Below are 899,094 nucleotides of genomic sequence, written 5' to 3'. Positions count from 1 at the left end.
GGTCTTCTCGATCGCGTAGTCATGACGGGCACGACGGTTGGTGGCGATGACCTTTTCGCCTTTTTCACGAGGCATGTCCCACCTCCCTCGGATCCCGGGCACACGCAGCCGTTCAGTCTACAAGGCCTGGGCCCGGCCTCGGTCGCTCCCGCTCAGGTGCGGAGCCAGCGGCGGATGGCGAAGCCCGCCGACAGGGCCGCGAGCACCACGCCGATGAGGACGATCACCGGCACCACGATCGCGATCTCGGCCGGACCCACCCACGTCGTGACGAACGTGATGCGGCTGCGGAGATAGTCATCGACGCCGAAGTTCACGATCGCCCACACCGCGGTGCTCGCCAACGCCGAACCGATGAGGGCGGCCAGAACGCCCTCGAGCACGAACGGGGTCTGGATGAAGCGGTTGGATGCTCCGACCAGGCGCATGATGCCGATCTCCCGCCGGCGCGCGAAGGCCGAGAGCCGGATGGTCGTGCCGATCAGGAGGACCGCGGCGATGAGCATGAGGCCGGCTATTCCGACCGCGATGTAGGTCGCGACCGTCAGCGCCGAGAACAGTGGCTCGAGGTACTGCATCTGGTCCTGCACCTCTTCGACACCGTCCATACCGCCGAATCGCTCGGCGATCACGTCGGACTGGCCCTGGTCGATCAGGTTGATGAAGAAGCTCGCGTTGATCTGGTCGGGCGTCAGAATGTCGGCGTAGTCCTCGCCCAGCTGCTCGAGGGCATCCTCATAGGCGTCTGCGCTGGTGACATAGCGGTAGTCGCGGATCAGCGGGGCGAGCGCTTCTCCGTCGAGCGCACCGCGCACTTCCGCGATCTGCTCCTCGCTGGCGACGCCGTTCACGCAGGTATCCGAGTCGGACACGCTCGTGCACATGTGCACGGCGACCTGGGCGCGGTCGACCCAGAAGTCGCGCATCTGGCCGATCTGCATCTGCATGAGCATCGCCGCGCCGACAAAGGTCAGCGAGACGAACGTGACCAGGACGACGGAGATCACCATGGAGGCGTTGCGGCGGAGGCCCTGGAACGCCTCCGAGAGGATGAGGCCGAATCTCACGAGGTGGGCCCCACTTCGTCTTTGCTGTCACCGAGTCCGAGCCGATCGGCGAGCCCGAGCTCGTCGATGTCGACGGGTGGCAGATCGAGGGCCACCGGACGGGTGTGGGTCGAGAGCTGCTCGCCCTGCTCCATCGCCGCGGCCTGCTCTGGCGGCACCGGCATGTGACTGTCGGATGCGGCCGGAGCGGCGGGCGCGGATGCCGCTGCCGCTGCCGCGCCGGCGGTGGCTGCCGTGGCTGCGGCGGCTGCGACCGGATCGGCTGACCGATCCCGATCCGAGATGGCGGGTTGTTCCGCGGCGGGCGCCGCCTGCTCCGGACGCGCCGCGGCCGCGGGGGCCGGTGCGGGTGGCCAGACGGCGGGTTCGGTGCGCGCACCGGGTGCGGGGGGCCACGCCTCGGCCTCATCGGCAGGGGATGCCCACGCGTCGGCCCCGGCCGCTTCCGCAGCGGGGGCGACCGACCCGTCACGCAACGCGGCCTCGCCGAGCGCCTCGGCCGCGACGGGGGCGAGCTCGTCGGCCGCCGCATCCAGGCCGGGGCCAGCGCCGGGCGCGACGTGGGCGACCTCGCGCTGCACCTCGAGCACGGCCGTGAGGGCGGCCACGGCTGCGGCGCCGCGCTCGACCTCGGGTGTGAGGCGGGGAAGTCCGGACGTGTCGCCGTATCCGCCGTGCCGCTCGTCGCGCATCATCTGGCCGTTCTGCAGCTCGATGACCCGCCGCTGCATCTGGTCGACGAATCCGGCCTCGTGGGTGGCCATGACCACCGTCGTGCCTCCGGCGTTGATCCGCGCCAGCAGCTGCATGATGTCGATGGAGGTGCCGGGGTCGAGGTTGCCGGTCGGCTCGTCGGCCAGCAGCACCTGCGGACGGTTCACGAGGGCCCGGGCGATGGCGACGCGCTGCTGCTCACCGCCGGAGAGCTCATGCGGCAGCCGCTTCTCCTTGCCGCTGAGCCCGACGAGGTTCAGCACCTCGGGCACGGCCTGCTGGATGAACCCGCGGGATGCCCCGGTCACCTGGAGCGTAAACGCCACGTTCTGGAACACCGTCTTGGTCGGCAGCAGCCGGAAGTCCTGGAACACCGCGCCCACGTGGCGGCGGAAGTAGGGCACCTTGCGGTTCGAGAGCGTGCGCAGGTCGCGGCCGAGAACCACCACGCGGCCGCTGCTCGGGGTCTCCTCACGAAGGATGAGGCGCAGGCACGACGACTTCCCCGACCCGGAGGCCCCGACGAGGAACACGAACTCCCCGCGTTGCACCTCGAAGTCCACCGCATCCAGGGCGGGTTTGGAGGTACCGCGATACCGCTTGCTGACGTTTTCGAACCGGATCATGGCGCATTGAGCCTAAGCTCCGGCCGCGCCCCACCCCGCCGTGACGCGCCGCCGGGTGCGGATACCACCGCTCCCCTGGCGCGCGCGCGGGAGGTCAGTCGTCGTCTTTGCGCTTGCGCCACCGGATGCCGGCGGCGATCAGGCCATCGAGGTCGCCGTCGAACACCGATGCCGGGTTGCCGACCTCGTACCCGGTGCGGAGATCTTTCACGAGCTGCTGCCCGTAGAGGAAGTAGGAGCGCATCTGATCGCCCCAGCTGGCCGTGATCGTACCGGCGAGTTCCTTCTTCTTGGCGGCTTCCTCCTCGCGCTGAAGGAGCATCAGTCGGGTCTGGAGAACGCGCATGGCCGCCGCGCGGTTCTGGATCTGCGACTTCTCGTTCTGCATCGACACGACGATGCCGGTCGGAAGGTGGGTGAGGCGCACGGCCGAGTCGGTGGTGTTGACCGACTGCCCGCCCGGACCCGAGGAGCGGAAGACGTCGACACGCAGGTCGTTCTCCGGAATCTCGACCTGAACGGCCTCTTCCATGACCGGGATGACCTCGACCGCGGCGAAGCTCGTCTGCCGCTTGTCGGCCGACCCGAACGGGCTGATGCGCGCCAGGCGGTGCGTGCCGGCCTCGACGGACAGCGTGCCGTAGGCGTACGGGGCATCCACCTCGAACGTCGCGGACTTGATGCCCGCGCCCTCGGCGAAGGACGTGTCCATGACCTTCACGGGGTACTTGTGACGCTCGGCCCATCGCAGGTACATGCGCATGAGCATCTCGGCGAAGTCGGTCGCGTCATCGCCGCCGGCACCGGAGCGGATCGTCACGACGGCACCGCGGTCGTCGTACTCGCCGTCCAGCAGCGTCTGCACCTCGAGCTGCCCGATGATGTCCTCGAGCTCGGCGAGCTCCCGGCGGGCCTCTTCGGCCGCATCCTCATCGTCCATCTCGTGGGCGAGTTCGACCATGACGTCGAGGTCGTCCAGACGCTGCTCGATCTCGGTGATGCGGCGCAGCTCCGTCTGACGGTGGCTGAGGGCGCTCGTGACCTTCTGCGCCTTGTCGACGTCGTCCCAGAGATCGGGCGCGCCGGCTTCCTCACTCAGACGCGCGATCTCGGTGGCGAGTCCCTCGACGTCCACGACGGATTTGATGTCGCTGAAGGTGGAGCGCAGGGCCTGGATGTCGGCGGAGGGATCGAATTCGAGCATGGCAGTTCAGCCTACCGCCGCCGGGTGCCGCCCGCCGCGAGCTCCTGCTCCGTTCCTCCCTCGGCTCGTTCCCCGGAAGTTGGGCATTCGGGTTCTCCACAGATCCGCGGACATTCGAATGAATGTCCGAAGCCCCTGCGACAATGGAGTCATGACCAGCCCCACCGCCGCCATCGCCGAGGCCCTCTCGGCACTGGAATCGGCGTGGGGCGATGCGCCCGACACGAGCGCCCTGCCCGACGCGACGGTGAAGCTCGTCAACGAACGTCTTGCCGATGTGCGCCGTCGCGTCGACGGGCTGCACGCGCGCGTGGCCGCGGAGGTCGCCGCGCGGTCGCGACCCGAACTCGGGACCGAGGGGCTGGCGCGGAAGAACGGTTTCCGTACGCCGGCGAAGCTCATCGCCGAGGCGACCGGTGGCCACACGGCCGATGCCGCGCGGCTCATCCAGGTGGGCCAGGCCACCGCACCGCGCATGTCGCTGTCGGGTGAGATCCTCCCCGCGAAGCACCCCCACATCGCCGCCGCGATCGATGCCGGCCGCGTCAGCGTCGCCGCCGCGGGCGCGATCACCACGATGCTCGATCGGGTATCGCTGCGCGTCGACGCGGCAACCCGCGACCACGCCGAGGAGACCCTCGCGCGTCAGGCTCCGCTTCTCACCTACGACGAGCTGCTCGCCGTCCTGCGTCGCGCGGAGGCGCATCTCGATCCGGACGGCCTCGAACCCAGGATCGCCGAGCAGCACGGCGAGCGGTCGCTGAAGATCACGCAAGACCCGGCGGGGATGACCATCCTCACCGCCCGGCTCGATCCCGAGTCGGCCGCGCCCGTGGTCGCCGCGATCGAGGCCATCGTCACGCACCAACTCCGTACGTCCCGCGGGCACAACGACTCGGACGCCGAGTCTTCCCACCGCGGCACCGGCGCTGCCGTCGAGGAGACGCGGGCACTCACCCAGATGCGCGCCGATGCCCTCGCCACGATCTGCCGTCACGCCATCGGCTGCGATCGTGACGCGCTCCCGGGCTCAGCCACCACGGTGGTGGTGCGGATGACCCTCGACGATGTCCGCAGCGGCGTCGGGGTCGCCACGATCGACGGGATGGAGGCACCCATCGACGCCGGAAGCGCACGGCGGATGGCCGCCGCCGCCGACATCATCCCCTGCGTACTCGGCACCGACAGCGAGGTACTCGATTGGGGTCGAGCCAAGCGCCACTACACGCGGGCGCAGCGGCTCGTCCTCGTCGAGCGAGACGGCGGCTGCTCGTCCTGCCACCTGCCTCCCGCTTTCGCCGAGGCGCACCACATCCGCTGGTGGGAGCGGGATTCCGGGCCGACCGACCTCGACAACGCGATCCTCCTGTGCACGTCGTGTCACCATCGGGTGCATGCCGATGGGTGGGAGATCCGCATCGACACCCCGCCGGGCGCGCCACCCAGCGCGGGCTCGGTCTGGTTCATCCCTCCCCCGCACGTCGACCCGAACCGCACCCCTCGACTCGGCGGCCGACGACGGTTCGACCCACTCGCCTGGAGCCTGACGGCCTGACCCCGGCGAGGCACCGGGCGCCGCGGGCCCTCGGGCGCCACGGGCCTCTGGCGCCGCGGGCCCTCACGGTGCAGCGACGGCCCGGAAGTGGTGCTCGGGATCGGGAGAGGCCGCCAGGAGGCGCTTGGTGTAGTCCTGCTGGGGGTTCAGGATGACCTCGTCGGCGGGGCCGCGTTCGATCACCGACCCCTGGTACAGCACGAGGATCTCGTCGCTGAAGTGCCGCGCCGTCGCCAAATCGTGCGTGATGTAGAGCACCCCGAGGTTCTCCTCGCGCTGCAACCGGCCGAGGAGGTTGAGCACACCGAGCCGGATGGACACGTCGAGCATCGACACCGGCTCATCCGCGATCAGGATGCTCGGCTTCGGCGCGAGCGCTCGGGCGATGGCGACCCGCTGGCGTTGACCGCCGGAGAGCTCGTGGGGCTTGCGAGCCGCCATCGCCTGGCCGGGAAGCTGCACCCGGTCCAGGAGCGCCGCCACCTTCTCATCGAGGTCGCCCTGGTCCGCCTGCCCGTGCAGGAGCAGGGGGCGCTCCAGATGATGCGCGATCGTGTGGAACGAGTTCAGCGACGCGAACGGGTCCTGGAAGACCATCTGCACTTCGCCGCGGTAGTGACGAAGGCCCGCCCCCCGCCTGGATACCGGCTCGCCGTCGAGCAGGATGCGCCCGCTCGAGGGCCGTTCGAGTTGCGCGAGCATCTTGGCGATGGTCGACTTGCCGCTCCCGCTCTGCCCGACGAGCGCGACCGTCCGCCCCGGCTCCAGACGGAAGCTGACGTCGTCGACGGCGCGGATCACCTTCCTCCCCCGGCCGCGATACTCCTTGGTCACGTTCTGGAACTCGAGCACGCTCATGCGATTCCTCCGAGAACGGGCGTCTCGTCGCGTCCGCTGCGCACGAACCCCCCGCGCTCGCCCGTGAGGCTGGGGAACGACCGCAGCAGCTGCTGCGTGTAGGGATGCTGCGGGTCGCGGTAGATCGACTCCGCCGTGTTGAGTTCGATGATCTCCCCGCGCAGCATCACCGCGATGCGGTCGCTGATCTCCAGCAGGAGCGGCAGGTCGTGCGTGATGAAGATGACCGAGAATCCGAACGTCTTCCGCAGTTCGCTGATCTCATGGAGGATGTCGCGCTGCACCAGAACGTCGAGGGCGGTGGTCGGCTCATCCATGATCATGAGTTGGGGCTTCAAGGCGAGGGCCATCGCGATCATGACGCGCTGGCGCATCCCGCCGGAGAGCTCGTGCGGGTATGACCGGATCCGGTCGCGGCCCACCCCGATGAGATCGAGCAGGGCTGCGCTCTGCTCGACGCGCTCCTTCTTCGGCATCTCCGGTCGGTGGGTGGCGAAGATGTCGACGATCTGCGAGCCGACGGTCGTCACCGGGTTGAGGGCGTTCATCGCCCCCTGGAAGACCATCGACACCTTGTCCCAGCGGTAACGCCGCAGCGCCGGGACGCTCAGGGCGTTGATGTCGATATCCGTGCCGTCGCGATCGTGGAGGACCGCCGAACCGGAGGTGATGACGGCGGGTGGCCGCAGCAGGCGGTTGATTCCGTAGGCCAGCGTCGTCTTCCCGCATCCGGATTCACCGGCCAGGCCGAGCATCTCCCCACGGCCGAGCTCGAGGTTGACGTCTCGGACGGCGTGGACCGGCTCGTCGACCTCGTACACGATGTTGTAGTCGCGGATGCTCAGCAGCGTTTCGCCGCTCATGCGATCACCCCGCCTTCGGAGACACCCTGGAATCGCCGCTTCAGGCGCTTCTTGTCCTTGTGCAGCTTCGCCGTCCGCAGCTTCGGGTCGACGATCTCGTCGATCGCGAAGTTCACCAGCGACAGGGCGCCCCCGAGAACCGCGATCATCACACCGGGCGGGACGAACCACCACCAGGCACCCAGCGTCAGCGCGAACCCGTTCTGCGCCTGGAAGAGCATGGTGCCCCACGTGAAGGTGCCCGACGCGCCGAGGCCGAGGTAGCTAAGCCCCGCCTCGCCCAGGATCGCGGCGATGATGGCGAGGACGAACTGCGCGGCGAGGACCGGAACGAGGTTCGGCAGGATCTCCACACCGATGATGCGCCATGACTTCTCCCCCGCCACCCGGGCGGCCGCGACGTAGTCGCGACTTCGGAGGCTCAGCGTCACCGACCGGAGCACGCGCGCCGACGCCGCCCAGCTGGTGATCGCCAGCACGATGGCCAGCACCCAGATGTTCTTGTCGGCGACATAGCTGGAGATGACGATCACGAGCGGGAGCCCCGGGATGACGAGCATGACGTTGGTGAAGAGCGAGAAGGACTCGTCGACCCATCCCCCTGCATAGCTGCCGATCACGCCGAACACGACGGAGAGGAACAGTGCCACGACGCCGACCGTGATGCCGATCAGCAGGGATCCACGGGTCGCGTAGGCCAGCTGAGCGAAGACGTCCTGTCCGGTCTGGGTCGTGCCCAGGATGAACTCCGCCGACGGTGGCGTGCGGCCGGCGTCGCGGATCGCCAGCGGGCTGCCGACGAACAGGGGACCGAGGATTCCGAAGAGCGTGATGGCGAGGATGAGCCCGAGCCCGACGGCGAGCTTCGGGGGGATGGAGCGGAGAACCGCCCAGGGGGTGCGACGGGAGCGCGTCGCACGCGAGCGCTGTGCGGCGAATGCGCTCGTGACGGGCTCCATGCCGTCGCGGCGGACGGTCGAGGGCTCGTCGACCGGCGGCTCGGTGAGGATGCTGCCGGCGGGCGGCGGATTCGTCATGGGTTCAGCTCCTCGCTCGCGTGCGTGGGTCGATGAGGCCGTACAGCAGATCGACGATGAGGTTCGCTCCGAGGACGGCGACGGTGATCACCAGGAACACGCTCTGCATGAGCGCGTAGTCGCTGTTGTTCACCGCCTGGAGCAGGGTGCTGCCGATGCCGGGATAGGAGAAGACCTGCTCGGTGACGATGGAGCCCGACACGACGAAGCCCAGCGAGATGGCGAACCCGGCGACCGAGGGCAGCACGGCGTTCCGCGCCGCGTAGTTCATCATGATCCGAGTGGGGCGGAGCCCCTTGGCCTCGGCGGTGACGATGTAGTCCTCGGAGAGCGTGGAGACCATCATGTTCCGCATCCCCAGGAGCCACCCACCGAACGACGACACCACGATCGTGATGGCGGGCAGGATGCCGTAGTAGATCGCGCTGGAGATGAAGGACCAGTCCCACCCCGGGCTCGAGGTGAGGTAGTTGTAGCCGCCGCTCACCGGGAACACGCGGGTGACCACGGCGAACAGGTACAGCAGCAGCAGCGCGAGCCAGAAGTAGGGCACCGCCTGGAACATCGTGGTGACGGGGACGAGGTTGTCCAGCCACGACCCGCGCTTCCATCCGGCCAGCATCCCGAGCACGATCCCGACGACGAACGCGATGATCGTGCTCAGGCCGATCATCGCGACCGTCCAGGGCAGCGCCTGACCGATGATCTCCACGACCGGTTGCGGATAGTAGGTGATCGACGTGCCCAGGTCGCCGGTGGCGATCCCCGTCAGATAATCCCAGTACTGCACGAGGATCGGGCGGTCCGTTCCGCCGCCGAGGAGGAGGGTGACGCTGTCGCGGAGCTCGGGGGTCACCGGCCCCCGAGCCGCGAGCTTCTGAATCAGGATCTCCACCGGATCCCCCGGCAGCAGCCGCGGGATCAGGAAGTTGATCGTCAGTGCACCCCACAGCGCCACGACGTAGAACCCGAGCTTTCTCGCCAGGTACCTCATCGTTGCCTCCTCCTCGACGCCGAACGGTCAGCTCGCCGGTTCGATGGTCTTCAGGACGATGCCGTTGTCCCAGGCGCGGTCAGGGCGCGGGTAGGCGTACATGTCCCCGTCGCTCGGCCACCCTTCCGCCTTGTCGGTGTTGAAGATCGACAGCGCCGAGTTCACCAGGATGGGGATGTAGGGCATGTCGCGGACGATCTCGCCCTGGATCGTGGCGTACTGCGCCGCCTTCTCGGTCTCATCCTGGGTGGCCGATGCGGCATCGATCGCCGCATCCACCACCGGGTTGGCGTACCGCACGTAGTTGCGGTTCGACGTCTCGCCCACCGGCGCGGTGTTCGCGGAGTGGAACGAGTTCAGATAGACGTAGTACGGGTCAGCCGCGACGCCCTGGCCGACGGAGTCGAGCGAGAGCTGGAAGGTGCCCTTCACCTTGTTGTTGGTCCACTGCTGGTACGACACCTGGGAGGGGCGAAGCTCGATGCCCGCCTCGAGGAGCTGCTGCGCGGACGCGTCGATCGCGGCGATGTAGTCGGTCCAGCCGGTCACCACCTCGACGGTGAGGCTGACGCGATCGCCGTCCTTGGCGAAGATCCCGTCTCCGCCGCGGACGTAGCCGGCGCCTTCGAGCGCGGCGATGGCGGCGTCGACGTCAGGGCTGCCCGAAACCGGCTCGCGGTACGCCTCCGCGATCCACTTGTCGTCACGGCCCAGGAGGGCGAACGTGGGCGAGGTCTGGCCGTTGTATCCGGAGAAGGCCAGTTCGTTCAGCTGATCCCGGTTGAGCGCGTGGTAGATCGCCTGCCGCACGGCCGGATCGGTCTGTGGGCCCTCGCAGCCGAGCTCGACGCTGGAGCAGGTGAAGAATGCGGTCTGGTTCAGCGGCGTGTTCGAGTACTCCAGGGGCGTGCCCGCGAAGACCTCGTCGATGTCGGGGAGGAAGATGCCCGCCCAGTCGATCTGCCCGGACAGGAGCGTGTCGGTCGCCGACTGGTTTCCGGTCAGGGAGATGTAGCGCACCGAGTCGATCTCGGGCCGTCCGCCCCAGTAGTCCTCGTTGGCGGCGAGGACGTAGTTCTGGGAGTTGAACTCCTCGAGCTGGAACGCCCCGGTGCCGACCGGCTCGGTGTTCTGGTTCGTCGTCGGGTCATCCCACTCCGACCAGATGTGCTCCGGCACGATCGCGGTGTTGCCGAGGTACGACACGGCGTCCGTGAAGGAGGGCACCGGGAAGGTGAACACGACCGTGTTCTCGTCGGGCTGGCTCACCTCCGCGTCGAACCCGGCCGTGTTGAACGCGGGCGTCTCCTTGATCAGGTTGAAGGTGAATGCCACGTCGGCGGCGCTGAACGGCTCGCCGTCGCTCCACGTGACGCCCTCGCGCGTGCTGATCGTCAGCACCGTTCCGTCCTCGTTGAAGGAGTACTCCTCGCCGAGCAACGGCTCAGGCTCCGTGCCGCTGACGATGTTGTAGTAGAAGAGCGGCTCGTAGATGACCCCGAGGGTCGACTGCAGTGCGCCGGCGATGAAGGGGTTGAAGTTCTCGGCGAAGTCGCCCGTCACGCCGGTGTAGGTGACGACCTCGGTGCCTCCCGCCGCATCGTCGGAGGAGTCCCCCGGCGTGCATGCGGTGAGGGCCAGCACGGAGGCGAGCGCGAGGCCCGTCCCGGCCAGCACCGCCTTTCTGATGCGAGTGCGCATGGTCTTTCCTTTCATCGTTGAATGGCTGCGGTACTGCGGGAAATGCCTGTTGCCGCCTGCTCGAGCGGGATCGGCGCCGAGGGGTCCCACCCGGCGGGGAGCAGCGGAATCGGGGCGAAAGTGCTCTCGACCTCGACGATGCGTCCGGTCTCGGCCGCCTCATCCAGCGCCGAGAGAACGTCCACGAGGTGATAGGCCAGCTCGCCGTTCGCTCGCTCGGGGCGCCCCTCGGCGATGGCCTGCGCCAGTTCGGCGACGCCTGTTCCGCGGGTGAAACGAGGCGCGGCCGTGCGAATCACTTCTGGTTCGTCGCGTCCGGCACGCCAGAGCTGCACGTCTCCGGTGAACGTGTTGGGATCGGGGTAGACCAGGGTCCCCTCCGTGCCCGAGATCTCCACGAACCCGACGCGGCGGCGTTTCGACTCGAAGCTGAAGACGCTCTGGGCGCTGGCCCCTCCGTGGAACCACAGCGTCGCCCCGATGTGGGTGGGAACCTCGACGGTGAACTCGTCGCCCGCCCGCGGACCGGACGCGATCACCCGACGCTCGTGAGCCTTCGACGCGCTCGCCGACACCCGGGCAACGGGGCCGAACTGCTGGAAGAGCGTGTACAGGTAGTACGGGCCCACGTCCCACATCGGCCCGCCCCCCGCCGCGTACAGGAACTCAGGGCTCGGATGCCACGATTCCGGGCCGGGCGTCTGGAACAGGGTGAGACCGGTCAGCGGCCGGCCGATCGCACCCGAATCGACGAGACCGCGCGCGGTCTGCAGGCCCGCCCCGAGAAAGGTGTCCGGGGCGGCTGCGATCCGCAGGCCCCCGGTCTCGGCAGCTCGCAGCAGCCGCGCAGCGCCGTCGCGGTTGAGCGCGAGCGGCTTCTCACTCCACACGTGCTTGCCCGCCGCGAGCGCCTGAAGACCCACCTCGACGTGTGCGGCGGGAGTGGTGAGGTTCACCACGATGTCCACCTCGGCCGAGGCGAGGAGCTCGGCCGTGGTCCCGGCGTTGCGGATGCCGTACTTCTCCGCCTGTGCCCCCGCGCGGGACACGTCCAGGTCTGCCACGAAGGCGACGTCGAGGGACGGGAACCGCGTGAGGTTGTCGAGGTACTCGGTGCTGATGACCCCCGAGCCGATGACGCCGACGCCCAGCCGGCCGGTCACGCGGCGACCTCCGCCTCGGCCAGGTACGCGTGGCTCTCGGCCACGGCTGTCCACATGTCACCGGTGTGGTCATCCAGTTCCACGACTCGCAGAGCCGTCGGCGCGGCGGCGAGGAGGGGAGCGAAGTCCATCGCGCCGGCCCCGACAGCGAGCTGATCCGTTTCGACGGGAGTGACCGGGCCGTCCTTGATGTGCAGCGCCGTGACCCTTTCGCCGAGCCGGCGGAGCAGGGCGGGGATGTCGGGCTCTCCCCCGACGGCGGCCCAGTACGTGTCGAGCTCGAGGTGCACGGAAGGGTCCAGGTCGGCCGCGAGGGCCTCGAACGCGCTCACGCCCCCGAACCGGTTCTGGAACTCGAAGGCGTGGTTGTGGTGGCCGATGCGGAGCCCCTCATCCGCGGCGCGGCGCGCGATGTCGTTGAGGTCGGCCGCGATACCCGCGACGCCTGCCCGCGAGGTCCAGCGGCCCTCGTCGATGGAGGGCGAGTAGATCGTCCCGACACCCAGCTCCTTCGCGGCCCGGAAGATCGGATCGAGATCTTCGCCGACGAGGCGGGCGTGCGCGGACGGTGCCGTCATCCCGGTCTCAGCCAGCCCCGCGCGGTACGCATCGGCGCGCTGCACGAATCCGTAGAGCTCGACCTGCCGATACCCGGTCTCCGCGATCCTCCGGAAGGTCGATCCGGCGTCCGCGTCGAGCTCGGAGCGGAGCGTGTACAGCTGCAGCGAGATCCGGTCGGCGCTCACGAGGTGGCCCCGCCCGCGCTCCGGGAAGGGAATCGGCCACTGCGTCGGATCATCGCTGCTCCTCCATACCCGGCATCCGGGGTGTTGCCCTCGTTGGCGCGGCTTTCAGCCAGGCCCTTTCTTATCCCAATTGAGAAAGGTATGTCAATCTATTTAAGAAAGTCGGACGCACGGGACCTCGCCGAATCGTCCGCCGACGTCGGCGCAGAGCCCGCGCAGACCCCGCGGACGCAGGGGCCATGGCCGCGGACGCGGTGGGGAGCGGGGTCTCGCCGGAGGGGCGATTCAGGCGTGCGTGGGCGCGGGCCCCGTGCTCGCCCGACCGATGACGACCGTGTCCTGGGTCACCGACTCGCCGCCCTCGACGTCCAGGAGCGCACGCCCGACCAGCTCCCCGAGGCCTCGCACGTCACGCGACACCGCGGAGAGCTCCGGCTCCGCGAGTTGGCAGACGGCAGAGTCGTCCCACGCCAGGATCGACAGGGTCTCGGGCACCGACCGTCCACGCTCCCGGGCGACACCGAGCGCCGCCTCGGCCATCACGTCGTTGTCGAAGATGATCGCCGTCAGTTCGGGATGAGCCTCCAGCAGCGCGCGCGTGCACGCCGCCCCGGAGTCGGCGCTGTAGTCGCCTTCGACGACCCAGCCGGCGATGCCGAGCCTCGTCAGTTCGCGCTCGAAGGCATCCGACCGGACGCGGGTGTGCATGTATGCCGCGGGTCCGGCCACCCGCCCGATGGCCCGGTGGCCGAGCTCGGCGAGGTAGGTCAACGCCCCGGTCATGGCCGCGTCGTTGTCGACGCGGATCGCGAGATGCCCGTCGTCGCCGCCGCCGCCGACGAGCACGGTCCGAAGCCCGAGGTCTCGGCACAGCGCCGGCCGGAGGTCGTCGTCGACGAGGTCGGAGAGCACGACGCCCTCCACGGTCCCGTTCTCCGCCCAGCGGCGGTACGTGGCGAGCTCCTCCTCGAGGGTCGTCACGATGTGGACGAGGATGTGGGCGTGATGCGCGTCGAGGAGGCCGTCCACGCCGTCGAGCAGGCCGGTGTAGAACGGGTCGAGACCTCGATGCCCGTGAACCCGGCGGCGGACGGTGCCGAAGGTGCGGTCCTGCACGGCGGGTTTGGCGGTGGCGGGCATGACAGCGATTATGGCCGGTATATCGTGCGGAGAAGGTGCACCCGCTTCATCCCGATCACGGAGGACCTTTCATCGTGAACAGCCGCACGCCCCTCGGCGCGAGTCGCATCGCCGTGCTCGAGGCGATCCACGCCGCCGAGGCGGTGAGCCGCGTCGAGGTGGCGCTGCGCACGGGCCTCACTCAGGCGACGGTGTCGAACGCGGTGCGCGACCTCATCGACGCGGGCCTGGTCATCGTGACCGGCGAGCGCACGCCGACCCGCGGAAAGCCGCGCACCCTCCTCCAGGTGAACCCGCTCGCCCGCTGCGCCATCGGGGTGCAGCTCGGCGCAGACGCCATCGTGGTGTGCATCACGGACGCCGTCGGGGCAGTCGTCGCCCGCACGCGGCTTCGGGGCGCGCGCGAGGACGAACCCGGCGAGGTGATCGACCGGATCGCCGCGACCATCGAAGCCCTCATCTCCACGACCGCGCTGTCCCGCGATGCCATCGTGGGCATCGGCGTCGTCAGCCCCGGTCTGGTCGACATCGACGACGGGGTGATCCTGCGCTCCCGTTCGCTGCGGCGCTGGGTCGGTTTCGCTCTGCGGGATGCTGTGGCCTCGGCGACGGGGTTCCGGGTGGTGATCGACAACGACGCCACCGCCGCGGCGCTCGGCGAATTCTGGCGTCGCAGCATCCCCGAGACCCTGGCGCACTGCACGGTCCACATGGGCGCGACCGTCGGCGTCGGCATTCTCGTCGGTTCGACCCCCTACCGCGGAGCCAGCGGGAACACCGGTGCGATCGGCCCCATGCGCATCCGCCGCGGCAACTCGTGGCAGGGCACCACGGTGGATGACGTCACCACCCCGCGGGCCGTGGCCGAGCGCGCCCATCGCGCCATCGCGCGGGGCGTGAGCACCGCCATCACCCTGAGCCCGGAGCGGGACTGGTACCTCGACTTCCAGAGCATCGCGATCGCCGCCGTGCACGGCGATCAGCTCGCCCTGGATCTCATCCTGGAATCGGCCGAGCACCTGGCCGACGCCCTCGTGGTCGTGGTGAATCTGCTCGACGTGGATTCCATCTCGCTGGCCGGCCCGGCGTTCGCGACGGCCGGAACCCTGTACCTCAAGCACCTGTCTCAGCGCATCGCCGACGAGGCGTTCGCCGCCGAACGTCACCCGATCCGCCTCCGTCTCACCGAGCAGCCATCCGACGCCGCGGCCATCGGCGCGGCCGCGCTCATCCTGCAGCAGCAGTTCGCTCGGCGGGAGGCGCCGGAGCCGATCAGCGGTTGACTTAGTTAACCCGGCGATGAAAGTATCGGGATTCCCGCCGTACACCGCCGTTCGCTCGGAGCCCCGATGACCTCTTCGAACCTCTCGCTCGACGGGGCGTGGACGGCCACCGCCGTCTCGGGTCCCGTGCCGGACGACCTCCGGAAACGTGAGATCGCCGCGACGGTTCCCGGATGCATCCACCTCGACCTGCTCGCAGCCGGTCGCATCGCCGATCCCTTCGACGGCGACAACGAGTCGGCTCAGCAGTGGATCGGCGACACCGTGTGGCGCTACGCGCGCACGTTCCGGTGGGAGCCGATCCGGGCCGACCGTCATGACCTCGTCGCCGCCGGCCTCGACACCCTCGCCACGGTCACCCTCAACGGCACGGTGGTGGCCCAGACGGCCAACCAGAACCGCAGCTACCGCTGGAGCGTCGGGCACCTGCTGCGCGAAGGAGACAACCGCATCGAGGTGACCTTCGACGCGCCGGTCCCCGCCGCTGAGCGCGCGGAACGCGAGCACGGCGGGGAGAGATTCCACGTCAACCACCACCCCTACAACGCGCTGCGCAAGACGGCATCGAACTTCGGGTGGGACTGGGGCATCGACGCGGCCACCAGCGGCATCTGGAAGTCCATCGGGATCCAGAGCTGGCGCGGCGTGCGCATCGACAGCGTGCGGCCGCTCGTGGAGGTGACCGGCACGACGGGGCTGCTCTCGGCGCACGTGCAGCTCGACGAGGTCGGGATCCCCCAGTGGCACGACGTGACGGTCATCGTCAGCCGCGACGGCGCGGAGGTCGCCCGTTCCGGCGCTGCGGTCCGCGGTTCCGGCGTGGTCGACGTCGCGGTGCCGGACGTCGAGCTCTGGTGGCCGCGGGGCCACGGATCCCCGACCCTCTACGACGTCGAGGTGCGGGCGGGCGATGATCTCTGGACGCACGAGGTCGGCTTCCGCACCGTCGCGCTCGCCACCGAGGCGGATCGGTGGGGAAGCGCGTTCGAGCTGCGAATCAACGGACGTCTCGTGCAGGTGCGCGGCGCGAACTGGATCCCGGACGACGCCTTCGTCCCTCGGATCGACCGCGAGCGGATCGAACGGCGTGTCGCCGACGCCACCGAGGCGAACATGAACCTCCTCCGCATCTGGGGCGGGGGCATGTACGAGTCCGACGACCTCTACGAGATCTGCTCCCGCGAGGGGGTGCTCGTGTGGCAGGACTTCCTGTTCGCGTGCGCGGCGTACGCCGAAGAACCCTGGCTCGCGGACGAGGTCGAGGCGGAGGCTCGCGAGGCGGTGACCCGCCTGTCCGCACACGCGAGCCTGGTCCTGTGGTGCGGGAACAACGAGAACCTCGTCGGGTACGCCGACTGGGGCTGGCGCGCGCAGCTGGACGGGCGCACGTGGGGCGAGGGCTACTACACCCGCCTCCTCCCCGGCATCGTCGCCGAGCTCGACCCCACCCGGCCCTACATCCCGGGGTCGCCCTCCTCGCCCTCTGCTCTTCTGCCGCCGAACGCGCCGACGGACGGCACCGTGCACATCTGGGACGTGTGGAACGCGAAGGACTATCGCGCGTACGCCCAGTGGCGCCCGCGCTTCGTCGCGGAATTCGGCTTCCAGGGACCGCCCGCCTACACGACGCTCTTCGACGTGGTGCACGATGATCCGCTGCATCCGGAGGGGCGGGATCTGCTCGTGCATCAGAAGGCCAACGACGGCAACGGCAAGCTCGAGCGCGGATACGCGGGCCACTTCCCGACGCCGCGGACCATCGACGACTGGCACCTGACGACGCAGATCAACCAGGCCCACGCGTTGCGCTTCGGTATCTCGTGGTTCCGCTCCCTCACCCCGCTCAACACGGGCACCATCGTGTGGCAGCTGAACGACGACTGGCCGGCCATCTCGTGGGCCGCCGTGGACTGGGCCGAGCGCCGCAAGCCCCTCTGGTACGCGCTTCGCGACGTCTACGCGCCCCGCTTCGCGACCTTCCGGGAACGGCAGGACCACGAGGACGGCGAGGACGGACTGCGGTTGGTCGTGCTCAACGACACCGCACACGGGTTCCAGAGCGGCGTCCGGTTCGCGCGCGTCGGGTTCGACGGCACGGTCCTGGCCTCGGCGGAGGCCCACGTCGCTGTCGAGCCGCGCGGGTGGGGCCACGTTCCCGTGCCCCGCCACGTCGCGGAGCCCGAGGATCCAGCGGCGGAAGTGCTCGTCGCCACGTTCTCGGATCCGTCGGTCGCGCGCGTGCTCGTCGACCTGGCGGAGCCCGTCGATCAACGGCTCGATCCCCGGGCGCTGTCCGCGACCGCGCACGCCACGGCCGCCGGAGCGGTCATCGAGGTCACGGCGAGCGCCTACGTGCGCGACGTCGTCGTGCTCGCCGACCGCGCCGATCCGAGCGCATCCGTCGACCGTTCGCTCGTGAGCCTCCTTCCGGGCGAGAGCGCCCGGTTCGTCGTCCGCGCTCAGGGGTCTCTGTCGCCGAGCTCCGTGCTGGATCCGCGGGTGCTCCGCAGCGTGAACCAGCTGCTCGGCGACCCGGTGGGCGCCCCCCTCCGCTAGGGCCGGAGCCGCCGCTCGGGCGGCCGGTCGCACCGCCGCGCGCCCGGCTGGCTAGGGTGGGAGCGATGAGCGACTCGCCGCGACACGTCCTCCGGCGGTTCGCGCCCATGATCTACGGGCCCACCGTGCTCTTCGCGGCCGGCGAGGGCGCCGTCCTCCCCCTCATCCCCGTCATCGCGAGCAACCTCGGCGCCGGCGTCGCGCTCGCCGCCCTCGTCGCCTCGGCGCTCGTCGTCGGACAGCTCTGCGGCAACATCCCGGCCGGGTGGGCCGTCGCCCGCTTCGGCGAGCGTGCGACGATGGCGACTGCCGGGTTCCTCGCCCTCGGGGGCATCGTGGCCATGGCGCTCGCCCCGAACCTGCCGCTGTTCGCGGCGGCGGTCTTCCTCATCGGGTTCTGTGCGGCGGCCTTCGGGCTCGCGCGACACTCGTTCATGACCACGCGCGTCCCGCTCGCCTTCCGAGCACGCGCGCTGTCACTGCTGGGCGGCACGTTCCGGCTGGGGATGTTCATCGGCCCGTTCGTCTCCGCAGCCCTCCTGGCGATCTTCGGCGACGAGCACGCGGCGATCTGGTTCTTCGCCGTCGTCCTCGCCGCGGCCATCCTGCTCGTGCTGCTCGGTCGCGACCCCGAAGAGACCCTCGCGGCCGAGGAGAGCGCCGCACGTCGGACAGCCACCGGCGGGCATGACGCCGAAGACAGCGGCGAAGCGGTGACCGGATCGATCCCGGTGGTGGAGCGCGTCGGCGTGTTCCGCACGCTGTGGCGCTTCCGTGGCGTCCTCAGCCGACTGGGCCTGGCCGCCGCATCCCTTGCGGCCGTGCGTTCGGCTCGACAGGTGGTCCTACCGTTGTGGGGCGTGTCGATCGGTCTCGACGCCCAGACCATCGCGCTGGTCGTCGGGGTCTCCGGCGCGATCGACTTCGCGCTCTTCTACGCCAGCGGCCAGGTGATGGACCGCTTCGGTCGGCTGTGGGCGGCGCTGCCCGCCATGTTGCTGATGGGCGCCGGCTTCCTGGCACTCTCGGTCACGCACGACACCGCCGAGCCCGGGCTGTGGTTCGCGCTCTTCAGCGCCGTCCTGGGCGTGGGCAACGGCCTGTCCAGCGGCATCCTCCTCACCCTCGGCGCGGATGTCGCCCCGCCGGCCGATCCCGCCCCCTTCCTCGGCTCGTGGCGCACGCTCACCGACGCCGGCGGCGCGGCCGCACCCCTCGTGGTCGCCGCCATCACAGCAGTGGCGTCACTTCCGGTCGCGATGGCCGTGGTCGGTGTCGTCGGCTTCCTGGGCGCCGCGGGGTTCGTCCGCTGGGTGCCGCGCTTCGTCCCGCGTCAGGGCTGATCCGGGACAAGGTGATCGGCCGTCGGCGTCACGCCGGGCGCCCCACGCGCTCCCCCGCCGGGGCCTGCCCCCAGCTGGCGAGCATCAGGAGGCCGTCTTCCGAAGGCGATCCCTCCGGCGCCATGTAGACGACGACTTTCTGGTCCTTCTCCCCGGGCACGTCGAGGGCCTGGTACTCGATCGTGAGCTTCCCGGAGATGGGATGGGTCATCCGGATCGTCCCGGAACTGCAGCGATGCACGCTGTACTCGGCCCGCACGCGGCGAAAGTCCTCGCTCTTCACCGTCAACTCGCCGATGAGTTCGTTCAGAGCGGCGTTGTCGGGGTGGGAACCGGCGTCGGCGCGGAGAACGGCCGCGGCCTCGGAGGCAGCGGTCTCCCAGTCGTCGTAGAGGCTTCTCGCCTCGGGCGACAGGAAGATCCACCGGGCAAGATTTCGCTCACGCGAGGGCACCTTGGTGAAATCGAAATAGAGCGAGCGGGCCAGGGGGTTCATCGCAAGGATGCTCATCCCCAGTCCCATGACGAGCGCGGGGGACGTGTGGAAGGCGGCGAGCGTGCGGTGCACGTTCGGCTTCACGCGGGCGGTGTCTTCGCGCGCCGCCCTGCGGGGGTCGTAGTTCTTCTGCGCGACGAGAGCGAACAGGTATTCGCGCTCTATCGGATTCAAGCGCAAACCCGGGACGCGACGGGACGAACCGGAGCCGCGCTGCACCGAGTCGTCGAGCCCCACATCGGCGGGGACGAGCTTCGCCCGGCTCGCGTGGAGGAACTCTCTCAGTTCGTCTTCGATCGCCATATGCCCATCATCCACCGCGAAAGCGGGCAGGGGGCGGTGTGGGTAGCACTGCCAGACCTAGGCAGAACGGTGCGTGCTGCGGCCTCTCGCGGAGCCCGCCGCCTGGTTGAACTGGACATCGCGGTTCACAGAAGCGACCCGACGTTACGGAAGGACTATCCCATGACTCTCGACACCTATGACGTGCTCATCGTCGGCGGCGGATCGGCAGGCGCTGTTCTGGCCAACCGGCTCAGCAGCGACCCCTCCCGATCCGTGCTGTTGATCGAGGCAGGCACCGCCTACCCCGTAGACGGCAACCCCGAGGTCATCCTCACGGCGAGCATGGTCGGCGGCGATGCCGACCACGACTGGGGCTACACCGGCCGTCACAATTCCCGCGTGCCGAACCAGGCGATTCCGCGGGGAAAGGTGCTCGGCGGCAGTTCTGCGGTCAACGCGGCCGTCGCGCTCCGGGCCCGGACATCCGACTTCGCGAAGTGGGAGGCACGCGGGCTTGCGGGGTGGTCGTTCGCCGACGTGCGGGAGACCTACAAGTCTCTGGAGAACACCCCGGACGGGGATGATGCGCTCCGCGGGCGGACGGGGCCTCTCCCCATCCGGCAGCGCCGCTACGACGAGAGCACCGTCTCGATGCGCGCGTTCATCGACGCGAGCGTGGCCGAAGGCTTCGCTCGCGTGGGCGATCCCAACGGCGCCGACCAGGACGGAGCCTCGATGAACCCCCTCAACATCGTCGACGGGGTACGGCAGAGCACCGCGCTGACGTATCTGACCGCCGACGTGCGTTCCCGCCCCAATCTGACGATCCTCGGCAAGACGCACGTCGATCGTGTCGTCTTCGAGGGGACGACCGCTTCCGGCGTGATCACCGCCGACGGGCAGGCCTATTCTGCCGGCGAGGTCATCCTCTCGGCCGGTACATACGGGAGCGCCGCGATCCTGATGCGCTCGGGCGTGGGCCCGGCCGAAGACCTGACCCGACTCGGTATCGACGTCGTGGCCGATCTGCCCGTCGGGCGGCGGCTGCAGGACCACCCGTTCTACTACAACGTCTACGCCTTGAAGCCCGGCGCCCTCGAGATGAGTCCCCAGTTCGGCGCCATGCTGTGGGTGAAGTCCAGTGACGCCGAGGATGGTGACCTCGACCTTCAGATCTCGGTGAGCCACCTCTTCGATCCGGCGAACAGCCCCACCGGCGGCGCCATCGTGCTGGCGGTCGCCCTCGTCCAGCCGGAGTCGTTCGGAACCGTGACCCTGCCGAGCACCGACCCGCTGGCAGCGCCCGTCATCGACCTCAATCTGCTCTCCACGCCGCGTGATCGCAGCCGTATGCTCGAGGCCGTCAAGCTCAGTCGTCGGGTCGCGCGTAACGAGATCTTCGCGGCTGTCGCCGAAGAGATGGTGCCCGGCGCGCAGGTGCAGTCCGATGAGGATCTCGCCCGAGCGATCGATGAGCAGATCGCCTCCTACGCCCACCCGACGTCGACGGTGCCGATGGGCGGACCGGATGACCGGTGGGCCGTGGTGGACGGCGGCGGTGCCGTGCGGGGGCTCGCCGGCATCCGCGTGATCGACGCCTCCATCATGCCGGTCGTGCCATCGGTGGCGACGAACGTGACGACGATCATGCTCGCCGAGCACATCTACAAGAACACCCTGGCGCGATAGGGCGGGCGTCCCCGCCTCACCGCAGCGCGTTGCGGCTGGTGGCGGTCGCCGACAGAGCCACGCCGTCGGGGACGAACATCGTGATCACGGGCGGGTGCCACGTACCGGCGACGGTGACGCGGGCAGAAAGCCCGTCCGGCGTCGTTGCGGCCACGAGGGTCGCTTCCGCCCCGACGGCCGCCACCATGTCCGTCGCCTGCGCGAACACCCCGGCGTCCGTCAGGTCGGTGCGTGGCTGCCCCGACTCCACGGTCAGGGTGAAGCCGTCGGCGGCGGCGAGGGCGGCCGCATCGGCGAGCGCGTCCAGGCGCTTCTGCGCGAGGTACAGGCTCGTGGCGTTGGCGCACACCAGGACGAGCACGAGGGCGAGCACCGCGTAGCCGATGGTGAGGAGGAGGATGCTCCCCTCCTCCTCACGGCGCCGGATCACCATCAGCCCTCGCTCCAGAACCGCGACACCTTCTGGGCCGCCGATGCCTCGATCGGGATGCGAGCGATCCGGTCCAGTCCCAGCACGGGAGGAACGAGCGGCAGCGACACCTCCGTCCGTACGGTCACCACGACGGTGGCGCCCGCCTCCGGGCACGCGGATGGCGCGTCCCGGCACGACACGTCGACGTCGGCACGATCCGGATCGATGCCGTACTCCGTGACGACGGTCGCGAGGATCGCCGATGCCCGAGCGTCCGCTGCATCCGCCCCCTCCGCCGTCGCCACCGCGCGGGCGATGTGTCGGGCGCCCGACTCGGCCCCGAGGCTCTGGCCCTGGATCATGCCGAGGGCAACGACGAGGTAGACGATGGGAACCAGGAGCAGCAGCCCGACGAAGATGAACTCCAGCGCGGCGGACCCGGTGTCATCCGCGATGCGCGTCCGCAGCTCACTCCAGAGTCTCGAGCGGCGCATGCCCACTCACCTCCAGAGCCCGCTCGACGCCCATCAGCCCCAGGAGGGGCAGCGTCGTGCGCACCGTGACGCGGACGGCGGGGCTCCCCCCGCCATCCGTCTCGCTCACGGCGATGTCGCGTGCATACGCCTCGCCCACCGCACGGGCGACGATCCCCCGCGTACGCTCGGCGCCCTCGGCGAGGCTCGTGTCGGCGAGGGCGGCATGGAAGGCCCCCTCCACGGCGGCGTCGTGCACGACGTTCCGCACGTAGACCCCGAGGGCGAGCTGGATCACGGCGAGTGTCAGGAGCGTCAGAAGCGCCCCGACGAGCACGAACTCGACGGGGCTGGAGCCGGCATCGTCGGCGAGCGCCCGTCGCACGCGGCGCTGCAGCGCCCCGCCGAGCCCGTACATCGAGTCACAGCCCGGAGACGCGGGCGATGGCCTGCTCGAACAACTGCGCGAGCGCCGGCCCGGCCAGCGCCCAGATCACCACGACCAGGCCCGCCGTCATGAGTGTGATGAGAACCCAGCCGGGCACATCACCGCGCTCGTCGGCGAGCGCGTCCCCCCATGCGGTGCGCAGGCGGTGCATCAGATCGATCCGTCGCATGCGGTGTCCTCCTTTCCGGCGGTCAGCCGATTCCGAGTCGAAGCAGGAAGATCCCCGGGAACACCGCGTACAGGACGCTCAGAGGGAGGATGAGGAAGACCAGCGGGATGAGCATCAGGATCTCTTTGCGCCCGGCCTGCTCGATGAGCGTCCGCTTGGCGTCCTCGCGCGCGTCGCTGGCCTGCGCCTGCAGCACCTGGGCGAGCGGCGCCCCGCGATCCAGCGCCGCCACCACCTGGTCCAGGGCCCGCGAGAGCGCGGGCACCTGCACGCGGCGTCCGAGCAGAGTCAACGCCTCGGTCAACGGTTCGCCCGTCCCCACCGTGAGGACGCTCTTGCGGATCTCACCGGTCAGCTCCCCCGAGCCGACCTCGCCCACCCGCCGCAGCGAGTCGAGGATGCCTTCACCCGCCGACAGGCACAGCGCGAGGAAGTCGAGTACCGTCGGCAGTTCCTCCTGGATCCGCTGCGTGCGCCCGCGGGCCGCCCAGGTCAGCCGGGCGTCGCACAGCACGATCGCGGCGGCGGCCGCCACCGGTGCCACGATGACGGCCGCCGGTGTCAGCCGCCCGATCAGCGCCACCACGACGACCAGGAGGCTCCCGGCCCCGAGTCCCACCAGCCCCCAGATGAGTTGGCGCGCGCGGAAGGCCGCGGAATCCATCGCCCACCCCGCCTGCCCCAACCGATGAGCGAGCGCCTCGGCGCCCCCGAAGAGCGCCGCCGCACGGTGCAGCGCGCCGCGGAACGCCTCCCGCAGGGTCGGCACCGGCGACAGGGCGGGTCCGAGGCCGAGCGGGTCGGTGACGTCGCGGATGTACGGGGCGATGCGTCGCGCGAGGGTCGGGGCGCTGACACGGGGCGCGAGGGAGACGAGAAGGCAGACGCCGACGCCGAGTGTCGTTCCCAGCACCACGGCGATCGCGGACTCCGTGAGAGATCCCGGGGTCATCCGAACCACCTCCGCGGCTCGGGAAGCCGCCCGATCCGCAGCATGAGCCGGAACGCGATGATCGAGACGAGCCCACCGGCGAGGATGAGTCCGACGCCCTCCGGGCTCGCGTACGCATCGGCGCCTTCGGGCCGCAACGCCAGCAGCACGAGGATGATCCACGGCGCGACCACGCCGAGCACAGCGGCTCCGCGGATCCACGACTGCCGGGCTTCGACTTCGCCGCGCAGCAGGGCGTCGGCGCGCACCGACGACGCGAGAGCGCGCAGCACCGTCGGCAGTTCCGTGCCCCCGACCTGGCGCGCCATCCGCAAGGTCTCGATGATCCGATCTGCGACCGGGTCGGCCAGCGCGGTCTTGAGCCGTCCGATACTGGAGTCGAAGTGCCCGGAGGCGTGGATGTCCACGGCGAAAGCGGAGAAGGCCGGGCGCAGAGAAGGCGGGGCCGCGCCGGCGAGGCTGGCGACAGCGTCGGGAAGCGACATCCCGGCCCGCACGGAGGCGATGAGGAGGTCGCACACGTCCGGCCAGAGGTTGCGCCGCGACCGCAGGAGGCGCAGGCGCCTGGCCCGCAACCAGATGATCGGCGCCGACGCCCCCGCACCGGCGACCACCAGCGCGAACGCCGGCACCGACGTCACGAGCCATGCCAGCGCGGCCGCGATGATCCCGCACGCCGCCGAGACCACGATGACGACGCGGGGACGCACTCCCGCGAACCCGGCCGATTCCAGCAGCCGCGACAGCGCACCCGGGGGCACGGCCTGGGCGGGACGCGTCGACGCCGGCCACAACCACGGGGAGGCCACGAGGAGGGCACCGGCGGCGAGAAGTGCGCCGAGGAGGATCGTCACCGCCTGCTCCCGGGGACGACGCGGCGCACCTCTGGGGCATCGCCGAGGATCCGGCCGGTGGGCTGGACGATCTCCGCCACGCGGCGCCGCCCGGAGGCGTCGCGCTCGCAGTGCACGACGAGGTCGACCGAGCGCGCGACGGCGGCCGTGACGAAGGTCGCGTCGATGTTGCGTCCGGCCAGGAGCGGGAGGGCCGCGAGTTTGACGAGGGCCTCCGGGGCCGAATTCGCGTGGATGGTCGCGGCGCAGGGCACACCCGTGTTGAGGGCCAGAACGAGATCGAGGGCCTCTGCGTCGCGTACTTCGCCGATCACGAGCCGGTCGGGGCGCATGCGCAGCGCCTCCTTCACCAGGCGCCGCAGGGTGACTTCGCCGGTGCCTTCCAGGCTCGGCTGGCGTCCTTGCATCGCGACGAGATCGGGCGCGTCGACGGCCAGTTCGAACGTCTCCTCCACCGTCACGATCCGTTGCGCCGAGCCCGCCGCGGCGACGAGAGCGCCCAGGAGCGTCGTCTTGCCGGCGTGCGTGGCTCCGGAGACCAGGATGCTCCGCCCCTCGCGCATCGCGCGGGCGAGCAGGTCGGCGGCATCCGCGCCCACCGAGCCCGTGCGCACGAGATGCGCGAGGTCGCGGTACGCCGGCAGGAACTTCCGGATGTTCACGGCCCAGTGGCGCCGCGTGATGTCGGGGATCGCGACATGAAGACGCGACCCGTCCGGGAGCGACGCATCCACGAAGGGCTGGCTGAGGTCGACGCGGCGACCCGTCGTGTGGAGCATCCGCTCGACCAGGTCGCGCACGACGGCGTCGGTGAGCGCGAGCGGCACACGCTCGGCCTGCCCGCCTCGCGCGACGAACACGCGGTCCGGAGCGTTCAGCCAGATCTCCTCGATGGTCGGGTCGTCGAGATACGGCTGGAGGGGCCCGAAGCCCGACAGCTGCGCGAGCACGTCGCGGACGCATCCGGCTTCGTCGTCGATGGGGTCGAGGCCGCGGGCGAGGGCGTAGTCGTTGTGGCGGCGCACCTCGCCGACGACGATGCGGGCCGCCGCGTCGGGGTCGCGGGTGGGGTCCGCCTCCTCGGCGCGGAGCCGCTCACGCACCCGCTCGGTCACCGCGGCGACCGCGGAACCCGGGGAGACGTAGGCGAGGCTCACGCGGGAATCCTCGCAAAACCCAGATGGGCACGCAGAAGTTCTCCACACCCCCGCGGCGTTACCGGGCGGGTCTGGTGGTCCCGGCAGAAAAGGGAGGTGTGCCCCGGCGCCATAACGCGGCCCGTGAACGGGCCCCCCTCTCCCTGCGGTCGCTAGCGTGGAACGGTGAGTGATGCGGAACACGTCGAGGCGAAGACCCCGTCAGGCGCCCCTCGTTCGGTGATAGCGGGAGCATTCGCGATCGTGCGCACGCTGCTCGACCGCAACGAGACAGTGTCCTCGACGGCACTGGCCCGCGCGACCGGCATTCCACGGTCCAGCGTGATCCGGCTGCTGTACCAATTGGAGGGCGAGGGAGTCGTTCGCCGCGAGGACGGACACTGGTCGGCCCGCGTCCGCCTCATGGATCAGCACGGCAGCCGCGCCGCATACCCCCGTGCCGAGACAATGGGCCTGCTGCAGTGGCTGGGCGCCCAGAGCGGCGCGACCGTCTCCCTCGTGAGCGAAAGTCGCGGGACGTTCACGGCAGATGTCATGCTCGCCGGCCGCGACCTGCTGCCTATCCGGGCCAGGCACGGCTCGTGGATGCCACCGGACAGCGCAGCCGCGATAGCGATATCCGGCGCGCGGCGAAGCGGCGCACGCCGCTCAGTCGTCGCTGTGGACCGGGAGCGCTGCATCGCGGGCCTGACCTGCATCGCCGTGCCCCTCGATGGGGGCGGCAGCGTGCCGCCCCTGGCGCTCCAACTGGCGACCGCCCCGGAGAATGCCGCTGACCGGCATGCGCCTCTCCTTCTCCGTGCCCGCGAGGCTCTTCTCGAGATGGCCGGCGGCGCGTCCGCTGAGTGAACGATTCCGCCAATCCGCCCCCGGAATTGGCACGATGACATGGCCCGATTCGCGGCGCACACCCCCCGGAAGGCGCACCATGTCGAAGAGTGTTCTGATCACCGGCGCCGGGCGAGGGCTCGGACGAGCGGCCGCCCTGGCATCGCTCGCCGCCGGGTTCTCCGTGATCGGCACCACCAACTCCCATCCCGAGGATGCTGCTGAGGTCACGACGGCTGCGGGAGCGGGACGCGCCGGCGACCTCGAGTTCACGCATTTGGATGCGAAAGATGTCGGTTCGTACGGGCTCTTCGTGGACAGCATCCGCCGTATCCTGCAGCGTCGCGGCGCGACGGAGTTGTTCGCGGTCGTGAACAACGCCGGCATCGGCACCTACGCCCCCTACGGCGACACGAGTGAGGATCAGTTCGACGAACTCTTCTCCATCAACGTGAAGGCGCCGTTCTTTCTCACGCAGAGGCTGCTGCCACTCCTCGGCCGCGGGTCGCGGGTCGTGAACCTCACGTCTGCGATCACCCGCGGTGTCGTCCGCGGGATGTCGGCCTACGCCATGACCAAGGGTGCCATCGAGGTCATGACCAGGTACCAGGCCGCCGAGCTGGCCGAACGCGGGATCGCGGTCAACACGCTGATGGGAGGCGCGGTAAACACCGACTTCGGCGGTGGAATCATGCACAGCCCGGCCGTCCAGGCGATGGCGGCGGACGCCATCACCTGGGGACACATCGCCGAGCCGGCGTACATCGCCGACGCCGTCCCGCTCATCCTGTCGACCAACTTCTCCTGGGCGACCGGGAGCGTGGTGGATCTCTCCGGAGGGCAGTCGATCTGACGAACGGATGCCGCGCCGATGGCGACGACCCGTCGTGCTGCCACCGTTTCACCACCGCCCTCCACGGCCGCGGCGGCGGCCCACCCGGCTCCCAGGTCAGGAGCGGGGTTCCTTCACGCGCCGGGCGATCACGTCGACCGGAGATGAGCCCTGCGGCGACACGAAGGCGGCGGCTACCGGATCGCCTTCGCTGGTCGTGAAAGTGATCGACCCTTCCAGGCTGGATGGCGCGTGCCGTTCTCCCCACTGCTGGAGCGCGAAGATCGGGAGCGCCAGCTCTCTCCCGGCTTCGGTGAGCACGTATTCGTGCCGGGTGCGCTCTCCGGCGTCCTGGTAGGTCTGGCGCGTCATGATGGACGCGTCGACCAGGAGTAGGAGGCGGGCGGTGAGGATGTCGGGGGCGACGCCGAGCCGGGCTTTGAACTCGGCGAATCGCGTCACCCCCGCCAGGGCTTCACGGATGATGAAGAACACCCATCGCTCCCCGACGATGTCCACGGCCTTGGCGAGCGAGCACTTGGTGTCGCCGCGGTATTCGGTCGTGTTGTCCCCGGGCATTGACGGCCTCCTGTCGGTGTGGTCAGTGGGCGAATTGGGGGTACAGCTGAGGGATGCTCTCACCGAGCCGGCCCTTCCATACTGCCGTGCTGTCGTCCCCGAACAGGTCGAGGGCACCGGCCTCGAACTCGTCGAAGGCGCGACGAGCGACATCCTTCGGATCGTTCTTGGGGCCGTCGTACCAGGCCATCATGTCGGTGTCGGTGCTGGCGAGCGACAAGGAGGCCACCCGGGTCCCCTGCCCGGCCAGCTCGAAGCGGAGGCTGTTGGTCGCCGCCAACAGTGCCGCCTTGGATGCCCCGTAGCCACCGGAGGCGTCCATCGCCAGGTAGGCCATGATCGAGACGACGTTGATGATCGCGCCGCCGCTGTTTGCGGCCAGGACGGGCGCGAACTGGCGGACCATGTCCATCGTTCCGAAGTAGTTCGTCTCCATCTCGGCGCGGGCGTCGGCCGGATCGCTGCCAAGGAGCGGAGAAAGGGTCGTGAGGCCTGCGTTGTTCACCAGGAGCGTCGTGTCGGCGGCGAGTTCTGCGGCGGCAGCCACCGATCGCGGGTCTGTGATGTCGAGCTGTACGGGGATGATCCCCTCGATGTCGATCGTGGAGACATCGCGCGCCCCGCCGTAGACCTTGGCGCCGCGTGCGAGCAGCTCCACCGCGAGGGCCTTGCCGAGTCCGCGGGCGGCTCCGCTGACGAACGCCACCTGTCCGCTGATAAGCATTGTTTTCTTCCCCTTCTGAGTTGGAATGTCCTACCTAGGAAACTACTCCGCTGCGTAGGAAACCACAACTCAGGACTTCTGGGGGCGCAGATTTCTCGTCCTACGGCGCCATCAACCGCCCCATCATCGCGGTCATGCGGCGTCGTCCGAGGAGCGGTGCGACGGCTGCGACCACCCGGTTCCGGCCGCCGACGATCGCCGTGGGTCCGGCGATGCCCGGATCGAGCGCGTCGAGCGCGGTGTCGACAACGGCGCTCGCGGGCACGCGGCGAGCGCCGCCCCCCGCCGCATCGCCGGCGACGTCGAAGAACTCCGTCTGCGTCGCACCAGGGGACAGCGCCATCACCCGCAGACCGGTGTCGCGGGCTTCGTACCAGAGCGCTTCGGTGAAGCTGAGGACGAAGGCCTTGGATGCTCCGTAGACCGCCATCGTAGGACTGGCGGCATAGGCGGCCATGCTGGCGACGTTGATCAGGAAGCCATCCCCCCGCTCGCGCAGGGCAGGGAGGAACGCGTGGCTGATCTCTACGACGCTGGACACATCGAGCGCGATCTCCGCCCTCAGCCGCGCCAGCTCCTCCTCGTGGAACAGTCCGTGATTGGCGAAGCCCGCGTTGTTCACGACGCTCGTCACGTCGATCCGCCGTTTCGCGAACTCCGTCCGCAGCGTCTCGCCGATCCCGGGCTGCGCCAGATCGATCGGCACCGTCGACACCGCAACGGAGTGCGCGCTCCGGAGTTCGGCGGCCAGCGCGTCGAGCCGGTCGGCGCGACGGGCTACGAGCACCAGGTCGCTCCCCCGCGCGGCCAACCGCCGCGCGAACTCGGCGCCGATGCCGGCGCTGGCTCCCGTGATGAGTACGGTCTGGTCGGCGTAGTGGATGGATCTCTGTCGTCGGGTCATGAGTGCATGGTATGCCTCTTTGGCACTCGGTGCCAGGGAGGCATTGGAGATTGCGCAGGCTACGATGGGCCCGTGACACCAGTGGACGAGGCACCAGGACTGTGGGCGCGATCACGCCGACGCGCGTACGACGAGATCACCGCCGTCGCCATGGAGCTCTTCCTCACCGGCGGCTTCGAGCAGACGACGATCGATCAGATCGCTGCCGTCGCCGGTATCTCCCGCCGGTCGTTCTTCCGCTACTTCGGAACGAAGGAAGACATCGTCCTCGGCCACGTCGCCGCGGAGGGAAGCGCTCTGCGTCAGCAGCTTGAGCAACGACCGGAGGGCGAGGACATCTGGGCGGCGCTCCGCGGGGCTCTGGTCGCCTCGGAGACACGGGCACCCGACGAGAACCGAATGCTGGCGATCGCCCGGATGCTGTACCGGACGCCGTCCCTCCGCGCACGCAGCATCGAGAAGCACCTCCGCTGGTACGACGACCTCGTTCCGGAAGTCGAGCGACGCCTCGGCGGCGACGAGACGGGGATGGCGCTGCGGGCACGGGCGATCGTGGGCTGCGTCATCACGTGCCTGGACCTGGCCGGCGAGGCCTGGATGGAGGATGAGGCGACCGAGCCGCTCCTGGTCTACTTCGACCGCGCGCTCGCGGCTATCCGTCGCCCCTAGCGCCGCTCCCCCAGAACGCGCCGGATGTCCTCGGCGACGACGCGCAGGTCCGCGCCGACCTGGTGTCCCCCAGGCAGCGAGCGCGCAACGGCGCCCGGGATGGCTGCGGCGTAGAGGTCACGGTGGGGCCTGGGCGATCGCCGAGTGCCACAGCCGATTGTCGGCGCCATCGTCGTCGGGCATCGTGGGGAAGTCGACCGAGTACTGCTCTCCCAGGTGTTCGGCGAGGCTGGCCGCCAGCGGAGCATCCTCCTCGTGAGCACCGGCTCCCGCACCATGGACGAAGACGACGCCGATCACGTCAGGGGGTCCTCGTCATCGGACGGCATTGACGCCAGCGCAGCGCGGGCCACGCGGGCCACGTCGAACAGGGCACGCGGGTCGGGGTCACTCTCCTCGGGCGAGAACACGATCGTCGTGAGCCCGGCCGAGACGAACGCGATGGCCTGCGCGGCGGGATCGGCAGCGGGCTCGACGTATCCGACCACCTGCAGGCGCTCGCCCTCCAGGGGCGAGCCGACGCGCCCCTCCCGCACGACAGCGACCGCCGCGGCGACGGCCTCCGCGGTCGGCACATCGCCGAGCACGACGCCGTCGGCGATCTCGCCCGCCAAGCGCAACGCCTTCGGCCCGTTCGCGCCGAGAAGGATGGGCGGCACAGCGGACGGCAACGGCGGGTGGCTGAGCTGCACCCGATCGAGCTGCACGTACCGGCCCGCGGCACTCACCTCGTCACCGCGCAGCAGGGCACGCACGGCCGCGGCATACTCCCGCATCAGGGTCAGCGGGCTCTCGACCGCGGCGCCGGCCTGCACCATCCACTCGCGAACGCCGTGCCCGAACGCCGGCACGAACCGACCGGGGTGGATCCGCGCCAGCGCCGCGATCTCCATCGCCGCGAGCGCGGGGTTGCGCAGCGGTGTCGGCATGAGCCCCAGACCGACCCGCACGCGAGAGGTGACCGACAGGGCCGCCGTCGAGGTGACCAGTCCCCCGCCCCAGAAGCTGTCCTCCCACAACCACAGATCCTCGACACCCTCGGACTCCACCGCCCTCACGGCGGCCAGGAGATCCTCGGGAGGCAGCTGCGGCCGGATGACAACACCCACCCGCGCACGCTGCTCCGCTTGCTGCACGGGCAGAGCCTATCCGAGACCCCCGACGCCCACAGCGGGGGCCGCCGCGGCCGCTGCCGGACGCGGGTTCGGGGGATTTCCCCACCGTCGGGGCAGGGGGGCTCACCTAGACTGAACCCACCCGCGGGAGTGGTGAAATCGGCAGACACGCAGGATTTAGGTTCCTGTGCCTCCGGGCGTGTGGGTTCAAGTCCCACCTTCCGCACGGCGGCGCCTGCGCGCCGGCCTCCTCGCCGACCGAACGACGGGATCGCCCTGATGCTCCACACCGCTCTCATCCCGTGGCTCGACCCGGAAACGATCATCACGGCCGCGGGTCCCTGGGCACTGCTGGTGGTGTGCCTCATCATCTTCGCCGAAACGGGGCTCCTCGTCGGGTTCCTCCTGCCCGGCGACACGCTGCTGATCATCTCCGGGCTGCTCTCCCACTCCACGACGGTCGCTCCTCACGGCGTGTTCGGGCTGAACGTGTGGGTGGTGAGCCTCCTCATCGGCCTGGCGGCCTTCCTCGGCGGCGAGGTGGGCTATCTCATCGGCCACAAGGCGGGCCCGGCGATCTTCGAGCGCAAGGAGTCCGGGATCTTCAGCGTCAAGAACGTTCAGCGCACGAATGCCTTCTTCGAGCGTTTCGGCGGTCTCACCGTGATCCTCGCCCGCTTCGTCCCGATCGTCCGGACGTTCGCCCCGATCGCCGCCGGCGTCGGCCACATGAACAAGTGGAAGTACACCCTCTACAACCTCATCGGCGCGGTGATCTGGGGGATCGGACTGACGATGCTGGGCTACGGCGTCGGCCTCATCCCGCCCGTCCGCGACTTCGTGACGAACTACATCGACGTCATCCTGCTGGCGGCGGTGGCCGGCACGATCGGATTCGTCGCCTTCCACTACTTCCGGGAACGGGCGCACGCCCGGCGGGCGCCGCACGGCGGCGACCCGGAGACCGACGCGAGCGAAGCGCAGTCGCTCGTGCTCGACCCCGATGCGACGGGTGACGCTCCGCGCCGTCCCGAGGCACCCCAGGGCTGAGCCGTCAGGAGGCCTTGGCGGTCTTCTTCTTCGCCGCGGTGGTCTTCGGCGCGGTGGTCTTAGACGGCGACGCCGCCTTGCTCTTCTTCGGTGACGTGGCCGTGGATGGCGACGTCGACGCGGACTTCGACGAGCCGGATGCTGCGGCCGACGTCTTCGGAGCATCCTCGGTCGTGCCGCCTCGCGCGGCGCGGCTGCGCTCGACGCTCGCGCGGAGGGCCTCCATGAGGTCGATCACCTCGCCGCCGGAATCCTCGTCCTCGGTCTCGCCGAAGGTGGCGGCGGTGTCCAGGGCGTCGCCCTGCTCGAGCTTGGCGTCGATGAGGGTGCGGAGCTCTGCCTGATACTCGTCGGTGAACTCCTCGGCATCGAAATCCTTGGCGAAGCTCTCGACGAGAGCCGCCGACATCTCCAGCTCCTTCGCCGAAATCCGCACCGACTCGTCCAGCGCCGGGAACGCCGCCTCCCGCACCTCGTCGGCCCACAGGAGGGTCTGCAGAACGAGCACGTCGCCGCGGACGCGCAGCGCCGCCAGCCGGGTCTTCTGCCGCAGCGAGAACCGGACGATGGCCGTGCGGTCGGTCTCCTCGAGCGTCCGCCGCAGCAGCACGTAGGCCTTCGGAGAGGCGGAGTCGGGCTCGAGGTAGTACGCGCGATCGAGCGTGAGCAGGTCGACCTGATCGCTCGGGACGAACTCGACCACGTCGATCTCGCGGCTGCGCTCGGAGGGGAGGGACTCGAGGTCTTCCTTGGTGAGCACCACCGTGCGGTCGCCGTCGTCGTAGGCACGGTCGATGTCGGAGTACGGCACGACCTCACCGTCCACCTCGCAGATGCGCTGATAGCGGATGCGGCCGCCGTCCTTGTTGTGCACCTGATGCAGCGGTACGTCGTGGTCCTCGGTCGCGGAGTACACCTTGACCGGCACGTTCACGAGACCGAAGGTCAGCGCGCCCTTCCAGATCGCCCTCATCACACCAGTAGACACCTGTCACAGCAATCGCGGAAACCCCTTGCGATCGGCCGCTACGGTGGTGCACATGGCCGCGGGAGATCAGACGGTGCGCATCGACGGCCGGCGCCTGCGGATCACGAACCTCGACAAGGTGCTGTACCCAGAGACGGGGACGACCAAGGGCGAGGTCATCGCGTACTACACGCGCATCGCGCCCGCGCTCCTGCCCCACGCCGCCGGGCGGCCGGTGACGCGAAAGCGCTGGCCGGACGGCGTGGGCACGGCGGAGGACCCGGGCATGTCGTTCTTCGCCAAGGACCTGGAGGCTGGGGCGCCTTCCTGGGTTCCGCGTCGCCCCATCCCGCACTCCTCCGGCCCGAAGGATTACCCCCTCGTCGGCGACGTGCCGACCCTCGTCTATCTCGCGCAGGTGGCGAGCCTCGAGCTTCATGTGCCGCAGTGGCGGTTCGCACCCGACGGTGGCCGCGGCAACCCCGACCGCATCGTGCTGGACCTCGACCCAGGACCCGGCGTCGGACTCGCCGAGTGCGCCGAGGTGGCCCGGCACGCCCGCGCGATCCTCACCGACATGGGCATGGACCCGTATCCGGTCACCAGCGGCAGCAAGGGCATCCACCTGTACGCGGCGCTCCCGGGTGAGCAGTCCAGCGACGCCATCACGGCGTTCGCGAAGGAGCTGGCCCGCGCGATCGAGGCCGACTCCCCCGACCTCGTGGTCAGTCAGATGGCCAAGTCCGCCCGGCCGGGCAAGGTCTTCATCGACTGGAGCCAGAACAACGGCTCCAAGACCACGATCGCGCCGTACTCGCTGCGCGGCCGCGCACATCCGACGGTCGCCGCCCCCCGCACGTGGGAGGAGCTGGATGACCCGGGCCTCCGGCACCTGCTGTTCGACGAGGTGGTGGAGCGCGTCGACGCCGGCGGCGACCCGATGGCTCCGCTCGGCTTCGCCGCGGGGGCACGGGGCGCGGACGACGGCCCGCTGAGCGTGTACATCGCCAAACGCACTGCCGGGGCCACACCCGAACCGGTGCCGGAGAACCCCGTCGGGGCCACCGCATCGGAGGGGCTGCACCGCTTCGTCATCCAGGAGCACCACGCGACGCGGCTGCACTGGGACCTGCGTCTGGAGCACGACGGGGTGCTCGCCAGCTGGGCGGTGCCCAAGGGCGTGCCGTCGACCACGTCGCGCAACAACCTCGCCGTGCAGACCGAAGACCACCCGATGGAGTACGCGACCTTCTCCGGCACCATCCCGGCCGGACAGTACGGCGCCGGCACCATGACCATCTGGGACGAGGGCCGGTACGAACTGGAGAAGTGGCGCGAGGATGAGGTGATCTTCACGCTCGAGGGCCGCGCCGGGGGCCCGGTGGGGAGGGTCCGCCTGGCGCTCATCCGCACCGACGGCAGCGGGGAGAAGTCGACGTGGCTGCTGCACCGCATGAAGACGGATGCGGCAGGTCATCCCCAGCCCGACGGGGAACCCGTCGTCGCCAGGGACCCGTCGGCGATCGCGCCGGCGGACGGGGAGCCCGTCGTCGCCACCGACCCGTCGGTGATCCCGCCGCCCTCCGAGCTGAAGCCGATGCTGGCGACCTCCGCGGCCCCGGGCATCGCCCGCCAGGCGGCCAGTCGCTGGGGCCACCCGTGGGTCGAGGGGAAGTGGGACGGGATCAGGGCCATCGGCGTGTGGGACGGCACGCGCCTGCACCTGCGCGCCCGAAGCGGCAACGACGTCACGGCGAAGTACCCCGAACTGACCGCCGTCGACCTGGGCCTCGGCCCCGAGCCCGCGGTGCTCGACGGCGAGATCGTCGCGCTGGACTCCCGGGGCCGGCCGAGCTTCCCGCTCCTTCAGACGCGCATGAACCTCGCGAAGTCGCGGGAGATCGCGCGCGAGGCCACGCGCACTCCCGTGAAGCTCTTCCTCTTCGACATCCTCTCCCGCGGCGGCCGCGACCTCGCCCCGCTCCCCCTGTCCGATCGTCGGGAGCACCTCGAGGAGTACGCCGCAACCGCATCCGACCCGGTCGTCGTTCCGCCCGTCTTCGACGACGTGGATGCAGCGCTGGCGGCCAGCCGCACTCTGCGCCTCGAGGGCATCGTCGTGAAGGACCCCGGTTCTCCCTACCGCCGCGGGGCTCGCTCCGAGCAGTGGCTCAAGGTCAAGCTGACGCGCACCCAGGAGGTCGTGATCGGGGGGATCCGCCCGGGAAAGGGCGGGCGCAACGGCACGATCGGCTCTCTCCTCCTGGGTATCCCGGACGGCGAGGGCCTGCAGTACGCCGGCCGAGTGGGATCGGGGTTCAGCGAAGCGACCATCGCGCTGCTCGAGGCGGAGTTGCGCCCCCGGCGCACCGACGAGAGCCCGTTCGTCGAGGTGCCGCGACCCGACGCGCGCGACGCCCTGTGGGTGCGCCCGGACCTCGTCGGCGAGGTCGAATTCGCCGAGTTCACCCCCGGCGGGATCCTCCGCCATGCCCGCTGGCGGGGTCTTCGCCCCGACAAGTCGCCGGACGAGGTCGTGCGCGAGTCCTGAGGATCACGCGTGTCGGGCGTCGTCGTGCTCGATGTGACCGGCCGGCTCGAGCTGGAACGTGGAGTGCTCGACATCGAAGTGCTGCGACAGGCACCCCTGGAGGGACGCGAGGATGCGTCCGGACCGACCGTCGGTGAGCGCCGCGTCCTCGACGATCACGTGCGCGCTGAACACCGGCGCCCCGCGGGTGAGCTGCCACACGTGCACGTCGTGCACGCCCACGACCCCGGGCGTGCTGAGCATGTGGTCGCGGATCTCCTGCACCTGCATCCCCTTCGGTGCCGCCTCCCCCAGCACCGACCCGACCTCGCGCAGGAGGCCGAGGGCGCGTGGCACGATCATCGCCGCGATGAGGAGGGAGGCCACCGCATCCGCCGGCGCCCACCCGGTCGCGAGGATCACGATCGCCGCGACGATGACGGCGGCCGATCCCAGGAGGTCGCCCAGCACCTCGAGGTAGGCGCCGCGGACATTGATGCTGCGACGCTGCGCGCCGCCGAGGAGCCACATCGCGGTGGCGTTCGCGATGAGGCCGACGACGGCGACGGCCAGCATGAGACCGCCGGAGATCTCCGTCTCGGCCGGGTTCATGAGGCGCAGCACGGCCTCGACGGCCACCCACACCGACAGGACCACGAGGATGATGCCGTTGGCCAGCGCACCGAACACCTCGGCGCGCTGATAGCCGAACGTGCGCCGGTCGTTCGCGGGCCGGGCAGCGACCGCGCTCGCCACGAGCGCGATGACGAGGGCGGCGGCGTCGGTGAACATGTGCGCGGCGTCGGCGAGGAGGGCGAGCGACCCCGACAGGGCCGCGCCGACGATCTGCACGACCATCACGACGGTCGTGATCGCCAGCGAGATCGCCAGCAGGCGGCGATTGCTGCCCCCGCGGATCCCCCGTGCGTGATCGTGCATACAGCCAGGCTACGACCGAGTCGCCGCCGTCAGCGGCGGAACCGCCCTCTCGGGAACGAGAACGGTTCTCTCTCGCGGCTCAGACGCGCTCGAGCAGCGGGACGAGCGCGGCGAAGGCACGCGCGCGATGCGAGACCGCGTTCTTCTCCGCCGCCGACCACTCCCCGACCGTCCGCTCGGCGCCGGGCTCCTGTCCGTCGGGGACGAAGATCGGGTCGTACCCGAACCCTCCAGCCCCGGATGCGGCGGCGGCGAGCCGGCCGGGCCATCGGCCCTCGACGGTGTCTTCGCTTCCGCCGGGAACCACGAGCGCGATGGTCGAGACGAACTGCGCGGTGCGGTGCGGATCGGCCACATCGGCGAGCTGGTCCAGCAGCAGCGCCACGTTGGCCGCGGCATCCTTGGCGTGGCCGGCCCAGTACGCCGAGAAGACCCCCGGCGACCCGCCGAGGACGTCCACGCACAATCCAGAGTCGTCTGCGAGCGCGGGGAGCCCCGTGTGCGCGGCGGCGGCACGGGCTTTGATGAGGGCGTTGTCCACGAAGGTCACGCCGTCCTCCACGGGTTCGGGGCCGTCGTAGGCGATCACCTCGAGGTCGGGCCGCACGGCGGCCACGATCGCGGCGAACTCCGCCACCTTGTGCGGGTTGTGGGTCGCCAGGACGATCTGCCGCGCCATGGGTCAGCCCGCCAGCGCCGCGGCCTGCGCGTCGCGCAGTCGGCCGCATCCGGCGACGCCGAGTTCGAGCAGCCGGTCGAGCTCGCTCTTGTCGAAGGGCGCGCCCTCGGCCGTGCCCTGCACCTCGACGAAGAGGCCGCGGCCCGTGACGACCACGTTCATGTCGGTTTCGGCGCGGACGTCTTCGACGTAGGCGAGGTCGAGCATGGGCGCGCCGTCGATGATGCCGACCGACACGGCCGAGACCGAGTCCACGAGCACTTCCGAGCGCTGCGCGATGAACTTCCGCTCCTTGCCCCAGGCGATCGCGTCGGCCATCGCCACGTAGGCCCCGGTGATCGCGGCGGTGCGGGTCCCGCCGTCGGCCTGGAGCACGTCGCAGTCCAGGACGAGGGTGTTCTCCCCCAGCGCCTTCGTGTCGACCACGGCCCGGAGGGCCCGGCCGATGAGGCGCGAGATCTCGTGCGTGCGGCCGCCGACGCGTCCCTTGATGCTCTCGCGATCGTTCCGGCTGTTCGTCGCCCGCGGAAGCATCGCGTACTCGGCGGTGACCCAGCCCTTGCCTTTGCCGGTCAGCCACCGGGGCACGCCGTTGGTGAACGACGCCGTGCACAGCACGCGGGTGCCTCCGAAGCTGATGAGAGCGGAGCCTTCGGCATGCGCCGACCAGCCGCGTTCGATCGTGACCGGTCGCAGTTGGTCGACGGCGCGGCCGTCTGCGCGGGTGATGTCGGTCATCGGGTGCCTTTCCTTCGGGTGATGTCGTCGTTCGGCAGTTCCCGTCGGGTCCTGCCGGAGTGGGTGGGGATGCGGCGCGTCAGCGGGGCAGGTCGATGGCGCCGGTGTGGACGAGGTGCACGTCGCGCACCTCGCGGCCCATGAGGCGGTGGGCGAGGCGGACGAAATCGTCGACGGAGTCGCCGGTGGCTTCGTAGACGTGGGAGGCGACGGCGTCCGGTCGCGTGAGCAGGTCACGGCTCACCAGTTGGCGGTAGACGTCTTTCGCGGTCTCGGTGTCGCTGGAGACCAGGCTCACCTCCGGCCCCATGACATAGCTGATCGCGCCTTCGAGGAACGGATAGTGGGTGCAGCCCAGGACGAGGGTGTCGACGCCGGCGTACCGCAGCGGCGCGAGGTACTCCTCGGCGACGGCGAGCACCTCGGGCGAGTCGGTGACCCCCGCCTCGACGAACTCGACGAACCGGGGGCACGCCTGCGCGAACACCGTCAGCTGCGCGTTGACTTCGAGCATGTCCTGGTAGGCGCCGGAGGAGATCGTCCCCTCCGTGCCGATGACACCGATGCGGCCGTTGCGGGTGGTCGACATCGCGGTACGCACGGCCGGACCGATCACCTCGACCACGGGAACGTCGTAGCGTTCGCGCGCGTCCCGGAGCATCGCGGCGGAGGCGGTGTTGCAGGCGATGACGAGCATCTTCACGCCCTGTTCGACCAGCGAATCGAGCACCTCGAGGGAGTACCGCCGCACGTCGGCGATCGGCTTGGGGCCGTAGGGCGACCGGGCGGTGTCCCCGACGTACAGGATGGACTCCCGCGGCAACTGCGCCGACACAGCCCGGGCGACGGTGAGACCACCGACACCCGAGTCGAAGATCCCGATCGGCGCCTCATCCACGACATCCCACCCTACCCGCGACTGCCGGCACGCCGATCGGTGGATAGGGTGACGGAATGAGCGCGAGCACCGCCCTGCACACGGACCGGTACGAGCTGACGATGCTGGAGGCGGCGTTGCGGGACGGCACCGCCGACCGGCGCTGCGTCTTCGAGGTTTTCGCGCGGCGCCTCCCCGGAGCCCGCCGATTCGGCGTGGTCGCCGGAACGGGGCGGCTCCTCGGGCTGCTGCGCGACTTCCGCTTCGGCGATGAAGAGCTTCGCTTCCTCCGCGACGAGAAGGTGGTCGACGCCCCGACGCTCGACTACCTGGCCGACTACCGTTTCGGGGGTTCGATCACCGGGTACCGCGAAGGCGAGCTGTACTTCCCGGGCTCGCCGGTCCTGACCGTCGAGGGCACGTTCGCCGAGGCGGTCCTGCTGGAGACCCTGGCGCTCTCGGTGCTCAATCACGACTCGGCGATCGCGACCGCCGCCGCTCGCATGAGCGTGGCCGCCGGCGATCGCCCCCTCGCCGAGATGGGCTCGCGCCGCGCGGGCGAGGATTCGGCCATCGCGGCGGCCCGTGCCGCCTACATCGCCGGATTCAGCGCGACGAGCAACTTGGCCGCGGGGCGCCGGTGGGGAATTCCCACCATGGGAACGGCGGCACACGCGTGGACGCTCCTCCACGACACCGAAGAGGACAGCTTCCGCTCTCAGATCGACGCGCTGGGAAGGGACACCACGCTGCTCGTGGACACCTACGACATCCGCACCGGCGTGGAGACCGCGGTCCGGGTGGCCGGCACGGGACTCGGCGGTGTCCGCATCGACTCCGGCGACCTGCCGACCGTGGCCGCCGACGTGCGTGCGCAGTTGGACGGGCTCGGCGCGACCGGTACCCGCATCACGGTGACCAGCGACCTGGACGAGTTCGCCATCGCAGCCCTCGCCGCCTCTCCGGTCGACGCCTACGGGGTGGGCACATCGGTGGTGACCGGGTCGGGAAGCCCGACGGCGGGGATGGTCTTCAAGCTGGTGGCCCGACAGGATGCCGCCGGCTCGTGGGTGGGTGTCGCGAAGGCGTCCACCGACAAGGCGTCCAAGGCCGGGCGGAAGGCCGCCTTCCGCACGCGCGATGACGGTGTGGCCACCAGCGAGCTGATCGTCGTGTCCGACGGGTACGAGGAATTGGACGACGCATCCGCCCACCCGGACGCCCGCGCACTGCAGGTTCCCCTCGTGACCGAGGGCGAGATCGACACGTCAGCGGAGGGGCATGCGGGGGTCGCGGCCGCGCGGGCCCATCACGCGCATGTTCGAGAGGAGCTGCCGGTCCGCGCGCTGGCCCTCAGCCGCTCCGACCCCGCCCTGCCGACGGTGTTCCGCGACGCGGCCTCGATGGCCCGCTAGCTCTGCAGCGACTCGTAGATCTCTTTGCAGGTGGGGCACACCGGGAACTTCTCCGGATCGCGGCCGGGGGTCCACTTCTTGCCGCACAGGGCGCGCACCGGCTTGCCGGTGATCGCGGACTCCAGGATCTTGTCCTTCTTGACGTAGTGCGAGAACCGCTCGTGATCGCCCGGCTCGACGCTCTCCTCGCGGATGAGCTCTTCCAGCTCACGGTCGAGGGTGGCGATTCCGCCCGGATCGGGCTGTTCGACTGGCGTGCTCATGATGTGCCAGTGTAGCCGCGGGGAGGGGTCCGCGGCCCGTCAGGATGTCTCGGCGAGCTCCATGATGCGGTCGCCGCGGCGCGCGAAGACCGCCGCACCGATCGCGACGCCTGCCAGCAGGACGATCACACCCGCGGCCACCCCTGCCCACAGGGCCGGCATCGCGTAGGACACGTCGTCGCTGACGGTCAGCCACCCCCACCACAGCGCCGGGGCGCTGAGGACGATCGCGCCGATCATCACCAGCGCCTGCGAGATGCCCCCGCCGGCGCCGGTGCGCTGAGGCTGCTGGAAGGGGCTGTCCCCGGGGTGCGACACGGCGTAGGGCGCGGCGGCCGAGGCGATGCTCGAAAGCCCCAACCCCGACAGGAACAGCGCCGCGCACACGCCCGCGAGGGCCGGGAGGACGGCCCAGCGACCGTGCACCGCAGCCGCGACCGAGACGGCGATGGCGAGAACCGGAACCGCGATCAAGACGATCGGAACGAGCCGCCCCACCCGGTCGGCCGCACCCCGCACACCGCTGGCGATGTGCATCCAGATCGCGGTGGAATCGTAGGCGACGTCGTTGTGCGGCATCCATCCGAAGAACAGCGCCAGAACCGGAACCGGCACCAGCGCCGCGATGGCCACCGGCACCCCGGCCACCAGGAGGGGCACGACAGTCAGGAGCGCCGCAACGGGCACGACGAGGATGTTGACGAGGTAACGGCGGTCGCGGAACCAGTACACCAGGCTCCGCGCGGCCACCACTCCCCCGGGCGTACCCGGCGTGACGGCGAACCACCCGAGCCCGCCGCGCTCGCGGACGGCGACGGGTCGCTCGACGCGCGTGAGCATGTGGTGGACCAGAGCCGCCCACGCCGCCGCGAGGACCAGCACGGTCACGACGGCGACGACGAGCGAGACGGCCACAGCGCTGCCCGACTGGAAGGGCAGGCCCCACGCCGCCCCCAGCGGCGTGAGCGCCAGCACACCGGCCGCCTCCCGAAGCTGCGCGGGCACGGCGCCGCGCCATTCGAGGGAGGCGAGGAACACCCCCACCGGCACGACCACGACCAGCACCCCGACGAGGAACACCCCGGTCAGTTCGCGCGAGCGACGCTCGCGCACCACGAGGGCCGCGACCGCCTCGCTCACCCGCGCCAGAAGCGTGCAGGTGAGCACGCTGAGCACGACGGATGCGCCGCCCAGTCCTGGCGTGGCACCCTGCGTACGCCACATGAGGGCCGCGCACACCGCGAGAGCGAGCACGACCAAGATCGGCACGCTGATCACGCCGGTGACCGCCAGCGCCGCCGCGAGCGGGCCGGGCGGCAGGCCGACGACGGCGAACCGCCGCGGGTCGAGCGGGTCGACGGCGCCGAGGACGAGCGGGGCCGCGAAACCCAGGGTGATGGCCGACCCGCCGAGCACCGTGACCACGTGCGCCGCGGCCGTGGAGGCATCACGGAGGCTCAGGATGGCGATCCCGGCCACCGCAGTGGCCGCGGCCAGGACGATGAGTCCGACGGTCATCCGCAGGACATGACGCCGGTCTCCTCGCAACGCGCCGAGGAGGGTGGCCAGTCTCAGTCGGAGAAGGCGTGCAACCACTCCAGCCCCTCCACGTCGCCCATGCCGCCGGACAGTTCGAGGAACCGATCCTGCAGCGTTCCGGCGCCGCGCACCTCTTCGACGGTTCCCTCGGCGAGCACCTCGCCGGCCACGAGCACCGCCACCCGGTTGCAGACCCGCTCGACCAGTTCCATGCCGTGGCTGGAGAGGATGACCGTGCCGCCGTGTGCGACGTAGGTCGTGAGGATCTCCAGGATCACCGCACTGGAGACCGGGTCGAGGGATTCGAAGGGCTCGTCGAGCACGAGCAGGCGCGGCGAGTGGATCATCGCGCCGGCGATCATGACCTTCTTCGTCATCCCGGTGGAGTAGTCCGACACTGACCGACCGAGCGCGTCGGTCAGGTCGAAGGCGCGGGCGAGGTCGAAGATCCGTTTCTCCACGACCGGCGCCGGCAGTCCACGAAGAACCCCGTAGTAGTACAGCAACTGGCGACCCGTGAGGCGATCGAACGTGCGAAGACGGTCGGGGAGGACGCCCATCACCCGCTTGGCCTGGGTCGAGCGCGTGCGCGCGTCGAGACCGTTGACGGTGATGGTGCCCTCGTCCGGGCGCAACAGCCCCGCGATCATCGACAGGGTCGTGGTCTTGCCCGCGCCGTTGGGGCCCACGATCCCGTAGAAGGAGCCTGCGGGGACGGTGAAGCTCACCCCGTCCACCGCGCGCGTGCCGCCGAAGGTCTTCCCGACGCCATGGAGGACCAGAGCGGGAACGGCGCCGTCGGCGTCGACCACCGGCTCCTCGAACACCGTGGCGAGGGCGGCGTCGTCGGACCCGGGTTCCGGCTCCGGTGCGATCTCCGGCTCGGGCGCGGGTTCGACGAGGACGTCCGGCTCCGTCACCTCGACGAGCTCCGGCTCCCTCTCCGCGACCAGTTCGGGCTCCGTCTCCGCGACGAGCTCCGGCGCGGTCTCCGCGACCAGTTCCGGCTCCGTCTCCGCGACGAGTTCCGGCTCGGTCTCCGCGACGAGTTCCGGCTCGGTCTCCGCGACGACCGCCGGCGCGGCCGGGACGGGGGGAACGGGCGGAAGCGGAGGGCGGGGCGGGATGACCAGCCCGGGCGGCAGCGGCGGGGGCGGTCCGGGCGGAACGACGTCCGCCGCGTCCGTGGCCGGGTGCTCCGCGGGGGCGACGGCCACCGCGTTCGTCGGCTCCGACTCGGTGGTCACCACATCCGCAGGCTGCGCCTCGGTCATCACCGCATCCGCGGGCTGTGCGATCGTCGCCTGCGCGTCGCTCACCGAGCGTGCGCGCGCGGCTGACGGCCGCGGGGCGGGCTTCTTGGTGGCGGGCTTCCGCGCCGCCGCGGGCTTCTTCGTGGCGGGTTTCTGCCCCTCGGCGGACGTCGAGGCGGGCCGGGCGATCGTCGGCCTCTTCGGAGCAGGCTTCTTCCCGGCCGGGGCAGCCGGGCGCGCGGACGCGCCCGTTCGCGCAGGCGTGCGGGGCTTGGGGGGCTTGGGGGGCGTCGTGGGAGCCGCCTCCGCGTCGATCTCCGCATCGACGTCCGGGGGCGAACCGTCAGGCAGCGGCAGCGAGGCTGTCATCCGTCCAAACTATCAAGGTCACCCCGTGCACCGACCTGGTGTTCCCCTGTGAGACGGGGACACCGCGGGTCACGAATCGGCAACGGGTGAGGGATATTGTGCACCCTTCCAGCCATTATCGCTACCATGAGGGGCGCACAAAGGAGTGGCATTCCGGTGAACCGGAAGTGAACCAACCTCAGGAGCAACAGTGTCCCCTCAGATCGTCATCCTCGCCGCCGGCCTCGGCTCACGGCTCGGCCGAAGCCTTCCCAAGCCCCTCACGGAGCTCGGTGACGGTCGCAGCATCATGCAGCAGCAGCACGACAACGTCCACGCTGCCTTCGGCCCCGGCGCGCGGATCCTCACCGTCGTGGGGTATCGCGCCGAGACGATCGTCGATGCCTTCCCCAAGGCCGACTACGTCTACAACGAGCGCTACGACCAGACCAACACATCCAAGAGCCTCCTGCGCGCCCTGGCTCAGACGGGCAAGCGCGGCGTGCTGTGGATGAACGGCGACGTCGTGTTCGATCCGCGCATCCTCGGGCGGGCCATGCCGTTCATCGAACGCGACCAGTCCTTCGTCACCGTGAACACGGCGAAGGTCAGCGACGAAGAGGTCAAGTACACCGTGAGCTCCGAAGGGTTCATCAAGGAGCTGTCGAAGACCGTCGTCGGCGGGATCGGCGAGGCGGTGGGGATCAACTTCATCTCCGCCCGTGACAAGAGGGCGTTCCAGCGCCAGCTCGCCCGCGTGGGCGACCAGGACTACTTCGAGCGCGGCCTCGAGTTGGCCGTCGCCGAAGACGGCCTGCGCCTGGAGCCGATGGACATCTCCGACCTCTACGCCGTCGAGGTCGACTTCGCCGAGGACCTCGAGCGCGCCAACCTGTTCGTCTGACGACGCACGGGCACCCTGCAGACGCTCGTCATAGGATCGCCGTGATGAGCGACAAGGTCCACCGCATCCACTCCCTTCCGCAGGACGCACCCTGGTCCGGCGGGCTGCCGCCCGTGGGATCGGAGGAGCATCCGCGCACCATCCGCGCGCTCGACCGGGTGCTCGCCATCCAGCGTCCGGCCGTGCTGGCCCACCTCCGCAGCATCCGCCTCCGCCACCCGGATGCGTCGCCGCTGGAGATCGTCGGGATCCTGGAGCGTCGTTACCTCGCCGCCGTGACCGCGGGAGGCGCAGCGGTGGGCGCCACCGCCGTCGTACCCGGGGTCGGCACCGGCGTGACCCTCGCCCTCAGCGGGGCCGAGACCGTCGGGTTCATCGAAGCGACGGCGCTGTTCGCGCAGTCGATCGCCGAGGTGCACGGCATCGCCCTGGTCGATCCCGACCGCGCGCGCGCCTTGGTCCTCACCCTCATGCTCGGCAAGGAGGGCGTCGACCTTCTCGCCCAGCTCGCCGGGCAAGCCGGCGGGCGCGGCCCGACGCGGGCGGGCTACTGGGGCGAGATGGTGACCAAGACGCTCCCACGCGCCGCCGTCGGTCCTCTCGTGGACCGTCTGAAGTCCACCTTCATCCATCAGTTCGCCATCCGCGGCGGTGCCTCCTGGGTCGGGAAGGCCCTCCCCTTCGGAATCGGCGCCGTCGTCGGCGGGGCGGGAAACCACATCCTCGGTCGGCGCGTCCTCGTCGGATCGCGCCGGGCGTTCGGCGTTCCCCCGGTGCGGCTTCCGGCCGAACTGGAGCCCGCGCCCGGCACGCGCCGGGTCGAACAGTCCGCCCGCGCCGGCGCGCAGCGCATCGGCGGAGCGGTGGCCGGTGCCGCCGGTAGCGCCGCGCGCGGGGTCGCGTCGGCGGGCCGGACGGTCGGCGAGGCGACCCGCCGCGCAGGTGGCGCCGCCCGGCGGGCGTTCCCGGGGCGCTCGTCCTCGCCGGAGGGCGAGGACGGCGGATCACCCCGCTGATCAGTCCTCGATGTGGGCCTCGTCGCCGTCGTCGATGTCGTGTTCGGCGCCGGGCCGCGAGTGCCACTGCTCCCAGCGCTCCATGAGGGTCTCGATCGCCGCGGTGAAGCGGCCGCTCGCCGCCCCCGGGGCGGTGTCGCCGAAGTAGTAGCGCACCCAGTGCTGCAGCCGTGCCACCGACTCCGGGTCGGCCAGGACGCGGTCGGATTCGGCGACCACGGCTCCCGCATCCGCAGCATCCAGCCACTCGCACGCCGACAGGTATCCGTGCGTGTCGACGACCGCCTCGGGGTCGGCCGGCCGCGTGATCAGGAGCGGCTTGTCGGCGGCGAGGCGGTCGTAGACCATCGCGGAGATGTCGACGATCGCCAGATCGGCCACCGCCAGCTGCCACCCGAGTTCCGCACCGGCGTCGTGGACGTGGTTCGCGCCGGGGTCGGCGGCGTTGGCGGCCTCGAGCGCCGCGATGATGCGGCGGTTCGCTGCACCGTACTCGGGGTCGACGACGCCCGAACGCGGGTGCGGGCGATAGACCACGCGGTGACGCCCCGTGGCCAGGAGCGCCGAGACGAGGGCTTCCCCGTGCGAGCGGATCGATCCATAGTGCGCCGACGGGCGATCGCCCTCCCACGTGGGGGCGTAGAGCACGACGGTGCGGTCGTCGGGGGTGTACGGCAGGGCCCCGGAATAGTGGTCGGCCTGGGGGCGGCCGATCGAGAAGGTCCGTGCGTCGAGGTCGTAGTCCCACAGCACCCGGTCCAGCCGGTCGCGTGCGGCATCCCCGGCCACGAAGGCGTAGTCGTACGCCTTGAACTGATTGGTGGCCATGTACATCTTGTCGGATTCGCCGTGGTTGATGAACACGTGCCAGCGGTGTCCGTACCGGAACATCTGGAAGTTGCGGGTGTTCTGGTTGACGTAGAGGACGACGCGGATGTCCTGGGTCGCGACGAACTGTTCGAGGTCGCGCACGGAGGGCACGTACGCCACCGGCAGGGCGTCCTCGGCCATGAGCGCCCGCGCGCCGAACGCGGAGCGGGCCAGCACGACGACGGGCCAGCGCTCGGCGATGCCGGCCAGCGGCTTGTACCACTGACGCATCTGGTACATGTTCACCCCGCCATCGGCGAAGTACACCGCGATGCGATAGTGGTGCGGCGGATGCGGCGGCTGCGTCTGCACCACGCGGCGCACCGCGGCAACGGCCCCCCGGTTCGACAAACCCTTGCGGAAAAGGCTCCACGCGAGCTTGACGTCACTGAGCAGTCGCATCCTTCCAGCGTACCCAGGCGGCGCCGTGACATGATCGACGGATGCATGTCGCCGCTCCTGGACGCAGGGATGCGCCGGTCCCCGCGGACGGAGCCGGCGTCACGTTCGTCATGCCGGTCCTCAACGAGGAGCGGTACCTGCGGCGGGCCGTGGAGACGGTCCTGGCCCAGGATGTGCCCGGCCCGGTCGAGCTCGTCCTGGCACTCGGTCCGTCCTCCGATCGCACCGCCGAGATCGCCCGCGCGCTCGCCGACGAAGACTCACGGATCCTCCTCGTGGACAACCCCGCAGCAGACATCCCGATCGGGCTGAACCGCGCCATCCGGGCGGGCCGCTACCCGACGATCGTGCGCGTGGACGCCCACTCCGAGATCGCGCCGGACTACACGCGGCGCGCTCTGGCCACTCTCGCCCGGGTGCGGGCCGCCAACGTGGGCGGAGTGATGCACGCCGAGGGGCGAACGCCCTTCCAGCGCGCCGTCGCCCGCGCGTACAACTCCCCCATCGGCCTCGGCGGCGGCGCGTACCACGGCGGCACGAAGGAGGGACCGGCCGAATCGGCGTACCTCGGCGTCATGCGCCGCTCCGTCCTCGAGGAAGTGGGCCTGTTCGACGAGTCCATCCGCCGCGGCGAGGACTGGGAGCTCAACCTGCGGATCCGCCGCGCCGGGTACCGCGTGTGGTTCGACCCGGAACTGTCCGTGGTCTATTGGCCCCGCGAGAGCTGGGTTCGTCTCGTCCGGCAGTTCCGCGCCACCGGGGCGTGGCGGGGCGAGCTGGTTCGGCGCTACGGCCGCCGCAACTCCCTGCGATTCTTCGCTCCCCCGGCGCTCGTCGCCGCCGTCGGGCTGAGCGCCGCCGTCGGGGCGTTGCAGGCCACCCGGGTCATCACCGGACCGTCGTCGCGGATCGCGTCGGTGCTACACCTGCCGGTCGCCGCCTACGCCGTGCTCATCGGCGGGGTCGCGGCGGGACGCGGGGGTGGCAAGGGATGGCGCGACAAGGTGTGGACGCTGGCCGTTCTCCCCACGATGCACCTGTCGTGGGGAGCGGGATTCGTCGCAGGTCTGTTCACCGGCGCGCGCGACACCGTCGACACGTCGCGGCTGGACGGGCGCAACACCCCCCTCCCCTGATCGCGCACCGCAGCACCCCGAGCGGGCCCTAGGTCTTCCTCACCGCGTGAGGCCGTCGGCCGCATCCTCGACGAGTCGCTGGTCCAGGATGCGCGCCACCACGCGCTCGGCGGCGCGGCCGTCGTCGCGGGCGTTGAAGGTTCTCCGCCAGCGGTCGTAGCGATCGGCGTGATCGGCGGGATCGCCGTCGCGGATGGCGGCGAGCAATTCTTCCTGGGTGCGCACGACCGGCCCCGGAGCCGCGTCGACGAGGTCGAAGTAGAAGCCGCGGAGTTCCCCGCGGTAGTGCGCCATATCGGGCACCAGGAAGTACATCGGCTTGCCGGTGACGCTGAAGTCGAACATCACCGAGGAGTAGTCGGTGATGAGAGCGTCGGCAGCGGTGAGCAGACGTGAGGTGTCGGGGAATCCCGTGACATCGATCACCCGCGGTCCTTCGGCGTCCTTGCCGGAGAGGATCGTCCGGGAGTGGCCGCGGACGAGGACGACCGCCCCCAGTTCGTCGGCGAGCGCGGCCGGATCCAGGAAATCGACGATCTCGTCCCGGTCGTCGCGCCACGTCGGGGCGTAGAGCAGCACGCGAGCGTCGGCGGCGATGCCGAGATCGCGGCGGGTCGCCGATCCGTCGTCCGTGACCAGAACGTCGTTCCTCGGATATCCCTCCACCCAGATGGGGCGGCGGAAGAACGCATAGGCCTTACGGAGGATCCGCCCCGCATAGGGGTTCTGCGCGAGCAGCACGTTCCAGCGCCGGGATTCCTTGATCACGGCCGCCGCCCGGCGCGGGTCGAAGCCGGGACGGTGCAGGGCGAGGCGCTTGAGGGGCGTACCGTGCCACGTCTGGAAGACGACCTGCCCCGGACGGCGGACGAAGCGCCGGCGCATCCAGTCGTTGATCACCAGCAGGCGTGATGCGCCGCGGGCGCGCCACCACTGCGGGCTTCCCTCGACCACGGCGATCGCGCCGTCGGGGACCTGCACCGACAGATCGACGACGCTCCAGTACCGCGTGACGCCGGGTGCGCGGCGCGCCAGCTCCCGGTCGATCGCGAGCGGGTTGCAGCTGGCGTTTCGGCCGTAGAAGCTCTCGAAGAAGACCGCGTTCTCGAGCTCGTCACGCCCTGCGGCGTAGCGTCGCTCGAGGGCGTCCTGGCCCTCGCCGGAGTCGTACGCGGGGTCGACCGGCGGCCGGATCCGCACGTGGGTCCCGTCCCACGACGCCCGCAGCGTACCGAGCGCCGCCACCGGCAGCGCGGTGCCGGGTGGGTCGGTGTCGGTCGCCTCGCCGGGGTCGATCACGAGGGTGTACTCGCCCGAGGGAAGCGGCAGCTCAGGACCGCCCCAGCGGGACGCCGTCAGCGCGATGACCGCGCGCCACGTCTGCCCGTCACCGCTCAGGCGCGCGGCGGCCGAGGCCCGACGGCCCACGAGCGACACCGCGTCGGGGCGGGGGCCGGTGCCGGACACGTCCAGCGTTGCGACGGCATCGTCGCCGACGTGGAAACGAGCGTCGGTCATGGGGCTCCTCTCGTCGCGCCGAGTGCGGCGCGGATGGCTTCGTAGACCCTCTCGGTGTTGCGACCGTCGCGGAAGGCATGCACGCGTTCGCTCAGAGCGAACGACCGGGCGATGCGGTCACCGGGATCGCGGAGCACCGCCTCGAGCTGGCCGGTGAGATCGTCCCACGACGCGGACCAGTCCGTCCCCGCGACATCGGAGTACCGGCCGTACATCCCCCGCCGCGCGCGATAGTCCTCCAGATCCGGCGCGAGGTACAGCACAGGGAGGGGGACGAGACCCGCGTCGAAGGCCAGCGAGGAATAGTCGGTGACGAGCACGTCCATCCCCGCCAGGAGCGGCGTGACATCGCGCACGAGGTCGCTTCCCAGCGCACGGACGCGGTCGGTGGGGAACGGCGGGCGGTACTCCCCCGCGCCAAGCGGATGCGACCGCACGAGGAGCACGGCATCACCCTGCTCCAGCACGTCGACGATCGAGCGCCACTGCGCCGCCGTGGGCACGGCCGGGTCGGGCGCGCCGTCCCGCCAGGTCGGCGCATACAGCACGAGGCGGGTGTGGGCCTCGACCGGCCCCGCCGCCTGCGTGATGGCCGTCAGCGCCGCGGCGCGGCGATCAGCCGGTGTGCCGCGGGAGAGCACGTCCACGCGCGGCTCCCCCGTGACGGGAACACGCTCAGCCGGCAGATCGAACGCCGACTCGAGCCGCCCGCGCACGAGGTGGGAGGCTGCCGGCAGGATGCGGATGCGGCGCGTGGCGGTGGCGTACATCCGCCGGAGGAGAGCGCGCAGGAGGCGGGACCCCGGGAGGATGCGGCTGCGAAGCGTCTCCGGAGAATCCAGGCCGATGCGCTTGAGGGGGATGCCGTGCCACAACTGAACGATGAGGGCCCCCGACACGGCATAGCGGTTGACGTCGCCGAACCCATGCGTGATGACCACGACACGGGCCCGTGCCGTGCGCCAGAACCCGCGGAGACCCGCCTTGCGCACGTGCGGGATGCCGCGCCGGGCGGCATCCTCGGCCTCGTCGGCGCCGGCGACGAGCCACACCGCCCGTTCCCCGGAGGCGGATGCGTGCTCCCACAGCGCGAGCGCACCGTCGGCGATGCCCACGGCGCATCCGAAGACCCACTCGTCGCGCGAACGCGGGATGACGGCGGTGGCGATCCGGCCCAGGGCGTAGATCGGCATGCTCAGGAGCTTCCGCGCATTTCCCGCGCCGAACGAGAAGGACGCCACCCCGCGAGCCTATCGCGGGGTGGCGTCCGAGCCTGAGCGCCTACGGGGTGAGCTCGCCGAGGGTCACGTCCGCGGTCTGGGGCTCGCCGTCGCGCACGTAGGTCAGTGCGGCCTCCGCGCCGGCGGCCAGTGCCCGCACCTGCGCGGTGAGGTCCGTGGCGTTGGTGATCGGCTTGCCGTCGAACTCGATGACCACGTCCCCTTCGCGGAGCCCCGCCTCCTCGGCCGCGCCTCCGGAGACGACGTCGGCGATGTAGGCACCCGCGATGTCGGAGCCTTCGACCGCCGCCGCCGGCTGTACCGTCGCGCCGAGCAGGCCGTGTGTCGCCGAACCGCCCTCGATGATCTCGTCGGCGACGCGTTCGACGATGTCGGAGGGGATGGCGAAGCCGACGCCGATGTTGCCGCTCTGCCCGGACGACCCGCCCGCAGAGGCGATCGCGACGTTGACGCCGATCAGACGACCTTCGGAATCGACGAGGGCGCCGCCGGAGTTGCCCGGGTTGATGGCCGCGTCGGTCTGGATGACCGAGATGCTGATCGTCTCGGTCGATCCCCCCTGCTGGCCCTGGCCGAAGTCGAAGTAGAACGGCTCCTCCTGGCCGGGCACTTCGGCCTCGCCGTCGGTCTCCGCGTCGTCGGGGGCCGCGGCCGAGGCCACGGAGATCGAGCGGTTGAGCGCGCTGATGATTCCGGTGGTGACCGTGCTCGACAGGCCGAGCGGTGCGCCGACGGCCACCGCCTCGTCCCCGACGTTGAGGTCGTTGGAGTCGGCGAACTCGATGGGTGTCAGACCCGACGCATCCTGGAGCTGGATGACGGCCAGGTCGTAGACCGGGTCGGTGCCGATGATCTCGGCGTCGTACACCCGGCCGTCCGCCGTCGTCGCCGTGATGCGGGCGTCGGCGGTGGCACCGTCGAGAGTGACGACGTGCGTGTTGGTGACGACGTAGCCGTCGTCGCTCAGGATGACGCCGGAACCGGTGCCGCCTCCGCCGTCGCTGCTCGCGCTGATGGTCACCACACTGGGAACCACCCTGGCAGCGATCGCGGCGGTCTGGTTGACGTCGTCGGTGTCGTTGAGCGTGATCGTCTGCGGGCCGGTGACCGGCGAGGACTCTGATCCGCCCCACATGCTCAGTCCGGCGTAGGCGCCGCCCAGTCCCGCCGCTCCGCCCACGAGGGCTGCCGCCACGATCAGTGCCACGACCTTGCCGGCGCCGGACTTGTTGCGGGGAGTGGACTCCTCCTCGCGTGCGAGCGGAGTGGTCGGCTGGGTCGTCGCGGCGGCGGGGCCGAAGGCGTGTGCCGCCGGCTCACCGGCGTAAGCGGGTCGCGTGCCGTAGCCCGCCTGCGGCGTACCCGCGTAGGGCGCGCGCGGGGGCTGCGGTCCCCGTGGGGGCACACCCCACCCGGAGGGGGCCGGCGCGCCGTGCGGCGGCACGGCGCCGGGGTGCGGCGGCGTGGCCGCCTGCCCCGCACCGGGAGAAGCGGGCGCCGGGGCCGCTGTGGAATCCGCCGGCTGCGGCGCCGGCGTGACGGGGGTCTCGGTGGCGGGCGCGTCGGAACCGTCGTTCGGCGAGGATGCCGGGACGTGACGTTCGGGGCGCTCGCCCTGGTTGTCGCTCATGGGTGTGCTCCTTCTGTCAAGCGTGTACAGCCTGACTCCGGTTGCTGTGGTTTTTCTATGGTGCCGCCGGGATCCGACTATGCGACTAGCGTGAGGGGGATGCAAGAGATTCCGGGGGCCTGGCGGCGAGCTGCCGACGGTGCCGGCCTCCGCGCACCGGACGGATCGGTCGTACCCACCATCTTCGCCGAGATGAGCGCTCTCGCGGTGAAAACCGGAGCGATCAATCTCGGGCAGGGTTTCCCCGACGAGGACGGACCGGCCGTCGTGCTCGACGCCGCGCGGGACGCGATCGCCCACGGCGTCAACCAGTACCCGCCCGGCCGCGGCATCCCCGAGCTCCTCACGGCCGTCGCCGAGCACCAGGAGCGGTTCTACGGCCTCCGCCCCGACCCGCAGCGCGATGTCCTCATCACCGCCGGGGCGACCGAGGCGCTCGCCGCGACGCTGCTCGCGCTGCTGGACGGCGCCGACGACGAGGTCGTGGTGTTCGAGCCGTACTACGACTCGTACGCGGCGTGCATCGCGCTGGCCGGTGCCCGCCTCGTCCCCGTGCCGCTACGGTGGCCGGACTTCCAGCCCGACCTCGACGAACTCGCCGCCGTCGTGACCGACCGCACCCGGGTCATCCTGGTCAACGACCCCCACAACCCCACCGGTACGGTCTTCTCCCGGGAGGTCCTCGAGCGCATCGTGGAGCTGGCCGAGCGTCACGACGCCGTCATCGTGACCGATGAGGTCTACGAGCACCTGGTCTTCGACGGTGCGCATGTGCCCATCGCGACGCTGCCGGGCGCGTGGGATCGCACAGTCTCCATCTCCTCGGCGGGCAAGACGTTCTCGGTCACCGGGTGGAAGATCGGCTGGGTCACCGGCCCGTCGGCCCTCGTGTCGGCGGTGCTGGCCGTCAAGCAGTTCCTGACCTACGTCAACGGGAGTCCCTTCCAGCCCGCCATCGCCACGGGGCTCCGCCTGCCCGATGAGTTCTACACCGGCATCGCCGCGACCCTCCGGGACAAGCGCGACCTTCTCGGCGCGGGACTGCGCGCAGCGGGCTTCGACGTCTCCGTGCCGAGCGGGTCCTACTTCACGGTGGCGGATGCGGCGGCCGTGGGCGCCACGGACGCCGACGAGTTCTGCCGCGCGCTGCCGGCACGGGCGGGGGTCGTGGGCGTCCCGCTGACCGCGTTCGCCTCCGCCCCCCACCGTGGGCGCTACCGGACGCTCGTGCGATTCGCCGCGTGCAAACGCATCGACGTCCTCGAGGACGCCGCGTCCCGGCTGTCGCGCCTGAACGCCTGAGCCGGCTCCCGGTCAGGCCGGCTCGACGCGGAAGCGACGCAGCTTCAGTGCCGGATTCACCCGCCGCACGCGCTCCACGGCCTCGCGGTCCAGGTGGGCGACGGCCACGTCGGTGGTCGTACCGACCCCCGACGCGACCACGCCCTGCGGGTCGACGATGAGCGAGTTGCCCACGCCGAGGGGCGGCGGATGATCGGCTGCCGCGACGAACAGCGTGTTCTCGATCGCGCGCGCCTGGAGGAGCGTCCGCCAGTGGTGCTCTTTAAGGGGTCCGCGTACCCACTCCGCCGGCACGAGGATGACGTCCACGTCCGCATCCGCCAGCACGCGCGCCACCTCGGGGAACCTCAGGTCGTAACAGGTCATCAGCCCGAACCGCATCCCGCCGACCTGGAACGTCTCGGGGGGCGCGATGTCGCCCGCCTGCACCCAGTCCGACTCGCGCTGTCCGAACGCGTCGTAGAGGTGCAGCTTGCGGTACACCGCCAGCAGTCCCGTGCGATCGACCGCGACCACGGCGTTGCGGACGCGGATGCCGTCATCGGCGCTTTCCAGGAGCCCCGCGACGATCGTGACGTCATGCGTCGCGGCGAGACCGACGAGGGCCGAGACGAACGGGCCGTCGACGGTTTCGGCATTCTCCGCCAGCGAGGAGTCGAAGGGATCGATGAAGCTGCTGGAGTACTCGGGGAAGACGACAACCTGGGCGCCGCGCGCCGCCGCCCGGGCGACCAGGCCCCCGATGACGTCCACGTTCGTGGCGACGGAGGCGGCGGGCGCGAACTGCGCCACCGCTACTCCGACCGAATCGCCGCTCATGCGTCTCCCCCTCCGTCGCGCCGGACGCGGATCGCCACGGGCACCACCACCCACAGTACGAGGATGCGGCCGCCAGGACGACGAGCGCGAGCCGCCCACCCCCACCGCCCGCGTCCGTCACGCGGCCGGGGGCGGAGCAAGGCCCCTGCGGTTCCGTGATAAGCTTTTGATCGTGCCGCGGGGTGGAGCAGTTCGGTAGCTCGCTGGGCTCATAACCCAGAGGTCGCAGGTTCAAATCCTGTCCCCGCAACAAAGAATAGGCCCCGGATCAGAGATCTTCATCTCCGATCCGGGGCCTATTGCTCTGCCTGACGCGATGACGTGAGCGGGCGACCGGTGCGGACGCCCGCGGCCCGAAGCGCAAGGGGGTACGCGCCGGCGTGGCGTCGGGTAGAGACGTTCGCATGAGCCCCTCCGCGACCACCGACGACACGCCCGACGTGGCCATGTCCCGCCGCCGGGTCGGTGTGATCTTCGGCGCCCTGCTGGCGGCGATGTTCCTCTCCGCTCTCGATCAGTCGATCGTCGGCACCGCACTGCCCACGATCGTCGGTGAGCTGGGTGCGGCCGAAGGCGAGGGCTGGGTCGTCACGGCGTATCTGCTCGCGATCGCGATCGTGATGCCCATCTACGGCAAGACGGGCGATCTGATCGGTCGCCGCGTGCCGTTCCTGGTGGCGATCTCGCTGTTCCTGGTGGGCTCCACCGGCTCGGCCCTGGCCGGTTCCTTCGCGGAACTCATCGTCTGGCGCTCGGCGCAGGGCCTGGGCGCCGGGGGGCTGGTCATCCTGTCGCAGGCGACCATCGCCGACATCGTCTCGCCGCGCGACCGCGGGAAGTTCATGGGTCCGATGGGCGCGGTGTTCGGCATCGCCACCGTCGCCGGGCCGCTGCTGGGCGGCTGGTTCACGGAAGGTCCCGGGTGGCGGTGGTGCTTCTGGACCAACGTCCCCGTCGCCATCATCGCCCTGGCGATCGCGTGGTTCGCCCTGAAGCTCCCCTCGCGCCGACCGGCGCGACGCTTCGACGTGGGAGGCGCACTGCTCCTGGCGACCACGACCGCGGGGATCGTCTTCCTCACCAGCTGGAGTTCGCTCACCGGCGGAGCCGGCTACGACTGGCGCGACCCCCGGCTTCTGGCCCTGACCGCGGTGACGGTGGCCGCGTTCGGCAGCTTCCTCTGGATCGAATCCCGCGCGGCCGACCCGATCGTCCCGCTGCAACTGTTCCGCAGCCGCACGTTCACCGTGGCCGCGCTCATCGCCCTCGTGCTGGGCATGGCGATGTTCGCTGCGCTGTCGTTCCTGCCGACCTTCCTGCAGATGTCGGAGGGCGTCGGAGCGACCACATCCGGCCTGCTCATGCTGCCGATGACGGCGGGACTGATGATCAGCTCGCTGGCCTCGGGCCGGCTCATCACCCGCACCGGACGGTACAAGGTGTATCCGATCGCCGGGATGGCGCTCGCCACCGCCGGCCTGGCCTGGCTCACCCAGATCACCGGCGGAATGTCCACCGTGCTGTTCGGCGCCATGATCTTCGTGCTGGGGCTCGGGCTCGGCCTGGTGATCCAGACGATCGTGATCGCCGCCCAGAACGCCGTCTCGCCCGACCAGGTGGGCGTGGCGACCTCGACGAACAACTTCCTCCGCGAGATCGGCGCCGCCGTGGGGACCAGCGTCTTCTCCGCCGCCTTCACCGCCCGGCTCACGACCACGCTGAGCGAGGTGACCCGCAACGTCCCCGCATCCGACATACCGTCCGGATTCGGCGCCTCCTCGCTCACTCCCGCGGCCGTCGACACCCTCCCGGCGGACCTGCGCGATGCCGTCGTCACGGCGTACGCCGACGCGCTGGCGCCGTCCTTCTGGCTTCTCGTGCCGCTCGGGCTGGCCGGCTTCCTCATCGCCTTCTTCATGAAGGAGCTCCGTCTGTCGGACAAGCCCGCCCTCGCGTCGCGCGCCCGCTAGCGTCCCGCGAGATCCCGTATCCGCGAGAATCCACTGCGGCGGCGAGAATCCCGCGCACGACCGCATCCTCGCCGGGCGGCTCGCGGTCAGTGGGGGTCGACGGCGTCGGCGATCTCGCCCAGGAAGCGTGCGATCACGGCGAGTTCCTCGTCGGTGTACTCCTGCGCGACCTCCCGCATGGCGTTCAGATGGGCCCCGAAGTGCTCGAAGAACTCCCGGCGGGTATGGTCGGTGAGTTCCACGACGCGGGCACGGCGGTCGTGCGGATGCGGGAGACGCTCCAGGTGTCCCGTCGCGGTGAGGCGATCCAGGAGCTTGGTCGTGGAGGCGGTGGAGATCCGCAGGTGCCGCGCGACATCGTGGGGGCTCACCGTCTCCCCGCGCTGCTCGCGGACGATCAGCATCCGCAGCGCCGCGAGGTCGGTGGCGTTCATGTCCATGTCGCCCTTCATCCCGCTGTGCATGCGATCCATCGCGTCGCTGAAGGCGCGCACGGCGAACAGCGCCTCGGTGACGCTCTCCCGCCTTGTACCAGGCATCGGCGCAGCGTGCGACAAGATGGACACTCCCTTCCTCCGCTTGTATAGTCGGCCCCACTCGCTAGATAAACTAGCAAATCGGAGGCCTGATGATCGAGACCGAACATGTCGTGCTCCTGGACGTCGACGGCCGGGAGATCGGAACAGCCCCGAAGAGCAGTGTGCACGGTACCGACACCGCTTTGCATCTCGCCTTCTCCTGCCACGTCGTCAACGACGCCGGTCAGGTGCTCGTCACGCGCCGCGCACTGGGCAAGACCGCGTGGCCCGGCGTGTGGAGCAACTCCTTCTGCGGGCACCCCCGCCCGGCCGAGCCGGTGATCTCCGCGGTGCGCCGTCGCGCGTCCGACGAGCTCGGCCTGACCCTGTCGGACATCCAACTCGCCCTCCCCCTCTTCCGATACCGCGCGACCGACGCCAATGGCATCGTCGAGCACGAGATCTGCCCGGTCTACACCGCGCGCACCAGCGACGTGCCGGAACTGAATCCGCGGGAAGTCGCGGATGCGGAGTGGGTCGACCCCATCGACCTGGCCACCGCCCTGGACGCCACCCCCTGGGCGTTCAGCCCCTGGCTGGTGCTCCAGGCGGAGCAGCTGCGCCTGTTCGGCGCTCCCCGCGAACGGCGACGCGCGTCATGATCACGCAGGCCTCTGCCCCCGCGACCCGCGAGGCGATCGACGGGGCCATCGACACCGTGCTCGAGCGCCTTCGCCGGCGGATGGCGGGACGGGACGACTCCGCCGACGCCCTGGCCGCCGCCATCCAGCGAGCCGGCAGCGGGGGCAAGCGTTTCCGTCCCACCCTCGTGGTCGCGGCCTTCGAGACCCTCGGTGGTGCCTCCGGAGAAGAGTCGCTCTACCCGGTGGCGGCCGCCTTCGAACTCCTCCACACCGCGTTCGTCGTGCATGACGATGTCATCGACCACGACATCCTGCGCCGCGGCGTGCTCAACGTCGGCGGGGAGTTCCGCGCCCGTGCCCGCTCCCGGGGAGCGGATGCTGCCGGTGCCACCGCGCTCGGCGACGCGGCGGGCATCCTCGCCGGCGACCTGCTGCTGCACGAAGCCATCCGGCTGGTGGCGCTGGCGGACGTGTCCACCGGCACCCGCAGGGAGCTGCTCGCTCTCGTGGAGGAGGCGGTCATCGTCTCGGCCGTGGGTGAGCTCGCCGACGTCGAGAACGCCGTGGTCGCCGACGCGGGCGTCGCCGCCGAGGCCATCCTCGTGGCCACCGCGAACAAGACCGCCGTGTACTCCTTCTCCGCGCCGCTGGAAGCCGGTGCCATCCTCGCCGGCGCACCGGTGTCGGCGCGCACGGCGCTGCGCCGCTTCGGCGCGCACCTCGGGCTGGCCTACCAGCTCGTGGACGACCTCATCGGCGCCTTCGGACCGGCCGCGGTGGCCGGAAGGACCGAAGGCGGAGACCTGCGCGAGGCCAAGCGCACGCCGCTCGTCGCCCTCGCGCGCGAAAGCGACCGGTGGCCCGAGGTCAGCGACGCGCTCGCGCGCGCACACACCGGACCGGTGGCCGTCCGCGCGGCGCAGCACGCGCTCGCCGCCTCCGGAGCACGCCACCGCCTCGAGCTCCTTGTCGGAGAGACCCTCGACCAGGCCCGAGACATCGCGTTCGAGGCGCTGCTCCCCGGCGCGACACGGGCGATGCTCTTCGACCTCGTCGACGCCGTCCGGGAGCGCGTTCCGTGAGCCGCCGGCCCGCCGGACTCGCGCTCTACGACCGCACGGCGCAGGATGCCGCAGCAGCGGTCATCGCGCGGTATTCGACCTCGTTCGCCCTCGCGTGCCGCCTTCTCGGTCCGCGGCCGCGGCCGCACGTCCGCAACGTCTACGCTCTGGTCCGCGTCGCCGACGAGGTCGTGGACGGTCCGGCCGCGGACGCGGGGCTCAGCCGCGCGCGGGAGCGCGACGTGCTCGACGCCCTCGAACGGGAGACGCTCGACGCCATCACGCGCGGGTTCAGCGCCAACCTCGTCGTCCACGCCTTCGCCCGTACCGCTCGCGAGTGCGGCATCGGGGAGAGTCTGATCTCCCCGTTCTTCGCGTCGATGAGGACCGACATCGACACGACGTCTCACGACGCCGGCTCCCACGATGCCTACGTGTACGGTTCGGCCGAGGTCGTGGGTCTCATGTGCCTCCAGGTGTTCCTCAACGCCGGTTCCCCCCGTCCCGCCGCAGCCCCCGACGGCCTCGCCGACGGCGCCCGGCGCCTGGGCGCGGCCTTCCAGGACGTGAACTTCCTCCGCGATCTCGACGATGACGCCGGGCGGCTGGGCCGGGACTACCTGTCGGGTGCGGCCGCGGGCGCGCGGCGCATCGAGGTGCTCGACCGCATCGACGACGACCTCGCCGCCGCGGCGGCCGTGATCCCGCGGCTCCCCCGCGACTGCCGCCGCGCCGTGTCGAGCGCACACGATCTGTTCGCCGAACTGTCCCGGCGTCTGCGCCGCGCCCCTGCCGGCTCGGGGCGCGTGCGCGTCCCCGATGCGGTCAAGGCCGCCCTGACCGCACGGGCGGCGGTGACCGCCCGCCCGCAGGGGCGGAGCCGATGACGCGCACGGTCGTCGTCGGTGGCGGGATCGCGGGACTGGCCTGCGCAGCACTCCTCGCCGCCGAGGGGCACGACGTGACCGTGTGCGAAGCGCGCGCGGAGGTCGGCGGGCGGGCGGGCTCGTGGGAGCAGGACGGGTTCCGCTTCGACACCGGCCCCAGCTGGTACCTCATGCCGGAGGTCTTCGAGCACTTCTTCGCACTGCTGGGCAGCAGCGCCGAGGAACAGCTCGACCTCGTGCCGCTGCATCCGGCCTACCGCGTGTTCGGCGCGGAGGGCACGCATCCGCTGGATGTGGTGTCGGGGCGGGATGCGGCGACCTCGCTGTTCGAATCCGTCGAGCCCGGCGCCGGCGCCCGGCTGGACGCCTACCTGGATTCGGCTGCCGACGCGTACGACCTGGCCGTCAGCCGTTTCCTGTACGACCCGTATTCGTCGACCGCCGGGCTCCGCGATCCCGCCGTGGTGCGCCGCCTGCCGCGCCTCCTGCCGCTGTTGACCCGCTCCCTGGCCCGGCATGTCGAGTCGCGCTTCACCGACCCGCGGCTGCGGCAGATCCTGGAGTACCCGGCCGTCTTCCTCGGCGGATCGCCCTACGGGGTGCCGAGCCTCTACCACCTGATGAGCCACCTCGACATGAACGACGGCGTGCGTTACCCGCGAGGCGGATTCACCGCTCTCATCGCGGCCATCGAGCGCCTCGCCCGGGAGAACGGCGCGCTCGTGCGCACGGCGGCGCCGGTGGCGGAGATCCTCGTACAGGGCGGCGCGACCCGTGGGGTGCGGCTGGGATCCGGCGAGGTGGTGCCGGCCGATGTGGTGGTCTCCACCGCGGATCTCCACCACACCGAGACCCGCCTCATCGCCGACCCGGCCGACCGGACCTATCCCGAGAGCTGGTGGCGCACCCGCACGCCCAGCCCGGGCGCCCTCCTGGTGCTCCTGGGCGTCCGCGGGCCCCTTCCCCAGCTCGCCCATCACTCGCTGCTGTTCGCCCCCGCCTGGCGGGAGAACTTCGAGGCGATCGTCGGTCCGGACTCCCGCATCCCCTCGCCCGCGTCCCTGTACGTGTGCCGGCCCAGCGCGACGGACGCCACCGTCGCCCCGGACGGCGACGAGAACCTCTTCGTGCTCGTGCCGGTGCCCGCCGACCCGGCGCTCGGGCGGGGCGGGGTGGGCGGCGGTGGGGACGCGGCCATCGAGGCCGCCGCCGATCGCGTGATCGAGCAGATCTCGCAGTGGTGCGGCATCCCCGACCTCGCCGAGCGCATCGTCGTCCGCCGGACGATCGCCCCGGGCGACTTCGCCGCCGATCTGAACTCATGGCGGGGCAACGCACTGGGGCTCGCGCACACCCTCCGCCAGAGCGCCGTCTTCCGCCCGCGCAACGCCTCCCGCCGCGTGCGTGGCCTCTACTACGCCGGAACCTCGGCCCTCCCCGGGATCGGTCTGCCGATGTGCCTCATCTCGGCCGAGCTCGTTCTCAAACGGCTGCGCGGTGACCGCTCCCCCGGGCCCGTGGCTGAGCCCGTCGCCACGGCGGTGTGAGGGTGCCGGGCCTCTACCTGCTCGCCATCCTGATCTCCGCGGCGGGGATGATCGTCCTGGACGTCCGGCTGCGCCTGATCGGGCCGCGTGCGCCGTGGGCGACGCTGGGTGCGGTGGCGGTGGGAACGGCGTTCTTCCTGGCGTGGGATGCGACGGGGATCCTCACCGGGGTGTTCGTCAAGGGCGGAAGCCCCCTGCTCCTGGGCGTCGACCTCGCGCCCCACCTGCCGCTGGAGGAGCCGGTGTTCCTGGCGTTCCTGTGCTACCTCGCCCTCGTGTCGTGGGCGGGGGCGGACCGTCTGCTCACCCGCCGGGGGGCGCGGGCATGACGTATCCGCTCCTGATCGTGCCCTTCCTCCTGGTCACCGCGATGGTGACGGCGCTGTCGGCCCTCCGCCCGCGGTTCGGTGCGCGGATGCGAGCCTCCGCCGCTGCGGCGCTTGTGCTCCTGGCCCTGACCGCGGTGTTCGACAACGTCATGATCGCCCTCGATCTGTTCACCTACCCGCCCGAGCACCTGTCCGGCCTGCGCATCGGTCTCGCCCCGCTGGAGGACTTCGCCTATCCGCTGTGCGCCGCCTTCGGCGTGCCGGCCGTCTTCGCACTGCTGCGCACCACGGAGCCCTCGTGAGCGCCCCGCCGCTGCGGCCCGCCGGCGTCGTGCGCGACCTCCTGGTCTCCTCCCGCCCGGTGAGCTGGATCAACACGGCGTACCCGTTCGCTGCGGCGTACCTCCTGACCGCGCAGCGGATCGACCTCCCTCTCGTCATCGGCACGGTGTTCTTCCTCGTGCCCTACAACCTCGCGACGTACGGCATCAACGACGTCTTCGACTACGAGTCGGATCTGCGCAACCCGCGGAAGGGCGGTACGCACGGCGCGGTCCTTGACCGCCGGATGCACCGGGTCACGCTGTGGTCCGCGGCCCTGGGGTGCGTCCCGTTCATCGTCGCGCTGGTGATCCTCGGCGGTCCGCTCTCGTGGCTCGTCCTGGCCGCGAGCCTGTTCTTCGTCGTGTTCTACTCCGCGCCGCCTCTGCGGCTGAAGGAGCGGCCCTTCGCCGACTCGGTGACCAGCAGCATCCACTTCTTCTCCCCCGCGGTCTACGGTCTCGTCCTGGCCGGTGCGACCTGGACGTGGCAGCTCGTCGTGATCATCGTGGCCTTCGGGCTGTGGGGCGTCGCCTCGCACGCCTTCGGGGCCGTGCAGGATGTCGCCGCCGATCGCGCCGCGGACATCTCGTCGATCGCTACCGCCCGCGGGGCACGGTGGACGGTGCGCTTCGCACTCCTCTGCTATGCGCTGGCGGGGTTCGCCATGCTGGCCACGGCATGGCCCGGACCCCTGGCCGCGGCGCTGGTGCTGCCGTACCTGGCCGTCGTGTGGCCCTATCGATCGGTCACCGACGCGACCGCCGATCGGGCGACGGCCGGCTGGAGCCGGTTCCTGTGGATCAACCAGGTCGCCGGCTTCGGCGCGACCCTTCTGCTGATCTGGTGGGCGCTGACCCGACCCTGAGACCCCCGCGCGGTGTCCCACTTCTGCAGGTTCTGACGGCTCAGATCCTGCAGAAGCGGGACATCACTCGCCGCTCTGGGCCTCTTCGAGCGCGAGGAGCCGCTCGACGGCTGCGGTGAGGCGGGCGTCCGCTTCACCGAAGGCCGCGAAGTCGCCGGCCTGCAGGGCCGCCTGGCGTTCGGTGAGGGCGGTTCGCGCCTCTTCGAGCGCTGCCTGGTACTCGTCCGCGGGAACCGTGGGGGTCTCCGGTTGTTCGGTACCCTCGCCCGGGTCGGTGGGAGCCTGATCCGGCTCGTCCGGGATCACCTCGCCGTCGCCGGTGTCGGCACCGGAGTCGCCGCCGAACAGCTCGTCCAGCGCCTCGTTCAGGGTCTCTTCGAAGGCGATCTGCTCTCCGAAGGCGACCAGGACGCGACGCAGCTGCGGCAGCTGCGTGCCGCTGGAGGACTGCACGAAGACCGGCTGCACGTACAGGAGTCCGCCGCCGACCGGGAGGGTCAGCAGGTTGCCGGGAAGCACCTGCGACTGGCCCTGCTGCAGGATGTTGATCTGCGAGGAGACGGCCGTGTCGGAGTTGAACGTGTTCTGCACCTGCCCGGGGCCGGGGATGGTCGTGGCGGAGTCGATCACGAGCATGCGCAGCTTGCCGTAGTCCTCGCCCTTGGTGCCCTCCTCGGATCCGGCATCGGAGTCCACCGCGAGATACCCGGTGAGCACGTTGCGGCTGCTCCCCTGCGACGAGGGGATGAAGGTCGTGAACATCGAGTACGTCGGTGCCTCTTGGCCGGGCATCTGCATCGTCAGGTAGTACGGCGGCTGCAGGCGGCTGTCATCCTGTGGGTCGTCCGGCGTCGCCCACGCGTTGTCGCGCTGGATGAAGGACCGCGCGTCGTCCACGTGGTAGACCCCGAGCATCGACCGCTGCACCTTGAACAGGTCGGTGGGGTAGCGCACGTGGCTGATCAGGTCGGCCGACATCTCGCTGTAGGGCTCGAGGGCGGTGGGGTAGACGTTCTGCCACGCCTGCAGCACCGGGTCCTCGTCATCCCACGCGTAGAGCGTCACGCTGCCGTCGTAGGCGTCGACGGTGGCCTTGACCGAGTTGCGGATGTAATTGATGTCGTCCAGCGCGTAGCGGGGCGCGGGGTTGTTCGTGTCGGCGATCGCCGAGGACAGGCTCACGCCGGACGAGTACGGGAAGTTCGCGCTCGTGGTGTAGGCGTCGATGACCCACTGGATGCGCCCATCCACGACCGTGGGATACGGGTCGCTGTCCAGCGTGAGGTACGGCGCCACCTTCCGGATGCGCTCGCTCGGGTCGCGGTCGTAGAGGATCTGCGAGTCCTCGTTGACGGCGTCGGAGAAGAGGATCTGCTCCGACTGGAACTTCAGCGCGTAGATGAGGCGGTTGAACACGTTCCCCACGCTCGGGCCGCCGTCGCCGGTGAAGGTGGTGCGGGTGTCGGAGCCGCCGTCACTGCCGATCGGATAGTCGAGCTCGATCGGCTCTGTGCCCTCCGGCGCGCCGACGATGGAGTACTCCGGTGAGTACTCGCCGAAGTACACGCGCGGCTCGAAGTCGGTCTCGGAGAGGAAGCCCGTGGACGGGATGGCCTGCTCGAGGAAGACCGGGTCGCCGTCCGGCGTGCGCTCGTTGCCGGCTGCGGCCACCATGCCATAGCCGTGCGTGTACACCAGCGAGGTGTTCTGCCATGTGCCGGCGTCGGAGAGCTGGTCCATGTTGAGTTCGCGCACCGCGACGATGGTGTCCTGCGACTGGCCGTCGATCTGGTACCGGTCCACGTCCAGCACGTCGGGGAACTGGTAGTAGGCGCGGTACTGCTCCAGCTGGCGGACGGTGGGACCGATGATGGCCGGGTCCATGATGCGGATCTGCGCCGTGGTCGCCGCATCCGCCCGCAGCTGCCCCGCCGCGACGTCGGTCTCGGCGGTGAAGTCCTGCTTCTCGAGATCGTCGATCCCGTACGCCTCTTTGGTCATGTCGATGTTGCGCTGGAAGTACTCGCTCTCCAGCTGCAGCGTGTTCGGGCGCACCTGGAACGTGGTGACCACCCACGGATATCCGACGCCGAGCACGAGGGAGGACACCACCAGCAGCGCCGTCGCGATGAGGGGGTAGCGCCAGCGGCCGATCACGGCGGTGACGAAGAAGAGGATCGCCACCAGAACGGCGATGATCGCGAGGATCGTCTGGCCGGGGATGGCGGCGTTGACGCCGGTGTAGCCGGGTCCGGTGATGCGGTCCCCCGCCTCGACCAGCGTGCGGTAGCGGTCCAGGTAGAGGCTCGCGCCCTGCACGAGGACGTAGAGACCGGCGAGGACGGCCAACTGGATGCGTGCCGCCTTGGAGATGCGCAACTCCCGCTGGCCCACCCGCACGGAGCCGTACAGGTACGCCACGAGGGCGGTGAGCAGCAGGCAGATCAGGAGGACGGCCGACGCGAAGCCCAGCACCGCTCCGTAGAACGGCATCGCGAACAGGTAGAAGCCGGTGTCGAGGCCGAACTGGGGATCGGTCTGGTCGGTGGCGACGCCGTTGAACCACAACCACGTGGTCTCCCACTGGGCGGACGCGGCGAACCCGGCGAAGAAGCCGAAGAAGATCGGGATGCCCCACATCGCCAGACGGCGGAGCGGCTCCACGACCTCCTGGTAGCGGTCCAGCTGCGAGCTCAGCCGCGCGTAGACGGGGCGCAGCCGGTACGCCAGCTGGATGGCGCCCCACACCGGCACCGCCATGGCGAGGAAGCCCACCACGAACATCACGACGCGCGCGATCCACTGGGTCGTGAGCACCTCGGTGAAACCGAGCTGACGGAACCACATCCAGTCGGCGTAGAGGCTCGCGAACACGAAGAAGCCCACGACCAGCGCGGCGATCACAGCGAGGGTGATCGCGATGACACGTCGGGAGCGGTTGGGCGTGGCCGGCTTCGGAGGAGAGGTCGTGGTCACCCTCCCATCTTAGGCGGCACCGTCCAGGGGAACGCCCTGGATGCCGCGAACCGGGGCCTCAGCCGGCGGTGCAGGTGGGGAGAGCCTCGACATCGCCGTCGGTGCGGATCGCCTCGAGGACGGCGAGGGCGTCGTCGAGCTCGTCGACGGAGAACACCTGAAGCCCTTCTGGGACGTGTCCGACCACTTCGTCGCAGTTCGCCGAGGGCGCGAGGAAGTACTCGGCGCCGGCGTCGCGGGCACCGAACAGCTTCTGACGGATGCCGCCGATGGGCCCCACCTCGCCGGCGGCGTCGATGGTGCCGGTTCCGGCGATCTGCTGCGCGCCGGTGAGATCGCCCGGGGTGAGCACGTCGATGATCCCGAGGGCGAACATCATGCCGGCACTCGGACCCCCCACGTCGTCGAGCTGGATGGTGACCTCGAACGGGAAGTCGTACACGGCGGTGAGCTGAACGCCCACGAGCCACGTCGTCTCGCCCTCGGCCTCGGTCTCGCGCGGCGTCACCGAGACCTCGCGCTCGGCTCCGTCGCGCTCGATCAGGAGCGTCACTGGCGCGCCGCGGCCGGCCACGACGGCGTCGCGCACCTGCTGGGCGTCCGAGACCTCATCGCCGCCGGCGCCGAGGACGACGTCGCCCGGTTCGAGGAGGCCTTCGGCGGCGGAGTCGTCGGTGAGGGAATGGATCGCGATCTCCGCCGTGACGTCGTAACCGAGCTCGCTCATCGCCGCCGCGGTCGCCTCCTGCTGCGAGTCCACCATGAGCGCGGCGTTCTCCTCGTTGCGCTGCACGGTGCTCTGCCCCGGCGGAAAGACCCGGTCCAGCGGAATCACCGCGCGGGAGGGGTCGAACCAGGCCACCGCCAGCTCGAACCAGGATGGCCGGCGTTCGGGGTTCCCGACCACCTGCACCGTGAGGAGGTCCAGCGCCCCCTGGGGCGGGTAGGTCTCGGCGTCCTCCACGGAGATGAGCGGCACCTCCTCGCCGTCGGCGTCGGTCACCGTCCCAAGGGTGTTGTACACCGGACCCGGCTGCTGGATCACGTAGGCGGTGGGCAGGAAGGTGAGGAGCAGCAGTGCGACGAGGGCGATGCACAGCGCCCAGAGCCCCGTGATCGCGCTGCGGCTCCAGCGGCGGCGAGGCGCGGGCACGATGGTTGTGTTCTCGTCGAACAGCGCCACGAGAGGCCTTTCTTCGCTGGTCGTTCGCGACCGGCGTAAGAGACCAGAGGGTCAGCCGGGGAGTGCGAGTAGTGCGTACGACTAGCGTAGATCGCCAGAACAAAACCCGGCTGAAAGGCGGCTGAAGTGGCGGACGAGGACCGGAGCCCCGAAGAGGAGTTCCAGGAGCTTCTGCGTCGCCTGCTCTCGGGAGAGGGCGGCGCGATGGATGCGGAGCAGCTGTCGCGGCTGTCGGGCATGCCCATCGACCCCGCGACGATGCAGACCATGATGCGCCACCTGCAGGGCGCGTTCGCCTCCGGCGACGACGGCATCTCGTGGGAGCTGGCCAAGCGCCAGGCGCTGCACATCGCCAATCAGGACGACCGCGGCATCACCGCCGGCCAGCGCACCGACGTGGACGCGGCGCTGGGACTGGCCGCCCTGTGGCTGAGCGAGGCGACGACGATCTCCGACCTCGCCGCCCCGCCGCGCGCGATCACGCGCGGGGCCTGGGTGGAGGCCACCCTTCCCGTGTGGCAGGAACTGGCGGAGCCGGTGGCCACCTCCATCGCGGATGCGCTCACCAACGCGCTGGGCGCGCAGGCGCCGGAAGACATGCAGGATCTCATCGCCGGCGCCGGGCGACTCATGCGCAGCGTCGGGGGGTCGCTGTTCGCCACCCAGCTCGGTCATGTCGTCGGCCGCCTGTCCACCGAGGTGGTCAGCGGCGGAGACGTGGGCATCCCGGTCATGCCCGCCGGCGACGCGGCCATCGTGCCGCAGAACTTCGCCGACTTCGGTCGCGATCTGGAGATCCCCGACGACCAGCTCGCGCTCTATCTCGCCACCCGCGAGCTCGCCCACGCACGCCTGTTCCGGCATGCCCGGTGGCTCCACCTCCAGGTCATCTCGCAGGTGCGCGAGTTCGCCTCCGGCATCCACGTCGACACCGACGCCCTGGAGCAGCTGGCCGAGCGCTTCGACCCCTCGGAGCCGGATGAACTCCGCCGTGCGCTGGAGAGCGGCGCGCTCCTGCCGCCGCGGTCCGAGGAGCAGACGGCCGCCCTCAGCAGGCTGGAGAACCTCCTGGCCACGATCGAGGGGTGGGTGGACGTCGTCACGGCCGACGCCACGACGCGCCTGCCCTCGGCCGAGCGCATCGCCGAGGCCGTCCGCCGTCGGCGCGCGGTGGGAGGCCCCGCCGAGCAGGCGCTGAGCTCCCTGGTAGGGCTGGAGTTGCGGCCACGGCGGATGCGCGAAGCCGCCGCCCTGTGGCGGGCCGTCACCGAGGCGGTGGGGGTGGCCGGTCGCGACGCACTGTGGGACTACCCCGACCTCATGCCGACCGCCGAGGACATCGACGACCCCGCGGGCCTCGTCGCCCGCCTGTCGGCGCAGGCGCGCGGCGAGGCGCCGCAGAACGACGCGATCGACGACGCGCTCGCTCGGCTCCTGGCCGAGGAGAGCGGCGACGGGGAACCCGCCCCCGGGTCCGACCCGGACGACACCGCGCCGGATGGCCCGCGACAGGTCTGACCGCTCCTCCCCACCCCCGGGAATCGCTCCGCGCCGGCGCCGGGTGTGGACAGGCCCCCCGGCCGTCCACCCGGCGGAGCACAATCGGGCCATGCTGCGTTTGAATCCCGCTCACCCACCGCTGTGGCGCGACGCCACGACCCTCCAGTTCGGCGTGGAGGGCCTGGCCCGCCTGGAAGAGCCGCAGCCCTGGGAGGAGCATCTCCTCGCGGAGTTGGTGCGCGGCATCCCGGACAACGCGCTCGCCGGCCTGCTGAAGTCCCGCCGCATCCGCCGCGGGCAGGCCGACGCCTTCTTCGCCGAGCTCCAGCCGGTGCTGCAGCGGACGCCCCCGGCGCCGCTGATCGTGCTGCAGACCGCGGATGCGGTCGACGCGGCGATCGCGGACCTCGTCGCGGCGGCACTGGAACGCACCGGCGCGCAGGTGCAGGTCGCCGCGTGGAACCCGTTCGTCTCGGCGGTCGCATCCCCGGGGTGGACCGTGGTGGTTCTGGCCGCGCACCTGGTGGAGCCGCGCCGCGCCGCGGCGCTCGTCTCCGGTGACGTGAGACACCTGCCGCTCGTGTTCGACGGCGCCGGCGCGACGGTGGGTCCGGTCATCGAGCCGGGGGTCACCGCCTGCCTCGCCTGCGATGCCGCCCATGCGCGCGACGTCGACCCGGCGTGGCCGCTCCTGGCCAGTCAGCTCGTCGGGCGGCGCTGCGAGGTCGATCCCGACCTGGCCGTGGAGGCGGCGCGGGTCGCGGTGCAGGTGATCACCGCGCCGACGACGACTCCCGCGCGGTCGGTACGCCTGCGCGCGGACGCCCCGAACCGCGTGTGGCGGGTGCATCCTCCGCACGAAGGATGCGGGTGCCGATCTCTTGCAGGAATCGCGACGGAGTGCGAGACATCCGCCCTCGACCCCGCGACCAGCTCAGGGACAGCGTTCGCCCGGCCCGCGTGATGCCGACATAGGCGAGCCGGCGTTCCTCGTCGATGTCCTCGAAGGTCGTGGCGTAGGAAATGGGCAGAAGCCCCTCGCTGAGCCCCACCAGGTGCACGTGGTCCCACTCCAGGCCCTTGGCCGCGTGAAGGGTCGCCAGAGTGACGGTGCGGGTGGCCGGCTCATGCTGATCCTTCGCCCGGCCCACCAGATCGTCGGTGAAGGCCCGCAGGCTCGTGCCCGCCGGCGCGTTCTCGGCCAGCAGCAGGAGGGCCGCGCGCGCCTCCCACGCGTCCCGGAGGGCGCCGCCGGCCGGCGGCGGCTCCTCCGTCAAACCCAGGGAGCGCAGTACATCCCGTACGGTGGCGACGAAGTCCGTCTCGATCGGCGCGACGGAGGCTGCCCGCAGGGCGAGCACGGCCTGCCGGACCTCCGGCTGGTCGAAGAATCGTTTGCCCCCCAGCACGGTCGTGGCAACCCCCGCCGCCGCGAGGGCCGCGAGGTGAACGGCGGACTGCGCGTGCGAGCGGTACAGCACGGCGATGGCGGAGGGCTCGACGCCGCCGGAGATCGCCTCCGCGATGGATCGGGCGACGGCCGCGGCCTCGGCCTCGTCGTCGTCGAATCCGCGGACGACCGGAACCGGGCTCGCGCCGGCCGGGCGTGCGGGGGCGAGCTGGAGAGCTCCCGGACGCCCGCGCATCAGCGCATTGGCGACCTCGAGGACCGGCGCCGCCGACCGGTAGTTCGTCTCCAGCCGGAACACCTGCGCGTCTTCGTGGGTGCGCGCGAAATCCAGCAGGTAGCGCGCATCGGCACCGGCGAAGGAATAGATCGTCTGACTGGCGTCGCCGACGACGCACAGGTCACGGCGGTCGCCGAGCCACACCTGAAGGAGCCGGTACTGCAGCGGCGAGACGTCCTGGAACTCGTCGACGGTGAAGTGGCGGTACTGCTCGCGCACCTCCTGGGTGACGCGGGGCTCGGCCTCCAGCATCCCCGCGCACGCCAGCAGCACGTCTTCGAAGTCCATCTGGCGCCGCTCGTCCTTGAGCTTCTCGTAGGCGCGCTGCAGGTCGGCGACCTGCTGCAGGTCGAGGCGTCCGATGCCCGAGGGCCGGGCCTGGGCGAACGCGTCGACGCTGCGCATCGTGATCTTGCGCCACTCGATGGCGCTGGCCACGTCGCGCAGCGTCGGGGTGTCGGGGTGCAGCTTCAGCCCGTCGGCGGCGTGGGCGAGGAGCTTGACCTTGTTGCTGACGAGTGAGGGCGCGGAGTCTCCCGTGAGGGACGGCCAGAAGTAGTTCAGCTGCGCCAGGGCGGCGGCGTGGAACGTCCGCGCGGCCACTCCCCCGACTCCGAGGGAGCGCAGGCGCCCGCGCATCTCGCCGGCCGCCTTCGCGGTGAAGGTCACGGCCATGACGCGCCCGGGAGAGTACGCGCCCGTGTCCACGCCGTGGGCGATGCGGTGCGTGATGACCCGGGTCTTGCCGGTGCCGGCCCCCGCGAGGACGCAGACCGGACCGCGCAGCGCCGAGGCGGCCGCGCGCTGCTGCTCATCGAGGCCGTCGAGGGCGCTCATGAGGAGCCTTCGTACCACCCGCGGATGAGGCGGGAGGCGATCGAGGCCGAGCCGGGGAGCTGCAGGGCACCGCGGCCGGCCAGCGCCTCGCCGATCTCGGCGCGGGTGAACCACCGCACCGCGACGATCTCCTCGCCGTCGGCGAGCGCCACCTCCTCGGCGGCCGCGACCGCGGTGAACCCGAGCATCAGCGAGCGCGGATAGGGCCAGCCCTGCGACCCGCGGTAGCGCAGGTCGCCGACCGTGACGCCGGCCTCCTCACGCACCTCGCGCACGACGGCGTCCTCGAGGGACTCCCCCGCCTCGGCGAACCCCGCGAAGCACGAGTAGCGGTCCGCTCCCCACAGGGCGTTGGAGCCGAGCAGCAGTACGTCGGGGTCGCCCTCGCGGGTGACGGCCACGATCACGGCCGGGTCGGTGCGGGGGAAGTGCTCGCGACCGCAGGCCGGGCAGTGCCGCGCCCAGCCGGCGTGACGCAGGAGTGTGCGCGATCCGCAGGCCGGACAGTACGGCGCGTCCACGAGCCAGCGCCCGAGCGCGACAGCCGTGACGAGCAGACCCGCGTCGTCGGCGGGGAGATCGCCGGCGATCGCGCGGAGGGCTCCCCACCCCCCGGGTGCGGCGACGGGGTCCTCCCGCTCGGGGGGGAAGGAGGCCGCGAGCACCGCGGCACCGTCCGGCCGGCGCCCGAGGAAGGCCCACACCGCATCCTCGGGCACGTCCGCGACCCGCGCGGGCGCCAGAGTCCCGTCCGGGGCCAGCGGGACGGCGTCACCGCGCACGACCAGCACGACGGTGTCCGGGTCGGCGAAAGCGCGCGCGAGGAGGTCCTCGGTCATGCGCTCGGTCGGGGATCGGTCCACCGGACCGATGCGAGCCGGAGGCGTGACGGGAACCGTCATCAAGAACCTCTCTCACAGGCGTGGCGCGGGGGCGGGGCGACGCGCCCGGCCTACCCTGGGCGCATGGCACGCTCACCTCTCACTCTAGCCGCGTCGGTGACGGCCGCTCTGCCCCGCATCGCCGTGGTGGGAACCGCTTCGCTCACCGAGGGGGGCGCCGGTCGCTTCGACGCCGCCCTCGTCCACCTGGAGGACGGCCGCGAGGCGGTCGTGCGGGTGCCCGTGAGCGAGGATTCCGCGGCCGAGCTTGCGGCCGAATCACGGGCGCTGGTCGCCCTCACCCCGGGCGTGCGCGCCCTGCTGCCCTTCCGCGCCCCCGAGGTTCTCGGGGAGACGGGGTCGGGGGCGTCGCGGGTGCTGGTCGTGGACTACCTCCCCGGCTACCGGGTCGAGCCGGCGCACCTGCCCAAGGGCCCGGGCATCGCCTCCGCGATCGGTGCGGCGCTCGCGGCGATCCACATGCTGCCGCCCTCGATCGTGCGCACCGACGGGCTCCCCGTCCGCACGCCCCAGCAGGTGCGCGACGACGTGTCCCGTCTTCTGGACCGGGTGGAATCCACCCGCCGCGCGCCGGATGTGCTGGTCGATCGCTGGCGCCGGGCCGTGGAGACCGACGAGCTGTGGCGCTTCGACTCCGCCGTGGTGCTCGGCGGGGCGACGTCGGCGACGTTCCTCCTCTCCGATGAGGGCGACGACGTCCGCGTGGTCGGCGCTCTCGAGTGGAGCGGGCTGAGCGTCGGGGACCCCGCGACCGACCTGCGGTGGCTGGCCTCCGCTCCCGAGGCGTCCGACTCCGTGCTTGCCGGATATGCCGCCGATGCCGCCCGGGCACCCGATGCTCTGCTGCGTGAACGCGCGCGCCTGTACGCCGAGCTGGAGTTCGCCCGGTGGCTCGTGCACGGCGTGGACTCCGGCGACACCGTCGTGGTGGATGATGCGGTGGCGCTCCTGGATGCCCTCGCCGACGGCGTGCGCGGAGACCGGATCGTGCCCGACGGCCCGGTCGACCTGGATGCCGCGCTGGCGTTCGTCGAGCGCCTGCCCGAGCCGGCCGCCGCGCCCGTGGACACGTCGATGCAGACCGACACCTACGATCCCGAGATGCTGTCGCTGTTCCTGGCCACCGAGCGCGACCGCGCCGACGGGAAGGCGGAGGCCCCCGACTTCGGGCTGGACGGGCTGCGGCCGCCGGAAGACACGGCGACGGCGCCCATCGACATCACGGGGTGGGCGCAGGATCGTTCCGCCGATCCGCGCGAGGCGCCCGCTGCGGCTCCGACCGATCACGAGCAGGATGACGAGCAGGACAGGGAGCAGGACGGCGAGCTGATCGACGAGGCCGACCGGGCATCCCGCGCGGCGCTGCGCTGGTGGGGCCGGGAGGACGACACCCGCCTCAGTTCCGGAGGATGAGTCCGTCCGCGACGTAGAACAACGCCACGTCGATCTGCTCACGTGCCACGCCGTGACGCTGCGCGTAGGCCTCGCGGTACAGCTCCAGCTGCAGCATCCGCTCGCTCCTCTCGCCCACCGTGGCCGGCGGACGACCGGTCTTCCAGTCGACGATCTCGATGCGCTCTCCCCGTCGGTACACCGCGTCGAGCTTGCAGATGACGATGTGCGGACGGCCGTCCAGGTCGCTCGCGACGTAGTCGATCTCCGTCTCCACCTCGAGCGGGCGGAGCGTCGCCCACTCTGACCGCTCGAAGTTGGCCTGCAGGCGTGCGAGGTCCGCGGCATCCGCGGGGGACGCATCCGGATGCTCGTCGTCGTCCCAGAGCGCGTCGTCCAGCCCCGTTCCCGTCCCGACCAGCCCCGAACGCTGCTCCACCCACGCGTGGAAGAGCGTGCCCAGGCGGGTCTGGCGGTAGGGACGCTCCGGCATAGGCCGATCGAGCGCCTCGACCGTTCCCGCGTAGTCGGCGACGAAGTCCTTGTACCGGGATGCGGGGATCCGCACCGGCGCCGCACGTTCGCGGGGGCTCAGCCGCGCTGCCCGCTCGGCCAGCAGCAGCTCGGTCTCCGCATCCGGGGCGGCCGGCGGGGCGGCACGCGCGCGCTCGACCTCGGCCGCCGCGGCGGCCACCGCCGGGCGGCGCGCGCCCAGGGGGTCCATCGGCCACTGGAGGAGACGCCGCTCCCCGCCGTACGGGTTGTCGCCCGGGTCTTCCCGGGGGAGATCGATCTCGAGCGCGTCGACGACCTCGTCGAGGAACACGCTGCGGGTGCGCGGACGCTTGGTGCCCGCCCAGCTCGAACCGCTCAGCAGCAGGTGGTCCCGTGCGCGCGTGATCGCCACATAAGCCAGCCGCCGGTCTTCGGCGAGCTGGCGCGCGCGGTTGGCGGAGATGTAGTCGTCGATGGCCGCCTTGAGCTCCTGCTGGGTCGCCGCCGACCGCCACGCCAGCTGAGGAAGCCACCGCGCGTCGCCGCGGAACTCCGTGGGAAGCACCCCGAATCCCAGCCACCCGCCCGTGTCTCGGGGCAGGGACGGCAACTCGTCGGCGACCATCCGCACGACGGCGACGGCATCCCATTCCAGCCCCTTGGAGCCGTGGATGGTCAGCAGCTGCACGACGTCGTCTTCGGGCGGTTCGGTGCGGGGGGCGAACTCGTCGAGCTTCTCGGCATGGTCCAGCCACGCCAGCAGGCTCGACACCGAACCCGACTCGTCGGCGGCGAGAAACCCCGAGATCTCGTCCACGAACGCGCGCAGCTGCGCCGAGGCGATCCGGGCGGGCCCCCGGGACTCGTTCGCGGCCAGCTCGATGTCCAGACGCAGCTCCCCCTCGATGAGGCGGACCAGCTCGGGGATGGGAGCCCCGACGGCACGGCGGAGGCCCGCGAACACCGCACCGGCTTCCCGCAGGCGCGCCCGCGCTGCGGGCGTGAAGTCGGCGAGCCAGCGGTGCTCGTCGCTCTGACGCGCGACGAAGTCGAGGGCGTCGACCAGCGACGCGCGGTCGGCGCCGGGAATGGCCCGCAATCGTTCGGTGACGGCCGGATCCAGCGGCTGCAGGGCGGCGTCGTGAGTGGCCAGGCGCCGGGCCAGCAGCGCCAGCCGGCGAAGATCGGCGAGTCCGATCGCCCAGCGCGGCCCCGACAGGAGACGCAGAAGCGCCGATCCGGCGTCGGGGTCGCTGAGCACGCGCAGTGCGGCGACCACGTCGACCACTTCCGGGGTGGTCAGAAGCCCCCCCAGCCCGAGGATGCGGTGCGGGATGCCGCGCCGCCCGAGCGCGTCGCCGAAGCGCACCATGTGCTTCTTGCTGCGGAAGAGGATCGCACCGGTGGTCGCGGCCCCGCCGGCCGCGCGGGCGGCACGCACGCCCACGAACCACTCCGCCACGCGATCGGTTTCGGCATCCAGGTCACGGTCGAACAGCGTTGTGATCTCGCCCGCGGGAGCGCCGGGGCGCGCGCGCAGGGGGTCGACGCTCACCGCCGCGCCGCGGGCGAGCGGCTGCAGCACCGCGTTGGCGGCATCGAGCACCCGGGCGCTGTTGCGCCAGCTCGTCATCAGTGAGAATCGCTGACATCCGCCCTCCGGCGCGAAGGCGGCCGGGAACCCGGCGAGGTTGCCGGCGCTGGCTCCCCGCCACGCGTAGATGGCCTGGTGGGGGTCGCCCACCGCCATGACGCCGGTCCCGGCGAACAGGGCCGCCAGCAGGTCGGTCTGCACGACCGACGTGTCCTGGTACTCATCCAGCAGCACGACGCGGTAGCGGCCGCGCACCTCGTCGACGACGGCCGCGTGACCCCGCACGATCTGCAGGGCGCCGGCGACCTGGTCGGCGAAGTCCATGACCCCCAGCCGCGCCTTCTCGCGGTCGTAGTCGCGTGCCAGTCCCGCCAGCATCGCCAGAGCGCCGACCTTCCGCTCCGCCTCGGCGACCTTGCTGTACACCGTCACCTGGCGGGAGGTCGACGGGCGCGTCAGGACGTCGGCGAAGGCCTCCGGGAACGCAGCGAGCGCGTCGAGGTCGACGAGGTTGTCCACGCCGTCGCGCGCGATCCGCAGCGCGGCGTCGATGATCGTGCGCGGGGCCTCGGGGCGTGCTTCCAACTGCGGGTCGTCGGAGGTGAACACGACCCGCCGCATCAGCAGCCAGGCGGCCGACTCCGACAGGATCGCCGACTCGCCGTCGCGGCCGATGCGCACGCCGTGCTCGCGCACGAGGGCATCGGCGAAGCTGTTGTAGGTGGCGACGGTCGGCCGGTGGAGCAGCTCGTCGCCGTCGCTTTCGGCCGGGACGGCACCGGAGCGGCGCGCGAGGTCGTCCAGGAGGGCGGCGCGCTCGGCGTCGGCTCGCGCGCCGGTGCCGAGCGATGCGAGCGGGTCGAGCTCCCCGGCGGCATGAAGGCCCGTCAGCTGCGGCAGGAGCCCGCGCCGCTCGAACTCGCTGAGGCGCTGCAGACGCAGGGCGATGCGTTCGGCCAGCTCTCCGGCGGCCTTGCGAGTGAAGGTGAGGCCGAGCACCTCGTCGCGGCGCACGATGCCGTTGGCCACCAGCCACACCACGCGGCCGGCCATCGTCTCGGTCTTGCCGCTGCCGGCACCGGCCACGACAAGCGCCGGCTGCAGCGGAGACTCGATGACGGCGGCCTGCTCCGGGGTGGGCGGGAACTGCCCCAGGGCGGCCGCGATGGTCGCGGCCGAGAGGACGGTGCTCACGACGCGCTCACCGCCGCGATCGTGTGGATGCGGCAGACCCCGTACGCGTACTCATCGCGGCAGTGCTCCTCGTAGGCTGCCGCGAAGGTCGTACCCCGCATGACGGACACGGCCTCACCGACACGCGCGACGAACGCGGCCCGCTGGTCGTCGTCGAAGGGCGCCTGGGCCGGGGTGACGTAGTCCGCCGATGCCGCAGTGGGCCGGAGGACGAGCAGCTTGGCACCGCCGGACGGCATCCCGGCGACACCGTCGATCGCGCCGGCCGCGTGGGCGAGCTGATACGCCGCCAACTGCGGGTTGTCGGCGACCTTGGCGTCGCTCTGCGGTTCGTTCTTGCCGGTCTTCAGATCCACGATCACCACCGACCCGTCCGGCCCCACCTCGACGCGGTCGATATCGCCGCTGAGCACAGCGCCGTGAGCGGCGGTCTCCTCGATCGGGATCGGCACCTCGAAGTGCCTCTCGGCCCCGAGCAGGCGCCCGCCGGACGCCTCGAAGCGGGACAGGTACAGCGCCAGCCGGCGCACCAGATCCCGGGCCCGCGTGCGCTCGGCGCGTTCGCGCCATGCGGCCTCGAACTCCAGTTCACCCCATCGCGCTTCCACGGCCGCCCACAGCGCCTCCTCGTCCGAGGACCCCGCGGTCTCCAGGGCGGCATGCAGCACCGTCCCGATGCCCGCCGTCATGCCCTGACGGTCGCCGCCGAGGTCGGCGATCACCCAGTCCAGCTGGCACTCCTCCAGGGCGTGCAGCCGCGACGGCGACACGCGGACGGGTTCGGAGTCGAGGTCGCGCAACGGTGCGGTCGAGGTCGGCGGCAGCATCCCGTACCACGACGCGGGGTCCGCCCCGGCGACACCCGCCGCGGCGAGAACCGCCAGCTGGCCGGCCGCCGCCCGGCGCTGCGGGGGCGTGGTGCGGGCGCTCGTGAGGGCGCGCCGGTGCTGGGCCACGAGGCCGCGCAGCGACAGCGGATGCTCCGCGAGCGCACCGGCCGGCTCAGGGGCGGGCAGCATCTCGAAGAACACGCTCGGCCCCTGGTCGTCGTCATCGACGGCGGTCACCACCAGCCGTGCGTGCGCGCGGGACACCGCCCGCGCGAACAGCCGCAGCTCGTCGTGCATCGCCTGACGCCGGCGGTCGAGGATCCCCGCGGCGGGCGCGTCCGGCCGCAGCACGGCATCGGCGAGCCGCCAGGTCTCCAAGAGTCCGCCGCGCACGCGCGTGTTCGGCCAGGTGCCGTCCTGCACGCCCGCGATGATGACCGTGTCGAACGATCGCGCCGCCGCGGCGGCGGGGGTCAGGATGTGGACGGCGTCGGCCCGCTCCACGTCGTCCAGGCGGTCTTCGGCGACGTCGCTGTCGCGGACGGCCCGGATGAAGGTGGCCGCCGGCTCGCCCGGCTGACGCTCACCGAATCGCTTCGCCGCCTGGAACAGCGCCACGAGTGCGTCGAGGTCGCGATGGGCCTGGTCCGCGATCGCTCCGCTCCCCCGGGCCGCCTCCCGCCACGCCCGCTGGAGCCCGCTGCGCTCCCATACGGTCCACAGCAGCTCGTGGGCCGTGGCGCGCTCCTCCGCCTGGGCGCGCACCGCCGCGAGGGTGAGACCGAAGCGTGCCGCCCGCCGGGCCTCGCGCGTGTCCAGGGCCTCGAACTCGAGGGGATGACGCACGCCCGACGCGAGCAGGTCGGCCGCCGTCCGCTCGCCGCCGAAGGCCAGTTCGGCCGAGCGGAGCAGCATGCGCAGCCTCCGCAGCTCGATCGGGTCGAGCCCCCCGAACACGCCGAGCAGGGCGTCGGCCACCTGCGGCGGAGTCCACGCCTCGGGATCCTGGACGGCGAGTTCCACCACGGCGAGCAGGTCGCGCACGGGCCGCTGCATGCCCAGGGGACGGCCGGGGCCGCTCGCCCGCGCCGGGACGTCGCGGGCGGCCAGCTCGGTCTCGATGGCCGCCACCTGCCGGGAGTCGTGGGCGATCACGGCGCATCCGCGCCATGGCACCCCGTCCAGCACATGCCGCTCCCGCAGGATCCGGGCGACGGCATCCAGTTCCTCGGCCGGTGAACGCAGGAGATACGCGCGCACCGAGCCGTCTGCGCCGGCCCCACCCGGCGGCCGGCGGTGCGCCACCACACCGGCCGCGCCGATCCGCGACGTGACCGATCGGACCAGGTCGATCTGCGGCGGGGTGCCGCGATGAGGCGTGCCCAGCACCTCCACCGTGCCCAGCACCTGCGCCAGCCGCGCGAAGTTCTCCGGCGTGGCTCCGCGGAACGCTCCGGACCCCACATCCGGGTCGCCCCACGCGACCACCCCGATCCCGCGCTGCCGGCACGCCTCGAGCAGTTCGACGCCCCCGGCGGTCAGCTCCTGGGCGTCATCCACCAGGATGCAGCGGAGCCCCGCGAACCGCCCCAGCATCGCCGCCGGCGCGAAGCGCACGATCCCGATCGCCTCGCGGACGAGGCCGGCGGCGTCCCGGTACGCCCCGCGCATGTCCGAGCGCACCCGGTCGTACTCGCGGGCGAAGGACGCCAGTGCACGCCAGACCGGAACGCCCCGGCGCTCCGCGAGCGCCTCGAGGTCGTGGGGGCCGATGCCCAGCGTCGTGCACTCGGCGAGGAAGGCCCGCACGTCGCTGCGGAACCCCCTGGTCGCTCGGATGCCGGGGCCGAGGTCCTCCGGCCAGCGTCGCAGGCCCGACACCTCGTCCTCGGCATCACCGGCGAGGAGATCCTGGATGATCTGGTCTTCGTCGCGACCGGTGAGCAACTGCGGCGGTTCACCGCCGGTGTGCACCTCGGCGCCGCGGACGAGGTGGTAGGCGAACGAGGCCACCGAGCGGGCGATCGGGCCGGCGGTGGCTCGTCCCACCGCGAGCCCCAGCGGGTCGCGCAACGCGGTGGCGCCGGGCCGCGTGGGGGTGAGGACGAGCAGATCGTCCGGGTCGACCCCGTCGGCCACGAGCGCACGCACCCGGGCGACGAGCGACGCGGTCTTGCCCGATCCCGGCGCGCCGACCACGACGGCCGAGGCATCGGCGGGCAGACCCGCCGCGGCACTCTGCGCGTCGTCGAGGGCTGCGTCCGCGACGAACGTCTCCCCCGGAACCATGCCGGCAACGCTACCGGCGGTTTCCGACATCGTTCGCCCAGAGCGTTGCGCCCGCGGGCGGGCAGGCCAAGCCGCTGTCGTAGAGTTTTCGATGGTGCCGGATCGACCCCGGCAGGAAGGCAGTCCCCGTGGAGATCCGCATCGGAATCGCGAACACCGGCCGAGAGCTCACCTTCGAGACCTCGGAGTCGTCGGAAGCCGTCAAGAAGGCGGTGGCCGATGCGCTGGATTCCTCGGCCACGCACGTGACCTTCACCGACAGCAAGGGCAACGCCTACATCGTCCCCACCTCGGGCCTCGCCTTCGTCGAGGTCGGCACGGAGGACACCCGCCGCGTCGGCTTCGTGGCCTGAGCACGTGCAGATCGTCCTCGGCATCCTGATCGCCGCCGTCGTCGGGATCGCCGTGCACTACGCCCTGCCGCAGAAGGCCACCCGGGGGGCGGCGCTGGCCCCCCTCCTGGCCGCAGCAGTCGGGGCCGTCGCCTGGACGGCGCTGACCTGGATCGGCCTCGGCCCGGACAACGCGCTCCTGTGGCTGGCCGCCGTCGCGCTCCCCGCCGTCGTCACGGTGCCGGTGATCGCCTGGCTCGGTGCATCGCGCGTGCGAGCGGATGCCGCCACGCGCGAGCGGCTCCGCCTCCGCTGATCCGGCGGACAACCCCGCCGGATGCCGCGTCAGGCCGCGAGACCCATTGCATCCATCCGCCGGGCGTGGCCGGCCATGAGCGCCGTGAACACCGGTTCGACCTTGGCCTCGCCGGCCGCGTCCAGGGCGCGCGTGCGCAGTGCCGCTCGGGCAACCAGCAGCGTGTCGCCCACCAGCCGCCGGCCCCACAGTGCCAGGAGTGACGTCCACTCCGAGTCGCTCGCGATCGTCTGCTGTGTGATCTCCACGATCGCCTGGCGGTCATCGTCAGCGCGGAGGATGCGGGCCACCCGACGCCCGGTGTCGCCGTAGCTCGCCGACAGCGCGAGGTAGAAGTCATCCAGCATCCCCGCGGTGATGTGCACCGACAGCATGGTCTCCTGGGCGCGGACGCCGTGGGTGGCACGGCGGAAGGCGTCCAGCTGTTCCCGGAAGGGCAGCATGAGCGCGGTCGGCTCGTCGCCGCGCTCGCGGATGAGGGCGACCAGCTCCTCGTGCTTGCGCAGCGCTGCGCCCGCGGCGCGGGAGAGCGACTCCTTCTGGGCGAGCTCGGGGGTGGAGGCGATCAGCTCGCTGAGCGTCTCGAAGAACCCCAGCTGCAGGTACGCGGCCTGCCCGAGGTACGTGTCGACGTCGGGCGCGAGCTCTTCGAAATCGACACGCGTGGCATCGCCCACGTCGCCGCGCGAGCGCAGTGTCAGGGCGCGCCCTTCGGGCCGACGACGGCGACGGAACCACTCGAACACGGGGTACAGCCTAGGCGCGACCGAGGTCGGCGCGCGGGACCGGTATCCTGGAACAGCCCCGGCATCGGATCGGGGCCCCGCGCCTGTGGCTGAGTGAAGGGCGTGGACCTTCGACACCAAGGCGGATCCTCCGCCGGACAGGCATCTATCGTGACGACCTTCGCCGAGCTCGGCGTGGACCAGGACATCGTCGACGCTCTCGCGTCGAAGGGCATCATCGATGCCTTCCCGATCCAGGAGCAGACCATCCCCCTCGGCCTTCCCGGCCAGGACATCATCGGACAGGCCAAGACCGGTACCGGCAAGACCTTCGGCTTCGGCATCCCCGTCGTCCAGCGGCTGGGGCTCGACCCCGAGCACGGGGTGCAGGCGCTCATCGTCGTCCCCACGCGTGAGCTCGCGGTGCAGGTGTACGAAGACATCGACATGCTCACGCAGAACCGCTCCACCAGCGTCGTGGCCATCTACGGCGGCAAGGCCTACGAGGGCCAGATCGAGCAGCTGAAGGCCGGCGCGCAGATCGTCGTGGGTACCCCGGGCCGGCTCATCGACCTCTCCAACCAGCGTCTGCTCGACCTCTCCCACGCGCGCGAGGTGGTCCTCGACGAGGCCGACAAGATGCTCGACCTCGGCTTCCTCCCCGACATCGAGAAGATCTTCACGAAGCTTCCCGCCATCCGCCACACGCAGTTGTTCTCCGCGACGATGCCGGGTCCGATCGTGACCCTCGCCCGCCGCTTCATGACCAACCCGATCCACATCCGCGCCAACGACCCCGATGAGGGCCTCACGCAGGCCAACATCGAACACCTGGTCTACCGCGCGCATTCGCTGGACAAGGACGAGATCATCGCCCGCATCCTGCAGGCCGAGGGGCGCGGCAAGACGGTCATCTTCACGCGCACCAAGCGTGCAGCGCAGAAGCTCGTCGACGAGCTCGGCGACCGCGGGTTCAATGCCGCCGCCGTCCACGGCGACATGAGCCAGGAGGCGCGCGAGCGCTCGATGGCGGCGTTCAAGGCCGGGAAGCGCGACGTGCTGATCGCCACCGATGTCGCCGCGCGCGGCATCGACGTCGACGACGTCACCCACGTCATCAACCACACGATCCCCGACGACGAGAAGGCCTACCTGCACCGGGCGGGCCGCACCGGCCGCGCCGGCAAGACCGGAATCGCCGTCACCTTCGTCGACTGGGACGACCTGCACAAGTGGGCACTGATCAACCGCGCCCTCGAGTTCGGTCAGCCCGAGCCCGTCGAGACGTACTCGTCGAGCCCGCACCTGTACTCCGCCCTCGGCATCCCCGAGGGCACGAAGGGCCGTCTGGTGACGGCGCCCAGGGCATCGACGGAGAAGAAGGCCCCGGTCGAGCGGAGATCCGCCGACAAGCCCGCAGCCGATGACTCGGCGGATGCGACGCGTCGCCGTCGTCGGCGCCGGACCGAGGACGCTGCCCCCCAGGACGCCGCGGTCGAGCCCGCCGCGCGGACGCAGGGCGAGGGCACGCACGACGGCAGCGGCACGGAGCACCACGACGGCAACTCCGCGCCTCGCCGGCGTCGGCGTCGCCGCGGTGGCGCACGGACCGACGGCGCCCCCGCGGCCTGACTCGCCCCGCGGCCTGACTCGCCCCGCCGCCTGACTCGCCCCGCGGCCTGACCGCGGCGGCGGGTCGGCCGCTACGGGTAGACCGGTGAAGTGCCGGTGCCGGCGGCGAGGATGCGGGCCACCATGTCGTCGGACGTGGTGTTCTCCCCCGGCCGGTTCGGCTTGCCCAGGCCGTGGTAGTCGCTGGATCCCGTGAGGATCAGGTCCCGTTCGGCGGCGATCCGCCGGATGGTGCGCTTGCCCGACTCCAGGTTCTCCCGGTGGCCCAGCTCGAACCCGGCGAGGCCCGCGCGGAGCATCTCGTCCAGGAGCCCCAGGGGAAGCAGTCCCGCCCGTCCGGCGGGATGCGCGATGATCGGGACGCCGCCGGCGCCGACGATGAGCTGCACCGCGGTCACCGGGTCGGGCGCGTACAGCGCGATGTAGTAGTCACCGCCGGGGCTGAGGATGCCGTCGAAGGCCTCCGCGCGGTCGCGCACCAGCCCGCGGGCGACGAGCGCGTCGGCGATGTGCGGGCGTCCCACGGTGGCGCCGTCGGTGGTCTGCTCCACGATGTCGTCCCACCCGAGGTCGTAGTCGCGGGAGATGCGCTCGGCCATGAGGCGCGCGCGATCCAGGCGCGACGAACGGATGCGGTCGGTCATCGCGCGCAGCTCTGGCTCGTCGGGATCGACGAGGTAGGCCAGCAGGTGGACGCTGCGCCACTGATGCCGTGCCGACAGCTCCATCCCGGGGACGAAGGTCATGCCCAGCGATGTCGCGGCGTCCGCGGCCTCGGCCCATCCCGATGTCGTGTCGTGGTCGGTGAGGGCGGCCGTTCGCAGGCCGTGCCGGTGGGCGGCGGCCATGACCAGCGCCGGCGCCTCGGTGCCGTCGGAGTGGGTCGAGTGCAGGTGCAGGTCGCTCGGGCCTTCGAAGCGTCGGGGCGTCTGCACCCTCCGAGCGTATCGCGGCAGTTACCGCCGCCCCGGGTGTCGCGTCCGCCGATCTCCCAGTGAGCTGCTCTAGAGTCGCGGACGTGCGCCGTCTCCTCGGATTCCTCGTGGCGGGGCTCTGCATCCTCGCGGCGGCGGTGCTCACCTGGCCTCAGCTGTTCCAGGTGGAGCGCACATTCCCCATCGCGCAGATGATCGCCTTCCGCGGGCCGATCGCCGCCGGGTTCGCCGTTCTCGTGGGGCTGGCCCTGCTGCTGGCGCTCATCCGGCCCCTCCGCGCCCTCGCGCTGTCGCTCGCGCTCATCGCCCTCGTCGCCGGTGCGGCCAACGGCGCGATCCTGTTCTCGCGGGGCCTCGGCAGCGACACCCTGCCGGAGAAGACCGAGACGAGCGTCCGCGTCCTCACGTGGAACACGGCCGGATCGGCCACCACGGCCGACACGATCGCCCAGATCGCGGTGGCCATGCAGGCCGACATCGTGACGCTTCCGGAGACGACGATCGAGACCGGCGAGCAGGTCGCGATCGCCATGCGGGACCTCGGCTCGCCCATGTGGGCCCATCACGCGGCGTACGGCGAGTACGGCGTCGACGGATGGGATGCGACCTCCACGACCCTCCTGATCGCCCCCGCTCTGGGGGATTACGCCGTCATCGAGTCCTCGCAGGACGGGTCGAGCAACACCTCGACGGTGCCGAGCGCCGTGGCCATGCCGGTCGACGGCGCAGGCCCGACCGTCGTGGCCGCGCACGCCGTCGCGCCTCGGCGGGAGTACATGACCGCGTGGCGCCACGACCTGCAGTGGCTGGCCGATCAGTGCGCCACGGCGAACGTCATCTTGGCCGGCGACTTCAACGCGACGCTGGATCACATGTCCGGGCTGGGAGTGGACGGCGGGGCACTCGGGCGCTGCCGCGATGTCGCCGCCGACACCGGCAACGGCGCGCTGGGCACGTGGTCCACGGCGGTACCCGCACTGCTGGGAGCCCCGATCGATCACGTCCTGGTGTCTCCGGAGTGGACGGCCAGCGGGTCGGTCGTGCTGAAATCCCTCGACGGCTCCGGCAGCGACCACCGCCCGCTCGTCGTGCAGCTGGAGCCATCCGGGCGGTGAGCCGCCCTCCCGGTGAGAGACTGGGACCCATGGACACCACAGGTGAGAGCGACACGATCACTCCGGCCGACGAGACCGCTTCGTCGAACACCAACCGGCGTCAGCCGTTCCCCCGCGGCTTCCTGGACACCATCTCCACCGGATGGGCCGAGCGCCCCGAATCCCTCCCGACGCGCCGCGAAGCCGCCGCGTGGACGGCCGCGCGCCGCGATGCGGTCTCACGCGCTTTCCCCGGCCGGCGCCTGGTGATCCCCTCCGGCGCGCTCCGCCAGCGCAGCAACGACACCGACTATCCCTTCCGCGCCCACTCCGCTTTCGCACATCTGACCGGGTGGGGCGCCGACGCCGAGCCCGACGCCGTGCTCGTCTTCGAACCCACCGGACGCAGCGGCCACGAGGTCACGCTGTACTTCCGCGAGCGCGCCGACCGCAGCACGCCGGAGTTCTACGGCAACGCCGCGATCGGTGAGTTCTGGATCGGGCCGCGCCCCTCCCTGGCCGCGGTCTCCGCCGATCTCGACCTGCCCACCGATCACCTCGACGCCTTCGAGGCGGGCGACGGCGACCTCGTCGTCGACGACGACCCCGACCTCACGCGCGTCGTCTCCGAGCTGCGCCTGGTCAAGGACGACTTCGAGATCGCCCAGCTCCGCGCCGCGGTGGATGCCACGGCGCGCGGTTTCGACGACATCGTCGCCGACCTCCCCCGCATCATCTCCCACCCCCGCGGCGAGCGGGTGGTGGAAGGGGTCTTCCACACCCGCGCGCGCACCGACGGCAACACCGAGGGCTACGACACCATCGCCGCATCCGGCCCGCACGCGTGCTACCTGCACTGGACCCGCAATGACGGCGCGGTGGTGCCGGGCGACCTCATGCTCGTGGATGCCGGCGTGGAGATGGACAGCCTGTACACCGCCGACATCACCCGCACGATCCCCGTGAGCGGCCGGTTCACCCCCATCCAGCGCGCGATCTACGAGGCGGTGCGGGAGGCCGCGGATGCGGCGATGGCCGCCGCCCGTCCGGGCGTGAAGTTCCGCAGCGTCCACGAGGCCGCGATGACGGTCATCGCCGAGCGGGTGGCCGAGTGGGGTCTGCTGCCGGTGACGGCGCAGGAGGCTCTGGATGCCGATGACGGCGGGCAGCACCGCCGCTACATGGTGCACGGCACCAGCCACCACCTGGGCCTGGACGTGCACGACTGCGCGCAGGCGCGACGCGAGATGTATTACGACGGCATCCTGGAGCCGGGGATGGTCTTCACGATCGAGCCCGGACTGTACTTCCAGGTGGATGATCTCACGGTGCCCGAGGAGTACCGCGGCATCGGTGTGCGGATCGAGGACGACATCCTCATGACCGCCGACGGCCCGGTGAATCTCTCGGCCGCGATCCCGCGCACGGCGGACGAGGTCGAGGCCTGGATCGCGGGCCAGGCGCGCTAGCGGGCTCCGACACCCGCCGCTGAGGTCGCCGCCGGCGGGATCACGACCGCTCGCGCAGGAACGCCGCGACCAGCGGCGCGAGGTCTGCGCCGAGCACCGCGGCATCGCGTGGGCGGCCGCTGCCCTCGAACGAGTGCCCGCCGCCCTCGACCCAGATCAGGCGCGCGTCCGGGCAGGTGGCGACCGCATCCTCCAGCTGCGCGTGCGGGTCGACGAACGGATCCCGCGTTCCGGAGACGAACAGCTGCGGCTGAGGCACCCCGGGCAGGTGCGCCACGCGCGCCTTCGCGGGGTCGCCGGGCGGATGGAGCGGATAGCCGAGGTAGACGAGCCCGGCGGGGTCGATGGCGCCGTCGGCCGCCGCCATGGACGCCATCCGTCCGCCGTACGACTTCCCCGCCGCCCACACCGGGGCCGCGCCGCCGCGCTCGCGGAGCCATCCCATGACCGCGCTCCACGTGGCGATGGCATGCGCCGGTGGCCCGGGCATGCGTCGCCCGGCCGCTCGGTAGGGGAAGTCGAACAGCACCGTCGCGACACCGTGCTCCTTCATGCCGCGGGCGAATCCCGTGAGGAACGGATGCGTCCGCCCCGCCCCCGCGCCATGGGCGATCGCGATGGTGGCCCAGGCGCCGGTCGGTGCGGCATGGTCGGCCGGGATCGAGACCGTTCCCGAGGGGAGGTCCACCTCGATCCCCTGCGGCTGGTCGGCGCTCACCCCTCGGTGCGTTCTCCGTAGCGCGGGGGCTCGGGTGCTCCCGGCGGCGAGGCCGGCGCGGACGGCGGCTCGGGAGTGCCCTCCCCCGGCATCCCCGGCAGCGGCGGGACGGGCGGCGTTGCCGGCTGGGCACCCGGGTCGGGGAGCCGCTCACCGTACTGCGGCGGCACCTCGCCGCCGACCGGACCCGGCGCGGGCGGGGGCACCGCGACCGTGGCCGCGGGCCCGAGGGTCTGCCGAGCCTTGGGCAGGCTCCCCGGCACCACGCACACCTCGTAGCGGTCGGCGGTCACCTGCATCACCGACGCGAAGTCGCGGCGGCGCCGCACGATCGAATACGTCACGAGGCTCATCAGCATGCCGATCGCCACACCCACCAGGAGCACACCGAGGAACACCGAGATCTGGACCGTCGGCATGCCCAGCACGAAGATGAAGGAGAACAGCAGACCCAGCAGCAGTCCGTTGATCGCTCCCGATCGCGCCGCCGTGGCGTAACCCAGCCGTCCGGTGACCCGTTCGATCGAACGCAGCCCCTGCCCGACGATCGCGATGTCGCGGGCGGGGATCTCGGCGGCGATGAGCGCCGAGACCGCCTTCTGAGCGGCCTCGTACGTGGGGAAGGTCGCCACGGTCTCCCCCACCGCCTCACGACCGGGAGGGACGCGTCCGCCGAGCATGCTCATCTGTCCATCTTGTCACGCAGGGGGCGGCACGCCCCTGCCGATGGGGGGCCGCGGGACTACGCTGGGAGCGTGAGCACGCAGAGGGTCTTCGTCGCGCGTCTGGCCGGATGCGCCGTCTTCGATCCGGCCGGCGACCGCCTCGGCAAAGTGCGCGACGTCGTCGTCATCTACCGCTCCGCCGACCCTCCCCGCGTGGTCGGCCTCGTCGTGGAGATCCCCGGCCGGCGCCACGTGTTCCTCTCCATCGGCCGGGTGACCTCGATCGCGGGCGGCCAGGTCATCACGACGGGCCTGATCAACGTGCGCCGCTTCCAGCAGCGCGGCGGTGAGGTGCGCGTGCTCGCCGAGCTCGTCGGCCGCCGCGTGTACCTCAACGACGGCTCCGGCGACGCCGTCATCGAAGACGTCGCCATCGAGCGCAGCCGCCTGGGGGAATGGGACATCGGACAGCTGTTCCTCAGGCGCCCGAGGACCAGCGCGTCCCCGTTCGCGAAGGGCCCGACGACCTTCGCGACCTGGGCGGAGGTGCGGGAGCAGCCATCCACCGGCGGAGCGCAGTCGGCCGAGCAGCTCGTGGCCACCTACGCCGACCTCAAACCCGCCGACCTCGCCAACACGCTGCTCGATCTTCCCGAGGAACGCCTGCTCGACGTCGCCGGGGAGCTCTCCGACGAACGCCTCGCCGACGCGCTGGAGGAGATGCCCGAAGACGAGCAGGTGCGCATCCTGGAGCGCCTCGGGGACGAGCGGGCCGCCGACATCCTCGACGCGATGGAGCCGGACGACGCCGCCGACCTGCTCGGCCAGCTCCCCGAGGGCCGCCTCGAGCAGTTGCTCGAGCTCATGGAGCCCGACGAGGCCGACGACGTCCGCGCGCTGCTGAAGTACGGCCCCGACACCGCCGGCGGGCTGATGACCCCCGAACCGATCGTCCTGTCCGCCGACGCGACCGTCGCCGAGGCGCTCGCCCTCATCCGTCGCCACGAGCTGCACCCGGCCCTCGCCGCATCCGTCTTCGTCACCCTGCCCCCGTATGAGACGCCGACCGGCCGGTTGCTGGGGACGGTCCACTTCCAGCGGATGCTGCGCTATCCGCCGCACGAGCGCCTGGGCGCGATCATCGACGACACCCTCGATCCGGTGCCGGCCACCGCGTCGGCGGCCGAGGTCGCACGCCTGCTGGCCAGCTACGACCTCGTCTCGCTCCCCGTCGTCGATTCCGCGCACCGTCTGGTCGGGGCGGTGAGCGTCGACGACATGCTCGATTACCTGCTGCCCGAGGACTGGCGCTCGCACAACGGCGACGACCCGAGACCGCGCACCACCAACCGGCCCCAGCCCGCCACGGCGGGCGTGCCCACCACCACCCCGAGGAGGCGCTGATGGCCCGTCCCGCACGGCAGGCGGTAACCCTCGATGCCCCCCTCGGCCGCGGCGGGGTGCTGCCTCCCCGCGCTCCGCGCCCCTCGCGCGACCGCTTCGGCCGCTTCTCCGAGTCGTTCGCGCGCGCGATGGGCACGTCCGCCTTCCTCCTGGGCATGACCGCGTTCGTCGTGGTGTGGCTGGTGTGGAACAGCACCGCCCCGCGTGAGTACCAGTTCGACCCGTCGTCGATGAACTTCACGCTGCTGACGCTGATCCTCTCCCTCCAGGCCTCGTATGCGGCGCCGCTGATCCTGCTCGCGCAGAACCGGCAGGACGACCGCGACCGCGTGCAGATCGAGCAGGACCGTCAGCGTGCCGAGCGCAACCTCGCCGACACCGAGTACCTCGCGCGGGAGATCGTGGCGCTGCGGATGGCGGTGCGGGACATGACCGAGGGCGTGCTGACGAAGGACGCGCTGCGCTCGGAGCTGAAGACGCTTCTGAAGGAGCTCGACTCCCCCGAACGCGACACGACCACGCAGTGACGGACGCCGCGCGGACCGATGCGGTGCGCTCGGCGGTCTCGGCCGTGAGCGATCCGGAGCTGCGCCGTCCGCTGGGCGAGCTCGACATGATCCGCGCGGTGTCGGTCACGGGCGACCTCGCCCACGTGGACATCGCGCTCACGATCGTGGGATGCCCCGCCGCCGATCGCATCGAACGCGACGTGCGTGCGGCAGCGGCGTCCGTCCCGGGGATCACGGGGGTCGACCTGGGGATCGGGGTCATGACGCCCGAGGAGCGGCGCGCGCTCACCGAGCGCCTCCGCGGCGGCCGGCCGGCTCGCCAGATGCCCTTCGGCGCCGACTCCCTCACCCGGGTCATCGCCGTCACCAGCGGCAAGGGCGGCGTGGGAAAGTCGACCGTCACGGCCAACCTCGCCGTGGCCCTCGCTCGGCGGGGCCTGCGCGTCGGACTCGTCGACGCCGACGTGCACGGGTTCTCGATTCCCGCCCTCCTCGGGCTCGTCGACGCCGACGGGCTCCCGCCCGCCCCCACCCGCATCGACGACCTCATGCTGCCCCCGGTGGCGTACGACGTGAAGGTCATCTCGATCGGCATGTTCCTCCGCCGACCCGGCGAGTCCGCCGCCGGCGCCGTCGCCTGGCGGGGGCCGATGCTGCATCGCACGGTGCAGCAGTTCCTGACCGACGTGTATTTCGGCGATCTCGACATCCTGCTCCTGGACATGCCGCCGGGTACCGGCGACGTCGCGATCTCGGTGGGGCAGATCCTGCCCCACGCCGACGTGCTCGTGGTGACGACGCCGCAGGGCGCCGCATCCGACATCGCGGTGCGCAGCGGCCTGGTGGCCCGTCAGACCGGGCAGCGCATCATCGGGGTGGTGGAGAACATGGCGGCCATGACTCTTCCCGACGGTTCGACGCTCGACCTGTTCGGCGCGGGCGGTGGCGCGGACGTGGCTCGGGCGCTCTCCAACCATGCCGATGGCCCCGTCCGGCTGCTGGCATCGATTCCCCTCAGCCCGGCCCTGCGGGCGGGGGGAGACTCCGGAATACCGGTCGTCGTCGGTCAGCCCGAGGATGCGGCCGCCCACGCCGTGGAGGAGCTGGCGTCATCGATCGCGGCCGCCGGCCGCGGCCTGGCGAGGCGGTCCCTGCCGGTCTCGCCCCGCTGAGGGCCAGACGGGTCAGGTGGCTTCCGAGTCGAAGGGAGGCGCCTCGCCCGGCCGGAATGCCGGTGGGGGCGGAGGGGTCGTCCCGGCGCTCGTGGCGGCGCCGGCGACCGAGGCCGCGCGCACCGTGGCCACCGGGGCATCCTCCAGGAGCGCCTCGCGGATGATGCGCCGAGGGTCGTACTGGCGAGGGTCGAGCTTGCGCCAGTCCACCTCGTCGAACTCCGGGCCCATCTCCTCCCGCATGCGCGACCGCGCCCCCTGGAGGAGGTCGCGCGCACGCACCGCGAGGCGCGCGAGATTCTCCGCGTAGCGGGGCAGACGCTCGGGGCCGATGAGCAGGGCCGCGATCACGCCGATCAGCAGCAGCTTCTCGATCGTGAGCCCGAAGAACATGACTTCAGGTTACCCGCCGCGCCTCGGCGATCGGCAGGACGCGGCCACGTAGTCTGGCCCAGGAGGTCGGGATGAGCGGATCAGAGGCGAATCAGCGGTTCGTGCTCGAGGCGACGGTGGAGCCGGAGCACATCGCTCGCGCGCGTGCCCATGCCCTCGAGCTGGGCGCCGACCCGATCAGCCCGCCCGTCGGCGCGCAGACCGCGGTCATCGCGGCCGCCTCCCGCGCGCTGAACATCGTCGAGATCGGAACCGGCGGCGGCGTGTCGGGGCTGTGGCTCCTGCACGGCTCGCCCCGCGCGACCCTGACCTCGATCGACAGCGAACCCGAGCACCTCGGTGCCGCGCGAGCCGCGTTCGCCGAGGCCCGCATCCCCGCCGCCCGTGCCCGCTTCATCACCGGGCGCGCCGCAGACGTCCTCCCCCGGATGAACGAGGCGTCGTACGACATCGTCTTCGTCGACGCCGAGCCCGAGGGCGTGATCGAGTACGTCGAGCACGGTCTGCGCCTCGTGCGCGCCGGAGGCACGGTGCTGGTGCCCCGCGTGCTCGCCGGCGGCGCGGTGGCCGACCCGGTGCGCCGCGACCCGATCACGCGGGCGTACCGCTCGCTCATCCAGGAGACGCAGTCCTCCCCCGCCGTCATCGGTGCGCTGTCGACCGTGGCCGAGGGCCTGCTGCAGCTCACCACCGTCGCCGAGCCCCGCTGACACGGGAACGGCCGGCCCCGACAGGGACCGGCCGTTGCTTACGGAGGGGACGGCGTCAGGCGCCGACCACCCCGCCCAGCACGTCGTAAAGCTCCTTGGCCTCGGCGTCGTTGACCGAAACGACCAGGCGCCCCCCGCCCTCCAGAGGAACGCGGACAATGATCAGGCGCCCCTCCTTCACGGCCTCCATCGGTCCGTCACCGGTTCTCGGCTTCATGGCTGCCATCGCGGGCTCCCTTTCCTCATAGGTCGCTCCCAGTTTATCGTGCGCACCGGTGCGTACGGCGCGCGTCCCCAGGCCCTTCCCGGCTCACGGGATCTGCCAGTACGTGTTGCCGAGCGCATACATGTGGAAGATCCACCACCACTGGCCGGCCAGGCCGGCGAGAAGGACGCCGATCCGCCAGATCGGCGAGGGCGGAGCAGCCAGTGCACCGGTCAGCGGCGTCAACGGGAAGAGCAGGCGGAAGGTGCTGGACTGCGGGAAGAACACCGCGAGCAGGTAGACGAGGTAAGCCGCCGACCACAGTCGCACCTCGGGTCCGAGCCGGCGCACATGCCGCTCGAAGAGCAGGGCCGCCGCGACGAGGAGGATCAGCATCCCGAGGGCGGCGTACCCGGCCGCCTCGCCCATCCCCCACGTCCGGAACCAGAACGCGGCGGCGGCCAGCGACCCCTCGAACGGGACGAACGCGCCGTCGGCCCCCGGAATCCAGTTGCGCCGCCAGGCCAGCTCGGTCGCCAGATACGCCGCGGGATCGCCCGTGACGATCGCCGCAATCGCCTGCCACGCGAAACCGACCGCCGTCGACAGCGCGCCGAGCGCCACGATGTGGACGATCTCGCGTGCCGGCAGCGGCTCGCGGGAACGGCGGAACCACCGCCAGATCCCGAAGAGAGCGAGGAACAGCGCGAAGGCGAGGATGCCGGGGCGGGTGAATCCCATCACGGGCACGAGGAGATAGAGCCACCCGTACCGCCGTCGGAGCACGCAGGTGAGAGCCAGAAGGAGAAGGAACACGAACAGCGCCTCGGCATAGGCGACCTGGAACAGCGCGCCCAGGCGGCCGGCGGCGAAGAAGACCACGGCCCACAGGGACGCGGTCTCCTCCAGCTTCCGGCGCACCAGGTGGTACAGCGCGAGGCTCGCCCCGTAGCCGGCGGCCAGCGAGATCACCACGGCCCCCGCGCCCCACGAGCCGAGGAGGGTTCCGAGCCCGGCGGCGAGGAAGGGGTAGAGCGGGAGGAACGCCCACGCATTCTCCGCGACCGCTCCAGAGGCCGTCAGCGGGAGCTCTGCCGGATACCCGTTCACCGCCGCGAACCAGTACCACTGGCCGTCCCACCCCACCGCCAGTTCGGCGATCGTCGCATCCGCCCCGAAGCGGGAGCCGGGGCCGGAGAGCTCGGCGGCGGCGAAGAAGAACGCGGTCGTGACCAGGCGCGCCGCGAGATAGAGGATGCCGATCGTCGCGGCGACGGGGAGCCGCCGCGCGCGGGTCAGGAGTCGCTCAGCCACGCCCGCAGGCCGCGCTCGACCTCGACGATCTGGGCCAGCGGCACGCGCTCCTCGTCGTGATGGGCCAGCTGCGGGTCGCCGGGGCCGTAGTTGACGGCCGGGACACCCATCGCGGAGAAGCGCGCGACGTCGGTCCATCCGTACTTCGGGCGGGGCTCCGCCCCGACGGCCGCGACGAACTCCTGCGCGAGCGGCGCATCCAATCCCGGGCGGGCGCCATCGGCGAGATCGATGACCTCCACCTCGAACCCGGCGAACACGTCGCGGACGATCCGGGTGGCCTCCTCCCCATCGCGGCTGGGCGCGAAGCGGTAGTTCACCTCCACCTCGCACGCGTCGGGGATGACGTTGCCCGCCACGCCGCCGGCGATCCGCACCGCGTTGAGCCCCTCCCGGTACACCAGGCCCTCCACCTCCACCTCGTGCGGACGGTACTCCGCCAGGCGCGACAGGATGGGGGCGGCCTTGTGGATGGCGTTCTCCCCCACCCACGCGCGGGCGCTGTGCGCCCGGACGCCGTCGGTGCGCACGATGGCCCGCAGGTTGCCGTTGCACCCGCCTTCGACCTGGCCGTTGGAGGGCTCCCCGAGGATGGCGAAGTCTCCGGCGAACAGGTCGGGGCGCGTGCGGGACAGCCGCGTCAGCGCGTTGAGGTCGGCATCGACCTCCTCGTGGTCGTACCACATCCAGGTGATGTCGACGCGGGGGGCGACGAGCTCGGCGGCCAGCCGCAGCTGCACGGCGACACCCGCCTTCATGTCGACCGTGCCACGACCCCACAGGTAGGGCTCACCGTCGACCTCGACGTCGCGCGTGGGGAGGTTGCCGTTGATCGGAACGGTGTCGATGTGCCCGGCGATCACGACGCGCTGAGCCCGGCCCAGGTGGGTGCGGGCGACGATCGTGTCACCGTCGCGGACGACCTCGAGGTGGGCCAGCGGGCGCACGGCCTCCTCGATGGCGTCGGCGAGGGACTGCTCCTCTCCCGAGACGCTCGGGATGTCGCAGATCGCGCGCGTGAGGTCGACGGATGAGGCGGAGAGATCGAGGGCTGGCACCCCCCGATCCTACCGACGCCGCGTCGGAGCGGCGGAGGGCGAGCCGCTAGCGTGGGAGGCATGAGCGACGAGCGGTGGGTGCACGGGCTGGGCCTGGCGACGGTGGCGGCGGATGGGACCGTGCTGGACACGTGGTACCCGGAGCCGGCCCTCGGGCGCCTCCCCCTGGGGTTCAACCCGGCCATGCCTCCCGCGGCACTCGAGCAGCTCGCCGTGGCGGACCCGCGCCGCGCCGTGGAGGTGGAGGTCGTCGCCCTCGAGATCGACCTGGATGCGGCGCCCGCCTCCACGTCGGATGCCTATCTGCGCCTGCACGCCCTCTCGCACCGCCTCGTCCGCCCCAACGAGCTCGATCTCGACGGCATCTTCGCCCACCTCCCCACCGTCGCGTGGACGACGGCGGGGCCGATGCATCCTGGCGAGGCGACGCGGTTGCGCCCCCTGCTGCTGCGCGAAGGCGTGCAGGTGCAGGGGCTGGACAAGTTCCCGCGCCTGCTGGACTACGTGACCCCCGCCGGCGTCCGCATCGCGGACGCATCACGGGTACGGCTGGGCGCCTACCTCTCCCCCGGCACGACGGTCATGCACGAGGGATTCGTGAACTTCAACGCCGGCACGCTCGGGGCCTCCATGGTCGAGGGCCGCATCTCCCAGGGCGTCGTCGTCGGAGACGGCAGCGACATCGGAGGGGGCGCCTCGGTCATGGGGACCCTGTCGGGAGGCGGTACGCACCGCGTCTCCATCGGGGAGCGCACACTCCTGGGGGCCAACGCCGGCATCGGCATCTCCCTGGGCGATGACTGCGTCGTGGAGGCGGGCCTGTACGTCACGGCCGGGACGAAGATCACGCTGCCCGGCGCGGCCCCCCGGCCCGACGGTACGCAGCCCGTCGTGAAGGGCGCGGAGCTCTCCGGCCGGTCCGGCCTGCTCTTCCGCCGCAACTCCCTCACCGGCGCGGTCGAGGTCGTTCGCCGTGAGGGCGTCGGCGTGGTCCTCAACGAGGCGCTCCACGCCTGATCAGAACACCAGGTACAGCGTGAAGCTCCAGAGGCAGATCACCGCGAGCATGCCGAGGCTGTAGAGGATCGACGCCCGCAGGATGTCGCTCTCCCGGCCGGACAGCCCCACAGCGCCGGCGGCGATCGCGATGGACTGCGGCGAGATCACCTTTCCGGTGTTGCCGCCGGCGGTGTTGCCGGCGACCGTCAGCGCCGGGTCGGCGCCGATGCCCTCCGCGGTGACCACCTGCAGCGGGGCGAACAGGGTGTTGTTGTTGACGACCGACCCCGTGAGGAACACGCCGATCCAGCCGATGATGGGGGCCAGCAGCGGCACGACGGGACCGAGGGCGGCAAGGGCCGACCCCATGGACGTCGACCCGCCCGAGTAGTTGGCGATGTTCGCCAGCGCCAGGATCAGGGCGATGAGCACGAGCGCCTGCCACAGGGTGCGCAGCGTCGCCCCGAGCTCTCCGAACAGCGCCTTGGCGTTCAGGTTCGGCGTCGTGAGGTACGACACGATCACGGCGAGGAGAATCGCCGTGCCGGTGGCGTTGAGCGGCGTGAAGTCCCACGTCGCCGTCACCGGGTCGCCGGCGGCGTTCGCGATCTCACCGGTGAGACCGGGGATCCGGACGGGGAAGACCGCGCCGGCCAGCGGACCACCCGAGGTGAACAGCCCTTTGAACGCGGGGAGGCTCCAGATCAGGACGAAGCCGGTGAGGATGTAGAACGGGCTCCAGGCCACCGCGATCTCCCGGAGGCCGTGCCGCTCGATCACCGGCACCGCGCCGCCGTCCTCGCGGAAGTGACTGCGCGGCTGCCACACCCGGCCGAGGGCGACCAGCGCGATCATCGCCCCGAGCCCCGCGCCGATATCGGCCAGTTCGGGGCCGAGGAACCACAGCACGCCCCCCTGGATGCCGCTGAAGACGATCGTCACCGTGACGGTGGCCGGCAGGGTCTCCTTCAGGCCGCGCCACCCGTCGAGGATCATGACCAGCAGGAACGGGATCAGGATCGTCAACGGCTGGAGGATGACAACCATCGACCGCGACAGGATCGTGAGGTCGATGCCGGTGACCTGCGACGCCACGATCACCGGGATGCCGATCGCGCCGTACGCCCCGGCGGCGGCGTTGGCGACGAGGGAGATCATGGCCGCCTTGAGCGGGCGGAACCCCAGCTGCACGAGGAGTGCGGCGCAGATCGCGATGGGCACCCCGAAGCCGGCGGCGCCCTCCAGGAACGCGCCGAACGCGAAGCTGATCAGGAGCACCTGGATGCGCTGGTCGGGCGAGATCCCGCCGATCGACGAGCGGATGACGTCGAATCGGCCGCTGGCGACGGCGAGGCGGTACAGCCACACCGCCATGACGATGATGTACGCGATCGGCCAGATGGCGGTGAGGACGCCGACGAGGCCGGCCCCGGCAACGGCCGATCCCGGCATCCCGAACGCCCACAGCGCGACCACCACCTCCGCCACCAGCGCGATGACCGCCGCGATGATGCCCTTGAGCTTCAGCACCACCAGGCAGAAGAGGAAGAGCAGGATGGGGATGGCCGCCACGAGCGCGGAGAGCCAGAGGCTCCCGAAGGGGTCGGTCGTCTGCTCCCACATGGCCGCCTCCGCTCGTGCGGATCGATTCCCGCGGTCCGCAAATTACGCGCGCGAAAGCGTCCGGTCACCCCCTTGCGCGACGGCGAAGACGAGCAGCGTGGATCAGACCCCGGGGTAGTCGCGCTCCGCGGCGCCGGTGTACAGCTGCTGCGGACGGCCGATCTTCGTCTGCGGGTCGCTCTGCATCTCGCGCCAGTGCGCGAGCCAGCCGGGCAGACGCCCGATCGCGAACAGCACCGTGAACATGCGGGTGGGGAAACCCATCGCCTTGTAGATCACGCCGGTGTAGAAGTCGACGTTGGGGTACAGGCGGCGCTCCTTGAAGTAGTCGTCCTTCAGGGCGATCTCCTCGAGATCCTTCGCCAGATCCAGCAGCGGGTCGCTCACGCCGAGGGCTTCGAGCACCTCGTCGGCCGACTCCTTGACGAGCTTGGCGCGCGGGTCGTAGTTCTTGTAGACCCGGTGGCCGAAGCCCATGAGCTTGACGCCCTCCTCCTTGTTCTTCACCCGCTCGACGAAGCGCTCGACGCTCTCGCCGGAGTCGCGGATGCGTCCGAGCATCTCCAGGACGGCCTCGTTCGCGCCGCCGTGCAGCGGTCCGTAGAGCGCGTTGATTCCGGCAGAGATGGAGGAGAACTGGTTCGCACCGGTGGAACCCACCAGACGCACGGTCGAGGTGGACGCGTTCTGCTCGTGGTCTTCGTGGAGGATGAGGAGGCGCTCCAGCGCGCGCGACATGACGGGGTTGACGTCGTACTCCTCGCTGAGCACGCCGAAGTTGAGCTTGAGGAAGTTGTCGACGAAACCGAGCGAGTTGTCGGGGTAGAGGAAGGCCTGGCCCACGCTCTTCTTGTGCGCGTACGCGGCGATCACGGGGAGCTTGGCCAGCATCCGCACGGTGTTCAGCTCGACGTGCTCGGGGTTGTGCGGGTCGGACTCGCTCTCGTAATAGGTCGAGAGCGCGGCGGTGGCCGCCGACAGCACCGACATGGGGTGCGCCGTGTGCGGGAGGGCGGAGAAGAAGCGCTTGAGGTCCTCGTGGAGGAGGGTGTGGCGTCGGATGCGCTCGTCGAAGGCGGCGAGCTCGTCGGCGGAGGGCAGTTCGCCGTAGATGAGCAGCCACGCGACCTCGAGGTACGTGCTGTTCTTCGCCAACTGCTCGATCGGGTAGCCGCGGTAGCGGAGGATCCCCTGATCGCCGTCGATGAACGTGATCGCGCTCTTGGTGGACGCGGTGTTGACGAAGCCGTAGTCGAGAGCCGTGTGGCCGGTCTGACGCGTGAACGTCGAAATGTCGATGCTCGGCACCCCATCGGTGCCGGGCAGCACCGGGAACTCGGCCGTGCGTTCCCCGACGGTGAGGGTGGCCTTCTCGTCCTGCGTTCCCGTGTCGCTCACTGCGCCTCCTTGCGATTCCTGGTCGCGTTCAACCCGCTCACCCCGGAGGCACGTCCGCGCGCGCCGGGCCGGCACGGACGACGTGGATGGTCACCTCATCCCCGTGCTCGTACAGCCTAATGGGCGTGCGGGACCAGGACGGACACGGCCAAAGGGGTCCCCCTCCGAATGGAGGCAGGCGCCCACACGTCAGGCCGAGCGCAGTCTTTCCGCCGCCGCCGCGATGCGTTCGTCGGTCGCCGTGAGGGACAGCCGCACGTGTCGGGGGAAGTGCGGACCGTAGAAATGGCCGGGACCGGCGAGGATGCCGAGGTCGGCGAGCCGGCCGAGGCTGTCCCACGCGTCGCGGTCCTCGGTGGCCCACAGGTACAGGCCCGCCTCGCTCGCATCGATGCGGAAGCCGGCCGCCTCCACGGCCGGTTTCAGCAGCGCCCGGCGCCGGCGGTAACGCTCCTTCTGGGCCTCCACGTGCGTATCGTCGGCCAGTGCTGCCGTCATGGCGGCCTGCACGGGGGCGGGGGGCATGAGCCCCAGGTGACGACGGGCGGTGAGCACCGGCGCGATGAGCGCGGGGTCGCCGGCGAGGAAGGCGGCGCGGTACCCCGCGAGATTGGACTGCTTGCTCAGCGAGTACACCGACAGCAGCCCGGTGAGGTCGCCACCGGTGACCTGCGGGTCGAGGATGCTGGGGATCGGGGACTGCGCCCACGGCTCGTCCCACCCGAGTTCCGCGTAGCACTCGTCGGAGGCGAGGACCGCACCGAGCGCGCGCGCTCGGTCCGCCGCGCGGCGGAGAGCCGGCGCATCCAGCACCCGCCCGTCCGGGTTTCCGGGCGAGTTGAGCCATACCAGGCGCGTGCCGGCCGGCCACTCGTCGGGATCGTCGGCGGCGAAGGGCGTCGCCCCCACCAGGCGCGCTCCCACGTCGTAGGTCGGGTACGCCGCTCGCGGATGGACGACGACATCCCCCGGCCCGAGATCGAGCAGGAGCGGGAGGAGGGCGACCAGCTCCTTGGAACCGACCGTCGGGATGACGTGGGCGGGGGTCAGGCCCGGGACTCCCCTGCGCCGGTGGTACCACGCCGCGATCGCCTCGCGGAGATCCGCGGTCCCGGAGGTCAGCGGGTACCCGTGCGCGTCGGTCGCGCCCGCCAGGGCCGCAGCGATGACGGCGGGCGTCGGATCCACCGGGGAGCCGACCGACAGGTCGACCAGGCCGCCCGGATGACGACGGGCCTTCTCCGCGTACGGGGCGACCGCGTCCCACGGGTAGTCAGCGAGATCGCCGACCCCCATCAGCAGGCGCTCACTCGCCCTGCGGCGGCAGCACCGCGATGACGGGGTGATCCTTGTGGATCACGCCGACCTTCGCTGCGCCCCCGGGCGAACCGATGTCGTCGAAGAACTCGACATTGGCCTTGTAGTAGTCCTGCCACTCTTCGGGCAGGTCGTCCTCGTAGTAGATGGCCTCGACCGGGCACACGGGTTCGCACGCACCGCAGTCGACGCATTCGTCCGGGTGGATGTAGAGAGAGCGTTCCCCTTCGTAGATGCAGTCGACCGGGCACTCGTCGATGCACGCGCGGTCTTTGACATCCACGCACGGGAGGGCGATCACATACGTCACGGATTCAGTCTACGTGGGCTCACCGGGGCGGGCGGCCGGTTCGGCGCGCAGCCCGGACAGGTCGGGCCACGCGACGACGAGGGCGACGAGCACGGGTACGGCGATGGTCCAGGTGAGAGGGATCCATTCCGTCTCCGGCGAGGAGGGGGCAACGATCGCGGAACCGCCGGGGCCCACGTTGCTGAACAGGAACGTCACGAGCACGACCCCGAGGCCGCCCGCCAACGCCGTCCACCGGTCGGCGGTGAGCGTGCGGAACGCGACGAGCAGCGCACCTGTCCCCACGATCGCGAGGATGAGCCCCACCGGGAGAGCACCGAGGGCGAAGGCGTGGCCGACGGTGGCGGCGGTGCCGTACACCGCCCCGATGAGGAGCGACACCGTCCACGTGAGAATGCGCGCTGCGAGGAGCCCGGCCGCCGGAGAGGTCACCGCGACAGTCTAGGTGCCGGTGTCGCGGTGCCGCCCCGGGGACGAAGGCCCGTCATACCGCCCACCCCCACAGCCGCAGCAGCGCGGCGGTGACCGCCGCGGCGAGGACCACGACGAGGAACGGGGCACGAAGCGCCAGTAGCCCGGCTGCCACCAGGACGGCGGGGATGCGCGCGTCCACGACCACGGCCTGGCCGGCGCCGAGCGTCTGCACGGCGACGAGGGCGGCCAGCAGCGCCACGGTGAGGAGATCGGCGATCCGCGCCGGCCGAGGGGCCTCCACCCATCGGGCGGGGAGGAGATAGCCGACCGCCTTCAGCGCGAGGCAGATCACCGAGGCCAGGAGCACCGCCGTCCACATCGTCATGGCAACCCCCCTCGTTCGGGCACATCGAATTGTTCCGGCGGCGGCTGGTCGGCGCGGCCGAGCCAGTTGAACCATCCCACCACCACCGCGACCACGGCCGCCGCGATCACGGGCAGCCCCGGCATGAGCGCAGGGGTGAGCACCGCAGCGATGACCGCCGCGCCCGCGCCGACCGCGATCGCCTGACGTCCCCGCAGCCGGGGCCACAGCAGCGCGAGGAACGCCGCGGCCGCCGCCGCATCCAGCCCGTACTGACGCGGGTCTCCGAGCACGTCGCCGAGGAGCGCGCCGACGAGGGTCGAGAGGTTCCACCCCACGTAGATGCCGATCCCCGTCACCCAGAACCCGAGGGTGCGTGCACGGGGGTCGGTCTGTGCGAGCGAGACCGCGATCGACTCGTCGATCGTGAACTGCGTCGCGCCGGCGCGTCGCCAGAATCCCCGTCCGATCACCGGCGACATCCGCATCGCGTAGGCGACGTTGCGTACTCCCAGCAGCGCGGAGGAGGCGATGGCGGCCGGAGCGGCCGCGATACCCCCCGCGCCCACGACGCCCACGAACGCGAACTGGGAACCGCCGGTGAACATGAACAGGCTCAGCACGCACGTCTGCCAGACATCCAGCCCGGAGGCCACCCCAAGCGCACCGAACGAGATCCCGTACGCGCTGGTGGCCAGGGAGACGGCGATCCCCTGCCGGCCGGCCCGGCGCTGCTCGTCGACGGGATCGGGAGGCGGCGAGGTCACTCGCGCCAGCCTAGCGGCGGCCGCCGACGCCCGCGCGCGCCTCCGCGCGCACCGGTCGTCGGGGGTCAGACGTTGGCGTCCTGGCGCTTCAGGCGGCTGGCGGCGCGGCCGCGCTCGGTCTGGTCGAGGACGACCTTGCGGATGCGCACCGTTTCCGGGGTGACCTCGACGCACTCGTCCTCGCGGGCGAATTCCAGGCTCTCCTCGAGCGACAGCTGGCGCGGCGGGGTCATCGACTCGAACGTGTCGGAGGTGGACTGACGCATGTTGGTCAGTTTCTTCTCCTTGGTGATGTTGACGTCCATGTCGTCGTTGCGGGAGTTCTCCCCGATGACCATGCCCTCGTAGACCTCCTGCGTCGGCTGCACGAAGAACGACATGCGCTCCTGCAGGGCGATGATCGCGAAGGGGGTGACCACGCCCGAGCGGTCGGCGACGATCGAGCCGTTCTGGCGCGTCACGATGCTTCCGGCCCACGGCTCGTAGCCGTGCGAGATCGCATTGGCGATGCCGGTGCCACGGGTGGTCGTGAGGAATTCCGTGCGGAAGCCGATGAGGCCGCGCGAGGGCACGACGAACTCCATCCGCACCCACCCGGTGCCGTGGTTGGTCATGTTCTCCATGCGGCCCTTGCGGGCGGCGAGCAGCTGCGTGATGGCGCCGAGGTACTCCTCGGGGGCGTCGATGGTCAGGTGCTCGAACGGCTCGTAGGTCTTGCCGTCGACCTTCTTGGTGACCACCTGGGGCTTGCCCACGGTCAGCTCGAAGCCTTCGCGGCGCATGTTCTCGACGAGGATCGCCAGGGCGAGCTCACCGCGGCCCTGCACCTCCCACGCGTCGGGGCGGCCGATGTCGACGACCTTGAGCGAGACGTTGCCGATCAGCTCGCGGTCCAGGCGGTCCTTGACCAGGCGCGCCGTGAGCTTGTGGCCCTTGACCTTGCCGGCCAGGGGCGACGTGTTCGTGCCGATCGTCATGGAGATCGCCGGCTCGTCGACGTGGATCTGCGGGAGCGGCCGCACGTCGTCGGGGTCGGCGATCGTCTCGCCGATCGTGATGTCGGGGAAGCCGGCGATCGCGACGATGTCGCCGGGGCCGGCGCTTTCGGCCGGGTAGCGCTCGAGGGCGCGGGTCTTCAGCAGCTCGGTGATGCGGGCGCTGCTGACGGTGCCGTCGGCGCGCACCCAGGCGACCGTCTGACCCTTCTTCAGGGTGCCGTTGAAGACGCGCAGGAGCGCGAGGCGGCCGAGGAAGGGGCTCGAGTCGAGGTTCGTGACCCAGGCCTGCAGGGGCGCCTCGTCGTCGTAGGCCGGCGCCGGCACGTGCTCGAGGATCGCCTCGAACAGCGGCTCGAGGTCGTCGTTGTCGGGGAGGCTGCCGTTCTCGGGGCGGTTGCGGGATGCTGCGCCGGCACGCCCGGAGGCGTACACGACGGGGACGTCCAGCAGGGCGTCGACGTCGAGGTCGGGCACGTCGTCCTGGAGGTCGGACGCCAGCCCCAGCAGCAGGTCGTGGCTCTCCTCCTCCACCTCGGCGATGCGGGCGTCGGGGCGGTCGGTCTTGTTGACCAGCAGGATGACGGGGAGCTTGGCTTCCAGCGCCTTGCGCAGCACGAACCGGGTCTGCGGGAGCGGCCCTTCCGAGGCATCCACGAGGAGGACGACGCCGTCCACCATCGACAGCCCGCGCTCGACCTCGCCGCCGAAGTCGGCGTGGCCGGGGGTGTCGATGACGTTGATGGTCACCGGCGTGTCGGTGTGCTTGCCGGAGTAGGTGATCGCCGTGTTCTTGGCGAGGATCGTGATGCCCTTTTCCCGCTCGAGGTCGTTGGAGTCCATCGCGCGCTCCTCCATGTGCTCGTGAGAGCCGAAGGAGCCGGTCTGCCGGAGCATGGCGTCCACGAGCGTCGTCTTGCCGTGGTCGACGTGCGCGACGATCGCGACGTTGCGCAGATCGGAACGGAGGGCATGCGCCATGAAGGTGTCCTTGAAGTTTCGGGGTTCGCCCGGAATCGGGCCGACCCATTCTACCGGCGCGGCGCTGTGTAGCGGCTGCACCGCGAATTCAGGATGCGTCGCCCTCCGCCAGGAGCAGTTGGTGGCGCAGTTCGCGGCGTGCTGCCTGGGTCTCCGGATCCGGTACCGGGATGGCTGCGATGAGGCGCTGCGTGTACGGCTCCTTCGGCGCGCGCAGGATCTCGTCGCGCGTGCCCTGCTCCGCGATCCGCCCCCGATGGAGCACGACGATGCGATCGGCGAGCGCATCCACCACGGCCAGGTCGTGGCTGATGAAAAGGCACGCGAAGCGGTACTCCCGTTGCAATTCGCTCAGCAGCTCCAATACGCGGGCCTGCACCGAGACATCCAGCGCGCTCGTGGGTTCGTCGGCGACGAGAAGCCGCGGCTTGAGGGCGAGTGCACGCGCGATGCCGACGCGCTGCTTCTGGCCCCCCGACAACTCGTGCGGGTAGCGGTTGCGGTAGCTGCGCGGCAGACGCACCTCGTCCAGGAGCTGCTCGACGCGCGCGTCGAGTTGCTTGCCCTTGGCCTCGCCGGCGAGCATGATCGGCTCGCCGATGCTCTCGCCGATGGGCATACGGGGATTCAGCGACGACGAGGGGTCCTGGAAGACGATGCCGACCTTGCGGCGAAGCGAGGCCACCACCTTCCGAGCGCCGGTGCTGATGTCGATGCCGTCCACGACGAGACGCCCCTCCGCGATGGGCTGCAGGCCGATGGCGGCCCGCCCGATCGTGGACTTGCCCGACCCCGATTCGCCCACGAGCCCGACGATCTCCCCCTCGGCGATACCCAGCGTCACGTCGTCGACGGCGCGGAAGGCGGCGACGCGACGACGCTTGCCGTACTCCACCGATACGTGGTCGAGTTCGAGCACGGGCTTGGCGATCACGGGAGCGGCGGCGGCTTCGGCGATCGTCGCCTGATCCACCCCCGCCTCGACCTCTTCTACGACGTGCGCCAGGCTCTCCACGACATCGACGGCCTCGTGGTCGCCCGACTTCTCGCCCAGGCGCGGCACGGCGGCGAGGAGTTCGCGCGTGTAGGCCTCCTGCGGGTTGCCGAGCACCGCCCGCACGTCACCCTGCTCGACGATGTCGCCGTCTTTCATCACGACGATCCAATCCGCCAGGTCGGCCACCACGCCCATGTCATGCGTGATCAGGAGGATCGCAGAATCCATGCGGTCGCGAAGGTCGCGCAGCAGGTCCAGGATTTCGGCCTGCACGGTGACATCCAACGCCGTGGTCGGCTCGTCGGCGATCAGCAGCGCCGGGTCGAGGCTGATCGATTGGGCGATCATCGCACGCTGACGCTGGCCGCCGGAGAGCTGGTGCGGGTAGGAGTCGAACGCCGTGGCCGGATCGGGGAGTCCGACCAGGCCGAGGAGTTCCAGGGCGCGGGCCTTGGCCTCGGAAGGGCTCTTGGAGGTGTGGCCGCGGATCGCCTCGATGATCTGGAAGCCGACGGTGAGCACCGGGTTGAGGGCCGTCATCGGCTCCTGGAAGATCGCGGCCACCTCCGTGCCGCGCAGTTGACGCAGGGCCCCAGGCTGCAATCCCAGGATCTCGCGCCCGTTGACGCGGATGCTGCCACGCACGCGGCTGTTGCGGGGCAGGAGTCCCAGGATCGACATCGAACTGGCGCTCTTGCCGGAGCCGGACTCCCCCACCACCGCGACGACCTGGCCACGCGCGATGGAGTACGTCAGGTTCTTCGCCGCCGGGACCCAGACGTCGTCGACGGCGAAGTCGACGCTGACGTCGGTCATCTCCAGCGCCGGGGTCGCCGGCTGTGCGGTCGAGGTCATGACAGCGTCCTTTCCGTCCCGCGCGGCGGGAGCGAGACGTCGGGGAATGGGACAATGAACGGATGCCACGCGTCGTGTTCCGTTCGAGGTTCAATCAGGTGTTGAGCATCGTGACGTGGGTGGCGCTGGCGGGAGTGGCCCTGGTGACCGTGCTCACGCCCGGCGTCGCCGCCGCGCCCGGCATCATCCTGGGGGCCGCGAGCGGCGTGGCCCTCGTGTGGGCGCTGCTGTGGTCGCCCCATGTGGCCGTCGACGACGAGGCCGCAGAGATCGCCAACGTTCTCACCGAGTACCGCGTCCCCTGGGCCGCGCTCATCCACATCGACACCCGTTACGCCCTGGTGCTGCACACCCCGCGGCGCCGCATCAGCGCCACCGCGGCACCGGCGCCCGGCGCCATGACCTCTGTCCGAGCCGCGCGCGCTCACCGGCGCTCGGAACAGCCCACCCGGCCGGACGTGCGGCCGGGCGATCTGCCGACGACGGACTCGGGACGCGCTGCTGAACTCGTCCGGGATCGCTGGCACCGGCTGCGCGACAGCGGGCGCATAGAACCGGGGGTGGCCGACCGGACCGAACTGCAGGTGCGTCCGCGCCTCAGCGCGATCGTTGCCATCGTCGCGGGTGCCGCCGGACTCGTGGGGGCGATCCTTCTGGTGTGACCTGCACGTCGGAGTCATGGCGCTGGGGGTGTCGACGTGGGGGGCGCGGTGGCGACGGGCGCGGTGGACGCGGCGGTCGAGCGCGTCGAGGTCGGCTCCTTCGTGCGCCGCAACGAGAATTTCTTCTGCTTGGGGTCGAACGCGTCGCGGAGCCCGTCGCCGACGAAGTTCACCAGGAGCGCCAGCAGCACGATGAACAGCGCGGGCCACCAGAACAGCCACGGGCGGGTCTGGAAGGCGGACTGGTTGTCGGAGATGATCAGGCCCAGCGACACGTCCGGCGGCTGCACGCCGAGGCGGAGGAAGCTCAGCGCGGTCTCCAGGAGGATGGCTGCGGCAGCCAGCAACGTCGCCGCGACGATCACGACGCCGATGGCGTTCGGGAGGATGTGCTTGAAGATGATGCGGGCGTCGCTCGCGCCGGCCACCCGCGCCGCTTCGACGAACTCGCGCTCGCGCAGGCTCAGGAACTCCGCTCGCACGAGGCGCGCGATCGTGGTCCACGAGATGAGCGCGAGGAAGAACGCGAGCGGCCAGACGCCGAGACCACCGGTCGCCCGGCCCACGACGGCGCCGATGACGATGATGGGGATGACGATGACGACATCGGTGATGCGCATCAGGACCGAATCCACGATGCCGCGGTAGTACCCGGCGATCGCGCCGACGACCGTGCCGATGACGGTTCCGACGATGCTGATGACGAACATCACGACGATGGAGTTCTGGATGCCGCGCATCGTCATCGCGAAGTAATCGATGCCGATCCGGTCCTGGCCGAAGGGGTGCTCGCCGAAGGTGACGCCGGAGCCGCCGAGCCACTGCGGGACGAGCGAGAGCGTCGGTGCACCGCCGTTGAGCTGCGTGTTGAGCGAGGTGTAGTTGTGCTTCCACCATCCGGGGATGGGACCGAGTCCCACCGCCGAGATGGAGAACACCGCGATCAGGAGGAACAGGATGCCGGAGACGAGGGCGACCTTGTTCGCGAGGAACCGCCGGAGGATCAGGCGCCCCTGGCTGACGCCGACGGTGTGCTCGTCCTCCCGGGACAGCGGCGCCGGGGTCAGTGCCGGTTCGGGCATCATCTGGGTCATCGGGTGACCTCCGCAGGTCGGAAGATGGCGATCATGCGACGACCCGAACGCGGGGGTCGAGCAGGGCGTACGCGAGGTCCGCGAGGAAGTTGAACGCGATCGCTGTGACGGCGATGATCAGGAAGTACCCCATCACGGGGTTCACGTCCACTCGCTCGATGGAGGAGACGAAGAGCGACCCCATCCCGCTGATGGCGAAGACGCGCTCGGTGATGACCGCTCCGCCGAGCAGCGTTCCGACGTCGGTGGCGATCAGAGTGACGATGGGGATGAGCATGTTCCGCAGCGCGTGGCGCATGACCACGGTGCGCTCGGACACGCCCTTGGCCCGAGCGGTGCGGATGTAGTCCTGGTTCATCACGTCGAGCATCCCGGCGCGGGCGTATCGCGTGTAGCTGGCGAAGGAGATGAGCAGCAGCGCGATGGTGGGCAGGAGCAGATGGGTGAACGAGTCGATCCCCGACAGCCAGACATCACCCGAGAACCCGGGGGTGCTCGCACCCACGGTCGCGATCGGGCGGCCGTTGATCCTCGGGTTGTTCATGTAGACCTGCCAGGACTGCATGTAGCGATCGAGGACGACGAAACCCGAGGAGATGACGGCGACGATGCCGCCGATACGCGCGGCCATGCCGCGATCGGGCCCGCCCAGGAGGAATCCCGTCGCTATGCCGACGGCCAGCGCGAGCAGGCCGAGGATCAAAAGGGTCCCGAACGTGGAGACGTCGAACAGGCCCTGCAGCGCGAAATAGCAGAGGTAGGCGATCGCGCCGTTGAGGCCGGCGATGAGCAGCGCCCGGCGGTTGTCGAGCCCCGCCAGGAGCGCCGTGGCGAGGATGACCGTGCCGCCGATGAGCAGGAGGAGTCCGACGGGGCCGAGCCCCGGCTGGCGGAACCAATCGGTCACATCGAAGTACACCAGGAGGGCCGCGCTCGCCGCGCCCGAGACACCGGCGACGATGAGCCGGCGACGCCCGGGCCCGCCGATCATCGCCTGCCACACGATGGCGCTGACCACGGTGAGTGCGACGATCACCCCGAGGGGGATGGTCGTCTCGGACTGCAGGAAGTTGTTGAACCCGATGGCCAGAAACTCCTTCAGGAGCACGGCCACCAGGAACGCCGGGAGGGAGTACAGGAAGAAGCTCAGCAGCGTCACACCGAAGTCGAACCCGCTGTACTGGCGCAGGGCCGTGACGACGCCCACCGCGACACCGAGGATGATCGCGACGAGGAAGGAGATCATCACCAGCTGCAGAGTCGAGGCCATGGCCGCAGGCAGGATCTCCGTGACCGGGGCGTTCGAGATGGTCGACCCCAGGTCGCACGTGCCGACAAAGGGGATGAGGCACTGCGCGGCGCCGCCGAGCCACAGGAAGTACCGCAAGACCGGCGGCACGTTGAGGTCGAGGTCTGCGATGCGGGCAGCGATCAGCTGCTCACGATTCGGGGCGTTGCTGCCTTCCAGGTCCTGGAGGGGGTTTCCGGCGTTGGCGGCGAGCACGTACATGATGAACGACGCGGCGAGCAGCACCAGAACGGAGACGGCGATGCGCCTGAGGACGAATCCGACCATCGCGTGTCACTTCTTTCGATCGGTCCGACTCACGGGGGAACGTGTTTCGGAAAGAGTAGTCGCGCTCTCTCACGCGCGAAGGTGCGGGGTGCCGGAGCCGTATGACTCCGGCACCCCGCAGGTCACCCGGGTGTCCCCGAGATCAGTCGGCGAGCGTCCACTCCTGCGCGTTCCAGACCAGTCCGGTCTGACCCCCGAAGTACTCGACGCCCGCGACGGTGCCGTTGTCTGCGAACAGACCCGGCAACTGGAAGAGCGGCAGACCGTAGAAGTCGGCGGCGGTGGCCGCGTCGATCTCGACCTTGATCTCCGACAGGCGATCCTCGTCGACGGTCACCTGGCTCTCGTCCACGAGCTCGTCGACCGCCGCGTTGGAGTAGAGGTTGTAGTTTCCACCACCGGCCGTCTTGAAGATCTGCGGAAGCGCAGCGTTACCGGCACCCGGCGACACCCACCCGAAGATGGACGCGTCGTAGCTGCCGCTGCCGAGCAGGGAGCTCCAGTCGGGCGATCCGGCATCCTCGATGACGAAGCCCGCCTCCTGGGCCGACTGCTGGATGGCCCGGAAGCTGTCCACGCGGTTCGGGTTGTTGGTGTTGTAGAGGATCCGCACCGTGGGAGTGGCGCCGTTCAGCAGCGCCCGGGCACCCTCGATGTCGGGTTCGGTGTACTCGTCGTACCCGCTCGCGGCCACCGCATCCTCGTACTGTGCGTCCGTGGGCAGGAAGATCTGCGAGTTGAGCACGCCGGCCTCGGGGTTGATCGGGGTGACGATCGAGTCGAGGATCTGCTGACGCGGGACGGTCATGAGGAACGCCTCACGAACGGCCGGGTCGGCGAAGACACCGGCGAAGGTCAGGTCGAGGTGGTCGTACGCGAGCTCATCGCCGGAGTGCACGGTGGCGTTGGCATTCTCCAGGGCCGTCAGGGTGTCGGCAGACGGCTGCGGCTGGATCGCGTTGACCTCGCCGTTCTGAAGTGCCGTGACCTGTGCGTTGGCGTCGCCGATGAAGCGGAGGATCAGCTGGTCGTACGCCGGCGACATGTCGCCCTGGTACTCGGGGTTCCTCTCCAGCGTGATGCTCGACTCCGGCACGAAGTCGGTCACGATGAACGGACCGCTGGCGACCAGCAGGCTCTCATCCGTCGGCATCGCGGTGACGTCGTATCCGGTGTTCCAGAACTCCGCGGCCGCCTGCAGCGTCGGGTTGGCCGGCACCGGGGCGTCGGGGTTTCCCTCGGGCAGCGTGTTGATCGTCGCGATGAACTCCTCGAGCGGGACGCCCGCCTTCTCCGCGATGACGTGCGCCGGCTTGCCGATCGGGTTCACGAGCTCCCAGTCGACGTACGGGGTGGAGTAGGTCAGCGTCATCGACATGTTGTCTTCGCTGATCTCAGGGAAAGAGGTCGTGTCCAGGCCCGCGGTGCTGCCGGCGAGTGTGAAGTACTGCGTTCCGCCGTTCGTCGACTCGCCCGTCGCGGGGTCGATGACGGCGTCGTCGAACCAACCGGAGTTGATGACCCAGTTGACGAGCATGTCATCGGCGGTGATGGGTTCGCCGTCGCTCCAGGTCAGCCCCTCGTTGAGGGTGTACTCGACCGTCAGCGGGTCGTCGGAGATCTTCTCGTACGTTCCGAAGTCCTCGTTGGGCAGGATGCTGTAGTCCGAGTCGAGACGGAGGAAACCGCCGAGACCGAGTCCGCCGCTCACACCGGTGAGGTAACCGACCATGCCGTTGGTGTTGAGGTTCGCGTCGGGGGTGTCACCGTTGAACGACGTGAAGGCGTTGGTTGTCGCGATCGTGATCGTGCCGCCCTCAGAGGAGGTCTCCTCCTCCGTCCCGCCGCTCGTCGTGCAGCCGGCGAGCGCGAGAGCCGCGACTGCGACACCGGCCCCCGCGGTTAGGGCGCGCTTGCGCCATGTCATTCCCGACACATTTCCTCCTGTGGAAAGGGTGATGCACCCGCCGAGGCAGCGATGCCATTTCCGGGGGGCACGGATACGAAAACTGTAGGGAGGCGTGCAGGGTTGGTCAAAACGTGTGTGGAAAACGTTACAGACACTTAACTCGCGGGGAACGGCGTGTGGCAATCTGACAAGATGCGGGTATCCAGCGAGGGAAACGCGGATGGGTCGGCCGCATCCCTCGGCCGCGCGGGGCGCGTCCGTCTGCGGTGGGAGATCGGCCTCGTCTTGGCCGTCAGCGTCGGCCAGTCCGCGCTGTACTCCGTTCTCTCCCTCGTGCGGGCGTCGCTGCGGACCACCCCGATCGGGCAGCAGCAGACGCAGCTCAACCCCACGCGGGATGCCGAGGCGGCGTGGGATGCGCTCTACCGGTTTCTCGACATCGCGTTCTCGCTCGCGATCGTCGCGCTGGTCATCTACCTCCTGTGGGAGCCGGGGCGCAATGCGCTGCGACGCATCGGGCTCGATTTCCGCGGATTCGGGGGCGACGTCACCCGGGCGGCGCTCCTGGCACTGGCCATCGGCCTCCCGGGGCTGGCGCTGTATGCCCTCGGACGCGCGCTCGGCCTGAACGTGGCGGTGGTCGCGTCTCCGCTGGACACGGCTTGGTGGGTGGTGCCGCTGCTGGTGCTGGCGGCCGCGCGGGCGGGGCTGACCGAGGAGGTCATCTTCGTCGGCTACCTGTTCGATCGGCTGCGGCGCCTCGGCTGGTCGTGGTGGAGCATCATCCTCGCCACCGCGGCCCTTCGCGGCGCGTATCACGCGTACCAGGGCTTCGGCGCGATCGTCGGGAACTTCGCGATGGGCGTCGTGTTCGGGTGGTGCTACCGCCGGTGGGGCCGCGTCATGCCGCTCGTGATCGCGCACACCGTCATCGACGTCGTCGCCTTCATCGGCTACCCCCTCGCCGCCGCCCTCTGGCCCACCGTCTTCGCCCCCTCCCCTCCCCCGTCCCCCTCCCCGCCCCCGTCCTGACCGCCCCCGTCCTGACCGCGAGACTGCACCGTGCCGACGAGAGCGCGGCATTATGTCGGGGTCTCGTCGGCAGCGTGCGGTCTCGCGGCCCCGACGGCCACTCCTCCACAGGGCGCGTTACGGGATGCGTCATCCACCGGGCTTGCGGGGCGCCCGCTCGCGGGCGGGGGGCGGGTGGATCGTGGCGGGATGATCGAGGACCCGTTACCCGCTGCCGCCAGTCCCGTCCCGCTCCTCCGCGCGCGCGACGCCCCGCACACGACCCGCGCGGTGCGTTCGGGCGACCTCACACCGGTGCTGCGAGGTGTTTACGCCCCGACGCAAGACTGGTCACGCCTCGCACCCTGGGAGCGCTATCTCGCACGGGTCCACGGCGCCGTGCTGCAGCATCCCGACGAGCCGACCTGCTTGGAAGCGGCGGCGGCGATTCACGCGCTCCCCATCTTCGGCGACCCCGGACTGGTGCACCTGCTCGGGGACGGATCAGGCACCTCGCGCGTGACGGGCGGCATCCACGTGCACACCAGCCGAGATCCTCGTTCCATCGTCACGATCCGAGGAGCGCTGGCGACGAGTCTCGCGGACACTGTCGTGGACATCGCACGGACCCGCCATCCTGCAATCGGGCTCGCGGTTGCGGATGCCGCTCTCGGCCGCGACCCTTCCCTGACGGTGGAGGCACTGGTCGCGCTGAACGAGGCGCGAGCATCCTCACGTGGTCGTCGGCACGCTCGGTGGGCGCTTCATCGAGCATCCGCGGCGTCAGAATCGGCGCTCGAATCCGTCGATCGGGCCGTGATCGAGTGGCTGGGATTCCCTGACCCCGAGCTCCAGGTATGGATCGGCGAGGGGCCCGACGCGGACCGCGTGGACAAGTGGTGGCCGGAGTTCGCCGTCGCCGGCGAAAGCGACGGCGATCTGAAGTACGACGGCCGGTACGGCGATGCATCCGTCGCTCTACGGAAACGTCACGGGCGCGACGCACGCCTGTTCCGCAACGGCGTCCGCGCCGTGCCCCACTGGGGGTGGGTCGAGGCGCTGGCGAGCGACCCGCTGGAGGCGATACTGGCGTCGGCGGGGCTGCCGATCATCCGAGCCCAGAACTCGGCGCAGCTTTTCGCCCTTCGCCGAGCACTGCGCACCCCCACCGGACGCGCCTGACAGCGAGACTGCACCCCGTCGACGAACCTGCGACATTATGTCGCGCGCTCGTCGGCAGCATGCAGTCTCGCCGCGAAGCCGGGCGGGCCGGGCGGGCCGGGGCCGGCCGGGCCGGGCTAGGCGAAGGCCTCGACGGGAGGGCAGGCGCACACGAGGTTGCGGTCGCCGTAGGCCTGGTCGATGCGGCGGACGGGGGGCCAGTACTTCGCGCGCACAAGCGAGCGCACGGGGTACACCGCGGTCTCGCGGGAGTAGGGATGCGACCACTGCGCGGTCACGACCGACTCCGCGGTGTGCGGGGCGCCCACGAGCGGGTTGTCGTCGGCCGGCCACTCCCCCGCCGCCACGGCGTGCGCCTCGGCGTGGATTGCGATCATCGCCTCCACGAACCGGTCGAGTTCGCCGAGGTCCTCCGACTCCGTCGGTTCCACCATGAGCGTTCCCGCGACCGGGAACGACATCGTGGGCGCGTGGAACCCGTAGTCGATGAGGCGCTTGGCCACATCGTCGACGGTGACGCCGGTCTCCTCCCGCAGCGGACGGAGGTCGAGGATGCACTCGTGCGCGACGAGCCCGCCCTCCCCCGCGTAGAGCACCGGAAAGTGCTCGCGCAGCCGCGCGGCGATGTAGTTCGCACCGAGAACGGCGGATGCCGTGGCATCCCGGAGCCCCTCGGTGCCCATCATCCGCACGTACGCCCACGAGATGGGGAGGATCCCGGCCGACCCGTGCGGGGCGGCCGACACCGGCCCGCCGTCGAAGACGGCGCCCGCGCGATCAGCGCTCGAGAGAACACCGTGGTCGGCCCGCTGCGAGAACGGATGCGACGGCAGGTACGGCGCCAGGTGCGCCTTCGCCGCGACGGGCCCGACCCCCGGTCCCCCGCCGCCGTGCGGGATCGCGAAGGTCTTGTGGAGGTTCAGGTGCGACACGTCGCCACCGAGGTCGCCGAACCGGGCGTAGCCGAGCAGGGCGTTGAGGTTCGCGCCGTCGACGTAGACCTGGCCGCCGGCGTCGTGCACGGCCTGCGTGATCGCCAGCACGTCGTGCTCGTACACGCCATGCGTGGAGGGGTAGGTGATCATGAGCGCGGCGAGCTCGTCGGCGTGCGCGGCGATCTTGGCGCGCAGGTCGTCGAGGTCGACGTTGCCCGCCTCGTCGCACGCGACCACGACCACCCGCATCCCCGCCAGCACCGCGGATGCGGCGTTGGTGCCGTGCGCGGACGACGGGATGAGGCACACTACCCGGCCGAGGTCGCCGCCTGCCCGGTGGAACCCGCGGATGGCGAGGAGCCCGGCGAGCTCGCCCTGCGAGCCGGCATTGGGCTGCAGCGACACGGCGTCGTACCCCGTGACCTCGGCCAGCCACCGCTCGAGCTGCTCGATGAGGGCGAGGTACCCGCGGACGTCCTCCTCGGGGGCGAAGGGGTGGACGCGGGAGAACTCCGGCCACGACACCGCCGCCATCTCGGTGGCCGCGTTGAGCTTCATCGTGCACGAGCCCAACGGGATCATGCCGCGGTCCAGCGCATAGTCGCGGTCGGAGAGCAGCTTGAGGTAGCGCATCATCGCCGTCTCGCTGCGGTGCGCGGAGAACACCGGGTGGGTGAGGTACTCGTCCGCACGCCGCAGGCTCGACGGCACGCCGCGCACCGGTTCGGCGCCGGCGAATTCCAGGCGACGCTCGCCCGTCTCGGGGAGGCCGAATGCGGCGGCGACGGCGGCGAGGTCTTCCGCGGTGGTCGTCTCATCGACCGACACGCCGACGGTCGTGTCATCCAGCCACAGCAGCTGGTATCCCCGTTCCCGGGCGCGGCGGATGACGTCCTCCGCCCGGCCCGGCACCGACACGCGGATCGTGTCGAAGAACGACTCCGAGACGAGGATGAGGTCGTAGTCGCGCAGCTCCGCGGCGAGCGCCTCGGCCTTGCGTGCGACCTCGGTCGCGATGGCGCGCAAGCCGTCCGGGCCGTGGTAGACGGCGTACATGGCGGCCATGACGGCCAGCAGCACCTGCGCGGTGCAGATGTTCGACGTCGCCTTCTCCCGGCGGATGTGCTGTTCGCGGGTCTGCAGCGACAGGCGGTACGCGGGATGCCCCGCCGCATCCTGCGACACCCCGACGAGCCGGCCGGGAAGCTGACGCTCGAGCCCGGCGCGCACGGCCATGTATCCGGCGTGCGGTCCACCGAATCCCAGCGGCACGCCGAACCGCTGCGTCGTGCCGACCGCGACGTCGGCACCGAACGAACCAGGCGAGCGCAGCAGGGTGAGCGCGAGGAGATCGGCGGCCACGACCGCGAGCCCGCCCTGACCGTGGACGGCCTCCACAACCGGGGCCGGATCCCAGATCCGCCCGGATGCGCCGGGGTACTGGATGAGCGCGCCGAAGACCTCCTCGTCCACGGCCTGAGCCGACAGGTCGGCCACGCGCAGGTCGATCCCGACGGCCTCGGCCCGGTGGCGCAGGAGGGCCCTCGTCTGCGGCAGCGCGTCGGAGTCGACGAGGAACACGTTCGAGCGCGATTTCGATGCGCGGCGGGCCAGCAGCATCCCCTCGACGACCGCGGTGGATTCGTCGAGCATCGACGCGTTCGCCGTCGCGAGCCCCGTGAGGTCGCTCACCATGGTCTGGAAGTTGATGAGCGCCTCCAGGCGCCCCTGCGAGATCTCCGGCTGGTACGGCGTGTACGCGGTGTACCAGGAAGGGTTCTCCAGCACGTTGCGGGCGATGACCGACGGCGTGAACGTGTCGTAGTAGCCGAGCCCGATCATGGGACGCGCCGTGCGGTTCTGCGAGGCGAGCGCGCGCAACTCCGCGAGCGCCTCGGCCTCCGTGGCCGCGGGCGGGATGTCGCTGGTCGCGCGGTCGCGGACCTGGATGGCGGCGGGCACCGCCGTCCGCACGAGGGCGTCGACGCTGTCGTACCCGAGCACGTCGAGCATGCGGCGCTGCGCCGAAGCATCCGTGCCGATGTGCCGCGCGGCGAAACCGGGCACGGCGTCCGCCCGGCCGGATGCGGAAGCGGATGCGGTCATGACGGGCCGCCGGTGAGCCGCGTGTATGCCGCGCGGTCGAGGAGCTCCGCGTCGGCGGAGGCGGGGTCGACGCGGATCTTCAGCAGCCAGCCGTCGCCGTACGGATCGGAATTCACCAGCGACGGGTCATCGACGACCGCGTCGTTCACGGCCACCACCTCACCGGCCAGCGGCGCGTATAGCTCGCCGACCGACTTGGTCGATTCGATCTCGCCGCAGATCTGACCCGCGGTGACCGCGGAGCCGGTCGCGGGCAGGTCGACGAAGACGATGTCGCCGAGCAGATCGGCGGCGAAGTCGGTGATGCCGACGGTCGCCACCGTCTGCTCCGAGCCGGTCGACAGGTCGCCGTCGAGCGCGACCCACTCGTGCTCGGGGGTGTATTTGAGGGCGTCGAGATCGGTCATTTCTTCCTCCGATAAAAGGGCAGGGCGGTCACGGTCGCGGGGATGCGGGTCCCCCGTACGTCGAGGGACAGTTCGGTGCCCGGCTCGCTGACACCGGGGTCGACGAAGGCCAGCGCGATGGGATGCCCGAGGGTCGGGCTCAGGGCCCCGCTGGTGATCTGCCCGACCACGGCGTCGCCGTCGTGCACGGCATACCCGGCGCGCCCGGCGCGGCGGCCCTCGGAGACGAGCCCCACGAGCACGGGCGCGTCGGCGGATGCGGCGGCATCCAGCCCGGCTCTCCCCACGAAGTCGTCCTTGTCGGCGGCGACGACCCGGCTGAGGCCGGCCTGGGCAGGCATCACGCCGAGGCCCAGCTCGTGGCCGTAGAGCGGCATCCCCGCTTCCAGCCGCAACGTGTCGCGCGCCGCGAGCCCGGCGGGGACCAGGCCGAACGGCTCGCCCGCCGCGAGCACGGCGTCCCAGAGCGCGCCGGCCGCCTCCGCCGGCACCACCAGCTCGAACCCGTCCTCGCCGGTGTACCCCGTGCGGGCCACGTGCACGCGCACAGGGTCGCCGGCGCGGGGACGGAAGAGCGCGTGGGCTAAGCGGTAGTACTTCTGCTCGTCGATGGGCGTGGAGTAGTCCGAGAGATCGGCGACGGCGGCGAGGACGGCCGCTGCCCGCGGGCCCTGCACCGCGATCAAGGCGGTCTGCTCGGTCTCATCGGTGACGGAGACGTCGAAGTGCTCCGCCCGTTCCGCGAACGCCTCGGCCACCGCATCCCGGTTGCCCGCGTTGGCGATGACCAGGAAGTGATCCGGGCCGTGCCGGTACGCGATCACGTCGTCGACGATGCCGCCTCCCGGCGCGAGGACGAGGGAGTACTTGGCCTGGTCGACCGCGAGGGCCGACAGGCGCCCCGCCAGCGCGTAGTCCAGGAAGGCGGCGGCATCGGACCCGCGCACATCGAACTCGGCCATGTGCGAGATGTCGAAGAGCCCGGCCGTCCGGCGCACCGCGTGGTGCTCGGCGAGGTCGGAGCTGTACCGCACGGGCATGAGCCACCCGCCGAAGTCCGTGAACGACGCGCCGAGGGCCTCGTGGCGTTGGTGCAGCGGCGTGGTGCGGGGGCCTGGCATGAGTTCTCCCGTCGCGATCGGGCAGGCACCGGACGGTGTCTGTGAACTCCCCCTCTGTCATCGGCCTGAGAGTTTCGCCGCCGCATCCGAAACGGGATGCAGCGGCTTTCACCGTCGGCGGACCGGGCGGTGCATCCCGATCGCTTTCCAGAGTGGCCGACCCACGCGGTACGCGGACCTGAGAGATTGGCGGGGAGGCTTGCTCCTTCGGTGCCCGGCAGGGTGCGCCCGGGCTCTCCCGCGGGGGTTGAGGCCGATATTCGGTTGTCAGCCGGAGCCGGCGGCCGCCCGAGGGCGATCCGCGCGGCCAGCATAGCGCGCGGTCAGCGCCGGCAGGACCCCGAGGGTACGGCGGCGTCGAACGCGTCGAGCCGAGCGAGCACCGGGTTCAGTTCCGTCGGGGTCATCGCGTACCCGATGTCATCGCCGACGTCGGAGCGGGCGAACACGACGCCGGCCACCTGCCCGTCGGTGGTGAGCAGCGGTCCGCCGGAGTTGCCCGGCTGCACGGTGGCGGCGAGGGCGTAGATCTCGCGCGGCGCCGAGGAGGAGTCGGAGATGTCGGGCACGGCCACGGTGCCCACCGACACGACCTGTGCAGCGCCCGAGGTGAACGGACCCCCGTGCGGGTATCCCTGCACCACGGCGGCAGCGCCCACGGGGAGCGTCGGCGACACTGCGAGCGGGTCGGCGTCGAGGCCCTCCACGGCGACCACGGCGAGGTCGTCCACGGGGTCGAAGTACACCACGCGTCCGTCGCGCGCCGCTTCGCCGGGCAGTTCCACGACGGGTTGCTCCACGCCGGCGACCACGTGGGCGTTGGTGACGACCAGTTCCGGTGAGACGGCGAACCCGGTCCCGCTCGCGGTGATTCCGCACGCATAGGCGACGCCGGTGATCTTGGCCACCGACTGCGCGGCGCGAGCCAGGGCGGGGTCATCCAGCGCGACATCCGGTGCACTCGGCGTGACCGCGGGCTCGAGCAGGCGTCCGAGGGTGGGAAGTCCCTCCTCGAACACCGATCCGCGCAGCTGTGCGAGCGCGGCCCGCACCGGAGCCGGGGTCGCCCAGTCGATCGTGCGCAGCACCGTCGAGGATGCCAGGGCACTGGAAACCACGGGAGTACCGGTGGAGACGAGGGCGCCGCCGACGAAGGAGATCGCCAGCACGGCGGCCAGGCCGCTCACCACCCCGCCGAGGATGCGCTCGGGGATGCGGAGACGGATGCGGTCGACCCCACGGCGGAGGCCCCGCCCGATCGCCGACCCGATGGCCGCGCCCAGGAGCAGGAGGAAGATGCCGGTCGCCGCGACGGCGAGCGTGCGCCACGCGGCCAGGGGCACCCACGTCCCCACGAGCGGCATGAGCCAGTACGCCGCCACTGCGCCGACCGCCAGCCCCGCGAACAGCCCGACGCTGGCGAGGAACCCGCGACGCACACCGATGAGTACCGAGACGGCCAGCAGCACGATCAGGAGGACGTCCACGAGCAGCACGGGTTCACGCTAGGCGCGAATCCTGGGAACCTCCCCCGTCGAGTCGCCACGTTCCGTTGTTTCTCGCACGGATGTCCGACGTTTGCTGGCGAGTCGACGGGCGGGTGGGGGCGGGATGGGGGCGGGATGGGGGGGGTGCTTGCGCTTCGGGTCACTCTGACACTAAGATCCAGGCAGTAAAGGTCATGATGACACAAACCACCGCATCCCGCCCCGGCGTCGACGACGCCCGCGTCGCCGTGTCCACCGTGATCTTCAGCCTCCGGCGCCGCCCGGAGGACGACGTCGCGGCGCTCGTCCTCCCCCTCGTGCGCCGCACCCGCGAACCGTACGACGGCGCGTGGGCGCTCCCGGGTGGATGGCTCGACCCGGCGGAGAGCCTGGATGCGGCGGCCTCGCGCACGCTCGCCGAGACCACGGGCCTGACCCCCAGCTACCTCGAACAGCTCTACGCCTTCGGCGCCGTGGACCGCTCCCCCACCCGCGTCGTCTCGATCGTGTACTGGGCGCTCCTTCGTGCCGACGAGGTCGACGCGCAGGTCGCCGCGCACGCCCAGGGCGGCGATGCGCCGGAGAACGTCGAGTGGTTCGAGGTCGCAAACCTCCCGCGTCTCGCCTTCGACCACAACGACATCGTCGAGTACGCCCTCTGGCGCCTGCGCAACAAGGTCGGCTACAGCCGCATCGCGCACGGTCTCCTCCCCGCCGAATTCACTCTCGCGGAGCTCCGCGAGGTGAACGAATCGATCCTCGAGCGGCGCCTGGACCCGGCCAACTTCCGCCGCCAGGTGGAAAGCTCCGGCACCCTCATCCCGACCGACCGCTTCCGCACCGGGAGCCACCGACCCGCTCGCCTGTACCGCTACAACCGGGACGTCGAGCTCGCCGACCGCGGGCCCCTGACGACCCGCAACTGATCGGAATCGACATGCCCGCGACGCTGCTCAACCCGCACCCGATCGACCCGTCGGTCGACCACGAGATCCAGGCGATCGTTGCCGGCGCCTCGACCTCGTCCACCTGCACCACCGACCTCGCCGCCGGCCCGTGGGCCTTCGACGTGCGCCCCGGCTACGGACCCGGTGCATCCATGGGCGACGTCATCCCCACCGGAGCCCCGCGGCAGGGCGAACTCCCGGCGGAGTACCGCGACGCGCCCGCCGACGAGCTGGACGACCGCATCCGCGCCGCCAAGGCCGCGCTCGGCGATCGCGTCATGGTGCTCGGCCACTTCTACCAGCGCGAAGAGGTCATCCGCCACGCCGACTACGTGGGCGACTCGTTCCAGCTCGCCGGCGCCGCGAAGGCGCACCCGGAGGCGGAGGCGATCGTGTTCTGCGGCGTGCACTTCATGGCCGAGACCGCCGACCTGCTCTCCCAGCCCCACCAGGCCGTCATCCTGCCGAACCTCGCCGCCGGCTGCTCGATGGCCGACATGGCCGACATCGACCAGGTGGAGGAGTGCTGGGAGCAGCTCGAGGAGGCCTTCGGAGATCTCGACACCCCGGGCCCCGACGGTCTCGTCCCAGTAGTGCCGGTGACGTACATGAATTCCTCGGCCGCGATCAAGGGGTTCGTCGGCCGGCACGGAGGGATCGTCTGCACGTCGTCCAACGCGCGCACCGTGCTGGAGTGGGCGTTCGCCCGCGGCCGCCGCGTCCTGTTCTTCCCCGACCAGCACCTGGGACGCAACACCGCCAAGGCGATGGGCGTGCCGCTGGACCAGATGCCCCTGTGGAACCCGCGCCGCCCCCTCGGCGGGAACGACGAGATCACGCTCTACGACAGCCGCGTCATCCTGTGGCACGGTTTCTGCTCGGTGCACCGCCGCTTCACCGTCGACCAGATCGACCAGGCCCGCGCCGAGCACCCGGGCGTGCGCGTGATCGTGCATCCCGAGTGCCCCATGGACGTCGTGGATGCCGCGGATGAGGCGGGCTCCACCGACTTCATCCGCAAGGCCATCGCGGCTGCGACGGAGCCCACCACGTTCGCGATCGGCACCGAGGTGAACCTCGTGCAGCGCCTCGCGGCGGAGTACCCGCAGCACACGATCTTCTGCCTCGACCCGGTGGTCTGCCCCTGCTCGACCATGTACCGCATCCATCCCGGCTACCTCGCGTGGGTGCTGGAATCCCTCGTGCGCGGAGACGTCATCAACCGCATCACCGTGCCCTCCTCGGTGTCGGAGCCCGCCACGGTCGCCCTCGAGCGGATGCTGGCGGCCAAGCCCCAGGCACAGGTCGGGTCGTGACCGCGGTCGTCGTGATCGGCTCCGGCATCGCCGGACTCGCCGCGGCACTGCACGCCAGGACCGCGGGGTGCACCGTGACGCTCGTCACGAAGGACGTGCTCGAGCACGCCAACACGCGGTTCGCGCAGGGCGGCATCGCCGGCGTGCTCTTCGACGACGACAGCATCGACGCGCACGTGCGCGACACCCTGGCCGCCGGGGCGGGACTGGCCGACCCGGCGGCGGTGCGCGTCCTGGCGACGGAGGGTCCCGCGCGCATCCGCGAGCTGGTCGAACTGGGCGTCGCCTTCGACCGGGGCGCGGACGGCTCCTACGCCAAGGGCCGGGAAGCGGCCCACTCCTACCCGCGCATCGTGCACGCCGGCGGCGACGCCACCGGGTGGGCCATCGAGCGCGCCCTGGCCGCTCGCGTGCGCGCCGCGGACGTGCGCGTGGTCGAGCACGCCTTCCTCGCAGACCTCGCCGGGAGCCCGGAACGCGTCACCGGCGTCGATGTGGTGCGCCGGCGCCGCGTCCCCGGCTCCGCGGGCGCCGAGGACCGCCTCGAGCGGATTCCGGCGGACGCCGTGGTGCTCGCCACCGGCGGGGCGGGGCAGCTGTACGCGCACACCACCAACCCGGCCGTGGCCACCGGCGACGGCATCGCCGCGGCCCTGCGGATGGGAGCGGCCGTGAGCGATCTCGAATTCGTGCAGTTCCATCCCACGGTGCTCGTGGGTGAGACGGTGCTCCTGGGTGAGACGGTGCTGGGTGGGGGCGAGCCGTTCCTGGTGTCCGAGGCCGTACGGGGCGAGGGCGCCACCTTGATCGACGACGACGGCCGTCGGTTCGCCTTCGACGCGCACCCGGATGGGGAACTCGCCCCGCGGGACGTCGTCGCCCGTGCGATCGTGCGCGCGATGGAAGACCAGGGCGGGCGTCCGGTGCGCCTGGATGCCCGCGGCCTCCGCGCGACGCCGGAGGCGACCGCCGCGTTCCTCGCCGACCGGTTCCCGACCATCGACGCCGCGGTGCGCGCCCGCGGGTGGGACTGGGCCCGCGAACCCATCCCGGTGACCCCGGCAGCGCACTACCTCATGGGCGGCGTCGACACCGACCTCCACGGCCGCACGAGCGTGCCCGGCCTCTACGCGGTCGGCGAGGTCGCCCGCACCGGCGTGCACGGCGCGAACCGCCTCGCCTCCAACTCGCTGCTGGAGGGCGCGGTCTTCGGCGCGCGCGCGGGGGACGTCATCGCCGCCGACGCGCGATCAGCGTGGCCCGCCACCGCACCGGCGCCCGCTCGCCCGCTCCGGGTCGCGTCCGTGCGTGCGTTGGCCGACCACGGTACGGCGGGCGAGCGATTCTCGCGCTCCGCCCTGCAGCGGCTGATGTGGGACGCAGCCGGCGTCGAGCGCTGTGCGCCCGGGCTCGAGCACGCGGCATCCGTCATCGCCGGCTGGCGCGCCACCCGGCCGGCCGCAGCCACGGTGCCCGAGCACGAGGACGCGAACCTGCTGCTGGTGGCCGAGCACCTCGTGGCGGCGGCCCGTGCACGCACCGCGTCGGTCGGTGCCCATTTCCGCGTCGACGCCGCGCCGGCAGCGTCCGCCGCGCCGGCCATGGAAGGAGCCGCCTGATGCTCACCCCCGCCCTGATCCAGCGCACGGTCGCCGCCGCCCTCGAGGAAGACGCCCCGTGGGGCGACGTGACCAGCGCCACGCTGATCGTCGAGACCGCCGTCGCGCGCGCAGAACTCGTCGCCCGGGAGCCCGGGATCTTCAGCGGGGGCGAGGTCTTCGCCGCCGCGTTCTCCCTCACCGATCCCCGCACCCGCGTCGACCTCCTGGCCGAGGACGGCGAGTACGTCGAGGCCGGCGCGACGCTGGCACTGGTCTCCGGTCCCGCCCGGGCCGTGCTGACCGCCGAGCGCATCGGGCTGAATTTCGCGCAGCGGATGACGGGGATCTCCACGCTCACCGCGCAGTACGTCGCCGAGGTCGCGCACACCGGGGCCCGGATCGCCGACACCCGCAAGACGACGCCGGGCCTGCGGGCCTTCGAGCGCCACGCCGTGCGGATGGGCGGGGGTCACAACCATCGCTTCTCGCTCTCGGACGCGGTCATGGTGAAGGACAACCACCTCGCCGTGCTCGCCCAGAAGGGGGTGTCGGTGACCGCGGCCCTGCAGGGGGCGATCGCGCAGCTGCCGCACACCACCCACGTCGAGGTGGAGGTGGATCGTCTGGACCAGATCGAGGCGGTGCTCGCCGCCGGGATCGGCACGATCATGCTCGACAACTTCTCCCTCGCCGACCTGCGCACCGGCGTCGCGCAGATCGCCGGTCGCGCCATCGTGGAGGCCTCGGGCGGCGTCGATCTGTCCACCGTCCGTGCCATCGCCGAGACGGGCGTCGACGTGATCTCGGTCGGCGCCCTCACGCACTCGGCGCCGGCGCTCGACCTCGGTCTGGACGTGCGCGTCGGCCCGGCGTGAGCATGCTCTACCTCGACGCCGCTGCCACCACTCCCGTGCGAGGAGAGGTGCTCGAAGCGATGATGCCGTACCTCACACGGGAGTTCGGCAACGCGTCCAGCCACCACACCGTGGGCGAAGCCGCCGCATCCGCCCTCACCGACGCCCGCTCTCGCGTGGCCTCGGTGCTCGGCATGCGCCGCGGTGACATCGTCTTCACCTCCGGGGGCACCGAGGCCAACAACCTCGCGGTGAAGGGCATCGCGATCGCCGCTCAGCTCAATCGGGGCGCCGCGCGCGTGATCACGACCGCGATCGAGCACGAGTCGATCCTCGCGTCGGCCGACTACCTCCGCCGCGTGCACGGGTTCGCCATCGACGTCGCGCCCGTCGACGCCGGCGGCCGCGTCGACGTCGCCGCTGTGGCCGGGATGCTGCGGGAGGACACGGCGCTCATCAGCCTCGGGTACGCCAATAACGAGGTCGGCACGGTGCAGGATGCCGCCGCCCTTGCCGCCGTGGCCTCGGCCGGCCGCATCCCCCTCCACCTCGACGCCGTGCAGGCGGCAGGCTGGCTGGCGCTTGACGCCACCGGCGCCGACGCGCTGTCGATCGCCGGGCACAAGATCGGCGCGCCGAAGGGCACCGGCGTGCTCGCCGTCCGCGGCCGCATCCCCCTCGAGCCGCTGATGCACGGCGGCGGGCAGGAACGCGGACGCCGGTCGGGCACCGAGGACGTCGCCGGAGCCGTCGGATTCGCCACCGCCCTTGAGCTTGCCGAGGCCGACCGCGCCGAAGTCGCCGTCCGCGTCGCTGCCCTGCGCGACGAATTCGTCGCCCGCATCCGGACGCTGCTGCCGGATGCCCGCGTCACGGGCCATCCCATCCACCGGCTCCCCGGCACCGCGAGCTTCGTCTTCCCCGGCACGAGCGGCGAGGCGATCCTCCTCGAGCTGGAACGGCGCGGCGTCGTCTCCTCGAGCGGGTCGGCGTGCGCGGCGGGCAGCGACGAGGCCTCCCACGTGCTGGTGGCCCTGGGGATCGACACCGACACGGCCCGCACCGCCGTGCGGTTCACTCTGCCGCGGTCGCTGTCGGACTCGCTCGCTCCGGTCGCCGACGCGCTGGCCGCCTCGGTCGCGGCGGTACGATCGGGCGCGTGAGCGCGATCACGGTCATCGTGCCCGGGCACGATGTCGCGGAGTACGTCCCGGACGCCCTCGGCTCGCTGCGGGCGCAGACACGCACCGACTGGGCGGCGGTGCTCGTGGACGACGCCTCCACCGACGCCACGGGCCATCTGTTCGCCGCCGCCGCCGACCGGGATCCGCGGTTCCGGTTCGTGCGGCACGACACCCGTCGCGGGCTGGCGGCGGCCCGCAATACCGGCCTTGACCTCGTCGACACCCCGCTCCTGGGGTTCCTCGACGCCGACGACCGCCTCCGTCCCGATGCGCTCCGCCGCCTCATCGGCGTCCTCGACGCCTCCGGCAGCGACTTCGCCGTGGGCGCGTACGTCCGCCTCCGCCCCGACGGCGTCGGCGGCTACGCGGCCGGGTCGGTGCAGCCGTGGGTGACCGCTGCGACGCACCCGGCCCGCGTCGCCACGACGCTCGTCGAACACCCCGACGCATCCGGCAACATCGTGGCGTGGTCCAAGGTGAGCCGGACGGAGTTCTGGCACCGCACGGGCCTGCGCTTCCCCGAGGGCCGCCTGTACGAAGACCAGGTCGTCGCGCAGCGGATGTACGCCGGCGCCCGCGCGTTCGACATCGTGCCCGACGTGGTCGTGGAATGGCGCGAGCGCGCCGACGGCACCTCGATCACGCAGGGGCGGGACACCCTTCCCGTGCTGCAGGAGTACCTCGCTGCGATGCGGGGCGGCATCGACGTGCTCGCCGCGGCCGGCATGCACGCCGCCGTGCAGTCGCGGGTCCGCCTCATCCTGACCATGGACGTCCCGCCGCTCGTGGAGCTCGCCCGCACCCACCCCGACGCCGCCTACCGCCGCACGCTCGGCGCCTTCGTCCGCGACATCCACGCCCTGTCCGCCGTGCCGGCCGAGGCGCCCCCGGTGTCGGCCGCCCTGCTGTGGTGACCCGCTTCCCGCCGGCGACCGTTGCCCGTGCACCAGCCCGAAGACGGCGACCGTAGGCACCCGGCTCAGGATTCGGCGATGGCTTCCTCGGTGAGGACGCGGCTGGCCGCCATCTGCTCCGCGGCCAGACTCGCGTAGAGGCCTTCTCGAGCGAGGAGCTCGGCATGCGTGCCGGATTCCACGATGCGTCCCGCGTCCACGACGTGGATGACGTCGGCGCCGATGACGGTGGAGAGGCGGTGCGCGATCGAGAGGGTGGTGCGCCCGCGCGCGGCGGCGTCCAGCGCCTCCTGCACGATCCGCTCCGACACGGTGTCCAGCGCGCTCGTGGCCTCGTCCAGCAGCAGCACGGGCGGGTCCTTCAGGAGCACCCGGGCGATCGCGATGCGCTGCTTCTCCCCGCCGGAGAGGCGGTAGCCCCGCTCGCCCACCACCGTGTCGTATCCGCGCTCGAACCCGGCGATCACGTGGTGGATGTTGGCGGCGCGGCAGGCCGCCTCGACCTCCGCGTCGGTGGCATCCGGCTTGGCGTACCGGAGGTTGTCGCGGATCGTCGCGTGGAAGAGGTAGGTCTCCTGGGACACGATGCCGATCTCGTCGATGATCGAGGCCTGCTGCAGCCGACGCACGTCCGCACCGGCGAACACCACGGCCCCCTCGGAGGCCTCGTACAGCCGCGGCGTGAGGTAGAGGATCGTCGTCTTGCCCGCCCCCGACGGCCCGACGAAGGCGACGTGCGTGCCGGGTTCGGCGGTGAACGAGACGCCGTCGAGGGTCGCCCGGCTTTCGGCCGATGCATCCGGGTAGCGGAAGACGACGTCTCGGAACTCGATCCGCCCGACGGGACCGGCGGCCTCGGACACCGGGATGGCGTCGGGCGCGTCGCCGATGGCGGGCACCAGGTCGAGGTACTCGAAGATGCGCGCGAACAGCGCCGCCGAGGTCTGCAGGTCCAGCGCCACCCGCATGAGGCCCATGAGGGGCATCAGCAGCCGCGCCTGGACCGTGGTGAACGCGACGACGGTGCCGGCGGTGATCGTGTCCAGCCCGCCGGTGACGAGGTAGCCGGAGACGAGGTAGATGATCGCGGGGACGCTGGACATCAGCACCTGGACGACCGCGAAGAACCCCTGACCGCTCATGGCCCGGCGCACCTGGAGACGCACCTGGTTGACGTTCTCGGCGGCGAAGCGCGCCGACTCGGTGCGCTGGCGGTTGAAGGACTTCGATAGCAGGATGCCGGAGACGCTCAGGGTCTCCTGGGTGATGGAGGTCAGCTCCGACAGCGACTCCTGCGTCTCCCCCGCGATGCGCGCGCGCACCTGACCCACCCGTCGCTGCACGAGGATCAGCACCGGCATCATCACGACCGCGATGATCGTCAGTCGCCAGTCGATGAGGATCATCGCCACGAGCGAGGCCGCCACGGTCACGACGTTGCCGAGGATGCTCGTCACCGTGTTCGTGAGCACGCCCGACACCCCGCCGACGTCGTTCTGCAGGCGCGACTGGATGACGCCGGTCTTGGTCCGCGTGAAAAAGCCCAGCTCCATCGACTGGAGATGCTCGAACAGGCGCACCCGGAGGTCTCCGGTGACCCGGTTGCCCACCGTCGAGGTGAGCCAGGTCTGCGCGACGCCGAGGGCTGCCGACAGCAGGAACAGCGCGATCATGATGAGGACCAGCCGCAGGAGCAGCGGCATGTCGGGCGGCCCGCCGGCGACGGGGAACAGTGCGTCGTCGAAGATCCGCTGCACCAGCAGCGGCGGGATGACCCCGACCGCCGCGGCGACGACCACCAGGATGCCCGTGACCACGATGCGTCCCCCGTACGGACGGAACAGCGCGATCACGCGGCGACCGAGGTTCTGCACCCGCGGGGCCTCGGCGTTCAGGCGACGCTGAGCCCGGACGTCCACGCCACGGAACGGCGAACCCCCGCCTCCGCCGCCTCGTCCGCCCATACTCATGCGGGCCAGCCTACGTCGGCACACGGACGCCGCCGACTAGGGTGGAGGCGGGGCCACGGTCTCTTGCGCGCGACGCATTCCGGCACGAATCGGGAATACCGCGCCGGAGCCCACCGTTGTCGTGTGGGCTTGCCACCGACTGCTGGTGGCGACCTGGCATCCCCAGAAACACCGAGGAGCACCCGTGGCCGCCGCCCAGACCGACAGCACAACCGTCGCCGCTTCCGCGCAGCGCGACCTCAGTCCCCAGGAGAGCCGCGTCATCTGGCTGCTGCTGGTGGCCGCCTTCGTCGCGATCCTCAACGAAACCACCATGGGCGTGGCCATCCCCCGGCTCATGGTCGATCTGGACATCACCGCCGTCGCCGCGCAGTGGCTCACCACGGCGTTCATGCTCACGATGGCCGTGGTCATCCCGATCACCGGATTCCTGCTGCAGAAGTTCACGACGCGTCAGGTCTTCATCGCCGCGATGACCCTGTTCTCCCTCGGCACGCTCGCGGCGTTCCTCTCCCCCGGCTTCCCCACGCTCATCGCGGCCCGCGTCATCCAGGCCTCCGGCACGGCGATCATGATGCCGCTGCTGATGACCACGCTCATGACGATCGTCCCGCCGCACCAGCGTGGCCGCATGATGGGGCGCGTGAGCATCGTCATGGCGCTCGCCCCGGCCATCGGCCCGACCATGTCGGGCCTCATCCTCGACTCGCTGGGCTGGCACTGGACCTTCGGCATCGTGCTCCCGATCGCCCTCGTCGCCCTCTTCGTCGGAGCGCGGTGGATCACCAACCTGGGCGAGCCGCGCAGGGACGCGCCCATCGACGTGCTGTCCGTCGTGCTGTCGGCCTTCGGATTCGGCGGCGTGGTGTTCGGCCTGAGTCAGATCGGCGGCGGCGGCCACGGTGGTGCGGACGCGGCGGCGGCCGACGCGATGTCGAACACGACGCTCGTGGTCTCGCTCACCGTCGGGGCGATCGGTCTCGCGCTGTTCGTGTGGCGTCAGCTGGTCAAGCAGCGCTCCGACTCGGCGCTGCTGGATCTGCGCGTGTTCCGCTCGGCCAACTTCTCCCTCTCGGTCGCGCAGCTCGGCATCATGGCGATGGCGTTCTTCGGCGCGATCACGCTCCTGCCGCTGTACCTTCAGGACGTCCGCGGCCTGTCGCCGCTGGACACGGGCCTCATCATCCTCCCGGGCTCCCTCGCGATGGGCTTCGCCGGCCCGGCCATCGGGCGCATCTACGACCGCTGGGGCACGCGCGTGCTGCTCATCCCCGGCGCCTTCGTCACGAGCGCGATGCTGTGGGTCTACACCACGGTCCACGCCACGACCGCGATCTGGCTGATCGTGGCCGTGCAGACGGTGCTGTCGCTGGGGCTCGCGATGTCGTTCACGCCGCTGTTCACCGCGTCGCTGGCGTCGTTGGAGCCGCGGTTCTACTCGCACGGTTCGGCGATCGTCGGCACGGTGCAACAGGTCGCGGGCGCAGCCGGCATCGCCCTGCTCATCACCGTGATGTCCTCCGTCAGCGCCGCCCACAGCACCGATGGCACCGCCGACGCCTCCGGCACGCAGGCGGCGTACCTGATCGCGGCACTGCTGTCGCTTCCGACGATCGTGGGCGCTTTCCTCATCCGCAAGCCCGCCGACGCCCCCGCGGGCGCCCCGGTCATGCACTGACCTCGGACCAAACCACCTGAGATTTTCCGCCCCTGCCCGGGGTGGGAAGGAATAACCTGTCCCCGTGGGAAAGACTGAAGCCTTCGAACACGCCCAGGAACGCGCGATCTCCGCACCCTTGAGCGACCAGCAGTGGGAGCGCATCCTCCCCTTCGGCACGCCCGACGAGGTGCAGGCCGGAGATTATCTCTTCCGCTCCGGCGACCGCGAGTACGACCTGATCCTCGTCGACACGGCCGAGGTTGAGCTCGTGCGCGACTCGCTGTGGTGGCTACCGGAGACCGTCATCGCGACCATGGGTCCGCGCACGTTCGCCGGCGAGCTGGGTCTCCTCAACGAGCAGGGAGCCTTCCTCTCGCTGCGGGTGACCCGCCCCGGCCGCATCCATCGGGTGACGCGCGCGTCGCTTCGCAAGCTCATGAGCGAGGACGACGATCTGTGCGACCTCCTGCTGCGCACCCTGTGGCTGCGCCGTGAGTCGCTGCGCCGCGGTCCGGCCGCACTGACGCTGAAGTTCGTCGGTGCACCATCGACGAAGAACTTCCAGTCCCTGCGCCGCTTCGCCGAGCGGCTCGATCTCGTCCACACCGCGCACGAGGTGCAGCCGGGCGACTCGTACACCCTCGAGCACCACAACGTGCCCGCGGAAGACCTTCCGATCGCCTTCATCCAGGGCGAGCCGATCCTGCGTGCCACTCCGGGGATCGTCGCCGAGCGCCTGGGGCTGAGCTATCAGGGCGACGCCGATGAGGTCGTCGACCTCGTCGTGGTCGGCGGCGGACCGGCAGGTCTGGCGGCGGCGATCTACGGCGCCTCGGAGGGGCTGAGCACGGTCCTGCTGGATGCGGTGGCCCCCGGCGGGCAGGCCGCCGCCACGTCGCGCATCGAGAACTTCCTCGGATTCCCCTTCGGCGTCAGCGGGAGCGACCTGATCGGGCAGGCGTCGCTGCAGGCGCTGAAGTTCGGCGTGCGCGTCTACGCGCCGTGCGAGGCGGCCCAGCTGCGCTCGACGGACGACGGCCTGGAAGTCACCCTCACCGACGGGCGCATCATCCACACCCGCACCGCCATCGTGACCTCGGGGGCCTCCTACCGGCGTCTGCCGCTGGAGCGCTGGGCGGAGTTCGAAGGCGCCGGTATCTACTATGCCGCGACCCAGTTCGAGCTCCGCCACGTCGTCGACTCTCCCGTGGTCGTCGTGGGCGGCGCCAACTCGGCGGGGCAGGCGGCCCTGTACCTCTCGGCCCACGGCTCCCCCGTCCGCCTCGTCGTGCGCGGCAACGACCTGGAGCGCCGCATGTCGGCGTATCTCATCGACCGGCTGCACGAGGATTCGTCCGTGGAGGTTCTCACCGGGGCGAACATCACGGCTCTGGAGGGGGACGGGTCGCTCCAGCGGGTGCGGATCGACGCGGTCGGCGACGTCGACGCGCGAGGCCTGTTCTGCTTCATCGGGGCCGACCCGGCCACCGGATGGCTCTCCGAGCTCGATCGCGATGCGGACGGATTCCTCCGCACCGGTATCGACATCCCGGCGGAGCGTCTCGGCGTCAACTGGTCGCGCCTCGGGCGGGAGCCGCTGCCGTTCGAGACGTCGATCCCGCGGGTGTTCGCCGCGGGAGACGTGCGTCGCGGATCGATGAAGCGCGTGGCCGCTGCCGTGGGTGAAGGGTCCAGCGCCGTGGCCTCGGTGCACCAGGCGCTGGCGGGCTGAGCCCTCACGCGGGAAGCGGTACGCCGCCGGTCTGGCACGTCGGGCAGTACTGCGCGGCGCCCTTGCTGCCGGGGACGTCCTGCACCTCGCCACCGCAGACGGGACAAGCCTGGCCCGTCCGCCCGTGGACCCGCATCGACGCCACCTTCTCGGCCTTCTGCCGGTCCAGCGGAACGCCGCGGCGGGCGGCGAAGGCGCCACCGAGGACCGAACGGATGGCGTCGTAGAGCCGTGCGCGTTCGTCGGACGTGAGGTCTGCCGCGTGCACGAGCGGTGACAGCCGCGCCGCGTGGAGGATCTCGTCGGAGTAGGCGTTGCCGATCCCGGCGAGAGACTCCTGCTCCTGCAGCAGAGCCTTCAGCTGCTTGCGACGCGTACCCAGCGCCCGCTCCAGCTCCGCCGGCGACCACTGGTCGGCCGACGGGTCGGGACCGAGCTTGGCGACCGCCGAGACCTCACCCGGGTCATCGACGACGGAGACGCCGAGCGACAGCCAGTCGCCCGCATCCGTCAGTGCGAGCTCACCGCGACCCGGGAACCCGATCGTCACGATGACCGGTGCGGCTCCCTCGGGGGCATCGTCCCCTTCGCGGCGCCACGTCGCCCATCCCGCGCGTCCGAAGCTGATGACGAGGTCGGGGCCGTCGGTGAGGAGTGCGACGTGCTTGCCGAAGCGGCGGACATCCTCGACCGTGCGCCCGGTCAGCTCGCCCAGCCCTCGCGCGCGCGTCTTCAGCGCGCGGAACTCGGCCACATCCGTGTCTCCGACCACCGCACCGGTCAGGGTGCCGCGCAGAAACCCGGTGAGCGCGTCGACCTCGGGCGATTCGGGCACGTGATCCTCCCCCGGTGTTGCTCCGATCGTAGGGCGCATCGGCCGCTAGAGGGTGGAGGCCGCGCGGCGCCTTCTCCTCACCCGCTCGGGGCGCACCGGCCGGTCCGTAGGCTGGGCGCATGAGCGCGCGAGTCCTGCCCGACGGTGCGGTCCTGAGGCCCGCGGAGCCGGGCGACGAGTCCGGCATCCTCTCGTGCATCGTTGCGCTGGCGGTGTACGAGCGCGAGCCGGATGCGGTGGAAAACTCCGTCGAGGCGCTCCGCGAGGCGCTGTTCGGTGCCGATCCGCGCGTCTTCGCGCACGTCGTGGAGCGTGAGGGCGACATCGTCGGGATCGCGGTGTGGTTCCTCACGTACTCGACCTGGACGGGGCGGCACGGAATCTGGCTCGAGGATCTGTACGTCGACACCGACAGGCGCGGCGGCGGATACGGCACGGCGCTGCTGTCCGCCCTCGCGGCGCTGTGCCTCGAACGCGGCTATTCCCGTCTGGAGTGGACCGTGCTGGATTGGAACGCCCCGTCGATCGCGTTCTACCGAGCCCTCGGCGCACAGCCGATGGAGGAGTGGACGACGCAGCGGGTCACCGGCGACACGCTCGCCGCCCTCGCCGCACGCTGACCGCCGCTCGCGCGTACCCGTCAGCGCCTCGGCGTCCACCCAGGCGGGAGGGGGGTGTCGATGTCGGCGCGCTCGCGGTCGACGCGGGCCGACCATCCCTGAGCCTCGGCGCTCTGGTCGAAGCCGCCGCGGGCGACACGGAACCCGACGTCGTCGTGCGTGGAGCGCGGCGGCCCCCCGCGGCGCGTGCCCGCGCGCACGCTCCAGGCGTCGTCGGCGAACCCGCCGCCCCGGAACACGCGGTAATCGTCGTAGCGGGCGGGGTCGAGGAGATCCCAGCACCACTCCCACACGTTGCCGAGGGTGTCGAACAGCCCGTTCAGGTTCGGTAGCTTCAGTCCCACGTCCTGCGGCGCCGTCACGCCGTCCCCGCTCGTCCATGCGATCTCGGCCAGTGGGCCGTAGTGCGGCGCCGTGGAGCCGGCGCGGCACGCGAACTCCCACTCGGCCTCGGTCGGGAGGCGGTAGCCGTCGGCGTCCACGTGCCACGTGACCTCTTCGCCGTCGAAGGTGTACGCCGGATCCCACCCCTCCCACTCCGAAAGGGCGTTGCAGAACCGGATGGCGCGCAGCCAGCTCACCTCCACCGCCGGGCGGCGGGGATGCGGAGACGGCACGCCGATCGCCTCGCCCAGCTGCTCCTGCGTGACGGGGAACACACCGATCTCGAACGGTTCGAGCTCCACGGTGCGCCGTAGACGTCGGCGCGCGTCGTGCAGCTGCACGCTACCGGCAGGGATGCGCGCCATTTCCAGATCTGCCACCGAGGAAGTCTCGCACGCCGCGGAAACGGCGGAGGCCGCACGAGGTCGATTCCTCGTGCGGCCTCCGGCCGATCCGGTTACGGCATCAGCGGTTGCGCGCTCCGCGGCGGGAGACGGCGACGTAGATGCCCAGCACGATGATCGCGCCGAGGATGGAGCCGATGATTCCGGCGGCCTGCAGGAAGCCGCCGTTCGGGTCGCTTCCGAAGATGAGGAATCCGAGGAACCCTCCCACGAACGAGCCGACGATGCCGAGAACGATGGTCATGAGAATGCTCATGCTCTGCTTCCCGGGGATGACAGCGCGGGCGATGAAGCCGGCGATGAGGCCGACCACAATGAGGCCGAGGATGGTCCAGAGCATGATCTCTCCTTTGTCGGGTGAGCGCCGGGCAGGTGCGCGGCGCTCCAATGGGACGCGGAACAGGCTAACAGAACCCTGAAACCTGGCTTCACATCCGCGCTCGCCCCTGGACGTGGAAGGAACGATGCGCTAATGGCTCCTCCCCGTCGCAGCGGTTGCCGGCTGGGCGCCCCTGGGCGCGGTGTGCCCGGGCTCCTTCAGTTGTGCTCGTATCCGACCAGCCACGTGACTCCGTACCGGTCACGCACCGTGCCGTCCGAGGCGCCCCAGGGGCGCTCCTGGAGCGGATCGATCACCGTGCCGCCCTCCGAGAGCGCGGCGAACCACTGCCGGAGCACCTCGGGGGTGGCGGCGCCGAGGAGCGACAGCAGCAGGCCCTCCACCGAGAGCGGACGCTCCTGGCCCGCCGCATCCGCACCGAAGAGATCCACGGGGCCGCGCAGGATGCCGTGGGCGATCGCGTCACTGGGCCCGTCACTCCGCGCGAACTCGGCGAACGTGTGGAGGGTGAGCTCGCCACCGAAGACATCGCGGTAGAACCGCAGAGCCTCCGAGGCCGCTCCCGGGAAGTACAGGTACGGGGCCGGCGCCGTCATCCCGCCACGCTAGCGCCTCGAGCAAGCGGCGGCGGACCCGGCTAGCGGGCGAGTCCGACGCGGTCGACCTTGCGGTGGTAGCGCATGCCGGCCATTCCTCCCAGGATCGCTCCCGCGAGGGTGACGATCGCGGCTCCCACGGCGGCGAGGATCCCGGTCGTGGTGGCCGTCTCGGGGGTGACGGGGATGCGGGGGAAGCCGTTCAGGTTGCCCAGGATGTCCCACTGGCTGCCGGCAATCGCGGTCACGACGGCCACGATGATGGCGATGACGATCGCCCAGATCCACACGGCGAGGCCCTGCTTAGCGCCGCTGAACCGCGCCATCCGGCCGGCGACGTAGCCGCCCGCGAAGTAGGCGATGAACAGGACCAGCCCGATCACGATGGCGCTGACGATGCCGGCCCCGCCGGGGTTGTCCGCCGCGGCGTCGGCAGCCTCCTCCACCGATCCCTCCGCGTTGAGCCCGACCGCTGCACCGATGGCGGCCACCAGGGCCGTCAGGAGCACCGCCGTGCCCATGGCCGTGAGCCACCCGAAGAAGGCCGACCCGAACTTGAAACCGCCGAAGCGTTCCTTCTCCCGCGCAAGCGCGTCGTGATGGACCGCGCGTGCCTGGTCATCCGATACGGCGGTGTTCGAGTCGACGGTGTGGGAGGCGTCGGCGCGCGAAACGCCGGCGTCGGTCGGCTGGGCATCGTACGGGCGCGCGGACTCTCGGCGCTCGGGGGTGTCTCCACTCATGTCGGTGAAGGTAGGCGCTCGCGCGCATGTCGGGCGCCGGGTTGTCCTGCGCGCGAAACCGGCGTAGCCTCCCGGCCCCGAAGGGAGAAAGGCCGACCGAGCGCGAGCAGCGTCCTCGGCGACGCCCCTCGCCGACCTAGCGCTTCTTGATGTTGGTGATCGCGTCGGTGTCGGCGGCGCGGCCGTTCGCCGCCCGCTTGTCCGCCTTCGCGACGCGCTTTTCCTTCAGCGTCTTCGCCGGTGCGGTCTTGCCGCCTTCTTTACGCGTGGACTTCTCACCCATGAGGTCTCGCTCCTTCGAGAGTCGCGATGACCCTGTAGGCCTGAGGCTACACGTGCGCGGGTGTGCCGACCGCCGCTCGGACGAGCGGACATCGTGCCCGAGGTCAAGGGGCGTTTGCGCGGGACCGTCGTGCCGCAGCATCGATCCATGACATCCGATGCACACGCCAACGAGCCTCGCCCGACCGATGAGACCGAGGTCGTCGAGCACGTCGCCGACGAGATACGAGACGACATCCGTCACGGGCAGGTGGAGGAGGATGTCAGTCACGTCCTCGAGGACCGCCTGGAGGAAGCGGGGGTGCACCTGCGCCCCGAAGTGATCGAGGACCTCGCGGAAGAGATCGAGACCGACGTCTCCACCTGACGCGCGCTCGGCTGCGCCGCGGATGCGGGTGGCCGCCCTAGTCTCGAGGGGTGACGCGGCGGGGCATCTATGTGGAGGCCGTCATCCGCGGCGACCTCGACACGCTCTGGCGGCGGACCCAGGATCCGGTGGACCACGTGCGGTGGGACGTGCGGTTCTCGCGGATCGCCCCGACCGGCGCGACAGAGGCGGGCGCGACGCGCTTCACGTATGAGCGGCGCACCCCGATCCACCTCGTGCGCGGCGTGGGGATCAGCCTCGGCGAGGCGTCGCGGCCGGATGGCACCCGCACCTCGGCGCTGCGGTTCGCCACGACGGATCGCCTGTCCCCCCTCCGCTCCGGGCGGGGATACTGGCGCTACATCCCCACGCCTGAGGGCGTGCGCTTCGTCACCGGATTCGACTACGCGCCCGGATGGGGACCGCTCGACATCGCTGTGCGACCGCTGGTGGGATGGGCGACGGCGTGGAGCTTCGATCGCCTGCGCCTCTGGGTCGAAACCGGCACGCCACCGGAGAACTGGCCGCTGCGCAGCGTGCTGTGGTGGTGGCGACGCGATCGCCCTCGTGCGGCCCGGTGCCGGCGCTCGCCCGAGGGGGGATCGCGCCGAACCGACCAGCTCGCTCACGCCCCGGCCACCCTCGCGACCCTCCCCTCCCCCGAGCGGACGCGATGACGTCGATCTTCGCGCGTGTCCTCGGTGACGACTTCGACCGCCTGCATCCGATGCTCCAGCGCCGTTTCGGGGTGGGGGTGGATGCCCGCGAGGCCTGCATCGGCCGAGGCGTCATGAGCCGGATCCGCCGCGGCCCGTGGTGGACGGTGCCCTTCCTGCAGATCGGCCGACTCCGCAACATCCTGATTCCGGATGTCGGCGCCGACGTGCCCTTCGTCATCCACAACTACCCGTACGTGGATCCGCTCGGACGCGAGACCGTCACCTTCGTGCGGGAATACACGATCGGGCGGCATGTGCGCCGGTTCGACGCCACGATGATCCTCCATCGCGGCCGGGTGGTCGACTACCTCGGCACCCACCAGCATCTCGCCGTCGACCTCGACCTGCGGGTCGACGAGCGCGGCGGGCTCGTCCTCACCTCGGACGCGCAGCGGTTCTATGAAGGGCCGATCGCATTCCGCTTCCCCATGTTCCTGAGTGGGCGCGCGACCCTGCACGAGTACTTCGACGACGAGGACGGCCGGTTCCACATCGACCTCGAGGTGCACAACGATCGGCTCGGGTTCCTCTTCGGCTACCGCGGAGCCTTCGAGTGCGAGTGGACGAGCGCGACCGACGCCCCGGCCCGGCTGAAACCCCGACGGCACGAAGCGCGCACGTAGACAGCGCCTCTTCCCCGCGGAGTGCGGCCGACAGCATAGAGCACGCCCCTGGAACGTCGAGGGGGATTGTGCAGACACGTGACGGGACGTTGGAGTGGTCCGATGACCAAGGACACCGCCGCGAGCGCCCCGGAAGCCAAGCACGGTCTCAAGCGCGCCGTCGGGGCTCCCCTGCTGTTCGCGTTCATCGTGGGAGACACGCTCGGAGCCGGCATCTACACGCTGGTGGGCACGATGGCCGCCGATGTGGGTGGCGTCATCTGGCTGCCGCTGCTCATCGCCCTCGTCGTGGCGTTGCTGACCGCGGGAACCTACGCGGAGCTCATCACCAAGTACCCCCATGCCGGCGGAGCCGCCCGTTACGTGGACCGCGCCTTCCACGCGCCGTATCTGTCGTTCCTGGTCGGATTCCTCATGATGGCGTCGGGCATCACGACAGCCGCAGCTCTCGCCAACGCCTTCGCTGGCGACTACCTCCAAGCCCTCATCGAGGTGCCGTCCGTTCCCGTGGCGATCGCCTTCATCATCCTGTTGACCCTGATCAACCTGCGCGGGGTGCGCGAATCGCTGGGCGCCAACCTCGTCGCCTCGGTCATCGAGGTGACCGGCCTCGTCATCGTGATCGTGGTCGCGGCGATCGCGTGGGGCGCCGGGCGGGGAGAGCCGGCGCGCATCTTCGAATTCGCCCCCGACGTGCCTCCGCTGGAGGGGGCATTCGCCGCATCCATCGTCGCCTTCTTCTCGTTCCTCGGATTCGAAGCCGCCGCGAACATGGCCGAAGAGGTGAAGAACCCATCGCGGGCCTACCCCCGAGCCCTCTTCGGCGCGATCATCACGGCAGCCGTCGTGTACCTCCTCATCGCGGTCGGCGCGGTGATCGTCATGCCCCCCGCCGAGCTCGCCGAATCCACCGGACCGCTGCTGGACGTGGTGGCCGCCAGCGGCGTCGGAATCCCGCCGTGGCTCTTCGGTCTCATCGCCCTCGTGGCCATCGCGAACGGCGCACTGTTGTTCATGGTGATGGCCAGCCGCGTCGGCTACGGCCTGGCCGAAGCGAACCTGCTTCCCCGGGCGTTCGCGCGCGTCCTGCCCCACCGGCGTACGCCGTGGGTCTCGATCCTGGTGGTCGCGGGAGCCACCATCGCCCTGAGCGCGGTGGGGGATGTGGCTACGCTGGCCGAGACCACGGTGCTGTTGCTGCTGCTGGTCTTCCTCGCCGCGAACGTGAGCGTGCTCGTCCTGAAGAAGGACAAGGTCGACCACGCGCACTTCACCGTCCCGAAGATCGTCCCGGTGCTCGCGATCATCGCGAGCATCGTGCTGCTGACGCAGCAGAGCGGGATCGTGTGGCTCGCATCCCTCGGCTACATCGCCGTCGGATCGGTGCTGTTCTTCATCGCCCGCCATGGGCGCAAGCGTGGAGAGAGGCGCGAGGAGGAGCGGAATCGGCGCGAGGGTTAGGTAGCGTCGGTGTGCGCACCCGCCGATGCAGAGGAGTCCCATGCCCGTCATCCCGCCGCCCCACGGCGCAGAGCCGATGACCGCATGAGAGCCGACATCGGGACCCGCCGTGTCCAGCTGACGCTGCACAAGCCCTGGTTCGCGCTCTACGCGGGCATCAGGCCGACCGTCGTCATCCAGGGGCGAGGCCAGCCCGCACAGTGGGGTCCCGGCACGTGGCAGCTCCCGGCCGAGGAGACGGCGGTGATCGCGGTGTTCCTCTTCACGCGCCTATGGCGTTTCGGCCGGGCCGAGGCCGCCCTCGAACCGGATGACGCGCCGTCGCTCGTCTACCGGGCCCCCGCGCTCCCGTTCCTCCGAGGGCGCCTCCGCGGGGACGCGTAGCCGGTCGGGCGCTTCCGCCGGGACGGGGAGGCGGACGCTCGCGCGCCCCGGGGCGACGCGTCTGGTCGCCACGGTGCCGGGAGCGGTTTACGCTTCCCAAGCGGACTTTCGCGGCTCCCACCCGCCGCGAGCCGCCCCCACCACCGAAAGGCACCTGTGAAGATCGCCCTGCTCCGACGGTTCGTCGCGGCTGCCGAAGAACTGCACTTCCCCCGCGCCGCAGAGAGACTCGGCATCCCGCTCGCCTCTCTCTACACGTCCATCGAGAAACTGGAGGCCGAGGTCGGGCACCCGCTCTTCCGGCGCGAGGGCGAGACACGGCTGACGCAGGCCGGGGAGCTTCTCCTCATCGAGGCGAAGGAACGGATCGCCGCCGCGCCGCCGCCGGCCGAGGCGTCCGTCGCCCCCGCCGGCGGGAAGGCCAAGGCCTCGAAGGGCAAGGGCCGGGCGCCGGTCGTGAAGGGGCAGCCGAAGCCGTACAAGAAGCGTCAGGGTCGCTAGGCGGCCGCGCCTACAGCTCGGTGACCCGGCCCGACTCGACCCGCCATTGCCGGTCGGTGTGGACGGTCGCGAGCATCCGACGGTCATGGGTGACCAGCAGGAGGGTGCCGTCGTAGGACGCCAGCGCCTCTTCGAGCTGCTCGATGGCGGGGAGGTCGAGGTGGTTGGTCGGCTCGTCGAGCACCAGGACGTTCACGCCCGGGCCTGGAGGAGGGCGAGCCCCGCCCGCGTGCGCTCTCCTGGCGACAGGTCATCGACGGGGCGGGTGACGTGGTCGGCCTTGAGCCCGAACTTCGCCAGCAGCGTGCGCACCTCGCCGGAGGCCATCTCGGGGACGAGCGCTTCGAACGCCGCGGCGAGGGGCTGAGAGCCGGCAAGGAGGGACCGCGCCTGGTCGATCTCGCCGATCTGCACGCTCGCGCCGACATTCGCGCTTCCCTCATCCGGCGCCTGCCTCCCGAGGAGCAGCCGGAGGAGGGTGGATTTGCCGGCGCCGTTCGGGCCGGTGATGCCGATGCGCTCCCCCGCGTTGACCTGCAGCGAGACCGGACCGAGCGTGAACGAGCCTTGCCGGATGACCGCGCCGCTGAGTGTCGACACCACGGAGCTGGAGCGGGGCGCCGCCCCGATGGTGAACTCGAGCTGCCACTCCTTGCGCGGCTCCTCCACCTCGTCGAGCCGGGCGATGCGGCTCTCCATCTGGCGGACCTTCTGGGCCTGCTTTTCGCTCGACTCGGTCGACGCCTTGCGCCTGATCTTGTCGTTGTCGGGCGCTTTCTTCATGGCGTTGCGCACGCCCTGGCTGGACCACTCCCGCTGGGTGCGGGCGCGTGAGACGAGGTCGGCCTTCTTGTCGGCGAACTCGTCGTACTTCTCCCGCGCATGCCGGCGGAGGGTCGCCCGCTCCTGGAGGTAGGCGTCGTAACCGCCGCCGAAGACACGGTGGGAGTTCTGCGCGAGGTCGAGCTCCAGCACACGCGTCACGGAGCGGGCGAGGAACTCGCGGTCGTGACTGACGAGCACCACGGCGCCGCGGATGCCCCGGACGAACGCTTCGAGCCGCTCGAGCCCATCGAGGTCGAGATCGTTGGTGGGTTCGTCCAGCAGGACGATGTCGAATCGCGAGAGGAGGAGCGCTGCGAGGCCGACACGCGCCGCCTGCCCGCCGGAGAGCGACGTCATCAGCGCCTGCTCCGCAGCGCCGCCGAGATCCAGGCCCAGGTCGGCGAGCGCGACCGGGACCCGCTCGTCGAGGTCGGCCGCGCCGCTGGCCAGCCAGCGCTCCAGCGCGGTCGAGTAGGCGTCCGCGGGGTCGACGCCGGGTGGTGCGAGCGAGGGATCCCCGAGAGCGGCGGCCGCAGCATCCATCTCGCGGGTCCCCTCCGCGCACCCGGTGCGTCGCGCGAGGTACTCGGAGACGGTCTCGCCGGGGACGCGTTCGTGCTCCTGCGGCAGCCATCCCACGAAGGCATCGACCGGCGAGAGGGCGAGGGTGCCGGCCTGCGGCTCGTCGATGCCCGCGAGCAGGCGGAGGAGGGTGGACTTTCCCGCGCCGTTGGCCCCGACGACTCCGACCACGTCGCCCGGTGCGACCGTGAGGTCGAGCGAGTCGAAGAGCGTGCGATGGCCGTACCCGCCGGCCAGGCCCGAGGCGACGAGTGTTGCAGTCATCCTTCGATCCTGTCATCCCCGCACGCGCCCGCCGTCCGGGACGCTGCGGGGCGGGCGGCCGCTCAGCGGCGGTGCCGGATGCCGATACTGAAGTAGGCCGCGGGCCCGATCCAGTTGACCAGGATCGCGGGGATCCAGGCCGGTTTGGGCCCGCGCACCTCGTCGGGCTCGCGACGCGCGAGGTCCCAGAACGCCAAGAATGCGAACGTCACCTGCACGAGGCCGAGAAGCCCCAAGCCGGCCTTGGCGCCGGCGGAGAGGGCGGGGAGCGCTGAGAGGGCCTTGCGGGAGTGGATCATCGAGTGGCTTTCGTTCATGCGTCCATCCTGCTCCTCGAACGGCGGAAGCACACGGTCTTGCCTCCGCGGGGAATCAGTCCCAGGCGAGGTAGTCCTCGATCTGCATGCCGATGTCGCCGGGATGCGTCAGGGGAAAGAGGTACCCGCCCCCCTCGATGCGCGCGGCGCTGGCACGGTCGGCGGCGGATGCCTGCAACTGATCGCCGTTCGCGGGCACCGTGACCCGGTCATCGGTGCCCTGGAGGATCAAGACCGGCAGGGTCGGGGCCAGCGGCATCCAGTCGTCCGTGGGGGTGGCTGCCAGAGCCGAGGACTGCAGCGGCTCGACGGTGAGGTCGCGCGAACGGGAGAAGACGCTCCACGCCCACGTCGGGTCGACCGAGGCGCCGGCGAGGACCCGCATCGCGTCGATCGCATCCGCGTCCGCCGCATTCGACAAGGCGGTCCGCAGCGCCTCCGCCGCGTCGTCGGCCACCGGCTCCGTGCCCTCGACGCCCATCAGGAGCACGCCCTCGGTGCGGTCGTGGTGGTCCAGCGCGACCGTACGCGCGAGGGCGCCGCCGAACGCGTGTCCGCCGATCCACGCCGACGCGAGGCTCAGGTGATCGAGGACGTCGATGACGTCCTGCGCCAGATCGTGCAAGGTCAGGGCTGCATCCGCATCGCTCGGCCGCCGGACGCCGATCCGGATCATCCGGAAGCCCTCCTCGACGAGGACGTGGGCCAGAGTGCCGAGGGAGGAGATGCTCAGGCCCCGAGCGGGCAGGAGCACCACCGCGGGGCCCTCGCCCTCATCGACGAAGGAGATGGCACGGCCATCGGGTTCGAAGGTCTGGGGCGTTGCAACTGTCATACGTCCATTCTCCCGGATGGTGGGAGAGTCGCCGTCACACTAGCCTGCCCTCATGACGTGGCAGGACTTCTGGAGCACGACGTTTCCGGCCTACCTCGGTGCCCTCGGATCGATCGCCGCCAGCGCGGTGGCGGTGGCCGCGTTCATCCGCGACATCCGGACCCGCGCCGGCCTGCGGGAGGTGGCCGACGCCGCCACGACGGTCGAGATCACGTCGACCGGCGGCGCGCGAATCGCCCCGGAGCAGCCGCCGACCGTATGGCCGGGGCCTCCGGCCGATCGCACCGAGGAGCCGCACAGCGAGGAGCCACGTCTGGAGCTCACGACGCGGGGGACGCAGACGGTACTGCGCAATCTCGGTGCCGCGCCGATTCGGATCACCGAGCTGCGTGTGCCCTCCGGGGGCAAGGAACTGACCCTCCGCGACCCGCTTCCCGCGCGGATCGAGCCGGGCGAGGGTTACGGCTTCGTCATCCGGGATCTGCTGGGTGGGCCGGCCATCGCGGCGCTGCTCGTGGAGTGGTCGGATACCGGCGGCACCACCCGGCTCAGCCGCTTCTTCATCTGAGCACCCGGGCCAGAGCGGACAGGTCGTCCACCTCGAGATCGATGGATCAGCGCTACCCGTTGCGCGCGGAACGGAAGTGCGCGTCAGACGCCCGATCGGATCGTCAGCTCCGGGATCTGCGCGTCGCGGGGCAGATCGAGCACCGTCAGCATGCTGGTGACCACCGACTCCGGATCGATGAACTCAGCGGGGTCGTACGGCTTGCGCTCCTGCTCGTGAACCCGCTCCTGCATCGCCGTCGCCGTGCGGCCGGGGAAGACCGACGACACCCGCACACCGTTCGCGGCTTCCTCTGCCCGCAGCGAATCGGCGAGCGCCTTGAGCCCGTGCTTGGATGCCGCGTACGCGGCCCAGTCCGCAGCTGCACGCAGGCCCGCGCCGGAGTTGACGAACAGGACCTGCCCCTTCGCCGCCCGCACTGCCGGGAGGAGCAGTCGGGTCAGCTCCGCGGGCCCGACGAGGTTCACGTTCAGCTGCGACGTCCACAGCGCGACCGGCATCTGGGCGACAGGACCGAGGTCGACCACGCCGGCGACGTGGATGACGGAGTCCAGCCGGGCGGGGAGCTCCTGGGCGCCCAATGCCGCCGCCAGGTCGGCCGGCGCCGCGAGGTCGGCGACCACGGTCGTCGCCCCCGGGAACCGCTGCTCGAGCTCAGCGGCGCGAGCCGTGGTGCGCGCGAGGAGGACGAGGTCGTCGCCGCGGGCCTGCAGACGCGTCGCGAGCGCGGCGCCGATACCCGACCCGGCGCCGGTGAGGAAGTGCACGGTCATCGCACCATCCTGGCACGCGGGTGTCGGCCGGGAGCGGGGCTCTCAGCCCTGGTCGACGCGACGCAGCTGCGACCCGACGATGAGGAAGAGGGCGCCGAGACCTGCCACGAGGGCGCTCACCCCATAGGCCAGCACCGACGTCATCAGCGAGGTGCGCAGCGACGCCGCCGTGGACAGCGTCGCGCTCTGCTTCCGCAATTCGCCTTCCTCGTCGCTGCCGGCTTCCACCTCCCGCAGCGCGTTGCTGATGTCGGAGAAGGTGCGCCCACCCGCGCCCCGTTCGGCGTTGGCCTTGATGACGAGCGCCTCCGCGTAGGCCGTCGCCGGACCCTGCACCGCCTTGCCCGCAAGCACGGGGGCGTTTCCCGGCACCGTGATGTTCTCGTCGCGCAGCTGCTTGGTCACGGCGAACCATGCCGCGGCGCCGCCTGCCAGGAGCACCGAGCCGGCAGCCACGGCGAGGCCTCCGACGCGTTGGATGCGGGAGATAAGGGTCAGAGAGGTCATCGATCGTCCTTCCGGGCCGAGCAGGGATAGACGAATCCTCGCAGGTTGTGCGCCGGGTTCGGCGCTGACTCCGATGTCCTCACCACCGAGCGCCACAAGGCGATCGCCCTCGGCGTGGATGGCGAGCGCCCCCCTTCAGCCGCCGGACCTCCACCCCGCCACGTGCAGCCGCTCGAAACCGTCGAGCAGGATATCCAGCGCAAAGGCGAACTCGGCGTCCTCGTCGCAGGCCTCCCCCGCATGCGGAGCGGTGGTCGCCATCCGCACGATGGCCGGGTAGGAGGAGGCGAATTCCGACATCGCCCGCGCACGCTCGGCGGGGTCGTCGGGAACGGAAGGCGTGGGCAGCACGTCGCGCGTGATCCCCCACATCCGGGTGCTGAGCGCGTGCATCGCATGGTGCACGAGGTCGGGCGGCAGCCCTCCCTCGAACATGATCGCCATCAGGGAGTCCATGTAAGCCAGAACCGTCGGGCTCGCGTGCGTCCGCGTCTCAATCGCCGCCTGCGCCCACGGGTGCGCCGTCATCACGGCCCGGGCCGACAGGATGCGTGCGCGCAGCGCGTCCTTCCACCCCAGCCCGCGCGCAGGTACCTCGATGCTCAGCACGAGGCGATCCAGCATCCCGTCGATCAGCTGTTCCCGATTCGCAACGTGCTTGTACAGGGCCATGGCGGTGACCCCGAGTGCTTCGGCCAGCCGGCGCATGCTCGTGCCCTCGAGACCGATGTCGTCTGCCACAGCAATGGCGGCATCGAGCACGCGCGCGCGGTCCAGCTGTCCTCGCGCACCGGGAGTTGACACGTATACAGCGTATACCTAAGGTGATCTCACGCCAGTATACGGCGTATACCTTCGACGATCGGCATGCCATGACGAGAACCCCTCGCACCTACGCCCGCACCGCCGGCGCCCTCTACCTGCTCACTCACGTCACCTCGGTTACCGCGGTCGCCGCCTACGCGGCCGGTGGCTTCGCGCTCGGCGTGGCCCTCGAACTTGTGCTCGCCGCGGGATGCCTCGGTACCGGCATCCTGCTGTGGGTGCTGCTGCGCGATGTCGGCCGAGTTCGGTCCGCCGCCTTCGCCGGCCTGCGCGCCCTGGAAGCCGCCGTCATCGCCGCCGGCACGTTGCCGATGCTCGTGCTGCTGTGGACTGCGCCGAGCGCGCCGCTGGACGAGACTCTCCTCGCACTGCACGCCGCCGCATTCCTCGTCGGTCAGGGCCTGGTCATCAGCGTGAACACGATCATCCTGGGCTGGCTGCTCCTCGACGCGCGTGTCGTCCCCCGCGCCCTTGCCGTGCTCGGCATGCTCGGCGGCGCCGTGGTGCTCGCCAGCAACGCGGCACAGCTGTTCGGGGTGATCCCGCAGGGCGGCATGGTCGCCGGCCTGTGCGCCGTGCCGGTGTTCGTCTTCGAAATCTGGTTCGCCGTACACCTCATCGCCGTGGGTCTGCGCGCGCGCGTCGTGCCCCCTCCCGCGCCCGCTCGGGCGGTGTCGCCGGCGTGAGGACGGGCGCGCCGGCCTCGATGCCCCCGCGCGTTCCTAGGCTGGAGACGTGATCAATACGCCGCCCGATCCCCGGGCCTGCCCCACGTGCGGCGATCCGCTCCGTTTCGAGATCCTCGACGAGGAGCGGTTCCTCGTGGCGTGGTCCTGCCTCCACTGCGGTCTGGTGCGCGCGACCGAACCGTCGTGATGGTCGAACGACACGCAGACACGCCGTCCTTGGTCCGATACTCGTCTGCCAACGTGATCGTCCTGCCGCATCCGGATCACCCGCAGAAGCCGAACTCCACCGGGTTGTCGTACGTCAACTGGCGTGGGGCCGCCACCACCCGACCAGTGAGCGCGCGAACTCGACCTCAGCCTTCTCGTCGCTCACGGTGAGGCCATAGTCGTTGCGGAGCAATTGAACGAGCCGCGCGCTCAGCTCGTCCGCATCAACGCCCTCCCCCAACCAGGTCATGATCGGCCAAAGCTGGTCGTCGTACTCCGCATCGTCTGCCGGCCTGTCGGCATCCGCGTAGACGCCGAGAACATCCCACTCGAGGAGCCGAGCGCGCAACTCGGCGACACGCGGAAGCAGTTCGCGTCTCAGGTGATCGCGACTCGCGCCGGAGGTCATGACCTTCTTCGATCTGTCAGTTGTTGAAGCGGAACTCCACGACGTCGCCGTCCTGCATGACGTAGTCCTTGCCCTCCAGGCGGGCCTTGCCGCGCGAGCGGGCCTCGACCACAGAGCCGGCGTCGATGAGGTCGTCGAACGAGATGACCTCGGCCTTGATGAAACCCTTCTCGAAATCGGTGTGGATGACACCGGCCGCCTGCGGAGCCTTCCAGCCCTTGCCGATCGTCCACGCGCGCGCCTCTTTCGGGCCGGCGGTGAGGTAGGTCTGCAGGTTGAGCGTGTCGAATCCGATACGCGCGAGCTGGACGAGGCCCGACTCCTCCTGCCCCGTCGAAGCCAGCAGCTCGGCGGCATCCTCGGGGTCGAGCTCGATGAGCTCCGACTCGATCTTCGCGTCGAGGAACACCGCCTTCGCGGGGGCGACGAGGGCGGCCAACTCGGCCTTCCGCGCATCATCCGTCAGCACCGCCTCATCCACGTTGAAGACGAAGATGAACGGCTTGGCCGTCAGGAGCCCGAGCTCTTTGATCGGGGCGAGGTCGATGCCGGAGGCGGAGAGCAGCTGGCCCTTCTGGAGCGCCAGCTCGGCAGCTCGCGCGGTCTCGAGGACGGCGGGGTCGAGCTTGCGACCCTTGACCTCCTTCTCGTACCGCGCGATCGCCTTTTCCAGCGTCTGGAGGTCGGCCAGCTGCAGCTCGGCGTTGATCGTCTCCATGTCGCTGGCGGGGTTCACGGCGCCCTCGACGTGCACGACGTCGTCATCGGCGAAGCCGCGTACCACCTGGGCGATCGCATCCGCCTCCCGGATGTTCGCCAGGAACTGGTTCCCGAGCCCCTCCCCCTCGCTCGCGCCGCGCACGATCCCGGCGATGTCGACGAACGACACGACGGCCGGCACGATGCGCTCCGAGTGGAAGACCTCGGCGAGCTTCTCGAGCCGCGGATCGGGGAGGTTCACCACACCGACGTTCGGCTCGATCGTCGCGAACGGATAGTTCGCTGCGAGCACCTGATTCTTGGTCAGGGCGTTGAACAGGGTCGACTTGCCGACGTTCGGGAGACCGACGATTGCGATGGTGAGAGCCACGGGAGTCCAGTCTACGCGGGGGGATGCTGCGCCTCCGCGCCCGCCCGCCGCCCCCACGCCCGCGAGAAACGACGATCCGGACGAGACACCACGCGGCGCGTTATGTCTCGTCCGGGATGTTGTTTCTCGCCGGGCTGTGCGGGCGGGGCGCGCGGAGGGCGGCAGGGATGCTGTCACCCGGGTGCGCCGGCGCGCCGGGCGCGAGACATAACAACTCGGACGAGACAGGACGCGACGCGTTATGTCTCGTCAGGGTTGTTGTTTCTCGGCGCTGGGCCGACGCGCGCGGGCGGCGGAGGCGGGGGCGCTGGGCCGACGCGCGCGCGGGCGACGGCGGCGGAGGCGGGCGGGCTAGGGGCGGATGGCGCGGAACGCGCGCGTGACGTAGGGAAGGTCGACCACGGCGGGGCCGACGGCGCCGATCTCGTCGCACAGGTCGGCGAGCGCCTGCTCGATGCGCGCGCGCTCGTCTGGCTCCGCGGTGAGGAGGTAGCTGCGCGAGCGGGCCATGGCGAAGATGTCGTCGCGCGTCATGGGGCGCGTCCAGCGCCAGGAGCGTTCCTCCACACGGTCGAACGGCGCACCCACGCTCGGACCCCCCTCGGCGAGCATCTCCTCGGCCTGGCTGCTGTGCATCGCCGCGGTGAGACGCTGCACCCACGGCGTGCGCTCGTCGCGGATGTTCCACACGAGGCCCAGCACTCCCCCGGACCGCAGCACGCGGGCCACCTCGGCCGATGCCGAAGGCACGTCGACCCAGTGCCACGCCTGACCGAGAAGCACCGCATCCAGCGCCGCGTCCGGGAGGGGCAGCGCCTCGGCGCGCCCGATGAAGGTCGGAACGCCCACGACGTTCGCGCGGAGGCTCTCCAGCATCCCGGCGTCCGGATCGATCGCGATGACCTCGGCGCCGCTCTCCACGATGCCGCGCGTGAGCTTGCCGGTACCGGCGCCGACGTCGGCGACGCGGAGCGCCCGGCCGGGCTCGCGCACGGGTTGCAGCATCCAGGCCACCGCCTCGGCCGGATACGACGGGCGTCCCGCCTCGTAGGTATCGGCTGCGGCTCCGAACGACGTCGACATCTCTTCGCGGCTGGCCATTCTTCGACCCTACGCGGACCCCCGGCAGCGGGATGTCCCACTTCTGCAGCTTTCGGCACCCAGAAGCTGCAGAAGTGAGACGGCACAGCCGGAGGAATCGCCATCCCCGCGGCGCGCCTGACCGGCGGACACGGACCGGGCGGCGACTCTGGGGGCGTGGCCTTGGACTTCACCGCGATCGACTTCGAGACGGCGAACTCCAGCAATGCCTCGGCCTGCTCCGTGGGCATGGTGCGCGTGCGGGACGGCAAGGTCGTCGCAACGGCAGGATGGCTCATCCGCCCACCGGCCGGGCACGACACATTCGTCGACTTCAACATCGGCATCCACGGGATCCGGCCGGAGGATGTCGCGTCGGCTCTCGGATGGAGCGCTCAGCTCGACCAGCTGACCGCGTTCGCCGGCGCAGACGTGCTGGTGGCGCACAACGCCGGCTTCGACATGGCGGTGCTCCGCCGCGCGTGCGAAGCGACCGGCGATGTATGCCCGCCGTACCGCTACCTGTGCAGTCTCCACGTGGCCCGTCGCACGTACGAGTTGGCGTCCTATCGCCTGCCCCTCGCCGCCGCGGCGGCCGGCTTCGGAGACTTCGCCCACCACGACGCCCTGGCCGACGCGCTCGCGTGCGCGCACATCGTGATCGACGCGGCCCGCCGCGTGCAGGCCGACGACGTGGATGCTCTCGCTGCCGCCACGGGCGTGCGGATCTCGGCGATCGCCGCCCCGCGCGTGGACGCGATGCTCGCCGTCGCCTGAGCGATGTCGGTGGCCGAGCACACAATGACGGCATGGACGCACTGACTCTTCCCCTGGTGGCGATCGCCTGCGTCCTCGTGGGTGCGCTCGCCGGGTTCGCCGTGGGCACGTCGCGCGCTGCCGCCCGCAGTGCACGAGAACGTGCCGACCTCGCCGCTCGTCTCGCCGGAAGCGAGGCGGGGCGGGCGGGCGTGCAGGCGCAGCTGGATCACCAGCAGCTGCTGTACCGCGAGCTGGCCGGCCAGACCCGCGCCGAGCAGGCGGCCCGGGAGGAGCGCGAGCGACGGGAGCAGACCGTGCTCCGGGCTCTCGAGCCCGTGCGGGAAACCCTCGGGACGATGCAGCGCAAGGTGGAAGAGCTCGAACGCGACCGCGGTGCCCAGTTCGCGACCCTGAGCGAGCAGCTGCGGCGCGCGTCCCAGTCGGACGAATCGCTGCGGGCGACGACCGAGTCGCTCGCCTCGGCCCTCCGATCGGGCACCACCCGCGGCGTGTGGGGTGAGACGCAGCTGCGCCGGGTCGTGGAGGCTGCCGGGCTCCTTCGCTATGTCGACTTCGATACGCAGTCGACGCTCGCGACCGACTCCGGCGGTACCGCGCGGCCCGATCTGATCGTGCGCCTGCCCGGCGACAAGACGCTCGCCGTGGACGCGAAGGTGCCCCTGGATGCGTTCCTGGAGGCCAGCGCCATTGCGTTCACCGCCACCGGCGCCGAGGGTGCTCGCCGCAAGTCGCTCCTCGACAAGCACGTGCGCGCCGTCCGAGCACACGTCGACGCGCTCGCGAAGAAGGCGTACTGGGCCGCGTTGCCCACCAGCCCCGAGTTCGTGGTGTGCTTCATCCCCAGCGAGTCGCTCCTGGCCGCCGCGCTCGAGGAAGATCCTGGCCTCCTCGACTACTCGTTCGCCAAGCGCGTGGCGCTCGCCTCCCCCGTGAACCTCTGGGCCGTGCTGAAGACGGTGGCGTACACGTGGACGCAGCAGGATGTGTCGCAGGAGGCGCGGCAGCTGTTCGCCCTCGGAACGGAGCTGTACGAGCGCATCGGGACCGTAGCCGGTCACGCCGATGATCTGCGGCGGGCGCTGGAGCGGACGGTCGACAGCTACAACCGGTTCGCCGGCTCACTGGAGAGTCGCGTGCTCGCCAGCGCACGCCGTTTCCCGGGCATCGACGACACCAAGCTGGATGCGGTTTCCCCGCCCCGAGCGGTCGAGACCCCGCTTCGGCGGTGGAGCGCGCCGGAACTGGTGGCCGTCGACCCGGCCGAACCCGTCGTGGGTGCGGACCTCGGCGACGTCCGGCAGCGGATCGAACTCGACGAGCGCTAGCTGTACTCGGCAGTCAGGTTGGTGACACTCGGGTGAGTGGGTCAGGCGCCGCCGGGGACGAAGCTGAGCAGTGTGATGACCGCGCCGGAGACGAGAACGAACGCGCCCACCATCCACCACGCGCTGATCTGCTGGCCCTCTTCGCGCCGGACGCGGAACAGCACATCCGGCCGGCGTGCAGGGTCAACGGCGTTGGCGATGACAGCCTGGGCGCCCGTCTTGGGCGCCGGAGTGTTCGTCTGCACAGACATCTGGCGTTACCCCTCGATGATCGTTCTGAGAACAGCATCCCCATCGACACCATGGACAATTTTGCCAGACTTCGCCGCGGGGAGGTGTCACGACTCGATCACAGTGGCGACCTCATCGATCACCGCGGCGACCTGACGTCACGCTTCCAGCCCACGGCGCGCGCCACACCCGCTTGCGCGACGCGTCACGGCCGTGCGGGCTCCTGCCGGACGCACCTCCCCTCCACAGGACGACCCCGCGAGGGATACTCCACAGAACCGGTCCGCGCCATCCGCGGTGTCGGAGGTTCATGCGATGTTTATGCCATGGAAAGCCCCGGTAGGTACGAAGATAACAGCGAGAGCCCCAACCTCGCTGACATCGTCGACGGGCTGTGCGGGTATCAGGAAGCGGTGGCGGCACTCGAAGCCGAAGCGCTGTTCCACTTCGCGGCCGCCATGCGCATCGCCCTCTCCCGCATGGCCCATCGCCCCCGGATGGATCAGACGCGGGAGATGGTGCTGCGCGCCGTCGCCGCCGAGATCGGCGCGGCGCTGCGGTGGAACGACCGCGCGGTACAGCACCGGATGGGCGACGCGCTCGCACTCACCGAGAAGTTCCCCGCGACCGTCGAGGCGCTCGCCTCGGGTCGGATCACGCTGCGGCACGCCGCCGTCATCCACGACGCCGGCGCCGCCCTGCTGGGCGCGGACGAACGGGCGGCGTTCGAGCGGGTCGTTCTGGAACGCGCGGTGAGGGAGACGGCGGCGCGTACCAAGGCGTTCGCCACGGCGCTGGCGGAGCGTCTGCATCCGGAATCGATCACGGTCCGCTTCCAGCGTGCCGAGCAGACCCGCATGGTCACGGTCACGGAGGTCGATGATGGGATGGCGGAGTTGCGTGCTCTTCTCCCGGCGGCCCTGGCCTATGCCATCCACGACCGTCTCTCCCAGCAGGCCCGCGCCATCCGCAGCGCCGCGGCCGACCCAGCATTTCCAGCCCCCGACGCGGTCCCCATCGGGGATACCCGCACCCTTCACCAGGTGCGAGCCGACCTGCTGTGCGACCTCGTCCTCACGGGGCAGCCCGCCATCGATCCGACGAAGGACAAGACGCCCGGCGGCCTGGGCGCGATCCGGGCGCGCATCCAGGTGACGGTGCCTGCCCTCACGGCAGCCGGCCGGACCGACCGCGGCGCGAGTATCGAGGGAAAGTGCCCCATCGATGCGGCGACCGCCCGCCGCCTCATGGCCGGAGCTCCCGGATGGGACCGGATCCTCACCGATCCCGTGAAAGGCACCGTGCTGGCCGTCGACCGCTACCGGGCCACCGACCCCATGGTCCGCTTCCTCGAGGCTCGCGACATCTTCTGCCGGTTCCCGGGGTGCCGCATGCCTGCCCGGCTCTGCGATCACGACCATAACCTCGACCACGCGCGAGGCGGGCCGACCGACGTCTGCAACCTCGCCTGTCTCTGCAAGCGACATCACACGCTCAAGACGGAGACCGACTGGGTCGCGACGCAACTGCCCGGCGGATCCATCGAGTGGACCTCACCGCTCGGACGCCGCTACGTCGATGAACCGATCCCGCGCGTGGTGTTCCTGCCCGACGGTGATCCGCCGCCGTTCTGAGCGCCCGTCTGAGCGCGGGTCAGAGCGTGGGTCAGAGCCACTTGGACGTGAGGTGCTCCGACGTGACGCGACGGAGCGTCCCGGATGCGCTGCGAAGGACGACGCTCTCCGTGTAGACCCAATCGCGGTCCCGCCGCACTCCCGCGACGAGCTGGCCGTCGGTGACGCCGGTGGCGACGAAGATCGTGTTCTTGCCCTTGACGAGGTCGTCCGCCTCGTAGACGAAGTCGTCGAACTTCAGGCCGTCGTCGGCGCCCTTCTGGCGCTCGTCATCGGTCTGCGGCCGCAGACGCCCCTGGATGTGTCCGCCGAGAGCCTTGATCGCACAGGCCGTGACGATGCCCTCGGGGCTCCCTCCGATACCGACGCACATGTCGGTACGGGCGTCGTGGCGGGCCGCATTGATACCGCCCGCGACGTCGCCGTCGCTCATGAGGCGCGTCCCGGCGCCGGCGTCGCGGATGTCCTGGATGAGCTGCTCGTGGCGGGGCCGGTTGAGTACCGACACGACGATCTCATCCACGGGCTTGCCGAGCGCCTTCGCCAGGCGACGGATGTTCTCGCCGATGGGAAGACGGATGTCCACGACCCCGACGCCGGCGGGACCGGTGACGAGCTTGTCCATGTAGAACACGTTCGAGGCATCCAGCATCGTTCCGGCGTCGGAGACCGCGATGACCGACAGCGCGTTCTGGCGACCGGCCGCCGTCAGCGAGGTGCCATCGATCGGGTCGACCGCCACATCGCACTGGGGCCCGCGACCGTTGCCCACCTTCTCGCCGTTGAACAGCATGGGGGCGTCGTCCTTCTCGCCCTCGCCGATCACGATCGTCCCGTCGAAGTTCACGGTGGTGAAGAAGGCGCGCATCGCATCGACGGCAGCGCCATCGGCTGCCTCCTTATCGCCGCGACCGATGAAGGGCACCGCGCGGATGGCGGCAGCTTCGGTGGCACGAACGAGTTCGAGTGCGAGGTTGCGGTCGGGATGCAGGGGGCTCATGTCGGCCGTAAGACTCACCATGCGGTCAGCCTATCGACGCGGGCGTAATGATCGGCCGTTCCGGCACCCGCGCGGCACGAAGGAATCCCGTTTCTTTCCCCTCAGGAAGATGCGCCGGTCCTCCGTCGTGGCGGGGGTACTCCGTGGTGGGGAAAGCCCTTCGGTAGGCTGGCCGGGAACCCCCACTCCACGATCGAGGAGCAGTCATGCCCGTCGCCACGCCCGACCAGTACGCCGATATGCTCGACCGCGCCAAGGCCGGCGGCTTCGCGTACCCCGCCATCAATGTCTCCAGCTCGCAGACCATCAACGCGGTGCTGCAGGGTCTCACCGAGGCCGGTTCGGACGGCATCCTTCAGGTCACCACGGGAGGCGCCGACTACTTCGCCGGGCACACCGTCAAGGGCCGCGCGACCGGCGCCCTCGCTTTCGCGCGCTACGTCACCGAGGTCGCCAAGAACTACCCGATCACGGTCGCCCTGCACACCGACCACTGCCCCAAGGACGCTCTGCCCGGCTTCGTCCTGCCGCTGATCGAGGCCTCCGAGGAGGAAGTGAAGGCCGGGCGCAACCCGATCTTCCAGTCGCACATGTGGGATGGCTCCGCGGTGCCGCTGGACGAGAACATCCAGATCGCCCAGGAGCTCCTCCCCCGCCTGCACAACATCAACGCGATCCTCGAGGTCGAGATCGGTGTCGTCGGCGGCGAGGAGGACGGCGTCCAGCACGAGGGGTCGAACGAGGCGCTGTACACGACGGTCGCCGACGTCACGAAGGCGGTGGAGGCCCTCGGCCTCGGCGAGAAGGGCCGCTACATCTCGGCGCTGACCTTCGGCAACGTGCACGGCGTGTACAAGCCCGGCAACGTCAAGCTCCGCCCCGAGCTTCTCGGCGAGATCCAGGAGGGCATCGCCTCGCGCTTCGGCACCGGCCCCAAGCCCCTCGACCTCGTCTTCCATGGCGGCAGCGGCTCCACCGACGAGGAGATCGCGCTGGCCGTCCGCAACGGAGTGGTCAAGATGAACATCGACACCGACACGCAGTACGCGTTCACGCGCGCGATCGCGGGGTACATGTTCAGCAACTACGAGGGCGTCCTCAAGGTCGACGGCGAGGTCGGCAACAAGAAGCAGTACGACCCCCGCGCGTGGGGCAAGGTCGCCGAGTCGGCGATGGCGGCGCGGGTCGTCGCGGCCACGCAGCAGCTCGGCTCGCACGGCAGGTCGCTCGGCGCCTGAGCACGAGCTCTTCTCGGATGCCCCGGCCGATGGTCGGGGCATCCGTCGTTCACGCCGGCGCGCGGAAGTCGTCGAGGAGCCCGGGCGCGCCCTCCGGCACCGTCAGCACCTCGATCTCGTCGCCGGCGCGGATGCTGCCCACCCGGCGCACGCGCAGGTACGGACCCAGCCGGCGCTCGGCCGCGAACCGGCGCACCCAGCCGCGCTCGTCAGAACCTCCCACCCACCGTGCGAACGTGGCGCACGGCGTGCGGGGCATCGTCACCACCACCTCGACCGTGTCGCCGATGCGCCACGCCTCCCCGATGCGCGCGGCATTGACGTCGAGCCCCTCGACGCGAAGGTTCTCGCCGAACCATCCCGGCGGCAGTTCTCGTCCCAGCTCGCGCTCCCAGAATTCGGCGTCCTCCTGCGCGTAGGCGTACAGCGCCTTGTCCACTCCGCCGTGGTGCTTGCGGCTGGCCTGCACGTCGCCGCGGAGGCCGTACTGACCCACGCGCACCGCTCCGGGGACCGGGCGCTTGTCGATCGCCGTGACGCCGAGGAACCCCGCGTCGGGACGAAGCTGGTGGACGGTGCAGACGGCAAGAACACGGGGCATCCCGCGATGCTACTTCTCCGCGTCGTACCGCATGATCACGTCTTCACCGTCGAGCGTGCGGATCTCCACCGCGCCGATCTCCCCGACGGGCAGGTCGGTCCCCGCACTGAGGTTCGTCGTGGAACCGGGCGACGCGCGCCATGTCGACACCGTCGTCGTGCCGCCGTCGGCGTCCACGACGGCGAGCGCATAGGGCCATCCCCCCTCCGGGGCATCCAGCACGTCGCCGCTGTAACGGCAGACGAGGTCGATGCGCGTTCCCCACGCGACGTTCGTCAGGCGCACGGAGGCCTCCAGCGGCGCTCCGACCAGGTCGGTCAACGCGTACACCTCGCCCCGCGGCTGCGTCACCGCGACGGTGACCGGCACGGCGATGGCCCCGATGATCAGGGCGCCGGCCGCCGCGAGCGTCCACAGCGTGCGCCGCCGTCGCCGCCGCCGGGCGCGCTGCATGAGGCCGTCGCGCACCCCCGGGGCCGGCTCGGCGGGCGTGGCATCCATGGCCCGCGCACGGTCGCCGGGCACGCGCGAGAGCAGCCCTGCCGTCGGGGCGAGTTCTGCCACCGCGCGGCGGCATTCGTCGCACTCCGCCAGATGGTCTTCATATGCGCGGCGGTCCGCGGGCGACAGCGCCCCCAGGACATATGCCGCGTCCCACTCCGCAAAGCGATCGTGTTCGGGATTCACCGCGTCACCCCCCTCTCCTGCAGAGCGAGCCGCAGAGCGCGCAGACCGTAGTGCAGCCGCGACTTCACGGTGCCCTCCGGGATGCCGAGTTCCTCGGCCGCCTGCGCGGTGCTGCGCCCGCCGTAGTACGCCACCACGATCACCGACCGGTGATCGGAGCTGAGCGCCGCCAGCGCGTCCTCGATGAGGAGCGCGTCGAACAGCGCGTCGGAGTCATCCGGCCCCGCGCGCTCGGGGAGTTCGGCGACCGGCGCCTCGTGCCGGCGCCGCGCGCTGCGGGCCTCGTCGATCACGAGGTTGCGCGCGACGGTCATCAGCCATGCGCGCGCCGATGCCGGATCCTCCAGGATCCGCGGGCTCCGCCACGCGCGCAACAGAGTCTCCTGGACGACGTCGTCCGCCCCGGCTCGGTCGCCGGTGAGACTCACCACGTACCGCCACACGGGCGCCGCGTGGGCGTCGTACAGGGCGCCGAGCTGCACCTCGTCGTTCCCGCGCATCGCACCTCCCCCAGATCACACGAGATGCGGGCGCCCGGGGTTCACCGAGCGGCGGAGAATCGTCCGACGAAGTCCGCGAACGCGGGGTCACCGGCCAGCGGGACGGTCAGGCACGCGGCCACCAGGAGAACCGTGACGGCACCGCCCACCAGCGGAATCCAGAACGTGACGCCGCCGCGGCGGAGCCGCCACCACGCCAGGAGCGCCGTGGCCACCCATCCCGCGATGTAGACCGTGCCCGCGATCGGACCCCACAGGTTGGCGGCCTCGAAGTTGCTGAAGGACGCGTCCACCCCCAGCAGCCCCAGGTATTCGTCGGCGAAGCCGGCGAAATCGAACAGTCGCGGAGCGGTGAAGATGACGTTGAACAGGCCGTACGCGAGAAGTCCGATGGTCACGACGCGGTCGGCCAGGCGCCATCCCGTCGCCGGCGCCGGACGCGACGCCGACCGCGGAGCATGCGCCGTCGAGACGCGACGCGCGTCGGGGGGCGACTCCGGCTCCGGACGCACACCCGCCTGGAGAGCGTCGGTGACCTCGGGCTGCGCGATGCGCGCGCGCTGCTCCTCGGGCGAGGCATACTCCCCGTACTGCGGGCGCGGCCGCTGACCGCCGTCGCTCACGCGCGTCCCCGCCCGCCGAGCGCACGGGCGTCGCGACGGCCGGACGGGTCCGAGCGCAGCTCCTTGGGGAGCGAGAACATCAGATCCTCCTCCGCGGTGCGCACCTCTTCGACGTCCCGGTAGCCGGCACCGGCCAGCTCTGCCAGCACCTCGTCGACGAGCACTTCTGGGACGGATGCTCCGCTGGTGACGCCGACCGTCTCGACCCCGTCGAGCCACTCCTGCTGCACCTCGTCGACGTAGTCCACGCGGTAGGCCGCCTTCGCGCCGTGCTCGAGGGCCACCTCGACCAGACGGACGCTGTTGGAGGAGTTGGCCGAACCGACCACGATCACCAGATCGGCGCCCGTGGCCACCTTCTTGATCGCCACCTGACGGTTCTGCGTGGCGTAGCAGATGTCATCGGAGGGCGGGTCCTGCAGCTGCGGGAAGCGGATACGGAGCCGTCGAACGGTCTCCATCGTCTCGTCGACGGAGAGGGTGGTCTGCGAGAGCCAGACGACCTTCGACGGATCACGCACCTCGACGGTGTCGGCCTCATCCGGCGAGTTGACGATGGTGACGTGGTCGGGCGCCTCCCCCGCCGTCCCCTCGACCTCTTCGTGGCCGAGGTGGCCGATGAGGAGGATCTCGTGGTCGTCGCGGGCGAACCGCACCGCCTCGCGGTGCACCTTGGTGACCAGTGGGCAGGTCGCATCGATCGCCTGCAGCCCCCGGTCGGCCGCTGCCGCCACGACGGCGGGCGACACCCCGTGAGCGCTGAAGACGACGTGGGCACCCGGCGGCACCTCATCCACCTCGTCGACGAAGACGGCACCCTTGGCCTCGAGTTCGCTGACCACGTGGACGTTATGGACGATCTGCTTACGTACGTACACCGGCGACCCGAACCGCTCCAGCGCCTTCTCCACGGCGATCACCGCGCGATCCACACCCGCGCAGTATCCACGGGGAGCCGCCAACAGGACCTTCTTGCGTCCGTCGACCGGGATATCCTGGAGCCGCCCACGACGCCCCGGAATCCGGGGGACGGGCAGCGAAACGACGGGAGTGCTCACCCTTCGAGTGTACGAGGGCGCCCCTGTACGACGGCCGATATCCGGCCGATCGGTGATGCATCTGCGAGAACCCATGACCACGTTCCACCCCGAGGCCGTTCCCGGGCAGCCACCCCCGGCCGATTCGGTGCCCCCGCGCGACTCGACGATGCACGCGCCCACCTCGGTGGCGCGGCTCAACGACACCATCCGCGGCTTCGTCGATCGCTGGGGCTCGGTGTGGGTCGAGGGCGAGGTCACGAGCTGGAACGTCCGCGGCGGCAACATCTTCGGGCGGCTGAAAGACCTCACCACCGACGCGACGATCTCCTTCCGCGTGTGGTCCAGCACCGCGCAGCGGCTGCCGAAGGACTTCGCCACCGGCGATCACGTGATCGCGTGCGTCAAGGCCGACTACTTCCCCCGCACGGGGGACTTCAGCTTCGCCGTCTCCGCGATGCGTCACGTGGGCCTGGGCGATCAGCTCGAGAAGCTGGAGCAGTTGCGCACCACGCTCCGCGCGGAGGGACTGTTCGACCCCGCGCGCAAGAAGCGCCTGCCGTTCCTCCCCCGGCTCATCGGCCTCATCACCGGAGAGAACTCCGACGCGGAGAAGGATGTGCACCGGAACGCCGAGTTGCGCTGGCCGCACGTGCGGATCCGCACCAAGCATGCCGCCGTGCAGGGCGACCGGTGCGTTCCGGAGACGATCGCCGCGCTCAAGGCGCTCGACGCCGACCCGGAGGTCGATGTCATCGTCATCGCACGCGGCGGCGGCGACCCGCAGACCCTCCTGGGATTCAGCGACGAGAGGCTCCTGCGCGCCGTGGCCGCGGCATCCACTCCGGTCGTGAGCGCGATCGGCCACGAGAACGACCACCCGCTGCTGGACGATGTCGCCGATCTGCGCGCCTCGACACCCACCGACGCGGCCAAGCGCATCGTCCCCGACGTGAGCGAGCAGCGCGCGCACGTCGCCCAGCTGCGTGCGCGGCTGAGCAGCCGGCTCTCGCAGCGCGTCACCCACGACATCGCACAGCTGGAGCAGCTGCGCTCGCGCCCGGTGCTGCGCACCCCCGATGCCCTCCTCACCGGACGGGCGCAGGAGATCTGGATGCTGGGAAACCGCGGCCGCGACATCCTGGACCGCCTCGTGTCCACGCACGACCGCCGCACCACCGAGCTGCGCGCGTCGTTGCGCGCCCTCTCCCCGTTGGCGACCCTGTCGCGCGGGTATGCCATCGCCCACATCGCCGACGGGGTGATCGTGCGCGACGCCGGGCAGGCGCCGGCTGGGACCGAGGTGCTCGTCACCGTGGCTCGCGGCTCGATCGCCACCCGGTCCGAAGGCGAGGTGGCCGAGTCGGCCGCGGCGGCCGCTGGGAAGGAGCCCAACTAAGATGGCAGGTATGACCGCGTCGCACTCCGGCACCGCCGATGTCGCGACTCTGTCGTTCGAACAGGCGCGTGACGAGCTCGTGCGCGTCGTCGCCGAACTGGAACAGGGCGCGCCCACGCTCGAGGAGTCACTGGCGCTGTGGGAGCGCGGCGAAGCACTCGCCGCCCGGTGCGAGGAGTGGCTGCTGGGCGCCAAGCGCCGCCTGGACGCCGCCCGCTCGGACGCCGCGGAGTCGTGATGGCACGCGTCGTGGCCGAGCTCGGGCGTCCCGAGACCCCGGATGAGACCGCCGCCCGCAAGGCGGCGTCGTCCCAGGCGTACCGGTCCAGCAAGACCTTCCGCAATCTGCTGACCGCTCTCGTGGTGATCCTCGTCGTGGTCGCCGTGGTGGTGTTCGGCGTGCCGCGCGGCGAACCGGCCGAGCGACCGCCGATCGACGTGGCCGCCGAGGCCGCCGCGCTCAGCGACAACCTCCAGCGTCTCGTGCTCATCCCCGAGGTGCCCGAGGGCTGGCGGGTGAACGGCGCGTCGCTCGAGAGCGGCGCCGTCGACGCGTGGACCGTCGTCTACGCCCCCGACGACACCGCCGGGTTCCTCCGCGTGGCGCAGGGGTTCGACGCGGACGAGGCATGGCCGGCGGAGATCCTCGCCGGGAGCCGCCCCGACGGCAGCGTGAGGATCGACGGCATCGTGTGGGACGAGTACACCGTCTCTGACCCCTCTCGCGCGGCCAACGTCTCGTACGCCCTGGCCACAGACGCCGGACCCGACCTCGTCATGGTCTACGGCTCGGCCTCCCGCGATGCCGCGGCCACGGTCGCCGAGGCCCTCGCGCCGAAGATCCTCGACCTGCGAGCGACCTCGTGAGCGCCCACCCCACCCCCCGAGCCGTGTGGGACGAGATGAGGCAAGGCAACGCCCGCTTCGTCTCCGGCGAGCCGCGCCATCCTCGTCAGGACGTCGAACGCCGTCACGAGCTCGCCGGCGGACAGCGCCCCCGCGCGGCCCTGTTCGGATGCTCCGACTCCCGCCTTGCCGCCGAGATCATCTTCGACGAAGGGCTCGGCGACCTGTTCGTCGTGCGCAACGCCGGTCAGATCATCTCCGACTCGGTGGTGGGGAGCCTCGAATACGCCGTCGCGGTGCTCGAGGTGCCGCTGATCGTGGTGCTCGCGCACGACGCCTGCGGCGCCGTGGGTGCCGCGATCGAGAGCGTCCAGCCCGATGCCCCCCTTCTTCCGCCGCTGATCTGGCGCCAGATCGCCTCGATCGTGCCTGCGGTGCGACGCGTGCAGCGCGCCGACCCCACCGCCACCCCCGACACCATCGACCCCGAGCAGGTCGGACGCGTGCACCTGCGAGACACCGTCACGCAGCTGCTGCACGCCTCCGAGCTGATCAGCGAGGCGGTCGCCGAGGGGCGACTGGCCGTCGTGGGCGCCAACTATCGGCTTGCGGAGGGGACCGCCGCCCCCGTCGTGATCCTGGGTGACGCGGGCGACCCGCTGCCCTGACATCCACCACCATCGGCAACAGGAGGACGACGACGTGACCGACACCGAGTACCGCATCGAGCACGACACCATGGGTGAGGTGCGGGTGCCGAAGGACGCCCTGTACGCGGCGCAGACCCAGCGTGCAGTGGAGAACTTCCCCATCTCCGGCGATGCCCTCGACCCGGCGCAGATCGTCGCCCTGGCACGCATCAAGAAGGCGGCGGCCCTCGCCAACAAGGAGCTCGGCACCCTCGACGGCGGCATCGCCGACGCCATCGCCCGCTCGGCCGACCGCATCATCGCCCGCGAGTTCGCCGACCAGTTCCCCATCGACGTGTACCAGACCGGCAGCGGCACGTCCTCGAACATGAACATGAACGAGGTGCTCGCCACTCTCGCCACCGGCGACCTGGGCTCCCCCGTCCACCCCAACGACCACGTCAACGCCTCGCAGTCGTCCAACGACGTCTTCCCCACCTCGGTCCACATCGCCGCGACCCAGGCGCTCATCGACGACCTCATCCCGTCCCTCGACCACCTCGCCGTGGCTTTCGAGGAGAAGGCGGACGCGTGGAAGGACGTCGTCAAGTCCGGCCGCACGCACCTGATGGATGCCACGCCGGTCACGCTCGGCCAGGAGTTCGGCGGGTACGCGCGCCAGATGCGGCTGGGCATCGAGCGGGTGCAGTCCGTGATCCCCCGCGTGGCGGAGGTGCCGCTGGGCGGTACCGCTGTCGGCACCGGGATCAACACGCCGGTCGGGTTTCCCCAGAAGGTCATCGAGCTCATCGTCTCCGAGACCGAACTGCCGATCACCGAGGCGGAAGACCACTTCGAAGCCCAGGCGAACCGCGACGGCCTGGTCGAAGCATCCGGAGCACTCCGCACCATCGCGGTGTCTCTCACCAAGATCAACAACGACCTGCGGTGGATGGGATCCGGTCCCAACACGGGCCTGGGTGAACTCCACATCCCCGATCTGCAGCCCGGATCCTCGATCATGCCGGGCAAGGTCAACCCGGTCGTTCCCGAAGCCACGCTCATGGTGTGCGCGCGGGTCATCGGCAACGACGCCACGATCGGCTGGGCCGGCGCGTCGGGCGCGTTCGAGCTGAACGTCGCGATCCCCGTCATGGGCACCGCGCTCCTGGAATCCATCCGTCTGCTGTCCAACGCGATGCGGGTGCTCGCCGACAAGACGATCGCGGGCCTGGAGGCCAACGTCGAGCGCGCGGCCGCGTACGCGGGCATGTCGCCCTCGATCGTGACACCGCTGAACAAGCTCATCGGCTACGAGGCGGCGGCCAAGATCGCGAAGCACTCGGTCGCACGGGGGATCACCGTCCGCGAGTCCGTGATCGACCTCGGCTACGTCGAACGCGGGGAGCTCACCGAGGCCCAGCTGGACGAGAAGCTCGACCTGCTCTCGATGACGCACCCCGGCTGACGCGCTCTCACGTCATAATCGAAGCGTGAGCCGCACGCCGAGGATGGCCTCGGCGCGCGCGCGGATCCTGGGGGCAGTCCTCGCCGTCGCGTGCGCCGGGCTCGTCGTGGTGGGCGGAATCACGTTCGTGGTGCTGCGGAGCCAGGTGATACAGAACGCCGACGCGCAGCTGCAGGGCTTCGCCACGGCGCTCGCGGCCGAGGAGATGACCGACCGCGAGTCCGTGCTCACGGCCGTTCGCAACCTCGTGCCCGCCCGCACCGACGGCACGATCGCCGTGGCCGATGGCACGGTGCTCGCCTCCGCGTCCACGTCGGCCGGACTCGACCTCGCCGACGACGAGGACTTCGTCCGCGCGGTGAGTGCGCAGGCTCCGGCCGATGCCACGTTCGACACCGTGCAGAGCGACCTGGGGCTGCTCCGCTACGTGGCCGTCCCCGAGGGTGACGTCGTGGTCGCCCACGCCGTTCTGCTGGACGCGCGCATGCAGCTGGTGGCCACCGGCATCCTCACCTACATGCTTGCCGGGATCGGGATGCTGATGGCCATGGCCATCGTCGGCTGGTTCGTGATCGGCCGGCTCTTCTCGCCGCTGCGGGACCTCCGGGCGACGGCGGATGCGGTGACCATCGACGACTTCGGCACACGGCTGCCCGCCGAGGGGAACGACGAGATCTCCGACCTGACTCGCACGGTCAATTCGATGCTCGATCGCATCGAAGGGTCCGTCGACGTGCAGCGGCAACTCCTGGACGACGTACGCCACGAACTGAAGACGCCGATCACCATCGTCCGCGGACACCTGGAGACGATGGACGTCCGCGACCCGGTCGACGTCGCCACCACGCGCGACATCGGCATCTCGGAACTCGACCGCATGACACGTCTCGTGGACGACATCGATCTGCTGGCCGCCGTCGAGGACGGGGCGTTGACGATGAGCGTGGTCGACGTCGACGCGCTCACCGCCCACGTGGGAGAACTCGTGACCGGGATCCCGGGGCACCAGTGGCGCGTCGAGACCCGCGGGTACGGTCGCGTGGAGGGCGATTACGACCGGCTCCTGCAGGCCTGGCTGCAGCTGGCCGACAACGCGGCCAAGTACACGCCCGAGGGGACGCTGATCGAGATCGGGAGCGCCGTGGACGACGACGGCGCGCGCCTGTGGGTGCGCGATCACGGACCCGGGATCCCGCCGGCGTCGCGTCACCGCATCTTCCGTCGCTTCCACCGTGCGGAGGGGCGGCGGACGGTCGGCGGATCGGGACTGGGGCTCGCGATCGTGGACGCGATCGTGAAGGCGCACGACGGGCACTGCTCCGTCACCGACACCGCGGGCGGCGGCGCCACCTTCACCGTCCACATCCCGCCCGGACGCGGACGCGCGCCGGCGGATCTCCCGGCTCCCGTGCGCGCCGGCGACGTCGTTCAGCAGCGGGAGGCCTCCGGATGACGCTCATCCTCATCGCCGAAGACGAAGGCCGCATCTCGGCGTTCGTGAGCCGAGGACTCGAATCCGCCGGCTACCTCACCGCCGTCGTCGAAGACGGCGCGGAAGCCCTCGAGGTGGCGCTGTCGGGCGAGGCGGATCTGATGCTGCTGGACATCGGGCTGCCGTCGATGGACGGCTTCGAGGTGCTCCGCCACCTCCGCGGCCAGGGCTCCACCCTTCCGGTCATCATGCTCACCGCCCGCTCCAGCACGCGCGACACGGTGGACGGGCTGGATGCCGGCGCCAACGACTACATCGCGAAACCGTTCAAGTTCGACGAGCTCCTCGCGCGGGTGCGCTCACGGCTTCGCGAGACCGTCCAGACCAGCACGATCGCCGTGGTGCACGGGGACGTCAGCCTCGACGTGCTGGCGCGGCGAGCGACCGTCGCGGGGCGCGAGGTCGATCTCAGCGCGCGGGAGTTCGCCCTTGCCGAGCAGTTCCTCCGCCATCCCGGCCAGGTGCTCAGCCGCGAGCAGCTTCTGAGCCGGGTGTGGGGGCTGGACTTCGACCCCGGTTCCAACGTGGTCGACGTGTACGTGCGCTATCTCCGCGGCAAGTTCGGGCACGAGCGGATCAGCACCGTGCGCGGAGCGGGCTACCGCTGGGAGTGAGATCCCACGAGAGAGCCCCCGGCGCTGGGGGACGCCGGGGGCTGGAATGCCCGGAGTTTGGGGGAAAGTCCGGACGTGTTTCTCGTGGGTGTCCGCCTGGGGGGCGGACCGGGGTTCCCTCGCGATGACTACATCATCCGTCAGGTTCGTGAGAACGGGTGGAACCGCACGTGAGACTGCTCTCATGTGCGGTTCCCCCGGCTCACGAGAGCTCGCCGGCCTCCAGGAGGTCGGTCACCAGCGCGGCGATCGCGGAACGCTCCGACCGTGTGAGAGTCACGTGGCCGAAGAGTCCGTGGCCTTTGAGGGTCTCGATGACCGAGGCGATGCCGTCGTGCCGCCCCACCCGGAGGTTGTCCCGCTGACCCACGTCGTGGGTGAGCACGACACGCGAATTCTGTCCGATCCGGCTGAGCACGGTGAGAAGGACGTTCCGTTCGAGTGACTGCGCCTCATCCACGATCACGAATGCGTCGTGCAACGACCGCCCACGGATGTGGGTGAGGGGAAGAACCTCGAGGAGCCCCCGGGCGAGAACCTCCTCCAGGACGTTCGGCGAAACGACCGAGCCGAGCGTGTCGAAGACCGCCTGACCCCAGGGGTTCATCTTCTCGGCGGCGTCCCCGGGCAGGTAGCCGAGCTCCTGACCGCCCACGGCGAACAGCGGGCGGAAGACGATGATCTTGCGCTGCTGCTGGCGCTCCAGCACCGCCTCCAGTCCTGCGCAGAGCGCGATCGCCGACTTGCCCGTGCCCGCGCGGCCCCCGAGCGACACGATGCCCACGTCGGGGTCGAGCAGCAGGTCGATCGCGATCCTCTGCTCGGCCGAACGGCCGTGCAGACCGAACACGTCGCGGTCGCCGCGCACGAGCTTGTACGCGCCCTCCCCGGTGACCCGCCCGAGCGCCGATCCGCGCTCGGAGTGGATGATGAGCCCGGTGTTCACCGGCAGCCCCACCACGGCGGGGCTGGAAGCCACCTCCGACTCGTACAGGTCGCTCATCTCGTCGCCCCCCACGTCGAGGTCGGCGATACCGGTCCATCCGGAGTCCACCGCCTGCTCGGCGAGGTACTCCTCCGCATGCAGCCCGAGGGAGGCGGCCTTGACGCGCATCGGCATGTCCTTGGACACCACCGTGACCTCGGTGCCGCCCTGGGCGAGGTGCATCGCGACGGCCAGGATGCGGGTGTCGTTGTCGCCGAGCCGCATGCCGGAGGGGAGCACCGCGGGATCGGTGTTGTTGAGCTCCACCCGGAGCGTCCCGTCGGCGCCGACGGGCACGGGGAAGTCGAGTCGGCCGTGCTCGATGCGCAGCCCGTCGAGGTGGCGCAGGGCCTGCCGGGCGAAGTAGCCCAGTTCGGGGTCGTGGCGCTTGGCCTCGAGTTCGGTGATCACCACGACGGGGATCACGACGGAGTGCTCGGCGAAGCGGAAGAACGCGCGCGGATCGCTCAGCAGGACCGAGGTGTCCAGGACATACGTGCGGAGCTCCTGCTCCGTCGACAGGTCGCCACCGGCGACGTTGTCTTCGGAGACGGAGTCCTCGGAGACGGAGTCCTCGGCGATCGAGCGACGTGGCTTCAGTGATGCTCGTGCGGTCACAACCCACTCCCGACCCGGGTGCTGCACCCGGCAGTCTCGAGTCGACCAGTGGTTGCGAGTCGCGATCCTGAAGGCCGACCCGACCGGGCTCCTTGCCCGATGCGATCACCGTACGACCGGCGGCGGAACCGCCCCGTCTCCGACACACCTGCAGATGTGTCGGGGAGGTGAATTCGGCGTTTCAGCCGCCGTAGCGGCGGTCGCGATCGGCGTAGTCGCGGATGGCACGCAGGAAATCGACCTCGCGCAGATCCGGGCCGAGTGCCTCGACGAAGTAGAACTCGCTGTGCGCGCTCTGCCACAGCAGGAAATCGCTCAGGCGCTGCTCCCCGGAGGTGCGGATCACGAGGTCGGGGTCGGCCTGCCCGCCGGTGTACAGGTGCTCCCCGATCTGCTCGGGGGTGAGGCTCGCCGCGAGCTCCTCCAGCGAGCCGCCCTCCCGATCGTGCTGGGCGATGATGCTGCGCACCGCATCGACGATCTCGCCTCGCCCGCCGTAGCCGACGGCCAGGTTCACATGCAGGCCGGTGTGCTCGCGTGTGCGCTCCTGCGCATCGGCGAGCACGCGGGCAAGCTCCGGCGGCAGGATCTCGGCGCGTCCGACGTGCTGCACACGCCAGTTGCGCTCGTGGGAGAGCTCCTCGGCGAGTTCGGCGATGATCTCGATGAGGTCGGCCAGCTCCCGGGAGTCCCGCTTGTTCACGTTGTCGGTGGAGAGCAGGTACAGCGAGACCACCTGGATGCCGAGGTCATCGCACCAGCGGAGGAACTCGCGCATCTTCGCCGCGCCGGCACGGTGGCCGTGCGCAGCGGTCTCGTACCCCAGCTGGCGTGCCCAGCGACGGTTGCCGTCGATCATCATCGCGACGTGATGCGGAACGGTCTCCGGCTGCAGACGCCGGCGGAGGCGGCTGATGTAGAGCCGATAGAGCGGCCCTCTGCCCTGGTTGCTGCGGCCGCCGGTCACGCGCTCTACGCTACCGCGCGCACCTGAACGTGCCGGTACGGGCATGCACCGACCCGTAGGCTTCGGGTGTGAGCCATCGCACGCCTTCCGCCGCCGAGGATTCCGACGGCGCGCACCTTCCGGAGCTGCCGCTGATCGAAGCCGGCGCGGTGGGCGCGCAGAGCGAGATCAAGCCGACCTGGCGTGGCTGGATCCACGCGGCGACCTTCCCGATCGCCGTCGTCGCGGGCATCGTGCTGATCGCTCTGGCCCAGGGCGCCCCGGCGAAGTGGGCCTCGGCGGTGTTCATGGTCACCTCGATGATGCTGTTCGGCAGTTCGGCCCTGTACCACCGGTTCGACTGGAAGCCGAGGACGCGGGCGATCCTCAAGCGGATCGACCATGCGAACATCCTGCTGCTCATCGCCGGCACGTATACGCCGCTGGCCGTGCTCGCGCTCCCCACCGACAAGGCGATCATCCTGCTCGGGGTCGTGTGGGGCGGGGCGATCCTGGGCATCTTCTTCCGGATCTTCTGGCTCAACGCCCCGCGCTGGCTGTACGTCGCCCTGTATCTCGCGCTCGGCTGGGCCGCCGTGATGTACCTGTTCGACCTCTTCGCGGCCAACGCCGCCATGATGACCCTGGTGCTGGTCGGCGGGCTGCTCTACACGGGAGGCGCGATCGTGTACGCGCTGAAGCGCCCGGACCCGTGGCCCGGACACTTCGGCTTCCACGAGATCTTCCACGTGTGCACGGTGCTGGCGTTCCTGTGCCACTGGACGGCGAGCCTGCTCATCGCGCTGCATCCCGCCTATCACGCCGGCTGACGGTCACCGCCGGGTGGGGTCTTCCCGCGGATCGATGTCCTGATCGTCGACGGTGCTCGCCTCCGAGGCGGCACGGGCCTGTTCCTCGGCGTCCAGTTCGGCGGCGACCTCCTCGCGGTAGCGCCCGCGTCGGATGCGGCGGAGCATGTCGAGGATGAGCAGCACCACCGCCAGCGTCAGCAGGGCGATCACCAGGAATCCCATGGGTCCGGGGGTCACCAGCTCGGCCGGCGGCGCCGACGGCGTCGGCGACGGTGTGGCCGCGGCGGCGATGATCGCGTCGTACATGGGTCCTCGTTCCGCGCCGGAGCGCATAGCCTGGAGTGACCAGCCTAGAACGCGCCGGAGAACGATGACCACGCAACACATGCTCGACGAGCGATATGGCGTGCGGCGATCCCGGCGGCGCCGGATCGTCGGCTGGGTGGTGGTCGGCGTGCTCGCCTCGGCGCTGGTGATCTGGCTCGGCGGGACGACGGTGGCGCGCACGCTGGCTTCCGCCGACGTGACCGGGACCGCCTACGACGTGGTGGACGAGCGCACCGTCACCGTGACGTTCCAGGTCTCCGCGCCCCCCGGTTCGGCCGTGGCTTGCGCCCTGGAGGCCCAGGACGAGGAGCACGGGATCGTCGGCTGGCGCATCGTGGAGTACCCGGCGACCGAGGAACGCGGCCGCGCCTTCACCGAGACGATCCCAACCGTGGCGCTGGCCACGACGGGTTTGGTGAACAGCTGCTGGGTCACGTAGTCTATGGGCACCATGACGCCCCGGCTGACGCCGGGGCGTTTCCATATCCCCGGGCCCGCAGACGCCGGCCCACTCGAGGCGAAGGAGAGCGACGTGTCCAGCGACGCACCTGAGACGTTCCTCACCCAGGAGGCCTACGATCGGCTCGTCAACGAGCTCGAGCGCCTCTCCACCACCGGCCGGGAGGAGATCGCCAAGCGCATCGAATCCGCGCGAGAAGAGGGCGACCTCAAGGAGAACGGCGGCTATCACGCCGCCAAGGACGAGCAGGGCAAGCAGGAGGCGCGCATCCGCACGCTCCAGCACCTGCTGAAGAACGCGAAGGTCGGCACGGCTCCCGAGAGCACCGGCATCGTGGAGCCCGGCACCATCGTGACCGCCCTCGTCGCCGGCGGCGAGGAGCGCTTCCTCCTCGGCAACCGCGAGATCGCCGTCGACTCCGAGCTCGACGTCTACAGCGAGGCATCTCCTCTGGGCGCGGCGATCATCGGTCTGCGCGAGGGTGACAAGGGCGCGTACACGGCGCCGAACGGGCGCGAGATCCCCGTCGAGGTCGTGAAGGTCGAGACCTACTCGGGCCAGTGACGCTCAGTCGGCGACGATCGTCGGCAGGAAGCCGGCAGCTTCCAGGGTCGCCATCACGACAGCCTGGTGCTCGGCACCCCGCGTCTCGACGCTCAGTTGCAGGATCACCTCGCTGATCTGCAGGCCCTGGCCGTGCCGGGTGTGCAGCACCTCGATGACGTTGGCTCCGGCCTCCGCCAGGAGTTCTGACACGCGGGCGAGCTGACCGGGCCGGTCGGGAAGCGGGATGCGGAGAGTCATGTACCGCCCGGATGCCGCGAGCCCGTGCGCGACGACGCGCTGCAGGAGCAGCGGGTCGATGTTTCCTCCGGAGAGGATGGTGACGGTCGGTCCTGCCGCGGGCACCTTTCCGGCGAGGATCGCGGCGACTCCGACCGCTCCCGCAGGTTCCACGACCTGCTTCGCCCGCTCCAGCAGCACGAGGAGCGCCCGGGCGATGTCGTCCTCCGTCACGGTGACGACATCGTCGACGTACTCCTGGATGAGCGCGAAGGGGAGGTCGCCCGGGCGCGCCACGGCGATGCCGTCGGCGATCGTCGGCCGGGTGTCCACCTCCAGGGGCCGCCCCGCCTTCAGAGACGACGGGTACGCGGCCGAGTTCGCCGCCTGCACACCGACCACCCGGATCGTCCGACCCGCGGCTGCGGCGCGCATCTTCGCCGCGGCGGCGACGCCGGCTGCCAGCCCTCCCCCGCCGATCCCCACGACCACGGTGCCCAGGTCCGGCATCCCGTCGATCAGCTCGAGGCCGAGCGTGCCCTGCCCGAGCACGATATCGGGGTGGTCGAAGGGGTGGATGAGCACCGCGCCGGTGCGCTGCGCGTACTCGGCCGCCAGCCGGAGCGGAGTCTCCACGGTCGCGCCCTCGAGGATGACCTCGGCCCCGTAGCCCCGCGTGGCCAGGAGTTTGGGAACGGGCACGCCCAGCGGCATGAAGATCGTCGCGCGGATCCCCAGCTGCTGTGCCGCGAGGGCGACGCCCTGCGCGTGGTTGCCGGCCGACGCCGCGACGACGCCGCGGGCGCGCTCCTCGGCGGTGAGCCGCGAGAGGCGGTAGGTCGCCCCGCGGATTTTGAAGGAGCCGGTGCGCTGCAGGTTCTCCAGCTTCAGGTGCACCGGGACGCCCAGCACTTCGCTGAGGTGCTGGGATTCGTCCTGGGGCGTGCGGACGATGATCCCCTGGAGGGCGTTCGCGGCGTCTTCGAAGCCGGCGAGGGTGGGCAGGGCCATCGACGCGGACGTGGATGCGGACGTGGTCATGCGGTGCTCCCCCGGCGCCTGGGGACCGTGCGCCACATCAGGTCGGCCGCCGGCGGAGGCGCTCCCGAGTCCCAGGCGCGTCTGCTGAGGTACACGGCCACGACGTTCACGAATGCCGCCAGCGGGACGGCGAACAGGGCCCCCGGGATGCCGCCCACCATGGCTCCCCCGGCGACGACCATCACGACGGCCAGGGGGTGCACCTTCACGGCAGACCCCATGAGGAGCGGCTGAAGCACGTGGCTCTCGAGCTGCTGGACTCCCAGCACGACCACCAGCATCCAGAAGGCGATCCACGGGCCGTTGTAGACGAGCGCGATGAAGATCGCCACGGCGCCGGTGACCACGGCGCCCACGAACGGCACGAAGGCGCCGAGGAAGACCAGCACGCCGATCGGGATGGCCAGGGGGACGCCGAGGAAGAAGGCGCCCAGCCCGATGCCGACGGCATCGATGGTGGCCACCAGCAGCTGCGTGCGGGCGTAGGTGACCACGGTGGTCCACCCCGCGCGGCCGGCTCCGTCCACGGCGGGACGGGCGGCGCGGGGGAACAACCGCGTGGTCCATCGCCAGATCCCGCCGCCGTCGGCGAGGATGCACAACAGGATGAAGAGCGTCAGGAGCAACCCCGTGACCACGTGGCCCACGGTGCTGCCGATCGCCAGTGCCCCCGACAGCAGCAGCTCGGCCTGCTCCTGGGCGAAGCCGACGGCCTGGTCCAGAGCGTCGTCGATCTGCTGCGGCGTGAGGTCCATCGGCCCGTCGATGAGGTATTGCCGCAGCTGGGCGACCGCGTCCACGGTGCGATCGCGCACCTCACCCCATTCGCGGGTGATCTGCCACACCGCCAGCCACATCAGCCCGGTCACGATCGAGAGCGTCCCGATCACCGAGATGACGATCGCCAGCCACCGCGGCCACCGATGGCGGAGCATCCACGACATAGCCGGCGACAGGAGCGCGGAGACGAGGATGGCGATGAGCAGCGGGATGACCAGGAGCTTCAGCTGGATGACGAGCCAGATCGCCACCGCAGCGGCCGCGGCCAGCACCAGAAGCCGCCAGGCGTAGGCCGTCGCGACCTGGAGCGCGCGGGGAACCGTGGTCTCGTTCACCTCGGTCACCTCGGACACCTCGGGGGGCGTCGGCGGCCGGCGTCGCAGCGCATCGAAGAAGGAGCCGCGCTCTTCGGGTCCGGGGCCGCTCATTCCGCCAGTCTAGGCGCCGCTCCGCTGGGTCGCTGTCGGCGCCCGGAACTAGGCTGAGGCGGGTGAGGACGACGCTGAGCGCAGCCGAAGCGCGGCGCGTGGCGCTCGCGGCGCAGGGCTTCTCGCGCCGCCCGGACGAGCAACCGGGCACACGCCGCCTCTCCGCCGCGGTCCGCCGGATGGCGACGTTGCAGATCGACTCCGTCAACGTGTTCGCGCGTTCGCACTACATGCCGCTGTTCTCCCGCCTGGGGCCGTACGACACCGAGGCGCTGGACCGGCTGCTGTTCTCCCGCCGCGCCCCGTACGTGGAGTACTGGGCGCACGTGGCATCCTTCATCCCCGCCGAGGACTGGTCGCTGTTCACCTTCCGGATGCAGGCACTGCGCGAGAAGTACGCGGCGCCGGGCTCGTGGGTGGCCGCACATCCCGACACCATCGCGTGGGTTAGGGCGGAGCTGGCCGCCCGCGGACCGCTCCGCCCGGCGCAGATCGAGGGAGACCTTGACCGAGATTCCCGCGGCCCCTGGTGGGACTGGGGCCAGGTCAAGCAGGCGCTGGAGTATCTGTGGCTGTTCGGCGAGGTCGCGATCGCCGGGCGTCGAGGGTTCGAGCGCCGCTACGCGCTGGCCGAGCAGGTCATCCCCGCCGACGTCCTGGCGACCCCGGTGCCCCGCGCCGATGCCATCCGCGAGCTGGTGCGCCGCGCGGCACGCGCGTACGGCGTGGCGACGGCCTCCGACCTCGCCGACTATTGGCGCATCCGCGACCGACCGGCGGTGCTCACGGCCGTGCGCGACCTCGTCGACGGCGGAGAACTCGTCCCCGTCAGCGTCGAAGGGTGGACCGCGGGCGGGCGTCCGGCGCCGGCGTGGATGCATCGTGACGCGGTGCTGCCCCGACGGGTGGATGCGGCGGCGGTGCTGACGCCGTTCGACCCGGTGGTGTGGTTCCGCGATCGTGCCGAGCGCGTGTTCGACTTCGCGTACCGCATCGAGATCTACACGCCCGCGCCGCGTCGGCAGTACGGGTACTACTCGCTCCCCGTGCTCGTCGGAGACGACATCGTGGGGCGAGTGGACCTGAAGGCGGATCGCGCGACGAGCACGCTCCTCGTGCAGTCGGCGTGGTGGGAACCGGGCAGGCCCGCGGATGCGGCGGAGCGCGTGGCTCGGGAGCTGGAGAGCGCCGCGCGGTGGCAGGGCCTGGAGCGCGTGTCGGTCTCGCGCTGGGGTGATGCCGTGGACGACCTCGCCGCCGTCCTTCCCTCCGCGGTGCGGCACGATCGGGGCGCGAGCGAGCCGGTGGCCCTCGCACCGGAGGAGCCGGCGTGAAGCGGCGCACGGCGATTCTGATGGGGGCCGGCGCGGCGCTGGCCCTCATCGTCGGCGGAATCGCGACCTGGGCGGCGACCCGCCCCGCCGGCGCCGCCGAGGCCGCCGACGCGTACCTGAGCGCGCTAGCCGCCGGTGACACGGATGCGGTGACCGAGCTGATCGGCGCAACCGAGGACGAGCGGCGTCTCGCCGACGCCTTCTCCGCCGCCTCCTCCTACCTCGAGGACCCGCGCGTGAGCGACATTGCCGAGAGCGGACCGGCCGCCGACGTGCGCGCGACCGCCGCCTTCGACGGCGTCGAGCGCGACGTGTCCTTCGCCATGGAGCGAAGGGACGGCCGCTGGCACGTCACGGGCGACTCCCTCGCGATGGTGGAGATCACCACGACCGTCGGCGACGCCGTGCAGGTGGGGGACGCGGTGATCCCGACCGGGCCTGCCGCCCTCCTCCCCGCGATCTACGAGTTCACCGCTTCTCCGCGCCGCCTCGTGACCGGATCGGCCACGGTTGCCGTCTCCACCGACGAGCCCGCCGATGTCCATGTCGAGGCATCCCTCACGCCCGACGCGACGGCGCTCGCGCAGGAGCAGCTCGACGCCTACGCCCGGGAGTGCGCCGCGGGAGGCACCGACGTGCCCGGCTCGTGCGGTCTGCGCATCCCCTGGGCTGCCGACCTCGCCTCGGCATCGGCCTTCGCGTTCCGGATCGAGCGGTTCCCCGCGCTGTCCGTCTCCCCCGACGCACGCTCTTTCGAGGCCACCGGCGGCATCGTCGTCGCCACGGTGACCGGCACGGACCGCAGCGGAGCGCCCGCGTCGTTCACCTACCGCGACGACGCCTGGGCCCTCCGCGGTGAGGTGCGCGTGAGCGGGGACGAGATCGTCCTCGGCGTGCGCTGATCAGAGCGGGCCCGCCGGCCCTTCCCGGAGTCGCGTCAGAACTGCACGCGGGGCGGCTCGGCGATCGCCGCGCCGTCGACCACTTCGAAGAACTCGCGCTCGGTGAAACCGAGGTTGCGCGCGAAGAGGTTGTTGGGGAACACCTGGATCTTGGTGTTCAGCTCGCGGACGCCGCCGTTGTAGAACCGGCGCGAGGCCTGGATCTTGTCTTCGGTGTCGACGACCGACTGCTGCAACTGCAGGAAGTTCTGGCTGGCCTGCAGCTGGGGGTACGCCTCGGCGACCGCGAAGATCGATTTGAGGGCCTGCTGCATGTGCCCCTCGGCGATCCCGGCCTCGGCCGGGCCTCCCGCCGACAGGGTCTCGGCCCGCGCACGCGTGACGTTCTCGAACACCGCCTTCTCATGCGCTGCGTATCCCTTGACCGTCTCGATGAGGTTGGGGAGCAGATCGGCTCGGCGTTTGAGCTGAACGGTGATGTCGCTCCACGCCTCGTCGACGCGGACATTCAACTGCACGAGCGAGTTGTACGTCGCCCACAGGTAGATGCCGGCGATGACGACGATCGCGACCACGATCAGGACAGGGATGAGCCATTCCCACATGTCCAAGTCTCCGTTCGATGAGTGCCCCTCATCCTAATGGGACCGCGCCCCCTCTTCCTGCGCGAGTTCCCATCTCCCAGTCGTTACCCACCCAGGACGCCGGTCCTGGGGGGTACTCGCCCCGGACCGCCCGCATCCCCTACGCTGTGCCGAAAGCTGTTCCCGCGCCGCATCCCGGGAGGTTCTCATGGCCGTTTTCTCACGGGGTTTCGGCGCCCGTCGGCGGGAGTCCGATCCCGACCTGCCGCCCGGACAGTACCTGACCCAGGACTTCCCCGTGCTCTCAGCCGGGCCCACGCCGCGCATCGACACCGCGGAGTGGACCTTCACGATCCGCAACGAGCACGGGGCCTCACGCACGTGGACGTGGGAGGAGTTCCTCGCTCTCCCCATCGAGGACGTCTCCACCGACATCCACTGCGTGACGCGCTGGTCGAAACTCGGCACGTCGTGGCGCGGCGTCTCCCTCGACACCCTGCTCGCCGAGGTCGACACCGACCTCGAGTACGCGATGGCCCACTCGTACGGCGGCTACACGACCAACGTGGCGCTGGAAGACCTCACCGGCGGCCGGGCCTGGATCGCGTTCGAGTTCGACGGGGAGCCGCTGGACCCCGAGCACGGCGGGCCTGCACGACTGCTGGTGCCGCACCTGTATTTCTGGAAGAGCGCGAAGTGGGTGCGGGGTCTCACCATGCAAGACCACGACGACCCCGGATTCTGGGAGCAGAACGGGTACCACATCCACGGCGACCCCTGGCGCGAGGAGCGCTATTGGTGACCGTCGGGGACTGGTCGCCGGCGCGGATCGCACAGGTCGAGCAGGCAACCTCCACCGCGCGGATCCTCCGCCTGCACGTCCCGGGGTGGCCCGGGAACCTCCCCGGACAGCACCTGGACCTGCGGCTCACCGCCGAGGACGGCTATCAGGCGGTGCGCTCGTATTCGATCGCATCCTTCGGCCCGGGCGAAGACGTCGAGGTCGCGATCGACGAGGTGCCCGACGGCGAGGTGTCGCCCTATCTCGTGCGGGATGTGCAGGCCGGGGACGAGCTGGAGGTGAAAGGCCCGCTGGGCGGGTACTTCGTGTGGCACGACGACGACCCCTCCCCCGTCCAGCTGATCGCCGGCGGCTCCGGCATCGTGCCGCTGCTGGCGATGGCCCGTGCGCGGGCGGCGTCGGCCGCGTCGGCGCCCTTCCGGCTGCTGTACTCGGTCCGCACGCCCGCCGACGCCCTGTACCGCGACGAGGTGGAGCGGCTGGATGCTGCGGGCATCGCCCTCACGTGGATCTTCACCCGCTCCGGCCCGCCGGGGTGGGCCGGTCGGGTGGGACGCATCAGCGCGGACGACCTCCGCGCGCACGCCACCCCGCCGGACCTGGCACCCGCGGTGTTCGTGTGCGGTCCGACGGGGTTCGTCGAGGCCACCGCATCCGCCCTCGTGCAGCTCGGTCACGATCCGGTGCGCGTGCGCACCGAGAGATTCGGAGGTACGTGATGAGCAGATCCCGCGCCCTTCCCGGGCCCGTACGCCTCGTGGACGGCAACGCTCTGGCGGGCATGCTGGCCGGCGCTCTCGCCATCGACCCGACTGTGCTCGCCCTGACGTGCGGTCACTGCCGGGATCGGTTCCTGTTGGCCGAGACGGTCGTGGAGCGCGAGTCGGATTCGGCGCTGGTGCGCTGCCGTTCGTGCACGCATACGCTCCTCACCCTCGCCGACGAGCCTCACGCCCTGGTGGTGCGGATCGGCACCCTGGAGCTGCGATTCCCTCGCTGACGCGGACGAATGGCTAGCGCTGGTCCTGCGGCTGGAGCGCCTGGTGGTCATCGGCGCGGGCCGGTTCGGGTTCAGGGAGGAAGGGATCAGCGGTTGACATGCGCGGATTGTGCCACGCCTCACCGAACAACGCGTGAACGCGGGATGCTGGGAGGTCACCGTGCGGCGCAACGCGGTCACGCATCGCAAGGCGTGACCCTCCCCCGCTCGCGCCTGCAATCCGATCGGGTGAGGGAACCGAACAATCAACGCTGGCACACACTGGGGGATGCCAGCTCAGGTGCCTTCCGCTCTTCACCGGGCGGGAGGCACCCACCCGACGCCGTCTCCCACCGCAACCAGAAAGCCCCCTCCCCTCCGGCGCAGCGCGGGGTTCGGTACTGGTACCCCCGGTGGGACTCGAACCCACACTGAAGCGATTTTAAGTCGCCTGCCTCTGCCATTGGGCTACGGGGGCGGGACCTTGCCCGCTCCCACCGTAGCGTTCAGCCGCGAGCGGCGACCTTCTCGCTCGTGGCCGGCTTCGTGGTCTTGGCGGCCGGCTTCTTGTCGTCCGCGTTCGCCGACTGCTGCGGGCGCGGGCGGGCGGCGAACTCCTCGAACACGTAGCGCGGAGTCTGCACGGCCTCGAGGTTCACGATGTCGCGGCCGAGCCAGAGGTTGTTCCACCATCCCCACAGCACCCGCCACTTGCGCTCCCACGTCGGCATCGCCAGGCCGTGGTAACCGCGGTGAGCGACCCACGCGGGGAATCCCTTGATCGCGATGTTGCCCGACTGGAAGGCGCCGTTGTACAGGCCCAGACCCGCCACGGCGCCGAGGTTCTTGTGGATGTACTCCTTGGGCTCCTCACCACGGAGCACCGCGGTGATGTTCTTCGCGAGGAGCTTGCCCTGACGCACGGCATGCTGCGCGTTGGGCACGCAGAATCCGCCCACGCCACCACCGGTGAGGTCAGGCACGGCCGACACGTCGCCGGCCGCCCACGCGCCATGGACGATCTCCTCGGCGGTGCCGACCCGCAGGTCGGGGCGGGTGCGGATGCGGCCGCGCTCTTCGACGGGCAGGTCGCTGCCGCGCACGACGGTGGGGTTGGCCATGACGCCCGCCGTCCACACGATGATGTCGGTGGGGAGGATCTCGCCGGTGGAGAGTTCGACGTTGCCGTCGACGGCGCTGGTGACCTGGGTGTCGAGGTGCACGTAGGCGCCGCGGCGGGCCAGGTCTTTCAGCACCCACTCGCTCGTCTTCATCGACACCTCGGGCATGATCCGGCCCATGGCCTCCACGAGGTGGAAGTGCGTCTCGTCGAAGGAGAGCTGCGGGTAGTAGGTCAGCAGGGATGAGGCGAACGAGCGAAGCTCGGCGATCGCCTCGATTCCGGCGAAGCCGCCGCCCACGACGACGACGGTGAGCAGACGCTCCCGCGCGGGGCCGGGGGGAAGAACCGACGCCTTGTCGAAGTTCGACAGAAGCAGGTCGCGCACCGCGACAGCCTCTTCGATGGTCTTCAGCCCGATCGCGTTGTCGGCGATCCCGGGGATCGGGAACGTCCGTGAGACGGCCCCGGCGGTGACGACGATCTGGTCGTATTCCTGCTGCCACGGCTCGCCGACGATCGGGGTGAGCGTGGCGACCTTGTTCGCGTGGTCGATACCGGTGACCTTCGCCGCGAGGACGGTGGTCCGCTTCAGGTGCCGGCGCAGCGGCACGACGGCGTGGCGGGCCTCGATCGAACCTGCCGCCACCTCGGGGAGGAACGGCTGATAGGTCATGTAGGGCAGCGGGTCGACGATCGTGACCTCGGCTTCCCCGCGACGAAGCTGCTTCTCCAGCTTCCAGGCTGTGTAGAAACCTGCGTATCCGCCACCGACGATGAGGATTCTGGGCACGGTGCTGGTCACGGTGGAAGGAACTCCTAGGTGGGTGGGCTGCTCGGCGTGCGCGATTCGCGTGCCAATCGGATACGCCGGGCGGCAGCGGTGAGGCCGAGCACCACCATTATAGACGCCAGGGTCCCGGCAGCGAGCGGAAGGCTCCCGTAGCGCAGGGAATCCTCGTTCGGAAGCAGCGGGTGATCGCGGGCCGACGCCGTGTCGGCCTCAGGCAGCGGCGGGACGTCGACGGGGCCGAGCGACGGCTGCGGAGCCGGCTCGGCATCGGCGCGGCGGTAGAGGCGGATCCATTCCGCGAGGTCGCCCACCGGGTTGACGCTGACGGTCGGCACCTGCGCGCTGACGGCTGCGGCGGCGTTGACCAGCCCGTAGCCGTACAGCAGGTCGGGGTGCGATCGCGCGCCCACCGCCGGGGTGGCCGTGCTGATGAGGCGGTTGAGGACGTTGTCCGCATCCAGATCCGGATGCGCCGACCGGACGAGGGCGGCGATACCGGCCACGATCGGGGCGGCGCCACTCGTTCCGTTCCACTGCACGAGTGTGCCGTCGGCGGACACGCCCATGAGCCGCTCACTGGGGGCGGACACGCCGATCGTGAGCCCCTGGGTCGATGCCTCGATGCTGGCGACTCCGGAGGGGTCGACCCCGCCGACGGTGAGGACGCCCGGGATGGTCGCGGGCGCGCCGACGCGTGTGGTGCCGCTGCCCCGGTTACCCGCGGCGACGACGATGACCACGTCGTTGTCGAAGGCGTACATGAACGCGTCGTCCCACGACGGGTCCCACTCGAGGGTGTTGGTCGTCAGCGACATGTTGATGACCTTCGCGCCGTTGTCCACCGACCAGCGGACGGCCTCGGCGATCTGGTCCCGCACCGGAACGGTGCGCCCGGAGATGTCGATCGAGACCGAGAGCAGCTCCGCCTCCGGGGCGACTCCGATCATCCCGCGCCCCTCGCCCGTGCCGCGCGCGCCGGCGAGCGAGGCCACCCAGCTGCCGTGGTTGGCATTGGCCCCGCCGATGGGGGTCCGCCCGTCGGTGCTTCCCAATCCCGACATATCGGCCCCGCCGACCACGCCGCCGAATTCGACCGGGTTCCGCCCGACGCCGGTGTCGATGATCGCGACGCGCACGCCGGCCCCGCGCGTGACCTGCCACGCCTCGCGGACGCCGTACTGGTCGAGCCAGTACTCCCCCGCCCGCACCGGGTCGGTGGGGTCCTCGGGCACGGCGGCCGCTCCGGCGAGGGTCGCGGCCAGGACGAGGGCCGCCGCGGCCGCGGCGACCCTTCTCATCCGAGCGCTCCGGGTCGGGCGCACGTGCAGCGATGGGGGGACCAGCTCGCCCGCTCCAGCGCGAGATCGCCGATCGGGTTGACTCCGGGCCCGGCTGCGAGGGCGTGTCCGGCGAGCGCGTGCAGGCACTTGACGCGCGTCGGCATGCCGCCCGCGGAGATCCCCGCGATCTCCTCGGGTTCGCCGTATGCCGCGCGGTCGCGCAGGTAGGACTCGTGAGCGCGCTGGTAGGCCGCGCGCAGATCGTCGTCCGCATCGAGTTCGTCGGCGAGCTCGCGCATCACGTGGTCGGCCTCCAGCGCCGACAGGGCCGCCGTGGCTCCCGGGTGCGTGAGGTAGTAGAAGGTCGGAAAGGGCGACCCGTCCGTCAGTCGCGGCGCGGTGGCAACGACCAGCGGGTTACCGCACACGCAGCGCGCAGCCACGCCCACCACGTCGCGCGGTGGGCGTCCGAGCTGTTCGTGCAGGACCGCCAGGTCGGCGTCGGTCGCGGGCGGAATCGGGGGGGTGCTCATCCCCGCCAGGTTACCGTCACCGGCTGCGAGGGCGCTGGAGCGCGACGGGAGGTCACGGCGCCGGCGCCGGCACCCCGATGGTGGGTGCCGCGGTGCGGGCGAGCCCGGAAGTGGCGACCGACCGCACGAGTTGCGACATCCAGTCGGTGCGGGTCTGGGCGACCTCGTCGGTGACGGTGCCCTCTTCCTGCGGCAGCGCGGCGGCGGGCAGGTCGTTGTCCACGAGGTAGACGACCTCGCCCGGCTGCACGTAGTACAGCCGCTCCCGCGCCTGGGTGGTGATGTAGGCGGGGTCCGTCCAGCGTTCCTGCTGCGCCTCGAGGTCGGCGACCTCCTGCTCGCTCAGTGCTACCGCATCCCGGAGCGCCTCGATCTGCTGACGCTGGTCGACGTAGGTGCCCACGGTGGGGACGAGCACGAAGGCGGCCAGCACCACGAGCCCGAGCATGATCACCATGAAGCCCGAGAGGCGGATGCCGCCGAGCCAGCCGCGCACGTCGACGCGCTCGGGCGCGCCCCCGGACGTGCGAGAGGGGGGAACCGTTCCTCGAGGCACGGTTCCCCCCTCTCGTCGAAGCTTCGCGGCCGCTTACGCGGTGTAGCGCGGGAAGGCGGAACGGCCGGCGAACTCCGCCGCGTCGCCCAGCTCCTCCTCGATGCGCAGAAGCTGATTGTATTTCGCGACGCGCTCGCTGCGAGCGGGCGCGCCGCTCTTGATCTGCCCCGAGTTGACGGCGACGGCCAGGTCGGCGATCGTCGTGTCCTCGGTCTCGCCCGAGCGGTGCGAGAGCATCGTCGTGTAGCCGGAGCGGTGGGCCAGGTCGATGGCGTCGAGCGTCTCGGAGAGCGTGCCGATCTGGTTCACCTTGACCAGCAGGGAGTTGGCAGCCCCTCGCCGGATGCCTTCGGCCAGGCGCTGCGGGTTCGTGACGAACAGGTCGTCCCCGACCAGCTGCACGCGCTTGCCGAGCTTCTCGGTCAGCGCGGTCCAGCTGTCCCAGTCGTCCTCGGCGAGGGCGTCTTCGATCGTGACGATCGGGAACGCGTCGACGAGTTCGATGTAGTAGTCGGTGAGCTGATCGGCGGTCCAGTCCCTGTTGTCGAGGCGGTACACGCCGTCGTTGAAGAATTCGGTGGCCGCGACATCCAGGCCCAGCGAGATCTCGCTGCCCGGGGTGAAGCCGGCCTTCTCGATCGCGCGGACGAGGAATTCCAGGCCCTCGCGGTTGCTGGGCAGGTCGGGGGCGAAGCCGCCCTCGTCGCCGAGGCCCGTCGCATAGCCGGCGGCCTTCAGCTCGCCCTTGAGCACGTGGTACACCTCGGTGCCCCAGCGCAGCGCCTCCGCGAAGCTCGAGGCCCCGAGGGGCGCGAGGAAGAACTCCTGCATGTCGATGCCGTTGTCGGCGTGCTCGCCGCCGTTGATGACGTTGAACAGCGGAACGGGCAGCAGGTGCGCGTTGGGTCCGCCGAGGTAACGGAACAGCGGCAGGTCGGCGCTGTCGGCGGCGGCCTTGGCCACGGCTAGGCTCACCCCGAGGATGGCGTTCGCCCCGGAGCGGGACTTGTTCTCGGTGCCGTCGGTCGCGATGAGGATCTCGTCGACGATGCGCTGCTCGCTGGCGTCGACGCCCTCGATCGCGGGGCCGAGCTCGTCGATGACGGCGGCGACGGCCGCGAGCACGCCCTTGCCGTTGTAGCGGGTCTTGTCGCCGTCGCGCAGCTCGTACGCCTCGAAGGCGCCGGTGGATGCTCCGGACGGGACGGCCGCGCGCTGGACGATGCCATCGTCCAGCAGCACCTCCACCTCGACGGTCGGGTTTCCGCGCGAATCAAGAATCTCGCGCGCGTTGACAGCCTCGATAAGTGCCACGAAGGACTCCCTAAAGGTTCGGGGTGTGAGGTTTGCGGAGCGTCGTCGGTCCGGGGTCGAGTCTAGTGATGCGGGCGCCGGGCCACAGGGCGGTCAGGACGCGGCGTCCGTCACCACGGCCACGGCCACGCCGTCCCAGCCCTTCGCGTCCAGCGTCTGCAGCGCGGTGGCGTCGAACCGCGGATCGCGCCCCAGCATCTCCAGGCCTTCCCGGACGCCCGCCACCTGCGGCTCGGTGACGTCGGGATCGGCCACCTTCCCCGACCGCACGACGTTGTCGACGACGACGACGGTGCCGGGGTGTCCCAGTCGCGCGGCCCAGTCGAGATAGACGGTGTTGGATTCCTTGTCGGCGTCGATGAAGACCAGGTCGAACGCCTCCTCGCCCGCCAGCGTCGGCAGCACGTCGGCGGCCCGGCCTTCGCGTACGTCGACCCGATCGGCGACGCCGGCGCGTTCGAGGCTGGTGCGCGCGACGGCGGCGTGCCGGGGCTCGGCTTCGATGCTGATGACGCGTCCGCCCTCCGGCAGCGCCCGGGCGAGCCAGATCGTCGAGTATCCGCCGAGCGTGCCGATCTCCAGCACGCGCCGCGCCCCGCTGATCCGCGCCAGCAGGTGCAGGAACTTGCCGTTGAGCGGCGCCACCTCGATGGCGGGGAGCCCCGCGCCCTCCTGGTCGGCCACCGCCGCGGCGAGGTCGGGATCGGAGCCGACGAGGGTGTCGGTGAGGTAGGCGTCAACCGCCTGGAAGGACTCGGGAGTGAGAGCGGTCATGTCGTCAGCCTCGCCGCCGGCCGCGACGCCGTCAACCGTCAGCCGACTCGCGCGCGGACAGCGCCGCCAGGACGGCCGCGGCACCTGCGGCGTCCGGACAGGTGACCACGAACTGCCGGCCTCCGGTCCGCGTGACGCAGATGGCCGGACCGCTCCTCAGGACGATGCCGAAGCGCCCGGGCACCGACCGCAGCCCCCATCCGCCGAACTGGCCCATCGGCTCGACATGCTCGACGGCGACGTGGGCGATGTCGGAGACGGGGACGAAGAAGCGCGGCACCCCGACCACGGACCGCACCGTGATCCCCGTCGCATCCACGCGGATGCGGAACGCGCTCGTGGTCAGCACGAGTGCCAGCAGCGCCACGGCGATGACTCCGAGGAGGAGGGACGCACCCGGCTCGGAGCCTGCGGCCACCGCCACAGCGGCACCGGCGACGCCCACGCAGATCAGGACGAGAAGGGTGAAGACGCCGGGATGGATCACGGCCACCCCGAACCACGCGGCACGCTCGCGCGGCGCCAGGCTGAGCTCAGGCGCCGCCTCCGCCGCACGGACGGAGGCCTCGCGGGGCTGCAGGAACCAGGCGAGCGCGCCGGCTGCGACAGCCGCAGCGAGGCCGACGGGCATCGCGGGTTCGACCGAGGGCGCATCGGCCGGGTCGGAGAGGCCGCGCTGCGCGAGGAAGGTCGCGGTGAACAGGAACGCGAGCAGGGCGGACAGCGCTGGTGCCAGTGCGCCCATGAACCGGTACGACCCCCCTCGGTCACCGCGACGGAGCCCCTGCAGCGTGCTCAGCGCCAGCAGGAGCGGGAGGCCGAGCGCGAATCCGACGGAGAGCAGAGGTTGCGTCCACGCCGGGGCGAATCCGTCCGGACGGCCCTCCGCGTTCCAGTGGATGGCAACCTCGCCCGGCACGCTCGGGAGGGCGAGGAGTTGCAGGACGAGGGCGGCGATGGTGAAGGCCACCGGTAGCACGAGGGCGACGATCACGAACCGCCGCAGGGCGGGTGGATGGGAGGGGGTCATGAGGCGATCTCCTTCACGAGGGCGGCAAGGGCGGATGCGCTCAGTCCGAGGGTGCGTGCCCTCGTGACGAGGCCCGCGATGTCGGCATGCAGGGCGGCCAGTGGGAGGGCCCCCTCCGTCACGACCGCGCCGCGGCCGCGGCGCATGTCGACGAGACCCTCGTCGCGGAGGTCCTGGTAGGAGCGGAGCACGGTGTGGAGGTTGACTCCGAGCGACGAGGCAAGCTCCCGCGCGCTGGGGAGGCGCTCTCCCGGCAGCAATTCGCCGGATGCCGCGGCGGCCCGCACGCACGACGCCAGTTGCGCGAAGAGAGGTTCGTCGCTCAACGGATCCACGCGGAAGATCATGGAACTATTCTAGTACAAGTAGAACAGCATCGTCGGTGGTCAGGACAGCGGGCGCAACTCCAGGTCGGCGGCGGTGGTGCCGGCCGAGACGGTCGCGAAGGCGGCGTAGCCGTCGGCGGCGGCCCGCTCCAGCAGGGCCTTGAGGTTCTTCGTGCGCTGCTCCAGGCGCACGCGTCGTCCCTCGGCGATGAGCGTCGATTTCAGCGTCACGAGTTCGGCGACGGGAACGTCGCGATCGTGCACGAGAACGACGGCCTCGGATGCGGCATCCTCGCGCTCTGCGACGAGGTCGACGATCCGCTCGAAGCCGATGGAGAAGCCCACGGCGGGCACGTCCTGCCCGAGGAACCGGCCGATCATGCCGTCGTAGCGCCCGCCGCCGCCGAGCGAGTACGTCACCGACGGGTGGGCGAGCTCGAAGATCGTGCCGGTGTAATACCCCATGCCGCGCACGAGGAAGGGGTCGAACTGCAGCGGAACAGCATCGCCGGCCCGGGCTGCTGCGACGGCGTCGCCGAGCGCGACGAGGGAGGCGATGACGTCGGCGGGCGCGTCGTCGGGGAGCGCCGCGCGGATCTGCTGCGCGCCGTACGGGTGGTGCTCGAGCGTTCGCGGACGTTGCAGGAACGCCGCGAAGGAGTCGACGGCCTCGGGCGTCGCGCCGCGGTCGCGCAACTCCGCGGCGACGCCGTCGGGGCCGATCTTGTCCAGCTTGTCGATCGTGATGAGGACGCCCGGGCGCTCCTCGGCGGCGAACCCGAAGCTTCCCAGCATCCAATCCAGCGCGCGGCGGTCGTTGACGCGGATCGTGCCGCCCTCCAGGCCCAGCGCGTCCAGGGTGTCCAGGCTCGCGACGAGGAGCTCCGCCTCGGCGCGCGCCGTGGCGTCGCCGATGACGTCGATGTCGCACTGCACGAACTGGCGGTACCGGCCCTTCTGGGGTCGCTCCGCGCGCCACACCGGCGCGACCTGCACCGCGCGGAAGACCGCGGGAAGCTCTGCCCGGTGGCTGGCGTAGAACCGTGCCAGCGGCACGGTGAGGTCGTAGCGGAGGCCGAGGTCGGTCAGCGCCGCCGGGTCGTCGGCGGCGGCGCGGATGGCGTCGGCGTCCAGCCCGCGCTTGAGCACGGTGAAGGCGAGCTTCTCGTTGTCGCCGCCGATGCCGGAGTGCAGCCGGGCGTACTCCTCCATGACGGGCGTCTCGATCTCGTCGAACCCGTGGGCGCGGTAGCGCTCGCGGATGACGGCGAGCACACGCTCACGGCGGGCCTTCTCAGCGGGGAGGAAGTCGCGCATGCCGCGCGGCGGGGTGACGGAGGGCACGCACCTAGTCTCTCAGGCCCGCTCGCCACCGCCGCGCGCGGCCTCGGCCGCGCGCACCTCGTCGGTCAGCATCCGGAGCCGTCCCCGCAGCGCCCGCTCCGCGTCCCAGCCCTGCGCACGCGCGTCGGCGACGAGCGCCAGCAGGGCGTCGCCGAGTTCGGCCTCGCTCCCCGGCCGAGAAACCACATTCGGGCCGAGACGCCCCGCGTCGCCGGGTTTCTCGCCCGGAACGTGGTTTCTCGCGGAGGTGACGCCGACCTGCGCCGCCCGGGCGAGGAGCTTCTGCGCGAGGGCGAGCGACGGCATGTGCGCAGAGACGCCCTCCAGCACACTCGTCCGGGCGCGCTTCTCCGCAGCCTTGGCCGCATTCCAATGCACGAGCACCTCTTCCGGGGTGTTCGCCACCGCGTCGCCGAAGACGTGGGGATGCCGCCGCACCATCTTCTCCGTGAGCCCCCGGGCGACGTCGTCGATGTCGAACGGCGCCTCGGCGTCGCGGGAGGCGATCTCCGCGTGGAAGAGCACCTGCCACAGCAGGTCGCCGAGTTCCTCCCGCAGTTCCTCACGCGTCCCGGATTCGACGGCGTCGATGACCTCGGCGCTTTCCTCCACCAGGTAGGGGACCAGCGCGCGGTGGTCGATCTGCCGCGTCCAGACGCAGCGGTCGCGCACCGCGCGCATCGTCTCGGCGGCTTGGCGCAGCGCGTCTCCCCCGTCGCCGGGCCCGTGGTCATCCGGTGGTGCCATCCCGCCACGATACGAGCATCATGACGCGCCCGGCATCCGGTCCGGATAGTTTTGAGGGATGCGCGACGTGACCCAGACCGAGCCCGTCGACCTCGTCGGCCGATTCGAGGCGGGCCAGGAGCTGCCCGAGGAGATGCGGGCCGACGTGCGCCTCCTCGGGTCGCTCCTCGGACGCGTGCTGCGCGAGAGCGGCTCCCCCGGGCTGTTCGGCGACGTGGAGCGGCTGCGGACGGCGACGATCGAGGCCTACACGGACGAGACGCCCGAAGCCTTCGCGCGTGCCGCGCGCATCGCCGACGGCTTCACCGTGCAGCGCGCCGACGAAGTGGCGCGCGCCTTCACCTGCTACTTCCACCTCGTGAACCTCGCCGAGGAGCATCAGCGGGTGCGGGTTCTCCGCGAACGCGACGGACGCACCAGTTCCCCCGGGGATGCCGACTCCATCGCCGCCGCCTACGCGCAGCTGTCCGAGGAAGTGGGGGAGGATGCCGCGCGCGACCGGTTGCGCGCACTCCGGTTCCACCCCGTCTTCACCGCGCACCCGACCGAGGCGCGGCGCCGGGCGGTGTCCAGCAGCATCCGCCGGCTCTCCGAACTGCTCGGCGGCTACGACGGCGCCGCCCACGAGGGGCCGGCGCGCCGCCGGGCCGAGCGACGCATGATCGAGGAGATCGACGTGCTGTGGCGGACGGCGCCCCTCCGCTCGGAGAAACCCTCCCCGACGGACGAGGTGCGCGCGGTCATGGCCGTCTTCGACGAGACGCTGTACACCGCCGTCCCCCACGTGTACCGCCGAGTGGACGACGTCCTCCAGGGCGACGCGGCCGGCGCCCGCGCCCCCCAGGTGCGCCCCTTCGTACGCCTGGGGTCGTGGGTGGGTGGCGACCGTGACGGCAATCCGTTCGTCACGGCGTCGGTGACGCGCAAGGCGGCAGCGATCGCGAGCGAGCACATTCTGCTCGGGCTCGAGCGCACCGCCCTGCGGGTGGGCCGGGGGCTCACCCTGGATGCGGCATCCACCCCGCCCAGCGACGCCCTCGTGACGCTGTGGCAGCGGCTGCGGGCCGCCGACGAGGATGCCGCGGAGCAGATCGCGAAGCGCTCCCCCGACGAACCGCACCGACGCATCCTGTTGATGCTGGCCCGCAAGATCGCCGCGACGCGCACGCGCGACGCCGACCTGGCCTACCGGGATCCCGAGCACCTGCTGGCCGACCTCCGCATCGTGCAGGACTCCCTCGTGGCAGCCGGCGCGGTCCGGCAGGCGTACGGCCACCTGCAGCAGCTGGTGTGGCAGGTGGAGACGTTCGGCTTCCACCTCGCCGAGCTCGAGGTCCGGCAGCACTCCGCCGTGCACGCGAGCGTGCTCGCCGAGCTCGACGCCGGTGAGCGGAGCGAACAGGCCGAGGAGGTGCTCGACGTCTTCCGCGCGATCGCGTACATCCAGGAGCGCTTCGGCCCCCGCGCGGCCGGCCGCTACATCATCTCGTTCACGCGCTCGGCCGACGACCTCGCCGCGGTGCATCGCCTGGCCCGGTATGCCGTGGGTGAGGGCGGCACGCCGCCCGTGCTCGATGTGATCCCGCTGTTCGAGACCTTCGCCGACCTCCGGGCCGCCCCCGGCATCCTCGCCGAGATCGTCGAGCACCCCGAGTTCGCCGCGCGCCTGGATGCCACGGGCCGGCGCCTGGAGGTGATGCTCGGGTATTCCGATTCGTCGAAGGACGTCGGCCCGGTCGCGGCCAACCTCGCGCTGTACGAGGCGCAGTCCGAGATCGCGGAGTGGGCGCAGCGCACGCGAATCGAGCTCACACTGTTCCACGGGCGCGGCGGCGCGCTCGGGCGCGGCGGGGGCCCGGCGAACTCCGCCATCCTCGCCCAGCCTCCGCATTCGGTGGACGGGCGGTTCAAGCTCACCGAGCAGGGCGAGGTCATCTTCGCCCGGTACGGCGACCCGGCCATCGCGATGCGGCACATCGACCAGGTGGCCGCCGCGGTGCTGATGGCCTCGGCGCCGTCGAACGAGGCCCGCAACCGCGAGGCCGCCGAGCGCTACGCCGACGTCGCCGCCACGATGGACGCCGCATCCCGCGAGCGCTTCTTCGCCCTCGTCAAGGCGCCGGGCTTCGCGCCGTGGTTCGCGACCGTGACGCCCATGGAGGAGATCGGGCACCTGGCCCTCGGATCGCGCCCGGCCCGCCGCGGCCTGTCGGTGGAGTCGCTGGAAGACCTCCGCGCCATCCCGTGGGTGTTCGCGTGGACGCAGGCCCGCATCAACCTCGCCGGCTGGTTCGGTCTGGGCTCGGCCCTGGAGGCGGTCGGCGACGAGGAGCGCCTGCGCGAGGCCTATCGCGAGTGGCCGCTGTTGCGCACGCTCGTGGACAACGTGGCCATGAGCCTCGCGAAGGCGGACGTGCGCATCGCGCAGCGCTACCTGGACCTCGGCGATCGCGACGATCTGGCAGAGCTCGTCATGGCGGAGATGCACTTGACCCGCTCGTGGGTGATCCGGGTCACCGGGGGCGACGAGCTGCTGGAGACGAAGCCCACCCTGCAGCGCGCCGTCAAGATGCGGAGCCCCTACGTCGACGCCCTGTCGCTCCTGCAGCTGCGTGCCCTGCGGTCGCTGCGGGAGGCCCCGGCCGATGCGGAGCGAGACCAGGAGCAGGAGCGACTGCTGCTGCTGTCGGTCAGCGGTGTCGCCGCGGGGCTGCAGAACACCGGCTGAGCCGACCGCCGGTCAGTCGAGCCGCACGTCCCTCTGGTGACGGGCGAGGCTGCGCCCGTACCGCTCGGTGAGCTGCACCATGAGGTCGGGGGTGTCCCGGTCGACGCCGAAGACGTAGCCGGGGAAGTCGAGCTCCTTCTGGGCACCCCAGATCTCGTCGTGCTTGTCGGGCGGCAGGATCAGCACGGGGTCGCCCACCGCCACCCAGCCGATCGGCACGACGCTGCGTGCGGGGAGCACCGAACGCAGGTGCACGACGGCATTGATGCGCACTTCGCTGCGCTCGCCGATGCGCGCCCCGTTGAAGACCCGCGTGCCGGTGGCCAGGAACACCTCGTCGCCGATCGTCGCCCCCGAGATGCTGGCCATGGGACCCACAAGGGTGTGGTGGCCGATGCGCGCCGCGCCCGCGGCGCTGGCCCGGATGAGCGCGTTCTCCATCACGATCACGCTCGTCCCCAGCACCACCGGGCCGCCCTCCGCGGTGATGACGGCGCCGTGCAGCACCTGGCAGTCGGCGCCGATCGTGACATCGCCGCTCAGGACGGCTGTGGGGGCGATCACGGCGTCGGGGTGGACGCGGGGCCGCGCCCCGAGGTGCTCGAACTCCACTGGTCCTCCTCGATCGGTGCCAGCGTAGCGCCCGTCCGGTTCAGGATGCTGTGGACGTGGCCGGCTCCGCGGCCGGGGCGGGGCGCGTCTCCTCGGGGAAGAGCTGGTCGAGGAGCTGGGCGACCCACCCGATGAGCCCCCCGTCGGTGTCGGCGGGCGGCAGCGGAACCACCAGCGCCTCTCCCCCGGCGACGATCTTGGCCTTGGGATGCAGTCGCTGCAGGCGCACGCGCAGGGAATCCGGCAGGTTCGCCGGCGCGAGCCGCAGGTTGGGGCCCATGGCCACGACGTCGGCGAGGCCCGCGCGCGCGGCGCGGCGGCGCAGGCGCGCGACGGCGATGAGACCCTCCACCTCGCGGGGGGGCTCGCCGTAGCGGTCGCGCAGTTCGTCCACGACCGCGTCGATGGCGTCGTCCTTGGCGGTGGCGGACGCGGCGGCCGAGAGCTTCTGGTACGCCTCCAGGCGCAACCGCTCACTGTCGATGTAGGTCTCCGGCAGGCGCGCATCCACGGGGAGCTCCAGGCGCAGCTCGGTCGGACCCTCGGTCTCCTCTCCGCGGAACGTCGCGACGGCCTCGCCGATCATGCGCAGGTACAGGTCGAACCCGACTCCCGCGATGTGCCCGGCCTGCTCGGCGCCGAGCAGGTTGCCCGCTCCGCGGAGCTCGAGGTCTTTCAGCGCCACCTGCATGCCGCTGCCGAGGTCGTTGTTGACGGCGATGGTCTCGAGGCGGTCGGCCGCGGTCTCCGACAGGGGCTTCTGCTCGTCGTAGAGGAAGTAGGCGTAGGCGCGTTCGCGGGCACGCCCCACGCGGCCTCGGAGCTGGTGGAGCTGGGACAGACCGTACTTGTCGGCCCGGTCGATGATGATCGTGTTGGCGTTGGAGATGTCCAGCCCGGTCTCGACGATCGTCGTGCAGACCAGGACGTCGGAACGGCGCTCCCAGAACGCGTCGACGACCTCCTCGAGGGCGTGCTCGCCCATCTGCCCGTGCGCGACGGCGATGCGCGCCTCCGGAACGAGCTCGGCGAGCTCGGCGGCGACCCGCTGGATGGACTGGACGCGGTTGTGGACGAAGAACACCTGACCCTCGCGCAGCAGTTCGCGCCGGATGGCGGCGGCGATCTGCTTATCGTTGCGCGGGCCGACGTACGACAGGATCGGATGCCGGTCCTCCGGTGGGGTCTGCAGCGTCGACATCTCCCGGATGCCGGTGACCGCCATCTCGAGCGTGCGCGGGATCGGGGTCGCGCTCATCGAGAGGATGTCGACGTTGGTCTTGAGCTTTTTCAGCGCATCCTTGTGCTCGACGCCGAAACGCTGCTCCTCGTCGATGATGAGGAGACCCAGGTCTTTGAAGATCACCTTCTCGGTGAGGATGCGGTGCGTGCCGATGACCATGTCGATCGTGCCGTCGGTGAGGCCCGCGAGGATCTGGCGAGCGTCCTTGTCGCTCTGGAATCGCGAGAGCGCCCGCACCTTCACCGGGAACCCCGCGAAGCGCTCGGTGAACGTCTCGGTGTGCTGCTTCACGAGGAGAGTGGTGGGGACGAGCATCGCGACCTGCTTGCCGTCCTGAATGGCCTTGAACGCCGCACGCACGGCGACCTCGGTCTTGCCGAAGCCGACGTCGCCGGAGAGGAGCCGGTCCATGGGGATCGGCTTCTCCATGTCGGCTTTGATCTCGTCGATCGTCTGCAGTTGATCGGGCGTCTCGGCGAAGGGGAACGCCTCCTCGAGTTCGCGCTGCCACGGGGTGTCGGGTCCGAACGCGTGCCCTCTCGAGGCCATCCGCGCCGAGTAGAGCTTCACCAACTCCACCGCGATGTCGCGCACGGCCTTGCGCGCGCGGCCTTTGGCCGCGGCCCAGTCGCTTCCGCCCATCTTCGACAGCGTCGGCGCCTCCCCGCCGACGTACTTCGAGAGCAGGTCGAGCTGGTCGGTGGGCACGAAGAGCTTGTCACCGGGGTATCCCCGTTTGGACGGCGCGTACTCCAGCACGACGTACTCGCGCGTCGTCTTCACCGGGTTGCGCCCCCCGCTGGACACCTCGCGCTGCGACAGCTCGACGAAACGGCCGATGCCGTGCGTGGCGTGCACGACGAAATCCCCGGGCTTCAGCTGCAGCGGGTCCACGACGTTCCGCCGCCGCGACGCGAGCTTCTTCACCACGCGCGCATCGCTGCCGATCGTCCGCCCGTAGAACTCGCTCTCGGTGAGCACGGCGAAGCGCGCCTCGGGGAGCTGGAAGCCGCGCTCCAACGGGGCGACCACGAGGTGGGCGACCCCCGGTTCGGGAACGTGGAGCACATCGTCCACGCGGCGGGCGGCGATCCCGCGCTCGGCGAGCACATCGCGCGCGCGATCCACGAGGCCGGCGCCGGAGGCCACCACCACGACGCTCCAGCCCTCGGACAGCAGCGTGCCGATGTGGGCGGTCGCGCCGTCGACGTTCCCCTGGAACGAGGGCACGGCCTCTCCGCGGATACGGATCGCCGCGTCATCCACGTCGAGGCCCTCGGCGGATGCGTCGGCGGCACCGGAGTCGAACGCCGACAGGCTCCACCACACCCCGCCGCGTGCCGCGGCGGCCTCCCGCAGCTCCGCGAGGGTCAGGAAGTCTCCCGCGTCCAGGTCGATCGGGGTACGCGCGCCCGCCGTCGCCGCCGACCACGCCGCCTCCAGGAACTCGCGGTTGGTCTCCCCGAGCGTCCGGGCGCGGGCGACGGAGCGTTCAGGATCCACCAGGGCGACCGCGGAGTGCTCGGGCAGGAAGTCGACCAGGGGCACGAGGCGATCCACGAGGATCGGCATGAGCGATTCCATGCCGTCGGTCGGGATGCCCTCGGACATCCGCTCGAGCATGGAGCGGAGCCCGGGATACTCGTCCCGCAGCGCACCGGCCCGCGCACGCACGTCCGGCGTCAGCAGCAGCTCGCGGCTCGGAATCAGCGAGACGCTGGGCACGGCGCCGGGAAGCGAGCGCTGGTCGGCCACGGAGAAGGCACGGATCTCATCGACCTCGTCGCCGAAGAAGTCCACCCGGACGGGGTGGTCGGCGTTGGGCGCGAAGACGTCGAGGATGCCGCCGCGCACGGCGAATTCCCCCCGGCGCGACACCATGTCGACCCGGTGGTAGGCCAGCTCCACGAGACGGGCCGAGACGGAGTCGAGGCCCTGCCCGCGGCCGCCTACGGACAGCTCGATCGCGGCCACGTCGCCGAGTCCCGCCATCAGCGGCTGCAGCGCGCTGCGCACGGAGGCGGTCACCACGAGCGGGGCGGCGCCGTCCCACGCGGCGATCCGCCGCAGCACGTCGATGCGACGGCCGACCGTCTCGGCGCTCGGGCTCAGCCGCTCGTGCGGGAGGGTCTCCCACGCGGGGAAGTGCAGCACCTCCGCACCGGGGAGCACGGCCGACAGCGCCGGACCCAGCGACTCGGCGCGACGCCCCGTGGGGGCGACCACCAGGACCACGCCCGGGTGTCCCGCGGCACGGCGGCGTTCGAGGAGCGCGGCCAGGACGGGGACGTCCAGGCCGTCGACGAGGGAGAAGTCGGCGTCGGCCACTGACGCGGATGCCGCGTCCCGGAACGAGTCGGCCTGCTCGAGGGCGCGCACGATCCCGGGAATTGTCACTTGGAAAGTCTACGGCTCGGTGCCGACACCGGCGCGGCGGTGTGTCGGGGTAGGGGGCGCACCTAGACTGACCGCGACCGCGATCAAGAACGAAGGAAGTGGCCATGAGCACGAATCCGCCGAGCACGAACCCGCCCGAACCGCAGGGCCAGCCCACCCCTCCCCCCGCCTACCCCGCGCCGACCGATTCCCCGTCCGCCTACCCCGCCGCGAGCTACGCGCCGCCCGCCGGCGAGGCGGAGCCCCAGACCAAGACCAAAGGGCCCTCGGGACTGGGCATCATCGCCTTCGCGGCGGCCCTCGCCGGCGCCGTCATCGGGTCCATCCTCGCCTTCATCGGCGGCATGCAGCTCGGCGGCCTCGCGCAGTTCGCCGAGGTGACCGACAGCGGTTCGGTGAACGTGGACGGCAACAACCTGCCGCCGGAGGGCCAGCAGATGGCTGTCGCCAGCGCCGCTCTGATCTTCGCTGCGTTCGCAGTGTGGGGCATTCTCGCGCTGTGGGGGTTCATCCAGGGCATCGTGGCGGCCGTGAAGGACCGTGGTCGCGCGTGGGGTATCGCGGCGATCGTCATCGCCCTGCTCGGCGTCGGCGCGGTCGCCACATTCTCGGCGATCGGCGGCGCCGCCGGCGTGGCCCCGTACATGTCCTGACCCGCGGGTCGGATCGAGTACGTCAGCGGGGTGCGTGGAAGCGCTGCTGTGCGGCGAGGAGCCCCTCGCCCACGGTGGTCTCCACCGCATCCGCGGCATCGGCGATGAGATTGGGCAGGGTCGCACGCTCCTGCGCGCCGAACGGGTCGAGCACCCAGTCGGCGGGGTCCTGACGACCTGACGGACGCCCGATTCCCACGCGAACGCGCGGGAAGTCGGGCGTCCCGAGCGCCTTGGCCACGTCGCGGACACCGTTATGTCCGCCGTGACCGCCGCCGGTCTTGAGCTTGATCGTGTCGAACGGGATGTCGAGCTCGTCGTGGACGACGATGATCCGTCCGGCGTCCACGCCGTAGTACTTGGCCAGGTTGGCCACGGGGCCGCCCGAGACGTTCATGAAGCTGTTCGGCTTGGCGAGCACGAGCTTCGCGCCGCCCGGCTGCAGCCACGTCTCCGCCACCCGCGCGTTCGCCCGATGCGCGGCGAATCTCTCCGCGCGGCGGCGGGCGAGCTCATCGACCACCATCTGCCCGACGTTGTGCCGGGTCGCCTCGTAGCGCGGGCCGGGATTGCCCAGGCCCACGACCAGCCATGTCTCAGCCATCGCGGACCTGGGCGCCCCTCACGAATACGGAAGAGCCACCGGTCACTCGGACTCGGCGGACTCCTCGGACTGCTCCTCGGCCACGGCGGCGTCGGCCTCCGCGATCTCGTCCTCGGCCGCGAGCGTGTCGGTCGGAACCGAGACGGCGACGATGAGCGTCTCCGGGTCGGCGATGAGCACCGAGCCGGCCGGCAGCTTCAGGTCGGCGGCGGTGATGTGCGTCCCGTCCTCGAGGCCCTCGACGTCGACCTCGATCGACTCGGGCAGCTGCGTGGCGTCGGCCTCGATCAAGATGGTGTTGGCGTCCAGGTTGGCCAGGGTGCCGGGGGCGGGCTCACCGACGACGATCACGGGGACGTCGACGGAGACCTTCTCGCCCTTCTTGACCACGAGCAGGTCCATGTGCTCGATGATCTGGTGAACCGGGTCCTTCTGCACATCCTTGACGAGCGCGAACTCGTGGGTGCCGCCCGCGACCTCGAGATCCAGCAGCGCGTTGGCGCGGCGGATGAGCAGCGACACCTGGTGACCGGGGAGGGCCAGGTGCAGCGGATCGGTCCCGTGGCCGTACAGGACGGCGGGAATCTTGCCCGAGGCGCGAAGGCGACGGGCGTGGCCCTTGCCAAAGTTCTCGCGCAGCTCGGCGCTGACCTTGTTGTCTTCCGACATGATGAGTTCTCCTTGCGGGCCCACGGGCCCGGTGTGGGGGTCTGGTTTTCGACTCGAACGCGACGCGTGAGGAAAGCCGTGGGCCTGCTTCACCGCGTCGATCACGGACGCACCGCCCTGGGCTGACGCATCCCTCGCCGAAGTATCTGTCCCGAGTCTACCAGCGGCACCGCTACCATGAAGACGCAGCCGACACCCGGAGGATCCATGCCCGCTGAATTCTTCTCCCACCTCATGCTGTGGATCGTGGGCGGCATCACCGCGCTCGGCCTGATCGGCACCGTGGGCGCGTTCTGGTCGCTCGGCCGGGGCGGCTACCGCCAGGACTGACGTCGCCACCGGGACGCCGTCAGGGGCCGGGCGTCGTGCGGGCGTAGTGCTCGAGGTAGCGCTGGAAGCCCTCGTCGTAGTGCGCGCGTAGCTGCTCACGGGGTCTCACCATGCGCACCGGCTCGCCGTCGAGAGCGGGGTGCCGATCGGGCTGACCGCTCGCCCGCAGGCCCATCCGCACCGCTCCGATAAGCGAGCTGTGCTGCCGGGACGACGCTTCCATCGGCACCCCGAAGATGTCGACGGTCAGCTGAGTCCAAAACGGCGATGCCAGGACTCCCCCGGAGAGGATGATGCGCCGCGGGCTGCCGTTGAGCGCCGTCAATTCGGTGAAGCAGTGGAACAGGGAGTACACGATGCCTTCGAGCACGCCCTGGTAGATGTCGACGCGGCTGTGGTGCGGCTGGAGTTCGACAAGGCCGCCGCGTCGCTGGTCCTGCCACCCGGGGCTCCGCTCTCCGAACAGGAAGGGCAGGAAGACGGGCAGGTCCCGGGCATCCGCTTCCAGGTTCGGTTCGATCGCCGCATAATCGGTCGCCGCACCGAAGAAGCGCTCCTTCGCCCAGTCGACACAGTTCCCGCACCCCGACGTCGCCGCCCCGCTGAGCGGCCCGAGCGGCGATCGGTAGGACCAGGTGCTCATCGTGCGCGAGAACGACGGATGCTGCGTGGCGAACCGGAGCGCGCCGCTGGTGCCCATCGAGAACGTCATCTCCCCGTCGCCTGTCGCACGCTCCCCGACCTGGTTGAGGCCTCCGTCGGGCTCGGGGACGAGGACCGGGACGCCGGCGGTCAGGCCGAGAAGCGAGGCACCCTCGTGCGTCAGCGGTGCGGTGTCGTAGGCGGAGCGGAGCGCCGGAAGGACGACGCCGCGGAGCCCCAGCCGCGAGATCACCTCGGCGTCCCAATCGGCGGTATGGGCGTTGAGCAGGCCCGTGCCCGAAGCCTGCGATGCACTCATCCATACCTCGTCCGTCAGCCGCGCGAAGGTGAAGGTCGGCTGGTCCATGGCCACAAGCCCGACGGGGAGCACGCCCTCCTCGCGCAGGTGCATGAGCTTGAACGCCGGGTAGGAGGCGTTCACGAGGCAGCCGGTGCGCTCGTAGAACCACCGGGTGAAGCCCGCGTCCGCACGCAACCGCGCGCACAGGTCTTGGGCGCCGGTGTAGGGCCACTCCATCACCGCGGTGACCGCGCTGAGATCCGGACGTCGCAGAGTCAGACCGTGCCATGTGCCGCTCAGCACGATGAGGTCGACCGCCATCCCTGCGGCCAGCTCCCGGCCGAGCGCGACGAGCTGGGAGAAGATGGCCTCCGCGTCGCGTACCGCCGCATCCGGGCCGGGCACATCCAATCGGCGACCACGGACCGCGGTCGTGCCGAGCGCGGTGTCGAAGAGCAGCGCCTTCGCCGACGTCGTGCTGGCCTCCAGCGCGAGGATGATCATCGTGCTCCGTTCGTTACCGACATCTTTCCAGTCGTCGGGTCGTGGCGGCATCCGGCAACGCGGTCGCCGGCGCCGTGGCCCACCCGCGGGGATAGGCTGAATCCGATCCGACCGGCGTCCCCCCGATTGCGGGCGCCCCCCTCCGCCTCGAACGATCAGGAGCCCGCGTGTCCGCAACCGATTCCCAGACGAACCTGTCCCCCGACCAGGATCAGGCACCCTCCGAGGCGGCGAGGAAGCACGAGGGCGCGCCTGCCCCGGAAGACGTCCCCCGCCCCACCGCCGAGGCCGGTACCCACGCCCCCGCCGACGCCGGGGGCCCGGCCAACATCGGTGTCGTCGGCCTCGCGGTGATGGGATCGAACCTCGCCCGCAACCTCGCCAGCCGCGAGGGGAACACCGTCGCGGTGCTGAACCGTTCGCGCTCCAAGACCGACGAGCTCGTCTCCGCCCACCCCGAGGCCGGATTCGTCTCGGCCTTCTCGTACCAGGAGTTCGCCGCGTCCCTGCAGCGACCGCGCACGGCCGTGATCATGGTCAAAGCCGGCGGCGCGACGGACGCGGTGATCGAAGAGCTCGTGCGCGTGTTCGAGCCTGGCGACATCATCGTCGACGGCGGCAACGCGCTGTTCACCGACACCATCCGCCGCGAGAAGGCGGTGCGCGAGACGGGCATCAACTTCGTGGGGATGGGCGTCTCCGGCGGTGAGGAGGGCGCGCTGAACGGTCCGTCCCTCATGCCGGGCGGATCGGATGAGTCCTGGACCACGCTCGGCCCGATCCTCCGCTCCATCGCCGCGGTCGCCGAGGGCGAAGCGTGCGTGACCCACGTCGGCCACGACGGCGCCGGGCATTTCGTGAAGATGGTGCACAACGGCATCGAGTACGCGGACATGCAGCTGATCGCCGAGGCGTACGACCTCATCCGCCGCGGAACAGGCAAGAGCCCCGCCGAGATCGCCGACGTGTTCGCCGAGTGGAACCGCGGGGAGCTGGAGTCGTACCTGATCGAGATCACCGCGGAGGTCCTCCGCCAGACCGACGCGGAGACGGGTCGGCCTCTCATCGATGTCATCGTCGATCAGGCCGGCGCCAAGGGCACCGGCGCCTGGACGGTGCAGACGGCCCTGAGCCTCGGGGTGCCCGTCTCCGGGATCGCCGAGGCGACCTTCGCCCGCTCGTTGTCCAGTCACCCCGAGCAGCGGGAAGTGTCACGCGACCTCCCGGGTCCGACCGACGCGCTGGAGGTCGAGGACCCGGACGCGTTCATCGAGAAGATCCGCCTCGCCCTGTACGCGTCCAAGATCGTCGCGTACTCCCAGGGGTTCGATGAGATCCGTGCCGGAGCGGCCGAATACGGCTGGACCATCGACCTCGGCCGGATCGCCGCGATCTGGCGCGGCGGATGCATCATCCGCGCTCAGTTCCTCAACCGCATCACCGAGGCCTACGCAGCGACGCCCGACCTTCCGGTGCTGCTGACCGCGCCGTACTTCGTCGACGCCCTCACGCGGGCACAGTCCGCCTGGCGCGAGGTCGTGGCCACCTCCGCCCGTGCCGGTATCCCCGCTCCGGCGTTCTCCTCGTCCCTGGCCTACTACGACGGCCTCCGCGCCGAGCGCCTCCCGGCGGCCCTCATCCAGGGGCAGCGCGACTTCTTCGGCGCCCACACCTACAAGCGCATCGACAAGGCGGGCACCTTCCACACCCTGTGGTCGGGCGACCGCACCGAGATCGAGGCCGAAGACACCCACTGATCCGACGCCTCGTCGCCGGCCGCCACACGCGGGGGTCCCCGGCGTAGGGTCGGGGTTGTGACTTCACGACGCATCCTCTTCCTCGGTGGTTCCGGGGTCATCAGCACGGCCTGCGTGCGCTCGGCCGTGGCGGCCGGCCACGACGTCACGGTGCTCAACCGCGGCCGGAGCGCCCGCGCGCTGCCGAGCGACGTCCGCGAGCTGATCGCCGACGTCCGCGACGGCGACGCGGTCGCCCAGGCGCTGGGCGGAGAGGAGTTCGACGTCGTCGCCGATTTCGTCTCCTTCGTCCCCGCTCACGTGGAGACGGCTCTGGCCGCCGCCGGCGAGAGGGCAGGGCAGTACGTCTTCATCAGCTCCGCCTCGGCGTACCAGAAGCCGCCGTCGCGGGTTCCGGTGACCGAGTCCACACCGCTGCGCAACCCTTTCTGGCAGTACTCGCGCGACAAGATCGCGTGCGAGGACCTGCTGGTGGCGGCGTACCGCGAGCGCGGCCTGCCGGTGACCATCGTGCGCCCCTCGCACACGTACGACGAGACGCTGCTGCCCACGATGGGCGGGTGGACGGACGTCGCCCGCCTGCGGGCGGGCAAGCCCGTCGTCGTGCACGGCGACGGCACCAGCCAGTGGACCCTGACCCACAGCGACGACTTCGCCGTGGCCTTCACGGGCCTCCTCGCCAACCCTGCCGCGCTGGGCGAGGCGTTCACCATCACCGGGAGCCACGCCCCCACGTGGGATCAGATCTACAGGTGGGTCGCCCAGGCCGCGGGCGTCCCGGAGCCGCGCCTGGTGCACGTCGCCAGCGAGACGATCGCGGCGTGGGATCCGGACCTCGGTCCGGGGCTTGTGGGAGACAAGGCGCACTCGATGGTGTTCGACACCGCCAAGGTGCGGGCTCTGGCGCCGGAGTTCGGAACGACCGTCACGTTCGACGAGGGTGCTCGCCGCATCCTGGCCTGGTACGACGCCGATCCCGCACGGCAGCGGGTCGATCAGGCCCGCGACGCGCTCTTCGACCGCATGATCGCCCACGCGGATGCGGCCGGCTGAGCCGCGCCGCTCACAGCCCGCACATAGCGCACTCCATAGAACCCTGATAGGTGCTCGCGCACAATGGTGGCATGAACACGACCGCACCTTCGCCTGCGCTCACCCGTCCCGACGGAACTGCTCTGCGCGTCCTCGTGGTCGACGACGAGCAGATGCTCACCGACCTGCTGTCGATGGCCCTGCGCATGGAGGGGTGGGACGTGCGCACAGCCTCCTCGGGCCTCCAGGCGCTCCAGGCCGCACGCGATTTCGCCCCCGACGCCATGGTGCTGGACATCATGATGCCCGACCTCGACGGCATGGCCGTCCTCCAGCGCCTCCGCCACTCCGGCAATGATGTGCCCGTCCTCTTCCTCACCGCGAAGGACGCGGTGGCCGACCGCGTCGCCGGTCTCACCGCCGGTGGCGACGACTACGTCACGAAGCCCTTCAGCCTCGAGGAGGTCGTCGCGCGCCTGCGCAGCCTGATGCGCCGCGCGGGGACGGCGACCTCCGGAGACGTGGAGCCCATCCTGCGGGTGGGCGACCTGTCCCTCAACGAAGACAGCCATGAGGTGTTCCGCGGCGACGAGGAGATCGATCTGACGGCGACGGAGTTCGAACTCCTCCGGTATCTCATGCGCAACCAACGGAGAGTCGTCTCGAAGGCGCAGATCCTCGACCGGGTGTGGAACTACGACTTCGGCGGACGCTCCAGCGTCGTCGAGCTCTACATCTCCTACCTGCGCAAGAAGATCGACGCCGGCCGCGAACCGCTCATCCACACCATCCGCGGCGTCGGCTACATGATCAAAGCGCCGCAGTGACCCTCCCGCGCCGCCTCCCCCCACCCCGCCGTTCCTGGAGCCTCCAGGCGCGCCTGATGACGGCGATCATCGGGATGGTGGCGGTCATCCTCGCGATCGTCGCGCTGTCCACCGGTGCGATCCTCGGGCAGGTTCTTCAGGAGAACCTCGATACGCAGGTGCGCGAAGCCGCGGCCAACGTGCGGGTCAATCCGCAGAGCACGGCCACGGATCTGCTCGCGAACGGCCGGTTCCAGGACGGCACGATGCTGGTCACCCAGACACCCGGCGGGGGCACGACCGGCGCCTACGTCGACGGCGTCACGGTGCGGGCGCTGGACGGCGACGAGATCGAGAAGATCGTCGACTCGGTCCGCACTGCCGCCTCGCGCACGGTGGACATCCCCGAGCTCGGCGACTATCGGGTGACCAGCGTGGCCTTTCCCGGACAGCAGGCGATCGCGGTCCTCGGGCTCCCGCTGTCGGAGATCACCGGCACGATCTCGCAGATCCTGATCACGGTGGCGCTCGTGACCACCGGTGGCCTGCTGCTGCTGTCCTCGATCATCGCGATCGTGATCCGCATCGGCCTGGGCCCCCTCCGCTCCGTCGCCGACACCGCCGCGCGCGTGGCGAAGGTGCGCATGGACTCCGGGGACGTGTCGATCACCGAGCGCGTCCCCGCCGATCAAACGGACGAGAACACCGAGATCGGGCAGGTGGGAGCGGCGCTGAACACGCTGCTCGACCACGTCGACGCCTCGCTCACGGCCCGGCAGCACAACGAGGAGCTCATGCGCCGCTTCGTCGCCGACGCCAGCCACGAGCTGCGGACGCCGTTGACCTCCATCCGCGGCTACTCCGAATTGTCGCTGCGCGATGCGACCCTGAGCGAGAACACCCACGCGGCTTTGGAGCGCATCCAGGCGCAGTCGCTGCGCATGACCGCCCTCGTGGAGGACCTGCTGCTGCTGGCGAGACTGGATGAGGGTCAGGAGCTGGTGTACGGCGAGGTGGACCTCACGCGTCTGGCGGTGGAGGCCGTGGGTGACGCGCGCCCGGCCGGTCCCGACCACCAGTGGGTGCTGGATGTCGGCGATGAGCCGGTGATCCTGGCCGGAGACGCGGCGCGCCTGCAGCAGGTCATCGCGAACCTGCTCGCCAACGCCCGCACCCACACGCCCGCCGGCACCGTCGTCACCGTGTCGGTGCGCCGTGACGGCGAGGAAGCGGTGCTGCGCGTACACGACGACGGCCCCGGGATCGACCCCGCCATCGCCGATCGGCTGTTCGAACGGTTCGCACGCGGTGACGTCTCGCGCACGCGGAAGACCGGTGGCACCGGGCTGGGCCTGTCGATCGCCCGGGCCATCGTCGAGGCCCACCACGGCACGATTCGCGCCGAGAGCACTCCCGGCGACACCACGTTCGAGGTGCGCCTGCCCGCCAAGCCCGCCGACCCCGCCTAGCCCTCCCCCGCCGTCGACTCGCCGACAAACGTCGTGACATGCGCGAAACGGGGACGTTTTCTGGCGAGTGGACGGCGTCAGTAGCCGGCGAACGCGTCGGTCGTGAGGGAGAGGGCGCGCTCGAGAGCGGGGGCGAGGCTCGCGATCAGTGCGGGCGGGCCGGAGATGTACGCGTGCCGCCCGGAGATGTCGGGCACCATCCGCAGCAGCGCCTCGGCGTCCAAGCGCACGCCCGCTCCCGCCCACCGCCACGACGCAGGGAGGTCGGGCGGGGCCTCGCGCGCGAACACGATGACCGGGATTCCCGACCGCGCGATCTCGTCGCGGAAGGCCAGTTCCGCCGCATCCGAGGCGATGTACAGGAGCACGATGTCGCGCTCCTCCCGTGCGGCCGCGAGGTGGCGCAGCTGCGAGACGAACGGCGTCACGCCGATGCCCGCGGCCACCAGCAGAAGCGGCGTGGCGGGCCTGGTCGGAAGGAGGAAGTCGCCCCAGATGCCCGTCGCCGTCAGGCTCGCGCCGGGCTTCGCCTCGGCGAGCGCGCGTTTGAAACTGGAGTTCGACCCCTCCCGGTAGGCGATCCGCACGATGGGCAGGTCTTCGGGTGCCGAGACGATGGAGAACTCCCGCCGCGTCCCGCGCGCGTCGGGACGGCGGTGGGGCACATCGAGTTCGAGGTATTGCCCGGGGCGGAACCCGGCCGGCCGTTCCGCGCGGAAGGTCAGTTCCCGCGCGGTCGGGGTGAGCTCGCGCCGCCCTTCCAGGACGAAGCGCAGGGCGCTCCGACGGACGAAGGCGAACGCGACGAGATTGCCGATCAGGAGAGCGAACTCCTGCCCGAGGGTCACGACTCCGAGGTTGATCGGCCATCCGGCCAGCACACCGACGACTCCCGCGACGGTGAGCTGCTGCCACCGGCGCGGCGGCAGCGTCAGCGGCTCGGTGAGCATGAAGGCGCCGAGGAACAGGTACGGCGAGGACAGCACCACCTGCGACAGGATGCCCGGGGCGTCCACCTCCACGCCTGCTGCGGTGTCCTGCGCCACGGCGCGGAGGAACGCCACGCCGGCGGCGATCACCCAGAAGCCTCCGACCATCCGCAGTTTCTCGGTGCGCCACAGGATCGCCAGGCCCAGGATCAGCACCGGCAGCGCCAGCGGCGGAGTGCCCACCCACCACGCCGACGCCCCCAGCGCGGGCACCGCGATCCCCACGAGCGTGAGCACCGCCGCACCCACCGCGGCGGGGTTGAAGAGGTGGCGCCCGCGCCACGCGAGCACGTACTTCGACGCGGATGCGGCGGCACCGGCCAGCGCGATTCCGGCGAGACCCACGGGGTCGAGGGTGGGGAAGAGCACGAACAGGAGGATCCCCGCCGTGGTGACGGAAGACTCCAGGCGGCGGGGCAGTCGCATCGCGCTCTGCACGACGAGGTCGACGACCGCGCACACCGCCACCAGCACGAGCGCGGTGACGATCAGATCGAGCGGACGCGGGCCCACCAGTCCCAGCAGCGAGAGCGCGAGCGCGACCACGGTCAGCGCGCCGAGGGAGAACAGCATGAGGCGATACATCGACACCCGCCCGAGCAGTCCGAGCACGCGGGTCCAGGCTGCCGTGACGGCTCCGATCACGAGAACAACTCCACCGTGCAGCCGGGCGACCACTCCACGCGCCCGTCCGTGCGCATCCGCACCCAGTGCGCACCCCAGGATGCGGCGAGCTCTGGACCGCCGTCGAAGAACAGCGCCGTGGCCAGCGCGTCCGCCTGCATGGCGGTGGGAGCCAGCGCCCACGTCGCCGCGTACGCGCGCACAGGCGCTCCGGTCCGCGCGTCGAGCACGTGGTGCAGCCCGTTGCCCCAGGTGCGGCGGGTCGTGGCTGAGGCGCACAGCGCCGCGTCCTGCACCTCGACCACGCCGATCGCCCTCCGCGGGTCGAACGGATGCTCGAGACCCACGCGCTGCGGTGTGCCTCGCACGGCCAGATCGCCCGACGCATCCACGACGACCTCCGCCTCGCCGGAGTTCGTCACGACCTCCAGCACCAGATCGACCAGGCGTCCCTTTCCCACGGCGCCGACGTCGATGGTGGCAGGGCCGGCGAGCGTGAGCCGGCCGTCCCCCCATGTGAGGCGATCGCGCCAGTCCGCGGGCGCCCGGCGCGGATCGGCCGGGGCGAACGAATAGCGCGCGTCGTACCCGAGCCGCGCGAGGGAGTCGCCCACGAGGGGGTTCACCGCCCCGTCGGTGGCGGCATCGAGGTGCTCATAGACAGCGAGCATCGCGTCCGCATCGCGCGGCGCCGCCACGGAGCCGCCGTCCCGCGCCAACTCCGAGACGAGGGAGTCGCCGCGGAATCGTGACCAGGCCCGGTCGAACCCGGAGATCAGGGTCTCCACCTCCTGGGTCACCGACGGGGGAAGGGGCGCGCCGGTCTCGATCGACCAGCGCGTGCCGATGGCCTCGAACGACCAGGCCGCGCGCGGGGGTACGGATGTGAGCATGCGCTCAGGCGGTCGCGTCGGCCTTGATGGCCTCCAGCGCCTCGTTGAACCCCCCGCTGGTGAGGGAGGACCCCGCAACCCGGCTGACGGAGATCTCGTCGATGTCGCGTCCCACGACCTCGTCGGAGATGCCGCCGATGAACCGGCCCTGGTACTGCGTGGACTGCGGTGCCTGGGGGTCGCCGGTCACCTCGACCGCGGTGACCACGTCGCCCTCCAGCGTGACGGTGACCTCGATGGTCTCGGTCGTCTCGGGGGTGCGGTAGGAACCCTCCGCGGTGTAGGTGCCGTCGGTGTAGGCGCCCTCCCCCGAGGAGCCGGAGCCGGCCTCGCTCTGCGTCGTCTCGTCGGCCTCAGGCTCGGCGGCAGGGGTGCCGGCGCATCCGGCGAGGGTCACGATGCCGGCCACGCCCAGGAGGGCGGTGCCGATGCGGACGGGGCGGGGTGCGGTGGTGCGGATCACGGGCGTCCTCCTGAGAGAGTCGGTGCAGTGCCTCGCGACGGGATCGTCACACGGGTGACACGGTGCAACGGACCCGCCGGTTCACCGGCGCAGCGACCTTTGCGCAAACTCGCCGGGAAGACGGGCCGAGAACCGGGTGGCGTCAGGCCTCGCCGCCGAACATGCTCGTCACCGAGCCGTCTTCGAAGACCTCGCGGATGGCGCGGGCCAGGAGCGGCGCGATCGGCAGGACCATGAGCCCCTCGAACCGCTCGTCCGCGGGGATCGGCACGGTATCGGTGACCACGACGAGGTCGATCGCCTCGTCCTGCAGGCGCACCGTCGCGGGCGGGCTGAAGATCGCGTGGGTCGCGGCGACGATGACCTTCCGCGCGCCGGCCGCCTTGAGGGCCTGCGCGGCCTTCACGATGGTGCCACCGGTGTCGATCATGTCGTCCACCAGGAGGCACGTCCGGCCGGCGACCTCACCGACGATCTCGTGCACGGTGACCTGGTTCGCCACCTTCGGGTCGCGACGTTTGTGGATGATCGCCAGCGGCGCCCCCAGGCTGTCCGACCACGTGTCGGCCACGCGGACACGGCCCATGTCGGGCGAGACGACGGTGAGGGTGTCGCGGTCTTCCGCGCTGAGGTGCTCGCGGAAATACTCCAGGAGCACGGGCTTGGCGAAGAGGTGGTCGACGGGCCCGTCGAAGAAGCCCTGGATCTGTGCCGCGTGCAGGTCGACGCTCATGATGCGATCGGCGCCGGCGGTGGTGAGGAGGTCGGTGACCAGGCGGGCGCTGATCGGCTCGCGTCCGCGCCCCTTCTTGTCCTGGCGCGAATACGGGAAGTACGGCGCGACGACGGTGATGCGCTTGGCCGAGGCCCGCTTGAGGGCGTCGAGCATGATGAGCAGCTCCATGAGCCACTCGTTGACGGGCGGACCGAACGACTGGATGACGAAGACATCGCATCCGCGGATCGACACCTCGAACCGCGTGTAGATCTCCCCCGACGCGAACGTGCGGTGCTCGGTGGGAGCCAGCTCCGTGCCCAGCTGAGCGGCCACCTGCGCCGCCAACTCGGGGTGGGATCGACCGGCTGCCACGACCAGGCGCTTCTTGGTCTTGGCGACCAGTCCCGGGGCGATGCCGTTGTCCCGATCCAGGTCAACCGTCTTCTTCTTGCGGCCCATCGCCAGCTTCCTGTGCAGATCGGGCGAGCGCGGCGGCATGTGCCGCGCCCGTACCCGGTCGGTTCTTTTCGACCCATCCTTCGACGTTGCGCTGGGGCGCGACGCTCAGCGCCAGAGCCCCGGCGGGCACGTCCTTGCGGATCACGGCCCCGGCTCCGGTCTTGGCGCCTTCTCCGATCCTAACCGGCGCCACGAAGACGTTGTGCGAGCCGGAGTGCACCTCGTCGCCGATCTCGGTGCGGTGCTTGGTCAGATCGTCGTAGTTGGCCGTGATCGCACCCGCACCCAGGTTCACGTGGCGCCCGATGGTGGTGTCGCCGATGTAGGACAGGTGCGGCACCTTGCTGCCCTCGCCGATCGTGGAGTTCTTCGTCTCGACGAACGTGCCGATCTTCCCGCCCTCGGCCAGCGTGGTGTTGGGGCGGAGATACGCGAACGGGCCGACGGTCGTGCGCGCGCCGATCACGGCGAGGGTCGCGTCCGTGCGGCGGACGACGGCGTCCTCCCCCACCTCGCAGTCCACGAGGCTCGTGTCCGGGCCGATCACGGCACCGGAGGCGATGGTCGTCGCGCGGAGGATGTGCGTGTTGGGCAGGATCGTCACATCGGGCGCAAGGGCCGCGGTGTCGTCGATCCACGTCGTCGCGGGGTCCTGCACGGTGACCCCCTCCACCTGCCAGCGGCGGATGATGCGGGCGTTCAGCGTGCGCGCGGCCGCGGCCAGCTGCACCCGGTCGTTCACGCCGAGGGCGGCGGTCGCATCCGGCGCCTCGGTGACGGCGACCTCGTGGCGCGAGTCGCGGAGGAGCCGCACGACGTCGGTGAGGTAGCGCTCGCCCTGCGCGTTGGCCTCCCCGACCAGAGCGAGGTGGGTCCGCAGCGGCTCCGCCTGGAAGACGTACACCCCGACGTTGATCTCGGTGACGGCGGCTTCGTCCTCGGTGGCGTCCTTCTGCTCCACGATGCGCTCCACACCGCCGGAGGAATCGCGGATGATGCGGCCGTAGCCGCTCGGGTCGTCCACCCGCGCGCTGAGGACGGTCGCGGCGGCGCCGGACGAACGGTGCGCGGCCAGCAGATCGGCAAGGGTGGAGGCCTCGAGCAACGGCACGTCGCCGCTGAGGACGAGGATGTCGCCGGTGAAGCCGCCGAGGTCCTCCAGCGCCACCTGCACCGCGCGACCCGTGCCGGGGATCTCATCCTGGTCGACGATGTGCACGTCGGTGGTGAGCCCGCGGAGCGTCTCGACGACGAGATCACGTTCGTGACGCACGACGACGTCGATGCGCACGGGGTCGAGCACGGAGGCCGCATCCAGGACGTGGGCGACGAGCGGGCGCCCGCCCAGAGGATGCAGCACCTTCGGCAGGCGCGAACGCATGCGCGTCCCCTGCCCTGCGGCGAGAATCACGACAGCCAGATCGTTCGTTGTGCTCATGCTCCGCCGCCAGGATTCGAACCTGGTCCTAACAGCTCCAAAGGCTGTCGTGCTGCCGTTACACCACGGCGGACCGCGCCCGCGGCGCCGCTTCAGTCTGCCAGATGCAGCTCCACGGCCGCCGCGAACGCGCAGCCGGCACCAGCGAGGATAATGAGTGGGTGAGCCACGAGAGCGATGAGGTCGACCGCATCGTCGTGGCGTGGATGGAGCAGCGACCCGACCTGGATTTCTCACCGCTGGAGGTGCTCTCCCGCGTCGACCGCCTCTCACGCCACCTCGACCGGGCGCGCCGGGAGGCGTTCCGCCGCAGCGAGCTGGAGCCGTGGGAGTGGGACGTGCTGTCGGCACTGCGCCGGGCGGGCGAGCCGTTCCAGCTGAGCCCCAAGCAACTCCTGCAGCAGACCCTCGTCTCCAGCGGCACCATGACCAACCGCATCGACCGCCTCGTCGACCGCCGTCTGGTGCGCCGCGAGGCCGATCCCGGAGACGGCCGCAGCGTGCTGGTGACACTCACTCCCGACGGTCGCACGCGCGTGGATGCGGCGATCACCCGGCTGGTCGATGCCGAGGCCATTCTCCTGGACGCGCTCTCGCGCGGTGACCGGGAGCGGCTGGCCAACCTGCTGCGCAAGCTCAGCCTGGGCTTCGACGGCTGAAACCCCCCTCCCGGCGGGTCGCCGCACTAGGGCCGCGGCTGCTGCTCTACGCGTGACACGAAGTCCAGGAGCACGGAGGCGAGCGCCGCCGGCGCTTCCTGGGCGACGAGGTGTCCGACGCCCTGGACGTGCACCGCGGTGAATTCGCCTGCCGCCACCGGACGGAACGACCGTGCCGTGAACGGGTGGTTGGCGCCGTCGACCGTGAGCACCGGAACCCGGATCGGGTGGCTCTGTGCGCGGGCTCGCGTCGCGCCCTCGTCGGTGAACAGGGCGCGATACAGGCCTTCCGTGCCGCGCCACGCGTGGGGTCGTGAATACGTGCGGACGAACTCGTCGAGGTCCGCGGGGCCGACCGCGCCCTCGGTGGCATTCATCATCGGGTACGCCCACCCGGCGAGAAGCGCGCGTTCGTGGCCGGGGAGGAGCATCGAGGGGATGCCGGGGGTGCCGAGGAATCCGACGTGCCACGATCCGAAGGCGTTCACGTCGGCGAGGGCCTCGAGGCCGTAGCCGGCGAGGGAGGATTCGACGGCGGTGAAGCTGAGCACCTCGTCGGGGTGCGCGGTCGCGAAGCGGAACGCCAGCCCCCCGCTGATGTCCTGTGCGAGAAGGTGCACGGCGTCCCCGCCCAGGTGGGCGACGAGGTGGTGCAGGTCGTCGGCGGCGGCCTGTTCGCTGTAGCCGGTGGTGGCGGTGCTCGAGTCGCCGAAGCCGCGCAGGTCGAGCGCGTACACACGGTGGGTCTCCGCCAGAAGCGGGATGAGGCCCCGGAAGGCCCACCACGTCTCGGGCCAGCCGTGGACGAGCAGGATGGGCGAGCCGGACGTGCCGGCGGCGACGTAGTGCAGCGCGGTGCCGTTGAGTTCGGCCCGATGGTGGGTGACAGCGGGGATGGTGGCGCCGATGGGGGCGATGGGGGACATGACTACTTCCAATCGACAATGTGGTTGTCGAGAAAGACTAGACAACCGAGTTGTCTACGTCAAGCGGACCTAGACTGCTGAGGTGGCTCGTCGGGGTGGTGACCTAGCGCTGCTGATGCTCGCGGGTTTCCGCACGCTGGCCGACCGCGCGACCGCGGAGCTGGCGCGGCGGGGGTATGCCGACGTCCGACCCGTGCACGACTTCGCGCTCCACTCGATCATCGCCGGCGCGGCGAACGCCTCGGAACTCGGTCGTGCGATGTCGGTCACGAAGCAGGCGGCAGCGCGGACGATCACCGTCCTCGAGCAGAGAGGCTACGTCGCGCGCGAGGTCGATGCGGCGGACCGGAGGAAGATGACGCTGCGGGTCACCGAACGCGGCACCGCCCTCCTGCGTGAGGGTGAGGCGGTCTCCGACGAGATGCGCGACGAGCTCGAGCGGCAGGTGGGCGCGGCATCCCTGGCGACGCTGGAGGACACCCTGCGCACCCTGGTGGGCGACAAGACGATCCGCCTCGACTCCCCCGGCTGGGACGCGGCCGAGGGTGACGTCGACGGCCACGGCTAACCTCGGCCGGAACCGTCCCGGCCTCACGCGCGGTGCGGCTCAGCCGAGCGCTTCCCCCAGCGCGTACCAGCGCGCCTCGAGGTCGTCGCGCTCGGCTTCCAGAGCGGCGATCCGCTGCATCTCCGACGAGATCCCGGTGTAGTCGGCCTGGTCGTGCTCGGCCAGCGCCGTGCGCGCCCCGCCGATCTCCTTCTCGAGCTTTGCGATCCGCCGCTCCAGCGCCGCGGTCTCCTTCTGGGCTGCGCGCAGGTCGGCGCCGGACAGCCCCGGGGATGCCGCGGCCTTCGCCGCGCCGGCGGCCGGGGCATCCGACTCGATCTTCCGCAGCCGCAGGTACTCGTCGACCCCGCCGGGCAGGTGCCGCAGGTGCCGGTCGAAGATACCGTACTGCTGGTCGGTGACGCGCTCGAGGAAGTACCGGTCGTGCGAGACGACGAGCAGCGTGCCCGGCCAGGAATCGAGGAGGTCCTCCATCGCGGCGAGCATGTCGGTGTCGAGGTCGTTGGTGGGTTCGTCGAGGATGAGGACGTTCGGCTGGTCGAGGAGGATGAGCAGCAGCTGGAGGCGGCGCTTCTGACCGCCCGAGAGGTCCTTCACGGGCGTGGACAGCTGCGCGCTGGAGAATCCGAGCCGCTCGAGGAGCTGCCCGGGCGTGAGCTCCTGGGACTTGGATCCCGCACCGAACGTGTAGCTGGTGCGGAGGCTCTCCACGACGACGCGGACGGGGGCGTCGAGGTGTTGCTCCAGCTCGTCCAGGCGCTGGGTGAGCGTTGCCACCCGCACGGTCTTCCCGCGTTTGACCCGGCCCGAGGTGGGCGCGACGGTGCCGTCGATGAGTCCGAGCAGGGTGGACTTGCCGGCCCCGTTGACGCCGAGGATGCCGGTCCGCTCGCCCGGGGCGATGCGCCACTCGATGCCCTCCAGCACCTCCCGCGTCCCGGTCCCCTCTCCGGGCGAAGGGTACGCGACCGACACGTCCAGGAGGTCGACGACGTCCTTTCCCAGACGTGAGACCGCGAGCGACTGCAGCGCCACGGTGTCGCGGATCTCGGGCACGTCGGCGATGAGGGAGTTCGCCGCGTCGATGCGGAACTTCGGCTTGGTCGAGCGCGCCGGGGCACCGCGTCGCAGCCACGCCAGCTCTTTGCGCGCGAGGTTCTGCCGGCGCGCTTCGATCGTGGCGGACTGACGGTCGCGTTCGACCCGCTGGAGGATGTAGGCGGCATAGCCGCCCTCGAACGGCTCGACGATGCGGTCGTGCACCTCCCACGTGACGGTGCACACTTCGTCCAGGAACCAGCGATCGTGGGTGACGACGAGCAACCCGCCCGCGTTCGCGGACCATCGGCGCTTGAGGTGCTCGGCGAGCCACGTGATCCCCTCGACATCGAGGTGGTTGGTCGGCTCGTCCAGGAACAGCACGTCCCAGTCATCGACCAGCAGGCGCGCCAGGGCCACGCGTCGGCGCTGCCCTCCGGAGAGGGTGCCGAGCACCGCTCCCCACGGGAGGTCGCCCAGGAGCCCGGCGATGACGTCGCGCACCCGGGGGTCGCCCGCCCATTCGTATTCGGGGCGGTCGCCCACCACGGCAGCGCCGAGGGTCAGATCGTCCGGAAGCGTGTCAGCCTGGTCGAGCACGCCGATGCGCACCCCGCCGCGCACCGTCACCCGGCCCGAGTCGGGCTGCTGGCGCCCGGCGAGCATCGCGAGCAGGCTCGACTTTCCGTCGCCGTTGCGACCCACGATGCCGATGCGATCACCCTCGTTCACGCCGAGAGAGATCGAATCGAAGACGACCGTGGTGGGATATTCCAGGTGCAGGGCCTCGGCCCCAAGGAGATGTGCCATCCATCCCAGGCTACGGCGAATCGCCGCCGGCCGATTCCGCGGCGGTCCGGCGACTCCGGTTACCCGGTCAGGGGGTGGCGGGCCGGGCGAGTCCGAGGGTGTCCCGCAGCGTCGTGCCGGGGTACTCGCGGCGGAAGAGACCCCGGCGCTGCAGCTCGGGGATGAGATCGTCGCAGATCCGGTCCAAACCCTCGGGCAGGTACGAGGGGGTGAGGGTGAACCCGTCGCACGCTCCGCTGCGGAACCACTCCTCCATGCGGTCGGCGACGGTCTGCGCCGTGCCGACGAGAACCTGATGCCCGGAGGACGTGCCGTGGGTGCGCAGCAGCTCGCGGAGCGTCGGCTTCTCGCCCACGACGATGCGGTACAGGCCGGGGTACCGACTCGCGAGGGGGCTGGGATGGGTCGCGGCCTCCGACGGGTCGATGAGGCGATCGGGGGGAACCGGGTGGTCGAGGTCGAGGTCGGTGAGCTCGGCACCGAGCAGCAGCCCGCTGAGGGTGGCGAGGGCGATGTCGGGCTGGACGAGGTCGCCGAGTTCCGCGAGGATGCGCTCGGCGTCCTCCTGGGTATCGCCGATGACCGGCATCAGCCCCGGGAGGATCGGGATGCGGTCGCGCCCGGCCTCCGTGGAGAGCTCCGCGAGCTTCGACCGGAATCGCTGCGCCGGCTCTTTCTCCACCTGCGCAGTGAAGACGACCTCGGCATTGCGCGCCGCGAACCGCATCCCCTCCTCCGACTGCCCCGCCTGGGCGATGACCGGGCGGCCCTGCGGTGATCGCGGAATGCTCAGCGCGTCGCGTATCTGGTAATGATCTCCGCGGTAGTTCGGCTGGTGGATCTTCGCGGGGTCGGCCCACATGCCGTTCTCCCGGTCGATGATGACGGCGTCGTCCTCCCACGCGTCCCATACCGCGATGCAGGCCTGCAGGTAATCCTCGGCCCGGTGGTAGCGCTCCTGCTTGTCGGGCAGGGGCACCGTGAAGTTCTGGCCGCCGTCATAGGAGGTCACGACGTTCCACCCCACCCGCCCATCGGAGAGGTGGTCCAGCTGCGACAGCATCCGGGCGACGTTGTACGGCTCGCTGAAGGTGGTCGAAATCGTGGCGACCAGGCCGATGTGCTCGGTCACTGCGCTCAGCGCCGCCATGGTCGTCAACGGCTCGTAGCCGCCCATCCAGGGATTGAGGCCGGCGTCGACGAAGAACAGCTGGTCGGCGAAGAAGACGGCGTCCATCTTCGCCGCCTCCGCGCGCTGCACCGAGTTCTTGGCGCCATCCAGACCGTAGAGCAGCTCCACCTGGCTGTCGGGGCGACGCCAGCTCGACCTGTTCCGGCCGACGGGGCTGAAGAACAGGAACAGGTGCATCTGGTCGTCGGCGCGCTCGGGCATCTGAATCTCTCCGTCGGGTCGGTCGCGGCGGCGGAACCGGTCCGCGCGGACGCTCGCCCCACCGTAGGAGCACGGTCGCGCGCCGCCCCGCGCCCATCGGGCCAATCAGGTAATAACCCCCACCCCGCCGACCGCGGTGCCCTGCGCCACGCGAGGGCCCGGCCCGCTGGTACGGCGTAGCCTGTCGGGCATGAGGCGTGCTCTCGTGGATTCCTCGGCGGTCGAGTCGATCGGATACGACCCCGCGCTGGCCGTGCTGGAGATCCAGTTCACCAGCGGTGATGTCTACCGTTATTTCGCCGTACCGCCCTCGGCCCACCGCGACCTGGTCGAGGCCGGCAGCATCGGTCGCCACTTCCTCGACCACATCCGTGACGTGTACCCCAGCGAGCGGGTGCGCTGACCGGAAGCACGCAGGAGGGGACGCCCGCTGCCGGCGCGTCCCCTCCTGGGTGCGGTGACTCCGCGGGGTCAGACGAGCCCGTTGTCCTCCAGCCACTGCGACGCGATCTCATCGGAGGAGAGTTCCTCCTCCGTGGACTGCACGTTCAGTGCGACCAGGTCCTCCGGGGTCAGCGCGGCGCTGACGGCGTTGAGCACCTCCGCCACCTCGTCCGCGACATCCGCGCTGACCACGGGGATCACGTTGGAGGCCAGGAAGAGTCCCTCCGGGTCGTCGAGGACGACGAGGTCTTCGGTCTGGATGAGCGGATCGGCGGTGAAGACATTGGCGACGTTCACCGTGCCGGCCACGAGATCTTCGACCGTCGTGTCACCGGTGGCCGAGAAGTCGACCTCCACGCCGTAGGTCGACTGGAGGCCCTCCGGCCCGTAGGGCCGCTCGGCGAGCTCGGCCGGACCCCCGAGCGTCAGGGGCACATCGACGTTGGCGAGATCGGCGATCGTGGACAGGCCGTACTGGTCGGCGAATTCGGCCGTGACGGTGTAGGAATCCTGATCGCTCGCCGTGGCCTGCTCGAGCACCGCCAGACCCTCGGGCAGGGCGTCGGGCAATGCGGCGTAGACCTCCTCGGCGGTGCGCGCCTCCGTCTCGGCGTCGAAGTACTGCAGGAGGTTGCCCGAGTACTCGGGGAAGACGTTGACCGAGCCTTCCTCCAGGAGCGGGATGTACGCGTCGCGCTGGCCGATCTGGAACGAACGCTCCACCTCGAAGCCAGCATTCTCCAGCGCCTGGGCGTAGATCTCGGCGATGATCTCGTTCGAGTAGTAGGCCTGGGAGCCGACGACGATCGCGGTGTCATCCGCGTTCTCGCCACCGGCGGAGTTGTCGTCTTCGAGCGGGTTGCTCGACGCGCAGCCGGCCAGCGCGAGCGCGGCTGCTGCGACACCGGCGACACCGGCGAGGCCCTTCCGGGTACGTGCTGTGAACATGGGATTCCTCTTTCCTGGTGGGGCGTGATGACGTCAGACCGGCAGGCGCGGACCGCTGCGGCTGACGAGGGCGGGTGGTTCGGCCTGTGCGCGGAGCTTCTTCGTGGCGATCCCGGAACCGGATGCTGCGGCGCCGACCCCGCGGGGCACCACGGCGATCTGCAGCCACGCGAACAGGGCGTCCAGGATCAGGGCGAGCGCCGCCACCAGGAGTGCGCCCCCGATGATCACCTCCAGGCGCCGCAGCTGCAGCCCCGAGATGATGTACTCCCCCAGGCCACCGAGACCGATGTAGGCGGCGATGGTCACGGTCGCGACCACCTGGAGCGTCGCCGCCCGGAGGCCTCCGATGAGAAGGGGCAGCCCGAGAGGCACTTCGATGCGCCACAGGATCTGCCACTCCGTCATGCCCATCGACCGTCCGGCATCCAACACGCGCGGGTCGATGGCCTCGCACCCGGTGTACGCGCCGGCCAGGAGCGAGGGGATGGCGAGCACGACGAAGGTGATGACCGCCGCTTCCGGCTTGTGCAGGACCCCCAGGAGCAGCGTGAGGAGGATGACCAGGCCGAAGGAGGGGATCGCACGGGCAGCACCGGACACGGCCACGGCGATCTCGCGTCCTCTGCCGCTGTGCCCGATGTACCACCCGATCGGGACGGCGATCGCCGCGGCCACGAGGACGGAGATCGCCGTGTAGGCGATCTGCTCCAGGATGGCGACCGGGATCGGCGACAGCGCGCCGGTGTCGCCGGAGAAGAGCCATGCGATGGCCTCGAGGAAGAGGGTCATGCGTCCGCTCCCGCGGGAACGGCCGCCGTGCGCCGCGCGCGCACGGCGGATGCGCGGCGTGTCCACGGCATGAGGAGACGCCCCGCGAGTACGAGAAGCAGATCGACCAGGAGCGCGAGGACGACGACCGCGACGACACCGGCGAACACTTCGGGGAGGATGCGCCGCTGCAGCCCGTTCGTGAACAGGTACCCGAGGTTCGTGATGCCGACCAGGATCCCGACCGTTGCGAGCGAGATGGTGCTGGCGGCGGAGACGCGCAGGCCGGCGAGGATCACGGGCCCGGCCAGAGGAAGGTCCACCGCGCGGAACCGGCGGAGCGGGCCGAACCCGATCGCGATGGAGGCCTGACGCACGCCGGGATCCACGGCATCCAGTCCGTCGGCGACGGAGCGCACGAGGATCGCCACGGCGTAGATCGTCAGCGCCACCACGAGGTTCGTCTCACTGGTGAAGCTGTACCAGCCGGTCGCGGTGGGCAGGAGGATCAGCAGTGCGATCGAGGGGATCGTGTACAGCAGCCCCGTGATCGTGGTGACGCCGCTGCGCACGCGACGGTACCGCCACGCCACCCAGCCCAGCGGCACGGAGATCACCAAGCCGAGCAGAAGCGGGACCACGCTCTGCCGCAGATGGACGAGGGCCAGCTCGCCGATCAGGTCGAGGTTGGCGGCCACCCAGTTCACCGCTCGGCCTCCTCGTGGAGTGCCCCCTGCGTTCGCCCTTCGGCATCCACGACGACCGTGCCGCGCGGGGTGTGCTTCAGATGCAGGGCGCGTTTGCCGGTCTGGGCGCCGATGAACGCGGAGACGAAGCCGTCGGCGGGGTCCTCCATGATCTCGCTCGGGCTTCCCACCTGCGCGACGCGCGCCTCGTCCTCGAGGATCACCACCTGGTCGCCGAGGAGGAACGCCTCGTCGATGTCGTGCGTGACGAACACGATCGTCTTGCCGATCTCGCGCTGCAACCGGAGGAGTTCCTGCTGGAGCTCCGCGCGCACGATCGGATCGACCGCACCGAACGGCTCGTCCATGAGCAGGATGTTGGGCTCCGCCGCCAGCCCCCGCGCCACCCCGACCCGCTGCTGCTGACCGCCGGAGAGCTGGCTCGGATATCGATCCGCCATCGCCCGGTCAAGACCCACGATGTCCATCAGCTCGAGCGCACGGCCGCGGGCCGCCGTGCGCTTCCGCCCCTGCAGCACCGGGACGGTGGCGATGTTCTCGACGACCGTGAAGTGCGGGAGGAGTCCGGCGTTCTGCATCACGTAGCCGATGCTGCGCCGGAGCTCCACGGGTCGGCGCCCCGCGACGTCCTCGTCGTCGATCGAGACGACGCCGGCGGTCGGGTCGACCATGCGGTTGATCATCCGGAGGAGCGTGGTCTTGCCCGAACCGGACGATCCCACGAGCACGGTGGTCCGGCGCGATGGCACCACGAGGCTGAAATCCTCCACGGCACGGGTGCCGTCGGGAAAGACCTTCGAGACGTGAGAGAACTCGATCATCGATCGGAGGGTCGACCGCTCAGTCGACCACCTCGACTTCCTTCCAGAACGCGACGTAACCGGAGAAGTCCTTGCCGACACGATCGATCGCGCTCTGGTGCGGCCTCGGATAGGCCCACGCGCGGTCGACGAGTTCGGTGCCGCCGGAGCTCACCGTGTAGTACTGGCACGCACCCTTCCACGGGCACGTGTACGGCGTGGGACTGTCGACCAGGACCCCCTCCCGCACGCTCTGCCGCGGGAAGTACCAGTTCCCCTCGATCGAGATCAGATCCTGCCGGTCGGCTTCGGCGATGACCGTGCCGTCGAGTAGTGCTTTCATGGCTTTCCTCTGGCTGGGACGGGCGCGCTGGTGGGGCAGTCCGTCGGTGGCTGCCACGCTACCCGAGCCTTCCGGCACGGAGACGTGACCCTCTCTCCCTTGATAGCTTCCGCAGCCCGCGATACATTCCCGCTCACCTCAGACGAGCCGGGCACCCGGGACCGGCCCGTGCACGTGCAGCGCACGCAGCCCCGCGGCGGCGAGGGTCACGCGCAGCTCCGCGGCGGCCGCCTCATCGGCGGCGAGGAAGGCCAGAGTCGGACCCGACCCCGAGACGATCCCGGCCAGGGCGCCCGACCCCTCCCCCGTCTCGAGCACGCGCGCGAGATCGGGCCGCAGATGAAGCGCCGGGGCTTGCAGATCGTTGCGGAGGGTGGCTGCCAGCATCCCGGCATCCCCCTGCCGCAGCGCGTGCAGCACGTCCGGGTCGACCGCGGGCCGCCGCGGGACCGGGCCGATGTCGACCAGGTGGCGCTCGCGATGCACGTCCAGCTCGCGATACACGACGGGTGTCGACATGCCTTCCGTGCTCGGGACGAGGATCCAATCGAAACGTCCCCGCGCGAGGGCGGAGCTGACCTCGTCGCCACGCCCCGTGCCGACGGCCGTGCCGCCCAGCAGAGCGAAGGGCACGTCGGCGCCGAGCCGCGCGGCCAGGCGCAGCAGCTCGGCGGTGGAGAGCCCGGTGCCCCACAGCGCATCGCACGCGACCAGAGCCGCAGCCGCATCCGCCGACCCGCCGCCCATGCCGCCGGCCACCGGGACCGACTTGCGGATCTCCAGGCGCGCACCGGCGTCGACGCCGGTCGCGCGGGCGAGCAGTCGCGCAGCCCGCACGGCGAGGTTGCGGTCGTCGGTGGGCACGTCGTCGAGGTCGGCATCGCCGGCGACGGAGACGGTGATCTCGTCGGCCGGGCTCGCCCAGAGGTCTTCGTAGATCGACACCGCCTGGTAGGCCGTCGCGACGTCGTGGTAGCCGTCTTCCTGCACGTCCCCCACCTCGAGGAAGACGTTGATCTTCCCCGGCGCGCGGACGTGCACGCCGTCGGTGGACGCCGCCGAGATCACCGGGCCGAGTCCGCCCAGCGGTCGAGGTCGATCGTCTCCACGAGCGCATCGATGCGCTCGAGCTCTTCCGTATCGAACTGGGGGCCGCGGGCGCCGGCCAGATTGTCATCGATCTGCTCGATCCGGGAGGCGCCGATCAGCGCCGAGGTGACCGTCGGTTCGCGCAGCACCCACTGGATCGCCATCTGGGCGAGGGTCTGGCCCCGCTCCTGAGCGATCACGTTCAGCCCGCGCAGCCCCGTGATGGCCTCGTGCGGCAGCGCGTGCGCGGGGAGCGACGAGCGGTGCTGGGCGCGTTGCGCACGGCCGTCCCCGAGGTATTTGTCGGTGAGCACGCCCTGGGCGAGCGGGGTGAAGGCGATCGCGCCGAGGCCCTCCTGGGCGAGCACGCCCGTGAGCCCGTCTTCGATCCACCGGTTCACCATCGAGTACGACGGCTGATGGATCACCAGCGGCGTCCCCAGCGACCGGGCCACCGCGACCGCGGCGACGGTCTGCTCCTCGTCGTACTGGGAGATGCCCACGTAGCGGGCCTTCCCCTGCCGGACGAGGGTGTCGAGGGCGCCGACGGTCTCCTCGACGGGGGTGACGGTGTCGGGGCGGTGCGAGTAGAAGATGTCGACGTACTCGAGCCCCAGTCGCTGCAGCGACTGGTCGGCGCTGGCGAGGACGTACTTGCGCGAGCCGAGGTCGCCGTAGGGGCCCGGCCACATGTCCCACCCCGCCTTGGATGAGACGATCAGCTCGTCGCGGTACGGCGCGAAGTCCTCGCGCATCATCCGGCCGAAGTTGGTCTCGGCCGAGCCGTACGGCGGCCCGTAGTTGTTGGCCAGGTCGAAGTGCGTGATCCCCCGATCGAACGCGTGGCGGAGGAGCTCACGCTGACGGTCGAAGGGGATGTTGTCCCCGAAGTTCCACCAGAGTCCGAGGGAGACGGGCGGCAGGTACAATCCACTAGTACCCACCTGCCGGTAGTCCATCGCCGCATAGCGGTCGTCGGCGGCGGAGTACGGACGATGGACATCGGAGACGTCCGGGCGGAAGCGCGGTCGGTCGGTCACCCTCCGACCCTAGCGCGCACCCCGGAAACGAACGACCCTACGGCGAAACCCCGCCGTAATGGGAGTGTTCTACCGTGGGCGCTCTCGCATTGCGGGATTCCCCGGCTGTATTGGAAGGAGAGCGCGGTGCGTCGAATCGTCCCCCTCCCTATCGAACTCGACCCGTGGCAGGCGCTCCTGGCGCGGGAGGACGTCCGACTCGTGGACGGTGTCCTCCACCTGATCGCCGACGACGTGTCACCCACCGAAGCGATGGTGGATGATCTGCTGGATGTGGCGGCCGCGCTCGAGGCCGCCGGCATCGAGGTGCTGCTCGTGCGCGACAGCAACCGGCGTCCGAAACTGGTGGCAGATGCTGCCGCCGGGCCGAAAGCGCTGCGCTCGCTGCAGTCGGCGCGCCCCGGCGAGCCCTTCTACCTCAAAGCCCGCGGCGATGACCCGGTACCCATGCACGGTGCCGACATCGAGGACGGCGCGGTGGCCTCCTACGCGGTGTACCGTCCGCGGACGAGCACGAACGGCGCGTACCGCTACGGCGCATCCCTGGCACCCCGGCTGGAGTTCTGGCGCTTCGGAGACACGGTCGTCGAGGCGCCCCGGCCGACGGCTCTGACGCGGCGGGTCACCGCGCGCGAGGATGTCGCGTTCGTGACGACCGAGCGCTACGGCCGGTCGTGGCAGACCCTGGCGGGCATGTTCGATCCGTACCCCGACGAGGCGCAGTTCGACATCGACATGGTGTTCTCGTGGGTCGACGGATCGTCCACGGAGTTCCAGCGGCAGCGTGCCGCGCAGATGGACGGCTACGTCGTCGGCGACGGCGACGACTCCCCCGCGCGATTCCGGCAGATCGACGAGCTGCGGTACGCCCTGCGCAGCGTCCACATGTACGCGCCGTGGGTGCGCCGCATCTTCATCGCCACCGACTCGCCGCGTCCGGCGTGGCTCGACGAGCACCCGAAGGTGACGATCGTCCGCAGCGAGGAGTTCTTCGCCGATCCGGCCGTGCTCCCGACGCACAACTCCCACGCCGTGGAAGCCCAGCTGCACCGCATCGACGGGCTAGCCGAGCACTTCCTCTACAGCAACGACGACATGTTCTTCGGTCGCCCCGTCACACCGGAGCTGTTCTTCAGCGGCGGCGGGGTGAGCCGCTTCGTGGAGAGCGGCGTGCGGATCGGCACGGGCGACCCGCACGCGAGCCGCTCCGGCCACGACAACGGCCTGCGCGTGAACCGGGCCCTGCTGCGGGAGCGGTTCGGACGCATGATCACGCACGACCTGGAGCACTGCGCCGTGCCGATGCGCCGCTCGATCGCGGCGGAGCTGGAGCGCGAGTTCGCCCCGGACTACGCGCGCACGGCGGCCAATCGCTTCCGTGCGGCCAGCGACATCTCGGTGACCAACAGCCTGTACCACTACTACGCGCTGCTCACCGGTCGCGCCGTCGTCACGCGCGAGCCGCGGGTGCAGTACGTGCAGACGACGCAGCTGGAGTCCCTGCGGACGATGGAGCGGCTGGTCACCCGCCGCGACACCGACATGTTCTGCCTCAACGACGGAAGCATTCCGGAGATCCCCGAGGAGATGCGCATCCGCGCACTGCGATCGTGCCTGGAGCGGGCCTTCCCCGTGCGTCCCCCGTGGGAGCACGCCGAGGTCAGCGCAGGATCGGCAGCGGAGCGGTCGGCGGCGCTGTCCGGCCACTGAGCTCACGCGAGCCGGGAATCGCCACGCCCGCCTCGCGCAGCCGTGCCGCGGATGCCTCGGCGTCGACGTACTGCAGTGGCGCCGCCGCATCCAGCGACACCACCGAATGGACGATCGTCTCGTCGTAGACGCTGATGAGGTTGAACCCCTGTGCGCCGTCGCGCGGGCGCGTCCCGCCCACCGGGACGGTGAGGTCCTGCGTGTAGCACGTGGCCGAGGCGACGGAGACGGGGATGCCCGCGAACGTCGCGAAGGTGGAGTAGTGCAGGTGTCCGCCGATGATGGCGCGCACATCCGTGCCGCGCAGCACCTGGGCCAGTCGCGGCTGCTCGCGGAGTTCGACGGTGACGGCGAGGTCGAGGACGCTCGGGACGGGCGGGTGGTGGAGGGCCAGGATCGTTCCCAGGGGTGCCGGGGTGGCCAGGACCCCGGCGAGCCACTCCAGCTGCGCGTCGGAGATCTCGCCGTGGTGGTGCCCCGGCACGCTCGTGTCGAGGGTCACGATACGGAGGCCGTCGAGCTCGTCGATGCGGTCCACCGGCGCCGACGGCCATGGCGCCGGGTCGCCGGGGAGGAGGTGCTCGCGGAAAGCGGCGCGGTCGTCGTGATTGCCCATGACCCACACCACTGCCGCGCCGAGCCGCTCGGCGAGCGGTTCGACCAGCGCCCGCACGCGCTGGTAGGCCTCGCCCTGGCCGCGGTCGGCGACGTCACCGGTGAAGATCAGCGCGTCCGGGCGGATCCCGGAGGATTCGATGGCCGCGAGCGCGCGGGCCAGATACGCCTCCGCGTCGACCGCGTCGAAGAGCTGCGATCCGACCCGCAGGTGCGTGTCACTGAGATGGAGCAGGGTGCGTTCGGCTTTCGGGTACTCGGCGTACCGCATGTCTCCCCTTCACGTCGTCAGGTGCGACGTCTGGCGTTCCAGTGTGCCTCTCAAAAGGAAATGTTACCGGCATGTTTCATGAACGGGCCGTGTACACGTCAGGAAGGGCGGGAATCGGCCTCGGGCAGCGCGCGGGCGATCCGCAGGAAATCGTCGATGGCGAGCTCCTCCCCGCGCGCGGTGGGGGCGACGCCCGCCGTCTCCAGCAGGGCGGATGCGGCAGCCGCCGAGCCGCCCAGCACCGTCGCCAGCGCCTGCCGGAGCATCTTGCGCCGCTGCTGGAACGCCGCATCCACGATCGCGAAGGTACGTCGGCGCTCCGCCTCGCTGCCTCGTGGAACGGGGTCGCGGGAGAAGGCCACGAGCACCGAGTCGACGTTCGGCACCGGCCAGAACACCTGGCGCGACACGGTGCCGGCCAGCCGCCACCGCCCGTACCAGGCGGCCTTCGCGCTGGGTGCCCCGTAGACCTTGCTCCCGGGAGGAGCCGCAAGGCGTTCCCCCACCTCGGCCTGGACCATGACGACCCCTCGCTGCAGGGCGGGGAAGGTCTCCAGGAAGTGCAGCAGCACCGGCACCGACACGTTGTACGGCAGGTTCGCCACGAGAACGTCGGGGTCTCCGGGCAGCTCGGTGACGCGGAGCGCGTCGGCGTCGATCACGGTGAGCGCCCCGTCGGCGACACCGTGCTCGCGCGCCGTGGCGGCCAGCCGCTCGGCGAGGCGATGATCGATCTCCACGGCCACCACGCGCGCGCCGGTCTCCAGCACCGCGAGAGTGAGCGAGCCGAGACCGGGCCCGATCTCCACGACGCGGTCCTCGGCGGTGACCCGCGCGACCTGCACGATCTTGCGGACGCTGTTGGCGTCGACGACGAAGTTCTGCCCCAGCTTCTTGGTGGGAACGACATCCAGCTCCGCGGCGAGGCGGCGGATCTCGGTCGCGCCGAGGAGGGAGACAGGCATCGTTTCACTGTAGCCGTGCCCGTCGCACGTGCCCGGCGGTCCCTTGACAGCATGTGGGGCTCGCGGCAGGGTGGGCGCACAAGGGGGCACGGGGGCCACGAAGGAGGAATCCGATGAGTTCATCCCCGCCGTCCGGCGCCGACGTCTCCGTCCCGATCACCCGCGTCATCCTCGTCGCCGCCACCGCGGCGCTGGGGGGCTTCCTGTTCGGCTTCGACACCGCCGTGATCAACGGGGCAGTGAGCGCGATCGGCGAGCAGTTCGATGCCGGTCCGTTCCTCCTCGGGTTCTCCGTCGCGTCGGCGCTTCTGGGGTGCGCGGTGGGCGCGTGGTACGCCGGGCGCCTCGCGGATCGGTTCGGGCGCGTCCGCATCATGGTGGTCGCCGCCATCCTCTTCGTCATCAGCGCGGTGGGCTGCGGCTTCGCCTTCGGGATCTGGGATCTGTCGTTCTGGCGCATCGTGGGCGGCCTCGGGGTGGGGATCGCCTCGGTGATCGCCCCGGCCTACATCGCCGAGGTCTCCCCTCCGGCGCACCGCGGGCGCCTCGGGTCCCTCCAGCAGATGGCCATCGTCACCGGCATCTTCGTCGCGCTCCTCGGTGACGCCGCGATCGTGGCCGCGGCGGGCAGCGCCGCGGCCCCGTGGCTGCTGGGCCTCGAGGCATGGCGGTGGATGTTCCTGTCGGCACTCGTTCCGGCCGTCATCTACGGCGTGCTCGCCCTCACGATCCCCGAGTCGCCGCGCTACCTCATCGCTCGCGGCGAGGTGAGCAAGGCGAAAGAGGTGCTCACGCGCTTCGTGGGCGGCAATGTCGAGAAGACCACGACCGACATCATCCAGACGGTCCAGGGCAAGCCCGACCGGGCCCGCTTCGCCATCCTCCACGGCCCGGCGTTCGGACTCCTTCCCATCGTGTGGGTGGGGATCGGCCTGTCGGTGCTGCAGCAGTTCACCGGCATCAACGTGATCTTCTACTACTCCTCGACGCTGTGGCAGGCGGTGGGATTCACCGAACAGGATTCGCTGACGATCACCGTGATCACGTCCGTGACCAATATCGTCACCACGATCGTCGCGATCCTGCTCATCGACAAGGTGGGCCGCCGGCCCCTCCTCCTCATCGGGGCGATCGGGCAGTTCCTCTCCCTCGCGGCGCTCACCATCGTCTTCGCCACCGCGCCCATCATCGACGGCCAGCCGGTTCTCGACGGCCCGGCCGGAACCGTCGCGCTCGTCGCCGCAAACCTCTACGTCGTCTTCTTCGGCGCGTCCTGGGGCCCCGTGGTGTGGGTGCTCCTGGGCGAGATGTTCAGCAACCGCATCCGCGCCGTCGCCCTGTCGGTGGCAGCGGCCGCGCAGTGGGTGGCCAACTTCATCATCTCCACGACCTTCCCGGCGCTGGCTGCGGTGGGTCTGGGCCTGGCGTACGGCGTGTACACCTTCTTCGCGTTCGTGGCGATCTTCTTCGTGATCAGGTTCGTCCGTGAGACGAAGGGGCGCACCCTGGAATCGATGACCGACGGCGGCCGCGATCAGAACGCGCCGTAGACCTCGACGGTGTTCGCGGCGAGCTGCACGCACAGCTCCTCCAGATCCACGCCCAGTTCCGCGGCGAGGAACCGCACGGTGACCGGTACGAGGTAGGGCGCGTTGGGGCGGCCGCGGAACGGCGTGGGGGTCAGGAACGGGGCATCCGTCTCGACGAGGATGCGCTCCAGCGGGGTGACGGCGAGCGCGTCGCGGAGGTTCTGCGCGTTCTTGAAGGTCACGTTGCCGGCGAAGGAGAGGTAGTAGCCCCGGTCGGCGGCGATGCGCGCCATCGACTCGTCGCCGGAGAAGCAGTGGAACACCGTGCGTTCGGGGGCCCCGACGCGCTGCAGCGTCTCCAGAACCGCGTCGTGCGCGTCGCGATCGTGGATCTGCATCGCGATGCCGTGCCTCTTCGCGAGGGCGATGTGCGCCTCGAACGAGCGGAACTGCGCCGGCCGGCCGTCCTCGTCGGTGCGGAAGAAATCCAGCCCGGTCTCGCCGATGGCCCGCACGCGCGGCTCGGCGGCCAGTTCGTCGATCACGGCGATCGCCGCATCCAACTCCCCCGCCGCCTCGTACGCCGGCGCCTCATTCGGATGGATCGCCACGGCGGCGAGCACGTGGGGGTGGGATGCGGCGGCCCACGCCGACCAGCGCGAGGACGCGATATCGCCGCCGGCCTGGACGACGCCGAGGACCCCCACCGCCGCGGCGCGCTCGAGCTGTTCGTCCAGCGAGAGCCCGACCTCGCCGTCTTCGATCTCCAGGTGCGCGTGGTTGTCGTACACCGCCACCGGGAGCGCTTCGGGCGGCGCGGGGTAGCTGACCTCGCGCGTCCCCTTCTCGCGCTGGCGGACGTACTGCGACGGATCCGCCGCATCCTTCTGCGTCACCATCCCCGTCCGCCCTCCTGTCCCGTGCCCCGTGCGTGCCCCGTCCCCCGTGCGCGCCCCGTCCCCCGTGCGCGTCCCGTGCCCCGTGTCTCTCCCGTCCCCCGTGCGTGTCTGGCGTGTCTGGTCCACCGTGTCTCACTTTCTGCAGAAACAGGGGCCGGATGCTGCAGATCCTGAGACATGCGTGGCGAGAAGTGAGACATGGGGGTCACGAAGTGAGACATGGGGGTCAGGGGTGGGGGCGAGGCGATGGGGGCGAGACGGATGGGGCGGCGCCCGTCAGGCCGGCTGCTCCACGCGGGGGAAGAGCGGCGCCAGGCCGTTCACGGACGTGCCGGGGCGGAGGCTCCCCCACTGGCCCGCCTCGCGAAGCGGCTGGTCGCGCAGGCGCCCGAGCGTCTCGGCGGCACCGAGTGCCACCCACAGCTTCTCGGTCGCGATCGGCATCACCGGCGACAGCAGTACGGCGAGGGCGCGCAGGCCCTCCGCGGCGGTGTACAGCACCGTGCCGAGCCGCTCGCGCTGGGCGTCGTCCTTGGCCAGCGCCCACGGCTCGTTGACGGTGATGTAGCCGTTGAGCTCGTCGACGATCGTCCATACCGCGTGGATGGCCTCGTCGATGCGGAACCGTTCCATGGCGGCGTCGGCCCGGGCCGCCGCATCCGCCACGGTGCTCTGGATGCGGAGGTCGCCCTCGGCGTACTCGCCCGGCGGCGGAACGATCCCTTGGTAATACCGCTCGATCATCGCGACGGTGCGGGATGCGAGGTTGCCGAAGCCGTTCGCGAGCTCGGCCTGGTAGCGGGCGGCGAGGTCCTCCCACGAGAACGAGCCGTCCTGGCCGAACGCGATCGCGGACAGGAAGTAGAACCGGTACGCGTCGGAGCCGAAGACATCGGTGATCTCGGTGGGGGCGATACCGGTGAGCTTCGACTTCGACATCTTCTCGCCACCGACGAGGAGCCACCCGTGGGCGAACACCCCGCGCGGAACCTCCACCCCGGCGGCCATCAGCATCGCCGGCCAGATCACCGCGTGGAAGCGCAGGATGTCCTTGCCGACCACGTGGTACGCCGGCCAGCGGCGGGAGAATTCCTCGGGATCGGAGGCGTAGCCGACGGCGGTGGCGTAATTGAGCAGCGCGTCCACCCACACATAGATGACGTGCGACTCATCCCACGGCACCTGGATGCCCCAGTCGAAGGTCGAGCGGGAGATCGACAGGTCCTTCAGCCCGTTCTTCACGAACGACACGACCTCGTTGCGCGCCGACTCCGGCCGGACGAAGTCGGGGACGTCGCGGTAGAGCTCGAGCAGGCGATCCTGGAACTCGCTGAGCTTGAAGAAGTAGTTCTTCTCCTGCAGCAGTTCCAGCGGCTTGGAGTGGATGGCGCAGACCTTCAGGCCCTCGAAGGCTCCGGTGCCGTCGACGATCTCCGCCTCGGTCTTGAACTCCTCGCATCCGACGCAGTACAGCGCCTCGAACTCGCCGGCGTAGATGTAGCCGCGGTCGTAGATCGCCTGGACGAACTGCCGAACCCGCTCTTCGTGACGCGGCTGGGTGGTGCGGATGAAATCGTCGTTGGCGACGTCGAGGGTCTCCAGCAGCGGGTACCACGACTCGGTGACGAGCTTGTCGACCCACTCCTGCGGCGTCGCGCCGTTGGCCGCCGCCGCCCGCATCATCTTCTGCCCGTGCTCGTCGGTGCCGGTGAGCATCCACGTGTCATCGCCGGACTGGCGGTGCCAGCGCGCGAGCGTGTCCACGGCCACGGTCGTGTACCCGTGGCCGATGTGGGGCACGTCGCTCGGGTAGTAGATCGGCGTCGTGATGTAGAAGGATCGGCCGGTGCTCACCCGAGAATTCTACGGGCGCGCCCGGGTGCGCCCGTCCGTGTGACGTGCCGGCGCCCGCCCGCACCGGGGTTTCTCACCCGCGGGCGTCGAGGGCCGCCTGGTACAGCTCGCGCGAGGAGTGCCCCGTGTGCGCGGCGACCTCGGCGGCAGCATCCTTCAGGCGGGTGCCGGTGGCTTTCAGCTCCACCACCTGCGCGACGGCGTCGGGGAACGTCGTCTCCCGCGGCGCCGCCCCACCGACGACGACGACGATCTCGCCGCGCACTCCCCCGGCGGCCCACTCCGCCAGCTCGCCGAGCGGGCCGCGGACGACCTCCTCGTAGAGCTTCGTCAGTTCGCGGCACACCGCCGCGGGCCGGTCGGCGCCGAACGCGGCGGCGAGGTCGTCCAGCGTCGCGGCCAGGCGCGTGGGCGCTTCGAAGAACACCAGAGTCCGCGGCTCGGCGGCCAGCGCCGCGAACGCCGCGCGCCGCTCCCCGGGCTTGCGCGGCGGGAACCCTTCGAACGCGAACCGGTCGGTCGGAAGCCCCGACACCGCGAGCGCGGTGAGCACGGCGCTCGGCCCGGGAAGCACGGTCACCACGACGCCGGCGCGTGCAGCGGCCGAGACCAGGCCGTACCCCGGATCGCTCACGGTCGGCATGCCGGCATCGCTGAGCACGAGCACGTCCTGCTCGCGCGCGAGTGCGACGATCTCGCCCGCGCGTTCCTTCTCGTTGTGGTCGTGCATCGCGATCAGCCGCGGACGGTTCTCCACACCCAGCGCGGCCAGCAGCCGCTGCGCGGTGCGCGTGTCCTCTGCCGCGATGACCTCGACCGTGGAGAGCGCATCGATCAGGCGCCGCGACGCGTCGCCGAGGTTGCCGATCGGGGTCGCACCCAGGATGATCACGGGCCCCAGCTTAGGCTGGGTGCCGTGACGTCGACCGCCGAGCTTCCGCCTCCCGCGGTGACGCCGACGTGGTTCGACCGGGCGCGCGCACAGGTGCTCGCCGACCCGCGCCGTGTGCGCCTTTACTCGTGGCTGGCCCCGGCGCTGGTGACGCTTCTGGCCGGCGTGCTGCGGTTCGCCGGGCTCGGTCATCCGGACGCGATCGTCTTCGACGAGACGTACTACGTCAAGGATGCGTGGAGCCAGTGGAGCCTGGGCTACCCCGCGACATGGCCCGACGACGCCGACGCCCGCTTCCTCGCCGGCGAGACCGACATCTTCCGCACCGCCGGCAGCTTCGTCGTGCACCCGCCGCTCGGACGCATCCTCATGGGAGCGGGCATGGCGCTGTTCGGCGCCGATTCCTCCACCGGATGGCGCGTCGCCGTAGCGGTGCTCGGCACCGCCAGCGTGCTCGTCCTGTACTTCCTCGCGCACGCTCTCACCCGCTCACGCGTGTTCGCGACGATCGCCGCCTTCCTGCTCGCCATCGACGGCCTCGGGATCGTGATGAGCCGCATCGCACTGCTGGACGGCATCCTCACCTTCTTCGTCCTGCTCGCCTTCTGGTTCGTGGTGCTCGATCGCCGGGCAGCGCTCGCGCGCTTGGCCGCCCTGGTCGCCGCGCGCGAGGGCGACCAGCCCGCCTGGGGGCCTGTGCTGTGGGCGCGCCCCTGGCTGATCGCGGCGGGGGCCGCGGCGGGCGCGGCCACCGCGGTGAAGTGGTCCGGGCTGTACGTCCTGGCCGCGATCGGCCTGTACGCCGTCGTCACCGACGCACTGGCCCGCCGTCGCGCGGGCGTGCGGCTCTGGCCGGCCGACGCCGTGCTCCGGCAGGGCCCGGTGTCGTTCCTCCTCCTCGTCCCCGTCGCCCTCCTGGTGTACGTCGCATCCTGGACCGGCTGGCTCTTGACCGACGGCGGCTACGCGCGCCATGCGGTGGATGCGTCCCCGGCGACGGGCGTGTGGGCGTGGGTTCCGCTGGCCCTGCAGAACCTGTGGGCCTACCACCAGTCGATCTACGCGTTCCATGTCGGCCTCGCCACCCCGCACGCCTACGCGAGTCCGGCGTGGCAGTGGCCGCTGCTGATCCGTCCCACGTCGATGTACTGGCACCAGGGTGCCGCCGGGGAGAACGGATGCACGCTGCCCTCCGGGTGCACCGAGGCCATCTCGAGCCTCCCGAACCCGCTCCTGTGGTGGGGTGGCGTGGCCGCGGTCCTCTACCTCGCCGTGCGCTTCGTCCTCACCCGCGAGTGGCGTTTCGCGCTCGTGCTCACGGGGGTGGCGGCGACCTACGTGCCCTGGCTGCTGTATCCGGAGCGGACGATCTTCCAGTTCTACACGGTGGTGCTGCTGCCGTTCCTGATCCTCGCGCTGGTCTTCGCCCTGCGCGATATCGCGCGGGCGGGAGGCGACCCCGCACGGCGGGCCGGGGGCCAGGGGGTCGTCATCGTGTTCCTCGTGGTCGCCACCCTCGTCTCGGCGTTCTGGTACCCGGTGTGGACGGGGGTCCCCGTCCCCTACGACTTCTGGCTGCTGCACAACTGGCTGCGCACCTGGGTCTAGCCGAGCAGCTCCGGATCGGTCACCGGGAGGCGGCACGCGAAAGCACGGCAGTCGTATGCGGTGGCACGCCCGTCGACGGGGGTTTTGCCCTCGAACAGGGAGAACCCCGCCGCGGCGAGGCCCACGGCGTGATCGGGCGAGACGAGGGCGACGACATCGGCGCGGATGCCGCGGGCGCGGGCCGCGAGCGGACTCGCCGCGTCACCGACCACGACGAGTTGGTGAGGTGGCGTCGCCAGGCCCACGGCGACCTCCAGGAGCGCTCCGTGCGCGATCGGCGCGGCCAGGGCTGCCGGCGCGGCCGCCCGTACGAGCGTCGCCGCGGCGTCGCGGTACCGGTCGCCCGCGCCCAGCTGCCACAGGAGCAGCGCTGCGGCAGCCAGGGCGGACGGTCCCGAGGGCGCAGCCCCGTCGCTGGGCACGCCGGCGGAGCGGAGCCCCTGCGCCGCGAGCACCGGGTCGCCCCCGCCGGGCGCCTCGATGCCCCCGTCGTCGCGGAGGCACGCGTCGACGAGTTCGCGGCCGCGAACGGCGTAGGCCGTCTCGCCCGTGGCCAGGGCGAGCACCAGCAACCCGCGGGCAAGGCCCCCGTAGTCCTCGAGCGTGGCCGGCGCGGCAGAGACGATCTCATCCAATGACGCCCGCCGCAGCATCCCGTCGTCGCCGACGTTGGTCTCCAGCACCGCATCCGCGGCCCAGCGGGCCGCCTTGAGGAATCGGTCGTCGTCCAGCGTCGCCCCGGCCCGGGCGAGCGCCGCGATGGCATGCCCGTTCCAGCCGGTCACGATCTTGCCGTCCAGCGCCGGCGGGGAAAGCTCCGCCCGCGCCTCGGCGTCGCGGGCGTAATAGCCGCCCTCGCTGCGCTCGCCGTCGATGATCGACTCGGAGTCCTGAGCCGCCGCGATGCCGCCGGTCGGCTGCTGCAGCACGTCGACGAGGTAACGTGCCGCGTCGCGGGCGATGTCATCCTCCCCCGCGTCGAGCGCGGCGTCGATCAGCCCGGCGTTGTCGGTGAGCATCCGCTCGTAGTGCGGCACCGTCCAGTCGCGGCGGGTGGCGTAGCGGAAGAATCCGCCTTCGACCGGGTCGTGGAGCTCGGAGGCCGCCATCGCCGCCAGGGCGCGGCGGGCGACGGCCGCCGCATCCGGAACGGGGTCGGCCAGCGCCTCGGCCGAGAGGAAGCGCAGCACGGGAACGTTCGGGAACTTCGGCGACTCGATCGCGCGGCCGGCGGCGAACCCGCCGTATTCGCGGTCCTCGAGGGCCACCACGGCGCGGGCCGCCTCGGCGAGCACGTCGATGGGGGGAAGCGCGTCGGCCGCTGGCCCGGCGGAGGCGGCGAGCGCGTCGCGCAGGGCGTCGCCCGTGCGGAGAACCTCCTCGCGGCGCTGCGTCCACGCCTCCCGCACCGCGGCGAGCACCTCGCGGAAGGCCGGCATCCCGCCGCGGGCCTCGTCCGGCCAGTACGTGCCGGCGTAGAACACCCCGCCGCCGGGTGTCGTGAACACCGTGAGGGGCCAGCCGAGGTTGCGGGTGAACGCGGAGGCGGCGTCGAGGTACGCAGCATCCACCTCGGGATGCTCTTCCCGGTCGACCTTGATCGCCACGAACCCGTCGTTGATGATCGCGGCGGTGGCGTCATCGGCGAACGACTCGCGCGCCATGACGTGGCACCAGTGGCACGTGGAGTAACCGATCGACACGAGCACCGGCACGTCGCGGCGCGCCGCCTCGGCGAATGCCTCCGGCCCCCACGGGTACCACGCGACCGGGTTGGTCGCGTGGAGGCGCAGGTAGGGGCTGGAGGCGTTCGCGAGGCGGTTCAGGTCAGTTCACCTCATCCGGGTGCGACCCGACGCGGCCGGAGCCGTCCTGCGGGTCGATCGCGTCGATGGCGGCCATCTCGGCGTCGGTGAGCTCGAAGTCGAAGACGTCGATGTTCTCCTCGAGACGCTCGCGGCGCACCGACTTGGGGAACACGATGAACCCGTGCTGGATGTGCCAGCGCAGCACCGCCTGGGCGGGCGTCTTGCCGTGTGCTTCGGCGGCCTCCGCGACGGCGCGGATGCCGAAGAGGTCGTACTTGCCCTGCCCGAGCGGACCCCACGACTCGATGTGCATACCGTGGTCGGCACCCCAGGCCGCGATCTCGCGCTGAGCGTGCGCCGGGTGCAGCTCGATCTGGTCGATGGCGGGGGTGACCCCGGTGGCCTCGACGATGCGCTCCAGGTGCGGCACGAGGAAGTTCGACACTCCGATCGAGCGGGCCTGCCCCGCATCCCGGATCTGGATCAGCTTCTCCCACGCGTTGAGGTAGTTGTCCTTCGCGGGGGTGGGCCAGTGGATGAGGTAGAGGTCCACCTGCTCGAGGCCGAGCTTGTCCAGGCTCTCCGCGATGGCGTCGAGCGGCTCGTCGCCGTCGTGCCGGTCGTTGGCGAGCTTCGTCGTGACGAAGAGCTCGTCCCGCGGAATCCCGCTGGCCGCGATCGCCGCGCCCACGCCTTGCTCGTTGCGGTAGAGGGCCGCGGTGTCGATATGCCGGTAGCCGACCTCGAGTGCTTCGCTCACCGCACGCTCGGTGTCCTCCGGCGGAACGAGGAACACGCCGTAGCCGAGCTGGGGGATGCTGTTGCCGTCGTTCAGGGCAACGGTGGGAATGGTCATGTCCCCACCCTAGGAGCGGCCCCGGCCGTCGCGTCCGGGGGTTGACGGACACGCCCCGGCGCGCGACACGCCCCTCCGCCCGGTGCCGCGCGCTGGCCTCCCACCGGCCTCCCGCCGTCCTGCCGCCGTCCTCCCGCCGGCGAGAAACAGCGATCCGGACGAGAAACCCCGCGTCGCGCCCTGTCTCGTCCGGATCGTCGTTTCTCGCGCAGGGCGGATCCCCCGCTGCCTCGTCCTCCGCCGCCATGCACAACGGCGGAGATTCTCGGTGACACGCCGGTCGGGCCGGTACGTCACCGGCGTGCCTCGCAGAAGATCCGCCGTTGTGCACGGGCGGCGGCAAGATGGTGCGATGAGCGACGAGGAACTGTGGGACCTCACCACCCGCGATGGCGCGCCGATGGGTCGCACCCACCGACGCGGCGATGCCCGATGGCCGGATGGTGCGTTCCACGTCGTCGTGGGCACGTGCGTGGTCCGCCCCGACAGTCGCGTGCTCATGACGCGCCGGGCCTCGGTCAAGGACTATCCGCTCACCTGGGAGTTCCCGGCGGGGAGCGTGCTCGCCGGTGAAGCCAGTGCCGAGGGCGCGGTGCGAGAGCTGCGCGAGGAGACGGGCGTCGCGGTGTCCGCCGCATCCCTGGTCCTGGTGGGCCGATTCGCGGAGGCGACCGCGCTGTTCGATCTCTACGCCGTGCGGATCGCCGAGACGCCCGAGCTGCCGCCCGATCCTCTCGAGGTGGCCGAAGCCGAGTGGGTGCCGCTGGAGGTGGCCGAGCACCGCTACCGGTCCGGCGAGATGGCGGCGCCGTGGACGCCGCGCCTGGATGCGATGTGGGACGAACTGACCGCGCGCATCTCCCGCCCATCCTGACCCTCCTCCGGCCGCTCCCCTGTCCGTCCGCCGGCGCACAACGGCGGAGATCCTGAGTGACGCGCCGCGTCCCGCCCCTCTCGCGCGGCGTGCCGACCGCCGCATCCGCCGTTGTGCATCCCGCGGCGAACGGCGAAGGCTGCTACGGAGGGGATACGATCGAAGGCTGTGTCCTCGCCCGAACCCGTGATCACCTACCCTCCGGAGCTGCCGGTCAGCGCCGCGCGGGAGGAGATCGCGCGCGCCATCGCCGAGAACCAGGTCGTGATCGTCGCCGGCGCGACCGGGTCGGGCAAGACCACCCAGCTGCCGAAGATCTGCCTCGAGCTCGGACGCACGCGCATCGCGCACACCCAGCCTCGCCGGATCGCCGCCCGCACCATCGCCGAGCGCATCGCCGAGGAACTCGAGGTGCCGCTGGGCACCACCGTCGGCTACAAGGTGCGCTTCACCGACAACGTCTCCGAGGACACGCGGGTCGCCCTCGTCACCGACGGCATCCTCCTCAACGAGATCCACCGCGACCGGCTCCTCCGCCGCTACGACACGATCATCATCGACGAGGCGCACGAGCGGTCGCTCAACATCGACTTCCTCCTCGGCTACCTCCGCCGCATCCTTCCCGAGCGCCCCGACCTCAAGGTGATCGTGACGTCGGCGACCATCGACCCGCAGAGCTTCGCGAAGCATTTCGCGGATGCCGCGGGTCAGCCCGCGCCGATCGTGGAGGTCTCCGGCCGCACCTACCCGGTCGACATCCGCTACCGGCCGCTGGTGGCCGAGGGCGAGGCGGCCGACGATCCGGACGAGGTCGGCGGGATCGTCGCGGCGCTGCGCGAGCTCGACCGCGAGCCCGCCGGTGATGTGCTGGTGTTCCTCCCCGGCGAGGCGGAGATCCGCGATGCCGCCGAGGCGGTGCGCGGCGCGTACGCGAAGGATGCTGCGCCCACCGAGGTCCTCCCCCTTTACGGTCGTCTCTCCTCGGCGGAACAGCATCGCGTGTTCGAACCCTCCCGCGTCGCGGGCGTGCGGCGCCGGGTCATCCTCGCCACCAACGTGGCCGAGACGAGCCTGACCGTCCCCGGAATCCGGTACGTCGTCGACACCGGCACGGCGCGCATCTCGCGGTACAGCGCGCGCTCGAAGATCCAGCGCCTGCCGATCGAGGCCGTGTCGCAGGCGTCGGCGCAGCAGCGCGCGGGCCGCGCCGGCCGCACCGCCCCCGGCGTCGCGATCCGCCTGTACTCCGAGGAGGACTTCGCCCGGCGCCCCGAGTTCACCGAACCGGAGGTGCTGCGCACGTCGCTGGCCTCGGTACTCCTGCAGATGCTGTCGCTCGGCTTCGGCGATCTCGCGGCCTTCCCGTTCCTCACCAAACCGGACTCGCGCGGAGTGAAGGCCGCCGCCGACCTCCTCACCGAGCTCGGCGCGATCCGCCCGGGCCGCACCGGCGACGCTCCCCGGCTGACCGGGATCGGACGCGAGATCTCCCGCCTGCCGATCGACCCGCGCTTCGCCCGGATGCTGCTGGAGGCCCGCGACAACGGCACCCTCGGCGACGTGCTCCCCATCGTGGCGGGGCTGTCGATCCAGGATGTGCGCGAACGCCCAGAAGAGCGCCGCGAGGAGGCCGACCGCCTGCACGCGCGCTTCACCGACCCCACGAGCGACTTCCTCTCGCTGCTGAACCTGTGGAACCACCTGCAGGAGAAGCAGGCCGAACTCGGATCCAGCGCCTTCCGGCGGCTGTGCCGGGCCGAGTTCCTCAACTACGTGCGCGTGCGGGAGTGGGTCGACGTCCACCGCCAGCTCCGCTCGGTGCTGGGTGGGCCGCGGCGGCCCGCCCAGGGCGCCCCCCGATCGCGCCCGTCGGATGCTGCCGACCCGACGCGCCCGTCGGATGCTGACGCGGCGCGCCCGTCGGATGCTGCCGACCCGGCGCCCCCGCGAACGGCGGGCGAGGCCACCGGACATGACGCCGGCGACGACATCCACCGCGCCATCCTCGCCGGACTCCTCTCGCAGATCGGCATCCTCGACCCGCGGACCGCGAACCCGCCCAAGGACCGCCGCACGCCGCGCGACGGCAAGGGCGACGGCCGCTCGGCCAAGGGCGAGTACGTCGGCGCCCGCGGTGCGCGTTTCGCGATCTTCCCCGGGTCGGGGCTCCGCAAGCGCCGGCCCCAGGCCGTGATGGCCGCCGAGCTGGTGGAGACCTCCCGGTTGTACGCCCGCACCGTGGCGGCGATCGACCCGGCGTGGGCGGAGTCGCTGGCCGGCGACCTCGCCAAGCGTTCCTTGAGCGAGCCGCACTGGTCCAAGTCCGCCGGCGCCGCGTCCGCGTACGAGAAGGTCACCCTGTTCGGGGTCGAGATCATCCCCCGCCGGCGCGTGCAGCTGGCCCGTTTCGACCGCCCCCTCGCGCGGGAGATGTTCCTCCGCCACGCGCTCGTCGAGGAGGAGTGGGATGCGTCGGCCCTCGACAAGCGCCTCACCGCGTTCCTCCGGCGCAACACCGAGCAGCGCCGGCGGCTGGAGAAGATCGAGGAGCGCGAGCGCCGCCGCGACATCCTCGTGGGCGATGAGGCCGTGTTCGCCTTCTACGACGCGCGCATCCCCGCCGATGTGTTCGACGTACGCTCGTTCGAGCAGTGGTGGCGGGATGCGTCGAGCCGCACGCCGCACCTGCTCGATCTGTCGGAGGCCGACCTCACCGGCGACGCGGCGCGCGCGGATGACCGCGGATTCCCATCTCGGTGGCAGCAGGGCGATCAGACCCTGTCGCTGTCGTACCGGTTCGAACCCGGCGCTCCCGACGACGGGCTCACCGTCGTCGTGCCCCTGGCCCTCCTCGCGCAGCTGCGCCCCGACGGTTTCGACTGGCAGGTGCCGGGGCTCCGCGACGCCCTGGTGACCGCGCTCCTCCGCGCGCTCCCCAAAGCGATCCGGCGAAACGTCGTTCCCGCCGGCGACTGGGCCGACCGGTTCGCCGCCGAACTCGCCGGTCGCGGGCCGGAGAATTCCGACGGTCTCCCGGCGACGAGCCTCGTCGAGGCCCTCGCCGCCCTCGTCCAGCGCGTCGCGAACCAGCGCGTGAGGGGGGCGGACTTCGACCTGGCGCGGGTGCCGGCTCACCTGCTTCCGACCTTCCGCGCGGTGGACGCGCGGGGGCGCACCGTCGGCACCGACCGCGACCTGCGGGCCCTGCAGGCGCGCCTGGCCGACCGCGCGCGCACGAGCGTCGCAGCGACGATCGACCGGAGCGCCTCGCGGGTGGCGGCGGCGACCGCACCCGGGGACGGCGGCGGATTCTCCGCCCGCTCCGGCGTCACCGGCTGGACGTTCGGCGACCTTCCCGACGTCGTGGATACGCGGGTCGCCGGAGGGGTCGTGCGCGGCTATCCGGCGATCGTGGACGAGGGTGCCTCGGTGTCGCTGCGATTGGAGACCACGCCGGAGGATGCGGCCCGCCTCACCGCCGCGGGCGTCCGCCGGCTGCTGCTCCTCGCGGTCGCCTCGCCCGCGTCCTATGTGCTGGAGCACCTCACCTCGACGGAGAAGCTGGCCCTGGCCGCATCCCCGTACCCCAGCGCGAAGGCGCTCATCGAGGACGCGCGCGTGGCCGTGGCCGATGCGGTGCTCCAGCGGGAGACGCCGGGCGGAGCGGTGCGGACCGCCGCCGCGTTCGAGCGCGTGCGCGATGCCCTCTCCGCCGCTGTCGTGGACGACACCTTCGCGGCCGTGTCGCTGACGGTGCGCGTCCTCAGCGGCGCGCGCGAGGTGGAGCGGGCACTGAGGGGTCAGACGTCGATGGCGCTCCTCGGCGCGCTCGGAGACGTCCGCGCGCAGCTGACGGGGCTGGTGTTCCCCGGGTTCGTCTCCGCCATCGGGCTCGCGCGGCTCGCGCATGTGCCGCGATACCTCGCCGGTGCACTCGAGCGCGTGCAGACCCTGCCCGACAATCCGGGCCGTGACCGGCAGCGCCAGACCGAGTACGAGCGGGCTGCGGCCGTCTACGCGGAGGCGGGCGGCACCATCCCCCCGGCCGCGGACGCGCCGCCCGGCCTCGTCCACGCGCGGTGGCTTCTCGAAGAGCTGCGCGTGAGCCTTTTCGCCCAACGGCTGGGGACGGCAGAACCGGTGTCGCCGCAGCGGCTCGCCAAGGCGTTGCGCGGGTGACCCGCCGCTAGGCTCGGCCGCGGAGAGGGAGGCCCCATGCCGCGCGCCGTCGTCTATACCGAGTTCGGAGACCCCGAGGTGCTCCACGTGAGGGATGTGCCCTCCCCCGCCCTCGGCCCGGGCGAGCTGCGGATCCGGCTCGAGGCCGCCGGGGTGAACCCCGTCGACGCGAAGCTGCGCTCCGGACGCCGCGTCAGCGCGCCGATCGACGAACCGCGCCGCGCCGGCGCGGACGGCGCGGGCGTCGTGACGGAGATCGGCGCCGAGGTCGACGGCTTCCGCCCCGGCCTTGCCGTGGCCGTGTTCGACGCACTGGGAACCTACGCCGACGAGATCGTCGTGACCGCCGCATCCGCCGTTGTGCGTCCTGCCGCGGTCTCCGCCGCGCAGGCGGCCGCGATGGGCATCCCGGTGGGCACGGCGTACCAGTCGCTGCGGTCGCTCGCGATCGGTCCGGGCGACACGCTGCTGGTGCACGGCGGGTCGGGGTCGGTCGGACGGGCAGCCGTGCAGTACGCCACGCTGTGGGGCGCGCGCGTGGTCGCGACCTCGTCGGAGCGGCGGGCCGCGGGCCTCGCGGCGCTGGGCGCGACCGTCATCCGCTACGGCGAAGGGCTCGCCGGCCGTGTGCGCGAGGCCGCCCCGGAGGGGATCACGGCGGCGCTGGACTGCGTCGGCACGGACGAGGCCCTCCAGACCTCCCTCGCGCTGGTCGCCGACCGGCGGCGGATCGTGACGCTCGTCCGCGGAGCCGAGGCCGACGCCCTCGGGATCCGCGCGTTCCGCGGCGGCAGCCCGCGCCCCCTCACCCCACAAGAGAGCGCGTGGCGGCGCGAGGCGATCCCCGTCACGCTCGCGCTGCTGGCTGCGGGTGCGTTCTCGGTCGAACTCGGCCCGGCGCTCCCCCTGTCAGCCGCTGCCGAGGCGCAGCGCCTGGTCGAGGCGGGCACCGACGGCAAGGTCACTCTCGTCCCCTGACGGCGGCGACCCCCCGAGAACCCCGCGGACGGGTTCTCGGGGGGTCGGGATGCTCAGTTGCCGGAGCGGCGCTTGTTGTACACGTCGAACGCGACGGCCAGCAGCAGCACGAGGCCCTTCACGGCCTGCTGCCACTCGATGCCGATGCCCATGATCGACATGCCGTTGTTGAGCACGCCGATGATGAGGCCGCCGATGATCGCGCCGCCGATCGTGCCGACGCCGCCCTGCACCGCGGCGCCGCCGATGAAGGCCGCGGAGATCGCCTCCAGCTCGAAGCCGGTACCGGCTCGAGGACCGGCGAGGTTCAGGCGGGCGGTGAAGATCAGGCCCGCCAGCGCGGCCAGGACTCCCATGTTCACGAACAGCCAGAAGTCCACGCGGCGCGTCTTGATCCCCGACAGCTCGGCGGCGTGGCGGTTGCCGCCGATGGCGTAGATGTGCCGGCCGAAGACCGTGCGATTCATGACCACTCCGTAGACCATCACCAGCACCGCGAGGATGATGAGGGTCACGGGGATGCCGCGGTACGAGGCGAGAGAGTACATGAAGAACGCGATCGCGGCCGAGATCAGGGCGAGCTTGGCGACGAACCACAGCAGCGGCTCGACCTCCTGACCGTACTTCTGCCGGCCGGCCCGGGTGCGCCACTGCTGCACGACGAGTGCGACGATCGCCACCGCACCGATGATCAGCGTGAACACGTCCGGTTCGGTCTCACCGAAGATCCCCCCGAGGAAGCCGTTGCCGATTGCGCGGTATTCCGTCGGGAACGATCCGACGTTGGCGCCGTCCAGGACGATCAGCGCGAGTCCGCGGAAGATGAGCATCCCCGCCAGCGTCACGATGAACGCCGGAATCCCCACGAAGGCGATCCAGAAGCCCTGCCACGCGCCCACGAGCGCACCGATCAGGAGCGACAGCAGGATCGCCAGCCACCAGGGCATTCCCATGCGCACGGCGAAGACGCCGGAGAGTGCGGCGACGAAGGCGGCGACGGAACCGACGGACAGATCGATGTGTCCCGCCACGATGATCATCACCATGCCGATCGCCAGCACGAGGATGTAACCGTTCTGCACGACCAGGTTCGAGATGTTCTGCGGTCGCAACAGGATGCCGTCGGTGAGGATCGCGAACAGGGTCACGACGGCGAGGAGGGCGATGAAGATGCCGTTCTTGCCCAGGTCCGTCAGGACGTGCGTGAACCAGCGCGTGAACTTGTTGTCGGGCGGATTGACCTGTGCGCCGACGGCCTCGGTGTTGTTCGTCATTGATGTGTCTCCCGGCCCCCGTCAGCGGGGGTTTTCCATGGTCATGAGCTTGAGGACGGATTCGGGTGTGGCTTCGGAAACGGGCACCTCACCGGTGATCCGCCCCTCCGACAGCGCGTACACGCGGTCGGAGATTCCGAGGAGCTCGGGCAGTTCGGACGAGATGACGATGATGCCCTTCCCCTCTGCGGCCAGCCGGTTGATGATCGTGTAGATCTCGTACTTCGCTCCCACGTCGATGCCGCGCGTGGGCTCGTCGAGGATCAGCACATCGGGATCGGCGTAGATCCACTTCGACAGCACGACCTTCTGCTGGTTACCGCCGGAGAGCTTGCCGGTTTTCACGAGCACGTTCGGGGCCTTGATGTTCAGGTCGCGCCGGTACTGATTGGCGACCTTGAACTCCTCGTTGTCGTTGACGAGCCCGGCCTTCTCGAGCTTGCGCAGCGACGCCATCGAGACGTTGCGCTTGATGTCTTCGATGAGGTTCAGACCGTACGTCTTGCGGTCCTCGGTGGCGTACGCGAGGCCGTTGTCGATCGCCTCGGACACCGTGCGGGTCTTGATCTCCTTGCCGCGCATGAACACCTTGCCGGAGATGCGCGTGCCGTAGCTGTGGCCGAACAGGCTCATCGCGAACTCGGTGCGGCCGGCGCCCATGAGCCCGGCGATCCCGACGATCTCGCCCGCCCGGACGGTGAGCGAGACCTTGTCGACGACGACGCGGGCGGGGTCCTGCGGGTGGTGGGCCGTCCAGTCCTCCACCCGCAGCAGCTCCTCACCGATCTGGGGCTCGTGATCGGGATAGCGGTGCTCGAGGTCCCGGCCCACCATGTCCTTGATGATGCGGTCCTCGGTGACCTCGGCCTTGGCCATCGTCTCGATCGTCTTGCCGTCGCGGATGACCGTGACGCTGTCGGCCACGCGTTTGATCTCGTTGAGCTTGTGACTGATGATGATCGAGGTCACGCCCTCCTCCTTGAGTTGAAGGATGAGCTCGAGCAGATGCGCGGAGTCGTCGTCGTTGAGGGCGGCCGTGGGCTCGTCCAGGATGAGGAGCTTGACGTCTTTCGACAGCGCCTTGGCGATCTCCACCAGCTGCTGCTTTCCGACGCCGATCTGGTTGATCTTGGTGGTCGGATTGTCGCGGAGGCCGACGCGCTTGAGGAGGGTGGCCGCCTCGAAGTTGGTCTTGTTCCAGTCGATGATCCCGGCCCTGGTGCGCTCGTTGTTGAGGAAGATGTTCTCGGCGATCGACAGGTACGGGCTCAACGCCAGCTCCTGATGGATGATGACGATGCCTCGCGACTCGCTGTCGCGGAGGTTGCGGAAGGCCACCTCATCGCCCTCGAACACGATCTGGCCGTCGTAGGTGCCGTGGGGGTACACCCCCGACAGGACCTTCATCAGAGTCGACTTGCCGGCACCGTTCTCGCCGCAGATCGCGTGGACCGCGCCGCGCTCCACCGCCAGCGTGACGTTCGAGAGCGCTTTGACGCCCGGGAAGGTCTTGGTGATGCCTCGCATCTCGAGGATGTTCTCTGTCATCGTGCTCCCTCTCCCACACCCCGGCCGGACGGCTGACGCCGCCCGGCCGGGTTGACCGCGTGCGGTCTAGCCGTTGATCTCTTCCTCGGTCCAGTACCCGGTGTCCACCAGGGTCTCCGTGATGTTGTCCTGGACGACGATCACGGGGTCCAGCAGGAAGGACGGGACGACCTTCGTACCGTTGTCGTAGTCCTCGGTGTTGTTCACGTCGGGCTCTTCATCGTTCAGGAGCGCCACCGCCATGTCCACGGCCACGTCAGCGAGCTCACGCGTGTCCTTGAAGATGGTGGCGAACTGCTCGCCCCGCTCGATGGCCCGCACCGAATCGATCTCGGCGTCCTGGCCCGAGATGACGGGCCACTCGTCACCCACGCTGTAACCGGCGTCGGTGAGGGCGGAGATGATGCCGCGCGAGATGCCGTCGTACGGAGAGAGCACCGCGTGGACGGTGGTGCCGTCGGAGTAGCTCGCGGTGATGATGTCTTCCATACGGCTCTGCGCCGTCTCACCGTCCCAGCGCAGCGTCGCAGCCTGCTCGATCTCGGTCTGGTCCGACTGGACCACGAGCGTGCCGGCGTCGATGAAGGGCTGGAGCGCGTCCATCGCGCCTTCCCAGAAGAAGAACGCGTTGTTGTCGTCCAGCGAGCCGGCGAAGAGCTCGATGTTGAACGGCCCGGCCGGCGCGCCCTCGATCGGCGTGCCGTCGAGCTCGGTGAGGCCGAGACCGTGGAGGACCGACCACGCCTGCTGCTGACCGACGGTGAAGTTGTCGAACGACGCGTAGTAGTCGACGTTCTCCGAGTCGAGGATGAGGCGGTCGTACGCGATGACGGGGATGTCGGCGTCGGCCGCGGTCTGCAGCACCTCGGAGAGCGTGGTCCCGTCGATCGAGGCGACGATGAGCGCCTCGGCTCCCCGGGTGATCATGTTCTCGATCTGCGACACCTGGGTGGGGATGTCGTCCTCGGCGTACTGCAGGTCGACGGAGTAGCCCTGGTCCTCGAGCGCGGCCTGCACGGCTTCGCCATCCTGGATCCAGCGCTCGGAGCTGCGCGTGGGCATCGCCACGCCGACGAGCCCTTCGTCGCCGCCGCCGCCTCCGCTGCCGGTGCCTCCGCCGCTGCAGGCGGAGAGCATCAGGGCGCCTGAGGCGACTGCCACGAGGAGTACCTTCTTAGCCTTCACTGTGTTTCCTTTCGTAGGACTTCGTCGTCTCGGTCGCGGTGTTCAGTTGTGCGTCTGCTGGCCGTAGACGTTCTGATAGCGGTCGAACAGCTGATCGATCGCCTCCTGCGGGAGGGGGATGAGCTCCCCCGCCTGCCGGGCGTAGTGGATGGTGCGCGCGACGTCCTCGAGCATCACGGCGGCTTTGACCGCATCCCGCGCGCTCGAGCCGATCGTGAAGGGCCCGTGGTTCTGCATGAGCACCGCGCGCGAACGGTGATCGCGGAGCGTCTCCACGATGCCCCGTCCGATGGAGTCGTCGCCGATGATCGCGAACGGGCCGACCGGGATCGGACCACCGAACTCGTCCGCCATCGCGGTGATAACGCATGGGATCTCCTCGCCCCGGGCCGCCCACGCCGTGGCGAAGGTCGAATGCGTGTGCACAACGCCGCCGACCTCTGGCATATTCCGGTAGACGTACGCGTGCGCCGCGGTGTCGCTGGAGGGCGAGCGATCGCTACCCGGCGTCCCCGGGATCACGGTGCCGTCCAGGTCGCAGAGGATCATGTTCTCCGGAGCCAGTTCGTCGTAGGAGACGCCCGACGGCTTGATGACGAACAGGTCGGCGCCCGGTACACGCGCCGAGACATTCCCACCCGTCCACACCACGAGGCCGGAGCGCACCAGTTCGGCGTGCAGTGCCGCCACCTCGGCGCGGGTACGGGCGATGGCCACCTCGGTCCGGGCTCCGACCACGTACGGGTCGTGGCGGTCGGACTCCGTGCTCCGGCTCATCCCGCTGGACTCCTTCGTCTGCTTTCGAACCGTCATGTGACCGTTCACATCGGGACACTATAGCCACCTCGGTGACCGCCGTGTCAACTCCCCGCGGTCTCGTTCCGGTAACGGCTGCTACCAGCCGACGGCCGGGCCCGTCGATTCCCGCACGACCAGTTCCGGCAGGATCGCCCCGCTCACCGGGTCAGCCGAGGGGTCTGCCTCGCCCAGAAGCAGGTCGACGCAACGGCGGCCGAGTTCCGGGAAGTCCTGCCGCACGGTCGTCAGCGGCGGGGAGAAGTGCGCGGCCTCGGGGATGTCATCGAACCCGACGATGCTGATGTCGCCCGGCACCTCGAGACCCTCCTCCCGAATGGCGTGCAGCAGCCCGAGCGCCATCTGGTCATTGGAGGAGAAGATCGCCGTAAAGTCGCGCACACTGAGCAACTCCCGCCCGGCGTGGTACCCGAAGTCGGCCGTCCAGTCGCCGAGGATCGGGGCCGTGGTGGGGATGTCCTGCGCCGACATCTCCTCGAGGAAGCCCCGCATGCGCGCCTCCGCCTCGACCCAGTCCTGCGGACCGGCGAGGTGATAGATCCCGCGATGACCCAGCTCGATGAGGTGCCGTGTGGCCAGGCGTGCGCCGGCGATCTGGTCCACCGACAGGGTGTGGCCGGCATCGACCTCGGTCGACTGCAGCGTGACGTAGGGCAGCGCCAGGTTCTGGGCGGCGATCGCCCGGATCACCCGCACCTGCGGGGCGATGACCACGAGACCCTCGACCGACTGGGCCATGAGGTGCGCGAGGCCCTGGGAGATCGAGTCGGGGTCGCGCGGCTCGATGTTCGCGGTGCTGACCCAGTATCCGCGCGCGCGGGCGGCGGCCTCGATCGCCGCGATGCTCGAGGCCGGCCCGTACTGCGTGCTCGAGGCGGCCAGGATCCCGATCGTCTGCGAACGGGAGGTCACGAGGGCACGCGCGGCGCGGTTGGGCCGGTACTGCAGCTGCGCCATGACGTCGAGTACGCGCGCGCGAGTCTCCGGGCGGATGCTGGGGTGGTTGTTCAGCACGCGGGAGACCGTCTGGTGCGACACGTCCGCCAGACGCGCGACGTCGCGGATGCTCGGGCGACGCCCGTTCGCGTCCTCGCTCATCGCGCCTCCGGCACTGGTCCGTGGCATCCTGCCAGTGCATGTGACTGTCACACGACCGCGGATCGCCAGTCGGATTCTGTCACACGAGCGTCACATGCTTACACTGTGCCCGTGTCCGGATTCGCTCGGTTCCTGCCGCTGAGCCAGCAGGAGCCTGCCGACGAGGCGGCCGTGTCCAGCGACCGCCGGGCAGCTGTCGCCGACGTGGTCGACCGCGCGGCTGTCCTGATCGCAGCATCCGGGGGTTCCGCCTCCGGGGCGGCAGAGTCTTTCCTCGACCTCGCGGGTTTGACGGACGAGGCGGCGCTGGTCTCGGCGGCCGACCCCGCCGAGCTGTTGCGCGCGATCGCGGCCCGCGTGCGCCACGATCGACGCCGCAGCATCCGCGGGCTGGCCGCGGCTGTGCGCGCGCTGCTCGTTCTCGCGCGGGATCTGGACCGTGACGCGGGGCTGGATCCACTGCTGGCCGGCGCGGCGGCGCTGTATGCCGCCGGCTCCGCGCCCGCCGACCGGCGGGCCGTGGTGCGGGGGCACACCGTGCGGGCGATCGACGCGGAGTGGGCCTTCGGGCACGGGCCGGTGCTGGAAGGCCGCGCCAGCGATATCGCCGCGTTCCTCCTGGGGGTCTCCGACGATCCGCCGCGCCCGCCGGTCACCCCGCGAGGATGAGCTCGCGGTAGAAGCCGATTCCGCGGAGCCAGACGTCGGCGCGGATGCGCTCGTCGTGCGCGTGCAGCGCATCCCGCTCGGGGCGGGAGAGCCGGAACGGCGTGAAGCGGTAGACCGTGTCGCTGAGGCCGGTGAACCAGCGGCTGTCGCTGGCGCCGAGTTGCACGTAGGGCAGCGTCACCACGTCTGCGCCCAGGGTGGAGCCCACCGTGCGCGAGAGCCGGCGCCACGACTCGCCCCGCCACGGCGAGACCGGCGAGGGTTCCGAGCCCTCCTCCAGCTCGATCTCCACGAGCGGATCCGCGATCGCGCGGCGGAGGTGCGCGGCGGCATCGGCGAGGCTGTCGCCGGTGAGCAGGCGCACGTTCACCCACGCGCGGGCTGTCGTCGCCAGGACGTTGCGTCCGTGCGCGCCGGCGAGCTCGGTCACCACCGCCGTCGTCCGCACCAGCGCGTTGGTCTCGGGGCCGAGCGCGGAGAGCACCCGCGTGAGCACCGGCGCGAGCGCACCGGAGGACGCGAACACCGACCGCAGCGGCTGGGGCACGTGGGGGGCCGCGGTGGCGAGCATGGCCCGGACGGGAGGCGCGAGCCGGGGCGGGAACGGGCGCCGGCGGATGCGGTCGATCGCCCGGGCCAGGCGGGCCGTGGCCGGCATGCGCGGCGGGGTGGAGGCGTGTCCCCCCGCTTCCCGCGCCGTGAGGACGAAGGTCGCGATGCCGCGCTCGGCCACGCCGATCATCGCCGCCGGCGCCGCGAGACCCGGGAGGACGTCCTCCACCACCGCTCCGCCCTCATCCAGCACCAGACCCGGCCGCACGCCCCGATCGCGCAGCCGTGCCACGATCGCCTGCGCACCCGTGCCGTGGGTCTCCTCGTCGTGGCCGAAGGCGAGGTACACGTCACGGGGCGGCGACACCCCCTCGCCGAGGAGCCCCTCGACGGCTTCGAGAATGGCCACGAGGGCGCCCTTGTCGTCGATCGCTCCGCGGCCGTGGATCTCGGCGTCCGCGCCCTCCCCCACGATCTCCGCCCCGAACGGCGGATGCTGCCACTCCTCGGCGACGACCGGGACGACGTCCTGGTGCGCCATCAGCACGAGCGGTTCGGCGTCACTCGCACCGCGCCAGCGGTACAGCAGCGCGCCCCCGCCGAGGATCTCGCGCTCGAGCCGCTCGTGGACGAGGGGGTACAGCCGCTGCACCGCGGCCCGGAACTGCTCGAAGGGCACGACGTCCGTCCGTGAGGCGTCGGCGCGCGAGATCGTCGGGATGCGCAACAGCGCGCGGAGGCGGTCGGTCGGGCTCACGCGACGAGCCTACGGCGGCCGATACGCTCTCCTGATGAGTCGACTTCGCTGGGGAATCCTCGCCACCGGTGGCATCGCCCGCGCGTTCACCGCCGATCTGCGTCTCGCGGGCCTCACCGTCTCCGCCGTGGGGTCGCGGACCGCGGCCTCGGCCGAGGCGTTCGCGCGGGAGTTCGCCATCCCGCGCGCGCATGGCTCGTACGAGTCGCTCGTTTCCGACCCCGATGTCGACATCGTGTACATCGCGACGCCGCATCCCGCACATGCTGACACTGCTCTCCTCGCGCTCCAGCACGGCAAGCACGTGCTCGTCGAGAAGCCCTTCACCCTCAACGGCGCCGAGGCCGAGCGGATTCGGGAGGTCGCCGAGCAGCGGGGCCTGGTGGCGCTGGAGGCGATGTGGACCCGCTATCTGCCGCACATGGTGCGCATCCGCGAGATCGTCCGCGCCGGCACGATCGGCGAGGTGCGCGCCGTGACGGCCGACCACACCCAGAGGATCACGGCCGACCCGGCCCACCGGCTCAACGATCTCGCCCTCGGCGGCGGTGCGCTGCTGGATCTGGGGATCTACCCCATCTCGTTCGTGTGGGACATGCTCGGTGCGCCCACCTCGGTGACCGCGCGTGCACGCTTCGCCGAGACGGGGGCCGACACGGAGGTCGCGACCGTCTTCACGCACGCCGGCGGCGGGATCTCCACGACCCTGTCCTCGTCGCGGGCGGTCGGGTCGAACACCGCGGTGGTCATCGGCACCGAGGCCCGCATCGACATCGACCGGGTCTGGTACTCCCCCACGTCCTTCCGGGTGACCGCCCCCGATGGCACGGTGCTCGAGCAGTTCGAGACCCGCATCGAGGGCCGGGGCATGCAGTTCCAGGCCCTCCACGCGGAGGAGCTCGTCTCATCCGGCCGCCTGAGCGGCGACATCCAGCCCCTCGCGCAGTCGGTCGAGATCATGCGCACCCTTGACGCCGTGCGCGCACAGATCGGTCTGCGGTACCCCGGAGAGCGCTGAGACGCGTCAGACTGGTCCTCATGCCCGACACCCAGAACGCCCGCGTCGCCGTCTACCTCGACTTCGACAACATCGTGATGTCGTGGTACGACCGGGTGCACGGGCGCAACGCGTATGCGCGCGATCGGACCAAGATCGCCGAGAAGCCGACCGAGCCGGACATCGTCGAGCGCCTCACCCAGGCGACCATCGACGTCGGCGCGATCATCGACTACGCCGCGTCGTTCGGAACGCTCGTCCTCACCCGCGCGTACGCCGACTGGTCATCGCCGGTCAACGCCGAGTACCGCACGCAGCTGGTCGCGCGCGCCGTCGATCTCGTGCAGCTGTTCCCCGCCGCCGCGTACGCCAAGAACGGCGCCGACATCCGGCTGGCCGTGGATGCTGTCGAGGACATGTTCCGCCTCCCCGACCTCACCCACGTCGTCATCGTGGGCGGCGACTCCGACTACGTCCCCCTCGCCCAGCGCTGCCGGCGCCTCGGCCGCTACGTCGTGGGGGTGGGCGTGGCGGGGTCCACGGCCAAGTCGCTCGCCGCGGCCTGCGACCAGTTCGACGCGTACGACTCGCTGCCGGGCATCGCCGTCCCCACGCCCGAGAAGAAAGACCCGTCGCCGTCCCGCTCGCGCGCCCGCAAGCGCACGAGCGACCCCGGCGCCGACCTCCTCGAGCGGGCCCTCCGGCTCGGCGGCGATCGCGACGAGAACGAGTGGCAGCACGCCTCGACGGTGAAGAGCCTGATCAAGCGACTCGACCCCGCGTTCAGCGAGAAGGCCTACGGGCAGCGGAGCTTCTCCGACTTCGTCAAGGCGTACGGCGAGGTCGCGGAGACCGACGAATCCGGCAACGTCGTGCTCGTACGGCTCGCTCCCGCGAAGGGCTGACCTCCCTCCCGCGCAGCGAAAGTTGCGCAGTGTTTACCGAAACGTGACCTCCGAACCGATGCGCTGAGCGGCCGGTGAGGTGCATCCTTTCAGGGCCGCGTCCACGGGGCGTAGGCGTTTCGGAAAACACCTCACACCAATGGAGGGTGAGAAATGAAGCGAAGCTCGTCGTCTGCCGTGGTAGCGCTCTCAGGCGCTACGGCGCTACTGCTCGCGGGATGTGCCGGGTCGGGGGGCGGGTCCTCGGACGGAGGCGGAGGGGAGGCGGCCGACCGGGCCTGCGTGATCCTCCCGGACGCCGCCTCGTCACCCCGCTGGGAGAACTTCGACCGCAAGTACCTGCAGGAGGGCCTCGAGGAAGCAGGCTTCGACGTCGACATCCAGAACGCCCAGGGCGACACCAACAAGTACTCGACCATCGCCGACCAGCAGCTCACCCAGGGCTGCGGCGTGATGCTCCTCGTGGACTACCAGGGCGCTGCCGAGGCCGTCGCCGCCAAGGCCACCGCTGAGGGGATCCCGGTCATCGCCTACGACCGCCCGTTCGAGGGCGCCGACTACTACGTCTCCTTCGACAACGTCGAGGTCGGACGCCTCGAGGGCCAGACGGTGCTCGACGGACTCCAGGCCGCCGGAAAGGACCCGGCCACGGCGGTCGTGGTCTACATGGGCGGTGACCCCACCGACGGCAACGCAGCCATGTTCAAGGAGGGTGCCGCCGAGGTGATGGAGGCTGCGGGCATCACCGCGGCCGCGGAGCCCCCGGGGGTTTGGGACCAGGGCGAGTCGCAGACGAACTTCGAGCAGGCGCTGACCTCGCTCGGCGGCGCGGTGGACGGCGTGTGGGTGGCCAACGACACCAACGCCGCCGGGGTCATCAAGGTGCTGCAGGACAACAACCTCACCGGCGTGGCCGTCTCCGGCCAGGACGCCAACGTGGCGGGGCTGCAGAACATCCTGCTCGGCTGGCAGACCGCCACGGTGTACAAGCCCGTCAAGGAAGAGGCCGACGCCGCCGTCGACGTGGCCGTGGCTCTCCTCAGCGGCGAGACGCCCGAGGCCGACCAGGAGCTCGAAGACGGCACGCCGTACATCGCCGTGACCCCGCAGCTGGTGGGTCCGGAAGAGGTCGTCACCGTCGTCGAGGCCGGCGACGCGGACGCCGAAGAGATCTGCGCGGGCGACGTCGCCGCCGCGTGCGCCGAGTTCGGGGTGCAGTAACACTCCCCCTTCGGGGCGCCGCGTCTCCGGGCGCGGCGCCCCCTCTCTGTGTGACGGAAGACAAGGAAGCGGGAATGGCACAACCGATCATCGAACTGTCGGGCGTGAAGAAGTCGTTCGGCCCGGTCAGCGTCCTCAAGGGCATCGACCTGAAGGTGCACGCCGGGACGGTGACCGCCCTGGTGGGCGACAACGGCGCCGGCAAGTCCACCCTCATCAAGGGCCTGGCCGGTGTGCAGCCCTACGACGAGGGCGAGGTCCTGATCGACGGAGTGCACCGCGACCTGCACACGCCGCGCGATGCCGCAGGCCTCGGCATCGAGGTGGTCTACCAGGACCTCGCCCTGTGCGACAACCTCGACATCGTGCAGAACATGTTCCTCGGACGGGAGGAGCTGTCCACCGGCACCCTCGACGAGGGACGGATGGAGCGCGAGGCCTCGGACACGCTGCGATCCCTGTCGGTGCGCACCGTGAAGTCCGTGCGCCAGAAGGTGGCGTCGCTCTCCGGCGGCCAGCGCCAGACGGTGGCGATCGCGCGGGCGGTCCTGAAGAAGGCCCGCGTGGTGATCCTCGACGAACCCACCGCCGCGCTCGGGGTGGCCCAGACCGAGCAGGTGCTGCACCTCGTCCAGCGCCTCTCGCAGCAGGGGGTCGCGGTCATCCTGATCAGCCACAACCTCGCCGACGTCTTCGCGGTGGCCGACGACATCGCCGTGCTGTACCTGGGTCAGCTGGTGGCACAGGTGAAGGCGAAGGACACCACCCGCGACGACGTCGTGGGCTACATCACCGGCACCAAGACGCTCACCGGTGCGCCGCTGCTCACCACCGACACGATCACCACTCCAGGAGACCCGGCATGACCACCGTCACGAACGCGTCGCCGGACCCGCTGGCCGGCGACCTCATCGGCAGCGGCGTCGAAGGGGGCCTCCGCGACCAGGTCGCCGCATGGTGGCAACGGGTCCGCTCCGGCGACATGGGAGCTCTCCCTGCCATCGGCGGACTGGTCGTTCTCGGCGTGTTGTTCTCGACGCTGAGCCCGTTCTTCCTCACCGAGCGGAACTTCGCGAACCTGCTGAACCAGGCGGCCACCCTGGTCATGCTGGGCATGGCTCTGGTCTTCGTGCTGCTGCTGGGCGAGATCGATCTGTCGGCCGGAGTCACCGGCGGCGTGGCGATGGCCCTGTTCGTGGTGCTGAACAGTCAGTTCCAGGTCAACTGGGTTCTCGCCCTCCTGATCGGATTCGGCGTGGGCCTGGCCACCGGGGCTCTGATCGGGTTCTTCGTCGCGCGCGTGGGGATCCCGTCCTTCGTGGTGACCTTGGGCCTGTTCCTCGGGTACCAGGGCCTGGCGTTGCTGATCATCGGTGACGGCGGCCTGTACCGGTTGCAGGTTCCCGAACTGCTCGCGCTGCAGAACGGCAACCTCCCGGTGTGGGGCGGCTGGGTGATGCTGGCGGTGATGCTGGCCGTCTCCGGCGGCATGTCCTTCTGGGACCGGGCTCGCCGCACCAAGGCGGGCGTCCCCAATCGAGCGATCTCGCTGGTGTGGATCAAGCTGGCCGTCATCGTCGTCCTCGGCGGCGTCTTCGTGGCGATCCTCAACCAGGACCGCGGGCAATCGGTCGTCGCCGTACAGGGCGTGCCGATCATCGTCCCGGTGACGCTGACGATCCTGTGGCTGGGCACGTTCCTGCTCGATCGGACGAGGTTCGGCCGCTACATCTACGCCATCGGAGGAAACGCCGAAGCGGCGCGTCGGTCGGGTGTCAAGGTGCGCTGGGTGAAGTGGTGGGCGTTCGTGATCTGCTCCACGCTCGCGGTGGTCTCGGCCCTGTTCAGCGTCGCGCGGGTCGGCTCGGTGGATGCGACGGTCGGACGCGACATCGTCCTCAGCGGTGTCGCGGCGGCCGTCGTCGGCGGCGTGAGCCTCTTCGGGGGCCGCGGACGCCTCATCCACGCCGCGATCGGCGCACTGGTGATCGCCGTGATCACCAATGGGCTGGGGCTGCTGAACCTTCCCGCCGGCATCAACCTCCTCGTCACCGGCGGCGTCCTCATCCTCGCCGCGACGGTGGACGCCGTGTCGCGCCTGCGCGCCGGCGGATCGTTCCTGCGAGGGTGACCGGCTGCCCGGCAGCGGTCAGGGGCGGGTGAGGGTCTCCTCGACCCACTCCGGCACGACGACCGTCGCCGGGCCGGTCCGCACCTCGTCGAAGGGCACCGGCGGCGCGCTCGGCACGAGATTCAGCTCCACGGTGCGGGCCCCGTAGGCCCCCGCCAGCGCCGCGTACCCGGCGGCGGGGTAGACCTCCCCCGATGTGCCGATCGACACGAAGACATCGCAGCCGGTCACGGCGTCCTCGATACGGTCGAGCTCGTAGGGCATCTCGCCGAACCAGACGACGTCGGGCCGGAGTGCCCGCGCACCGCAGTGCGGGCACTCCGGCCGCCCGCGCAGGTCGCCGTCCCAGGGCGTGCGCGCGCCGCAGCGCGCGCACAGGGCCACGGAGAGTTCGCCGTGCATATGGATCAACCGCGTCGTGCCCGCGCGCTCGTGCAGGTCGTCGACGTTCTGGGTCACCACCAGCAGGTCGTCACCGAGCGCGCGTTCGAGCTCGGCCAGTGCGCGGTGGGCGGCATTGGGGAGGGCGGATGCTGCGGCGCGGCGACGCGCGTCGTAGAACGCGAGCACCGTGTCGGGGTCGCGCTCGAAGCCTTCGGGCGTGGCGACGTCGGCGATGTCGTGTCCCTCCCACAGGCCGCCGGGGTCGCGGAAGGTGGCCAGGCCGCTCTCGGCCGAGATGCCGGCGCCCGTCAGCACGACGATCCTCATGATGAGGCCTGCGGACCGGGTGCGTCCACGTGGTCGAGCACCCGGTCCCACACGTGAGGCAGCGCCAAGCGCCCGTCGAGGGTGTGCAGGCCTTCCCGGGACACGACGTCGGCGCGCGCGGACGGCAGCTGCGCGGCGAACCACCGTGCGCTCTCCGCCGGCGCCGCCGCATCCTGTGCCGCGTTGATGACGAGGGTGTCGGCCGTGACGCGCTGGAGCGCTGCGGCCATGAGGTCTTGCGCAAGAGGGCTGTCGGGGAGGGGGACGGCCACGAGCGCCAGCCGCTGGACGAGGGTGCCGAGGGCGGCGGCCAGCGACACGGCGAACATCGCCGCGGCGCGCTCTCCCACCAGGCTCACCACACCGCCGGGAACCTCTTCGGGCAGGAGCGCGAGCACCTCGGCGGCGGTGGATTCCGCGGTCGTCTCCCCGCCGAAGGTGGGCGGGTCGTCCAGCTCCGGCGCGTCGACCTCGATGAGGAGGAGCCGGATGTCGTGCTGCGCCGTGACGGCGGGGGCCGGATCGACCAGGGCGAGCGCACCGGTGCGGACGATCATGACGGTGCGGGCGGCCGCGGGGGGTCCGACGCTGCGGTATTCGATCCCGAACGCGGGTCCCTGAGCGCGGGTCATGCCGCCATCCTGACAGAGCGCGCGGGATGCGTCAGCCCCGCAGCATCCCCCGCAGTCGCTCGATCGAATCGGCCTCCACGGGGCGCTTGTCGGGCCGATAGGCCTTGACCCGGGCGAAGCGCAGCGCGACTCCGCCGGGGTAGCGCGTGGATCGCTGCACGCCGTCGATCGCGATCTCCACGACAGTGACCGGCTCCACGTGCACGGTGTGCGCGGTGCGACGCGTCTGGATAGTGGGGAAGTGCGCGGTCTGCCACCGCAGCAGCTCGTCGGTCAGGCCCTTGAACGTCTTGCCGACCATGACGAACCCGCCCGGCTCCCCGTAGGCGCCGTCGGGGTCGTAGGCGCCCAGGTGGAGATTCGACAGCCACCCCGCACGCCGTCCCGAGCCCTGTTCGACGGCGAGCACGACGAGATCGAAGGTATGCACGGGTTTGATCTTGATCCAGGCGGTGCCGCGACGGCCAGCGACGTACGGCGCGGCCAGATCCTTCACCATCACGCCCTCATGCCCCGCGTCCAGCGCCGCTCCGGCGAAGGCCTCACCCGCGGCCGGGTCGTCGGTCACGAGAACCGGCACGCGCCACGGCGCGGCGACGCGCTCAAGCTCGCCCTGACGGACCGACAGCGGCTCGTCGAGCAGGTCGCGGCCGTCGACGTGCAGGAGATCGAAGAACCAGGGGCGAAGTGCGACCTCCCGCGCGGCGTCGGCGCCGAAGCGCGCCATCGTGTCCTGGAACGGGCGTGGCGCGCCGGACTCGTCGAGCGACAGCGTCTCGCCGTCGAGGATCAGGTCGGTGGCCGGCAGCGCCCGCACGACCTCGACGATCTCCGGCACGCGTGCGGTGACATCGGCGAGGCTGCGGGTGAACACCCGCACGTCGTCGCCCTTTCGATGAACCTGGACGCGCGCACCGTCGAGCTTGTACTCCACGGACGACATGCCCGTCGCCGCGACCGCGTCGCCGACGGTGGCGGCGGTGCTGGCCAGCATGGGAAGCACCGGCCGCCCGACGACGAGTCCCACCTCCGTGAGCGCCTCCGCGCTCTCTGTCAGCGCGATCCGGGCGGTCTCGCCCAGGTCGCCGGAGAGCATCGCGGCCCGCCGCACGTCGGCGGCGTCCCGATCGGCGGCGCGCGCGATCGCGTCCAGCAGCACGCCCTCGAGGGCGCCGGTGCGCAGTTCGCCGAGCATCACCCGGACGAGGAAGTCCCATTCGTCGGCCGTCGCCCGCCCGGCGAGCGTCTCCAGTGCGTGCGTCCGCCGCGCCGCGGATCCGGTGCCCGAGGTCTCTGCGATCTCGGTGAACGCGGCGTCGACGTCGAGGATCTCCAGGAGCGGCGCATCCGCGTGCGACACCGACAGCCCGGCGAGTCCGCGCCAGCCGACGCCGAGCCGGCCCTGACGCGGGGACGCCGTGAGGATCCCGACGGCGGGCAGGATCTCCGGGGGTTCCAGCCGCGCGAGCAGCTCGGCGAGCGCCTCGATCTTCGTCGACCGCGACCGGGTGGCGGTCACGACCGAGGCGGTTGCCACGACATCGGCGAGCAGCATCCCGGCATTGTCGCACCGGGCTCCGACATGGCGTCCACCCGAAGCGGCGGAGCGGCCGGGGTGGTCAGGCGCCGACCGAGGGACGGGTCGCCCACAGCGCCCACACGACGAGCACAGGCTGCAGGAACAGCCGGATGAAGCGTGCCCGATCGGTGCGGAGGCCGGGAGCCGGGCGCCCGGTGCGCCACTGATGCACGTTGCCGGGGAACACTGCGACGAAGAACGCGGCGATGGCCACGCCCACGCGCGTCCGCTCGCGCGGCAGTCCGACGACGGCCGCGCCCAGTGCCATCTCCGCCGCGCCCGAGGCCACGACGATGGCGTCCTTGTCCATGCCGAGCGCCCGCGGCGCCCAGTCGGGCACGACGATCCGGTACCCGCGCCGGCCCCACGTGAGGTGGGAGGCGCCGGCAGCGACGAGGAGCGCGCCGAGCGCCCACCGGGCGGTGGAACGCAGCGCGCGCGAGGAAGGGGACATGCCGCCAGTGTTCCACGGACGGCACCGTCACCGGCCTGTCACCGCGTGTTCTCCCGCCGGATGCGCGCCGGCCGTAGCGTGGTGCGTGCTTTCGTCCCCCCGCGAAGGAGCATCCATGACCACAGTCCGTGTACCCGCCCTCGCGGCCGGAGCGCTCTCGACGGCCCTCGTCCTGGCCGCGATCGCCGCCCCCGCCGGCGCCGCCGAGCCCGCCGCCCCCGCCGGGGCCGCCGAGCCCGAGTCGGCCTCGGCCGCCGGCTTCCTGCAGAAGGAGCCGTTGCGCGTGGCGACGTTCAACGCGTCACTGAATCGCTCCGCGGCCGGCGACCTCGTGCGCGACCTGTCCACCGGCGACGATCCGCAGGCGCGGACGATCGCCGAGATCATCCAGCTCGCCGACGCCGACGTGATCCTCCTCAACGAGTTCGACTACGCCGAGGGCGCCGTGGACCTCTTCCGCGACAACTATCTCGAGGTCTCACAGAACGGGGCGGCGCCCGTCGACTACCCCTACGCGTTCGTGGCTCCCTCCAACACCGGCGTGGCCAGCGGCTTCGACCTCAACAACGACGGCACCGTCGGCGGAGGTGACGACGCGTGGGGGTTCGGAACGTACGAGGGGCAGTACGGCATGGTGGTGCTGTCCACACACCCCATCCGCACCGACCAGGTGCGCACCTTCCAGCACTTCCTCTGGCGCGACATGCCGGGGGCGCTCCTGCCCGACGACCCGGCGACGGCGGCGCCCGGCGACTGGTACACCCCGGAGGAACTCGCCGTCCTGCCGCTGTCGAGCAAGTCGCACTGGGACGTTCCGATCCGCGTCGGCGCACACACCGTGCACGTGCTCGCCTCCCATCCCACTCCGCCGACCTTCGACGGCGCCGAAGACCGCAACGGTCGACGCAACCACGACGAGATCCGGTTCTGGGCCGACTACATCTCGCCCGGCCGGGGCGGGTACATCCGCGACGACGAGGGAGGCCGGGGTGGTCTGCGCGGCGCCTCGTTCGTCGTGGTCGGGGACCAGAACGCCGACCCCCGGGACGGCGACTCGGTGGATGCCGCCATCGATCAGCTCCTCGGGCACTGGCGGGTGCGCGATCCGCGGCCCCGCTCCGACGGAGCCGTCGAGGCTGCCGTGCTCCAAGGTGGTGCGAACGCCTCGCACGCGGGTGATGCCGCCCGGGACACGGCCGATTTCGCCGACACGGCTCCGGGTAACCTCCGTGCGGACTACGTCCTTCCGTCGTTCACGCTGCCGATCGCGGATGCCGGTGTGTTCTGGCCGGTGCAGGACGATCCGCTGTCGGCGTTGGCGGGCGTCTTCCCGTTCCCCGGCAGCGACCACCGCCTGGTGTGGGTCGACCTGCGCGTGCCGCTCGTCAGCTTCGGCCGCTGACGCGCGCCCCGGCGCTCACGCCGGCCGCGTGGCCGCGACGAAGGAGAGGTACGCCTCGAGGTCGTCGGCGGCGGTCACTGCGCGCAGCACCACGTCGCCGGCGCGCTCGTAGGCCGGCAGGCCCGCGCGAAGGGCCTCTTCGTCGGGGAGGGCGGTGGCGACGGGATCGACGCCCATCCGGGCGAAATGCGCGGCGTAGTTCGGGAAGGACGCGTATCGCGCCGCCTCGGCCTCGAGGCGCCCGCGCGCAGCCGGGTCCACGGCCGTGCGGACGTAGATCGTCACCCGCGCGTCGGCGGAGCGGGCGCGCGCCTCAGCCGCCTGGCGGCGTCCGGCATCCGCCGTCACCCAGGTGAGCAGGATCCCGTCGCCGCGCTCGGCGCCGAGCCGCCGCATCCGGGGCCCGAGCGCGCCGACCACGATGGGCGAGGAGACGCGGCCGCGGAGGATGTCGATGGCCTCGGTGACGCGGTGAAGAGCCCCCGCGCGGGCGGCGCCGGACCCGATGCCCAGCACGAGGCGATCCTGCGGAAGGTCTGCCGCCAGCACCTCTTCGGCGATGGTACGGGCCGGGCGTCTGTCCACGGGCACGACCCCGGTGGCCAGCGTGAGGCGCTCGGTCGTCCGCGCAGCGGCCGCCAGGGCGGCCAGCGCGTCGCCGTCCGGCGTGTCATTGACCCACAGCGCCGCGAACCCGGCTTCCTCCACCGCCGGTGCCAGCTAACCGATGAGCTCCGGCCCGAGGGATGCGGCCACCCCCAGCGATACCGTCATGCCCCAACTCTGCCACGACGCGACGAAGCCCCCGGGGGGTTACCCCGGGGGCTTCGTGTCGCTGAACGTGCAGCCGTTACGCGGCCTGGGCGAACGCGGGAGTCGATCGGACGGTGAGCTCGCCGCCGGCGGCATCCACCGTGACCGAACCCCCGTCCACGAGCGCGCCCGTGACGAACAGATCGGCGATCCGGTCATCCAGTTCGCGCTGCAGCAGGCGCCGCAGCGGCCGGGCACCGTACTCCGGCTCGTAGCCGTGCTCACCGAGCCAGTCCACGGCCGCCTCGGACACCTCGATGCTCACCTCGCGCTTGGCCAGGCGAGCCTCGGTCGCGCCGAGCATGAGACGCACGATCTGGCGCAGCTGCGGCTGGTCGAGCTTGCGGAACAGCACGATCTCGTCGATGCGGTTGAGGAATTCCGGACGCATCGCCTCGCGGAGCTTGCCCATGACACGGTCGCGCAGGTCCTTCTCCGAACCGAACCCGGTCGCGCCGCCGCCGTCCGCGATGAAGCCGATCGCTCCCGACCGCGACGCGAGGAACTCGCTGCCGAGGTTGGAGGTCATGACCACCACGGTGTTGCGGAAGTCGACCGTGCGGCCCTGGCCATCGGTGAGGCGCCCGTCGTCGAGAACCTGCAGCAGCAGGTTGAACACGTCGGGGTGGGCCTTCTCGATCTCGTCGAACAGGACGATCGAGTAGGGGTTGCGCCGCACGCGCTCGGTCAGCTGCCCGGCCTCGTCGTATCCGACGTATCCCGGAGGGGCACCGACCAGGCGCGAGACGGTGTGCCGCTCGCCGAACTCGCTCATGTCGAACCGGATGATCGCGGAGTCGTCGTCGAACAGCGACGCCGCCAGAGCCTTGGCCAGCTCCGTCTTGCCGACACCGGTGGGTCCGAGGAAGAGGAAGGATCCGACCGGGCGGCGTGCGTCGCCCATGCCCGTCCGGTTGCGCCGGACGGCCTTGGCGACCGCGGCGACGGCGTCGTCCTGGCCGATCACGCGTCCGTGGAGCTCCTCCTCGAGCGAGGCGAGGCGCTCGCGTTCGGACTCGGTGACCCGGTTCGCGGGGATCCCGGTGGCCCGGCTGATCACCGCGGCGATCTCAGGCTCGCCGACGACGGCCTCGCCCGAACCGGCCCCGGGGCCCGTCGAGCGGGTGGTGGCCGCATCGAGCTTGTCCTGCACCTTCGCGATCTCGTCGCGGATGCGGGATGCCTCTTCGTAGTGCTCACCGGACACGGCGGCGTTCTTGTCCGCCTCCAACGTCGCCAGACGCTCGAGGAGGGCCGACACGTCGACCTTCGAGCCCAGCCGCAGCCGCAGCCGCGCCCCGGCCTGGTCGATGAGGTCGATCGCCTTGTCGGGGAGCACTCGCTCGGTCAGGTACCGGTCGCTGAGTTCCACGGCGGCGCGGAGCGCGTCGTCGGTGTAGGTGACGCCGTGGTGCTCCTCGTACGCCGACCGCAGGCCGCGCAGGATCTCGACGGCGTCCTCGACCGAGGGCTCCCCCACCCGCACGGGCTGGAAGCGACGCTCGAGCGCCGGGTCCTTCTCGATCGTGCGGTACTCCTTGAGAGTGGTGGCCCCCACCAGGTGCAGGTCGCCCCGCGCCAGGCGCGGCTTCAGGATGTTGCCGGCGTCCATCGCTCCCTCGCCGCCGCCACCGGCGCCCACGACGGTGTGCACCTCGTCGACGAAGACGATGATCTCGCCCTTGCGGGCGGCGATCTCATCCATCGTCTGGGTGAGGCGCTCCTCGAAGTCGCCGCGGTAGCGGGTGCCGGCCAGCATGGCCGGCAGGTCGAGGGCGATGACGCGCTTGTCCAGCAACTGCTCGGGCACGTCCCCGGCCACGATCGCGGAGGCGAGGCCTTCGACGATCGCGGTCTTCCCGACGCCCGCCTCGCCGACGAGCACGGGGTTGTTCTTCGTGCGGCGGCTGAGGATCTCGATGGTCTGCTCGATCTCGTCGGCGCGACCGATCACGGGGTCGAGCTCCCCGGCGGCTGCCCGCGCGGTGAGGTCGGTACCGAACTTGTCGAGGTTCGGAGTCTCCGTCTGACCGGTGGCGGTCGCATCCGCGTCGCCGCTACCGCCGGCCGTCACGGTCTCCCGCATGCCCTGGGTGAGGGCCTCGGCGGTCACACCGGCCTGCGCCAGTACCTGACCGGCGGGAGCGTCCTGAGCCAGAACGAGTGCGAAGAACAGGTGCTCCGGGTCCACGTACGTGGAGCCGGCGGACCGCGCGACCTGGAAGGCGTGGAACAGCGCCCGCTGCACGGACGAGGTCACGACCGCACCGTCGACGTCGGCCTGGGCGGATGCGGCGGGCAGGCGCTCCTCGGTGGCTCGCGCGATGGCGTGCGGGTCGGCACCGATACGGGTGACGGCATCCCGTGCGGGGGCATCGTCGATGAGGACGCGGAGGAGGTGCAGCGCGTCGAGTTCGCGCTGACCGCGCGCGAGCGCGAACCGTCCCGCGCGCTGCAGCAGATCTTGGGTGCGGGCGCTGAGGAACCGGCTGAGGTCGATCGACCGTTCGGCACGCGCGCGCTCACCGGCGAGGTATCGCGCGAGGAACTCGTCGAACGAGCTCGCGCCTTCGCCGGCGTTCGGGGTGAAGTCTTCGGGCATTCCCGTCTCCTGTAGTACTTGAGTCGTGCGCTGGCAAGTTTGTAACTTGAGCGCGGTGATATCAAGTTCAACGCGGGAGCGCGGCCGCTATTCCCACGCCGGCGACAAAATCGCCGGGTCGGTCTCCGGCCACAGTTCGACCGTCTGCACCAGCCAGAAGACAGCGAACAGGAGCAGAGCGACGGCCTCCCCGACGAAGACCAGGGGCACGTCGCCGTCGAGAGGGCCGGTCCGGCCGAGGACGATCACGGCGGCGAGGAAGAGCAGGTCCGCGACGATGGCGGCGGCGATAGCGGCATACCCGATCCGCAGGAGACGGCGCCTCCGGTCGCCCCCCGCCGGACGGAGCGCCGCGATCGCCGCTACGGCCGCCACGATGGCGAAGAACCCCAGGGTGGCGGCAGAGTGCGCCCCCGCGAGGAAGGTCGCCGGAGAGAGGGCCCACCATGCGGCGCCGGCCTGCACGAGGATTCCGGCGGCGACGATGGTCGCCACCACGCCCGCCGTCAGCGTGCGCTGCAGCAGTCCGAGAGCCACCGCCCCGACCACTGCGACAGCGCCGACGATCGACAGGGTCAGCATCCCGGTGGTCACGTCGGCCAGGGCGGTCGGCGGCACGCACGACGCGCCCTCCGCGCAACCGGGGTCCACGCCCGGCACGCTGCCCGCGTGGATCGGAGTGGGAACGAGCGCGATGACCGGCGCGAGAACGGCGGCGAGGTCGAGGAGCGCCTGCTCGAGGCTGCGCCCCGACAAGGCCAGCAGCGCGAGCGACACGGCGCACAGGGCGCCGACGAACACGTTGCGGGCGGGCGTGTAGTAGGCGGAGCTCACCGACTCCAGCGGGCCGCCCAGGACCACCTGCACGCCCACGCCGACGCCGAGGAACACGACCAGGGCAACGAGGGACACGCGGACGTACCGGTAGGTGCGATGGGTCGACGTGGTTCGCACTTGCATCCCGCGTCCTCCTCCGACGAGGTCCATCCTGTCATCCGGCTCGGACGCGCGACCGTCTGGAAGACTGGCCTCATGCGGGAATTCGCCAGAGGAATCGGCACGTTGGCGCGCGGGTTCGGCATGTGGCGCCGCATCCCCGCCGCGATGGCCCTGGGCCTCGTGCCCGCCGTGGTCGTGGTGGTGCTCGTCGTCGCCGCGCTGGTCGCACTGGCATTCGCCCTGCCCGACATCGTCACGGCGATCACCCCGTTCGCCGACGGATGGCCGGAGTTCTGGGCCGGCGCCCTCAGGATCGCGGTGTCGCTCGCGACACTCGGCGGCGCGTTCTTCCTGGCCGCCGTGACCGTCACCGCCCTCACCCTGGCGGTGGGTGAGCCGTTCTACGACCGGATCTGGCGCGCCGTCGAGCGCGCCACGACCGGCACGGTGCCCGATGCCGCGTACGGATTCTGGCGGGCCGTGGGCGACGCCGCCGGCCTCCTCCTCCGAGGTCTCGGCGTCGCTCTGCTCGCGTGGCTCATCGGCCTCGTCCCCCTGGCGGGCGGTGTCGCCGGCACCCTCCTGGGTGTCACCCTGACCGGGTGGCTGCTCGCGGACGAGCTGACCTCGCGGGCGCTGACCGCGCGCGGCCTCGACCGGAGGGAGCGGCGGCGCCTGATGCGCCGCTCGCGACCGCGCGCGCTCGGTTTCGGCGTCGCCACGCAGGTGTGCTTCCTGATCCCGTTCGGGGCGATCGCCATCATGCCGGCCGCCGTGGCCGGGTCGACCCTGCTCGCGCAGGACCTGCTCGAACTCAGCGGTCCTTCGCCGCGGCAGGCGCTCCCGCCTGCAACGCACTGATCAGCGTCGCAGAATCGTACGGACCGACGTGTCGGCGCCCGTTGACGAAGAACGTCGGCGTGGAGTTGAGGTCCATGATCTCGGCATCGAGGCGGTCGTCCTGGATGTGGCGCAACACCCGCATCGAGGTGAAGTCGTTCGCGAAGGCGTCGGGATCGAGCCCGAGCATCTCGGCGTAGCGGAAGAGATCGTCGCGCTCCAGGTGATCCTGGTGCGTGAAGAGCTTGTTCACCATCTGACCGAACTGGCCCTGGTTCCCCGCGGCTTCGGCGGCCTGGGCGGCCTCTTGTGCATGCGGGTGCACGTGATCCAGCGGGAGGTGGCGCCACACCCAGCGCAGGTCGGCACCGAAGTGCTCGCGCACCGCGTCGACGGACCCGGTCGCTCGACTGCAGAATGGGCACTCGAAGTCCCCGTATTCGACGATCTCATACGGGGCGTCCATGGCGCCGAAGACGTGGTCGCGCGTGGGGTCGACGGGTCGGGCGAGCCTCAGCCCCACCGCCTGCGGGGGAACGACCCGGTCACCGATGGCGAGGATGGCCCAGCCGAGAAGGAACGCCAGGACGGATGCGGTGAGCACGGCGACGCGCGCGATGTCCTGGGCCTCGGGGTCGGTGATCGCGATCGGAACGAGGAAGAGCGAGATGGTGAAGCCGATCCCCGACAGCGCTGCGCCTCCGGCGATCCGGTGGAAGCTCAAACCTGGCGCGAGTTGCCCCTTCCCGACGACGCACGCGAGCCATGCGGCACCGAGTATGCCGACGAACTTTCCCACGACGAGGCCGGCGACGATGCCCCACGCCAGTGGTGACGCCGCCGCATCCCGGAGGGTCTCCCCCGTGATGTGCACACCGGCGTTCGCGAGGGCGAAGATCGGCAGCACGCCGTAGTTGATGTAGGGACGCCATGCGTCCTGGGCTCGGTCGTTGATCGAGATCGAGTCTCGAAGGCTCCGGGAGATCGCCGCGGCGTACCGGGGATTCGGCGATTCGCGGAAGGCCCGCGCCTCCTCGGCGGCGCGCTCCACATCGCCGCGGCGCGGCGAGAAGACCGGGATGAGCAGGGCCACGGCCACCCCGGCGAGAGTGGGGTGGATCCCGGCCATGTAGATCTCGACCCACAACGCCGCACCGAGCACCGCGTACGCGAAGCCCCGGATCGGGGCGGGAAGGAAACGCACCAGCGCGAGAAGGCCGATGAGCGCGAGGGAGATGACGAAGGGCCACAGGTCCAGGCCGTTGTTGTAGAAGAGCCCGATCGCGAGCAGCGCTCCGATGTCATCCACCACGGCGAGGGTGAGGAGGAAGGTCCGCAGTCGCGCGGAGAACCTCGGACCGATGATGGCAAGTGCCCCGACGAGGAATGCGGTGTCCGTGGAGATCACCACTCCCCACGCGTTCATGTGGCCGCTGCCGAGGTTGATGAGGACGAAGATCAGCGCCGGGATGATCAGGCCGGCGATGGCCCCCGCGATCGGCACCATCGCGCGTGAACGATCGGTCAGCTCACCGATGGTGAACTCGCGTTTGACCTCGAGCCCCACGAGGAAGAAGAACAAGGTCATGATGCCCTCGTTCACGAGGGCATGCAGCGTGAACGTCACCGACGCGTCTCCGGCGCCGAGGGTGAGGGGGAGCTCCCACACGTCGTGGTAGGAGTCGCCTGGCAGGTTGGCCCACACCATGGCGATCACCACGCCGGCGAGCATGAGCGCAGCCGAAAGGCGGTCTCCCTGCAGAGCCCTCTTCTTCTGTCGCCCGTGAACCTGATCACTGGGCCGTGGTCGCTGGACGGTTGTCACGTTTTTCGTCCTGTCTTCGTCCGCTGTGCGATGCGTCAGGGTCAAGCCCTCCGCGGCGATGGAACATTGTGGGCCGCTCGGCACGGTAACCTGTGACCGGGAGGTTCCATGTACGTTATCGCGCTTGTCCTGTTCCTCGGTGGAGTCTTCCTCGTGGGCATCTCCTTCTCGCTTGCCCCGATCCAGCCGCTGGTCTTCATCCTCGGCATCCTGTGCGTGTCGGCGGCGCTGGCGCTCCCGGTTCACCTCAGCAACCGCCGCACCTGACCTTTCCGGTCTCAGGGCCCGACGCGCCGCGGATCGCCGCGCTCAGTGGCGCCCGCCGGGCGGGCCGATGACGAGCAGCGCGACGTAGAGCGCCACGATCCCGACGACGAGGATCAGCGCGAGGGCCCACGGCCGGCGGAGGAAGAACCGCAGCATCCGATCCAGCGGCCTGCCGTCGCGGGGATCCGCGGTCTCCTCGCGACGCCACTCCCCTGCCAGCAGGCCGGCGCGGTGCAGCCAGATCTCGACCGGGACGGTGGCGTACGGGACGACGGCGCTGACGACGGCGACGACCGTCGGTGCCGCCCGCCAGCGCTGGTTCAGCGCCACGAGGATCGCGGTGGCGCCGTAGGAGAGGAAGACGAACCCGTGGATCGCGCCGCCGATCGTCACCGCGATGGGGAGGTCCCAGGCCGCGCGGACCACCAGCGCCGCGATGAGGATCGTCCACGAGATCGCCTCCGCGATCGCCAGCGTGCGGAACAACGTCAGGGGCGTACGGAACACGGGTCTCCTCGTCGGGTCGGGGATGCTTCAGCCTACGAACCTTCGCTGGGGGCTGCCGGCTCATCCTCACCGCCCCGGCGGGTAACGTGATGCGGTGGACTTCTCCCTCGACGCCCTCCAGCACGCCGGACCCCGCCAGGGGCCGCCGGCCCACGACGCCGCCGACCGGCTGCTGCTGGATGAATCCCTCGGCGCTCGCGGCACGGTCGCCCCGCACGAGGTGGTGGTGATCGGAGACACCGCCGGCGCCCTCGCCCTCTCCGTCGCTTCGGAGAGCCCGGCGGCTGCCTCCCCCGTGCGCGTGCATCAGGACGCCCTGTCGGACGAGCGCGCCCTCGCAGCCAACGCGCGCACGTTCGGCCTCGAAGGCGTCGTCCGCTCGCTGCCCCTGGATGCCGATCTCGTCCGCAGGGCACGCGTCGTGCTGCTCCGCCTGCCCCGCTCGCTGGACGCACTCCGCGACATCAGCGGGCTCGTCGCCGCGTACGCCGCACCCGACGTCGCCGTGTTCGCCGGCGGACGGATCAAGCACATGAGCCTGGCGATGAACGACGTCCTTCGGGAGCACTTCGCCACCCTCGACGTCACGCACGCGCGGCAGAAGTCCCGCGTGCTGGTCGCCCGCGGCCCGCGCAACGGACGGGATCCGGTGCCCGCGCGGACCGTGCAGGACGGCGTGACCGTCTGCGCGTTCGGCGGCGTCTTCGCCGGCGCCGGGCTCGACATCGGGACACGGCTGCTGCTCGAGCATCTTCCCGCGCCGCGCCTGGACCCCCACGATCCGTTCATCGACTTCGCGTGCGGAAGCGGGGTCGTGGGGGCGATGATGGCGGTGCGGCATCCGGGGCTCCACGTCTACGCATCGGACGAATCCGCCGCCGCCGTCGCATCCGCTCGCCAGACCGCTGCCGCCAACGGCCTGACCGACCGGATGACGGTGGTGCGCGACGACCGCCTTTCCCTGCTCCCCGACGCCGGCGCATCCCTCATCGCGCTGAATCCGCCGTTCCACCGTGGCGCGGCCATCGACGAGGGCATCGCGCCGTACCTGTTCGCCGACGCCGGCAGGGTGCTCCGCCCGGGGGGCGAACTGTGGACGGTGTGGAACTCGGCGCTGCAGTACCGCCCGGTGCTGAATCGCCTGGTCGGCCCGACCCGCCAGATCGCGCGGAGCCCGAAGTTCACCGTCACGGCGTCGGTCAAGCGCTGAGCGCGGCGTCCGGCGCCATCGATTCAGCCCACCACGTCGAAGTGCTCGACCGTGCGCTCCCGGTCGACGAGGAACGCGTCGTCCTCCGGATAGAACACCGCGACGGAGATGTCCGCGCCCGCGAAGGCCACGATGTCATCCCGGCATCGCCAGAGCGACAGCGTCCGCACTTCGGTACGCCCGTCGCCGAGGTCACGCATCACCGCCCACGCGCCTCGGTTACCGGGGGTGGCGCGGTACTCCCGCATCCCGGTGTCGGCCAGATAGCGCCTGTACGCCTCGCGGTTGGCCGTGCGGATCCAGCCGGTCCAGCTGCGGAGCACCGTTGCGTCAGCATCCATGCGCCGCAGTCTCCCACGTCAGGGTTCGCGCCGTGCGTCCGGCGCCTCTGGGCTGCGCGTCGTGCGCGCTGTCGGAGGAAACGACGAAGGTCGGAGGATCCGCGGGGATTCCTCCGACCTTCGTGCGTTCATCCGACGCCGCGGATGCGGAACTCTAGAAGTCCCAGTCGTCGTCTTCGGTGGCCTCGGCCTTGCCGATGACGTAGGACGAACCCGACCCACTGAAGAAGTCATGATTCTCGTCGGCGTTCGGCGAGAGCGCCGACAGGATGGCCGGGTTCACGTTCGTCACGCTGGCCGGGAACATGGCCTCGTACCCGAGGTTCATCAGCGCCTTGTTGGCGTTGTAGTGCAGGAACTTCTTGACGTCCTCGGTCAGGCCGACACCGTCGTAGAGGTCCTGCGTGTACTGCACCTCGTTGTCGTAGAGCTCGTACATCAGCGAGAAGGCGTAGTCCTTGATGTCGGCCCGCTCCGCCTCGGAGACCCGCTCGAGGCCCCTCTGGAACTTGTAGCCGATGTAGTAGCCGTGCACGGCCTCGTCACGGATGATGAGGCGGATGAGGTCGGCGGTGTTGGTGAGCTTGGCGCGGCTGGACCAGTGCATCGGCAGGTAGAAGCCCGAGTAGAACAGGAACGACTCCAGCAGCGTGGAGGCGACCTTGCGCTTCAGGGGCGAGTCGCCACGGTAGTACTCCATGACGATCTGCGCCTTCTTCTGCAGATTCGGGTTCTCCACCGACCAACGGAAGGCCTCGTCGATCTCCTTCGTCGAGCACAGGGTCGAGAAGATCGACGAGTAGCTCTTCGCGTGCACCGACTCCATGAACGCGATGTTGGTGTACACCGCCTCCTCGTGCGGGGTGATCGCGTCGGGGATGAGCGAGACGGCGCCCACCGTGCCCTGGATGGTGTCCAGGAGCGTGAGGCCGGTGAACACGCGCATCGTCAGCAGCTGCTCATCGGGCGTGAGCGTGTTCCACGACTGGATGTCGTTGGAGAGGGGGATCTTCTCCGGCAGCCAGAAGTTGTTCACGAGGCGGTTCCACACCTCGACGTCTTTATCGTCCTGGATGCGGTTCCAGTTGATCGCCTCGACATGCGAGAGCAGCTTGAGCGGTTCGGGTGTCATTCCATCAATCCTTAGTCGGTCCCTGAGCCTGTCGATGGACAAGCGTCACAGCGTGCAGCTGACGCACTCGCTCATGTCGGTGCCCTCGAGCGCCATCTGACGCAGGCGGATGTAGTAGATCGTCTTGATGCCCTTGCGCCAGGCGTAGATCTGAGCCTTGTTGATGTCGCGCGTGGTCGCGGTGTCCTTGAAGAACAGCGTGAGCGACAGGCCCTGGTCCACATGCTGCGTGGCGGCGGCGTACGTGTCGATGACCTTCTCGTAACCGATCTCGTACGCGTCCTGGTAGTACTCCAGGTTGTCGTTGGTCATGAACGCCGCCGGGTAGTAGACGCGCCCGAGCTTGCCCTCCTTGCGGATCTCGACCTTCGCCGCGATGGGGTGGATCGAGCTCGTGGAGTTGTTGATGTAGGAGATCGACCCGGTCGGGGGCACCGCCTGCAGGTTCTGGTTGTAGATGCCCGACTGCTGGATCGAGGCCTTGAGCTCGCGCCAGTCGTCCTGCGTGGGGATGTGGTGTCCCGCGAACATGCTCTTGACCTTGTCGGTCGCCGGCTCCCACACCTGCTCGATGTACTTGTCGAAGAACTCCCCCGATGCGTAGGTCGAGTCCGCGAACCCGTCGAAGGCCTGGCCGCGCTCGATGGCGAGCTTGTTCGAGGCGCGCAGCGCGTGGAACAGCACCGTGTAGAAGTAGATGTTCGTGAAGTCGACACCCTCCTCCGAGCCGTAGTACACGTGCTCACGGGCGAGGTAGCCGTGCAGGTTCATCTGGCCGAGACCGATCGCGTGCGTGCGGTCGTTGCCCTCCTCGATCGAGCGCACCGAGCGGATGTGGCTCTGGTCGCTGACGGCGGTGAGCGCGCGGATGCTGGTCTCCACCGTCCGCGCGAGGTTTCCGCCGTCCATCGCCAGCGCGATGTTGAGCGAACCGAGGTTGCACGAGATGTCCTTGCCGATCTGGTCGTAGGACAGGTCTTCGTTGAGCGTCGTCGGGGTGTTCACCTGCAGGATCTCGCTGCAGAGGTTCGACATGTTGATCCGGCCCTTGATCGGGTTGGCCGCGTTCACCGTGTCTTCGAACATGATGTACGGGTAGCCCGACTCGAACTGGATCTCGGCGAGGGTCTGGAAGAACTCACGCGCGTTGATCTTGGTCTTCTTGATGCGGGGGTCATCGACCATCTCGCGGTACTTCTCGGTGACGGAGATGTCGCCGAAGGGCAGGCCGTACACGCGCTCGACGTCGTACGGCGAGAACAGGTACATGTCCTCATCGTTCTTGGCGAGCTCGAACGTGATGTCGGGGACGACGACGCCGAGGGAGAGGGTCTTGATGCGGATCTTCTCGTCGGCGTTCTCCCGCTTGGTGTCGAGGAAGCGCAGGATGTCGGGGTGGTGAGCCGAGAGGTACACCGCGCCGGCGCCCTGGCGTGCGCCGAGCTGGTTGGCGTAGCTGAAGCTGTCTTCGAGGAGCTTCATGACCGGGATGATGCCGCTGGACTGGTTCTCGATCTGCTTGATCGGGGCGCCCGCCTCGCGGATGTTCGACAGCAGCAGCGCCACGCCGCCGCCGCGCTTGGACAGCTGCAGCGACGAGTTGATGCCGCGCGAGATCGACTCCATGTTGTCTTCGATGCGCAGCAGGAAGCACGACACGAGTTCGCCGCGCTGGGCCTTGCCCGCGTTGAGGAACGTGGGCGTCGCCGGCTGGAAGCGGCCGGAGAGGATCTCGTCGACGATCTCGGTGGCCAGGCGCTCGTCACCGTCGGCGAGGGCGAGGCCCGTCATCACGACGCGGTCTTCGAAGCGCTCGAGGTACCGCTTGCCGTCGAAGGTCTTCAGCGTGTAGCTCGTGTAGTACTTGAACGCGCCGAGGAACGTCTCGAAGCGGAACTTCTTGCCGTAGGCGAAGTCGTTGAGCCCCTGGATGAAGTCGAACGAGTACTTCTCGAGCACGGCCGGCTCGTAGTACTCCTTCTCCACGAGGTAGTCCAGGCGCTCCTTGAGCGAGTGGAAGAACACCGTGTTCTGGTTCACGTGCTGGAGGAAGTACTCCCGCGCGGCGCGCTTGTCGGCGTCGAACTGGATCTTGCCGTTCTCGTCGTACAGGTTGAGCATCGCGTTGAGGGCGTGGTAGTCCATGCCGTCGAACCGCAGGTCTGCCTTGAAGTCATTCGCGGTCAATGCCGCCTCTAGTGCTGTTGATTCCACCATCGTTCCAATCCTTCGCTGACGCGAGTGACGTCATCGGGTGTGCCGAACACTTCGAGCTTGTACAAGTGCGGCACGGAGCACTTGCGGCTGATGATTTCGCCGGCGAGACCGAAGTGCTCGCCGAAGTTCGTGTTGCCCGCGGAGATGACTCCGCGGATGAGGCTGCGGTTGCCGGTGTCGTTGAGGAACCGGATGACCTGCTTGGGCACGGCGCCCTTCTCGACGCCGCGCCCGGCGCCCCCGCCATAGGTGGGGGTCACCAGGACGTACGGTTCGTCGACGATGAGGGGGGCTTCGCTCGCCCGGACCGGGATCCGCACCGCACGCATCCCGAGCTTCTCGATGAAACGTGCGGTGTTGCCCGACACGCTCGAGAAGTAGACCAGGAGCGGAGCGTCGTCCCGCTTCGCTTGCTCAGTCACCGAAGCGTTGGCGGTCAGCGACATTGTTCCGGCCGGTAGCCGAGCGCCCTCGAAGCTCAGGCCAGGCGTGAGGCGAGTGCGTCGATCTTGTCGGGACGGAAGCCCGACCAGTGGTCCTCGTCCGTGACGACGACGGGGGCCTGCAGGTAGCCCAGCGCCTTGACGTGCTCGAGGGCGTCGGCGTCCTGGGAGACGTCGTGGACCTCGTACTCGATGCCCTTCGAATCCAGCGCGCGGTAGGTCGCCGTGCACTGCACGCACGAAGGCTTGGTGTACACCGTGATAGCCATGATTACCCGTTTCTTCCCTCAAGGTCCTGATTTTCCGGAACGATCCTGTGCCGGGAGCTCAATACTACATATGGGTGCCGCCATTGGAAGTCACCACAAGGGCTAGTAGTTACATTCGTGTGATTCTCCACCGCTCTCCCCAGATACAACACATGTTGTCCACCGTTTCATCCACAGGCAGACGGATATCCGCAAGCTCGGAAAAGCCCTGAATCACGCCCATCTGGCCGACCCTCGCCCGATCCATCCACAGCCGACACGGTATGCCGGACCTCCGACACGCGCTCCCCTGTGGAATGCGCCCCACCGGCGTGTCGGGCGTGTCGTGTCGCCGCCGGCCACGACGCGTGACCGTGTCGCCCGGAGGCGGCCGAGTGGCTACCGTGGGATGTCGTGGCGGGTTACCGGGATCTTCTGCAGACGCGCGGCGTCGCGCGGATCATCGTCGCCCAGCTGGCCGCGCGATTCCCCAACGGGATGACGAGTCTGGCGGTGCTGCTGCACATCGAGCAGGTCACCGGATCGTACGGCGCCGCCGGTCTCGTCCTGGCGGCCACCTCGATCGGTCAGGCCGTGGCCGGCCCCGTCACCAGCAGGTGGATGGGGCGATGGGGGATGCGGCCCGTCCTCACCCTCACGCTCGTCGTGTGCGCCGCATCCATCGCCCTCCTCGCGCTGGTGCGCATGCCCGTGCCCGGCTACATGGCCCTCGGCCTGATCGCGGGCCTGTCGACCCCGCCCGTGCAGTCGGCCGTGCGCACCATCTACCCCAAGATGGTGACGTCTCGCCAGCTCACCCCGTTGTTCTCCCTCGACGCGTCGCTGCAGGAGATCATCTGGATCATCGCGCCGGTGGTCATCACGTTCGTCGCCACCCAGATCGGCACCGTCGAGGCGCTGTGGCTGATCGTGGCGATCCTGATCCTCGGCGGGGCGTGGTTCATCCTGTCGCCGGAGGTCGGGCGCGTTCGCATCCCGCGCAGCCGCCGGAGCTTCGGCAAGGTGCTCGCCAAGCCGCCCGTGCTGCTGGCCACCGTCAGCGGCTTCCTCCTGATCGCCGCGTGCTCAGCCGTCGAGGTCGGGGTGGTGGCGACCTTCGGTCACGGCGGCGCGGAGGCGGGGCTGGTGCTCGCGGTGTTCTCGGTCGGAAGTCTCGCCGGCGGCCTGTCGTTGGGCCATATCCCGATCGGCCCGTGGGCGATGGCGCGCCGCCTCGCCATCGTCGCCGGGGGCCTGGTCCTGGCGATCTTCGCACTGGACGTGTGGTGGCTGGGCGGCACGCTCCTGCTCGCCGGCATCGGAATCGCCCCCGCCCTCGCCGTGATCTTCGCCATCACGTCCGCGAGCGTGCGGTTCAGCGAGACCGCCGAGGCCTACGGATGGATCGGCACCGGGCAGCTCATCGGCGCGGCAGCAGGGTCGGCGGCGGCCGGGTTCCTCATCGACGGCGTCGGGGCGCAGGGCGCCTACGTGGCCGCCGCCGCCTTCGCCCTGGTGGGGACGGGCGTCGCGGCCGCGTGCGTCCGCGGCTTCCCCGACCTCCGCCATCGCGATGCGAGCCCGATCCCCGACACCGAGCCCGTCCACACGATCACGTAGGACGGCCGGCCCTCACGCGATGCGGGCCAGCAGCGACATCACGGCGAGCGCGTAGGCGTCGGCGGGCTCGGGATGCTGGAAAGTGCGTCGCTCGCCGGCGACGACGACCTCCACCTCGTAGGTGTCGGTCATCCGGCGGAGCGCCCGGAACGCCGTCCGGAGCATCTCCCGCAGCTGATCCTCGGAGGGAAGCCACAGCGCCTCCTCCAGCGCGACGGAATCCAGCGCCCACTCGGTGGTGCCGTTGAAGGCGAGGATGGTGCCGGTCGGGTAGGTGCGCGCCTCGATCGTCATGTCGCTGACGGTGAAGACGTCGGCCTCGAACTCGGGCTCGTCGAGCTGGAAGCGATCTCCCGACCGCGGCTTCCAGACGAGCCCCGCTTCCCGCAGCGCACGGGCGGCCTCTGTCGAGATCATCCCTCCATTGTGGGGGTACGCGGCGGAACGGGGGCCGTGCGGCGGGACGGGGGCCGTGCGGCCGTCAATAGCATGGGGGCATGCCCTCCCCCGTGATCCTTCCGCGCCTCACCTGGGGCGACCCCGCCGCGAGCCACCGCGCCCTCCTCGTCCACGGCCTCGGATCCAATGGCGCCTTGATGTGGCGCTACGGCGTGGCCCTGGCCGATGCGGGGTGGCGAGCGGATGCGGTCGACCTGCGCGGGCACGGCTCGGCCCCCCGCGCCCTGGACTACACGATCCCGGCGTATGCCGCCGACCTCGCCGTGATCCGCGCCGACGGCGGTACGTGGGACCTCGTGATCGCGCATTCGCTCGGCGGCGCCGCATCCACCGTGGTCGCCGCCGACGATCCGGAGTGGACGCGGCGGCTCGTGCTCATCGACCCCGCGATCCATCTCGCCGCGCGCGACCGCGAGGTCGTGCGCTCGAGCCAGCAGCGCGCATTCGCCGACACCTCCCTCGCGGCGGTGCGGGCGGAGCATCCCGCCTGGCACCCGCAGGACATCGAGCTGAAGGCGCTCTCGGCGCAGCAGGCGAGCGCGTGGGCGGTGGAGCAGACGAGTGTGCAGAATCCGGCGTGGGACGTGCGGCCGGCCGCCGCGCGCCTCACCGTCCCGACGCACATCATCGGTTCCGACCCGGAGGTGTACTCCATCTTCACCGGCGCCCTGGCCGAGGAGGTGCTGGAGAACACGGTCGTGTCGATGTCGATCGTCCCCGGCGCCGGGCACTCCCCGCACCGCGACAAGCCCGAGGACACCGTCGCCGCCCTGTTCGCCGCCCTCGACTGATCCGCGGCGCGAGCACCCCTCCGTCCCGCCGGCACAACGGCGGAGAGAGACCACGACACGCCGCGGATGCCGGCTGGCGCGCGGGCGTGTCGCGAAGGATCTCCGCCGTTGTGCGCGAACCGGGCGGATGCGGAGCGGGCCATGATGGGACGATGACCGCCGCGTTCGAGCCCGCGCAGTATCTCCCCGACGACCTCCTGGGCCGCATCCGCGAGCGCGCGCCGGGGCACGATCGAGACAACACCTTCCCCGCGGACGACCTCGATGAGCTGCGGGCGGCCGGATACCTCGGCATCCTCGTCCCGGCCGACCGCGGCGGGGCGGGTCTCGGCCTGGCCGAAGCATCCCTCCTCCAGCAGCGCCTCGCCACGGCCGCGCCGGCCACGGCTCTCGCGGTGAACATGCACCTCGTCTGGACGGGCGTGGCCAAGGTGCTGCAGGACCGCGGCATCGACGACCTCGCGTTCGTGCAGGCCGGGGCCGCCGCGGGCGAGGTGTTCGCGTTCGGCATCAGCGAGGCCGGCAACGACCTCGTGCTCTTCGGGAGCGACACCACAGCGACCCCGACCGGCGACGGCGGCTACACCTACAGGGGAACGAAGATCTTCACGTCCCTGGCCCCCGTGTGGGACCACCTCGGGGTCCATGGCCTCGACACCACCTCACCCGACGCACCCAAGATCGTGTACTCCTTCCTTCCGCGCACCAACGCCGTCGTCACCCGGGACGACTGGGACACGCTCGGGATGCGGGGGACGCAGAGCCGCACGACGGAGCTGCAGGGCGCCCGCGCCCCGGCGGACCGGGTGGTGCGGCGCGTGGACCCCGGACCGCAGGCCGACCCGCTCGTCTTCGGGATCTTCGCCGTGTTCGAGATCCTCCTCGCCTCCGTCTACACCGGGATCGCCCGCCGTGCGCTGGACCTGGCCGTGGATGCGGCGACCACGCGCCGCTCGAAGAAGACCGGCGCCACGTACTCGCACGACCCCGACATCCGCTGGCGCGTGGCCGACATGGGCCTGGCCTACGACGCGCTGCCGCCGCAGCTGGCCGCGCTCGCCCGCGACGTCGACACGGTCGTCGACCACGGGCCGCGGTGGTTCTCGCTGCTCGCGGGGGTCAAGCATCGCGCGGTGACGACGGCCAAGCGCGTCGTGGATGACGCCATGCTCGTTGCCGGCGGCTCGTCCTACTTCTCGCGCAGTGAGCTGGCGCGGCTCTACCGGGACGTCCTGGCCGGGATGTTCCACCCCTCCGACCCGGAGTCGGCGCACTCCGCCGCGGCGACCGCGCTGCTCGGACCGATGCAACCCTGACCCCGGCACATGGCGCCCGTGCGAGGATGACCGGATGCCACCCACTCCTCCCGCTCTGCTGAGCCCGGCCGACCAGGAGCGGCGCCGCGCCCTCCGCACGATGAAAGCGGTGGCTCTGGGCGCGCTCGTGCTCATGGCGATCATCTTCGCCATCTCCTTCCCGCTGCAGGAGCGCTACCCGTGGATGCAGTGGGTGCGCGCGGCCGCGGAGGGCGGCATGGTCGGCGCCCTCGCCGACTGGTTCGCCGTCACGGCCTTGTTCCGCCATCCCCTCGGGCTGCCGATCCCGCACACCGCGATCATCCCGCGCCGCAAGGACGAGATCGGCCGGAGCCTCGGGGAGTTCGTGGAGACCAACTTCCTCTCGGCCCCGGTCGTGCGCGGCAAGCTCGAATCCACCGCCATCGCCGCGCGCCTGGGCACGTGGCTCGCGCAGCCTGCGCACGCCGAGCGGGTCGCCGCCGAAGGCGCGACCGCCGCGACCGCCGTGCTGCGCGCGCTGAGCGACGATGACGTGCGCGACGTGATCGAAGACCTCGCGCGCGAACACCTCCTCGCCCCCGAGTGGGGGCCGTCCCTCGGCGGATGGCTGGCGCGCGTGGTGGACTCCGGCGCGCACACCGGCGCGGTCGACCTCGCCGCCGACTCCCTCGCGACCTGGCTCGCAGCCAACCAGGACGCCTTCGCCGGCCTGGTGTCACGCCGCCTGCCGTCGTGGTTGCCCGGCGTCGCCCACCGCCTCGTGGACGAGACCGTGTACCGGCAGGCGCTGACCTTCGTCGATGCGGTGCGGGATGACCCGCAGCATCCCGCCCGCGCCGCGATCGACCGGTACCTCGCGCGACTGGCGGAGAACCTCCAGGACGATCCGGAGACCATCGGCAAGGTGGAAGACGCCAAGGCGACACTGTTCGACAGCCCCCGCGTGCGCGCCCTCGCCGCCGAGGCGTGGCAGACCGCCAAGACCGGGCTGCTCTCGGCACTGGAGAACCCCGACAGCGGCCTGCGTCGCCGGGCGGCGCAGGCCCTCGCGGAGGTCGGCGAGCGCCTCACCACGGACGCGTCGCTGCAGGAGCGCGTGGACGGGTGGGTGACGGATGCGGCGGTGTTCGTCGTCGAGCGCTACCGCCATGACATCGCATCCGTCATCACCGACACCGTGGAGAGGTGGGACCCGGCCGAGACGACCGAGAAGATCGAACTCCTCGTCGGCCGCGACCTGCAGTACATCCGGCTCAACGGAACGATCGTCGGCGCGTTGGCGGGAGCGGCGATCTTCACCGTGGCCTCCCTCGCGCTGGGCTGAGCGCTACCCTGAAACGGTGGCCGAGGTACCCGCCGACGAAGCTCTCTTCACCTACGGGACGTTGCAGGTGCCCGACGTGCAGCGGGACACGTTCGGTCGCCTGCTGGCGGGCGAGGAGGACGTGCTCGCGGGGTACACCATCGACTACGTCGAGATCGAAGACACGAGGGTCGCGGAGGTGTCGGGCGCGGAGGTGCACCCGGTCTTGCGCGAGACCGGCGACGAACGGGACAAGGTGATGGGGATGGTGTTGTGGGTGACCGCGGATGAACTGGATGCCGCCGACGAGTACGAGGTGGCGCTGTATCGCCGGGCGTCGGTGACGCTGGCGAGCGGGCGCGCGGCCTGGGTGTACGTGACCGTATGATCCAGCTCTCTCTCGCCCGGCACGCCAAGTCGGATTGGGCCGACTCGTCGATCGACGACCATGACCGCCCCCTGAACGAGCGCGGTCAGCGCGACGCGCCGGACGTTGCCCGCCGCGTGATGCGCGCGGGTGTGCGCCCCGAGGTGGTCCTGTCGTCCACCGCGCTGCGTGCCCGCACGACCGCGGAGCACTTCGCCGCCGCCTTCGGGGCCGAGTTGCGCGAGCTCTCCGAGCTCTACCTCGCCGAGCCCGATGTGCTGCTCTCGGCGGCGCGGGAGAGCGGCGTCGACGAGGTGCTCATCGTCGCGCACGACCCGGGCGTGAGCGCGCTGGTCAGCGAGCTCGCCGGCCGCGAGGTGAGCATGCCGACGGGCGCCGTCGCCGTCTTCACGTGGGAGTCGGGCACGTGGGATGACGTCGGCTCCACCCCGCCCGACGACGTCCAGGTGACCGCCCCGTAGCCGCCGCTCCGGGCCGCCGTGGCCCGGGGCGTTCAAAACTCAGGAGATCCGGGCCCCCAGGGCCCGTATCCGACCTCCGCACCGGCGTGTCTCCTGAGTTTTGAACGGCGAAGGCCGCTGACCCGGCGCCCCGGCACCTCGAGTGCCGCCCCGCGCAGCATCCGCCCGGCCGCTGGGCCCACCGCCACATCCGCCCCGCGACCGTTGCCGCACGTCGCCGCACGGCCCCAGGCCGTTCAAAACTCAGGAGATCCGGGCCCCCAGGGCCCGTATCCGGCCTCCGCACCGGCGTGTCTCCTGAGTTTTGAACGGCGAAGGCGGCAGACCCCCGCCCCCGCGCCCAGGCCGGCCCTCGGATGCCCCGAACACCGGATGACCCGGCCCCAGCCCCGAACCGCCACCGCGCTCAGCGGATGACCAGGCGGGGCTCCACGAGCACATGCGCCGATCCGGATGCAGCGGGCCGAGGCGAGACCACGCTCCCGGTGGAGCCCATGAGCAGCTCGAGCGCACCGGCGGCGACCTCCTCGGGGAGCTGCTCGACGCTGGACAGCCCCAGCGCCTCGACAGCCGGGGTGTTGTCGAACCCGACGATGGGAAGCGCCGGCCGGGCGGCAGCGGCAGCGGCCAGGTGCGCGCCGATGGCGAGGGAGTCGCTCGCGCACACGATGCCGTCCACCGCCTCCCCGTCCGCGAGCGCCCGAGCGGCCGCGGCCCGCCCGGCGGCCACGCTCTCCTCGGCCACCCACCGCGGTCCCGCTCCGCCGGCTTCGCGCCAGCCGCGCTCGCGATCGTCGCCGGTACCCGACCCCTCCGGCCACCCGAGGAAGGCGACGCGCGGCCCCGCCGTGCGCTGCACGTGTCCGGTGGCCGCAGCGGTACCGGCGGCGCCGTCCACGTCCACCCACAGGTGCGCGGGCGCTTCGACATCGTCTTCCCCCCATGGCCGCCCGAACGACACGAAGGGAAGGGCTCGGTCGGCGAGCCACCCGGTGCGGGGATCGCCGCGGAACGTGCCCGTGACGACCACGGCGTCCACCTCACCCCCGTCGAGGAGGTCGCCCAAGCGCGCGATCTCCTCCTCGGGGGTGCGGGCCGCGTATACGAGCACGCGCATCCCGCGGTCGCTCGCACGCTCGGTGAGGGCGTGGACGAAGCGGTCGAGCACCACGCCGGAGATGCCGCCGGCATACGGGTCGAGGTGGATGCCGATGGTCGAGCTCCGGCGGGTGCGCAGACGCCGCGCGGCCGCATGCGGTCGGTACCCGAGATCGGCGATGACCGCCTCGACGCGCTCACGGGTCGAGGCACGCACGACATGCGGCGCGTTCACGACGTTGGAGACGGTCTGGCGGGACACGCCCGCCGCCCGTGCGACGTCGTCGACCGTGGGCGCCTTGGCCATCGCACCTCCTGCCGATCGATCCCGTGCGCCATCATAGGCCGCGCCACGCGGCCCCTTGACAGGCCGCGCCCGCGCTCCGTACGGTGATCTCGCGTAGAGTTTGATCGTTCAAATTCTGCCTCACATGCCTCATCGAAGGAGAGAGACACATGACACGGCACACCAGGCGGGTCCTGCTCGGCGCGGGCGCGCTCCTCGTCACCGGCACACTGACGCTCACCGCGTGCGGCTCCGGATTCGACGACTCCGGCAGCGGATCCGACGATTCCGCCGACGGATCGCTCAGCATCCTCATCGGCTCATCCGGCGACGCCGAGACCACCGCCGTCGAAGAGGCCGTCGCGGCCTGGTCGGAGGAGTCCGGCATCGACGCCGAGGTACAGGTCGCCAACGACCTCCCTCAGCAGCTCTCGCAGGGGTTCGCGGCCGGTTCGCCGCCCGACCTGTTCTACCTGGCTCCCGAGGCCCTCGCCGGCTACGCGAGCAACGGCTCGATCCAGGCCTACGGCGACGAGCTGTCCAACCGGGATGACTTCTACCCGTCGCTCGTGGAGAACTTCACCCTGGACGGCGAGTTCTACTGCGCACCCAAGGACTTCTCCACCCTCGCCCTGGTCATCAACAGCGACCTGTGGACTCAGGCCGGACTGACCGACGCCGACATCCCCACCGACTGGGAGCAGCTCGCCGCGGTGGCCCAGCGCCTCACCACCGACGACCGCGTCGGGCTCGCGTTCGGCGCGGAGTACCAGCGGATCGGCACCTTCATGGCCCAGGCCGGCGGCGGACTCATCGCCGATGGCGAGGCCACCGCCGCCAGCCCCGAGAACGTCGAAGCCCTCACCTACGTCCAGACGCACCTGAACGACGGGTCGTTCGCGTATGCGGCCGACATCGGCGCCGGCTGGGGCGGCGAGGCCTTCGGCACGCAGGCCGCGGCGATGGTCATCGAGGGCAACTGGATCACCGGGGCCCTCACCACCGACTACCCCGACGTGAACTTCACCGTCGCCGAGCTTCCGGCCGGCCCGGCTGGACAGGGCACGCTGCAGTTCACCAACTGCTGGGGCATGGCCGCCGACAGCGCGAACCAGGATGCTGCGCTCGAACTCGTCGAATACCTCACGAGCACCGAGCAGCAACTGGCCTTCTCCGAGGCGTTCGGCCCGATGCCGTCCATCCAGTCGGCCGCCGACGCGTGGACGAGCGCAAACCCCGACCTCGCGGCGTTCCTCGCCGGCGCCGAGTACGCGCAGTTCCCGCCGAACCTCGCCGGCGCCGCCGAGGTCATCTCCGACTTCAACGCTCAGCTGGAGTCGCTGGCCACCGGGGATCCGCAGGCGATCCTCGACACCGTCCAGGCCAACCTCGAGGCGATCGTCGAGTGATCAGCATCCACCGCCGAGTGATGCAATGACCGCACTGTCGTCACCCGCTCGCCGCGCCGGGTCCTCCTTCGGGGGGATCCGGCGCGGCGAGACGGCCGCCGGATGGCTCTTCACGCTCCCGGTGCTGATCATCCTCGGCGTCTTCCTCCTCGTCCCCGTGCTCATGGCGCTGTGGGTGAGCTTCTCCGACTGGAACGGGCGCGGCAGCCCCTTCTCCCCCGACGTGAGCTTCGTCGGCGGCGAGAACTACGCCGCGATCACCACCGGCGGCGGCCTCGCCGAACGCGACTTCGGCATCGCGCTGCGCAACAACGCGTGGTACGTGGTGCTGGTCGTCCCGCTGCAGACCGCGCTGTCGCTCTTCCTCGCCATCCTCGTGAACCGGGCGGTGCTGCGCGGTCGCGGGTTCTTCCGCACGGCCTTCTACTTCCCCTCCGTGACCAGCTCGGTCGCCATCACGGTGCTGTGGCTGTTCCTCTTCTCCACGTCCGGCGCCGTCAACCAGGTGCTGTCGTGGTTCGGCGTCAACGGGCCGAACTGGTTCAACGACCCCAGCGGCGTGCTCCACAACGTCCTCGGCGTCGTCGGGATCGAATCCGGCCCCGCCGCCCTCACCGAGGGCGCTTTCCTCGGCGTGACGTGGTGGGACTGGCTGGCCGGACCCTCGGTGGCGATGTCGGCGTTCGTGCTGATGGCCGTCTTCACCACGTCCGGCACGTTCATGCTGCTGTTCATCGCGGCCCTCCAGAACATCTCCGGCGACGTGGATGAGGCGGCGATGATGGATGGTGCGAACGCGTGGCAGCGGTTCTGGCGAGTCACCCTCCCCCAGCTCAAGCCCACGCTGTTCACCGTCCTCACCCTCGGGTTGATCGGCTGCTGGCAGGTGTTCGACCAGATCTACACCGGCACGCAGGGCGGACCCGGCAAGACGACGGTGACACCGGCCTACCTCAGCTATAACTCGGCCTTCATCTCCCAGGAGTGGGGCCAGGGCGCCGCGATCGCGTTCGTCCTGTTCGTCATCATCGTCGCGTTCACGATCCTGCAGCGATGGGTCCTGCGCGACCGACCCGTCTCACGCCGCCGCGCGCGGCAGTACGAAGTCCGCACTCCGACGAAGGGCAGCATCCGATGACCGCCGTCACCGGCATGCAAGCCGACGTGCTCGTCGAGCAGCGCCTCACCGGCGGCGACCGCGGCCGACCGCCGCGTCGACGCCGCAGCCTCCCGGGCAAGACCGTGGCGTGGCAGGTCGTGCTCTACCTCGCGCTGGCGGCCCTGGCGCTCATCTACATCTATCCGTTCCTCGTGCAGCTGGCGACCTCGTTCAAGACGGATTCGGATGCGGCGGTCGACCCCATCTCGCTCGTGCCGACCACGTTCACGACGGCGGCGTACGAGCAGCTGTTCCTCCGCTCCGACTTCCCGACGTGGTTCGCCAACTCCGCCATCGTGACGATCTTCGTCACGCTCGGCCGCGTGTTCTTCGCCTCGCTCGCCGGCTACGCCCTCGCGCGGCTGCGCTTCCGCGGGCGCGGGATCGTGTTCGCGGCCGTGGTGGCGGTGATGGCCGTGCCCACCGTGGTGCTCCTCATCCCGAAGTTCCTCGTCATCAACCAGCTCGGCATCTACGACTCGTACGCGGGCATGATCCTGCCGCTGCTGGTGGATGCGGCGGGCGTGTTCATCATGAAGAACTTCTTCGAGTCCATCCCGCCGTCCGTCGAGGAGCAGGCCCGCATCGACGGGGCCGGCGCCTTCCGCATCTTCTGGTCGGTCGTGCTGCCGATGGCACGCCCGGCGCTCGTCACGATCGTCATCCTGTCGTTCCAGGGGTCGTGGAACGAGCTGAGCCACTTCGTCGTGTCCACCCAATCGCCCGAACTCACCACCCTCACCAAGGGCGTCGCCTCGCTGGCGAGCGGACAGCTCAGCCAGGGAAGCCAGTACCCCATCAAGCTCGCGGCGGCGGCCATCATGACGATCCCCGTCGCCGTGATGTTCTTCATCTTCCAGCGCCGCATCATGAACGCCAGCGAAGGAGCCGTCAAGGAATGACCCGCGAGAACGAGGGCGCGCAGCAGCCGCTGCAGCCCCTGCTTTCCGATGCCGTGATCGCCCTGCGCGCCCCCACCCAGGTGTGGTCGCGTGCAGGAGGCGATGCCGGCGCCGCCGCGATCGACGGGATCTACCACGGCGACGTGCGGCATGTCCGCACGCTCGAGCTCTCCTGCGCGGGCTCCGCGATCGAGTGGATCTCCGTCGCCCCCGACGGTCCGTCCCGCGTGGTCTTCGGCGGCCTGGTCCGGGGCTTGGACGACGTGGAGGCCGACCCGAAGGTGCGGGTGGAGCGCGATCGGCGCGTGGACGCGGGCCGGGTCGTCGAGACCCTGACGGTGCGATCCCACCTGAGCTCCCCGCTCTCGACGGCGCTCACCCTGCGGGTCGTGCCCGACTTCGCGCTGCTGCACGAGGTGAAATCCGGCGTCGACGCACCGCGAGAGGCCGAGGTGACCGTTGCCGAGGGGGCTGCCACGGTGACGGCCGGCACCGCCTCCTTCGACGTCGCCGCCGCGGGCGCCCGGGTGGTCGCCGAGGGCGACGCGCTCCTGGTCACCTGGCCGGTGGACGTGCCCGCGCGCGGCACCGTGGCCGTCGAATGGTCGCTCGAGCTGCACGACGACTCGCTCGTCGTGCAGGCGGCTCGCACCCCCGGCCGGTGGGATGCCGCCGCGGCCGCCGCGTCGGCGACCGACCCGCGGCTGGGGCGGTGGCTCGAGGTCGCCCTCGGCGACCTCGACGCCCTTCGCCTGGCGCTCCCGGATGCGCCGGACGACGACTTCTTCGCCGCCGGGGCGCCGTGGTTCTTCACGCTGTTCGGGCGCGATTCCCTGTGGGCGGCGCGCCTGGTGCTTCCGCTGGACGCGGCGATCGCCGCATCCACGCTCCGGGTGCTGGCGCACCTGCAGGGCACCGTCGATGACCCCGCGACCGCGCAGGAACCGGGGAAGATCCTCCACGAACTGCGCGCGTCGGCGATCGAGCTGCCCGGCGAGGGGATCGTCCTCCCGCCGCGGTACTACGGCAGCGTCGATTCGACACCGCTGTGGATCTGCCTCCTCGCCGATGCCTGGCGGGCAGGCATGCCCGAGGCGGAGGTGCGCGACCTCCTACCCGCGCTGCGGCGGGCGCTCGGGTGGATGCGGGAGAGCGGCGATAGCGACGGCGACGGGTTCCTCGACTACATCGACCGCCTCGGCACCGGCTTGGCCAACCAGGGCTGGAAGGACTCCGGCGACTCCATCCAGTGGCGCGACGGGACGCTGGCTGCCGGGCCGATCGCGCTGTGCGAGGTGCAGGGGTACGCGTACGAGGCGGCGCTCGGCGGCGCGGCGCTGCTCGAGGCGTTCGGCGACGACACCGACGACCCGGCGGGATTGCGGCGGTGGGCGGCGGATCTCAAGGCCCGCTTCGCGGCGGCGTACTGGGTGGAGACCCCCGAGGGGCGGTACCCCGCCGTGGCCCTGGACCGCGACAAGAACCCCGTCGACACCCTGACCAGCAACATCGGGCACCTGCTGGGAACCGGCATCCTCGAGCCCGACGAAGAGGCGGCCATCGCCGAGTTGCTGCGGGGTCCGACGATGTCGAGCGGTTACGGCATCCGCACCATGTCGACCGGGGCCGCCGGCTTCTGGCCGCTGTCGTACCACGGCGGCAGCGTGTGGGTGCACGACACCGCCATCGCGGTGCACGGGATGCTGCGGGCGGGGCTCGGCGAGGCCGCCCGGGCCGTGGTGGACGAGCTCCTCGACACCGCGGAGGGCTTCGGCTACCGCGTCCCCGAACTGCACTCCGGCGACGCGGCAGCCGACACCTCCGTGCCCACGCCGTACCCCGCGGCCTGCCGCCCACAGGCGTGGTCGGCGGCGGCGGCCGCGACGTGCCTGCAGGCGCTGGCCGGCAGCTGACCCGTACCGCCGCTGCCCCTTGCCGCCTCTCCCCCGTTCAAAACTCAGGAGATCCGCGCGCCTCAGCCCCACTACCGGCCATGACACCGGCGTCACTCCTGAGTTCTGCACCCTCGGCCGGCCCCGCGGCCCGGGGGCGCGGCGGATCGGTGCCGCCCGGCCGCTTCCGCGACGCAGCCCCGGGGCGCTGCCCGAGGCGCGGCGGATCGGTGCGACCCGTCGGGCGACGCGGCCCGGAAGCGCGCTGATCCGCACGGGCACCCGGTTCCCGCCGTTCAGAACTCAGGAGATCCGCGCGCCCCAGCCCCACTACCGGCCATGACACCGGCGTCACTCCTGAGTTCTGCACCCGGGCCTACCGCGCCGCGCGCGGCCCAGCGGCCGAGCGCTCAGCGGCGACGCGGCGCCGGCCGGCTCGCGAGGAGGCCGCGAAGTGCGGCGAGCACCTCGTCGGCGTGCCACATGATGTCCTCCGCGATCGGCCGGTAGGTGCCGTAGCCCTGGGCCGCTGCTGCCTGGTCGCGGCGCAGATCGCGGCGACGCGCGTCCCAGCCGGAGTGGTGCTCCTCGCTGTCGCACTCGATGATGAGCCACCCGTCCACGACGAAGTCGACCCGCCCCACCCCGCGGATCTCCACCTGCACCTCGAAGGAGCATCCAAGCCTGCGCAGAAGAAGCCGCAGCAAGGACTCCGCCCCACTGCCGGCGCGAGCATCCAGTAGCCCCCTCAGAACGAGGTAGCGACGAGGAAGGCGGGCGAACAGCTCATCGACCTCGTCGTCGCGGAGCACACCGAGCCGAAGCGCCGAGTCCAGCGTCGCCACCGCCCCGCGCGGCTCCTGACACCTCACCGCCTGCAGCACCGCATCGAACGGCTCGACGGCACACGAGCGCGGATGCGGCTGCCGAACCGGTACGTCCCAGTGACGATGCACGGCCTGACCCGCGTTCCGCATGCGCCCCGCGTTGGCGGGGAGGTGGACGTGCACCGTGGAGAGGCCGAGTACGAAGACCCCGCGTCGACGCAACTCCGAGAGGCACGTGAGCCGCCCGCCGACCCGAGCCGCCGTCCGCAGGTCGGGGTCGTCGGAGGGGAGGAGGTACACCCCGTTGCGTGGCCGCACCAGGTCGCCGCGCCGCACCGCCGCGGTGATGACGCGGCCGGTCCAGCCGTCGGCGACGAGATCGGCGCGAGAGCGGGCGAATGGCGCCGGCGCTGCGGCGACGGTGAGAGGCCGACCATCCCAGGGCATGGCGTCACCCTCCTCCGCCCAGGCCGTCGCCACGGCTAGCGGCGGGAATCTGGGGATGCGGCCACCGCTGCGGCCCCTGGGGAGGAGACATGGCCGGACGGGCCACCGCTCCCGCGCCCTGGGGAGGAGACATGGCCGGAGGTGATGGTTCAAAACTCAGGGGACACGCCGAGGACAGAGCCCGGAAGGGGGTCGAAACACCCGGATCTCCTGAGTTTTGAACGCGGAACGGCCGCCGGAAGGCTGCCGCGCCGCGCGCGAGGTCGCGCCGGGAGGCCCCGCGCGCGCAGGCCCCACGCGGGGCGGGACAGTAGGACCGGGGCCCGGCCGGCCGCAAGACCCTGGCCCGGCCGCCCGCGCCGCACCTATCCTCGGGGCATGCTCCCCCTCGACCTCCCCGACGACGCACACCTGCTGAATCTCATCGAGGCGCGCCACCCCGGCAGCATCAGCCTGCTGGTGGGTTCCTCGCCCCGGCCGGCCGACCACGAGCGGGCCCGCATCGCCCTGCGCGACGCCATCGACGAAGCCGAGCGCCGGCTCATTGCCCTGGATCTGCCCCGCGAGGCGCGGTCAGCCATCGTCGAGCGGCTGCGCGAGACGCTGCAGGACGACGAGGTCTGGGCCCACCAGTCCCAGGCCATGCTCATCCTGGCCGACGCGGACCGGCTGGAGTGGTTCCGACTCCCGTTCGAGGTGACCGACGAGGTCTCCGTCGCCGATCGCTTCGACACCCGGATGCTGCTACGCGCCCGCTCGGACGCGTCGACCGCGTTCGTCCTCCAGCTGTCGCGCGGGCTCGTGCGCCTGACGGAGATCGCGCCCGACGGCGCGGTCACCGAGCACCCCCTGGTGCTGCCGGACGACCACGCCCTCATGCTGCAGCACACCTCCAACGACGGCCACATGGACCGTGACGCCGCTCAAGGCTCCGATGGCGACCGCCCCGAACGCGAGCGGTTCTGCCGCGCCGTCGATCAGGCCGTGACCGCCGTTGTCCCGCGTGGAACTCCGCTCATCCTCACGGTCACGGACGACCTCCGTCCTGCGTATCGCGCACAGAACACGCACGCCCTGCTCCTCGAGGACGAGATTCCGGCTCATCCGGAATCGCTCGCGGACCAGGACCTCGCCGACCGCGCGCGCGAGGTGCTGCGCGCTCGTCACGAGCGCCGGGTCTCGGAGTGGAAGGAACGGTTCGGCACGCTCCGTGCTCAGGGGCTGGCGACCTCCCGCGTCTCGCAGGTCGCCGCCGCGGCCGCCGCCGCCGCAATTGACGAGCTGCGTCTGGATCAGGATGCGGAACGCTCGGGAATCGTCGACGAGTTCGGCCTCGTGCACGCCGGCGACGGGGATGCCCCGTTCCTCCTCCTCGACCTGGCTGCCGATGTGCTCCGCACCGGCGGGAAGGTGATCGCGGTACCGCGCGAAGAACTCACCGACGGATCGCCGGTGGCGGCGCTGCTGCGCTTCCCCGTGCCGTCCCCGACCGGAGCCTGACGGTCAGTCCACCTTCATCACGACGCCGCCGGTCAAGTCCACCAGTTCCTCGAAGGTCAGCGGGAAGACGGTGTGCGGGGTGCCGCCGGCCGCCCACAGCTCGGCGTGAGCGGCGAGCGCTTCGTCCACGACCGTCGTCAGCGGCGCCGGGTGGCCAGTCGGTGCGACGCCGCCGATGGGCTGTCCCGTCGCCTCACGAACCTGCTCGGGCGTCGCCCGGCCGATCGACCGGCGGCCCATTCGCTCAGCCAGCGCGGCGGTGTCCACCCGGTGGGCGCCGCTGGTCATCACGAGGAGCGGCTCGCCGTCGCTGAAGAACACGAGGCTGTTGGCGATCGCCCCCACCTCCACTCCGAGCGCGGCTGCCGCGAGGGCCGCCGTGGATGCCGCATCCGGCAGCACGACGATCTGTCCGAGGATGCCCCGTTCCCTCAAGCGGTCGGCGACGAGGCGGCTACGGGCGGGCAGGTCGTCGGCCATGAATCCACCCTAGGGCGGTGGCGGCGGCCGGGCGTAGCATCGGGGTCACGAGCGACAGGAGGCACCATGTCCGACGTGTTCCGCCCCGACAATGCCGCGCATCAGAAGGCGCTGAGCCTTCTCCAGGAGCGCATCATCGCCTGGTTCACCACCGTGGATGCCGAGGGCCGCCCGCGCGCGGTTCCGGTGTGGTTCTTCTGGCACGAGGGCAAGATCTTCGTGTTCAGCGCGCCCGACAAAGCGAAGGTTGCGAACGTGCGACGCGGTTCGCCCGTGCTCATCCACCTCGACAGCGGCCCCTTCGGCAGCGAGGTCGTCATCCTCAACGGCACCGCGGAGATCTCCGACCGCGATACCGCGACGTGGGTGACCGACTTCGGCGACGCGTACGACCGCAAGTACGCCGAGGCGATCGCCCACTCGGGCCGGCCGCGGGACGAGCTGCTGGCCGCCTTCCCGCTAGCGATCATCTTCACGCCGGAGACCCTCCAGACCTGGTGAGGCGGCCAGGCGTGGCGGTGCGGTCGCGCCTGGCGAGGCGGTCGCGCCTGGTGAGGCAGCCCTGCCTGGTGAGCCAGCCACGCCAGGCGAGATCGGCCGGCCGAGTCGGATCAGCCCGAGATACCGCGGGCGATGATCTCGGCGTGGGGAATGACCATCCACCCGTCGGGCGCGGCAGCCCAGGTGCGCCACGCCTCGGCGATCCGCACGAGATCCTCCCGGCTCGCCAGTCCGTGCTCCAGCGCGAGCTGCGCGAAGTCCCCCTCCATCGCGCGCTGCGCCCAGCGGTCCGCGTACCATGACCGGTCCTCCGCCGTCGCGAAGAGCCAGACCGAGGCGGAGGGTTCGATGTCGCTCAGGCCGGCCTGCTGCGCCCATCCCAGCAGCTTCCGCCCCGCCGCCGGATCGCCGTCGACCATGCGCCGGATCCGAAGGAACAGGTCGAGCCACTCGTCCAGCGCGGGCACCTCGGGAAACCACAGCGTTCCGCCGAAGTCGAATTCGCGCAGCGCCACGAGCCCCTCCCGCCCGGCGACGCGGCCGAACTCGCGGATCGCCTCGACGGGCCGCTCGAGGTGGTGCAGCATCAGATGCGCGTGCACGACGTCGAACGCGCCGGATTCCGCGTCGAGGGCATACGCGTCACCGAGGGTGAACTGCACGTCCGCGCCCCGGCCGGCGGCCAGCTCCCGCGCCACCTGCAGGGCCTCCTCGGAGGTGTCGACGCCCTCGACGCGCCCCGGGGCCACGCGTTCGGCCAGGGCGACGGTGATGTCGCCGGGGCCGCATCCGACGTCCAGGAGTGACATGCCCTCCCGCAGCCGCGGCAGAAGGTACGCGATGGAGTTCTCGATCCTCCGTCCTGCAGGAGTGTTCGCAACGACCGAATCATGTGAGTGCACTGCCATGCGCAGACCTTACCTGCCGAACCTGCGGCCGCCCCCTCGCCCCCTGTCGCTTCCCTGGGACCGCGGGCACAATGGTCGTGGATGCCGCACACCCGCGGCATCCGAAACCCCACGGCCCACGAGGCCCGCCGGAAGAGGATCAACGATGACTCCTGCCCTGCCCCTCCCCGATTTCACCCACGAGCGCGTGGAGGTGAGGACCGGGCAGCGCAGCGGCCTGTTCCTCGCCGTCGCCCTGCACTCCTCGACGCTCGGTCCCGCCCTCGGCGGCGCGCGCCTGTGGGCCTACCCGCACTGGAGTGCGGCGCTGGGCGATGTCCTCCGCCTCTCCGCGGCGATGACGCTCAAGAACGCCGCCGCGGGGCTCGATGCCGGCGGCGGCAAGGCCGTCATCGGTCTCCCCGAGGGAACGATGCTCGACGCGGAACGGCGCCGCGCCGCCTTCCTCGACCTCGGCGACGCCGTCGAGTCGCTCGGCGGGCTGTACCGCACCGCCGAAGACGTCGGATCGACCGCGGAGGACATGCTCGTCGTCCGCGAACGCACGGCGTGGGTCGTCGGCCTCCCGGATGCCGCCGGAGGCTCGGGAGAGCCGGCCGGTCCGACCAGCGTCGGCATCTACGAGGCGCTGCGTGCGACGCTCGAGCGCGTCACCGGTTCCGGCGACCTGATCGGACGCCGCATCACGATCTCCGGGCTCGGTCAGGTCGGGAGCCGCCTGGCGGTGCGCCTGGCCGCCGAGGGCGCTCAGTTGCACGTCACCGACGTCAACCCGGCCAAGCGCGACCTCGCGGCCGACCTCGGCGCGACGTGGGTCGCGCCCGGGGAGGAGCACCTCGTCGCGGCCGATGTGTTCGTCCCCGCCGGGCTGGGCGGCCTCCTCACCGCCGAGGTCATCGACGCCCTGGATGCGCGAGCGGTATGCGGACCGGCGAACAACCCCCTCGCCGAGCGCTCGGGCGCCGAGCGCCTCGCCGCCCGGGGCATCCTGTACGCGCCCGACTTCGTCGCCAGCGCCGGCGGCGTGATCTACCTCGACGCCGTGGACAAAGGTCTCGGCGACCGCCCGCAGATCATGGCGCGGGTCGCGGCCATCGGCGACACCGTGCGGCGCGTGTTCGACGAAGCAGACGCGCGCGGCGTCACGCCGCTGGCGGCGGCCGAGGCCCTCGCCGCCGAGCGGCTCAGCACGGGAACTCCGCGCGAAGCGCTCGTCGGCTGAAGCGCTCGTCGGCTGAACCGCTCCGCGCGAAGCGCTACCCGTGCGTGCGCGCGGGATTGGTGACGGCGGGCAGCACCCGCGGGTTCTCCCCCGGGTGCGCCCACCGCACGGCGTTGGCGAGCACCCGCCGGATCTGCGGGTGGTGGTAGACGGGGTATTCCTGGTCGCCGGGTGAGAAGTAGAACACGCGCCCGCGCCCGCGCCGGTAGGTCAGACCGGAGCGGAAGACCTCGCCGCCGGCGAAGGACGACACGAAGATCTGCTCGTCGGGCTGGGGCACGTCGAAGAACTCCCCGTACATCTCCTGCCGGTCGATGGTGATGGGATGCTCCACCCCCTCGGTGATCGGATGACCGGGCGCCACGGTCCAGACGAGCTCGCGCTCCCCGTCGTTGCGCCAGGCCAGCGAACACGTCGTGCCCATCAGCCGGATGAAGATCTTCGAGAAGTGGCCCGAGTGCAGAATCAGCAGTCCCATTCCCGACAGCACGTGCCGGTGAACGCGCTCCACGATCGCGTCGTCGACCTGGTCGTGGGCGATGTGTCCCCACCACAGCAGCACGTCGGTCGCGGCGAGCGCCTCCTCCGACAGGCCGTGCTCCGGGTCACGGAGCGTGGCCGTGCGCACCTCGACCTCGCCGCCCAGCAGGTCGCGGAGGCCCTCGGCGATCGCCCCGTGGATCCCGTCCGGGTAGATCTCCTGCACGGCGGCGTCGTGTCGCTCGTGTTCTCCCTCGTTCCAGACGAGGACGCGGATCGCGCTCATGCGGGTGCTCCGATCTCGATCTGCTCGACCGCGACTTCTCGGCCTTCCGCTGCCGACCGGTAGCAGGCGTCGATGATCGCGGCGCGGCGTGCGGCCACGCTGCCGTCACTGGCGGCCCACAGGGACGGGGTCCGGATGGTGCGGATGAATTCGTCCACCACGCCCTGATGTCCGGCCGGGGTGCCGCCGGGGAGGACCCGATCGGAGACCGCCTCGGCCGTGCCGGCGTAGAGCGCGACATCCGTCGCCGGGGCGTAGTCGACCACGCGCAGCTCGGCGCCCCCCTCGGTGCCGTAGAGGACGAAGCCGAACTCGTCGCCGCTCGGGCGATACGAGGCCCAACTCGTGTCGAGGGTGACGGAGCCGCCGCCCTCCAGGCGCAGCAGCACCGTCGCGAAGTCTTCGACATCGAACGCCGACCCGGTGAACTGCTTGCCCCCGGGCGCCGCATCCGGGCCCCCGAGACCACGCGGACCGAACTCGGCATGCGTCACCGCGGAGGCGGAGAGCACCCTCGGTTCGCCCATGAGGTGGAGCACCGCGTCGATCATGTGCACTCCGATGTCCACGAGCGGACCACCGCCGGCGAGCTCCTTGCTCGTGAACCAGCTCCCCAGGGTGGGGATGCCCGAGCGGCGCAGCCAGGAGGCGCGCACGTGGTAGATCCGGCCGAGGGCGCCGGAGGAGACCTCGGCGGCGAGCGCACGGACGTCGCCGCGCAGGCGGTGGTTGAACGCCACCTGCAGCACGCGGCCCGCCCGCCGCGCGGCCGACACCATCTCCTCGGCTTCCGCGGCGCTCCGGGCGATCGGCTTCTCCGACAGCACATGGATGCCACGCTCCAGGGCTGCCACCGTGATCGGCGCGTGCAGGAACGTCGGGACGGCGACGCTCACCGCATCCAGCGGGGTGCTGTCGAGGAGCTCCTCCCAGTCGGCGACGGCGACCTCGACGTCGAACTGCGCGGCCAGCTCGCGCCGCGCATCCGCTTCCAGGCCCGCGATACCGACGAGACGGACGTCGGGGTGCGCGGTGTACGCGGCGATGTGCTGCTGACCCGCCCAGCCGAGGCCGACGACGCCGATGCGCAGCGGAGTGGTGGATCGATCGGGTGGTGCCAGGGTCATGGACTCTCCGGGGGTTGGATGAGGCGCTCAGCGGCGCCCGAGGGAGCGACGCCCTTCGAGTCAAGCACAGGGGTCCCCCACCGGCGCGTAATCAGGCGATCCCACCGGGCCCGCGAACGAAATGGACGGATGAGTCCGGATACCCTGGCACCGGCGAGAGGAGCCCGCATGGCGTCGACTCGAAGGGATGCGGTGCGTAGCCGGGCGGCGCTGCTGGATGCGCTGCAGGCGATGTACACGGAACTCGGAACCCTCCCCGGGATGCACGCCCTCGCGGCGCGCGCGGGGGTGGGCGTGGCGACCCTCTATCGGCACTTCCCCACGCGTGAAGACCTGCTCGTGGGTCTCGGCACCGCGCGGCTGGTCGACCTGGTCGCCCTCGCCGAACAGGCGTCGGAGGTCTCCGATGCCGCCGAGGCGGTGCGGGGGTTCTTCCGCGGCGTCGTCCGGTCGGAGTGCGACCCGGCGCTGACGGCCTACGTCACGGCGGACCACGCCGGCGCGGACGCGCGGGAGCTCCTCCGCCGTTTCGAGGCCGGCGTCGACGACCTGCTCACTCGCGCCTACTCCGCCGGGGTCCTTCGAACCGACGTCACCCGCCGCCGACTGATCGCCCACCTGCACGGCCTCCTCGCGACCGTGTCGAACCTGGGGCCTGCCCCGGATGACGCGGACTTCGCGTGCGACGCCCTGCTGCGGGGGCTGGCCGCCTGACCCACGGGCCCCTCGCGCCCGACGGCGCCCGACGGCGCCCGCCGACACCCGCCGGCGGGCCGGCGCCCGACGGCGGACCGGCGCCCACCGGCGCCCGACGGCGCCCGGCGCGGTCAGCGCGCGACCCCGCCCTCCATGGCCACGATGTGGCCGTCCTCGGCGTGGGTGAGCGGGGTCCGCAGGAAGACCTCGTCGGTGGGGAGGCGCAGATCGAAGCGGGAGAACGCCGACATCCGCAACTCGCCGGTCGCCAGCCTGACCTCGAGCACGTGGCCGCCTGCGCGCCGGTCAGCGGCGAGGAAGTGCAGGTGCAGTCCGGCGACGGCGATTCCCTGGTAGATCTCCGGCGCCCAGAACCCCACGATCGTTCCGGCCCGCTCCTCCAGGACCGTCTCGACCTGGTCGCGCGTGGCCTCGGCCAGTGACCGGAACGGCGCCTCCCGGCGACGCGGCACGCGGATACGCACCGCCGCCAGCACGCCGTCCACCCGCACCGCGTGGAAGAGGTTGCGGCTGACGAGGCGTTCCTCGACCACGGCCGTCAACGCCGCCAGGTCGGCGGCTGCCACCGGCTCGGCCGCCGCATCCGGGAACTCGCATACCTCGAAGAACGGCAGCGCTTCGTCGTCGGTCATCGCACGGGGCGCGGCTTCGTCCGTGCATTCGTAGAGCTCGCCGTCGAGCATGACCACCTCGCCGGCCAGCCCATCGCAGCATCCGATGCCGAAATCCCCCAGCCGGCGAGCGTCTGCGGCGTCGATCCCGGAGGTGTACGCGCCCGCCAGCAGCGCATCGAGCACGGCATATTGCGTGACAGGGGCGGAGGTGAGCAGAGTCATGACGACGACGCTATAACGCCCCGCCGGCCGGCGGGCCGCTCCCGCCGAGCGGAGATCAACTGTTCACCCGAGGCGGCCTCCCTGAAGACTCGACGCACGCACACGACGTCTGGGGCCTTGATGTTCGTCAAGCGCCACGGCTACCCGTTCCGACGCGGGATGGCCGGTCGCGGGATGCTGCACCCACTAACGAGAAACGCCCCCGACCAGCGGGGGCGTTCCTTGTTTCGGTGGACCTGAGGGGACTCGAACCCCTGACCCCCTCGATGCGAACGAGGTGCGCTACCAGCTGCGCCACAGGCCCCTGAACCTCCGCTACATTATCACGGCGGGCGGCTCGCCCTGCGCCGCGGGAGGGGCTACTGGCCGACCGCGCGGCGCGACAGGAGGCCGCGCACGTGCGCCTCGATCTCGGCGTCGTCGACGTAGCCCATGCGGCTGAATTCCGACGCGCGGGCCACGCGCGCGTCGTCGATCGAGGGCGGCTGGTTCTGCTGTGCGAGATCGCGGATGGCCTCTGCGCGCGCGGCGACGCGCAGCGCTTCGCGAGCCTCCTGCTCGTCGAGCACGGCCGCGGCGCGCGACCCGGTGGACGAGGCCAGGGGGCGAGGCAGTTCGCGTGGGGTCCACGCGGCCGAGCGTTCTCGACCGACGGCGAGATCGGGCATCGCGGTGGCGACGCGCTCGGCGACGGCGACGGCGGGCTCTTCGCGCACGGCGGCGCGGGCGGCGACCCGCGACATCCGGTGCAGCGCGAGGATGCTCATCACGAACGCGGTCCCCCCGGCCCAGATCAGCGCCGAGGATGCGACGGCGAGATACTGCCAGACGCCGAAGCCGGTGACCGCCAGTGCCGCGACGGCGACGACGGTGGCGGCCAGGCGGAGCCGCCGCCGTGCCCGTGCACGGCGAAGCGCCGGACGCTGCCGGACGGCGGCGCGCTCGGCGCGGGCAGCGGCGATCGCCTCGGCACGGGCGGCGCGGGCGAGTTCGCGCTCGGTGGCGCTCTCCTCCTTGGCCGTCTCGAGCTCGGCGCGGGCGACGGCGAGGTCGGCCTGTTCACGCTCGGCTTGCGCACGGCGGGCGAGGCGCTGCTGCGCGAGCGCGGTGCGGGCGTTCAGCTCCAGCTGCACCTCGCGCGGAGTCTCGCTCGTTTCGGCGAGGACGCGCAGGGCCTGGTTCAGGCGCACGGCGTTACGTTCAGCGGAGGTGTACTGGTGGCGGCTGGCCCACGAGGGCAGAAGGTAGACGAGCCAGAGCACGACGGCGACGGCGACGATCACGCCACCGCCCAACACCTGCCCGCCCATGCGCTAAAGCTATGCGACGCGGGGCCGTGCACCCGCGCACCCGGCGCGCGTGTCGCCGAGCAATCGGGGCCGGGCTCTCAGGCCGGCAGGCGATCGGACGGCGGCACGGTGGCGGCATCCGGGGGGACGCGACCCGCGACCCACCGCGCCAGGACGCCCTCCGGGACCTCTTCGCGCACCAGGGCGAAGGAGTAGTGGTCACGCCAGTCGCCGTTGATGTGGATGTACCTGCGCCGGAGGCCCTCGTAGCGGAACCCGAGTTTCTCCACGACGCGGAGGCTCGCGGCGTTCCCGGGCACGATGCAGATCTCCATGCGGTGCAGCCGGAGTTCGTCGAAGCACACGTCGGTCGCCAGTGCTACGGAGGTGGGGGTGATCCCCCGGCCGGCGAACCGCTCGCTCACCCAGTAGCCGATGGCCGCCGACGCGAGGGAGCCGCGGGACATCCCCCACACGTTGAGCTGACCGGCGACCTCTCCGTCGTACTCCATGACGAACGGCACACCGGCGCCGTCACGATGCTGCTGCAGGAGCCGCCGCACGCCCAGCCGCATGTCGAATGACACCGGCCCGTCGGGGCTCGTCGCCTCCCACTGCCGGAGCCAGGGGCGGTTGGACAGCAGCTCGTCCTGCAGCACCCGCGCGTCGCGGTTGCGCACGAGGCGGATGGAGATCGCCCCGTGCCGTCGCGGGATCGACAGGTCCATCCCATTCCCTCTCTCGAGCGGCGTCACAGTCCCGCCGCGAACTCCTTGAACCAGGGACGCAGCTCGGGGCCGAGGTCGTCACGGTCGGCGGCCAGCTGCACGATGGCCTTGATGTAGTCCACCTTATCGCCGGTGTCGTACCGGCGACCGCGGAAGATCACGCCGTACACCCCGCCCCCGTCGCCCGCACCCTGGGCGAGTTCCTGCAGCGCGTCGGTGAGCTGGATCTCCCCGCCCTTGCCGGGCTCGGTGTGCTCGAGAATCTCGAACACATCGGGCCCGAGGACGTACCGGCCGATGATCGCGAGGTTCGACGGCGCATCCTCGGCCGAAGGCTTCTCCACGAGCTGGGTGACCTTGACCACGTCGTCTTCGTCGGTCGCCTCCACCGCGGCCACGCCGTACATGTGGATGGACGCGGGGTCGACCTCCATCAGCGCGATGATGGTGGCCCCCCGGCTGTGGTACTCCTCGAGCATCTTCGCCAGGAGCGGGTCGCGCTCGTCGATGAGGTCGTCGCCCAGCAGCACCGCGAACGGGTGGTCTCCCACGTGGGCTTTGGCCCGCAGCACCGCGTGACCGAGCCCCTTCGGCTCGCCCTGGCGCACCATATGGATGTCGGCGAGGTCGGAGGAGTGCTCCACCTTGGCCAGCTTGTCTTCGTCGCCCTTCGCGCGGAGCTTCTGCTCGAGCTCCGGCATCGCGTCGAAGTGGTTGGCGATGTTGTTCTTGTTGCGCCCGAGGATGATGAGCACGTCTTGGATGCCGGCGGCGACGGCCTCTTCGACGACGTACTGGATCGCGGGCTTGTCCACGACCGGCAGCATCTCCTTCGGCATCGCCTTGGTGGCGGGGAGGAAGCGGGTGCCGAGTCCGGCGGCGGGGATGACGGCCTTGAAGGGCTTATGCGACATGAAGACAGGTTAGCCGGACCATCATGAACTCCGTGGGAGGAGAACGTTACGCCGAGGGGTCTGCCCGGCCCGCTTACAATCAAGACCATGCCGGACTCGATCGAACAGGCCAAGCGCGCCCTGCGTGCCGACCTGCGCGAGCGGCGCCAGATGATGTCCGACGGCGCCCGGGAAGTGGCCGCCGAGGGCGTCCGCGCGCAGCTGGATGATCTCGTCCAGCGCCTGGGCGCCCGCTCCCTCTCGTGCTTCCTGTCCACCCCCACCGAACCGGGCACCCGTGCGTTCGTGGATGCGGCGGTGCGCCGCGGCATCCGCGTGCTCCTTCCCATCACGCGCGCCGACGGCCTGCTCGACTGGGCCGTGGCCGTGGCCGGCGGCGACATCACCGAGGGGCTGCTGGGGATGCCCGAGCCGGTCGGCGAAGTGCTGGGTCCGATCGCCGTGAACGACGTCGACCTCCTCGTCATCCCCGCCGCTGCTGTGGACCGCACCGGGATGCGGCTGGGATGGGGCCGCGGATACTTCGACAAGACGATCGGTTCGATGGAGAACTGCCCACCGGTGTACGCCGTCGTCTTCGACTCCGAGCTCGTCGACGACGTGCCGCGCGACGTGCACGATCAGCCGGTCACCGGCATCGTCACCCCGACTCGCACGCTCACCTTTTCTGCCGCATCCCGCTGAACTCCCGAGGAGCCCCATGCCCACCTACGCCTATGCCTGCAAGCAGTGCGGACACCGATTCGACGAAGTCCAGTCGTTCTCCGACGCGACGCTGACCGTCTGCCCCGTGTGCGGGGGCGAGCTGCGCAAGGAGTACGGCTCCATCGGCGTCACCTTCAACGGCTCGGGCTTCTACCGCACCGATTCGCGGGCGGCGGAGAAGAAGGGCTCGGACAGCTCCACCTCCAGTTCGGAAAGCGCAAGTGGTAGCGGGTCATCCTCCTCCTCGGAATCGTCGAGCAAGAGCAGCCCGGCCGCTCCGGCACCGTCGGGCTCATGACCGTCCCCCCGGAGAAGGAGCACCCCATGATCAGAGGTTTCAAGGAGTTCATCCTCCGCGGAAACGTCATCGACCTCGCCGTCGCCGTCGTCATCGGCAGCGCGTTCACGGCCATCGTCAACGCCGTGGTGACGTCGATCATCAATCCGCTCGTGGCGCTGTTCTACCAGGCGGATGCGGCCGGGGAGTTCGGACCGGAGCTCACCGGGATCTACGGCCAGGAAGTCACCTTCCCGCTGGGTTCGCTCCTGAGTGCCGTGATCAGCTTCTTCGCCGTCGCCGCCGTGGTGTACTTCGTGTTCGTCTACCCGATGAACCGCATCAAGGAGCGTGCCGCTGCCCGCGCCGGGGTCAGCGAAGCCGGCGACGAGCCCAACCTGCCCACCGAGCAGGAGCTTCTCGTCCAGATCCGCGACCTGCTGGAGAAGCAGCCCCGCGCCTGACCCTCCCGGCCCGGTTCAGTAGTGCGGGGGGACGTCGCGGCGCAGCTGCTCGTCGTTCGGGCCGCGCTGCTGACCCGCGGATGCGGCGGACGCACCCGCGGCCGCACCCCCGGCAGACGCACCCCCGGCGGGCGCACCCGCGGCGGAATCATCGGCCCGCTCGTCCGCGGGCACCGGCTCGGCCGCCGTGCCGGGAGCGGGCGTGAGCTTGGCCCGGCGCGCGCCCGGGACCCGTTCGATCCGCTGGCGGTCAGTCGGTGACATCAAGGACGTGCTCCGGCGGTCAGTGGCCGAGGTCGAGGGGCTGCGTCGCCGTGTCGGCGGTCGGCCCGTCGGGCTGCACGCCCAGGAGCGCCGCGATCCGGGCGGCGACCGACGCCGGGTCGCTGTAGAGGTCGAAGGCGTGGACGCGCACGTAGTGCCATCCGAGACGCCGCAGGGTCTGCGGGCGCAGCCGGAGCGTTTCGCGCAGCGAGTCGGCCGCGGTCTCCGGGTCGCTCTCGGCCACGACGGCCTTCCCGCCGTGCTGCGCCACGAGGGGCAGGAGCCCGCGGTAGTGCACGTCGACGGCGAGCCCGAGGCGGCGGAGCTCCCGCGCGAGGGCGAGAGTGAGCGGATCGGCCAGGTCTTCCAACCGCGCATCGCGCCCGCGAGCGGCAAGGCCCCCGAGGATGCTCATGAGCGTGGCGGCGCCGTGCTCGAGGCGGCCCTCGTCGAACGCGGAGGGGCGGATCGACGACACGATGACCATCGACCGGCGCGCGCGGGTCATGCCGACGGTCAGCAGCCGCTCGCCATCCGGCGTCGACAGGTCGCCGAAGTCGCTGAGCACGCGGCCGTGCTTGGTGAGCCCGAACCCGAGGGAGAAGATGACCCGGTCGCGGCTCTCGGCGACGGATTCTTCGAGCGTGAGCACCGCGAACGGCTCGGCGGTGTCGCGGGAGACGAAGTCGGCCACATCCGACCGCCCGGCGAAGGCCGACTCGACCGCCGCGCGCACGCGCTCGGCGTGGCGCGCACTGGCGGTGACGACCATGAGCGACTCGGCGCCGCGGTTGACGGCGTGCTCGACCACGAGGGTCACCACGCGGGCGACCTCGGCGTCGGGGCTTTCCACCGCTCCGGTAATCGGATCGGGAGCTCCGGTGCCGCCCTCGACGTAGTCGACGCTCAGGCTGCCGCGGCCGAGGTACGAACCGGCCCACGGGAGAGAGACGATCTCGCCGCCGTAGAAGGCGTCGTTGACGAGCTCGGCGAGGTCTTCGCCGCCGGCGCGGTAGCTGCGGGTGAGGGTCGCCACCGGGAGGAGTTCGGCGAGGCGCTCGAACACCGACACGCTGTCGAAGGGCACCTCGTCCTCGGTGTCGTCGGGGGCGAGGGTGGCGCTGACGCGGAAGGGCGTCGGCTTCTGCGTCACCGGGTCGCCGAACAGGACGATCTGCCGGGAGCGGCGGATCGCGGGTACGGCTTCCGCGAGGCACAGGGCGGCAGCATCCGCGATGATGACGACGTCGAAGGGCTGCTCGTCGGGGATCTCCGGCACCTCGTACGGCGAGGCCAGCCACACCGGCGCGAGGGTGTTCAGCAGCCTCGGCGCGGCCGAGGCGAGTTCGCGGGGCGTCGTGAGGCCGCGCTTGAGCGCGTCCTTCAGGGCGGAGGCTTCACCGGGTTCGTCGACGATCCCGATCCGCCACTGCTTCGCCAGGTGCGCAGCGAGGAGAGGACCGGATGCGGCGGCGTGCGCCTCGTCGACGAGACGGAAGTCGCGTTCCAGGCGGTCGACGACGGTGGTGTTCGCGCCCAGGAGCGCCCGGTCGGTGCGGAGGAAGTGCTCCAGCGCCGACTGCCACCACGCGAATTCGAGCTCCTGCCCGACGCGGTCTTCTGGGACGTGCCGCACCGACATCTCGACCAGGAGCGACTCCAGGCCCAGGTGCGCGAGCTCGGAGCGCAGCTCGGCGCGCTCGACCAGGTTGTCGAAGAACTCCGACTCGGCGGCGAGGCCCGCAAGCGTGCGGACAAGCCGCTGCACGGGCATCGCGGCCAGGCGATCGGAGCCGGAGCGTCCGAGGATCTGGTCCAGTTCGCTCAGCTCGGCGTCGGCGCGCTGCCACGCCACCGACACGTCGGCCAGGCCCAGCGGAACCTCGGGCGTGACACCGGCCTCGACGACGCGCTGCCATTCGGTGCGCTGCTGCTGGATGCGCATGAGCGCCTCGTACATGTCGGGCACGTGCACGCCGGGGCGCACGTATTCGCGCGACAGCCGCTTGAGGCGCCGCCGGTTCGGGCCGCTCATGTTCGGGGCGTCGCGCCGGGGCGCGTGGGCCTGGATGAGTTCGAGGAGGGGCCGCTCGAACACCGTGGGGCTGAAGCGGTCGAGCGAGTCGCGAATGCCGCCCAGGAGCCGGAGGTACTCCCCCAGCTCGGAGATCGTGTGGAACGGGCGCATCCGCGTCTGGGCGATGAGCTCGTACCCGCGCTCGAGGAGGCTCGACACGTGCTCGCGGTGGAGCTTGCCCGCGAGCCGGTGGGCGGCGCGGGCATCCTCGGTGCGGGTGAACGACACCCCGTACCACGGAGAGTCGTCGGGGCCGAAGCGGAACTCCCCCAGCCGTGCGGCCGCCGCGAGCGCCGCGGATGCCTCGGCGCGGCGGTTCGCGAGCCGCTCCAGGGTGGCGAAATCGAACCGGGCGCTCGTGGACGGCGCGGGCGAGAGCGCGGCGATCTTCGTCAGGGCGCGCAGGGTCTCCAGGACCGAGACGCCGAGGGAGGGATGCTCCGCCGTCACGGCCCCGCGGTAGTCGCGGAGCACTGTGCGCAGGCGCACGAGGGCGTCGTCGATCTCGGCGACCTTGGGCTGCTCGGCCTTCTCGTTGCGGCCGATCGCGCGGATCAGGTCGCGCCGCAGATGCGTGGGCGAGACGGCGAGGCCGGGAAGGCCGATCCCGGACAGGCGATGGCGGATGCCCTCGAGCGTGGAGCGGCGAGCGCTCACCACGAGCACGCGCTTGCCGGCCTGGACGAGCTGGCCGACGGCGTTGATCACGGTCTGGGTGCCGCCGGTGCCCGGCAGTGTGTGCACGGCGAGGGAGTGTCCGCTGGCGATCCGCGCGAGCACGGCCTCCTGCTCGGCGTCGGCGTCCAGGAGCAGGGTGTCGGATGCGGGTGACCGCTCATCCGCGCTCGTGACCACCGGATCGGCGCGGCGCACCGACACGCGCGAGCGGTCGTCGGGGTGACCGGCGAGGGCGTTCAGGACGATGTGGTCAAGGTCGGCGGTGTCGCGCGCCATCGCCGAGCCCACGTCGGCGAACGAGGAGATCACCAGGCGCGGGTGGACGATGAACGTCGGCAGGTGCCGGGTGAGCGCGCGCAGGTGGTCGATCACCGGCTGCGGCTTGAACACGCCCTGGTCGTACGCGAGACCGGCGAGCGCCGTGCTGTCGATGGGGATGCCGAAGTGGCCGCGGAACGCGCGGGCAAGCTCCGGGTTCAGGAAGAACGTGCCGTGGAGCTTGAGTTCGAAGTCGCCGTGGTGCCGGCGGATCGCGAGCGGGCGGAGCAGCACCGGCGCCGACCACGGGGCGCCGCCGATCTTCCACTCCGCCAGCCCCACCGCGAGGTGCACGGGCTCGATGCCGCGGGAGGTGCGCAGCTCGACGTTCTTGGCGGTGATGCGCTCGGCCGCCATGCGCGCGGAGCGCAGCGCCACCTCGTCGCGGAAGAGGTTGGACAGGAGCGTGGATCGCCCCGTGATGAACTGCGGGAGGCTTCCGGGGTGGGCCTTGGTGATGTCGATGCCGGCATCGGTGGCGTCGTCGAAGCGCAGCAGCGTCGATCGCCCGCCGAGGGTCGCCGCTTCCGCGCGCAGCCGATCCCGTTCGGGGTCGGCGACGTGCCGCACGGTCACACCGGGCTCCGCCACACCCAGATCTCCCGGGTTCACGGATGCGGCGTCTCTGTCCTGTTCGCCGATCACGGCGTTATCTCCTCGCCACACACGAGCCACAGTAGGCGCGGCAAGGCCCGCTGCTCGGCATCCCGCGCGGGTTTCGGACGATTCGCCAGACACGCCGCGCCATCGGGTCTTCCTCCCCAGGCCCGTTGTCACCGCATCCGTGCACAGGGTGGGGTCTCCCCCGTCGCCGCAGCGGACCGACCGGCCAGGATGGCTCCATGACCCGCTTCACCGCAGCCGTGCACCCCACCCCCGTCGGCGACGTGCTCCTCGCCTACGCGGACGAAGGCCTCGTGAGCCTGCAGGTCGTGCACGACGATCTCCCCGGCGCGCGCGAGCAGCTCGTGCGGCTCCTCGGCGCGGTGCCGGAGGACGACGACCGGGCGGCGGCGGCGGATGCGGCGGCGCAGCTGGATGCGTACTTCTCCGGCGAGCGGCAGGAGTTCGACCTGCCGCTGGACTGGCGGCTCACCCGCGGGTTCGGGCGGGCCGCGCTTGAGGCGATCCGCCGGATCCCCTACGGGGAGACCGCGGCGTACGGCGAGGTCGCGATCGTCGCCGGCTCCCCAGGAGCCGCGCGTGCGGTCGGCACGGCGTGCGCCACCAGCCCCTTCTCGATCGTCGTCCCGGTGCACCGCGTCGTGCGCTCCGACGGCACGATCGGCGAGTACGGGGGGCATCCCGAGGTGAAGGAGTACCTCCTCCGCCTCGAGCAGGGCTCGGGCGCGTAGGCCGCCCCGAGACGAGCCGAGGCCCCGGAACGGAGAGCTCCGGGGCCTCGGTCTCACCCGACCGCGCTAGTGCGACGTCGCCTTCTCGGCCCCGAAGCCGGTGAGCGAGCGCACCTCCATCTCGGCGGCCAGACGCGGATCCTCGGCGCCCCGCTTCGAGGTGACGGTGCCCAGCCAGCCGAGGAAGAAGCCGACCGGGATCGAGACGATGCCCGGGTTGTTGAACGGCCAGATCGCCACGCCCGTGTCGCGGAAGACGCTGGTGGGCGTGCCCCAGAACACCGGCGAGAGCACGATGAGGATGATGGCGGCGGCCAGGCCCCCGTACATGCTCCACACCGCGCCGCGCGTGCTGAAGCGGCGCCAGAAGAGCGAGTACAGGATCGTCGGCAGGTTCGCCGAGGCGGCGACCGCGAAGGCCAGGGCGACGAGGAACGCCACGTTCTGGCCCTGCACGCCGATGCCACCGAGGATCGCGAGGACGCCGATCACGATCACCGTGCGACGGGCGACCTTGACCTCACCATCCGGGGGCACGTTGCCCTTCTTGATGACGTTGGCGTAGATGTCGTGCGCGAACGACGCCGCCGCCGTGATCGTGAGCCCGGCCACCACCGCGAGGATCGTGGCGAACGCGACCGCGGAGATGAATCCGAGGAGGATCGGCCCACCCAGCTGCAGCGCGAGGAGCGGTGCCGCCGAGTTCACGCCACCGGGAGCGGCGGCGATCGTCTCTGCGCCGACCAGCGCACCGGCGCCGTAGCCCAGGACGAGCGTCAGCAGGTAGAAGAGGCCGATCAGCCAGATCGCCCACACCACCGAGCGGCGTGCTTCCTTCGCGGTGGGCACCGTGTAGAAGCGCATGAGCACGTGCGGGAGGCCCGCGGTGCCGAGGACGAGCGCGAGGGCGAGCGAGACGAAGTCCCACGGGTTCGCGCCGTACTGCAGGCCCGGGCCGAGGATGGCCTCACCGTTCGCCGAGTTATCGACCGCGGCCCCGAGCAGCGTGTTGAGGTTGAAGCCGTGGATCGCCAGGACCCAGATCGTCATGACCAGCGCGCCGCCGATGAGGAGGAACGCCTTGACGATCTGCACCCAGGTGGTGCCCTTCATCCCACCGACGAGCACGTAGACGATCATGAGGAGGCCGACGACCGCGACGACGATCGACTGCCCGAGGGTGTCGCTGACCCCCAGCAGGAGCGACACGAGTCCGCCGGCTCCGGCCATCTGCGCGAGCAGGTAGAAGAAGCACACCGCGAGGGTGGTGATGGCCGCGGCCATCCGCACGGGGCGCTGCTTCAGGCGGAACGACAGCACGTCGGCCATCGTGAACTTGCCGGTGTTGCGCATCATCTCGGCGACCAGCAGCAGCGCGACGAGCCACGCGACGAGGAACCCGATCGAGTACAGGAATCCGTCGTAGCCGTTGATGGCGATCGCGCCGCAGATGCCGAGGAAGGATGCCGCGGAGAGGTAGTCGCCCGAGATCGCGAAGCCGTTCTGCGGCCCGGTGAACGAGCGCCCGGCGGCGTAGTAATCGGCGGCGGTCTTGTTGTTGCGGCTGGCGCGGATGACGATGAATAGCGTCACCGCGACGAACGCCCCGAAGATCGAGATGTTCAGGATGGGGTTGTTCTCCACGGTCTGCGCCGCGGCGTGGACGGCTCCGAATACCTCGTTCACGACCGGGCCTCCTCAGCGCGCTCGAGTTCTTCCCGGATCTCTTCCGCGCGCGGGTCGAGCTTGCGGTTGGCGTACCAGACGTAGGTCATCGTGATCGCGAAGGTCGTCACGAACTGGCCGAGCCCGAACAGCAGACCCACGGTGATGTCGCCCATCACCCGCTGCGACATGAAGTCCCTCGCGAACGACGAGAGCAGAACGTAGACGAAGTACCAGACGAGGAACGCGATCGCGAGCGGGAAGATGAAGCTGCGTTGGCGCCGCTTCAGCTCTCGGAATGGCGGGGACTCCTCGACCGCGATGTAGTCGATGGCGCCTGGTGCGGCATCGGTACGCGGGTCCGACATGTGGCCTCCTTGCCTCATTGGCCCGGAACACGGCGCGCTCCGGATTGCAATAATTACCCGGCGCCGTGGTATGCCCGGTGATAGGGTCGACGCTACGAAGGCGGCGACGGGGCCGTCACCCCCGGAAGTAGGTAGTTCGTGGGAGCCACCACCGCCCAGGCCGACCAGGCAGATCTCGTCTCGCACGCCGTCGGAGAGCTCGCCCGCCGCACGCGCTTCCCTGTCGCGTTCGGGGGCCTCGAGCGTGACGGCGCCATCCACGTCACCTCCATCGCCGGCAGCAGGACGCGCAGCATCGAAGGCCTGGTCGTGCGGGAAAACCGCGGACTCGGCGGTCGCGCGTTCGTCGAGAAGCGCCCCCGGCTCGCCCTGGATTACCGCACGTCGCGCACCATCACCCACGACTACGATCGCGCGATCCTCGGCGAGGGCATCTCCACCCTGTTCGCGGTGCCGGTCATCGTGGCCGGATCGGCACGGGGCGTGCTGTACTGCGGCTCGTGGACCGAGGCCCCGGTGGGCGATGTGGTGGCGCAGCCCGCGTTCCGCGTGGCGCAAGATCTCGCTACCGAGCTGCGGGTGCGGGATGAGGTCGACCGCCGCATCTCGATGCTCCCGGTCATGCGCTCGGATGCGCCGCTTACCCCCGCCGCGCAGGAGGAGCTGCGCGAAAGCTACGCCGAACTGCGCAGCGTCGCCGCATCCATCCAGGACGACAGCCTGCGCCAGCGGCTCGCGCAGGTGGAGCGGCGGCTGGCCGCCCTCTCCGGCGCTGCGCGGAACGGCGCGCAAGGAGAACCGGAGGTGCGGCTCTCTCCGCGCGAACTCGACGTCATCGCGTGTGCGGCGCTAGGCGCCACGAACTCCGAGATCGCCGTGCAGCTGGATCTGAAAGAGACCACCGTCAAGTCGTACCTCGCGGCGGCCATGGGCAAGCTGGATGCGTCCACCCGGCACGCCGCCGTCACCCGGGCCCGGCGGCTCGGCATCCTCCCCTGAACAACCCCCCTCGGTAAGGTGTCACCATGGCTCGCAGAATCGTGCATCAGCTCGTCGACGACCTGGACGGCACCGTGCTCGAGCCGGGTGAGGGCGACACCGTCCTCTTCTCCCTCGACGGCACCGCCTACGAGATCGACCTGACCGACGAGAACGCCACCGCCCTCCGGGACGCGCTCACGCCCTACATCGAGGCCGCTCGCCCGGTGTCGTCTCGCCCGGGTGCCGGTGGTGCCGGGATGACCGGGAACCGCCCGCGTCGCCGCACCGGACAGCAGGACTACACCGCCGTCCGCGCGTGGGCCAAAGAGGAGGGCCTCTCCGTCTCGGAGCGGGGCCGCATCCCCGCATCCGTTCTGGAAGCGTACGAAGCCGCGCACTGAGCCTTTGAGCCGGGTGGGAATCGCCTGGCAATGGCGCCCTTTCCTTGAGGTGAGCGTGCGTTCTCGGCATCGTGGCTGCCTTCAGTCCGCAACGGAAGGAGCATCCATGCTCACGCTCACCGAGCAGGCGACAGACGCCGTCAAGACCATCACTGCCCAATTCCCGGAGGTGACCGACGGCGGGATCCGTATCGAGGGTTCCGGTGCGCCGGATTCGCAGTTCCAGCTCACCGTCGTCCCCGGCCCCGAGCCGGCCGACGAAGTGGTCGAGAAGGACGGCGCGCGCGTCTACCTCGACTCCGAGGCCGCCCTCGTTCTGGAAGACCGCGTCCTCGACGCCCAGGCCGACGGCCAGGGCGGCGTCCAGTTCGCCGTAACCTCCGCCCACCCCTAACCCCCCGCTTCCCTTCCCGAACGACGCCCCGGTCGCTGAGCCTGTCGAAGCGCCCGGGGCGCCGTTCGCGTCTCCCGGTCGCGTCCGCAGTGCCGCGCGAAGCGCCGATCGCTGAGCTTGTCGAAGCGTCCGGCCCCCGCTCCCCCGGTCGCCGCGCGAAGCGCCGGTCGCTGAGCCGAGAGCCGGTCGCTGAGCCTGTCGAAGCGTCCGGGCCCCCGCTCGGTAGACTTACCAAGCCAGCCTCTGTAGCTCAATGGAAGAGCAGTTCCGTCCTAAGGAAACGGTTGGGGGTTCGAGTCCCTCCAGGGGCACAGTCTCTTTTTGCCTCTGACCAGGTATTTCTTCTGTGGGCAGACCACCCAGAATGCGTTTTTGGCCGCTTTTTGGCCGCATTTGAGAAAGCTGTGAGCCGAAAACCAGGCAGATTCGACGCCCTTCACGGAGCGTCGTTCGACGCCTGAGAACGACGAAATCGAGCATTTCTGGCGTCCTAGCCTCGTCGAAAAGTTGAGCAGTGTGCTCTCCGGCGTTACGTCGGTCGGGCGTAGCGGGTCTGCGGACCTGACGGCAGTGCTACCAGCGGCATGGCGTCGTTGAGGCGCGTCGCGACGGCATCCAGGTCGTCGTCGAAGAGGTCGGCGTAGGTGTCGAGCGTCATGGCCGCCGAGGCGTGCCCGAGCATCCGCTGCACGGCCTTGACGTTGGCGCCGGAGCTGATCGCGAGCGATGCGGCGGTGTGGCGGAGGTCGTGAGGCGTCAGCCGCGGGATGGATGGGTCCGCAGCCTGCGCGCGGCGGACCGCGTTCGCGAACCATCCCTGCGCGCCTGAGTTGCGCATATGGTTCACGCCGTCACCGAAGAGCAGTCCTTCCGGGCCCCTGCCGGCGCACGCCTGCTCGATCATCGGAGCGAGCCGCTCGGGATACGGGACGGAGCGCCTCTCGTGCGTCTTGGGCGTGCCGACGTGGATCTCGTACGCGATCATCACCGCGTTCTCCTCGATGACGAGGCGTCGCCGCAGTCGGTTCACGCTGCGCACACGCAGCCCAGTCGCCTCGCCCCACCGCAGGCCGGTGTATGCCAAGGTCAGGATCATCGTCGGATGTGCCGAGCATGCCGCCAACGTCGCCACCTGGTCGTGCGAGAGATAGACGCGGCGCTTGCCTGGTCCGCTCCGAGGGAGATTTCGGATGTGCCGCGCCGGATTGTTCGCAAGGCGACGATCATCGATGGCGACATCGAGGATGCCTGCGAGGACTCCCAGCGCGCGAAGAACGACCGTGCGCGACTTCTCTGTCGCGAGCTCTGACACCCAGTCTTGAACTTCAGACCGCCGGATCGACCAGATCTCTCTGTCTGCCCAGACTGGAGCGACGTGGTTCTTCCACGCCCGCTCGAGCGTCATGTAGTACGAAGGCTTCGACATCGGCGGCTGCTTCGACCGCAGCCAGCTGTCGGCGAACATCCGGACCGGCACCCGCGACGCCACGGGATCGATGTACTCGCCCTTTGACTTGGACACGGTGACCATGGACAGGTAGAGCTTCGCCTCGCGCATCGTCGTGAAGCCGCGCTTCTGCGTTTCGGTGCGATCAGGCTTGCGGTAGCGCACTCGGTAGCGACGGCCATTCGCCGTTTCATACGGGGTGATGGTGCCCATCTCGACCTCCGCTCCGTGCCGCCTCGACGGTCAGTATCGGGCCAGTGTCGGACACTGGTCGGGCGCCGTCAACGCCGCAGACGACAGATGTGGATAGATGTTGGACAACGTCGTCAACTGGCGTTGGGGTAGAGGGGCGCCTCCCTCCGACGCCGAGAGTGTAGCGATCGGGCACGGCTCCGTTCCGGGCTTTCGCGACATAGGCTCGGTCCTCCGCTGCGCTCCGGTCCTGCGCTATTTCACGGTCCCGGCACTCCGCCGAGCCTGATCGCTGGTGGGCTGATTGTCGGGCGACGGCGTGTGCCCACGCGACGCATAGGATCGCGATACGTGCAACCGAGGGGTAGCAAGACTTGAGCAATAACCACGCCACGTTCATCTGGTCGATTGCGGATCTGCTTCGCGGCAGCTTCAAGGCGCACCAGTACGGCGACATCATCCTCCCGTTCACGGTGCTGAGACGCCTCGACGCAGTGCTCGCCCCGACCAAGAAGGCGGTGTTCGCGGCCGTCGAGCAGGCCGACGCCGACGGCATTCCCGTCCGCGCGTCATTGCTGCGCAACAAGGCGGGCCACGAGTACTCGTTCTGGAACGAGTCGAAGTTCGATCTGAAGACGGCGCTGGGCGACTCCGAGAACCTCGCGGCGAACCTGCTCGACTACGTCACCGGCTTCTCGGCGAACGTCAAGGACATTTTCGACAAGTACAAGATCTCCGAGCGCATCGCCGAGCTCGACGAGCACGACCTGCTCTTCCTGGTCACGCAGCGCTTCGCCGCCGTCGATCTGTCCCCGACGGCGGTGCCCAACGAGGAGATGGGTCACATCTTCGAGGAGCTGATCCGCAAGTTCGCGGAAGCCTCTAACGAGACCGCCGGTGAGCACTTCACCCCTCGCGACGTGATCGAACTGATGGTTGACATCCTGCTCGCCCCCGAATCGGACACCCTCGCGAAAGCGAACGTGGTCCGCTCGGTCTACGACCCGACCGCGGGTACCGGGGGGATGCTGTCGGTCGCCGAAGACCACATCCGCAGCGCCAACCCGACCGCCACCCTCACCCTCGCCGGACAGGAGATCAACCCGCAGTCCTACGCCATCTGCAAGGCCGACATGACGGTGAAGGGCCAGTCGGTGGATGCCATCTTCTTCGGCGACACCCTCATCAACGACGGCCACGCCGGCGCCACCTTCAGCTACGGGCTGTCGAATCCGCCATTCGGCGTGGACTGGAAGAAGCAGCAGAAGGCCGTCACCGACGAGCACATCCAGCGGGGCTACGCGGGACGCTTCGGAGCCGGCCTGCCCCGGGTCTCGGACGGGTCGATGCTGTTCCTGATGCACCTGATCTCGAAGATGCGCAGCGCCGAGGACGGCGGCGGCCGTGCCACGATTGTGCTCAACGGCAGTCCCCTGTTCACCGGCGGGGCCGGGTCAGGGGAGTCGAACATCCGAAAGTGGGTTCTCGAGCGCGACCTGCTCGAAGCGATCATCGCCCTGCCGACCGACATGTTCTACAACACCGGCATCGCCACCTATATCTGGGTGCTCGCCACAAAGAAGCACGCCGACCGCATCGGCAAGGTGCAGCTCATCGACGGCACCAAGCTCTTCCGCAAGATGCGCAAAGGCCTCGGGTCAAAGCGCAACGAACTCGGGGCGGAGGACATCGCCACCCTTGTGAGGCTCTACGAAGGTGAGACGGATGCCGCGCGCTCGAAGACCTTCGCCAACGAGGACTTCTTCTACCGCACGATCACCGTCGAGCGCCCCCTGCGCCTGAACTGGGCGCTCACGCCCGAGCGTCTCACGGTGGCGCAGGAAGCCAAGCCGCTCACCAAGGTCGACCTCGCGCCGCTCCTCGCACTAGTCGAACGCGCACAGCGAGATGAAACGCCGACCACAGACTTCGCGGCGTTCCGCACGCACCTCGTCACCCGCCTCGCCGAGGCAGGGATCACCCTCACTGCGCCGCAACTCAAGGCGCTCCTCTCCGCGCTCTCGGAGCGCGACGAGCACGCCCCGATGGTCCTGGATGCGAAGAAGCGCCCCGAGCCCGACCCCACGCTCCGCGACACCGAGAACGTCCCCTGGAACGAAGACATTCACACGTATTTCGAGCGCGAGGTGAAGCCTTTCGCACCCGATGCCTGGATCGACGAGTCCAAGACGAAGGAAGGATGCGAGATCCCCTTCACCCGCCACTTCTACCAGTACGTGCCCCCGCGCTCCCTCGAGGAGATCGATGCCGACCTGGATGCAGTGCTGGGGCGGATCCGGGCACGGCTCGAGGCGGTGAAGGCGTGACCGAGCTCAAGCCGTATCCGGAGTACAAGGAGACTGCGGTGGAGTGGCTAAGGTTGATCCCCGCGGATTGGCATGTGCAACCGGTCAAATCGGTGTTTCGTGAGCGCAAGGTTAAATCCTTGCCGCGGGATGAGCACCTCACGCCGTCTCAGACCCATGGAGTGCTACCCCAGTCCGAGTACATGACTCGAACGGGGAACAAGGTGGTACTGAACCTCACCGGTGCGGACTCCATGCGCCACGTTGAGCCGAACGACTTCATTAGCCATCTTCGGAGCTTTCAGGGGGGGTTCGAGCATTCCAGACTGGCTGGCAAGGTGAGCGCGGCCTACACCGTCATCGAACCGCTTCACGGCGCGGTGCCCGGATTTTTCAGGTACCTGTTCAAGTCCAGTCTGTATATCCAAGGGCTTCAAACCACTACCGATCAGCTTCGCGATGGCCAATCCATTCGTTTCGCGCAAATAGCCCTTCTGCCGCTTCCCGTGCCTGACGTTGACACGCAGGACTCTGTCACGAGGTTCCTCGACCGGGAGACGGCGGAGATCGACGCGTTCATCGCGGATCAGGAGGAGCTCATCGGGCTGCTCGCCGAGCGACGTGCCGCGACGATAAGCCACGCCGTCACCAAGGGCCTCGACCCTTCCGTCCCCACGAAAGACAGTGGGGTGGACTGGCTAGGTGAGGTACCCAGGCACTGGGCAGTCACCCGTCTTTCGCGCTTCTTCAGTGTCACGTTGGGGAAGATGCTTGACGCAGGAAAGGCGGCCTCCCCAGGGGCTGCCGTTCTCCCGTACATTCGCGCTGCGAATATTCAGGAGTCCGGCCTCGACACCACATCCGTGAATGAGATGCCATTCACGGCCGACGAAGTGCGCAGTCTGGATCTTCGCGCAGGCGACTTGTTGGTCGTCGAGGGTGGCGCCGTGGGGGTCAACGTCCACTTGGATGTGAGTCTGGAAGGCTGGAGCTTCCAAAAGACTGTCAATCGAGTTCGCCCGCGTACCGCTTCGGCAAGTACCCGTTATCTGGCTTTTGCGTTAGACGCATTGCGCTGGAACGGAGTGATTGACATGGTCGCGAACAAGTCGACGATCGCGCACCTCACGGCCGAGAAGCTTGAGCGTCTCATCGTAGGTTTTCCGCCGGCGCAAGAGCAGCAAGATATCGCGAGCTATATTTTCTCAGAAGCCGCCGAGCTCGACGCCGCGATTGCAGATGCCAGGGAGGCAATAGCGCTTTCGCGGGAGCGGCGGGCCGCGCTCATCTCGGCGGCGGTCACAGGCAAGATCGACGTACGCGAGGCGGCATGATGGGCCTCATCTTGGCGCTCCCGATTCGTGACGCTCACTCCAGAGCCGTCGCGTCGGCGACGACCGACTGAAGGGTAGGCCGTGGCGATTCAGCACGAGGACGTGTTCGAAACTGAGCTCTGCGAATTCCTCGCTGTGCACGGGTGGGAGTATTCCCCGAACGCCGCCGGGTATGACCTCGAGCGGGCACTGTTCCCCGTCGATGTGTTCGCCTGGCTTGAGGCGACGCAACCGGAGCAGCTGGACAAGCTGGTGAAGCCAGGAGCGAACGAGGCATCCCGCGATCTCGGACGCAAGCAGATCCTCGACCGCATCGTTGCGGCGCAGACAACTGACACCATGAACGGCGGTGGCACGCTGAACGTGCTGAAGTCGCCCATCGGCGTGCTGAACGCGAAGTTCTCGCTGTTCCAGGCGCGTCCGGCGACGTCGCTGAACCCGAAGACGGTCGAGAGGTTCGCGGCGAATCGACTGCGCGTGATGCGTCAGGTGACGTACTCGGGCAAGCACGCGAACCGCATCGATCTGGTGCTGTTCGTCAACGGCATCCCGGTCTCCACGATTGAGCTGAAGACCGACCTCACCCAGAACCTTGCTGCTGGGCTCAAGCAGTACGCGCAGGACCGTAAACCCGAGGGAGAGCCGCTGCTCACGTTCGGCCGCGGCGCGCTCGTGCACTTCGTCGTCACCAATGAAGAAGTGCACATGACGACGAAGCTCGACGGCCCGAACACCCGCTTCCTGCCCTTCAACCGCGGCAACAACAACGGTGCCGGCAACGCAGCGATCCCCGGCTCGAGCCCGACGGCGTACTTCTGGGAAGAGATTCTCGACCGCGACACCTGGCTCGACCTCATCGGCCGGTTTCTGCACTACCGGTTCGAGGAGAAGACCGACCCCATCGACAACAAGAAGACCTACGCGAAGTCTTTGCGCTTCCCGCGGTATCACCAGTGGCGCGCAGTGTCGAAGCTCGAGCGCGCGGTCCTGGCGGAAGGCCCCGGTCGCAACTATCTGATCCAGCACTCGGCGGGGTCGGGGAAGACCGATTCCATCGCGTGGGCGGCGCATCGAATGGCGCAACTCCATAACCCGGACGGAACGAAGGTGTTCGACGGGGTCATCGTCGTCTCAGATCGGCAAGTCCTCGACGGGCAGCTGCAGCGGGCGGTTGAGCAGCTGGAGACGACGGCGGGGGTGTTCCAGCCGATCACCCGAGGCGGTGACGCGTCCAAGTCCGCACAGCTCGCCGAGGCGCTGCTCGCCGGCAAGCAGATCATCGGGGTGACCCTGCAGACCTTCCCCCACGCCCTCGAGACCATCGAGAAGAACACCGGACTCGCGGGTCGCAGGTATGCGGTCATCGCCGACGAGGCGCACTCGTCGCAGAGCGGCGAGGCGGCGGCATCCCTCAAACAAGTTCTCACCGCAGGAGCGCACAACGCGGTCGACGAGGATGAGACGACTATTGACGTGGAGGATGTCCTCGCCGACGTTATGGCCCGCAAGGTCGGCATCGGCACGATCTCGTTCCTCGCGTTCACCGCGACGCCCAAGGGCAAGACGGTCGAGCTGTTCGGCCGTGAGGACGAGAGCGGAGTCAAGCGGGCGTTCGACCTGTACTCGATGAAGCAGGCCATCGAGGAGGGGTTCATCCTCGACGTGCTGAAGAACTACCTCCCATACGATCTGGCGTTCAGCCTCGCCCACACCGACTCCGCTACTGGGCTGGATGTCGAGATCGACACCGCGAAAGCGGGAAGCGAGGTGATGCGGTGGGTGCGTCTGCACCCGACGAACATCGCGCAGAAGGTCGCGATCATCGTCGAGCATTTCCGCGCGAACGTGCGGAGCGAGCTTGGCGGGCGGGCGAAGGCCATGGTGGTCACCGGGTCACGGAAGGAGGCGGTGCGGTACAAGCTCGCTATCGACGCCTACCTGAAGGAGCACAAGCTCGACAGCCAGCTCGGCACTCTCGTGGCCTTCTCCGGTACGGTGACCGACCCCGACTCCGGACCGGAGGAGTTCACCGAGCCCTCCCTGAATCCGGGGCTCAAGGGCCGTTCGTTGGAGGCCGCGTTCGGGGGCGACGAATATCAGGTGATGATCGTCGCGAACAAGTTCCAGACGGGGTTCGACCAGCCGCTGCTGGTTGGTATGTACGTGGACAAGAAGCTGTCGGGTATCACCGCGGTGCAGACCCTGTCGCGCCTGAACCGGGTGATTCCCGGCAAGGAGAACACCTACGTCATCGACTTCGTCAACGACCCGGACGAGATTCTCGCCGCGTTCCAGACGTACTACGAAGACGCCGAGCTCACCCAGCCGTCTGACCCGAATATCATCCACGACATGCTCGGCAAGCTCCGCAGTATGAGCATCATCGACCCGCGCGACGTGGATGCCGTGGTGAACGCCTGGCTCACGAGATCCAGCCATAACACGCTCTACTCCCACATCAAGGCGTCCCGTGACGTGTTCTGGACCCGCTGGAACGACGCCGTCGAAACGTCGGACGACCTCGAGAAGGGGCGCCTCGAAGAGTTCCGCGGAACGGTCTTCGCATTCGTCCGGGCCTACGACTTCCTCTCGCAGATCATGGACTACGGCGACACCGACATCGAGAAGTGGGCGATATTTCTGCGGGTGTATCGCCGGGTCATCGAACGGCAGGACGCCGACCCCGCCGCGATCAACACCGACGACATCGTTCTTACCCACTACCGGCTGCGCAAACTCGACGCCCAGAACCTCGGCCTGAGTTCTGGCGGTTCGGGGGAACTGGCGGGCATCACCGCGGCGGGATCCGCCCAGCCGCGTGAGGCGAAGTACGGACTTCTCCAGGACGTGATCGACAAGATCAACGGCCTGTTCGCCGGCACCGATGTCGACGAGATCAACGGGGTCAGCGCGGCCGAGACGATCCTCCGCCACGTGGTTGACAACCCGAAGATCCAGGCCGAGGCGATGGCCAACACACCCATCGACTTCGAAACGTCGCCGACCATCGTCGCCGAACTCGAAGACGTCATGTATGCATCCGCCGCAGGGCACAGCAACGCCATGAAGGCGCTTCTGCAGAAGAGCGACTTCACCTCTATCGTGAACGTGCTGGTGGCGATGGGCCTGTACGAGAAGACGCGGGGCGAAGCGGAGCGGGCAGCGACGGCCTGAACGCGTCGCCCAGCAGTCCGCTTCGCCCATCTAGGCGTCGGGCGAGAGACATCGACACCTCCTCCGTGCAGTGTCGTCGAAGGGTTGCGCGGAGTCTGGGTGCTCTGCACCTACGGCGCCCCTGCTAGGACCGATAGCCTTCATCGGGCTGGACCATTCACGAACGCCACAAATCAGATCCCTGGGAGTGACAAGATGTCCGATCGGTCGTTCGAGGTGTTCAAAGTCTGGTTGATCCTGATCGCCACATTGCTGATGGGGCTTGGGATTCTCCTGCTTGTCCTCTCGGCCGCCTTCGCAGGATTCTGGGCGACGAGTTGGCCTGAGGAGTGGAGGAGCTTTTGGACACAGTTCATGGTGTCCATTGGGGCGGCGAGTCTTTCTGTTGGTCTGGCGCTCCTGATTACAGACGTCATTCTCAAGCCAATATTTGCGCGGGACATGCTGAGACTCGCAAATCTGAAGCAGCGAATCGCCGACATAGGCCTCCTTGAACTCGGATCTACAGCTCGAATCGACTGGGAGCTTCTCTTCGGTCGAGCACGGAGAATTCAACTGGTAGTAACCCACCCAGATGTATGGATCGCAAGCAACCTCATGCTTGTCACTGGCTGTGCGCGCAGAGCTTGTGCCGTCCAGATCTACGTCGCGGACCCGGACAGTGAAGCGAGTGAGCTGGCGGCAAAGGAGCTGGGCATTGATGCCGAGGTTTATCGGGCCCAGGTTCGGAGTCTCGAAATTCGAGTGGCCGAGGAATGGCGAAGAGTTCAAGCACCGCACAAGTCGTCGCGGCTCGACGTCTACCGGCTCAACGGGGCTCCATCCTCGGCCCTTTCTCGATTCGATGCCGAGAGCGTAATCCCGATCCCTGCTAGCGCGACGGACACTCCCGCGACGTGGATGTATCTTCAGCTGGAGGGTAGCGGCCACTCCGAAGTTCACCAGTGGGCTGAGGCGCGATGGGAGGGCGTTTCCCGGACTGCAGCACGCGTGCCAGCTTGGTCGAGCGCGCCGTCCAAACCGAACGCCCAAGACACTCGCGTGCGACTAAAGACAATGCTCTCGGTAGCGGACGGAGACGACCAGTGAAAGCAACGTTGCGCGAAACGCGGTCTCAGGACATCAACCTCAACGCGCTGCTAGACGGCATCGACGAGGGGCAGGTCGTCCTACCCAACTTTCAGCGCGACTTTGACTGGAGCGACGGCGACATCCGTTCCCTCCTCGGCACGGTTCTCAACGGGTGGCCGATGGGCAGCCTTCTGCTGATCGAGGGTGAGGACAATAACGAGTTCTATGCACCACGCGCGGTTGAGTCCGCCCCGCCAGTGGCCTCCTCGCTTGTCTACATCATCTTGGACGGGCAGCAGCGGCTGACATCGTTGTACCAAGCTTTGACCGCTAGAGGGGACGCCATATTTGCGCTGAAGCTCGATCCCGAGATCGACTACTCGGACATCGATGCATTAGATGACGCCATTGTGAGCATCAACCGCGATGTCTGGCAACGGGCAACTGAACGAGCCTTGCTGCACGACGAAAGGCTGCTGCCGTTCAGTGCACTCCGGGATGCAGCGTCGTTCTACGACTGGCGCGACAGTGCGAACCTCGAGCCGGAGTTCGAGCTCTGGATCACACGAGTCTTTAGAGAACACTTGTCGGGTATTCATACGTACCGGGTGCCGTCGGTGATCGTTGACAGTCGGATCTCACCATCTGCCGTCGCGAGAGTGTTCGAGCGGGTCAACCGGACCGGAACCAAGCTCGGCACCTTCGACCTGATGGTTGCGAAGTCCTATTCTGCAGGTTTCAACCTCCGTGCGGCATGGGACGAGGCTCAAGTCGAGTACCCCATCCTTCGGTCCATGCTCAAAGAGGACGGCTTGCCCATCCTGTCCGCGATCGCGCTCAGGCTGAAGCAGGATGTACGACAGAGCGCAGTCATGGATCTGACCCGGTCGGAAGTTGAAGAGGAGTGGCTGGATGCAGTGCGGCATTACGCCGCTGCCGCGACCTACGCCTTCGAACGGTTGGGCGTTTTGGACCCCGACTGGGTCCCGTATCGGCAAATGCTCACGGTGCTTGCCGCCGTCGACTACGCACATCCACTCGATGGGGTGGATGACGCCTTGAACCGGTGGTTCTGGACGACCGGGTTTGGTCGGAGGTATGACGCAGCTTCGAACACACGCGCAGTCGCTGATTACCGAGATCTCCTTGCCAAGCGGGACCCTGTAAAAAACTCACTCGCACTTGTTCGCGAGCCCGCGCTCGAAGCGACCAAGGGCCAGCAGGGTGCCTGGCACCGAAGCTACCTGTGCTCTCTCGCCGCGCGCGCAGTAGCGCGCGACCCACATCTTCTGCAGGGCGGGGTCACCGCGCGGTCGGTGTATCCGCGCAACAGCGGCGGTCTCGAGCCGCCCCTTCATCTTCGTAGTCTTACGTTTGCTCTGTGGGACGCAGGCAGCAAGGAACAGATACCAGACGTCGGAGCTGAGAAACGCGACGATGTCGAGGCCGCGAGCCTTGACCAGCAACTCACGGAACTGATGGCGTTTCTTGTCGACTCGCGTGGCGTAGACGCGGCGATCGTCAGCGCCGAGGATGCGAATGTTCAGGCGTCGATTCTGGATGAGATGGTCGCCAACGGCTGATACACAAACCCGAAGACAGGCACGAGGCTCGCCCCTGGTTTCTGATGCATGCGATGTCGGCGTCCGAGTGGAGCGCCCGCCTAGCATGATGGGGCGACATGACCGCGGGTTTAGGCACAACCCAGCAACCGGGCCTGGAAGCGACGAGCGATGCACGCAGGCACCGTTCAGTGGGGCGGTGATCCGGGCGCCATTCTGAAGCATCCGGCTGCACTCACCTGCGCACCGCAAAAAATGCTGGCCAGCGGCAAAAAGTAGTCATACCCTGGCGCCATGCGCGGGGGCCTGCAGCGGTGGAAGAGAGGCGTCGGATCCGGTGGGGTCGGGCGAGCGATCGACTACGCCGTCAAGGGAACGTGCGACGCCCATCTGCACCTTTCGACCGGCACCGATGCGCTCGAGTCGTACAGCAACGCCGCCGATGCGGGCGTCACCCGATTCATGGTGACGGACGGCGCCATCACCGCCGATCAGCTGTCGGCGGATGCTCTCCGGGTGTGGCTGACCGGCCATGACCCGGTCACCGGTGAGGAGCGCGGAACCCCACGACTCAGCGCCGATGCCGACCTCCTGCTCGATGCGACGCTCAACCACCCCAAGTCGTTCAGCATCGCCGCGCTCGTGCATCCGGATCTGGCGACCGAGTTCGAGTCGCTGCAGGACCGCCTGCGCGACCGGATTCTGACCACCTGGCTCGACGAGCTCAATGCACGTCGCGGGCACGGTGGACTTATCCGGGAAGACATCACCCGCATCGAGGTCGTCGAGCTCGACCACCGTCGCTCGCGTGCGCTCGACCCGCATGCCCACCGCCACCTCTGGCTGAACGTGAAGGTGCTCGGCGCCGACGGCAAGTGGTCCAACGTCGACTCGCGGGTCGCGATGAAGCTGCACACGCTGATCAACGCCGAGGGCGATCTCGCTGCGCGCACCGATCCACTGTGGGTCGCAGCGCTTGCTCGCCATGGATTCACCCTGGATGGCGACGGCGAGGTCGCGGAACTGGCGGTGGTGGTCCGGCCTTTCTCACGTCGGTCGGCGCAGATCGAGGCAAACCGAGCCAAGCTCATCGCGGAGTGGAGTGCCGAGCACGGAGGCGCGAGCCCCAGCACCCGAGTCCTGACGCAGATCGATCGTCGCGCATGGGGGATGTCGCGCCCGAACAAGCCCACCAACCTCGACGAGCAGTCGTGGGAGGCCACCGTCCGCGACGAGATTGCGGGGCTCCTCCCCCGGCTCGCTCTCGACCAGGCGCCGGTTCCATTCGTCCCGACGCCGCTCGACGAGCTGGACCTGGACCTTCTTGCTGACGCCGCGGTCGTTGATGCCGACGAGCGGTCCACCCGCTCCGGCGGCCGGTTCAGTTCGTTCGATCTCCGGGCTGGCGCCGTGCGCGCTCTCTCACGCAGCGGAGTGGTTGCGGCCCGAAACGAGCTGGCCACGACGATCAATGCGATCACCGACCGAGCACGTCGCAAGTCCGTGCGGCTGGTTAAGGATGCTGACCTTCCTGGCCATGTGAAGGCGTTCATGGCAACCGGAACGGTGCGGCTGAAGGTTCGCCTCGCGGGCCGTCTCGACGCTCTCGCGACTCCGGGTCGCTCACTGCTGCCGCAGGAGCTGCGCCAGGCCGCAGCATCCGCGGCGGATGTCGACCAGCTGGATACCTCGCAGCTCGCGGCTGCGGGCGCGATCGCTGGAACCGGCGGACTTGTCGCGATCACCGGGCCGGCCGGCGCGGGCAAGACCACGATGCTGCGGGTCGCGTACGAGGGGTTGCGGGGACAACACCGACGGATGCTGGTCGTCGCGCCGACCCGCAAGGCGGCGTCGGTCGCGTCACGCGAGGTGGGTGCCGAGGCGTCGAGCCTGCACGCCCTACTCGCCGACCACGGCTACCGCTGGAACACTGACGCCGCCGGCGCGCAGGTGTGGACCCGGCTGTCGTTCGGCGAGGCGGACCCGGACAGTGGGGTCGTCTATCGAGGGCCGTCGCGGTTCGTGCTCCGACGTGGCGACCGGATCGTCGTGGACGAGGCCGGCATGGTTGACCTGCAGACGGCGGACGCGCTCGTCGATCTCGCAATCCGACAGCAGGTGGGCGTGGCGATGGTGGGTGATCCGTACCAGGCGCTTCCGGTCGGACACGCAGGAGCAATGGCATCCGCGGTGCGCTTTGCGACAGCATCCGTCGAACTCGACACGGTGCACCGGTTCAGCGACCCGGAGTACGCCGCGCTCACGCTTCGCCTGCGCAATCCACGCGACCGGGACGACGCGCTCACCGTTGCAGGAGAGTTGCTCGAGTGTGGGCACGTCCATCGAGCGCGGAGCGCGGAGGAAGCGCGCGACGCGATGGTTGCGGCGTACTTCGAGTGGCACGCGCGCGGGAAGCGGGTCGCGCTGATCTCGGGCACGAACAGCGAGGCAGACGCGATCAACGATGCGATCCAGCAGCGCCGCGTCGAGGAGGGCGAGCTGGATGCCACGGTACCGGCGCTCGGGATGGGCGAGCAGCGCATCCTCGTCGGCGACACCGTGCAGACGCGTCGGAACGATGCGCGCACCGGAGTCGAGAACCGTGCGCAGTGGGTGGTGCGCAGGATCCGCGACGACGTCATCACGCTCGCGTCGGCGAGCGACAGTGGCGAGATCCGTGCCGTGAGTCGCGCGTACGCGCTTGAACATGTACAGCTGGCGTACGCGTCAACGGTGCACGGCATCCAGGGCGAGACGACGGATGCGGCCGTGGTGGGACCGGATGTCGACGCAGCCGGGCTGTACGTCGGACTGACCCGAGGGCGTCACCAGAACGTCGCGATCACGGTCGCGCGGACCGACGAGGACGCGATTGCACAGGTCGGCGCAACGATGATGCGCGGGACGACCGAGCTCACGATCCAAGACGCGATGCGCGCCGCGCACGCCGAGCTGCGGCGGGCTGCGCGAGAGCGGGAGACTTCCGCCCCTCGGACCGCACCGCGCGCGTCTCCCTCGCGTGGCGGGCTCTCTCTCTAGTCGCGCACCGAGGTGTCCGCCCGCTCGCCGGTATACTCCGAGTATGACTACGACCATCAAGGTCAGCGACGAGCTCCGCGACCGGCTTAAGGAGCAAGCTGCGCGTGACGGGCGCACACTCGGCGCTCACCTCGCGCATCTCGCGGACGCTGAGGACAGACGATGGCGTCTCCACCTGCTGAAGTCCGCGATCGACGCGTCGAGCAGCGCCGATGCAGATTCCCACGCTGCGGAGACCGAAGACTGGGAGCGCACCGAACTGGCCGACGCTTCGTGACGACCCCCGACCTTGCTCCGGGCGTCGTGGCATGGGCGGCGCTCGAGCCCGTCCGCGGCAGAGAGCAAGGTGGTCACCGCCCGGTGCTGGTTGTTGCATCCGCCGGCTACTTGGATGCTGTGACGACCCTCGTCATCGTGTTGCCGATCACAACCACCGACCGCGGGTGGCCGAACCACGTTCGCGTCGACGGGCCGAGCGGGCTGGCCCGGCCATCGTGGGTCATGACCGAGCAGCCCCGCACGTTGTCGCGGGACCGACTCACGGGGGTGGCCGGCGAAGTGTCGATCGACTGTCTCGCAGAAGTACGCACCTGGCTGGGCGACTTCCTCGATCTCTGACCGGCCTGACGACTGCAGACGTGAGGTCTTGGCATCAGCGGTCGCGGGCTTCGGCAGCGTTGCAGTTAGCGGAGCGCAATCGGGCATATCTGCGCGCGGGGCACGCGAGGGGTTTGCTCCACAGCCGGGCCGCACATGGAGACGCTCCAGCCACGCTTAATCGAGGACCGGGATACGTGCACTCGAGGGCGGGCTGACGAGCCCATGTCGGCGGCTGAAGATATTGTGCTGGCATGGAAACGCTATTCGGACCGCGCGGCGACGGCGTCGCCTGGAACGAGGATAACGATGCGATTCGCGACCTCCAGGGACGCGTTATCGGTTAGCTCTATGACGATGCCGTCTATGGGGTACGCGGCCACCATGTCGGCTACTTCAATGACGGACTGTTCCGGGACAACCGCGGCGCGGTGGTGGCTTGGAGCGAAGGAGCCACCGGCGGACCGGCGAAGCCAGCGCGTGCTGCCCGCCCGTGCCGCGCGACCCGCGCGGGCTGCGCGGTCGGCGAGGACGGCTCGCGCAGCACGCGCGGTCAGTTGGTCGGATCGGTCGATTTCCAATTGGTTGTCGTCGTCATAGTCCGGAAGACTTGCGCTCGGGGGTTAGCAGAGCAGGCCTCTTCACTGACCATGTGGTGGTGAACGCGCACACACCAGCACCGGCCACGGGGCGCCTGCCAATGGCAGAGCCGCCCAGGTCGACTCACCCGCGTCGTCGGGCGCACCGCTCGGGCAAATGGCGGACGTAATGCTTGCTTCTCCGAGAGAAGGCGATAGGAAGAACGCCGTGAGGAGTGCCCATGAACTCTTCATGCTTACGTCTGTTGACGCGCACCGGAGGCGTCAGCGTCGGCCAACTCGCGTCACGATTCAGATCCGGTCCGACCCATCGACCATCACATGCGCGCGGGGAAGACGTCCGTACTCTTCCATCCAGTCCCCGCCGACTATTGGCACTGTGGGGACGTCGTCGGCGAACCGTGCGGAGGCCGACTCGTTTGGAGCCTGCGATTGGCGACGGTGAGCCAACTCCTCTGCACGGACCCGTACCTCAGATGCGCCTCCGTCATCGAGCTGCACCTCCCTGAGCAGCTTGCTCTGGCTGTCGCGTCGGTACCAGTCCTGCTTGCCATCGGGGTGCAGTACAAGCCACAGCTCGGCTGTTCTGATGTCCGGCGCCCGAGGTGTCAACCTGTCCCGGCGCAGACGCTGCCATGCGTCGCGCCACCGAAGGAACACCTCGTCACCGGGTCCATCCGGAAGTGATGTCTTGATAGCTGCGAGCTTCTTGTCGGTGATGCCGCGCTTTTTCAGGCCGGGGTCGCCGGCGAGGGCGAGCGCCGTGCGAGGGTACTTCTTGAGAATGGCTGGGTCAGCGAGGCGATCGCAGATGAACGAGACCAGCTGGTTCACCGCGTGTCGCGATTGTCGAGCCTCGCTCGCGGTCGGGGTATACCCGGAGTGGGCGACTCGATTCCGAAGGTCAGCAGCGTCCTGAGCCCAACTACCTGCGGGCGTCCTACTCTTCAGGTCCCAGTTCGCCCCCAGACGGTGTGGAAGCTCCCGGCGTACCCGTGCAGTGACGCCGTCCTCACCGCGCCATCCGGCTGCAGCCTGTTCTGGCGTCATCGCCTCTTCCCATTCGAGATGAAGGACCAGCTCATCTAGGAGCGTCTCTGCGGCGACCCCGAACAGGATCGTCGACAGCCGGAAGTCACCGGAAATCGACAAAGCGACGTTGGCTTCGCGCAGCAGGTCCATGTGCGTAGAAAACGCCCCGTCATCGGCTCTGTATCGTGCTCCGTTCAGGTGGTCGAGTTGCTCTACCGTCAGCGCCGTGGGCTGCACGATCCGCGACACGCTCACCGGGTTCACGAGCACGATCTGCGTTGGTGCGGGTGCGTCTTCGTCGGGTACCGTGCGACGGAGGAGGGTGGGGATCACAGCGGGAAGACGCTGCCGAGTAAGCAACGGCATCGCAACGCCCTGCGAGATAAACAAGGCCTGTTGCCAGGCTCGGATTTCGGCAACCACTATGTCTAGCCCCGCGTGCAGTCTGTCCGTAATGCCGTCGCTGCCGAGCGCACCGGCGTCGTGCGGGCCCGCCCACCTTAGTTCGCCGTCGACAACGCCACGCACGGAGCTAGCGGGCCGGCTCTCCCACGCAACATGATCGAGCAAAATGACCTCCGGCAGTTGCGGAAGCTTGCCGATGCAACGCAATGACACAACGCATTCAGCCACCATCGTCATGCCGATTCCCATCTCGCGCAGCTTCGACGCCCCCGTCGTCGTGCCGGCTGCAGGAGCGTCCAACGTGTTCCGCTTTTCTTCCGGAGAGATGAAGGCACCCTCTCGCACTTCGGCGCCAGTTCTCGAAAGCAAGCGGGCGAGTTTCATCGGGCCCTCGAGCTCACGCTCAAGGGCAGCCTCGCTGTACACCTGATGGCACAGGATCGAGGCACCGAGCAGATGCTTGTTCCACAGCGGAATAGGCGCTCCCTTTTGGCGGTCCTCAATCACGCGGTACGGAAGGGCGCTGGGCTCGCCCGCACCTATCCGCTGGAGAATCAGATCGTCGGCGACCCTATCGAGAACTTCGGATTCCTCACTGAAGTAACGGCGCCAATGCGTCGGAAGTTTGCCGCCATCCTCAATCGGCAGCGGATCCGGCAACTGAATCAGAAACACAGCCAAGAACTCGTCCGGGTGGAAGACCTGCCAGTCGCCCTGATCAGTGGGGTTCATGGTTCGATCATGCCGCCAGTTCTGTCACCTATAGCCCTTTCGGGCGATCGAGCGGTGGTGTTCCGGGAAACCGCGCCGCGCCGCGCGACAGGTCTATAGGACAGGCGCGCTCAGTGACCGGCCTGCGAGCGTCAAGGAATCGACTTTGCTCGACCATGGCGCCAATGATCCGACACTAATGATCGCGGGGCCAGCGACTGCTACGTTCGGAAAATGTCGTCACCCGTCGCCGTGTCCATCAAGAGCGACCTCGGGCGACTGATAGCCCACGCCCTCCCCGCAAAGTTGACCTTCGATCAGGCGTGCATGAGGGAGAGCCAGTTCAGCGAGACATATGTTCACAACCTCATCAGTGAGGTGGCTACCGCGAACCTGAGCGTTCGTGACCATTGGATTCGACAGAACTACGCGCACCCGACGTTGCAGGATGACCCTTCGTTCCGAAAGGCGGCGGGGGCGCCGCGGTCTGTTGATTTCTTCATCACCCCGACTGCTCAACGCGCGGGGCGATCGACAGCCATCGAGGTCAAGTGGACGCCATCGAACCACTGCAAGTGGTGGACTGTCCTCGCGGACATCTATCGGTTGAAGCTCATCAGGATGGCGGACTCGATGACGGACGGCATGTTCGTTCTCTGTGGACCGAGGCGGGACATTCTGAGCGTTCTTGCGAAGATCCGCGCGGAGTCACAGAAACGCGCGATAGGGAGAACCTACGGCCCGCCGCTGGTCATGATCGGTGACAAGTCAAAGTTCGGGAACAGCCAGTTTGCTCCCACCGATGAAAACGGGCGGTTCCTTGGCGGCATGAAGGTCCGTAACGTACTTCCCCTACAGAGCAATGGCAAGCCGCGTATGCCGACGACCGTCCATGCGCAGTTCCTGGGTCAGTCGACTGTGGGGCTGCGGGAGTGGTCAGCGGTCGTTTGGCGCATTACGTGAGTCAACGCGCTCAGATTGACGCCGGACGTGGGGGCGACGGCGAAGGCATTCGCTGACGAACGCGCGAAGCGGCAACGGAGCGCCCGACACTAAGGTCAGGACGTCATACAGCCGATGTGTCTATTTCCCCGACCCTAGACAATGTGCTCGATCGCTCGCTTAGGGACCGGCCTGCGCGCACCGACTGCGCAACTCCTCCCGGGGACACTGACCGGTCAGGTCGAAGATGAGCCTCGAGTCCTGCGTTAACACAGCTTCGATGTCAACTTGATGCAGTCACGAAGACGCGACCTTCGGGCGGTAGCGTCTCGAACCCCACACTCATGACCCCGGGAAGCGGTGCACCCCACTCGTCGCGAGATCCTGCCGGGACCGTCGCCGCGCCAAATCTCTCTAGCGATTCGACGCGCACGTCGATAAGGGGATCATCGACACCCGCACGTTCTCGCAGAGCCGCCCCCGAGGCGTCGGCCGCGTCAGCCCGCTTGACCCATATCACGTGCTGCTCCGCTTGGCTCGTCATGCTGACGAGGATACGGACTCATTGACTAGCCAGCGGCGCGTCCCGCGAATCTCCCGAGGAACCAGCGACCCACCGGTTCATGCAACAGCTCTTAGCAAGCTGGTGAGGCACAGTACCGCGCGATACAAGCTCGCGGATGCTGACCCCTTACCCCGAGCATCTTGCTCCAAGTTGCTGAGCGCGACTGGCATCAAGGTTGTGCGCGGGCGGCTCGTCTTCTGCTCGGGCCATGCGCGCGCCGCCAGTAACGTGAGAGACATGGTCGAGCCGATGGTCGTTGTATCCGCCGCCGCGCGCACTGTTCAGCCGGTGATGGCCGGTTCGAGGCTCGCGCTAAGGAAGCTGCGACAGTTCGGAACCTTAGATCTCCGCTGGCTCGATTTGGGCGGATCGAAGGGATTGTCCGCAAGCGAAGTCGGCCAGGTTGAGCTGTTCCTGGACCAACGGGAGACTCGCGCCTTACTCAGCGTGCTAGCTGCCACGCTACTGATGCCGGACAACAACATCAGGACGGGATCAATCGAGAAGGTCAAGACCTTCTTTCTCAACCAGACGCAGAAGTATCGAGCCGAGCACCCCTGCGCTTGGTATGACCGACGCGAGGAAGTTTGGGAAGCACTACTCCAGATCTACGACCGCGCTACACCTGCTGGCGACGAGCTTGCCGCGGCGGCAGTGGAGTTCGAGGACTTCTTGCGGACGCCCCTCGATCGAACACGTAGCGCTAATGGACCTGAGTCCGTGACGCTCCGATACATCGAACGTATGGCGGAACTGTGCTCGGACATTAACCGAGTTGTCGGAGCCAGAGGTTTGGTTAGCGCCATGAAGTCGGCGCTTGCCCATGCGCCCACACCACCGATCATCACTTACAGAGCCACCTCCAGCACCGCTGCCTTCGCCGATCTTTACGTTGGCCGTACCCTGGTGCACAAAGAGACTGATTCGCCTCTCAGCGGACGGACCCTCGGCAATCGAGGTGCCCCGTTTCGGGCAGTGGTACATGGAGCCCCCGGCGCCGGTAAGAGCACATTCGTTAAGCACCTCCGTCGCGAGCTCGCCCACGATCCCGACTCGGCTCCGGCCCTGTTACTAACGCTCAGAAATTACTTCCCGGTCGCGAAAACACAATCGATTGCGGAGTACCTCAGCGAGGACGCGCGCACGTCCCTGAATGTTGAAAACGATCCCGCCGCTATGCGCGACGTTCTCACTCTCGGCCTCGTCACCGTGATCTTTGATGGACTCGACGAGATCACGGATATCAACACTCGCGTCGAAATGGTTTCCCGAATTTCGTCGTTTGCTCGCGAGTTCCCCGCAGTCTCCGTCTTGGTCACATCGCGCTCAGTTGGATACGAGCGTGCACCGCTGCCCAGCGAAATGTTTCAGACTTATGTGCTTCACGAGTACACGCCGGACCAGTCGCGAGAGTACGTTGGTCGTTGGTTCACGTTCATTGGCCGTAGCGATCTGACCGAGGACTTCGAGCGCGAGTCCGAGAGCGTTCGGGACCTCAGATCGAACCCTTTGCTCCTATCGTTGCTCTGCATCCTCTACGGAGAGCGCGGGTCGATACCTCGGCGGCGCCGTGATATTTACGCGCAGTGCGCGGATCTTCTCTTCCACACTTGGGACTCACATCGCCATATCGATCAGCCCGAGGAATTGCACGCCAACGGTGATCGCATCATGCAAGAAATCGCGCAGTGGGTTTACAAGTCTCAGAAGGCGCAGGGCGGCCTTTCTGAACGCGTCATCCAGAAGACCATCGGCCAGTACCTGCAGGACACGGTCGGCGTGGAGGAGGGCGAGGCGCGACGCCGAGCTGGCGAATTCCTCGAGTTCTGCGCGACGCGCGCGTGGCTACTCGGCGTTACCGGGACCGAGCACGGCGAGCGAATGTTTGGCTTCACACATCGAACTTTCTTCGAGTTCTTCGCCGCCGAAGCATTCTCCAGAACCAGTGGCGATCCGTCCGCTATCGCCACGATCCTGTCGAATGCTCACAGACGCGACGCGACGTCAGTCCTACCGGAACTGCTTCTCCAAGCAATCGATGACAAGGTCGATCGCGGCGGCGCGAAAACTTTCAGAGAAGTATGCGGTCAGACCGACGACGAGTCGTTGATCTTGCGACTGATGGAGGGAGTCGGCCTTCCTGCCAACGTCCGAGCGCAGGGTTTCGATCGCGTTCTGCAACTCTGGCAACGCCGAGAGGCGATCTCGAAGACCGCGTATGTGGCACTGCTGTCGCTCAACCTTGATGCGCGCAACCAGTTCATTCGTGAGTATCTCGTTCCGGAGCGAGCGTACGCAGTCGACCTCTTCTTGGGCGGCTGGGTGACGCTCGAAGGGGCCGGCGGCACCGTTCGTCACGTCGCCGCGTGGAGCGAGGTCGTGGACAGAATCGCCGATGAGCACGTCCCACTCGAGGACAGCTGGTACCGCAGCGAAGTCGAAGCGTGGATGTGGCGTACGGGTCGGGCTGCGGTGCCCAACCCCAAGGCGTCGATGTACCTGACGTCGGGTGCGTGGGGCAATTGTCTCGGCTCCCTCTGGTACGCGATCGAAGGGTGTTGCCGAGCGGACGGGTCGCCCGCACAAGTCGGTGCCGACGAGCTGTTCGCTGCGGCAATCGCGAGAGCCCGTAGCGCGGATAAGGCGCTTGACAGAGCGAAGGCGGTCGCTTTCGCCGGGCTGCTGCTCGAGCGGCTGGCAACTTCGGGCCCGCCTGACGCATCCAACCTGTCAGGGGAGGCGCTCTGGTCGTACATCTATGCGGTCGGGATCGTCTACGAAGTCACGAGATTCTCGCCGCAGGACGCGGAGGAGTTGGAGCAATCCCTTCCTGCCCTTGTTCGCGCATTGTGGGAACAGCGGCGAGCGGTGGCTGAGGAAGACACGATGTCGGCTACTAAACTGCCGCTCGAGGCAAGCGACCTGCCAGCGTGGTCGAGATCCTGGGGCCGTGGCAAGCGGTCGTTCGTGGTTTGAGCGCGCAAGCTGGCATCGCAACTCCACGCGGGGAATCAGGGTGAGGGATGCGCATGTGCATTCGCCCGTTCAACTTAGCCGAACCATCGGCGCGACCGTCCTTCCGGTCGAGCGGCGAGCCGGACTCCCAGAGCTCAACGATGGCGCGGCGATCAAGGTCCTGCATGGCGTTGCGGAGCAATGCCCGCTCTTCAACACAAGCCCACCGTTGCTCGGGAACCTCGGGCTCGCATCAAGATGGACACTGCAGAAGCCGAGCGCACGAGGGCGGCCCCTACCTCCATGCCTCGCTGCAAGCGGATCCCGCTGACGACGGTGTTTCAACCAATCCGTCATGATTGCTGCGTGACATTGATCGACGGATTCGCATTTCGCGGATATAGAAGCTTTCCTTCCGATGCGGTTGCGATGCTGCTCCCACTCTCGAAGGTCAACCTCATCGCGGGCCAAAACAACACGGGCAAGTCGAACATCCTCCGTGTTATCGCCGATACTTATAGTCCTGAAACACGCCCCGCTTCTAGATGGGACCGACCGCTTACTGATTCGGAGCACACATACCGTCGGCTGGAGTGTCACCCCGTCGAGGACGTGCTCAGATGGGCGCCGAATGGATCAATCGATGAGACCACGCTCGGGAAGCTACGTGAGTTCCTGAGTCAGCCAGCGATCGCTAGCGATGGCCCCAAGGGTCTAGGCGTGTGGTTTGCCGTGACAGATGGCGGATCCATCGACGAACAGTCACTGCAGCTCATGGGGCAGCAAGTCGGCGACTCTCCTCTTGCGAACGACCTGTCCATGACGCTGACACGGTCGGGCGGAGGCGGCAACGGGCAGGATGCGTACCGCGTCCTGCGCTGGGTCACGGGTTGGCGACCAACGCCGCCGCAGGCATACACGGTCGGCGGCACCAGGACGATTTCCGAAGAGAGCGACCAAGCTCCCGACCTCAATGGAGGCAGCATCAAGCGGCGGCTGATGGAACTCCAAAATCCTGCGACGGACCGGCTCGAAGACAAAGAGAGATTCGCCATGGTCCAGGCGTTTGTCCGCGCTGTCTTAGACGACGAGAGCGTCACGATCGACATTCCGCACGATCTCTCTACGATTCACGTAACGCAGGGTGGGCACACGCTCCCCATCGAGAATCTCGGCACGGGCGTCCATGAGGTCGTCATCCTGGCGGCGGCGGCGACGATAGTTCAACGTTCGGTGTTGTGCATCGAAGAGCCCGAAGTCCACCTCCACCCGATTCTGCAGCGCAAACTTCTGCGGTACCTAGCGTTGAGCACCACCAATCAGTACTTCATCGCTACGCACTCTGCGCACATGCTCGACTCGGAGATCGGAAGCATCTTTCACGTGACGACGGATGGCGGGAGATCGGCCGTCCGGTACGCGGGCGCTGCGCGCGACCGAGCCGCTGTGTGCGCGGACTTGGGCTATCGGCCATCCGATCTCGTACAGACCAACGCAGTGTTGTGGGTCGAGGGCCCTTCCGACCGCATTTACCTCAATACGTGGATCGAGCGGGCCGCGCCAGGCGAGTTCGTCGAGGGTACCCACTATTCAGTGATGTTTTACGGAGGCGCCCTGCTCAGTGAGCTGTCACCGCTCGACGCCGATGAGGTGACTGAGTTCATATCGTTGCGGAACCTGAATCGCTACATGGTTGTGGTCATCGATTCCGATCGGCGGAGTAGTCGCGCCCCAATCAACCGGAGTAAAAGGAGAGTTGTCGAGGGCCTGGCCAAGGATCCGTCGACTGGATTGGCGTGGGTCACCGCTGGTTACACGATCGAGAATTACTTGCCCGAATCGATCCTGACTGACGCGGTCCACGCCGCGCACCCGTCCACGCGCTCGGTTGAGTTCCCACCCCAAGCCCGGTGGGCCAACCCGCTCGCCAGCATTCGCATCGGGCTCGAGCGGCCGAGCAAGGTAGCGATCGCCAAACGTGCCGTGGCCAACCTAGGCGACGACTGGCCGCTCGATTTGAAGAAGCGCGTTAGAGAGGTCGTCGAACTCATTCGACGCGCGAACGCCAATGCTTGACAAGCCTGGATTAGGCGTCGCCTGGCCGCGGAGAACTGAGGCTCGAATTGTGGTGATGGCATCACGCGCGGAACGCGCGAGACGGGCCCCTTAGCGAGCCCACTTTCCTCGAGCCTTGTGGGAGTCGGGTCGTCCCTACAAAAGGGGCCCGTGAACAGCAGGCGCCCATCTGCTCGTCGAGCGTCCCGTTTCGCACAGTGTCTGCTGAGGGATCCGCGAACGGGCAATTCCCACGCAAGTCCACACCAACCATGGTGTGCACAAGGTTCGTGCGGCACACTCCACACATGGGCGTGCCACGGTTTTTGCCAGCAGTAGTTGCGGTTTCGCTCATATCGATCGCATTGACTGGCTGTACGGCGGGCAGTGCCGGCTACCCGATCTTCGACCGCGCTGCTCAACCTGAGGACACGACACCGACGTCGCTGCCGGACTACGCAGGCGACAGCATTGACCTCGCCACGGCACGGTACGTCGGGGAGCACCGTGGCACACAGCTGTGGCTCGGGAAGGGCCGAGAGGCGGCGACTGTCTGCTTGCTGGCCTATCCCGACGACCATGACTGGGTGATCGGCTGCGGCGGCGAAGGCCAGAACGAAGTGTATGGAGTGAAAGTCGGACGCTTCGTTATTCAACCTGATGAGCACCCTGCGCCGGAAGGTAGCGAAGTGATCTCAGGCAACGTCTACTTCATCCGCGAGAGCTGACCCGGTCGTTCGTCCCGGCCGACATCACGGCGGTGGGCATCGGTCGCGTCCGTGTGAGCCTGAACGGCAACGTGATCTACGAAGGTGATCCGACCGTGCGCTGATGGATCCTGACCGAGCAGCGGAGTCCGATGGTGAGGACGACCCCGCTGTTCAGGCGTCGACGCCGAAGGCGCGCAGCAGGCCGGCGCGGGGGATCATCCGGCGCGGGCCGAGTTGGACCGTGGGGATGGTCCCGCTCTCGATGCCGAGTTTGATCGTGCGGTAGTCGACGCCGACGAGCTTGGCGGCATCCTTCATCGTCAGCGCCAGGGACTCCTGTGTTCTGTTCATGGTTTGATCTCCTTGTGAGCCAGCAGTGTCAGTCTCCTTTCGTGGGAAGGTAGCACATGCTTGAGCCAAGATCGACACTCTTCTTCGCGAATCTGCGCTGACCTGGAATAGTGGGCTTCATGGCAGACGTCGAGGCGTATGACTTCAGCGACGAACGCATCGATCTCGGCAGCGGGGTGACGCTGCCGAAGTCCTGGCATGCGCGCGTATCGGGCGAGCAGGATGTGCCCGGCACGATCACCGTGCGCGTCGAGTGGGATGACGCGCTCGGCCGCACAGCCGTCGCCTTCGCAGCGCTCGAGCGCGAAGTCGAAGGCGTCGACATCACGAGTCAGGTTCTCCGCGAGGTGCGGACGCACTGGATCATGACGAGGTCAGCGCTCGACGTCGTCACAGTCGACGTCGACGCTCCGGATGGCGGGGAACGAGACCGCATACCGGTGCGCGAGTTTCTCAGTCGGGTGCGGGCGCAAGAAGAACGCGAGCCCATGGAGTCCCTCCATGCCGCGATCGCCGTCTATCGAGTTGCGACAGCAATCAGCTATCCGCCACTCAAGCTGGTCGCCGACACCCTCCAGATCAGCCAGAGCACCGCGACGCGCCTCATGAGTCGCGCGCGCGACTCCGGTATGGCGCCGGAAGTCCGGATCCAGGAGCCACGACGGGCGCCGGCGGTTGACCCCTACAACCCGGGCGGGTCCTACGACCCCACGGCGCCCCACCTCGGGTCGTCCCCGCCCGGAGGGTCTTCGATCGGCCGATGAGAGACGCGGTGGGGACGCCGTCTGTCTGCCTGATGCCGTCAAGGCACCGCTGAGGGTTGTTTGGACATGCTGCTGAATGACGATCGGATTTCTAAGCAGAGTGCCCAAAATGCGTGCTTTGGGATAGTGCTCAGAGCGGACTTGCCCGCAGTCGCTCGCCGCATGGGCCGGAATCACGCTCCACGACGGGCATTTTTTGCCCGCATTTTGCCCGCATTCCATTCGCAGGTGGCTGTTTTCGGACGTCGCAGGATGCCGTTTGACTCGCGAAAATCCGCGTAATTCCGCGGAAGTTGTCGTTCGATGCCGCTATGCAAAATGCTCAAAACGTGTTCGAGTCCCTCCAGGGGCACCACGCTTCGTGCGCGCGCTGGGCGACTTCCTCGATCTCTGACCAGCGTGACGACGGCAGACTGATTGTGTCCAGCCATGTCGAACCCACCAGGGCAACCGCAGGACCCACACTGACGGTTTTGATCTGGACCGCGTGATGCCGCGCTTCGTGTGAGGTGAAGCGAACGACATTGAGACGGACGAGTAGCTGCCCCGCCTAGGCTTCACCCCTCGGGACTGACGACCGTGATCGGGTCATTGGGACAACTCGCGATTCAGCCGGTCGAGGAGAACTTCGAGGGAGACTTCGAACTCCTCGCCGCTGCGGTCCTGGCTGAGCAGGGGACGGAGGCGTTCCACTTCTGTCGCCGCGTCCAGGGAGGTTTGCCCGTCGACTTCGGGGATGTCCGCGTTTCCCTCGTCGAGGGGCTCTTCGACGGGCCCCGTTTCGGCTCCGCGGACCGCGGACTCGAGGAGCAGGTGGCCGAGGAGGAAGCTGCTGAATGATCGGTACGCGTCAACAGCCTGCGCGTCGGTGAACCCGTGTCCGATGAGTGTGCTCAGGAATGTGTTGACGACCTCGACACTTCTCAGCGGCGGACGCAGCCAGGGCGCTGCGGGGTGCCGAGTGGCGACCAGTGGAAAGGCTTTGGGGTGTTCCATTGCGATGCGGCGGACCTGGTGCGCGGTGCTCTGCAGGAAGCCTTGCCAGTGCTCAGCCAGCTCCTCGTCAAGGTCCGAGGTCAGGTTGCTCATCAGCAATGCGACAACGCCTTCGAGGAGGTCCTCTCTGCCGTGCACGTGCCGGTACAGGGACATGGCCTCCACACCCAACTCTTGCCCCAGGGACCTCATCGACAAACCCTGCGGGCCGGAGCGGTCGATCTGAGCCAGGGCGGTCTCGACGATCAACTCACGGCTGAGGCGGGGGCCCGGCGCTCCCACCGGCTTCTTCCGCACGCGTGCCTCCATAGCACCCTCTCCTCCCGGCCGCCAGGGGCACTGGTGGTGGCGTTGCTTACACTGTAACGTCACATCCGTTGCTTACGCTGTAAGCGGCTCTCCCCCGGCGGCTCGCTGTCTGTTGCGCGAGCTCCACCCCCATGAGAGGCAATGATGGCCAACAACGGCTCAAGCAGGAATGGCGGTGCGGCGGCCCTGCCCGTCACGACCGATAACGACTCTGGCAAGGAGTCGCTGATCGGGACCGAACGTCCCGGTCGCCCCGCGAACGTGTCGTGGGGATCGATCATCGCCGGTGTGATGACGTTCCTTGCGGTATCGGTACTGCTCTCGCTGGTCACCGCAGCAATCGGGCTTGGCGGCTCGGGCGTCGGGGCGGGCATCTGGAGCGTTATTGCGCTCGCTATTGCGCTCGCCGCCGCCGGCTTCGTCGCTGGCGCTCTCGCCGTCCGCAGCGGGCTGCTACACGGTTTCCTGACCTGGGCGACCTCCCTGGTCGTCGCTCTGGCCCTGACGGTCTGGCTCAGCGCCAGCCTGCTCGGAGCCGTCGGCGGCATTGTCAGCTCCGCCACCCAGGCTCTCTCCGGCACCGACGTGACCCAGGTCGCCGAAGACGTCCAGGGCAACGTCGACGAGGAGGCCGCCCAGGACCAGGCCGGCGAGGCGGCCGAGAATGCAGAGCAGGTGGCCAAGGACGCCGCCGACACCGCTCAGGCGGGCTCATGGTGGGGCTTCTTCGGTCTTCTGCTCGGCGCAGTGATCGCATCCTTGGGCGGCATGTTCGGCGTACGCACCGTCGTCAGTCGTGACCGTCAGAACGACGCCGAAACCGTGCGGGCTACCCGCTAACGCGGGGACGCCCGTACCTGCGGTCCGATAACCCGAAAAACGCATTTCACCAACGGAAGGAACAAAATGATCAACTCGAACAATCTCGGCAGCCTCATCGGCAGCAGCGTCATCGACTCGGACGGGGACAAGATCGGAACCATCGGTCAGGTCTACGTCGACACGGACTCGGGTGCGCCCTCGTGGGCGTCGGTCCGCACCGGGCTCTTCGGAATGTCGGAGACCTTCGTTCCCATCGACCAGGCAGACCAGATCGGCGAGGACGTCCGGGTTCCCTACACCAAGGAGCGCGTCAAGGATGCTCCCCGCATCGACGTGGACGGCGCGCTCGAGCAGTCCCAGGAGAACGAGCTGTACGCCTACTACGGCAACGGCTCGACCGGCGGGGCGACCGATCACGACCGCGGGGTCGACACGGACACCACCGTCGGCTACGACACGTCAGGGCCCTCCACGGATGACGCGATGACCCGCTCCGAGGAGCGTCTGCACGTCGGCACCGAGAAGGTGGAGACCGGTCGTGCGCGTCTGCGGAAGTACATCGTCACCGAGAACGAGACGGTCACCGTCCCGGTCAGCCGTGAAGAGGTGCGGCTCGAGCGTGAGCCGATCACCGACGGGAACGTCGGCGACGCCCTGGCCGGACCCGACATCAGCGAGGAAGAGCACGAGATCGTTCTCACCGAAGAGCGCCCCGTCATCGCCAAGGAAACCGTCCCGGTCGAGCGGGTCCGCCTCGACAAGGAGACCGTCACCGAGAACGAGACGGTCACCGAGCAGGTCCGCAAGGAAGAGATCGAGCTGAACGACGGCGCGGCCCGCACGGACCGCAGCTGACGCTGACCGATCCCACACGCCCCCGCGGGAAAGACTGCCTACCAAGGCCGACCCCGGCGGGGGCGTGTGACGCCCGGGGACGGGCGCGGCCGAAGGTAAAAGCGCGCGGGGTCAGCGGGCCCAGGAGGTTCGGCCGAACCGCTCCCAGCGGTCCACGATCCGAGGCTCCCGCTGACCGTCGGCGGCCGGCTCGACAACGGCCCGGCCGTTGATGAAGACCTGCTCGACCTCCGAGTCGATCGCCAGCGGGTCACCCGACCACACGACGATGTCCGCATCCCGACCCTCTTCGAGCGCCCCCACGCGCGAGTCCAGTCGGAGGATCGAGGCCGGGTTCACCGTGAGTGCCTCCAGCGCCGTCTGGGCCGGCAGCCCCTCGCGCACGGCGAGGATCGCCTGCAGGCGAATCTGTTCGATCGGGACGACCGGATGATCCGTCGTGATGGCGACCTTCACGCCGGCCGCGGCGATCAGCGCAAGGTTGCCGATCGCGCGGTCGCGCAGCTCGACCTTCGAGCGAGAGGTCAGCATCGGGCCGAAGATGACGGGGATGCCCTTTTCCGCGAGCACATCGGCGATCTTGTGGCCCTCGGTGCCGTGGTTCACGACGAGGTTGTACCCGAACTCCTCGGCGAGGCGGATCGCGGTGGCGATGTCGTCGTGGCGGTGGCAGTGCTGGTCCCAGATCAGGTCGCCGTCCAGGACGGCGGCGAGCGTCTCGTCGGTGAGGTTGCGCTCGAACGGCTCCCCCTTAGTGACCGCCGCCGACCGCTTCTCCGCGTAGTTTCGCGCGCTCACGAACGCGTCGCGCAGGACGGCGGCGACGCCGAGCCGCGTGGAGGGCGTCTGCTTCTTGTCGCCATACACGCGCTTCGGGTTCTCTCCCAGCGCCGACTTGACCGACACGTCGAGCGCGAGCACCTGCTCATCCACCGTGCGACCGCCCCAGGTCTTGATGGCAACCGTGCGTCCGCCGATGGGGTTGCCCGAGCCGGGCTTGATGACCGCGGTCGTCACTCCGCCGCGCAGGGCGTCGCGGAAGCCGACCTCTTCGATGTCGATGCCGTCGAGTGCCCGGAAGCGGGCGCCGTTCGGGTCGGTCATCTCGTTGGTGTCGCTGCCCGACCATCCCTCGCCGTCTTCGTGGACGCCCAGGTGACCGTGCGCCTCGATGAATCCCGGCAGCACCCACCTGCCGGAGACCTCGACGATCCGGGCACCCTCCGGAATCGGGGTGTCGGCGCCGCCCACGGCGGAGATCACTCCATCGGCGACGACGACCGTGCCGTTGTCGATCGGGTCGCCGATGACGGGAACGACGTAGCCACCGGTGAGCGCGAGGAATTCAGTCATCCGTCAAGCCTAGGTCGGGCCGCGGGCTGGCTATGTCCGCTCAGTTCCGCTGCCGCATCCGCCCCAGCCACTCGGCGATCAAGGCTGAGCACAGGTCGCCCTGCTCGAAGAGGAGGTTGTGTCCGGCCGCGTCGAGTGCGGCGAAGGTCGCGCGTGGGTAGTGGTCGATCCGCCCCCACGCGTCGACGTAGCCGACGACGTCGTCCTGCCGGCCCGTGATGTGCAGGGTCGGCTGAGAGAAAGGTTCGGGGTGGGCGTCTTCGGGTTCGCGGTCGAGCGAGTAGGCGTTCGCGATGCGGTCGATCGCGTCCTGATCGGCGCCCTCGAGGCCCGGCAGGATGTACTGCACGAAGGCGCTGGCATCTTGCGCAGACTCCACCACGGCGTCTTCGCGGTACTGCTCGAGGGCCGCCCCGACGATCGGCTCGATGTCCGGATCCCTTCTCAGCACCGTGCGAGGCGGCACGGTGCGCTCGGCGTGCGGGGCGACGAAGACTCCGGCCACCGTGGCGAGCCCGAGCACCTGCGAGCGCAGCTCATGGGCGGCATAGCGGGCGATCATCCCGCCGAACGAGTTCCCCACGATGCCGAACGGCTCGTCGCCGAGGCGCGCGACGACCTCGTCGACCACCGCATCCGCCACCTCCTGGGCGCGGCTCACGGCCCCCGCCGGCGACCGGGTTGCGCCGGGGAGGTCGAGGTAGATCCGCCGCCACTCCCCCGCGCGCTCGAACGTCGGCTCCAGCGGCAGCAGGGAACGGTGGTCCAGACCGAATCCGTGCACGAGCACCACCGGGGTTCCGGAACCTGCCTCGTGTGCGAACACTGTGCGAGGTTATCGCCCCCGCGTCTCGTCCTGCCGCCGCTCCGCGAGCCGCTGCATCTGCCACTCGTGCACCTCGGGCAGCCAGTACAGCGGGGCGGACGGGCCGACGCGCACGTCGTCGATGGCACCGCCGTCGCGCGCGGCCTCCACGTAGGCGCGATCGTGGTCGATGCGCACTCGGATCTGTCCCGCGCCGCCGACGGATCCGTGACCGGGGATGACCGCATCCACCTCGTCGGCGACGCTGTCGAAGAGCCGCAGCGCGGCGAGGTAGTCCTCGATCGGGTCTGCCGCCTCGAGGTCGAGGAAGGGCATCAGGGTGTCGGAGAGCATGTCGCCCGCGACGAGGACACCGGCCTCCTCGATCAGCAGGGCCGCGTGACCCGGCGCGTGTGCCTGGTGTTCGAGGATCCGTACCGTCGGGCCGTCCCACGGGACGCGCCCCGCTCCGGCCGGCAGGCCTGTGACAAGACCGAGGAGGTCCATCGGGATCTCGTCCGCCTGCTCGGGCGGCAGCCCCTCGGCGACGCGGTCCTTCCAGTCGGCGTGCGACAGCAGCTCGTGCATGGATGCCGCGCAGCGGGCCGTTCCGTAACGGGGTGCGTCGCCGAAGCTGGCGTGCCACAGCACGTGGTCCCAGTCCGGATGCGTCGAAAAGCCCGCCACGACCGGCTGGCCGAGCTCGTCAAGGTCTCCCGACAGCTGCGCCATCTCATCGGTGGTGATGCCGGGATCGATGAGCAACACCCCATCCCCGCCCTGCACGACAGTGGAATTGGTCTGGATGAACTCGCTGACATGAACGAGAACACCCTCAGCGACGTGCTCCAGCATGGATCGCCCTCCGCTCGTGGCTCTCAGCCGCTTGCCGCGAGTGTATTCCTCGTCCGAGCCGACCTGTCAGTGCCCTTGCTGTTCACCTCATCGGCGCGTGACCGCACCGGCGTCGCGCAGGCGCAAGCCCCTCGGAGCCCATGCCCCCACGGGTCAGGATGGCCGCATGGCCGCTGTACGCCTCCCCGCTTTCCGCCGCGGCAAACTCGTTTTCGATGTGTCGGACACCGGGCCGATCGACGGGCCGGCGGTCGTCCTGCTGCACGGGTTTCCGGGGTCGCGTCACACCTGGGACACCGTGACACCGCTGCTGGAGGCAGGCGGCGCCCGCGTGGTCGCTTTCGACCAGCGTGGCTACTCCCCACGAGCTCGCCCACGCCGGCGCCGGGACTACCGCGCCGTCGATGTCACGGGCGATGTGCTCGCGCTGCTCGACGCGCTCGGCGGGCAGCGCGTGCACCTGGTCGGGCACGACTGGGGCGGATTCGTCGCCTGGCGCGTCGCGGCCGTCGCTCCCGAGCGACTGACCGGCATCACCGTGTTGTCGACGCCGCATCCCCGCGCCCTGCTCCGTTCGCTGCTCTCCTCGGCCCAGGGCCTGCGGTCGCTCTACATCGGCTTCTTCCAGCTGCCGTGGCTGCCCGAGGCGGTACTGCGGCCGCGTCTGGCGCGGCTGCTCCGCGCATCCGGGCTCCCCGCCGCGATCGCGGAGGACTATCAGCGGTTCCTCTCCGGACCGCGCGCTCTCCGTTCCGCCCTGCACTGGTACCGCGGGATGTGGCTGCCTGACCGGCGCGGAACGCGTGCCGCCCGGGCGCCGGTCACCGTGGACACGACCTACGTATGGGGAAACAAGGACCAGGCACTCGGGCGCCGGGCCGCGCAGTTGACCCGACGTTATGTGCGCGGCGACTACCGCTTCGTCGAACTCGACGAAGGGCATTGGCTCCCCGAACGCGCGGCCCCGCGGGTGGCTCAGGAAATCCTCTCGGCGCTCCCCCGCAACGCCTCGGCGAACCCCTCGTGACGGTGGGTCGACGGGGTCGAAACGACTGATGGGCGACATCACGTCTTGACCGTCAGTCGTGGGGTGGTCGACGGAGGCGTTTGACGTCGGTGCGCTGCTTCTTCGCGGTCAGCCGCCGCTCCTTCGCACCCCGCGTCGGCTTCGTCGGTCGCCGTGATGCTTCGGGCGGCCGCAGCGCGTCAGCCACGACGGCCGCGAGCCGAGCGCGCGCGGCATCCCGGTTGCGCAGCTGTGCGCGGTGTTCAGATGCGGCGATGGTCAGCACCCCGTCGACGAGGCGCCCGTGCAGCCGCTCGAGGACCCGTTCTCGTTGCACCGGCGAGAGGACGGCCGAGTTCGCCGCATCCCATCCCAATTCCACGCGCGAGTCGGCGGTGTTCACGCCTTGCCCACCCGGCCCCGACGACCGCGAGAACCGCCATGACAACTCCGACTCGGGGATGGTGAGTGCCGAGGTCACCCGGAGTCCGGGACGGTGAGCGGCAGGCATGCACCCATCATCCTCCGGTGACACCTGCAGCGACCCTCGCCTCGGCGCCTCCAACACGCAGCGGTCACCCTTCGCGGTCGATACAGACGGCCTGAGTACGGTTACAGCATGAAGCGTGCCTCGAAACCTGGCGACAAAGCTGAAGTTGTGTCGCGGTCGACGAAGGCTCCTCGGATTATGGCTGATCACTGCGGGGCTGGCCTGGTCGCTCTCGACTGACGGCGATCTCGTCCAAAATCTACCGCTCGTAGTTGCAGTCTCCGCCATGGCGATCGTTGTTACCGCCTCGGCCCTGTGGCCCCCGCGCTGGTCCGCGCGATTCATGCTGGACTGGACGTTGATGGGCGGGCTGATTGCAAGCGAGGCCCGCGCCGCGGCCACCCAATACCGGCGCAGCTCAGCGAAAGTTCGGGAGTTACGCCCGACCCAAACCAACCGACGATCCCAATTCCTCCCCCGCTTCACTGACTTTCTGGGGAGAACGCGCTCTGGAGCAACTGACTCGATGTAGCAGACCCTCCTCGTTCTCGCCGGGCGGTGTCCTACGCCCGGCATTCCCGCCCGTTCGCATAGGGATTCCCTACCGCGGTCATCCAACGAGGTGGGCGCCCGCGAGGTGTGCCGCGCGCCGCCGGTCCCGTCTCCCGCGCTCCGCAGGAGCCCCCAGCCGGGCGGCCCCCTTGACGGGCCTTCCACCCTGAGTATCGTGATCGACAGAGATGTTCACGGTGTACACATTGCGCGGATGCGCGGCATCCGCGGCGGAGCGAAAGGCGAACCCATGGATTCCACGACGACCACTGCCCTTCCGCCGGTCACCGACGCGGACGAATGGCGCCGGCAGCTGGATGACCTGCGCGTGCGGGAGAAGGCGGCGACCCGCGAACTGGATGCGATCGCCGCACAGCGCCGACGACTCCCGATGGTCGAGATGCCCGAGTACATCCTCGAAGGCGAGCACGGCCCCGTCCGACTGGTGGATGTCTTCGAGGGGAAGTCGCAGCTGATCACCTACCACCACATGTGGCGGCCCGGGAAAGCGTGGCAGTGCCCCGGCTGCACGGGGTACACGTCCCAGTTCACGCGACTGGATTTCCTCGAGCCGTACGATGCCCGGTTCGTGATCGTCACCCAGGGTGAGATCGGCGAGGCCCTCGCCTACCGCGACAGGGTCGGCAACCGGATGACGTGGTACTCCACGGCCAACAGTCCCTTCGGCGCCGATGTCGACGCCCCTCCGGGAGGCGGGTTCGCGGTGAACGTGTTCCTCCGCGACGGCGGCACGGTCTACCGCACGTGGCACACCAACGGACGGGGCACCGAACAGCTCGCGCACACCTTCCCGCTCATCGACCTGCTCCCCTACGGCCGGCAGGAGGACTGGCAGGATTCGCCGGAGGGCTGGCCGCAGCATCCGCCCTATGAGGGATGGATCGACTCGAGAGAGATCGCGCGACTGTATGGGCCGAACCAACCGAATTGAGGTACCGCGGTCAGCCCCAGCCCTGTTTGGTGGAAGCGACAACCAGGTCGTGCAGCGCGACGCCGGGGGGCTGCCGGAGAACGAAGTCGATGATCTCCGCGACGTCATCGACGGTGATGAGGTCGGGCCCGAGGCGCTGGTAGTCCTCCGCGTTCAGGGTGAGGCCCTCCGCCCACGAGGAGCGCACATATCCCGGTGCCAGGTTGGCCACGCGGATGCGCTGCGGGCGCAGCTCCTTCCTCAGATGCGTCGCGAACATCTTCAGGGCTGCGGAGGTCACGCCGTAGAGCGTCGAGCCTTCGTAGGAGTTCTCGTCCGCGAGCGAGCCGATGGTCAGGACATCGGCAACGCCCGACTCCGCGGCCTCCCGCGCAAGTCCGGGGATCAGCGCCTGGACGAGGGCGATGGTGCCGGCGATGTTGGTGTCGAGGACGGCGGACCAATCGGCGACCGGCGTCTCCTCGAACCGCTGGGAAAGGCCCAGCCCGGCTGCCGCAGTCACCGAGGCAATGCGCGGGAACTCGTCGAGGATGCGCGCCGTGACATCCGCGAGACCCTCGTGGTCGGTGACATCCTGCACGAAGTAGGGGATCGAGTCGTCCGCGAGCGTGTCCGGGCGCTCGAGGCGGTCCACGATCACGACGCCTTCTCCCCGCCCGAGAAGGCGGTGCGCGAGCGCAAGCCCGATCCCCGACGCTCCCCCGCTGATGACGTGCGGGCCACGCCCGCTCACGAGGCGCCGGCCGTTTCGTCGTCGGCCGTGTCGCCGAGCGACCCCGCGCGACGTGCTGCCGAGTCCTCACCCACTGCCGTTGCGGTGGCCCTCAGCTCGGCCGCGATGGCGCCGGCTTCCAGAGGGCCGGAGTAGATGAGCCCGTTGACGAAGAGCACCGGTCCCTCGGTCAGACCCATGCTCTCCGCATCCAGGTAGTCCTGCTGCACGCGTGACCGCCGCGCCCCTCGTCGCAGGTCGTTCTCGACCCGCGACAGGTTCGCCCCGACATTGACGGTGGCCCGGAGAATCGCCTGCGAGTCGAGCGAACTGTCCTCACTCATACGATTGAGCTCCCTCCGCATCGCCCAGAACAGCCGCGGCGACTGTGCCGCCACCGCCTCGAGCGCCTCTCCCGTCTGCTCCGGTGCGCCCTCGGCGTCGGGGCGGAGATGGCGGAAGACGAACGCGATGTCATCGCCGAAGTCCGCCAGCACGTCGTCGATGATCTCTTCGGTACTCAGATCATCGAGCCCGCCGAAGGTGCCGTACTCCACGAGCGAGTACGGCGCGTCGATCGGCCCCGCCACATGGTCGCGATCGGGCTCGACCGCTCGCACGAGCTGCGTGCGCGGCGCCGCATGTGCTGCGTCGTATCGCGAAGTGAGCCACAGCGCAGCGGTCGCCGACAGCGCAGCAACGAGGGACGCGGTGATGATCCCGATACGCGCGTCGGATTGCGCGACCGGGTCCTCGATGGCGAGGTCGACGATGAACAGCGAGATGGTGAACCCGATGCCGAGGAGGAGCGATCCGGAGGTGATGTGACGAGCGTGCAGCGCCGGCGCGAGACGGCCGACGCGCAGGCGTCGAGCGAGCAGGACGGATCCCGTGACTCCGAAGAACTTGCCGACGACGAGCCCGATGATCACGCCCCACGTGAGCGTGGACGTGAAGGCGTGCTGCAGCGACTCGGCGGTGATCTGCACGCCGGCATTCGCCAACGCGAAGATCGGAACGACGACGAAGGCAACGACGCGGCGCAGGGCCAGCTGCAACCGGTCGTTCACCGAGACGGAGCGAAGAATCCCCTCCGCGGCGGCGCGTCCTTTCTCGGCATCGGGGGTTCGGCGGAAGCCCTGGGTGAGTGTCTCGGCGCGGTCCACTTGATCTCGCTTCGGGGGGAAGACCGGTAGGAGCAGGGCCAGGACGACACCTGCGATAGTCGCGTGCACACCTGACAGGTAGATGGCGAACCACAGGACGAGACCGAGCACGGCGTAAACCGCACCGCGCCACACCCGTGCCCGCTGCGCCACCCAGATACCCGCGGAGACCACGCCCGCCACGACGAGCCAGACCACGTCCAGGTGATCGGTGTACACGACCGCGATCACGCCGAGCGCGCCGACATCGTCGACGACGGCCATCGTGAGCAGGAAGACGCGCAACTGCACCGGCAGACGGGAGCCGAACGCCGCCAGAATGCCCACGACGAAGGCGGTGTCGGTGGAGATGACGACACCCCACGCTCCCACATCGCTGGTCCCGCTGGTGATGAGCACGAAGAGCACAGCCGGCACCGCAAGGCCGAACGCTGCGGCGATGATGGGCAGGCTTGCTTGACGCCAGTCTCGGAGGTCTCCCAAAACGAAGTCCTTCTTCACCTCCAGGGTCACGAGGAAGAAGAACAGAACCATCACGGCATCGTTGACCCAGTGCTGCAATGACAATTCCAGAGCGGAGCTACCGACGTTGATCCCGATGTCCGTGTGCCAGAAGTCGTCGTAACTCTCCGGGGACACGTTCGCCCACGCGATGGCCAGTACCGTGGCGAAGAGCAGCGCGATCGCGCCCGCACTCTCCGATGATGCAATGCGCCGCCAGCGAGCCGCACTCAGAAGAGGCATGTCAGCTCTTGGCCGCGCGGATGGTGGCCTCCGCGAGGTTCACGCGGCTCGGGAGGGACGTCATGAACCACACCAGGTCGGCGACGGAGGCTGGGTCGATGGACTCGAAGTCGTCGAACAACGACTGCACCTCCTCGAACACCGCCGATTCCGCCATGTCGGCGCCGATCTGTGACGTCACGTAGTACGGGGCGACGTGATGCACGCGGACCCCCCGTCCCCCGAACTCGTCGCGGAGGTGTTTCGACAGCTGCGTGACCGCAGCCGAGATGGCCGAGTACACCGCAAAGGCGGTGGTGCGATTTTCGGCGATGGCTGATCCGATGAGAACGATGTCGGCCGGTTGTCCGTTGTCTCCGGCGGCGAGAAGACCGTCTGCGAACGTCTGGACCGTCTGGAGCACTCCCTGAATGTTGGTCCTGATCATGGTCGCCCACTCGGAGGGAATCGCGTTCTCGAACGAGGAAGCAAGGAACACTCCCGCGCTCACCACCAGCAGGTCGGGATCCGCGCCGAACCGGGAGCGGACAGCATCCCGCGCCTCGACCAGGTCGAAGGGCTCGGTCACGTCCGCTCGCACACGTATCGTCAGATCGGAGGCGTCGAGCTGCTGCTCGAGCCTCTCGAGCCGACGGGCGTTGCGCGCGAGAAGGGCAACGCCCACGCCTTCAGCGACGAGACGGCGGGACACCGCCGATCCGATCGCGCCGGTGGCGCCCGTGACGAGCGCGAGTCGATGAGGCTGCTGCGGGTCAGGCACAGGTCAGCTCGCTGTCACGCCGAACGGGCGCAACTGATCCCACGTCCACCGCATCAGCTCGTCGCCGAGCGCATTCGCGAGTCCGATTCCACTCGTCGCACCCGTGAGTGCGACGGTTCCCCCCGCTCGCTCCATCTCCGCCGCTCCTCGCCGTGATCAGCTGCGTTCATCCCCGTTACCGTGACATTACTCAGCGGGGCCGCCGCGGACCAATAGCCGGCCTGGCTAGCGCAGTCCCGCTCGCACGGCAAGCGGGACGCGCAATCGCCGGCTCTCCGGTTTCCTTGCAGAGGATGCGCCGAACCATTGTTCTGCGCCGCACTCGAGGGAGAGACCGTGGATACGTCTACCGTCATCTGGATCATTGTGGCCATCGTCGTGGTGCTGGTGATCGTCGGCATCGTGCTGGCGGTCACCGCGAAGGGACGCCGCGAGCGCCGGCAGCAGGCGCAGCACGAGAAGGCCGAGAAGCTGCGCGCCGAGGCCCGCCAGGCCGACCTGGGCGCACGCGAGCACGAGGCGGAGGTCGCGCAGGCCCGTGCCGACTCGGCTCAGGCCCAGGCCGAGTCGGAGCGGGCGAAGGCGCGCGCCGCTCAGGCCGACATGGAGGCGCAGCGCCGCGCCGCCGACATCGATGAGCACGCGGCAGAGGCCGCCAAGCGTCGGGAAGAACAGGCCGAGACGCTGCGGAAGGCCGACAAGGTCGACCCGCTCGTGCGGGGCGACGGCACGCGGGGCGACGGCCGCGATCGCGGCACCGACGAGACGACCCGGTCGGATCGCTGAACCACGAAGGCCCCCTGCGTGGCAGGGGGCCTTCGATCACAGCGTTTCCGGGAGGGGTCTCCCCCTCCGGTCACTCTTGGGGGTCAGTCAGCGACCGGTGCGCGCGTCGCGGTCTTCGCGGTCGTAGAACTCGCGGCTGCCCGACTTGGCCAGGCCACGGCTGATCATGTAACCGATGGTCAGCAGGGTGGCGTACAGCCACACCTCGGAGGCGCCGAAGCCCTGGCCGTCTTCGTTGCTGTCCACGACGATGGACGCGATGAACATCGCGACGAGAATCACCACGTAGGCGATGAACTCAGTGGTCTTGAAAGCCGCCTTGGTCTCGGTCGAGAGGCGGGAGTTGCGGGCACTGGGGGTTGTGGTGCTCATGGGTATGTCCTTTAATGTGACTGTCGTATCGCGTACGTCGGGCACGAGATGTGCCTCAGGGAGCTAACCAGGCGGCACGAATCTTCGCTGCCCCCTTGCTATTTGCGCTGCGCGCCAGGAAAAATCCAGGCACCCTGCATCCTGTGCCGCCGAAACCGCGTCAGATCGTGCCGCCGCCCGGCCGCTCGGGACGCTGGTACACGTCGGGGATCCCGTCCGCATCCGCATCCCGCCTCTCCTCCGCCGCCACGCGTTTGTACACGCGGTTGCGCGCGAGCAGGATCACGGATGCGGCCAGCGACGCGATGACCGAGGCGATCATGATCGCGATCTTGGCGTCGTCATTGTGCACGCTGTCCGGGCCGAAGCTGAGTTCCGCGATCAGTAGCGACACCGTGAAGCCGATGCCGGCGAGAATACCCACGCCGATGAGGTCGATCCAGCGGAGCGCGGGATCCAGGCGCGCGTGGGTGACGGCCGTGAGGATGCGCGTCGTGAGGACGATGCCGATGGGCTTTCCCAGCACGAGGCCCGCGACCACACCGATGGTGACGGGGTCGGTCGCGGCGCGGACGATGCCGTCCACTCCCCCGATGGCGACGCCGGCGGCGAAGAACGCGAAGACCGGCACGGCGAAGCCGGCCGAAAGCGGTCGGAAGCGGTGCTCGAACACCTCCGCGAGTCCCCCCTCGCGCGACGTCAGTGCCGCGCCCTTGGGCTGTCGCACCGGGATGGTGAAGGCCAATGCGACGCCGGCGATCGTCGCGTGCACCCCGGAGGCGTGCATGAACGCCCACGCGACGAAGCCGATGGGGAGGAGGATCAGCCACGCGGCAGCAGGTTTCAGGTGGAACAGCTTCTGGTAACGCTGCGCGATCACCCCGTACACGGCGACCGTCACGGCAGCGGCGACGAGCGGCAGGAGCTCGATGTCGCTCGTGTAGAAGATGGCGATGATGACGATCGCGATGAGATCGTCCACGACGGCGAGCGTCAGGAGGAAGATGCGCAACGGGCTGGGGAGGTGCGAGCCGACGAGGGCCAGCACCGCGACGGCGAAGGCGATGTCGGTGGCGGCGGGGATCGCCCAGCCGGCCAGGAGCGAGGGCGCCTGCCACACGATGGCCACATAGATGAGAGCGGGGACCACGACTCCGCCGGCGGCGGCCGCGATGGGAACCACCGCGGTGCGGAACTCCCTCAGGTCGCCGACGACGAGCTCGCGCTTCAGCTCGAGGCCGACGAGGAAGAAGAAGATCGCCAGGAGTCCGTCGGCCGCCCATGCGCCGAGGGAGAGCTCCAGGTGCCACGGGGCGTACCCGATCCTGAAGTCGCGCACGGCGAAGTAGACGTCGGCGAAGGGGGTGTTCGCCCAGATGATCGCGATGGCGGCCGCGGCGACGAGCAGCATGCCGCCGACGGCTTCCTTCCGCAGGAGCGTCCCGATGCGGCTCGCCTCGGCGTAGCTGCCGCGGCGAGGGAACGCGGGCGGGGGGGATCCAGGAGTCTCGTGCGTCATCGGTTTCCACCTAGGGCTTTGGTCGACAAGGGAAGTGTCGACCAGACTTCCCGACGCGCCGGGGCCAGTCTAACGGCGCAGGAATCGCGATGCCGGGCGTCGGCATCGTAGCCCGTCGCCCCGGCGGCGGCGAAGGGGGGCGCCACAGCGGCGGCGCCTGCGGACAATGGGCCCATGCTCGCTCGTCTCGCCGGAATCGCCGGTGCCGCCCTGCGCGGCGTGTCTGCCCTGACCTACCGCTGGGTGGAGCGGGTGCGGCAGCCGTCCTGCCGGTACGTGCAGGTTACGGTGACGTGATGGACGCGGTGAACAACACGGTTCTCACCGGGGGAGATTTCCTCTGGACCTGGGCGGTGCTGCCCGTCCTCGCCGTCCTCGGCATCTACTTCACCGTGAGATCCGGGGTGGTGCAGTTCCGGCTCATTCCCGAGATGTTCCGTACGCTCACCAACCCCACTCCACGCGATGAGAACGGCGAGCCGCAGTCGGTGTCGGCGTTCCAGGCGTTCACGATCTCCGCCGCCTCGCGGGTCGGGGTGGGCAACATCGCGGGGGTGGGCACCGCGATCGCGATCGGCGGCCCCGGCGCGGTGTTCTGGATGTGGGCGATGGCGTTCCTGGGCGGAGCATCCAGCTTCGTGGAATCCACCCTCGGTCAGCTGTTCAAGGTGCGCGACGAGGAGGGTTTCCGCGGCGGCCCGGCGTATTACATGCAGTACGGCCTCAAGGCGCGGTGGATGGGGATCGTCTTCGCCGTGATCCTGGTGGTCTGCTTCCCCTTCGCCTTCAGCTCGCTGCAGGCCAACACCATCAGCGCCACCGTGTCGTCAAGCTTCGGCGGTGACCTGACGTGGATCCCCTGGGTCATCGGCATCGCTCTGTCCGCGATCACCGGCCTGGTGGTCTTCGGCGGCCTCCGCCGCATCGCCAGCGTCACCCAGGCCGTCGTTCCGGCCATGGCGCTGGGGTACCTCCTCCTGGGCCTCGTGATCGTCGGCATGAACATCGAACGTCTTCCCGAGGCGTTCGCGTCGATCTTCACGCAGGCGTTCGGGTTCAACGAGGTGGTCGGCGCCACCCTCGGGGTGATCATCATGACCGGCGTGAAGCGCGGAATGTTCTCCAACGAGGCGGGCCTCGGGTCAGCTCCCAACGCCGGCGCCAGTGCCGCCGTCACCCACCCGGTGAAGCAGGGGCTCGTGCAGACCCTGGGCGTCTACTTCGACACGTTCCTCGTCTGCTCCATCACCGCCGCCATCATCCTGGTCTCCACTCCCGACCTCGCCGGCGCGACGCGCGGGATCGGGCTGACCCAGGAGTCCATCGTCGGCAACCTCGGCGAATGGTCGAACGTGCTGCTGAGCATCATCATCTTCCTGCTCGCGTTCAGCTCGATCCTGGGCAACTACTACTACGGCCAGTCCAACATCGAGTTCATCTCCTCCAGCCGCCGCGTGCTCACGATCTACCGCGTGCTGGTCGTGGCCGTCGTCTTCGTCGGGTCGATCGCATCCGCCGACCTCATCTGGAACACCGCGGACGGGATCATGGGCGTGATGGCGCTGGTGAACCTCGTCGCGATCGGCCTGCTCTCCGGCGTTGCCTTCGCGCTGCTGCGTGACTACACGCAGCAGCGGCGCGAAGGACGAGACCCCGTCTTCACGCGCGATCGGCTGCCCGAGGTCACCGGCATCCAATGCTGGAGCGACGAGCGGAGCGTGACCGGCCCGCTGCCGATCCAGCGGCACGGACGGCACGCGAGAGGTGGCGCGAGGGACTAGGCGCGCGCCGGGCCGACCGCGCTGCGGACGAGCTCGGTCACTCGCGCCTCGACGGCCGGTGTCCACGCGCGCACGGCGAAACCGACCGGCCACATGTCGCCGTCGTCGAGATCGGCTTTGTCTTCGAAGCCGATCGTCGCGTAACGCGTCTTGAACTTCAGCGCCGGCTGGATGAAGACGACGATCTTGCCCTCCGCGTTGGCGAATCCGGGCATGCCGTAATAGGTCTTCGGCACCAGGTCGGGGGCGACTTCGCTCACCACCGTGTACAGACCCTCGGCGAGGCTCTTGTCCGCAGGCTCGAGATCGGCGATGGCATCCAGAACCGCCTTCTCCCCCGCGGCCCGGTTCTTGCCGGCCTTCTCCTGCTCCCGGAGCTCCTTCGCGCGCTGCTTGACGGCCTCGCGCTCTTCCGTGCTCAGTCCGTCGGACGACCCTGTCTTCGCCATGCTGCATCACCCTCCCGGGAAAGCGTGCCTCGTCTGTCGAGGCTCACGCTAGCGCAGCGTCAACGAAGAAACGCCCCCTCCCGCGACGCGCTGCGTCGGGAAGGGGGCGTTCGCCTACCGGGTCAGATACCGCGGATCTGCTGACGCGTCGGGCAGTCGAAGGGGTCGCGCGCGGCGAGACCGACTTCGTTGAGGTACTTGATGACGATGCCGTACGACTGGATGAGGCTCGTCTCGGTGTACGGCACGTTGAGGTTCTCGCACGCCTCGCGCACGATCACGCGGGCGCGTGACAGGTACGGGCGGGCCATGCTCGGGAACAGGTGGTGCTCGACCTGGTAGTTCAGGCCGCCCATGAGGGTGGTGGCCCACCAGCCGCCGCGCACGTTGCGGGAGGTGCGCACCTGCTTGGTGAAGAAGTCGAGGCGGGCGTCCGGTGCGATGACCGGCATGCCCTTGTGGTTCGGAGCGAAGGAGGCACCCATGTAGACGCCGAAGACGGCCATCTGCACGAAGATGAAGGCGATCGCCAACCCGAGCGGAAGGAAAAGGAAGACGGGCACGATGACCGCGGCCAGGCGCAGGAGGATCAGGGAGAGCTCGATCCAGCGGCCCTTGATGGGCTCACGCGTGGTGACGAGGTACTTGATGCCGAGGAAGTGGAGGTTCCAGCCCTCCATGGTCAGCAGCGGGAAGAACAGCCACCCCTGACGCTGGGTGATGAAGCGGACCACACCACGCGCCTTGCGGGCGTCGTCCTCGACGAACGAGATCGTGTCGATCTCGATGTCCGGGTCCTTGCCCACCCGGTTCGGGTTGGCGTGGTGCCGGCTGTGCTTGGAGTCCCACCACGAGTAGCTCATGCCGACGAGGGCAGGGCCGATGATGCGGGAGAGGCGGTCGTTGGCCGGACCCGTGGAGAGGATGACGCGGTGCGCGGCCTCATGGGCGAGGAACGCGATCTGCGTGAAGATGATGCCGAGCGCGGCGGCGATCAGGAGCTGGAACCAGCTGTCACCCAGCAGGATGAAGCCGGTGATGGCGCCGGCCAGCGCGACCGCGAGGGCGGCGGCGACCAGGGCGTAGAACCACTGGGCACGACGGAGAAGACCCATTTCTTTCACCACCTGCGAGACCTGGGTGTAGGCCTTGGCGACCGGAGGGAATGATTCACGGGTGGCATACGTCTGCCGGACCGGACCCAGTGTGGCCTGTATGGGGGTGACAGTGGTCAAGGGTCTCCTTGGGTTAGCCAGCCAGACCCAAGGTCATGCTGATGTGATACGCGGGGGCGGATGCTGCCCGCTATTGCCGACCATACTAAGGACAGCCGACGGCTGTGTGTCAACGCGCGGATGCACAGTCACTGCACAGGAGCGCGAAATGAGAAGGATGCGGCGGGCTTCATGCCCGCCGCATCCTGAGGTCACACGAGGCGAATGCTCGAGGCCTGGGGACCCTTCGGGCCGCGCTCGACGTCGAACTCGACGCGCTGTGCTTCTTCGAGCGAGCGGAAGCCGCCACCCTCGATCGCGCTGTAGTGCGCGAACACGTCGGGCGAGCCGTCCTCGGGTGCGATGAAGCCGTAGCCCTTTTCAGAGTTGAACCACTTAACAGTTCCGAATGCCATCGGATCTCTCTTTCTTGAAGAGGGGCCGCGACGGCGACCCCGATGACCGCGACGAAAAGATCGCGGAGACTTGGGGCGACGTCGCCCAGGATGGGGGTGGCCGCTGGTGCGGCCGAGCGCGTCTTCCAGCGAGCGCTGCGCGAGAACCAGCGCGGCGAAGACACCCAGCGGCTGGCCGACGGCGTCGTGGGCCGCGAACTCGGTCTCATCGATGGTCACGTGCCCGGCGTATTCGCCAGACGAGTGCGCGACGTACACGTCGAGGTCGGCCTTGAGCCACGTCAGCAGGGAAGGAGAAAGATCAGGGGATAAAAGCAAGGAAGAGATGTGAAGATGTCGATTCAGTCGTGCAACCCGGTTCAGCGATGAGGGCGGGTTTGTGGATTTTTGCCCGGATGGGCGGTGTCCGTCATTGGAATACTCATCCGGACAGCCGACGCGCGTGAATGCTCGTCGTGGTTCGACCCTACCCCAGTGCGGTGCCGCTGTCTGCATGTTCGCCCGGATGGGGCGAAATCTGCGGCGAATGCCGGGCACCATGCCTCGCGCGCTGTGCGCCGCATTACGCTCGCTGCAGGAGATCCCCCTCCCCCGAAGAGAAGAGTCCCGCATGACCGACGTGACCAGCACAGTGGACATCGACGCGCCCGCTCGCCTCGTGTGGCAAGCCCTCACCGACTTCGAGAGGTATCCCGGGTGGAATCCCTATTTCCGCCACGCCTCCGGTGTGGTCGCGCCCGGAGAGACGATTCTGCTCGGCGCGACCCTTGACGAGGGCTTCGGGAAGCCGCGACAGGGCCCTGTCCGGGTTATCACCGCGACTCCCGAGGCGGAACTCCGCTGGACGAGCCGATTCCTCCTGCCGGGCCTGATGGACGCCGATCACCGATTCACGCTCACCGCGTTGAGCCCCACTCGCACCAGGCTGGCGCAATCAGAGAAGCTGACGGGGCTCCTCGTTGCTCTCTCGCCCGCGATGATGAAGAAGATTCAGGTCAAGCTCGGGGAATTCGACCTGGCCCTGAAGGCCTACGCCGAAGGGCTGGCTACCCGGACGAATGCCGATGACACGCGTGCCTGACCGCTGTCGGTCTTCTCAGCGCCCCTCGTCCCAGTCGAAACCCGCCGTGCGGCCGGCGACGACGGCAGCGCGGCGCCGGATGCTCCAGGCCGCCAGCTCCTCGCCCTCCAGCGTGAGCGGCAGTTCCGGTTCGGATCGCACGGCCACGAGCGGGACGCCGGCCCCGAGGCTGACCCACGCCTGGCCGGCCTGACCGTCCAGCAGCGCCGGGAACGACACCAGCTCGGTGCGGCCCTGCTCGGAGAGCACGCGGAAGTACTCCAGCAGCGCTTCGGCGACGTCGTCGGTGGTCGCCATGCGCGCTCCGGTGACGAAGATGTCGAACATCTCGAGGCCCTCTCCTCCGATTCGCAGCGCACTCGGGTACGGCGCGTACGATCGGTTCAGCTTCGCCGCGTGCGGGGCGAGAACCTAGGTCTTGACCACGGCCGCGGTGGACGCTAGCGCCGGGGCAGGCGGGCTCGGGACGGTCGTGTTCCCGTCCGGCGCGGTCTGTCAAGCCGCGGCCGGCCCGGCCGGCGGCTTCTACGGTTGTGATGGTGACTACTGAGACGCAACCGCCGACGCGCCTGCGGCGAGGCATCACCGGACCGCTGCTGTTCGCGTTCATCCTCGGCGACGTGCTCGGTGCGGGCATCTACGCCTTGATGGGCGTGCTCGCCGGGCGCGTGGGCGGGATGCTGTGGGCTCCACTCCTCCTCGCCCTCCTGCTCGCGCTCCTCACGGCCGGGTCGTACGCGGAGCTGGTGACGAAGTACCCCCGGGCGGGAGGCGCGGCGGTGTTCGCCGAACGCGCCTTCAAGAACCCTCTCGTGTCGTTCCTCGTCGGCTTCAGCATGCTGGCCGCCGGTGTCACCAGCGCCGCGGGGCTGTCAATCGCCTTCGCGGGCGACTATCTGACGACGTTCATCGACCTGCCGGTCATTCCCGTCGCCATCGTGTTCCTGGCCGTCGTCGCCGCCCTCAACGCCCGCGGCATCCGCGAGTCGATGGGGGCGAACCTCGTGATGACGGTGATCGAGGTGAGCGGACTGGTGCTGGTCATCGTGGTCGTCGGCATCCTCCTCGGGGGTGGAGGCGGCGACGTGTCGCGCGTCACCCAACTCCCCGAAGATGCCGCCTTCGGCTCGGCCGTGCTCGCCGGCGCCATCATCGCCTACTACTCCTTCGTCGGCTTCGAGACGTCGGCCAATGTGATCGAGGAGGTCAAGGACCCCTCCCGCACGTTCCCGCGCGCGCTCTTCGCCGCTCTTCTCGCCGCCGGCGTCGTCTATGTCCTCGTGGGTCTCGCCAGCGCGATCGCGCTCCCCGCCGCCGAGCTCGAGGGATCCAGCGGACCGCTGCTCGATGTCGTAGAGGCCAGCGGCGTCGCCATCCCTTCATGGCTGTTCAGCCTCATCGCGCTGATCGCCGTCGCCAACGGTGCGCTGCTGACGATGATCATGGCGAGCCGGCTCGCCTACGGGATGGCTGAGCAGGGTCTGCTGCCGGCCGTCCTCGCGCGGGTCCTGCCGAAGCGGAAGACCCCGTGGGTCGCGATCGTCGCCACGACCCTCGTGGCGATGCTGCTCACCCTCGTCGGAGACCTCGCCACCCTCGCCGAAACGGTCGTGCTGCTGCTGCTGATCGTCTTCCTCAGCGCCAACGTGTCGGTGCTGGTGCTGCGTCGCGACCCCGTCGAGCACCCCCACTTCCGCGTGTGGACGTTCGTTCCGGTGCTGGGCATCGCCTCCTGCATCGTGCTCCTCACCCAGCAACGTCCCATCGTGTGGCTGTTCGGGGCCATCCTGCTCGCCGTCGGCGTGGTGCTGTTCCTCGCCGCCCGGTGGGGCCGTCGACGCGGCGAGCGCAGCCGCGCCCGCAAGGCGAGCGAGCCCACCGCCCGCTGAGCCGGGCCGCCGTCCTCCGATGAGCCGGGCCGGGCCTGAGCAGGGTGGCGCCGTCGTCACCAGCGGAGGTCGTCACCAGAGGAGGTAGAGCGCTCCGACGATCGTGAGCGCGATCACCAGGCGCTCGAACACCACCTGTGGCAGGCGGCCGGCCAGAAGACGGCCGAGCAGCCCGCCGAGGAGCACCGCCGGGATCAGCCACAGGTCAATCCACAGGCTGTCGGTCGAGAACAGCCCGAGACCGGCGGCGAAGGGCACCTTGCCGATGTTGACCACCGCGAAGAACCAGGCGCCCGTACCGAGGAACTGCTTCACCGGAAAGCGTGCCGCGAGGAAGTACATCGACATGACGGGTCCGGCGGCGTTGGCGACCATGGTGGTGAATCCGCCGAGGGTGCCGTAGACCGCTGCTGCCAGCCATCCCCCGCTCGACGCGCGCTCCACCGAGTGCGCAGCCCACCGACGCCACAGCGTCACGGCGACGACCACGAGGAGGAGCGCGCCGATGACGCGGCGGACCCACCCGTCGTCGGCGACGGCGAGGAAGGCCACCCCGAGGAGAATGCCGGCCAGGACCGCCGGGATCAGCCGGATGAGGGCGCGCCACTGGGCGTGGCGCCGGTACGCCCACAGGGCGAGCATGTCGCCGACGATGAGGAGGAGGAGGAGCGTCGCGGTGGACTCGCGCGCGGGGAGCACCGCGGCAAAGAGCGCCACGGCGATGGTGCCCCCACCGGGGAGGGCGGTCTTGGAGAGCCCGACGACGACCGCGCCGATGGCCAGCACCACCCACGACAGGGGCGTCAGATCCCCCAGTACGACGGCACCGCTCACCTGCTCAGATTACGGGGCGGGGCGCGGTAGCCCGGCACGCGCCGATGCGTTCGTTGTTATGGGCTTTCAGTAGGCTTCGGTCGTGCCTTTCGCCATCGCCGTCGACCTCGGCGGAACCAAGATCGACGCCTGCCTCGTGGACGACATCGGCACCATGGTCGCCGCCTCGCGAACCCGCGCCGCCACCGGCGCGATGAGCGACCGAGCGGGGCTCGCCCGCGCGGTGGAGACCGTCATCTCCGGCGCTGTCGCCGCCCTCCCCTCCGGCGCCGAGGTGGTCGGAGTGGGCATCGGCAGCGCCGGCCCCATCGATACCGTGCGCGAGACCGTCGCCCCGGTGAACCTCCCCCACGCGGCCGGGTTCGCGCTCGTGGACGCCGTCCGCCGCGCTCTGCCGCCGCACCTTCGCGAGGTCACCGTGCGCTTCGCCCTGGACGGCCTCTGCATCGCGATCGCCGAGCACTGGCGCGGCGCCGGGCAGGGCGTGGACACGATGATGGGCATGATCGTCTCCACCGGTATCGGCGGCGGCATCATCGCCCGCGGTGCACCGTACCTCGGAGGCACCGGCAACGCCGGGCACCTCGGTCAGATCGAGGTCGCCGGCTTCACCGCGCCGGGCGTGCACGGACTGGATGCGACGGTGGAGCGCGTCGCAAGCGGACCCAACACCGTGCGCTGGGCGCGCGACCAGGGATGGACCGGGCGTTCGGGCGAAGAGCTCGCGGCCGCGTACCGCGAGGGTCAGGAGATCGCCGTCACCGCCGTGCGCCGGAGCGCCGCCGCGGTCGGCTCCGCGCTCGCGTCGGCCACGGCGCTGCTCGACCTCGACCTGATCGTGATCGGAGGCGGCTTCTCGCACGTCTCCGATGACTACATCGACCTCGTGCGCGAGGCGCGGGACGCCACAGCCGCCTTCCCGTTCCTCTCGCGTCCGGAGATCACCCGCGCGAAGCTGGGCGGCGACAGCCCCCTGCTGGGCGCGGCGGCACTCGTCCTGCGCGAGCGGGCCTGACGCGGCTCGCCGGAGGCGTGCGCGGGGGCTCCCGCGTGCTGTGCGGGGGCTCGCCGGAGGCGTGCGCGGGGGCTCCCGCGTGCTGTGCGGGGGTCAGTCCGCCCGCGCGCGGGTGGCCAGGTGTCGCCGCCAATCCTCCGGAACCCGGCCCTCAGGGCCCGGGGACGGCTGCGACTCGGGGCGGCTCGTCGGCGGCGCCAACTCGGGCCCCTCGATGGTCGCCTGCTCCTGGTAGTCCCACCACCAGTCCTCGCCGGGCTCGAAGCTCTGGATGTAGCGGTGTCCTGTGCTCTCCCAGTGAGCGGTGGCGTGGCGGGAGGGCGAGTCATCGCAGCATCCCACATGCCCGCACGCCGTGCACCGGCGGAGGTGCACCCACCAACTGCCGCTCGCCTCGCAGTCGATGCATCCGTTCGACGAGGGCTTTACCGTCGTGTCGATCTGTTCGTCGGTCATCGTTCCTCCTCCGGCGCGCCTAGGGGCGCGAGAAGTTCTCGTAGGTGTTCATGAGGGTGAACACCTCGTTGATCAGGTACACCGCGAAGACGAGACCGATCACGATGCTGAGCACCGTCACGGCGATCCACGCCCACACCGGGGCGAGGCCCTTGCCCGTCTGCCGTCGCAGGATCACGCCGCGGCCGATGACGTACACGCCGTTGGTGATCACCAGGGTGAAGAAGATCCACGCCCAGTGGAAGGGCTTGTCGATGCCGCGCGCACGCAGGGTGCGCCAGTCGAGGTAGGCGAAGACCACCTGCGCGGCGATGATCAGGTAGCCCAGCAGAGTCAGCGCGAGGATGCCGCCGGTGAGCCCGGTCGCCCACGCCGAGGAGGGCGACTCCATGGAGTCTTCGATGCTGTCCTCGAGGAACTCGCGCCAGTCGATGAAGAACAGCGGGACGAAGGTCAGCAGCGGCAGGAAGACGATCAGCCAGATCCACGGCGTCTCGGTCGGGATGTCGCGACGCTCCGGCGCGGCCGTGGCGGGCGCCGACGGGTAGGCCGGATACGTCGTCGCGGGCGGGTATGCCGGGTACGCCGCAGCCGCTGCCGCGGGGGCCGCGGCTGACGTCGGCGCGGGGGCGGCGGCGGGGGCGGCGGCGGCGGGCTGGGCCGCGGGCTGGCGGGCGTCGGTCCACGCCGAGCCGTTCCACCAGCGGTGGACGGAAGGGTTGTCCGGGTCGGCGTACCAGCCCGGGGGATACTGCGGTGCGTCGGTCATGTCGGTCCTTCCGCGAGGGGGCCCTTCGCGTCGAGTCTATTAGCCGCGCCTGTCACCGGAAGTCGCGCGAGATATGCGTCACCCCCACGCGCAGATCTTCGAACCGGTCGGCCACGAGGTTGGTGACCCCTTCGACCGAGCGCTCCAGGATGCCGCGCACGATCAGTGCCGGCGACTCCCGCACGACGCGACGGTGCCGGTTCCACAACCCGACCGAGCAGATCACGTTGACCAGCCCGTGCTCGTCCTCGAGGTTGAGGAAGGTGATGCCGGATGCGGTGGCCGGACGCTGACGGTGGGTCACCAGCCCCGCGACCTCGACACGGCGGCCGCTCTCGTGCGTGCGGAGCTCACGCGAGGTGAGCACCCCTCGCGCGTCGAGGTGGGAACGGTAGTGCGTGAGCGGGTGGTCGTCGGGCGAGATCCCGGTCGCCCACAGGTCGGCGGCGAGCACCTCGTAGCTCGTCGGGTCGGGGAAAAGCGGCGGCTGCACCGACACCATCGAATCGGGCAGGTACTCGGCACGATCCTGCGCGGCCGAGCCGGAGACCCAGATGGCCTCGCGGCGACTGACGCCCAGACTCTCGAACGCCCCCGCGGTGGCCAGCGCCTCCAGCTGGGCGGCGGTGAGCCCGGTGCGGCGGACGAGATCGCGCAGATCGCGATAGTCGCCGGACGCCTCCCGCTCGGCGACGATGCGCTCGGCCACCTTCGCGCCGATCCCGGTGACTCCGGCCAGTCCCAGCCGCACGGCGAACCGCCCGTCCCGCCGGTGCGCCTCCGACTCGTCGGGAGCCTTCGGGTCGAACTTCCCCACCGGCGGCTGCACGCGCTGGGCGCACGCATCCCGCCCGGTCGGTCCGGACGGTCCGGACGCTTCGACAGGCTCAGCGACCGGCCCCTGGGCCGCCCGCCGCCCGTCCGGCGAAAACCGAGGAGATCGCGCGGATCGAGGAGCGGACCCGTCCGCAGCATCCTCGATTCCCGAGATCTCCTCGGAATCCGCGCCCGGCTCGACAGGCTCAGCGACCGGCCCCTGGGCCACCCGCCCGTCCGGGGAAAACCGAGGAGATCGCGCGGATCGAGGAGCGGATCCGTGCGCAGCATCCTCGATTCCCGAGATCTCCTCGGAATCCGCGCGGGGCTCGAGGGTGGCCTGGACGCCGGAGCGCCGCAGGTCGGGGCGGCGCACCTCGACACCGTGCCGGCGCGCGTCGGCGCTCAGCGTCGCCGGCGAGTAGAACCCCATCGGCTGCGCGCGCAGCAGCCCGGCGAGGAACGCGGCCGGATAGTGCAGCTTGATCCACGAGCTCGCATAGACCAGCAGAGCGAACGAGAGGGAGTGGGATTCGGCGAACCCGAAGTTCGCGAACGCCTGGATCTTCGCGTAGATCCCGTCGGCGACCTCGCCGGTGAGTCCGTTGCGGGCCATTCCGGCGTACAGCTTCTCGCGGAGCTTCTCGATCCGCTCCACGCCGCGCTTGGACCCCATCGCGCGGCGGAGGAGATCAGCATCCTCGGCCGTGCAATCCCCCACCGCGACGGCCATCTGCATGAGCTGCTCCTGGAACACCGGCACGCCCATCGTCCGCTCGAGCACCGGGCGGAGCTTCTCGTGGGCGTAGGTCACCTCCTCCTGGCCGAGCTTGCGCCGGACGAACGGATGCACCGCCCCGCCCTGGATCGGACCGGGGCGGACGAGCGCGATCTGCACGACGAGGTCGTAGAACCGGCGCGGCTGCAGGCGCGGGAGCAATCCCATCTGCGCGCGCGATTCGACCTGGAACACCCCGATCGAATCGGCGCGGCACAGCATGTCGTAGACGGCCTTCTCCTCCTTCGGGATCGTCGCGAGCTCCCACTTCTCCCCCGTCGCGTCGTGGATGAGATCGAAGCAGTACTGCAGCGCCGCCAGCATCCCCAGGCCCAGCAGGTCGAATTTCACCAGCCCCATCCAGGCGGCATCGTCCTTGTCCCACTGGATGACCGTGCGGTTCTCCATGCGCGCGTGCTCGATGGGCACCACCTCCCCCACGGGGCGGTCGGTGAGCACCATGCCGCCGGAGTGGATCCCCAGATGCCGCGGCGCCTTGAGCAGCTCGGTGGCGTACGTCAGCACCTGATCGGGGATGTCGTGGTCGGCGCCGGTGTCGAGCGCCGCCCCCCACCGCTCGACCTGCTTCGACCACGCGTCCTGCTGCCCCGGCGAGTGCCCGAGCGCCTTGGCCATGTCGCGGACGGCGTTCTTCGGCCGGTACTGGATGACGTTGGCCACCTGTGCGGCGCGGTCACGGCCGTACTCGCGGTACACCCACTGGATGATCTCCTCGCGGCGAGCGGAGTCGAAGTCGACGTCGATGTCGGGCTCTTCGTCGCGGAGGCTCGAGAGGAACCGCTCGAACGGGAGGTCGTACGCGATCGAATCGACCGCGGTGATGTCGAGCAGGAAGCACACGGCGCTGTTGGCCGCCGACCCGCGACCCTGGCACAGGATGCCGCGGCGACGGGCCTCCTGCACGATGCCGTAGACGATGAGGAAGTAGCCGGGGAAGTCCTTCATCTCGATCACCCCGAGCTCGCGCTCGATGCGGTCGCGATCCTTCGGCTTCAGGTCGGGGTACTTGCGCGGCACCGCCTCCCACACGAGGTGCCGCAGCCACGACATCGGCGTGTGCCCGTCGGGCACGGTCTGCTTCGGCAGCGCGGGCTTGGCCCGGCGGAGCGGAAAGGCGAGCTCGTCGGCGAGGGTCACGGTGCGCGCCACCGCGCCGGGATACCGCGCGAACCGGCGGGCCATCTCCGCGCCCGAGCGCAGATGAGCGCCGGCGTGGGCCGGCAGCCATCCGTCGAGTTCGTCCAGTCCCCGGTTCGCCCGCACCGCGGCGACGGCCGCTGCCAGGAGTTCCCGCTCGGGGGCCGCGTAGTGCACGTTGTTCGTGGCGAGCACCGGCAGTTTCCGCTCGGCGGCGAGCGCGGCGAGGAGGTCGTTGTCCCGCGAATCGAGCGGATTGCCGTGGTCGATCAGCTCGACGTGCACGGCGTCGGGACCGAAGAGCCCGACGAGCCGGTCGAGGGCGGCGGCCGCCGCATCCGGGCCGCCGTCGGCGAGCGCGCGGCGGACGGTGCCCTTGCGGCACCCCGTGAGCACCGCCCAGTGCGGATCGCGAGGGCCGCCGGCCCGTTCGGCGAGGTCGTCGAGGTCGTACACCGGCCGGCCCTTCTCCGCCCCGCGCAACTGCGCGGCCGTGATCGCCGCGGCGAGCCGGTGGTACCCCTCCTCCCCGCGGGCCAGCACGAGCAGATGCGAGCCGACCGGATCGGCCTCGCCGTTCTGCGGGCCGGGCAGGTTCAGCGACAGCTCGGCGCCGAAGACGGTGCCCAGCTGCAGCGTCTCGGCGGCCTCGGCGAAGCGGACGAGGCCATAGAAGCCGTCGTGGTCGGTGACCGCGAGGGCGTGCAGCCCCAGCCGCTCGGCCTCCTCGGCGAGTTCTTCGGGCGAGGATGCTCCGTCCAGGAACGAATACGACGAGTGGGCGTGCAGTTCGGCGTACGGCACGGTGTCGGCAGGACGCTCGATGGCCGGGGGCACGTAGGGCCCGCGCTTGTGCGACCACGCCGGGCTGTCGCCGCCGTCCGCTCCGGCGGGAACGGGGCGCGGACGGCGCCGGTCGCTGAGGGTGCGTTCGATCTCCGACCACGGCACCGGCGGGTTGTGGAAGCCCATCACCGGCCCTTCGACAAGCTCAGGGACCGGAGGTTCGACAGGCGCTGGGGGCGGCCCTTCGACAAGCTCAGGGACCGGGGGGTCGACGGGGAGCGGGGGTCAGTCATAGCGGCCCTCGGCGGTCCAGACGCCCGCTTCCTCCACGAGCAGCCAGGCCACCCCGTCGGTGTCGATCACCTGGAACCGGTGCGCGCGGCGGCTGCGTGCCGCATCCCATCCCCGCTCGCGGATCGGCCACGGCCCGGCCCACGACCGGATGCGACTGCGCCGCCCCCCGGCGGCGAAAAAGGCCGGCGGGGCGCTCATGACCTCACGCTCCCCCACGGTCACCGTCGCTCCCGCGACATCGGTGACCTCCACCGGCCGCGGCTGCGGGTAGACGGTGGTCGGCAACGGGTCGGGGAGGCTCCCCGGCCACGGGCGCGCGCGTTCCTTCGCCATCACCGCACGATCGCCCCACGGCACAAGCACCTGGCGTTCGGTGAGCCAGCGTCCACCGCCGACGGCCGGAGTGAGCACGCCGCGGTGGCCGAGCATCGCCTGCACGCGCGAGAGGGCGTGATGCACGCGTTCCTCGGGGCCCGCCCCGAACAGTCCGATGACGTGGTGGGATGCGGCATCCACCGCCTCCGGCGAGATGCGCACGCGCGCCACGCCGCTGCCGAGGACGCTCTGCGCGTCTTCGGCGAGCTGCCACCGCACCCGGTCGACCACGGCGGGCGCATCGAATGACCCCGGATGCAGCCACACCCGCTCGCTGCGTTCACCGCGGTCGCCGGTGAGCTCGACCCGCAGCTCCGTGCAGACCAGGCGCCGCTCGCCCAGCGCCGTGACGAACTCGTCCGCGGCGATCCGCATCCCGAAGGCGATCTGCTCGGCCAGTTCCAGAGGCGGCTCGAACGTCACCTCCCGATGCAGTTCGGGCGGTGGCGTGCGCGGCTCGACGGGGCGGGAATCCCGCCCGGAGGCGAGCGCGTGCAACCGGACCCCCTGCTCCCCGAACCGCTCCCGCACGCGCTCGGCCTCCATCGCCGCGAAGGCACCGAGGGTGTGCACCCCCAGCCGGGCCAGGAGTTCCGGCAGCCCCGCCTCCCGGGATGCGGGGGACCCGGTTGCGTCCGACTGCAGCACGGCCACCGACAGCGGCGCGAGGAACGGCGCGGCCTCGCCGGGGGGAACGATCCGCACGGGGTCGTCCGGGCGGGTGGCGCGGGCGGCGAGCTGGGCCGTGAACGGCCCGTCGGCGACGCCCGCGCGCACCGACGTCAGCGCGTCGGCGACGAGGGCGGCCAGAATCGTGCGGGCCGCCTCGTCCTCTCCGCCGTAGTACCGGGCGGGTCCGCGCGCCCGCAGCGCGCACAGCCCGGGGCGGACGATCTGCACGCCGGGCGCGAGCTCTTCGATCCGCGAGACGACCGGGGCGAAAGCACGGGCATCGCGGGCAGGGTCGGCGGGCACGACGATCAGCCCGGGGCTGAGCGCCTGCGCATCGCGCCGTCGCTGGCCGCGTCGCACCCCCGCGGCGCGCGCGGCCTCCGAGCACGCCACGACGACGTTGTTCGCGAACACCGCGACCGCTGCGTCGGAGCTCAGCGCCTCGGGGTCGGATGCGGCAGCGTCCAGGGCGAGCGCGGTCACCGGCCAATCGGGAAACCACAGCACGAGGCTGCGTACGGGTGCGAGCACTCAGCCCACCGCCCTCACCTCGGACAGCTCCGGCACCGCCTCCAGGCGGGGGCGCTGGGCGGCGGCGCCGCCGAGCAGCGACACGGTGCCGTCGGCAGCGGGAAGGAGCATCCGGGCGCGCCGCGCGGACGGGGAGCGGCGACTGGTCACCGACACGGTCAGTTCGCGCCCGGCGAGGTATCCGTGCCCGTCGCCCAGGCCTTCCCAGCGCGGGTCGGCGACGTCGATCACGGCTTCGGCCTGCGGCCATGAGCCCTGCACGAGCAGGACGGTGCCACGATCGCGCAGCCGGGCGGCCAAACGCGACACGTCGGCGTCGGTCACCCGGGCGGGCGGGCGCACGGCGACCACGGGCATCACCTCGGCGATCGTCGCGGTGATCGCGAGCCACCGCGGGCCGGGGTCGGGCACGAAGACCAGCCGGTCGAGATCGAGCCCGTAGCGCTCAGCCGCTTCGACGCCCAGCTCGGGCATGCCCACGGCTGCGCACCACGCGCCGTCCTGCGACGGCCGCGCCATCAGCGCGAGCAGCAGCGCGGTCGAGGAGGCGAGGGCGTAAGCGGAGCCCGGGCGCAGTCCGCCGCCGGGAAGGAGTCCCGCGAACGCCGGATGGGTCGGCATCGCCGGCGCGTCGAGACGGCGGCCCTGCATCCGTTCGAGCTGTGCGCGCAGCTCACGCACGTCACTCAGCGCTTCCGCCTCGGTTCGCACGATCGCCCTCACTCCCACAGGCTAGAACATTCGTTCTAGGGTCTCAATCCCTGTGGTTCGAAGATACGAACGCCTTCCGACATTCGCGTCGGGGCGAGGAGCGGGTCAGGCGGCCAGAGCCAGGTACGGTTCCCAGCGCGGGTCAGCCCGGTCGGTGCCGCGCACCGTCCACTGCGTCCCGTGCGGCGCTCCCGGGATCAACCGCAGCTCCCACGACATCTCCTGCGGCGTGCGGTCGCCCTTGAGGTTGTTGCACCGCAGGCAGCATGCGACGAGGTTCTCCCACGAGTCCGCGCCTCCGCGGGAGCGGGGCAGGACATGATCGATCGTGGATGCGGTCTTGCCGCAGTAGGCGCAGCGGTGCCCGTCGCGGCGCAGTACGCCTCTTCGGGTGACCGGCACGCGGCGCCCGCCCGGCACCCGCACGTAGCGGGTGAGGAGGATCACCGCGGGGCGGTCGTAACACCCCGAGTTCCCCCACACGGGGTCGCCCTCCACACGCTCGATGACGGTGGCCTTCTCGTCCATCACGAGCACGATGGCCCGCTTGAACGACACGATGGCGAGCGGCTCATAGCCCGCATTGAGCACCAGTGTGCGCATTCCGCTTCCTCTCGAATGGCCGGGACGGATTCTCGGATATTCGACGTGCGACGGATCAAGGAGCGCAGGTTATGAAAAAGGCGCTGTCTTCACAGACAGCGCCAGAACGTCGCGGCAGGGCCGCAGCATCCGATTCCACGATGCCGAAGGACGAGCAGGCCAAGCGCATCCGTGGTGCGGATGCGAGGTGTGCTGCCCATCGGCGACCTCCGCTTTCTCTCAGCGTCGCTGACAGGCTAACCCACGCGACACGCCCGGGGATCGCCGCCGGGGAAAACGAAAGGCGGCGTGTCGAGGAACGGATTCCTCGCACGCCGCCTTCGGCGGATGTGTCAGCTGGCGTTCATCTCGAGCCACGCCCACGGGTCGACGACCGGGCCGTTGACGTGCACTTCGAAGTGCAGGTGGCATGCCGTCGAGCTGCCGGTGGATCCGACGACGCCGATGAGCTGCCCGGCCGAGACGGTCTGACCCGCCTGGACGACGCGGCTGCCGTAGGTCATGTGACCGTACAGCGTGTTCACGCGCTGGCCGTTGATGACGTGGTCGATCGTGACGCCGACGCCGTAGCCGCCGTAGCTCTCCTGCGAGACGCGCACGACGCCCGCGGCGGCGGCGAACAGCGGCGTGCCGCACGAGGCGAGCAGGTCGACGCCCTGGTGGTAGCCGGAGTCGCCGAGGCCGCGGCCCTTCTTGAACCCCGACAGCGGCCAGCGGACCTCCCCGGATCCCGGAGCGGTCATCGTGAGGTCGACCGAGGACAGCCGCGTCGAGGACGACGAGGAGGAGGACGAAGCGACCGCGGCGGCGGCGGCGGCGCGGGCGCGCTCTGCGGCAGCCTCGGCCGCCTTCTTCTTCTCGATCTCCTCCGCGGTGGTCGCGGCGTAGCTGCTTCGCTGCAGCTGCTCCGCGGATGCGTCCGAGGCGACCACGAGAGACTGCGCGTCGTCAGCGGAGATCTGCTGCAGCGTGCGCGCTTCCTCCTCGGGCTGCCACGCCGCGTAGGCCGGCAGCGCCACTGTGGCGATCAGGCCGGCGACCATCGTCAGGATCACGGCGCTGCGGAGCGGTGTCGCCGTGCCCGAACGGATCGGGCGGGGCGTCGTCGAGCGCGCGGGCCGCGGTGCGCGGGCGGGGGGCCGCACCTTCGCACGAGCGGATGCGCGCACTCGACCTCGGCGCGTCATGTCGGTCGGGTTCTGCTCGGGTGCAGAGCCGATCGAATCGATTTCTTCAGCCAATAGTTCCTCCGTCGCCTCCGCGCACATAGCGCTGGCTCGTCGGCACTCGATGTCAGGGCACGATCGCGCGCGTAAACCCACCGCAGACGACGAGCCAGAGAGGCAATCTGCGCGGGGTCCGACGGTGGGCTTCTCACCTGTGGACGGGATGAACGCTACCGGAAGGTAACGAATAAGTCACGCTGACGACAAACCCTGTGGACAATCGATGTCCGAAGGCGGCTGGGGAGGCTCAGCGCTTCTCGTCGACGAGGAAGATGTGCGAGGCGACTTCGACCGGCAGTTCGAGGCCCTCGTCGATGCCATCCATCTGCACGAGGACGTAGCCCTCGCTGAACCGATAATCTCCCCGCGCACCCGGGACGACGCCGGCCGCTTTGAGCTGCTGCAACAGTTCGGGATCCACCTGCGCGGGCTCGGCGAGACGGCGCACGGTTCCGACGATGGGCTCTCCGGCCTCGTTGAGCCGGCGCACGAGGCCCACCACGCCCTGCTCGAACGTGTTCGCCGGGTGGTCTCCCAGCTGGTCGAGGCCGGGGATGGGGTTGCCGTAGGGCGACTCGGTGGGGTGGCCGAGGAGTTCGACGAGGCGACGCTCGACCTGCTCGCTCATGACGTGCTCCCAGCGGCAGGCCTCTTCGTGCACGTAGGCCCAGTCCAGGCCGATCACGTCACTGAGCAACCGCTCGGCGAGGCGATGCTTGCGCATCACGTCGACCGCCTTCTGGCGTCCGGCATCGGTGAGCTCGAGGCGGCGGTCCTCCGACACCACGACCAGACCGTCGCGCTCCATGCGCCCGACGGTCTGCGACACCGTCGGGCCGGAGTGCCCGAGGCGCTCGGAGATGCGTGCGCGCAGGGGAACGATGTTCTCCTCCTCGAGCTCGAGGATCGTGCGCAGGTACATCTCCGTGGTGTCGATGAGATCGGTCATAGGGCGGGGTTCCTCGGCGCTCAGCGGGTGGACTTCCAGCCTATCCAACGGGGAGCGCCCGGGATCCGGGCGCCGGAGGCGGGGGCGCGGCCACCGTAGAATCGAGCCATGCCGCACGTTGATCTGCCTCGCGACCTGTTGCCCGCCGACGGACGCTTCGGATGCGGTCCGTCCAAGATCCGCGGAGCGCAGCTCGAGGCGCTCGTCACCCGCGGCGCCACGCTGCTCGGAACGTCGCACCGGCAGGCGGCCGTGAAGAACCTCGTCGGAAGCGTCCGCGGACGCCTGGGTGAGCTGTTCCGCCTTCCCGACGGCTACGAGGTGATCGTCGGAAACGGCGGGTCGACCGCATTCTGGGACGCAGCAGCGTTCGGCCTCATCCAGCGGCGCGCGCAGAACCTCGTCTTCGGCGAGTTCGGCGGCAAGTTCGCCGCCGCCGCGAAGACGCCGTGGCTGGAAGCTCCCGATGTGCGCAAGGTCGAGCCCGGCACGGCGACCGTCGCCGAGCCCGTCGAGGGCGTCGACGTGTACGCGTGGCCGCACAACGAAACCTCCACGGGGGTCGCGACCCCGGTGACGCGCGTCCAGGGCGACACCGGCGCCCTCACCGTGATCGACGGGACGAGCGCGGCCGGCGGCATCGACCTGGACATCGCACAGGCCGATGTCTATTACTTCGCGCCGCAGAAGAACCTCGGATCGGACGGCGGCCTGTGGTTCGCCGTGGTCTCCCCCGCCGCGATCGAGCGCATCGAGCGGATCGCCGCATCCGACCGGTACATCCCCGAGTTCCTCAGCCTGAAGAACGCGCTGGACAACTCCCGCCTGCAGCAGACGCTGAACACCCCGGCGCTGACCACGCTGCTGCTGCTCGATGACCAGCTGTCGTGGATCCTCGACAACGGCGGGCTGACGTGGGCGCACGCGCGCACGTCGGAGTCATCCACCGCCCTGTACGAATGGGCGGAGGCCTCCGCCGTGACCACCCCGTTCGTCGCCGATCCGGCCGACCGCTCGCCGGTCGTGGTGACGGTGGACTTCGACGAGCGCATCGACGCCGCCGCGGTGGCTGCGAGCCTCCGCGCCAACGGGATCGTCGACACGGAGCCGTACCGCAAGCTCGGCCGCAACCAGCTGCGCATCGCGACGTTCGTCTCGATCGAGCCGGACGACGTGCGCCAGCTCATCCGCTCCATCGACTACATCATCGAGCGGCTCTAAGCGCCGTCGAGTCGCCAAAAAACGCCGGATTCTCCGGCAAAAACGCGCGTTTGTTGGCGAGTCGACGGGGAGAACGAAGGGAGCGGGCGGCTCAGTCGTCGCGGCGGGAGCCGTCGTCCTCGTCGGAGTCGTCGTCGTCGTCGGAGTCGTCCTCGTCGGACTCGTCGTCCGAGTCCTCGTCGTCGTCGGAGTCGTCGTCCGAGTCCTCGTCGTCGTCGACGTCCTCGTCGTCGTCGGAGTCGTCGTCCGAGTCCTCGTCGTCGGAGTCGTCGTCCGAGTCCTCGTCCTCGTCCGAGTCCTCGTCGTCCTCGTCGTCCTCGTCGGAGTCCTCGTCGTCGTCGGGAGCGGAGGGGTCGAGCTCGTCGATGTCGACCCCGTCGACGTCGCCGGCGTGCAGGATCGGCGAGCCGTCGTCATCGAGCTCGTCGTCATCCAGGTCGTCGCCCAGCACGTCGTCGATCTCGTCGTCGTCGAGGTCGTCCTCGGCGTCATCCTCGTCGTCGACGTCTCCTCCCGTGGCGTCGGCCGAATCGGCCACGTTCTGGGCAGCCTGGTACTCCGCCAGCCGCACGGCCCACGGCACCCACTCCGGAGCGAGCAGGGCCTGGTCGCCGGGAAGCAGCTCGACCTCGAGCACGGTCGGGTCGGCGTCGTCCACGCGAGCGAGGCTGACCGTCCAGAACCAGCCCGGGTATCCGGCGAGGCGATTGGCGAACCTCAGCGACACCACGCCGTCGCCCTCATCGAGGTAGCCGACCGGCTCCCCGATGGAGGACTCGGGGGTCACTTCGAGCAGCGCCGCACGGGCGAGGTCGGATGCGGCGAGCAGACGCTCGTCGACCGGCTCAGGCGTCGAGGTCATCGGCGACCTTGCGGAGAACGGCGGCGACCTTCTTGCCGTGCGAACCGCTGGGGTACCGGCCGCGGCGGAGGTCGGTGCCGATGTCGTCGAGGAGCTTGACGAGATCCTCGACGATCACGGCCATGTCGTCGGCGGGTTTGCGCGTGCGCTTGGACAGGCTCGGCGGCGCCTCCAGCACGCGCACCGAGAGCGCCTGCAGACCGCGCTTGCCCTCGGCGACACCGAACTCCAGCCGCGCACCGGCCTTCGGGGCGGGAGCGCCGGCGGGCAGGGCAGTCGCGTGCAGGAAGACGTCCTGGCCGTCATCGCTGGTGATGAAGCCGAACCCCTTCTCTTCGTCGTAGAACCTGACCTTGCCGGTGGGCATCGGAACCTCACTGAAACGGGGGTCCGCGTGTGCGGACGGATGGATCGCGACCGGAGGGTCGCCATCTTCCAGACTACGGCACGGGCGCGAACCGCTAGGCTGAGGGGGATGAGCAGCCGTATGCCGAGCGAGGATCTGCCGGTCCGTCGCATTGACCGCATCCTGGCATTCATGTCGCTCGGCCTGCTGCTCCTGTCGATCGCCTGCTTCATCGCGATCATGATCGGGTCCACCGCCAGAGCGGATTTCGGCACAGGAATGTGGCCGACGGTCGGTGTGACCGTCTACATCGCGCCGGTGCTCGCCTTCGTGTTGCTGATCACGGTGCTCGTGATGAGCTTCGTGCGAAGGGCCCGCGCCAACCGGGACCGCTGATCGTGCCGCCGACCTCCGATCAACGCGCGCTGGCCACTGCCCTGGCTGCACTGGATGACGCCGAGCTCTCGGGGCTGCTCGCCGGCCGTGGCGCTCCCCCGTCGGCCGGATGGCGCGACCTGTTCGACGTGGCCGCGGCCCTGCTGGAGCCGACCTCGGTCGCCCGGGCCCTGATCGCGCTGCCGTACGGCCCGGCCCTCGCCCTCACGCTCTCCGTCACGGCAGGCGAGGCGGTGCCGGACGATGACCGCGCCGCTCTCGTGGCCGTGGGCCTCGTGGATGCCGACGGCCGCCCCTTCGCGGCGGTGACCACGGCCGTGCGCGACCGGGAGCCTCCCGTCGAACGCGCGGGCTCGTTCGACCGGTCCACGTCCCCCGCCGACGACGCCGCCGCCGCCGAACGCGCCTTCACCTCGGCGGCATCCCTCGCCGACCTGCTGCTGCGCGCCCTGACCGAGCCGCTCACCCGCATCGGCAACGGGGCACTGGGCGCCGGCGACCGCCGCGCGCTCGTCGAATCCGGCGCGGTGCCCGATGGCGACACCGCGGATCTGCTCGTCGGACTCGGGGCAGCCACCGGACTCCTCCACCCCGAGGAGCGGGCGTGGCTGGTCACCGCGGCCGGGCGCGAATGGGTCGCCAGCCCCACCATCGAGCGCTGGACGAGCGTTGCCGAACGGCTTCGCGACGCCTTCCCCGCGGGGTTGCGCACGCGCACCGGCGGGTGGGTCGCTGCCGCGACGTGGACCGACGCCTACCCCTTCGACACCGCGTGGCCGACCCGGGCAGGCCTGTGGCGCGCCCGGGCGGTGGCGTGGGGACTCCTGACACCGGCCGGTGGAGAACCACCCTGGGCGGTGACGCTGGCCGCCGGCGGCGAGGCGGATGCGGCGGCCCTGGCCGCGTTCCTGCCCCCCGAGGTCGATCGCGTGTACCTGCAGAACGACCTCACCGCCATCGCCCCGGGTCCGCTCATGCCCCACCTGGACGTGCGCCTGCGGAGCATGGCGGTGCGGGAGTCGCGCGCACAGGCCGCGACCTACCGGTTCAGCGCCGACACCATCGCCGCAGCCATCACGGCCGGTGAGACCGCCGAGTCGCTCCGCGCGTTCCTTTCCGACCTGTCGCTCACGGGAGTGCCGCAGCCGCTCGAGTACGTCCTCAGCCGCACCGCCGACCGCTACGGCCTCCTGCGGGTCGGACGGGATGCGGCCACCGGACGCACCCGCGTGACCAGCGACGACCCCGCCGCGCTGGAGACGGTGGCCGTCGACCAGGCGCTGCGCTCTCTCGGGCTCATCCACGACGGCAGCGCCCTCGTCTCGCGGGTGGGCGACGACACGGTCTTCTGGGCCCTCGCCGACGCACGCTATCCGGTGGTGGCGGTGGACGAGGCGGGGATGCCGCGACAGCTGGATCGTGCGCGCTTGGCGCCGGACCGCGCGGCGCCCTCCCCCACCGAGCAGTACGCCGAACTCGTGGCCCGGGTGCGCGCGGGCAGCGAGTCAGAAGACGCCGACGCGGCGTGGCTCGAGCGTGAACTGGACACCGCCGTACGGGCACGCTCGGTCGTGGACGTGGTGGTGCGCCTGCCGGACGGGTCCACCCGCACCTTCCGCCTGGAGGCGACGGGGCTGGGCGGCGGGCGTCTGCGCGGCCGCGACCGCGGGGCCGACGTCGAACGCACCGTGCCGTTGTCCAGCATCGCGAGCGTGCATCCCGTGCCGTGAGGGCCGTTCACCTCTGCCGCGACGGTAGAATCGAACGTTATGGTTGACGGCCCCCTGATCGTGCAGAGCGACCGCACGGTACTGCTCGAAGTCGCACATCCCGACGCGGAGAGCGCGCGGCACGAGCTTGCCATTTTCGCGGAGCTGGAGCGCGCCCCCGAGCACATCCACACCTACCGGATCACGCGTCTGGGGCTGTGGAATGCGCGGGCGGCCGGGCACGGCGCCGAGGACATGCTGGCAACGCTGGAGCGCTGGTCGCGCTTCCCCGTGCCGGCATCGGTGTCCATCGACATCCGCGAGACCGTGGGCCGCTACGGCCGGCTCGTGATCGAGCGCGATGACGAGGGCGCCCTCGTGCTGCGCTCGACCGACCCGGCGGTGCTGACCGAAGTGGCCCGCAACAAGCGGATCCAGCCGCTGCTGATCGGTCACCCCTCCCCCGACGCGTACCTCGTGGACGCGTGGGCGCGCGGTCACATCAAGCAGGAGCTGCTGAAGATCGGCTGGCCGGCCGAAGACCTCGCCGGCTACACCCCCGGCACGCCCCACGTCATCGACCTGGATGAGACGAGCTGGCACCTGCGCCCGTACCAGCGGGAGGCCGTCGACGCGTTCTCCGACGGCGGATCGGGTGTCGTGGTGCTGCCCTGCGGCGCCGGGAAGACGCTCGTGGGAGCTGCGGCGATGGCCGACACCAAGACCACGACCCTCATCCTGGTGACCAACACCGTCAGCGCGCGGCAGTGGCGCGACGAGCTGCTCCGTCGCACGTCGCTGACGGCGGAGGAGATCGGCGAGTACTCCGGTCAGGTCAAGGAGATCAAGCCGATCACGATCGCCACGTACCAGATCCTCACCGCCAAGCGGGCGGGCCAGTACGCGCACCTCGCCCTCCTGGACGCGCTGGATTGGGGCCTGATCGTCTACGACGAGGTCCACCTGCTGCCGGCGCCGGTGTTCAAGCTGACCGCCGACCTGCAGGCCCGCCGCCGCCTGGGTCTCACGGCGACGCTGGTGCGCGAGGACGGCCGTGAGGGCGACGTGTTCAGCCTCATCGGACCCAAGCGCTTCGACGCGCCGTGGAAGGAGATCGAAGCTCAGGGCTTCATCTCCCCGGCCGCCTGCTACGAGGTGCGCGTCGACCTTCCCGCCGGCGACCGGCTCGAGTACGCCGCCGCGGCGGACGAGGACCGCTATCGTCTGGCCGCCACCGCGCCGGCCAAGATCGACGTCGTGCGCGGGCTCGTGCACCGTCACGCCGGAGAGCGCATCCTCGTCATCGGGCAGTACCTCGACCAGATCGACATCCTGGCCGAGGCGCTGGATGCCCCGCAGATCACCGGCGCGACGCCGGTGTCCGAGCGCCAGGAGCTGTTCCAGGCCTTCCGCGAAGGCTCGATCTCGCTTCTCGTCGTGTCGAAGGTGGCCAACTTCTCGGTCGACCTGCCCGAAGCATCCGTCGCCATCCAGGTCTCCGGGTCGTTCGGCTCCCGCCAGGAGGAGGCGCAGCGGCTCGGGCGGCTCCTGCGACCGAAGGAATCGGGCCTCACGGCGAGCTTCTACACGCTCATCTCCCGCGACACGGTCGACCAGGATTTCGCGCAGAATCGTCAGCGTTTCCTCGCCGAGCAGGGCTACGCGTACACGATCCTCGACGCCGACGAACTGCTCGCCCCCGCGGCCTGATACGCCGAATCCCCCGATATCCAGCCCGCCCATGGGTTTGGTCACGATAATGAGGGAATGACCGCACCACGCATTCTCGTTGTGGACGACGAGCCGAACATCCGCGATCTGCTCATCACGAGCCTCCGATTCGCCGGATTCCAGGTGCGCGCCGTCTCGAACGGCGCCGCTACCATCTCCGCCGTGCTGGAGGAGGAGCCCGACCTCATCGTGCTGGACGTCATGCTCCCGGACATGAACGGATTCAGCGTCACCAAGCGCCTTCGGGGCGCCGGCTACACCGCGCCCATCCTCTTTCTCACCGCCAAGGACGAGACCGAGGACAAGATCACCGGCCTCAACGCGGGCGGCGACGACTACGTCACGAAGCCCTTCAGCCTCGACGAAATCGTCGCGCGCATCCAGGCGATCCTGCGCCGCACCATGCAGGCCGACGAGGAGTCGGTGATCCGTGCGGGCGAGCTGTCGATGGACCAGGACACCCACGACGTCACCGTCGGCGACGTGTCCATCGACCTCAGCCCCACCGAGTTCAAGCTGCTGCGCTACCTCATGCTGAACCCCAACCGCGTGCTGTCCAAGGCGCAGATTCTCGATCACGTGTGGGAGTACGACTTCAACGGCGACGCGGGCATCGTGGAGAGCTACATCTCCTACCTGCGCCGGAAGATCGACCCGCACTCCTCCGAGCCGCTGATCCAGACCAAGCGCGGGTTCGGGTACATGCTCAAAGCCGGCAAGACCGCCTGAGCGGCACGACGGAAGACACCCCCTGTCCCACACGAACGACGCCGTAACCGGATGGTGGCGCGGGCTCAGCCTGCGCGCCAAGGTCACTGGCGTGACCGTGGGGCTCCTCGCCATCGGGCTCGTCGCCGCCGGCTTCGGCACGATGGCGTTCCTGCGCTACACCCTGATCACGAACCTCGACGAGCAGCTGCGCCTCCTCGCGGCCAGTGACATCGCCAACACCGTGTTCGACCCCTACGAGAACGGGGGGACGATCGCGTTCACCCCCCGCGACGACGTGGCCGCCACCGGCAGCATCGTGGTGCTCTACCGTGGGGTGGACGGCGCGCTCGAGGCGCTCTACGACGGCACGGCCGCCCGCGTGCTCCCCGACCTCCCGCAGACCTTCACCCTGCAGGAGACGTACCTGAAGATGGGTCAGTCGCTGGAGTACCGCGACGAAGACACCGGCGCGACGTTCCGCGCCAGCGTGGACGTGTTCCAGCCGCCGGGAACGGCCGAGGTCTTCACGCAGATGGTCGTCGTGCCGCTGGCCTCGACCGAGCGGGTGGTGGCGACCTACATCGGCATCTACAGCATCCTGGCCCTCCTCATCCTCATCGCCAGCGCGCTGCTGACCCGCTGGCTGGTCACCCTCACCTTCCGGGGCCTCGGGCAGGTGGAGGCCACCGCCATGTCGATCGCCGGCGGCGATTTCGGACAGCGCATGTCGGACGTCGTGCCCGGCACCGAGGTCGGGCGACTGAAGATGGCCATCAACACCATGCTCGACCGGGTGGATGCGGCGATCCGTCAGCGCGACGCGACCGTCGGCCAGATGCGCCGCTTCATCGGTGACGCCAGCCATGAGCTCCGCACACCGCTGGTGACCGTGCGCGGATACGCCGAGCTGTACCGCATGGGCGCGATCCGCGGAGACGAGGAGATCGCGCAGTCGATGGACCGGATCGAGAAGGAGGCGATCCGCATGGGCGTGCTGGTGGAGGACCTGCTCGCCCTGGCCCGCCTCGACGAGCGGCGGGATGTGACGATCGCGCCCGTCGACCTGCGCCCGGTCGCCCGGGACGCGGCGCTGGACCTTCGCGCCGCCTCGCCGCAGCGCGAGGTGACCGTCGAAGACACCACGGTGTACGAGAACCTGCCCGACGCCGCCTCCCTGACGGCCGACGCGCCCGTCGAGCCGTCCGACGAGCCGCGCCGGCGGGCCACGTCGGCGACGTCGGCCATCGCACTGGCGGGTGCGACGTTCTCCCGCCTTCGCCGCCGACCGCGGGGGCACGCCGACGGCGAAGGCCCCGAACCGTCCACGGGCGCCACGGAGGAGGTTTCCGACCTCCTCCCGCCAGAGCCCATCGTCCTCGGGGACGAGAACCGGATCCGGCAGGTGGTGGCCAACCTTCTCGGCAACGCCCGCCGCTTCACGGGAGACGACTCCCCCATCGGCCTGCGGGTCGGGGTATCGTCGGCCGACGACACCGGATGGATCGAGGTCATCGACCACGGGGAGGGGATCCCCCAGCAGATCCGCGAGCAGATCTTCCAGCGGTTCTGGCGCGCCGACACCTCACGCGCCCGCGAGACCGGGGGGTCGGGCCTGGGCCTGTCGATCGTGGCCTCCATCGTCGAGACCCTGCACGGCACCGTCTCGGTGCGCGACACCCCCGGGGGTGGGGCGACGTTCCGCGTGGCCTTCCCCCTCGCGCCGCAGCCGGTGACCGACGAGAGCGCCGACACCCGCCCGCTTCCCCGGCTGCGCTGAGCACCGACCGTCGGCGCCTCCTCCCCAGGCGAGGACCGCAGGCGGTTGTCCACCGGGATGCTCCCTGCCCGGCCGCCCGCGGCCGCCCCGGCCTAGCGTGACGAGCACGAACCTCGTGAAAGGAGCCCTCCCATGGCCGTCTTCTCCGTCGACAGCGACGCGGTCTTCACCGCCTCCAGCGCCATCCGCGCGACCGTCGACCGTCTGGAATCCGAATCCGCCTCCCTGCTGTCGCAGCTGACACAGTTGCAGGGCTCGTGGACGGGGGCGGCCTCGGCGGCCTTCTCCGGCGTCGTCGAACGGTGGCGGGCGACGCAGCGCGACGTCGCCGCCGCCCTCGCGGAGATCGACGGCGCGCTCACCGTCGCCGGACGCCAGTACGCCGAGGTCGAGCAAGCCAGCACCAGCCTGTTCCGCTGACCCTTCGACAGGCTCAGGGACCCCCGGAACGCAGAAGAGCCCCCTCCAGCGGAGGGGGCTCTTCTGTGCGTCGGACGCGGGGAGGACTTAGAAGTCCATGCCGCCGGTCGGGTCGGCGGGAGCTGCCGAAGCCTTCTCGGGCTTCTCGGCGACAACCGCTTCGGTGGTGAGGAACAGGCCCGCGATCGATGCCGCGTTCTGCAGCGCCGAGCGGGTGACCTTCGCCGGGTCGATGATGCCCTGTGCGAACAGGTCACCGTACTCGCCGGTGGCCGCGTTCAGGCCCCATCCGGCTTCGAGCTCGGCGACCTTGTTCGCGACAACACCCGGCTCCATGCCGGCGTTGAAGGCGATCTGCTTCAGCGGGGCCTCGATGGCGACGCGGACGATGTTCGCCCCGGTCGCCTCGTCACCCACGAGGCTCGTGAGGGCCTCGGTGGCGAACGCGATCTTGCCGGCCTGGATGAGCGCGACGCCACCGCCGGGGACGATGCCCTCCTCGACGGCCGCCTTCGCGTTGCGAACGGCGTCCTCAATGCGGTGCTTGCGCTCCTTGAGCTCGACCTCGGTGGCCGCCCCCGCCTTGATGACGGCAACGCCGCCGGCGAGCTTGGCGAGGCGCTCCTGGAGCTTCTCGCGGTCGTAATCGCTGTCGGTGTTCTCGATCTCGCGACGGATCTGGGTCACGCGACCCTCGATCTGCGCGGTGTCACCGGCACCCTCGATGATGGTCGTCTCATCCTTGGTGATGATGACCCTGCGCGCACGACCGAGCAGGTCGACCGTGGCGTTCTCGAGCTTGAGGCCCACCTCTTCGGTGATGACCTGGCCGCCGGTGAGGATCGCGATGTCCTGCAGCTGCGCCTTGCGGCGGTCGCCGAAGCCGGGAGCCTTGACGGCGACCGACTTGAAGATGCCGCGGATCTTGTTGAGCACGAGCGTCGCGAGAGCTTCACCCTCGACGTCCTCAGCAATGATGAGGAGCTCCTTGCCCTCCTGGATCACCTTGTCGACGATCGGCAGCAGGTCCTTGATGTTCGAGATCTTCTGGTTCGCGATCAGGATGTAGGGGTCTTCGAAGACCGCTTCCTGGCGCTCCGGGTCGGTCACGAAGTACGGGTTGATGTAACCCTTGTCGAAGCGCATACCCTCGGTGAGCTCGAGCTCGGTGCCGAAGGTGTTCGACTCCTCGACGGTGACGACGCCTTCCTTGCCCACCTTGTCGATGGCCTCGGCGATCAGCTCGCCGATCGCAGGGTCAGCGGCAGAGATCGATGCCGTGGCAGCGATCTGCTCCTTGGACTCGACCTCCTTGGCGCCGGCGAGGAGCTGGTCGGTGATGGCCTTGACGGCCTTCTCGATGCCCTTCTTGAGCGAGATGGGGTCGGCGCCGGCTGCGACGTTGCGCAGTCCTTCGCGAACGAGCGCCTGAGCGAGAACGGTAGCGGTGGTCGTTCCGTCACCGGCGACGTCGTCGGTCTTCTTGGCGACCTCCTTGACCAGCTCGGCGCCGATCTTCTCGTAGGGGTCGTCGAGCTCGATCTCCTTGGCGATCGAGACACCGTCGTTCGTGATCGTGGGGGCGCCCCACTTCTTCTCGAGCACGACGTTGCGACCGCGCGGGCCGAGCGTCACCTTGACGGCGTCGGCGAGGATGTTCAGGCCACGCTCGAGACCGCGGCGGGCCTCTTCGTCGAAAGCGATGATCTTTGCCATATGTGTGTCGTCCCTCCAGGACGGAGCTATCAGTCTGTTAGCACTCAATAAACACGAGTGCTAACTCATTCTGGCACTCGACCCATGCGAGTGCAAGCTGCCGCACCCGCGGGTCGTCTCCGTCCTGCCCGCGGCGGTGGCCGCGAGGAAAGAGAGCGAGGCGGCATCCCGCGGCGACTCCGGGCACCGTTGCCGGGGTGGAGTCATCGCGCGATGCCGCCTCGAAAGGGGCGCCGGGACGGACGCGTCAGACGACGCGAACCGACTCGGCCTGTGGGCCCTTCTGGCCGGCGCCGACGGTGAACTCCACCGTCTGCCCCTCCTCCAGAACCCGGAAGCCGGTCATATCGATGTTGGAGTAGTGGACGAAGACGTCCTGTCCGTCACCGGAAGTGATGAAACCGAAACCCTTCTCCGCGTTGAACCATTTGACGGTGCCTTGGGCCATGCTCTTCTCCTGATGGTGTGGGACGACCGTCATCGTATCCACCACGTGCAGCGTCGCGGCCCCTGGTCGGGCAAGTTTTGACACGGCCGCATCCAACTGTTTACTCCCCGGAAACACGGGGCTCGGGGCCTACTCGGAGGGTTCAGGGATGCGGTCGAGTCCCAGCACCACCGTGAGCTGCCGGGCGGCCTCGTTCGCCTCTGTGTCGGGGTCGTCCAGGGGGAGGTATTGGTCGCTCAACGCGATCTCCGCGCCGCCGATGGCCTCGGCCAGTCCCAGCGCCGCGGCCTCGTCCTCCTCGAACGGGTAGTACACCGTCGTCACCGGGAAGTCGTCGACCCCGGCGGCTCCGGCGGACACGATCTCGGCGGCCCAGCCCGCGGCGACCACGGTGTCGCGGATCTGGGATGCGAGTCCGTCCTGCGGCGTGGCGTTGAGAACGAGCACCGGCACCGTCGTGTCGACCACGGGCTCGACGACGGGAAGCGGTGACGTCGTGGGAACCGGCTCGGGCGCGAACGAGATCCGCCCGCTCATCAGCAGCGAGCCGAAGATCCCGGCCACGAGGAGGATGACCGTTGCGACGACGGCCCACAGGAAGATGATGCCGCCGCGCAGGCGCGGATTCTCGGCGCGATGGGCACCGACCCGGCCCGTGTCAGGGGCGAGCTCGTCGAATCGGTCTCGCGGGTACGTCGTTCGCGCCACCCCCCGATGCTAACCGCGAGTGCTGAGGATGGCCGTGCGCCGGGCCCGGACGGAGGCGCGCTCATCCCGGACCCGGCGAAGGCGACGCACGAGGAGCGGATCGTGCTCGAGGGCCTCGGCCGTGTCGATCAGGCGGCCCAGCAATTGGTAGTAGCGCGCGGGCGGCATCGCGAACTCGGCCCGGATCGCCTCTTCCTTCGCTCCCCCGTGCCGGCGCCACTCCGCCTCGAAGGCGAGGAGGGCTCGATCGCGGTCGGAGAGAGGCACGCCTCCACGTTAAGCCTGCGGGCGGGCAGGTGCCGGGAGCCACTCCACGAAACCGCCGAGGGGATCCACCGCCGCGAGGATGGCGCCATCCAGCGCCAGGGCGAAGCCGCCCGGCCACGGGTCGGGGACCGAGCTCCAGCCCTCGTGCAGCCCTGGGTCATCCATCGTGATCCACCGGCCGGCGGCGCGCGCCGCGTCGATCACCGCGCCCCGCCGGGCGCGCGGGATGTGGGCCAGCACACCCGGGGTCGTGACGACCAGGGTCGCGTCGCGGGGGGCTGCGGCGGCGACCTCGGCCAGGACGGACGCGGCGTCGCCGGCGGTCAGCGCGGGCGGGTCGGCGGCGACCACGTCCAGCGCGGCCTCGACCCGCTCGGCCCGCCCCGTCTCCCCGGGCCAGACGAGGCCGGTCAGCCACGCACGGTCGCGCGGGTTCCGCGCATCCAGCGGCGACAGGTCGATGCCGGCGCGCCACACGATGCGCGGCAGGTGCAGCCGAGGAGGCTCCCCCGTGAGGCGGCTGGTGAGGACGACCGAGCTCGCGCCGTCGGCGGGGTCGAGCGCGAGCATCCCCTCCCCGGTGGCGTAACGGTAGGAGTAGCGGTCGGGATACAGGCACAGGCCCGCGCTCGCGCCCACTTCCAGCAGCGCGATCGGCCCCTCGATGAGGCTCAGCGCCGGAAGGAGCGCGGCGCACCGCAGCGGTTCGTTGGTCTGCAGGCTCCGAGCCGCGCATTCGGCGACCACCCGGTCGGCGTGCCCCTGCAACCACGCGGCCCACTCCGGGTATCCGCTCTCCGGTGCCCCCAGCATCCGCGTCACCGCGAACACCAGCGGCGGCTGGCGGTGGGTGTCCGGGATGCGCGCGAGAACGGCCGCGGTCTCGGGGTCGGCAGCCACCCCGGCAGCCCACTGGCCGTACAGCACGGAACGTCCCGGCGCTTCCTCTCGTGCGAAGCGGTCGTAGCGCCCCGTCACCGCGGCGACGGCATCGGCATTCACTCCGGCATTATCCTCGGGCGGCGCCAGCAGTGCACAGGGTCGGGTTGAATGGAGGAGGAGAGGAAGATCCCATGAGCTATTCCGTGAACAAGACCGACGAAGAGTGGCGTGCCGAGCTCGACCCCGAGAAGTACGCCGTCCTGCGCCAGGCCGGCACCGAGCGGGCATGGACCGGCGAGCTTCTGGACGAGGAGCGCGCGGGTCTGTACACGTGTGCGGCGTGCAACGCCGAGCTGTTCCAGAGCGGCACGAAGTTCGACTCGCACTGCGGATGGCCGAGCTTCTACGAGTCGGTGCGCCCCGAGGCCGTCGAGCTCATCGAAGATCGCAGCCACGGGATGGTACGCACCGAGGTGCGGTGCGCGGCATGCGGCTCGCACCTCGGCCACGTGTTCCCCGACGGCTTCGGAACCCCCACCGGAGACCGCTACTGCATGAACTCCCTCGCACTGAACTTCTCCCCCGAGTCCCCGGCGTGACCACCCCCACGCCTCCTCCTCCCGACGCCGCCGACCCGTCGCGCGGCGCCTCCGGGCGCGGGGGCGCGGCGCTCCAGGCCGTTCGCGCCCGCCGGTCGTGGTCGCGGGTGACCGACGACGCGCCCACCCGCGCCGAGCTGGAGTCGCTCGTGTCCGCGGCCGCGCGGGTCGCCGACCACTCGTCCCTGCGGCCGTGGCGTCTCATCGAGCTGCGCGGAGCCGACCGGGAGCGCCTCGGCCGCGCCATCAACAAGAGTCTCCGCGAGAAGGGCTCATCACCCAAACCGCTGCGCGCCCCGCTTCTGCTCGCCGTCGTCGTGAGCTACCGCAAGAGCGAAAAGGTTCCCCGGTGGGAGCAGGAGGCCGTCGCCTCCGGCGTGGCGCACGTGCTCAGCCTGCTGCTGGATGAGGCGGGGTGGGGCGTCATCTGGCGCAGCGGCCACTACACCCGCAGCAAGGCCGTGGCCAAGGCGCACGGCCTGGACAAGAACGAGGCCCTCCTGGGCTGGCTCTACGTCGGCGGCAAGCCCGACACGACGCGGCTCGGGCCGCGCAAAGAGGTCGACGCGAGCGCGCTCATCACGCGCATGCCCGAGCGCGGCCAGGGCGCGAAACACTCCGCCGCGGTCGACCCGACTTTGCTCTAGCCGGACGGCCTCCGCCGCCACCCCACGACGATCGCCACCCCCGCCAGCGCGATGGCGACGCCGGTGAGCGCGACGGGTAACGGCGGTCCGGACGGTGCCGGCCAGAACGCGTCGAGGACGACCGACGTCGCCAGCAACCCCACGACCGATCCGAGTCCGAGCAGAAGCACCCCGGTGACCCGCACGACCGCGGCCGACAGGAAGATGTACACCGCTCCGACCGCGCCCCCGAGATAGAGCCACGGATCCACCACCAGGGTGCGCGGCGCCCCGTCGAGGAGGATGTGCACGGATGCGGCGACCGCGAGCGCCAGCGTGCCTCCCAGGAAGTTCACGAGAGTGGCGATGAGCGGGTTTCGCACCCGCTGATTCAGGCGGCCGTTGGTGGCCTGCTGCCACGCGATGCCCGCACCGGCCAGCAGCGGAAGGAGCAGCATCCAGAGCGCCGGCGCGCCGGTGACCCCCGCGAGGCACACGACGACGCCGGCCACGGCCAGGCCGCCACCCACCACGCGCGGCACCGTGACGGCGACCACTCCCCCGGGACCGTAACCCAGGCGGTCCAGGATCAACCCGTGGATCGTCTGGCCCGCGACCACGCCGACCGTGAAGAGGGCGACGCCGATGGTGGCGACGGTGAGGCCCTGGGTCGCGACGGTGAGTGCTCCGGCGAACCCGCCCAGCAGCATCCATGCCGGCACCTGCCCGCCGCGGATGCCTTGAATCAGCCGCGCGAGACCGGCACGCCCCGAGGGGAGCGCGGCGGTGATGATCGCGACGATCGCCAGGCCCGAGGCGAACGAGATGACCGCGGCGGTGTACCCGTCGTCGATCGCGTCGCCGAGCGACCCGTTGATGCGGGCCTGCAGTGCCGTGAGCACCCCGACGGCGACGGCGGCGGCCACCGCGACCCCCAGCGGGATGCGTCGAGTCGGTCCGGTACCTTCGCGCGACGCCACCCGCCCGATGTTACGGTCCGCCCGCACCCGCGAAAAACCACGTTCCGGACGAGAAACGGCGCGGCGCGGTCCGTCTCGTCCGAAATGCCGTTTCTCGGCGGGGGATGCAGCGTGGAGCCGACTGCGGGACTCGAACCCGCAACCCCCTAATTACAAGTTAGGTGCGCTACCAATTGCGCCAAGCCGGCAGAGCGCCCATTCTATCGGGACGCCCGGGGCCGGTTACGGTGCGGGCGTCGACGTGGCAGGGGCCGACGGCGTCGGCGAAGGAGTGCGGTAGTACGCGTCGCTGGCGACGGTGAGGACGAACTGGGCGAACTCCGTCGGGTCCTCCGTCGCGCCGACGTACTGCACGCCGTTCACGAGGATCATCGGAGTCGCGGTGAGGGGCACCCCGTCGGTGTCGGGGATCCGGTCCAGCGCGCGGTCGGTGGCCGCTCGCGCCCAGGAGGCGAACGAGCCCTCCTCGATGCAGTTGCGAACGACCTTGTAGGCGGAGACGCCCGTGGCCTGTGCGAGCTCGGCCAGCTGCTCGTCGGTCAGGCCGTCGGAGTCGATGTCGGGCTGCTCCCGCAGCAGCTGGTCGTTGAAGGCGAAGAACGTGTCGGGCGAATACGTCGCCACGCACGCCGCAGCGCCGGCCGCTCGCAGGGAGTACTTGGTGCCGTTGGACTTGGAGGTCAGCATCGCCACCGGGTAGTAGGTCAGCGTCGCCGCGTCGGCACTCACCCACTTCTTGAGCTGCTCGGCGTTGGCCATCTGGAATTCGCGAGCCTCGGTGGAGAGGTAGTCCACGTAGACGCGGATGTCGACCGCGCGCGTGTCGCTGGGCGTCGGGGTGGGCGCCGGCGCCTCGGCGGGCGGCGCTTCGGCGGGCTCCGCCTCCCCGTCGCCGGTCGATTCGTCCACGCCGGAGCTCCCGGGGTCGGCGACATCGGTGACGGCGGTGATCGCGAACCCGTCGTCATCCGCGTTCCCCGGTTCGATGAGCGGGCGCGGACCCATCTCGGCGAAGGCCCAGATGATGGCGGCAGCGGCCGCTCCGAGGACCGCCAGACCCGCTGCGCTCAGCAGCACACCGCGCAGCACGCGGACGCGCGACTGCTTGGCGTGCACCTGCTGCGCCTTCTCGCGCACCGCCTCTCGGCGGTCGCGCGTGGCAGGCACCTGTGGTGTCTCGTCGGTCGACATGGAACCTTCTGAACGGATGACGGTGGCCGGAGATCCGGCGGGCCGCACGGGTAACGCGGCCAGAATCCGATGCTAGCCAGGCAGCCTGGGAAAAGCCCAGACAGAACCCCCGCACACCTATACTGAGGATCGCGCCCGATGGCGGGCGTGCGGGCTGGCCCCCGCTCATCCATCACTACGGATCGTCCGGCACGTACCTGCCGGTGAAGGAGAAGAAAAAATGGCGTCCGTCACCTTTGACAACGCAACCCGCCTGTACCCCGGGGGCACTCGTCCCGCAGTCGACAAGCTGAGCCTCGAAGTCGCCGATGGCGAGTTCCTCGTTCTCGTCGGCCCCTCCGGATGCGGCAAGTCCACGTCGCTGCGGATGCTGGCCGGCCTCGAAGAGGTCAACTCCGGCCGCATCCTGATCGGTGACCGCGACGTCACCGACATCCCGCCGAAGGACCGGGACATCGCGATGGTGTTCCAGAACTACGCGCTGTACCCGCACATGACCGTCGCCGAGAACATGGGCTTCGCCCTGAAGATCGCCGGCGTCGGCAAGGAAGAGCGGGCCGCGCGCGTGCTCGAGGCCGCCAAGCTCCTCGACCTGGAGGAGTACCTGACGCGCAAGCCCAAGGCGCTCTCGGGTGGTCAGCGTCAGCGTGTCGCGATGGGCCGCGCGATCGTCCGTCAGCCGCAGGTGTTCCTCATGGACGAGCCGCTGTCGAACCTCGACGCCAAGCTGCGCGTGCAGACGCGCACGCAGATCGCGTCGCTGCAGCGCCGCCTCGGCGTCACGACGGTCTACGTCACGCACGACCAGACCGAAGCCCTCACCATGGGCGACCGCATCGCGGTGCTCAAGGACGGCATCCTGCAGCAGGTCGGAACGCCCCGCGACCTGTACGAGAAGCCGAACAACGTCTTCGTCGCCGGCTTCATCGGCTCCCCCGCCATGAACCTGTTCTCCGCCGACCTCGCCGACGGTGGCGTGCGCTTCGGTGACGAGGTCGTGGCACTGGACCGTGACACCGTCGGCCGCGCCAACGGCAGCCAGGTCACCGTGGGTGTGCGCCCCGAGGACATCATCGTCGGCCCCGCCGACGGCCGCGGCTTGTCGGTCGTCGTCGACCTCGTCGAGGAACTGGGCGCCGACGGCTACCTCTACGGCCACACCGAGATCAACGGCAAGCGCGCCGATCTGGTGGCACGCGTCGACGGCCGGCGCCACCCGAACGCGGGCGACACGGTGACCCTGGCCGCCGGCGTCGGTCACGTGCACGCGTTCGACATCGAGTCGGGAGAGCGTCTGAACGACAAGCCGGTCGTCTCCGCCTGATCGATCTGTCACCGCGCGGCGCGGGTAGCCTTGGGGCTGCCCGCGCCGCGTCTGTTTCTCCGGGAGGTTCCGTGCCCGATTCGCTCAGCATCACTGCCAGCTCCGTCGACCCCGGCCTGCTGTCCCTGCCCTGGTCGACGCCGCTGGCGGAGTGGCCGAGCAGCACGATCGTGTACCTGCCGAAGGGCATATCCCGCCACCTCGTGCGCTTCGCGAACCTCTCCGGACGGGTCGTGGCGATCAAGGAAACCACGCACGAAATGGCCCGGCGCGAGTACGACATGCTCGGCAACCTGCACCGGCTCGCAGCGCCCTGCGTCGAGCGCGTCGCGGTGATCGACGGACGGACGGATGCCGCGGGCGAGCCGCTCCCCGCGGCCCTCGTCACGGCGCACCTGCGGTTCTCGCTGCCGTACCGCGCACTGTTCACGCAGGTGCTGCGGCCCCACACCGCCACGCGCCTGGTGGACGCCCTCGCGGTGCTGCTGGTGCGCCTGCACAACGTCGGGTTCTTCTGGGGAGACGTCTCGCTGTCGAACACCCTCTTCCGACGCGACGCCGGCGCGTTTGCCGCATACCTCGTGGATGCGGAGACCGGTGAGCTCCACGAGGGCGGCCTGACGCGCGGGCAGCGCGCACACGACCTCGATGTGGCCCGCACCAACATCGCCGGCGAGATCATGGACCTGGAAGCCGGCGGTCGCCTGGAGGGCGGCATCGACGCCGTGCAGATCGCCGACGGACTTCTGTCGTCCTACTACTCGCTGTGGGCGGCGCTCACCGACAGGGAGAGCTTCGCCGTGGACGAATCGTGGCGGCTCACCGAGAGGGTCCAGCGCCTCAATGCGCTCGGTTTCGACATCGGTGAGATGTCGATCCAGACCACGTCCGACGGGACGCACGTGTCGATCCAGCCCAAGGTGGTGGATGCGGGACACCACCAGCGGCGGCTGCTGCGGCTCACCGGGCTCGACGTCGAGGAGAACCAGGCGCGCCGGCTGTTGAACGACCTGGATGAGTTCCGTGCCCGGGTCAGTCGCCTCGGCGACGACGAGGAGCGGGTCGCGCACGAGTGGTTGACGCGCGTGTTCGAGCCGATCGTGTTGGCGATCCCGTTCGACCTGCGCGCGAAGCTCGAACCGGCCGAGGCGTTCCACCAGGTGCTGGAGCACCGCTGGTACATGTCTCAGGCGCGGGGCCGGTCGGTCCCGATCGCCGAGGTGCTGACGTCGTACATCGACGATGTGCTGCGGCACCGCCGCGACGAGGCGACGGTGATGGGACCCCCCACCGACAGCCTCTCCGTGCCGGTCGCCACGGGCATGATGCCCCTCGTGGGTGAGGACGAAGACGACGACGACGAGGACGACGAGGAGACGGCGGTCGACTGGCGCGATCTCGTCTGAGAGAAGCGCCGGGCCGGTCAGTACCCGACGGCGAACCGCTCCCGCGAGTGCTTGGGTGTCTCGATCTCGTCCAGGATCGCCACCGCGAGGTCGGGGCCGGAGATGAACGAGTCGCCCTTGTCATCCACGACGCGCACGTCGCCGCCATCGCGGTACGAGCCGGTGCGCTCGCCCGGTGCCCACATGCCGAACCCGACGGCGGGGTGGACGTAGAACCAGTCGCGGCCACCCGTGCCGGACTGCAGGTCTTCGAGCACGCCGATCGCCTCGAGCGACTCCGGCTTGTAGTCCTCGTTGAAATCCTCCGTGTCGACCACCCGGGGTCCGCCGGGGGCCACGAGGCTCCCGCCGGCGCCGCCGATGACCCCCACGCGCACGTCCTCCGGAAGCGCCGCGAAGAACTCCGCGAGTGCAGGACGCACCTTGCCGAGCATGTCACCGCGCGGGGCGACCGCCGAGATCACGACCTCCACGCCCTCCAGCTTGTGTACGAGATCGGTGACATCGAGGACGCTCCCCTCGATGTAGGTCGCGCCCTCGACCCGCTCGGCCGGCACGGAGCGGGCGACCGAGACGACCGTGTGGCCGCGGTCGACGGCCTCTCGGACGACATGACTGCCGGCGTAGCCGGTTCCTCCGATGACAGCGATGCGAGCCACGATGATCCTTTCGTTGGGCGTACACGGGCGACAATCCACCCGTGTGCGGATTCATTCCCGGGAATGCGACGTGTCCACGCGGTCTTGGTGAAGCGGACCGGCGACGACACGGCCCGTTCAGGATGCCACGTCCCGCCCGGCAGTGCCTCCGACGCGGCGAGCCCGCACGAAGGACGAATCCTGCACATCCCCGGCGACAACGGCGGGATGTGGACTGACGTCGCCCGCCGGCGGGAGTTCACTGGGCGGAGACCGTCGTCTCGAAGGAGAGCCCGATGACCCCTGAACCCTCCTCTGCCGCCGAGCGCGCCGAGACCCTCCTCGCCGCCGCACGGGCGCTCGGGCCGCTGATCGAGGAGAACGCGCGCGAAGCCGAACTAGCCCGGCGCCTTCCCGACCCGGTCGTGGAGGAATTCCGCAAGGCGGGGTTCTTCTGGATGAAGACGCCGGTCGAACTCGGCGGCAGCGAGTTGGACCCGGTGAGCTTCGGCGACGTGATGGAGGAGATCGCGTACCACGACGCCTCCGCGGCGTGGGCGACGATGATCGGAAGCGGCACGATCGGAACGATGGCCGGGTGGCTTCCCGATGAGGGCATCGCCGAGTTGTTCGCGCCCGGTCAGGCCCTGCCGACCGTTGCCGGTCAGTTCACCCCGCGCGGTACCGCGACACCCGTCGACGGCGGGTACCGCGTCTCGGGCCGCTGGGCCTTCGGGAGCGGCATCGACCACTCCAACTGGGTGGTCGGCGGATGCATCGTGGAGGGCACCGGCGCGCCGATCTTCGTGACCGCGCCGAAATCGGAGGTCACCGTGCACGGCAACTGGAACGCCGCAGCGCTGCAGGGAACGGGCAGCCACGACTTCTCCTTCGATGACGTGTTCATCCCGGCCTCTCGGGCGATGGATGCGTACGGCGGCGTGCCGCGACGCGGCGGCGACATCTTCCGCCAGCCGATCATGATCTTCATCTCCAACGAGTTGTCGCCCCTGCTCGTCGGGATCGCCCGTCGCGCCATCGACGACATGATCGACCTGGCCGCATCCACCGCTCGCTCCCTGAGCGGGTCACTCGCCGGCCGGGCCTCGTTCCAGAAGGCCGTGGGCCAGGCTGAGGCGACGTGGGCGGCGGCGCGCACGCTGTACCGGGCGACGGCGCAGGAGGGCATCGACATCGTACGATCCGGAGCGACGATCGACGACGACACCGTCGCCATCCTGCGCGCGCGGCACACGCTCGTGGCCGAGATGTGCGCGGACCTCATCTCCGACCTGTTCCGCTACGGAGGCGGGCGGGTGCTGTCGGTGGAGCATCCCATGCAGCGGCACCTCCGCAACTCCCTCGGCGCGCTGCAGCACGTCTACCTCTCCGAGGAGAACTACGAGGCCGCCGGGGCGGCCGCGATCGCCCAGCGCGCGGCCCGCTGAGCCTCCCTCCGCGCCCGCCTCACGCACAACTGCGGGGATTCCTCCCGACACGCCGCCTCAGGCCGCGACCGGACGGCGTGTCGCCCAACATCTCCGCCGTTGTGCACGCGCCTCGCGAGCCGACCGCGCGCCGGACCGGCGCGGTGTGCGCACGGGGCGGATCCGGGGCCGTGCCGGATCAGCGCGCCCGGGCGCGGCGGAGGGTGTCGGAGGGCGACTCCCCGTACCGGCGCCTGTAGTCGGCGGCGAAGCGTCCGACGTGACCGAACCCGTGGTCGAGCGCGACGGCCGCGACGCCGGCCACCTCAGCCCCGCCCTCCAGCGTGTCGCGGGCCCGCTCGAGGCGCAGGTCGCGAAGCCAGCGGCCGGGGGTTGTTCCGAACTCGCGGCGGAACGCGGCGAAGAGCGTCCGCTCGCTGACGTGCGCGACCGCTGCGAGATCGCCCACGCTGAGGGGCTCGGCGTAGTGCTCGAGGCAGTAGTCGGCCACGATCCGGGCGGTGCGGGCGGGCGCCGCGCCGAGCCCCGCACCGAGGCGATCGGAGTAGCTGTGCGGCAGCTCCAGCACGAGGGTGGAGGTGACGAGCTCTTCGAACTCGCCGGCGAGGAGGGCGGACGCACCGGTGGTGGGCGACCGGTCGATCACGAGGCGCACCGCCTCCACCAGGTGCACCAGCATCCCCGCCCGGCGCTCGTCGAGGACGGGGACGAACGAGAGCGGCCGGGTGGGTGCGGCGCCGGTCAGCGCCGCCAGCCGGGTCTCGACCGCGGCGAGGTCGACGCGGAGCACCTGCAACTCGAGGTCTTCGCTCCACCGCATCCGCACGTCATCGCGCGGCGAGATCGCAACCCCCGAGCGCGGGCCCACGCGGTACTCCCGGCCGTTGCACGAATAGGCGAGTGTGCCGCGCACGGGAAGATGCACCGCGACGAAATCGCCGAGCGGCTCCGGCCGGATGTCGACTTCGCTGCGGTACGCGAAGCGCAGGAGCTTGAGCCCGCCGGTGGCGCTCTGCGTGATCTCGGCCTGGGCGCCTTCCCCACGCCGCAGCACGCGCATCGCGTGCGCGTTCATCACCGTCGTGGCCGAACGGTGCACCTCGTCCATGTCGGAGGAGCGGATGACCGTGCCCGAGGCCGACCGGGGATTCCCACCGTCCCGCATGAGGGCACCCCTTCGTGTTCGCACGAGGCCGTCGAACCTCAGTGAACCGCTATTCGCGCACGGCGCGCAACGTCGACACCTGATACAGCGCCACGGATGCTGCGATACCGGCGTTCAGCGACTCCGTCGCCGCCGAGATCGGAATCGACACGATCTGATCGCACGTCTCGGTGACCAGGCGCGAGAGGCCCTTGCCCTCCGACCCGACGACGATCACGACGGGCCGGTCGGCCAGCTCGAGGGCCGGCAGCGACACATCGCCGCCCCCGTCGAGACCGAGCACGAACACGCCCTGCTTCTTGAACTCCTTGAGGGTGTTCGTCAGGTTCGGCGCGATCGCGACCGGGATGCGGGCGGCAGCTCCCGCGCTGGTCTTCCAGGCGGCCGAGGTCACTCCCGCCGACCGGCGCTGCGGCACGATGACGCCCTGGCCGCCGAAGGCCGCGGTCGAGCGGATGATGGCGCCGAGGTTGCGAGGGTCGGTGACCCCGTCCAGCGCCACGAACAGCGGCAGCTCACCGGTGTCGACCGCCTTCTCGAGGAGGTCCTGCGGGTGGGCGTACTCGTACGGCGGAACCTTGAGCGCGACGCCCTGGTGCACTCCGTCGAATCCGGCCATGCGGTCCAGCTCCGGACGCGTCACCTCGAGCACCGGGATCTCCCGGTGCGTCGCGAGGGCGAGCATCTCCTTGACGCGGTCGTCCATCTCCACGCGCTGGGCGATGTAGAACGCGGTCGCCGGGATGCGGGCCCGCAGCGCCTCGAGGACCGAGTTGCGGCCGGTCACCGTCTCGGTGTCATCGTTCTGCTTCGAGCGTCCACCGCGCGAGGCGTTCGGCCCCGCGCTGCGGGTGGCGGGCCTGCCCTTTCCGCCGGCTGCGGCGAAGCGCTCCTGGGCGGCCTTGCGCTTGCCGGCGGCGTGCCAGCTGCGGTCTTCCGCCTTCGGCGTCGGTCCGCGGCCCTCGAGGGACCGCTTGTTCTTGCCACCCGTGCCCTTGGTGGGGCCCTTCTTGCCGCGCCCGGCGGAGGGGTTTCCTGGCTTAGCCATCGTTCAGACTCCAATGGGTCCCGGTGGGACCGTCTTCGAGGGCGACACCGGCCGCCGCGATCGCGTCGCGGATGCGGTCGGCTGCCGCCCAGTTCTTGTTCGCGCGGGCATCCGCGCGCTGGTCGATGAGTGCGCGGAGCAGCCCGTCCAAGGCCGCAGCTGCGGCATCCGGGGCTGACGCCACGCCGCTGTCCGCCTGGAGAAGGCCGAGGACGTCGAGCATCGCCGCCACGGCTCGCGACGCGGTGATCGCTCCGTCCCGGTCGCCGTCGTCGACGGCGACGTTGCCCGAGCGCACGGTGTCGTGCACGACCGCCAGCGCCTGCGGCACGCCCAGGTCATCGTCCATCGCCCCCGCGAACGCCTCGGGGATGCCGGCGGGCGTCACGGCGACCGGGTCGCCGGCGGCCATGCGCAGCACGCGCTGACGGAAGGTCGCGATGCGCTCGAGCGCTGCCCGCGCCTCGGCGTACGACTCGGGCGTGAGATCAAGCGTGGAGCGGTAGTGGGCCGCGGCCAGCGCGTACCGGACGACAAGGGGGTCGTGCTCGGCGAGGACGTCTTCGGCCAGGACGAAGTTGCCGAGCGACTTCGACATCTTCTGCCCGTCGACGGTGACGAGACCGTTGTGCACCCAGTAGCGGGCGAACGGGTCGCCGGCAGCGGTGGACTGGGCGAGTTCGTTCTCGTGGTGGGGGAAGCGCAGGTCGAGACCGCCGCCATGGATGTCGAACTCGGCTCCGAGGTAGCGGCGCGACATGGCGGAGCACTCGATGTGCCAGCCGGGGCGTCCGCGTCCCCACGGGGAGTCCCAGGAGGCGCTGTCGGGTTCGCCCGGCTTGGCGCCCTTCCACAGTGCGAAGTCGTGCGGGTCGCGCTTGCCGCGCGGGTCGGCATCGCCGGCGGCCTCCATGGCGTCGATCGACTGGCGGGTGAGCTCGCCGTACGACGGCCACGAGCGCACGTCGAAGTAGACGTCTCCGGCGGCGTCCGAATCCGGCTCCGCCGGGTAGGCATGCCCGGCGTCGATCAGCCGGGCGATGATCTCCTGCATCTGCGGGATGGAGGCGGTCGCTCGCGGCTCGTAGGTCGGGGGCAGAATGCCCACGGCGGCATACGCGGCGGTGAACTCCTGCTCCATCCGATAGGCCAGCGCCCACCACGGCTCGCCGTCGGTGGCGTTGGCGAGCACTTTGTCGTCGATGTCGGTGACGTTGCGCACGAAAGTCACGCGCCCGAAACGGTGCGTCAGCCACCGGCGGAGGATGTCGAAGCTCAGCGCCGCGCGGACGTGGCCGATGTGCGGACCGGACTGCACCGTGGGGCCGCAGACGTAGACCGTGACGTTTCCGGGGTCGCGCGGGACGAAGTCGCGCAACGCCTGCGCCTTCGTGTCATGGATCCGGACGGTCATCGTCCCAGACTACCGGCGGGGCGGGCGGCGGCCGCAGATGCGAATCTCCTGGGCATCGCTCGACCCCAGCTTGGGAACGGGTAGAAAGGAGCGCGTGCTCGCCGTCCTTGCAGTCATTGCAGCAGCAGTCCTGTTCGGTACCACGGGAACATCTCAGGCGGTGGGGCCGGCCGATACGACGCCTCTCGCGGTGGGCACGATGCGCCTGCTGGCCGGCGGGACCGCGCTCGCCCTGGTGGGGTTCGGCTTCGGCCTGCGCGCGCGGCGCCGCGCTCAGGACCCCCCGCGGTACACGCGAGGATCGCTCGGGCTGATGGCGCTGACGGGGGCGAGCCTGGCGGCATACCAGCCCCTGTTCTTCCTCGGTACGGAGCGCAACGGCGTCGCCGTGGGCACGGTCGTGGCCATCGGATCGGTGCCGGTCATCGCCGGGGTCATCGAATGGGGGCTGACGCGGCGGCTCCCGAGTGCCACCTGGGCCGCTGCCACGGTTCTCGCCCTCGCGGGGGTGTCGCTCCTGATCTTCGGCGGCGACGCGGGGTCGTCGGGCGCCGACCCCGTCGGCTTCGCCGGCTCGGTGGGCGCCGGCGGCGCCTTCGCCGTCCTCGCGAACGCGCAGCGCCGACTGCTGCAGGACGGGTGGGATCCCTTCACCGCCGCCGGAGCGATGGGCGCCGGGTCGGCCGCCGTCGCCCTCATGGCCGCACCGTCGGTGGACCTTCGCTGGGTGGTGAGCGTGGAGGGGCTCACGATGTCGCTGTGGCTGGGACTTGCGACCATCGCCCTCGCTTACTGCCTCTTCACGGGCGGGTTGCAGCGTCTGACGGCAGCGACCGCAGGCACCCTGGCCCTCGCCGAGCCGCTCACGGCCGCCGTGCTGGGGATCGCCGTGTTGGGCGAGCGACTGTCGGGGTTGGCGATCGCCGGGCTCGCGGTGCTCGCCTCCGGCCTCGTGCTGCTCGCGTGGGGTGCGCGCCGCCCCCGCGCCCCCGCATCTACGCCGGTGGAGGCGTGAGCGTGCTCCGGATCACCGTCGACGACCTCGCCCGCGAGCAGACCCGCGCGTTGGTGGCCGCGCACCTGGCCGGGATGCACGCGCTGTCGCCTCCGGAGAGCGTGCATGCCCTGGACATCGACGGTCTGCGCCATCCAGACATCACGTTCTTCTCCGCAGACGTCGACGGACGGGTCGCCGGCATCGGGGCGCTTGCCCGCCTCGACGATGAGCGCGGGGAGATCAAGTCGATGCGCGTGGATGCCGCGTTCCTCGGGCAGGGCGTCGGACGCGCGCTCCTCCATCACATCATGGCAGTGGCGCGCGAGCGCGGCTTCACGAGCCTATGGCTGGAGACGGGCAGCGCCGACGAGTTCCTCCCCGCCCGCCGGCTGTACGCGAGCGAAGGCTTCGCCGAGTGCCGCCCGTTCGGCGCGTACGCCGCCGATCCCCTCTCCATCTTCATGACGCGCGCGCTCTGAGCCCGTGTGCCGGCGCGCCCCTCCCCCGGCCGAGAAACGACATTCGGGACGAGACGCCCCGCGTCGCGCCGTTTCTCGTCCGCAAAGTTGTGTCTCGGCGGGGGATGGCGCGGCTCAGGCGGGGAAGACCAGGGCCGTCGCGAAAGCGGCGACCCCCTCGGCCCGACCCGCGAAGCCGAGGCCATCCGTCGTCGTGGCGCTGACGGAGACGGGCGCTCCGCCCAGCGCCGCCGACAACACCGCCTCGGCCTCGGCGCGTCGAGCGGCGAAACGCGGACGCGTCGCCTGGAACTGCACGGAGACGTTGCCGATGCGCCACCCCGCCTCCCTGACGATCGCCGCGGCGCGCGCGAGGAACGCGTCGGCGTGAGCTCCGGCGAACTCCGGCCGGTCGGTGCCGAAGTGCGTCCCGATGTCGCCCTGCCCGGCAGCGGAGAGGACGGCGTCGACGATCGCGTGAGCGACGGCATCCCCGTCGGAGTGCCCGGACAGGGCCGGCTCGCCGGGCCACTCGAGGCCGGCGAGCCACAGGGCGCCCTCCCCGCCGAACGCGTGCACATCGGTGCCGAGCCCCACGCGAGGGGTTGGATGCGGTCGCTCCAGCGCCGCTCGCGCCAGCGGCGAGTGGGTCACGAGACCGCGCGCGCGTTCCAGGTCTTCCGCCGTGGTGATCTTGAAGGCCCGCGCATCGCCGGCCACCACCGTGACGGGATGGCCGGCCGCCGCAACCAGGGCGGCGTCGTCGGTGAAATCCTCAGCGGCCACGGCGTACGCGGTATCCAGGATCACCCGGGAGAACCCCTGCGGGGTCTGCGCCGCGGCGAGTTCTGACCGGTCGACGGCCGAGACGACGTCGGCGCCCTTTACGCGCTTGAGCGTGTCGATCACGGGAATGGTCGGCACGACGGCGGGAAGCCCGTCGGCGAGGGCGTCGAGCACGCGGACGAAAACCTCCGGCGGCGTGAGAGCACGCGCGGCGTCGTGGACGAGGACGTACTCGACATCGGGCCACACGCCGGCCAGCCCCGCGGCTACCGACTCCTGCCGCGTCGCGCCGCCGGTGACGACGGAGGCCAGGTCGCGGGCGTCACCGGCGGCGGCGAGCACCTCGGTCAGCGCATCGCCCTCACGCCCGGCGGGGGCGACGACGACGACCTGGGCCGAGGGCGCCGCGAAGACGTTGTCCAAGGCATGGCGCAGCACCGTGTTCTCATCGATGCCGACGAACGCCTTGGGCGCTCCCGCACCCAGGCGGGTGCCGGATCCGGCGGCGACGACGAGGATGGCGACACGGGGAACGGGCGTGATGCTCACGCCCCCACGCTACTGCGGGAGTGTCAGGAAGCGAGGACCTCGTCGAGGACCGCGCCGGCGCGCTCCTCGTCGGTCTTCTCGGCCAGCGCGAGCTCGGACACGAGGATCTGACGCGCCTTGGCGAGCATGCGCTTCTCCCCTGCCGACAGACCGCGGTCCTGGTCGCGGCGCCACAGGTCGCGCACGACCTCGCTGACCTTGATGACATCGCCGGACGCGAGCTTCTCGAGGTTCGCCTTGTACCGGCGCGACCAGTTCGTGGGCTCTTCCGTGAAGGGAGCACGCAGCACCTCGAAGACCTTGTCCAGGCCTTCCTTGCCGATCACGTCGCGGACGCCGACCAGGTCCACGTTCTCCGCGGGCACCTCGATGACGAGGTCTCCCTGGGTCACGTTGAGCTTCAGGTACTTCTTCGTCTCGCCCTTGATGATGCGATCCTTGACCTCGATGATCGTGGCCGCTCCATGATGGGGGTACACGACGGTCTCGCCAACCTCAAAAAGCATGCAGTTATGTCCTTTCGGCAACGTCTAGGATACCACAGCCACCGATGCGCTAAAGTTCTCCGCCCCCGGTCCGACGTACTGCTGGGGGGAAGACGGGAACCGCGCGACGCACCCCGTAGAATGCAGGAGAAAGCTCGTCTGGTCTCGGGAGGATCTGTGAAATCGCGCCTCATCGCGTCTGTCGCCCTGGGCGCTGCCATCGTCCTCGGAACGACCGGCTGCGCCTTCATCACGGAGCAGGCCACGACCGAGAGCTACTCCCCCGCCGACGGCGTCAACGTCCCTGACTCCGGCCCCCTGAAGGTCCGCAACGTGCTCATCGTCAGCGAGGACGAGGGCGAGGCCGGCAACATGATCGCCGCGATCGTCAACGAGACCGATGAAGCACACACCCTCAACATCGAGCTGGGCGAGGGCTCATCGGCGCAGAAGGCCACCGTGCGCGTACCGGCGAACTCGTCGCTGAGCCTCGGCAACCCCTCCGACGACACCGACCCGATCCCCCTGGACGCCGTCGACGGCCCTCCGGGTTCGACCGTTCCGGTGTACTTCCAGTCCGGTGACGCCGAGGGCGTCCTGTATCAGGTGCCGGTCCTGGACGGCGAGCTCGACTACTACAACGAGCTCCTCCCCTAACGCCGTCCCGCCACGCCTCAGCCCTCGAAGCGGTAGCCGAGGCCCCGCACGGTAACGAGCATGCTGGGATCGCTCGGGTTGGCCTCGATCCGCGAGCGGATGCGTTTGATGTGCACGTCGAGCGTCTTGGTGTCGCCGAAATAGTCCGTCCCCCACACGCGGTCGATCAGCTGGCCGCGCGTGAGCACGCGGCCTGCGTTGCGCATGAGCACCTCCAGCAGCTCGAACTCCTTGAGCGGCATGTTGATCTCCTTGCCGTCGACCGCGACCGTGTGCCGGTCGATGTCGACGGTCACCCGCCCGCCGTTGAGCACCCGCTCGTCCAGGTCCGCCTCCGCCTGCGCATAACGTCGCAGGACCGCCCGCATCCGCGCGAGCAGTTCGCGCGCCGAGTAGGGCTTCGTGACATAGTCGTCGGCTCCGAGTTCGAGCCCCACGACGATGTCCACCTCCGAATCCTTCGCGGTGAGCATGATGATGGGCACCGAGGACGCCGACCGCAACTGCCGGCACACCTCCGTGCCCGGCATCCCCGGCAGCATCAGATCGAGCAGCACGATGTCGGCGCCTCGCTCCCGGAACGCGTTCAGTGCGACCGCGCCGTCACCGGCGATCTCGACCTCATACCCTTCGCGACGCAGCAGGTAGGCCAGCGGATCGGCGAGGTCGGGCTCGTCCTCCACGATCAGGACTCGGGTCATGAGTGCTCCTCTTCCACGGATGCGCTGCGCGAGGCAGGCGCGGCGGTCTTACGGCTTTTGCGACGCGATTTCGACCGGGTCGGCTCGGGCTCGGGCGGAGCGGACAGCGGCAGACGGATGGTGAAGGTCGATCCGCGGCCTGGCCGCGACCACAACCGCACCTCCCCGCCGTGCCGCTGCACGGCGTGCTTGACGATCGACAGACCGAGGCCGCTTCCGCCGGTGCTGCGCGAACGCGCCTGGTCGGCGCGGTAGAACCGCTCGAACACCCGATGCTGATCGGCCTCCGGGATGCCGATGCCGCGGTCGGTGACGGCGATCTCGACGATGCCCTCGACCTCCTTCACGCCGACGCCCACGCTGGATCCGGCAGACGAATACGCCACGGCGTTGGCGATGAGGTTGCCGACGGCCTCGGCGAGCACCTGCGCGTCACCGCGCACGTACAGGCCACGCGTCCCGCCGCGGACGAGGCTCACCGACGCCGAGTCGGCCTGGAGCGCGTGGGCCTCGACGGCCGAGGCGACCACCTCATCCACCGAGACATCGCGCATCTCTTTGAGCTCGTCCGAGGCCTGCAGGCGCGACAAGCTCATGATGCGCGCGGTCAGTGCACCCAGCCGCGCCGCCTCGGCCGTCAGCCGGGCAGCGAAGATGCGCACCTGCGCGGGATCGTCCGCGGCGGACTCCATCGCCTCGGCGAGAAGGCTCACCGCCCCCACCGGCGTCTTCAGCTCGTGACTGGTGTTGGCCACGAAGTCCCGGCGCATCTCCTCGACCCGCTCCCGTTCGGTGATGTCTCGGAGGACGACCAGGCTCAGACGGGGCGAGATCCTCGTCGCCCGTGCCGCCACCAGTCGCGGCTCTGCCGGTGCCGCCCCGCGGCGAAGCCGCAGATTCTCGGCGACGGGGACACCGGTATCCCGCGCCGCGCGCGCGACCCGCCGGAGGTCGTCACCCGGGATCACATCGCCGACATGCATGCCGAACACTTCTGCCGGGGCCGAGGCGGCCAGCACGGTCGATGACGCGTCGGAGACGAAGGCCGGGTCATCAAGGGCCCGCAGCACCTGCGTCACGCCGTCCGGCACCTCCGCGGACGTCTGCTCCCGCTGACGATCGCGAATGCGCAGCGCGACGGTGATGAGGAGAACGACGGTGCCACCGACGACGACTCCGAGGAGGAGGGCCAGCAGCACAAGCTGCGTTCGATCCATGCCCCCAGCGTACGTGCGCACACCCCCTCAGCCGCCAGGAGTGCACCGGCAGCCGCCGTTCCGTCGCGGAGCAAGGGATACTATTCACTCGCACAGCACCATCCGTTCACCTTCGCTGAGGACAATCGCGAAGGTCGTGGTACGGGCGTGCCGTGCCACGAACGAGGAAGGTTGCCGCGATGCGCGAAGTGTTTCATCAGTCGCTCCAGGACGTCCAGAACCGGCTGGTCGAGATCGCCGAGCTGGTGACGGTCGCGATCGACGGGGCCACCCGCGCATTCTCGACCAGCGATGTCACCCTCGCCGAGGAGGTCATCGAGGCCGACCGCGTCATCGACGAGAAGGCCGTGGCCCTGGACGAACTGGCCATCGAGATCCTCGCCCGCCAGCAACCCGTCGCTCGCGACCTGCGGATCGTCGTGACCGCGCTGCGCGTCAGCGCGTCGCTCGAGCGGATGGGCGACATGGCCGAGCACATCGCTCAGCTCGCCCGCTCACGGTTCCCCGAGCGTGCCATCCCCAAGGGCCTGAAGGGCACGTTCAAGCGGATGGGTGAGCTGGACGTGTCGGTGTCGCGCAAGCTCACCGAGTTGCTGCGCACCGAAGACCTGCGTCTGGCCGAGGAGATCCGCAACGACGACGACGCGATCGACGAGTTGCACGTCAGCGTGTTCGAGAAGGTTCTCGGCGACAACTGGAAGGGCGAAGCGATGGCCACGGTCGATGCCACGCTGGCCAGCCGCTACCACGAGCGCTTCGCCGACCACGCCGAATCCGTCGCGAAGAAGGTCGTCTACCTCGCCACGGGCGACTGGACGGCCGACCCGCAGACCCTCGAGGCGTTCGTCGAGTAGCCCTCGGCCGCTCAGCCCTTGCCCTGCGCGGCCACCGCGGCAGCACCCGCCGCGGCCGCTTCCGGGTCGAGGTACCGGCCGGGCTCGAGCGGGGTGAGATCCTCGCCCAGTCGGTAGACCAGCGGGATACCGGTCGGGATGTTCAGCGCCGCGATGTCCTCATCGCTGATCCCGTCCAGGTGTTTGACCAGCCCGCGGAGCGAATTCCCGTGCGCGGTCACCAGGACGGTCTTACCCGCGCGGAGGTCGGGGACGATCTCCGCCTCCCAGTAGGGCAGCATCCGGTCGATCACGAGCTTGAGCGACTCGGTGTCCGGCACCTCGCCGTCGATGCCCACGTACCGGGGGTCGCCCACCTGGCTGTACGGGTCGTCGGCGGGAAGCGGCGGCGGCGGGACGTCGAAGGAACGGCGCCACAGCATGAACCGCTCGTTGCCGAACTCCTCGAGGGTCTGCGCCTTGTCCTTGCCCTGCAGCGCGCCGTAGTGACGCTCGTTGAGCCGCCACGAGCGCTTGACCGGGATCCACAGCCGGTCGGCCGTGTCCAGCGCGATGTTCGCGGTCTGGATCGCCCGGCTGAGCACCGACGTGTGCAGGATGTCGGGCAGGAGGCCCGCCTCGGCGAGCAGCTCGCCACCACGCGCGGCCTCGGCCTTGCCCTGCTCGGTGAGGCGGACATCGACCCATCCCGTGAACTGGTTGGTCTTGTTCCACTCGCTCTGGCCGTGGCGGAGCAGAATCAGCGTGTAGGGCGCGGTCATGCCGCCATCCTATCGACCGCACCGGCTGCCCTCAGGGGTTCTCCGTGCGGCCCTGGCATCATGGGCCCATGCGCGGATCGGTGGTGGGACAGGTCACCCGCGGCACCACCGGGACGAATCGCCTCCGCCGCGTGGACCGGTGGATCGCGCGTCATCCCGCCCTTCGCCGGGCCGACGACCCGCTGGTCGTCGACCTCGGCTTCGGGGCCAGCGCCGTGACGACGCTCGAACTGTACGCGCGTCTCGCCCGCGCGCGACCCGACGTCGACGTGCTGGGACTGGAGATCGACCCCGACCGGGTCGCTCGCGCGTGCGATCAACTCCGGAGCGCTGCGGAGCAGGCACGCGCGCACGTGTCGTTCGCGCGCGGCGGCTTCGAGGTGCCGGTGCCCGGCGGGCGACGTCCGGCCATCCTCCGCGCCATGAATGTGCTCCGTCAGTACGACGAACCCGAGGTCTTCCCCGCGTGGGAGCGGATGGCGGCACGCCTCGCGCCCGGCGGGGTGATCGTGGAGGGTACGTGCGACGAACTGGGACGGATCGCCACGTGGGTCGAGGTGGGCGCGGATGCCGCGCCCCGCACTCTCACGATCTCCCTGCGTCTGGCCGGCCTGGACTCCCCCGCCGTCGCCGCCGAGCGCCTGCCCAAGGCGCTCATTCACCGCAACGTGCCGGGCGAGCGCATCCACGCGTTCCTCGGCGCGCTGGACACGGAGTGGCAGCGGGCGGCGGCGGTGGCACCGTTCGGGCCGGTGCACCGGTGGCGCACCGCGCTGGACGCGATGGTCGGGGCGGGATGGCCGCTGCTCGGCCGGGCGCGGTGGCGTCTCGGGGAGGTCGGCGTGCCGTGGTCCGAGGTCGCTCCGGCGTAGCCGCCGGCCCGGGTCGGCGTCGTCGCGAGGCCGGGTCGGCGTAGCCGCGCGGCCGGGTCAGCCGGCGGCGGTGCGGCGCCCGAGGCGCGGCAGACGCGGAACGGACGCCGTGGCTCCCGCGTCCGAAGGCACGACCACCTGCTGCGCTGCGGCGACGGGACCCTCCGCGGTGTCCACCACCAGCTCGGCGTCCACGGGAGCGGTGCGCTTGACCAGGGCGAGGGCGATCGGACCGTCCTCGTAGTGCCACGCGGACGACGTGATCGCCCCGATGACGGTGTCACCGACGCGGACGGCGTCCCCGCGCGCCGGAAGGATGCTGTCACTGCCGTCCAGGTGCAGCGCCACGACGCGGCGAGGCGGGTGACCGAGATTGTGCACCTTCGCGACCGTCTCCTGACCGCGGTAGCAGCCCTTGGACAGGTGGACCGCGGTCCGCAGCCAGTCCAGCTCGTGCGGCAGCACCCTCTCGTCCGCATCCGCCGAGATGCGCGGGCGCCACGCGGCGATCCGCAGCGCATCGACGGCGTCCAGGCCCGCGAGCGTCCCGGGCGAGGAGGTGGCCACGTCGATGAGGCGGGCCAGTTCGGCGCGCTCCACCACCGCTTCGGCCCAGTCCCGGTCGATCCCGGGATGGTCGACCGAATTGGCGTACGCATGGCCGCCGGGCGCGACATCCGGCCACGGATCGCGCCAGATGACGGGGACACCGGCGGGCGCGATCGCCGTCACCGTCTCAACGGCGGCGGCCGTGCCGCCGACCACCGCGAGGTCGGTCGAGCGATCGGCGACCTCGACCCGCAACCGGAACCGCATGCGCTGCAACCACGCCAGGAGGCCCTCGGCATCGGCCGCATCCACCAGCAGCCACGTCGTGGCGCCGTCGTCGAGCACCGCGGCGGCGTGCTCGACGTGACCCTGAGGGTCGAGGATGAGCAGTTCCGTCGACACCCCCGCGGGAAGATGTGTGAGCGCCTGCGACGACAGCGAATCCAGCCAGCTCAGCCGGTCTTCGCCCGCGACGGTGAGGATGCGGCGGTCATCCAGCGGCGCCAGTGCGCGTCCGGCGGCCAGGGCGCGCTGCTCGGTGAGCGGACCTCCGAGGTGGCGGAGCCCATGCTCGTCGGAGACGGCGCCCGGTACACGCGTGTAATCGCCCATCAGTCGGCTCGCGCCAGTCGCGCCGAGGCGTGAGAGGTCAGCTCGGACCCGAGGGCCGCAATGTCCCACGCCCACAGCAGATGGCCCTCGACGAGCCCGTACATCCGGGTGGCGGCCGTGTAAGGCTTGGCGCCGGCGGTGCGCACCACCGCGTCGGTGGCCATGTCGATCCGTGGCCCGCGCACCTGGCCGAGATAGAGCTCGCTGATGCCGTCGGCGTGCACGAGGGTCACCTCGATGTCGAAGCCACCCGCGTCGTTGCGGAGGGTTTCGACGTCATCGACGGTGCGTTCCGGACCTGACACGAGTGCCGGGAGGAGGCCCGGACCGGCGTCGGTCGCGGTCGCGGCCCGGCTCAGACGCCAGTAGCCCATCTCGGCGACGAGCGGCGCCGGCTGGCCGTCCCCCAACAGCCAGGCGCTGGCCGAGTAGTTCAGGTAGGGCCCGCCGTCGTGGCTGAAGCTCACCCGGTGGGAGAACTCGCCGGTGTAGTGATGGTCGCCCGCCGTGTAGTCCAGCACGCCCGTCCCCTCCCAGACACCGACGAGCCACGAGAGCGGCGCAAGGTCGGCGGGAAGGTCTGTCGGCAGCTCGAACACGAGGCGACCGTCAGCGCTGACCGCGGTACAGGTTCTTCACGACGACGCCCGACACGAACATGATCGCCAGCGAAGCAAGGCCCAGCAGCCCCACGAAGAACAGTTCGAGCGCGACGAGATCCATGCGCTGAGTTTATCCCACGCGCCCCTCGCGGCGGGCGACTCAGCCGGGGACGATCGCGGCGAGCGCGAAGCCGGCGCTGATGACTGCCATGACGACCATCGCACCCAGCGCACTCGCGGCCACGCGGACGAGGAACTCCTGCGAGCGGCCGTACCACAGCTGAACCGCGAAGGAGAGGACCACGCACGCTCCGAGCCCCACGATCACCCACGCGGCGCGCCAGTCCTCGGGGACGAAGACGCCGATTCCGATGCCCGTCAGCGCGGCCACGATCCACACGGCGAGCACGCCCCACACGGTACGGCGGGGTGCAAGCTCCGGAACGGTCATGTGCGCCATTCTCGCTCAGGTCGGGCCCGTCTGCACGCGCGCGCGGGACCGGTCCCGACTCGCCCTAAGATATGGGGGACATGCGGCCCGCCGCATCGGGGAGGTCCGGTTGGCACAGCTTCTCATTCTCAGTTCCGCGCACAGCGGTGGTCCCGTGCTGCCTTCGCTCGAGCTGCTCAGCCACCGGGTGCGTCAGATCCCGGCCGAGCCCGCCCAACTGGTGAACGCCCCCAGCGCCGATGTCATCTTCATCGACGCCCGCCTCGACCTCGTCGGTGCCAAGTCGTTGTGCAAGATCCTCAACACCACGGGGCTCGACGCGCCGCTGATGCTCGTGATCACGGAGGGGGGCCTGACGGCCGTGTCCCCCGACTGGGGCGTGGATGACGTCATCCTTGTCACCGCCGGACCGGCCGAGGTCGACGCCCGCATACGCCTGGCCATCGGCCGGATGTCCAAGGAGCAGGTGTCCACCCGCATCCAGACGTCCGGAATCACGATCGATGAGTCCTCGTACTCCGCGAAGGTGCACGGGAAGCCTCTGGACCTCACCTACAAGGAGTTCCAGCTCCTCCACTTCTTCGCCACGCACCCCTCCCGCGTGTTCACGCGGGAGCAGCTGCTCAGCGAGGTGTGGGGGTACGACTACTTCGGCGGCACCCGCACCGTCGACGTGCACGTGCGACGCCTGCGCGCCAAGCTCGGCGACCTCGAGCAGCTGATCGGCACCGTGCGCAACGTGGGGTACCGCTTCAACGTCTACGAGGACGATCAGCTGCCGACGCCCTCTCCCACGACCTGACGCCCGTCGTTCACTCCGCGCGCAGGGCGGCGACCGGCTCGATCCGCGCGGCACGGCGGGCGGGGAGCCACCCGGCCAGGAGGCCCATGGCTCCGCCGAGACCTGCACCACCGGTCGCCACCAGCACATCCACGGCCGGAGCCCAGCCCTGTGACAGCGAGATGGCGATCACGGCGACCACCCCGCCCACCGCGCCGATCAATCCGCCGACCAGTCCGAGAATCGCGGATTCCACGATGAACTGGCCGGCGATCTGGCGTCCGGTTGCGCCCAGGGCGCGACGCAGACCGATCTCGGCGGTGCGTTCCAGGACCGAGAGCATGGTGACGTTGGCGATGCCGAAGCCACCGGCCAGCAGCACGACGATCGCCAGGATGAGGAAGACGGCGTCGAGGCTCCCCTGCACACTCCGCTGAAGGAGGCTCTCCCCCGGTGGCGCCCCCACCTCCAGGACCTCCGGCGTGTCGGGGAGGATGGCGCGTGCCGCCTGCGCCGAGACGATGGGCCCTCCTCCCGGATCCAGCCGGATCTGGACCTCAGCCGGGCTGACGATCCCGAAATCCGACTGCGCCGTGCCGGTCGGGATGACCACCGCGCTGAGCAGCTCGGCCCGGTACCGGGTGTCATCGAAGATGCCGATGACGGCGTAGGGCTTCCCGCCCACGAAGATCGACGGTTGGGAACCAACCTCTGCGAGACCGAACTTCTCCGCGGCATGAATGCCGAGAACCGCGACGCGGTCGGCCCGCTCCTCATGACCGCGGTCGAACATCCGGCCGGAGACGAGCGACCCCTCCGTCGTGTCCAGTACATCGCTCGATGCCGCGATGAGGCCCGGCGGACTCGTCTCGGCGCGGGTCGGGTCGTGCACCTGCACCGCCTCGATGGCCACGTCGTCACTGGGGATTTCGGACAGGGTCGCAGCGCTCGCCACCCCCGCCAGCGTCGCTACCCGGTCAGCGGCATCCCACGGCAGCTGACCCATCGGCACCAGCTCACCGTCGGGCCCAGGCGCCTCGAGAGGTCGGACGAGCGCCTGCGCCCGGGAGGCCAGCTCGAACTGCCGGGTGATCTCGCCCGCACTGCTCTGCGAAAGCCCGACGGTGGCGATGAGTGCGCCGACGCCGATGACGGTCCCGGCGAGCGTGAGCACGAGCCGGGTCGGGCGCGACCCCAGATCGCTGGTTGCCTCCGTCACCAGATCGAGGACGTCGTAGCGGTCACCATCCCGGACGTCGGCCGGGATGGCGCTGCGTTTGCGCCGTCTCAGCCGGATCATCGCACCTCCCCCATCCGCCCACTCGCAATGCGGATCTGCCGCGACGAGCGACGCGCGACGGACTCGTCATGGGTGATGACCATCACCGACAGCCCGTCGGCGTGCAGATCCTCCATGAGGCGCATGGTCTCGGCCGCCGTCTCCTGATCGAGGTTTCCGGTCGGTTCGTCGGCGAGGAGGAGAGCGGGTCGGGACACGACAGCGCGCGCCACGGCGACACGCTGCCGCTCGCCACCGGACAGCACCGACGGCGAGAAATCCACCCGATGCGCCATCCCCACGCGGGAGAGGGCGTCTCGTGCGTACCGTTCACGATCGGCGCGGGGGGTGCCGTCGTACAGCATCGGCAGCATGACGTTCTCCAAGACGCTCCGGCGGGCCAGGAGATGGAAGGCTTGGAACACGAACCCGATCCGCTGGGCGCGAAGCGCTGCACGCCCGTTCTCATCCAAACCCCCGGTGAGAACGCCCGAGAGGAGATACTCCCCCACGGTCGGCCGGTCCAGGAGACCGAGGATGTTCAGCATCGTGGACTTCCCCGACCCGCTCGGACCGACGATGGAAACGTAGTCGCCGCGTTCGACGACGAGGTTCACCCCGCGGAGGGCCTGCACTTCCGGTGGGCCCGGAAAGGAGCGGGTGACGTCCCGCAGTTCGACGACGGGCTCGCTCATCGACCCACCACCACGATGTCGCCCTCGTCGAGCTCGCCCTCCAGGGCGCGCACCTCCACCCCGTCCGCGGTGGAGAGGCCCGTTTCGACCACCACGACGCGAACGTCCGCCTGGTCGCCGTCGCGCGGGTCTCCCTCCACGACCTCGACACGCGTCTCCCCTCCCGAGCCGGATGTCAGCGCCGCAGCAGGCACGGAGAGCACCGCTCCGTCCGTCGCACCGACAGGGATACGCACCAGCACGCTCTGGCCGCGGAGTTGCTCCTCCGCTTCGGGGGTCAGCGGGTCGGGAATCAATCGCACGCTCCAGCCGGTCGCGTTCTCACCCTCGGCGGATGCCACGGGGTCTGCAGGTGCCACGGTGTCGACCACGGCGCGGTGTTCGGTTCCATCCGGCAACACGAAGAACGCCTCGGCGCCACTGGACACCAGCCCGGCGTCTGCTTCCTCGAGCGCGCCGGTCACTGCCAACGCGGCACCCGAGAGGGTCATGGCCGGTCCGGACAGCACGGCTCCCTGCTGAGCCGTCACCGCATCGACACGGCGGGGAACGTCTGCAAGGTAGAGGACCTCCGCCGCGGGGAGCACCGGCAACGCGTCGTTCTGCGCGCGGGTCAGCGATTCTCGCGCACTGTTGAGCTCCTGCTCGGCCCCCTTCACCGCAATGGTTTCCGCCCGCACGTCGGGTGGAACCGACAACTCCTGACGCTGAGCCTGCGCGAGGACGAGCGCATCGCGGAGCGATGCCAGCAGCACCGCGTCGCCCGGGGTGGCGGCCTGGGCCGCATCGAGCTCCCGCTGAGCGGCGGCGACGGCGTTGTCCGCCGCGAGGATCTCGGGCTTAGGCGCACCGGCGCGCGCCAGACCGAGCTGGTGGCGCGCCAGTTCGAGCGCCTGCCCGCTCTGGCGAACCGCGTCCTCGGCTTGCTGGACGACCTCCTCGGCCTCCTCCTCTCCTTCGGGTGCGGCATAGCCGACCTTCTCGTAGAGCGCCGCAACCGCTGCGGCCGTCGTACCGTCGAACACGTCCCCCGCCGGATCGCCGCCGTCCAGCCCGACAGCGCGCAACGCGGTTTTGAGCTGCACGACGTCCGGCCCGTTGAGGCCCACCCGAAGGTTTCGGTACGACGGAACGCCGCCGGGGAGCACGATGAGCGGACGACCATCCACTTCCAGAGCGACCGAGAGGGTCGTCAACTCGGAGCCTCCCGCCGGAATCCGGCCCGTCACGATGCCGGCGCCCCCGTCGGAGGTATTGATGACCACCTCGATCGGGTCGGCGTACGCGGCATCCATGCGCACCAACAGTTCGCTCCGCAGTTCGCCCAGGACGACCGGGGTCGTGATGAGCCCCGCCCGCGGTGTCTCGGCCGCCGCCGGCGCCATGATCCGCCCCGTGACCAATCCGACGACAAGCGCGAGGCACGCGGACATCGCGACGACCCACAGCACCCTGTTGCGTGCGAACAACTCCCGCACGCGGGCTCCGTGCAACGACGGGAGGAGATCCCGCCACCGCCGCCGGGAGACAGGACTACTGTCCTCGGATGCCGGTGCCAGGTCGAGCAGGTCGGTCGCCTGCTCCCCCTGCGCGCCTTCTGCGTCCTCCGGGGCGCGCTTCTTGACTCGCGGACTCACTGGTTCCCCCACTGCTCGTACGCTGCCCGCAGCGCGTCGAACGCCTCCTGGTGGTCGGCTATGAACTGCTCTTCCTGGGCGAATTGGATCGCGTAGTGCGTGTCCCAGTAGTCGACCTCCTCACGGCAGTCGAAATCCGTCAGAGCCAGCTCACGCTCCTTCTCGGCCAGCGCGGTGAGCCCATCCATCGCGGGAGGCGTCGGCTCCGTGAACTCGCCTTCGTATGCCGCCCTGGCTCCCTCAGCTGCGTGATCCGGATTCGCAGCCGCCCAGAGGGCCTCGTGCTCCGTCTTGATCGACAGCATCGCATCCTCACGTGCGGTGAACCCGGGGCTCCCCTTGTCCGCCATGCACGCCGCCCACGAGGCCTCCAGCTCCGGGATCCCCGGCCACGACGTCTCTTCGAATTCCGTGATCGCTTCGAACAGCGGCCTGTGTTCCGGCATGTCCTGGGGATGTTCGCCCCGGACAGCGAGGTAGGCCTCCTTCGAGCACCCGCCGTAGGCGCCGCTGTACGCCATCTGCTGAGCCGGGGACAGACTCTCCCGGTACACCTCATTCGGGTCGGGGTTCGCGAGGGCTTCCTTGGCCCACTCCGCTTGTTTCTTGTGGAAGTGATACCCGTAGGGCTTGTCCATGGACCTCTGGGGGTTCTCGACGAGCCCATACCCATAGCTCGTGACCCACTCCCGATCCTCCCGATCAGCGTCGGAGATCCCCTCGATGTCAAGGGTGAGGTCGGTGCCCCAGGATTCGGGAGGGGTAAAAGCGGGTGAGAACTCGAACCCCTCCCCCTTCATGCACTCCGCGACAAGGTCCAACTCCGCGGTGGCGAGCGCCACTTGTTCCTTCGTCTGCTCTTCAGGGGTGAGGTCGCCCGACCCAGTCTCCTTCCAGAACTGCGCGAGGGGTGTCAGCGGGCGATCGTCCTCCTCCGTCACGGTCGTTCCCGCTGATGACTGCGACGCACCCGCCTCCGTCCCCGGAGTTGCGGTGCAAGCCGACAACGCAGCGAGGGCGAGCAACGAGAAAGCGAAAACGAGTGGACGTTTCATGATGGTCTCCGGTTCGGGTCTTATCCCCACCGAGTGTTCTCCTCGCGGGCTCGCCGGGCGTCGGCGGGATGGCGCTTTCGGGTCATCCGAACGGGTGAGGGCAATCCCTGCTCCCCTCGGGGTCTTCCCTGCGCGCCGGCTCACCGGCCACCGCCCTGCTGCTCGTACGTTGCGCGCAGCGCGTCGAGTTCCTGCCGGTGGTCGGCCATGAACCGCTCTTCCTCGGCGAACTGGATCGCACGGTAGGTCTCCCAGTAGTCGACCTCCTCGCGGCAGTCGAGATCGATCAGGGCCAGTTCGCGCTCCTTCTCGGCTAGCGCGGTGAGCGCCTCCATCGCCGGCGGGGTCTGCTCCGTGAACTCGCCGGTGACCATCTCTTCATTGCTCTGGGCCGACTCCGGGTTCGCCGCCGCCCAGAGCGCGTCACGCTCACGCGCGATCGACACCTGCGCTTCCTCGTGCCGACCGAACCCCGGGCGCCCGTTCTCGGCCATGCACGCCACCCACGACGCCTCCAACTCCGGGATCCCCGGCCACGGAAACCTGGCAGAGAGGTCCACGATCGCGTCGAACAGCGGCGCGTGCTCCGGCATATCCTCGGGATTTTCGCCCCGAACAGCGACGCGGGCCTCCCACGCGCACCCGCTGGGCTCCGGCTCGACGCCGGCGGCGAAATCCGCGTCCGAGTACGGCGGGCCCGAGAGTGCGAGTTCATATGCCTCTCGTTGTGCCTGAGACAGAGTTTCCCGGTAGGCCGAATTGGGGTCGGGATTCGCGCGCGCTTTTACCGCCTCCTCGGCCCGCTCCTTCTCCGAGTTGTACCCGTAGGGCTTGTCCATCGACCTGGTGGGATTCTCGACCATCCCGTAGCCGTATCGCTCGACCCATTCCCGGTCGTCTCGATCGGCGTCGGAGACCCCCTCCACGTCCGTGGTCTCGCGGTACTCGCGAGCGAAGGGAGTAGGCGTGTACTCGAAGCCCTCCGCCTTCATGCACTCCGCGATACGGTCCTCCTCCTCCGTCGAAAGGGCGAGCTCTCGTTTCGTCCGCTCTTCAGGGCTGTCGTCCCATCCCTGGACCTCGCCCAAGAACTGATCCAGAGGCGACAGCGGGGGACGATCGGACCCCTCCGCCGCCGTCGTCTCCTCGGGCACCGCTGTCCCCCCGGGCTGCGGGGAAGCACCCGGCCCGGCGCTAGGACTTGCGTTGCACGCAGACAGCGCGGCAACGGCGAGTAACGACAAAGTAAAAACGAGGGGACGTTTCATCACGGTCTCCGATTGGGGGTCTGTCCCATCGAGTCTTCTCATGGGCGACGGGCCGGGCGTCGGCGGAATGGCCCTTCCGCGTCATCCGAACGACGGACGGCATACTCGCCCCACCGGCGTACGGTTGTGCCATGCCCAGGTGGTTCCGCGACGGTGGATCGATCGCCGGCGACGCTGTGGTGGCGGCTGCGGCCTTCGCCATCGCGGTGGGAACGATCCTCGTTGCGGCCCGGAACGGCTGGTACCCGAACCAGCTAGACAGCTACCTCGGGTGCGCTGCCCTCGCGGCCGCGGCCTGGCCGGCATCACGCCTCATCCCCAAGACCACTCTGGCCATCGTCGCCCTGGTCGTCGCGTTGCCGGAGTGGTGGTTCGACGTCCCGGAGGTGAGGGTCACCCCCCTCGTGGTCGCCAGCTTCGGCGCCGTGCTCCGTGGTGCGCCCATGATCTTCGTCGCGCCGGTCGCGGCGGTGTCGGCCGCGGTGGCGATCGTGTACCTGCCCATCCGCGACATCCCGATCAACCTGCTGTTGTTCCCGGTCTATGCGGCCCTACTGCCGGACCCGTCGCGCCGCGTCCTGGTGGCCGTCGTCCTCGTCGTCGTCGTCGCCCTCGGGTATGCGATCCGCAGGCAGCGTGCGATCGCCGAAGACCTCCGCACCCGCAACGCCGAACTGCTCGCGCTGCAGGAACGGGATCGTGAACGCGTCGCCGCGGAGGTGCGCACGACGATCGCCCGCGACATCCACGACGTCGTCGCCCACCACGTCAGCGCCATGGTGGTACGCGCGCAGGCGGCAGCCCGGGTCGGATCGGACGATCCCCGCGAGCTGCGAGACACGCTGGGTGAGCTGGCGACCGACGGAAGCAACGCGCTGACGGCGATGCGCCGCGTCGTGCGGATCCTGCGGAGCGACGCGGCCGCTTCGCCCCAGACCGAACGCGAACTGGATGCCGAGTTCGCCGGCATCGTCGACCGGGTACGGGCCAGTGGCCGCGCCGTGGAGGTGAGCGGGTCGGTCGGGGTCGGTACGGAGTTCGTCCGCACCGCTCTCCTGCGCATCGCTCAGGAGGCGCTCACGAACGTCCTCCTGCACTCCGACGCCCGCCGCGTGACCGTCGCGTTCGCCTCCACCGGCACGGAGGTGGGGGTGACCGTGACCGATGACGGGTCGCCGTCGCCGCAACTCGACGCCTCACCGGGCGGGAACGGCATCGCCGGCATGACCGAGCGCGCACACGCCGCAGGGGGATCCCTCACAGCCGGTCCGCTCGCCGGTGGGGGGTGGCGGGTGACCGCCTCGCTTCCCGCCACCGGCGTCGCTTCGAAGGAGAGCAGATGACCGGAGAACAGCTGACCGTGGTGGTCGCCGACGACCAACCAGTGGTGCGCGCCGGTTTGGAGGCGATGCTGGACGCCGAGCCGGACATCAGCGTCGTCGGCGCGGCGCCGGACGGCCAGGTGGCGGTGGAGCTGGCGGCGGCACTGCGGCCCGATGTCATCCTCATGGACATTCGGATGCCGCGGCTCGATGGGATCGCAGCCACACGGCGCATCATCGACGCGCGAACCGCTCGGGCCGTGGTGATGATCACGACGTTCGACGATGAGGCCTACCTGCTGGACAGCGTGCGCGCCGGCGCCTGCGGGTTCCTCCTCAAGGACGCCGGGCCCGACCTGCTGGCCGCGGCCGTTCGCAGCGCCGTCCGCGGCGACGCGCTCATCGATCCGGTCATGACGCGCCGGCTCATCGAACGCCGGCTCGAGGTGTCCACCGTCGATGCCGTGACCGCCAACGCATTCGGACAGCGACTGGCCGAGCTCACGGACCGGGAGAAGGACGTCCTGGCGGCCATCGCGCGCGGCCTCAGCAACGCCGAGATGTCGGCCGAACTGTTCGTCAGCGAGGCCACCATCAAGACCCACATCAGCAGGGTGCTCGCCAAGACCGACACCCGAAGCCGGGTGGGGGCCGCGGTCTTCGCCTACGAGAGCGGGTTCATCCGGCCGGGACACCCGCAGCGGGACTGAGCGGGACGATGACGACATCCGTTCGTGCCGGAGTTCCCTTTCCCCTGCAATGATGAAGAGATGATCGGACACGACGTGCTCGACGCCGGCCTCGGCGACGCTGACGACGATGACTTCGATGAGGCGGTCGAAGCAGTCGACGCGCAGCTTCCCGAGAATCGTTACCTGGACCGGGAACTGAGCTGGCTGGCCTTCAACCGCCGGGTGCTCGAGCTGGCGGAGGATCCCAGCCTGCCGACGCTGGAACGGGCGAACTTCCTCGCGATCTTCGCCAGCAACCTCGACGAATTCTTCATGGTGCGCGTCGCGGGGCTTCAGCGGCGCATCGTGACGGGCCTGGCGGTGCCGACGAACGTGGGCCGGGCGCCGCTGGACGTCCTGGCCGACATCTCGGCCGAAGCCCACCGCCTGCAGGTGCGCCACGCGGCGGCGTGGACCGAGCACGTCCGCCCGACCCTCGCCGAAACGGGGATCGAGGTGGTCCGGTGGGACGACCTCGACGACGACGAGCGGGCGCGCCTGTCGGAGTACTTCCAGACGCAGGTGTTCCCCGTCCTCATGCCGCTGGCCGTTGACCCGGCGCATCCGTTCCCCTACATCTCGGGTCTGTCGCTCAACCTCGCCATCCGCGTGCGCAACGCCCGCTCCGGCCGGCAGGAGTTCGCGCGCCTGAAGGTGCCGCCGATGCTCCCCCGCTTCGTGCAGATCCCCAGCGAGCGGGGCAAGTGGCGTTACCTGCCGCTGGAGGACCTCATCGCCAATCATCTCGGCGACCTGTTCCCCGGCATGGAGGTGCTCGATCACCACGCGTTCCGCCTGACCCGCAACGAGGACGTCACGATCGAGGAGGACGAGACCGAGAACCTCATCCAGGCGCTCGAGGCCGAGCTCCTGCGACGCCGGTTCGGTCCGCCCATCCGCCTCGAGATCACCGACGACATGGATGACCTCACTCTCGACCTGCTCTTGAGCGAACTCGACATCACCGAGCAGGAGGTCTACCGCCTCCCCGGACCCCTGGACCTCCGCGGACTTTTCGACCTGTCGCGCATCGACCGGCCCGACCTGCGCTATCCGCCGCACGTGCCCAAGACCGCCGTGGCGTTCCAGCCCCCGGAGCAGAACCGGCGGGCCGATATCTTCGCCGCCATCCGGCGGGCGGACGTGCTCGTGCACCACCCCTACGAGTCGTTCGCCACGAGCGTGCAGGCGTTCCTGGAGCAGGCCGCGAAAGACCCGCACGTCCTCGCCATCAAGCAGACGCTCTACCGCACCTCGGGCGACAGCCCCATCGTGCAGGCGCTGATCGATGCCGCGCAGTCCGGCAAGCAGGTGCTCGCACTCGTGGAGGTCAAGGCGCGCTTCGACGAGGCGGCCAACATTGTGTGGGCGCGGAAACTCGAGAAGGCCGGCGTGCACGTCGTGTACGGCCTCGTGGGGCTGAAGACCCACTGCAAGCTGGCACTGGTGATCCGCGAGGAAGACGGCGTGCTGCGCCACTACAGTCACGTGGGCACCGGCAACTACAACCCCAAGACCAGCCGCATCTATGAGGACTTCGGGCTGTTCACCGTCGACAACGAGGTCGGTCGCGACCTCACCCGCCTCTTCAACGAACTGAGCGGCTACGCGATCGAGAAGAAGTTCAAGCGGCTCCTCGTCGCCCCGCTTCACCTGCGCAAGGGCCTCATCCGTCTCATCGACAAGGAGCGGCGCCACGCGCTGGCCGGTAAGCCCGCCCGTGTACGTATCAAGGTCAACTCGATGGTGGACGAGCAGATCATCGACGCGCTGTACCGCGCCAGCCAGGCCGGCGTGCCCGTCGAGGTGTGGGTGCGCGGGATCTGCTCCCTCAAGCCCGGTGTCCCCGGTCTCAGCGACAACATCACGGTGCGTTCGATCCTGGGTCGCTACCTGGAGCACTCGCGCATCTTCGCGTTCGACAACGCCGGCGACACGCAGGTGTTCATCGGCAGCGCCGACATGATGCATCGCAACCTCGATCGCCGAGTCGAGGCGCTCGTGCGTGTCACGGCCCCCGAGCAGATCACCGATCTGACCGAGTTGTTCACCGTCGCGATGAGCCCCGACACGACGTCGTGGCACCTCGGCTCCGACGGGGAATGGACGCGCCACAGCACCCACAAGGACGGCAAGCCGCTCATCGACCTGCAGGAGAAGACGATGGCCTCGGTGCAGCGCCGACGCCGCGCCCGGGCGGCGCGATGACCGATAGCGCCGTCTACGCCGCCGGCGGCGTGGTCTGGCGCCTGGTGGAGGGCAAGCCCCGGGTCCTCCTCATCCATCGCACGAAATACCGCGACGTGACCCTGCCCAAGGGGAAGGTCGATCCCGGCGAGATGCTGGCCGAGACCGCCGTGCGCGAGATCCGCGAGGAGACGGGGATCCAGGTGAGCCTGGGCGTGCCGATCGGCGTCGCCCGCTACGGTCTGCCCAACTCGCGCGAAAAGGTCGTGCACTACTGGGCGGCCGAGGCGACGGATGCCGCGGTGCGGGCGTCGTCGTTCGTGCCGAACAAGGAGATCGCCGCCCTCGAGTGGACGAGTGTGAAGCACGCCCGCACCCGGCTCAGCTACCCCGTCGACCTCGAGATCCTCGACGCGTTTCAGGCCCTCGTGGATCAGGGTGTCACCCGCACCTTCCCGCTCGTGGTCCTGCGGCACGGCAAAGCGAAGTCCCGCGCGCACTGGAGCGGCCCCGACGCATCCCGCCCCCTGACCTCCCGCGGGCAGCGACAGGCCAGCACGGTCACCGGTCCGCTCCTGGCCTTCGGGGTGCGCAAGATCATCTCCAGCCCCGCCGAGCGGTGCGTCAAAACCGTCGCCCCGCTGGCGGCAGCCCTCGCGCGGCGCATCGAACAGACCCCGCTCATCAGTCAGGACGCGTGGGAGGACGGCACCGCCGACGTGCGCGCGGTCGTGGGCGAGCGGGTGCGGGCGCGCCGCCCCGCCGTGCTGTGCAGCCATCGGCCCGTGCTGCCCGAGATCCTCAACGAGCTCGCACTGGCCACCGGCACGCTCCCCGGGTCCTACCTCGGCAGTGCGTCGTCGCTGGAGACCGGCGGATTCTCCGTCGTCCACTTGTCGGTCGACCACCCGGGATCCGGGATCGTGGCCATCGAGACCCACGAGCCGAAGGTCTGAGCGCCACGGGTCGCCTCCGGACGCACCACGGCCGGCAGGCCGGCGGCACGCGCGGCCGGGACGGTCGCGACGACGGGCAGGGAGTCCGCCATCGCCGCGCGGACACGATCCTGCGTCGCTGCCGCACGCGCGCGCTCGCGTGCCGCCTGATCGCGCACCGCGTCGTGGGTGGCCCGGCGGAGGTCGGCAGCGGCCTTCTCGGCGCTCCTGCGCACCTGCTTCGGATGCGACGCCACGTCGTCGGTGGCAGCGACCCACTGCGCGACGTCGGCGGCGCGTTTGCGCAGCGCCCGGCCGGCCTTGTCACCGATCCGTTTCGACGCCTTCCGTGCCGCGCGGGCAGCGTGCGCGGCATCCGCGAGCGCCTCGAGCGCGCGCGCCTCGGCAGGGGGTCGCTTCGCCATGGTCCCACTGTAGAAGCCGGACGGGCGGCCTGGACGCGCACGGCGCAGCGACGCGGGACGGCCGAGACCCGTTCACCTCCCGTTCACCGCCGGAGCGCATCCTCTTAAGGGCCCCCGCCTACGTTTCAGATCGAACCTGCACCAGGTTCGATACCCGAAGCCCTACCCGGGGCGTCACATCCCTGACACGTGAAGGATTCACACAGTGAAGATCTCCCGCATCGCCCAGGCGGGCGCTGTCGCCGCAATCGCGGCCCTCGCCCTCGCCGGCTGCGCCGCCAACGAGACCTCGTCCGGCGACTCGACGGGCAACGCCCCCGTCTCCGACCTCTCCGGCGAGATCGCCGGTGGCGGCGCCTCGTCGCAGGAGGTCGCGGTCCAGGCCTGGACCGCCGGTTTCCAGACCGCCCACCCCGACGTGACCATCACGTACGACCCCGCCGGTTCGGGCGCCGGGCGGGAGTCCTTCCAGGCGGGCGCCTTCCCGTTCGCCGGTTCGGACCGCGCCTTCACAGCGGAGGAGATCGCCGAAGGTCCCTTCGACGGCTGCGTGGAAGGCTCGGGGATCATCGAACTGCCGACCTACATCTCCCCGATCGCGGTCATCTTCAACCTCGAGGGCATCGAATCGCTCAACCTCGACGCGGCCACGGTGGCGGGCCTGTTCGCCGGCACCATCACCAACTGGAACGACCCGGCGATCGCGGCGCTGAACCCCGAGGTCACCCTCCCCGACCTCGCGGTCACCCCGGTGCACCGCCAGGACGACTCGGGCACCACCGAGAACTTCACGGACTACCTGTTCCAGGCGGCCCCCGACGTGTGGACCTCCGAGCCCGACGGCGTGTGGCCTCTGGACAGCGGTGAAGGCGCCAACGGCACGTCCGGCGTCGTCTCCGCCGTGGCGGGCGGCAACGGCACCATCGGGTACGCCGACGCGTCGCGTGCCACCGAAGAGGGCCTGTCCACCGTGGCCATCCAGGTCGGGGACGAATTCGTGCAGTACTCGCCCGAGGCCGCCGCTGCCATCGTCGACGCCTCGCCGTTCGAAGACGGGCGCGAAGAGGGCGACCTCGCGATCGCACTCGACCGCACCTCGCAGGAGGCGGGTGTCTACCCCATCGTCCTCATCAGCTACATGATCGCGTGCCAGGAGTACGTCGACACCGCCGTCGCCCCGATCGTGAAGGGCTACCTCGAGTACATCGCCAGCCCCGAGGGTCAGGAGGCCGCCGCCGAGGCGGCCGGTAGCGCGCCGATCAGCGACAGCCTGCGCGAGCAGGTCAACGCGGCGATCGAGCTCATCGTCACCGAGTAAGACCCCGATGCCCGGTCCGGCCTCGCGCCGGACCGGGCATCGCTCAGACCAGCCAGATCGAGACAGGACCCCATGACCGCCACCACGGCTCCGGCCCGGGAGAAGCCCAAACAGCGCCCCGGTGATCGCGTGTTCTCGAGTACCGCGCTGTTCGCCGGCTCGATGATCCTCGTGACCCTCGCCGCAGTCACGACCTTCCTCGTCGTCCAGTCCATCCCCGGACTCACCGCCACGAGCGAGGATGCTTCGCTCCTTCCGGGAAACTTCTGGGCGTACGTCTGGCCGCTCGCTTTCGGCACCGTGTGGGCGTCGTTCCTCGCGCTCGTGATGGCCGTGCCGCTCTCGGTCGCCGTCGCCCTCTTCATCTCGCACTACGCCCCCCGCCGTCTCGCGCAGGGCCTCGGATACGTCGTCGACCTCCTGGCCGCCGTGCCGTCCGTCGTCTTCGGCCTGTGGGGCATCCTCGTGCTGGCCCCGGCCGTGCAGCCGATCTACGGCTGGCTCACGGTGAACGCGGGCTGGTTCCCGCTGTTCGCCGGCGACGCGTCGGCCACGGGCCGCACGATCTTCACCGCCGCGATCGTGCTCGCGGTGATGGTCACCCCGATCATCACCGCCATCTGCCGGGAGATCTTCCTCCAGACCCCGGTACTGCACGAGGAAGCCGCCCTCGCCCTTGGTGCGACGCGCTGGGAGATGATCAAGATGGCCGTTTTCCCCTTCGGGCGCAGCGGCATCGTATCGGCGTCCATGCTGGGCCTCGGTCGCGCCCTCGGGGAGACGATGGCGGTCGCGATGGTGCTCTCCGCCACCGGGATCATCACCTTCCGGCTCTTCACGTCGCAGAATCCCAGCACGATCCCGGCGAACATCGCACTGACGTTCCCCGAGGCGTACGGGGTCAACATCAACGTCCTGATCGCCACCGGCCTCATCCTCTTCGTCGTCACCTTCGCCGTGAACGCGCTGGCCCGGTGGATCGTCAGCCGGCGCAAGGAATTCTCGGGAGCCAACTGACATGACCATCACCGCTCCCCGCCTCCAGGCTCCCCCCGCGAGCCCCGTGCGCGAGCACCACCAGCTCACCAGCGGCCGTCTCCCGCGGTGGGTGCCGTGGGGCATCCTGGCAGCGAGCGCGGTCATCATGGCGCTCGTCTTCGCCGTCCTGGCCATCGCCGGCGATACCGGCTTCGACGTCGCCGGCTGGGCCGTGCTCACCGCTCTGGTCTACCTGGTGCTGATCACGGCCATCTCGACCTTGATCGAGGGGCGCCGCAAGGGCGTCGACCGGCTCGTGGTCGGTGTGGTCGCGACCGCCTTCGCCATCGCGATGGTCCCGCTCGTGTCGGTGGCATGGACCGTCCTCACCAACGGCATCGCCGGCATCAGCGCGGAATTCTTCAGCCACTCCATGCGCAACGTCGTCGGCGAGGGCGGCGGCGCGCTGCACGCGATCGTCGGCACCCTGCTCATCACACTGGCCGCCGCGGTCATCTCCATCCCGATCGGCATCTTCACCGCGATCTATCTCGTCGAATACGGTGTCGGCAACCGCCTGGCGCGGGGCATCACGTTCCTCGTCGACGTGATGACCGGGATCCCGTCGATCGTCGCGGGCCTGTTCGCGTACGCCCTGTTCGCGCTCTTCCTCGGCCCCGGCATCCGGATGGGCATCATGGGCGCCATCGCGCTGTCGGTGCTGATGATCCCGGTCGTCGTGCGCTCGAGCGAGGAGATGCTGCGGCTCGTGCCGAACGAGCTGCGGGAAGCGGCATACGCCCTGGGAGTGCCGAAGTGGCTGACGATCAGCAAGGTCGTCCTCCCGACCGCCATCGCCGGCATCACCACCGGCGTGATGCTCTCCATCTCGCGGGTCATCGGCGAGACCGCTCCGCTGCTTCTCACCGCGGGGGTGGCGACCTCGATGAATTACAACCTGTTCGAAGGCCGGATGGCCACCCTGCCGGTCTTCGCCTATTCGCAGTACATGAACCAGGGCATCCCCGCCCAGGCCTACATCGACCGTGCGTGGGCCGCCGCACTGGTGCTCATCGTCATCGTGATGCTGCTCAACCTCGTCGCGCGCCTCGTGGCGAAGGTCTTCTCCCCCAAGCTGAGCCGCTGAGGCTCCCTCCCCCGAACCGAAACCCGAGGAATCGTGTCCAAGAGCATCGAAGTCAACGATCTGAACGTCTACTACGGCGACTTCCTCGCCGTCGAGGGTGTCGGACTCACCATCGAGCCCCGCACCGTGACGGCCTTCATCGGCCCGTCCGGCTGCGGGAAGTCGACCTTCCTGCGCACACTCAACCGCATGCACGAGGTCATCCCCGGCGCCCGCGTGGAAGGGCAGGTGCTGCTGGACGGCGACGACCTGTACGCCCCCAACGTCGACCCGGTGCTGGTGCGCCGACAGGTGGGCATGGTCTTCCAGCGTCCGAACCCCTTCCCCACCATGTCGATCCGTGAGAACGTGCTGGCCGGCGTGAAGCTCAACAACAAGCGCATCTCGAAGTCGGACGCCGACGATCTCGTCGAGCGCTCGCTGAAGGGCGCGAACCTCTGGAACGAGGTCAAGGACCGGCTCGACCGACCGGGCTCAGGACTCTCCGGCGGCCAGCAGCAGCGCCTGTGCATCGCCCGCGCGATCGCGGTCTCCCCGGAGGTCATCCTCATGGATGAGCCGTGCTCGGCGCTGGACCCGATCTCCACGTATGCGATCGAAGAGTTGATCGCGGAAATGAAAAACGACTACACCGTCGTCATCGTGACGCACAACATGCAGCAGGCTTCTCGCGTGTCCGACCGCACGGCGTTCTTCAACATCGCCGGCACGGGCAAGCCCGGCAAGCTCATCGAGTACGACGACACGGCGACCATCTTCACCACCCCCTCCGTGCAGGCCACGGAGGACTACGTCTCCGGACGTTTCGGCTGATCCACCCCGGTGCCGCCGGGTGCCGCGGGGGCACCGGGGTGCGGGCGGCGGCGCCGGCTCCCGGGCGGGCGTGGCGGGCGTGGGTGCGGGCGTGCGAGCCGGCTCGCGGGCGGGCGGCGCCGCCGCGGGGCGGGCGTGCGCCCTCGGGTTCGCCGCATCCGCCGCCCCGTGCACAACGGCGGAGATCATCTCCGACACGCCGCGCGCCGGGCCCGGACATCGGTGCGTCGCGCACGATGTCCGCAGCTGTGTCGGCCTCGGGGCGGGAGGCCGCGTCGCGCGGACACCCGCGGGGTCGCCGCATCCACCCCCCCGTGCACAACGGCGGAGATCATCTACGACACGCCGCTCGCCGGCCCGGACATCGGCATGTCGCGCACGATGTCCGCAGTCGTGTCGCGCGGTCACCCCTCCTCCCCAGCCTCGGCCCGGGGAGGTCCGCCCACAGATCGAGTCAGCAGGCCACGGCGAGCTGACGCGGGGCCGCACCATCGAGCGCATGTGCGACCCGCGGGAGGCCTTCGCGACCTACCGGATGCTGCGCGACAGCGGCCTCTCGAGGGCGCAGCTGAGCGCTCAATTAGGCTCCGGCATCCTCGAGCGAGTGCGCCGGGGAATCTACGCCTCCCCGTCCGCATGTGATCCGGCCCGCACCGCCGTCGCCCACGGCGGAGTGTCGGCGTGCGTGACAGCAGCCCGGCACGAGGGACTGTGGGTCATCGATGCCGAGCCCGCTCCGCACGTGTGGATGAAGGCGGACGGGCATACCCATCGGCACGATGGATGCATCTGCGTCGAGCACTGGGATGACGCAGAGGCGAGCGATGCCTTCGGGTTGCCATCCATCCCCCGCATCCTGCGCCAGGTGCTGGCATGTCGTGGGGTGGAAGAGTTCTTCGTCGTGCTGGAATCGGCTCTGCGACTCGGGCGCATCGATGCCCGGGGTATCGGCTGGCTCCAAAGCCACACGAACGACGCCGCGCGGGAGGCTCTCGACTTCGCGCGCTCGGATGCGGACAGCGGACTCGAGTCGCTCGTGCGTTGGCGCCTCCGACGCCACGGCCTCACCGTGCGCACGCAAGTCCGGGTGCCGGGGGTCGGACGGGTGGACCTGCTGATCGGTGACCGGCTCATTCTGGAAACGGACGGCAAGGACAATCACGCGGCGCCGGATATGCGGCACAAGGACCTGGTACGCGACGCATACGCGGCCATGTGGGGATACGTCACGTTGCGCTTCGACTACGCGCTCGTCATCCACGACTGGGATCTGGTCGAGCGCGCGATCCTCGCCCACGTCGCGGCGGCGCGCCATACCTGATCCGCGGTGCCGTCGGTCACCGCGTCGCCGCGCCCCGCGTCGCCGGGCACTGCCGCGCATCGCCTCGCCTCGCCGGGCACAACGGCGGAGATCGACGCAGACACGCCGGCGTCGCGACCCCCGTGTGGGGGCGTCGCTCGAAATGTCCGCCGTTGTGCACGGGCGGATGCGGGAGCCCGGGGTGCGGGGACCGATACTGGCGGGCGGGCGGGAGCCCGGGGGTGCGGGAGCCGCGGGCCGCGGGATACGGGCGGCGGTGCCGGCGGGGGGCGGGGGGCGGGGGCGGGAGCCCGGGGGTGCGGGAGCCGCGGGCCGCGGGCGGGTGGGCGTCGGCGCCGGCTCGCGGGCGGGCGACGCCGCCGCGCGGCCCGCGGGTGGCGAGGCGGAGGAGCGGTATTGGCGCGGGTCAGTCGCGGGGCGCCAGCAGGTAGCGGTTCATCGAGGCGGTGAACGGGCGGTCGACGGGGAGCGAGCGCATGTCGATGGCGGCAACGGGCGCGGCGAGGCGAACGCTCGACACCAGCCACGCCGCATCCGCCTGCGCCAGCATGTCGGCGCGCACCTGCTCATAGGCCGTCTCGAACCCGTGGTCGGCCAGATACTCGAACAGACTCACCTGGGTGGTGCCGTGGAGGATGCCCGCCCCCGGTTCGGGCGTCACGAACCGCTCGCCGAAGCGCAGCAGCACCGACGACGTCGGACCCTCGAGCACGAAACCGTCGCTGGTGACGAAGACCGCGTCATCCGCCCCGCGGCGGCGTGCCTCGCGGATCGCGGCCATGTTCACCGCGTACGACAGCGTCTTCGCACCCAGCAGCAGCCATGGCGCCCGCTCGGCCGCGCCGCTGTCCAGACCCCGGTCGAGGGTCACCACACGGATGCCCTCCTCGCGAGCGCTGGTGCTATCCGGTGCGGGCGCGAGGGTCACCCAGGCGGTGGGCGCCGGACCGTGCTCGACGCCGCGGCTGAGGATGAGTTTGATCACGCTCTCCCCGGGCTCTGCAGCATCCGCCACCCGGGCCACCGCCTGATGCCACTGCTCGAGGTGAGGAACGGGCAGGTCGCACAGACTCGCCGAGTACGCGAGCCGCTCCAGGTGGGCCTGCGTCTCCTGCGGATGCCCGTCCACAACGCCGATCGACTCGAAGATGCCGTCGCCCCGCTGGGTCGACAACTCCCCCACGCTCAGCGCCGGCGCCGCCGGGTCGATCGGGGTGAAAGTGTCGGAGAAGTCGGTGCGCGGGTCGCCCGCCGCGGCGGGATCGATCACGAGTGCGTAACGCCATGCCATGGTCCGAGCCTATGCGGGGGGGAATACCTCGGGCGCGGACCGGTTACACTTTCCTAGCCGGGCCGCAGTAACCCCGGGCTCCATCTTTTGCCGCCGAGAGCGGCCTCGCGCCGAGAGGCGTTCTGCGGCCCGGCACCTTCTTGCCGTTGCGCCCTGCTCGTGTGTACGCCGAGAAACGACGATACGGACGAGAAACGGCGCGGCGCGGCACTTCTCAGCCCGATCGTTTCTCGCAGGCCGGCGGATGCGTCAGGCCGGCGGATGCGTCGGGCCGGCGGATGCGTCAGGCCCGCGGATGCGCCAGGCCGGCGGATGCGTCAGGCCAGCGGATGCGTCAGGCCAGCGAGTCGCGGCGCCACAGGCCCGCGCACGACGACAGATCGCCCGCGTAGGTCGACAGCCGCAGGGCGCGAGTCGTGAGGGCCGAGGAGCGGTCGGATTCGGTCTGCTCGTAGTCGTCGGCGAGGTGCGTCGCGCCCGAGGCCTGCACGCGGCAGAACGCCGCCGCGCGCTCCAGCGCCACGGCGAAGTCGCCCTCGAACAGTCCGCGCAGGATCGTGTCGATGAGGGCGACGAGTTCGTCCGGGCTCGCCGGTGTCGGCGCCCCCGCCACGATCGGGTCGGCCGAGGCGATCTCGGTCCGCCCGCGCTCGTACAGCAGTGCCGCGGTCTGCGGGTCGTCGTGGATCATCAGCTGCAACAGGTACAGACGCCACAGTGCGCCCGGCAGCGAACGTGCCGGCGAGCGCGACCACAGCTCGGCGATGTCGTCGATCCCGTGCTCGTCCGTGAAGGTCACCAGGCGCCCGATCACGTCGACGGACGGGTCCTCACGCACGCGCGACAGCAGCGCTTGCGCGGTGCTGTGCGCGACCCGCGATACCTCGGCCGGGTCAGCCGCGGCGAACAGCCGGTCGAACAGCTCAGCGGGCCGGCGCACCGGCTTGTGGAAGTCGCGGGGCTGATCGGTCATCGTTCCAGGCTACCCGCGGGGTTCGGACGCGGACCCGGCAGCGCTCACGCGACCGGCAACTCACGCGGACCCGGCCCCGCTCACGCGGTCGGGATGGCGAACAGCGGGTCGCTCGAGGGCGTGCCGTCGGGCGATCCTCCCGCCGGTTCGACAGTGACGGCGATCACATCGCCCGCACGTATCTCACCGGTCAGCAGCGCCGTGGCCTCGCCGTCGTCCGCAGCGAAAGTGCCCGCGGGGATCGCGCCCTCCTCGCGCACGAACCACAGCTCGAACGTCTCGTCGCTCTCCAGCGCCGGGAGGCCGTCGGATACGAGCACGGCCTTTCCGAGCTCACCCGACCAGTGCGCCGTCGCCTCGGCACCGTCGCCCAGCTCCACGCTCGCCGACGCCGCATCCGGTGCCTGCTGGATCTCTTCGAGAGCGGCGATCGCCGGCGGCGGGTTCAATTGCTGCCCGATCGTCACGGCACCGAAGCCCACCGCCATGAGCAGGACGAAGGATGCGGCGAGCGCGAACCAGCCCCGCGGGCGACCGGGCCAGATCCCGGTGCGCGACGAGCTGTCGGGCACCGTCGTCTGCGCGTCCGCGGCGGCGTCGTCGACGCTCGCGCGGGAACCGGCGTCCGCATCCGGCGACGACTCGTCCGCGATGCGCGCGAGAAGCGCGTCGCGGATGCCCGGCGGCGGGACGACTGCGGGTACCGCGGAGGCGAGGCGTACCGCCGCATCCAGATCGTCGCGGACCAGGTCGGCGCGCTCGGGATGCTCCGCCAGCTCCGCCTCGAACGCGCGCTGTTCGTCGGACGTGAGCGCGCCGAGGGCGGCCGCGGCCGACAGTTCGGCGAAGTCCTTCTCGTTCATACGGTCACCCCCATCTCGGTGCGAAGGCGGGTCAGTCCGTCCCGCATCCTGGTCTTGATCGTTCCCAGCGGCGCTCCCACGAGCGCCGCGATCTCACTTTGGCTGTATCCGCCGAAGTACGCCAGCGACAGCGCCTCGCGCTGCACCTCCGGGAGCACGGCAAGCGCGTCAACCACCCGTCGACCCTCGATGCGCATCTCCACCGTCTCGGCTACGTCGTCACGCGGCGCCTCCAGGTCTCGGAAGCCCGCACGCACGTCACGGTCGCTGCTCGCCTGCGACGCCCGGACGCGGTCGACGGCTCGGCGGTGTGCGATCGTGAGCAACCAGGACCTCCCCTGGCCTTTATTCGGAGCGAAGGTGCCGGCGGATTGCCATACCTCGAGGAAGACCTCCTGCAGCACCTCTTCGCTGAGGGATCGATTGACGAGAACGCGCAGGATGAGACCGAACACGCGCGGGGACATTCGGTCGTACAGCTCGGCGAACGCGGCCTGGTCGCGGGCAGCGACTCGCACCAGCAGCGCGCCGACGTGGTCGACCGGTGGGCCGGCGTCCTCCGGGACGTCCACACCGTCGATGACCATGTGCACCAGCATGCCCCACTCGCCGCCAGGACTCGACCGGCCTGTGGGCGAGTTGTCCGCTGTCCCTATTCCGGCCTGGTGGCAGACGGCGGATGCGGCGCCACCGGCTGTTCAAAATTCAGGAGAATCGCGCACTCTGCGGCCCGCAAGCGCCTGCCGACCCCGGTTCCTCCTGAGTTTTGCACCCGCCAGGGCCGGTAGGCTGGTCGGTGCGGGCCTCTAGCTCAGTCGGTAGAGCATCGGACTTTTAATCCGCGGGTCGTGGGTTCGAGCCCCACGGGGCCCACCGCATCCCGCCCGCCTCCATCCCTTGTCTCAACTGGGATCGCGGGTTTCTCCGCAGGCCATGGGGAGCAATCCGCTGTCTAACAGGCTCGCGGCATGTCTGACGTTGCCGACGTATCGAAGCCTCTAGCGCTCGTGGACCGCTCACGGTCGGGATCGTCCGATCGTGATCTCGACGCGCTCGGGGGTCAGTCACTGGTTGTCTCTCCGCGGTCAGCCAACCTTCGCCGCTGGCGCTCCGCTTCTGCGACTGCGGCGGCGGCGGGGGTGGGTGCAGAGCCGCCGAGATGGGCTGGTTGCCACCACTGGCCCGCCCCCGACATCGGATAAGTCCTCTGTGCGTCCTCGAGAAGGGCCTGCAGGTGCGAACGAAGCTCAGCTGTCTTCTCCGCGGCATCGTCGGACGGCTCAACCTCCATGGGGAGGCCGACCGAGACGCGGATCGGCGCTTTGAAAGCCTCCCGGACCCGCGCTCGATGATTCTTGGTTCGCAATAGCTGCCCACCCCAGACCACGACGGGGATCACGGTTACACCGGCGGCAGCGGCCATACGCACCGCGCCGGTCTTGAGCTCACGCACGGTGAACGACGCGCTCACTCCCGCCTCGGGGAATACTCCGACAAGCTCGCCATCTTGCAGGGCGCGCACCGCGTGTGCGTACGCGTCGCGGCCGGCTCCCACCTCCACGGGAATGTGCCGCATCTGGCGCAGAAGCGAGCCGATCACGGGTTTGTCGGCCGCCCGCCTCGTCACCATGAACCGGATCCGACGCCGCGTTCGTAACCAGGCGACCCACTCGACCAACGCGAAGTCCATGTAGCCGAAATGCGTGATCGCCAACACGGCCGCACCCGATGAAGGGATCCGCTCCGCCCCTGAAACGGTCGGCCGCAGCTGAAGGATTCCGCCGAAGAAGAATCGTCCTACAGCGACGGCGGACGAATAGACGGGCTCGAAGCGGCGCCTCGCGCCAGGCACGCGCGCCATCGACCGAGCCTTTCGAATCCGCTCCGGAGGAGACGGGACAGCGTGCCGCTGTGATGAACCGACGGAAGGGTCGGTGTCGTCAATCGTGTCCATACGTCATCGTTACCGCCCCGAGCTGGATATCGCGTTGCCCCTTCCCGAAGCGGCCCCCATGGGCTACACGACACACGGTAACGCTCCGGACCGTCCGAGCAACGATCGACCAGCGAACACCATGAACGGGTAGCGAAGCAGGTGATGGGATGGCGCGCGCCGTCGTCCGCCCTGCGATTCACCGCTCTCTGGCGGTTCGACCGCCAAGGGTGCGGTCGCCCGAGTGCCGTCCTCGTTAGCGACAGTGCCCGGAGAACGCGCCGCGCACCGTCGCTACGAGAGCGCTCTTGCGGCGTGCGTGCACCGTTGCGGGTTCGTCCGCGCTGGCGGCGACGAGCGCGCTGGCCGGGGACCATGCCATCGACATGGCTGTAACGATCGAGAGGATGTCGTCGGCGTCGAGGGAGGGGTCGATGCTGCCGGACCTCTGCCCTTCCCGGATCGCATCGGTCTTTCCCCGGTTGTGGTCGGTGCCGTCGTTGTAGAGGTCGCCGACGGGGTGGCGTTCAAGGCGTGCCCAGGTGGTGAGTCGGACGATTTCCGGGTGGGCGAGGTACGCGTCGTACAACTCAGCCGCATAGCCCGGCAGGTCGTCTCCGCGAAGCGGAACGGAATTGATCATCCAACCGATGTGCTCGGCATAGACCGCGTCGAAGAGCGCGTCCTTGTTGCCGAAGTAGCTGTACATCTGGCCCTTGTAGGAGTTCGCGGCGGCAGCGATCCGGTCCACCCGCGCTCCGGCGATCCCATAGTGGGCGAATTCCGTGGAGGCGGCGTCGAGGATTCGCCGCATCGTGGCTTCACCCTTGCTCCTCGTCGTCATCTCTTCAGCATAACTACCAACTAGTCCGTTTGAGATCCTGGTCGGTTAGAGCTACGGTCACATACGGACCAGTTAGTATTTTTAGCAGTTGGGAAGATCATGAAGACCGTTCTTATTACCGGCGCAGGCAGCGGCTTCGGCCGCCTCACCGCACTCGACCTTGCGCGCCTCGGATATCGGGTGATTGCCGGCGTGCAGATCTGGCCGCAGGCATGGCAGTTGCGTCAGGAGATCGCGGCAGCAGGTTTGGAAAACATCGAGGTCATCAAGCTCGACCTGTTCGATGAGATCGATGTCGCTCACGCCCTCCGTTACGACGTCGACGTCTTGTTCAACAACGCCGGCGTCGCCCACAGCGGAACGCTGACGGACCTCCCGATGTCCCGCCTTCGGGCGAATTTCGAGTCGAACGTGTTCGCCCCGATGGAACTGACCAAGGGCTTCATCCGACAGATGGCGGCGCGGGGCAGTGGAAAGATCGTGTTCAACTCCTCTGACGCGGGTCTGCAGACTCCACCATTCGGAGGCGCATACAGCGCGACGAAGTACGCCATTGAAGCAATTGCCGCGACTCTGCGCGAGGAGCTGAAGCCCATCGGCATCACCGTGGCGACCGTGCAGCCCGGGTTCTATCTGACCGGCTTCAACGACACCGCACTCGAAGCGTCGACGTACTGGTATGACCCGGAGACGGCCATCCTGCCGGGTTGGGAACCGCCGTTCACCCTGGTCGGGCAGGAAGACCCGCAGAACATGGTCGACGTGATCGTCAAGGTCATCACCGGCGAGATCACCACATACCGCAACGTGTTCCCGCCGTCGATGGAGCACGAGACCCGTGAAGCGCAGGCCGCCGAATGGGACCTCACGGTCTAACCACACACCATGCTCCGCCTCGCCCTGGATTCGTCCAGGGCGAGGCGCGACGCCCGAGGAGAAATCATGCCCAGCACCACCGACATCCTGAGCGCGCTGAACATCAGCCGTGATTCCACGGCCTGGCAGCGCACCGTCGACATCACCACCGTCGGTGCCCGGTCAGGCAAGCCTCGCCGGATCGAGATCTGGTTCCATCGCGTCTATGGCCGGTGGTACCTCAGCAGCACCCCCGCACGCCGCGACTGGTACGCGAACCTGCTGGCCAACCCCGAGTTCGTCTTCCATCTCAAACACGGCATCCGAGCCGACCTTCGGGCGACCGCACTGCCAGTCACCGATCCCGCGCAGAAGCAGCCAATCTTCGAGTACATCGTCGACGACTTCAACCAACCCCACAATCCCGCCATCGTTCGACAGCCCCAGCACGTCGAGGACTGGATGGCCGGGAGCCCACTCATGGAGATTGTCTTCTCCGACATCCCCACATCAACGAAAAACCTCACGTGACCGCGAAGATGACGCCCGCCGCGCTGCCGCACATAGGCGCCGCGGCAAGTGAGTCATCCCCTGCTCGATAGGCGATCCGCCTACGCGCCATCGCGCCGGAAGGGTCTGTGGCGGGTTCGAGCCCCACGGGGCCCACCGGATCCCTCGCAGCGATCCCGCCGACCCAGCCGATGGCTCCGCCAAGCCCCAAGCCACCCCAAACCGCCGGTGTCAGCCGGCGGCGAGGACGGGCTCGTCGTTCCGAGGCAGGAGCGCATCCTTCGGGCCGCGGATGGTGGCGATAGACACGGCCGCCGCGAGGAGCATCGCGACGCCTGCGCACACGAAGACCGTGGCGTAGCCCGACGTGAAGGCCGCGATCGCACCCTCTCCCGCGGCGCGCGCGGCGTCCGCGGCGGTGGCGTAGAAGATCGTGAACACGGCAAGTCCGATCGATCCGCCGATGTTGAAGACGGAGTTCACGGTCGCCGAGGCGACCCCGGCGTCGCGCGCCTCCACACCGGCGAGGGCGAGGTTCTGAAGGGGCACGAAGAGCATGGACAGACCGCATCCCATGAGCACCAGCGCGGGCAGGATCTGCACCACGTAGCTGCCGTCGGGCGTGATGAAGGCGAGGAAGAACAGCCCAGCGGCGACGAGCAGCGGCCCGGTGATCATCAGCGGGCGCGGCCCGACCGCCAGCATCCACCGCGTCACGAACGGCGTGGCCGTGAGGATCACGGCCGTCATGGCGGCGTTGGCCAGCCCCGACCACAGCGGGCTCATCCCCATCACGATCTGGAAGTGGAAGGTGAGGTAGAGGAGCGCGCCGATCATGGTCGTTCCCACGATGGCCTGCACGACGAAGGCGCCCGCGCGCACCCGATTGGTGAGTACGCGCAGCGGAAGCAGGGGCTGACGGACACGCGTCTCGATCCAGACGAACAGCACGAGGAGCACCACGCCGGCGGCAAGGAACGCGACCGTGTCGAGCGACCCCCACCCGTGCTCGGCGAGCGTGAATCCGTAGACGAGGCAGCCAAGCCCGAGCGTCACCGTGATCGCTCCGCCGATGTCATAGCGATTGTCGCCCTCCGCGCGGCTCTCCTGCAGAAGCAGGGCACCGGCCACGAGGCCGATGAGCACGAAGAAGATGTTCACGAGAAGGCACCAGCGCCAGTCGGCGAACTCGGTGAGCACACCGCCGAGGACGAGACCCACCACGGCACCGGTGCCGGCGACGGTACCGAAGACGGCGAACGCGATGCCGCGCTCCTTGCCGCTCGGGAAGAGCACAGTGAGCATCGCGAGGGCTGCCGGGGCCAAGAGCGCACCGAAGGCGCCCTGAACGCCGCGAGCGAGGATCAGGTCGGTGCCGCTCTGGGCCAGTCCGCCCCAGACGGATGCGATGCCGAATCCCAGCATCCCCACCAGGAAGGTGCGCTTGCGTCCCCAGTAGTCCGCGACGCGACCGCCGAGCAGCAGCAGCGCACCGAAGGCGAGCGCGTAGGCGGTGACGACCCACTGCCGCTGCCCGTCCGACAGATTGAGGTCTTCCTGGGCCTGCGGAAGGGCGATGGTGACGATGGTGACGTCCAGCGTGATGACCAGCTGGGTGAGGGCGAGGGTGACGAGGGCCCACCATCGGGCGGTGTGGCTGCGCAGCGCAAGGGACACGAGAAACCTCCAGGCTTCCTGGTGAGGGATGCTGTGGGTTTCAAGCCCCGGACCGAACCGCGTGACGCGCCGACCACCCGACGCCACAGGGCACCGGCAGGCAACGAGGCTATCAGAACGGCGGCGCGGGGCGCCGACGACCGATCGACGGGCGAGTCAGTCGGCGATGTACGCCTCGGGATGCACCTGGACCGTGGATGCGGCGCCCAGCAGCTTCGAGATCGGGCAGCGCGCGTGGGCGGCGGCGAGGATCTCTTCGGTCTTGGCCTCCGACGCCCCCTCGGCCGAGAGGTAGGCGTCGACATGGAACTCGTACCCCGATCCGGACGGGGAGGGATGCAGTTCGACCTCCACGCGCACCGCTGTGCGCCGTTGCCGCGCCACCACTGCCTGCGCGGTGCCATTCAGGCAGGTGGCCCAGGCCAGCGCAAGCAGCTGCTCGGGGTTCGACGCCGTCGGATCGATGTCCGCCGCCAGGGGCGAGGAGACCGCCACCTCGAGCCCGCCGACCACACTGCTCACGCCCTCCCCACCATCGCGATTGACAGCGGCCGTCCGATACCTCGCACTCATATGACAACTATAATTGGATCCGATACAGAAACTCCGACCCAGGTGGATGCTGGGCCTTGAAAGGACGACGCGACGCGATGGTCTCTGCCGGCAGCGCGATCGTCGAATTCGACAACATCACCAAGCGTCACGACACGGGTTCTGACACCGGCCCGGCGCTGGACGGCATCACCCTCACCATCCGTCAGGGCGAGATCTTCGGTGTCATTGGCGAGAGCGGCGCGGGCAAGACGACCCTCCTCGAGCTCATCAACGGGCTGACCGCGCCGACCTCCGGCTCGCTCACGGTGCAGGGGGTCGACGTCACTGGGCTCCGCCGCCGCGGGCTGCGGGAGCTGCGGCAGAACATCGGGGTGCTGTTCCAGGGCGTCCACCTGCTGAGCAATCGCACCGTGCGATCCAATGTCACGCTGCCGCTGCAGCTCGCCCGAGGGCAGGGCGGCCGCGCCCTCACCCGCGCCGAGGAGCAGGAGGCCGTCGACGAGATCCTCGCCTTCGTCGGGTTGTCGCATCGGGCCGATCACTTCCCGGCGCAGCTCAGCGGCGGCGAGCAGCAGCGCGTGGGACTGGCGCGGGCCCTCGTTGCCCGCCCCGCGCTCCTCCTCTGCGACGAGCCGACGTCGTCACTGGATGCATCCACGACATCCGACGTTCTGCGGGTGCTGACGGATGCCCGCGACAAGCTGGGCACGACCGTGGTCGTCATCACGCACGATCTGGATGTCGTCAAGGCGATCTGCGACCGAGCGGCTCTGCTGGAACGGGGGAAGCTGCGTGAGCTGTTCCCGGTGGCCAGGAGCGACTACCGGACCCTCCCGAGCTATCACGAGCAGGTCAAGCGGGAGCTGATGCCGTGAACGGCATCACCGACCTCCTCTCCGAGTACGGCGAAGAGATTCTGGAGGCGCTCGGCGAGACCGGCTTCATGCTGGTGGTCTCCCTCCTCGCCGCCGTCCTGATCGGGCTGCCGCTGGGGATGGTCGTCTTCCTCACCGGGCGGGGCGGCATCGCCGAGAACCGGCCGATCTGGTCGGTGGCGAACATGTACATCAACGTCGTCCGCTCCTTCCCGTTCCTGCTCCTCGTCGTCTTCCTCATCCCGTTCACCCGCCTCGTGATCGGCACGAGCTTCGGCACCCAGGCCGCGACCCTGCCGCTCTGCTTCGTGGCCGTGGCGATCTACGCCCGCCTGGTCGAGCAGATCCTCCGCGAGATCCCGCCGGGTGTCTCCCGCGTCGCCGTGGCGATGGGAGCGACCCTCCCCCGAGCGGTGTTCCGCGTTCTGCTGCCCGAGGCGCGATCGGGGCTCGTCTACGCCCTGACCTCAGCGGCGATCAGCCTGCTGTCGTACTCCACCGTCCTCGGGGTGGTGGGCGGTGGCGGGATCGGCGACTTCGCGATGCGCTACGGCTACCAGGAGTACAACGACGCACTCATGTACATCACGATCGTCATCATCATCGCGTGCGTCCTCGCCATCCAGGCGGTCGGCCATCGCACCTCCGTGCGGCTGGATCACCGGTGATCCCCTGCCCGCGCACCCGGCCACCACAGGAAAGAAGGAACACATGAGATCGTCTCGAATCAGCATCGTCGCAGCGGCACTGGGGGCGGTGCTGGTCCTCGGCGGGTGCGCTACCGGTGCAGACGAGGGCGCGGGCGACGAGACCGCTCCGGTGACGCTCCAGGTCGCCGCGGTCACCTCGCCGATGACGGACGTCGTGGAAGCGGCCGCCGACGCCATCGAGGACGGCTACGAGATCGAGCTCGTCGAGGTGGGCGACTACGTCACGGCCAACACCATCCTCAACGACGGTGACGTGTACGCGAACTTCTCGCAGCACGTGCCGTACATGGAGTCGTTCAACGCCGGCAATGACGGAACGCTCGTCGGTGTGCAGCCGGTGTACAACTTCGTCATCGCGTTCTACTCGAAGACGCTCACCGACATCGGCGACCTCCCCACCGGCGCGACTGTGGCGATTCCGGATGACCCCTCCAACACCGGACGCGCGCTCAAATTGCTCGCGGAGGAGGGCATCATCACCCTCGATGCCGCGGTCGATCCCTACGAGGCGAGCGTCACCGACGTCATCGACAACCCCCAGGACGTCCAGTTCCTGCAGGTGCCGATCAGCTCGCTCAACGCCGCGTACGAGGAGGCCGACCTCGTCTTCCAGTGGCCGTCGCACATCTCAGCTCTCGGCCTCACCCCGCAGGACGACGGCCTCATCACCGAGCTCGACGACACGTTCGCCCTCAACCTCGTGGTTCGCGAGGAGGATGCGGAATCGGAGGCGACCGCCGCACTGAAGAAGGCGTTCGCGAGCGATGCCGTCCGTGAGGTGATCGAGTCGAACGAGACGATCGAGGTCGCCTTCTAAAGGGAGGAGCCCGGCGGTGCGCACGACCGCCGGGCTCCCCACCGGGCGGTGAGAGGCCCCCCGCCGGGCGGTGAAAGGATGGGGCGTGCCCTCCGTCGCCGCGCTGTACCGCTACCCGGTCAAGGGGTTCACGCCCGAACAGCAGGACGAACTCGTCGTGCAGGCGGACGGCCGAGTAGCCGGTGACCGCGTACTCGCGTTCCGGTTCGCTGCCGCATCCGAGCCGGAAGAGCGGGACGGGCTGGACTACTGGCCGAAGAATCGCGGCCTGTCGCTCATGGAGTTCCCCTCGCTCGCGCGCCTGCGTCTGCGGTACGACGGCGAGGAGCAGCGCGTGCGCATCTGGGACGGCGATCGCGCCGTGGCCGATGCCGGGCTCGACCCCGAGGGGCGGCGTCGCCTCGAAGAGGCGGTCACGTCGTTCCTCGCCGACACCACCGACGCCGCACGGCTGACGGGCGACGGCATCCTGCCGCTTCAGCTCGTCGGCGACGGGATGACCTCGCGGTTCCAGGACCGCCCGCGGGGCTTCGTGTCGCTGCATGGCGCGGCATCCGTCGGGACGGTGGATGCGGCGGTGCCGGCGCCCGTCGATGACCGCCGCTTCCGCTCGAACATCGTCATCGACGGCACAGCCCCGTGGGAGGAACTGGGCTGGACCGGCCGCGTACGGATCGGCGAGGCGCTCTTCGAGGTGCACCGGCCGATCGGACGGTGCGCGGCCATCATGGCCAACCCCGACACCGGCGTGCGCGACGCACGCCTGCTGCGCATCCTCACGACCGAGTTCGACCAGCCGGAGCCGACCCTCGGCATCCTGCTCCTCCCGGCAGGAGGCGGCGGCTCCGTCCGGGTCGGCGACTCCGTCTCGGTCGGCTGAGGGCTACGGCTGGGACCGTCGCCGTTTCATGACCATGATCACCACGACACCGAGGACCGCGAGCGTCCCGACTCCGGCCGCGGCCAGGAGCGGGACCGCACTCTGACCCATCGGTCCCTCCGCGTCCTCTCCCGCACCGTCTGCGGGTGCAGCGCTCGGCGATTCCGGTACGGTCACGACGGTCGTCGCCGTGTCCAGCCACTGGAAGCGGCACGCACGACTCAACCGCGAGCCGTCGGGCCAATCCTGAATGCGACACAGTTCATCCGCTTCTTGGGAGGGCTCGTACCGGTACTCGTAGGGGGCGGCGAACAGGGCGTGCTCGCCGGGGCCCATCACCTCGAGGGGGACGCGCACCGTGGTGATCAGGGCATCCTCGTCTTCGGTGGACGGCGTGCGATCCCACGTCCACTCCGGTTCCGCCGGCGTTTCCAGCGGGCACTGCGACTCGATCTCCTGCCACTCCTCCTCCGGGAACGTCCACTCCTCCTCCCCGGCGCCCCAGGTCGCGCTGAAGTCGTCATATGAGGAGCTTTCCGCCGCGATCTCGCCCATCCGGGCGTTCTCACAGAGCCGCCGTTCTTCGAGCGCGGCGGGCATGCCGTTTTCGGCGAAGTAGGCCTTCGCCTCATCCTCCGACTCCCAGAATCCGTCGGAACGCTCCCACGAGGCGATGTACGGCCGGCTCTCGACGCTCCACTCGAGTTGCACCTCCCAATACACGGTGCCGGGATCGAACTCCTCGTCCGTTTCGGTGGCCGTGTGCAGCTCCACCTCGCCCTCGGTGAGGAACTGCACACCGGGTACCGGCTCAGAAGCTGCCATCGCCCCTGTCGGAGATCCGAGCGCGCCGGTGAGGACGGCCGCCATGGCCGCAACAGGGAACCGCATCATGGCTAGGAGTATCGCAGAGCGTGGAATCGCGCGCGCGGCCAAAATCACCCGTCGCGCACGCCCGTTACCGCACGGCGCTGCCGGGCGGCAACGCGTTCCCCCGGCGGGGGGATTCCCGGGAGACTGGGGGCATGGTCCTCATCGGCTTCCATGCCTCTCATGAACAGATTCCGCCCAGCCGTCTCCTCGACGACGTGATCGCCGCCGAGGCGGCGGGATTCGACGGCGCGATGTGCTCCGACCACGTCGCCCCGTGGGGCGTCCGGCAGGGCGAGTCGGGCTTCGCGCTGAGCTGGCTCGGGGCCGCGCTCGCACGCACCGACTTCTCGATCGGGTTCGTCAACGCCCCCGGCCAGCGGTATCACCCGGTCGTGGTCGCCCAGGCGTACGCGACCCTCGAGGAGATGTTCCCCGGCCGGTTCTGGGCCGCCCTCGGCAGCGGGGAGGCGATGAACGAGCACGTCACGGGACAGCCGTGGCCGCCCAAGCCCGAACGCAACGAGCGGCTCGCAGAGAGTGTGTCGGTGATCCGGCGGCTCTTGAACGGCGAGATGGTCGATCACGACGGGCTCGTCCGCGTCCACGAGGCGCGGCTGTGGACCCTCCCCGAGACCCCACCGCCCCTCTTCGCCACGGCGGTGAGCCCCGAGACCGCCGGGTGGGCCGCATCCTGGGCCGACGGCCTGGCCACGGTTCTGCAGGCTCCCGACTCCCTCCGCGAGGTCGTCGGGGCATATAGCTCCGCAGGCGGGAAGGGCCCGCGCATCCTGCAGGTGCATCTCAGCTGGGCCGAGACGGATGCCGAGGCGCTGGCCATCGCGCGGGACCAGTGGAGCAACGGCGTGGTCGGGCCCCCGGCGGCGTGGGACATCGAGCAGCCCGAGCAGCTCGACGCCGCCGCCGGCGAACCGGAGGATCACGAGCTGCGGGAGGCGCTGTTCATCTCCCCCGACCTCGACGAGCTCGCCGATCGGATCGCCGAGGTCACCCGCGTCGGCTTCGACCGCGTGTACCTGCACCACGTCGGCCAGGATCAGGCGCCGTTCCTGGCGGCGGCGCGCGAGCGCCTGCTCCCGCGCTTGAGGCAGCTGCTGTGAGGATCACCGACACGAGCGACCTGTGGTGGAAGTCCGCCGTCATCTACTGCCTCGATGTGGAGACCTTCCGCGATTCCGACGGCGACGGGGTCGGCGACCTGCAGGGGCTGGCCTCCCGCATCGACTACCTCTCGCAGCTCGGAGTCACGTGCGTGTGGCTGATGCCCTTCTACCCGACGCCCGACCGCGACGACGGCTACGACGTCAGCGACTTCTACGGCGTCGACTCGCGACTGGGGACGCACGGCGATCTGGTCGAGGTCATCCGCACCGCCCGCGACCGCGGGATGCGCGTGATCGTCGACCTCGTCGTGAACCACACCTCCGACCGTCACCCGTGGTTCCAGGCCGCCAAGCGCAGCACGTCGTCGCCCTACCGGGACTACTACGTGTGGCGGAGCGACCCACCGCCCCAGGGCCAGACGAATCCGGTGTTCCCCGGCGAGGCCGGGGGGCTGTGGGAGAAGGACGAGAAGTCGGGCGAGTGGTATCTGCACAGCTTCTATCCGCACCAGCCCGACCTGAACATCGCCAACCCCGCCGTCCGCGACGAGATCGCCAAGGTGATCGGGTTCTGGCTGCAGCTGGGCATCACCGGCTTCCGCGTCGACGCGGTGCCCTTCTTCCTCGAGGTTCCGGAGGGCGAGGAGATGGGCGATCCGCACGACATGCTCCGCGACATCCGGCGGTTCCTGCAGCGACGCTCCAGTGAGGCCGTGCTGCTCGGGGAGGTGAACCTGCCCTACGACCAGCAGGTCGCCTACTTCGGAACCGGCGACGGGCAGGAGTTGACGATGCAGTTCGATTTCGCGGGCATGCAGGCGTTCTACCTGTCGCTCGTGCGCGGCGACCCGGCACCGCTGGCCGCAGCGCTCTCGTCGCGGCCGGCTCTGCCCGTAGAGGCGCAGTGGGCGAACTTCCTGCGCAACCATGACGAGCTCACCCTCGACCAGCTGAGCGACGACGAGCGCCAGGAGGTGTTCGACGCACTCGCGCCCGACGAAATCCAGCGGGTCTACGGGCGCGGGATCACCAAACGCCTGCCGACGATGCTCGGCGGCGATCCGCGGCGCATCCGCATGGCCTACAGCCTGCTGTTCACCCTCCCCGGTACGCCCGTGCTCTTCTACGGCGAGGAGATCGGCATGGGAGAGAACGCCGAACTCGACAAGCGCCACGCCGTGCGCACGCCGATGCAGTGGTCGCCCGATCGGAACGGCGGATTCTCCGCCGCCGCAGCCTCACGCCTGGTCGCCGCCCCGCCCGGGGACGGGTATGCCCCCACGCACGTGAACGTCGCCGACCAGCTGGAGGATTCCGACTCTCTGCTGCACTTCTTCCGCAACCTGACGAGCCGCTACCGCATCTCCCCCGAGCTGGGGTGGGGCGAGTTCGAGGTGCTGGAACACGACGTTCCCGGCATCCTCGTGCACTCCCTGCGCGCCCACGTCGGCCGCATGGTGGCGATCCACAACTTCGCCGCCACCCCGGCCACGCTGGCGTTCGCCCTGCCGGATGAGCCGGAAGGCACGGTGCTCGTCGACCTGTTGGCGGCCGACCGCCTGCCGCTCGGAGCCCGCGGCGCTGTCGAGCTGGAGGTGGCAGCGTACGGCTACCGGTGGCTGCGGGTGTCGCGACCCGGCGACGGCCGCGTCACCTGACGGCTCAGTTGCGCGGCGGTCCCAGTGGCAGCACGCGCTCACCGAAATCGAGGATCGTGTAGCGACCGCATCCGACGGTCTCGGCCTGATCGAGCGTCCATCCCGCGGGCAGCTCGAAGGGGAAGGTGTCCGCGTCCTGCACGAGGAACGTCACCTCCGCGCCGACGGCATCGGCGCGGTTGGTGAGCCACGTGTAGACCCGGAGCGTGTGGTCGACCTGGATCAGCTGCGCGGGGTCGTCGAGGTTCGCCTTCGGCGCGCGAACCGTCCAGAACTGACCGGCGCCCGTGCGGCCGGATCGCTCCACCCACTCCACGACGCAGTCGAGGTCGGCGTCGCCTCGGGATGCGGCGGAGACCACGGCGGGAAGTGCCGCGCCGCCGATGACCACGGCCAGGACCCCTCCGGTGGCCACCCCGGCCCGGCGGACCCGGGCCGACCAGCGGGGTCGCCACACCTGCGGGACGCAGGCCAGGGCGGCGAGGGGAAGGTACATCCACGGCTGCAGGTAGCGCGCCGCATCCGATCCGACGAGGACGGCGCCGGCCGTGAGCAGCGGCGGCCAGGCCGCAGCGATCCCCGCCACCACGGTGAGGGCCGCATCCCGCGACCGCCACGCCCGGACGGTCATGGCGATCGCCACCACCCACATCGCCGCGATCCCGACCAGCCATACGATGCCGTGGGGCGTGGCTGCCGTCGCACCCACGAGACCCCCGAAGTGCGCGAGCGAATGCGCCCATCGATCGGGTCGCAGGTAGTTGCCGCTCTCGGCGACGATCGCGGTGGAGAAGAGCCCGCGCAAGACAAGACCCAGCGCGCCCCCGGCCGCCAACGCCCCGCCGAGCCGGAGAGCGGATGCCACGGGCACGCGACGCCGCGCGGCCACCAGCGCCAGGACGGCGAGGAGCGGGGCGATCGCCCAGAGCGCGAACAGGGGGTTCGACAGCGCGGACACGGCCGCGATCGCGCCGGCGACGATGGGGAACCACCACGAGAGGGCGCCCGGCCGGTCCACGGCGCGGCGGACGACGCCGATCGTGGCCACCGTGGCGATCACGGTCGCCGAGTAGTACGACGTGGTCGTGAGCATCGTGGCGAACTGCGCGCCGTCCCGGGTGGCCGTTCCCTCCAGCAGCCCCAACGCGCTGAACGATGCGAAGGCGAGCACGGCACCGGCCACGGGGAAAGCGCCGGGGCGTCGCCTCCCGGCCACCAGGCGCAGCGCCCCGTAGAGCCCGAGCAGGTTGACGAGGGCGTTGAGAACGAGTGTCGCCCGCATCCCCAGACCCAACGCGGCCAGCACCGCGTAGACCATCGCCTCCGGAACGAAGAGCACGGGCGACATCGCCCAGTCCTGCGGGCCCCCGCGCGTGATCGACCGGACGATCATCGGGACGATGACGGAGTCGCCGTCGGTGAAGAGCAGGTCAGCGCTGACGGATGCCACCACCGCGGTCACCGCAAGGCTCAGCGCGAGAGCGACCCCCCAGCCCGCCAGCTCGGCGTGCACAGCCCGGGAGCGGCTGCTGGCACCGCGCTGCCCGGCAGCGGTCCGCTGCATCCCACCCGCCACCGGCCGCCTCCCGTCGAGCACCCTACCGTCGCGGGCTGAACGGGCCGTTCCCGGCCGAGCGCACCGCCGGGGGCTCACCTGCCGGAGTCGGTGAGCTCCGCCCCGCCCGCGGCGATCTCGGCGAGCGCCGCGGCGCTGGAGTCGGGATGCACCCCGGCGACCAGGTCGGTGAACACGCGCACGTGCCGCCCCGACGCCAGAGCGTCGAGCGAGGAGGCCCGCACGCAGTAGTCGGTGGCGATCCCGACCAGGTCGATGTCACGGATGCCGTGTTCCTCGAGCAGGCCAGCCGCCGTCGCCCCGTCGTCCGACACCCCCTCGAACAGCGAATAGGCAGGCCGCCCCTGGCCCTTCTTCAGGTGGTGGGTGACCTGCGACGCGTCGAAGCCCTCGTCGTACTCGGCGCCGTACGTGCCCGCGACGCAGTGCACGGGCCAGGTGTCGACGAAGTCGGGGGTGTCGGAGAAGTGCCCCCCGTTGTCGTTGTCACCGTCGTGCCAGTCGCGGGAGGCGACGACGATCTCGTACTCGCCGGCGTGCTCGGCCAGGAAACGCGAGATGCGTTCGGCCACGGCATCCCCGCCGGTCACGCCGAGCGCGCCCCGCTCGGTGAAATCGTTCTGCACGTCGACGATGAACAGCGCCTTGGTCATGATTCGAGCGTACGACTCCTTCGGGGGCCGGGCGCACCGCCGCAGCCGCCAGCCGCAGCGGGCGCGGGCGGGCCGTACTCAGTCTGAACGGCTCACCGCCGCCGAAGGCACCGGCGTGTCGGCGCCCCGCGTGCGATCGAGACTGAGTTAGTGCCCGCCGACCGGGCCGCTCCGGCATCCGGATCGGCCGCCGGGCCGCAGCGCGCGCGGGCGGGCCGTACTCAGTCTGAACGCCTCACCGCCGGCGAAGGGACCGGCGTGTCGGCGCCCCGCGTGCGATCGAGACTGAGTTAGTGCCAGCCGACGGGGCAGCTCCGGCGTCCGGATCGGCCGGCGGGCAGCCCCCGACCGCCGGGCGCCGGGCTGCCCCCGACCGCCGGCCCAGCCGGCGGGCGCAGCGCGCGCGAGCGGACCGTACTCAGTCTGAACGGCTCACCGCCGCCGAAGGGACCGGCGTGTCGGCGCCCCGCGTGCGATCGAGACTGAGTTAGTGCCAGCCGACCGGGCTGCGCCGGCATCCGGATCGGCCGCCGGGCCGCGCCCGACCGCCGGGCCGCCCCCGGCCGCCGGGCGCCGGGTCTCGGGGCCCTCTCGCCAGAGCTTCGACGGCCACCAGATGGCGCGCCCGATGTCGATCGCGAGCGCGGGGACGAGCAGCGATCGCACCACGAACGTGTCCAGCAGCACGCCGAAGGCGACGATGAACGCGATCTGCGCGAGGAACAGGATGGGGATGACTCCGAGCGCGGCGAAGGTGGATGCCAGCACGAGCCCGGCCGAGGTGATCACCCCGCCGGTGGAGACGAGCCCGCGCCGGATGCCCGAGCGCGTCCCGTGCTGCAGCGACTCCTCCCGCACGCGGGACATCAGGAAGATGTTGTAGTCGATGCCCAGCGCCACGAGGAAGACGAAGCCGTACAGAGGAACCGCGGGGTCAGCACCCGGGAAGCCGAACACGACGTTGAACACGACCGCGCTGACCCCCAGGGCCGTGCCGAAGGACAGGACCGTGCTGAGGACGAGGAGCACGGGGGCGAGGATCGAGCGCAGCAGCAGCATCAGGATGATGAGCACCACGACCAGGATGACGGGGATGATGACCGTCCGGTCACGGATCGAGGTGTCATTGGTGTCGACGTCGATGGCGGTCTGGCCGCCCACGAGCACCGTGCCCTCCCCGAGGTCGGCGTCGAAGTCGGCACGGAGGTCGCGGACGGTGTCTTCCGCGCCACCCGAGTCGGCCGCATCCGTCAGGGTGACCGAGAACAGCACCTCCCCATCGGACACGGTCGGAGACGGCGCCGGAGTGCCCGGCGGGCCGAAGGCGGTGACGGCCAGCTCACCGTCCTGCAGCGCGACCGGCGCCTGCCCGGTGAGCGAATCCTCGACGATCAGCGACACGCTGTCGACCCCATCGGCCTCTTCGAGGGTCGCGAGAGCATCAGCCGCGTCGTCCTCCCCGACGAGGACGTAGGCGGGGCTCCCGGACCCGGCCGGGAAGTGGTCGGCGAGTGCCGTCTGACCCTCGCGGGACTCGGAGTATCCGAGGACGAACTCGCTCGTGGGCACGCCGTCGGCCTTCAGCTGCGTGACCCCCGCGCACCCGACGAGCAGCACCAGGGTGCTGACGATCCACACCGGTCGCGCGTGACGGCTGACGAAGCGGGCGAGCCGCGCCCAGATGCCGCGGACGGGCTGGGAGAGGTCGTCGGAGACCTGGACGGCGGGCTCCTTGGGGACGAAGGGCCAGAACGCCGCGCGCCCCACCAGTGCGAGGAGCGCCGGGAGGAACGTCAGCGCCGAGAGCATGGCGAAGGCGATGCCGATGGAGGCGATCGGCCCCAGTGCCCGGTTGCTGGCGAGGTCGGACAGCAGCAGGCACAGCAGCCCCGCGATCACCGTGCCGCCCGAGGCGAGGATCGGCTCGAACGATCCGCGCCATGCGCGCACCATCGCATCCCACCGCGGTTGCCCGTCGGCGATCGCCTCGCGGAACCGGGCGACGTACAGCAGCGCGTAGTCGGTGGCGGCCCCGATGACGAGGATGAACAGGATCCCCTGCACCTGACCGTTGAGGATGAACACCCCCGCCTTGGCGAGCCACCACACCGTCAGCAGCGCCACGCACAGGGCGAAGACGGAGGTCATCAGCACCAGGACCGGCAGCAGCGGCGACCGGTACACGATCACGAGGATCACGAAGACGGCAGCCAGCGCCACGATCAAGAGCAGTCCGTCGATCCCGAGAAACCCGTTGGCGAGGTCGGCGGTGAACCCGGCCGGCCCCGTCACCCACGCCTCCAGTCCGTCCGGCAGGTCGCTCGAGACCACGTCCCGCAGCTCCGCGACGGTCTCGCGGATCTCCCCCGAGCTGTCCAGCGGCACGAAGATCTGCACCGCTTGCCCGTCGTCGCTCGGAATCGGCGGAGAGATCTCCTCCTGCACGCCCTCGACCTCGGCGAGGTCGTCGGCCAGGGCCTGCACCTCGGCGAGTTGGTCTTCGGTGAGCTCGGCGCTCCCCTCCACCACGACGACGGCGGGGATGCTGTCTTCGCCGAGGAAGTCCGCGAGGCGCTCGTTGACCTGCGTGGCATCCGCCGACTCGGGAAGGAACGACGATTGGTCGTTCGTCGCGACCTCGCTGACCTTGCCGAAGTACGGCCCGCCGATGGCGCCACCGGCGAGCCAGATGACGATGAGGACGGCGGGAAGCACGACGCGCAGCCAACGGGGCGGGCGAGGCGCGGTGCGGGGCGACGCGGACATATCGCTAGCTTATCTAGCTATATGGTCGGGCGCCATTCCGTCATCGGTCAGCCGGCGACGAAGAGGAGGACGAGCGAGAGCACCAGACACACCACGCCCACACCGAGCAGGATGGCTGCCAGGAGGGCGAGCGCGCGGACCGCGCCCGAGCGCGGGTGCGCGCGCATCCGGCTGCGGTACCCGCGCCGGGCGAAGATCTCCACCGTGCCGCCGCCGCCCAGATGGCGCCACTCCTCGGCGGTCAGCGACGCCTGGTTCACCGCGTTGTCCTCGTCGAACCAGCGCACCACGATGCCGTCGTCCTCGTGTTCGACGAACCCGCGCACGGGCACCCACGTGCCGTCCACCAGGTAGGCGACCAACGCCAGGCCGGCGCTGACTATCCCCGCGCCCAAGGTCACCCAGGTGAGGATCTCGACGACCGCCTCGATCGCGTTCGTCATGTCCCCTCCGCATCGGCCTGAGGTGGGACCACCTGTTCTGGAGCCACCTAAGGGAATCGAACCCTTGACCTATTCATTACGAGTGAATCGCTCTGCCGACTGAGCTAAGGTGGCGCGCGTCGCTCGCACGATGCACGATCATCGATCTTACCTGCTTGCCGACGGTGCCGCGAACACGGCGCCGCTCACTCGCAGACGAGGTCGGTCGTGGGTGCGACGCCCTCGAGCAGGTAGGTGTCGACGGCATCATCCACGCACCGGTTGCCCTCGGTGTAGCCGGTGTGCCCCTCCCCTACCCGCGTGACGAGAACTCCCGACGACAGCTGTTCGGCCAGCGCGACCGCCCACGCATACGGCGTCGCCGGATCTCCGGTGGTGCCGACGATGAGGATGGGGGCGGCGCCCTCGGCGCTGACCGGTTCGCGGGTGCCGGTGGGCTCGGCCGGCCAGAACTCGCACACGTCGGCGCCGAACCAGTAGTCCGCGGTCGTCGGCGCCTCGGCGCGGATGCGGTCTTCCGCCGCCTGCTCGGACTCCTCGGACTCCACGGGGTAGTCCATGCAGTTGTACGCGGTGAACGCCTCGGTCGAATTGTCGGGATAGCCACCCTCGGCCCGGCCGTTGTAGGCATCCGCGGCGGTGAAGATCGCGGTGGGGTCGCCGTCTTCGAGCTCTGTGAGACCCAGCCGCAGCCACGACCAGGTGCCCGGGACGTACAGCGACTGGATGATCGCGGTCAGGAGCGCGTCGGCCCCCAGCACCCGGCCGTCGGCGCCCGGAACGGGGGTGCGGTCCACGCGGGCCAGCAGCGTGCCGAGGTCGGCGAGCATGTCGTCCACGGTGCCCGCGTAGGGGCAGTCGTCGTAGCGGGCGCAGTCGGCGAAGAACGCGCGCAGGCTGGCTTCGAAACCGATGGCCTGCTCCGCGCCGATGGCCGACCCGGGCAGCGACGGATCCAGCGCACCGTCGAGCACCATGCGTCCCACGCGCTCGGGGAACAGCTCCGCGTACTGCGCGCCGAGCGCGGTCCCCCATGAGTAGCCGAGGTAGTGCAGTTCCCGATCGCCCAGGACGGCCCGCAGCAGGTCGAGATCGCGGGCGGTGTCGCGTGTGGAGATGTACGGCAGGATGCCGTCGCTGTTCTCGATGCAGGCGTCGGCGAAGGTCTCGGCCTTCTCGGCGAGGTTCTCCTCCCACTCCGGAGTACCGCGCGCTCCGTCGACGATGCCGTACAGGAACTCGTCCATCCCCGCGTCGTCGAGACACGTGACAGGATTCGACCGCGCAACGCCCCGCGGGTCGAAGCCGACGATGTCGTACGCGGCGGCGACGTCGGGCGAGACAAGGGAGGATGCCGCATCCCGCACGTAGTCGTAGCCACTGACCCCCGGGCCGCCGGGGTTGGTCAGGAGAGAGCCCAGCGGCTCCCCGCCGGTGGCACGCTGGCGGATGACGGCGAGTTCCAGATCGCCCGCGGACGGGTCGTCCCAGTCTCGCGGCGCCCGCACGGTCGTGCAGTCGAAACGGCCGTCCTCACACCGGTTCCAGTCGAGGTCCTGCCCGTAGTACGGCAGGAGTTCGGCGGACACCCCGCTGGTGTCGGGAGAGCGCGTGGGGATCGGCGCGGGCGGTGCGAGGAAGCAGGCCGACAGCACCGCGGCCATGGCCAGCGCCATCCCCATCGCGACGGCGCGTCGCAGGCGCGTCACGGGGTCGTCCCGGTGGCCACGGTGATGAGCATGCTCTCCAGCGCGAGGAGCGGGGCGACGTTCTGCTCGAGATTGCGGCGGGTCTCGGCGATGCGGTCGAGCACCACCAGCGTGCGCTCGGGGGTCCAGTCCGCCGCGATCGCGCGCAACTCGCTCTCGTACTCGCGGTTGATGAGGTCGCCATCGCGACCGAACTGCAGCACGACGACGTCCCGGTACATCGATTGCAGGTCGGTCAGCACCCGGTCGATGCCGTCGCGAAGGCTCCGGGTGGCCCGCCGCTTCTGGTCGTCCTCGAGCGCGGTGAGCTGGCTGCGCACGGCCGGCGGCACGGCCGCACCCTCCGCGACGCCCAGGGTGCGGAGGAGCCCCGCGCGTTCCTCCTCGTCGCGCTGAGCGGTGATCGCCTTCGCGTCATCGGTGGCAACCCGCACCACATGACCGGCGACCTCCACGGCGTCACCGACCCCCCGCACCCGCAGTACTGCTTCGAGCGTCTCGGCCCGGCGCGCCCGGGCATCGGCGTCCGTGGCCAGCCGCTGGGCCATCCCGATGTGGCGCTGGGCGTGACGGGCGGACTGCTCGGCGACCTCGAGGGAGACCCCCGTCCGCTGGGCGATCAGGGCCGCGACATCGGCGACCTCGGGTTCGCGCAGGCGGAGCACGCGCACCCGCGAGCGGATGGTGGGGAGAAGGTCGGCGTCGCTGGGAGCGCACAGCACCCACACGGTGTGCTCGGGCGGTTCCTCCAGCGCCTTGAGGAGCACATTGGACGTGCGCTCGGTCATGCGGTCGGCATCCTCGACGACGATCACCCGGTAGCGCCCGAGGGAGGGCGCGAAGTAGGCACGCTCGACCAGGCGGCGCGCCTCGTCGATGCGGATGACGACCTGTTCGGTGCGCAGCGCCGTGAGATCGGGGTGGGTGCCCGCGAGCACCTGCCGCACGGCGGCGTCATCGCCCGGCTCGGCGATGAGAGCAGCCGCGAAGGCCCGCGCCAGGGTCGAGCGCCCCGACCCCGGGGGGCCGACCAGGAGCCACGCGTGAGCGAGGAGCGCGGGGTCTTCCGTGGCCGCCCGCAGCGACCGGACGGCTTCGTCCTGACCCCACACGGCATCCCACGGAACGGCATCGGTGGGAGCGGTGGGCATGCGCTCCAGCCTAGCTCCGGCCACCGACGCCGCCGGTGTGCGGTCAGCGTGGAAGGGGCCACCCGGTCGCGGAGCGCCTCCGGATACGGTCAGCGCAGCAGGGGTGCCACGCGGTCGCGGATCGCGGCGGCGATCGACCCCGCCGGCTGCGCGGCATCCAGGACGACGAAGCGTTCCGGCTCGGCGGCGGCCAGCGCGAGGAAGGCGTCGCGGACGCGGGTGTGGAAGTCGTCGCGCTCGGCCTCCAGCCGGTCGAACGGCTTGTCCTCGGCATCCAGACGCGCGCGGGCGGTCACCGGGTCCAGGTCGAGCAGGATCGTCAGGTCGGGCAGCAGCCCGCCCGCCGCCCACAGGGAGAGGTTCCGCACCTCGTCCCCGTCGAGCACCCGGCCGGCGCCCTGATACGCCACCGAGGAGTCGAGATACCGGTCCTGCAGCACGATGTCTCCACGATCCAGTGCCGGCCGAACCACCGTGGCCACGTGGTGCGCACGGTCGGCGGCGTAGAGCAGCGCCTCCGCCCGGGGCGCCACGTCGCCGCGATGGTGCAGCACGATGTCGCGGATGAGGACGCCCACGTCGGTGCCGCCCGGCTCGCGCGTGCGCACCACGGTGCGTCCCTGCTCGCCGAGCCACTGCTCGAGGAGGCGTGCCTGGGTGGTCTTGCCGACCCCGTCTCCTCCCTCGAGGGTGAGGAAGAGGCCGGATGCAGCGGGCTGGATCACGACTTCTTGGCCGGTGCCTTCCGGGTGGTGCTCGCCTTGCGCGTGGTCTTCTTGGGGGCCGGGCCCTTGGCACGCTTGTCGGCGATCAGCTCGACGGCGCGTTCGAACGTGATGTCCATCGCGTTCTCCCCGCGCGGGATCGTCGCGTTGGTCTCGCCGTCTGTCACGTACGCGCCGAACCGGCCGTCGCGGAGGCGGATCGGCTTGCCGCTGACGGGGTCGTTGTCGAACTCCTTCAGCGCACTGGACGCTCGCTTCGCGCCGTACTTGGGCTCGGCGTACTTGGCCAGGGCCTCCTCGAGCGTGATGTCGAAGATCTGCTGCTCGGCGTCCAGCGACCGCGAGTCGGTGCCCTTCTTCAGGTACGGACCGAAGCGCCCGTTCTGCGCCGTGATCTCCTCGCCCGATTCGGGATCGGCGCCGACGATCCGCGGGAGCGTCAGCAGCTTGAGGGCGGTGTCCAGGTCGATCGTCTCCGGTGACATCGAACGGAAGAGCGAAGCGGTACGGGGCTTGGGCGCCGCATCCTTCTTCGCGGTCTTCTTCTTCGGAGCCTCGACGACCTCGCCGGTCGCCTCGTCGACGTTCTCGGGGTCTTCCGGGTCGACCTCCTGGACGTACGGCCCGTACCGGCCGTCCTTGACGACGATGAGCTTCCCGTTCTCCGGGTTCTCCCCGAGGACCCGGTCGCCGGCGACCGGGGCGTCGATGAGCTCCTGCACCTTCTGGCTGGTCAGCTCGTCAGGGGCGAGGTCTTCCGGGATGTTGACGATGCGACGGGCCTCGGGGTCGGCCGGGTCGGTCACCTCGAGGTAGGGGCCGTACTTGCCGAAGCGGAGCGTGGCGGTGTCGGTGATGCGCGTGGAGTTCAGCTCGCGCGCGTCGATCTCGCCGAGGTTCTCCACGACGTTGCGCAGCCCCACCTGCTCGGTCGAGCCGAAGTAGAACGACCGGAGCCACTCCGAGCGGTTCTGCTCCCCGCGGGCGATCGCGTCGAGGTCATCCTCCAGCGCCGCGGTGAAGTCGTAGTCGACCAGGTCGGCGAAGTGCTCCTCCAGCAGGCGGACCACGCTGAAGGCGAGCCAGCTCGGCACGAGGGCCTGCCCGCGCTTGGTCACGTAGCCGCGGTCGAGGATCACGTCGATGATGCTGGCGAAGGTGGACGGGCGACCGATGCCCTTCTCCTCGAGTGCCTTGACGAGGCTCGCCTCGGTGTAGCGCGGCTTGGGCGAGGTCGCGTGCCCCTTCGGCTCGACGTCGCGCATCTGCAGCGCGTCGCCGACGGCGAGAGCGGGCAGGGACTGGTCGTCGGCCTTGTCGGCGTCGCTGCGCTTCTCGTCGCGGCCCTCCTCGTACGCCTCCAGGAATCCCTTGAAGGTGTACACGGTGCCCGACGCCGTGAACTCGGCGACACGCGCCCCCGCCTGCACGCTGAGGGTCACGGTGGTCGTCTCGTACTTCGCGTCGGACATCTGGCTGGCGACCGTGCGCTTCCACACCAGGTCGTACATCCGCTGCTCGTCGCGGTCGAGGCCACCCGATACCGAGGACGGCGTGCGGAAGACCTCGCCCGACGGGCGGATGGCTTCGTGCGCCTCCTGGGCGTTCTTGGAGTTGTTGCGGTACGTGCGCGGGTTCGGCGGCACGGCGCGGTCACCGTAGAGGGAGACGGCCTGCTCGCGGGCCGCCTTCACCGCCTGCCCCGACAGCGCGGTGGAGTCGGTGCGCATATAGGTGATGTAGCCCTTCTCGTAGAGCCGCTGCGCAACGCTCATCGCGTGCTTGGCGCTCATCGAGAGCTTGCGACCGGCCTCCTGCTGAAGCGTGGAGGTGGTGAAGGGGGGCTTGGGGCTGCGTGTGCCGGGTTTGGCCTCCACGCGGGTGACGGATGCTTCGCCGGAGGCCGCGATCGCCTCGGCGAGTTCGCGCGCCGCAGCCTCGTCGAGGGCCACGACGGCCTTCTTCAGCGCGCCGCGGTCGTCGAAGTCGGTACCGCGGGCCAGCGGCGCACCGTCCACGCGCGCCAGGCGCGTCGTGAAGGAGGCGGCGTCTTTGACGGCGGACGCCTCGACATCCCAGTAGGACGCCGTGACGAAGGCCATGCGCTCGCGCTCGCGGTCGACCACCAGACGGGTCGCTGCCGACTGCACGCGGCCGGCGCTGAGCGCGGTGCCCTCTCGGCCCGACCCGACCTTGCGCCACAGCACCGGCGAGACGTCCCAGCCGTACAGGCGGTCCAGCACGCGCCGCGTCTCCTGCGCGTCGACGAGCGACGTGTCCAGTTCCCGCGTGTGCTCGACGGCGTCGCGGATGGCGTCCTGGGTGATCTCGTGGAACACCATGCGCTTGACCGGAACCTTGGGCTTGAGAACCTCCAGCAGGTGCCACGCGATGGCCTCGCCCTCGCGGTCACCATCTGTGGCCAGCAGGACCTCGTCGGCGTGCTTCAGGGCGCGCTTGAGCTCGGCGACGGTCTTGCTCTTGCGATCGTTGACGACGTAGTACGGGTCGAAGTCGTTGTCGACGTCGATGGAGTACTTCCCGTAGGACTCTTTCTTGTCCGCGGGAATGTCCTTCTTGCTCGCCAGATCGCGAATGTGCCCGACCGAACTGAGCACCTCATAGTCGTCTCCGAGGTAACCCTGGATCGACCTCATCTTCGTCGGTGACTCGACGATGACGAGTTTTTTGCCCTGTGCCACTGCGGTCCTTTCTCCGATGCACACCATACACACGACTTCCTGGGTGCGGATCGGCATAGCTCGCCACAGCGGCTATCTCACGGCGGCGGACCGGCCCGTGCGGACGCCGTCGCCGGCAATACCCCGAACGGCGCGGAGACGGTGACCGTGGCCACCAGGCCGTCGAGATCGCACGCCGTCACCCGGGCGCCGGCGGCGGCTCCGACCTCGGCGGCGCGCTCGCACGGCACACCGGGAACGGCCCCGCTGGCGGCATCCGCGGCGGCGAGGGCCGCAGCATCCGCGGCCGAGGCGACCCGCTGCGCGTGCACGGACGCCGCGGCCGCGGCGCACAGGGCCAGGGTGAGCGTGGCGGCGGCGCCCACGATGCCGACGGAGGCGGCGACCCCGGCCATCACAGACCTCCCGCGAGCGCGCACGAGGTGGCCGCGGCGGGCGGGAGCCCGGGGAGCGGGGAGGGGGCATGCGCCGTGACGCACACGAGATCGCCGCGCGGCTCGATCGACACCGTTCCCCCGGCTGCTGCGACCACGGCCGCCGCGCGGTCGGGGCTCTCCCCGCGCGCGACCAGGCGCGCCGCATCCGCGGAGGCGTCCTGCAGGCGCACCTGTCGCGCGCCGGCGCCGAGCGCCCCGACGCCGAAGAGGACGACGAGGATGACGGCGGGAAGGGCCACGGCGAACTCGGCCGTGACCGACCCCCGCTCGCCCAGGAGCGAGCGGGGTCGGCGAGGAGTCATTCGACCGTCAGCGCACGGCGGATGAGGTCGGTGAGGATGCCGCGCACCTCGTCCGACCTCATGATCACCACCAGCAACCCGGCGAAGGCCACGGCGGCCATCGTCGCGATGGCGTACTCCGCCGTGGCGGCGCCGGAGTCGTCGGCGAACAGCTCTCGCGCCCGCCGGCGGGTGAGAGCGGGAAGAGATGCCGCGGATCCGGGCGGAGCCGGGGGCGGCAGCAGGGGCAGGGACATGTGATCCTCCTGGAATCGGGGTTCGGTGGGCACGTCGGTGGTCACAGCGTCAGCACGCCGGAGGAGAGGATGCTCAGCATCATCGGGGCGACGCCGAGGAACAGGAAGGACGGCAGGGTGCACACGCCCAGCGGCACCAGCAGGCGGGAACTCAGCCGCGCCGCCCGCAACCGCCCGTCGGTGCGGGCGCGATGGCGCGCGAGCCACGCGGACGAGCGCAGCAATTCGACCGCCGGAACCCCTGCCGCGCGGGAAAGCGCCACCACGTCGTCGACATCACCGTCGTCGGCGCCGGAGAGGCCGTCGACACCGGAGAGGGCACCGCGGACGAGCTGTCTCGCCCGCTCGACCGACGCTCCGCCCGACAGCGCGATCGCGGTGAGCTCCGCCGTCATCCCCGGTATCCCCGGCGGGGGCGCCGCCCGGCGCACCAGGGCGGCGTTCCATCGCCGCGCGGCGATCAGCAGCAGGAGGCCGGCGGTCAGGCACGCCAGCCCGAACGGCGTGGTCGTCAGCACCACGGCGGTGTCGAACCCGAGGGCGATACCCAGAGCGACGGCAACGAGCGGGAGCCAGCCGAGGAGCTTCGCCGTGGACGCCGGCTCGGCGAGCGCGACGCGCACCTCATCGGCCGTCCGCTGACCGTCCCGCAGAGCCGCGGCGACATCGCGGAGACTGTCCGACAGCGGTGCTCCCACGGTGGTGGCCACCGACCAGGCGGCGGCCACCTCCCGCCACGCTCCCCCCTCGGCGGCGAGCGCGTCGGTGACGTCCTCGCCGCGCGCCGCCGCAGCGCGCACTCGGCCGGCGAGGGCGTCGCCGCCGTCATCGAGCACGGTCCACGCGCGCGCCGGTGCGATACCCGAGCGCAACAGGACCGCCAGGCGGAGGACGGTGTCGGCTGTCGCCGCCGCATCCGGGGACGCATCGCGGCGTCGCCTGATCAGACCCACGGCGTCCCCACGATCTGCAGCCGGCCCGCCTCGATGCTCGGGCTGCCCGTTCCCGCGATCCGCCGACGGCCGTCGGCGCCGCGAACCAGATGGAGGACGCACCCGATGGCGCTGACGACCTGCCGCGCGAGCGCCGTGTCGTCCAGGCCCGCCAGCGCACCGAGTGCCTCCAGCCGCGCGGCGACGTCCGCCAGGCCGCTCGCGTGCAGCGTTCCGGCGCCACCGTCGTGGCCGGTGTTCAACGCCGAGAGGAGCTCGCGCACCTCTACACCGCGGCATTCGCCGACGACGAGACGGTCGGGCCGCATCCGCAGGGCTTCGCGCACCAGCCGTGCCAGGTCGATCCCGCCGGCGCCCTCGAGGTTCGGCTGCCGCGCCTCCAGGGCGACGTGGTGCGGATGGTGCAGCCGCAGTTCGGCGACGTCCTCGATCGTGACGATGCGATCGGTGGCCGGCGCCCGGGACAGGAGGGCGGAGAGGAGGGTGGTCTTGCCCGACCCGGCCGCCCCGGTGATGAGCAGGTTGACGCGGTCGCGGACGAGCTGGTCGAGGCGTCGCGCACCCGTGTCGTCGGTGAGCCCGCGGGCGACCAGCTCGTCGAGGTCGGGCGCTATGACGCGGGGAACCCGGATGGAGATGGTCGTGCCGGCCGAGGAGATCGGCGGCAGGACCGCGTGGACGCGCACACCCCCTTCCAGACGCACGTCGACGCAGGGCGTCGCGTCGTCGATGTGACGCCCTCCCGCCCCGATGAGGGCGACGGCGAGGTCGCGGACGTCGTTCTCGGCGGCCCGCCACTCCCTCACAGGGTGCGGCCCGTCGCCGCGGTCGACGAAGAGACCGTCTGAACCGTTGACGAAGAGGTCGGTGACGTCGGGGTCCGCCAGGAACCGCGCGAAGGGCTCCAGCGCGGCAGCCCGCGCTCCGGGCGCGGCATCCCGCGCTCCGGGCGAGGCAGGCGGCGCCGCGGGAGAGGAGGATGCCGACCGCTCTCGCCGGGGGGTGACGACGAAGGGAGGGGGCATGCGGCGACGCTACGGGCCCCGGGCATCGGCGAGCCGGAGAGCAGCACGGTCGGTGGACAGCGCTCCTCCATCCGCGCCTGGGGAGAAGGGCTGCACAGCGAACCGGATCGGCCGCTCGGAGCCGGGAATCGCGCCGGGCGGCCCGCTGTTGCGTCATCCAGCGAAGCAGCGGCCGGCCATCGGAGCGTGCTGCGCGTTCGGCAACGTCGGAAGGTCACAAATGCGCGTCTCCCTGCTGGACCGGTCGCGCACGCGCGCCGGAGAATCCGACGCGGAGGCCGTCGCCACGACCGTGGAGCGCGCGGTGCGGGCCGACGCCCTCGGCTTCGACCGGTTCTGGACCGCCGAGCACCACGGCGTCCCTGGGATCGCCAGCGCCGCCCCGGCCGTGCTGCTCGCGGCGATCGGCTCACGCACGCGACACATCCGCCTGGGCACCGGCGGGATCATGGTCCCCAACCACAGTCCCCTCGTGATCGCCGAACAGGCGCTCCTCCTCGAGGCGCTGTACCCCGGCCGCATCGACGTGGGGCTGGGAGGTTCCCTCGGCTTCACCTCCCCGATCCGGAAAGCGCTCGGTCGGAACACCGTGAGCCCGGACGAATACGCCTCCGAGGTCGAGCAGGTGCGCCGATTCGTCAAGGGTGAGGCGGAGATCACGGTCAGGCCTCGGGTCGATGCTCCCCCGCTGTTCCTGCTCGCCATCAAGGATGGGCTGTCGCTCGCCGCGGAGTTGGGGCTTCCCGCGGTCATCGCGGGGCCGGCCCTGCGAGACGACGCCGCGATCGAGGCGTACTTCGACACGTTCCGTCCGAGTCCCGGTGTGCCCGACCCCTACCTCATGGTGAGCGTCGATGTCGTCGTCGCCGAGACGCCGGAGCGCGCCCGCGACCTCCGGCTCCCCGAGGCGTGGGCTTCCACCAACGCGCGCGAGATCGGCGAATTCCGCGCCCTGGAGCCCGTGGCGGACGTGCGGCGGATGCTCGACTCCAGCACGCCGAAGAAGGTCGGGGCGGTGATGGCCGCGGCGGATGCTGCCATCGCCGGCACCCCGGAGCAGGTGGCGCAGACGCTCGCCGAGCTCATGGCGCGCACCGGGGCGGCCGAGCTGCTCGCGAGCGTCAGCACCTACGACCGCGACGACGTCCGCACGACCGACGAGTTCCTGGCCTCCCTGCAGAGCTGACGCGTTCCCCCGTGGCGCACGTTCCCGGCACTGGGGCGTGAAAAAAAAGAAGGCGGCATCCCATATGGGGGGGACGGGATGCCGCCACGCGACGAGCGATGTTGGGGGACACGCTCATCACGTCTGCCGAACGATGTTCGGGCCGCATCCACCTTACGCACATCGCCGAGGGGAGCAAATCGGCGGCCTCGACGCACGTGCCCCAACTATCGGAGGTAGTCGGGCTCTCACCACGCCAACTAGATTGACCGTGTCGCCACGGCGCATTCCCCCGCGCCGCGCGACATTCCCGCAAAGGAGCGCGCATGAGCAGTCAGATCGACCATCTTCTCTCCGAGACTCGGCGCTTCGCCCCACCGGCGCAGTTCGCTGCGGAGGCCGTGGGCACCGCTGACCTGTACGAGCGCGCCGCCGCCGACCCCGAGGGCTTCTGGGCCGACCAGGCACGCGAACTGCTGCACTGGCACACACCGTTCACGCAGGGGCTGGACTGGTCGAACCCGCCGTTCGCCACCTGGTTCGCCGACGGCGAGTTGAACGTCGCCTACAACTGCCTCGACCGGCACGTGGAGGCCGGCAACGGCGACCGCGTCGCTCTGCTGTGGGAAGGCGAGCCCGGCGACGAGCGCCGCGTCACCTACGCCGAACTCACCGAGGAGGTCAAGCGCGTCGCGAACGTGTTGGCGGGGCTCGGCGTGGGCGCGGGCGACCGCGTCGCGATCTACCTGCCGATGATCCCGGAGGCGGTCGCGGCGATGCTCGCGGTCGCTCGCATCGGGGCCATCCACTCGGTCGTGTTCGGCGGATTCTCGGCCGACAGCCTGCGCGCCCGCATCGACGACGCCGGCGCGAAGGTCGTCATCACCGCCGACGGCGGCTACCGCAAGGGAAAGGTCTCCGCGCTCAAGCCCGCCGTCGACATGGCCCTCGCCGACCGCAACGGCAGCGGCCCGCAGGAGACCGTCGAGCACGTCCTCGTCGTCCGCCGCGGCGGGAACGACGTCGAGTGGAACGCCGACCGCGACCTGTGGTGGCACGAGGTCGTGCCGGCAGCATCCGCCGACCACGAGGCCCAGCCGTTCCCCGCCGAGAACCCGCTGTTCATCCTCTACACCTCGGGCACGACCGGCAAGCCCAAGGGCATCCTGCACACCTCGGGCGGTTACCTCACTCAGTCCGCGTTCACGAACCGGGTCGTGCACGACATCCACCCCGAGTCGGACGTGTACTGGTGCACCGCCGACATCGGCTGGATCACGGGGCACTCCTACGTGACGTACGGGCCGCTCGCCAACGGCGCCACGCAGGTGCTGTACGAGGGCACACCGGACACGCCGCATCCGGGCCGGTGGTGGGAGATCATCCAGAAATACGGGGTGACGGTGTTCTACACCGCGCCGACGGCCATCCGCTCGTTCATGAAGATCGGCCGAGAGGTGCCGCAGCGCTTCGATCTGTCATCGCTGCGCCTCCTCGGGTCGGTCGGCGAGCCGATCAACCCGGAGGCCTGGGTCTGGTACCGCAGCATCATCGGGGGCGAATCCACGCCGGTCGTCGATACCTGGTGGCAGACGGAGACCGGCGCGATCATGATCTCCGCCCTTCCCGGCATCACCGAGACCAAGCCCGGTTCGGCGCAGGTTCCGCTTCCCGGTATCGCGGTGGACGTGGTCGACGACGCAGGCGAGCACGTCGGCAACGGCAACGGCGGGCTGCTCGTGATCACCAAGCCGTGGCCGAGCATGCTCCGCGGCATCTGGGGCGACCCCGAGCGCTACAAGGAGACCTACTGGGACAAGTTCGCCGACAAGGGGTACTACTTCGCCGGCGACGGCGCGCGCCTGGACGATGACGGCGACGTCTGGCTGCTCGGACGCGTCGACGACGTGATGAACGTCTCCGGCCACCGGCTCTCCACCGCCGAGATCGAATCGTCGCTGGTGGCTCACGAGTCCACCGCCGAAGCGGCAGTGGTGGGTGCATCCGATGAGACCACCGGTCAGGCCGTCGTGGCGTTCGTCATCATCAAGGAGAGCTTCCTCAAGCAGCACTCCCCCGAGGGCCTGGCCGTGACGCTGCGCAGCTGGGTCGCGGAACAGATCGGGCCCATCGCCCGTCCGCGCGACATCTACATCGTCGGCGAGCTGCCCAAGACGCGCTCGGGGAAGATCATGCGCCGGCTGCTGCGCGACGTGGCCGAGGGCCGCGAGGTCGGCGACACGACGACCCTCGCCGACACGGCTGTGATGAGCGTCATCAGCAAGCAGGTCAAGTAGAGCGCCGGTTCGGTTCGGTTCGGTTCGGTTCCGGGCCGGCGGGTCGGCCTGGGGTGGGCCTGGGCCGACGGTGGGCCTGGGTCGGTTGGCGTGGGTCCGGCCGGTTGGCGTGGGTGGCCGGTCGCGCGTGCACAACGGCGGAGATCGACCGGGACACGCCGCATCCAGGCCCGCCACGCCCGCGTGTCGCCACCCATCTCCGCCGTTGTGCACTCGAGCGGCGGCTGGATGCAGCGGCTCTCGCGGCGCAGGCGCCAGACGGCGCGCGGCAGGCGGCAGGCGGCGCGCGCCGTCAGGCGAGCGTCCGCTGTCAGGCGAGCGTCCGCTGTCAGGCGAGGGTGAAGACGACCTCGACCTCGACCGGGCTGTCCAGCGGCAGCACCGGCACGCCGACGGCCGAGCGCGCATGGCGGCCGGACTCGCCGAAGACCTCGCCGAGCAGTTCGCTCGCGCCGTTGATGACACCGGGCTGCCCGGTGAACTCGGGGACGGATGCCACGAAGCCGGTGACCTTGAGCACCCCGGTGAGGCGATCGATCCCACCTGCCGCGTCGGCCGCGGCAGCGATCGCGTTCAGCGCGCACAGCCGCGCGTACTGATGCGCGTCGGCGGCGGGGACGAGGCCGTGCCCGTCGCCGACCTTGCCGGTGGCGGGCAGGGCGCCGGAGACCAGCGGCAGCTGCCCCGCGGTGAAGACGAGGTCGCCGTGCACCTTGGCGGGCACGTACGCACCCGCCGGTGCGGCGACGTCGGGGAGCTCGAGTCCGAGTTCGTGGAGGCGGCCGGCGATGCTCATGCGCCCTGTCCGAACTGCTCCGAAGCCTGCGCCGCAGCGCCGAGCCCGGCGTTGGCGTTCCCGCCGCCGGAGGGGCGCTTGAAGTAGCCCACGAGGCCCCCCTCGGGGCCCGTCACCACCTGCACGAGCTCCCAGCCCTGCTTGCCCCAGTTGTTGAGGATCGCAGCGGTGTTATGGATGAGCAGGGGTGCCGTGAGGTATTCCCACGTGGTCATGACAGCTCCGATCATTCAGGGGGCGGCCGCACGACAGCGCCCGGGGCGCATGCCAATCAAGGCTTCGCCCAGGAATCTGGCCTAGCATCACCCTATGCCTGATACGAAACGGACGACGTCCGGTGTGCTCGGCGGTCTCGCCGGCCTCGTCGGCCTGAGCGCCGTTGCGGGCGTCTTGGTGACCGCGACCATCACCCCGGCCATCGCCGTTTCGGGTGCCGCCGCATCCAGCGCCATCTCGATCTTCGACAACATGCCGAGCTACCTCGAGATCGACAAGGTGATGCAGCCCACGGAGCTTTTCGTCAAGAGCCCCGAGACGGGCGAGGACTACCCGCTCACGCAGTTCTACGAACAGAACCGCTCGGTCGTCGCGTTCGATCAGATCTCGCCCGTCATGTACGACGCGATCCTCTCGTCCGAAGATCCCCGGTACTACCAGCACGGCGGCATCGACCTCATCGGCACCACTCGCGCCCTCCTCAGCAACGCGCAGGGCGGCCAGACCCAGGGTGGATCCTCGATCAGCCAGCAGTACGTGAAGAACGTGCTGATCCAGCGCTGCGAGTCCAATGCCGAGCAGGAAGTGGCCGACGACGGCACCGTCACCGTCACGCTGGACGAAGCCAAGCAGGCGTGCTTCCTGGAGGCGACGCAGTCCTCGGGCATCGAGGGATACCAGCGCAAGCTGCAGGAGATGCGCTACGCCATCCAGCTCGAGAAGCAGTATGCGAAGAACGACATCCTCCTCGGATACCTGAACATCGCCAATTTCGGCGGCACGACCTACAGCGTGGATGCTGCGGCGAAGTACTACTTCAACGTGCCCGCCTCCCAACTGTCCGTCGGGCAGGCGGCGATCCTCGCCGGCATCGTGCAGAACCCCAACACGTACCGCATCGACCAGCCCGACCGCGAAGACAACGGCGCACCCAACGGAGCGGTGGACAACCCGAACATCCTGGCGGCGCTCAACACCAAGCTCGAGTCCGGCGAGATCACCCAGGAGCAGTACCTCGCCGCCGCCGACGGCTACAACGCCAGCAAGAGCCGCCAGCTCTACGTTCTCAGCCGTCTGCTGGACGACGGGAAGATCACGCAGGAGCAGTACGACCAGGCCGTTCTGGAGCCCATCTCCCCCGCCATCACTCCTGCGCCGACGGGCTGCCAGACCACGGGCGAGGCGGCGTACTTCTGCCAGTACGCCGTGTCCGTGATCCGCAATGACAAGGCCTTCGGCGAAACAGCGGCAGACCGTGAGCGCGCGCTCAAGCGCGGAGGCCTGCGGGTGTACCTCACGATGGACACGCGCGTGCAGAAGGCCTCGGAAGACGCGATCGCCCAGTACGCCCCCGAGGTCATGAAGGGCACGCGCTACGGTGCCACCTCCGTCAGTGTCGAGGCCGGCACGGGCCGTGTGCTCGCGATCGCGCAGAACACGAAATTCAGTGAAGACGCCGATGTCACCGCCAACGACCCGGCCTACACCTCCATCGTGTACGCCGGCGACCCGATCTTCGGCTCCTCCAACGGCTTCTCCGCGGGCTCCACCTTCAAGCTGTTCACCCTCATCGACTGGCTGGAGAAGGGGCACTCCGTCAACGAGTCGGTCAACGGCCGCTCCTTCCCCATCAAGCGCTTCACCAACAGCTGCGTCGGCGACACCGTGAACAACACGTGGAAGGCCAACAACTTCGGCGGCGGCGGCGGCGGGGTGGGCACTCCCATGTCGTTCACGGCCCAGTCGCTGAACTCCGGCTTCGTCGCCATGGCTGCCCAGCTGGACCTGTGCGACATCGGCAAGGTGGCCGCACGCATGGGCGTGATGGCCAACTCTGCCGTGAACGAAGAGGGTGTCGCCGTGCGCGCGAGCGCCCTGAACGACACGGCCGTGCCGATCGCCGTCAACGGCCCGGCCCAGGTCATCGGGCCGGATCCCGTGTCGCCGATGGCCATGGCCGGGGCGTTCGCGACCGTGGCCAGCGGCGGAATGTACTGCGAGCCGCAGATCATCGACCGCGTTACCGACAGCGAGGGCAATGAGCTGCCCAAGCCCGACCGTTCCTGCACGCAGGTGCTCACCCCGGAGGTGGCAGCCACGGCCGCGTACGCTCTGCAGGGCGTCATGAACAACGGCACCGGGGCCCAGGCCAACCCGCGGGACGGCGTCGCCGTCCTCGGCAAGACGGGAACGCACGAGCTCCTCCAGACGTGGATGGTCGAATCGAGCACCAAGGTCGCCACCGCGGTGTGGGCCGGAAACGCCAACGGCACCCTGAACCCGTTCCGCAACTACTACAGGGGTCGCGCCCTCTCGGATATCCGTTATCCGATCGCCCGGGCCGTGCAGTCGGTGGCCAATGACATCTATCCCGGCGAGCGTTCCTTCCCCTCCCCCGCGTCGACCCTGACCAAGCAGGTCACGCGTGATGTTCCGAACGTCGTGGGGCAGACGGTCGACCAGGCCCGTGCGACGCTGCAGGATGCGGGCTGGGAAGTGACCGTCGGCGATCCGGTGGACTCCGACCGGCCGACCGACATCGTGGCGGCCCAGAATCCCACGGGCTCCGCCCCGGGCGGCGCGCCCATCACGATCAACCCGAGCAACGGGCAGGCCACCGCCATCCCCACGGTGGCCGGGATGAACGGGGCAACAGCCGCCGAAGCCCTCCGGGCAGCCGGCTTCACGAACCTGTCGGCCAGTTGCACGGAAGATCCCAACGCGCCGGCTGCGGGCTCGGCCACCGGGACGAACCCGGGTGCCGGAACCCTGGCCTCGCGCAGTGCTGCCGTAGTCCTGGCCGTCACCGCCAGAGACTGCTAAGTGGCGGGCGGGCTGATCGCCAGGACCGCCCTCACGACCCTCGGGGCCGTGGGGGCCGTCGGTGCGGCCGCGGCCGTGTGGGGCGTCGGGATCGAGCGATACCTCTTCACCGTCCGGTACGCGGCCCTCCGCATCCTCCCCGCCGGCGCGACGCCCCTGCGGGTGCTCCACCTCTCGGACGCCCATATGGCGCCGTGGCAGCACCGCAAGCAGGAGTGGATCGTCGGCCTCGCAGATCTCCGACCCGACCTCATCGTCAACACCGGCGACAACCTCGGGCACGTCGATGGGCTCGAGGGAATCCGCACCGCCTTCGCCCCATTCGCCGGCGTCCCGGGCCTCTACGTGCACGGCTCGAACGACACGCAGGCCCCGTCACCGCGCAATCCGCTGCGGTACTTCTCGGGGCCGTCGACGCGCAAGCCCGACGTGACGCACCTCGATGTCGACGCCCTCGACCGCTACCTGAGCGACGAGCTGGGATGGACGGATGTCGACAACACCGCGTCCGCGCTGGCCATCGGAGACCTCCGCATCCGCGCCTTCGGCGTCGACGATGCCCATCGCGACTGGGACGACGTGGGGGCGACGACCGCGGCGCTCGGCGGTTTGGATGCCGCGGATCTGTCGCTCGGCGTCACGCACGCGCCCTATCGCCGCATCCTCGACGCGTTCACCGACCTCGGCGCCGATCTGCTGCTGGCCGGTCACACCCACGGCGGCCAGGTCCGGATTCCCGGGAGCCGCAGGGCGCTCGTGGCGAACTGCGACATCCCGCTCGACCAGGCACGCGGTCTCAGCGAGTGGTCGCACCATGACCGCACGGTTCCGCTGAACGTCAGCGCCGGCATCGGCCACTCTATCTACGCGCCCGTGCGGTTCGCCTGCCGCCCCGAAGTCACGCTTCTCACGCTCCTCCCCCGCTGAGCGCGGCCTCGCGCGCCACGGATTCGGCGTTCGCCCGGTGGCGCCGCCACTCCTCCTCCCCAAGGACCCGCGGCGACCGTTCCTCCACACGAAGCCGACGTCGGCCCACAGGGCGCCGGCGCACACCGCACCATCGACGGAGATCACCTGTCGAAAGGATGCGCGATGACCTCCGTGCCCACCCCCCTCCCGTGCCGCCGCCGGAGCCTGATCGGCGCGCTCGTGTGCGCCCTCCTGGTGCTCGCGGGCATCCTCTTCGCGGCACCGCCGGCGTCCGCCGCATCCCAGGGCAGCGGATTCGGCACGTGGGCGCCCCTTTCCGCAGACGGATGGCACGGGTCGATGCTGATCGACGGCGTGCACACCTACTGCATCGTGCCCGGGCTCCCCGCCCCGACCGGACCGAGCACCGACCACGGGGTTCGCGGGGATGCTGCCGGCCTTTCGCCGAAGCAGCTCGCGGGCATCAACCACCTGGTGACCACGTACGGGCAGACCACCGACCCCGTGCAGGCGGCCAGCGTCGGGTGGGCCGTGAAGGCCATCGCCGACTGGAACACCACCCTGCATTCCTGGGGGTACCCCGGCGACTCGCTGGCGGGCGCCGTGGACTGGACCTTCGCCCGGCTCGCCCCCGAGCACTCCGCCGCGATCCAGCAGAAGGCCGAGGCCTACTACGCCGAAGGGATGGGGGTGACCGTTCCCGGCACGGATGCCGTGCTCACCCTCACGACGGACGGCGCCGACCCGCGGCGGGGCACCGTGCGGCTCGAGGGCGGGGCAGGCACCACGGCGGTCGTCACCCTCCGGAACGCCGTGTTCGTCGGGTCGGGACACGCTGAGATGACCGGCGTCGCCCCGGGCAGCACGCACGAGATCCTCGCGACGCCGCCGGATGACAGCGGGTCGCCCTTCACCGTGCACGCCGCGGCCACGCTGACGGCCACGATGGCGCCGGCCGTGCGGTACTACACGACCGAGGGCCAGCAGCACACCGCGGGGCCCGGCGGCGGGATGGAGTACTCGGTGGAGGCTGTGGATGCCACGCCCCGACCGGTCGTCTTCTCCCCCGGCATCACCACCCAGGCCCTCGTTCCCGAGGCGAACGGGGGCCCCTTCGTGGACGATGTGACGATCGCGCCGGTCGAGGGAGCCTGGCCCCGCACGGCTGACGGAGCGTTCGTCTCGCTCCGCGCGACGGCCGTCGTGTACCGAACCGAGGGGGCGCCCACCGGCCCCGGGATCCCGTCGGACGCCGCGCCCATCGGTGAGCTCGAACTGGTCACCGATCCGTCCCGGGGCGGCGGGACCTACCGCGTGACCTCGGACTGGCAGCTGCCCGGCCCGGGCTACTACACCGCGGTCTGGGAGATCGCCGCTTCGGCGCAGGAGCCGGACGTCGCCCGCTTCCTGAAGCCGGAGTATCGCTGGGCCGAGGACTTCGCCGCACCCACCCAGATCGTGCACATTCCGACTCCCCCGCCGGCGCCCGCGCCCGCGCCTCAGGAAACCCCGCGGTCGCTCGCGGCCACGGGACTGTGGGATGACGCGGGCTCCCGCCTCGGCGCGGGCGGCGTCGCTGCCCTTCTCGCGGGCCTCGCCCTCCTGGCACACCTCGCTCAGCGGCGGCGTCGTCCGGCGCGGTGACGGGCCGCCCGCGGTTCGGAGCATCCGTCGGTTCGGGGTAGACTCGGGTGGTTGTTACGGGGTGTGGCGCAGCTTGGTAGCGCGCTTCGTTCGGGACGAAGAGGCCGCAGGTTCAAATCCTGTCACCCCGACCACCTAACATCTGGAGAAGGCTCCGTCGCCTGACGGGGCCTTCTTCACGTACCGGACGTCGTCGACAGGAGCACCGTGCCCGCACCCACGCCCCGCCTCGTCGCCTTCGACCTCGACGACACGCTCGCCCCGTCCAAGAGCCCGATCGACCCGCGGATCGGCGACCTGCTGATCGCCCTCGCCGAGCGCGTCGAGGTCGCCATCATCTCCGGTGGGCAGCTCGCGCAGTTCCGCACCCAGGTCGTCGAGCGTCTCCCGGCCGCGTCGGCGGAGACGCTCAGCCACGTGCACCTCATGCCCACCTGCGGAACGCAGTACTACCGTCTCGCCGATGGCGGCATCGAGACGGTCTACGCCCACTCGCTCAGCGACGACGAGAAGTCCCGTGCCCTCGCCGCCGTCGAGGAAGAAGCCCGGCGCCTGGGCCTCTGGGAGAGCGAGACGTGGGGCGACATCCTCGAAGACCGCGGCTCGCAGATCACGTTCTCGGCGCTCGGGCAGAGGGCACCGCTTGCCGCGAAGACCGCGTGGGATCCCACGGGCGCGAAGAAGAATGCGCTCCGCGAAGCCGTGGCCGCCCGCATCCCCGAGCTCGAAGTCCGCTCGGGAGGTTCCACGTCCGTGGACATCACCCACCGCGGCATCGACAAGGCCTACGGCATGACCCGACTGGCCGAGGTCACCGGCATCGCGCTCGACGACATGCTGTTCGTCGGCGACCGCCTCGACCCCGACGGCAACGACTACCCCGTGCTCACGCTCGGCGTCCCCTGCCACGCGGTCGAAGGCTGGCCCGACACCGCCACGTACCTGGACGCTCTCCTGCCGACGCTCGCCGCACGCTGACCCACGAGAAACCACGTCCCGGACGAGACATAACGCGGCGCGGCGTTTCTCGTCCGGAACGTCGTTTCTCGTGGAGCCGGCTACGCCTGGGCGGCGGCGGGAGCGGGATCGCCGAGCGGCACGAGGCGCGACAGCTGCGTGACGTGCCGGGGCTCGAGCTCGGCCAGCGCCGCCACCCCGAGAAGCGCCATCGTGCGCTCGATCTCCGTGCGCAGGATCTGGATGGTGCGGTCCACACCGGCGCGCCCGCCGGCCATGAGGCCGTAGAGGTAGGCGCGGCCGATGAGGGTGAACTTCGCCCCGAGGGCGACGGATGCGACGATGTCGGCGCCGTTCATGATGCCGGTGTCGATCATGATGGTGGCGTCCGTCCCCACCTCGCGCACCACGTGGGGCAGCAGGTGGAACGGGATCGGTGCGCGGTCCAGCTGTCGGCCGCCGTGGTTGGAGAGGATGATGCCGTCCACGCCCGCGTCGACGAGTCGCACGCTGTCTTCGACGTTCTGCACACCCTTGATGACGATCTTCCCCGGCCACATCCCCCGGATCACGTCGAGGTCGTCGTAGCTGATCGTCGGGTCCATCGCGGCGTTGAGGAGGTCGCCGACGGTGCCACCGGTGTCGGTGAGCGAGGCGAACTCCAGCTTCGGCGTCGTGAGGAAGTCGATCCACCACCACGGCCGCGGGATCGCGTTGATGATCGTGCCGAGGGTCAGCTGGGGCGGGATGGAGAATCCGTTGCGCTTGTCGCGCAGCCGAGCGCCGGCGATCGGGGTGTCGACGGTGAACATCAGGGTGTCGAAGCCCGCCTCCCCCGCTCGCCGCACCAGATCGTAAGAGATCTCGCGCTGGCGCATGACGTAGAGCTGGAACCAGTTACGTCCGGGAACCGGTCCCTGAGGCTCTCGAAGGGTGGCCTCCTTGACACCCTCGATCGAGGTCGTGCCGAGGGTCGAGAGCGTGAACGGGATCCCGGCCGCCGCCGCCGCGGAGGCCCCGGCGGTCTCCCCCTCGGTCTGCATGAGTCGCGTGAAGCCGGTGGGGGCGATGCCGAAGGGAAGCGCGCTCGGTCCGCCCAGGATCATCGTGGACGTGTCGACATTCTCGGCCGGGCGCAGCACGCTGGGGTGGAACTCGATGTCTTCGAACGCCTGGCGCGCACGGGCCAGCGACAGCTCACCCTCGGCGGCACCGTCGGTGTAGTCGAACGCGGCTTTGGGCGTGCGGCGCTGCGCGATGCGACGCAGGTCCGCGATCGTGAGCGCGCCCTCCAGGCGGCGCTTCTTGGCGTTGAGCTCGGGCGCCTTGAACTTCATCAGTTCGAAGATCTCGGCGGGCTTGGGCAACTGGCGAGTCACCATGCGTTCTCTCCTTCGCGGGGGTGTGCGAGTCCGGCCTCGGCGTAGTACCGGGAGATGTGGGCGCGGACGAGGCGGTGAGCCTCTCCGCCGTCCCCCGCGTCGACGGCGGAGACGATCGCGCGGTGCTCTGCGCGGAGGCGATCGGCGGCGGCATCCCAATCCTCCAGCGCGCTGGCGCCGGCGAGGACGTACGTCTCGATCGCGGTGCGGAGGCCCTCCATCATGGCCGCGACGACGAGGTTTCCCGACGCTTCAACGAGCGTCAGGTGCAGTTGCGCGTCCAGTGCGAGGAATTCCGCCGGCGACAGGTCCGCGGCATCCATCGCGTCGAGCACGGTGTGAGCGGATGCGGTGTCCCGGTCCGGCGCGCTCGCCAGCGCCTCCAGCGCGGCCGTCTCCAGCACGAGGCGCGTCCGCACGACGTCATCGACGGGGAAGCCGTTCGCGGCGACTTGGAGGCGCAGGAGAGCGGAAAGCCCGCCGCGGGGGGTCGCGACGATCATCGCACCGGAGCTGGGTCCGGAGCCGGTGGCGGTGCGGATGAGCCCGAGCACTTCCAGCACCCGCAGCGCTTCGCGCACGCTCGAGCGGCCGACGCCCAACTGCGTGGCCAGCTCGCGCTCGGGAGCCAGCCGATCGCCGGTGGCGAGGCGCCCTCCGCGGAGGTCGGCCTCGATGCGCTCGAGCACGACCTGCCATGCCCGTGGCGCAGCACGCGACGCCATACGACCTCCCTGTGGTCTGACCACAATACCCCCGGCGTCGGCACCGCACAAAGGGCTAGCCTGAGCCCGTGGAGCCCCTGAGCGTCGTGCTGATCCTCGCCGCCGTCAGCTGTGCGGCGTGCTGGGTCCTGTCGCTGGTCACGAAGGATACGTCGTGGGTCGACCGCATCTGGTCGATCGTCCCGGTCCTATACGTGTGGGTGTTCGCGATCGCCACGATCGCCGATGCGCGCGACGCCGGCCGCGCCGTGCTCATGGCTGTCCTCGTGACGGCGTGGGGCGCGCGCCTCACGTTCAACTTCGCGCGCAAGGGCGGCTACACCGGGATGGAGGACTACCGGTGGGCGATCCTGCGCGAGCGGATGAGCCCGGCGCAGTTCCAGGTCTTCAACCTGCTCTTCATCGTGCTGTACCAGAACGCTCTGCTTGTGCTGATCTCGCTCCCGGCGGCCATGGCGTGGGAGCATCCCGAGCCTCTGACGGGGTGGGATGGCGCGCTGGCGATTCTGTTCGTGGCGTTCCTCGCGGGCGAGTTCGTCGCCGACCAGCAGCAATGGGACTTCCACCAGGCCAAGAAGCGCGCGGGCGGAACCCTTGAGCCCGGCTTCCTCACCACGGGACTCTTCCGCTTCAGCCGGCACCCCAACTTCTTCTTCGAGCAGGCGCAGTGGTGGGTGTTCTATCTGATCGGGGCGGTCGCCGCGGCGACGGCGGGCCTGGGCGTGTGGGGCGGCCTGCTGAACTGGACGATCGCAGGACCGGTTCTGCTGACCGTCCTGTTCATCGGCTCGACGATCCTCACCGAGTCCATCAGCGCATCCAAGTACCCCGCCTACGCCGACTACCGCCGGACGACGTCGATGCTGATCCCCTGGCCGCCGCGCCGGTAACCCCCCGTCCAGTCGCCAGCAAACGTCGGGTTCGGAGCGTAAACGCGACGGATTGTGGCGAGTCGACGGGATGGGCGAGGGCTAGGGGCGAGGGGCGTAGCCTGTCGGGTTGCGGCTCTGCCAGTTCCAGTAGTCGCGGCTGGCGTCGTCGATCGACAGGCGCGTGCGCCAGCCCAGCTCGCGCGCGGCCTTCGACGGGTCGCAGTACGTCGCCGCGACGTCGCCGGGCCGGCGCGGCAGGATCCGCGTGGGAAGCTCCCGCCCGACGGCCTTCTCGAACGAGGCGATGAGGTCGAGCACGCTCACCGGCGACCCGGTCCCGAGGTTGTACACCACATAACCCGGTTTGGCCTTCTCGAGCGCGACCACGTGGCCCTCCGCGAGATCGACGACGTGGATGTAGTCGCGCAGGCCCGTGCCGTCGGGGGTGTCGTAATCGTCGCCGAACACGCCGACCTCCTCCAGCGCGCCGATCGCCACGCGCGACACGTACGGCATGAGGTTGTTGGGGATGCCCGCGGGGTCCTCGCCGATGAGGCCGCTGGGGTGGGCGCCCACGGGGTTGAAGTACCGCAGCACGGTCACGTTGAGGTCGGGGTTCACGCGCGCCACGTCCTCGAGGACCACCTCGTTCATGCGCTTGGACTTGCTGTACGCGTTGGAGAGATCCACGCTCGTCGTCGAGTCCTCGGTGAACGGCAGGTCGGCAGGATCGGAGTACACCGTGCCGGTGCTGGAGAACACGAACGAGCGGATGCCGTGGCGCACGCCCGCCTCGACCAGCGCGAAGGTGCTGTCGAGGTTGTTGCGGTAGTACTCCAGCGGAATCCGGGTCGACTCCCCCACCGCCTTGAAAGCAGCGAGGTGGATGACCGCGTCGATCGGGCCGTACTCGGCGAAGACGCTCTCGACGACGTCGCGATCCGTGGCATCCCCCACCACCAGTGGCGCTGCCCTGCCGGTGATCTGCGCCACGCGGTCGGCGGCCACGGCGGACGTGCCCGACAGATCGTCGAGGAGGACGACGTCGTGTCCGGCATCCAGAAGCGCCACGGCGGTGTGCGTACCGATGTATCCGGCGCCGCCGGACAGGAGAACTCGCATACTGCCAGCGTATCCGCCGTCGCCGCTGCCGGTCGGTGCGCGGCGCGCGGAACGGACCTCCGGGATGCCGCTCAGCGGCCGTCCAGACGCCCGCCCGATTCCCGGAGGTAGTCCACCGCGCACATCGATTCGTAGGTCACGACCCCGGTGGACGGCCCCTCGTCGATCGCGACCTGGTCGCCGTCGAAGACGAACCGGCCGTCGACCAGCCGGGCGTTGAAGATCGCCTTGCGTCCGCACCGGCAGATGGTCTTCAGCTCCTCCAGGCTGTGCGCGAGCTCCAGGAGGCGACGCGAACCGGGGAAGGCTTCGGTGCGGAAGTCGGTGCGGATCCCGTATGCGATCACCGGGATGTCATCGAGCACGGCCACCCGCAGGAGGTCGTCCACCTGCTGCGGGGTGAGGAATTGCGCCTCGTCCACGAGGAGGCACGCGATCGGACGATCACCGGCCACGGCCGCGAATACGGCGCGCGCGTCGTCGCCGGGGCCGAGAAGGAAATCGGCCGGCCGGGCCACCCCGAGGCGGCTCTCGATCTGCTCGGCGCCCTTGGTGTCGATCGCCGGCTTCGCGAGCAGCACCTCCAGCCCGCGCTCTTCGTAGTTGTACGCCGCCTGCAGCAACCCGGTCGATTTGCCCGAGTTCATCGCGCCGTAGCGGAAGTACAGCTTCGCCATGCGCGGTCTACGCCGTGAGGGCCAGCGTCTGAGCGGTCTCGCTCGTGATCTCCCGCGCCACCTCGGGGCGGGGGTTCAGGGTCTCGCCGTAGCTGGGGATGAGTTCCTTGAGACGCCCTTCCCACTCCGGCATCCGGTCGGGGAAGCACGTCTTCAGCAGGCCCAGCATGATCGAGACGGCGGTGGATGCTCCCGGAGACGCGCCGAGCAGACCCGCGATGGAACCGTCCTCCGCGGTGACGACCTCGGTGCCGAACTGCAGGACGCCACCCTTCTTCGGGTCGCGCTTCATCACCTGTGCCCGCTGCCCGGCGTTGAGCAGCTCCCAATCCTCATCCTTGGCGGTCGGCATGAACGTGCGGAGGCTGTCGACCTTCTTCGCGTGGTTCTTCAGCAGCTCGCCGACCAGGTACTGGATGAGGCTGGGGTTGTCGATGGCGACCTTCAGCATCGGCCACAGGTTGTGCGGTCGCACCTGCGACACGATGTCGAGCATCGAACCGTTCTTGAGGAACTTGGGGCTGAACGTCGCGAAGGGACCGAACAGCAGAGAGGTCCCGCCATCCACGACGCGCGTGTCCAGGTGCGGCACCGACATGGGCGGCGCACCCACGGATGCCTGGGAGTACACCTTCGCCCTGTGCTGCGCGACGATCGCGGGATTGGAGGTCTTCAGCCACTGACCGCCGATGGGGAACACGCCGTACCCCTTGATCTCGGGGATCCCCGAGCGCTGCAAAAGCTTGAGCGCCCATCCCCCGGCCCCGACGAAGACGAAGCGCGCGCGGATGGTCCCCGGCGTCTTGCCCACCGTCCCACGGTAGGTGGCGAGCCACGTTCCGTCCTTCTGGCGCTTGAGCTTGCGAACCTCGCAGTTGGTCACGACATCGGCGCCGGCGTCCGCGAGGTGGTCGAAGAGCTGGCGCGTGAGGGCACCGAAGTCCACGTCGGTTCCCGAGGGCACCCGGGTGGCCGCGAACGGCTCGTCGCTCTTCAGCCGATTCTTCATCAGCAGGGGTGCCCACTGGTGGATGACGCGGGAGTCTTCGCTGTACTCGATGCCGGCGAACAGCGGCTCCTTCTTGAGCACCTCGTAGCGCTTGCGAAGGAACGCCACGTCCTTCTCCCCGCGGACGAACGTCATGTGGGGGGTGGCGTTGATGAACGTGGACGGAGCATCCAGGACGCCCTCCTCCACGAGCGTCGACCACAGCTGGCGACTCTGCTGGAACTGCTCGTTGATTGCGATCGCCTTCGCGGGATCGATCGTGCCGTCAGGGCCCTCGGGCGTGTAGTTCAACTCGCACAGCGCGGCGTGCCCGGTGCCGGCGTTGTTCCACGCGTTGGAGCTCTCCTGGGCGACTGCGCTCAGGCGCTCGCAGACCACGATCTTCCAGTCGGGCTGGAGATCCTTCAGCAGCGTTCCCAGGGTCGCGCTCATGATCCCGCCCCCGATGAGCAGGACGTCGACGTTTTCGGTCACCCGACGATTCTAGGCGGGCAGCTCCTGCTGTCTCGACATCGAGAGATCCGACCGCTCGACGTCGAGAGAAGCGCGGGCGGTTCAGGCGGCGGCGCTGAGACGAGCGGCGACGATCTCGGCGATCTGCACGGCGTTGAGGGCGGCGCCCTTGCGCAGGTTGTCGTTGCTGATGAACAGCACGAGGCCCTTGCCCTCCGGCGCCGACTGGTCGGCGCGGATGCGGCCGACGTACGTCGGGTCGTTCCCGGCGGCCTGCAGCGGCGTCGGCACCTCCTCGAGGGTCACGCCGGGGGCGGAGGCGAGCAGTTCACGCGCGCGCTCGGGGGTGAGGTCACGGGCGAACTCGGCGTTGATGCTCAGCGAGTGACCGGTGAACACCGGCACGCGCACGCACGTCCCCGCCACGCGCAGGCCCGGGAGTTCGAGGATCTTGCGGCTCTCGTTGCGGAGTTTCTTCTCCTCGTCGGTCTCGTTGAGGCCGTCGTCGACCAGGTTGCCGGCGAAGGGGATGACATCGAACGCGATGGGCGCGATGTAGTTGTCCGGCTGGGGGAAATCCAGCGCGGAGCCGTCGCGCGCGAGACGTTCCACATCGCCCTGCGCGAGGACGCCCTCGACCTGACCGAGGAGCTCCTGCACACCGGAGATGCCCGACCCGCTGACGGCCTGGTAGGTGCTGATGATGAGTCGCTCCAGGCCCGCCTCCGCGTCGAGCACCTTCAGCACCGGCATCGCGGCCATGGTGGTGCAGTTGGGGTTGGCGATGATGCCCTTGCGCGCGTCCTCGATGGCGTGCGGGTTGACCTCGCTGACCACGAGAGGCACGTCGGGGTCCATCCGCCACGCGCTGGAGTTGTCGATGACGAGGGCTCCGGCCTCCGCGAACCGCGGGGCGTGCGCCCGTGAGCCCGTGGCGCCGGCGGAGAAGAGGGCGATGTCGATCCCGGCGAGGTCGGCCGTGGCGACATCCTCGACGATCACGGCCTTGCCCTGGAAGACGACGTCCGACCCGGCCGAGCGAGCCGTGGCGAAGGCGCGCAGCTCGCGGACGGGGAATCCGCGTTCCTCGAGGATGTCGAGCATCGCCCCGCCGACCTGTCCGGTGGCGCCGACGACGGCGAGGGAGAGTCCTGAGTCGGAGATGCGGGTCATGACGGTGTACCTCGCTGGCCTCGGATGCGCCGGCGCGGGGCCGTCGCACGTGGGGATGCCGCGGGATCGCGGTGGCCCGATTCTAGCGGCGCGAGAGCTCCGCCCTCCCGCGGCGGCCTGATCCGACGTGTCGCCGCCGGATCACGGCGGGCCGTTCAAAACTCAGGAGATCCGGCCGGGATGACGCGTCAGCGGGCCGGGCGCTGGGCGTGTCTCCTGAGTTGTGAACAGCTCGGGGCTGCGGGAGGCGGCGGGCTCAGCGGCCGCTGCCGGCGTAGACGGTCGCCTCCACGTCGCCGTCGAGGCCGTACGCCGAGTGCACGACGCGGGCGGCCTCGGCCAGGTCATCGCCGCGGAGCACCACCGAGATGCGGATCTCCGAGGTGGAGATCATCTCGATGTTCACCCCGGCGACGCTCAGCGCCTCGAACAGGGTCGCCGAGACGCCCGAGTGCGTCCGCATCCCCGCGCCGACGACGGAGAGCTTCCCGATCTGGTCGTCGTGCACGAGGCTCTCGAAGCCCACAGCGGACTGGTCGGCCGCCAGCGCCTTCAGAGCGGTCGCCGCATCCGTCTTGGGCAGCGTGAAGGAGATGTCGGTGCGGCTGGTGGCGGCGGCCGAGACGTTCTGCACGATCATGTCGACGTTGGCGCCGGACTTCGCGACGATCTTGAAGATCTCCGCGGCCTTGCCCGGCACATCGGGCACGCCGATGACGGTGATCTTCGCCTGGCTGAGGTCGGTGGCGACGCCGGCGACGATGGGCTCTTCCATGGGGGCTCCCTCGGGGATGAGGTGGGACGTGCGGGAGGGGTCGAGCACCCAGGTGCCCTCGCCCGAGCTGAAGGTCGAGCGCGCGTGGATGATGACGCCGTGGCGGCGGGCGTACTCCACCGCGCGGATGTAGAGGACCTTCGCGCCGTTGGCGGCGAGCTCGAGCATCTCCTCGCTGGAGATGCGGTCGAGCTTGCGGGCGCGGGGCACGACCCGGGGGTCGGCGGTGAAGATGCCGTCGACGTCGCTGTAGATCTCGCACACATCGGCCTCGAGCGCGGCGGCCAGGGCGACGGCGGTGGTGTCGGACCCGCCACGGCCGAGGGTGGTGATGTCGCGCGTGTCGCGATTGAACCCCTGGAACCCGGCCACGATCACGATGGCGCCCTCATCAAGCGCTTCGCGCAGACGCACGGGCGTCACATCCACGATGCGGGCCGCGCCGTGGGTCCCGTCCGTGATCATGCCGGCCTGGCTGCCCGTGAACGAGCGCGCCTCGAAGCCCATCGAGTGGATCGCCATGGCCAGCAGCGCCATGGCGATGCGCTCTCCGCTGGAGAGCAGCATGTCGAGTTCGCGGGGGGCGGGGATCGGGGCGACCTCCGCAGCGAGCTCGAGCAGCTCGTCGGTGGTGTCGCCCATGGCGCTCACCGCGACGACCACCTCGTGACCGGCCCGGCGGGTGTCGACGATCCGCTTGGCGACGCGCTTGATGCTCTCGGCGTCAGCCACGGACGATCCGCCGTACTTCTGGACGATCAGCGCCACGTTCGATCTCCCGGGACCTGTCGCCGGCTGCCGCCGACGCTGAGCGGGCGGATGCCACGCCCGACGCACCATCTTACGGACGCACGGATGCCGCGGCCGACATACGGCCCGCATCCTCCGGCGTCCACGCGCCGGGGAAGGACGGGCGTCCGCGTCGGGTGGCGGCGGGACGGGCGCGCCGGAGGCGGGTCAGCCCGGGGCGACCGGGGGCGCTACTCGGGAGCGCCGGCGAATCCGCGTGGTGCCGCCGGTGGCGGCGAGCCAGCATCCCGCGATCACGAGGGGGAACCCCAGGAGGAGCCCCCACGAGAGGGATTCGCCCAGGATGAGCACGCCCAGCGCGATCGCGACGACGGGGTTCGCATAGGTGAACAGCGTCGAGCGAGCCGGACCGACCTCGGCGATGAAGGCGAAGAACGCCAGGAATGCCAGCGCCGTGCACAGCACCGCCAGCGCCGCCGCGGCGAGGAGGCTCGTGGTGGTGGGCGGGGTGTGCTGCGTGAGGAGCGCAGCCGGCAGATACGCGATACCGACGACCAGCAGCGACAACGTCACCGCGCCCAGCGTCGGCACGTGCGACAGGCGTTTGGTCACGATGAACGGCGCGACGGCGTAGCAGATCGCCGCCAGCAGCACCTCTCCGGCGGCGATGAGGCCGCCCGATCCGGAGCCGAGGGCGAGACCGGGCCCGGCGACGATGACAGCGACACCCGCGAACCCCACCACGAGCCCGGTGGCGCGCAGCGGACCGAGCGCTCCGCGATCACCGGCGGCGAAGGCGAGAATCGCGCCGAAGAGGGGAACGGTGGCCACGAGCAGACCCGTCATCCCCGACGACAGGGTCAGCTCGGCGTGGCTGAGCAGGAGGTACGCCGCGGCCATCTCGAGAAGTCCGAAGAGGAGCACCCAGCGCCACGCGCGGAGCGCCTGTCGCAGCACGCCGCCGCGGAGCGCGAACGGCAGGAGCAGCAATGCGGCGCCGAGAGTGCGGATGCAGACGACCGCCGGCGGTGAGAGCGAGTCCACCGCCTGCTTGATGAACAGGTACGGCATTCCCCACAGCACGGCCATCGCGACGAAGAGGAGCCAGGCACGCCGGCTGAACCCGGTGGTGCTGTCGCTCACAGGGTCCGTCGTCCCTCGAAGGCCCGGCCCAGCGTCACCTCGTCGGCATACTCGAGATCGCCGCCCACGGGCAGGCCCGAGGCCAGCCGCGTGACGCGGATCTCGAGCGTGTGCAGCAGACGGCTCAGGTACGTCGCGGTGGCCTCGCCCTCCAGGTTCGGGTTCGTGGCGAGGATGACCTCCTGCACCGTGCCGTCGGCCAGTCGCTGCATCAGCTGCGTGATGCGCAGATCGTCGGGCCCGACGCCGGCGATCGGGCTGATGGCGCCGCCGAGCACGTGGTAGAGACCCCGGAATTCGCGCGTGCGCTCGATCGCCGCGACGTCCTTGGCGTCCTCGACGACGCAGATGAGGGTCGCAGTGCGGCGAGGGTCTCGGCAGATCGAGCACCGATCCTGCTCGGACACGTTGCCGCACACCTCGCAGAACCGCACCTTCTCGCGCACCTCGGCCAGCAGCTTCGCGAGGTGCGACACGTCGAACGACGGCGACTGCAGGATGTGGAAGGTGATCCGCTGTGCCGACTTCGGGCCGATACCGGGGAGCCGGCCGAACTCGTCGATCAGGTCTTGGACGATGCCGTCATACATGGGTCAGTTGAACCTCGTCGGCGCCTGGTGGGGTTCTTCCCGGACGAAGTTCGCACCGAGCACCTGCCGGACCACCGCTTCGCCGTAGCGCTGCACGCCCGGGCGCGCCGGCGGCGCGATGCGCGGGGCCACGACCGGCGGAACGGGGGCGTCGCGGAGGTCTTCTGGAGCGGGCAGGTCTTCGGGCTCGTCCTCGGGCGGGGCCTCGCCGGGGTCGCCGTCGGGCAGCACATCGCCCTCGCGGACCCGGGAGAGAGTCGCGACCGCCCGCGCGGCGGGCGCGGCGTCTTCGGGTTCGTCGTCGACGGGGAACTGCGCCACCGCGCCCCGCGCCTCGGGGGGCGGAGGCGGTGCGTCGAAATCGTCCGGCGGGGTGGACGGAATGGGCGCCACGGCCCATTCGGTCACGGGGGCGGTGGATGCCGCGGTGGGGCGCCGCGCGGGCCGCTCCGGCGGTGCGGACTCGGGCGGCGGCGCGGACTCGGGCGCCGGCGGCGCGCTGCCGCCCGGGCCGTCGCCGTCGTGCTTGGCGAGGAACTTCACCCGGATGCCCAGGACGCCGAGGATCGCCTGCCGCAGGTCTTCGCTCGGGCCGTTACCGGCCGCCCTCTTCTTGAACGCCGACAGGTCGCTCTGACTCGCGAACGAGAGGGTGAGCACATCGTCATCCAGGTCGATCACCCGCGCGCCGGAGGCGAGCAGCCAGGACGATCGGCTGAGGGTCTCGAGCCGGCCGAGCACCTCCGGCCAGGCGTCGCGCATGCGCTGGGCGGTGAAGGGGCCGGCGGCGGCGGGCGGCGCGAACTCCGTCTCGGCCTCCGCCGGTGCCCCGGCGGGCTCGGCGATGGGGACGGGCGGGTCGGCGGGAGGCGCGGCCGTCTCGTCGCGCTGCGGCGGCTCGGCAGCGACCCGCGGCTGCGCGGTGGCGGGCTCGTCGTCGCGCGCTCCCCGCTCAGCAACGGCGGTGGCGGGAGCGGGAGCGACCGGGGCCCCCGCAGCACGGGTCGAAGCCGGGGCGGCAGCCGGGACCGTGGCGGCAGCGCGAGCCGGGGCAGCGGCCGGAGCCGGCGCAGCGGCAGGTGCCGGCGGAGCGGCCGGAGCCGGCGCAGCGGCAGGTGCCGGGCCGGCCGGTGCCGGCGCAGCGGCGCCGCGCGACGTGCGCGCGAGAACCCGCGCGACGAGCAGCTCGAGCTGGAGACGCGGCGATGTCGCTCCGGTCATCTCATCCAGCGCCGCGACGACGAGATCGGCAGTTCGCGACAGACGGTCGGCGCCGAACACGGCGGCCTGGCGTCCCATGCGCTCGAGCTCCTCCGCCGGCACTCCGCGCAGCACCGCCGAGGCACCCTGCCCCGTCGCCGCGATGACGATGAGGTCGCGGAGCCGCTCGAGCAGGTCGTCGACGAATCGGCGTGGGTCCTGGCCGGTCTGCACGACGCGGTCCACGGCGGTGAAGGCCGCCGCCGCATCCGCCGAGCCGAACGCGTCGACGACCTCGTCGAGCAGTTCCGCGTGCGTGTATCCCAGCAGCGCCACGGCGCGCTCGTAGCGGACCGTCACGAGCCCGGAATCGGCCGACGGGTCGGAGCCGGCGATGAGCTGGTCGAGCAGCGAGAGGGTGTCGCGGGGCGATCCGCCGCCGGCGCGCACCACGAGCGGAAGCACGCCCGGTTCCACCGCCACGCCCTCGGTCTCGCACAGCTCCTGGACGTACTCGAGCATGGCGGCGGGCGGCACGAGACGGAAGGGGTAGTGGTGCGTGCGCGATCGGATGGTGCCGAGCACCTTCTCCGGCTCGGTCGTGGCGAAGATGAACTTGACGTGATCGGGCGGCTCCTCGACCAGCTTCAGCAGCGCGTTGAAACCCTGCTGCGTGACCATGTGGGCCTCGTCGAGGATGAAGATCTTGAAGCGATCGCGGGCCGGGGCGAAGATCGCGCGTTCCCGCAGGTCGCGCGCGTCGTCGACGCCGTTGTGGCTGGCGGCATCGATCTCCACGACGTCCAGCGAGCCGCCGCCGCCGCGGCCGAGCTCCACGCAGCTGTCGCACGTGCCGCACGGGGTGTCGGTGGGGCCCGCGGCGCAGTTGAGGCACCGGGCGAGGATGCGGGCGGAGGTGGTCTTGCCGCAGCCTCGCGGACCGGAGAAGAGGTACGCGTGGCCGACGCGATCACTGCGCAGTGCGGTCATCAGCGGCTCGGTCACCTGGGACTGCCCGATCATCTCGCCGAACGCCTCAGGGCGGTAGCGGCGGTACAGGGCGGTCGTCACGCAACCAGCCTACGGTGTGCCGCAGACATCCCGCCCGCCGTTCCCCAGGTGGACGAGACGGCTGCGCCGACGCAGCCGACTCACGCCCGAGGTCCGGCTCAGCTGTCGACCCCGAGGGACTGGACCTGCATGTCCTGCATATCGTCGCCCACCACCGGGATCGTGGCCGTCACGGTCGGGACCGAGACCGACAGGAACGTGCCATCCTCACGACGAGCGTCGGCGAACTGTCGCAGGGAGGGCTTGCCCGGGATGACCGGACCCTGCCCGAGCAGCGGCACCTCGACGCGTCCGCCGCCGTGGACGGTGTACCCGACGCCGCGGACGGAGAACTGGACGGGGTCGCCGTCGCCCGCCTCGATCGTGAGGAGATCGCGGGTGAGGGTGATATCCAGCCGCGTACCGTGCCAGTGCAGCACGTACGCCAGCGACGGCCACTCCGCCGGGAGGCGCGGGTCGAACGTGAGCTCGCCGAAATGGTCGCGCATGCCACCGAAGCCCGACACCAGCGCGGTCCACACGCCACCGGCGGAGGCGACGTGCACGCCGTCGGCCGCATTGTGGTGCAGATCGCCGAGGTCGACGAACAGGGCGTCGCGGAAGTACTCCAGCGCGAGGTTCTGGTAGCCGACCTCCGCGGCGAGGATCGACTGCACCACCGCGGACAGGGTCGAGTCGCCGGTGGTCAGCGGGTCGTAGTACTCGAAGTCGGCGAGTTTCTCATCGTCGGTGAAGTGGTTGCCCTGCAGGAACAGGGCCAGCACGACGTCGGCCTGCTTGAGCACCTGGTACCGGTAGATCACGAGCGGGTGGAAGTGCAGCAGCAGGGGACGCTGATCGGCCGGGGTGTGCTCGAGGTCCCAGATCTCCTTCTCCAGGAACACCGCATCCTGCGGGTGGATGCCGAGGGCCTCGCTGTAGGGGATGTGCATGGCCTCGGCGGCCCGCTCCCACATCTCCGGCTCCGAGGGGTCGAGGTTCATCCGCTCGACCATCTTCAGGTAGGCGTCGTGGTCGGCCTCCTCCATCTCCCGCACCGTGCGCGCGGCGAAGCGGAGGTTGAAGCGGGCCATGACGTTCGTGAACAGGTTGTCGTTGACAACCGTGGTGTACTCGTCGGGGCCGGTGACGCCGTGGATGTGGAACGTCTCCCCCTCGCCGTCGATGACGCCGTCTCCCGACCGCCAGAAGCCGAGGGTGGCCCACAGCCGCGCGGTGTCGACGGCGATGTCCACGCCCTCGGAATCGAGGAAGTCCACGTCGCCGGTGGCGCGCACGTACTTGGCCACCGCGAAGCTCACGTCGGCGTTGATGTGGTACTGGGCGGTGCCGGCGGCATAGTACGCCGACGCCTCCTCGCCGTTGATCGTGCGCCACGGGAAGAGCGCCCCGGCCTCGTTCAGCTGGTGTGCGCGCTTGCGGGCCGCCGGCAGCATCAGGTACCGCATCCGGATCGCGTTCCGCGCCCACAGCGGCGTCGTGTACGCCAGGAACGGCAGGACGTAGATCTCGGTGTCCCAGAAGTAGTGGCCGGAATAGCCCGAGCCGGTCACGCCCTTCGCGGGCACGCCCTGCCCGTCGGCACGCGCCGTCGCCTGAGCGAGCTGGAACAGGCACCAGCGGGTCGCCTGCTGGAGGTCGGGGTGCCCCTCGATGCGGACGTCGGAGCGATCCCAGAACGCGTCGAGCCATGCGCGCTGACGCCTGAAGAGCTCGTCGACGCCGAGCGCCTCGGCGCGGTCGAGACCGCGGCGGCACCGGTCCAGGAGCTCGCCCGTGGGGACGCCCCGCGAGGTGTGATAGCTGACGAGTTTGGTCAGGGTCGTGGGGACCCCCGCGCGCGCCTCGACGCGGAAGACGTTCTTGGCGATGTCGGGCTCGATGAGTCGGCGCGCGGTGTAGTCGTTCTCGGTCTCGAGGATGTTGTCGGCGATGACGGCCAGGGTCATGCCCGACTCGCTCACGCGGTAGGTCAGCGCCGAGCGGTCACCGTCCTGCCAGTACTCCTGCGGCTGGAGCACCCGCTCCTGCAGCTTCTCGGTCTTGCGAGGATCGAACCCGGACCGGCTCTTCTTCCCCGCCATGGGGGATCCGCCGTAGATGCCCTCGCCGTCCTGCCGGTTGATCAGCTGCGAGCTGATCGTCACCGGAGCGTCGGCGTTGAGCACCGTGACGGTCAGTCTCATCACCGCGAGGTGCTTCTCCTCGAACGACACGAGACGCTCGTCCTCGAGCTCGACGTGCTTCCCCGACGGGGTGACCCACTGCACGCGCCGACGCAGCACGCCCTCGCGCATGTCGAGGACTCGCTCGTACTCGCGCACGTCCGCGACATCGAAGGACAGCGGCTCGTCGTCCACGTACACGCGGATCACCTTCGCGTCCGGCGCGTTGATGATCGTCTGCCCGACCTCGGCGAACCCGTAGGCCTGCTCGGCGTGACGGATCGGGAAGATCTCGTGGAAGCCGTTGATGAAGGTGCCCTGCTCCTGCGCGAACCGGCCCTCCGGATGGTTTCCGCGCAGTCCCAGGTAGCCGTTCCCCACGGAGAACAGCGTCTCGGTCACGCCGGCGTCGTCGAGAGACCCCTCGGTCTCGATGAGCTGCCACTCATCGACGGGAAACCGACCTCGATCGATCATTTACGGCCTTCCACTGCGGAGGAATCGGGATGCCTCAATGTCAGTCTACGAACGCGGAGAGGTCCTGGACGACGACGGTGGCCCCGGCGTCGGAAAGTTCCTCTCCCCCGGCGCCGCGGTCGACCCCGACGACGACGGCGAAGCCGCCCGCCGCGGCCGATTGCACCCCGCTGAGGGCGTCCTCGATGGCGACCGACCGCGACGGGTCGACCCCCAGCATCCGGGCCGCTTCGACGAAGACGTCGGGGGCCGGCTTGGACGCGAGGTGGTCGCGCTCGGCGATCACGCCGTCCATGACGACGGGGAAGCGGTCGCGGATTCCGGCGGCCGCGAGAACCTCTTCGGCGTTCTTGGAGCTGGAGACGACCGCGATGGGCACGCCGGCGGCCTGGAGCTTGTCGATCAGCCGGACCGACCCCGGATAGGGCGCGATGCCCTCCGCGCGCAGCACCGAGGCGAAGACGAGGTTCTTGCGATTGCCGATGCCGCAGACGGTGTCGGCCTCTGGGGGGTCGGACGGCTCTCCCCACGGCACCTCGACGTCGCGGCTGCGGAGGAGACCGGCCACCCCGTCGTATCGCTTCTTTCCGTCGAGATACTCGAAGTAGTCGCGGTCGGTGTAGGCCGGCTGGATGTTCCACTGCGCGAACAGCTGCTCGAACATCGTCCGCCACGCGTGCATGTGCACCTCCGCGGTGGGGGTCAGCACACCATCGAGGTCGAACAGGACGGCGTCGTAGGCGGTGAGATCGGGCAAGGGGGCGTGGGTTCCGTCGGGCACGGATTCAGCGTAGTTCGCCCGGACACACGAGGGCGCGGCGGCTTGCGGGGCCGGCGGCGGCCGGTCAGAGCCCCGCGACCTGCAGCGTCTGCCGGGCGATCTCGAGTTCTTCGTTCGTCGGCACGACGAGAACGGTCACCGCCGACGCATCCGTGGAGATCACGCGGATGCCGCGCTGCCGCGCCGCATTGCGGTCGGGGTCGATCTCGATACCGGCGAACCCGAGGGTGGCGAGCGACTCCGCACGCACCTCCGGGGTGTTCTCCCCCACCCCCGCCGTGAACGAGATGACATCGACCCCGCCCAGCTCGGCGAGGTAGGCGCCCGCATACGCGCGGAGGCGGTGGACGTAGACGTCCCACGCGAGAGTGATCTGCGGATCGCCCGCGTCGACGCCCGCGCGGATGTCGCGCATGTCGCTGACACCGGCGAGTCCGAGCAGCCCCGAGCGCTTGTTCAGCAGGTCGTCCAGGTCGGCGATGGACATGTCGGCGCGGCGGGCGAGGTGCAGGAGCACGGCGGGGTCGAGGTCGCCCGAGCGCGTGCCCATGACGAGGCCCTCCAGGGGGGTGAGGCCCATCGACGTGTCGATCGAGCGGCCCCCGTCGATCGCGGTCACCGACGCGCCGTTCCCGAGGTGGAAGACGATCTGCTTGAGCTCGTCCAGCGGCCGGCCGAGGAAGGCTGCGGCGGCCGCGCTGACGAACTGGTGGCTGGTCCCGTGGAAGCCGTACCGGCGGATGCGGTGCGCCCGCGCGAGGTCGGCGTCGATGGCATAGGTGTAGGCGGCCGGGGAGAGGGTCTGGTGGAAGGCGGTATCGAAGACGGCAACATGCGGCACGTCGGGAAAGGCCGTGCGCGCCGCGACGATGCCGGCGAGGTTGGCGGGGTTGTGGAGCGGCGCGAGGACCCCGAGATCGGCGATGTTGATCTCGACGAGGCGCGTGATCAGGGTCGGCTCGTAGAAGCGGGCGCCGCCGTGCACGACACGGTGCCCGACCGCGACGGGCGGATGCTCCCGGAGCGAGGGGCCGTGCGCCGCGAACGCGTCGAGCATCACCTGGAAACCCACGGTGTGATCGGGGATCTCCCGGTCGATCCTGTACGTCGCATCCGTCACCGTCAGGGCGGGCTCCTCCGCCCCCGCCGTCAGTGCGGCGGAGGAGACCGTGTGCCGCGCAGCCCCGGATGCCTGGCCGATGCGCTCGACGAGTCCGGTCGCCAGCACCTCCTCGGTCTCGGTGTCCAGGAGTTGATACTTGAACGACGACGAACCGGAGTTGATCACGAGCACCGCGGTCATGCGTCCCCCTCCCCCGTCCCACGCGGGTCGAGGAGGTCGGAGGAGCCGCCCTGAGCCTGGATCGCGGTGATGGCGATGGTGTTGACGATGTCATCGACGAGCGCGCCGCGCGAGAGGTCGTTGATCGGCTTGTTGAGGCCCTGCAGCACCGGCCCGATGGCGACAGCCCCGGCCGAGCGCTGCACCGCCTTGTAGGTGTTGTTGCCGGTGTTCAGGTCGGGGAAGATGAACACCGTCGCCCGTCCGGCGACGTCGGACCCCGGCATCTTCGCCTGCGCAACGGCCGCATCGGCGGCCGCGTCGTACTGGATGGGCCCTTCCACCAGCAGCCGGGGGGCGCGCTCCCGCACGAGCGCGGTGGCGGCTCGCACCTTCTCCACCTCGGCGCCCTTGCCCGACTCCCCCGTCGAGTACGACAGCATCGCCACCCGCGGATCGATGCCGAACTGGTCGGCGGTCGCCGCCGAGGAGATCGCGATGTCGGCGAGCTGCTCGCTCGTGGGATCGGGGATGACGGCGCAGTCGCCGTACACGAGCACCCGATCGGCCAGCGCCATGAGGAAGACGCTCGAGACGACCGAGACGCCCGGCCGCGTCTTGATGATCTCGAACGCCGGGCGGATGGTGTGGGCCGTGGTGTGCGCGGCGCCCGAGACCATCCCGTCGGCCATACCGAGGTGGACCATGAGCGTGCCGAAGTACGACACGTCGGTGACGGTGTCCGCGGCGCGGTCGTACGTCATGCCGCGATGCGCGCGGAGGCGTTCGTACTCGCGCGCGAAGCGGTCGACGTGAGACGGATCGAACGGGCTCACGATGCGCGCGGCGGCCAGGTCGATGCCGAGCTCGGTCGCGCGCCCGCGCACCTCGCTCTCGTCGCCGAGGATCGTCAGCTCCGCGATGCCGCGGGCCAGCACCGTGGCCGCCGCGCGCAGCACCCGGTCGTCGTTGCCCTCCGGGAGCACGATGTGGCGGAGATCGCGGCGGGCTCGTTCGACGAGTCCGTACTCGAACATCAGCGGCGTGACGACGCTGGGCCGGGCGACACCCAGGGAGCGCGTGAGCTCGGCCGTGTCGACGTGCCGCTCGAAGATCGCCAGCGCCGTGTCGTAGCGACGCTGGGAATCGGCGGCGAGGCGGCCTCGCGTGTTCATCACGCGCACGGCGGTGTCATACGTGCCGAGGTCGGTGGCGATGATCGGCAGCGACGACCCGAGGCCGTCGATCAACCGGTCGATCGGCTCGGGCAGGGGGAACCCGCCGTTGAGCACGATGCCGGCGAGCGAGGGGAACGTGCCGGAGGAGTTGGCCAGCAGCGTCGCCAGCAGCACTTCGGCCCGATCGGCGGGGATGACCACGACCGCCGACTCCGTCAGCCGCGGCAGGACGTTCACCATCGACATGCCGGCGACCACCACCCCGAGCACCTCCCGGGTGAGGAGCGCCGGGTCGCCCTTGACGAGTTCGCCGCCGACCGAGCGCAGCACACCGCGCACCGACGGGGCGACGAGGAAACGATCCTCAGGCAGTGCCCACACCGAGACCCGCCGCCCCGGCACGGCGCGGGCGCTCTCGGTGTCGACGATGTCGCGGAGCGCCGCGACGGCCTCATCGAGCCGCTCCGGGTCGGCGCGGTTCACCACGACGGCGAACAACTCCGCACGTTCGTGGGCGAGTTCGACCAGGGCCAGCGATGCCGCCTGACCGACTTCCTCGGGCGTGCGGGCCGTGCTGGTGCCGAGCTGTTCCCCCTGCCCCTGTCCCGCGCGGCCGCCGAGGACGAGAAGAACGGGCGCCCCGAGGTTCGCGGCGATGCGCGCGTTGTAGCCGAGCTCGGCCGGACTGGACACGTCGGTGAAGTCACTGCCGATCACCACCACCGCGTCGCACTGGGCCTCGACGGCCTTGTACCGTTCGACGATGCGGCCGAGCGCCGCATCCGGGTCCGACCTCACGTCGTCGTAGCTGACGCCGATGCAGTCGTCGTAGTCGAGGTCGACCCCGTCATGGTCCAGCAGCATCTCGAGCACATAGTCCCGCTCGGCCGTGGAGCGGGCGATCGGGCGGAACACCCCGACTCGCGGCGTCGCGTGACTGAGCGCGTCGAGCACCCCGAGCGCGACCGTGGACTTGCCCGAGTGGCCTTCTGCCGACGTGATGTAGATGCTCTGCGCCACGGTTCCACCCTAGGCGCGGCGGGCGGTCGACGCCCGGGGGGTTGCGTCACGATCGCGCCCGCGCACCCGGGCGTGCGGCAAAAAAGAAAGACTCTCCGCGCACCCAGCAGAGCCCGGTTACCCTTGCTACGTTTCCGTCCTGGGGGAGTTGGCCTGGATGCCGCCACGCGGAGAGCCGCCATCACTCTACCGGGTCCGCCGGCGCCCTCCCAATGCGGCCGGAGGGTTGCCCCGCTCCCGCGGCCGCAACAAGGGCAGGTTTCTCCCAGCCTCGGGTATCGATCGCGGGGTTACGATCAGGTAACGACGGGCGGCGGCGCCCATCGCCCCGACCCGAGGGACCGTATGAACGAGACGGCGACGACCGCACACGCCCCGGCGACCCAGGCGCTCACCCGCGAAGACTTCGGGCAGCTCACCGGCAGCATCCTGGCGTCCATCTCCCGCGTCATCGACGGGAAGCCGGATGCGGTGCGCTCGGCGCTGGTCAGTCTCCTCGCCGAGGGGCACCTGCTGATCGAAGACGTGCCGGGCGTCGGCAAGACGATGCTGGCGCGGGCATTGGCCGCCTCGATCGACGCCGGCGTGCGTCGCATCCAATTCACACCCGACCTCCTGCCGAGCGACGTCACGGGCGTGTCGGTCTTCAACCCGGTGGACCGCGAGTTCGAGTTCAAGCCCGGGGCCATCTTCGCCAACGTCGTGATCGCGGATGAGATCAACCGGTCCTCCCCCAAGACGCAGTCGGCCCTGCTGGAGGCCATGGAGGAGAAGCAGGTGACCGTCGACGGACGCACCCACCTCCTCCCCGACCCTTTCCTGGTCGTCGCGACGCAGAACCCTCTCGAGATGGAGGGCACGTACGCGCTCCCGGAGGCCCAACGCGACCGGTTCATGATGCGCATCTCCATGGGGTACCCCGACGCGCGCAGCGAAGCCCTCATGCTGCGCCAGCGCGACACCGTGAACCCGCTCGAGGGGATCCGACCGGTCGTAACCGCCGCGCGCGTGACCGAGCTGATCGCGTGGGCGCGCGCCGTGCACGTCTCGCCCGCCGTGGAGGATTACGCCGTGGCGCTCGCACAGGCCACCCGTTCCCACCCCGATCTGCGGCTCGGGGCGAGTCCTCGCGCCACCCTGCAGCTCGTGCGCGCCGCGAAGGTGTGGGCAGCCCTCGATGGACGCTCCTTCGTGATCCCCGACGACGTGAGCGCGCTGCTTGCCCCGGTCTTCGCCCACCGCCTCATCCCCCGTCGCGCCGCCGCCGGGGGCCGGTCCTCGATCGACGTGATCGCAGCGGCGCTCGAGCGGATCGTCGGCTCCGTCCGCGTCCCGCTGGCGGTGCGCACGTGAGACGGCCGTGAAGCGCGTGTGGCCGCTGACGGCCCGAGGCACCGGCGCCGTCGCCCTCGCGCTCGCCGCGTTCGTCGTCGCCCACGAAGCCGGGCTGGGAGAGCTCGTGTACTTCGGGGTGCTGCTGCTGGCCGTGGCGGCCGGAAGCATCGTCTCGTTGTTCGTCGCGCGCCGCACCGAGGCCGTCGCCCGCTCGCTCCTGCCGGACGTGGCAGCCGTCGGACGGGCGAGCGAGGTGCGCGTGCGCGTGGGGATGCGCTCCGCGCTGCCGACCGCACCCGGCACGTGGGAGGACACCCTGCCGCGCGGCCTCGCCGGCCGCGCCCGCGGAATCTTCCCGGCGATGGTCTCGGGCCTCCGGGGCGGTGACGGAGCGGTCGAGCTCCGGTACACCGTCGAGGGGCGCAGCCGCGGCATCCACTCGATCGGCCCCCTCATCATCACCGCCACCGACCCCTTCGGGCTCGTCCGCCGACGCTTCGTCCTCGGCGGCCGCACCCGCGTGACCGTCGCCCCCGCCATCGTCGATCTGTCGCCGCTGCCCACCGCCCCCGGCGAGGCCGGCGGGATGCTTCCCGCGGCCACCGCGCAGCTCGGGCAGGGAGCGGACAACCTCGTCGCGCGGCCCTATGCGTCGGGGGACTCGATGCGCCGCATCCACTGGCGCGCCACCGCCCACCGCGACACGCTCATGGTGCGCCAGGAGGAGCAGGAGGCCAGCCCCGAAGCCACCGTGGTGCTCGACCGAGGCGGCTCGCGCTGGGGAACCGGCGCGATGCGGGCGCCCGGCAACGACGGCGCCTTCGAGACGGGCGTCTCGCTGGCCATGTCGGCCGTGATGCAGCTCGTCCGCGAGGGATACACCGTGGCGTTGCTGGATTCCGACGGCACGGAGCTGTCCGACCCGCTCGCAGGGGGCGAGGTGTTCGACGTCGAAGCCCTGGCCGCACAGGTGGCCACCCTCACCGCCCGCCAGGGCGATGACCTCGCACACGTCCCCGCCCTGTTCGCCGGCATCCTCACGGGGCCCGTCGTGCTCATCACCGGCCGGCTCGACTCCGAAGACGCCGAGGCCCTCGCGCCGCTCGCGCACCACTCCTCACTGCCGGTCCTGCTCGCCATCGGAGCGGCTGCCGATTCCGTCGACCGGGTGCGGGGCTTCGGATGGTCCGCCTCCTCCGTCGCGCCCGGCGGAGACCTCTCGCGCGCCTGGGAAAGCGCCCTCGGCCAGGGGGCCGCCCATGTCCGCTGAGCACCGCGGCGAGCGCACCGACTCCCGCGCCGTGCCGACCGGTCGGCGACGGACCGACGTCCTGCTGGCCGCCGGCGTCCTCGTCGCTCTGGCGGGAGCATCGATGCCGCTTCTCCGCGTGATCGAAAGCGGCCCGTGGGTGCTCGGCGCGGCGGTCCTGGCCGCCGCCGTCGTGGCCGCCGGTCTCGTTGCCCGCTGGTTCCGCCTTCACGGCGTTGCCGTCGCGGCGCTGGAGGCGGCGGTCTGGGTGCTGATTCTCACGGCGATGTTCGGTCGCTCCACGGCCCTGGTGTGGGTCATCCCCACGCCCGACACCGTCGCGATGGTGCCCGCCCTGGTCTCGGCCGGCGTCGACGAGATCGTCTCAGGCGCGGCACCCCTGGAGGCGGGGGCACCGCTCGCGTTCATCCTGATCGGCGCCGTGGGACTCCTCGCTCTCGCGATCGACCATGTCGTCCTCACCGCGCGGATGCCGCTCCTGGCGGCGGTCGGGCTGGTCGCGATCTCGCTGGTTCCCTCGGTCGCGGTGCCCGGCGACATCAACCTCACGGGCTTCGTCATCCTCTCCGCCAGCATCCTGTTCCTGCTGCGCGTGGACACCCGCGCCCGGCAGAGCCACCCGACCGAGCAGGCGCGCCCGGGCCGGGGGGTGCCGGCTCCCGGCCGCCGGAGCGGCGCCACTGCCACCGCGAGCGCCATCGGGGCGATCGCGGTGGTCGTCGCCCTCGTGGCCGGCCCCCTGCTTCCCTCCCCCGTGGCGCGCGCCGGCTCCGGCGGCTTCGGCGCGGGACCGACCATCGACCCCACGCTGCAGCTCGGCGATGATCTCCGCCAGCCTCGCGAGACGGAGGTGCTGTCGGTGCGCTCGACCGCTCCGAGCCCCCCGTACCTGCGCGCCGTGACCCTCTCCGAGTTCGACGGCTCGGTCTGGGAGCCGGATGCGGGGCGTCCTCTGCCGGTGGTGGAGGAGGGGGCGCTTCCCGAAGTGGAGATCGACTCCGGCATCGACGTGTCCGAGTACCGCACCACGGTGGAGATCCGGGAACTGAACTCCCCGTGGCTGCCTGTGCCGTACCCGGCCATGTCGCTGTCCGGTCTCGAGGGCGAGTGGGGTGCGCTGTCCGAGAACCGCACCGTGGTCACCCGTACCGGATCGGCCCAGGGTCAGGTGTACGAGGTCACGACCGCGCTGCCGCGCCCCACGCTCGAGCAGATCCGCTCTCGCGAGGCCGGAGGAGCCGCGCCGGAGGAGACGTTCGCGCTTCCCGACGGGATGCCGGAGGTGATCGCGGCGACCGCGCAGGAGGTCGCCGGCGGCGCGCAGAACGACTACGACGCCCTGCAGAGCCTGCAGTCCTGGTTCCGCGGGCCGCAGTTCGCCTACTCCCTCGAGGCGCCGGTGGAGGACGGGTTCGACGGCTCCGGATCCGACGCCGTCGCGGACTTCCTCGAGGTGCGCGAGGGCTACTGCGTCCACTTCGCGTCGGCTTTCGCGCTGATGGCGCGCACGCTCGGGATGCCCGCCCGCATCGTCGTCGGGTACCTCCCCGGCTCGAACACGAGCGAGTCCAGTCAGGGACAGACGGTCTACACCGTCTCCAGCAGCCAGCTGCACGCCTGGCCGGAGGTGCACTTCGAGGGGATCGGCTGGGTGCCGTTCGACCCGACCAACAGCCTCGGAGTGGCGACCAGTTTCAGCTCCGCCGTCACACCGGGCACCGGCACGCCCGCCGACCAGGCACCTCAGGAGGCCCAGCAGCCCGCGCCCGAGCCGTCGGCGCCGGCGACGACGGGGCCCCTCCCGCAAGACGACCTCACAGCCGGCGCGGGCGGCAGCGGGACGACAAGCGGAAGCAACCCGTGGCCGGGGATCGGCGCCGCGCTGCTCGTCCTCGCCGTGCTCGCCGTGCCGGGGCTCCTGCGTGACATCCGCCGGCGCCGGTCGGTTGCCGCAGCCGCGGGTGGGGATGCCGGCGGCGCCTGGCTGGCCGTCCAGGAACTCGCGATCGACCTGGGCATCGCGGTGCCCGGGGCGGAGTCGCCGCGCGCGTTCGGCTCGCGCCTCGTCGACGTGCACGGCGCCCCCGCCGCCGCGGTCGGCGTCCTCGTGACCGCGATCGAGCGCGCCAGCTACGCCGACGCCGGGTCGTCACGCGCCCGATCCGGCTCAGGCTCACGCTCCGACAAAGACCTCGCCGCCGCCCTGGAGTCCGTCCGCGTGGGGATGCGCAGCGGCGTGGTGCCCGGGCGGCGCATCCTGGCCAGCGTCCTCCCCCGCTCCCTCGTCATCCGCCCCGGTTCCGCCTACGCCCATCCGCCCGAGCCCGCGACGGCCGGCTGACCCACGGTTCGGGCGCACTGACGGTTGCGGGTAGGATGGTCGGCGGTCCTCCGGGGCCGAGGAGGATTCGCCTAGTGGCCTATGGCGCACGCTTGGAAAGCGTGTTGAGTGAAAGCTCTCAGGGGTTCGAATCCCCTATCCTCCGCCGATCGAGAAGCGCTGCGCCCGAGGGCGCGGCGCTTCTCTCATTCATCGGAAGGACGAGAGCTCCGGCCCCCACGAGTGATGGCTCTCAGATGTACTGCTCGTTCGCCGCGCGGGCGATCGAGCGCGAGCGGATGTCGTCCCAGTTCAAGACGACCACGCCGTGGGAGCCGGTGCGGTCGGCGGAGCGCTCGTGGAGTCTGTCCCGGAGCAGGCGCCCGTTGTCGCACCCGGAGACGTCGAGGAGCGTGACCTCGACCTCGCGCCCGGCGGCCCTCTCCACCTCCGAGTGCACGTGGGTCGCGATCGCCGACGCCACACGATCGAAGTGATGCACGATGCGCTGGTCCATGGCCGTTGCGATCACCACATGACGCAGCGCATCGCCTTCCCCGGCCCTCGCGGCGGCCAGCCGGCCGGCCGCGCGCAGGCGGACCTTCGCCGCCCCGCGTGAGGGGACGCCACGAAGATCGACTCCCATGACGAGGGTGCGCGCACCGGCCGGCACGTCGCCCTCGGCGACGACCGTCACGGCGTCATCTGTCGAGCATTCCCGGAGAGTGTCCAGCACGTCTCCCATGAGAACCATCCGCTGAAGCATGTCCACGGCTTTCTGTTCTTGAGGCGAGAGCCTACTCACGTGTCCCGGCGTGGCTCCCCGGCGCGCCTCCAGTCGATGACATTCATCGCGCGTTCACCTGTCTCCGTCAGTATTGACTCGGACGCCTGACGCCCTCGACGAACGGACTACCGCCATGACCCGCCCGACCGTGCTCTTCGTCTGCGTCCACAATGCGGGCCGTTCGCAGATGGCCGCGGGTTACCTGCAGTCCCTCGCCGGCGACCGGATCGACGTCCGCTCAGCCGGGTCTGAGCCGAAGGATGCCATCAACCCCGTCGCGGTGGCCGCAATGAGCGAGGAAGGCATCGACATCGCCGGCAACACCCCGACGGTTCTCACCGTGGATGCCGTACGCGAGTCCGACGTCGTCATCACGATGGGATGCGGCGACGCGTGCCCCATCTTCCCCGGTAAGCGGTACGAGGACTGGGTGCTGGAGGACCCAGCCGGACAGGACCTCGAGGCCGTCCGCCGCATCCGCGACGACATCCGCGGTCGCGTGGAGAACCTGATCGGCGAAATCGTCTCGTGAGTGGCGCCCGCGGGCCGGCCGGGCGAGGCTCTGCCGCCCGGTAGAGTGCCTGTGCGCCGCGCTCCGGCGCCGACCACAGGAGAACGTTGACCGCCGTCGTCCCCGCCCAGGATCCCGCCACCCGCTACCGCATCGAACCCACCGTATGGCAGGCGCTGCGCAGCCCGCGCCTCCTCACCCGGGAGGTGCTGGCCGGTCTCGTCGTCGCCATCGCGCTCATCCCCGAGGCGATCGCGTTCTCGATCATCGCCGGGGTCGATCCCCGATTCGGGCTGTTCTCCTCGTTCGTGATGGCCGTCGCCATCGCCTTCCTCGGCGGCCGCCCCGCGATGATCACCGCCGCAACCGGCGCCGTCGCGCTGGTCATCGCTCCCGTGGCGCGCGAGTACGGCATCGACTACTTCCTCGCCACCGTGCTTCTGGGCGGCCTCATCCAGATCGTCCTGGCGACGCTCGGGGTCGCGCGGCTCATGCGATTCATCCCCCGCAGCGTCATGGTGGGGTTCGTCAACGCGCTGGCGATCCTCGTCTTCGCCTCGCAGGTGCCGCACCTCATCGGCGTGCCGTGGCTGGTGTATCCGCTCCTCGCCATCGGGCTGCTCATCATGTACCTGATGCCCCGCGTGACCAAGGTGGTCCCGGCGCCGCTGGTGGCGATCGTGCTCCTCACCGCCGCCGCGGTCGTCCTCGGCCTGACGGTGCCCACCGTCGGCGACCAGGGGGAACTCCCCCAGAGCCTGCCCGAGCTGTTCGTCCCGACCGTGCCGCTGACGTGGGAGACCCTCGGGATCATCGGGCCCTTCGCGGCAGCGATGGCGATCGTCGGTCTCCTCGAGTCGCTGATGACGGCGAAGCTCGTCGACGACATCACCGACACGCACTCGCGAAAGACGCGCGAAGCGCTCGGGCAGGGCACCGCCAACATCCTGTCGGGACTGTTCGGCGGCATGGGGGGATGCGCGATGATCGGCCAGACGATGATCAACGTGAAGGCGTCAGGCGCGCGCACCCGCATCTCCACGTTCCTCGCCGGGGTCTTCCTGCTCGTGCTGGTGCTGGTCTTCGGCGATGTCGTGGCCGTCATCCCCATGGCGGCCCTGGTCGCCGTGATGATCGTGGTCTCCGTCGCGACCTTCGACTGGCACAGCATCCGCCCCAGCACCCTGCGCCGCATGCCCAAGAGCGAGACTCTCGTGATGGTCGTGACGGTGGCGACCACCGTCTGGACCCACAATCTCGCCCTCGGAGTCGGCGCCGGCGTGGTGGCCGCGATGCTGCTGTTCGCGCGGCGAGTGGCGCACTTCACGACCGTCACCCGCGTCGTCGCCGCCGACCCCGTCCCCACCGCGCGCTACACCGTGGACGGCGAGCTGTTCTTCGCCTCCAGCAACGACCTGACGACGCAGTTCGACTACACCCGCGACCCCGACCGGGTGATCATCGACCTGTCGCGTTCGCACGTGTGGGACGCGTCCACGGTCGCGGCGCTGGATGCCATCCAGGCGAAGTACGAGCGCCTCGGGAAGACGGCCACGTTCGAGGGGATGAACGACGCGTCCACCCGATTCCACGGCAGGCTCACCGCGGGGGCCTGAGCCCGACCAGGTCGGCTACTGCTCCTCGAACGGCGGCAGGTGCGGGATCGGGTTCGGGCGCGTGGACCGCGGGACGCCGGCGCCCCGATCCAGCGGGCCCGTCCGCGGGGCGGAGAACGGCTGGGCAGCCCCCTCCCGGAATCGGCGGCCGGTGATGGCTGACGGGGCGATCCGGATGTAGAACGGCTTGGCCGCCGGGCTCGCCGAGGTCAGCCGACCGACTCCGCTGCGACGGATCTCCTCGTCGACGGTCACCTGCGCGGCGTTCCCGCGCACGAGCACGCTCCAGTGCGTGTCGTCGATGTTCCCGTCCACCTCGAAGGCGACCCGCGGTCGTACCCGGAGATGGCGCAGCTTGCTGTCATTGGCCGTGCGGATGTAGAGGAAGCCTTCGCTGCTGGTGAAGTTGACGGGGAAGACCTCGGGCTCCCCTGCGGAATCGAGCAGGGCGAGGCGACCCAGACGGGTGTGTTCGAGAAGGACCCAGCACTCGGCCGTCGTGAGCGTGCCTACGGGATCGTCGCGGTTCGCCCCGCGGGAGTTGTCCGCCATGGGCGCCTCCTTCATCGCTCGTACCGGCTGCGCGCACCTCTCACGGGGCAATCTACGTGTCTCCTCCTCGTCGCGCTACCGCATCCGCTCCGCGAGCGGCCGCATCACACCGGCGTGGATGCGGCGAAGGGCGCCGATCGCCGCCCGGCGCGAAAGACGGCGACCAGCGTCACCATGGCGACCAGCTCGACGAGGGTCTGCGTCACCACGACCAGCGGAGCAATCGACAGCGCCGGTGGAAGAGCCAGCGCCAGCGGGAGCACCACGAGCGAGTTCCGCGTCACACCGCTGAAGGTGACGGCGATGCGCGCCGGTCTCTCCAGTCCGGCCGCCCGAGCGAACAGCGCCCCGACGGGGGCGAGCACGACGACGAAGGCGACGAAGACGGGGATGACCGCAACCAGCGAGGGGAAAGCGGCACCCACGCGTGCCAGCTGGGAGGCGATCACCACCACGAACGTGAGCATCATCAGGGGCACCATCGCTCCCATCGCCCCCTCGACGACGGGCCGGGCGCGCGCGAAGCGGCGTGCCAGGGACTGCGAGACCACCGCGAGCACCAGCGGAACCAGGATGAGCCCGACGAACGACTCCACGAGGGGTCGCACGTCGATCGCCGCCGCCACCTCCGCTCCGGCCATCACCCGCAGCGAGAGGGGCAACAGCGCGATCTGGGCCACCATGAGCAGCGGCGTGGCCGCGACGAGCTGCTCGCGGTCACCGCCGGCCAGGCCGGAGAAGACGATGACGTAATCGACGCAGGGGGTCAGGAGCACGAGCAGCACGCCCACCAGCAGCGCCTGGTCGGAGGCGACGAACCGGCTCAACCCGAAGACGACCACCGGCACCACGACGAAGTTGAGCACCAGGACGACGGCGAGGAACCGCAGGTCGGCGAGCGCGTGGGCCACCCGCCCGAACGGCACGGCGAGGAAGGTGACGTACAGGAGGGCCGCCAGTACCGGAGCGATCGCGTATTCGAGCGCAGCGGCCAGCGCGGGGAGCCCCCAGCCGAGCACGGCGCCCACGGCGATCGCCAGCAGGTAAAGCGCGACCTGGCGCGCCTGCATCCTCTCGATCACGTGCCGCATGCGCCCATCTTCAGTCACGCGCCACGCGGCCCGCGAATCGGGACGACCGCGCGGGCGGTGCGAGACTTCCGTCATGTCGACCGCACGCCCGTGCGCGCGTTCAGGCGCCGTTCACCCGTCGCTGGTGGGGTTCTGACGTGCGGCATCCCGTGGCAGAGGTGTTCGGCGCTTTCCTGAAGCTCGGCGTGACGTCCTTCGGTGGTCCGATCGCGCACCTCGGGTACTTCCGCGACGAGTTCGTCACCCGCCGGCGGTGGCTCAGCGAGGAGCAGTACGCCGATGTGGTGGCCCTCGGCCAGTTCCTTCCCGGACCGGCGTCGAGCCAGGTCGGGTTCGCTGTCGGGATGCTGCGCGCCGGCGCCGTCGGCGCGCTCGCGGCCTTCGTAGCGTTCACGCTTCCTTCCGCGGTGCTCATGGGAGCGGTGGCCGCCGGTGCCGACCTCTACGAGGGGCCCGTCGCCGAGGGAGCCGTCGATGGGCTGAAGATCGTCGCCGTCGCGATCGTCGCGCACGCGGTGTGGTCGATGGCGCGGACGCTGACACCCGACCGGCAGCGCGCGACGATCGCCCTCGGTGCGGCGGTGCTCGCGCTGCTGTGGGGCGGATCGGTGGGTCAGATCCTCGCCATCGCGCTGGGCGCGGGGGCCGGACTGCTGTTCTGCCGGACCGTGGCACCGGCATCCGAGGAGCCGGGGCTGCGATTCCCGGTGTCGCGAACGGTCGGCGTGGTCTGTCTCAGCGTGCTCGCCGTGCTGCTGGTCGGCCTGCCGGTGCTGGGCCTGGTCACTCGTGCGGGAGGCATCGAGCTGTTCGACGCGTTCTTCCGGGTGGGCGCGCTGGTCTTCGGGGGCGGGCACGTGGTCCTGCCCCTCCTCGAATCCGCCGTGGTGCAGACCGGGCACGTGAGTGCCGACGAGTTCCTCACGGGGTATGGGGCAGCCCAGGCCGTCCCGGGGCCGCTGTTCAGCGTCGCCGCCTACCTCGGCGCCCTCGCCGAGGTAGGCCCCGGCGGCGTCCTCGGTGCGGTGAGCGCCACGGCGGCGATCTTCCTTCCGGGGTTCCTTCTGCTCACCGGTGTGATGCCGTTCTGGAACGGGCTCCGCCGGCGGTGGTGGGCGCCACCCCTTCTTCGCGGCGCGAACGCGGCGGTCGTCGGCATCCTCGCCGCCGCCCTGTACACGCCCGTCTTCACAACGGCGATCGGCGGCGTGGCCGACCTTGCGCTGGCTCTGGTGTGCTTCGTGCTGCTTGCGGCATGGCGGTGTCCGCCGTGGGCGGTCGTCGTCGTGGGCGCGGTCGGCGGTGTGATCCTCGCCCTCCTCCCCGGGTGATGCCGCCGGCGGCGCGCGCGCGGGCGGCGCTCACGCGAGCCCCGCCGCCTGCGCGCGTGACACCGCCTCCCGCGCTCCGGCGTCGAAGGGCTCGCCGTGACCGGGAAGGACGATCCGCGCCCCGGTGGCCCCCAGCGCGTTCAGGGCCGCCAACGCGGCGCTGCCGTCGGCGGTCGCCGCGCGGGCCACCACGCGCGGTCCGGTCTCGCCGGTATACGGGTCGTACGTCACCAGCGCATCCCCGGAGAAGAGGATCCCCCGGTCGGGGAGGAAGAACGCACAGTGGCCGTAGGTGTGCCCCGGTGACCACACCGGGACGATGCCTCCGAGCGCGGACGCTCCCTCGCCGGGATGCACGTCGCCGTGAGCGTCCACGCCGTGCACGCCCAGAGCCCCGGCGGCCACCATCCGCGCCAGGATCGGCACCGCCCCCGGGTGGCGCACCGGGTAGGGGAAACGCGGCCGTTCGTGGTCGTAACGGTAGGGATGTCTGGCCAGAGAAACGTCCTTCTCGTGGATGTGCAGGGGCACGTGATGGTCGTGCAGCAGCCGGTCGCACATGCCGACGTGGTCGAAATGCCCGTGCGTGAGATACACCGCGGCGAGGTCGTCGGGCCGGTATCCCAGCGACTGAAGTGCCTCCCGCAGAAGTGGCCACGTCCGCGGCAGCCCCGCGTCGATGAGCACCGGACCGTCGGATGTGACAACCAGGTAGCAGTTCACCGCTGCGCGGCTGATGCGGATCACCCCGTCCGCGACGGGGAAGACACCGTCTGGGTTGCGAGCCATGCCCGACACTGTGCGCGTCTGGGGGCCCAGGACCCACGGGGTTGCCTCAGCGGGGGCGCCCTGGTAGCCGTCGATGCGCGAGCCGACACCGCTGTCAACCCTCTCAACGTCGCGGCCCGTCGGACCTACCGTTCCGGGGAGCCCGGGAGGACCCATGCGCACTGCAGGCCGCGTCGTTGTGATCGTCGGCGCTTCGCGAGGAATCGGGCGCGCTGCGGCCCTTTCCTTCGCCCGCCGCCGGTGCCGTCTGATCCTCGTCGCCCGCGACGAGGAGGGCCTCGCGGAGACCGCTGCCCAGTGCCGCGGAGTCGGAGCAGAAGTCCTGGTGGTGGTCGGCGACGGGACCGAGCCCTCCGTCCTGGAAGGTGTCGTGCGTCGCACCGCCGCGCGGTTCGGGCGCATCGACGTGTGGGTGGGCATGTCGGGGGTGCTCGCCTACGGGAGTGTCGAGCAGACGCCGACCGAGGTGTTCCGGCGCATCCTCGACACCAACGTCGTGGCCCAGGTCGACGGCGTCCGGCACGTGCTGCCGGTCTTCCGCGCCCAGGGTTCGGGGCGCATCGTGCTCGTCGGCTCGCTGTATTCGCGCATCGCGGCGCCGTACATGTCGGCGTACGTCGCCAGTAAATTCGCGCTCCTGGGGTTCGCCCGCTCCCTACGGCAGGAATTGATCGGCGCGAAGGACATCGACGTGCGGATCGTCCTTCCCGCCACGATCGACACGCCCATCTACCAGCGCGCCACGAACGTCACCGGCCGCGCGCCGCATCCGCTTCCACCGGTGTCATCGCCCTACCGGGTAGGCCGCGCCGTGGAGCGCGCGTCCCGGGGGCGGGGCCGGCACGCGGTCCACGTCGGCCTCGTGCAGTCGTCCATGATCCTGCTGTCCGCCGGGCTGCCGGGAGTATATGACCGCGTCATCCGCACCCTCATGGACGGCCTCGGTCTGCGCCGGCGGCCGACCCCCGACACGCTGGGCGCGCTGGAGTCGCCGCAGGCGGGCCCGAGAACCGTCACGGGTGGCTGGCGTTCGCCGGCACTGCGCGTGGTCGTGGCCCTGGCGACGGCCGCCGGCGCCGCGTCCCTCGCGGGACGACGGCGCCGGCGCTGAGTCACGTTTCGACGTAGCCTTCGCGCTGGGTGCTCTCATCGGCGACCCGCACGCCCCAGCGATAGGCGAGCTTCCCGCCGAGCCACCCCGACACGCCCAGCGCGCCGAGCGCGACGACGCTGATCGCGACCGCCCATCCGGAGATCTCATCCCCCACCGCGAAGCGGATGACCAGGCCGACGGCGAACAGGACGATCCCCGCCGTGTTGAGCAGCGCGTGGATGACACCGGTGCGGTGCGCCGGTGTTCCCCGCGGAATGCGCGACAGGTCCAGCAGTCCCAGCACTGCGGCGACCACGGCACCGATCAGTCCGATCAGGACGAGCACACGCGCCCCGATGGCGAAGGGCTCCGGGTCATCGGCGACCATCCCGATGATGTCGAAGACGAGGCTGGCCGACCACGCGCCGATCGGAATCGTGATGGCGACCGGGTGGAAGGGATGCCCGTAGGGGCCCGCGAGCGGGGTGGCGGGAACCTTCGCACTCCGCATCCCGGGGTAGGCCGTGTCCCGAGCCGCGTTCATGCCTTGTGCAGCGCGTCCTGGGCGCGCCCGGCAAGCTTCCCCATCGCATGGGGCGGCTCGGTCGTGCCGGAGAATCGAGCGCCCGGGTGCGTGGGCGGTGGCACGGGGACCGCACCCTGGTGCCGATGAAGGAACATGATTCTCCTTGCTGCGCCGACGAGGGGATGGCCGGTCGACCGGAGTGGGCGCCTACCGACCACCAAACGTCGGATCGCCGCGTTCCTCACGGGGCTTGCCGTGGCGTGTCCGCGGGTGGACAATCCCCGCACCCGGGTCGGCAGGCCGTGTCGGGGCCCGACATGGTTGTCAAGGGCGTGCATCCCGGCGGCTCGGGCGACAGGGTGGAGTGTCGCGTTGCCCGGGAGATCAGGAGAATCTGTGTCCGTGGTTGATTTCGCCCTGCCCGCGGTAGGCGTGCCCTTCTCGGCCCGAGGTCCGCTGAGCGACGCGGTTGTGCGTCGGCTCACGGGCGTGACCGACAGCGAAGAGCATCTCGAGCGGGCGATGCAGGCCGTGGCAGACGCGGACGACATCGCGCGGGACGATGACATCCAGGTGGCGCTGTTCGCGCTGTACGCCTCCGCCTACGGATCGATCGACGGATTCTCCCCCGACCTCGAGTGGGACCCCGGCCTCGTGCGGACGAGAAGGGTTCTCGAGGAGGCTTTCGAGGCACAACTGCGCGCGGAAGTGGAGGTCCCGGTCGCCCCGGAGCCGACGGCGGATGCGGTGGCCCGCCTGCTCTTCGAGATGACCTCGGCCGACAGCGGCCCGAGCCTCTCGCGGTACCTGTTCAAGAAGGCCACGCGCGAGCAGGCGCAGGAGTTCTTCATCCAGCGTTCCATCTACACCCTCCGCGAGGCCGACCCGCACTCGTGGGCGATTCCGCGTCTGCGCGGACGGGCGAAGGCCGCCCTGGTGGAGATCCAGGCCGACGAGTACGGCGGCGGCCGGCCCGACCGCGTGCACGCGACGATGTTCGCCGCATCCATGCGCGGCGCCGGCCTGGACGACACCTACGGGGCCTACATCGATTCCGTGCCCGCGGTGACCCTCGCCTCGCACAACGTGATGTCGATGTTCGGCCTGAACCGGCGTCTCCTCGGAGCGGTCGTCGGACACCTCGCGGCCTTCGAGATGACCTCCTCCATTCCGAACAAGAAGTACGCCGACGGCCTGCGACGGCTGGGGTACAGCGCGGAGGTCACCGACTATTTCGACGAGCACGTCGAAGCCGATGCGGTGCACGAGCAGATCGCCGGTCGCGACATGGCGGGCGCGCTCGCCGAAGACCGCCCCGACCTGCTCCCCGACATCCTGTTCGGCGCCGCCGCGTCCCTCGTGGCGGACGGATGGGTGGGAGCGCACATGATGGACGCCTGGGCGCGCTCGGAGACGTCTCTGCGGACTGCGGCATGAAGGACGAGGGACCCGTGACCATCACGGCCTACCCCGACGGCCCTCTGCTGCTGCGCGGAGACGCCGATCTGCGCACCGCCGACGGGGAGCCGATTCCCCGCACGCGCCGCACGGTGGCACTGTGCCGTTGCGGGCTGTCGATGATCAAACCGTTCTGCGACGGAACCCACAAGGCCGCAGGGTTCCGCACGGACGAGTGAGCCCGGTCCGCGTATGGCCGCGGAATACGTGCTCCCGCTGAAGTGGAGCGATGACGCCGGCCTGGCGGAGCTGACCACGTACCTCCGCGAGCTCAGCCGGTCGATCGAGGTCACGGTGGTCGACGGGTCGGCCCCCGAGAGGTTCTGCGCGCACGCCGCCGCCTGGGCCGGAATCGTCCGTCACGTGCCGGTGGATGATCACAGCGGTGCGAACGGAAAGGTGTGCGGAGTGCTCACCGGCGTGCGCCTGGCCCGGCACGAGCGCATCGTGCTCGCCGACGACGACGTCCGGTACGACCCGGCCGCGCTCTCGGCGGTGGTGGCGGCGCTGGCGAACGCCGACCTGGTGAAGCCGCAGAACCATTTCCGCCCCCTGCCCTGGCACGCGCGATGGGACACGGCGCGCTCGCTCCTCAACCGGGCCCTGGGGGCCGACTACCCCGGTACGTACGGGCTCCGACGATCGGCCCTGAGGGCGACGGGCGGGTACGACGCCGACGTGCTGTTCGAGAACCTGGAGATGGAGCGCACCATCCGCGCCGCAGGCGGGCGCGTGGTGGTTCGCGACGATGTCTTCGTCCTCCGCCGGCCACCGTCGACCCGCCACTTCCTTTTCCAGCGGGTTCGGCAGGCGTACGACAGCCTCGCCCAGCCGGGCCGTCTCGCCGCAGAACTGGCGATCCTCCCCCTGGTCCTCCTCGCCCGACACCGACCGCTGCGGATCACCGCCGTCGCCACGGCGCTCGTCCTCCTCGCCGAAGCCGGCCGGCGACGGCACGGCGGGCGGAGGGTCTTCCCGCCCACGAGCGCGTTGTGGGTCCCGCTGTGGATGCTCGAGCGCGGTGTCACGGCCTGGCTGGCGGTGCTCCAGCGCGCGCGAGGCGGAGTGAACTACGCCGGCCGGCGACTCCCCCGCGCCGCGACCCCGTCGCGCCTGCTCCGCGAACGCCACCGCGGCGCCATCGCGGGCCGCGCCGGGCTCACGGCTGAAGGACGACCTTGATGCAGCCGTCCTCCTTGCGCTGAAAGGTCCGGTACAGCTCGGGCGCCTCCTCGAGCGGTGCCCGGTGGGTAACCAGCCGCTCGGTGCCCAGGGGATCGGCCGCATCCTCGACGAGTGGAAGCAGGTCATCGATCCACCGCTTGACGTTGCACTGCCCCATCCGGAGGGTCAGCTGCTTGTCGAACATCGTCTTCATCGGAAGGATGTCGGCGTCGCCGGCATACACGCCACTGATCGACACCGTGCCGCCGCGGCGCACCATGTCGATCGAGGCGTGGAGGGCGGCGAGCCGGTCGACTCCCGCCCGCTCCATCAGGGGACGGGCGAGTGCGTCCGGGAGGACCCCGATCGCCTGGTGCGCGAGCTGCGCGGCGGGGCTCCCGTGCGCCTCCAGGCCCACCGCGTCGATCACGGCGTCGGCGCCGCGCCCCTCGGTGGCATCGCGGATCCGTTCGACGGCGTCGGCCTCATCCCAGGCCTCCACACCGAACCGTGCCGCCATCTCGCGTCGCTCCGGCACGGAGTCGATCGCGATGACCCTGTGCCCGCGGTGCACGCCGATGCGGGAGGCGAACTGCCCGACGGGTCCGAGCCCCAGCACCACGAGCGTGCCGTTGTCGGGCAGGTTCGCATACTCCACCCCCTGCCACGCGGTGGGGAGGATGTCGCTGAGGAAGAGGTACCGGTCATCGGGCAGCTCTTTGCCCACGAGGACGGTGTTGTATTCGGCCAGGGGTACCCGCAGCATCCCCGCCTGTCCCCCCGGGACCTGGCCGTAGAGCTTGGTGTAGCCGAACAGCGCCGCGCCCGACCCGTACTCGGTCACCTGCGTGGTCTCGCACTGGGACTGCAGTCCGTTGCGGCACATGAAGCAGTGCCCGCACGCGATGTTGAAGGGGACGACGACACGATCGCCGGGCGCGAGCGTGGTGACGTCGGCGCCCACCTCTTCGACGATGCCCATCGCCTCGTGCCCGAGGATGTCTCCCGCATCGAGGAACGGCCCGAACACTTCGTACAGGTGCAGGTCGGACCCGCAGATCGCCGTCGACGTGATGCGCACGATCGCGTCCGTGGGGTGCTGGATGCGCGGGTCGGGCACCTCCTTGACTGCGACGTTGCGCTTTCCCTGCCAGGTCAGTGCCCTCATGCCGTTGCGCTCCTTCGCCTCACGGAGGCGCGACCGCGCATCCGTACTCCCGAGGATGTCGGCCGGCGGAGGCGGGATGGAGGGGATTGACAGTGCAGACCGGCCCGGGCTACCGCGGTATCGCGGGGCCGGCGGCTGTCAAGCCCATCCCACGGGACCGGCCGGTGCGATGCGATGGAGTTCCCGACGAAAGGAACCGGCATGTCCGACCCCGCCGCCCCGCAGAATCCCGAGCCCGACCTCCGCACGGATTCCGGTTATCCGAACCGCGACCGCGCCGACCTCGCCGACCAGGCTCCGGCCCGCGCGGACGACGTCGCCATCGCCGAACACCTCGCGGTGGACGATGACGACGAGGTCGACCACGACGACCCGACAGCGGCGCAGTGACCGCACCCGCCGGCCACCGGCTCATGCATTCACGGGAATGCATCCGGCGGCCGGCGGGTTCCCCCTGTTATGCAGCGATTCGGCACCCTTTCCTTCGGGCACTACGGCCCCCTCGGCGGTGGCCGCGAGCTCACCGCGGGCGACACGCTCCTCCAGGCGGTCGACCTCGCGCAGGGCATGGACGACCTCGGCGTCAACGGCACGTACTTCCGCGTGCACCACTTCGCCCGTCAGCACTCCTCGCCGATGCCCCTTCTCGCCGCGATCGCGGCGCGGACCCAGCGCATCGAGATCGGGACGGGCGTCATCGACATGCGCTACGAGAACCCGCTGTATCTCGCCGAAGAGGCTGCGGCCGTCGACCTCCTCAGTCGCGGACGACTCGCCCTCGGCGTGAGCCGTGGGTCACCCGAGACGGTGGTGCGCGGCTACGAGGCGTTCGGCTACACGGGGTCGGCCGATCCGCGCGGCGCCGACATCGCCCGGGATCACTTCGACCTGTTCCTGCGCGCCATCGACGGGGAAGGACTCGCCGAGCCCGACCCGGCCAGCCCGTTCGGCGTGGGCAGCGGGATGCAGCGCATCGAGCCGCATTCGCCGGGCCTGCGCTCGCGCGTGTGGTGGGGTGCAGGAACCATCGCCACCGCGGAGTGGGCGGGTCGCATCGGGGTGAACCTGATGTCCTCAACGCTCATCAGCGAGGACCGCGGCGTGCCGTTCGACGAGCTGCAGGCGCAGCAGATCGACGCCTTCCGCGCCGCCTGGCGCGAGGCCGGGCATGCCGGTGAGCCGCGCGTGTCGGTCAGCCGGAGCATCTTCCCGATCACGAGCGAACGGGACGCGATGCTCCTGCGCGGTGGTCAGGACTCCGACCAGGTGGGCATCATCGACGGGATGCGCTCGACATTCGGCCGCACGTACGCGGCCGAACCGGACGTGCTCATCGACCAGCTCCTGGACGACGCCGCCATCCGCAGCGCGGACACCCTGGTCCTCACGATCCCGAGCCAGCTCGGGGTGGACTGGAATCTGCGGATCGTCGAGTCGTTCGCCCGGTACGTGGCGCCCTCGCTCGGCTGGCAGTCGACGCTCGCTCCTACCGCCTGATGGAATCGGAGCCGCCACCCGCGCGTGGCCGGCTGTGAACCGGCCGACGGGATTCCTCCCCGCAGGACGTGGCCGAGGGGTCCGTCGCTTCGGTGCGTTCGCACCTTTCAGTGCACAGCGAACGAGCTTCGCGAGTTCTCCACAGGTTTGCCGAGTGGCGGCCGGGGCGTCTGGAATGTCGGTGGCCCGGAGTAGTTTCTGAGGTATGGAAAATAGCTCCCAACCTGGGGAAACCCGGCCGGATGATGCCACGCGGATGCGTGCGGGTCTCGCCGGGATCGTGGAGCAGAAGGCGATGCTCGCGAAGGTGCAGGCCGAGCTGATCCGCCACCACGCGGTCGTCGCTGAGGTCGCGATCGAGCAGATCGGGCGGATGAGCTCCCACGCCTCCCGGAAGCGCGAGATGCCGATGCGGTCGACCGCGGCGGAGGTCGCGTTCGCCACTCATGTGCACGACCTCACCGCGCAGAAGGAGCTCAACGACGCTTACGTCCTCGTCACCCGGTTCGCCGCGACAGTGGACGCGCTGGAGGCGGCGCGGATCTCGAAACGGCACGCGGACGTGATCCTCGAAACCGGGACGACGATCGACGACGATGGCGTGCGCGGGGCGTGGGAGGAGACCGTTCTCGGCTTCGCCGCCCGGGAGACCCCCGGCCGTACCCGGGCGTACGCGCGGGAGCTGGCCGAGGTGGTCAACCCGGTCGGGATGACCGAACGCCACGCCCGCGCCAACGAGGCCCGCGGCGTGAGCGTTCTCGATCTGGATGACGGGATGGCCCTGCTGCAGGTGCTGCTCCCCGCGACCCTCGCCTATGGAGCCCGCGACCGCATCACCCAGCAGGCCCGCGAGATCCGCGATGCCGCGAATGCGGAGCGCGAGCGCAGGGCAGCCGAGCAGGCGCCAGAGGCGGACGCATCCGCGGACGAAGTGGATGAGGCGGAGATCGATGACACGCGCACGCTCCGCCAGATCTCCGCCGACCTCGTCGCCGACATGCTCCTCACCGGAGCACCCGCCATCGATCCGGTCGCCGACCGAAGCCCGGGCGGGCTCGGCGCGATCCGCGCGCACGTGCAGATCATCGTGCCCGCCATCACCCTGGCCGGCACCACCGACACCGGGGCGAGCCTGCACGGTCGGGTCCCCATCGACCCCGCCACCGCCCGGCGCCTCGCGGGTGACGCCCCCGGTTGGGACCGGGTGCTGTGCGATCCGATCACCGGCACCGTCCTCGAAGTCGACCGGTACACCCCCGCACTCGAACAGAAACGCTTCCTCCAAGCCCGCGACCAGCACTGCCGCGGGTTCGGATGCCGCACCCCCGCCCACCGCTGCCAGCTCGACCACAATCATGAGCATCACGACGGCGGCGCTACCGCGATCGGCAACCTCAGCCACTTCTGCGTCCGACATCACACGCTGAAATCCGAGACCGAGTGGACCGTCCGGCAGCTGCCACACGGCGCCCTCGAATTCACGAGCCCGCTCGGCAACACCTATACCGACCAGCCGCCACCGCGCGTGGTGTTCGTACCCGAGGGCGACCCACCACCGTTCTGACCCGTCGGACCGACCGTTCGCCCCCGTTACTTTCCTTAGCCATTCAGCGAGGATGCTGGGCGGTGGCAGCCTGCCGGGCTCGACATCCGCAACGACGACCAGGTCGGTGTGTTCGCCGGACTCGAGGTCGGCAGAGGCGAACATCACGCGGTCGCTCTCGACCGGACCGGCAACAAGCCCTACAACCGACCGCGGGCGATGCCGTATGCGCTCGCCGATCTGACGTGCTATCGCAATGCTCCGTGACGGCGCTCTCTACCAGCGGTCACACGGAATCACAGGCGGCGAACTGGCGGCCTGATCGCGCGCTCAAGCTCGGCCGGACCCGGAACCCGAAGTTCGAGGCGTTCCGATCGGGAACATCGGGATAGCCAAGCCCGCGAACGCAATCAGGGGCCAGAAGCTGCTCGACACGATCGCGAGCACAATCCCCAGCACCGCGAGGCTGACCGCGATGCTCCACACCACGACCCGCACCCACCTGGGCACACCCGCCACCCGATGGTTCGGCATGTCACGATCCTACGAACGAACCCCCGCTGGACTACGAATCCCCAGACCGCTCACAGCAGCAGCCGCACGCCTCGAGATCGCTCAACCTCTTGACGAACGACATGGACCCCAGGCACCGGGTTCAGGGGACGAAGTCGTCCGGGTCGACGTCGTCGAGGAATCGACGGAATTCGTCGAGCTTCTCCTCTTCGTCGACCTCGTCCGCGGGCTCGGCCAGCGACTCCGGCACGCCCGCCTCGGCGAAGACGGCGTCGGCGACCCAGATCGGTGCATCCAGGCGGGACGCCAGCGCGATCGCGTCCGATGGCCGGGCATCGATCACGCGCAGGCCATGCGGCGTGAAGAGGGTGACCTCGGCGTAGAACGTCCCGCCGTCCACGCGCGTCACCTCGACGCGCTCGACCGTGCCCTCCAAGGCCTCGACCAGGCGCACCATCAGGTCATGCGCGAGCGGACGCGGCGGTACCACCCCTTCCACGGCGACCAGGATCGAGGTCGCCTCCTGCGCTCCGATCCACACCGGCAGCACCGACCCGGCGGCCTCGGAGGGTCCGACGGGCTTCAGGAGGATCACATGCTGCTGGGCGGAGTCCAGCGCGACTCCGGCCACGCGTACCCGAACCATGCTGCCCCCCGTGCGGTGAGATGTCCTTCAGCCTACGTCCGGCCCCCGCATCCGTCATCCGGGGTTGCGCCCGCTCGCGACGCGGTGCACGAGTGGAGTGGCGGCCGCTCAGCGCGAGGAGCTGTCGGAGTTGGCACCGCCGGCTTCGAGCACGTCGCCCGCCGGGAGCTCCTGGTGCCCGCCGAACTGGAGCCGCATCGCCGAGAGCACCTTATTGGCGAAGCGATCCTCCCCCCGTGAGGCGAACCGCTCGAACAACGAGGCCGCCAGCACGGGCGCGGGCACACCGACGTCCACCGCCGCCTTCACCGTCCACCGTCCCTCTCCCGAGTCCGATACACGACCGGCCAGCCCCTCGAGCCTCGGGTTGTCCTCGAGCGCGGCGGCGGTGAGATCGAGCAGCCACGAAGAGATCACCGAGCCCCGTCGCCACAGCTCGGCGACTTTCGGGGTGTCGATGTCGAACTGGTAGAACTCCGGCTCCTCCAGAGGTGCGACTTCGGCGGAGTGCGTGGACTCGCGCAGGCCGGCGTCGGCGTTGTGCAGGATGTTGAGCCCCTCGGCGATCGAGGCCATGACGCCGTACTCGATGCCGTTGTGCACCATCTTCACGAAGTGTCCGGCACCCGAGGGGCCGCAGTGCAGGTAGCCGCTCTCCTCCGGGGCATAGTCCCCGTCACGACCGGGCGTGCGCGGAATCTCGCCGGGCCCGGGGGAGATCGTCCGCAGCACCGGCTCGATGTAGGTGAACGCCTCATCCGGTCCGCCCACCATGAGGCAGTAGCCGCGGTCGAGTCCGAACACGCCGCCGCTCGTGCCGACATCGACGTAGTGGATGCCGCGCTCGCGCAGAGCGGCCGCCCGCCGGACGTCGTCGCGGTAGTTCGAGTTGCCGCCGTCGATGATGATGTCGCCCGGCTCGAGCACCGCCGCGACCTCTTCGACCACACCGCCGGTCAGGCCCGCGGGGATCATCAGCCACACCGCGCGGGGTGCCGTCATCCGGGCGGCGAGGTCGGCGAAATCGCGCGCGCCGATGGCTCCCTCGCCCTCCAGGGTCGCCACCGATGCGGGGTTGACGTCGTAGACGATGCACTCGTGCCCGTCGCGCATGAGGCGCCGCGCGATGTTGGCGCCCATTCTCCCCAGTCCCACCATGGCCAGTTGCATCTCGTGGCTCCTCCCAGCGGCGTCCGGAGCCGGACGGGCTCCACCGCGAGTCTAGGGACTCCGGTAGCCCCCGGGGCCGGGCGTGCGTGGGCGTCGGCCGCCGCGGGCTCAGCTCACGAGGGCGGCCACTCCGGCGATGGCCGAAGCGAGAGCCAGGACGAGGGCGACGGCGATGAGCACGACATGCACGATCAGGAACCGCGTGGGTTTCCCCGCCGCGTCCCGTGCGCGCGGATCCTTCGCCACCCGGCCGTAGAAACGCGGCCAGACGACCACGTTGAAGACAGCGTTGACGAGCAGCAGGATCGCGAGCGAGGTCTCCACCCTCCCGAGCCTAGGCGCGCACCCGCTTACAGCCGGACCACCTCGGTGCCGCGGACGACGGCTGTACCCGCCTCCTCGGATGCAGCCAGGTCGACGACCGCCCGGATCCGCCAGTCGTGATCGCCGGCGGGGTCATCGAGGGTCTGTTCGACGCGCCAGATCCCGGATGCCGCGTCGGTCTCGTCGATCGCGACCAGGGCGGCCGAGCGGGCCGGACCACCGGTGAGAAGCTCGTCGTGCTCGGCATAGTAGGCATCCAGCGCGGCCGACCAGTCCACGTCGGGATCGAGGAGGGCCAGCTCGTCGTCGCGCTGCAGCGCCGCCAGCTGCACGCGGCGGAACATCTCGTTGCGCACCAGCACCCCGAAGGCACGACGGTTCGTCAGCACCGACGGCGGCGCCGGCGGGACCACCGGCGCATCCTGTTCGGCGGGCGGGGCGATGAGCGCCGCCCACTCGTCCACGAGACTCGAATCCACCTGACGCACCAGCTCGCCCAGCCACTCGATCAGGTCGAGAAGGTCGGGGGTCTGCGCCTCCACCGGCACCGTCTGGCGTATCGCGCGGTACGCGTCGCTGAGGTAGCGCAGGACGAGGCCCTCGCTGCGAGCGAGGGAGTACAGCGACACGAACTCGCCGAACGACAGGGCACGCTCGAACATGTCGCGCACCACCGACTTCGGCGAGAGGGCGAAGTCGCGCACCCACGGCTGGCTCGAGGCGAAGACCTCGAAGGACTGGGCCAGCAGCTCGGCCAGCGGCCGCGGGTAGGTGATCTCCTCCAGCGCCTCCATGCGCTGGTCGTAGTCGAGGCCGTCGCGCTTCATCGCGGCGACCGCCTCCCCGCGCGCCAGATGCTCCTGCTGCGACAGGATCTGCCGAGGATCGTCGAGGGTGGCCTCGATCACGCTCACGACGTCCAGGGCGTAGTGCCCGGTCCCGGCGGCGCCCGTGCGGTCTTCGGGATCGAGCAGCTCGATGGCGGCGAGCGCGAACGGCGACAGCGGCTGGTTGAGCGCGAAATTGGCTTGCAACTCCACCGTGAGCCGCACCTCGCCCCCGACGACCTCGACCACGTCGGCAGCGCGCAGGGTCCGGAACAGCGCCAGGGCACGACGGGCGAGCTCCCGCTGGCGGGCGCGGGGCTCGTGGTTGTCGAAGACGAGTGCTCGGACGTTGCCGAACACGTCCCCGCCGCGGGCGATGACGTTGATCAGCATCGCCGCGGTCATCTGCAGGTGCGGCACGAGTGGTTCGGGCTCGGCGGAGACGAGGCGCTCGAACGTGCCCTCGCTCCAGTTCACGAATCCCTGCGGCGGCTTCTTGCGAACGACCTTCCGCAGTTTCTTCGGGTCGTCCCCGGCTTTGGCCACCGCGGTCGCGTTCTCGATCTCGTGCTCGGGGGCGAGGACGACGACCGTGCCCGCCGTGTCGAACCCGGCGCGGCCCGCCCGCCCGGCGATCTGATGGAACTCCCGCGCCGAGAGATGCCTCATGCGCTGTCCGTCGTACTTCGACAGCGCGGTGAGCAGCACCGTGCGGATGGGGACGTTGATCCCGACGCCCAGGGTGTCGGTGCCGCAGATCACCCGCAGGAGGCCCCGCTGGGCCAGTGTCTCGACCAGCCGACGGTAGCGGGGCAGCATCCCGGCATGGTGCACTCCGATGCCGGAGCGCACCAGGCGCGAGAGGGTGCGCCCGAATCCGGTGGTGAAGCGGAACCCGCCGATCGCCTCGGCGATCTCGTCCCGCTGCTCGCGGGAGATGATGCGGATGCTGGAAAGGGCCTGTGCCTGCTCCATCGCCGCGGCCTGCGAGAAGTGCACGATGTAAATGGGCGCCTGGCGGGTGTCGAGGAGCTCCTGCACCGTCTCGTGCACGGGAGTGCGAGCGTAGGAGAAGTGCAGAGGCACGGGCCGCTCCACGCCGGTGACCCGGGCGGTGGGGCGACCGGTGCGGCGAGCGAGGTCATCGGCGATCGCGGTGACGTCGCCGAGCGTCGCCGACATCAGCAGGAACTGCGCGCGCGGCAGCAGCAGCAGCGGCACCTGCCACGCTCCGCCTCGCTCGGGGTCGCCGTAGTAGTGGAACTCGTCCATCACCACCTGGTCGACGGCCGCGTCGGGCCCCTGGCGGAGGGCGAGGTTGGCGAGGATCTCGGCGGTGCAGCAGATGATCGGTGCATCCGCGTTGACGGAGGAGTCGCCGGTGACCATGCCGACCTTGTCGGCTCCGAAGATGTCGACGAGCGCGAAGAACTTCTCGCTCACGAGTGCCTTGATCGGGGCGGTGTAGTAGGTGCGTCCCCCGCGGGCCAGGCACGCGGCGTGCGCGGCCACGGCGACCAGTGACTTGCCCGTCCCCGTCGGCGTGGACAGGATCACGTTGGCGCCGGAGACGAGCTCGATCACCGCTTCGTCCTGCGCGGGGTAGAGCGTCAGCCCGCGCTCGGTGGCCCACGACACGAAGCCGCCGTAGACGGTGTCGTCATCGGCGCCGACCGGGACGAGATCGAGCAGGGTGGGGGGCACACTCCACCCTCTCACTCCCCGGCGTCGGTGAAGACCCCCACCCGCTCACCGTCGAACACGAACTGCAGGGCGCTACCGGCGGGGAAGCGCTCCCGGATGCTCTCCGGGAGCGTCGAATCGACCCTGAGCACCGCGATGGCGGGGAACGCTCCCGCGCCGCACCCGGTGTAGAGCAGGGAGGGGGACGAGGTTCCGTCGTCGTCCGGCGCGACGCTGGTCACCACGATGCATTCGTCACTGGTGTCGGGCTGCCACCGGCCGCCCGAGGTGGTCATCACGGTCAGGCCGAAGAAGTCCTCGTACCCCGCGCCGCCGTCTTCGGGGGGACCGAAGAAGTTCTCCGGCCACTGGAAGTTCGGATCCTCCGAGAGGGTCGCCACCTGCGCCCCGCCGCCGTCGCGCGAGACCACGGGGATGGCGGCCGAGACCGCACCCAGGGCCGCGGCCGCGACGACCGACGCCGGCCACAGGATCGCCGCCCACCGGGGCGCCCAGGCGGCGCGCGGCGTGGGCGCCGGGGCGGGTGGCGGGGGGCCATCGGCCTCGGCCGGCGGGGCGGGCTCGGCCGGCGGGGCAGCGTCGGGGACGTCGGCCGGCGACGCGGCCCTGCGCTCGGCGTCCTCGAGCGCGGCAAGACGGGCGAGCGCCTGCGGGTCGGCGTGGATGTCGGCCGACGGTCCGTACGCGCGAGCGCGCAGCATCCGCAGCTCGTCGCTCGTGTCCTCCATCGTTACAGCATCACACCGTGGATGACCGCGGGGGCGATGACGATGGACGCGAGCCCGGGCGCGGTCGATCCGCGGTCACCAGCCGTGCGTGTTGAACCACGCCCGACGCCGATCGGATTCCTCCTCGTCCGCGTCGCCGCGCCACGAGTCGTGCTCGGCGAGCGCGCCGCCATCCATGGGCACGAAGCCCCAGCACGCCGAGCAGAGGGCACGCCCGCCGGGATAGCCGTCCGGGAGAGCCGCGGCCGGCTGGGCCGGCTGCCCGCCGCCCGGGCATCGGGGGGCGTCGGCCTCGCGCTCGCTCCACAACCCCGTGCCGACGCGGTTGTGGAGGCCACGGTGGCCGGCCTCCCGGGTGCACATCTGGCCGGCGCGGCGGCTGAGGCACGAGCGTCGGGCTGCTCCGCTGCTGGTCGGTGGGGCCACGCCTCCATTGTGGTGCGACGGGCCGAGCGGTCGCGTCAGGGTTCGACGAGAAGGCGCAGGATGCGCGCGAGGTCGGCTTGATCCGTGCGCGTCAGTGCCCGCAGCTCCTCGGCCTCGCGCCGCACGAGCTCGGTCATGGCCGCATCCACCCGCGCGGCTCCCTCCGGCGTCAGGCGGACGAGGATGCTCCGCCGGTCGGACTCGTTCGGGCGCCGCTCGACCAGGCGCCGCGCGGTGAGCTTCTCCAGGCGATTCGTCATCGCGGCCGAGCCGATCATCGTCGCCTCGATCAGCTGCGCCGGGTTCATCTCGTGCGGCGCCTCCCCTCGCCGCAGCGCCGCCAGAACATCGAATTCCCACGCCGACAGGCCCGCATGCGCGAAGGCTCCCGCCCGGAGCCTCGTGAGCCGATGCGACGCGCGGCGAAGGCGCGACATGACATCCAGCGGCGTGAGATCGATCTCCGGCAGACGGCGCGACCACGCGTCGATGAGCAGATCGACCTCGTCGTCGCGGTCGGAGGAAGTCATGATCCGACCGTAACGCCTCCGGGCGCGCCGTGGCGGCAGCATCCCGCCACCGTGCAATATACCCTCCCGGGGTATCATGGGCGCATGCAGGGGTACGAGGGCAGCAAAGCGGATCTGCTCAAGCGGCTGCGGCGCGCGGAGGGCCAGGTGCGCGGCATCGCGCGGATGGTCGAGGACGACAAGTACTGCATCGACATCCTCACCCAGGTCTCCGCCGCGACCAAGGCGCTGGAGACCGTCGCCCTGTCGCTGCTGAGCGATCACCTCAGCCACTGCGTGGCCGAGGCCACGACCGAAGGCGGGCCCGTCGCCCAAGAGAAACTCCGCGAAGCGAACGAGGCCATCGCGCGTCTCGTCCGTTCGTGAACCGCATTGCCTGAGAAGGAGAAGATCATGACCGTTCAGCGTCTGGACCTCGGACTGACCGCCCCCGCCGCCGGGTGCGGCGGCGACTCCTGCATGTGCGGCGCGCCGGCCGAGGCGAGCGCGCCGACATCGACCCCCGTCGTCACCGAGCTGGCCGTGGACGGGATGACCTGCAGCCACTGCGTCCGCGCGGTCACCCAGGAGATCACCGCCCTCGAGGGTGTGACGGACGTCGACGTCGAGCTGGTGGCCGGTGGCACGTCGCGCGTGACGGTGCGCGGTACCGCACCCCTCTCCCCCGACGCACTGAGCGCAGCGATCGACGAGGCCGGCTACACCCTCGCGAGCTAGCCGGCACCGCCGGGATCAGAGGAGCGCGCGGCGGAGCGCCTGGACCGCGTCGGGGAAGCTCAGCGCTTGGCACACTTCGACGGCGCGGTCATAACGGGGCCCCGACAGGGCGACGAACACGTGCCCGACCACCTCGACGTACCCCGCGACGTTCCCGTCCCACGTGATCTCGTAGAGGTCGAGATCGATGCGCGTCCACGGCTGGGGTGCTGCCAGCGGAGTGGACTCGACGTGACGTGCTTCCATCACCATTGCCGGGCCCCTTTCGCTCCTGCATCCAGGGTGGCGCCGGCTTCGACGATCGCGCGCGGGGTTGACGGTAAGCGTTGCGAGAGATAGTCCTATCGCTCGGCGGTGTCGCTCCGCGCGGGGCGACCCCGGCGCGGGCGGTCGGATGACAGCGTGAACACCCGATCCCCGTCGACTCCGGCCACGAGCGGGGCGACGGCATCGAGCCACGCGATCTCCGCGGCGACGCGGGAACGCTCGGCCTCCCGGAGGATCGCGACGGCGACCTCCTCCGACGCGTCCTCCTCGATCGCGTTCAGCCGGTCGACGGCCGCGCGCCGCTCGGCTGCGACCAGCCCGGCCGCATCCACGCCGGGCAGGGTCGCCGCCAGCGCGAGCTTGAACGCCCGCTCATCCCGTGCGGCCGGAGCCTCTGCCTCGGCGAACCACCGCTGGGTGTCATCCCGCCCGGCCGGCGTGATGCCCCAGTACGTGTGACCGCGCTCGTCGGTGCCCCGCTTCTCTACGAGGCCGTCCCGCTCCAGCCGGTCGAGGGTCGTGTAGATCTGGCCGACGTTGAGCGCGGCGCCCGTGCGCCGCGCATACTCGGCGCGCAGCTGGTAGCCGTAACACGCGTCCTGATCGAGGATCGCCAGCAGCCCGCGACGCACCGACATGCGACCCCCCTGGAATATCGAGTATGTGTCTACCGAGTATAGGAAAGCCCGTGCGGCGCTCGACTCATCCCCCGATGGCGTTCATCCCCCGCGGAGGCTGCAGGAACCCCGGGTCATCGATCGCATGCCCCGGGAGCTTGCCGTGCACGCACGAGCGCAGCATGTCGGCGATACCGGCCTCACGCGCGCCGGGGGTCGCATCCCGCAGCGCCGGCAGCAGGTCGTACTCCGCGATCGAGAAGAGGCAGTTGCGCAGCTGACCGTCGGCGGTCAGGCGCAGGCGGTCGCACGCGCCGCAGAACGGCGCGGTCACCGACGCGATCACACCGACCCGGTGAGGCCCGCCGTCCAGCAGCCACGTCTCCGCCGGCGCACCACCCCGCCCGGGGACGGGTTCCAGGTGCCACCGCCCGGCGAGTGCCGCGAGGATCTCCTCGCGGGTGACCATCGTGGTCCGGTCCCACGTGTGTCCGGCGTCCAGAGGCATCTGCTCGATGAAGCGCATCTCGGCGCCGGCATCCACGGCGAACTGCACGAGGTCGACGAGTTCGTCGTCGTTGACGCCGCGCATGGCGACGGCGTTGAGCTTGAGCGGACGCAGCGGCGAGGCCGCCGCCGCAGCGATCCCCGCGAGCACGTCGTCGAGGCGGTCTCGGCGGGTGAGGGCGGCGAAGCGGTCGCGGCGGATGGTGTCGATGCTGATGTTCAGCCGGCCGAGGCCTGCCTCGACGAGATCGGGGAGGAGTTCGGGAAGGCGGATCCCGTTCGTCGTCATGGCGACTTCGACCGGCCCGGAGGCCCCGGGAATGGCGGCGATGCGTCGTACGACGTCGACGATGTCGGCGCGCAGGAGCGGCTCACCCCCGGTGAGGCGGAAGGTGCTGACCCCGAGCCGCGCCGCCACGGTGGCCACCTCGACGATCTCGTCGGCCGTGAGGATGCTCGATCGCGCCAGCCACTCGTTGCCCTGCTCGGGCATGCAGTACGTGCAGCGCAGCGAGCAGCGATCGGTGAGGGAGATGCGCAGGTCGCGGTGCACCCGTCCGTGCGCGTCGATGAGCCCATCCGGCTGGGCAGCCGGATGCGAACCCCGCAGGCGCACGACCACTGGGACCGCGCTCATCCACCCGCCGCCGATCGCCGCATGTACCGAGGCTAGGCGCTATTGCCGACCAACGGCACGGATGCCGATGCTTCGACGGCGAGAGAGTTCCGCCACGGGACGGAAAAGCGGAGGTACCGCGTGATCAACTCCGCCGTATGGCAGGGTTCCGGTCATGGGTGTGACGGTGCGGAGGGCACGACGGGCGGATGCGGCGGTCATCGCGCGCGTGCGGGTTCAGTCGTGGCTGGCCGCCTACCGCGGGCTCATTCCGGACAGCGTCCTGGCGGGGATGGACGCCGAGCGGGAGGGTCTCGTCCGCGCCGACCGGTGGCGGCTCGACCACCGTGACGGGGCGGTGGATCTGCTGGCCGCTATCGGCGACGACGTCGTCGGATGGGCGAGAGTGGGCCCGTCCCGGATTGCGGATCTGGCCGACTGGGGCGAGCTCTACGCGATCTACGTCGTTCCCGGCCACTGGTCCCGCGGGCTCGGTCACGCCCTGATCGAGGCGGCCGAGGGGTGGCTCCGCGAGGCCGGGTTCACGTCGGCGTTCCTGTGGGTTCTCGACGGGAACGACCGCGCTGCCCGCTTCTACGAGGCGCACGGCTGGCGGGAGGACGGTGCCGCGCGAGACGACGCACGCCCCGCGACCGCGTTCGGCCCCGCGTACGTGCTCCGAGAACGTCGCCGCGTCCGCACGCTCGGGTGAGCACCTCTCAGAGATCGAGGGCGAACGCCTGCCCGCCCTCGGCCGGCGCCAACCGCCGGAATCCGAGCCGGTCGTAGAAGGCCAGCGCTCCGAGGTTGTCGGCCGACGCCACCAGGTGCACCCCCGGCACGCCGGCCGCACGCAGCGCATCGACCTCCGTATCGATCAGCCGGCGCCCCCACCCCTGACCCTGCGCCTCGGGGAGCAGGTCGATGTGGAGGTGAGCCGGGTACGCATCGCCGTACGGTTCGGCCCCCGGGGCGCGGCCGTAGGCGTAGCGCACGAGGCCGTCCTGCCGCGTCCGCTCGGTCTCGGGATAGGGCCAGCGCTGGGCGAACCGCGGCCACCAGCGGTCGCGGAACCACTCCTCGAACGCGCGCGTGTCCGGCGTGGCGACGACGTATCCCACGACACGCCCGGCGTCGGATTCCAGGACGAAGGCGAATTCCGGGTGCCGGGCGACATAGGGCAGGACGAAGATCTCGCCCCACAGGGCGTCGTCCTCCAGCACCCCGGTGGCGTCGCTGCCGGCATCCCCCGTCCGCAGGCAGATGTCGGCGAGCGCCGCCTCATCGCCGCCCCGGAACCCGCGGATCGTGATCATCCTCCGAGCCTATCCACGGGGATGAAGCGGACGTCGGCGGGGTCCACAGACAGCGTCACGGGCGAACCGGGAGCGAGCCCGATCGCACCGGCCGGGTCGAGGTCGATGACGCACCATCCGGCGTGGAGGCGGACACCGCCGGGCGTGGGTTCCATCCGTGTCACCGATGAGGCCCACGCGTTCGGCCGTGTCGTGCCCGCGCCGGCCCGGTCACCGGGGCCGACCCGCACGGCGGCGGGCCGGAAGACCGCGGCGAGCGCCCGATGCCCGTGGCGGGCGAGCGCGCGGGACGCCGCATCCGCCGACCCCAGCCGCACGCCGTCACGTTCCCAGTGGCCGTCGACGGCGACACCCTCGGCGCGGTTGAGCCCGGCGATCGCGGCGACGAACCCCGTCGCCGGGGCCGAGAGCACACGGCGGACGTCGCCGGACTGGGTCACCCGGCCGTCCTCGAGCACCACCAGGCGGTCGGCGAGCGCTGCCGCGTCGACGGCGTCGTGGGTGACCGCCACGACGGTCGTCGCGGTCAGCTGCTCCCGCAGCATGGACCGGATGTCGGCGGCGGTCTCCGGGTCGAGCGCGACGAGAGGCTCGTCCAGGAGCACCGCGCGGGGCGAGGCGGCGAGAGCGCGCGCGACCGCGACCCGCTGCTGTTCTCCCCCCGACAGCCGGTCGGGGCGCCGCTCCCCCGCCGCGGGCAACCCGACCCGGGCGAGCCATGCGTCGGCATCGGCGCGGGCGCGTTGTCGGGGCACTCCCGCCGCCCTCGGCCCGAAGGCCACGTTCTCCCGAGCGGTCAGGTGCGGGAACAACCGCGGGTCCTGGCCCAGCAGCACGACGCCCCGCTGCATGGGTGCCGTCCGGATGCGCGGTGCCCGCGTCCGCTCGAGAACTCGCTCGCCCGCACGCACCTCGCCCTCATCCAGCGGCACCAGGCCCGCCAGAGCGCCGAGGAGCGTCGATTTTCCGGCGCCGCTCGGCCCCATGACGGCCACCGTGTCCCCGGATGCGACCTCGAGCTCCACGTCCACCGTGATCCGCGACCGGTGGACGACCACGCGCGCGGAGAGGTCCGTCACCGCGCAGCCCCCGGGCGCCACCCGCGCACGAGCAGAAGGATAGCGATCGCCGTCGCCAGCAGCAGAAGGGACAGGGCGACGGCCGTGCCCTGGGTCACTCCGGCGCCGTTGAAGGCCGTGTAGATCGCCAGCGGCATCGTCCGCGTGATGCCGGGGGCGTTCCCCGCGAACAGGGCGGTCGCCCCGAACTCCCCGATCGCGCGGGCGAAGCACAGCACGACCCCCGCCACGATGCCGGGGGCTGCCAACGGCAGCGTCACACGGCGGAGGATCACCCAGCGTCCCGCGCCCAGAGCGGCGGCGGTGCGCTCGAACTCCACACCGGTGGTCCGCAGCGCCCCCTCGACCGCGAGGACGAGGAAGGGCAGGGCGACGAAGGTCTGCGCCAGCACCACGGCGGCGGTGGTGAAGGGCAGGCCGCTCGCCCCCAGCCATCCGTTCCGGCCGAACAGGTACAACAGCGCGACGCCGCCCACCATGGGCGGGAGGACGAGCGGCACGGTCACGACGGCACGAAGCGCCGCCGCCGTCCGGGGGCTCGATCGAGCGATCAGGAGAGCCAGCGGCACGCCCGCGAGGATGCACAGCGCGGTGGCGGACAGGGCGGTCTGCAGGGAGAGGCGGAGTGCCGCCAGCGCGGCGGGCGACGTGACGTCGACCCACAGGGTGCTCCACTGCACACGGGCCACGAGCGCCACGAGCGGAAGGAGGAGGAACGCCAGGCCGACCACGGCCGGAATCGCCAGCCAGCGGGGAACGAATCCCGGGGAGGTCCGGCTCACGGCGCACCGAACCCGGACTCGGTGAGGATCCGCCGGCCCTCGCCCGATCGGACGAAGGCGACGAAGGCCTCCGCGGCCTCCGGATTGCGCGCCTCCGGAAGCACCGCGATGGGATACCGGTTCACCACCTCGGCGGCCTGGTCGGGCACGATCGCGCGTACCGTGTCGATCCCGCGCACGTCCGTGGCGTAGACCAGTCCGGCATCCGCGTCGCCGGCGGCGACCTTGGTGAGCACCGCGGTGACGCTCTGCTCGACGCTGGCCGGAGTCACCCGGACGCCGGCGCGCTCGAGGAGTGCGCTGGATGCGGCGCCGCAGGGCACCTCGGAAGCGCAGAGGACGACCGTTGCTCCCGGCAGGTCGGTGAGCGAGGAGATGCCCGCCGGGTTGTCGGCGGGTACGGCGATGACGAGGGTGTTGGTGGCGAAGACGACCGGTTCGGCCTCCGGAGCGGCCCGGCGCATCGTCACCTCGTCCGCCGATGCGAATACGTCGGCGGGAGCTCCCTCGCCGATCTGCGTCGCCAGGGTGCTCGATCCGTCGTAGACGGGGATGATCTCCACGGCGGGGTGCTCGTCGCCGAACCGCTCGGCGATCCGATCGAAGGCGCCGGCGAGGGAGGCGGCGGCGTAGAGAGTGAGTGTGCCGCCGGGCCGGCCGTCGCCGGGCGTGGCTGCTGTCGTCGGGCCGCAGGCGGTGACGGCGAGAAGCGCCGCGATCGGGACCGCAGCGAGGAATGGACGCCGGGGCATCCGCACGTCACGGCCTCGGGGTCTCGACGACGACGTTCGTCGCCTTGATCGAGGCGACCGCGAGCGAGCCGACCTCCAGCCGGAGATCCTGTACGGCCTCCGCCGACATCAGTGACACGACCCGGTGGGGGCCGCTCTGCAGGTCCACCTGCGCCATCACCCCGTCGACGAGGATGCGGGTGACGATGCCGACGAATCGGTTGCGGGCGCTGGAGAGCATGTCGGCCGGGTCCGCCATCGCGCCGGCGAGCTCCACCGCGCGGGCGGCGAGCGCCTCTCCCGGGATCTCCGCGGGCACGGCTCCCGTGACCTCGAGCTGTCCCGCGTCGATCCACCGCCGCACGGTGTCGTCGCTCACGCCGAGCAGGCGCGCGGCCTGGGCGATTCGGAACGTGGTCATCGCGCAAATCTACCGCAGCTGCGGAGAAAATCCAGGTTTATTGCCGCAGACGCCGATCCGCGTGCGGCGTACCCTGAGGGGATGCAGCCGCTGGTGGAACCGCTCGACGTCCTCCCCCCGACCGAACTCATCCGCACGGCCCGGCACGCGGTGCTCACCGGGATCGGGGAAGAGGGCCAGCGCCGGCTGGCGGCATCGCGCGTCGCCGTCATCGGCGCCGGCGGGCTGGGCTCGCCCGCTCTCCTCGCCCTCGCCGCGGCCGGAATCGGGGAACTCGTCGTCATCGACGACGACGTCGTCGAGCTGACGAACCTGCAACGCCAGATCCTGCACCGGGTCAGCGATGTGGGCGCCCCCAAAACCGCCTCCGCCGTGCGGGCGGCCGCGGACCTCGCCCCGTTCACGCGCGTCATCGCCGTGACCGAACGGCTGACCGCGGACAACGCCGTCGCCCTCCTCAGCGGCGCCGACGTGGTCGTCGACGGCAGCGACACCTTCGCGACACGTCGCGCGGTCGCCGCCGCCACCGACGAATTGGGCGTGCCGCTGGTGTGGGGCGCGGTGCAGGAGTGGCACGGACAGGTCACGGTGTTCTGGTCACGACCCCCGGTCGGGTCGCCGGCGGTGCGCCTGGCACACCTGTTCCCCGAGGGAACCGAGGGCGAGCCCCCCACGTGCGAGCAGGTCGGCGTCCTCGGGGCGCTGTGCATGCAGATCGGCGGCATGCTCGCAACCGAGGTCGTCAAGATCGTGACGGGAGCGGGTGAGCCGCTTCTCGGACGGATGCTGACGGTGGATGCGCTCCGCGGTCGGATCGCCGAGGTGCCGCTGCGGGCAGCATCCACCGAGGCGGTCGCGTGAGCACCCTCCGCAGCGTCGAGGATCAGCTGGCCCGCGTGCTCGCGGCCACCCGTCCGCTTCCCGCGGAGATGCTCGGCGTGACGGCTGCCGCCGGCCGCACCCTCGCGGCCCCCGCGCGGGCCACCCACGACATCCCGCTGTTCGACAACTCCGCGATGGACGGCTTCGCGGTGCGCTCCGGCGACGTTGAACACGCCTCGGCGGAGCATCCCACCCGGCTCCGCGTGGTGGCCGACCTTCCGGCCGGCACGGCGGCCGACCCCGCGCTCGGCGCCGGCGAGGCCGCGCGGATCATGACCGGTTCTCCGGTGCCCTCCGATGCCGACGCGATCGTGCCGTTCGAGGACACCGCGGGAGGTCTGGCCGACTCGCTCGGCACGATCGGGGTGACCCGGTCGCCCCGCCCCGGCGCATTCATCCGACGGCGCGGCGGCGACCTGAGGGCAGGCGACGTGGTCCTCGGCTCCGGTCTGCGGCTCGGCGCCTTCCAGATCGCCGCTGCCGTGGCCGCCGGGGTGGCGGAGGTGTCCGTCACCCGCGCCCCTCGCGTGGCGGTGGTCTCCACGGGGAGCGAACTGACCGCGCCGGGAGAAGTCCCTTCGCGGGGCCGGATCCCCGACTCGAACGGGCCGCTCCTGCAGGCCCTCGTCAGCGAGACCGACGCCGAGGTCGTCCACATCGCCCGCGTCATCGATGACCCCGCCGCCGTCGCGCGCGTCACGGCCGAGGCCGAAGCCGCCGACGCGGATGTCATCGTGTTCACCGGCGGGGTCAGCGCGGGAGCCTACGAGCCCGTGCGTGGCGCGTTCGAGGGCGGCGGCGACGTCGAGTTCGTCGGGGTCGCGATGCAGCCCGGCAAGCCGCAGGCGTTCGGGGTCCTGCCGTCGGGATGCCTCGTCTTCGGTCTTCCCGGCAACCCGGTGAGCGTCGCGGTGTCGTTCGAGGTGTTCGTCCGTCCCGCACTCCTGAGCATGCAGGGCAGGGAGTCGCTGCAGCGCCCACGCGCCCCGTTCACGGCAATCGAGGGATGGCGGACGCCCCCGCACCGGAGGCAATACCTGCCGGCGGCGGTCGATCTCGCCGCCCGTACGGTGCGGCCGGCCACCGCCGGCGGCTCCGGATCGCACCTGGCCGGGGGGCTCGCCCGGGCGCACGCGTTCGCGATCGTGCCGGCGGAGACCGACGCGGTCGCTCCGGGCGACGTCGTGGATGTCATGCTGGTGGGATGAGCTTCCCCCACCTCGACGCCGCCGGGCAGGCGCACATGGTCGACGTCACCGCGAAGCAGCCGACGGTCCGCACGGCCACGGCCCGGGGGTTCGTCCGCTGCTCTCGCGAGGTCGTCGCAGCGCTCCTGGACGGCACGGCGCCGAAGGGCGACGTCCTGGCCGTGGCCCGGATCGCCGGCATCCAGGGGGCGAAGTCCGCATCGTCGCTGCTGCCCCTCGCCCACGTCATCGGCGTTCACCGCGCTTCGGTCGATCTCGACATCACCGCCGAGGGGGTCGCGATCGAAGCGACCGTGGGGACGGCCGACCGGACCGGGGTGGAGATGGAGGCCCTGACAGCGGTGTCGGTGGCCGCCCTCGCGATCGTCGACATGATCAAGGGCCTCGATCGCGGCGCCGTCATCGACGACGTCCGCATCGTGGCGAAATCCGGCGGCCGCTCGGGCGACTGGACACGCCCGGGCGAGGCGCCGGCATGACCCGCGTCCGCTACTTCGCCGCCGCCGCCGACGCCGCCGGCAGCGATGGGGAAGACCGCACGGAGCCCACCCTCTCCGCTCTTCGCGCCGCGGTTGTGGCGGAGCATCCCGACCTCGCCGAGATCCTCCCCCGCTGCGCGATCCTCGTCGACGGAGTGCGCACCGACGCGGACACGCCGTTGGCCGACGGCGCGCAGGTCGACGTCCTGCCGCCCTTCGCCGGCGGCTGAGCGGGCGACGTCAGCCGCCGAGGCCCTTCCACGCGGTCGTGCCATCCGCTTCGGTCTGGCGCTTCCAGACCGGGAGCTCGACCTTGATCGCCTCGATCAGGGCGCGGCACACCTCGAACGCCGCGGCACGGTGCCCGGATGCCACGGCGATCACGACGGCCGCGTCACCCACGTCCAGCCAGCCGACCCGGTGGCTGACGGCCACCACGGCGTCGGTTTCCTCGGCGGCCCGCTCGGCCAGATTCCGGAGGGTCGCGGGAGCGTCCGGGTGCGCGCTGTACTCCAGCGCGACCACGATGCCCGCCGCGTCGGGGTCGGAGTCGCGCACACGTCCGACGAAGACCGTCATGGCACCGAGCGCCGGATCCTCCACGGCGGCCAGGTGCGCGGCGACGTCGATGGGGTCAGCGGCGATCTCCGCGATCCGCACGGCGCTCATGCGTGATCCCCTCCGGCGAGCTGGTCGAGCACGTGGGCGGCGACGGACAGCACGATCGGGATGCCCGCCGACACCGCCCGCGAGGATCCGGGAAGGTTCACGACGAACGCCCCCTGCGGATCGACCACTCCCGCGATGCCGCGGGAGACGAGGGCGAGCGGGGTGTCGGCCAGGCCCGCCCGGCGGAGCTCCTCTACGACGCCCGGGAGGGCGCGGGTGATGACGCGGGCCGTCCCCTCCGGGGTCGCGTCCCGGGGGCCGGCGCCTGTCCCCCCGGTGGTCACGACGAGCACGGGTCGTTCGCCGACCGCACGGCGGAGCGCCTCCTCGACGCTGTCCGCGCCGTCCGGGACGATCTCGGCATCGGCGCAGTCCCAGCCCGCGTCGCGCAGCATCCCCACCGCGCGGGGTCCGCTGCGATCCTCCCGTACTCCCGCGGCGGAGCGGTCGGACACGGTGATCACCCGGGCGATGCGCTGCATCCGCCCAGCCTAGGAGGCTCGCGCAGCGGCGGCGGTGATGCGGTTCGCCATGCCGCGGAAGACGAACCCGTGAAACGGCAGCACGGCGATCCAGTACAGTCGCCCGCCCAGGCCCCGCGGGAAGAACACCGCCCGCTGGTCGTAGCGGGCGCCGCGACCGTCCGGCGTCACGCGCAGCTCGAGCCAGGCGAGCCCCGGGACCTTCATCTCCGCTCGGAGCCGCAGCAGCCGGCCGGGCTCCAGCGCCTCGACCCGCCAGAAATCCAGGGCGTCCCCGACCGTGACGCGATGGCGGCTCCGGCGCCCCCGGGCCAGTCCCACCCCGCCCACGAGCCGGTCCATCCATCCGCGCACCGCCCACAGCAGCGGCGAGGAGTACCAGCCGTTCGCGCCGCCGATGCCTTCCACCACCGCCCACAGCTGCTCCGCCGACGCGGTGGTGCGCGCCGTCCGCGCATCGGTGAACACGGTCTTCCCCGCCCACTCCGGGTCACTCGGCAGCGCATCGCTCGGCACGCCCGAGAGTTCGGCATCCAACCAGCTCGTCTCCACGTCGTCCGCCCGCACGCGCCCGAGGGCCAGTCGCACGGCCTCCCGATACGGGGTCAGCCCCGCGGCCGGGGGCGGGATGAGCGCGCCGACATCCCCGTCCTTGACGATGCAGTCGTTCTGGAGCGACTCCACCAGGGGTCGCGCGATGGATCGCGGGATCGGCGTCACCAGGTTCACCCAGTGGGAGGCCAGCCGCGGCGTGAGTACCGGGAGGGCGGCGATCCCCCGCTGCGGGAGGCCCGCTTCCACCGCGTATCCGTTCATAGCCTGTCCGTACCGCAGCACGTCGGGGCCGCCGATGTCCACGGCGCGGTTGACCGTGCCGTCCACGCGGGCCGCCCCCAGCAGGTAGTGCAGGACGTCGCGGACCGCGATCGGCTGGATCCGGTTGCGCACCCACCGCGGCGCGGGCATGTACGGCAGCACCTCGGTGAGGTGGCGCACCATCTCGAACGACGCCGACCCCGAGCCGATCACGATTCCCGCCTGCAGCACGAGCGTGGGCACGCCGCTGCCGAGGAGTATCCGCCCCACCTCCACGCGCGACCGCAGATGCGGCGACAGGGGGACGTCGACCGGATGCAGGCCGCCGAGGTACACGATGCGCCGCACCGCGGCCGCCGCGGCCGCATCCGCCACCGTCTGCGCCGCGAGCCGGTCGGAGCCTTCGAAGTCCTTCCCCGCCGACATCGAGTGGACGAGGTAGTAGAGCACATCGACGTCGCCCACGGCGTCGGCGACGGCGACGGCGTCGGTGGCATCCCCGCGGACGACCTCCACGTCCTCGCCCCACGAGAAGGCCCGCACGCGCTCGGGCGAGCGGACGAGAACCCGCACGCGATACCCGGCGGCCAGCAACCGCGGCACCAGCCGCCCACCGAGATACCCGGTCGCGCCGAAGACGAGCGCGCGCGGGGCGGAGCCGTCCGGCCGGGGCATCGCCCGCAGCGCCGGCTCCCGCCCGGTGGGGGTGGTCAGTTCGCTCACCCTCCGACGGTAGGCACCGCCCGGTGGTCCGCCCAGGGCTTGACGGCGCGTGCGCTCACGCCGGCGGGGACTCCTGCGCTTCGGGCACGGGAAGGGTCCGCCTCCGTGAGACACCGGCGTATCCGGGGTCGCGGGCCAGCAGCGCCGAGAACGCCGCCGCCACCAGCAACGCCACCCCCGCCCCCGCGAGCGCGCCGCCCAGCGTGTCGCTCAGCCAGTGGGCGTGCAGGTACGTGCGGCTGAAGGCCATGAGCACGACCCACGCGACCCCCACGACCACGACCCATGCCCGCGCGAACAGTACGGCGGCCACCACGGCGATCGTGGCGGCGTTCGCGCTGTGGCCCGACGGGAACGACCCGTAGTCGCTGGTGATGAGGATGTCTTCGGGTCTCGCGCGCCCGAAGCTGCGCTTGAGCAGCTGGACCGCGGCGGCGCTGAGGATCGATGCGGTGAGGAAGTACGCCGCCGCCCACGGCCGCCGGATCAGGATGAGCGCGAGCGCCCCGGCGATCGGAACGACGTAGATCGCGACCCAACTGCCTCCCAGCCGGTTCATCACCAGGGAGAAGGTGAAGAGCACCTCGTTACCGGCCGAGTCGGCCAGGAGGGTGTTCCACCAGGCGTCCACGGGGAAGGGGTCGTTGCCCCGCGCGAACACCCACGCCCCGAGTCCGCACGCCAGCAGCAGCAGCACTGCGCCGACGAGGGCCTCCCGGCGCCACGGCAGCGCCCTTGCATCATCCATCGGGCCAGTCTGCCCGGACGTGGGAGATCCCGTCCGGGGGTTGCGCCCCGCCGAACCGACCGCGCGAGAATGGCGCATGACCTCCGTCGTCGACGTCGTCCGCCGCGCCGTCGCCCCCCTGACCCGGACGCGGCTGTTCCGCCGGCTCGGGCCCCGCGTGCTGCCGCCGGTGGAACGGGCGATCGCCCGGGCCACGGACGGCCGCGTGCAGATCAGTGCCCTGCTCGTGCCCTCGCTCGTGCTGCACACGGTCGGCGCCCACTCCGGCGAACCCCGCGATGTGCCCCTGATGTACTGCCCCGACGGACAGGGCCGTGCGATCGTGGCCGGCTCGAACTTCGCCGGCTCCCGCCATCCGGCCTGGACCACCAATCTTCTCGCGCACCCCGATGCGGAGATCACGGTGCGCGGTCGGCGCATGCCCGTGCGTGCCACGCTCATCGGCGACGACGAGCGTGACGCCGTGTGGGCGCGCATCGAGCGCCAGTGGCCGGGGTACCGCCGGTACGAGCAGGCATCCGGGCGGGTGGTGCGGTTGTTCCGCCTTCAGCCCGTCCGCCGCGCCGGCTGATCGCCGGCGTCGACCGGGTCAGGGAGCGAGGAGACCGACGGTTCGCGGCCGCACCAGAAGCCACAGGCCCAGCACACCGACGACGGCGCAACCGACCATCACGGACGCCATCGTGGTCGCCGTGATGCCGGCGGCACCGGCGAGCCAGCCCACGAGCGGGGAGATGATGCCCGCGACACCGAAGTTCGAGGCCCCGATGATGGACTGCGCGGTGCCTGCCGCCTTGCCATGGCGGTCCAGTGCCAGCACCTGCACGCACGGGAAGGTGAAACCGCAGGCCGTCATGAAGACGAACAGCGGCACGATCGTGCCCCACATCCCCAGGCCCAGCTGGTCGGTCACGATGATGGCGATGCTGGCCACCAGAAGCGTGGCGGTCGACCACGCCATGACCCACTGGGGGCCGAAGCGCGTGGCCAGTCGCGAGGCGGTCTGCACCCCCAGCGCCACGCCGACGGAGTTGGCCGCGAAGAGCAACCCGTACTGCTGCGGGTCGAGGCCGTACTCCCCCTGGAACAGGAACGACGAGGAGGACAGGTAGGAGAACAGGCCGCTGAAGGACATGCCCCCGATGACGAGAACGCCGAGGAACACCCGGTCGGTGAGGACGCTGCGATAACGGGCGCCGATCGTCGTCGTGGCCTGCTCGGCACGGCGTTCGCGCGGGAGGGTCTCGGGGAGCAGGAAGATCGCCGAGACGAGCATGACCGCACCGTACGCGGCGAGGACGACGAAGATGCCGCGCCAGGACACCACCAGCAGCAGCGCCGAACCCACGAGCGGCGCCAGGACCGGAGCGACGCCGGAGACCAGCGCCAGACGCGACAGCATGACGACCAGCCGGCGTCCGCCGAAGAGGTCGCGGACGATGGCCGCGGCCACCACGCCACCGGCGGCAGCCCCCGCTCCCATGAGCACGCGGGTGACCGACAGCAGCTCGAGCGTGGGCGCGAGCGCCGCGGCGGTGCTCGCGAGGACGTGGATGCCCGTCACCACGAGCAGCGGCAGGCGCCGGCCGACCTTGTCGCTGAGGGGGCCGACGATCAGCTGGCCGATCGCGAAGCCGATCATGGTGCCGGTGAGGGTGAGCTGGATCGCCGCGGCGGAGGTGCGGAAGTCGCTCTCCAGTGCGGGGAACGCCGGCAGGTACAGGTCGATGGTGAACGGCCCGAGGGCCGTCAGCGCACCGAGCAGGATGATGTAGACCACGCGGCGGCCGGTGGACAGCGAGTCGCCCGGATGCAGCATGATGGGCGCCGTCGCCGGGTTCTTCCCCAGCGTTCGGATCGCGCCGGTCGTCGCAGGGCGGGACGTGGGCTGAGGGCCGGTGGGCGGGATGATCGGGTTCGATGCGGTGTCGAGCACGGAGCCTTCGTTCGAGCGTGAGCGAAAAAACCCGGCCGGGGCACGGGTTTCTGGAGGGGGGAGAGCGGCGCCCGAATCGATTCGGAACGCATCCATGATACCGGGGGCGACGGACCGTGTGTGGGACCTTCCCAGCCATATGACCATGCGCACGAATAGGCTGGGGCGGTCGGCACCGTGCCGACGTGCCTTCGCTCACGACCGGAACCCGAACACGCCGCACATGACCCCTTCGTCACGCCCGTCCGACCGCCGCGCGAGCGGCAACCCGGCCACCCAGTCCCAGCTCAACCAGACCGTCAAGCAGCAGCGCGAGCAGAAGCGCCAGGAGAAGCTCGCGGAGTACCAGCGTCAGCTCGCCCGGCGACGCCGCGGCAAGATCGTGTGGTGGGTGGTCGGATCCACCGCCGCCCTCGCGATCATCGCGCTCGTCGTGGCCTCCTTCGTCTTCGCCCCCCGCGGTGCCCCGACCTACGGCGCGCTGGACAGCCAGGGCATCGAGATCGAGGGTGTCGAGACCTTCGAGAACGAGACCACGCACGTGGAGGGCACGGTCGACTACGCCCAGTCGCCCCCGGCCGGCGGTCCGCACAGCTCGGCGTGGCTGAACTGCGGGATCTACACGGAGCCCCAGGTCAACGAGAACGCGGTCCACTCGATGGAGCACGGCGCGGTGTGGGTGACCTACGACCCTGCGGCACTCTCCGGCGACGAGCTGGCGACCCTGGAGTCGCACCTCCCCTCCACCTACGTCATCCTCTCCCCGTACGAGGGGCTGGACTCCCCGATCGTGCTCAGCTCCTGGAACCACCAGCTCACCCTGGAGGAGGCGTCGGACGAGCGCATTCCGGAGTTCTTCGAGGAGTACTGGCGCAGCCAGGACGTCCCCGAGCCCAACGCGAGCTGCTCCGGCGCCATCGACGGCCCCGGCCGGTCCTGACCGGCGATGACCGCAGGCACCGGCGCTCCGGCGCCCGCCCGCCGGGCGGCGCCGTGGATCGTCGTGCTGGTGGCCGTCGTCGCCGTGGCGGCGGTGGCCTTCGCGATCGGCCGCTTCACCGCCTTCGGTGCCACGGCAGCGCCGGTGCATCCCTCCACCTCGTCGGCGGAGGCCGGGTTCGCGCGCGACATGCAGGTGCACCACGCACAGGCCGTCGAGATGGCGATGGAGATCCACCGCAAGACGGACGATCCGGAGCTGCGCGTGCTCTCGTACGACATCGCAACGGCCCAGGCCGGACAGCGCGGTGAGATGTACGGGTGGCTGGTGCAGTGGGGCCTCCCCCAGTCCGGCGGCCCGCTCATGGCGTGGATGGCGGAGTCGTCCGAGCACGGGCACGACGCGGCGGCGGCGACGCAGGAAGAGCTCGAAGCGGAGATGGGCTTGGCCACGTCCGCCGAGCTCGAGCAGTTGCGGGCAGCCGACGGGACAACCGCGGACTGCCTCTTCCTCGACCTGATGATCCGCCACCACCGCGGAGCGATCCCGATGGCGGAGGCCGTCGTGGAACTCGGTTCCGACCCGCGCGTGGACACCGTGGCCGAGGGGATGATCGCGGCACAGAGCGGCGAGATCGGCGCGATGGAGTCCATCTCCGCGCGCCTGGGCTGCACCGCGTAACGACACTCGGGGGCGCCGCGTCTCCGCCGGTTACAGTGGTCGCGTGACGGCAGCCCCGAGTCCGCGTCGTCGCCCCGTCGTCCTGTGGGTCGCGGTGGTGCTGGTCTACGCGAGCGCCGTCGGGAACGTCGTCGTCGGCATCCTCGTGCTCCTCAGCCGCTATCGCGTCGCCGCCGAGGACGTCCTGCCGGTCTCCCTCCTCGGCTCCGGCATCATCCTGACCGGGCTGCTCCTCCTCGCCGTCGCATCCGGTCTCGCCCGCGGCAGCCGGCTCTCGCGCGTCCTCAGCACGGCGTATCTGGGGGTGCTCGGGGTGCTGAACGCGATGGCCTGGATCGCCACCGACCCGTGGGACACGGCGATCATCGCGCAGGGGATCGTGCAGGTCCTCGTGGCGATCGCCGTGTGGGTGCCGCCCGGCTCGCGCGCCTTCGGGCGCCCGGCTCCCTGATCACGCGGCGGCGGGCAGCGTCCGCGCGAGGAAGCGGCGGTGGAAGAACCGCACGACCTCGATCGCGAGCACGGTTGCCACCGTCGTGACCGTGACCAGCCAGGCGCCGGACTCCCCCGTGTCGACCAACTGGAAGAACTCCGTCGATTGCGGGACGGTGAATAGGCTCAGGAGAGCCAGGAACATGGCCCCGACCACGGCGGCGGTGACCGGCGTGATCGGACGCGAGAGCACCGCGAGCACCCAGATCCCCACGACGGCGAGGATGATCGTCGCCCCGGTGCGCACCTGTGCGTCGCCCAGCCCGACCTCCTCGGCGCGCAGGGCGTACACCAGGAGCCCGATCGCGATGGCCAGACCCGCGGGCACGGCGAACGACAGCGAGCGCCTGAGCAATCCGGGCACGTATCGGCGCGCGTTGGGCAGCAGCGCGAGGAAGAACGCCGGGATGCCGATGGTGAGGCCGTCCGTGATCGCCAGCTGGCGCGGCAGGAACGGGAAGGGGAGCACCAGCACGCCGAACAGCACCGCCAGGGCGGTCGCATACGCCGTCTTGGTGAAGAACAGCATCGACACCCGTTCGATGTTGGCGATCACCCGGCGGCCTTCGGCCACGACGTCGGGCAGGTGGGAGAAGCGGCCGTCCAGCAGCACGATGCGGGCGACGGCCTTGGTCGCGGCGGCGCCCGAACTCATCGCGATGCCGAGATCCGCAGCCTTGATCGCGAGGGCGTCGTTCACGCCGTCCCCCGTCATCGCGACCGTGTGACCGCGCGACTGCAGCGCGAGCACCATCCGCTTCTTCTGCTCGGGGGTGACCCGCCCGAAGACGGTGGTGCGCTCCAGGACGTCGGCGAGCTCGCTGTCGTCGTCGGGGAGCAGCCGGGCGTCGTACCCCTCGCCGACATCCATCCCCACCTCGCGGGCGACGGCGGCCACGGTGCGGGGATTGTCACCGGAGATCACGCGGATCCCGACGCCCTGCACGCCGAAATAGGCCACAGTACGAGCAGCATCCGGTCGGATCCGCTCGCGGAAGGTGACCACCGCCGCCGGGCGGAGACCGGTCGGCAGCCGCTGGGCGGCGACGTCGGCCGCGGTGAGCGCGTGGGTGGAATGGGCCAGCGCCACGGTGCGCAGGCCGCTGTCGGCGAGCCTCGCGACCACGCGTCGGGTCTCCGTGACCACGCGTCCGGTCTCCGTGCCGCCCTCACCGGCCTCGGCCCCGAGGACGATCTCCGGTGCTCCGAGCACCCAGGTCCCCTCCGCCTCGCCGCGGAATGACACCGCACTCCACTTCCGGGCAGAGGAGAAGGGGATCTCGCCGACCGGATGACTCGGCCGGGTGACCGGGAACGGCTCGCGCAGGCCCCGCGCGGTCGCGTTGGCATCCGGGGCGGCGCCGTACCACGCGAGGGTGTCCTCGACCCCGGCCGGAGCGTCGGCCAGCGCGTGGAGCGCGTCGAAGGCGATGTCGCCCGCGGTCAGGGTTCCGGTCTTGTCCAGGCACACCACATCCACGCGGGCGAGCCCTTCCACGGCGGGCAGTTCGTTCACGAGCACCTGCTGCCGGGCGAGCCGGGCCGCGCCGACGGCGAAGGCGATCGAGGTCATCAGGACCAGCCCCAGCGGGATCATCGCGGTGATGGCTGCGACCGTGCTCACCACGGCGTCCACCCACCTCCCGCTCCGCCACGCCGCGCCCCACCCGCCGGCGACCACCATCTGCGCATTGAGCACGAGCAGCCCGACGGGCCCGATGATCCATCCCATCCACATGAGCACCCGGTTCACCGACGTGCGCACTTCGGATCTGACGAGCGAGAACCGCTTGGCCTCTCCGGCGAACCGGTTGGCGTACGAGTCGGCGCCCACGCGTGTGACGCGGGCCAGGCCGTCACCGGCGACCACCACCGAACCCGACAGCGCCTGATCGCCGGTGCGCTTGTCGACGGGATCGGACTCCCCGGTGAGCAGGGACTCGTCGATCTGCAGGGAGCGGGTGACCGTCACGACGGCGTCGGCGGGCACCTGGTCGCCGGGGCGCAGCACGAGGAGGTCGTCGAGGACGACCGCGGCGGGCGAGATCTCTCCCTCCGCGCCGTCCCGGCGGATGCGCGCGCGGGGGGCGTTGAGGAGGGCCAGGCGGTCCAGCGCCGCCTTCGCGCGGAACTCCTGCACGCAGCCGATGACCGAGTTGGACAGGGCGATGGCCCCGAACAGCGCGTCCTGCCACCGCCCCACCAGGAGCAGGACGAAGAAGCATCCGAAGATGATGCCGTTGAACAGCGTGAACACGTTGGCCCGGACGATGTTCCAGACGCTGCGACTGGTGTCGGGGATGAACGCGTTCGTCTTGCCGGCCGCTGTGCGTTCGGCCACGGCGGCGGCATCGAGCCCCGGCTCCGCCGGCTCCGCCTGCCCCGACTGCTCCGCCGCGACGCCAGGAGCGGGGGCGGCATCCATGGGCTCAGGCTACGCCGCTGCCGGAGGCACCGGTACGGCGGCTCCGGGACCGCTTCGCCCCGCGGTCACCCCTTGGTGCTGCCGGCCAGCAGGCCGCGCACGAAGTAGCGCTGGAGGGAGAAGAACACGATCAGCGGCACGATGAGCGAGACGAACGCGCCGGCGGTCAGCCGCTGCCAGTCCTGCCCGCGGGAGCCCACCATCTCGGCCAGCCGCTGGGTGAGCGGGGCGACGTCCTGCGTTCCGCCCGAGAAGATGAGGGCGACCAGGAGGTCGTTCCACACCCAGAGGAACTGGAAGATAGCCACCGATGCGATCGCGGGCGTTGCCAGCGGGATCACGACGCGGAAGAAGATCTGGGTGTGGCTCGCGCCGTCCACCCGCGCGGCCTCGATGACGTCCCCGGGGATCTCGGAGATGAAGTTGTGCAGCAGGAAGATCGTCAGAGGCAGGGCGAAGATCGTGTGGGCGATCCACAGCGGCAGATAGTTCTGCTCCGGGATGAACGGGATGACGTCGTGCAGCCACTGCTGTCCCGGCCGCAGCCATACCGAGAACGTCTGCAGGAGCGGGACCAGCGCCATCTGGATGGGAACGATCTGCAGCGCGAAGATGAAGATGAACAGCCCGTTGGAGAAGCGGAACCTCATCCACGCGAAGGCGTAGGCGGCCATCGACGCGAACACGAGCGGGAAGATGGTCGCCGGAATGGCGATCGCGAGGGAGTTCACGAAGTACGCGCCCAGCTGGGGCGAGGACTGCGACGGCGACAGCAGGACGTCGCGGTAGTTGTCGAGCGTGAAACCGGGGTTCTGGAAGATCGTCCACCAGCCGGTCTCCTGGATGAGCTCGGCCGGGCGGAAGGACGAGACGAACAGCCCGAACGTGGGGATCGTCCACAGGATCGCGATGATGAGCGCGGCCACCGTGGCGCCGCGGGAGGTCAGTCGCCGCTTGGTCCGCGACGTCGCCGTGCCGGCGATGGCGATCCGGTACTCATCCTTCCCGCCGTCGGGGATGGGGAGGTCGACGGGGGCGACACTACTGCTCATCGGATCTCCCTCTGCTTGCGAAGCACGTTCACGTTGTAGATGACGATGGGAAGGACGAGCACGAAGAGGATGACGGCCAGCGCCGAGCCGCGGCCCACTTCGCTCGCGCGGAACGCCTGCACGTACATCTCGTTCGCCACGACGCTGGTGTTGAAGTTGCCGCCGGTCATCGTGCGGACGATGTCGAAGACCTTCAGGGTCGCGATGGAGATGGTCGTGAGCACCACCACGAGCGATCCCCGGATTCCCGGGACGGTGACGTTCAAGAACCGCTGCCACGCGTTGGTGCCGTCCAGCTGCGCGGCCTCGATCTGCTCGGTCGGGATGCCCTTGATCGCGGCGCTGAGCACGACCATCGCGAACCCGGTCTGGATCCAGATCATCACGACGATGAGCAGGACGGTGTTGATGGGATCGGTCTGCAGCCACTGCACCGGCTCCCCGCCGAAGGCCACGGCGAAGGCGTTGAGCAGCCCGATCTGCTCCCTGCCCGCCGAGCGGTATTCGTAGACGAAGCGCCAGATGATGCCGGCTCCGACGAACGAGATCGCCATCGGCATGAACACCAGGGCCTTGTAGATCTTCTCGCCACGCGACTTGTCGATGAAGACCGCGTACGCGAGTCCCAGAGCCGTGGCGAAGGTGGGCACCAGGACCACCCAGATGACGGTGTTGATGAGCGTGCGGATGGCCGCGGGCTGCGTGAACATCCACGCGAAGTTGTTCCAGCTGAAGTTGCCGCTGTTGTCCTGGAACGCCAGGAGGGTGGTCCGGATCGCGGGCCATACGAGCCCCACCGCCAGCAGGAGGAGCGCCGGCAGGAGGAACCACAGCAGCTGCCACGCGTTGCGTCCCCGCCGCGGGGCGCGGCCCATGAGGAGGACGATGATCCCCACGATGGCGGCGAAGACCACGAGGCCGAGCACCACCTGAAGGATCTTCCCGAGGAGATCAGCGGTTGTCATCGTTGCCCTTTCTCGCCTCGCCTGCCGAGGAGAACGTCACTCCGGTCCCGCCGCGCATACGGACGGGATGAGTGAGCGGGCCGGGGCGGAGCATCCGCCTCGGCCCGCTCACGGTCAGCTGGCGGGCCAGCTGGCCTCGATCTCATCGACCACCGTCTGCGTGCTCTGTCCGCCGACCCATTCGACGATGCCCCGCCAGAAGGACGCCGCGCCGACGGCGCCGGGCATCAGGTCGGAACCGTCGAAGCGGAACTCGGTGTCGGGGTCCTGCAGGATCTCGATGGACTGCTCCAGCAGCGGGCTCGAGGCGTTGGCCGGGTCGAGGCCCTTGTTGGCGCTGATGACGCCGCCCAGGCTCACGCGGTTGTTGGCCCACAGGGCGCTGGAGAGGTAGGTGCGCACAGCCTCGACCTCCTCGGCGTCACGGAACGCCACCGGGAACTCGCCGCCACCGGTGACCGCCTGCGGGTCGTCGGCGCCGGCGGGAGGCATCAGGAACGCGAAGACGTCGCCGTCGGGTGCGACGGTGACCTCTTCCCCGCCGTCCGAGTTCCAGAACGTCTCGTAGAACGAGGCCTGGTGGTGCAGCGAGCACTCGTCGTCGAGGATGGGCAGCCCCGCCTCCTGGAACGGCGTGCTGATCAGGGTGGAGACGTCGCCGAACCCGCCGTTGACCATCTCGTCGCTCTTGAGGTACTCCCCGACCGAGTCGAACGCCGTGACCACCTCGGGCGCGTTGAAGGGAACCTCGTGGGTCACCCACTGGTCGTAGAAGTCCGCGCCCGCCTCGCGGATCACGAAGTCCTCGATCCAGTCGGTGCCCGGCCATCCGGTCGCCTCAGCGGATTCCAGGCCCGCGCACCACGGCTGGTGGCCGGAGTCGGCGGCGATCGTCTCGGACAGCTCCATCATCTCGTCGAGGGTCGTGGGGACCTCCCAGCCGTTGTCCTCGAACTGGGTCGGCGAATACCAGACGTAGCCCTTGATGCTCGCCATCAGCGGGGCGGCGTACGTCGTGCCGTCGATCGTGGCGTATTCCTTCCAGATCGGGTCCCAGCCCTCGTCGATGTTGTCAATCACCGGCTGGGATGCCGGAATGAGCCAGCCGCCGGCGGCGAGGCGGGCCAGCAGGCCCGGCTGCGGCACGATGGCGATGTCGGAGGCGTTCCCGCCCTCGGCGAGCACCGCGATCTGCGCCTCGAACTCGCCCGAGCCCTGATAGTCGATCTCGATGCCGGTGCACGAGGCGAAGTCGCTCCACGACTCCACGAGACGGTCGGCCTCCAGGTCGAGGATCGTTCCGCTGATGGTGACGGTGGCGTCCTCGAACGTGCCGTACTCCTCGTAGTCCGAGCAGTCGACGTCGTCGCCCCCGGCTTCGATGTCACCCGTGCAGCCGGCAAGCGCCAGGCCGGCGACGCCGACGAGTGCGAGCGGCGCCCAAAGGCGACGGTGCTGTGACATGCCCATGTGGTTCCTCCTCCTTGAGACTCTGGTGCGGCCCCGTGAGGAACCGATTCCAGGCCACGGTATGCGACTTCCGTGCAGGGCACAAGAATGATTGATCACGACTGCGTAACCCCCGCTGGGAGCGCTCTCATGACGTGTGGGAACGGTCCCTTGTCCAGAGCCGCCATCGCAACCGGTTCCATTTCGACAGATCGGCGGTAGCCTTTCTCGCGCAGGGCAGTGCGGCAATGCGGATGAGGAGACGAATGAACGGTATCTCCGAGGTCGCGCGGGTCGCGGGTGTCTCCAAGTCGACGGCCAGCCGCGCGCTCACCGGCAGCGGGTACGTCTCCGACCAGACGCGACGCCGCGTCGCCGAGGTGGCGGCCTCCCTCGGGTACGTCCCTTCCACCAGCGCGGTGAGCCTGGCGACGGGCCGGTTGCAGACGATCGGCGTGCTCGTCCCGACAGTCGCCCGGTGGTTCTTCGCCGAGGTGATCGAGGGCGTCCAGTCCGCTCTGCTGGAGCACGACCTCGATCTGACGCTGTATGAGGCGCCCCCGGGCACCGAGGATCGGCGGCGCATCTTCCAGGACTTCCTCCCCCGCCGCCGCTTCGACGGCCTCATCGCCGTGGGGATCGAACCGGCCGAGGGCGAGTGGGAACAGCTCCATCGCCTGGGCCGGCCGGTGGTGAGCGTGGTCGGCGCGGCAGGAGGGACAAGCCTCGTTACCATCGACGACCTCCATGCCGCGCGCCGGGCGACCGACCACCTGATCGCGCTCGGCCACAGGGCGATCGTGTTCCTCGGCGGAGGCTCCGACGAGCATTTCGCGCACGTCGACCGCCTGCGTCTACGGGGGTACGAGGAAGCGATGAACGACGCCGGGCTCGGCGAACTGGCGAGGCACGTGCGCTCCGGTCCATCGATGCCCGGGGGCTATGCCGCAGCGGTCGATCTTCTGGGAGAGACGCGATCGCGCCCGACGGCCCTGGTCGCGGCCTGCGACGAGGTCGCGATCGGCGCCATCATTGCCGCGCGGCGCCTGGCCATCCCGGTCCCGGGTGAACTCAGCGTCGTCGGAATCGACGACCACGAGTACGCCGAGATGTTCTCCCTGACGACCCTGCAGCAGGTGCCGAGGGAGCAGGGCCGCGCGGCCGTGGATCTGCTGCTGCGCGCCATGGAGGATCCGAGCGCCGGGCATGCGGAAGTCCGGCTGCAAGCCCGCCTCGTCGTGCGCAGCTCCACGGCTCCGGCCGACCCCGCACTCGCGGTGGTGGTCTCCGACACCGGACTCGGTCGCAGCTGACGCTCCCGCGAACGCGGAGAAGCCCCGGACGCCGCAGCATCCGGGGCTTCTCGCAGAACAGGTGTTACTTGAGGGTGACCGAAGCGCCGGCCTCTTCAAGAGCAGCCTTCGCCTTGTCGGCGGTCTCCTTGTTGGCGCCCTCGAGGACGGCCTTGGGAGCACCGTCGACGACGGCCTTGGCCTCACCCAGGCCGAGCGAGGTGAGCTCGCGGACGACCTTGATGACCTGGATCTTCTTGTCGCCGACCGTCTCGAGGATGACGTCGAAGGAATCCTTGACCTCTTCCTCCTCGGCGGGGGCGCCACCGGCGGGTGCGCCGGCCGCGGCGACCGCGACGGGGGCAGCTGCGGTGACGTCGAAGGTCTCCTCGAAGGCCTTCACGAACTCGCTGAGCTCAATGAGGGTGAGCTCCTTGAACGCGTCGAGCAGCTCCTCAGTGCTGAGCTTTGCCATGATGTTTCTCCTTGATTGGGGTTTCGCTTATGCCGGGGCCCGATGTCAGGCCGCGGACTCCTGCTTCTCGCGCAGTGCGTCGACCGTGCGAACGGCCTTCGACGGAAGCGCGTTGAAGACGTATGCCGCCTTGGTCATCGAGGCCTTCATCGCACCGGCGAGCTTCGCCAGCAGGACTTCACGGCTTTCGAGATCGGCGAGCTTGTTGACCTCATCCGCGGTCAGGGAGGCACCGTCGAAGTACCCGCCCTTGATCACGAGAAGAGGGTTAGCCCTGGCGAAGGTGCGCAGACTCTTGGCCACGGTGACCGGGTCACCGTGGACGAAGGCGATGGCCGACGGACCCTTGAGTTCGTCGTCCAGGCCGGTGACCCCCGCGTTGTTCGCGGCGATCCTGGTCAGCGTGTTCTTCACCACGGCGTATTCCGCGTCCTGACGAATGCTGTTACGCAGCTCCTTGAGCTGGGCAACCGTCAGACCGCGGTACTCGGTCAGCAGAACGGCGGTCGAGTCCTCGAAGTTCTTCGTGAGCTCGGCGACCGATGCATCCTTCTGCGCCATGGCCACTCCTTGTGTGTACGAGACGCTCCGCGATGGCGAGGCGTCGGGCCGCAGCATCCGGTGTTCTCGACCCCAGGAAAACAGAAGAGCTCCGGCGCAAGCGCACGGAGCTCGATTCCCGATCCGGGAAGTCGTTCGTACACCTGCGCGGGCCCCTGCTTTCGCAGAGCTTCGATCGTCATGCGCTGGCGCGCACGCCGATGACCGGCGGTCTTTGGCTTCCTCCCAGCATACGCGCCCTCCCCTCCCCCGCCAAATCCCGCTCCACCCCCACCGAGCGAACGGCTTCTCACCGACCGCACGGCCTGATCTCGCAGCAACATCGTGCATTCGGTGGGGAGCCGTACGCTCGCGCTCAGCGGGGCGGGTAGATCCCGAAGGCCGCGAGTCGCGCGCCGAGCGACGCCGGGGTGTCGATGTGCGCGTCGCCCCACCTCGCGAAGCGCCGATGCGTGGTGCCGCGGATCCAGTCCTCTCGGGTCTTCTCCGCGAGCATGACCTGCTCCACCGTGCGACCCGACCGCATCGCTTCATCGAGGTACTTCATCGCGCCGTCGAACTCGCCCCATGCGCCGGCCTCATCCAACCCGATGTCGACCCAGTACCAGCCGCCGTTCGGCGAGCGGACGGGCACCTGCAGACGCAGCACGCGAAAGCCGAGCCGCAGGAGCTGGAGCCTGCTGACGCTCTCCCCGGGCAGCTGCGCGCGCCCGTCGGCGATCTCGGTGATCCAGCGGGCCTGGCGCACGCCCCGTGCACCCGCGGCGTTGCGGAGCCGACGGAATTGATCCTCACGCCACTGTTCAGCGCTGTCCTCGTCGTAGTGGTGACCGCGGACGGCGACCTGACGAAGAGCGGCGTCGGCCACGGCGAGAGCCGCCTCTGGCGAGAGGACCCGCGTGAGGTCGAACGTCGTCCTGGCCAGGGTGGTGCACCGGATGCCGTTCACCACCGTCACGTCGTCATCCGCGAGCACGTGCACATGCCGCATGACGTCTTCTCCGCTGGAGATGCGCCCCGCGTGAGGCGTCGTGAGGTGCACCCGCGGGAGCGCCGTGCGGTACAACGGCAGGTCGTGCAGGACTCCGGCCGAGTGGTGGGATGCTGCGGCTCCGGCGCTCCGACCGTCGCGAGCCACGGCGGTGACATGCAGGAGATGGCGCGATTCGGGCCACAGCTCATTCCATAGCACGCTGTCGACCCACCACCCGCGCCTGACCTTCCGCAGTTCGCCGGCCCTGGTGAGAGCGACGAGTTCACGCTCGCCCACGCCGAGGAGCCGATAGTGCTCTCGGCTTCGCAGGGCGGCCCCGGCTTCCTCCTGAGCGAGTTTGCGCATCCTCCCACCCCAGCCCCCCGCGCCCCCTCGCGCCCCGCTTTCCTCCCCTCTGTGCAAACCCCCCGCCGCCCGCCCCCCTGTGGAGGAGCCACGCCCATCGCCGAGCGCACCACTTCGCACCGAACGCACGACGTATCAGCGCCGGAAAGCCGTGCGCTCGGTGAGATGCCGTGCGATCGGGGGCGGGGCGGGGGCGGGGCGGGGCCGCGCGGGCGGGACCCCGGGGGGCGGCGGGTCGGGCGGGCGGCTTCGGGTGCGGGGGTTAGGGTCGAAGACATGTCCCCCGACCTCGTCTCGCGCAGCCCGCAGCTGGCGGCGCGGATCGTGGCGGACTCGCGCGACCGCGTCGCGTGGATCCGGGCGCGATCGCGGGGCATCACGGCCACGGATGTCGCGGCCCTCACCGGCCCGGGCTCCATCCCCCGCGCCGCCGACGCGAAGCTGATGGGCTCGGGATTCTCCGGCAACGCCTACACCGCGCACGGCCGGCTGCGCGAGCCCGAGATCGCGGCATGGGTGGCTGCGACCCACGGCATCCAGCCGTCCTCGGCGCTCTTCCACGCCGTCGTGGAGAAGCGGCACCTCGCCACACCCGACGGCGTGACCGTGGATGCGGCCGGCCGCGTCGTGCTCGCGGAGATCAAGACGACCAACAAGACCTGGCGCAGCATTCCTCGCACGTACCTGCGACAGGTGTGGTGGCAGCAGCACGTCCTCGGCGCCGACCGCACCCTGGTCGCCTGGGAGGTGCACGACGCTTTCGTGCCCGTCGACGACGAGCCGCGCTGCCAGTGGATCGACCGCGACGAACGCGAGATCGCGAAGCTCGTGGGACTCGCCACCGCGCTCATCGACGAATTGCACCGGCGCACCACGACGGCACGCGCGGATGCGGCGCCACAGAGCACCGCATCCCGCCCCCGAGAGGCGTTCCGGGCACTCGCTCTGGCCGAGTAGTTCGTTGACATAAGTCAAGCAAGAGGCGTATCGTTGACAGAAGTCAACGATCGCGCCGTCGTCGTCGCGGACCCCCTCTTCGGCGAAAGGCCCGCATGGCTCTCGACACCCCCGTGACGGATTCCCCGCGTCGCGTCCTCCCCGCCCTCCTCGGGCTGCTGCTGGGAATGTTCGTATCGATGCTGGCGTCCACGGTCGTCTCGACCTCCCTGCCGGTCATCGTGCACGACCTCGACGGCGACCAGGCCGTCTACACGTGGGTGGTCACGGCCACCCTCCTGACGACGGCCATCTCCACGCCGATCTGGGGCAAGCTCGCCGACCTGTTCAACCGCAAGCTGCTCATCCAGATCGCCATCGTGATCTTCGTGCTCGCCACCGCCGCCGCCGGGTTCTCGCAGAACCCCGAGACGCTCATCGCCTTCCGCGCGGTCCAGGGCTTGGGCGCGGGCGGGCTCGCCGCCCTGAGCCAGGTCATCATGGCCGACATCATCAGCCCGCGTGAGCGCGGCCGTTACATGGGACTGTTCGGTGCTGTCATGGCGGTGGCCACCGTGGGCGGGCCGCTCCTGGGCGGCCTCATCACCGACGCGTTCGGATGGCGCTGGAACTTCTTCGTCGCCCTCCCCTTCGCCGTCGCCGCGCTCGTCATCCAGCAGCGCACTCTGCACCTGCCGAAGCATCCGCCCCGGAAGGCCCGCATCGACTACCTCGGCATCGTCTTCCTCGCCGCGGCGGTCTCGCTGCTGCTCATCTGGATCACCAACGCCGGGCAGAATTATGAGTGGGCCAGCACCGAGACCGCACTCATGGTCGGCGGGGCAGCCCTGGCCACCATCCTCTTCATCGTCACGGAGCTGAAAGTCTCCGAGCCGCTGATCCCCCTGAGCCTCTTCCGCAACACCACGTTCACCCTCGCCGTCATCGCCTCCATCGCCACGGGCCTGGCCATGTTCGGCACGTCGGTGTACCTCAGCCAGTACATGCAGCTCGCCCGCGGCGCTTCGCCCACCGAGGCGGGCCTGCTCACCATCCCGATGATCGCCGGGCTCCTGATCGCCTCCGTCGTCGTCGGCGCACTGATCACCCGGTTCGGAAGGTGGAAGGCCTACGTGGTGCTCGGGGCGGTGCTGTTGATCGCCGGCTCGTTCCTGCTCTCGACGATCCACTACGACACGTCGCTCGTCCTCGTCGGGATCTACATGTTCCTCCTCGGCGCCGGCGTCGGCATGACGATGCAAAACCTCGTGCTCATCGTCCAGAACACCGCCGAGCCGTCGGTGCTCGGCACGGCCAGTTCGGGCGTGGCGTTCTTCCGCAGCCTCGGCGGCACGGTCGGCGTCTCCGTCATGGGCGCGACGGTCGCCGCCTCCGTGAGCTCCCTCCTGGCGGGCCGCAAGGAGGAGATCGCGGCGGCCATCGCCGGCCTCGGGGCCGATGGCGCGGGCGTCGCCGAGCAGTTGCGCTCCGGCGCGCTCCCGCAGGTCTCGGCGTTGCCCGAGGTCGTCCGGGTCATCGTCGAAGACGTCTACGCCGCCTCGATCGCCCAGGCGTTCCTCATCGCCGTCCCCGTGGCCGTGCTGAGCCTGCTGGCGATCGTCTTCCTGCCGAACCACCCCCTCACCCGGATGACCACCGCCGAGCGGATTGCCGCCAGCGAAGCCGATCTCGCGACGGTGTCGGCCGCGGAGGGGATGGCTGCCCTGGCCGCCACGGGGTCCGTGCCGGCAGCGCCTCGCCAGCCGGCGCGCCGCGGCCGGGACATCGGCGAAGATGGCTGACGTGACCGTGCCCGACTCCCCCGTGCCCGACTCCCCCGCATCCGACTCCCCCGCGCTCGCCCACGGCGATGACCGCGCCGAGGCGATCCGGGCGCTGGAGGGCTCCTTCTCCGAACTGGTCACCGTCTTCCGCCGCCTCCTCTCGGAAGCCGCGGAGACCGCCAGCCCGGGAATGCTGCCGGGAACGTTCAAGGTGCTCTCCTCCGTCCAGCGCGTGGGCCCCGTGACCCTGTCGGCGCTCGCGGAGCGATTGAGCGCCGACAAGGGCCTGACCAGTCGCAGCGCCACCGAGCTGGAGGCCCTCGGCCTCGTCACGCGTACCGCCGACCCAACCGACCGGCGCTCGCGTCTCATCGCGATCACGCCCCTGGGCACGGAGCGGTTGGAGGCAGCCCGCGCCCCGCACGGCGGCCGCCTGGTCGCCGCGCTGGACGGATGGTCGACCGACGACATCCGCCACGCCGCCGTCCTCCTGTCGGCACTGGCCAACGGCCGGCCACCCGGCGAGTCGCCCTGACACGGTAGCTCCGCCCCCTCCCGCGGCGCGGAGCTTCTCCGCACAGTGACGCCCGTGTAACACCGGCGAGACATTGCTCGGGTTGACTGGGCTCGTCCCCAGCACCAGTGCTGCCGACGCCGACTGCACGGAAGGAGCGACGGATGAGATTTCGGCCGCTGCACCCCGAGTCCACTCCGACGGACACCGTGCTGGCGCCTCCCCCCACGCCGCCGGCGCGCATGCGTGCTTCCCTGTTCGATCGTGGCGGGAACGCGAGCCTGCACACCGGCGAGGTGGATGTTCCGACGCCGGTCCTCAGCGAGGTGCTCGTGCGGGTGGTCGCGGCCGGGGTGAATCCCATCGATGCCAAGACGCGCCACGGCGCCGGCGTCTCGGCAGCGATCGCCCAGTATCCCTCGACGCTCGGGTACGACTTCAGCGGCGTGGTGGTGAAGGCGCCGTTCGAGGCGTACCCCTTCCCCGCGGGCACCGAGGTGTTCGGGATGGCGGCGTTCCCCCGCGCGTCGGGGACCTACGCCGAGTACGTCGTCGCGTCCGCCCTGTCGATCGCGCGCAAGCCCGCCTCCCTCTCCCACGTCGAGGCGGCGGGCGTCCCGCTGGCGGCCCTGACGGCGTGGGGCGCTGTCGTGGAGACCGCGCTGGCGCACGAGGGACAGCGCATCCTCATCCATGCCGGCAGCGGCGGCGTCGGACATTTCGCCATCCAGTTCGCCGCGTATTTCGGTGCGCATGTGACCGCCACCGGCTCCGCGCGCAACGCCGACTGGCTGCGCGATCTGGGAGCGGCCGTCGTGCTGGATCACGCGACGCAGCGCTTCGAAGACATGGCGGGCGACATGGACGTCGTGATCGACCTCGTGGGCAACGCCGACGACGACACCGGAACGCGTTCCCTCCGCGTGCTGCGGTCCGGAGGTCTCCTGATCGAGGTGCCCACCGGCGGCTGGCCGGACTTCGCCGAGGCGGCAGCGGCGGCGGGGGTGCGGGCGACGAGCTACAAGGTCATCCCCGACGGCGGGGTGCTGGCCACCATCTCGCGACTGCTGGACTCCGGAGCGGTGCAGGTCTACGTCGACCAGGTGTTCGATCTCGACGACGCCGCCGCCGCACACGTGGAGCTGGAACGCGGTCACACGCGCGGCAAGCTCGTCCTCCGCGTGAGCGACTGAGGCTGAGCGAGCACCCGACGCGCTTCGGCGACGAGTTCATCGGCGATGGCGTCCAGCAGGGGCGAGGTGAGATTCCACTGCTGCCAGAACAGCGGAACGTCCACCGGCGGACCACCGAGCCGAACGAGGGCACCGGAGGCGAGATGCTCCGCCGACTGCAAGCGCGGGAGGAGCCCCCACCCGAGGCCGAGACGGATGGCCGTGGCGAAGTCGGCCGACGCGGGAACCAGATGCCGCGGCGGGGCGCCGGTCACGCCGCGCGCGGCGAGCCAGCGCGATTGCAGGTCGTCACGTCGGTCGAAATCCACGACCGGCGCACTTCCGAGGGCATCGGCGTCGGCACCGTCGGGGAACCACCGTGCGGCGAACCCCGCGCCGGCGAGGGCCTCGTAGCGCAGCATCCCGAGCGGTCGCACGCGACAACCGGCGACGGGCGATTCCCGTGACGTGACCGCCCCCATGACGGTGCCCGATTCCAGGAGACCGGCGGTGAAGTCCTGGTCGTCGCGGTGCAGCTCGAACACGACCTGCCGCCGCTCGGTCAGACGTGCCAGCGGCGCGAGGAACCACGTGGCGAGCGAGTCGGCGTTGACGGCGAGCGGTACGACGGCCGCTCCCGATCCGTCGGCGCCGATGTCGGCGAGCGCATCGTGCTCGAGGAGGTCGAGCTGACGGGCCAGGCGCACGATGGCGCGGCCCGCGTCGGTGGCCTGCACGGGTTTGGTGCGGACGAGAACCACCCGCCCGAGGCGCTCCTCCAAGGCCCGCACCCGCTGACTCACGGCGGACGGTGTGAGCGAAAGGCGCCGCGCCGCGGCCTCGAGGGTTCCCTCGTCGAGGATCACCGCGAGGGTTCGCGCGAGGTCGAGAGGCACGGACATGAAGTAATACTAAAGGTTATGAAGAATCCTGAACTGTACTCGCTGCCGTCGACGCCGTAGCGTCGCGGTGTGATCACCTCCCTGGCAGCCGGGTTCGGCGTCGGCCTCTCGCTCATCGTCGCGATCGGCGCGCAGAACCTCTTCGTCCTGCGGCAGGGAGTCCGCCGCGAGCACGTGGTCGCGGTGGCGATGATCTGCGCCGCGTCGGATGCCGCGCTCATCGCGCTCGGCGTCTCCGGCATCGGGCTCGTGCTGGAGGCTGCGCCGTGGCTGGTGGATGTCATCCGGTGGGCCGGCGCGCTCTTCCTCGTCGGCTACGGCCTGCTGGCCGCCCGCCGCGCACTGCGACCGAACGGCCAGGCGCTCCAGGCGGGCCCGCCGACGACCGCGACCGCGGCGCCGGATGCCCGTGGCGTGAGCACGCGCGTGCGCCTGGCTCCGGTGGTCTTGACCTGCCTGGCGCTGACGTGGCTCAACCCCCACGTCTACCTCGACACCGTCTTCCTCCTCGGCTCGGTGGCGAGCACGCACGGCGATGACCGGTGGGTGTTCGCGGCGGGGGCGATGGCCGCGAGCATCCTGTGGTTCTTCGGGCTCGCCTTCGGTGCGCGGTTCCTCGGTCGGTGGCTGGCCACCCCGAAAGCGTGGCGCATCCTGGACGCCGTCATCGCCGTCGTGATGATCGGGATCGCGGTAAGTCTCGTGCTCCCGCACTGACGCGGTGCACCGCGTACGCGACGATGGGGGGATGAAGCGTCTTCACGTGATCGTCCGCGGGACAGTGCAGGGCGTCGGATTCCGGTACTCCACGCACGTTCAGGCGCGGAGGGCCGGCGTCACGGGCTGGGTGCGCAATCGCCGAGACGGCAGCGTCGAGGCCGAGATCCAAGGCGAGTCCGAGGCCGTGGACACCCTGCTCGGGTGGATGCGGCAGGGCCCGCCGGGATCGGAGGTCAGCGCTGTGGAAGCATCCGAGGTGCCGGCCGCGGCGGACGCCTCGTTCGAGGTGCGCCCGAGCGAGTAACCCCGACCGGAGCCCGCTCGAGGACCCTCACCCCCCGTCGAGAGGGCGGAGGATCCGGTCGACGAACCGGCGCGTGCGCTCGTGCGCCGGTCGCGTCAGGATCTGGGCGGGGGTACCCCGCTCGACGATGAGGCCGTGGTCGAAGAACAGCACCTCATCGGCCACCTGCCGGGCGAAACCCAGCTCGTGCGTCACGATCATCATCGTCCAGCCTTCATCGGCCAGTTCGCGGAGGACGAGCAGCACCTCCCCGACGAGTTCGGGATCGAGCGCGCTGGTCGGCTCGTCGAAGAGCAGAAGGTCGGGTTTCAGCGCGAGAGCCCGGACGATGCCGACCCGCTGCTGCTGCCCACCCGACAGTTCGAACGGATAGGCGTCGCGCTTGTCGCCCAGGCCGACGCGATCCAGCAGCGCCTCCGCCTGGGCGACGGCCTCGCCCCTGGCCGTGCGGTGAGCGTGCACCGGGCCCTCGACGACGTTCTCGATCACGGTGCGGTGGGGGAACAGGTTGTGATGCTGGAACACCATCGCCGACCGATCGCGCAGCGCCCGCCGGTCCGCCTTCGTCCCCCGGCGCGAGAAGTCCACGGCGGGGCCGCCGTCGAAGTCGACGATGCCGGCGTCGGCGACCTCGAGGCCGTTCAGGCACCGCAGCACCGTCGTCTTCCCCGACCCGCTGGGGCCGATGAGGACGACGACCTCACCACGACGCACCTCGAAGTCGACCCCGCCGAGCACGAGATCCCGCCCGAAGCTCTTGGTCAGTCCGCTCACGCGCAGGAGCGGCCGATCGACGGGTCCGGCCGCCGGGGCGAGCGGGTCGCCACCGGGAGCATCAGTGGGCGACATAGCGATCCAGCTTCCTCTCGATCCCGCTCTGACCGCTGGAGAGCACGAGGCAGAACAGCCAGTAGATAGCGGCGGCTTCGAGGTAGACGACCATGAACTCATAGGTGAAGGCCGCGATGTTCTCCGCCCGCCGGAACAGCTCGGTCACGAGGATGAGCGACGCGAGGGACGTGTCCTTCACGAGCGAGATGAAGGTGTTCGACAGCGGCGGCACCGACACGCGGGCCGCCTGAGGCAGCACGACGCGCGTCAGGGTCTTGCCCGGTGACAGCCCCACGGTGTGCGCGGCCTCCCACTGCCCCTTCGGCACCGAGAGGATGGCCGCGCGGATGACCTCGGCGGCGTACCCGCCGACGTTCAGGGAGAACGCGATGATCGCCGCCGGCCACGGATCGATCACCACGCCCACCGACGGCAGCCCGTAGAAGATCACGAAGAGCTGGACGAGCAGCGGCGTCCCACGGATCACCGAGATGTACAGGCGCGCGATGGCCGACAGCAGCGGGTTCGGGGAGAGCCGCACGAGCGCCACCCCCAGGGCGAGCACCAGGCCGAGGGCGAACGAGGCGAGGGCGAGCGGGATCGTGCCGGTGAGGCCCGCCAGCAGCAGCGGCCAGAACGAGTCGACGATGAGCGTCCACGTCTCATCCATGGTGTCCTTCCCGGGCAGCTGGATCCGCTCGCCGCTCAGGCTCGGGCAGGCGATGCAGAGACGTTACTCTGTGACGTCCGCGCCGAAGTACTTCTCGCTGATCTCCGCGAGCACGCCCTCGTCCCGCAACTCGGCGAGGGCGGCGTTGACCTCCTCGACGAGCGCGTCCTTGTCCTGGGTGAAGGCCAGCGCGTTGTATGCGGGGTCGTCGGTCTCGGCGGCGATCTTCAGCCCGCTCGGCCCTTCGTTCTTCTCGTAGTCGAGGAAGGTGAGGTTGTCGTTGACGGTCGCGTTCACGCGCCCTTGCTGCAGCAGAGCAACGGCCTGCGCCCAGCCCTCGACGGCTTCCACGGTCGCGCCGCTGTCGGTGGCCAACTCGTACCAGTTGCTGGTGAGCGACTGGGCTGTGGTCTTCCCGTCCAGGTCGTCGAAGCTCGTGATGGAGTCGTCGTCCGCCCGCACGACGATCACTCCGGGAGACACCGTGTAGGGCTCGCTGAAGAGGTACTTCTCCTCGCGCTCCGCGTTGATGGACACCTGGTTCGCGATCACGTCGAACCGGCCGGCGTCGAGGCCGGCGAAGATCGCGTCCCACTGCGTCTCGCGGAAGCGGACCTCCAGGCCGAGCTTGTCGGCGACCGCCTCCGCGATCTCCACGTCGAATCCGACGAGGTCTCCAGAGGCGTCATGGAAGCTGAACGGACGGTAGGTGCCCTCGGTCGCGACCGTGAGCGTGCCGGCGTTTACCAGACCGTACTGGTCACCGGCGGGCGTCGCACCCGGTGAGGCTCCGCCACTGCACGAGGCCAGGCCCAGCGCTGCGGACAAGATCAGAGCGGCGGCGACGGTCGGACGGCGACGAGACATGCGGGTTTCCTGACGTGTGACGGCGGTGCGGGTCGGCGACCCGCGGGATTCTCGAGTACAACACGGCTGGGACCCGGTTCATGCCATCGTGACGCCGCGTTGCAGGCGACGGCCTGCCTGACGGACGAAGGGCCCCACCCGGAGGTGGAGCCCTTCGTGACGAGCGCGTCGGAGCGTCAGGCGATGACGTTGACGTCCAGCGGGATGCCGGGGCCGAACGTCGTCGACACCGAACCCTTCTGGATGTAGCGGCCCTTCGCGCTGGACGGCTTCAGACGGACGATCTCCTCGAGCGCCGTCTGCAGGTTCTCGTCGAGCTGGTCAGCCGAGAACGAGGCCTTGCCGACGACGAAGTGCACGTTGGCGTGCTTGTCGACGCGGAACTCGATCTTTCCGCCCTTGATCTCCTCGACGGCCTTCGCCGGGTTCGGAGTGACCGTTCCGGTCTTCGGGTTCGGCATGAGACCGCGGGGGCCCAGCACCTTGCCGAGGCGACCGACCTGGCCCATGAGCTCGGGCGTGGAGACGGCGGCGTCGAAGTCGGTCCAGCCACCGGCGACGCGCTCGATGAGCTCGGCGCCGCCGACCTCATCGGCGCCCGCGGCGATCGCGGCCTCGGCCGCGGGGCCGGTTGCGAACACGATGACGCGGGCGGTCTTGCCCGTGCCGTGCGGGAGCATGACGGTGCCGCGGACCATCTGATCGGCCTTGCGCGGGTCGACGGCGAGCTTGAGCGCGACCTCGACGGTCGAGTCGAACTTCTTCGAACCGGTCTCCTTCGCGAGGGCGACGGCCTCGGTCGGAGTGTAGAACTTGTCAGCCGAGATCTTCTCGGCGGCGGCGCGGAACGCCTTGGACTTGGTAGCCATGTTCGTGCCCCTCAGCTCTCGACCGTGATGCCCATGGAACGGGCGGTGCCGGCGATGATCTTCGCTGCGGCCTCGATGTCGTTCGCGTTGAGATCCGGCTGCTTGGTCTCGGCGATCTGGCGCACCTGCTCCTTGGTGAGCTTGCCGACCTTGGTGGTGTGCGGGGTCTGCGACCCCTTCGCAACACCGGCGGCCTTCTTGATGAGCTCGGCGGCGGGCGGGGTCTTCAGGATGAAGGTGAAGCTGCGGTCCTCGTAGACGGTGATCTCCACGGGGATGACGTTGCCGCGCTGCGACTCGGTCGCGGCGTTGTACGCCTTGCAGAACTCCATGATGTTCACACCGTGCTGACCGAGCGCGGGCCCGATCGGCGGTGCGGGGTTGGCGGCGCCGGCGTTGATCTGGAGCTTGATCAGGCCGGTCACCCTCTTCTTGGGTGCCATTCGTTTCCTCACTGTCGTGCGCCCCGGGGGCGCGCTGCCACGAACCAGGCGAATCCTGGCAGTGGTGGGGGTCGTCATCCGATACGGACAACCACCCAAGTATAGCCGCGTGCGGTGCGCGGCGGCACTCAGGCCGGCGTCACCCGCAGCGTGCGCACCTCCCACCCGCCCAGCGCGAGCGGGACGGCGCCGTCCTCGACGGTCACATCCTCGAGGTCATCCTCCAGGAGCGTCGCCTCGCGCACGCGCCGCACCGGCAGAGCGAAGCGCACGCTGGTGTGCACGCGCCGGCCGACCGGCTCGTACAGGCGCACCACCAGATCGCCCGAGCGGTCGGCGGCGAGCTTGACGGAGGAAACCACGACCCCGGGACCTGCGACGACCAGCGGCAGGACCTCGTCCGCGCCGTGCACGGTGCGCACCGGCACGTTCATCGAGATGCCCTCCGCCGTTGCGCTCTCCAGATCTGCGCCGACCACCAGGCCGAACCGGTGGGTCTGCTCCCCCTGGTCGGTCTGCGGGTCGGGGAATCGCGGTGCGCGCAGAAGCGACAGCCGCACCGTCGTGGTGACCCCCTCCGCGCCGGAGGACCGGGCGGTGTCGTATCCGTACACGGAGTCGTTGACGAGCGCGACGCCGAATCCCGGTTCCTCCACGAGCACGAACCGGTGCATCGAGGTCTCGAACTTGGCGGCCTCCCACGACGTGTTGGTGTGGGTCACCCGCCGGTGCGCACCGAACTGCGTCTCGGCGGCGGTGTGCTCGGCGCGCACGTCGAGGGCGAAGGCGACCTTGAGGAACTTCTCGGTCTCGTGCCAGTCGGTGATCTGGTCGATGACGAGGGTCCGAGAGCCCGGGGCCAGGGACAGCACCTGGGTGACGGCGGAGGACGAGAACGACCGGCGCACCGTCACACGGGCAGCCCCGTCTTCGCCGCGGTCCGCGGTGATCGCCTCCACCTCCGTCAGATCGGTGACCGCGTTGCGGTAGAAGCGGTCGACGTCCCACGCGTCCCACATATTGGGGAAATCCTGATGCAGCTGCAGCAGGTTGCCGACGCCGCCGGGGGCGATCGCCTCCCGGCCGGTGGCGAGGTCGACCGCGGAGGAGATGAGTCCGGTCGGCTCGACCCGGACGCGGATCACGCCGTTGTCCAGGATGATCGCGCCATCCCGCTCCGTGAGGTCCACCGGCCCATCGGGCTGCGCCGCCACCGACACCGCGAGCGGGCCGACGCCCAGGCGCGTCACGGGCGCGGCGTTCACCGTCATCGTCGTCGACCCGGGTCCGGTGAGCACATCCAGCGCGCGGCGGATGAGGTCTTCCGCACCCGCGCGTACTCGCGCGTACTCGGCCACCGCCTCCCGGTGGACCCACCCGATCGAGGTGCCCGGGAGGATGTCGTGGAACTGGTGCAGCAGCACGGTCTGCCACAGCCCGTCGATCTCCTCGTAGGGGTAGTCCGCCCCGGTGCGCACGGCAGCGGTGGCCCACCACAGTTCCGCCTCGAGCAGCAGGTGCTCCGAGCGGCGGTTGCCCTGCTTGGTGCGGTGCTGCGACGTGAGGGTGCCACGGTGAAGCTCGAGGTAGAGCTCCCCCACCCACACCGGCGGCTCGGCCACTTCGGCGCGCGCCTGCGCGAAGAACGCGTCGGGATGCTGCCACGACACCCGCGGGGCGCCCTCGAGGTCGGCGAACCGCTGCGCGCGGCCCACCATCTCCCGCGTCGTGCCGCCGCCGCCGTCGCCCCAGCCCACGGGCGCGATGGACTCGGTCGCGACGCGATTCTCTCGGAACTGACGCGAGGCGAGGGAGAGTTCGGCGGCCGAGAGGCGCGAGTTGTACGTGTCCATCGGCGGGAAGTGCGAGAAGACGCGTGACCCGTCGATGCCCTCCCACAGGAACGTGTGGTGGGGGAACTTGTTCACCTGGTTCCAGGAGATCTTCTGCGTGAAGAACCACTCGAATCCGGCGCGGCGAAGCAGCTGCGGGAGCGCCGGCGAGTATCCGAAGCTGTCGGGGAGCCACACCCCGGCGGAGCGGATGCCGAACTCCTGCTCGAAGAACCGCTGTCCGTAGAGGAACTGGCGCACGAGTGCTTCGCCGTGCGGCATCACGGTGTCGGATTCGACCCACATCCCGCCCAGCGGGAGGAACCGCCCGTCGGCCACGGCGCGCTTCACGCGGTCGTAGATTTCCGGACGATGCTCCTTGAGCCACGCGTACTGCTGGGCGCTGGACATCCCGAAGAGGAAGTCATCCGTCTCGTCGATCAGTTCGGTCATCGACGATGCGGTGCGGGCGACCTTGCGGATCGTCTCGCGCACCGGCCACAGCCACGCGGAGTCGATGTGCGCATGACCGATGGCGCGCACGCGGTGCGCGGAGTGCTCGGCGGGTGCGGCCAGCACTCCGGCCAGCGCGCCGCGCGCCGCAGCGGCGGTTCCGGGGATGTCCTGAAGGTCGAGGACGTCCAGCGCGTCATCCAGGGCCTGCAGGATGCGCATGCGGCGTGGGCCCTGACCGAGCTCGGCCTGCAGCTCCACGAGCACCTCGACGTCGAGCGCGAGTTCGTGCACGTCCCGCTCGAAGACGACGAGGTCCATGCGCCGCGTCGTGTACAGCGGCCGTGACGATGAGGTGAGGATGTCGCCCTGCTGAGTGGGGAGGAAGGGATGGTGGTCCAGCAGCACGGGGTTCGCTGCCGCCTCCAGGTACAGCTCCACGCTCTCCCCGCCCTGGGCGGCCTCGGCGACCGGTGCCCACTGGTTGCGGGGGTTGAGCGACTTCACCGGCGTGCCGTCGGCCCGGTAGACGAGCCCCTCGCACTGGAACCCCGTCATGGTCGGGTCGAAGCCCAGATCGACGTGCACCTCCACGCGCCGCCCGCGCCACTCCGCCGGCACGGTGCCGGTGAGTCGGAACCACGTGGTGCCCCACGCCGGGCCCCACGGCGTACCGACCTCGTACGGCGTGTACTCCAGGGCGAATCCCTCGGCCGCCGTCACCGGCTCCCCGGGGAGGGCGGCGGCTTCCACCGTCAGCGGGGTCGCATGCGAGTACACCGCCGGCAGGATGCGCTCGGCCAGCGCGCGGGTCGCGCGGCCGACGGTCAGGGGGATGTCGTCGTGCATGACAGCAGTGTCCTTCGTGGCGGGTGTCAGGGAGTGGTCGCGGGGCGGTTCACCGGCAGTCGCGACCCGGCGACGCGGGCAGGCGGCGTCCGCACGGTGGTGATCCCCCGATCATTCTGCTCCGTCTCGCCCACGCGGGACGCCAGGATGATCTGCGGCGCGTCGCCCTCCGCTTCGGTCAGTCGCAACCACTCCGCTGCGAAGGCACCACCCGGAGCGCAGGCCGAGCGGAACGGCCCCGCGTCATCCAGAATCAGCGCGGAGCTCGACGGCGCGGGCGCAGGCGCGTCCCGCAGTTCCCGGACGACCTGTGCGAAACGCCGACCGGTGGGCTTGAGCTCTCCATCCGCGGTGAACAACCCGAGGTCGTATTCCAGTTCGGGGAAGTCCAGGAGCGTTCGCGACACGTCGTGCGAGCACCACCAGGTCACCGCCGACAGCGACGGCGTGGTCACCGCATGACGGACGGTCGCGTCGAGGAACGCGGGGGTGTCCGCCACCTCGAGGACATTGGTCGGAGCGCCCACCTCCTGGAGCCAGTTCGGGCGACCCGGCTCGGGATTGAACGCGGCGGCCAGGTGCAGCAGGTACTCCGCGTGACGCACCGACCCGGCCCCCAGCCCCCCGGCCAGCTGCGCGGACCCGTTGAACACCCACGAGTGGGTGATCGTCGCATCCCCGACCTCGGCGGCGTGGGTGGGCAGGAAGGGTTGCGCCTCGTCGTACCAGGTGGCGTCAAAGAGAGCGGCGGTGACCAGCGCGGCGCTCCCCGCGCCGGCGAGCCCCTCGCGGGCCGCCGCGACCATGGTCACCAGCCACGCGCGGGCGCCCTCGGCATCCACCGCGTGCGGGGTGGGATGCGGCGGCGCGGCGAACTGGTTGATCTCGTTGCCGAGCGTCACCCCGAGCAGGTTCGACCGGTCGGCCAGTGCCGCTGCCGCGGCCCGCACGTAGCCGGCGGTGGAGGCGACGACCTCGGCGTCGGTGAACATGTTGCGCCGGTGCCAGCTCTCCAGCCACGACGGCACGAAATCGAAGCTCGAGAGGTGCCCCTGCAGCAGATCGACGTTGACGTCGAGCCCATGCTCGGCCGCGACGTCCACGAGCGCCACCACGTCCGCCAGCGCCCTTTCGCGGATGAGCCCGCGGTTGGGCTGCACGAGCGGCCACAGCGGAAAGATCCGGATGTGATCGACGCCCAGGGAGGCTACGGCCTCCAGGTCGCGGTGGGCGTCGTCGGTGCGGAAATCGAGCCACGAGTGGAACCACCCTCGGGAGGGCGTGTAGTTGACACCGAAGCGCGTCATCCCTTCACCCCGCCTTCCTCGACCCCGCGGAAGAAGTAGCGCTGCAGCACGGCGAAGATCACGGCGATGGGGATGAAGGCGATCATCGTCCCCGCCGCGATCAGGCGCTGGTTCGTGCTGAATGTGCCCTGCAGGTACTGCAGCCCCACGGTGAGCGTGTACTGATCGGGCGAGGTGAGCACGATCAGCGGCCAGAGGAAGTCGTCCCATGCGGCGATGAACGAGAAGATCGCCACGACAGCGAGCGTGCCGTACACCGCGGGGAGCCCGATGTGCCGGAGGCGCTGCCACGCATTGGCGCCGTCGACGATCGCGGCCTGATCGACCTCGTCGGGGATGTTGCGGAACGCGTTGTACATCAGCAGGACGTTCAGGACCGCCGCCATGCTGGGAAGCGCGACGCCGAGGAGCGTGTCGGCGAGGCCCAGTTCCTTCACCGTGACGAACTGCGCGATGATCGTCACCTCACCGGGCAGCACGAGTGCCCCGATGAAGGCGGCGAGCACCACGGGGCGGCCGCGGAAGCGCAGCCGCGCGAGCGCGTATCCGGCGAGGGTGGCGAAGACGATGTTGCCGCCGACGGTCAGCGCGGCCACGGTGAGCGAGTTGCCGATGTACTGCCACACCGGGATGGCGTCCGCGACGGCACCGTAGTTCCCGAGGGTCGGCTGCGTCGGCAGGAAGCTCGGCGTTCGCGTGTAGATGTCTTCGCCCGGACCCTTCAGGGACGTCGAGAACTGCCACAGGAAGGGGCCGAGGGTGATGAGGAGCACGAACCCCAGGAGGAGGTACCGGAGGATTCGCTCCCCCAGTCCGATCGACGTGAACGATCGCGGACGGCGACGCGGTGGCGGTGCATCGCCGCCGAGGCCGATGAGAGGGAGGGGCGGGGTCGTCGTCGTGGTCATCGCTGCGCCCTCGCGTTCAGTCGTGCCACCACGATCAGGGGAACCAGCGTGACGACGAACAGCAGGACGCTCAGCGCGGAGGCGTAGCCGAGGTTGCCGGTGAAGCCGCGGGCGTACTGCTGGATGAGCATCACGATGGACTGGACCTGACCGCCCGGTCCTCCGGTGCCGTTGGTGAGGATGAACACCTCCGAGAACACCCGCAGCGCCGACACCGCGGTCAGCATCGCCACGAGGATCATCGTCCCCCGCACCCCCGGGACGGTGACGCTGAAGAACCGCCGAACGGCACCGGCGCCGTCCAGCGCCGCCGCCTCGTGCAGGTCGCGGCTGACATTCCCCAGCGCGGCGAGGTAGATGATCATGTAATAGCCCAGCCCTTTCCAGATGGTGAGGCTGATGGCGCTGAACAGGAGCAACCACCGGTCGGTGAGGAACGGGATGGGCGCCGCCCCCAGTGCCCGGACCATGGCGTTGATGAGACCGCGGTCATCGAGCAGCCACGTCCAGATCAGCCCGACGACCACGGCGGAGGCGATGACGGGGGTGTAGAACGCCGTCCGGAAGAAACCGATGCCGGGAAGCTTCTTCTCGACCAGGACGGCCAGGAGCAGGGGAAGCACCGTGAGCACGGGCAGGCACACGACCATGTAGATCACGCTGTTGATCAGCGCGTCGGCCACGGCCGGGTCACCCTGCATCCGGGTGAAATTCTCCACGCCGACGAAGTCGGTCTCCCCGCCCAACGGGCTGGCGTTGGTGAAGGACAGCCACAGGGTGTTCACCGCCGGCCACGCGCTGAAGCCGGCGAGCCAGATGAGTGCCGGCGCCAGCAGCAGCCAGGGCGTGAACGATCGATTGGTCCTCACGTGCCTTCCCCGTCGCTCAGCCGTCGGCGAGGAGGTCGTTCATCCGGGATTGGGCCTCCGCGAGTGCGTCCCGGCTGGCGACGGACCCCTGCATCGCGAGGGCGATCTGCTGGTCGAGGATCGTCTTCATCGCGTCGTTGACCTGCACGGGGGTGAGGTTCTCCGCCACGTTGAGAGCCTCGTTGGCGAGGATCCGAGCCTGGGCCGCGAGAGTGCCGTCGTCTTCGGAGAAGTACGGGTCGCTCTGCGACGACACCGTCGAGGGGAAGATGTTCGCCAGGTGCGCGAACTCCTCCTGGTTCTCCGCGTTGGCGAGGAACTTGGCGAAGGCCAGCGCCGTGGTCGGATTCTCGCTCTGGGCCGAGACGGCGAGTCCCTGGACGTACAGCGGCGGGGTGTCCAACGCCGGGTTGACGACGATGTTGCCCACGAGGGTGGGATTGTCGGTTTCGAAGTTGTCGAGCGCTGTTGCGCCTCCCGTCGTCCACGCGACGCGGCCCTGCGTGAACAATGTCGAGTTGCCGAGGTAGTCGCTGTTGAGCACCGAGGAGGGCATGAGGCCCTGCTGGTAGGCGTCGGCGTACCGGTCGATGAGTGCAACCGCCTCGTCGTTGTCGGCGAAGACGAACTGCGACCCGTCCTCCGACATCACCTCCACCCCCGACCGAGCGAAGTCGTCGAGAGTGGGCTTGCGGCTCATGAGGTACGTGTCGGTGCAGTTCTCGGCCATGACGGCGGCCTGCGCGAAGAGGTCGTCGACAGTCGCCGGCGGATTGGCCGAGTCGAGTCCGCAGTCATCCAGCTGGGACGCGTTCCAGTAGTTGATGTCGGTGTTGAGGTACCACGGATAGGCGAAGACGCCCTCGCCGTCGAGCCGGTAGGCATCCAGTGCGCCGGGAACGAAGTCGGCCTCGACCGTGTCGTCGCTCTCGGAGACATCGGCCAGGATGCCGCGCTGCGCGAGCGGATAGGCCATCTCCGGGGGAAGGTTGATCACGTCGGGGAGCGACTCGGTCGACGCCTGGCTCAGGACCTTCTCGGCGTAGCCCTCCCCCGGTTGATCCACCAGCTCCACCGAGGCGTCGGGGTACTCCTCCTCGAACGCCGCGATCACGCCGTCCAGGTAGTCAGTGAAGGTCGGGGTGAGCGACCAGGTCTGCAGGGTGATGCTTCCGGACACATCGCCGTCGTCGGCTCCCGCGCCCCCACCCCCGGCCGCGCAGCCGCCCAGCGTGAGAGCGGCCACCACGATGCCGGCTGAGAGGGACATGATCCGGGGTGACGAGGTGGTGCGGTGCGTCATTGCGGTGCTCCTTCGCGTGTCAGGTCGGCTCGGCGGTGCCGGATTAAGCGGTTCAGTGCACGCCCGCGTAGGGAGGACGCCTCAGCCTGGTTCGCATCATCTTGAAGAACTAAAACGCTATAGTCAATGGATGACTCGTTTCCTCTGTCCTCGAGCGCACGCATGACTGGCGCGCCTCGTCGCGTGACCATCAGTGACATCGCCCGGCGAGCCGGGGTCTCGATCGGGGCCGTGTCTTTCGCCCTCAACGGCCGCCCGGGCGTCTCCGACCAGACCCGCGAGCGCATCCTCGCTATCGCTCGCGAATTGAACTGGCACCCGCATTCGGCAGCGCGCGCGCTGGGCGGGGCGCGTGTGGGCGCGGTGGGTTTCGTCGTGAACAGGCCCGCCCGCACCATCGGCACCGACACCTTCTTCGGAGACCTCATCTCGGGCATGCAACTGGCGCTGTCGGAGAGGCGCACCGGCCTGACGCTGCTGGTCGCACGTGACCTCGACGAGGAAGTGGCGACCTACCAGGACTGGTGGAGTGGACGGCGCGTCGACGGCGTCGTCGTGATCGACCCCCGCGCCGACGACCCGCGCGTCGAAGTGATCCGATCCCTCTCGCTGCCGGCGGTGGTGATCGGCTCGCACCCCGCTCTCGCTGGCGACCCCCCGGCGGTGTGGATCGACGACTCCGCCGCCGCGCTCACACTCTTCCGCTACCTCCACGCGCTGGGGCATCGCCGCCTCGTGCACGTGACCGGCCCGGCTGAGCTCGAACACACCATCCTGCGCGCGCAAGCCCTGGCATCCTTCGCGGAAGCCAGCGGGCTCGAGGAAGCTGAAACGCTCACAACGGATTACAGCGCGGACGCGAGCACCTCGATCACCCGCATGCTCCTGTCCCGCACGGTGCGGCCCAGCGCGATCGTGTACGACAACGACATCCTGGCCGTGGCGGGCCTCGGTGTTGCTCAGGAGATGGGCGTCGCTGTTCCCGGCGACCTGTCCATCGCCTCGTTCGACGACTCGATCCTTGCCAGAGTGGTGCGCCCGTCGCTGACCACCCTCACCCGTGACACCGTGGAGCTCGGCGAGCGGGCGGCGCGCCTTCTCCTCGCGCAGGTGGACTCCCCCTCCCCTCTCTCCTCCGTCGAAGGACCGGCATTGACGCTCTCGGTCCGCGACTCCACCGCCCCGCCGCGCGCCTGACGCCCGGCCGGGCTCACTCTCCGTAGGTGGCCACGAGGCGCATGCCGATCTCGGCGAGGGCGCGACGGACCGCCTCCGGCTGGATGACCTCCACGTCGGCGCTCCATCCCGCGAGTTGCTCGGCGAGGGCGCCGACGTCCTGAGCGCGCACCTCCACCCGCGGACGACCGTTCGCGGAGGTCGGCGGGAGGCGGGTGTGGCGGCCGAAGTATCTTCCGAAGGCCTCGATCACCTCGGCCCGTACCTCCACGACGGCTGACACGGCGCCACGGTGCGCCTCGACCGCCTCGCCCATCGCCTGCCACGCGGCTTCGGGTGAGAAGTCCTCGGGAACGCGCCCGGACGAGTGCGCGAGGACGACCTCACGGATGCGGTCGACGCGGTAGGTGCGCACCCGCGCCGTATCGGCGACATCGGATCCCGCTTCCACGGGAGCCGCCAGCAGGTACCACACATCCCCGCGGCGGCCGACGACCAGCGGAACCAGCTCGACTCGGTCGCCGTCCCGATAGGCCACCCCCACGGCCCGCTGGGCGGCGATGGCCTCCTGGAGCGTGCGCGCGGAGGCGGGCGGCTCCGGGGCGGGCGCGCTCCCCCACGGCGCTCCGTGAAACGTCGAGGCCACGACACGTTCGGCGGCGTCGCGGAACGGACGGGGCAGAGCCTGCAGCATCTTCCGCTCGGCGCGGACGGCGGCCTCGGTCTCCGACCCGGTGCGCGCCAGCTGGAGCACCAGCGCGAAGGCCTCGGGAGCGGTGAGCCCGGTCAGGTCGGTGCGCGCGCCGCCGATGAGCTGCCAGCCTCCGCCCCGTCCCGGCCGCGGGTAGATGGGCACCCCCGCCACGAGGAGTGCCTGGAGGTCGCGCCGTGCCGTCGGCACCGACACCTCCAGTTCCGCGGCGAGTTCGGCGGCCGTGACGCTCTCGCGCGCCTGCAGCACGAGCAGTGCCTGGATCAACCGGTCGGCGCGCATATCGCCACCCTGCCAGGAAAAGTGATCATGAGGTGATCTCTTTGAGCGGAAGACTGGGAGAAACGCTCGAAAGAAGGAGAAGGACATGTTCCGTGGACTGGCCAACGTCAACCTCGTCGCAGACGACATGCCCGGTGCCGTCGCCTGGTACAGCGAGGTGCTCGGCGCCCCGCCCTACTTCGAGCGGCCCGAGACGGGCACCGTCCAGTACGCCGAGTGGCGTTTCGGGGATGACGAAGACGAACTGGCGCTGATGTCCGGCGCCTATCGCGCCCCGCTGGATGCGCCGGGCGGGGCGCTCGTCAGCATCCACGTCGACGACATCCGCGCCGCCTTCGATCGCCTCGCCAGCCTCGGAGCGACCGAATTCGACCCGATCACCCCGCGCGGGGAGGGATGGTGGTCGGCCTCGGTCACCGACCCGTTCGGAAACCTGCTGGGCCTCATCCAGAGCCCGCACTGGGCCGCGCGCCACGCGTGACGCGAAACGCCCCGCCCGGCCGGAGCCGAGCGGGGCGTGTGCGCGCAGGATGTCAGAGCTTGGTGACCTGGTCGAAGCTGAGCTCGACCGGCGTCTCGCGCTCGAAGAGCGAGACGAGGACGGTGAGCTTGCCGCTCTCCGGCTTGATCTCGCTGATCGAGCCCGGAAGACCCGCGAACGAGCCCTCCTTGATCGTGATGGTCTCGCCGATCTCGAAGTCGACCTCGGCGGGGATGCTGCGCGCCACGGCCTGGCCGCCCTTGGCGGCACCGGTCTTGGTGGGCGCCACTTCCTTCACCTCGACGAGGCTCTTCAGCATGTTGAAGGCCTCCTCGAAGCGCAGGGGCGTGGGGTTGTGGGCATTGCCGACGAACCCGGTGACGCCCGGCGTGTGACGCACGACCGACCAGGTGTCTTCGTTGAGCTCCATGCGGACGAGCACGTACCCGGGGATCCGGACGCGCGTGACCATCTTGCGCTGGCCGTTCTTGATCTCGACGACGTCCTCCATCGGGACCTCGACCTGGTAGATGTCGTCCTCGACCTCGAGCGTGGACTTGCGCTGCTCGATGTTGGCCTTCACCTTGCGCTCGAAGCCGGCGTAGGAGTGGATGACGAACCACTTGCCCGGCAGCATCCGCAGCTCGGTCCGGAAGGCCTCGTACGGGTCCTCGTCCTCGTCGGACTCTGGCGACTCGTCGGAGTCGGCAGCCGTGTCGTCGGGGTTGGCCACCGTGTCGGAGTCGACCGCCGTGTCGGAGTCGGCCACCGTGTCGTCGGGGTTGACCGTGGGGTCGAAGCCCTCCGGCTCCTCCGCCGCGTTGGCCGGGTCGACGGATGCCTCGACCTCGTCCACGACGCCTTCGGCCTCCTGGATCTCGTCGAGGAACTCGCGATCGAGCACCGGCTCGTCGGGCTCGCCGTTGACATCCGGTCCGTCGTAAGGGGTCACGTCGTCAGCCTCCTCGGCAACTCGCTCGGCTGCCTCGTCCTCAAGGGACTCGGTCAGCACTTCCGCCGCAGCCTCGACTTCGGCGGCCTCGTCGATGGTGAGGGCGTCGTCCACGATCGCATCGGCCTCGGGGTCTTCGATCTCGATGTCATCGTCGCTGAACGTGTCCACGTCCGCGTCTACGTCATCGTCGTCCACGACATGGATCGCGAGGTGCTCGGCCGCGCTGTTCGCGCGGTCCTCGGATGCGAGGACGTTGCCCGACTGGGCTTCGTCGTCTTCGCTGGACTGCTCCGCTGCCGTCGCCCAGTCGGCGTCGTCGGAATATCTTTCAGACAATTGTGATCTCTTCCGTTGGTGGTGCGGATGTCGAAGACGCTCCGCAAGCGCTCACGGCGCCGCTCAGGGGGTGGAGCCGCCCGGCACGCCGAAGACGGCCGTGGTGATCCAGACGAACAGCACGTCCAGTCCGTACACCAGCGCCATCATGACCACGACGAAGCCGAGCACGACCGCCGTGAACTTCAGCAGTTCCGAGCGGGTCGGGGTGACGACCTTGCGAAGCTCGGCGAAGACCTGGCGTACGAACACGGCGATGCGACTGAAGAAGTTGGGCCTCTTCGCACGCGGCACGTCGCGCCCGGCGACCACCTCGCCCTGCGGCTCATCCTGGACCATCGCACCTACCTGAGTTGCTTCCGTGTGCCAGCATGCGCCGGCGCGCAGGGCGGACAGGAATCGAACCTGCAACCTGCGGTTTTGGAGACCGCTGCTCTGCCAATTGAGCTACCGCCCTAAAGGCCCTGGGGCCTCGGGATGCCCGCACTCCGCCACCGTGACCTGTCCGAAAGGGGTCGGCCCGACCGGCGGGCACGGCGAAAGAATGCAGACTTCGACTGCAGAGGAAGTCTACGTCATCCCCTCCGCCCTCGCGAACGCGCTCACGCTGTGCACGGGGTGAAGACGGCCGCCACCAGCACCGGGTCATCGAACGTCACGGTCACCACGATGCCGTCCCGCGAGGCCCAGGCCTGCTGGCCGGCTGCCGACGACGCGCGCCGGATGCGGTCCCACGCCTCGGGGTCCAGGAGGTCCGCCATCGCCTCGATGGTCGCGTCGGCGGCATCCTCGGCGGCCGTGATCGACAGGGTGCCGGTCGCCACGAGCGCGCGCTGGGTGCCGCGGCCGTCGCCGTCGCATTCCTGCTCGGATTCGGGAAGCTCCTCGACGGCGCGGAAAATGGCGGGGTCGGTGTCGGCCATCGTCGTGAGAAGGTCGTCGAACACCGCTCGCGCGTCGGCGTGGACCACATCCGGGTCGGGCCCGAAGGAGCACCCGGTGACCGCGGCGGCCGTCAGGACGAGCCCGATCACCGCCCCGGCGAGACGCGTACTGCGTGCGCGCGTCATGGGCGAACCACCTCCTGCACCTCGTACGTCTCCGCCACGGGAGCGGCCACCGGGACGCCGAGGCCGGCGAGCTGATCGACGAGCCAGCCGTCGTGCCAGTCCGCGAGGTCGCACGGGGCCGAGGACATTTCATATGCCGTCGCCGGCACGCCGTGCTGGATGACGGCGCGGCAGCTGGCATCCGCCTCGATCTGCTCGCGGTAGGCGTCCTGGGTCACGCCGGTCTGCTCGGCGGCGGCGAACTGCGTGGAATAGCGGTCCCACTGGTACCAGTGCATCGCCTCGTGGACGAAGATGGGCCAGATATTGGCGCGCGTGGCCCCCACATCCCACGCGAGGAAGACACGATTGCGGAACCTGCTGTCGTAGCATCCGCCGAGGGCGATCCGGTACGTCTCGTCCGCCGCCGCGTACCCGCAGTTCTGCGGGCCGCCGTCGTACACGATCTGCACCGCCGTGCCGCCGACGCGGTCCAGGAGCGCCCGGGCCTCGCCGTCGCCGCCGGGCATGCTCTCCCCGCCGGGGTTGGGGGCCGAGGCGGTGGGCACCGCATCCTCGGCCTTGAACGCCTCCGTCGACGCGACGGCTCCGTTCCACAGCGCCTCCGCGTCCCGATAGGCGACACGCTGCGCGTCGATACGCCCGGCCATTTCGGCGCCGGCCTGGAAAGTCGCGGTGATGACGGACTGCTGCGCGGTGGTGACCGCGCGGGCCGCCAGAGCGCGTTGCTGCGCATCGACCACCGCCCATCCGATCCCCGCGCCCGCAGCGAGGAGAAGGACGGATGCGGCGGCCACCGTCCAGCCGATGATCCGGCGACGGCGACGACGGCGCAGCCCCTCGACGAGCGCGTCGAGGACGACAGGTGGCGGACTCATCCCGCGACGCGGATGAGCTTCTTGTTGACGAACTCGTCGGCCCCGAGAAGCCCGAGTTCCCGCCCCGTACCGCTGCGCTTGACCCCACCGAAGGGGAGTTCGGGTGAGTCCGCCAGCACGACGTTGACGTACACCATGCCCGCCTCGATGTGGTCGGCCACGCGCTCGGCCTGGTCGGAATCGGTCGTGAACACGTAGGAGCCCAGGCCGAAGCCGGTGTCGTTCGCGATCGCGACGGCCTCGTCCTCGCCCGATGCGCGGTACACGACGCCGACGGGCCCGAAGAACTCCTCCCGGTACGCATCCATGTCGTTCGTGACGCCGGTGAGCACCGTGGGCGTGAAGTACGCGCCCTCACGGGTGCCGCCGGCCACGAGCCGCGCGCCCTGCGCCACGGCCCGCTCGACCTGGTGCTCCAGGCGTTCGGCGGCGGCGAGGGAGGACAGCGGACCGAGCACGGTGTCACCGGCGAGCGGGTCACCGACCTTGGCCGCCGTCATCGCCGCGGTGAACTTCTCCAGGAACGGCTCGTAGAGCTCGTCGGTCACGATGAACCGCTTGGCCGCGTTGCACGACTGCCCGGTGTTGTCCAGGCGCGCGTCGACGGCGGCCTGCACGGTGGCGTCCAGGTCGTCGGTGGACAGCAGCAGGAAGGGGTCGGACCCGCCGAGTTCCAGCGCCACTTTCTTGAGGTGGCGCCCGGCGACCTCGGCGACGGCGGCTCCGGCCCGCTCGGAGCCGGTCACCGAGACACCCTGCACGCGCGGGTCGGCGATGACCGAGGCGGCCTGGTCGTCGGTGATCCGCACGTTGACATAGGCGCCCTCCGGGAAGCCGGCGTCGCGGTAGATCAGCTGAAGGGCCTCGGCCGACTCCGGGCACTGGGGCGCGTGCTTGAGCAGGATCGTGTTGCCCACCGCGAGGTTGGGAGCGGCGAACCGCGCCACCTGGTAGTAGGGGAAGTTCCACGGCATGATGCCCAGGAGCACGCCCAGCGGTGAGCGACGGATGACGGCCGTGCCTTCGCCGAGGATCTCCAGCGGCTGATCGCCGGTGAACGTCTCGATGTGGTCGGCGTAGTACTCGGTGATGTCGGCGGCGAAGTCGACCTCGCCGAGCGCGGCTTCGAGGGGTTTGCCGATCTCGCGCACGATGATCCGGGCGAGGAGGTCCCGGCGCTCGCGATGCAGGCCGGCCGCGCGGCGGAGGAGCGCGGCGCGGTCGGCGACGGGGGTGCGCGACCAGCCGCGGAAGGCGCCGTGGGCGGCGGAGATCGCACCTTCCAGCCCCGCGTCCGTCAGCGTGTCGTATTCGGCGTGCTTCTCCCCCGTGGCGGGGTTGATGACGGCGTATCCGCTCATGACGATCCTTTCCCTTGCCCCCAGTCTGCCGTGGGCGAGGCCGGCCGGTGGCTATCCTCCCGGCGCGGCCGCAGCCGATGGCGGCGCCGCCGCCCGTGGGCGATCCTCTGGGCGTCCGGGGCTACGCGCGCCGGAGGGCTCCGGCCACCACGTCCATTCCCTCCCCCAGCAGATCGTCTCCGATCGACAGCGGGGGGAGGAAACGGATGACGTTGCCGTAGGTACCGCACGTCAGCACGATCACGCCCTCCGCGAGGCACGCCCTGGCGACGGCCGAGGTGAGGGCGGCATCGGGGGCGCCGGTGGCCGGGTCGACGAACTCCGCGGCGACCATCGCCCCCCGGCCGCGCACGTCCCCGATGCGCGGGTCATCGTCCTGCATCGCCCGCAGACGCTGCTGGAGGATCTCGCCAAGCTCCCGCGCCCGTCCGGCGAGGTTCTCGCTCTCATACACCTCGAGGGCGGCGAGCGCAGCAGCGCACGCGATGGGGTTGCCGCCGTACGTGCCGCCGAGTCCGCCGGCATGGGCCGCGTCCATCATCTCCGCGCGCCCCGTGACGGCGGCCAGCGGCAGACCCCCCGCGATCCCTTTCGCGGTGGTGACCAGGTCGGGCACGACGTCGAACAGTTCGCTGGCGAACATCGCCCCCGTGCGGGCGAACCCCGTCTGCACCTCATCGGCGATGAAGACGACCCCGTTCGCGCGGCACCAGTCGGCCAGGGCCGGCAGGAACCCCTCTGCCGGCACGATGAAACCGCCCTCGCCCTGGATGGGCTCGATGAGGACGGCCGCGAGGTTGTCGGCGCCGATCTGCTTCTCCATCAGGGCGATGGCCCTGGCCGCCGCATCCGGCCCGGACAGGCCGTCGCGATACGGGTACGACGCCGGCGCACGGTAGATCTCGGAGGCGAACGGCCCGAAGCCGCTCTTGTAGGGCATGCTCTTGGCCGTCAGCGCCATCGTGAGGTTCGTGCGCCCGTGGTACGCGTGATCGAAGGCGACGACGGCCTGCCGGCCCGTGGCCTTCCGCGCGATCTTCACGGCGTTCTCCACCGCTTCGGCTCCGCTGTTGAACAGGGCGCTCTTCTTCGCGTGCGTGCCCGGGGTGAGCCGGTTCAGCGCTTCGGCCACGGCCACGTACGACTCGTAGGGCGAGATCATGAAGCACGTGTGGGTGAAGCGCGCCACCTGCTCCTGGACGGCGGCGACCACCGCGGGGTGCGCATTGCCGACCGTCGTCACGGCGATGCCGGACCCCAGGTCGATGAGGGAGTTGCCGTCGGCATCCACGACCACACCGCCGCCGGCGGCGACGGCGGAGATCGGCACCGTGTGGGCGACTCCCGACGCCACCGCGGCGGACTTGCGCTCGAGCAGCTCGCGCGACCGAGGGCCGGGGAGATCGGTGACGAGACGGCGCTCCTGCGGCAGCGACGGCCCGCCGACGGAGGGGAGGACGGCGGAAGTGCTCATGGGCGCGATGCTAGGGAGGGCGCCGACTCCCCCGCACTCGCCGCGATGTACATTCGGGGTCAGCCCCTGTACGTCACGGACACCGGGCCGAGAAAGGATCCGCCGTGGTCGATCCGTCCGCATCCTCCGCCTCCACCGTGCGCGCGCTCCTGTCGCGCGCCGACCTCGGCCTGCGCCTGGCCACCCCCGAAGAGGCCCTGGATGCGGCGGCACTGGACCGGCCCGTCCGCTGGGTGCACAGCAGCGACCTGGCCGACCCCACCCCGTTCCTCTCCGAGGGCCTCGCGCTCCTGACCACGGGCACCCAGTTCTCCGCCGCATCCGAGGATGAGGAGGCCTTCCACGCGTACGTCGGTCGCCTGCACGAGCGCGGCGTGGTGGCGCTCGGGTTCGGAACGGACGTGGTGCGCGACGGCATCCCCCCGCTGCTGGAAGCGGCCTGCCGTGCGGCCGGGATGCCGCTGTTCGAGGTGCCGTACCGGACGCCGTTCATCGCGGTGGCCCGCGCGAACGGGGAGGCGATCGCGGCCGAGTCCTACGCGCGGCGCACATGGGCGCTGGGGGCGCAGCGCGCCGTCTCACTCGCAGCGCTCCGCCCCGACGGGCTGAATGCCACGCTCGCCGAGCTGGCGCGGCAGCTGGACGCGTGGGTGGGGTTGTTCGACGCCGTCGGCGAGCTCCGCCGCGAGCACCCGGTGGGAGCGCTGGATGCGGCGGTCCGGGCGGAGCTCGGCACCGAGGTCGGCACGGTCCTCCGCCGCGGTGCGCGCGCCGGCTCGGCGCTGCGCATCGGGGAGGTGCCCTTCTCCCTCCAGACGCTCGGCCGCGGCGGGCACCTCCGCGGCGTGCTGGCGATCGCCTCAGGCGGCCTGGACTCGGAGAGCCGCGGGGTGGTCACCTCGGTGATCGCGATGGCCGGACTCGCCCTCGAGCAGAACGAGGGCGTGGAGCGCGCGCAGGGGATGCTCCGCGCCGGGGTCGTTCAGGCGCTGCTTGCCGGCGAGGTCGCTCTCGCGCGCCGTTTCGTGCGGGAGCTCGGCGGCGCCCTGCCGGCGGGGTCGGCGACGGTGTGCGTGGTGGCGGGACCCTCGGCGCAACTGGACAATGCCGCGGAATGGCTGGCCGTCCCCCCGATCGAGGCGATCGTCTTCGGCCGCGGCCCCGACGGGCTCGTCGTGGCCGTCGCCCCGGACTCGGGGCTGCCCGATGTGCTCGCCGAGCGCTTCCCGGTGCGGGTCGGCGTGTCGGCCCCCGCCGCGTGGTCGGAGTTCTCGCGCGCCCACGGCGAGGCGCTCGCGGCGCTTCGCCGGCAGCGCACAGCGGTCGCGCGGTTCGGTGAGACGGCGGCATCCGGCGTCCTGGGCGCGCTCGACAGCGACCTCGCGCGGGTGCTGGCCACCGCATCCCTGTCGCCTCTGATCGACCACGACACCGCGCGCGGCTCCGAACTGATCGCGACGGTGCGCGCGTGGCTGGAAAACGATGCGCGCATCGACGCGACCGCCGCCGCTCTGGGGCTGCACCGTCACACCGTGCGCACGCGCATCGCGCAGGCCGAGTCGGTGCTCGGCACCGACCTGTCGTCGTTCCCGGCGCGCGCCGAGCTGTGGGCGGCCCTTCAGGTCTCCGGCCTCTGACCCCTCCGGGCCGCGGCGACCGCCGTCGTCGTGTTCAAAACTCAGGAGACACGCCGGCGGAAGGCCCCGGACGGCCGCCGGAGAGGCCCGATCTCCTGAGTTTTGAACGGCGAAGGCGACGGCGGAAGGGACGGCAGAGGGGAGGGCGGGGTCAGCGCAGGTCCATGACCGCGGTGATGACCTCGCGGTTCAGGGCCTTGGCGAAGACCTCGTCCAGCTGCGTGAGCGGGTACACGCCGGAGATGATGGGGGTCGCGTCGATCCGGCCGTCGTTGAGCAGGCGCCCCCACCGCGGGATGTCCCGGTGGATCCAGGCACCGCCGGTCTGGGACGACTTCACCTGCTTGGCGCGGATGGCGAAGTCCAGCACGTTGAGGGTGAGCGTCTCGGTGCGCGAGCGCATGCCGGTGGGCACCATCGTGCCGCCGTTGGCGGTCATGGCGAAGGCCTGCTCGATCGCGCCGCCGTTGCCGGCCGCCTCGAAGGAGTAGTCCACCCCGCGGCCGCGCGGCGTGAGCGCCTTGACCTGCTCCACCGGGTCGCCCTCGGCGGGGTCGATGACCGCCGTCGCACCCAGCTGCTGGGCCAGGGCGCGGCGCTCGGCGATGGGCTCGACCACGATGATCTGGTCGGCCCCCGCGATCTTCGCGCCCTGCAGCATCCACAAGCCCAGGTGTCCGGCCCCGGAGATGGCGACGGATGCTCCGACCTGCACCTCCGCGACGCTGAGCACGGCACCGAGGCCGCTGGAGATGCCGCAGCCGAAGAGAGCGGCCTGCACCGGATCGACGTCATCCGACAGGCGCACGACCGTGCCCTCCCGGTAGATGTTGAACTGCAGGTAGGCGCCGATGCCGCCCTCCACGCGCACGTCAACACCCTCGGCCGTGTGCCCGATCATGCGGACGCCCTGCTCGAACACCTCCGCGCACGCACCCGGCACCCCGCGCAGGCAGTAGTGGCAGACGCCGCACTCGGTCGTGCCGGTGACCGACACCCGGTCACCGACCGACACCTTGGTCACGCCGGCGCCGGCTTCCACGACGATGCCGGTCGCGGCATGCCCCGTCACGAACGGCGGAACCGACCGCGTCGACCCGCCGCGCCAGGCGTAGGCATCGGTGATGCACACGGCCGCGTAATCGAGGTGCACGAGCACCTCGTTGGGTCCGGGGTCGCGCAGCGTCAGGTCGACGTACTCCATGGGCTCGCTGAATCCGGTGACCAGCGCGGCGGTGTTCGACATGACGGGAGGATGCCTCTCAGTGGGACTGGCGATGCCAGCGCAGCGCGCGTCGTTCGATGCCTTCGATCGTGAGGTTCAGCGCGAGGCCGAACAGCGCGAGCAGCAGGATCCACGACCACATGCCGGGCATGTTGAACGGACCGATGGTGAACTGGATCTGGTAGCCGATGCCGTTGGTGGCGTTGAAGAACTCCGACACGATGCCGAGGATCAGCGAGCCGATCGTGGCGATGCGAAGACCCGCCCAGATCTGCGGCTGGGCGGCGGGGAGGACGATCCGCAGGATGATCTGCCACCGCGTGAGGCGGAACACCCGCCCCATCATCACCAGCGTCGGATCGACGGAGGCGACACCGTTGGCCGCGTTGATCAGCACGTACAGCGAGACGCCGTAGGTGATGAAGGCGATGCGCATGCCGTCGCCGCCGCCGAGCAGCACGATGAACAGTGGGAGCACGGCCACCACGGGAACGGCCCGCAGGAAGTCCACGACCCAGCTGGTCGAGTAGCGGAAGAGGCGGGACAGTCCCGTCAGGATGCCGAGGAGGATGCCCACGGCAGAGCCGAGCAGGAAGCCTGCGAGCACGCGTCCCATGGTCGGGAACGCGTGGCCGAACCACGCGTCGCGCGCCGACAGCCCACGGCCGCCGCTGCCGAAGAACTGGTTCCAGAAGTACGCCCCGATCCGCGACGGTGCCGGCACCTCGGGGGTGGGGCTGATGAGGGATGCGACCTGCCACGCCGCGATCAGGATGATGAGCAGACCGAAGGTCATGGCGAACCACTTGATCCACCACACGGGGCCGCGGCGCGGGGAGCTCCGCGCCGTACGGATGGCCTGGGTCTCGGTGGGAACGATGGCGGTCATGTCAGCCCTCCTTCGACGTCGTCGACCAGGCGAAGAAGCGGCGCTCGATCGTGCCGAGCAGGATGTTCACGAGCAGACCGAGAATTCCCGCCACGATGATGGCGGCGTAGAACGTGAGCACGTCGTTGCCCTGCGCCCGGGCGGTGGCGAGGATGCCGCCGACCCCGCTGGTACCGCCGACGATGAGCTCGGTAGTGATGACAACGATGAGTGCGATCGTGGACGACACCCGGATGCCGGCCCAGATCTGCGGCATGGCGGCGGGCAGCACGATCGTGCGGATGATGTCTCCCCGCGTGCGGCCGAAGGTGCGCGCCATGTCCTTCATCATCGGATCGACGTTGCGGACGCCGTAGAGGGCGTTGAACATGATGGGCCAGACGCACGCGAAGACGACGATGATCGTCTTCATGACCGGCCCGGTCTGGAACAGCAGGATGAAGACCGGGATGAGGGCGACCGGCGGAATCGGCCGGAGCAGCTCGATGACCGTCCGCGAGGAACGGTAGGTGATCTCCCAGAGGCCGAACAGCACCCCCAGCGCGATGCCGAGGACGATCGCGATCCCGAGCCCCACGAGATAGCCGGCCAGGGTGGATCCGACCTGGGTGTAGAAGCTCGCCTCGGTGAAGAACCGGCCGAATCGACCGAGGATGTCCGTCAGCGGCGGGAGGTAGGTCGGATCGGCGAACCCGTAGCGGCTCGCGATCTCGAGGACGAGCCCCAGCACGAGGACGCCGGCGAAGCCGAGGCCGACGCGCTCCCACATCTTCCAGCGGTGCGGGGCGCGGCGACGCTTTCCCGCACGCCGCGGCGATGCGCCGGCGACCGAAGTCGAGGGCGCACCGCCGCGGCGCTGATCCGTGATCAGAGACATCCCGGTCCTTCGCTCAGCAATTCTCGGGGAAGGGGATGACGATCGTCGAGACGTCGAACTCCTCGGAGCCGTACAGTTCCACTTCCTCGTCCCAGTCCACCTGGAGCTTGTCGTCGGGCAGCGGGCCGTCGACGGAGTTGGGCGACTGCGACACCGCGATGAGGCCTTCCTTCCACCCGAGGACGTCCGTCATGAACTGCTCCATGACCTCGCGGTCGTTGGCGAGCGCGCCACCCTCGGCCGTCGCGCACTGGAACGCCGCGATCGTGTTCGGGTGCTCCATGTAGTACTCGCGCGTCGTGATCCACACGTTCTCCGGGCGTCCGGAGTAGTCGCCGGCGCCGAGGTCGAACACATCCACCGCGCCGATGGCCCGCACGTTGGCGATCGCGAATGCCGCGACAGCGGCGGCGTCGATCACCCCGGCCTCCAGCTGGGCGGCCATCTCGGCGTAGGGCACCGCGACGATGGTGACGTTGTTCGGGTCACCCCCGGCCTTCTTGATCTCCAGGCGGAGGCGGTTGGGGTGCACGCCGCTCACGGCGGTGAAAGCGACGGTCTTGCCCTCGAGGTCGGCGGCCGACTCGATCCCGGAGTCGGGGAGGGCGACGACGAGCTGCTCGCCCGGCTGGCTCATGTAGTTGCCACCGACGATCAGCGCCTCGGAGCCGCTCAGCGTCAGGTTCACGGCGCCGTAGGGGGAACCGGGCGCGATGTTGATCTCGCCGGCGGCCAGCTGCGCGCGACCGACGTTGGCGTCGGTCATCCAGTCGTGCTCGAAGCTCAGTCCGTACTTCTCCTGGGCGACATCGCCGCCGAGGATGAACTGCGCCGAGATCGGCCCCTGCCACAGGCGCCCGACGATCGTGTCGGACTCCGGCTCGTTCGGGTCGGCTTCGGCGGCGAGCTGCTCGATCTCGCTCTGCTCCTCCTCGCTGGCGCCGGTGGAGCCCCCGGAGCCGGCATCTCCGCCGTCGGCGCAGCCGCTGAGGACGAGCGCGAGGCTGGCGGCGAGCGCGCCGATTCCCAGGATCTTCCGGCGCAGTGCGCGCGGTGTGGTGAGTGTTGACACGGTGATGCCTCTCCTTTGAGGAAGGTTCTTTCGGGTGAAGGTCAGGTGAAGGTCGGGTGATGACGACGCTAGCCAGGGGACTGTGCCCGAGACATGCGTTGAACTACGCGGATCGGGCCAGGTTGTCTGAGCCGTGGATGAGGCGGGCCACCTGACCGCGCAGGTGCACGAATTCCGGCAGCTCCTTGGTCGTGATCTGGTCGCGCGGGCTCGGCAGCGGCACGACGATGTCCTCGACGATCCGCGACGGCGGCTTGGAGAGGACGAGCACGCGGTCGGCGAGGTAGACGCTCTCATCCACGTCGTGGGTGACGAAGAGGATCGTGACGCCGGTCTTCGCCTGGATCTGCAGGACGAGATCCTCCAGCCCTGCGCGGGTCTGGGCATCGACGGAGGCGAAGGGCTCGTCCATGAGCAGCAGGCTCGGCTCGTAGGCAAGTGCTCGCGCGATGGCGACACGCTGCTGCATCCCGCCCGACAGCTGCCAGGGGTACTTGTTCTCGTGACCGGCCAGGCCCACGGCCTCGATGCTCTCCTGCACGAGCTCCCGCCGTTCGGCGGGGGTGTGCTTGTCGCCGCGGAGCGGGAAGTTGACGTTCTTGGCCACGGTCAGCCACGGCGGAAGCGACCGGCTGTAGTCCTGGAACACCATCGCCATGCCCGGCGGCACGTCATCGACGATGCGTCCGTTCATGCGCACGGTCCCGTGGGTGGGGTGCAGGAGCCCGGCGAGGATGCGCAGGAGCGTCGTCTTGCCGGCACCGGACGGCCCGACGATGGAGACGAACTCCCCGGAGCGGACCGCGAAGGAGAGCCCCTGGATGGCGTGGTGGGCCTTGGCGCCCTCGCCGTAGGTGTGGCCGATGTCGTCGACGACGAGCAGCGGGGCGTCGGCCTCGGATGTGGTCTCGTTGGTCATGATTGCCTCTCTCCGCGCGTCAGCGCGCGGTGTGTCCTCCGTCGATGGACAAGATGGCGCCGGTGACGGCGCGCGACTCGGCCAGCCACACGATGGCGTCTGCGACCTCTTCGGGCGAGGACACACGCCCGAGCGGGTTGTTCTCCTGGATCGCATCCCAATCGACCCCTGGCCGCGATCCGGAGGCCACGGCCTTGTCCATGAAGCCCGTGCGGATCGCCCCGGGCGCCACCGCGTTCACGCGGATGCGGCGGGGCGCGAGCTCGATGGCGCTCTGGCGCGTGAACTGCACGATCGCGCCCTTGGTGATGGAGTACGCGGACTGATCCGCGGCGCCCACGAGGCCGGAGATCGAACCGAGGTTGACGATCGATCCCTCGGTCTCGGCGAGGGCCTCCACGCAGGCCTGGGTGAAGACGAAGGTGCCGACCACGTTCACGGTGAGCAGCCGCTGCACGTCGGCAACGGTGGTCTCGGCCAGCGGCTTGCGCAGGAAGACACCGGCATTGTTGACGACGACGTCGAGCCGGCTGAAGGCGTCCTGAGCCGCGCGCACCGCAGCCTGCGCGGTCTCCTCCAGGGAGACATCGGCCGTCAGCGTCACCACGCCCTCTGCGGCGGGAGCGTCGGGGGCCGCGACGTCGACGGCGACCACACCGTAGCCTTTGGCCCGCAGGAGGGCGACGGTGGCCGCGCCCACTCCGCCGGTGGCTCCGGTCACGATCGCTGCTGGAGTGCCCGTGCCGCTCATCCCGCTCCGCTTCGGTTGCCGGCGTCCCTGGTCGGATGCCTGGGACCATACGACCAGAGCGCGCGGTGGGCCCGATAGCGTAACGCCACCCTATTCGTGCCGTCGGAGCGTGAACGAGAGTGGAGGGATGCGCTCCCTGCCACCCGAGTTCGATCGCCTCACCCGCGGCACGATCGATCTGCACGTGCACGGGCAGCCCGACCTGTCGCGGGCGCTCGCCAACCGCGGAGACGACGTGGCCACCGCGCGCCAGGCGGTGGCGTACGGGGTGCGCGCGTGGGTCCTCAAGTCGCACGTGTGGCCGACGACCGACCGCGCCGCGGCCATCCAGAGCCACTTCGATCCCGCCCGGTTCCGCGTCTTCGGCAGCATCACCCTCAACCCGCCCACCGGGGGTCTCAGCCCCGCGTCGGTCGACCTCGCCGCCGCCCACGGTGCGCGCATGGTGTTCCTCCCCACGTGGGGGTCCGCCGCCGACGTCGCGCGCGGCGGGTACGTCTCGAACCTGCTGGAGGGGATCGTGGGCGGCTTCCGGGAGTTCGCCGCCGCCCACGCCCTCTCCGCGATCGCCGACGACGGGTCGCTGCGCCCCGAGGTGCGTGCGATCGTGTCGTTGTGCGCCGAGCACGACCTGACCCTCGGTACGGGGCACATCTCGCTGGCGGAGTCGCGGGCCGTCGCCGAGCGGGGCGCCGCCGAGGGCGTACGGGTCGTCATCAACCACCCCCTGCACTACGCCTCCTCGGTGGCGGAGCTGCAGGAGCTGGCCGACCTGGGTGCCTTCATCGAGTTCTCCGGTGGCCCCCTGCTGCATCCGGATGCCACGACGACGGTGAAGGACGTGCACGCGGCGCTCTCCGAGCTCGGCCCAGAGCACGTGATCCTCACCAGCGACGCCTTCTCGCGGTGGGCACCTGCCCAACCGGAAGCGCTGCGCATCTTCCTGGAACAGCTGTTCTATCTGGGCTGGTCGGCCGACGACCTCGCGCGGATGGCCCGCACCAATCCCGCCCGCGCGATCGGGCTCACCGATCCGCCTTCCCCCGAAATCCCGAGGAGCATCGCATGACACTGCAGGTCTACGGCGCTCACCGCGTCATGGAGAACGCCGCGATCGCCCTGGCCGTCGACACCATGACCGGCGGTCGCGAGCAGCTCAACAACGGCTACATGGCGCATCTGGTCGGGGGCAGCCACATCGTGTCGCAGGCCGGCACCTCCGACGCACCGGCCGTGGCCGATGTGGCGATGAACGCCGACACGCAGCTGCTGCGCTATTCCGTCGAGCGCCCCGACCTGCGGATGCTGTTCACCGCCACCCGCGGACACTACGAGATCCTCGCGCGGCGATCCGCGGGCATCGAAACGCCGGCCGATCTGCGCGGCAAGCGCATCGGGACGTTCCCCCGCACCTCCTCGGAGTACTTCCTCATCACCGAGCTCGCGCACTACGGCATTCCGGCGGAGGAGGTCGAGATCGTGCCGTTCATCCCGGAGCTGGCCGTGTCGCAGGCGCTCCTGGACCGCGAGGTCGATGCGATTTCCATCTGGGAACCCGCGACCCAGCACGCCAAGGAGGGCCTCGGCGAGGACGCCGTGCGCCTGTACCGACCAGGCTCGTACTACCTGCGGCTCAACGCGAACACGACGGCGGCGGCACTGTCGGACCCCGGCACGCGCGCCGAGATCGTCTCGTTCATTCAGCACGTCATCCTCGCCTCCGAGCAGGTCACCCGGTCGCCGGAGCTCGGGGCGGAGTACCTGGCGCGGCTGTCGGGCTTCGACCCGGGGCTCGTCCGCCGGTGCCTGCACTCGCTGGAGTTCGTCGCGCTCGTCGAAGACGACCAGCTGGACATCCTCGTGGAGCAGGAGCAGTGGGTCGCGCGCGAGCAGGATCGGCAGCCCCGCGGGCGCGAGGAACTGGCGCGGCTGATCGACACGAGCGTCTATGAGGAGGCCGTGGCGGGTCTCGCCGCGCGGCACGCCGACGCTCCTTAGGCGTTTCTACCTGATTGGTTCCGGCCGCAGGGTTCCGGCGGGCCGGGCCTGCATAGAGTCCACCGGGGGCCTGCGGCTGCAGTGTCCCAAGAGCAACGTCCTGAGGAGTGTGTGGTGCCCACGGAGACCGTCGATGCCGCTGACCTGCCGACCTACCGCCAGCTCTGCGAGCGCACGGATGCCCCGAAGGGGTCGGCGTGGGACGTGTTCGGCGCGGGCGACCAGCTCGGCACCCTGAACCTGATCACGCCCGAGGTGACGCGGGATGCCGCCGGACTCGTGCGCGACGGCCGCGTGTTCTCCCTGGACTACCCGCTGAACTCCTTCGTGCCGAGCATCGCGGGAACCCGTCCGGAGACCGCGCACCACATCTTCGCGAACAACCCCAACCACCGGGACGACTGGCTGGACTCGTTCTACCTCCAGTCCACGTCGCAGATCGACGGGCTCCGCCACATCCGCCACCCCCGGCACGGCTTCTTCGGCGGCGTTCCCGACGACCGGATCGAGGTCGGTACGCCCGACCTCGGCATCCAGCTCATCGCCGAGAAGGGCATCGCGACGCGCGGCGTCCTCATCGACCTCCCGCCGTTCTACGAGAAGTCGGGGCGCGCCTTCACCGGCGCCGAGCGCTTCGGCATCACCGCGGCCGATCTCGCCGACGCCGCGGCCGGCCAGGGCACGACGTTCCGGCCGGGCGATGTCCTGCTGGTGCGCACGGGGTGGTCCGGCAACTACCTCGGCACCGACGACGACGGACGCACCGCCATGCGCACCGCCGGGAGCCCGGGGCTGCTGCAGGCGGAGGAGACGCTGGAGTTCCTGTGGGACAACCGGTTCTCGATGCTCGCGAGCGACAACGCCGGCGTGGAGATGTTCCCGGTGAGCCCCGACTCCGGCTGGGTGGACCCGGATGAGCCCAAGCCCGAGCGAGGCCCCGTGCACAACGGGATGATGCACCGCCCGCTCCTCGCCCTCTTCGGCATGCCGCTGGGCGAATGCTGGCGACTGGACGAGCTGGCCGCCGCGTGCGCCCTCGACGGCCGATACGACTTCTTCCTGACCGCCAAGCCACTGAGCCTGATCGGCGGCGTCGGCTCCCCGCCGAACGCCATGGCGATCAAGTGAACGAGAGGACACCATCATGACCGCGATCGACGAGCTCCTGATCGGAGCGATCGACCTCCACACCCACTCCGGCCCCTCCCCCATGCCGCGGCGGATCAGCCACGTCGACGCCGCACGCCAGGCGTCGGAAGCGGGATTCCGGGCGATCCTCGTGAAGTGCCACTACCACAACACGGTGCCGGACATCCTGGCGATGGCCCCCTACATGGAGGGCATCGACACCCAGATCTTCGGCGGTGTGGCGCTCAACTCCACCGCGGGCGGGCTGAACATCCACGCGGTGGATCTCGCGCTGCGCCTGGGCGGGAAGATCGTGTGGCTTCCCACGATCTCCTCGGCCGCGCACCTCGAGCACGCGTCGGTGGATGAGACCACGCGATCGCACTTCACCCCGCTGGGGATGCTCCCCCAGGAGGAGGTGCCGGTCCTGGACGAGTCGGGTGAGCTCCTCCCCGTGGTCGGCCGCATCATCGAGATGACCCGGGATGCCGGCGCCATCCTCTCCACCGGACACCTCGGTGCGGTCCCGGCCACCGCGGTGGTGGAAGCGGCCGCCGCCGCCGGGCAGACCCGCATCCTCATCAGCCACCCCAACTACATCGCCGGGATCGACCACGACCTCGCCCGCCACCTGGCGGAGCTCGGCGCCGTGTTCGAGCACGAGATCGGCATGTACGACAACGACAAGCTCTTCCCGCTCGACGTCCTGCTGGGCTGGATCGATGCCGTCGGTCCCGGGCACACCGTGCTCGGATCCGACCTCGGCCAGCAGGGCAACCAGCTGCCGCTCGAGGGGTATCGGAGCCTCCTCCCCCGCCTGCTGGATGCCGGCGTCTCCGAGGCGGACCTGCGCCTCATGGTCGGCGGCAACCAGGCACGCCTGCTCGGGCTGGACGCGTGAGGACGTCGTTCTCGCAGCGTCTGCGCGAGGCCACGCGCCCTCTGGTGGGCACGTGGCTGAAGCTTCCGGCGCTCGAGGTCGTCGAGATCCTCTGCGACGCCGGATTCGACTTCCTCGTGATCGACCAGGAGCACTCCCCGCTGGACTTCCAGCAGGCCTTCGCGGCGATCACCCTCGCACAGGCCCGCGGCGTGACCGCGCTCGTGCGGGTTCCGGATCGGAGCGGAAGCCACTACCAGCGGCTCCTGGATGCCGGCGCCGACGGCATCCTCGTCCCGCACGTACGCAGCGGTGCCGATGCCGCCGAGGCGGTCGCGGCGATGACGTTCCCACCGGAAGGCACGCGCGGGATGGGTCTCACCTCCCGGGCAGGGAAGTGGGGGCAGGCGTCCCGCGACGACTATGTCGCGACCGGTACGGAGGTCTTCCGCGCGGCGCAGCTCGAAGACGTCGAGGCGCTCGACGACGCGGAGGCCATCATCGCGACGGCAGGCCTCAGCGCCGTGTTCATCGGGATGGGCGACCTGCAGCTGTCGACGGGCCTGACCGGCGACGCCCCTGAGTTGAGCTCCCGCGTGGACCGCGTCCTCGACCTGGCGAAGGTCGCGGGCATCCCGGTCGGGACCGCGGTGCAGTCCCCCGCCCAGTTCCGCGCGTCCGCCGAGCGCGGCTACTCCTACATCATGGTCGGCAACGACGTCGGGATGCTCGCAGCCGGGGCCTCGCGCCTGGTCGCCGAGTCGCTCGGCGCGGAGTGAGGAAGGGTCGCACATGCCCTACGGAAAAGATGACGTTCGCTCAGCGCTCCCCACCGCGACGGCCACGGCCGTGCCCGAGGCGATGGCCGGAGCCGAATACGCCCGATTCTCCGAGAACGAGGCCGAGCCCGACCGGAGCCACCCCGGCGCGCTGATCTGGTGGGCACGCGGGCAGAACATCGCCCTGGGGTACGGCGAGGTCGACCGCCACGCGATCCTCGAGTTCGACGAACCGGAGGAGCACATGCTGATCCTCCCCGATGCCGGAATCACGGCGCGGATCACGACCCCCGAGGAATCGGTGGTCAGCCCGGGGGAACGCGTGATCGTCCTGCCACCCGGTCGCTCGACCGTCGAGCTGGACGGCCGGCTGCGGTTCGTATCCCTGGTGCGCACCACCAGCGCGTTCGCGGCGCTCGCGGCCAATGCCCCGTCCTACGCCACCCCGCATCCGAACATCCCGCCGTTCCAGCCCTGGCCCGCACCGCCGGAGGGGTACCGGGTGCGCGTCTACGACGCGACCGTGGCACCCAGCGCCGGAAGCGCGTTCCGGATCTTCCGCTGCACCACCATGATGGTGAACTACATCGACGTGAAGGACGGCCCGCGCGACCGCGCGAAGCTCTCCCCCCACCATCACGACGACTTCGAGCAGTACTCGCTCGTGCTCGAGGGCGAGTACATCCATCACCTGCGCTGGCCCTGGGGCACGGACGCGAACACGTGGCGGGAAGACGACCACGGGCTTCTCGGTAGTCCGTCACTGACGGTCATCCCGCCGCCGGCGATCCACACGAGCGAAGCAGTCGGCACCGGGCGCAATCACCTCGTCGACATCTTCTCCCCGCCGCGCGAGGACTTCTCGCTCATGCCCGGGTGGGTCGTCAACGCCGCGGACTACCCGATGCCCGAGGGGGTGACGGCTCCGTGAGTCGGCGGCGGCCCACGCCGCTGCGAGTCGCCATCATCGGCTCCGGGTTCGGCGGGCTGGCCGCCGCCGTCAAGCTCACCCGCCGCGCCGGCACGGACGTCACGATCTTCGAGCAGGCCGGGGAGGTGGGCGGCACGTGGCGCGACAACCGCTACCCCGGGTGCGAGGTGGACATCCCCTCGCACATCTACTCCTTCTCGTTCCTGAAACACGACTGGCCGCGCACCCACGCGACCCAGCCGGAGCTGTTCGCCTATGCCAACCGCGTCATCGACACGTTCGGGCTCCGCGACCGCATCCGTCTGAATGCGCGCGTGGTGGAGGCGCGGTGGGATGACGCGTCCGGCGAGTACGAGGTGTTCACGACCGACGGCTCCGTCGGTCACTTCGACGCCGTCATCAGCGCCGTCGGACTCCTGAACGTTCCCCGCTACCCGCAGTGGCCGGGACTGGACGCGTTCGAGGGTGTGCGCTTCCACACGTCGCGGTGGGAGCACGAGCACGATCTGGCGGGCAAGCGCGTCGCTGTCGTGGGAACAGGGTCAACGGCCGCTCAGGTGGTCCCGGCCCTGGCGCCGATGGTGGGCGAACTCACGGTCTACCAGCGCGAGCCGGGATGGATCGAGCCGAAGTCGGAACGGGCGTTCACCCCGTTCGAGCGGTGGATGTACCGCACGGTGCCCTTCGCCCAGCGCGTGCACCGGTACCTGCTGTGGGCGAAGGCGAACGGGCGCTTCCGCGGCTACGACGACTCCTCGACCGTGCAGGAGCGGATGCGCGCGCTGTGCACGGAGTTCATCGACTCCACGGTGATCGACCCGGAGACCCGGGCGGCCCTGACCCCCACGTACGCCTGGGGGTGCAAACGCCCGATCGTCGCCACGACCTACTACGAGACCTTCAACCGGCCGAACGTGGAGCTGGTCCCGCAGGCGGTGGTGGGAGCCACCCGCACGGGGCTGATCGATGCATCCGGTGCCGAACGCGAGATCGACGTCCTCGTGATGAGCACCGGGTTCCAGCCGCAGCGCTTCCTGGCCCAGCTGGAGATCGTCGGGCCGGGGGGCGTGCGGCTGCACGACGCGTGGGAGGAGCGGGCCACCGCGTTCCTCGGGGTGACCGTGCCGGGGTTCCCGAACCTCTTCCTCCTCTACGGCCCCAACACCAACGGCGGAACCTCGATCATCGCGCAGCTAGAGCGCCAGGCCGAGGTCGCCGTGTCCGCGATCCGGCGACTCGAGCGAGGGCGCGCGCGCCGGGTGGACACCGACCCGGGAGCTGCCCGGCGTTATGTGTCCTGGGTGGATGCGCAGCTGGCCACCCACGCCTCGGCGAAGAGTGCGGGCTGCCACAACTACTTCACCGATGAGCGGGGAGCGATCGTCACGGAATGGCCGCGCACCCACCTCGTGTACTGGTGGATCACCAAGATGTGGCGCCGGAAGGGGCTCCGCTTCCGGTGACAGGAGGTGGTATCGCGCCGGGAAGACGATAAGCTTGTATGACGAACTGACGGCAGGGTGGCCGATCACAGTCGATCGGGGCACCGCCGGGCGCAGAGGCCAGGAGTGGGTAGGACATGACCGCACGACAGGTGGATGCCATCGAGGTGGCATCGAGCGAGGCGACGAGCTTCATCGGCCGCAAGACCGAACTCGAGACGGCAGGACGGGTGCTCGTCGAGGCGCGTCTTCTGACGATCACCGGGCCGCGCGGGGTGGGGAAGAGCCGGTTCGCCGCGAAGCTGGCGGAGCGGATGGCGCGCACCTTCGCCGACGCGCCGGTCCGGCTCGACCTGCGCCACGACGCCGCGGGCGCGCTCGCGGCCGTGCCCGCACTGCGCAGGCACGCCGGGATCGTCCTCCTCGACGACGCGGACGATGCCGTCGCCGCGGCGGCGCTGGCCGAGAAGGTGCTCGCCGAATGCCCGCGGGCCGTCGTCGTGGTCGCGGGGACGGCACGGCTGGGCTCCGACGCCGAACGGCTCATAGCCCTGGCGCCCTTCGTCATCCCGTCCCGGCCTGTGGCGTCGACCCGGATGGTCCTGGACTACGAGGTCGTGCGGCTCCTGGTCGACCGCATCCGGATGCTGGATCCGGGGTTCGTCCCCACCGCGCAGGAGCTGCGGGTCATCCGCGACCTGTGTGCGGCCACCGACGGGCTGCCGGCCCTGGTGGAGCTGGCGGCCGCCGCGACGCGGCTGATGTCGCTGGAATCCATCCGGGACGCGTTGACGTCGTCGGCCACGTCGCTGCTGGACCTGCTCCCGGAGGCCGAACGCCTTCTCGCCACCGCCGACGAGGTGTGGCAGGCGGGCGACGACGACGAGCGGGCGCTGGTGGGCGTGGCCGCCGCGCTCCGCGAACCCGTGACCCTGGACTGCCTCGTCTCCCTGGTCGACGGCGCGCCCGGGGCGCTCGTGCGCGCGTTCTCGCGTCTGGTCGACCGGTCGGTCCTCCTCCGCGACCCCGACGTGGAAGGGGGCTTCCGCCTGCTCCGGGCGATGCGCCAGCGCGGGCGGGCCGCGGTCGAGGCGTCCGGCCGCACCGAGGAGACCACGGCCCGGATCGACGAGCACCTCGTCGCCCTGATGTGCGAGCTGGCAGAGGCCGCGCCCGGCGCCACGGAGGTGCAGCTCTCGCACCACCTCATGCATCACCGCGCCAGCCTCGAACGCCTCCTGACGCGCTACGTCACCGACCGTGCGACGGCGGGCGAGGCGATCCGGCTCATCGTGCCGCTCCGCAAGCGCTGGAGCAGCCTGGGGCTGGCCGAGCAGGTGCAGGCCTGGCTCGAGCAGGCCGTCGTGTGCCGGCAGGTCAACGATGCGCTGGCCACCGAGGCGCGGCGCACGATCGCGTACTACTCGATCATCGGACGGGACTTCCAGCGGTCGGCCGAACTGCTGGCCGAATGCGGGCCCGAAGACGAGGCTCACCAGGAGCCCGGCGAGCTGCCGACGGAGTTCCTCCGCGCGCTCAGCCGCCTCGGGGCGATCGACGCCGAGGGAGCCGAAGACCAGCTCGAAGCCGTCGTGGAGCGCTCGCGCACCAGCGGGCGGATCGAGACCCTCGACGAGCAGATGTACTTCCTCACCCTCGTCGCCGTCGCCCGTGGCGACCACGAGCGGGCCGAACAGCTGTTCCGCTCGAGCGTCGAACTCATGATCGCCCGCGGCAACCGGTGGGGCGTCGCGTACGCGCTCGTGCTGCGGTCGATCTCGCTGCTCAACCGCGGACTGGACGAGTCCGCTCGCGAGACGACCCGGAAGGCGCTCGCGATGCTCGACGCGCTCGGCGACCGCGCCGGCGTGCCCACGTGCCTGCGGCTGCTGGCCGCTCTCGCCCATCGCGAGGGCGATCCGGGGAAGGCGGCGACGTTGCTGGCCGCGGCGGGCCGCATGCACGGCTCTCGCACGTTCGCGCGCGAGGTCATCGGGTGGGGTCTGGAGGAGAACGCGCGGCGCGCCCTCGGCAGCAGGGAGTACTCGCGCCTGTCGGCGCGTGGACGCCAGCTGGATCGCCGCAGCGTCCTCGCCCTCGCCCTCGAGGACGGCGAGACGGGGTGCGCCGACGAACTCACCCCGCGCGAGTTCGAAATCGCCGAACTGCTGGTGGAGGGGCTCAGCAGTGCGGAGATCGCCGCGCGGCTCGTGCTGTCCACGCGCACGGTGGAAGGTCACATCCAGCGGATGCTGCACAAGCTGCAGTTCCGCTCGCGGTCTCAGATCGCGGTGTGGATGAGCAAGCGGCTGGACGGCCTGCACGTCCTCGCCAGCTGACCCGCTTTCCGTCACCTGCGCGCACCGGGCGCAGGGCCCCCGGAGGCCTCAGATCAGGACGGTGGCGAAGGCGGCGGCGGGTCCGGCCAGGGGCGGGTAGCGCTCGGACACCCGGATGTCGTGGCCCGGGATGAGGGCCGCTCCCGCCTCGCGGGCGATGTGCCCGAGCGTGCGGAGGGAGCGCGCGGACTCCTCGGCGTCGCTGTACGCGAAGAACCGCCATCCCCGCTCCACCTGCTCGAAGAAGTGCGCGGCGTCCGAGGCGATCAGCACCGCGCCGGCGTCCGTGGACACGAGCACGGCGGTCTCCCCCGGCGTGTGCCCGGGGGCGGGGATCATCGTGATCCCGGGGGCCACCTCCGCCCTGCCGTCGACGAGGTCGACACGGCCCTCCTCCTCCGCCGCCCGCACCGCGGCGAGGTGGCGGGGGTCGATGAAACCCGCTCGGAGCTCCTCGGCGCTGCGCGAGCTCCCGTGCGCGTACTCGGCGCGCGAGAGCGCGATCCGCGCGCGGGGGAACAGGTCGACCGAACCGGCGTGGTCGAAGTGCAGATGGGTCAGGATGACGCGCGACACCTCGTCGGGGCGGATGCCCACCGCCGCCAGCGCCTCGGGCACGGGACGCCACTGGGCGTCGTCGACCCAGTAGGCGTCGGGAACCCAGAACCCCGTATCGATCACCACCGGCCCGTCGTCGGTGCGCACCACCCAGAAGCTGTAGGGCATCGAGATCACCTCATCCGCGATCCCGAGGTCGGCGAAGTCGGCCCAGACGTGGCTCGTGCGTACCTGTCGCACGGCGTACGTCACCTGCAGGACGGCGTATTGGGCGTCCGAGACCATGGCGGCTCCCCTCCGCTCCAGCGTGGCGAACGACGGTGTCCGCCGTGCAGGGCGGAATTACCCGATTCTGCCCGCGCGCAGGTTCGGGCGCCCCGGCGCCGCCCTAGCGTGAGTGACAGCGGTACCGAGCGAACTGAGAAGGAATGATCCGATGGCGATGACCGAGGCCCCCACCAGGACGCCGGATGACCCCACCGCTGAAGAGATCATCGCCCGGGCGCGGGGACTGCGCGAGCGCATCCGCGGGATGCAGCGCGAACACGAGCAGCTCGGCACCTACTCCCCCGAGATCCACGAGGCCTTCACCGAGGCCCGCCTCTACGACATCCTGCGCCCCCGCCGCTACGGCGGGCTCGAGCTCGGCCTCAAGACCTTCTTCAAGGTGGCGTGCGAGATCTCCCGTGCCGACCCCGGCGTGGGCTGGTCGTATGAACTCGGCGCCAGCCACCCGTACCAGTTCTCCTCGTATTTCTCCGAGCGGGCGCAGGACGAGGCCTACCAGGCGTATCCCTTCGTCGCTGCCTCGCGCGCGTTCCCGGTCACGGCCACCGCCGAGCCGGTCGAGGGCGGCTACATCCTTTCGGGCCGCTGGGACTACAGCTCCGGGTGCACCTACAGCTCGCACTTCATGCCCGTCGCGCCCATCCTCGCCGAGGACGGCACACCGGTGCCGCACATGTTCATCGTCCCCCGGTCGGAGTACACGATCGAGGACGACTGGGGCGGCGAGCGGGTGCTCGGCCTCGGCGCATCCTCGTCGAACTCGATCACGATGGACGGCGTCTTCGTGCCGGACTACAACGTCGTGCGGTTCAACTTCAAGGACTACCTCTGGAGCGAGAACGACGGCACCCCCGGGTATCGGCTGCTGGGGAACCCGGTGTACCTCGGTCGCACCACCACGATGTTCATCGCGGGCCTGGCCGTCAGCCAGGTGGGGACGGCCTGGGCGGCCCTCGACGAATACGAGGAGCTCATGCAGCGCGGGACGAGCTTCCCGCCGCGGATGCCGCGGACCGAGTCGACGCAGTACCAGCAGTGGTTCGGGCACATCCAGCAGCTGACCGACTCCGCCGACGCGCTCCTGCACGCCACCGTCGCCGAGATGGAGGACCGGGGGTACGCGTGGGCCGACGGCGGCCCGGAGTTCACCCCGGCCGAAGACCTGCGCCTCCGCGGCCAGGCCGCCACCGCAGCACGCCTGGCCACCGAGGCGGTGGATCTGGCGTTCTCCACGGCCGGGTCGACCTCGGCCGGAAAGCGCGGCACGCGCCTGGAGAAGTACTACCGCGACACCGGCTTCTACAAGACCCACATCGGGGCGCAGTACGACGTGTTCTATCTGTCGCAGGGCCGCGTGGGGCTGGGCCTTCCCTCCGGCGGGATGTGACCGCATGGCCCGCTTCGATCCGCCCGACCGCGCCGCCTACACGCCGGCCCAGCAGTCGTTCTACGAGCGGTACGCCACCGGGCCGCGCGCCGCGCCCGACCAGCCCTTCCGGCTGATCGACGAGGCCGGTGAGCTTATCGGACCGCCGTCGGTGTGGGTCACCTCTCCCGAGATCGGGCTGGCGCTGGCGGGCATCGGCTCCCAGATGCGCTGGGGCCTGGATGTCTCGGACAAGACCAGGGAAGCGGTCATCCTCGCCGTCGGCTATGCCTGCGAGAGCCCGTTCGAGCTCTACGCACACGAGCCCGCCGCACGCGCCGCCGGGTGGACCGACGAGGATCTGCGGGCGATCCGCGACGGCCGCCACCCGGGTGCGGCCGACGAAGAGGTACGGACGGCCCTCGATGTCGCACGGCGGATTCTCGCCGCCGGCACGCTCGACGCCGCCGAATATGCCCGCGCGGCGGAAATCTTCGGCACCGAACGGTTGTTTCACCTGGTGACGCTCGTCGGGTATTACCGCATGGTGGCGACCCAGCTCGCCGTCTTCGACATCCAGCCGCCCGGCAGCGCCTGAGGAGGACGACATGACCGTGTCCAACGAGACCGCTCGCGACCTCGCCGATGCCGACGGGACGCCCGACGGCGAGCCGATGCTCGACGCGGAGGATTTCAAGACCGCGTTCCGCAACCACCCCGCCGGGGTCGCCGTGATCACCGCCGAGGGGGCCGAGGGCCCCGTGGCGCTGACGGCCACCTCCGTGTCGTCGGCCAGTGTCACGCCGCCGCTTCTCGTCTTCTCCGTTTCCGAGCTGTCGTCCAGCGCCCCCACGATCCGGCACGCGGAGACGGTGGTCGTGCACCTCCTCGAGGCCGAGCAGCTGCACATCGCCCAGCTCGGCGCGACGAGCGGCATCGACCGCTTCGCCGACACGTCGCTGTGGACACGCCTCCCCACCGGCGAGCCCTACTTCCCCGCCGCGTCGTCGTGGATCCGGGGGCGTGTCGTCGGCACGGTGCCGGCCGGAGTGGCCACGGTGATCCTCGTTCAGGCGCTCGAGGCGCACACGCAGGAGCCGGATGGCGCGGGGACGACGCATCCGCTGGTCTATCACAACCGCACGTGGCACCGGCTCGGCGAGCACTCCCGCATCGACTGACCCCCGCCCGCCGCGCGGACCGCGGACGGCGAGCCGCGGACCGCGAGACTGCAGCCTGCCGACGAGACCGACGCATAATGTCGTGGTCTCGTCGGCAGCAAGCAGTCTCGCGGCTCCCCGTGCGCGAGGAGGTCAGGATGCGGCGGCCGCCAGCAGCGCGACGAGCTCGGGCGGCGCGGGCGCGGCGGTGAAGGTCTCCTCCACCAGGTGCAGCCGGGAGATGCCCGCCTGCACCGCGGCCAGCGCGTCGGACCTGGGCAGACGGCAGCCGTCGGACGGAAGACTCACCCGCACGTATCCCCCGCTCGCGTCAGCGAGCCAGAACTCCGGGCCGGCGAACCCGATGGCCGAGCGCATGCACCCGCACCCGCACCATCCGCACCCCCCTCCCGTCGCGTAGGCGACCCCCGCCGCCCGTGCCGCAACGACCCCGTAACGATCGACCCGCCGCGAGTAGGCTCGGGAGGGTGACATCCCGCGCCCCCCTCTCCCGCAAGCTGTCCGCCATCGCCGAGTCGGCCACCCTCAAGGTGGACGCCAAGGCCAAAGGGCTCCAGGCCGCCGGGCGCCCGGTCATCTCCTACGCCGCAGGCGAGCCCGACTTCGCCACGCCGCAGTTCATCGTGGATGCCGCGGCCGAGTCGCTCCGCGACCGTGCGAACTTCCGCTACACCCCGGCGGCGGGGCTCCCGGTGCTGCGCGAGGCCATCGCCGCCAAAACGCTGCGCGACTCGGGCCTGGAGGTTCCGGCGTCGCAGATCGTCGTCACCAACGGCGGCAAGCAGGCGGTCTACCAGGCCTTCCAGGCGGTGGTGAATCCCGGGGACGAGGTGCTCCTGCCCGCTCCGTACTGGACCACCTACCCCGAGGCGATCGCCCTCGCCGACGCAGTGCCGGTCGAGGTGTTCGCCGGAGCGGAGCAGGGGTACAAGGTGACCGTCGAGCAGCTCGAGGCCGCCCGCACCGACCGCACGACGGCCCTCGTGTTCGTATCGCCCTCCAACCCGACCGGCGCGGTGTACACCCCCGAGGAAACCAGGGCGATCGGCGAGTGGGCGCTGGAGCACGGGGTGTGGGTGATCTCGGACGAGATCTACCAGAACCTCGTCTACGAGGGCGCCCACGCGCAGTCGATCGTGGAGGCCGTTCCCGAGCTGGCGGGGCAGACGATCCTCGTCAACGGCGTCGCGAAGACGTACGCGATGACCGGATGGCGCGTGGGCTGGATGGTGGGCCCGGCCGACGCCATCAAGCTCGCGGCCAACCTCCAGTCGCACCTGTCGAGCAACGTCAACAACATCGCCCAGCGCGCGGCCCTTGCCGCCCTCACCGGCCCGCAGAACGAGGCCGAGGGCTTCCGGCTCGCGTTCGACCGCCGCCGGCGGTTGATCGTGTCGGAGCTCGAGAAGATTCCCGGTGTGACCGTGCCGAACCCGCTCGGAGCCTTCTACGTCTACCCCGACGTGACCGGCCTGCTGAACCGCGAGTGGCGCGGCACCACCCCGGCGACCTCGCTCGAGCTGGCCGACCTCATCCTCGACGAGGCCGAGGTGGCCGTCGTTCCCGGCGAGGCGTTCGGGCCGAGCGGCTACCTGCGCCTGTCGTACGCCCTCGGCGACGACCAGCTCCTCGAGGGCATCCAGCGCCTCCAGCGCCTGTTCGCCTAGCGCCCCCCACCGCCGTCGGGTCGCCAGGAAACGTCGGTTCGCGCGCGAAAACCCGACGTTTTCCGGCGAGTCGACGGGAGGGGGCTAGAGCTCGACGCCCACCAGCACCGGTTCGGGCTGGAGGATCAGCCCGAACTCGGCCTGCACGCGCTGCTGCACGAACCGCGCGAGTTCGGCGATCTCGCTCGCCGTCGCCCCACCACGGTTCGTGAGGGCGAGGGTGTGCTTGGTCGACAGGGCCGCCCGCGACCCGGGCAGCGCGAATCCCCTCCCGAGGCCCGAATGCTCGATCAGCCACGCCGCGCTCACCTTCACATCCGGCGAGGCCGCTGCCGCGGGCGGCACGATCCCGGTGAACTCGGCGAGCGGGATCACCACGACGGTGTTCAGCTCGGGAGCCACCGGCCATCGCGGGCACTCGGGGGGAAGGGTGCGGGCGAAGCCGGCGGACACGATGGCGTTCTGGAAGAACGACCCGGCGCTCCAGGTGTCGGGATCGTCCGGCGCCAGCACCATGCCCTTGCGGCCGCGGATGGTCAGGACCTCGTCGCGGATGTGCTGGAGCGACACGGATGCACCGGGGTCGAGCCGCAGCGCCGAGCGCAGCTGCTCCCCGGGCACGACTCGTTCGCCCGCCCCGGCCTCCTGCAGTTCGAGGGTGACGGTGAGGATGACCGCCGAACGCGCCGGCGCGGAGGCGTAGTGCTGTTTGAGCACGGACGTGCGGAACCCGAGGCCGAGCTCGGCGGCGGGGACGGTCGAGATGTCCCCGGTGGCTTCGTCGAGGAGCTCGACCTCCACAAGGCTCTGGACGATCTCCTGCCCGTACGCCCCGACGTTCTGCACGGGGGCCGCCCCGACGGTTCCCGGGATCCCCGACATCGCCTCGATGCCGGCCAACCCTTCCGCCACCGTGTACGCGACGAGATCGTCCCAGTCGTGTCCGGCCTGCACGCGCAGGCGCACCGTTCCCGGGCCCGACCCGGGCAACCGCTCCACGCCCCGGGTGCGCACGAGGACGACGGTGCCCTCGAACGCCTCGTCCCCGGCGAAGAGGTTGGAGCCGCCGCCCACGACCAGCCAGGGTTCGCCCTCCGCCCACAGCGTCCGCAACGTCTGGACGAGCTCGTGCGTCGTCGAGGCTTCCACGAGCCGCTCGGGCGCACCGCCGGTGCGCAGCGTCGTCAGCTGCGCGAGGGGGATCGGGTCGAGTTCGGGCATGGACTCAGGCGCGCACGCGCACCTGGGCCTTACCCAGGACGGTGGTGTCGGCGTGCGTGACCGTCAGGTCGATGCGCAGGACGTCGTCCTCGACCGCACCGATCTTCGCCACGATGTGCAGGTCGGCGCCGGTTCGGGGGTCGACCACGACGGGCCGGGTGAACCGCACGCCGTACTCCAGGATGCGGCCGGTGTCGCCGAGCCACTCGCCCAGAGCGCCCACGGCGACGCCCATCGTCAGCATCCCATGCGCGAGCACCCCCGCCAGCCCCACCTCGGCGGCGATGTCGTCGCGGTAGTGGATGGGGTTGAAGTCCCCGGATGCGCCGGCGTAGCGCACGAGGGACTCTCGGGTCAGGTGCACCGAGCGCTCGGCGACGACATCTCCCACGGCGGTCATGACGCCTGCCCGACCACGAGCACCGATGTCGCAGTCACGACGTGCTCGCCCGCCGCATCCCGGATCTCGGCCTCGCTGGTGACCATGGCGTTGCCCCCGAGCGCCCGGATGCCGCTGACGGTGAGGGATGCGGTCAGCTCGTCGCCGGCGACGATCGGCCGGGTGTAGCGGAAGCGCTGTTCGGCGTGGATGGTGCGGGCCAGCTCGATGCCAGAGTCCGGCTCGGCCAGCAGCAGCTGCAGCGTGAGGTCCTGGATCACCATCGCGAAGGTCGGCGGCGCGACCACATCGGCGTAACCCAGTGCGCGGGCCGCCTCCGGGTCGGTGTGCAGCGGCGCATCGGCGAAGACGGCACGCGCGAACTCGCGCACCTTCTCCCGGCCGACGAGGTACGGCGCGGTCGCGGGGAAGGTTCGACCGACGAGCTCGGGATTGACGGGCACCGTGCCATCCTACCGAGGCGGCGCCTCCCCGCCCGCTGTCAGCGCTTGGCCGCGCGGATCGCCCGCAGCGCCATCTGCACGGCGATGAAGACGAGGAACGCGGCGAACAGCACGTTGCCGACGAAGGGGTCGACGACGGTGGCCAGCCACGCGCCCAGCGCGGTCGTCGTGCACGCGGCGAGGCCCACGACGGCCGCAGCACGGAGGTCGACGTTGCCGCGGCGGAGATTGCCGATGGTTCCCGAGATGGCGGTGGGGATCATCATGAGGAGCGAGGTCCCCTTCGCCTCCAGGTCGCTGGTGCCGAACAGCAGCAGCAGGGCGGGGACGACGATGATGCCGCCGCCGACGCCGAGGAGACCGGCGAGGACGCCGGTGATGAGGCCGAGCACGGCCAGGCCCGGGATGGTGAGCCAGTTGAGATCGAGCACCGCCTCACGGGAGGGGATGATGAAGAACAGGCTCACGATCACCACGGCGAGGAACCCGATGAAGCCCCACCGCAGCGCGATCTGCGACACCCGGGGAAGCAACCAGGTACCCACCTGCGCACCCACGACGGCACCGGCGGCGAGGATCAGAGCGGGGATCCACGCGACCGACCCCGACACGGCATAGGAGATGACACCCACCGTGGCGGTCGGAACGATCGCGGCGAGCGAGGTGCCGGCCGCACGGCGCTGGTCAAAGCCGAGGAGGAGGACCAGGAGAGGCACGATGACGGTCCCGCCGCCCACGCCGAACAGGCCCGACATGAGGCCGGCGAGCAGCCCGATGGCCACGCACGGGAGGACGAAGCGCGCGCCGCGCGCCGGGAGAGCCTGGCTCATTCGTTGGAGTCGAGACTGTCGATGACCCAGCGGTCGCCCTCGGGTACGAGCACGTAGCGCAGCGATTCCTCTACCGGCTGAGGCTCGTCGAGCAGCTCGCCGGTCTCGTCGTACAGCTGCTGGTACGTCTCGAGCGTCACGACCTCGATGCGCTCCTCGTCGATCACCTCGACGCCGGTCACCTCCAGCTCGTACTCGTCGGTGAAGTCGCCGAAGTCCTGGGCATCGGCCTCGAACGCGGCGCAATCGGTCAGGCCGAAGCCCTGGCGGTACTCCTCCGTCGTCGAGGCGAAGTAGGCATCGCAGTCGGCGTCGTCCCACGCGTCGTCGTACAGCTCGACGGCGGCAACGGCGCGCGTTTCCTCGGGTCCGCCGCCGCCGCTGCCACCGGCGGTATTCGAGGTGAACAAGCCGACGATGAGCGGGATGAGCAGGGCAGCCAGCACGATGAGGAGCAGGACGACTCCGCCGAGGACCGCCCACAGGATCCACAGCTTGGACTTCTGCTTCGGGGCATCCGGGGCAGGCGAACCGGGCTGCGCGGGGTAGCCCGGAGTCCCGGGCGCACCGGCGACGCCGGGCGCACCGGGGTACTGCGGCGGGTACGTCGGCGCCGGTGCGGATGCATCCGCGGCCTCGGGCCCCGGCGTGGCGCTCTCGGGCCCCGGCGTGGCGCTCTCGGGCGCGTCGGGGGTCACGGGCAGTTCCGCGGCAGGGACCTCGGCCGCGCTCGACGACGGCGAAGCCTCCGCAGCCGGGGGTGCCTCATCGACCACGTGCACGTGCTCGGTCCACGAGGCACCGTCCCACCACCGCAGCGCACCGTGGCCGTCGTCGTACCAGCCCGGGGGTGTCGTGCTCATGACCGTCTCGTTTCGGCTCGGGGAGCGGAATGCTCCGCGCGTTCACACTATCGCCGCGTCGCGCGCGCCGAAGCACCCGCGATACCGGTGGCGAGTATGCCCCTCGGCCCGCAAGAAGATCACGACCCCCGGGAAGCGGAAGCCTCAGCCCACCGGGGGTCGTCTTCCCCGCGACGCCGACCAGACGGTGACCCGAACACCGGTCTACGCGGCCTCCGCGAGGGTGGAACGCACTGAACGTATCTCGGCCTCGCACGAGCGGTTTGCGGCTTGACGTCGGGATCCGCGCTCTGGTAAGCGCCCGCGCGCCGCCGGATCGGAGGACACTGGAGGATGCCCGTTCGGCGGGCCAGGAGGAACCATGACCACGTCACGCGCCACGGCGCCCACCCTTCCGGACGTGCGCGCCGACTTCCCGTTCGTGCAGCGCCGCTCGGGACAGATCTACCTCGACTCCGCCGCGACCTCGCAGCAGCCGGTGTCGGCCCTCGACGCACAGCGGCACTTCGCCGAGACCGCCTACGCGGCGGTGCACCGCGGTTCCAGCGCAGCGACGGGCGCTGCGACCACCGCGTTCGAGTCCGCCCGCTCGCGCGTCGCGCGCTTCGTCGGCGCCGGGGAGGACGAGATCGTCTGGACCGAGAACGCCACGGATGCCATCAACCTCGCCACCTGGTCGCTGACGGATGCGGCGCTCCACGGCGGCGACGGCCCCGCGGTGCTGCATCCCGGCGACGAGATCGTGATCCCCCTCGCCGAGCACCACGCCAACCTCGTGCCGTGGCAGCGCCTGGCCGCTCGCACGGGCGCGGTGCTGCGCGCCGTACCCGTGGACGACGAGGGCCTCTGGAACATCGACGGGATGGCCGCTGTCGTGTCCGAGCGCACGCGCCTCATCGCGTTCGCGCACGTGTCGAACGTCACCGGCTTCATCGCCCCCGTCGAGGACGTCGTGGCGCTGGCCCGCAGCCGGGGCGCACTGACGTTCCTCGACGCGTGCCAGTCCGCGCCGCACCGGCCGCTGGACCTGCGCGCACTGGGGGTCGACCTGGCGGCGTTCTCGGCGCACAAGATGCTCGGGCCGACCGGCATCGGTGCGCTGTACGGGCGCGCCGATCTTCTCGCCGCGCTGCCGCCCGGGCGCACGGGCGGCTCGGCCATCACGACGGTCACCTTCGACAGCGCCGAGTTCCTGCCCCCTCCGCACCGCTTCGAGCCGGGCACGCAGCCGGTGGTGCAGGCCGTCGGGTTCGCCGCGGCCGTGGACTACCTCACGGATCTCGGCATGGAGGCCGTTGCGGCGCGCGAGCACGACCTCGCGCAGTCGCTCGTCGACACCGTCGCCCGCATCCCCGCCGTCCGCATCGTCGGGCCGGCGGCGGGCGAGGAGCGAGCGGCACTCGTCAGCTTCGTGGTGGACGGCGTGCACCCGCACGATGTCGGCCAGTTCCTCGATGATCGCGGCATCACCGTACGCACCGGCCATCACTGCGCCCAACCGCTGCACCGCCGGCTCGGCACGCCCGCGACGACCCGCGCCAGCGCGTACGTGTACACGACCGACGACGAGATCGCGGCGCTCGGCGAGGCCCTCGGGGATGTCCGCGCGTTCTTCGGAGCCGACCGATGAGCGACCTCGGCGACCTCTACCGCGAGGTCATCCTCGACCACAGCCGGCGCCCGATCGGGCGCGGCGACGTGTCGGGGTTCGCGCACACCCACCACGAGCTGAACCCCACGTGCGGCGATGAGATCACGCTGGGGATCACGGTGACCCCCGACGGGCGGATCGACGCGCTCGCCTGGGAGGGGCACGGGTGCAGCATCTCGACGGCGTCGTCGTCGATCATGTCCGACCTCGCCACCGGCGCGACCCGCGAGGAGGCCGGCGCGCTGATCCAGGACTTCCGTGCGCTCATGCGCGGGGGCGGGACCGTGGAGCCCGCCGAGAGCCTCGGGGATGCGGCGGCGTTCGAAGGCGTCGCCCGACTGGTCACCCGGGTCAAGTGCGCGATGCTGCCGTGGGTGGCGCTGGAAGCGTGCCTGCGCACCACCGCGTAGCCCGCCGCACGGGGCCGGGTTGCGGCCGGCCGCGCCGCCGATACACTGGTGCCGTGCAGACCTGTCGTTGTTGTCGCTGAGCGCGTTCGCTCTCTCTCCGACGACCACTGACAGCGCCCGCGCCGACGCGCGGCACACCGAAGGATTGCACCCGTGCGCTACGCCTCGAGCGTGACCGACCTGATCGGCAACACCCCCCTCGTCCGTCTGAACCGTGTCACCGAGGGCATCGCCGCCACGGTCCTGGCGAAGATCGAGTTCGTCAATCCCGGTGGCTCTTCGAAAGACCGCATCGCGGCGAACATCATCGACGCGGCCGAGCGCAGCGGAGCGCTCCGGCCCGGCGGCACCATCGTCGAGCCGACGAGCGGCAACACCGGCGTGGGCCTCGCGCTCTTCGCCCAGCAGCGCGGATATCGCTGCGTCTTCGTCGTGCCCGACAAGGTGGCCGACGACAAGCGCGCGGTGCTCCGCGCGTACGGCGCGGAGGTCGTCGTGGCTCCCACCGCGGTGGCTCCCGATGACCCGCGCTCCTACTACAGCGTGTCGCGGCGCATCGTGGCCGAGACGCCCGGCGCCTTCATGCCGAACCAGTACGACAACCCCAACGGACCGCTCAGTCACTACGAGACGACCGGGCCGGAGATCTGGCGCGACACCGACGGGGCCATCACGCACTTCGTCACGGGCGTCGGCACCGGCGGCACCATCAGCGGCACGGGTCGCTTCCTCCGGGAGGTCTCGGGCGGGGCCGTCCGCATCATCGGGGCCGATCCGGAAGGGTCGGTCTACTCCGGCGGGACGGGGCGGCCCTACTTCGTCGAGGGCGTCGGCGAAGACTTCTGGCCCGGCGCGTACGATCCCGCCGTCGTGGACGCCGTCGAGGCAGTGGACGACGGCGAAGCGTTCGCGATGACCCGTCGTCTCGCCCGCGAGGAGGGCCTCCTCGTGGGCGGGTCGAGCGGAATGGCCGTCGCCGCCGCCCTCCGTGTCGCGCGCGACCTCCCCGCCGACGCGGTCGTCGTGGTGCTCCTTCCCGACTCCGGGCGCGGGTACCTCGCCAAGGTCTTCAACGACTCGTGGATGCTGGCGCACGGGTTCGCCGTCGACCCGGCCGCGCCCGGCCGCACGGTCGCCGATCTGCTCGCCGAACGCGGTGACCGGGTTCTCCCCGTGGTCACCCCGTCCATGACGGCCGCGGATGCTCTGACGGCGCTGCACCGGGGCGGCGTGCCGGCCGCGCCCGTGGCATCCGCAGCCGACCCCGTCCTCGGCGAGGTGTCCGGCGCGGTTCGCGAGAGCACCCTGCGCGCCGCATCCCCCGGCACCCCCGTCGCCGACCTCGCCGGCGACCCGCTCCCGCTCGTGGGTGTCGGGACGCCCGAGAACGAGGCCCGCGCCCTTCTCGAGACCGCCGATGCCGTGCTCGTCACCAGCGCCGGCCGCCCGGTGGCGGTCCTGACTCCCGCCGATCTCTCCCCCGCCCCTGAAGGAGCCTCCTCGTGACCGCCGATTCCGCCGCACATTCCTCCGACGGATCGGCCGCCGACGGGCTTGCCCCCGACGGCCCGGCGTCCGACGCCTCGGCCTTCGCTTCGGCCGGCGAGGGACTGGCGTTCGACAGCCTGGCCGTCCACGCCGGGCAGTCGGCCGACCCCGGCACCGGCGCCGTGATCCCGCCCGTGCATTTCTCGACCACCTACGTCCAGGACGGCATCGGCAACCTCCGCGCGGGGTACGAGTACGGCCGCAGCGGCAACCCCACGCGCACCGCCCTCGAGGAGCAGCTGGCCGCACTCGAGGGGGGCCGGCACGGGCTGTCGTTCGCCTCCGGGCTCGCCGCCGAGGACGCGCTGCTGCGGGCGGCACTGCAGCCCGGCGACGAGGTGCTGCTCGGCAATGACGTGTACGGCGGGACGTATCGGCTCCTGGCCCGCATCCTCGGCCCGTGGGGCATCACGCTGCGCGTGGTCGACATGAGCGACCTCGACGCAGTCTCGCGTGCCCTCGCCGAGCGCCCGCCCCAGATCCTGTGGGTCGAGACGCCGAGCAACCCGCTGCTGCGCGTGACCGACATCGCCGGGCTCGCGCGGCGGGGTCACGACTCCGGCGCTCTCGTCGTCGTCGACAACACCTTCGCCTCCCCGGCGCTGCAGCGTCCGCTCGCCCACGGCGCCGACGTGGTCGTGCACTCGACCACGAAGTACCTGGGGGGCCACTCCGATGTCGTCGGCGGCGCGCTCATCCTCGACGACGACGAGCTGGCGGAGAAGGTGCGGTTCCTGCAGTTCGCCGCCGGCGCCGTCTCGGGACCCATGGACGCCTGGCTGACCTCCCGCGGCATCAAGACCCTGGGGCTCCGGATGCAGCGGCACAGTGAGAACGCGCAGGCACTGGCGGAGTTCCTCGCCGGGCACGACCGGGTCACGCGTGTCTACTACCCCGGGCTCCGCGCGCACCCCGGTCACGAGATCGCCGCGGCCCAGATGTCGGCCTTCGGCGGCATCGTCTCGGTCGCGCTCGCGGACGCCGCATCCGCCCGCCGCTTCGCGGAATCCCTGCGCCTGTTCCAGCTCGCGGAGTCGCTGGGCGGTGTGGAGTCGCTCGTGAACTACCCCGACGAGATGACCCACGCATCGGTGCGCGGGACCGAGCTGGCCGTGCCGCCCGAGGTCGTGCGCCTCTCGGTGGGCATCGAGGCACTCGATGATCTCCGCGCCGACGTGGCCCAGGCCCTCGAAACCCTCTAACCCCCGTCGACTCGCCACAATCCGTGCGCTGCGGGCGGCATTTCGCGCGTTTCGTGGCGACTCGACTGGGGGCATTTTGCACTAACGCCGCGCGAGTGCAATACTGCACTTTGTGATGGATAGTGCAACCGGCCTGCGCGGGCGGCAGCGGGCGGAGACGACGCGCCAGCTCATGACGGCGGCGCGGCGGGTCACCGCGGCGAGTGGCCTGGCGGGCTTCACCATCGAGCAGCTGTGCACCGAGGTGGGGATCTCCCGCCGCACGTTCTTCAACTACTTCGCCTCGAAGGAAGACGCCGTCCTGGGCATTCCCCTCGAACGCGAAGACGTCGAGGCGGTCAGGCGCTTCCTGGATGCGGGGGCCCAGCGCCCCGCGGGCACAGCGATCTCCCCCACCCTGCTCTCCGACCTCGTCGACCTCGCCGACGCGCGCTGGCACACCATGGACACCGCCCCGGAGACCATCGCCGACCTCGGCGCGGCCGTCGAACGCGAGCCGAGACTCCTCGCCCGACTCGTGGCACTCGTCCACGAGCGCGAGCAGGACGATGCCCGGCTGATCGCCCTCCGCGAAGGACTCGCCGACGGGGATCTCCGGGCGGTGGCCGCCGCGCAGATCTTCGCCGCGCTGTCGCGTGCGACCGCCGACGAACTGCTCCAACCGACCAACACAGACACCTTCGCCCAGATCTTCTCGCGGCGCCTCACCGCCGCCAACGAACTGTTCACCGATCAGCACGCCCCGACAGGACGCCCATGACCACCTCTCCCACCGCCACCACGCCGCCGGGCGCGGCACCGCTCCTGCTGACCCAGCGACGCATCTGGATCATCTTCTCGGCGCTCATCGCCGGGATGCTGCTGGCCAGCCTCGACCAGACGATCGTCTCGACCGCGATGCCGACGATCGTGGGAGAGCTCGGCGGGGTGTCGCATCAGGTGTGGATCACGACGGCCTACATCCTCGCGACCACGATCGTCATGCCCGTCTACGGCAAGTTCGGCGACATCCTCGGTCGCCGGCGCCTGTTCATGATCGCGATCGCGATCTTCACGCTCGCCTCGGTGGCCTGTGCCTTCGCGACCGACTTCTGGATGTTCGTCACCTTCCGCGCCATCCAGGGACTCGGCGGCGGCGGCCTCATCATCCTCTCGCAGGCGATCATCGCCGACATCGTGCCCGCCTCCGAGCGCGGCAAGTACCTCGGACCGCTCGGCGGCATCTTCGGTCTCTCCGCGGTCGCGGGCCCCCTCCTGGGCGGTTTCTTCGTCGACCACATGACCTGGCAGTGGGCGTTCTACATCAACATCCCCGTCGGCATCATCGCGTTCCTGATCGCCGTGTTCGCCCTGCGCCTGCCGGACAAGAAGGCGGACAAGCCGATCGACTGGCTGGGCGTGCTGTTCCTCTCCGCCGCCACGACGTGCCTGATCTTCTTCACCGACTTCGGCGGCGACTCCGACTTCGGCTGGGAGTCGATGGCCACGTGGGCCTGGTGTCTCGGACTCGTCGTGTCCGCTGCGCTGTTCATCTTCACGGAGTCGCGCGCGGCGGATCCGATCATGCCGCTATCGATGTTCCGCAACCCCGTGTTCGTGAACGCGACCGCGATCGGCCTGGCGCTGGGTATCAGCATGTTCGCCGCCATCGGGTTCATCCCGACGTTCCTGCAGATGTCCTCGCGCACGTCCGCTGCCGAGTCCGGCCTCCTGATGCTGCCGATGATGGTGGGGCTCCTGGGCACCTCGATCGTCTCGGGGCTCCTCATCACGCGCACGGGACGGTACAAGCTCTTCCCCATCCTCGGCACGATCGTGACCGGCGCCGCCATGGCCGCGATGACGACCCTCGCCGCATCCACCCCGATCTGGCTCATCTGCGTGTATCTGTTCGTGTTCGGGGCGGGTCTCGGCCTCATCATGCAGGTGGTCGTGCTGGTCGTGCAGAACGCGGTTCCCGCCGCCGACATCGGCACCGCCACCAGCACGAACAACTACTTCCGCGAGGTGGGCGCGGCCCTCGGCACGGCCGTCTTCGGGACGCTGTTCACCACCCGCCTCACCGAGAACCTCACGGCGGTCTTCACCGACGCCGGGGCATCCGCCGCCCAAGCCGGCCAGGCGACCGCCACCATCGATCCGGCCACCTTGAACGCTCTGCCCGAGCCCGTCCGCGAGGGCGTGGTCACCGCCTACGCCGACGCGCTGGCGCCGGTGTTCTGGTACCTCATCCCGTTCATCGCCATCGCGCTCATCCTCGCGCTCTTCCTCAGGCAGATCCCGCTCTCGGATGTCGCCGGGCTCGTCGCACGCGGCGAAGCCATCGGCGGCGCGGAGGCCGAGCGGCTCGAGGCCGAGCAGCGCGCCACCGCCAAGGTCGTTTCCTCCCGCCGCAACGCGCGGAATTCCGGAGACACGCCGTAGCCCGACGCCCGAACGGGCGCTGAGCGCCGGCGGCTCCCCGGCCGCCACACGTTCACAACTCAGGAGACACGCCGGAGCCCGACGCCGGAAGGGCCGCCGAGCGCCGGAATCTCCTGAATTCTGAACGGGCTCGGAGGCTCAGGCGACCGGTCCGGCCACCGCCGGCCGCCGCCGGACCGCTGCCGCATGGCTAGTGCACCGGCATGCCGCCCGTCACTGCGATGGTCTCGCCGATGATGTAGCTGGCCTCCTGCGAAGCGAGGAAGACGAACGCGGGGGCGAGCTCGACGGGCTGAGCGGCCCGGCCGATCGGCGTCTCCGAGCCGAACTCCTCGATCTTCTCGTTGGGCACGAACGCCGGCTGCAGCGGCGTCCACACCGGCCCCGGCGCAACGCCGTTGACGCGGATGCCGCGCTCGATGAGCTGCTGCGAGAGGGCCCGGGTCCAGTTCGCGATGCCCGCCTTCGACACCGCGTACTCCGCGAGCGAGGGCGACGGCTGGAAGCCCTGGATGCTCGAGGTGGTGATGATCGCCGCGCCGGGCTTCAGGTGCGGCGACGCGGCCTTCGTGAGCCAGAACAGCGGATAGATGTTGGCCTTCACGACGTGGTCGAGTGTCTTCGTCTCGAAATCGTCGATGCTGTCCACCGTGGGCATCGTGCCGGCGTTGATGACGAGGATGTCCAGGCCCCCGAGTCCGTCGACGGCCTTCTCGACGACGTCCACGTTGGTCTGCTCCACCTGGAGGTCACCGGGCAGCAGCACGGCGGTGCGCCCCTCCTTCTCGATGAGCGCGGCCACCTCCTCGGCCTGGGACTGCTCCTCGGGCAGGTAGCTGAGGGCGACGTCGGCGCCCTCGCGGGCGTAGGCGATCGCGATGGCTCGCCCGATGCCGGAGTCCGCGCCGGTGATCAGGGCCTTCCGCCCGGGCAGCCGGCCGAGCCCGATGTAGGTGCTCTCGCCGTGGTCGGGAGCCGGGTCCATCTTGTGGATGTCGCCCGGGCCCGACTGCTGCTGCGGGGGGAACGGGGGGCGGGGGTACTGCGTCGTGGGGTCCTGGGCGGTGTACATGTCAGCCATGCCCGCCACGCTAGGAGCGGGAGGCGGCCCCGCCGCGGGGGTTGCGGCGGGGCACCTCGGCGGCTAGGCCTTGCGGGTCGAGGGCGTGCGGTTCTCGGCGCTGACCATCCACGACAGCTGCTCGAGGCGCTCCAGGACGGCGTGGAGGATGTCGGCGCTGGTGGGGTCTTCCTCATCCACGTCGTCGTGCACCTCGCGGCACGTCGTCGTGACCGCATCCAGACGCTCGGTGATGAGGTCGATCACTTCGGCCGTGTCGATCTCGCCCTGCGGGAACTCCGGCAGGGTCGTCGTCTCGGCGACGGTGTCGCTGCGACCGTCGGGCAGGGCGTGCAGCGAACGCATGCGCTCGGCGACGGTGTCGCTGAACTCGCGCGCGGACTCGATGACCTCGTCCAGCTGCAGATGGGTGTCGCGGAAGTTCCGGCCGACGACGTTCCAGTGCGCCTGCTTGCCCTGGATCGACAGCTCGATGAGGTCGACGAGCACCTTCTGCAGGTTCTCGCTCAGATCGGCGGACGCGGTGAAGCCGTGCTCGGCGTTCTCCTCCTTGGTCAAGCCGGCGCCGGAGCCGCCGCGCGCCGGGCGGCGGCGGTTGCGGGTGGGGGCGTCCTTGGCGGGTGCGGCGGCCTTTTCGGTCGTGGTGGCCATGGTGTTCTCCTTGCAGTCGGGAACGAGACGTATGCGACGCTACGCGGGGAGCGAGCCAGGTGGCCGGGGCTTGTCGGTGCCGTTCCCCGTTGCTATGCGGCCCTACTGCCCGCGCGTGGCGCGCGCAACCCCGGCGCCCGGGAGCCCGCGCGTTCCCTACCGTGGCTGCATGCCCTCCTCTCCGTCCCGGCACGCCGACCTGCGCGAGTATGCGCCGATCGGCGACGGCCGTACGGTCGCGCTGGTGGGGCGACGGGGGCAGATCGACTGGCTGCCGCTCCCCCACCTCGATTCGGTGCCGGTGTTCGCCGGGCTCCTGGATGATCACACCGGCGGACGCATCGAGCTGGCCCCGGATGCGGAGTACTCGGTCCAGCGCCGCTACATCCCGAGCACCAACGTGCTGGAGACGACATTCATCACCGCGTCCGGGCGTGCCCGCGTGACGGATGCGATGGTCACCGGCGTCGCCGGGCGCCTGCCGTGGGCGGAGCTCGCCCGGCGGATCGAGGGCGTCGAGGGCCGCGTGCGCTTCCAGTGGCGCATCCAGCCCGGGACGCGTCTGCAGACGGCGGCTCCGTGGATCGAGGAGCGGGAGGGGGTCGCGATCCTGCGGGCCGGCGACATCTCCCTGGCCGTGGTGGGTGAGGGGTTCGGCACCCCGCACGCCGAACGCGACGGCGACGCCGGTCCCGCCATGCACGGCTCCTTCACGACGGCCCCCGACTCGTCGGCCGTTCTGATCCTCGTGGCCACCGACGGCGAGCCGCTGCATCTGCCCGACCCGGGCAACGTGCAGCGAGGGATCGACCGCACCATCGACGCCTGGCGCGCATGGTCTCGAGAGTTCTCCTACGAGGGACCGTGGCAGGCGGCCGTGCAGCGCAGCGCCCTGGCGCTCAAGCTCCTCGTCTACGCCCCCACCGGCGCCATCGCCGCCGCTGCCACCACCTCCCTGCCCGAGAGCGCCGGCGGCGGCAAGAACTGGGACTACCGCTTCGCGTGGGTGCGCGACCTGGCGTACACCACCCACGCTCTGGTGAGGTTCGGGCTTCGCGAGGAGACGCATGCCGCCATCTCGTGGCTGCTGCAGACCATCCGGCGCAACGGCCCCGAGCTGCACGTGTTCTATTCGCTGCGCGGCGAGGTCACCGACGGTACCGTGGAGTACGACGTCGACGGCTGGCAGGGCATCGGCCCGGTGGTCACCGGCAACCCGGCCCGCGCGCAGCTTCAGCTCGGCGTCTACGGCGACCTCTTCGCCATCTGTCGCACGTACGTCGACGGGGGAAACATCCTCGACGTCGCGACGGGTCGGTCGCTCGCGGCCATGGCCGATCGCACGTGCGATCTGTGGCGTCAGCCGGATTCGGGGATGTGGGAGCTTCCCACCGTCCGCCATTACACGTCGTCGAAGATGGGATGCTGGCAGGCGCTCAACGACGCGGTCTTCCTTGCCGAGCGCGACGCCATACCGGGAAGCCCCGACCGCTGGCGCTCCGAACGCGACCGGATCGCGCAGTGGATCGGGCGATACGGCTGGTCGGAGGCGGCGGGAAGCTACGTCATGTACCCCGGGACGACCGACCTCGACACCTCCGTGCTGCTGCATGCCGAGAGCGGCTTCGACCGCGGCGAGCGCATGGCCGCCACCATCGACGCCATCACACGCGACCTGAGCGCCGGGGCACTGCTGTACCGCTACACCGGGATGGATCAGGAGGAGCACACGTTCGTCGCCTCGGCGTTCTGGCGGGTGTCGGCCCTGGCGTGCATCGGCCGGCACGAGGAGGCCGTCGCGGCGATGGACGACCTGGTCGCGCGCGCGAACGACGTCGGCATCTTCGCCGAGATGATCTCCGAGCACGACGGCGGCTTCTGGGGCAACGTGCCGCAGGCGCTCAGTCACCTCGCCGTGGTGAGCGCCGCCCTGACCATCCGCGATCTCGTCCCCCCGGAGGTGCTCGATGAACGCTGAACCCCGTCTGTTCCGTCAGCTGCAGTCCGTGGTCCCCGAGAGCATCTTCTGGGACGAACGCACCGAAGAATTGGCATGGGTGGACATCGAGGCGGGGACGTTCCACCGCGCGCGCCTGGACGGCCCGGTCGACGGGTCGGAGGATCGCGTCAGCGCCCTTCCCGCTCCGGTCAGCGCCGTCCAGCCTGCGGCCGGCGGCGGCTACGTGGCCGCGCTGAAGGACCGCATCGTCGAGCTCTACCCCGACGGAACGCTCGGGCGGACGATCGCGCACGTGCGGCACGCCCATCGCGAGTCGCGTTTCAACGAGGGCAAGGTCGACCCGTTCGGGCGTTTCGTCGTCGGTTCCATGGATGGCGCGGGCGAGCCGAACGGCGCCGTCTACATCTTCACCGCCGACGGTGAGGCATGGATGCTGCACGACGGCTTCACCATCCCGAACGGGATGGAATGGTCCCACTCCGGCGACGTCATGTACGTCACCGACACCGAGACGCAGACCGTCTACCGTGCCTCCTACGGCCCGGGCAAGGATCCGCTCGGCGACCTCGAGCCGTATCTGCGCGGACGCGACTCCGACGGCATCGCGATGGACACGACAGGGTCGTTCTGGAACGGCATCTACGGCGACGGCGAAGTCGTGCAGTGGAGTCCGGACGGACAGCCGGTGGGGAGCGTCGCCGTCCCCGCCCCCCGGGTCACCTCCGTGGCCTTCGGCGATCCCGAGCACCGCACGCTGTTCATCGGCACTGCGCGGGAGAACATGACCGACGATCAGCTCGCGGCTGCACCGCTCAGCGGTTCGCTGTTCGCCGTCGAGGGTCTCGCGCAGGGTCGTCCGGTGCATGTCTTCGGCAGCGGCGGTTCGAGCCGCTAGGGAAACGGCCGTCGTCAGGTCACGAGGCGCTTACGGAGGAAGATCTGGTCCTCGCCGGATTCGCCGCCGGCACGCTCGGTCTCCTGATAGCCCTCTCGCGTGTACAGCCGGAGGTTCGCTTCGCTCAGGCGGCCGGTGAACAGCTCGGATTCCGTCGCGCCGGCCTTCCTGCCGCGGTCTTCGACGGCGTGGAGGATCAACGAGCCCAACCCGGCACCCTGGATGTCGGGCGCCACGGCGATGCGGCCGATGAGCAGCAGGTCGCCGTCGAGCCGCGCCCGGGCGGCGGCGACCATGCGCTCGCCCTGCAGGGCGACGCATCCGAGGTTGTCCTGCAACTCGGCCTCGACCTCTTCCAGCGTCTGAGTCAGCGGAGGCATGTCGGCGCTGCCGTAGATGAGGGCCTCCGACACGAACGCCGCCCGCTGGAGCGTCAACACCTCCCCCGCGTCGCGCGCCTCGATGGGGCGCACCCGCGCCTCGGGCTCAGCGGTGTCCTGTCCGCTCATGGTGTCCTCCGTCCGTGTCGATCCGCGCGCGAGTAAACACACCACGGCGCCCCGGTGCCGAAGCGTCGACAACCGGGGCGCCGTTGGTCAGGGAATGTCAGCGCGGGACGTCTTCGCGCCACTGGCCGGTCTCGGCGCCGCGGCTCTCGATGAACTCCTTGAAGTTCTTGAGATCCTTCTTGACGGCGTGCTGGCCGACGCCCACGAGCGAGCCGACCTTCTCCAGGAGCCCCTCGGGCTCCCAGTCGATCTGCACGGTCACGCGCGTGGAGGTGTCGGTGAGCTTGTGGAAGGTCACGACTCCGGCGTGCTCGGTCTCCCCGCCGACACTGCGCCACGCGACGCGCTCGTCGGGGTGCTGCTCGGTGACTTCGGCGTCGAACTCGCGCTCGGCGGGGCCGACCTTCACCTTCCAGTGCAGGTGGGTGGCGTCGCGCTGCTCGATCGACACGACCTCGTCCAGGAACGACGGAAACGTCTCGAACTGCGTCCACTGGTTGTAGGCCGTGCTCACGGGCACGTCGACGTCGATCGTTTCGATGATCTGAACCATGTCACTCCTCGTGTTGGTCAACTGCCTCCAGCCCACCGCAGTTCCGTGGCCGAAGGGGAGGGATTGACAAACGGCCCCGCGCGTCCGTTTCATCCCGGTGCCGGGGCGGGCGCGAGGCGAGGTCAGCGGCCGGCGGCGTAACCGGCAGCGCCGCGAGGGTTCGCCGCGGCCGACAGGACGCCGGTGCCGGGCTCGCGCGACACCGCGGAAAGACGCCCGAGCGACCAGCCGTCGACAACGGTCACGTCGTGGCCCCGGGAGCGCAGGTCGTCCGTCACCGCGGGGCCCAGGCGATCCTCCGCGACGACGCCCCGCGGCTCCCACGCGCGCGGCCAGAACGAGCTGGGGAGGTGCGTCGTGTGGAAGGCCGGGGCATCGATCGCCGCCTGGGCCGAGTACCCGCCCAGGATGCGGCGGAGCAGGTACGGCAGCTGCCACTGGTCCTGCTGGTCACCGCCCGGTGTGCCGAGCGCTTCGATCACCGCCCCGCCGCGGACCAGCAGCGTCGGGGAGAGGGTCGTGCGCGGGCGCGCGCCGGGCCGGAGAGCGGCCGGGGCGCTCTCGTCCAGCCACGTCATCTGCAGACGCGTGCCCGCCGCGAGCCCGAGCCCCGGCACAGCCGGCGACGACTGCAGCCAGCCGCCGGACGGGGTGATGCTGGCGATGTTGCCGGCAGCGTCCACGACATCCAGGTGACACGTGTCGCCACGGGTCTCCCCCGACGCGCGCACGGTCGGCTCGCCCACGCTGCCGCCCTGCGCGGACGGCTGGGTGAACAGGGGAGGGACGAACGGCGCCCGTCCCGCAATGGTGCCCGGACGCCACTCGGGGCTGGCCGCGTCCGTGATCTGAGCGGCGCGTGAGCGGGCGTAATCGTCGCTGAGCACGACCTCCAGCACATCGCGGGCATCTTCGCCGTAGTAGGCCTCTCGGTCGGCGAACGCGAGCTTGAGCGCCTCGATCACGAGGTGGGCACCCTGCGCGGTGGAGGGGTCGAGGGCGTCGTCGGGGAAGACGGAGAGGATGGCGAGCGCCTGCAGCAGCACGGGTCCCGAACCCCAGGCCGGCGCCTTGACGACCTCCACTCCGCGGAAGCGGTACGTGACGGGTTCCTCCCAGGCCGCGTCATACCCGCGCAGGTCGTCCGCGCTGAGGACACCGGCGTACGATCCACCGTCGGAGTGCCGGTGCGGTTCGCGCAGGAACGCGGTGAGCTCCTCCGCGACGAATCCCTCGCGCCATTCGCGGAGCACCCCGTCGCTGCGCTCGGCCCGCGACGATCCCCCAGCGGATGCGGCGGACAGCCGACGCAGCGCGTCGGCCCAGCGCGGGTTGCGGAACGTCTCCCCTGCCGCGGGAACCCGGCCGTCCGGCATCCACAGCGCCGCGGACGTGGGCCAGTGCTCACGGAACAGGTCGGCGACCGCGCCGACCGTCCGCGCCCAGCTCGGTACCACCGGCACACCGTGGTCGGCGTACTCGATCGCATACGCCACGACATCGGCGAATTCCCATGTGCCGTACTCGCGCAAGAGGAGGAGCAGAGCCGGAAAGGCACCCGGGATGGCCGCGGCCAGGCCGCCGGCGCCGGGTACGGTGTCCAGTCCCAGCCCGCGATAGTGCGCGATGGTCGCGGCGGCGGGAGCGGGCCCCTGGCCCGACAGCACACGCGGAGCGGTGCCCTCCGCGGCGACCAGCCCGACGAGGTCGCCCGCCGGGCCGTTCAGGTGCGGCTCGGCGACATGAAGGACGAAGCAACCAGCCACTGCCGCATCGAACGCGTTGCCGCCGCGCTCGAGCACGCTCTGAGCCGTCCCGGTGGCCAGCCAATGCGTCGAGGCGGTCATCCCGTACGTGCCGGTGAGGGTGGGCCGGGTGGTGAAGGACGCCGGGCGGGTCCAGGGGGAAGACGACATCGTCCCATTCTGGCCGGTGACGGCCGGGCGACCTAGGTGACGGTGACGAGGGTGCGCTGCCAGCCGGACGACCCGTTCGGCGCGATCGGGGCGGACTCCTCGATCTGCAGCTGGCCGTTCTTGTCGGTGGCGCGCACGCTGAGGTAATGGGTGCCGGGCGTGGCGTCCCACTCCATGACCCACTGCACCCACGTGTCGTCGTTGAGCGGGACCGACAGCGTCGTCTCCTGCCACGCGCCGTCGTCGATACTGACCTCGACCCGCTGGATGCCGACGGTCTGCGCCCAGGCGACCCCGGCGATCGGCACGCGTCCCGCCGGTAACGCCGCGCCGATCTTGGGCGTGTCCACGCGGGAGGAGAATTTGATCGGCGCTTCGGCGCTGTAGCCGCGGGGCGTCCAGTACGCCTCATCCTGGGCGAATGTCGTCACGGTCAGCCCGGTCAGCCACTTCGTGGCGGATACGTATCCGTACAGTCCGGGCACGACCATCCGCACCGGGAATCCATGTTCCAGCGGCAGCGGCTCCCCGTTCATCCCGACGGCCAGGATGGCGTCGATGCCGGGATCGGTCACCGCGGCGAGCGGGGTGCTGGCGGTGTACCCGTCGACGCTGCGGGAGAGCAGCATGTCGGCGTCGGACGAGGGCCCCGCCATCTGCAGGATGTCACGAAGAGGAACACCGAGCCACGTGGCGTTGCCCACGAGTTCTCCGCCCACCTCGTTGGAGACGCACGTGAGGGTGATGGCGTATTCGTCGAGCCCCATGTCGAGAAGGTCGGCGAAGGTCAGCTCGACCCGCCGCGACACCATCCCGTCCACGACCAGGCGCCACTGATCGGGGTCGATGGCGGGGACGGTCAGGGCGGTGTCGACCCGGTAGAACTCGTCGTTGGGGGTGAACAGGGGGGTGAGCCCGGGGATGTCGAGTTCCGCGCCGGCCGGCACGGCGACCCGCGAGCGCGGCGAAGGCAGCCGCACGGCGTCGCGAAGGGCCGCCACGGAACTGGAGACCGCGTTGATGGCGCGGGCGCCGATCCCCACCACGACGGCGGATGCGGCGACCAGCGCCGTGATCGTGAAGAACGACCGGCGGTCGACCCGCACGGCGGAGTCCTCCGCCGTGTCGTCGCGCGGTTCGTCGTTGGCCGCTGCGGCAGGGCGTGCGGCGGCCACCGTCGCCCACCGGCGGAGTCGCGCGGTCAGGAGGACCAGGACGGCGATACCGGCGATCCCGCCGACGATCGGCGGGATCCACGAGAGGAGGGTGGCACCGGATCGGGTGACGATGGCCGCGGTGGCCACGGCGGCACCGGCGCCGAGGACGATCGCGCCGACGGGCGGGCGGAGCAGCTGGAGGATGCCCGCCAGTGCGGCCGCGACGGTCGCGGCCACCCCGAGCCCGGCCAGGAGGACGATCTTGTCCGCCGCACCGAAGGTCTCGATGGCGAACTCTTTCAGCGGGCGCGGGACCACGTCCACGACGAAGGAGCCGACCGCCAGCAGCGGGCTCGCGTCGCGTGCGGCCAGCAGGGCCACGAGTTCGCTGACGGCCAGCACCACGGCGGCACTGATGGCACCGACCACCCCTGCCCACATCCACATCCACAGCCGCGGAACGCTTCGCCGGTTCATCCCGGTCCCTCTTCCTGGGGTCGGAGGAGCGGGCGCCGTTTCCGGCGCCCGCTCCTCGTTCTGCCGTTATCCGGTCGGCTCAGGCGGCCGGGGGCATCAGCACCGTGTCGATGAGGTACACGGTCGCGTTGGCGGTCTGCACGCCACCGCAGATGACGCTCGCGTCGTTGACCATCAGCATGTCACCGCTGCCGGTGACCTCGACCTCGGCGCCCTGCACGGTCGTGTGCATCCCGGCGATGTCGTCGGGTGCGACCTGACCCGGCACCACGTGGTACGTCAGGATCGAGGTGAGCATGTCGCTGTCGGTCTTCAGGGTCTCGATGGTCGCAGCGTCGATCTTCCCGAAGGCGTCATCGACCGGCGCGAACACCGTGAACTCGCTCCCGTTCAACGTGTCGACGAGGTTCACATCGGGGTTCAGCTCTCCGCTGACCGCCGAAGCGAGCATGGTGAGGAGCGGGTTGTTCGACGCGGCGACGGCCACGGGATCCTGTGCCATGCCTGACACGGAGCCGTCGCCGTCGGGAACCATTTCGGCGTAGTCCGCGCATCCGGCGCCGACGAGGTCGGCCATGGGGTCCATCGTCTCCTCGGTGGCGGGCGCGCTGGATTCGGTCATGGGCTCTTCGCTCTCCTCCGTGGAGCTCGACCCCGAGCCCATGGAACACGCGGTGAGAGCGAAGGACGCGGCCAGAACCAGGGCGAAACCGCCGGTGAGGCGCTTGGTGTGAGTGAGCATGAGATCCTCCGAGATCAGGAGCCCCGCAAGACTCCGTGTGCTGTGCCGCCTCGAGGGGCGAACCCGCTCCGGTGAGCGCGTACCTGATCTTCGGAGCGGGTCCGGGATCGGATTCCCCGATCGCTCATCCCGAGGACAGGCAGCGATGGGAGCAGACGCATGGCGCGGTACATCACCTTCGGCGTGACGCGCCGTCCGGGCGACCTGTCGGGTGGCCAGCGGCAGCGCGTCGCGATCGCCCGCGCGCTGATCCTCGAGCCGCGCCTGCTCCTCGAATCCGCGCCCACGTTGGACGGCGCCGGGGCCGACCGCGACCGCCGCGCACAGTTGCGCGCCGTGGTCGCCACCACGGCCTGACCGCAATAGACCGCAACACGAGCCCTCCCCAGCCGATCCCCCGGTGAAATGGAACCCATGTCCTCTCCTTCGACCCTCGCCCCCGACCTGTGGACCCCGCCCACCGGGGTGCGCGTGCGCGGCGCGCTCGCGGTGATCGCCGGCGCCGGCGAGACCCCCGGCGGCTACGAGCGGTTCGGCCGGCGGCTGTCCGCCGACGGGTATGTCCTGGCCGCGTTCGAGGCGACGGCGGCGGCGGATGCGGCGGACTGGCTCGCGACGCAGCCGGATGCCCCCCGCGTGCTCGTCGGATCGGACCGCGGTGCGGCGGCGGCGCTCGCGCTGGTGGCGGCGAGCGCGATCGCCGACGGCGTCGTCATTGCGGGCCTGCCGGTCGCCGGCGCGGACGATTCCTCGGCCGCGGCCCACGAGCGCACGGCATGCCCTGTGCACCTGGGGGTACTGGGGTCCGCCGACTCCCGCGCCCGCGCCGACACGAGCGCGACGGCCATCCCGGATGCCGCCGATCTCGCGCGCATCCGGGTGCCGGTGCTCGCCGTGCACGGCCAGGCCGACTCGATCGCTCCGGTCGGCGGCGCGCGGGCGGTGCTGCGGGCCCTTCCGCAGGTGGATCTGTTCGAGACCGTCGGAGGGTTGCACGACGCACTCAACGACCAGTCGCACCGCTCGGTCGCAGCCACGATCGTGCTGTGGCTGGAGAGGCTGCGCGCCGGAGACGTCCGCGTCCCGATCGTGCAGAGCGTGCAGCTGTGAGCGAGGGCTTCGCCTCGTCGCAGGTGCACCGCGGCTATACCCCCGGCACTCCGCAGAACGCCGTCGCGCCACCGATCTACCAGACCACCGCCTACGAGTTCGCCTCGCTGCAGGAAGCCGCCGACATCTTCGCGCTGCGGAAGGCCGGCAACCTGTACAGCCGCTCGGCCAATCCGACGCAGCTGATCCTCGAAGAGCGTGTCGCCGCCCTCGAGGGCGGACGCGCTGCCGTGGCCGTGGCATCCGGGCAGGCTGCCGTCGCGATCACCCTCCTGGCACTCGCCAAGGCAGGCCAGCACGTCGTGGCGGCTCGGCAGCTCTACGGCGGCACGGTGGATCTCCTCCAGGAGACCTTCGCCGACTGGGGGATCGACGTCACCTTCGTCGATCAGGACGACCTGGACGCGTGGCGCGCAGCCATCCGGCTCGAGACTCGCGCGCTCTTCGCAGAGTCGGTGACGAACCCCACCGCGCAGGTGCTGGACATCTCCGCCGTCGCCGATGTCGCCCACGACGCGGGCGTGCCGCTCGTCGTCGACAACACCGTCGCCACGCCCTACCTGCAGCGGCCCGGCGAATTCGGCGCCGACATCGTGGTGCACTCGGCGACCAAGTACCTCGGGGGCCACGGCACCTCGATGGGCGGGGTCGTCGTCGACATCGGGTCGTTCGACTTCAGTGCCGAGCCCGAGCGCTGGCCGCAGCTGACCCAGCCGTACCCGCGGGTGTCCGACATCGTGCTGTGGGACCGGTTCGGCCCGCAGGGCTTCGCCTTCGCCGCACTGCTGAAGACGAAGTACGTCCACGACCTCGGTCCCTCGCTCGCACCGTTCAACTCGTTCCAACTGCTGCAAGGCATCGAGACCCTGGATCTGCGCATCGCCAAGCACACCGCATCCGCCCTCGAGGTCGCGCGTTTCCTCGACGCTCGCTCGGACGTCGCCGTCGTGCATCATCCCGGCCTCCCCGGCAACCGGTGGGCGGAGGCGGCACGGCGCTATCTTCCCCGGGGCGTGCCCGCCGTGTTCTCGTTCGACCTCGCCCCCTCGGGAAACGCCGACACCGACCGTGCCCGCGTCCACCGCGTGGTGGACGGGCTGCGCCTGATCAAGCTCGTCGCCAACATCGGTGACGCCCGGAGCCTCGTGGCGCATCCGGCCTCGATGACCCACAGCCACCTGGACGCCGCTCAGCTGGCGGATGCCGGAATATCCCCCACGACCATCCGCCTCTCGATCGGCCTGGAAGATCCCGCCGACCTTCTCGCCGACCTCGCCCAGTCCCTGGACGCGGCGAACGCCATCCCCCATCCGGAGGTGTGACCATGGGCATCGATCTCGGCTACTGGACGCCGGTCTACGGCGGATTTCTCCGCAACGTCGCCGACGAAGACGGGATGGCGGCGACCTGGGCGTCGATCCGCGATATCTCCGTCACCGCCGATCGGCTCGGATTCCACACCACACTCGTGCCCGAGCTCTACCTCAACGACCGCAAGGGCGTGCGCGCCCCGAGCCTGGAGGCCTGGTCGCTGTCCGCGGCGATCCTCGCCGTCACCGATCACCTCCGCGTGATGACCGCCGTTCGTCCCGGCTTCCACCTCCCCGCCGTCCTCGCCAAGACGGTGAGCACGCTGGATTCGATCGCGCCCGGGCGCGTCGCGCTCAACGTCGTCGCCGCGTGGTGGGCGGAGGAGGCACGCCAATTCGGCGGGAACTTCACGACGCATGACGCGCGCTACGTCCAGGCGGAAGAATTCGTGCAGGTCCTGCGGGGCCTGTGGGCGCAGACGCCGTTCACCTTCGCCGGCGACTACTACGAGCTCGAAGACACCATCGTCGAGCCCAAGCCGGCGGAAACACCGGTGATCTACGCCGGCGGAGAGAGCGACGCCGGCAAAGACGCCATCACCCGCTTCGCCGACGCCTACGTCATGCACGGCAGCACGATCGAGGAGGCGCGCGCCAACGTCGCCGACATCACCGAGCGTTCGCTGCGCGTCTCCGGGCGTCCGCTGCGCGAGATCGGGATGCCCGCGTACGTGATCGTCCGAGACACCGAGGCCGAGGCGCAGCGCGAGCTCGAACGGATCACGACCGTCGACCCCGGCTCCCCCGCTTACGCGTCGTTCGAGGAGTTCCAGCGCAACTCGAACCTGTCGCTGGAGCTCACCAAGCGGGAGTATTCCGTGGGGACACGGGGGCTCCGCCCCAACCTCGTCGGAACCGCCGAGCAGGTGGCCGACCGCATCCGCGCCTACGGTGACGCGGGGATCACCCTGCTCCTCATCCAGTCGTCCCCCCTGAGGGAAGAACTGGAGCGGATCGCCGAGCAGGTCTTCCCCCTCGTTCCCCAGAGCTCTCTCGTCTCCTGATCCCTCCCCCCGTCGAGTTGCCACGATCTGTCGTGTCTCGCTCGTCCTGCGCGCGGTTGTTGGCGACTCGACAGGTTGTCGGCGGGCACGGGGCAGGGTAGTTTTTCGGTATGCCGAAAAATCGCGCCGTCGCAGTGAGGCGGCTGGCATGGATGGCGGCGGCCGCTGCTCTCCTCTCGGGGTGCGCGGGCGGAGATGCCGCCGCGGGAGGCGATGACCGCCCTCGCGTCCTCACAACGTTCACCGTTCTGGCCGACATGGCGCGGAACGTCGCGGGTGAGCACCTCGAGATCGACTCGATCACGAGGGTCGGCGCCGAGATCCACGGCTATGAGCCGACGCCCGGCGACATCGCGAAGGCCTCCGAGGCCGACCTCATCCTCGATAACGGGCTGAACCTGGAGGCGTGGTTCGCGCAGTTCGTCGAGTCCACCGACGTGCCCCACGTCGTCGTCTCCGAGGGGGTCGAGGTGATCGACATCGCGGGAGACTCGTACGAAGGCAGGCCGAATCCCCACGCGTGGATGAGCCCGCTCAACGCGCAGATCTATGTCGAGAACATGGTCGACGCCTTCAGCGACCTCGACCCCGAGCACGCCGCGGAGTACGCAGCCAACGCCGCCCAGTACACCGCCGAGCTGCAGCAGATCCAGGACGCGCTCGTCGCCGAGCTGTCCGCCGTGCCGGAGAACCAGCGCGCCCTCGTCACGTGCGAGGGCGCCTTCTCCTACCTCGCGCGCGACGCGGGACTGACGGAGGCGTACATCTGGCCGGTCAATGCCGAACAGCAGGCCACACCGCAGCAGATCGCAGCGGCCATCCGCTTCGTGGAGACCAACGACGTACCGGCGGTCTTCTGCGAGTCGACGGTGTCGGACCGGCCGATGCAACAGGTCGTCGAGGCGACGGGTGCCGACTTCGGCGGCACCCTGTACGTCGATTCGCTCTCGGAGACCGACGGACCCGTCCCCACCTACCTGGACCTCATCCGGCACGACACCGCGACGATCCTTCGGGCCCTGACCGGGCAGTCCTCGTGAGTGCGGCGATCGAGGTCGAGGCGGTGACGGTGCGCTACGGCGACGTGGTCGCCCTCGAGGACGTGTCGCTGACGCTGCAACCAGGGCGGGTGACCGGCCTGATCGGTATGAACGGTTCGGGGAAGTCCACCCTTCTGAAGACGGTCCTCGGCATGATCCGGCCGCAGGCCGGGAGCGTGCGCGTCGAGGGCGGCACGGCGGCGGCAGCCCGCACGCACGGTCTCATCGCATCGGTGCCGCAGAGCGAAGACGTCGACTGGGCGTTCCCGGTCTCGGTGCGCGACGTGGTGATGATGGGCCGTTACCGCCACATGGGCCCGACCCGCCGGGCTCGGGCTGCCGACCACGCCGCGGTCGATGACGCGCTCGAACGGGTGGAGCTGACCGGTCTCGCCGGTCGGCAGATCGGGCAGCTCTCCGGCGGTCAGCGCAAACGCGCGTTCGTGGCCCGCGGCATCGCGCAGGATGCCGCGATCCTGCTGCTGGACGAACCCTTCGCCGGGGTCGACAAGAGATCGGAAGCCACCATCGTGCGGCTCCTGCGGGAACTCGCCGGCGACGGGCGCACGGTCCTGGTCTCCACCCACGACCTGCATGCCCTGCCCGACCTCGCCGACGATGCGGTGCTGCTGCTGCGCCGCATCGTGTTCCAGGGCGACGTGTCCGAGGCCCTCCGCCCCGACAACCTCGCCCGGGCCTTCGGCCTGGACGCCCCGGTGGACGGACCGCAACGGTGAACCTCCTCGACCTGCTCATCGAGCCGCTGCAGTACGAATTCATGACCCGCGCCCTGGTGACGACCGTGATCGCCGCCGTCGTGTGCGCCGTCCTGTCGTGCTGGCTCGTCCTCATCGGATGGTCGCTCATGGGCGACGCGGTCTCGCACGCGGTCCTCCCCGGGGTCGTCCTGGCCTACGTTGTCGGGGCGCCGTTCGCGATCGGCGCGATCGTGTTCGGGCTCCTCGCCGTCGCACTCATCGGGCTGATCCGCGGGACCAGCCGCGTAAAGGAAGACGCCGCCATCGGCATCGTCTTCACGACGCTTTTCGCGCTGGGGCTCGTCCTGATCTCCGTGACCCCGAGTCAGACCGATCTCAACCACATCATCTTCGGCAACATCCTGGGCGTCTCCACCGGCGACCTCGTGCAGATCGCGGTGCTCGCCCTCATCGCCTTCGTCGTGCTCGTGATCAAGCGGCGCGACCTCACGCTCTACGCGTTCGACCCCGCCCACGCATTCGCCATCGGGTTGTCGCCCCGGCTACTGGGGGCGCTCCTTCTCGGCGTTCTCGCGTTGACCGCCGTCGTCGCTCTGCAGGTCGTCGGGGTCATCCTCGTCGTCGCGATGCTCATCATCCCCGGCGCCACGGCGTACCTTCTCACCGACCGCTTCGGGCACATGCTCATCATCGCTCCCGTGCTCTCCGCGGCGTCATCGGTCGTCGGGATCTACCTCAGCTACTGGCTCGACGCGTCCTCGAGCGGGCTGGTGGTGGTGGTCCAGGGGGCCGTGTTCGCGGCGGTGTACCTCTTCAGCCCGCGCCACGGCGTGCTGGGACGGCGGATGCGGCGCCAACGCACCGCGACGCAGCCGACCGGCTGAGCGCGCGACGACGATTCGGAAGAGTCAGGCGTCGGCGGATCCGTCGCCGTCGGCCGACTCGTCGTCGACCCCGACGTCGCTGGTGATCGTATGCTCGCGTTCGACGTCGTGCACCACATCGGTCTTCAGCTCGCTCGCCGGGTTCTCGTCCTCGGGCGATACGGGCGGGACGGGAGAACTCATCATGTCCACGCTCCTTTCAGCAGGGTCCAGCCTAGGGAGAGCAGCACCGCCTCCCGCGGGCTTGCGCGCCACCGGCACAGCCACTACGCGGTGCGCGTGCGTGACAGCGGGTTGTAGCCGATCCGCGCGATTTCTGCACCGGGAGTATGGCAGGCTGGGGCCGTACCCGCCGGGGACGCCGCGGGGCAAGAGGAAGATCATGGGCAAGTTTCTGTTCGAGGGCCAGCTGAAGGCGGATTTCGAAGACCGCTTGCTCGCCCATCTGCAAGTGGTGATCGGCGCGAAGTTGCGCCGGGGCGAGTCTTTCCATTTCAGCTGGAAGGACGATTCGAGCATCGGCAACGGCCGGACGTCCATCTGGGTGCACCCGCACAGCGTGATCACCTACAAGTACTACGGCGGTCGCATTCCGGCGCTCAACCGGGCATGGGTGGACGCCCTCATGTTCACCGCGAACTCGCCCCGCGGGCTCTACGTCGTTCCGGAGCCGCCGGCACACCCCGGCGGAGAGCGGGCGCCCGATGAAGCGTATTGACATCCTCTACGGCGGGCAGCAGTACTCCGTCGGCAACCGCGACACCGACGAACTGCGCGAGGAGATCCTCGCCGCCGCGCACGACTCTCGCAGCTTCTGGCTCGAGGTCAACTCGGGCGAAGGCGCACCACGGCCCGCCTACCTCCTGATCGCGCCCGGCACGGACCTCGCGCTGATCCCGATTCCCGCTGACGAGCTCGGCCCAGCCTGAGCTGCGCCCCGTGGCCTGCGGACGAGACCCTCAGAGGTCGTCGAAATCGCTCCACCCCTCCACCGCCGCCGGCACGTCTTCGCCCTGAACGGTCGCGGCGGGTTGCGGGATCCCGAAGCGACGAAGATGATCCGTCTTGGCCCGGAGATCGGCGACGAGCGCCGCATCCACGACCTCGTCGACGTCGACCTCGACCGAGTCGGAGATCAGCTGACTGGCCGGGCCCACCAGGATCGTCGAACGCCCCCGCTCGCCCTGCTCGTCGACCGTGGGGATCTCCACCGTCGCGGATGACCCGACCTCAGCAAGTGCCCCGGCGTACCCGAGCAGCGCGTGGGCGATCTCCGTCCCGGTGAGGATGGAGTCGCCGGCGTAGTGAATCCTGTCCATCCACTACTTGTAACGGCCCCAACCCGATTCCGGCCGACCCTTTCCCTCGGCGCCCGAGTCCGCTACGCCCGGAGGCGCCGCAACAGCGGATGCTGCAGACCCGGGCTCCCTCAGGGGCCGACGCGGACCTCGACCCGGCGGTTCGTCGCCATGGCGTCGTAGTCGGGTTGCCCGCCGGGATACTCCTGGGCGACAGGGGCTGAGGACCCGTGACCGGCAACGGCGACGGTCACATCGGGCCGCTCGCCGGCGATCACGTCCGCGACTGCCTGTGCTCGTGCCTGCGACAGCGGGATATTGACGCCGTCGCCGCCACGGGAGTCGGTATGACCGTCCACAGCGACGGATGCTCCGTCCGGCAGGTCGGAGATCACCCCCTGCAGCGCCGACCGCGCGCCGGCGTCCAGGTCTGCGGACCCGTATGCGAAGAGCACGTCGGAACCGAGCGTCAGGGTCTGATCGTCCGCCTTCGCCACCAGCAGCTCGACCGAGTCCTCGGTCGAGTAGACGACGACCGAGGTCTCGATGTCGTCGGGCGTCGGATCCGGCGCATCCCGCCGGTCGACGAGGCCGCCTGCCGCCAGGAGCAGCCCCACGGTGGCCGCAGCAGCCGCCGACCTCACCGGCCGCCGCCGATCGGGATGTCCGGCAGCTCGATCGACCACTCGTCCATGGTGAACGTGATCACGTCGATATCGTCCTCCGGCGCCGCATAGACGAACCACGATTCGAGCGGCTCACCGTCGACGGATTCGGCATCGGCGTTCGTCAGCCAGTCCTGCGCGCCTTCCCCCTCGATGACGCTGTAGCGCTTGAGGTTCTGACGGTCGAGCAGAACGGGGTGGGTGAAGATGTACCCGTTCATCGCCGACAGCGTGTAGCTCTCCTGGTCGCCCTCCAGATGCGGGATGAAGTCCACGCGCAACGTCATCGTGGTGTCGTTGTCATCCAGCTCCAGCGATCGGACGATGACGTCGATCGTGCCGTCCACCAGCGTCGCCGTCGCCGTGGCGACCTCCGCTTCCGCGCTCGGCCCGTCGGAGCTGGCGGAGGGGCTCGGCTGCGTGGGCGGCGTGGACGGCTCCGGCGCCGACGGCGCGCACGAGGTGACGAGCAGGGCGAGGGCGAGTACCCCGGCGGCGAGACTCAACCTCAAACTGAAGGGCGCAACGCGTCGTGAATTCACGAGCCACAGCATAGGGGTACCGGGCTCCCCGGCTGTTCGTCAGGTCCTGCACAGGGGCAGGCTGGCGATGAGAGCGGCGCCGAGCAGGGCCGCCAGGCCACCGACGACGAAGGGGCCGAGGGGGCCCGGCCGACGGGAACTCAGGCCAGGGCTCGTGCGCGAGGCGTGAAGGCCAGCGGTTCCTCACGCACACGGGCGAGGGCCGACTCCACCGCGCCCAGGACGACCACATCCCGACCGAGCGAACTGGCCACGACCTCGGGCACGGGAGGCGGGAAATCCTTCTCCAGGACTCGGCGGGCCTGGCGGAGAACCGGCTCGACGGCGTCGGCGATCGCCCCCGCGATCACGACGCGGTCGATGTCGAGGAGACTCGCCAGCACGACGACGACTCGCGCGACGCGTGATCCGAGGCGGGAGATGATGTCGCACGCGAGAGGGTCGCCGTCGCGGGCGGCGCGGAAGACGTCCTCCGCGGAGATGTCGGCGGCGCCTACCGACCTCAGGGCCGTCTCGGCGCCCTCCCGCACGGCCGCTTGCGCCCACCCGCGCGCGAGCGCACCGATCCCGTCCGGGGAGCCCGCACCGTCGACGATGCTGAGCAGGCGCATCTCGCCCGCGCCTCCGCGGGCGCCGCGCAGAAGCCGGCCGTCCACGATGACGCCGGCGCCTAGCCGCTCACCGGAGAGGACGGTGGCCACGTTTCCGATCTGCGCCTGTCCCCCGTGGGTCTGCTCCGCGACGGCGGCGAGGTTGGCGTCGTTCTCCACGGCCACCGCAGCCCCGGGAAGGAGGCCGTGGAAACCCGGGTTCATCGTCATCCAGAAGTCGTGATCGCCGTTCGGCGATCGTCCCGCGGAGTCCACGGGAGCCGGTACGCCGACGACGCAGAGCAGGACGTCGGCCGGATCCCGCCCGGCGGCGCGCACCGTTTCCTGCAGCAGCGTGGCCGCGAGGTCCCGACGCCCGGCGGCGGCGGATAGACCGACGCCGGCCCCGGCGACCGCGTTCCGGTCAAGGGGTGGTGGCACGGCGGTCCGCTCCGCGAGCGTCCGTCCGCGCAGGTCGGCGACGGCGGCGGTGAAACGATGCTCCCCCGCGTCGAGGCCGGCGACCACGCCGGCCTCCTCGCGGAGGCCGTAGCGCCGCGCGGGCCGTCCCTTGCGTGTCAGGCCCGCGGCCCGGCTGTCGGCCATCTCCTCGAGCCATCCCGCCGTCACGAGATCGTCGCATACGCCCAGAATCGTCGACCGGGTCAGCGCCGTCGCCGCCATCGCCTCGGCCGCCGTGAACTCGGGGGAACGCAGGGCGAACCGCATCACCGCCCCCGAATTCATGCGCCTCATCAGCTGCGGCGAGCTCGCCGACCCCAGAGTCATGCCCCCGACGATACAAGGTTGACGGGTCGGTCCCCGGGTGAGACAGTGGTCCCGTCGTTTAGATGCGGTGCCTAGATTTACTGCCCGAATCTAAAACGATGGCCGTTGGGAAGGACAAGGATGTCTGGAATAACGAGGCGCACCGCGCGCCTGCTGGCGGCAGGTCTGACCGCCGTATTGACCGCATCGCTGCTTGCCGGGTGCGGCACGGGCGCCGGTTCGGGAACGCAGAGCGTCCACTTCACCTTCAACAAGCGTGAGGCGATCGACTTCATGCAGGCAGTCGTGGCGGATTACAACGCCTCACAGGACGAGTTCCGCGTGAATATGGACACATCGGGCCCTGACCCGATCGCGGCCAGCTTCGTCCGAGGGAACCCGCCCGACCTCATGCTGGCGAACTACAACCACGAGGTGTCGCGTTTCGTCCAGCGGTGTGCGCTGGCCGATCTGTCCGACACCGAAGCGGCCAGCACCATCCGGCCCGAGATGCAGGAACTCCTCGAGCAGTACGGCGTCTGCGAAGGTCGGATCACCGGCCTGCCGTACTCGGTCATGGGCGCGTCGGTCATCTACAACACGGCGATCTTCGCCGAGCACGACCTCGAGGTGCCGCAGACCTGGAGCGAGCTCATCGAGGTGTGCGACACGCTGATGGCGGCGGGGGTCTCGCCGTTCTACGGCACGTTCGCCGACGCGTGGACCGTCAACCAGGGTTGGTTCGACTACAGCATCGGCGGTGCGATCGACCCTCTCGAATTCTTCGACGAGCTCGCCGCCCAGGGCGCCGACATCGGACCCGACTCCCCCGTGTCGTTCCAGAAGGACTTCCTCGAGCCGATCGAGAAGATGCAGCTCCTCGCCAGCGAGTACACGCAGCCCAATGCCAACGGCCGCAACTACGACACCGGCAACGTCGCCTTCGCGCAGGGCGAAGGCGCCATGTACCTGCAGGGCCCGTGGGCTTTCAGCGAGATCGCCCGGACGTCACCCGACCTCGAGCTCGGCACCTTCCCACTGCCCATGACCGAGGACCCCGCCGACCTCAAGGTGCGCGTCAACATGGACCTGGTCACGCTCATCCCCGATGAGGCTTCCAACAAGGAGGGCGCCTTCGACTTCCTGGAGTACCTCTTCCAGCCCGACATCATCCAGGCGTACAACGACTCGCAGCTCGGATTCGTGCCGACCACGACCGGCGAAGATCCCAGCGATCCGCGGATCGAGGGGATGATCGCGTACTACAACGAGGGCGCCGTGTACCAGGGCCCGGGCGTCCTGATTCCGCGGGCGATTCCGACCGAGAACTACGCGCAAGCGCTGGTCCTGGGCACGGACCCCCTGCGCCTCCTGCGGACGATGGATGCCGACTGGGCCCGACTGGCGTTCCGCCAACCGGCTGTGTCGACCGAGGAGACGGCAGGATGATGACCACCACCACGACGATCGTGACCGGCGGCGACACCCCGGTGCACCACAGCCGCAAGCGGGTCGAGCCGATCTACTACCTCTTCCTGCTCCCGCCGGTGATCCTGTTCACGCTGGCGATCACCGTCCCGGGAATCATCGGCATCTTCTTCAGCTTCACCGACTCCATCGGCCTGGGCGACTGGGAGTTCATCGGCTTCACCAACTACGTCGCTGCGTTCAGCGACCCGGCCATTCTCGGCAGCTTCCTGTTCACGTTCGGGTTCTCGCTCGTGACGGTGATCGTCGTCAACGTCGCCGCGTTCCTCCTCGCGGTGGGGCTGACCTCCCGCATCCGGTTCAAGGTGGGGCTGCGGGCGATCTTCGTGATCCCCATGGTCGTCTCGGGCATCATCATCGCCTACGTCTTCCAGTTCCTCTTCCAGAACTCCCTGCCCGCCATCGGCTCGGCCCTCGGCATCCCCGCGCTGCAGGAGAGCATCCTCGCCAACCCCAACCTCGCCTGGGTCGGGATCGTCATCGTCACCGCGTGGCAGTCCATCCCGGGCACGCTGCTCATCTACATCGCCGGGCTCCTCTCCGTCCCCGGGGACGTCTACGAGGCGGCCGACATCGACGGCGCCTCGAAGCGGCAGCAGCTGCTGCGCATCACTCTGCCGCTGGTGGCCGGATACGTCGTGATCAACGTCATCCTCGGCTTCAAGAACTTCCTGAACGCCTACGACATCATCATCGGCCTCACCAACGGCGGACCGGGCACGTCGACGCGCAGCATCGCCATGACCATCATCCGGGGCTTCCAGACAGGCGACTACGCCTATCAGATGGCCACAGCGACGCTGTTCTTCATCGTCACCGTCGTCATCGCCATCGCCCAACTCTCGGTGACGCGCGGAAGGAGCGCCCTCTGATGACCACGGACACCGCCACCGCAGCGAGCACCAAGAACATCGTGGTTCCCCCATCCGGCGCGCGCCGAAGGGGCAAGGGGGAACGCGTCAGCTGGTCGGGGACGGTCATCCTGCTCCTCTGCGCCGTCACGGTCCTCCTGCCGCTGTACGTCACCATCTCGATGTCGTTCAAGACCCCCGGCCAGGCCGTCGACGGCAATGCGTTCTCGCTGCCGATGCCCTTCAGCATCCAGGGCTTCATCGACGCGTGGCAACTCACCAGGTTCCCCGTGGGTTTTGCCGTGTCGTTGCTGGTGACGGTCGGAACCGTCGTCGCCACCATCCTCCTCGCTGCTTTCGCGTCGTACGCGATCGTGCGCAACTGGGATCGGCGGGTCTTCCGCTGGTCGTTCTTCTACCTGCTCGGGGCGATGTTCATTCCGTTCCCGGTCGTGGCGCTCCCGCAGATCCAACTCACCGGCCGCGTCGGCCTCGACAACCCGTTCGGCGTCATCATCCTGGCAACGATGTTCCAGCTCAGCTTCAGCGTGCTGCTGTTCACGGCGTTCTTGCGCTCCATCCCCATCGAGTTGGAGGAGAGCGCGCGAATCGACGGTGCGTCGACGTGGCAGACCTTCTGGAGCCTGATCTTCCCGCTGCTGGCCCCGATGAGCGCAACGGTCGGCATCTTCGCGTTCTTGTACGCCTGGAACGACTTCATGATGCCGTCGCTCATCATCTCCGACGCGAACCTGCAGACGCTGCCGGTGCGTCAGAACCTCTTCCAGACGCAGTTCAGCAGCGAGTACAACGTCGCCTTCGCCTCTTACCTGATGGCGATGGCGCCCGCGATCCTCGCGTACCTCTTCGCCCAACGCTGGGTGATGGAGGGCGTCACCCAGGGCGCCCTCAAGGGCTGACCGACCGACCGCACGGGGAGCCGGACACGCGCTGCGCCCTGCCTTCCCGCTTCGAAAGAGAGACCGATGGCAGCAGAATCCGTCATCGCCCCCGCCGCCTCGTGGTGGCGCCAGGCCGCGGTGTACCAGATCTACCCCCGCTCGTTCGCCGACGCGAACGGCGACGGCATCGGCGACCTGGGCGGCATCGTCTCGCGCGTGCCGTACCTCCGTGACCTCGGCGTCGACGCGGTGTGGCTGAGCCCGTTCTATCCGTCGGCCCTCGCCGACGGCGGCTACGACGTCGCCGATTACCGCGACGTCGATCCGCGGATCGGCACCCTCGCCGAATTCGACGGGATGGTGTCTGCCCTGCACGAGGTGGGCATCCGGGTGATCGTCGACATCGTGCCCAACCATTCCTCGAACGAGCACCCCTGGTTCCAGGAAGCGCTCGAGGCCGGGCGCGGAAGCGCCGCACGCGACCGGTACCTCTTCCGTGACGGGTCGGGTGCGCACGGAGAGCTCCCTCCGGCCGACTGGACATCGGTGTTCGGGGGGCCCGCGTGGGAGAGCGTCGGTGACGGGCAGTGGTACCTGCACTCGTTCGCGAGGGAGCAGCCGGACTTCAACTGGGACAACCCCGAGGTGCGCGACGACTTCTTGACGACCCTGCGCTTCTGGTCCGACCGTGGCGTCGACGGCTTCCGCATCGACGTCGCGCACATGCTCGTCAAGGAGCTCATCGACCCCCTCCCCGCCCAGGCCGAACTGGACCTGCTCGACCCGGCCTCCGGACGCCACCCCCTCCAAGACCGGGATGAGGTGCACGAGGTCTATGCCCAGTGGCGCGCCCTGTTCGACGAGTACGACCCGCCTCGTACCGCCGTCGCCGAGGCCTGGGTCGATTCGCCCGAGCGTCGCGCGAAGTACGCCGCCCCCACCAGCCTCGGGCAGGCTTTCAACTTCGATCTGCTCACGGCCGATTTCGACGCGGGCCAGTTCCGCACGATCGTCGCCGAGAACCTGGCACAGTCGGCCATGACGGGGTCATCCTCGACGTGGGTGCTCTCCAATCACGACGTGACCCGCCACGCGACGCGGTACGGGCTTCCTCCTCTGGACGGCCGCGACGTGAAGCAGGGAACGGAGTGGATGCTCGCCGGCGCCCCCGCCGACGCGGTTGACCTCGATCTGGGCCGCCGCCGTGCGCGCGCCGCGACGCTGTTCCTGCTCGCCCTCCCCGGCTCGGCCTACCTGTACCAGGGAGAGGAACTCGGCCTCTTCGAAGTCGGCGACCTGCCCGCCGAGGCGCGGCAGGACCCCGCCTACCATCGCTCGGTGGGTGAACCCGAGTGGAGCTTCGATGGACTCGGGCGAGACGGATGCCGCGTCCCCCTGCCGTGGAAGGAGACCGGCTCGTCGTTCGGTCTCGGCGACGACGGCGCACACCTGCCGCAGCCGGCGTGGTTCGGAGGGCTCTCCGTCGAAGCGCAGGAGCACGATCCCGCATCCACTCTCACTCTCTACCGCGAGGCGCTGCGTCTTCGACGCGCACTGCAGACCGACGAGTCGCTCGCGTGGGACGAGGAGCTCTCCCGCGGCGGTGTTCTCGCATTCACCCGGCCGGGCGGATGGACGAACGTCACCAACTTCGGCGGCGACCCGGTCCCGCTGCCCGAGGGCCACGTGCTCCTCGCCAGCGGACCGACCTCCGCTGACCTCCCGGGCGCAACGACCGTGTGGTTGCGCCCGGGCTGACGGCGGGGCAGAGTCAGCTGTTGTTTCGCATCCTGGCCATTTCGGCCTGGATACGGCTCTCCGACACCGCAGCGGGACGCCGTCCGTACGTGATGACGCCCACCACGATGACCACCACCAGCGTTCCCAGGATGGGCCACACCGGCCAGAAGTAGCCGTCCGGAGTCGTCAGGTACCAGATCGCGACCTGGACGAGCGCGAGGAGCACCCATGCGGCCACAACCCAGGTGAAGATCGTCTTCGCGATGACGCGCCGACGCGCGAGTTCGTAAGAGTCGTTCGATGTAGCCATGATGGTGCGTCCTTTCGGTTGGTGTTGGCGGTTCATGCGCCGGTCGCCGACCGAGGTCAACCCCTTTTGCAGCCGGGCGTCATCGACCGGATGTGCTCCGGGGACGACCCCCACTCTTGCGGCATGGCGTACCCCCGGGGCTGGTCGACGGCTGCTGAGCCGCGTGCGAGCCGAATTCGCGTACCGATCGGTACGGAATGGGGATCAGTAAACCATATGGACCGGTCGTGCTGCGAGTAACAGCGATCATCCGCACCTGGTTCGGAGGGCTCAACCGGCGATCCTGTTCAACTCATCCAGGTCGGCGTCGGAGAGGTCGAGGCCCGCTCCGGCGATGTTCTCGCGCAGATGCGCCGCGGAAGAGGTCCCGGCGATGAGGAGGATATTCGGCGAGCGGCGCAGCAGCCACGCCAGCGCCACCGCCATCGGCGTGGCGGCGAGCCGTGTCGCGACCGCGGAGAGGGCGTCGGACTGGAGCGGGGCGAACCCGCCCAGGGGGAAGAACGGGATGTAGGCCACGCCTTCGGCCGCGAGCCGGTCGATGAGCTCGTCGTCGCCCCGCACGGCGAGGTTGTACATGTTCTGCACCGACACGAGCGGCGCGATCGATTGCGCCTCGTCGATCTGCTCGAGGGTGGCGTTGCTGACACCGAGGTGACGGATGATCCCCTGCCGCTGCAGGTCGACCACCGTCTCGTATGCGTCGCCGATGCGCTCGGGGACGGGGCCGTTCGCGTCACCGAGACGCAGGTGCACCAGGTCGAGGACATCCACGCCGAGGGTGTGGAGGTTGTCATCGACCTGCCGTCGCAGTTCGCCCGGCGTCCGCGCGCTCGGCCAGCCGCCTTCGGCATCGCGGCGACCGCCGACCTTGGTCGCAATGAAGAGGTCAGCGCCGTACGGATGCAGAGCCTCGCGGATCAGCTCGTTGGCCACGCGGGGTCCGTACGTCTCGGCGGTGTCGATGTGCGTGATGCCACGGGAGATCGCTTCGCGAAGGACGGCGACAGCACCCTCGTGATCGGCCGGCGGTCCGAGCACCCCCGGGCCGGCGAGTTGCATTGCGCCGTAGCCGAAGCGACTGACGGCGGTGTCACCGAAGGTCCACGTGCCGCCGGGGAGGGCGGATGTCTGAGCGTTCACAGGAGGCCTTTCGGGAATTCGAGCGGGTGACCGTGAACCACTCTGTGCCCGTGACTACCGAATCGGAAGTAGTTACCATTTAGTGCGTTGGTACCCAGAGGGAGAGACATGACGACGATGACCGCTGCAGAGAAGAAGGCCGTCGCCAAGACGGAGTACAACGCCTTCCTGGCCGCCTGCCCCAGCCAGAGGCTGCTCGGACGCGTGTCGGGCAAGTGGGTGACCCTCGTCATGTCCGCACTCGGCAGCGGCCCCGACTGCGACGGGGAACCACGCCCCATGCGATATTCCGAGTTGGCGCGACTCCTGGCCGGAGTCAGCCCGAAGATGTTGTCGCAGACGCTCAAGTCGCTCGAGCGGGACGGTCTGCTCGCACGCACCGCCACCGCGACCGTCCCGGTCACCGTTTCGTACGAACTCACCGACCTCGGGCTCTCCCTGCATCACACGGTGCGGCAGCTGAAACTCTGGTCCGAAGTGCACCGGGACGAGGTCGCCGCGCACCAGGAACGCTTCGACGCCGCGCGATGAAGGGCTCGGCGCTCTCCCAGCGGCCGAACGGCGCCACCTCCTCCCCACGAAGGTAATGTGGCCCCGTTCACTCCCCCCGGACATGGAAGGCCGTTGATGACCGATACCTTGAGCCCCTCGAAGCCACCCACACACACGTCGCTTTCCGACTCGCCGCACCTGCAGGAGCTCGCGGAGCGACTGCGCGCGGACGCGACGCAGACCGAGGCGGATCTCCGGCCTCCCCTCGATCAGATCGACGCCGCGCGCGAGGCGGGGGTGTACGGACTCACCCTTCCGATGGCGGTCGGCGGTGAGGACGCCGGCTTCAGGGACCTGTTCTCGGTGTTGCGGGTGCTCGGAGCGGCCGACGCGTCGGCAGCGTGGATCGTCGGCACTTCTGCCGTCTCCAAACGCCTCGTGGAGCTGGCATTCGGGACGGACGTCGCGGCATCCTTCATCCCGCCCTCCGCCCCCTCCTGTGGGAGCGGAAAACCGTCCGGGACACTCACCCCGCAACCCGACGGCGGGTGGGTCTTGAACGGGCGGTGGCCGATGGTGTCGGGAGGCGAGATCGCCGACGGCGCCGCGCTCGTCGCGATGGCGCAAGGGGCTGACGGCCCGGTCCCGATGGTGGTGCTCCTACCGGCCAGCGCCCTCGTGATCGACCGCGACTGGGACCCGGTGGGCATGCGCGGGACCGGATCTCATTCCGTTACGGTCGACGGCGCGCACGTGCCCGCGTCGGCGGTCGCCCCCTTCGCCTTCGAACCCAACCTCCCCGCGTTCGGAGCGCTCACCGTGCTCGCTCCTGTCCTGGGCGCGGCCCAGGCGGCGCTTCGGGAGACCGAAGACCTGCTGCGCACCTCCTCCCGTCGCCCGACCGGCATGCAGGCCGAGAGCATCGGGCACTCACCGGCCGCGCGGGCACTCCTCCTCGACGCCGCACAGGCCCTCGACGACGCCGTTCGCCGGGCCGAGGCTGCCTGCGACAGGCTGGAGCGCGGAGCGGGAGACCCCGCAGTCGCCCTCGCGGTGCGCTCCGATTTCGCCCGCTCCGCTCGGCAGGCCCGCGAAGCAGTGGACCGGATGCTCGACCTGTTCGGCGCATCCGCGCTGGTGCGGACCAGCCGCATGCAGCGCCTGTGGCGGGACGTGCAGACCGGATCACGGCACGCCGTGCTCCTGAGCTACGTTCTGGACGACCAGCGAGCGGAATCCTCCTACGCGCCGGTGGGGTGAGAACCGATCGACACGGTGCGAAAACAGGAAATCCCCGGCGATGCCGGGGATTTTCTGTAGCAGGAGCGGGGCTTGAACCCGCGACCTCACGATTATGAGTCGTGCGCTCTCACCAACTGAGCTACCCTGCCGCGCTGCATCCGTGAGGATGCATCGAGCCCCGAGTCAGGATTGAACTGACGACCCCTTCCTTACCATGGAAGTGCTCTACCACTGAGCTATCGGGGCGTACCCGGAGCGATCCGGGCAACTCAACGAGAATACCAGAGCCCTGGGCCCGGCTTTACGCCGGTCAACCTCCGGCGCGCTCGCGCAGCCAGGGCAGCGGGTCGATCGCCGTGGTGCCGCCGGCGAGGAGCTCGAAGTGCGTGTGGGCGCCGAACGAGCGGCCGGTGTTGCCGGTGCGGCCGATGAACGTGCCGACGCGCACCTGCTGGCCTGGCGAGACCTGAAGGGAGTCGTACTGCAGGTGGGCGTACCGGCTGGAGACCAGCTCGCCGTCGATGACGTGGTCGATGACGACCGTCACCCCGAAAGCGCCGCCCGACTCGGTCGCGAGGCGCACGGTGCCGTCGGCGATCGCCTGAACCGGCGCGCCGGCCCCGGGAACGAAATCGACGCCTTCGTGCATGCGGCCCGAGCGCATCCCGTAGCCGTAGGTGATCGGCACGCCGACGGCGAACGGCCACTGGATCGCGGCGGTCGGGTCGTTGACGAAGAAGCTGGAGAAATTCGAGATGCCCGACTCGGCGGCGATGTCCGCCAGGCTCGCGGTCGTGTAGCCGTCTAGACGCTGGACGCCCTCGTTGTGCACGTGCGCCGGAGCGACGTAGGCCTGGATCTCCTCCTCCTGCGCCTCGGAAGCGTCGTGAGCTTCGAGGGCGCTCAGCACCGGGGTGCCGCCCTGCGCGGCCGCGACGGCCTCGACGGGCGTCGTCATGCCGACCGTGAGAAGCCCCACGATGCCGACGACGACGACGGAGAAGGATGCGGTGGCCACACGCCGGAAAGACAGGCCGCGGCGACGCTCCTGGATCCCGGTGTCAGCCGGCACGTCGTCGCTGAGAGCGGCGGCGGCCACCTGAACCGGAGTCTCACCGGTGAAGGAGAACAAGCGCGCTGCCGCCTCGAACTCGTCCAGCACCGAGTCGTCGGACTCCGTCACGGGTCCCGGCAGAGCGATCGGCGATGCCGGCAACGCGATCGGCGAGGTCAGGACCGCACCGGCCGCGGTCTCGACGACCAGGGGAACGTCGGCGTGGAGATCGGGCAGCTCGAGCGCCTCGGGGGCGAGGTCGGGCAGGTCTTCCACCGCGAGCGCGGGCTCGAGCACCGGCAGGGCAGTGACGGGCGCGTCTCCTCCCACTCGCCCGCGCACCTGGCGGCGCGTGGAGGCGGAAGGGGCCGGAGCCGACGCCGAGGCGAGCGCCCTGCGTCGCAGTTCGGCCCGCGTGAGAGCGGGCGACCCGGTCGCAGGCGCGTCGGGTCGAGAGCTGGACCACCGGGGAAGGGCGGGCTCAGCCGGGCGGGGGTCTGTCAAGACGTAGAGGCTTCCGGGTCATGTCGCAGGGGCGCGACGGCATGGGGCGGTACAGCTTCGGCCACCCCTACCGTTCGGGCGGTAAAGGTAACGATCGGATAAACACTATCGCGCGCGGACTGGGAACGCCATGTGCGCCCCCAATCCCGCCTGTTAATAATCGAGCAACTCGGAGAGGCGCTCGAAGACGCCGGGCGCTGCCGCGATCGTCATGCCGCGACCGGGGCGGCCCCCCGGCGACCCCGAGATCACGCCCCCGGCCTCGCGAACCAGCAGCGCACCGGCCGCGTGGTCCCAGGGCTGCAGCCCTCGTTCGTAGTACGCGTCGAGCCTGCCCGCCGCCACGGATGCCAGGTCGATGGAGGCGGAACCGCCCCGGCGGAGGTCCCGCGCGATGGGCATGACCCGCGCGATCTGATCCAATGTCGCCGCGTGACTGCTCGGGTCGTACCCGAACCCGGTGGCGATGAGGGCGCCGGCCGGACCGGCATCGGCGTTGACCTGCAGCCGCCGGTCGCCCAGCCACGCCCCACCGTCCTGGCTCGCCGAGAAGATCTCCTCGGTCGGCGGGGAGTAGACCACCCCCGCCAACGGCGTCCAGGTCGCGGGATCGGGATCTCCCCCGACGGCGGCGATGCTGACCGCGTATGCGGGGAGCCCATAGGCGTAGTTGACGGTCCCATCGATCGGGTCGACGACCCACGTGATCTCGGACTCGCGCGTCTGCGCGCCCGACTCCTCCCCGAGGAATCCGTCGCCGGGACGGGCAGCGCGGAGTCGGTCGCGGATCAGCGCCTCCACCTCGCGGTCGGCCTCGGTCACGATGTCGGCCAGCGCCGACTTCGTGGCAGCGACGGTCACGCCCTCGGCCCGCCGCGTCCGGGCCAGCGCCCCGGCCTCGCGTGCGACGTCGATGGCGAGTTCGAGGAGTTCGGCGGCGGCAGTCATGACTCCACGCTATCGGCGCCGCGGGGCGACGCGGCTAGCGTAAGGGCATGACCGCGCGCATCCCGGGCCATACGCACGACGTCGTCATCGTGGGGGGTGGGCACAATGCGCTGGTCGCGGCGGCGTACCTCGCGCAGGCGGGCGCCAGCGTCGTGGTCATCGAGCAGCTCGACCGCGTCGGAGGTGCCGCCGTGTCGGAGCGGCCGTGGAAGGGTGTGGACGCCCGGCTGTCGCGGTACTCCTACCTCGTGAGCCTCCTCCCCCGCCGGATCATCCGCGACCTCGGGCTCCACATCGACCTGCGTCGACGCCGCTACGCCTCCTACACACCAGACCCGGGCGACCCGTCGCGCGGCATCCTCGTCGATACCGCCGACGCCGAGGCCACGGCCGCGTCCTTCGCCCGGACGGTGGGCGACGCCGGCGAGGCGGAGCGGTTCGCGGCGTTCTCCGAGCGGATCCGGCCGCTGGCCCGATCGATCTTCCCGACCATGACCGATCCGTTGCCGTCGGCTGCGGAGGTGCGCGCGAGCGTCGGAGACGACGCGCTGTGGAGTGACGTGGTCGACAAGCCCCTCGGGCTTCTGCTGCGCTCGTCGCTGGAGAGCGACATCGCCCGCGGCATGGCGTTCACCGACGGCCTCATCGGCACGTTCGCCGCCGCCGACGATCCCTCCCTGCGCCAGAATCGATGCTTCCTCTACCACGTGATCGGCGGCGGGACCGGCGACTGGGACGTTCCGGTGGGCGGCATGGGGCGCGTGAGCGGTGAACTCGAGCGCGCCGCGCGCGACGCGGGGGCCGAGCTTCGCCTGGGCGCCCGTGTGACCGCCATCACGCCCGAGGGCGACGTGCATGTCGACGACCGGAAGGGCGAGAACCTCCGCGGACGCGTGGTGCTCAGCGGCGTCGGACGCGACGTGCTTGCGCGTCTGCTGCGCGATGGCGGGGCGGATGTGGAAGCGCCCGCCCCCGCGGAGGGGGCGCAGGTGAAGGTCAACATGCTCGTGCGTCGCCTGCCACGGCTGCGCGACGAGTCGGTGCGGGCAGAAGCGGCCTTCGCCGGCACCTTCCACGTCAACGAGACGATGACACAGCTGGATGCCGCGTACACCGCCGCCGTGTCCGGACGCGTGCCCGACCCGCTGCCCCTCGAGATCTACTGCCACTCGCTGACGGATCCGTCGATCCTCGGCCCCGAGCTGCAAGCGGAGGGCGCCCACACGCTGACGCTCTTCGGCCTCCAGGTGCCGCATCGGCTCGTGGCGGGAACGGATGCCGCGGCGTCACGCACCGCGCTCCTGGCCGCCGCGCAGGAGAGCCTCGACTCGGTGCTGGCGGAGCCGATCGCCGACTGCGTGTACGAGGCGCCGGACGGGCAGCCCTGCATCGAGGCCCGCACGACCGCGGACCTCGAGGCCGACCTGGGGATGTCCGGTGGCGACATCTTCCACGGCGCACTGTCGTGGCCGTGGCGGAAGCAGGAGGCCGGCGGCGCCGCCGAACGCTGGGGTGTGGCGACGGAGCATCCCCGCATCCTGCTGTGCGGATCGAGCGCCCAGCGGGGCGGCGCGGTCAGCGGTATCGGCGGACACAACGCCGCGATGGCCGCGCGGGAGCTACTGAACCTCTGACGCCGCAGACCGCCCGGGCCGGTTCGGCAACGGGCGGTCTGGGTCGCCGCCCAGGCGGGCGCCGGGCGGTGCGGGTCAGCGGGGGGCGGGAGGCGGCGGCGGGTAGCCCTCGAAGCCCGGGTGCGGCGGGACAGCGGGGGGCGGGGACGCCGGGGGCTGCTGACCGGGGGCCTGCGGCCCGCGATCGGTCTCGGCGGGGGCGGGAGGGGCTGCGACCGCTCCCGGCTGCTGCGCGTACGTCGGATAGCCCGTGTAGTACGCGTTCCAGTCGGGCGACCCGTCGGGCATCACCGGCAGCGGCGTGGCGCCGTCGGCGTACGTGGGCCACGGCGGCAGAGCCGACGCCGCCGACGCAGCCGCCGGGCGCGGGGCCTTCGGCGCGAAGAGGGCGTTCACCAGCGGGATGAGGGCGGTGCCGACGGCGGCGAGGATGGTGATGGCCACCACGATCCGCCAGTAGAGGTCGCGGAAGTCGATGAACTCGTGGAACGTCAACGGCACGATGAGCATGATCGCGAGGATGACCACGAGCGCGACCGTGACTCCGGCGATGATGCGCGTGAACGTGGTGACGTATCGCGCGTGGGCCTTGAGGTAGAGGCGCACGTGCAGCAGGGCGAGCTGCAGGATGAGCACGACCAGCAGGAACGACACGAAGCGCGTGAAGCCCTCGAATCCGTACTCCTCGGTGGGCATCCAGATGAGGAACGCGCCGACGAGGAGCGCGACGACCCACGTGATCATGCTCGTCAGGGCGAACCAGGCGGGCCGGCGTGCCGACAGGTGCACGTCGAGGATCGCCGCTCCGGCGAACGCTGCGAGGAGGAGGATCGTGAGGAAGGCGCGGCCGATGATGTCGTTCTCGGGGCCGAGGAGCACCCACACCACGCACACGAGGGCCGCGAGGATCAGTGCCCCGATGGCGACCCAGATCGCCAAGCGGAGGAGGGTGCGGCTGCGGTCGGTGGCGGCAGGATTCTGCTGCGGCGGATGCTGCTGCGGGGAAATGGTCATGGCGATCCTCTCGTCAAGAGTCGCTCCATCCTGGCACGGGCCTGCGCGCGCGCGTGGCCGCGCTGCCCGAGTGGGGAGGATCCGGTCATCCCCAGCTGAGCAGGCGGATCAGCCCCGTCGGCGAGAGAGGCGTCGCCAGGCGAGTTCGGCGAGGAGCTCGGCGTGCGCGCCGAGTCGGCCGTCGTCGAAGACCGCGCGCTCCGAGTGCATCGGCGCCGCGTCCCCCTCGGCGACGTCTTCGGGCCGGACGCCCAGGAACACGAGCGTGCCGGGCACCTCTTCCAGCACGTAGGCGAAGTCCTCCGAGGCCATCGATGGCGCCGCGAGACGAACGACGTTCTCCGGTCCGTAGAGCTCGTCGAGGAGATCGAGCACGAGGCCGGTCTCGTCGGGGTCGTTCACGGTCACCGGATACGAATCGATGAAGTGCGCCTCCACGGAGCACCCGTGCGCCTCCCCGATGGCGGTGACCAGCCGCGGCAGCTCCTCCCGCACCAGCTGGAGGGTCTCCCGGGAGAGCGTGCGGATGCTGGCCTCCAGGTCGACGGCGGACGCCAGGACATTGCCCGCCGGGGAATCGGAGGAGATCCTCGTCACGGACACGATCGCCGGGTCGGTGGCCGGGACGCGCCGCGCGGCGAAGGCCTGAACGGCGAGGATGATCTCCGCGGCGACCGGAACGGGGTCCACCGCATGGTGAGGGAAGGCGGCGTGCCCGCCGGTTCCGGTGACCCGGATGCGCAGGCCGCTGGCGCTCGCCATCATCGGGCCTCTGCGGGTCACCGCCGTGCCGCCCGTCGTGACGCAGTCCACGTGCACGGCGTACGCCGCGACCGGACGCTCACCGGCAGCATCCAGCACGCCCTCCTCCAGCATGATCCGGCCGCCGGCATACCCTTCCTCGCCGGGCTGGAACATGAACACGACGGTCCCCGGGAGCTCCGATCGACGCTCCGACAGCAGACGCACGGCGCCGACGAGCCCTGCCATGTGCAGGTCGTGCCCGCAGGCATGCATCGCTCCACCGGCGGCGAACGGGAGGGCGGTCGCCTCGGTCAGGGGCAGGGCGTCCATGTCGGCTCGGAGCAGGACGACGGGCCCCGGACGGCCGCCGCGCAACACGGCGGTGATCGACGACAGTTGCCGTCCCGTGGTGATCTCCAGGTCGAGGTCGGCGAGCGCGGCGAGCAGGCGCTCCTGGGTCTCGGGCAGATGCAGGCCCACCTCGGCGCGTCCGTGCAACTCGCGCCGCAGCGCGACGAGGTCATCGCGCAGTCTTTCGGATGCCTCGAAGCTCATGCGTCGAGCTCCATCCGCCGCCCGAGCACGGGGACGGCCTCCAGGAGGTCCCGGGTGTAGGCCTCGCTGGGGTCGTCCAGCAGCTGCTCGGTGGGTCCGGCCTCGACGACGCGGCCCCCGCGCATGACGCAGATCTCGTCGCTGATGTAACGGACCACCGCGAGGTTGTGCGAGATGAACAGCATCGACAGCCCCAGCTGCTGCTGCAGGTCGCGCAGCAGATTCAGCACCGTGGACTGCACGGACACATCGAGGGCGCTCGTGACCTCGTCGGCGATGAGGATCTCGGGGTCGCCGGCCAGCGCCCGGGCGATGGTGATCCGCTGGCGCTGCCCACCGGAGAAGGACCGAGGGAGCTCGCCCGCGCGTTTCGGGTCGAGGTCGACCTGCCGCAGCAGCTCGGCGACGCGGTCGCGGCGTTCGGCGCGCGAATAGCTCTGACCCGAAGCAATGAGCCCCTCGGCGATGGAGTCCCCGATGGACATCCGCGGGTCCAGTGCGGAGAACGGATCCTGGAACACCAGCTGCAGACGCCGTCGCGCGGTCCGCGCACCGCTGCTGCGGCCGAGGGTGCTCCGGCCGTGCACGCGGATGTCGCCGGCGTGGACCGGCGCCAGTCCGACGGCGGCGTTCGCCACCGTCGACTTGCCCGATCCGGACTCCCCGACCAGGCCCACGGTCCGACCCGCGGGTACCACGAGGGACACGGCGGAGACGACCTCGCGATGCCCGTACCGGACCGTCAGGTCCTCGATCTGCAGTGCGCTCATCGTGGCGCCCCTTCCCCCGGCGGCACCGTGCCGGCGATGACGGGCAGCGGTTGCGTGCGATCCGTCCGCATGTCGGGCAGACACGCGATGAGCCCCCGCGTGTAGGGGTGCATCGCCTGTTCCTTGATGCGCGCGGCTTCGAGTTCTTCGACCACTTCTCCGTCCTTCATGACCACCACGCGATCGCAGAAGCCCGATACCAGGGCGATGTCATGCGAGATGAACACGATCCCCGCGCCGGTGGCCCGTTGGGCGCGACGCAGCACGGTGAGCACCTGCCTCTGCACCGTCACATCGAGTGCCGTGGTCGGCTCGTCGGCGATGATCAGCCGCGGCTTGCCCGTCAGCGCCATGCCGATCATGGCGCGCTGGCGCATGCCGCCGGAGAACTGGTGCGGGTAGTCGCCCAGACGGGCGGCGGGGTCGGGGATGCCCACGACGCGCAGGCCTTCCACCGCTGCTTTCCGGGCGTCAGCACGGCTCATGCCGAGGTGCACACGGGGCACTTCGGTGAGCTGGCGCCCGATGGTGAGCGCCGGATTCAGCGAGGTGAGGGGATCCTGGAAGATCATGCCGACCTCCACACCGAGCCGCTTGCGATCCGCGGGGCGCAGCCTCTCGTCGAGGTCGATGTCGTCGAAACGCCGCAGCTCCGCGTCCACGATGGCGGGGGCCTCGAGGAGGCCCGCCAGGGCCATGGCCGTCAGCGACTTGCCCGACCCGGATTCGCCGACGATGCCGACGACCTCTCCCGGGAAGACGGAGAGATCGACACCGCGCACGCGCTCCACGACGCCGCCCTGCCCGTCCGGGAATGCGATACGCAGTTGGCGCACCTCCGCCAGCGGAGCCGCGGCGGCGCGCGTCGGCCTCGCCGCCGGCTGTCCGGCGCGACGCCGGGCCATGACCGCGGCACGGCTGGCGTTCGCGACGGCGCGGAGTCCCTGGCCGGGCTGGCCGCCGAGGGTGTCGGCGATCATCGTGAAGACGAGCGCCGCGAAGACCACCGCGAGACCGGGTCCGAGGGCGGCCATCGGGTTGGTGTAGAGATGGCCGAGCCCCTCATTCAGTAGGCGGCCCCAGTCGTACTCCGGCGCCTGGACGCCCAGTCCGAGGAAGGACAGCCCTGCGAAGGCGAGCAGCGTGGTGCTCGCCGCCGCCGCCGACTGGACGAGCAGCGGGTTGGCGATGTTGGGGAGGACGTGCTTGACCATGATCCCGAGCGGGCCCACGCCGACCACGCGCGCCGCGCGCACGTAGTCCTGGTCGCTGACCGACGCCGCCATGTTGTACACCATCCGCGTGATGCTGGGAATCCCCGCCAGGCCGATCGCCAGCATCGCTCCGATCGCCGACACGTCCCAGATGACCGAGAAGAAGAGGACGAGCAGCAGCCAGGGGAATGCCAGGAGGATGTCCATGACCCAGACGACCGCCCGGCGCGCATGCCGGGGCAACATCGCCGCGGTGAGTCCGATGAGGAGACCGCCGCCGATGAGGATCGCCGTCGCTCCGGCCGTCAAGAGCAGCGAGATGCGCGCCGCGACCATCACGCGCGCGAAGATATCCCGGCCGATGTCGTCGGTGCCGAAGAGGTGCCCGGGCCCGGCCGACGCCCAGCGCTCCGCGATGTTCCGCGCGGTGGCCGCCTCGGACCACAGGCCGGGACCGACGATCGCGATCATCAGGAACACGGCCGAACCGACGATCGCGACGATACCGGTGGGGCTGATCCAGGCCGAACGCCGCCGCCGGGTGGGAAGCGGTGCGCCCACGACCGGGACCTCGATCATGCCGGGGATGGCAGTCGTCATGACGGGTGCCTCAGCCTTCCGAGATGGTGGTGCGAGGGTCGATCGTGATGAGGATCAGATCGACCACGAGGTTCACCACGAGGACCATCGCGGCGTAGACGAGCACCATGCCCTGGATCATCGGGTAGTCCTTGGTTCCGACTGCGGAGATGAGGGTGTTGCCGGCGCCCGGGATGGCGAACACCGTCTCGATGATCACCGTGCCGGCGACCAGCCCCGAGAGCAGCAGCCCACCGACGGTCAGCGTCGCGGTGACGATGTTCGGCAGCGCATGGCGCAGCAGGATGATCCGATGCGGGAGCCGCTTGGCGCGCGCCGTGGTGATGTAGGTCGAGTCCAGCACCGTGATCATCTCGACCTGGACGATGCGGGCGAGGTACGCCATCGGGCCCAGGGCGAGCGCGAGGACGGGGAGCACCGCGTGCGAGGCATCCCCCCACCCCGCCGGCGGAAGGAGTCCCAGCCAGATGCTGAACCCGGCGATCAACCCCACGGACAGCACGAAGTCGGGCACGGCGATGAGCACACCCAGGAGGCCGGAGACGCCGCTGTTGGCGGCGCGACCCCGACCTGAACGCACGAGGAGCGCCGCCCCCATGCCGATCGGCAGCGCGCCGAGGACGGCGAGCACGAAGCCGAGAGCGGCGAGCGTCACCGTGGTGGGGAAGCGCGACGCGATCGTGTCGCCGACGGAGAGCCCCGACTGGATGGATGTGCCGAGGTCACCCCGCAGCAGCCCGGAGAGGTAGTTCCCGAGCTGCTGCAGGAGAGGGAGGTCCAGCCCCAGTGCCTCGCGGGTGCGCTCGACCAGCGCCGCCGGGGCGGTCGGTCCGAGTGCGGCACGCACCGGGTCGCCCGGCACCAGGTGGACGAGGAAGAACGCGGCGAGGACCACGACGACCAGGCTGACGACGAGGCGGCCCATCCGCCGGAGGGCGAAGTCGCTGCGCGGGGAGAGCCGCAGCGTCCTCCGCTCCCGCGCGGGCACGGCCGGCGTCACCTGCCGAAGGTCGGTCGTGGTCATCGCCGCTTCCTCACTCCGTCATGCGGATGGTGACGGGCTGGATGTAGTCGGTGATCTCGAAGGTCGCGCCATTCATGAAGGTCGGCGACTCCGTGCCGGCCATCAGGAAGGTGTGGAAGTTCTCCACGACGACCTTCTCGGCCTCCTCCCAGTACCCGCACGCTTCCTCCGGGTCCGCGGCCGCACGGGCCTGGTCGGCGAAGGCGGTGTACTCCGGGTCCATGACGCCCATGAAGTTCAGGCCGCCGTCCTCCGGCGAGGCCCCGCCGTAGAAGAGGTCCTGCGTCACCGGGCTGCCGACGCCGATCTGAATCCAGCCGGTGTCGTAGTCGAACGTCTCGTAGAGGTACTCCGACCAGGCGGCGCCGTCCATCGCGACCAGGTTGGTCGTGATGCCGAGCTCTTCCCAGTCCTCTGCGAGGAGCTCGCCGGCCGAGGCATGACCGCTCGACGTCGCGTCGTAGATGAAGTCGATCGTCAGCGGCGTCCCGTCCTTCGCACGCGTCCCGTCGGCTCCGGCTGCCCATCCGGCCTCATCCAGCAGCTCCGCGGCACGCTCGGGGTCGGATGCCGGCCGCTCCCACACCGGCTCCTCGTTGAAGCAGGTGAACGGGGCGTCCGTGATCCAGGAGGTCAGCTCGTACGGGTGCCCACCGGTGACGACCTCGGTCGCGTCCTCGTGGTTGAAGCCCAGCACGAGCGCCTCGCGGACGAGCGGGTCGCTGGTAGGACGGTCGGCGCGCTCGTTGAACAGCATCTGACCGATCGGGTTGATGCGGCCCACGTACTCGTGACCGGCGCCCTCGATGCGGTCGCGGTCGGGGCCGGATACCTCGGCCGCGTTCAGCTCGCCCGACACCAGCAGGTTCGCGCGCGTGGATTCATCGGTGACGACGGTCACCTCCAGCCCGTCGGGCAGTCCCTCGGTCTCAGAGGTGAGTCCGTCCGGGCCCCAGGTGTAGTCGTCGCGGGTCTCGAAGACGTACCGGTCGGGTGAGACGTCGGTGAGGTGGTAGAGGCCGGTCCCGTTGGACCCCGTCTCGAGGCTCGACGGGTCGTCGAGGCCCGCCTGAGCGACCATGAAGATGTCGCCGACGATGGTCGAGAGGAACGGGTCGGCGGCCTCGGCGGTGACCTCCAGCGTCAGCCCGTCGCCGGTGGCGGACAGGCCCGCGGGCATCACATCCGCGAGGACCGTCGCATTGGCCGGATCGGCGTGATAGTTGATGTTCGCGGCGGCCACCGTCGCGTCGAACGGCGTGCCGTCATGGAAGGTGATGTCGTCCTTGAGCTCGAAGGTCACCGACATGCCGTCGTCGCCGATCTCCCACGACTCGGCGAGCCACGGGTACTCCTCGCCCTCGCCGTCGGTGTAGATGAGGCTCTCGTACGCGTACGTGAGGACCTGCAGCTCCTGCGGCTGATTGGCGGTCATCGGTTCGATGCTGCCGACCTCGGGGAAGACGGCGTGGCGGAAGACGCCGCCGGTGGCGGGTTCTGCGTCCGTGCCACCACCGCCGCCGCCGGAACAGGCTGCGAGGGCAAGTGCGAGGATTGCGCCTCCGGCGAGGAACGCCGGCGGGGTGGTGCGTCGATGCATGGTTACTCCTCGGGTTGCTGGTGCGTTTATCGGGTGTGGAACGTCAGTGATTGGCCGGGGTCGGAGCGCCGAGCTGCGCGAGCGGACCCGCTGCCTTCACCGACACCTTCACAGTCGGCCGCGCCGTGTAGGACACGGGGGTTTCGAGCACGTCGACCACCGCCACCTGCAGCGGGTCGGCACCGGCCTGGATCGCTTTGGCGATGGCGGCCCGGGATGCTGCCTCGATCGCCGCCTCGCGGTCTTCGATGTCGGCCATCTGGTCGGCGCGGCCGCCGGCGAGCGAGATCGCGGCGCCGACCGCGTTGGCGACGTCGCCATGAGCGGGGCGCACCACCGGGCCTGCGCCGGCGAGGTCGTCGGGCACGAGGAACGCGCCCCCGCCCACGACCACGAGCGGCAGATCCAGGCGGCCCAGCGACAGCCGCTCGACGGCCTCCTCGAGACGGCCGTGCGCGCGGGCGAGCGCCTCACGCAGGGCGTTCTTCGTGGCGGCCGGGAGGGCGGGAAGGGTGCGGCCGTCGATGGACGCGCCGGCCAGGGCCGCAGCATCCGTCAGTGTGGAGGTGGAGCCGCCGAACAGCAGCGCCTCCTGCTCGATGCGGTAGCCGACCGAGCGCGGGCCGACCGCGCCGGTGGCCGGATCGACGATGGTCCCACCCCCCACGCCGAGGCTCAGGATGTCGGGCATGCGGAAGTTGGTGCGCACGCCTCCGATCTCCCGCGGCAGTGTCGACTCCCGGGGGAAGCCGTTGACGAGCACCCCGAGGTCGGACGTGGTGCCCCCGACGTCGACGACGATCGCGTCGTCGACGCCGGAGAGATAGGCGGCGCCCCGGATCGAGTTGGCCGGTCCCGACCCGATCGTGAGCACCGGGTACTGGGCGGCGTAGTCGAGCGACATCAGCGTGCCGTCGTTCTGCGCGAAGTAGGTGGTCGCGTCCAGCCCCTCCTCATCCACGACCGTGAGCAGGGCGCGCGTGACGGAGCGGGCGACGCCGTACAGCGCCGCGTTGAGTGCGGTGGCGTTCTCGCGCTCGAGAAGGCCGGTCGGGCCGATGTCCTGGCTGACGAAGACGCGGGTGTCGGGCCCGAGGTGCGAGCGGATGAGGGCGGCGACCTCGAGTTCCTGCTCGGGGTAGGAGGGACTGAAGATCCCCGCGACGGCAACCGCGTCGACATCGTGGAGACCGTCGAGGAACCGGAGGACGCCGTCTCGGTCCAGCGGCGCGATGGGGGTTCCGTCCACCATGTGTCCGCCGCCCAGCATCGCCGTGCCCGCAAGGGCCGCCGCAACGAGATCGGCCGGCCACCCGGTGAGCGGCGGGTACTCCGTCGCGGCCGGGGCTCCCAGCCGGATCATCGCCACGCGGCCGAGCTGCCGTCGGCTCACGATCGCGTTGGTGGCGTGGGTCGTGCCGAGCATGACCCGCGTGACCCGAGCGCGATCCTCACCGATGCTCGCCAGCACGCGCGCGATCCCGCCGCGGATGCCGCCCGTGACATCGGGGGTGGTCGGCTGCTTGGTGGCGGCGACCACCCGTCCCGATCCGTCGAGAACCACGGCATCGGTGTTGGTGCCGCCGACGTCCACGCCGATCGACAGGGCTCCCGGATCGTTCACCGCCGTCCTCCCTCGAACGGCACGTAGGGCAGGTCGTAGCCGAACGCACGGGGACCGGCGAGCTCGAGACCACGATCGGTGCGCCACAACGGATCGCACGCCCACGCGAGCACCGAGACGCGCTGCCCGAATCGGAGCATCTCCGTGGAGATCGCGTGGCCGGTCTCCGAGTCCACGATCGTGATCAAATCGGGGACGCTGGCGAGCACCTCGCCGTCTTCGAGGACGACGAGGTTCTCGTTCTGCAGTTCGATCCGCAGGAGCCGACCACGGTCGGCTCCTGTACCGGCGATGGTCACGGATCCGCGCACGAAGCCGCCTTCGGTCCGCCGGGCGACGTCGATGACCTTGCCCGTGACGAGCACCGCCGCATCCAGCTCGCCGGCGACCGCCGCCACCGGTTCCGACGACGACAACAGCGCGTGGCCCACGCGCACGGCCGCGCTGACGGTCCCCTCGATCACCGCACCTCGGGCGGTCTCCGCCGTCATCAGGTAGTGGGCTCCCAGGCACAGCCCCCCACTGGCGACGGTGACGGCCCGCGCGTGGCGCTCCAGCCACGCCAGGTCCACCGTCTTCATCGTGACCACGTTTCCGACGACATCGCTCATCACCGCGAAGTCGCACGGCACGCCGGCGACGTTCATGGCGATCATCGTCGCCTCCGGAAACGCCCGCCCCATGCCGTCGGCATCCAGCAGCTTCAGTCCCAGGCGGGCGGCCCAGCCGACCGGGCCCACGCCGTTGCTGCCACCGATCTCGGCGGCCATGAGCGTCGTGATCCGCCGGCCGGCGGTGGCCTCCGCCTCCCGCAGCAGCACCTCGATCTGGTTCGCCGACGAGAGCATCTCGATACCGACGGTCGGTGCGCCGATGCCCGACATCACGATGACCGCGTCGTCGCCGGTGAGCTCGGCGACGGAGATCAACGGCACCGGGCCGGCGCCGCGCAGGGCCTGCTCGGCCGCCAGCTGCGCCGTGTAGACGGCGCCGCCCCCACCCGTGCCGAAGATCGCGGCGCCGGCGGCGAGGGCGGCCACGTCGTCGGCGGCGACCGAGGTGAGTCGCTCGTGCGACGGCGCAGCAGAGGGGCGGGGAACCATGTACCGACAGTAGGGACACCCCCGCGCCGCGACAATGTGCCACAGCCCCAAAGAATCCGGCACACTTGTGCTCATGGCACAGTTCACCGTGCGCGACCTGCTCGCTCAACGCGAGCGCCTCGGGCTGGAGCTCGTGGCGGGCCCGGAGGAGGGCGGCGACATCGAGCGCGTGGACATCACGTCGCTCGAGAGCCTCGATGCGCTTCTCCCCGGGACTCTGGCGATCGTCCCGGCCGATGAGACCCCCGCGCCGTACCGCATCGACGTGGCGCTGCGGCGGGCGAGCGCCCGCGGTGTGCCCGGCCTCATCGTGACGACGCGGTTGGTGCTGGCCGAGACCGCCGTCGCGCTCGCCGACCGCGGTCGCGTCCCGGTCCTCGCCGCGGCGGGCGTCAAGCCGTCCGACCTCGCCGTCGCGATCGACCGGCTGCTCTCCGGCGGCGCGTCCGAGACGATGACCCGCGCCGCCTACACGATCGAGCAGGCCACGGCCGCGGCGGCGGGAGCCTCCGGGACGATCGAGGAGATCCTCGCCGCAGCCAGCCGCGCGCTGGGCGTGCGCCTCTCGCTCGTGGACGACCAGAGCGTGCAGTGGACCGACAACGACGCCGTCTGCGTCGGCGAGGTGCCCATCGGCAGGCTGGTCGCCGATACCGCGGATGCGGCGACCGACGTCGTGCGCCCGGTCGTCGCGTCGCTGCTCTCGCGGGCCGCGCAACGGCAGATGCGCGACCGGTATGCCCCCACGCAATCCCGCGCCGACCTCATCGTGGAGCTCGTCCTCGCCGAGTCATCGCGGGTGGAGGGGTTCGTCGGGCAGGCCGCGCGTCTCGGGCTGCCGCTGCAGCACGCCCACGTCGTCGGATGGCTCAAGCCCACCTCGCTGAGCGACCCGGACGCACGCCCGCCCCGGAGCGTCGAACCCGCCCTCGAGCTGTTCGCGCTGCAGTTGACGGAGGGCCGCGAGGAGATGTGGCACATCGCCTTCATCCAGGACGACGCCGTGCTCGTCAGCACCGAGGAACACGGCGCGGGCGATCACCAGCGGCGCCTGCGCGAGGTGGGGGTGCGCCTGCAGCAGCACGCGCAGTCCCTCGCCGGCGGCGGCTGGGTCTACACGCTCGGACTCGGCACCCCGCGACTGGGCGCGATCGGTCTGCGCCAGTCGGCGGCCGAGGCGCGGATCGCCGCCGATTCCGCCGCCGCCTCCGATCGTCCGGGCGGCGTGGAGGTGACCGACGTGACAGGGCTCCGGCGTGTGCTGCTGGACTTCTACGCCTCGCCGATCAGCCGGAGCCTGCTCCACGACGTCCTCGCGCCGCTGGATGCGCTCGGCACCGAACGGGCGACCACCTCGGTGCGGACGCTACTGGCCTACCTCTCGCACAACAACTCCCTCGCGCACGCCGGGCGGGACCTGAACCTGCATCCCAACGCCGTGGGGTACCGCCTCAAACGCATCCGCGACGTGCTGCAGCTGGATCTGGACGATCCCGACACCCGTTTCTCCGTCGAACTCGCGTGCCGCGTCCGGTTGCTGGGCGCCGGCCCCCGCTGACGCGGACCGCCCGTGGGAGGCTCGACGCCTCACCAGGCGGGATCACAGGGCGCGGTGGGTGAAGCGGCCCGCGACGAGGGTCGCCGACACGGGCATGTTCCGCAGTGCGTCCCGCTCCAGCGTGTGCGGGTCGGCGTCGGTCACGACGAGGTCGGCGGGAGATCCCACGGCCAGGGGATGCCGCGTGCTCGCCGCGAGCGCCACCGCCAGCGGAAGGGCCTGCTCGGGATGCCACGCCTCCCGGTGGCCGCGGCTGCGGCTCACCCCGGAGGCGATCGCGTGCCACGGATCCAGGGGCGCCACCGGAGCATCCGACCCCAGGCGCAGCGGCGCACCGGCCGCATGCAGGGAGCCGAACGCGAAGGCCCGGCCGGTGCGTCCCGCCCAGTACCGGTCCGCGATGTCGCGGTCGTCCATCGCATGCTCGGGCTGCACGCTGGCGATCAATCCCAGTCGAGCGAAACGGGCGAAGTCCTCCTCCCGGACGAGCTGGGCGTGCTCGATGATGCCGGTCATCCCGAGCTCTTCGAAGGTGTCGAGCACCTCGCTGTTCGCCCGGTCGCCGATCGCGTGCACGGCCGCCTCGATGCCGCCCGCGCGCGCCCGGATGAGCAGGCCGCGCAGCTCCGCCACCGGCACGCTGGACACCCCGCACGCGTGGGCCGAGTGGGGGTCGAGGCCCGGGTACGGATCCCAGCAGAAGGCGGTGCGGGTGTTGAGCGAGCCGTCGACGACGACCTTCAGCCGCCCCATCCGCACCAGGCCCTCCGGATCGATCGGGTCACCCGTGCGGAGCCCCCGGGAGATGACGGTGTCGAGCCGGTCCGGCCACACGCTGGCGTCGATGCGCAGACTCCGCACGCCCTGCGCGACGCGGTCGGCCCACTCGTCGACGTTCAGCACGTTCTCGTAGTCGACCACTCCGACGATGCCGCGCGCGGCGGCCGCCTCGGCGGCGATGCGGTAGTCGGAGAGGGGAAGCGGCGCCTCCGCGTGGAATCGCTGCAGCACACCGATCCACTCCCCCTCGCTGACGACTCCGGACGCGTCCGGAGCGAGCCCCAGCCGTGCGGCGCCGGCGGTGTTCATCCACGCACTGTGCAGGTCGCCGTTGATGAGCACGACCGGTTCGGCGAAGACGTCGAGGGCCGCGATGCTGGTGGGTTCGGTCCACAGCCCGTCGCGATAGCCGTATCCGAAGAGCACGCCGTGGGTGGTGGGATACCCGCTCGCCAGCGCCGCCCGGACCACCGCGACCGCGTCGGATGCGCTGCGCGTCCCGGCCAGGTCGACACGGCGCTGCTGGATCACCCACTGCGTGAAGTGCACGTGCGCATCCCACAACCCCGGGCCGACGAAGCGCCCATCGAGGGCGACGGTCTCCGCGCCGCCCGCTTCCAGCGAGCCGGCCGGCGCGATCTCGGCGACGAGGCCTCCGGACAGACGGATGTCGACGGGTTCTTCCCCGCCGTAGGGGCGGGCGCCGCGCAGCAGCACGTCGGCCATCATGACTCCGTTCCACGGCGCGGGTGGTGAACGCGCTCCATCCTGTCGGCGAGCGCCGGGTTGCGGTACGGGCCGGGCGCCCGCAACTGCTCGAGTACGCGGTCGACGACGGGCTGGGGCTTGTCCTGGCTCATCTTCTCCTTCGCCTCGACGCGAGTGACCCGCATCCGGAATCCGACCGTACCGCCTACGATCCGGCGCGCGTATTCCTCGTTCTCGAGCGTGGCGGTCATGAGGAAGGGGTGCGGAAGCGGGCGCTCGAAGAACTCGACCAACCGGCCGAGGACCGCGAGGTTCTCCTCGTCGCTCAACAGCTCGGGCGTGCCGTACAGGTGGGCCACGGCGAAGTTCCAGGTCGGCACCGCGGGGCTGACGTCGTACCAGCCGGGTGAGACGTACCCCTGCGGTCCCGAGATCGTCGCGAGCATCTCGTGCTCGCCGAGCTGGTGGAGCCGCTCGTCGGGGCGGCCCACGTGGCTCAGCAGCACGATGCCGTCGGCATCCTCGTCGAGCATCACCGGATAGTGCGATGCGACCAGGCCCCTCCCCGGCACGAAGCTGGTGATCGATGCCCACGGGTTCTCCCGGATGAGGCTCTTGACCCACTCCTCGTCGCCGGCGGCGTAGTCCGGCGCGTGTCTCACCGGGCACCGCCGGATGCGGCCGGCACCGGGTACCGGCGGGGGGTTCCGAATCGGTGTGCGGTGATGGAGACCGCCTGTTCGCGCAGGAACGGCAACATCTCGATCCGGCCCGCCGTCACCGCCGGCCCGCGGTACAGTGCCACGGCCGGCGACCCCTCCGTCACCTCCGCGAGCTCCCGCGCCGAGCCGCCGAGGAGTCGGACGCGCCCGCCGCTGCGGACGAGCGACTCCGCGCGGCGGCGCCAGGACGCCGGGTCGTCCTCGACGTGGGGCGTCACGCCCGCGCCCTCCAGCCACGCGCGCACGGCGGGGGAAAGCTCGGCAGCGGCACTCACGACCAGGTCGGCGCCGGCGCGGACACCGGCGGCTGCCGTGCGCACGAGCGCCGCCTCGGGAGCATCCTCGAATCGGATCGTGACCGGAACCGGCGCGTAGCGCAGGACGTTCTGTTCGGATTCGAGCGCCGACACGTCGCGCGCCGTCCCGAACTCCTCGGCCCAGGCGCGGGCATCGCTCGCCAAGGCGGCGGAAAGCCACGCCCGATCGGCTGCGGGGACGGCCGCGAGCGCGGCCGACGCGAACCCGTCGAAACGGGGTGCCGACGCCGGAGCCGACGGCGGCGCATCCGTCCACGTCCCGAATCCGGTCAGGTAGTTCGGACCCCCGGCCTTCGTGCCCGCGCCGACGACCGATTTCTTCCAGCCGCCGAACGGCTGGCGCTGCACGATCGCGCCGGTCGTTCCCCGGTTGATGTACGCGTTGCCGGCCTCGACGCGCCGCATCCAGGTCTGGATCTCCTCGTCATCCAGGGAGTGCAGCCCCGACGTCAGGCCGTAGTCGATCTGGTTCACGAGGTCGATCGCGTCATCGAGCGTCGCGGCCGTCATGACCCCCAGCACCGGACCGAAGTACTCGGTGAGATGGAACTCCGACCCCGCCTGCACCCCGTCCCGGATGCCCGGGCGCCACAGCGCCCCGTCGGCGTCCAGCTTCTTCGGCGCGACGAGCCATCGCTGGCCCGGCTCGAGGGTCGTCAGCGCGCGCAACAGCTTGCCGTCGGCGGGTCCGATGAGCGGCCCCACCCGGCTCGCCGGTTCCCACGGCATCCCGACCTCGAGCGACGTGACGGCATCCACCAGCTGCCCCCTGAATCGGTTCGACGTGGCGACCGAGCCCACGAGGATCACGAGGGATGCGGCCGAGCACTTCTGCCCGGCGTGACCGAAGGCCGAGAACGCGACATCCTTCGCCGCCAGGTCGAGGTCGGCGCTGGGCGTGACGATGATCGCGTTCTTCCCGCTCGTCTCGGCCAGGAGCGACAGGTCGGGGCGGAAGGAACGGAACAGCTGGGCGGTCTCATAGGAGCCGGTGAGGACGACGCGCTCTACGGCGGGGTGAGCCACGAGGCGTTCGCCCAGCTCGCGTCCGTCGAGCTGCGCGTACGTCAGGACGTCGCGCGGCACGCCCGCTTCCCACAGCGCCTCGACCATGACGGCACCCGAGCGGCGGGCCTGCCGGGCCGGCTTGATGATGACGGGGCTGCCGGCAGCCAGCGCGGCGAGGGTGGAGCCGGCGGGGATGGCGACGGGGAAGTTCCACGGCGGGGTGACCACGGTGAGCCCCACCGGGGTGAAATCGGCACCGTCGACCTGGTCCAGCCGGCGGCCCTGCTCGGCGTAGTAGTGGGCGAAGTCGATGGCCTCCGATACCTCGGGATCGCTCTGCTCGACGACCTTCCCGCACTCGGAGCCCATGACCTCGATGAGGTCGGCCCGGCGCCGCTCGAGGATGTCACCGGCGCGATGCAGGATCTCGGCGCGGCCGTCCGGGCCCAGCGCCCGCCAGCTCTCCCCCGCGGCCACGGCCGCATCGATGGCCGCATCGACAGCGGCTTCGTCGGCGAGGAGGTGGGTGTCGGCGGTCTCGACGCCGAGCGTCGAGGTCTGCATGCGGGCGATGATCTCGTCGGCCCAGGCCCGGTTCGAAGCGATGGCGGGGTCCGAGTCCGGCGCATTGTGGAATCCGCGGACCGGCGCCGGAGCGACGGTGCGGTCCTGCACGCGGTGTGGCCCCGGGACGCCCTCGGGCAAGGCGGCGATGGCGGCGAGGAACCGGTCGCGCTCGCGCGCGAACAGTCCGGCGTCGCTGTCGAGGTCGAACACCCCCGACATGAAGTTCTCGCCGGACGCGCCTTCTTCGAGCCGGCGGATGAGGTACGCGATCGCGACGTCGAACTCCTTCGGGTGCACAACGGGCGTGTACAGCAGGATCGACCCGACGGTGCGGCGGACGACCGCCGCCTGCGCCGTGGCCATCCCCAGCAGCATCTCGACGTCTATCCCGCCGGTGACGCCCCGCCGCTCGGCGAGCAGCCATGCCAGGGCGATGTCGAAGAGGTTGTGCCCGGCGACGCCGATGCGCACATGCGCGGTGTGCTCGGGGCGGAGCGCGTAGTCGAGGACGGCCTTGTACGACGCATCCGTTGCCTGCTTCGACTCCCACGTCGCCAGCGGCCAGTCGTGAATGTCGGCGTCCACGCGTTCCATGGGGAGGTTCGCGCCCTTGACCACGCGCACCTTGATGGCCGCCCCTCCGGAGGCGACGCGGGTCGCGGACCATTCCTGGAGGCGCATCATCGCGCCCAGCGCGTCGGGGAGGTAGGCCTGCAGGACGATTCCGGCTTCGAGGTCGCGGAACTCCGCCTCGTCCAGAATCCGCATGAACACCGCGAGGGTCAGGTCGAGGTCCTTGTACTCCTCCATGTCGAGGTTGAGGAACTTCCCGCCGTCCCGGGCGACCCGGTAGAGCGGACGGAGGGCGGCGGCAGCATCGGTCACCGCCTCCTCGAACGCCCACGGGGTGTGCGGTGCAACGGTGGAGGACACCTTGATCGAGACGTAATCGACGTCGTCCCGGGAGAGCAGCCGGCGCGTTCCGGCGAGGCGCCGCGCGGCTTCCTTCTTGCCGAGGATCGCCTCCCCGAGGAGGTTGACGTTGAGGCGGGTGCCGTCCCCTCCGATGCGTTCGATCGCGGGCCCGAGCTTGCGGTCGGTGGCGTCGACGACCAGGTGCCGGACCATCCCCCGCAGGGCTGCGCGGGCGGCGGGTACGACGATGCCCGGGGCGATCGGGGCGGCGAACGCGCCGAGGCGGATGGCGGCCTTCAGGGGCAGGGGCAGGAACGAGGGGATCAGCGGCGTGAGGGCGGCAAGGTTCCGAGCGGCGACGCGGGTGTCATCCGGGCGTACCACCCCGTCGACGAAGCCCACCGTGAAGGCGAGGCCGTTCGGATCGCGCAGCACTCCGGCCAGCCGCTGGGCCGACGCGTCGACCGGCTCCGCGCGGCTGGCTTCCAGCCAGCGGCGCACGAGCGCGACGGCGTCGTCGGCGAGGTCGGCCGGCCGAATCTCGTCCGGCTGCGCTGTGCGGAGGCCGGCGGGGGCTTCGCTGAGGGTCATGGACGGTCCTTCCGTGGGTGGGCCCAGTCTGCGCCGCTGCATCCGTCGAGAAAAGCGACCACTTACGATGGATACCATTCGGCCTCGCCGACGAATAGGGGAATGCCGCATGTTCGATCTGCGCCGCCTGCGGCTCCTGCACGAGTTGTCGGTGCGCGGCACCCTGGCCGCCGTCGCAGAAGCGCTGTCGTACAGCCCGTCGACCATCTCCCAGCAGTTGGCGCAGCTGGAACGGGAGGCCGGTGTCGCACTGCTCGAACCCGACGGGCGACGGGTACGGCTCACCGCGCAGGGCGAGGCCCTCGCCGTGCACGCGGCGCGGATGCTCGACGCGGACGAGGCAGTGCGCAGCGAGCTGGAGCGCATGCAGCCCACGCTCGCCCCCGTGAGGATGGCCGCCATGCAATCCGCCGCACACGCGCTCGTCCCGCGCGCGCTGGGCCTCCTGGCCGGGAGCGAGCCGGGCCTGCGGGTCGAGGTGGCCGAGCTCGCCCCTGAGGAGGGCCTGTTCGAGCTCGGGGCACGCGGCTTCGACCTCGTCGTGGCCGAGCAATACCCGGGGCACACCAGAGAACACCGCGAGGGGGTGGAACGCGCGCTACTCGGACACGACCCCATCCGCCTCGCCCTCACCCCTTCCCACCCGGCGATCGACCTCCCCGCACTGCGCGACCGCCCCTGGGTGATGGAGCCGGTGGGAACCGCCGCCCGGCAGTGGGCCACCCAGCAGTGCCGCGCAGCCGGCTTCGAGCCGGACGTGCGCTTCGAGCTGGCCGACCTGACCGCGCACGTGCGGCTGATCGCGGCGGGACTGGCCGTCGGGATGCTGCCCGATCTCGTCTTCGCCGGCGAGGATCCGCCGGTGACCCTGGTCGCGCTTCCCGGGGACCCCCGGCGCGACATCTTCACCGCCGTCAGGCGCGGCTCGGCGGCGAGGCCGGGGATCAGAGCGCTGCAGTCGGCGCTGCAGGACGCGTTCGACGAGGTACCGCCCGCCGCCTGACGCGCCCCGTCACCCGGTGACCCGCTCGGCCGGCGGATGCTGCAGGAGCGCGGAGACGGCTTCGGCCAGCCGCACGGCGGCTTTCTCCATGGCGGCCAGCTGCGGCTTGATGACCTCCGTCGCCCCGACCAGGCAGGCGGCGGCAGCGACGGTTCCGCTGGCGTCGCGCACGGGCGACGAGATCGAGGTGATGCCGAACTCGTCGATCGACTCCATCGACAGGACGCCGTCGCGCGCGACCCGGCCCACCCGCTCGATGAACTCCCCCACCTCCTGGGGCGTATGGCGTGCCGGGAAGATCTGCGTGAGCTGCTCGGAGTCGAGGTCCATCACGAGAGTGGGGCCGCCGTCCGATCCCACGATGGGATGAGGGCGGCCCCGCCACGCCGCCATCCGCAGCCCCTCGCCGAGCACCGCCAGCTCCTCGACGATCGTGAAGCTCCGCATCCCCTTGAGCACGGTGAGGAATGCGCATACCCCCGTCGTGGACGCCGTCTCGGCGACCAGAGGAGTGCCACCGTCGACCAGGATCGGGACCGCCGCCGCGCGGTACCAGCCGTGCACACCCCACTCGAGGTGCGCCGTGCCGCGCTCAGCCCCCACCGCCACCACGCCCGCTCGACGACAGGACTCGATCAGCCGGCCCACGCGGTCGGCGCGCAACCCCGTCGCCTGGGCCACGCCCCCGACCGAATCCGACCCCGACGCCAGGTGCCGGAGAATCCGGAGGGAGGCGGCAAGGGCGGTGTCCCCCGGAGGCGGGGTCGCCACCGGGACCCTCCGCGGCTCGTGGGCCTGCTCGGAGATCGCCCGCTCGAGGTTCCGGCGCGCGGCAGCCAGCGCGCGGCGTGCGCGTGGCGCTCCGAGCTTCGCGCGGTAGACGGGCATCCGCACGGCGAGCACCCCGACGAGCTCGCCGTCGGGGTCGAGCACGGCCGTGGCGATCTCCACCTGTTTCCCGCGGGTCACCTCGACGCACGAGGCCTCGCCGGCTCCGGTCATGGGCCCGCCTGGGGCGCGCGCGACGCGCGCGATCGCGCTGCGGTCATCGTCCAGGGTCTCCCCCACCTCCGCAGGCGCGTGCAGCGTCCACGGGGACTCCAGGGTGGCGATCACCCGGAGCCCGGCGAGGGAGCGTGCGGCCATGCATACCGTCTCGCCGGTCTCCTGCCCCGCGCGGGTGAGGACGAAACGGACGGCGCGTGCGAACGGCGCGGCCGCCGCCCCGGACAATCGGAGCGCCTCCGGGCCGACCCGGTACGTCCCGTACGCCTCCCCGCGCGCGAGAAGCTCGAGTTCTTCCAGTTCGGAGCACAGGCGCGAGGTGGAACTGAGGGGCATCGTCAGCTCGCGGGCCAGCGCACCGACGGCGACCGGCTCCGTGGGATCGAGCCGCGAGGCGACCATCTGGACGGCCCGCAGACCGGCCGTGACACGGGAGGTCATCCGCTTCCCACCGATCCCTTCGACAGAACCGTCAATCCGGTGCCTGCTGGTTTGCGCCCGGTGAGCACTGTAACAGCAGCGATTCACGGCGTTCGAATAATGGGCACACTCGTTCGGACCCGGCCGGGCCACCCCTCACGAAGGGGATGTCCGGCGCGCCCTCCCGCCTGTCACCGTCGCCCGCATTCGGAGATCCCATGAAACTGTTCACCAGCCACCGCTCCCGCACCGCAGCCATATCGGCCGTCGCAGCCCTCGGCACTGTCGCCCTGCTCGCCGGCTGCGCCTCGGGGAGCACCGCCCCCGAGGCCTCCGCCGCCCCGAGCGCATCGGCGCTGCCGACGGACTTCATTCCCGGCACCTTCGACCAGAGCATCGCCGACCTCGTGCCGGCCGAAATCGCCGACACCGGGGAGCTTCACGTCGCCGGCGGACCGGGATACGCCCCGTTCTATCTCCTGTCCGAGGACGGCTCCACCCTCATCGGCGCCGACATCGAGACGGTCCACGCGCTCGGCGACGTGCTGGGGCTGGAGACGGTGTTCGAAGACATCAAGTTCGACGCCATGATCCCCGCGCTGCAGACCAACCGCGTCCCCATGGCCGCAGGCGGGTTCAGCATCACCCCCGACCGCCAGAAGGTCGTCGACTTCGTGAGCAACTTCTCCGGCGGCACGTCGCTGATCGTCCCGACCGGAAACCCCAAGGACATCGACCTCGAGTCGATGTGCGGCCGGGTCATCGCGGTGCAGAAGGGCACCGTCTACGCCGACAACTACATGCCGATCTTCACCGAGGAGTGCACCGCCGCGGGTGAGGAGCCGATCGACGTCCAGGTGTTCCCCACGCAGCCCGATGCGACGCTCGCCCTGACCACCGGTCGCGCCGACGCCAGCATGTCGGACTACGGTCCGCTGGCCTATGTCGCCGAACTCTCGGGCGGTCAGCTCGAAGTGCTGCAGGAGAACTACGACCCCAGCACGTGGGGCTTCGCCTTCCCCCAGGGTTCGCCGTTCGCCCCCGCCGTGGCCGCTGCCATGAACAAGCTGATCGAGGACGGCACGTACGAGCAGATCCTGTCGAAGTGGGGCGTGGAAAGCGGCGCGATCACCGAGTCGGAAGTGTTCACGGATGCCCCGAGCTGACCAGACGGTGGTGACCGCCTCGCCGCCGACGGCAGCCGGCGGCGAGGCGCCGCCCAAAGTCGTCCCGGTCCGCCGGTACGGGCGGTGGATCATCACGGTGATCATGCTCGTTCTCGCGGCGCTGCTCGTGCAGTCGTTGCTGACGAATCCGCGGTTCCAGTGGGACATCGTCTTCGGGTATTTCCTCAACGGCCAGGTGCTCAACGGCCTGGTGGTGACGATCGTGCTCACCGTGATCGCGATGCTGGTCGGCATCGCGATCGGCGTCGTCATGGCCCTCGGACGAGAATCCCGCAACCCCGTCGTCGCCGGTGCGGCCGGGCTGTACATCGGGTTCTTCCGCGGCACGCCGCTGCTCGTGCAGCTCATCTTCTGGTTCAACCTCGCCGCCCTGTACCCGGTGCTGGCGTTCGGTATCCCGTTCGGCCCGTCGTTCGTCTCCTTCGACACGAACGCGCTCATCACCCCGTTCATCGCCGCGGTGCTCGGACTGGGGCTGAACGAGGGCGCGTACATGTCCGAGATCGTCCGCGCCGGCCTGCAGTCGGTCGACCCGGGCCAGAATCACGCGGCTCAGGCGCTCGGGATGCGGAAGGCGCAGGTGTTCCGCCGCATCGTGCTGCCGCAGGCCATGCGCGTCATCATCCCGCCCACCGGCAACGAGACGATCTCGATGCTCAAGACGACCTCGCTGGTGAGCGTCATCGCCATCCCGGAACTCCTGTGGCAGGTGCAGGCGATCTACTCGCGCACGTATCAGGTGATCCCGCTCCTGATCACCGTGAGCCTCTGGTACCTGATCCTGACGACCGTGCTGAGCATCGGGCAGTACTACATCGAACGGTATTTCAAGCGCGGCGACCTTCGCGTGCACGAGCACTCCGCCCTCACCGCGGTCATCCGTGGGCTCATCCCCCGGCATTCGCGGCCGGCGCCGCCCGCGGATGCGACCGGACCCGTCCCCACCGAAGGGAACCGCTCATGACCGAGACCTCGACCGCGCCCATGGTCGAAGCCAAGGGCGTGCACAAGTACTACGGCAGCAACCTGGTCGTGCGCGGCATCGACCTCGCCGTCGCCCAGGGCGAGGTCATGTGCCTGCTCGGCCCCTCGGGGTCGGGGAAGAGCACATTCCTGCGCTGCATCAACCACCTCGAGAAGATCAACGCGGGAACCATCAGCGTGGCCGGCGAACTGGTCGGCTACCGACGGCACAACGGGCGCCTGTACGAATTGCGCGACGCGGAGATCGCCACGCGGCGGAGCGAGATCGGGATGGTGTTCCAGCAGTTCAACCTGTTCCCGCACATGACGGTGCTGGAAAACCTCATCGAGGCGCCCGTGCAGGTGCGCCACGAGAAGCCCAAGGTCGCCACTCAGCGCGCGCTCGGGCTCCTGGATCGGGTGGGTCTGGCCGACAAGGCCACCGCATACCCGCGCTCGCTTTCGGGCGGTCAGCAGCAGCGCGTGGCCATCGCGCGTGCGCTGAACATGCGACCCAAGCTGATGCTGTTCGATGAGCCCACCTCGGCCCTCGACCCCGAGCTCGTCGGCGAGGTGCTCGACGTCATGCGGGGCCTCGCCGCCGACGGGATGACGATGATCGTGGTCACCCACGAGATCGGGTTCGCCCGGGAGGTCGCCGACACCGTCACGTTCATGGACGGCGGCGTGGTCGTCGAAACCGGCCCGCCCGAGCAGGTGCTCGGCGATCCGAAGCATCAGCGCACCCGCTCGTTCCTGGCCAAAGTCCTCTAATCCGCCCGCGCATCGATCGGAAGAGAAGCACCACATGGAGAAGTTCGACGTCGCCGTCGTCGGTCTGGGCGCCCTCGGAAGCGCTGCCGCCTACCACCTGGCACGCAAGGGGGTGAAGGTCGTCGCGTTCGAGCAGTTCGAACTCGGCCACGTGCGCGGCGCCTCCCATGACACCTCCCGCATCCTGCGCACCTCCTACGGGGCACCGGAGTACGTGCGCCTCGCCCAATCCGCCTACCGTGACTGGGCGGAGTTCGAGGAGGTCTCGGGAGAGCGGTTCGTCGACATCACCGGGGGGCTCATCTTCATCCCCACCGACGGCCCCTACGCCGCGGCCGATTTCACCGCGAGCCTCGGTGACGCGGGCGTCGCTTACGAACTGCTGGCCCCGGCCGACGTGAGCGAGAGGTGGCCGCAGTTCTCCCTCCCCGACAACGTCGAGACGGTGTACACACCCGACTCCGGCATCGTGCACGCCGCCCGCTCGGTCGCGGCCCTTCAGATGCAGGCCAGGGCGCACGGCGCCGTGCTCCGCGACCGCACACCGGTCGAGCGGGTCACTCCGGGGGCGGGCGGCGTGACGGTGCACACCCCGAAGGGCGACGTGCACGCGGGAAAGGTGATCCTCGCCACGGATGCGTGGACCAACACCCTCCTCGAGCCCCTGGGTGCCAGCATCCCGCTCGTGGTCATGCAGGAGCAGGTCAGCTACTTCAAGCCGATCGATCCTGACGGGTACGACCGCGACCGCTTCCCGGTGTGGATCTGGGAGGACGAGTACTGCTTCTACGGGTTCCCCACCTACGGGGAGCCCACGATCAAGGCCGCGCGCGACCTCTCCGGAAACGTCATGACGCCGACCGAGCGCACGTTCGTCCCCTCGCCCGAGCTCGTCCAGCAGCTGACGTCGTTCATGGGGACCACGATCCCCGGAAGCGGCGAGGTGCTGCGCACGGTCACGTGCCAGTACGCGATCACGCCGGACCGCCGGTTCGTGATCGGACCGCTGGACGAGCATCCCGACATCATCGTGGCGCTGGGTGCCGGTCACGCGTTCAAATTCACGCCGGCCATCGGGCGCGTCCTCGCCGAGCTCGCGGTGGACGGTGCGACCACCGACGACATCTCGGCGTTCTCGGTCGCGGCGCTCTCCAGCGCATCGTCGCCCTTTCCGGCGGCGTGACCGGCTCGCCGTATCGACCATCTCTGCACGAGGAAGGATGAGGGGATGCCGTACACCGACGCCGACGACGTCGAGATCTTCTACGAGGTCTTCGGCGACGGCACCGCGCCGCTGATCGTGCTCATCTCCGGCGGGGGTGCGCAGATGATCTCCTGGCCGGTGGAGTTCATCGATCTCCTCGTGCGCGAAGGATTCCGCGTCGTGCGCTTCGACAATCGCGACACGGGCGCATCGCGCCGGTTCGGAGGGCCCGACGCCATCGACGGCGGGTACGGGTTGAGCGACCTGGGCGACGACGTGGTCCGCGTCCTGGACTCCCTGGGCGTCGCGGCCGCGCACCTGGTGGGTCATTCCATGGGCGGGATGATGGCCCAGATGGTCGCACTCGACCATCCCGCGCGGGTCCGCAGTCTCGGCCTCCTCTCCACCATCCCCGGACGCGATCCGCGGTACGTCCTTCACGGCGACCGCGCCGATCTGACCGCCGCGGTCCAGCGGTTTCCGCGCGACGTGCTCGTCGCGGGTGCCGGCGAATTCGCGCGCGCGGCCGGCAGCATCCGTTACCCCATCGACGTCGCCTGGATGGAGCAGGCGGCCGGCGAAGCGTTCGATCGGGGCTACTTCCCCGAGGGTTTCTCGCGCCAGTGGGCCGCACTCATGCGAGCACCCGAACGGCTCGATCGCCTGCGTGGCGTGGCCGCACCAGCACTGGTGTTCCACGGCCGCGACGACGACGTGCTGCACTGGAGCGCGGCCGCCGATATCGCCGCTGCGCTCCCCCACGCCGAACTCCAGGTGCACGCCGGCATGGGACACCTCATCCCCCCAGGCCTGTGGCCCGTGCTCGCGGACGGCATCGTCCGGACCGCGCGATACGGCGAGGAGCTGGCAGCGTCCGTGGCGCCGTGAGCCTCGGGGACCACCCGGCAACGACAAAGCCCCCGCATGCGGGGGCTTTGTCATGTGGTGGCGAGTGAGGGATTCGAACCCCCGAATGCTGAGCAGTCTGATTTACAGTCAGATCCCTTTGGCCGCTTGGGTAACTCGCCAGGTGCGCATCCGCCCGGCTTTGTCAGTCGACCAGAGGCGCGATCAACGATATTACTCCCCTGGGCGACGCAACTCGAACCAGGGGCATCACACCGGTGATCCGCGTGTCAGAGCGCCGCGGCACCTGCGGCGGCGACCCGGTGATCGTCTTCCACGGTGCTGCCCGAGACACCGACCGCGCCGACGATGACGCCGTCGAGCGAGAGCGGCACGCCGCCGGGGAAGGTGATGAGTCCGCCGTTGGAGTGCTCGATCTGGTACAGCGGGCCGCCGGGCTGCGACAGCTCGCCGATCGAGCCGCTGTTCATGTCGAACAGGCGCGCGGTGCGGGCCTTCTTGACGGCGATGTCGATCGAGCCTAGCCACGCCCCGTCCTGGCGCACGAACGCCTTCAGGTTGCCGCCGGCATCGACGACCGCGACGTTCATCAGGGTGCCGATCTCGGTCGATTCCGCCAGCGCGGCGTCGACGACGGCTTGCGCCTGCTCAAGGGTGATGTCCGACACGTGTCCTCCAGGGGTTCGTTTCCCCCACCCTAGACACCATCGCACCGCCCGCCGCCGCGCAGCGTGCCGCCGGGGATCCGCACCGGGGCGGATTGCGCTGTGCGCTCGGCGTCAGGTCCCGAGACGGTCGACATCCGCCCCCTCGAGCGCGCTCGGCAGCCGGAGCAGCGCACCTTCGAAGCGGCATGTGGCGGCCGCCACATCCATCGCCCGTCCGAGCACGGCATCCCACTCGTCGACTCCGGCGGGAAAGCCGTCGTACAAGAGCGCGACCGTCGCGGCCAGCACGGCGTCTCCGGCGCCCATCGTGTCCACGATCCGCCCCGGCAGCACGGAGATCGGGCGCGCGACGGCCACCCCCTCGGCGTCGATCGCGGCGCCATCGGCGCCGTACGTGGCCAGCACGGCGGCGACACCGAGGTCGGCGATCCGCGGGCGCACGCGGTCGAGCGCCTCGCGATACAGCAGCCTCGCGTCGTCCTCGCCGATCTTCACGAGGATCGCACCGGCGGCCAGTCGCTCGAAGCCGCGGACGAACTCCTCGCGGTCGCGCAGCATCCCCGCCCGCGGGTTCGGGTCGATCGCCAGAGCCGTGGATGCAGCATCCATCGCCCCCGCGAACTCCGCCGTCTGTTCCGCATCGTCGAACGGGAAGCAGCTGACCACGACCATCGCTGCCTCGGCGAGCGCGGCGCGTTCGGCCTCACCGAACCGGATGCGGCGATTCTGCGCCGCCTCATTGAAGACGTACTCCGGCTCGCCCGACCGGGAGCGGGTGCTCACGGCGCGCGAGGTACCCAGGGGTGAGGGCGTGGCGATCAGCTCGACGCCGAAGTCGTCGAGGTACGTGCGGATGCGCGCGCCCGGCTCGTCATCCCCCACCATCGCCAGCAGCGTCGTGGGCCTTCCCAGGCGCGCGAGGCCGACCGCCACGTTGAGGGCCGCGCCGCCGACGAACTCCCGAACGCCGGCTTCGTCGCGGAGTTCATCGATGAGGGCGTCACCGACGACGACCACCCGCTCGCTCATGCGTCGGCGGTTTCCCGCACGCGCTCCACGAACGCTTCCGTGCGACGCCGGGTGCCGTCGATCTTCAGGTCGACGCTCGCGCGCACCTCGCTCGGCGCGAGCGGCATCGCGAGCCGCACGTTCTCGTGGCACGACAGGTCGGCGCACATGTAGGTGCCCACGCTGTCACCGGCCGAACCGGCGGGGCCGGCCTTGCGCGCGGTGAACAGCGCCACCTGATCGGCCGGCTGCATGGTGTGACACAGGTTGCACATCGCCGAGCGCGCACGCGACGATCCCTCCGAGGAGCGCAGGACGACGCCCATCGGCCGGCCGTCGCGCTCGGTGACCAGGTAGCCGCGGCCGCGGGTGCGAGGGTCGCGCCACGCGAGGAAGTCGAGGTGGTCCCAGTCGGTCAGAACGAAGTCCACCGGCATGGCAACGATCCGCCGTTCGTCGTCGGCGGCGTTCACGAACGACTCCCGCACTTCATCCTCGGTCAGAGCACGCATGGCGACCAGTCTACGAAGGCCTCTCTCTCCGCAGGGCCGGCGGCGGACGCCCTACTTCACGCTTCCCGCCGTCAGCCCGCCGACGATATAGCGCTGCAGCGCGAGGAAGAGCGCCATCGGCAGGATCGCGGCGAGCACGGCGCCGGCGGCGAAGAGGCTCCAGTTGGCCGCGGTCTCCTCCGACACCATCCGGTACAGGCCGACGGCCAGGGTCTGCTTGTCGGTGTCGACGAGGACGACGGATGCGATCACGAAGTCGTTGAGCGTGGCGATGAACGACAGCAGCCCGACGACGGCGAGGATCGGCGCCACCAGGCGCAGGATGATCGTGAAGAAGATGCGGGCGTGCCCCGCTCCGTCGATCTTCGCCGCCTCGTCGATCGACATCGGGACGGTGTTGAAGAACCCGTACATGAGGTACGTGTTCACCCCCAGTGCGCCGCCGAGGTAGACCATGATGAGGCCGATCTGCGTGTTCAGGCCGATCGCCGGGAAGATGTCGGCGATCGTCGACATCAGCAGGAAGATCGCGACGAAGGCGAGCAGCTGCGGGAACATCTGCACGAGGAGCAGGCTGAGCAATCCGATGCGACGACCGGCGAACCGCATCCGCGAGAACGAGTACGCCGCCAGTGCGCCGAGGAACACCGTGCCGATCGCGGTGGTCAGCCCGATCACCATCGAGTTCACGAACCAGGCCGCGAACGGCTGCGTGGGGTTTTCGAACAGGCGCGTGAAGCTCTCCACGCTGAACGTGCGGAACAGCCCGTTCGCCGTCAGCAGGGTTCCACCCGGGTTCAGCGCCGCCGACAGGACGTAGAGCAGCGGGAAGGAGCAGAACACCAGCATCACGATGCCGATCAGGTGGCGCCATCCGGTCTGACGGAACCACACGCCGAACGGACGTCGCGGCGCGCGGGCCACCACGGGTGCGGTGCCGCCGGTCAACGCAGTCGAATCCAGCGCCATGTCAGTTCAGCTCCTCGAGGGCCTTGGTCTGGCGGAATGAGATGTAGGAGATGACTCCCACCAGAACGAAGATGATGATCGAGAACGCGCTCGCCAGCCCGAAGTCGCGCAGCTGCCCCACGAAGGCGACCTTGTAGACCATCGAGATCAGGATGTCGGTGGCTCCCGCATTGATCGACGCGTCCGGGAAGCGCGGGCCGCCGCCGGTGAGCATGTAGATCAGGTTGAAGTTGTTGAAGTTGAAGGCGAACGACGAGATCAGCAGGGGCGCCACCGACACCAGGAGCAGCGGGAACTTGATGTAGCGGAAGATCTGCCACACGCTCGCACCGTCGACCCTCCCCGCCTCGGTGACGTCGTCGGGGATGGACTGCAGGGCGCCGGTGGTCACCAGGAACATGTACGGGAAGCCGAGCCAGAGATTCACGATGAGAATCGCGATCTTGGCGAGCCACGCATCCTGCAGCCACGGGATGGAGGCGCCACCGAGCAGCACCTGGTTGATGAAGCCGAAGTCCTGGTTGAACAGCCCCGCCCACACCAACGCCGACAGGAACGCCGGGAAGGCGTACGGCAGGATCATGATGACGCGGTAGTACTTCCGGCTCTTCATGCGCGGATCGTTGAACACCACCGCGAGGAAGAGCCCGAGGACGAACGTCGTCGCGACCGAGAGGAACGCGAAGACGAAGGTCCAGATCGCCACGGCGATGAACGGTCCCCGGATGGACTCCTCGGTGAAGGCGCGCACGAAGTTGTCCACGCCCACCGTGACGACCCACCCCGGGAGGAGCTCGGTGCCGTCATCGGCGGTGAAGGCACCCGTCCCGATGTCGCGGTAGACCACGCCGGTGCGCGTGTCGGTCATCGTGTCGGCGTCGGCATCCCACTGGAGGCTCGACGTGAACAGGTAGGCGCTGGAGCCGTCGGTCGTCCGGAGGTACCCGTCGTTGGGATCGTCGGACACCGGCACCGCGATGGCGCCGATCTCCCGCTGATTCGCGATCACCTCGGCGAACGGGAGGGTGGTGTACCCGTCGGCCTCGATCGCCTTCCCGCCGGTGAACTCGGCGTCGACCGGCTCGAGGGGTGCGTCGCTGTTGCCGACCTCGGCGTCGCCGGTCTCGGGGTCGGTCACCAGCAGCGAGAACACGCCGTTCTGCTCGACCACCGTGATGGGGTACGTCGCGGAGTCCTCCAGCCGCGATTGCGACTGCAGGAGGAGCGCGTTGACCGCGTCATCCTTGGACGAGTTGTGCCCCGACCCGTAGTTGGTGAAGGCGATGTACACGGTGTACCCGATGACGAAGATCTGGAAGATCAGGAGGAAGATCAGCCCGGGCGTCAGGTACTTCGCCGGAAGCAGGCCCGGCGTCAGGTAGACGACGTTGACGGCGACGGTCACGAGCGCCACGATGCCCGCGATCACCCACTGATCGGATGCGGCCAGCACCATCGTGGCGTAGACCGCCGCAGCGTCGATGATCGCCAGCGCGGCGATCTTCACCAGCCACACCTTCCACCCCGCCGATGCCGCTTCGGCGTAGCGCTCGGCGCGACGGCGGCGCTTGTCGGCGGCCGGGTCTCGGCGCGCGGTGGGCAGGTCGGTCTCGACCGGGGGAAGGGTCATCCTCGGGGCCTTCTCATTCGTCGGAACGGGGAGTGAGGATGGGGCGGCCCGGAGACCGCCCCATCCGTTGGCGGAAGAGACGCGTGGTCTCAGCCGCCGATGTTGCCCTGGATGTCCTCCGCCATCTTCGTCCAGGCGGCGGCGGGATCTTCACCCTTGAGGATCGCGACCTCGGCGACGCCCCAGAACTCCCACACGGCGCCCATCTCGGGGATGCTCGGCATCGGCGCACCTTCGGCACCCACAGCACCGAACCCGGCGATGATCGGGTCGCTCGCGGCCTTCTCGTACGCCGCGGTGAGGGCCGGCGGGCGGTCGCCCGCCTCGTACAGCGCCGTCTGGACCGGCTCGGTGGCCAGGTAGTTCACGAGGAACTCGTTGGCTGCGAGCGCGTTGTCCGACTTCGCGTTGAGGTAGAAGCCCTGCACGCCCACGAACGGCTTGGCCGTCTGGCCGCCGGCGGAGGGGATCGGGTCGATGGCGACGTTGATGCCCTTCGCCTCGGCGTCGGCGACGTTCCACGGACCGGTGAGGATGAACGGCGTCTGGCCCGAGTTGAAGGCCTCCTTGGACAGGTCCTGCGTGAGGTTGAGGTTGATCGTGCCGGCGGCGCCCTGCTGGCCCAGCCACGACGCGAAGGCGAGTCCGCTCTCGTCGCCGATGGTCAGCTGGGAGCCGTCGTAGCTGCCGTCGGTGTTCTGTGCGAAGACCGAGTTGCCGAACGACGTCTCGAAGGGGTACAGGTGGTACGGGTCGGCGTTGGCGGGGTCGAGGCCGACGACGAACGGGTACTGCACACCCGCGGCGGTGCCCTTGGCGATCATGTCGTCGAAGGACGTGGGAGCCTCGGGGGCCAGGTCGACGTTGCGCATGAGCGCGAGGTTCTCGGTCGCGTACGGCAGGCCGTAGACGTTGCCGTCGTTGGTGAAGGCCTGGATGGCGACTTCCTGGAACTCCGCGGCCTTGTCGCCGAGCTCGATCGGGGCGACCAGACCGTCCTGGACGAAGCCGCCCAGCCAGTCGTGCGCGCCGACGGTGATGTCGGGGCCCTTACCCGTGGGCACCTGTGAAGCGAAGTCGGCCTGGATCTTGGTGAAGTCGCGCTGGACGAGTTCGACCTCGATGCCCTTCTCCTCCTCGAAAGTGGCCGCGACGTCCTTCAGCGCGTCGACGCGGTTGGCGTCGACCCACACGGTCAGCTTCGCCGACGCGTCGCCGCCGCCCGAACCCTCGTCGTCTCCGCCGTTTCCGGCGCATCCGGCGAGGACCAGCGCGCTCGTGGCGATCAGGACGCTGAAGCCCAGCGCGCCCTTGGTGTTCACCTTCATCGGTGTGTACCTCTCTGTAAGAAAGGGCCTTCGTCAGCGCGTTGTGGCGGACATCTTCGGCCCCGGCTCGATATGCAAGCGTTTACAGTCTGAGCGAGCGCCAGATGGCGTGCAAACCGAGAGCTCATCCGATATGAAGACGTGATCCCGTCACCCGAGCCGGAAGCGTTTGCACTCCCGCAGCCCCCTCCGTGCTCACCCAAGCCGTCGCGGCTACACTCGCGTCATGGCCGACAGCTCATTCGACATCGTTTCCAAGATCGACCGGCAGGAAGCCGACAACGCCCTCAACCAGGCCCGCAAAGAGGTCGAGCAGCGCTACGACTTCAAGGGCACCGGCGCGTCCATCGAGTGGAGCGGCGAGTCCATCCTGATCAAGGCCAACAGCGAAGAGCGTGCCAAGGCGGTGCTCGATGTCTTCCAGAGCAAGCTCATCAAGCGCAGCATCTCGCTCAAGAGCCTCGAGTCGGGCGAGCCGACGCCCAGCGGCAAGGAATTCCGCATCGTCTCCACGCTAAAGGAGGGCATCTCGCAGGAGGATGCCAAGAAGATCGGCAAGATCATCCGCGACGAGGGCCCCAAGTCCGTCAAGTCGCAGATCCAGGGCGATGAGTTGCGCGTCCAGTCGAAGAACCGCGACGACCTTCAGGAGGTCATCCGCCTGCTGAAGTCCGCCGACCTCGACGTCGACCTCCAGTTCGTCAACTACCGGTAGCCCCTCCCCCGCCCCGCCGTCGACCAATCCCCGTCGGGGGCTTCCCGCGCGTGGCGGGCGCACTTATGCTGAGCGTGAATGGCCCGGACCGCGTCGTTCGCCGCAGCATCGCCTGCATTCTCACGTCGACAAGGGGTCTGCCATGACCGACGTTGTCCCACCAGCCGCCGCATCCGTCCGGTCGACGACGCCCAAGCTCGCGAACGACTTCACTGAGCTGTCGCACCTGGTCACCTCCAGCGGGCTGATGCGGCGCAGGTACGGCTACTACTGGACGAAGCTGCTCGCCGTTCCCGTCGTCGTGGCGGGGATGGCGCTCGTCTTCCTCTGGATCGGTGATTCGTGGTGGCAGCTGGGTACCGCCGCCGTCCTGGCGGTCGTGTTCACCCAGATCGCGATGCTCGGGCACGATGCCGCCCACCGGCAGATCTTCCGCTCGGGGAAATGGAACGACTGGACGTCGCTGATCATCGGCAACCTCTTCGTCGGGATGAGCTACGGCTGGTGGCAGCACAAGCACACCAAGCATCACGCGAACCCCAACAAGATCGGCTCCGACCCCGACATCGAGCTGCCCGTGATCTCCTTCACCGCGGATCAGGCCGCCCAACGTCGCAAGGGGCCGTTGGGCTGGTTGATGGCCCATCAGGGGATCTTCTTCTTCCCGATCCTCCTGCTGGAGGGGCTGTCCCTGCACGCCGCCGGCTTTCAGCGGGTGTTCTCGAAGGAGCCGCTGCGTCGCCGGCCCGTGGAGATCACGTTCCTCGCGATACGCCTCATCGGCTACCTCGTCCTGGTATTCCTCGTGCTCTCGCCGGGGATCGCGTTCGCGTTCCTCGGAGTGCAGCTCGGGCTGTTCGGGGTCTTCATGGGCATGTCGTTCGCGCCGAACCACAAGGGGATGCCGATCGTCCCGGCCGACGTGAAGGGGGACTTCCTGCGTCGCCAGGTGCTGATGAGCCGCAACATCCGCGGCAGCCGCCTGCTGGATACCGCGATGGGCGGGCTCAACTACCAAATCGAGCATCACCTCTTCCCGTCGATGCCGCGTCCGCACCTGCGGAAGGCCTCCGCGATGATCGCGGCGTACTGCCGCGAGAAGGGTGTCACGTACACGCAGACGGGGTTGTGGGAGTCGTACGCCATCATCGTCCGCTACATCAACCGCGTCGGGCTCGGTGAACGCGACCCGTTCGAATGCCCTCTGCTCCAGCAGCGGCAGACGGTCTGACGCCAACTCCCGCTTCACCCGGACCGTGCTCTCAGAGAAGAGCCCGCGCCCAGCGATCCAGCGTCTCGTACGCGGCGGTGCGCGGTTGCCGGCGCGAGAGGAAGACGTCGTGGATGGCCGCGTCGATGCGGGCGATCGTCACGAGCATGCCGATGCGGGCGGCGGCGCGGGCGATGTCGTCGACCACGAGCACCGAGTCGGTGCTCGTCATATCGTCGAGCCAGCGGATCGGCGGCGTCGAGCGCGTGGAAAGCAGCACGAGGACGGGGCATCCGACGTCGACGCCGTCCGCGATGTGTCGATGGCCTGCCACGACCGCCGCGAGCCAGCGGGGATGGGTCGGGAACCCGCGTTCGGGCCGCCATCCCGGCGGGGAGGAGGGCAACGAGCCGATCTCCCGCTGAGCGCGGGTGTAGAAGCCGAGATCCACCACGGGCTGCGGGCCCAGCGGGTCGATGCGTGCCCGGGCGTTGATCAGCGGCGTGAGGGCCTGTCGACCGACGGGACCGAGCTGCAACTCCAGCCACGGGCTGTTCAGCACGAGGGCCGCAGCGCGGCCCGGATGACGCGCAGCCCACAGCGTCAGCGTGAGGCCCCCGGTGGAGTGTCCGAGCAGCACGAGCTGGCGCGCGCCTCGCTCACCCGCGGCCATCGCGGCCAGGGCCGCCTCGATGTCGGCGTCGTAGTCATCGAGCGAGTGCACGTCGCCGTGGCTTTGACCGGGACGGAGGCTCCGCCCGTAGCGGCGCAGGTCCAGTGCGTAGAACCTCGCCCCTCGAGCGGTCCAGAATTCCGCGAGCTCGGACTGGAAGAAGTAGTCCGACCAGCCGTGCACGTAGAGCACGTCGACATCCCGGAGCGGCCCGAACAAACGGAGACCGGCGGCGGGGATGCTGCGCACGAGGGTCGCGACGACCTCGTCGCCGTCGTCCTCACCGAGAGGCAGCATCAGGCGCTCGAACGGCGGCCCGAGCAGGTCCGGCTCCCACCCCTCACTCATGACGTCAGCCTAGGCGGGTGGGTCGGGATACCGAACGGGCAGCGCGGAAGGAGCACCGCTCGCGCACAGGAGTTCCCCACATCCCGGCCCGCGCGTACGGACTCCTCCCGAGCCGCCCGGATCCGGTGCGGAGCACGCGTGGACACCGGGGGTCCGAACCGCCCGCACACGTCGGGCAGCACCGGGCCAGCCTGGCCGAAGAGCACGCCGCGGTCGGCCGGTGCGCATTACCTGTGGAATGTTGCGCACCTCGCGGGCCTGTGCAGGACGAGCGCGTGCGGCCGCGGCCGCGGAAACAGCGGAGATCTCGGGAATCGAGGAACGGATCGGGCACACGCCCCCTCGATGCGCGAGATCTCCTCGATTCCACGCGAGTGGCGCACCCCTGGCGCGAGATTGCGCGCGAGAGGCGCACCCTCGATCCGCGAGATACCGCGCGAGGGCTGCTACTCGCCGCGTGAGATCGCGACCATCTCCTCGCGCGGCACGACCTTGATCCGGGCGCGCTCGTGCGGAAGCCCCAGGGCGACCTCGTGCTCGTCGAGGCGGTGCCACCCCTCCAGGTCGGTCCACTGCACCCCGCGGGAGGCGAGCAGCGCGGGGATCGCCTCTTCGGACGGATCCTCCGGCTGCCACCACGACCCCTGGTCGTTGATGAGGTGACGCACGGTCTCCATGGCGTCCGACTTGGTGTGACCGATGAGCCCCACCGGGCCGCGTTTGATCCAGCCCGTCGCGTACACACCGGGCACGGGCTCGTTGGAGTCCCCGTGCAGCACCTGGCCCTCGCGGTTCGGGATGACCCCGTGCCGCGTGTCGAACGGCACGCCGGGAAGGGGCGAACCGAAGTACCCGACCGCACGGTACAGCGCCTGGATCGGCACTTCCCGCAGCTCGCCGGTGCCCATCACGCCGCCCTCGCCGTCCGGGCGCGTGCGCTCGTAGACGAACGCCGACACGTGGCCCGCCTCATCCGTCTTCAGCTCGACCGGGCGGGCCCAGAAGTGCAGGTGCACGCGCCGCGAGGCCTCCCCGCCCGCATTGTTGACGCTCGGCCGCTTCCGCCACGACTGCAGGACCCGGTCGATCACCATGACCTGCTTGTTGCTGGCGATGGCGGCTTTGGATGCCTCGTCGTAGTCGAAGTCCTCGTCGTAGACGACCGTGTCGACGTCACGCAGCTCGCCGAGCTCGCGCAGTTCGAGCGGCGTGAACTTCACCTGCGCCGGCCCGCGGCGGCCGAAGACGTGCACGTCGGTCACCGGCGAGGCCTTGAGCCCCTCGTACACGTTCGCCGGCACCTCGGTGGGCAGCAGATCGTCGGCGTGCTTGACGAGCATCCGGGAGACGTCGAGGGCGACGTTGCCGTTTCCGATCACGGCGATGGATGTCGCATCCAGCGGCCACGTGCGCGGGACGTCGGGGTGCCCGTCGAACCAGCTGACGAACTCCGCGGCGCCGTACGAGCCCGCGGCGTCGATGCCGGGGATGTCCAGGCTCGTGTCGCGGATGGCACCCGTGGCGAAGATCACCGCGTGGTAGTGGCGCTTGAGATCGTCGAGGGTGATGTCTTCGCCGAAGCGGACGTTGCCGAACAGGCGGATGTCGCCGCGGTCGAGCACCTCGCGAAGCGCCGTGACGATGCCCTTGATGCGGGGATGGTCGGGGGCGACGCCGTAGCGCACCAGACCGTAGGGGGCGGGGAGCTGCTCGAACAGGTCGATCGACACGTCGAACCTGCGCTCCGCCTTCAGCAGGATGTCGGCGGCGTAGATGCCCGCCGGCCCTGCGCCGACGATGGCCAGCCTGAGCTGAGTCATGAGGATCCTCTCGGATTCGGATTCGGTTGCGGCCGCAGCCGCAGCGTGGTGCGCTGAGCCGGCACGGGCGTCAACGGGAGCGGTTGGAGACGGCCTGCGCGAACCGCGTGAGGGCTTCACGCACGGCGCCGTCCGGGAGGGGGTCGAGCGCGGCGATCGCCTCGGCCGACCACGCATGGGCCAGGTCGAGGGTCGCACGGGTGGCCTCGTGCTCGCGCAGCTCGGCCAGGGGATCGTCCAGCAGAGCGGCCTCGGCGCCGTCGACGATGCGGGAGACTCCGTCGTCGATGCGCGCGTGCAGGTCGCGCGATGCCGCATCCTCGCGCTGCCCGAGGAGCAGATACGGCATGGTGGGCACGCCCGCGCGCAGGTCGGTTCCGGGAACCTTGCCGGTCTCGTCCGCGTCGTCGGAGAGGTCGAGCACGTCGTCGAGGAGCTGGAAGGCGACACCGGCCTTCTCCCCGAAGACCCGCATCGGCTCCTCGAACTCCTCGGGTCCGTGGGAGAAGACGACGCCCGCCTCGGCGGCGGCCGCGATGAGCGATCCGGTCTTGTCCGAGAGCACCCGCAGGTAGAACTCCACGGGGTCATCGCCCGGCTGCGGACCCACGGTCTCGTGCATCTGACCGAGCACGAGACGTTCGAACGTGTCGGCCTGCAGCCGGATGGCGCGGTTGCCGTGCCGTGCCATGATCTGGCTCGCCCGCGAGAAGAGGAGGTCTCCGGTGAGGATGGCGATGTTGTTGCCCCACACCGTCTGGGCGCTGGGAACTCCGCGGCGCACATCGGCGCCGTCCATGACGTCGTCGTGGTAGAGCGACCCGAGGTGCGTCATCTCCAGGGCCGTCGCGCCGTCGACGACGTCGTCGGTGGCCCCCTCCCCCAGCTGCGAGGTGAGGATCACCAGCATCGGGCGCACCCGCTTGCCGCCGGCTTCGTAGAGGTACCGGCTGGTCGCATCGGCGAGCGAATCGGTCATCCGCAGCTCCGCGGCCAGGCTCTGCTCGACCCGCTCGAGCCCCGCCTCGACGGTGGCGAGCAGTCTGCGGGAACGGACGCCCGCGAAGACGCGGTCGGTGAGGCCCAGCTTGCCCGCCATCTGCGAGCCCGCAGCGGAAGGTCTGGGGGTCACCATCCCAGCCTACCGCCCCGCGGGGGGCGGTCCCGATGACGCAGCGGTGCCCCGGTGCAGCGCAACGATGCCGAACGAGAGGTTGCGGTACGCCACGTCGGCCCATCCCGCCTCCCGGAGCCAGGCCGACAGGGTGCGCTGGTCGGGCCAGTCGCGGATCGACTCGTTGAGGTACTCGTAGGCCTCGGCGTTCGAGCTCACCGCCTTGGCCACCACCGGGAGCACCCGGCCGTTGTAGAAGCGATACAGCCCCGAGAAGGCGCGCGAGGGCGGATGCGAGAACTCGCACACGACGATGCGGCCACCGGGCTTGGTGACCCGACGGAGCTCGCGCAGCGCCTTCTTCGGGTCGTTCACGTTCCGCAGCCCGAACGACATCGTCACGGCGTCGAACTCGGCGTCGGCGAAGGGAAGCGCGGTGGCATCGGCTTGCACGAACGACAGGTTCGGCAGCCCTGCGTGCCGGCGCCGGCCCTCCGCGATCATCCCCGGGGAGAAGTCGGCGGCGACGACCTCCGCGCCGCTGCGGGCGAGCGACACGGAGCTCGCGCCCGTGCCGGCGGCGAGATCCAGGATGCGCTGCCCCGGCCGGGGAGCGACGGCCCGCGTGGTGGCGACCCGCCAGAACCGGTCGTTGCCCAGGCTCAGCACGGTGTTGGTGCGGTCGTAGGCCGCGGCGACCTGGTCGAACATCCCGGAGACGCGGGCCGGGTCTTTGCCGAGGTCGGCACGGTTCGGCTCAGGGGTCATCCATCGAGTCTACGAGCCGCACCTGCCCGTTCCGTGTCCGAGAACCCGGAGGCCGTGGGGCGCGGCGACGCGGTGCCGCGGAGGTTCACCCGAACGAGGCGAGCCGCGCCAGCCAGAAGGCGATCGTCGCGTCGTCGAACGGTGCGTCCCGCCGCCGCACGCGCTGCTCGAGATCCACGGCCACCGACTCCAGGCGCTCCACGATGTCGAGCGGGTATCCGTAGTGCACGCGGTGCTCGTCCCACTCGTCGCGATCGTCGATCCAGATGCCGTGACGCGCGTCGTCGACCACGTCCAGGTCCATGTCGATGCCCGTGGGCTCGCCGGCCTCGTTCCACTGCACGTCCCAGGCCAGGTCGATGTACACGCGCGTCGGGTGCGGGGCCGCGTTCGAGGTGAAGGCCCATTCGCCGCCGGGCGGGATGAGGGTCACGTTGGGCTGCGGCGCGGAGATCTCGCGGCCCGGGCGAGCGCTGCGCCATCCGGCCTGCTGCCCCACCCAGTCGCCGTGCTCGTCGCTGCCGAGGACGACGCAGTCGTGCTCCCAGTGCGGCGAACCGTCCCATTTCCGCCAGCGGAAGTCGACCTGCGTACCGGGTTCGGGGCGATGGCTCACGCCCGCATTCTATGGACCTGCCACCGAACTAGGCTGGCAAGGTGCAACATCCCGCGTCGTCCGGCCCTCCGCGACTGCGCGCCGTCACCCGGGAGATCGACGGCGTGGAGGAGGTCCTCGCCCATACGGCCGCCGGAGATCCGCTCTTCTGGAGCCGCCGGGGCGATGCGCTGGCCGCGTACGGCGTCGCCCTTCGCCTCGAGGCCGACGCGGGGACGCCTGCCCCCGCGGCCGACCTCGCGGCGCGCTGGCGAGCGGTCGCAGCCGCCGCCGACATCGACGACCCGGTCGACCTTCCCGGCAGCGGCCTGGTCGCGCTCGGTTCCTTCGCCTTCGATCCGGACTCGCCGCGCGGGAGTGTCCTCACCGTTCCGGCGACCCTCGTCGGGCGGCGGGGCGGACGTTCGTGGGTGACCCGGATCACGCTCGGCGACGCGGGCGATGAGGCCCCGCCCGCCGGCGATCCCGCCGTGGCGGACACCACCTCTCCGGCGCTGCCCCCTGCCACGCCGTTCGGCCCGCACTGGTCGGCCACGATGGGCCCGGGGCGGATGACCGCGGGCGGCTACCAGGACGCCGTGCGCTCCGCGCTCGGCGCGATCGCGCGGCACGAGGTCGACAAGGTCGTGCTCGCACGCGACGTGGTCGGCACCGTCCCCTCCGGAGCGGATCTCCGCCGGCTGGTCCGTGCTCTCCTGACCGGATACCCCGACTGCTGGGTGTTCGCCGTCGACGGCCTCATCGGGGCGAGCCCCGAGACCCTCGTCACGGTGTCGGAGCGCACGGTCACCGCGCGCGTGCTGGCCGGCACGATCGCCCGCGGCGCGGAGGTCGACGCGGATGCGGCGGCATCCCTCGCCCTCACCGACAGCTCGAAAGACCAGGACGAGCACCGCTTCGCCGTGCAGAGCGTCCTGGCCTCCCTGCGCCCCCACACCAGCGCCCTGGCCGCGGCCGAGCAGCCCTTCACGCTGCGGCTGCCGAACGTGTGGCACCTCGCCACCGACGTCGAGGGAGTGTTGGACGACGGTTCATCGTCGCTCGATCTCGTCGCAGCGCTCCATCCCACCGCGGCGGTGGCGGGAACCCCCACCCCGGTCGCAATGGAGCTGATCCGACGACTGGAGCCGTTCGACCGCGGGCGGTACGCCGGCGCGGTCGGGTGGACCGGGGCCTCGGGCGACGGCGAGTGGGCCATCGCGCTGCGGTGCGCGCAGTTCGACCTGCCCCTGGCCAACGGTGCCCTGCCGATCACCGCGTACGCCGGCGCGGGGATCGTGGCCGGCAGCGAACCGGAGGCGGAGTTGCTCGAGACACGGGTGAAGTTCCGCCCCATTGTCGAAGCGCTGACCTGAGCCCCGCGCGAGCGGCGCCTCGAGTGCGTCGACCAGGCAGACGGGGATAGCACGCGGTCAGCCCTTGACAGAGCCGGCGAGGGCGAAGGCACCGCCGGAGAGCTTCTGGACAAGGACGTACAGGAGGACCATCGGCGCGGCGTACAGCACCGAGTAGGCGGCGAGCTGCCCGTACGCGACCGAGCCGTACTGGCCGAAGAAGTTGAAGATCGACACGGCGGCCGGAAGATTCGACGAGGTGAACAGCAGCACGAAGGGGACGAAGAAGTTCCCCCATGCCGTGGTGAGGACGAAGATGAACACCACGCCGATCCCGGGACGCATGAGCGGGATGACGATGCGGACGAGCGCCTGCATCGAACCGGCCCCGTCGACCCAGGCGGCTTCCTCCAGGGATATCGGCACGGAGTCCATGAAGTTCTTCAGCATCCAGATCGCCATCGGCAGCGAGGTGGCGGCCATGAAGACGATGACGCCCCCCACGGAGTCCAGGAGCCCGAACGAGACGAACAGCGCGTAGACCGGCACCATCATCGCGGTGATGGGCAGGCCCGTGCCGAAGAGGATCCCGTACATGAACGTCCGCTGGAACCGCATCGAGTACCGCGAGAGCGGGTAGGCCGCGAGTACGCCGGCCACGACCGTGATGATCGCGGTGCCCAGCGAGATGACGACCGAGTTCAGCAGCGGCTGCCACGTGAGCTCCCACGTCATCACCTGCGTGTAGTTGTCCACAGTCCACGTCTCGGGCAGCTTCATCGTGACCTGGGCGTCGCCGTCGAACGAGGCGAAGACGACCCACAGCAGCGGCACGAGGAACAGCACGCCGATCGCGGCGAGGATGATCGAGGACAGCACGGTCTGCGGGCGCTTGCGCGCCGCGGAGACGGACACCGACGCGGTGGAGGTCGCCATCACACCACCTCCGGCTTGAGGATCCGGATGTAGATCGCGGAGAACACGGCGCCGATCAGGAGCGTCACAGTGGCGATCGCCGTGCCGTAGCCGACCTGGGCGAACTTGAACGCCTCTTGGAAGGCGAGCACCGGCAGTGTCGAGGACTGAGTGCCGGGGCCGCCGCCGGTCATCACCCAGATGAGGGTGAAAACCCCGAGGGTCTGCAGGGTCGTGAGGAGCAGATTGGTCGAGATCGAGCGGTTGATCACGGGGAGGGTCACGCGCGTGAAGCGCTGCCACGCGCCCGCGCCGTCGATCGTGGCCGCCTCCGTCAGCTCTGGCGGCACCTCGGAGAGCGCGGCGCTGTAAACCATCATCGAGAAGGCAGTACCGCGCCAGATATTCGCGAGGATGACCGAGAGCATCGGGAAGTAGTAGAGCCAACTCGTGCCCTCCAGCCCGAACCAGCCGAGGAAGGCGTTGAGGGTGCCGTCGGTCTGGAAGAAGGCGTAGAGGGCGAAGGCCGCCACGATCTCGGGCAGCACCCACGCGAGCACGACGAGCCCTCCCACCAGGGACCGCAGCGGCTTGACCGCCCCGCGGATGAGCACGGCCAGCAGCATCCCGAGCACGTTCTGGCCGATCACGGCCGAGGCGAGGACGAACACCACCGTGAGCCCGAGCGAGAGCCAGAAGTCCGGGGATGCGAACAGCTCGGTGTAGTTGGCGAAGCCGATGAACTGCGGATCGGCGGCGCGGGGCCCCGTCATCGCCCGGTCGGTGAGGGATCCGTAGAGCGAGTAGACGATGGGCCCCAGCATGAACGCGACCAGCAGCAGCGTCGCGGGAAGGAGCGGCAGCAAGCGGGCTGCCGTGCGGATGGGTCGTCGGGGCCGGGAGGTAGCACCCGGGTCCGAGCGGTGCTCACCACCGGTGGTGAGGGTGGCGGTGGCGGTGGCGGTCATCGTGCGATCAACCCGCCTGGGTGTTCTCTTCGCCGACGACGCCCACCAGAGCCTGGTCGTACGCGGTCTGCGCGTCCTCCGGCGTGGTCTGCCCGCTGTAGACACCCTCGATCGCAACCGGGATGTTCGACGAGATCTGCGAGTAGTCCGGCGTCGCGGGGCGGAAGTGGGTGTAGGGCACCAGTGAGGAGAAGAACTCGAACGACGGGTTGAAGTCGAGGTACTCCTGACTCTCGGCGACGTCCTTGCGCACGGCGATCTGGCCGGCCTCCTGGTGGTAGGTGAGCGCGTTGTCGAACGTCAGGGCCTGCGCCATGAAATCGAATGCCGCCTGCGGGTCGGAGGCGTTGGCGCCCATCGAGAGGGTCCATCCGCCCGACATCGAGGTGAAGCCGTCGCCCCCGCCGTCCTGGGTCGGCATAGCGGCGAATCCCAGCGTCTCCTCCCACTCCGGCCATTCGTTTTCGCCGTTGATCCAGTTGCTGGGCAGCCACGAGCCGTCCAGCGCGATCGCGATGTCGCCTTGCGGGAGCAGCTCGGCGCTGACCTTCGTCCCCCAGCCCGCGTCCAGGGCCAGCGCGGGGTCGGGTCCGAGCTTCTCCTCGGCGACCGTCTGGTAGAACTCAAGCGCCTCGAGAAATCCCTGCGATCCGGTCACCCACTTGTTCGACTGGGTGTCCATGAGCTCGTCTTCGGTGCCGTACAGCAGCATCTCGAAGCCCTGCATCGACGTCGCCTCGCCCAGCGCCTGCGCAGCGTAGACGTTCAACGGGATGACGTCGGGATTGCTCTCCTGCACCGCACGGGCGGCGTCCAGAACATCCTCCCAACTCGTCGGCGCCCAGTCCTCGGGAAGGCCGGCGTCGGCGAAGATGTCCCGGTTGAAGTACAGGCCGCGTGTGTCGGTGCCCAGCGGAATCCCGTACGTCTTGCCGTCATCACCCAGGCCCGCCTGACGGGCGCCTTCGTCATACTGATCCCACTCGTCCCACTCGGCGACGAAGTCGTCGATGGGCTGCAGGTAGCCGGCCGCCGCGTCGGAGCGGATCTGGAAGGTGTCTTCGTAGATCACGTCGGGGGCGGTGTCGGCCGAGCCGTTCATCAGCGCGAGCTTGGTGAAGTACTGATCCTGCTCGGCTTCGATGGGCATGAGCTCGACCGAGCGATCGGGGAAGGCCTCCTCGTACTCCGCTTTCACGTTCTTCATGAGCTCGTCCATCGCCGTGAACGAGGTGGTCTTCTGATAGGCCACCCGGACGACATTCTCGGATGCCTGGCCCCCGCCTCCGCCAGCACAACCGGTCAGCACCAATGCCGCAGCGGTCGTTCCCACGACCGCAAGATTCATCGTCGATCTCTTCATGGTCAAAGCTCCTTCGCTCTTCCGAACGCGCCGGGGGGATGCGCAACGTCTTTTCTAAACCAATTGGATTAAATCGGCAAGAGCATTCCGAGTACGTCTCCCGGTCAAGGGGACGAGATCATCAGGTCCGCGGGACGCGCGGTGAGGACGGAATCGAGCACGACGCAGGCCGCCCCGACAGCGGCGACATCCGTTCCCAGGGAGCTCTCGAGGAGCCGGATGCGGCGGACTGCGGTTGTGGCGCGACTCACGGCGACGGCCCGCTCCAGGACCGGCCCGCCAGCCGCCGCGAGCAGGCTCCACAGAGGGCCACCGACAACCACGACATCCGCGTCGAGCAGGTTGTTGATCTGAACGATCGCGCGAGCCAGATTCTCCGCCGCTCGTTCGACGGCGGCGACGGCGGCGGCATCCCCCTCGGTCGCACGGCGGGTCAGTTCGGCGAGATGGGCGCGCAACTCGGGGGCGCTCGGCCTGGCGGCAGGGGCAAGCACCCCACCGTCAAGGAGCAGTCGTTCGGGGGCGATCGCCACACCGAGACATCCGCGCTGACCGCACCCGCACAGCGGACCATCGCGCTCGACCATCAGGTGCGCAACATCGCCGGCGTTGCCTGTCCGACCCCGCAACGCCGTGCCGTCGACCGCGAGACCCACGCCGGCCCCCGCGCCGTAGTACACGAATATCGCATCGCCGAGCTCCTGGTCCGAGTCGGTCCACAACACCCCGATCATCGCGGCCACCACATCCTTCTCCACCGCGGCGGGCAGACCCGTCGCCTCGTGGAGACGCTCGCTGAGGCGCAGGTTGTGCCACGCAGGCATCAGCAGAGGCGGCTCGAACAGGTGGCCCCGGCCGGCGTCGAGAGGACCGGGGGCGGCCACGCCGATCCCGAGCACTCGCTCGCGCGGAATCCCGGCGTCGGCGAGCAGGTCCTCAACGGCGCCGGCAAGATCGGCGACGAGATCGGACGCCGTCCCCGTCTGACGGGGAGTGCGCTCGGACTGCCCGATCACTGCGCCGGCGAGATCGACCACGACGAGGGTGTCGACGGCGGGATCGAGATGGATCCCGACCGCGAATCGCGCAGCCGGATCGAGCCGCAGGGGGGTGCGAGGCTTGCCCGGACCGGCAGCGACGGGCGTGCCCTCGACGATCCAGCCCTCGTCCACCAGCCGCCGTGCGACGTTGCTGAGCGTCTGCGGCGACAGCCCCGTGTGCGTCGCGAGCTCGGTGCGGCTGATGCCGGCCGGCGCTCGCCGGATGAGATCGAGCACGAGCGTCTGGTTGTAGGTGCCGACCGCCGGCAGATTCGACCCGCGTCTCATGAGTTCCTCCGATCGCACCCTACTGCTCCCGGGTCCGGCGGCTGTTCAGCGCTCGAAAAGCAGGCTAGGTCGCCGCCAGCCGTGCCTTTTCCGCGTCGACGTCGTACTCCGCCGCCGGCCACTGCGGGTCGAGCGCGGCGAGCGCATCGAGGAGCAGCTGCTGAACGGCCAGGCGCGCGTACCACTTGCGGTCGGCCGGCACCACATGCCACGGGGCGGCCTCCGTCGACGTGCGTTCGATCGCCACCTGATAGGCGGCCATGTACTCGTCCCACCGCTGTCGGTCATCCACGTCGCCGGGGTTGTACTTCCACTGCTTGTCGGGCCGTTCGAGGCGTTCGGTCAGCCGCTCCTTCTGCTCATCGCGGGAGATGTGCAGCATCACCTTCACCCACCGGATGCCGCGGGTCGCGGCATCCTCCTCGAACTGCACGATGGCGTCGTAGCGCCGCTCGATCTCGTCCGCTGGAGCGAGCCCGCGGACGTGGCCGATGAGCACGTCCTCGTACTGCGACCGATCGAACACGCCGATCCGGCCGAGCGGGGGAAGGCGCTTCTCGATGCGCCACAGGAAGTCGTGCGCCAGCTCCTCGTCGGTGGGCTTCTTGAATGCCACGAGCTCCACGCCCTGGGGATCGACGGCACCCACCACGTGCCGCACGACGCCGCCCTTGCCGGCGGTGTCCATCGCCTGCAGGAGGAGCAGCACCGACCCGGTAGCGGTGCCCGCGACGCTCTGGGCGAAGAGGCGCTCCTGAAGCTCGCCGAGGAGGTGTCCGCCGTCCTCGAGCTCGGCGGCGCCGTCGGCTTTCGCGCCGGCGTAGCCGGGCGTGGCACGCGCATCGATGTCGGTCAGGCGGAATCCAGGCCGCGCACGCAGGGCGTCGGCGGCGGGGACGGTCCAGAGCGGCGAGGTCGTCATGTCCTCATCATGCTCGCTCCGCCCGGGGAAGGTGCCCCTCGCGGAGTACTGCGCGTTGTGTTCAGCGCGGCAGCGGCACCTCGATGAGTTGCCGCCCTCCGGCGGGAGAGGTGAGCAGCTGATCCAGCGCGCTGCGCGTGGTGACGCGGTGATACTCCCACCCGTAGGCGAGGGCGAGGTGGTCGTTGCGCACGGATTGCGGCGTGTACAGCACGCGGTCCATCACCTCGGCTTCGGCGACGCCGGCCACCTCCAGCCCGTCGAAGATCGTGCCGCCTCCGTCGTTGCCGACGACCACCTGCACGCGTGGCTCGACTTCGGCTCCCGGGAGCAGCAGCGCCCCCACGTCATGAAGGAACGCAAGGTCGCCCAGCACGACGCGCGTCACGCCGGCGCGTCCGCCGGCCTGACTGGCGAGGGCGATGCCCATGGCGGTGGCGACCGTGCCGTCGATGCCGGCGAGGCCACGGTTGGCGTGGACCGGCACCTTCTTCCCGCCCAGGAGTTCATCGGCGACGCGCACCAGCCGCGACGAGCCGAAGACGAGCCGGTCGTGCGGCCAGGTGGCGCGCCAGGCGGCGTCGACGAGGCCGGCGCGGTCAAGCGGCGCGCGCAGCACCGCGACCTCGGCCGCAAGGGCCCCCCGCCGCTGCTGCGGCTCCGCCGACGAGAGGGCGTCGGCGTCGGGGGCGGGCGGCGACAGGTCGACGGATGCGGCGGCGGACGCCCTCATCCATCGACCCAGCCACTCCCGGTCAGGCGGCCCGTCCTCGACGCGGACGGCATCGACGGCGACCGTGGAGCCGTTGAGGTTCAGCGCCTCACCCGGACCGCGCACGGCGATCACCTCGACGTCGTCGCGCGCCAGCAGCATCGCGACCTCGCGGCTGAGAGTGGGATGGCCGAACACCACCGCGCGCTGCACGGCGCCGCCGAGCTCGGGCTCGCGCAGCAGGCCGCGGTAGCCGTGCACGAGGTGCCGCCCGAAGCGCGCGCCGCTGACGATCTCCGCGACGAGGGGCCACCCGCCGGCGTGCGCGAGCTCTTCGGCGGCCGCTCCGGCGTCCGCCCCGGCCACGACGAGCGTGCGAGGACCGCGCACGAGCGCATACGGGGCCGTCTCGGCCGGCACCGCGTCGGCGCCCCCGATGCCACCGCCGCCCTGGTAGAGCGCCCCCGATTCGGCCTCGCCGTGTGGGCTCGCCTCACGGGCGTCGTCCCGGGCCTCACCGGCGTCGTTCCGCGCCGCCCCGGCGTTGTTCCGTGCGTCACCGGCCGCAGGGGCGGGCAGCCACGCCGGCGGGGGTCCGGCCAGCGGCTCCCGGTAGGGCAGGTTCAGGTGGACGGGGCCCGCCGGTCGGCCGGCACCGCCGCCGGCGGCGACCATCGCGTCCGCCGCGACGGCGCGCAGCATCGCGGAGGCCTCCGCCGTGCCGTCGTGATCGAGAGCATCCGGCACCGGCAGGTCGGCGTCGAAGCGTATGTGCGGAGCGAACAGCCCCGGCTGACGGGTGGTCTGATTGGCGCCGACGCCGCGGAGTTCGGGCGGACGATCGGCGGTCAGGAGCACCAGCGGGACCCCGGCGTGATGGGCTTCGAGAACGGCCGGAAGAAGGTTCGCCACGGCGGTACCGGAGGTGCACACCACCACCGCCGGCGTGCCGGTCTCGCGGCCGATGCCCAGCGCGGTGAACCCCGCGACGCGCTCGTCGATGCGGACATGCAGGCGCAGGTGCCCCGCCCGCTCGAGGTGTGCGGCGACGAGGGCCAGAGCTTGCGAGCGCGAGCCCGGGCTGAGGACGACGTGCTCGACGCCGCGGTGGACGAGAGCGGTCAGCAGCGCGGCGGCGGCATCCGTGGCGGGAGACGCACCCACGCGCGCGTCGGCAGCGGTCACGCTCAGCCGACGGCGCCGCGCTGACCGCGGGCGTCGTCGTCGCCGTCTGTCCCGGTCGGCGGTGTCGCGTCCGGATCGGCGTCGGGTGTCTCGGCGGGCGGCGCGGTGCGGAAGTGCTCGTCGTCGGCCTCCGCGTCGAGCTGGGCGAGCTCCTCCTCCAGGCGGCGGATGCGCTCATCCTGGTCAGCGATGGAGCCGATGCTGCCGAGGAACTCCGGGTCGTCATCCGGAGCGCGTCGCGTGGCGGCGGCGGCACCGCGGCCTCGTCCGACGACGAACCACAGCAGGCCGCCCAGCACCGGCAACAGAACCACGATGGCAATCCAGGCACCCTTGCTCACGCCGCGGTGACGGGTCGCGGGCTGCAGTGCGCAGTCGACGATCGAGTACACCCAGAACGCGGTGCCCACGAGCGCCAGGATGAGCAACAGCCTCGTCATCCCCTCATCCTAGGCGCGATGCCTGGACGTGGGCCGGGCGGTGGGCACAGTAGTGAGCGCAACCTAGACTGGGCGGATGATTGCGCGGTCGGCCCTGGTGTACACGGTGCTGCGGCTGCTGGCGTTCGTGGTGCCGTTCGGCCTTCTGCTCCTGTTCCCCATCTTCCGGGAACTGCCGTGGCTGGCCGCCGTCTTCGCCGCTCTCATCGGCCTGAGCCTGTCGCTGCTGTTCCTGCGCCGCCCGCTGGACGAAGTGACCTCGGGCCTCGCCCAGCGCCGCCGCTCCACAGCCGCAGACGACGCTGCCGCCGAGGACGCCGGCAGCGACGCGGAGCCGGGCTCGCACCACTGACCCGCTGGCGGGCGCGGTACGCACCCGACCGCAGCCACCGGCCCGCACCGGCGTGACCGCGAGGGTCAGCCGGAGAACGCCCAGAAGAGGAATCCGCCGTAGGCGAGAGACGTCAACGACGTCAACGCGAGCGCGATCACCAGCTCCCGCGGGACGCGGTAGGTCCACACGATGAGGATCGCCGGGATGGCCGCGAGAAGCGCCAGGAGCGTCAGCCATGCGACGGGGTAGAACAGCGCGAGGTACGCCGCGATCCCGAACGGAGCGAGGACCAGGACGGTGTACAGCACCTGGGTGGCGCGCTTGCCGATGCGAACGGTGAGGGTGCGCTTGCCGGCGGCACGGTCCTGGTCGATGTCGCGGAGATTGTTCGCCAGCAGCACGGCGCACGCGAGGAACCCGACCGCGACCGCTCCGAACCACGCCTCCTGCGGGAGGGTGAAGGCCTGCACCCAGGTGGTGCCGAGGGTGGCCACCAGCCCGAAGAAGATGAACACGAACAGCTCGCCCAGCCCCGCGTACCCGTACGGGCGCTTGCCACCGGTGTAGAACCAGGCCGCGACGATGCACGCGGCTCCCACCGCCAGCATCCACCACTGCTGCGTGCGGATCACCAGCGCGAGACCGGCGAGCGCAGCGATACCGAAGAAGACGAGCGCGACGATGAGCACGGTCCGCGGCTTCACCTTCCGCGACGCGGTCAGGCGGGCCGGGCCCACGCGGTGATCGTCGGTGCCCCGGATGCCGTCGCTGTAGTCGTTGGCGAAGTTCACCCCGATCTGCAGGCTCACGGCCACGAGCAGGCAGAACAGCGCAATGACCCAGTGGAACGGCTCGGCGCCGAGGTTCGCCGCCCCGGTGCCCACCAGCACCGGGCTGACGGCCAGCGGCAGGGTGCGCAGCCGCGCCGCGCCGACCCAGTCGGCCGGCGTCGCCGGGCTCGGCGCCGGAGCGGGCGCGGTGCGCTTCCGCGGGTTACCGCCCGGACGGCGCCGGGCAGTGCTGCTGGGAGCGGGACGTTTGCGAGATTGTGCGGCCACGGTGTGCCATCCTAAGCGCGCTGGCAAGCCCTCCCGCTCGACCTGTGGACGGGACAGGGTGACGGGATGCTGACCATGGCCACCATCGTGTTGACCGTTGAAGACATCACCCGCAGCACTATCCGCCCCGCATCCACCTCGACCTCTACGCCGATGACCGATCGGCCGAAGTGCAGCGCCTCCTGGAGCTGGGTGCGCGGGAGGTCGACTGGCACGGGTATCCCGCCGACGCCGACTGGATCGTGCTCGAAGACACCGAGGGGGAACCGCGCTGCGTGGTCGACACCGGTGACCGGCCCGCCGGCTAACTGGGCCCGGTCTCCGGGAGCGAGGAGACGAAGCGACTGATCGCTGCGCGGTCGGGCTTGCCGGTGAACAGGTGCGCGATCTCATCGACCAGCACGAGGCGCGACGGCCGCGCGGGCGCGCCGAGCTCGGCGGCGACGGCTGCGCGCGCCTCCTCCAGCTGTGCCGACTCGCTGCGCGTGAGTGCGTCGCGACGCGGCGCGACGATCACCGACGCCTGACCCCACCGGGCGTCGTCGACCCCGACCACGACGGCCGACTCGAGACCGGGGATGCTGCGCACCACCCTCTCGACGCGGTCGAGGGAGATGTTGATCCCGCCCGACACGATCACGTTGTCGATACGCCCGTGGAGGCGGAGCACGCCGGCGTCATCGACGAGACCGGCGTCACCCGTGCGGTACCAGCGGGTGCCGTCGGCGTCGCGGGGGAACGCCGCGTCGGATCGTTCGGGCTCCCCGAGGTATCCGTCGGCGAGCACGGGCCCGGCCACGCGCACCTCGCCGTCGACGATGCGAAGGCGCACACCGTCCAGCGGAATCCCGTCGTAGACGCATCCGCCGCTGGTCTCGGTCGAGCCGTAGGTCCGCACGACCCGTGCTCCGGCCGCGGCCGCGCGCTCTCGCAGCCGTTCGGGGAGCGCCTGACCGCCCACGAGGATCGCCTCGAACGAGCGGAGCGCACCCGCGACGTCGGGGTCGGAGTCGGCCGCATCCACGAGGCGCTGCAACTGCGCGGGCACCAGCGAGGTGAACGTGGGCACCCGGGCACCGTGTTCGCTGGAGGCCATCAGCCGCGCGGCGGCGGCGAATGACCTCGGGGAGAACGATCCGGCGAGGATCGCCGGATCGCGGCCGGCCACGAGCGAGCGGACGAGCACCTGCGCGCCCGCGATATAGGCCGCGGGCAGTGCGAGCAGCCACGCGCCCTCGCCGATGCGCGCGGTGGTGGCCAGCGCGCTGGAGATCAGCGCGTTGCGGCTGAGGGCCACCGCCTTGGGCACCCCGGTCGAGCCGGAGGTGGTCACCACCACCGCCGTCCCCGCGGGCACCTCGGTGGGAAGCGGCGCGCGGGGCGACCCGAGCCCGACGGCGGGACCGGCGCCCAGCGCTGCCCGCAGCGCCCGGAGCACATCGCGCGGCTCTCCCCCGTCGACCGGCTCGAGCCTCACCCGGCCCTCACCGGCCCGTTGCGCGCGAGGCTGCGGGGCGCTGCGTCAGTAGTGCCATGGGAACCCGGTCCAGTCGGGGTCGCGCTTCTCCAGGAAGGCGTCGCGGCCCTCGACCGCCTCATCCGTTCCGTACGCGAGCCGCGTGGCCTCGCCGGCGAAGACCTGCTGTCCCACCAGGCCGTCATCGACGGCGTTGAACGCGAACTTCAGCATCCGGATGGCCGTCGGTGACTTGCCCAGGATCACCCGGGCCATCGCGATGGCCTCGCGCTCGAGGTCGGCGTGCGGGACGACGCGATTGACGGCACCGATCTCGTACGCGCGCTGCGCGGAGTACTCCTCGGCGAGGAAGAACACCTCGCGCGCGAGCTTCTGCCCGATCTGCCTGGCGAAGTACGCGGACCCGTACCCGGCGTCGAACGACCCCACGTCGGCGTCGGTCTGCTTGAACCGGCCGTGCTCGGCGCTCGCGATCGACAGGTCGCACACGACGTTCAGCGAGTGCCCGCCGCCGGCTGCCCAGCCCGGGACCACGGCGATCACGACCTTCGGCATGAACCGGATGAGGCGCTGGACCTCGAGGATGTGCAGCCGTCCCGTCGCGGTCCCTGAGCCTGTCGAAGGGGTCCCCGAGCCTGTCGAAGGGTCGGCGTACGTGTACCCGTCGCGGCCGCGGATGCGCTGATCTCCGCCGGAGCAGAACGCCCATCCCCCGTCCTTCGGGCTCGGCCCGTTGCCCGTGAGGAGCACGACACCGATCCTCGGATTCTGCCGCGCGATGTCCAGCGCGGTGTAGAGCTCATCCACCGTGTGCGGGCGGAAGGCGTTGCGCACTTCGGGGCGGTCGAACGCGATGCGCGCGATCCGCCCGTCGTGCGACACGTGCGCCGTGATGTCGGTGTACCGCTCGCTCGCGGGGGCCGGCATCCACTCCGCCGGGTCGAACAGCTCGGAGACCATCAGATCCCGTTCCTGGCGTCGCGCCACCGCAGCCACGACGACACCGTCTCGTAATCGGGCAGGTGGGGAGCCCACCCGATCGTGTACAGGCGCACGCCCGCATCGAACAGCGCGTCCGCGTCGGAGGAATCGCGACCCTTCAGCTCGTTCGAGACCATCATGCCCGACACGTCGCGCCCCTCCGTCTCGCCCCACTTCTCGATCACGGAGATCTTGTGGGCGAGTTCGTCGGGCGCCACGTAGCTGTGCCAGATGTCGGCGTGACGGGCCACGATCCGCAGCGTCTTCTGCTCGCCTTTGCCGCCGATGAGGATCGGGATGCGGCGGGTGGGCGGCGGGTTGAGCCGGTCCCATCGCGCCACGACCCGGTCAAGGCCCTCCGCGAGGTCAGTCAGTCGGGCACCCGGCGTGCCGAACTCGTAGCCGTACTCGTCGTAGTCGCGGGCGAACCACCCGGCGCCCGTGCCGAAGATGAACCGGCCGCCGCTCATGTGGTCGATCGTGCGGGCCATATCGGCCTGCAGGTCGGGGTTGCGGTAGCCGTTGCAGTTGACGAGGGGGCCGAACTCGACCCGCTCGGTCTGCTCGGCCCACGCGCCGAGCATGGTCCACGCCTCGAAATGCGCGCCGTCGCGCTCTCCGAAGAGCGGGAAGAAATGGTCCCAGTTGAACAGGATGTCCACGCCCATGTCTTCCAGTCGCCGCACCGCGTCGCGAATCTGCGCGTAGCCGGCGTGCTGCGGTTCGAGCTGCACGCCGATGCGAACGGGGGTGTCCAGGAGCATGTCGTCAGCCTATTGCGCGGGAGGATGGAAGACATGACCGCACCATCGCCCTCCCTCGATGAGCTCCTCGCGAGTATTCACGTCGTCTCGGTCCCCATGGCGACGCGCTTCCGGGGGGTGGACGTGCGAGAAGCCGTGCTGTTCGAGGGCCCTGCGGGGTGGACGGAATTCTCACCGTTCCCGGAGTACGCCGACGCCGAAGCGGCCACGTGGCTCGCCGGAGCCATCGACTTCGGATGGCGTGAACGACCCGACGCGTTGCGTGACACGGTCCCGGTGAATGCCACGATCCCCGCCGTCCCGGCGGCGGACGTCCCGGCCGTGCTCGCGCGCTTCGACGGATGCCGAACGGCCAAGGTGAAGGTGGCCGAGCCCGGGCAGGTGCTCACCGACGACATCGCCCGCGTCCGTGCCGTTCGCGCAGCGATGGGTCCGGAGGGCCGCATCCGCATCGATGCGAACGGCGGGTGGAACGTCGACGAGGCGGAGCACGCCATCCACGCCCTCGCGCCGTTCGACCTCGAGTACGTCGAGCAGCCGTGTGCGGAGGTGGACGAACTCGCCGAGCTGCGCGAACGGATCTCCTACCTCGACGTTCCGGTGGCAGCGGACGAGAGCGTGCGCAAGGCCGACGACCCGCTGCGCGTGGCGCGCGCCGGTGCGGCCGACCTGCTCGTGGTCAAGGCGCAACCGCTGGGGGGCGTCCACCGCGCCCTGGAGATCGTCGCGGCATCCGGACTCCCCGCCGTCGTCTCGAGCGCTCTGGACACGTCGATCGGGTTGGCGATGGGTGTGGCGCTGGCCGCAGCGCTGCCCGACCTCGACTACGACTGCGGCCTGGGAACCTCGTCGCTGTTCCGCACCGATGTCGCCGACCCGCCGCTCGCCCCGCGTGCGGGGATGCTGCCGGTCGGGCCGGCCGCGCCCTCCCCCCACCGGCTGCGGGAGCTCGCCGCGCCGCCCGAACGCCGCGAGTGGTGGATCGCCCGGCTGACGCGCTGCCACGCTCTCCTGGCGGCGCGGTAGAGGCGGTCAGCCGATCCCGGACACCATCAGCGGGATCATGTCCCCGATGCTCTTCTGCACCTCGCGCTGGGCCGCGCGTCGGTCGAGCCCCGCGATCATGGCGCGCGTCATGGTCCCCTCCCACACGAGGAGAAGCAGGCGAGCCGCCTCGTCGGGCGGCACGGCGAGACTCAGGCCCGTTCCCCGCACGATGCCGGCGATCGTGCCGGCGATGTTGCGCCGCATGTCGGCGTCCTGCGCGAGGAACGCCTGCGCCATGGCCGGGCTCCGCAGCGCCCGCATCCGGATCTCGCTCATGAGGAGCACCCCGAGGCGGTCATCACCCGGAAGATCCAGCACCCGCTCGACCAGCGTCACCGCCGTCTCCGGTGTCACCTCCAGCGCACCTTCGCCCTTCAGCTGCGCCACGCGCTCCTCGAACTCCGCCACGCGCGCCTCGGCGACGGCGGCGGCGAGCTCCAGGAACATCTCCTCCTTCGAGGCGAAGTTGGAGTAGAACGCCCCGCGGGTGAAGCCGGCCCGTTCGCAGACGGCCTCCACGGAGGTGCCGTCCAGACCCGCCTCGGCGAAGACCTCGGCGGCAGCATCCAGCAGTCGTTGCCGGGTCGCCTCACGGCGCGGCGTCGTGGAGAGCGTTTCGCTCATGTGGTTCCCTCCGTTTCACACGGACCGTCCAGCCTAACCAAGCACCCGCCGATTACGATACATCTGTGTATCCGATACGTCCCTGTATCGTCCGCTGATCCATCGGAGTCGCCGTGTCCACTCTCCTGTCCTCGCTGGGACGCTGGTCGTACCGCCACGGCTGGCGGGTCCTGGCCGCGTGGATCGTGGTGCTCCTCGCCGCCGGCGGCGGGGCGCTCCTGTTGAACCAGGGCACGGACAACTCCTTCTCGATCCCGGGCACCGAATCCGAAGAGGGACTCGAGCAGCTCTCCCGCACCTTCCCGCAGGTCAGCGGGACGAGCGCACAGATCGTCGTGGTCGCCGCACCCGGCGAGCGCGTCGACGAAGACCCGTATGCCTCGGGCATCTCGTCCCTCGTCTCCGAGCTCGAGGATGTCGACGGAGTACTCGCGGTCACCGACCCGTTCGACGAGGCCGTCACCGGGCTGATCAACGCCGACGCCGAGGCGGCCATCGTGCGCCTGCAGTTCGACGGGCAGGGAACGAGCGTGTCGCCCACGGCCAAAGAGGAGCTGCGGGATGCCACCGACGCGTTCGCCGCGGATCTTCCGGAGGGCGCCCAGGCCGCACTCGGCGGCGACCTGTTCGCGAACTCCGTTCCCGGCGTGACCATTACCGAGGCCGTGGGCCTGATCATCGCGCTCCTCGTCCTCATCGTGACCTTCCGCTCCTTCGTCATGGCCGGCGTTCCGCTCCTGACCGCGATCCTCGGGGTGGGACTGTCCATGGCGCTCATCCTGCTCGCGACGGCGTTCGCCCCCATCTCCTCCACGACGCCGCTCCTCGCGCTCATGCTCGGCCTCGCGGTCGGCATCGACTACGCGCTGTTCATCGCCGCCCGACATCAGGACCAGGTGCGCGAGGGCATGGACCCCGAGGAGTCCGCGGCACGCGCCACCGGCACGGCGGGGTCGGCGGTGACCTTCGCGGGCATCACGGTGCTCATCGCCCTCATCGGGCTGTCGTTCGCGAACATCCCGTTCCTCACGACGATGGGCATCGCCGCATCCGTGGCCGTCGCGCTCGCAGTGGTGGTGTCGGTCACCCTCACCCCCGCCCTCCTCGGCTTCGCAGGCCGCCGGGCCGCGGGCCGTGTCCGGCCGTCCCGCCGTTCGGCGCGGAAGAGCGCGGATGCGGACGAGCCGGCCGACAGCGCCTCCCCTGCACCGCAGCCGGCGACCGCGCCCCAGCGCACGAACCGCTGGGTGGCGCTGGTCACGCGGCATCCGCTCGTCAGCGCTGTCGCCGTCGTGGTGGGGCTCGGGACCGTCGCGATCCCGGCGGGAAGCCTCGCCCTCGCGCTTCCGAACGCCGGCGTCCTCCCCGAGGCGAACTCGGCGCGGCAGAGCTACGACCTCGCCGCGGAGAACTTCGGGCCCGGTTTCAACGGTCCGCTCGTACTCACCGGCACGATCGTGACCTCGGACGACCCGGTCGGCCTCATGGCGGACATCGCCGCCGAGGTCGAGCAGCTGCCCGGCGTGAAGGAGGTGGCTCTGGCCACCCCGAACGAGACCGCCGACACCGGCATCGTGCAGATCGTGCCGGAGACGGCGCCCGATGACCCGGCGACGGCCGACCTCGTCCGCGAGCTGCGCGCGCACCACGACGAGTGGCTCGACGAGTACGGCATCGACCTGAAGGTCACCGGTTTCACCGCGGTCGCCATCGACATCTCCGATCGCCTCGGAGCCGCTCTCGTGCCGTTCGGCATCTTCGTCGTCGGGCTGTCCTTCTTGTTGCTGATGGTCGTCTTCCGATCCATCGCGGTCCCGCTCACCGCAGCGCTCGGCTATCTCCTCTCCGTGGCCGCCGCGTTCGGCGTGGTCGCCGCCGTGTTCGAGTGGGGCTGGTTCGCGGATCTCCTCCACGTCACACGCGTGGGACCGGTCATCAGCTTCATGCCGATCGTGCTGATGGGCGTGCTCTTCGGACTCGCGATGGACTACCAGGTGTTCCTCGTGACGCGCATGCGTGAGGACTACGTGCACTCCCGCGCGAGAGCCCGTGCACGGGCCGATGCCCGGGAGATCGCGCTGGCGGCGGTGCGCTCGGGATTCTCGGCGACGGCCCGCGTGGTCACGGCGGCGGCGCTCATCATGTTCGGCGTCTTCGCCGCGTTCGTGCCCGAGGGCGACTCCTCCATCAAGCCCATCGCCCTGGGCCTGGCCGTCGGCATCGCCGTCGACGCGTTCCTCGTGCGGATGACGCTCATCCCGGCGCTCATGGCCCTGCTCGGCGACAGGGCGTGGTGGATCCCGCAGTGGCTGGACCGGCTCCTCCCCCGCCTCGACGTGGAAGGCGAAGCCGTCGAACGCGAGATGGCGCTGCAGGAGTGGCCCGGACCCGCATCCCGCGCGATCGTCGTGGCCGACGACATCGGCCTTGTGGCGCGCGACGTCGAATTGTTCGACGGTCTGTCGCTCGAGGTCGAACCCGGCCACGCCGCGATCCTCACGTCCGACGATCCACGGCGAGCGCGCGCGGCGCTCTACGCACTGGCCGGGCGCGTCTCCCTGACCGCGGGGCGCCTGCGGGTCGCGGGGCACCTGCTGCCCGGCCGAGAGTCGTGGGTGCGCAGCCATGTCGGCATCGCCCAGCTCGATGAGGCCGAAGATCCGCTGGCAGAACTCCGCGACGCACTCACCGGCCGCCCCGGCGTCCTCGCCGTCCAGGGCATCGACGTCGTGGCACACGGGGCTCTGCGCGATCAGGCCGCGGCGACCCTGCGGGATGCTGCCGCCGCCGGCGAGTGGACCCTCCTGGTCACCGCCGCCGACACCGGCGCTGCCCGCCGCGTGCTGTCCGAGGCGGGCTGGCCCGAAGCATCCGTCACGCAGGTGCGCACCGCATCCCCCTTCCCCACCGATCTGTCCGAGGTGACCGCATGACCCGTTCCGCATCCCCCCTGGCGCTGCCCGTCGAACGCGCGGGCTCCCGGCGGCCGGTGACCTGGCTCACGATCGTCGGCGCTCTGCTGCTGCCGGTGATCGTCGGCGGCGTGCTCGTCGGCGCGCTGTACAACCCCGTCGAACGCCTCGACGCGATGAGCGCAGCGATCGTGAACGACGACGAGCCGGTCACGATCGACGGGCAGACCGTGCCCCTTGGACGCCAGCTGACGGCGGGCCTCATCGAGGGCTCGGACGACATTCCGAGCAACCTCGACTGGACGATCACGAACGACGACGACGCCCGCGCAGGCCTGGCCGACGGCTCGTACGCGGCGGTCATCACCATCCCCGAGAACTTCTCCGCGGCGGCCACCTCCACCGCGCCCGGCGGGACGCCCGAGCAGGCCACGATCGAGGTCAGCACGCCCCCGGACAGCCTCGTGGTGGATGACGCGATCTCCGCACAGGTGACGCAGGCGGCAGCATCCCTGCTGGGCACGTCGCTGTCGGAGGTGTACCTGGAGAACGTGTTCCTCGGTTTCACGACCCTGGGCGACCAGCTCGGCACGGCCGCGGACGGTGCCGCCCAGCTCGCCGACGGTGCCGGACAGGCCGCCGACGGCGCAGCCGACCTCGCCGACGGCGTGGGGCAGCTCTCCGAGGGCGCCTCCGCCCTGGCCGGTGGCGCCTCACAGCTCTCCGCCGGCGCCTCCGAACTCGCCTCCGGCGCCGGGCAGGCCGCGAACGGACTGGACGCGTGGGCTGCGGGCGCGGGCACGATCGCAGAGAACGGCCGCGCGCTGGCCGGCGGTCTGCAGCAGACCGCCGATGCGATTCCCGCGCTGCCCTCCGACATGGTGGCGGCAGCCGATTCCCTCGCCGCCAACAGCGCCACGATCCAGTCGCAGGTGACGGCCGCGGCCGACGGGCTCGCGCAGGCCGCCGCGACGTGTGCCGACCAGGGCGGGTCGAGCGAGCTCTGCGCGACGCTCACGCAGATCTCGGCACAGGCGCAGGCGGCCGTGCCGCCCGTCAGCGAGCTGATCGGCCAGTCGGGCACGATCGCCGCAGGAGTCAACGGCCTGCAGCAGCTCGGCCCGGGGCTGCAGTCCCTGGCCGCGAACCTCACGCAGCTGTCCGGGGGCATCGACGAACTCGCCGGTGGCGCCACCACCGCCGCCGGCGGCGTACGGCAGCTCTCCGACGGCGCCGCGCAGCTCTCCGGTGGAGCATCCGAACTCGCCACCGGCGCCGCCGCGCTGGCTGAGGGAGCCGGTCAGGCCGCGACCGGGGCGGGCGAGCTCTCCGGCGGCGTGCGACAGGTCGCCGACGGCACCGCCGACCTCGGCGCCGGCCTGTCGAGCGCCGTCGAGGAGCTGCCGTCGTACACCGACGGCGAAGCCCAGGACCTCGCGTCCGTCGTCGCCGAGCCGGTCGCAGCCGAGGGCATCGGGACCAACCTGTTCGGCGCGTCCGCGGTACCGCTCGTGGTGATGGTCGCGCTGTGGTTCGGCGGCCTGGCGACGTTCGTGGCGCTTCGCGCAGTGACGGCGCGGACGCTCTCCTCGCGCCGTCCGTCGGCGCTCCTGGCCCTGCGCGGGCTCGCGCCGGCCGCGGCCATCGGCGCGGTGCAGGGCCTGCTCGTCGCCGGCGTCGTGCAGCTGGCGGCCGGTTACGACTGGGCCGACTGGTCGCTGTTCGCCGCCGTGGCCGTCGTCGCCGGGATCGCCTTCGCCGCGGTGAACCAGGCGCTCGTCGCCGTCTTCGGCGGCGCCGGGCGGTGGATCTCCGCCGTCATCGGCGCGCTGGCGGTCGCGACCGGCGTGGTCTCGACCGTCCCGGGCGTCATCTCGGCGATCGCCGGGCTCCTCCCGACCGCGCCCGCGTATGACGGGATGCTCGCCGCCCTCACCGCCGCCGACGGCTTGGGCGCGGCCGTGGTCGGTCTCATCATCTGGGCGGTACTCGCGTTCATCGCCACGACGGTGGCGGTGGCCCGGCGGCGTTCGGTCCCCGCCCGCGCGCTGCTGGCCGCATCCCCCGCCTGACCCCCCGCGTCCCCGTCCCTCGTCCCCCTCTCGTCCCCACACGCGAGAAACGACGTTCCCGGCGAGACACAACGCGGCGCGTGGTGTCTCGGCCGGAACGTCGTTTCTCGGCGGGAGTGGGGCGGGGGTGGGCGGGCGCCGGGGGCGTCAGCTGGTCAGGCCGGAGTAGGCGTGCAGGCCCTTGAAGAACATGTTCACGATGGTGAAGTTGAACATCACCGCGGTGAAGCCGATGATCGACAGCCACGCCGAACGGGTGCCGCGCCATCCGCGGGTCGCGCGGGCGTGGATGTAGCCGGCGTAGAGCACCCAGATGACGAAGGTCCACACTTCCTTGGTGTCGAAGCCCCAGTAGCGTCCCCACGCGTCGTTGGCCCAGATCGACCCGGCGATGAGAGTGAAGGTCCAGAAGATGAACCCGACGATCGCGAACCGGTAGGCGAGGGACTCCAGGGTCTCCGCCGACGGCACCGTGCGCAGGAACCGGAGGCCCGTCTTACCGGAGTCGTCACCGGATGCCGCGGCCGCGGCCACCCGCTGCTCGCGGCGCGACTGCATCAGCTGCAGCACCGACAGCCCGAACGCGAGGGCGAACAGGGCGGTGGCGAGCGAGGCCACGAAGACGTGGATGACGAGCCACACCGACTTCAGCGGGTCGGCCAGCGGCACGACCTCGACGAAGAAGCCCAGCGTCGCACCGCCCAGGAGCACGACCGTCAGCCCGGTGATGAAGGAGCCGAGGAAGCGCAGGTCGTACCGGAAGAGCACCGCGAGGTACACCGCGACGATGAGCATCGTTCCGGTGAGGGCGAACTCGTACATGTTCGACCACGGAACCCGCTCGGCCGCGATGCCCCGGGTGACGTCGGCGGCGACGTGGAAGAGGAACGCCAGCACCGTCAGCGACGTGCCGATGCGCCCCCACACGAAGCGCGGCTTGGTCGCTGAGGCCCCGCCGTCCCCGGTCGAGGAACCGGAGCGCGACCCCGCCGAGACGGATGCTCCGCCCGCGGCCACGAGCTCGCGTTCGCGCGCCGCATCCTGCGCCCGGACGGCGACATCGGAGCGCCGGGCGAGGTCGACGGCATAGGCGAGGAACGCCAGGACGTAGATCGCGATCGCGGTCCACACCAGCAGCACGGAGACGGCGTCGAGCGAGAGCGTTTCAGTTCCGGGCATGGTGTCAGTCTACGTCGGGGCTCCGGCGCCACCCCTCGAGCGATTGGCCGTGACGGTCGGCGAACTGCTCCACGGCCGAGGCCAGCGTGGGGTCTTCTCCGCGGGCGAGACCGGCGTATTCCAGGTGCACGGTGCTCCCCCGGGCGGTGGCCTTGACCCACATGCGCCGGCGGGGGACGAACAGCGCTGCGAGAAGGCCCAGGGTCGCCAGGACGGCGAAGAGGAGCACCCACGGGGCGGCGATGTCACGGTGGATCGACAGCGACGCGAATCGCTTGACCGACTCGGCGTATCCGGTGGCCCCCTCCGGCGATTCGTCCTCGAAGGTGATCGACCCCAGGCCGTTCGGCAGCTCGGCGGTCTGGCCGGGGGCGAGCTCGATCGAGTCGGTGCCCGTGTCGCCGCCGCTGAGCTGTTCCATCTCACTCGTGTCGAGCGTGTAGACCGAACGGGGCTGACCCCCGTCGATGCCGAGGTCGCCGACGAACACGTTGAACGTGACGACGGGGCTGATGAGGTCGGGGTAGGCCGACGCGAAGGCTCCGGACTCCAGCGCCGCCTGCGTCGGGTAGAAAAATCCGACGAGCCCCATCTGCTCGGGGAGACCATCGGCGACCTTGACCACGCCGAGGGAGGTCATGTTGGTGTCCTGGGGAAGGAACGGCACCGAGTCGGAGAAGATCTCCTCGCCCTGGGCGTCGCGGATGGTGATCGTGGGGGCGTAGCCGTTGCCCATGAGGTACACGCGGTCACCGGCGACGTCCAGCGGGTGGTTGACCCGCACCTCGCCCTCGGCCACGTCACCGCCCAGCTGCGTCGTGAGGTTCGCGACGAAGTCTCCCGCCTGCCCAGCGCCCTGTTCGCCCAGCGGCACGTACGACACCTCGAACTCGTCGAGCGTCAGGGCGTAGGGGGTCAGGTCGTCGGGGCTGACGAACCGCCCAGGGTTGAAGGAGGAGTAGTCCAGCAGCGAGTTGACGAAGGTCGTCCCCTCCACGATCACCCGCTGCCCGGTATAGGTGAATCCACCCCCGATGCCGACGACGACGAGGACGCCCACCAGCGCACCGTGGAAGACGAGGTTCCCGCTCTCGCGGAGGTAACCGCGCTCGGCCGAGACCGAGAACGCGCCGCGTCCGTCGTAGCGCTCGACCCGGTACCCGGCTTTGCGCAACTGCTCGGTCGCGGAGCCGACCGCGTCGGCGGCCCGTCGTTCGGCGTCCTCGGGGGACGCGGCATCCAGTTCGGCGGCACGCACGTCGCCCAGGCGTGACAGCCGGGCCGGGGTCCGCGGCGGCCGGGAGCGGAGCGCCTTCCAGTGATGCCGGGTGCGCGGGATGACGCAGCCGATGAGCGAGACGAACAGGAGCAGGTAGATCGCCGAGAACCACGGCGAGGAGTAGACGTCGAACAGGCTCAGGTTGTCGAGGACGGGAGCGAGGTCGGGGTTGTCGGTGAAGTACTGGGTGACCCCGTTGGGGTCGGCGCTGCGCTGCGGCACGATCGACCCCGGCACCGCGGCGATCGCGAGGAGGAGGAGGAGCACGAGCGCCGTGCGCATGCTGGTGAGCTGGCGCCATCCCCAGCGGAGCCACCCGACGGGGCCCAGCGCGGGCGAGATGATGTCGCCGTTCGCCCCGTGGGCCTCGTCCGGGGCGGAGCCGTGGTGGTCGGAGGGCCGGAGGGGCCCGTCCGCCGCGGCGGAGGTCTCGTCAGAGAGGGAGCGGGACACTGGCGATCACCCCCGTGAGCTGAGCCATCAGCATCCCCCAGAGTCCCGTGACCATCGCCAGGCCCAGGAGGATCAGGAGGGCGCCGCCGAGGAGGTTGATGACGCGGATGTGGCGGCGGAGGAACGCCACCGACCGGGTCGCCCAGCCGAAGCCGAGCGCCAGGAGCACGAACGGGATGCCGAGGCCGAGGGAGTACGCCAGGCCCAGGAGCGCGGCGCGGCCGGGGTCGCCCAGGTTCCACGACACCGAGAAGATCGCGGTGAGGGTGGGGCCGATGCACGGGGTCCAGCCGATTCCCATCGCGATGCCGAGGAGAGGGGCGCCGATCAGGCCGACGCTGCTGCGGGCCTGCGGCCGCACGGTGCGCTGGGCGACGCCGAACAGCCCGATGAACACCAGGCCCAGGAGGATGACGACCACGCCCATGACGCGCGTGATGGGGTCGGCGAACTCGACGAAGAAGCGACCGACCGTGCCCCCCAGCACGTTGACCGTCATGAAGACGAGCGTGAAGCCGGCGATGAACAGGAGCACCCCGCCCAGCAGCCTGCCCCGGCCCGGGGTGGATGACGAGCTCCGCCGCGGCGCGACGGTGCCGCCGATGAACCCGAGGTAGCCCGGGACGAGCGGCAGCACGCACGGCGAGAGGAACGACACGAGCCCGGCCGCCAGTGCGATCGGCACGGCGAGCCACAGCGTGCCATCGAAGACGATGGCTCCAGGGTTCACGCGGCCTCCGCCAGTACGGACTGCACGATCGACTCGAGAATGGATGCTTCGGGGAGCTCTCCGATGATGCGGGCCGCCACGCGCCCCTCGGCGTCGACGACGAGGGTGACCGGGGTGGCGCTCAGCGGCGCATGCTCGGCGAAGGCGAGCTTGACGGCGCCGTCATTGACGGCGATGACGCTCGGATAGCTCACGCCGTTGTCACGGGCGAAGGATGCCGCGGTGGCGGGCTGGTCGTACGTGTTCACGCCGAGGAAGGCCACGCCCTCATCCTTGACGCTCTCGTACGCCTCCTCGAGGCGCGGGGCCTCGACGATGCAGGGACCGCACGCGGCGTACCAGAAGTTGACGACGAGGACCTGTCCGGCGTAGTCGGCGTGGGACACGTCGTCGCCCGAGTCCGTGACACCGGAGAACTCGACCGGTTCGCCGCGCTCGGCGGTGGGGATCTCCTCGGCCGCGAACCCGTTGGCCGCGATGTAACCCTTGTTGTCTCCGGCGCGGTACTGATCGGCGAGCGGGTCGGCGGTGCAGGCGGCGAGCCCCAGCGACAGGGCGGCGGCGAGGGCCACGGCGAGCGCCCCACGACGCGCGGCCGAGCGCCGCATCACACGGCCCCCACGTCGACGGCACCGGCGGTGGACGCCGGCTCCGCGTACGCGACTTCGACCCAGCGCTCCCCCGTCAGGGAGTCGCCGCGTCGCTCGAAGCTGGTGACGCTCGACAGCGCGCACCGACGGCGACGTGGGTCGTGGCGGAGGGCCCCGCCCGCGATGGAGAGGTGCGCGATCCAGATCGGCAGCTGGTGCGAGACGATGACGACGTCGCCGCCCTCCGGGCGGTCCCACGCATCATCCATCGCGGCCCGCATGCGCTCGACGATCCGCTCGTACGGCTCCCCCCAGCTGGGGAGCGCGGGCTGGGCGAGATGACGCCAATTGAGCGGGTTGTAGAAGACCCGCTTCATCCGGCGCCCCTCGAAGACGTTGGTCGGCTCGATGACGCGCTCGTCGATGAACGGCTCGATGCCGAAGAGTTCCTCGAACGGCTCGGCCGACTCGCGCGTGCGCTGGAGGGGCGAGGCGACGAGGGCACCGAGAGGACGCTCCAGGGACCGGACGTACTCGGCGGCCTGCCGCGCCATCCGCCGGCCGTCGGAGCTCAGCCCGAAGCCGGGGAGACGGCCGTACAGGACGCGCCCCGGGTTGTGGACCTCGCCATGGCGGACGAGGTGGAGTCGGTCGGCGGGCACCCTCCCAGTGTAGGCCGGGGCCCTCTGTGGACGCGCTGAGCGGACGCGCCCCTCAGGCGCCGCCCTGCCCCTGCCGCGACCGCCGGGCAGAGCGCACCCGCGTGAAGACGAACCACGCGACGGCGACCACGAGCGCCGCGATGACGATGTACTGAAGGATCTCGGCGTACTGCTCGACGATGTGCCACTGCTCACCGAGGAAGAATCCGGCCAGGACGAAGATCGTGTTCCAGATGAGGCTCCCCGCCGCCGTCAGCAGCACGAACTTCCACACCGGCATCTTCGCGACGCCGGCGGGGATGGAGATCAGGCTGCGGAAGATCGGGAGCATCCGCCCGAAGAACACCGCCTTGCCGCCGTGCCGCTGGAACCACGCGACGGTCTTGTCGACGTCCTCGGCTTTGACGAGGGGAATCTTGTCGGCGACGCGGCGCAGCCGGTCGGCGCCCAGCAAGCGGCCGAGGCCGTAGAGGACGAGTGCCCCCACGATCGAGCCCGCGGTGGTCCAGATGAGCGCCTCGGCGAGCGTGAACGACCCGCGGCTCGCCGTGAGGCCGGCGACGGGCAGCACGACCTCGCTGGGGATCGGCGGGAAGAGATTCTCCAGCGCGATGGCTACTCCGGCACCGACCGGACCGATCACCTCCATGAGCGAGACCGTCCAGTCGACGAGGGCGGTGAGCCACGAGCCGTCGGCGCCGGAGGAATTCGCTGCGAAGTGCATGTCGGTCATCGGGCCTTCGTCTCGGTGATCGGCAGAGATGGGGATGCCGCGATCCAGCCTATGCGCGGCAGGTGACGACTTCCTGGGGGGTGCCCCCCCGTCTGCGCTCCGGTCATCCGGAGGCGTGAGCGAGCCGGGCGGTGGGGCTACGGGGACTCGCCGGCCGCCGGCGGGGCGATCCTCCCGTCGGCGTCGATCCGCGCCGCGGTGTCGGGGAAGTCGCGTCGACCGCGCTCGTCGACCAGTTGCGCCGCCCGCCCGTCGGGGTCGGGAACGGGTCTGCCCCCGTCGTGCTCGAAGCGGACGGAGCGCAACCGCCCGTCGATCACGCTCCCGTCCTCCCGGAGGCTGACCTCGACATACGCGCCGTACCTGGTGGCCTCCTCCGCACCGAAGACCCCTCCGCCACCGAAGTTCCCGAGGCTGTAGGCGATGAGCCTGTTCCGGTAGAACTCCATGCCGCGCAGCACGTGCGGCCCGTGGCCGAGCACGAGATCGGCGCCGGCATCGATCGCGGCGTGCGAGAAGGCGATGACGTCGCCCCGCTTCTCGCCGTACATCCTCTCCATCCCGCCGGTCACCACATCGGCGCCGGCGCCCTCGGCTCCCATGTGCGCGTGCACGACGACGATGTCCGCCGTGGCGGCCGCAGCGTCCACGACCTGGCGCACATGGCGCAGGTCCGTCAGCCGGTTGGCGTCGCCGTACGGCGCGAACCCGAGCACGGCCACCGTGACGTCGCCGACGCGCGTGCAGGCGATCTCCTCGCGCTCCCCCACGGTTCTGATGCCGACGGCGGCGAGGTGCCGCCGGGTGTTCTCGTATCCCTCGCGGCCGAAGTCGCTCGTGTGGTTGTTGGCGAGATTCAGCAGATCGAACCCTGCGAAATGCGCAGCGGCCTCCGCGTCGCTGCGGAACGCCAGGCACTGCGCTCCCGAACCGCATTTGTCGTATCCCGTGTCGGCCGAGACGACCTGCTCGAGGTTGCCGGTCACGATGTCCTGCGTGAACCACGGACGCACCTCGTCGAAATGATCCGCGCCGCCGTCTGCGGGAACCTCGTGACCGACGTCGTGGAGCAGCACGTCGCCCGTGCCGCCGATGCTCACCTGCCCCGGCCGGGAGGCGGCCTGGAACGACGCGTCGGGCGGGCATCCCGGGATGCCGGGGCCACGGAACGCGACCGCCCCCGTCACGATCAGCAGCAGGACGGCGACGGCGAAACGCCACGGGATGCGACGGCCCACGCCGACCGGCGCGCCGTCCGGCGTCGGTTCCCCCGGCGAGCGGCGCATCGGCAGGTCGAACAACCAGTACAGGCGATCCCGCACGATCAGCGCGCCGAGCGCGACGCTGGCGGCGACGACGGCCGCCGTGAGCAACGGCGGCAGCAGGAGGGCGGCGACGAACTGGACGGAGATCCTTGCTCCCGACAGCCACCCCACGAGGAGGAGATCGGCCAGCGCCAGCAGCGGCATGTGGATGACGTAGATCGCGAGGGTGCGCGACCCGAGCCACGTCATTCCCCGTCCGACGAGCGGTAACCGCACGAGGAGGGGCGCTGCCAGCAGCCCCATCGTGACTCCGATGAGCGACACCACCGGCCAGACGCCCGGGACGGTCTCCGAATCGGTGACGCGCATCGCGGTGAACGCGAGCGCGTAGACGGCGACGGCGATGGCCGCCCAGACCGGTGTGGCCCGGCCGATGAGGCTCCGGATCTGCGGGGCGAGATGAAGACCCAGGAGGAAGAACAGCAGGTTGTACAGCAGCGATCCCCGGTTGCTCACCACTTCGATGAGACCCGCCGAGACGACGACGGAAAGAGCGGCGGCGCCGGCGATCACGACCCACGGCGGCACGCGCTGGAGCCCTTTGGCGACGAGGAAGTACAGGGCCAGCGCGTAGAGATACCAGGTGTTGGGCGGGCTGATGGTGATGGCCTCGATGAACCCGGCGACGCTGCGCGGCACCAGGGTGGGGAAATCGGGGAACGCCCACATCGCCGCCATGTGGATGAGCGTCCACAGCAGGTACAGGTAGAGGAAGCGGACGACGCGCGATCGGAACACCACCGACCAGGGCCGCGTGTAGGCGTTCGCCGCGAAGTACCCCGACACCAGGAGGAACAGCGGCATCAGGAACGGCCAGATCGCGTCGGCGGCGAGACCCCAGACCCCGGGGAGGGGGACGCCGAGTTGCCAGTCGACCTGCAGATACGACTTCATCACGACGTGCCAGAAGACAACGAGGACGATCAGCAGCCCCTTGAGACCATCCCCCCACTCCAGCCGGGCGCCCGCGGGCGCGCTCATCGGCGCACCTCCGCCCCGATGGGCGCTCCCACAACGGTCTCAAGGAGTTCACGGATCAGTTCGACGTACCCGAGCCCCGTCGCCGCGTACATGCGCGGAACCTGCGACTGCTCGGTCAGGCCCGGCGCCGTGTTCACCTCGTTGAGGACGATGCCCGCCGCTGTGAGGAAGAAGTCGAACCGCGCCACGCCGCCGCATCCGAGGGCCTCGTAGAGGGCCGCCGCCGCGCGGGCGATCATCCTCTCCTCGTTGGCGCTGACCGGCGCGGGAACGGTGAAGGACGCGGTCCCGTCGTACTTCTCCTCCCGGCCGAACACCCCGCCGGCGGCGACGCCGATCTCCAGCGTCGCACCGGCGCGCAGCCGGCCGTCGCGGTCGCGGAACAGGGCGATGTCGACTTCGCGGCCGCTCACGTACTGCTCGACGAGCACGGCGTCGCCCAGGCTCCGTGCTCGCCCGATGGCAGCGGCCAGGGCGCCGCGATCACGCACGACCGATACCCCGTTGCTCGACCCGCCGGTCGTCGGCTTGACCACGTAGGGCGGCGGGAGGGTGACCGCGGCGGATTCGGATCGGTCCCGCACGAGCGCGCCCGGCGCCGTGGGGATGCCGAGCGCGCCGGCGACGAGCTTCGTGACCCACTTGTCGATGCCGAGCGCTCCGGCCCGCACGGAAGAGCCGACATAGGGCAGCCCGGTCATTCCCAGGAGGCCCGCGGCCGAGCCGTCCTCACCATTGACCCCGTGCAGTACGGGGAAGGCCACGTCGCACCTCGTGAGCAGGGCGACCGCGGCAGCCGCCGACACGGCCCCGCCGCCGTGGTGCCACGTGCCGTCCCGGCCGATCGTCATCGGCACGACGTCGAGCCCGAGGGCACGGACGGCTCGCACGACAGCGGCCGCTGATGCCAGGGACACCTCGTGCTCGTCGTTCGCCCCTCCCCCGATGACGGCGACGCGGGGAGATGTGTGCTGGTTCATGACGTTGCCTCCGCGACCGCCATGCGGCCGCTCATGGTCCGGTGGATGCGAGCGACTCGGCTTCCGAGACGCGTGACGATCTCGTGTTCGATCGTGTCGGCCCACCCCGCCCAGTCCGCGACGGTGGGTTCGCCGTGCGAGCCGGGCCCGAAGAGCATCACCGGCTCGCCGGGGGCGAGGTGGTCATCGCCGGTGTCGACGACGACCATGTCCATCGAGAACCGGCCGATGAGCGGCCGACGCCGTCCCCTCGCCATGACCTCGGCGCGACCGGACGCCCCGCGCGGGAGGCCGTCGCCGTAGCCGACGGGGAGCAGGGCGAGGTTCGTGCGGCGGTCGACCACGTGGGCGAGCCCGTACCCGACTCCGGTTCCGGGGCGCACATCCCGCGACGACACGACGTACGAGGTCAACGACAGGGCCGGACGCAGCGTGCGCGAAGTCCGCGACGGGTCGATGCCGAACAGCCCGGCGCCGATGCGGTGCAGACCGAAGCCGCGACCGACCCCGGTGAGCGTCGCGGCCGTGGCTGCGAGGTGGAGCACCTCGGGCGCCAGGCCGCGGCGCCGGCCGGTTCGTACGGCGCTTTCGAAGGTCAGGCGCTCGCGGATGTTCTGAGGATTGTCCGGATCGTCGGCGCAGGACATGTGCCCCATGATCCCCACGACCCGGACCGACCCGTTCGCCTGCGCCTCCCGCGCGAGCGCGCACAGCGTCGGCCAATCGTGAGGGGGACACCCGTCGCGAGCCATACCGACGTCGATGTGCAGATGCACCCGGGCGGTCTTGCCGACCGCCAGCGCCGCCCGCCCGACCGCGTGGAGCAGCTCCGCGCTCGGCACCGCGAGATCGATGTCCGCGCGCACCGCGGCTTCGAAGTCGGAGTCGACGGGGTTCAGCCAGCTGAGGACCGGTGCGGCGATGCCCGTCGCCCGCAGGGCGAGCGCCTCCGCGATGGAGGTGACGCCGATGGACATCGCACCGGCGTCGAGAACCGAGCGCGCGATGGCGCCGTGGCCGAACGCGTCGGCCTTCAGGACGGCCATCAGCCGCCCGCCGGTGAGCGCGGCGAACTGCGCGGTGTTCGCGCGGATCGCTTCATCGTGCACGACGAGTTCCGTGGCGGGCGAAGGCATTACCCCAGCCAAACGCGCGGGATGTTTCCGCAGCGTATGCGTTTTCGGCTACGGCGACGGGAGGAGAGCTTCGTGCCGACGATCCCTCCGGTCATCCGGAGGGGCGAGCGGGCTACGTGCCGACGGCGGCGCCCACGATCCCGACCGCCACGAAGAAGGTCGCCACCGTGAGTGCGGCACCCGTCAGCGGCACCCAGAAGGCCAGCCGCCGCAGGATGAGGAGCGCGACGGCGGCGGCGAGGGCCAGGAGGAGCACCACCCACGGCGAGATCACCGCGAACCAGACGCCGAAGCTCAGCATCCCCTCGTTGCAGCTGTCGAAGCATCCATCCGAGGCCATCGCGAGGAAGAGGCCGAAGTAGGACGCGATCGCCGCGGCAATCCCCAGGAGGACGAGCAGCACCGCGGTGCCGACGATGTCCCACACGCGCACGGGCCGGCGCGGTCGCGTGGTTTGCCCGGTGGACGATGACGCGGCAGGCATCGGATGGCTCATGGGATCATCCTGGCATTGCCGCGCATGAGTTATCCACAGAATCCTCGCTGACCAGGGAATCTCACCCCGAGGATGTCGGTGGCCCTCGGCAGAATCGAGGTATGAAAGAGCTCGCCGGCACCCTCCGCGATCTGGTCGATCGCGTGGACGCCGCCGTCGATGACCTCTTCGCCGCCGACGCGGTCGGCGCCGCTCGCGACGACGGGTTGCTCGAGGCCCTCGCGCTCGCGGGCCGCCTGGAGCGCCGCGCAGAGTCGCTCCTGGTGGAACTGGCCGGCGAGGTCGCCGGGCGATCCGGCTCTCCTGACCGCGATGCCCGGCTCAGCTCTCGCGCGGGCTGCCACGACGTGTCGGAGCTGCTGCAGCGCACCACCCGGGTCGCCCCGCAGACGGCGGCGAAGTGGCAGCGCGCAGCCCGCGCCGTGCGGGGGCAGGTCTCGCCCTCGTCCGGCGAAGTGCTCCCCCCGTTCCTCCCGGCCCTCCGCTCCGCGATGACCGCCGGAGACGTCGGTGTCGACGGCGTGCTGGCGGTGAGCACGCCGCTGTCGGCGCTCGACCGGCGCGTGGCGCGCGAGGGCGTCCTGGTCGCCGACGAGATCCTCGCCGCCGAGGCGCGCGGAGCCGGCCCGGATGCCGCGCCGCCGGCCTGCGCCGATCTCCTCCGGGTGCAGGCTCTGGCCTGGTCGGCGGCCCTCGACCAGGACGGTGCGGAACCGGCGGATCGCGCCGCCGCTCATCGACGCGGCGTGACCCTCGGTGCGCCGCACGAGGGTCTCGTGCCGCTCCGCGGACGACTGCTGCCGGAGGTCGCCGCGCAGCTGCAGCGCATCTTCGACGCGGTGCTGTCGCCGCGAGCCGACGACGCCGGCGTCGCCTTTCGCGAGGAGTCCCCGTCCGGCTCCTACGACGAGCTCGACGAGCGACCGCCCGTCGATGACCGCCGGCATGCCCAGCGGCAGCACGACGCTCTCGCCACCGCCCTGGGCGCGGCCGCCGCCGGCGGCGAGCTGCCCACGATCGGAGGCGCCGCCCCCACCCTGGTGGTCTCCATCCGCGAAGAGGATTTCCGCGCCGGGCGCGGCTGGGCATCCGCGGAGGGAACCGACGAGCCGCTGTCACCCGCGCTCGCCCGCCACGTCGCCTGCAGTGGCAGCATCCAGCGCATCCGACTCGACGAGAGCGGACGCATCACCCGGCTCGGCACCGAAGAGCGCGTGTTCAACCGCTACCAGCGACGCGGGATCTCCCTGCGGGACGGCGGCTGCATCATCCCCGCGTGCGGCGTGCCGGCCGGATGGTGCGAGATCCACCACGTCACCGAGCACGCGCGCGGCGGTCCCACCCACACGGACAACGGGGTGCTTCTGTGCTGGTTCCACCACCGGTTCCTCGACCGGAGCGGATGGGGCATCCGGATGAATCGCGGCGTTCCGGAGGTGCGCGCGCCGGGATGGCACGACCCGCACCGCCGGTGGAGAGCGGTCACCCGATCTCGAACCCGGCTTCTCGATCTCGTCGGCCGCCGGACCTAGACCGCCTCTGGGCGGCCGGGATATCCCCGCTTCGGGCTCGACGAGGCGGACACATCACCCGGCTCGGCACCGACGAGCGGGTGTGCAACCGCTACCAGCGGCGCGGGATCTCCCTGCGGGACGGCGGCTGCATCATTCCCGGATGCGGCATGCCGGCCGGATGGTGCGAGATCCACCACGTCACCGAGCACCCGCGCCGCTGCCCGACGCACACGGTCAACGGTGCAAGTTACGACACGACCCTTACGCGCTCATCGGTCAATGAGGTTGTACTGGGTTGCATACACCCGCAGTTTCTTCATGATGTACTTCGCAATCTCGTTCGGACTGATCTGCTTCTGGCTAACGTGGTTGAACTCCATGTACAGGCGGCGGTCGCCAGCGGGAACTATCGCGTCGACGATCGCGTCACCTCCAAGCGGGACTTCGTACTTCACGTCAGACGCCTGAAATTTGCTGCTCCACTTCGCTACTGAGGTGAGTATCGCTTCGTTGATCGCTCGATGCTGAAAACGCGACAATGCCTGGATCGCGTCATAGGCGGCGAGCGTCGACTCCGATGTTTGACCTTTATTGGAGGCGAGGACTTCTGGCACGGGTTTGTCGTCTAGGAACCTGGCCAGATCGGTGGTCTTGAAGGCATTGAGCCCGGTCGACGCGTTCGCTTTAAACTCGAGCGGCTCGAGCGTCTCGGCCAAGCGCGATTGCGGCTTCGAACTCACACCACAGGCGTTCGCTATCGTGGATGGTGTAAGCGCCACGAGCTTCACTTGAAGGAGCGATGAGACCCAAGCGAGATTGCTCCGCTGCGTTGCGCCGCGCTCCTTCCAGAACTTGCCGGGCTCGGATTGACGAGCAGAACTGATGATCTCGTCCGTGCGGAGACGATAGGTCTCCGGGTTGCGTAGCCGTGCCACGTGCCCAACCACTTCCGAGTGCGACGAGATTACGAACACCACTTCGGGTAGGCCCGTCACGTTCTCGGCGAAATCCTCCTGATCGACGCGCACTTGATTTATTGCCGTCAGGAACTCGCCCAGCGTGCCGTGATCCCGGAGGAGCTCGGATGCGCTTGCCTCATTAATGCCGAACTCGTCCCAGCTCGATCCCAGCTGGTCGAGCGCAAGCCCGACCGCTTCAATCCACTGGTCCTTCGCCGGTCCATCTATCGCGAAGACGGCATCGTCGGGACAGAATGCCTTGCTACCGAAGTCCCGCGCCGTGGCCACGAGTCGGTCACGCCACGCGTCATCAGTCGTGGGCCAGACAAACATCAGGTCAGGACGACCTCGGACAAGGTTGTTGAGTGCCCCCATGAGGTCCTTCAGCCCTTGCTCGTCGTCCGTAGATTCGCGCCCGTCCAGTAGGACCAGGGTCGTCCGGTCGCCTTTCGCCGGAAGATTCTTCCCAAGCCAGGTCGGGATGTCTCGAAGCGCGACGGACATCGCCGCGGGAACTGACAGCACAGGCATGAATCGATCACGCAGGAGGACAGATGCCGCGTAGACCGACGTGGTCTTCCCCTGACCCGGGGGACTAGAGATCACAGTGAGCGAGCCCGCGTCCTGGGCCTGATTGAATCGAGACACTTTTCGGAACCGCGCGAGGTCGGAATCGACCTTCACGATCAGCGGCGCGAACTCGAACGTGTCGTTCCGAAGAATTGACTCGAACTTCGTGGGGAGAATTTGCATGATTGTCCTTTGCTCACTCAGGGCAAAGCTATCGGCTGGCAAAGCGGTGCCACGGAACGGCGCCGCCTTCACTTGAATCTGCAACATAACTCAATGACCAACCCCGGGCACGAGCGCAAGGGAATCGTGGAGCGATTGCTCCTGTGCTGGTTCCACCATCGGTTCCTCGACCGCAGTGGGTGGGACATCCGGATGAACCGCGGGGTTCCCGAGGTGCGCGCGCCGGGATGGCACGACCCCCGCCGCCGGTGGCGAGCGGTCACGCGATCTCGCACGCGGCTTCGGGATCTGGTCGGCCGACGAACCTAGACGTTCCCAGCCGGGATATTCCGGCCGCGCGTGAGCGCTCTCCGCCGCCGCGATGGCCCACTGGCGGTCACGCCGGGACGACCGCGAGCGTGAGTACACTCGCCGAATGCGGCGCCTCCTCGTGGTCCTGATCGCGCTGATGGCCGGTGTTCTCACGTGGGCGGACGTGGTCCACTGGCGGGCGTCGCGTCGCCTACTCGGAACCGTCCCAGCGCCCGCTGGAGGCTCGGAGGCCGTGATCGTCCTCGGTTTCCGGAACAGAGGACGACGGATCAACTATCTCAACCGCTACCGGGTGCGCGCGGGACTCCGGTCGCTGCGACCGGACGCGACGGAAAGCCTGCTCGTCCTCTGCGGGGGCGACGTCGCCGGAGACCTCCCGGAGGCCGAGCTCATGGCACAGTACGCCCGCGAGCGCGGCTTCACCGGCCCGGTCGGCCTCGATCGCACGAGCACCACCACGCGGGAGAACATCGCCCACGCCATCCCGCTGGTCGAGCACGTGGACGCGATCAAGATCGTGTCCAACTCCCTGCACGCGGAGAAAGCGCGGGCATACCTGTGGATGCTCCGACCCGATCTTGCCCGGCGACTCCAGCGCGCCAACGAGCATCGTTGGGGCGAGATCGCCGCCGTGAAGCCGCTCGCGGCGATCATCGGATTGTGCAAGCTCGCGCAGCTGCGGACCGACCTACGCAGGGATCGCCGGCCCGCTCCAGCAGCAGGACCACCGCACGTAGACTGAACCCTCGTGAGTCAACGCGTTCTGATCAAGCAGCTGCAGTCCCTCCCCGACGGCCCGGTTTCGGTGTCGGGATGGGTCGAGACGGTGCGCGACCAGAAGAAGGTGCAGTTCGTCATCCTGCGCGATGAGACCGGCGCCGTGCAGCTGGTGAACCCCGCGACGCGCGACGCTGCGACAGGCTCAGCGGCCGAGGGCGCCGACTCCGAGGCATCCGCCGCCTTCGCGCTCACCGAGGCGATCTCGGCCCTGGCCACCGGCACGTTCCTCACGGCGACGGGCGAGCTCAAGCACGATGAGCGCGTCAAGCTCGGTGGCGTCGAGATCAAGCTCCATGCCCTCGAGATCGCCGGCGAGGCGCTCCCCGAGACGCCCATCGCCGCCGACAGCGGCATGGACAAGCGCATGGACTGGCGCTTCCTCGACCTCCGCCAGGCCCGCAACAACCTCATCTTCCGCGTCCAGACGACGCTCGAGCACGCCATGCGCACGTACTGGATCGAGCGCGACTACATCGAGATCCACTCCCCCAAGCTGATGTCGAGCCCCTCGGAGTCCAACGCCGAGCTGTTCAGCATGGACTACTTCGAAGACAAGACCGCCTACCTCGCGCAGAGCCCGCAGCACTTCAAGCAGATGGCCCAGTCGGCCGGCTTCGGCAAGATCTTCGAGATCGGCGACGTCTTCCGCGCAGACCCGTCGTTCACCAGCCGTCACGCGACCGAGTTCACCTCGATCGATGCGGAGATCAGCTGGATCGACTCGCACGAAGACGTCGCGCGGATGCAGGAAGAACTCCTGCAGTTCGCCATCCAGGCGGTCAAGGACAGGCACGGCGCCGAGATCGAGGAGCTGTTCGGCATCGAGGTGGTCGTCCCGATCGTGCCCTTCCCCCGCATCCCGCTGGCCCAGGCCCGTGAGGCGGTCGCGCAGCGCGGCTACGAGATTCCGCGCACCGACGGCGACCTCGACCCGGAGGGCGAGCGCCAGGTCGCCGCGTACATCGAGGAGACGTACGGCCACCAGTTCGTGTTCGTCACCGACTACCACCCCGAGATCCGGCCGTACTACCACATGCGCGACCCGGAGACGGGGATGACGAAGTCCTACGACCTGCTCTTCAAGGGCGTGGAGATCACCACCGGCGCGCAGCGCGAGCACCGTGTGCGCGTGCTGGAGGAGCAGGCGGTGGAGAAGGGCCTCGACCTGGCCGGTATCTCGGATTACCTCGACTTCTTCCGGTACGGCACCCCTCCGCACGGCGGATTCGGGATGGGTCTGGCTCGCCTGCTCATGCTGCTGCTGGGCGAGTCCTCCATCCGAGAGGTCACGTTCCTCTTCCGCGGCCCCACCCGCCTCGCCCCCTGACCGTACGCGCCGTCCACGCAACGAGACTCCGATCGCGCGGCGAGGATCCCGCGCTCACCCGCATTCTCGCCGGGGGCCGGGATTCTCACGGCTGCGGCAGTGGGGCACGGCGGCGCGTAGCCTGAGGGCGTGACGGATTCGGACGGGCTCGAGGGCACCTACAACTTCCGCGATCTCGGTGCGCTCCCCCTCGCCGGGGGCGGGGCGACCGCATCCGGGGTTCTCTTCCGATCCGATGCGCTGCAGGCGCTGACCCCGCGCGGGGTCGAGCAGCTCGCGGCATCCCCCATCGACACCGTGGTCGACTTCCGGACGGGCGTGGAACGCGACACCGCTCGTGACCGGCTTCCCTCCGCCCGCCCCCTGAGCGAACGGCATCTGCCGCTCCTGGAGGGAGCGATAGCGCAGCTGCTGGAGGAGTCGCTCGCCGCGCGCGCACTCGGCGACCACGCGGCCGCCGGCCGGGCGGTCGAGCAGGCGTTGCGCGACCTTCCCACGCTGGCCGACATCTACCGCGGGATGCTGGAGCACGGCGCGTCCGTGTTCGCCGACGTCGCCCGCCTCGTCGCCCAGGAGGAGGGTGGCGTCCTCATCCACTGCACGGCGGGCAAAGACCGCACCGGAGTCGCGGCGGCGGCGATCCTGGATGCGGTGGGGGTCGCGCGAGACGCGATCGTGGCCGACTACGCCCGTTCGCAGGAGCAGCTGGCCGGCGTCTGGTTCGACCGGATGCGCGGCATGGTGACGATGATGGGCGTCGAGGTGACACCGGCGCTTGCCGAACTCATCGCCGGCAGCCCACCGGCCGCGATCGAGGCGGCGCTCGCCTGGCTCGATGACCATGGCGGCTCCCGCGCGTACCTGCGTTCCGGCGGCGCGACCGGCGACGACCTCGACCGCCTCACGCGCCGCCTCACCGCCTGAGCCTCCTCCTTCCTTTCCCGCGCCGGACACCGAGGCGTCACCGGGGTCGGACCGGCCGGTCACCCGAGCGCCGTAGCGTCCTCTCATCCGGCTGCATCGCGGACGCTTGCGGATGCGGCGGTGCCCCCCGAGAGGAATCGCATGTCATCCACGCTGGTCCGCTCCCGTCGCACGGTCGCGGCCATCGCACTCGCAGCCGTCGCGGCGCTGGCGCTGAGCGGCTGCGGCGGCGCGGCCGACGCCACCGACGACGCCGCGTCGGGCATCGACGCGGCGTCAGCGACGAGCCTCGCCGCTTTCGGCACGCTCGAAGAGCTCGAGGCCGCAGCGGCCGCCGAAGGTCAGCTCAACGTCATCGCGCTTCCGCGCGACTGGGCGAACTACGGAGAGATCCTCGATCTGTTCGCCGAGCGTTACCCCGACATCATCGTCACCGAGCAGTCGCCCGACATCTCCAGCGCCGAGGAGATCCAGGCCGCCGAGACCAACGAGGGGCTGGACACGGCCCCCGATGTCTTCGACCTGGGCCTGACCGTCGCGCTGGACAACACCGACGGGTTCGCGCCGTACAAGGTGCAGACGTGGGGCGACATCCCCGATGCGCTCAAGGAGCCCTCGGGCCTGTTCGTCGGCGGCTACGGCGGCTACCTGTCCATCGGCTACGACTCGGCGCGCTTCGACGCTCCCGAAGAGCTGGACGATCTGCTGAGCGACGACTTCCGCGGCGCCGTCGCGATCAACGGCGACCCGACGCAGGCCGGCTCAGCATTCGCGGCGGTGGGCCTGGCGACCGGGCAGGAGTTCCTCTACAGCGACGAGGTGCAGAACCTGTGGCTGAAGGGGGGCGCCCGCCCGGCGCGCATGGAGGCCATGATCGCGCAGGGAACGATCGATGACGACCTCGCCGCGTCGCTGCCGGCGGCGCCCGAGGAGATTGTCGTGCCGACCGAGGAGCAGTCCTCGGTCGGCGGCACGCTGCTCGGCGAGAAATGGGACGCGGCCGTCTTCCTCGGAAGCTTCCGGCGCACCCTCGTCCGCACGGCCGAGGGTGCGCTCGTGCGCCTTCAGCACGCCGCCGACGAGCGGGTCGAGTACGACCAGGCCGTCCGGATCGCGGTGACGCCTGCCCCGGTGCCGGCGCGCGCCGTGGTCTGAGTCGCGACCGCCCCGCACCGGCGGAGGGCAGCGGCGCGGCGGTCGCTCTCGTAGGGTGGATGCCCCGGCCGTCGAGCCGTCCGGCGATCTTCTCGAGGAGCCTCATGCTGGAAAACCCCTGGCTGAACTTCGCGTTCATCCTGATCGTCTGTCTTCTCGCCGCGGCCGTCTTCATCGTCGTCGTCACGGTGGCGGCCCGGCTCATCGCGCGCCGGCGCGCGTGGCCGCGCCGGCTGATGCACCACGCGCGGGCGCCCTTCCGCACGGTGGTGACGGTGTCCGCGATCTGGACGGCCGTCGGCATGGCCTTTCCCGAGGCGACGTGGATGCCGGTGCTCACCCAGGTCTTCACCATCCTGGTGATCGGCGCATCGGCGTGGCTCCTGAGCGCCCTGGTGACCTTCGCAACCGACGTGACCCTGGGTCGATATCGCATCGACGTCCCCGACAACCGGGTGGCCCGCCGCATCCGCACCCAGACCCTCATCGTGCGGCGCCTGGCGATCGCCCTGATCGTCGTGATCGCCATCGGCGCGATCCTGCTGACCTTCCCGGCGGTGCAGGCCGTGGGCGCGAGCGTCCTCGCGTCGGCGGGCATCGCGTCGATCGTCGCGGGCCTGGCTGCGCAGTCGGTGCTCGCCAACATGTTCGCCGGCCTCCAGTTGGCATTCAGCGACGCGCTGCGCGTCGACGACGTCGTCGTGGTGGAGGGCGAATGGGGTCGCGTGGGCGAGATCACGCTGAGCTACGTCGTGCTGGACCTGTGGGACGACCGGCGCCTGGTGCTCCCGTGCACCTACTTCACGACGCAGCCGTTCGAGAACTGGACGCGTCGCGGCAGTGAGCTGCTGGGTTCCGTCGAATTCGACCTCGACTGGCGGGTCTCACCGGCGCGCATGCGCGAGCATCTGGACCACATCCTCCTGCGCACCCACCTGTGGGATACCCGCACGTCCGTGCTGCAGGTGACGGAGGCCACGGGCGGATTCGTCCGCGTCCGCGTTCTCGTCTCCGCCGCCGACGCACCGACGCTGTTCGACCTCCGCTGCTACGTGCGCGAGGGGATGGTGACGTGGATGCAGCACACGATGCCCGACGCCCTCCCCGTCCAGCGCGTTGTGCTGAGCGAGCCCGCCGACCCTGAGGCCACGTCGGTGGAAGAACCCGCACCCGACCCCGGCGCGGGCCTGTTCACCGGGAGCACGGAGGCGGAGGAACGCGCCTCGGTGTTCACCAACGCCATCCCCGTGATGAGACCCGATGACCAGCGGGGTGACTCGCGGAACCGCTGAGGACGGTCCCTCGTCCTCGGGCGCGGTCGTGGCCTAATCCCGAACGCGGTGCCGGTGCCCGATCGCCGTCGCCGCGGCACCGACGACGGCGGCCACCAGGAGTCCGAGGCTGAAAGCGCCATCGATCAGCACGGCACCGACGCACGCCCCCGCCGCGAGCAGGACGATGGCGAGCAGGCGCCGGAGCACGCCGGAGCCCGCCGCCCGGGACGGGCCGAGGAGGAGGCTCATCCCGACGCCGATCGCGGCGCTGCTGACGGCCACGGTGGTGAGCTGCGGAACGGCCAAGCGCGTCGCCTCGGCTCCCTGGGCGCCCATCGCGGCGGCCAGCACCGCACTGATGACGAGGGCGGAGGGCGCGAAGCGGTGCGGCGGCCAGACGGCGCTCACCGCCGAGAGGATCAGCAGGGTCGCCGCCACGAGGGAGAACACCCGCGTCGTGCGGAGGTTCCAGCCCCCCGTCGCGAGGCCCGCGCCCCGCCCCACGAGCGCAGCGCCGATCAGAAAGGCCGCGAGGATGCACAGCGGCGGGTACGGGTTCACCTGGCCCGCACCGGCGAGCCCCATGCCGATCATCAGCACGTTGCCCGTCATGTTCGCGGTGAAGACCCGGCTGAGCCCGATCCAGCTCAGCGCGTCGACGATCCCCGTCGCGAACGTCAGGGCGAGCAGACAGGCCACGTCCACGCGCGCGGGGGCACGGTATGCCGCATCAGGCACTCGGGCGATCGTTCCGGTCGGAATCGCCGGGGGTCGGCGTGGCGCGGACGACGACCCCCGGCGTCGGCACCGAGAAACGCCCGACTGTCATGCCCGAATCGTATGAATGAACCCCGGGCGGCAGTAGGGGCCTTAGCCCCGAGCGGAAGCGTCCCGTGCCGCGTCGGCCGGGGCGCCGAAGGGGGCTGCCGTCAGGCGGACGCGTCCTGGCGTTGCTCCACCGGGAGGAGCGCGGCGCGCAACCGGTCGGCCGAGACGCGCCAGTGCGCGTGGAGCGCGCCGTCGATCAGCACCACGGGGATCTTCTCCGCCCACAGCTCGTAGAGTGCGCGGTCATCCAGGATCGAGACTCGTTCCACCACGACATCATCGGCAACTGCGGTCGGCAGGTCGGCCACGACCGCGTCGACGATCTCCTCGGCGACGTCGCACAAGTGGCAGCCGGGCTTGCCGATAACGGTCAGGGTGGTCATCCTTCGATCCTATGCAGGAGAGGATGCTCCGAGCGCGACCCGCGCCGAAGGTCAGCGCTCGACGTCGTAACCGGCGTCAGCCCACGCGGTGGTGCCGCCCTCGACGTTCGTCGCATCCATGCCGCGCGCGGTGAGCGCCTCCACGACGCGCGCCGAACGCCCGCCCAGCTGGCAGATGACGTCGAAGGGCCCCTCGGGCAACTCGTCGAGATGCTCGCCCAGGGTGGACATCGGCACATTGACGGCTCCGGGGACGTGCCCCGACGCGAACTCGTCGGCCTCGCGCACGTCGATGAGCGGGACGCCCTCACGTTCGCGTAGCTGCTGGACAGAGATCGACTGCATGGCGGCTCCTAGAAGGACGATCGCGGATCGGGCACGGCCAACACGAAGCGCCCGTCACGGAGGACAGGCGCTCGGTGCTGTGGCCGTCTACTTCTTGTTACGGCGCTGGTGACGTGTCTTGCGAAGCAGCTTGCGGTGCTTCTTCTTCGCCATGCGCTTACGGCGCTTCTTGATGACAGAACCCACGGGAAACCTCACAATGTCAGGGGTCTGGGTGCCGTTCGCCGGCTCCCGGGTATACGAGGCGCAGAAAAAGGCCTCGGATCAGTCTAGCCGACGTCCGAGACCGGCCGTTGCATGGCGGCGATCACTGCCGACTCCGGCACGCGATAGCTGCGACCGAAACGCACCGCGGGGAGCTCCCCCGCGTGGACGAGCCGGTACACCGTCATCTTGGACACGCGCATCAGCTCGGCGACCTCGGCGACGGTGAGGAAGCGGACGTCCGGCAACTCGGCCATGGCCGTTCCTTCCTTCGCGGTGTGCTGACGACACTCTAAGGCGTCGGCGCGACGCGTGTAAACCGGCGGGGCTGCTGTGGCCGGTGGGATTACGCGCGCGAAGGCACGCCGGCGTTCTCAGCGGATGCTGAACCATTCTCAGCGGACGCTGAACGGTGTCATGCCGTGCGCATAATCCGCCCCGGCATAGTGGCGGCATGAACGACAAGAATGCAGCCGGACACAATCCGGCCCCTTCCCGCACCCCCGAAGACAGCACCCCCACCACCCCGGCCGCTTTCCTCGCCGAAGAACGCGCCGAAGGGCGCGCTGAGGGACGCGCCGAGGAGCGCGCCGAGGAGAACCGCGAGGCCAAGAGCCGTTCGTGGCCCGTCATCACCGCCGCGGTCGCGGGCGGTCTGGTCGTCGCCGGACTCGCCTTCGGCGGCGGCGTCGCGACCGGGTGGAATCTCGGCCCGGCCCAGACCTCCGGCTTCGAACTCAGCGACGGCGGCGCCGACACCGAGCAGCGACCCGGCCCCGGCCAGGAGGGCCCGAGCGATCAGGAGGCCGGTCCCCGCTCCGGCGAATCCGATGAGGGGAACGACTCCCGGCCGGGCCCGCGCGACCGCGACGGTGGCGGACGAGGCGACGGCCCAGGACCGCGTGACGGGTCCGGTCCGCGCGACGGCGACGGCGACGGCCCGCGCCACGGCGACGGCCCGCGCGACGGGACCGACTCGCACGAGGACGCTCCCACGGACGAGCAGGACGGAACCGACCCGGACGACGAGGGCGACTCCACCGACGCGGCCGCCTGAGGCGTCAGCGGCCCGGCAGCTTGCGCAGGGCCGCAGCCACCGCGTGTTTCGCCGAGGCGGCGGCGCGCCCGACCACGTCGGCCGCGTACGCCGCCGTCTCCGGCAGTGCCACGGCGGCCGGCGGGTCGATCGTGAAGAAAGGCACGAGCCAATCGTCGATCTCATCCAGCGGCGCGGTCTGGATGCTGTAGTAGCGGTGCTGCCCTTCCTCGCGCACCGACACGAGCTCGACATCGCGCAGCACCTTCAGATGCTTGGAGACCGTGGGCTGGCTCACCCCGAGCGCCTGCACGATGTGCGACACGCTGGTGCCGTCCTCACCGGCCAGTGATCGGTCGAGGAGAAGCTGGAGGATGTCGCGACGCGTGCGGTCTGCGATCACGTCGAAGATGTCCGCCATGGCTTCAGATTAGTCGCGCTCGCGCCGGAGTACCATGAGCGAGGTCCACGGAGCGAAGGGGGCGACGTGATGGCGTCAGCGCTGGCGCGGTCTCGCGGACGCCGCGGATGGCTCCCGATGCTCGAACAGGGCTGGGATCGCCTGCGCAACATCACGACGTCGTCGCCCGCGCGATTCGCCGTCGTGGTGTTCGCGATCCTGATCCTCCTGTTCACGCTCATGCTCTCCCTGCCGGCAGCCGCCGCGGACGGGCGGCGGACGCCGTTCGCCGACGCCCTGTTCACCGCGGTGTCGACGATCTGCGTGACCGGCTTGGCCACCCTCGACATGGCGAGCCACTGGTCGGCCTTCGGACAGGTCATCATCTTCATCGGCGTCAACATCGGCGGGATGGGGGTGCTCACCCTCGCCTCCGTGCTGGGCCTGGTGATCTCCCGCCGGCTCGGGCTGCGCGCCAAACTCATCGCCGCGAGCGACACGAACCCCATGCGCGCCCACGCCGGACCGGTGAACGAAAGCCAGACCGTGCGCCTGGGGGAAGTGGGACAGCTTCTGGTGACCGTCGCCCTGTCCACCCTCGTCATCGAGGGCGTCGTGGCGGTCCTGCTGTACCCCACGATGCTCCTGGCCGGCGTCGACCCGCTCGTCGCCCTGTGGGAGGCGCCCTACTACGCCGCCATGTCGTTCACGAACACCGGGTTCACGCCCAACCCGGGCGGACTGGCGCCCTTCGCCGATGACTACGCGATGCTGACGATCCTGATGATCAGCGTCTTCCTCGGCAGCATCGGCTTCCCCGTCATCTACACGCTGTGGAAGCACTACTGGCACGTGCGCCGGTGGTCGCTGCACGCGAAGCTGACCCTCATCACGACCGCCGTCCTCTTCGTCCTCGGCGCCGGCGCCTTCGTCGCTCTGGAGTACGACAACCCCGCCACCTTCGGATCGATGGACGCGTGGGACACCACCTTCCAGGCTTTCTTCCTGTCCGCCATGACGCGCTCGGGCGGATTCTCCGTCGTCGACATCGGGGAACTCAACGGCTCGTCCCTCGTGGTCGGCAGCATGCTCATGTTCGTGGGAGGCGGGTCGGCCTCCACCGCCGGCGGAATCAAGGTGACCACGCTCGCGGTGCTGGCGCTGGCGGTCTTCTCGGAGGCGAAGGGCCGGTCTTCCGTGCAGGCCTTCGGTCGCCGCATCCCGAGCGACGTCCAGCGGGTCGCCCTATCCGTCGTGGCGTGGGGCGCGACGATCGTGGCGCTGTCGACGATCGTGATCGCGCAACTCACGAAGGACCCGATCTCGGATGTGCTGTTCGATGTGATCTCCGCGTTCGGGACGGTGGGCCTGTCCACCGGACTGACGGCGGGTCTCTCCGACCCGGCGGTCTACGTGATGGCCGCCACCATCTTCATGGGCCGCATTGGTACAGTGACACTCGCTGCGGCGGTGGCCGCGACATCCAGCACCCAGCTCTACTCCCTGCCCGTGGAAAGGCCCATCGTTGGTTGACCGCATCCGGGGCGACGCACCCGTCCTCGTCATCGGCCTGGGGCGCTTCGGCGCCGCCTGCGCCGGAGAGCTCGACCGTCTCGGCCGCGATGTGCTCGCGATCGATGCGGGCCTGGACCTCGTGCAGAAGTGGTCGGAGCGGGTCACCCACGCCGTGCAGGCCGACGCGCGCAACATCGACGCGCTCAAGCAGATCGGCGCGCAAGACTTCCAGGTCGCCGTGGTCGCGGTGGGGTCGCTCATCGAGGCGTCCGTGCTCATCACCGCGAACCTGGTCGACCTCAAGGTTCCGCAGATCTGGGCGAAGGCCGTGTCGCAGTCGCACGGCAAGATCCTCGCCCGTGTCGGCGCGAACCACGTCATCTACCCCGAGCGCGAGGCCGGCGAGCGCGTCGCGCACCTGGTGAGCGGGCGGATGCTGGACTTCATCCGCTTCGACGACGATTTCGTCCTCGCCAAGATGTACCCGCCGAAGTTCATCCGCGGTGTCGGCCTCAACGAATCCGGTGTGCGGACGAGGTACAACGTGACCGTCGTCGGTGTGAAGAGCCCGGGCCGCCCCTTCCGCTACGCGGAGGCGAACACCGTCGTCACGAACCACGACCTCATCATCGTGTCGGGGACGAACTCCGACATCGAGCGCTTCGCCGCACTCGACCGCTGAGCCGTCGCGGCGGTCAGTCCCCGGCGGTCAGTCCCCGGCGGCGAGTTCCCGCGCGCGGGCCAGGGCAGCATCCGTCGCCCGTGCGAAGAGGCCGGCGAGGTCGGCGTCCTGCAGGACGGCGATCGCCCGCTCGGTCGTGCCCTTGGGACTCGTGACGCGGCGGCGGAGCTCCCCCGGCTCCTCGCCGGATGCCTCCAGCAAGGAGGCGGCACCGATGAAGGTCTGCTCGGCGAGCAGCCGCGCCTCCGGCTCGGCGAACCCCTTCGCCACGGCGGCCTTGGTGAGCTCCTCCACCAGCAGGAAGACGTACGCGGGACCAGACCCGGAGATCGTGGAGAGCGCGTCGACCTGCGACTCCGGAACCTCCACCACCGCTCCCACCGTCTCGAACAGGCGCCGCACGACGGCGATGTCGCCGGGGGATGCGGCGGAGTCCCCCGCGATCCCCGTCACGGCCTTGCCGACCACGGCCGGCGTGTTCGGCATCGAACGGAACACCACCGCGCGCGGGCCGAGGATGCCGGTGAACGTCGCGATCGGGACGCCTGCCGCCAGGCTCACCACGAGCACCCCGTCGCGGAGGTGCGGCGCGATCTCGCGGAGGAGATCGGGCACCATCGCCGGTTTCACCCCGATGAGGACGACGTCCGCGGCTGCCGCGGCTGCGGCGTTGGCGCCCGGCTCGTCCTCGAGCGCGACGCTGGTCACCCCGGCCTGCCCGGCGAGCTCGGAGGCCTTGGCCCGCGTGCGGTTCGTCGCGGTGATCGACGGGGCGGCACCTGAGCGGACGAGGCCGTGCAGGATCGCGCCACCCATGGAACCCGCGCCGAGGATCGCGATGGCGGGCAGGGAATCGGGGTGCGGAACGCTCATGGCGCCATCCTATGAGGGCCGTTTGGTTCAGTCCTGACGTGGTTCGCCCCGGTCCAGGGCGACCTACGCCTTCTACACGGGGCAGGAGCCGCCCCAGGGCTGAGCCGCCCCGCGTTCCGTCGCGCGAGGGCCGGAGATATAGTCGAGTCGCGGGCGTCCCGGCACCCGCGAGGAAGTGCGGAGGATCCCATGACGACCCTTTTCGACGGCATCACCTCGCGCCGCCTCGAGACATCGCGGTTGAGCGTCAATGTCCTGGAGCGGGCGGCGGATGACCCGGCCACCCCCGCCGAGCGGACCGTCGTCTTCGTGCACGGCACGGTCGGGTCATCCCTGTTCTGGCAGGAGATCCTCCAGGATCTGCCCGGTGACCTGCGTGTCATCGCGGTGGATCTGCGCGGCTACGGCGGCACGGAGAACGTTCCCGTCGACGCCACGCGCGGCGTGCGGGACTTCAGCGACGACCTCGCCGCCACCATGGAGGCCCTCGGGCTCCCCTCGGCGCACCTGGTCGGCTGGTCGCTGGGCGCCGCCGTCATCCTGCAGTACGCGCTGGAGCACCCCGTCCTCTCCCTCACGCTCGAGGCGCCGATCTCGCCGTACGGTTTCGGCGGTACGCGCCGGGACGGCTCCCGGATCACCGAGGACGATGCCGGAACCGGCGGCGGGATGGTGAACCCCGACTTCGTGCGGCGACTGGATGCCGGCGACACCGGCGACGACGCGGAGACCTCGCCCCGGAGCGTGTTCCGTGCCGCCTTCGTGGCGAGCGGTTACGTCACCGAGCACGAGGACGTGTGGGTGAGCGCGATGCTCGGCACATCCACGGCAACGGGAAACTACCCCGGCGAGATCGTCCGCACGTCCACGTGGCCGGGCTTCGCCGCTGGAGCGACCGGCGTTCTCAACGCGCTCGCACCGAAGTACTTCGACGTCTCGGGTATCGTCGGCCTCGCCGACAAGCCCCCCGTCCTGTGGGTGCGCGGGGAGGTGGACGCGATCGTGTCGGATGCCTCGATCTACGAGCCGAACGACCTCGGCCTCCTCGGGATCCTGCCCGACTGGCCGGGAGACGATGTCGCTCCGCCGCAGCCCATGGTGTCGCAGACCCGCGACGTGCTGGACGCCTATGCGGCGGCAGGCGGGGAGGTCACCGAGGTGCTCCTCCCGGGCGTGGGACACAGTCCGCATCTGGAGGCCCCTGCCGCGTTCCGCCACGCGCTGCTGACGCAGATAGGCTACGTCGGTACCCCAGCAGACCCGGCCCCGTCGACGGAGGCCATCATCATCCGATCGGCGGACTGAGTATGAGTGCAACCGGCGGAAACCGCGCGATCATCGCGGCGTTCCTGGCCAACATGGGAATCGCCATCGCCAAGTTCTTCGCGTGGTTCCTCTCGGGCTCCGCGTCGATGCTCGCCGAGGCGATCCACTCCCTCGCCGACTCCGGCAACCAGTTGCTCCTGCTTCTGGGCGGACGCCGGGCGCGGCGTGAGGCCGACCGCGAGCATCCGTTCGGCTACGGCCGCGAACGGTTCGTGTACGCGTTCGTCGTGTCGATCATCCTGTTCTCGGTCGGCGGGCTGTTCTCGATCTACGAGGGCATCGACAAGCTCACGCACCCCCACGAACTCGAGAACGTCTGGATCCCGATCGCCGTGCTCGTGGTGGCGATCGTTCTGGAATCGTTCTCGCTGCGAACGGCCGTGCGAGAGAGCAACCACGTGCGGTTGCCGGGCCAGTCATGGGTCCAGTTCGTCCGCCACTCCAAGGCGCCCGAACTGCCCGTCGTCCTGCTGGAAGACATCGCCGCCCTCATCGGCCTCGTCTTCGCCCTCGGCGGGGTGGGGCTCGCCGCCCTGACGCACAACCCGGTGTTCGACGCCATCGGCACCCTGATGATCGGGACGCTCCTCATCGGCGTCGCGATCGTCCTGGGCATCGAGACGAAGAGTCTCCTCGTCGGAGAGGGCGCCACCGACGCCGACCACGACCGCATCGTCGAGGCGATCCAGGACGGACCCGAGATCGACCGCGTCATCCACATCAAGACGCTCTACCTGGGGCCCGATGAGCTGCTCGTCGCCGCGAAGGTGGCTCTCCCCCACGATGAGCCGCTCGCCGATGTGGCGGCACGGATCGACACCGTCGAGCAACGCATCCGCGCGGCCGTGCCGGTCGCCCGGGCGATCTACCTCGAGCCGGACGTGGACCGCACCGCCGTCACCGGCGGCCTCCCCACCGGTGGTGCTGTGCCGGCCGAGGGAGAACCCGGCACGGTCGGCGCACCGTGACCTGCCGCCCCTGACACACTGGCACGGTGGAGTACTGCATTTTCACCGAGCCGCACCTGGGCGCAACGTACGGTGACCAGCTCGCCTTCGCCGAGGCGACCGAGCGCCTCGGTTTCACGGGATTCTTCCGTTCCGATCACTACCTCGCCGGTTCCGGCGCCGGGCTTCCCGGGCCGACGGACGCGTGGACGACCCTCGCCGGGCTCGCGCGAGAGACGTCCCGCATCCGCCTGGGCACCCTCGTCTCGCCGGTGACGTTCCGGCTGCCCGGACCTCTCGCCATCCAGGTGGCTCAGATCGACGACATGTCGGGCGGGCGGGTCGAGCTCGGCCTCGGCGCCGGATGGTTCACGCGCGAGCACGAGGCGTACGGCATCCCGTTCCCCGACAAGCGCTTCGGCCTCCTCGAGGAGCAACTGGAAATCGTCACCGGGCTCTGGCGCACACCCGTGGGCGACTCCTACTCGTTCTCGGGCTCCGGCTATCGCCTCACGGAGGCTCCCGGGCTCCCGAAGCCGGTGCAGCGACCGCTCCCGATCATCATCGGCGGCGGCGGTAAACGACGCACCCCGGAGCTCGCGGCCCGCTTCGCCGCCGAGTACAACCTGGGGTTCCCCACCGATGATCAGATCCCCGAGCGCATCCGGAATCTGCACGCGGCCTGCGAGCGCGTCGGTCGCGACCCGGGCACGGTGCGCCTCTCGATCGCGATGTCGACGATCGCCGGTGCCACCGATGACGAGGTCGCCCGTCGCGCCGCACGCATCGGGCGCACCCTCGACGAGGTGCGCGACGGAACCAACATCGTGGGAGGCCCGGACGAGATCGCCGACCGGGTCGCGGTGTACCGCTCGCACGGCATCGAGCGCGTGTACTTCCAGCTGCTCGATCAGCAGGACGTCGAGCACGTGGAGTTCCTGGGCGAAGAAGTCCTGCCGCACCTCCCCCGCTGACCCCCTTCCCCCGTCGAGTCGCCAGCAAACGCGCACGTCCGCGCCGAAACCGGACGTTTCCTGGCGAGTCGACGGACTGCGCGGGTCAGCGGCGCTCGGCGAAGAAGCGCTGCAGCAGGGCAGTGGATGCGGCCGCCTCGACACCGGCGACGACCTCGACGCGATGCGGCAGCCGGCGGTCGCGCACGATGTCGTAGACCGAGCCGGCGGCGCCGGCTTTGTCGTCCCACGCTCCGAAGACGAGCCGCGGCACGCGCGCCTGCAGCACCGCCCCCGCGCACATGACGCACGGTTCCAGCGTGACCACGAGCGTGCAGCCGGCCAGGTGCCACGTGCCGAGGGATGCGGCGGCCTCGCGGAGGGCGACGATCTCGGCGTGCGCCGTCGGGTCGTGACGGAGTTCGCGGACATTGCGTCCCTCGCCGATCACGGCGCCCGCCGCATCCATCACCACTGCCCCTACCGGGACGTCGCCGTGAACGCCCGCTTGGGCGGCGAGGACGATCGCGCGACGCATCGCGACGAGGTCGGCGGGCGGGACGGTCATGCGGCTCCGGGAATGCGGACGGGGTCGAAAGGATAGATTGAGCCTATGCGTGTGCACGTCGCCGACCACCCCCTGATCACCCACAAGCTCACGGTGCTGCGCGACGCGCGTACGCCGTCGCCGGTGTTCCGGCAGCTCACGGAAGAACTCGTGACGCTGCTGGCCTACGAGGCGACGCGCGGCGTGCGCGTCGAGCCGCGCGAGATCCAGACTCCCGTGACCACCACGACGGGCGTCCGCATCAGCGAACCCCGCCCCATCGTCGTCCCGATCCTGCGGGCAGGACTGGGGATGCTGGATGGGATGGTGAAGCTCCTCCCCACCGCCGAGGTCGGATTCCTCGGCATGGTGCGCGACGAGGAGACGTTCGAGCCGACCACCTACGCCGAGCGCTTGCCCGACGACCTCAGCGACCGCCAGTGCTTCGTGCTCGACCCGATGCTCGCCACCGGCGGATCGCTGGGCGCCGCGATCGACTTCCTCTTCCGCCGCGGTGCGCAGGACGTCACCGCGATCTGCCTCCTCGGCGCACCCGAGGGCGTCGCCGCCATCGAGAAGCAGGTCGCCGGCCGCGACGTGACCCTCGTGCTCGGGGCGCTCGACGAGCGACTCGACGAGAAGGGGTACATCGTCCCCGGGCTCGGCGACGCCGGCGACCGCCTCTACGGCACGGTCTGACCCGCCCCCTTCACCGAGAAACGACGATCCGGACGAGAAACACCGCGGCGCGGGGTTTCTCGTCCGTTTTGTCGTTTCTCGCGGGGCGGGCGGGCGGGGGGGCGGGCGGGGGGCCGGGCGGGCGGGTCAGACGGCGACGAGGGACGGGGCGGGGGCGGATGCCCCGACCAGACGCGCGAAGGCGCTCAGGCGCGCGACGCCCTCGGGCGTGCGCGGGAGGTCGTCGAGGAGCCCCGGCGAATACACGAGGTACGCCGCCTGCATCGCGCGTGACAGGGCGACGTTGATGCGGTTGCGCAGCAGCAGGAACTCCGGGCCCCGCGGCGCATCGCGGCCCGACGATGCCGCGAGCGACACGATCGCCACGACCGCCTCCTGACCCTGGAAGCGGTCGACGGTTCCCACGGGCACCGTCGGGAACCCGGCCTCGCCGAGCGCATCCTCCACCGCCACCTGCTGCGCGTTGTACGGGGTGACCACGATGATGTCCTCCGGGCGGAGCGGACGGGGCGGCAGCATCCGCACCGTCCCGTCATCGTCGACCTCGGTGGCCGTCCACGCGCGGCCGACGAGGCCGGAGACGATGCGCACCACTTCGGCGGCCTCCTCGGGGGAGCACGTGGCGTTCCCGGTGTGCCGGAGCGGCACGGGGTGGACCCCGGGTTCGACGCCGTCGAGGTCGCGGAGAGCCGTGGAGGGATGCGACGCGAGCTTGCCCTCGTACGACAGGCGCGACACGGGGCCGGCCACCCGCGGATGCATCCGCCATGTGCGGGAGAGGAAGTGTCCGTACTCCGGCGACACGACCTCGGCACCGTCCATGACCCAGCCCAGAGCCGACGTGTCCACCGGCTCGGGATGCGTGCCCTGACTCACCTGGGGAAGCTGCTGCGGATCACCCAGGAGCAGCAACCGGGGAGCGGCCAGCGACACCGCGATCGTGGAGGCCAGTGAGAACTGCCCGGCCTCGTCGATCACGAGGAGATCGAGGCTTCCCCGGGGGACGCGGCCCTCATGGCTGAAGTCCCACGCGGTCCCGCCGACGACGAACCCCTCCGCGGCGTGCGCGGCGGTGAAGGCGGCCAGGCCTCCCTTGGGCAGAGCCGTGAAGGAGGGCGAGCCGTCCGGGTCTTTCGGCGTCTTCCCGACGAGCGCGGCGGGCACCCCGGCGGTGACCACGCGGTCGAGCATGTGCTCGACGACCGCGTGCGACTGGGCGACGACGCCGATCTTGAATCCGCGCTCGGTGATCAGCCGCGCGATGACGTGCGATCCGACGTAGGTCTTCCCGGTACCCGGAGGTCCCTGCACGGCGAGATAGCTGTGGTCGAGGTCGGCCACGCTCCGCACGATCGCCGAGACGTCGTCCCCCGACCCCGGCACGAGCGCCGCCGGGTCGACCCGCGGCGCGAGGGTGCGGGGCGGTCGCCGCAGGAGGATGTCGGTGGCCGCGTCTCGCGGGAGCACCGGCGCCGCGGCGAGGGCGGCGTCCGCCCACGCGTCGATCGCGGCCTGCTGGTTGCCGGCGCGCGGCGGGGCGGCCGGGGTGAGGGCGAGCGGCAGCTCCGACCAGGTGAAGCCCTCCACCGCCGTCTCCTCGATGACCGCGCCGTCATCCAGCACCTCGATGACCCGCACCCACTTCGCGGCGTGGATCCACCGCGGGCGCGGCTGGTACGGGAAGGGTGCGGGCAGCTCGTAGAGGGCGAACGGCTCGCCGCCGGTGCTCAGGCGCGTACCCGGTGCCACCTCACCCCGCAGCTCCACGAGGCGGCGCTCGGCACCCTTGCCCGACTCGGGGAAGTGCCAGTCCTCCACCACGCGCGACCGCGCGGCGTCCACGACCACGACGTCGCGCGCGTCCTCCCACACCGACACCGGTTCGCGCAGGCGCAGGAAGTGCGTGGCCCAGAACGATTTGGCCTCCCGCGGGTAGTAGTCGATCGCCGCGGCACCCAGACGCAGGGCGCCGGCCGCGGTGTCGGGGGCCTCGGCGGCCCAGCGCTGCAGAGCGGTCGCGCGGGGCGACTCGGCATAGGTCACCTCGTCGGGGTCGAGGCCGCGGGCCGGACGCAGCCCGGCCTCGCGCGCGCGGTCGACGAGCCAGTCGCGCAGCCGCCGCGTCGAGACGCAGTCGTAGCGGTTGTAGTCGGCGAGGTCGGCCAGGACCGCGTCGGATGCGGCGGCGTCACCCTCGGCCGCGAGGGAGCGCGCTTCGACGTAGCGGACGATCGAGTCATCCCCCCGCTGGACGTCCGAGGTGCGCACCTCGTCACCCATGTACAGCGGCTCGAGCTTCTTGATCGAATACGACCGGGATCCCACCCGCAGTGCTCGCCGCACGATCGGATACAGGTCGACGAAGACGCCCTCGCGCAGCAGCCGGTCGACGTCCGCCTCGCGGACGCCGTAGCGTGCGGCCATCGTCAGCAGATGGGTGGGCTCATACGGCGCGTAGTGGTAGATGTGCATCTCCGGATGCTGCTGCCGGCGCAGGGCGATCAGATCGAGGAAGCGTTCCAGCGCCGCCTTCTCCGCGGCGAAGTCGTGGGCCCACAGCGCCGAGTACTGCTCCTGCATGTCGACCCACCCGAACAGGTAGTCCAGGCCCCACTGGGTGCCCTCCCCCTCCGTGTACAGGGGGTCGCCCTCGAAGTCGAAGAAGAGGTCACCGAGATCCGGACGCGGGAGGGCACCGAGCGCTTTCGGGGCGACGACCTCGTACACCGGGATGACCGGGCCGGTATCACCTTCGGAGCCCGCAGAGCCGGCATCCGGTGCGGGGCTCTGCAGCTGGAGCCGCGCCTGCGTGCGCAGCGAGGAGAAGGTGTCGACGCTCATGCCCGACGGTGGTTCGGACGCGGCGGCGAGCTCATCGATCGTCGCGACTCCGGCCGCCATCAGCCGCGCCCGCTGCACGGGTCGCATGCCGGCCACCAGGAGAAGATCACGCGCCGCGACGACCTCGAGCTCGCAGGTGGCGCAGCGGCCGCAGGCCACGACGCCGAGCTCTCCGCGCTCATCGCCCCACGCGATCGGCTCGCCGGCGGCGCCGAGATCGACGCGGCGGTCCGCGATCAGCGCACGCAGGCGGCTGCGGCGAAGCTCGAAGACGGGCAGCAGGTCGTCCACCGCATGCGCGCTCACGGTGCCGTCCCCCAGGAGGAGTTCGACGCGGTCGGACCGCGGCACCCCCAGCCGATCGAGCTGATCGACATATGCCGCGAGCTGCATGAGGGCGGTCACTCGGGCGTGCCGGGCGAGCTTGGTGTCTTGAACGAGCCACCGCGGCGGTTCGCCGGGGCTGGTCGCGTCGCGCACGAGGAAGTCGGCGAATCCGACGAACTCGTCGGTGGCGAACGCGGCCTGGTAGACGACGTCCGCGTCCGAGGCCAGGGCCGCCCGGGTGCGGGAGACCGCGTCGGCGAGGCCGGCCGCATCCGATGATCGCGTCTCGGGAATCTCGACGACCCCCGCACCGAACGTTTCGCGATAGGCCTCGAGGGTGCGGCGTTCGTGGACGGTGCCCAGACGCCCGGCGCGCTCGAGCGTGGGGTCGTCCGGCTCCTCCACCGCCGCCACCCGGCCGAGCTTCGCCTCGATGGCGCGCAGCCACGCGAACTCGCACTCGGCGGCCGCCTTCAGGTCGCTCGCGCTCCAGACGATCCGGCCTTCGTCTTCGATATACCGCATGTTCCCCTTTTCCGTCTTCGACCCTAACCGCGGCCTCCGACGTTCCCGCGCGCGTCAACCCCGGCCCCCGGTACGACGCACCTGCCAGGATGGGGACGTGAGCACGACTCTCCCCTTCTCCAGTGCGTACCGGCACGGATTCGCCCGCGTCGCCGCGTGCACCATCCCCGTGTCGATCGCCGACCCCGCGACCAACGCCGAGTACGTCCTCGAGACGGCCCGCGCGTGCGACGCCGAATCCGTGGCGGTGGCGCTGTTCCCGGAGTTGTGCCTGACCGGCTATGCCATCGACGATCTCGTCCTGCAGGACCCCGTGCTGGATGCGGTGGAGGCGGCCGTCGAGCGACTCGTCGAGGCATCCGCGGATCTGTTCCCGATGCTGGTGGTCGGCGCACCGCTGCGGCACCGCAACCGCCTCTACAACTGCGCGCTCGTCATCCATCGCGGCGAGTTGCTGGGCGTCGCGCCGAAGTCCTACCTGCCGAACTACCGCGAGTTCTACGAGCGCCGCTGGTACGCCGCGGGCGACGACCAGGCGGGCGAGGTCATCCGCATCGGCGCACGGGAAGCGCCGTTCGGCCCCGACCTGCTGTTCGAGGCACGGGATGTTCCGGGCCTCATCGTGCATGCCGAGGTGTGCGAGGACGCATGGGTGCCCGTGCCGCCCTCCTCCGAGGCGGCGCTGGCAGGCGCGACCGTCCTGCTGAACCTGTCCGGGAGCCCCATCACCATCGGCCGCGCCGATGACCGCAACCTCCTCGCGCAGTCGCAGTCGCTGCGGTGCCTCGCGGCGTACGCCTACGCCGCGGCCGGCCACGGCGAATCCACGAACGACCTGTCGTGGGACGGCCAGACGATGATCTACGAGCTCGGGCAGCTCCTGGCCACCACGGAGCGGTTCCCCGACGGACCGCGCCGGAGCGTCGCCGACATCGATCTCGACAGGCTCCGCCAGGACCGCCTGCGTCAGGGCACGTTCGACGACAACCGCCGCACCTACGCGCCCGTCTTCCGCACCGTGCACTTCGAGCTGGATCCTCCCGCCGCCGACATCGGGCTCCGCCGCTCCCTCGACCGCTTCCCGTTCGTGCCCGATGACCCCGCCCGCCTCGCGCAGGACTGCTACGAGGCGTTCAACATCCAGGTCTCCGGTCTCGAGCAGCGTCTCACCGCGATCGGCGGGCCGAAGCCCGTCATCGGGGTGAGCGGGGGGCTGGACTCCACGCACGCGCTACTGGTGGTCGCACGGGCGATGGATCGCATGGGACGTCCTCGCAGCGACATCCTCGCCTACACGCTCCCGGGCTTCGCCACGAGCGACCACACGCGCGAGAACGCCATCGCGCTGGCGCAGGCCCTGGGCGCATCCATCGAGACCATCGACATCCGCCCGGCCGCCGAGGAGATGCTGCGCCAGCTCGGCCACCCCTTCGCCGCGGGCGAGCCGGTGCACGACGTGACCTTCGAGAACGTGCAGGCGGGCCTCCGCACCGACTACCTCTTCCGCCTCGCGAACCATCACGGCGGGCTCGTGATCGGCACGTCCGACCTCTCCGAACTGGCCCTGGGGTGGGCGACGTACGGCGTCGGCGACCAGATGAGCCACTACGCCGTGAACACCGGGGTTCCGAAGACCCTCATCCAGCACGTCATCCGGTGGGTGATCGGGGCGGGCGAAGTGGATGAGGCGAAGGACGTCCTGCAGTCGGTGCTCGACACCGAGATCAGCCCCGAGCTCGTCCCGGCGGGGCAGGACGGGAAGATCCAGTCCACGGAAGACCGCATCGGCCCGTACGCGCTCCATGACTTCACGCTCCACTCGGTGCTGCGCTTCGGTGTCCGCCCCTCGAAGATCGCGTTCCTCGCCCACCAGGCGTGGCGTGACGCGGACGCCGGCGAATGGCCGCCCGGTTTCCCCGAGGACGAGCGGTACGCGTACGACCTGCCGACGATCGCTCGGTGGCTCGAGGTGTTCCTTCAGCGGTACTTCGCGTTCGCCCAGTTCAAGCGCTCGGCGATCCCGAACGGCCCGAAGGTGTCGCCCGCCGGCTCGCTGTCCCCACGGGGCGACTGGCGCGCCCCCTCCGACGGCAACGCCCGGGCATGGCTGGCGGAACTGCACGCCGCCCTCCCCGACGTCTTCGCCTCCTGACGCCGCGAGAAACGACGATCCGGACGAGAAACGACGCGCGGCGGTGCGTCTCGTCCGGCCTGTCGTTTCTCGCGAGCGCGCTACTCGTGGAGGCCGACGCGGTCGGGGATGTCGAAGGCCAGACCGGGGAGCCATGACGCCGGCTCGGGCCAGGGGCGCGACATCGGCAGCGACGTGAGCAGGCGCTTCAGCGCCGCATCCCGGGGCGTGGTCGGAGCCGCTGCCGGCAGGATGCGCCGCGGAGCGCGGTGCCCGAGCGCCCCCAGCCACCAGTGCCGCCAGGTCTTCTCGGCCTGGTCGGGGTTCAGCACGATGTAGTAATCGGGCATGATCGCCCTGCCCGCGTCGAACTCCGCGAGCGCGGCTTCGACCTCCACCTCCAGCGTGCCGAGCGTCGCGCGCTCCTCGTACAGCTCCACCCACGCGGCCGCCACGTGCTCGAGCGGGTCGGCGTCGTGCACGATCCAGGGGGTGGATGCCGCGGCGATCCGCCGTGCGGCGAGTGCGGGTTCGGTGCCCTGCAGGCTGAGGGTCTCGACCCCTCTGAGCCCCTCGAGATTCTCCAGCGCATCGGCCGATGCGGCGCCGACGACGGCGACGATGGTTCCGGTCCTCGCTGTGTGCGCCATGCTCCACGGTACGACAGGATGCGCCGGAGCGGGCGGGAACCGCGCCGAAGACCCGCGAGGGCAGCGCGCAACCCTGAGCGCCCGGGCCGCGCCCGCCTCTAGCCTCGTGGCATGGACGGCTTCGCCGCGATCGATTTCGCCTTCGCCCGCGAGGTGCTTCAGCGGGGCATCGCGGGCGTGTACATCGTGGCGTTCCTCTCCAGCGCTGCGCAGTTCCGCGTCCTGCTGGGCGAGCACGGGCTGATGCCCGCGCCCCGACTGCTCGAGTGGGCGAGGACGTCGGAGCGGGGTCGGCGACTGCTCCACCCGACGATCTTCCGCTGGTGGCGCTATACCGACCGGCGCCTGGTGCTCCTGTGCGGTGCCGGGGTCGTGGTGGCCGCGGCCCTCGTGGCGGGGCTGCCGCAACTCGGGCCTCCGTGGGTGCCGATGCTGTGCTTCCTGTTCGTGTGGCTGGCGTACATGTCGATCGTCAGCGTCGGGCAGACCTTCTACGGCTTCGGGTGGGAGATGCTGCTCCTGGAGGCGGGGTTCCTCGCGGCGTTCCTCGGCTCCGCCGACCAGCCGCCTCCGACGACGGTGATCGTGCTGTTCTGGTGGCTGGTGTTCCGGCTGGAGTTCGGAGCGGGGATGATCAAGATCCGTGGCGGCTCCGAGTGGCGGGACTTGACCGCCCTGACCTATCACCACGAGACACAGCCGATGCCGGGTCCGCTCAGCCGGCAGGCGCACCTGCTTCCGCGCTGGTTCCACAAGATGGAGGTGCTGGGCAACCATTTCGCCCAGCTCGTCGTGCCGTGGTTCCTGTTCGCCCCCCTCCTCGGGGTGTGGATCCCGTGGCCGGGTTTCGCGTGGATCGGCACGATCGCGGGGGGCGTCGTGATCGCCACGCAGCTGTGGCTGGTGGCCACGGGGAACTTCGCCTGGCTGAACGTCATCTCGATCGTGCTGGCGTTCTCGGCCGTCAGCATCCCGGGGTCGGGCGAGCCGGCCGGCGTGCCGCTGTACTGGCTGATCGTCACCCTGGCCGTCACGGCGCTCTACGTCGTCCTCAGCTGGGCGCCGCTGCGCAATCTCGCCGCACGTCGGCAGCTGATGAACGCCAGCTTCAACCGCTGGAACCTCGCCAACGCGTACGGCGCCTTCGGAACGGTCACCAAGCGCCGCATCGAGTACGTCGTGGAGGGCACGCTGTCGCGCGATCCCGACGACCCGGATGCGACGTGGCACGAGTATGGATTCCGGGGGAAGCCCGGCGACGTGCGCCGCATCCCTCCCCAGGTGGCCCCGTACCACCTCCGGCTGGACTGGCTGATGTGGTTCCTTCCGCTGGGCCGGTCGCTCGAGGAGTGGTTCGAGGCGTTCATCGTCCGGCTGCTGGAGGCTGACCCGCGGATGCTGCGGCTGCTCCGGCACGATCCGTTCGACGGGCGCCGGCCGGCGTGGATCCGGGTCGTGTCCTACCACTACCGGTTCACCACGCGAGCCGAGCACCGTCAGACCCGCGCCGTGTGGCACCGGACGCCGGCGGGAACGGTGCTGGATCCGGTGGCTCTGCCCTCGAGGAGATAACCTGAGCGGGATGGAGAATGACCGCGCCGAACGACGCCCCCGTACCGCTGCCGTTATCGGCATCGTCGTGGGGGCGATCTTCCTCGCCCTCGGGGCTGCGGCGTTCCTTCTCGGCGGCGGCCCGATCGTGGGCGCCATCGCTCTGACCGGCGGAGTCCTGACCGTCGCCGCATCCATCTTCACGCTCGTCCGACCTTGAGGCCCGCCATGCTCCCTCCCGCAAACGACCCCAAGAAGCCGTCGCCCGCGCGCGTGGGCGTGTGGATCGTCGTCGCCGGAGTCGGTGTCTACATGCTCGCGTCCGGCATCATCGGAATCATCACGACCGGGGGGTGACTCGGACACGCGAGAATGGTCGGATGAGACTTCTCGTCGCCGCGCACGCGGATGAACTGACCGCGTTCGAACCCGAGCTCCCCGGCTTCGATCGACTCCTCACCGGCGTCGGCAAGCTCAAGGCGACCTATGCCCTCACGCGCGCGCTGGATGCCGCCCACTACGACGAGATCGTGGTGGTCGGCACCGCCGGCTCGGTCGATCCCGCTCTCCCGCCGGGGGTCTACGAGATCGACGCCACCGTGCAGCACGACGTGCAGAATCTCGACGGCGCCCTGGGGCAGCACGTCAGCCTCCCCACGCGCGTGACGGTCACACCAGGAGGCGTCACGATCGCCACGGGCGACTCGTTCGTCGACGACGCCGCCGTGGTGGAGACGATCCGGGGGCTGGGGGCGCGCCTGGTCGACATGGAGTCGTACGCGTACGCGTGGGTGGCCGAGCAGTTCGGCGTGCGCATCCGCATCCTCAAGGCCGTCTCCGACTCCGCCCAGGACGGTGCCACGGAACTGTGGGATACCGCCGTGATCGCGTGCTCGCGACAGCTGCGCGAGCGCATCCGGGAGCTCTACGGCGTCTGATCCCCGCCCGCCGGAGTCAGCGGTTCCCCTCTGCGGCGTCGCGAGACGAGATCAACCACGCCGGCGATGAGCGCCAGACCGAGGAAGACCCCGACTGAGATCATTCCGATCGCGTAGGCGTCGTGGAAGACGACGACATCGGGTTCGTTGCCGCTCTCCCGGTACACCGTCGCGTAGAACAGGGCGAGCGCCACGGCGGTACCGACGGCCGTGCCGATGCGCTGTCCGAGCTGCCCGATGGAACCGGCGACCCCTCCCTGGCGCACGGGGATGTCCGCGAGCATGAGCGTCTGGTTCGGGGAGATCACCAGCCCCGCCGCGAAACCGCCCACGACCATGACGGCCGTCATGACCCACGCCGTCCATTCGGGCGGGGTGAACAGCACGGTGAGGACGAGGCCGCCGACGCTGATCAGGAGGCCGAGGAGGCCCCACACCACGAGCGGCCGGCCGAGGCGGTTGACCAGCGCACCGCCGAGATAGGACGAGTAGGCCGAAGCGACGGCGAAACCGATCGTGACCATGCCCGCGAACACCGGCGCGAGGCCGAGCCCCGTCTGCAGATACAGCGTGCCGAGCAGGAACATCGCCGGTCCGGCGGCGAAGTAGGCCGCCGAGACCATCACGCCGTTGCGGAATGACGCGGCTCGGAAGACCGAGAATGGGATGAGGGGGAGCTTTCCGCGGGCGGCGTACCGCCGCTCCCACAGGAGGAAAAGGGCGACGAAGATGACGGATGCGACGAGGAACCACCACCGGCGGGGGTCGTCACCCGGTGAACCCGTCGTGAACAGGAACGGCCACAGAAACGCCAGCACCGTGAGCCCGAAGAGCACGACCCCCACCGGGTCGAGATCGAGCCGCCGGTGCGAACGCGTGCGCGTACTCGGCAGCATCCACGCCGCGAGGGCGATCACGATGAGGGCCAACGGCACGTTCATCCAGAAGATCAGACGCCACCCGTCGGTCTCGCCGCCCACCGCGATGAGCAGACCGCCGAGGGTCGGGCCGAGCGCGGTGGCGATGCTGATGGTCGCCCCGAAGAGCCCGAACGCGCGCCCGCGCTCGGCACCGACGAACAGCTGCTGGATGAGGCCGAGCACCTGCGGCATCTGGATGCCCGCGGCCACACCCTGCAGGAGCCGGAAGACGAGGAGATACCCGGCGTCGGGAGCGAGCGCGCACGCGAGGCTCGTGACGAGGAACAGCGACAGCCCGACGATGAACAGCATGCGCCGTGAGCGGAGGTCGCCCAGGCGCCCGGCCGGCACCAGCACGAGACCGAAGGTGAGGATGTACCCCGACACGATCAACTGCAGTTCGGTGGGCCCCGCGTTCAGAGCGGTCTCGATGACCGGCAGCGCGACGTTGACCTTCGTCAGGTCGAGGATGGTGAGCGCCGCGACGGACACCGCGATCCAGTAGGCGCGCCACCGGTGAGCCGCGGGCAATTCGATGTCACGTGTCGGCGGGTTCCCACCCCCGGGGCCGGTCGATGCTGAGGTGGGAGACATTCCTCCGAGGCTACTCCTGCGGGAGGTCGCGTCGCTCCGGCCCAGTCAGGCTCCGTCGCGGCTGCGGCCGAACATCCCTCGGAGCACGAAGAAGACGATGACCGCCACGATCGCCACGATGATGAGCTTGAAGGCGAAGGCGATCAACGAGAACAGCACATTCACCAGGATCCACGCGATCACGACGGCGGCGACGACGCCCAGGACGGTCCAGATCGTCGAGCTCTTCATGCCCTCAGCCTAGTGCGGCAGGGCTCAGGCGAGGATCCCGGCCTCCTGCCGGATGACGCTCGGCCCCTGGGGGGTCGCCTCCACGAGGAGCTGCGCCGGGAGCTGTTCCTTCATCGCCGCGACGTGGCTGATGACACCGACCGTCCGCCCGCCCTGGCGGAGTTCGTCCAGGGCGCGCATCGCCAGCTCGAGCGTGTCATCGTCGAGGGAGCCGAAGCCCTCGTCGATGAAGAGGGTGTCCAGGCGCATGCCGCCCGCCCGAGCCGTGACGACTTCGGCCAGTCCGAGCGCCAGCGCGAGGGAGGCCAGGAACGTCTCACCGCCGGAGAGCGACTGTGGCGGGCGCGCCTGCCCGGTGTAGGAGTCGAGGACCTCCAGCCCGAGGCCCGATGCCGCGCCGCGCGCCGCAAGTGCGTCGGAGTGCTGGAGCCGGTACCGGCCGGACGACATCTCGCCCAGGCGCAGGTTCGCCGCCGCGACGATCTCCTCCAGCTCGGCGGCGAGGACGAACGTCTCGAGCGTCATCCGGTGGGTGTTCGGAACGCGGCCGGCGACCGTGTTGGCCAGGCGCCCGACCACGGCCGCGCGCGTGCTGGTCTCGGCGACTCCCCGGTGGGCGGCGTCCGCCCGCTCGGCGAGGTCGCGCAACCGGGCGAGGAGGGAGGAGGACTCCGCCGCGGCCGATGCGGCCGCCGTCACGCGGCCGCGGGCGGCGGCGAGGTCTGCGCGCACCGGCTCCAGGTCGATCGGCTGCTCGGGCTGGTCGACGAGAGCGAGTTCGAGCTCGAGAAGGCGCCCGCGCTCGGCCCGCTCGGCGCTCTCGTGCGCGCTCACCTTCTCGTCCATGGCGGCTCGTTCGTCGGCGCGGCGCAGTGCCGCTCGCGCGTCGTCGACCTCGGCGAACACGGACGAAGCCAGCCGCGCGTCACGATCGGCGACCGCATCGGCGAGCACCTGGGCGCGGAGCGCACTGTCGGCGCCCGTCTCCGCGAGCGCGCGCACCAGCTCGCGACGTCGTTCGGCGTCGTCGCGACGCTCGGCGACGGATGCGGCATCCGCGCGCGTCGCCTCGACACGGGCGCGGAGCGCATCCGCGCGCTGCTCGGCCAGGGCGGCGTCCTGCCGGCAGCCGGCGGCCTCGGCGACCAGCGCCTCCCGCGCGGTGGCCGCGTCCGCGTCGGCGGCGGCCAGGCCGGCGCGTTCTGCCGCCAGCCGCTCGGCCTCCGCCACCCGCTCCTCGGCAGCCTCCAGCGCCGCACGCGCCTGTGCGTATGCGTGGTCGGCGTCGGCGCGGCTCCCGCTTCCCGCCCGCGCCGCGGCGGCGGCGTAGGCGTCGCTCGCGGCGCGCAGCGCCTCGGCGGCCCGGCGATCGGCGGCCAGCGCCGCATCCTTCACGCGTGCCGCGTCGTCGAGCTCCGCGTCGGTAACCGGATCATCGCTCGGCGGCGCGGGGTGCGGATGCTCCGCCCCTCCGCACACCGGGCACGGTTCGCCCTCCACCAGCTGTGCGGCAAGGTCCCCGGCCGCCGACGACAGGCGCCGCTGCAGGAGCGTCGTGTGCCGGGTCGTTGCGTCGGCCAGCGCCGTGCCGGATGCGACCGCGCGCCGTTCGGCCTCGCGCAGCGGCGCGACGAGCTCGTCGGCCTCGCGCGCGGCATCGCGCCGGCGGGCGGCCTCGGCCAGCAGCGCCTCCGCCGTCGCCCGGTCGGCGGCGGCCGGGGCGAGTGCGCGCAGCTCGGCATCCAGGCCCCGCAGGAGATCGGGCACCGCGGATCGCTGCGCATCGAGGGCGCTCACGGCGCGCTCCGCGTCGGCGGCGGCGGCTCTCGCCCGTGCGGCGTCCTTCTCGGCGGCGACGAGGTCGGCCTCGGCGACCAGGGCGTCCGTGCAGGCGGCCACGATGGCGGCCAGTTCGTCCTCCCGCGCCCGCAACTGCTGCTGCGTGGTGGCCGACTCCCCCGCGGCCATCCACGCCTCCGCGGCCGCGGTCGCCGCGGCCGCGCTCGTGGCGGCGGCGGCCGCGGCGCGATCGGCCGCGTCCAGGACCGCGCGGAGGTCCTCCGCGGCGCGCGCCCGCGCGAGGGTCTCCCTCAGCTCCGCGATGGCCGGCCCTTCGGCCTCGAGCCGCGCCAGGCGGTCCCGAGCCTCCAGCCGTTGGCGCTGCTGTTCGGCGAGGGCCACCGCGGCGCGCTCGCGATCGAGCGTCTCGTCGAGGGCGGCGTCGGCGGCGCGCTGCTCCTGCGCGGCCGCCTCGGCGCGGTAGGCCGCGCGCTCGACCGCCCGCACGACGAGACCGAGGCGCGCCGGCATATCGGCGGAGGGGTCGGCGTCGTCCTCGGTGAGCAGATCGACGCCCCGAGCCGTGCGCTCGGCCTCCTCCAGCAGCATCCGCACGCTCTCGCCCTCAGCGGCCAGGGCGGCCTCCGCGTCCTTGCGCATGCCGTCGAGGAGTGCCGCATACTCCTCGTACGTACGCGTGCCGAAGAGCGTGCGCAGCAGCGCCTGGCGCTCGTCGTTGCGGGCGAGCAGGAATCGGGCGAAACGGTTCTGGGCGAGCAGGATGACCTGGAGGAACTGCTGTTGCGTCAGCCCGACGATCTCGTCGAGATGTGCGGCGACATCCACCGGACGCGCCGCCACGCCCGTCCAGCGCGCGCCGTCGAACTCCTCGAGCATCGCGCGATGCGGCTCGGTCGTCATGCCGCCACCGCGCCGCTTCGGGCGCTCGTACTCGGGCGAGCGAGTCACGCGCCAGCGGCGATCTGCCGCGGTGAATTCCAGCACGACCTCGGTGGGGTCGTCGGGGTCGCAGTGATCGCTCCGCAGACGCCGCTCGCCACCGTCGTAGCGCGGCGTCCCGCCGAAGAGCGCGTAGCACACGCCGTCGAGCACGCTGGATTTCCCTGCCCCCGTGCGGCCGGAGATGAGGAAGATGCCGTCGGCGGCGAACGCGTCGAAGTCGACGACCTGGCGGTCGCGGAAGGGCCCGAAACCGGCCAGCTCGAGACGGTGCAGCTTCACGCCTGCACCTCCGCGACCGTGCGGCTGTCCACGACGTCGCGGATGAGGGCGCGCTCGGCATCGGTCGCGCCCTCACCGGCGCGCACGTGCGCCAGGAACGCCTCGAACAGCTCGACGTCGTCACGCGCCGAACGCACCCGACCGGCGTAGTCGCGGCCATCCGGTGCGGCCGCGCCGTCGGGGGTGTGCACCACCGTCGCGCAGAACGAGAAGCGCCGCTGCAGACGCCTCATCGGGTCGGTCTGCGGGGTGGGATCGGTGTACTGCGCGCACACCCACGCGTCTTCGTCGGCGGCGAACCGCGGGTCGTCGAGAAGTTCGTCGAGCGTGCCGCGCAGGGTCACGAGGCGACGGGGGACGGGGAGCGGAAGCCACTCCACCGCAGCCAGGCCCGTCGCATCCAGCTCGACGAGCCACGATCCGCGCGGCTTGTCGGCCTCGCCGAAACTGTGGTGCAGCGGCGCACCGGCGTAGCGCACCCGCTCCGACAGCTGCTGGCGCCCGTGGATGTGGCCGAGGGCGACGTAGTCGGGCCCGTCGAAGGCCGACAGCGGGACGACGTCCAGCCCGCCCTGGCGGATCTCGCGCTCCACCCCCGGTGTGGCCTCCACGCCGGCGGCGAAGCAGTGGGCGAGGGCGACGGATCGTCCCCCGCGCTCGGCCAGGTCGGCACGCACCAGGCTCATCGCGTGGATCATCGTCTGCGCTTGGCTGCGCAGTTCGACGCCCTCCCAGCGGTGGCGCACGATGGCCGGCTCGAGGTAGGGGATGCCGTAGAAGTGGACGGGGCCGTCGTCGTCGGCGATCGTGACGGGGGTGCCGACTCGGGCGGGATCGGTGACCACGGTGATTCCGTCGCGCAGGAGCGCCGACTGGAACCCCAGCCGCGCGGCGGAGTCGTGGTTTCCGCTCGTGACGATGATGCGGGCGCCCGCGCTGGAGATCGCGGCGAGCGTGTCGGTGAGGAGCGCGTAGCAGGCGGGTGCGGGCGCGGCGGAGTCGAACACGTCGCCGGCGAGGACGACGACGTCCACCTGCCGTTCGCCGACCTGGGCGACGAGGGCATCGAGCACGGTGCGCAGCGCATCGAGCGTGGCGTGCCCGTGGAAGGACCGCCCGATGTGCCAGTCGGAGGTGTGCAAGATGCGCATGCCAGCACGGTACGTGGCGCCACCGACATCGCCTCGGAGCCACCCCGCACCCCCGTCGACTCGCCAGCAAACGTACGGTTTCGCGCCCGAATCCCGCGGATGCTGGCGACTCGACGGGACGCGCGCGCGCCACACGACGGAAACACGACGCGGCTAGCCTCGGGGCGTGGATCTGCCCGACGTGTGCGTCGTCTACCTCCTCCGTGATCGCGTGGACGGGGGGCTCGACGTGCTCCTCGGCTACAAGCGCCGCGGACTCGGGCTCGGCCGCGTCGTCGGCATCGGCGGCAAGGTGGAGCCCGGCGAGAGCGTGCGGGACGGCGCCGTCCGGGAGATCACGGAGGAGACGGGGCTGCGGGTGGATGCTGCCCACCTCGTGCCGGCCGGAGTGCTCGACTACCTCTTCCCGGCGCGACCGGCCTGGTCGCAGCGCTCGCATGTCTTCACGTGCCGCCGGTGGGAGGGCGAGCCGGTCGAGACGGAAGAGATCGTGCCGGCCTGGTTTCCCGTCGACGGCATTCCGTTCGCCCGGATGTGGGACGACGCGGCACGGTGGCTCCCCGACGTCCTGCGCGGCGGATCGGTCAGCGCGACGTACACGTTCGGAGACGACCTCGCCACCGTCGTGGCGGAGGGGCCCCGCTCGGTCGCTTAACGCCGGACGCTCGCCGCCGACACCCGGTCAGGATGCAGCGGCGACGCGCGGTTCGTACCGGCCGGAGCGCTCCGCGCGGGCACGCGCCTTCGCGGCTTCCTCGTCGCGGTCCTTCGGCGGCGCGACGGCCACCAGGTCGTGGAGCAGGTGCTCGGTGGCATGCGCGATGTCGGCCACTGCCCGGTCGAACGCCTCCTGGTTCGCGCGGGAGGGCTTGGTCGTTCCGGCGATCTTCCGCACGTACTGCAGAGCCGCGGCGTGGATCTCATCCTCGGTGGCGGCCGGTGCGAAGTTGTGGAGGGTGTGGATGTTCCGGCACATGCCGCCACGGTACGCGCGTCGGGTCTCGGCATCCAGAGCCAGTAGCGTCGAGGGGTGGAGCCTGAACTGAGCGATGAGGCGTCGGTCAGCTCGTTCACCGCTTCTGGGTCGACCCTCGTGGCCGAAGCCCAGGGCGTCGGGGCGACGACGTTCGTGCTGGTGCACGGGATCGGCATGGGCCGTACTGTCTTCGCGGACGCGGCGCGGCACCTCCGCCGGCACGGCCGCGTGATCGCGGTCGACCTGCCCGGCTACGGCGAGGCCCCGGAACCCACCCGCACGCCCACGATCGAGCGGATGGCGGACCTCGTCGCCGCCTTTCTCCTCGCGCGCGTCTCTGGCCGGATCGTGATCGTCGGACACTCGATGGGCTCGCAGGTGGCGCTGGAGGTGGCCGCCCGCCACCCCGGCATCGTGTCCTGCCTCGTCCTGGCTGCCCCGACCGTCGACCGCCGCGCCCGCAACCTGGTCGTCCAGGGGTGGCGGCTCCTGCGCGACGTGGCGAACGAGCATCCGAAGGTCATCTTCGCCGGCGCCCGCGAGTACGTCCGCGCCGGGCCGCACCTGAGGCGCAAGTTCCGGGCGATGCTGGCGCATCGGCCGGAGAACACCCTTCCGCGGGTGAAAGTGCCGACGCTCGTGCTGCGCGGCGCGCACGATCCGGTCTGCCCGCGGGATTGGTGCCGCTTCGTCGCGGAGACGCTGCCCGACGGCCGGCTGGAGGAGATTCCCGACTGCGGACACGAGATGATGATCCGGGATGCGGCGCCCGCGGCAGCGCGCATCCTGGCGTTCACCACCGCCTGACACGCGGCGCGAGCAGAAAATATTGGCGTGCCGTGTCCACCGGTGTCAACGGTTAAAGTGTCGGACGCCCGGGCCGCTACGTTCCGAGGACCGAAGGCGACGACTGGCAGGGGGCAAGCCGTCCGACCGACGGTGAATGGGGCAGTTCGTGTCGGGAACGAATCGGACAGACGGAAGCGGACGGCGCGGCGGGTCGAGGAGGCGACGGCGCGCCATCGCGTCGACGTCGGCGGCTCTGGCAGCGGCGCTCGTCATCGCGGGAGCGACGCCGGCGTTGGCGGCACCGGGCGATCGCGCGGAGGCGGAGGGATTGTTCCTCTCGGGCTCGGGCGGCGCGGTGAACATCGACGCCCTGGCGACGCTCGAGGCGCCGTACAACGCCTTTCCGCCGGGTGGGGAGTCGAGTCAGGCGCTCGACGTGGCTGCGCTCGGACTTCTGGACCTCGGGCTCGGCGTCCAGCTCTTCGACGGCAATGACGTCGTAGAGCTGGGGGCTGTCGATCAGTACGCCCGGACGGACGCGACCGGGGCCTTCGCGTCCTCCGGCCTCATCGGAGCCGACGGCGCAATCGCGGCGGCCTCGGGCGATCCGGGTGAGAACACGACGGTGGATCTGACGCCGGTGCTCTCGGCCCTGGGTGCCGCGGATGTCCTCAGCAGCGCCTCGCTCGAGCTGGGTGCCCTCGCCGCCGAGGCGAGCGCCACCCGCACCACCACCGGTGCCACGATCGACAGCGACTACCAGATCGCGAGCGGTGAGCTCATCCTGCAGTCGCCCGCCCTCGCGGAGCTGTACGCGAGCCTGACCGCGGAGGTCGCAGATCTCGACGCCGCCGTCGAAGCACTGGACGTGGACGCGGCCGGGCTGCTCGGGGTCGTCTCCGACGAGCTCGGCGACCTGCTCGCGGGAGCGGTCGTGCTCGGGACCCCGACGGTCGAGGTGGACGTCGACCTGGGTGCCGCCCTCGCGGCCGCCGCGGCCACGCCCCTGACCGAGGACGGCGTGACGATCGTGCTGTCCACCGGCACCGTCATCCTGGACTTGGAGGAGCTCCAGGGCCTGAACGGTCTCGATCCGAACACCGTGCTGCTGAGCGATGCCGCGGTCATCTCCGCGATCGACTCGACGATCAGCGGCCTGCTGACCGGCATTCTTCCCTCGACGATCGAGGACGCGCTGAACGCCGCGTCTCTCGACATCGGGGTCGCGACCAGCCTCACCGTCGCCGGGGTGGCCCTGGGCGAACTGTCGATCGACATCGACGGCACGGTGGGCGGCTTCCTCGACCTCCCCGGGGCCGCGGAGCCCGCGGTGAGCGTGGCCGCGCCCGGACTGCCCGCGGCGATCGACCTCGACCTTCTCACCGGCCCGATCGAGGACTACGTGACGGCAACGCTGGTGCCCGCGGTGGGTGCCATCCTCGAGCCGGCCCTTGACCCCACGGCATTCGAGGCGTATCTCGACACCACCACGAGCGGGGCCGTGACGGCCCTCGCGCCGCTCCTCGGCGCGGTCAATGAGGTCGTGGAGATCACCGTCAACGTGCAGGAGGACCCTGGCACGTTCCGCAACCCCGCCGGGACGGATGCCGGGTCATTCACGCAGCGCGCGGTGCAGCTGCGGATCGCTCCCGACCTCGGTCCGAGCGTGATCACTCTGCGCCTGGCCTCGGCCACCGTGCGCGCCGTGGCACTGGCTCCGCCTGCCGGGCTCGCGATCGATCCGCCGCGCGGGCCGGTGACCGGCGGAACCCCCGTGACGATCACGGGAACCGGCCTCTCGGGCGTGACCGACGTGACGTTCGGCGGAGTGCCCGGCACGGAACTCCTCGTCAACTCGGACACCAGCCTGACGGTGGTCACCCCGGCGGGAGCAGCCCCCGGAGTCGTGACGGTCGCCGTCACGGGCCCGGACGGTACGAACACGTCACTCGTCTTCGAGTACTACCCCGTCACGGCCGTGACCGCCATTGCTCCCGATTCCGGCACGACGGAGGGCGGCACCGTGGTCACGATCACCGGCGTCTGCCTCACCGGTGCGACCGAGGTGCTCTTCGATGGTGTCGCCGGGACCGATCTCGACGTCGTCAGCGACACCCAGCTGACCGTCACCACCCCGCCGGGCACCGCCGGTCTCGCCGACGTCACCATCGTCAACCCGACCGAGTGCGGGAACGCGACGACCGAGGACGGGTTCACCTACGTCAACCCCGGCGCCCCCACCATCACGGGCATCGACCCCGACCGGGGCCCCGAGACCGGTGGCACGACGGTGGAGATCACCGGCGTCGACTTCACCGGGACGACGGCCGTGACCTTCGACGGCATCGACGCGACGGAGTTCGAGGTCATCAGTGACACGCTGATCAGGGCGGTCTCGCCGCCGCACGCGCCCGGCGGAGTCGACGTGATCGTGACGAACGCCGCCGGCGACTCGGCAGGGTTCGACTTCGAGTACTTCGCCGTCGCGGACATCTCGTCCGTCTCCCCCGACGCCGGTCCGGTGGCGGGCGGCACGACGGTGACGATCACCGGGTCGTGCTTCACGGGTGCCACCGCCGTGGAGTTCGACGGCATCGCGGCCACGAGCTTCACGGTCGTGAACGACACGACGATCACGGCGGTCGTCCCCGCCGGAGCGGGCGAAGGCGCGGTCGATGTGACCGTCGTCGGCGCGGGCGATTGCGGCACGGCGGAAGCGCCCGACGCATTCGAGTACTTCCTGCCTCCGGTCGTGACCGATCTCGACCCCGCACAGGGGCCGGAGACCGGCGGCACGCCGGTGACGATCATCGGCTCCGGCTTCGCCGGCACGACGGATGTCACCTTCGACGGCATCTCCGCAGGCACGGTCGAGGTGGTCAGCGACACGGAGATCCGGGTCGTGGCACCGCCGCACGCGCCGGGCCCCGTGACGGTCACGGTCGTGCACCCCGGTGGCGACGTCGATGCCGGCGACTTCCTGTACCTCAACGTGCCGAGCATCGCCTCGCTCACGCCGAACCAGGGACCCGAGGACGGCGGCACGGTGGTCGTCATCACCGGTGAGGGCTTCACCGGTGCGAGCGGCGTCACCTTCGACGGGGCGCCCGGCACGGTCTTCACCGTCGACAGCGACACGCAGATCACGGTGACGAGCCCGGCGCACGTCCCGGGGAACGCCGCCGTCGTGGTGACGCACCCCAACGGCGACGCGCCGCCGCTGTCGTTCGCCTACATCGAGGGCACCGAGGTGGACGCGGTGACGCCTCCGGGCGGGCCGTTCGCCGGCGGGAACACGGTCGTGATCACGGGCGACTGCTTCACCGGCGCCACGGGGGTATCGTTCGGCGGCGTGCCGGCGACATCCTTCACCGTCGACAGCGACACCCGGATCACGGCGACCGTTCCGGCGGGCGCCGGCATCGTGGATGTCACCGTGGAGGGTGCCGACGCGTGCGGGACCGACACGCTTCCCGATGCCTATGAGTACACCGATGACCCGGTGATCGGGACGATCGATCCCGCGGCCGGGCCCGAGACCGGAGGAACGGTGGTGACCATCACCGGCGTGAACTTCACGGGCGTCACCGGCGTGACCTTCGACGGGGCTCCCGGGACCGGGCTCGTCGTGGTCAGCGACACGGAGCTGCGGATCACCGCTCCGGCGGGTACGCCCGGCACCGCGGATGTCGTGGTCACCGGCCCGGCCGGAAGCAGTGAGGCGGGCGTGTTCACGTACACGCCGGTGACCGCTGTGGACTCCGTCACGCCGGGGAGCGGCCCGACCGGCGGCGGCACCACGGTGACCATCACCGGCTCGTGCTTCACGGGAGCTACGGCCGTGCTCTTCGGTGGCACCGCGTCGCCGAGCTTCACGGTCATCAGCGACACGGAGATCCGCGCGACGGCACCGGCGCGGACGACCACCGGTGCGGTGACCGTCAGCGTGGTCGGCGGCGGCACATGCGGCACCGGCTCCCTGGCAGGCGGCTTCGGCTACTTCCCCGGGCCGGCGGTGCTTCCGGCCACGGGTGCTGAGGTACCCGTCGCTCTCGCCGGGATCGCGTTGCTGCTCCTCGGCGGAGGCGCGGCCCTGCGGCTCCTGCGACGCCGCACCGCCTGACCCCGCACAAAGGGAGGGCCGCACCGGACATCCGGTGCGGCCCTCCCTTTTGTGCAGACGACTCGGCATCCTTCCGCGAGCCGCGATCCCTGGCGCGGCGCCGCCGGAAGGTCAGCGCTGCGCGATCTCCGCCGCGAGCGCTCGGATGCGGTCCTCCCCGACGTCGGTCCCGGTCTCGGAGAAGCGCTGGCGCAGAACCTCGGCGATGCGCTCCTGCGGGGCGTCACCCACGTCGGCACGGGTCTGCGCGACGATCCCGTTCACCCGCTCCTCGTCCGAGGCATCGTGCATGTCCATCGCCGGGGCATCCTGCGTGTCGCTGGATCCCGAGCCCGCCGTCGGCGCCTGAGCATCGGGCGCCACGGCGCCGCCCTGCACGGTCGAGGGCGCCTCGCCGTGCTGGATGGTGGCGTCCTCGCCCCCGCGATCCTCGTCGCCCGCCGGCTCGATCGGCGACTCGTCATTGCGGTCGGGATAGTTCCCGCCCGGCTCGTCGAACTCGTTGGCAGTACCCGACATCGTCAGCTCTCCTCATCGGTGGACAGGTCGGGGTCGGCGACCTGGGTGGGCACGTCGCTCTCGACCGGCGCATCGGCGCCGGTATCGGTCGCGCCGTTGGATCCGTGCGGGTCGAGGCCGGGGTCGGTCAGCTCCGACGAACCCTGGGCGTCCTGGTTCCGTCTCGCCGTCTCGCCGTCTGCGGCGGCCCCGCTTTCCCACCCGCCGGGCGGGTCGGCGTTGATGACACCCTCGGGCAGATCGCGATCATCCATGGCACATTCCTTCCGTCGCGTTCCACCCTCCCGCCTCACCCCGACCGGACGCAGGGGCTTGACGGGCCGGCTGCGACGACTTCGCGGCCGAGCGCCCTGTCAGGCGGAGTGGCGTGCGCGCAGGATCCCGGCGCGGTCGGGGTTCGCGTCGAACCACTCCTCGACGTACCAGCACACCGGGATCACCTCGCGGTCGCCCGCGGCTTCCAGTTGTGCCACGGCACGGTCGACCAACTCTCCCGCGTAGCCGTGCCCACGGAACGTCGGGATCGTGTACGCGCGGGTCATCGCGACAGAGCGACCGTCGTCGCGGTACTCCAGCACGCTCACGAGATCGTCGCCGCAGTGCAGCGTGTAGCGCGAGGCGTCTTTCTCGTCAGTGAAGCGCAGTTCGGTCACCCCGACAGGGTACGCCTGTCTGGGGCACCGGGCTCCGCCAACCCCGCGAGCCACGCATCCGCGTCCTTCTGACCGGCCAGACGCGACGATCCGCAGCTTCACAGGTGCCGAGTCTGCCAGAGCGCGCTCAGGCGGGGAGAACCCCGGTGCGCGCGAGTTCGCCGTACCAACGGCCGCTCTCCTTCACGGTGCGTTCGAGCGTGTCGAAGTCGACGCGCACGATCCCGAACCGCTTGGAGTACCCGTAGCCCCACTCGAAATTGTCCATGAGCGACCACACGAAGTAGCCGCGCAGATCCACGCCCTTCTCGATCGCCCGGTGCGCGGCGGTGAAGTGGCGACGCAGGTAATCGACGCGTTCGGGATCGGGCACGGAGCCGTCCTCCGCGACGACGTCGTCGAACGCGGCGCCGTTCTCGGTGACCATGAGCGGCTGCCCGGGGAACTGGTCGCCCAGCGAGACCAGCAGCTCCTCGAGTCCCTCGGGGGCGATGTTCCATCCCATGGAGGTGTACGGCCCCGGCTGCTCCAGGAACTCCACGACGCCGTCACTGCCGGGCCACGCCGTGCCGCCACCGGCGGCCTTGTGGCCGTCGTTGTGCTGCTGAGGCGACACCCCGTCCCACATCTGCACGGTGACGGTGGAGTAGTAGTTGACGCCGAGAACGTCGATCGGCTGGTGGATGGACTCCAGGTCGCCATCCTTGACGAACGCCCAGTCGGTGACGGATGCGGTGTCCTCCAGCAGGTCGGCGGGGTACTCGCCGCGCAGCATGGGGCCGGTGAACGCGCGGTTGGCCAGCGCCTCGACCCGGCGCACCGCCTCCGCGCCACCGTCGCCGCGCCCGCGCGCGACGTGGAAGTTCAAGGTCACCGAGTACTCGGGGTCGCCGGTGGACGTCGCCCGCAGCGCCTGCACGGCGCGCCCGTGCGCGAGGTTGAGGTGGTGCACCGCGGCCAGCGCCGCTGCCGGCTCCCGCCGCCCGGGCGCATGCCCGCCCTGGCCGTACCCGAGGTACGCCGAGCACCAGGGCTCGTTGAGGGTGGTCCAGGTGTGGATGCGGTCGCCCAGCGCCGCGCCGACGACTTCGGCATAGCGTTCGAACGCGTCGACGGTCGCGCGGGCCGCCCAGCCGCCGGCATCCTCGAGGGCCTGCGGCAGGTCCCAGTGGTAGAGCGTTGCGACAGGACGGATGCCGCGCTCGAGGAGCCCGTCCACGAGGCGCGAGTAGAAGTCCAGGCCGGCCTGGTTCACGGGCCCCCTTCCGGTGGGCATGATCCGGGGCCAGGCGATCGAGAAGCGGTACGCACCGAGACCCAGGTCCGACATCAGGTCGAGGTCGGGTTCCCACCGGTGATAGTGATCGCACGCCACGTCGCCCGTGTCGCCGTGCCACACCTTGCCCGGCGTCTTGCTGAACGTGTCCCAGATCGACGGGCCGCGGCCGTCCTCGCGGGCGGCTCCTTCCACCTGGTAGGAGGCCGTCGCCGAGCCGAAGGTGAACCCTTCGGGGAAGACGAGGCCGCTGTCGCGATAGTCGGTGGCGCCAGCGGGGACGGTCATGGTCATCGGGTGACCTCCGAACGATCGGCGGACAGGACGGCGGTGCGTCCGTCGGGGGCGGTGATCCGCACGTCGGTGGCGCCCTCCCCGCCCGGGAACACCCGGAGCGTGAGGCCGTCGAGGTAGTCGTAGTCGGGACGATCGGTGCGCGCGCCCCACGGCAGCACGGTGCCGGGCCGGACATACAGCGGAAGGCTGTCGAACCCGTGGCGTTCGCGGCGCCACGTGCCGCCGGTCACGGTCTCTCCGGTGAGGAGGTGCGTCCACTCCCCCGCGGGGAGATAGAACTCCACCTGGCCCTCGGCGGAGAAGACCGGCGCGACCAGGAGGTCGGCCCCCAGCATGTACTGCCGGTCCAGGTGCGCCGCGGCCGGGTCATCCGGAAACTCCAGCGCCATCGGCCGCAAGACCGGCACACCGGTTTCTGCCGCCTGGATGCCGGCCTGGTACAGGTACGGCATGAGGCGCATCTTCAGCTGTGTGAAGGTGCGGGTGACATCGACGGCCTCTTCATCGAACTGCCACGGGACGCGGTACGACTCCGAGCCATGGAACCGGCTGTGGGTGCCGAGCAGCCCGAACGCGGTCCAGCGCTTGAAAACCGCCGCATCCGGGGTGCCCTCGAAACCGCCGATGTCGTGGCTCCAGTGGGCGAACCCGCTCATCGCCAGCGACAGACCGCCCCGGAGGGTCTCGGCCATGGAGACGAACGTCGAGGTGGAGTCGCCGCCCCAGTGCACGGGCATCGTCTGACCGCCGGCCGTGGCCGAGCGGGCGAACAGCACCGCCTCGCCCTCGCCGCGGGTCTCCTCGAGCACATCGAAGACGGCCTTGTTGTACAGGTGCGTGTAGAGGTTGTGCATGCGGTCCGGGGCGCTGCCGTCGGCGTACACGACGTCGGTGGGGATGCGCTCGCCGAAGTCGGTCTTGAAGCAGTCGACGCCCTGCGCGACCAGGGCGCGAAGCTTGTCCTGGTACCAGGCCGTGGCATCGGGGTTGGTGAAGTCGACGAGCCCCATGCCGGCCTGCCACAGATCCCACTGCCACACCGACCCGTCGGGGCGCTTCACGAGGAAGCCCTGCTCGGCGGCCTCGGCGAACAGGGGCGCCGCCTGTGCGATGTACGGGTTGATCCACACGCACACCCGCAGATCGCGGTCGTGCAGACGCTGCAGCATCCCGTCGGGGTCGGGGAAGACGCGTTCGTCCCACTCGAAGTCGGTCCACTGGAATTCGCGCATCCAGAAGCAGTCGAAGTGGAACACGGAGAGGGGCAGCTCGCGTCGAGCCATCTCGTCGAGGAAGGACGTCACCGTGGCCTCGTCGTAGTCGGTGGTGAAGCTCGTGGACAGCCACAGCCCGTACGACCAGGCCGGCACCACCGGAGGGCGGCCGGTGAGGGCGGTGTAGCGCGAGAGCACGTCCTTCGGCGTGGGCCCGTCGATCACGAAGTACTCCAGAGCCTCGCCCGGCACCGAGAACTGCACGCGCTCGACCGCTTCGGATCCCACCTCGAAGGAGACGTGACCGGGGTCGTTCACGAGCACGCCGTAGCCGCGGTTGGAGAGGTAGAACGGCACGTTCTTGTACGCCTGTTCGCTGGAGGTTCCCCCGTCGGCGTTCCAGATGTCGACGCTCTGGCCGTTCTTCACGAGGGGGCCGAAGCGTTCGCCCAGACCGTAGATGAGCTCGCCCACGCCGAGCTCGAGCTGCTCGTGCACGAAAGCGCGGGGGCGGCCGGCCGGAGTGCCGGCGCGGGCGTTCCCCACGATTCCCGGGTCGACCTGGGCGTCGTCGGTGAGGGTGATGTAGCCCTGCCCCTTGGGTCCGCTCGCGGTGAGGGGGCGCCCGGCCGAGGCGAACGACAGCGACCACGGTGCGCCGGAGGAGACCTCCGCCGTCAGGTCACCCGTGCGCAGGCTCGCGCCCGCCGCATCCACCTCGACGGATGCCGCGTTCCCCGCCGCGCCCGGCAGGGCGAACGACAGCCCCCGGCCGCTGCCGGTGTGATGCTCCACCCGCACGCGCACCACGCCCGCCAGCGGCGAGGAGAGGGTCACGGTGAGGACCGGCCGGTTGAGGGTGTCGCCGCGGCGTTCGATGACCTTCGTCGGGGCGATAACGCGAATGCCCGGACCGTCGACCGTCTGCGTCTCGCGGATGTCGTACGCCTCCTGACCGTACAGGGCGGTGACGCCGGGTCGCAGCTGCCAGAAACCATCGGTGAACTTCATTACTTGACTGCTCCTGCGGTGATGCCGCGCGTGAGGGTGCGCTGGAAGATGAGGAAGAAAAGGAGGGTGGGGATGAGGCCGAGAAGGGCCGAGGCGCTCGTGGTCGTGACATCCATGAGTCGGTCGCCCTGGAGGACGGCGATCGCGACCGGCACGGTCTGGTTCTCGTTGGAGACGAGGAACGTGAGCGGGATGAGGAATTCGTTCCAGGTCCAGATGAAGAAGAAGATGAGCAGCACCGAGAGCGTGGGGCGGCTGATCGGGATGATGACGCGCCAGAGGATCTGCCACCGGCTGGCGCCGTCGATCGAGGCGGCCTCGAGCACCTCCTTGGGGAACGTGCCGTACACCGACGACAACAGGTACGTGCCGAACGCGGCCTGGATGACGGTGAAGACGATGATCACCGACCACACGTTGTTGTACAGGCCCACTTCGCGGAACATGTAGTACAGCGGGTACAGCAGCGCTTCCTGCGGCAGCAGGTTGGCCAGCAGGAACAGGAGCACGATCCACGCGCGTCCGCGGACGCGCCCGATGCCGATCGCGAAGGCGTTCAGCACCGAGATGAGCACGGCGAGGACGGCCACCATCCCCGCGATGAAGAAGGAGTTCCAGACCTTCTGCGGGAAGTTCACGCGCTCCCAGAACGCGACGATGCCGTCGAAGTTCAGCGCCGTCGGGAGCGCGAGCGGCCCGCCGTTGGAGTAGTCGGCGGGCGACTTGAACGAGTTGATGACGATCAGGTAGAACGGCGCGATGATGACGATCGCGGCGACGACCGCGAAGGCCAGCAGCAGCCAGTCCACACCGCGCTTCTTCGTCATTCCACCTCGCGCCCGGGCCCGCGGGGAGCGCGGCTTGGCGGGGGGAGCGGTCGTGGTCGTGGTCACGGCCATCGTGGCGGCCATCACAGTCCCGCCCTTTCCTTGCGCTCCGCGCTGTTCTGCGCGCGGATGAACAGAATCGACACGATCGCGATGACGACCGTGAGCGCCGTGGCGATGGTGGCGCCGTAGCCCACCTGCTGCGACTGGAAGAACTCGCTGTACGCGTAGTACGCGGGGACGATCGTGGAGGTGCCCGGTCCCCCGCGCGTGAGGACGTACACGGGGCCGAACACCTTCAGCGCGGCGATCGTGCACGTGAGGGTGACGACGTAGATCTCCGGGCGGATGATGCTGACCGTGATGGCGCGGAAGCGTTGGAACCAGTTCGCGCCGTCGAGCTCGGCCGCCTCGTAGAGCTCGGGGTCCACGCGCTGGAGAGCGGCCATGAACACCACGACCGGGTAGCCGATCTGGATCCAGACGAGGACGACCATGATCGCCCCGAGCGCCGTGTCGGGCGAACCCAGCCAGTTGTGGGCGAGGAAGCCGAGCCCGACGTTCTCGAGGAGAGTGTTCAGCGCGCCGTCCTGCGGGCGCAGGATCCAGCCGATGACGATGCCGGCGATGGCGGCGGGGAGGATCTGCGGAAGGTAGTAGGTGGCGCGGAGGAAGCTCGCCAACCGCCCGCCGAACTTGCGGCCGATCACATCGAACAGGAGGGCGGCGAGGACGAGCCCGATGACCGTCGGGAAGACGACCATCGCGATGATCATCCAGATGCTGTTGCCGAACGACGTCCAGAACTTGGCGTCGCCCATCAGCTCGATCCAGTTCTCCAGACCGATGAACTCCGGCGGCCGGATACCCCGCCAGTCGGTGAAGCTCAGATAGACGTTCCAGATCAGCGGGATGACCACGATCACGGCGGCCAGAACGAGACCCGGCACGAGGTACAGCCAGTAGCCCGCCGTGCCTCCCCGGCGCTGGGGAATCAGCGGCTCCTCAGGGGGGAGCGTGGTCCGCGGGGCGCGGACGAAGGGAACAGCGGACATCGCCGGCTCCTCGGACGTGGATGGATGAGGGATGCGGGTGGCCCGCCGCACGGCGGGCCACCCGGGTCGATCAGCGGAAGTCGTCGACGTAGGAGTCGTACTCCGCGCCGAGGGCCTCTTGAACCTCTGCGGCCGTCTTGGTGCCGTTCACCAGTTCCTGGAGCTCGGCGACGAGGGTGTCGTAGAACGTCGGCGTGGGCCAGTCCGGGTAGAACGACAGCCCGTCCTGCTCGTTGACGGCGTTGAAGGCCTGGATGAGCTCGAGGCTCTTCGGGTCGGTGATGTCCGCCTCATCCGCGGCGACGGGCAGACCGCCGTTGTTGCCGATGAGCGCCTGGATCTCGGGGCGCATGGTGATGTCGATGAACTCGTACGCGAGTTCCTTGTTCTCCGCCCGTTCGGGGACCACCCAGAGGTTGCCCGAGGATCCGAGGCTCAGGTCGCTGTCAGGGAAGGGGAACAGGCCGAAATCGAACCCGTCGATCTCGTCGACGAAGCGTCCGTACCACCAGCTGCCGGACACGAAGATCGGTGCGGTGCCGTTGATGAACGACAGACCCGCGTCCTCGGCCTTCTGACCCGTGACGTCCGGGGAGAAGTAGCCCCTGTCGGCGTACTCGAGGATCGTCTCGGTGGCGTAGCTGACCTCGTCTCCGGTCCAGTCGACCGGGTTCTCGTACAGCTGGTAGTCGCTGACCCACTGCCGGTCGGCCTGGCTCAGCGCGAGCTGGTACCAGAGCTGACCGAGCGGGTACTCCAGGCCTGCCTCGGCGAGCGGCGTGATCCCCTGCGCCTGGAAGGCGTCGAGCACGGCGATGAACTCGTCGTAGGTCGTCGGCACCTCGAGCCCGGCGGCGGCGAAGGCATCCTTGTTGTAGTAGACCGTGACGAACTCGCCGTAGTTGGGTACGCCGTACCAGGCGCCCGAACCCATGACGCCGTCCTCGTCGTACCGCGCCGTGGTCTGCAGCGCCGAGGCCAGCTGGCCGTCCCAGCCGTACTCCTCGACCGCGTCGCTGATGTCGGCGATCAGCCCCTGGCTCGCAAGGAAGCCCGCGGTCGCGTTGCCCTTGTTGAACTCCATCAGGTCGGGTGCTTCGTCGGAGTTGAGCACCTGGCTCGCAGTGGAGCGGATCTGCTCGAAGCTGCGCTCCTCGAACTCGACCGTTGCGCCCGTCTCCTCTTCGAAGACCTCGATCGCCTCCGCCCAGGCGATGCCCATGGCGCTGTTGTCGCCCTCGTAGTGCCACAGGGTGAGGGTGTCGTCGCCGGCACCCTCACCGCCCCCGCCGGAGCAGGAGCTGAGAGCGAGCGCGGCGACCGCCGCAGTGGCCAGGGCGGCAGCGGTGCGGCGCCGTGTGTTTCCGGTGATTCGTGCCATCGTCGGCACTCCTTTCTGGGGGACTTGCCTGAGACTTCTTGTGAGGGTGGAACCGGGCGGAACGAGTTGTCGAAGCGCTTCGACAATGGGCATGCGGATGGACGGGACGGGACTGTCAGGAGGGAGAGGAGACGGCAGAGCGCGCGACCGTACCGCGCGCGAGGTACGTCGGGGGGATGAGGTGCAACCCGGGCGCCGGGCGATCGGGCCCGAGCGAACGGACGGCCAGCTGGACAGCAAGGTCGCAGGAGGCCTGCGGGATGAGCGGGATCGTGTCGACGGGTGTCGGCATCGCCGCGGTGTCGAAGGTCGCTCCCACCGCAACGACCGAGACGGTGCCCGGAAGGGAGGCGCCGGATGCGATGAGCTCCTCGAGCGCTGCCGTGTGCGCTTCCTGCGCGCAGTGCAGCATGATCCCGGTGACACCTGATTCGAGCAGCTCGGCAACGGCGCGCCGCGTTGCGAGCGGGTCGGCCATCACCGCCCCCGAAGCCCGGAATGCCAGCTCGACGCCACGCTCGGCTGCCCGCTCCGCCGCGCGATTGCGCACCCGCGGGGGGAAGTTCGACGTGCGGTAGGCGATGTCGGTCTGACCGATCAGGGCGATGCGCTCGTGGCCCGAGTCCAGGAGGGCGTCGACCGCCATGGCAGCAGCTCGTTCGAAGTCCAGGTCCACGCAGACCAAGCCCTCGTGATCGTCGGGAACGCCGATGAAGATGGACGGGGTGTCGATGGCGCGCGCGAGGGCGACGCGCGGGTCGTCGGGCGCGACATCCAGCACGATGATGCCGTCGACCAGGCCGGACGCTGCGACCCGACTCATGCCCGCCTGTGCCTCTTCGTCGGTGAGGAGCAGGATGTCGTAATCCTGCCGCCGCGCGGCGATGGTCGCCGCCAGCACGAACGCCATGTGCGTCGGCGCGTGCGTGTCCGGCCGAAGCGGCTCGGTGAGGGCGAAGATATGGGTGCGATCGCCCGCCAGCATCCGCGCGCCCGCGTTGGGGCTGTAGCCCAGTTCGCGGACGGCTCGCTCGATGCGTTCGCGGGTGTCTTTGGCGACGGGCCGCTTGCCACTGAGCGCATAGGAGACGGTGCTGATCGACACGCCGGCGGCCTTGGCCACTTCGTCGATCTTCGCCATTGCGACTCCATCGTCCGCGACCGAGGCCGCACTTACCTGGTGTCGAAGCGCTTACGGGAAGCGCTTCGACAGATACGTTAGGTCATCGCCTCCTGCGGCACAAGAGATTTGCCGGACTGCGCAACATATCTGCGGGAGGACTCCTGGAAGCTCCTGTGGCGCCCGTCATGAAGTGAAACAAACGCGTCGCGGCGGCCGGCACATTTGACGCGCGGTGACGCATTCCGACATAATCGGCCCCATGACTGACAACGCGCGTTCTCTGTCCGCCTGGGAGGCGAACGGGACTGCCGGCATGATGATGGCCGGCCGCGTTGGTTCGTGTCGAATGTGTCGCTGACTCGGTGACTCCGCCGGACGCCGGCTCGCGCTTCTGAATGCCGAGCAGATCGTCCACGAGCGCACCGGATGTCGCGTCGATCACGCGTACCCGGACGCCTCCTCCCTGGCCATCGCGGCCCTCCCTCTCGTACCCGAACCGGCTGTTCGTTCGAGCGCAGGTTCCCCCTTCTTAGGACACCCATCATCATGTCGACCACTGCCCTTCTCGACCGCCCCACCGCCGTCCGCCACCTTCGCGCCGTGACCTCCCCCGACGCCGCCCCCTCCCCCGTTGCGCCGGCAGCCCCCGCATCGCCGGCCCGACACCTCCCGCCGGGTACCGCGCCCCGCGGCTTCGCCCTCTATGTCGGCATCGACGAGGTCAAGGCGGCCGCCGACGGCGTGAGCCTCGGTGCTCTCGTGGACGCCCTGCGCCGCACCCTCGCCGACCTCGCGCCCAGCGCTCAGACGTACGCCACCGTCGCCCTCGCCCCCACCGGGTCCGGCGGTCGGGATGTGGATGTCGTTCGCCTCGCCCTGCATGAGCCCTCGGCCGTGGCCCGCACCAAGAACGAGCCCGACGACGCCGAGGGCCTGGCCGGCGGCGTGGTCGTCGACATCTCCCGCAAGCGCGTCCTCATCGACGGAGAATCCGCCGCCTTCACGTTCAAGGAGTTCGAGCTGCTGCAGTACCTCGTGCTGCGGGAGGGCCGCACGATCGACCGCAGCGAACTGGTCGGGTCACTGTGGCAGGGCGCGTCGGATGACGAGACCCCGGGCGAGCGGACCATCGATGTGCACGTCCGCCGCCTTCGCGCCAAGCTCGGCCGTTACGAGGACATCGTCCGGACGGTTCGCGGCGCGGGATACCGGTTCGATCGGCACGCCGACGTCGTGATCCGCTTCGGCCACGGCACCCCCTCCCCCGACCGCGTCTGAGCTCCCGCTCCACCTTCAGGGGACAGGATCGGCCGCCTGGATTCCGCTGAGCCGGCGGATGCTGTCCCCGCACCATCCGCGGCGTCGCGCTCAGGCGGCGTGTCACCGGGAGGACGTAAGGTGGCGGGCATGAGGCCGATCGGCGTGCGCGTGCGCGATACGCAGACCCGGACGGCCCGTGATCCCCGCCCGGTGCACCCCCGGCCTCTCGAGACCGTCTACCGTCCGGCGCATCCGCTCGATCTTCCGCGCGCCGTGCTCGCCCAGCGCCATGGCCCGGGTGACCCGACGATGGTCACGGCCGGCGGCGTCATCTGGCGGGCCAGCCGCACACCGGAGGGGGCGGCCACCCTCGCCCTGCGCGAAGGACCGGGCGGGATCGTCCGCGGCGCCGCGTGGGGGCCCGGGGCGGAGTGGGCCCTCTCCCAACTACCGGCACTCTGCGGCGCCCACGACGACGCCGGCGGATTCGACTGCTCCGAGCATCCATTCCTCGGCGAGGTGCATCGGCGCAATCCGGGTCTCCGCATCGGGCGCACCGATCTCGTCTTCGACGCGCTGGCCAGCGCCATCATGGAACAGAAGGTCACGGCCATCCAGGCGTTCGCCGCCTGGCGGCGGATCGTCACGTGGTACGGCGAGCGCGCCCCCGGCCCTACCCCCCGGCCCCTGTTCGCCCCGCCCGACGCGGACGGCTGGCGTCGCGTCCCCTCGTGGGCCTGGCACCGGGCCGGGCTCGAACCGCCGCAGTCGCGCACCATCGTCGAAGCCGCGGCACGGGCCGACGCGGTCTCGCGGGCCGCGGCGGCCGCATCCGGTGGCGAAGAACGCGACCGGGTGTTCACGAGCCTCCGCGGGGTGGGGGTCTGGACGAGCGCGGAGACGCGCATCCGGGCGTTCGGCGACCCCGACGCCGTCAGCGTCGGGGATTTCCATCTCGCGCACCACGTCGGCTACGCGCTGACGGGCTCCCGTGTCGATGACGACGGGATGCTGGAGTTGCTGGCCCCGTGGGCGGGTCAGCGTCAACGGGTCATCCGCCTCATCTACGCCAGCGGAGTGATCGAGCCGCGCCGGGGGCCGCGCATGCATCCCGAAGACCACCGCGACCGGTGACCGCGACGCAGCTGTCCGCAATGTCGGCACCCCGCACGACACTGTCGCCATGGCAACGACCCTCAACCCCTACCTGTCCTTCCGAGACTCCGCGCGCGGCGCGATGGAGTTCTACCACGCGGTCTTCGGCGGCGAGCTGACGATCGACACCTTCGCGTCCTACGACATGGGCCAGGATGCAGCGGAGAACGATCTCGTGATGCACGCGCAACTCGAGACACCCGACGGCTTCATGCTCATGGCATCCGACACCCCGAGCACCATGCCGTACTCCCCGCCCGCCGGGTTCTCCGTGTCGCTCAGCGGCGACGACGAGGCGACGCTCGAGCGGTACTGGAGCGCGCTCTCCGAGGACGGCACGGTCACGATGCCGCTGGACGCGCCGCCGTGGGGCGGGCGCTTCGGGATGCTGACCGACCGCTTCGGGGTGTCCTGGATGATCTCGATCGCGCCCTCTTCCTGAGCGACGGGCGCGCGGTGGCGGTGTGCTCTGGGAGCTGTCCTCCCAGGCTCTAGGCTGTGCGTATGTCCGAACCCCGCACCGGCTAGCCGCGCGGCCGCACCCAGTGGATCATCGGCACCGTGCTTCTCCTGGTGCTGGGCGTGCTGGTCGGACTCGTGCTGCAGAACGTGTGGCTGGGCATCGTGCTGGGAGCGGTCATCTCCATCGGTTGGCTGATCGCGTACGAGTCGTGGCGGGGACGCAATTCCGGCGTGAACGACGACGACCGCGGCATCGAGCTCTGACGCCGCCCGTGGCCCGGTGGCTGCCGATCAGTGCGATCGGCGTGTCAGTGATCCTGTGGTCGTTCGCCTACGTCCTGTCGGGCTGGGTCCTGGAGACCGCCTCGCCTGCTGTCCTGTCGGTCAGCCGCTTCGGCCTGGCGCTGGTCATCCTCGTGCCGCTCGCCCTTCGCCGCCCGGCGTTCGCGCGGACGCTGCGTCAGCCGCGCACCATCCTTCTGGGGTTGACCGGCGTGACGCTGTACTACGCGCTCGCCAACATCGGCCTGCTCTTCACGACTCCCGGCACGGCCGCGCTCGTGGTCTCGCTCCTGCCGGTCCTCACCGCGGTCGCGGCGGTCGTCATCATCCGCGAGCGGCTCTCCGGCCGCACCATCGCCGGGTTGACGCTCGCGACCATCGGCGTCGCGCTGGTCGCCGCATCCGGGTTCCGTCTCGACCTCGGCGTGGTGCTCAACGTGGGAGCACTGGCCTCCTACGCGATCTACACCGTGCTGCTCCGCCGGGACGGGGGCCGGGCGGATGCCCCGGACGCGCTGTCGCTCGCCACCGCCACCGGCGTATGGGGCACGGCGCTGATGCTCCCCTGGCTCGGGTGGGAGGCGGTGACGGGCACCCTCGCGCTGCCGGCGGACGAGCGCGGGGTGATCAGCATCCTGGTGCTGGCGCTGGTGGTGACCGCACCGACGCTCGTGCTCTTCAACTACGGGGCCGAGCGTGTGCCGGCCACGGTGTCGGGGGTCGCCACGGCCGCCATCCCCGCTTTCGGTTACGCGTTGGCCCTGCTGCTGGGCGAGACCCTCGACCCCGTGAAGGCGCTGGGCGGCGCGATCGCGCTGGCGGGCGTGCTGCTGGCAATTCTTGCGACTCCGCGGGTGGAACCCAGCCCGCCCGGCTCGGTGCTCCCCGAGGCCGTCCACCGCTAGCGAGAAACGACGTTCCGGACGGGAAAGGGCGCGGCGCGTGCCGTCTCGCCGGGATTGTCGTTTCTCGCGCTCACATCTCCTCGTGCGTGTCGGGGTCGGCATCCCACAGGCGCCCGCGGCGGAGCGCCGAGAGCGCGTCGACCTCGTCGGCGGTGAGCTCGAAGCCGAACACGTCGGCGTTCTCCCGCTGCCGCGCGGGGTCGGATGACTTCGGGATCGGGGTGGAGCCGAGCTGCACGTGCCAGCGCAGCACCGCCTGGGTGGGGGTCACCCCGTGGATGGCGGCGATCTCCGTCACGACCGATTCGCTCAGCAGCTCGCTCCGCCGGGCCAACGGACTCCAGCTCTCCGTGCGGATACCGAGCTCGGCGTGCACGGCACGGAGATCGTCCTGCGGGAAGTAGGGATGCAGCTCCACCTGGTTGACCGCGGGCACCTCGCCGGTCTCGTCCACGAGCCGCCGGAGCATCGGCTCGGTGAAGTTCGAGACGCCGATCGAGCGGACGAGCCCGAACGCGCGCAGGTCGATCATCGCCCGCCACGTGTCGACGTACTTGTCCACGCTCGGGTTGGGCCAGTGGATGAGGTACAGGTCGATGCGGTCGAGCCCCAGCGTCTCGAGGGAGCGCCGCGCGCTGGCGGTCGCCTCCGCGTACCCGTGGTCGCGGCCCGGGATCTTCGTCGTGACGAGGATCTCGTCCCGCGGGACGGCGCTCCGCCGCACCGCCTCGCCGACTTCCGTCTCGTTCCGGTAGTTCACCGCGGAGTCGAGGAGACGGTAGCCGGTGTCCAGCGCCGCGAGCATCGCCTCCACCCCTTCCGACCCGCGCAGGTGGTACGTGCCGAGTCCAAGCTCGGGGAAGGCGGTGCCGTCGTTCAAGGAGAGCGTGGGGATCTCGGCCATGGGCCCATCCTCCCGCGGCGGCGGCGCCGTCACCGGCGGGTTGTGCGCCGACCAGGAACCGCGCTACCGGGCGGTCGGATTCACCGTCGGGGCGACGCGATCTCGAACAGCTCGCACGTCGTGCCGTAATACCGGTCGGTGGCGCCGCGAGCCCTCATCCCGATCCGCCGGCAGACCGCCTGGGAGGGGAGGTTCAAGGGGTTCGTCACCGCGATCACCCGCGGGATGCCGCCATCCCATGCCTCCTGCAGCACGGCGGCGGCCGCCTCCGACGCATACCCGTGGCCCCACGCGCCCGGATGCAGGTGCCAGCCGATCTCGATGTCCTCGGGCGTGCCGGGCGGCACGGCATCCGCCGACCACGGGATGCGCTTCAGGAGCAGGCTGCCCACCCTCTCGCCCTGGTGCGTGGTGATCGCGCGGACGCTGAGGGGTCCGTCCTCGAGCGCCGTCCACCGCCTCACCGCCGCGCGGGCCTCCTCCACGTCGACCATGAGGCGCGGCGAGCGCCCGAGGTAGCGCTGCACGTCCCCGCGCGAATACATGTCGAGCACGAAGTCGAGATCGTCGGGGTCGGTCGTCCAGTCGCGAAGGGTCAGCCGATGGGTGCGGAGCGGGGTCACGGCCGCCTCATCGGGATGTGAAGGACTCCGTCTTCTTCGAAGGGCTCGCCCGAGCGCGCGAATCCGAAGCGCGTGTACCAGCCCTCGAGCGGAAACAGCGCGTCGAGGTTGATGGGCGCACCGGGGTCGCGCCGCTCGCAGCGCTCGATGGCCGCGCGCATGAGGTCAGCGGCGTAGCCGCGGCCGCGTGCCGCGGCTGCCGTGACCACGCGACCGATGCGGAGAGCGCCGTCATCCTGCAGGATCCGCAGGGTGGCGAGCACGGCCTCACCCTCCTCGGTCCACAGGAGCTCCGCGCCGGGCTCGATCTCACGGCCGTCGATCTCGGGGTAGGCGACCTTCTGCTCGACGACGAACACGCTGACGCGCAACCACATGATTCGGTAGAGCGTCGTCGGGTCGATCTCGGCGACAACGGAGCGGCGGATCTCGGGCATCCGGCTACGCTATCGTGTCCCATCCGGTGCTGAGTCCGACGGCGCGGTCGCGGAGCCGGTGACTCACCGCGGCTGGGCGCGAAGACCGCGGCCGGGGTACGCGTCGAGGACGATGTCACCGTCGCGGACGACGAATTCGCCCCGCACGAGAAGGTGCTGGACGCCGACGGAGGGTCTCGTGGAGTCCAGGTACGTCGCCTGGTCGGTGATGCGCTCTGGGTCGATCACCGCGATGTCGGCATCGGCCCCCACGCCGAGATGCCCCTTGGCCCGGAACGAGGGGGCGACGAGGTCGAGGACGCGCGCCGGCAGGTAGCTGCAGCGGCGGAACGCATCGAGCCACGTCCACACCCCGCGTTCGCGCACCATGGTGCGGAGGGACCGAGCGAAGGTGCCGGAGGTGCGCGGATGCGTCATACCCCCGGGGGGAAGCGGCCATTGGCGCGTGTCGGTGGAACCGTCCGGCCAGGTGACATGCATCGCATCCGAGGCGACGATGCTGTCGGGAAACGCGAGCGACTGCTCGAGCAGCATCCGATCGGCGGGGTTGTTCTCGTCCAGGAACTCGACGATGCACGCGGCCCCCGGGTCGATCGCGCGCAGGTGTCGGAGGTGCGCTTCGTCGCGGATCCGCTCGCCGGTGGCGACGATCACGAGGTTCTGCGGGGTGAGGCCCCACGCCGGCAGCCGCTCGGGCGCGAGGAAGGCGGCGCCGATCCCGGTGCTCCCGGCGCCGTAGGGGTAGGCCTCCACGGTGATGGTCGCCCCGCCTGTCCGGGCATCGCCGATGGTGCGGAGCACGCGGTCGATGTGGCGGCGTGACGTGCTGTTGACGTGGCAGTGATGCACCTGACCGCCGAACTCCATGGCCATCTGCGCGGCCTCGACGGTGCCGTCGATGGGCGTCGTCGGGTCAGCCTCGACGATCTCCCGCACGTGCGTGAACGTGGGGGCACCGGCCCTCGCGGCCAACGCGCTGACGGCGCGATATTCGGCGGGGTCGGTCCGCGGGGCGTACCCCTGCAGAATCCCGATGCCGAGGGCGCCGCCGGCCAGCTCCGCCTCGAGTCGTGACAGCCACGCGGTCAGCTGGGCGGGCGTGGAGTCCTGCTGCCAGGCCGGATCCCCCAGCATCGCGAGCCCTCCGATGAAGTCCGCGTCGGCGACACGGCCCGACAGGACCTCCGCCCGCGCCATCGCCCACGACGCCGAGAACCCGAAATTGATGGGTCGTCCCTCCTCCGCGGCGCGCGCGTACGCGCGTTCCACGGGCAGCAGCCCGGCCTCGAGCTCGAGGGCCGTGGTCACGCCGTCCATCGCCTGGAGCCGCTGCCCGGCGACGCTGTTCACGTGGCTGTGCAAGTCGACGAACCCCGGTCCCACGATCCTGCCGGACACGTCCACGACCCGGGCACCGGCGGGTCTGAGATCCGGGCCGATCGCGGTGATCCGGCCGTTCTCGATGAGCACGTCCGCGGTGCCGTCGAACCCGGTGCCCGGCTCCACGACGCGGCCTCCGGCCAGAACGAGGGCGCTCACGCCGCCGCTCCCGCACGTCGTGGGAGCCGCGATGACCGATCCGCGGCGTGCGCGGGCGGGAGTGGGGAAGCGATCATTCCCTCACGTTATCGATCTCCGCGGGGGCCGAAGACGCAGCCCGTCCCATGCCCGGCTCGTGGAGTCGCGCGAGCGACGGAACGGAGCTCCCTCATGCGAGGAAACCCGGGATGCCGAGTGCGCGGGTCGCGCGCAGGTCGATGTCGCACCCCGGGAGGTGGGCGACCGATCAGATGAAGATCAACTGACCGCCGTCGACGGGCAGGACGGCTCCCGTGGTGTGGCTGGAGCGGTCCGACGCGAGGAAGAGGATCGCGTCGGAGACCTGTTCCACCGACCCCGGACGCCCGAGTGGCGTGCGGGCCATCAGCTCATCGACCGCGGAACCGAACTGCTCCGCGTACGGTGTGCGAGTCGGACCGGGCGCGACGGCGTTCACGCGCACTCCCGACGGGCCCCACTCGTTGGCGAACGCACGCACCACCGCATTCAGTGCCGCCTTCGACACGTTGTATGCCGCGAATCCCTTCTGATCCCGTGTCGCGTTCCCACTGGACACGTGCACGATGGCCCCGGATCCGCGCTCGGCCATGGCCGGCGCGTAGGCGGCGGAGAGGAAGAAGGGAGCGGTGACGTTCACGGCGAGGGTCTGGGCGAAGTCCGCCTCGCTGGTCTCGGCGGCCGCTCCGGGCGGGGAATGGTACCCCGCGCTCGTGACGAGCACATCGACGGGTCCTGTGGTTTCCGCGAGACGGCGCGTCTCCCCGACCTTCGACAGATCCGCTGCCACGAAGCGGACGTCGCCGGAGGCCTCCCTGACGATGTCCGCACCGCGCACGCTGTCACGGCCGACCGCGATCACGCGGGCGCCTGCGGCCGCGAAAGCGTTCACGGCGGCCCGGCCGATTCCGATGGTGCCGCCGGTCACGACGACGGTCTTGCCATCGAACTCTTGGTTCGCTTCAGTCATCGACTCGTTCCTTCATCCTGGTTCATGAGTAGGAGTTTTCTTCTCTGCGCGGTGCCGCTGCCCGGTGAGCAGGGCCCCGTGCGCCCGCGATGATAACCCTGGATGTTTACGAGTCCGTGGGTAAACGGGGTACGGCGTCGCGGGGACGACGAGACCCAGGTGGACGTCGTGTCGCGCGGCCGCTGACATCGCTGGCGACCAGGCATCAGCGGCGTCAGCGGCGTCCCGGCTCGTGGAGTCGCGCGAGCGCGGCCACCACGTCGCGGTGCCAGCGACGCGCGGCAGGAAGCGCGCCGGTGAAGATGGCGACGTCGTGGGTGACTCCGAGGTACTGCACCGCACTGGCTTCGACACCGTCGGCGCGGAGACGTGCCGCGTACGCTGCACCGTCGCCGCGAAGCGGGTCGTACTCGGCGGTGAAGATCGCCGCTTCGGGCAGGCCCGCATGCGAGTCGGCGAGCAAGGGTGAGGCGAGGGCATCGCGGGCATCGGATGAATGCGGCAGGTAGGTGCGCGCGACGGAACGGAGTTCCCGCATGGCCAGGAAGCTGGGGATGCCGAGTGCGCGGGTCGCGCGCAGGTCGATGTGGCGCCCCGTGAGGTCGGCGACCGGCACCTCCAGCACCTGCAGGCGGATGGGAAGACCCGAGCGGTCGCGATTGGCCAGCGTCAGCGCCGCCGCGAGCGACGCCCCCGCCGACACCCCGGCGACGCCGATGCGATCGGGGTCGATGCCGAGGTCGTGGGCGTTCTCGTACAGCCACTCGAGCGCCGCGTAGGCCTGTTCGATCTGGGTCGGGAAGCGATGCTCGGGGGCGAGGGCATAGTCGACGGCCACCATTGCGACGGATGCCTCGGACGCGCGACGTCGGTTCGCGGCATCCGTCGTGGGATAGTCGATGCCGCCGATGCGGAAGGCGCCGCCGAAGAACGTCAGCCATGCCGGGACGCGCGCGTCGCTCGCCGTGGTGTCCGCGCCGGTCGGGTAGTAGATGCGGACGCGCACCGAGGGGAACCCGGGGACAGGCACCGTATGCTCGGCCGTTCGGACCGCGGGACCGGCCGTTCCGACCGTCTCGAGTTCCTTGCGATCCCACGCCAGCGCCGCACGACGATGCCGCGCCCTCCCCCGTCCGGCATCGGGTCGTGCGGGTGCCGCGTCCGGGGCATCAGCGCGCGGGCGGTCCCTGGGCGCCACAGCGCCCGTCGCCGGCACGTCCGCCGGAGGCCGGACCCGTCGCAGCAGGTCGGCCACCCGGCGACGGAGGGCATCGACGCGCTGACGGAGGAGGTAGCGGCGGTGCACCCGCAAGCGCTCTGAGAAAAATGGATCCAACGGCACCGCACACCTCCCTCCCAGGAGGTTCGATTCTACTGAGGGCGAGACCGATCGCCGGTTGCCCGGAGGTCTGCCCCGCGCCGGGGAGATCGATGTCCGGGTCGAGGCGATGAAGCAGTTGTGACGAGTGGATGGGGTGACCAGTGCCCGTTCGTGCCAGCGTCGTCGTTCCGGTGTTCAATCCGGGGCCGGCCTTCGACGAGCTCATCGGGTCTCTCGACCGGCAGACACTGCCGGCTGCGGAATTCGAAGTGATCCTCTGCGATGACGGATCCGACGAGCCGACCCGCCAGCGTCTCGCGCACACCGCACGCGACCGATCGAACGTCCGGGTCCTGACCCTTGCGCACACCGGGTGGCCCGGCACGCCGCGTAACCACGGGATCGATGCCGCCCAGGGCGACTACGTGTACTTCGTCGACCAGGACGACTACCTCTTCGACGCCGCACTGGAGAAGCTCTGCGACTACGCCGACCTGAACAGATCCGATGTCGTCGTCGGCAAGGAGGTGGGGGTCGGGCGCAGCCTTCCCCGCCAGATCTTCCGCCGCGACATCCCCCGCGCCACGCTCGGGAAAGACCCGCTCCTGGAGCTCCTCACCCCGCACAAGCTCTTCCGCACGTCGTTCCTCCGCAAGAACGAGATCCGTTTTCCCGACGGACGGGTCCGCCTCGAGGACCACCTTTTCGTCATGCGGGCCTACTTCGACGCCGGAACGATCTCGGTCCTCGCCAGCGAACCCTGCTACGCGTGGGTGAAGCACCCCGGGAGCGCCAGCGCGTCGCGGATAGATCCCGACACGTACTTCCCCCATCTGGAGGCCGTCCTCGACCTCGTGGAGTCGCGGACGGAGCCGGGCGAACTGCGCGACAGGCTCCTGCGCCACTGGTTCCGCGGGAAGATCCTGAAGCGGCTCGCGGGGCGCCAGATGGTGCGGTATCCGGACGACTACCGCGAGCATTTCCTCGACGTGGTCACGCCCATCGCGCAGGCGAGATTCGGCCCCGGCGTGGACAAGGGTCTCGCGTTCCCCCACCGCATCCGCGCCGCGCTGCTCCGCGCCGAACAGCGGACCGACTTGCTCCGCCTCGCGGAATTCGAAGCCGACCTGCAGTGCCGCGCCGTTGTCACCTCCGCCCGGTGGTCGCGAGGCGGAGGACTCCATCTCCGGATCGGCGTCGGCATCACGCGCGACGGCGAGGACGCGCTCGTCTTCGAGCAACCAGCGGGTGCAGGAGCCAAGCGCCTCGCGTGGCGGCCGCCGCCGTCACTGGCAGCCCTGCCGGCCGGCCTCCTCGAGGCGGCGCGCGACCTTCGCGGTGACCGGGTCGACCTCCTCCTGCGTGACGAGGCGGAGGGAACCGAACGGGTCATCGCCGGGCGCCGATCGAAAGACCTCGCGTCCGTCCGCTTCTCGATCGATCCCCTGAGGGTCTTCAGCCGGACCGATCCCTCCCGCGGCGGACGGCTCTTCGCCGCTGTTCGTCGGGCGGGTTGGACCTTCACCGTCCCGCTGACAGCCGCCCCGGCGGTTCTCGCCGCCGCGGGGCGCTCACCGATCCTTGCCGGGCCCACCTGCTACCTCGAGGCGACGGAGGACGGGGTCGCCGAGCTCCATCGCGAGTGGCCGGCCGGGCGGCTCAAGGACGTCGCGGGCCGCGCCGCGCGCCGGGCTCGGTCGCTCCTACGTCGCAGGTGACAGGTCGGATACGACGCGCCCGCGCTCGTGTCAGAGCGTGAGCAGCACCTTGGTGGCGCGGCGCTCATCCATCGCCGTGTAGCCTTCGGCGGCCCGCTCGATGGGAAGGGTGAGGTCGAACACCTTCCCGGGGTCGATCTTCCGGTCCCAGATCAGTGGGATGAGGTCAGGGAGGAACCGGCGCACCGGTGCGGGCCCGCCGTGCAGGTGGACCTCGGCGAAGAAGAGCTGGTCGAGGGGAAGCGACACGCCCTGATGGGCGACCCCGACGAATCCGACGTGCCCGCCTCCTCGGGTGGAGCGAATGGCCTGCAGGATCGATTCCTGCGTGCCGACCGCCTCGATGACGCTGTGCGCCCCGAGCCCGCCGGTCATCTCCTTGATCCGCCTCACCCCTTCCTCCCCGCGCTCTTCGACGATGTCGGTCGCACCGAACTCGATCGCGAGCTTCTGGCGGTCGGAGTGGCGGGACATGGCGATGATCCGGTCCGCGCCGAGTTGTTTCGCGGCGAGCACGCCCATGAGACCGACGGCCCCGTCGCCGACCACCGCGACGGTCTTGCCGGGACCCGCCTCAGCGGCGACGGCGGCGAACCAGCCGGTGCCCAGCACGTCGGACGCGGCGAGAAGCGACGGGATGAGGTCGGCGTCGGGCTGACCGGGGGTGGCGACGAGGGTGCCATCCGCGTGAGGGATGCGAGCCTTGTCGGACTGGGTGCCGATCGTCCTGGACACGAACTCGGCGTGCACGCACTTCGACGGGTACCCGGCTCGGCAGATCTCGCAGGTGTTGTCGGAGATGACGAACGAACCGACGACGAAGTCCCCCACCGCGAGCGTCTTCACGTCCTGACCGATCTCTTCCACGACCCCGACGTACTCGTGCCCCATCGGCGTGTGATCGACCTGCTCGACGCCGCGGTACGGCCACAGATCCGACCCGCAGATGCAGGTCGCCGTGAGACGAATGATCGCGTCGGTCGGCTCGACGATGACCGGGTCAGCGCGCTCGCCGACGCGGATCTCGCCGGGGGCGTCCATGAAGACCTGGCGCATGGGATTCTCCTCGCATCGGTGCGTCTACCCGGGGGCAACGATTCTTCTCCACCTATTCGACATCCACAGACCCGGAACCGGGAGGGCCGAACGGTCCCCGTGCCGGTCCCGAGGTCCGTCCGTCCGGAACGATGAACGGTCGGTCAGGAGCGCCCGGGAAGCGACGACGACTCGCCGCTGCCACCGGACCGAGCGGGCATGGGCGGCTCGTCCCATCCCTCCTGGGGCGTGGCGCAGGTTCCCCGGAAGACGTACTGCGAGGGAAGTTTTCGTTGCCCGCTCGTCCAGTCGATCGGGGGTCGGCGCTGGTGAGCGGGGAGATAGCCGAGCCGGTACACCGCCATCAGCTCGAGGTCATCCGGCACCTCGAGCAGGCGGACGATCTCGTCCCAACGCCCCGGGACCTCCATCGGGAAGGAGATGAACTGGATGCCCATGCCGAGTTCGACGGTGGTGAGCCAGATGTTCTCCATCGCCGCCCCCATGCTGAACACGGAGTAGAACGACGACAGCTGCCCGGGCCGGTACTCCGACCGGTCGAGCATCACCCCGAGAAGCAGCGGCGACCCGGAGACGAGCTTGCGATTCTCCTCGCCCAGGCTCTGCGGGACACGCAGCGCGTTCATCAGCTTCTGCCCCCGGGAGGTGAACACCTGGCTCGTGAACGGGCGGAGCGGTGCGGGGAGTCGGTCGAAGAGCATCCCATCGCGACGCCGTTCCATCTCCGCCGCACTGAATCGGAAGTACGGCTTGTACCGCTCGAAGAAGGTGCCGTTTGACATGGCCTCGGTCATGCTCTCACCGCTGATCCGCGCGATCTCCTCGATCGTGGCGCGCTCCTCGACGATCACGAACCGCCAAGGCTGGCTGTTCAGCTGCGACGGGGCTCGGCTAGCCACTTCCATCAGCAACCGCTGATGCTCCTCCGAGACCGGGTCGGGGAGGAACGCCCCGTTGGTCGTCTTCCGACGACGCACCACGTCCAGGAACTCCATCAGCGCCTCCTCCAGGCCAGAACGACAGCGGTCGCGAATGACGGAGCGGCCAACCCCGCGACGGTAGCGTGCCGCCGCATCCGTCCGCTCGCGTAGGGCAGGACGGCCAGCGTCAGCGCCCCCGGCACGAGGGCGAATGCCTCGGGGCGACGCCGGACAGCTGCGCACGCAAGCGCGAGCGCGGTCAGTGACGCCGTTGCGAGGTACAGGGCGTGGTGGACCCACCGGATGCGGCTGTTGTCGATCGCACCGGATGCCACGGCCGCTCCGAACGCGACGTTGCCGGTGTAGCTCGCACCCGCGGCCGTGACGAGGCCGCGGAGGAGTCGTCCGTCCCTCTGAGCGCTCATCGGGCGCCTCCTCGGTAGGTGTGCAGGTCGCACGGAGAACAGGGACTCGGACGGCCCACTCGTGGTGCACGACCCATGCAGCTTACGGGCGAACGGCGCCGCCTCGGCGCCCGGGCTCTGAGAGCGCTTCCGGGCAGGCAGGCACACCGGCATGATGGCGGGGTGAATACGTTCCGCGGACAGTCCCCCGCCGGAGGCTCCGTCGGCAGGCCGACGGAGGTTCCGATCGCACGCTGGCGCGCCATCATCGACGACCTCTCGGCGCGTGGCGTGACAGGAGAGCCGGCTCTGATCTTGGCCGAGGCCGTGACGTGGCCCAGCAGCGCCCTCGGTTGCCCGGCGCCGGGACGGTCGTATGCGCAGGCGATCGTCGAGGGCATGCGCATCGTGGTCGATGTCGACGGCACCGCCTACGACTACCGGTTCGGACGCAGCGATACGCCCAGGCTCTGCGAGCGCTGAGCCCCGCCGCGGCGCGTGGGTCGTCGCCCGCATGACGGGGGTATTGCGCGGTTGTTACAGTCCGGCAACGCGGGACCATCTGCGTGCCGGGGCAATTGTATGGCGCGACAACAATTGCTACTTTCAAGCCAGGCCGACGCGTCGGCCGCCATAGATCGAGTCATCAGCAGGGAGCTGGGCACGAGAGCATCTCTGCTGCTCTCGTGCCGTGGGCGCCCGCACGGAGCGGGTGCCGGGCCGGGGGACCTGGCACGCCGCTTCCCATCAGGGAGACAGCGTGAGAGTCAGAAGAGCAGTCGTCGGTGCCGTCGTCGGCGGAGTGTGCATGGCCGTCGTAGCCGGCGCGATCCCCCCGGTCGCGGCCGCAACCGAGGACGACGCGGCAACCGCGGCGCTGCCCACGCAGCAGTCGGGCGACGTGGTGACCCTCATCACGGGCGACCGCGTGACGGTGCTGGCCGGACCCGACGGGGATCCCGCCCTCTCGTTCCAGCCCGCGCCGCGGGATGACGGACGACCCGTCAGCTACAACAGCTTCGGAGATGACGGTCAGCTCTTCGTGATCCCCTCGGACGTCGCTCATCTGGTGCCCGACCACCTGGACCGCAACCTGTTCGACGTCCTCGCTCTCCAAGACCTGAAAGCGGACGACTCGGAGGGCGGCCTGCCTGTCATCGTTCAGACGGCCACGGAGCCCGGAGCCCGCGCGGCCGCGCCCAGCTGGGAGGCGCTCGGCGTGGAGCCGGAGCACACCCTGGAGTCCATCTCCTCCGTCGCGGGCGAGGTCGCACCCGGGGGTGCTCCTGAGCTCGTCGACGCCGTGGAGAGCGCCGACACGGTCGAGAAGGTCTGGCTCGACTCCCCCGTCGAACTGCTCGACACCGACTCGATGCCGCAGATCGGCGCTCCGCAGGCGTGGGCCGGCGGTGCGGATGGCACCGGCGCGGTCGTCGCCGTCCTCGATACGGGCATCGACACGAACCATCCGGATCTCGACGAGGGGATCGTCACGCTGGAGGCGGACTTCACCGCCAGCGGCACCGCGATGGATCAGGCCGGGCACGGCACCCACGTCGCATCGATCATCGCCGGCAGCGGCGAGGCGTCCGGCGGCGACTACCGGGGCGTCGCTCCCGGAGCCCGCCTCCTCAACGGCAGAGTCCTCAACGCCGCGGGACAGGGCCAGACCTCGTGGGTCATCGACGCGATGGAGTGGGCCGCCGGCAACGGTGCGGACGTCATCAACATGAGCCTGGGAATCCAGGGCGACTACACGGATGGCACCGACCCCGGTGCCATGGCCGTGAATTCGATCTCCGAGCGGTACGACACGCTCGTCGTGGTTGCCGCCGGCAACGAGGGCGAATTCGGGGCGACAACGGTGACGACCCCGGGCACGGCCGACAGCGCACTGACCGTGGCTGCCGTCACGGACGACGACTCGCTCGCGTCGTTCTCGTCACTCGGGCCGCGGTTCGGCGACTGGGCGATCAAGCCCGACATCGCTGCGCCCGGCCACGGGATCGTCGCAGCCCGGGCGGCGGCGGAGACAAATCCGTTCGAGCCCGTCGGCGAGCTCTACCAGGCCATGTCCGGCACGTCCATGGCCGCACCGCATGTGGCCGGCGCCGCAGCGATCGTCAAGGCCGCACGACCGGACCTGGGGGACCAGGCTGTCAAGTCCGTGCTGATGGGTTCGGCGCAGCCGGCCGGAAACCCGGTGTACTCCGAGGGCGCGGGGCGCACCTGGATCCCGGGCGCGCTCGAGGAGACGGTGTACGCGACTCCCGCCTCGCTGTCCTTCGGAGTCTTCTCGTCGCCGCGAGACACGCAGGCGCCGCGCTCCCAGACGGTCACGTACACGAACACCTCCGACGTCGACGTCGTGACCCGCGTGGGCGTCACGGTCACGCAGCCCGACGGCGACGCGGCACCCGCAGGGATGGTCACGCTCTCGACAGACACTGTGACGGTGCCTGCTCACGGCACCGCCTCCCTCGACGTCATCGTCGACCCGCGCGCCGATGACCCCGGCGTCTACACCGGCGTGCTCACCGCGGTGGGCGAGGGCGCCCCGCCCATCCGGACGGTGCTCGCGTTCATGTCCGAGCCCGATCTGCACACGCTGCGGATCGAGGCCACCCAGGCGAACGGTACGCCCGCTCCGCTGGGCAGCGCGGGCATGATCCACGGGCTCGACGACTCGCGGATCGATCAGCCGTTCAGCCTCGTCGACGGCGTCACCGAAGTCCGGCTCCGGCCCGGCCGGTACGCGCTGCTCGGCCAGCTTCTGAACGTCGCATCCCCGGATGCGCTCTTCGTCGACGGCTTCACGGGCTTCACGCGCGACGTCGACCTGCAGGGCGACACCACGGTGGTCGTCGACGGGAGCAAGGCGATTCCGGTCGAGATGAAGACCGAGAAGAAAGCCAAGACGACCGGCCTGGAGGAGACCATCGCCCGATGGCTGCCGAATCGCGGCTACCCGGTCACGACCTGGGTGTCGGGCGGTATCGGCGGCGCGACGGGAGGCCTCGATCTCGACGTCTCCGTCCTCGGGACGCAGGAGCCGCTGGCAGGCGACATGAAGGTCCACTCGCGTTACGTGCTGAACCAACCACTGCTCGACGTCAGCGCGGTGGGCTCCCGTCAGAAGATCGACATCTCCCGCGAGCTGAACTACGGCGTGCTGTCTCCGCAGTACCTGGGCACGCTGGACGCGCCGATCGTGAACGCGGGAAAGGGGGCGCCGGACGAGCTGGCAGCTGCCGGCGCTCGCGGGTCCGTCGTCCTGATCGAGGATCGCGGCGATCAGGATCTGAACGCTCAAGCGCAGGCGGCGTATGACGCGGGAGCCGTGGCCGCGATCGTCTACGGGGCGACGCCTGGTCCGTACTTCGAGTCGGTCGACCCGCGCAGATTCCCGGGGATGGCTCGCAAGGCGCTGCCCACACTGACGCTGCCCCGCGACCTCGGCCTCGAGCTGGTGAGCCTCGCGGGCGACGGAAAAGCCCGGTTGCAGGGCACCGGCATCACCGACCCCTCGTACCAGTACCAGCTCGGCTATATCGAAGAGGGCGTTCCCACGGATCTGACCTACGAGGCCAACGGGAAGACGACCGCCACGGTGAACGTCGACGTCAAGGCTTTCGTGCCCGGCACCCCGATGGTGGAATACGTCACCATGATCGGCGGAGGAAACTACACCGGGTTCGGATTCCGTTTCACCGGGCCGCTGCTCGGCCGAGAGGTGTACTACTCCACTGACGATGACCTCACGTTCCAACGCTCCGTGCAGGCGGGCGAAGCATGGAACGCGGACCCCGCGCCGTTCGAGAGCGCGCACGTGACGTACCGGCCGGGGCAGCGGGCGAGTGAGACATTCGTGGGCCAGGTGCATCACGGTGGACTGCGACCGTCCCCGGCTACGCCGCAGGATGCTGCGGTGAGCCGTGACGGCGATGTCCTGTCCGTCAACCTGCCGTACCGGGTCGATGGAGACGGTCATGCGCAGCTGTGGGGGCCCGACGTGGCGTCGACCGGGAGATTCGAGCTGTGGAAGGGCGATGCCCTGCTGGTCGAGGGAGAGGCCCCGAGCGGCACCCCGTCCGTCCCAGCGGAGAAGAGCGCGTACCGGATGACGCTGAACACGCACCGGGATGTTGCGTGGTGGCCGCTGTCCACCGACATCTCCACGGAGTGGGGATTCCCGTCCGCGAACACCAAGACCGCGACGATCCTGCCGCTGCTGCAGCTGGATTACGGGGTGCAGGGACTGAATGCCTTCAATACGGATGGGCGCACGACCGAACTGAATCTCACCGTGTCGCACCAGGACGGCTCCGAAGGCGGAAAGGTGCGAGGCCTCAAGCTGTGGTCGTCCGCCGACGCCGGTGCCACCTGGACACCGGTGCGTGTGGCGCCCGGTCGAGGGGCGGGCGCATACTCCGCGAAGGTGACCGCACCGCGGGGCGCCACCACGATCTCGCTGCGCTCGGAAGCGTGGGACGACGCGGGGGCCACATTCAAGGAGACGGTGATCGACGCCTATGCGGTGGACACCGTCGCGCCGCCGATCACGCTCACCACCCCCGCCGGGGGCATCCCCCAGCCGACCCGGTCCAGCGCCGTGGCGGGCACCATCGAGCCCGGTGCTGTCGTGTCGGTCAGCGCGGGACGCAGCACGTGCGAAGCGACCGCCGGCGCCGACGGCGCGTGGTCGTGCGACCTCCCCGTCCGCGACGGCGTGCACCAGGTGAAGGTCACCGCCACGGACGCGGTGGGCAACACCTCCGCGACCATCCGACGCGTGCTGTGGCGCGACACGGCCGCACCGCCCGTCCCGACGGTCAAGACCCCCGCGGGAACCGTGCACGACACCCGACCCGCGATCAAGGGGTCGACGGAGCCGCGGGCCACGATCACCGTGACAGAGGGGGACCAGGCGGTCTGCACGACGACCGCCGGGTTGTTCGGGGCGTGGTCATGTGTACCGGCCGGCGCACTGAGCGCGGGGCGGCACACCATCACCGTCACCGCGACGGACATCGCGGGAAACATCTCCCCACCTCGAACTGCGCGGTTCACCGTCGCCGGCGGCTAGGACCGTTCCGCCCCCGCGACGGTGCTCACATGCCCTTGACGCGTTCGTAGTGCGCCCTGACGCGATTTCGATTTCCGCAGTCTGCAGAACTGCACCAGCGACGGTTTCGCCGAGAGGAGTTATCGAGGAACACCCATCCGCAGTGCTTGTCCTCGCACCGATGGAATCTCGTGATCGCGTCGGAGGTGAGCAGCCTTCCGAGCGCGAGCGCGATCCGGTGCCGCGGGCTCATGAGGTCGAGGCTGTCCGGAGCCCAGCTCCAGGAGCCTCCCGGGGTCAACTGCAGCGAACTCGCCGCGTGCGCCTCGCTCAAATGGCGCTGCAGTGACGTCGCGGCTCGGGTCTCCGTGAGGCATTCGTACGTGTTATCTCGGAGGTCCACGACGCGACGTAGCTCCGTTGCGGCGTCGTCGACCCGCTGGGATGCGGATTCTGCCAGGCCGTCGGATTCCTCTTGCGAGATCAGGCCCACTGCCAGACACCATGCGAGTAGATGCGCGTACGTCGGAAGCTGCTCTCGGCGTCGCGGCGGATCCAACCGCCAATCGACCGTGTTGAAGAAATCAACGGCGATGTCTCCACCGAGCCGCGACGGCGTCACTTCCGGAAGTGCGGACAACCTCATCCTCATCTGTGCGGGTTGTGCACTAGTGTACGACTAATGGTCAACTCGCCGACGAGGAGTTAGCCCGCATGCGGGGACGAGGCTTTGCCGCCCTGTGGTCATCGCAGGCTTCGACGAATACCGCGGACGGGATTCTCGCCGCCGCGGCGCCGCTGCTCGTGGCATCCATCACTCGAGACCCCCTTCTGGTCGCCGGGATGACTGTGGCTCAGTTCCTGCCGTGGCTGCTGTTCACGCTGCCTGCCGGTGCACTCACGGATCAGATCGACCGGCGGAAGATCATGGTGGCCGGCAATCTGCTCCGAGCATCGGGGTTCGCTCTGCTCGTCGCGGCGATCACTCTCGGCTGGGAAAGTGTGTGGCTGGTGTACGGCGCGGTGTTCATCGCGGGAACGGCCGAGACGCTCGTGGACAATGCCGCGCTCACGATCCCCCCGCGCATCGTGCCGAGGAGGATGCTCGAACGCGCCAACGGGCGCCTCTTCGCCACGCAGTCCGTGGTCAATACCTTCGTCGGCCCACCCGTCGGGTCCTTCCTCGTGGCGATCGCGGCGAGCCTCGCGTTCTTCACGAGCGCCGGCCTCTTCGCCCTGGGCGCGGCAGCGGCGCTGTTGCTGCCGAGACTCCCTCCGCAGGACGACGAAGCCCCGCGACCGGCGAAGACCCCTAGGGCCGGCTTCGGCGATATCAGGGCCGGCTGGGGGCACTTCTGGGACAACCATCTGCTGCGTCGCGTGGCATTCATGTCTGCCGCGATCAATTTCTTCGGCACCGCCACCGGGGCTCTGCTCGTCCTCATCGCCACGGGCCACCTCGGGATTCCCGTGTCCCTGTACGGTGTTTTCCTCGCCATTCCCGCGATCGGGGCTGTCATCGGATCGTTGGTGGCGGAAAAAGTCATCCCTCGCATCGGTGGTGGGCCCGTCATCTGGCTCGCCGCTCTCCTTCCCGCAGCCAGCTACATCGTCATGGGAGCGAGTGACAACGTGATCCTCGCGGTGACCGCCATGTTCGTGGCCGCACTGGCGACGGCCTGCAACCAGATCGTCGTATCGACGCTGCGACAGGCATCGGTGCCCGATGCGGTCCTCGGAAGGGTCACCGCCTCCTACCGACTCATCGTCCTCGGGGTCGTCCCGTTCGGGGGACTTGCCGGTGGCCTCCTCGGATCGATGTACAGCGTCCCGACAGCGTTCCTCATCGCGGGCTTCGGACTCGCCATCACCGCCTGTGTCCTCGCTCCCGGCATCACCTCGTCCGCGCTCCGCCGAGCCGAATCCCCCGGCCCGACTCGCACGGCGAGGTAGCCGATCGCCCCCACGCGGTCAGGACGTGATCGCCGAGTGCGCGTGGAAGGTGTCGACGATGAGATGGAGCAAACGGTCGTTGTCGACCTCTTCGATGACGTCGATGGATGGCGGCTCCCCCATGAAGCTGCCCTGTTCTGGCAGGGTTCCGGAATCCAGCCGGGCGGTCCGTCCGCGGGTGGGGCCCGGCGCGAGTTCGACGGTCACCCCGCAGGCGCGGGACTGGACGAGCGACGGATCGAGCAGGAGAGCAACGGCAACGACGTCGTGAATCCACATTCCGCCGATGCGCCGCGTCTGGGCGGAATAGCTCACCCATGGCCGCATCCCCGGCGTGAGCGCCCTCGTCAGCCGGTTGTCGATCTCCTCCAGGCGACCCAGGTCAGCGAGAGTCAGAAGCGTCTGGGTTGTCACATCCATCGGGAGAAGGGTGACGTTGGCGCCGCTCGCCATCACGATGGCCGCTGCTTCGGGGTCGAAGCCGAAGTTGGTGTCGACAAGATATCCATCGACGTCGAAGACGCCGCCCATCACGACGATGCGGCCGACATCGCGGGCAAAGCCCGGGTGCAACCGCAGAGCGAGGGCCACGTTGGTGAGAGGGCCGATCGCCACGATCGTGATCGCACCCGGGTTCTCCTGGACGAGCGCGCCCAACACCTCCGCCGCGGGGAGCGAGGGGATGTCGTGAGGCGCCCGAGACCGGGGCGTGCCGGCCCACCACTGCTCCACCGACGGGTCGGATGCCGCACGATCGAGCTGGGTCCGCCAACGATCGGGGTCTTCTACCAGCGCCCGGTCTGCCCCGAGGAAGATGGGGATCTCCACACCGAAATCCTCCAGCAGTGTCTGGGCGGCGGCGAACCCGACGTGGTTCGGGGTATTGCCGGCGACGATCGTGACCGCGGTGAGATCCAGCCGCTCGGCCGCGGCGACCGCCAGCCCGAGGGCGAGCCCGTCGTCGACGTTGGCGCCGGGGACTCCGTTGCCGGGGTCGCAGTCGATGACCACTCTCATGACACCGCACCGCCTCGGTCGAGGGCAGCGGCGGCCGTGATGCCCCGCGGATAGTCGCATCCGCACGAGCGTCGAGGGACCAGACGGAAGTCGCACACCACCGTCTGCCGCACGTCGGCGTTGCGGTCCCCGAGCAGGCGAACCGCGTGCGCGGCCACCTGCTCGACCGGTTGCTCGATGGTGGACAGGGCTGGAATGGCGTACTCGGCGTTCGTGGTGCCGTTGAAGCAGATCACTGCGATGTCGTCGGGCACGGCGGCTCCCAGCTCGGCCGCCGCCGCGAGGAACCCGAGGGCCTGCTGCTCGTTGGACAGGAACACGGCCTCCGGCACGTTCGGCTCCTGCAAGAGCTGCCTGCCCGCGACGTACCCGCCGCGACGCGTGTACTCCGCCTCGAGGACGCGCTCCCCGCCCTCACCGCCGCCTGATCGACTCACCGCATCCCGCCAGCCGGCCAGACGATCGCGGGAGTTCTGCTGATGGAGGGGGCCCGCGATCACCGCGAGCGATCGGTACCCGTGATCGAGAAGGTGTTGGGTCGCGGCCAGCGAAGCGGCGCGCTCGTCGATCCGCACATACCCGACACCCGGGATCGATTCGGGCTCGTCGAGGATCACCACGGGAATCCTGGTCGTCGCCTCCTCGAGCCAGGGGTGCGTGCGGTCGACGCCGTAGAACAACAATCCGTCTATCTGATGCTGCAGGAAGGTGCTCACCAACTCCGCCTCCCGCCACTTGTCATCGGCCGAGTCTCCGAGCAGGAGGCTGAACCCCCGCCGGTAGGCCTCATCTTCGATGGCGTGAGCGAGCGAGGCGATGAAGGGGTTGGCGATGTTGGGGACGATCAATCCGAAGGTGCGCGTGGATCCCGAAGCCAGGGCGCGGGCAATGCCGTCCGGGCGGTACCCGGTGGCCTCGATGGCATCGAGCACACGCTGCCTTGTCGCGGCGGCCACCGGACGCGGCCCGTTGTTGACGACATAGCTGACCACGGCGACGGATGTTCCCGCGGCTCGCGCCACATCGGTGCGGGTGACTTTTCCTCTACTCACGCACTCCTCGTCTCGACCGTTTGCGCCGCCGGCTCTGGGTCGGTCGCGTCTTGGACGAGGTTCAGATCGCGGCCGCGCGTCTCCGGTGCAACGAAAGTCGTAAACAGGCCGATCCCCGCCATCACCGCCCAGTACAACGCTAGCGGCCACCACGCACCGAACGCGGCCAGGAGACCGGATGCGACGGCCGGTGCGGTGCCGCCGGAGAGGATGGAACCGAACTCCTTCGCCAGAGCCATCTTGGTGAAGCGGTTCTTGGCGCCGAAGAGCTCGGCACCGTAGGCCGCCTGGACGCCGAAGATTCCGAGCGACGCGACGCACATGCCGACGATGATGATCGCCATGACCACGCCCGGCTCGCGGGACTCCAGCAGGGCGAAGGCCGGGAACGCGTACGCCACGAGCAGGACGCAGAACCAGCGGTAGGTGATGCGACGGCCGAAGCGATCGGAGAGCAACCCGGACAGCGGAATCACCGCGAACCCGATCAATGAGGCGATGAGGACGGCCGTCGTGGGCACTGAACGGTCGATCATCAGCACGTTCGCGACGTAACCCACGAGGAAACCCTGGGCCATGTACGACGGCCCGTTCTCCCCGATCCGCAGGCCCACCATGATGAAGAAAGCGCGGTTGCGGCGCCAGAACGACCCGGTCTTCCCGGCCCGGATGCTGCCGGTGCGCGTCTGGATGTACTCGCGCTGCTGCGCGAAGACCGGGGTCTCCTTCATAGTCCGACGAAGGATGAGCGCGAACACCGCGATGACGATGCTCGCCAGGAACGGCACCCGCCAGCCCCAGGAGTAGAGGTCCTCCTCCGGCAGCTGGACGACGAGCAGCCACGCTGCCGAGGCGATCAGCGTGCCGCTGTTCGACCCGAGGGCGACGATGGACGCGACCAGTCCGCGACGCTTGGCCGGCGCGAACTCCGTAAGGATGATGGCGGCTCCCGACAGCTCTGCACCGGCGCCGAAGCCCTGCGCGATACGCAGCAGGAGAAGGAGCAGCGGCGCGAGGAACCCGACCTGCTCGTAGGTGGGGAGGAGACCGATGAGGGTCGTTGCGCCCCCCATGAGGGCGATCGTGGCGACCAGCACGATCTTCCGGCCGCGGCGATCGCCCAACCGCCCGAAGAACCATGCGCCGACAGGTCGGGCGAGGAACCCCACAGCGTAGGTCGAGAACCCGGCGAGCATCGCGACCGCCGGGGATGAGTTGGGGAAGAACAAGGTGTTGAACACCAAAGCGGTCGCAAGACCGTAAAGCGCGAAGTCGACGTACTCCATCGTGGTGCCCAGCCACGAAGACAGCGTGGCGTTGCGGAAGTTCTTCCGTCCCTCGCGGGATTGAAGCTCGGCGTCCGCGGCGAGGACGTCGGAGGACTGAGTGGGTTCCACGGGGTTCTTCCCTTCGGTCGAGCATCGCTGCTCGATCGGGCCAGGCGCTTCAGCGCGTCGGGTACACAGTGAGGGTGGGATCTACCCGCGTAGATTCGGTGCCAGAATCTACGCGGGTAGACCACCGCCGACGATATCCCGCAGCCGCGACGGGCCGCAATTCCCGCCTCCGCAGCTGGGAGACTCGGTGCTGTGATGTCGATCAGCCACGCGTCCTTCGATGCCGTGTGCTGGGACTGGAACGGCACTCTCCTCAATGACGTGGCTGTTGCTCAGGCGGCGATGAACAGGGTTCTCCGGGACCGCCAGCTGCCGGTCATCCCTGACGAGGACGCGTACCGACGAGTCTTCGGATTCCCCATCACCGGCTTCTACTCACGGTTAGGCATCGACGAGGGCATCTTTGCGGAAGCCGCCGACCAGTACCTCGAGTTGTTCGCCCGAGCAGTAGGGCAAGCTTCGCTTCAGCCTGAGGCGGGGGCGACGCTGGCCGCCATCGGAGCTCTGGGCGTGGAACAGGTTCTGATCTCTGCGACCCCTGAGGACGTTCTCCAACGGCAGCTGGCACCGCACGGGGTAGATGCACACTTCTCGCGCATCCTGGGCATCACGGATGTGTACATCCCCTCCAAGGCGCACGTGGTGGAGTCATGGTTGGAAAGCTCCGGCCGTGACCCACGGCGCGTGCTGATGGTCGGCGACACCAACCACGACGAGGAGATCGCTGAGCTTCTCCACGTGCCCTTTCTCCGGTTCGACAGAGGGCATCAACATCCACCGGACCACGGCCGGCATCCCATCGTCGATGACCTCCGCGACGTGGTGGGTTATCTGCGCCGAGCACATTCGAGCGAGTTCTCCTAGAGCACCGGCGCCGGGTTCGGCGCACACGCGGCGTCGTCCAGGATGCGCCGCATCGGCGCTCGCGCTTCGGCGCATGATCGCGCCCGAGATAAAACTAACCAGTCGGTAGACAGCAGCGAGGTGGCGCGCTAGTTTAACTACCAACCAGTTGGTTTCTATCGAAAGGCGAGTACATGAAGACCGTTCTTATTACCGGCGCGGGTAGCGGCTTCGGCCGGCTGTCGGCATTCGATCTTTCCCGTCTCGGGTACCGGGTGATCGCGGGCATGCAGATCTGGCCGCAGGCGACGCAGCTGCGTCAGGAGATCGCGGCGGCCGGCCTGGAGAACATCGAGGTCATCAAGCTCGACCTGTTCGACGAGGTCGATGTCGCGCACGCGCTCCGCTATGACGTCGACGTGCTCTTCAATAACGCCGCTGTGGCTCACATCGGAACACTGACGGACCTGCCCATGTCACTCCTTCGGGCGAACTTCGAGTCGGACGTGTTCGCTCCGATGGAGTTGACGAAGCGCTTCATTCGCCAGATGGCCGGGCGCGGCAGCGGCAAGATCGTGTTCAACTCCTCCATTGCCGGCCTGCAGGCTCAGCCCTTCGGCGGTGCGTACAGCGCGACCAAGTACGCGATCGAGGCGATCGCCGCCACGTTGCGGGAGGAGCTGAAGCCCCTCGGCATCGCCGTGGCGACGGTGCAGCCCGGACCCTTCCAAACCGGTTTCAACGACACCGCGATCGAGGCGTCGTCCTACTGGTATGACCCGGAGACGGCGATCCTCCCGGGTTGGGAGCAGCCGACGTTCACCTACCCCGGGCAGGGCGACCCGCAGGAAATGGTCGACGTGATCGTCAAGGTCATCACCGGTGAGATCTCCAGCTACCGCAACGTGTTTCCGTCGTCGACGGAGCGCCAGGCCCGGGAAGCGCAAGCCGCCGAGTGGGACCTCACCGTTTAGTGTGAACGCGCCCTGGCCCCGTCCCCTCGACTCGGCTGGATCGAGAGGGCGGGGCTGCCCGCTGACCTAGCGTGGGTCGACTCGCATAGTGGTTTGCTTCGCAAGGGGGTCGATGATCGCGCGGGTGTTCGGCCCGTTGCCGTACTTGGCCGTATAGGCGGCGTCGACCGCGGCATCCTGTGTCGAGTCCAGGGTGTAGGTCACCGGCCGGGTCTCGCCGTCCCAGCTGAGGAATCCCTCGAAGTACTGAGCAACACCCCGGTACCACTGGCCCTCCGGGCCTTTGAGCGATCGCAGATAGAGCTTGTCGTCGACAACGACGCCCCAGACGGTCACGAGCGTGCGTGGAGAACCGTCTGCGTGGCGTCCGGCGACATGGACCTCGCCAGAAGTCTCCAGTTCGCGGAGTTCTTCACTCGTCCATCCGCTCATCGGTCCCCCGCTCTCTGCCGCGATCCTGCCGGCGTCTTCGTCGTCATTGATGTGTGTCCGATGGTATTTTTTGGCAACAACCGCGTCTACTGTGAGGCTGCGCCTATCGTTCTGCAGGCGCGTTCCGGGTCTCCGAGGCCGCAGGCGGGAGCGTGGTGGCTGCCCAGCTCGCAAGAACACGCAGCGCATCGGCAGAGGGCGAGCCGGGTTCAGCCGTGTAGGTGGACAACGCCAGGCCAGGGTCAGCGGGCAACTCGAACGCCTCGTAGGTGAGCTCGAGGTCGCCCACCACCGGATGCCGGAGGCGTTTCACGCCGCTGCGGTGGTAGCGGACGTTGTGCGCTGCCCACAACGTGCGGAACCGCTCCGACCGGGTGGACAGCTCACCGACGAGATCGGTAAGTCGTTTGTCGTACGGGTTGCGGCCGGCTTCGCCGCGCAGCGCGGCGACGAGCTCGTGGGTGTTCCTCTCCCAATCGACGAAGAAGTCGGGGGCGGCAGGGTTCAAGAATGCGAAGCGGGCGCCGTTGGGTGCGGGTTCGGCGAAGACGGGTGCGTACAGGGCGCGGCCGAGCTGGTTGGTGGCGACGTAGTCGAAGTAGTTGTTGCGGATCATCGCCGGTGCATCGGTGATCGCATCCAGGAGGCGCTGAATGCTCGGCCGTAGCCCGTCGACCCGCTTGCGCGGCTTCCTCGACCCGGGCGAGGCGTTGGCGGTGCGGGCGAGGTCGAACAGATGCGCCGTCTCTGCGTCGTCGAGTTGCAGCGCGCGGGCGAGGGAATCCAGGACGCTGTCGGATGCGCCGGAGAGATCGCCCCGCTCGAGGCGGGTGTAGTAGTCGACGCTGACACCGGAGAGCAACGCGACTTCTTCACGGCGAAGGCCCGGGACGCGGCGGTTGCCGCCGTAGGCGGGGAGCCCTGCCTGGTCGGGGGTGATGCGGTCTCTGCGCGTGGAGAGGAACTCGCGCACTTCACTGCGGTGGTCCATGACTGAGACCGTACGCTCCGATCGCCGACGGAGGGAGGGTCTGTCAGTACCGGGGACACCGGTCACTGCCGAGCAGGGAGACGCGGGGGTTGAGTTGACCCATCACCCAGGCGACAGCCTCCTCACCGGAAGAAGGAACTCATGCTCGATCTGACCCTCAACAACGGCGTCACCCTCCCCACCATCGGGCTCGGCGTGTTCCAGAGCGCGCCCGAGGAGACCGCCGCCGCCGTCGACACCGCCCTGCGCGTGGGGTACCGGCACATCGACACCGCCGCCGCCTACGGCAACGAACGTCAGGTCGGCGAAGGCCTGCAGCGCTCGGGTGTCGACCGCGACGACGTGTTCCTCGAGACGAAGGTGTGGATCACCGATTACGGCTACGACAAGACTCTCCGCGCCTTCGATACGGCCGCCGGCAAGCTCGGGGTCGACACCATCGATCTGCTGATCCTGCACCAGCCCACCCCCACCCGGTTCGACACCACCGTTGCCGCGTACAAGGCGCTGGAGACTCTTCTCGCCGAGGGGAAGGTCCGCGCGATCGGCGTCAGCAACTTCACTGCCAACCACCTCGAACGCCTCCTGCAGGAAACGGACGTCGTGCCCGCGGTGAACCAGGTGGAGTTGCACCCCTACTTCGCCCAGCCCGACCTGCAGCGCGCGCACGCCGCGCACGGCATTCTCACCCAGGCGTGGTCACCGATCGGCGGGATCACGTTCTACCCCGGACCGTGGGGTGGCGAGACCCGCAACGTCATGCAGGACGCCACGATCGCCGACATCGCCCGGGGGCACGGGAAGAGTCCGGCACAGGTCATGCTGCGCTGGGGGATCCAGGAGGGCCGGTCGGTGATCCCGAAATCCACAAACCCGACCCGTATCGCCGAGAACTTCGACGTCTTCGACTTCGAGCTCACCGGCGAGGAGATCGCGCGCATCGACGCCCTCGACACGGGCGTCCGCGGCGGCCCGGACGCCGACCAGTCCAGCGAGCAGTACTTCGCGCTCGAGATCCCCAAGGGGTGATCAATGGCGCACGTCGGATGACGCGCACTTGTCGTCACCGCCGATGCTGTCGCGGGCCGGTTGCGCAGCTAAGGATTGTCGGAGGATGCGAGGGCCGAAGGGCGGGAATCACCGAGCCGCTGAAGGGTAAGCGTGGGCGACAGCCCGCCGAGAGAGTGGAACTCGTGAACGAGATGCATCTGATCGAAGTACCCCGCATCGGTGGCGATGGCGATCCACGATCGACCGGGCGTTCTGACCCGCGCGTCCAGGGCGCGCTGGAAGCGGGCTACCCGGGCGAACCGTTTCGGGGTGATTCCCATCTCGCGAACGAAGGCCCTCTCCAACTGCCGGAGACTGACGTGCAGGTGCGAAGCGACGTCGCTTATCCCCGTTTGACCGCCTTGACGTGCCAGCAGTTTGGCGGCGGCCGTGGTCGCCGTATCCTCCGGATCGTGCTCCAGGTGCTGGGAGAGATACGCCTCGGCGGCGCGCACCCTCTCACGGAAGTCGGCTGCTTCGGCCAGCGCATCCCACAGCTCCGAAACGGGTGGACCGAAGACATCGTCAGCGTCGAAGTGCGTCTCCATCACCTCAGCGACCGGTATCCGAAAGAGCGACCACGGCGCAGTGGGTTGAAGGAAGATGGCGAACGAGTCGACGTGACCCTCGAACCGCAGGCCCGTGCCAGCGTAAGTGTGGGGGCCGACGAGGCTGCGCCGGCGGGCGGTTTCCCATCCTCCGCCGCGCGACCTCACGGTAGGGAGAGCACCGAAGTCGAACTGGATAACGCTCTCCAGGTAGGCCGGCATCGGTTGCTCTTCGTACGCACCCTCAGCGGTGCGCTGGGCGAACGCCCGCACGTACCGGCGGAGCGCGGGCGAGGCAGACGCCGACTGCACGGTACGCACAATGTGTTCCCCTTTTCCGCCGGCACCCTGACGTGTCGCTTTCTTACTAGGCGAGATCCGTGGCGCACTCCGAGGATGAGTGTGGATCAAGCCTGACAGAGTGCCCTGTTCTGTGCACGGGGAAATCGACCGAGCACTCACGCGGTCACCTGCGGGCCGAGCAACTGTGGAGACGAGGGTTCCCGTGCGTTTCATTGGCTATTACATGAAGTGGTTGAGCCCGGGGGCCTCCTCCTCGACCACGCTGTGGACGCCGGTCAATAAGCCGGGGGTCAACGTGTGGACCACGATCGCGCTTTCCCGCCTGGACTTCCCCGACACTCACCCCGCGCCGAATTGGGAAGGGGCGGCGGGCGCGCATGCCGGGATCTGGGGCTGGGAGCAGTATGGACCAGACGGCAGCGTACAGCGGTACACGGCCGTCGACGGGCGCGAGGGCGATGCCCCTGGCTTGACCGAGCGGAACTCGTTCTTCATCAGCAATTGCTGCCGAGTGTGTTACATGCTCACAGCCGACCACGCGAACGCCGTCGCGCAGATCACTTTCATCGTCGACCCTCCCGTGTGACATGGATGACACGGAGCACGTGTGGGTTGCGGCCGATTCCTCATCGGGTCGCATTCTGCTGGTCGAGCACTTCGCCGGCGATCCAGGGGGGATCGAAGATTCGCGGCACACCGCATCCCACCTCTCCGGGCTCACCGCGGATCAAATCATTATCGTCGCAGCGTCCAGCCAGGACGTCCGGCCGGGGCGCAGATATCGCGTCGACCCGGCCAGCGCCGCGGTCGTCGAAGACCCCGACGGCCAGGACGCGGTCGGATTCGAGACGCACTCCTCCTACCCGGCGGACCCGCCGATCAGCTCTCGGGGCATCTCGTGACCGCGTCCGAGGACGGGCCCATCCCGATCGACGGGAGTTCCCGTACGGCGGCGATCGCACAGTGGGCGGCGATGTCGGGCGGCACGCTGGTGGATGCCGTCGACGTCGGGGGGCGACGCGAGCTCGCCTTCGCGCCGCGCCAATTGCTCGTTGACAGCCACAATCCCGACGTCATCGCCGAGTTCGCGGCTCGCTACGGTGCGGAGGTTGTGGAAGAGGCCCCGCTGCCGCCGCCGCCTGAGGGGATGGCGCCGCGTGACGGCCTGGACATGAGTGAACGCCCGCGGCTCACTGCGCTGCGGTTCCGCGAGCTGCCCGACGTGTCGGAGCGGGGTGCGCACATCGTGCGCGAGAGGCTGGGCGCGCGCGCGACACTGACATCCCGCGACGCAGCGAAGCTGTTGTCCTTGGCGGCAGAGTCACTCGAGGACGGTCTCCCGGTCGAACTGGACGTCGTCGGTTCGCCGGTTGCGTTGCCGCTGACATCCGCCACCGACAGCAACCCGGAGGCGACCTTCAGCATCCCAGCCTTGCGAGGCCGGGCACGGGTCACGGCCGCGTGGCAGCTCGTCGAGGCGTTTCGCGCGGTGAAGCGGGTGAAGCCGCTCGTGACGGTCGGGGTGCTCGACACCGGTTTCTGGCTCGCCGGCCGCACCCCTCTGGTCGCCGTCAATCAGTCCGGGTCCGATCTCGGCGCGGCGGTCATGCAACTGAACCTGCTCGATGAGCGCGTGGGCGCTGGAGGAGCCAGCGGCAGTAAGTGCGGCGACGCCTACAGCTGTCCGTGGCACGGCAATCAAATGGCCGGAATCGCCACGGCGAAGCCGAACAATTTCCTCGGAACCGCGGGCACGGGCGGGACGGTCGCGGTGCCGGTTCTGTTCAAGAAAGCCATCACGAAGTCCCAGACCTACCGCTGCCTCGCAGTCTGCCTGGCCTGAGGGGTCGACGTGCTCAACATCTCCTGGGAGATGAGCGGCGGCAACTTCCTGTGGGGCGACGGTAGTTGGGTTGACAGCTTCCGATTTGCCACGAGCAACGGATTGATCGTCGTGTGCGCCGCCGGCAATGACAACGAGAACGTTCCGGACGAATCCGCCATCCGCCCCGCGACGAGGACACCCGGCACCATCACTGTGGGCGCCTCGAACCCTGACGGTGATGCCTGGCAGATGTCGAACCACGGCTCGTCGGTCGACATCTGGGCGCCGGGCGTGCGGATCAACACCATCCCGGACGGCGACTCCCCGACCGGAGCGGTCGTCGACGGGACCTCGGCGGCCTCCCCTTTCGTCGCCGGCGTCGTTGCCATGATGCGCGCCGTCAACCCGTCCATCGATTCCGAGTCCGCCAAGCAGATCCTTCGACGGACCGCATGGGCGGGGCCTCCCGGGAGTCGGGCAGATCGTCGTCTCGACGCCTACGCGGCAGTGTTGGAAGCGATGGGAGGGCGCCTCCCCGAAGATCTCACCGAGCCCAACCAGACGGCCGCCTCGGCCCGGCGGATGCAGCCCAGGGGTGGCCCGGGCCAGCTGGGAACGATCGGGAAACCGCTCGCTGTACTGTCGGGTGCCGGTGACGCGGACTGGCACAGCTTCACCGTGAGCGAGTTTTCGACCGTAGATATTCAGGCTGCCTATTACCCGCTCCTAGGATCCATCTCCTTGACGATGCTGGCCGACGACCCCGACAGCCGTGCCACCGACGAGTTGGTCGTTGCCAATCGGCCGGGCGTCCGACGGTTGTATGGCACCGTTGCCCCGGGCGGCTATCGCCTGCGGGTGGGCGGCGGCGTCAACATGTACGAGCTCACGGTCACACTCCAAGGGACTCCGCTGCCGCGGGACGAGATGGAGTTCAACGACAGCTTTGAAACCGCGACTCGCTTCTCCATCGCTAGGGCATCAGAGGTGGATGTCGCGGCCGGTCCCACGTACTTCGAGCGTCGTGCCGGATCCTATGACCTCACCATCGACCATCCGGCCGACCATGACTTCTTCCGTATCGCTACCGGCGCAGGTGGTTTCTCCCGCCCGCTGGTCCGCGTCGGCGCGACCGATGCCCCGGTCGACGTCATTCTCTACAACGCCGGGCGAACGGAATTCGCTCGCGCATCGGGCATCCGCCACACCGAGATGCTCCTCCCGACGTCGACCGTGACCTACGTGGAGATCACGTCCAACAGTCCGACGCGGTACCGCCTCACGGCGCGCGAGGAGGTCGATCAGCGGAAGGTTCCGGGACCGTTCCAGGAGGAGGTGGTCTTCCGCATGCCCGACCCGGGCGACCCGCCCTTCCGGCTCGACGAACGCATCAACTACCTGCTTTTCACTGTTGATGAGCTAACCGCACGCGCTCCGGGCATCCGGTTGGCGTCGGTCGAGGGCGTGCCCCTGACCGCAGAAGTCCTCGATTCGGCCGGCCAGGTGGTCTCCCGCGCCTTCCAGAGTATGGATGGGGCTCGTGAGGCGATGGTCCTCGATACTTCGGGGCTTCTGCCTGGGACCTATGTGGTGCGCCTCGGCGCCCTCGAGGCTTCGGGCATCGAGGCTTCCGGCCTTCATGTGGAGGCGGTCATCGGATGATGCCTCCTCCCATATGCCAGAGAGCCTCGTAGCGATCCGCGCGCCCCACTGGCGACCCGGCGATGCAGCCCGCCACGCTCTTCATCTCTCGCATCGGCGGCGCGGCTCCCACCCGAGTACGATGCCGACGTGCCCCAGCCGGTCTCGCTCTTTACTTTCGACCTGTCCGCACCTACGCAGGAATGGCGAGAGATCACGGACCTGTTCGTGGCGTGCTTCTCGGCGGCGCCCTACTTCGAAGATCAGAGCGAGCTCCAGACCATTGCAGCTCTCGCGGCTCCGCAGGATGCCTTGGTGATTCACGAGCTTGCTGTGCGAGAACCCGAACGCGGGCGAGGCATTGCACGCGATTGTCTGCGCGAGCTTCTGAGGGATCGCGTCGAATCCCACGCGCTCATCGGAACCTACGACCGTGCAGAATCCGCGAGGGCCATGTATCAACATTGGGGTTTCGAAGTGATCGGTCAGGTACCGGTGCAGGGGCACGCGATTGCGCTGCATGTCCTGACATCACCCACGTCAGATGCCTTCGAGCGACTCACCTCGGCCGGCGAGGCAGCGTCCGCCTGACCGGGGCACCGGACAAACCGGGGCCGCGGCATGGTCCGGAACCATGGTGGTCTCAACCGGTCAGCTGGAGAAGCCGGAGAACGCGGGTGGGACGGTGATGCGCAATCGGGGGACCGGCGAGAAGCTCGATGACCTCGTCGTGATTCGCGTCGATCACGGGGTGAGAAAAGTGTCGCTCGAAGGACGTGTCGTCCTTGTAGAACTCGAACGCCCATAGCGTGTCGGGGTCGTCGTCGGCACGGCAGAGTACCCAGTCGGTGGGCCCGTCCGGATCACCGGTGAAGTGCAGATCGTTTGTCAGCTCGAACAGACGGTCGCCCTTCCCAGGCTTCACCTGGAACATGAGGACCGCGCCGGGCTGGTGCGACTGGAGCATGAGCGCCCTCCTTCGTCGAGGTCCAGGACATCCGATGACGTCCAGGTGGAACCTCCGTTAGCGGAAGTCGCCGACCTGCCTCTCGACGGGAACAGTGCCCTCGACGACGACATCGCCGGTGTGCGCGGTTGTGATGGTCTCAATCAGGACGATTTCAACCTCCTCCTCCGCAATCGGATTGTGCTGGACGCCCCTGGGAACGACGTAAAACTGACCCGGCGCGAGCACGACCTCCTCGTCGTCGGGCAACTGGATCCGGAGCCGACCGGAGACGACGAGGAACATCTCGTCTTCTGCGTCGTGAGCGTGCCAGACGAGCTCTCCGAGGAGCTTCGCGACCTTCACGTACTGGTCGTTCACTCGCCCGACGACCCGCGGCGTCCAGTGCTCGTGAACTTGCCCAAGCTCAGCGGCGACGTCGATTCCCTGGAGGTCGGTCATCGTTCCATCGTCGCCCGCAGGACGCGCCCGCGTCAGGTCCGACTCGCTAGTGATCCGCGCTCCTGGCTGTAGACAAGCGCCAGCACAGGGAGCCGCCGGACCGCGATCCCGAATCGCCGCGCCAACACTCTTCGGCGATGCCTCCGCCACCATTGTGAGTCCGCTCGCAATGGTGGGGTAGCTCGAAGACGCACTCCCCGGGCGCATCGACGAAGTCGGTGCACGCGCCCTCCCAGACGGAAGGTAGCCCCCACAGCCACGGCGGCGGCCACGTTCGCAGCTCGTTCGGAAAGCGGCCGGGGTCACGAAGACCCCCTGGGTGTGGAGCAGTGTCGACACGTGCAGGGGGCCTTCGCTGGATCAGGAGACGGGCCGGTTCACGCGTGCACTGTGGGAAGGTTTCGGACGTCAGGACGAGTCGTGCGGAGGGTTCCCCATGCGAGCCATCCTCGGGTGAGCACGTAGGCGCCGATGGTGGTGATGACGAGCCATCCGTCGATCCATGCGGTTGCTTCGGCTTCGTTGGCACCTCCGACGGCCATGGCGAAGACGGTGACGGCGATCTTGTGGAGGAGGATGAGTTCCCATGCGCCCGCGATTTTGCGCGGCCAGAGCGCGACCATGAGGTTCAGGGACAGGAAGATCAGGAACCCGAAGGTGCGCCACGCTTCCACGACGAGAGTGTCGGGTGAGGCCTGGAGCATCTGGGTCACCCCGTAGATCACCGCTCCGACGGTGAGGAGGGCGTTGAAGCCCATCAGGGTGCGGCCAATGCGATCGGCCAGTACGGATCGCTGGCCCGGGTCTGCGTCGTTGAGTACAGCAGTCATATCCATCAGTTCTTTCTTGTCGTGTTCGATGGGGGTATCCCACCGTTCGGTGCGTCGAGTTCGATCGGTTATGCGGTGGTGGCGGCCCGCCACAGACGGGCCGCGGTTGGTGTCGCTTGGCACCCGTGGTGCGTGAGGAGCGGCTGAGCCGGACCGTCGACGCGAGAGGTGTCTGCCGAAGCAGGTGGGTTCAGGCCTTGAGGCCGGCGCCGCGGAACGTCGGCACCTCACCGAGAAGATCCACGATGGTGGGGTTGTCTTCGTTGCGGCGCCGGTGCAGCTCCTCGATCTTCGCGCCGAGCTCGGGGTCGTTGTCGTCGCTGATGTCGAAGATGTCCAGGCGCTCGACCAGCTCGAGGCCGATGGCGTCTGTGGCGTAGGTGGCCGGGTGGGTCAGATACTCGAACAAGCCCTCGAGGTCGTCCAGAACGAAGACGCAGCTGTACGAGTAGTCACCGCCGTGGTCGCGGCCCACGACGGAGGAGCGGACCGAGGGGATGGTCTCGCCCATGGTGTGCCAGCCGGCCAGTGCGGCCTCGACCTGCTGGGGTGTCGTGGTGGGCTTCAACGTCGCTCGGTTGATGTGAAAGATCATGCTCGCCTCTGTTCTAACGTTGTTAGAGTACCTAACGACGTTAGACTACAGGCTCCACACCGGCTGTCAACAGCGCACCCGATACGGTTCGAAAGACGGAAAGGAGGCTGACGTGCCCAGCAAAGAGCGGCGCAATCAAGAAAAGACGGGCGTGCGTGAGCGGATCGTCTCGTCGGCACGGCACCTTCTCGAGACAGAAGGCTCGGGGGGCGTGACGATGCGCCGGGTGGCCGAGGCCATGGACTACACCGCGCCGGTCATCTACCAGCACTTCGCCAACAAGGACGCCCTCATCGGCGAACTCGTCCGCCAGGGGTACGGCGAGCTCCTGAGGCGGATGGAGGCCGTACCGAGTGACATCGACATTGATGAGCGCCTGGCGGCTGCAGCCTCGGAGTACCTGCGATTCGCCGGCGAGAACGAGCACCTCTTCGAAGCGATGAACGACACCACACTCGGTGCCGACGAGCGCCGGGCCGCCGCTGCGCCGGTCATAGGGGTCCTGTCGAAGCTCGTGGACGACTGGGCCGAGACGCATCAAGTCGAGCTCGAAGCGCAAGAGGCCTACGAGATCATCTGGGGCACTCTATACGGCATCGCCGCACTCGGTCGCCTCGGAACGGTCGGACCGGCCCAGGCGCGCCACCTCGGCGGGCGCGCACTGCGGCTTCTCCTAGAGGGATGGCGTTCCCGGACCTAGGTCCGGGACTTGGAGGTGTCGGCGATGACGTCGTAGTCCCAGCTGAAAGACGAAGTCTCCGAGTGGCAAAAACTACAGATGGGTTGGCACCGGACCGTTCGACGCCGCGCACTTTGTCGCTGCCGGCGGCCGGTACCCCGCAAGATTTCGCGGGACAGTTTCACGCTCGGCAGGGCGCCGTCGCCACAGAACCTGTCAGTAGTCGACGCCATGTGGTCGTGTGGCACTCTCAAGGAGTGCGATCGAAGGACAGGCTCGTTGTTGGCGTCGACAAAGCGGCAGCCCGCGATGGCTTCGCTCTCGATGCCGGTCAGCAAGCGTTACTCGAGCGGATGGCGACTCTCGGCACAGATCTCGATCGCAGCTCCTTGCGGCGCTCGTCGACGCGCAGCCTCTACATTCATGGCGATGCCGGGCGAGGCAAGTCCTGGCTCGCTGACGCCTTCTATGCGGAGCTCCCGTTGGCCCAGAAGACCCGCGTGCATTCCCATGGCTTCTTCGACGAACTGCACCGCAACATCCACAATCACCGAATCGAACGAAACGCCGTCGAACGCGCGATCGACGACATCACGCAGAACAGCCGCCTGCTCTTCTTTGACGAGCTCCACGTCCACGACTCCGGCGACGCCCGACTCCTCACCCGCCTTCTCGATCATGTCTTCCAGCGCGGCCTGACCGTACTCGCGACCTCCAACTACGCCCCGGACGACCTACTCCCGAATCCGATCTGGCACCACATCGTCGAGCCCGGTATCGCGCTCATCAAGAAACACATGGACGTGTGGAACCTCGCCGGCCCCGTCGACTATCGCAGCACCAACGAAGAGCACGACCACGGCTTCGCCGCCGGCACCTGGACGATGGCACCCGCCCGTTCCGCCGCGCCTGAACAGCAGACCCTCACTGTTGTGAAGGGACGAGCATTCACGGTGACGTCAGTCGACGACGGCGAGTTGGTCGCCACGTTCGACCAGCTGTGCTCGGCAGCGACCTCGACGGTTGAGTACCTGAACTGGGCACAGTCCTTCTCACGGTGGGCCATCACCGACATCCCCTCATTTGGGACAGTCGACGCCGAGGCTCAACAGCGCTTCATCAACGTCATCGACGTGCTGGTAGACGCCGACATCCCAGTGCGATTCTCCTCGACGGTCGATCTGTCCGGCTTCCTCGCGGACGTATCCAAACGGCCCGATGCCTTCCGCATGGCGAGCCGCCTCCAACTCCTCGAGACCACTACCGATCGAGTTGCTGACATCTCCATGGCACCCGGGGCGGCTCGATGGCGCCACTGACAACCTGCATGGCAGCGCTGACAAAGCGCATGACCGCCGCACGAACACCGCCCTCCAAATCACAAAAAGATAACGGCGAGCCCTTCCCTCCCGTTACCTCACCGTTATAGAGTTCACGCACGGTAGTTGTTTGCTGTGGCAGCTACCGACATGTGATTGCAGGACACTCTTGGTGCAAGGGACAAGGGCCGGTCGGAAGCCTCTCCGACCGGCCCTTACTCTTGCCCCCGAGCGACTTCTCCTCCCCCGGTGACCGCGGGCGGAGTTATCCCCAGAAAAGAGCTCCTGACCAGGGCGTACCCGGCGTGGATGTCGGTGGTCCGCGCGACAATGGGGGCATGCTCGACAGCGATCGCACCGCCCTCGTGGATGACCTCCGCCAAGGGTTGCGGGCGCTGCTCGGTGGGCTGAATGCCGACACCGTGGGCGACGACGTGCTGCTGCGTCAGACCGTGGAGGTCGAGGAGCTGGGCCGGCTGCTGGATGCGGCGCGGGCGACCCTCGCCGGCGAGATCGCCGACCGATCTCGCCCCGAGCTGGGGGATGACCGGCTCTCCGCGCGACGGGGATGCCGCACGCCGGGCGAACTGGTCGAGCGGGTTACCCGCGTTTCGGCCGCTGCCGCGCGCACCCGGATGCGGGCCGCAGCTCCCCTGCGGCCGCGCGCGGCGCTCACGGGCGGTCAGCTGCCGGCGGCGTTCCCCCTGGTGGCGGCCGCGTTCGCGTCGGGGTTGCTCGGTGTGGACGCGGTCCTGGCGATCGTGGCCGCGCTCGCACCGATCCGGGACGGGTGCGCCACCGTCGATGACCACGCCTTCGCCGCCGCCGAGGAAGCACTGGTGGACGCCGCCACCGGCGCCGGTGACGCACTCCCGGTCGGCGCGGATGAGGTCGCCATCATGGCCAAGACCTGGGCGCTCTACCTCGACCCCGATGGCACCCTCCCGGATGAGCAACGCGCGTTGAGGGCCCGCGGGCTCACCATCGGACGGGAGCACGGCGGCGTCGTACCGCTGCACGGCGACCTCCTCCCCGATGTCGCCGCGCAGCTGCAGCGCCTCTTCGACGCATACCTGAACCCGAAGGTCACCTCCCCCGACGGTCCCCATTTCGCGCCCGACCGGGACGACCGTGATCCCGATGACGTCCCGCGCGACCCACGGACCCCCGCCCAGCGCCGGCATGACGCGTTCGCCGGCGCCCTGGGTGTCGCCGCCGGGATGGACGGGCTCCCCACCCTCGGAGGCTCACCGCCCACCCTGGTCGTGGCCGTGCCGGCCGACCAGCTCGACCAGCCGCGCGGCGTCGCCTTCGTCCTCTCCCGCGACGCCGATGACACCGGCGCGGTTCCCGCGACCGTCGCCCGGCACACCGGATGCGCCGGCGCCATCCAACGCATCGTCTTCGGGCCGGACTGGCGGATCATCGAACTGGGCGCCCCGCAACGCATCTTCACCGCCCACCAACGACGGGCCATCGCCACCCGAGACGGAACCTGCATCACCCCGGGATGCCGCGTCCCCGCCGCGTGGTGCGAAATCCACCACGTCGAGCCCGCCGCCAGGGGCGGGCCCACCCACACCGACAACGGCGTCACGCTGTGCTGGTTCCACCATCGCACCCTCGAAACCAGCGGATGGGACGTCCGGATGATCCACGGCACCCCCTGGATCCGTGCCCCCCGGTGGCTGGACCCCGCCGCACGATGGCGCCCCACCCCCGGCTCCCCCACCCGCCGACTCAGCGGCCTCGTCACCGCCGTCACCTGAGAACGGAGGGCAGTCCGGTCCGGAACCCGCCGCGCTCCGTCACAGTCCGCCAGAGCGAGCCCTCAGACGCCGCCACCCCCGCCGCCCCCGCCGCCGCCTCCGGCCGAACCGCCGCCGGTCGATCCGCCCGACGTGGACGCCGCAGACGACGCGCTCGACAGCGTCCCGATCCCCGAGGAGAACGCCGACGCGCTGAAGCCGGAGGTTCCGACGTACCAGCCAGGCGTCCCGGTGGAGTCGTACAGCACGGCCAGTCGCTCCGCCCAGTCCTTCTCCTGTCCGAACACCACCGCGTACGGCAGCAACGCCTCGTAGATCCGGAGCATCTGCCGCGGATCGCTCGCATCGACGGGCACGCGCTCCGCACCGCCCGGGGACTGCAGCATGCGGATGCGGTCGGCTTCGGTCCATTCGATGAAGAGCCTCAGACCCGCGAGGTGGTCACGCGTCTCCGCCCCGAGAGCGGTGAGCGGCTTCCGCGAGACGAGGCCGCCGACGGCGAAGAGCACGAGGACCGCCGTGATCATCACGACCACGGGCACCCACGCGATCACGCTCGCACTCAAGGCGAGCACGCCGAACATGACGACCGCTGCGGCAGCCGCGAAGGCAAGCACCACCGGAAAGGCTCTCTCCCGGAGGGGCACGTCGCGGCGGAGACCGCGCCGGGCGAGCTCCTTCCCCGCGGCCGCGAGGATCCCGCGCGCGGCGGTGGACAGGCGTGTGTCCTGACGTCCGAACGAGAACACCGCGCCCGCCGGGGCGCTGTCGCCGAACAGTCCGTCCAGCAGCATCCGCCCGTCGCCATCGGCCCGCCCGCGGTCCACGAGATGGGCCTCCAGGTCTACACCGCCGAGCCACCGGCGCTTCCCCTCGACGATGCGGATGCTGCCGACCACGGCCTGTTCGAGCACCTCGGCCGGGATCGCCTTCGCCGGCTTGCCCAGGAGCACGGCGCTCTCCAGCGCATCCACGACGACGGGCGGGGTGTATTCGGCGATGACCGTCGGGCGGCCGGGGGCATCCGCGAGGCGGCGCACCCTGACCACGATCGCCCAGGCGAGCGCCCCGAGCACGACCAGTCCACTGAGCGCCTGCAGCCACCCCCATGGGGAGGCGAAATACGACGCGTCGAAGGGCGTGAACGTCCCGGGGGCGAACCCGACCGCGACGGTGAGGGTCTCCCGGGGGCCGAGATCGGTCGCCTCGGCCCGCACCGTCACCGAGCCGTCGGCGTCCGTCTCCGCGGCGATGGGGCACGGGGCCGTCGAGCCGCGAGGGCCGGCGTAGCAGGCCTGGTCACCGGTGAGCTCGGCGGCGAGGTCGGGGTCCACGTGAAGGCTGGCCGTCACCCGGCCGAAAGGCTGCTGCCAGTCGAGGCCGTTGACGTTCCAGAAGAACTCGTCCGCATCCGTGTCGTCGAAGAAGTGGACGGCGTTGCGCATCGTGTACGTGAAGACGTACGTCTGCTCGCCATGGACGTAGTCGTCGGCGCGGGAAGTGATGATGAGGTTCCCGTCGTCGCTGTCTGTCTCGACCGGCCGAGCACGCCCGTCGGCGTCGGTCACCGATTCGACGTCGAGCTCCAGCGGTGCGTCGAGATAGGTCTCCGGCAGTACCCGCTGCATCCCGCGGTTCTGGTCGCTCTGCGGGAAGACCGCGACGAAGGTCTCGACCACCCGCACCTCGCTCGTGCCATCCTCGGCCCGGGTGAGGGTGTAATCGGCGTCCATGCTCGCGAACGTGAAGTCGTTCACATCGGCGAGGGCAGGTGAGGCGACGACGCCACCCATGAGCGAGGCCATGACGATGATCAGGACCGCCGCCCGGCGCCGAATCTGCTTCATGCCGCTCAGCCTAGGCGGGTCGTGTGCGCCGTAACCTTGTCGGTATGACCGACCGCCGCCTCGCCGTCGATGCCTGGGAGAGCCTCTTCCGCGCGCAGCACGAGGTGTTCGAAGAGCTGCAGCTCGACTTCGCCGGGCCCGATCTGGGGCACGGGGAGTACGACGTGCTCCTCACCGTCAGCCGCGCACCCGACATGACGGCGCGACTGCGCGACGTCACCGCGAACATGCTGATCAGCCAGCCGAGCGTTTCGCGGCTCGTCGACCGGATGGCCGCCCGCGGACTGATCGAGAAGTGCCCGGATCCCGACGACGGGCGCGGCGCCCTCGTACGCGCCACCGATGCCGGCGTGAGTCTGTTCCGCCGGATCGCTGCAGTGCACGCGACGTCGATCGCCGAGAGGATGTCGCTCCTGAGCGACGACGAGCTCGAGACCCTGCGTGATCTGACCGCGAAGCTCCGCAAGCCGCGTGCCACGGAGTACTGAGCCGCTCAGCACTCGATGACGTTGACGGCGAGACCGCCTTCACTCGTCTCCTTGTACTTCGTGGACATGTCGATGCCCGTCTGCCGCATCGTCTCGACCACCGTGTCGAGCGAGACGTAGTGCGACCCGTCTCCGCGCAGCGCGAGCCGCGCCGCGGCGACCGCGGTGGATGAGGCGATGGCGTTGCGCTCGATGCACGGAATCTGCACGAGCCCGCCGACCGGGTCGCACGTCAGCCCCAGGTGATGCTCCATCGCGATCTCCGCGGCGTTCTCGATCTGACGGTTGGTGCCGCCCATGACGGCGGTGAGTCCCCCGGCGGCCATGGCGCACGCCGAACCGACTTCGGCCTGGCACCCGCCCTCGGCCCCGGAGATCGACGCGTTCGCCTTGAAGAGGGAACCGAGGGCCGTCGCCGTCAGGAGGAACCGGCGGATGCCCCGGCGGCGGTTCGCCTCGGCGACGCGCGCGTCGTCCCAAGCCGCCGCATCCGCGCGGGAGGTCGCGTGGCCGTCGTACCCGAGGAGGGCGCTGCCCACCAGCTCGCCGTACGGCGTCACGGCGTTGCCGGAGCCGAGCCCCGAATCGGCGAGAAACCGCCACCAGTACATCGCCACCGCCGGAACGATCCCGGCCGCCCCATTGGTGGGCGCCGTGACGACGCGCCCGCCGGATGCGTTCTGCTCGTTCACCGCCAGCGCGAACGCGCCGAGCCACTCCCCCGGAAGCTCGCGCCGGCCGTCGGCTTCGACCTCCTCGAGCTGAGCGCGGATCGCCGACGCACGGCGCTTGACCCGGAGCATCCCCGGGAGCACGCCGTCGGCACGCAGGCCCTCGTTAACGCTCGCGGCCATCGCGTCCCACAGGCGGTCCAGGCCCGCGGCGATCTCGGCATCGTCGCGCAGCGACACCTCGTTGCGGCGCGCTGCTTCGGCGATCGTGATGCCCTGGTCGTCGCAGAGCATGAGCAGCCCCGCCGCGTCATCGAAATCGAGCGGGAAACGGGAGGCGCTCACGCGCGGCGGCTCACCGTCGCGCCGGATGAAGCCGCCGCCCACGGAGTAGTACGTCTCCTCCGCGAGCACCTCTCCCCCGCTGCGGCGGGCGACGAACGTCAGGGCGTTCGGACGCCCCGGCAGCCGCGTGCGCGGAGCGAAGACGATGTCGTCCTTGACGAAGGCGATGGGATGCCGACCGCCGAGGAGCAGCGACTGCCCCTCGGGCCATCCGCTCCACGCCGCGCGCACCACCGCCGGATCGACCGTCTCCGGCACGTGCCCGTGGAGGCCGGCCACGATCGCGTCGGGCGTTCCGTGGCCGAGGCCGGTGGCGCCGAGCGAGCCGTACAACGCGCATCCGATGGATGCCGTGCTTTCGAGGGCGCCCGACACCTGGAGTCGCGTGACGAAGTCGCCCGCGGCGCGCATCGGGCCGACCGTGTGGGAGCTCGAGGGTCCTATGCCGATGGAGAACAGCTCGAACGCCGAAACGTAGGCGCTCATGCGTTCAGGGTACGCCCGGGCGCCTCGGGACCGCGAGAATGCGAGCGGCGGGAGGGCTCCCGAAGCGCGGCCCCGATTCGCGGGGGCGGCGCAGAGTGAGGTACTCTCAATGAGGCCTGCGCGCCGTTTCGCGCGGAGGCCGTGCGCCCGTAGCTCAATGGATAGAGCATCTGACTACGGATCAGAAGGTTGGGGGTTCGAGTCCCTTCGGGCGCACACTGTGTTGAGACAGTGAAGAAATCCCCCGGCTCTCTACGGAGAACCGGGGGATTTCTGCATCCCGCCCTCGACCCGCCCTCAGGACGGCACGTCGTCCGCCGCGGTGCGGCGCCGGCGGGCCTGCGACGCCAGTTTCGGGAGGTCCACCATCCGCAGCGCATCCATCCGCGCCTTGCGCATGCGTTCGTAGTCGGGGTCGGCGTCCGCCGTCATCCCCTCCACCGCGAGGCGGCGCTGCAGATTGGCCTCGACGTCGCCCCATGCCGCTGCCCGCGCGGTGTCGACCAGTGCAGAGACCCGCTCTGCGTCGTCCGCCCATGCGCGCAGTTCGCGGGCCACCCCGGCGTACTGTTTGCGACGACGACGGAGGTTGCGGGTATCGCGGTCGCGGTAGTCGTGGGTGCCGCTGGAGGTGGAGTACTTGCCCCATGCTCCGCGGCGAAGGTCCCGCATGCGGTCGGCGGCGCGCTCCTGCTCCTCGGCGAGGGAGAGGAGCGTCTCGCGCGCGAAGGCCGCCAGCGCGTCGCGGTCGAACGTCGCTCCGCCGGCGATCGTCTCGACGAGGATGTGGTTGCGCACGGTCAGTCGCGCGGCGGACGAGGCGATCGATACGCCCTCCGCGACAGCATCCGACGTCCGCCCCAACGCCCACCTCCTCATGTTCGAGGCTAGCAACTCGCGGGCCGGGCGCCCGGGTCGTTCGTCGAGCACCGCGAGCCGAGGCGGCACATACCGCGACCTCCGTCGTCACGCAACCCCGTCTCCGGCCCCCCGGGTCCGCCTCTAGCTTCAGGGCAACAGCTCTTGCGGAAGGAGGAGACATGGGACTCATGGATGACGCCAAGAACGCCGCGGGCGAGGCCGCACGCAAGGCGAAGGAAGCCTTCGAGGATGCGAAAGACGGCAGCAACGACAAGGCCGACAACAGCCAGCCCGCTGCTGACACCCGCCGGGCCGACGCCGAGGGCGGTAACCCCGAGCACCGCCACGAAATGGGCGAGCAGTTGCGCCGCGACCCCTGAGCGTCGCGTCGCGCCTGCCACCTGGAAGGCCTCGGATCGTCGGGGCCCTTCACTACGCGGCTCGTCACCTCCCGAGGGCGGGCAATCCGTTTCCTGCACCGAACCGAACCACTTGAACATGCGGCTCGGCCGCGTCCTACACAGGGAGGTCCTCATGGGCTCATCACCGAATCGTCTCGTTGCCGTCATCTTCGGCGCCGTCTACGTGCTCATCGGTCTGCTCGGCTTCACCGTCACCGGTGATGTCGCTTTCGTGGGCCCGGAAGGCGGCCTGCTGCTGGGCATCTTCCAGGTCAACCCGCTGCACAACATCGCGCACCTGCTCATCGGCGCGGCACTGCTCATCGGCGGGATCGCCGGAGTGCGCCCGGCCAAGACGGTCAACGTGATCGTCGGTGCCGCCTACCTGCTTCTGGGAATCGTCGGTTTCTTCCTTCAGGGCCCGGCGAACTTCCTCGCGCTGAACGTGGCCGACCACTTCCTGCACCTGGCCAGCGCCATCATCCTGCTGGGCGTAGGCCTGGCCGCAGACAAGTCGGTCCGCGACAGCCGCACCCGCACCGCGTAAGCGACCCGCGTGACCCTGATCGCGTCCTCCGGCACCGCCCCCGCGCCATCATCGCGCGCGGGGGCGGCGCCGGTCGCGTTCACCGGCTCCTGGCCGGCCGTGGCCGCGTGGGGCGCCGGCCTGATCCTCGCCGCCCTCGGGGCGGGAGGTGTCGTCGGACCGGACGGCTCGGCCGCCACCCGCGGTGCGGGCGTGCTGCTGGTCGCCCTCGGTCTGTCGTGGCTGGCGTGGGGAACCGCGAGCCTCGTCCGCGGCCACGTCCTGATCCCCCGTATCGTCCTCGCCGCCGCAGTGACGGGGATGCTGCTGGGGGCGATGCTCCTCGTGCTCTCCCCTGCACACACGAGCGTGTTCGCCGTCGGGGCCGCCATGGCCCTCGTGCTCGTCGTGGCCGTCTATGCCGCCCGCGAGCGTCGCCGGGCCGTTCGAACTGACAGCGCCATGAGCGTATGGGGCCTGATCCTCGCTGCGGCAGTGCTGTCGGTCGTGGTCACCCCGGCGCTGGGCGCCACCCAGGACGCCGTGCTCATCCGCGGTGACGGCAGCGTGCCCGCCGTCACGCACGACGGGCACTGAACCGGCCTCACCCGATCGGACGGATCGTCCAGCTCGCCTCGAGCGGATCGCCGCCGGGTTCGAGGGTCAGGAGACCCGGGTCGAAGTCGTAGCGGTCGGCGTTGAAGGCGTCCGGGGCGCACGTCATGGGTTCGACCGCCAGCCCTCTCCGATGGGCCGGCGACGCCTCGCCCTCTGGTTGGTCCGCGGTGTGCACCTGCACCCACGAGCACGCCGCACCCCAGGTGATCGCCGCTCCCCGGCCCGCCTCATCCGTTACTGTCACCGTCGCGGTGCCGTCCGCGTCGCGGTGCAGCCCCGTGAACGCATGGTCGATCTCGGCCTGGCCGATCCGGCGCGGGTCCCGGAAGTCGAAGCGCTCGGGATCGGTCTCCACGTCAGCGAGGCGCGTCGGGATCAGCCGGTCGGGGGTCACCTCCAGCACGCGGGAGGCGGGGAGGTGCAGCGTCCAGTCATCCACGCGCCCGTCTCCTCCGACGAGGTACGGGTGCGGTCCCGTGCCCCACGGGGCGAGAGAATCTCCGTCGGTGCGCGCCCGGACGCTCTGCGTGAGCCCGTGAGCGGTCAGCGCGAACGTGGTCTCCACCAGCACCCGCCACGGGTATCCGGTCTGCGCCTCGACGGTCGCTGCCAGCGTCACATGGCTCGGTCCCTTGTCGAGCACGCCGTAATCGGTCCACGCGAGGAGGCCGTGCAGGGCGTGCCCGCGAGAACGCTCGGTGAGCGGCAGAATCTGCTCTCCCCCGTCGAACGCGTACCGCCCCTCGACGACGCGGTTCGGCCAGGGAGCGAGAGTGACGCCGCGATAGCCGGGCCTCACCTCGTCGGCATCGAAGGGCACGACCAGATCGCGGCCCTGGTGGGTGTAGCAGCGCAGGGATGCGCCGACCCCGGCGATGACGGCCTCGGCGTCGCCGGCACGCAGGACGTGCTGCGTGCCGGAGAGGGGCGTGCGTCCCATGTCAGAGTCCCTGCGCGAGTCGGTAGTAGGCCTGGTTCCACCGCAGCTCGTGCTGGAATCCGCGCACGGTGGTGTCTTCGTCGATCACGACGAGCTCGGTCCGCGCGATCTCGGCGAAATCGCGGAAGACCTCGATGCCCACGGCCGTGGTCATGACCGTGTGATGGGCGGCTCCCGCGGCGAGCCAGCATCCGGCCGACGTGGCGAAGTCGGGCTGCGGCTTCCACACGGCCCGGCCGACGGGGAGCTTCGGCAGGTCGGGTGCGTCGACGTTCTCGACGACGTTGGCCACCAGACGGAACCGGTCGCGCATGTCGCTCATCGCGACCACGAGCGCGGGGCCGGGGTCGGCCGTGAACACCAGGCGCACCGGGTCGTCCTTACCGCCGATCCCGAGGGGATGCACCTCCAGGCGTGCCCGGGCGGTCGTCAGCGAGGGCGACACCTCGAGCATGTGCGCGCCGAGGATCTTCTCGTCTCCGGGGACGAGGTCGTACGTGTAGTCCTCCATGAGGCTCGCCCCGCCGGGGAGGCCCGCGCCCATGACGTGGGCGACGCGCACGAGGATCGCCGTCTTCCAGTCGCCCTCCGCGCCGAAGCCGTAGCCCTCGGCCATGAGCCGCTGCACGGCGAGGCCGGGTAGTTGCGGCAGGGCGCCGAGGTCTTCGAAGCTCGTCGTGAACGCCCCGAAGCCGCCCTCCTCGAGGAACGACCTCAGACCCAGCTCGATGGCGGCGCCGTCGCGCAGCGACTCGTGACGCTCGCCGCCGGCGCGGAGCTCGGGCGCGACGTCGTACAGCTCCTCGTACTCGGACACGAGGGCGTCGATGTCGGCATCGGATGCGGCGGCGACGGCCTCGGCGAGCTCGTTGACGCCCCAGGTGTTCACCTGGACGCCGAAGCGCAGTTCCGCCTCGGTCTTGTCCCCCTCCGTCACCGCGACGTAGCGCATGTTGTCGCCGAACCGCGCGAGCTTGAGCGAGCGCGCGGCGGCCCAGCCCGCAGCGGCGCGCTGCCAGTCCTCCACCTGCTGACGTACGGCCGGGTTCGACACGTGGCCGACGACGGTCTTGCGGGCCACCCCGAGGCGGGTCTGGATGTACCCGAACTCGCGGTCGCCGTGCGCGGCCTGGTTGAGATTCATGAAGTCGAAGTCGATCTCCGACCACGGCAACTCCACGTTCGCCTGCGTGTGCAGGTGCAGCAAGGGCTTACGGAGGGCGTCCAGACCGCCGATCCACATCTTGGCCGGGCTGAAGGTGTGCATCCATGCGATCACGCCGATCACCTCGTCGCGCGCGTTGACGTCCAGGGCGAGCCGGCGGATGCTGTCGGCATCCGTCAGCACCGGCTTCCAGACCACCCTCACGGGCAGACCGTCGAGCCCGGCCACGACCACCTGCGACTGCTCGGCGACCTGGCGGAGCGTCTCGTCGCCGTACAGGGCCTGACTTCCGGTGACGAACCAGACCTCGTAGGCATCCAGGGAGGAGGAGAGCGGCGTGCGTGTCATCGGGGTGATGTCCCTTCGGGGAGTCGGCTGGGAGGCGTGAGGGCTGGGAGGAGGCTTACAGGGAGGCGACCGCGGCCGCCTCGGCCGCAAGGCCGGCGCGGTACCGCTCCAGGTAGTCCGCGTACCCCGCGACGTCGACCGGGTCGGGAGTGAGGGTCGTGACCGCGGCCCCGGCGAAGACCCGCTCGCTCAGGTAACCGTCCAGGTCGGTGCGCGACGCCTCGGCGAGGTACGCCGCGAGCACCGCGATGCCCCACGCGCCCCCCTCCGATGCCGTCTCGGCGACGGAGACGGGAGCGTCCAGCGCACCGGCGAGGAACCGCTGGGCGACACCGGCGGTGCGGAAGATGCCGCCGTGGGCATAGATCTGGTCGAGGTGCACGCCCTCCTCGGCGAGGATGCGCATTCCGAGGCTCAGCGTGCCGAAGACGCCGTAGACCTGGGCGCGCATCAGGTTCGCGAGGGTGAGGCTGCTGCCCGGGGTGCGCACGATGAGCGGTCGGCCCTCCTCGAGCCCCGCGATCGGCTCGCCGGAGAGATGGTTGTAGGCGAGCACTCCGCCGGCATCCGGTTCTCCGGCCAGCGCCTCGGTCAGCAGCGTGGCGAACACGGCATCGGCGTCCAGCGAGGCGCCGGATGCCTCGGCGAACCGGCCGAAGACGCCGGCCCACGCGCCGAGCTCGCTCGCCCCGTTGTTGCAGTGGACCATTGCGACGGGATCGCCCGCGGGCGTGGTGACGAGGTCGATCTCCTCGTGCACGTGGCCGAGCTGCCGCTCGAGGACGACCATCGCGAAGATGCTGGTGCCCGCGCTGACGTTCCCCGTGCGCGCGGCGACGGAGTGGGTGGCGACCATTCCCGTTCCGGCGTCGCCCTCGGGCGGACAGAGCGGGATGCCGGGGCGAAGGGTCCCGCTCCGATCCAGCAGGGCCGCCCCCTCGGCGGTGAGCGAACCCGCCTGCCGACCGGCGACGAGCACCTCGGGCAGGAGGTCGGCGAGGGGTGCGGCCAGGGCCGAGCCGGCCGCGGCCTCGTCGTAGCTCGCGAGCAGCGCGCGGTCGTAGGTCTTCGTCGCCGGGTCGATGGGGAACATCCCCGACGCGTCACCGACACCGAGGACGCGACGACCGGTCAGTCGCTCGTGAACGTATCCGGCGAGCGTGGTGAGCGAGCGGATGCGGGGCACGTGCGGCTCGTCGTCCAGGACCGCCTGGTGCAGGTGCGCGATGGACCACCGGAGGGGGATGTTCACACCGAACAGCTCGGTGAGCTCGGCCGCGGCCGCACCGGTCGACGTGTTGCGCCACGTGCGGAAGGGGACGAGGAGCTCGCCCGCGCCATCGAAGGCGAGGTAGCCGTGCATCATCGCCGAGACGCCCATCGCCGCGTACGTCTCCGGCCGGACGCCGTACCGGCGTTCCACGTCGCCGAGAAGGTCGGCATAGGCGGCGCGCAGCCCCTCGTCCACCGCATCCAGCGAGTACGTCCACGTGCGATCGACGTACTCGTTCTCCCACGCCGCGCTGCCGACTCCGATGACCTCCGCGGGGTCCTCGCCGACCAGGCAGGCCTTGATCCGGGTCGAGCCGAGTTCGATGCCGAGCACCGTGCGGCCGGACAGGATCTGGCTCCGGATGCGGTCGGCTCCGGCGGTCTCGGCGGGAATCGTCACGGGGGCTCCATCGTCTGCGGGCGAGATCTCTGGCAAAATGTTACCGGTATCATCCGGCTGGCGCGAGGGGGGTGGGCGCGACCGGGTGGGCGCGAGCGGTCAGGGGCCGGACCGCGGCGGGACCGCCGTGGACGCCCGTTCGATCAGCCGCGGCGGTGCGGGGCCGGCGACCACCTGCGGCTCTCCGATGACCGCGGCGACGGCCCGACGCGCCTCCCCGGCCAGGTCGAGGCGCACCGTGGTCAGCGCCGGGCGATAGAAGGCGGCATCCGGGTTGTCGTCGAACCCCGCGACGCTGACGGCGGCGGGCACCTCGACCTCACGAGCGCGGAGCCCTGCGATCAGTCCGAGCGCCATCTGATCGTTGGCCGTCACGACCGCCGTCGGGCCTCCCGGACGCGCCGCGGCCTCGGCCACGGCAGCGGCTGCGGCGGCGCCCGCCGCGGCGCTCCAGTCGCCCTCCCACCGGCCGGCCGGGTCGAGGCCGGCCTCGGCGAGGGCGGTGGCGACCCCCCGTGAGCGCGCCACGGCTTCGGTCCAGTCGGCCGGGCCGCTCACCTCGGCGATCCGCCGATGTCCGAGGCCGACCAGGTGCCGGACGGCCAGGGCCGCTCCCTCCGCCTGCCGGTCGGCGCCGGCCTCGTCGTGCAGGGCGATCACCGGCACGCCGGCCCCGGCCGCGGCGACCGCCTCGCTCGTGCGGGTGTGGGCTGCCACCAGGACGATGCCGTCCACCCCCTGAGACAGCAGGTGCTGCACGGCGGCGACCACGGACGCCGCATCGGCCGCGTCGGCGTAGGCCGTGGCGACCCAGCGCCCGTTCGCGCGGGCGGCGCTCTCGAGCGCGGCGATTCCGGCCGACGGGCCGTAGAGTGCGGCATCCGAAGCCACCACGCCGAGCGTCCGGGTCGTGCTCGTTCCCAGCGAGCGGGCGGCGTTGTTCATCCGGTACCCGAGCGCGGCGACGGCCTCGAGCACGCGGGCTCGCGTGTCGTCGCGGATGCTGGGGTGACCGTTGAGCACGCGGGACACCGTCTGCGGGGAGACGCCCGCGGCCCGGGCGACATCGCGCACGCCCGCGCGGGCGGCGCGCGGGGAACCGGCGCGCGCGTCCTCGCCCATGCTGCCGCCTTCCCGCGGCGCCCCGGCCGCGCCGCTCACCCTAGCGCGCGAGCGCCGGCCCGCGCGCATGCCCCGGAGCCCCCGCGCCCAGGCCGTTCTAGGCTCGATGCAGATCCCTGTGGAGGTGCTGATGAGCGAGGATCCGAGGCAGGCCGCCGCGCGGTACCGCCTGGAGCGGGAAGCGCGCGCGGGACGCCTGTCGCCCGAGGATGCCGCGGCCCTGGCGGAGATGCGCGAGGCCGAGGCACCCGAGCGCGGCTCGAGCGCGGCCGAGCGCACCGCGTATGTGGAGACTTCGATCCAGCAGGCCATCCGCCGGGGCGACTTCGAGAACCTCCCCGGCGCCGGGAAACCGCTACCGGGCCTCGGCGAGAGCCACGACCCGGATTGGTGGATCCGCCGCAAGATCGCCACCGAGAAGCTCACCGGTCTCGGGCCGCCCGCCCTCACCCTGCGCGTCGAGCACGCCGAGATGGAGGAGCGGCTGGACGCGCTTTCTCGCGAGAGCGACGTGCGAGAGGCGGTCGAGGACTTCAACCGCCGCGTCATCGAGGCGCGCCGTCAGCTGCTGGGCGGACCGCCCGTGGTGACCCCGACGCGTGACGTCGCCGCCGATGTCGCCGCGTGGGAGGCCAGACGAGACGCGCGCATGGCGGCGGCCGCCGCATCCGCGCCGCCTCTCGAGCGCCGCCGCCGGCGCTTCCGCATCCGGATGCGTCGCCCCCACCACCCCTCCTGATCCGGCCCGCGACGCCGAAAGTCGCCGGCCGGATCCCGCGGTATCAGCCGCGCTCGGTGGGCTGCGCCGCGGCAGCGCGCGCCCGGAACGCGTCGAGCGCCCGCGTGTCCACGGGCGGCTCTCCGTCGGGGTCGCCGCCGACCCGGTCCTGCTCCTGAGCGGCGGCGCCGGCCGGATCTCCCGTGAGCATGGATTCGTCGAAGGGCAGGCGGCCCGCCAGCACCTCTCGCGCCCGATCCGCATCGAACTGCTTCGTCCACCGGCCGATGAGAACGGTCGCCACGGCGTTGCCGGTGAAGTTCGTCACGGCGCGCGCCTCCGACATGAACCGGTCGATACCGACGATCACTCCCACCCCGTCCACGAGGTCGGGACGGTAGGCCTGCAGGCCGCCGGCGAGCGTGGCCAGACCCGCTCCGGTGACGCCCGCGGCGCCCTTGGAGGCGATGATCATGAACACGAGCAGGCCGATCTGCTCCCCCAGCGACATGGGCTGGCCCATCGCCGTCGCGATGAACAGCGAGGCCATCGTGAGGTAGATGGCCGTGCCATCCAGGTTGAACGAGTACCCCGTCGGGACGGTGATGCCCACGACGGGACGCGAGACGCCGAGGTGCTCCATCTTCGCGATGAGCCGCGGCAGGGCCGACTCCGAGGACGACGTGCCCACGATGAGCAGGTACTCCCGGGCGAGGTACCCCATGAGGCGGAAGACGTTCATGCGTGTGACCGCCCACAGGATCACGCCCAGCACGAGGGAGATGAACAGGAAGCACGTGAGGTAGAACGCGAGCATCAGGACGCCGAGGCTCACCACCGCCTGGAATCCCGTCCGACCCACAACGGCGGCGATCGCCCCGAACGCCCCCAGGGGCGCCAGCCACAGGATCATGCCCAGGATGCGGAAGACCAGCACCTGGAAGCTCCGGACGGCCTCGACCATGCGCGCGCCACGCTCGCCCATCCGCTGCAGCGCGAAGCCCACCAGCAGCGCGATGAACAGCACCTGCAGGATGCTGCCGCCGGTGAAGGCGGAGAAGAAGGTCGTCGGGATGATCCCGAGGACGAACTCCTCGGTGCTCTCCGCTTCGCCTTCCACCTCGTAGGCCGCTCCGCCGATGTCCAGCCCCTCGCCGGGGTGGATGATGTTGCCGACCACCAGCCCGATCGCCAGGGCGAAGGTGGACATGACCAGGAAGTACCCCAGCGCGAGGCCCCCGATCTTCCCCACGGTGGCGGCCTTCGCGATCGATCCGATGCCCACGACGATGGTGCAGAAGATCACCGGGGCGATCATCATCTTGATGAGGCTCACGAAGCCCTGGCCGATCGGCTCGAGCGCGACGCCGAGGCCGGGCGCCGCGAGGCCCACGACGATGCCGAGCACCACGGCCACGATGACCGCGATATAGAGCCAATGATTGCGGTCGATCCTCTTCCGGGGTCGCCCGTGTCGTGCGGTGCGGAGTGACAGAGCCATCAGCGCCCATCCCCTCTTCCAACGTCGTCGTCGAGCCCGGCGGGTGCCGTTGCTGCCTCGACTGTGGAGGAACCGGGACGCCCCCGACCAGTTGTGGTCGTATTGTTCACGGCGCGCGCTGAGGCGGGGCGGAAGGGTGTGTGGCGTGAGACTCACCGTGGGTGGCCGCTTGGCGCTGGTCGCGCTGGGCACGGCGGTGGCCACCGGCGCGGTGCTCTCGATCGTCCTCGGCGTCCAGCTCGCCGACTCCGGCCGGCGGGAGGCGGAGGCCGTCACGCGCTCGGTGGCCGAGACCCTCGCCCATGAGCCGGCCGTGGCCGCCCTGACGGCCGAGGGCGATTCCGTCGGGCTGCAGCGCATCGCGGAGGAGGTGATGGACGATGCCGACGTCTCGTTCGTCACGATCATGGACCCCGATGGCATCCGCCTGACGCACCGCAACCCGGAGGAGATCGGGGAGCCCTACCTCGGGTCCAGGGCACCGGCCCTTGCGGGGCGGACCTTCACCGAGGTGTACGAGGGGACGCTCGGGCCGTCGGTGCGGACGATCGCGCCGATCCAGGACGACGGTGAGGTGGTGGGCCTGGTGTCGGTGGGTGAGACGCTCGAATCCGTGCAGGCCCAGCTGGCACCGCGGGTCCCGCTCATCGTGGTCGTGACGGGGGCCATCGTAGGTCTCGGCCTTCTGGGCGCGGTGTTCGTGCGGCGCTCCGCGCGTCGGGTGGCCGGCGAACTGACGACCGACGAGCTGACGCGCATGGTGGAGAACTACGAGACCGTGCTGCACTCCATCCGCGAGGGCCTCGTCGTCACCGATGGCGAGGGCCGCATCCGCCTCTACAACGATGAGGCCGCCGCCCTCCTCGGCCTTCCCCCCGCGCGCACGGGGCTGGTCAGCCTCGACCCCGGCGAGGCCGGCATCCCCCCGGTGTTGCGGGATGCGCTGCGCGAAGGGCGCCGGATGGTCGAGGAGACCGTCGTCGCCGGTGCCCGCGTCCTCCTCGTCAATCAGGAGGAGGTCCGTGATCTCCGCGGGCGTCGCACCTCCGAGCGCGGGCACGTCATGACGCTCCGCGACCGGTCGGAACTGCAGGCGCTCATGGGAGAGCTGGAGAGCGTCCGCACGCTGACCGAGACGCTCAGGTCCCAGACCCACGAACACGGCAACCGGCTCCACACGATCCTCGCCCTGTTGGAGCTCGACCGCGTGGACGACGCTCGCGCGCTTCTCACCGAGCGCTCGCAGCATCGGCAAGGGCTGGCCGATCGCCTCGTCGCCGGATCGCCCGACGCCGTCGTCGCGGCGCTCCTGCTCGGCAAGCTCGACGACGCCGCGGAGCGCGGCGTGTCACTGGATGTCGACGTGGCCCCGTCCACGCCGCCCCTGGGCATCCCCGCGGCGGACGCCGTGACCATCCTCGGCAACCTCGTCGACAACGCTCTCGATGCCGCTGCGGGCGCCCCGGAGCCACGCTGGGTGCGCGTGGACCTGCGCGAGGCCGGCGACGATGTCGAGCTGTCGGTGACCGACAGCGGGCCGGGTTTCGCGCGGAGCCTCCCCGACCCGTTCGCGTTCGGTGCGACCACCAAGCCGGCCGGTGCCAGCGGGACGCGGGGAGTGGGCCTGGCCCTCGTGCGCGACATCGTGACGGCACATCACGGTTCCCTCCGTGTCGATGGACCCCCGACGTGCGTGCGCGTGCGGCTTCCCGGGGTGCGACCGTGATCCGGGTGCTGGTCGTGGACGACGACGCCTTCGCACTCGAACTCCACACCGCGTACCTCCAGCGCATCGAGGGGTTCGAGGTCGCGGGCGTCGCCTCCAGCGCGCGCGCGGCTCTGGCTGCCCTGACCGACCCCCGCCGCGCCGTCGACCTCGTGCTGCTGGACCTGACCCTTCCAGACGGCGGCGGACTCGACATCGCGCGCCTGGCCCGCGCCCACGGCGCCGAGGTCGACATCATCGCGGTCACGGCGGTCCGGGACGCCGCGACGGTGCGGGCGGCGGTCTCCATCGGCGTGGTGCACTACCTGATCAAGCCCTTCACCTTCGCGGTCTTCCGCGAGCGACTCGAGTCGTACCGCACCTACGTCGTGGGGATGGCCCAGGCCCAGGGAGCCGCCACGCAGTCGGAGGTGGATGCGCTGCTGGGGACGCTCCGGGCTACCCCGCCTCCCCTCCCCAAGGGCCTGTCCGAGGAGACGCTGGTCGCCGTGGCGGCGCGGGTGCGCGAGGCCGGCGGGGCCCTCTCCTCGACCGAGGTGGCCGAGGCCGAAGGGATATCGCGCGTCACGGCGCGCCGCTACCTCGAGCACCTCGTCGAGGAAGGCCGTACGACCCGCGTGCCCCGCCACGGCACCCCCGGCCGGCCCGAGATCACCTACGCCTGGGTGCGCTCTCGCTGAGGCGCGCGCAGGTCAGCGCTGCGCGATGCGCGTGGTGAGCTGATGCGCATGGGCCAGGAGCGTGCGACCGAGCTCGGCGATCCGATCCGACCCGAACCGGAATTGAACGCCCGTCAGGCTCAGCGCCCACTGCGGATCACCCTCGCGCGTGAACACCGCGGCGCCCATGCCCCAACTCCCCTCGACGATGAGCCCCGGGTTGACGGCGTAGCCCCGCTCCTGCGTCTCCCGCAGGCGCGCGCGCAAGCGCTTCTCGCCGTGCGACGCCCCCCACGAGCGGGCGAGTCCGGGATGCCGTTCGAAATAGGCGTCCACATCGTGAGGAGGGAGGAAGGCCAGGATCGCCAGCCCGGCGGATGCCACGCCCAATGGGAAACGCACCCCCTCTGCGAGCACGAACGAGCGGATGGGAAAACTCCCCTCCTCGCGCACGAGGCACACCGTCTCATCCGCGCGGCGCACCGACAAGAACGCGCTCTCCTCGGTGCGGACGGCCAGCGATCGGACGATGTCGCGCGCCGTCGGCGTGATGTCGTAGCGCGATGCGGCAACCGTCCCCATCAGGTAGAGCTCGGGCCCCGGTATCCAGCGGCCGGTGGCGTCGTCGCGGTCCACGAGCCCCTCGCGACGCAGCGCCGTGAGCAGTCGGTGCACCGTGGGCCGCGTGAGATCCGCGCGCTCGGCCAGCAGCGCGATCGCCGCCCCGTCCGCCCCGGCCGCGGTCACCAGGCGCAGGAGACGCGCCGCGCGCGCCACGGCCTGCGCGCCCGGAACAGTGCGTCGGTCGGCCGGGATGTCCACGATATGGACGTTACGGCCCCCGGTATCCACATCGCAACACCCCGTTACGCGCGCAGCGCGGCGGCAGCCGACGATGGGATACGGCGCGCATCGCTGCGCGCCGGAGGACGAAGGAGTCGCACGTGATCGACAAGACCTGGCCCTCGGCGACGGAGGCCGTCGCCGATATCCCGGACGGAGCATCCCTCGCCGTCGGCGGCTTCGGCCTGTCGGGAAACCCCATCGCCCTGACCGAGGCGCTCCTCGCCCAGGGCACGAGCGGGCTGACGATCGTCTCGAACAACTGCGGGGTGGATGACTGGGGGCTCGGGCTACTGCTGAACGCGCACCGCATTCGCAAGATGACCTCCTCCTACGTCGGGGAGAACAAGGAGTTCGAACGGCAGTTCCTCTCCGGCGAACTCGAAGTCGAACTCACGCCGCAGGGCACGCTCGCCGAGAAGCTCCGCGCCGGCGGCTCGGGCATCGCCGCGTTCTACACGCAGACCGGCGTCGGCACGCAGGTGGCCGAGGGCGGACTGCCGCGCAGGTACGACGGGTCGGGCGGCGTGGCGTTGGCGTCTCCGGTGAAGGATGTCCGCACGTTCGAGGTGGGTGGTCAGCCGCGCGAATTCGTCCTGGAAGAGGCGATCGTCACCGACTTCTCCCTCGTCCACGCGCTGCGCGGAGACCGGCACGGCAACCTCGTGTTCAACAAGGCTGCGCGCAACTTCAACCCGCTCGCCGCGATGGCCGGGCGCGTCTGCATCGCGCAGGTCGAGGAGCTCGTCGAACCGGGCGAGCTCGACCCTGACAGCATCCACCTTCCCGGCATCTACGTGCACCGCATCGTGGAGGTCGGCACCGGCATCGAGAAGCGCATCGAACGGCGCACCGTGCGTCCGTCGGCGGGCGCGGGAACCGAGGGGAACTGACATGGCTCTGACCCGGCAGGAGATGGCGGCCCGCGCCGCCCGCGAGCTCGCGGACGGATCGTATGTGAACCTGGGCATCGGGCTGCCCACGCTCGTCCCCAACTACGTTCCCGACGACATGACGGTGGTGCTGCAGTCCGAGAACGGCATCCTCGGGGTCGGCCCGTACCCGGCCGAGGACGACGTGGATCCCGACCTCATCAACGCCGGCAAGGAGACGGTCACGACCCTCCCCGGCTCGGCGTTCTTCGACTCGGCGCTCAGCTTCGGAATGATCCGAGGCGGCAAGATCGACGCCGCGATCCTCGGTGCGATGCAGGTCTCGCGAAGCGGGGACCTGGCGAACTGGATGATCCCCGGGAAGATGGTGAAGGGCCCGGGCGGCGCGATGGATCTCGTGCACGGGGCCGCGCGCGTCATCGTGCTGATGGAGCACGTCGCCCGTGATGGCTCCCCGAAGATCGTCGACACCTGCACCCTCCCGCTCACCGGCCGAGGGGTGGTCGACCGCATCATCACCGACCTCGCCGTCATCGACGTCACCGACGACGGACTCGTGCTCGTGGAGATCGCCCCCGGCGTGACGGTGGAGGATGTTCTCGCGGCCACCGAACCGCCTCTTCTCGTCCGCATCCCCCAGGAGCAGAACTCATGATCCCCGACGACGACATCGTCCTCGTGGCCGCCGCCCGCACACCGCAGGGGCGCCTGAAGGGCCAGCTCGCACCGTTCACCGCGACGCAGCTCGGCGGAATCGCCATCCGCGGTGCGCTCGAGCGGGGCGGCATCCCCGCCGACGCGGTGGATGCGGTCATCGTCGGGCAGGTACTGCCGGCCGGCGTAGGGCAGAACCCGGCACGGCAGGCCGCGATCGCGGCGGGGATCGGGTGGGACGTGCACGCCTCCGCCGTGAACAAGGTCTGCCTGTCCGGCCTGACGGCGATCATCGACGCCGCCCGGATGATCCGCACCGGCGATGCGCGCGTCGTGGTCGCCGCCGGCATGGAGTCGATGACACGTGCCCCCCACCTGCTCCTGGGGTCGCGGGAGGGCTGGACGTACGGATCGATTGAAGCGCTGGACCACATGGCCTACGACGGCCTGACCGACGCGTACGACCACGAGAGCATGGGCGCCTCCACCGAGCGCGCCAACGCGCGGTTCGAGGTGTCACGCGAGGCGCAGGACGCCGTGGCCGCCCGCTCGCACCAGCGCGTCGCCGCAGCCCAGGCGGCGGGGATCTTCGACGCGGAGATCGTGCCGGTGGAGATCCCGCAGCGCAAGGGCGCCCCCGTCGTGGTGACCACCGACGAGGGTGTGCGCCCCGACACGACCGTCGAGACACTCGCGCGCCTCCGCCCGGCCTTCGCCGAGGGCGGTTCGATCACGGCCGGGAACTCGTCGCAGATCTCCGACGGCGCCTCCGCGGTCGTGGTCACCTCCCGCTCGCACGCGGACGAGAACGGCTGGGACGTGCTGGCGGTCGTCGGCGCCAGCGGTCAGGTCGCCGGCCCCGACAACTCGCTGCATGAGCAGCCGTCCCGCGCGATCGTGCAGGCGTGCGAGAAGGCGGGCATCACGCCGTCCGACCTCACGTTCGTCGAGATCAACGAGGCGTTCGGGGCGGTGGTCGCCCGCTCCCAGGCCGAACTCGGACTCTCCGACGACGTCGTCAACATCCACGGCGGCGGCATCGCGATCGGCCACCCGATCGGAGCATCCGGCAACCGCCTCGTCGTGCACGCCGTGCACGAGCTCGTGCGCCGCGGCTCGGGCACGGCCGCGGTCGCGCTCTGCGGCGGCGGCGGCCAGGGCGACGCCCTCATCCTCACCCGCTGACCCCCCGTCGACTCGCCATAAAACGTCGGGTTTCGGGCGAAAATCCGACCGAAGCTGGCGAGTCGACCTAGGGGGTGGGGAGGTCGAAGGCCTCCGGATGCCGCGACAGCTCGAGGCGGCTCCGGCGGATGTGCTGCGCCAGGAGCATCTCGGCGTCGTCGGCGTCGCGGCGGCGCAGCGCTCCGACGAGCAGTTGGTGGTCGTGGTGGACGCCGCGATCCCCCTCGCTCCAGAAGAGCCGCGTCGCCGCGCGCCGGTAGTGCTGAGTGCGGTTCCACAGACTCTTGACCAGGTCGGTCAGCACGCTGGTGTCGACGTGATCGATCCCCAGCAGGTGGAACTCGCGGTCCAGCGTCAGGAACTCCTCCACGTCGGCGGATTCCTCCATCCGATCGGCGAGGTTCTGCAGGCGCTGGATCTCGTCATCGGTGATCAGCGGAACGTTCATCTTGCACAGCAGCGGCTCGAGCCGCTCGCGCACGAGGTACAGCTCCTGGCACTCGTCGGCACTGAGGGTCGACACCCACGCCCCCGTGTTCGCCACCAGGGTGACCAGACCCTCGGCCTCCAGCATCCGCAAGGCCTCCCGCACCGGGAGCCGGCTGGCGCCGTGACGCTCGGCGAGGTCGTCCTGGCGGATCCGCTCGCCCGGCGTGTACTCGCCGTCGAGGATGGCGTCGCGCAGGGTCGCGGCGATGCGCGCGCCCGTGGCGCCGTGCACTCCCGCACGCGGAGGGGCCATCGTGGGTCCTTTCATGCAGCCGGGTCGGTGGGCTTCCACAGCAGCCGCGACGCGTCCGCCTCGTACGCCTTGCCGTCGGGGTAGCTGACGAGCTCGAACTGGAGCCCCCACGGGGCGCGGAAGTAGACCCACCGCTGGCCGAGAGCCGCCTGCTTGCTCGCGACCGGCTCGCCCATCACCTCGACACCGGATGCGCGGAGGTAGTCCACCGCGGCATCCATGTCATCGACGTACAGAGCCAGATGGTACCCGCCGATGTCGCTGTTGCGCGGCTGCGGGTTCTGGCCGTCGGCGGCGTCGTAGAGGAAGACCTCCAGGTTCACTCCGGTCTGGAGCCGGTAGAACCGGATCTCGCGGATGACGGTGCGCGGGTGCACGCCGATCTGAACCTGCATCCAATCGTCGTCGGCACTCTTCTGACCGAGCGTGTAGATGTAGTCGGCCCCGAGGATGTCGACGAGGAAAGTGTGCGCCTCGTCGAGGTCGGGCACCGTGATGCCGATGTGATCCGATCCTCGCAGGCCCGGGATTCCGGGGCGGCTGCCCTGAGTCATACGCGACCTCCTCGTCGACTGGTGAGAGACATCGTATCCATTTGCGTGCCCTCTGCCCAGAGTTCTCTCGAAGTATTCGCCGGCAACACTTGAATTGGATCAAATCCTCCCCTACTCTCGAAGGAGCGGACCGGCCGTATGGCCCGCGGGATGGATGAGGCGACGATGCCTGAGCGCAAGAAACTCTCGACCGGCGTGGACTGGATCGAACTGTCAACGACCAAGGACGACTGGAACGCGGCAGACCCCGCGCTGCTGGGCACGATGCTCAGCCAGCTGCACCTGATCCGTGCGTTCGAGGAGTCGGTGCTCGAACTGGCCGGCGAAGGCCTCGTGCACGGCCCCGCTCACTCCAGCATCGGGCAGGAAGGTGGCGCCGTCGGCTCCATCGTCGGGCTCCGCTCGAGCGACGGCGTGAACGGCTCGCACCGCGGGCACCACCAGTTCCTCGCGAAGGCGCTGACGCATGTGAGCGGTGGAACCATCGACCCGGCGACCCCGGTGAACGACGACATCCAGACCGTCCTGCAGCGCACCCTCGCCGAGATCCTCGGACTCGCCCAGGGCTACTGCCGCGGCCGCGGCGGGTCGATGCACCTGCAGTGGTTCGAAGCCGGCGCTCTCGGCACCAACGCGATCGTCGGCGGCGGCGCTCCCATGGCTGCGGGCAACGCCTGGGCGCAGAAGCACAGCAGCGCGACCGACACCGACCTCACCATCAACTACTTCGGCGACGGAGCCGCCCAGATCGGCTCCGTGCTGGAGTCGATGAACCTCGCCGCCACCTGGAAGCTCCCCGTCGCGTTCTTCGTCGAGAACAACATGTACGGCGTCTCCACCCGCGCCGACGAGATCACCGCCGACACGCGCTTCTCCGTCCGCGGTCAGGGCTTCCACATCCCCTCGTGGCGCGTGGACGGCATGGACCCGCTCGCGGTGTACCTCGCCACGCAGGAAGCGGCCGAGCGGATGCGGTCGGGCGAAGGCCCCGCCGTCATCGAGGCGCAGGTCTACCGCTTCTTCCACCAGAACGGCCCGTACCCCGGCAGCGCCTTCGGGTACCGCACGAAGGAAGAAGAAGCGTCCTGGCGTGCCCGCGACCCGCTCGACCTGACCGCGAGTCGCATGCGCGACCGCGGCCTGATCGACGACGAGGGCGTCGCCGCTCTTCGTTCCCGCGTGCAGCAGGCCATGACCGCCGCCGTGAACGCCCTCGTCGAGGCCGACCCCGACCGCCCCGGCAAGCGCCGCATCCGTCCCGAGCTGTGGCCCGAGACGACGTTCGTGAACGTCGGCGTGCGCGGCGATGCCAGCGAGCTCGAGGGTCTCCCCCAGCTGGATGCCACGGCCGCCACCCGCCCGGTGAAGTTCGTCGACGCGGTGGCCGAGGTCATGGACCGGCGCATGGAGGAAGACCCGCGCATCGTCGTCATGGGCGAAGACGTGCACAAGCTCAACGGCGGCACGAACGGTGCGACCAAGGGTCTGGCGAAGAAGTACGGTCCCGACCGCGTGATGGGAACGCCGATCAGCGAGAACGCGTTCGTCGGTCTCGGCGGCGGACTGGCACTGGACGGCCGGTTCCGCCCGGTCGTGGAGTTCATGTACCCCGACTTCATGTGGGTGGCCGCCGACCAGGTCTTCAACCAGATCGGCAAGGCCCGCCACATGTTCGGCGGGGAGAACCCCGTGCCGCTCGTGCTCCGCACCAAGATCGCGATGGGTTCGGGCTACGGCTCGCAGCACCTCATGGACCCCGCCGGCATCTTCGCCACCAGCCCCGGATGGCGCATCGTCGCCGCATCCAACGCCCGCGACTACGTCGGTCTCATGAACGCCGCGCTCGCCCTGCAGGACCCGGTGCTCGTCATCGAGCACGTCGATCTGTACGGCAAGGCCGATGAGGTGCCCGAGGGAGACCTCGACTACATCATCCCGCCGGGAAGCGCCGCGGTCGTCCGTGAAGGCGCGGAGGTCACCGTGATCAGCTACCTGTCGATGGTCGCCCACGCCGCCGAGGCGATCGAGCAGACCGGCGTGGACGCCGAGCTGATCGACCTGCGCTGGCTCGACCGCGCGTCGATCGACTGGGACACTCTCGGCGAGAGCATCCGCAAGACCAACGCGGTGCTCATCGTCGAACAGGGCGCCCAGGGCACCTCGTACGGCGCATGGCTCGCCGACGAGATCCAGCGTCGCTACTTCGACTACCTCGACCAGCCCATCGCGCGGGTGACGGGCGGCGAAGCATCCCCGAGCATCTCCCGGGTGCTGGAGCGCGCCGCCATCGCCCGCACTGAAGAAGTGGTCGTCGCCCTCGAGGCCGTCCGCGCCGGATTCGGAGCCTGACATGGCTGAGATCATTCGCATGCCCGAAGTGATGGCCGGAGCCACCGAGGCCGCCATCCAGTCCTGGCTCGTCGAGGAAGGCACCACCGTGACGGTGGGGCAGACCCTCGCCGAGATCGAGACCGACAAGGCGACCGTGGAGCTGTCGGCCGAGGCCGCCGGTACCGTCGGACGGCTCCTCGTTCCGGCCGGGGACAGTGTCGCCGTCGGCGACGCCATCATCGTGCTCGTCGCCGAGGGCGAAGGATCCGACGCCATCGACGAGGCCCTGCGCGCCGCCGGCGTCGCCGCCGCAGAGTCCGCTCCCGCCGCCGAGCGCGCGCCGAACGGATCATCGTCGGCTGGCACCGCCGCCCAGCCCCCCGCCGAGGAAGCCCCCGGCGACCCGGAGCCCGACCCGATGGACGGATCCGGAGTGCGCACCGGTTCCACCGCCGATGCTGCGGCGGAGTCGGATGACTCCGGTGAGCGACTGTTCGCCAGCCCGCTCGTCCGCCGTCTCGCGGCCGAGCAGGGTGTCGCCCTCACCGACATCTCCGGCACCGGACCGCGTGGGCGCATCGTCCGGCGCGACCTCGAGCGGCACCTCGCGCAGCCTCCGGCCGAGCCCGCCGCCCAGGCGCCTGCAGCTCCGGCCGCCCCCGCCCCCGCCGCACCCAAGGCGCCAGCGTCGGCCGCCGAGGGAGCCGCGACCTACGAAGACGTGCCCGTCGATCGGATGCGGCGCACCATCGCGCGGCGTCTCACCGAGAGCAAGTCGACGGTGCCGCACTTCTACCTCGTCGCGGACTGCCGCGTGGATGCGCTCCTGGAGCTTCGCAAGAGCGTCAACGAGTCGGCGCCGCGCAAGATCTCCGTCAACGACTTCGTGCTCAAGGCCGTCGCCGCGGCTCTGGTCGATGTTCCCGCCGCCAACGCGATCTGGAATGACGACAGCATCCGCCACTTCACGGGCGTCGACCTCGCGGTCGCCGTCGCCACCGAGGGCGGACTCACGACACCGGTCATCCGGGGCGTGGAGCGGCTGCCGCTGTCGCAGATCAGCGCCACCGTGGCCGACCTCGCCGAGCGTGCTCGTGCGGGCCGCCTCCGCCAGCATGAGCTGGAGGGCGGGAGCTTCTCGGTGTCGAACCTGGGCATGTACGGGACGGCGCAGTTCAGCGCCATCCTGAACCCGCCGCAGTCCGGCATCCTCGCCGTGGGCGCCGCCCGTCCGATGCCGGTCGTCGGCGCCGACGGTGAGCTGACCGTCGGGTCGGTGATGACCGTGACCCTGTCGGCCGATCACCGGGTGCTCGACGGCGCCATCGCCGCCGAGTGGCTCGCCGCGTTCCAGCGCCGCATCGAGAACCCGCTCAGCATCCTCATCTGAGCTTCCCCGCCCCCTTCCCCTACCGCATTCTGAGAGGCGCCGCCGTGCCCACCATCCGCAGTGTCAACCCCGCCACGGGCGCCGAGCTCGGCATCTTCGAGGAGGACGACGACGCCGCCGTCGAGGCGAAGCTCGCCGCCGCGTCGGCCGCCGTTCCCGCGCTCGCCGAGGCCGGCTGGGAGGCGCGGGCCACCTGGATGCGGGCCGCCGCCGATCTGCTCGAGTCCGAGGCCGAGGAGGTCGCCGCCGCGATCACCGCCGAGATGGGAAAGCCCATCGCGCAGTCTCGCGGAGAGGTGGCGAAGTCGGCGCGGGGGATGCGGTACTACGCCGACAACGCCGAGGAGTTCCTCGCGCCGCGGTGGCTGGAGAACCCGGGCGTCGTGGGAGCATCCGCGGCGGGCGCGCGGTACGAGCCGCTCGGCGTCGTGCTGGCCGTGATGCCGTGGAACTACCCGATCTGGCAGGTCGTGCGCTTCGCTGCGCCCGCGCTCATGGCCGGAAACGCCGGGCTGCTCAAGCACGCCTCGATCGTGCCGCGCTCGGCGCTGTACCTCGGTGAGCTGTTCACGCGTGCCGGGTTCCCCGAGGGCGCGTTCGCGACCCTCCTGGTCGGATCGTCCCGTGTCGAAGCGGTCGTCCGCGACCCGCGGATCGCCGCGGTGACACTGACCGGTTCCGAGGGCGCCGGCCGCGCCGTGGGCCGCACCGCGGGAGATGTGCTGAAGAAGGTCGTGCTCGAACTCGGCGGGTCCGACCCGTTCGTCGTCATGCCCTCCGCCGATCTCGACGGTGCGATCGCCACGGCGGTCTCGGCCCGCACGTCGAACAACGGTCAGGCCTGCATCAACGCCAAGCGCTTCATCGTGCACGAAGACGTCTACGACGCCTTCGCCGCGGGATTCGCCGAGCGGATGTCGGCTCTCGTGCTCGGTGACCCCGCCGACGAGTCGACCGAGATCGGACCGCTCGCCAGCGAGTCGGGCCTCCGCGACATCCTCGACCTCGTCGACGACGCGCGGGCGAAGGGCGCCGACATCCTCGCCGGCGGAGAGCGCCCGGGCGGCGAGGGCTGGTTCTACCCGCCCACGGTCGTTGCCGGCATCACGCCCGACATGCGCCTGTTCGCCGAAGAGGCCTTCGGCCCCGTCGCATCCCTCTACAAGGTCTCGTCGCTCGACGAGGCGTTGCAGATCGCCAACGTGCTCGACTTCGGCCTGGGTTCGGCGTTCTGGAGCACGGATGCGGCCGAGATCGATGCGGCCATCAGCGGCATCGAGTCGGGCGCCGTCTTCATCAACGGCATGACGATCTCGTACCCCGAGCTCCCCTTCGGCGGCATCAAGCGCTCGGGTTTCGGACGCGAGCTGTCGGCCGAGGGCATCCGCGAGTTCTGCAACCTCAAGACCGTCTGGGTCGCCTGACCCTTCCCGACCCCCCTCCTGTCGAGTCGCCAGCATCCGTCGCGTTCCAGCGAAAATTCGGACGGTTGTTGGCGACTCGACGGAGGGACTTCTCCTCCCCAGGGGTGGATGCCACGGGATAGTGCACCGGCGCCAGGCCGGCACCGCGACAGGCGAGGCCGCGAGGGCACGCTGGCGGGATGCTGCCACCTTCTGACCTGCCCGCCGCCTTCACCGTCGCCGACGGGCGGGCGTTCGGGCTGTCAGAGGGGCGGATGCGCTCGAGTGCCCTCGAGTCTCCGTTCTGGGGCACGCGCACGTCACGGGAGCTCGAGGACGAAGAGCGGCTTCGGCTGCTCTTGGCGGCGCTCCCGGGGCACGCCTTCGTGTGCGGGGCGACGGCCGGGGTCGTCCTCGGGCTGCCACTTCCCGGGCCGCTTCAGGAGCGGGCACTGACGGAGCCGCTCGTCGGTGTCCCCCTCGAGCACAACCGCATCCGACGTCCCGGTGTGCGCGGCCGCGCTCTCGTCGTCGAGCCGGGGGATGTGGTCTCGGTGCGGGGAATGCGGTGCACGTCACCCGAGCGGACGTGGTGCGAGTTGGCGGGCGTACTCGGACTCGGCCAGCTCATCGCCGTCACCGATCGGCTCCTGTATTGGCGCGATCCGCTGTGCACGCGCGACGCGCTCGAACGCGCGCACCGTCGAGTCGGGCGGAGCCGCGGTGCCGCCCAGCGGCCGCTGGCGCTGGAGTGGAGCTCGTCGCGCGCGGAGTCGCCCCGGGAGTCCGAGCTGCGCGTACTTCTTCTCCAGGCCGGTCTCCCGACGCCGGAATGCAACGTCGACATCTTCGCCGGCCGCCGCTTCGTCGCTCGCGTCGACATGCTCTACCGGGAGGCAGGCCTGATCATCGAGTACGACGGCGACTACCACCGCGATCGGGACCAATGGAGCCGCGATATGTCGCGGCGGGCGGAGCTCGAGTCGCTCGGATACCGCGTCACCGTGGTGACGGCGCGCGACTTCGACGACCGCCCGGCGCTCATCGCCCGCATCCGCCGCCTTCTTCGCGCCCGTTCCTGACCGTCGACTCGCCACAATCCGTCGCGATCGGGCCGGAGAACGGACGGTTTATGGCGACTCGACGGCGAGGAAGGCGTCGATGTCCGCGAGCTCGGACCGCAGTTCCCCAAGCGCTGATCGGGCTGCCGTGGCATCGCCCTCCCGCGCATGCGTCGACTCGCCAAGATCGGTCCTGAAACGCGCGAAAACCGCACGGATTATGGCGAGTCGACAGGCGGTCAGCCGTGCGGGAGAGGCCCCGCCGAGTCGCGGTCGCGCACGAACCAGATCGCGCGCACCTCGGTGTCGGAGTCGTTCCAGAACCGGTGCGGCTGCATCGACTCGAACACGATCGAGTCGCCCGGGCTGAGGTGCGCGATCGCGCCGGCCACCTCGACGCTCAGGATGCCGGTGAGCACGATGCCGTACTCCCGGCCTGCGTGATGGATGTGCTCGGGCGGCGCCGCCGTGCCCGGAGCGTAGATCACCTCGAGGAACTCCGCATCCGGCTCGCCCACGGCGGTGAGCCGGCTCCAGCGCGGACCCGAACTGAGCTTGATCGTGGGGTGGTTCTCGGCCCGCTGCACGATCCCCTCCGCCACGAGGTCGCGCGCCCCGTCGGGCGCCGGTTCCGCTGTGGTCTCCTCGGGGGCGGCGAGCAGGTCGCTCATCGACACCTCGAGCTCACTGGCCACGGCGTACAGGGCAGGCACGCTGAAGGCGCCGAGTCCGCGCTCGACCTGCGAGACGTGGCTGGCCGACAGCCCGATGCGGCGCGCGAGTTCGCGCACCGTCAGCCCCGCGGCCATCCGCGAGGCCCGCACGCGCTCGCCGACGAGGTCCCACGGGGTGTCGAGTTCGGGCACGCGGTTCAGTTCCGTCCGGGGAGGCGGCTCATCGCGTCCAGCACGTCGACGGCGTCGCGCAGCACACCGGAGGACTCGGGCGCCGACAGGGCGGGTCGGGCGTGTCCGGTGACGAACCACACGCCCTCGGCCGGGGCGGCGGAGTCGTTCACGTACAGGTGCGGACGCATCGAGTCGAAGCTGAAGGAGTCGCCCACGCCCAGCACGTAGGTGTCGAAGTCCAGCTTGAGCGTCAGCTCACCGCGCAGGATGTAGCCGAACTCCGTCCCCTCGTGGCGCATGTGGCTGTCATCGAGCGAACTGGCCGCCCCCGGCTGATACGTCACGTGCACCGCGTCGACCCCCGGCGCCGAGCCCGTGACGGCGAGCCCCCGCCAGGTGACGCCGTTGGTCATCGTGATCTCGGGCGCGTCCTCGCGGCGCTGCACCGGCTCGGCCGGCTCGCCGCGCGCGGGCGCTGCTGCTCCCCGCGGCGCCACCGAGCGGGGCGGTCCGTCGTGCAGGACGTCGTCCACCGACAGCCCGAGCCCGGTGACGATCGCCCAGAGGGTGCTCACCGACGGCTGAACTTTTCCGGTCTCCACCTGCGAGAGGAGGCTGGGCGAGATGGATGCCGCCGCTGCGGTGGCGCGCAGAGACAATCCGCGTGCCTGCCGCGCCTCGCGAATGCGTCCACCCAGTACTGCCGCCATGTCGTCCTCTCGCTGAGGGAAACCCTACCGATGACGGCTCAGTAGGGGTTCGCGACGAACAGGTCCTGCGCCGGGAATTTGGTGAGTACCTCGATCCCGTAGTCGGTCACGACGACCTCCTCCTCGATGCGGGCCGCCGAGATCCCATCCGATGCCGGGCAGTACGTCTCCATCGCGAACACCATCCCCGCCTTCAGCTCCACCGGGTCTTTCATGGAGTTCAGCCGCGAAATGATCGGCCGCTCATGCAGCCCGAGGCCGAGGCCGTGCGCGAACTGCAGCCCGAACGCGGCGAGCTCGTTCGCGAACCCGAAGTCCTCCGCCTTGGGCAGCACGGCGGCGACCTGATCCGACCCGACTCCGGGCCGGATCGCGTCCAGCGCCGCATCCATCCACTCGCGGGCCTGCTTGTAGGCGTCCTGCTGACTCTCCGTCGCCCAGCCCACCCCGAACGTGCGGTAGTAGCACGTGCGGTACCCGTTGAACGAATGGATGATGTCGAAGAAGGCCTGATCGCCGGGGCGGATGATGCGGTCGGTGAAGTTGTGCGGATGCGGATTGCAGCGCTCCCCCGAGATCGCGTTGACCGCCTCGACCTGGTCGCTGCCGTACTCGTACAGGCGCTTGTTCGCCAGTGCCACGATCTCGTTCTCGCGCACGCCCGGCTTGAGCGCCTCGGCGATGTCCTGGTAGACGCCGTCGACCATGGCGGCGGCCTGGTTGAGGAGCAGGATCTCGTCGGGGTTCTTGATGACGCGGGCATCCAGCATCGCCTGCTGAGCGTCGGCGACCCGCAAACCCTGCCGCTGCATTTCGAAGAGGAACGGCGGCTCGACGATGTCGAGCCCCACCGGAGCATCCGCGAGCCCCTCCGCCTTCAGCAGCGACACGATCTCGGCGACCGCGTCGCGCATGAGGCCAGCACCTTCGGGGTCCACCGCACCGCGGAATCCGAGGAACCCGGCCCGGTAGTTCTCATCCGGCACCCAGTCGGAGTAGAGCTGGTGGTGCCGCACCGCCGAACCGAAGTCCCACAGGATCGGGTCGCGCCCCCGCATCAGCAGGGCGTAGCGGATCATCTTGTCGCCGAGCGCGCCGCCGATCCACGTCTGCGTCGTATAGCGGATGTTGTAGAAGTCGAACAGGAGGAAAGCTCCGCAGTCACTGGCCTCCAGCGCCGCCTTCGCCCGGTCGAGCCGGTACGAGCGCAGCCGGTCGAAGTCGACGCGCCGCTCGTAGTCCACGCCCGTCTGCCCGGGCGCCCCGATCGGCCGCACCCCCGCCGGCCGGACGGACGGACGCTCGAAGCGTCGCCCGGCCGAGCCGCCGTGGGAGTGACCATGACTCATGGCTGCGGGTCCAATCCGTCATCGACCGCCACGTTCTCGGCCTGCAGATCGATCCCGGAGGCGACGGCGGCGCGCAGGATCATCGACGCGAAGTCCTGCTCGGTGTTCCCGGCGTTGACCTCTGTCGCGACGATCTCCCGGGTGATCGCCGTCACCGGCATGACGACGCCCATCTCCCGGGCGGCGGCCAGCCCGAGGTCGAGGTCCTTCAGCAGCAGCACGGGCGTGAACGTCGGCGCGAAGTCGAGGTTCACCAGCGCCGGCGACTTGTACCGGCTGTAGGGCGAGCCCATGACCGAGTCGTTGAGGAACTCCAGGAAGTCGGCCCGCTTCACCCCCGCCTTCTCGGCGAGGAGCGTGATCTCGATCATGTTCTGGATGACGACGCCGAGGAAGACGTTGTGGGCGATCTTCACGATCCGCGCCGCCTCCCCTTCGCCGACGTAGGTGACGCCGCGCCCCCAGGTCTCCAGCAGCGGCCGGACGAGGTCGAAGACCTTGCGAGGTCCGGATGCGGCGACGGTGAGCTTGCCCGCGGCGATCACCTTCGGGTTGCCCGACACGGGCGTCGCGAGGAAGCCCACGCCCCGTTCCTCGGCGGCGGCGCGGATGTGCGCGCTCATCTCCATCGAGACGGTGGACGAGTCGCCGATCGCGTGGGGCACCCGCTCGGGATCGGTGAGGAGGCCGCCGTCGCCGAGCATGACCTGCTCGAGGTCTTTCGACGCCGACACCATGACGAAGACCACGTCCCGACCGGCCAGGTCCACCGGCCGGTCCACGAGCGTCGCGCCCAGCTCCGCCAGCGGCTCGGCCTTGGCGCGCGTGCGGTTGTAGACCGCCACGTCGTAGCCCGCGTTCAGCAACCGGGTCGCCAGCTGCGTTCCCATTCGGCCCGCGCCGATCCAACCCACCGTGGGCTTGCTGTCCGTCATGTCGTCTCCTTCGGGTGATGCCGGCATGCGCCGGCAGAGGGGGGTGTGGTGTCGGGTCACGCCGGGGCGGCGGCCACGACGTGGAACTCGAACCGCAAGCGCGGGTCCGTGGCCAGGCGCGTCACCTGCACGGTGGAACTGGTGGGGATGTGACCGCCGAACCAGTGCCCCTGGTGCTTGTTGACGACGTCCTGGTCGGCGTCGACGTCGGTGAAGAACCGGATCATGTTGACCACGTCGTGCCGCTCGCATCCCGCCGCCTGCAGGGCGAGATCGAGGTGATCGAAGGCGTTCTGCACCTGACCGGCGGCATCCATCGGCATCGCGTCGAACACCGCGGGGACGTGCGGGTGATCGTGGTACACCGGGGCGCCCGTGACGCCGCTGATGAAGACGAGACGGGCGTTGGACACGGTGCGGATGGCGGGGACGAAGGGGCTGACGATGGATGCGTCGTACCCGGCGTGGTGGATGATCTCGGCGTTGCCGACCCTCATCGGGGCGGGGATGGTCATGAGGGGTCCTCTCCTGCGGCGTTCTCTGCGTCGAGCACGCCGGCGTCGTGGGTGATGCGACCGGCCAGGACGGTGAGGTCGCTGCCGATGTCGCGGAGGTCGTCCTCCGCGCACGTGAACGGGTCCAGGGACGGCACGCACACGTCGCCGTCGTAGCCGGGGAGGAGCTTGCCCCGGTGCGCCTGCTCACCGGTGAACCAGGCGGCATCGCGGGTGTAGGCGGCGAGCGCCTCTGCCCGGGAGAGCCGGTGCCGCACGTCGCGCACGCCCCGGCCGCTGAGGGTGCCGCCGGTGACGAGCCACCAGATGGACGCCCACGGCGAGTACCAGTTGGCCCGTGTGGCGTCGGTCCCGGCGCCCACGACGATCCCGAGTTCGCGGAGATCCCCGAGCGGCGGGGCAGCGATCGTCGCTTCCTCGCCCCATGCGTCGACGTAGTCGCCGCCCTTGAGCAGCAGCCGGCTCTGCACGAGCACGCCCGCTTCCAGGCGCGCGAGGCGCTCGAGGTTCTCCCGGGATGCCTCGTCGGCGTGGACGATGGAGAATCGCGCTCCGCGGACGCCGCCGGTCTCGCGCTCGACCTCCTCCCACGCGTCGAGGATGCGCCCGAGCGTGGTGTTCAGCACCGCGTGCACGCTCATGCGCCATCCGCGCTGCACGCACAGGCGCACGATCTCGACCAACTCCCGCCAGGGGGCGTCGCCGATCTCGAACGCGTCGAACCCCTCCATGTCGTGGCAGCCCAGGTGGGGGATCTCGCCGACGCCGGCGACCTGCAGCATCTCGTCGCCGCTGCCGGGGTGAACGAGGGCCGTCAGCTGCTGGATGTTCTCGACTTCTCCCCCGCGGGTCCACGCCGAGATGTACAGCCGCGTACGCACGTCGAGTTCGCCGCGGCGCCACACGGCGTAGAGGGGGTCGTAGTCGCGCGGTGTGACCATCAGCCCGCCGCCGTCGACGACGCCGGTGAGGCCGTACGCGGCGAATGCGGAGTTCATGCGGCGCACGCCCTCCTCCGGGTTCCCCGCGTCGGCCAGGGCGAGGCCGGTGGGCACGGCGAACTCTCGCACGCCGTGCAGTTCTCCGGTGTCGGCGGGCAACCCCGCGGCGCGCAGCCCGGCGGTGTTGAGGATGCCGCGGTCGTAGAGCTCCTGCAGGTACACGGGGTTCTCCGGTGCCGCGTCATCCAGCTCGGCGCGGGTGGGGGCACGTCCTTCGGCGAGCTGGCTCGAATGCCAGCCGCCGATCGCGCTCACCCACGCGCCGGGTCCGCGGCGCATCGCCTCCTCGCGCACGCGTGCGAGCGCTTCGTCGACGGAGCGCACGTCCTCCCAGTGCATCGTGCCGGCCCACGACACGCCGCCGCGCACGGCGTGGATGTGCGAGTCGTTGAGTCCGGGGAGGGCCCGGCGCCCTCCGAGATCCACGACGCGACGGGCGAGCTCCGCATAGCGGGCGAGATCGGCGTCCGAGCCGATCGCCACGACGCGGCCGCCGGCGAGGGCGATGGCCTCGACCTCGTCCGGACCCTCGCCGGGCGCGGCGAAGGTCGAGATCCGCCCACCGCGCAGCACGAGGTCGACGAGCGGGAGGGCAGGGGGAAGCGTGGTGGTGGTCACAGCGGAACGGCTCAGATGCTCAGGTGGCGCTCGAGGAGCTGGTCGTCCGCACGCAACTCGGCGGGCTGGCCCGACCACGCGATCGTGCCGGAGTCGTCGATCACGATCACGTGCTCGGCGATGTCGAGGGCGAGGTCGACGTTCTGTTCGGCGATGAGGATGGACAGCCCCGAGGCCCGCAGGCCCTCGAGCCGGTCCTGGATGACGTCGAGGATGCTGGGGGCGAGGCCCTCACTCGGCTCGTCCATGATGAGCAGGCTCGGGTTCGTCATCAGCGCCCGTCCGATCGCGAGCATCTGCTGCTCCCCTCCGGAGAGCGAGCGGGCCATCGATCCCGAGCGCTCGGCGAGGCGGGGGAAGAAGTCGAACACCCGCTCGACGGTCCAGGGCTCCAGCGTCGTCTGGCGCCGGCGCGGGACGACCTTGAGGTTCTCCAGCGTCGTGAGCGACCCGAACACGCGCCGCCCCTGCGGCACGAGCGCGATGCCCGCGCGGGAGATGAGGTGGCTCGCCCGGCGGGTGATGTCGACCCCGTCGTAGACGATCGTTCCGCTGGAGACCGCCGGGGGCCGCAGACCGCAGATGGTGCGCACCAGCGTGGTCTTGCCCATGCCGTTGCGACCGAGGAGCGCGACGCTCTGTCCGTCGCCGACGGTGAAATCGACACCGTTGAGCACCTGCGCGGTGGCGTATCCGGCGCGCAGACCCGAGACCGAAAGAGTCACTTCTTGTCACGCCTTCCCAGGTAGATCTCCTTGACGGTGGGGTGGTCGCGGACCTCGTCCGGCGTCCCCGTCACGATGTGGTGACCGTTCTCCATGCACATCACCCGGTCGGTGAGCCCCAGGGCGAGGGTCATGTCGTGCTCGATGAGCAGGATCGGCAGCGTCCGGGGCAGCTCCTCGATCAGCCGGCGGAGCGTGGTCCGCTCGACCGCGGAGAGCCCCGCGGCAGGTTCGTCCAGCAGCAGCAGGCGCGGCTGGGTGACCAGCGCCATCGCGATCTCCAGCTGACGCTGCTCGCCGTGCGAGAGGTCGGCGACGGTGTCGTCTCGGCGCCCGTACAGGCCCACCGATTCGAGCATCTCCGTGGACGTGCGGCTCACCTCGTCGCTGATGCCCTGCGTGCGCCAGAAGACGCGGGCCTTGGACGAGCCGCCGCGTGCGGCGACCCGCACGTTGTCCAGCACGCTCATTTCGCGGAACAGGTTCGACACCTGGAAGGTGCGCCCCACGCCGAGCCGCGCGCGGCGCGCCGTGCCCAGCCGCGTCACGTCGCGGCCGAACAGCGCGATCGTTCCGGCCGAGGGGGCGACGTCACCCGCGATCATCTTGAACAGCGTCGTCTTGCCGGCCCCGTTGGGTCCGATGACGCCCATCCGCTCGCCGGGAGCCAGCGTGAGCGAGATGTCGTCGACGGCCTGCACGCCGCCGTACCTCTTGCCCAGCCCGCTCACCACGAGCGCGGGGGCGGGGGCCCCGGACCCTCGCGGGTCCGGGGCCTTCGCCGTGGTCGCCTCGGTCACTACTCGAGTCCCTGGAAGGTCTGCGAGTAGGTCGGAAGCGCGAGCGCCTCCTCCGGGCTGCGTCCGAGCCACTGGTCGACGTCTTCGACCTCCGCGATCGGGACGTTGTACAGCAGGCCGTCGTCGAGCTTCTCGACCTCGCGGATGTACACCGGACCGATCGTGTTGTTGTACTCGTCCCACGAGACGCGGCCGAAGATGCTGTCTTCGAACGTGTACTCGGTGATGGCCGCCACGAGGTCTTCACCGGTGAGGAGACCCTGCTCCTCGAGCACGGAGGCGACGAGCGACGCGGTGACGTAGCCGCCGGCGGCGTAGGCGCCCGGCACGTTCCCACCGGAGAACTCCTTGTAGACGTCCACGAACTCCCGGACGACATCGCTGTCGCGGCCCTCGGCCCAGTAGCTGACCGACTTGAGACCGATGATCTGGTCGCCCATGGCGCGGAGCGTCCCCTGGTCGGCGGCGCAGCAGTTCATCAGCAGCTTGTCCATGTCCAGCCCCAGGCCCAGGTAGGCGTTGAGGAAGTTCGGACCGGGCGCGCCACCGGCGGTGGCGACGTAGACGATGTCGGCGTCGGCCGCCTGGATCTGCGAGGCGTACGTGGAGAAGTCGGTGGTGGAGTTGGGGAACCAGATCTGCTCCACGATCTCGCCGCCGTTGGCCTCGAAGCCCTGGGCGAACCCGGCGCACGACTCCCACCCGAAGGCGTAGTCGGCGCACAGCGTCACGGCCGTCTGCGCGTCGCCGTCGGTGGCCGCCCACTCGCCGCCGGCGAAGTTGGCCTGCGAGCCGCCCATCGATCCGGTGCGGACCGTGAGCTCGTTGGCGTTGCGCTGCGTGAGGTCATCGGATGCGGCGACCGGGTGCAGGTTCGGGATGCCGGCGCCCGCGGCGTACTCCGCGACGGCCAGCGCGGTGTTGGCGATCAGCGGGCCGACGATGACGTCGACCTGGTCCTGGTCCACCAGCTTGCTGGCCTTGGTGAGCGACGTCTCGGGGTTTCCGGCGTCGTCCTCGACGATGGTCTCCACCGTCACGCCGTTCACCTCGTTCCCGTTCGTCTCCCAGTACAGGTTCCAGCCGTCCACCATCTCCTGACCGGCGACGGCGAAGTTGCCCGTCGTCGGGGAGATGAAGCCGACCTTGAGCTCGCCGGTCGCCGACGCCTCCGTCGGGTCATCGCTCGGGGTCGCGGCACCCGGGGGGGCACACGCAGCCAGAGTCAGCGCCGCGGCCACGCCCAGAGCTGCGATCGCAGCCCCGCGACGGCTGCGCGTCGACATCATCGTTGAGGTCATTGCAGGTCCTTCCACTCTCACTCGTTGGTTGTTGCGGGTTCGGACACGGCGTGTCCCGGGGGTGCGCCCCGATCACCGGACTCGGGTGTCGAGCGGCGCGGGCGCCATCGGTTGATGAGCTTGCGCACGCTTCCGGCGATGCCTGCCCTCGCGAAGAGGATCACGAGGATGAAGATGAGGCCGAGGATCGTCGGCCAGCGGTCGACGTAGCTGGAGAGCACGTTCTCGACGAGAACGACCACGGCGGCACCGATGAGGGGGCCCAGCAGCGTGCCGATGCCGCCGAGGATCACCATCACGATCAGATGCACCGAGCGGTCCACACCCGCCGAGGAGGGGCTCACGAAGTGCGTGTGCCAGACCGACAGGAGGCCGGCCAGTCCTGCGACGCTGCCGGAGATCATGAACGCACCGAGCTTGTACGAGGCCACGCTGTACCCGAGGCTGCGCATCCGGCTCTCGCTGTCGCGGACCCCCCGCAGGCTCGCACCGAAGGGCGAGTTGCCGACGACCCACAGCGCCGCGGTCAGCACGACGAACACCGCCAGCACCACGTAGTAGAACATCCAGTAGGAGGACATCCACTCGGGCCGCTGGATGCCGGAGATGCCGTTCTCGCCGCCGGTGACGGAGGAGAAACGGAACGCCAGTCCGTAGATCAGCATCCCGACGGCAAGGGTCACCATGAGGAAATAGATCCCGTTGGTGCGCATGGACAGCAGGCCGTAGATCAGCGACACGATCACCGTGACGGCGAGGGCGATCAGCACCTGCATCCCCGGGTCCATGCCCTGGCGCGATGCCCACCCCGCGCCGTAGGCCGAGGCTGCCGCGATGCCGGCGTGGCCGAGGGACACCATGCCGCCCTGCCCCGCGAGGAAGTTGACGCTGGAAGCGAGGGTGGCGGCGATCAGGATGGTCGAAGTCAGTGACACCGCGAAGGTCGACGCACCGAGGTACGGCAGGGCGATGCCGATGGCCAGGACCACGGCGAGCAGGACGAGGTTGATCAGGAACATCCGGCGGTTGCGCGGGGCACCTGCGGTGCGAATGGTGCGTGTCTCGACGATGCGGTTGCTCATCACGCCGCCTTTCCGAAGAGGCCGGTCGGTCGCAGCACCAGCACGAGCGCCATGGGCAGGAAGATCGTGAAGTAGGCCAGCTCCGGGATCCACGCCTTGGCGAAGGCGTCGATGAGTCCGATCAGGACGCTGCCGACTGCGGCACCGGGGATGCTCCCCAGTCCGCCGATGATGATGACGACGAGGGCGTACAGCAGCACCTCGTTCTGCACCCCGGGGAGGATGCTCTGCACTCCGGCGCCGATGGTGCCGCCGATGGCCGCCAGGGCGGCCCCGACGATGAACATGCCGGTGAACACCCATCGGATGTTCACCCCCATCGCGGTGATGATCTCCCGGTCATCCACGCCCGCCCGCACGATCGCCCCGACCCGGGTCTTGTACTGCACGAGAGCCAGCGCGATGCCGATGACGAGGGCCACGCCGATCACGAAGATCCGGTACCAGGGGTAGACGAACCCGTCGATCATGAGGGCGCCGGGGATCTTCACCGTGTTGGGGAGGTTCTGCGGGTCTCCCCCGAAGAAGGCCAGGCACAGGTCTGCGATCACGAACGAGACGCCGATCGTCAGCAGGACCTCGGGCATTTCCTGTCCTCGCACGAAGCGCAGGAGCACCACCTCTACGAGGAAGGCGGTGACTCCGACGGCGACCATGGCGACGATCACCGCCACGAGGAGGTTGCCGGTCAGGGTCGCGATCACCACGCCGATGTAGCCGCCCAGCATGTAGAACGCGCCGTGGGCCATGTTGACGATCCGCATGAGGCCGAACACGAGCGTGAGGCCGCTGGCCAGGAGGAACAGAAGAGCACCGAAGCTCAGTCCGTTGAGCACTTGCTGTGCAAGGAAGACAGGTTCGAACACCGAGGGATCAGACCTTCCACGTCGTCGTGAATCGTCAGGAAATCGTGAGTGGGACTACGGGTATTGCTGGAATACGTGCGGGTTATCGATTACGGGTTTCGATGGAGCTAAGTGAAGCAACGGAAACCCCATCTGTCAACTTCCACTGCACAATTGTTCAGTTCACTGTTCAGTCTCGGGAACAGTGGGGTCGGACCGGCGGTCACTCCTCACGAACGCGATAGCGCACCCGCGCGACGGCACTGGCGGCCCCGAAGACGACGGCACCGACCGCGCCGGCGGCGAAGAGCACGCCGAACGTGTCGCGGTCGAGGGCGACGGCCCCGAGAGCGGCGCCCAGTGCGCCGCCCAGCATGAGACTGATGGAGAACAGCGTCATCCCCAGCGCGCGGGAGTCCGAGGCCGCATCGGTCATCCACGTCTGGAGCGTCGTGTGCGCCAGCGCCCACGCCACCCCCATGAGCGCCGCGCCGGCCAGCACCGTCAGCGCCGACACCTGGGTCGTCAGCGCGAGGAAGGCCGCCGTGGCGCTGACCCCGCCGGCGGCCAGGAACACCCACGGCTTCACCCGCCCCACCACGAGCTTCATCAGCTGGCTGACCACCACCACCGTCACCCCGAAGGATGCGGTGACCAGTCCCGCGACGAAGACATCCTCCCCCGACTCCTGCAGGGCCACCGGGAGCAGGTTGAAGATTCCGATCAGGAGAGTGCCCTCCAGCGCCACCAGCGCGCACACCGACAGGGCCCACGGATTGCGTGCCAGACGCGAGACCTGCGCAAGGACGCGCTCGGTCCCCCGGCCCGGCGCCTCCGGCAGCAGGGCGAGGAACGGCACCAGCACCGCGGTCACGATGGCGAACCCGGCGAAGATCCACCGCCACGTGGTCACGGATCCGATCGCCCCGGCCGCGAGCGTCCCCACGGCCAGCCCCAGCGCCGTTGCGGAGGCGAGGTTCGACATCGCCGAGGGCCGGCGGGCGAGGGGCAGCATGTCGCCCACGTAGGTCAGCACGGCCGCGAAGGTGGCCGCGAACGCGCCGCCCGAGGCCGTTCGGGCCAGGATGAACCATCCGATGTCGGGTGCCAGAGCGCTCGCGAGATTGGCCAGCGCCGCCAGCGAGGTGGACAGCACCAGCACCCGGACACGCCCCCACCGCGTCGACAGGGGCCCCCAGATCAGCTGGAACCCCGCATACGCCAGGGCGTGCGCCGTGATGGCACCGGCGGCCACCGCGACACTCACGCCCAGATCGCCCGCGATCCCCGGAACCAGCGGGAGGATCAGCGAGCGATCCAGGGTCGACCAGAAGATGACGAACGGAAGGATGACTCCCGCAGGAGGACGACGCATGCCGGTTCCTCCGGTCCTCGGGCGTGCAGTCCGCGTCAGCTGATGCGCCAGCCGCGGTCGACGTTGAGAGTGTGCGCGCTGACCCCGCGGTTGAACAACAGGAACTTCGTCGCATCCACGACATCGGCCATCGTGGCCAGCTGACCACCGGGCGTGCGGTTCTCGTAGCCCGACAGCACGCCCTCCGGCTTATCGGCCCAGAAGGGGCTGTCGCCGATGATGCCGGGGTGCAGCGAGTTCACGCGCATGGGCGCGAGCTCGAGCGCGAGCGTGTTCATCAGGCCGTCGACGCCGCCGTTGATGCTCGACACCGTGGTCGACCCGGGGTACGGAGCATCCTTCGCGCGGCCTCCGAACAGGACGATCCCGGTGTCGACGGTCGGCGCCAGACGATCGAGCAGCGTGTGCACGGTCGCTGCGTATCCCACGAGCTTGAGCGTGACCAGGCGCACCGCGCGAGCGATGTTGTAGTCGCGGATGGTGTTGGCGTCACGCTCGATCGCCACCATCGCCAGTCCGTCCAGCGGGCCGATGCCGCGGAGCTGCTCGGCGATGCCCTCCGGCTCGGACACATCCAGGGCGACGCCCGTCGCGCCAGGGCCGATGCCGGCGGCCACCTCGTCGGCGGTCTCCTGGCTGCGGCTGGTGAGGATCACCGAGTCTCCCCCCGCCACCAGATCTTTGGCCAGCTCCAGTCCGATCCCCGACGAACCGCCGGCCACCAGAATCGTGCGTCCGCTCATGAATTCTCCTCCTCGAGTTTTTCCTGCAAGTACTCCCAGTCCCGCGCGAAGCGGTAGGCATGACGGGACGGCATCTGCGGCGACTGGGATTCCAGCCACCGCACCTCGGCGCCGGTCGCGGCGAAGGAGTGCACGCATCCCACGCCCGCCCACGCGATGTCGCCGGGGCCCAGCACGAATTCCTCGCCGTCGAACGTCGCCGCCACCTCGCCGTCGAGGATGAGATAGGCCTCCTCGAGCGGATGGTCGTGAGCGCCGGCGGTGCCGTCGGGCTCGTACTGCACCATGAAGAGCGTGCCCAGCGTCGCTCCCAGGTCGGAATCGACCATCATCTTCAGCGTGATTCCGCTGTAGACCAGAAGAGCGGTGCGCATGCTCGCCGAGACGGCGAGGAGCTCCTGGGACTGGCGGCCCGCATCCATGTGCTCGGTGCGGATGTTGCCGAACGACCGCATACGGGGGTCTCGCGTGTCGACGTCCACCGGAGCGGAGACGGGCAGTTCGCTCACGCGGTAGGTGTCGTGTCCGTGGCGGGCGCGGGCGGGCGGGGTGAGGAGGTCGGCCCACGCGGCGGCGGACTCACCGGAGCTGCGCCACGCGTGCGGCACGCCGATCGGCAGCACCCCGTAGTCCCCTGCGACGAGACGGACGGTCGCTTCGGGGGTCGCGAGGATCACTTCGCCCTCCAGGACGTGGAAGCTCTCCTCGAACGAGTGCACGTGGGTCGCGGTCCGCCCGCCGGGTTCCAGCCGCGTGATCCCGAAGTCGGTGTGGGCGGCGCCGTCGTCCTCGCCTACGCCGCGCCACCGGCTGACCCCGACCGCGCCGGGCGCGAGAGCGCCCGGGTCACGGTAGTCGGCGTCGCGGGCATGACGGACGACGAACCTCGACATGCGGGCCTCCTCGACCTTTCTCCCGCCGGCGCATCCTCGCGCGGCGCGTCCCCCTCGAGCGGGCGGCGCCCATCTCGAGTGTTCACTGTCACTAAACCCCATGTAAACGGTCACGCCCCATCGTTGTCAAGCGGAGCGGGTCGTTGCGCTCACGGGCTCAGCGGCACGGGCATCGTGCCGGCGCGGGGCCAGCCGTCCGATCCGACGTCAGAGCCGCTCGAGGGTGACGCCGCGCAGCATCCCGTCGTCGGCCACCGCCGTCAGGAAGGTGTGGTGGGGCTGGCGCCGCCGGTCGGTGGGCGAGCCGGGGTTCAGCAGTCGCAGTCCCCGTGGCGTCGTGGTGTCCCAGGGGATGTGGCTGTGCCCGAAGACCAGCACGTCGGCATCGGGGAAGGCGGCCTCCATGCGCGCCTCCCGGCGCTGTGCCTGCCCCGTCTCATGCACGACGGCCAGGCGCACGCCGTCGACCTCGCGCCGCGCGACCTCCGGAAGACGTGCGCGCAGGTCGGCGCCGTCGTTGTTGCCCCAGACCCCGAGGACGTCGCCGTGCGTTTCCAGCTCGTCCAGGACGGATGCGGTGACCCAGTCGCCGGCGTGGACGATGAGGTCTGCCGCATCCGCCGCCTGCAGGACGGAGGCCGGAAGCGTCCGCGCCCGGGCGGGGACGTGCGTGTCGGAGATCATCAGAAGACGCGTGGCCATGACTCAGAGCGTCCGGATGCGGCCGGGGGTCACGAGGCGCGGTCGCCGGGCGTCACGCCCTTCTCCGCCGGCGACACGAGCGACAGCGGATCGGCGATGTCCTCGAGCGATTTGCCCGCGGCGCTGACGCCGAACACCCCGGAGATGACGCCCCCGACGATCATGACGACCGAGCCCAGCACGTAGCCCCAGAACAGCGGCTGACGATCGGTGCCGTCACCGATCAGGGCGCCGTAGAGGGCGGGGGCGACCGAACCGACGAGCTGACCGATGGAGAACACGTAGGAGATCACCTGGCTGCGCAGTTCGAGCGGGAAGATCTCGCTGACGGTGAGATACGCCGCCGACGCTCCCGCCGAGGCGAAGAAGAACGACGCGCACCAGAACGCCGTGTGGGTTCCGGCGCTCAGCACCCCGGCATTGAAGAGGAAGGCGCTCGTGAGCAGGATGAGCCCGGCGAGCACGTAGGTGCCGAACAGCATCCGCCGCCGTCCCCACGTGTCGAAGAAGTGACCGAGGATCAGCGCTCCCGCGAGGTTACCGACGGCGAAGATGATGAAGTACTGCCCGGCCGAGGCCGGTGGCGTGTCGTAGAAGTTCTCCAGCACCAGGGCGTACGTGAAGAAGATGGCGTTGTAGAGGAACGACTGGGTGACCATCATCGTCACCCCCACGAGCGTTCGCCGTGGATACTGACGGAACAGCACCTTCGCGATCACGAGGAACGGCACCCGGCCATACTCCTTGACCGTGATGGCCTTCTTGTCATCCACCGGCTCGAACGTCTTCCCCTCCTCGCGGATGCGCTCCTCGATGCGGTCGACGTTGCGTTCGGCCTCGGCCTCCAGGCCGTGCGTCATCTGCCAGCGGGGGCTTTCGGGGATGTGGCGGCGGAGCCAGATGATGAGAAGCCCGAGGACCGGGCCGAGGAAGAAGCTCAGGCGCCAGCCGACGTCCTGCGGGAGCAGATCGGTGTTGAGGAAGAAGATGTTCGCCACGGCGCCGAGGGCCGCCCCGCCCCAGTACGTGCCGTTGATCGCGATGTCCACGCGTCCCCGGTACTTGGAGGGGATGATCTCGTCGATCGCCGAGTTGATGGCCGCGTATTCGCCGCCGATGCCTGCCCCCGCGACGAAGCGCCAGATGTAGAAGAACCACGGAGCGAACGCGAGCCCCGCGATGGCGCTTCCGGCGAGATACACGACCAGCGACAGGATGAAGAGCCTCTTGCGTCCGAGCCGGTCGGTGAGACGGCCGAACACGAGGGCACCGGCGACCTGGCCGAGGAGGTAGAAGGTGCCGGCGAGGCCGACTTCGAACGGCCCCATACCCAGGGTCTCGGCGTACCCGTTCGCCGCGACGATCTGCACCTCGAGGCCGTCGAGGATCCATGAGAAGCCGAGGCCGACGACGATCATCCAGTGGAATCGCGACCACGGCAGGCGGTCCAGCCGGGCGGGAACGAGCGACGTGACTTCCGTGACCTGCACGCCCGGCGACGACATTCGCGCACCCCTTCCGCGGGGCATCCCTCGCAACCCGCGGAGCTTTTTTACTCCCGTGGCCGATTCGGCGCCTCGGATTGACGTCCGCCGCGCCGCGCGGTAATGCTGCGTCGCCTTGCTGTGGGCGAGCGCAACTGATTGAGTGAGGACATGACCCTCGCACCGATTTTCGACCGCGAGGGACGGGTCGCCGGATGGTACGAAGCCGACCGCCTGTACTCTCCAACCGGCTCCGTCGTGGGCTGGCAGCGCGACGGCGCCGTGTACGCCTCCAATGGCAGCCACGTCGGATGGCTGGAACGCGGACAATTCCGCGACGCCTCCGGATGCGTGGTGGCCTGGATTGACGGGTCGCTGGGCCGGCCGGAGAAGCCCCCGGCCGAGATGGCGGGGCGCGGGCCGGCGGCCGACCCCTCCCCGATCCGGCCGAGCTTCTCCCGGCGGATGGGGCGCGTGCCGTTCGTGCCGCGCTGGAGCGCGAGCGACTGGAACGCCTACCTGGGCTGACCGGCCGAAGCGGTCTAACGCCCGCGGAACGCGGGCTTGCGCTTCTCGCCGAACGCAGCGAAGCCCTCGCGGTAGTCGTCGGTGTCGCGGAGCGCGGCCTGTGCCGCGTTCTCGGCCGCCATCGCCTGCCACAGCCCCGCGCGCTCGTCGCGGAGCGCGGCGATGATGCGCTTGCTGGCCACGAACGCGGCGGTCGGACCGGATGCTGCGGCTCGGGCCGCGGCATCCGTGGCGTCCTCGACCTCGTCGGCGGGCAGACTGCGGGAGAACAGACCGAGGTGGACCGCCTCCTCCCCCGCCAGGAGACGGCCGGAATAGATGAGGTCGAACGTGCGGTGCGCGCCGAGCCGCTCGTAGAAGAGGGCGTGCCCCCCGGAGTCGAGCGTCGCCCCGAGCGCCGCGAAGGGGGAACCGACCTTGGCGGTGTCGGCGATGTACACCACGTCGGTGGCGATGAGGAGCCCCAGCCCGACGCCCAGGCACGCACCGTGCGCCGCGGCGAAGGTCGGTGCCGGAAAGGCGGCCATCCGCCGGAGCAGCGGGGCGAGCAGCCCGTCGAGGAAGCCGCTCACGTCGTCTTCGGCAGGATCCACGCCGGAGATGTCCCTCCCGGCGCAGAACGCCCGGCCCTCGCCGCGCAACACGAGGGCACGTACGCCGGCCCGCTCGGCGTCCGCGTACGCCGCATCCAGGTCTCGGAGCGCCTGCTCGTCCAGGGCGTTGAGCCTGCCGGGGTTGTTCAGCACCACGTGGGCGACGCCGTCGAGGATGTGCGAGTCGATCATGGGCGCCTCAGTTGTCGTAGTCGACCGTGACCCGGTCGGAGGTGGGATGCGACTGGCAGGTCAGCACGTAGCCCCGCTCGAGCTCATCGGGTTCGAGGGCGTAGTTCTCCGTCATCGTGACCGACCCGGTCAGCACGCGCGCGCGGCACGTGCCGCACACCCCGCCCGCGCACGCGAACGGCACGTCGGGGCGGACGCGAAGCGCCGCATCCAGGATCGACTCCCGCGCGCTGACGGGCGATTGCACGCTGGCCGATTGCCCGTCGAGCGTGAAGTCGATCGTGTGGACGGGCTCGTCCTCGCGCACCACCACGGGCGGCCGCGGGCCGGTGGGGGCGTCGTTCTCCCCCGTCGTGAACAGCTCGTAGCGCACGTGCTCACGGTCGACGCCCACCCCGGCGAGGGTGTCACGGCACAGCTGGACCAGCTCGAACGGCCCGCACAGGAACCACTCGTCGATCGTGCCGGGGACGACGAGTCCGTCGAGGATGCGGCGGAGCCTGTCCCCGTCGATGCGGCCCGACAGCACGGGAGCGGCCCGCTGCTCGCGGGAGAGGACGTGATGAAGGGCGAACCGCGTGGGGTGGCGGTCCTTCAGATCGGCGAGTTCCTCGAGGAACATCACGTCCTGGGTGGAGCGGTTGGTGTAGACGAGGGTGAACTGCGCGGTGGCCGAGCGGGCGAGCACGGCGGTCGCCAGCGCCATGAGCGGCGTGATGCCGGAGCCGGCGGCGATGGCGGCCACGTGCGCGCCGTCGAGGTCGGCGAGCGTCGTGGTGAAGGTGCCCTGCGGGCTCATCACGTCGATCTGATCGCCCGGATGAAGTTCCGTCTGGGCCCAGGCCGAGAACCACCCGCCGGTGTTGCGCTTGATCGCCACGCTCACCGAGCCGGGCGTCGGCGGCCGGCACAGCGAATACGACCGCCGCGCCTCGTGCCCCTCGATGCGGGCGCGGAGCGCCACGTACTGCCCGGGCAGGTAGTCGTACTCCGCGATCAGCTCGTCCGGAACGGCGAAGGTGACCTCGATCGACTCGTCGGTCAGCGGCCGCACCTCCGCCACCCGCAGTGAGTGGAAGCGCGCGCGTCTCCGCGTCGAATCCGGGGCCCCGCCCACCGCGCTGTGCAGCAGCGCGCCGGCGACCGTCTCGGAGACGGACCGGGTGGATGACGGCGCCATCAGTGCACCTTGAAGAAGTCGAACGGTTCCAGGCATGCGCGGCATTCGTACAGCGCCTTGCACGACGTCGATCCGAAACGGGTGACCTCGCGCGTGTTCAGCGACCCGCACCGCGGGCACTTCACCCCCAGCGAGACCCGCACGGGGCCGGCGGCCGCACCCGCGTTGCCGGCCGGCGGCGCGATGCCGTACGCGGTGAGCTTGCGCTTACCCTCGTCGCTCATCCAGTCGGTGGTCCACGCCGGCGCCAGCACCAGCCGCACGTCCACGCGGCCGTACCCCTCCGCCGAGAACGCGAGGGTGAGGTCGTCGCGGATCGTGTCCATGGCGGGGCATCCCGAATACGTGGGTGTGATCGTGACGACGACCCGATCACCGTCGTCCTGCACGTCGCGGAGGATGCCGAGGTCTTCGATCGTGAGAACGGGCACCTCCGGGTCGCACACCCGCGCGGCGATGTCCCAGGCACGGTTCCTCGCCGGTTGCTGAGCCTGTTCCTCCGGTTGCTGAGCCTGTCGAAGCATCACCATGTCGCCCCCGGATGCTGACGGGCGAGCACCTGCATCTCGGCGAGCAGGTAGCCGAGGCTCGAGAAGTGCGCACCGCTGCGCCCCCGGGCCATCGCCGGCGGCAGCGTGGGAACGTCGAGCTCGGCTTCGGTGAACACCTCGGCGATGACCCGGTCGAACGCCGGCCGAAGGGTCGAGGGACGCACGGCGACCCCCTCGAGCCGGTCGATGAGCGGCTCGTCGCGGAAGAGCTCATCGACGTACGGCCAGATGTCGGCCAGGGCGGCGAGCATCCGGCGGCGGGACTCCTCGGTACCGCCGGCCAGGCGCAGCGTCCACTGCACGGCGTGATCGCGGTGGTAGTCGACCTCCTTGACCGCTTTCGCCGCGATCGCGGCCAGCGTCGGGTCGGCGGACGTCGTCAGCGCGCCGTACAGCTCGAACATGTAGACGGATGCCGCCAGCTGCCGGGCGATCGTGTGCGCGAAGTCGCCGTTGGGCTGCTCCACCAGCCAGGTACTGCGGAACTCGCGTTCGTCGCGCCAGTACGCGAGGTCGTCCTCCGAGCGTCCGTCGAACGTTCCGGCGTAGCGCAGGAGCGAACGCGCGTGGCCGAGGAGGTCGAGGGCGATGTTCGCCAGCGCCACATCCTCCTCGAGCTCGGGTGCGCGCGCGACCCACCAGCTGAGCTGCTGCGACAGGATGAGTGCGTCGTCGCCGAGCCACAGCGCGTACTCCGCGACATCCGCCGAGCCGGCCCGGCCGCCCTCCCCCGTGAGCTCGGCCGAGAGTTCGATGCCGTCGACCGTGACGGATCCGTGCGGGTCGACGTCCGCGACATCCCCCGGTCCCGGAGCCCCGACCGGTCCCTGAGCCTGTCGAAGGGAAGTCATAGGTGCGGCACCCCCTCGGACGCGGTGTAGTACGCCGCGTGACGGTAGTTCTTGCCCGCCGGGCTCTCGAAGAACGCGCCTTTGGCGTCCGGATCGCTCGTCGTGATCGCCTCGGCCGGCACGACCCAGATCGACACGCCCTCGTTCCGGCGCGTGTACAGGTCGCGGGCGTTGCGCACGGCGAGGTCGGCGTCGGGTGCGTGCAGCGATCCGGCGTGCACGTGGCTGAGGCCGCGCTTGGCGCGGATGAAGACTTCCCACAGGGGCCACTGCTCGGCCGGGGATGCCCCGGGGCTGGCCATCACGCCACCTCGCGGGTCTCGGCTCGCTGTGCCCGCTTGCGCGCGTACTCGGCCGCCGCCTCGCGCACCCACGCGCCTCCCTCGTGCGCCTCCCGGCGGTGCTGCAGGCGGACGGCGTTCATGGGTCCGCGGCCGGCGAGGATCTCGTGGAACTCCGTCCAGTCGATCTCGCTCATGTGCCAGCGTTGCGCCCCCTCATCCCAGCGCAGTTCGGGGTCGGGAAGGGCGACGCCCAGCGCCTCAGCCTGCGGAACGAGCATCCCGACGAAACGCTGACGCAGGTCGTCGTTGGAGAACCGCTTGATCTTCCACTCCATCGACTGCGCGGAGTTGGGCGATTCGTCGTCGGGCGGGCCGAACATCATGAGGCTCGGCCAGTACCAGCGGTCCACCGCATCCTGCGCCATCTCCCGCTGCGCGTCGGTGCCCTGCATGAGCGTGAGGAGGATCTCGAACCCCTGCCGCTGGTGGAAGGACTCCTCCTTGCAGATGCGCACCATGGCACGCCCATAGGGGCCATAGGACGCGCGGCACAGCGGCACCTGGTTGCAGATCGCCGCCCCATCGACCAGCCAGCCGATCGCCCCCATATCGGCCCACGTGGGCGTCGGGTAGTTGAAGATCGAGGAGTACCTGGCCTTGCCGTCGATGAGCTGCTGCGTCATCTCCTCCCGCGCGGCACCGAGGGTCTGCGCCGCCGAGTACAGGTAGAGCCCGTGGCCCGCCTCGTCCTGCACCTTCGCGATGAGGATCGCCTTGCGCTTGAGGCTCGGCGCACGGGTGATCCAGTTGCCCTCCGGCTGCATGCCGATGATCTCGGAATGCGCGTGCTGGGAGATCTGCCGCACGAGCGTCTTGCGATAGGCGGCCGGCATCCAGTCGCGCGGCTCAACCCGGGATTCGGCGGCGATGATCTCGTCGAAGGCCGCCTGCGCCTCGGCCTCTTCGTCGGGCAGCATGGTGGCGTCGGTTGCCGTCGTCATCATCGACTCCTTTACAGAACGATCGTTCAGTTACTCTACCGGCCGCCGGCGGTGCGGGCAACCGCGCACTCAGCGGCGGTCGTAGACGCGCTTGTACTTGCCCTCGCTGCGCGGCAGAGTGCCCGGCTCCTCGACCTGCACCTCGACGGAGGTTCCGATGTGCACCTTGATGCGCTGCTGCAGCACCAGGGCGGCGGCCTCACAGATCGCCCGGTCCAGATCCGGGTGCCGCTCGATCCGCACCGTCAGGCAGTCCATCCGCCCCTGCGTGGTGAGCTCGAGGACGAAATGCGGGGTCAGGGTCTCGATCCCCATCACCAGCTCTTCGATCTGGGTGGGAAAGAGGTTCACGCCGCGGAGAATGATCATGTCGTCGTTGCGGCCGGTGATCTTCTCGATCCTCCGCATCGCGGGGTAGGCGGTGCCCGGCAGCAGCCGGGTCAGGTCGCGCGTGCGATAGCGGATGACCGGGAACGCCTCCTTCGTCAGCGACGTGAAGACCAGTTCGCCCAGCTCCCCGTCGGCGACGGGTTCGCCCGTGCGGCCGTCGATCGTCTCGGGCAGGAAGTGGTCTTCCCACACGTGCGGGCCGTCCTTGGTGAGGACGCTCTCGCTTGCCACTCCCGGGCCCATCACCTCACTGAGCCCGTAGATGTCGACCGCGTCGATGTGAAGACGGCGCTGGATCTCCGCGCGCATCTGGTTGGTCCACGGCTCGGCGCCCAGCACCGCGACCCTGAGCGACGTGGAGGTCGGATCGATCCCGGCCTCCTGCATGGCGTCGGCGATCGTGAGCAGGTAGCTGGGGGTGCACAGGATGGCGTCGGGCTCGAAGTCGCGGATGAGCTGCACCTGCCGTGCGGTCTGCCCGCCCGACATGGGGATGACCGTCGCTCCGAGCTTCTCGATGCCGCCGTGCGCACCGAGGCCGCCGGTGAACAGGCCATACCCGTAGGCGTTGTGCACCTTCATCCCGGGGCGGATGCCCGCCGCCCGCAGCGATCGGGTGATGAGATCGGCCCAGCGGTCGAGGTCGCCGGCGGTGTACCCCACCACCGTGGGGCGGCCGGTCGTTCCGGATGACGCGTGGATGCGGCGCACCTCGGCCATCGGCACGGCGAACATGCCGAACGGGTAGGTCTCCCGCAGATCCGCCTTCGTGGTGAAAGGCAGCCGGCGCACGTCGGCGAGCGAGCGGATGTCGTCGGGGGCGACGTCGGCCTCGTGGAACTTCCGCCGGTACAGGGGCACGTTCTCGTAGGCGTGCCGGACCGTCCACTGGAGGCGCGCGAGCTGGATCCTCTCCAGTTCTGGACGGGTCAGCACGTCGACGCGGTCCTCCGGCGCCGGCACGACGATGCGGCTCTCGGTTGTCGTCTTCGACATCGGGGCTCCCTCGGACGGCATCAGATCAGGCGGGTCGGTTGGTGGTGAGCGAGCGGCCGCGGAACTCCGCGACGAGATCGCCGGTGTCGTCGGTGATCGACACGTCGTAGATGCCCGTACGGCCGCTGACGACCCGGCGGACGGCTGTGGCGGTGAGCGTCTGTCCGGCCGTCGTCGACTTCAGGAACGTGATGTCGGCGCCGGCGGCGACGGTGATGCGCTCGTCCTCGTTGCAGGCGATGGCGAACGCGGTGTCGGCGAGTGTGAACACCAGGCCGCCGTGCGTGATCGCGAAGCCGTTGGTCATGTCCTCGCGCACGCGCATCGACACCACCGCCAGCCCAGGCTCGTCGCGCTCGACGACCATCCCGAGTGACGCGGAGGCACGGTCGTTGCGCATCATGGGTCGAAGCGGGGCGCGGGTGGCGGCGTTGTCGGTCACGGCACCGTCACCGCCTCCCGGTCGACGGCCGCGCCCGTATCGGCGCGACCCTGCTTGGCGACCAGCGTGAGCACGTCGTAAGAGGCCACCAGCTCGTCCCGCTGATTCCGGATGACCGCATCCCACCGCACCTCGCCGTATTCGTCGGTCTCGCGGGGGGTGATCTGCTTCGCCGTGAGGATGACCCGGATCTCGTCGCCCGGCGAGACGGGTGTGACGAACCGGAGGTTCTCCAGGCCGTAGTTGGCGAGCACCGGCCCGGGCTCCGGGTCGACGAACAGCCCGGCCGCCCACGAGACGAGGAGGTACCCGTGCGCGACGCGGCCGGGGAAGAACGGGTTGGCTGCGGCGGACGCCTCGTCCATGTGCGCGTAGAACGTGTCGCCGGTGAAGTGCGCGAACGTCTCGATGTCCTCGAGCGTCACCGTGCGCGAGGCCGAGGCGATCTGGTCGCCGACGCGCAGCTCCGCCAGCGACTTGCGGAAGGGGTGACGCCCGCCCGACACCGCAGCGGCGCCCTCGTGCCACACTCCGGTGAGCGCGGTGAGGATCTCGGGTGAACCCTGAAGGGCCGTGCGCTGCATGTGGTGGAGGACCGCACGGATGCCGCCGAGTTCTTCTCCGCCCCCGGCGCGTCCGGGCCCGCCGTGGACGAGGTGCGGAACGGGCGACCCGTGCCCGGTCGAGGTGCGGGTGTTCTGACGGCTGAGGAACAGCACGCGGCCGTTGTAGGCGCCGATCCGGGTGAGCAGCTCGAGAGCGACGTCGTCATCGGACGTCGCGACGCTGGTGACCAGCGACCCCCCGCCGAGCGCGACGAGATCGGCCGCCTCCGCCACGGTGGCGTACGGGAGGATGCTCGCGACCGGCCCGAAGGCCTCGATCTCGTGAGCGGCCGGGGTCGTGGCATCGGCGAAGCCGATGACCATCGGAGACAGGAACGCGCCCTCGCCGGCGCGGCCGACGCTGCCGTCGGCGCGGACGACCTCGGGCGGCTCTGTGGAACCCAGCAGCAGTTCTCCGCCGGCGTCGCGGAGCACCTCGACCTGGCGGAGCACGTCGTCTCGCTGTTCGCGGGAGACGACCGGGCCCATGGTGACGCTCTCGTGATGCGGGTCTCCGATCACGACGCGCTCGTCGATCTTCGCCTTCAGCGCCGCCACGACATCGGTGACCGCATCCGCCGGCACGATCGCACGGCGGATCGCCGTGCACTTCTGCCCCGCCTTCGCGGTGAGCTCCACCAGGAGTTGCTTGACGTACGCGTCGAACTCGGGGGTGCCGGTGGTCGCGTCGGGGCCGAGGACCGAGGCGTTGATGGAGTCGGTCTCGCTCGTGAACCGTACGCGGCCCGACTGCACGTTGTCGTGTCGGCGCAGCCGGTCGGCCGTCGACGCGCTGCCGGTGAAGCCGACGAGGTCACCGAGGGCCAGGTGATCGAGCAGGTCGGGCACGCGTCCGCTGATCAGCTGCAGCGAGCCGGCGGGAAGGAGGCCGGACTCGACGAGGATGCGCACCCACGCCTCGGCGACATAGGCGGTGGGGGTGGCCGGCTTGATGACCGACGGAACCCCGGCGAGGAACGCGGGGGCGAATTTCTCCAGCGAGCCCCACATGGGGAAGTTGAAGGCGTTGATCTGCACGGCGGCGCCGGGCAGACGCGTGTAGACGTGCCGGCCGAGGAACGAGCCGTCCTTGGACAGCGATTCGACCGGGCCGTCGAGGTACACCTTCGCGTTGGGGAGTTCGCGTCGCGCCTTGGACGAATAGGTGAAGAGCACGCCGATGCCGCCGTCGACATCGCTGAGCGAGTCGCGCACGGTGGAGCCGCTGCGCTTGGACAGCTCGTACAGCTCCTGCTTGCGCTCGGTGAGGACGAGGGCGAACTGCTTCAGCAACATGGCGCGCTGGTGGAAGGTCAGGGGCCCCAGGCTCCGCTGCCCCACGGTGCGCGCGTGGTCCAGGGCCCCGGCCAGGTCGGCACCGGACGCGCTGACGTGCGCGACGACTTCTCCGGTGGATGCATCGTGCACCGTCGTCGCACCGGCGGCGCTCTCCGGCGTCCACCACGCGTCGCGCAGGTAGCTGGGCAGGATGTCGCTCATCGATCACTCCATTCATAGAACCCGCGGCCGGATTTCCGGCCCAGACGCCCCTCGGCGACCAGGTCGCGGAGCAGCTGCGGGGGTGCGAACCGGTCGCCGAGCCGGGCGGCGAGCTCCTCGGCGATCCCCAGGCGCACGTCCAGCCCGACGAGGTCGGTGGTGCGCAGCGGCCCGACCGGATGCCGGTAGCCGAGCTCCATCGCCGCATCGATGTCTTCGGCCGACGCCACGCCCTCCTCGAGCATCCGCATCGCCTCGAGCGCGATCGCGACGCCGAGCCGGCTGGAGGCGAAGCCCGGGGAATCGCGGACCACGACGGCGTGCTTTCCGAGGGCTGCGACCCAGTCGCCGGCCGCGGCGGCGACGGCGGGGTCGGTGCCCGCGCCGAGGACGACCTCGACGAGGGCCGACGCGGGGACCGGGTTGAAGAAGTGCAGGCCCAGGAACCGCGTGGGCCGGTCGAGGGCGGCCGCGAGGTCGTCGATCGAGATGGAGGACGTGTTCGAGGCCAGCACCGCGTCGGCGGCGACGACGTCCTCCGCCCGGCGCAGCGCATCGATCTTCAGGACGCGGTCCTCCGGCACGGCCTCCACCACGAGACCGGCGTCGCCGAACGCGGCGATGTCGGTGCCCGCAGAGACGGCCGCCTCCAACTCCCCCAGGGGGCGCGTGGTCGCGCCGCGATCGGCCGAGCGGCGGAGATTCTCGCGGATGCGCCGGGCCGCGGCATCCGCGGAGCCCCGGTCGCGTTCGACGACGAACACGCGTGAGCCGGCGAGCGCGAAAGCGTGGGCGATGCCGGCGCCCATCCGCCCGCCGCCGATCACCCCGACGTGCGCGGGAGCTCGAGTCGTCATCGCTTCCTCCGCTCCAGGAACGCCGTCATCCGCCGGTGCTTCTCGGGACGCTCGAACAGTTCCGCCTGGAGGTCGAGTTCGATCCCGGGATGCGCGTCGGGTGGGGCGAGGAGGGCGCGCTTGGTGTACCGGGTGGCGAGGGCGTCGTTCGCGGTGATGCGGTCGGCGATGGCGTGCGCCGCATCCATGACCGTCTCCGCGGGATGCACCGCATTGAGCAGGCCCCAAACGAGGGCCTCGTCGGCGTCGAGCGTGCGGCCGGTGAGGAGCATCTCCGCGGCGCGGGCCTCCCCCACGATCTGCGGCAGGCGCCACGTGGCACCGGCGGCGGCGAGGATGCCCAGGCCCGTCTCGGGGTTGCCGATCTTCGCCGACGGCGTGCCGACGCGGATGTCGGCGGCGTACGCGAGCTCGGCTCCGCCGCCGAGCGCGTAGCCGTCGATCACGGCGATCACGGGCATCGGGAGTTCGCGGATGCGTCGGAACGCGGTGGTGTTGATCCCCGCGCGCGCGTCGTCGGCGCGCCGCTCGCGCAGCTGGGCGATGTCCGCGCCCGAGGCGAACACCCCACCGGCACCGGTGAGGATCAAGACGCGCGGGGTCACTTCGAGTTCGGCGCACAGCAGGTGCAACTCGTCGACCATCCTCTGGTCGATCGCGTTCCGGACCTCGGGGCGGTTCAGCCGCGCCACGACCCGGTCGTCGCGGCGTTCGATGCGGAGGGTGTCAGGCATCCACGCGCTCCACGATCATCGCCGCGCCCTGTCCGACGCCGACGCACATCGTCGCGAGCCCGCGGTGTCCGCCCTCCCGCTCGAGGCGCCCGAGGAGCGTCACGATGAGCCGGCACCCGCTCGAGCCGAGCGGGTGACCCAGGGCGATCGCGCCGCCGTCGGCGTTGACGAGGTCGGGGTCGAGCCCGAGGCGGCGGATCGAGGCGAGCGACTGCGAGGCGAACGCCTCGTTGAGCTCGATGGCGTCGAGGGCGGCGATGCTCAGCCCCGCTGCGGCGAGGGCCTTCTCGGTGGCAGGCACCGGTCCGAGGCCCATGATCTCCGGTGCCAGAGCGGCGGACGCGGACGAGAGGATGCGGGCGCGCGGTGTCAGTCCGTAGCGTTCGACGGCCTCGGCGCTGGCGACGACGATGGCAGAGGCGCCGTCGTTGAGCGAACTCGAATTCCCCGCGGTGACGACCGAACCACCGGAGACGACCGGGCGGAGCGCCGCGAGCGCCTCGGGGGAGGTGTCGCGGCGCGGTCCCTCGTCGGTGTCGACGAGCCCACGGCGCGTGGGGACCGGAACGATCTCGGGCGCCAAGCGCCCCGCGTCGATGGCGGCGACGGAGCGCTGATGGCTGCGCAGGGCGAAGGCGTCGGCGTCCTCGCGGGTGATGCCATCGATCCGGGCCACTTCCTCGGCGGTCTCGGGCATCGAGAAGGTCGCCTTGTCACGGGACTGCAGCGCCGGGTTGGGGAAGCGCCACCCGATCGAGGTGTCATACGTCTCCCCCGGTTTCCCCCACGCCCGATCGGGCTTTGCCTGCACCCACGGGGCGCGAGTCATGGACTCCACGCCGCCGGCGACGAAGAGGTCGGCATCGCCCGCGCGGATCGCCTGCGCGGCGAGCGCGATCGCCGACATCCCCGAGGCGCACAGCCGGTTGACGGTGAGTCCGGGGACGGTGTCGGGGAGGCCGGCGAGGAGCACGGCCATGCGCGCGACGTTGCGGTTGTCCTCCCCCGCCTGGTTCGCGGCACCGAAGTACACGTCGTCGATGCTCTCGACGGGGACACCCGCACGCGTGACGGCTTCCCGCAGCACGAGGGCCGCCAGGTCGTCCGGCCGGACCGAGGCCAGCGCGCCGCCGTAGCGGCCGACGGGGGTCCGTACGCCACCGACCAAAAAGGCTTCGGACATCGTCATCTCCTCGTGCCCCGTCGCAGGATGCAAATCCGTCTTTGCAGACCGATCGTTCAGTAATAGTGTCAGAGGTGGGCGGTATCGGCAAGGCGCCGCATCCCCGGGAAGGCACCCATGAGCGACGCGGTCTGGCGGATCACCCCGGGAGAGCTCGACCTCAGGCTCGGCATCGAGGTGCAGGAGCAGTCGCCGGAGCGGGTGGTCGCCACGATGCCGGTGGCGGGCAACACGCAGTCGCTCGGGCGCCTGCACGGCGGGGCGAGCGCGGCGCTGGCCGAGGCGACCGGCTCATGGGCCGCGATGATCCACGCCAGCACGATGGGCCGGGTGTGCGTCGGCGTCGACCTCAACATCACTCACCACCGCGGCGCCGACGCCGGCACCATCACGGGCATCGCGATCGCGCTTCATCGCGGGCGCCGCATGGCGACCTACGACATCCGCATCCAGGACGACGTCGGCACCCTCTTGGCGACAGCGCGGATCAGCAACCTCCTCGTCGACCCCGACTGACCCCGCGCGTCCCTCAACCCGCCCCCCATCCCTCGAGTGCACGGGTTCTCGCCGACTGGACGGGATGATCGCGGGCGAAGGCCGTGCGCTCGGCGGCAAGCCGTGCACTCGCGCAAGGCTGGACGCCTCCGCTATCGTGTGCTTTACTCAACGATCGGTCAGGAATACCCGATCACCTTCACCGAACAACGGAGTTCACCCATGGCGTCATCGACCCGGGAGCGTCTGCCCCACGCTGCGGTCACCCGCGAGGAGCGCAAGGTTCTCGCCGGTACCCTCGTCGGCACCTCCATCGAGTGGTACGACTTCTTCATCTACGCCCAGGCGGCGGGCCTCGTGCTGGCCCCCCTGTTCCTCGCACCGCTCGCCGGGTCGAATCCGGGCCTGGCCCAAGTGCTCTCCTTCGCCACGATCGGCATCTCGTTCCTGTTCCGCCCGCTCGGCGCCGTCGTCGCCGGATATCTCGGTGATCGGCTCGGCCGCAAGAAGATGCTCGTCCTGACCCTGGTCCTCATGGGCGCCTCGACCTCGCTCATCGGCGTGCTCCCCACGTACGCTGTGGCCGGATTCGCGGCGCCGATGCTGCTCATCCTGCTGCGCATCCTGCAGGGATTCTCCGCCGGCGGCGAGTGGGGCGGTGCCGCGCTGATGTCGGTCGAGCACGCGCCCGTGGGGCGCCGCGGGTTCTTCGGCGCCTTCCCCCAGATCGGCGTGCCGATCGGCATGATCCTCGCGACGGCCACCCTGTGGATCCTGACCTCGTCGATGTCGACGGAGGCGTTCCTGGAGTGGGGCTGGCGCATCCCGTTCCTATTCTCGATCGTCCTGATCCTCATCGGTTACGTCATCCGTCGCGCCGTCGAGGAGAGCCCGGTGTTCGAAGACCTCGTGCGTCGCCGCAAGGAGTCCTCGGCGCCGCTGCGCGAGCTGTTCCGCAAGAACTGGCGCCAGGTGGCGCTCACCGCCGTCGTGTTCATCGGCAACAACGCGGCCGGGTACCTCCTCATCGCGTTCTTCGCGACCTACGCGGTGAACGTGCTGGAGATGGATCGGCCCACCGTGCTGCTGGCGACGACGCTGGCGTCCTTCGGATGGCTCGCCTTCACGCTGTGGGGTGGGCGGGTCTCCGACCGCCTCGGGCGCGTCCGCACCTTCCAGATCGGCTACCTGATCCTCGCGCTGTGGGCGGTGCCGATGTGGTTTCTCATCGACACGGCCGACATCCTCTGGTACTTCGTCGCGCTGTTCGTGATGACCATCGGGCTGGGCCTGTCGTACGGACCGCAGGCCGCGCTGTACTCGGAGATGTTCCCCGCCAACGTCCGCTACTCCGGTGTCTCGATCGGCTACGCCCTCGGCGCGATCCTCGGCGGCGCGTTCGCACCCATGATCGCCGAGGCGCTCTTCGGCGCGACGGGGATGTCGTGGACGATCGGCCTCTACATCGCCGCGGCGGCGATCATCTCCCTCGTCGGGGTGTCCCTCATCAAAGAGCCCAAGGGCGTCGACCTGCACGCCTGACGCGCTTCGCCCGTCGGCGCGGTGCCGCTTCGGCGGTGCCGCGCCGCGGTGGTTCAGCCCTGGCGCGTCAGGCCTCGCGCGGACGAGCGCCGTCGGTGCGGAGGCCATCCAGCGCCACGGTGAGGATGTCGTGGCCGAGGCGGTCGCCGTCGACCGGGCCGCCCGGCCGGTACCACTCCACGACCGAGTTGATCATGCCGAAGATGAGACGTGCCACCACGGCGGCGTCGACGTCGGTGCGCACGTCGCCTTCGCGCTGCGCCTCGGCGACGAGGCGCGTCACCCGCTGGTCGAACAGCCGCCGTCGCTCCAGCGCGCTCTGCTCCACGGGGCTGTTGCCGCGTACCCGCAACAGCAGGGTGACCGACGGCAGTTGCGCCACGAGCACGTCCGCCGCGCTGCGGATCACGTGGCGGAGGCGATCGATCGCTGCCCCCTCCAGCGCCCGAGCGTCATCCAGCACGGCCTCCAGGCCGCTCAGCGCCTGATCCAGCGCAACCGCGAGCAGCTCCTCCTTGGAGGCGAAGTGATGGTAGAGGGCCGACTTCGTGAGCCCGAGCCGCTGAGCCAGATCGGCGACGGATGTGGCGTCGTAGCCCTGCTCGTTGAACAGCTGCACGGCGATCGCGAGCACCCGGTCGCGGTCGTAGCCGGGGCGCCCCCGTCGTGCCGGGGCGGCCGCGGTCGTGACGGCGTCCGGCGGGGTGGTCATCGCACCAGTCTGGCACCCCGGCGCGGGATGCTACGCGGTGACGGCCCGGCGGACGAGCAACGTCACGCCATCGAGATCGTCGGCGACCGCATCCCGCGCGCGGCGGTCGTGATCCGTTCCACCCACGTGGCGGGAAGGAGTGATCCGGCGAACGCGAACGCCCGGACGTTGCCGACTGCCAGTCGCGCCGCCAGCCGGCGAAGTGCCCCCGGGCTCAGAGCCGGTGAGCGGACGTATCGGATCGGCGTGCGCGTCTCGCCCTGCTCGAGGCGGGCGACGGCGGCGAAGTGGCGTCCGTCCGGCGAGGAGTCGATGACGACGATCTCGTGCGGCGCGACGGTCTGATTGAGCGCCGCCGGGAGGCGCACCTCGAGATCGACGTCGGATTCACCCGCCGGGACGATGACGGATACCGCGGCGTTCTCGGTGGCGTCGAGGTCGCGCCACGTCACCCAGTCGGACCGGGTGAGGGGCGCTGCAAGCGGGGTGCGGATGTCGGATCTGTCGGCCATGGGAAGACTTTCGCAGGCGCGGCCGTCGCGCGAATCCTCCTGGAGAAGACAATCCCGTGGTACCCGGGTAGGGGGTCAGTCGCTACGCCCGGGCGACGCGCGAGGCGACCGCGGGTTCCTAACCTGCTGGCATGCGCACATCGATATCCGTCGTCATCCCGGTCCTCAACGACGCCCGGATGCTCGGCGGTGCCTCGCTTCGCTCGCCGAGCAGTCCCGCCCGGCCGACGACGTGCTCATCGGCATCCGGCGACATCATCGCGCGCTGCGACGCCGACTCTGTGCTCCCGCCGACCCGACTCGCATCGGCGCTGGATGGCTCGTCGGCACCCGTCCCCGTACCTCGCGGGGTCAGCAGCGACCGCCCTCAGAGAGGCACGATCATGACCGGCATCACCTCCTTCCTCGGCAAGGCCCTCCCCATCCTCGGCATCATCGCTTTCCACCTGCTCACCGCCCTCTTCGTCCTGATGTACGTCCTCATCACCGCAGTGGTGGTGTCGGTGCGCTGGTGCGTCGACGTCGCGCGCCGCGCCGGTGCCCGCCGCCCGCACCCCCGGCTGCCCGCACCGGTGCGCTGAGCGGGGGCGTCGTGCAACCGCTGCTCGATCTCTTCGCGAACGTGGACGCATTCCTCGTCGCGGCCGCCGCCTCGCCGTGGGTCCTGCCGGTCCTGCTGGCCGTCTGCGTCATCGACGGGTTCTTCCCGCCGGTTCCGAGCGAAGTCGTGCTCATCACCGCCGCCGCGGTGACGTGGACCACCCACCCGCCGATGATCGTCGCCGTGGTCGGCGCCGCGACGGTCGGTGCGTGGATCGGTGACAACATCGCCTACGCCATCGGACGCCGGGTCGGGCTGACGCCCCTGCCGTGGATGAGGCGCGGACGATCCGGCGCCGCCGCAGACGGGGTACGCCGAGAGTTCCACCGTCGACCGGAGAGCATCCTCCTCACCGGACGCTTCGTCCCCGTCGCCCGCATCCTCATCAACATGGCGGCGGGCGCGGCACGCCTCCCCTACCGGCGATTCCTGGTGCTGAGCCTGGCGAGCGCCACGGCGTGGGCCTGCGTATCCGTTGTGATCGCGGTCCTGGTCGGCTCGTTCGTCACTCCCGAGCCTCTGCTGGCCACGATCATCGCCGTGACGATCGCCCTCGTCGCGGGCGTCGCGGTGGATCGGTGCCTCGCCTGGAGGCGCAGATCCGCGCTGCAAAGGACCCGGTGAGCCCCCGTCGTTCAACTCCCCGCGTACCGCTCGCCCAGGAAGCCCAGAGCAACGGGATGCGGCGCACCCCTCACGGCATCGGCGACAAGGGCGGCCGCGGAGCGCTCAGGGCAAGACCCGCGCCGCGGGGACCGACGACTCCCGCGCCGCGGGGGGGCTTGGCGGAGAGACGCCGCCGCAGCCATCCCAGTCGCGCGGCGCGGGCCGCGCGACTGAGGGCCGCGTCGGGTGCGAGGGTGTCGAAGCCGTGCGCGCCACCCGGCCAGACGTGCAGCTCGGCCTCGCCCCCGCACTCCCACACCCGTGCGGCATACGCGACGACCTCATCGCGGAACGTCTCGGCCGATCCGACATCCAAGAACATCGGCGGAAGACCGGAGACGTCGGTCGCCCGACCCGGCGACGCGTAGGCGGGAACGTCTCCCCGCTCGGCACCGAGGTAGGCGGTCCAGCCGGTTTCATTCGCGGTACGGTCCCACGCCCCGATACCCGCCATCTGGTGCGCCGATGGCGTGTCGTTCCGGTCATCGAGCATCGGGCACGCCAGCAGCTGCCCGCGAACGACCGGACCGCCCCGGTCCCGCGCGAGGAGTGCCGCCGCAGCAGCCAGACCGCCGCCGGCGCTCACCCCGCTGAGGATCACACGAGTGGAGTCGAACCCCAACGTGCCCGATTCAGCGAAGAGCCACGTCAGCCCCGCATACACGTCCTCCACCGGGACGGGATAGGGGTGCTCAGGCGCGAGCCGGTAGTCGATCGAGGCCACGGCGCATCCCAGATCCCTCGCGAGAGCCGCAAGAGAAGGAAGATCCTCGTACGGTGTCCCCACCACGAGCCCGCCACCGTGCACGTGGTACAGAACGGGCACAGGGATCTCAGCGTCGCGAGGGCGCAGCACGACGATCGGCACTTCTGCCCCGTCGAACGACGGCACCACGTGCTCCGAGAAGTCGAACGCCCCGCCGAGAGTGATCTCGGCGTCGGTCGGGCGCGTGATTCCCGCCCGGAGGCCGGCGATCTCGTTCGTCCGCAGTGACGTGACGACGTCGCTTCGCGCCCGCAGGGCAGCGGCGATCTCGGGGTCGAACGGCGGCGGGGTCGTCATCGTCAGCCTTTCAGCGAGCCCTGGAGGAGGGCGGCCACGAACTGACGCTGGAAGACGAGGAACACGATCAGAGTCGGCGTGAGGATGAGCAGCGACCCTGCGCACAGCAGCGGGATGTCGGTCCCCCACTGCCCCTGGAAAGCTCCGAGGGCGCCGGCCATCGTCCGCTGGGCCGGGTCGTCCACCAGCACCACGGCGAGGAGGAACTGATTCCACGTCCACAGGAACAGCAGGATCGCGAGGGAAGACAGCGCAGGGACGGAAAGCGGAACGTGGATGCGCCAGAAGAGCTGCCACGTGGTGGCCCCGTCGACGCGGGCCGCTTCCGAGACGTCCTGGGGCATGTTGATGAAGTGCGCCCGCATCCACGTGACCGCGAAGGGCATGAACAAGCCGATGAGGGGCAGGATGATCGCCCACCGGGTATTCAAGAGCCCGATCTCACGCATCTGGTAGTACAGCGGCACGATGATGCCCTCGAACGGGAGGGTCAGCCCGAGCAGGAACGCGATGAACACGCCGCGCCCGCCAGCGGGCTTGAGGTGCCCCAGCGCGAAGCCGGCCAGGGTTGCGATGAGGATCGCGATCGGGACCACACCGAGCTCGATGAGCACGCTCGACCACAGCAGCTGCAGCATGTCGGCCGCCTGGAAGGCCAGTACGAAGTTCTCCCAGTGCGGCTCCTCGGGCCAGCTGAGCCCACCGGGGTAGGTGCCGGGTTCGTGCAAGGCCGTAACGAAGAGGCTCACGAAGGGCATCACGGTGATCAGCATGAGCAGCACCAGGAGGGCGCGGCCGAGCCACACTTCACGCGCCGAAACGATCACGCGTCACGCCCTCTCAGCACGCGCTGCAGCGGCAGGACGATGATGAGCACCAGCACCATCAGCACGACGGCGAGCGCCGAGGCGGTGCCGATCTCCCGCTCGAAGAACGCCAGATAGTAGATCTGCAGGCCGGGCACGAGGGTGCTGTTGGCGGGGCCGCCCTGCGTCGAGATGTAGATGATGTCGAAGCTCGCCAGCGCCGAGATGACCGTGATCGTCACGCACACCGCGATCTCCTGACGCAGACTCGGCAGCGTGATCGAGAAGAACTCGCGGACCGGCCCCGCGCCGTCGATCCGCGCCGCCTCGTACAGCGAAGGGTCGATCTTGGTCATGCCGGCCAGGAGAAGCAGCAGGCACAGGCCGAACTGCACCCACGCGCCGATGACACCGACCGCGGGCAGCGCCGTCTGGGTGTCGCCCAGCCAGGCGCGCGCGAGTCCACCGAGTCCGACGACCTCCAGCAGCTGGTTGATGAGCCCGTTGGTCGACAGCTGCCACGTCCACATGATGCCGGCGGCCACCAGCGGGATCACCTGCGGGAGGAACAACACCGTACGCGCGACGACGGCGAGCCGGCTCGCCGCGATGCCCCGGATGATGTTCGCCGCGAAGAGACCGAGGATGACCGGGATGATGCTGAAGTAGATGATCAACTCGAAGGAATTGAGGATCGAGCCCACCAGCGTGGGGTTCGCGAAGACCTCCACGTAGTTGTCCCACCCCGCCCACGTGGCGAGTTGGATGCCGTCCCAGTCATACAGCGAGTACTGGGCGGTGCGGATGATGGGTGCCACGACGAACGCGATGTAGAACAGCGCGGCGGGCACCACGAGCAGGTATGCCCGCGCCGCCCACGCGAGGCGCCGCCGGCGCGCGCCGGGGCGGGGCGCCGGCCCTGAGGAAGGGGCTGCGACGCCGATCCGGGACACCGGCGCCGCAGCCTGACGAGGGGAAGACATCCGTCAGTCGGCGAGTTCGTTCTCGTAGTCCGACTGGACGGAGCTCAGCAGGCCCGCAGCATCCTGCTCGCCGGCGACCAGACGCTGGACGTTGGGGGTCCAGCTCTGGGCGTAGATGGCGCCCGTAGCGTTCGCGATGAAGTCCATCGCACCGTTCTTCTCGTTGATGACGGTTCCGGCGGCGAGGGTCGCCTCGGTCACCGACCCGGCAGCCACCTCCGGCATGAATGCGTCCGCGGGGCCCATCGGGTGCGACCCGCCCACCTCCACGGTGATCGTGCGTGCCGTCTCATCGGTCGCGACCCAGTCGAGGAAGAAGGCTGCGCAGTCGGGGTTCTCGGCGAACGCGGAGATGCCGTAGGTCAGCGGGGCGGACATCGCACCCTGTGCTCCCCCCTCGTCGACGGGCGGTACGAGGAAGAACCCGGCGTTCCCCGCCATCTGCGTGTCGAGGTTGCCCGACTCCCAGTCTCCGCTGAAGATGAACACGCTTTCCCCGCCGATGAACCGGCTCATCATCTGGGAGTAATCCAGCGAGTTCACGTCAGGGGCGAAGTAGCCGGCTTCCACCCAGCCCTGCAGGTGCTCGGCGGCGGCGAGGTTGTCAGGAGTGTCGATGCTCGCGTCGGGCGTCTGGAAGATCCAGTCGTTGACGGGCGGGGTCTCCCCGTAGGAGGCCATGAGCCCCTGCAGCGGGAAGAGCAGACCGCCTGTCGCGCCGCCGTTGAACTGCGCGATCGGAGTCAGCCCGGCGTCCTGGGCGGCCTGCAGGTAGCCGTCGAACTCCTCGAGCGTCTGCGGCGCCTGCGTCATCCCGATCTGAGCGGCGAGTTCCTTGTTGTAGAAGACGCCCGTCATGGAGAAGTTGAGGCCCATGGCGTACAGCGGTCCGTCGCCGCGACGGCCGTCCTCATCCACCCGCAGCTGCTCGAGCTGCGACTCGGGCCAGTCGGTCCATCCGAACACCTCGGCGTAGGGGTCGAGGTCGAGGAGGAGGCCGCCCTCGGCGAGCTCCGACATCTGCGGCAGGCGCATGAGATCGGGGGGCGAGTCGCGCAGGACACGCGGCGCGTTCTGGGTGAGCACGGCGAACTGGTCTTCACGGACGTCGAACGTGACGTTCGGGTACTGGCGCGTGAACTCGTCCGCCAGCTCCGTCGGTAGCGCGAACCCCGTTTCGGCGTACATGTCGAGGACGACATCGTCCTCGCCGCAGGTCGGCTCACCTCCGCCGAATACCGGGCCGGAGGAGCTCGTCGGGGCGGCGGTGCCGCCCCCGGGAGGGGCACACGCCGTGACGGCGAACACCGCAAGGATCAGCACGCCTCCCTGAGCGAGTGCGCGCGCGTGTGGATGCTGTGAATGAGACACCGGTGTCTCCCTTCGATCCGGAGCAGGATGCATGGATGCGGTGCTAAACCGCGTTAGCACGGTCATCATCTCGTTTGGACCCGCCCGCTGTCAACGGTGACGGGCGGCCGCCCACGAAGACCGACCCGGCTAGGATCTTCGCAGAGCGGAGGGCCCAGTGAGTCAGAGACGAGTCACGCTCGCCGACGTCGCGCGTGCAGCGGGCGTCTCGCGGACCACCGCGTCCCTGGTGCTCAGCGAGCGCGGCGATGAGCTGCGGATCTCGAGTTCGTCCCAGGAACGCGTCCGCCGGGTCGCGTCCGAGCTCGGTTACCGGCCGAACATCGTATCGGCGGGGCTCCGGAGCGGCTCGAGTCGCACCATCGGATTCATCTCCGACACCGTGGCCACCTCGCAACTCGCCGGCGACATGATCAAGGGGGCGCTGAGCCACGCGCACCGCAACGGCTACATGCTGCTCATCGGCGAAACGGAGGGCGATCGCCACGAGGAGGATCGCCTCGTGGACGCCATGCTCGATCGCCAGGTGGACGGATTCGTCATCGCGTCGATGTTCACGCGCGAGCGATCTCTTCCCGGCGCGCTGCGTAACCGCCCCGCCATCCTCCTGAACGCGCTTCCCGACCCGCTCGATTCTGCCCCCGCGGTGGTCCCCGATGAATACGCCGCCGGCCGGGCGGCGGCCGCGACGTTGCTCGAGTCCGGCCACGACCGCATCCACCTGATCGGAGCGGGCCCCTCCCTGGATGACGTTCCAGGGCAGACCGTGGCCGGAAGGGAGCGCCTCGCCGGAATCCTCGCCGCGCTCTCCGAGGCGGGCGTGTCGCCGGCGAGCGCGCAACTGTGCAACGTCTGGTTGCCAGAGGACGGCTGGCGAGCCACCTCGCGGCTGCTCTCGACGGGCGAACGCCGCGGTGCTCTCATCACGTTCAACGATCGCCTGGCCTTCGGTGCGTATCAGGCCATCGCGGAGGCGGGTCTCAGCATCCCCGGTGACTTCTCCGTCGTCTCCTTCGACGACCATCAGCTCGCCGGCTGGCTGCGCCCCGGCCTGACGACGTTCGCCATCCCCCACCACGAACTCGGACACCGCGCGATCCAGACGCTGCTGGAGGAACCCTTCCCCGTCGCCCCGCATGTGGACCGGCTGCCCATGCCGCTGCGCCTGCGCGGGTCGGTGTCCGCCGAGCCGTCCTGACCGTCGAAATAAGGACGGGTGCTGCGCGGCCTCAGCCGCGCAGCACCCGTTGATCGCGCGAGATCAGCCGTTGTCGCTCACGGTGCCGCGGGCGTCGCGCGCCCGGTCGGTGACCGTGCCGGCCGCATCCGTGGCTTCGCCCTGGACGTTGGACACCGCGTCGGTCGCGGTGTCCTTGACGGCGGCCATCGCCTCCTGAGCGGGCTCCCGAAGGTGCTCCCCGGCCTCCTTGGCGACATTCGTCGCCTCATCGACGAGAGGCTGCGCCTGCTCCTTGACGGCTCCGGCGACCTGCTTCTCCTTCTCCGAGGCGGGGATGAGGGAGGCTACGACGAGTCCGACGCCGAAGGCGATCAGACCGACGGCGAGCGGGTTCCCCTCCGCCTTCGACGCCAGCCGCTGACCGGCGTCGGAGACGCCCGAAGCGGCGGACGAGCCGGCACCCTGCACCGACGAGGATGCGTCGTCGGCGGCGCCCATGATGCGCTCACGGACGGACCCGAAGGCGCCCTTGACCTTGTCGGTCTGGCGCTGGGCGATCTTGGACGGCGTCACCTTGTCGGCGAGCGCGTCGACATCGAGGCCGAGTTCCTGGCGGGTGCGGTCGATGTTCGCACGGATGGCTTCCGGTGAATCGCTCATCGGTTCTCCTCATTTCTCTTCACGGCGTCGGGGATCTGCTTGAGCGTGTCCACGGTCTGCGGCGCCCCCTTGGTCTCGTTCAATTGCTTGCGGCCGGACAGGTACAGCACCAGCGCGATCACACCCCAGATCACGGCGACGATCACGGCCGACCAGCCGAGACCGACCAGCCATCCGAGCGCCCACCACAGGGCCACGGACAGGAAGAAGATCGCCATGATGGCCGCGTACGCGGCGCCGCCCAACATGCCCGCGCCTTTTCCGGCGCGCTTGGCGGACTCTCGCAGCTCAACCTTGGCGAGCTCGAGCTCCTGCCGCATGAGCGTGGAAAGGTCGCCGGTCACCTCACTGAGCAGTTCGCCCAGCGAGTTCGTCGCTGCCTTCTGTTCAGAGGGTGTCTGATCGGACATCTGTGCTCCCCTCACCGGACCCGGTGCCACGGATCTGGTCGTAGACCGGGGTCCCGACGGCCGGCGAACCGGCGGGTGCGGAACCGAACTCACCCGGAACCGGCGGCACCGGACGGACGCCGGTCGCGCCGACGGTGCCCGTGGTCGACCCCGTCGTCACGGTCGCGGACGCGGCCGATGATGCGTCCTTGTCGTCCGCCGCCTGCTCGGCGAGGGCACGCGTCAGCCGGCCCGCCGCGAGTCCTGCGATCGTGGCGGCCGCGATGAAGACGCCGGGCTTGCGGCGCGCGTACGACTTCACTTCGCTCAGCAAGGATCCCGGGTCGCGGTCGCCGATCCACGTGGCTGCGCCGCTCAGACGGGAGGACAGCTGCGACACGAGGTCTGCGGCAACCCCGGGCGTCTCCGACTTCTCGGCCATCGAGCCCAGCTCATCCCCGAGGGAGCGGAGGCCATCGGCCACGCGCTGCTGCTGCACGGCGGCCTGTTCCTTCAGCTCGGTCTGGGTCTGCGAGTAGAGGTCCTTGACCTGGGTCTTCGCCTCGCGGGCGACGGATGCAGCCTCGGTCTTGGCGGTCTCTACGACGTGGCCGGCCTGCTCCTTGGCGGTACCGGCGACCTCGCCTGCTTCATTCTTCGCGGTCTCGACCGTGCCCGGCTGAGGCTCTGAAGCCCCCGATGCACCCGCCGACCCGCTTCCATACATTTCTGACATGTCTTCCTCTCGCTGCCGATCGGGGGACCGACTCGGTACCGGTCTATGCGACCGCGGGCCCTTCGTGCGCCTGGGTTGACGCGAGCGGCTGGACGTGTAACGCGCGCGGGCGGGCGCCGCGCGGATCGGGGGTGAGATGACCCTTCGAGGAATGAGTCAGGCGGTGGCGCCGGGGTCGAAGCAGAAGGAATCGGCCGGCTCGAAGTCGTACGACTCGAAGTCGACTCGCGTCGGTGCCCATCGTTACGCAACCGGGTCGATGGCGTCGAAATCACGCTTGAGGTCGGGCAGGTCGTCCGGAATGCTGTCTCCAGGCCGGCGTAGGTGCGAGCGATGGAGGTTATCGGGATGGCGGAGTCACGCTTGGACATACTCATCGCCGACGGGGACCGCTCGCGCGCCGATCGGCTGCGCGCATGGAGCAGCACCGTCCCGGGAGCTCGGGCCATGGCGGTGCGCCGCGATCCTGCCAGCACAGGCGAGGCGATCAACTCCAGCCGACCAGGGCTGCTCGTGCTCGGCGAGTTCGAGCGCGACGGGGTCCTGTCGACCTGTCCGTCCATCGGACTCCTGCGCGCGATACGCGCATCCCGGCTGGAGCTGGAGGTGATCATCGTGACCTCACAGCCGTCGGCGTACGCACTTCGGGACGCGCTGCGGCTGGGCGCCAACGACTATCTCGTCGCCCCCGTCGGCCCCGACCGCTTCATCCAATCGGTGCGCCAACTGAGCAACTATCACGGCGCGGATGCCGCGCACCTCTCTCAGACCGAGATCGACCAACTCCGCTCCACCGCCTACCCTTCGCGCGCGTGGGTGCCCCGCGAACTGTCCACCCACCGCCTCGAGATCGTCCGGGACCTGCTGCTCGCCGAGGCGCATCCCCTCTCCGCGGCGCTCGTGGCCGCGCGGCTCGGGATCTCGCGTGTGACGGCGCGGCGCTACCTGGAGTACCTCGTGACTCTCGGCGAGATCGACGTCGAGGCCATCGCCGAATCGCGCGGACGGCCCCACAAGGTGTACAGCCGGGCTTCGTGATCAGCGCGTCCGCGAGGACACCTCCCCGTGGGGCGCGGCGCGCACGTCGGCGAGGTCGAGGCCGAACCGCTCGAGCAGGTACGCGCGGGAGTCTTCGCCCGCCCGCACGAGCGCGTTCACGTCCACCCCCACGACGTCGCCGCCCCATTTGCGCACCTCGCCATCGATGAAGACCGTGTCCACCGTCCCCGTGCCGCCGAAGTTCACGACCGTTCCCACCGCCGAACCCCACAGCCGGGTCGTCACGTCCTCGAGGCTGAGCAGCACCAGGTCGGCACGCTTCCCGGGGGTCACCGTACCGATCTCGTCCGAGCGACCCGCGTTCCGCGCCCCGCCGACCGTCGCAGCGCGCAGGACGTCGTAAGCCCCGTACCGGGGCGGTGCTGTCGTGTCTCCGGACAGCTCCGCGGCGAAGCTCAGCCCACGCTGCACCGTCAGCAAGGCCCTCATCTCTGCGAACAGGTCATGGCCGTAGCTGATCTCGTTGTCGCTGCTGATGCCAACCACGATCCCGCGCCGCTGGGCCTCGAGGACGGGCGCGAATGCTCCGAGTCCGAAGTGCGAATCCGACCGTGGAACGAGATTGACGGCGGCGCCGCTGTCGGCGATCGCACTCCACACCTCGGCGGAGAGCCCGGAACAGTGGTTGTACGTGTGGTCCGGGCCCATCAGGCCGGAGGCCGCGAGCTCATCGAGGATCGGGCTCCACGACCCCATCTCCGCGCAGAGACCGAATCCGTGCTCGCGGGCGAATTCCCAGTTGCCGATCGACGGTTGAACGTCCAGGAGCCGGAGCGTGACCCTGTCCTGCCCGGATTCGAAGTACTCCCGCCGCAGCTGCAGGAGATCCGCGGGCAGGTGATTCTCGTGCTCGCCGAACTGTGCACTGCCGGCCGCGTACACGGCGCGGATGCCGGTGGACAGGAGAGCCTCGATCGCCGCATCGTTGTGAGCGCGGCTGCGGGAATTGTGGCTGTTGTCCACGATGGTGGTGGTTCCCGCGTTGATAGCCTGCAGGGCGGTCAGCTTCTCCCCGATCGCGATGTCCTCCGGACGGTAGTGCTTTGCCAGGCCGCCGTGGGTGAGCGCGACGTAGTCACCGAACTCGGCGTCGGGCGCGATCCCGCGCAGCTGCCCCTCCCACGCATGCACGTGGGAGTCGATCAGACCCGGCAGCAGCAGGCACCCCGACGCATCGACGCGAATCGCGTCGGTCACGCGCTCACCCAGCCGGGGACCGACCGCCTCGATGAGGTTGCCACGGATGAGGACGTCACCAAGGAACGGGGCGGTGCCGTCCATGGTGATGACCGTTGCCCCCTCGATGAGCACGGCGCGGTCAGGATCGTTCTGTGCGGCCATGATCCGATCACGCGCTTCCGGCTGGTTTCGCACACTCATGGGGTTCCTTTCGGGGTCACTGGTTCTCACGCTAGAGACGCAGAGCATGTGTCGCGGATTTCGATCACCGCGCCTGTACGAAAACCCCGGCCGACGTCGCGGGCCGCCCACGACACACAGCGGCTAGGGGGCACGGAATTCTTCGGCGGCATCGAGAAACGGGATCAGCCAGCCGAAGAAGCGGTCGAACGTATCGGCGTTGAGCTGGTGAAGACGACTGGCACCTCGGCGATGCTCGACCACGAGGCCGGCCTCGCGCAGGACCGCAAGATGGTGCGAGGTGGCGAATCGGCTCCGCTCCGTGGCCAGGGCGAGGCTCGTGACCGTCATGCCGAGCCCGCGCAGCCCGACGTTCTCCCGCAGCACCTCGAGGAGGTGCAGTCGATGGTCGTTCGCCAGCGCGGCGAACACCTCGCTGATCTCCGACGGCGGCTGCTCGACGACCTCGTCGCCGATCAGAGCAGAGCTCATCGTGAACGGATCCCTTCGTGCGGCCGGCGGCTCAGTCGGCCCGGACCTGCACCGACCTGAGCTCGGAGAAGAGCAGCGGGCCGTAGTGAGCGCCGATGCGGAGGTGGTCCTCGTCGTCCAGGTAGGCGTCCAGCGCTTCGACGGAGTCCACGACCGCGGTGATCCCGTACCCGCGCACGCCGGGGCGCAGCCCGAGGCCCGGACCGTGGACGTACTGTCGCAGCAGCCCACCCAAACGCACCCGCATGGCGCCCAGCTCCTGGTGGAACCGCTGGATGTCGCGGTCGTCCACGGTTGGTGTGAACTCCGCGATCACGATGTGCGCGATCACCTGCTCCGCCCCTTTTCTCCGCCCGCCGGAGGACCCGTCGTCAGGACGCGAACAGGTCGCGGGCGACGTCGGCCGACTTGAACAGGTAGTCGCGCGAGGCGCTGAGATCGTCGCGCAGGCGCGCGAGGTCGACATCGAGGAGGCGACCCTTCCACTTGCGGACCTTGCCCGCGACGATGACGGATTCGACGTTGGAGCGCTCCATCAACCCCACCACGGCGCCGGGCACGTGGTTCAGCGGCGCGACGTTAAGGGCCTCCGCGTCGAGGATGACGATGTCCGCCTCTTTCCCGGGAGTCAGAGTTCCGACCCGGTGATCCAGTCCGAGATCACGCGCGCCGTTGATCGTCGCCCACCGCAGGACGTCGCGAGCGGTGAGGAGCGCCGGGGTGTCTTCCACGCCGGAGAGGATCATCTCGTGCACCTGACCACGCTGCAGTGCCATCGCCCCACGCATCTGCGTGAAGAAGTCCGCGGTCAACGTGCATTCGACGTCGGTCGACAGCGAGGGCTCGATTCCCATCGCCAGCGCCTTCAGGAGGGGAGGCGTGCCGTGGCCCATACTCACCTCGATGGGCACCGCCGCCGAGAATCCGGCGCCCGCGTCCTTCGCCCGCTGCCACCCGAGTTCCGACATCCCGGTCATGTGGAGGAAGAGGTTGTCGCTGCCGAAGGCGCCTGCCGCGGCCAGCTTGTCGAACTCCGGCCCGAGACCGAAACTGCCCACGACGTGGGCGACGATCGGGAGACCGAGCTCGCGCCCTACCTCCCACGCCCTCTCATAGCCGGGGAGGTAGATCTCTCCTCCCATCATCATCGTCAGCAGCTGATCCGATGAGGAGAAGTGCTGCGAGCGCAGCCGGCCGGCATCCTCCGGGTACTGGTTGCCTGCTCTGCCCCCGTGACTTTCGAAGTATCCGAAGACCGCGCGGCGCCCCGAACCGGCCAGCGCTTCCACAGTCGCGTCCGAATGCTCCGGCGAATGGTGGATCTGCGAGACGTCGAGCACGGTTGTCACTCCGGCGTCGAGCTGACTGAGCGAGCCGAACAGCGTGTTGATGTGCACATCTTCGGGCCGGTACTGCGGCGCGAACCGATCCAGCACGTAGTCGACGTAGTTGACCGCCGCGTGCGGACGCCCGTCGTTGAAGAGCACCGCGTCGGCGAGGAAGCCACGCAGGGCCGTCTCGAAGAGGTGGTGATGGGTGTCGATGAACCCGGGCATGACGATGCGGCCGCGGGCATCGACGACCGGGATGCCGGACACCGCCAGATCGCGCCCCACCGCGACGATGGTGGAACCGTCGACGAGCACGTCGGCTTCCTCGAAATCCCCCACCTGCGGGTCCATCGACATCACCGCCCCGCCGCGGATCACGTACCGGTCGCCGGGCCGGCCGCTGCGTTCCGGATCCAGCGCGGGGCCTGGGTGGTTGTCGGGTGTGTTGTCGAGGTTGGTCATGTGATGTCGCCTTCGTCGAGTGCCGCGCTGAGTCAGTTCAGGATGGGGATGCCGATCTCGCTCCAGTTCTCGGGGGTGTCATCCCGTGCCCACAGATTCATCGCGTGCGGATGCGCCGACCAATCGACGGCCTTGTACGCGGCCTCGTCATCGATGCGGAGCAGGTCGGTGTAGACCTCGACGACTGCCTCCTCCGGGTCGAGAAGATAGGTGAAGATGTTGAATCCGGGTCCGTGCCTGCCCGGGCCCCAGAGGAAGTGCTGTCCGTCACGCGCGACGTGATCGGCGTAGTGGGCGATCTCGCCGATGCTCGCCATCTCGAAGGCGTAGTGATGCATCCTGCTCCCGCCGCCCGCCGGGCTCTGAGCGATGGCGATACCGTGGTGATCGGGGTCGCACCGCAGCCACGTGGCCCAGTCGCCGAACCGGTCCGACACGCGGAAGCCGAGGACATCCAGGAGGAACCTCTCGACCTCTGCCTTCTCCTCGGCGAAGAAGGTGACGTGGCCGAGTTTGCGTGCCAGTGCGGGGATCACCGTATCCACGCTGAGCGGTAGGCGCTCCATTCCGGAGTACAGCTCGAACACGATCCCCTCCGGACCGATGCACCGGATGGCCTTTTGGATGCCGACCTCCTGCACCTGTTCGCTGAGGATGATGGCACCGGACGCGATGATCCGGTCGCGCAGCGCGTCGAGGTCACGGGGATCTTCGATCTCCAGCCCGACGTGGTCCAGCCCCGCTCGATCGGATTGGATCAGTTGAAGCTCGTGATGGCGCGCGTTGGCCGACAGATGCACTTCCGTCGGCGAGGCCCACGTGGTTCGCAGTCCGAGCGTGCGCCGCGCGTGATCGACCGACTTCTCCAGGTTCGTCACTCTCATGGCGATATGACCGACGTGCATCCGCATGGTGTCCACTCCCTTGTGCCACGGTGTGCCGACTTGGCCTCGAGTCAACTATACAACAGTGAACCCAATAGTCGATAGTTAGAGATGTTCTGTTTTCGTCTCAGTCGGCGGCCGACGCTCCTCGGGTCCGCGTGCGCGGTGCGGCTTCGTCCGAGCGAAACGCGCCGATGTTCTTCACTGCCAGATCTCGCGTCTTCTCGATATGCGCCTTGAGCAACGCCGAGGCCTTGTCCGCTTCCCGGGCGATGGCCGCCTTTGCGAGCGCGTCGTGCTCGGCCGCGACGTTGCGCTGAGCACCGGGCGAAGGCTCGGACCAGTTGCGGTAGAGCTCGGCGCTCTGGAACAGCGACGCGCAGATTCCCAACAGGACGTCGTTCTGACAGCCCGCAAGCAGCTGGGCATGGAATTGGCGGTGCGCCGTGACCCAGTCGGGATTGAGGCCCTGATCCTCGAGCCGCAGCGGCGTGCGGTTGAGGGTGTGATGTGCGGCCATCACCGACGACTCCCAGGCGAGATCCCCGCTCTCGACGGAGATCCGGATGGTGATGCCCTCGACCTCGACGCGCGCTTGGACGATATTCTCGAGCCTCTCCCGTGACAGCAGGGGCACCGCGAATCCGAGGTTGGGCTCGGCGAGAACGAGCCCCTGCTCCGACAGTCGCGTGAGCGCCTCGCGGACGACACTGACGCTGACGTCATACTCGGGCCCGAGGGTGGCCGGGCGCAGCCGGGCACCGGGAGCGAAGTCGCCGCGGAGGATGCGGTCGCGGATCTGCTCGTACACGTCGACGCCGAGCGTGCGTGCGTTGCCTCTCATCGCCATGGCTTGATCGTACCGTCCGCGGATTCTTCCACCTGGAATACTCGACTGTTACCGCATCTGTCGATACGACCCGCGGTCAGCCGCGCGCAGAGCCGACCAGAGTCGTCTCCATGGCCCCCAGGCCTTCGATCGTCGACGTCAGCACCTCGCCGGGACGCAGGAAACGCTTCGGCACGCGCGCGACGCCGACTCCGGAGGGGGTGCCTGTGAAGATCAGGTCACCCGGCAGGAGCGGGGTGACGGCGGAGAGGCGTTCGATGAGGGCCGCGACGGAGAAGATCATCTGAGATGTGCGTCCCGATTGCAGCACCTCGTCCCCGAGGCGGCTTTCCAGAGCCAGGTCCGTGGGATCCTCGAATTCGTCCGGAGTCACGACCATCGGTCCCGTGGGTGAGAACCCGGGGAAGGACTTCGCCAGCGAGAACTGGGGCATCGGGGGCAGCAGCTGCAGGGTCCGTTCGGACAGGTCCTGCCCGATCGTGAGGCCTGCGACGTGCTCCCACGCGTCGGCTTCACGCACGCGGACGGCTTCGCGTCCGATGACGACGACGAGTTCGACCTCCCAGTCCACGGTGTCGGTCGGCAGCTCCACCTCGGCGAAGGCGCCGGTCAGCGAGGTAGGGAACTTGGTGAAGGTCGGCGGGAAGGTGGGCTCCCCCTCCCCCGCCTCGGCCGCGTGAGCGCGGTAGTTCAGTCCGATGGCGAACACCTGGCGCGGGCGCGGGACCGGCGCCGCGGCGCGTCGCTCATCGAAGGGCAGGGCGGCGGAACCCGCGACAGACGGCGCCCAGGCGAGGAACTCTTCCCAGCGTTCGTAGATCGCCTGAGGGTCGGAGGAGAACCGCCCTGCACTGGCGTTCTCGACATCGATGGCGCGGTCATCCTCAACGATGACGAGGCGCTCGGCGAGGTTGGCGATCTTCATGGTGTGCGCCTTTCTGGTGCGTCGCCGCACGTGCGGCATGGTCTCGATCCAGGATAGATTAGAATCGATTCTTTAGGAACTATCGATTCCACGCGTCACGTGCCGCCGAGGTAGGCAGCCCGAACCGCGGGGGTGGTGAGCAGCTCGGCGGAGGGTCCGCTCATCGTCACGCGGCCGTCGTCCAGGACGTAACCGAAGTCGGACATGGAGAGGGCGGCGTGCATGTTCTGTTCCGCGATGAGCATCGTCACTCCCTCCGTCCGCACCTCCTCCAGGAGCCGGAAGACCCGCTCGACCACGATGGGCGCGAGACCGAGAGACGGTTCGTCGAGGATGAGCAGGCGCGGACGGGAGATGAGAGCGCGCCCGATCGCGACCATCTGCTGCTCGCCGCCGGAGAGCGTGCCTGCCTTCTGCCGCGACCGCTCGGTGAGGACCGGGAACAGATGCAGTACCCAGTCGAGTCCGCCGCGCGAACGCGCACGCGCAGCGCGATCGTGCAGCCCCATCTGGAGGTTGTCCCACACGCTCAGGTGCGGAAAGAGACGCCGGGCCTCCGGCACGAGGGCGATGCCCTGTGCGGGTCGAGAACTGGACGGCGAGCCGGCGAGGTCCTGTCCCTCGAACAGGATGCGGCCGCCGCGGACCGGTTGCATGCCCATGAGGGCTTTCACCAGGGTCGACTTGCCCGCGCCGTTGGATCCGATGAGCGACACCGACTGCCCGGAGCGGATCGACATGCTCACTCCGCGCAGCGCGATCGCCTGGTCGTAGGAGACAGCGACATCCTGTACGTCAAGCATGGGACGAACTCCCCAGGTAGGCCTCGATCACAGCGGGGTCGGCGATCACGTCGGCCGGTACGCCGCTGGCGAGGTTCCGGCCGCGGTTGAGCACGTACATGCGGTCGGCCAGGCGCGTGACCGCTTTCACGTTGTGCTCGATGTACAGAATGGCCACACCGGATTCGCGAAGACTCGCGATGAGCTCCACACCCGCCTCGACCTCGGTCGGGTTGAGCCCGCCGAGCACCTCGTCGAGGAGGAGAAGCTGCGGCGAGAGAGCCAGGGCTCGAGCGATCTCGAGGAACTTGCGTTCGTGGAGCGTCAGCGTCGAGGTGGCCGCGTCCGCGTGCGAGGCCAGCCCCACTCGTCGGAGGATGTCGGCCGCCTGGGCGTCGGCATCCGTTCGAGAGGCGCGGTGGCGCCCGAACATCGCCGGGAGCACCACGTTCTCGTGCACCGAGAGGGACGGCAGCGGTCGGGGAATCTGGAAGGTGCGCGAGATGCCGCGCCGCGCACGGCGATGGGCCGACATCGTCGTGACCTCGTCGCCCTGGAATTCGATCACGCCGGCCGAAGCGAAGGTCGACCCCCCGATGGTGTTCAGCAGTGTCGTCTTGCCGGAGCCGTTGGGTCCGACGAGTCCGACGATCTCGCCGGCCTGCACCTCGAGGTCGACCCCGTCCAGCGCGAGGAGACCGCCGTAGCGCTTCACGACCCCGCGACACGAAAGCACGCTCATGACACCACCGGTCCTTTCCTCCGCCGGGATTCGAAGAGACCGCCCACCCCGCGAGGGAGGACGACGATGAAGAGCACCAGAAGCAGCCCGACGACGATCTGGGCGATCTCGGGAACCCCGAGCCCCCTGAGGATCTCCTGCAGGACGACGATGACGACGGCCCCGAGGATCGGCCCGTACCACTTGGTCACCCCGCCGAGGATCGACATCATCACGACGAACAGCGGCACGGTGAAACTGAACACCGCCGCCACGTCGACGTAGCCGAGGAAGACCGCCTGCGGGGCGCCGACGAGCCCGGCCAGGCCCGCGCTGAGCGCGAACGTGCCGACCTTGTAGCGGTAGGTGGGCACACCGAGCGACTCAGCGACCTGCTCGTCGTCGCGGATACCGGAGAGGGCCCGCCCCCACCGTCCGCGCCAGATCACGACGGTCAGCGCGACGGTGAGCAAGGCGAGCACGACGGCGGTGAGATACAGGCGCACCGGGTCGTTGCCCACGAAGGTGCCTTCTGCCGCTTGCAGGAGTGAGACGCCGGCGCCGCCGTCGATCGCGGGGATGTTCAGGGCGATCGTGGGAACCACGAACGCGAGTGCGAGGGTGACCAGGCCGAACAGGTCGCTCCGGAACCGGGATGACGCGAACATCGCCGCGCCGAGAGCCGCGGCGACCGCCGCCGAGACGAGACCGGATACGAGGATCGTCACGACGAAGGGGAGCCCGGGGAAGGCACGCAGCAGAACGGCCGTCGTGTAGATGCCGATCCCGAAGAACACCCCGTGCCCGAAGCTGGGGTATCCGGCGGCGCCGGAGAAGACGTTCCAGCTCGTGGCCAGCACGATCCACACCATGAGCTGGAATCCGAACGCGACGATGTACAGGTTTCCCGGCACCAGGAACGGCACCAGGACCAGCAGCACGGCAGCGGCGAGGATTCCGCCCAGGGTCGTTGTGGTCTTGTTCATGCCGTCCTCCCCAGGGCGATCCGCAGCCGGCCGGCTCGCACCACCGGCTCGAGAGCCAGGTAGAGGAAGAGCACGCCGTAGGCGATCGCCGGCGACCACGAGGGAGACAGATACAGCGACCAGACGTTCTGGATCATCAGCACCAAGACCGCGACCAGCAGCGCGCTGAGGGGCCTCCCCAGGCCTCCGAGGAGACAGGCGACGAAGACGATCCCGAGCCACTGCGTGGTGAGGTGCGGCTGCAACGGCATTTTCATGGCGACGATCGTCCCCGCCACCGCGGCGGTGGCGGCCACGACGCCGGATACGACGAGCGCGAGCGTGAGGGTGCGAACACCGAAGATCTGGGCGATCGGCAGGTCCTGATGCATCGCGCGGAGTGCGCGTCCCGATCTGGTGTATCGCAACCAGGCGGCTGCGCCTCCGACGAGGATGACCGCTGCACCCAGGCTGAGCAGATCGACCGGGTGAACGGCGAGGTCCCCGAGTGCGACGGCCGTCCGCCACTCCTCAGGCAGGGCCGTCCGCATGCTGAGCACGTCAGAGCTCCAGATGAGACTGATCGTGTTCTCCGCGGCGATGAACAGGCCGAAACTGATGAGCAGCGTGGTGAAGACGCTCGCTTTGATGACGTGCAGCAAGTACTGCAGTCCTACCCCCACGAGGAAGAAGGCGGGGACGGTGATGGCGAGGGAGGCGAAGGGACTCATCTGCGCCTCCACGACCAGGGTGTACGAAATGTATGCCGAGACGAGCACGAGGGAGATGTGGAAGAAGTCGGCGACGCCGAGCAGGCCCCACTTCACCGTGATGCCCAGGGCGATGCAGCCGAACAGGCAGCCCAAGAGGGCGCCGGACACGAGCGTTTGAGCCAGCGCATCCATGTGCGGTCCTTTCGTCGTGATGGGCGGATGAAGACGGGGGAGACGGCTGCCTCCCCCGCCGGGGCGGCTACCGTGCGACCGGCTCCGCAAGCGCCAGGTCCGCCGGCGCCACTGTGACGCGCTCGCCGTCCTGGATCTGGGTGATGCGATTGACGTCTGTGCCGTAGCCGTTGAACCCGCCGAAGGTCAGTGGCCCGGCGATCGTGTCGACCGTGGCGCCGCGAAGGTATTCGATGATCGCTGCGCGATCGAGTCCGGCGTTGGCCACTCCGGCGAGCAGGGTCTGCCACGCCGCGAAACTCGCGGCGGCCTGAGTCTCGACCTGCGGGAAGAGTTCGAGCCCGGCGGCAGTCGCATGGAACCGCTCGACGAAGTATTCCGCCTGGGGGTCCCCCTGAAGGGTCGAGTTCTCCTCGAAGATGGAAAGCGTCATGAGCCCCTCGGCCTCCGACCCCAGCGACTCCAGCGCAGCGGGCGCGGCCACCGAAGCGACGAACTGCTTCGGCACGTATCCGATCGTGGCGAAGGCGTCGAAGAGGTTCACGACGTCGCCGCCGACGCCTCCCCACCAGATCACGTCGGGATCGGCCTGCTGGATGCGGAGGGCGATCGAGCTGAAGTCCGTGGTCCCGAGGTCGAACTCCACCTTCGCGAGAGTCTCGACATCATTGCCCTCGAACTCGGCCTGCACCGCCTCGCCGATGACGATCGAGGAGGGGAACTTGGGGATGCCGTAGAAAGCGGTCGCCGGGGGCTCACCGGTGCGCTCGAGCGCGTCCCACACCAGCCCAGCCATCGGCACGAAGAACTCGTCGGGGTCCTCGGTGCCGCCGCCATGCTGCCAGACGGGGAAATGGTTGTCGCCGACGAAGTCGGCCGGCGAGCCGAAAGTGTGCGTGATATACGGGAACCCCGCCCGGCCGACCGGGCCGGCCGCCGCGAGGATACTGGCGGTGGCGTACGGGCCCATCACCAGATCCACACCCTGGTTGATCAGGTTCTCGTAGTTCGCGGCCGCGTTGGCCGGAGTGGACGCATCGTCCAGGACGCTCCACTGGATCGGACGCCCGTCGATCCCACCGCACTCGTTCACCCACTCCACGACGATGTCGGCGACGGCGTCGTGGATCTTCGCGGCGGCCGCGAAGTTGCCGGTGAGACTGAGGGACCCTCCCACCACGATCGGTTCACCGGTCGGGGCCTCCTCGACGCAGTCCAGGTCGGCAACCGGGGCGACGAGGGCGACGCCCGGGCCCTCGACAGGGGCGGTCTCGGCGGGCTCTGCCGCGCCGCAGCCCGACAGGATGAGAGCGGCGGCGAGGCCGGCTCCGAGAACAGGAAACTTCTTCATCGATGCTCCTATGGGTTGTCGATCCCACGCCACTTCGCGCGCGATCGGAGGTCAGGTGAGGATGACTCCCCCATCGACGACGAGGGTCGCGCCGTTGATCCCGGCGTTGTCGGTGAGGGCGAAGGTCGCCGCGACGATGTCGTCCGTCGTGACGAGGCGCTTTCCGGGCGTCCGCTGGCGGATCGCCTCATAGACGGCCTGGCGCGCGGGTGCGGCGCCTCGGCTGGCGGGGGTGTCGCCCACCACCCCCGGGACGATGGTGTTGACGCGCACAGGCGCGATTTCCAGAGCGAGCGAGTTCATCAGACCGACGACTCCCGCGTTCGCCATCGACAGGGAGACCGAGCCGGGCACCGGCTTCCACATCGACAGCCCGCTGAACATCACCACGGAGGCCCCGACGGTGAACTTCGTCAGTGCGTGATGCACAGCGGTCGCGTATCCGACGTTCTTCATGAGGAGTGCTCGCGCGCTGTCGTCCGGTTCGTACTCGGCGATCGTGTGGCTGTCCCGCTCCACCGCCGCGAGGATCAGGTGATCGATCGGGTCGCACGCGGCCATGAAGGCCTCGATCGACGCCCAATCCGACAGATCGCACGTGGCCGCCGCGCAGTTCTCGCCGACCGACTCCGCAGCGGTCATCCCGACGTCGAGATCGCGTCCAGCGATCGTGACCCGGCATCCCAGCGCGTGCGCGCGCTTCGCCAGCTCGAGCCCGACACCCCTGGTGCCCCCGATGATGACGACATGCTGACCGTGCTGAGGCATGAGCGCTGTTCCGATCCTCTCGCCATCGTGAGCCTGACTCCCGGCGTCCGCGCCGGTGAACGACACTATACATAAGAATCTTAAGTAGCGGTATTGTCGATTGTTGGAGGCGATGATGACTCGATGGATCTCGTACAGGACGGCAGAGGGCGCTCGGCCCGCGGTGGTGGTCGGGGAGCACGCGCATCCGTACCCGGGCAGCGAGACCCTGCTCGACCTCATCACCGCGGACTCGCTCTCTCGCGCCGCCACTCGCGCGCTGGAGGTATCGCCGGTCGAGCTGGCCGATCTCACCGTGGTCGAACCGCTCCGCCCGGGGTCGCTCCGCGACTCGATGTGCTTCCACGAGCACATTCGCAACTCGCTCGGGCCGGTGGACCCCATCCATTCGCAGTTCCCCGCGTTCTACCTCTCCAACGCCGCCGCGGTGATCGGCCCGTACCAGGACGTGCCGATGGCGCCGGGCACCTCCCAGTTCGATTTCGAGCTGGAAGTCGCGGCTGTGATCGGACGGACGGCCCACAACGTGCGACCTCAGGATGCCTACAGCCATATCGCCGGCTACACGATGTACATCGACTGGAGTGCCCGAGACCTTCAGTTCACCGAGATGACCACCCGCCTGGGCCCCGCCAAGGGCAAGGACACCGCCACCACGCTAGGCCCGACCTTTGTCACAGCCGACGAGTTCGCACCCCGGCGAGCCGGCAAGGGTTTCGATGTCGGGATGCGCGCATCCGTCAACGGTCGCGAGGTCGTGGCGGGCAACTGGTCGACGATCGACTGGGCGTTCTCCGACGTCGTCGCATACACATCACGCGGAACGACTCTCCACCCCGGTGACGTCATCGGATCGGGCACGGTCGGCGGGGGGTGCCTCCTGGAGCACTACCGGACGAACTCCCCCGCGTTCCAGGGGTGGCTCGAGCCCGGGGACATCGTCGAGATGTCGGTGGACCTCATCGGGCGGACGCGACAGACCATCGTGGCCGCCGAGCCGCTCCATCCGCTCTCATCCGGCTGGTAACGGGCCGCTGTCCGCGCGGATGGTGTGGATGATCGCGGAGAAGTCCTGTGCGCCGCCCGCCCCGTCGGCGAACTCGCGATAGATCTCTCGCGCGAGCATGCCCAGCTTCGCGTCGACGCCGGTGAGGTCGATCGCGGCCTCGGCCAGGCCCAGGTCCTTCGACATCAGTGCGCCGGCGAAGCCCGGCTGGTAGTCGCGGTTGGCCGGGCTTGTCGGCACGGGCCCCGGGACAGGACAGTTGGTCGTGAGTGCCCAGCACTGTCCCGACGCGTTCGAGGCGACGTCGAACAGCGCCTGATGCGACAGCCCGAGGCGCTCGCCCAGGACGAACGCCTCGGCCACGACGATCTGGGTGACCCCGAGGATCATGTTGTTGCACACCTTCGCCGCCTGGCCGAGACCGGGTCCGCCACAGTGCACGATGCGCCGCCCCATCCGCTCCAGGAGCGGCAGGGCGGCAGCGAACGCGTCCTCCTCGCCACCGACCATGAAGGCCAGGGTCGCCCCCTCCGCTCCCACGACGCCACCGGATACCGGAGCATCGAGACTGCGGTGGCCCGCCTCGAGAGCGAGCGCGTGCGCGGTGCGCGACTCGTCGACGGCGATCGTCGAAGAATCGATGAAGAGCGTGCCGCGAGGCGCGGCGGCCAGGAGCCCGGGCGAGCCCGCCGCTCCCGCATACGCGTCGATCACGTGCCGACCGCTCGGGAACATCGTGAAGACGACCTCCGCATCGGCGACGGCTTCTGTCGCGCTCGACGCGACGACGATGCCGGCCGCGCGCGCACCGTCCAGGGCAGCCGGCACCACATCGAATCCCGTCACGACGTGACCCGCACGGACGAGGTTCGTCGCCATCGGCAGGCCCATGTGGCCGAGGCCGAGGAACGCGATCGTGGTCATCTGTTCTCCTTCGGTGGGTGATATCCGGTCGCGAGGATCATCGGCGCTCCAGGAGGCTGCGGCCGACGATGAGGCGCATGACCTCATTCGTTCCCTCGAGGATCTGGTGCACCCGCAGGTCGCGCACCACGCGCTCGATCCCGTACTCCGAGAGATACCCGTAGCCGCCGTGCAGCTGCAGGGCCTGATTGGCGACGTCGAAGGCCGCGTCGGTGGCGAACCGCTTGGCCAGAGCACAGGATGCGGCAACGCCCGGGGCGCCGGCATCCAGATCGCTCGCGGCGCGTTCCAGCAGGGCGCGCGCGGCCTGCAGCTGGGTCTCCATGTCGGCCAGGGTGAAGACGATGCTCTGGTTCGCGGCCAGGGGCGCGCCGAACGCATGGCGGTCCTGCACGTACGCCCGCGCCCGGTCGAACGCCCACTGCGCGCCGCCCAGCGAGCACGCGCCCATGTTCAGCCGTCCGCCGTTGAGGCCCTTCATCGCGATGCCGAAGCCGTCGCCCTCCTCGCCGAGACGCGCGTCGACCGGCACGCGCACGTCCTCCAGGATCACCTGGCGGGTGGGTTGGGCGTTCCAGCCCATCTTCTTCTCGTTCGGGCCGAAGCTGAGCCCCGGGGTGCCGTCGGGGACGAGGATCGCGCTGATGCCGCCTGCTCCCGGCGCCCCGGTGCGGGCCATCACGATGTAGAGGGCGGAGGCGCCGGCGCCGGAGATGAACTGCTTGACGCCGTTGAGGACGTACTCGTCGCCCTCCCGCCGCGCCGACGTGGTGAGGGCGGCCGCGTCCGATCCCGCCCCGGGCTCGGTGAGGCAGTAGCTGCCCAGCTGCGTCATCGCCGTCAGCCCCGGCAGCCATTCCTCCCGCTGCGCCGCGGTACCGAAGGTGTCCACCATCCACGCCACCATGTTGTGGATCGAGATGTACGCCGCGATCGTGGTGTCGCCACCGGCCAGCGCCTCGAAGATCGCGACCGCGTCCAGCCGCGTCAGCCCGGCGCCTCCGCTCTCCTCCCGGACGTAGACGCCCCCGAGCCCGAGCTCACCCGCCTGGGCGAGCACGTCCACCGGGAAGTGCTTCTGCGCGTCCCACTCCGCAGCGTGCGGGGCGAGGGCGGCGTCGGAGAAGTCGCGGACGGCTTCGACGAGGGCCGCCCGTTCCTCGGTCATGTACGCGTGCATGATCAGTGCATCGTCGGGATGACGAAGCTGGCGCCTTCCTTGATCCCCGAAGGCCACCGCGTGGTCACGGTCTTCGTCTTCGTGTAGAAGCGGAACGCGTCGGGTCCGTGCTGGTTGAGGTCGCCGAATCCCGACTTCTTCCAGCCGCCGAACGTGTGGTAGGCGATCGGCACCGGGATGGGCACGTTGACGCCCACCATGCCGACGTTCACCCGGGTGGAGAAGTCGCGGGCGGCGTCGCCGTCGCGCGTGAAGATGGACACACCGTTGCCGTACTCGTGGTCGGAGGCCATCGCCAGGGCCTGCTCGTAGTCGTCCGCACGGGCGATGACGAGCACCGGGCCGAAGATCTCCTCGCGGTAGATGGTCATGTCGCGGGTGACGTGGTCGAAGAGTGTCGGACCCAGGTAGAACCCGTTCTCGTAGCCGGGCACCGAGTATCCGCGGCCATCGGCGAGGAGCGTGGCGCCCTCGTCGATGCCCTGCTGGATGTACCCGCTCACGCGCTCCACAGCCTCCCGGGACACCAGCGGCCCGTAGTCGACGCCGTCCTCCAGCGCCGGACCGATCGTGAGCGAGGTCACCCGCTCGGCGAGCTTGGCCGCGAGCGCGTCGGCGGTCGCCTCCCCCACGGGAACGGCCACCGAGATCGCCATGCACCGCTCGCCCGCCGAGCCGTAGCCGGCACCGATCAGGGCGTCGGCGACCTGGTCGAGGTCGGCGTCGGGCATCACGATCATGTGGTTCTTCGCACCACCGAAGCATTGCGCGCGCTTGCCGTTCGCCGCGGCCGTGGCGTAGATGTACTGCGCGATCGGCGTCGAGCCGACGAATCCCACGGCCTTCACCCGCTCGTCGTGCAGGATCGCGTCGACGGCCTCCTTGTCGCCGTTGACGACGTTGAGGACCCCGGCGGGGAGGCCCGCCTCGAGGAAGAGTTCGGCGATGCGCAGCGGGACCGAGGGGTCGCGCTCGCTCGGCTTCAGGATGAACGCGTTCCCGGCCGCCAGAGCCGGACCGGCTTTCCACAGCGGAATCATCGCCGGGAAGTTGAAGGGCGTGATTCCGGCGACCACGCCGAGCGGCTGGCGCAGCGAGTGCACGTCGATGCCGGTGCCGGCCCCCGTGCTGAACTCCCCCTTCAGCAGGTGCGGGGCCCCCGCGGCGAACTCCACGACCTCGACACCCCGCTGGATGTCGCCCTTCGCGTCATCCACCGTCTTCCCGTGCTCGCTGGAGAGCAGACGCGCCAGGTGGTCGAGGTCTTTCGCCACGAGGTCGAGGAAGCGCAGCAGTACCCGGGCGCGGCGCTGGGGGTTCCATGCGCCCCACGTGAGCTGTGCCTCTTCGGCGTTGGCGATCGCCGCAGCGACCTCCGCGGCGCTCGCCAGGGGCACCCGTGCCTGCACCTCGCCGGTGGACGGGTCGTACACATCGCCGAAGCGCCCGGAGGTGCCGGCGACGTGCTCGCCGCCGACGAAATGGGTCAATTCCTTCATGACGTTCTCCTTGCTCAGACGATGGTGATGGCGCGCGCGGGATCCGACAGGATCGCACCGAGCTCAGCCAGCACAGTAGACGCGAGTTCGCCGTCCACCAACCGGTGATCGACAGACAGCGCGAGTTGAGTGACCCGGCGCGGCACGATCTCGCCACCGACGACCCACGGCATCTCGCGGATCGCACCGAACGCGAGGATCGCCGCTTCACCGGGATTGAGGATCGGGGTGCCCGCATCCACGCCGAGGGCACCGATGTTGGTGATCGTGATGGTGCCGGCGCTCATGTCGGCGGGGGTGGTGCGACCCGCGCGCGCGTTCTCCACGAGTGCGCCGATGGCGCCGGCCAGACCTTCGAAGGCGAGCGTGTCGGCCGACTTGATGTTGGGCACGATCAGGCCGCGCGGCGTCGCGGCGGCGATCCCGAGGTTCACGCGCCGGTATTGGACGATCTCCTGTGCGCTCTCGTCCCACGACGCGTTGATGGCGGGATGGCGGCGGATGGCGAGGAGGAAGGCCCGCGCGACCAGGAGGAGAGGGTTGACGCGCACGTCCTGGAAGGCGCGGTCCTTCTTCAGCCGCGCGATGAGCTCGACGGTGGGGGTGATATCCACGGTCAGCCAGACGGTGACGTGCGGCGCGGTGAATGCGGATCGCACGACCGCCTCCGCCGTCGCCTTGCGCACCCCGCGGATCGGGGTGCGCAGGTCGCCGTCGTCGGGCGCCGAGGGGGATGCCGCCGGCGCGGGGGACGCCGCGGCGGAGGCGAGCAGCGCGTCACGGTGGACGACGCCGGAAGCGTCGGCGGGCACGGAGGCCAGGTCCACCCCGAGCGACTTCGCCAGTGCCCGCACGGGCGGCTTCGCGCGTGGACGCCCGGGCACCTCCGCCGACAGCGAGGAGGCGCCCGAGGCGCCCAGTCTGCGCTTGCGGGCCGGCGCCGCGGTGGGACCGGTGCCCACGAGCACGAGCGGCTTCTCGTCATCCGCCGCATCCGAAGCGGCCCCTTCGAGCTGCGCCGCCGCATCCCGGGCAGCCGCCCCGCGGAAGGCGCGGGCGCCGGGCGGAGCGTCGCCGGCACCATCCCCGGCCGCCTCCGCCTCGCTCCGGTCACCCAGGGAGACGAGGACCGTCCCCACCGGCACCGTCGTTCCCGCCTCGACATGAATGGACAGAACCGTTCCCGCCACGGGCGACGGGAGTTCCACGACCGCCTTGGCGGTCTCCACCTCGACGAGCAGGTCGTTCACGCCCACGGTGTCGCCCTCGGCGACGAGCCACGTGAGGATGTCGGCCTCGGTGAGCCCCTCTCCCACGTCAGGGAGCGCGAAGTTCATGACAGGCATGAGGGGCCTTCCTAGAAGTTGAGAGCGCGGTCGACGGCGTCGAGGACCCGGTCGACATCGGGGAGGAACTGGTCTTCGAGCTCCGCGGCGGGGTAGGGCATGTTGTACGCCCCGACCCGCAGGACCGGTGCCTCCAGGTCGTAGAAGCACGCCTCGGTGACGGCGGCGGCGATCTCCGCACCGATGCCGAGGAAGGTCGATGCCTCGTGCACGACCACCATGCGCCCGGTCCGGCGCGCGCTCTCCCGCAGCGTCGGGAGGTCCAGGGGCGAGATCGAACGGAGATCCACCACCGACACGGAGAATCCGTCCTCCTCGGCGGCCTGTGCGGCGGCGAGCGCGGTGGCCACCGACGGCCCGTGCGCCACGAGCGTGCAGTCGGTGCCTTCGCGCAGCACCGCTGCCTGCGACATCGCCCGCGTCGGGTGCGCCGACACCTCGGCCTTCTCCCAGTAGCGGCGCTTCGGCTCGTAGAAGATGACGGGATCGTCGGAGCGGATCGCCTGCTGGATCATGTGGTACGCGTCGTCGGGGTTCGAGCACGAAACGACACGGAGCCCCGCGGTATGAGCGAAGTAGGCCTCGTTCGATTCGCTGTGGTGCTCGACGGCCCCGATGCCGCCGCCGGCCGGGATGCGGATGACGATGGGCAAGGCCAGGCGCCCGCCGGAACGGGCGCGAAGCTTGGCGAGCTGACTGACGATCTGGTCGAACCCGGGGTAGACGAATCCGTCGAACTGGATCTCGCACACCGGACGGAACCCGCGCAGGGCCAGCCCGATGGCGGTTCCGATGATCCCCGACTCGGCCAGGGGCGTGTCCATCACCCGTCGCTCGCCGAACTGCGCACTGAGGCCGTCGGTGACGCGGAAGACCCCGCCGAGCACCCCGACGTCCTCCCCGAGGAGAACCACCCGATCATCGTCGGCCATCGCCTGGCGGAGCCCGGCGTTGAGCGCCTTGGCGAGGGTGAGGGTGCCCAGGCCCTCCTCCACGGCGTCGGTCGATCCGAGCACGGCGCTCACATCCCCGCCATTCCCGCGACCCGGCGGGCTCGCTCGAGTCGTTCCTGTTCCAGGAGCGGGTGCGGTTCGGCGTAGACGGCGTCGAACAGGTCGTCGAAATCGGGGGCGGTCAGCGCGCGGCACTCGGCGCGCGTGGTCTCGGCGAGCTTCTCCAGCGACTCGTCGAGGCGGTCGAACCACCGGGCGGGGGTTCCGTTGCGTTCGAGCACCACCCGGAGCCGGGTAAGTGGATCGCGCGCGGTCCACGCCTCGACATCGTCGTCGTGCCGGTACCTCTTGGGGTCGTCCGAGCTGCTGTGTCCGGAGAGCCGGTAGGTCTGCGCCTCGATGAGGACAGGACCGTTGCCCGCGCGGACGTAGTCCGCCGCCTGGCGGGTCACCTCGTGCACCGCGAGGGCGTCGTTGCCGTCGACGTGGAAGCCCGGGATGCCGAAGCCCGCCGCGCGTCGGTGCAGGGGGGACGCCATCTGGGTGGTCGTGGGCGTGGAGATCGCCCACTGGTTGTTCTGCACGAAGAAGAGGACCGGAAGGGCAGCGGCGGCCGCCCAGTTGAGCGCCTCGTTCACGTCGCCCTCGCTGGCGGCGCCGTCGCCGAAGTACACGGCCACGACCTCATCCGAACCCTCGAGCGCGATGCCGGTCGCGTACCCCACCGCGTGGAGGGTCTGCGTGCCGAGGACCAGCGAGTAGATGTGGAAGTTCGACTGTGTACTGCTCCACCCTGCATGGGTGACTCCGCGCCACTGCGCCATGAGCTCGCTCGGAGAGAGCCCGCGCACGAGCCCGACCGCGTGCTCGCGGTAGCTGGGGAAGATGGGGTCGGAGTCGCGCAGCGCACGCGCCGACCCCACCTGGGCCGCCTCCTGACCCCACGACATGAGCCAGAGCTTCAGTTCGCCCTGACGCTGCAGCGCGAGGGCCTCCCGGTCGAAGCGGCGCGCGCGCGCCATGTCGCGATACAGCTGGCGTGCCAGCACCACGTCCACGCCCTGTTCCGCACCCTCGGCGGTGAGGTCGCCCTCCGGGGTGACGAACTGCGTGGGCGGGAGGGCCGGCTCCGGTCGGGCCGGAGAGATCAGTCGAGGGGCGCGGACGGCGACGGCGGTCATACGAGCTCCTGGGGGGTGGGGGCGGTGACCTCGTATCCCGTCACACCGACGGTGTTCGAGAGCGTGAGGGCGAGCGTGCGCAGCCGATGCTGGGTGGTCTCCACCGTCGCCGCCATCCATCGGTACGATCCGGCCGAGGAATAGGTGGCCTGCAGGATGTCCACCTGGCGTCGGTGGAACACGGACACCAGGCGCAGGAGGCCCTCGGAGTCACTGCTGCGAACGGTCACCGTGACGATGGATCGGTGGACGTCCTCGGTCGGCGACGGCCCACGGGCTCCTGCGCTCATTCGACAACCTCCTCGTTCGTCGGCGTCCTCTCGGCCGCGCGCATCCGCTCGCAAAAACGACTGCCCTGTCAGCTATGTTGGAAATACGTGGGCAGGGTGTCAAGTGATCTGCTCACAACTGGTCATTTCGAACATCTAGACTCGCGATTACCCCGGAGGAGGTAGGCGGAATGCCAATGATCGACCGGCTTGACGCAGAGATCATCAGCACATTGGCCGACAACGCCCGGATCGGCATCGCGGAACTCGCCGCCGAACTCGGTGTCAGCCGGACCACCGTGCAGCTCCGGCTCCGCAAGCTCGAGGAAGAGGGCGTGCTCCTCGGCTTCCAGCCCATCGTCAACCTCAGCAAGATGGGGGCACCGGTCGAGGCACTGGTGACGTTGGAGATCGACCAACGGCGCATGGGGACGATCGTGCGAGGACTGCACGCCCTGCCCGAAGTCCTCGAGGTCCGGATTCAGGCCGGCCGCGAGGATCTGCTCGCCCACGTCGGGATCGGCTCGCTTGAGGAGCTTCAGGTGCTGACGGCGGCGATCGTCGCGATCGAGGGGGTGCGCAAGACGACATCGACCTTCACGGTCTCCACCCCCGTGCGCTATCGCCTCGCACCGCTGCTTCGCAAACTCACGCGCGAATCGGGATGGGGACGCGCGAACCCCGCCCCCACCGAAACGGGCATCGCGACCGGCCCCTGAGTCAGCGAGGCAGCGCCTTCGAGCGACGGAGTCGGGCGGTCTCGGAGGGAAGCTCCCCGTAGGCCGCGCGATAGGAGGCGGCGAATCGCCCCATATTGGTGAAGCCATGCCGGTGCGCGACCTCGGTGAGGGTGCCGGATCCCGGCGCCCTGAGGAGATCCGCTCTCACCAGCGCCAGGCGGCGCGAGCGCACGTACTCCATCGGGGTCATGCCGAGGTCGCGGCGGAAGGCGGAGAACAACGCTCTCTCCGACACGTTGGCGTAAGCGGCGAGATCGGCCACGGTGTGCGGGTCGTCGGGAAAGGCGTGGATGTACTCGGTCACGAGTTCGACGACCCGCTCAGAGGCGGCGGGTGCGGGCCGAAGGATCTCGTCACGGTAGTTGTGCTGATGGTCGATGAGGAGCGCCGACAGGAGGCAGTGCTCGAACTCCCCGATGAGCGCAGCGGATGGCCGCGCTCCACCGAGCTGTGCCGCCGCGCGGCTCAGCGAACCCATCGTGGCGACCAGCCGTTTGCCGGCACCTGCGATCTCGAGCGAATCGGAGAACTCGATGGGGTCGCGGATGGGGCGTCCGATCAGCTTCTGCAGGTGATCGGTTACGCGGGTCCGCGGAATCACGAGCATGTGATGCGTCACGCCCTGCTCGTACACCATCGCCATCGATCGCTGGTAGTCCATGACCGCTGCGCGCCGTTCGTCCGCGACGAGCGGCGCCGCACCCTCGCGGGTGACAACCGATTGCCCACCCGACACGACGCTGATCGTGATCAGGGGGATCGGCGGATCGCAGGCGATCGTGACGCCGGCACCGTATCGAGCAGACATCACCGCGACGTCGCCGATGGCGGAGTAACGGACGTTCGCCTGGAACTCGTCCAGCTCCCCCCACACCTCCATCTCGTGGGAGCACTTGAGGTAGCTCTCGCTGCGCGTGCGCGCCTCGAGGGGGTCGCGAGTGGTGAACTCCCGCACGGCACGGTGATCCCCGCCCGGACGAACGCTCAGCTCGTGATGCATATCCCAGTCACTTCCCTGTGGTGGATACGTCGCTCTCAGTATGGCGCCGAGGGGCCTGGTCATCGATCCTCGAGTGCTCCCCGAGGCTGTGCCAGGTGCGGTTGTGGTAGACCAGCGGACGTTCGGGAGGTGATCCTCCGCCCTCCGGCACCTTCGCCTGGAGGGCCTCCACCGCCACGACCGTCGATCCGCCCGCCTGCATCTTCTGCACGACACGCCCGCGGATCCACACCGGCGCGGAGGGGAAGTACGGCTCTCCCGTGTCCAGTCGGGCCCAGCGCGAGGTGTCGGCGAAACGGTCGATCCCGCTCGTGGCCCCGAGCTTGGCGATCTCGATCTGGTCGGCCCCCAGAAGATGGACGACGACCGTGTCGGCTCGGCAGATCGTGGGTGTGCTGGACGAGAGCTCGGAGACCGAGAACACCAGCAGCGCCGGGGTGACACTCACCGAGATGACACTGGTCGCCGTCAGTGCGACCGGGCCTTCCCCGACATCTGCGGTGATCACGGCCACCCCTGCGGGGTGGTTGCGAAACGCTGCCTTGAACTCATCCGGGGTGACGGCGTCAGCCGCGCGGTGCGGCGAGATCGAGCTGGTGGCGTACGGCTCGCGGACGCCATCGGCCACGGTGCGCGGATGCGACACGATCCCTCCTTCCTCCGTCTACGTCCGGGCGCCTTCCGGCGTCAGGCCGCCCCCACCGCCGAGCGCGCGGGCTCTTCCTGCGCCTCACCGCGGAAGTGGGGGATCACTTCGCGGGCGAACAGCTCGGTGTTGCGCCGCGTCATCCAGGCGGGCATGTCCCCGATCGGGAGCATCGCCTGCACTTGGCCGAACCCGAGTTCCTGGTGGAGCTCTTCGATGCGGCGACTCACGGTCTCGGGCCCGCCGACGATCACGTACCCGCCGTCGATCATGTCCTGGTAGGTCAGGTCGTTGTAGAGCTTGTCGGTGGAGTTCAGGATTCCGCGCATTGCCCCCGGGCTCATGTACCCGGCCGGGAACACCATCTCCGAACTCTGACGCAGCCCCTTGTGGAAGAGCCACTCCAGGTGCTGCTGCCCCTCCCGGAGGGCCGAGTCGTCGTTCTCCCCGATGAAGATGGGGATCGCCAGCGCGATGTTGTTCGGGTCGACGGTCTTGCCGATATCGGTCACCGCCTTGCGATAGCCGTCGAACCACTTCTTCACCGTCGCGGTGGATGCATAGACGGAGACGTACATGTAGTCGTTCTCGGCCACCCACTTCATCGTCTCGGGGCTTCCGGCGCCGGGAACCGCGATCGGCGGGTGCGGCTGCTGAAGCGGACGCGGCCACGTGTTGACGTACCGGTACTCGTAGTGCTCGCCGATCCATTCGAACGGGCCGGTCGTCGTCCAGGCTTTCTTGATGAGGTCGTGGGCTTCATTGAACCGCGACCGCGAATCGGAGGGAGCCACGCCCGACACCCAGTGCTCCCAGCCGATCCCCCGGACGAAGCCGGAGACGAGCCGGCCGTCCGTCAGGTGGTCGAGCATGGCGATCTCCTCCGCGACGCGGAGCGGGTTGCCGCGCACGGGGAGGGCGTTGCCGAGCACCATGATGGTCGCGTTCTTGGTGCGGCGGGCCAGGGCCGCGGCCATGATGTTCGGCGAGGGCATGAGCCCATAGGCCGACTGGTGATGCTCGTTGACGATCACGCCATCGAAGCCGAGCTCGTCCGCGTACTCGAGTTCGTCGAGGTACCGGTGGTACAGGGCGTGACCGACCTCCGGGTCGAAGTTGGCATTCGAGAACGTGAGGGACGGCGACGGGTACTTCTCGACGTCGTGGAAGTCATCGGGCAGGTGGGGGTAGGGCATGAGGTGGAAAAAGTTGAACTTCATGGCTCTGGTCTCCGTCCGTGGCCTACTGGTCGAGGAAATCGACGACGCTCGTCGACACGAGGTCTGCGCGCTCGCCGTAGAGGGCGTGGCCGATACCGGGGATCACCACGAGGTCGGCGTCCGCGATCCGCTCGGCGTAACGCCGGCAGTGCTCGAGCGGAACGATCCGGTCCTCCTCCGCCGCGACGACGAGCGTCGGCGCCGTGATGCGGCGCAGGCGACGCTCCAGGCGGGGGTTGCTCAAATACGGGTTCCACCCGAACCGTCCCAGCGCCCCGAGGTCGCGGTAGACCCGAAGGATGTCGTCGACCGATGGCGGCGTGGCCAGGATCGTCTCCACGAGTGCTTCGTCGTGGTAGAGCGAGGCGATGAGTTGCGGTGGGGTCATGATGAACAGGTCGGCGATGGGCGCACCGGGAATCCGCAGACCGGCGGGCGCGAGGAGGGCCACGCGGCGGAAGCGTTCGGGCGAATGGACCGCCAGTTCCGCTGCGATCCAGCCACCGAAGGAGGCGCCGATGAGGTCGACACGGTCCAGTCCCAGCGTGTCGAGCAGGTCGAGGTAGTGGTACACGAGGTCGTCGATGGTCGTCAGTGACGGGAAGTCGTCGGTTCCGCCGAAGCCCGGGTGGTCGGGGATGATGAGGTCGCGACCGTCGGCCAGAGTGGCGTGGAACGCGGCCCACTCCCCTGACCCGCCGGCGGAGTGGAGGAAGAGGGTCGGCGTGCCGCTTCCGCAGCGCCGATAGCTCACCTGGCCCTCGCCCACCTCGAGCTGCTGCGCCTCGGGAAGTGTCGGGTTCTGCGCTGTCTGGGACATCTACGTCTCCTTCGCGAAGGGCTCCGGGTCATCGACCGCGGGGCGCCGGAAGGCGAAAGCACCGCATCCGCGGTCGCCGTCGCACATCGTCGTGCACTGCTCCAGCTCGTCTGCGCCGTCTCCGGCGCATCGACACCATGACTCTAAACAGGCAGCACCGCGGAGCAGAGCCGTCGACTGCACACTTCGAGGACGATTACCGTCACGCGGGCAGGTATCGCGAACGCGGTGCCGCACCGGGATCACGGCGCGCAGCGCGGGACCCGCTTCGCGCGCCACCAGGTAGCGTGCTGGATATGAAGGCGATCATCTACTCATCGCACGGTGATTCCTCGGTCCTGTCCCTCGTCGACCGCGAACCGGCTCACCCCGGCTCCGGCGAGGTGCGCGTGCGGATCGCCGTGTCCGGCGTCAATCCGACCGACTGGAAGGCCCGCACCGGATCCACGCGCCGTGATGACTTCGCCGAGATCGTCCCCAATCAGGACGGCTCCGGCGTCATCGACGCGGTCGGGGAGGGGGTGACCGATCTCGAGGTCGGTGACCGCGTGTGGATCTACCTCGCGCAGCACCAGCGCCCCACCGGCACCGCACAGGAACTGACCGTGCTCCCGGCCGCGCGCGCCGTGCGACTGCCCGACGGGATCGACATGGCCGTCGGCGCGTCGCTCGGAGTCCCCGCCATGACCGCGCACCGCGCCCTGACCGTCCATGGGGACGGCCCATCCCGACTGCATCCCGGCGCGTTGGACGGCCGGACGGTGCTCGTGGCCGGCGGCGCCGGAGCCGTCGGGCACGCCGCGATCCAGCTGGCTCGCTGGGCCGGAGCGACGGTGGTCGCCACCGTCTCCTCCCCGGCGAAGGCCGCCCTCGCGCGTGCAGCCGGGGCGCAGCACGTCATCCACTACACGACCGAAGACGTCATCGCCCGGATCGGCGAGGTGGCACCGAACGGGGTCGACCACATCGTGGAGGTATCGATCGCGGCGAACGCCGAGATCGACGCGGCCATCGCCGCCAACCACGCCTCGATCGCGTACTACGCCGACGACGGCGGGGAGACCTTCACCATGCCCACCCGCCCCTCGTTCGCCAAGAACCTGCGAGTTCAGGGCGTCCTCCTCTACACAGTGCGACCCGCGGCGTGGGAGGCCGCAGCGGCCGACATCACCGCTGCTCTCGCAGACGGCGCTCTGCCCGTCGGGGAGGACGCCGGGCTGCCGCTGACCTGGTTCCCCCTGTCGGAGACCGCCGCCGCGCACGACGCCGTCGAGCGGGGCGCCGTCGGGAAGGTTCTCCTCCGGGTTTCCGACCTCTGAGGGCGCCTCCCCCTTACACGGGGGTGGCCGCCAGGTTCTTGGCCGCCCACTTCCCGAGCTGCTCAAGCACAGGAACCAGCTCTTCACCGCCGGGGGTGAGGGCGTACCCGACCGACACAGGCGGACCGGACTCCACCGTGCGGGAGAGGAGACCTGCTTCGACCAGCTCGGACAGCCGGTCGGACAACACCGCGTCGCTGATGCCCATGACCGTGCGGCGGAGGACGACGAAGGAAAGCGGGCCCCCTCCGAGCGCGTCGATGATCATCCCGTTCCACCGCTTTCCGAGGATCGAGAAGGCGAGGGTCACCCGCGCATCGCAGGCGCGCCTGTCGTGCGTCTCGCGCGCGTCTCGCGCCTCCTGCAGCTCCGCAGCCATGGGTCCATTCTAGCGTGCTAGCTTATGCAAAGTCGCTCCGAAAAAGAGAGCACAGCACCTATCCCCCGGGAGTTTTCGTGACGTTGTTCCGCCTGGATGCCAGCATCCTTCCCTCGGCCTCAGCCAGCCGTTCCCTCGCCGACCTCGTCGAGCAGGAATGGACGTCGGCTCATCCCGACTCGGCGGTGACGCGCCGCGATCTCACCGCCGACCCCATCCGTCCCACCGCGTGGCCGGATGCCGTCATCGGAGCACAGCTTCCCGAGAACCAGCGCACCGACGCCCAGCGCGAGGCGCTCGCGCTGGCGGACCTTCTCGCGAACGAGCTCTTGGAAGCGGAGGCCCTCCTGTTCGCGGTGCCGCTCTACAACTACGGGCCGTCGCAGCACTTCAAGACCTGGTTCGATCTCGCCTACACCGTCCCGACGATCGACCCCTGGGGCACCGGTCTTCGCGGCAAGCCGGCGGTGCTCGTCACGGCGATGGGTGGGAACTACAGCCCGGGCAACCCCAGGGAGGGCTGGGATCACTCCACCCCGTGGCTCCGCCGCGTGTTCGAGGACGTGTGGGGACTCGATCTCCGCGTGGTTCAGCGCCCCCTCAGCCCCGTTTATCCGGCTACCGAGGCAGACGGCTTGACCGAGGTGGCCACCACCATCAAGACCGAAGCGGAGACCAGCGCCCGCCACCTGGGCCGGGAGTTGGCCGAGAGGCGGGGCAGCCGGCGCGCCGCCTGAATTCCGTGCGGCATGCCACCGGTCTCGTCCAGACCTTCGGGTCCACCCCGGCCCTCGCCGGGGTGGACCTCCGCATCGGCCGTGGGGAATCCGTGGCCGTCAGAGGGCCCGCAGAATGTCCTCCACCTTGGCCTTCGCGTCGCCGAAGAGCATCTGGGCGTTCTCGCGGAAGAACAGCGGGTTCTGCACCCCGGCGTACCCCGACGCCATCGAGCGCTTGAACACGATGACGTTGTCGGCCTCCCAGACCCGTAGCACCGGCATCCCCGCGATGGGGGAGGTGGGGTCCTCGGCGGCAGCCGGATTGACGGTGTCGTTCGCGCCGATGACGAGCACCACGTCGGTCCCGGCCAGGTCGTCGTTGATCTCGTCCATCTCGAGCACGATGTCGTAGGGCACCTTCGCCTCGGCCAGCAGCACGTTCATGTGCCCCGGGAGCCGCCCGGCGACCGGATGGATGCCGAAGCGCACGTCGATGCCCCGCTCCCGCAGCCGCTGCACGAGATCGGCCACCGGATACTGCGCCTGGGCGACGGCCATCCCGTAGCCCGGGGTGATCACGACGCGGCGGGCAGAGGTCAGCAGGTCGGCGACGGATGCCGCGTCGGTCTCCCGGTGCTCGCCGTGCTCCTCCTCCGCGCCGGCGCGCGGGGCCTCGATCCCGAAGCCGCCGGCGATCACCGAGAGGAAGGAGCGGTTCATCGCCTTGCACATCATGTAGGACAGGTACGCACCCGAGGAACCGACGAGTGCGCCGGTGACGATGAGAAGGTCGTTGTTCAGCAGGAACCCGGCGGCTGCAGCGGCCCAGCCGGAGTAGCTGTTGAGCATCGACACCACCACCGGCATGTCGCCCCCGCCGATGGAGGCCACGAGGTGCCATCCGACCGCGAGGGCCAGCACCGTGACGGCGACGAGCAGCCACAGCTCCGGCGTGATCACGTACCACGTCGTCAGCACCACGAACGCGACGAGGGCTCCCACGTTCAGGATGTTCTTCCCCGGCAGAAGCAGCGGCCTGGACGACATCCGCGCCGACAGCTTGAGGAATGCCACGATCGATCCGGTGAAGGTCACGCCACCGATGAAGACGCCGATGAACACTTCGGCATGGTGGATGTCGCGGAGCGCTCCCTCCAGATGCGGTGCCTCGAGCGCTCCGTTCCAGCCCACGAGCACGGCGGCCAGGCCCACGAACGAGTGCAGCAGGGCGATGAGTTCCGGCATGCCGGTCATCTCCACCCGGCGCGCTCGCCAGAGTCCGATCGCCCCACCCACGAGCACGGCCACCACGAGCAGGACGAGACCGAAGAGAGCCTGCGGGTCGCCCCAGGCATCCTGCACCGTGACCCACACGGTCGCCACGAGGGCGAGGACCATGCCGGAGATGCCGAAGGTCACCCCGGCTCGCGCGCTTTCGTGGGTGCTGAGCCCGCGCAGGCTCAGGATGAACAGGATCGCCGCGACGATGTACGCCGCGGTCGCGAGGGATGCGGCGGTCATCGGTCGCCCTTCGAGAACATGGCGAGCATCCGCCGGGTGACGGCGAAGCCGCCGAAGATGTTGATCGAGGCCAGCAGCACCGCGATGGCGGCGAGGACCTGCACCGCGGGGTGGGGAACGGCCAGCTGCAGCATCGCGCCGACGACGATGATCCCCGAGATCGCGTTCGTGACGCTCATCAGCGGCGTGTGCAGCGCATGATGCACCTTCCCGATGACGTAGAAGCCGACCACGATGGACAGTACGAGCACGGTGATGTGCTGCGGCAGCGGGGCCGGGGCCACCGCGGCGAGAAGGAACAGCAGCGCGGCGCCGAGCACGACGAGCCCGCCCCGCCCGGCGGAGCCCAGAACCCGCTTCTTCGCGGGAGGCGCGCCCGGTGCCGGTGTCGCAGCATCCGGTTTCGGCGCAGCAGCGACGGCGACCGGTGGTGGCGGCCACGTCGACTCGCCGTCCCGCACGACCGTGATCGACCGCTGCACGACGTCGTCGAAGTCCAGGACGATCGCGCCATCCTTGCCGGGGGTCAGGAGGGTGACGAGGTTGACCAGGTTCGTCCCGAACAGCTGCGATGCCTGCGTCGGGAGGCGCGAGGCCAGGTCGGAGTAACCCAGGATGACGACGCCGTTGGGCGTCACCGTGCGCTGCCCGGCGACGGATCCTTCGACGTTGCCGCCCTGCGCAGCGGCCATGTCGACGATCACGCTGCCGGGTTTCATGAGCGCCACGTCGGCCGCCGTGAGCAGGCGCGGTGCCGGGCGCCCCGGGATGAGCGCGGTGGTGATGACGATGTCCACCTCGCGCGCCTGCGCCGTATACAGGGCAGCGGCTGCGGCGTCATAGGCCTCGCTCGTGGCCTTCGCGTAGCCGTCGGCCGACTCCATCACCTCGTCCACGACGACCGGGAGATACTCGCCCCCGATCGAGCGCACCTGGTCGGCCACCTCCGGACGCGGATCGGTGGCGCGCACGATCGCGCCGAGGCTGGATGCAGCGCCGATCGCCGCCAGCCCCGCCACACCGGCGCCGGCCACGAGCACGCGCGCCGGTGGCACTTTGCCCGCGGCCGTGACCTGCCCCGTGAAGAACCGCCCGAACTCGTGGGCCGCCTCGATGACCGCACGGTAGCCGGCGATGTTCGACATCGAACTGAGCACATCCATGGACTGCGCCCGGGAGATCCGCGGCACGGCGTCCAGCGCGAGCGCCGTGATGCCGCGGGTCTGCAGCGACTCGCGCACATCGGCGCGCAGCCACGGCGACAGGGTGGCGATGAGGGTGGCCCCGTCGGCGAGCAGGGCGACCTCGTCGGGAGCGGGCGGGTTGATCTTCAGGACGACCGGGCTGGCCCACGCCGTCGGCCGGTCGACGATGCGCGCACCCGCGTCGGTATACGCCGCGTCCGGAAACGACGACGCCGCTCCTGCTCCGGCTTCGACGACCACCTCGTAACCGAGCCCGATCAGCTTCACGACGGTCGCCGGCGTCGCGGCCACGCGGGTCTCCCCCGCGGCCTCGGCGACGATGCCCATACGCACCATGAATGCTCCCTCGCGCTCGTGTCTTCTGCGGGCGCGCAGCGCCCGGACCTCCTGAACACTATCGACGCGAGCCGCCCGCGCCCGCCAGGTTTCCGGCCGCCGGAGGGAAGGAATCGCCGATCTTACGGATTCGAAAAGTGCACGCCGCGTGCTCCCCGCGCTGGCAGCCGACTCCGCACCCCCACGCCCTCGCTCGGGCCGTGCGGAGCGTCGGCTCCCCACGCGCGCCACCCGCCGGAGCTGCCCGGAGGCGGCTTCGGCGGGTGGTGTCCTGCGATGCTGCGTGCGGTCAGAGGTCCCGCCGCCGGATCGCGACCGTGGCCGCGCCCAGGATGACGGCAACCCACGCGACGAGACCGGCCAGCGCTGCCAGCGGAGCCAGGGCGGCAGGAGTCGCTCCGATCGCGGCCTGGCTGAGGGTCAGCGGGAGCAGTTGCGCCCACACCGGCTGAGCGCCGCTCACCAGCGCCGCGATACCTTGCACCATCAGTTCGAGCACGACCACCCCGAGCATGATCAACACGCCCGCGAGCTGGTTGCGTGCCAGGACGCCGATCCCGAGCCCGACCAGGGCCAACAGGGCGACGACCACCGCGCCCTGGGCCATCACTGCTGCGATATCGAGGATGCCGATCGACAGCGTCGCCCCCGTCGCGGCCAGCGAGATCGACAGGGCGACGATGCTGACGATCGCGTAAGCGACACCCAGCACGAGGCCCGTGACGCCCATGGCGAGGGCCTTGGCCGCCAGGATGCGGCCGCGGCGGGGCTCGGCCAACGCGGTCGGGACGATGCCGCCGAACCGGTAGTCGGTCGTCCCGGCCAGCACTCCGAGAACCAGCACGGCGAGGGATGCGATGCCGAGGGATCCGCCGCCTTCGCTGGCGCCGAGCGGGCTCAACGCCGCCAGTTGCGCGGATGCCGTCCCGAGATCGAAGGCGGGCAGGTCGCCGCCGAGCGCGTCGGCTCCGGGTCCGATGGCGCCGCTGGCGAGCGCGGGCAACAGGATGACGAGCACGAGCTGCGTGCCGATCAGCCCGAGGATGCCCACGGCGAGCGCGACCTTGGTCGCTGCCGTGGTGCTCAGCTTGAGGAGTTCTCCGCGGAACATCAGCGCACCCCCGCCTTGGTCGCAGTGACGTCGAGGTAGAAGCGCTCGAGGTCGCCGCCGTGCGTGGCGACCAGGGACGACATGTCGCCCACGGCGACGACGTGTCCCTGTGCGATCACGACGAGGTCGTCGGCCACGAGGGCGACCTCGGACAGCACGTGCGAGGACAGCAGCACCGTTCCTCCCCCGTCCGCGAACCCGCGGATGTACTCCCGCAGCCAGTGCATGCCCTCCGGGTCGAGCCCGTTGGCGGGCTCGTCGAGAACCAGAACGTCCGGTTCGCCGAGGAGTGCCGCCGCGAGCGCCGTGCGCTGCCGCATCCCGAGCGAGTACCCCGACACGTGGCGACGCGCGGCGGAGGTGAGACCGACCTCTTCGAGTACGGCGTCGACGCGGTCCAGCGGCACCTGGATCTGGGACGCCGCGATTCGGAGGTGATCCCGGCCGCTTCGACCGGGATGCAGTCCGCCGCCGTCCAGGACCGCACCGACGGACCGGCCGGGGTGCGGCAGCGCCGAGTAGGGGTGCCCGTGGATCAGCGCCGACCCGGCGTCGGGTGAGACGAGGCCGAGGAGCATGCGGATGGTGGTGGTCTTGCCGGCACCGTTGGGTCCGAGAAGAGCGGTGACGCGGCCGCCGCGCACGTCGAAGGCGACGTCCTCCACGGCGATGTGCGCGCCGAAGCGCTTGGTCAGCCCGCGTACGGCGATGGCTGGAGTGGTGTTTTCGTCCATGCCCTCAGCCTTCTCACCCAGGCCACCGGGCACCCCCTCCCCAGGGACAGTCGACCCCTGTCCGACCGGACGGAAAGGCAGCCGGGGTCAGTTGGGCCCGGAACGACGCCGCGCCGTCCACAGCAGGTACCCGCTCAACGTCGTGACGACGGTGACGCCGGCGCCCAGCAGCGTGCTCTGCCGGGACTTCCACCGGGTATCTCCCGCGATGAGCTTGCCCACGGTGTTGATCACGGCGGCGGTGAGAACCCCGGCGACGAGCCGGTTTCCGATCCGCTCGGCCCGGGCGACGAGAGGCTCCAGCTCTGCCGCCCGCAGGTGCACCTGCAAACCGTTGCGGTCCAGGTCGTCGATCGCCCGCCGGAGGCGCGTGGGCAGCTCCAGCGCCAGGGCCCCGGCGTCGGCGGAGGCACGGGCAACACGGTTGGCGATGGCCGACGGTGCGAACCGCTCTCGCACCAGCCGCCGGGTGTACGGAGTGAGCACGGAGGTCAGGTCGAACTCCGGGTCGAGCTGGACGCCCATGCCCTCGACCATCATGAGGACCTTGAAGATCAGCGACACTTCGCGAGGGAGCTGCAGCTTCTGTTCCCGAAGCACGGCAAGGAGCTCACTGGCGAGGCGTGCGAACCCCACCTCGGTGAGCGAACGATCGGAGTACAGCGCGATGAACGAGGTCAACGCCTCACGGAAGGCATACCGGTCCACGTTGCCCCTGGTTACCGAGACCCCCTCCAGCGCGTCGGCCAGGCTATCGGGGTTGCGGAGGGTGAACGCGATGAGGAAGTCGGCGAACCGGTCGCGAAGTTCCTCCGTGATCTCGCCGACCATGCCGAAGTCGATGAGCGCGATGCGCCCGTCCGGGTGCACGAAGAGGTTCCCCGGGTGGGGGTCGGCGTGAAAGAAGCGGTGTTCGAAGATCATGCTCAGCACGATGTCGGCGCCGCTGAGCGCCAGAGCGCGCCGGTCGACACCGGCGGCGTCGAGGGCGGCGAGATCATTGATCTTGATGCCGGTCATCCGCTCGAGCGTGAGGACGCGCGACGTGGTTCTCTCCCAGAAGACCCGCGGGATCAGGACGTCGGGCCGGTCGGCGAACTGGGCGGCGAACCGCTCGGCGTTCTGCGCCTCGCGGTGGTAGTCCAACTCGGCCCGGAGGGTCCGCGAGAACTCCCGGACGATACCCCGGATGTCGTAGGCCCGCGCCGGCGCCCAGGCGCGGGCCGCGCGGGCAGCGAGGCCGTTGAGGATCTCCAGGTCTTCCTCCACCTGCCGCACGGCATCGGGTCGGCGCACCTTCACCACCACCGAGTCACCGTCCTCCAGCCTCGCGGCGTGAACCTGCCCGATCGATGCGGACGCCAGAGGAGCCCACTCGAACTCCGCGAACAGCTCCTCCGGTTCGGCGCCGAACTCGTGCGTGATGATCTCCCGGACATCCGCGGCAGGCACCGGAGGCGCCGCATCCTGCAGCTTCGACAGCTCGATGATGTAGGCGGGCGGAAGCAGGTCGGGTCGCGTGGAGAGCAGCTGGCCCAGCTTGATGAAGGTGGGGCCGAGCTCCTCGAGGGCGACGCGGACCCGCTGCGCCACCGTGTATGGCGGGGTGCTCGGGCGGGCCGCGTCGCCACCGGGTCGGGCGGGCACCCACCTGCTGACGCCGGTGGCTCCGGCCAGGAAGCCGAGCCCGTGCCGAGCCAGCGTGTCGGCGATTTCCTGATATCTGCTGAAGTGGGTCCTCACCTGCGCGCTGACCCGGTGCCGGGGAGGGACGGGGGGCAGGGGGAAGTCACCCTCGATTGCGCCATCGTGTCATTGTCGCGGACCCTCCTTTGCGCGGGCAAGGATACCCCGTGTGCCGCATCGGCGCTGCCGGTCATCGGCGCGGCTGCGCGAGGCGTAAAATCGGGATCTTGACGGAGCGGGCCAGATGGGCGCGTTCGACGGAGGTTTCGTGGCCGGAAATGCGACCACTCGCTTTGACAATGTCTCCCTGTTGTCGGTTGCGAGTACCCTGCCTGGGCGAGTGACGACATCCGAGGAGATCGAGGATCGTCTCGCCTCCGCGCTCCGGCGGCTCAGACTGCCCGGGGGTCTGCTCCAGCGCGTCGCCGGCGTGCTCGAGCGTCGGAACTGGGCCCCGGGCGAATCATCGGACGACGCGACGATCCAGGCGGGTCGGCGGGCGCTGGACGAGGTCGGAGTCGACCCCGGCGATGTCGGTCTCCTGATCAACACGTCGGTGTCGCGGAAACATCTCGAGCCGTCCGTCGCGGTGCGCCTGCACCACGGACTGGGGCTGCCGAGTTCCGCCATCAACTTCGATGTCGCCAACGCGTGCCTCGGGTTCGTGAGCGGGATGAGCCTTGCCGCGAACATGATCCAGTCGGGTCAGATCCGCTATGCCATCGTCGTGAACGGCGAGGACGCCGACGAGATCCAGACCAACACGATCCGCCGGCTGTCGCATACGGATGTCGGCCGAGCGGGCTTCATGAGCGAGTTCGCCTCCCTGACGCTCGGGTCGGGCGCAGCAGCCGCGGTCCTCGGTCGCACCGACGAGCACCCCGGCGGTCACCGCATCCTCGGCGGAGTCACGCGGGCGGCGACGCAGTTCCACGAGCTGTGCGTCGGCAGCGTGGACGGCATGTTCACCGATGCGAAAGCACTCCTGAAGGGCGGACTGGACCTCGTCGTCTCCGCCTGGAAGGAGGCGTCGGGGCCGTGGGACTGGTCGTCGATGGACCGGTACATCACCCACCAGGTGTCTTCCGTGCACACGAACGCGATCGTGAAAGCGGCGAAGCTCGACAGCGCTCGCGTGCCTGTGACCTTCCCGAAGTACGGAAACGTCGGCCCCGCCTCCATCCCCATCACCCTCGCCGAGGAGCAGAAGACGCTCGCCCGGGGCGACCGGGTGCTGCTGATGGGCGTCGGCTCCGGCCTCAACACCGCCATGATGGAGCTCGCCTGGTGAGTGGCGGCGCGACGCTTCCCCCGCCTGGTCTCTCCGGTCTCGATCCACGATTCAGCCGTATCGTCGCGGCCGCGGGAGCCGGCGTCGACGTCGGCACCACGCGCGAGTGGCACTGCCTCGACACGGGCGCGGAACTGGTCCGCCTCGGCGTCCCGGTCGCCGGCACCGTCCTCGCCGTGCACGGCAACCCGACGTGGTCCTACCTCTGGCGTGACCTCGTCACGCAGTCGGTGCGCGCGGCGGAGCGCGGAGAGCCCGCGTGGCGCGTCGTCGCTGTCGACCAGCTCGACATGGGGTTCTCCGAGCGCACGGGGGTGAGCCGCCCGCTGGCACAACGCGTCGCCGACCTCGGCGCCTTCACGTCGGCCCTCGCCCTGGAGACGCCGGTGGTCACGCTCGGCCACGATTGGGGTGGCGTGGTGGCGTCCGGCTGGGCGATCGACCACCCCGACTCCCTCGCCGGCGTGATGCTGCTCAACACGGCCGTGCACCATCCGCCCGAGGTGCCGATCCCGGCGCCCCTGCGGGTCGCCGGCGCTCGCGGGGTGCTCGCCACCTCGACCGTCGCCACGACGGCCTTCTTGGACACGACTCTCGCGCTCGCCTCGCCGGCACTGGATGCGGCGACCAGGCGCGCGTACCGGGCGCCGTATGGTTCCGCGGCGCGGCGTCGCGCGATCGGCGACTTCGTCGCCGACATCCCCGTCGACGCACGTCACCCGAGTCATCCCGAACTGGAACGGATCGCCGCGGGGGTCGCCGGCCTCTCCGTCCCGGCGTTGCTCCTGTGGGGCCCCCAGGATCCGATCTTCAGCGACCGCTACCTCGACGACCTCCTCGATCGCCTGCCCCACGCGGCGGTGCACCGCTTCGAGGGGGCCGGCCACCTCCTCGCCGAGGATCGCCCGTACGCGGAGGCAGTGCTGAACTGGCTTCGCGAACAGGGCGACCTGCTTTCCGCCCCGGACGCGATCTCACCGCGCCCGGACGAAGAGACCGCCCCGGCTGACGCCCCCGGCACGCCGTTCACCCCGATCTGGCACGGACTCGACGAACGACGAACCGACGATGAGACGGCCATCGTCGATATGTCCCCCACGCGGTCCGGCTCGATGAGCCGGGTGACCTGGCGGCAGCTGGATGATCGCGTCCGGCGCCTGGCCGCCGGCTTGCACCGCATCGGTGTGCGAAAGGGCGACCGCGTCTCCCTCCTGGTGCCGCCTGGACCGACCCTCTCGGCTGTGGTCTACGCGTGCCTCCGCATCGGGGCCGTCATCGTCGTCGCCGACGCCGGCCTCGGTGTCCGCGGCCTGACCCGCGCCGTCCGCGGATCGTGGCCCGACGTCGTAATCGGTGAGACCCTCGGTCTCACCGCCGCTCGTGCTCTGGGCTGGCCGGGGGTGCGGATCTCGGCGAGGAGGCTCCCGAAGGCAGCCGCCGCGGCGCTCGGTGTCCGCTACAGCCTGGGCGACATTCTGGCGAAAGGCACGGGCGAGCCCCTCCCCACGCCGCCAGGACCGGGCGACGATGCGGCGATCCTGTTCACCTCCGGGTCCACCGGCCCCGCGAAAGGCGTCGCCTACACGCATGGGCAGCTCGCCGCGCTCCGCGACGTGCTCGCCGACCATTTCGGGGTGACGAAGCAGACCGGTCTCGTCACGGGGTTCGCGCCGTTCGCCCTGCTGGGCCCGGCGCTGGGAACCCGCTCCGTCACGCCGGAGATGGATGTCTCATCGCCCCGGACGCTCACCGCGACGGCGGTAGCCGCCGCGGTACGCGAGTCCGACGCGGGCATCGTGTTCCTCTCCCCCGCTGCCGTCCTCAACGTGGTGGCGACGGCCGATGCGCTCACCCCGGAAGACCGCGCTGCTCTGGCGCGCGTCCACACGTTCCTCTCCACGGGCGCGCCGATCAGCGCGCGACTGCTCGAATCGGCCGCAGAGCTGATGCCGAATGCGACGCCGCACACGCCGTACGGGATGACGGAGTGCCTTCTCGTCACCGATGTGACGCTCGACGGGGTGCGGGAAGCGACAGCCGCCCCGGATGCGGGCGTGTGTGTGGGCCTGCCGATCGGCGCCAACCGCGTGCTGGTGAGTGCGCTCGACGCGGACGGACGCGCAACGGGGACACCGACGGCCGAACCGGGGGTGCTCGGCGAGATCGTCGTTTCGGCGCCCCACCTGAAGGATCACTACGACCGGCTGTGGCTCACCGACCGGGAATCCGCTCGCGGCACGGCCGGACTCGACCCCGTCGAGCCGGGCGCGCGCTGGCACCGCACCGGAGACGTGGGCCATCTGGATGCGCGCGGGCGCCTGTGGGTCGAGGGGCGGATGCCGCACGTTCTCGTCACCGCGGAGGGCCCGCTCGCCCCGGTCGGACCCGAGCAGGAGGTGGAACGCGTGGATGCCGTGCGCCGCGCGGCCGTCGTCGGCGTCGGACCGCAGGGGCTCCGCCAAGCAGTCGCGGTGGTCGAGACGCTCCCCCCGACGCCCCGGGCGGGCCTCGCCGACCCACGCCTCACAGCCGACGTGCGCGCGAGCACCCGCATCCCGTTGGTCGCGGTCCTCGCCGTCCCGCGGCTCCCCACCGACATCCGTCACAACTCCAAGATCGACCGCTCGAAACTCTCCGCGTGGGCCGGGCGCATCCTCGCCGGCGGAAGGCCGGTGTCTCCATGATCGTCCTCGTCACCGGGGCGTCGGGTTTCCTCGGACGCGCGGTAGCCGCCGAGCTCGTCGCCGCGGGCAACCGCGTCCGCACCCTGCAGCGGCGGCCGTCCGGTGTCGACGGAGCGACCGACATCCTCGGTTCGATCACGGCCCCGGCCGATGTGTCACGGGCGATGGACGGCGTCGAGGGCGTCGTCCATCTGGCCGCGAAGGTGTCGCTCGCGGGCGCGAGCGATGACTTCCACGACGTCAACGTGGGGGGGACGCGTGCGCTCCTGGACGCGGCGGAGCACGCCGGGGCAACCAGGTTCGTTCAGGTCTCCTCCCCCTCGGTCGCCTACTCCGGCACCGCACTCGCCGGGGTCGGTGCAGAACCGGCCGACCCGGCCCGCGCGCGCGGGGACTACGCACGCACGAAGGCCGAGGCCGAGCTGATCGCGCTGGGACGGGATTCCCCGTCGATGCGTGTCGTGGCCGTCCGCCCCCACCTGGTGTGGGGACCGGGCGACACGCAGTTGATCGCACGGATCGTCGAGCGGGCGCGCGCCGGGCGGCTTCCGCTTCTCAACGGGGGAACCGCCCTCATCGACACCACCTATATCGACAACGCCGCCAGCGGGATCGCCGCCGCCCTCGAGCGGGCGGAGGAGGCCGGGGGCCGCGCCTACGTCCTCACCAACGGTGAGCCGAGACCGGTCGGCGACCTCCTGGCGGGCATCTGCCTCGCCGCAGGCGTACGACCTCCGCGGTGGAGCATCCCGGCAGCGCTCGGTCGTGCCGCGGGGTCGGTGATCGAACGGGTGTGGGCGGTCAAGCCCGGTGCGGACGAGCCCCCCATGACGCGGTTCCTCGCGGAGCAGCTGTCGACCGCGCACTGGTTCGACCAGCGCGACACCCGCCAGGCCCTCGCCTGGTCGCCGACCGTGTCGATCGACGAGGGGCTTCGCCGCCTCGCGGCCAGCTACGCGAGCTGATTCCGGAACGAGGTCGTCGCCGCCGACCCGATCCACCCGCTGCGCCGACGCGACGCGAGAGCGTCAGACGCGGCGGGTGGCACCGACCGGACTCAGCGGAGCAGCTGCGCCGCCCCGTGGGGACGCCGGGATGCGTCGTCCTCGCGGAGGTTGATCTCCGTGATGGAGTTGCCGGTGGGAGACAGCCACGAGGTGTGCCGCAGCGCCACCTCCGGGTCGTGGCCCGGGATGATCCGGCTGGTCTCCCCCTGCAGTTCCTTCTGGAGCGTCTGGTACAGGCTGATGAGGTTGAAGGTGTTGCCCTGCACGTAGCCGGGGGCCCACATCCCCTCGATGTTGGAGTACCAGTAGACGGTGTCACCGGCGGCGACGAACGGTCCGTTGCGGGTCTGGATCTTGAACCACTGCGATCCGAAGGTGTGGGAGTCCCGTGCGAGGCGAGCCGTCACACCGGGGAGGAGTTCCTGGTCACCGTGCACGAAGCGGATGCGTCCGTCGGCGATGCCCTGTGCGGCCTTGGCGAGGTCGGTGGGGTCGAAGGAGGAGAAGATCCACGCCTTCTGCTGCTCGGTCGACATGTTGTTCGCCATGTCGACGGCGGAGGACCATCCGGTGAATTCCTCGTACTGGACGTACAGCTGGGCGTTAGGGAACGCTTCGAAGTTGCCCATGTGATCGAAGTGCATGTGCGACACCAGGATGACGTCGACATCCTCGGGCGTGATCCCCACCTGCGCGAGAACCTGGGTCGGGCTTTCCCAGTTCGAGAAGGCGTAGCGGTCGAGCCAGTAGTCGTTGCGGAAGCCGCAGTCCACGAGCGCGACATGCCGCTTGCCGCCGACCTCCCCACCGATGATGAGCGTGTACAGCATGGGGATGCGGACGATGCCCGCGTTGCTGAAGATCCCCGAGCCCCCGAAGAAGTCGTGCGGCATGTCCGCATGACAGAATTCGAGCGACCAGATCGAGTAATCCGTGTCGGCGGTGACCGGAAACTTCGTTGAACCTGTGATGCTCATGACACTCCTTTGTCGTCGTGTGGTGCCGTGCAGGACGGCGTCGCGCGGGCGCGCTGGGTGGCGTGACGCCGCGGACACGTCGGTCGCGGCGTCACGCCTTCAGGTCTGGCGACGTCAGACTGCGGCGATGGCGTCGATCTCGATCGTCGCGCCGTTGTAGAGCGAGTACACGCCGATGACGGTGCTGGCCGAGGGCTCGGGTGCCTGCACGATCCGGTCGCGCGTCCGGCGCCAGGTGACCAGCTTCTCCTGGTCGAGGTGGGTGATGTAGACGTTCACGCGGACCACGTCTTCGTATGACGCCCCCGCGGCCGTCAGCGCGCGCTCCAGTTCGCCGTAGGTGAGTTCGATCGCGCGCTCGAAGCTGTCCGGGACGGAGCCGTCGGCTTCGAAGCCGACCTGTCCCGAGATGAACACGAGGTCGCCGCTCTTCACGCGGGTGCTGTCGGAGATTCCCGGCACGGTCGGCGAAGCGGTGCGGGTGATGCGGTCGTTGGTCATGATTTCCTCCCGGGGCTTTGTTTCACTGTGGCGGACGACATCGGGGCGATCCCCCTCAGTCGTCCCGCCCGTATACGACGTAATAAGGGACAACGGCTCTGGGCAGCTCGGACTTCTCGTTCAAGACGAACCACTTGCGGTCGTGGTAGACGAGCGGCCGCGGCTCGCCGGCCTCATCGGCGATCGGCTTGGACTGGATGGCCTCCACGACGATCAGCGTCGAGCCGTGCACGTCGACGCGGTCGATCACCCGACCGCGCAGCCAGGCGTTGGCGTTCGGGTAGTACGGCTCGCCGGTGGGAAGCCTCCCCCATTCGACGTCGTCTCCGAAGCGCTCGACTCCGCTCCGCGCGCCCAGCTTGGCCAGCTCGAGCTGGTCGGAGGCCAGGAGGTGCACCACGACGGTCTCGGCGCGACGGATGCTCGGCGTGCTCGACGACCTCGCCGACGCGGAGAACACGAGCGTGGGGGGATCGATCGACACGGATGCCACCGAACTGACCGTCATCGCGACCGGGCCGTCGCCCGCGTCGGCGGTGACGATCGCGACGCCCGCCGGGTGATGCCGGAACGCGTGCTTGAACTCATCCGCCGATACGCACGGGTCGGAATTCGTCCCGGTCATGTCGTGTCCCTCCTCGTATCGCCGATCCTCAGACGATGGGGAGCACGAATCGTGCGTCGTCCTCCCGGCCGAACAGCGTCTTGCCGTAGGCCTCGAAGCCGCTCGCGGCAAGGGTGTGGCCGTGGCGGCTCGCGGTGGCCTGGTCGCGCCATACCCGCTGCAACGAGGCGGACTCCGCGAAACCGGCCGAGCCGTGCGCGGTCATCAGGTCGTGGATCATCGTGGTGATGGTCTCCACGACCCAGCCCGCCTTGGCCCGCATCTCGATGCGCTCCGCGTACGGCGCGTAGGAGCCGTCCTCAGCGCCCCGGTAGATGCGATCGGCGATGTCGCGGGCGACGAGCTCGGTGGCATCGAGCTGCACGGCAGCCTTCGCGATCGCGCTCTGGAACACGGCCGAATCGGACTGCTTCGCGTACCCGGTGTAGGCGATCGCCTTGCTGTCGGCCTTGGAGATCACATAATCCAGCGCCGCGCGCCCCATCCCGAGGTGGGGGCCGATGAGCTTCATGAACAACGACGGCACGAACACCGTCTGGTACGTCAACTCCTCGTTCTCGCTGAGGTAGTCGCCTTCGACCGCGGCCGTCAACGGGAAGATCCGGTGCTCGGGAACGAACACGTCCTCGGCGATCTGCATGACACTGGCGGTGGACTTCATCCCCGCGACATACCAGTTGTCCTCGACACCCAGCTCCGACGTCGGGATGAGAGCAAGACCTGCGTCCACCACCTCACCCGCGTCGTTCTTCAGCGGAACACCCAGCAGCGACCAGTCCGCGTTCACGCTGCCCGTGCCGTAGCCCCACTTGCCCGTGACCCGGTGGCCGCCCTCCACGCGCTCGGTGTCCGAGGTGGTGGCCAGCACGATCGAGATGAACGAGTCCAGGCCCTTCTCGGTACCCCACACGTCCTGCTGCGCACGCTCGTCCATCAGGGAGACGACCCACGCCCCGGAATCGAGGATGCCGTGCACCCACGCGATGCTGCCATCGCCGCGACCGATCGCGCGGGCGACCGCGTGGCACTCGGCCGTGTTCGCCGCGAGTCCCCCGAATTTGGTCGGCGCCGAGATGCTGAACGCACCGGTCGCAGCCACCGCGTCGAAGTTCTCCTGCGGGATGCGGCGCGCGGAATCGGCCTCACGGCCGCTCGCAATCAGAGTCGGGCGCAACTGGTCGAGCTGCTCGACGATCGCCGTGACCTCGGGACGGAGAGGGGTGACTGCCATGTGGGACTCCAGTGTCGGTTCGAGAGCGGGGGCGGCTCCCGCCCAGTGTTAACCTCAGCGTGACAGCGAGCGTTCAGATTGTCAACGTATGGTGAACAGTGGCGTCCACGTAGACCCGGGCAGCCCGGCTCAGTCCAGGTGATCGAAGCGGCGAAGCACGTCGAAGGCACCGGAAAGCGGCCCCTGGCGGCGGACGATCTCGGCGACTGGCTGGGGATCGAGCTGGGCCGTTCGACGTCCCATGACGAACCACACCCCGCGTGCGTCGACCGAGCCGCGGTTGCTATAGGCGTGCGGCCTGGCGGATTCGAACTGCAGCGAATCCCCCGGCCCGAGGACGTACTCGTCGAAGTCCAGCTGCAGCGTCAATTCACCCTCGAGGATGTACGCGTGCTCGAACCCCGAGTGACGGGTGAGCTTGCCACCCGCGGAGCTCGAGGCGCCGGGCCGGTAGGTCACCAGCAGGGCGTCCGCCCGCCCATCCGGGCTGCTCGCGAGGCGCTCCCAACGCACCCCGTCCTCCATCTCGATTGCGGGGTTCTCGCTCGAGCGCTGCACCTCCGGAGCCACCGCAGCAGAAGCGGGCGGAGTCGGATCGGCCGGGGGCGGTTCCTGATCGGCCAGGCCGAGCAGCTGGTCCGCCGAGGCTCCGAGGAAGCCCGCCAGCGAATACAGGATGGCCACCGAAGGGCGGCTCTTCCCCGTCTCCACCTGCGAGATCAGGCTGGGTGAGACGCCGAGTTCGGACGCGACCTTCCGCAGGCTGATGCCCTGGGATTGCCGGATGTGGCGAATGCGCGCACCGATGTTCTCTGCTGTGGACATGCTCGCTCCCGGATACCGTTCGGACAGCCTAGCAACCCCCCATCCGGGGCGTTCACAAATACTTAACACTTACCTCCCCCAGTCCCGATAGCATCGGCCGGAGGCGCGATGATCGCGCCCCGGATGATCGAGGAGGATCACCATGGGACCATCGGGCGATCGACAGGCGAACAGTGACGTGCTGGCCGATTCCCAGCGGGCGCGGGCGGCGACGACGATCATCCTCGAGCCGAGCTGGACTCTGGTGCACCGCGACGGTGACGTCGAACTGGTCGCCGATCACAGCGTCGTCGTGGAAGACGGCAGGATCGCGCGGATCGTGGAGGGCCGGGTCGCCGGCAACGACGTCCGCATCGACATGACCGGTCAGCTGCTCATCCCGGGGATGATCTCCGCTCACACGCACGTCGCCCTCGGATCGCCCACACGCGGCGTGATCGAGGGTGGCCGCTCCTACGCCGTGCCGGCCGTGATGCTGGAGCAACTATCCCGCGACGACGTGGACGCCCTGACCGCGTACAACCTCGCCGAGATCCTCCGCGGAGGCTGCACCACGCAGCTCGAGCAGTCGCTGTCACTGGAACATGCCCAGTCCTATGTGCGGGTCGCGCAGAACTGGGGCGTCCGTGGCTACCCGTCCGGGATGCTCCCCACCTTCTCCCGGATGCTTCCAGTGTGGTTCGCCCCGGAGGACCGCCTGGTGGCCGAGTCCGAGTCGGCCACGCTCGCCGAGATCGCAGCCTTCCTCGAGTGGGCTCGATCGGTGCGCGGCTCGGAGGGTGACCGCATCCAGCCGATGGTGGCGCCCCACGGCCCGGAGACGGCCACTCCTGCAACCCTCGACGCGATCGCGGCAGTCGCCCGGGAGCTCGGCACCGGCATCCACACCCACCTCGCGACGCTGCCCTCGGACGCGGAGCGTATGCGCCGGATGTGGGGCAAGGCGCCGGTGCAGTGGGTGGACGATCACGGCTGGTACGACGTGCCGTTCTTCGGCGCCCACATGGGCGGCTGGGACCCCGAGGCCGACTCGCCCTTCCTGGCGACGAAGGAGAACTTCACCTTCGTGCACTGCCCGTCGGGCGCAGGAGCCGGCTCCGGCGAGGGGCGCCAGCCGTTCATCGAGGCGCTCGGCGCCGGCATCAACGTGGCCGTCGGACTGGACACCCACTCCAACGACCTCCTGGAGAACGCCAAGCTCGCAGTGCTCTACGGCCGGCTGCGCTACGACATCATCGGGGCCTCCAGCCCGGTGCCGGTGAAGCGACCGACAGTGTGGGACATGATCAAGTCGGTCACGCTGAACCCCGCGATCGGCCTGCGGCGCGACGACCTCGGCCGCATCGAGGTGGGAGCGTTGGCCGACCTGACATCGATCGACGTCTCGGGACTGCTGGTCGGCGGCGGCGCCCCGGGCCCGGAGCCCCTGAACAATCTGCTGTACGCCAACGGCCGCATGGTGCGGAACGTCATGACTCAGGGCGTCCTGCAGGTGAGCGAGGGTCACCTGGTGGTGGATGACGAGGCGGGGGTCATCCGCCGCGGAGGCGAGGTCGTGACCGGCATCTGGGACCAGCTGGCCGCCGACGGCTGGTTCACGCCCACCGACCGCTAGCGTCGAGGCGCGCGTGCATCCGCGCGCGCCTGGGCGTCCTCGTCCACCGCTGCGTGTCGCCGCCCGCTGCGCAGCAGGACGGCGGCCACGGCGAGCGCAGAGCCCGACGCGATCACGATTCCGGCGGCGAGCACCCCGCCGCTCGGGCGGATGATGGACTGCCCGATCAGGGCCTGCACCGTGAGGTTGGCAAGAGCGGCCGAGAACGCGATGACGACGATCACGAGCACCCGGTAGCGCGCCAGGGGGGTGGACAGCGGCGCGAAGCGCCGTCCGAGGAGCTCCATCGCGAGAAGCGCGAGGGGGATCGCCTGCAGCGCGTGCATCCCGACGAAGTGGGGGATGCGGAGATCGCCGCCGACGGTGCTCCAGCCGAGGAACGGGAGCCCGGGTCCGTCGTCCGGAACGCCGACCGCGTGGGCGCCGACGATTCCCTGGAAGTCGGCGATCTGGCTCGCGGTGGGGAAGACCATCAGAAAAGCCAGGCCCATGCCGATCAGCGCGAGGATCACTCCGGCTCGCGCGGCAAGCGTGCGGGCCGGATCGGTGCCCGGGTTGCGGACGATGGCGACGGCGATCAGCAGCGTCATCACCCACACCAGCACGATCGAGGCTGCCATGACGCCCCAGACCACGGTGTGCAGCGGAGTGGTGATGTTGAAGTGGCTCGACTGCGCGAATGCCGCCAGCGTGAAGATGAGCACGATCTCCGTGGACAACCCGATGGCGACCCAGGTTCCTGCCCGGTCGGCGATCCGGCGTCCCTGCCGGATCTGTCCGATGAACCACGCCAGCGTGAGGGTGTAGATCGCGCCGGAGACGGCGAACTTCAGCGGCTTCAACCACACCCCCGCGCCGGTCACCTCCCGTGGATCCACGGCGGCCATCACGGCGGCGCCGATCGCGAACGCCACCATCGTGATGGCGAACACCAGCAGCGGCCGATGCCAGTGGTCTAGCTTCGGCAGCGGTTCCACGACGGTGGTCATCCGGAGACGCCGCGGATGATGAGACCGATGCCGGCGGCGAGCACCCCGATCGTGAGCACGATCGCGCCGATCCACAGCAGCACGATGGCACGGTTGGGGCGCACCGGATCCTTGCCGATGACCGAGACGAAGAACCCCGTCGGCATCAGGATGGCCGCGACGAACACGCCGAGGGAGACCGTCGCGAACGGCTCGGGGACGTCGTTGGCCTGCACGATCACCATCGTGAGCAGACCGAGGATGACGAGCACCGCCGCGTGGGCGTGCCCGGCCCGGAAGAACGACTTCTGCAGGTCGTTGGCCGGGAACCGTCCGGTGACCGCGGTGAAGACGAAGCGGCCGCCGTAGGCGATTCCGATGACGCTGAGAAGGATGACTCCGGCGATGACCTGGTGGACGCTGTCGAGCATGGCAGTTCCTCTCTGCGGCGCTCAACCCGTGTGTGGCCGAGGGCCTTCCTGGGCGCCAGGATACTGCGAACCGCACCGATCGGTACATAATTTCCGATTCGCAGGGAGTCCCTGCCCGCGCTACGGCATCCAGCCGCGGAGCGCGTCCGCGGCGACGTCCTCGAGCTCGGCCCGGTCGACGCCATTGGCGGCCTGAACCGCGAGTCCGAAGATGATCGTCATGAGGTGACGGGACAGCCGAACCGCCGGGGCGTCCGGTGGGAGGTCACCCTCGTCGATGGCGCGCTGGAAGCGCTCCGTCAGACGGTCGCCCGCATCGTTGCGGAAGTCGACGAGGAGATCGTGGGCAGGCCGGGATCCGTCGCTTTCTGCCAGGGCGCCCTGGACGGTCAGGCATCCATGGGGGCTGTCGGGCAGGGTGGTCGTCTGCACGACGCCGCGCAGCAGGGCCTCGGCCACCGCGCGCGCGGTCGGTTCCGCCAGCGCGTGCCACACATACGCCGACGGCCCGTGGAGGTAGCGGTCCAGGGCCCTGCGGAAGAGCTCCTCCTTGTTCCCGAACGCCGCATACATGCTGGTCTTCGTGATTCCCATGGCGCCGGTGAGATCCGTCAGGCTGGATCCCTCGTAGCCGTGCCGCCAGAAGGTCTGCATCGCACTGTCCAACGCCTCATCCACGTCGAACGCTCTCGGCCGACCGGCCGCACGACTCCGGGTACTAGTCATTGGCCGATTTTACGCCCGCCCCTTGGACCGGTTCGAGAGCCGGATACGCGTGGCGCCGTGCACCCCTCTCCAGTGCTCGAGGTCGGGGAGGGTCAGCCCGAGTCCGCGGTAAGCGGCGGCACCGGCCGCTTCGATCCGCACTGAGATGTCGCGCGGGCTGACCTGGCTTCTGCTCGAACTTCCGGCGACACCTCTCCGGCGAGCGTGAGATAGCTCGCCAGGGTCACCGGATCCCCGGTCGTATCGGTCATGGCGTTGCCCGTCCCCCACGCCCGGCTCCGACCGGCAGCGCTTCCGCGTGCGGCGACCCCGCCCGGTCGGCAGGCGCCGACGACCGGCGCTGCCGCGCGACGGCCAGCCGCGACCGACCGAACTCGATCGCCACGACAGCGACCAGCAGCCCGCCCGTCACCAGCTGGGCCACGCTCGGCTGCAGGCCCTGGTCCCCCGCCCCGCTCGCGATCAGGGAGATGATCGCCACGCCCAGCGCGATGTTCAGCACCGTGCCCCGGCCGCCGGTCAGAGCCACGCCTCCGACCAGCACGGCGGTCGGCGCCGCCAGAAGCAGGGTCGTGAAGTTCGTCGGTGACGCGACGCCGGAGCTGAGCGCGATGAGCGTACCGGCCAGCGCGGCGAACGCGCCCGAAAGCGTGAAGGCCGTCACGATCGACATGCCGGTGCGCACTCCGGCCGCTCGGGCCTCGTTCCGCGCACCGCCGGTGGCGTACATCTCGTGGCCGAGGCGCGTGTAGGTCATGAAGAGCCCCACCAGGACGAACAGCACGACGGCCAGGAGGCTCGCCGTCGAGAACAGCCAGAACCTCTGGAGCAGCGGTTCGCCGAGGGAGAGATCGTTCGCGCTGATGGGGGCCTCCCCCGTCAGCGCCAGCGCAACGCCCTTGAGCATGATGAGGCTGGCGATGGTCACGGCGAGGGAGCTGATTCCGAAGCGTGTGATGAGAACGCCCTGGAACAGCCCGTAAACAGCTCCGAAGGCGACGGCGATCAGGGCGGCGGGCACGAGCCCCAGGTCGGCGAACATGATCGCGATGACTCCTGCCAGCGCCGCCATCGACCCGACCGACAGGTCCAGTTCCCCCACGATCATCGTCAGGCCGATGCCGAGGGCCACGATCCCCAGCAGGGCGAAGGATTGCAGGACGGGATAGACGGCGGAGGTGCCGCGGAAGGTCGTGCTGGAGGCGATGAAGTACCCCCACATCCCGGCGAGGAGGACGACCTGCGGGGCATACCTGAGGCCCCGGATCCGGCGCGCGCGCCGCGGCGCATTCGGCGAAGTCATCGTCCCGACCTCCGAGCGACGATCTGCATGACGACCACGACGACGAGGACGATGGCTCCCACGACGGCTTGCTGGACGCCGTTGCTCGCGTCGTTCAACAGCAGGATGTTCGTCGCTTGCGAGACGAGCAGGGCGCCGACGGCGGAGCGGAGGGGCGAGCCCACACCGCCCTGGATGGCGTTGCCCCCGATGAGGACGGCCGCGATGGAGTTCACCGTGAGGTTGGGCAGCGTTCCGACGCCTGCGACGCCGAGCTGGGCTCCCCAC

At 70.2% G+C, this 899,094-nt stretch carries 861 protein-coding genes, 16 tRNA genes, 1 other RNA gene, 4 pseudogenes and 2 riboswitches (2 of these 884 cut by a window edge); of the genes and pseudogenes, 352 read left to right on the top strand and 530 right to left on the bottom strand.

Annotated elements, in window-relative coordinates; genetic code table 11:
- From smpB to prfB, 4 genes and pseudogenes are all read right to left on the bottom strand, one after another.
- A protein-coding gene (smpB, locus tag AC2DGY_RS06840) for an SsrA-binding protein SmpB (RefSeq protein ID WP_135067402.1) crosses the window boundary here: on the bottom strand, positions 1–75 show its beginning. Its footprint begins 402 nt before the window's first position; only the first 75 of its 477 coding nucleotides appear in the window; the start codon lies at positions 73–75; its stop codon lies off the left edge, out of view.
- 77 nt (positions 76–152) lie between these two features.
- Positions 153–1,067 carry a permease-like cell division protein FtsX gene (gene ftsX, locus AC2DGY_RS06835; protein WP_484508946.1) on the bottom strand — a complete coding sequence of 305 codons (915 nt, stop codon included), beginning with the start codon at positions 1,065–1,067 and terminating at the stop codon, positions 153–155.
- A 574-nt stretch (positions 1,068–1,641) separates the two neighbouring features.
- Positions 1,642–2,407 (bottom strand): annotated as a pseudogene (gene ftsE / locus AC2DGY_RS06830) (cell division ATP-binding protein FtsE); the annotation flags it as partial.
- A gap of 94 nt (positions 2,408–2,501) precedes the next feature.
- Complete coding sequence (prfB, locus tag AC2DGY_RS06825; protein ID WP_484508945.1) at positions 2,502–3,611, bottom strand: peptide chain release factor 2; 1,110 nt, start codon at positions 3,609–3,611, stop codon at positions 2,502–2,504.
- Positions 3,612–3,762: 151 nt separating this feature from the next.
- Between prfB and AC2DGY_RS06820 the strand changes: the two genes are divergently transcribed.
- Entirely contained in the window at positions 3,763–5,166 is a 1,404-nt protein-coding gene (locus AC2DGY_RS06820; RefSeq protein WP_484508944.1) for an HNH endonuclease, read from the top strand.
- A 63-nt stretch (positions 5,167–5,229) separates the two neighbouring features.
- Here the strand turns inward: AC2DGY_RS06820 and AC2DGY_RS06815 are convergent, their stop codons facing one another.
- The 8 genes from AC2DGY_RS06815 to AC2DGY_RS06780 form a co-directional block, all read right to left on the bottom strand.
- On the bottom strand, positions 5,230–6,024 hold the full coding sequence (locus AC2DGY_RS06815; RefSeq protein WP_484508943.1) for an ABC transporter ATP-binding protein: 795 nt from the start codon (positions 6,022–6,024) through the stop codon (positions 5,230–5,232).
- Complete coding sequence (locus AC2DGY_RS06810) at positions 6,021–6,887, bottom strand: ABC transporter ATP-binding protein (protein WP_484508942.1); 867 nt, start codon at positions 6,885–6,887, stop codon at positions 6,021–6,023. The genes AC2DGY_RS06815 and AC2DGY_RS06810 overlap by 4 nt, the downstream gene beginning before the upstream one ends.
- Positions 6,884–7,924, bottom strand: coding sequence for an ABC transporter permease (locus AC2DGY_RS06805; protein ID WP_484508941.1), 1,041 nt, complete (start codon positions 7,922–7,924; stop codon positions 6,884–6,886). The genes AC2DGY_RS06810 and AC2DGY_RS06805 overlap by 4 nt, the downstream gene beginning before the upstream one ends.
- 4 nt (positions 7,925–7,928) lie before the next feature.
- Positions 7,929–8,918, bottom strand: a complete 990-nt coding sequence (locus AC2DGY_RS06800) for an ABC transporter permease (RefSeq protein ID WP_484508940.1) — start codon at positions 8,916–8,918, stop codon at positions 7,929–7,931.
- A 27-nt stretch (positions 8,919–8,945) separates the two neighbouring features.
- A complete protein-coding gene (locus AC2DGY_RS06795) occupies positions 8,946–10,619 on the bottom strand; it encodes an ABC transporter substrate-binding protein (RefSeq protein ID WP_484508939.1) in 1,674 nt (557 codons plus the stop codon).
- A gap of 11 nt (positions 10,620–10,630) precedes the next feature.
- Positions 10,631–11,782 carry a Gfo/Idh/MocA family protein gene (locus AC2DGY_RS06790; RefSeq protein WP_484508938.1) on the bottom strand — a complete coding sequence of 384 codons (1,152 nt, stop codon included), beginning with the start codon at positions 11,780–11,782 and terminating at the stop codon, positions 10,631–10,633.
- On the bottom strand, positions 11,779–12,528 hold the full coding sequence (locus AC2DGY_RS06785; protein ID WP_484508937.1) for a sugar phosphate isomerase/epimerase family protein: 750 nt from the start codon (positions 12,526–12,528) through the stop codon (positions 11,779–11,781). Before AC2DGY_RS06785 ends, AC2DGY_RS06790 begins: the two co-directional genes overlap by 4 nt.
- 285 nt (positions 12,529–12,813) lie before the next feature.
- Positions 12,814–13,668, bottom strand: a complete 855-nt coding sequence (locus tag AC2DGY_RS06780) for a LacI family DNA-binding transcriptional regulator (RefSeq protein ID WP_484508936.1) — start codon at positions 13,666–13,668, stop codon at positions 12,814–12,816.
- A 74-nt stretch (positions 13,669–13,742) separates the two neighbouring features.
- Between AC2DGY_RS06780 and AC2DGY_RS06775 the strand changes: the two genes are divergently transcribed.
- The 3 genes from AC2DGY_RS06775 to AC2DGY_RS06765 all read left to right on the top strand — a co-directional run bounded on the left by AC2DGY_RS06775 (position 13,743) and on the right by AC2DGY_RS06765 (position 18,850).
- Complete coding sequence (locus tag AC2DGY_RS06775; RefSeq protein ID WP_484508935.1) at positions 13,743–14,951, top strand: ROK family transcriptional regulator; 1,209 nt, start codon at positions 13,743–13,745, stop codon at positions 14,949–14,951.
- Positions 14,952–15,017: 66 nt separating this feature from the next.
- Positions 15,018–17,507 (top strand): glycoside hydrolase family 2 protein, encoded by a 2,490-nt coding sequence (locus AC2DGY_RS06770; RefSeq protein WP_484508934.1) that lies wholly within the window; start codon positions 15,018–15,020, stop codon positions 17,505–17,507.
- Between the two features lie 65 nt (positions 17,508–17,572).
- Positions 17,573–18,850: an MFS transporter gene (locus AC2DGY_RS06765; RefSeq protein ID WP_484508933.1), complete on the top strand. Its 1,278-nt coding sequence runs from the start codon at positions 17,573–17,575 to the stop codon at positions 18,848–18,850.
- Positions 18,851–18,878: 28 nt separating this feature from the next.
- Here AC2DGY_RS06765 and AC2DGY_RS06760 read toward each other — a convergent pair whose 3' ends face one another.
- The gene (locus AC2DGY_RS06760) at positions 18,879–19,649 is read right to left on the bottom strand and encodes an MmyB family transcriptional regulator (RefSeq protein WP_484508932.1); all 771 of its coding nucleotides are present in this window, start codon (positions 19,647–19,649) and stop codon (positions 18,879–18,881) included.
- Between the two features lie 162 nt (positions 19,650–19,811).
- Between AC2DGY_RS06760 and AC2DGY_RS06755 the strand changes: the two genes are divergently transcribed.
- Positions 19,812–21,320 (top strand): GMC family oxidoreductase, encoded by a 1,509-nt coding sequence (locus AC2DGY_RS06755; protein ID WP_484508931.1) that lies wholly within the window; start codon positions 19,812–19,814, stop codon positions 21,318–21,320.
- Between the two features lie 16 nt (positions 21,321–21,336).
- Here AC2DGY_RS06755 and AC2DGY_RS06750 read toward each other — a convergent pair whose 3' ends face one another.
- Genes AC2DGY_RS06750 through AC2DGY_RS06720 form a run of 7 tightly spaced genes read right to left on the bottom strand, consistent with a single transcriptional unit; the run spans position 21,337 to position 25,785 of the window.
- Positions 21,337–21,753, bottom strand: coding sequence for a pilus assembly protein TadG-related protein (locus AC2DGY_RS06750; protein ID WP_484508930.1), 417 nt, complete (start codon positions 21,751–21,753; stop codon positions 21,337–21,339).
- On the bottom strand, positions 21,753–22,226 hold the full coding sequence (locus AC2DGY_RS06745) for a TadE/TadG family type IV pilus assembly protein (RefSeq protein WP_484508929.1): 474 nt from the start codon (positions 22,224–22,226) through the stop codon (positions 21,753–21,755). The genes AC2DGY_RS06750 and AC2DGY_RS06745 overlap by 1 nt, the downstream gene beginning before the upstream one ends.
- Positions 22,201–22,623 carry a TadE/TadG family type IV pilus assembly protein gene (locus AC2DGY_RS06740; RefSeq protein WP_484508928.1) on the bottom strand — a complete coding sequence of 141 codons (423 nt, stop codon included), beginning with the start codon at positions 22,621–22,623 and terminating at the stop codon, positions 22,201–22,203. The genes AC2DGY_RS06745 and AC2DGY_RS06740 overlap by 26 nt, the downstream gene beginning before the upstream one ends.
- 4 nt (positions 22,624–22,627) lie before the next feature.
- Positions 22,628–22,822, bottom strand: a complete 195-nt coding sequence (locus AC2DGY_RS06735) for a hypothetical protein (RefSeq protein WP_484508927.1) — start codon at positions 22,820–22,822, stop codon at positions 22,628–22,630.
- A 22-nt stretch (positions 22,823–22,844) separates the two neighbouring features.
- Positions 22,845–23,774, bottom strand: coding sequence for a type II secretion system F family protein (locus AC2DGY_RS06730; RefSeq protein ID WP_484508926.1), 930 nt, complete (start codon positions 23,772–23,774; stop codon positions 22,845–22,847).
- Positions 23,771–24,628, bottom strand: coding sequence for a type II secretion system F family protein (locus AC2DGY_RS06725; RefSeq protein WP_484508925.1), 858 nt, complete (start codon positions 24,626–24,628; stop codon positions 23,771–23,773). Before AC2DGY_RS06725 ends, AC2DGY_RS06730 begins: the two co-directional genes overlap by 4 nt.
- Positions 24,625–25,785, bottom strand: a complete 1,161-nt coding sequence (locus AC2DGY_RS06720) for a TadA family conjugal transfer-associated ATPase (protein WP_484508924.1) — start codon at positions 25,783–25,785, stop codon at positions 24,625–24,627. The genes AC2DGY_RS06725 and AC2DGY_RS06720 overlap by 4 nt, the downstream gene beginning before the upstream one ends.
- A 165-nt stretch (positions 25,786–25,950) precedes the next feature.
- Here AC2DGY_RS06720 and AC2DGY_RS06715 point away from each other — a divergent pair, with 165 nt between their 5' ends.
- Both AC2DGY_RS06715 and AC2DGY_RS06710 read left to right on the top strand, forming a co-directional pair.
- Positions 25,951–26,634 carry a helix-turn-helix domain-containing protein gene (locus tag AC2DGY_RS06715; RefSeq protein ID WP_484508923.1) on the top strand — a complete coding sequence of 228 codons (684 nt, stop codon included), beginning with the start codon at positions 25,951–25,953 and terminating at the stop codon, positions 26,632–26,634.
- Positions 26,635–26,713: 79 nt separating this feature from the next.
- Positions 26,714–27,466 carry an SDR family NAD(P)-dependent oxidoreductase gene (locus tag AC2DGY_RS06710; protein WP_484508922.1) on the top strand — a complete coding sequence of 251 codons (753 nt, stop codon included), beginning with the start codon at positions 26,714–26,716 and terminating at the stop codon, positions 27,464–27,466.
- 96 nt (positions 27,467–27,562) lie between these two features.
- Here AC2DGY_RS06710 and AC2DGY_RS06705 read toward each other — a convergent pair whose 3' ends face one another.
- The 3 genes from AC2DGY_RS06705 to AC2DGY_RS06695 form a co-directional block, all read right to left on the bottom strand.
- Positions 27,563–28,024, bottom strand: coding sequence for a winged helix-turn-helix transcriptional regulator (locus tag AC2DGY_RS06705; protein WP_484508921.1), 462 nt, complete (start codon positions 28,022–28,024; stop codon positions 27,563–27,565).
- A 22-nt stretch (positions 28,025–28,046) separates the two neighbouring features.
- A complete protein-coding gene (locus AC2DGY_RS06700; RefSeq protein WP_484508920.1) occupies positions 28,047–28,748 on the bottom strand; it encodes an SDR family oxidoreductase in 702 nt (233 codons plus the stop codon).
- 100 nt (positions 28,749–28,848) lie between these two features.
- Positions 28,849–29,652 (bottom strand): SDR family NAD(P)-dependent oxidoreductase, encoded by an 804-nt coding sequence (locus tag AC2DGY_RS06695; protein ID WP_484508919.1) that lies wholly within the window; start codon positions 29,650–29,652, stop codon positions 28,849–28,851.
- Between the two features lie 72 nt (positions 29,653–29,724).
- On the opposite strand from AC2DGY_RS06695, the gene AC2DGY_RS06690 reads away from it, so the two are divergent.
- Positions 29,725–30,321, top strand: a complete 597-nt coding sequence (locus AC2DGY_RS06690; protein ID WP_484508918.1) for a TetR/AcrR family transcriptional regulator — start codon at positions 29,725–29,727, stop codon at positions 30,319–30,321.
- A gap of 117 nt (positions 30,322–30,438) precedes the next feature.
- Here the strand turns inward: AC2DGY_RS06690 and AC2DGY_RS06685 are convergent, their stop codons facing one another.
- The gene (locus tag AC2DGY_RS06685; protein ID WP_484508917.1) at positions 30,439–30,621 is read right to left on the bottom strand and encodes a hypothetical protein; all 183 of its coding nucleotides are present in this window, start codon (positions 30,619–30,621) and stop codon (positions 30,439–30,441) included.
- Positions 30,618–31,457, bottom strand: a complete 840-nt coding sequence (locus AC2DGY_RS06680) for an LLM class flavin-dependent oxidoreductase (protein WP_484508916.1) — start codon at positions 31,455–31,457, stop codon at positions 30,618–30,620. The genes AC2DGY_RS06685 and AC2DGY_RS06680 overlap by 4 nt, the downstream gene beginning before the upstream one ends.
- Positions 31,458–31,580: 123 nt before the next feature.
- On the opposite strand from AC2DGY_RS06680, the gene AC2DGY_RS06675 reads away from it, so the two are divergent.
- A tRNA-Leu gene (locus tag AC2DGY_RS06675) sits at positions 31,581–31,662 on the top strand.
- Positions 31,663–31,715: 53 nt separating this feature from the next.
- Positions 31,716–32,486 (top strand): DedA family protein, encoded by a 771-nt coding sequence (locus tag AC2DGY_RS06670; protein ID WP_484508915.1) that lies wholly within the window; start codon positions 31,716–31,718, stop codon positions 32,484–32,486.
- 4 nt (positions 32,487–32,490) lie between these two features.
- On the opposite strand, the gene ku is transcribed toward AC2DGY_RS06670, so the two are convergent.
- Complete coding sequence (gene ku, locus AC2DGY_RS06665) at positions 32,491–33,459, bottom strand: non-homologous end joining protein Ku (RefSeq protein WP_484508914.1); 969 nt, start codon at positions 33,457–33,459, stop codon at positions 32,491–32,493.
- Between the two features lie 67 nt (positions 33,460–33,526).
- Here ku and AC2DGY_RS06660 point away from each other — a divergent pair, with 67 nt between their 5' ends.
- The gene (locus AC2DGY_RS06660) at positions 33,527–36,004 is read left to right on the top strand and encodes an ATP-dependent DNA ligase (protein WP_484508913.1); all 2,478 of its coding nucleotides are present in this window, start codon (positions 33,527–33,529) and stop codon (positions 36,002–36,004) included.
- 3 nt (positions 36,005–36,007) lie between these two features.
- On the opposite strand, the gene AC2DGY_RS06655 is transcribed toward AC2DGY_RS06660, so the two are convergent.
- The 4 genes from AC2DGY_RS06655 to murI form a co-directional block, all read right to left on the bottom strand.
- On the bottom strand, positions 36,008–36,922 hold the full coding sequence (locus AC2DGY_RS06655; protein ID WP_484508912.1) for a cation diffusion facilitator family transporter: 915 nt from the start codon (positions 36,920–36,922) through the stop codon (positions 36,008–36,010).
- Positions 36,923–37,001: 79 nt separating this feature from the next.
- A complete protein-coding gene (rdgB, locus tag AC2DGY_RS06650; RefSeq protein ID WP_484508911.1) occupies positions 37,002–37,601 on the bottom strand; it encodes an RdgB/HAM1 family non-canonical purine NTP pyrophosphatase in 600 nt (199 codons plus the stop codon).
- A gap of 3 nt (positions 37,602–37,604) precedes the next feature.
- A complete protein-coding gene (gene rph, locus AC2DGY_RS06645; RefSeq protein WP_484508910.1) occupies positions 37,605–38,339 on the bottom strand; it encodes a ribonuclease PH in 735 nt (244 codons plus the stop codon).
- A gap of 79 nt (positions 38,340–38,418) precedes the next feature.
- Positions 38,419–39,237, bottom strand: a complete 819-nt coding sequence (gene murI / locus AC2DGY_RS06640) for a glutamate racemase (RefSeq protein ID WP_484508909.1) — start codon at positions 39,235–39,237, stop codon at positions 38,419–38,421.
- A gap of 56 nt (positions 39,238–39,293) precedes the next feature.
- Between murI and AC2DGY_RS06635 the strand changes: the two genes are divergently transcribed.
- Positions 39,294–40,631 (top strand): nicotinate phosphoribosyltransferase, encoded by a 1,338-nt coding sequence (locus tag AC2DGY_RS06635; RefSeq protein WP_484508908.1) that lies wholly within the window; start codon positions 39,294–39,296, stop codon positions 40,629–40,631.
- Here AC2DGY_RS06635 and AC2DGY_RS06630 read toward each other — a convergent pair.
- The 3 genes from AC2DGY_RS06630 to AC2DGY_RS06620 are packed head-to-tail and all read right to left on the bottom strand — an operon-like array spanning position 40,628 to position 44,055.
- The gene (locus tag AC2DGY_RS06630; protein ID WP_484508907.1) at positions 40,628–40,894 is read right to left on the bottom strand and encodes a DUF3039 domain-containing protein; all 267 of its coding nucleotides are present in this window, start codon (positions 40,892–40,894) and stop codon (positions 40,628–40,630) included. The two genes, AC2DGY_RS06635 and AC2DGY_RS06630, sit on opposite strands and share 4 nt — an antisense overlap.
- 39 nt (positions 40,895–40,933) lie before the next feature.
- Positions 40,934–42,490: a hypothetical protein gene (locus AC2DGY_RS06625; RefSeq protein ID WP_484508906.1), complete on the bottom strand. Its 1,557-nt coding sequence runs from the start codon at positions 42,488–42,490 to the stop codon at positions 40,934–40,936.
- Positions 42,466–44,055, bottom strand: a complete 1,590-nt coding sequence (locus AC2DGY_RS06620) for an ABC transporter ATP-binding protein (RefSeq protein WP_484508905.1) — start codon at positions 44,053–44,055, stop codon at positions 42,466–42,468. The genes AC2DGY_RS06625 and AC2DGY_RS06620 overlap by 25 nt, the downstream gene beginning before the upstream one ends.
- A gap of 190 nt (positions 44,056–44,245) precedes the next feature.
- On the opposite strand from AC2DGY_RS06620, the gene AC2DGY_RS06615 reads away from it, so the two are divergent.
- Both AC2DGY_RS06615 and AC2DGY_RS06610 read left to right on the top strand, forming a co-directional pair.
- On the top strand, positions 44,246–44,938 hold the full coding sequence (locus AC2DGY_RS06615) for a phosphocholine cytidylyltransferase family protein (protein ID WP_484508904.1): 693 nt from the start codon (positions 44,246–44,248) through the stop codon (positions 44,936–44,938).
- A 44-nt stretch (positions 44,939–44,982) separates the two neighbouring features.
- Positions 44,983–45,954 carry a hypothetical protein gene (locus tag AC2DGY_RS06610; RefSeq protein WP_484508903.1) on the top strand — a complete coding sequence of 324 codons (972 nt, stop codon included), beginning with the start codon at positions 44,983–44,985 and terminating at the stop codon, positions 45,952–45,954.
- Here AC2DGY_RS06610 and AC2DGY_RS06605 read toward each other — a convergent pair whose 3' ends face one another.
- On the bottom strand, positions 45,955–47,226 hold the full coding sequence (locus AC2DGY_RS06605) for a CDP-glycerol glycerophosphotransferase family protein (RefSeq protein WP_484508902.1): 1,272 nt from the start codon (positions 47,224–47,226) through the stop codon (positions 45,955–45,957).
- Positions 47,227–47,267: 41 nt separating this feature from the next.
- Here AC2DGY_RS06605 and AC2DGY_RS06600 point away from each other — a divergent pair, with 41 nt between their 5' ends.
- Positions 47,268–48,362, top strand: coding sequence for a glycosyltransferase family 2 protein (locus AC2DGY_RS06600; protein ID WP_484508901.1), 1,095 nt, complete (start codon positions 47,268–47,270; stop codon positions 48,360–48,362).
- Between the two features lie 39 nt (positions 48,363–48,401).
- On the opposite strand, the gene AC2DGY_RS06595 is transcribed toward AC2DGY_RS06600, so the two are convergent.
- From AC2DGY_RS06595 to AC2DGY_RS06585, 3 genes are read right to left on the bottom strand one after another with little or no spacing between them, the layout of a single operon-like run.
- Positions 48,402–49,880 (bottom strand): CDP-glycerol glycerophosphotransferase family protein, encoded by a 1,479-nt coding sequence (locus AC2DGY_RS06595; RefSeq protein WP_484508900.1) that lies wholly within the window; start codon positions 49,878–49,880, stop codon positions 48,402–48,404.
- Positions 49,877–51,121, bottom strand: a complete 1,245-nt coding sequence (locus AC2DGY_RS06590) for a CDP-glycerol glycerophosphotransferase family protein (protein WP_484508899.1) — start codon at positions 51,119–51,121, stop codon at positions 49,877–49,879. Before AC2DGY_RS06590 ends, AC2DGY_RS06595 begins: the two co-directional genes overlap by 4 nt.
- Positions 51,122–51,161: 40 nt before the next feature.
- The gene (locus AC2DGY_RS06585; protein ID WP_484508898.1) at positions 51,162–52,751 is read right to left on the bottom strand and encodes a S1C family serine protease; all 1,590 of its coding nucleotides are present in this window, start codon (positions 52,749–52,751) and stop codon (positions 51,162–51,164) included.
- A 99-nt stretch (positions 52,752–52,850) separates the two neighbouring features.
- Between AC2DGY_RS06585 and AC2DGY_RS06580 the strand changes: the two genes are divergently transcribed.
- Positions 52,851–54,053 carry an aminotransferase class I/II-fold pyridoxal phosphate-dependent enzyme gene (locus tag AC2DGY_RS06580; RefSeq protein WP_484508897.1) on the top strand — a complete coding sequence of 401 codons (1,203 nt, stop codon included), beginning with the start codon at positions 52,851–52,853 and terminating at the stop codon, positions 54,051–54,053.
- 12 nt (positions 54,054–54,065) lie between these two features.
- Here AC2DGY_RS06580 and AC2DGY_RS06575 read toward each other — a convergent pair whose 3' ends face one another.
- A complete protein-coding gene (locus AC2DGY_RS06575) occupies positions 54,066–54,872 on the bottom strand; it encodes a carbon-nitrogen hydrolase family protein (protein WP_484508896.1) in 807 nt (268 codons plus the stop codon).
- Positions 54,873–55,048: 176 nt separating this feature from the next.
- Between AC2DGY_RS06575 and AC2DGY_RS06570 the strand changes: the two genes are divergently transcribed.
- A tRNA-Met gene (locus AC2DGY_RS06570) sits at positions 55,049–55,122 on the top strand.
- Positions 55,123–55,276: 154 nt separating this feature from the next.
- Entirely contained in the window at positions 55,277–56,842 is a 1,566-nt protein-coding gene (locus tag AC2DGY_RS06565) for an MDR family MFS transporter (RefSeq protein WP_484508895.1), read from the top strand.
- An 86-nt stretch (positions 56,843–56,928) separates the two neighbouring features.
- On the opposite strand, the gene AC2DGY_RS06560 is transcribed toward AC2DGY_RS06565, so the two are convergent.
- Positions 56,929–57,381, bottom strand: coding sequence for a MarR family winged helix-turn-helix transcriptional regulator (locus AC2DGY_RS06560; RefSeq protein WP_484508894.1), 453 nt, complete (start codon positions 57,379–57,381; stop codon positions 56,929–56,931).
- 89 nt (positions 57,382–57,470) lie between these two features.
- Between AC2DGY_RS06560 and idi the strand changes: the two genes are divergently transcribed.
- Genes idi through AC2DGY_RS06525 form a run of 7 tightly spaced genes read left to right on the top strand, consistent with a single transcriptional unit; the run spans position 57,471 to position 63,017 of the window.
- Complete coding sequence (gene idi / locus AC2DGY_RS06555; protein ID WP_484508893.1) at positions 57,471–58,022, top strand: isopentenyl-diphosphate Delta-isomerase; 552 nt, start codon at positions 57,471–57,473, stop codon at positions 58,020–58,022.
- Positions 58,019–59,086 carry a polyprenyl synthetase family protein gene (locus AC2DGY_RS06550; protein ID WP_484508892.1) on the top strand — a complete coding sequence of 356 codons (1,068 nt, stop codon included), beginning with the start codon at positions 58,019–58,021 and terminating at the stop codon, positions 59,084–59,086. Before idi ends, AC2DGY_RS06550 begins: the two co-directional genes overlap by 4 nt.
- Positions 59,083–59,952, top strand: coding sequence for a phytoene/squalene synthase family protein (locus AC2DGY_RS06545; protein ID WP_484508891.1), 870 nt, complete (start codon positions 59,083–59,085; stop codon positions 59,950–59,952). The genes AC2DGY_RS06550 and AC2DGY_RS06545 overlap by 4 nt, the downstream gene beginning before the upstream one ends.
- The gene (gene crtI, locus AC2DGY_RS06540; protein WP_484508890.1) at positions 59,949–61,499 is read left to right on the top strand and encodes a phytoene desaturase family protein; all 1,551 of its coding nucleotides are present in this window, start codon (positions 59,949–59,951) and stop codon (positions 61,497–61,499) included. Before AC2DGY_RS06545 ends, crtI begins: the two co-directional genes overlap by 4 nt.
- Complete coding sequence (locus tag AC2DGY_RS06535) at positions 61,496–61,828, top strand: lycopene cyclase domain-containing protein (RefSeq protein WP_484508889.1); 333 nt, start codon at positions 61,496–61,498, stop codon at positions 61,826–61,828. The genes crtI and AC2DGY_RS06535 overlap by 4 nt, the downstream gene beginning before the upstream one ends.
- A complete protein-coding gene (locus tag AC2DGY_RS06530; RefSeq protein ID WP_484508888.1) occupies positions 61,825–62,130 on the top strand; it encodes a lycopene cyclase domain-containing protein in 306 nt (101 codons plus the stop codon). Before AC2DGY_RS06535 ends, AC2DGY_RS06530 begins: the two co-directional genes overlap by 4 nt.
- Complete coding sequence (locus tag AC2DGY_RS06525; protein WP_484508887.1) at positions 62,127–63,017, top strand: prenyltransferase; 891 nt, start codon at positions 62,127–62,129, stop codon at positions 63,015–63,017. Before AC2DGY_RS06530 ends, AC2DGY_RS06525 begins: the two co-directional genes overlap by 4 nt.
- 63 nt (positions 63,018–63,080) lie before the next feature.
- On the opposite strand, the gene AC2DGY_RS06520 is transcribed toward AC2DGY_RS06525, so the two are convergent.
- Both AC2DGY_RS06520 and AC2DGY_RS06515 read right to left on the bottom strand, forming a co-directional pair.
- Positions 63,081–65,993, bottom strand: coding sequence for a UPF0182 family membrane protein (locus AC2DGY_RS06520; RefSeq protein WP_484508886.1), 2,913 nt, complete (start codon positions 65,991–65,993; stop codon positions 63,081–63,083).
- 58 nt (positions 65,994–66,051) lie between these two features.
- Positions 66,052–67,176: a YlbL family protein gene (locus AC2DGY_RS06515; protein ID WP_484508885.1), complete on the bottom strand. Its 1,125-nt coding sequence runs from the start codon at positions 67,174–67,176 to the stop codon at positions 66,052–66,054.
- Positions 67,177–67,302: 126 nt separating this feature from the next.
- On the opposite strand from AC2DGY_RS06515, the gene AC2DGY_RS06510 reads away from it, so the two are divergent.
- Entirely contained in the window at positions 67,303–68,694 is a 1,392-nt protein-coding gene (locus AC2DGY_RS06510; protein WP_484508884.1) for a zinc-dependent metalloprotease, read from the top strand.
- A 755-nt stretch (positions 68,695–69,449) separates the two neighbouring features.
- Here AC2DGY_RS06510 and AC2DGY_RS06505 read toward each other — a convergent pair.
- The gene (locus tag AC2DGY_RS06505; RefSeq protein WP_484508883.1) at positions 69,450–71,201 is read right to left on the bottom strand and encodes an ATP-dependent helicase; all 1,752 of its coding nucleotides are present in this window, start codon (positions 71,199–71,201) and stop codon (positions 69,450–69,452) included.
- Positions 71,198–72,103, bottom strand: coding sequence for an NAD(+) diphosphatase (nudC, locus tag AC2DGY_RS06500; protein WP_484508882.1), 906 nt, complete (start codon positions 72,101–72,103; stop codon positions 71,198–71,200). Before nudC ends, AC2DGY_RS06505 begins: the two co-directional genes overlap by 4 nt.
- 63 nt (positions 72,104–72,166) lie before the next feature.
- Here nudC and AC2DGY_RS06495 point away from each other — a divergent pair, with 63 nt between their 5' ends.
- Positions 72,167–73,516 carry a protein kinase family protein gene (locus AC2DGY_RS06495; protein ID WP_484508881.1) on the top strand — a complete coding sequence of 450 codons (1,350 nt, stop codon included), beginning with the start codon at positions 72,167–72,169 and terminating at the stop codon, positions 73,514–73,516.
- On the opposite strand, the gene AC2DGY_RS06490 is transcribed toward AC2DGY_RS06495, so the two are convergent.
- Both AC2DGY_RS06490 and AC2DGY_RS06485 read right to left on the bottom strand, forming a co-directional pair.
- On the bottom strand, positions 73,500–76,778 hold the full coding sequence (locus tag AC2DGY_RS06490; protein ID WP_484508880.1) for an ATP-dependent DNA helicase: 3,279 nt from the start codon (positions 76,776–76,778) through the stop codon (positions 73,500–73,502). The two genes, AC2DGY_RS06495 and AC2DGY_RS06490, sit on opposite strands and share 17 nt — an antisense overlap.
- Positions 76,775–79,897, bottom strand: coding sequence for an ATP-dependent helicase (locus AC2DGY_RS06485; RefSeq protein ID WP_484508879.1), 3,123 nt, complete (start codon positions 79,895–79,897; stop codon positions 76,775–76,777). Before AC2DGY_RS06485 ends, AC2DGY_RS06490 begins: the two co-directional genes overlap by 4 nt.
- Before the next feature lie 128 nt (positions 79,898–80,025).
- Between AC2DGY_RS06485 and AC2DGY_RS06480 the strand changes: the two genes are divergently transcribed.
- Positions 80,026–80,250 (top strand): DUF3107 domain-containing protein, encoded by a 225-nt coding sequence (locus AC2DGY_RS06480; protein ID WP_484508878.1) that lies wholly within the window; start codon positions 80,026–80,028, stop codon positions 80,248–80,250.
- A 4-nt stretch (positions 80,251–80,254) separates the two neighbouring features.
- A complete protein-coding gene (locus AC2DGY_RS06475) occupies positions 80,255–80,545 on the top strand; it encodes a hypothetical protein (RefSeq protein WP_484508877.1) in 291 nt (96 codons plus the stop codon).
- 29 nt (positions 80,546–80,574) lie between these two features.
- Here AC2DGY_RS06475 and AC2DGY_RS06470 read toward each other — a convergent pair whose 3' ends face one another.
- Positions 80,575–81,291, bottom strand: coding sequence for a ferritin-like fold-containing protein (locus AC2DGY_RS06470; RefSeq protein ID WP_484508876.1), 717 nt, complete (start codon positions 81,289–81,291; stop codon positions 80,575–80,577).
- A 150-nt stretch (positions 81,292–81,441) separates the two neighbouring features.
- On the opposite strand from AC2DGY_RS06470, the gene AC2DGY_RS06465 reads away from it, so the two are divergent.
- Entirely contained in the window at positions 81,442–82,902 is a 1,461-nt protein-coding gene (locus tag AC2DGY_RS06465) for a DEAD/DEAH box helicase (protein WP_484508875.1), read from the top strand.
- A gap of 71 nt (positions 82,903–82,973) precedes the next feature.
- On the opposite strand, the gene AC2DGY_RS06460 is transcribed toward AC2DGY_RS06465, so the two are convergent.
- Positions 82,974–83,837 (bottom strand): PHP domain-containing protein, encoded by an 864-nt coding sequence (locus AC2DGY_RS06460; protein WP_484508874.1) that lies wholly within the window; start codon positions 83,835–83,837, stop codon positions 82,974–82,976.
- A gap of 83 nt (positions 83,838–83,920) precedes the next feature.
- Here AC2DGY_RS06460 and AC2DGY_RS06455 point away from each other — a divergent pair, with 83 nt between their 5' ends.
- Both AC2DGY_RS06455 and AC2DGY_RS06450 read left to right on the top strand, forming a co-directional pair.
- Positions 83,921–84,952, top strand: a complete 1,032-nt coding sequence (locus AC2DGY_RS06455; RefSeq protein ID WP_484508873.1) for an endonuclease/exonuclease/phosphatase family protein — start codon at positions 83,921–83,923, stop codon at positions 84,950–84,952.
- Positions 84,953–84,981: 29 nt separating this feature from the next.
- Positions 84,982–86,400 (top strand): aminopeptidase P family protein, encoded by a 1,419-nt coding sequence (locus tag AC2DGY_RS06450; RefSeq protein WP_484508872.1) that lies wholly within the window; start codon positions 84,982–84,984, stop codon positions 86,398–86,400.
- 40 nt (positions 86,401–86,440) lie between these two features.
- Here AC2DGY_RS06450 and AC2DGY_RS06445 read toward each other — a convergent pair whose 3' ends face one another.
- Together AC2DGY_RS06445 and AC2DGY_RS06440 are read right to left on the bottom strand one after the other, a co-directional pair.
- The gene (locus AC2DGY_RS06445; RefSeq protein ID WP_484508871.1) at positions 86,441–87,118 is read right to left on the bottom strand and encodes an alpha/beta hydrolase family protein; all 678 of its coding nucleotides are present in this window, start codon (positions 87,116–87,118) and stop codon (positions 86,441–86,443) included.
- Positions 87,115–87,804 (bottom strand): YflT domain-containing protein, encoded by a 690-nt coding sequence (locus AC2DGY_RS06440; protein ID WP_484508870.1) that lies wholly within the window; start codon positions 87,802–87,804, stop codon positions 87,115–87,117. Before AC2DGY_RS06440 ends, AC2DGY_RS06445 begins: the two co-directional genes overlap by 4 nt.
- 69 nt (positions 87,805–87,873) lie before the next feature.
- Between AC2DGY_RS06440 and AC2DGY_RS06435 the strand changes: the two genes are divergently transcribed.
- Genes AC2DGY_RS06435 through AC2DGY_RS06425 form a run of 3 tightly spaced genes read left to right on the top strand, consistent with a single transcriptional unit; the run spans position 87,874 to position 90,868 of the window.
- A complete protein-coding gene (locus AC2DGY_RS06435; RefSeq protein ID WP_484508869.1) occupies positions 87,874–89,187 on the top strand; it encodes a magnesium transporter MgtE N-terminal domain-containing protein in 1,314 nt (437 codons plus the stop codon).
- Positions 89,187–89,714, top strand: a complete 528-nt coding sequence (locus AC2DGY_RS06430) for a DUF1003 domain-containing protein (RefSeq protein ID WP_484508868.1) — start codon at positions 89,187–89,189, stop codon at positions 89,712–89,714. Before AC2DGY_RS06435 ends, AC2DGY_RS06430 begins: the two co-directional genes overlap by 1 nt.
- Positions 89,711–90,868 carry an Mrp/NBP35 family ATP-binding protein gene (locus AC2DGY_RS06425; RefSeq protein ID WP_484508867.1) on the top strand — a complete coding sequence of 386 codons (1,158 nt, stop codon included), beginning with the start codon at positions 89,711–89,713 and terminating at the stop codon, positions 90,866–90,868. Before AC2DGY_RS06430 ends, AC2DGY_RS06425 begins: the two co-directional genes overlap by 4 nt.
- Positions 90,869–90,880: 12 nt before the next feature.
- Here the strand turns inward: AC2DGY_RS06425 and AC2DGY_RS06420 are convergent, their stop codons facing one another.
- Positions 90,881–91,261, bottom strand: a complete 381-nt coding sequence (locus tag AC2DGY_RS06420; protein ID WP_484508866.1) for a twin-arginine translocase TatA/TatE family subunit — start codon at positions 91,259–91,261, stop codon at positions 90,881–90,883.
- A 71-nt stretch (positions 91,262–91,332) separates the two neighbouring features.
- On the opposite strand from AC2DGY_RS06420, the gene AC2DGY_RS06415 reads away from it, so the two are divergent.
- Positions 91,333–91,971 carry an O-methyltransferase gene (locus AC2DGY_RS06415; RefSeq protein WP_484508865.1) on the top strand — a complete coding sequence of 213 codons (639 nt, stop codon included), beginning with the start codon at positions 91,333–91,335 and terminating at the stop codon, positions 91,969–91,971.
- 55 nt (positions 91,972–92,026) lie between these two features.
- Here AC2DGY_RS06415 and AC2DGY_RS06410 read toward each other — a convergent pair whose 3' ends face one another.
- The 3 genes from AC2DGY_RS06410 to dapE all read right to left on the bottom strand — a co-directional run bounded on the left by AC2DGY_RS06410 (position 92,027) and on the right by dapE (position 94,548).
- The gene (locus AC2DGY_RS06410; protein WP_135067559.1) at positions 92,027–92,197 is read right to left on the bottom strand and encodes a DUF3117 domain-containing protein; all 171 of its coding nucleotides are present in this window, start codon (positions 92,195–92,197) and stop codon (positions 92,027–92,029) included.
- Positions 92,198–92,281: 84 nt separating this feature from the next.
- Positions 92,282–93,490, bottom strand: a complete 1,209-nt coding sequence (locus tag AC2DGY_RS06405; protein WP_484508864.1) for a hypothetical protein — start codon at positions 93,488–93,490, stop codon at positions 92,282–92,284.
- The gene (gene dapE / locus AC2DGY_RS06400; RefSeq protein WP_484508863.1) at positions 93,472–94,548 is read right to left on the bottom strand and encodes a succinyl-diaminopimelate desuccinylase; all 1,077 of its coding nucleotides are present in this window, start codon (positions 94,546–94,548) and stop codon (positions 93,472–93,474) included. Before dapE ends, AC2DGY_RS06405 begins: the two co-directional genes overlap by 19 nt.
- Positions 94,549–94,608: 60 nt before the next feature.
- Here dapE and dapD point away from each other — a divergent pair, with 60 nt between their 5' ends.
- Positions 94,609–95,565 (top strand): 2,3,4,5-tetrahydropyridine-2,6-dicarboxylate N-succinyltransferase, encoded by a 957-nt coding sequence (gene dapD, locus AC2DGY_RS06395; RefSeq protein WP_484508862.1) that lies wholly within the window; start codon positions 94,609–94,611, stop codon positions 95,563–95,565.
- On the opposite strand, the gene AC2DGY_RS06390 is transcribed toward dapD, so the two are convergent.
- From AC2DGY_RS06390 to AC2DGY_RS06350, 9 genes are all read right to left on the bottom strand, one after another.
- Complete coding sequence (locus AC2DGY_RS06390) at positions 95,566–97,170, bottom strand: L-lactate permease (protein ID WP_484508861.1); 1,605 nt, start codon at positions 97,168–97,170, stop codon at positions 95,566–95,568.
- A 102-nt stretch (positions 97,171–97,272) separates the two neighbouring features.
- Positions 97,273–98,568, bottom strand: coding sequence for a citrate synthase (locus tag AC2DGY_RS06385; protein WP_484508860.1), 1,296 nt, complete (start codon positions 98,566–98,568; stop codon positions 97,273–97,275).
- Positions 98,569–98,757: 189 nt separating this feature from the next.
- Positions 98,758–99,864, bottom strand: coding sequence for a succinyldiaminopimelate transaminase (dapC, locus tag AC2DGY_RS06380; RefSeq protein WP_484508859.1), 1,107 nt, complete (start codon positions 99,862–99,864; stop codon positions 98,758–98,760).
- 10 nt (positions 99,865–99,874) lie between these two features.
- A complete protein-coding gene (gene fdxA / locus AC2DGY_RS06375) occupies positions 99,875–100,195 on the bottom strand; it encodes a ferredoxin (protein WP_484508858.1) in 321 nt (106 codons plus the stop codon).
- Between the two features lie 9 nt (positions 100,196–100,204).
- On the bottom strand, positions 100,205–100,627 hold the full coding sequence (locus tag AC2DGY_RS06370) for a histidinol dehydrogenase (RefSeq protein ID WP_484508857.1): 423 nt from the start codon (positions 100,625–100,627) through the stop codon (positions 100,205–100,207).
- Between the two features lie 52 nt (positions 100,628–100,679).
- Positions 100,680–100,994: an AzlD domain-containing protein gene (locus AC2DGY_RS06365; RefSeq protein WP_484508856.1), complete on the bottom strand. Its 315-nt coding sequence runs from the start codon at positions 100,992–100,994 to the stop codon at positions 100,680–100,682.
- Positions 100,991–101,740, bottom strand: coding sequence for an AzlC family ABC transporter permease (locus AC2DGY_RS06360; protein ID WP_484508855.1), 750 nt, complete (start codon positions 101,738–101,740; stop codon positions 100,991–100,993). Before AC2DGY_RS06360 ends, AC2DGY_RS06365 begins: the two co-directional genes overlap by 4 nt.
- Before the next feature lie 65 nt (positions 101,741–101,805).
- Positions 101,806–103,716: a translational GTPase TypA gene (gene typA / locus AC2DGY_RS06355; RefSeq protein ID WP_484508854.1), complete on the bottom strand. Its 1,911-nt coding sequence runs from the start codon at positions 103,714–103,716 to the stop codon at positions 101,806–101,808.
- Between the two features lie 88 nt (positions 103,717–103,804).
- On the bottom strand, positions 103,805–105,568 hold the full coding sequence (locus AC2DGY_RS06350) for a dipeptide ABC transporter ATP-binding protein (protein WP_484508853.1): 1,764 nt from the start codon (positions 105,566–105,568) through the stop codon (positions 103,805–103,807).
- Positions 105,569–105,630: 62 nt separating this feature from the next.
- Between AC2DGY_RS06350 and AC2DGY_RS06345 the strand changes: the two genes are divergently transcribed.
- Positions 105,631–106,230: a PH domain-containing protein gene (locus AC2DGY_RS06345; RefSeq protein WP_484508852.1), complete on the top strand. Its 600-nt coding sequence runs from the start codon at positions 105,631–105,633 to the stop codon at positions 106,228–106,230.
- Between the two features lie 14 nt (positions 106,231–106,244).
- Here the strand turns inward: AC2DGY_RS06345 and AC2DGY_RS06340 are convergent, their stop codons facing one another.
- From AC2DGY_RS06340 to AC2DGY_RS06330, 3 genes are all read right to left on the bottom strand, one after another.
- Positions 106,245–107,324, bottom strand: coding sequence for an ABC transporter permease (locus AC2DGY_RS06340; protein WP_484508851.1), 1,080 nt, complete (start codon positions 107,322–107,324; stop codon positions 106,245–106,247).
- A gap of 31 nt (positions 107,325–107,355) precedes the next feature.
- Positions 107,356–108,900 (bottom strand): ABC transporter permease, encoded by a 1,545-nt coding sequence (locus AC2DGY_RS06335; RefSeq protein ID WP_484508850.1) that lies wholly within the window; start codon positions 108,898–108,900, stop codon positions 107,356–107,358.
- Positions 108,901–109,042: 142 nt separating this feature from the next.
- On the bottom strand, positions 109,043–110,827 hold the full coding sequence (locus AC2DGY_RS06330) for an ABC transporter family substrate-binding protein (RefSeq protein WP_484508849.1): 1,785 nt from the start codon (positions 110,825–110,827) through the stop codon (positions 109,043–109,045).
- A 174-nt stretch (positions 110,828–111,001) separates the two neighbouring features.
- Between AC2DGY_RS06330 and AC2DGY_RS06325 the strand changes: the two genes are divergently transcribed.
- Positions 111,002–111,841 (top strand): CPBP family intramembrane glutamic endopeptidase, encoded by an 840-nt coding sequence (locus AC2DGY_RS06325; protein WP_484508848.1) that lies wholly within the window; start codon positions 111,002–111,004, stop codon positions 111,839–111,841.
- Between the two features lie 189 nt (positions 111,842–112,030).
- Positions 112,031–113,002 carry a hypothetical protein gene (locus AC2DGY_RS06320; RefSeq protein WP_484508847.1) on the top strand — a complete coding sequence of 324 codons (972 nt, stop codon included), beginning with the start codon at positions 112,031–112,033 and terminating at the stop codon, positions 113,000–113,002.
- Between the two features lie 116 nt (positions 113,003–113,118).
- Here the strand turns inward: AC2DGY_RS06320 and gcvP are convergent, their stop codons facing one another.
- The 4 genes from gcvP to AC2DGY_RS06300 all read right to left on the bottom strand — a co-directional run bounded on the left by gcvP (position 113,119) and on the right by AC2DGY_RS06300 (position 119,067).
- The gene (gcvP, locus tag AC2DGY_RS06315) at positions 113,119–116,043 is read right to left on the bottom strand and encodes an aminomethyl-transferring glycine dehydrogenase (protein WP_484508846.1); all 2,925 of its coding nucleotides are present in this window, start codon (positions 116,041–116,043) and stop codon (positions 113,119–113,121) included.
- Positions 116,040–116,450 carry a glycine cleavage system protein GcvH gene (gcvH, locus tag AC2DGY_RS06310; RefSeq protein WP_484508845.1) on the bottom strand — a complete coding sequence of 137 codons (411 nt, stop codon included), beginning with the start codon at positions 116,448–116,450 and terminating at the stop codon, positions 116,040–116,042. Before gcvH ends, gcvP begins: the two co-directional genes overlap by 4 nt.
- Positions 116,447–117,571: a glycine cleavage system aminomethyltransferase GcvT gene (gene gcvT / locus AC2DGY_RS06305; RefSeq protein ID WP_484508844.1), complete on the bottom strand. Its 1,125-nt coding sequence runs from the start codon at positions 117,569–117,571 to the stop codon at positions 116,447–116,449. Before gcvT ends, gcvH begins: the two co-directional genes overlap by 4 nt.
- Before the next feature lie 47 nt (positions 117,572–117,618).
- Positions 117,619–117,727: riboswitch (glycine riboswitch) on the bottom strand.
- Positions 117,728–117,822: riboswitch (glycine riboswitch) on the bottom strand.
- A 72-nt stretch (positions 117,823–117,894) separates the two neighbouring features.
- Entirely contained in the window at positions 117,895–119,067 is a 1,173-nt protein-coding gene (locus AC2DGY_RS06300) for a MarP family serine protease (protein WP_484508843.1), read from the bottom strand.
- Positions 119,068–119,255: 188 nt separating this feature from the next.
- On the opposite strand from AC2DGY_RS06300, the gene AC2DGY_RS06295 reads away from it, so the two are divergent.
- The 6 genes from AC2DGY_RS06295 to AC2DGY_RS06270 are packed head-to-tail and all read left to right on the top strand — an operon-like array spanning position 119,256 to position 125,874.
- On the top strand, positions 119,256–119,984 hold the full coding sequence (locus tag AC2DGY_RS06295; RefSeq protein WP_484508842.1) for an NUDIX hydrolase: 729 nt from the start codon (positions 119,256–119,258) through the stop codon (positions 119,982–119,984).
- Between the two features lie 11 nt (positions 119,985–119,995).
- Positions 119,996–121,321, top strand: a complete 1,326-nt coding sequence (gene nadA / locus AC2DGY_RS06290) for a quinolinate synthase NadA (RefSeq protein WP_484508841.1) — start codon at positions 119,996–119,998, stop codon at positions 121,319–121,321.
- The gene (nadB, locus tag AC2DGY_RS06285) at positions 121,318–122,940 is read left to right on the top strand and encodes an L-aspartate oxidase (RefSeq protein ID WP_484508840.1); all 1,623 of its coding nucleotides are present in this window, start codon (positions 121,318–121,320) and stop codon (positions 122,938–122,940) included. The genes nadA and nadB overlap by 4 nt, the downstream gene beginning before the upstream one ends.
- A complete protein-coding gene (gene nadC, locus AC2DGY_RS06280) occupies positions 122,940–123,797 on the top strand; it encodes a carboxylating nicotinate-nucleotide diphosphorylase (RefSeq protein WP_484508839.1) in 858 nt (285 codons plus the stop codon). The genes nadB and nadC overlap by 1 nt, the downstream gene beginning before the upstream one ends.
- A gap of 2 nt (positions 123,798–123,799) precedes the next feature.
- Entirely contained in the window at positions 123,800–124,939 is a 1,140-nt protein-coding gene (locus AC2DGY_RS06275) for a cysteine desulfurase family protein (RefSeq protein ID WP_484509983.1), read from the top strand.
- Positions 124,936–125,874 (top strand): glycosyltransferase family 2 protein, encoded by a 939-nt coding sequence (locus AC2DGY_RS06270; RefSeq protein ID WP_484508838.1) that lies wholly within the window; start codon positions 124,936–124,938, stop codon positions 125,872–125,874. The genes AC2DGY_RS06275 and AC2DGY_RS06270 overlap by 4 nt, the downstream gene beginning before the upstream one ends.
- Before the next feature lie 65 nt (positions 125,875–125,939).
- On the opposite strand, the gene AC2DGY_RS06265 is transcribed toward AC2DGY_RS06270, so the two are convergent.
- Positions 125,940–127,838 carry an ABC transporter ATP-binding protein gene (locus tag AC2DGY_RS06265; protein WP_484509982.1) on the bottom strand — a complete coding sequence of 633 codons (1,899 nt, stop codon included), beginning with the start codon at positions 127,836–127,838 and terminating at the stop codon, positions 125,940–125,942.
- A gap of 190 nt (positions 127,839–128,028) precedes the next feature.
- On the opposite strand from AC2DGY_RS06265, the gene AC2DGY_RS06260 reads away from it, so the two are divergent.
- Together AC2DGY_RS06260 and AC2DGY_RS06255 are read left to right on the top strand one after the other, a co-directional pair.
- Positions 128,029–129,522 (top strand): DHA2 family efflux MFS transporter permease subunit, encoded by a 1,494-nt coding sequence (locus AC2DGY_RS06260; RefSeq protein ID WP_484508837.1) that lies wholly within the window; start codon positions 128,029–128,031, stop codon positions 129,520–129,522.
- A 64-nt stretch (positions 129,523–129,586) separates the two neighbouring features.
- Positions 129,587–131,236, top strand: coding sequence for an FAD-dependent oxidoreductase (locus AC2DGY_RS06255; protein WP_484508836.1), 1,650 nt, complete (start codon positions 129,587–129,589; stop codon positions 131,234–131,236).
- A gap of 4 nt (positions 131,237–131,240) precedes the next feature.
- On the opposite strand, the gene AC2DGY_RS06250 is transcribed toward AC2DGY_RS06255, so the two are convergent.
- Positions 131,241–132,071 carry a DNA-formamidopyrimidine glycosylase family protein gene (locus tag AC2DGY_RS06250; RefSeq protein WP_484508835.1) on the bottom strand — a complete coding sequence of 277 codons (831 nt, stop codon included), beginning with the start codon at positions 132,069–132,071 and terminating at the stop codon, positions 131,241–131,243.
- Positions 132,072–132,190: 119 nt separating this feature from the next.
- On the opposite strand from AC2DGY_RS06250, the gene AC2DGY_RS06245 reads away from it, so the two are divergent.
- Positions 132,191–132,691: a GNAT family N-acetyltransferase gene (locus AC2DGY_RS06245; protein ID WP_484508834.1), complete on the top strand. Its 501-nt coding sequence runs from the start codon at positions 132,191–132,193 to the stop codon at positions 132,689–132,691.
- Between the two features lie 20 nt (positions 132,692–132,711).
- Here the strand turns inward: AC2DGY_RS06245 and AC2DGY_RS06240 are convergent, their stop codons facing one another.
- From AC2DGY_RS06240 to AC2DGY_RS06220, 5 genes are all read right to left on the bottom strand, one after another.
- Positions 132,712–133,455, bottom strand: a complete 744-nt coding sequence (locus tag AC2DGY_RS06240) for a formylglycine-generating enzyme family protein (protein ID WP_484508833.1) — start codon at positions 133,453–133,455, stop codon at positions 132,712–132,714.
- Positions 133,456–133,540: 85 nt separating this feature from the next.
- Positions 133,541–133,819 (bottom strand): GlsB/YeaQ/YmgE family stress response membrane protein, encoded by a 279-nt coding sequence (locus AC2DGY_RS06235; RefSeq protein WP_484508832.1) that lies wholly within the window; start codon positions 133,817–133,819, stop codon positions 133,541–133,543.
- 197 nt (positions 133,820–134,016) lie between these two features.
- Complete coding sequence (locus AC2DGY_RS06230) at positions 134,017–134,415, bottom strand: VOC family protein (protein ID WP_484508831.1); 399 nt, start codon at positions 134,413–134,415, stop codon at positions 134,017–134,019.
- Between the two features lie 41 nt (positions 134,416–134,456).
- Positions 134,457–135,158, bottom strand: a complete 702-nt coding sequence (locus tag AC2DGY_RS06225) for a hypothetical protein (RefSeq protein ID WP_484508830.1) — start codon at positions 135,156–135,158, stop codon at positions 134,457–134,459.
- A 136-nt stretch (positions 135,159–135,294) separates the two neighbouring features.
- Entirely contained in the window at positions 135,295–135,441 is a 147-nt protein-coding gene (locus AC2DGY_RS06220; protein ID WP_484508829.1) for a hypothetical protein, read from the bottom strand.
- Between the two features lie 147 nt (positions 135,442–135,588).
- Here AC2DGY_RS06220 and AC2DGY_RS06215 point away from each other — a divergent pair, with 147 nt between their 5' ends.
- The 6 genes from AC2DGY_RS06215 to AC2DGY_RS06190 all read left to right on the top strand — a co-directional run bounded on the left by AC2DGY_RS06215 (position 135,589) and on the right by AC2DGY_RS06190 (position 139,495).
- Positions 135,589–135,807 carry a hypothetical protein gene (locus AC2DGY_RS06215; RefSeq protein WP_484508828.1) on the top strand — a complete coding sequence of 73 codons (219 nt, stop codon included), beginning with the start codon at positions 135,589–135,591 and terminating at the stop codon, positions 135,805–135,807.
- 50 nt (positions 135,808–135,857) lie between these two features.
- The gene (locus tag AC2DGY_RS06210; RefSeq protein WP_484508827.1) at positions 135,858–136,484 is read left to right on the top strand and encodes an SRPBCC family protein; all 627 of its coding nucleotides are present in this window, start codon (positions 135,858–135,860) and stop codon (positions 136,482–136,484) included.
- Positions 136,481–137,149 (top strand): DUF4166 domain-containing protein, encoded by a 669-nt coding sequence (locus tag AC2DGY_RS06205; protein ID WP_484508826.1) that lies wholly within the window; start codon positions 136,481–136,483, stop codon positions 137,147–137,149. Before AC2DGY_RS06210 ends, AC2DGY_RS06205 begins: the two co-directional genes overlap by 4 nt.
- Positions 137,150–137,251: 102 nt before the next feature.
- Positions 137,252–138,610 (top strand): APC family permease, encoded by a 1,359-nt coding sequence (locus tag AC2DGY_RS06200; protein ID WP_484508825.1) that lies wholly within the window; start codon positions 137,252–137,254, stop codon positions 138,608–138,610.
- An 84-nt stretch (positions 138,611–138,694) separates the two neighbouring features.
- Positions 138,695–138,994 (top strand): hypothetical protein, encoded by a 300-nt coding sequence (locus tag AC2DGY_RS06195; protein WP_484508824.1) that lies wholly within the window; start codon positions 138,695–138,697, stop codon positions 138,992–138,994.
- Positions 138,995–139,150: 156 nt separating this feature from the next.
- Positions 139,151–139,495, top strand: a complete 345-nt coding sequence (locus AC2DGY_RS06190) for a LysR family transcriptional regulator (protein ID WP_484508823.1) — start codon at positions 139,151–139,153, stop codon at positions 139,493–139,495.
- Between the two features lie 10 nt (positions 139,496–139,505).
- Here AC2DGY_RS06190 and AC2DGY_RS06185 read toward each other — a convergent pair.
- The 3 genes and pseudogenes from AC2DGY_RS06185 to AC2DGY_RS06175 all read right to left on the bottom strand — a co-directional run bounded on the left by AC2DGY_RS06185 (position 139,506) and on the right by AC2DGY_RS06175 (position 142,318).
- A pseudogene (locus tag AC2DGY_RS06185) lies at positions 139,506–141,166 on the bottom strand (ABC-F family ATP-binding cassette domain-containing protein).
- A 62-nt stretch (positions 141,167–141,228) separates the two neighbouring features.
- Entirely contained in the window at positions 141,229–141,483 is a 255-nt protein-coding gene (locus tag AC2DGY_RS06180) for a PLDc N-terminal domain-containing protein (protein WP_484508822.1), read from the bottom strand.
- Positions 141,484–141,538: 55 nt separating this feature from the next.
- Positions 141,539–142,318: an alpha/beta fold hydrolase gene (locus tag AC2DGY_RS06175; protein WP_484508821.1), complete on the bottom strand. Its 780-nt coding sequence runs from the start codon at positions 142,316–142,318 to the stop codon at positions 141,539–141,541.
- Positions 142,319–142,370: 52 nt separating this feature from the next.
- Between AC2DGY_RS06175 and AC2DGY_RS06170 the strand changes: the two genes are divergently transcribed.
- Positions 142,371–142,886, top strand: coding sequence for a hypothetical protein (locus tag AC2DGY_RS06170; protein ID WP_484508820.1), 516 nt, complete (start codon positions 142,371–142,373; stop codon positions 142,884–142,886).
- A gap of 83 nt (positions 142,887–142,969) precedes the next feature.
- On the opposite strand, the gene AC2DGY_RS06165 is transcribed toward AC2DGY_RS06170, so the two are convergent.
- The 3 genes from AC2DGY_RS06165 to AC2DGY_RS06155 form a co-directional block, all read right to left on the bottom strand.
- Positions 142,970–143,659 carry an SDR family oxidoreductase gene (locus AC2DGY_RS06165; RefSeq protein ID WP_484508819.1) on the bottom strand — a complete coding sequence of 230 codons (690 nt, stop codon included), beginning with the start codon at positions 143,657–143,659 and terminating at the stop codon, positions 142,970–142,972.
- Positions 143,660–143,701: 42 nt separating this feature from the next.
- The gene (locus AC2DGY_RS06160) at positions 143,702–144,166 is read right to left on the bottom strand and encodes an aromatic ring-opening dioxygenase LigA (RefSeq protein ID WP_484508818.1); all 465 of its coding nucleotides are present in this window, start codon (positions 144,164–144,166) and stop codon (positions 143,702–143,704) included.
- A gap of 135 nt (positions 144,167–144,301) precedes the next feature.
- Positions 144,302–144,970 (bottom strand): TetR/AcrR family transcriptional regulator C-terminal domain-containing protein, encoded by a 669-nt coding sequence (locus AC2DGY_RS06155; RefSeq protein ID WP_484508817.1) that lies wholly within the window; start codon positions 144,968–144,970, stop codon positions 144,302–144,304.
- Positions 144,971–145,038: 68 nt separating this feature from the next.
- Between AC2DGY_RS06155 and AC2DGY_RS06150 the strand changes: the two genes are divergently transcribed.
- On the top strand, positions 145,039–145,677 hold the full coding sequence (locus AC2DGY_RS06150) for a DUF4386 domain-containing protein (protein WP_484508816.1): 639 nt from the start codon (positions 145,039–145,041) through the stop codon (positions 145,675–145,677).
- A 49-nt stretch (positions 145,678–145,726) separates the two neighbouring features.
- Entirely contained in the window at positions 145,727–145,867 is a 141-nt protein-coding gene (locus AC2DGY_RS06145; RefSeq protein ID WP_484508815.1) for a hypothetical protein, read from the top strand.
- 114 nt (positions 145,868–145,981) lie between these two features.
- Here AC2DGY_RS06145 and AC2DGY_RS06140 read toward each other — a convergent pair whose 3' ends face one another.
- From AC2DGY_RS06140 to AC2DGY_RS06130, 3 genes are all read right to left on the bottom strand, one after another.
- Positions 145,982–146,296, bottom strand: a complete 315-nt coding sequence (locus tag AC2DGY_RS06140; RefSeq protein WP_484508814.1) for a hypothetical protein — start codon at positions 146,294–146,296, stop codon at positions 145,982–145,984.
- A 16-nt stretch (positions 146,297–146,312) separates the two neighbouring features.
- Positions 146,313–147,386 (bottom strand): redox-regulated ATPase YchF, encoded by a 1,074-nt coding sequence (ychF, locus tag AC2DGY_RS06135; RefSeq protein WP_484508813.1) that lies wholly within the window; start codon positions 147,384–147,386, stop codon positions 146,313–146,315.
- A gap of 351 nt (positions 147,387–147,737) precedes the next feature.
- Complete coding sequence (locus tag AC2DGY_RS06130; RefSeq protein WP_484508812.1) at positions 147,738–148,487, bottom strand: class I SAM-dependent methyltransferase; 750 nt, start codon at positions 148,485–148,487, stop codon at positions 147,738–147,740.
- Between the two features lie 156 nt (positions 148,488–148,643).
- Here AC2DGY_RS06130 and AC2DGY_RS06125 point away from each other — a divergent pair, with 156 nt between their 5' ends.
- Together AC2DGY_RS06125 and AC2DGY_RS06120 are read left to right on the top strand one after the other, a co-directional pair.
- Positions 148,644–149,243: an exonuclease domain-containing protein gene (locus AC2DGY_RS06125; RefSeq protein ID WP_484508811.1), complete on the top strand. Its 600-nt coding sequence runs from the start codon at positions 148,644–148,646 to the stop codon at positions 149,241–149,243.
- Between the two features lie 32 nt (positions 149,244–149,275).
- Positions 149,276–150,571, top strand: a complete 1,296-nt coding sequence (locus AC2DGY_RS06120) for a DNA recombination protein RmuC (protein WP_484508810.1) — start codon at positions 149,276–149,278, stop codon at positions 150,569–150,571.
- 41 nt (positions 150,572–150,612) lie between these two features.
- Here the strand turns inward: AC2DGY_RS06120 and AC2DGY_RS06115 are convergent, their stop codons facing one another.
- Positions 150,613–150,822, bottom strand: coding sequence for a UDP-N-acetylmuramyl pentapeptide phosphotransferase (locus AC2DGY_RS06115; protein WP_484508809.1), 210 nt, complete (start codon positions 150,820–150,822; stop codon positions 150,613–150,615).
- A 306-nt stretch (positions 150,823–151,128) separates the two neighbouring features.
- Here AC2DGY_RS06115 and AC2DGY_RS06110 point away from each other — a divergent pair, with 306 nt between their 5' ends.
- Positions 151,129–152,436: an HNH endonuclease signature motif containing protein gene (locus AC2DGY_RS06110; RefSeq protein ID WP_484508808.1), complete on the top strand. Its 1,308-nt coding sequence runs from the start codon at positions 151,129–151,131 to the stop codon at positions 152,434–152,436.
- Between the two features lie 31 nt (positions 152,437–152,467).
- Here the strand turns inward: AC2DGY_RS06110 and glpX are convergent, their stop codons facing one another.
- Entirely contained in the window at positions 152,468–153,457 is a 990-nt protein-coding gene (glpX, locus tag AC2DGY_RS06105; RefSeq protein ID WP_484508807.1) for a class II fructose-bisphosphatase, read from the bottom strand.
- 185 nt (positions 153,458–153,642) lie between these two features.
- On the opposite strand from glpX, the gene fbaA reads away from it, so the two are divergent.
- The gene (fbaA, locus tag AC2DGY_RS06100) at positions 153,643–154,674 is read left to right on the top strand and encodes a class II fructose-bisphosphate aldolase (protein ID WP_484508806.1); all 1,032 of its coding nucleotides are present in this window, start codon (positions 153,643–153,645) and stop codon (positions 154,672–154,674) included.
- Between the two features lie 49 nt (positions 154,675–154,723).
- Here fbaA and AC2DGY_RS06095 read toward each other — a convergent pair whose 3' ends face one another.
- The 5 genes from AC2DGY_RS06095 to AC2DGY_RS06075 are packed head-to-tail and all read right to left on the bottom strand — an operon-like array spanning position 154,724 to position 158,143.
- Positions 154,724–155,275 carry an MOSC domain-containing protein gene (locus AC2DGY_RS06095; RefSeq protein ID WP_484508805.1) on the bottom strand — a complete coding sequence of 184 codons (552 nt, stop codon included), beginning with the start codon at positions 155,273–155,275 and terminating at the stop codon, positions 154,724–154,726.
- A 9-nt stretch (positions 155,276–155,284) separates the two neighbouring features.
- Positions 155,285–155,962 (bottom strand): zf-HC2 domain-containing protein, encoded by a 678-nt coding sequence (locus tag AC2DGY_RS06090; protein WP_484508804.1) that lies wholly within the window; start codon positions 155,960–155,962, stop codon positions 155,285–155,287.
- Positions 155,959–156,462, bottom strand: coding sequence for a sigma-70 family RNA polymerase sigma factor (locus AC2DGY_RS06085; RefSeq protein ID WP_484508803.1), 504 nt, complete (start codon positions 156,460–156,462; stop codon positions 155,959–155,961). Before AC2DGY_RS06085 ends, AC2DGY_RS06090 begins: the two co-directional genes overlap by 4 nt.
- A gap of 41 nt (positions 156,463–156,503) precedes the next feature.
- A complete protein-coding gene (locus AC2DGY_RS06080) occupies positions 156,504–157,085 on the bottom strand; it encodes a DUF6264 family protein (RefSeq protein WP_484508802.1) in 582 nt (193 codons plus the stop codon).
- The gene (locus tag AC2DGY_RS06075; protein WP_484508801.1) at positions 157,082–158,143 is read right to left on the bottom strand and encodes a 4-hydroxy-3-methylbut-2-enyl diphosphate reductase; all 1,062 of its coding nucleotides are present in this window, start codon (positions 158,141–158,143) and stop codon (positions 157,082–157,084) included. Before AC2DGY_RS06075 ends, AC2DGY_RS06080 begins: the two co-directional genes overlap by 4 nt.
- Positions 158,144–158,216: 73 nt before the next feature.
- Here AC2DGY_RS06075 and xseA point away from each other — a divergent pair, with 73 nt between their 5' ends.
- The 7 genes from xseA to AC2DGY_RS06040 are packed head-to-tail and all read left to right on the top strand — an operon-like array spanning position 158,217 to position 164,570.
- Positions 158,217–159,521, top strand: coding sequence for an exodeoxyribonuclease VII large subunit (xseA, locus tag AC2DGY_RS06070; RefSeq protein WP_484508800.1), 1,305 nt, complete (start codon positions 158,217–158,219; stop codon positions 159,519–159,521).
- A 10-nt stretch (positions 159,522–159,531) separates the two neighbouring features.
- A complete protein-coding gene (locus AC2DGY_RS06065) occupies positions 159,532–159,759 on the top strand; it encodes an exodeoxyribonuclease VII small subunit (protein ID WP_484508799.1) in 228 nt (75 codons plus the stop codon).
- Positions 159,759–160,388, top strand: coding sequence for a DUF4245 family protein (locus AC2DGY_RS06060; protein WP_484508798.1), 630 nt, complete (start codon positions 159,759–159,761; stop codon positions 160,386–160,388). Before AC2DGY_RS06065 ends, AC2DGY_RS06060 begins: the two co-directional genes overlap by 1 nt.
- Before the next feature lie 35 nt (positions 160,389–160,423).
- Positions 160,424–161,035, top strand: coding sequence for a carbonic anhydrase (locus AC2DGY_RS06055; RefSeq protein ID WP_484509981.1), 612 nt, complete (start codon positions 160,424–160,426; stop codon positions 161,033–161,035).
- A 34-nt stretch (positions 161,036–161,069) separates the two neighbouring features.
- A complete protein-coding gene (locus AC2DGY_RS06050; protein ID WP_484508797.1) occupies positions 161,070–162,464 on the top strand; it encodes a class II fumarate hydratase in 1,395 nt (464 codons plus the stop codon).
- A gap of 25 nt (positions 162,465–162,489) precedes the next feature.
- The gene (locus AC2DGY_RS06045; RefSeq protein WP_484508796.1) at positions 162,490–163,917 is read left to right on the top strand and encodes a sensor histidine kinase; all 1,428 of its coding nucleotides are present in this window, start codon (positions 162,490–162,492) and stop codon (positions 163,915–163,917) included.
- Positions 163,914–164,570, top strand: a complete 657-nt coding sequence (locus AC2DGY_RS06040; RefSeq protein WP_484508795.1) for a response regulator transcription factor — start codon at positions 163,914–163,916, stop codon at positions 164,568–164,570. Before AC2DGY_RS06045 ends, AC2DGY_RS06040 begins: the two co-directional genes overlap by 4 nt.
- A 202-nt stretch (positions 164,571–164,772) precedes the next feature.
- Here the strand turns inward: AC2DGY_RS06040 and phoH2 are convergent, their stop codons facing one another.
- Both phoH2 and AC2DGY_RS06030 read right to left on the bottom strand, forming a co-directional pair.
- Positions 164,773–166,077: an RNA 5'-3' helicase PhoH2 gene (gene phoH2, locus AC2DGY_RS06035; protein WP_484509980.1), complete on the bottom strand. Its 1,305-nt coding sequence runs from the start codon at positions 166,075–166,077 to the stop codon at positions 164,773–164,775.
- A gap of 277 nt (positions 166,078–166,354) precedes the next feature.
- Positions 166,355–167,140, bottom strand: a complete 786-nt coding sequence (locus AC2DGY_RS06030; RefSeq protein WP_484508794.1) for an isoprenyl transferase — start codon at positions 167,138–167,140, stop codon at positions 166,355–166,357.
- 68 nt (positions 167,141–167,208) lie between these two features.
- Between AC2DGY_RS06030 and trhA the strand changes: the two genes are divergently transcribed.
- Positions 167,209–167,949 carry a PAQR family membrane homeostasis protein TrhA gene (gene trhA, locus AC2DGY_RS06025; protein WP_484508793.1) on the top strand — a complete coding sequence of 247 codons (741 nt, stop codon included), beginning with the start codon at positions 167,209–167,211 and terminating at the stop codon, positions 167,947–167,949.
- Positions 167,950–167,952: 3 nt separating this feature from the next.
- On the opposite strand, the gene AC2DGY_RS06020 is transcribed toward trhA, so the two are convergent.
- On the bottom strand, positions 167,953–168,237 hold the full coding sequence (locus tag AC2DGY_RS06020; protein WP_484508792.1) for a hypothetical protein: 285 nt from the start codon (positions 168,235–168,237) through the stop codon (positions 167,953–167,955).
- A 64-nt stretch (positions 168,238–168,301) separates the two neighbouring features.
- Between AC2DGY_RS06020 and AC2DGY_RS06015 the strand changes: the two genes are divergently transcribed.
- Both AC2DGY_RS06015 and greA read left to right on the top strand, forming a co-directional pair.
- The gene (locus AC2DGY_RS06015) at positions 168,302–168,697 is read left to right on the top strand and encodes a DUF4307 domain-containing protein (protein ID WP_484508791.1); all 396 of its coding nucleotides are present in this window, start codon (positions 168,302–168,304) and stop codon (positions 168,695–168,697) included.
- Positions 168,698–168,790: 93 nt separating this feature from the next.
- On the top strand, positions 168,791–169,282 hold the full coding sequence (gene greA, locus AC2DGY_RS06010; protein ID WP_484508790.1) for a transcription elongation factor GreA: 492 nt from the start codon (positions 168,791–168,793) through the stop codon (positions 169,280–169,282).
- A gap of 3 nt (positions 169,283–169,285) precedes the next feature.
- Here greA and ilvA read toward each other — a convergent pair whose 3' ends face one another.
- Both ilvA and AC2DGY_RS06000 read right to left on the bottom strand, forming a co-directional pair.
- A complete protein-coding gene (gene ilvA / locus AC2DGY_RS06005) occupies positions 169,286–170,542 on the bottom strand; it encodes a threonine ammonia-lyase (protein WP_484508789.1) in 1,257 nt (418 codons plus the stop codon).
- Positions 170,539–171,750: an AI-2E family transporter gene (locus AC2DGY_RS06000; RefSeq protein ID WP_484508788.1), complete on the bottom strand. Its 1,212-nt coding sequence runs from the start codon at positions 171,748–171,750 to the stop codon at positions 170,539–170,541. The genes ilvA and AC2DGY_RS06000 overlap by 4 nt, the downstream gene beginning before the upstream one ends.
- Positions 171,751–171,812: 62 nt before the next feature.
- On the opposite strand from AC2DGY_RS06000, the gene AC2DGY_RS05995 reads away from it, so the two are divergent.
- Together AC2DGY_RS05995 and AC2DGY_RS05990 are read left to right on the top strand one after the other, a co-directional pair.
- On the top strand, positions 171,813–173,084 hold the full coding sequence (locus tag AC2DGY_RS05995; RefSeq protein ID WP_484508787.1) for a winged helix-turn-helix domain-containing protein: 1,272 nt from the start codon (positions 171,813–171,815) through the stop codon (positions 173,082–173,084).
- Entirely contained in the window at positions 173,081–173,986 is a 906-nt protein-coding gene (locus AC2DGY_RS05990; RefSeq protein WP_484508786.1) for a hypothetical protein, read from the top strand. Before AC2DGY_RS05995 ends, AC2DGY_RS05990 begins: the two co-directional genes overlap by 4 nt.
- A gap of 35 nt (positions 173,987–174,021) precedes the next feature.
- Here the strand turns inward: AC2DGY_RS05990 and AC2DGY_RS05985 are convergent, their stop codons facing one another.
- Positions 174,022–174,591 carry a LemA family protein gene (locus AC2DGY_RS05985; protein ID WP_484508785.1) on the bottom strand — a complete coding sequence of 190 codons (570 nt, stop codon included), beginning with the start codon at positions 174,589–174,591 and terminating at the stop codon, positions 174,022–174,024.
- A gap of 187 nt (positions 174,592–174,778) precedes the next feature.
- Here AC2DGY_RS05985 and AC2DGY_RS05980 point away from each other — a divergent pair, with 187 nt between their 5' ends.
- Genes AC2DGY_RS05980 through AC2DGY_RS05970 form a run of 3 tightly spaced genes read left to right on the top strand, consistent with a single transcriptional unit; the run spans position 174,779 to position 176,372 of the window.
- Complete coding sequence (locus tag AC2DGY_RS05980) at positions 174,779–175,372, top strand: sulfite oxidase-like oxidoreductase (RefSeq protein WP_484508784.1); 594 nt, start codon at positions 174,779–174,781, stop codon at positions 175,370–175,372.
- On the top strand, positions 175,369–176,091 hold the full coding sequence (locus AC2DGY_RS05975; RefSeq protein ID WP_484508783.1) for an FAD-binding oxidoreductase: 723 nt from the start codon (positions 175,369–175,371) through the stop codon (positions 176,089–176,091). The genes AC2DGY_RS05980 and AC2DGY_RS05975 overlap by 4 nt, the downstream gene beginning before the upstream one ends.
- Positions 176,091–176,372, top strand: a complete 282-nt coding sequence (locus AC2DGY_RS05970) for a DUF6510 family protein (protein ID WP_484508782.1) — start codon at positions 176,091–176,093, stop codon at positions 176,370–176,372. Before AC2DGY_RS05975 ends, AC2DGY_RS05970 begins: the two co-directional genes overlap by 1 nt.
- Positions 176,373–176,753: 381 nt before the next feature.
- On the opposite strand, the gene AC2DGY_RS05965 is transcribed toward AC2DGY_RS05970, so the two are convergent.
- The 11 genes from AC2DGY_RS05965 to AC2DGY_RS05915 form a co-directional block, all read right to left on the bottom strand.
- Positions 176,754–176,829, bottom strand: a tRNA-Leu gene (locus AC2DGY_RS05965).
- A gap of 28 nt (positions 176,830–176,857) precedes the next feature.
- A complete protein-coding gene (locus tag AC2DGY_RS05960) occupies positions 176,858–178,264 on the bottom strand; it encodes an NAD(P)/FAD-dependent oxidoreductase (protein ID WP_484509979.1) in 1,407 nt (468 codons plus the stop codon).
- 26 nt (positions 178,265–178,290) lie between these two features.
- Complete coding sequence (locus tag AC2DGY_RS05955; RefSeq protein ID WP_484508781.1) at positions 178,291–179,562, bottom strand: S8 family serine peptidase; 1,272 nt, start codon at positions 179,560–179,562, stop codon at positions 178,291–178,293.
- Positions 179,559–180,077: a DUF501 domain-containing protein gene (locus AC2DGY_RS05950; RefSeq protein ID WP_484508780.1), complete on the bottom strand. Its 519-nt coding sequence runs from the start codon at positions 180,075–180,077 to the stop codon at positions 179,559–179,561. The genes AC2DGY_RS05955 and AC2DGY_RS05950 overlap by 4 nt, the downstream gene beginning before the upstream one ends.
- A gap of 52 nt (positions 180,078–180,129) precedes the next feature.
- Positions 180,130–180,633, bottom strand: coding sequence for an FtsB family cell division protein (locus AC2DGY_RS05945; protein ID WP_484508779.1), 504 nt, complete (start codon positions 180,631–180,633; stop codon positions 180,130–180,132).
- A 33-nt stretch (positions 180,634–180,666) separates the two neighbouring features.
- Positions 180,667–181,947, bottom strand: coding sequence for a phosphopyruvate hydratase (eno, locus tag AC2DGY_RS05940; protein WP_484508778.1), 1,281 nt, complete (start codon positions 181,945–181,947; stop codon positions 180,667–180,669).
- Positions 181,948–182,040: 93 nt separating this feature from the next.
- Positions 182,041–182,721: an O-methyltransferase gene (locus tag AC2DGY_RS05935; protein ID WP_484508777.1), complete on the bottom strand. Its 681-nt coding sequence runs from the start codon at positions 182,719–182,721 to the stop codon at positions 182,041–182,043.
- Between the two features lie 31 nt (positions 182,722–182,752).
- Positions 182,753–183,751, bottom strand: a complete 999-nt coding sequence (locus AC2DGY_RS05930; protein ID WP_484508776.1) for a DUF1648 domain-containing protein — start codon at positions 183,749–183,751, stop codon at positions 182,753–182,755.
- Positions 183,748–184,098 (bottom strand): GntR family transcriptional regulator, encoded by a 351-nt coding sequence (locus tag AC2DGY_RS05925; protein WP_484508775.1) that lies wholly within the window; start codon positions 184,096–184,098, stop codon positions 183,748–183,750. The genes AC2DGY_RS05930 and AC2DGY_RS05925 overlap by 4 nt, the downstream gene beginning before the upstream one ends.
- 39 nt (positions 184,099–184,137) lie before the next feature.
- Complete coding sequence (gene hisS / locus AC2DGY_RS05920; RefSeq protein ID WP_484509978.1) at positions 184,138–185,394, bottom strand: histidine--tRNA ligase; 1,257 nt, start codon at positions 185,392–185,394, stop codon at positions 184,138–184,140.
- A gap of 39 nt (positions 185,395–185,433) precedes the next feature.
- Positions 185,434–186,168, bottom strand: a complete 735-nt coding sequence (locus tag AC2DGY_RS05915; RefSeq protein WP_484508774.1) for a nucleoside triphosphate pyrophosphohydrolase — start codon at positions 186,166–186,168, stop codon at positions 185,434–185,436.
- A 58-nt stretch (positions 186,169–186,226) separates the two neighbouring features.
- Between AC2DGY_RS05915 and AC2DGY_RS05910 the strand changes: the two genes are divergently transcribed.
- The gene (locus AC2DGY_RS05910) at positions 186,227–188,896 is read left to right on the top strand and encodes a phosphoenolpyruvate carboxylase (RefSeq protein ID WP_484508773.1); all 2,670 of its coding nucleotides are present in this window, start codon (positions 186,227–186,229) and stop codon (positions 188,894–188,896) included.
- A 12-nt stretch (positions 188,897–188,908) separates the two neighbouring features.
- On the opposite strand, the gene AC2DGY_RS05905 is transcribed toward AC2DGY_RS05910, so the two are convergent.
- Together AC2DGY_RS05905 and mfd are read right to left on the bottom strand one after the other, a co-directional pair.
- Positions 188,909–189,508, bottom strand: a complete 600-nt coding sequence (locus AC2DGY_RS05905; protein ID WP_484508772.1) for a gamma carbonic anhydrase family protein — start codon at positions 189,506–189,508, stop codon at positions 188,909–188,911.
- A 40-nt stretch (positions 189,509–189,548) separates the two neighbouring features.
- Positions 189,549–193,148, bottom strand: a complete 3,600-nt coding sequence (mfd, locus tag AC2DGY_RS05900) for a transcription-repair coupling factor (protein ID WP_484508771.1) — start codon at positions 193,146–193,148, stop codon at positions 189,549–189,551.
- A gap of 104 nt (positions 193,149–193,252) precedes the next feature.
- Between mfd and AC2DGY_RS05895 the strand changes: the two genes are divergently transcribed.
- Complete coding sequence (locus tag AC2DGY_RS05895) at positions 193,253–193,801, top strand: hypothetical protein (protein ID WP_484508770.1); 549 nt, start codon at positions 193,253–193,255, stop codon at positions 193,799–193,801.
- Positions 193,802–193,823: 22 nt separating this feature from the next.
- Here the strand turns inward: AC2DGY_RS05895 and pth are convergent, their stop codons facing one another.
- Together pth and AC2DGY_RS05885 are read right to left on the bottom strand one after the other, a co-directional pair.
- The gene (pth, locus tag AC2DGY_RS05890) at positions 193,824–194,405 is read right to left on the bottom strand and encodes an aminoacyl-tRNA hydrolase (RefSeq protein ID WP_484508769.1); all 582 of its coding nucleotides are present in this window, start codon (positions 194,403–194,405) and stop codon (positions 193,824–193,826) included.
- A 42-nt stretch (positions 194,406–194,447) separates the two neighbouring features.
- Complete coding sequence (locus AC2DGY_RS05885; RefSeq protein WP_484508768.1) at positions 194,448–195,074, bottom strand: 50S ribosomal protein L25/general stress protein Ctc; 627 nt, start codon at positions 195,072–195,074, stop codon at positions 194,448–194,450.
- Positions 195,075–195,281: 207 nt separating this feature from the next.
- Here AC2DGY_RS05885 and AC2DGY_RS05880 point away from each other — a divergent pair, with 207 nt between their 5' ends.
- Complete coding sequence (locus AC2DGY_RS05880; RefSeq protein WP_484508767.1) at positions 195,282–195,404, top strand: hypothetical protein; 123 nt, start codon at positions 195,282–195,284, stop codon at positions 195,402–195,404.
- Positions 195,405–195,423: 19 nt separating this feature from the next.
- Here AC2DGY_RS05880 and AC2DGY_RS05875 read toward each other — a convergent pair whose 3' ends face one another.
- Positions 195,424–196,851, bottom strand: coding sequence for a gluconokinase (locus AC2DGY_RS05875; protein WP_484508766.1), 1,428 nt, complete (start codon positions 196,849–196,851; stop codon positions 195,424–195,426).
- Positions 196,852–197,018: 167 nt separating this feature from the next.
- Between AC2DGY_RS05875 and gndA the strand changes: the two genes are divergently transcribed.
- The 4 genes from gndA to AC2DGY_RS05855 all read left to right on the top strand — a co-directional run bounded on the left by gndA (position 197,019) and on the right by AC2DGY_RS05855 (position 201,915).
- On the top strand, positions 197,019–198,608 hold the full coding sequence (gene gndA, locus AC2DGY_RS05870; RefSeq protein ID WP_484508765.1) for an NADP-dependent phosphogluconate dehydrogenase: 1,590 nt from the start codon (positions 197,019–197,021) through the stop codon (positions 198,606–198,608).
- Between the two features lie 57 nt (positions 198,609–198,665).
- On the top strand, positions 198,666–199,661 hold the full coding sequence (locus AC2DGY_RS05865) for an SDR family oxidoreductase (RefSeq protein ID WP_484508764.1): 996 nt from the start codon (positions 198,666–198,668) through the stop codon (positions 199,659–199,661).
- Between the two features lie 71 nt (positions 199,662–199,732).
- Positions 199,733–200,467 (top strand): response regulator transcription factor, encoded by a 735-nt coding sequence (locus AC2DGY_RS05860; RefSeq protein WP_484508763.1) that lies wholly within the window; start codon positions 199,733–199,735, stop codon positions 200,465–200,467.
- A gap of 56 nt (positions 200,468–200,523) precedes the next feature.
- Positions 200,524–201,915 carry a sensor histidine kinase gene (locus AC2DGY_RS05855; RefSeq protein ID WP_484508762.1) on the top strand — a complete coding sequence of 464 codons (1,392 nt, stop codon included), beginning with the start codon at positions 200,524–200,526 and terminating at the stop codon, positions 201,913–201,915.
- A 77-nt stretch (positions 201,916–201,992) separates the two neighbouring features.
- On the opposite strand, the gene AC2DGY_RS05850 is transcribed toward AC2DGY_RS05855, so the two are convergent.
- The 6 genes from AC2DGY_RS05850 to AC2DGY_RS05825 form a co-directional block, all read right to left on the bottom strand.
- The gene (locus AC2DGY_RS05850) at positions 201,993–203,549 is read right to left on the bottom strand and encodes an FAD-dependent oxidoreductase (protein ID WP_484508761.1); all 1,557 of its coding nucleotides are present in this window, start codon (positions 203,547–203,549) and stop codon (positions 201,993–201,995) included.
- Positions 203,546–204,421, bottom strand: coding sequence for an FAD:protein FMN transferase (locus tag AC2DGY_RS05845; RefSeq protein ID WP_484508760.1), 876 nt, complete (start codon positions 204,419–204,421; stop codon positions 203,546–203,548). The genes AC2DGY_RS05850 and AC2DGY_RS05845 overlap by 4 nt, the downstream gene beginning before the upstream one ends.
- A 4-nt stretch (positions 204,422–204,425) precedes the next feature.
- Entirely contained in the window at positions 204,426–204,884 is a 459-nt protein-coding gene (locus AC2DGY_RS05840; RefSeq protein ID WP_484508759.1) for a hypothetical protein, read from the bottom strand.
- Positions 204,885–205,026: 142 nt separating this feature from the next.
- Positions 205,027–206,061 carry a ribose-phosphate diphosphokinase gene (locus AC2DGY_RS05835; protein WP_484508758.1) on the bottom strand — a complete coding sequence of 345 codons (1,035 nt, stop codon included), beginning with the start codon at positions 206,059–206,061 and terminating at the stop codon, positions 205,027–205,029.
- Complete coding sequence (gene glmU, locus AC2DGY_RS05830) at positions 206,036–207,499, bottom strand: bifunctional UDP-N-acetylglucosamine diphosphorylase/glucosamine-1-phosphate N-acetyltransferase GlmU (RefSeq protein ID WP_484508757.1); 1,464 nt, start codon at positions 207,497–207,499, stop codon at positions 206,036–206,038. Before glmU ends, AC2DGY_RS05835 begins: the two co-directional genes overlap by 26 nt.
- Before the next feature lies 1 nt (position 207,500).
- A tRNA-Gln gene (locus AC2DGY_RS05825) sits at positions 207,501–207,572 on the bottom strand.
- Positions 207,573–207,660: 88 nt separating this feature from the next.
- On the opposite strand from AC2DGY_RS05825, the gene AC2DGY_RS05820 reads away from it, so the two are divergent.
- A complete protein-coding gene (locus tag AC2DGY_RS05820) occupies positions 207,661–208,158 on the top strand; it encodes a MarR family winged helix-turn-helix transcriptional regulator (protein WP_484508756.1) in 498 nt (165 codons plus the stop codon).
- A 26-nt stretch (positions 208,159–208,184) separates the two neighbouring features.
- On the opposite strand, the gene AC2DGY_RS05815 is transcribed toward AC2DGY_RS05820, so the two are convergent.
- A complete protein-coding gene (locus tag AC2DGY_RS05815; protein WP_484508755.1) occupies positions 208,185–209,084 on the bottom strand; it encodes an alpha/beta fold hydrolase in 900 nt (299 codons plus the stop codon).
- Positions 209,085–209,166: 82 nt separating this feature from the next.
- On the opposite strand from AC2DGY_RS05815, the gene AC2DGY_RS05810 reads away from it, so the two are divergent.
- The gene (locus tag AC2DGY_RS05810; protein WP_484508754.1) at positions 209,167–209,652 is read left to right on the top strand and encodes a MarR family winged helix-turn-helix transcriptional regulator; all 486 of its coding nucleotides are present in this window, start codon (positions 209,167–209,169) and stop codon (positions 209,650–209,652) included.
- Positions 209,653–209,691: 39 nt separating this feature from the next.
- Here AC2DGY_RS05810 and AC2DGY_RS05805 read toward each other — a convergent pair whose 3' ends face one another.
- Together AC2DGY_RS05805 and AC2DGY_RS05800 are read right to left on the bottom strand one after the other, a co-directional pair.
- Complete coding sequence (locus AC2DGY_RS05805; RefSeq protein ID WP_484508753.1) at positions 209,692–211,500, bottom strand: ABC-F family ATP-binding cassette domain-containing protein; 1,809 nt, start codon at positions 211,498–211,500, stop codon at positions 209,692–209,694.
- 67 nt (positions 211,501–211,567) lie between these two features.
- Positions 211,568–212,893: an NtaA/DmoA family FMN-dependent monooxygenase gene (locus AC2DGY_RS05800; RefSeq protein ID WP_484508752.1), complete on the bottom strand. Its 1,326-nt coding sequence runs from the start codon at positions 212,891–212,893 to the stop codon at positions 211,568–211,570.
- A gap of 190 nt (positions 212,894–213,083) precedes the next feature.
- On the opposite strand from AC2DGY_RS05800, the gene AC2DGY_RS05795 reads away from it, so the two are divergent.
- Positions 213,084–213,296, top strand: a complete 213-nt coding sequence (locus AC2DGY_RS05795) for a KTSC domain-containing protein (protein WP_484508751.1) — start codon at positions 213,084–213,086, stop codon at positions 213,294–213,296.
- Positions 213,297–213,364: 68 nt separating this feature from the next.
- Here AC2DGY_RS05795 and AC2DGY_RS05790 read toward each other — a convergent pair whose 3' ends face one another.
- The 7 genes from AC2DGY_RS05790 to AC2DGY_RS05760 form a co-directional block, all read right to left on the bottom strand.
- Positions 213,365–214,285, bottom strand: coding sequence for an ABC transporter substrate-binding protein (locus AC2DGY_RS05790; protein ID WP_484508750.1), 921 nt, complete (start codon positions 214,283–214,285; stop codon positions 213,365–213,367).
- A gap of 33 nt (positions 214,286–214,318) precedes the next feature.
- On the bottom strand, positions 214,319–215,077 hold the full coding sequence (locus AC2DGY_RS05785; protein ID WP_484508749.1) for an ABC transporter permease: 759 nt from the start codon (positions 215,075–215,077) through the stop codon (positions 214,319–214,321).
- Positions 215,074–215,763 (bottom strand): ABC transporter permease, encoded by a 690-nt coding sequence (locus AC2DGY_RS05780; protein WP_484508748.1) that lies wholly within the window; start codon positions 215,761–215,763, stop codon positions 215,074–215,076. The genes AC2DGY_RS05785 and AC2DGY_RS05780 overlap by 4 nt, the downstream gene beginning before the upstream one ends.
- The gene (locus AC2DGY_RS05775) at positions 215,760–216,584 is read right to left on the bottom strand and encodes an ABC transporter ATP-binding protein (protein ID WP_484508747.1); all 825 of its coding nucleotides are present in this window, start codon (positions 216,582–216,584) and stop codon (positions 215,760–215,762) included. Before AC2DGY_RS05775 ends, AC2DGY_RS05780 begins: the two co-directional genes overlap by 4 nt.
- Before the next feature lie 19 nt (positions 216,585–216,603).
- Positions 216,604–216,906 carry a DUF427 domain-containing protein gene (locus AC2DGY_RS05770; protein ID WP_484508746.1) on the bottom strand — a complete coding sequence of 101 codons (303 nt, stop codon included), beginning with the start codon at positions 216,904–216,906 and terminating at the stop codon, positions 216,604–216,606.
- A 138-nt stretch (positions 216,907–217,044) separates the two neighbouring features.
- On the bottom strand, positions 217,045–217,974 hold the full coding sequence (locus AC2DGY_RS05765) for a 4-(cytidine 5'-diphospho)-2-C-methyl-D-erythritol kinase (protein WP_484508745.1): 930 nt from the start codon (positions 217,972–217,974) through the stop codon (positions 217,045–217,047).
- Complete coding sequence (locus AC2DGY_RS05760; RefSeq protein ID WP_484508744.1) at positions 217,971–219,035, bottom strand: aldo/keto reductase; 1,065 nt, start codon at positions 219,033–219,035, stop codon at positions 217,971–217,973. Before AC2DGY_RS05760 ends, AC2DGY_RS05765 begins: the two co-directional genes overlap by 4 nt.
- Positions 219,036–219,161: 126 nt before the next feature.
- On the opposite strand from AC2DGY_RS05760, the gene AC2DGY_RS05755 reads away from it, so the two are divergent.
- Positions 219,162–220,745: a stealth family protein gene (locus AC2DGY_RS05755; RefSeq protein ID WP_484508743.1), complete on the top strand. Its 1,584-nt coding sequence runs from the start codon at positions 219,162–219,164 to the stop codon at positions 220,743–220,745.
- On the opposite strand, the gene AC2DGY_RS05750 is transcribed toward AC2DGY_RS05755, so the two are convergent.
- Positions 220,696–221,631 carry a phosphodiesterase gene (locus AC2DGY_RS05750; protein WP_484508742.1) on the bottom strand — a complete coding sequence of 312 codons (936 nt, stop codon included), beginning with the start codon at positions 221,629–221,631 and terminating at the stop codon, positions 220,696–220,698. The two genes, AC2DGY_RS05755 and AC2DGY_RS05750, sit on opposite strands and share 50 nt — an antisense overlap.
- A 98-nt stretch (positions 221,632–221,729) precedes the next feature.
- Complete coding sequence (gene rsmA, locus AC2DGY_RS05745) at positions 221,730–222,596, bottom strand: 16S rRNA (adenine(1518)-N(6)/adenine(1519)-N(6))-dimethyltransferase RsmA (protein WP_484508741.1); 867 nt, start codon at positions 222,594–222,596, stop codon at positions 221,730–221,732.
- Between the two features lie 113 nt (positions 222,597–222,709).
- On the opposite strand from rsmA, the gene AC2DGY_RS05740 reads away from it, so the two are divergent.
- Complete coding sequence (locus AC2DGY_RS05740; protein ID WP_484508740.1) at positions 222,710–224,146, top strand: sugar porter family MFS transporter; 1,437 nt, start codon at positions 222,710–222,712, stop codon at positions 224,144–224,146.
- Here the strand turns inward: AC2DGY_RS05740 and AC2DGY_RS05735 are convergent.
- The 3 genes from AC2DGY_RS05735 to rsmI form a co-directional block, all read right to left on the bottom strand.
- On the bottom strand, positions 224,131–225,024 hold the full coding sequence (locus AC2DGY_RS05735; protein WP_484508739.1) for a TatD family hydrolase: 894 nt from the start codon (positions 225,022–225,024) through the stop codon (positions 224,131–224,133). The genes AC2DGY_RS05740 and AC2DGY_RS05735 overlap by 16 nt on opposite strands.
- A 276-nt stretch (positions 225,025–225,300) precedes the next feature.
- Positions 225,301–226,878 (bottom strand): methionine--tRNA ligase, encoded by a 1,578-nt coding sequence (gene metG, locus AC2DGY_RS05730; RefSeq protein ID WP_484508738.1) that lies wholly within the window; start codon positions 226,876–226,878, stop codon positions 225,301–225,303.
- A gap of 73 nt (positions 226,879–226,951) precedes the next feature.
- Positions 226,952–227,770, bottom strand: a complete 819-nt coding sequence (gene rsmI / locus AC2DGY_RS05725; protein WP_484508737.1) for a 16S rRNA (cytidine(1402)-2'-O)-methyltransferase — start codon at positions 227,768–227,770, stop codon at positions 226,952–226,954.
- Between the two features lie 24 nt (positions 227,771–227,794).
- On the opposite strand from rsmI, the gene AC2DGY_RS05720 reads away from it, so the two are divergent.
- A complete protein-coding gene (locus AC2DGY_RS05720) occupies positions 227,795–229,378 on the top strand; it encodes a dolichyl-phosphate-mannose--protein mannosyltransferase (RefSeq protein ID WP_484508736.1) in 1,584 nt (527 codons plus the stop codon).
- Here AC2DGY_RS05720 and AC2DGY_RS05715 read toward each other — a convergent pair.
- Positions 229,375–231,171, bottom strand: coding sequence for a thioredoxin domain-containing protein (locus tag AC2DGY_RS05715; protein WP_484509977.1), 1,797 nt, complete (start codon positions 231,169–231,171; stop codon positions 229,375–229,377). The genes AC2DGY_RS05720 and AC2DGY_RS05715 overlap by 4 nt on opposite strands.
- 34 nt (positions 231,172–231,205) lie before the next feature.
- The gene (locus tag AC2DGY_RS05710; protein ID WP_484508735.1) at positions 231,206–232,042 is read right to left on the bottom strand and encodes an aldo/keto reductase; all 837 of its coding nucleotides are present in this window, start codon (positions 232,040–232,042) and stop codon (positions 231,206–231,208) included.
- 352 nt (positions 232,043–232,394) lie between these two features.
- On the opposite strand from AC2DGY_RS05710, the gene AC2DGY_RS05705 reads away from it, so the two are divergent.
- The 3 genes from AC2DGY_RS05705 (at position 232,395) to AC2DGY_RS05695 (ending at position 238,073) form a co-directional block, all read left to right on the top strand.
- Complete coding sequence (locus AC2DGY_RS05705) at positions 232,395–232,916, top strand: NUDIX hydrolase (RefSeq protein WP_484508734.1); 522 nt, start codon at positions 232,395–232,397, stop codon at positions 232,914–232,916.
- Between the two features lie 168 nt (positions 232,917–233,084).
- On the top strand, positions 233,085–237,095 hold the full coding sequence (hrpA, locus tag AC2DGY_RS05700; RefSeq protein WP_484508733.1) for an ATP-dependent RNA helicase HrpA: 4,011 nt from the start codon (positions 233,085–233,087) through the stop codon (positions 237,093–237,095).
- A gap of 36 nt (positions 237,096–237,131) precedes the next feature.
- Entirely contained in the window at positions 237,132–238,073 is a 942-nt protein-coding gene (locus AC2DGY_RS05695; protein WP_484508732.1) for a quinone oxidoreductase family protein, read from the top strand.
- A 53-nt stretch (positions 238,074–238,126) separates the two neighbouring features.
- On the opposite strand, the gene mmsB (AC2DGY_RS05690) is transcribed toward AC2DGY_RS05695, so the two are convergent.
- The 5 genes from mmsB (AC2DGY_RS05690) to AC2DGY_RS05670 all read right to left on the bottom strand — a co-directional run bounded on the left by mmsB (AC2DGY_RS05690) (position 238,127) and on the right by AC2DGY_RS05670 (position 244,021).
- Positions 238,127–239,347 carry a multiple monosaccharide ABC transporter permease gene (gene mmsB, locus AC2DGY_RS05690; RefSeq protein ID WP_484508731.1) on the bottom strand — a complete coding sequence of 407 codons (1,221 nt, stop codon included), beginning with the start codon at positions 239,345–239,347 and terminating at the stop codon, positions 238,127–238,129.
- A gap of 21 nt (positions 239,348–239,368) precedes the next feature.
- Entirely contained in the window at positions 239,369–240,895 is a 1,527-nt protein-coding gene (gene mmsA, locus AC2DGY_RS05685; protein ID WP_484508730.1) for a multiple monosaccharide ABC transporter ATP-binding protein, read from the bottom strand.
- A 66-nt stretch (positions 240,896–240,961) separates the two neighbouring features.
- The gene (chvE, locus tag AC2DGY_RS05680; RefSeq protein WP_484509976.1) at positions 240,962–242,032 is read right to left on the bottom strand and encodes a multiple monosaccharide ABC transporter substrate-binding protein; all 1,071 of its coding nucleotides are present in this window, start codon (positions 242,030–242,032) and stop codon (positions 240,962–240,964) included.
- A gap of 90 nt (positions 242,033–242,122) precedes the next feature.
- A complete protein-coding gene (locus AC2DGY_RS05675; protein WP_484508729.1) occupies positions 242,123–242,857 on the bottom strand; it encodes an L-ribulose-5-phosphate 4-epimerase in 735 nt (244 codons plus the stop codon).
- A gap of 117 nt (positions 242,858–242,974) precedes the next feature.
- Positions 242,975–244,021: a LacI family DNA-binding transcriptional regulator gene (locus AC2DGY_RS05670; RefSeq protein ID WP_484508728.1), complete on the bottom strand. Its 1,047-nt coding sequence runs from the start codon at positions 244,019–244,021 to the stop codon at positions 242,975–242,977.
- A gap of 84 nt (positions 244,022–244,105) precedes the next feature.
- On the opposite strand from AC2DGY_RS05670, the gene AC2DGY_RS05665 reads away from it, so the two are divergent.
- Entirely contained in the window at positions 244,106–244,663 is a 558-nt protein-coding gene (locus tag AC2DGY_RS05665; RefSeq protein WP_484508727.1) for a hypothetical protein, read from the top strand.
- On the opposite strand, the gene AC2DGY_RS05660 is transcribed toward AC2DGY_RS05665, so the two are convergent.
- Positions 244,647–245,972 carry a M20/M25/M40 family metallo-hydrolase gene (locus tag AC2DGY_RS05660; RefSeq protein ID WP_484508726.1) on the bottom strand — a complete coding sequence of 442 codons (1,326 nt, stop codon included), beginning with the start codon at positions 245,970–245,972 and terminating at the stop codon, positions 244,647–244,649. The genes AC2DGY_RS05665 and AC2DGY_RS05660 overlap by 17 nt on opposite strands.
- A gap of 34 nt (positions 245,973–246,006) precedes the next feature.
- Between AC2DGY_RS05660 and AC2DGY_RS05655 the strand changes: the two genes are divergently transcribed.
- The 5 genes from AC2DGY_RS05655 (at position 246,007) to AC2DGY_RS05635 (ending at position 251,226) form a co-directional block, all read left to right on the top strand.
- Positions 246,007–246,990: a Gfo/Idh/MocA family protein gene (locus AC2DGY_RS05655; protein WP_484508725.1), complete on the top strand. Its 984-nt coding sequence runs from the start codon at positions 246,007–246,009 to the stop codon at positions 246,988–246,990.
- A 20-nt stretch (positions 246,991–247,010) separates the two neighbouring features.
- The gene (locus AC2DGY_RS05650; RefSeq protein ID WP_484508724.1) at positions 247,011–247,874 is read left to right on the top strand and encodes an NYN domain-containing protein; all 864 of its coding nucleotides are present in this window, start codon (positions 247,011–247,013) and stop codon (positions 247,872–247,874) included.
- Between the two features lie 282 nt (positions 247,875–248,156).
- Positions 248,157–249,095 (top strand): substrate-binding domain-containing protein, encoded by a 939-nt coding sequence (locus tag AC2DGY_RS05645; protein WP_484508723.1) that lies wholly within the window; start codon positions 248,157–248,159, stop codon positions 249,093–249,095.
- Between the two features lie 74 nt (positions 249,096–249,169).
- Positions 249,170–249,961, top strand: coding sequence for an ATP-binding cassette domain-containing protein (locus AC2DGY_RS05640; protein WP_484508722.1), 792 nt, complete (start codon positions 249,170–249,172; stop codon positions 249,959–249,961).
- Positions 249,958–251,226 carry a sugar ABC transporter permease gene (locus AC2DGY_RS05635; RefSeq protein WP_484508721.1) on the top strand — a complete coding sequence of 423 codons (1,269 nt, stop codon included), beginning with the start codon at positions 249,958–249,960 and terminating at the stop codon, positions 251,224–251,226. Before AC2DGY_RS05640 ends, AC2DGY_RS05635 begins: the two co-directional genes overlap by 4 nt.
- Positions 251,227–251,244: 18 nt before the next feature.
- On the opposite strand, the gene AC2DGY_RS05630 is transcribed toward AC2DGY_RS05635, so the two are convergent.
- The 4 genes from AC2DGY_RS05630 to AC2DGY_RS05615 all read right to left on the bottom strand — a co-directional run bounded on the left by AC2DGY_RS05630 (position 251,245) and on the right by AC2DGY_RS05615 (position 254,602).
- Positions 251,245–251,937, bottom strand: a complete 693-nt coding sequence (locus tag AC2DGY_RS05630) for an NAD-dependent deacylase (RefSeq protein WP_484508720.1) — start codon at positions 251,935–251,937, stop codon at positions 251,245–251,247.
- Entirely contained in the window at positions 251,934–252,569 is a 636-nt protein-coding gene (locus tag AC2DGY_RS05625) for a hypothetical protein (protein ID WP_484508719.1), read from the bottom strand. Before AC2DGY_RS05625 ends, AC2DGY_RS05630 begins: the two co-directional genes overlap by 4 nt.
- Positions 252,570–252,600: 31 nt before the next feature.
- Positions 252,601–254,124, bottom strand: a complete 1,524-nt coding sequence (locus tag AC2DGY_RS05620; RefSeq protein WP_484508718.1) for an ATP-dependent DNA ligase — start codon at positions 254,122–254,124, stop codon at positions 252,601–252,603.
- Positions 254,125–254,188: 64 nt separating this feature from the next.
- On the bottom strand, positions 254,189–254,602 hold the full coding sequence (locus tag AC2DGY_RS05615; protein ID WP_484508717.1) for a DoxX family protein: 414 nt from the start codon (positions 254,600–254,602) through the stop codon (positions 254,189–254,191).
- 115 nt (positions 254,603–254,717) lie between these two features.
- Between AC2DGY_RS05615 and AC2DGY_RS05610 the strand changes: the two genes are divergently transcribed.
- Entirely contained in the window at positions 254,718–256,004 is a 1,287-nt protein-coding gene (locus AC2DGY_RS05610) for an endonuclease/exonuclease/phosphatase family protein (protein WP_484508716.1), read from the top strand.
- Between the two features lie 15 nt (positions 256,005–256,019).
- On the opposite strand, the gene AC2DGY_RS05605 is transcribed toward AC2DGY_RS05610, so the two are convergent.
- The 3 genes from AC2DGY_RS05605 to AC2DGY_RS05595 all read right to left on the bottom strand — a co-directional run bounded on the left by AC2DGY_RS05605 (position 256,020) and on the right by AC2DGY_RS05595 (position 260,379).
- Complete coding sequence (locus AC2DGY_RS05605; protein ID WP_484508715.1) at positions 256,020–256,712, bottom strand: LLM class flavin-dependent oxidoreductase; 693 nt, start codon at positions 256,710–256,712, stop codon at positions 256,020–256,022.
- Between the two features lie 142 nt (positions 256,713–256,854).
- The gene (locus AC2DGY_RS05600; protein WP_484508714.1) at positions 256,855–259,419 is read right to left on the bottom strand and encodes an ATP-dependent Clp protease ATP-binding subunit; all 2,565 of its coding nucleotides are present in this window, start codon (positions 259,417–259,419) and stop codon (positions 256,855–256,857) included.
- Between the two features lie 87 nt (positions 259,420–259,506).
- Positions 259,507–260,379: a hypothetical protein gene (locus AC2DGY_RS05595; RefSeq protein WP_484508713.1), complete on the bottom strand. Its 873-nt coding sequence runs from the start codon at positions 260,377–260,379 to the stop codon at positions 259,507–259,509.
- A gap of 72 nt (positions 260,380–260,451) precedes the next feature.
- Between AC2DGY_RS05595 and AC2DGY_RS05590 the strand changes: the two genes are divergently transcribed.
- Positions 260,452–261,219, top strand: a complete 768-nt coding sequence (locus AC2DGY_RS05590; RefSeq protein WP_484508712.1) for an EI24 domain-containing protein — start codon at positions 260,452–260,454, stop codon at positions 261,217–261,219.
- Here the strand turns inward: AC2DGY_RS05590 and nhaA (AC2DGY_RS05585) are convergent.
- Positions 261,173–263,023: a Na+/H+ antiporter NhaA gene (gene nhaA / locus AC2DGY_RS05585; RefSeq protein WP_484508711.1), complete on the bottom strand. Its 1,851-nt coding sequence runs from the start codon at positions 263,021–263,023 to the stop codon at positions 261,173–261,175. The two genes, AC2DGY_RS05590 and nhaA (AC2DGY_RS05585), sit on opposite strands and share 47 nt — an antisense overlap.
- 108 nt (positions 263,024–263,131) lie before the next feature.
- Between nhaA (AC2DGY_RS05585) and AC2DGY_RS05580 the strand changes: the two genes are divergently transcribed.
- Positions 263,132–263,290, top strand: a complete 159-nt coding sequence (locus AC2DGY_RS05580) for a hypothetical protein (RefSeq protein WP_484508710.1) — start codon at positions 263,132–263,134, stop codon at positions 263,288–263,290.
- A gap of 42 nt (positions 263,291–263,332) precedes the next feature.
- Here the strand turns inward: AC2DGY_RS05580 and AC2DGY_RS05575 are convergent, their stop codons facing one another.
- Entirely contained in the window at positions 263,333–263,797 is a 465-nt protein-coding gene (locus AC2DGY_RS05575; RefSeq protein ID WP_484508709.1) for a DUF3817 domain-containing protein, read from the bottom strand.
- A gap of 94 nt (positions 263,798–263,891) precedes the next feature.
- Here AC2DGY_RS05575 and AC2DGY_RS05570 point away from each other — a divergent pair, with 94 nt between their 5' ends.
- Entirely contained in the window at positions 263,892–265,007 is a 1,116-nt protein-coding gene (locus AC2DGY_RS05570; protein WP_484508708.1) for a class I SAM-dependent methyltransferase, read from the top strand.
- A gap of 23 nt (positions 265,008–265,030) precedes the next feature.
- Here AC2DGY_RS05570 and AC2DGY_RS05565 read toward each other — a convergent pair whose 3' ends face one another.
- The 5 genes from AC2DGY_RS05565 to nrdH all read right to left on the bottom strand — a co-directional run bounded on the left by AC2DGY_RS05565 (position 265,031) and on the right by nrdH (position 269,409).
- Positions 265,031–265,348, bottom strand: a complete 318-nt coding sequence (locus tag AC2DGY_RS05565; RefSeq protein WP_484508707.1) for a hypothetical protein — start codon at positions 265,346–265,348, stop codon at positions 265,031–265,033.
- A gap of 154 nt (positions 265,349–265,502) precedes the next feature.
- On the bottom strand, positions 265,503–266,480 hold the full coding sequence (nrdF, locus tag AC2DGY_RS05560) for a class 1b ribonucleoside-diphosphate reductase subunit beta (RefSeq protein WP_484508706.1): 978 nt from the start codon (positions 266,478–266,480) through the stop codon (positions 265,503–265,505).
- A 45-nt stretch (positions 266,481–266,525) separates the two neighbouring features.
- Complete coding sequence (gene nrdE / locus AC2DGY_RS05555; RefSeq protein WP_484509975.1) at positions 266,526–268,625, bottom strand: class 1b ribonucleoside-diphosphate reductase subunit alpha; 2,100 nt, start codon at positions 268,623–268,625, stop codon at positions 266,526–266,528.
- 50 nt (positions 268,626–268,675) lie between these two features.
- Positions 268,676–269,143 (bottom strand): class Ib ribonucleoside-diphosphate reductase assembly flavoprotein NrdI, encoded by a 468-nt coding sequence (gene nrdI, locus AC2DGY_RS05550; RefSeq protein ID WP_484508705.1) that lies wholly within the window; start codon positions 269,141–269,143, stop codon positions 268,676–268,678.
- Positions 269,144–269,175: 32 nt separating this feature from the next.
- Positions 269,176–269,409 (bottom strand): glutaredoxin-like protein NrdH, encoded by a 234-nt coding sequence (nrdH, locus tag AC2DGY_RS05545; RefSeq protein WP_484508704.1) that lies wholly within the window; start codon positions 269,407–269,409, stop codon positions 269,176–269,178.
- A 393-nt stretch (positions 269,410–269,802) separates the two neighbouring features.
- Here nrdH and AC2DGY_RS05540 point away from each other — a divergent pair, with 393 nt between their 5' ends.
- Complete coding sequence (locus AC2DGY_RS05540; RefSeq protein WP_484508703.1) at positions 269,803–271,008, top strand: MFS transporter; 1,206 nt, start codon at positions 269,803–269,805, stop codon at positions 271,006–271,008.
- Between the two features lie 12 nt (positions 271,009–271,020).
- Here AC2DGY_RS05540 and AC2DGY_RS05535 read toward each other — a convergent pair whose 3' ends face one another.
- A complete protein-coding gene (locus tag AC2DGY_RS05535) occupies positions 271,021–271,425 on the bottom strand; it encodes a pilus assembly protein CpaE (protein WP_484508702.1) in 405 nt (134 codons plus the stop codon).
- A gap of 80 nt (positions 271,426–271,505) precedes the next feature.
- On the opposite strand from AC2DGY_RS05535, the gene AC2DGY_RS05530 reads away from it, so the two are divergent.
- From AC2DGY_RS05530 to AC2DGY_RS05510, 5 genes are all read left to right on the top strand, one after another.
- Positions 271,506–272,258, top strand: a complete 753-nt coding sequence (locus AC2DGY_RS05530) for an alpha/beta fold hydrolase (protein ID WP_484508701.1) — start codon at positions 271,506–271,508, stop codon at positions 272,256–272,258.
- A 152-nt stretch (positions 272,259–272,410) separates the two neighbouring features.
- Complete coding sequence (locus tag AC2DGY_RS05525; protein ID WP_484508700.1) at positions 272,411–273,574, top strand: acyl-CoA dehydrogenase family protein; 1,164 nt, start codon at positions 272,411–272,413, stop codon at positions 273,572–273,574.
- Between the two features lie 34 nt (positions 273,575–273,608).
- Positions 273,609–274,880: a DUF445 domain-containing protein gene (locus tag AC2DGY_RS05520; RefSeq protein WP_484508699.1), complete on the top strand. Its 1,272-nt coding sequence runs from the start codon at positions 273,609–273,611 to the stop codon at positions 274,878–274,880.
- Between the two features lie 16 nt (positions 274,881–274,896).
- On the top strand, positions 274,897–275,247 hold the full coding sequence (locus AC2DGY_RS05515; protein ID WP_484508698.1) for a gamma-glutamylcyclotransferase family protein: 351 nt from the start codon (positions 274,897–274,899) through the stop codon (positions 275,245–275,247).
- Entirely contained in the window at positions 275,244–275,708 is a 465-nt protein-coding gene (locus AC2DGY_RS05510; protein ID WP_484508697.1) for a SixA phosphatase family protein, read from the top strand. The genes AC2DGY_RS05515 and AC2DGY_RS05510 overlap by 4 nt, the downstream gene beginning before the upstream one ends.
- Positions 275,709–276,114: 406 nt before the next feature.
- On the opposite strand, the gene AC2DGY_RS05505 is transcribed toward AC2DGY_RS05510, so the two are convergent.
- A complete protein-coding gene (locus tag AC2DGY_RS05505) occupies positions 276,115–277,113 on the bottom strand; it encodes a LacI family DNA-binding transcriptional regulator (RefSeq protein ID WP_484508696.1) in 999 nt (332 codons plus the stop codon).
- A gap of 149 nt (positions 277,114–277,262) precedes the next feature.
- Between AC2DGY_RS05505 and AC2DGY_RS05500 the strand changes: the two genes are divergently transcribed.
- The 4 genes from AC2DGY_RS05500 to AC2DGY_RS05485 are packed head-to-tail and all read left to right on the top strand — an operon-like array spanning position 277,263 to position 282,475.
- Positions 277,263–278,501, top strand: a complete 1,239-nt coding sequence (locus AC2DGY_RS05500; protein WP_484508695.1) for a sugar ABC transporter substrate-binding protein — start codon at positions 277,263–277,265, stop codon at positions 278,499–278,501.
- Between the two features lie 25 nt (positions 278,502–278,526).
- Positions 278,527–279,639, top strand: a complete 1,113-nt coding sequence (locus tag AC2DGY_RS05495; protein WP_484508694.1) for a carbohydrate ABC transporter permease — start codon at positions 278,527–278,529, stop codon at positions 279,637–279,639.
- A gap of 14 nt (positions 279,640–279,653) precedes the next feature.
- Complete coding sequence (locus tag AC2DGY_RS05490) at positions 279,654–280,562, top strand: carbohydrate ABC transporter permease (RefSeq protein WP_484509974.1); 909 nt, start codon at positions 279,654–279,656, stop codon at positions 280,560–280,562.
- Positions 280,559–282,475 carry a glycogen debranching N-terminal domain-containing protein gene (locus tag AC2DGY_RS05485; protein WP_484508693.1) on the top strand — a complete coding sequence of 639 codons (1,917 nt, stop codon included), beginning with the start codon at positions 280,559–280,561 and terminating at the stop codon, positions 282,473–282,475. Before AC2DGY_RS05490 ends, AC2DGY_RS05485 begins: the two co-directional genes overlap by 4 nt.
- Before the next feature lie 389 nt (positions 282,476–282,864).
- On the opposite strand, the gene AC2DGY_RS05480 is transcribed toward AC2DGY_RS05485, so the two are convergent.
- Positions 282,865–283,728, bottom strand: a complete 864-nt coding sequence (locus AC2DGY_RS05480) for a DUF559 domain-containing protein (RefSeq protein WP_484508692.1) — start codon at positions 283,726–283,728, stop codon at positions 282,865–282,867.
- A 378-nt stretch (positions 283,729–284,106) separates the two neighbouring features.
- Here AC2DGY_RS05480 and AC2DGY_RS05475 point away from each other — a divergent pair, with 378 nt between their 5' ends.
- On the top strand, positions 284,107–285,228 hold the full coding sequence (locus AC2DGY_RS05475) for a baeRF11 domain-containing protein (RefSeq protein WP_484508691.1): 1,122 nt from the start codon (positions 284,107–284,109) through the stop codon (positions 285,226–285,228).
- Positions 285,229–285,231: 3 nt separating this feature from the next.
- Here AC2DGY_RS05475 and AC2DGY_RS05470 read toward each other — a convergent pair whose 3' ends face one another.
- Positions 285,232–285,708: a YbaK/EbsC family protein gene (locus AC2DGY_RS05470; protein ID WP_484508690.1), complete on the bottom strand. Its 477-nt coding sequence runs from the start codon at positions 285,706–285,708 to the stop codon at positions 285,232–285,234.
- 66 nt (positions 285,709–285,774) lie between these two features.
- On the opposite strand from AC2DGY_RS05470, the gene AC2DGY_RS05465 reads away from it, so the two are divergent.
- Positions 285,775–286,209, top strand: a complete 435-nt coding sequence (locus AC2DGY_RS05465; protein WP_484508689.1) for a pyridoxamine 5'-phosphate oxidase family protein — start codon at positions 285,775–285,777, stop codon at positions 286,207–286,209.
- A gap of 110 nt (positions 286,210–286,319) precedes the next feature.
- Here AC2DGY_RS05465 and AC2DGY_RS05460 read toward each other — a convergent pair whose 3' ends face one another.
- Positions 286,320–287,117 carry a class I SAM-dependent methyltransferase gene (locus tag AC2DGY_RS05460; protein ID WP_484508688.1) on the bottom strand — a complete coding sequence of 266 codons (798 nt, stop codon included), beginning with the start codon at positions 287,115–287,117 and terminating at the stop codon, positions 286,320–286,322.
- Between the two features lie 145 nt (positions 287,118–287,262).
- Between AC2DGY_RS05460 and AC2DGY_RS05455 the strand changes: the two genes are divergently transcribed.
- The gene (locus tag AC2DGY_RS05455) at positions 287,263–288,339 is read left to right on the top strand and encodes a Glu/Leu/Phe/Val dehydrogenase family protein (RefSeq protein WP_484508687.1); all 1,077 of its coding nucleotides are present in this window, start codon (positions 287,263–287,265) and stop codon (positions 288,337–288,339) included.
- A 34-nt stretch (positions 288,340–288,373) separates the two neighbouring features.
- On the opposite strand, the gene AC2DGY_RS05450 is transcribed toward AC2DGY_RS05455, so the two are convergent.
- Together AC2DGY_RS05450 and AC2DGY_RS05445 are read right to left on the bottom strand one after the other, a co-directional pair.
- On the bottom strand, positions 288,374–289,105 hold the full coding sequence (locus tag AC2DGY_RS05450) for a ThuA domain-containing protein (protein ID WP_484508686.1): 732 nt from the start codon (positions 289,103–289,105) through the stop codon (positions 288,374–288,376).
- Positions 289,102–290,232, bottom strand: coding sequence for a Gfo/Idh/MocA family protein (locus AC2DGY_RS05445; protein ID WP_484508685.1), 1,131 nt, complete (start codon positions 290,230–290,232; stop codon positions 289,102–289,104). Before AC2DGY_RS05445 ends, AC2DGY_RS05450 begins: the two co-directional genes overlap by 4 nt.
- A gap of 168 nt (positions 290,233–290,400) precedes the next feature.
- Here AC2DGY_RS05445 and AC2DGY_RS05440 point away from each other — a divergent pair, with 168 nt between their 5' ends.
- Positions 290,401–290,946 carry a TetR/AcrR family transcriptional regulator gene (locus tag AC2DGY_RS05440; RefSeq protein WP_484508684.1) on the top strand — a complete coding sequence of 182 codons (546 nt, stop codon included), beginning with the start codon at positions 290,401–290,403 and terminating at the stop codon, positions 290,944–290,946.
- Positions 290,947–291,059: 113 nt separating this feature from the next.
- Here AC2DGY_RS05440 and AC2DGY_RS05435 read toward each other — a convergent pair whose 3' ends face one another.
- From AC2DGY_RS05435 to galU, 5 genes are all read right to left on the bottom strand, one after another.
- Complete coding sequence (locus tag AC2DGY_RS05435; RefSeq protein WP_484508683.1) at positions 291,060–291,785, bottom strand: acetolactate decarboxylase; 726 nt, start codon at positions 291,783–291,785, stop codon at positions 291,060–291,062.
- 231 nt (positions 291,786–292,016) lie between these two features.
- Positions 292,017–292,089: transfer RNA gene (locus tag AC2DGY_RS05430), tRNA-Ala, on the bottom strand.
- A gap of 55 nt (positions 292,090–292,144) precedes the next feature.
- A complete protein-coding gene (locus tag AC2DGY_RS05425; RefSeq protein WP_484508682.1) occupies positions 292,145–293,095 on the bottom strand; it encodes a large exoprotein in 951 nt (316 codons plus the stop codon).
- 77 nt (positions 293,096–293,172) lie between these two features.
- Entirely contained in the window at positions 293,173–293,802 is a 630-nt protein-coding gene (locus AC2DGY_RS05420) for a GNAT family N-acetyltransferase (protein ID WP_484508681.1), read from the bottom strand.
- A gap of 23 nt (positions 293,803–293,825) precedes the next feature.
- Positions 293,826–294,716: a UTP--glucose-1-phosphate uridylyltransferase GalU gene (galU, locus tag AC2DGY_RS05415; protein WP_484508680.1), complete on the bottom strand. Its 891-nt coding sequence runs from the start codon at positions 294,714–294,716 to the stop codon at positions 293,826–293,828.
- 87 nt (positions 294,717–294,803) lie between these two features.
- On the opposite strand from galU, the gene AC2DGY_RS05410 reads away from it, so the two are divergent.
- From AC2DGY_RS05410 to mscL, 3 genes are read left to right on the top strand one after another with little or no spacing between them, the layout of a single operon-like run.
- Complete coding sequence (locus tag AC2DGY_RS05410) at positions 294,804–295,400, top strand: 5-formyltetrahydrofolate cyclo-ligase (RefSeq protein ID WP_484508679.1); 597 nt, start codon at positions 294,804–294,806, stop codon at positions 295,398–295,400.
- Between the two features lie 16 nt (positions 295,401–295,416).
- Positions 295,417–295,719 (top strand): FmdB family zinc ribbon protein, encoded by a 303-nt coding sequence (locus tag AC2DGY_RS05405; RefSeq protein WP_484508678.1) that lies wholly within the window; start codon positions 295,417–295,419, stop codon positions 295,717–295,719.
- Between the two features lie 26 nt (positions 295,720–295,745).
- The gene (gene mscL / locus AC2DGY_RS05400) at positions 295,746–296,162 is read left to right on the top strand and encodes a large conductance mechanosensitive channel protein MscL (protein WP_484508677.1); all 417 of its coding nucleotides are present in this window, start codon (positions 295,746–295,748) and stop codon (positions 296,160–296,162) included.
- 15 nt (positions 296,163–296,177) lie between these two features.
- Here mscL and AC2DGY_RS05395 read toward each other — a convergent pair whose 3' ends face one another.
- Positions 296,178–296,426, bottom strand: coding sequence for a hypothetical protein (locus AC2DGY_RS05395; RefSeq protein ID WP_484508676.1), 249 nt, complete (start codon positions 296,424–296,426; stop codon positions 296,178–296,180).
- Between the two features lie 19 nt (positions 296,427–296,445).
- On the bottom strand, positions 296,446–300,144 hold the full coding sequence (locus AC2DGY_RS05390; RefSeq protein ID WP_484508675.1) for an AAA family ATPase: 3,699 nt from the start codon (positions 300,142–300,144) through the stop codon (positions 296,446–296,448).
- 197 nt (positions 300,145–300,341) lie between these two features.
- Between AC2DGY_RS05390 and AC2DGY_RS05385 the strand changes: the two genes are divergently transcribed.
- Positions 300,342–300,854 (top strand): methylated-DNA--[protein]-cysteine S-methyltransferase, encoded by a 513-nt coding sequence (locus tag AC2DGY_RS05385; protein ID WP_484508674.1) that lies wholly within the window; start codon positions 300,342–300,344, stop codon positions 300,852–300,854.
- Positions 300,855–300,920: 66 nt separating this feature from the next.
- Here the strand turns inward: AC2DGY_RS05385 and AC2DGY_RS05380 are convergent, their stop codons facing one another.
- Together AC2DGY_RS05380 and AC2DGY_RS05375 are read right to left on the bottom strand one after the other, a co-directional pair.
- Complete coding sequence (locus AC2DGY_RS05380; RefSeq protein ID WP_484508673.1) at positions 300,921–302,540, bottom strand: solute symporter family protein; 1,620 nt, start codon at positions 302,538–302,540, stop codon at positions 300,921–300,923.
- Positions 302,537–302,887 (bottom strand): DUF485 domain-containing protein, encoded by a 351-nt coding sequence (locus tag AC2DGY_RS05375; protein ID WP_484508672.1) that lies wholly within the window; start codon positions 302,885–302,887, stop codon positions 302,537–302,539. Before AC2DGY_RS05375 ends, AC2DGY_RS05380 begins: the two co-directional genes overlap by 4 nt.
- Before the next feature lie 138 nt (positions 302,888–303,025).
- Here AC2DGY_RS05375 and AC2DGY_RS05370 point away from each other — a divergent pair, with 138 nt between their 5' ends.
- The 4 genes from AC2DGY_RS05370 to AC2DGY_RS05355 all read left to right on the top strand — a co-directional run bounded on the left by AC2DGY_RS05370 (position 303,026) and on the right by AC2DGY_RS05355 (position 304,974).
- Positions 303,026–303,886, top strand: a complete 861-nt coding sequence (locus AC2DGY_RS05370) for a LuxR C-terminal-related transcriptional regulator (protein WP_484508671.1) — start codon at positions 303,026–303,028, stop codon at positions 303,884–303,886.
- A gap of 26 nt (positions 303,887–303,912) precedes the next feature.
- Positions 303,913–304,269 carry a histone-like nucleoid-structuring protein Lsr2 gene (locus tag AC2DGY_RS05365; RefSeq protein ID WP_484508670.1) on the top strand — a complete coding sequence of 119 codons (357 nt, stop codon included), beginning with the start codon at positions 303,913–303,915 and terminating at the stop codon, positions 304,267–304,269.
- A gap of 106 nt (positions 304,270–304,375) precedes the next feature.
- Positions 304,376–304,663, top strand: coding sequence for an iron-sulfur cluster biosynthesis family protein (locus AC2DGY_RS05360; protein ID WP_484508669.1), 288 nt, complete (start codon positions 304,376–304,378; stop codon positions 304,661–304,663).
- A gap of 239 nt (positions 304,664–304,902) precedes the next feature.
- Positions 304,903–304,974 (top strand) — tRNA-Arg (locus AC2DGY_RS05355).
- Between the two features lie 218 nt (positions 304,975–305,192).
- Here the strand turns inward: AC2DGY_RS05355 and AC2DGY_RS05350 are convergent.
- The gene (locus AC2DGY_RS05350) at positions 305,193–306,323 is read right to left on the bottom strand and encodes a tyrosine-type recombinase/integrase (protein ID WP_484508668.1); all 1,131 of its coding nucleotides are present in this window, start codon (positions 306,321–306,323) and stop codon (positions 305,193–305,195) included.
- 353 nt (positions 306,324–306,676) lie between these two features.
- On the opposite strand from AC2DGY_RS05350, the gene AC2DGY_RS05345 reads away from it, so the two are divergent.
- From AC2DGY_RS05345 to AC2DGY_RS05305, 9 genes and pseudogenes are all read left to right on the top strand, one after another.
- Positions 306,677–308,629, top strand: coding sequence for a type I restriction-modification system subunit M (locus tag AC2DGY_RS05345; RefSeq protein ID WP_484508667.1), 1,953 nt, complete (start codon positions 306,677–306,679; stop codon positions 308,627–308,629).
- The gene (locus AC2DGY_RS05340) at positions 308,626–309,942 is read left to right on the top strand and encodes a restriction endonuclease subunit S (RefSeq protein WP_484508666.1); all 1,317 of its coding nucleotides are present in this window, start codon (positions 308,626–308,628) and stop codon (positions 309,940–309,942) included. Before AC2DGY_RS05345 ends, AC2DGY_RS05340 begins: the two co-directional genes overlap by 4 nt.
- A gap of 81 nt (positions 309,943–310,023) precedes the next feature.
- On the top strand, positions 310,024–313,116 hold the full coding sequence (locus AC2DGY_RS05335) for a type I restriction endonuclease subunit R (protein ID WP_484508665.1): 3,093 nt from the start codon (positions 310,024–310,026) through the stop codon (positions 313,114–313,116).
- Positions 313,117–313,311: 195 nt separating this feature from the next.
- On the top strand, positions 313,312–314,205 hold the full coding sequence (locus AC2DGY_RS05330; RefSeq protein WP_484508664.1) for a hypothetical protein: 894 nt from the start codon (positions 313,312–313,314) through the stop codon (positions 314,203–314,205).
- Positions 314,202–315,770: a DUF262 domain-containing protein gene (locus AC2DGY_RS05325; protein ID WP_484508663.1), complete on the top strand. Its 1,569-nt coding sequence runs from the start codon at positions 314,202–314,204 to the stop codon at positions 315,768–315,770. Before AC2DGY_RS05330 ends, AC2DGY_RS05325 begins: the two co-directional genes overlap by 4 nt.
- Positions 315,771–316,043: 273 nt before the next feature.
- The gene (locus tag AC2DGY_RS05320; protein WP_484508662.1) at positions 316,044–318,788 is read left to right on the top strand and encodes an AAA family ATPase; all 2,745 of its coding nucleotides are present in this window, start codon (positions 316,044–316,046) and stop codon (positions 318,786–318,788) included.
- A 43-nt stretch (positions 318,789–318,831) separates the two neighbouring features.
- Complete coding sequence (locus AC2DGY_RS05315; protein WP_484508661.1) at positions 318,832–319,065, top strand: hypothetical protein; 234 nt, start codon at positions 318,832–318,834, stop codon at positions 319,063–319,065.
- Complete coding sequence (locus tag AC2DGY_RS05310) at positions 319,062–319,406, top strand: type II toxin-antitoxin system PemK/MazF family toxin (RefSeq protein ID WP_484508660.1); 345 nt, start codon at positions 319,062–319,064, stop codon at positions 319,404–319,406. Before AC2DGY_RS05315 ends, AC2DGY_RS05310 begins: the two co-directional genes overlap by 4 nt.
- Positions 319,407–319,744: 338 nt before the next feature.
- Positions 319,745–320,047: pseudogene (locus tag AC2DGY_RS05305) on the top strand (4-fold beta flower protein); the annotation flags it as partial.
- 228 nt (positions 320,048–320,275) lie between these two features.
- On the opposite strand, the gene AC2DGY_RS05300 reads toward AC2DGY_RS05305, so the two are convergent.
- Positions 320,276–322,153 (bottom strand): hypothetical protein, encoded by a 1,878-nt coding sequence (locus AC2DGY_RS05300; RefSeq protein ID WP_484508659.1) that lies wholly within the window; start codon positions 322,151–322,153, stop codon positions 320,276–320,278.
- 213 nt (positions 322,154–322,366) lie between these two features.
- Between AC2DGY_RS05300 and AC2DGY_RS05295 the strand changes: the two genes are divergently transcribed.
- From AC2DGY_RS05295 to AC2DGY_RS05280, 4 genes are all read left to right on the top strand, one after another.
- A complete protein-coding gene (locus AC2DGY_RS05295; protein ID WP_484508658.1) occupies positions 322,367–323,095 on the top strand; it encodes a hypothetical protein in 729 nt (242 codons plus the stop codon).
- A 781-nt stretch (positions 323,096–323,876) separates the two neighbouring features.
- Entirely contained in the window at positions 323,877–326,615 is a 2,739-nt protein-coding gene (locus AC2DGY_RS05290; protein WP_484508657.1) for an NACHT domain-containing protein, read from the top strand.
- Between the two features lie 345 nt (positions 326,616–326,960).
- Positions 326,961–328,670, top strand: coding sequence for an AAA family ATPase (locus AC2DGY_RS05285; RefSeq protein WP_484508656.1), 1,710 nt, complete (start codon positions 326,961–326,963; stop codon positions 328,668–328,670).
- Positions 328,671–328,957: 287 nt separating this feature from the next.
- Positions 328,958–329,377 (top strand): hypothetical protein, encoded by a 420-nt coding sequence (locus AC2DGY_RS05280; RefSeq protein ID WP_484508655.1) that lies wholly within the window; start codon positions 328,958–328,960, stop codon positions 329,375–329,377.
- Between the two features lie 153 nt (positions 329,378–329,530).
- On the opposite strand, the gene AC2DGY_RS05275 is transcribed toward AC2DGY_RS05280, so the two are convergent.
- The gene (locus AC2DGY_RS05275; RefSeq protein ID WP_484508654.1) at positions 329,531–329,710 is read right to left on the bottom strand and encodes a helix-turn-helix domain-containing protein; all 180 of its coding nucleotides are present in this window, start codon (positions 329,708–329,710) and stop codon (positions 329,531–329,533) included.
- Positions 329,711–329,829: 119 nt separating this feature from the next.
- On the opposite strand from AC2DGY_RS05275, the gene AC2DGY_RS05270 reads away from it, so the two are divergent.
- On the top strand, positions 329,830–330,474 hold the full coding sequence (locus AC2DGY_RS05270) for a hypothetical protein (protein WP_484508653.1): 645 nt from the start codon (positions 329,830–329,832) through the stop codon (positions 330,472–330,474).
- Positions 330,475–331,062: 588 nt separating this feature from the next.
- On the opposite strand, the gene AC2DGY_RS05265 is transcribed toward AC2DGY_RS05270, so the two are convergent.
- The gene (locus tag AC2DGY_RS05265) at positions 331,063–331,779 is read right to left on the bottom strand and encodes a TetR/AcrR family transcriptional regulator C-terminal domain-containing protein (RefSeq protein WP_484508652.1); all 717 of its coding nucleotides are present in this window, start codon (positions 331,777–331,779) and stop codon (positions 331,063–331,065) included.
- Positions 331,780–331,923: 144 nt separating this feature from the next.
- Here AC2DGY_RS05265 and AC2DGY_RS05260 point away from each other — a divergent pair, with 144 nt between their 5' ends.
- Both AC2DGY_RS05260 and AC2DGY_RS05255 read left to right on the top strand, forming a co-directional pair.
- Positions 331,924–332,619: a hypothetical protein gene (locus tag AC2DGY_RS05260; RefSeq protein ID WP_484508651.1), complete on the top strand. Its 696-nt coding sequence runs from the start codon at positions 331,924–331,926 to the stop codon at positions 332,617–332,619.
- A gap of 66 nt (positions 332,620–332,685) precedes the next feature.
- Positions 332,686–333,456: a DUF2382 domain-containing protein gene (locus tag AC2DGY_RS05255; protein WP_484508650.1), complete on the top strand. Its 771-nt coding sequence runs from the start codon at positions 332,686–332,688 to the stop codon at positions 333,454–333,456.
- 111 nt (positions 333,457–333,567) lie between these two features.
- Here AC2DGY_RS05255 and AC2DGY_RS05250 read toward each other — a convergent pair whose 3' ends face one another.
- From AC2DGY_RS05250 to AC2DGY_RS05240, 3 genes are read right to left on the bottom strand one after another with little or no spacing between them, the layout of a single operon-like run.
- Positions 333,568–334,809 (bottom strand): amidohydrolase, encoded by a 1,242-nt coding sequence (locus AC2DGY_RS05250; RefSeq protein WP_484508649.1) that lies wholly within the window; start codon positions 334,807–334,809, stop codon positions 333,568–333,570.
- Positions 334,810–334,849: 40 nt separating this feature from the next.
- Complete coding sequence (locus tag AC2DGY_RS05245) at positions 334,850–335,635, bottom strand: alpha/beta fold hydrolase (protein WP_484508648.1); 786 nt, start codon at positions 335,633–335,635, stop codon at positions 334,850–334,852.
- A gap of 9 nt (positions 335,636–335,644) precedes the next feature.
- Positions 335,645–336,469 carry an MBL fold metallo-hydrolase gene (locus AC2DGY_RS05240; RefSeq protein WP_484508647.1) on the bottom strand — a complete coding sequence of 275 codons (825 nt, stop codon included), beginning with the start codon at positions 336,467–336,469 and terminating at the stop codon, positions 335,645–335,647.
- Between the two features lie 166 nt (positions 336,470–336,635).
- Here AC2DGY_RS05240 and AC2DGY_RS05235 point away from each other — a divergent pair, with 166 nt between their 5' ends.
- Complete coding sequence (locus tag AC2DGY_RS05235; RefSeq protein ID WP_484508646.1) at positions 336,636–337,496, top strand: alpha/beta fold hydrolase; 861 nt, start codon at positions 336,636–336,638, stop codon at positions 337,494–337,496.
- 52 nt (positions 337,497–337,548) lie between these two features.
- Here the strand turns inward: AC2DGY_RS05235 and arfB are convergent, their stop codons facing one another.
- Complete coding sequence (gene arfB / locus AC2DGY_RS05230; protein WP_484508645.1) at positions 337,549–337,986, bottom strand: alternative ribosome rescue aminoacyl-tRNA hydrolase ArfB; 438 nt, start codon at positions 337,984–337,986, stop codon at positions 337,549–337,551.
- 781 nt (positions 337,987–338,767) lie between these two features.
- Here arfB and AC2DGY_RS05225 point away from each other — a divergent pair.
- A complete protein-coding gene (locus tag AC2DGY_RS05225; RefSeq protein WP_484508644.1) occupies positions 338,768–339,469 on the top strand; it encodes a DUF899 domain-containing protein in 702 nt (233 codons plus the stop codon).
- 10 nt (positions 339,470–339,479) lie between these two features.
- On the opposite strand, the gene AC2DGY_RS05220 is transcribed toward AC2DGY_RS05225, so the two are convergent.
- The 3 genes from AC2DGY_RS05220 to AC2DGY_RS05210 are packed head-to-tail and all read right to left on the bottom strand — an operon-like array spanning position 339,480 to position 342,851.
- Positions 339,480–340,202 (bottom strand): SDR family oxidoreductase, encoded by a 723-nt coding sequence (locus tag AC2DGY_RS05220; RefSeq protein ID WP_484508643.1) that lies wholly within the window; start codon positions 340,200–340,202, stop codon positions 339,480–339,482.
- Complete coding sequence (gene nhaA, locus AC2DGY_RS05215) at positions 340,199–342,091, bottom strand: Na+/H+ antiporter NhaA (RefSeq protein ID WP_484508642.1); 1,893 nt, start codon at positions 342,089–342,091, stop codon at positions 340,199–340,201. Before nhaA (AC2DGY_RS05215) ends, AC2DGY_RS05220 begins: the two co-directional genes overlap by 4 nt.
- 1 nt (position 342,092) lies before the next feature.
- A complete protein-coding gene (locus tag AC2DGY_RS05210; RefSeq protein ID WP_484508641.1) occupies positions 342,093–342,851 on the bottom strand; it encodes an SDR family oxidoreductase in 759 nt (252 codons plus the stop codon).
- A 336-nt stretch (positions 342,852–343,187) separates the two neighbouring features.
- On the opposite strand from AC2DGY_RS05210, the gene AC2DGY_RS05205 reads away from it, so the two are divergent.
- Positions 343,188–343,637 carry a hypothetical protein gene (locus AC2DGY_RS05205; protein WP_484508640.1) on the top strand — a complete coding sequence of 150 codons (450 nt, stop codon included), beginning with the start codon at positions 343,188–343,190 and terminating at the stop codon, positions 343,635–343,637.
- An 87-nt stretch (positions 343,638–343,724) separates the two neighbouring features.
- Here AC2DGY_RS05205 and AC2DGY_RS05200 read toward each other — a convergent pair whose 3' ends face one another.
- On the bottom strand, positions 343,725–344,009 hold the full coding sequence (locus AC2DGY_RS05200) for a hypothetical protein (protein ID WP_484508639.1): 285 nt from the start codon (positions 344,007–344,009) through the stop codon (positions 343,725–343,727).
- A 160-nt stretch (positions 344,010–344,169) separates the two neighbouring features.
- A complete protein-coding gene (gene nhaA, locus AC2DGY_RS05195; RefSeq protein ID WP_484508638.1) occupies positions 344,170–345,528 on the bottom strand; it encodes a Na+/H+ antiporter NhaA in 1,359 nt (452 codons plus the stop codon).
- A 174-nt stretch (positions 345,529–345,702) separates the two neighbouring features.
- On the opposite strand from nhaA (AC2DGY_RS05195), the gene AC2DGY_RS05190 reads away from it, so the two are divergent.
- Positions 345,703–345,825 carry a hypothetical protein gene (locus AC2DGY_RS05190; protein WP_484508637.1) on the top strand — a complete coding sequence of 41 codons (123 nt, stop codon included), beginning with the start codon at positions 345,703–345,705 and terminating at the stop codon, positions 345,823–345,825.
- On the top strand, positions 345,825–347,309 hold the full coding sequence (locus AC2DGY_RS05185) for an alanine/glycine:cation symporter family protein (RefSeq protein WP_484508636.1): 1,485 nt from the start codon (positions 345,825–345,827) through the stop codon (positions 347,307–347,309). Before AC2DGY_RS05190 ends, AC2DGY_RS05185 begins: the two co-directional genes overlap by 1 nt.
- Here AC2DGY_RS05185 and AC2DGY_RS05180 read toward each other — a convergent pair.
- The 3 genes from AC2DGY_RS05180 to AC2DGY_RS05170 form a co-directional block, all read right to left on the bottom strand.
- Positions 347,306–347,758 carry an iron chaperone gene (locus AC2DGY_RS05180; RefSeq protein WP_484508635.1) on the bottom strand — a complete coding sequence of 151 codons (453 nt, stop codon included), beginning with the start codon at positions 347,756–347,758 and terminating at the stop codon, positions 347,306–347,308. The genes AC2DGY_RS05185 and AC2DGY_RS05180 overlap by 4 nt on opposite strands.
- 122 nt (positions 347,759–347,880) lie before the next feature.
- Positions 347,881–348,993, bottom strand: a complete 1,113-nt coding sequence (locus tag AC2DGY_RS05175) for a fatty acid desaturase family protein (RefSeq protein ID WP_484508634.1) — start codon at positions 348,991–348,993, stop codon at positions 347,881–347,883.
- A 191-nt stretch (positions 348,994–349,184) separates the two neighbouring features.
- Entirely contained in the window at positions 349,185–349,388 is a 204-nt protein-coding gene (locus AC2DGY_RS05170; RefSeq protein WP_135068062.1) for a cold-shock protein, read from the bottom strand.
- A 96-nt stretch (positions 349,389–349,484) separates the two neighbouring features.
- Here AC2DGY_RS05170 and AC2DGY_RS05165 point away from each other — a divergent pair, with 96 nt between their 5' ends.
- Together AC2DGY_RS05165 and AC2DGY_RS05160 are read left to right on the top strand one after the other, a co-directional pair.
- Positions 349,485–349,700 (top strand): hypothetical protein, encoded by a 216-nt coding sequence (locus AC2DGY_RS05165; protein ID WP_484508633.1) that lies wholly within the window; start codon positions 349,485–349,487, stop codon positions 349,698–349,700.
- Between the two features lie 298 nt (positions 349,701–349,998).
- Positions 349,999–350,469 carry an SRPBCC family protein gene (locus tag AC2DGY_RS05160; protein ID WP_484508631.1) on the top strand — a complete coding sequence of 157 codons (471 nt, stop codon included), beginning with the start codon at positions 349,999–350,001 and terminating at the stop codon, positions 350,467–350,469.
- 15 nt (positions 350,470–350,484) lie between these two features.
- Here AC2DGY_RS05160 and AC2DGY_RS05155 read toward each other — a convergent pair whose 3' ends face one another.
- On the bottom strand, positions 350,485–350,796 hold the full coding sequence (locus tag AC2DGY_RS05155; RefSeq protein ID WP_484508630.1) for a hypothetical protein: 312 nt from the start codon (positions 350,794–350,796) through the stop codon (positions 350,485–350,487).
- A gap of 209 nt (positions 350,797–351,005) precedes the next feature.
- Between AC2DGY_RS05155 and AC2DGY_RS05150 the strand changes: the two genes are divergently transcribed.
- Positions 351,006–352,358 carry an APC family permease gene (locus AC2DGY_RS05150; protein WP_484508629.1) on the top strand — a complete coding sequence of 451 codons (1,353 nt, stop codon included), beginning with the start codon at positions 351,006–351,008 and terminating at the stop codon, positions 352,356–352,358.
- 72 nt (positions 352,359–352,430) lie between these two features.
- On the opposite strand, the gene AC2DGY_RS05145 is transcribed toward AC2DGY_RS05150, so the two are convergent.
- The gene (locus AC2DGY_RS05145) at positions 352,431–353,192 is read right to left on the bottom strand and encodes a sulfite exporter TauE/SafE family protein (RefSeq protein WP_484508628.1); all 762 of its coding nucleotides are present in this window, start codon (positions 353,190–353,192) and stop codon (positions 352,431–352,433) included.
- A gap of 82 nt (positions 353,193–353,274) precedes the next feature.
- Between AC2DGY_RS05145 and AC2DGY_RS05140 the strand changes: the two genes are divergently transcribed.
- Positions 353,275–354,207: an ROK family protein gene (locus AC2DGY_RS05140; protein ID WP_484508627.1), complete on the top strand. Its 933-nt coding sequence runs from the start codon at positions 353,275–353,277 to the stop codon at positions 354,205–354,207.
- A 93-nt stretch (positions 354,208–354,300) separates the two neighbouring features.
- On the opposite strand, the gene AC2DGY_RS05135 is transcribed toward AC2DGY_RS05140, so the two are convergent.
- The 8 genes from AC2DGY_RS05135 to AC2DGY_RS05100 form a co-directional block, all read right to left on the bottom strand.
- Entirely contained in the window at positions 354,301–354,663 is a 363-nt protein-coding gene (locus AC2DGY_RS05135; RefSeq protein WP_484508626.1) for a UBP-type zinc finger domain-containing protein, read from the bottom strand.
- Positions 354,664–354,682: 19 nt separating this feature from the next.
- Positions 354,683–355,432: a DUF2510 domain-containing protein gene (locus tag AC2DGY_RS05130; protein ID WP_484508625.1), complete on the bottom strand. Its 750-nt coding sequence runs from the start codon at positions 355,430–355,432 to the stop codon at positions 354,683–354,685.
- A 52-nt stretch (positions 355,433–355,484) separates the two neighbouring features.
- Positions 355,485–359,156 (bottom strand): error-prone DNA polymerase, encoded by a 3,672-nt coding sequence (locus AC2DGY_RS05125; RefSeq protein WP_484508624.1) that lies wholly within the window; start codon positions 359,154–359,156, stop codon positions 355,485–355,487.
- A gap of 99 nt (positions 359,157–359,255) precedes the next feature.
- Positions 359,256–360,842: a DNA polymerase Y family protein gene (locus AC2DGY_RS05120; RefSeq protein WP_484508623.1), complete on the bottom strand. Its 1,587-nt coding sequence runs from the start codon at positions 360,840–360,842 to the stop codon at positions 359,256–359,258.
- Positions 360,843–361,565: a hypothetical protein gene (locus tag AC2DGY_RS05115; RefSeq protein ID WP_484508622.1), complete on the bottom strand. Its 723-nt coding sequence runs from the start codon at positions 361,563–361,565 to the stop codon at positions 360,843–360,845.
- 93 nt (positions 361,566–361,658) lie between these two features.
- Positions 361,659–362,156, bottom strand: a complete 498-nt coding sequence (locus tag AC2DGY_RS05110; protein WP_484508621.1) for an HNH endonuclease — start codon at positions 362,154–362,156, stop codon at positions 361,659–361,661.
- A gap of 332 nt (positions 362,157–362,488) precedes the next feature.
- On the bottom strand, positions 362,489–363,397 hold the full coding sequence (locus tag AC2DGY_RS05105) for a M23 family metallopeptidase (RefSeq protein WP_484508620.1): 909 nt from the start codon (positions 363,395–363,397) through the stop codon (positions 362,489–362,491).
- Between the two features lie 232 nt (positions 363,398–363,629).
- The gene (locus AC2DGY_RS05100) at positions 363,630–364,331 is read right to left on the bottom strand and encodes an iron-dependent transcriptional repressor DtxR (RefSeq protein WP_484508619.1); all 702 of its coding nucleotides are present in this window, start codon (positions 364,329–364,331) and stop codon (positions 363,630–363,632) included.
- A 108-nt stretch (positions 364,332–364,439) separates the two neighbouring features.
- Here AC2DGY_RS05100 and serC point away from each other — a divergent pair, with 108 nt between their 5' ends.
- The gene (gene serC / locus AC2DGY_RS05095; RefSeq protein ID WP_484508618.1) at positions 364,440–365,552 is read left to right on the top strand and encodes a phosphoserine transaminase; all 1,113 of its coding nucleotides are present in this window, start codon (positions 364,440–364,442) and stop codon (positions 365,550–365,552) included.
- Positions 365,553–365,643: 91 nt separating this feature from the next.
- Here the strand turns inward: serC and AC2DGY_RS05090 are convergent, their stop codons facing one another.
- Together AC2DGY_RS05090 and AC2DGY_RS05085 are read right to left on the bottom strand one after the other, a co-directional pair.
- Positions 365,644–366,414, bottom strand: a complete 771-nt coding sequence (locus AC2DGY_RS05090) for a DUF3027 domain-containing protein (RefSeq protein WP_484508617.1) — start codon at positions 366,412–366,414, stop codon at positions 365,644–365,646.
- Positions 366,398–366,781: a cold-shock protein gene (locus AC2DGY_RS05085; protein ID WP_484508616.1), complete on the bottom strand. Its 384-nt coding sequence runs from the start codon at positions 366,779–366,781 to the stop codon at positions 366,398–366,400. The genes AC2DGY_RS05090 and AC2DGY_RS05085 overlap by 17 nt, the downstream gene beginning before the upstream one ends.
- Before the next feature lie 108 nt (positions 366,782–366,889).
- On the opposite strand from AC2DGY_RS05085, the gene AC2DGY_RS05080 reads away from it, so the two are divergent.
- From AC2DGY_RS05080 to AC2DGY_RS05055, 6 genes are all read left to right on the top strand, one after another.
- Positions 366,890–367,156: a multidrug ABC transporter ATPase gene (locus AC2DGY_RS05080; protein WP_484508615.1), complete on the top strand. Its 267-nt coding sequence runs from the start codon at positions 366,890–366,892 to the stop codon at positions 367,154–367,156.
- A gap of 2 nt (positions 367,157–367,158) precedes the next feature.
- Entirely contained in the window at positions 367,159–368,886 is a 1,728-nt protein-coding gene (locus AC2DGY_RS05075) for a helicase-associated domain-containing protein (RefSeq protein ID WP_484508614.1), read from the top strand.
- 39 nt (positions 368,887–368,925) lie between these two features.
- Complete coding sequence (locus AC2DGY_RS05070) at positions 368,926–370,575, top strand: DNA repair helicase XPB (RefSeq protein WP_484508613.1); 1,650 nt, start codon at positions 368,926–368,928, stop codon at positions 370,573–370,575.
- 57 nt (positions 370,576–370,632) lie between these two features.
- On the top strand, positions 370,633–371,325 hold the full coding sequence (locus AC2DGY_RS05065) for a response regulator transcription factor (protein WP_484508612.1): 693 nt from the start codon (positions 370,633–370,635) through the stop codon (positions 371,323–371,325).
- 91 nt (positions 371,326–371,416) lie between these two features.
- Positions 371,417–373,084 (top strand): sensor histidine kinase, encoded by a 1,668-nt coding sequence (locus AC2DGY_RS05060; protein ID WP_484508611.1) that lies wholly within the window; start codon positions 371,417–371,419, stop codon positions 373,082–373,084.
- Positions 373,085–373,216: 132 nt separating this feature from the next.
- On the top strand, positions 373,217–373,504 hold the full coding sequence (locus AC2DGY_RS05055; protein ID WP_484508610.1) for a WXG100 family type VII secretion target: 288 nt from the start codon (positions 373,217–373,219) through the stop codon (positions 373,502–373,504).
- Positions 373,505–373,591: 87 nt separating this feature from the next.
- Here the strand turns inward: AC2DGY_RS05055 and groL are convergent, their stop codons facing one another.
- From groL to AC2DGY_RS05030, 5 genes are all read right to left on the bottom strand, one after another.
- Positions 373,592–375,220 carry a chaperonin GroEL gene (gene groL / locus AC2DGY_RS05050; RefSeq protein ID WP_484508609.1) on the bottom strand — a complete coding sequence of 543 codons (1,629 nt, stop codon included), beginning with the start codon at positions 375,218–375,220 and terminating at the stop codon, positions 373,592–373,594.
- 247 nt (positions 375,221–375,467) lie between these two features.
- On the bottom strand, positions 375,468–375,668 hold the full coding sequence (locus AC2DGY_RS05045; protein WP_442925313.1) for a cold-shock protein: 201 nt from the start codon (positions 375,666–375,668) through the stop codon (positions 375,468–375,470).
- Positions 375,669–375,797: 129 nt separating this feature from the next.
- Positions 375,798–376,376 carry a LytR C-terminal domain-containing protein gene (locus tag AC2DGY_RS05040; RefSeq protein ID WP_484508608.1) on the bottom strand — a complete coding sequence of 193 codons (579 nt, stop codon included), beginning with the start codon at positions 376,374–376,376 and terminating at the stop codon, positions 375,798–375,800.
- Positions 376,377–376,385: 9 nt separating this feature from the next.
- On the bottom strand, positions 376,386–376,643 hold the full coding sequence (locus tag AC2DGY_RS05035) for a DUF3263 domain-containing protein (protein ID WP_484508607.1): 258 nt from the start codon (positions 376,641–376,643) through the stop codon (positions 376,386–376,388).
- A 9-nt stretch (positions 376,644–376,652) separates the two neighbouring features.
- The gene (locus tag AC2DGY_RS05030) at positions 376,653–377,645 is read right to left on the bottom strand and encodes a DUF2332 family protein (RefSeq protein ID WP_484508606.1); all 993 of its coding nucleotides are present in this window, start codon (positions 377,643–377,645) and stop codon (positions 376,653–376,655) included.
- A 71-nt stretch (positions 377,646–377,716) separates the two neighbouring features.
- Here AC2DGY_RS05030 and msrB point away from each other — a divergent pair, with 71 nt between their 5' ends.
- On the top strand, positions 377,717–378,124 hold the full coding sequence (msrB, locus tag AC2DGY_RS05025) for a peptide-methionine (R)-S-oxide reductase MsrB (protein ID WP_484508605.1): 408 nt from the start codon (positions 377,717–377,719) through the stop codon (positions 378,122–378,124).
- Positions 378,121–378,771 carry a nitroreductase family protein gene (locus AC2DGY_RS05020; RefSeq protein ID WP_484508604.1) on the top strand — a complete coding sequence of 217 codons (651 nt, stop codon included), beginning with the start codon at positions 378,121–378,123 and terminating at the stop codon, positions 378,769–378,771. The genes msrB and AC2DGY_RS05020 overlap by 4 nt, the downstream gene beginning before the upstream one ends.
- Here the strand turns inward: AC2DGY_RS05020 and AC2DGY_RS05015 are convergent.
- The 3 genes from AC2DGY_RS05015 to AC2DGY_RS05005 all read right to left on the bottom strand — a co-directional run bounded on the left by AC2DGY_RS05015 (position 378,768) and on the right by AC2DGY_RS05005 (position 380,921).
- Positions 378,768–379,730, bottom strand: coding sequence for a DMT family transporter (locus AC2DGY_RS05015; RefSeq protein ID WP_484508603.1), 963 nt, complete (start codon positions 379,728–379,730; stop codon positions 378,768–378,770). The genes AC2DGY_RS05020 and AC2DGY_RS05015 overlap by 4 nt on opposite strands.
- A 112-nt stretch (positions 379,731–379,842) precedes the next feature.
- A tRNA-Thr gene (locus AC2DGY_RS05010) sits at positions 379,843–379,918 on the bottom strand.
- A gap of 34 nt (positions 379,919–379,952) precedes the next feature.
- Positions 379,953–380,921: a DsbA family protein gene (locus AC2DGY_RS05005; RefSeq protein WP_484508602.1), complete on the bottom strand. Its 969-nt coding sequence runs from the start codon at positions 380,919–380,921 to the stop codon at positions 379,953–379,955.
- 220 nt (positions 380,922–381,141) lie between these two features.
- Between AC2DGY_RS05005 and AC2DGY_RS05000 the strand changes: the two genes are divergently transcribed.
- On the top strand, positions 381,142–382,245 hold the full coding sequence (locus AC2DGY_RS05000) for an ABC transporter ATP-binding protein (RefSeq protein WP_484508601.1): 1,104 nt from the start codon (positions 381,142–381,144) through the stop codon (positions 382,243–382,245).
- Between the two features lie 71 nt (positions 382,246–382,316).
- The gene (locus AC2DGY_RS04995) at positions 382,317–383,651 is read left to right on the top strand and encodes a DUF4032 domain-containing protein (protein ID WP_484508600.1); all 1,335 of its coding nucleotides are present in this window, start codon (positions 382,317–382,319) and stop codon (positions 383,649–383,651) included.
- A gap of 17 nt (positions 383,652–383,668) precedes the next feature.
- Here the strand turns inward: AC2DGY_RS04995 and AC2DGY_RS04990 are convergent, their stop codons facing one another.
- Complete coding sequence (locus AC2DGY_RS04990) at positions 383,669–384,310, bottom strand: NAD(P)-dependent oxidoreductase (RefSeq protein WP_484508599.1); 642 nt, start codon at positions 384,308–384,310, stop codon at positions 383,669–383,671.
- A 275-nt stretch (positions 384,311–384,585) separates the two neighbouring features.
- On the opposite strand from AC2DGY_RS04990, the gene AC2DGY_RS04985 reads away from it, so the two are divergent.
- Positions 384,586–385,737 carry an acyl-CoA dehydrogenase family protein gene (locus AC2DGY_RS04985; RefSeq protein WP_484508598.1) on the top strand — a complete coding sequence of 384 codons (1,152 nt, stop codon included), beginning with the start codon at positions 384,586–384,588 and terminating at the stop codon, positions 385,735–385,737.
- Positions 385,738–385,915: 178 nt separating this feature from the next.
- Here the strand turns inward: AC2DGY_RS04985 and AC2DGY_RS04980 are convergent, their stop codons facing one another.
- The 3 genes from AC2DGY_RS04980 to cysS are packed head-to-tail and all read right to left on the bottom strand — an operon-like array spanning position 385,916 to position 389,364.
- Positions 385,916–386,902 (bottom strand): AraC family transcriptional regulator, encoded by a 987-nt coding sequence (locus AC2DGY_RS04980; protein WP_484508597.1) that lies wholly within the window; start codon positions 386,900–386,902, stop codon positions 385,916–385,918.
- Between the two features lie 49 nt (positions 386,903–386,951).
- Positions 386,952–387,950: a 23S rRNA (guanosine(2251)-2'-O)-methyltransferase RlmB gene (rlmB, locus tag AC2DGY_RS04975; RefSeq protein ID WP_484508596.1), complete on the bottom strand. Its 999-nt coding sequence runs from the start codon at positions 387,948–387,950 to the stop codon at positions 386,952–386,954.
- Positions 387,943–389,364, bottom strand: a complete 1,422-nt coding sequence (gene cysS, locus AC2DGY_RS04970; protein ID WP_484508595.1) for a cysteine--tRNA ligase — start codon at positions 389,362–389,364, stop codon at positions 387,943–387,945. The genes rlmB and cysS overlap by 8 nt, the downstream gene beginning before the upstream one ends.
- Positions 389,365–389,458: 94 nt before the next feature.
- Here cysS and AC2DGY_RS04965 point away from each other — a divergent pair, with 94 nt between their 5' ends.
- Positions 389,459–390,379: a DMT family transporter gene (locus tag AC2DGY_RS04965; protein ID WP_484508594.1), complete on the top strand. Its 921-nt coding sequence runs from the start codon at positions 389,459–389,461 to the stop codon at positions 390,377–390,379.
- Between the two features lie 2 nt (positions 390,380–390,381).
- Positions 390,382–390,840 (top strand): GNAT family N-acetyltransferase, encoded by a 459-nt coding sequence (locus AC2DGY_RS04960; protein ID WP_484508593.1) that lies wholly within the window; start codon positions 390,382–390,384, stop codon positions 390,838–390,840.
- A gap of 114 nt (positions 390,841–390,954) precedes the next feature.
- Here AC2DGY_RS04960 and ispD read toward each other — a convergent pair whose 3' ends face one another.
- Both ispD and AC2DGY_RS04950 read right to left on the bottom strand, forming a co-directional pair.
- Complete coding sequence (ispD, locus tag AC2DGY_RS04955) at positions 390,955–392,154, bottom strand: 2-C-methyl-D-erythritol 4-phosphate cytidylyltransferase (RefSeq protein ID WP_484508592.1); 1,200 nt, start codon at positions 392,152–392,154, stop codon at positions 390,955–390,957.
- Between the two features lie 23 nt (positions 392,155–392,177).
- Positions 392,178–392,660, bottom strand: a complete 483-nt coding sequence (locus tag AC2DGY_RS04950; protein ID WP_484508591.1) for a CarD family transcriptional regulator — start codon at positions 392,658–392,660, stop codon at positions 392,178–392,180.
- Positions 392,661–392,816: 156 nt separating this feature from the next.
- On the opposite strand from AC2DGY_RS04950, the gene AC2DGY_RS04945 reads away from it, so the two are divergent.
- The gene (locus AC2DGY_RS04945) at positions 392,817–393,296 is read left to right on the top strand and encodes a DNA modification methylase (protein ID WP_484508590.1); all 480 of its coding nucleotides are present in this window, start codon (positions 392,817–392,819) and stop codon (positions 393,294–393,296) included.
- Between the two features lie 17 nt (positions 393,297–393,313).
- Here the strand turns inward: AC2DGY_RS04945 and AC2DGY_RS04940 are convergent, their stop codons facing one another.
- Both AC2DGY_RS04940 and AC2DGY_RS04935 read right to left on the bottom strand, forming a co-directional pair.
- Positions 393,314–393,997, bottom strand: a complete 684-nt coding sequence (locus AC2DGY_RS04940; RefSeq protein ID WP_484508589.1) for a response regulator — start codon at positions 393,995–393,997, stop codon at positions 393,314–393,316.
- A complete protein-coding gene (locus AC2DGY_RS04935) occupies positions 393,994–395,214 on the bottom strand; it encodes a sensor histidine kinase (protein WP_484508588.1) in 1,221 nt (406 codons plus the stop codon). Before AC2DGY_RS04935 ends, AC2DGY_RS04940 begins: the two co-directional genes overlap by 4 nt.
- Positions 395,215–395,393: 179 nt before the next feature.
- On the opposite strand from AC2DGY_RS04935, the gene phoU reads away from it, so the two are divergent.
- Positions 395,394–396,068 carry a phosphate signaling complex protein PhoU gene (phoU, locus tag AC2DGY_RS04930; protein ID WP_484508587.1) on the top strand — a complete coding sequence of 225 codons (675 nt, stop codon included), beginning with the start codon at positions 395,394–395,396 and terminating at the stop codon, positions 396,066–396,068.
- An 11-nt stretch (positions 396,069–396,079) separates the two neighbouring features.
- Here phoU and AC2DGY_RS04925 read toward each other — a convergent pair whose 3' ends face one another.
- Complete coding sequence (locus AC2DGY_RS04925) at positions 396,080–396,829, bottom strand: phosphoglyceromutase (RefSeq protein ID WP_484508586.1); 750 nt, start codon at positions 396,827–396,829, stop codon at positions 396,080–396,082.
- 68 nt (positions 396,830–396,897) lie between these two features.
- Between AC2DGY_RS04925 and AC2DGY_RS04920 the strand changes: the two genes are divergently transcribed.
- A complete protein-coding gene (locus tag AC2DGY_RS04920; protein WP_484508585.1) occupies positions 396,898–397,701 on the top strand; it encodes a class I SAM-dependent methyltransferase in 804 nt (267 codons plus the stop codon).
- 57 nt (positions 397,702–397,758) lie between these two features.
- Here the strand turns inward: AC2DGY_RS04920 and ygfZ are convergent, their stop codons facing one another.
- From ygfZ to AC2DGY_RS04905, 3 genes are all read right to left on the bottom strand, one after another.
- A complete protein-coding gene (gene ygfZ / locus AC2DGY_RS04915; RefSeq protein WP_484508584.1) occupies positions 397,759–398,862 on the bottom strand; it encodes a CAF17-like 4Fe-4S cluster assembly/insertion protein YgfZ in 1,104 nt (367 codons plus the stop codon).
- Positions 398,862–399,461 carry a heme-binding beta-barrel domain-containing protein gene (locus AC2DGY_RS04910; RefSeq protein WP_484508583.1) on the bottom strand — a complete coding sequence of 200 codons (600 nt, stop codon included), beginning with the start codon at positions 399,459–399,461 and terminating at the stop codon, positions 398,862–398,864. Before AC2DGY_RS04910 ends, ygfZ begins: the two co-directional genes overlap by 1 nt.
- A 163-nt stretch (positions 399,462–399,624) precedes the next feature.
- A complete protein-coding gene (locus AC2DGY_RS04905) occupies positions 399,625–399,915 on the bottom strand; it encodes a hypothetical protein (RefSeq protein WP_484508582.1) in 291 nt (96 codons plus the stop codon).
- A gap of 109 nt (positions 399,916–400,024) precedes the next feature.
- Between AC2DGY_RS04905 and AC2DGY_RS04900 the strand changes: the two genes are divergently transcribed.
- Complete coding sequence (locus AC2DGY_RS04900; RefSeq protein ID WP_484508581.1) at positions 400,025–400,717, top strand: winged helix-turn-helix domain-containing protein; 693 nt, start codon at positions 400,025–400,027, stop codon at positions 400,715–400,717.
- Between the two features lie 10 nt (positions 400,718–400,727).
- Here AC2DGY_RS04900 and AC2DGY_RS04895 read toward each other — a convergent pair whose 3' ends face one another.
- The 5 genes from AC2DGY_RS04895 to AC2DGY_RS04875 all read right to left on the bottom strand — a co-directional run bounded on the left by AC2DGY_RS04895 (position 400,728) and on the right by AC2DGY_RS04875 (position 406,516).
- A complete protein-coding gene (locus AC2DGY_RS04895) occupies positions 400,728–401,996 on the bottom strand; it encodes an ABC transporter permease (protein WP_484508580.1) in 1,269 nt (422 codons plus the stop codon).
- Positions 401,993–402,670, bottom strand: coding sequence for an ABC transporter ATP-binding protein (locus tag AC2DGY_RS04890; protein ID WP_484508579.1), 678 nt, complete (start codon positions 402,668–402,670; stop codon positions 401,993–401,995). Before AC2DGY_RS04890 ends, AC2DGY_RS04895 begins: the two co-directional genes overlap by 4 nt.
- The gene (locus AC2DGY_RS04885) at positions 402,667–404,307 is read right to left on the bottom strand and encodes an efflux RND transporter periplasmic adaptor subunit (RefSeq protein ID WP_484508578.1); all 1,641 of its coding nucleotides are present in this window, start codon (positions 404,305–404,307) and stop codon (positions 402,667–402,669) included. Before AC2DGY_RS04885 ends, AC2DGY_RS04890 begins: the two co-directional genes overlap by 4 nt.
- Positions 404,304–405,248 (bottom strand): hypothetical protein, encoded by a 945-nt coding sequence (locus AC2DGY_RS04880; protein ID WP_484508577.1) that lies wholly within the window; start codon positions 405,246–405,248, stop codon positions 404,304–404,306. The genes AC2DGY_RS04885 and AC2DGY_RS04880 overlap by 4 nt, the downstream gene beginning before the upstream one ends.
- Before the next feature lie 254 nt (positions 405,249–405,502).
- Entirely contained in the window at positions 405,503–406,516 is a 1,014-nt protein-coding gene (locus AC2DGY_RS04875) for a hypothetical protein (protein ID WP_484508576.1), read from the bottom strand.
- A gap of 245 nt (positions 406,517–406,761) precedes the next feature.
- On the opposite strand from AC2DGY_RS04875, the gene AC2DGY_RS04870 reads away from it, so the two are divergent.
- From AC2DGY_RS04870 to AC2DGY_RS04855, 4 genes are read left to right on the top strand one after another with little or no spacing between them, the layout of a single operon-like run.
- A complete protein-coding gene (locus tag AC2DGY_RS04870) occupies positions 406,762–407,973 on the top strand; it encodes a sensor histidine kinase (protein WP_484508575.1) in 1,212 nt (403 codons plus the stop codon).
- Complete coding sequence (locus AC2DGY_RS04865) at positions 407,970–408,662, top strand: response regulator (RefSeq protein WP_484508574.1); 693 nt, start codon at positions 407,970–407,972, stop codon at positions 408,660–408,662. Before AC2DGY_RS04870 ends, AC2DGY_RS04865 begins: the two co-directional genes overlap by 4 nt.
- A 60-nt stretch (positions 408,663–408,722) precedes the next feature.
- Entirely contained in the window at positions 408,723–410,891 is a 2,169-nt protein-coding gene (locus AC2DGY_RS04860) for an RNA degradosome polyphosphate kinase (RefSeq protein WP_484508573.1), read from the top strand.
- Complete coding sequence (locus AC2DGY_RS04855; RefSeq protein WP_484508572.1) at positions 410,888–411,826, top strand: NUDIX hydrolase; 939 nt, start codon at positions 410,888–410,890, stop codon at positions 411,824–411,826. Before AC2DGY_RS04860 ends, AC2DGY_RS04855 begins: the two co-directional genes overlap by 4 nt.
- Here the strand turns inward: AC2DGY_RS04855 and AC2DGY_RS04850 are convergent.
- Complete coding sequence (locus AC2DGY_RS04850; protein WP_484508571.1) at positions 411,712–412,230, bottom strand: hypothetical protein; 519 nt, start codon at positions 412,228–412,230, stop codon at positions 411,712–411,714. The genes AC2DGY_RS04855 and AC2DGY_RS04850 overlap by 115 nt on opposite strands.
- A 205-nt stretch (positions 412,231–412,435) precedes the next feature.
- Between AC2DGY_RS04850 and pstS the strand changes: the two genes are divergently transcribed.
- The 5 genes from pstS (at position 412,436) to AC2DGY_RS04825 (ending at position 417,807) form a co-directional block, all read left to right on the top strand.
- Positions 412,436–413,548: a phosphate ABC transporter substrate-binding protein PstS gene (pstS, locus tag AC2DGY_RS04845; RefSeq protein ID WP_484508570.1), complete on the top strand. Its 1,113-nt coding sequence runs from the start codon at positions 412,436–412,438 to the stop codon at positions 413,546–413,548.
- A 72-nt stretch (positions 413,549–413,620) separates the two neighbouring features.
- Entirely contained in the window at positions 413,621–414,565 is a 945-nt protein-coding gene (gene pstC, locus AC2DGY_RS04840; RefSeq protein ID WP_484508569.1) for a phosphate ABC transporter permease subunit PstC, read from the top strand.
- Position 414,566: 1 nt separating this feature from the next.
- Positions 414,567–415,673: a phosphate ABC transporter permease PstA gene (gene pstA, locus AC2DGY_RS04835; protein ID WP_484508568.1), complete on the top strand. Its 1,107-nt coding sequence runs from the start codon at positions 414,567–414,569 to the stop codon at positions 415,671–415,673.
- Between the two features lie 33 nt (positions 415,674–415,706).
- Complete coding sequence (gene pstB / locus AC2DGY_RS04830; RefSeq protein ID WP_484508567.1) at positions 415,707–416,486, top strand: phosphate ABC transporter ATP-binding protein PstB; 780 nt, start codon at positions 415,707–415,709, stop codon at positions 416,484–416,486.
- A gap of 499 nt (positions 416,487–416,985) precedes the next feature.
- Complete coding sequence (locus AC2DGY_RS04825; protein WP_484508566.1) at positions 416,986–417,807, top strand: type IV toxin-antitoxin system AbiEi family antitoxin domain-containing protein; 822 nt, start codon at positions 416,986–416,988, stop codon at positions 417,805–417,807.
- Positions 417,808–418,213: 406 nt separating this feature from the next.
- On the opposite strand, the gene AC2DGY_RS04820 is transcribed toward AC2DGY_RS04825, so the two are convergent.
- From AC2DGY_RS04820 to sigK, 4 genes are all read right to left on the bottom strand, one after another.
- On the bottom strand, positions 418,214–419,098 hold the full coding sequence (locus AC2DGY_RS04820) for an aminotransferase class IV (RefSeq protein WP_484508565.1): 885 nt from the start codon (positions 419,096–419,098) through the stop codon (positions 418,214–418,216).
- Between the two features lie 334 nt (positions 419,099–419,432).
- On the bottom strand, positions 419,433–420,071 hold the full coding sequence (locus tag AC2DGY_RS04815; protein WP_484508564.1) for a DNA-directed RNA polymerase subunit beta: 639 nt from the start codon (positions 420,069–420,071) through the stop codon (positions 419,433–419,435).
- Between the two features lie 80 nt (positions 420,072–420,151).
- Positions 420,152–420,934: an anti-sigma factor gene (locus AC2DGY_RS04810; RefSeq protein WP_484508563.1), complete on the bottom strand. Its 783-nt coding sequence runs from the start codon at positions 420,932–420,934 to the stop codon at positions 420,152–420,154.
- On the bottom strand, positions 420,931–421,533 hold the full coding sequence (gene sigK / locus AC2DGY_RS04805) for an ECF RNA polymerase sigma factor SigK (RefSeq protein ID WP_484508562.1): 603 nt from the start codon (positions 421,531–421,533) through the stop codon (positions 420,931–420,933). The genes AC2DGY_RS04810 and sigK overlap by 4 nt, the downstream gene beginning before the upstream one ends.
- A 201-nt stretch (positions 421,534–421,734) precedes the next feature.
- On the opposite strand from sigK, the gene AC2DGY_RS04800 reads away from it, so the two are divergent.
- Positions 421,735–421,807: transfer RNA gene (locus AC2DGY_RS04800), tRNA-Lys, on the top strand.
- Positions 421,808–421,994: 187 nt separating this feature from the next.
- Here the strand turns inward: AC2DGY_RS04800 and AC2DGY_RS04795 are convergent.
- A complete protein-coding gene (locus tag AC2DGY_RS04795; RefSeq protein WP_484508561.1) occupies positions 421,995–422,795 on the bottom strand; it encodes a lysophospholipid acyltransferase family protein in 801 nt (266 codons plus the stop codon).
- 328 nt (positions 422,796–423,123) lie between these two features.
- Positions 423,124–423,711 (bottom strand): TetR/AcrR family transcriptional regulator, encoded by a 588-nt coding sequence (locus tag AC2DGY_RS04790; protein ID WP_484508560.1) that lies wholly within the window; start codon positions 423,709–423,711, stop codon positions 423,124–423,126.
- Between the two features lie 99 nt (positions 423,712–423,810).
- Here AC2DGY_RS04790 and AC2DGY_RS04785 point away from each other — a divergent pair, with 99 nt between their 5' ends.
- Together AC2DGY_RS04785 and AC2DGY_RS04780 are read left to right on the top strand one after the other, a co-directional pair.
- Positions 423,811–424,587, top strand: coding sequence for an SDR family oxidoreductase (locus tag AC2DGY_RS04785; protein ID WP_484508559.1), 777 nt, complete (start codon positions 423,811–423,813; stop codon positions 424,585–424,587).
- A 66-nt stretch (positions 424,588–424,653) separates the two neighbouring features.
- Positions 424,654–425,097, top strand: a complete 444-nt coding sequence (locus AC2DGY_RS04780; RefSeq protein ID WP_484508558.1) for a nitroreductase/quinone reductase family protein — start codon at positions 424,654–424,656, stop codon at positions 425,095–425,097.
- 210 nt (positions 425,098–425,307) lie between these two features.
- Here AC2DGY_RS04780 and AC2DGY_RS04775 read toward each other — a convergent pair whose 3' ends face one another.
- Positions 425,308–426,753, bottom strand: a complete 1,446-nt coding sequence (locus AC2DGY_RS04775; RefSeq protein WP_484508557.1) for an MFS transporter — start codon at positions 426,751–426,753, stop codon at positions 425,308–425,310.
- A 156-nt stretch (positions 426,754–426,909) separates the two neighbouring features.
- Positions 426,910–427,326, bottom strand: coding sequence for an OsmC family protein (locus AC2DGY_RS04770; RefSeq protein WP_484508556.1), 417 nt, complete (start codon positions 427,324–427,326; stop codon positions 426,910–426,912).
- Positions 427,327–427,403: 77 nt separating this feature from the next.
- Between AC2DGY_RS04770 and AC2DGY_RS04765 the strand changes: the two genes are divergently transcribed.
- The 4 genes from AC2DGY_RS04765 to AC2DGY_RS04750 all read left to right on the top strand — a co-directional run bounded on the left by AC2DGY_RS04765 (position 427,404) and on the right by AC2DGY_RS04750 (position 430,590).
- On the top strand, positions 427,404–428,183 hold the full coding sequence (locus AC2DGY_RS04765) for a methionine ABC transporter ATP-binding protein (protein ID WP_484508555.1): 780 nt from the start codon (positions 427,404–427,406) through the stop codon (positions 428,181–428,183).
- The gene (locus AC2DGY_RS04760; protein WP_484508554.1) at positions 428,180–428,851 is read left to right on the top strand and encodes a methionine ABC transporter permease; all 672 of its coding nucleotides are present in this window, start codon (positions 428,180–428,182) and stop codon (positions 428,849–428,851) included. The genes AC2DGY_RS04765 and AC2DGY_RS04760 overlap by 4 nt, the downstream gene beginning before the upstream one ends.
- Positions 428,852–428,894: 43 nt before the next feature.
- On the top strand, positions 428,895–429,710 hold the full coding sequence (locus AC2DGY_RS04755) for a MetQ/NlpA family ABC transporter substrate-binding protein (protein WP_484508553.1): 816 nt from the start codon (positions 428,895–428,897) through the stop codon (positions 429,708–429,710).
- Positions 429,711–429,795: 85 nt separating this feature from the next.
- Positions 429,796–430,590 carry an MOSC domain-containing protein gene (locus tag AC2DGY_RS04750; RefSeq protein ID WP_484508552.1) on the top strand — a complete coding sequence of 265 codons (795 nt, stop codon included), beginning with the start codon at positions 429,796–429,798 and terminating at the stop codon, positions 430,588–430,590.
- 3 nt (positions 430,591–430,593) lie between these two features.
- Here AC2DGY_RS04750 and AC2DGY_RS04745 read toward each other — a convergent pair whose 3' ends face one another.
- Positions 430,594–431,484, bottom strand: coding sequence for a hypothetical protein (locus AC2DGY_RS04745; protein WP_484508551.1), 891 nt, complete (start codon positions 431,482–431,484; stop codon positions 430,594–430,596).
- A 131-nt stretch (positions 431,485–431,615) separates the two neighbouring features.
- Here AC2DGY_RS04745 and AC2DGY_RS04740 point away from each other — a divergent pair, with 131 nt between their 5' ends.
- Positions 431,616–432,581 (top strand): TIGR03885 family FMN-dependent LLM class oxidoreductase, encoded by a 966-nt coding sequence (locus AC2DGY_RS04740; RefSeq protein ID WP_484508550.1) that lies wholly within the window; start codon positions 431,616–431,618, stop codon positions 432,579–432,581.
- Positions 432,578–434,242: an alpha-amylase family protein gene (locus AC2DGY_RS04735; protein WP_484508549.1), complete on the top strand. Its 1,665-nt coding sequence runs from the start codon at positions 432,578–432,580 to the stop codon at positions 434,240–434,242. The genes AC2DGY_RS04740 and AC2DGY_RS04735 overlap by 4 nt, the downstream gene beginning before the upstream one ends.
- A 4-nt stretch (positions 434,243–434,246) precedes the next feature.
- Here AC2DGY_RS04735 and AC2DGY_RS04730 read toward each other — a convergent pair whose 3' ends face one another.
- From AC2DGY_RS04730 to AC2DGY_RS04665, 14 genes are all read right to left on the bottom strand, one after another.
- Positions 434,247–435,806, bottom strand: a complete 1,560-nt coding sequence (locus tag AC2DGY_RS04730; RefSeq protein WP_484508548.1) for a hypothetical protein — start codon at positions 435,804–435,806, stop codon at positions 434,247–434,249.
- 86 nt (positions 435,807–435,892) lie between these two features.
- Positions 435,893–436,471, bottom strand: a complete 579-nt coding sequence (locus AC2DGY_RS04725) for an isochorismatase family protein (protein ID WP_484508547.1) — start codon at positions 436,469–436,471, stop codon at positions 435,893–435,895.
- A 432-nt stretch (positions 436,472–436,903) separates the two neighbouring features.
- Positions 436,904–439,237: an MMPL family transporter gene (locus tag AC2DGY_RS04720; RefSeq protein WP_484508546.1), complete on the bottom strand. Its 2,334-nt coding sequence runs from the start codon at positions 439,235–439,237 to the stop codon at positions 436,904–436,906.
- A gap of 47 nt (positions 439,238–439,284) precedes the next feature.
- Positions 439,285–439,680, bottom strand: a complete 396-nt coding sequence (locus AC2DGY_RS04715) for a hypothetical protein (protein WP_484508545.1) — start codon at positions 439,678–439,680, stop codon at positions 439,285–439,287.
- A 38-nt stretch (positions 439,681–439,718) separates the two neighbouring features.
- Positions 439,719–439,794 (bottom strand) — tRNA-Thr (locus AC2DGY_RS04710).
- A 71-nt stretch (positions 439,795–439,865) separates the two neighbouring features.
- Complete coding sequence (locus AC2DGY_RS04705; protein ID WP_484508544.1) at positions 439,866–441,389, bottom strand: alpha/beta hydrolase; 1,524 nt, start codon at positions 441,387–441,389, stop codon at positions 439,866–439,868.
- Complete coding sequence (locus AC2DGY_RS04700; RefSeq protein WP_484508543.1) at positions 441,386–442,540, bottom strand: DNA polymerase III subunit delta'; 1,155 nt, start codon at positions 442,538–442,540, stop codon at positions 441,386–441,388. The genes AC2DGY_RS04705 and AC2DGY_RS04700 overlap by 4 nt, the downstream gene beginning before the upstream one ends.
- 89 nt (positions 442,541–442,629) lie before the next feature.
- Positions 442,630–443,265: a dTMP kinase gene (gene tmk / locus AC2DGY_RS04695; protein WP_484508542.1), complete on the bottom strand. Its 636-nt coding sequence runs from the start codon at positions 443,263–443,265 to the stop codon at positions 442,630–442,632.
- Positions 443,262–445,967, bottom strand: a complete 2,706-nt coding sequence (gene topA / locus AC2DGY_RS04690) for a type I DNA topoisomerase (RefSeq protein WP_484508541.1) — start codon at positions 445,965–445,967, stop codon at positions 443,262–443,264. The genes tmk and topA overlap by 4 nt, the downstream gene beginning before the upstream one ends.
- A 77-nt stretch (positions 445,968–446,044) precedes the next feature.
- Positions 446,045–446,362: a helicase gene (locus AC2DGY_RS04685; protein ID WP_484508540.1), complete on the bottom strand. Its 318-nt coding sequence runs from the start codon at positions 446,360–446,362 to the stop codon at positions 446,045–446,047.
- Positions 446,362–446,706 (bottom strand): TadE family type IV pilus minor pilin, encoded by a 345-nt coding sequence (locus tag AC2DGY_RS04680; RefSeq protein WP_484508539.1) that lies wholly within the window; start codon positions 446,704–446,706, stop codon positions 446,362–446,364. Before AC2DGY_RS04680 ends, AC2DGY_RS04685 begins: the two co-directional genes overlap by 1 nt.
- Positions 446,703–446,942, bottom strand: a complete 240-nt coding sequence (locus AC2DGY_RS04675) for a DUF4244 domain-containing protein (RefSeq protein WP_484508538.1) — start codon at positions 446,940–446,942, stop codon at positions 446,703–446,705. The genes AC2DGY_RS04680 and AC2DGY_RS04675 overlap by 4 nt, the downstream gene beginning before the upstream one ends.
- Before the next feature lie 41 nt (positions 446,943–446,983).
- Complete coding sequence (locus AC2DGY_RS04670) at positions 446,984–447,895, bottom strand: type II secretion system F family protein (RefSeq protein WP_484508537.1); 912 nt, start codon at positions 447,893–447,895, stop codon at positions 446,984–446,986.
- The gene (locus tag AC2DGY_RS04665) at positions 447,886–448,920 is read right to left on the bottom strand and encodes a TadA family conjugal transfer-associated ATPase (RefSeq protein ID WP_484508536.1); all 1,035 of its coding nucleotides are present in this window, start codon (positions 448,918–448,920) and stop codon (positions 447,886–447,888) included. The genes AC2DGY_RS04670 and AC2DGY_RS04665 overlap by 10 nt, the downstream gene beginning before the upstream one ends.
- Positions 448,921–449,140: 220 nt before the next feature.
- On the opposite strand from AC2DGY_RS04665, the gene AC2DGY_RS04660 reads away from it, so the two are divergent.
- Positions 449,141–450,106, top strand: coding sequence for an MsnO8 family LLM class oxidoreductase (locus AC2DGY_RS04660; protein WP_484508535.1), 966 nt, complete (start codon positions 449,141–449,143; stop codon positions 450,104–450,106).
- A gap of 305 nt (positions 450,107–450,411) precedes the next feature.
- Positions 450,412–452,382: an acetate--CoA ligase gene (gene acs, locus AC2DGY_RS04655; RefSeq protein WP_484508534.1), complete on the top strand. Its 1,971-nt coding sequence runs from the start codon at positions 450,412–450,414 to the stop codon at positions 452,380–452,382.
- A gap of 328 nt (positions 452,383–452,710) precedes the next feature.
- On the opposite strand, the gene AC2DGY_RS04650 is transcribed toward acs, so the two are convergent.
- Positions 452,711–453,178: a RidA family protein gene (locus tag AC2DGY_RS04650; RefSeq protein ID WP_484508533.1), complete on the bottom strand. Its 468-nt coding sequence runs from the start codon at positions 453,176–453,178 to the stop codon at positions 452,711–452,713.
- Positions 453,175–453,393, bottom strand: a complete 219-nt coding sequence (gene sp36 / locus AC2DGY_RS04645) for a Sp36 family protein (RefSeq protein ID WP_484508532.1) — start codon at positions 453,391–453,393, stop codon at positions 453,175–453,177. Before sp36 ends, AC2DGY_RS04650 begins: the two co-directional genes overlap by 4 nt.
- A 94-nt stretch (positions 453,394–453,487) precedes the next feature.
- Between sp36 and AC2DGY_RS04640 the strand changes: the two genes are divergently transcribed.
- The 5 genes from AC2DGY_RS04640 to AC2DGY_RS04620 all read left to right on the top strand — a co-directional run bounded on the left by AC2DGY_RS04640 (position 453,488) and on the right by AC2DGY_RS04620 (position 459,769).
- Positions 453,488–456,217, top strand: coding sequence for a transglycosylase domain-containing protein (locus AC2DGY_RS04640; RefSeq protein WP_484508531.1), 2,730 nt, complete (start codon positions 453,488–453,490; stop codon positions 456,215–456,217).
- Entirely contained in the window at positions 456,218–457,144 is a 927-nt protein-coding gene (locus AC2DGY_RS04635; protein WP_484508530.1) for a metallophosphoesterase, read from the top strand.
- A 165-nt stretch (positions 457,145–457,309) separates the two neighbouring features.
- A complete protein-coding gene (locus tag AC2DGY_RS04630) occupies positions 457,310–458,791 on the top strand; it encodes a hypothetical protein (protein ID WP_484508529.1) in 1,482 nt (493 codons plus the stop codon).
- 57 nt (positions 458,792–458,848) lie between these two features.
- Positions 458,849–458,925 (top strand) — tRNA-Pro (locus AC2DGY_RS04625).
- A gap of 73 nt (positions 458,926–458,998) precedes the next feature.
- Positions 458,999–459,769, top strand: a complete 771-nt coding sequence (locus AC2DGY_RS04620; RefSeq protein WP_484508528.1) for an HAD-IIB family hydrolase — start codon at positions 458,999–459,001, stop codon at positions 459,767–459,769.
- Between the two features lie 80 nt (positions 459,770–459,849).
- Here AC2DGY_RS04620 and AC2DGY_RS04615 read toward each other — a convergent pair whose 3' ends face one another.
- Entirely contained in the window at positions 459,850–461,130 is a 1,281-nt protein-coding gene (locus AC2DGY_RS04615; protein WP_484508527.1) for an alpha-hydroxy acid oxidase, read from the bottom strand.
- Positions 461,124–461,855 carry a FadR/GntR family transcriptional regulator gene (locus tag AC2DGY_RS04610; RefSeq protein WP_484508526.1) on the bottom strand — a complete coding sequence of 244 codons (732 nt, stop codon included), beginning with the start codon at positions 461,853–461,855 and terminating at the stop codon, positions 461,124–461,126. Before AC2DGY_RS04610 ends, AC2DGY_RS04615 begins: the two co-directional genes overlap by 7 nt.
- A 68-nt stretch (positions 461,856–461,923) precedes the next feature.
- Here AC2DGY_RS04610 and AC2DGY_RS04605 point away from each other — a divergent pair, with 68 nt between their 5' ends.
- Positions 461,924–462,745, top strand: a complete 822-nt coding sequence (locus AC2DGY_RS04605; RefSeq protein WP_484508525.1) for a DUF1295 domain-containing protein — start codon at positions 461,924–461,926, stop codon at positions 462,743–462,745.
- Between the two features lie 81 nt (positions 462,746–462,826).
- Here the strand turns inward: AC2DGY_RS04605 and galE are convergent, their stop codons facing one another.
- From galE to ffs, 13 genes are all read right to left on the bottom strand, one after another.
- Positions 462,827–463,849, bottom strand: a complete 1,023-nt coding sequence (gene galE, locus AC2DGY_RS04600; protein ID WP_484508524.1) for a UDP-glucose 4-epimerase GalE — start codon at positions 463,847–463,849, stop codon at positions 462,827–462,829.
- Between the two features lie 71 nt (positions 463,850–463,920).
- The gene (locus AC2DGY_RS04595) at positions 463,921–464,526 is read right to left on the bottom strand and encodes a thymidine kinase (RefSeq protein WP_484508523.1); all 606 of its coding nucleotides are present in this window, start codon (positions 464,524–464,526) and stop codon (positions 463,921–463,923) included.
- A gap of 7 nt (positions 464,527–464,533) precedes the next feature.
- On the bottom strand, positions 464,534–466,009 hold the full coding sequence (locus AC2DGY_RS04590; protein ID WP_484508522.1) for a malate:quinone oxidoreductase: 1,476 nt from the start codon (positions 466,007–466,009) through the stop codon (positions 464,534–464,536).
- A gap of 81 nt (positions 466,010–466,090) precedes the next feature.
- Positions 466,091–467,161 carry an aspartate-semialdehyde dehydrogenase gene (locus tag AC2DGY_RS04585; RefSeq protein ID WP_484508521.1) on the bottom strand — a complete coding sequence of 357 codons (1,071 nt, stop codon included), beginning with the start codon at positions 467,159–467,161 and terminating at the stop codon, positions 466,091–466,093.
- 256 nt (positions 467,162–467,417) lie between these two features.
- Positions 467,418–468,704 carry an aspartate kinase gene (locus tag AC2DGY_RS04580; RefSeq protein WP_484508520.1) on the bottom strand — a complete coding sequence of 429 codons (1,287 nt, stop codon included), beginning with the start codon at positions 468,702–468,704 and terminating at the stop codon, positions 467,418–467,420.
- 189 nt (positions 468,705–468,893) lie between these two features.
- Positions 468,894–469,829 (bottom strand): DMT family transporter, encoded by a 936-nt coding sequence (locus tag AC2DGY_RS04575; RefSeq protein ID WP_484508519.1) that lies wholly within the window; start codon positions 469,827–469,829, stop codon positions 468,894–468,896.
- The gene (gene recR / locus AC2DGY_RS04570) at positions 469,826–470,419 is read right to left on the bottom strand and encodes a recombination mediator RecR (protein ID WP_484508518.1); all 594 of its coding nucleotides are present in this window, start codon (positions 470,417–470,419) and stop codon (positions 469,826–469,828) included. The genes AC2DGY_RS04575 and recR overlap by 4 nt, the downstream gene beginning before the upstream one ends.
- Before the next feature lie 3 nt (positions 470,420–470,422).
- Entirely contained in the window at positions 470,423–472,690 is a 2,268-nt protein-coding gene (locus AC2DGY_RS04565) for a DNA polymerase III subunit gamma and tau (RefSeq protein ID WP_484508517.1), read from the bottom strand.
- Between the two features lie 98 nt (positions 472,691–472,788).
- Positions 472,789–475,332, bottom strand: a complete 2,544-nt coding sequence (locus tag AC2DGY_RS04560; protein WP_484508516.1) for a glycoside hydrolase family 65 protein — start codon at positions 475,330–475,332, stop codon at positions 472,789–472,791.
- 40 nt (positions 475,333–475,372) lie between these two features.
- Positions 475,373–476,113 carry an HAD family hydrolase gene (locus AC2DGY_RS04555; protein WP_484508515.1) on the bottom strand — a complete coding sequence of 247 codons (741 nt, stop codon included), beginning with the start codon at positions 476,111–476,113 and terminating at the stop codon, positions 475,373–475,375.
- 64 nt (positions 476,114–476,177) lie between these two features.
- Positions 476,178–477,416, bottom strand: coding sequence for an acetate/propionate family kinase (locus AC2DGY_RS04550; protein ID WP_484508514.1), 1,239 nt, complete (start codon positions 477,414–477,416; stop codon positions 476,178–476,180).
- Positions 477,413–479,593, bottom strand: coding sequence for a phosphate acetyltransferase (gene pta / locus AC2DGY_RS04545; RefSeq protein ID WP_484508513.1), 2,181 nt, complete (start codon positions 479,591–479,593; stop codon positions 477,413–477,415). The genes AC2DGY_RS04550 and pta overlap by 4 nt, the downstream gene beginning before the upstream one ends.
- A gap of 83 nt (positions 479,594–479,676) precedes the next feature.
- An RNA gene (gene ffs, locus AC2DGY_RS04540) (signal recognition particle sRNA small type) lies at positions 479,677–479,773 on the bottom strand.
- 165 nt (positions 479,774–479,938) lie between these two features.
- On the opposite strand from ffs, the gene AC2DGY_RS04535 reads away from it, so the two are divergent.
- From AC2DGY_RS04535 to AC2DGY_RS04520, 4 genes are all read left to right on the top strand, one after another.
- A complete protein-coding gene (locus AC2DGY_RS04535) occupies positions 479,939–480,946 on the top strand; it encodes an AAA family ATPase (protein WP_484508512.1) in 1,008 nt (335 codons plus the stop codon).
- Positions 480,947–480,953: 7 nt separating this feature from the next.
- Positions 480,954–482,198: a DUF58 domain-containing protein gene (locus AC2DGY_RS04530; protein ID WP_484508511.1), complete on the top strand. Its 1,245-nt coding sequence runs from the start codon at positions 480,954–480,956 to the stop codon at positions 482,196–482,198.
- On the top strand, positions 482,188–484,539 hold the full coding sequence (locus AC2DGY_RS04525; protein ID WP_484508510.1) for a transglutaminase TgpA family protein: 2,352 nt from the start codon (positions 482,188–482,190) through the stop codon (positions 484,537–484,539). The genes AC2DGY_RS04530 and AC2DGY_RS04525 overlap by 11 nt, the downstream gene beginning before the upstream one ends.
- 60 nt (positions 484,540–484,599) lie before the next feature.
- A tRNA-Ser gene (locus AC2DGY_RS04520) sits at positions 484,600–484,684 on the top strand.
- Between the two features lie 87 nt (positions 484,685–484,771).
- On the opposite strand, the gene AC2DGY_RS04515 is transcribed toward AC2DGY_RS04520, so the two are convergent.
- On the bottom strand, positions 484,772–485,290 hold the full coding sequence (locus AC2DGY_RS04515) for a hypothetical protein (protein ID WP_484508509.1): 519 nt from the start codon (positions 485,288–485,290) through the stop codon (positions 484,772–484,774).
- A 148-nt stretch (positions 485,291–485,438) separates the two neighbouring features.
- Here AC2DGY_RS04515 and AC2DGY_RS04510 point away from each other — a divergent pair, with 148 nt between their 5' ends.
- Together AC2DGY_RS04510 and AC2DGY_RS04505 are read left to right on the top strand one after the other, a co-directional pair.
- On the top strand, positions 485,439–485,837 hold the full coding sequence (locus tag AC2DGY_RS04510) for an arsenate reductase ArsC (RefSeq protein WP_484508508.1): 399 nt from the start codon (positions 485,439–485,441) through the stop codon (positions 485,835–485,837).
- 86 nt (positions 485,838–485,923) lie between these two features.
- A complete protein-coding gene (locus AC2DGY_RS04505) occupies positions 485,924–487,432 on the top strand; it encodes a SulP family inorganic anion transporter (protein ID WP_484508507.1) in 1,509 nt (502 codons plus the stop codon).
- A 15-nt stretch (positions 487,433–487,447) separates the two neighbouring features.
- On the opposite strand, the gene AC2DGY_RS04500 is transcribed toward AC2DGY_RS04505, so the two are convergent.
- Together AC2DGY_RS04500 and AC2DGY_RS04495 are read right to left on the bottom strand one after the other, a co-directional pair.
- Positions 487,448–487,984, bottom strand: coding sequence for a pyridoxamine 5'-phosphate oxidase family protein (locus AC2DGY_RS04500; protein WP_484508506.1), 537 nt, complete (start codon positions 487,982–487,984; stop codon positions 487,448–487,450).
- A gap of 104 nt (positions 487,985–488,088) precedes the next feature.
- A complete protein-coding gene (locus AC2DGY_RS04495; RefSeq protein WP_484508505.1) occupies positions 488,089–489,075 on the bottom strand; it encodes an arsenic resistance protein in 987 nt (328 codons plus the stop codon).
- A gap of 137 nt (positions 489,076–489,212) precedes the next feature.
- On the opposite strand from AC2DGY_RS04495, the gene chrA reads away from it, so the two are divergent.
- The gene (chrA, locus tag AC2DGY_RS04490; protein ID WP_484508504.1) at positions 489,213–490,406 is read left to right on the top strand and encodes a chromate efflux transporter; all 1,194 of its coding nucleotides are present in this window, start codon (positions 489,213–489,215) and stop codon (positions 490,404–490,406) included.
- A 30-nt stretch (positions 490,407–490,436) separates the two neighbouring features.
- Here the strand turns inward: chrA and AC2DGY_RS04485 are convergent, their stop codons facing one another.
- Positions 490,437–491,195, bottom strand: a complete 759-nt coding sequence (locus AC2DGY_RS04485; protein ID WP_484508503.1) for an MBL fold metallo-hydrolase — start codon at positions 491,193–491,195, stop codon at positions 490,437–490,439.
- Positions 491,196–491,349: 154 nt separating this feature from the next.
- Here AC2DGY_RS04485 and AC2DGY_RS04480 point away from each other — a divergent pair, with 154 nt between their 5' ends.
- Positions 491,350–492,306: an SDR family NAD(P)-dependent oxidoreductase gene (locus tag AC2DGY_RS04480; protein ID WP_484508502.1), complete on the top strand. Its 957-nt coding sequence runs from the start codon at positions 491,350–491,352 to the stop codon at positions 492,304–492,306.
- Between the two features lies 1 nt (position 492,307).
- On the opposite strand, the gene AC2DGY_RS04475 is transcribed toward AC2DGY_RS04480, so the two are convergent.
- On the bottom strand, positions 492,308–492,832 hold the full coding sequence (locus tag AC2DGY_RS04475; RefSeq protein WP_484508501.1) for a DUF2231 domain-containing protein: 525 nt from the start codon (positions 492,830–492,832) through the stop codon (positions 492,308–492,310).
- 471 nt (positions 492,833–493,303) lie between these two features.
- On the opposite strand from AC2DGY_RS04475, the gene AC2DGY_RS04470 reads away from it, so the two are divergent.
- Genes AC2DGY_RS04470 through AC2DGY_RS04460 form a run of 3 tightly spaced genes read left to right on the top strand, consistent with a single transcriptional unit; the run spans position 493,304 to position 495,454 of the window.
- Positions 493,304–494,251: an iron-containing redox enzyme family protein gene (locus tag AC2DGY_RS04470; protein WP_484508500.1), complete on the top strand. Its 948-nt coding sequence runs from the start codon at positions 493,304–493,306 to the stop codon at positions 494,249–494,251.
- Positions 494,252–494,265: 14 nt separating this feature from the next.
- Positions 494,266–494,451 (top strand): CDGSH iron-sulfur domain-containing protein, encoded by a 186-nt coding sequence (locus AC2DGY_RS04465; RefSeq protein ID WP_484508499.1) that lies wholly within the window; start codon positions 494,266–494,268, stop codon positions 494,449–494,451.
- A gap of 13 nt (positions 494,452–494,464) precedes the next feature.
- Positions 494,465–495,454, top strand: coding sequence for a glycosyltransferase family 2 protein (locus AC2DGY_RS04460; RefSeq protein ID WP_484508498.1), 990 nt, complete (start codon positions 494,465–494,467; stop codon positions 495,452–495,454).
- On the opposite strand, the gene AC2DGY_RS04455 is transcribed toward AC2DGY_RS04460, so the two are convergent.
- A complete protein-coding gene (locus tag AC2DGY_RS04455; RefSeq protein ID WP_484508497.1) occupies positions 495,432–496,604 on the bottom strand; it encodes a zinc-dependent alcohol dehydrogenase in 1,173 nt (390 codons plus the stop codon). The genes AC2DGY_RS04460 and AC2DGY_RS04455 overlap by 23 nt on opposite strands.
- Positions 496,605–496,805: 201 nt before the next feature.
- Between AC2DGY_RS04455 and AC2DGY_RS04450 the strand changes: the two genes are divergently transcribed.
- The 3 genes from AC2DGY_RS04450 (at position 496,806) to AC2DGY_RS04440 (ending at position 499,665) form a co-directional block, all read left to right on the top strand.
- Positions 496,806–496,994, top strand: a complete 189-nt coding sequence (locus tag AC2DGY_RS04450) for a hypothetical protein (protein WP_484508496.1) — start codon at positions 496,806–496,808, stop codon at positions 496,992–496,994.
- Between the two features lie 69 nt (positions 496,995–497,063).
- Entirely contained in the window at positions 497,064–498,101 is a 1,038-nt protein-coding gene (locus tag AC2DGY_RS04445; protein WP_484508495.1) for an LLM class flavin-dependent oxidoreductase, read from the top strand.
- Between the two features lie 256 nt (positions 498,102–498,357).
- Entirely contained in the window at positions 498,358–499,665 is a 1,308-nt protein-coding gene (locus AC2DGY_RS04440; RefSeq protein WP_484508494.1) for an HNH endonuclease signature motif containing protein, read from the top strand.
- Between the two features lie 309 nt (positions 499,666–499,974).
- On the opposite strand, the gene AC2DGY_RS04435 is transcribed toward AC2DGY_RS04440, so the two are convergent.
- The 8 genes from AC2DGY_RS04435 to AC2DGY_RS04400 all read right to left on the bottom strand — a co-directional run bounded on the left by AC2DGY_RS04435 (position 499,975) and on the right by AC2DGY_RS04400 (position 506,512).
- Positions 499,975–500,178 (bottom strand): hypothetical protein, encoded by a 204-nt coding sequence (locus tag AC2DGY_RS04435; protein WP_484508493.1) that lies wholly within the window; start codon positions 500,176–500,178, stop codon positions 499,975–499,977.
- Positions 500,179–500,299: 121 nt separating this feature from the next.
- Positions 500,300–500,803: a bifunctional nuclease family protein gene (locus tag AC2DGY_RS04430; RefSeq protein WP_484508492.1), complete on the bottom strand. Its 504-nt coding sequence runs from the start codon at positions 500,801–500,803 to the stop codon at positions 500,300–500,302.
- 108 nt (positions 500,804–500,911) lie between these two features.
- Positions 500,912–501,973, bottom strand: coding sequence for a phosphogluconate dehydrogenase (NAD(+)-dependent, decarboxylating) (gnd, locus tag AC2DGY_RS04425; protein WP_484508491.1), 1,062 nt, complete (start codon positions 501,971–501,973; stop codon positions 500,912–500,914).
- A 108-nt stretch (positions 501,974–502,081) separates the two neighbouring features.
- Complete coding sequence (locus AC2DGY_RS04420) at positions 502,082–502,297, bottom strand: SCO4848 family membrane protein (RefSeq protein WP_484508490.1); 216 nt, start codon at positions 502,295–502,297, stop codon at positions 502,082–502,084.
- A 26-nt stretch (positions 502,298–502,323) separates the two neighbouring features.
- A complete protein-coding gene (locus AC2DGY_RS04415) occupies positions 502,324–504,828 on the bottom strand; it encodes a DEAD/DEAH box helicase (RefSeq protein WP_484508489.1) in 2,505 nt (834 codons plus the stop codon).
- 11 nt (positions 504,829–504,839) lie between these two features.
- Positions 504,840–505,556 carry a hypothetical protein gene (locus tag AC2DGY_RS04410; RefSeq protein WP_484508488.1) on the bottom strand — a complete coding sequence of 239 codons (717 nt, stop codon included), beginning with the start codon at positions 505,554–505,556 and terminating at the stop codon, positions 504,840–504,842.
- A 75-nt stretch (positions 505,557–505,631) separates the two neighbouring features.
- Positions 505,632–505,982: a hypothetical protein gene (locus AC2DGY_RS04405; RefSeq protein ID WP_484508487.1), complete on the bottom strand. Its 351-nt coding sequence runs from the start codon at positions 505,980–505,982 to the stop codon at positions 505,632–505,634.
- Positions 505,983–506,017: 35 nt separating this feature from the next.
- On the bottom strand, positions 506,018–506,512 hold the full coding sequence (locus AC2DGY_RS04400) for a MarR family winged helix-turn-helix transcriptional regulator (protein WP_484508486.1): 495 nt from the start codon (positions 506,510–506,512) through the stop codon (positions 506,018–506,020).
- Positions 506,513–506,596: 84 nt separating this feature from the next.
- Between AC2DGY_RS04400 and AC2DGY_RS04395 the strand changes: the two genes are divergently transcribed.
- Entirely contained in the window at positions 506,597–506,878 is a 282-nt protein-coding gene (locus tag AC2DGY_RS04395) for a metal-sensitive transcriptional regulator (protein ID WP_484508485.1), read from the top strand.
- Between the two features lie 27 nt (positions 506,879–506,905).
- Positions 506,906–507,229: a heavy-metal-associated domain-containing protein gene (locus tag AC2DGY_RS04390; protein WP_484508484.1), complete on the top strand. Its 324-nt coding sequence runs from the start codon at positions 506,906–506,908 to the stop codon at positions 507,227–507,229.
- Between the two features lie 15 nt (positions 507,230–507,244).
- Here AC2DGY_RS04390 and AC2DGY_RS04385 read toward each other — a convergent pair whose 3' ends face one another.
- From AC2DGY_RS04385 to moaA, 3 genes are all read right to left on the bottom strand, one after another.
- Positions 507,245–507,481 carry a hypothetical protein gene (locus tag AC2DGY_RS04385; protein ID WP_484508483.1) on the bottom strand — a complete coding sequence of 79 codons (237 nt, stop codon included), beginning with the start codon at positions 507,479–507,481 and terminating at the stop codon, positions 507,245–507,247.
- A gap of 89 nt (positions 507,482–507,570) precedes the next feature.
- Positions 507,571–508,134, bottom strand: a complete 564-nt coding sequence (locus tag AC2DGY_RS04380; protein ID WP_484508482.1) for a PadR family transcriptional regulator — start codon at positions 508,132–508,134, stop codon at positions 507,571–507,573.
- A 64-nt stretch (positions 508,135–508,198) separates the two neighbouring features.
- Positions 508,199–509,257: a GTP 3',8-cyclase MoaA gene (gene moaA, locus AC2DGY_RS04375; protein ID WP_484508481.1), complete on the bottom strand. Its 1,059-nt coding sequence runs from the start codon at positions 509,255–509,257 to the stop codon at positions 508,199–508,201.
- A gap of 154 nt (positions 509,258–509,411) precedes the next feature.
- On the opposite strand from moaA, the gene AC2DGY_RS04370 reads away from it, so the two are divergent.
- Positions 509,412–509,948: a GNAT family N-acetyltransferase gene (locus AC2DGY_RS04370; RefSeq protein ID WP_484508480.1), complete on the top strand. Its 537-nt coding sequence runs from the start codon at positions 509,412–509,414 to the stop codon at positions 509,946–509,948.
- A 7-nt stretch (positions 509,949–509,955) separates the two neighbouring features.
- Here AC2DGY_RS04370 and AC2DGY_RS04365 read toward each other — a convergent pair whose 3' ends face one another.
- From AC2DGY_RS04365 to AC2DGY_RS04345, 5 genes are read right to left on the bottom strand one after another with little or no spacing between them, the layout of a single operon-like run.
- Entirely contained in the window at positions 509,956–510,552 is a 597-nt protein-coding gene (locus tag AC2DGY_RS04365) for a GNAT family N-acetyltransferase (RefSeq protein WP_484508479.1), read from the bottom strand.
- Positions 510,549–511,631, bottom strand: a complete 1,083-nt coding sequence (locus AC2DGY_RS04360) for a sulfate/molybdate ABC transporter ATP-binding protein (protein WP_484508478.1) — start codon at positions 511,629–511,631, stop codon at positions 510,549–510,551. Before AC2DGY_RS04360 ends, AC2DGY_RS04365 begins: the two co-directional genes overlap by 4 nt.
- The gene (modB, locus tag AC2DGY_RS04355; RefSeq protein WP_484508477.1) at positions 511,628–512,413 is read right to left on the bottom strand and encodes a molybdate ABC transporter permease subunit; all 786 of its coding nucleotides are present in this window, start codon (positions 512,411–512,413) and stop codon (positions 511,628–511,630) included. The genes AC2DGY_RS04360 and modB overlap by 4 nt, the downstream gene beginning before the upstream one ends.
- On the bottom strand, positions 512,410–513,165 hold the full coding sequence (gene modA / locus AC2DGY_RS04350; RefSeq protein WP_484508476.1) for a molybdate ABC transporter substrate-binding protein: 756 nt from the start codon (positions 513,163–513,165) through the stop codon (positions 512,410–512,412). The genes modB and modA overlap by 4 nt, the downstream gene beginning before the upstream one ends.
- Before the next feature lie 7 nt (positions 513,166–513,172).
- Positions 513,173–513,565: a TOBE domain-containing protein gene (locus tag AC2DGY_RS04345; RefSeq protein ID WP_484508475.1), complete on the bottom strand. Its 393-nt coding sequence runs from the start codon at positions 513,563–513,565 to the stop codon at positions 513,173–513,175.
- Between the two features lie 81 nt (positions 513,566–513,646).
- Here AC2DGY_RS04345 and AC2DGY_RS04340 point away from each other — a divergent pair, with 81 nt between their 5' ends.
- Genes AC2DGY_RS04340 through AC2DGY_RS04325 form a run of 4 tightly spaced genes read left to right on the top strand, consistent with a single transcriptional unit; the run spans position 513,647 to position 516,364 of the window.
- Positions 513,647–514,426, top strand: a complete 780-nt coding sequence (locus AC2DGY_RS04340) for a HesA/MoeB/ThiF family protein (RefSeq protein ID WP_484508474.1) — start codon at positions 513,647–513,649, stop codon at positions 514,424–514,426.
- Positions 514,423–515,655 (top strand): molybdopterin molybdotransferase MoeA, encoded by a 1,233-nt coding sequence (locus AC2DGY_RS04335; RefSeq protein WP_484508473.1) that lies wholly within the window; start codon positions 514,423–514,425, stop codon positions 515,653–515,655. Before AC2DGY_RS04340 ends, AC2DGY_RS04335 begins: the two co-directional genes overlap by 4 nt.
- Complete coding sequence (gene moaC / locus AC2DGY_RS04330; protein ID WP_484508472.1) at positions 515,652–516,134, top strand: cyclic pyranopterin monophosphate synthase MoaC; 483 nt, start codon at positions 515,652–515,654, stop codon at positions 516,132–516,134. The genes AC2DGY_RS04335 and moaC overlap by 4 nt, the downstream gene beginning before the upstream one ends.
- On the top strand, positions 516,131–516,364 hold the full coding sequence (locus AC2DGY_RS04325) for a MoaD/ThiS family protein (RefSeq protein WP_484508471.1): 234 nt from the start codon (positions 516,131–516,133) through the stop codon (positions 516,362–516,364). The genes moaC and AC2DGY_RS04325 overlap by 4 nt, the downstream gene beginning before the upstream one ends.
- Before the next feature lie 10 nt (positions 516,365–516,374).
- On the opposite strand, the gene AC2DGY_RS04320 is transcribed toward AC2DGY_RS04325, so the two are convergent.
- From AC2DGY_RS04320 to AC2DGY_RS04305, 4 genes are read right to left on the bottom strand one after another with little or no spacing between them, the layout of a single operon-like run.
- Positions 516,375–516,803 (bottom strand): molybdenum cofactor biosynthesis protein MoaE, encoded by a 429-nt coding sequence (locus AC2DGY_RS04320; RefSeq protein ID WP_484508470.1) that lies wholly within the window; start codon positions 516,801–516,803, stop codon positions 516,375–516,377.
- On the bottom strand, positions 516,800–517,285 hold the full coding sequence (locus AC2DGY_RS04315; protein ID WP_484508469.1) for a MogA/MoaB family molybdenum cofactor biosynthesis protein: 486 nt from the start codon (positions 517,283–517,285) through the stop codon (positions 516,800–516,802). Before AC2DGY_RS04315 ends, AC2DGY_RS04320 begins: the two co-directional genes overlap by 4 nt.
- Before the next feature lie 9 nt (positions 517,286–517,294).
- A complete protein-coding gene (locus tag AC2DGY_RS04310; RefSeq protein ID WP_484508468.1) occupies positions 517,295–518,824 on the bottom strand; it encodes an SDR family oxidoreductase in 1,530 nt (509 codons plus the stop codon).
- A 55-nt stretch (positions 518,825–518,879) separates the two neighbouring features.
- Complete coding sequence (locus AC2DGY_RS04305; protein WP_484508467.1) at positions 518,880–519,572, bottom strand: phosphatase PAP2 family protein; 693 nt, start codon at positions 519,570–519,572, stop codon at positions 518,880–518,882.
- 76 nt (positions 519,573–519,648) lie between these two features.
- Here AC2DGY_RS04305 and AC2DGY_RS04300 point away from each other — a divergent pair, with 76 nt between their 5' ends.
- Positions 519,649–520,143: a nitroreductase family deazaflavin-dependent oxidoreductase gene (locus AC2DGY_RS04300; protein ID WP_484508466.1), complete on the top strand. Its 495-nt coding sequence runs from the start codon at positions 519,649–519,651 to the stop codon at positions 520,141–520,143.
- 18 nt (positions 520,144–520,161) lie between these two features.
- Here the strand turns inward: AC2DGY_RS04300 and AC2DGY_RS04295 are convergent, their stop codons facing one another.
- Positions 520,162–521,508, bottom strand: a complete 1,347-nt coding sequence (locus AC2DGY_RS04295; protein ID WP_484508465.1) for a multidrug effflux MFS transporter — start codon at positions 521,506–521,508, stop codon at positions 520,162–520,164.
- A gap of 223 nt (positions 521,509–521,731) precedes the next feature.
- On the opposite strand from AC2DGY_RS04295, the gene AC2DGY_RS04290 reads away from it, so the two are divergent.
- From AC2DGY_RS04290 to AC2DGY_RS04280, 3 genes are read left to right on the top strand one after another with little or no spacing between them, the layout of a single operon-like run.
- Positions 521,732–522,448, top strand: a complete 717-nt coding sequence (locus tag AC2DGY_RS04290) for a thioredoxin-like domain-containing protein (RefSeq protein ID WP_484508464.1) — start codon at positions 521,732–521,734, stop codon at positions 522,446–522,448.
- A gap of 6 nt (positions 522,449–522,454) precedes the next feature.
- On the top strand, positions 522,455–523,129 hold the full coding sequence (locus tag AC2DGY_RS04285; protein ID WP_484508463.1) for a DUF305 domain-containing protein: 675 nt from the start codon (positions 522,455–522,457) through the stop codon (positions 523,127–523,129).
- A gap of 43 nt (positions 523,130–523,172) precedes the next feature.
- Entirely contained in the window at positions 523,173–523,580 is a 408-nt protein-coding gene (locus tag AC2DGY_RS04280) for a hypothetical protein (protein ID WP_484508462.1), read from the top strand.
- Here AC2DGY_RS04280 and AC2DGY_RS04275 read toward each other — a convergent pair whose 3' ends face one another.
- The 4 genes from AC2DGY_RS04275 to AC2DGY_RS04260 form a co-directional block, all read right to left on the bottom strand.
- Positions 523,581–526,046, bottom strand: a complete 2,466-nt coding sequence (locus AC2DGY_RS04275) for an HAD-IC family P-type ATPase (RefSeq protein ID WP_484508461.1) — start codon at positions 526,044–526,046, stop codon at positions 523,581–523,583.
- A gap of 65 nt (positions 526,047–526,111) precedes the next feature.
- The gene (locus AC2DGY_RS04270; RefSeq protein ID WP_484508460.1) at positions 526,112–527,098 is read right to left on the bottom strand and encodes a carbohydrate ABC transporter permease; all 987 of its coding nucleotides are present in this window, start codon (positions 527,096–527,098) and stop codon (positions 526,112–526,114) included.
- Positions 527,095–528,063 (bottom strand): carbohydrate ABC transporter permease, encoded by a 969-nt coding sequence (locus AC2DGY_RS04265; RefSeq protein WP_484508459.1) that lies wholly within the window; start codon positions 528,061–528,063, stop codon positions 527,095–527,097. The genes AC2DGY_RS04270 and AC2DGY_RS04265 overlap by 4 nt, the downstream gene beginning before the upstream one ends.
- Positions 528,064–528,177: 114 nt before the next feature.
- Complete coding sequence (locus AC2DGY_RS04260; RefSeq protein WP_484508458.1) at positions 528,178–529,533, bottom strand: ABC transporter substrate-binding protein; 1,356 nt, start codon at positions 529,531–529,533, stop codon at positions 528,178–528,180.
- A gap of 245 nt (positions 529,534–529,778) precedes the next feature.
- Here AC2DGY_RS04260 and AC2DGY_RS04255 point away from each other — a divergent pair, with 245 nt between their 5' ends.
- Complete coding sequence (locus AC2DGY_RS04255) at positions 529,779–530,825, top strand: LacI family DNA-binding transcriptional regulator (protein ID WP_484508457.1); 1,047 nt, start codon at positions 529,779–529,781, stop codon at positions 530,823–530,825.
- A 64-nt stretch (positions 530,826–530,889) separates the two neighbouring features.
- On the opposite strand, the gene rplL is transcribed toward AC2DGY_RS04255, so the two are convergent.
- The 3 genes from rplL to AC2DGY_RS04240 all read right to left on the bottom strand — a co-directional run bounded on the left by rplL (position 530,890) and on the right by AC2DGY_RS04240 (position 533,179).
- Positions 530,890–531,279 carry a 50S ribosomal protein L7/L12 gene (gene rplL, locus AC2DGY_RS04250; protein WP_484508456.1) on the bottom strand — a complete coding sequence of 130 codons (390 nt, stop codon included), beginning with the start codon at positions 531,277–531,279 and terminating at the stop codon, positions 530,890–530,892.
- A 45-nt stretch (positions 531,280–531,324) separates the two neighbouring features.
- On the bottom strand, positions 531,325–531,840 hold the full coding sequence (gene rplJ / locus AC2DGY_RS04245) for a 50S ribosomal protein L10 (RefSeq protein ID WP_484508455.1): 516 nt from the start codon (positions 531,838–531,840) through the stop codon (positions 531,325–531,327).
- A 355-nt stretch (positions 531,841–532,195) separates the two neighbouring features.
- Positions 532,196–533,179 carry a hypothetical protein gene (locus AC2DGY_RS04240; protein ID WP_484508454.1) on the bottom strand — a complete coding sequence of 328 codons (984 nt, stop codon included), beginning with the start codon at positions 533,177–533,179 and terminating at the stop codon, positions 532,196–532,198.
- A gap of 276 nt (positions 533,180–533,455) precedes the next feature.
- Here AC2DGY_RS04240 and AC2DGY_RS04235 point away from each other — a divergent pair, with 276 nt between their 5' ends.
- From AC2DGY_RS04235 to AC2DGY_RS04220, 4 genes are all read left to right on the top strand, one after another.
- Positions 533,456–534,136, top strand: a complete 681-nt coding sequence (locus AC2DGY_RS04235; RefSeq protein ID WP_484508453.1) for a YqaJ viral recombinase family protein — start codon at positions 533,456–533,458, stop codon at positions 534,134–534,136.
- Between the two features lie 95 nt (positions 534,137–534,231).
- Entirely contained in the window at positions 534,232–535,917 is a 1,686-nt protein-coding gene (locus AC2DGY_RS04230; protein ID WP_484508452.1) for an MDR family MFS transporter, read from the top strand.
- Position 535,918: 1 nt separating this feature from the next.
- Positions 535,919–536,434: a MarR family winged helix-turn-helix transcriptional regulator gene (locus tag AC2DGY_RS04225; protein ID WP_484508451.1), complete on the top strand. Its 516-nt coding sequence runs from the start codon at positions 535,919–535,921 to the stop codon at positions 536,432–536,434.
- Between the two features lie 143 nt (positions 536,435–536,577).
- Entirely contained in the window at positions 536,578–537,606 is a 1,029-nt protein-coding gene (locus AC2DGY_RS04220; protein WP_484508450.1) for an NADP-dependent oxidoreductase, read from the top strand.
- On the opposite strand, the gene AC2DGY_RS04215 is transcribed toward AC2DGY_RS04220, so the two are convergent.
- Positions 537,567–538,487 (bottom strand): LysR family transcriptional regulator ArgP, encoded by a 921-nt coding sequence (locus AC2DGY_RS04215; RefSeq protein ID WP_484508449.1) that lies wholly within the window; start codon positions 538,485–538,487, stop codon positions 537,567–537,569. The genes AC2DGY_RS04220 and AC2DGY_RS04215 overlap by 40 nt on opposite strands.
- A 69-nt stretch (positions 538,488–538,556) precedes the next feature.
- On the opposite strand from AC2DGY_RS04215, the gene AC2DGY_RS04210 reads away from it, so the two are divergent.
- Positions 538,557–539,204, top strand: a complete 648-nt coding sequence (locus AC2DGY_RS04210) for a LysE/ArgO family amino acid transporter (RefSeq protein ID WP_484508448.1) — start codon at positions 538,557–538,559, stop codon at positions 539,202–539,204.
- A gap of 31 nt (positions 539,205–539,235) precedes the next feature.
- On the top strand, positions 539,236–539,511 hold the full coding sequence (locus AC2DGY_RS04205; protein ID WP_484508447.1) for an acylphosphatase: 276 nt from the start codon (positions 539,236–539,238) through the stop codon (positions 539,509–539,511).
- A 27-nt stretch (positions 539,512–539,538) separates the two neighbouring features.
- On the opposite strand, the gene AC2DGY_RS04200 is transcribed toward AC2DGY_RS04205, so the two are convergent.
- The 10 genes from AC2DGY_RS04200 to AC2DGY_RS04155 form a co-directional block, all read right to left on the bottom strand.
- Positions 539,539–540,360, bottom strand: coding sequence for an amino acid ABC transporter ATP-binding protein (locus AC2DGY_RS04200; RefSeq protein WP_484508446.1), 822 nt, complete (start codon positions 540,358–540,360; stop codon positions 539,539–539,541).
- Positions 540,347–541,012 (bottom strand): amino acid ABC transporter permease, encoded by a 666-nt coding sequence (locus AC2DGY_RS04195; protein ID WP_484508445.1) that lies wholly within the window; start codon positions 541,010–541,012, stop codon positions 540,347–540,349. Before AC2DGY_RS04195 ends, AC2DGY_RS04200 begins: the two co-directional genes overlap by 14 nt.
- Before the next feature lie 63 nt (positions 541,013–541,075).
- Complete coding sequence (locus AC2DGY_RS04190) at positions 541,076–541,879, bottom strand: amino acid ABC transporter substrate-binding protein (protein ID WP_484508444.1); 804 nt, start codon at positions 541,877–541,879, stop codon at positions 541,076–541,078.
- Between the two features lie 176 nt (positions 541,880–542,055).
- Positions 542,056–542,748: a 50S ribosomal protein L1 gene (gene rplA / locus AC2DGY_RS04185; RefSeq protein WP_484508443.1), complete on the bottom strand. Its 693-nt coding sequence runs from the start codon at positions 542,746–542,748 to the stop codon at positions 542,056–542,058.
- 11 nt (positions 542,749–542,759) lie between these two features.
- Complete coding sequence (gene rplK, locus AC2DGY_RS04180; RefSeq protein WP_484508442.1) at positions 542,760–543,191, bottom strand: 50S ribosomal protein L11; 432 nt, start codon at positions 543,189–543,191, stop codon at positions 542,760–542,762.
- Positions 543,192–543,319: 128 nt separating this feature from the next.
- Positions 543,320–546,325: an alpha-mannosidase gene (locus AC2DGY_RS04175; RefSeq protein ID WP_484508441.1), complete on the bottom strand. Its 3,006-nt coding sequence runs from the start codon at positions 546,323–546,325 to the stop codon at positions 543,320–543,322.
- A 26-nt stretch (positions 546,326–546,351) separates the two neighbouring features.
- The gene (locus AC2DGY_RS04170; protein WP_484508440.1) at positions 546,352–547,632 is read right to left on the bottom strand and encodes a glycoside hydrolase 5 family protein; all 1,281 of its coding nucleotides are present in this window, start codon (positions 547,630–547,632) and stop codon (positions 546,352–546,354) included.
- Positions 547,629–548,540, bottom strand: a complete 912-nt coding sequence (locus AC2DGY_RS04165; protein ID WP_484508439.1) for a carbohydrate ABC transporter permease — start codon at positions 548,538–548,540, stop codon at positions 547,629–547,631. The genes AC2DGY_RS04170 and AC2DGY_RS04165 overlap by 4 nt, the downstream gene beginning before the upstream one ends.
- Positions 548,537–549,409: a carbohydrate ABC transporter permease gene (locus AC2DGY_RS04160; protein ID WP_484508438.1), complete on the bottom strand. Its 873-nt coding sequence runs from the start codon at positions 549,407–549,409 to the stop codon at positions 548,537–548,539. Before AC2DGY_RS04160 ends, AC2DGY_RS04165 begins: the two co-directional genes overlap by 4 nt.
- A gap of 16 nt (positions 549,410–549,425) precedes the next feature.
- Positions 549,426–550,712: an extracellular solute-binding protein gene (locus tag AC2DGY_RS04155; protein ID WP_484508437.1), complete on the bottom strand. Its 1,287-nt coding sequence runs from the start codon at positions 550,710–550,712 to the stop codon at positions 549,426–549,428.
- 183 nt (positions 550,713–550,895) lie between these two features.
- Here AC2DGY_RS04155 and AC2DGY_RS04150 point away from each other — a divergent pair, with 183 nt between their 5' ends.
- A complete protein-coding gene (locus AC2DGY_RS04150) occupies positions 550,896–551,909 on the top strand; it encodes a LacI family DNA-binding transcriptional regulator (RefSeq protein WP_484508436.1) in 1,014 nt (337 codons plus the stop codon).
- 13 nt (positions 551,910–551,922) lie between these two features.
- Here the strand turns inward: AC2DGY_RS04150 and AC2DGY_RS04145 are convergent, their stop codons facing one another.
- Positions 551,923–552,882, bottom strand: coding sequence for a helix-turn-helix transcriptional regulator (locus AC2DGY_RS04145; protein ID WP_484508435.1), 960 nt, complete (start codon positions 552,880–552,882; stop codon positions 551,923–551,925).
- A gap of 85 nt (positions 552,883–552,967) precedes the next feature.
- Here AC2DGY_RS04145 and AC2DGY_RS04140 point away from each other — a divergent pair, with 85 nt between their 5' ends.
- The gene (locus tag AC2DGY_RS04140; RefSeq protein WP_484508434.1) at positions 552,968–553,363 is read left to right on the top strand and encodes a VOC family protein; all 396 of its coding nucleotides are present in this window, start codon (positions 552,968–552,970) and stop codon (positions 553,361–553,363) included.
- A gap of 52 nt (positions 553,364–553,415) precedes the next feature.
- Here the strand turns inward: AC2DGY_RS04140 and nusG are convergent, their stop codons facing one another.
- The 7 genes from nusG to gabT form a co-directional block, all read right to left on the bottom strand.
- Positions 553,416–554,654, bottom strand: coding sequence for a transcription termination/antitermination protein NusG (nusG, locus tag AC2DGY_RS04135; RefSeq protein ID WP_484508433.1), 1,239 nt, complete (start codon positions 554,652–554,654; stop codon positions 553,416–553,418).
- Between the two features lie 63 nt (positions 554,655–554,717).
- On the bottom strand, positions 554,718–554,993 hold the full coding sequence (gene secE / locus AC2DGY_RS04130) for a preprotein translocase subunit SecE (RefSeq protein WP_484508432.1): 276 nt from the start codon (positions 554,991–554,993) through the stop codon (positions 554,718–554,720).
- Between the two features lie 45 nt (positions 554,994–555,038).
- Positions 555,039–555,111 (bottom strand) — tRNA-Trp (locus AC2DGY_RS04125).
- A gap of 145 nt (positions 555,112–555,256) precedes the next feature.
- Positions 555,257–555,724, bottom strand: coding sequence for a hypothetical protein (locus AC2DGY_RS04120; RefSeq protein ID WP_484508431.1), 468 nt, complete (start codon positions 555,722–555,724; stop codon positions 555,257–555,259).
- Positions 555,721–556,602, bottom strand: a complete 882-nt coding sequence (locus tag AC2DGY_RS04115; protein ID WP_484508430.1) for a hypothetical protein — start codon at positions 556,600–556,602, stop codon at positions 555,721–555,723. The genes AC2DGY_RS04120 and AC2DGY_RS04115 overlap by 4 nt, the downstream gene beginning before the upstream one ends.
- Positions 556,599–557,963, bottom strand: coding sequence for an NAD-dependent succinate-semialdehyde dehydrogenase (locus AC2DGY_RS04110; RefSeq protein WP_484508429.1), 1,365 nt, complete (start codon positions 557,961–557,963; stop codon positions 556,599–556,601). The genes AC2DGY_RS04115 and AC2DGY_RS04110 overlap by 4 nt, the downstream gene beginning before the upstream one ends.
- Before the next feature lie 121 nt (positions 557,964–558,084).
- Positions 558,085–559,437, bottom strand: coding sequence for a 4-aminobutyrate--2-oxoglutarate transaminase (gabT, locus tag AC2DGY_RS04105; protein WP_484508428.1), 1,353 nt, complete (start codon positions 559,435–559,437; stop codon positions 558,085–558,087).
- A 104-nt stretch (positions 559,438–559,541) separates the two neighbouring features.
- Between gabT and AC2DGY_RS04100 the strand changes: the two genes are divergently transcribed.
- Positions 559,542–561,074 carry a PucR family transcriptional regulator gene (locus tag AC2DGY_RS04100; protein WP_484508427.1) on the top strand — a complete coding sequence of 511 codons (1,533 nt, stop codon included), beginning with the start codon at positions 559,542–559,544 and terminating at the stop codon, positions 561,072–561,074.
- A gap of 151 nt (positions 561,075–561,225) precedes the next feature.
- Here AC2DGY_RS04100 and AC2DGY_RS04095 read toward each other — a convergent pair whose 3' ends face one another.
- The 6 genes from AC2DGY_RS04095 to AC2DGY_RS04070 all read right to left on the bottom strand — a co-directional run bounded on the left by AC2DGY_RS04095 (position 561,226) and on the right by AC2DGY_RS04070 (position 566,807).
- Positions 561,226–562,320 carry a zinc-binding dehydrogenase gene (locus tag AC2DGY_RS04095; protein WP_484508426.1) on the bottom strand — a complete coding sequence of 365 codons (1,095 nt, stop codon included), beginning with the start codon at positions 562,318–562,320 and terminating at the stop codon, positions 561,226–561,228.
- Between the two features lie 16 nt (positions 562,321–562,336).
- A complete protein-coding gene (locus AC2DGY_RS04090) occupies positions 562,337–563,188 on the bottom strand; it encodes an ABC transporter permease (RefSeq protein ID WP_484508425.1) in 852 nt (283 codons plus the stop codon).
- 1 nt (position 563,189) lies between these two features.
- Positions 563,190–564,065 (bottom strand): ABC transporter permease, encoded by an 876-nt coding sequence (locus AC2DGY_RS04085; RefSeq protein ID WP_484508424.1) that lies wholly within the window; start codon positions 564,063–564,065, stop codon positions 563,190–563,192.
- A 13-nt stretch (positions 564,066–564,078) separates the two neighbouring features.
- On the bottom strand, positions 564,079–565,137 hold the full coding sequence (locus AC2DGY_RS04080; protein WP_484508423.1) for an ABC transporter substrate-binding protein: 1,059 nt from the start codon (positions 565,135–565,137) through the stop codon (positions 564,079–564,081).
- Positions 565,138–565,240: 103 nt separating this feature from the next.
- The gene (locus AC2DGY_RS04075) at positions 565,241–566,056 is read right to left on the bottom strand and encodes an ABC transporter ATP-binding protein (RefSeq protein WP_484508422.1); all 816 of its coding nucleotides are present in this window, start codon (positions 566,054–566,056) and stop codon (positions 565,241–565,243) included.
- A 19-nt stretch (positions 566,057–566,075) separates the two neighbouring features.
- Positions 566,076–566,807: an SDR family NAD(P)-dependent oxidoreductase gene (locus AC2DGY_RS04070; RefSeq protein ID WP_484508421.1), complete on the bottom strand. Its 732-nt coding sequence runs from the start codon at positions 566,805–566,807 to the stop codon at positions 566,076–566,078.
- Positions 566,808–566,934: 127 nt separating this feature from the next.
- On the opposite strand from AC2DGY_RS04070, the gene AC2DGY_RS04065 reads away from it, so the two are divergent.
- The 8 genes from AC2DGY_RS04065 to AC2DGY_RS04030 all read left to right on the top strand — a co-directional run bounded on the left by AC2DGY_RS04065 (position 566,935) and on the right by AC2DGY_RS04030 (position 576,304).
- Complete coding sequence (locus AC2DGY_RS04065) at positions 566,935–567,876, top strand: DUF6282 family protein (RefSeq protein ID WP_484508420.1); 942 nt, start codon at positions 566,935–566,937, stop codon at positions 567,874–567,876.
- Positions 567,873–568,805 carry an ABC transporter substrate-binding protein gene (locus AC2DGY_RS04060; protein ID WP_484508419.1) on the top strand — a complete coding sequence of 311 codons (933 nt, stop codon included), beginning with the start codon at positions 567,873–567,875 and terminating at the stop codon, positions 568,803–568,805. Before AC2DGY_RS04065 ends, AC2DGY_RS04060 begins: the two co-directional genes overlap by 4 nt.
- A gap of 114 nt (positions 568,806–568,919) precedes the next feature.
- Positions 568,920–569,933, top strand: a complete 1,014-nt coding sequence (locus AC2DGY_RS04055; RefSeq protein ID WP_484508418.1) for a cyclase family protein — start codon at positions 568,920–568,922, stop codon at positions 569,931–569,933.
- Positions 569,934–569,949: 16 nt separating this feature from the next.
- Positions 569,950–570,834 (top strand): DUF6282 family protein, encoded by an 885-nt coding sequence (locus tag AC2DGY_RS04050; protein WP_484508417.1) that lies wholly within the window; start codon positions 569,950–569,952, stop codon positions 570,832–570,834.
- Positions 570,831–571,592 (top strand): HpcH/HpaI aldolase family protein, encoded by a 762-nt coding sequence (locus AC2DGY_RS04045; protein ID WP_484508416.1) that lies wholly within the window; start codon positions 570,831–570,833, stop codon positions 571,590–571,592. Before AC2DGY_RS04050 ends, AC2DGY_RS04045 begins: the two co-directional genes overlap by 4 nt.
- A 13-nt stretch (positions 571,593–571,605) precedes the next feature.
- On the top strand, positions 571,606–572,523 hold the full coding sequence (locus AC2DGY_RS04040) for a cupin domain-containing protein (protein WP_484508415.1): 918 nt from the start codon (positions 571,606–571,608) through the stop codon (positions 572,521–572,523).
- Positions 572,520–573,986: a flavin-containing monooxygenase gene (locus AC2DGY_RS04035; RefSeq protein ID WP_484508414.1), complete on the top strand. Its 1,467-nt coding sequence runs from the start codon at positions 572,520–572,522 to the stop codon at positions 573,984–573,986. The genes AC2DGY_RS04040 and AC2DGY_RS04035 overlap by 4 nt, the downstream gene beginning before the upstream one ends.
- A gap of 116 nt (positions 573,987–574,102) precedes the next feature.
- The gene (locus AC2DGY_RS04030; protein ID WP_484508413.1) at positions 574,103–576,304 is read left to right on the top strand and encodes a LuxR C-terminal-related transcriptional regulator; all 2,202 of its coding nucleotides are present in this window, start codon (positions 574,103–574,105) and stop codon (positions 576,302–576,304) included.
- Between the two features lie 48 nt (positions 576,305–576,352).
- Here the strand turns inward: AC2DGY_RS04030 and AC2DGY_RS04025 are convergent, their stop codons facing one another.
- Entirely contained in the window at positions 576,353–577,147 is a 795-nt protein-coding gene (locus tag AC2DGY_RS04025) for an N-acyl homoserine lactonase family protein (RefSeq protein WP_484508412.1), read from the bottom strand.
- A gap of 151 nt (positions 577,148–577,298) precedes the next feature.
- Between AC2DGY_RS04025 and AC2DGY_RS04020 the strand changes: the two genes are divergently transcribed.
- The 3 genes from AC2DGY_RS04020 to AC2DGY_RS04010 are packed head-to-tail and all read left to right on the top strand — an operon-like array spanning position 577,299 to position 579,697.
- Positions 577,299–578,537, top strand: a complete 1,239-nt coding sequence (locus AC2DGY_RS04020; RefSeq protein WP_484508411.1) for an acyl-CoA dehydrogenase family protein — start codon at positions 577,299–577,301, stop codon at positions 578,535–578,537.
- A gap of 4 nt (positions 578,538–578,541) precedes the next feature.
- Positions 578,542–579,114, top strand: coding sequence for a carboxymuconolactone decarboxylase family protein (locus tag AC2DGY_RS04015; protein ID WP_484508410.1), 573 nt, complete (start codon positions 578,542–578,544; stop codon positions 579,112–579,114).
- A 10-nt stretch (positions 579,115–579,124) separates the two neighbouring features.
- Positions 579,125–579,697: a flavin reductase family protein gene (locus tag AC2DGY_RS04010; protein WP_484508409.1), complete on the top strand. Its 573-nt coding sequence runs from the start codon at positions 579,125–579,127 to the stop codon at positions 579,695–579,697.
- Positions 579,698–579,829: 132 nt separating this feature from the next.
- Here AC2DGY_RS04010 and AC2DGY_RS04005 read toward each other — a convergent pair whose 3' ends face one another.
- Positions 579,830–580,054 (bottom strand): hypothetical protein, encoded by a 225-nt coding sequence (locus tag AC2DGY_RS04005; protein ID WP_484508408.1) that lies wholly within the window; start codon positions 580,052–580,054, stop codon positions 579,830–579,832.
- A 110-nt stretch (positions 580,055–580,164) separates the two neighbouring features.
- Between AC2DGY_RS04005 and AC2DGY_RS04000 the strand changes: the two genes are divergently transcribed.
- Positions 580,165–581,364, top strand: a complete 1,200-nt coding sequence (locus AC2DGY_RS04000) for a pyridoxal phosphate-dependent aminotransferase (RefSeq protein ID WP_484508407.1) — start codon at positions 580,165–580,167, stop codon at positions 581,362–581,364.
- 84 nt (positions 581,365–581,448) lie between these two features.
- Here the strand turns inward: AC2DGY_RS04000 and AC2DGY_RS03995 are convergent, their stop codons facing one another.
- From AC2DGY_RS03995 to AC2DGY_RS03975, 5 genes are read right to left on the bottom strand one after another with little or no spacing between them, the layout of a single operon-like run.
- On the bottom strand, positions 581,449–582,585 hold the full coding sequence (locus AC2DGY_RS03995; protein WP_484508406.1) for a UDP-N-acetylmuramate dehydrogenase: 1,137 nt from the start codon (positions 582,583–582,585) through the stop codon (positions 581,449–581,451).
- Between the two features lie 4 nt (positions 582,586–582,589).
- The gene (locus AC2DGY_RS03990; RefSeq protein ID WP_484508405.1) at positions 582,590–582,985 is read right to left on the bottom strand and encodes a MaoC/PaaZ C-terminal domain-containing protein; all 396 of its coding nucleotides are present in this window, start codon (positions 582,983–582,985) and stop codon (positions 582,590–582,592) included.
- A complete protein-coding gene (locus AC2DGY_RS03985) occupies positions 582,982–583,428 on the bottom strand; it encodes an FAS1-like dehydratase domain-containing protein (RefSeq protein ID WP_484508404.1) in 447 nt (148 codons plus the stop codon). The genes AC2DGY_RS03990 and AC2DGY_RS03985 overlap by 4 nt, the downstream gene beginning before the upstream one ends.
- Before the next feature lie 38 nt (positions 583,429–583,466).
- A complete protein-coding gene (locus AC2DGY_RS03980; protein ID WP_484508403.1) occupies positions 583,467–584,258 on the bottom strand; it encodes a sulfite exporter TauE/SafE family protein in 792 nt (263 codons plus the stop codon).
- Positions 584,255–585,121: a DUF2510 domain-containing protein gene (locus tag AC2DGY_RS03975; RefSeq protein ID WP_484508402.1), complete on the bottom strand. Its 867-nt coding sequence runs from the start codon at positions 585,119–585,121 to the stop codon at positions 584,255–584,257. The genes AC2DGY_RS03980 and AC2DGY_RS03975 overlap by 4 nt, the downstream gene beginning before the upstream one ends.
- A gap of 361 nt (positions 585,122–585,482) precedes the next feature.
- Here AC2DGY_RS03975 and AC2DGY_RS03970 point away from each other — a divergent pair, with 361 nt between their 5' ends.
- The 6 genes from AC2DGY_RS03970 to AC2DGY_RS03945 all read left to right on the top strand — a co-directional run bounded on the left by AC2DGY_RS03970 (position 585,483) and on the right by AC2DGY_RS03945 (position 592,356).
- Positions 585,483–586,751, top strand: a complete 1,269-nt coding sequence (locus AC2DGY_RS03970; RefSeq protein WP_484508401.1) for an aminotransferase class V-fold PLP-dependent enzyme — start codon at positions 585,483–585,485, stop codon at positions 586,749–586,751.
- Complete coding sequence (sufU, locus tag AC2DGY_RS03965) at positions 586,748–587,182, top strand: Fe-S cluster assembly sulfur transfer protein SufU (protein ID WP_484508400.1); 435 nt, start codon at positions 586,748–586,750, stop codon at positions 587,180–587,182. The genes AC2DGY_RS03970 and sufU overlap by 4 nt, the downstream gene beginning before the upstream one ends.
- 153 nt (positions 587,183–587,335) lie before the next feature.
- Entirely contained in the window at positions 587,336–588,688 is a 1,353-nt protein-coding gene (locus tag AC2DGY_RS03960; protein WP_484508399.1) for a cystathionine beta-synthase, read from the top strand.
- 104 nt (positions 588,689–588,792) lie between these two features.
- Complete coding sequence (locus tag AC2DGY_RS03955) at positions 588,793–589,932, top strand: cystathionine gamma-synthase (RefSeq protein ID WP_484509973.1); 1,140 nt, start codon at positions 588,793–588,795, stop codon at positions 589,930–589,932.
- Positions 589,933–590,047: 115 nt separating this feature from the next.
- On the top strand, positions 590,048–590,692 hold the full coding sequence (locus AC2DGY_RS03950) for a TetR/AcrR family transcriptional regulator (protein WP_484508398.1): 645 nt from the start codon (positions 590,048–590,050) through the stop codon (positions 590,690–590,692).
- Positions 590,689–592,356 (top strand): MDR family MFS transporter, encoded by a 1,668-nt coding sequence (locus AC2DGY_RS03945; RefSeq protein ID WP_484508397.1) that lies wholly within the window; start codon positions 590,689–590,691, stop codon positions 592,354–592,356. The genes AC2DGY_RS03950 and AC2DGY_RS03945 overlap by 4 nt, the downstream gene beginning before the upstream one ends.
- A gap of 190 nt (positions 592,357–592,546) precedes the next feature.
- Here the strand turns inward: AC2DGY_RS03945 and AC2DGY_RS03940 are convergent, their stop codons facing one another.
- Together AC2DGY_RS03940 and AC2DGY_RS03935 are read right to left on the bottom strand one after the other, a co-directional pair.
- Entirely contained in the window at positions 592,547–593,437 is an 891-nt protein-coding gene (locus tag AC2DGY_RS03940) for an SDR family oxidoreductase (protein WP_484508396.1), read from the bottom strand.
- A gap of 63 nt (positions 593,438–593,500) precedes the next feature.
- Positions 593,501–594,088 carry a Dps family protein gene (locus tag AC2DGY_RS03935; protein ID WP_484508395.1) on the bottom strand — a complete coding sequence of 196 codons (588 nt, stop codon included), beginning with the start codon at positions 594,086–594,088 and terminating at the stop codon, positions 593,501–593,503.
- 169 nt (positions 594,089–594,257) lie between these two features.
- On the opposite strand from AC2DGY_RS03935, the gene AC2DGY_RS03930 reads away from it, so the two are divergent.
- Positions 594,258–596,066: a glycoside hydrolase family 15 protein gene (locus AC2DGY_RS03930; RefSeq protein ID WP_484508394.1), complete on the top strand. Its 1,809-nt coding sequence runs from the start codon at positions 594,258–594,260 to the stop codon at positions 596,064–596,066.
- A complete protein-coding gene (locus AC2DGY_RS03925) occupies positions 596,056–596,943 on the top strand; it encodes an SMP-30/gluconolactonase/LRE family protein (protein ID WP_484508393.1) in 888 nt (295 codons plus the stop codon). The genes AC2DGY_RS03930 and AC2DGY_RS03925 overlap by 11 nt, the downstream gene beginning before the upstream one ends.
- Before the next feature lie 14 nt (positions 596,944–596,957).
- Here AC2DGY_RS03925 and AC2DGY_RS03920 read toward each other — a convergent pair whose 3' ends face one another.
- The 5 genes from AC2DGY_RS03920 to AC2DGY_RS03900 all read right to left on the bottom strand — a co-directional run bounded on the left by AC2DGY_RS03920 (position 596,958) and on the right by AC2DGY_RS03900 (position 602,297).
- Complete coding sequence (locus tag AC2DGY_RS03920; RefSeq protein ID WP_484508392.1) at positions 596,958–597,452, bottom strand: GNAT family N-acetyltransferase; 495 nt, start codon at positions 597,450–597,452, stop codon at positions 596,958–596,960.
- Between the two features lie 97 nt (positions 597,453–597,549).
- Entirely contained in the window at positions 597,550–598,005 is a 456-nt protein-coding gene (locus AC2DGY_RS03915) for an SRPBCC family protein (protein ID WP_484508391.1), read from the bottom strand.
- A 122-nt stretch (positions 598,006–598,127) separates the two neighbouring features.
- A complete protein-coding gene (locus AC2DGY_RS03910; RefSeq protein WP_484508390.1) occupies positions 598,128–599,921 on the bottom strand; it encodes a gamma-glutamyltransferase family protein in 1,794 nt (597 codons plus the stop codon).
- A 32-nt stretch (positions 599,922–599,953) separates the two neighbouring features.
- Positions 599,954–601,555, bottom strand: coding sequence for a molybdopterin-dependent oxidoreductase (locus tag AC2DGY_RS03905; protein WP_484508389.1), 1,602 nt, complete (start codon positions 601,553–601,555; stop codon positions 599,954–599,956).
- 79 nt (positions 601,556–601,634) lie between these two features.
- Positions 601,635–602,297 carry a fasciclin domain-containing protein gene (locus AC2DGY_RS03900; protein ID WP_484508388.1) on the bottom strand — a complete coding sequence of 221 codons (663 nt, stop codon included), beginning with the start codon at positions 602,295–602,297 and terminating at the stop codon, positions 601,635–601,637.
- 159 nt (positions 602,298–602,456) lie between these two features.
- On the opposite strand from AC2DGY_RS03900, the gene AC2DGY_RS03895 reads away from it, so the two are divergent.
- From AC2DGY_RS03895 to AC2DGY_RS03865, 7 genes are all read left to right on the top strand, one after another.
- Positions 602,457–602,654 carry an ATP-binding cassette domain-containing protein gene (locus AC2DGY_RS03895; protein ID WP_484508387.1) on the top strand — a complete coding sequence of 66 codons (198 nt, stop codon included), beginning with the start codon at positions 602,457–602,459 and terminating at the stop codon, positions 602,652–602,654.
- A gap of 57 nt (positions 602,655–602,711) precedes the next feature.
- Complete coding sequence (locus AC2DGY_RS03890) at positions 602,712–603,407, top strand: alpha/beta hydrolase (RefSeq protein ID WP_484508386.1); 696 nt, start codon at positions 602,712–602,714, stop codon at positions 603,405–603,407.
- Positions 603,404–604,729, top strand: a complete 1,326-nt coding sequence (locus tag AC2DGY_RS03885; protein ID WP_484508385.1) for an O-acetylhomoserine aminocarboxypropyltransferase/cysteine synthase family protein — start codon at positions 603,404–603,406, stop codon at positions 604,727–604,729. The genes AC2DGY_RS03890 and AC2DGY_RS03885 overlap by 4 nt, the downstream gene beginning before the upstream one ends.
- A gap of 2 nt (positions 604,730–604,731) precedes the next feature.
- Positions 604,732–605,781, top strand: coding sequence for an LLM class flavin-dependent oxidoreductase (locus AC2DGY_RS03880; protein WP_484508384.1), 1,050 nt, complete (start codon positions 604,732–604,734; stop codon positions 605,779–605,781).
- 110 nt (positions 605,782–605,891) lie between these two features.
- Entirely contained in the window at positions 605,892–606,821 is a 930-nt protein-coding gene (locus tag AC2DGY_RS03875) for a metal ABC transporter substrate-binding protein (protein ID WP_484508383.1), read from the top strand.
- A complete protein-coding gene (locus AC2DGY_RS03870; protein ID WP_484508382.1) occupies positions 606,818–607,558 on the top strand; it encodes a metal ABC transporter ATP-binding protein in 741 nt (246 codons plus the stop codon). The genes AC2DGY_RS03875 and AC2DGY_RS03870 overlap by 4 nt, the downstream gene beginning before the upstream one ends.
- Positions 607,555–608,424: a metal ABC transporter permease gene (locus AC2DGY_RS03865; RefSeq protein WP_484508381.1), complete on the top strand. Its 870-nt coding sequence runs from the start codon at positions 607,555–607,557 to the stop codon at positions 608,422–608,424. Before AC2DGY_RS03870 ends, AC2DGY_RS03865 begins: the two co-directional genes overlap by 4 nt.
- Positions 608,425–608,448: 24 nt before the next feature.
- Here AC2DGY_RS03865 and AC2DGY_RS03860 read toward each other — a convergent pair whose 3' ends face one another.
- Entirely contained in the window at positions 608,449–608,610 is a 162-nt protein-coding gene (locus AC2DGY_RS03860; RefSeq protein WP_484508380.1) for a hypothetical protein, read from the bottom strand.
- 196 nt (positions 608,611–608,806) lie between these two features.
- On the opposite strand from AC2DGY_RS03860, the gene AC2DGY_RS03855 reads away from it, so the two are divergent.
- Complete coding sequence (locus tag AC2DGY_RS03855; protein WP_484508379.1) at positions 608,807–609,142, top strand: DUF7882 family protein; 336 nt, start codon at positions 608,807–608,809, stop codon at positions 609,140–609,142.
- Positions 609,129–609,353 carry a hypothetical protein gene (locus AC2DGY_RS03850; RefSeq protein ID WP_484508378.1) on the top strand — a complete coding sequence of 75 codons (225 nt, stop codon included), beginning with the start codon at positions 609,129–609,131 and terminating at the stop codon, positions 609,351–609,353. The genes AC2DGY_RS03855 and AC2DGY_RS03850 overlap by 14 nt, the downstream gene beginning before the upstream one ends.
- Before the next feature lie 30 nt (positions 609,354–609,383).
- Here AC2DGY_RS03850 and AC2DGY_RS03845 read toward each other — a convergent pair whose 3' ends face one another.
- From AC2DGY_RS03845 to AC2DGY_RS03830, 4 genes are all read right to left on the bottom strand, one after another.
- Entirely contained in the window at positions 609,384–609,743 is a 360-nt protein-coding gene (locus tag AC2DGY_RS03845; RefSeq protein WP_484508377.1) for a hypothetical protein, read from the bottom strand.
- A gap of 110 nt (positions 609,744–609,853) precedes the next feature.
- Entirely contained in the window at positions 609,854–610,408 is a 555-nt protein-coding gene (locus AC2DGY_RS03840; RefSeq protein ID WP_484508376.1) for an OmpA family protein, read from the bottom strand.
- The gene (locus AC2DGY_RS03835; RefSeq protein ID WP_484508375.1) at positions 610,363–610,893 is read right to left on the bottom strand and encodes a hypothetical protein; all 531 of its coding nucleotides are present in this window, start codon (positions 610,891–610,893) and stop codon (positions 610,363–610,365) included. Before AC2DGY_RS03835 ends, AC2DGY_RS03840 begins: the two co-directional genes overlap by 46 nt.
- Positions 610,894–611,069: 176 nt before the next feature.
- The gene (locus AC2DGY_RS03830; RefSeq protein ID WP_484508374.1) at positions 611,070–612,308 is read right to left on the bottom strand and encodes an ROK family protein; all 1,239 of its coding nucleotides are present in this window, start codon (positions 612,306–612,308) and stop codon (positions 611,070–611,072) included.
- A 120-nt stretch (positions 612,309–612,428) separates the two neighbouring features.
- Here AC2DGY_RS03830 and AC2DGY_RS03825 point away from each other — a divergent pair, with 120 nt between their 5' ends.
- The 4 genes from AC2DGY_RS03825 (at position 612,429) to AC2DGY_RS03810 (ending at position 617,286) form a co-directional block, all read left to right on the top strand.
- Positions 612,429–613,736, top strand: coding sequence for an ABC transporter substrate-binding protein (locus AC2DGY_RS03825; protein WP_484508373.1), 1,308 nt, complete (start codon positions 612,429–612,431; stop codon positions 613,734–613,736).
- Complete coding sequence (locus AC2DGY_RS03820) at positions 613,736–614,647, top strand: carbohydrate ABC transporter permease (RefSeq protein WP_484509972.1); 912 nt, start codon at positions 613,736–613,738, stop codon at positions 614,645–614,647. Before AC2DGY_RS03825 ends, AC2DGY_RS03820 begins: the two co-directional genes overlap by 1 nt.
- A complete protein-coding gene (locus AC2DGY_RS03815; RefSeq protein WP_484508372.1) occupies positions 614,647–615,546 on the top strand; it encodes a carbohydrate ABC transporter permease in 900 nt (299 codons plus the stop codon). Before AC2DGY_RS03820 ends, AC2DGY_RS03815 begins: the two co-directional genes overlap by 1 nt.
- 66 nt (positions 615,547–615,612) lie before the next feature.
- Positions 615,613–617,286 carry a glycoside hydrolase family 13 protein gene (locus tag AC2DGY_RS03810; RefSeq protein ID WP_484508371.1) on the top strand — a complete coding sequence of 558 codons (1,674 nt, stop codon included), beginning with the start codon at positions 615,613–615,615 and terminating at the stop codon, positions 617,284–617,286.
- A gap of 13 nt (positions 617,287–617,299) precedes the next feature.
- Here AC2DGY_RS03810 and AC2DGY_RS03805 read toward each other — a convergent pair whose 3' ends face one another.
- Together AC2DGY_RS03805 and AC2DGY_RS03800 are read right to left on the bottom strand one after the other, a co-directional pair.
- Complete coding sequence (locus AC2DGY_RS03805; protein WP_484508370.1) at positions 617,300–617,578, bottom strand: 2TM domain-containing protein; 279 nt, start codon at positions 617,576–617,578, stop codon at positions 617,300–617,302.
- Positions 617,579–617,848: 270 nt separating this feature from the next.
- Positions 617,849–618,721, bottom strand: a complete 873-nt coding sequence (locus AC2DGY_RS03800; RefSeq protein ID WP_484508369.1) for an oxidoreductase — start codon at positions 618,719–618,721, stop codon at positions 617,849–617,851.
- 108 nt (positions 618,722–618,829) lie between these two features.
- Between AC2DGY_RS03800 and AC2DGY_RS03795 the strand changes: the two genes are divergently transcribed.
- Together AC2DGY_RS03795 and AC2DGY_RS03790 are read left to right on the top strand one after the other, a co-directional pair.
- Positions 618,830–619,252, top strand: coding sequence for a winged helix-turn-helix transcriptional regulator (locus AC2DGY_RS03795; RefSeq protein ID WP_484508368.1), 423 nt, complete (start codon positions 618,830–618,832; stop codon positions 619,250–619,252).
- Between the two features lie 96 nt (positions 619,253–619,348).
- Positions 619,349–620,473, top strand: coding sequence for an acyl-CoA dehydrogenase family protein (locus tag AC2DGY_RS03790; protein WP_484508367.1), 1,125 nt, complete (start codon positions 619,349–619,351; stop codon positions 620,471–620,473).
- A 57-nt stretch (positions 620,474–620,530) separates the two neighbouring features.
- On the opposite strand, the gene AC2DGY_RS03785 is transcribed toward AC2DGY_RS03790, so the two are convergent.
- The 4 genes from AC2DGY_RS03785 to AC2DGY_RS03770 form a co-directional block, all read right to left on the bottom strand.
- Positions 620,531–620,604 (bottom strand) — tRNA-Met (locus tag AC2DGY_RS03785).
- A gap of 25 nt (positions 620,605–620,629) precedes the next feature.
- Positions 620,630–620,701 (bottom strand) — tRNA-Thr (locus AC2DGY_RS03780).
- A 64-nt stretch (positions 620,702–620,765) separates the two neighbouring features.
- Complete coding sequence (locus AC2DGY_RS03775) at positions 620,766–621,839, bottom strand: M23 family metallopeptidase (RefSeq protein ID WP_484508366.1); 1,074 nt, start codon at positions 621,837–621,839, stop codon at positions 620,766–620,768.
- Between the two features lie 327 nt (positions 621,840–622,166).
- Entirely contained in the window at positions 622,167–622,961 is a 795-nt protein-coding gene (locus AC2DGY_RS03770; protein WP_484508365.1) for an inositol monophosphatase family protein, read from the bottom strand.
- A 47-nt stretch (positions 622,962–623,008) separates the two neighbouring features.
- On the opposite strand from AC2DGY_RS03770, the gene AC2DGY_RS03765 reads away from it, so the two are divergent.
- A complete protein-coding gene (locus AC2DGY_RS03765) occupies positions 623,009–624,595 on the top strand; it encodes a phytoene desaturase family protein (protein ID WP_484508364.1) in 1,587 nt (528 codons plus the stop codon).
- Between the two features lie 75 nt (positions 624,596–624,670).
- Here the strand turns inward: AC2DGY_RS03765 and AC2DGY_RS03760 are convergent, their stop codons facing one another.
- From AC2DGY_RS03760 to AC2DGY_RS03725, 8 genes are all read right to left on the bottom strand, one after another.
- Positions 624,671–625,609, bottom strand: coding sequence for a hypothetical protein (locus AC2DGY_RS03760; RefSeq protein WP_484508363.1), 939 nt, complete (start codon positions 625,607–625,609; stop codon positions 624,671–624,673).
- Positions 625,610–625,717: 108 nt separating this feature from the next.
- Positions 625,718–626,908 (bottom strand): M20 metallopeptidase family protein, encoded by a 1,191-nt coding sequence (locus AC2DGY_RS03755; protein ID WP_484508362.1) that lies wholly within the window; start codon positions 626,906–626,908, stop codon positions 625,718–625,720.
- Positions 626,905–627,678 carry an ABC transporter ATP-binding protein gene (locus AC2DGY_RS03750; protein WP_484508361.1) on the bottom strand — a complete coding sequence of 258 codons (774 nt, stop codon included), beginning with the start codon at positions 627,676–627,678 and terminating at the stop codon, positions 626,905–626,907. Before AC2DGY_RS03750 ends, AC2DGY_RS03755 begins: the two co-directional genes overlap by 4 nt.
- Entirely contained in the window at positions 627,675–629,492 is a 1,818-nt protein-coding gene (locus tag AC2DGY_RS03745; RefSeq protein ID WP_484508360.1) for a dipeptide/oligopeptide/nickel ABC transporter permease/ATP-binding protein, read from the bottom strand. Before AC2DGY_RS03745 ends, AC2DGY_RS03750 begins: the two co-directional genes overlap by 4 nt.
- A 10-nt stretch (positions 629,493–629,502) precedes the next feature.
- Complete coding sequence (locus AC2DGY_RS03740) at positions 629,503–630,516, bottom strand: ABC transporter permease (protein WP_484508359.1); 1,014 nt, start codon at positions 630,514–630,516, stop codon at positions 629,503–629,505.
- A gap of 10 nt (positions 630,517–630,526) precedes the next feature.
- Positions 630,527–632,116, bottom strand: coding sequence for an ABC transporter substrate-binding protein (locus tag AC2DGY_RS03735; protein ID WP_484508358.1), 1,590 nt, complete (start codon positions 632,114–632,116; stop codon positions 630,527–630,529).
- Positions 632,117–632,159: 43 nt separating this feature from the next.
- On the bottom strand, positions 632,160–633,740 hold the full coding sequence (locus AC2DGY_RS03730; RefSeq protein WP_484508357.1) for a hydantoinase/oxoprolinase N-terminal domain-containing protein: 1,581 nt from the start codon (positions 633,738–633,740) through the stop codon (positions 632,160–632,162).
- Complete coding sequence (locus AC2DGY_RS03725; RefSeq protein WP_484508356.1) at positions 633,737–634,843, bottom strand: S-methyl thiohydantoin desulfurase family protein; 1,107 nt, start codon at positions 634,841–634,843, stop codon at positions 633,737–633,739. The genes AC2DGY_RS03730 and AC2DGY_RS03725 overlap by 4 nt, the downstream gene beginning before the upstream one ends.
- A gap of 73 nt (positions 634,844–634,916) precedes the next feature.
- Between AC2DGY_RS03725 and AC2DGY_RS03720 the strand changes: the two genes are divergently transcribed.
- On the top strand, positions 634,917–636,401 hold the full coding sequence (locus tag AC2DGY_RS03720; protein WP_484508355.1) for a helix-turn-helix domain-containing protein: 1,485 nt from the start codon (positions 634,917–634,919) through the stop codon (positions 636,399–636,401).
- Between the two features lie 42 nt (positions 636,402–636,443).
- Here the strand turns inward: AC2DGY_RS03720 and AC2DGY_RS03715 are convergent, their stop codons facing one another.
- The 3 genes from AC2DGY_RS03715 to AC2DGY_RS03705 are packed head-to-tail and all read right to left on the bottom strand — an operon-like array spanning position 636,444 to position 642,009.
- Positions 636,444–637,907, bottom strand: coding sequence for an amidohydrolase (locus AC2DGY_RS03715; protein ID WP_484508354.1), 1,464 nt, complete (start codon positions 637,905–637,907; stop codon positions 636,444–636,446).
- Positions 637,907–638,551, bottom strand: a complete 645-nt coding sequence (locus AC2DGY_RS03710; RefSeq protein WP_484508353.1) for an FMN-binding negative transcriptional regulator — start codon at positions 638,549–638,551, stop codon at positions 637,907–637,909. Before AC2DGY_RS03710 ends, AC2DGY_RS03715 begins: the two co-directional genes overlap by 1 nt.
- A complete protein-coding gene (locus AC2DGY_RS03705; RefSeq protein ID WP_484508352.1) occupies positions 638,548–642,009 on the bottom strand; it encodes a bifunctional proline dehydrogenase/L-glutamate gamma-semialdehyde dehydrogenase in 3,462 nt (1,153 codons plus the stop codon). The genes AC2DGY_RS03710 and AC2DGY_RS03705 overlap by 4 nt, the downstream gene beginning before the upstream one ends.
- Before the next feature lie 109 nt (positions 642,010–642,118).
- On the opposite strand from AC2DGY_RS03705, the gene AC2DGY_RS03700 reads away from it, so the two are divergent.
- Positions 642,119–643,012: a LysR family transcriptional regulator gene (locus AC2DGY_RS03700; RefSeq protein WP_484508351.1), complete on the top strand. Its 894-nt coding sequence runs from the start codon at positions 642,119–642,121 to the stop codon at positions 643,010–643,012.
- Positions 643,013–643,021: 9 nt separating this feature from the next.
- Here AC2DGY_RS03700 and AC2DGY_RS03695 read toward each other — a convergent pair whose 3' ends face one another.
- Positions 643,022–644,458: an IclR family transcriptional regulator gene (locus AC2DGY_RS03695; protein ID WP_484508350.1), complete on the bottom strand. Its 1,437-nt coding sequence runs from the start codon at positions 644,456–644,458 to the stop codon at positions 643,022–643,024.
- A 197-nt stretch (positions 644,459–644,655) separates the two neighbouring features.
- On the opposite strand from AC2DGY_RS03695, the gene AC2DGY_RS03690 reads away from it, so the two are divergent.
- Genes AC2DGY_RS03690 through AC2DGY_RS03670 form a run of 5 tightly spaced genes read left to right on the top strand, consistent with a single transcriptional unit; the run spans position 644,656 to position 649,453 of the window.
- Complete coding sequence (locus AC2DGY_RS03690; protein ID WP_484508349.1) at positions 644,656–645,603, top strand: ABC transporter substrate-binding protein; 948 nt, start codon at positions 644,656–644,658, stop codon at positions 645,601–645,603.
- On the top strand, positions 645,590–646,588 hold the full coding sequence (locus AC2DGY_RS03685; RefSeq protein WP_484508348.1) for an amino acid ABC transporter permease: 999 nt from the start codon (positions 645,590–645,592) through the stop codon (positions 646,586–646,588). Before AC2DGY_RS03690 ends, AC2DGY_RS03685 begins: the two co-directional genes overlap by 14 nt.
- The gene (locus AC2DGY_RS03680) at positions 646,585–647,361 is read left to right on the top strand and encodes an amino acid ABC transporter ATP-binding protein (protein WP_484508347.1); all 777 of its coding nucleotides are present in this window, start codon (positions 646,585–646,587) and stop codon (positions 647,359–647,361) included. The genes AC2DGY_RS03685 and AC2DGY_RS03680 overlap by 4 nt, the downstream gene beginning before the upstream one ends.
- A 34-nt stretch (positions 647,362–647,395) precedes the next feature.
- Positions 647,396–648,544, top strand: a complete 1,149-nt coding sequence (gene solA / locus AC2DGY_RS03675) for an N-methyl-L-tryptophan oxidase (protein WP_484508346.1) — start codon at positions 647,396–647,398, stop codon at positions 648,542–648,544.
- A 45-nt stretch (positions 648,545–648,589) separates the two neighbouring features.
- Entirely contained in the window at positions 648,590–649,453 is an 864-nt protein-coding gene (locus AC2DGY_RS03670; protein ID WP_484508345.1) for an alpha/beta fold hydrolase, read from the top strand.
- 55 nt (positions 649,454–649,508) lie between these two features.
- Here AC2DGY_RS03670 and AC2DGY_RS03665 read toward each other — a convergent pair.
- The 7 genes from AC2DGY_RS03665 to AC2DGY_RS03635 form a co-directional block, all read right to left on the bottom strand.
- Positions 649,509–649,593: transfer RNA gene (locus tag AC2DGY_RS03665), tRNA-Tyr, on the bottom strand.
- Positions 649,594–649,701: 108 nt separating this feature from the next.
- Entirely contained in the window at positions 649,702–650,100 is a 399-nt protein-coding gene (locus AC2DGY_RS03660) for a GlcG/HbpS family heme-binding protein (protein ID WP_484508344.1), read from the bottom strand.
- 111 nt (positions 650,101–650,211) lie between these two features.
- On the bottom strand, positions 650,212–651,129 hold the full coding sequence (locus AC2DGY_RS03655; protein ID WP_484508343.1) for a PfkB family carbohydrate kinase: 918 nt from the start codon (positions 651,127–651,129) through the stop codon (positions 650,212–650,214).
- Entirely contained in the window at positions 651,126–651,620 is a 495-nt protein-coding gene (locus tag AC2DGY_RS03650; RefSeq protein ID WP_484508342.1) for an FBP domain-containing protein, read from the bottom strand. The genes AC2DGY_RS03655 and AC2DGY_RS03650 overlap by 4 nt, the downstream gene beginning before the upstream one ends.
- Positions 651,621–651,671: 51 nt before the next feature.
- Positions 651,672–652,589, bottom strand: a complete 918-nt coding sequence (locus AC2DGY_RS03645; protein WP_484508341.1) for a sugar ABC transporter permease — start codon at positions 652,587–652,589, stop codon at positions 651,672–651,674.
- A gap of 1 nt (position 652,590) precedes the next feature.
- The gene (locus AC2DGY_RS03640) at positions 652,591–654,219 is read right to left on the bottom strand and encodes an ABC transporter permease subunit (RefSeq protein ID WP_484508340.1); all 1,629 of its coding nucleotides are present in this window, start codon (positions 654,217–654,219) and stop codon (positions 652,591–652,593) included.
- A gap of 89 nt (positions 654,220–654,308) precedes the next feature.
- A complete protein-coding gene (locus AC2DGY_RS03635; RefSeq protein WP_484508339.1) occupies positions 654,309–655,547 on the bottom strand; it encodes a sugar ABC transporter substrate-binding protein in 1,239 nt (412 codons plus the stop codon).
- A 226-nt stretch (positions 655,548–655,773) separates the two neighbouring features.
- Here AC2DGY_RS03635 and AC2DGY_RS03630 point away from each other — a divergent pair, with 226 nt between their 5' ends.
- Entirely contained in the window at positions 655,774–656,262 is a 489-nt protein-coding gene (locus AC2DGY_RS03630; RefSeq protein WP_484508338.1) for a YajQ family cyclic di-GMP-binding protein, read from the top strand.
- A gap of 142 nt (positions 656,263–656,404) precedes the next feature.
- Positions 656,405–657,493: a fatty acid desaturase family protein gene (locus tag AC2DGY_RS03625; RefSeq protein WP_484508337.1), complete on the top strand. Its 1,089-nt coding sequence runs from the start codon at positions 656,405–656,407 to the stop codon at positions 657,491–657,493.
- A gap of 31 nt (positions 657,494–657,524) precedes the next feature.
- Here the strand turns inward: AC2DGY_RS03625 and AC2DGY_RS03620 are convergent, their stop codons facing one another.
- The 5 genes from AC2DGY_RS03620 to AC2DGY_RS03600 all read right to left on the bottom strand — a co-directional run bounded on the left by AC2DGY_RS03620 (position 657,525) and on the right by AC2DGY_RS03600 (position 662,811).
- Positions 657,525–658,493, bottom strand: coding sequence for an alpha/beta hydrolase (locus tag AC2DGY_RS03620; protein WP_484508336.1), 969 nt, complete (start codon positions 658,491–658,493; stop codon positions 657,525–657,527).
- 446 nt (positions 658,494–658,939) lie between these two features.
- Positions 658,940–660,313, bottom strand: a complete 1,374-nt coding sequence (locus AC2DGY_RS03615; RefSeq protein ID WP_484508335.1) for an FAD-dependent oxidoreductase — start codon at positions 660,311–660,313, stop codon at positions 658,940–658,942.
- A 70-nt stretch (positions 660,314–660,383) separates the two neighbouring features.
- The gene (locus AC2DGY_RS03610; RefSeq protein WP_484508334.1) at positions 660,384–661,445 is read right to left on the bottom strand and encodes a polyprenyl synthetase family protein; all 1,062 of its coding nucleotides are present in this window, start codon (positions 661,443–661,445) and stop codon (positions 660,384–660,386) included.
- A gap of 9 nt (positions 661,446–661,454) precedes the next feature.
- Positions 661,455–662,195 (bottom strand): demethylmenaquinone methyltransferase, encoded by a 741-nt coding sequence (locus AC2DGY_RS03605; protein WP_484508333.1) that lies wholly within the window; start codon positions 662,193–662,195, stop codon positions 661,455–661,457.
- Positions 662,196–662,280: 85 nt separating this feature from the next.
- The gene (locus AC2DGY_RS03600; protein ID WP_484508332.1) at positions 662,281–662,811 is read right to left on the bottom strand and encodes a DUF402 domain-containing protein; all 531 of its coding nucleotides are present in this window, start codon (positions 662,809–662,811) and stop codon (positions 662,281–662,283) included.
- A 41-nt stretch (positions 662,812–662,852) separates the two neighbouring features.
- Here AC2DGY_RS03600 and AC2DGY_RS03595 point away from each other — a divergent pair, with 41 nt between their 5' ends.
- Positions 662,853–664,166 (top strand): isochorismate synthase, encoded by a 1,314-nt coding sequence (locus AC2DGY_RS03595; protein WP_484508331.1) that lies wholly within the window; start codon positions 662,853–662,855, stop codon positions 664,164–664,166.
- Between the two features lie 57 nt (positions 664,167–664,223).
- Here the strand turns inward: AC2DGY_RS03595 and AC2DGY_RS03590 are convergent, their stop codons facing one another.
- The 7 genes from AC2DGY_RS03590 to AC2DGY_RS03560 form a co-directional block, all read right to left on the bottom strand.
- On the bottom strand, positions 664,224–665,081 hold the full coding sequence (locus tag AC2DGY_RS03590; protein WP_484508330.1) for a carbohydrate ABC transporter permease: 858 nt from the start codon (positions 665,079–665,081) through the stop codon (positions 664,224–664,226).
- A complete protein-coding gene (locus AC2DGY_RS03585) occupies positions 665,081–666,028 on the bottom strand; it encodes a carbohydrate ABC transporter permease (RefSeq protein WP_484508329.1) in 948 nt (315 codons plus the stop codon). The genes AC2DGY_RS03590 and AC2DGY_RS03585 overlap by 1 nt, the downstream gene beginning before the upstream one ends.
- A gap of 7 nt (positions 666,029–666,035) precedes the next feature.
- Positions 666,036–667,391, bottom strand: coding sequence for an extracellular solute-binding protein (locus AC2DGY_RS03580; RefSeq protein ID WP_484508328.1), 1,356 nt, complete (start codon positions 667,389–667,391; stop codon positions 666,036–666,038).
- 104 nt (positions 667,392–667,495) lie between these two features.
- Entirely contained in the window at positions 667,496–668,719 is a 1,224-nt protein-coding gene (locus AC2DGY_RS03575) for an ROK family transcriptional regulator (protein WP_484508327.1), read from the bottom strand.
- Positions 668,720–668,783: 64 nt separating this feature from the next.
- Positions 668,784–669,641 carry a PPK2 family polyphosphate kinase gene (locus AC2DGY_RS03570; protein WP_484508326.1) on the bottom strand — a complete coding sequence of 286 codons (858 nt, stop codon included), beginning with the start codon at positions 669,639–669,641 and terminating at the stop codon, positions 668,784–668,786.
- 61 nt (positions 669,642–669,702) lie between these two features.
- Positions 669,703–671,538 carry a 2-succinyl-5-enolpyruvyl-6-hydroxy-3-cyclohexene-1-carboxylic-acid synthase gene (gene menD, locus AC2DGY_RS03565; RefSeq protein ID WP_484508325.1) on the bottom strand — a complete coding sequence of 612 codons (1,836 nt, stop codon included), beginning with the start codon at positions 671,536–671,538 and terminating at the stop codon, positions 669,703–669,705.
- A gap of 2 nt (positions 671,539–671,540) precedes the next feature.
- On the bottom strand, positions 671,541–671,978 hold the full coding sequence (locus AC2DGY_RS03560; protein ID WP_484508324.1) for a PLDc N-terminal domain-containing protein: 438 nt from the start codon (positions 671,976–671,978) through the stop codon (positions 671,541–671,543).
- A 76-nt stretch (positions 671,979–672,054) separates the two neighbouring features.
- On the opposite strand from AC2DGY_RS03560, the gene AC2DGY_RS03555 reads away from it, so the two are divergent.
- Positions 672,055–672,330 carry a DUF4229 domain-containing protein gene (locus AC2DGY_RS03555; RefSeq protein WP_484508323.1) on the top strand — a complete coding sequence of 92 codons (276 nt, stop codon included), beginning with the start codon at positions 672,055–672,057 and terminating at the stop codon, positions 672,328–672,330.
- Positions 672,331–672,395: 65 nt separating this feature from the next.
- On the opposite strand, the gene AC2DGY_RS03550 is transcribed toward AC2DGY_RS03555, so the two are convergent.
- Complete coding sequence (locus AC2DGY_RS03550; protein WP_484508322.1) at positions 672,396–673,370, bottom strand: 1,4-dihydroxy-2-naphthoate polyprenyltransferase; 975 nt, start codon at positions 673,368–673,370, stop codon at positions 672,396–672,398.
- Between the two features lie 131 nt (positions 673,371–673,501).
- Here AC2DGY_RS03550 and AC2DGY_RS03545 point away from each other — a divergent pair, with 131 nt between their 5' ends.
- Positions 673,502–673,678 (top strand): VOC family protein, encoded by a 177-nt coding sequence (locus tag AC2DGY_RS03545; protein WP_484509971.1) that lies wholly within the window; start codon positions 673,502–673,504, stop codon positions 673,676–673,678.
- On the opposite strand, the gene AC2DGY_RS03540 is transcribed toward AC2DGY_RS03545, so the two are convergent.
- Genes AC2DGY_RS03540 through AC2DGY_RS03530 form a run of 3 tightly spaced genes read right to left on the bottom strand, consistent with a single transcriptional unit; the run spans position 673,675 to position 676,592 of the window.
- On the bottom strand, positions 673,675–674,847 hold the full coding sequence (locus tag AC2DGY_RS03540; RefSeq protein WP_484508321.1) for an AMP-binding protein: 1,173 nt from the start codon (positions 674,845–674,847) through the stop codon (positions 673,675–673,677). The genes AC2DGY_RS03545 and AC2DGY_RS03540 overlap by 4 nt on opposite strands.
- A gap of 45 nt (positions 674,848–674,892) precedes the next feature.
- Complete coding sequence (locus AC2DGY_RS03535; protein WP_484509970.1) at positions 674,893–675,807, bottom strand: 1,4-dihydroxy-2-naphthoyl-CoA synthase; 915 nt, start codon at positions 675,805–675,807, stop codon at positions 674,893–674,895.
- Positions 675,807–676,592 carry an LLM class F420-dependent oxidoreductase gene (locus AC2DGY_RS03530; RefSeq protein ID WP_484508320.1) on the bottom strand — a complete coding sequence of 262 codons (786 nt, stop codon included), beginning with the start codon at positions 676,590–676,592 and terminating at the stop codon, positions 675,807–675,809. The genes AC2DGY_RS03535 and AC2DGY_RS03530 overlap by 1 nt, the downstream gene beginning before the upstream one ends.
- Positions 676,593–676,625: 33 nt before the next feature.
- Here AC2DGY_RS03530 and AC2DGY_RS03525 point away from each other — a divergent pair, with 33 nt between their 5' ends.
- Positions 676,626–677,618 (top strand): o-succinylbenzoate synthase, encoded by a 993-nt coding sequence (locus AC2DGY_RS03525; protein ID WP_484508319.1) that lies wholly within the window; start codon positions 676,626–676,628, stop codon positions 677,616–677,618.
- A 6-nt stretch (positions 677,619–677,624) separates the two neighbouring features.
- Here AC2DGY_RS03525 and AC2DGY_RS03520 read toward each other — a convergent pair whose 3' ends face one another.
- A complete protein-coding gene (locus AC2DGY_RS03520) occupies positions 677,625–678,263 on the bottom strand; it encodes a TetR/AcrR family transcriptional regulator (protein ID WP_484508318.1) in 639 nt (212 codons plus the stop codon).
- Between the two features lie 113 nt (positions 678,264–678,376).
- On the opposite strand from AC2DGY_RS03520, the gene AC2DGY_RS03515 reads away from it, so the two are divergent.
- Positions 678,377–681,196 carry an MMPL family transporter gene (locus AC2DGY_RS03515; RefSeq protein WP_484508317.1) on the top strand — a complete coding sequence of 940 codons (2,820 nt, stop codon included), beginning with the start codon at positions 678,377–678,379 and terminating at the stop codon, positions 681,194–681,196.
- Positions 681,193–683,247, top strand: a complete 2,055-nt coding sequence (locus AC2DGY_RS03510; protein WP_484508316.1) for a YhgE/Pip family protein — start codon at positions 681,193–681,195, stop codon at positions 683,245–683,247. Before AC2DGY_RS03515 ends, AC2DGY_RS03510 begins: the two co-directional genes overlap by 4 nt.
- A 147-nt stretch (positions 683,248–683,394) precedes the next feature.
- On the opposite strand, the gene ccsB is transcribed toward AC2DGY_RS03510, so the two are convergent.
- The 10 genes from ccsB to AC2DGY_RS03460 form a co-directional block, all read right to left on the bottom strand.
- Positions 683,395–684,426: a c-type cytochrome biogenesis protein CcsB gene (ccsB, locus tag AC2DGY_RS03505; RefSeq protein ID WP_484508315.1), complete on the bottom strand. Its 1,032-nt coding sequence runs from the start codon at positions 684,424–684,426 to the stop codon at positions 683,395–683,397.
- 4 nt (positions 684,427–684,430) lie between these two features.
- Positions 684,431–686,158 carry a cytochrome c biogenesis protein ResB gene (gene resB, locus AC2DGY_RS03500; protein WP_484508314.1) on the bottom strand — a complete coding sequence of 576 codons (1,728 nt, stop codon included), beginning with the start codon at positions 686,156–686,158 and terminating at the stop codon, positions 684,431–684,433.
- Entirely contained in the window at positions 686,139–686,888 is a 750-nt protein-coding gene (locus AC2DGY_RS03495) for a cytochrome c biogenesis CcdA family protein (RefSeq protein ID WP_484508313.1), read from the bottom strand. The genes resB and AC2DGY_RS03495 overlap by 20 nt, the downstream gene beginning before the upstream one ends.
- Entirely contained in the window at positions 686,885–687,496 is a 612-nt protein-coding gene (locus tag AC2DGY_RS03490; RefSeq protein ID WP_484508312.1) for a TlpA family protein disulfide reductase, read from the bottom strand. Before AC2DGY_RS03490 ends, AC2DGY_RS03495 begins: the two co-directional genes overlap by 4 nt.
- Positions 687,496–688,140, bottom strand: coding sequence for a histidine phosphatase family protein (locus tag AC2DGY_RS03485; protein WP_484508311.1), 645 nt, complete (start codon positions 688,138–688,140; stop codon positions 687,496–687,498). Before AC2DGY_RS03485 ends, AC2DGY_RS03490 begins: the two co-directional genes overlap by 1 nt.
- Before the next feature lie 52 nt (positions 688,141–688,192).
- Positions 688,193–688,873, bottom strand: coding sequence for a DedA family protein (locus tag AC2DGY_RS03480; RefSeq protein ID WP_484508310.1), 681 nt, complete (start codon positions 688,871–688,873; stop codon positions 688,193–688,195).
- Between the two features lie 137 nt (positions 688,874–689,010).
- Positions 689,011–691,179 (bottom strand): CapA family protein, encoded by a 2,169-nt coding sequence (locus tag AC2DGY_RS03475; RefSeq protein WP_484508309.1) that lies wholly within the window; start codon positions 691,177–691,179, stop codon positions 689,011–689,013.
- Entirely contained in the window at positions 691,176–692,159 is a 984-nt protein-coding gene (locus AC2DGY_RS03470) for a D-alanine--D-alanine ligase family protein (RefSeq protein ID WP_484508308.1), read from the bottom strand. The genes AC2DGY_RS03475 and AC2DGY_RS03470 overlap by 4 nt, the downstream gene beginning before the upstream one ends.
- Positions 692,156–693,295, bottom strand: coding sequence for an alanine racemase (alr, locus tag AC2DGY_RS03465; RefSeq protein WP_484508307.1), 1,140 nt, complete (start codon positions 693,293–693,295; stop codon positions 692,156–692,158). Before alr ends, AC2DGY_RS03470 begins: the two co-directional genes overlap by 4 nt.
- Before the next feature lie 112 nt (positions 693,296–693,407).
- The gene (locus AC2DGY_RS03460) at positions 693,408–693,791 is read right to left on the bottom strand and encodes a hypothetical protein (protein WP_484508306.1); all 384 of its coding nucleotides are present in this window, start codon (positions 693,789–693,791) and stop codon (positions 693,408–693,410) included.
- 101 nt (positions 693,792–693,892) lie between these two features.
- Between AC2DGY_RS03460 and AC2DGY_RS03455 the strand changes: the two genes are divergently transcribed.
- Entirely contained in the window at positions 693,893–695,323 is a 1,431-nt protein-coding gene (locus AC2DGY_RS03455) for an HNH endonuclease signature motif containing protein (RefSeq protein WP_484508305.1), read from the top strand.
- Positions 695,324–695,574: 251 nt separating this feature from the next.
- Here the strand turns inward: AC2DGY_RS03455 and AC2DGY_RS03450 are convergent, their stop codons facing one another.
- Positions 695,575–697,104 (bottom strand): hypothetical protein, encoded by a 1,530-nt coding sequence (locus AC2DGY_RS03450; protein WP_484508304.1) that lies wholly within the window; start codon positions 697,102–697,104, stop codon positions 695,575–695,577.
- A gap of 6 nt (positions 697,105–697,110) precedes the next feature.
- On the opposite strand from AC2DGY_RS03450, the gene AC2DGY_RS03445 reads away from it, so the two are divergent.
- The 6 genes and pseudogenes from AC2DGY_RS03445 (at position 697,111) to AC2DGY_RS03420 (ending at position 702,807) form a co-directional block, all read left to right on the top strand.
- Positions 697,111–697,326 carry a hypothetical protein gene (locus AC2DGY_RS03445; protein WP_484508303.1) on the top strand — a complete coding sequence of 72 codons (216 nt, stop codon included), beginning with the start codon at positions 697,111–697,113 and terminating at the stop codon, positions 697,324–697,326.
- Positions 697,327–697,432: 106 nt separating this feature from the next.
- Positions 697,433–698,071: a YdcF family protein gene (locus AC2DGY_RS03440; protein ID WP_484508302.1), complete on the top strand. Its 639-nt coding sequence runs from the start codon at positions 697,433–697,435 to the stop codon at positions 698,069–698,071.
- A 6-nt stretch (positions 698,072–698,077) separates the two neighbouring features.
- A complete protein-coding gene (gene aspS / locus AC2DGY_RS03435) occupies positions 698,078–699,436 on the top strand; it encodes an aspartate--tRNA(Asn) ligase (RefSeq protein ID WP_484508301.1) in 1,359 nt (452 codons plus the stop codon).
- A 129-nt stretch (positions 699,437–699,565) separates the two neighbouring features.
- A complete protein-coding gene (locus AC2DGY_RS03430; RefSeq protein WP_484508300.1) occupies positions 699,566–700,360 on the top strand; it encodes a tyrosine-protein phosphatase in 795 nt (264 codons plus the stop codon).
- Positions 700,361–700,501: 141 nt separating this feature from the next.
- Positions 700,502–701,365 (top strand): annotated as a pseudogene (locus AC2DGY_RS03425) (ABC transporter substrate-binding protein); the annotation flags it as partial.
- Positions 701,366–701,619: 254 nt separating this feature from the next.
- On the top strand, positions 701,620–702,807 hold the full coding sequence (locus tag AC2DGY_RS03420; protein WP_484508299.1) for a mechanosensitive ion channel family protein: 1,188 nt from the start codon (positions 701,620–701,622) through the stop codon (positions 702,805–702,807).
- A 33-nt stretch (positions 702,808–702,840) separates the two neighbouring features.
- Here the strand turns inward: AC2DGY_RS03420 and AC2DGY_RS03415 are convergent, their stop codons facing one another.
- From AC2DGY_RS03415 to AC2DGY_RS03395, 5 genes are all read right to left on the bottom strand, one after another.
- Complete coding sequence (locus tag AC2DGY_RS03415) at positions 702,841–703,527, bottom strand: YoaK family protein (protein ID WP_484508298.1); 687 nt, start codon at positions 703,525–703,527, stop codon at positions 702,841–702,843.
- 191 nt (positions 703,528–703,718) lie between these two features.
- Positions 703,719–704,000, bottom strand: a complete 282-nt coding sequence (locus AC2DGY_RS03410; RefSeq protein WP_484508297.1) for a glutaredoxin family protein — start codon at positions 703,998–704,000, stop codon at positions 703,719–703,721.
- A 51-nt stretch (positions 704,001–704,051) separates the two neighbouring features.
- Positions 704,052–704,345, bottom strand: a complete 294-nt coding sequence (locus AC2DGY_RS03405; protein ID WP_484508296.1) for a rhodanese-like domain-containing protein — start codon at positions 704,343–704,345, stop codon at positions 704,052–704,054.
- Positions 704,346–704,432: 87 nt separating this feature from the next.
- Positions 704,433–704,531, bottom strand: a complete 99-nt coding sequence (locus AC2DGY_RS03400; protein ID WP_003792170.1) for a 30S ribosomal protein bS22 — start codon at positions 704,529–704,531, stop codon at positions 704,433–704,435.
- Between the two features lie 83 nt (positions 704,532–704,614).
- Positions 704,615–704,806, bottom strand: coding sequence for a helix-turn-helix domain-containing protein (locus AC2DGY_RS03395; protein WP_484508295.1), 192 nt, complete (start codon positions 704,804–704,806; stop codon positions 704,615–704,617).
- Between the two features lie 197 nt (positions 704,807–705,003).
- Between AC2DGY_RS03395 and AC2DGY_RS03390 the strand changes: the two genes are divergently transcribed.
- Entirely contained in the window at positions 705,004–705,606 is a 603-nt protein-coding gene (locus tag AC2DGY_RS03390; RefSeq protein WP_484508294.1) for a hypothetical protein, read from the top strand.
- A gap of 4 nt (positions 705,607–705,610) precedes the next feature.
- Here AC2DGY_RS03390 and AC2DGY_RS03385 read toward each other — a convergent pair whose 3' ends face one another.
- Positions 705,611–706,006, bottom strand: coding sequence for an ArsR/SmtB family transcription factor (locus AC2DGY_RS03385; protein ID WP_484508293.1), 396 nt, complete (start codon positions 706,004–706,006; stop codon positions 705,611–705,613).
- Positions 706,007–706,123: 117 nt separating this feature from the next.
- On the opposite strand from AC2DGY_RS03385, the gene AC2DGY_RS03380 reads away from it, so the two are divergent.
- Together AC2DGY_RS03380 and AC2DGY_RS03375 are read left to right on the top strand one after the other, a co-directional pair.
- A complete protein-coding gene (locus AC2DGY_RS03380) occupies positions 706,124–707,518 on the top strand; it encodes a TrkH family potassium uptake protein (protein WP_484509969.1) in 1,395 nt (464 codons plus the stop codon).
- The gene (locus AC2DGY_RS03375) at positions 707,511–708,182 is read left to right on the top strand and encodes a potassium channel family protein (RefSeq protein ID WP_484508292.1); all 672 of its coding nucleotides are present in this window, start codon (positions 707,511–707,513) and stop codon (positions 708,180–708,182) included. The genes AC2DGY_RS03380 and AC2DGY_RS03375 overlap by 8 nt, the downstream gene beginning before the upstream one ends.
- A gap of 27 nt (positions 708,183–708,209) precedes the next feature.
- Here AC2DGY_RS03375 and proC read toward each other — a convergent pair whose 3' ends face one another.
- Positions 708,210–709,055 (bottom strand): pyrroline-5-carboxylate reductase, encoded by an 846-nt coding sequence (proC, locus tag AC2DGY_RS03370; protein WP_484508291.1) that lies wholly within the window; start codon positions 709,053–709,055, stop codon positions 708,210–708,212.
- Positions 709,056–709,244: 189 nt separating this feature from the next.
- On the opposite strand from proC, the gene AC2DGY_RS03365 reads away from it, so the two are divergent.
- The 3 genes from AC2DGY_RS03365 to AC2DGY_RS03355 are packed head-to-tail and all read left to right on the top strand — an operon-like array spanning position 709,245 to position 712,302.
- The gene (locus AC2DGY_RS03365; protein WP_484508290.1) at positions 709,245–710,360 is read left to right on the top strand and encodes an alpha/beta hydrolase; all 1,116 of its coding nucleotides are present in this window, start codon (positions 709,245–709,247) and stop codon (positions 710,358–710,360) included.
- A gap of 2 nt (positions 710,361–710,362) precedes the next feature.
- Positions 710,363–711,349: a cation diffusion facilitator family transporter gene (locus AC2DGY_RS03360; RefSeq protein WP_484508289.1), complete on the top strand. Its 987-nt coding sequence runs from the start codon at positions 710,363–710,365 to the stop codon at positions 711,347–711,349.
- 26 nt (positions 711,350–711,375) lie between these two features.
- A complete protein-coding gene (locus AC2DGY_RS03355) occupies positions 711,376–712,302 on the top strand; it encodes an LLM class F420-dependent oxidoreductase (RefSeq protein WP_484508288.1) in 927 nt (308 codons plus the stop codon).
- Positions 712,303–712,387: 85 nt separating this feature from the next.
- On the opposite strand, the gene tadA is transcribed toward AC2DGY_RS03355, so the two are convergent.
- Positions 712,388–712,849, bottom strand: coding sequence for a tRNA adenosine(34) deaminase TadA (gene tadA, locus AC2DGY_RS03350; RefSeq protein ID WP_484508287.1), 462 nt, complete (start codon positions 712,847–712,849; stop codon positions 712,388–712,390).
- A 45-nt stretch (positions 712,850–712,894) separates the two neighbouring features.
- Between tadA and upp the strand changes: the two genes are divergently transcribed.
- Complete coding sequence (gene upp / locus AC2DGY_RS03345) at positions 712,895–713,527, top strand: uracil phosphoribosyltransferase (RefSeq protein WP_484508286.1); 633 nt, start codon at positions 712,895–712,897, stop codon at positions 713,525–713,527.
- A gap of 126 nt (positions 713,528–713,653) precedes the next feature.
- On the opposite strand, the gene AC2DGY_RS03340 is transcribed toward upp, so the two are convergent.
- A complete protein-coding gene (locus AC2DGY_RS03340; protein WP_484508285.1) occupies positions 713,654–717,220 on the bottom strand; it encodes a TM0106 family RecB-like putative nuclease in 3,567 nt (1,188 codons plus the stop codon).
- 97 nt (positions 717,221–717,317) lie between these two features.
- Between AC2DGY_RS03340 and AC2DGY_RS03335 the strand changes: the two genes are divergently transcribed.
- The gene (locus AC2DGY_RS03335; protein ID WP_484508284.1) at positions 717,318–719,372 is read left to right on the top strand and encodes an NAD(+) synthase; all 2,055 of its coding nucleotides are present in this window, start codon (positions 717,318–717,320) and stop codon (positions 719,370–719,372) included.
- 80 nt (positions 719,373–719,452) lie between these two features.
- On the opposite strand, the gene AC2DGY_RS03330 is transcribed toward AC2DGY_RS03335, so the two are convergent.
- Entirely contained in the window at positions 719,453–720,001 is a 549-nt protein-coding gene (locus AC2DGY_RS03330; protein ID WP_484508283.1) for a hypothetical protein, read from the bottom strand.
- 111 nt (positions 720,002–720,112) lie between these two features.
- On the opposite strand from AC2DGY_RS03330, the gene AC2DGY_RS03325 reads away from it, so the two are divergent.
- From AC2DGY_RS03325 to AC2DGY_RS03310, 4 genes are read left to right on the top strand one after another with little or no spacing between them, the layout of a single operon-like run.
- Positions 720,113–721,573 carry a lipase maturation factor family protein gene (locus tag AC2DGY_RS03325; RefSeq protein WP_484508282.1) on the top strand — a complete coding sequence of 487 codons (1,461 nt, stop codon included), beginning with the start codon at positions 720,113–720,115 and terminating at the stop codon, positions 721,571–721,573.
- 10 nt (positions 721,574–721,583) lie between these two features.
- Positions 721,584–721,772, top strand: a complete 189-nt coding sequence (locus AC2DGY_RS03320; protein ID WP_484508281.1) for a hypothetical protein — start codon at positions 721,584–721,586, stop codon at positions 721,770–721,772.
- A gap of 8 nt (positions 721,773–721,780) precedes the next feature.
- Positions 721,781–721,909, top strand: a complete 129-nt coding sequence (locus tag AC2DGY_RS03315; RefSeq protein ID WP_484508280.1) for a hypothetical protein — start codon at positions 721,781–721,783, stop codon at positions 721,907–721,909.
- 23 nt (positions 721,910–721,932) lie between these two features.
- Positions 721,933–722,490, top strand: coding sequence for a phosphorylase family protein (locus AC2DGY_RS03310; protein WP_484508279.1), 558 nt, complete (start codon positions 721,933–721,935; stop codon positions 722,488–722,490).
- Here the strand turns inward: AC2DGY_RS03310 and AC2DGY_RS03305 are convergent.
- From AC2DGY_RS03305 to AC2DGY_RS03290, 4 genes are read right to left on the bottom strand one after another with little or no spacing between them, the layout of a single operon-like run.
- Positions 722,478–724,004, bottom strand: coding sequence for an MFS transporter (locus AC2DGY_RS03305; RefSeq protein WP_484508278.1), 1,527 nt, complete (start codon positions 724,002–724,004; stop codon positions 722,478–722,480). The two genes, AC2DGY_RS03310 and AC2DGY_RS03305, sit on opposite strands and share 13 nt — an antisense overlap.
- A gap of 45 nt (positions 724,005–724,049) precedes the next feature.
- Positions 724,050–724,235 carry a hypothetical protein gene (locus AC2DGY_RS03300; protein WP_484508277.1) on the bottom strand — a complete coding sequence of 62 codons (186 nt, stop codon included), beginning with the start codon at positions 724,233–724,235 and terminating at the stop codon, positions 724,050–724,052.
- Between the two features lie 24 nt (positions 724,236–724,259).
- Positions 724,260–727,256 carry an AAA family ATPase gene (locus tag AC2DGY_RS03295; protein WP_484508276.1) on the bottom strand — a complete coding sequence of 999 codons (2,997 nt, stop codon included), beginning with the start codon at positions 727,254–727,256 and terminating at the stop codon, positions 724,260–724,262.
- Positions 727,253–728,407: an exonuclease SbcCD subunit D gene (locus AC2DGY_RS03290; RefSeq protein WP_484508275.1), complete on the bottom strand. Its 1,155-nt coding sequence runs from the start codon at positions 728,405–728,407 to the stop codon at positions 727,253–727,255. The genes AC2DGY_RS03295 and AC2DGY_RS03290 overlap by 4 nt, the downstream gene beginning before the upstream one ends.
- A 166-nt stretch (positions 728,408–728,573) precedes the next feature.
- Here AC2DGY_RS03290 and AC2DGY_RS03285 point away from each other — a divergent pair, with 166 nt between their 5' ends.
- Positions 728,574–729,062: an 8-oxo-dGTP diphosphatase gene (locus AC2DGY_RS03285; RefSeq protein ID WP_484508274.1), complete on the top strand. Its 489-nt coding sequence runs from the start codon at positions 728,574–728,576 to the stop codon at positions 729,060–729,062.
- A gap of 27 nt (positions 729,063–729,089) precedes the next feature.
- Here AC2DGY_RS03285 and AC2DGY_RS03280 read toward each other — a convergent pair whose 3' ends face one another.
- The gene (locus AC2DGY_RS03280) at positions 729,090–729,383 is read right to left on the bottom strand and encodes a DUF2277 domain-containing protein (RefSeq protein WP_484508273.1); all 294 of its coding nucleotides are present in this window, start codon (positions 729,381–729,383) and stop codon (positions 729,090–729,092) included.
- A 54-nt stretch (positions 729,384–729,437) separates the two neighbouring features.
- Here AC2DGY_RS03280 and AC2DGY_RS03275 point away from each other — a divergent pair, with 54 nt between their 5' ends.
- Both AC2DGY_RS03275 and AC2DGY_RS03270 read left to right on the top strand, forming a co-directional pair.
- Positions 729,438–730,190, top strand: coding sequence for an alpha/beta fold hydrolase (locus AC2DGY_RS03275; RefSeq protein ID WP_484508272.1), 753 nt, complete (start codon positions 729,438–729,440; stop codon positions 730,188–730,190).
- Positions 730,191–730,326: 136 nt separating this feature from the next.
- Positions 730,327–734,295, top strand: a complete 3,969-nt coding sequence (locus tag AC2DGY_RS03270) for an IPT/TIG domain-containing protein (RefSeq protein ID WP_484508271.1) — start codon at positions 730,327–730,329, stop codon at positions 734,293–734,295.
- 111 nt (positions 734,296–734,406) lie between these two features.
- On the opposite strand, the gene AC2DGY_RS03265 is transcribed toward AC2DGY_RS03270, so the two are convergent.
- The 9 genes from AC2DGY_RS03265 to AC2DGY_RS03225 form a co-directional block, all read right to left on the bottom strand.
- Positions 734,407–734,814, bottom strand: coding sequence for a hypothetical protein (locus AC2DGY_RS03265; protein ID WP_484508270.1), 408 nt, complete (start codon positions 734,812–734,814; stop codon positions 734,407–734,409).
- Between the two features lie 2 nt (positions 734,815–734,816).
- Positions 734,817–735,068 carry a hypothetical protein gene (locus tag AC2DGY_RS03260; RefSeq protein ID WP_484508269.1) on the bottom strand — a complete coding sequence of 84 codons (252 nt, stop codon included), beginning with the start codon at positions 735,066–735,068 and terminating at the stop codon, positions 734,817–734,819.
- A 99-nt stretch (positions 735,069–735,167) separates the two neighbouring features.
- On the bottom strand, positions 735,168–735,467 hold the full coding sequence (locus AC2DGY_RS03255; protein WP_484508268.1) for a GNAT family N-acetyltransferase: 300 nt from the start codon (positions 735,465–735,467) through the stop codon (positions 735,168–735,170).
- A 127-nt stretch (positions 735,468–735,594) separates the two neighbouring features.
- A complete protein-coding gene (locus AC2DGY_RS03250; RefSeq protein WP_484508267.1) occupies positions 735,595–737,037 on the bottom strand; it encodes a GH1 family beta-glucosidase in 1,443 nt (480 codons plus the stop codon).
- A complete protein-coding gene (gene yicI, locus AC2DGY_RS03245) occupies positions 737,034–739,265 on the bottom strand; it encodes an alpha-xylosidase (protein ID WP_484508266.1) in 2,232 nt (743 codons plus the stop codon). The genes AC2DGY_RS03250 and yicI overlap by 4 nt, the downstream gene beginning before the upstream one ends.
- Positions 739,265–740,176, bottom strand: a complete 912-nt coding sequence (locus AC2DGY_RS03240) for a carbohydrate ABC transporter permease (protein ID WP_484508265.1) — start codon at positions 740,174–740,176, stop codon at positions 739,265–739,267. The genes yicI and AC2DGY_RS03240 overlap by 1 nt, the downstream gene beginning before the upstream one ends.
- Positions 740,176–741,147: a carbohydrate ABC transporter permease gene (locus AC2DGY_RS03235; protein ID WP_484508264.1), complete on the bottom strand. Its 972-nt coding sequence runs from the start codon at positions 741,145–741,147 to the stop codon at positions 740,176–740,178. Before AC2DGY_RS03235 ends, AC2DGY_RS03240 begins: the two co-directional genes overlap by 1 nt.
- Before the next feature lie 70 nt (positions 741,148–741,217).
- Positions 741,218–742,528 carry an ABC transporter substrate-binding protein gene (locus tag AC2DGY_RS03230; RefSeq protein ID WP_484508263.1) on the bottom strand — a complete coding sequence of 437 codons (1,311 nt, stop codon included), beginning with the start codon at positions 742,526–742,528 and terminating at the stop codon, positions 741,218–741,220.
- Positions 742,529–742,643: 115 nt separating this feature from the next.
- A complete protein-coding gene (locus AC2DGY_RS03225; protein WP_484508262.1) occupies positions 742,644–743,669 on the bottom strand; it encodes a LacI family DNA-binding transcriptional regulator in 1,026 nt (341 codons plus the stop codon).
- A gap of 528 nt (positions 743,670–744,197) precedes the next feature.
- Here AC2DGY_RS03225 and AC2DGY_RS03220 point away from each other — a divergent pair.
- The 5 genes from AC2DGY_RS03220 to AC2DGY_RS03200 all read left to right on the top strand — a co-directional run bounded on the left by AC2DGY_RS03220 (position 744,198) and on the right by AC2DGY_RS03200 (position 747,715).
- Positions 744,198–744,929: a winged helix-turn-helix domain-containing protein gene (locus AC2DGY_RS03220; protein WP_484508261.1), complete on the top strand. Its 732-nt coding sequence runs from the start codon at positions 744,198–744,200 to the stop codon at positions 744,927–744,929.
- 129 nt (positions 744,930–745,058) lie between these two features.
- The gene (locus tag AC2DGY_RS03215) at positions 745,059–746,045 is read left to right on the top strand and encodes a DNA-3-methyladenine glycosylase family protein (protein WP_484508260.1); all 987 of its coding nucleotides are present in this window, start codon (positions 745,059–745,061) and stop codon (positions 746,043–746,045) included.
- A 49-nt stretch (positions 746,046–746,094) separates the two neighbouring features.
- Entirely contained in the window at positions 746,095–746,508 is a 414-nt protein-coding gene (locus tag AC2DGY_RS03210; RefSeq protein ID WP_484508259.1) for a VOC family protein, read from the top strand.
- Between the two features lie 119 nt (positions 746,509–746,627).
- Entirely contained in the window at positions 746,628–746,792 is a 165-nt protein-coding gene (locus tag AC2DGY_RS03205; RefSeq protein ID WP_484508258.1) for a hypothetical protein, read from the top strand.
- A 41-nt stretch (positions 746,793–746,833) separates the two neighbouring features.
- Complete coding sequence (locus AC2DGY_RS03200; RefSeq protein WP_484508257.1) at positions 746,834–747,715, top strand: DMT family transporter; 882 nt, start codon at positions 746,834–746,836, stop codon at positions 747,713–747,715.
- Positions 747,716–747,785: 70 nt separating this feature from the next.
- On the opposite strand, the gene AC2DGY_RS03195 is transcribed toward AC2DGY_RS03200, so the two are convergent.
- The 6 genes from AC2DGY_RS03195 to AC2DGY_RS03170 all read right to left on the bottom strand — a co-directional run bounded on the left by AC2DGY_RS03195 (position 747,786) and on the right by AC2DGY_RS03170 (position 753,236).
- Positions 747,786–748,619, bottom strand: coding sequence for an aldo/keto reductase (locus AC2DGY_RS03195; protein ID WP_484508256.1), 834 nt, complete (start codon positions 748,617–748,619; stop codon positions 747,786–747,788).
- Positions 748,620–748,699: 80 nt separating this feature from the next.
- The gene (locus AC2DGY_RS03190; protein WP_484508255.1) at positions 748,700–749,242 is read right to left on the bottom strand and encodes a GNAT family N-acetyltransferase; all 543 of its coding nucleotides are present in this window, start codon (positions 749,240–749,242) and stop codon (positions 748,700–748,702) included.
- Complete coding sequence (locus AC2DGY_RS03185; RefSeq protein WP_484508254.1) at positions 749,239–749,679, bottom strand: GNAT family N-acetyltransferase; 441 nt, start codon at positions 749,677–749,679, stop codon at positions 749,239–749,241. Before AC2DGY_RS03185 ends, AC2DGY_RS03190 begins: the two co-directional genes overlap by 4 nt.
- A 63-nt stretch (positions 749,680–749,742) precedes the next feature.
- Complete coding sequence (locus AC2DGY_RS03180; RefSeq protein ID WP_484508253.1) at positions 749,743–751,218, bottom strand: amidohydrolase family protein; 1,476 nt, start codon at positions 751,216–751,218, stop codon at positions 749,743–749,745.
- 247 nt (positions 751,219–751,465) lie between these two features.
- Complete coding sequence (locus tag AC2DGY_RS03175) at positions 751,466–752,206, bottom strand: SDR family NAD(P)-dependent oxidoreductase (RefSeq protein WP_484508252.1); 741 nt, start codon at positions 752,204–752,206, stop codon at positions 751,466–751,468.
- Between the two features lie 214 nt (positions 752,207–752,420).
- A complete protein-coding gene (locus AC2DGY_RS03170; RefSeq protein ID WP_484508251.1) occupies positions 752,421–753,236 on the bottom strand; it encodes an alpha/beta hydrolase in 816 nt (271 codons plus the stop codon).
- Positions 753,237–753,688: 452 nt separating this feature from the next.
- Here AC2DGY_RS03170 and AC2DGY_RS03165 point away from each other — a divergent pair, with 452 nt between their 5' ends.
- Complete coding sequence (locus tag AC2DGY_RS03165) at positions 753,689–755,245, top strand: glycosyltransferase family 2 protein (protein WP_484508250.1); 1,557 nt, start codon at positions 753,689–753,691, stop codon at positions 755,243–755,245.
- A 30-nt stretch (positions 755,246–755,275) separates the two neighbouring features.
- On the opposite strand, the gene AC2DGY_RS03160 is transcribed toward AC2DGY_RS03165, so the two are convergent.
- The 3 genes from AC2DGY_RS03160 to AC2DGY_RS03150 form a co-directional block, all read right to left on the bottom strand.
- A complete protein-coding gene (locus AC2DGY_RS03160) occupies positions 755,276–756,301 on the bottom strand; it encodes a zinc-dependent alcohol dehydrogenase family protein (protein ID WP_484508249.1) in 1,026 nt (341 codons plus the stop codon).
- Between the two features lie 143 nt (positions 756,302–756,444).
- Positions 756,445–757,296 carry a nitroreductase family protein gene (locus tag AC2DGY_RS03155; RefSeq protein WP_484508248.1) on the bottom strand — a complete coding sequence of 284 codons (852 nt, stop codon included), beginning with the start codon at positions 757,294–757,296 and terminating at the stop codon, positions 756,445–756,447.
- Positions 757,296–757,646, bottom strand: coding sequence for a hypothetical protein (locus AC2DGY_RS03150; protein WP_484508247.1), 351 nt, complete (start codon positions 757,644–757,646; stop codon positions 757,296–757,298). Before AC2DGY_RS03150 ends, AC2DGY_RS03155 begins: the two co-directional genes overlap by 1 nt.
- A 162-nt stretch (positions 757,647–757,808) precedes the next feature.
- On the opposite strand from AC2DGY_RS03150, the gene AC2DGY_RS03145 reads away from it, so the two are divergent.
- Positions 757,809–758,108: a hypothetical protein gene (locus tag AC2DGY_RS03145; protein WP_484508246.1), complete on the top strand. Its 300-nt coding sequence runs from the start codon at positions 757,809–757,811 to the stop codon at positions 758,106–758,108.
- A 277-nt stretch (positions 758,109–758,385) separates the two neighbouring features.
- Positions 758,386–762,711, top strand: coding sequence for a S8 family serine peptidase (locus AC2DGY_RS03140; RefSeq protein WP_484508245.1), 4,326 nt, complete (start codon positions 758,386–758,388; stop codon positions 762,709–762,711).
- Between the two features lie 25 nt (positions 762,712–762,736).
- Here the strand turns inward: AC2DGY_RS03140 and AC2DGY_RS03135 are convergent, their stop codons facing one another.
- Entirely contained in the window at positions 762,737–763,330 is a 594-nt protein-coding gene (locus AC2DGY_RS03135) for a CGNR zinc finger domain-containing protein (protein ID WP_484508244.1), read from the bottom strand.
- Positions 763,331–763,404: 74 nt separating this feature from the next.
- Here AC2DGY_RS03135 and AC2DGY_RS03130 point away from each other — a divergent pair, with 74 nt between their 5' ends.
- Positions 763,405–764,643, top strand: coding sequence for an MFS transporter (locus AC2DGY_RS03130; RefSeq protein ID WP_484508243.1), 1,239 nt, complete (start codon positions 763,405–763,407; stop codon positions 764,641–764,643).
- A gap of 18 nt (positions 764,644–764,661) precedes the next feature.
- Here the strand turns inward: AC2DGY_RS03130 and AC2DGY_RS03125 are convergent, their stop codons facing one another.
- From AC2DGY_RS03125 to AC2DGY_RS03115, 3 genes are read right to left on the bottom strand one after another with little or no spacing between them, the layout of a single operon-like run.
- Positions 764,662–765,660 (bottom strand): nucleoside hydrolase, encoded by a 999-nt coding sequence (locus tag AC2DGY_RS03125; protein ID WP_484508242.1) that lies wholly within the window; start codon positions 765,658–765,660, stop codon positions 764,662–764,664.
- Positions 765,657–766,712 (bottom strand): LacI family DNA-binding transcriptional regulator, encoded by a 1,056-nt coding sequence (locus AC2DGY_RS03120; protein ID WP_484508241.1) that lies wholly within the window; start codon positions 766,710–766,712, stop codon positions 765,657–765,659. The genes AC2DGY_RS03125 and AC2DGY_RS03120 overlap by 4 nt, the downstream gene beginning before the upstream one ends.
- Positions 766,709–768,109, bottom strand: a complete 1,401-nt coding sequence (locus AC2DGY_RS03115) for an MFS transporter (protein WP_484508240.1) — start codon at positions 768,107–768,109, stop codon at positions 766,709–766,711. The genes AC2DGY_RS03120 and AC2DGY_RS03115 overlap by 4 nt, the downstream gene beginning before the upstream one ends.
- A gap of 195 nt (positions 768,110–768,304) precedes the next feature.
- Between AC2DGY_RS03115 and AC2DGY_RS03110 the strand changes: the two genes are divergently transcribed.
- The gene (locus AC2DGY_RS03110) at positions 768,305–768,973 is read left to right on the top strand and encodes an HAD family hydrolase (protein WP_484508239.1); all 669 of its coding nucleotides are present in this window, start codon (positions 768,305–768,307) and stop codon (positions 768,971–768,973) included.
- 173 nt (positions 768,974–769,146) lie between these two features.
- Positions 769,147–769,926 carry an SDR family oxidoreductase gene (locus tag AC2DGY_RS03105; protein WP_484508238.1) on the top strand — a complete coding sequence of 260 codons (780 nt, stop codon included), beginning with the start codon at positions 769,147–769,149 and terminating at the stop codon, positions 769,924–769,926.
- Between the two features lie 66 nt (positions 769,927–769,992).
- Here the strand turns inward: AC2DGY_RS03105 and AC2DGY_RS03100 are convergent, their stop codons facing one another.
- Both AC2DGY_RS03100 and AC2DGY_RS03095 read right to left on the bottom strand, forming a co-directional pair.
- Positions 769,993–770,358, bottom strand: a complete 366-nt coding sequence (locus AC2DGY_RS03100; protein WP_484508237.1) for a DUF2255 family protein — start codon at positions 770,356–770,358, stop codon at positions 769,993–769,995.
- 103 nt (positions 770,359–770,461) lie between these two features.
- A complete protein-coding gene (locus AC2DGY_RS03095; protein WP_484508236.1) occupies positions 770,462–771,349 on the bottom strand; it encodes a helix-turn-helix transcriptional regulator in 888 nt (295 codons plus the stop codon).
- 141 nt (positions 771,350–771,490) lie between these two features.
- Between AC2DGY_RS03095 and AC2DGY_RS03090 the strand changes: the two genes are divergently transcribed.
- A complete protein-coding gene (locus tag AC2DGY_RS03090; protein WP_484508235.1) occupies positions 771,491–772,378 on the top strand; it encodes an aldo/keto reductase in 888 nt (295 codons plus the stop codon).
- 68 nt (positions 772,379–772,446) lie between these two features.
- Here the strand turns inward: AC2DGY_RS03090 and AC2DGY_RS03085 are convergent, their stop codons facing one another.
- On the bottom strand, positions 772,447–773,169 hold the full coding sequence (locus tag AC2DGY_RS03085; protein WP_484508234.1) for a helix-turn-helix domain-containing protein: 723 nt from the start codon (positions 773,167–773,169) through the stop codon (positions 772,447–772,449).
- Between the two features lie 304 nt (positions 773,170–773,473).
- On the opposite strand from AC2DGY_RS03085, the gene AC2DGY_RS03080 reads away from it, so the two are divergent.
- The 5 genes from AC2DGY_RS03080 to AC2DGY_RS03060 all read left to right on the top strand — a co-directional run bounded on the left by AC2DGY_RS03080 (position 773,474) and on the right by AC2DGY_RS03060 (position 777,307).
- Entirely contained in the window at positions 773,474–773,836 is a 363-nt protein-coding gene (locus AC2DGY_RS03080) for a hypothetical protein (protein ID WP_484508233.1), read from the top strand.
- A gap of 1 nt (position 773,837) precedes the next feature.
- Complete coding sequence (locus tag AC2DGY_RS03075; RefSeq protein ID WP_484508232.1) at positions 773,838–774,152, top strand: hypothetical protein; 315 nt, start codon at positions 773,838–773,840, stop codon at positions 774,150–774,152.
- Positions 774,149–775,093: a hypothetical protein gene (locus tag AC2DGY_RS03070; RefSeq protein WP_484508231.1), complete on the top strand. Its 945-nt coding sequence runs from the start codon at positions 774,149–774,151 to the stop codon at positions 775,091–775,093. The genes AC2DGY_RS03075 and AC2DGY_RS03070 overlap by 4 nt, the downstream gene beginning before the upstream one ends.
- A gap of 9 nt (positions 775,094–775,102) precedes the next feature.
- Positions 775,103–776,737: a S8 family serine peptidase gene (locus AC2DGY_RS03065; protein WP_484508230.1), complete on the top strand. Its 1,635-nt coding sequence runs from the start codon at positions 775,103–775,105 to the stop codon at positions 776,735–776,737.
- A gap of 129 nt (positions 776,738–776,866) precedes the next feature.
- Positions 776,867–777,307: a GNAT family N-acetyltransferase gene (locus tag AC2DGY_RS03060; protein ID WP_484508229.1), complete on the top strand. Its 441-nt coding sequence runs from the start codon at positions 776,867–776,869 to the stop codon at positions 777,305–777,307.
- Positions 777,308–777,359: 52 nt separating this feature from the next.
- Here the strand turns inward: AC2DGY_RS03060 and AC2DGY_RS03055 are convergent, their stop codons facing one another.
- From AC2DGY_RS03055 to AC2DGY_RS03040, 4 genes are all read right to left on the bottom strand, one after another.
- A complete protein-coding gene (locus tag AC2DGY_RS03055; RefSeq protein ID WP_484508228.1) occupies positions 777,360–777,683 on the bottom strand; it encodes a putative quinol monooxygenase in 324 nt (107 codons plus the stop codon).
- Between the two features lie 57 nt (positions 777,684–777,740).
- Positions 777,741–778,124 (bottom strand): cupin domain-containing protein, encoded by a 384-nt coding sequence (locus AC2DGY_RS03050; RefSeq protein WP_484508227.1) that lies wholly within the window; start codon positions 778,122–778,124, stop codon positions 777,741–777,743.
- A 377-nt stretch (positions 778,125–778,501) separates the two neighbouring features.
- On the bottom strand, positions 778,502–778,960 hold the full coding sequence (locus AC2DGY_RS03045; RefSeq protein WP_484508226.1) for a hypothetical protein: 459 nt from the start codon (positions 778,958–778,960) through the stop codon (positions 778,502–778,504).
- 184 nt (positions 778,961–779,144) lie between these two features.
- Positions 779,145–779,549 (bottom strand): Dabb family protein, encoded by a 405-nt coding sequence (locus tag AC2DGY_RS03040; protein ID WP_484508225.1) that lies wholly within the window; start codon positions 779,547–779,549, stop codon positions 779,145–779,147.
- 112 nt (positions 779,550–779,661) lie between these two features.
- On the opposite strand from AC2DGY_RS03040, the gene AC2DGY_RS03035 reads away from it, so the two are divergent.
- The 3 genes from AC2DGY_RS03035 to AC2DGY_RS03025 all read left to right on the top strand — a co-directional run bounded on the left by AC2DGY_RS03035 (position 779,662) and on the right by AC2DGY_RS03025 (position 783,316).
- On the top strand, positions 779,662–780,249 hold the full coding sequence (locus tag AC2DGY_RS03035; RefSeq protein ID WP_484508224.1) for a TetR/AcrR family transcriptional regulator: 588 nt from the start codon (positions 779,662–779,664) through the stop codon (positions 780,247–780,249).
- Positions 780,250–780,485: 236 nt separating this feature from the next.
- Positions 780,486–781,547, top strand: coding sequence for a cell division protein ZapE (gene zapE / locus AC2DGY_RS03030; RefSeq protein WP_484508223.1), 1,062 nt, complete (start codon positions 780,486–780,488; stop codon positions 781,545–781,547).
- Between the two features lie 338 nt (positions 781,548–781,885).
- Entirely contained in the window at positions 781,886–783,316 is a 1,431-nt protein-coding gene (locus tag AC2DGY_RS03025) for an HNH endonuclease signature motif containing protein (RefSeq protein ID WP_484508222.1), read from the top strand.
- A gap of 62 nt (positions 783,317–783,378) precedes the next feature.
- On the opposite strand, the gene AC2DGY_RS03020 is transcribed toward AC2DGY_RS03025, so the two are convergent.
- Positions 783,379–785,163 carry a DUF2207 domain-containing protein gene (locus AC2DGY_RS03020; RefSeq protein WP_484508221.1) on the bottom strand — a complete coding sequence of 595 codons (1,785 nt, stop codon included), beginning with the start codon at positions 785,161–785,163 and terminating at the stop codon, positions 783,379–783,381.
- Positions 785,164–785,207: 44 nt separating this feature from the next.
- Between AC2DGY_RS03020 and AC2DGY_RS03015 the strand changes: the two genes are divergently transcribed.
- Positions 785,208–785,651 (top strand): MarR family winged helix-turn-helix transcriptional regulator, encoded by a 444-nt coding sequence (locus AC2DGY_RS03015; protein ID WP_484508220.1) that lies wholly within the window; start codon positions 785,208–785,210, stop codon positions 785,649–785,651.
- Positions 785,652–785,656: 5 nt separating this feature from the next.
- Here AC2DGY_RS03015 and AC2DGY_RS03010 read toward each other — a convergent pair whose 3' ends face one another.
- A complete protein-coding gene (locus tag AC2DGY_RS03010; protein ID WP_484508219.1) occupies positions 785,657–787,153 on the bottom strand; it encodes an L-serine ammonia-lyase, iron-sulfur-dependent, subunit alpha in 1,497 nt (498 codons plus the stop codon).
- 143 nt (positions 787,154–787,296) lie between these two features.
- Here AC2DGY_RS03010 and AC2DGY_RS03005 point away from each other — a divergent pair.
- Positions 787,297–787,369: transfer RNA gene (locus tag AC2DGY_RS03005), tRNA-Arg, on the top strand.
- A gap of 81 nt (positions 787,370–787,450) precedes the next feature.
- Here AC2DGY_RS03005 and AC2DGY_RS03000 read toward each other — a convergent pair.
- Entirely contained in the window at positions 787,451–788,032 is a 582-nt protein-coding gene (locus AC2DGY_RS03000) for an asparagine synthase (protein ID WP_484508218.1), read from the bottom strand.
- A 161-nt stretch (positions 788,033–788,193) separates the two neighbouring features.
- Here AC2DGY_RS03000 and AC2DGY_RS02995 point away from each other — a divergent pair, with 161 nt between their 5' ends.
- The 3 genes from AC2DGY_RS02995 to AC2DGY_RS02985 all read left to right on the top strand — a co-directional run bounded on the left by AC2DGY_RS02995 (position 788,194) and on the right by AC2DGY_RS02985 (position 789,538).
- Positions 788,194–788,394, top strand: a complete 201-nt coding sequence (locus AC2DGY_RS02995; protein WP_484508217.1) for a hypothetical protein — start codon at positions 788,194–788,196, stop codon at positions 788,392–788,394.
- Between the two features lie 154 nt (positions 788,395–788,548).
- Positions 788,549–788,962: a DUF4383 domain-containing protein gene (locus AC2DGY_RS02990; RefSeq protein WP_484508216.1), complete on the top strand. Its 414-nt coding sequence runs from the start codon at positions 788,549–788,551 to the stop codon at positions 788,960–788,962.
- A gap of 9 nt (positions 788,963–788,971) precedes the next feature.
- Positions 788,972–789,538 carry a hypothetical protein gene (locus AC2DGY_RS02985; RefSeq protein ID WP_484508215.1) on the top strand — a complete coding sequence of 189 codons (567 nt, stop codon included), beginning with the start codon at positions 788,972–788,974 and terminating at the stop codon, positions 789,536–789,538.
- A gap of 7 nt (positions 789,539–789,545) precedes the next feature.
- On the opposite strand, the gene AC2DGY_RS02980 is transcribed toward AC2DGY_RS02985, so the two are convergent.
- The 4 genes from AC2DGY_RS02980 to AC2DGY_RS02965 all read right to left on the bottom strand — a co-directional run bounded on the left by AC2DGY_RS02980 (position 789,546) and on the right by AC2DGY_RS02965 (position 794,806).
- Positions 789,546–790,499 carry an aldose 1-epimerase family protein gene (locus AC2DGY_RS02980; protein ID WP_484508214.1) on the bottom strand — a complete coding sequence of 318 codons (954 nt, stop codon included), beginning with the start codon at positions 790,497–790,499 and terminating at the stop codon, positions 789,546–789,548.
- 1 nt (position 790,500) lies between these two features.
- Entirely contained in the window at positions 790,501–792,012 is a 1,512-nt protein-coding gene (gene araA, locus AC2DGY_RS02975) for an L-arabinose isomerase (protein ID WP_484508213.1), read from the bottom strand.
- A gap of 55 nt (positions 792,013–792,067) precedes the next feature.
- On the bottom strand, positions 792,068–793,684 hold the full coding sequence (locus tag AC2DGY_RS02970) for a xylulokinase (RefSeq protein ID WP_484508212.1): 1,617 nt from the start codon (positions 793,682–793,684) through the stop codon (positions 792,068–792,070).
- Between the two features lie 99 nt (positions 793,685–793,783).
- Positions 793,784–794,806: a LacI family DNA-binding transcriptional regulator gene (locus tag AC2DGY_RS02965; RefSeq protein WP_484508211.1), complete on the bottom strand. Its 1,023-nt coding sequence runs from the start codon at positions 794,804–794,806 to the stop codon at positions 793,784–793,786.
- Positions 794,807–794,912: 106 nt separating this feature from the next.
- On the opposite strand from AC2DGY_RS02965, the gene AC2DGY_RS02960 reads away from it, so the two are divergent.
- Entirely contained in the window at positions 794,913–795,545 is a 633-nt protein-coding gene (locus tag AC2DGY_RS02960) for a DnaJ family domain-containing protein (RefSeq protein WP_484508210.1), read from the top strand.
- Positions 795,546–795,588: 43 nt separating this feature from the next.
- Here AC2DGY_RS02960 and AC2DGY_RS02955 read toward each other — a convergent pair whose 3' ends face one another.
- Complete coding sequence (locus tag AC2DGY_RS02955) at positions 795,589–797,025, bottom strand: cation:dicarboxylate symporter family transporter (protein ID WP_484508209.1); 1,437 nt, start codon at positions 797,023–797,025, stop codon at positions 795,589–795,591.
- 145 nt (positions 797,026–797,170) lie between these two features.
- Between AC2DGY_RS02955 and AC2DGY_RS02950 the strand changes: the two genes are divergently transcribed.
- Positions 797,171–798,751: a sensor histidine kinase gene (locus AC2DGY_RS02950; RefSeq protein ID WP_484508208.1), complete on the top strand. Its 1,581-nt coding sequence runs from the start codon at positions 797,171–797,173 to the stop codon at positions 798,749–798,751.
- Positions 798,748–799,431, top strand: coding sequence for a response regulator (locus AC2DGY_RS02945; protein WP_484508207.1), 684 nt, complete (start codon positions 798,748–798,750; stop codon positions 799,429–799,431). The genes AC2DGY_RS02950 and AC2DGY_RS02945 overlap by 4 nt, the downstream gene beginning before the upstream one ends.
- Before the next feature lie 12 nt (positions 799,432–799,443).
- On the opposite strand, the gene AC2DGY_RS02940 is transcribed toward AC2DGY_RS02945, so the two are convergent.
- A complete protein-coding gene (locus AC2DGY_RS02940) occupies positions 799,444–800,226 on the bottom strand; it encodes an IclR family transcriptional regulator (RefSeq protein WP_484509968.1) in 783 nt (260 codons plus the stop codon).
- 128 nt (positions 800,227–800,354) lie between these two features.
- Between AC2DGY_RS02940 and AC2DGY_RS02935 the strand changes: the two genes are divergently transcribed.
- Genes AC2DGY_RS02935 through AC2DGY_RS02925 form a run of 3 tightly spaced genes read left to right on the top strand, consistent with a single transcriptional unit; the run spans position 800,355 to position 802,985 of the window.
- Positions 800,355–801,146, top strand: coding sequence for a CoA transferase subunit A (locus AC2DGY_RS02935; RefSeq protein WP_484508206.1), 792 nt, complete (start codon positions 800,355–800,357; stop codon positions 801,144–801,146).
- A gap of 1 nt (position 801,147) precedes the next feature.
- Positions 801,148–801,801 carry a CoA transferase subunit B gene (locus AC2DGY_RS02930; RefSeq protein ID WP_484508205.1) on the top strand — a complete coding sequence of 218 codons (654 nt, stop codon included), beginning with the start codon at positions 801,148–801,150 and terminating at the stop codon, positions 801,799–801,801.
- Entirely contained in the window at positions 801,798–802,985 is a 1,188-nt protein-coding gene (locus tag AC2DGY_RS02925; protein ID WP_484508204.1) for an acetyl-CoA C-acetyltransferase, read from the top strand. The genes AC2DGY_RS02930 and AC2DGY_RS02925 overlap by 4 nt, the downstream gene beginning before the upstream one ends.
- A 67-nt stretch (positions 802,986–803,052) precedes the next feature.
- On the opposite strand, the gene AC2DGY_RS02920 is transcribed toward AC2DGY_RS02925, so the two are convergent.
- Positions 803,053–803,727, bottom strand: coding sequence for a GntR family transcriptional regulator (locus AC2DGY_RS02920; protein WP_484508203.1), 675 nt, complete (start codon positions 803,725–803,727; stop codon positions 803,053–803,055).
- 11 nt (positions 803,728–803,738) lie between these two features.
- On the bottom strand, positions 803,739–804,281 hold the full coding sequence (locus tag AC2DGY_RS02915) for a VOC family protein (RefSeq protein WP_484508202.1): 543 nt from the start codon (positions 804,279–804,281) through the stop codon (positions 803,739–803,741).
- Positions 804,282–804,446: 165 nt separating this feature from the next.
- On the opposite strand from AC2DGY_RS02915, the gene AC2DGY_RS02910 reads away from it, so the two are divergent.
- From AC2DGY_RS02910 to AC2DGY_RS02895, 4 genes are all read left to right on the top strand, one after another.
- Positions 804,447–806,630 carry an alpha-ketoacid dehydrogenase subunit alpha/beta gene (locus AC2DGY_RS02910; protein WP_484508201.1) on the top strand — a complete coding sequence of 728 codons (2,184 nt, stop codon included), beginning with the start codon at positions 804,447–804,449 and terminating at the stop codon, positions 806,628–806,630.
- A gap of 1 nt (position 806,631) precedes the next feature.
- Positions 806,632–808,002: a dihydrolipoamide acetyltransferase family protein gene (locus tag AC2DGY_RS02905; RefSeq protein ID WP_484508200.1), complete on the top strand. Its 1,371-nt coding sequence runs from the start codon at positions 806,632–806,634 to the stop codon at positions 808,000–808,002.
- Positions 808,003–808,046: 44 nt separating this feature from the next.
- Positions 808,047–809,426, top strand: coding sequence for an aldehyde dehydrogenase family protein (locus tag AC2DGY_RS02900; protein ID WP_484508199.1), 1,380 nt, complete (start codon positions 808,047–808,049; stop codon positions 809,424–809,426).
- 179 nt (positions 809,427–809,605) lie between these two features.
- On the top strand, positions 809,606–810,487 hold the full coding sequence (locus AC2DGY_RS02895) for an endonuclease domain-containing protein (RefSeq protein ID WP_484508198.1): 882 nt from the start codon (positions 809,606–809,608) through the stop codon (positions 810,485–810,487).
- Between the two features lie 218 nt (positions 810,488–810,705).
- Here the strand turns inward: AC2DGY_RS02895 and AC2DGY_RS02890 are convergent, their stop codons facing one another.
- The 16 genes from AC2DGY_RS02890 to AC2DGY_RS02815 all read right to left on the bottom strand — a co-directional run bounded on the left by AC2DGY_RS02890 (position 810,706) and on the right by AC2DGY_RS02815 (position 826,413).
- A complete protein-coding gene (locus AC2DGY_RS02890) occupies positions 810,706–811,332 on the bottom strand; it encodes a cupin domain-containing protein (RefSeq protein ID WP_484508197.1) in 627 nt (208 codons plus the stop codon).
- A gap of 5 nt (positions 811,333–811,337) precedes the next feature.
- Complete coding sequence (locus tag AC2DGY_RS02885; protein ID WP_484508196.1) at positions 811,338–812,024, bottom strand: cupin domain-containing protein; 687 nt, start codon at positions 812,022–812,024, stop codon at positions 811,338–811,340.
- A 38-nt stretch (positions 812,025–812,062) separates the two neighbouring features.
- The gene (locus AC2DGY_RS02880) at positions 812,063–813,373 is read right to left on the bottom strand and encodes a M24 family metallopeptidase (RefSeq protein ID WP_484508195.1); all 1,311 of its coding nucleotides are present in this window, start codon (positions 813,371–813,373) and stop codon (positions 812,063–812,065) included.
- On the bottom strand, positions 813,370–814,308 hold the full coding sequence (locus AC2DGY_RS02875) for an NAD(P)-dependent oxidoreductase (protein ID WP_484508194.1): 939 nt from the start codon (positions 814,306–814,308) through the stop codon (positions 813,370–813,372). Before AC2DGY_RS02875 ends, AC2DGY_RS02880 begins: the two co-directional genes overlap by 4 nt.
- Positions 814,309–814,364: 56 nt before the next feature.
- Positions 814,365–814,823, bottom strand: a complete 459-nt coding sequence (locus AC2DGY_RS02870; protein ID WP_484508193.1) for a RidA family protein — start codon at positions 814,821–814,823, stop codon at positions 814,365–814,367.
- On the bottom strand, positions 814,820–816,442 hold the full coding sequence (locus tag AC2DGY_RS02865; protein ID WP_484508192.1) for an amidohydrolase: 1,623 nt from the start codon (positions 816,440–816,442) through the stop codon (positions 814,820–814,822). Before AC2DGY_RS02865 ends, AC2DGY_RS02870 begins: the two co-directional genes overlap by 4 nt.
- Positions 816,443–816,453: 11 nt before the next feature.
- The gene (locus AC2DGY_RS02860; protein WP_484508191.1) at positions 816,454–817,167 is read right to left on the bottom strand and encodes an ABC transporter ATP-binding protein; all 714 of its coding nucleotides are present in this window, start codon (positions 817,165–817,167) and stop codon (positions 816,454–816,456) included.
- On the bottom strand, positions 817,164–817,967 hold the full coding sequence (locus AC2DGY_RS02855) for an ABC transporter ATP-binding protein (protein WP_484508190.1): 804 nt from the start codon (positions 817,965–817,967) through the stop codon (positions 817,164–817,166). The genes AC2DGY_RS02860 and AC2DGY_RS02855 overlap by 4 nt, the downstream gene beginning before the upstream one ends.
- Positions 817,967–819,268, bottom strand: coding sequence for an ABC transporter substrate-binding protein (locus AC2DGY_RS02850; protein WP_484508189.1), 1,302 nt, complete (start codon positions 819,266–819,268; stop codon positions 817,967–817,969). The genes AC2DGY_RS02855 and AC2DGY_RS02850 overlap by 1 nt, the downstream gene beginning before the upstream one ends.
- 17 nt (positions 819,269–819,285) lie before the next feature.
- Complete coding sequence (locus AC2DGY_RS02845) at positions 819,286–820,350, bottom strand: branched-chain amino acid ABC transporter permease (RefSeq protein WP_484508188.1); 1,065 nt, start codon at positions 820,348–820,350, stop codon at positions 819,286–819,288.
- On the bottom strand, positions 820,350–821,216 hold the full coding sequence (locus tag AC2DGY_RS02840) for a branched-chain amino acid ABC transporter permease (RefSeq protein ID WP_484508187.1): 867 nt from the start codon (positions 821,214–821,216) through the stop codon (positions 820,350–820,352). The genes AC2DGY_RS02845 and AC2DGY_RS02840 overlap by 1 nt, the downstream gene beginning before the upstream one ends.
- 202 nt (positions 821,217–821,418) lie before the next feature.
- Positions 821,419–822,570, bottom strand: a complete 1,152-nt coding sequence (locus tag AC2DGY_RS02835) for an MFS transporter (RefSeq protein ID WP_484508186.1) — start codon at positions 822,568–822,570, stop codon at positions 821,419–821,421.
- 35 nt (positions 822,571–822,605) lie between these two features.
- On the bottom strand, positions 822,606–823,313 hold the full coding sequence (locus tag AC2DGY_RS02830) for an SDR family NAD(P)-dependent oxidoreductase (RefSeq protein WP_484508185.1): 708 nt from the start codon (positions 823,311–823,313) through the stop codon (positions 822,606–822,608).
- The gene (locus AC2DGY_RS02825; RefSeq protein WP_484508184.1) at positions 823,310–824,206 is read right to left on the bottom strand and encodes a cupin domain-containing protein; all 897 of its coding nucleotides are present in this window, start codon (positions 824,204–824,206) and stop codon (positions 823,310–823,312) included. Before AC2DGY_RS02825 ends, AC2DGY_RS02830 begins: the two co-directional genes overlap by 4 nt.
- 207 nt (positions 824,207–824,413) lie before the next feature.
- Positions 824,414–824,908 (bottom strand): metallophosphoesterase family protein, encoded by a 495-nt coding sequence (locus tag AC2DGY_RS02820; RefSeq protein ID WP_484508183.1) that lies wholly within the window; start codon positions 824,906–824,908, stop codon positions 824,414–824,416.
- Positions 824,909–824,937: 29 nt separating this feature from the next.
- Positions 824,938–826,413: an MFS transporter gene (locus AC2DGY_RS02815; RefSeq protein ID WP_484508182.1), complete on the bottom strand. Its 1,476-nt coding sequence runs from the start codon at positions 826,411–826,413 to the stop codon at positions 824,938–824,940.
- A gap of 150 nt (positions 826,414–826,563) precedes the next feature.
- Between AC2DGY_RS02815 and AC2DGY_RS02810 the strand changes: the two genes are divergently transcribed.
- Entirely contained in the window at positions 826,564–826,920 is a 357-nt protein-coding gene (locus AC2DGY_RS02810; protein WP_484508181.1) for a 4-fold beta flower protein, read from the top strand.
- Positions 826,921–826,934: 14 nt separating this feature from the next.
- On the opposite strand, the gene AC2DGY_RS02805 is transcribed toward AC2DGY_RS02810, so the two are convergent.
- The 12 genes from AC2DGY_RS02805 to AC2DGY_RS02750 form a co-directional block, all read right to left on the bottom strand.
- On the bottom strand, positions 826,935–827,705 hold the full coding sequence (locus tag AC2DGY_RS02805; protein ID WP_484508180.1) for an enoyl-CoA hydratase/isomerase family protein: 771 nt from the start codon (positions 827,703–827,705) through the stop codon (positions 826,935–826,937).
- A 7-nt stretch (positions 827,706–827,712) separates the two neighbouring features.
- The gene (paaE, locus tag AC2DGY_RS02800; protein WP_484508179.1) at positions 827,713–828,885 is read right to left on the bottom strand and encodes a 1,2-phenylacetyl-CoA epoxidase subunit PaaE; all 1,173 of its coding nucleotides are present in this window, start codon (positions 828,883–828,885) and stop codon (positions 827,713–827,715) included.
- The gene (paaD, locus tag AC2DGY_RS02795; RefSeq protein WP_484508178.1) at positions 828,885–829,415 is read right to left on the bottom strand and encodes a 1,2-phenylacetyl-CoA epoxidase subunit PaaD; all 531 of its coding nucleotides are present in this window, start codon (positions 829,413–829,415) and stop codon (positions 828,885–828,887) included. Before paaD ends, paaE begins: the two co-directional genes overlap by 1 nt.
- Complete coding sequence (gene paaC / locus AC2DGY_RS02790; protein WP_484508177.1) at positions 829,409–830,287, bottom strand: 1,2-phenylacetyl-CoA epoxidase subunit PaaC; 879 nt, start codon at positions 830,285–830,287, stop codon at positions 829,409–829,411. Before paaC ends, paaD begins: the two co-directional genes overlap by 7 nt.
- Positions 830,284–830,589, bottom strand: a complete 306-nt coding sequence (gene paaB, locus AC2DGY_RS02785) for a 1,2-phenylacetyl-CoA epoxidase subunit PaaB (protein WP_484508176.1) — start codon at positions 830,587–830,589, stop codon at positions 830,284–830,286. The genes paaC and paaB overlap by 4 nt, the downstream gene beginning before the upstream one ends.
- Entirely contained in the window at positions 830,589–831,572 is a 984-nt protein-coding gene (gene paaA / locus AC2DGY_RS02780; protein WP_484508175.1) for a 1,2-phenylacetyl-CoA epoxidase subunit PaaA, read from the bottom strand. The genes paaB and paaA overlap by 1 nt, the downstream gene beginning before the upstream one ends.
- Before the next feature lie 69 nt (positions 831,573–831,641).
- Positions 831,642–832,958 carry a phenylacetate--CoA ligase PaaK gene (paaK, locus tag AC2DGY_RS02775; protein ID WP_484508174.1) on the bottom strand — a complete coding sequence of 439 codons (1,317 nt, stop codon included), beginning with the start codon at positions 832,956–832,958 and terminating at the stop codon, positions 831,642–831,644.
- A gap of 25 nt (positions 832,959–832,983) precedes the next feature.
- Positions 832,984–833,400, bottom strand: coding sequence for a hydroxyphenylacetyl-CoA thioesterase PaaI (gene paaI, locus AC2DGY_RS02770; RefSeq protein WP_484508173.1), 417 nt, complete (start codon positions 833,398–833,400; stop codon positions 832,984–832,986).
- Positions 833,397–835,505: a phenylacetic acid degradation bifunctional protein PaaZ gene (paaZ, locus tag AC2DGY_RS02765; RefSeq protein ID WP_484508172.1), complete on the bottom strand. Its 2,109-nt coding sequence runs from the start codon at positions 835,503–835,505 to the stop codon at positions 833,397–833,399. The genes paaI and paaZ overlap by 4 nt, the downstream gene beginning before the upstream one ends.
- Positions 835,502–836,362, bottom strand: coding sequence for a 3-hydroxyacyl-CoA dehydrogenase family protein (locus AC2DGY_RS02760; RefSeq protein ID WP_484508171.1), 861 nt, complete (start codon positions 836,360–836,362; stop codon positions 835,502–835,504). The genes paaZ and AC2DGY_RS02760 overlap by 4 nt, the downstream gene beginning before the upstream one ends.
- Complete coding sequence (locus AC2DGY_RS02755) at positions 836,359–837,096, bottom strand: enoyl-CoA hydratase/isomerase family protein (protein WP_484508170.1); 738 nt, start codon at positions 837,094–837,096, stop codon at positions 836,359–836,361. The genes AC2DGY_RS02760 and AC2DGY_RS02755 overlap by 4 nt, the downstream gene beginning before the upstream one ends.
- Positions 837,089–838,279, bottom strand: a complete 1,191-nt coding sequence (locus tag AC2DGY_RS02750) for a thiolase family protein (RefSeq protein WP_484508169.1) — start codon at positions 838,277–838,279, stop codon at positions 837,089–837,091. The genes AC2DGY_RS02755 and AC2DGY_RS02750 overlap by 8 nt, the downstream gene beginning before the upstream one ends.
- Before the next feature lie 117 nt (positions 838,280–838,396).
- Here AC2DGY_RS02750 and AC2DGY_RS02745 point away from each other — a divergent pair, with 117 nt between their 5' ends.
- Positions 838,397–838,795: a PaaI family thioesterase gene (locus AC2DGY_RS02745; RefSeq protein ID WP_484508168.1), complete on the top strand. Its 399-nt coding sequence runs from the start codon at positions 838,397–838,399 to the stop codon at positions 838,793–838,795.
- A 201-nt stretch (positions 838,796–838,996) separates the two neighbouring features.
- Positions 838,997–840,316, top strand: coding sequence for an MFS transporter (locus tag AC2DGY_RS02740; protein ID WP_484508167.1), 1,320 nt, complete (start codon positions 838,997–838,999; stop codon positions 840,314–840,316).
- Positions 840,317–840,383: 67 nt separating this feature from the next.
- Here AC2DGY_RS02740 and AC2DGY_RS02735 read toward each other — a convergent pair whose 3' ends face one another.
- Positions 840,384–841,028, bottom strand: coding sequence for a TetR/AcrR family transcriptional regulator (locus AC2DGY_RS02735; protein ID WP_484508166.1), 645 nt, complete (start codon positions 841,026–841,028; stop codon positions 840,384–840,386).
- Between the two features lie 62 nt (positions 841,029–841,090).
- Entirely contained in the window at positions 841,091–841,540 is a 450-nt protein-coding gene (locus AC2DGY_RS02730) for a hypothetical protein (RefSeq protein WP_484508165.1), read from the bottom strand.
- A 131-nt stretch (positions 841,541–841,671) separates the two neighbouring features.
- Here AC2DGY_RS02730 and AC2DGY_RS02725 point away from each other — a divergent pair, with 131 nt between their 5' ends.
- Both AC2DGY_RS02725 and AC2DGY_RS02720 read left to right on the top strand, forming a co-directional pair.
- A complete protein-coding gene (locus AC2DGY_RS02725; protein ID WP_484508164.1) occupies positions 841,672–842,121 on the top strand; it encodes a hypothetical protein in 450 nt (149 codons plus the stop codon).
- A gap of 11 nt (positions 842,122–842,132) precedes the next feature.
- Positions 842,133–842,765: a DedA family protein gene (locus AC2DGY_RS02720; RefSeq protein WP_484508163.1), complete on the top strand. Its 633-nt coding sequence runs from the start codon at positions 842,133–842,135 to the stop codon at positions 842,763–842,765.
- 70 nt (positions 842,766–842,835) lie between these two features.
- Here the strand turns inward: AC2DGY_RS02720 and AC2DGY_RS02715 are convergent, their stop codons facing one another.
- From AC2DGY_RS02715 to AC2DGY_RS02700, 4 genes are read right to left on the bottom strand one after another with little or no spacing between them, the layout of a single operon-like run.
- Entirely contained in the window at positions 842,836–843,870 is a 1,035-nt protein-coding gene (locus AC2DGY_RS02715; protein WP_484508162.1) for an alpha/beta hydrolase, read from the bottom strand.
- A 2-nt stretch (positions 843,871–843,872) separates the two neighbouring features.
- The gene (locus tag AC2DGY_RS02710; RefSeq protein WP_484508161.1) at positions 843,873–844,697 is read right to left on the bottom strand and encodes a carbohydrate ABC transporter permease; all 825 of its coding nucleotides are present in this window, start codon (positions 844,695–844,697) and stop codon (positions 843,873–843,875) included.
- The gene (locus AC2DGY_RS02705) at positions 844,694–845,659 is read right to left on the bottom strand and encodes a carbohydrate ABC transporter permease (RefSeq protein WP_484508160.1); all 966 of its coding nucleotides are present in this window, start codon (positions 845,657–845,659) and stop codon (positions 844,694–844,696) included. Before AC2DGY_RS02705 ends, AC2DGY_RS02710 begins: the two co-directional genes overlap by 4 nt.
- A gap of 3 nt (positions 845,660–845,662) precedes the next feature.
- A complete protein-coding gene (locus tag AC2DGY_RS02700) occupies positions 845,663–847,030 on the bottom strand; it encodes an ABC transporter substrate-binding protein (RefSeq protein ID WP_484508159.1) in 1,368 nt (455 codons plus the stop codon).
- A 157-nt stretch (positions 847,031–847,187) separates the two neighbouring features.
- On the opposite strand from AC2DGY_RS02700, the gene AC2DGY_RS02695 reads away from it, so the two are divergent.
- Positions 847,188–848,228, top strand: coding sequence for a LacI family DNA-binding transcriptional regulator (locus AC2DGY_RS02695; RefSeq protein ID WP_484508158.1), 1,041 nt, complete (start codon positions 847,188–847,190; stop codon positions 848,226–848,228).
- A gap of 63 nt (positions 848,229–848,291) precedes the next feature.
- Here the strand turns inward: AC2DGY_RS02695 and AC2DGY_RS02690 are convergent, their stop codons facing one another.
- Genes AC2DGY_RS02690 through AC2DGY_RS02680 form a run of 3 tightly spaced genes read right to left on the bottom strand, consistent with a single transcriptional unit; the run spans position 848,292 to position 849,995 of the window.
- On the bottom strand, positions 848,292–848,870 hold the full coding sequence (locus tag AC2DGY_RS02690; protein ID WP_484508157.1) for a DUF3618 domain-containing protein: 579 nt from the start codon (positions 848,868–848,870) through the stop codon (positions 848,292–848,294).
- The gene (locus AC2DGY_RS02685) at positions 848,867–849,280 is read right to left on the bottom strand and encodes a phage holin family protein (protein ID WP_484508156.1); all 414 of its coding nucleotides are present in this window, start codon (positions 849,278–849,280) and stop codon (positions 848,867–848,869) included. The genes AC2DGY_RS02690 and AC2DGY_RS02685 overlap by 4 nt, the downstream gene beginning before the upstream one ends.
- On the bottom strand, positions 849,258–849,995 hold the full coding sequence (locus AC2DGY_RS02680) for a hypothetical protein (protein WP_484508155.1): 738 nt from the start codon (positions 849,993–849,995) through the stop codon (positions 849,258–849,260). The genes AC2DGY_RS02685 and AC2DGY_RS02680 overlap by 23 nt, the downstream gene beginning before the upstream one ends.
- Positions 849,996–850,343: 348 nt before the next feature.
- Here AC2DGY_RS02680 and AC2DGY_RS02675 point away from each other — a divergent pair, with 348 nt between their 5' ends.
- The gene (locus AC2DGY_RS02675) at positions 850,344–851,033 is read left to right on the top strand and encodes a hypothetical protein (protein ID WP_484508154.1); all 690 of its coding nucleotides are present in this window, start codon (positions 850,344–850,346) and stop codon (positions 851,031–851,033) included.
- Here AC2DGY_RS02675 and AC2DGY_RS02670 read toward each other — a convergent pair whose 3' ends face one another.
- The 13 genes from AC2DGY_RS02670 to AC2DGY_RS02610 all read right to left on the bottom strand — a co-directional run bounded on the left by AC2DGY_RS02670 (position 851,034) and on the right by AC2DGY_RS02610 (position 862,849).
- Complete coding sequence (locus AC2DGY_RS02670) at positions 851,034–852,434, bottom strand: amidohydrolase family protein (RefSeq protein WP_484508153.1); 1,401 nt, start codon at positions 852,432–852,434, stop codon at positions 851,034–851,036.
- A gap of 123 nt (positions 852,435–852,557) precedes the next feature.
- Positions 852,558–852,905, bottom strand: a complete 348-nt coding sequence (locus AC2DGY_RS02665; RefSeq protein WP_484508152.1) for an ArsR/SmtB family transcription factor — start codon at positions 852,903–852,905, stop codon at positions 852,558–852,560.
- Positions 852,906–852,936: 31 nt separating this feature from the next.
- Positions 852,937–853,236 carry an antibiotic biosynthesis monooxygenase family protein gene (locus AC2DGY_RS02660; protein WP_484508151.1) on the bottom strand — a complete coding sequence of 100 codons (300 nt, stop codon included), beginning with the start codon at positions 853,234–853,236 and terminating at the stop codon, positions 852,937–852,939.
- 40 nt (positions 853,237–853,276) lie between these two features.
- Entirely contained in the window at positions 853,277–854,698 is a 1,422-nt protein-coding gene (locus AC2DGY_RS02655; RefSeq protein ID WP_484508150.1) for an amidohydrolase family protein, read from the bottom strand.
- Positions 854,699–854,730: 32 nt separating this feature from the next.
- Positions 854,731–855,603, bottom strand: coding sequence for a VOC family protein (locus AC2DGY_RS02650; protein ID WP_484509967.1), 873 nt, complete (start codon positions 855,601–855,603; stop codon positions 854,731–854,733).
- 106 nt (positions 855,604–855,709) lie between these two features.
- Complete coding sequence (locus AC2DGY_RS02645) at positions 855,710–856,432, bottom strand: GntR family transcriptional regulator (protein ID WP_484508149.1); 723 nt, start codon at positions 856,430–856,432, stop codon at positions 855,710–855,712.
- Between the two features lie 76 nt (positions 856,433–856,508).
- Positions 856,509–857,357, bottom strand: coding sequence for a fumarylacetoacetate hydrolase family protein (locus tag AC2DGY_RS02640; protein ID WP_484508148.1), 849 nt, complete (start codon positions 857,355–857,357; stop codon positions 856,509–856,511).
- A gap of 95 nt (positions 857,358–857,452) precedes the next feature.
- Entirely contained in the window at positions 857,453–858,160 is a 708-nt protein-coding gene (locus AC2DGY_RS02635) for an ABC transporter ATP-binding protein (RefSeq protein WP_484508147.1), read from the bottom strand.
- On the bottom strand, positions 858,153–858,881 hold the full coding sequence (locus tag AC2DGY_RS02630) for an ABC transporter ATP-binding protein (protein ID WP_484508146.1): 729 nt from the start codon (positions 858,879–858,881) through the stop codon (positions 858,153–858,155). Before AC2DGY_RS02630 ends, AC2DGY_RS02635 begins: the two co-directional genes overlap by 8 nt.
- The gene (locus AC2DGY_RS02625; protein WP_484508145.1) at positions 858,878–859,846 is read right to left on the bottom strand and encodes a branched-chain amino acid ABC transporter permease; all 969 of its coding nucleotides are present in this window, start codon (positions 859,844–859,846) and stop codon (positions 858,878–858,880) included. The genes AC2DGY_RS02630 and AC2DGY_RS02625 overlap by 4 nt, the downstream gene beginning before the upstream one ends.
- A complete protein-coding gene (locus AC2DGY_RS02620; protein ID WP_484508144.1) occupies positions 859,843–860,730 on the bottom strand; it encodes a branched-chain amino acid ABC transporter permease in 888 nt (295 codons plus the stop codon). The genes AC2DGY_RS02625 and AC2DGY_RS02620 overlap by 4 nt, the downstream gene beginning before the upstream one ends.
- 67 nt (positions 860,731–860,797) lie before the next feature.
- Positions 860,798–862,081, bottom strand: a complete 1,284-nt coding sequence (locus AC2DGY_RS02615; RefSeq protein WP_484508143.1) for an ABC transporter substrate-binding protein — start codon at positions 862,079–862,081, stop codon at positions 860,798–860,800.
- A 51-nt stretch (positions 862,082–862,132) separates the two neighbouring features.
- Positions 862,133–862,849 carry an SDR family oxidoreductase gene (locus AC2DGY_RS02610; RefSeq protein WP_484508142.1) on the bottom strand — a complete coding sequence of 239 codons (717 nt, stop codon included), beginning with the start codon at positions 862,847–862,849 and terminating at the stop codon, positions 862,133–862,135.
- A 115-nt stretch (positions 862,850–862,964) separates the two neighbouring features.
- On the opposite strand from AC2DGY_RS02610, the gene AC2DGY_RS02605 reads away from it, so the two are divergent.
- On the top strand, positions 862,965–863,876 hold the full coding sequence (locus tag AC2DGY_RS02605; RefSeq protein WP_484508141.1) for a fumarylacetoacetate hydrolase family protein: 912 nt from the start codon (positions 862,965–862,967) through the stop codon (positions 863,874–863,876).
- Here the strand turns inward: AC2DGY_RS02605 and mmsB (AC2DGY_RS02600) are convergent.
- The 7 genes from mmsB (AC2DGY_RS02600) to AC2DGY_RS02570 all read right to left on the bottom strand — a co-directional run bounded on the left by mmsB (AC2DGY_RS02600) (position 863,862) and on the right by AC2DGY_RS02570 (position 871,228).
- On the bottom strand, positions 863,862–864,779 hold the full coding sequence (mmsB, locus tag AC2DGY_RS02600) for a 3-hydroxyisobutyrate dehydrogenase (RefSeq protein ID WP_484508140.1): 918 nt from the start codon (positions 864,777–864,779) through the stop codon (positions 863,862–863,864). The genes AC2DGY_RS02605 and mmsB (AC2DGY_RS02600) overlap by 15 nt on opposite strands.
- Positions 864,780–864,816: 37 nt before the next feature.
- Entirely contained in the window at positions 864,817–865,947 is a 1,131-nt protein-coding gene (locus AC2DGY_RS02595) for an acyl-CoA dehydrogenase family protein (RefSeq protein WP_484508139.1), read from the bottom strand.
- Positions 865,948–865,961: 14 nt separating this feature from the next.
- A complete protein-coding gene (locus AC2DGY_RS02590) occupies positions 865,962–867,458 on the bottom strand; it encodes a CoA-acylating methylmalonate-semialdehyde dehydrogenase (protein WP_484508138.1) in 1,497 nt (498 codons plus the stop codon).
- 14 nt (positions 867,459–867,472) lie between these two features.
- Positions 867,473–868,804, bottom strand: coding sequence for a dihydrolipoamide acetyltransferase family protein (locus AC2DGY_RS02585; protein ID WP_484508137.1), 1,332 nt, complete (start codon positions 868,802–868,804; stop codon positions 867,473–867,475).
- A gap of 11 nt (positions 868,805–868,815) precedes the next feature.
- On the bottom strand, positions 868,816–869,736 hold the full coding sequence (locus tag AC2DGY_RS02580) for an alpha-ketoacid dehydrogenase subunit beta (RefSeq protein ID WP_484509966.1): 921 nt from the start codon (positions 869,734–869,736) through the stop codon (positions 868,816–868,818).
- 89 nt (positions 869,737–869,825) lie between these two features.
- Positions 869,826–870,938: a thiamine pyrophosphate-dependent enzyme gene (locus AC2DGY_RS02575; RefSeq protein ID WP_484508136.1), complete on the bottom strand. Its 1,113-nt coding sequence runs from the start codon at positions 870,936–870,938 to the stop codon at positions 869,826–869,828.
- Positions 870,935–871,228 (bottom strand): hypothetical protein, encoded by a 294-nt coding sequence (locus AC2DGY_RS02570; protein WP_484508135.1) that lies wholly within the window; start codon positions 871,226–871,228, stop codon positions 870,935–870,937. The genes AC2DGY_RS02575 and AC2DGY_RS02570 overlap by 4 nt, the downstream gene beginning before the upstream one ends.
- Before the next feature lie 176 nt (positions 871,229–871,404).
- Between AC2DGY_RS02570 and AC2DGY_RS02565 the strand changes: the two genes are divergently transcribed.
- Positions 871,405–871,926: an Lrp/AsnC family transcriptional regulator gene (locus AC2DGY_RS02565; RefSeq protein ID WP_484508134.1), complete on the top strand. Its 522-nt coding sequence runs from the start codon at positions 871,405–871,407 to the stop codon at positions 871,924–871,926.
- A gap of 1 nt (position 871,927) precedes the next feature.
- Here the strand turns inward: AC2DGY_RS02565 and AC2DGY_RS02560 are convergent, their stop codons facing one another.
- The 4 genes from AC2DGY_RS02560 to AC2DGY_RS02545 form a co-directional block, all read right to left on the bottom strand.
- Positions 871,928–872,902, bottom strand: coding sequence for a helix-turn-helix transcriptional regulator (locus AC2DGY_RS02560; RefSeq protein WP_484508133.1), 975 nt, complete (start codon positions 872,900–872,902; stop codon positions 871,928–871,930).
- Between the two features lie 52 nt (positions 872,903–872,954).
- A complete protein-coding gene (locus AC2DGY_RS02555; RefSeq protein WP_484509965.1) occupies positions 872,955–873,536 on the bottom strand; it encodes a flavin reductase family protein in 582 nt (193 codons plus the stop codon).
- 98 nt (positions 873,537–873,634) lie between these two features.
- On the bottom strand, positions 873,635–874,813 hold the full coding sequence (locus AC2DGY_RS02550) for an LLM class flavin-dependent oxidoreductase (protein ID WP_484508132.1): 1,179 nt from the start codon (positions 874,811–874,813) through the stop codon (positions 873,635–873,637).
- A 22-nt stretch (positions 874,814–874,835) separates the two neighbouring features.
- A complete protein-coding gene (locus tag AC2DGY_RS02545) occupies positions 874,836–875,633 on the bottom strand; it encodes an alpha/beta fold hydrolase (RefSeq protein ID WP_484508131.1) in 798 nt (265 codons plus the stop codon).
- A gap of 296 nt (positions 875,634–875,929) precedes the next feature.
- Here AC2DGY_RS02545 and AC2DGY_RS02540 point away from each other — a divergent pair, with 296 nt between their 5' ends.
- A complete protein-coding gene (locus AC2DGY_RS02540) occupies positions 875,930–876,952 on the top strand; it encodes an NADPH:quinone reductase (protein WP_484508130.1) in 1,023 nt (340 codons plus the stop codon).
- A 13-nt stretch (positions 876,953–876,965) separates the two neighbouring features.
- On the opposite strand, the gene AC2DGY_RS02535 is transcribed toward AC2DGY_RS02540, so the two are convergent.
- The gene (locus tag AC2DGY_RS02535) at positions 876,966–877,331 is read right to left on the bottom strand and encodes a winged helix-turn-helix transcriptional regulator (protein ID WP_484508129.1); all 366 of its coding nucleotides are present in this window, start codon (positions 877,329–877,331) and stop codon (positions 876,966–876,968) included.
- Positions 877,332–877,408: 77 nt separating this feature from the next.
- On the opposite strand from AC2DGY_RS02535, the gene AC2DGY_RS02530 reads away from it, so the two are divergent.
- Positions 877,409–878,068, top strand: coding sequence for an FMN-dependent NADH-azoreductase (locus tag AC2DGY_RS02530; RefSeq protein WP_484508128.1), 660 nt, complete (start codon positions 877,409–877,411; stop codon positions 878,066–878,068).
- Between the two features lie 99 nt (positions 878,069–878,167).
- Here the strand turns inward: AC2DGY_RS02530 and pntB are convergent, their stop codons facing one another.
- The 5 genes from pntB to AC2DGY_RS02505 form a co-directional block, all read right to left on the bottom strand.
- Positions 878,168–879,571 (bottom strand): Re/Si-specific NAD(P)(+) transhydrogenase subunit beta, encoded by a 1,404-nt coding sequence (gene pntB, locus AC2DGY_RS02525; RefSeq protein WP_484508127.1) that lies wholly within the window; start codon positions 879,569–879,571, stop codon positions 878,168–878,170.
- The gene (locus tag AC2DGY_RS02520) at positions 879,568–881,112 is read right to left on the bottom strand and encodes a Re/Si-specific NAD(P)(+) transhydrogenase subunit alpha (protein WP_484508126.1); all 1,545 of its coding nucleotides are present in this window, start codon (positions 881,110–881,112) and stop codon (positions 879,568–879,570) included. The genes pntB and AC2DGY_RS02520 overlap by 4 nt, the downstream gene beginning before the upstream one ends.
- A gap of 289 nt (positions 881,113–881,401) precedes the next feature.
- Positions 881,402–882,223, bottom strand: coding sequence for a hypothetical protein (locus AC2DGY_RS02515; protein ID WP_484508125.1), 822 nt, complete (start codon positions 882,221–882,223; stop codon positions 881,402–881,404).
- Positions 882,223–882,957, bottom strand: a complete 735-nt coding sequence (locus tag AC2DGY_RS02510; RefSeq protein ID WP_484508124.1) for an ABC transporter ATP-binding protein — start codon at positions 882,955–882,957, stop codon at positions 882,223–882,225. Before AC2DGY_RS02510 ends, AC2DGY_RS02515 begins: the two co-directional genes overlap by 1 nt.
- Before the next feature lie 87 nt (positions 882,958–883,044).
- A complete protein-coding gene (locus tag AC2DGY_RS02505) occupies positions 883,045–884,700 on the bottom strand; it encodes an ABC1 kinase family protein (RefSeq protein WP_484508123.1) in 1,656 nt (551 codons plus the stop codon).
- Between the two features lie 187 nt (positions 884,701–884,887).
- Here AC2DGY_RS02505 and AC2DGY_RS02500 point away from each other — a divergent pair, with 187 nt between their 5' ends.
- From AC2DGY_RS02500 to AC2DGY_RS02490, 3 genes are read left to right on the top strand one after another with little or no spacing between them, the layout of a single operon-like run.
- Complete coding sequence (locus AC2DGY_RS02500) at positions 884,888–885,934, top strand: 3-oxoacyl-ACP synthase III (protein WP_484508122.1); 1,047 nt, start codon at positions 884,888–884,890, stop codon at positions 885,932–885,934.
- Complete coding sequence (locus AC2DGY_RS02495) at positions 885,928–888,618, top strand: alpha/beta fold hydrolase (protein WP_484509964.1); 2,691 nt, start codon at positions 885,928–885,930, stop codon at positions 888,616–888,618. Before AC2DGY_RS02500 ends, AC2DGY_RS02495 begins: the two co-directional genes overlap by 7 nt.
- Entirely contained in the window at positions 888,615–889,583 is a 969-nt protein-coding gene (locus tag AC2DGY_RS02490) for an NAD-dependent epimerase/dehydratase family protein (protein WP_484508121.1), read from the top strand. Before AC2DGY_RS02495 ends, AC2DGY_RS02490 begins: the two co-directional genes overlap by 4 nt.
- A 92-nt stretch (positions 889,584–889,675) precedes the next feature.
- On the opposite strand, the gene AC2DGY_RS02485 is transcribed toward AC2DGY_RS02490, so the two are convergent.
- From AC2DGY_RS02485 to AC2DGY_RS02465, 5 genes are all read right to left on the bottom strand, one after another.
- Entirely contained in the window at positions 889,676–890,602 is a 927-nt protein-coding gene (locus AC2DGY_RS02485) for an N-acyl homoserine lactonase family protein (protein ID WP_484508120.1), read from the bottom strand.
- A gap of 114 nt (positions 890,603–890,716) precedes the next feature.
- Entirely contained in the window at positions 890,717–891,103 is a 387-nt protein-coding gene (locus AC2DGY_RS02480) for a RidA family protein (protein WP_484508119.1), read from the bottom strand.
- 55 nt (positions 891,104–891,158) lie between these two features.
- Positions 891,159–891,728, bottom strand: a complete 570-nt coding sequence (locus tag AC2DGY_RS02475; RefSeq protein WP_484508118.1) for a flavin reductase family protein — start codon at positions 891,726–891,728, stop codon at positions 891,159–891,161.
- A 28-nt stretch (positions 891,729–891,756) separates the two neighbouring features.
- A complete protein-coding gene (locus tag AC2DGY_RS02470) occupies positions 891,757–892,959 on the bottom strand; it encodes an acyl-CoA dehydrogenase family protein (protein WP_484508117.1) in 1,203 nt (400 codons plus the stop codon).
- A 129-nt stretch (positions 892,960–893,088) separates the two neighbouring features.
- The gene (locus AC2DGY_RS02465; RefSeq protein WP_484508116.1) at positions 893,089–893,784 is read right to left on the bottom strand and encodes a helix-turn-helix domain-containing protein; all 696 of its coding nucleotides are present in this window, start codon (positions 893,782–893,784) and stop codon (positions 893,089–893,091) included.
- A 142-nt stretch (positions 893,785–893,926) separates the two neighbouring features.
- On the opposite strand from AC2DGY_RS02465, the gene AC2DGY_RS02460 reads away from it, so the two are divergent.
- Complete coding sequence (locus tag AC2DGY_RS02460; RefSeq protein ID WP_484508115.1) at positions 893,927–895,399, top strand: amidohydrolase family protein; 1,473 nt, start codon at positions 893,927–893,929, stop codon at positions 895,397–895,399.
- Here the strand turns inward: AC2DGY_RS02460 and AC2DGY_RS02455 are convergent.
- The 5 genes from AC2DGY_RS02455 to AC2DGY_RS02435 all read right to left on the bottom strand — a co-directional run.
- The gene (locus AC2DGY_RS02455; protein WP_484508114.1) at positions 895,396–896,388 is read right to left on the bottom strand and encodes a hypothetical protein; all 993 of its coding nucleotides are present in this window, start codon (positions 896,386–896,388) and stop codon (positions 895,396–895,398) included. The genes AC2DGY_RS02460 and AC2DGY_RS02455 overlap by 4 nt on opposite strands.
- Positions 896,385–896,798, bottom strand: a complete 414-nt coding sequence (locus AC2DGY_RS02450; protein ID WP_484508113.1) for a hypothetical protein — start codon at positions 896,796–896,798, stop codon at positions 896,385–896,387. Before AC2DGY_RS02450 ends, AC2DGY_RS02455 begins: the two co-directional genes overlap by 4 nt.
- A gap of 120 nt (positions 896,799–896,918) precedes the next feature.
- Entirely contained in the window at positions 896,919–897,524 is a 606-nt protein-coding gene (locus tag AC2DGY_RS02445; protein WP_484508112.1) for a TetR/AcrR family transcriptional regulator, read from the bottom strand.
- Positions 897,525–897,771: 247 nt separating this feature from the next.
- The gene (locus AC2DGY_RS02440; protein ID WP_484508111.1) at positions 897,772–898,827 is read right to left on the bottom strand and encodes an ABC transporter permease; all 1,056 of its coding nucleotides are present in this window, start codon (positions 898,825–898,827) and stop codon (positions 897,772–897,774) included.
- Positions 898,824–899,094, bottom strand: partial view of an ABC transporter permease gene (locus AC2DGY_RS02435; protein WP_484508110.1) — the 3' end only. It continues 734 nt past the right edge of the window; 271 of the gene's 1,005 nt are visible here — the last part of the coding sequence; the start codon falls outside the window, past its right edge; the stop codon is at positions 898,824–898,826. The genes AC2DGY_RS02440 and AC2DGY_RS02435 overlap by 4 nt, the downstream gene beginning before the upstream one ends.

The sequence above is a fragment of the Microbacterium sp. Z6_144 genome (assembly GCF_057197625.1).
This window is presented reverse-complemented; position numbering and strand designations above follow the sequence as displayed.

Coding starts and splice junctions, on each gene's coding strand:
- prfB (WP_484508945.1), bottom strand. CDS start 3,611: ATGCTCGAATTCGATCCCTCCGCCGACATCCAGGCCCTGCGCTCCACC.
- AC2DGY_RS06820 (WP_484508944.1), top strand. CDS start 3,763: ATGACCAGCCCCACCGCCGCCATCGCCGAGGCCCTCTCGGCACTGGAA.
- AC2DGY_RS06815 (WP_484508943.1), bottom strand. CDS start 6,024: ATGAGCGTGCTCGAGTTCCAGAACGTGACCAAGGAGTATCGCGGCCGG.
- AC2DGY_RS06810 (WP_484508942.1), bottom strand. CDS start 6,887: ATGAGCGGCGAAACGCTGCTGAGCATCCGCGACTACAACATCGTGTAC.
- AC2DGY_RS06805 (WP_484508941.1), bottom strand. CDS start 7,924: ATGACGAATCCGCCGCCCGCCGGCAGCATCCTCACCGAGCCGCCGGTC.
- AC2DGY_RS06800 (WP_484508940.1), bottom strand. CDS start 8,918: ATGAGGTACCTGGCGAGAAAGCTCGGGTTCTACGTCGTGGCGCTGTGG.
- AC2DGY_RS06795 (WP_484508939.1), bottom strand. CDS start 10,619: ATGCGCACTCGCATCAGAAAGGCGGTGCTGGCCGGGACGGGCCTCGCG.
- AC2DGY_RS06780 (WP_484508936.1), bottom strand. CDS start 13,668: ATGCCCGCCACCGCCAAACCCGCCGTGCAGGACCGCACCTTCGGCACC.
- AC2DGY_RS06770 (WP_484508934.1), top strand. CDS start 15,018: ATGACCTCTTCGAACCTCTCGCTCGACGGGGCGTGGACGGCCACCGCC.
- AC2DGY_RS06765 (WP_484508933.1), top strand. CDS start 17,573: ATGAGCGACTCGCCGCGACACGTCCTCCGGCGGTTCGCGCCCATGATC.
- AC2DGY_RS06760 (WP_484508932.1), bottom strand. CDS start 19,649: ATGGCGATCGAAGACGAACTGAGAGAGTTCCTCCACGCGAGCCGGGCG.
- AC2DGY_RS06755 (WP_484508931.1), top strand. CDS start 19,812: ATGACTCTCGACACCTATGACGTGCTCATCGTCGGCGGCGGATCGGCA.
- AC2DGY_RS06750 (WP_484508930.1), bottom strand. CDS start 21,753: ATGGTGATCCGGCGCCGTGAGGAGGAGGGGAGCATCCTCCTCCTCACC.
- AC2DGY_RS06745 (WP_484508929.1), bottom strand. CDS start 22,226: ATGCGCCGCTCGAGACTCTGGAGTGAGCTGCGGACGCGCATCGCGGAT.
- AC2DGY_RS06740 (WP_484508928.1), bottom strand. CDS start 22,623: ATGTACGGGCTCGGCGGGGCGCTGCAGCGCCGCGTGCGACGGGCGCTC.
- AC2DGY_RS06735 (WP_484508927.1), bottom strand. CDS start 22,822: ATGCGACGGATCGATCTGATGCACCGCCTGCGCACCGCATGGGGGGAC.
- AC2DGY_RS06730 (WP_484508926.1), bottom strand. CDS start 23,774: ATGACCCCGGGATCTCTCACGGAGTCCGCGATCGCCGTGGTGCTGGGA.
- AC2DGY_RS06710 (WP_484508922.1), top strand. CDS start 26,714: ATGTCGAAGAGTGTTCTGATCACCGGCGCCGGGCGAGGGCTCGGACGA.
- AC2DGY_RS06705 (WP_484508921.1), bottom strand. CDS start 28,024: ATGCCCGGGGACAACACGACCGAATACCGCGGCGACACCAAGTGCTCG.
- AC2DGY_RS06700 (WP_484508920.1), bottom strand. CDS start 28,748: ATGCTTATCAGCGGACAGGTGGCGTTCGTCAGCGGAGCCGCCCGCGGA.
- AC2DGY_RS06695 (WP_484508919.1), bottom strand. CDS start 29,652: ATGACCCGACGACAGAGATCCATCCACTACGCCGACCAGACCGTACTC.
- AC2DGY_RS06670 (WP_484508915.1), top strand. CDS start 31,716: ATGCTCCACACCGCTCTCATCCCGTGGCTCGACCCGGAAACGATCATC.
- ku (WP_484508914.1), bottom strand. CDS start 33,459: ATGAGGGCGATCTGGAAGGGCGCGCTGACCTTCGGTCTCGTGAACGTG.
- AC2DGY_RS06660 (WP_484508913.1), top strand. CDS start 33,527: ATGGCCGCGGGAGATCAGACGGTGCGCATCGACGGCCGGCGCCTGCGG.
- AC2DGY_RS06655 (WP_484508912.1), bottom strand. CDS start 36,922: ATGCACGATCACGCACGGGGGATCCGCGGGGGCAGCAATCGCCGCCTG.
- rdgB (WP_484508911.1), bottom strand. CDS start 37,601: ATGGCGCGGCAGATCGTCCTGGCGACCCACAACCCGCACAAGGTGGCG.
- rph (WP_484508910.1), bottom strand. CDS start 38,339: ATGACCGACATCACCCGCGCAGACGGCCGCGCCGTCGACCAACTGCGA.
- AC2DGY_RS06635 (WP_484508908.1), top strand. CDS start 39,294: ATGAGCGCGAGCACCGCCCTGCACACGGACCGGTACGAGCTGACGATG.
- AC2DGY_RS06630 (WP_484508907.1), bottom strand. CDS start 40,894: ATGAGCACGCCAGTCGAACAGCCCGATCCGGGCGGAATCGCCACCCTC.
- AC2DGY_RS06620 (WP_484508905.1), bottom strand. CDS start 44,055: ATGACAGCCTCGCTGCCGCTGCCTGACGGTTCGCCCCCGGACGTCGAT.
- AC2DGY_RS06610 (WP_484508903.1), top strand. CDS start 44,983: ATGAGCGACAAGGTCCACCGCATCCACTCCCTTCCGCAGGACGCACCC.
- AC2DGY_RS06605 (WP_484508902.1), bottom strand. CDS start 47,226: ATGCGACTGCTCAGTGACGTCAAGCTCGCGTGGAGCCTTTTCCGCAAG.
- AC2DGY_RS06600 (WP_484508901.1), top strand. CDS start 47,268: ATGCATGTCGCCGCTCCTGGACGCAGGGATGCGCCGGTCCCCGCGGAC.
- AC2DGY_RS06595 (WP_484508900.1), bottom strand. CDS start 49,880: ATGACCGACGCTCGTTTCCACGTCGGCGACGATGCCGTCGCAACGCTG.
- AC2DGY_RS06585 (WP_484508898.1), bottom strand. CDS start 52,751: ATGAGCGACAACCAGGGCGAGCGCCCCGAACGTCACGTCCCGGCATCC.
- AC2DGY_RS06580 (WP_484508897.1), top strand. CDS start 52,851: ATGCAAGAGATTCCGGGGGCCTGGCGGCGAGCTGCCGACGGTGCCGGC.
- AC2DGY_RS06575 (WP_484508896.1), bottom strand. CDS start 54,872: ATGAGCGGCGATTCGGTCGGAGTAGCGGTGGCGCAGTTCGCGCCCGCC.
- AC2DGY_RS06565 (WP_484508895.1), top strand. CDS start 55,277: ATGAGCCCCTCCGCGACCACCGACGACACGCCCGACGTGGCCATGTCC.
- AC2DGY_RS06560 (WP_484508894.1), bottom strand. CDS start 57,381: ATGCCTGGTACAAGGCGGGAGAGCGTCACCGAGGCGCTGTTCGCCGTG.
- idi (WP_484508893.1), top strand. CDS start 57,471: ATGATCGAGACCGAACATGTCGTGCTCCTGGACGTCGACGGCCGGGAG.
- AC2DGY_RS06550 (WP_484508892.1), top strand. CDS start 58,019: ATGATCACGCAGGCCTCTGCCCCCGCGACCCGCGAGGCGATCGACGGG.
- crtI (WP_484508890.1), top strand. CDS start 59,949: ATGACGCGCACGGTCGTCGTCGGTGGCGGGATCGCGGGACTGGCCTGC.
- AC2DGY_RS06530 (WP_484508888.1), top strand. CDS start 61,825: ATGACGTATCCGCTCCTGATCGTGCCCTTCCTCCTGGTCACCGCGATG.
- AC2DGY_RS06505 (WP_484508883.1), bottom strand. CDS start 71,201: ATGAGCGCCCTCGACGGCCTCGATGAGCAGCAGCGCGCGGCCGCCTCG.
- nudC (WP_484508882.1), bottom strand. CDS start 72,103: ATGACGGTTCCCGTCACGCCTCCGGCTCGCATCGGTCCGGTGGACCGA.
- AC2DGY_RS06495 (WP_484508881.1), top strand. CDS start 72,167: ATGGCACGCTCACCTCTCACTCTAGCCGCGTCGGTGACGGCCGCTCTG.
- AC2DGY_RS06485 (WP_484508879.1), bottom strand. CDS start 79,897: ATGGTTCCGGGGGAGACGTTCGTCGCGGACGCAGCCCTCGACGACGCG.
- AC2DGY_RS06450 (WP_484508872.1), top strand. CDS start 84,982: ATGGACACCACAGGTGAGAGCGACACGATCACTCCGGCCGACGAGACC.
- AC2DGY_RS06440 (WP_484508870.1), bottom strand. CDS start 87,804: ATGAGCATGCTCGGCGGACGCGTCCCTCCCGGTCGTGAGGCGGTGGGG.
- AC2DGY_RS06430 (WP_484508868.1), top strand. CDS start 89,187: ATGGCCCGTCCCGCACGGCAGGCGGTAACCCTCGATGCCCCCCTCGGC.
- AC2DGY_RS06420 (WP_484508866.1), bottom strand. CDS start 91,261: ATGTTCTTCGGGCTCACGATCGAGAAGCTGCTGCTGATCGGCGTGATC.
- AC2DGY_RS06415 (WP_484508865.1), top strand. CDS start 91,333: ATGAGCGGATCAGAGGCGAATCAGCGGTTCGTGCTCGAGGCGACGGTG.
- AC2DGY_RS06410 (WP_135067559.1), bottom strand. CDS start 92,197: ATGGCAGCCATGAAGCCGAGAACCGGTGACGGACCGATGGAGGCCGTG.
- dapD (WP_484508862.1), top strand. CDS start 94,609: ATGAGCGACGAGCGGTGGGTGCACGGGCTGGGCCTGGCGACGGTGGCG.
- AC2DGY_RS06390 (WP_484508861.1), bottom strand. CDS start 97,170: ATGTGGGAGCAGACGACCGACCCCTTCGGGAGCCTCTGGCTCTCCGCG.
- dapC (WP_484508859.1), bottom strand. CDS start 99,864: ATGGGGGTCGGCGATCTCGCTGACTACCCGTGGGACGCGGTCGCCCCG.
- AC2DGY_RS06365 (WP_484508856.1), bottom strand. CDS start 100,994: ATGACGATGTGGACGGCGGTGCTCCTGGCCTCGGTGATCTGCCTCGCG.
- typA (WP_484508854.1), bottom strand. CDS start 103,716: ATGGCGCATGCCCTCCGTTCCGATCTGCGCAACGTCGCGATCGTCGCG.
- AC2DGY_RS06350 (WP_484508853.1), bottom strand. CDS start 105,568: ATGACCTCGACCGCACAGCCGGCGACCCCGGCGCTGGAGATGACCGAC.
- AC2DGY_RS06345 (WP_484508852.1), top strand. CDS start 105,631: ATGCCACGCGTCGTGTTCCGTTCGAGGTTCAATCAGGTGTTGAGCATC.
- AC2DGY_RS06340 (WP_484508851.1), bottom strand. CDS start 107,324: ATGACCCAGATGATGCCCGAACCGGCACTGACCCCGGCGCCGCTGTCC.
- AC2DGY_RS06335 (WP_484508850.1), bottom strand. CDS start 108,900: ATGGTCGGATTCGTCCTCAGGCGCATCGCCGTCTCCGTTCTGGTGCTG.
- AC2DGY_RS06330 (WP_484508849.1), bottom strand. CDS start 110,827: ATGACATGGCGCAAGCGCGCCCTAACCGCGGGGGCCGGTGTCGCAGTC.
- AC2DGY_RS06325 (WP_484508848.1), top strand. CDS start 111,002: ATGCGGGTATCCAGCGAGGGAAACGCGGATGGGTCGGCCGCATCCCTC.
- AC2DGY_RS06320 (WP_484508847.1), top strand. CDS start 112,031: ATGATCGAGGACCCGTTACCCGCTGCCGCCAGTCCCGTCCCGCTCCTC.
- gcvP (WP_484508846.1), bottom strand. CDS start 116,043: ATGACCGCATCCGCTTCCGCATCCGGCCGGGCGGACGCCGTGCCCGGT.
- gcvH (WP_484508845.1), bottom strand. CDS start 116,450: ATGACCGATCTCGACGCCCTCAAATACACCCCCGAGCACGAGTGGGTC.
- gcvT (WP_484508844.1), bottom strand. CDS start 117,571: ATGCCAGGCCCCCGCACCACGCCGCTGCACCAACGCCACGAGGCCCTC.
- AC2DGY_RS06295 (WP_484508842.1), top strand. CDS start 119,256: ATGACACAAACCACCGCATCCCGCCCCGGCGTCGACGACGCCCGCGTC.
- nadA (WP_484508841.1), top strand. CDS start 119,996: ATGCCCGCGACGCTGCTCAACCCGCACCCGATCGACCCGTCGGTCGAC.
- nadC (WP_484508839.1), top strand. CDS start 122,940: ATGCTCACCCCCGCCCTGATCCAGCGCACGGTCGCCGCCGCCCTCGAG.
- AC2DGY_RS06275 (WP_484509983.1), top strand. CDS start 123,800: ATGCTCTACCTCGACGCCGCTGCCACCACTCCCGTGCGAGGAGAGGTG.
- AC2DGY_RS06265 (WP_484509982.1), bottom strand. CDS start 127,838: ATGGGCGGACGAGGCGGCGGAGGCGGGGGTTCGCCGTTCCGTGGCGTG.
- AC2DGY_RS06245 (WP_484508834.1), top strand. CDS start 132,191: ATGAGCGCGCGAGTCCTGCCCGACGGTGCGGTCCTGAGGCCCGCGGAG.
- AC2DGY_RS06235 (WP_484508832.1), bottom strand. CDS start 133,819: ATGCTCTGGACCATCCTCGGCCTCATTGTGGTCGGCCTCATCGCCGGC.
- AC2DGY_RS06230 (WP_484508831.1), bottom strand. CDS start 134,415: ATGACGGCGCCGGCCCCGTACCTGTACTTCCCGGGAGCGGCCTCGGAG.
- AC2DGY_RS06225 (WP_484508830.1), bottom strand. CDS start 135,158: ATGAGTGGAGACACCCCCGAGCGCCGAGAGTCCGCGCGCCCGTACGAT.
- AC2DGY_RS06220 (WP_484508829.1), bottom strand. CDS start 135,441: ATGGGTGAGAAGTCCACGCGTAAAGAAGGCGGCAAGACCGCACCGGCG.
- AC2DGY_RS06215 (WP_484508828.1), top strand. CDS start 135,589: ATGACATCCGATGCACACGCCAACGAGCCTCGCCCGACCGATGAGACC.
- AC2DGY_RS06205 (WP_484508826.1), top strand. CDS start 136,481: ATGACGTCGATCTTCGCGCGTGTCCTCGGTGACGACTTCGACCGCCTG.
- AC2DGY_RS06200 (WP_484508825.1), top strand. CDS start 137,252: ATGACCAAGGACACCGCCGCGAGCGCCCCGGAAGCCAAGCACGGTCTC.
- AC2DGY_RS06195 (WP_484508824.1), top strand. CDS start 138,695: ATGAGAGCCGACATCGGGACCCGCCGTGTCCAGCTGACGCTGCACAAG.
- AC2DGY_RS06180 (WP_484508822.1), bottom strand. CDS start 141,483: ATGAACGAAAGCCACTCGATGATCCACTCCCGCAAGGCCCTCTCAGCG.
- AC2DGY_RS06175 (WP_484508821.1), bottom strand. CDS start 142,318: ATGACAGTTGCAACGCCCCAGACCTTCGAACCCGATGGCCGTGCCATC.
- AC2DGY_RS06170 (WP_484508820.1), top strand. CDS start 142,371: ATGACGTGGCAGGACTTCTGGAGCACGACGTTTCCGGCCTACCTCGGT.
- AC2DGY_RS06165 (WP_484508819.1), bottom strand. CDS start 143,659: ATGACCGTGCACTTCCTCACCGGCGCCGGGTCGGGTATCGGCGCCGCG.
- AC2DGY_RS06160 (WP_484508818.1), bottom strand. CDS start 144,166: ATGACCTCTCTGACCCTTATCTCCCGCATCCAACGCGTCGGAGGCCTC.
- AC2DGY_RS06150 (WP_484508816.1), top strand. CDS start 145,039: ATGACGAGAACCCCTCGCACCTACGCCCGCACCGCCGGCGCCCTCTAC.
- AC2DGY_RS06140 (WP_484508814.1), bottom strand. CDS start 146,296: ATGACCTCCGGCGCGAGTCGCGATCACCTGAGACGCGAACTGCTTCCG.
- AC2DGY_RS06130 (WP_484508812.1), bottom strand. CDS start 148,487: ATGGCCAGCCGCGAAGAGATGTCGACGTCGTTCGGAGCCGCAGCCGAT.
- AC2DGY_RS06120 (WP_484508810.1), top strand. CDS start 149,276: ATGGACGCACTGACTCTTCCCCTGGTGGCGATCGCCTGCGTCCTCGTG.
- AC2DGY_RS06115 (WP_484508809.1), bottom strand. CDS start 150,822: ATGTCTGTGCAGACGAACACTCCGGCGCCCAAGACGGGCGCCCAGGCT.
- AC2DGY_RS06110 (WP_484508808.1), top strand. CDS start 151,129: ATGGAAAGCCCCGGTAGGTACGAAGATAACAGCGAGAGCCCCAACCTC.
- glpX (WP_484508807.1), bottom strand. CDS start 153,457: ATGGTGAGTCTTACGGCCGACATGAGCCCCCTGCATCCCGACCGCAAC.
- fbaA (WP_484508806.1), top strand. CDS start 153,643: ATGCCCGTCGCCACGCCCGACCAGTACGCCGATATGCTCGACCGCGCC.
- AC2DGY_RS06095 (WP_484508805.1), bottom strand. CDS start 155,275: ATGCCCCGTGTTCTTGCCGTCTGCACCGTCCACCAGCTTCGTCCCGAC.
- AC2DGY_RS06085 (WP_484508803.1), bottom strand. CDS start 156,462: ATGCGCGGGAACGACGAGGTGCAGCTCGGCGCCCTGTACGACGCCCAC.
- xseA (WP_484508800.1), top strand. CDS start 158,217: ATGACCACGTTCCACCCCGAGGCCGTTCCCGGGCAGCCACCCCCGGCC.
- AC2DGY_RS06065 (WP_484508799.1), top strand. CDS start 159,532: ATGACCGCGTCGCACTCCGGCACCGCCGATGTCGCGACTCTGTCGTTC.
- AC2DGY_RS06060 (WP_484508798.1), top strand. CDS start 159,759: ATGGCACGCGTCGTGGCCGAGCTCGGGCGTCCCGAGACCCCGGATGAG.
- AC2DGY_RS06055 (WP_484509981.1), top strand. CDS start 160,424: ATGAGGCAAGGCAACGCCCGCTTCGTCTCCGGCGAGCCGCGCCATCCT.
- AC2DGY_RS06040 (WP_484508795.1), top strand. CDS start 163,914: ATGACGCTCATCCTCATCGCCGAAGACGAAGGCCGCATCTCGGCGTTC.
- AC2DGY_RS06020 (WP_484508792.1), bottom strand. CDS start 168,237: ATGTACGACGCGATCATCGCCGCCGCGGCCACACCGTCGCCGACGCCG.
- AC2DGY_RS06015 (WP_484508791.1), top strand. CDS start 168,302: ATGACCACGCAACACATGCTCGACGAGCGATATGGCGTGCGGCGATCC.
- ilvA (WP_484508789.1), bottom strand. CDS start 170,542: ATGACCACGTCCGCATCCACGTCCGCGTCGATGGCCCTGCCCACCCTC.
- AC2DGY_RS06000 (WP_484508788.1), bottom strand. CDS start 171,750: ATGAGCGGCCCCGGACCCGAAGAGCGCGGCTCCTTCTTCGATGCGCTG.
- AC2DGY_RS05985 (WP_484508785.1), bottom strand. CDS start 174,591: ATGTGGGAATGGCTCATCCCTGTCCTGATCGTGGTCGCGATCGTCGTC.
- AC2DGY_RS05980 (WP_484508784.1), top strand. CDS start 174,779: ATGGCCGTTTTCTCACGGGGTTTCGGCGCCCGTCGGCGGGAGTCCGAT.
- AC2DGY_RS05970 (WP_484508782.1), top strand. CDS start 176,091: ATGAGCAGATCCCGCGCCCTTCCCGGGCCCGTACGCCTCGTGGACGGC.
- AC2DGY_RS05955 (WP_484508781.1), bottom strand. CDS start 179,562: ATGAGAAGGGTCGCCGCGGCCGCGGCGGCCCTCGTCCTGGCCGCGACC.
- AC2DGY_RS05950 (WP_484508780.1), bottom strand. CDS start 180,077: ATGAGCACCCCCCCGATTCCGCCCGCGACCGACGCCGACCTGGCGGTC.
- AC2DGY_RS05935 (WP_484508777.1), bottom strand. CDS start 182,721: ATGACCGCTCTCACTCCCGAGTCCTTCCAGGCGGTTGACGCCTACCTC.
- AC2DGY_RS05930 (WP_484508776.1), bottom strand. CDS start 183,751: ATGACCCCCTCCCATCCACCCGCCCTGCGGCGGTTCGTGATCGTCGCC.
- AC2DGY_RS05925 (WP_484508775.1), bottom strand. CDS start 184,098: ATGATCTTCCGCGTGGATCCGTTGAGCGACGAACCTCTCTTCGCGCAA.
- hisS (WP_484509978.1), bottom strand. CDS start 185,394: ATGCGCGACTTCCTCCCCGCTGAGAAGGCCCGCCGTGAGCGTGTGCTC.
- AC2DGY_RS05915 (WP_484508774.1), bottom strand. CDS start 186,168: ATGGCACCACCGGATGACCACGGGCCCGGCGACGGGGGAGACGCGCTG.
- AC2DGY_RS05910 (WP_484508773.1), top strand. CDS start 186,227: ATGCGCGACGTGACCCAGACCGAGCCCGTCGACCTCGTCGGCCGATTC.
- AC2DGY_RS05895 (WP_484508770.1), top strand. CDS start 193,253: ATGAGCACGAATCCGCCGAGCACGAACCCGCCCGAACCGCAGGGCCAG.
- pth (WP_484508769.1), bottom strand. CDS start 194,405: ATGGCTGAGACATGGCTGGTCGTGGGCCTGGGCAATCCCGGCCCGCGC.
- AC2DGY_RS05885 (WP_484508768.1), bottom strand. CDS start 195,074: ATGTCGGAAGACAACAAGGTCAGCGCCGAGCTGCGCGAGAACTTTGGC.
- AC2DGY_RS05880 (WP_484508767.1), top strand. CDS start 195,282: ATGCCCGCTGAATTCTTCTCCCACCTCATGCTGTGGATCGTGGGCGGC.
- AC2DGY_RS05875 (WP_484508766.1), bottom strand. CDS start 196,851: ATGATCATCCTCGCGCTGGAGGCCAGCACGACGTCGGCGAAGGCGCTG.
- AC2DGY_RS05860 (WP_484508763.1), top strand. CDS start 199,733: ATGAACACGACCGCACCTTCGCCTGCGCTCACCCGTCCCGACGGAACT.
- AC2DGY_RS05855 (WP_484508762.1), top strand. CDS start 200,524: ATGACGGCGATCATCGGGATGGTGGCGGTCATCCTCGCGATCGTCGCG.
- AC2DGY_RS05845 (WP_484508760.1), bottom strand. CDS start 204,421: ATGCTCACATCCGTACCCCCGCGCGCGGCCTGGTCGTTCGAGGCCATC.
- AC2DGY_RS05835 (WP_484508758.1), bottom strand. CDS start 206,061: ATGGGCCGCAAGAAGAAGACGGTTGACCTGGATCGGGACAACGGCATC.
- glmU (WP_484508757.1), bottom strand. CDS start 207,499: ATGAGCACAACGAACGATCTGGCTGTCGTGATTCTCGCCGCAGGGCAG.
- AC2DGY_RS05815 (WP_484508755.1), bottom strand. CDS start 209,084: ATGTCCCCCATCGCCCCCATCGGCGCCACCATCCCCGCTGTCACCCAC.
- AC2DGY_RS05805 (WP_484508753.1), bottom strand. CDS start 211,500: ATGGCACATCTCCTTGGGGCCGAGGCCCTGCACCTGGAATATCCCACC.
- AC2DGY_RS05800 (WP_484508752.1), bottom strand. CDS start 212,893: ATGCCCGAGCGCGCCGACGACCAGATGCACCTGTTCCTGTTCTTCAGC.
- AC2DGY_RS05795 (WP_484508751.1), top strand. CDS start 213,084: ATGAGGCGTGCTCTCGTGGATTCCTCGGCGGTCGAGTCGATCGGATAC.
- AC2DGY_RS05790 (WP_484508750.1), bottom strand. CDS start 214,285: ATGTTCACAGCACGTACCCGGAAGGGCCTCGCCGGTGTCGCCGGTGTC.
- AC2DGY_RS05785 (WP_484508749.1), bottom strand. CDS start 215,077: ATGACCCTCTTCCTCGAGGCCATCGCATGGCTCTTCTCCGGCGACACC.
- AC2DGY_RS05775 (WP_484508747.1), bottom strand. CDS start 216,584: ATGATCGAGTTCTCTCACGTCTCGAAGGTCTTTCCCGACGGCACCCGT.
- AC2DGY_RS05770 (WP_484508746.1), bottom strand. CDS start 216,906: ATGAAAGCACTACTCGACGGCACGGTCATCGCCGAAGCCGACCGGCAG.
- AC2DGY_RS05750 (WP_484508742.1), bottom strand. CDS start 221,631: ATGCGGTACGCCGAGTACCCGAAAGCCGAACGCACCCTGCTCCATCTC.
- rsmA (WP_484508741.1), bottom strand. CDS start 222,596: ATGCCTGTCTCCCTCCTCGGCGCGACCGAGATCCGCCGCCTCGCCGCG.
- AC2DGY_RS05740 (WP_484508740.1), top strand. CDS start 222,710: ATGAGTTCATCCCCGCCGTCCGGCGCCGACGTCTCCGTCCCGATCACC.
- AC2DGY_RS05735 (WP_484508739.1), bottom strand. CDS start 225,024: ATGGTGACGCAGAAGGATGCGGCGGATCCGTCGCAGTACGTCCGCCAG.
- AC2DGY_RS05710 (WP_484508735.1), bottom strand. CDS start 232,042: ATGACCATTCCCACCGTTGCCCTGAACGACGGCAACAGCATCCCCCAG.
- AC2DGY_RS05705 (WP_484508734.1), top strand. CDS start 232,395: ATGAGCGACGAGGAACTGTGGGACCTCACCACCCGCGATGGCGCGCCG.
- AC2DGY_RS05695 (WP_484508732.1), top strand. CDS start 237,132: ATGCCGCGCGCCGTCGTCTATACCGAGTTCGGAGACCCCGAGGTGCTC.
- mmsB (WP_484508731.1), bottom strand. CDS start 239,347: ATGACGAACAACACCGAGGCCGTCGGCGCACAGGTCAATCCGCCCGAC.
- mmsA (WP_484508730.1), bottom strand. CDS start 240,895: ATGACAGAGAACATCCTCGAGATGCGAGGCATCACCAAGACCTTCCCG.
- chvE (WP_484509976.1), bottom strand. CDS start 242,032: ATGCTCTCCGCCTGCAGCGGCGGAGGCACCGGCAGCGGAGGCGGCGGC.
- AC2DGY_RS05675 (WP_484508729.1), bottom strand. CDS start 242,857: ATGAGCCGGAGCACGGAGTCCGACCGCCACGACCCGTACGTGGTCGGA.
- AC2DGY_RS05670 (WP_484508728.1), bottom strand. CDS start 244,021: ATGCCACGGACCAGTGCCGGAGGCGCGATGAGCGAGGACGCGAACGGG.
- AC2DGY_RS05655 (WP_484508725.1), top strand. CDS start 246,007: ATGAGTCGACTTCGCTGGGGAATCCTCGCCACCGGTGGCATCGCCCGC.
- AC2DGY_RS05650 (WP_484508724.1), top strand. CDS start 247,011: ATGCCCGACACCCAGAACGCCCGCGTCGCCGTCTACCTCGACTTCGAC.
- AC2DGY_RS05640 (WP_484508722.1), top strand. CDS start 249,170: ATGGCACAACCGATCATCGAACTGTCGGGCGTGAAGAAGTCGTTCGGC.
- AC2DGY_RS05635 (WP_484508721.1), top strand. CDS start 249,958: ATGACCACCGTCACGAACGCGTCGCCGGACCCGCTGGCCGGCGACCTC.
- AC2DGY_RS05630 (WP_484508720.1), bottom strand. CDS start 251,937: ATGAGGATCGTCGTGCTGACGGGCGCCGGCATCTCGGCCGAGAGCGGC.
- AC2DGY_RS05625 (WP_484508719.1), bottom strand. CDS start 252,569: ATGACCCGCGCTCAGGGACCCGCGTTCGGGATCGAATACCGCAGCGTC.
- AC2DGY_RS05620 (WP_484508718.1), bottom strand. CDS start 254,124: ATGCTGCTCGCCGATGTCGTGGCAACCGCCTCGGTCGTGACCGCCACC.
- AC2DGY_RS05615 (WP_484508717.1), bottom strand. CDS start 254,602: ATGTCCCCTTCCTCGCGCGCGCTGCGTTCCACCGCCCGGTGGGCGCTC.
- AC2DGY_RS05610 (WP_484508716.1), top strand. CDS start 254,718: ATGACCACAGTCCGTGTACCCGCCCTCGCGGCCGGAGCGCTCTCGACG.
- AC2DGY_RS05600 (WP_484508714.1), bottom strand. CDS start 259,419: ATGCCCGAAGACTTCACCCCGAACGCCGGCGAAGGCGCGAGCTCGTTC.
- AC2DGY_RS05595 (WP_484508713.1), bottom strand. CDS start 260,379: ATGCAAGTGCGAACCACGTCGACCCATCGCACCTACCGGTACGTCCGC.
- AC2DGY_RS05590 (WP_484508712.1), top strand. CDS start 260,452: ATGCGGGAATTCGCCAGAGGAATCGGCACGTTGGCGCGCGGGTTCGGC.
- AC2DGY_RS05580 (WP_484508710.1), top strand. CDS start 263,132: ATGTACGTTATCGCGCTTGTCCTGTTCCTCGGTGGAGTCTTCCTCGTG.
- AC2DGY_RS05565 (WP_484508707.1), bottom strand. CDS start 265,348: ATGGATGCTGACGCAACGGTGCTCCGCAGCTGGACCGGCTGGATCCGC.
- nrdF (WP_484508706.1), bottom strand. CDS start 266,480: ATGACACCCGAACCGCTCAAGCTGCTCTCGCATGTCGAGGCGATCAAC.
- nrdE (WP_484509975.1), bottom strand. CDS start 268,625: ATGGACTACCACGCCCTCAACGCGATGCTCAACCTGTACGACGAGAAC.
- nrdI (WP_484508705.1), bottom strand. CDS start 269,143: ATGTCGCTGACCGCCAACGCTTCGGTGACTGAGCAAGCGAAGCGGGAC.
- nrdH (WP_484508704.1), bottom strand. CDS start 269,409: ATGGCTATCACGGTGTACACCAAGCCTTCGTGCGTGCAGTGCACGGCG.
- AC2DGY_RS05535 (WP_484508702.1), bottom strand. CDS start 271,425: ATGATCTCGACAGAGGCCGCCCGTGCGCTGCGGGAAGCGGGGCTCGTC.
- AC2DGY_RS05530 (WP_484508701.1), top strand. CDS start 271,506: ATGCCCTCCCCCGTGATCCTTCCGCGCCTCACCTGGGGCGACCCCGCC.
- AC2DGY_RS05525 (WP_484508700.1), top strand. CDS start 272,411: ATGACCGCCGCGTTCGAGCCCGCGCAGTATCTCCCCGACGACCTCCTG.
- AC2DGY_RS05520 (WP_484508699.1), top strand. CDS start 273,609: ATGCCACCCACTCCTCCCGCTCTGCTGAGCCCGGCCGACCAGGAGCGG.
- AC2DGY_RS05510 (WP_484508697.1), top strand. CDS start 275,244: ATGATCCAGCTCTCTCTCGCCCGGCACGCCAAGTCGGATTGGGCCGAC.
- AC2DGY_RS05505 (WP_484508696.1), bottom strand. CDS start 277,113: ATGGCCAAGGCGCCCACGGTCGACGACGTCGCACGGGCGGCGGGCGTG.
- AC2DGY_RS05500 (WP_484508695.1), top strand. CDS start 277,263: ATGACACGGCACACCAGGCGGGTCCTGCTCGGCGCGGGCGCGCTCCTC.
- AC2DGY_RS05495 (WP_484508694.1), top strand. CDS start 278,527: ATGACCGCACTGTCGTCACCCGCTCGCCGCGCCGGGTCCTCCTTCGGG.
- AC2DGY_RS05490 (WP_484509974.1), top strand. CDS start 279,654: ATGCAAGCCGACGTGCTCGTCGAGCAGCGCCTCACCGGCGGCGACCGC.
- AC2DGY_RS05485 (WP_484508693.1), top strand. CDS start 280,559: ATGACCCGCGAGAACGAGGGCGCGCAGCAGCCGCTGCAGCCCCTGCTT.
- AC2DGY_RS05480 (WP_484508692.1), bottom strand. CDS start 283,728: ATGCCCTGGGATGGTCGGCCTCTCACCGTCGCCGCAGCGCCGGCGCCA.
- AC2DGY_RS05475 (WP_484508691.1), top strand. CDS start 284,107: ATGCTCCCCCTCGACCTCCCCGACGACGCACACCTGCTGAATCTCATC.
- AC2DGY_RS05470 (WP_484508690.1), bottom strand. CDS start 285,708: ATGGCCGACGACCTGCCCGCCCGTAGCCGCCTCGTCGCCGACCGCTTG.
- AC2DGY_RS05465 (WP_484508689.1), top strand. CDS start 285,775: ATGTCCGACGTGTTCCGCCCCGACAATGCCGCGCATCAGAAGGCGCTG.
- AC2DGY_RS05460 (WP_484508688.1), bottom strand. CDS start 287,117: ATGGCAGTGCACTCACATGATTCGGTCGTTGCGAACACTCCTGCAGGA.
- AC2DGY_RS05455 (WP_484508687.1), top strand. CDS start 287,263: ATGACTCCTGCCCTGCCCCTCCCCGATTTCACCCACGAGCGCGTGGAG.
- AC2DGY_RS05450 (WP_484508686.1), bottom strand. CDS start 289,105: ATGAGCGCGATCCGCGTCCTCGTCTGGAACGAGGGAGAACACGAGCGA.
- AC2DGY_RS05445 (WP_484508685.1), bottom strand. CDS start 290,232: ATGACCCTGGCACCACCCGATCGATCCACCACTCCGCTGCGCATCGGC.
- AC2DGY_RS05440 (WP_484508684.1), top strand. CDS start 290,401: ATGGCGTCGACTCGAAGGGATGCGGTGCGTAGCCGGGCGGCGCTGCTG.
- AC2DGY_RS05435 (WP_484508683.1), bottom strand. CDS start 291,785: ATGACTCTGCTCACCTCCGCCCCTGTCACGCAATATGCCGTGCTCGAT.
- AC2DGY_RS05425 (WP_484508682.1), bottom strand. CDS start 293,095: ATGGGCGGGCAGGTGTTGGGCGGTGGCGTGATCGTCGCCGTCGCCGTC.
- AC2DGY_RS05420 (WP_484508681.1), bottom strand. CDS start 293,802: ATGGACCTGTCGATCCCGCGACGGCACGGGGCGATCTCCATCCGCCTC.
- galU (WP_484508680.1), bottom strand. CDS start 294,716: ATGTCGCATAAGCCCTTCAAGGCCGTCATCCCCGCCGCCGGACTCGGC.
- AC2DGY_RS05410 (WP_484508679.1), top strand. CDS start 294,804: ATGCCGGACTCGATCGAACAGGCCAAGCGCGCCCTGCGTGCCGACCTG.
- AC2DGY_RS05405 (WP_484508678.1), top strand. CDS start 295,417: ATGCCCACCTACGCCTATGCCTGCAAGCAGTGCGGACACCGATTCGAC.
- mscL (WP_484508677.1), top strand. CDS start 295,746: ATGATCAGAGGTTTCAAGGAGTTCATCCTCCGCGGAAACGTCATCGAC.
- AC2DGY_RS05395 (WP_484508676.1), bottom strand. CDS start 296,426: ATGTCACCGACTGACCGCCAGCGGATCGAACGGGTCCCGGGCGCGCGC.
- AC2DGY_RS05385 (WP_484508674.1), top strand. CDS start 300,342: ATGACCCGCTTCACCGCAGCCGTGCACCCCACCCCCGTCGGCGACGTG.
- AC2DGY_RS05375 (WP_484508672.1), bottom strand. CDS start 302,887: ATGTCGGACCCGCGTACCGATGCCGCACCAGGCGCCATCGACTACATC.
- AC2DGY_RS05365 (WP_484508670.1), top strand. CDS start 303,913: ATGGCTCGCAGAATCGTGCATCAGCTCGTCGACGACCTGGACGGCACC.
- AC2DGY_RS05360 (WP_484508669.1), top strand. CDS start 304,376: ATGCTCACGCTCACCGAGCAGGCGACAGACGCCGTCAAGACCATCACT.
- AC2DGY_RS05350 (WP_484508668.1), bottom strand. CDS start 306,323: ATGGGCACCATCACCCCGTATGAAACGGCGAATGGCCGTCGCTACCGA.
- AC2DGY_RS05330 (WP_484508664.1), top strand. CDS start 313,312: ATGTCCGATCGGTCGTTCGAGGTGTTCAAAGTCTGGTTGATCCTGATC.
- AC2DGY_RS05320 (WP_484508662.1), top strand. CDS start 316,044: ATGCGCGGGGGCCTGCAGCGGTGGAAGAGAGGCGTCGGATCCGGTGGG.
- AC2DGY_RS05315 (WP_484508661.1), top strand. CDS start 318,832: ATGACTACGACCATCAAGGTCAGCGACGAGCTCCGCGACCGGCTTAAG.
- AC2DGY_RS05300 (WP_484508659.1), bottom strand. CDS start 322,153: ATGAACCCCACTGATCAGGGCGACTGGCAGGTCTTCCACCCGGACGAG.
- AC2DGY_RS05295 (WP_484508658.1), top strand. CDS start 322,367: ATGTCGTCACCCGTCGCCGTGTCCATCAAGAGCGACCTCGGGCGACTG.
- AC2DGY_RS05290 (WP_484508657.1), top strand. CDS start 323,877: ATGGTCGAGCCGATGGTCGTTGTATCCGCCGCCGCGCGCACTGTTCAG.
- AC2DGY_RS05280 (WP_484508655.1), top strand. CDS start 328,958: ATGGGCGTGCCACGGTTTTTGCCAGCAGTAGTTGCGGTTTCGCTCATA.
- AC2DGY_RS05275 (WP_484508654.1), bottom strand. CDS start 329,710: ATGAACAGAACACAGGAGTCCCTGGCGCTGACGATGAAGGATGCCGCC.
- AC2DGY_RS05270 (WP_484508653.1), top strand. CDS start 329,830: ATGGCAGACGTCGAGGCGTATGACTTCAGCGACGAACGCATCGATCTC.
- AC2DGY_RS05265 (WP_484508652.1), bottom strand. CDS start 331,779: ATGGAGGCACGCGTGCGGAAGAAGCCGGTGGGAGCGCCGGGCCCCCGC.
- AC2DGY_RS05260 (WP_484508651.1), top strand. CDS start 331,924: ATGGCCAACAACGGCTCAAGCAGGAATGGCGGTGCGGCGGCCCTGCCC.
- AC2DGY_RS05255 (WP_484508650.1), top strand. CDS start 332,686: ATGATCAACTCGAACAATCTCGGCAGCCTCATCGGCAGCAGCGTCATC.
- AC2DGY_RS05250 (WP_484508649.1), bottom strand. CDS start 334,809: ATGACTGAATTCCTCGCGCTCACCGGTGGCTACGTCGTTCCCGTCATC.
- AC2DGY_RS05240 (WP_484508647.1), bottom strand. CDS start 336,469: ATGCTGGAGCACGTCGCTGAGGGTGTTCTCGTTCATGTCAGCGAGTTC.
- AC2DGY_RS05235 (WP_484508646.1), top strand. CDS start 336,636: ATGGCCGCTGTACGCCTCCCCGCTTTCCGCCGCGGCAAACTCGTTTTC.
- arfB (WP_484508645.1), bottom strand. CDS start 337,986: ATGCCTGCCGCTCACCGTCCCGGACTCCGGGTGACCTCGGCACTCACC.
- AC2DGY_RS05225 (WP_484508644.1), top strand. CDS start 338,768: ATGGATTCCACGACGACCACTGCCCTTCCGCCGGTCACCGACGCGGAC.
- nhaA (WP_484508642.1), bottom strand. CDS start 342,091: ATGCCTCTTCTGAGTGCGGCTCGCTGGCGGCGCATTGCATCATCGGAG.
- AC2DGY_RS05200 (WP_484508639.1), bottom strand. CDS start 344,009: ATGAGCACCACAACCCCCAGTGCCCGCAACTCCCGCCTCTCGACCGAG.
- nhaA (WP_484508638.1), bottom strand. CDS start 345,528: ATGACGCACGAGACTCCTGGATCCCCCCCGCCCGCGTTCCCTCGCCGC.
- AC2DGY_RS05190 (WP_484508637.1), top strand. CDS start 345,703: ATGCTCGCTCGTCTCGCCGGAATCGCCGGTGCCGCCCTGCGCGGCGTG.
- AC2DGY_RS05185 (WP_484508636.1), top strand. CDS start 345,825: ATGGACGCGGTGAACAACACGGTTCTCACCGGGGGAGATTTCCTCTGG.
- AC2DGY_RS05180 (WP_484508635.1), bottom strand. CDS start 347,758: ATGGCGAAGACAGGGTCGTCCGACGGACTGAGCACGGAAGAGCGCGAG.
- AC2DGY_RS05170 (WP_135068062.1), bottom strand. CDS start 349,388: ATGGCATTCGGAACTGTTAAGTGGTTCAACTCTGAAAAGGGCTACGGC.
- AC2DGY_RS05160 (WP_484508631.1), top strand. CDS start 349,999: ATGACCGACGTGACCAGCACAGTGGACATCGACGCGCCCGCTCGCCTC.
- AC2DGY_RS05155 (WP_484508630.1), bottom strand. CDS start 350,796: ATGTTCGACATCTTCGTCACCGGAGCGCGCATGGCGACCACCGACGAC.
- AC2DGY_RS05150 (WP_484508629.1), top strand. CDS start 351,006: ATGGTGACTACTGAGACGCAACCGCCGACGCGCCTGCGGCGAGGCATC.
- AC2DGY_RS05135 (WP_484508626.1), bottom strand. CDS start 354,663: ATGACCGACGAACAGATCGACACGACGGTAAAGCCCTCGTCGAACGGA.
- AC2DGY_RS05130 (WP_484508625.1), bottom strand. CDS start 355,432: ATGACCGACGCACCGCAGTATCCCCCGGGCTGGTACGCCGACCCGGAC.
- AC2DGY_RS05125 (WP_484508624.1), bottom strand. CDS start 359,156: ATGGGCTTCCACAACCCGCCGGTGCCGTGGTCGGAGATCGAACGCACC.
- AC2DGY_RS05110 (WP_484508621.1), bottom strand. CDS start 362,156: ATGCGCACACTGGTGCTCAATGCGGGCTATGAGCCGCTCGCCATCGTG.
- AC2DGY_RS05100 (WP_484508619.1), bottom strand. CDS start 364,331: ATGACCGATCTCATCGACACCACGGAGATGTACCTGCGCACGATCCTC.
- serC (WP_484508618.1), top strand. CDS start 364,440: ATGCCGCACGTTGATCTGCCTCGCGACCTGTTGCCCGCCGACGGACGC.
- AC2DGY_RS05090 (WP_484508617.1), bottom strand. CDS start 366,414: ATGACCTCGACGCCTGAGCCGGTCGACGAGCGTCTGCTCGCCGCATCC.
- AC2DGY_RS05085 (WP_484508616.1), bottom strand. CDS start 366,781: ATGCCCACCGGCAAGGTCAGGTTCTACGACGAAGAGAAGGGGTTCGGC.
- AC2DGY_RS05080 (WP_484508615.1), top strand. CDS start 366,890: ATGAGCAGCCGTATGCCGAGCGAGGATCTGCCGGTCCGTCGCATTGAC.
- AC2DGY_RS05070 (WP_484508613.1), top strand. CDS start 368,926: ATGGTTGACGGCCCCCTGATCGTGCAGAGCGACCGCACGGTACTGCTC.
- AC2DGY_RS05065 (WP_484508612.1), top strand. CDS start 370,633: ATGACCGCACCACGCATTCTCGTTGTGGACGACGAGCCGAACATCCGC.
- AC2DGY_RS05055 (WP_484508610.1), top strand. CDS start 373,217: ATGGCCGTCTTCTCCGTCGACAGCGACGCGGTCTTCACCGCCTCCAGC.
- groL (WP_484508609.1), bottom strand. CDS start 375,220: ATGGCAAAGATCATCGCTTTCGACGAAGAGGCCCGCCGCGGTCTCGAG.
- AC2DGY_RS05045 (WP_442925313.1), bottom strand. CDS start 375,668: ATGGCCCAAGGCACCGTCAAATGGTTCAACGCGGAGAAGGGTTTCGGT.
- msrB (WP_484508605.1), top strand. CDS start 377,717: ATGAGCTATTCCGTGAACAAGACCGACGAAGAGTGGCGTGCCGAGCTC.
- AC2DGY_RS05005 (WP_484508602.1), bottom strand. CDS start 380,921: ATGTCGACCGACGAGACACCACAGGTGCCTGCCACGCGCGACCGCCGA.
- AC2DGY_RS05000 (WP_484508601.1), top strand. CDS start 381,142: ATGGCGTCCGTCACCTTTGACAACGCAACCCGCCTGTACCCCGGGGGC.
- AC2DGY_RS04985 (WP_484508598.1), top strand. CDS start 384,586: ATGACCCCTGAACCCTCCTCTGCCGCCGAGCGCGCCGAGACCCTCCTC.
- AC2DGY_RS04980 (WP_484508597.1), bottom strand. CDS start 386,902: ATGCGGGACGGTGGGAATCCCCGGTCGGCCTCGGGCACGGTCATCCGC.
- rlmB (WP_484508596.1), bottom strand. CDS start 387,950: ATGGCTAAGCCAGGAAACCCCTCCGCCGGGCGCGGCAAGAAGGGCCCC.
- cysS (WP_484508595.1), bottom strand. CDS start 389,364: ATGACCGTCCGGATCCATGACACGAAGGCGCAGGCGTTGCGCGACTTC.
- AC2DGY_RS04950 (WP_484508591.1), bottom strand. CDS start 392,660: ATGCTTTTTGAGGTTGGCGAGACCGTCGTGTACCCCCATCATGGAGCG.
- AC2DGY_RS04940 (WP_484508589.1), bottom strand. CDS start 393,997: ATGACCCGAGTCCTGATCGTGGAGGACGAGCCCGACCTCGCCGATCCG.
- AC2DGY_RS04935 (WP_484508588.1), bottom strand. CDS start 395,214: ATGGATCGAACGCAGCTTGTGCTGCTGGCCCTCCTCCTCGGAGTCGTC.
- phoU (WP_484508587.1), top strand. CDS start 395,394: ATGCGCGAAGTGTTTCATCAGTCGCTCCAGGACGTCCAGAACCGGCTG.
- AC2DGY_RS04925 (WP_484508586.1), bottom strand. CDS start 396,829: ATGACCGCGCCCTACACGCTGATTCTGCTCCGCCACGGCCAGAGCGAG.
- AC2DGY_RS04920 (WP_484508585.1), top strand. CDS start 396,898: ATGCGCGGATCGGTGGTGGGACAGGTCACCCGCGGCACCACCGGGACG.
- ygfZ (WP_484508584.1), bottom strand. CDS start 398,862: ATGGGCGATTACACGCGTGTACCGGGCGCCGTCTCCGACGAGCATGGG.
- AC2DGY_RS04905 (WP_484508582.1), bottom strand. CDS start 399,915: ATGACCGTTCCGGAGCTTGCACCCCGCCGTACCGTGTGGGGCGTGCTC.
- AC2DGY_RS04895 (WP_484508580.1), bottom strand. CDS start 401,996: ATGATCCGGCTGAGACGGCGCAAACGCAGCGCCATCCCGGCCGACGTC.
- AC2DGY_RS04890 (WP_484508579.1), bottom strand. CDS start 402,670: ATGAGCGAGCCCGTCGTCGAACTGCGGGACGTCACCCGCTCCTTTCCG.
- AC2DGY_RS04870 (WP_484508575.1), top strand. CDS start 406,762: ATGCCCAGGTGGTTCCGCGACGGTGGATCGATCGCCGGCGACGCTGTG.
- AC2DGY_RS04865 (WP_484508574.1), top strand. CDS start 407,970: ATGACCGGAGAACAGCTGACCGTGGTGGTCGCCGACGACCAACCAGTG.
- AC2DGY_RS04860 (WP_484508573.1), top strand. CDS start 408,723: ATGATCGGACACGACGTGCTCGACGCCGGCCTCGGCGACGCTGACGAC.
- AC2DGY_RS04855 (WP_484508572.1), top strand. CDS start 410,888: ATGACCGATAGCGCCGTCTACGCCGCCGGCGGCGTGGTCTGGCGCCTG.
- AC2DGY_RS04850 (WP_484508571.1), bottom strand. CDS start 412,230: ATGGCGAAGCGACCCCCTGCCGAGGCGCGCGCGCTCGAGGCGCTCGCG.
- pstC (WP_484508569.1), top strand. CDS start 413,621: ATGACCGCCACCACGGCTCCGGCCCGGGAGAAGCCCAAACAGCGCCCC.
- pstA (WP_484508568.1), top strand. CDS start 414,567: ATGACCATCACCGCTCCCCGCCTCCAGGCTCCCCCCGCGAGCCCCGTG.
- AC2DGY_RS04825 (WP_484508566.1), top strand. CDS start 416,986: ATGTGCGACCCGCGGGAGGCCTTCGCGACCTACCGGATGCTGCGCGAC.
- AC2DGY_RS04820 (WP_484508565.1), bottom strand. CDS start 419,098: ATGGCATGGCGTTACGCACTCGTGATCGATCCCGCCGCGGCGGGCGAC.
- AC2DGY_RS04815 (WP_484508564.1), bottom strand. CDS start 420,071: ATGACCGATCAGCCCCGCGACTTCCACAAGCCGGTGCGCCGGCCCGCT.
- AC2DGY_RS04810 (WP_484508563.1), bottom strand. CDS start 420,934: ATGAACGAGAAGGACTTCGCCGAACTGTCGGCCGCGGCCGCCCTCGGC.
- sigK (WP_484508562.1), bottom strand. CDS start 421,533: ATGCTGGTGCACATGGTCATCGACGGTGTGGACGTCCCGGAGGACGCC.
- AC2DGY_RS04795 (WP_484508561.1), bottom strand. CDS start 422,795: ATGGCGCGCGTGCCTGGCGCGAGGCGCCGCTTCGAGCCCGTCTATTCG.
- AC2DGY_RS04790 (WP_484508560.1), bottom strand. CDS start 423,711: ATGACGACGAGGAGCAAGGGTGAAGCCACGATGCGGCGAATCCTCGAC.
- AC2DGY_RS04785 (WP_484508559.1), top strand. CDS start 423,811: ATGAAGACCGTTCTTATTACCGGCGCAGGCAGCGGCTTCGGCCGCCTC.
- AC2DGY_RS04780 (WP_484508558.1), top strand. CDS start 424,654: ATGCCCAGCACCACCGACATCCTGAGCGCGCTGAACATCAGCCGTGAT.
- AC2DGY_RS04770 (WP_484508556.1), bottom strand. CDS start 427,326: ATGAGTGCGAGGTATCGGACGGCCGCTGTCAATCGCGATGGTGGGGAG.
- AC2DGY_RS04765 (WP_484508555.1), top strand. CDS start 427,404: ATGGTCTCTGCCGGCAGCGCGATCGTCGAATTCGACAACATCACCAAG.
- AC2DGY_RS04755 (WP_484508553.1), top strand. CDS start 428,895: ATGAGATCGTCTCGAATCAGCATCGTCGCAGCGGCACTGGGGGCGGTG.
- AC2DGY_RS04745 (WP_484508551.1), bottom strand. CDS start 431,484: ATGATGCGGTTCCCTGTTGCGGCCATGGCGGCCGTCCTCACCGGCGCG.
- AC2DGY_RS04740 (WP_484508550.1), top strand. CDS start 431,616: ATGGTCCTCATCGGCTTCCATGCCTCTCATGAACAGATTCCGCCCAGC.
- AC2DGY_RS04730 (WP_484508548.1), bottom strand. CDS start 435,806: ATGCAGCGGACCGCTGCCGGGCAGCGCGGTGCCAGCAGCCGCTCCCGG.
- AC2DGY_RS04725 (WP_484508547.1), bottom strand. CDS start 436,471: ATGACCAAGGCGCTGTTCATCGTCGACGTGCAGAACGATTTCACCGAG.
- AC2DGY_RS04720 (WP_484508546.1), bottom strand. CDS start 439,237: ATGTCCGCGTCGCCCCGCACCGCGCCTCGCCCGCCCCGTTGGCTGCGC.
- AC2DGY_RS04715 (WP_484508545.1), bottom strand. CDS start 439,680: ATGACGAACGCGATCGAGGCGGTCGTCGAGATCCTCACCTGGGTGACC.
- AC2DGY_RS04700 (WP_484508543.1), bottom strand. CDS start 442,540: ATGCCCACCGCTCCCACCGATGCCGTTCCGTGGGATGCCGTGTGGGGT.
- AC2DGY_RS04685 (WP_484508540.1), bottom strand. CDS start 446,362: ATGGCCGGGGTCGCCGCCTCCGTCGGCATCGTGGGCGCCGCCGCCACG.
- AC2DGY_RS04680 (WP_484508539.1), bottom strand. CDS start 446,706: ATGACTCCTCGCCGACCCCGCTCGCTCCTGGGCGAGCGGGGGTCGGTC.
- AC2DGY_RS04675 (WP_484508538.1), bottom strand. CDS start 446,942: ATGTCCCTGCCCCTGCTGCCGCCCCCGGCTCCGCCCGGATCCGCGGCA.
- AC2DGY_RS04665 (WP_484508536.1), bottom strand. CDS start 448,920: ATGCCCCCTCCCTTCGTCGTCACCCCCCGGCGAGAGCGGTCGGCATCC.
- AC2DGY_RS04660 (WP_484508535.1), top strand. CDS start 449,141: ATGCGCGTCTCCCTGCTGGACCGGTCGCGCACGCGCGCCGGAGAATCC.
- acs (WP_484508534.1), top strand. CDS start 450,412: ATGAGCAGTCAGATCGACCATCTTCTCTCCGAGACTCGGCGCTTCGCC.
- AC2DGY_RS04650 (WP_484508533.1), bottom strand. CDS start 453,178: ATGAGCATCGCCGGCCGCCTCCACGAACTCGGACTCGAGCTCCCCGAC.
- sp36 (WP_484508532.1), bottom strand. CDS start 453,393: ATGACCACGTGGGAATACCTCACGGCACCCCTGCTCATCCATAACACC.
- AC2DGY_RS04640 (WP_484508531.1), top strand. CDS start 453,488: ATGCCTGATACGAAACGGACGACGTCCGGTGTGCTCGGCGGTCTCGCC.
- AC2DGY_RS04630 (WP_484508529.1), top strand. CDS start 457,310: ATGACCTCCGTGCCCACCCCCCTCCCGTGCCGCCGCCGGAGCCTGATC.
- AC2DGY_RS04615 (WP_484508527.1), bottom strand. CDS start 461,130: ATGGTGACTCGCCAGTTGCCCAAGCCCGCCGAGATCTTCGAACTGATG.
- AC2DGY_RS04610 (WP_484508526.1), bottom strand. CDS start 461,855: ATGGCGTCGCGTGCTGCGCCACGGGCATGGCAGGTCGTGCTCGAGCGC.
- galE (WP_484508524.1), bottom strand. CDS start 463,849: ATGCGAGTTCTCCTGTCCGGCGGCGCCGGATACATCGGTACGCACACC.
- AC2DGY_RS04595 (WP_484508523.1), bottom strand. CDS start 464,526: ATGGCGAAGCTGTACTTCCGCTACGGCGCGATGAACTCGGGCAAATCG.
- AC2DGY_RS04585 (WP_484508521.1), bottom strand. CDS start 467,161: ATGACCCGCATCTCCGACTCAGGACTCTCCCTCGCCGTCGTCGGCGCC.
- recR (WP_484508518.1), bottom strand. CDS start 470,419: ATGTATGACGGCATCGTCCAAGACCTGATCGACGAGTTCGGCCGGCTC.
- AC2DGY_RS04560 (WP_484508516.1), bottom strand. CDS start 475,332: ATGATCGATCGAGGTCGGTTTCCCGTCGATGAGTGGCAGCTCATCGAG.
- AC2DGY_RS04550 (WP_484508514.1), bottom strand. CDS start 477,416: ATGACCGCGGTGCTCGTGATCAACTCCGGTTCGTCGTCGTTCAAGTAT.
- AC2DGY_RS04535 (WP_484508512.1), top strand. CDS start 479,939: ATGAACGAGACGGCGACGACCGCACACGCCCCGGCGACCCAGGCGCTC.
- AC2DGY_RS04525 (WP_484508510.1), top strand. CDS start 482,188: ATGTCCGCTGAGCACCGCGGCGAGCGCACCGACTCCCGCGCCGTGCCG.
- AC2DGY_RS04510 (WP_484508508.1), top strand. CDS start 485,439: ATGACCCGCCCGACCGTGCTCTTCGTCTGCGTCCACAATGCGGGCCGT.
- AC2DGY_RS04500 (WP_484508506.1), bottom strand. CDS start 487,984: ATGGCGGACAACTCCCGCGGGGCGAACCGCGACGATCCCGTAGGCACG.
- AC2DGY_RS04495 (WP_484508505.1), bottom strand. CDS start 489,075: ATGCGGCACGTGATCGAGAGGATGCAGGCGCGCCAGGTCGCGCTTTAC.
- AC2DGY_RS04485 (WP_484508503.1), bottom strand. CDS start 491,195: ATGGCTCGCAACCCAGACGGTGTCTTCCCCGTCGCGGACGGGGTGATC.
- AC2DGY_RS04480 (WP_484508502.1), top strand. CDS start 491,350: ATGCGCACTGCAGGCCGCGTCGTTGTGATCGTCGGCGCTTCGCGAGGA.
- AC2DGY_RS04475 (WP_484508501.1), bottom strand. CDS start 492,832: ATGAACGCGGCTCGGGACACGGCCTACCCCGGGATGCGGAGTGCGAAG.
- AC2DGY_RS04460 (WP_484508498.1), top strand. CDS start 494,465: ATGGCCGCGGAATACGTGCTCCCGCTGAAGTGGAGCGATGACGCCGGC.
- AC2DGY_RS04455 (WP_484508497.1), bottom strand. CDS start 496,604: ATGAGGGCACTGACCTGGCAGGGAAAGCGCAACGTCGCAGTCAAGGAG.
- AC2DGY_RS04450 (WP_484508496.1), top strand. CDS start 496,806: ATGTCCGACCCCGCCGCCCCGCAGAATCCCGAGCCCGACCTCCGCACG.
- AC2DGY_RS04445 (WP_484508495.1), top strand. CDS start 497,064: ATGCAGCGATTCGGCACCCTTTCCTTCGGGCACTACGGCCCCCTCGGC.
- AC2DGY_RS04440 (WP_484508494.1), top strand. CDS start 498,358: ATGCGTGCGGGTCTCGCCGGGATCGTGGAGCAGAAGGCGATGCTCGCG.
- AC2DGY_RS04435 (WP_484508493.1), bottom strand. CDS start 500,178: ATGCCGAACCATCGGGTGGCGGGTGTGCCCAGGTGGGTGCGGGTCGTG.
- AC2DGY_RS04430 (WP_484508492.1), bottom strand. CDS start 500,803: ATGGTTCGGGTACGCGTGGCCGGAGTCGCGCTGGACTCCGCCCAGCAG.
- gnd (WP_484508491.1), bottom strand. CDS start 501,973: ATGCAACTGGCCATGGTGGGACTGGGGAGAATGGGCGCCAACATCGCG.
- AC2DGY_RS04410 (WP_484508488.1), bottom strand. CDS start 505,556: ATGGAGGACACGAGCGACGAGCTGCGGATGCTGCGCGCTCGCGCGTAC.
- AC2DGY_RS04400 (WP_484508486.1), bottom strand. CDS start 506,512: ATGACTTCCTCCGACCGCGACGACGAGGTCGATCTGCTCATCGACGCG.
- AC2DGY_RS04395 (WP_484508485.1), top strand. CDS start 506,597: ATGCAGGGGTACGAGGGCAGCAAAGCGGATCTGCTCAAGCGGCTGCGG.
- AC2DGY_RS04390 (WP_484508484.1), top strand. CDS start 506,906: ATGACCGTTCAGCGTCTGGACCTCGGACTGACCGCCCCCGCCGCCGGG.
- AC2DGY_RS04385 (WP_484508483.1), bottom strand. CDS start 507,481: ATGGTGATGGAAGCACGTCACGTCGAGTCCACTCCGCTGGCAGCACCC.
- AC2DGY_RS04380 (WP_484508482.1), bottom strand. CDS start 508,134: ATGTCGGTGCGTCGCGGGCTGCTGGCGATCCTCGATCAGGACGCGTGT.
- moaA (WP_484508481.1), bottom strand. CDS start 509,257: ATGAGCGCGGTCCCAGTGGTCGTGCGCCTGCGGGGTTCGCATCCGGCT.
- AC2DGY_RS04370 (WP_484508480.1), top strand. CDS start 509,412: ATGGGTGTGACGGTGCGGAGGGCACGACGGGCGGATGCGGCGGTCATC.
- AC2DGY_RS04365 (WP_484508479.1), bottom strand. CDS start 510,552: ATGATCACGATCCGCGGGTTCCGGGGCGGCGATGAGGCGGCGCTCGCC.
- modA (WP_484508476.1), bottom strand. CDS start 513,165: ATGCCCCGGCGTCCATTCCTCGCTGCGGTCCCGATCGCGGCGCTTCTC.
- AC2DGY_RS04345 (WP_484508475.1), bottom strand. CDS start 513,565: ATGACCACGTTCCGAATCGCCCAGGCCGCGCGCCTGCTCGGCGTGAGC.
- AC2DGY_RS04340 (WP_484508474.1), top strand. CDS start 513,647: ATGCAGCCGCTGGTGGAACCGCTCGACGTCCTCCCCCCGACCGAACTC.
- moaC (WP_484508472.1), top strand. CDS start 515,652: ATGAGCTTCCCCCACCTCGACGCCGCCGGGCAGGCGCACATGGTCGAC.
- AC2DGY_RS04325 (WP_484508471.1), top strand. CDS start 516,131: ATGACCCGCGTCCGCTACTTCGCCGCCGCCGCCGACGCCGCCGGCAGC.
- AC2DGY_RS04320 (WP_484508470.1), bottom strand. CDS start 516,803: ATGAGCGCCGTGCGGATCGCGGAGATCGCCGCTGACCCCATCGACGTC.
- AC2DGY_RS04315 (WP_484508469.1), bottom strand. CDS start 517,285: ATGCAGCGCATCGCCCGGGTGATCACCGTGTCCGACCGCTCCGCCGCG.
- AC2DGY_RS04305 (WP_484508467.1), bottom strand. CDS start 519,572: ATGGATGATGCAAGGGCGCTGCCGTGGCGCCGGGAGGCCCTCGTCGGC.
- AC2DGY_RS04300 (WP_484508466.1), top strand. CDS start 519,649: ATGACCTCCGTCGTCGACGTCGTCCGCCGCGCCGTCGCCCCCCTGACC.
- AC2DGY_RS04290 (WP_484508464.1), top strand. CDS start 521,732: ATGACCCCTTCGTCACGCCCGTCCGACCGCCGCGCGAGCGGCAACCCG.
- AC2DGY_RS04285 (WP_484508463.1), top strand. CDS start 522,455: ATGACCGCAGGCACCGGCGCTCCGGCGCCCGCCCGCCGGGCGGCGCCG.
- AC2DGY_RS04275 (WP_484508461.1), bottom strand. CDS start 526,046: ATGGATGCCGCCCCCGCTCCTGGCGTCGCGGCGGAGCAGTCGGGGCAG.
- AC2DGY_RS04270 (WP_484508460.1), bottom strand. CDS start 527,098: ATGAGCAGTAGTGTCGCCCCCGTCGACCTCCCCATCCCCGACGGCGGG.
- AC2DGY_RS04265 (WP_484508459.1), bottom strand. CDS start 528,063: ATGACAACCGCTGATCTCCTCGGGAAGATCCTTCAGGTGGTGCTCGGC.
- AC2DGY_RS04260 (WP_484508458.1), bottom strand. CDS start 529,533: ATGGGCATGTCACAGCACCGTCGCCTTTGGGCGCCGCTCGCACTCGTC.
- AC2DGY_RS04255 (WP_484508457.1), top strand. CDS start 529,779: ATGAACGGTATCTCCGAGGTCGCGCGGGTCGCGGGTGTCTCCAAGTCG.
- rplL (WP_484508456.1), bottom strand. CDS start 531,279: ATGGCAAAGCTCAGCACTGAGGAGCTGCTCGACGCGTTCAAGGAGCTC.
- rplJ (WP_484508455.1), bottom strand. CDS start 531,840: ATGGCGCAGAAGGATGCATCGGTCGCCGAGCTCACGAAGAACTTCGAG.
- AC2DGY_RS04240 (WP_484508454.1), bottom strand. CDS start 533,179: ATGCGCAAACTCGCTCAGGAGGAAGCCGGGGCCGCCCTGCGAAGCCGA.
- AC2DGY_RS04235 (WP_484508453.1), top strand. CDS start 533,456: ATGTCCCCCGACCTCGTCTCGCGCAGCCCGCAGCTGGCGGCGCGGATC.
- AC2DGY_RS04230 (WP_484508452.1), top strand. CDS start 534,232: ATGGCTCTCGACACCCCCGTGACGGATTCCCCGCGTCGCGTCCTCCCC.
- AC2DGY_RS04220 (WP_484508450.1), top strand. CDS start 536,578: ATGAGATTTCGGCCGCTGCACCCCGAGTCCACTCCGACGGACACCGTG.
- AC2DGY_RS04215 (WP_484508449.1), bottom strand. CDS start 538,487: ATGTCCGTGCCTCTCGACCTCGCGCGAACCCTCGCGGTGATCCTCGAC.
- AC2DGY_RS04205 (WP_484508447.1), top strand. CDS start 539,236: ATGAAGCGTCTTCACGTGATCGTCCGCGGGACAGTGCAGGGCGTCGGA.
- AC2DGY_RS04200 (WP_484508446.1), bottom strand. CDS start 540,360: ATGTCGCCCACTGATGCTCCCGGTGGCGACCCGCTCGCCCCGGCGGCC.
- AC2DGY_RS04195 (WP_484508445.1), bottom strand. CDS start 541,012: ATGGATGAGACGTGGACGCTCATCGTCGACTCGTTCTGGCCGCTGCTG.
- AC2DGY_RS04190 (WP_484508444.1), bottom strand. CDS start 541,879: ATGTCTCGTCGCCGTCCGACCGTCGCCGCCGCTCTGATCTTGTCCGCA.
- rplA (WP_484508443.1), bottom strand. CDS start 542,748: ATGGCTACCAAGTCCAAGGCGTTCCGCGCCGCCGCCGAGAAGATCTCG.
- rplK (WP_484508442.1), bottom strand. CDS start 543,191: ATGGCACCCAAGAAGAGGGTGACCGGCCTGATCAAGCTCCAGATCAAC.
- AC2DGY_RS04175 (WP_484508441.1), bottom strand. CDS start 546,325: ATGCACGACGACATCCCCCTGACCGTCGGCCGCGCGACCCGCGCGCTG.
- AC2DGY_RS04170 (WP_484508440.1), bottom strand. CDS start 547,632: ATGACGCGCTTCGGTGTCAACTACACGCCCTCCCGAGGGTGGTTCCAC.
- AC2DGY_RS04165 (WP_484508439.1), bottom strand. CDS start 548,540: ATGACCACGACGACGACCCCGCCCCTCCCTCTCATCGGCCTCGGCGGC.
- AC2DGY_RS04155 (WP_484508437.1), bottom strand. CDS start 550,712: ATGACGCACCGCACCACCTCGTCACCCCGGATCATGTCCCTCTCAGCC.
- AC2DGY_RS04145 (WP_484508435.1), bottom strand. CDS start 552,882: ATGCGCGCCGACCGGTTGATCCAGGCACTGCTCGTGCTGCAGGCGCGC.
- AC2DGY_RS04140 (WP_484508434.1), top strand. CDS start 552,968: ATGTTCCGTGGACTGGCCAACGTCAACCTCGTCGCAGACGACATGCCC.
- secE (WP_484508432.1), bottom strand. CDS start 554,993: ATGGTCCAGGATGAGCCGCAGGGCGAGGTGGTCGCCGGGCGCGACGTG.
- AC2DGY_RS04120 (WP_484508431.1), bottom strand. CDS start 555,724: ATGACGCGCGCACGCAGTACGCGTCTCGCCGGGGCGGTGATCGGGCTC.
- AC2DGY_RS04115 (WP_484508430.1), bottom strand. CDS start 556,602: ATGAGTCCGCCACCTGTCGTCCTCGACGCGCTCGTCGAGGGGCTGCGC.
- AC2DGY_RS04110 (WP_484508429.1), bottom strand. CDS start 557,963: ATGAGCGGATACGCCGTCATCAACCCCGCCACGGGGGAGAAGCACGCC.
- gabT (WP_484508428.1), bottom strand. CDS start 559,437: ATGAGCACTTCCGCCGTCCTCCCCTCCGTCGGCGGGCCGTCGCTGCCG.
- AC2DGY_RS04095 (WP_484508426.1), bottom strand. CDS start 562,320: ATGTCGAACACCGCCGCGCTGGTCACCGGATTCAGCGAGCCCATGGAG.
- AC2DGY_RS04090 (WP_484508425.1), bottom strand. CDS start 563,188: ATGACCGCCATCGTTCCCACCGAGACCCAGGCCATCCGTACGGCGCGG.
- AC2DGY_RS04085 (WP_484508424.1), bottom strand. CDS start 564,065: ATGTCTCTGATCACGGATCAGCGCCGCGGCGGTGCGCCCTCGACTTCG.
- AC2DGY_RS04075 (WP_484508422.1), bottom strand. CDS start 566,056: ATGACCAACGAGACCACATCCGAGGCCGACGCCCCGCTGCTCGTCGTC.
- AC2DGY_RS04070 (WP_484508421.1), bottom strand. CDS start 566,807: ATGAGCGGCACGGGCACTCCAGCAGCGATCGTGACCGGAGCCACCGGC.
- AC2DGY_RS04065 (WP_484508420.1), top strand. CDS start 566,935: ATGCGCTCCCTGCCACCCGAGTTCGATCGCCTCACCCGCGGCACGATC.
- AC2DGY_RS04060 (WP_484508419.1), top strand. CDS start 567,873: ATGACACTGCAGGTCTACGGCGCTCACCGCGTCATGGAGAACGCCGCG.
- AC2DGY_RS04050 (WP_484508417.1), top strand. CDS start 569,950: ATGACCGCGATCGACGAGCTCCTGATCGGAGCGATCGACCTCCACACC.
- AC2DGY_RS04040 (WP_484508415.1), top strand. CDS start 571,606: ATGCCCTACGGAAAAGATGACGTTCGCTCAGCGCTCCCCACCGCGACG.
- AC2DGY_RS04030 (WP_484508413.1), top strand. CDS start 574,103: ATGACCGCACGACAGGTGGATGCCATCGAGGTGGCATCGAGCGAGGCG.
- AC2DGY_RS04025 (WP_484508412.1), bottom strand. CDS start 577,147: ATGGTCTCGGACGCCCAATACGCCGTCCTGCAGGTGACGTACGCCGTG.
- AC2DGY_RS04020 (WP_484508411.1), top strand. CDS start 577,299: ATGGCGATGACCGAGGCCCCCACCAGGACGCCGGATGACCCCACCGCT.
- AC2DGY_RS04015 (WP_484508410.1), top strand. CDS start 578,542: ATGGCCCGCTTCGATCCGCCCGACCGCGCCGCCTACACGCCGGCCCAG.
- AC2DGY_RS04010 (WP_484508409.1), top strand. CDS start 579,125: ATGACCGTGTCCAACGAGACCGCTCGCGACCTCGCCGATGCCGACGGG.
- AC2DGY_RS04005 (WP_484508408.1), bottom strand. CDS start 580,054: ATGCGCTCGGCCATCGGGTTCGCCGGCCCGGAGTTCTGGCTCGCTGAC.
- AC2DGY_RS03995 (WP_484508406.1), bottom strand. CDS start 582,585: ATGCCCGAACTCGACCCGATCCCCCTCGCGCAGCTGACGACGCTGCGC.
- AC2DGY_RS03990 (WP_484508405.1), bottom strand. CDS start 582,985: ATGACCGCCGTGGGAGATGTCGTCGCCGAGCGCTCGGTGCACCTGACC.
- AC2DGY_RS03980 (WP_484508403.1), bottom strand. CDS start 584,258: ATGAGCCAGGCTCTCCCGGCGCGCGGCGCGCGCTTCGTCCTCCCGTGC.
- AC2DGY_RS03975 (WP_484508402.1), bottom strand. CDS start 585,121: ATGAGCACGACACCCCCGGGCTGGTACGACGACGGCCACGGTGCGCTG.
- AC2DGY_RS03970 (WP_484508401.1), top strand. CDS start 585,483: ATGACCACGTCACGCGCCACGGCGCCCACCCTTCCGGACGTGCGCGCC.
- sufU (WP_484508400.1), top strand. CDS start 586,748: ATGAGCGACCTCGGCGACCTCTACCGCGAGGTCATCCTCGACCACAGC.
- AC2DGY_RS03950 (WP_484508398.1), top strand. CDS start 590,048: ATGGATAGTGCAACCGGCCTGCGCGGGCGGCAGCGGGCGGAGACGACG.
- AC2DGY_RS03945 (WP_484508397.1), top strand. CDS start 590,689: ATGACCACCTCTCCCACCGCCACCACGCCGCCGGGCGCGGCACCGCTC.
- AC2DGY_RS03940 (WP_484508396.1), bottom strand. CDS start 593,437: ATGGCTGACATGTACACCGCCCAGGACCCCACGACGCAGTACCCCCGC.
- AC2DGY_RS03935 (WP_484508395.1), bottom strand. CDS start 594,088: ATGGCCACCACGACCGAAAAGGCCGCCGCACCCGCCAAGGACGCCCCC.
- AC2DGY_RS03930 (WP_484508394.1), top strand. CDS start 594,258: ATGCCCTCCTCTCCGTCCCGGCACGCCGACCTGCGCGAGTATGCGCCG.
- AC2DGY_RS03925 (WP_484508393.1), top strand. CDS start 596,056: ATGAACGCTGAACCCCGTCTGTTCCGTCAGCTGCAGTCCGTGGTCCCC.
- AC2DGY_RS03920 (WP_484508392.1), bottom strand. CDS start 597,452: ATGAGCGGACAGGACACCGCTGAGCCCGAGGCGCGGGTGCGCCCCATC.
- AC2DGY_RS03915 (WP_484508391.1), bottom strand. CDS start 598,005: ATGGTTCAGATCATCGAAACGATCGACGTCGACGTGCCCGTGAGCACG.
- AC2DGY_RS03910 (WP_484508390.1), bottom strand. CDS start 599,921: ATGTCGTCTTCCCCCTGGACCCGCCCGGCGTCCTTCACCACCCGGCCC.
- AC2DGY_RS03905 (WP_484508389.1), bottom strand. CDS start 601,555: ATGAACCGGCGAAGCGTTCCGCGGCTGTGGATGTGGATGTGGGCAGGG.
- AC2DGY_RS03900 (WP_484508388.1), bottom strand. CDS start 602,297: ATGCTCACTCACACCAAGCGCCTCACCGGCGGTTTCGCCCTGGTTCTG.
- AC2DGY_RS03895 (WP_484508387.1), top strand. CDS start 602,457: ATGGCGCGGTACATCACCTTCGGCGTGACGCGCCGTCCGGGCGACCTG.
- AC2DGY_RS03890 (WP_484508386.1), top strand. CDS start 602,712: ATGTCCTCTCCTTCGACCCTCGCCCCCGACCTGTGGACCCCGCCCACC.
- AC2DGY_RS03880 (WP_484508384.1), top strand. CDS start 604,732: ATGGGCATCGATCTCGGCTACTGGACGCCGGTCTACGGCGGATTTCTC.
- AC2DGY_RS03875 (WP_484508383.1), top strand. CDS start 605,892: ATGCCGAAAAATCGCGCCGTCGCAGTGAGGCGGCTGGCATGGATGGCG.
- AC2DGY_RS03860 (WP_484508380.1), bottom strand. CDS start 608,610: ATGATGAGTTCTCCCGTCCCGCCCGTATCGCCCGAGGACGAGAACCCG.
- AC2DGY_RS03855 (WP_484508379.1), top strand. CDS start 608,807: ATGGGCAAGTTTCTGTTCGAGGGCCAGCTGAAGGCGGATTTCGAAGAC.
- AC2DGY_RS03850 (WP_484508378.1), top strand. CDS start 609,129: ATGAAGCGTATTGACATCCTCTACGGCGGGCAGCAGTACTCCGTCGGC.
- AC2DGY_RS03845 (WP_484508377.1), bottom strand. CDS start 609,743: ATGGACAGGATTCACTACGCCGGCGACTCCATCCTCACCGGGACGGAG.
- AC2DGY_RS03830 (WP_484508374.1), bottom strand. CDS start 612,308: ATGACTCTGGGGTCGGCGAGCTCGCCGCAGCTGATGAGGCGCATGAAT.
- AC2DGY_RS03825 (WP_484508373.1), top strand. CDS start 612,429: ATGTCTGGAATAACGAGGCGCACCGCGCGCCTGCTGGCGGCAGGTCTG.
- AC2DGY_RS03820 (WP_484509972.1), top strand. CDS start 613,736: ATGACCACCACCACGACGATCGTGACCGGCGGCGACACCCCGGTGCAC.
- AC2DGY_RS03815 (WP_484508372.1), top strand. CDS start 614,647: ATGACCACGGACACCGCCACCGCAGCGAGCACCAAGAACATCGTGGTT.
- AC2DGY_RS03810 (WP_484508371.1), top strand. CDS start 615,613: ATGGCAGCAGAATCCGTCATCGCCCCCGCCGCCTCGTGGTGGCGCCAG.
- AC2DGY_RS03805 (WP_484508370.1), bottom strand. CDS start 617,578: ATGGCTACATCGAACGACTCTTACGAACTCGCGCGTCGGCGCGTCATC.
- AC2DGY_RS03795 (WP_484508368.1), top strand. CDS start 618,830: ATGACGACGATGACCGCTGCAGAGAAGAAGGCCGTCGCCAAGACGGAG.
- AC2DGY_RS03790 (WP_484508367.1), top strand. CDS start 619,349: ATGACCGATACCTTGAGCCCCTCGAAGCCACCCACACACACGTCGCTT.
- AC2DGY_RS03770 (WP_484508365.1), bottom strand. CDS start 622,961: ATGACTGCCGCCGCCGAACTCCTCGAACTCGCCATCGACGTCGCACGC.
- AC2DGY_RS03765 (WP_484508364.1), top strand. CDS start 623,009: ATGACCGCGCGCATCCCGGGCCATACGCACGACGTCGTCATCGTGGGG.
- AC2DGY_RS03760 (WP_484508363.1), bottom strand. CDS start 625,609: ATGACCATTTCCCCGCAGCAGCATCCGCCGCAGCAGAATCCTGCCGCC.
- AC2DGY_RS03755 (WP_484508362.1), bottom strand. CDS start 626,908: ATGAGCTTCGAGGCATCCGAAAGACTGCGCGATGACCTCGTCGCGCTG.
- AC2DGY_RS03750 (WP_484508361.1), bottom strand. CDS start 627,678: ATGAGCGCACTGCAGATCGAGGACCTGACGGTCCGGTACGGGCATCGC.
- AC2DGY_RS03745 (WP_484508360.1), bottom strand. CDS start 629,492: ATGACGACTGCCATCCCCGGCATGATCGAGGTCCCGGTCGTGGGCGCA.
- AC2DGY_RS03740 (WP_484508359.1), bottom strand. CDS start 630,516: ATGACCACGACCGACCTTCGGCAGGTGACGCCGGCCGTGCCCGCGCGG.
- AC2DGY_RS03735 (WP_484508358.1), bottom strand. CDS start 632,116: ATGCATCGACGCACCACCCCGCCGGCGTTCCTCGCCGGAGGCGCAATC.
- AC2DGY_RS03725 (WP_484508356.1), bottom strand. CDS start 634,843: ATGGTTCCCCGCCCCTCTGCTGCGCCGTCGCACGAGCGACTCACCTCG.
- AC2DGY_RS03720 (WP_484508355.1), top strand. CDS start 634,917: ATGGCACAGTTCACCGTGCGCGACCTGCTCGCTCAACGCGAGCGCCTC.
- AC2DGY_RS03715 (WP_484508354.1), bottom strand. CDS start 637,907: ATGGCCGACGTGCTGCTGCGCGGCGCCCGCCCCTACGGCGGGGAAGAA.
- AC2DGY_RS03705 (WP_484508352.1), bottom strand. CDS start 642,009: ATGACCCTCAGCGAAGCCCCCGCCGGCCTCCGCACAGCGCAGCCGGAC.
- AC2DGY_RS03700 (WP_484508351.1), top strand. CDS start 642,119: ATGTTCGATCTGCGCCGCCTGCGGCTCCTGCACGAGTTGTCGGTGCGC.
- AC2DGY_RS03695 (WP_484508350.1), bottom strand. CDS start 644,458: ATGACCTCCCGTGTCACGGCCGGTCTGCGGGCCGTCCAGATGGTCGCC.
- AC2DGY_RS03690 (WP_484508349.1), top strand. CDS start 644,656: ATGAAACTGTTCACCAGCCACCGCTCCCGCACCGCAGCCATATCGGCC.
- AC2DGY_RS03685 (WP_484508348.1), top strand. CDS start 645,590: ATGCCCCGAGCTGACCAGACGGTGGTGACCGCCTCGCCGCCGACGGCA.
- AC2DGY_RS03680 (WP_484508347.1), top strand. CDS start 646,585: ATGACCGAGACCTCGACCGCGCCCATGGTCGAAGCCAAGGGCGTGCAC.
- solA (WP_484508346.1), top strand. CDS start 647,396: ATGGAGAAGTTCGACGTCGCCGTCGTCGGTCTGGGCGCCCTCGGAAGC.
- AC2DGY_RS03670 (WP_484508345.1), top strand. CDS start 648,590: ATGCCGTACACCGACGCCGACGACGTCGAGATCTTCTACGAGGTCTTC.
- AC2DGY_RS03655 (WP_484508343.1), bottom strand. CDS start 651,129: ATGAGCGAGCGGGTGGTCGTCGTCGGTGACGCCCTCATCGATGAACTC.
- AC2DGY_RS03650 (WP_484508342.1), bottom strand. CDS start 651,620: ATGCGTGCTCTGACCGAGGATGAAGTGCGGGAGTCGTTCGTGAACGCC.
- AC2DGY_RS03645 (WP_484508341.1), bottom strand. CDS start 652,589: ATGGCGCTGGATTCGACTGCGTTGACCGGCGGCACCGCACCCGTGGTG.
- AC2DGY_RS03640 (WP_484508340.1), bottom strand. CDS start 654,219: ATGACCCTTCCCCCGGTCGAGACCGACCTGCCCACCGCGCGCCGAGAC.
- AC2DGY_RS03635 (WP_484508339.1), bottom strand. CDS start 655,547: ATGAAGGTGAACACCAAGGGCGCGCTGGGCTTCAGCGTCCTGATCGCC.
- AC2DGY_RS03630 (WP_484508338.1), top strand. CDS start 655,774: ATGGCCGACAGCTCATTCGACATCGTTTCCAAGATCGACCGGCAGGAA.
- AC2DGY_RS03625 (WP_484508337.1), top strand. CDS start 656,405: ATGACCGACGTTGTCCCACCAGCCGCCGCATCCGTCCGGTCGACGACG.
- AC2DGY_RS03620 (WP_484508336.1), bottom strand. CDS start 658,493: ATGAGTGAGGGGTGGGAGCCGGACCTGCTCGGGCCGCCGTTCGAGCGC.
- AC2DGY_RS03615 (WP_484508335.1), bottom strand. CDS start 660,313: ATGACTCAGCTCAGGCTGGCCATCGTCGGCGCAGGGCCGGCGGGCATC.
- AC2DGY_RS03605 (WP_484508333.1), bottom strand. CDS start 662,195: ATGACCCCTGAGCCGAACCGTGCCGACCTCGGCAAAGACCCGGCCCGC.
- AC2DGY_RS03590 (WP_484508330.1), bottom strand. CDS start 665,081: ATGGCGACCTCCACCGCGTCGGTGTCCGTCTCCGCGGCGCGCAAGCGC.
- AC2DGY_RS03585 (WP_484508329.1), bottom strand. CDS start 666,028: ATGACCGCCACCGCCACCGCCACCCTCACCACCGGTGGTGAGCACCGC.
- AC2DGY_RS03580 (WP_484508328.1), bottom strand. CDS start 667,391: ATGAAGAGATCGACGATGAATCTTGCGGTCGTGGGAACGACCGCTGCG.
- AC2DGY_RS03575 (WP_484508327.1), bottom strand. CDS start 668,719: ATGAGACGCGGGTCGAATCTGCCGGCGGTCGGCACCTACAACCAGACG.
- AC2DGY_RS03570 (WP_484508326.1), bottom strand. CDS start 669,641: ATGACGACCTCGCCGCTCTGGACCGTCCCCGCCGCCGACGCCCTGCGT.
- AC2DGY_RS03560 (WP_484508324.1), bottom strand. CDS start 671,978: ATGACGAGGCTGTTGCTCATCCTGGCGCTCGTGGGCACCGCGTTCTGG.
- AC2DGY_RS03555 (WP_484508323.1), top strand. CDS start 672,055: ATGATTGCGCGGTCGGCCCTGGTGTACACGGTGCTGCGGCTGCTGGCG.
- AC2DGY_RS03535 (WP_484509970.1), bottom strand. CDS start 675,807: ATGGTCTCCGAGCTGTTCGACCCGGCGGAGTGGATGCCGGCCCCCGCG.
- AC2DGY_RS03530 (WP_484508320.1), bottom strand. CDS start 676,592: ATGCTCCTGGACACCCCCGTTCGCATCGGCGTGCAGCTCGAACCGCAG.
- AC2DGY_RS03525 (WP_484508319.1), top strand. CDS start 676,626: ATGACCGCACCATCGCCCTCCCTCGATGAGCTCCTCGCGAGTATTCAC.
- AC2DGY_RS03520 (WP_484508318.1), bottom strand. CDS start 678,263: ATGAGCGAAACGCTCTCCACGACGCCGCGCCGTGAGGCGACCCGGCAA.
- AC2DGY_RS03510 (WP_484508316.1), top strand. CDS start 681,193: ATGACCCGTTCCGCATCCCCCCTGGCGCTGCCCGTCGAACGCGCGGGC.
- ccsB (WP_484508315.1), bottom strand. CDS start 684,426: ATGCCCGGAACTGAAACGCTCTCGCTCGACGCCGTCTCCGTGCTGCTG.
- AC2DGY_RS03490 (WP_484508312.1), bottom strand. CDS start 687,496: ATGCGGCGCTCGGCCGCGCGTCGTGGGGCGCTCGCCGTGGCCCTCGCC.
- AC2DGY_RS03480 (WP_484508310.1), bottom strand. CDS start 688,873: ATGACCGACATGCACTTCGCAGCGAATTCCTCCGGCGCCGACGGCTCG.
- AC2DGY_RS03475 (WP_484508309.1), bottom strand. CDS start 691,179: ATGAGCGCGCCCGCGGGCGCCCGGCTGGAGTGGGGGGATGGTCTCAAG.
- AC2DGY_RS03470 (WP_484508308.1), bottom strand. CDS start 692,159: ATGAACCAGCACACATCTCCCCGCGTCGCCGTCATCGGGGGAGGGGCG.
- alr (WP_484508307.1), bottom strand. CDS start 693,295: ATGCCTTCGCCCGCCACGGAACTCGTCGTGCACGATGAAGCGATCCGC.
- AC2DGY_RS03460 (WP_484508306.1), bottom strand. CDS start 693,791: ATGAGCCATCCGATGCCTGCCGCGTCATCGTCCACCGGGCAAACCACG.
- AC2DGY_RS03455 (WP_484508305.1), top strand. CDS start 693,893: ATGAAAGAGCTCGCCGGCACCCTCCGCGATCTGGTCGATCGCGTGGAC.
- AC2DGY_RS03450 (WP_484508304.1), bottom strand. CDS start 697,104: ATGTTGCAGATTCAAGTGAAGGCGGCGCCGTTCCGTGGCACCGCTTTG.
- AC2DGY_RS03445 (WP_484508303.1), top strand. CDS start 697,111: ATGACCAACCCCGGGCACGAGCGCAAGGGAATCGTGGAGCGATTGCTC.
- AC2DGY_RS03440 (WP_484508302.1), top strand. CDS start 697,433: ATGCGGCGCCTCCTCGTGGTCCTGATCGCGCTGATGGCCGGTGTTCTC.
- AC2DGY_RS03420 (WP_484508299.1), top strand. CDS start 701,620: ATGCTGGAAAACCCCTGGCTGAACTTCGCGTTCATCCTGATCGTCTGT.
- AC2DGY_RS03410 (WP_484508297.1), bottom strand. CDS start 704,000: ATGACCACCCTGACCGTTATCGGCAAGCCCGGCTGCCACTTGTGCGAC.
- AC2DGY_RS03405 (WP_484508296.1), bottom strand. CDS start 704,345: ATGCAGTCGATCTCTGTCCAGCAGCTACGCGAACGTGAGGGCGTCCCG.
- AC2DGY_RS03395 (WP_484508295.1), bottom strand. CDS start 704,806: ATGGCCGAGTTGCCGGACGTCCGCTTCCTCACCGTCGCCGAGGTCGCC.
- AC2DGY_RS03390 (WP_484508294.1), top strand. CDS start 705,004: ATGAACGACAAGAATGCAGCCGGACACAATCCGGCCCCTTCCCGCACC.
- AC2DGY_RS03385 (WP_484508293.1), bottom strand. CDS start 706,006: ATGGCGGACATCTTCGACGTGATCGCAGACCGCACGCGTCGCGACATC.
- AC2DGY_RS03380 (WP_484509969.1), top strand. CDS start 706,124: ATGCTCGAACAGGGCTGGGATCGCCTGCGCAACATCACGACGTCGTCG.
- proC (WP_484508291.1), bottom strand. CDS start 709,055: ATGAGCGTTCCGCACCCCGATTCCCTGCCCGCCATCGCGATCCTCGGC.
- AC2DGY_RS03365 (WP_484508290.1), top strand. CDS start 709,245: ATGACGACCCTTTTCGACGGCATCACCTCGCGCCGCCTCGAGACATCG.
- AC2DGY_RS03360 (WP_484508289.1), top strand. CDS start 710,363: ATGAGTGCAACCGGCGGAAACCGCGCGATCATCGCGGCGTTCCTGGCC.
- tadA (WP_484508287.1), bottom strand. CDS start 712,849: ATGACCGTCCCGCCCGCCGACCTCGTCGCGATGCGTCGCGCGATCGTC.
- upp (WP_484508286.1), top strand. CDS start 712,895: ATGCGTGTGCACGTCGCCGACCACCCCCTGATCACCCACAAGCTCACG.
- AC2DGY_RS03340 (WP_484508285.1), bottom strand. CDS start 717,220: ATGCGGTATATCGAAGACGAAGGCCGGATCGTCTGGAGCGCGAGCGAC.
- AC2DGY_RS03330 (WP_484508283.1), bottom strand. CDS start 720,001: ATGGCGCACACAGCGAGGACCGGAACCATCGTCGCCGTCGTCGGCGCC.
- AC2DGY_RS03325 (WP_484508282.1), top strand. CDS start 720,113: ATGGACGGCTTCGCCGCGATCGATTTCGCCTTCGCCCGCGAGGTGCTT.
- AC2DGY_RS03320 (WP_484508281.1), top strand. CDS start 721,584: ATGGAGAATGACCGCGCCGAACGACGCCCCCGTACCGCTGCCGTTATC.
- AC2DGY_RS03315 (WP_484508280.1), top strand. CDS start 721,781: ATGCTCCCTCCCGCAAACGACCCCAAGAAGCCGTCGCCCGCGCGCGTG.
- AC2DGY_RS03310 (WP_484508279.1), top strand. CDS start 721,933: ATGAGACTTCTCGTCGCCGCGCACGCGGATGAACTGACCGCGTTCGAA.
- AC2DGY_RS03305 (WP_484508278.1), bottom strand. CDS start 724,004: ATGTCTCCCACCTCAGCATCGACCGGCCCCGGGGGTGGGAACCCGCCG.
- AC2DGY_RS03300 (WP_484508277.1), bottom strand. CDS start 724,235: ATGAAGAGCTCGACGATCTGGACCGTCCTGGGCGTCGTCGCCGCCGTC.
- AC2DGY_RS03290 (WP_484508275.1), bottom strand. CDS start 728,407: ATGCGCATCTTGCACACCTCCGACTGGCACATCGGGCGGTCCTTCCAC.
- AC2DGY_RS03280 (WP_484508273.1), bottom strand. CDS start 729,383: ATGTGCCGGAACATCCACACCCTCCACAACTTCGCACCGGCCGCCACC.
- AC2DGY_RS03270 (WP_484508271.1), top strand. CDS start 730,327: ATGGGGCAGTTCGTGTCGGGAACGAATCGGACAGACGGAAGCGGACGG.
- AC2DGY_RS03265 (WP_484508270.1), bottom strand. CDS start 734,814: ATGTCGGGTACTGCCAACGAGTTCGACGAGCCGGGCGGGAACTATCCC.
- AC2DGY_RS03260 (WP_484508269.1), bottom strand. CDS start 735,068: ATGGATGATCGCGATCTGCCCGAGGGTGTCATCAACGCCGACCCGCCC.
- AC2DGY_RS03250 (WP_484508267.1), bottom strand. CDS start 737,037: ATGACCATGACCGTCCCCGCTGGCGCCACCGACTATCGCGACAGCGGC.
- yicI (WP_484508266.1), bottom strand. CDS start 739,265: ATGAAGTTCACCGATGGTTTCTGGCAGCTGCGACCCGGCGTCACCGCC.
- AC2DGY_RS03240 (WP_484508265.1), bottom strand. CDS start 740,176: ATGGCCGCCACGATGGCCGTGACCACGACCACGACCGCTCCCCCCGCC.
- AC2DGY_RS03235 (WP_484508264.1), bottom strand. CDS start 741,147: ATGTCCGCTGTTCCCTTCGTCCGCGCCCCGCGGACCACGCTCCCCCCT.
- AC2DGY_RS03230 (WP_484508263.1), bottom strand. CDS start 742,528: ATGGCACGAATCACCGGAAACACACGGCGCCGCACCGCTGCCGCCCTG.
- AC2DGY_RS03225 (WP_484508262.1), bottom strand. CDS start 743,669: ATGGCGAAGATCGACGAAGTGGCCAAGGCCGCCGGCGTGTCGATCAGC.
- AC2DGY_RS03220 (WP_484508261.1), top strand. CDS start 744,198: ATGTCGACCACTGCCCTTCTCGACCGCCCCACCGCCGTCCGCCACCTT.
- AC2DGY_RS03215 (WP_484508260.1), top strand. CDS start 745,059: ATGAGGCCGATCGGCGTGCGCGTGCGCGATACGCAGACCCGGACGGCC.
- AC2DGY_RS03210 (WP_484508259.1), top strand. CDS start 746,095: ATGGCAACGACCCTCAACCCCTACCTGTCCTTCCGAGACTCCGCGCGC.
- AC2DGY_RS03195 (WP_484508256.1), bottom strand. CDS start 748,619: ATGGCCGAGATCCCCACGCTCTCCTTGAACGACGGCACCGCCTTCCCC.
- AC2DGY_RS03185 (WP_484508254.1), bottom strand. CDS start 749,679: ATGCCCGAGATCCGCCGCTCCGTTGTCGCCGAGATCGACCCGACGACG.
- AC2DGY_RS03175 (WP_484508252.1), bottom strand. CDS start 752,206: ATGACTGAAGCGAACCAAGAGTTCGATGGCAAGACCGTCGTCGTGACC.
- AC2DGY_RS03160 (WP_484508249.1), bottom strand. CDS start 756,301: ATGCGCCAGGTCTTCATGGACGCCCCCGGCGAGATCCGCGTCGGCGAG.
- AC2DGY_RS03155 (WP_484508248.1), bottom strand. CDS start 757,296: ATGGAGTTCCTGGACGTGGTGCGTCGTCGGAAGACGACCAACGGGGCG.
- AC2DGY_RS03150 (WP_484508247.1), bottom strand. CDS start 757,646: ATGAGCGCTCAGAGGGACGGACGACTCCTCCGCGGCCTCGTCACGGCC.
- AC2DGY_RS03130 (WP_484508243.1), top strand. CDS start 763,405: ATGCGGGGACGAGGCTTTGCCGCCCTGTGGTCATCGCAGGCTTCGACG.
- AC2DGY_RS03125 (WP_484508242.1), bottom strand. CDS start 765,660: ATGAGAGTGGTCATCGACTGCGACCCCGGCAACGGAGTCCCCGGCGCC.
- AC2DGY_RS03110 (WP_484508239.1), top strand. CDS start 768,305: ATGTCGATCAGCCACGCGTCCTTCGATGCCGTGTGCTGGGACTGGAAC.
- AC2DGY_RS03105 (WP_484508238.1), top strand. CDS start 769,147: ATGAAGACCGTTCTTATTACCGGCGCGGGTAGCGGCTTCGGCCGGCTG.
- AC2DGY_RS03100 (WP_484508237.1), bottom strand. CDS start 770,358: ATGAGCGGATGGACGAGTGAAGAACTCCGCGAACTGGAGACTTCTGGC.
- AC2DGY_RS03095 (WP_484508236.1), bottom strand. CDS start 771,349: ATGGACCACCGCAGTGAAGTGCGCGAGTTCCTCTCCACGCGCAGAGAC.
- AC2DGY_RS03090 (WP_484508235.1), top strand. CDS start 771,491: ATGCTCGATCTGACCCTCAACAACGGCGTCACCCTCCCCACCATCGGG.
- AC2DGY_RS03085 (WP_484508234.1), bottom strand. CDS start 773,169: ATGCCGGCCTACCTGGAGAGCGTTATCCAGTTCGACTTCGGTGCTCTC.
- AC2DGY_RS03080 (WP_484508233.1), top strand. CDS start 773,474: ATGAAGTGGTTGAGCCCGGGGGCCTCCTCCTCGACCACGCTGTGGACG.
- AC2DGY_RS03075 (WP_484508232.1), top strand. CDS start 773,838: ATGGATGACACGGAGCACGTGTGGGTTGCGGCCGATTCCTCATCGGGT.
- AC2DGY_RS03055 (WP_484508228.1), bottom strand. CDS start 777,683: ATGCTCCAGTCGCACCAGCCCGGCGCGGTCCTCATGTTCCAGGTGAAG.
- AC2DGY_RS03050 (WP_484508227.1), bottom strand. CDS start 778,124: ATGACCGACCTCCAGGGAATCGACGTCGCCGCTGAGCTTGGGCAAGTT.
- AC2DGY_RS03045 (WP_484508226.1), bottom strand. CDS start 778,960: ATGGATATGACTGCTGTACTCAACGACGCAGACCCGGGCCAGCGATCC.
- AC2DGY_RS03040 (WP_484508225.1), bottom strand. CDS start 779,549: ATGATCTTTCACATCAACCGAGCGACGTTGAAGCCCACCACGACACCC.
- AC2DGY_RS03025 (WP_484508222.1), top strand. CDS start 781,886: ATGCTCGACAGCGATCGCACCGCCCTCGTGGATGACCTCCGCCAAGGG.
- AC2DGY_RS03020 (WP_484508221.1), bottom strand. CDS start 785,163: ATGAAGCAGATTCGGCGCCGGGCGGCGGTCCTGATCATCGTCATGGCC.
- AC2DGY_RS03015 (WP_484508220.1), top strand. CDS start 785,208: ATGACCGACCGCCGCCTCGCCGTCGATGCCTGGGAGAGCCTCTTCCGC.
- AC2DGY_RS03010 (WP_484508219.1), bottom strand. CDS start 787,153: ATGAGCGCCTACGTTTCGGCGTTCGAGCTGTTCTCCATCGGCATAGGA.
- AC2DGY_RS03000 (WP_484508218.1), bottom strand. CDS start 788,032: ATGAGGAGGTGGGCGTTGGGGCGGACGTCGGATGCTGTCGCGGAGGGC.
- AC2DGY_RS02995 (WP_484508217.1), top strand. CDS start 788,194: ATGGGACTCATGGATGACGCCAAGAACGCCGCGGGCGAGGCCGCACGC.
- AC2DGY_RS02990 (WP_484508216.1), top strand. CDS start 788,549: ATGGGCTCATCACCGAATCGTCTCGTTGCCGTCATCTTCGGCGCCGTC.
- AC2DGY_RS02980 (WP_484508214.1), bottom strand. CDS start 790,499: ATGGGACGCACGCCCCTCTCCGGCACGCAGCACGTCCTGCGTGCCGGC.
- araA (WP_484508213.1), bottom strand. CDS start 792,012: ATGACACGCACGCCGCTCTCCTCCTCCCTGGATGCCTACGAGGTCTGG.
- AC2DGY_RS02965 (WP_484508211.1), bottom strand. CDS start 794,806: ATGGGCGAGGACGCGCGCGCCGGTTCCCCGCGCGCCGCCCGCGCGGGC.
- AC2DGY_RS02960 (WP_484508210.1), top strand. CDS start 794,913: ATGCAGATCCCTGTGGAGGTGCTGATGAGCGAGGATCCGAGGCAGGCC.
- AC2DGY_RS02955 (WP_484508209.1), bottom strand. CDS start 797,025: ATGGCTCTGTCACTCCGCACCGCACGACACGGGCGACCCCGGAAGAGG.
- AC2DGY_RS02930 (WP_484508205.1), top strand. CDS start 801,148: ATGGCTCTGACCCGGCAGGAGATGGCGGCCCGCGCCGCCCGCGAGCTC.
- AC2DGY_RS02925 (WP_484508204.1), top strand. CDS start 801,798: ATGATCCCCGACGACGACATCGTCCTCGTGGCCGCCGCCCGCACACCG.
- AC2DGY_RS02920 (WP_484508203.1), bottom strand. CDS start 803,727: ATGGCCCCTCCGCGTGCGGGAGTGCACGGCGCCACGGGCGCGCGCATC.
- AC2DGY_RS02915 (WP_484508202.1), bottom strand. CDS start 804,281: ATGACTCAGGGCAGCCGCCCCGGAATCCCGGGCCTGCGAGGATCGGAT.
- AC2DGY_RS02910 (WP_484508201.1), top strand. CDS start 804,447: ATGCCTGAGCGCAAGAAACTCTCGACCGGCGTGGACTGGATCGAACTG.
- AC2DGY_RS02905 (WP_484508200.1), top strand. CDS start 806,632: ATGGCTGAGATCATTCGCATGCCCGAAGTGATGGCCGGAGCCACCGAG.
- AC2DGY_RS02895 (WP_484508198.1), top strand. CDS start 809,606: ATGCTGCCACCTTCTGACCTGCCCGCCGCCTTCACCGTCGCCGACGGG.
- AC2DGY_RS02885 (WP_484508196.1), bottom strand. CDS start 812,024: ATGGCGGCAGTACTGGGTGGACGCATTCGCGAGGCGCGGCAGGCACGC.
- AC2DGY_RS02880 (WP_484508195.1), bottom strand. CDS start 813,373: ATGAGTCATGGTCACTCCCACGGCGGCTCGGCCGGGCGACGCTTCGAG.
- AC2DGY_RS02875 (WP_484508194.1), bottom strand. CDS start 814,308: ATGACGGACAGCAAGCCCACGGTGGGTTGGATCGGCGCGGGCCGAATG.
- AC2DGY_RS02870 (WP_484508193.1), bottom strand. CDS start 814,823: ATGACCATCCCCGCCCCGATGAGGGTCGGCAACGCCGAGATCATCCAC.
- AC2DGY_RS02850 (WP_484508189.1), bottom strand. CDS start 819,268: ATGACCTCAACGATGATGTCGACGCGCAGCCGTCGCGGGGCTGCGATC.
- AC2DGY_RS02845 (WP_484508188.1), bottom strand. CDS start 820,350: ATGAGCAACCGCATCGTCGAGACACGCACCATTCGCACCGCAGGTGCC.
- AC2DGY_RS02835 (WP_484508186.1), bottom strand. CDS start 822,570: ATGCGTCGTCCTCCTGCGGGAGTCATCCTTCCGTTCGTCATCTTCTGG.
- AC2DGY_RS02830 (WP_484508185.1), bottom strand. CDS start 823,313: ATGAGCGGACGCACGATTCTGGTGGCCGGCGGTTCGTCGGGGATCGGA.
- AC2DGY_RS02825 (WP_484508184.1), bottom strand. CDS start 824,206: ATGTCGAGGTTCGTCGTCCGTCATGCCCGCGACGCCGACTACCGTGAC.
- AC2DGY_RS02820 (WP_484508183.1), bottom strand. CDS start 824,908: ATGGCCACGCGTCTTCTGATGATCTCCGACACGCACGTCCCCGCCCGG.
- AC2DGY_RS02815 (WP_484508182.1), bottom strand. CDS start 826,413: ATGTCGTCGCCGGGCGTGCAGGTCACGGAAGTCACGTCGCTCGTTCCC.
- AC2DGY_RS02810 (WP_484508181.1), top strand. CDS start 826,564: ATGACCCTCGCACCGATTTTCGACCGCGAGGGACGGGTCGCCGGATGG.
- AC2DGY_RS02805 (WP_484508180.1), bottom strand. CDS start 827,705: ATGATCGACTCGCACATCCTCGACGGCGTCGCCCACGTGGTGCTGAAC.
- paaE (WP_484508179.1), bottom strand. CDS start 828,885: ATGGCGCCGTCATCCACCCGGTCCGTCTCCGAGACGGTCGCCGGCGCG.
- paaD (WP_484508178.1), bottom strand. CDS start 829,415: ATGGTGATGCTTCGACAGGCTCAGCAACCGGAGGAACAGGCTCAGCAA.
- paaC (WP_484508177.1), bottom strand. CDS start 830,287: ATGACTTCCCTTCGACAGGCTCAGGGACCGGTCGGGGCTCCGGGACCG.
- paaB (WP_484508176.1), bottom strand. CDS start 830,589: ATGGCCAGCCCCGGGGCATCCCCGGCCGAGCAGTGGCCCCTGTGGGAA.
- paaA (WP_484508175.1), bottom strand. CDS start 831,572: ATGACGACGGCAACCGACGCCACCATGCTGCCCGACGAAGAGGCCGAG.
- paaK (WP_484508174.1), bottom strand. CDS start 832,958: ATGTCGAAGACGACAACCGAGAGCCGCATCGTCGTGCCGGCGCCGGAG.
- paaZ (WP_484508172.1), bottom strand. CDS start 835,505: ATGAGCGACATCCTGCCCAGCTACCTGCGCGACGCGTGGTGGACGCCG.
- AC2DGY_RS02760 (WP_484508171.1), bottom strand. CDS start 836,362: ATGACGACTCGAGCTCCCGCGCACGTCGGGGTGATCGGCGGCGGGCGG.
- AC2DGY_RS02755 (WP_484508170.1), bottom strand. CDS start 837,096: ATGCCTGACACCCTCCGCATCGAACGCCGCGACGACCGGGTCGTGGCG.
- AC2DGY_RS02750 (WP_484508169.1), bottom strand. CDS start 838,279: ATGTCCGAAGCCTTTTTGGTCGGTGGCGTACGGACCCCCGTCGGCCGC.
- AC2DGY_RS02745 (WP_484508168.1), top strand. CDS start 838,397: ATGAGCGACGCGGTCTGGCGGATCACCCCGGGAGAGCTCGACCTCAGG.
- AC2DGY_RS02740 (WP_484508167.1), top strand. CDS start 838,997: ATGGCGTCATCGACCCGGGAGCGTCTGCCCCACGCTGCGGTCACCCGC.
- AC2DGY_RS02735 (WP_484508166.1), bottom strand. CDS start 841,028: ATGACCACCCCGCCGGACGCCGTCACGACCGCGGCCGCCCCGGCACGA.
- AC2DGY_RS02730 (WP_484508165.1), bottom strand. CDS start 841,540: ATGGCCGACAGATCCGACATCCGCACCCCGCTTGCAGCGCCCCTCACC.
- AC2DGY_RS02725 (WP_484508164.1), top strand. CDS start 841,672: ATGCGCACATCGATATCCGTCGTCATCCCGGTCCTCAACGACGCCCGG.
- AC2DGY_RS02715 (WP_484508162.1), bottom strand. CDS start 843,870: ATGACGACCCCGCCGCCGTTCGACCCCGAGATCGCCGCTGCCCTGCGG.
- AC2DGY_RS02705 (WP_484508160.1), bottom strand. CDS start 845,659: ATGTCTTCCCCTCGTCAGGCTGCGGCGCCGGTGTCCCGGATCGGCGTC.
- AC2DGY_RS02690 (WP_484508157.1), bottom strand. CDS start 848,870: ATGAGCGATTCACCGGAAGCCATCCGTGCGAACATCGACCGCACCCGC.
- AC2DGY_RS02685 (WP_484508156.1), bottom strand. CDS start 849,280: ATGTCCGATCAGACACCCTCTGAACAGAAGGCAGCGACGAACTCGCTG.
- AC2DGY_RS02680 (WP_484508155.1), bottom strand. CDS start 849,995: ATGTCAGAAATGTATGGAAGCGGGTCGGCGGGTGCATCGGGGGCTTCA.
- AC2DGY_RS02675 (WP_484508154.1), top strand. CDS start 850,344: ATGGCGGAGTCACGCTTGGACATACTCATCGCCGACGGGGACCGCTCG.
- AC2DGY_RS02670 (WP_484508153.1), bottom strand. CDS start 852,434: ATGAGTGTGCGAAACCAGCCGGAAGCGCGTGATCGGATCATGGCCGCA.
- AC2DGY_RS02665 (WP_484508152.1), bottom strand. CDS start 852,905: ATGAGCTCTGCTCTGATCGGCGACGAGGTCGTCGAGCAGCCGCCGTCG.
- AC2DGY_RS02655 (WP_484508150.1), bottom strand. CDS start 854,698: ATGACCAACCTCGACAACACACCCGACAACCACCCAGGCCCCGCGCTG.
- AC2DGY_RS02650 (WP_484509967.1), bottom strand. CDS start 855,603: ATGCACGTCGGTCATATCGCCATGAGAGTGACGAACCTGGAGAAGTCG.
- AC2DGY_RS02645 (WP_484508149.1), bottom strand. CDS start 856,432: ATGGCGATGAGAGGCAACGCACGCACGCTCGGCGTCGACGTGTACGAG.
- AC2DGY_RS02640 (WP_484508148.1), bottom strand. CDS start 857,357: ATGAAGATCGCCAACCTCGCCGAGCGCCTCGTCATCGTTGAGGATGAC.
- AC2DGY_RS02635 (WP_484508147.1), bottom strand. CDS start 858,160: ATGCTTGACGTACAGGATGTCGCTGTCTCCTACGACCAGGCGATCGCG.
- AC2DGY_RS02630 (WP_484508146.1), bottom strand. CDS start 858,881: ATGAGCGTGCTTTCGTGTCGCGGGGTCGTGAAGCGCTACGGCGGTCTC.
- AC2DGY_RS02625 (WP_484508145.1), bottom strand. CDS start 859,846: ATGAACAAGACCACAACGACCCTGGGCGGAATCCTCGCCGCTGCCGTG.
- AC2DGY_RS02620 (WP_484508144.1), bottom strand. CDS start 860,730: ATGGATGCGCTGGCTCAAACGCTCGTGTCCGGCGCCCTCTTGGGCTGC.
- AC2DGY_RS02615 (WP_484508143.1), bottom strand. CDS start 862,081: ATGAAGAAGTTTCCTGTTCTCGGAGCCGGCCTCGCCGCCGCTCTCATC.
- AC2DGY_RS02610 (WP_484508142.1), bottom strand. CDS start 862,849: ATGCCTCAGCACGGTCAGCATGTCGTCATCATCGGGGGCACCAGGGGT.
- AC2DGY_RS02605 (WP_484508141.1), top strand. CDS start 862,965: ATGACTCGATGGATCTCGTACAGGACGGCAGAGGGCGCTCGGCCCGCG.
- mmsB (WP_484508140.1), bottom strand. CDS start 864,779: ATGACCACGATCGCGTTCCTCGGCCTCGGCCACATGGGCCTGCCGATG.
- AC2DGY_RS02595 (WP_484508139.1), bottom strand. CDS start 865,947: ATGACCGAGGAACGGGCGGCCCTCGTCGAAGCCGTCCGCGACTTCTCC.
- AC2DGY_RS02590 (WP_484508138.1), bottom strand. CDS start 867,458: ATGAAGGAATTGACCCATTTCGTCGGCGGCGAGCACGTCGCCGGCACC.
- AC2DGY_RS02585 (WP_484508137.1), bottom strand. CDS start 868,804: ATGCCTGTCATGAACTTCGCGCTCCCTGACGTGGGAGAGGGGCTCACC.
- AC2DGY_RS02580 (WP_484509966.1), bottom strand. CDS start 869,736: ATGGCCGACGATGATCGGGTGGTTCTCCTCGGGGAGGACGTCGGGGTG.
- AC2DGY_RS02575 (WP_484508136.1), bottom strand. CDS start 870,938: ATGACCGCCGTCGCCGTCCGCGCCCCTCGACTGATCTCTCCGGCCCGA.
- AC2DGY_RS02570 (WP_484508135.1), bottom strand. CDS start 871,228: ATGAGCGCAGGAGCCCGTGGGCCGTCGCCGACCGAGGACGTCCACCGA.
- AC2DGY_RS02565 (WP_484508134.1), top strand. CDS start 871,405: ATGATCGACCGGCTTGACGCAGAGATCATCAGCACATTGGCCGACAAC.
- AC2DGY_RS02550 (WP_484508132.1), bottom strand. CDS start 874,813: ATGAAGTTCAACTTTTTCCACCTCATGCCCTACCCCCACCTGCCCGAT.
- AC2DGY_RS02545 (WP_484508131.1), bottom strand. CDS start 875,633: ATGTCCCAGACAGCGCAGAACCCGACACTTCCCGAGGCGCAGCAGCTC.
- AC2DGY_RS02540 (WP_484508130.1), top strand. CDS start 875,930: ATGAAGGCGATCATCTACTCATCGCACGGTGATTCCTCGGTCCTGTCC.
- AC2DGY_RS02535 (WP_484508129.1), bottom strand. CDS start 877,331: ATGGCTGCGGAGCTGCAGGAGGCGCGAGACGCGCGCGAGACGCACGAC.
- pntB (WP_484508127.1), bottom strand. CDS start 879,571: ATGACCGCCGCATCCCTCGCGACCGCGGCGTACATCGTCGCGGCGATC.
- AC2DGY_RS02520 (WP_484508126.1), bottom strand. CDS start 881,112: ATGGTGCGTATGGGCATCGTCGCCGAGGCCGCGGGGGAGACCCGCGTG.
- AC2DGY_RS02515 (WP_484508125.1), bottom strand. CDS start 882,223: ATGTTCCGCGGAGAACTCCTCAAGCTGAGCACCACGGCAGCGACCAAG.
- AC2DGY_RS02510 (WP_484508124.1), bottom strand. CDS start 882,957: ATGGACGAAAACACCACTCCAGCCATCGCCGTACGCGGGCTGACCAAG.
- AC2DGY_RS02500 (WP_484508122.1), top strand. CDS start 884,888: ATGGGCGCGTTCGACGGAGGTTTCGTGGCCGGAAATGCGACCACTCGC.
- AC2DGY_RS02490 (WP_484508121.1), top strand. CDS start 888,615: ATGATCGTCCTCGTCACCGGGGCGTCGGGTTTCCTCGGACGCGCGGTA.
- AC2DGY_RS02485 (WP_484508120.1), bottom strand. CDS start 890,602: ATGAGCATCACAGGTTCAACGAAGTTTCCGGTCACCGCCGACACGGAT.
- AC2DGY_RS02480 (WP_484508119.1), bottom strand. CDS start 891,103: ATGACCAACGACCGCATCACCCGCACCGCTTCGCCGACCGTGCCGGGA.
- AC2DGY_RS02475 (WP_484508118.1), bottom strand. CDS start 891,728: ATGACCGGGACGAATTCCGACCCGTGCGTATCGGCGGATGAGTTCAAG.
- AC2DGY_RS02470 (WP_484508117.1), bottom strand. CDS start 892,959: ATGGCAGTCACCCCTCTCCGTCCCGAGGTCACGGCGATCGTCGAGCAG.
- AC2DGY_RS02465 (WP_484508116.1), bottom strand. CDS start 893,784: ATGTCCACAGCAGAGAACATCGGTGCGCGCATTCGCCACATCCGGCAA.
- AC2DGY_RS02460 (WP_484508115.1), top strand. CDS start 893,927: ATGGGACCATCGGGCGATCGACAGGCGAACAGTGACGTGCTGGCCGAT.
- AC2DGY_RS02455 (WP_484508114.1), bottom strand. CDS start 896,388: ATGACCACCGTCGTGGAACCGCTGCCGAAGCTAGACCACTGGCATCGG.
- AC2DGY_RS02450 (WP_484508113.1), bottom strand. CDS start 896,798: ATGCTCGACAGCGTCCACCAGGTCATCGCCGGAGTCATCCTTCTCAGC.
- AC2DGY_RS02445 (WP_484508112.1), bottom strand. CDS start 897,524: ATGACTAGTACCCGGAGTCGTGCGGCCGGTCGGCCGAGAGCGTTCGAC.
- AC2DGY_RS02440 (WP_484508111.1), bottom strand. CDS start 898,827: ATGACTTCGCCGAATGCGCCGCGGCGCGCGCGCCGGATCCGGGGCCTC.